The organism is Enterobacter sp. BNK-22, from assembly GCF_048684805.1.
GTDB classification, from domain to species: Bacteria; Pseudomonadota; Gammaproteobacteria; order Enterobacterales; family Enterobacteriaceae; genus Enterobacter; species Enterobacter quasiroggenkampii.
In genome coordinates this window covers 1,436,564-2,347,590 of record NZ_JBLQTT010000001.1, presented here as the reverse complement: position 1 = coordinate 2,347,590, position 911,027 = coordinate 1,436,564, and the positions used below count along the sequence as shown (strand labels likewise).

The 911,027-nt window shown below is 56.2% G+C and carries 876 protein-coding genes, 18 tRNA genes, 1 other RNA gene, 9 pseudogenes, 2 riboswitches and 1 other annotated feature (2 of these 907 running past the window's edge); of the genes and pseudogenes, 472 read left to right on the top strand and 432 right to left on the bottom strand.

Going from position 1 to position 911,027, the window contains the following annotated elements:
- The 7 genes from ACMGGE_RS11125 to ACMGGE_RS11095 all read right to left on the bottom strand — a co-directional run.
- Positions 1–1,800: the 5' portion of a prolyl oligopeptidase family serine peptidase gene (locus ACMGGE_RS11125; protein ID WP_420293752.1), read on the bottom strand. Its footprint begins 306 nt before the window's first position; 1,800 of the gene's 2,106 nt are visible here — the first part of the coding sequence; the start codon lies at positions 1,798–1,800; its stop codon lies off the left edge, out of view.
- The gene (locus tag ACMGGE_RS11120) at positions 1,797–3,929 is read right to left on the bottom strand and encodes a peptidase domain-containing ABC transporter (protein ID WP_420293751.1); all 2,133 of its coding nucleotides are present in this window, start codon (positions 3,927–3,929) and stop codon (positions 1,797–1,799) included. The genes ACMGGE_RS11125 and ACMGGE_RS11120 overlap by 4 nt, the downstream gene beginning before the upstream one ends.
- Positions 3,922–5,196, bottom strand: coding sequence for an HlyD family secretion protein (locus tag ACMGGE_RS11115; protein ID WP_167212087.1), 1,275 nt, complete (start codon positions 5,194–5,196; stop codon positions 3,922–3,924). Before ACMGGE_RS11115 ends, ACMGGE_RS11120 begins: the two co-directional genes overlap by 8 nt.
- A gap of 132 nt (positions 5,197–5,328) precedes the next feature.
- Complete coding sequence (locus tag ACMGGE_RS11110) at positions 5,329–5,571, bottom strand: hypothetical protein (protein WP_262780314.1); 243 nt, start codon at positions 5,569–5,571, stop codon at positions 5,329–5,331.
- Positions 5,572–5,711: 140 nt separating this feature from the next.
- Entirely contained in the window at positions 5,712–5,930 is a 219-nt protein-coding gene (locus ACMGGE_RS11105) for a hypothetical protein (RefSeq protein WP_045909632.1), read from the bottom strand.
- A 348-nt stretch (positions 5,931–6,278) separates the two neighbouring features.
- Positions 6,279–6,932, bottom strand: a complete 654-nt coding sequence (entD, locus tag ACMGGE_RS11100; protein ID WP_406915327.1) for an enterobactin synthase subunit EntD — start codon at positions 6,930–6,932, stop codon at positions 6,279–6,281.
- Positions 6,933–7,094: 162 nt separating this feature from the next.
- Positions 7,095–9,344 (bottom strand): TonB-dependent siderophore receptor, encoded by a 2,250-nt coding sequence (locus ACMGGE_RS11095; protein ID WP_045909630.1) that lies wholly within the window; start codon positions 9,342–9,344, stop codon positions 7,095–7,097.
- Positions 9,345–9,488: 144 nt separating this feature from the next.
- On the opposite strand from ACMGGE_RS11095, the gene fes reads away from it, so the two are divergent.
- The 3 genes from fes to entF are packed head-to-tail and all read left to right on the top strand — an operon-like array spanning position 9,489 to position 14,765.
- The gene (gene fes, locus ACMGGE_RS11090) at positions 9,489–10,688 is read left to right on the top strand and encodes an enterochelin esterase (RefSeq protein ID WP_420293750.1); all 1,200 of its coding nucleotides are present in this window, start codon (positions 9,489–9,491) and stop codon (positions 10,686–10,688) included.
- Positions 10,689–10,698: 10 nt separating this feature from the next.
- Positions 10,699–10,911: an MbtH family protein gene (locus ACMGGE_RS11085; protein ID WP_048026930.1), complete on the top strand. Its 213-nt coding sequence runs from the start codon at positions 10,699–10,701 to the stop codon at positions 10,909–10,911.
- Positions 10,908–14,765, top strand: coding sequence for an enterobactin non-ribosomal peptide synthetase EntF (gene entF / locus ACMGGE_RS11080; protein WP_420293749.1), 3,858 nt, complete (start codon positions 10,908–10,910; stop codon positions 14,763–14,765). The genes ACMGGE_RS11085 and entF overlap by 4 nt, the downstream gene beginning before the upstream one ends.
- Positions 14,766–14,805: 40 nt before the next feature.
- Here the strand turns inward: entF and fepC are convergent, their stop codons facing one another.
- The 3 genes from fepC to fepD are packed head-to-tail and all read right to left on the bottom strand — an operon-like array spanning position 14,806 to position 17,590.
- Entirely contained in the window at positions 14,806–15,600 is a 795-nt protein-coding gene (fepC, locus tag ACMGGE_RS11075; protein WP_262802228.1) for an iron-enterobactin ABC transporter ATP-binding protein, read from the bottom strand.
- Positions 15,597–16,586: an iron-enterobactin ABC transporter permease gene (gene fepG, locus ACMGGE_RS11070; RefSeq protein WP_420294188.1), complete on the bottom strand. Its 990-nt coding sequence runs from the start codon at positions 16,584–16,586 to the stop codon at positions 15,597–15,599. Before fepG ends, fepC begins: the two co-directional genes overlap by 4 nt.
- The gene (fepD, locus tag ACMGGE_RS11065; protein WP_262790285.1) at positions 16,586–17,590 is read right to left on the bottom strand and encodes a Fe(3+)-siderophore ABC transporter permease; all 1,005 of its coding nucleotides are present in this window, start codon (positions 17,588–17,590) and stop codon (positions 16,586–16,588) included. The genes fepG and fepD overlap by 1 nt, the downstream gene beginning before the upstream one ends.
- 108 nt (positions 17,591–17,698) lie before the next feature.
- Between fepD and entS the strand changes: the two genes are divergently transcribed.
- Positions 17,699–18,934, top strand: a complete 1,236-nt coding sequence (entS, locus tag ACMGGE_RS11060; protein ID WP_223540130.1) for an enterobactin transporter EntS — start codon at positions 17,699–17,701, stop codon at positions 18,932–18,934.
- Between the two features lie 83 nt (positions 18,935–19,017).
- Here the strand turns inward: entS and fepB are convergent, their stop codons facing one another.
- Positions 19,018–19,977 (bottom strand): Fe2+-enterobactin ABC transporter substrate-binding protein, encoded by a 960-nt coding sequence (gene fepB, locus ACMGGE_RS11055; protein WP_420293748.1) that lies wholly within the window; start codon positions 19,975–19,977, stop codon positions 19,018–19,020.
- A 188-nt stretch (positions 19,978–20,165) separates the two neighbouring features.
- Here fepB and entC point away from each other — a divergent pair, with 188 nt between their 5' ends.
- The 7 genes from entC to ACMGGE_RS11020 all read left to right on the top strand — a co-directional run bounded on the left by entC (position 20,166) and on the right by ACMGGE_RS11020 (position 27,505).
- Positions 20,166–21,341, top strand: coding sequence for an isochorismate synthase EntC (entC, locus tag ACMGGE_RS11050; protein ID WP_343665590.1), 1,176 nt, complete (start codon positions 20,166–20,168; stop codon positions 21,339–21,341).
- A gap of 9 nt (positions 21,342–21,350) precedes the next feature.
- Entirely contained in the window at positions 21,351–22,961 is a 1,611-nt protein-coding gene (entE, locus tag ACMGGE_RS11045; RefSeq protein WP_343665592.1) for a (2,3-dihydroxybenzoyl)adenylate synthase EntE, read from the top strand.
- 10 nt (positions 22,962–22,971) lie between these two features.
- Positions 22,972–23,826: an isochorismatase gene (locus ACMGGE_RS11040; protein ID WP_045909619.1), complete on the top strand. Its 855-nt coding sequence runs from the start codon at positions 22,972–22,974 to the stop codon at positions 23,824–23,826.
- Complete coding sequence (gene entA, locus ACMGGE_RS11035) at positions 23,826–24,578, top strand: 2,3-dihydro-2,3-dihydroxybenzoate dehydrogenase EntA (RefSeq protein ID WP_234081434.1); 753 nt, start codon at positions 23,826–23,828, stop codon at positions 24,576–24,578. Before ACMGGE_RS11040 ends, entA begins: the two co-directional genes overlap by 1 nt.
- The gene (gene entH, locus ACMGGE_RS11030) at positions 24,579–24,992 is read left to right on the top strand and encodes a proofreading thioesterase EntH (protein ID WP_021242608.1); all 414 of its coding nucleotides are present in this window, start codon (positions 24,579–24,581) and stop codon (positions 24,990–24,992) included. It begins immediately after the preceding gene.
- Positions 24,993–25,141: 149 nt separating this feature from the next.
- Positions 25,142–27,247, top strand: a complete 2,106-nt coding sequence (gene cstA, locus ACMGGE_RS11025) for a pyruvate/proton symporter CstA (RefSeq protein ID WP_223540135.1) — start codon at positions 25,142–25,144, stop codon at positions 27,245–27,247.
- A 60-nt stretch (positions 27,248–27,307) separates the two neighbouring features.
- Positions 27,308–27,505, top strand: a complete 198-nt coding sequence (locus tag ACMGGE_RS11020) for a YbdD/YjiX family protein (RefSeq protein ID WP_006809671.1) — start codon at positions 27,308–27,310, stop codon at positions 27,503–27,505.
- Here the strand turns inward: ACMGGE_RS11020 and ACMGGE_RS11015 are convergent.
- The 4 genes from ACMGGE_RS11015 to ACMGGE_RS11000 all read right to left on the bottom strand — a co-directional run bounded on the left by ACMGGE_RS11015 (position 27,502) and on the right by ACMGGE_RS11000 (position 30,256).
- Positions 27,502–27,906, bottom strand: a complete 405-nt coding sequence (locus tag ACMGGE_RS11015; RefSeq protein ID WP_262823000.1) for a helix-turn-helix domain-containing protein — start codon at positions 27,904–27,906, stop codon at positions 27,502–27,504. The two genes, ACMGGE_RS11020 and ACMGGE_RS11015, sit on opposite strands and share 4 nt — an antisense overlap.
- Complete coding sequence (locus ACMGGE_RS11010; protein WP_017899060.1) at positions 27,881–28,183, bottom strand: type II toxin-antitoxin system RelE family toxin; 303 nt, start codon at positions 28,181–28,183, stop codon at positions 27,881–27,883. Before ACMGGE_RS11010 ends, ACMGGE_RS11015 begins: the two co-directional genes overlap by 26 nt.
- A 183-nt stretch (positions 28,184–28,366) precedes the next feature.
- A complete protein-coding gene (locus tag ACMGGE_RS11005; protein ID WP_045909613.1) occupies positions 28,367–29,110 on the bottom strand; it encodes an SDR family NAD(P)-dependent oxidoreductase in 744 nt (247 codons plus the stop codon).
- Positions 29,111–29,167: 57 nt separating this feature from the next.
- Complete coding sequence (locus ACMGGE_RS11000) at positions 29,168–30,256, bottom strand: oxidoreductase (protein ID WP_420293747.1); 1,089 nt, start codon at positions 30,254–30,256, stop codon at positions 29,168–29,170.
- A 159-nt stretch (positions 30,257–30,415) separates the two neighbouring features.
- On the opposite strand from ACMGGE_RS11000, the gene ACMGGE_RS10995 reads away from it, so the two are divergent.
- The 4 genes from ACMGGE_RS10995 to ACMGGE_RS10980 all read left to right on the top strand — a co-directional run bounded on the left by ACMGGE_RS10995 (position 30,416) and on the right by ACMGGE_RS10980 (position 35,319).
- The gene (locus ACMGGE_RS10995; protein WP_420293746.1) at positions 30,416–31,918 is read left to right on the top strand and encodes a sugar ABC transporter ATP-binding protein; all 1,503 of its coding nucleotides are present in this window, start codon (positions 30,416–30,418) and stop codon (positions 31,916–31,918) included.
- Positions 31,915–32,910: an ABC transporter permease gene (locus ACMGGE_RS10990; RefSeq protein WP_045909610.1), complete on the top strand. Its 996-nt coding sequence runs from the start codon at positions 31,915–31,917 to the stop codon at positions 32,908–32,910. The genes ACMGGE_RS10995 and ACMGGE_RS10990 overlap by 4 nt, the downstream gene beginning before the upstream one ends.
- 19 nt (positions 32,911–32,929) lie before the next feature.
- Entirely contained in the window at positions 32,930–33,994 is a 1,065-nt protein-coding gene (locus ACMGGE_RS10985; protein ID WP_420293745.1) for a sugar ABC transporter substrate-binding protein, read from the top strand.
- A gap of 83 nt (positions 33,995–34,077) precedes the next feature.
- A complete protein-coding gene (locus tag ACMGGE_RS10980) occupies positions 34,078–35,319 on the top strand; it encodes an LVIVD repeat-containing protein (RefSeq protein WP_063621121.1) in 1,242 nt (413 codons plus the stop codon).
- A gap of 92 nt (positions 35,320–35,411) precedes the next feature.
- Here ACMGGE_RS10980 and mtnK read toward each other — a convergent pair whose 3' ends face one another.
- Entirely contained in the window at positions 35,412–36,611 is a 1,200-nt protein-coding gene (mtnK, locus tag ACMGGE_RS10975; protein WP_045909608.1) for an S-methyl-5-thioribose kinase, read from the bottom strand.
- A gap of 104 nt (positions 36,612–36,715) precedes the next feature.
- Between mtnK and mtnA the strand changes: the two genes are divergently transcribed.
- Complete coding sequence (gene mtnA, locus ACMGGE_RS10970; protein WP_420293744.1) at positions 36,716–37,732, top strand: S-methyl-5-thioribose-1-phosphate isomerase; 1,017 nt, start codon at positions 36,716–36,718, stop codon at positions 37,730–37,732.
- A 42-nt stretch (positions 37,733–37,774) separates the two neighbouring features.
- On the top strand, positions 37,775–38,245 hold the full coding sequence (locus ACMGGE_RS10965) for an SRPBCC family protein (protein WP_420293743.1): 471 nt from the start codon (positions 37,775–37,777) through the stop codon (positions 38,243–38,245).
- Positions 38,246–38,298: 53 nt separating this feature from the next.
- On the opposite strand, the gene ACMGGE_RS10960 is transcribed toward ACMGGE_RS10965, so the two are convergent.
- From ACMGGE_RS10960 to ACMGGE_RS10950, 3 genes are read right to left on the bottom strand one after another with little or no spacing between them, the layout of a single operon-like run.
- Positions 38,299–38,841: a 1,2-dihydroxy-3-keto-5-methylthiopentene dioxygenase gene (locus ACMGGE_RS10960; protein ID WP_420293742.1), complete on the bottom strand. Its 543-nt coding sequence runs from the start codon at positions 38,839–38,841 to the stop codon at positions 38,299–38,301.
- Positions 38,838–39,527 carry an acireductone synthase gene (gene mtnC / locus ACMGGE_RS10955; RefSeq protein WP_008501009.1) on the bottom strand — a complete coding sequence of 230 codons (690 nt, stop codon included), beginning with the start codon at positions 39,525–39,527 and terminating at the stop codon, positions 38,838–38,840. The genes ACMGGE_RS10960 and mtnC overlap by 4 nt, the downstream gene beginning before the upstream one ends.
- Positions 39,524–40,138 carry a methylthioribulose 1-phosphate dehydratase gene (locus ACMGGE_RS10950; RefSeq protein ID WP_023618408.1) on the bottom strand — a complete coding sequence of 205 codons (615 nt, stop codon included), beginning with the start codon at positions 40,136–40,138 and terminating at the stop codon, positions 39,524–39,526. Before ACMGGE_RS10950 ends, mtnC begins: the two co-directional genes overlap by 4 nt.
- Before the next feature lie 123 nt (positions 40,139–40,261).
- On the opposite strand from ACMGGE_RS10950, the gene ACMGGE_RS10945 reads away from it, so the two are divergent.
- On the top strand, positions 40,262–41,422 hold the full coding sequence (locus tag ACMGGE_RS10945) for a pyridoxal phosphate-dependent aminotransferase (protein WP_420293741.1): 1,161 nt from the start codon (positions 40,262–40,264) through the stop codon (positions 41,420–41,422).
- Here the strand turns inward: ACMGGE_RS10945 and ACMGGE_RS10940 are convergent, their stop codons facing one another.
- The 3 genes from ACMGGE_RS10940 to citR all read right to left on the bottom strand — a co-directional run bounded on the left by ACMGGE_RS10940 (position 41,423) and on the right by citR (position 44,314).
- Positions 41,423–42,049, bottom strand: coding sequence for an IbrB-like domain-containing protein (locus ACMGGE_RS10940; protein WP_045909603.1), 627 nt, complete (start codon positions 42,047–42,049; stop codon positions 41,423–41,425).
- Positions 42,034–43,257, bottom strand: a complete 1,224-nt coding sequence (locus tag ACMGGE_RS10935) for a phosphoadenosine phosphosulfate reductase (protein ID WP_262802243.1) — start codon at positions 43,255–43,257, stop codon at positions 42,034–42,036. The genes ACMGGE_RS10940 and ACMGGE_RS10935 overlap by 16 nt, the downstream gene beginning before the upstream one ends.
- 157 nt (positions 43,258–43,414) lie before the next feature.
- Positions 43,415–44,314: a DNA-binding transcriptional repressor CitR gene (citR, locus tag ACMGGE_RS10930; RefSeq protein ID WP_045909601.1), complete on the bottom strand. Its 900-nt coding sequence runs from the start codon at positions 44,312–44,314 to the stop codon at positions 43,415–43,417.
- 675 nt (positions 44,315–44,989) lie between these two features.
- On the opposite strand from citR, the gene ahpC reads away from it, so the two are divergent.
- The gene (gene ahpC, locus ACMGGE_RS10925) at positions 44,990–45,553 is read left to right on the top strand and encodes an alkyl hydroperoxide reductase subunit C (RefSeq protein WP_008501015.1); all 564 of its coding nucleotides are present in this window, start codon (positions 44,990–44,992) and stop codon (positions 45,551–45,553) included.
- A 187-nt stretch (positions 45,554–45,740) separates the two neighbouring features.
- A complete protein-coding gene (ahpF, locus tag ACMGGE_RS10920; RefSeq protein WP_045909600.1) occupies positions 45,741–47,306 on the top strand; it encodes an alkyl hydroperoxide reductase subunit F in 1,566 nt (521 codons plus the stop codon).
- A 59-nt stretch (positions 47,307–47,365) separates the two neighbouring features.
- On the opposite strand, the gene uspG is transcribed toward ahpF, so the two are convergent.
- Entirely contained in the window at positions 47,366–47,794 is a 429-nt protein-coding gene (gene uspG, locus ACMGGE_RS10915; RefSeq protein ID WP_023310731.1) for a universal stress protein UspG, read from the bottom strand.
- A 180-nt stretch (positions 47,795–47,974) separates the two neighbouring features.
- Here uspG and ACMGGE_RS10910 point away from each other — a divergent pair, with 180 nt between their 5' ends.
- Positions 47,975–49,213: a zinc-dependent alcohol dehydrogenase gene (locus ACMGGE_RS10910; protein ID WP_045909599.1), complete on the top strand. Its 1,239-nt coding sequence runs from the start codon at positions 47,975–47,977 to the stop codon at positions 49,211–49,213.
- 10 nt (positions 49,214–49,223) lie between these two features.
- On the opposite strand, the gene yldA is transcribed toward ACMGGE_RS10910, so the two are convergent.
- Together yldA and rnk are read right to left on the bottom strand one after the other, a co-directional pair.
- Positions 49,224–49,313, bottom strand: a complete 90-nt coding sequence (gene yldA / locus ACMGGE_RS10905) for a small membrane protein YldA (RefSeq protein ID WP_008501020.1) — start codon at positions 49,311–49,313, stop codon at positions 49,224–49,226.
- Between the two features lie 139 nt (positions 49,314–49,452).
- On the bottom strand, positions 49,453–49,863 hold the full coding sequence (gene rnk / locus ACMGGE_RS10900; RefSeq protein WP_045261020.1) for a nucleoside diphosphate kinase regulator: 411 nt from the start codon (positions 49,861–49,863) through the stop codon (positions 49,453–49,455).
- Between the two features lie 245 nt (positions 49,864–50,108).
- Between rnk and ACMGGE_RS10895 the strand changes: the two genes are divergently transcribed.
- Complete coding sequence (locus tag ACMGGE_RS10895; protein ID WP_048226075.1) at positions 50,109–50,726, top strand: flavin reductase family protein; 618 nt, start codon at positions 50,109–50,111, stop codon at positions 50,724–50,726.
- On the opposite strand, the gene rna is transcribed toward ACMGGE_RS10895, so the two are convergent.
- Both rna and dcuC read right to left on the bottom strand, forming a co-directional pair.
- Positions 50,720–51,529, bottom strand: coding sequence for a ribonuclease I (rna, locus tag ACMGGE_RS10890; protein ID WP_420293740.1), 810 nt, complete (start codon positions 51,527–51,529; stop codon positions 50,720–50,722). The two genes, ACMGGE_RS10895 and rna, sit on opposite strands and share 7 nt — an antisense overlap.
- Positions 51,530–51,623: 94 nt before the next feature.
- Positions 51,624–52,991, bottom strand: coding sequence for an anaerobic C4-dicarboxylate transporter DcuC (gene dcuC / locus ACMGGE_RS10885; RefSeq protein WP_048026951.1), 1,368 nt, complete (start codon positions 52,989–52,991; stop codon positions 51,624–51,626).
- Between the two features lie 394 nt (positions 52,992–53,385).
- On the opposite strand from dcuC, the gene pagP reads away from it, so the two are divergent.
- Both pagP and cspE read left to right on the top strand, forming a co-directional pair.
- On the top strand, positions 53,386–54,003 hold the full coding sequence (gene pagP, locus ACMGGE_RS10880; protein ID WP_080474221.1) for a lipid IV(A) palmitoyltransferase PagP: 618 nt from the start codon (positions 53,386–53,388) through the stop codon (positions 54,001–54,003).
- 190 nt (positions 54,004–54,193) lie between these two features.
- Positions 54,194–54,403, top strand: a complete 210-nt coding sequence (gene cspE / locus ACMGGE_RS10875) for a transcription antiterminator/RNA stability regulator CspE (protein ID WP_002439184.1) — start codon at positions 54,194–54,196, stop codon at positions 54,401–54,403.
- Positions 54,404–54,622: 219 nt separating this feature from the next.
- Here the strand turns inward: cspE and crcB are convergent, their stop codons facing one another.
- A complete protein-coding gene (gene crcB, locus ACMGGE_RS10870; RefSeq protein ID WP_024907010.1) occupies positions 54,623–55,006 on the bottom strand; it encodes a fluoride efflux transporter CrcB in 384 nt (127 codons plus the stop codon).
- 67 nt (positions 55,007–55,073) lie between these two features.
- On the opposite strand from crcB, the gene ACMGGE_RS10865 reads away from it, so the two are divergent.
- Positions 55,074–55,862 carry a deaminated glutathione amidase gene (locus ACMGGE_RS10865; protein WP_196345982.1) on the top strand — a complete coding sequence of 263 codons (789 nt, stop codon included), beginning with the start codon at positions 55,074–55,076 and terminating at the stop codon, positions 55,860–55,862.
- A 125-nt stretch (positions 55,863–55,987) separates the two neighbouring features.
- Positions 55,988–56,191, top strand: a complete 204-nt coding sequence (gene tatE, locus ACMGGE_RS10860) for a twin-arginine translocase subunit TatE (RefSeq protein ID WP_023310742.1) — start codon at positions 55,988–55,990, stop codon at positions 56,189–56,191.
- Between the two features lie 81 nt (positions 56,192–56,272).
- Here tatE and lipA read toward each other — a convergent pair whose 3' ends face one another.
- The 14 genes from lipA to leuS form a co-directional block, all read right to left on the bottom strand.
- Complete coding sequence (gene lipA / locus ACMGGE_RS10855) at positions 56,273–57,238, bottom strand: lipoyl synthase (RefSeq protein ID WP_013097595.1); 966 nt, start codon at positions 57,236–57,238, stop codon at positions 56,273–56,275.
- Positions 57,239–57,444: 206 nt separating this feature from the next.
- Positions 57,445–58,398: a YbeF family transcriptional regulator gene (locus ACMGGE_RS10850; RefSeq protein WP_045909593.1), complete on the bottom strand. Its 954-nt coding sequence runs from the start codon at positions 58,396–58,398 to the stop codon at positions 57,445–57,447.
- 291 nt (positions 58,399–58,689) lie between these two features.
- Positions 58,690–59,331 carry a lipoyl(octanoyl) transferase LipB gene (gene lipB, locus ACMGGE_RS10845; protein WP_420293739.1) on the bottom strand — a complete coding sequence of 214 codons (642 nt, stop codon included), beginning with the start codon at positions 59,329–59,331 and terminating at the stop codon, positions 58,690–58,692.
- A gap of 94 nt (positions 59,332–59,425) precedes the next feature.
- Positions 59,426–59,689 (bottom strand): DUF493 family protein YbeD, encoded by a 264-nt coding sequence (ybeD, locus tag ACMGGE_RS10840; protein WP_003858718.1) that lies wholly within the window; start codon positions 59,687–59,689, stop codon positions 59,426–59,428.
- A 106-nt stretch (positions 59,690–59,795) separates the two neighbouring features.
- Entirely contained in the window at positions 59,796–61,007 is a 1,212-nt protein-coding gene (gene dacA / locus ACMGGE_RS10835) for a D-alanyl-D-alanine carboxypeptidase DacA (protein ID WP_008501035.1), read from the bottom strand.
- A 139-nt stretch (positions 61,008–61,146) separates the two neighbouring features.
- Positions 61,147–62,253 carry an endolytic peptidoglycan transglycosylase RlpA gene (rlpA, locus tag ACMGGE_RS10830; RefSeq protein WP_420293738.1) on the bottom strand — a complete coding sequence of 369 codons (1,107 nt, stop codon included), beginning with the start codon at positions 62,251–62,253 and terminating at the stop codon, positions 61,147–61,149.
- 16 nt (positions 62,254–62,269) lie between these two features.
- Positions 62,270–63,382, bottom strand: coding sequence for a peptidoglycan glycosyltransferase MrdB (gene mrdB, locus ACMGGE_RS10825; RefSeq protein ID WP_008501037.1), 1,113 nt, complete (start codon positions 63,380–63,382; stop codon positions 62,270–62,272).
- A 2-nt stretch (positions 63,383–63,384) separates the two neighbouring features.
- A complete protein-coding gene (mrdA, locus tag ACMGGE_RS10820; RefSeq protein ID WP_008501038.1) occupies positions 63,385–65,286 on the bottom strand; it encodes a peptidoglycan DD-transpeptidase MrdA in 1,902 nt (633 codons plus the stop codon).
- A 28-nt stretch (positions 65,287–65,314) separates the two neighbouring features.
- Positions 65,315–65,782: a 23S rRNA (pseudouridine(1915)-N(3))-methyltransferase RlmH gene (gene rlmH / locus ACMGGE_RS10815; protein WP_003858701.1), complete on the bottom strand. Its 468-nt coding sequence runs from the start codon at positions 65,780–65,782 to the stop codon at positions 65,315–65,317.
- 3 nt (positions 65,783–65,785) lie between these two features.
- Complete coding sequence (gene rsfS / locus ACMGGE_RS10810; RefSeq protein WP_023334893.1) at positions 65,786–66,103, bottom strand: ribosome silencing factor; 318 nt, start codon at positions 66,101–66,103, stop codon at positions 65,786–65,788.
- A gap of 269 nt (positions 66,104–66,372) precedes the next feature.
- Entirely contained in the window at positions 66,373–67,038 is a 666-nt protein-coding gene (nadD, locus tag ACMGGE_RS10805) for a nicotinate-nucleotide adenylyltransferase (protein WP_025912714.1), read from the bottom strand.
- Complete coding sequence (gene holA / locus ACMGGE_RS10800; RefSeq protein WP_262802262.1) at positions 67,031–68,062, bottom strand: DNA polymerase III subunit delta; 1,032 nt, start codon at positions 68,060–68,062, stop codon at positions 67,031–67,033. Before holA ends, nadD begins: the two co-directional genes overlap by 8 nt.
- The gene (gene lptE, locus ACMGGE_RS10795; RefSeq protein WP_008501042.1) at positions 68,062–68,631 is read right to left on the bottom strand and encodes an LPS assembly lipoprotein LptE; all 570 of its coding nucleotides are present in this window, start codon (positions 68,629–68,631) and stop codon (positions 68,062–68,064) included. Before lptE ends, holA begins: the two co-directional genes overlap by 1 nt.
- A gap of 14 nt (positions 68,632–68,645) precedes the next feature.
- Positions 68,646–71,228, bottom strand: a complete 2,583-nt coding sequence (leuS, locus tag ACMGGE_RS10790; RefSeq protein ID WP_045909589.1) for a leucine--tRNA ligase — start codon at positions 71,226–71,228, stop codon at positions 68,646–68,648.
- Positions 71,229–71,442: 214 nt separating this feature from the next.
- Between leuS and ACMGGE_RS10785 the strand changes: the two genes are divergently transcribed.
- Complete coding sequence (locus ACMGGE_RS10785) at positions 71,443–71,925, top strand: zinc ribbon-containing protein (RefSeq protein WP_023617134.1); 483 nt, start codon at positions 71,443–71,445, stop codon at positions 71,923–71,925.
- 54 nt (positions 71,926–71,979) lie between these two features.
- Here ACMGGE_RS10785 and rihA read toward each other — a convergent pair whose 3' ends face one another.
- From rihA to miaB, 10 genes are all read right to left on the bottom strand, one after another.
- Positions 71,980–72,921, bottom strand: coding sequence for a pyrimidine-specific ribonucleoside hydrolase RihA (gene rihA, locus ACMGGE_RS10780; RefSeq protein ID WP_126534597.1), 942 nt, complete (start codon positions 72,919–72,921; stop codon positions 71,980–71,982).
- A gap of 120 nt (positions 72,922–73,041) precedes the next feature.
- Positions 73,042–73,767 carry an amino acid ABC transporter ATP-binding protein gene (locus ACMGGE_RS10775; RefSeq protein ID WP_343665604.1) on the bottom strand — a complete coding sequence of 242 codons (726 nt, stop codon included), beginning with the start codon at positions 73,765–73,767 and terminating at the stop codon, positions 73,042–73,044.
- A complete protein-coding gene (gene gltK, locus ACMGGE_RS10770) occupies positions 73,764–74,441 on the bottom strand; it encodes a glutamate/aspartate ABC transporter permease GltK (protein ID WP_008501047.1) in 678 nt (225 codons plus the stop codon). Before gltK ends, ACMGGE_RS10775 begins: the two co-directional genes overlap by 4 nt.
- Complete coding sequence (gltJ, locus tag ACMGGE_RS10765; RefSeq protein WP_008501048.1) at positions 74,441–75,181, bottom strand: glutamate/aspartate ABC transporter permease GltJ; 741 nt, start codon at positions 75,179–75,181, stop codon at positions 74,441–74,443. The genes gltK and gltJ overlap by 1 nt, the downstream gene beginning before the upstream one ends.
- 155 nt (positions 75,182–75,336) lie before the next feature.
- On the bottom strand, positions 75,337–76,242 hold the full coding sequence (locus ACMGGE_RS10760; RefSeq protein WP_008501049.1) for an amino acid ABC transporter substrate-binding protein: 906 nt from the start codon (positions 76,240–76,242) through the stop codon (positions 75,337–75,339).
- 409 nt (positions 76,243–76,651) lie between these two features.
- A complete protein-coding gene (gene lnt, locus ACMGGE_RS10755) occupies positions 76,652–78,190 on the bottom strand; it encodes an apolipoprotein N-acyltransferase (protein ID WP_343665607.1) in 1,539 nt (512 codons plus the stop codon).
- A gap of 5 nt (positions 78,191–78,195) precedes the next feature.
- On the bottom strand, positions 78,196–79,074 hold the full coding sequence (corC, locus tag ACMGGE_RS10750; protein WP_021242574.1) for a CNNM family magnesium/cobalt transport protein CorC: 879 nt from the start codon (positions 79,072–79,074) through the stop codon (positions 78,196–78,198).
- A gap of 89 nt (positions 79,075–79,163) precedes the next feature.
- Positions 79,164–79,631: an rRNA maturation RNase YbeY gene (ybeY, locus tag ACMGGE_RS10745; RefSeq protein WP_420293737.1), complete on the bottom strand. Its 468-nt coding sequence runs from the start codon at positions 79,629–79,631 to the stop codon at positions 79,164–79,166.
- Positions 79,628–80,674: a PhoH family protein gene (locus tag ACMGGE_RS10740; RefSeq protein ID WP_008501053.1), complete on the bottom strand. Its 1,047-nt coding sequence runs from the start codon at positions 80,672–80,674 to the stop codon at positions 79,628–79,630. The genes ybeY and ACMGGE_RS10740 overlap by 4 nt, the downstream gene beginning before the upstream one ends.
- A 163-nt stretch (positions 80,675–80,837) precedes the next feature.
- Positions 80,838–82,262 carry a tRNA (N6-isopentenyl adenosine(37)-C2)-methylthiotransferase MiaB gene (gene miaB / locus ACMGGE_RS10735; protein ID WP_045909585.1) on the bottom strand — a complete coding sequence of 475 codons (1,425 nt, stop codon included), beginning with the start codon at positions 82,260–82,262 and terminating at the stop codon, positions 80,838–80,840.
- A gap of 135 nt (positions 82,263–82,397) precedes the next feature.
- Here miaB and ubiF point away from each other — a divergent pair, with 135 nt between their 5' ends.
- The gene (ubiF, locus tag ACMGGE_RS10730) at positions 82,398–83,573 is read left to right on the top strand and encodes a 3-demethoxyubiquinol 3-hydroxylase (protein ID WP_048026959.1); all 1,176 of its coding nucleotides are present in this window, start codon (positions 82,398–82,400) and stop codon (positions 83,571–83,573) included.
- Positions 83,574–83,686: 113 nt separating this feature from the next.
- Here the strand turns inward: ubiF and ACMGGE_RS10725 are convergent.
- From ACMGGE_RS10725 to nagB, 12 genes are all read right to left on the bottom strand, one after another.
- Positions 83,687–83,761, bottom strand: a tRNA-Gln gene (locus tag ACMGGE_RS10725).
- 37 nt (positions 83,762–83,798) lie between these two features.
- Positions 83,799–83,873: transfer RNA gene (locus tag ACMGGE_RS10720), tRNA-Gln, on the bottom strand.
- 42 nt (positions 83,874–83,915) lie between these two features.
- A tRNA-Met gene (locus ACMGGE_RS10715) sits at positions 83,916–83,992 on the bottom strand.
- A 17-nt stretch (positions 83,993–84,009) separates the two neighbouring features.
- Positions 84,010–84,084: transfer RNA gene (locus ACMGGE_RS10710), tRNA-Gln, on the bottom strand.
- A 32-nt stretch (positions 84,085–84,116) separates the two neighbouring features.
- Positions 84,117–84,191: transfer RNA gene (locus ACMGGE_RS10705), tRNA-Gln, on the bottom strand.
- Between the two features lie 23 nt (positions 84,192–84,214).
- Positions 84,215–84,299: transfer RNA gene (locus ACMGGE_RS10700), tRNA-Leu, on the bottom strand.
- Positions 84,300–84,307: 8 nt separating this feature from the next.
- A tRNA-Met gene (locus tag ACMGGE_RS10695) sits at positions 84,308–84,384 on the bottom strand.
- A gap of 226 nt (positions 84,385–84,610) precedes the next feature.
- Complete coding sequence (gene asnB / locus ACMGGE_RS10690) at positions 84,611–86,275, bottom strand: asparagine synthase B (RefSeq protein WP_021242994.1); 1,665 nt, start codon at positions 86,273–86,275, stop codon at positions 84,611–84,613.
- Positions 86,276–86,524: 249 nt separating this feature from the next.
- On the bottom strand, positions 86,525–87,277 hold the full coding sequence (gene nagD / locus ACMGGE_RS10685; RefSeq protein WP_008501057.1) for a ribonucleotide monophosphatase NagD: 753 nt from the start codon (positions 87,275–87,277) through the stop codon (positions 86,525–86,527).
- Positions 87,278–87,323: 46 nt separating this feature from the next.
- A complete protein-coding gene (gene nagC, locus ACMGGE_RS10680; RefSeq protein WP_325818722.1) occupies positions 87,324–88,544 on the bottom strand; it encodes a DNA-binding transcriptional regulator NagC in 1,221 nt (406 codons plus the stop codon).
- A gap of 8 nt (positions 88,545–88,552) precedes the next feature.
- Positions 88,553–89,701, bottom strand: a complete 1,149-nt coding sequence (gene nagA / locus ACMGGE_RS10675; RefSeq protein WP_023343588.1) for an N-acetylglucosamine-6-phosphate deacetylase — start codon at positions 89,699–89,701, stop codon at positions 88,553–88,555.
- Between the two features lie 55 nt (positions 89,702–89,756).
- A complete protein-coding gene (gene nagB / locus ACMGGE_RS10670) occupies positions 89,757–90,557 on the bottom strand; it encodes a glucosamine-6-phosphate deaminase (protein ID WP_008501061.1) in 801 nt (266 codons plus the stop codon).
- Between the two features lie 327 nt (positions 90,558–90,884).
- Here nagB and nagE point away from each other — a divergent pair, with 327 nt between their 5' ends.
- The 4 genes from nagE (at position 90,885) to chiQ (ending at position 96,902) form a co-directional block, all read left to right on the top strand.
- Entirely contained in the window at positions 90,885–92,837 is a 1,953-nt protein-coding gene (gene nagE, locus ACMGGE_RS10665; protein ID WP_048226098.1) for a PTS N-acetyl glucosamine transporter subunit IIABC, read from the top strand.
- 179 nt (positions 92,838–93,016) lie between these two features.
- Entirely contained in the window at positions 93,017–94,684 is a 1,668-nt protein-coding gene (gene glnS / locus ACMGGE_RS10660; RefSeq protein WP_045909581.1) for a glutamine--tRNA ligase, read from the top strand.
- A gap of 446 nt (positions 94,685–95,130) precedes the next feature.
- Positions 95,131–96,528 carry a chitoporin ChiP gene (gene chiP / locus ACMGGE_RS10655; RefSeq protein ID WP_023293022.1) on the top strand — a complete coding sequence of 466 codons (1,398 nt, stop codon included), beginning with the start codon at positions 95,131–95,133 and terminating at the stop codon, positions 96,526–96,528.
- Positions 96,529–96,575: 47 nt separating this feature from the next.
- Entirely contained in the window at positions 96,576–96,902 is a 327-nt protein-coding gene (gene chiQ, locus ACMGGE_RS10650) for a ChiQ/YbfN family lipoprotein (RefSeq protein WP_045909866.1), read from the top strand.
- Positions 96,903–96,993: 91 nt separating this feature from the next.
- On the opposite strand, the gene fur is transcribed toward chiQ, so the two are convergent.
- The 4 genes from fur to ybfF all read right to left on the bottom strand — a co-directional run bounded on the left by fur (position 96,994) and on the right by ybfF (position 99,606).
- On the bottom strand, positions 96,994–97,440 hold the full coding sequence (gene fur / locus ACMGGE_RS10645; protein WP_014169146.1) for a ferric iron uptake transcriptional regulator: 447 nt from the start codon (positions 97,438–97,440) through the stop codon (positions 96,994–96,996).
- A gap of 290 nt (positions 97,441–97,730) precedes the next feature.
- Positions 97,731–98,261, bottom strand: a complete 531-nt coding sequence (fldA, locus tag ACMGGE_RS10640; protein ID WP_008501067.1) for a flavodoxin FldA — start codon at positions 98,259–98,261, stop codon at positions 97,731–97,733.
- A gap of 155 nt (positions 98,262–98,416) precedes the next feature.
- Entirely contained in the window at positions 98,417–98,704 is a 288-nt protein-coding gene (ybfE, locus tag ACMGGE_RS10635) for a LexA regulated protein (protein ID WP_023310772.1), read from the bottom strand.
- A gap of 128 nt (positions 98,705–98,832) precedes the next feature.
- The gene (gene ybfF, locus ACMGGE_RS10630) at positions 98,833–99,606 is read right to left on the bottom strand and encodes an esterase (protein ID WP_343665618.1); all 774 of its coding nucleotides are present in this window, start codon (positions 99,604–99,606) and stop codon (positions 98,833–98,835) included.
- Between the two features lie 183 nt (positions 99,607–99,789).
- Between ybfF and seqA the strand changes: the two genes are divergently transcribed.
- A complete protein-coding gene (seqA, locus tag ACMGGE_RS10625) occupies positions 99,790–100,338 on the top strand; it encodes a replication initiation negative regulator SeqA (RefSeq protein ID WP_008501070.1) in 549 nt (182 codons plus the stop codon).
- A gap of 24 nt (positions 100,339–100,362) precedes the next feature.
- A complete protein-coding gene (pgm, locus tag ACMGGE_RS10620) occupies positions 100,363–102,003 on the top strand; it encodes a phosphoglucomutase (alpha-D-glucose-1,6-bisphosphate-dependent) (RefSeq protein ID WP_343665620.1) in 1,641 nt (546 codons plus the stop codon).
- A 106-nt stretch (positions 102,004–102,109) separates the two neighbouring features.
- Here the strand turns inward: pgm and potE are convergent, their stop codons facing one another.
- The 9 genes from potE to kdpF all read right to left on the bottom strand — a co-directional run bounded on the left by potE (position 102,110) and on the right by kdpF (position 114,041).
- Positions 102,110–103,423, bottom strand: coding sequence for a putrescine-ornithine antiporter (gene potE, locus ACMGGE_RS10615; protein WP_008501072.1), 1,314 nt, complete (start codon positions 103,421–103,423; stop codon positions 102,110–102,112).
- Entirely contained in the window at positions 103,420–105,618 is a 2,199-nt protein-coding gene (gene speF, locus ACMGGE_RS10610; protein ID WP_334762989.1) for an ornithine decarboxylase SpeF, read from the bottom strand. The genes potE and speF overlap by 4 nt, the downstream gene beginning before the upstream one ends.
- 254 nt (positions 105,619–105,872) lie before the next feature.
- Positions 105,873–105,977, bottom strand: coding sequence for a leader peptide SpeFL (gene speFL / locus ACMGGE_RS10605; protein WP_003858645.1), 105 nt, complete (start codon positions 105,975–105,977; stop codon positions 105,873–105,875).
- A 278-nt stretch (positions 105,978–106,255) separates the two neighbouring features.
- Complete coding sequence (gene kdpE / locus ACMGGE_RS10600; RefSeq protein WP_008501074.1) at positions 106,256–106,933, bottom strand: two-component system response regulator KdpE; 678 nt, start codon at positions 106,931–106,933, stop codon at positions 106,256–106,258.
- Positions 106,930–109,617, bottom strand: coding sequence for a two-component system sensor histidine kinase KdpD (gene kdpD / locus ACMGGE_RS10595; RefSeq protein ID WP_262778735.1), 2,688 nt, complete (start codon positions 109,615–109,617; stop codon positions 106,930–106,932). The genes kdpE and kdpD overlap by 4 nt, the downstream gene beginning before the upstream one ends.
- Positions 109,618–110,193: a potassium-transporting ATPase subunit KdpC gene (kdpC, locus tag ACMGGE_RS10590; protein WP_021241023.1), complete on the bottom strand. Its 576-nt coding sequence runs from the start codon at positions 110,191–110,193 to the stop codon at positions 109,618–109,620.
- A gap of 12 nt (positions 110,194–110,205) precedes the next feature.
- Complete coding sequence (gene kdpB / locus ACMGGE_RS10585; RefSeq protein ID WP_420293736.1) at positions 110,206–112,254, bottom strand: potassium-transporting ATPase subunit KdpB; 2,049 nt, start codon at positions 112,252–112,254, stop codon at positions 110,206–110,208.
- A gap of 18 nt (positions 112,255–112,272) precedes the next feature.
- On the bottom strand, positions 112,273–113,952 hold the full coding sequence (gene kdpA / locus ACMGGE_RS10580) for a potassium-transporting ATPase subunit KdpA (protein ID WP_252077417.1): 1,680 nt from the start codon (positions 113,950–113,952) through the stop codon (positions 112,273–112,275).
- Positions 113,952–114,041 carry a K(+)-transporting ATPase subunit F gene (gene kdpF / locus ACMGGE_RS10575; RefSeq protein ID WP_014069365.1) on the bottom strand — a complete coding sequence of 30 codons (90 nt, stop codon included), beginning with the start codon at positions 114,039–114,041 and terminating at the stop codon, positions 113,952–113,954. Before kdpF ends, kdpA begins: the two co-directional genes overlap by 1 nt.
- 309 nt (positions 114,042–114,350) lie before the next feature.
- Here kdpF and ACMGGE_RS10570 point away from each other — a divergent pair, with 309 nt between their 5' ends.
- From ACMGGE_RS10570 to nei, 7 genes are all read left to right on the top strand, one after another.
- Entirely contained in the window at positions 114,351–114,557 is a 207-nt protein-coding gene (locus tag ACMGGE_RS10570; RefSeq protein WP_008501079.1) for a YbfA family protein, read from the top strand.
- Between the two features lie 593 nt (positions 114,558–115,150).
- Positions 115,151–116,563: a deoxyribodipyrimidine photo-lyase gene (phrB, locus tag ACMGGE_RS10565; RefSeq protein WP_420293735.1), complete on the top strand. Its 1,413-nt coding sequence runs from the start codon at positions 115,151–115,153 to the stop codon at positions 116,561–116,563.
- 10 nt (positions 116,564–116,573) lie between these two features.
- Positions 116,574–117,317 carry a type 2 GTP cyclohydrolase I gene (locus ACMGGE_RS10560; RefSeq protein WP_420294187.1) on the top strand — a complete coding sequence of 248 codons (744 nt, stop codon included), beginning with the start codon at positions 116,574–116,576 and terminating at the stop codon, positions 117,315–117,317.
- 14 nt (positions 117,318–117,331) lie between these two features.
- Entirely contained in the window at positions 117,332–117,988 is a 657-nt protein-coding gene (pxpB, locus tag ACMGGE_RS10555; protein WP_048226116.1) for a 5-oxoprolinase subunit PxpB, read from the top strand.
- Positions 117,982–118,914 carry a 5-oxoprolinase subunit PxpC gene (gene pxpC / locus ACMGGE_RS10550; protein ID WP_420293734.1) on the top strand — a complete coding sequence of 311 codons (933 nt, stop codon included), beginning with the start codon at positions 117,982–117,984 and terminating at the stop codon, positions 118,912–118,914. The genes pxpB and pxpC overlap by 7 nt, the downstream gene beginning before the upstream one ends.
- Positions 118,901–119,641 carry a 5-oxoprolinase subunit PxpA gene (gene pxpA / locus ACMGGE_RS10545; RefSeq protein ID WP_048226139.1) on the top strand — a complete coding sequence of 247 codons (741 nt, stop codon included), beginning with the start codon at positions 118,901–118,903 and terminating at the stop codon, positions 119,639–119,641. The genes pxpC and pxpA overlap by 14 nt, the downstream gene beginning before the upstream one ends.
- Positions 119,642–119,659: 18 nt before the next feature.
- Positions 119,660–120,451, top strand: coding sequence for an endonuclease VIII (gene nei, locus ACMGGE_RS10540; protein ID WP_420293733.1), 792 nt, complete (start codon positions 119,660–119,662; stop codon positions 120,449–120,451).
- Positions 120,452–120,536: 85 nt separating this feature from the next.
- Here the strand turns inward: nei and ACMGGE_RS10535 are convergent, their stop codons facing one another.
- Positions 120,537–121,820 (bottom strand): citrate synthase, encoded by a 1,284-nt coding sequence (locus ACMGGE_RS10535; RefSeq protein WP_045909567.1) that lies wholly within the window; start codon positions 121,818–121,820, stop codon positions 120,537–120,539.
- Positions 121,821–122,459: 639 nt separating this feature from the next.
- Between ACMGGE_RS10535 and sdhC the strand changes: the two genes are divergently transcribed.
- The 26 genes and pseudogenes from sdhC (at position 122,460) to pnuC (ending at position 144,486) form a co-directional block, all read left to right on the top strand.
- Positions 122,460–122,864 (top strand): succinate dehydrogenase cytochrome b556 subunit, encoded by a 405-nt coding sequence (gene sdhC, locus ACMGGE_RS10530; protein ID WP_020684965.1) that lies wholly within the window; start codon positions 122,460–122,462, stop codon positions 122,862–122,864.
- Positions 122,858–123,205 carry a succinate dehydrogenase membrane anchor subunit gene (gene sdhD, locus ACMGGE_RS10525; protein WP_008501088.1) on the top strand — a complete coding sequence of 116 codons (348 nt, stop codon included), beginning with the start codon at positions 122,858–122,860 and terminating at the stop codon, positions 123,203–123,205. The genes sdhC and sdhD overlap by 7 nt, the downstream gene beginning before the upstream one ends.
- Positions 123,205–124,971: a succinate dehydrogenase flavoprotein subunit gene (gene sdhA / locus ACMGGE_RS10520; protein WP_008501089.1), complete on the top strand. Its 1,767-nt coding sequence runs from the start codon at positions 123,205–123,207 to the stop codon at positions 124,969–124,971. The genes sdhD and sdhA overlap by 1 nt, the downstream gene beginning before the upstream one ends.
- 15 nt (positions 124,972–124,986) lie before the next feature.
- Positions 124,987–125,703 (top strand): succinate dehydrogenase iron-sulfur subunit SdhB, encoded by a 717-nt coding sequence (sdhB, locus tag ACMGGE_RS10515; protein ID WP_008501090.1) that lies wholly within the window; start codon positions 124,987–124,989, stop codon positions 125,701–125,703.
- Between the two features lie 234 nt (positions 125,704–125,937).
- Positions 125,938–128,745 carry a 2-oxoglutarate dehydrogenase E1 component gene (gene sucA / locus ACMGGE_RS10510; protein WP_008501092.1) on the top strand — a complete coding sequence of 936 codons (2,808 nt, stop codon included), beginning with the start codon at positions 125,938–125,940 and terminating at the stop codon, positions 128,743–128,745.
- A gap of 14 nt (positions 128,746–128,759) precedes the next feature.
- A complete protein-coding gene (gene odhB, locus ACMGGE_RS10505) occupies positions 128,760–129,980 on the top strand; it encodes a 2-oxoglutarate dehydrogenase complex dihydrolipoyllysine-residue succinyltransferase (RefSeq protein WP_008501093.1) in 1,221 nt (406 codons plus the stop codon).
- Between the two features lie 95 nt (positions 129,981–130,075).
- On the top strand, positions 130,076–131,242 hold the full coding sequence (gene sucC, locus ACMGGE_RS10500; RefSeq protein ID WP_006809579.1) for an ADP-forming succinate--CoA ligase subunit beta: 1,167 nt from the start codon (positions 130,076–130,078) through the stop codon (positions 131,240–131,242).
- Positions 131,242–132,111, top strand: coding sequence for a succinate--CoA ligase subunit alpha (gene sucD, locus ACMGGE_RS10495; RefSeq protein WP_008501094.1), 870 nt, complete (start codon positions 131,242–131,244; stop codon positions 132,109–132,111). Before sucC ends, sucD begins: the two co-directional genes overlap by 1 nt.
- A 730-nt stretch (positions 132,112–132,841) precedes the next feature.
- Positions 132,842–134,409: pseudogene (gene cydA, locus ACMGGE_RS10490) on the top strand (cytochrome ubiquinol oxidase subunit I).
- Between the two features lie 15 nt (positions 134,410–134,424).
- Positions 134,425–135,564, top strand: coding sequence for a cytochrome d ubiquinol oxidase subunit II (gene cydB, locus ACMGGE_RS10485; RefSeq protein ID WP_048226125.1), 1,140 nt, complete (start codon positions 134,425–134,427; stop codon positions 135,562–135,564).
- A gap of 14 nt (positions 135,565–135,578) precedes the next feature.
- Positions 135,579–135,692, top strand: a complete 114-nt coding sequence (cydX, locus tag ACMGGE_RS10480; RefSeq protein ID WP_003858598.1) for a cytochrome bd-I oxidase subunit CydX — start codon at positions 135,579–135,581, stop codon at positions 135,690–135,692.
- Positions 135,692–135,982, top strand: coding sequence for a cyd operon protein YbgE (gene ybgE, locus ACMGGE_RS10475; protein ID WP_008501100.1), 291 nt, complete (start codon positions 135,692–135,694; stop codon positions 135,980–135,982). Before cydX ends, ybgE begins: the two co-directional genes overlap by 1 nt.
- A 148-nt stretch (positions 135,983–136,130) precedes the next feature.
- Positions 136,131–136,535 (top strand): tol-pal system-associated acyl-CoA thioesterase, encoded by a 405-nt coding sequence (gene ybgC, locus ACMGGE_RS10470; RefSeq protein ID WP_003858593.1) that lies wholly within the window; start codon positions 136,131–136,133, stop codon positions 136,533–136,535.
- Positions 136,532–137,224 (top strand): Tol-Pal system protein TolQ, encoded by a 693-nt coding sequence (tolQ, locus tag ACMGGE_RS10465; protein ID WP_008501101.1) that lies wholly within the window; start codon positions 136,532–136,534, stop codon positions 137,222–137,224. Before ybgC ends, tolQ begins: the two co-directional genes overlap by 4 nt.
- Before the next feature lie 3 nt (positions 137,225–137,227).
- Positions 137,228–137,656 (top strand): colicin uptake protein TolR, encoded by a 429-nt coding sequence (gene tolR, locus ACMGGE_RS10460; protein WP_003858589.1) that lies wholly within the window; start codon positions 137,228–137,230, stop codon positions 137,654–137,656.
- A 28-nt stretch (positions 137,657–137,684) separates the two neighbouring features.
- Positions 137,685–138,977, top strand: coding sequence for a cell envelope integrity protein TolA (gene tolA, locus ACMGGE_RS10455; protein ID WP_128301600.1), 1,293 nt, complete (start codon positions 137,685–137,687; stop codon positions 138,975–138,977).
- Between the two features lie 134 nt (positions 138,978–139,111).
- Positions 139,112–140,404, top strand: a complete 1,293-nt coding sequence (gene tolB / locus ACMGGE_RS10450; RefSeq protein ID WP_008501103.1) for a Tol-Pal system beta propeller repeat protein TolB — start codon at positions 139,112–139,114, stop codon at positions 140,402–140,404.
- 35 nt (positions 140,405–140,439) lie between these two features.
- A complete protein-coding gene (gene pal, locus ACMGGE_RS10445; RefSeq protein WP_003858578.1) occupies positions 140,440–140,961 on the top strand; it encodes a peptidoglycan-associated lipoprotein Pal in 522 nt (173 codons plus the stop codon).
- Positions 140,962–140,970: 9 nt separating this feature from the next.
- The gene (cpoB, locus tag ACMGGE_RS10440; RefSeq protein ID WP_420293732.1) at positions 140,971–141,768 is read left to right on the top strand and encodes a cell division protein CpoB; all 798 of its coding nucleotides are present in this window, start codon (positions 140,971–140,973) and stop codon (positions 141,766–141,768) included.
- Positions 141,769–141,929: 161 nt separating this feature from the next.
- Positions 141,930–142,005, top strand: a tRNA-Lys gene (locus tag ACMGGE_RS10435).
- A 127-nt stretch (positions 142,006–142,132) separates the two neighbouring features.
- A tRNA-Val gene (locus tag ACMGGE_RS10430) sits at positions 142,133–142,208 on the top strand.
- A gap of 3 nt (positions 142,209–142,211) precedes the next feature.
- Positions 142,212–142,287, top strand: a tRNA-Lys gene (locus ACMGGE_RS10425).
- Between the two features lie 46 nt (positions 142,288–142,333).
- Positions 142,334–142,409, top strand: a tRNA-Lys gene (locus tag ACMGGE_RS10420).
- Between the two features lie 24 nt (positions 142,410–142,433).
- Positions 142,434–142,509 (top strand) — tRNA-Lys (locus tag ACMGGE_RS10415).
- Between the two features lie 191 nt (positions 142,510–142,700).
- The gene (gene nadA / locus ACMGGE_RS10410; protein ID WP_420293731.1) at positions 142,701–143,744 is read left to right on the top strand and encodes a quinolinate synthase NadA; all 1,044 of its coding nucleotides are present in this window, start codon (positions 142,701–142,703) and stop codon (positions 143,742–143,744) included.
- Between the two features lie 22 nt (positions 143,745–143,766).
- Complete coding sequence (pnuC, locus tag ACMGGE_RS10405) at positions 143,767–144,486, top strand: nicotinamide riboside transporter PnuC (RefSeq protein ID WP_420293730.1); 720 nt, start codon at positions 143,767–143,769, stop codon at positions 144,484–144,486.
- On the opposite strand, the gene zitB is transcribed toward pnuC, so the two are convergent.
- Positions 144,483–145,421 carry a CDF family zinc transporter ZitB gene (gene zitB, locus ACMGGE_RS10400; RefSeq protein ID WP_420293729.1) on the bottom strand — a complete coding sequence of 313 codons (939 nt, stop codon included), beginning with the start codon at positions 145,419–145,421 and terminating at the stop codon, positions 144,483–144,485. The two genes, pnuC and zitB, sit on opposite strands and share 4 nt — an antisense overlap.
- Positions 145,422–145,526: 105 nt before the next feature.
- Positions 145,527–145,907 carry a YbgS-like family protein gene (locus ACMGGE_RS10395; protein WP_420294186.1) on the bottom strand — a complete coding sequence of 127 codons (381 nt, stop codon included), beginning with the start codon at positions 145,905–145,907 and terminating at the stop codon, positions 145,527–145,529.
- 303 nt (positions 145,908–146,210) lie between these two features.
- On the opposite strand from ACMGGE_RS10395, the gene aroG reads away from it, so the two are divergent.
- On the top strand, positions 146,211–147,263 hold the full coding sequence (gene aroG / locus ACMGGE_RS10390) for a 3-deoxy-7-phosphoheptulonate synthase AroG (protein ID WP_008501110.1): 1,053 nt from the start codon (positions 146,211–146,213) through the stop codon (positions 147,261–147,263).
- Positions 147,264–147,324: 61 nt separating this feature from the next.
- Here the strand turns inward: aroG and gpmA are convergent, their stop codons facing one another.
- From gpmA to modE, 7 genes are all read right to left on the bottom strand, one after another.
- Positions 147,325–148,077, bottom strand: a complete 753-nt coding sequence (gene gpmA, locus ACMGGE_RS10385; RefSeq protein WP_008501111.1) for a 2,3-diphosphoglycerate-dependent phosphoglycerate mutase — start codon at positions 148,075–148,077, stop codon at positions 147,325–147,327.
- 206 nt (positions 148,078–148,283) lie between these two features.
- Positions 148,284–149,324 carry a galactose-1-epimerase gene (galM, locus tag ACMGGE_RS10380; protein WP_229225505.1) on the bottom strand — a complete coding sequence of 347 codons (1,041 nt, stop codon included), beginning with the start codon at positions 149,322–149,324 and terminating at the stop codon, positions 148,284–148,286.
- Positions 149,318–150,466 carry a galactokinase gene (galK, locus tag ACMGGE_RS10375; RefSeq protein ID WP_063417487.1) on the bottom strand — a complete coding sequence of 383 codons (1,149 nt, stop codon included), beginning with the start codon at positions 150,464–150,466 and terminating at the stop codon, positions 149,318–149,320. Before galK ends, galM begins: the two co-directional genes overlap by 7 nt.
- A gap of 2 nt (positions 150,467–150,468) precedes the next feature.
- Positions 150,469–151,515: a galactose-1-phosphate uridylyltransferase gene (galT, locus tag ACMGGE_RS10370; RefSeq protein WP_334763103.1), complete on the bottom strand. Its 1,047-nt coding sequence runs from the start codon at positions 151,513–151,515 to the stop codon at positions 150,469–150,471.
- 9 nt (positions 151,516–151,524) lie between these two features.
- Positions 151,525–152,541, bottom strand: a complete 1,017-nt coding sequence (gene galE, locus ACMGGE_RS10365; protein WP_048026980.1) for a UDP-glucose 4-epimerase GalE — start codon at positions 152,539–152,541, stop codon at positions 151,525–151,527.
- A 201-nt stretch (positions 152,542–152,742) separates the two neighbouring features.
- Entirely contained in the window at positions 152,743–154,215 is a 1,473-nt protein-coding gene (modF, locus tag ACMGGE_RS10360) for a molybdate ABC transporter ATP-binding protein ModF (RefSeq protein WP_414454874.1), read from the bottom strand.
- A gap of 67 nt (positions 154,216–154,282) precedes the next feature.
- Entirely contained in the window at positions 154,283–155,071 is a 789-nt protein-coding gene (gene modE, locus ACMGGE_RS10355) for a molybdenum-dependent transcriptional regulator (RefSeq protein ID WP_196364859.1), read from the bottom strand.
- Between the two features lie 127 nt (positions 155,072–155,198).
- Between modE and ACMGGE_RS10350 the strand changes: the two genes are divergently transcribed.
- From ACMGGE_RS10350 to modC, 4 genes are all read left to right on the top strand, one after another.
- Complete coding sequence (locus tag ACMGGE_RS10350) at positions 155,199–155,348, top strand: AcrZ family multidrug efflux pump-associated protein (protein WP_008501118.1); 150 nt, start codon at positions 155,199–155,201, stop codon at positions 155,346–155,348.
- A gap of 178 nt (positions 155,349–155,526) precedes the next feature.
- Positions 155,527–156,300: a molybdate ABC transporter substrate-binding protein gene (modA, locus tag ACMGGE_RS10345; protein ID WP_196364858.1), complete on the top strand. Its 774-nt coding sequence runs from the start codon at positions 155,527–155,529 to the stop codon at positions 156,298–156,300.
- The gene (gene modB / locus ACMGGE_RS10340; protein ID WP_045909470.1) at positions 156,300–156,989 is read left to right on the top strand and encodes a molybdate ABC transporter permease subunit; all 690 of its coding nucleotides are present in this window, start codon (positions 156,300–156,302) and stop codon (positions 156,987–156,989) included. Before modA ends, modB begins: the two co-directional genes overlap by 1 nt.
- A gap of 2 nt (positions 156,990–156,991) precedes the next feature.
- On the top strand, positions 156,992–158,050 hold the full coding sequence (modC, locus tag ACMGGE_RS10335) for a molybdenum ABC transporter ATP-binding protein ModC (protein ID WP_167212242.1): 1,059 nt from the start codon (positions 156,992–156,994) through the stop codon (positions 158,048–158,050).
- Here the strand turns inward: modC and ACMGGE_RS10330 are convergent, their stop codons facing one another.
- Positions 158,051–158,869 (bottom strand): pyridoxal phosphatase, encoded by an 819-nt coding sequence (locus tag ACMGGE_RS10330; protein ID WP_047073877.1) that lies wholly within the window; start codon positions 158,867–158,869, stop codon positions 158,051–158,053.
- A 140-nt stretch (positions 158,870–159,009) separates the two neighbouring features.
- Between ACMGGE_RS10330 and pgl the strand changes: the two genes are divergently transcribed.
- Positions 159,010–160,005, top strand: a complete 996-nt coding sequence (pgl, locus tag ACMGGE_RS10325; RefSeq protein ID WP_045909472.1) for a 6-phosphogluconolactonase — start codon at positions 159,010–159,012, stop codon at positions 160,003–160,005.
- Between the two features lie 123 nt (positions 160,006–160,128).
- Here pgl and ACMGGE_RS10320 read toward each other — a convergent pair.
- Positions 160,129–161,411: pseudogene (locus ACMGGE_RS10320) on the bottom strand (putative acyl-CoA thioester hydrolase).
- Between the two features lie 224 nt (positions 161,412–161,635).
- Here ACMGGE_RS10320 and hutI point away from each other — a divergent pair.
- From hutI to hutH, 5 genes are all read left to right on the top strand, one after another.
- A complete protein-coding gene (hutI, locus tag ACMGGE_RS10315) occupies positions 161,636–162,859 on the top strand; it encodes an imidazolonepropionase (RefSeq protein WP_063621195.1) in 1,224 nt (407 codons plus the stop codon).
- A complete protein-coding gene (hutG, locus tag ACMGGE_RS10310) occupies positions 162,856–163,794 on the top strand; it encodes a formimidoylglutamase (protein ID WP_063621197.1) in 939 nt (312 codons plus the stop codon). The genes hutI and hutG overlap by 4 nt, the downstream gene beginning before the upstream one ends.
- Before the next feature lie 19 nt (positions 163,795–163,813).
- Entirely contained in the window at positions 163,814–164,548 is a 735-nt protein-coding gene (locus tag ACMGGE_RS10305) for a histidine utilization repressor (RefSeq protein WP_325818711.1), read from the top strand.
- A gap of 126 nt (positions 164,549–164,674) precedes the next feature.
- Entirely contained in the window at positions 164,675–166,363 is a 1,689-nt protein-coding gene (hutU, locus tag ACMGGE_RS10300; protein ID WP_196364851.1) for a urocanate hydratase, read from the top strand.
- Positions 166,360–167,880, top strand: a complete 1,521-nt coding sequence (gene hutH / locus ACMGGE_RS10295) for a histidine ammonia-lyase (RefSeq protein WP_262764678.1) — start codon at positions 166,360–166,362, stop codon at positions 167,878–167,880. Before hutU ends, hutH begins: the two co-directional genes overlap by 4 nt.
- A gap of 85 nt (positions 167,881–167,965) precedes the next feature.
- On the opposite strand, the gene ACMGGE_RS10290 is transcribed toward hutH, so the two are convergent.
- The gene (locus ACMGGE_RS10290; RefSeq protein ID WP_008501131.1) at positions 167,966–168,442 is read right to left on the bottom strand and encodes a kinase inhibitor; all 477 of its coding nucleotides are present in this window, start codon (positions 168,440–168,442) and stop codon (positions 167,966–167,968) included.
- Between the two features lie 48 nt (positions 168,443–168,490).
- On the bottom strand, positions 168,491–169,780 hold the full coding sequence (gene bioA, locus ACMGGE_RS10285) for an adenosylmethionine--8-amino-7-oxononanoate transaminase (RefSeq protein ID WP_420293728.1): 1,290 nt from the start codon (positions 169,778–169,780) through the stop codon (positions 168,491–168,493).
- A gap of 86 nt (positions 169,781–169,866) precedes the next feature.
- Between bioA and bioB the strand changes: the two genes are divergently transcribed.
- Genes bioB through bioD (ACMGGE_RS10265) form a run of 4 tightly spaced genes read left to right on the top strand, consistent with a single transcriptional unit; the run spans position 169,867 to position 173,494 of the window.
- The gene (gene bioB, locus ACMGGE_RS10280; protein ID WP_008501133.1) at positions 169,867–170,907 is read left to right on the top strand and encodes a biotin synthase BioB; all 1,041 of its coding nucleotides are present in this window, start codon (positions 169,867–169,869) and stop codon (positions 170,905–170,907) included.
- Positions 170,904–172,061 carry an 8-amino-7-oxononanoate synthase gene (gene bioF, locus ACMGGE_RS10275; RefSeq protein ID WP_420293727.1) on the top strand — a complete coding sequence of 386 codons (1,158 nt, stop codon included), beginning with the start codon at positions 170,904–170,906 and terminating at the stop codon, positions 172,059–172,061. The genes bioB and bioF overlap by 4 nt, the downstream gene beginning before the upstream one ends.
- Positions 172,045–172,800 carry a malonyl-ACP O-methyltransferase BioC gene (bioC, locus tag ACMGGE_RS10270; RefSeq protein WP_262795991.1) on the top strand — a complete coding sequence of 252 codons (756 nt, stop codon included), beginning with the start codon at positions 172,045–172,047 and terminating at the stop codon, positions 172,798–172,800. The genes bioF and bioC overlap by 17 nt, the downstream gene beginning before the upstream one ends.
- Positions 172,793–173,494: a dethiobiotin synthase gene (bioD, locus tag ACMGGE_RS10265; RefSeq protein WP_074180315.1), complete on the top strand. Its 702-nt coding sequence runs from the start codon at positions 172,793–172,795 to the stop codon at positions 173,492–173,494. The genes bioC and bioD (ACMGGE_RS10265) overlap by 8 nt, the downstream gene beginning before the upstream one ends.
- Here bioD (ACMGGE_RS10265) and ACMGGE_RS10260 read toward each other — a convergent pair.
- Positions 173,457–174,179 (bottom strand): ABC transporter ATP-binding protein, encoded by a 723-nt coding sequence (locus ACMGGE_RS10260; protein ID WP_414454882.1) that lies wholly within the window; start codon positions 174,177–174,179, stop codon positions 173,457–173,459. The genes bioD (ACMGGE_RS10265) and ACMGGE_RS10260 overlap by 38 nt on opposite strands.
- A 752-nt stretch (positions 174,180–174,931) precedes the next feature.
- Here ACMGGE_RS10260 and uvrB point away from each other — a divergent pair.
- Positions 174,932–176,947 carry an excinuclease ABC subunit UvrB gene (gene uvrB, locus ACMGGE_RS10255; RefSeq protein WP_045909484.1) on the top strand — a complete coding sequence of 672 codons (2,016 nt, stop codon included), beginning with the start codon at positions 174,932–174,934 and terminating at the stop codon, positions 176,945–176,947.
- A 509-nt stretch (positions 176,948–177,456) separates the two neighbouring features.
- Here the strand turns inward: uvrB and yvcK are convergent.
- A complete protein-coding gene (yvcK, locus tag ACMGGE_RS10250) occupies positions 177,457–178,365 on the bottom strand; it encodes a uridine diphosphate-N-acetylglucosamine-binding protein YvcK (protein ID WP_045909485.1) in 909 nt (302 codons plus the stop codon).
- Between the two features lie 225 nt (positions 178,366–178,590).
- Positions 178,591–178,725, top strand: a riboswitch (molybdenum cofactor riboswitch).
- Here yvcK and moaA point away from each other — a divergent pair.
- The 6 genes from moaA (at position 178,713) to ACMGGE_RS10220 (ending at position 182,192) form a co-directional block, all read left to right on the top strand.
- The gene (gene moaA, locus ACMGGE_RS10245; protein ID WP_420293726.1) at positions 178,713–179,702 is read left to right on the top strand and encodes a GTP 3',8-cyclase MoaA; all 990 of its coding nucleotides are present in this window, start codon (positions 178,713–178,715) and stop codon (positions 179,700–179,702) included. (Overlaps the previous riboswitch by 13 nt.)
- 24 nt (positions 179,703–179,726) lie before the next feature.
- Positions 179,727–180,239, top strand: a complete 513-nt coding sequence (gene moaB / locus ACMGGE_RS10240) for a molybdenum cofactor biosynthesis protein B (protein ID WP_045403780.1) — start codon at positions 179,727–179,729, stop codon at positions 180,237–180,239.
- Positions 180,240–180,242: 3 nt separating this feature from the next.
- Complete coding sequence (moaC, locus tag ACMGGE_RS10235; RefSeq protein ID WP_008501142.1) at positions 180,243–180,728, top strand: cyclic pyranopterin monophosphate synthase MoaC; 486 nt, start codon at positions 180,243–180,245, stop codon at positions 180,726–180,728.
- Positions 180,721–180,966 (top strand): molybdopterin synthase sulfur carrier subunit, encoded by a 246-nt coding sequence (gene moaD / locus ACMGGE_RS10230; RefSeq protein ID WP_045909487.1) that lies wholly within the window; start codon positions 180,721–180,723, stop codon positions 180,964–180,966. Before moaC ends, moaD begins: the two co-directional genes overlap by 8 nt.
- Before the next feature lies 1 nt (position 180,967).
- Entirely contained in the window at positions 180,968–181,420 is a 453-nt protein-coding gene (moaE, locus tag ACMGGE_RS10225) for a molybdopterin synthase catalytic subunit MoaE (RefSeq protein ID WP_045909488.1), read from the top strand.
- A gap of 64 nt (positions 181,421–181,484) precedes the next feature.
- On the top strand, positions 181,485–182,192 hold the full coding sequence (locus ACMGGE_RS10220) for a Bax inhibitor-1 family protein (protein WP_045909489.1): 708 nt from the start codon (positions 181,485–181,487) through the stop codon (positions 182,190–182,192).
- Positions 182,193–182,281: 89 nt separating this feature from the next.
- Here ACMGGE_RS10220 and ACMGGE_RS10215 read toward each other — a convergent pair whose 3' ends face one another.
- Genes ACMGGE_RS10215 through ACMGGE_RS10205 form a run of 3 tightly spaced genes read right to left on the bottom strand, consistent with a single transcriptional unit; the run spans position 182,282 to position 185,240 of the window.
- Positions 182,282–183,244, bottom strand: coding sequence for a lysylphosphatidylglycerol synthase domain-containing protein (locus ACMGGE_RS10215; RefSeq protein WP_063621219.1), 963 nt, complete (start codon positions 183,242–183,244; stop codon positions 182,282–182,284).
- Positions 183,244–184,482 carry a cardiolipin synthase ClsB gene (clsB, locus tag ACMGGE_RS10210; protein ID WP_045909491.1) on the bottom strand — a complete coding sequence of 413 codons (1,239 nt, stop codon included), beginning with the start codon at positions 184,480–184,482 and terminating at the stop codon, positions 183,244–183,246. The genes ACMGGE_RS10215 and clsB overlap by 1 nt, the downstream gene beginning before the upstream one ends.
- Positions 184,479–185,240: an endonuclease/exonuclease/phosphatase family protein gene (locus ACMGGE_RS10205; protein WP_048222143.1), complete on the bottom strand. Its 762-nt coding sequence runs from the start codon at positions 185,238–185,240 to the stop codon at positions 184,479–184,481. Before ACMGGE_RS10205 ends, clsB begins: the two co-directional genes overlap by 4 nt.
- A gap of 133 nt (positions 185,241–185,373) precedes the next feature.
- Between ACMGGE_RS10205 and ACMGGE_RS10200 the strand changes: the two genes are divergently transcribed.
- Positions 185,374–185,784 (top strand): YbhQ family protein, encoded by a 411-nt coding sequence (locus ACMGGE_RS10200; RefSeq protein ID WP_045909493.1) that lies wholly within the window; start codon positions 185,374–185,376, stop codon positions 185,782–185,784.
- On the opposite strand, the gene ACMGGE_RS10195 is transcribed toward ACMGGE_RS10200, so the two are convergent.
- From ACMGGE_RS10195 to cecR, 5 genes are read right to left on the bottom strand one after another with little or no spacing between them, the layout of a single operon-like run.
- The gene (locus tag ACMGGE_RS10195) at positions 185,746–186,852 is read right to left on the bottom strand and encodes an ABC transporter permease (protein WP_045909494.1); all 1,107 of its coding nucleotides are present in this window, start codon (positions 186,850–186,852) and stop codon (positions 185,746–185,748) included. The genes ACMGGE_RS10200 and ACMGGE_RS10195 overlap by 39 nt on opposite strands.
- Positions 186,853–186,861: 9 nt before the next feature.
- On the bottom strand, positions 186,862–187,995 hold the full coding sequence (locus ACMGGE_RS10190) for an ABC transporter permease (protein ID WP_045909495.1): 1,134 nt from the start codon (positions 187,993–187,995) through the stop codon (positions 186,862–186,864).
- The gene (locus ACMGGE_RS10185) at positions 187,985–189,724 is read right to left on the bottom strand and encodes an ATP-binding cassette domain-containing protein (RefSeq protein WP_048222145.1); all 1,740 of its coding nucleotides are present in this window, start codon (positions 189,722–189,724) and stop codon (positions 187,985–187,987) included. The genes ACMGGE_RS10190 and ACMGGE_RS10185 overlap by 11 nt, the downstream gene beginning before the upstream one ends.
- Complete coding sequence (hlyD, locus tag ACMGGE_RS10180; protein ID WP_420293725.1) at positions 189,717–190,712, bottom strand: secretion protein HlyD; 996 nt, start codon at positions 190,710–190,712, stop codon at positions 189,717–189,719. The genes ACMGGE_RS10185 and hlyD overlap by 8 nt, the downstream gene beginning before the upstream one ends.
- On the bottom strand, positions 190,709–191,386 hold the full coding sequence (gene cecR / locus ACMGGE_RS10175; protein ID WP_045909498.1) for a transcriptional regulator CecR: 678 nt from the start codon (positions 191,384–191,386) through the stop codon (positions 190,709–190,711). Before cecR ends, hlyD begins: the two co-directional genes overlap by 4 nt.
- Positions 191,387–191,591: 205 nt before the next feature.
- Between cecR and rhlE the strand changes: the two genes are divergently transcribed.
- Complete coding sequence (gene rhlE, locus ACMGGE_RS10170) at positions 191,592–192,971, top strand: ATP-dependent RNA helicase RhlE (protein ID WP_045909499.1); 1,380 nt, start codon at positions 191,592–191,594, stop codon at positions 192,969–192,971.
- A gap of 97 nt (positions 192,972–193,068) precedes the next feature.
- On the top strand, positions 193,069–195,246 hold the full coding sequence (dinG, locus tag ACMGGE_RS10165) for an ATP-dependent DNA helicase DinG (RefSeq protein WP_420293724.1): 2,178 nt from the start codon (positions 193,069–193,071) through the stop codon (positions 195,244–195,246).
- Here dinG and ACMGGE_RS10160 read toward each other — a convergent pair.
- From ACMGGE_RS10160 to ACMGGE_RS10140, 5 genes are all read right to left on the bottom strand, one after another.
- Positions 195,233–195,736, bottom strand: coding sequence for a fimbrial protein (locus ACMGGE_RS10160; protein WP_229226243.1), 504 nt, complete (start codon positions 195,734–195,736; stop codon positions 195,233–195,235). The two genes, dinG and ACMGGE_RS10160, sit on opposite strands and share 14 nt — an antisense overlap.
- A gap of 5 nt (positions 195,737–195,741) precedes the next feature.
- Positions 195,742–196,731, bottom strand: coding sequence for a fimbrial protein (locus tag ACMGGE_RS10155; RefSeq protein WP_045909501.1), 990 nt, complete (start codon positions 196,729–196,731; stop codon positions 195,742–195,744).
- Between the two features lie 21 nt (positions 196,732–196,752).
- Positions 196,753–199,296: a fimbria/pilus outer membrane usher protein gene (locus ACMGGE_RS10150; protein ID WP_420293723.1), complete on the bottom strand. Its 2,544-nt coding sequence runs from the start codon at positions 199,294–199,296 to the stop codon at positions 196,753–196,755.
- 30 nt (positions 199,297–199,326) lie between these two features.
- The gene (locus tag ACMGGE_RS10145; RefSeq protein WP_420293722.1) at positions 199,327–200,001 is read right to left on the bottom strand and encodes a molecular chaperone; all 675 of its coding nucleotides are present in this window, start codon (positions 199,999–200,001) and stop codon (positions 199,327–199,329) included.
- 68 nt (positions 200,002–200,069) lie between these two features.
- A complete protein-coding gene (locus tag ACMGGE_RS10140) occupies positions 200,070–200,606 on the bottom strand; it encodes a fimbrial protein (RefSeq protein ID WP_045909503.1) in 537 nt (178 codons plus the stop codon).
- 255 nt (positions 200,607–200,861) lie between these two features.
- Here ACMGGE_RS10140 and ybiB point away from each other — a divergent pair, with 255 nt between their 5' ends.
- Positions 200,862–201,824, top strand: a complete 963-nt coding sequence (gene ybiB / locus ACMGGE_RS10135) for a DNA-binding protein YbiB (protein ID WP_420293721.1) — start codon at positions 200,862–200,864, stop codon at positions 201,822–201,824.
- Positions 201,825–201,942: 118 nt separating this feature from the next.
- On the opposite strand, the gene ybiJ is transcribed toward ybiB, so the two are convergent.
- The 3 genes from ybiJ to mcbA all read right to left on the bottom strand — a co-directional run bounded on the left by ybiJ (position 201,943) and on the right by mcbA (position 203,144).
- On the bottom strand, positions 201,943–202,203 hold the full coding sequence (ybiJ, locus tag ACMGGE_RS10130; RefSeq protein ID WP_023310874.1) for a DUF1471 family protein YbiJ: 261 nt from the start codon (positions 202,201–202,203) through the stop codon (positions 201,943–201,945).
- 285 nt (positions 202,204–202,488) lie between these two features.
- The gene (locus tag ACMGGE_RS10125; protein ID WP_420293720.1) at positions 202,489–202,755 is read right to left on the bottom strand and encodes a DksA/TraR family C4-type zinc finger protein; all 267 of its coding nucleotides are present in this window, start codon (positions 202,753–202,755) and stop codon (positions 202,489–202,491) included.
- Between the two features lie 122 nt (positions 202,756–202,877).
- Entirely contained in the window at positions 202,878–203,144 is a 267-nt protein-coding gene (gene mcbA / locus ACMGGE_RS10120; protein WP_045909506.1) for a DUF1471 family periplasmic protein McbA, read from the bottom strand.
- Between the two features lie 243 nt (positions 203,145–203,387).
- Here mcbA and rlmF point away from each other — a divergent pair, with 243 nt between their 5' ends.
- Positions 203,388–204,299 (top strand): 23S rRNA (adenine(1618)-N(6))-methyltransferase RlmF, encoded by a 912-nt coding sequence (rlmF, locus tag ACMGGE_RS10115; RefSeq protein WP_045909507.1) that lies wholly within the window; start codon positions 203,388–203,390, stop codon positions 204,297–204,299.
- A 48-nt stretch (positions 204,300–204,347) separates the two neighbouring features.
- Here the strand turns inward: rlmF and ybiO are convergent, their stop codons facing one another.
- The 6 genes from ybiO to rhtA all read right to left on the bottom strand — a co-directional run bounded on the left by ybiO (position 204,348) and on the right by rhtA (position 210,955).
- The gene (ybiO, locus tag ACMGGE_RS10110; RefSeq protein ID WP_048027019.1) at positions 204,348–206,561 is read right to left on the bottom strand and encodes a mechanosensitive channel protein; all 2,214 of its coding nucleotides are present in this window, start codon (positions 206,559–206,561) and stop codon (positions 204,348–204,350) included.
- A 125-nt stretch (positions 206,562–206,686) separates the two neighbouring features.
- Positions 206,687–207,409, bottom strand: coding sequence for a glutamine ABC transporter ATP-binding protein GlnQ (gene glnQ, locus ACMGGE_RS10105; RefSeq protein ID WP_023292945.1), 723 nt, complete (start codon positions 207,407–207,409; stop codon positions 206,687–206,689).
- Positions 207,406–208,065, bottom strand: a complete 660-nt coding sequence (gene glnP / locus ACMGGE_RS10100; protein WP_003858462.1) for a glutamine ABC transporter permease GlnP — start codon at positions 208,063–208,065, stop codon at positions 207,406–207,408. Before glnP ends, glnQ begins: the two co-directional genes overlap by 4 nt.
- Before the next feature lie 93 nt (positions 208,066–208,158).
- Complete coding sequence (gene glnH / locus ACMGGE_RS10095) at positions 208,159–208,902, bottom strand: glutamine ABC transporter substrate-binding protein GlnH (protein WP_023310880.1); 744 nt, start codon at positions 208,900–208,902, stop codon at positions 208,159–208,161.
- A 362-nt stretch (positions 208,903–209,264) separates the two neighbouring features.
- Positions 209,265–209,768, bottom strand: a complete 504-nt coding sequence (dps, locus tag ACMGGE_RS10090; protein WP_008501171.1) for a DNA starvation/stationary phase protection protein Dps — start codon at positions 209,766–209,768, stop codon at positions 209,265–209,267.
- A 299-nt stretch (positions 209,769–210,067) separates the two neighbouring features.
- A complete protein-coding gene (rhtA, locus tag ACMGGE_RS10085; protein WP_008501172.1) occupies positions 210,068–210,955 on the bottom strand; it encodes a threonine/homoserine exporter RhtA in 888 nt (295 codons plus the stop codon).
- Between the two features lie 354 nt (positions 210,956–211,309).
- Between rhtA and ompX the strand changes: the two genes are divergently transcribed.
- Entirely contained in the window at positions 211,310–211,828 is a 519-nt protein-coding gene (ompX, locus tag ACMGGE_RS10080) for an outer membrane protein OmpX (RefSeq protein WP_008501173.1), read from the top strand.
- Between the two features lie 471 nt (positions 211,829–212,299).
- Here the strand turns inward: ompX and ACMGGE_RS10075 are convergent, their stop codons facing one another.
- A complete protein-coding gene (locus tag ACMGGE_RS10075; protein WP_063621229.1) occupies positions 212,300–213,883 on the bottom strand; it encodes a phosphoethanolamine transferase in 1,584 nt (527 codons plus the stop codon).
- Between the two features lie 283 nt (positions 213,884–214,166).
- Positions 214,167–214,295: a manganase accumulation protein MntS gene (gene mntS, locus ACMGGE_RS10070; RefSeq protein WP_008501175.1), complete on the bottom strand. Its 129-nt coding sequence runs from the start codon at positions 214,293–214,295 to the stop codon at positions 214,167–214,169.
- A 183-nt stretch (positions 214,296–214,478) separates the two neighbouring features.
- Between mntS and mntR the strand changes: the two genes are divergently transcribed.
- The 6 genes from mntR to ACMGGE_RS10040 all read left to right on the top strand — a co-directional run bounded on the left by mntR (position 214,479) and on the right by ACMGGE_RS10040 (position 221,493).
- Positions 214,479–214,952: a manganese-binding transcriptional regulator MntR gene (gene mntR / locus ACMGGE_RS10065; protein ID WP_008501176.1), complete on the top strand. Its 474-nt coding sequence runs from the start codon at positions 214,479–214,481 to the stop codon at positions 214,950–214,952.
- Positions 214,949–216,058 (top strand): anion transporter, encoded by a 1,110-nt coding sequence (locus ACMGGE_RS10060; protein WP_248221026.1) that lies wholly within the window; start codon positions 214,949–214,951, stop codon positions 216,056–216,058. The genes mntR and ACMGGE_RS10060 overlap by 4 nt, the downstream gene beginning before the upstream one ends.
- Before the next feature lie 101 nt (positions 216,059–216,159).
- Positions 216,160–217,254 carry an HlyD family secretion protein gene (locus ACMGGE_RS10055; RefSeq protein ID WP_048222160.1) on the top strand — a complete coding sequence of 365 codons (1,095 nt, stop codon included), beginning with the start codon at positions 216,160–216,162 and terminating at the stop codon, positions 217,252–217,254.
- The gene (locus ACMGGE_RS10050) at positions 217,251–218,822 is read left to right on the top strand and encodes a DHA2 family efflux MFS transporter permease subunit (protein WP_048027030.1); all 1,572 of its coding nucleotides are present in this window, start codon (positions 217,251–217,253) and stop codon (positions 218,820–218,822) included. The genes ACMGGE_RS10055 and ACMGGE_RS10050 overlap by 4 nt, the downstream gene beginning before the upstream one ends.
- On the top strand, positions 218,822–220,345 hold the full coding sequence (locus tag ACMGGE_RS10045; protein WP_167212304.1) for an efflux transporter outer membrane subunit: 1,524 nt from the start codon (positions 218,822–218,824) through the stop codon (positions 220,343–220,345). The genes ACMGGE_RS10050 and ACMGGE_RS10045 overlap by 1 nt, the downstream gene beginning before the upstream one ends.
- A 107-nt stretch (positions 220,346–220,452) precedes the next feature.
- Positions 220,453–221,493 (top strand): aldo/keto reductase, encoded by a 1,041-nt coding sequence (locus ACMGGE_RS10040; protein WP_054830172.1) that lies wholly within the window; start codon positions 220,453–220,455, stop codon positions 221,491–221,493.
- A gap of 114 nt (positions 221,494–221,607) precedes the next feature.
- Here ACMGGE_RS10040 and ACMGGE_RS10035 read toward each other — a convergent pair whose 3' ends face one another.
- Positions 221,608–222,711, bottom strand: coding sequence for a succinylglutamate desuccinylase/aspartoacylase family protein (locus ACMGGE_RS10035; protein ID WP_052714372.1), 1,104 nt, complete (start codon positions 222,709–222,711; stop codon positions 221,608–221,610).
- 299 nt (positions 222,712–223,010) lie between these two features.
- Between ACMGGE_RS10035 and ACMGGE_RS10030 the strand changes: the two genes are divergently transcribed.
- The 3 genes from ACMGGE_RS10030 to ACMGGE_RS10020 are packed head-to-tail and all read left to right on the top strand — an operon-like array spanning position 223,011 to position 226,493.
- Positions 223,011–224,387: a glycoside hydrolase family 1 protein gene (locus ACMGGE_RS10030; protein ID WP_262752367.1), complete on the top strand. Its 1,377-nt coding sequence runs from the start codon at positions 223,011–223,013 to the stop codon at positions 224,385–224,387.
- 51 nt (positions 224,388–224,438) lie between these two features.
- Positions 224,439–225,761, top strand: coding sequence for a PTS sugar transporter subunit IIC (locus tag ACMGGE_RS10025; protein WP_420293719.1), 1,323 nt, complete (start codon positions 224,439–224,441; stop codon positions 225,759–225,761).
- A gap of 15 nt (positions 225,762–225,776) precedes the next feature.
- Positions 225,777–226,493 carry a GntR family transcriptional regulator gene (locus ACMGGE_RS10020; protein ID WP_045909415.1) on the top strand — a complete coding sequence of 239 codons (717 nt, stop codon included), beginning with the start codon at positions 225,777–225,779 and terminating at the stop codon, positions 226,491–226,493.
- A gap of 45 nt (positions 226,494–226,538) precedes the next feature.
- Here ACMGGE_RS10020 and ldtB read toward each other — a convergent pair whose 3' ends face one another.
- Positions 226,539–227,459, bottom strand: a complete 921-nt coding sequence (gene ldtB, locus ACMGGE_RS10015) for a L,D-transpeptidase (RefSeq protein WP_032649383.1) — start codon at positions 227,457–227,459, stop codon at positions 226,539–226,541.
- Between the two features lie 222 nt (positions 227,460–227,681).
- Between ldtB and ACMGGE_RS10010 the strand changes: the two genes are divergently transcribed.
- Positions 227,682–229,277, top strand: a complete 1,596-nt coding sequence (locus ACMGGE_RS10010) for an ABC-F family ATPase (protein ID WP_420293718.1) — start codon at positions 227,682–227,684, stop codon at positions 229,275–229,277.
- A gap of 83 nt (positions 229,278–229,360) precedes the next feature.
- On the opposite strand, the gene ACMGGE_RS10005 is transcribed toward ACMGGE_RS10010, so the two are convergent.
- Positions 229,361–231,724, bottom strand: a complete 2,364-nt coding sequence (locus tag ACMGGE_RS10005; RefSeq protein ID WP_420293717.1) for a TIM-barrel domain-containing protein — start codon at positions 231,722–231,724, stop codon at positions 229,361–229,363.
- A gap of 17 nt (positions 231,725–231,741) precedes the next feature.
- Positions 231,742–233,043 carry an MFS transporter gene (locus ACMGGE_RS10000; RefSeq protein WP_045909413.1) on the bottom strand — a complete coding sequence of 434 codons (1,302 nt, stop codon included), beginning with the start codon at positions 233,041–233,043 and terminating at the stop codon, positions 231,742–231,744.
- 288 nt (positions 233,044–233,331) lie between these two features.
- Between ACMGGE_RS10000 and ACMGGE_RS09995 the strand changes: the two genes are divergently transcribed.
- A complete protein-coding gene (locus ACMGGE_RS09995) occupies positions 233,332–234,405 on the top strand; it encodes a LacI family DNA-binding transcriptional regulator (protein WP_167212313.1) in 1,074 nt (357 codons plus the stop codon).
- Here the strand turns inward: ACMGGE_RS09995 and ACMGGE_RS09990 are convergent.
- From ACMGGE_RS09990 to ACMGGE_RS09975, 4 genes are all read right to left on the bottom strand, one after another.
- The gene (locus tag ACMGGE_RS09990; RefSeq protein ID WP_262801940.1) at positions 234,402–235,658 is read right to left on the bottom strand and encodes a DUF1479 domain-containing protein; all 1,257 of its coding nucleotides are present in this window, start codon (positions 235,656–235,658) and stop codon (positions 234,402–234,404) included. The two genes, ACMGGE_RS09995 and ACMGGE_RS09990, sit on opposite strands and share 4 nt — an antisense overlap.
- A 149-nt stretch (positions 235,659–235,807) precedes the next feature.
- Positions 235,808–236,623 carry a Cof-type HAD-IIB family hydrolase gene (locus ACMGGE_RS09985; protein ID WP_343665654.1) on the bottom strand — a complete coding sequence of 272 codons (816 nt, stop codon included), beginning with the start codon at positions 236,621–236,623 and terminating at the stop codon, positions 235,808–235,810.
- A gap of 166 nt (positions 236,624–236,789) precedes the next feature.
- On the bottom strand, positions 236,790–239,222 hold the full coding sequence (locus tag ACMGGE_RS09980; RefSeq protein WP_343665655.1) for a formate C-acetyltransferase/glycerol dehydratase family glycyl radical enzyme: 2,433 nt from the start codon (positions 239,220–239,222) through the stop codon (positions 236,790–236,792).
- 4 nt (positions 239,223–239,226) lie between these two features.
- Positions 239,227–240,126 (bottom strand): glycyl-radical enzyme activating protein, encoded by a 900-nt coding sequence (locus ACMGGE_RS09975; RefSeq protein ID WP_248221044.1) that lies wholly within the window; start codon positions 240,124–240,126, stop codon positions 239,227–239,229.
- Positions 240,127–240,254: 128 nt separating this feature from the next.
- Here ACMGGE_RS09975 and fsa point away from each other — a divergent pair, with 128 nt between their 5' ends.
- The gene (gene fsa, locus ACMGGE_RS09970) at positions 240,255–240,917 is read left to right on the top strand and encodes a fructose-6-phosphate aldolase (protein ID WP_420293716.1); all 663 of its coding nucleotides are present in this window, start codon (positions 240,255–240,257) and stop codon (positions 240,915–240,917) included.
- Positions 240,918–241,015: 98 nt separating this feature from the next.
- Here fsa and moeB read toward each other — a convergent pair whose 3' ends face one another.
- Positions 241,016–241,768 (bottom strand): molybdopterin-synthase adenylyltransferase MoeB, encoded by a 753-nt coding sequence (gene moeB, locus ACMGGE_RS09965; protein WP_420293715.1) that lies wholly within the window; start codon positions 241,766–241,768, stop codon positions 241,016–241,018.
- 1 nt (position 241,769) lies between these two features.
- Positions 241,770–243,002 (bottom strand): molybdopterin molybdotransferase MoeA, encoded by a 1,233-nt coding sequence (gene moeA, locus ACMGGE_RS09960; protein ID WP_420293714.1) that lies wholly within the window; start codon positions 243,000–243,002, stop codon positions 241,770–241,772.
- Positions 243,003–243,189: 187 nt separating this feature from the next.
- On the opposite strand from moeA, the gene iaaA reads away from it, so the two are divergent.
- The 5 genes from iaaA to gsiD are packed head-to-tail and all read left to right on the top strand — an operon-like array spanning position 243,190 to position 249,412.
- Entirely contained in the window at positions 243,190–244,128 is a 939-nt protein-coding gene (gene iaaA, locus ACMGGE_RS09955) for a beta-aspartyl-peptidase (RefSeq protein WP_048027619.1), read from the top strand.
- A gap of 11 nt (positions 244,129–244,139) precedes the next feature.
- Complete coding sequence (gene gsiA, locus ACMGGE_RS09950; RefSeq protein ID WP_048027063.1) at positions 244,140–246,011, top strand: glutathione ABC transporter ATP-binding protein GsiA; 1,872 nt, start codon at positions 244,140–244,142, stop codon at positions 246,009–246,011.
- Positions 246,012–246,034: 23 nt separating this feature from the next.
- Positions 246,035–247,573 (top strand): glutathione ABC transporter substrate-binding protein GsiB, encoded by a 1,539-nt coding sequence (gene gsiB, locus ACMGGE_RS09945; protein ID WP_420293713.1) that lies wholly within the window; start codon positions 246,035–246,037, stop codon positions 247,571–247,573.
- 5 nt (positions 247,574–247,578) lie between these two features.
- A complete protein-coding gene (gsiC, locus tag ACMGGE_RS09940; RefSeq protein ID WP_008501201.1) occupies positions 247,579–248,499 on the top strand; it encodes a glutathione ABC transporter permease GsiC in 921 nt (306 codons plus the stop codon).
- Position 248,500: 1 nt separating this feature from the next.
- Complete coding sequence (gene gsiD / locus ACMGGE_RS09935) at positions 248,501–249,412, top strand: glutathione ABC transporter permease GsiD (protein ID WP_021240948.1); 912 nt, start codon at positions 248,501–248,503, stop codon at positions 249,410–249,412.
- 63 nt (positions 249,413–249,475) lie between these two features.
- On the opposite strand, the gene rimO is transcribed toward gsiD, so the two are convergent.
- On the bottom strand, positions 249,476–250,801 hold the full coding sequence (gene rimO / locus ACMGGE_RS09930; protein ID WP_008501203.1) for a 30S ribosomal protein S12 methylthiotransferase RimO: 1,326 nt from the start codon (positions 250,799–250,801) through the stop codon (positions 249,476–249,478).
- Positions 250,802–251,017: 216 nt separating this feature from the next.
- Here rimO and bssR point away from each other — a divergent pair, with 216 nt between their 5' ends.
- Together bssR and ACMGGE_RS09920 are read left to right on the top strand one after the other, a co-directional pair.
- Complete coding sequence (gene bssR / locus ACMGGE_RS09925; RefSeq protein ID WP_420293712.1) at positions 251,018–251,401, top strand: biofilm formation regulator BssR; 384 nt, start codon at positions 251,018–251,020, stop codon at positions 251,399–251,401.
- Between the two features lie 106 nt (positions 251,402–251,507).
- Positions 251,508–252,626, top strand: a complete 1,119-nt coding sequence (locus ACMGGE_RS09920) for a PQQ-dependent sugar dehydrogenase (protein WP_048222190.1) — start codon at positions 251,508–251,510, stop codon at positions 252,624–252,626.
- Here the strand turns inward: ACMGGE_RS09920 and ACMGGE_RS09915 are convergent, their stop codons facing one another.
- The gene (locus tag ACMGGE_RS09915) at positions 252,627–253,253 is read right to left on the bottom strand and encodes a glutathione S-transferase family protein (RefSeq protein WP_420293711.1); all 627 of its coding nucleotides are present in this window, start codon (positions 253,251–253,253) and stop codon (positions 252,627–252,629) included.
- Between the two features lie 241 nt (positions 253,254–253,494).
- Here ACMGGE_RS09915 and dacC point away from each other — a divergent pair, with 241 nt between their 5' ends.
- A complete protein-coding gene (gene dacC, locus ACMGGE_RS09910) occupies positions 253,495–254,700 on the top strand; it encodes a serine-type D-Ala-D-Ala carboxypeptidase (protein WP_008501207.1) in 1,206 nt (401 codons plus the stop codon).
- Between the two features lie 90 nt (positions 254,701–254,790).
- Here dacC and deoR read toward each other — a convergent pair whose 3' ends face one another.
- The 3 genes from deoR to ACMGGE_RS09895 all read right to left on the bottom strand — a co-directional run bounded on the left by deoR (position 254,791) and on the right by ACMGGE_RS09895 (position 256,961).
- Positions 254,791–255,549, bottom strand: a complete 759-nt coding sequence (deoR, locus tag ACMGGE_RS09905; protein ID WP_008503427.1) for a DNA-binding transcriptional repressor DeoR — start codon at positions 255,547–255,549, stop codon at positions 254,791–254,793.
- Between the two features lie 67 nt (positions 255,550–255,616).
- Positions 255,617–256,225, bottom strand: a complete 609-nt coding sequence (gene ybjG, locus ACMGGE_RS09900; protein ID WP_045908451.1) for an undecaprenyl-diphosphate phosphatase — start codon at positions 256,223–256,225, stop codon at positions 255,617–255,619.
- Positions 256,226–256,232: 7 nt separating this feature from the next.
- A complete protein-coding gene (locus ACMGGE_RS09895) occupies positions 256,233–256,961 on the bottom strand; it encodes a phosphatase PAP2 family protein (protein WP_045908450.1) in 729 nt (242 codons plus the stop codon).
- A gap of 168 nt (positions 256,962–257,129) precedes the next feature.
- Between ACMGGE_RS09895 and ACMGGE_RS09890 the strand changes: the two genes are divergently transcribed.
- A complete protein-coding gene (locus ACMGGE_RS09890; protein WP_021240942.1) occupies positions 257,130–258,362 on the top strand; it encodes an MFS transporter in 1,233 nt (410 codons plus the stop codon).
- A 59-nt stretch (positions 258,363–258,421) separates the two neighbouring features.
- Here ACMGGE_RS09890 and ACMGGE_RS09885 read toward each other — a convergent pair whose 3' ends face one another.
- Complete coding sequence (locus ACMGGE_RS09885; protein WP_420293710.1) at positions 258,422–259,234, bottom strand: Cof-type HAD-IIB family hydrolase; 813 nt, start codon at positions 259,232–259,234, stop codon at positions 258,422–258,424.
- Positions 259,224–260,438 carry an MFS transporter gene (locus ACMGGE_RS09880; protein ID WP_048222198.1) on the bottom strand — a complete coding sequence of 405 codons (1,215 nt, stop codon included), beginning with the start codon at positions 260,436–260,438 and terminating at the stop codon, positions 259,224–259,226. The genes ACMGGE_RS09885 and ACMGGE_RS09880 overlap by 11 nt, the downstream gene beginning before the upstream one ends.
- 82 nt (positions 260,439–260,520) lie before the next feature.
- Here ACMGGE_RS09880 and ACMGGE_RS09875 point away from each other — a divergent pair, with 82 nt between their 5' ends.
- The gene (locus ACMGGE_RS09875) at positions 260,521–261,066 is read left to right on the top strand and encodes a TetR/AcrR family transcriptional regulator (RefSeq protein ID WP_229225587.1); all 546 of its coding nucleotides are present in this window, start codon (positions 260,521–260,523) and stop codon (positions 261,064–261,066) included.
- On the opposite strand, the gene ACMGGE_RS09870 is transcribed toward ACMGGE_RS09875, so the two are convergent.
- The 5 genes from ACMGGE_RS09870 to ACMGGE_RS09850 form a co-directional block, all read right to left on the bottom strand.
- On the bottom strand, positions 261,063–261,833 hold the full coding sequence (locus ACMGGE_RS09870; protein ID WP_229225588.1) for an SDR family NAD(P)-dependent oxidoreductase: 771 nt from the start codon (positions 261,831–261,833) through the stop codon (positions 261,063–261,065). The genes ACMGGE_RS09875 and ACMGGE_RS09870 overlap by 4 nt on opposite strands.
- A gap of 118 nt (positions 261,834–261,951) precedes the next feature.
- The gene (gene arsC, locus ACMGGE_RS09865; protein WP_229225589.1) at positions 261,952–262,383 is read right to left on the bottom strand and encodes a glutaredoxin-dependent arsenate reductase; all 432 of its coding nucleotides are present in this window, start codon (positions 262,381–262,383) and stop codon (positions 261,952–261,954) included.
- A gap of 12 nt (positions 262,384–262,395) precedes the next feature.
- The gene (locus ACMGGE_RS09860) at positions 262,396–263,685 is read right to left on the bottom strand and encodes an arsenic transporter (RefSeq protein ID WP_252077382.1); all 1,290 of its coding nucleotides are present in this window, start codon (positions 263,683–263,685) and stop codon (positions 262,396–262,398) included.
- 39 nt (positions 263,686–263,724) lie between these two features.
- A complete protein-coding gene (locus ACMGGE_RS09855; RefSeq protein ID WP_262801931.1) occupies positions 263,725–264,045 on the bottom strand; it encodes a metalloregulator ArsR/SmtB family transcription factor in 321 nt (106 codons plus the stop codon).
- A gap of 636 nt (positions 264,046–264,681) precedes the next feature.
- A complete protein-coding gene (locus tag ACMGGE_RS09850) occupies positions 264,682–265,485 on the bottom strand; it encodes a DUF3800 domain-containing protein (protein WP_111967012.1) in 804 nt (267 codons plus the stop codon).
- Between the two features lie 404 nt (positions 265,486–265,889).
- On the opposite strand from ACMGGE_RS09850, the gene ACMGGE_RS09845 reads away from it, so the two are divergent.
- Both ACMGGE_RS09845 and ACMGGE_RS09840 read left to right on the top strand, forming a co-directional pair.
- Complete coding sequence (locus ACMGGE_RS09845; RefSeq protein WP_111967011.1) at positions 265,890–266,816, top strand: ParA family protein; 927 nt, start codon at positions 265,890–265,892, stop codon at positions 266,814–266,816.
- Between the two features lie 2 nt (positions 266,817–266,818).
- Positions 266,819–267,214 (top strand): hypothetical protein, encoded by a 396-nt coding sequence (locus tag ACMGGE_RS09840; protein ID WP_111967010.1) that lies wholly within the window; start codon positions 266,819–266,821, stop codon positions 267,212–267,214.
- Between the two features lie 931 nt (positions 267,215–268,145).
- On the opposite strand, the gene ACMGGE_RS09835 is transcribed toward ACMGGE_RS09840, so the two are convergent.
- Both ACMGGE_RS09835 and ACMGGE_RS09830 read right to left on the bottom strand, forming a co-directional pair.
- Positions 268,146–268,745, bottom strand: coding sequence for a GIY-YIG nuclease family protein (locus ACMGGE_RS09835; RefSeq protein WP_420293709.1), 600 nt, complete (start codon positions 268,743–268,745; stop codon positions 268,146–268,148).
- A 335-nt stretch (positions 268,746–269,080) separates the two neighbouring features.
- Complete coding sequence (locus ACMGGE_RS09830) at positions 269,081–270,766, bottom strand: aspartate:alanine antiporter (protein ID WP_014169303.1); 1,686 nt, start codon at positions 270,764–270,766, stop codon at positions 269,081–269,083.
- 273 nt (positions 270,767–271,039) lie between these two features.
- Here ACMGGE_RS09830 and ACMGGE_RS09825 point away from each other — a divergent pair, with 273 nt between their 5' ends.
- Positions 271,040–271,414: an inner membrane protein YbjM gene (locus ACMGGE_RS09825; RefSeq protein ID WP_024907859.1), complete on the top strand. Its 375-nt coding sequence runs from the start codon at positions 271,040–271,042 to the stop codon at positions 271,412–271,414.
- 30 nt (positions 271,415–271,444) lie between these two features.
- Here ACMGGE_RS09825 and ACMGGE_RS09820 read toward each other — a convergent pair whose 3' ends face one another.
- Positions 271,445–271,714 (bottom strand): GrxA family glutaredoxin, encoded by a 270-nt coding sequence (locus tag ACMGGE_RS09820; protein WP_006809455.1) that lies wholly within the window; start codon positions 271,712–271,714, stop codon positions 271,445–271,447.
- Between the two features lie 184 nt (positions 271,715–271,898).
- On the opposite strand from ACMGGE_RS09820, the gene nfsA reads away from it, so the two are divergent.
- The 9 genes from nfsA (at position 271,899) to rlmC (ending at position 280,390) form a co-directional block, all read left to right on the top strand.
- Positions 271,899–272,621, top strand: coding sequence for a nitroreductase NfsA (gene nfsA, locus ACMGGE_RS09815; protein ID WP_045908437.1), 723 nt, complete (start codon positions 271,899–271,901; stop codon positions 272,619–272,621).
- Between the two features lie 69 nt (positions 272,622–272,690).
- Positions 272,691–273,593 carry a 30S ribosomal protein S6--L-glutamate ligase gene (rimK, locus tag ACMGGE_RS09810; protein WP_045908436.1) on the top strand — a complete coding sequence of 301 codons (903 nt, stop codon included), beginning with the start codon at positions 272,691–272,693 and terminating at the stop codon, positions 273,591–273,593.
- A 63-nt stretch (positions 273,594–273,656) separates the two neighbouring features.
- The gene (locus tag ACMGGE_RS09805) at positions 273,657–274,133 is read left to right on the top strand and encodes a YbjN domain-containing protein (RefSeq protein ID WP_003858385.1); all 477 of its coding nucleotides are present in this window, start codon (positions 273,657–273,659) and stop codon (positions 274,131–274,133) included.
- A gap of 351 nt (positions 274,134–274,484) precedes the next feature.
- Positions 274,485–275,597 carry a spermidine/putrescine ABC transporter substrate-binding protein PotF gene (gene potF / locus ACMGGE_RS09800; RefSeq protein WP_126534838.1) on the top strand — a complete coding sequence of 371 codons (1,113 nt, stop codon included), beginning with the start codon at positions 274,485–274,487 and terminating at the stop codon, positions 275,595–275,597.
- Positions 275,598–275,740: 143 nt separating this feature from the next.
- Positions 275,741–276,874 (top strand): putrescine ABC transporter ATP-binding subunit PotG, encoded by a 1,134-nt coding sequence (potG, locus tag ACMGGE_RS09795; RefSeq protein ID WP_021240929.1) that lies wholly within the window; start codon positions 275,741–275,743, stop codon positions 276,872–276,874.
- Between the two features lie 10 nt (positions 276,875–276,884).
- Positions 276,885–277,838 carry a putrescine ABC transporter permease PotH gene (gene potH / locus ACMGGE_RS09790; protein WP_048222227.1) on the top strand — a complete coding sequence of 318 codons (954 nt, stop codon included), beginning with the start codon at positions 276,885–276,887 and terminating at the stop codon, positions 277,836–277,838.
- Positions 277,835–278,680 (top strand): putrescine ABC transporter permease PotI, encoded by an 846-nt coding sequence (potI, locus tag ACMGGE_RS09785; RefSeq protein WP_008503447.1) that lies wholly within the window; start codon positions 277,835–277,837, stop codon positions 278,678–278,680. The genes potH and potI overlap by 4 nt, the downstream gene beginning before the upstream one ends.
- 65 nt (positions 278,681–278,745) lie before the next feature.
- Positions 278,746–279,219, top strand: a complete 474-nt coding sequence (locus ACMGGE_RS09780; protein ID WP_045908434.1) for a YbjO family protein — start codon at positions 278,746–278,748, stop codon at positions 279,217–279,219.
- Between the two features lie 40 nt (positions 279,220–279,259).
- Positions 279,260–280,390, top strand: coding sequence for a 23S rRNA (uracil(747)-C(5))-methyltransferase RlmC (gene rlmC / locus ACMGGE_RS09775; protein ID WP_420293708.1), 1,131 nt, complete (start codon positions 279,260–279,262; stop codon positions 280,388–280,390).
- 90 nt (positions 280,391–280,480) lie between these two features.
- Here the strand turns inward: rlmC and ACMGGE_RS09770 are convergent.
- A pseudogene (locus tag ACMGGE_RS09770) lies at positions 280,481–280,929 on the bottom strand (hypothetical protein).
- 116 nt (positions 280,930–281,045) lie between these two features.
- On the opposite strand from ACMGGE_RS09770, the gene ACMGGE_RS09765 reads away from it, so the two are divergent.
- The gene (locus ACMGGE_RS09765; protein ID WP_025912904.1) at positions 281,046–281,753 is read left to right on the top strand and encodes a response regulator transcription factor; all 708 of its coding nucleotides are present in this window, start codon (positions 281,046–281,048) and stop codon (positions 281,751–281,753) included.
- Entirely contained in the window at positions 281,737–283,206 is a 1,470-nt protein-coding gene (locus ACMGGE_RS09760) for a sensor histidine kinase (RefSeq protein WP_420293707.1), read from the top strand. The genes ACMGGE_RS09765 and ACMGGE_RS09760 overlap by 17 nt, the downstream gene beginning before the upstream one ends.
- 86 nt (positions 283,207–283,292) lie before the next feature.
- Here ACMGGE_RS09760 and artJ read toward each other — a convergent pair whose 3' ends face one another.
- From artJ to ACMGGE_RS09730, 6 genes are all read right to left on the bottom strand, one after another.
- Positions 283,293–284,024, bottom strand: a complete 732-nt coding sequence (gene artJ / locus ACMGGE_RS09755; RefSeq protein WP_021240923.1) for an arginine ABC transporter substrate-binding protein ArtJ — start codon at positions 284,022–284,024, stop codon at positions 283,293–283,295.
- A gap of 173 nt (positions 284,025–284,197) precedes the next feature.
- Positions 284,198–284,866 carry an arginine ABC transporter permease ArtM gene (gene artM / locus ACMGGE_RS09750; RefSeq protein WP_028012513.1) on the bottom strand — a complete coding sequence of 223 codons (669 nt, stop codon included), beginning with the start codon at positions 284,864–284,866 and terminating at the stop codon, positions 284,198–284,200.
- Positions 284,866–285,582 (bottom strand): arginine ABC transporter permease ArtQ, encoded by a 717-nt coding sequence (artQ, locus tag ACMGGE_RS09745; protein WP_008500033.1) that lies wholly within the window; start codon positions 285,580–285,582, stop codon positions 284,866–284,868. The genes artM and artQ overlap by 1 nt, the downstream gene beginning before the upstream one ends.
- A 6-nt stretch (positions 285,583–285,588) precedes the next feature.
- The gene (artI, locus tag ACMGGE_RS09740) at positions 285,589–286,320 is read right to left on the bottom strand and encodes an arginine ABC transporter substrate-binding protein ArtI (protein ID WP_008500032.1); all 732 of its coding nucleotides are present in this window, start codon (positions 286,318–286,320) and stop codon (positions 285,589–285,591) included.
- A gap of 19 nt (positions 286,321–286,339) precedes the next feature.
- Positions 286,340–287,068 carry an arginine ABC transporter ATP-binding protein ArtP gene (gene artP, locus ACMGGE_RS09735; RefSeq protein WP_008500030.1) on the bottom strand — a complete coding sequence of 243 codons (729 nt, stop codon included), beginning with the start codon at positions 287,066–287,068 and terminating at the stop codon, positions 286,340–286,342.
- A 226-nt stretch (positions 287,069–287,294) separates the two neighbouring features.
- Complete coding sequence (locus ACMGGE_RS09730; RefSeq protein ID WP_023335076.1) at positions 287,295–287,813, bottom strand: lipoprotein; 519 nt, start codon at positions 287,811–287,813, stop codon at positions 287,295–287,297.
- Between the two features lie 97 nt (positions 287,814–287,910).
- Here ACMGGE_RS09730 and ACMGGE_RS09725 point away from each other — a divergent pair, with 97 nt between their 5' ends.
- The 3 genes from ACMGGE_RS09725 (at position 287,911) to ACMGGE_RS09715 (ending at position 289,958) form a co-directional block, all read left to right on the top strand.
- The gene (locus ACMGGE_RS09725; protein ID WP_023310944.1) at positions 287,911–288,234 is read left to right on the top strand and encodes a heavy metal-binding domain-containing protein; all 324 of its coding nucleotides are present in this window, start codon (positions 287,911–287,913) and stop codon (positions 288,232–288,234) included.
- Positions 288,231–289,061: an N-acetylmuramoyl-L-alanine amidase gene (locus ACMGGE_RS09720; protein ID WP_262752332.1), complete on the top strand. Its 831-nt coding sequence runs from the start codon at positions 288,231–288,233 to the stop codon at positions 289,059–289,061. Before ACMGGE_RS09725 ends, ACMGGE_RS09720 begins: the two co-directional genes overlap by 4 nt.
- Positions 289,062–289,334: 273 nt before the next feature.
- Positions 289,335–289,958: a helix-turn-helix domain-containing protein gene (locus ACMGGE_RS09715; protein ID WP_045908427.1), complete on the top strand. Its 624-nt coding sequence runs from the start codon at positions 289,335–289,337 to the stop codon at positions 289,956–289,958.
- Here the strand turns inward: ACMGGE_RS09715 and ACMGGE_RS09710 are convergent, their stop codons facing one another.
- Together ACMGGE_RS09710 and ACMGGE_RS09705 are read right to left on the bottom strand one after the other, a co-directional pair.
- Positions 289,959–290,591, bottom strand: coding sequence for a hypothetical protein (locus tag ACMGGE_RS09710; RefSeq protein ID WP_420293706.1), 633 nt, complete (start codon positions 290,589–290,591; stop codon positions 289,959–289,961). It lies immediately after the preceding gene.
- Entirely contained in the window at positions 290,591–292,156 is a 1,566-nt protein-coding gene (locus tag ACMGGE_RS09705; protein ID WP_420293705.1) for a peptidoglycan-binding protein, read from the bottom strand. Before ACMGGE_RS09705 ends, ACMGGE_RS09710 begins: the two co-directional genes overlap by 1 nt.
- Before the next feature lie 21 nt (positions 292,157–292,177).
- On the opposite strand from ACMGGE_RS09705, the gene ACMGGE_RS09700 reads away from it, so the two are divergent.
- The 16 genes from ACMGGE_RS09700 (at position 292,178) to ACMGGE_RS09625 (ending at position 308,737) form a co-directional block, all read left to right on the top strand.
- A complete protein-coding gene (locus tag ACMGGE_RS09700) occupies positions 292,178–292,507 on the top strand; it encodes a hypothetical protein (protein ID WP_420293704.1) in 330 nt (109 codons plus the stop codon).
- Positions 292,458–293,189: a type II secretion system protein GspC gene (gene gspC / locus ACMGGE_RS09695; protein ID WP_048027121.1), complete on the top strand. Its 732-nt coding sequence runs from the start codon at positions 292,458–292,460 to the stop codon at positions 293,187–293,189. Before ACMGGE_RS09700 ends, gspC begins: the two co-directional genes overlap by 50 nt.
- 13 nt (positions 293,190–293,202) lie before the next feature.
- Positions 293,203–295,125 carry a type II secretion system secretin GspD gene (gene gspD, locus ACMGGE_RS09690; RefSeq protein WP_420293703.1) on the top strand — a complete coding sequence of 641 codons (1,923 nt, stop codon included), beginning with the start codon at positions 293,203–293,205 and terminating at the stop codon, positions 295,123–295,125.
- A gap of 15 nt (positions 295,126–295,140) precedes the next feature.
- Positions 295,141–296,619, top strand: coding sequence for a type II secretion system ATPase GspE (gspE, locus tag ACMGGE_RS09685; RefSeq protein ID WP_048027124.1), 1,479 nt, complete (start codon positions 295,141–295,143; stop codon positions 296,617–296,619).
- Positions 296,619–297,824, top strand: a complete 1,206-nt coding sequence (gspF, locus tag ACMGGE_RS09680; RefSeq protein ID WP_234081783.1) for a type II secretion system inner membrane protein GspF — start codon at positions 296,619–296,621, stop codon at positions 297,822–297,824. Before gspE ends, gspF begins: the two co-directional genes overlap by 1 nt.
- A 3-nt stretch (positions 297,825–297,827) precedes the next feature.
- Complete coding sequence (gene gspG / locus ACMGGE_RS09675; protein WP_348567607.1) at positions 297,828–298,277, top strand: type II secretion system major pseudopilin GspG; 450 nt, start codon at positions 297,828–297,830, stop codon at positions 298,275–298,277.
- The gene (gene gspH / locus ACMGGE_RS09670; RefSeq protein ID WP_048027127.1) at positions 298,277–298,762 is read left to right on the top strand and encodes a type II secretion system minor pseudopilin GspH; all 486 of its coding nucleotides are present in this window, start codon (positions 298,277–298,279) and stop codon (positions 298,760–298,762) included. Before gspG ends, gspH begins: the two co-directional genes overlap by 1 nt.
- Positions 298,755–299,138: a type II secretion system minor pseudopilin GspI gene (gene gspI / locus ACMGGE_RS09665; RefSeq protein WP_069719531.1), complete on the top strand. Its 384-nt coding sequence runs from the start codon at positions 298,755–298,757 to the stop codon at positions 299,136–299,138. Before gspH ends, gspI begins: the two co-directional genes overlap by 8 nt.
- Positions 299,135–299,791, top strand: coding sequence for a type II secretion system minor pseudopilin GspJ (gene gspJ / locus ACMGGE_RS09660; protein ID WP_420293702.1), 657 nt, complete (start codon positions 299,135–299,137; stop codon positions 299,789–299,791). Before gspI ends, gspJ begins: the two co-directional genes overlap by 4 nt.
- Positions 299,788–300,798: a type II secretion system minor pseudopilin GspK gene (gspK, locus tag ACMGGE_RS09655; RefSeq protein ID WP_111966997.1), complete on the top strand. Its 1,011-nt coding sequence runs from the start codon at positions 299,788–299,790 to the stop codon at positions 300,796–300,798. The genes gspJ and gspK overlap by 4 nt, the downstream gene beginning before the upstream one ends.
- 15 nt (positions 300,799–300,813) lie before the next feature.
- The gene (gene gspL / locus ACMGGE_RS09650; RefSeq protein ID WP_420293701.1) at positions 300,814–301,956 is read left to right on the top strand and encodes a type II secretion system protein GspL; all 1,143 of its coding nucleotides are present in this window, start codon (positions 300,814–300,816) and stop codon (positions 301,954–301,956) included.
- Positions 301,953–302,438 carry a type II secretion system protein GspM gene (gene gspM, locus ACMGGE_RS09645; protein ID WP_045908415.1) on the top strand — a complete coding sequence of 162 codons (486 nt, stop codon included), beginning with the start codon at positions 301,953–301,955 and terminating at the stop codon, positions 302,436–302,438. The genes gspL and gspM overlap by 4 nt, the downstream gene beginning before the upstream one ends.
- On the top strand, positions 302,435–303,232 hold the full coding sequence (locus ACMGGE_RS09640; protein WP_420293700.1) for a prepilin peptidase: 798 nt from the start codon (positions 302,435–302,437) through the stop codon (positions 303,230–303,232). The genes gspM and ACMGGE_RS09640 overlap by 4 nt, the downstream gene beginning before the upstream one ends.
- A gap of 258 nt (positions 303,233–303,490) precedes the next feature.
- Positions 303,491–306,205: a glycosyl hydrolase family 18 protein gene (locus tag ACMGGE_RS09635; RefSeq protein ID WP_069719526.1), complete on the top strand. Its 2,715-nt coding sequence runs from the start codon at positions 303,491–303,493 to the stop codon at positions 306,203–306,205.
- 135 nt (positions 306,206–306,340) lie between these two features.
- Positions 306,341–306,775: a type III secretion system invasion protein IagB gene (iagB, locus tag ACMGGE_RS09630; protein ID WP_048027141.1), complete on the top strand. Its 435-nt coding sequence runs from the start codon at positions 306,341–306,343 to the stop codon at positions 306,773–306,775.
- A 150-nt stretch (positions 306,776–306,925) separates the two neighbouring features.
- The gene (locus ACMGGE_RS09625; RefSeq protein ID WP_045908411.1) at positions 306,926–308,737 is read left to right on the top strand and encodes a chitinase; all 1,812 of its coding nucleotides are present in this window, start codon (positions 306,926–306,928) and stop codon (positions 308,735–308,737) included.
- Between the two features lie 113 nt (positions 308,738–308,850).
- Here ACMGGE_RS09625 and ACMGGE_RS09620 read toward each other — a convergent pair whose 3' ends face one another.
- The 4 genes from ACMGGE_RS09620 to poxB all read right to left on the bottom strand — a co-directional run bounded on the left by ACMGGE_RS09620 (position 308,851) and on the right by poxB (position 314,162).
- On the bottom strand, positions 308,851–309,864 hold the full coding sequence (locus ACMGGE_RS09620) for an NAD-dependent epimerase/dehydratase family protein (protein WP_032649241.1): 1,014 nt from the start codon (positions 309,862–309,864) through the stop codon (positions 308,851–308,853).
- Between the two features lie 92 nt (positions 309,865–309,956).
- The gene (locus ACMGGE_RS09615; protein ID WP_420293699.1) at positions 309,957–311,393 is read right to left on the bottom strand and encodes a DUF2867 domain-containing protein; all 1,437 of its coding nucleotides are present in this window, start codon (positions 311,391–311,393) and stop codon (positions 309,957–309,959) included.
- A 10-nt stretch (positions 311,394–311,403) separates the two neighbouring features.
- On the bottom strand, positions 311,404–312,405 hold the full coding sequence (gene ltaE / locus ACMGGE_RS09610) for a low-specificity L-threonine aldolase (protein ID WP_248221075.1): 1,002 nt from the start codon (positions 312,403–312,405) through the stop codon (positions 311,404–311,406).
- 38 nt (positions 312,406–312,443) lie between these two features.
- Positions 312,444–314,162: a ubiquinone-dependent pyruvate dehydrogenase gene (gene poxB, locus ACMGGE_RS09605; protein WP_023343670.1), complete on the bottom strand. Its 1,719-nt coding sequence runs from the start codon at positions 314,160–314,162 to the stop codon at positions 312,444–312,446.
- Between the two features lie 151 nt (positions 314,163–314,313).
- On the opposite strand from poxB, the gene ACMGGE_RS09600 reads away from it, so the two are divergent.
- A complete protein-coding gene (locus ACMGGE_RS09600; protein ID WP_045908406.1) occupies positions 314,314–314,748 on the top strand; it encodes a DoxX family protein in 435 nt (144 codons plus the stop codon).
- 90 nt (positions 314,749–314,838) lie between these two features.
- Here the strand turns inward: ACMGGE_RS09600 and hcr are convergent, their stop codons facing one another.
- The 4 genes from hcr to aqpZ all read right to left on the bottom strand — a co-directional run bounded on the left by hcr (position 314,839) and on the right by aqpZ (position 319,380).
- Positions 314,839–315,807, bottom strand: coding sequence for an NADH oxidoreductase (hcr, locus tag ACMGGE_RS09595; protein ID WP_420293698.1), 969 nt, complete (start codon positions 315,805–315,807; stop codon positions 314,839–314,841).
- 10 nt (positions 315,808–315,817) lie between these two features.
- A complete protein-coding gene (gene hcp / locus ACMGGE_RS09590; RefSeq protein WP_111966990.1) occupies positions 315,818–317,470 on the bottom strand; it encodes a hydroxylamine reductase in 1,653 nt (550 codons plus the stop codon).
- A 144-nt stretch (positions 317,471–317,614) separates the two neighbouring features.
- Positions 317,615–318,514: a lysine exporter LysO family protein gene (locus tag ACMGGE_RS09585; protein ID WP_420293697.1), complete on the bottom strand. Its 900-nt coding sequence runs from the start codon at positions 318,512–318,514 to the stop codon at positions 317,615–317,617.
- A gap of 170 nt (positions 318,515–318,684) precedes the next feature.
- On the bottom strand, positions 318,685–319,380 hold the full coding sequence (gene aqpZ, locus ACMGGE_RS09580; protein WP_008499998.1) for an aquaporin Z: 696 nt from the start codon (positions 319,378–319,380) through the stop codon (positions 318,685–318,687).
- A 290-nt stretch (positions 319,381–319,670) separates the two neighbouring features.
- Here aqpZ and ACMGGE_RS09575 point away from each other — a divergent pair, with 290 nt between their 5' ends.
- Positions 319,671–321,329, top strand: coding sequence for an ATP-dependent endonuclease (locus tag ACMGGE_RS09575; protein ID WP_048222285.1), 1,659 nt, complete (start codon positions 319,671–319,673; stop codon positions 321,327–321,329).
- On the opposite strand, the gene ACMGGE_RS09570 is transcribed toward ACMGGE_RS09575, so the two are convergent.
- Positions 321,326–322,282 (bottom strand): VirK/YbjX family protein, encoded by a 957-nt coding sequence (locus ACMGGE_RS09570; RefSeq protein WP_048027158.1) that lies wholly within the window; start codon positions 322,280–322,282, stop codon positions 321,326–321,328. The two genes, ACMGGE_RS09575 and ACMGGE_RS09570, sit on opposite strands and share 4 nt — an antisense overlap.
- 159 nt (positions 322,283–322,441) lie before the next feature.
- Here ACMGGE_RS09570 and macA point away from each other — a divergent pair, with 159 nt between their 5' ends.
- Positions 322,442–323,557, top strand: a complete 1,116-nt coding sequence (gene macA / locus ACMGGE_RS09565) for a macrolide transporter subunit MacA (protein ID WP_045908400.1) — start codon at positions 322,442–322,444, stop codon at positions 323,555–323,557.
- The gene (macB, locus tag ACMGGE_RS09560; RefSeq protein WP_420293696.1) at positions 323,554–325,494 is read left to right on the top strand and encodes a macrolide ABC transporter ATP-binding protein/permease MacB; all 1,941 of its coding nucleotides are present in this window, start codon (positions 323,554–323,556) and stop codon (positions 325,492–325,494) included. The genes macA and macB overlap by 4 nt, the downstream gene beginning before the upstream one ends.
- Before the next feature lie 70 nt (positions 325,495–325,564).
- On the opposite strand, the gene cspD is transcribed toward macB, so the two are convergent.
- Positions 325,565–325,786 carry a cold shock-like protein CspD gene (gene cspD, locus ACMGGE_RS09555; protein ID WP_008499993.1) on the bottom strand — a complete coding sequence of 74 codons (222 nt, stop codon included), beginning with the start codon at positions 325,784–325,786 and terminating at the stop codon, positions 325,565–325,567.
- Positions 325,787–326,053: 267 nt separating this feature from the next.
- Here cspD and clpS point away from each other — a divergent pair, with 267 nt between their 5' ends.
- Both clpS and clpA read left to right on the top strand, forming a co-directional pair.
- Positions 326,054–326,374, top strand: a complete 321-nt coding sequence (gene clpS, locus ACMGGE_RS09550) for an ATP-dependent Clp protease adapter ClpS (protein ID WP_006174393.1) — start codon at positions 326,054–326,056, stop codon at positions 326,372–326,374.
- Positions 326,375–326,401: 27 nt separating this feature from the next.
- Complete coding sequence (gene clpA, locus ACMGGE_RS09545) at positions 326,402–328,681, top strand: ATP-dependent Clp protease ATP-binding subunit ClpA (protein ID WP_014831269.1); 2,280 nt, start codon at positions 326,402–326,404, stop codon at positions 328,679–328,681.
- Between the two features lie 210 nt (positions 328,682–328,891).
- Here the strand turns inward: clpA and infA are convergent, their stop codons facing one another.
- From infA to trxB, 5 genes are all read right to left on the bottom strand, one after another.
- Positions 328,892–329,110, bottom strand: coding sequence for a translation initiation factor IF-1 (gene infA, locus ACMGGE_RS09540; protein WP_002211347.1), 219 nt, complete (start codon positions 329,108–329,110; stop codon positions 328,892–328,894).
- A 284-nt stretch (positions 329,111–329,394) separates the two neighbouring features.
- Positions 329,395–330,099 carry a leucyl/phenylalanyl-tRNA--protein transferase gene (aat, locus tag ACMGGE_RS09535; RefSeq protein WP_045908398.1) on the bottom strand — a complete coding sequence of 235 codons (705 nt, stop codon included), beginning with the start codon at positions 330,097–330,099 and terminating at the stop codon, positions 329,395–329,397.
- Positions 330,100–330,144: 45 nt separating this feature from the next.
- Positions 330,145–331,866, bottom strand: a complete 1,722-nt coding sequence (gene cydC, locus ACMGGE_RS09530; protein WP_420293695.1) for a heme ABC transporter ATP-binding protein/permease CydC — start codon at positions 331,864–331,866, stop codon at positions 330,145–330,147.
- Entirely contained in the window at positions 331,866–333,632 is a 1,767-nt protein-coding gene (cydD, locus tag ACMGGE_RS09525; RefSeq protein ID WP_048027181.1) for a heme ABC transporter permease/ATP-binding protein CydD, read from the bottom strand. The genes cydC and cydD overlap by 1 nt, the downstream gene beginning before the upstream one ends.
- A gap of 114 nt (positions 333,633–333,746) precedes the next feature.
- Positions 333,747–334,715 carry a thioredoxin-disulfide reductase gene (gene trxB / locus ACMGGE_RS09520; RefSeq protein WP_420293694.1) on the bottom strand — a complete coding sequence of 323 codons (969 nt, stop codon included), beginning with the start codon at positions 334,713–334,715 and terminating at the stop codon, positions 333,747–333,749.
- Positions 334,716–335,259: 544 nt separating this feature from the next.
- Between trxB and lrp the strand changes: the two genes are divergently transcribed.
- The 10 genes from lrp (at position 335,260) to ACMGGE_RS09470 (ending at position 349,284) form a co-directional block, all read left to right on the top strand.
- A complete protein-coding gene (gene lrp, locus ACMGGE_RS09515) occupies positions 335,260–335,754 on the top strand; it encodes a leucine-responsive transcriptional regulator Lrp (RefSeq protein ID WP_000228469.1) in 495 nt (164 codons plus the stop codon).
- Between the two features lie 135 nt (positions 335,755–335,889).
- Entirely contained in the window at positions 335,890–339,576 is a 3,687-nt protein-coding gene (locus ACMGGE_RS09510; protein ID WP_420293693.1) for a DNA translocase FtsK 4TM domain-containing protein, read from the top strand.
- Between the two features lie 128 nt (positions 339,577–339,704).
- Positions 339,705–340,319, top strand: coding sequence for an outer membrane lipoprotein chaperone LolA (gene lolA, locus ACMGGE_RS09505; RefSeq protein WP_024907806.1), 615 nt, complete (start codon positions 339,705–339,707; stop codon positions 340,317–340,319).
- A gap of 9 nt (positions 340,320–340,328) precedes the next feature.
- Positions 340,329–341,672, top strand: a complete 1,344-nt coding sequence (rarA, locus tag ACMGGE_RS09500; protein WP_008499984.1) for a replication-associated recombination protein RarA — start codon at positions 340,329–340,331, stop codon at positions 341,670–341,672.
- A gap of 92 nt (positions 341,673–341,764) precedes the next feature.
- On the top strand, positions 341,765–343,057 hold the full coding sequence (serS, locus tag ACMGGE_RS09495; RefSeq protein WP_008499983.1) for a serine--tRNA ligase: 1,293 nt from the start codon (positions 341,765–341,767) through the stop codon (positions 343,055–343,057).
- Positions 343,058–343,267: 210 nt separating this feature from the next.
- Entirely contained in the window at positions 343,268–345,712 is a 2,445-nt protein-coding gene (dmsA, locus tag ACMGGE_RS09490) for a dimethylsulfoxide reductase subunit A (protein ID WP_420293692.1), read from the top strand.
- A 10-nt stretch (positions 345,713–345,722) separates the two neighbouring features.
- On the top strand, positions 345,723–346,340 hold the full coding sequence (locus ACMGGE_RS09485; protein WP_021240882.1) for a DMSO/selenate family reductase complex B subunit: 618 nt from the start codon (positions 345,723–345,725) through the stop codon (positions 346,338–346,340).
- Position 346,341: 1 nt separating this feature from the next.
- Positions 346,342–347,205, top strand: coding sequence for a dimethyl sulfoxide reductase anchor subunit family protein (locus tag ACMGGE_RS09480; protein WP_048027192.1), 864 nt, complete (start codon positions 346,342–346,344; stop codon positions 347,203–347,205).
- Positions 347,206–347,481: 276 nt separating this feature from the next.
- On the top strand, positions 347,482–348,630 hold the full coding sequence (locus ACMGGE_RS09475; protein ID WP_008499979.1) for an MFS transporter: 1,149 nt from the start codon (positions 347,482–347,484) through the stop codon (positions 348,628–348,630).
- Positions 348,631–348,753: 123 nt separating this feature from the next.
- Positions 348,754–349,284: an anti-virulence regulator CigR family protein gene (locus ACMGGE_RS09470; RefSeq protein WP_048027194.1), complete on the top strand. Its 531-nt coding sequence runs from the start codon at positions 348,754–348,756 to the stop codon at positions 349,282–349,284.
- A gap of 36 nt (positions 349,285–349,320) precedes the next feature.
- Here ACMGGE_RS09470 and pflA read toward each other — a convergent pair whose 3' ends face one another.
- From pflA to ycaO, 4 genes are all read right to left on the bottom strand, one after another.
- Positions 349,321–350,061, bottom strand: a complete 741-nt coding sequence (gene pflA, locus ACMGGE_RS09465) for a pyruvate formate lyase 1-activating protein (protein ID WP_008499976.1) — start codon at positions 350,059–350,061, stop codon at positions 349,321–349,323.
- Between the two features lie 203 nt (positions 350,062–350,264).
- Entirely contained in the window at positions 350,265–352,547 is a 2,283-nt protein-coding gene (gene pflB, locus ACMGGE_RS09460) for a formate C-acetyltransferase (protein ID WP_023310992.1), read from the bottom strand.
- A 51-nt stretch (positions 352,548–352,598) separates the two neighbouring features.
- Positions 352,599–353,456, bottom strand: a complete 858-nt coding sequence (gene focA / locus ACMGGE_RS09455; protein WP_008499974.1) for a formate transporter FocA — start codon at positions 353,454–353,456, stop codon at positions 352,599–352,601.
- Positions 353,457–353,862: 406 nt separating this feature from the next.
- Complete coding sequence (ycaO, locus tag ACMGGE_RS09450) at positions 353,863–355,623, bottom strand: 30S ribosomal protein S12 methylthiotransferase accessory factor YcaO (RefSeq protein WP_045417297.1); 1,761 nt, start codon at positions 355,621–355,623, stop codon at positions 353,863–353,865.
- Between the two features lie 127 nt (positions 355,624–355,750).
- Here ycaO and ACMGGE_RS09445 point away from each other — a divergent pair, with 127 nt between their 5' ends.
- From ACMGGE_RS09445 to ACMGGE_RS09385, 13 genes are all read left to right on the top strand, one after another.
- Positions 355,751–356,443 (top strand): DUF421 domain-containing protein, encoded by a 693-nt coding sequence (locus ACMGGE_RS09445; RefSeq protein WP_045908389.1) that lies wholly within the window; start codon positions 355,751–355,753, stop codon positions 356,441–356,443.
- Positions 356,444–356,605: 162 nt separating this feature from the next.
- Positions 356,606–357,694, top strand: a complete 1,089-nt coding sequence (serC, locus tag ACMGGE_RS09440; protein WP_045908388.1) for a 3-phosphoserine/phosphohydroxythreonine transaminase — start codon at positions 356,606–356,608, stop codon at positions 357,692–357,694.
- Positions 357,695–357,763: 69 nt separating this feature from the next.
- Entirely contained in the window at positions 357,764–359,047 is a 1,284-nt protein-coding gene (gene aroA, locus ACMGGE_RS09435; RefSeq protein ID WP_045908387.1) for a 3-phosphoshikimate 1-carboxyvinyltransferase, read from the top strand.
- A gap of 184 nt (positions 359,048–359,231) precedes the next feature.
- Complete coding sequence (cmk, locus tag ACMGGE_RS09430) at positions 359,232–359,915, top strand: (d)CMP kinase (RefSeq protein ID WP_008499967.1); 684 nt, start codon at positions 359,232–359,234, stop codon at positions 359,913–359,915.
- Between the two features lie 111 nt (positions 359,916–360,026).
- Positions 360,027–361,700, top strand: a complete 1,674-nt coding sequence (rpsA, locus tag ACMGGE_RS09425; RefSeq protein WP_008499966.1) for a 30S ribosomal protein S1 — start codon at positions 360,027–360,029, stop codon at positions 361,698–361,700.
- A gap of 170 nt (positions 361,701–361,870) precedes the next feature.
- Entirely contained in the window at positions 361,871–362,158 is a 288-nt protein-coding gene (gene ihfB / locus ACMGGE_RS09420) for an integration host factor subunit beta (protein WP_008499965.1), read from the top strand.
- 214 nt (positions 362,159–362,372) lie between these two features.
- A complete protein-coding gene (locus ACMGGE_RS09415; RefSeq protein WP_420293691.1) occupies positions 362,373–364,637 on the top strand; it encodes a ComEC family protein in 2,265 nt (754 codons plus the stop codon).
- A 35-nt stretch (positions 364,638–364,672) separates the two neighbouring features.
- Positions 364,673–366,421, top strand: coding sequence for a lipid A ABC transporter ATP-binding protein/permease MsbA (msbA, locus tag ACMGGE_RS09410; RefSeq protein WP_420293690.1), 1,749 nt, complete (start codon positions 364,673–364,675; stop codon positions 366,419–366,421).
- Positions 366,418–367,395 (top strand): tetraacyldisaccharide 4'-kinase, encoded by a 978-nt coding sequence (lpxK, locus tag ACMGGE_RS09405; protein WP_420293689.1) that lies wholly within the window; start codon positions 366,418–366,420, stop codon positions 367,393–367,395. The genes msbA and lpxK overlap by 4 nt, the downstream gene beginning before the upstream one ends.
- Before the next feature lie 44 nt (positions 367,396–367,439).
- On the top strand, positions 367,440–368,669 hold the full coding sequence (locus tag ACMGGE_RS09400; RefSeq protein ID WP_234081849.1) for a winged helix-turn-helix domain-containing protein: 1,230 nt from the start codon (positions 367,440–367,442) through the stop codon (positions 368,667–368,669).
- A gap of 45 nt (positions 368,670–368,714) precedes the next feature.
- Positions 368,715–368,897: a protein YcaR gene (ycaR, locus tag ACMGGE_RS09395; RefSeq protein WP_006174474.1), complete on the top strand. Its 183-nt coding sequence runs from the start codon at positions 368,715–368,717 to the stop codon at positions 368,895–368,897.
- Entirely contained in the window at positions 368,894–369,640 is a 747-nt protein-coding gene (gene kdsB / locus ACMGGE_RS09390) for a 3-deoxy-manno-octulosonate cytidylyltransferase (RefSeq protein ID WP_008499959.1), read from the top strand. The genes ycaR and kdsB overlap by 4 nt, the downstream gene beginning before the upstream one ends.
- A 142-nt stretch (positions 369,641–369,782) precedes the next feature.
- Positions 369,783–370,676 (top strand): YcbJ family phosphotransferase, encoded by an 894-nt coding sequence (locus tag ACMGGE_RS09385; protein WP_420293688.1) that lies wholly within the window; start codon positions 369,783–369,785, stop codon positions 370,674–370,676.
- On the opposite strand, the gene elyC is transcribed toward ACMGGE_RS09385, so the two are convergent.
- Entirely contained in the window at positions 370,653–371,432 is a 780-nt protein-coding gene (elyC, locus tag ACMGGE_RS09380) for an envelope biogenesis factor ElyC (RefSeq protein WP_420293687.1), read from the bottom strand. The genes ACMGGE_RS09385 and elyC overlap by 24 nt on opposite strands.
- A gap of 124 nt (positions 371,433–371,556) precedes the next feature.
- On the opposite strand from elyC, the gene cmoM reads away from it, so the two are divergent.
- The 7 genes and pseudogenes from cmoM to ACMGGE_RS09345 all read left to right on the top strand — a co-directional run bounded on the left by cmoM (position 371,557) and on the right by ACMGGE_RS09345 (position 382,193).
- Positions 371,557–372,336 (top strand): tRNA uridine 5-oxyacetic acid(34) methyltransferase CmoM, encoded by a 780-nt coding sequence (gene cmoM, locus ACMGGE_RS09375; RefSeq protein ID WP_032649174.1) that lies wholly within the window; start codon positions 371,557–371,559, stop codon positions 372,334–372,336.
- Positions 372,337–372,339: 3 nt separating this feature from the next.
- A complete protein-coding gene (gene mukF / locus ACMGGE_RS09370; RefSeq protein WP_008499955.1) occupies positions 372,340–373,662 on the top strand; it encodes a chromosome partition protein MukF in 1,323 nt (440 codons plus the stop codon).
- Positions 373,643–374,347 carry a chromosome partition protein MukE gene (mukE, locus tag ACMGGE_RS09365; RefSeq protein ID WP_008499954.1) on the top strand — a complete coding sequence of 235 codons (705 nt, stop codon included), beginning with the start codon at positions 373,643–373,645 and terminating at the stop codon, positions 374,345–374,347. Before mukF ends, mukE begins: the two co-directional genes overlap by 20 nt.
- Positions 374,347–378,798 carry a chromosome partition protein MukB gene (mukB, locus tag ACMGGE_RS09360; RefSeq protein ID WP_420293686.1) on the top strand — a complete coding sequence of 1,484 codons (4,452 nt, stop codon included), beginning with the start codon at positions 374,347–374,349 and terminating at the stop codon, positions 378,796–378,798. The genes mukE and mukB overlap by 1 nt, the downstream gene beginning before the upstream one ends.
- A gap of 178 nt (positions 378,799–378,976) precedes the next feature.
- On the top strand, positions 378,977–380,800 hold the full coding sequence (gene ldtD / locus ACMGGE_RS09355; protein ID WP_420293685.1) for a L,D-transpeptidase: 1,824 nt from the start codon (positions 378,977–378,979) through the stop codon (positions 380,798–380,800).
- A gap of 174 nt (positions 380,801–380,974) precedes the next feature.
- Positions 380,975–381,525: pseudogene (locus tag ACMGGE_RS09350) on the top strand (DUF882 domain-containing protein).
- Between the two features lie 20 nt (positions 381,526–381,545).
- Complete coding sequence (locus ACMGGE_RS09345) at positions 381,546–382,193, top strand: MBL fold metallo-hydrolase (protein ID WP_008499950.1); 648 nt, start codon at positions 381,546–381,548, stop codon at positions 382,191–382,193.
- A gap of 48 nt (positions 382,194–382,241) precedes the next feature.
- Here ACMGGE_RS09345 and aspC read toward each other — a convergent pair whose 3' ends face one another.
- The 4 genes from aspC to pncB all read right to left on the bottom strand — a co-directional run bounded on the left by aspC (position 382,242) and on the right by pncB (position 388,050).
- Entirely contained in the window at positions 382,242–383,432 is a 1,191-nt protein-coding gene (gene aspC, locus ACMGGE_RS09340) for an aspartate transaminase (RefSeq protein WP_008499949.1), read from the bottom strand.
- Between the two features lie 184 nt (positions 383,433–383,616).
- Entirely contained in the window at positions 383,617–384,675 is a 1,059-nt protein-coding gene (ompF, locus tag ACMGGE_RS09335; RefSeq protein WP_045908376.1) for a porin OmpF, read from the bottom strand.
- A gap of 605 nt (positions 384,676–385,280) precedes the next feature.
- Positions 385,281–386,681 carry an asparagine--tRNA ligase gene (gene asnS, locus ACMGGE_RS09330; protein WP_023615887.1) on the bottom strand — a complete coding sequence of 467 codons (1,401 nt, stop codon included), beginning with the start codon at positions 386,679–386,681 and terminating at the stop codon, positions 385,281–385,283.
- 166 nt (positions 386,682–386,847) lie between these two features.
- Entirely contained in the window at positions 386,848–388,050 is a 1,203-nt protein-coding gene (pncB, locus tag ACMGGE_RS09325) for a nicotinate phosphoribosyltransferase (protein WP_048027215.1), read from the bottom strand.
- 255 nt (positions 388,051–388,305) lie between these two features.
- On the opposite strand from pncB, the gene pepN reads away from it, so the two are divergent.
- Positions 388,306–390,918, top strand: a complete 2,613-nt coding sequence (gene pepN / locus ACMGGE_RS09320) for an aminopeptidase N (protein ID WP_047651293.1) — start codon at positions 388,306–388,308, stop codon at positions 390,916–390,918.
- Between the two features lie 106 nt (positions 390,919–391,024).
- Here pepN and ssuB read toward each other — a convergent pair whose 3' ends face one another.
- From ssuB to ssuE, 5 genes are read right to left on the bottom strand one after another with little or no spacing between them, the layout of a single operon-like run.
- A complete protein-coding gene (gene ssuB / locus ACMGGE_RS09315; protein WP_048027219.1) occupies positions 391,025–391,795 on the bottom strand; it encodes an aliphatic sulfonates ABC transporter ATP-binding protein in 771 nt (256 codons plus the stop codon).
- Positions 391,792–392,583, bottom strand: a complete 792-nt coding sequence (gene ssuC / locus ACMGGE_RS09310) for an aliphatic sulfonate ABC transporter permease SsuC (RefSeq protein ID WP_320717194.1) — start codon at positions 392,581–392,583, stop codon at positions 391,792–391,794. Before ssuC ends, ssuB begins: the two co-directional genes overlap by 4 nt.
- Positions 392,584–392,592: 9 nt before the next feature.
- On the bottom strand, positions 392,593–393,738 hold the full coding sequence (ssuD, locus tag ACMGGE_RS09305) for an FMNH2-dependent alkanesulfonate monooxygenase (protein ID WP_045908372.1): 1,146 nt from the start codon (positions 393,736–393,738) through the stop codon (positions 392,593–392,595).
- On the bottom strand, positions 393,735–394,697 hold the full coding sequence (locus ACMGGE_RS09300; protein ID WP_126534797.1) for a sulfonate ABC transporter substrate-binding protein: 963 nt from the start codon (positions 394,695–394,697) through the stop codon (positions 393,735–393,737). Before ACMGGE_RS09300 ends, ssuD begins: the two co-directional genes overlap by 4 nt.
- Complete coding sequence (gene ssuE, locus ACMGGE_RS09295) at positions 394,690–395,265, bottom strand: NADPH-dependent FMN reductase (protein WP_008499940.1); 576 nt, start codon at positions 395,263–395,265, stop codon at positions 394,690–394,692. Before ssuE ends, ACMGGE_RS09300 begins: the two co-directional genes overlap by 8 nt.
- 248 nt (positions 395,266–395,513) lie before the next feature.
- On the opposite strand from ssuE, the gene pyrD reads away from it, so the two are divergent.
- Positions 395,514–396,524 (top strand): quinone-dependent dihydroorotate dehydrogenase, encoded by a 1,011-nt coding sequence (gene pyrD, locus ACMGGE_RS09290; RefSeq protein ID WP_023618346.1) that lies wholly within the window; start codon positions 395,514–395,516, stop codon positions 396,522–396,524.
- A 166-nt stretch (positions 396,525–396,690) separates the two neighbouring features.
- Positions 396,691–397,233: a cell division protein ZapC gene (zapC, locus tag ACMGGE_RS09285; protein ID WP_032651189.1), complete on the top strand. Its 543-nt coding sequence runs from the start codon at positions 396,691–396,693 to the stop codon at positions 397,231–397,233.
- Here zapC and ACMGGE_RS09280 read toward each other — a convergent pair.
- Positions 397,230–398,339, bottom strand: a complete 1,110-nt coding sequence (locus tag ACMGGE_RS09280) for a YcbX family protein (protein ID WP_045908369.1) — start codon at positions 398,337–398,339, stop codon at positions 397,230–397,232. The genes zapC and ACMGGE_RS09280 overlap by 4 nt on opposite strands.
- 98 nt (positions 398,340–398,437) lie before the next feature.
- On the opposite strand from ACMGGE_RS09280, the gene rlmKL reads away from it, so the two are divergent.
- The 6 genes from rlmKL (at position 398,438) to rmf (ending at position 406,364) form a co-directional block, all read left to right on the top strand.
- The gene (gene rlmKL / locus ACMGGE_RS09275; protein ID WP_021240859.1) at positions 398,438–400,546 is read left to right on the top strand and encodes a bifunctional 23S rRNA (guanine(2069)-N(7))-methyltransferase RlmK/23S rRNA (guanine(2445)-N(2))-methyltransferase RlmL; all 2,109 of its coding nucleotides are present in this window, start codon (positions 398,438–398,440) and stop codon (positions 400,544–400,546) included.
- A gap of 12 nt (positions 400,547–400,558) precedes the next feature.
- Positions 400,559–402,466: an ABC transporter ATP-binding protein gene (locus ACMGGE_RS09270; protein WP_032639317.1), complete on the top strand. Its 1,908-nt coding sequence runs from the start codon at positions 400,559–400,561 to the stop codon at positions 402,464–402,466.
- A gap of 13 nt (positions 402,467–402,479) precedes the next feature.
- Complete coding sequence (gene pqiA, locus ACMGGE_RS09265) at positions 402,480–403,733, top strand: membrane integrity-associated transporter subunit PqiA (RefSeq protein WP_008499934.1); 1,254 nt, start codon at positions 402,480–402,482, stop codon at positions 403,731–403,733.
- A gap of 4 nt (positions 403,734–403,737) precedes the next feature.
- Complete coding sequence (pqiB, locus tag ACMGGE_RS09260; protein WP_024907768.1) at positions 403,738–405,378, top strand: intermembrane transport protein PqiB; 1,641 nt, start codon at positions 403,738–403,740, stop codon at positions 405,376–405,378.
- Positions 405,375–405,941: a membrane integrity-associated transporter subunit PqiC gene (gene pqiC, locus ACMGGE_RS09255; protein WP_045908366.1), complete on the top strand. Its 567-nt coding sequence runs from the start codon at positions 405,375–405,377 to the stop codon at positions 405,939–405,941. Before pqiB ends, pqiC begins: the two co-directional genes overlap by 4 nt.
- A gap of 255 nt (positions 405,942–406,196) precedes the next feature.
- Positions 406,197–406,364, top strand: a complete 168-nt coding sequence (gene rmf / locus ACMGGE_RS09250) for a ribosome modulation factor (protein ID WP_013097261.1) — start codon at positions 406,197–406,199, stop codon at positions 406,362–406,364.
- Between the two features lie 71 nt (positions 406,365–406,435).
- On the opposite strand, the gene fabA is transcribed toward rmf, so the two are convergent.
- The gene (fabA, locus tag ACMGGE_RS09245; RefSeq protein WP_008499931.1) at positions 406,436–406,954 is read right to left on the bottom strand and encodes a 3-hydroxyacyl-[acyl-carrier-protein] dehydratase FabA; all 519 of its coding nucleotides are present in this window, start codon (positions 406,952–406,954) and stop codon (positions 406,436–406,438) included.
- 68 nt (positions 406,955–407,022) lie between these two features.
- Positions 407,023–408,783 (bottom strand): AAA family ATPase, encoded by a 1,761-nt coding sequence (locus ACMGGE_RS09240; RefSeq protein WP_420293684.1) that lies wholly within the window; start codon positions 408,781–408,783, stop codon positions 407,023–407,025.
- Positions 408,784–408,969: 186 nt separating this feature from the next.
- On the opposite strand from ACMGGE_RS09240, the gene matP reads away from it, so the two are divergent.
- On the top strand, positions 408,970–409,422 hold the full coding sequence (matP, locus tag ACMGGE_RS09235) for a macrodomain Ter protein MatP (protein WP_008499929.1): 453 nt from the start codon (positions 408,970–408,972) through the stop codon (positions 409,420–409,422).
- A 66-nt stretch (positions 409,423–409,488) separates the two neighbouring features.
- Here the strand turns inward: matP and ompA are convergent, their stop codons facing one another.
- Positions 409,489–410,544, bottom strand: coding sequence for a porin OmpA (gene ompA / locus ACMGGE_RS09230; protein WP_008499928.1), 1,056 nt, complete (start codon positions 410,542–410,544; stop codon positions 409,489–409,491).
- A gap of 354 nt (positions 410,545–410,898) precedes the next feature.
- Positions 410,899–411,408 carry an SOS-induced cell division inhibitor SulA gene (sulA, locus tag ACMGGE_RS09225; RefSeq protein ID WP_032637628.1) on the bottom strand — a complete coding sequence of 170 codons (510 nt, stop codon included), beginning with the start codon at positions 411,406–411,408 and terminating at the stop codon, positions 410,899–410,901.
- Between the two features lie 217 nt (positions 411,409–411,625).
- On the opposite strand from sulA, the gene ACMGGE_RS09220 reads away from it, so the two are divergent.
- Positions 411,626–412,252, top strand: a complete 627-nt coding sequence (locus ACMGGE_RS09220; RefSeq protein WP_420293683.1) for a TfoX/Sxy family DNA transformation protein — start codon at positions 411,626–411,628, stop codon at positions 412,250–412,252.
- On the opposite strand, the gene yccS is transcribed toward ACMGGE_RS09220, so the two are convergent.
- Together yccS and ACMGGE_RS09210 are read right to left on the bottom strand one after the other, a co-directional pair.
- The gene (yccS, locus tag ACMGGE_RS09215) at positions 412,209–414,371 is read right to left on the bottom strand and encodes a YccS family putative transporter (RefSeq protein ID WP_420293682.1); all 2,163 of its coding nucleotides are present in this window, start codon (positions 414,369–414,371) and stop codon (positions 412,209–412,211) included. The genes ACMGGE_RS09220 and yccS overlap by 44 nt on opposite strands.
- Before the next feature lie 19 nt (positions 414,372–414,390).
- On the bottom strand, positions 414,391–414,837 hold the full coding sequence (locus ACMGGE_RS09210) for a YccF domain-containing protein (RefSeq protein ID WP_023343701.1): 447 nt from the start codon (positions 414,835–414,837) through the stop codon (positions 414,391–414,393).
- A 123-nt stretch (positions 414,838–414,960) separates the two neighbouring features.
- Between ACMGGE_RS09210 and helD the strand changes: the two genes are divergently transcribed.
- Complete coding sequence (gene helD / locus ACMGGE_RS09205) at positions 414,961–417,015, top strand: DNA helicase IV (RefSeq protein ID WP_420293681.1); 2,055 nt, start codon at positions 414,961–414,963, stop codon at positions 417,013–417,015.
- Positions 417,016–417,074: 59 nt separating this feature from the next.
- Here the strand turns inward: helD and mgsA are convergent, their stop codons facing one another.
- Together mgsA and csgI are read right to left on the bottom strand one after the other, a co-directional pair.
- Positions 417,075–417,533 (bottom strand): methylglyoxal synthase, encoded by a 459-nt coding sequence (mgsA, locus tag ACMGGE_RS09200; RefSeq protein WP_008499922.1) that lies wholly within the window; start codon positions 417,531–417,533, stop codon positions 417,075–417,077.
- Between the two features lie 80 nt (positions 417,534–417,613).
- Positions 417,614–418,276: a curli synthesis inhibitor gene (gene csgI, locus ACMGGE_RS09195; protein WP_045908361.1), complete on the bottom strand. Its 663-nt coding sequence runs from the start codon at positions 418,274–418,276 to the stop codon at positions 417,614–417,616.
- Positions 418,277–418,449: 173 nt separating this feature from the next.
- On the opposite strand from csgI, the gene ACMGGE_RS09190 reads away from it, so the two are divergent.
- Positions 418,450–418,863: a CoA-binding protein gene (locus ACMGGE_RS09190; RefSeq protein WP_008499920.1), complete on the top strand. Its 414-nt coding sequence runs from the start codon at positions 418,450–418,452 to the stop codon at positions 418,861–418,863.
- Between the two features lie 37 nt (positions 418,864–418,900).
- Here ACMGGE_RS09190 and hspQ read toward each other — a convergent pair whose 3' ends face one another.
- Positions 418,901–419,218 carry a heat shock protein HspQ gene (hspQ, locus tag ACMGGE_RS09185; RefSeq protein ID WP_008499919.1) on the bottom strand — a complete coding sequence of 106 codons (318 nt, stop codon included), beginning with the start codon at positions 419,216–419,218 and terminating at the stop codon, positions 418,901–418,903.
- 60 nt (positions 419,219–419,278) lie between these two features.
- A complete protein-coding gene (gene rlmI / locus ACMGGE_RS09180) occupies positions 419,279–420,469 on the bottom strand; it encodes a 23S rRNA (cytosine(1962)-C(5))-methyltransferase RlmI (protein ID WP_069719494.1) in 1,191 nt (396 codons plus the stop codon).
- Between the two features lie 169 nt (positions 420,470–420,638).
- Here rlmI and ACMGGE_RS09175 point away from each other — a divergent pair, with 169 nt between their 5' ends.
- Positions 420,639–421,448 (top strand): DUF4225 domain-containing protein, encoded by an 810-nt coding sequence (locus ACMGGE_RS09175; protein ID WP_353143198.1) that lies wholly within the window; start codon positions 420,639–420,641, stop codon positions 421,446–421,448.
- Here ACMGGE_RS09175 and ACMGGE_RS09170 read toward each other — a convergent pair.
- Entirely contained in the window at positions 421,445–421,759 is a 315-nt protein-coding gene (locus ACMGGE_RS09170; protein ID WP_047071946.1) for a hypothetical protein, read from the bottom strand. The genes ACMGGE_RS09175 and ACMGGE_RS09170 overlap by 4 nt on opposite strands.
- A gap of 201 nt (positions 421,760–421,960) precedes the next feature.
- On the opposite strand from ACMGGE_RS09170, the gene ACMGGE_RS09165 reads away from it, so the two are divergent.
- From ACMGGE_RS09165 to yccX, 3 genes are read left to right on the top strand one after another with little or no spacing between them, the layout of a single operon-like run.
- Positions 421,961–422,518: a kinase inhibitor gene (locus ACMGGE_RS09165; protein WP_420293680.1), complete on the top strand. Its 558-nt coding sequence runs from the start codon at positions 421,961–421,963 to the stop codon at positions 422,516–422,518.
- Between the two features lie 10 nt (positions 422,519–422,528).
- The gene (locus tag ACMGGE_RS09160; RefSeq protein WP_252073583.1) at positions 422,529–423,317 is read left to right on the top strand and encodes an AraC family transcriptional regulator; all 789 of its coding nucleotides are present in this window, start codon (positions 422,529–422,531) and stop codon (positions 423,315–423,317) included.
- Positions 423,318–423,328: 11 nt separating this feature from the next.
- The gene (gene yccX, locus ACMGGE_RS09155) at positions 423,329–423,610 is read left to right on the top strand and encodes an acylphosphatase (RefSeq protein ID WP_023617863.1); all 282 of its coding nucleotides are present in this window, start codon (positions 423,329–423,331) and stop codon (positions 423,608–423,610) included.
- On the opposite strand, the gene tusE is transcribed toward yccX, so the two are convergent.
- The 6 genes from tusE to ACMGGE_RS09125 form a co-directional block, all read right to left on the bottom strand.
- Complete coding sequence (gene tusE / locus ACMGGE_RS09150; RefSeq protein WP_008499913.1) at positions 423,607–423,936, bottom strand: sulfurtransferase TusE; 330 nt, start codon at positions 423,934–423,936, stop codon at positions 423,607–423,609. The two genes, yccX and tusE, sit on opposite strands and share 4 nt — an antisense overlap.
- Before the next feature lie 68 nt (positions 423,937–424,004).
- Positions 424,005–424,556 carry a LuxR C-terminal-related transcriptional regulator gene (locus tag ACMGGE_RS09145; protein WP_420293679.1) on the bottom strand — a complete coding sequence of 184 codons (552 nt, stop codon included), beginning with the start codon at positions 424,554–424,556 and terminating at the stop codon, positions 424,005–424,007.
- Between the two features lie 10 nt (positions 424,557–424,566).
- The gene (locus tag ACMGGE_RS09140; protein WP_420293678.1) at positions 424,567–425,724 is read right to left on the bottom strand and encodes a CfaE/CblD family pilus tip adhesin; all 1,158 of its coding nucleotides are present in this window, start codon (positions 425,722–425,724) and stop codon (positions 424,567–424,569) included.
- Between the two features lies 1 nt (position 425,725).
- A complete protein-coding gene (locus ACMGGE_RS09135; protein ID WP_420293677.1) occupies positions 425,726–428,443 on the bottom strand; it encodes a TcfC E-set like domain-containing protein in 2,718 nt (905 codons plus the stop codon).
- A gap of 72 nt (positions 428,444–428,515) precedes the next feature.
- The gene (locus ACMGGE_RS09130; protein WP_045908356.1) at positions 428,516–429,022 is read right to left on the bottom strand and encodes a CS1 type fimbrial major subunit; all 507 of its coding nucleotides are present in this window, start codon (positions 429,020–429,022) and stop codon (positions 428,516–428,518) included.
- Between the two features lie 75 nt (positions 429,023–429,097).
- Entirely contained in the window at positions 429,098–429,823 is a 726-nt protein-coding gene (locus ACMGGE_RS09125; protein ID WP_223540234.1) for a fimbrial protein, read from the bottom strand.
- Between the two features lie 327 nt (positions 429,824–430,150).
- On the opposite strand from ACMGGE_RS09125, the gene ACMGGE_RS09120 reads away from it, so the two are divergent.
- Complete coding sequence (locus tag ACMGGE_RS09120; protein ID WP_325818652.1) at positions 430,151–430,906, top strand: winged helix-turn-helix domain-containing protein; 756 nt, start codon at positions 430,151–430,153, stop codon at positions 430,904–430,906.
- Positions 430,903–431,379: a hypothetical protein gene (locus tag ACMGGE_RS09115; protein ID WP_069719488.1), complete on the top strand. Its 477-nt coding sequence runs from the start codon at positions 430,903–430,905 to the stop codon at positions 431,377–431,379. Before ACMGGE_RS09120 ends, ACMGGE_RS09115 begins: the two co-directional genes overlap by 4 nt.
- 52 nt (positions 431,380–431,431) lie before the next feature.
- Here the strand turns inward: ACMGGE_RS09115 and yccA are convergent, their stop codons facing one another.
- Positions 431,432–432,091, bottom strand: coding sequence for an FtsH protease modulator YccA (gene yccA / locus ACMGGE_RS09110; RefSeq protein ID WP_023335168.1), 660 nt, complete (start codon positions 432,089–432,091; stop codon positions 431,432–431,434).
- Between the two features lie 270 nt (positions 432,092–432,361).
- On the opposite strand from yccA, the gene ACMGGE_RS09105 reads away from it, so the two are divergent.
- On the top strand, positions 432,362–433,990 hold the full coding sequence (locus ACMGGE_RS09105) for an ABC transporter substrate-binding protein (RefSeq protein ID WP_395299939.1): 1,629 nt from the start codon (positions 432,362–432,364) through the stop codon (positions 433,988–433,990).
- A 130-nt stretch (positions 433,991–434,120) separates the two neighbouring features.
- Positions 434,121–434,208: transfer RNA gene (locus ACMGGE_RS09100), tRNA-Ser, on the top strand.
- Positions 434,209–434,272: 64 nt separating this feature from the next.
- Here the strand turns inward: ACMGGE_RS09100 and ACMGGE_RS09095 are convergent.
- Positions 434,273–434,677 (bottom strand): GNAT family N-acetyltransferase, encoded by a 405-nt coding sequence (locus ACMGGE_RS09095; protein WP_048027271.1) that lies wholly within the window; start codon positions 434,675–434,677, stop codon positions 434,273–434,275.
- Positions 434,678–434,991: 314 nt separating this feature from the next.
- Here ACMGGE_RS09095 and ACMGGE_RS09090 point away from each other — a divergent pair, with 314 nt between their 5' ends.
- Entirely contained in the window at positions 434,992–435,249 is a 258-nt protein-coding gene (locus ACMGGE_RS09090; RefSeq protein ID WP_008499869.1) for a YjhX family toxin, read from the top strand.
- A 9-nt stretch (positions 435,250–435,258) separates the two neighbouring features.
- Entirely contained in the window at positions 435,259–435,966 is a 708-nt protein-coding gene (locus tag ACMGGE_RS09085; RefSeq protein WP_420293676.1) for an SAM-dependent methyltransferase, read from the top strand.
- 106 nt (positions 435,967–436,072) lie between these two features.
- Here ACMGGE_RS09085 and ACMGGE_RS09080 read toward each other — a convergent pair whose 3' ends face one another.
- The 5 genes from ACMGGE_RS09080 to ACMGGE_RS09060 form a co-directional block, all read right to left on the bottom strand.
- A complete protein-coding gene (locus ACMGGE_RS09080; RefSeq protein ID WP_045908349.1) occupies positions 436,073–436,909 on the bottom strand; it encodes an alpha/beta fold hydrolase in 837 nt (278 codons plus the stop codon).
- Between the two features lie 155 nt (positions 436,910–437,064).
- Entirely contained in the window at positions 437,065–437,283 is a 219-nt protein-coding gene (locus ACMGGE_RS09075; RefSeq protein ID WP_008499867.1) for an acyl carrier protein, read from the bottom strand.
- A gap of 17 nt (positions 437,284–437,300) precedes the next feature.
- Positions 437,301–438,734, bottom strand: a complete 1,434-nt coding sequence (locus tag ACMGGE_RS09070) for an AMP-binding protein (RefSeq protein WP_111966963.1) — start codon at positions 438,732–438,734, stop codon at positions 437,301–437,303.
- Entirely contained in the window at positions 438,731–439,849 is a 1,119-nt protein-coding gene (locus tag ACMGGE_RS09065) for an MBOAT family O-acyltransferase (protein WP_420294185.1), read from the bottom strand. Before ACMGGE_RS09065 ends, ACMGGE_RS09070 begins: the two co-directional genes overlap by 4 nt.
- A 128-nt stretch (positions 439,850–439,977) precedes the next feature.
- Positions 439,978–441,114 carry a D-alanyl-lipoteichoic acid biosynthesis protein DltD gene (locus ACMGGE_RS09060; protein WP_048027280.1) on the bottom strand — a complete coding sequence of 379 codons (1,137 nt, stop codon included), beginning with the start codon at positions 441,112–441,114 and terminating at the stop codon, positions 439,978–439,980.
- Between the two features lie 278 nt (positions 441,115–441,392).
- On the opposite strand from ACMGGE_RS09060, the gene ACMGGE_RS09055 reads away from it, so the two are divergent.
- Positions 441,393–441,480: transfer RNA gene (locus ACMGGE_RS09055), tRNA-Ser, on the top strand.
- A 69-nt stretch (positions 441,481–441,549) separates the two neighbouring features.
- Here ACMGGE_RS09055 and ACMGGE_RS09050 read toward each other — a convergent pair.
- Positions 441,550–442,431 carry a helix-turn-helix domain-containing protein gene (locus ACMGGE_RS09050; protein WP_420293675.1) on the bottom strand — a complete coding sequence of 294 codons (882 nt, stop codon included), beginning with the start codon at positions 442,429–442,431 and terminating at the stop codon, positions 441,550–441,552.
- Between the two features lie 228 nt (positions 442,432–442,659).
- Between ACMGGE_RS09050 and ACMGGE_RS09045 the strand changes: the two genes are divergently transcribed.
- The 4 genes from ACMGGE_RS09045 to ACMGGE_RS09030 are packed head-to-tail and all read left to right on the top strand — an operon-like array spanning position 442,660 to position 447,601.
- Positions 442,660–444,498 carry a DUF2264 domain-containing protein gene (locus ACMGGE_RS09045; RefSeq protein WP_420293674.1) on the top strand — a complete coding sequence of 613 codons (1,839 nt, stop codon included), beginning with the start codon at positions 442,660–442,662 and terminating at the stop codon, positions 444,496–444,498.
- Complete coding sequence (locus ACMGGE_RS09040; RefSeq protein WP_063621329.1) at positions 444,495–445,775, top strand: oligosaccharide MFS transporter; 1,281 nt, start codon at positions 444,495–444,497, stop codon at positions 445,773–445,775. Before ACMGGE_RS09045 ends, ACMGGE_RS09040 begins: the two co-directional genes overlap by 4 nt.
- A 13-nt stretch (positions 445,776–445,788) precedes the next feature.
- The gene (locus ACMGGE_RS09035) at positions 445,789–446,979 is read left to right on the top strand and encodes a glycoside hydrolase family 88 protein (protein ID WP_045908342.1); all 1,191 of its coding nucleotides are present in this window, start codon (positions 445,789–445,791) and stop codon (positions 446,977–446,979) included.
- A 22-nt stretch (positions 446,980–447,001) separates the two neighbouring features.
- Positions 447,002–447,601, top strand: a complete 600-nt coding sequence (locus ACMGGE_RS09030; RefSeq protein WP_196346097.1) for a DJ-1/PfpI family protein — start codon at positions 447,002–447,004, stop codon at positions 447,599–447,601.
- A gap of 123 nt (positions 447,602–447,724) precedes the next feature.
- On the opposite strand, the gene ACMGGE_RS09025 is transcribed toward ACMGGE_RS09030, so the two are convergent.
- The 3 genes from ACMGGE_RS09025 to hpxO are packed head-to-tail and all read right to left on the bottom strand — an operon-like array spanning position 447,725 to position 450,878.
- Positions 447,725–448,660 carry a PDR/VanB family oxidoreductase gene (locus tag ACMGGE_RS09025; protein ID WP_420293673.1) on the bottom strand — a complete coding sequence of 312 codons (936 nt, stop codon included), beginning with the start codon at positions 448,658–448,660 and terminating at the stop codon, positions 447,725–447,727.
- 11 nt (positions 448,661–448,671) lie between these two features.
- Positions 448,672–449,709, bottom strand: a complete 1,038-nt coding sequence (gene hpxD, locus ACMGGE_RS09020) for a molybdenum cofactor-independent xanthine hydroxylase subunit HpxD (RefSeq protein WP_420293672.1) — start codon at positions 449,707–449,709, stop codon at positions 448,672–448,674.
- A 14-nt stretch (positions 449,710–449,723) separates the two neighbouring features.
- Positions 449,724–450,878, bottom strand: a complete 1,155-nt coding sequence (gene hpxO / locus ACMGGE_RS09015) for an FAD-dependent urate hydroxylase HpxO (protein WP_048222407.1) — start codon at positions 450,876–450,878, stop codon at positions 449,724–449,726.
- 239 nt (positions 450,879–451,117) lie between these two features.
- Between hpxO and uraD the strand changes: the two genes are divergently transcribed.
- Positions 451,118–451,618, top strand: a complete 501-nt coding sequence (gene uraD / locus ACMGGE_RS09010; RefSeq protein WP_196346100.1) for a 2-oxo-4-hydroxy-4-carboxy-5-ureidoimidazoline decarboxylase — start codon at positions 451,118–451,120, stop codon at positions 451,616–451,618.
- On the top strand, positions 451,615–451,938 hold the full coding sequence (gene uraH / locus ACMGGE_RS09005; RefSeq protein WP_196364781.1) for a hydroxyisourate hydrolase: 324 nt from the start codon (positions 451,615–451,617) through the stop codon (positions 451,936–451,938). The genes uraD and uraH overlap by 4 nt, the downstream gene beginning before the upstream one ends.
- Here the strand turns inward: uraH and guaD are convergent.
- Positions 451,918–453,237 (bottom strand): guanine deaminase, encoded by a 1,320-nt coding sequence (gene guaD, locus ACMGGE_RS09000; RefSeq protein WP_048222411.1) that lies wholly within the window; start codon positions 453,235–453,237, stop codon positions 451,918–451,920. The two genes, uraH and guaD, sit on opposite strands and share 21 nt — an antisense overlap.
- Before the next feature lie 102 nt (positions 453,238–453,339).
- Positions 453,340–454,836, bottom strand: a complete 1,497-nt coding sequence (locus ACMGGE_RS08995) for an NCS1 family nucleobase:cation symporter-1 (RefSeq protein WP_008499855.1) — start codon at positions 454,834–454,836, stop codon at positions 453,340–453,342.
- Positions 454,837–454,980: 144 nt separating this feature from the next.
- On the opposite strand from ACMGGE_RS08995, the gene ACMGGE_RS08990 reads away from it, so the two are divergent.
- The 3 genes and pseudogenes from ACMGGE_RS08990 (at position 454,981) to puuE (ACMGGE_RS08980) (ending at position 457,386) form a co-directional block, all read left to right on the top strand.
- A complete protein-coding gene (locus ACMGGE_RS08990) occupies positions 454,981–455,697 on the top strand; it encodes a GntR family transcriptional regulator (RefSeq protein ID WP_048027304.1) in 717 nt (238 codons plus the stop codon).
- A pseudogene (locus ACMGGE_RS08985) lies at positions 455,697–456,566 on the top strand (aspartate/glutamate racemase family protein); the annotation flags it as partial. The gene ACMGGE_RS08990 and the pseudogene ACMGGE_RS08985, both read left to right, overlap by 1 nt.
- Positions 456,487–457,386 carry an allantoinase PuuE gene (puuE, locus tag ACMGGE_RS08980; RefSeq protein ID WP_223540544.1) on the top strand — a complete coding sequence of 300 codons (900 nt, stop codon included), beginning with the start codon at positions 456,487–456,489 and terminating at the stop codon, positions 457,384–457,386. The pseudogene ACMGGE_RS08985 and the gene puuE (ACMGGE_RS08980), both read left to right, overlap by 80 nt.
- 115 nt (positions 457,387–457,501) lie before the next feature.
- On the opposite strand, the gene hpxZ is transcribed toward puuE (ACMGGE_RS08980), so the two are convergent.
- The 4 genes from hpxZ to hpxW are packed head-to-tail and all read right to left on the bottom strand — an operon-like array spanning position 457,502 to position 461,061.
- Positions 457,502–457,888: an oxalurate catabolism protein HpxZ gene (hpxZ, locus tag ACMGGE_RS08975; RefSeq protein WP_008499851.1), complete on the bottom strand. Its 387-nt coding sequence runs from the start codon at positions 457,886–457,888 to the stop codon at positions 457,502–457,504.
- The gene (locus ACMGGE_RS08970) at positions 457,885–459,282 is read right to left on the bottom strand and encodes an AtzE family amidohydrolase (RefSeq protein WP_111966954.1); all 1,398 of its coding nucleotides are present in this window, start codon (positions 459,280–459,282) and stop codon (positions 457,885–457,887) included. The genes hpxZ and ACMGGE_RS08970 overlap by 4 nt, the downstream gene beginning before the upstream one ends.
- Positions 459,279–459,467 (bottom strand): oxalurate catabolism protein HpxX, encoded by a 189-nt coding sequence (gene hpxX, locus ACMGGE_RS08965; RefSeq protein WP_111966953.1) that lies wholly within the window; start codon positions 459,465–459,467, stop codon positions 459,279–459,281. The genes ACMGGE_RS08970 and hpxX overlap by 4 nt, the downstream gene beginning before the upstream one ends.
- A 10-nt stretch (positions 459,468–459,477) precedes the next feature.
- Positions 459,478–461,061, bottom strand: coding sequence for an oxamate amidohydrolase (gene hpxW, locus ACMGGE_RS08960; RefSeq protein WP_420293671.1), 1,584 nt, complete (start codon positions 461,059–461,061; stop codon positions 459,478–459,480).
- 144 nt (positions 461,062–461,205) lie between these two features.
- On the opposite strand from hpxW, the gene hpxU reads away from it, so the two are divergent.
- The 7 genes and pseudogenes from hpxU to hpxK all read left to right on the top strand — a co-directional run bounded on the left by hpxU (position 461,206) and on the right by hpxK (position 467,553).
- On the top strand, positions 461,206–462,045 hold the full coding sequence (hpxU, locus tag ACMGGE_RS08955; protein ID WP_048027314.1) for a MurR/RpiR family transcriptional regulator HpxU: 840 nt from the start codon (positions 461,206–461,208) through the stop codon (positions 462,043–462,045).
- Positions 462,046–462,237: 192 nt separating this feature from the next.
- Positions 462,238–463,020 carry a transporter substrate-binding domain-containing protein gene (locus ACMGGE_RS08950; protein ID WP_008499846.1) on the top strand — a complete coding sequence of 261 codons (783 nt, stop codon included), beginning with the start codon at positions 462,238–462,240 and terminating at the stop codon, positions 463,018–463,020.
- 4 nt (positions 463,021–463,024) lie between these two features.
- Complete coding sequence (locus ACMGGE_RS08945; RefSeq protein WP_048027626.1) at positions 463,025–463,690, top strand: amino acid ABC transporter permease; 666 nt, start codon at positions 463,025–463,027, stop codon at positions 463,688–463,690.
- On the top strand, positions 463,690–464,346 hold the full coding sequence (locus tag ACMGGE_RS08940) for an amino acid ABC transporter permease (RefSeq protein WP_420294184.1): 657 nt from the start codon (positions 463,690–463,692) through the stop codon (positions 464,344–464,346). Before ACMGGE_RS08945 ends, ACMGGE_RS08940 begins: the two co-directional genes overlap by 1 nt.
- Positions 464,327–465,063: pseudogene (locus ACMGGE_RS08935) on the top strand (amino acid ABC transporter ATP-binding protein). The gene ACMGGE_RS08940 and the pseudogene ACMGGE_RS08935 overlap by 20 nt, the downstream one beginning before the upstream one ends.
- Positions 465,064–465,076: 13 nt before the next feature.
- Entirely contained in the window at positions 465,077–466,318 is a 1,242-nt protein-coding gene (locus ACMGGE_RS08930) for a pyridoxal-phosphate-dependent aminotransferase family protein (RefSeq protein WP_048027317.1), read from the top strand.
- Positions 466,315–467,553 (top strand): allantoate amidohydrolase, encoded by a 1,239-nt coding sequence (gene hpxK / locus ACMGGE_RS08925; protein ID WP_262777148.1) that lies wholly within the window; start codon positions 466,315–466,317, stop codon positions 467,551–467,553. The genes ACMGGE_RS08930 and hpxK overlap by 4 nt, the downstream gene beginning before the upstream one ends.
- On the opposite strand, the gene ACMGGE_RS08920 is transcribed toward hpxK, so the two are convergent.
- The 5 genes from ACMGGE_RS08920 to ACMGGE_RS08900 form a co-directional block, all read right to left on the bottom strand.
- Positions 467,550–468,800, bottom strand: coding sequence for an MFS transporter (locus ACMGGE_RS08920; protein WP_414454982.1), 1,251 nt, complete (start codon positions 468,798–468,800; stop codon positions 467,550–467,552). The genes hpxK and ACMGGE_RS08920 overlap by 4 nt on opposite strands.
- A 48-nt stretch (positions 468,801–468,848) precedes the next feature.
- The gene (locus tag ACMGGE_RS08915; protein ID WP_420293670.1) at positions 468,849–470,405 is read right to left on the bottom strand and encodes an MFS transporter; all 1,557 of its coding nucleotides are present in this window, start codon (positions 470,403–470,405) and stop codon (positions 468,849–468,851) included.
- A 39-nt stretch (positions 470,406–470,444) separates the two neighbouring features.
- The gene (locus tag ACMGGE_RS08910; protein ID WP_420293669.1) at positions 470,445–471,809 is read right to left on the bottom strand and encodes a glycoside hydrolase family 28 protein; all 1,365 of its coding nucleotides are present in this window, start codon (positions 471,807–471,809) and stop codon (positions 470,445–470,447) included.
- Between the two features lie 219 nt (positions 471,810–472,028).
- The gene (locus ACMGGE_RS08905) at positions 472,029–473,708 is read right to left on the bottom strand and encodes a hypothetical protein (RefSeq protein ID WP_420293668.1); all 1,680 of its coding nucleotides are present in this window, start codon (positions 473,706–473,708) and stop codon (positions 472,029–472,031) included.
- Positions 473,709–473,871: 163 nt separating this feature from the next.
- Positions 473,872–474,873, bottom strand: coding sequence for a magnesium transporter (locus ACMGGE_RS08900; RefSeq protein WP_395299952.1), 1,002 nt, complete (start codon positions 474,871–474,873; stop codon positions 473,872–473,874).
- Between the two features lie 60 nt (positions 474,874–474,933).
- A riboswitch (M-box (ykoK) riboswitch) is annotated at positions 474,934–475,103 on the bottom strand.
- A 159-nt stretch (positions 475,104–475,262) separates the two neighbouring features.
- Between ACMGGE_RS08900 and ACMGGE_RS08895 the strand changes: the two genes are divergently transcribed.
- Positions 475,263–475,766, top strand: a complete 504-nt coding sequence (locus ACMGGE_RS08895; RefSeq protein ID WP_048222448.1) for a DedA family protein — start codon at positions 475,263–475,265, stop codon at positions 475,764–475,766.
- Position 475,767: 1 nt separating this feature from the next.
- Here the strand turns inward: ACMGGE_RS08895 and ACMGGE_RS08890 are convergent, their stop codons facing one another.
- Positions 475,768–476,517 (bottom strand): SDR family oxidoreductase, encoded by a 750-nt coding sequence (locus tag ACMGGE_RS08890; protein WP_048222450.1) that lies wholly within the window; start codon positions 476,515–476,517, stop codon positions 475,768–475,770.
- A gap of 100 nt (positions 476,518–476,617) precedes the next feature.
- On the opposite strand from ACMGGE_RS08890, the gene ACMGGE_RS08885 reads away from it, so the two are divergent.
- Positions 476,618–476,977 (top strand): winged helix-turn-helix transcriptional regulator, encoded by a 360-nt coding sequence (locus tag ACMGGE_RS08885; RefSeq protein ID WP_063621345.1) that lies wholly within the window; start codon positions 476,618–476,620, stop codon positions 476,975–476,977.
- Position 476,978: 1 nt separating this feature from the next.
- Here the strand turns inward: ACMGGE_RS08885 and ACMGGE_RS08880 are convergent, their stop codons facing one another.
- Positions 476,979–477,773, bottom strand: a complete 795-nt coding sequence (locus ACMGGE_RS08880) for an SDR family NAD(P)-dependent oxidoreductase (protein ID WP_420293667.1) — start codon at positions 477,771–477,773, stop codon at positions 476,979–476,981.
- 124 nt (positions 477,774–477,897) lie between these two features.
- Entirely contained in the window at positions 477,898–478,341 is a 444-nt protein-coding gene (locus ACMGGE_RS08875) for a winged helix-turn-helix transcriptional regulator (RefSeq protein WP_045908316.1), read from the bottom strand.
- A 152-nt stretch (positions 478,342–478,493) separates the two neighbouring features.
- Between ACMGGE_RS08875 and agp the strand changes: the two genes are divergently transcribed.
- Positions 478,494–479,735 (top strand): bifunctional glucose-1-phosphatase/inositol phosphatase, encoded by a 1,242-nt coding sequence (gene agp, locus ACMGGE_RS08870; protein ID WP_104948910.1) that lies wholly within the window; start codon positions 478,494–478,496, stop codon positions 479,733–479,735.
- A gap of 33 nt (positions 479,736–479,768) precedes the next feature.
- Here agp and ACMGGE_RS08865 read toward each other — a convergent pair whose 3' ends face one another.
- Positions 479,769–479,996: a YccJ family protein gene (locus ACMGGE_RS08865; RefSeq protein ID WP_008499832.1), complete on the bottom strand. Its 228-nt coding sequence runs from the start codon at positions 479,994–479,996 to the stop codon at positions 479,769–479,771.
- A gap of 20 nt (positions 479,997–480,016) precedes the next feature.
- Positions 480,017–480,613, bottom strand: coding sequence for an NAD(P)H:quinone oxidoreductase (wrbA, locus tag ACMGGE_RS08860; protein ID WP_008499831.1), 597 nt, complete (start codon positions 480,611–480,613; stop codon positions 480,017–480,019).
- A 391-nt stretch (positions 480,614–481,004) separates the two neighbouring features.
- On the opposite strand from wrbA, the gene ACMGGE_RS08855 reads away from it, so the two are divergent.
- The 4 genes from ACMGGE_RS08855 (at position 481,005) to ACMGGE_RS08840 (ending at position 483,068) form a co-directional block, all read left to right on the top strand.
- Positions 481,005–481,187, top strand: coding sequence for a general stress protein (locus tag ACMGGE_RS08855; RefSeq protein ID WP_420289722.1), 183 nt, complete (start codon positions 481,005–481,007; stop codon positions 481,185–481,187).
- A gap of 104 nt (positions 481,188–481,291) precedes the next feature.
- Complete coding sequence (locus tag ACMGGE_RS08850; RefSeq protein WP_334755986.1) at positions 481,292–482,209, top strand: DMT family transporter; 918 nt, start codon at positions 481,292–481,294, stop codon at positions 482,207–482,209.
- Between the two features lie 61 nt (positions 482,210–482,270).
- On the top strand, positions 482,271–482,540 hold the full coding sequence (locus ACMGGE_RS08845; protein WP_008499829.1) for a DUF1778 domain-containing protein: 270 nt from the start codon (positions 482,271–482,273) through the stop codon (positions 482,538–482,540).
- Between the two features lie 6 nt (positions 482,541–482,546).
- A complete protein-coding gene (locus ACMGGE_RS08840) occupies positions 482,547–483,068 on the top strand; it encodes a GNAT family N-acetyltransferase (RefSeq protein WP_420293666.1) in 522 nt (173 codons plus the stop codon).
- A 73-nt stretch (positions 483,069–483,141) separates the two neighbouring features.
- On the opposite strand, the gene rutG is transcribed toward ACMGGE_RS08840, so the two are convergent.
- The 7 genes from rutG to rutA are packed head-to-tail and all read right to left on the bottom strand — an operon-like array spanning position 483,142 to position 488,576.
- A complete protein-coding gene (rutG, locus tag ACMGGE_RS08835; protein ID WP_420289723.1) occupies positions 483,142–484,464 on the bottom strand; it encodes a pyrimidine utilization transport protein G in 1,323 nt (440 codons plus the stop codon).
- Positions 484,465–484,485: 21 nt separating this feature from the next.
- Entirely contained in the window at positions 484,486–484,980 is a 495-nt protein-coding gene (gene rutF, locus ACMGGE_RS08830) for an NADH-dependent FMN reductase RutF (protein WP_023327078.1), read from the bottom strand.
- Positions 484,981–484,989: 9 nt separating this feature from the next.
- Positions 484,990–485,580 carry a malonic semialdehyde reductase gene (locus ACMGGE_RS08825; protein WP_048222475.1) on the bottom strand — a complete coding sequence of 197 codons (591 nt, stop codon included), beginning with the start codon at positions 485,578–485,580 and terminating at the stop codon, positions 484,990–484,992.
- Between the two features lie 9 nt (positions 485,581–485,589).
- Complete coding sequence (gene rutD, locus ACMGGE_RS08820; protein ID WP_262801865.1) at positions 485,590–486,390, bottom strand: pyrimidine utilization protein D; 801 nt, start codon at positions 486,388–486,390, stop codon at positions 485,590–485,592.
- Between the two features lie 7 nt (positions 486,391–486,397).
- Entirely contained in the window at positions 486,398–486,784 is a 387-nt protein-coding gene (rutC, locus tag ACMGGE_RS08815) for a pyrimidine utilization protein C (RefSeq protein ID WP_008499822.1), read from the bottom strand.
- 11 nt (positions 486,785–486,795) lie between these two features.
- The gene (rutB, locus tag ACMGGE_RS08810; RefSeq protein ID WP_048027351.1) at positions 486,796–487,485 is read right to left on the bottom strand and encodes a pyrimidine utilization protein B; all 690 of its coding nucleotides are present in this window, start codon (positions 487,483–487,485) and stop codon (positions 486,796–486,798) included.
- Positions 487,485–488,576 carry a pyrimidine utilization protein A gene (gene rutA, locus ACMGGE_RS08805; protein ID WP_420293665.1) on the bottom strand — a complete coding sequence of 364 codons (1,092 nt, stop codon included), beginning with the start codon at positions 488,574–488,576 and terminating at the stop codon, positions 487,485–487,487. The genes rutB and rutA overlap by 1 nt, the downstream gene beginning before the upstream one ends.
- Before the next feature lie 245 nt (positions 488,577–488,821).
- Here rutA and rutR point away from each other — a divergent pair, with 245 nt between their 5' ends.
- Complete coding sequence (gene rutR / locus ACMGGE_RS08800) at positions 488,822–489,460, top strand: HTH-type transcriptional regulator RutR (RefSeq protein ID WP_008499819.1); 639 nt, start codon at positions 488,822–488,824, stop codon at positions 489,458–489,460.
- On the opposite strand, the gene ACMGGE_RS08795 is transcribed toward rutR, so the two are convergent.
- On the bottom strand, positions 489,457–489,852 hold the full coding sequence (locus ACMGGE_RS08795; RefSeq protein WP_063621350.1) for a lysozyme inhibitor LprI family protein: 396 nt from the start codon (positions 489,850–489,852) through the stop codon (positions 489,457–489,459). The two genes, rutR and ACMGGE_RS08795, sit on opposite strands and share 4 nt — an antisense overlap.
- A 101-nt stretch (positions 489,853–489,953) precedes the next feature.
- The gene (gene putA, locus ACMGGE_RS08790) at positions 489,954–493,916 is read right to left on the bottom strand and encodes a trifunctional transcriptional regulator/proline dehydrogenase/L-glutamate gamma-semialdehyde dehydrogenase (RefSeq protein WP_420293664.1); all 3,963 of its coding nucleotides are present in this window, start codon (positions 493,914–493,916) and stop codon (positions 489,954–489,956) included.
- A 422-nt stretch (positions 493,917–494,338) separates the two neighbouring features.
- Here putA and putP point away from each other — a divergent pair, with 422 nt between their 5' ends.
- Together putP and ACMGGE_RS08780 are read left to right on the top strand one after the other, a co-directional pair.
- The gene (gene putP, locus ACMGGE_RS08785) at positions 494,339–495,847 is read left to right on the top strand and encodes a sodium/proline symporter PutP (RefSeq protein ID WP_045908304.1); all 1,509 of its coding nucleotides are present in this window, start codon (positions 494,339–494,341) and stop codon (positions 495,845–495,847) included.
- A 115-nt stretch (positions 495,848–495,962) separates the two neighbouring features.
- On the top strand, positions 495,963–496,382 hold the full coding sequence (locus ACMGGE_RS08780) for a DUF3574 domain-containing protein (RefSeq protein WP_047072039.1): 420 nt from the start codon (positions 495,963–495,965) through the stop codon (positions 496,380–496,382).
- Between the two features lie 70 nt (positions 496,383–496,452).
- On the opposite strand, the gene ACMGGE_RS08775 is transcribed toward ACMGGE_RS08780, so the two are convergent.
- The gene (locus tag ACMGGE_RS08775) at positions 496,453–497,637 is read right to left on the bottom strand and encodes a NupC/NupG family nucleoside CNT transporter (protein WP_111966927.1); all 1,185 of its coding nucleotides are present in this window, start codon (positions 497,635–497,637) and stop codon (positions 496,453–496,455) included.
- A 251-nt stretch (positions 497,638–497,888) separates the two neighbouring features.
- Here ACMGGE_RS08775 and efeU point away from each other — a divergent pair, with 251 nt between their 5' ends.
- The 4 genes from efeU to phoH all read left to right on the top strand — a co-directional run bounded on the left by efeU (position 497,889) and on the right by phoH (position 502,468).
- The gene (efeU, locus tag ACMGGE_RS08770) at positions 497,889–498,722 is read left to right on the top strand and encodes an iron uptake transporter permease EfeU (protein WP_045908301.1); all 834 of its coding nucleotides are present in this window, start codon (positions 497,889–497,891) and stop codon (positions 498,720–498,722) included.
- A 40-nt stretch (positions 498,723–498,762) separates the two neighbouring features.
- A complete protein-coding gene (efeO, locus tag ACMGGE_RS08765) occupies positions 498,763–499,890 on the top strand; it encodes an iron uptake system protein EfeO (RefSeq protein ID WP_420293663.1) in 1,128 nt (375 codons plus the stop codon).
- A 5-nt stretch (positions 499,891–499,895) separates the two neighbouring features.
- Positions 499,896–501,179, top strand: a complete 1,284-nt coding sequence (efeB, locus tag ACMGGE_RS08760; protein ID WP_248221124.1) for an iron uptake transporter deferrochelatase/peroxidase subunit — start codon at positions 499,896–499,898, stop codon at positions 501,177–501,179.
- A 500-nt stretch (positions 501,180–501,679) separates the two neighbouring features.
- Positions 501,680–502,468 carry a phosphate starvation-inducible protein PhoH gene (gene phoH / locus ACMGGE_RS08755; protein WP_008503509.1) on the top strand — a complete coding sequence of 263 codons (789 nt, stop codon included), beginning with the start codon at positions 501,680–501,682 and terminating at the stop codon, positions 502,466–502,468.
- Between the two features lie 153 nt (positions 502,469–502,621).
- Here phoH and ACMGGE_RS08750 read toward each other — a convergent pair.
- The 3 genes from ACMGGE_RS08750 to ACMGGE_RS08740 all read right to left on the bottom strand — a co-directional run bounded on the left by ACMGGE_RS08750 (position 502,622) and on the right by ACMGGE_RS08740 (position 504,415).
- Positions 502,622–502,709, bottom strand: a tRNA-Ser gene (locus tag ACMGGE_RS08750).
- Positions 502,710–502,856: 147 nt separating this feature from the next.
- Positions 502,857–503,534, bottom strand: coding sequence for an isochorismatase family protein (locus tag ACMGGE_RS08745; protein WP_248221125.1), 678 nt, complete (start codon positions 503,532–503,534; stop codon positions 502,857–502,859).
- Between the two features lie 20 nt (positions 503,535–503,554).
- Complete coding sequence (locus ACMGGE_RS08740; protein ID WP_248221126.1) at positions 503,555–504,415, bottom strand: pirin family protein; 861 nt, start codon at positions 504,413–504,415, stop codon at positions 503,555–503,557.
- A 109-nt stretch (positions 504,416–504,524) separates the two neighbouring features.
- Between ACMGGE_RS08740 and ACMGGE_RS08735 the strand changes: the two genes are divergently transcribed.
- The gene (locus tag ACMGGE_RS08735) at positions 504,525–505,430 is read left to right on the top strand and encodes a LysR family transcriptional regulator (RefSeq protein WP_420293662.1); all 906 of its coding nucleotides are present in this window, start codon (positions 504,525–504,527) and stop codon (positions 505,428–505,430) included.
- Positions 505,431–505,564: 134 nt separating this feature from the next.
- Here the strand turns inward: ACMGGE_RS08735 and ACMGGE_RS08730 are convergent.
- Positions 505,565–505,652, bottom strand: a tRNA-Ser gene (locus ACMGGE_RS08730).
- A 232-nt stretch (positions 505,653–505,884) separates the two neighbouring features.
- Here ACMGGE_RS08730 and ghrA point away from each other — a divergent pair.
- The 4 genes from ghrA (at position 505,885) to ACMGGE_RS08710 (ending at position 508,800) form a co-directional block, all read left to right on the top strand.
- On the top strand, positions 505,885–506,823 hold the full coding sequence (ghrA, locus tag ACMGGE_RS08725; protein WP_420293661.1) for a glyoxylate/hydroxypyruvate reductase GhrA: 939 nt from the start codon (positions 505,885–505,887) through the stop codon (positions 506,821–506,823).
- Positions 506,824–506,907: 84 nt separating this feature from the next.
- A complete protein-coding gene (locus ACMGGE_RS08720) occupies positions 506,908–507,645 on the top strand; it encodes a phosphatase (RefSeq protein ID WP_008500850.1) in 738 nt (245 codons plus the stop codon).
- A gap of 21 nt (positions 507,646–507,666) precedes the next feature.
- Positions 507,667–508,221, top strand: coding sequence for a TorD/DmsD family molecular chaperone (locus ACMGGE_RS08715; RefSeq protein ID WP_045908295.1), 555 nt, complete (start codon positions 507,667–507,669; stop codon positions 508,219–508,221).
- 96 nt (positions 508,222–508,317) lie between these two features.
- Positions 508,318–508,800 (top strand): DUF1097 domain-containing protein, encoded by a 483-nt coding sequence (locus ACMGGE_RS08710; protein WP_420293660.1) that lies wholly within the window; start codon positions 508,318–508,320, stop codon positions 508,798–508,800.
- A gap of 43 nt (positions 508,801–508,843) precedes the next feature.
- On the opposite strand, the gene csgG is transcribed toward ACMGGE_RS08710, so the two are convergent.
- The 4 genes from csgG to csgD are packed head-to-tail and all read right to left on the bottom strand — an operon-like array spanning position 508,844 to position 511,185.
- Entirely contained in the window at positions 508,844–509,677 is an 834-nt protein-coding gene (gene csgG / locus ACMGGE_RS08705; RefSeq protein ID WP_045357119.1) for a curli production assembly/transport protein CsgG, read from the bottom strand.
- Positions 509,678–509,703: 26 nt separating this feature from the next.
- A complete protein-coding gene (gene csgF / locus ACMGGE_RS08700; protein ID WP_023311106.1) occupies positions 509,704–510,117 on the bottom strand; it encodes a curli production assembly/transport protein CsgF in 414 nt (137 codons plus the stop codon).
- 23 nt (positions 510,118–510,140) lie between these two features.
- Positions 510,141–510,530 carry a curli production assembly/transport protein CsgE gene (csgE, locus tag ACMGGE_RS08695; RefSeq protein WP_008500845.1) on the bottom strand — a complete coding sequence of 130 codons (390 nt, stop codon included), beginning with the start codon at positions 510,528–510,530 and terminating at the stop codon, positions 510,141–510,143.
- Between the two features lie 4 nt (positions 510,531–510,534).
- Positions 510,535–511,185: a biofilm master transcriptional regulator CsgD gene (gene csgD / locus ACMGGE_RS08690; protein ID WP_021240790.1), complete on the bottom strand. Its 651-nt coding sequence runs from the start codon at positions 511,183–511,185 to the stop codon at positions 510,535–510,537.
- Between the two features lie 764 nt (positions 511,186–511,949).
- On the opposite strand from csgD, the gene csgB reads away from it, so the two are divergent.
- The 5 genes from csgB to ymdB all read left to right on the top strand — a co-directional run bounded on the left by csgB (position 511,950) and on the right by ymdB (position 514,422).
- Complete coding sequence (gene csgB, locus ACMGGE_RS08685; protein ID WP_063621359.1) at positions 511,950–512,405, top strand: curli minor subunit CsgB; 456 nt, start codon at positions 511,950–511,952, stop codon at positions 512,403–512,405.
- Between the two features lie 41 nt (positions 512,406–512,446).
- Positions 512,447–512,899, top strand: a complete 453-nt coding sequence (gene csgA / locus ACMGGE_RS08680) for a curli major subunit CsgA (protein WP_063621360.1) — start codon at positions 512,447–512,449, stop codon at positions 512,897–512,899.
- Between the two features lie 61 nt (positions 512,900–512,960).
- Positions 512,961–513,293: a curli assembly chaperone CsgC gene (gene csgC, locus ACMGGE_RS08675; RefSeq protein WP_048222497.1), complete on the top strand. Its 333-nt coding sequence runs from the start codon at positions 512,961–512,963 to the stop codon at positions 513,291–513,293.
- A gap of 160 nt (positions 513,294–513,453) precedes the next feature.
- Positions 513,454–513,774: a type 1 fimbrial protein gene (locus ACMGGE_RS08670; protein ID WP_420293659.1), complete on the top strand. Its 321-nt coding sequence runs from the start codon at positions 513,454–513,456 to the stop codon at positions 513,772–513,774.
- Between the two features lie 105 nt (positions 513,775–513,879).
- The gene (ymdB, locus tag ACMGGE_RS08665) at positions 513,880–514,422 is read left to right on the top strand and encodes an O-acetyl-ADP-ribose deacetylase (protein ID WP_045908290.1); all 543 of its coding nucleotides are present in this window, start codon (positions 513,880–513,882) and stop codon (positions 514,420–514,422) included.
- 34 nt (positions 514,423–514,456) lie between these two features.
- Here ymdB and mdoC read toward each other — a convergent pair whose 3' ends face one another.
- Positions 514,457–515,596 (bottom strand): glucans biosynthesis protein MdoC, encoded by a 1,140-nt coding sequence (gene mdoC / locus ACMGGE_RS08660; protein WP_048027372.1) that lies wholly within the window; start codon positions 515,594–515,596, stop codon positions 514,457–514,459.
- A 254-nt stretch (positions 515,597–515,850) separates the two neighbouring features.
- Here mdoC and mdoG point away from each other — a divergent pair, with 254 nt between their 5' ends.
- From mdoG to ACMGGE_RS08645, 3 genes are all read left to right on the top strand, one after another.
- Entirely contained in the window at positions 515,851–517,404 is a 1,554-nt protein-coding gene (gene mdoG / locus ACMGGE_RS08655) for a glucans biosynthesis protein MdoG (protein ID WP_021240787.1), read from the top strand.
- Positions 517,397–519,925, top strand: coding sequence for a glucans biosynthesis glucosyltransferase MdoH (gene mdoH / locus ACMGGE_RS08650; RefSeq protein WP_045908288.1), 2,529 nt, complete (start codon positions 517,397–517,399; stop codon positions 519,923–519,925). Before mdoG ends, mdoH begins: the two co-directional genes overlap by 8 nt.
- A gap of 84 nt (positions 519,926–520,009) precedes the next feature.
- The gene (locus tag ACMGGE_RS08645) at positions 520,010–520,237 is read left to right on the top strand and encodes a YceK/YidQ family lipoprotein (protein ID WP_420293658.1); all 228 of its coding nucleotides are present in this window, start codon (positions 520,010–520,012) and stop codon (positions 520,235–520,237) included.
- A 6-nt stretch (positions 520,238–520,243) separates the two neighbouring features.
- On the opposite strand, the gene ACMGGE_RS08640 is transcribed toward ACMGGE_RS08645, so the two are convergent.
- From ACMGGE_RS08640 to ACMGGE_RS08630, 3 genes are all read right to left on the bottom strand, one after another.
- Positions 520,244–520,618 (bottom strand): MysB family protein, encoded by a 375-nt coding sequence (locus tag ACMGGE_RS08640; protein WP_008500834.1) that lies wholly within the window; start codon positions 520,616–520,618, stop codon positions 520,244–520,246.
- Between the two features lie 96 nt (positions 520,619–520,714).
- Positions 520,715–521,932, bottom strand: a complete 1,218-nt coding sequence (gene mdtG, locus ACMGGE_RS08635) for a multidrug efflux MFS transporter MdtG (protein ID WP_048222502.1) — start codon at positions 521,930–521,932, stop codon at positions 520,715–520,717.
- A gap of 143 nt (positions 521,933–522,075) precedes the next feature.
- The gene (locus ACMGGE_RS08630) at positions 522,076–523,002 is read right to left on the bottom strand and encodes a Kdo(2)-lipid IV(A) acyltransferase (protein ID WP_045910183.1); all 927 of its coding nucleotides are present in this window, start codon (positions 523,000–523,002) and stop codon (positions 522,076–522,078) included.
- 221 nt (positions 523,003–523,223) lie between these two features.
- On the opposite strand from ACMGGE_RS08630, the gene ACMGGE_RS08625 reads away from it, so the two are divergent.
- Positions 523,224–524,273: a rhodanese-related sulfurtransferase gene (locus ACMGGE_RS08625; protein ID WP_008500831.1), complete on the top strand. Its 1,050-nt coding sequence runs from the start codon at positions 523,224–523,226 to the stop codon at positions 524,271–524,273.
- Between the two features lie 41 nt (positions 524,274–524,314).
- Here ACMGGE_RS08625 and ACMGGE_RS08620 read toward each other — a convergent pair whose 3' ends face one another.
- From ACMGGE_RS08620 to mdtH, 9 genes are all read right to left on the bottom strand, one after another.
- A complete protein-coding gene (locus ACMGGE_RS08620; protein WP_045401851.1) occupies positions 524,315–524,893 on the bottom strand; it encodes a YceI family protein in 579 nt (192 codons plus the stop codon).
- 1 nt (position 524,894) lies between these two features.
- Positions 524,895–525,461, bottom strand: coding sequence for a cytochrome b (locus ACMGGE_RS08615; protein ID WP_048224381.1), 567 nt, complete (start codon positions 525,459–525,461; stop codon positions 524,895–524,897).
- Positions 525,462–525,668: 207 nt separating this feature from the next.
- Positions 525,669–525,782, bottom strand: coding sequence for a DUF2770 family protein (locus ACMGGE_RS08610; protein WP_032645429.1), 114 nt, complete (start codon positions 525,780–525,782; stop codon positions 525,669–525,671).
- Between the two features lie 60 nt (positions 525,783–525,842).
- Positions 525,843–526,961, bottom strand: coding sequence for an N-methyl-L-tryptophan oxidase (solA, locus tag ACMGGE_RS08605; protein ID WP_262805319.1), 1,119 nt, complete (start codon positions 526,959–526,961; stop codon positions 525,843–525,845).
- A 116-nt stretch (positions 526,962–527,077) separates the two neighbouring features.
- Positions 527,078–527,332, bottom strand: a complete 255-nt coding sequence (gene bssS, locus ACMGGE_RS08600) for a biofilm formation regulator BssS (protein ID WP_008500827.1) — start codon at positions 527,330–527,332, stop codon at positions 527,078–527,080.
- Between the two features lie 273 nt (positions 527,333–527,605).
- Positions 527,606–527,851, bottom strand: coding sequence for a DNA damage-inducible protein I (dinI, locus tag ACMGGE_RS08595; protein WP_008500826.1), 246 nt, complete (start codon positions 527,849–527,851; stop codon positions 527,606–527,608).
- A gap of 74 nt (positions 527,852–527,925) precedes the next feature.
- A complete protein-coding gene (pyrC, locus tag ACMGGE_RS08590) occupies positions 527,926–528,972 on the bottom strand; it encodes a dihydroorotase (protein ID WP_420293657.1) in 1,047 nt (348 codons plus the stop codon).
- A gap of 125 nt (positions 528,973–529,097) precedes the next feature.
- Positions 529,098–529,658 carry a lipoprotein gene (locus tag ACMGGE_RS08585; RefSeq protein ID WP_045910186.1) on the bottom strand — a complete coding sequence of 187 codons (561 nt, stop codon included), beginning with the start codon at positions 529,656–529,658 and terminating at the stop codon, positions 529,098–529,100.
- Between the two features lie 123 nt (positions 529,659–529,781).
- On the bottom strand, positions 529,782–530,990 hold the full coding sequence (gene mdtH / locus ACMGGE_RS08580) for a multidrug efflux MFS transporter MdtH (RefSeq protein ID WP_420293656.1): 1,209 nt from the start codon (positions 530,988–530,990) through the stop codon (positions 529,782–529,784).
- 236 nt (positions 530,991–531,226) lie between these two features.
- On the opposite strand from mdtH, the gene rimJ reads away from it, so the two are divergent.
- From rimJ to murJ, 4 genes are all read left to right on the top strand, one after another.
- Positions 531,227–531,811, top strand: a complete 585-nt coding sequence (gene rimJ, locus ACMGGE_RS08575) for a ribosomal protein S5-alanine N-acetyltransferase (RefSeq protein WP_008500822.1) — start codon at positions 531,227–531,229, stop codon at positions 531,809–531,811.
- A gap of 9 nt (positions 531,812–531,820) precedes the next feature.
- Positions 531,821–532,471, top strand: coding sequence for a YceH family protein (locus ACMGGE_RS08570; protein WP_420293655.1), 651 nt, complete (start codon positions 531,821–531,823; stop codon positions 532,469–532,471).
- A 2-nt stretch (positions 532,472–532,473) separates the two neighbouring features.
- The gene (locus ACMGGE_RS08565) at positions 532,474–533,397 is read left to right on the top strand and encodes a Gfo/Idh/MocA family protein (protein WP_104948877.1); all 924 of its coding nucleotides are present in this window, start codon (positions 532,474–532,476) and stop codon (positions 533,395–533,397) included.
- A gap of 129 nt (positions 533,398–533,526) precedes the next feature.
- Positions 533,527–535,062: a murein biosynthesis integral membrane protein MurJ gene (murJ, locus tag ACMGGE_RS08560; RefSeq protein ID WP_048027387.1), complete on the top strand. Its 1,536-nt coding sequence runs from the start codon at positions 533,527–533,529 to the stop codon at positions 535,060–535,062.
- Between the two features lie 59 nt (positions 535,063–535,121).
- On the opposite strand, the gene flgN is transcribed toward murJ, so the two are convergent.
- From flgN to flgA, 3 genes are all read right to left on the bottom strand, one after another.
- Complete coding sequence (gene flgN / locus ACMGGE_RS08555; protein WP_008500818.1) at positions 535,122–535,547, bottom strand: flagella biosynthesis chaperone FlgN; 426 nt, start codon at positions 535,545–535,547, stop codon at positions 535,122–535,124.
- A gap of 4 nt (positions 535,548–535,551) precedes the next feature.
- Entirely contained in the window at positions 535,552–535,845 is a 294-nt protein-coding gene (gene flgM / locus ACMGGE_RS08550; protein WP_008500817.1) for a flagellar biosynthesis anti-sigma factor FlgM, read from the bottom strand.
- A 93-nt stretch (positions 535,846–535,938) separates the two neighbouring features.
- Positions 535,939–536,598, bottom strand: a complete 660-nt coding sequence (gene flgA / locus ACMGGE_RS08545; protein WP_023327100.1) for a flagellar basal body P-ring formation chaperone FlgA — start codon at positions 536,596–536,598, stop codon at positions 535,939–535,941.
- Positions 536,599–536,755: 157 nt separating this feature from the next.
- On the opposite strand from flgA, the gene flgB reads away from it, so the two are divergent.
- The 11 genes from flgB (at position 536,756) to flgL (ending at position 546,652) form a co-directional block, all read left to right on the top strand.
- Positions 536,756–537,172, top strand: a complete 417-nt coding sequence (gene flgB, locus ACMGGE_RS08540) for a flagellar basal body rod protein FlgB (RefSeq protein ID WP_008500815.1) — start codon at positions 536,756–536,758, stop codon at positions 537,170–537,172.
- 3 nt (positions 537,173–537,175) lie between these two features.
- Positions 537,176–537,580, top strand: coding sequence for a flagellar basal body rod protein FlgC (flgC, locus tag ACMGGE_RS08535; RefSeq protein ID WP_008500814.1), 405 nt, complete (start codon positions 537,176–537,178; stop codon positions 537,578–537,580).
- Positions 537,581–537,591: 11 nt separating this feature from the next.
- Complete coding sequence (gene flgD, locus ACMGGE_RS08530) at positions 537,592–538,302, top strand: flagellar hook assembly protein FlgD (RefSeq protein WP_032650840.1); 711 nt, start codon at positions 537,592–537,594, stop codon at positions 538,300–538,302.
- A 26-nt stretch (positions 538,303–538,328) separates the two neighbouring features.
- Entirely contained in the window at positions 538,329–539,579 is a 1,251-nt protein-coding gene (gene flgE, locus ACMGGE_RS08525; RefSeq protein ID WP_032650841.1) for a flagellar hook protein FlgE, read from the top strand.
- A gap of 20 nt (positions 539,580–539,599) precedes the next feature.
- Positions 539,600–540,355 (top strand): flagellar basal body rod protein FlgF, encoded by a 756-nt coding sequence (locus ACMGGE_RS08520; protein WP_008500811.1) that lies wholly within the window; start codon positions 539,600–539,602, stop codon positions 540,353–540,355.
- Between the two features lie 11 nt (positions 540,356–540,366).
- A complete protein-coding gene (gene flgG, locus ACMGGE_RS08515) occupies positions 540,367–541,149 on the top strand; it encodes a flagellar basal-body rod protein FlgG (protein WP_008500810.1) in 783 nt (260 codons plus the stop codon).
- A 57-nt stretch (positions 541,150–541,206) separates the two neighbouring features.
- Positions 541,207–541,905: a flagellar basal body L-ring protein FlgH gene (flgH, locus tag ACMGGE_RS08510; RefSeq protein WP_032666985.1), complete on the top strand. Its 699-nt coding sequence runs from the start codon at positions 541,207–541,209 to the stop codon at positions 541,903–541,905.
- Between the two features lie 12 nt (positions 541,906–541,917).
- Complete coding sequence (locus tag ACMGGE_RS08505; protein WP_029740346.1) at positions 541,918–543,015, top strand: flagellar basal body P-ring protein FlgI; 1,098 nt, start codon at positions 541,918–541,920, stop codon at positions 543,013–543,015.
- The gene (gene flgJ, locus ACMGGE_RS08500; protein ID WP_021240767.1) at positions 543,015–543,968 is read left to right on the top strand and encodes a flagellar assembly peptidoglycan hydrolase FlgJ; all 954 of its coding nucleotides are present in this window, start codon (positions 543,015–543,017) and stop codon (positions 543,966–543,968) included. Before ACMGGE_RS08505 ends, flgJ begins: the two co-directional genes overlap by 1 nt.
- Before the next feature lie 75 nt (positions 543,969–544,043).
- Positions 544,044–545,684, top strand: a complete 1,641-nt coding sequence (flgK, locus tag ACMGGE_RS08495) for a flagellar hook-associated protein FlgK (RefSeq protein ID WP_063621370.1) — start codon at positions 544,044–544,046, stop codon at positions 545,682–545,684.
- Positions 545,685–545,698: 14 nt separating this feature from the next.
- On the top strand, positions 545,699–546,652 hold the full coding sequence (gene flgL, locus ACMGGE_RS08490) for a flagellar hook-associated protein FlgL (protein WP_045910193.1): 954 nt from the start codon (positions 545,699–545,701) through the stop codon (positions 546,650–546,652).
- Positions 546,653–546,727: 75 nt separating this feature from the next.
- Here flgL and ACMGGE_RS08485 read toward each other — a convergent pair whose 3' ends face one another.
- Positions 546,728–547,942 carry an MFS transporter gene (locus tag ACMGGE_RS08485; protein ID WP_048027422.1) on the bottom strand — a complete coding sequence of 405 codons (1,215 nt, stop codon included), beginning with the start codon at positions 547,940–547,942 and terminating at the stop codon, positions 546,728–546,730.
- A 145-nt stretch (positions 547,943–548,087) separates the two neighbouring features.
- On the opposite strand from ACMGGE_RS08485, the gene ACMGGE_RS08480 reads away from it, so the two are divergent.
- A complete protein-coding gene (locus ACMGGE_RS08480) occupies positions 548,088–548,990 on the top strand; it encodes a LysR family transcriptional regulator (RefSeq protein WP_409337796.1) in 903 nt (300 codons plus the stop codon).
- Positions 548,991–549,038: 48 nt separating this feature from the next.
- Here ACMGGE_RS08480 and rne read toward each other — a convergent pair whose 3' ends face one another.
- Positions 549,039–552,158 carry a ribonuclease E gene (gene rne, locus ACMGGE_RS08475; RefSeq protein ID WP_420293654.1) on the bottom strand — a complete coding sequence of 1,040 codons (3,120 nt, stop codon included), beginning with the start codon at positions 552,156–552,158 and terminating at the stop codon, positions 549,039–549,041.
- 572 nt (positions 552,159–552,730) lie between these two features.
- Here rne and rluC point away from each other — a divergent pair.
- Positions 552,731–553,678 (top strand): 23S rRNA pseudouridine(955/2504/2580) synthase RluC, encoded by a 948-nt coding sequence (gene rluC, locus ACMGGE_RS08470; RefSeq protein ID WP_048027428.1) that lies wholly within the window; start codon positions 552,731–552,733, stop codon positions 553,676–553,678.
- Positions 553,679–553,754: 76 nt separating this feature from the next.
- Here the strand turns inward: rluC and ACMGGE_RS08465 are convergent, their stop codons facing one another.
- Positions 553,755–554,339 (bottom strand): Maf family protein, encoded by a 585-nt coding sequence (locus ACMGGE_RS08465; protein ID WP_045910198.1) that lies wholly within the window; start codon positions 554,337–554,339, stop codon positions 553,755–553,757.
- 140 nt (positions 554,340–554,479) lie between these two features.
- Here ACMGGE_RS08465 and yceD point away from each other — a divergent pair, with 140 nt between their 5' ends.
- From yceD to ptsG, 14 genes are all read left to right on the top strand, one after another.
- Positions 554,480–555,001: a 23S rRNA accumulation protein YceD gene (yceD, locus tag ACMGGE_RS08460; RefSeq protein ID WP_014883375.1), complete on the top strand. Its 522-nt coding sequence runs from the start codon at positions 554,480–554,482 to the stop codon at positions 554,999–555,001.
- A gap of 16 nt (positions 555,002–555,017) precedes the next feature.
- Complete coding sequence (gene rpmF / locus ACMGGE_RS08455; protein ID WP_003857964.1) at positions 555,018–555,191, top strand: 50S ribosomal protein L32; 174 nt, start codon at positions 555,018–555,020, stop codon at positions 555,189–555,191.
- Positions 555,192–555,271: 80 nt separating this feature from the next.
- Positions 555,272–556,306, top strand: coding sequence for a phosphate acyltransferase PlsX (gene plsX, locus ACMGGE_RS08450; protein ID WP_063621375.1), 1,035 nt, complete (start codon positions 555,272–555,274; stop codon positions 556,304–556,306).
- A gap of 6 nt (positions 556,307–556,312) precedes the next feature.
- Complete coding sequence (locus ACMGGE_RS08445) at positions 556,313–557,266, top strand: beta-ketoacyl-ACP synthase III (RefSeq protein ID WP_008500797.1); 954 nt, start codon at positions 556,313–556,315, stop codon at positions 557,264–557,266.
- A gap of 15 nt (positions 557,267–557,281) precedes the next feature.
- Entirely contained in the window at positions 557,282–558,211 is a 930-nt protein-coding gene (gene fabD / locus ACMGGE_RS08440) for an ACP S-malonyltransferase (RefSeq protein WP_045910200.1), read from the top strand.
- A gap of 12 nt (positions 558,212–558,223) precedes the next feature.
- The gene (gene fabG / locus ACMGGE_RS08435) at positions 558,224–558,958 is read left to right on the top strand and encodes a 3-oxoacyl-ACP reductase FabG (RefSeq protein ID WP_008500795.1); all 735 of its coding nucleotides are present in this window, start codon (positions 558,224–558,226) and stop codon (positions 558,956–558,958) included.
- Positions 558,959–559,112: 154 nt separating this feature from the next.
- Complete coding sequence (acpP, locus tag ACMGGE_RS08430) at positions 559,113–559,349, top strand: acyl carrier protein (protein WP_003857954.1); 237 nt, start codon at positions 559,113–559,115, stop codon at positions 559,347–559,349.
- A gap of 91 nt (positions 559,350–559,440) precedes the next feature.
- The gene (fabF, locus tag ACMGGE_RS08425; protein WP_045910201.1) at positions 559,441–560,682 is read left to right on the top strand and encodes a beta-ketoacyl-ACP synthase II; all 1,242 of its coding nucleotides are present in this window, start codon (positions 559,441–559,443) and stop codon (positions 560,680–560,682) included.
- Between the two features lie 120 nt (positions 560,683–560,802).
- On the top strand, positions 560,803–561,612 hold the full coding sequence (gene pabC, locus ACMGGE_RS08420) for an aminodeoxychorismate lyase (RefSeq protein WP_045910202.1): 810 nt from the start codon (positions 560,803–560,805) through the stop codon (positions 561,610–561,612).
- Positions 561,613–561,614: 2 nt separating this feature from the next.
- Positions 561,615–562,637, top strand: a complete 1,023-nt coding sequence (yceG, locus tag ACMGGE_RS08415; protein ID WP_104948866.1) for a cell division protein YceG — start codon at positions 561,615–561,617, stop codon at positions 562,635–562,637.
- Positions 562,627–563,268, top strand: coding sequence for a dTMP kinase (gene tmk / locus ACMGGE_RS08410; protein ID WP_048027446.1), 642 nt, complete (start codon positions 562,627–562,629; stop codon positions 563,266–563,268). Before yceG ends, tmk begins: the two co-directional genes overlap by 11 nt.
- Entirely contained in the window at positions 563,265–564,269 is a 1,005-nt protein-coding gene (gene holB, locus ACMGGE_RS08405) for a DNA polymerase III subunit delta' (RefSeq protein ID WP_420293653.1), read from the top strand. The genes tmk and holB overlap by 4 nt, the downstream gene beginning before the upstream one ends.
- A 10-nt stretch (positions 564,270–564,279) precedes the next feature.
- Positions 564,280–565,074 (top strand): metal-dependent hydrolase, encoded by a 795-nt coding sequence (locus tag ACMGGE_RS08400; RefSeq protein WP_045910206.1) that lies wholly within the window; start codon positions 564,280–564,282, stop codon positions 565,072–565,074.
- A 297-nt stretch (positions 565,075–565,371) separates the two neighbouring features.
- Positions 565,372–566,805, top strand: coding sequence for a PTS glucose transporter subunit IIBC (ptsG, locus tag ACMGGE_RS08395; protein WP_008500788.1), 1,434 nt, complete (start codon positions 565,372–565,374; stop codon positions 566,803–566,805).
- Between the two features lie 144 nt (positions 566,806–566,949).
- On the opposite strand, the gene fhuE is transcribed toward ptsG, so the two are convergent.
- The gene (gene fhuE, locus ACMGGE_RS08390; protein ID WP_420293652.1) at positions 566,950–569,139 is read right to left on the bottom strand and encodes a ferric-rhodotorulic acid/ferric-coprogen receptor FhuE; all 2,190 of its coding nucleotides are present in this window, start codon (positions 569,137–569,139) and stop codon (positions 566,950–566,952) included.
- Between the two features lie 350 nt (positions 569,140–569,489).
- Here fhuE and hinT point away from each other — a divergent pair, with 350 nt between their 5' ends.
- The 8 genes from hinT (at position 569,490) to ACMGGE_RS08350 (ending at position 575,578) form a co-directional block, all read left to right on the top strand.
- Complete coding sequence (hinT, locus tag ACMGGE_RS08385) at positions 569,490–569,849, top strand: purine nucleoside phosphoramidase (protein ID WP_008500786.1); 360 nt, start codon at positions 569,490–569,492, stop codon at positions 569,847–569,849.
- A 1-nt stretch (position 569,850) separates the two neighbouring features.
- Entirely contained in the window at positions 569,851–570,225 is a 375-nt protein-coding gene (locus ACMGGE_RS08380) for a YcfL family protein (protein WP_045910208.1), read from the top strand.
- A 10-nt stretch (positions 570,226–570,235) separates the two neighbouring features.
- Positions 570,236–570,883: a penicillin-binding protein activator LpoB gene (gene lpoB, locus ACMGGE_RS08375; RefSeq protein ID WP_045326975.1), complete on the top strand. Its 648-nt coding sequence runs from the start codon at positions 570,236–570,238 to the stop codon at positions 570,881–570,883.
- A complete protein-coding gene (gene thiK / locus ACMGGE_RS08370; protein ID WP_196346137.1) occupies positions 570,864–571,688 on the top strand; it encodes a thiamine kinase in 825 nt (274 codons plus the stop codon). Before lpoB ends, thiK begins: the two co-directional genes overlap by 20 nt.
- An 11-nt stretch (positions 571,689–571,699) precedes the next feature.
- Positions 571,700–572,725: a beta-N-acetylhexosaminidase gene (gene nagZ, locus ACMGGE_RS08365; protein WP_032655375.1), complete on the top strand. Its 1,026-nt coding sequence runs from the start codon at positions 571,700–571,702 to the stop codon at positions 572,723–572,725.
- Between the two features lie 34 nt (positions 572,726–572,759).
- Complete coding sequence (gene ycfP / locus ACMGGE_RS08360; protein ID WP_008500781.1) at positions 572,760–573,302, top strand: alpha/beta hydrolase YcfP; 543 nt, start codon at positions 572,760–572,762, stop codon at positions 573,300–573,302.
- Between the two features lie 238 nt (positions 573,303–573,540).
- Positions 573,541–574,845, top strand: a complete 1,305-nt coding sequence (locus tag ACMGGE_RS08355) for an NAD(P)/FAD-dependent oxidoreductase (protein WP_008500780.1) — start codon at positions 573,541–573,543, stop codon at positions 574,843–574,845.
- Between the two features lie 193 nt (positions 574,846–575,038).
- A complete protein-coding gene (locus ACMGGE_RS08350) occupies positions 575,039–575,578 on the top strand; it encodes a glycine zipper 2TM domain-containing protein (protein ID WP_008500779.1) in 540 nt (179 codons plus the stop codon).
- 59 nt (positions 575,579–575,637) lie between these two features.
- Here the strand turns inward: ACMGGE_RS08350 and comR are convergent, their stop codons facing one another.
- Positions 575,638–576,273, bottom strand: coding sequence for a TetR family copper-responsive transcriptional repressor ComR (gene comR, locus ACMGGE_RS08345; protein ID WP_028015740.1), 636 nt, complete (start codon positions 576,271–576,273; stop codon positions 575,638–575,640).
- A gap of 244 nt (positions 576,274–576,517) precedes the next feature.
- Here comR and bhsA point away from each other — a divergent pair, with 244 nt between their 5' ends.
- Entirely contained in the window at positions 576,518–576,775 is a 258-nt protein-coding gene (gene bhsA / locus ACMGGE_RS08340) for a multiple stress resistance protein BhsA (protein WP_420293651.1), read from the top strand.
- Positions 576,776–576,850: 75 nt separating this feature from the next.
- On the opposite strand, the gene ldtC is transcribed toward bhsA, so the two are convergent.
- From ldtC to ACMGGE_RS08325, 3 genes are all read right to left on the bottom strand, one after another.
- Positions 576,851–577,816: a L,D-transpeptidase LdtC gene (ldtC, locus tag ACMGGE_RS08335; RefSeq protein ID WP_111966908.1), complete on the bottom strand. Its 966-nt coding sequence runs from the start codon at positions 577,814–577,816 to the stop codon at positions 576,851–576,853.
- Between the two features lie 483 nt (positions 577,817–578,299).
- Positions 578,300–581,746, bottom strand: a complete 3,447-nt coding sequence (mfd, locus tag ACMGGE_RS08330) for a transcription-repair coupling factor (protein WP_048027458.1) — start codon at positions 581,744–581,746, stop codon at positions 578,300–578,302.
- Between the two features lie 149 nt (positions 581,747–581,895).
- Positions 581,896–582,969 carry an acyltransferase family protein gene (locus tag ACMGGE_RS08325; RefSeq protein WP_420293650.1) on the bottom strand — a complete coding sequence of 358 codons (1,074 nt, stop codon included), beginning with the start codon at positions 582,967–582,969 and terminating at the stop codon, positions 581,896–581,898.
- Between the two features lie 256 nt (positions 582,970–583,225).
- Between ACMGGE_RS08325 and lolC the strand changes: the two genes are divergently transcribed.
- Genes lolC through cobB form a run of 5 tightly spaced genes read left to right on the top strand, consistent with a single transcriptional unit; the run spans position 583,226 to position 588,164 of the window.
- A complete protein-coding gene (lolC, locus tag ACMGGE_RS08320; RefSeq protein WP_420293649.1) occupies positions 583,226–584,425 on the top strand; it encodes a lipoprotein-releasing ABC transporter permease subunit LolC in 1,200 nt (399 codons plus the stop codon).
- Positions 584,418–585,119 carry a lipoprotein-releasing ABC transporter ATP-binding protein LolD gene (gene lolD / locus ACMGGE_RS08315; RefSeq protein WP_008500772.1) on the top strand — a complete coding sequence of 234 codons (702 nt, stop codon included), beginning with the start codon at positions 584,418–584,420 and terminating at the stop codon, positions 585,117–585,119. Before lolC ends, lolD begins: the two co-directional genes overlap by 8 nt.
- Complete coding sequence (gene lolE / locus ACMGGE_RS08310; RefSeq protein WP_045352893.1) at positions 585,119–586,363, top strand: lipoprotein-releasing ABC transporter permease subunit LolE; 1,245 nt, start codon at positions 585,119–585,121, stop codon at positions 586,361–586,363. The genes lolD and lolE overlap by 1 nt, the downstream gene beginning before the upstream one ends.
- Before the next feature lie 53 nt (positions 586,364–586,416).
- On the top strand, positions 586,417–587,328 hold the full coding sequence (gene nagK / locus ACMGGE_RS08305) for an N-acetylglucosamine kinase (protein ID WP_023292773.1): 912 nt from the start codon (positions 586,417–586,419) through the stop codon (positions 587,326–587,328).
- Between the two features lie 14 nt (positions 587,329–587,342).
- Positions 587,343–588,164, top strand: a complete 822-nt coding sequence (gene cobB, locus ACMGGE_RS08300) for a Sir2 family NAD+-dependent deacetylase (protein ID WP_021240739.1) — start codon at positions 587,343–587,345, stop codon at positions 588,162–588,164.
- 45 nt (positions 588,165–588,209) lie between these two features.
- Here the strand turns inward: cobB and ACMGGE_RS08295 are convergent, their stop codons facing one another.
- Positions 588,210–590,141, bottom strand: a complete 1,932-nt coding sequence (locus ACMGGE_RS08295) for a methyl-accepting chemotaxis protein (protein WP_420293648.1) — start codon at positions 590,139–590,141, stop codon at positions 588,210–588,212.
- Between the two features lie 237 nt (positions 590,142–590,378).
- On the opposite strand from ACMGGE_RS08295, the gene ACMGGE_RS08290 reads away from it, so the two are divergent.
- Positions 590,379–591,608 carry an EAL and HDOD domain-containing protein gene (locus tag ACMGGE_RS08290; RefSeq protein WP_420293647.1) on the top strand — a complete coding sequence of 410 codons (1,230 nt, stop codon included), beginning with the start codon at positions 590,379–590,381 and terminating at the stop codon, positions 591,606–591,608.
- 47 nt (positions 591,609–591,655) lie between these two features.
- Here the strand turns inward: ACMGGE_RS08290 and potD are convergent, their stop codons facing one another.
- The 4 genes from potD to potA are packed head-to-tail and all read right to left on the bottom strand — an operon-like array spanning position 591,656 to position 595,458.
- Positions 591,656–592,690: a spermidine/putrescine ABC transporter substrate-binding protein PotD gene (gene potD, locus ACMGGE_RS08285; RefSeq protein ID WP_420293646.1), complete on the bottom strand. Its 1,035-nt coding sequence runs from the start codon at positions 592,688–592,690 to the stop codon at positions 591,656–591,658.
- Complete coding sequence (gene potC / locus ACMGGE_RS08280; protein WP_008500765.1) at positions 592,687–593,478, bottom strand: spermidine/putrescine ABC transporter permease PotC; 792 nt, start codon at positions 593,476–593,478, stop codon at positions 592,687–592,689. The genes potD and potC overlap by 4 nt, the downstream gene beginning before the upstream one ends.
- On the bottom strand, positions 593,475–594,332 hold the full coding sequence (potB, locus tag ACMGGE_RS08275; RefSeq protein ID WP_045910217.1) for a spermidine/putrescine ABC transporter permease PotB: 858 nt from the start codon (positions 594,330–594,332) through the stop codon (positions 593,475–593,477). Before potB ends, potC begins: the two co-directional genes overlap by 4 nt.
- Positions 594,316–595,458: a spermidine/putrescine ABC transporter ATP-binding protein PotA gene (potA, locus tag ACMGGE_RS08270; RefSeq protein WP_420294183.1), complete on the bottom strand. Its 1,143-nt coding sequence runs from the start codon at positions 595,456–595,458 to the stop codon at positions 594,316–594,318. The genes potB and potA overlap by 17 nt, the downstream gene beginning before the upstream one ends.
- 237 nt (positions 595,459–595,695) lie before the next feature.
- On the opposite strand from potA, the gene pepT reads away from it, so the two are divergent.
- Positions 595,696–596,919: a peptidase T gene (gene pepT / locus ACMGGE_RS08265; protein ID WP_044596805.1), complete on the top strand. Its 1,224-nt coding sequence runs from the start codon at positions 595,696–595,698 to the stop codon at positions 596,917–596,919.
- A gap of 89 nt (positions 596,920–597,008) precedes the next feature.
- Here pepT and ACMGGE_RS08260 read toward each other — a convergent pair whose 3' ends face one another.
- The 8 genes from ACMGGE_RS08260 to rluE all read right to left on the bottom strand — a co-directional run bounded on the left by ACMGGE_RS08260 (position 597,009) and on the right by rluE (position 604,815).
- Positions 597,009–598,130, bottom strand: a complete 1,122-nt coding sequence (locus tag ACMGGE_RS08260; protein ID WP_021241031.1) for a cupin domain-containing protein — start codon at positions 598,128–598,130, stop codon at positions 597,009–597,011.
- Positions 598,131–598,221: 91 nt separating this feature from the next.
- The gene (gene phoQ, locus ACMGGE_RS08255; protein WP_045417076.1) at positions 598,222–599,685 is read right to left on the bottom strand and encodes a two-component system sensor histidine kinase PhoQ; all 1,464 of its coding nucleotides are present in this window, start codon (positions 599,683–599,685) and stop codon (positions 598,222–598,224) included.
- Entirely contained in the window at positions 599,686–600,357 is a 672-nt protein-coding gene (gene phoP, locus ACMGGE_RS08250; protein ID WP_024908594.1) for a two-component system response regulator PhoP, read from the bottom strand.
- 120 nt (positions 600,358–600,477) lie between these two features.
- Positions 600,478–601,848 carry an adenylosuccinate lyase gene (purB, locus tag ACMGGE_RS08245; protein ID WP_420293645.1) on the bottom strand — a complete coding sequence of 457 codons (1,371 nt, stop codon included), beginning with the start codon at positions 601,846–601,848 and terminating at the stop codon, positions 600,478–600,480.
- Between the two features lie 19 nt (positions 601,849–601,867).
- On the bottom strand, positions 601,868–602,497 hold the full coding sequence (gene hflD, locus ACMGGE_RS08240; RefSeq protein WP_008500756.1) for a high frequency lysogenization protein HflD: 630 nt from the start codon (positions 602,495–602,497) through the stop codon (positions 601,868–601,870).
- 28 nt (positions 602,498–602,525) lie between these two features.
- The gene (mnmA, locus tag ACMGGE_RS08235; RefSeq protein ID WP_063621394.1) at positions 602,526–603,638 is read right to left on the bottom strand and encodes a tRNA 2-thiouridine(34) synthase MnmA; all 1,113 of its coding nucleotides are present in this window, start codon (positions 603,636–603,638) and stop codon (positions 602,526–602,528) included.
- Positions 603,639–603,678: 40 nt separating this feature from the next.
- Entirely contained in the window at positions 603,679–604,152 is a 474-nt protein-coding gene (locus ACMGGE_RS08230; protein WP_032674552.1) for an NUDIX hydrolase, read from the bottom strand.
- Positions 604,153–604,161: 9 nt separating this feature from the next.
- Positions 604,162–604,815, bottom strand: coding sequence for a 23S rRNA pseudouridine(2457) synthase RluE (gene rluE, locus ACMGGE_RS08225; RefSeq protein ID WP_420293644.1), 654 nt, complete (start codon positions 604,813–604,815; stop codon positions 604,162–604,164).
- A gap of 117 nt (positions 604,816–604,932) precedes the next feature.
- Here rluE and icd point away from each other — a divergent pair, with 117 nt between their 5' ends.
- The gene (icd, locus tag ACMGGE_RS08220) at positions 604,933–606,183 is read left to right on the top strand and encodes an NADP-dependent isocitrate dehydrogenase (RefSeq protein WP_008500752.1); all 1,251 of its coding nucleotides are present in this window, start codon (positions 604,933–604,935) and stop codon (positions 606,181–606,183) included.
- A gap of 122 nt (positions 606,184–606,305) precedes the next feature.
- On the opposite strand, the gene ACMGGE_RS08215 is transcribed toward icd, so the two are convergent.
- From ACMGGE_RS08215 to ACMGGE_RS08195, 5 genes are all read right to left on the bottom strand, one after another.
- Positions 606,306–607,439: a phage integrase Arm DNA-binding domain-containing protein gene (locus ACMGGE_RS08215; protein ID WP_420293643.1), complete on the bottom strand. Its 1,134-nt coding sequence runs from the start codon at positions 607,437–607,439 to the stop codon at positions 606,306–606,308.
- Positions 607,429–607,665, bottom strand: a complete 237-nt coding sequence (locus ACMGGE_RS08210; RefSeq protein ID WP_325849105.1) for an excisionase — start codon at positions 607,663–607,665, stop codon at positions 607,429–607,431. Before ACMGGE_RS08210 ends, ACMGGE_RS08215 begins: the two co-directional genes overlap by 11 nt.
- Positions 607,666–607,707: 42 nt before the next feature.
- Entirely contained in the window at positions 607,708–608,250 is a 543-nt protein-coding gene (locus ACMGGE_RS08205; protein ID WP_420293642.1) for a hypothetical protein, read from the bottom strand.
- A gap of 317 nt (positions 608,251–608,567) precedes the next feature.
- Positions 608,568–609,578, bottom strand: coding sequence for a chromosome partitioning protein ParB (locus ACMGGE_RS08200; RefSeq protein WP_420293641.1), 1,011 nt, complete (start codon positions 609,576–609,578; stop codon positions 608,568–608,570).
- Positions 609,578–609,937 (bottom strand): hypothetical protein, encoded by a 360-nt coding sequence (locus tag ACMGGE_RS08195; protein WP_420293640.1) that lies wholly within the window; start codon positions 609,935–609,937, stop codon positions 609,578–609,580. Before ACMGGE_RS08195 ends, ACMGGE_RS08200 begins: the two co-directional genes overlap by 1 nt.
- Before the next feature lie 130 nt (positions 609,938–610,067).
- Here ACMGGE_RS08195 and ACMGGE_RS08190 point away from each other — a divergent pair, with 130 nt between their 5' ends.
- Both ACMGGE_RS08190 and ACMGGE_RS08185 read left to right on the top strand, forming a co-directional pair.
- Positions 610,068–610,559: a hypothetical protein gene (locus ACMGGE_RS08190; RefSeq protein ID WP_420293639.1), complete on the top strand. Its 492-nt coding sequence runs from the start codon at positions 610,068–610,070 to the stop codon at positions 610,557–610,559.
- 454 nt (positions 610,560–611,013) lie between these two features.
- Positions 611,014–611,457: a hypothetical protein gene (locus ACMGGE_RS08185; RefSeq protein ID WP_325849100.1), complete on the top strand. Its 444-nt coding sequence runs from the start codon at positions 611,014–611,016 to the stop codon at positions 611,455–611,457.
- Between the two features lie 503 nt (positions 611,458–611,960).
- On the opposite strand, the gene ACMGGE_RS08180 is transcribed toward ACMGGE_RS08185, so the two are convergent.
- Complete coding sequence (locus tag ACMGGE_RS08180) at positions 611,961–612,620, bottom strand: LexA family protein (protein WP_325849099.1); 660 nt, start codon at positions 612,618–612,620, stop codon at positions 611,961–611,963.
- 90 nt (positions 612,621–612,710) lie between these two features.
- On the opposite strand from ACMGGE_RS08180, the gene ACMGGE_RS08175 reads away from it, so the two are divergent.
- The 18 genes from ACMGGE_RS08175 (at position 612,711) to ACMGGE_RS08090 (ending at position 621,621) form a co-directional block, all read left to right on the top strand.
- The gene (locus ACMGGE_RS08175) at positions 612,711–612,908 is read left to right on the top strand and encodes a Cro/CI family transcriptional regulator (RefSeq protein WP_325849098.1); all 198 of its coding nucleotides are present in this window, start codon (positions 612,711–612,713) and stop codon (positions 612,906–612,908) included.
- A gap of 25 nt (positions 612,909–612,933) precedes the next feature.
- Positions 612,934–613,404 (top strand): YmfL family putative regulatory protein, encoded by a 471-nt coding sequence (locus ACMGGE_RS08170; RefSeq protein ID WP_325849097.1) that lies wholly within the window; start codon positions 612,934–612,936, stop codon positions 613,402–613,404.
- Positions 613,405–613,644: 240 nt separating this feature from the next.
- A complete protein-coding gene (locus tag ACMGGE_RS08165) occupies positions 613,645–613,857 on the top strand; it encodes a DUF4222 domain-containing protein (protein ID WP_071993458.1) in 213 nt (70 codons plus the stop codon).
- Positions 613,814–614,740 (top strand): conserved phage C-terminal domain-containing protein, encoded by a 927-nt coding sequence (locus ACMGGE_RS08160; RefSeq protein WP_214599851.1) that lies wholly within the window; start codon positions 613,814–613,816, stop codon positions 614,738–614,740. The genes ACMGGE_RS08165 and ACMGGE_RS08160 overlap by 44 nt, the downstream gene beginning before the upstream one ends.
- Entirely contained in the window at positions 614,737–615,231 is a 495-nt protein-coding gene (locus ACMGGE_RS08155; RefSeq protein ID WP_420293638.1) for a hypothetical protein, read from the top strand. The genes ACMGGE_RS08160 and ACMGGE_RS08155 overlap by 4 nt, the downstream gene beginning before the upstream one ends.
- Positions 615,231–615,890, top strand: a complete 660-nt coding sequence (locus ACMGGE_RS08150) for an MT-A70 family methyltransferase (RefSeq protein WP_420293637.1) — start codon at positions 615,231–615,233, stop codon at positions 615,888–615,890. Before ACMGGE_RS08155 ends, ACMGGE_RS08150 begins: the two co-directional genes overlap by 1 nt.
- Positions 615,887–616,114 (top strand): hypothetical protein, encoded by a 228-nt coding sequence (locus ACMGGE_RS08145; RefSeq protein WP_023293907.1) that lies wholly within the window; start codon positions 615,887–615,889, stop codon positions 616,112–616,114. The genes ACMGGE_RS08150 and ACMGGE_RS08145 overlap by 4 nt, the downstream gene beginning before the upstream one ends.
- The gene (locus ACMGGE_RS08140) at positions 616,111–616,431 is read left to right on the top strand and encodes a LexA family transcriptional regulator (RefSeq protein WP_248189578.1); all 321 of its coding nucleotides are present in this window, start codon (positions 616,111–616,113) and stop codon (positions 616,429–616,431) included. The genes ACMGGE_RS08145 and ACMGGE_RS08140 overlap by 4 nt, the downstream gene beginning before the upstream one ends.
- On the top strand, positions 616,428–616,817 hold the full coding sequence (locus tag ACMGGE_RS08135) for a RusA family crossover junction endodeoxyribonuclease (RefSeq protein ID WP_023338483.1): 390 nt from the start codon (positions 616,428–616,430) through the stop codon (positions 616,815–616,817). Before ACMGGE_RS08140 ends, ACMGGE_RS08135 begins: the two co-directional genes overlap by 4 nt.
- Positions 616,818–616,841: 24 nt before the next feature.
- A complete protein-coding gene (locus ACMGGE_RS08130; protein ID WP_420294182.1) occupies positions 616,842–617,558 on the top strand; it encodes a phage antirepressor KilAC domain-containing protein in 717 nt (238 codons plus the stop codon).
- On the top strand, positions 617,555–618,544 hold the full coding sequence (locus ACMGGE_RS08125; protein ID WP_420293636.1) for a DUF968 domain-containing protein: 990 nt from the start codon (positions 617,555–617,557) through the stop codon (positions 618,542–618,544). The genes ACMGGE_RS08130 and ACMGGE_RS08125 overlap by 4 nt, the downstream gene beginning before the upstream one ends.
- 13 nt (positions 618,545–618,557) lie before the next feature.
- Positions 618,558–619,136: a DUF1133 family protein gene (locus ACMGGE_RS08120; RefSeq protein ID WP_420293635.1), complete on the top strand. Its 579-nt coding sequence runs from the start codon at positions 618,558–618,560 to the stop codon at positions 619,134–619,136.
- A 101-nt stretch (positions 619,137–619,237) separates the two neighbouring features.
- Positions 619,238–619,927, top strand: coding sequence for a hypothetical protein (locus tag ACMGGE_RS08115; protein ID WP_181623128.1), 690 nt, complete (start codon positions 619,238–619,240; stop codon positions 619,925–619,927).
- Between the two features lie 87 nt (positions 619,928–620,014).
- The gene (locus ACMGGE_RS08110) at positions 620,015–620,410 is read left to right on the top strand and encodes a phage holin family protein (protein ID WP_016063604.1); all 396 of its coding nucleotides are present in this window, start codon (positions 620,015–620,017) and stop codon (positions 620,408–620,410) included.
- On the top strand, positions 620,397–620,702 hold the full coding sequence (locus ACMGGE_RS08105) for a phage holin family protein (RefSeq protein ID WP_127851212.1): 306 nt from the start codon (positions 620,397–620,399) through the stop codon (positions 620,700–620,702). Before ACMGGE_RS08110 ends, ACMGGE_RS08105 begins: the two co-directional genes overlap by 14 nt.
- Positions 620,680–621,222, top strand: coding sequence for a glycoside hydrolase family 108 protein (locus ACMGGE_RS08100; RefSeq protein WP_420293634.1), 543 nt, complete (start codon positions 620,680–620,682; stop codon positions 621,220–621,222). The genes ACMGGE_RS08105 and ACMGGE_RS08100 overlap by 23 nt, the downstream gene beginning before the upstream one ends.
- Positions 621,219–621,494: a hypothetical protein gene (locus tag ACMGGE_RS08095; protein WP_086538225.1), complete on the top strand. Its 276-nt coding sequence runs from the start codon at positions 621,219–621,221 to the stop codon at positions 621,492–621,494. Before ACMGGE_RS08100 ends, ACMGGE_RS08095 begins: the two co-directional genes overlap by 4 nt.
- On the top strand, positions 621,484–621,621 hold the full coding sequence (locus ACMGGE_RS08090; protein ID WP_420293633.1) for a hypothetical protein: 138 nt from the start codon (positions 621,484–621,486) through the stop codon (positions 621,619–621,621). Before ACMGGE_RS08095 ends, ACMGGE_RS08090 begins: the two co-directional genes overlap by 11 nt.
- Positions 621,622–621,678: 57 nt before the next feature.
- Here the strand turns inward: ACMGGE_RS08090 and ACMGGE_RS08085 are convergent, their stop codons facing one another.
- Positions 621,679–622,284: a hypothetical protein gene (locus tag ACMGGE_RS08085; protein WP_420293632.1), complete on the bottom strand. Its 606-nt coding sequence runs from the start codon at positions 622,282–622,284 to the stop codon at positions 621,679–621,681.
- Positions 622,285–622,341: 57 nt separating this feature from the next.
- Here ACMGGE_RS08085 and ACMGGE_RS08080 point away from each other — a divergent pair, with 57 nt between their 5' ends.
- Positions 622,342–623,799, top strand: coding sequence for a glycosyltransferase family 2 protein (locus tag ACMGGE_RS08080; protein ID WP_420293631.1), 1,458 nt, complete (start codon positions 622,342–622,344; stop codon positions 623,797–623,799).
- Positions 623,800–623,901: 102 nt separating this feature from the next.
- Here the strand turns inward: ACMGGE_RS08080 and ACMGGE_RS08075 are convergent, their stop codons facing one another.
- The gene (locus ACMGGE_RS08075) at positions 623,902–624,438 is read right to left on the bottom strand and encodes a hypothetical protein (protein ID WP_420293630.1); all 537 of its coding nucleotides are present in this window, start codon (positions 624,436–624,438) and stop codon (positions 623,902–623,904) included.
- Between the two features lie 174 nt (positions 624,439–624,612).
- On the opposite strand from ACMGGE_RS08075, the gene ACMGGE_RS08070 reads away from it, so the two are divergent.
- From ACMGGE_RS08070 to ACMGGE_RS07945, 26 genes are all read left to right on the top strand, one after another.
- Positions 624,613–625,203 (top strand): hypothetical protein, encoded by a 591-nt coding sequence (locus ACMGGE_RS08070; protein WP_420294181.1) that lies wholly within the window; start codon positions 624,613–624,615, stop codon positions 625,201–625,203.
- A complete protein-coding gene (locus ACMGGE_RS08065; protein WP_047716573.1) occupies positions 625,200–625,544 on the top strand; it encodes an HNH endonuclease signature motif containing protein in 345 nt (114 codons plus the stop codon). The genes ACMGGE_RS08070 and ACMGGE_RS08065 overlap by 4 nt, the downstream gene beginning before the upstream one ends.
- Before the next feature lie 132 nt (positions 625,545–625,676).
- Positions 625,677–626,141, top strand: a complete 465-nt coding sequence (locus ACMGGE_RS08060; RefSeq protein ID WP_047174718.1) for a phage terminase small subunit P27 family — start codon at positions 625,677–625,679, stop codon at positions 626,139–626,141.
- On the top strand, positions 626,095–627,831 hold the full coding sequence (locus ACMGGE_RS08055) for a terminase large subunit (RefSeq protein ID WP_128348795.1): 1,737 nt from the start codon (positions 626,095–626,097) through the stop codon (positions 627,829–627,831). Before ACMGGE_RS08060 ends, ACMGGE_RS08055 begins: the two co-directional genes overlap by 47 nt.
- A complete protein-coding gene (locus ACMGGE_RS08050; protein WP_039269165.1) occupies positions 627,831–629,108 on the top strand; it encodes a phage portal protein in 1,278 nt (425 codons plus the stop codon). Before ACMGGE_RS08055 ends, ACMGGE_RS08050 begins: the two co-directional genes overlap by 1 nt.
- 17 nt (positions 629,109–629,125) lie before the next feature.
- Entirely contained in the window at positions 629,126–629,806 is a 681-nt protein-coding gene (locus ACMGGE_RS08045) for an HK97 family phage prohead protease (protein ID WP_048959878.1), read from the top strand.
- Between the two features lie 3 nt (positions 629,807–629,809).
- Positions 629,810–630,970 (top strand): phage major capsid protein, encoded by a 1,161-nt coding sequence (locus ACMGGE_RS08040; RefSeq protein ID WP_420293629.1) that lies wholly within the window; start codon positions 629,810–629,812, stop codon positions 630,968–630,970.
- Positions 630,971–631,001: 31 nt separating this feature from the next.
- Positions 631,002–631,328, top strand: coding sequence for a head-tail connector protein (locus ACMGGE_RS08035; protein ID WP_279992475.1), 327 nt, complete (start codon positions 631,002–631,004; stop codon positions 631,326–631,328).
- A complete protein-coding gene (locus tag ACMGGE_RS08030; protein ID WP_023315892.1) occupies positions 631,328–631,669 on the top strand; it encodes a phage head closure protein in 342 nt (113 codons plus the stop codon). The genes ACMGGE_RS08035 and ACMGGE_RS08030 overlap by 1 nt, the downstream gene beginning before the upstream one ends.
- Positions 631,659–632,036: a hypothetical protein gene (locus tag ACMGGE_RS08025; protein ID WP_420293628.1), complete on the top strand. Its 378-nt coding sequence runs from the start codon at positions 631,659–631,661 to the stop codon at positions 632,034–632,036. Before ACMGGE_RS08030 ends, ACMGGE_RS08025 begins: the two co-directional genes overlap by 11 nt.
- Positions 632,033–632,443 (top strand): HK97-gp10 family putative phage morphogenesis protein, encoded by a 411-nt coding sequence (locus ACMGGE_RS08020; RefSeq protein ID WP_047174725.1) that lies wholly within the window; start codon positions 632,033–632,035, stop codon positions 632,441–632,443. The genes ACMGGE_RS08025 and ACMGGE_RS08020 overlap by 4 nt, the downstream gene beginning before the upstream one ends.
- Before the next feature lie 13 nt (positions 632,444–632,456).
- Positions 632,457–632,912: a phage tail protein gene (locus tag ACMGGE_RS08015; protein ID WP_063430283.1), complete on the top strand. Its 456-nt coding sequence runs from the start codon at positions 632,457–632,459 to the stop codon at positions 632,910–632,912.
- Between the two features lie 73 nt (positions 632,913–632,985).
- On the top strand, positions 632,986–633,333 hold the full coding sequence (locus ACMGGE_RS08010) for a phage tail protein (protein ID WP_420293627.1): 348 nt from the start codon (positions 632,986–632,988) through the stop codon (positions 633,331–633,333).
- Positions 633,334–633,568: 235 nt separating this feature from the next.
- A complete protein-coding gene (locus tag ACMGGE_RS08005; RefSeq protein WP_420293626.1) occupies positions 633,569–636,541 on the top strand; it encodes a phage tail tape measure protein in 2,973 nt (990 codons plus the stop codon).
- Positions 636,541–636,879, top strand: a complete 339-nt coding sequence (locus tag ACMGGE_RS08000; protein WP_420293625.1) for a phage tail protein — start codon at positions 636,541–636,543, stop codon at positions 636,877–636,879. Before ACMGGE_RS08005 ends, ACMGGE_RS08000 begins: the two co-directional genes overlap by 1 nt.
- Entirely contained in the window at positions 636,876–637,634 is a 759-nt protein-coding gene (locus ACMGGE_RS07995) for a phage minor tail protein L (protein ID WP_420293624.1), read from the top strand. Before ACMGGE_RS08000 ends, ACMGGE_RS07995 begins: the two co-directional genes overlap by 4 nt.
- A 1-nt stretch (position 637,635) precedes the next feature.
- Entirely contained in the window at positions 637,636–638,346 is a 711-nt protein-coding gene (locus ACMGGE_RS07990) for a C40 family peptidase (RefSeq protein ID WP_414746860.1), read from the top strand.
- Between the two features lie 29 nt (positions 638,347–638,375).
- Positions 638,376–638,786 (top strand): hypothetical protein, encoded by a 411-nt coding sequence (locus ACMGGE_RS07985; protein WP_205733764.1) that lies wholly within the window; start codon positions 638,376–638,378, stop codon positions 638,784–638,786.
- Between the two features lie 57 nt (positions 638,787–638,843).
- Entirely contained in the window at positions 638,844–639,434 is a 591-nt protein-coding gene (locus ACMGGE_RS07980) for a tail assembly protein (RefSeq protein WP_420293623.1), read from the top strand.
- A gap of 53 nt (positions 639,435–639,487) precedes the next feature.
- Entirely contained in the window at positions 639,488–642,676 is a 3,189-nt protein-coding gene (locus ACMGGE_RS07975; protein ID WP_420293622.1) for a host specificity protein J, read from the top strand.
- Positions 642,677–642,718: 42 nt separating this feature from the next.
- Positions 642,719–643,033 (top strand): hypothetical protein, encoded by a 315-nt coding sequence (locus tag ACMGGE_RS07970; RefSeq protein ID WP_420293621.1) that lies wholly within the window; start codon positions 642,719–642,721, stop codon positions 643,031–643,033.
- Complete coding sequence (locus ACMGGE_RS07965; protein ID WP_420293620.1) at positions 643,034–643,705, top strand: hypothetical protein; 672 nt, start codon at positions 643,034–643,036, stop codon at positions 643,703–643,705.
- A 108-nt stretch (positions 643,706–643,813) separates the two neighbouring features.
- Complete coding sequence (gene cor, locus ACMGGE_RS07960) at positions 643,814–644,047, top strand: phage exclusion lipoprotein Cor (protein ID WP_420293619.1); 234 nt, start codon at positions 643,814–643,816, stop codon at positions 644,045–644,047.
- Between the two features lie 62 nt (positions 644,048–644,109).
- The gene (locus ACMGGE_RS07955) at positions 644,110–645,216 is read left to right on the top strand and encodes a tail fiber domain-containing protein (protein WP_420293618.1); all 1,107 of its coding nucleotides are present in this window, start codon (positions 644,110–644,112) and stop codon (positions 645,214–645,216) included.
- Between the two features lie 84 nt (positions 645,217–645,300).
- Complete coding sequence (locus ACMGGE_RS07950; RefSeq protein WP_334762373.1) at positions 645,301–645,540, top strand: hypothetical protein; 240 nt, start codon at positions 645,301–645,303, stop codon at positions 645,538–645,540.
- Complete coding sequence (locus ACMGGE_RS07945) at positions 645,540–645,860, top strand: hypothetical protein (RefSeq protein WP_420293617.1); 321 nt, start codon at positions 645,540–645,542, stop codon at positions 645,858–645,860. The genes ACMGGE_RS07950 and ACMGGE_RS07945 overlap by 1 nt, the downstream gene beginning before the upstream one ends.
- Positions 645,861–646,084: 224 nt before the next feature.
- Here the strand turns inward: ACMGGE_RS07945 and ACMGGE_RS07940 are convergent, their stop codons facing one another.
- Positions 646,085–647,227, bottom strand: coding sequence for an HNH endonuclease (locus tag ACMGGE_RS07940; RefSeq protein WP_420293616.1), 1,143 nt, complete (start codon positions 647,225–647,227; stop codon positions 646,085–646,087).
- A 448-nt stretch (positions 647,228–647,675) separates the two neighbouring features.
- Between ACMGGE_RS07940 and ACMGGE_RS07935 the strand changes: the two are divergent.
- The 3 genes and pseudogenes from ACMGGE_RS07935 to ACMGGE_RS07925 all read left to right on the top strand — a co-directional run.
- Positions 647,676–647,843 (top strand): annotated as a pseudogene (locus ACMGGE_RS07935) (isocitrate/isopropylmalate family dehydrogenase); the annotation flags it as partial.
- Between the two features lie 77 nt (positions 647,844–647,920).
- Positions 647,921–648,268, top strand: coding sequence for a DUF1304 domain-containing protein (locus ACMGGE_RS07930; RefSeq protein WP_325818617.1), 348 nt, complete (start codon positions 647,921–647,923; stop codon positions 648,266–648,268).
- 74 nt (positions 648,269–648,342) lie between these two features.
- Positions 648,343–648,588 (top strand): DUF2543 family protein, encoded by a 246-nt coding sequence (locus ACMGGE_RS07925; RefSeq protein WP_025911748.1) that lies wholly within the window; start codon positions 648,343–648,345, stop codon positions 648,586–648,588.
- A 290-nt stretch (positions 648,589–648,878) separates the two neighbouring features.
- On the opposite strand, the gene ACMGGE_RS07920 is transcribed toward ACMGGE_RS07925, so the two are convergent.
- Positions 648,879–650,378 (bottom strand): EAL domain-containing protein, encoded by a 1,500-nt coding sequence (locus ACMGGE_RS07920; protein ID WP_420293615.1) that lies wholly within the window; start codon positions 650,376–650,378, stop codon positions 648,879–648,881.
- Positions 650,379–650,614: 236 nt separating this feature from the next.
- Here ACMGGE_RS07920 and ACMGGE_RS07915 point away from each other — a divergent pair, with 236 nt between their 5' ends.
- From ACMGGE_RS07915 to ACMGGE_RS07905, 3 genes are all read left to right on the top strand, one after another.
- Positions 650,615–652,135 (top strand): EAL domain-containing protein, encoded by a 1,521-nt coding sequence (locus ACMGGE_RS07915; protein ID WP_343665848.1) that lies wholly within the window; start codon positions 650,615–650,617, stop codon positions 652,133–652,135.
- Between the two features lie 166 nt (positions 652,136–652,301).
- Positions 652,302–653,786, top strand: a complete 1,485-nt coding sequence (locus ACMGGE_RS07910; protein ID WP_374758943.1) for a sensor domain-containing diguanylate cyclase — start codon at positions 652,302–652,304, stop codon at positions 653,784–653,786.
- A gap of 284 nt (positions 653,787–654,070) precedes the next feature.
- On the top strand, positions 654,071–654,319 hold the full coding sequence (locus ACMGGE_RS07905; protein WP_008500746.1) for a GlsB/YeaQ/YmgE family stress response membrane protein: 249 nt from the start codon (positions 654,071–654,073) through the stop codon (positions 654,317–654,319).
- Positions 654,320–654,448: 129 nt separating this feature from the next.
- Here the strand turns inward: ACMGGE_RS07905 and ACMGGE_RS07900 are convergent, their stop codons facing one another.
- On the bottom strand, positions 654,449–654,547 hold the full coding sequence (locus ACMGGE_RS07900) for a YoaK family small membrane protein (protein ID WP_014883431.1): 99 nt from the start codon (positions 654,545–654,547) through the stop codon (positions 654,449–654,451).
- A gap of 45 nt (positions 654,548–654,592) precedes the next feature.
- Positions 654,593–655,621: a sensor domain-containing diguanylate cyclase gene (locus ACMGGE_RS07895; protein WP_032664129.1), complete on the bottom strand. Its 1,029-nt coding sequence runs from the start codon at positions 655,619–655,621 to the stop codon at positions 654,593–654,595.
- Positions 655,622–655,930: 309 nt separating this feature from the next.
- Between ACMGGE_RS07895 and ACMGGE_RS07890 the strand changes: the two genes are divergently transcribed.
- Together ACMGGE_RS07890 and ACMGGE_RS07885 are read left to right on the top strand one after the other, a co-directional pair.
- The gene (locus ACMGGE_RS07890) at positions 655,931–656,191 is read left to right on the top strand and encodes a DUF333 domain-containing protein (RefSeq protein WP_420293614.1); all 261 of its coding nucleotides are present in this window, start codon (positions 655,931–655,933) and stop codon (positions 656,189–656,191) included.
- A gap of 80 nt (positions 656,192–656,271) precedes the next feature.
- Positions 656,272–656,577, top strand: a complete 306-nt coding sequence (locus ACMGGE_RS07885; protein WP_045910231.1) for a periplasmic protein — start codon at positions 656,272–656,274, stop codon at positions 656,575–656,577.
- Here the strand turns inward: ACMGGE_RS07885 and ACMGGE_RS07880 are convergent, their stop codons facing one another.
- On the bottom strand, positions 656,578–656,922 hold the full coding sequence (locus tag ACMGGE_RS07880; RefSeq protein ID WP_196346149.1) for a DUF488 domain-containing protein: 345 nt from the start codon (positions 656,920–656,922) through the stop codon (positions 656,578–656,580). It lies immediately after the preceding gene.
- Between the two features lie 101 nt (positions 656,923–657,023).
- On the opposite strand from ACMGGE_RS07880, the gene ACMGGE_RS07875 reads away from it, so the two are divergent.
- Positions 657,024–657,731, top strand: coding sequence for a CTP synthase (locus ACMGGE_RS07875; protein WP_048222585.1), 708 nt, complete (start codon positions 657,024–657,026; stop codon positions 657,729–657,731).
- Between the two features lie 31 nt (positions 657,732–657,762).
- Here ACMGGE_RS07875 and ACMGGE_RS07870 read toward each other — a convergent pair whose 3' ends face one another.
- The gene (locus ACMGGE_RS07870) at positions 657,763–658,950 is read right to left on the bottom strand and encodes a CynX/NimT family MFS transporter (protein ID WP_048027504.1); all 1,188 of its coding nucleotides are present in this window, start codon (positions 658,948–658,950) and stop codon (positions 657,763–657,765) included.
- Between the two features lie 99 nt (positions 658,951–659,049).
- Here ACMGGE_RS07870 and ACMGGE_RS07865 point away from each other — a divergent pair, with 99 nt between their 5' ends.
- A complete protein-coding gene (locus ACMGGE_RS07865) occupies positions 659,050–659,841 on the top strand; it encodes an AraC family transcriptional regulator (RefSeq protein WP_032674565.1) in 792 nt (263 codons plus the stop codon).
- Here the strand turns inward: ACMGGE_RS07865 and ACMGGE_RS07860 are convergent.
- Positions 659,825–660,271 (bottom strand): DUF441 domain-containing protein, encoded by a 447-nt coding sequence (locus tag ACMGGE_RS07860; protein ID WP_008500737.1) that lies wholly within the window; start codon positions 660,269–660,271, stop codon positions 659,825–659,827. The genes ACMGGE_RS07865 and ACMGGE_RS07860 overlap by 17 nt on opposite strands.
- A gap of 145 nt (positions 660,272–660,416) precedes the next feature.
- Here ACMGGE_RS07860 and yoaI point away from each other — a divergent pair, with 145 nt between their 5' ends.
- Positions 660,417–660,521: a small membrane protein YoaI gene (gene yoaI / locus ACMGGE_RS07855; protein ID WP_010430055.1), complete on the top strand. Its 105-nt coding sequence runs from the start codon at positions 660,417–660,419 to the stop codon at positions 660,519–660,521.
- Positions 660,522–660,541: 20 nt separating this feature from the next.
- On the opposite strand, the gene ACMGGE_RS07850 is transcribed toward yoaI, so the two are convergent.
- The 3 genes from ACMGGE_RS07850 to yeaG form a co-directional block, all read right to left on the bottom strand.
- Positions 660,542–661,042: a YbaK/prolyl-tRNA synthetase associated domain-containing protein gene (locus tag ACMGGE_RS07850; RefSeq protein ID WP_008500735.1), complete on the bottom strand. Its 501-nt coding sequence runs from the start codon at positions 661,040–661,042 to the stop codon at positions 660,542–660,544.
- A 99-nt stretch (positions 661,043–661,141) separates the two neighbouring features.
- Positions 661,142–662,425, bottom strand: coding sequence for a YeaH/YhbH family protein (locus ACMGGE_RS07845; protein WP_032651499.1), 1,284 nt, complete (start codon positions 662,423–662,425; stop codon positions 661,142–661,144).
- A gap of 74 nt (positions 662,426–662,499) precedes the next feature.
- Positions 662,500–664,434, bottom strand: coding sequence for a protein kinase YeaG (gene yeaG / locus ACMGGE_RS07840; protein WP_008500713.1), 1,935 nt, complete (start codon positions 664,432–664,434; stop codon positions 662,500–662,502).
- A gap of 430 nt (positions 664,435–664,864) precedes the next feature.
- Between yeaG and ACMGGE_RS07835 the strand changes: the two genes are divergently transcribed.
- Positions 664,865–665,611 (top strand): MipA/OmpV family protein, encoded by a 747-nt coding sequence (locus tag ACMGGE_RS07835; protein WP_045910236.1) that lies wholly within the window; start codon positions 664,865–664,867, stop codon positions 665,609–665,611.
- 78 nt (positions 665,612–665,689) lie between these two features.
- Here the strand turns inward: ACMGGE_RS07835 and ACMGGE_RS07830 are convergent, their stop codons facing one another.
- A complete protein-coding gene (locus ACMGGE_RS07830; protein WP_234082241.1) occupies positions 665,690–666,574 on the bottom strand; it encodes a D-hexose-6-phosphate mutarotase in 885 nt (294 codons plus the stop codon).
- 72 nt (positions 666,575–666,646) lie between these two features.
- Positions 666,647–667,642 (bottom strand): glyceraldehyde-3-phosphate dehydrogenase, encoded by a 996-nt coding sequence (gapA, locus tag ACMGGE_RS07825; protein ID WP_006809136.1) that lies wholly within the window; start codon positions 667,640–667,642, stop codon positions 666,647–666,649.
- Between the two features lie 341 nt (positions 667,643–667,983).
- Between gapA and msrB the strand changes: the two genes are divergently transcribed.
- The gene (gene msrB / locus ACMGGE_RS07820) at positions 667,984–668,397 is read left to right on the top strand and encodes a peptide-methionine (R)-S-oxide reductase MsrB (RefSeq protein WP_008500710.1); all 414 of its coding nucleotides are present in this window, start codon (positions 667,984–667,986) and stop codon (positions 668,395–668,397) included.
- A gap of 41 nt (positions 668,398–668,438) precedes the next feature.
- Positions 668,439–668,711: a YeaC family protein gene (locus ACMGGE_RS07815; RefSeq protein WP_023327144.1), complete on the top strand. Its 273-nt coding sequence runs from the start codon at positions 668,439–668,441 to the stop codon at positions 668,709–668,711.
- Between the two features lie 51 nt (positions 668,712–668,762).
- Here the strand turns inward: ACMGGE_RS07815 and ACMGGE_RS07810 are convergent, their stop codons facing one another.
- The 4 genes from ACMGGE_RS07810 to sppA form a co-directional block, all read right to left on the bottom strand.
- Entirely contained in the window at positions 668,763–670,016 is a 1,254-nt protein-coding gene (locus ACMGGE_RS07810; protein ID WP_048027506.1) for a glycoside hydrolase family 18 protein, read from the bottom strand.
- A gap of 220 nt (positions 670,017–670,236) precedes the next feature.
- Positions 670,237–670,878, bottom strand: coding sequence for a bifunctional nicotinamidase/pyrazinamidase (gene pncA, locus ACMGGE_RS07805; protein WP_126534342.1), 642 nt, complete (start codon positions 670,876–670,878; stop codon positions 670,237–670,239).
- Between the two features lie 9 nt (positions 670,879–670,887).
- A complete protein-coding gene (ansA, locus tag ACMGGE_RS07800; RefSeq protein ID WP_008500705.1) occupies positions 670,888–671,904 on the bottom strand; it encodes an asparaginase in 1,017 nt (338 codons plus the stop codon).
- A gap of 63 nt (positions 671,905–671,967) precedes the next feature.
- Positions 671,968–673,824 carry a signal peptide peptidase SppA gene (gene sppA / locus ACMGGE_RS07795; RefSeq protein WP_023327147.1) on the bottom strand — a complete coding sequence of 619 codons (1,857 nt, stop codon included), beginning with the start codon at positions 673,822–673,824 and terminating at the stop codon, positions 671,968–671,970.
- Positions 673,825–673,991: 167 nt separating this feature from the next.
- Here sppA and ACMGGE_RS07790 point away from each other — a divergent pair, with 167 nt between their 5' ends.
- The 3 genes from ACMGGE_RS07790 to ACMGGE_RS07780 all read left to right on the top strand — a co-directional run bounded on the left by ACMGGE_RS07790 (position 673,992) and on the right by ACMGGE_RS07780 (position 677,615).
- A complete protein-coding gene (locus ACMGGE_RS07790) occupies positions 673,992–674,543 on the top strand; it encodes an NAD(P)H nitroreductase (RefSeq protein WP_045910240.1) in 552 nt (183 codons plus the stop codon).
- 116 nt (positions 674,544–674,659) lie between these two features.
- Positions 674,660–675,703, top strand: a complete 1,044-nt coding sequence (gene selD, locus ACMGGE_RS07785; protein ID WP_021241055.1) for a selenide, water dikinase SelD — start codon at positions 674,660–674,662, stop codon at positions 675,701–675,703.
- Between the two features lie 4 nt (positions 675,704–675,707).
- Positions 675,708–677,615, top strand: a complete 1,908-nt coding sequence (locus tag ACMGGE_RS07780; RefSeq protein WP_420293613.1) for a DNA topoisomerase III — start codon at positions 675,708–675,710, stop codon at positions 677,613–677,615.
- A gap of 71 nt (positions 677,616–677,686) precedes the next feature.
- Here the strand turns inward: ACMGGE_RS07780 and gdhA are convergent, their stop codons facing one another.
- Complete coding sequence (gene gdhA, locus ACMGGE_RS07775; protein WP_420293612.1) at positions 677,687–679,030, bottom strand: NADP-specific glutamate dehydrogenase; 1,344 nt, start codon at positions 679,028–679,030, stop codon at positions 677,687–677,689.
- Positions 679,031–679,259: 229 nt separating this feature from the next.
- Here gdhA and ACMGGE_RS07770 point away from each other — a divergent pair, with 229 nt between their 5' ends.
- Positions 679,260–679,538, top strand: coding sequence for a DUF1496 domain-containing protein (locus ACMGGE_RS07770; RefSeq protein WP_045910243.1), 279 nt, complete (start codon positions 679,260–679,262; stop codon positions 679,536–679,538).
- Here ACMGGE_RS07770 and ACMGGE_RS07765 read toward each other — a convergent pair.
- The gene (locus ACMGGE_RS07765; RefSeq protein WP_420293611.1) at positions 679,495–679,914 is read right to left on the bottom strand and encodes a pyrimidine (deoxy)nucleoside triphosphate diphosphatase; all 420 of its coding nucleotides are present in this window, start codon (positions 679,912–679,914) and stop codon (positions 679,495–679,497) included. The two genes, ACMGGE_RS07770 and ACMGGE_RS07765, sit on opposite strands and share 44 nt — an antisense overlap.
- Before the next feature lie 75 nt (positions 679,915–679,989).
- Between ACMGGE_RS07765 and ACMGGE_RS07760 the strand changes: the two genes are divergently transcribed.
- Together ACMGGE_RS07760 and ACMGGE_RS07755 are read left to right on the top strand one after the other, a co-directional pair.
- Positions 679,990–680,559 (top strand): carboxymuconolactone decarboxylase family protein, encoded by a 570-nt coding sequence (locus ACMGGE_RS07760; RefSeq protein WP_229225698.1) that lies wholly within the window; start codon positions 679,990–679,992, stop codon positions 680,557–680,559.
- Positions 680,552–681,169 carry a CDP-alcohol phosphatidyltransferase family protein gene (locus tag ACMGGE_RS07755; protein ID WP_420293610.1) on the top strand — a complete coding sequence of 206 codons (618 nt, stop codon included), beginning with the start codon at positions 680,552–680,554 and terminating at the stop codon, positions 681,167–681,169. The genes ACMGGE_RS07760 and ACMGGE_RS07755 overlap by 8 nt, the downstream gene beginning before the upstream one ends.
- Here ACMGGE_RS07755 and ACMGGE_RS07750 read toward each other — a convergent pair.
- The 6 genes from ACMGGE_RS07750 to xthA form a co-directional block, all read right to left on the bottom strand.
- Positions 681,166–682,473 (bottom strand): rhodanese-like domain-containing protein, encoded by a 1,308-nt coding sequence (locus ACMGGE_RS07750; protein WP_420293609.1) that lies wholly within the window; start codon positions 682,471–682,473, stop codon positions 681,166–681,168. The genes ACMGGE_RS07755 and ACMGGE_RS07750 overlap by 4 nt on opposite strands.
- A 73-nt stretch (positions 682,474–682,546) precedes the next feature.
- Positions 682,547–683,167 (bottom strand): ATP-binding cassette domain-containing protein, encoded by a 621-nt coding sequence (locus ACMGGE_RS07745; protein WP_196364730.1) that lies wholly within the window; start codon positions 683,165–683,167, stop codon positions 682,547–682,549.
- Positions 683,167–684,696, bottom strand: a complete 1,530-nt coding sequence (locus ACMGGE_RS07740) for a thiamine ABC transporter permease (RefSeq protein WP_420293608.1) — start codon at positions 684,694–684,696, stop codon at positions 683,167–683,169. Before ACMGGE_RS07740 ends, ACMGGE_RS07745 begins: the two co-directional genes overlap by 1 nt.
- Complete coding sequence (locus tag ACMGGE_RS07735) at positions 684,669–685,829, bottom strand: ABC transporter substrate-binding protein (protein ID WP_420294180.1); 1,161 nt, start codon at positions 685,827–685,829, stop codon at positions 684,669–684,671. The genes ACMGGE_RS07740 and ACMGGE_RS07735 overlap by 28 nt, the downstream gene beginning before the upstream one ends.
- A gap of 15 nt (positions 685,830–685,844) precedes the next feature.
- A complete protein-coding gene (locus ACMGGE_RS07730) occupies positions 685,845–686,528 on the bottom strand; it encodes a TVP38/TMEM64 family protein (protein WP_048027519.1) in 684 nt (227 codons plus the stop codon).
- 6 nt (positions 686,529–686,534) lie between these two features.
- On the bottom strand, positions 686,535–687,341 hold the full coding sequence (xthA, locus tag ACMGGE_RS07725) for an exodeoxyribonuclease III (protein WP_032667291.1): 807 nt from the start codon (positions 687,339–687,341) through the stop codon (positions 686,535–686,537).
- A gap of 433 nt (positions 687,342–687,774) precedes the next feature.
- On the opposite strand from xthA, the gene astC reads away from it, so the two are divergent.
- The 7 genes from astC (at position 687,775) to ves (ending at position 695,486) form a co-directional block, all read left to right on the top strand.
- Positions 687,775–688,995, top strand: coding sequence for a succinylornithine/acetylornithine transaminase (astC, locus tag ACMGGE_RS07720; RefSeq protein WP_420293607.1), 1,221 nt, complete (start codon positions 687,775–687,777; stop codon positions 688,993–688,995).
- On the top strand, positions 688,992–690,026 hold the full coding sequence (astA, locus tag ACMGGE_RS07715; protein ID WP_008500686.1) for an arginine N-succinyltransferase: 1,035 nt from the start codon (positions 688,992–688,994) through the stop codon (positions 690,024–690,026). The genes astC and astA overlap by 4 nt, the downstream gene beginning before the upstream one ends.
- Positions 690,023–691,510: a succinylglutamate-semialdehyde dehydrogenase gene (gene astD / locus ACMGGE_RS07710; RefSeq protein WP_420293606.1), complete on the top strand. Its 1,488-nt coding sequence runs from the start codon at positions 690,023–690,025 to the stop codon at positions 691,508–691,510. The genes astA and astD overlap by 4 nt, the downstream gene beginning before the upstream one ends.
- Positions 691,497–692,822, top strand: coding sequence for an N-succinylarginine dihydrolase (astB, locus tag ACMGGE_RS07705; protein ID WP_063621411.1), 1,326 nt, complete (start codon positions 691,497–691,499; stop codon positions 692,820–692,822). Before astD ends, astB begins: the two co-directional genes overlap by 14 nt.
- A 10-nt stretch (positions 692,823–692,832) precedes the next feature.
- Complete coding sequence (gene astE / locus ACMGGE_RS07700; RefSeq protein WP_045910254.1) at positions 692,833–693,798, top strand: succinylglutamate desuccinylase; 966 nt, start codon at positions 692,833–692,835, stop codon at positions 693,796–693,798.
- Positions 693,799–694,136: 338 nt separating this feature from the next.
- Positions 694,137–694,631, top strand: a complete 495-nt coding sequence (spy, locus tag ACMGGE_RS07695) for an ATP-independent periplasmic protein-refolding chaperone Spy (RefSeq protein WP_008500682.1) — start codon at positions 694,137–694,139, stop codon at positions 694,629–694,631.
- Between the two features lie 297 nt (positions 694,632–694,928).
- Entirely contained in the window at positions 694,929–695,486 is a 558-nt protein-coding gene (ves, locus tag ACMGGE_RS07690; protein ID WP_021241069.1) for an environmental stress-induced protein Ves, read from the top strand.
- Here the strand turns inward: ves and cho are convergent.
- Both cho and nadE read right to left on the bottom strand, forming a co-directional pair.
- Entirely contained in the window at positions 695,464–696,354 is an 891-nt protein-coding gene (cho, locus tag ACMGGE_RS07685; protein WP_198925569.1) for an excinuclease Cho, read from the bottom strand. The two genes, ves and cho, sit on opposite strands and share 23 nt — an antisense overlap.
- Before the next feature lie 103 nt (positions 696,355–696,457).
- Positions 696,458–697,282 carry an ammonia-dependent NAD(+) synthetase gene (gene nadE, locus ACMGGE_RS07680; RefSeq protein ID WP_032651538.1) on the bottom strand — a complete coding sequence of 275 codons (825 nt, stop codon included), beginning with the start codon at positions 697,280–697,282 and terminating at the stop codon, positions 696,458–696,460.
- A 221-nt stretch (positions 697,283–697,503) separates the two neighbouring features.
- Between nadE and osmE the strand changes: the two genes are divergently transcribed.
- The 7 genes and pseudogenes from osmE to chbG all read left to right on the top strand — a co-directional run bounded on the left by osmE (position 697,504) and on the right by chbG (position 703,352).
- A complete protein-coding gene (gene osmE, locus ACMGGE_RS07675) occupies positions 697,504–697,845 on the top strand; it encodes an osmotically-inducible lipoprotein OsmE (RefSeq protein ID WP_008500677.1) in 342 nt (113 codons plus the stop codon).
- 284 nt (positions 697,846–698,129) lie between these two features.
- Positions 698,130–698,446, top strand: a pseudogene (chbB, locus tag ACMGGE_RS07670) (PTS N,N'-diacetylchitobiose transporter subunit IIB).
- Between the two features lie 79 nt (positions 698,447–698,525).
- Positions 698,526–699,884, top strand: coding sequence for a PTS N,N'-diacetylchitobiose transporter subunit IIC (chbC, locus tag ACMGGE_RS07665; protein ID WP_023311283.1), 1,359 nt, complete (start codon positions 698,526–698,528; stop codon positions 699,882–699,884).
- A gap of 46 nt (positions 699,885–699,930) precedes the next feature.
- Positions 699,931–700,278 carry a PTS N,N'-diacetylchitobiose transporter subunit IIA gene (gene chbA / locus ACMGGE_RS07660; RefSeq protein WP_032639846.1) on the top strand — a complete coding sequence of 116 codons (348 nt, stop codon included), beginning with the start codon at positions 699,931–699,933 and terminating at the stop codon, positions 700,276–700,278.
- A gap of 29 nt (positions 700,279–700,307) precedes the next feature.
- Positions 700,308–701,126 carry a transcriptional regulator ChbR gene (chbR, locus tag ACMGGE_RS07655; RefSeq protein WP_029740446.1) on the top strand — a complete coding sequence of 273 codons (819 nt, stop codon included), beginning with the start codon at positions 700,308–700,310 and terminating at the stop codon, positions 701,124–701,126.
- A 109-nt stretch (positions 701,127–701,235) separates the two neighbouring features.
- The gene (locus tag ACMGGE_RS07650) at positions 701,236–702,591 is read left to right on the top strand and encodes a 6-phospho-beta-glucosidase (RefSeq protein ID WP_045910256.1); all 1,356 of its coding nucleotides are present in this window, start codon (positions 701,236–701,238) and stop codon (positions 702,589–702,591) included.
- A gap of 11 nt (positions 702,592–702,602) precedes the next feature.
- Complete coding sequence (chbG, locus tag ACMGGE_RS07645; RefSeq protein ID WP_235404109.1) at positions 702,603–703,352, top strand: chitin disaccharide deacetylase; 750 nt, start codon at positions 702,603–702,605, stop codon at positions 703,350–703,352.
- Between the two features lie 88 nt (positions 703,353–703,440).
- Here the strand turns inward: chbG and katE are convergent, their stop codons facing one another.
- Positions 703,441–705,690: a catalase HPII gene (gene katE / locus ACMGGE_RS07640; RefSeq protein WP_420293605.1), complete on the bottom strand. Its 2,250-nt coding sequence runs from the start codon at positions 705,688–705,690 to the stop codon at positions 703,441–703,443.
- A 167-nt stretch (positions 705,691–705,857) separates the two neighbouring features.
- On the opposite strand from katE, the gene cedA reads away from it, so the two are divergent.
- Positions 705,858–706,133: a cell division activator CedA gene (gene cedA / locus ACMGGE_RS07635; protein WP_258526576.1), complete on the top strand. Its 276-nt coding sequence runs from the start codon at positions 705,858–705,860 to the stop codon at positions 706,131–706,133.
- 48 nt (positions 706,134–706,181) lie between these two features.
- On the opposite strand, the gene ACMGGE_RS07630 is transcribed toward cedA, so the two are convergent.
- From ACMGGE_RS07630 to hxpB, 3 genes are all read right to left on the bottom strand, one after another.
- Entirely contained in the window at positions 706,182–707,573 is a 1,392-nt protein-coding gene (locus ACMGGE_RS07630) for an L-cystine transporter (RefSeq protein ID WP_045336125.1), read from the bottom strand.
- Positions 707,574–707,699: 126 nt separating this feature from the next.
- Positions 707,700–708,290, bottom strand: a complete 591-nt coding sequence (locus tag ACMGGE_RS07625; protein ID WP_032644865.1) for a metal-dependent hydrolase — start codon at positions 708,288–708,290, stop codon at positions 707,700–707,702.
- 101 nt (positions 708,291–708,391) lie between these two features.
- Positions 708,392–709,063, bottom strand: a complete 672-nt coding sequence (hxpB, locus tag ACMGGE_RS07620; protein WP_420293604.1) for a hexitol phosphatase HxpB — start codon at positions 709,061–709,063, stop codon at positions 708,392–708,394.
- 148 nt (positions 709,064–709,211) lie between these two features.
- On the opposite strand from hxpB, the gene ACMGGE_RS07615 reads away from it, so the two are divergent.
- Positions 709,212–709,748: a YniB family protein gene (locus ACMGGE_RS07615; RefSeq protein ID WP_008500663.1), complete on the top strand. Its 537-nt coding sequence runs from the start codon at positions 709,212–709,214 to the stop codon at positions 709,746–709,748.
- Between the two features lie 36 nt (positions 709,749–709,784).
- Here ACMGGE_RS07615 and ACMGGE_RS07610 read toward each other — a convergent pair whose 3' ends face one another.
- The 3 genes from ACMGGE_RS07610 to pfkB form a co-directional block, all read right to left on the bottom strand.
- Positions 709,785–710,645 carry a fructosamine kinase family protein gene (locus ACMGGE_RS07610; protein WP_008500662.1) on the bottom strand — a complete coding sequence of 287 codons (861 nt, stop codon included), beginning with the start codon at positions 710,643–710,645 and terminating at the stop codon, positions 709,785–709,787.
- 105 nt (positions 710,646–710,750) lie between these two features.
- Entirely contained in the window at positions 710,751–711,041 is a 291-nt protein-coding gene (ghoS, locus tag ACMGGE_RS07605; protein WP_111966870.1) for a type V toxin-antitoxin system endoribonuclease antitoxin GhoS, read from the bottom strand.
- A gap of 106 nt (positions 711,042–711,147) precedes the next feature.
- Complete coding sequence (gene pfkB, locus ACMGGE_RS07600; protein ID WP_045336121.1) at positions 711,148–712,080, bottom strand: 6-phosphofructokinase II; 933 nt, start codon at positions 712,078–712,080, stop codon at positions 711,148–711,150.
- Positions 712,081–712,375: 295 nt separating this feature from the next.
- On the opposite strand from pfkB, the gene ACMGGE_RS07595 reads away from it, so the two are divergent.
- Complete coding sequence (locus ACMGGE_RS07595; protein WP_069719417.1) at positions 712,376–713,134, top strand: DUF481 domain-containing protein; 759 nt, start codon at positions 712,376–712,378, stop codon at positions 713,132–713,134.
- 80 nt (positions 713,135–713,214) lie between these two features.
- Here the strand turns inward: ACMGGE_RS07595 and yniD are convergent, their stop codons facing one another.
- Positions 713,215–713,322 carry a small membrane protein YniD gene (gene yniD, locus ACMGGE_RS07590; RefSeq protein WP_008500658.1) on the bottom strand — a complete coding sequence of 36 codons (108 nt, stop codon included), beginning with the start codon at positions 713,320–713,322 and terminating at the stop codon, positions 713,215–713,217.
- 98 nt (positions 713,323–713,420) lie between these two features.
- Entirely contained in the window at positions 713,421–713,513 is a 93-nt protein-coding gene (gene yncL / locus ACMGGE_RS07585) for a stress response membrane protein YncL (RefSeq protein WP_021241082.1), read from the bottom strand.
- Positions 713,514–713,837: 324 nt separating this feature from the next.
- Between yncL and thrS the strand changes: the two genes are divergently transcribed.
- From thrS to selO, 14 genes are all read left to right on the top strand, one after another.
- Positions 713,838–715,766 carry a threonine--tRNA ligase gene (gene thrS / locus ACMGGE_RS07580; RefSeq protein ID WP_025757343.1) on the top strand — a complete coding sequence of 643 codons (1,929 nt, stop codon included), beginning with the start codon at positions 713,838–713,840 and terminating at the stop codon, positions 715,764–715,766.
- 3 nt (positions 715,767–715,769) lie between these two features.
- The gene (gene infC, locus ACMGGE_RS07575) at positions 715,770–716,312 is read left to right on the top strand and encodes a translation initiation factor IF-3 (RefSeq protein ID WP_023616141.1); all 543 of its coding nucleotides are present in this window, start codon (positions 715,770–715,772) and stop codon (positions 716,310–716,312) included.
- Positions 716,313–716,409: 97 nt separating this feature from the next.
- The gene (gene rpmI, locus ACMGGE_RS07570; protein WP_001124225.1) at positions 716,410–716,607 is read left to right on the top strand and encodes a 50S ribosomal protein L35; all 198 of its coding nucleotides are present in this window, start codon (positions 716,410–716,412) and stop codon (positions 716,605–716,607) included.
- Between the two features lie 49 nt (positions 716,608–716,656).
- Positions 716,657–717,013 (top strand): 50S ribosomal protein L20, encoded by a 357-nt coding sequence (gene rplT, locus ACMGGE_RS07565; protein ID WP_000124850.1) that lies wholly within the window; start codon positions 716,657–716,659, stop codon positions 717,011–717,013.
- 117 nt (positions 717,014–717,130) lie between these two features.
- Positions 717,131–717,255, top strand: a sequence feature (Phe leader region).
- The gene (gene pheM, locus ACMGGE_RS07560; RefSeq protein WP_001386830.1) at positions 717,136–717,180 is read left to right on the top strand and encodes a pheST operon leader peptide PheM; all 45 of its coding nucleotides are present in this window, start codon (positions 717,136–717,138) and stop codon (positions 717,178–717,180) included. (Overlaps the previous feature by 45 nt.)
- A gap of 62 nt (positions 717,256–717,317) precedes the next feature.
- The gene (gene pheS / locus ACMGGE_RS07555) at positions 717,318–718,301 is read left to right on the top strand and encodes a phenylalanine--tRNA ligase subunit alpha (RefSeq protein ID WP_021241084.1); all 984 of its coding nucleotides are present in this window, start codon (positions 717,318–717,320) and stop codon (positions 718,299–718,301) included.
- 15 nt (positions 718,302–718,316) lie between these two features.
- Complete coding sequence (gene pheT / locus ACMGGE_RS07550; RefSeq protein WP_045910263.1) at positions 718,317–720,704, top strand: phenylalanine--tRNA ligase subunit beta; 2,388 nt, start codon at positions 718,317–718,319, stop codon at positions 720,702–720,704.
- 4 nt (positions 720,705–720,708) lie between these two features.
- On the top strand, positions 720,709–721,008 hold the full coding sequence (gene ihfA, locus ACMGGE_RS07545) for an integration host factor subunit alpha (protein WP_003857805.1): 300 nt from the start codon (positions 720,709–720,711) through the stop codon (positions 721,006–721,008).
- A gap of 103 nt (positions 721,009–721,111) precedes the next feature.
- A complete protein-coding gene (gene btuC / locus ACMGGE_RS07540; RefSeq protein WP_420293603.1) occupies positions 721,112–722,092 on the top strand; it encodes a vitamin B12 ABC transporter permease BtuC in 981 nt (326 codons plus the stop codon).
- A gap of 22 nt (positions 722,093–722,114) precedes the next feature.
- Entirely contained in the window at positions 722,115–722,666 is a 552-nt protein-coding gene (locus tag ACMGGE_RS07535) for a glutathione peroxidase (protein WP_048027541.1), read from the top strand.
- Positions 722,666–723,421, top strand: coding sequence for a vitamin B12 ABC transporter ATP-binding protein BtuD (btuD, locus tag ACMGGE_RS07530; protein WP_420293602.1), 756 nt, complete (start codon positions 722,666–722,668; stop codon positions 723,419–723,421). Before ACMGGE_RS07535 ends, btuD begins: the two co-directional genes overlap by 1 nt.
- A 74-nt stretch (positions 723,422–723,495) precedes the next feature.
- A complete protein-coding gene (locus tag ACMGGE_RS07525) occupies positions 723,496–723,960 on the top strand; it encodes an NlpC/P60 family protein (RefSeq protein WP_008500650.1) in 465 nt (154 codons plus the stop codon).
- A gap of 294 nt (positions 723,961–724,254) precedes the next feature.
- Entirely contained in the window at positions 724,255–724,971 is a 717-nt protein-coding gene (locus ACMGGE_RS07520) for an EAL domain-containing protein (protein ID WP_048027544.1), read from the top strand.
- Between the two features lie 61 nt (positions 724,972–725,032).
- The gene (selO, locus tag ACMGGE_RS07515; RefSeq protein WP_420293601.1) at positions 725,033–726,475 is read left to right on the top strand and encodes a protein adenylyltransferase SelO; all 1,443 of its coding nucleotides are present in this window, start codon (positions 725,033–725,035) and stop codon (positions 726,473–726,475) included.
- 42 nt (positions 726,476–726,517) lie between these two features.
- Here the strand turns inward: selO and ACMGGE_RS07510 are convergent, their stop codons facing one another.
- Genes ACMGGE_RS07510 through ACMGGE_RS07490 form a run of 5 tightly spaced genes read right to left on the bottom strand, consistent with a single transcriptional unit; the run spans position 726,518 to position 731,292 of the window.
- Positions 726,518–727,288 (bottom strand): 3-hydroxybutyrate dehydrogenase, encoded by a 771-nt coding sequence (locus ACMGGE_RS07510; RefSeq protein ID WP_045910269.1) that lies wholly within the window; start codon positions 727,286–727,288, stop codon positions 726,518–726,520.
- 10 nt (positions 727,289–727,298) lie between these two features.
- Positions 727,299–728,693, bottom strand: coding sequence for a GntP family permease (locus ACMGGE_RS07505; RefSeq protein WP_420293600.1), 1,395 nt, complete (start codon positions 728,691–728,693; stop codon positions 727,299–727,301).
- A gap of 41 nt (positions 728,694–728,734) precedes the next feature.
- Positions 728,735–729,916, bottom strand: a complete 1,182-nt coding sequence (locus ACMGGE_RS07500) for an acetyl-CoA C-acetyltransferase (protein ID WP_223540315.1) — start codon at positions 729,914–729,916, stop codon at positions 728,735–728,737.
- 9 nt (positions 729,917–729,925) lie between these two features.
- Positions 729,926–730,582, bottom strand: coding sequence for a CoA transferase subunit B (locus tag ACMGGE_RS07495; RefSeq protein ID WP_420293599.1), 657 nt, complete (start codon positions 730,580–730,582; stop codon positions 729,926–729,928).
- 2 nt (positions 730,583–730,584) lie between these two features.
- Positions 730,585–731,292 (bottom strand): CoA transferase subunit A, encoded by a 708-nt coding sequence (locus tag ACMGGE_RS07490; protein WP_045910273.1) that lies wholly within the window; start codon positions 731,290–731,292, stop codon positions 730,585–730,587.
- A gap of 140 nt (positions 731,293–731,432) precedes the next feature.
- Here ACMGGE_RS07490 and ACMGGE_RS07485 point away from each other — a divergent pair, with 140 nt between their 5' ends.
- Positions 731,433–732,326 (top strand): LysR family transcriptional regulator, encoded by an 894-nt coding sequence (locus ACMGGE_RS07485; RefSeq protein ID WP_420293598.1) that lies wholly within the window; start codon positions 731,433–731,435, stop codon positions 732,324–732,326.
- On the opposite strand, the gene ACMGGE_RS07480 is transcribed toward ACMGGE_RS07485, so the two are convergent.
- The 8 genes from ACMGGE_RS07480 to ppsR form a co-directional block, all read right to left on the bottom strand.
- Positions 732,323–733,102, bottom strand: coding sequence for a heme ABC transporter ATP-binding protein (locus ACMGGE_RS07480; protein WP_420293597.1), 780 nt, complete (start codon positions 733,100–733,102; stop codon positions 732,323–732,325). The two genes, ACMGGE_RS07485 and ACMGGE_RS07480, sit on opposite strands and share 4 nt — an antisense overlap.
- Positions 733,095–734,087 (bottom strand): FecCD family ABC transporter permease, encoded by a 993-nt coding sequence (locus tag ACMGGE_RS07475; protein ID WP_420293596.1) that lies wholly within the window; start codon positions 734,085–734,087, stop codon positions 733,095–733,097. The genes ACMGGE_RS07480 and ACMGGE_RS07475 overlap by 8 nt, the downstream gene beginning before the upstream one ends.
- On the bottom strand, positions 734,087–734,908 hold the full coding sequence (locus ACMGGE_RS07470) for a heme/hemin ABC transporter substrate-binding protein (RefSeq protein WP_045910276.1): 822 nt from the start codon (positions 734,906–734,908) through the stop codon (positions 734,087–734,089). Before ACMGGE_RS07470 ends, ACMGGE_RS07475 begins: the two co-directional genes overlap by 1 nt.
- A complete protein-coding gene (gene chuS, locus ACMGGE_RS07465) occupies positions 734,905–735,933 on the bottom strand; it encodes a hematinate-forming heme oxygenase ChuS (RefSeq protein ID WP_420293595.1) in 1,029 nt (342 codons plus the stop codon). The genes ACMGGE_RS07470 and chuS overlap by 4 nt, the downstream gene beginning before the upstream one ends.
- 47 nt (positions 735,934–735,980) lie before the next feature.
- Positions 735,981–737,963, bottom strand: a complete 1,983-nt coding sequence (locus tag ACMGGE_RS07460) for a TonB-dependent hemoglobin/transferrin/lactoferrin family receptor (protein WP_420293594.1) — start codon at positions 737,961–737,963, stop codon at positions 735,981–735,983.
- Positions 737,964–738,040: 77 nt separating this feature from the next.
- Positions 738,041–738,223 carry a hemin uptake protein HemP gene (gene hemP / locus ACMGGE_RS07455; RefSeq protein ID WP_024909414.1) on the bottom strand — a complete coding sequence of 61 codons (183 nt, stop codon included), beginning with the start codon at positions 738,221–738,223 and terminating at the stop codon, positions 738,041–738,043.
- A 196-nt stretch (positions 738,224–738,419) separates the two neighbouring features.
- Complete coding sequence (gene aroH, locus ACMGGE_RS07450; RefSeq protein WP_008500645.1) at positions 738,420–739,466, bottom strand: 3-deoxy-7-phosphoheptulonate synthase AroH; 1,047 nt, start codon at positions 739,464–739,466, stop codon at positions 738,420–738,422.
- Positions 739,467–739,618: 152 nt separating this feature from the next.
- The gene (gene ppsR, locus ACMGGE_RS07445; protein WP_008500644.1) at positions 739,619–740,452 is read right to left on the bottom strand and encodes a posphoenolpyruvate synthetase regulatory kinase/phosphorylase PpsR; all 834 of its coding nucleotides are present in this window, start codon (positions 740,450–740,452) and stop codon (positions 739,619–739,621) included.
- Between the two features lie 335 nt (positions 740,453–740,787).
- On the opposite strand from ppsR, the gene ppsA reads away from it, so the two are divergent.
- The 3 genes from ppsA to ACMGGE_RS07430 all read left to right on the top strand — a co-directional run bounded on the left by ppsA (position 740,788) and on the right by ACMGGE_RS07430 (position 747,179).
- A complete protein-coding gene (gene ppsA / locus ACMGGE_RS07440) occupies positions 740,788–743,166 on the top strand; it encodes a phosphoenolpyruvate synthase (RefSeq protein ID WP_048027555.1) in 2,379 nt (792 codons plus the stop codon).
- 233 nt (positions 743,167–743,399) lie between these two features.
- A complete protein-coding gene (locus ACMGGE_RS07435) occupies positions 743,400–744,800 on the top strand; it encodes an MFS transporter (protein WP_045910281.1) in 1,401 nt (466 codons plus the stop codon).
- Between the two features lie 3 nt (positions 744,801–744,803).
- Entirely contained in the window at positions 744,804–747,179 is a 2,376-nt protein-coding gene (locus tag ACMGGE_RS07430; protein ID WP_420293593.1) for a glycoside hydrolase family 3 N-terminal domain-containing protein, read from the top strand.
- Positions 747,180–747,184: 5 nt separating this feature from the next.
- On the opposite strand, the gene rprA is transcribed toward ACMGGE_RS07430, so the two are convergent.
- Positions 747,185–747,292: antisense sRNA RprA (rprA, locus tag ACMGGE_RS07425), an RNA gene on the bottom strand.
- Between the two features lie 209 nt (positions 747,293–747,501).
- Positions 747,502–748,617, bottom strand: a complete 1,116-nt coding sequence (gene ydiK / locus ACMGGE_RS07420) for an AI-2E family transporter YdiK (RefSeq protein WP_045910283.1) — start codon at positions 748,615–748,617, stop codon at positions 747,502–747,504.
- Between the two features lie 325 nt (positions 748,618–748,942).
- Between ydiK and ACMGGE_RS07415 the strand changes: the two genes are divergently transcribed.
- The 3 genes from ACMGGE_RS07415 (at position 748,943) to ACMGGE_RS07405 (ending at position 752,686) form a co-directional block, all read left to right on the top strand.
- On the top strand, positions 748,943–751,999 hold the full coding sequence (locus ACMGGE_RS07415; RefSeq protein ID WP_420293592.1) for an FAD-binding and (Fe-S)-binding domain-containing protein: 3,057 nt from the start codon (positions 748,943–748,945) through the stop codon (positions 751,997–751,999).
- Positions 751,996–752,406 carry a 1,4-dihydroxy-2-naphthoyl-CoA hydrolase gene (gene menI / locus ACMGGE_RS07410; protein WP_021241102.1) on the top strand — a complete coding sequence of 137 codons (411 nt, stop codon included), beginning with the start codon at positions 751,996–751,998 and terminating at the stop codon, positions 752,404–752,406. The genes ACMGGE_RS07415 and menI overlap by 4 nt, the downstream gene beginning before the upstream one ends.
- Before the next feature lie 85 nt (positions 752,407–752,491).
- Positions 752,492–752,686 (top strand): YdiH family protein, encoded by a 195-nt coding sequence (locus tag ACMGGE_RS07405; RefSeq protein ID WP_003857766.1) that lies wholly within the window; start codon positions 752,492–752,494, stop codon positions 752,684–752,686.
- Positions 752,687–752,731: 45 nt separating this feature from the next.
- Here the strand turns inward: ACMGGE_RS07405 and ACMGGE_RS07400 are convergent, their stop codons facing one another.
- On the bottom strand, positions 752,732–753,361 hold the full coding sequence (locus ACMGGE_RS07400; RefSeq protein WP_262823195.1) for a helix-turn-helix domain-containing protein: 630 nt from the start codon (positions 753,359–753,361) through the stop codon (positions 752,732–752,734).
- Positions 753,362–753,430: 69 nt separating this feature from the next.
- Positions 753,431–754,090, bottom strand: a complete 660-nt coding sequence (locus tag ACMGGE_RS07395; protein ID WP_420293591.1) for a helix-turn-helix domain-containing protein — start codon at positions 754,088–754,090, stop codon at positions 753,431–753,433.
- Positions 754,091–754,509: 419 nt separating this feature from the next.
- On the opposite strand from ACMGGE_RS07395, the gene ACMGGE_RS07390 reads away from it, so the two are divergent.
- From ACMGGE_RS07390 to ACMGGE_RS07365, 6 genes are all read left to right on the top strand, one after another.
- A complete protein-coding gene (locus ACMGGE_RS07390; protein WP_420293590.1) occupies positions 754,510–755,040 on the top strand; it encodes a fimbrial protein in 531 nt (176 codons plus the stop codon).
- A gap of 79 nt (positions 755,041–755,119) precedes the next feature.
- Positions 755,120–755,797, top strand: coding sequence for a molecular chaperone (locus ACMGGE_RS07385; RefSeq protein ID WP_262820566.1), 678 nt, complete (start codon positions 755,120–755,122; stop codon positions 755,795–755,797).
- 44 nt (positions 755,798–755,841) lie between these two features.
- A complete protein-coding gene (locus tag ACMGGE_RS07380) occupies positions 755,842–758,358 on the top strand; it encodes a fimbria/pilus outer membrane usher protein (RefSeq protein ID WP_420293589.1) in 2,517 nt (838 codons plus the stop codon).
- Between the two features lie 9 nt (positions 758,359–758,367).
- Positions 758,368–759,315 carry a fimbrial protein gene (locus ACMGGE_RS07375; RefSeq protein ID WP_420293588.1) on the top strand — a complete coding sequence of 316 codons (948 nt, stop codon included), beginning with the start codon at positions 758,368–758,370 and terminating at the stop codon, positions 759,313–759,315.
- Positions 759,316–759,320: 5 nt separating this feature from the next.
- A complete protein-coding gene (locus tag ACMGGE_RS07370) occupies positions 759,321–759,839 on the top strand; it encodes a fimbrial protein (protein WP_420293587.1) in 519 nt (172 codons plus the stop codon).
- 49 nt (positions 759,840–759,888) lie between these two features.
- The gene (locus tag ACMGGE_RS07365; RefSeq protein WP_262764218.1) at positions 759,889–760,530 is read left to right on the top strand and encodes a helix-turn-helix transcriptional regulator; all 642 of its coding nucleotides are present in this window, start codon (positions 759,889–759,891) and stop codon (positions 760,528–760,530) included.
- A 65-nt stretch (positions 760,531–760,595) separates the two neighbouring features.
- Here ACMGGE_RS07365 and fdhF read toward each other — a convergent pair whose 3' ends face one another.
- From fdhF to ycgZ, 4 genes are all read right to left on the bottom strand, one after another.
- Positions 760,596–762,746 carry a formate dehydrogenase subunit alpha gene (fdhF, locus tag ACMGGE_RS07360; RefSeq protein WP_262810469.1) on the bottom strand — a complete coding sequence of 717 codons (2,151 nt, stop codon included), beginning with the start codon at positions 762,744–762,746 and terminating at the stop codon, positions 760,596–760,598.
- Positions 762,747–762,936: 190 nt separating this feature from the next.
- The gene (locus ACMGGE_RS07355; protein ID WP_023327185.1) at positions 762,937–763,215 is read right to left on the bottom strand and encodes a biofilm development regulator YmgB/AriR family protein; all 279 of its coding nucleotides are present in this window, start codon (positions 763,213–763,215) and stop codon (positions 762,937–762,939) included.
- A 29-nt stretch (positions 763,216–763,244) separates the two neighbouring features.
- Positions 763,245–763,565, bottom strand: a complete 321-nt coding sequence (locus ACMGGE_RS07350) for a hypothetical protein (protein ID WP_045910303.1) — start codon at positions 763,563–763,565, stop codon at positions 763,245–763,247.
- Between the two features lie 4 nt (positions 763,566–763,569).
- Positions 763,570–763,809, bottom strand: a complete 240-nt coding sequence (gene ycgZ, locus ACMGGE_RS07345) for a regulatory protein YcgZ (RefSeq protein ID WP_008500634.1) — start codon at positions 763,807–763,809, stop codon at positions 763,570–763,572.
- A 339-nt stretch (positions 763,810–764,148) separates the two neighbouring features.
- Between ycgZ and ACMGGE_RS07340 the strand changes: the two genes are divergently transcribed.
- The 9 genes from ACMGGE_RS07340 (at position 764,149) to ldtE (ending at position 773,228) form a co-directional block, all read left to right on the top strand.
- Positions 764,149–765,369, top strand: a complete 1,221-nt coding sequence (locus ACMGGE_RS07340; protein ID WP_045910304.1) for a diguanylate phosphodiesterase — start codon at positions 764,149–764,151, stop codon at positions 765,367–765,369.
- Positions 765,370–765,557: 188 nt separating this feature from the next.
- Entirely contained in the window at positions 765,558–766,286 is a 729-nt protein-coding gene (locus ACMGGE_RS07335; protein WP_039266180.1) for a MerR family transcriptional regulator, read from the top strand.
- A gap of 313 nt (positions 766,287–766,599) precedes the next feature.
- Positions 766,600–766,968, top strand: coding sequence for a Fe-S cluster assembly scaffold SufA (gene sufA / locus ACMGGE_RS07330; protein ID WP_008500631.1), 369 nt, complete (start codon positions 766,600–766,602; stop codon positions 766,966–766,968).
- Between the two features lie 8 nt (positions 766,969–766,976).
- On the top strand, positions 766,977–768,467 hold the full coding sequence (gene sufB / locus ACMGGE_RS07325; RefSeq protein WP_021241107.1) for a Fe-S cluster assembly protein SufB: 1,491 nt from the start codon (positions 766,977–766,979) through the stop codon (positions 768,465–768,467).
- A gap of 9 nt (positions 768,468–768,476) precedes the next feature.
- The gene (gene sufC, locus ACMGGE_RS07320; protein WP_048027583.1) at positions 768,477–769,223 is read left to right on the top strand and encodes a Fe-S cluster assembly ATPase SufC; all 747 of its coding nucleotides are present in this window, start codon (positions 768,477–768,479) and stop codon (positions 769,221–769,223) included.
- Positions 769,198–770,469 carry a Fe-S cluster assembly protein SufD gene (gene sufD / locus ACMGGE_RS07315; RefSeq protein WP_420293586.1) on the top strand — a complete coding sequence of 424 codons (1,272 nt, stop codon included), beginning with the start codon at positions 769,198–769,200 and terminating at the stop codon, positions 770,467–770,469. Before sufC ends, sufD begins: the two co-directional genes overlap by 26 nt.
- A complete protein-coding gene (gene sufS, locus ACMGGE_RS07310) occupies positions 770,466–771,686 on the top strand; it encodes a cysteine desulfurase SufS (RefSeq protein ID WP_063621443.1) in 1,221 nt (406 codons plus the stop codon). Before sufD ends, sufS begins: the two co-directional genes overlap by 4 nt.
- A gap of 14 nt (positions 771,687–771,700) precedes the next feature.
- Positions 771,701–772,117 carry a cysteine desulfuration protein SufE gene (gene sufE / locus ACMGGE_RS07305; protein ID WP_420293585.1) on the top strand — a complete coding sequence of 139 codons (417 nt, stop codon included), beginning with the start codon at positions 771,701–771,703 and terminating at the stop codon, positions 772,115–772,117.
- A 97-nt stretch (positions 772,118–772,214) separates the two neighbouring features.
- Positions 772,215–773,228, top strand: coding sequence for a L,D-transpeptidase LdtE (ldtE, locus tag ACMGGE_RS07300; protein WP_048027587.1), 1,014 nt, complete (start codon positions 772,215–772,217; stop codon positions 773,226–773,228).
- A 60-nt stretch (positions 773,229–773,288) separates the two neighbouring features.
- On the opposite strand, the gene lpp is transcribed toward ldtE, so the two are convergent.
- The 5 genes from lpp to ACMGGE_RS07275 form a co-directional block, all read right to left on the bottom strand.
- Positions 773,289–773,525 carry a murein lipoprotein Lpp gene (gene lpp, locus ACMGGE_RS07295; protein ID WP_010430241.1) on the bottom strand — a complete coding sequence of 79 codons (237 nt, stop codon included), beginning with the start codon at positions 773,523–773,525 and terminating at the stop codon, positions 773,289–773,291.
- 309 nt (positions 773,526–773,834) lie between these two features.
- Complete coding sequence (gene pykF, locus ACMGGE_RS07290; protein ID WP_045284943.1) at positions 773,835–775,247, bottom strand: pyruvate kinase PykF; 1,413 nt, start codon at positions 775,245–775,247, stop codon at positions 773,835–773,837.
- Positions 775,248–775,254: 7 nt separating this feature from the next.
- Positions 775,255–775,449, bottom strand: coding sequence for a hypothetical protein (locus ACMGGE_RS07285; protein WP_418721936.1), 195 nt, complete (start codon positions 775,447–775,449; stop codon positions 775,255–775,257).
- 175 nt (positions 775,450–775,624) lie between these two features.
- The gene (locus ACMGGE_RS07280; RefSeq protein WP_048027590.1) at positions 775,625–776,770 is read right to left on the bottom strand and encodes a trans-sulfuration enzyme family protein; all 1,146 of its coding nucleotides are present in this window, start codon (positions 776,768–776,770) and stop codon (positions 775,625–775,627) included.
- Between the two features lie 11 nt (positions 776,771–776,781).
- Positions 776,782–778,152, bottom strand: coding sequence for a pyridoxal-phosphate dependent enzyme (locus tag ACMGGE_RS07275; RefSeq protein ID WP_048222734.1), 1,371 nt, complete (start codon positions 778,150–778,152; stop codon positions 776,782–776,784).
- Positions 778,153–778,552: 400 nt separating this feature from the next.
- On the opposite strand from ACMGGE_RS07275, the gene ACMGGE_RS07270 reads away from it, so the two are divergent.
- From ACMGGE_RS07270 to fumD, 4 genes are all read left to right on the top strand, one after another.
- Entirely contained in the window at positions 778,553–779,575 is a 1,023-nt protein-coding gene (locus ACMGGE_RS07270; RefSeq protein WP_045910313.1) for a methionine ABC transporter ATP-binding protein, read from the top strand.
- Entirely contained in the window at positions 779,568–780,236 is a 669-nt protein-coding gene (locus tag ACMGGE_RS07265) for a methionine ABC transporter permease (RefSeq protein ID WP_008500617.1), read from the top strand. The genes ACMGGE_RS07270 and ACMGGE_RS07265 overlap by 8 nt, the downstream gene beginning before the upstream one ends.
- 23 nt (positions 780,237–780,259) lie before the next feature.
- The gene (locus tag ACMGGE_RS07260; protein WP_008500616.1) at positions 780,260–781,072 is read left to right on the top strand and encodes a MetQ/NlpA family ABC transporter substrate-binding protein; all 813 of its coding nucleotides are present in this window, start codon (positions 780,260–780,262) and stop codon (positions 781,070–781,072) included.
- 110 nt (positions 781,073–781,182) lie between these two features.
- Complete coding sequence (gene fumD, locus ACMGGE_RS07255; RefSeq protein WP_023343959.1) at positions 781,183–781,392, top strand: fumarate hydratase FumD; 210 nt, start codon at positions 781,183–781,185, stop codon at positions 781,390–781,392.
- On the opposite strand, the gene ACMGGE_RS07250 is transcribed toward fumD, so the two are convergent.
- Genes ACMGGE_RS07250 through ACMGGE_RS07235 form a run of 4 tightly spaced genes read right to left on the bottom strand, consistent with a single transcriptional unit; the run spans position 781,373 to position 784,467 of the window.
- Complete coding sequence (locus ACMGGE_RS07250; RefSeq protein WP_048030750.1) at positions 781,373–782,059, bottom strand: amino acid ABC transporter permease; 687 nt, start codon at positions 782,057–782,059, stop codon at positions 781,373–781,375. The genes fumD and ACMGGE_RS07250 overlap by 20 nt on opposite strands.
- A complete protein-coding gene (locus ACMGGE_RS07245; RefSeq protein ID WP_048030749.1) occupies positions 782,043–782,819 on the bottom strand; it encodes an amino acid ABC transporter permease in 777 nt (258 codons plus the stop codon). Before ACMGGE_RS07245 ends, ACMGGE_RS07250 begins: the two co-directional genes overlap by 17 nt.
- Positions 782,819–783,634, bottom strand: coding sequence for an amino acid ABC transporter ATP-binding protein (locus ACMGGE_RS07240; protein ID WP_048222746.1), 816 nt, complete (start codon positions 783,632–783,634; stop codon positions 782,819–782,821). Before ACMGGE_RS07240 ends, ACMGGE_RS07245 begins: the two co-directional genes overlap by 1 nt.
- A 2-nt stretch (positions 783,635–783,636) precedes the next feature.
- Positions 783,637–784,467, bottom strand: a complete 831-nt coding sequence (locus ACMGGE_RS07235) for an ABC transporter substrate-binding protein (protein WP_080347292.1) — start codon at positions 784,465–784,467, stop codon at positions 783,637–783,639.
- A 246-nt stretch (positions 784,468–784,713) separates the two neighbouring features.
- On the opposite strand from ACMGGE_RS07235, the gene ACMGGE_RS07230 reads away from it, so the two are divergent.
- On the top strand, positions 784,714–784,881 hold the full coding sequence (locus tag ACMGGE_RS07230) for a hypothetical protein (protein WP_032666818.1): 168 nt from the start codon (positions 784,714–784,716) through the stop codon (positions 784,879–784,881).
- 92 nt (positions 784,882–784,973) lie between these two features.
- Here ACMGGE_RS07230 and ACMGGE_RS07225 read toward each other — a convergent pair whose 3' ends face one another.
- Positions 784,974–785,114 carry a hypothetical protein gene (locus ACMGGE_RS07225; protein WP_003857665.1) on the bottom strand — a complete coding sequence of 47 codons (141 nt, stop codon included), beginning with the start codon at positions 785,112–785,114 and terminating at the stop codon, positions 784,974–784,976.
- A gap of 125 nt (positions 785,115–785,239) precedes the next feature.
- Here ACMGGE_RS07225 and ACMGGE_RS07220 point away from each other — a divergent pair, with 125 nt between their 5' ends.
- The gene (locus tag ACMGGE_RS07220) at positions 785,240–786,022 is read left to right on the top strand and encodes an MBL fold metallo-hydrolase (RefSeq protein ID WP_420293584.1); all 783 of its coding nucleotides are present in this window, start codon (positions 785,240–785,242) and stop codon (positions 786,020–786,022) included.
- A 72-nt stretch (positions 786,023–786,094) separates the two neighbouring features.
- Entirely contained in the window at positions 786,095–786,730 is a 636-nt protein-coding gene (locus ACMGGE_RS07215; protein ID WP_109844381.1) for a carbonic anhydrase, read from the top strand.
- 28 nt (positions 786,731–786,758) lie between these two features.
- Here the strand turns inward: ACMGGE_RS07215 and ACMGGE_RS07210 are convergent, their stop codons facing one another.
- The 4 genes from ACMGGE_RS07210 to mdtK all read right to left on the bottom strand — a co-directional run bounded on the left by ACMGGE_RS07210 (position 786,759) and on the right by mdtK (position 790,158).
- Positions 786,759–788,354, bottom strand: coding sequence for an FAD-NAD(P)-binding protein (locus tag ACMGGE_RS07210; protein WP_420293583.1), 1,596 nt, complete (start codon positions 788,352–788,354; stop codon positions 786,759–786,761).
- A 119-nt stretch (positions 788,355–788,473) separates the two neighbouring features.
- A tRNA-Val gene (locus tag ACMGGE_RS07205) sits at positions 788,474–788,550 on the bottom strand.
- A 4-nt stretch (positions 788,551–788,554) separates the two neighbouring features.
- Positions 788,555–788,631 (bottom strand) — tRNA-Val (locus tag ACMGGE_RS07200).
- 153 nt (positions 788,632–788,784) lie between these two features.
- Positions 788,785–790,158, bottom strand: a complete 1,374-nt coding sequence (gene mdtK / locus ACMGGE_RS07195) for an MdtK family multidrug efflux MATE transporter (RefSeq protein ID WP_048222752.1) — start codon at positions 790,156–790,158, stop codon at positions 788,785–788,787.
- A gap of 225 nt (positions 790,159–790,383) precedes the next feature.
- Between mdtK and ACMGGE_RS07190 the strand changes: the two genes are divergently transcribed.
- A complete protein-coding gene (locus tag ACMGGE_RS07190) occupies positions 790,384–791,025 on the top strand; it encodes a riboflavin synthase subunit alpha (RefSeq protein ID WP_232945515.1) in 642 nt (213 codons plus the stop codon).
- A 31-nt stretch (positions 791,026–791,056) separates the two neighbouring features.
- On the opposite strand, the gene cfa is transcribed toward ACMGGE_RS07190, so the two are convergent.
- Together cfa and punC are read right to left on the bottom strand one after the other, a co-directional pair.
- Entirely contained in the window at positions 791,057–792,205 is a 1,149-nt protein-coding gene (cfa, locus tag ACMGGE_RS07185) for a cyclopropane fatty acyl phospholipid synthase (RefSeq protein WP_420293582.1), read from the bottom strand.
- 298 nt (positions 792,206–792,503) lie between these two features.
- The gene (gene punC / locus ACMGGE_RS07180) at positions 792,504–793,703 is read right to left on the bottom strand and encodes a purine nucleoside transporter PunC (protein ID WP_420293581.1); all 1,200 of its coding nucleotides are present in this window, start codon (positions 793,701–793,703) and stop codon (positions 792,504–792,506) included.
- A gap of 114 nt (positions 793,704–793,817) precedes the next feature.
- Between punC and punR the strand changes: the two genes are divergently transcribed.
- Positions 793,818–794,729, top strand: coding sequence for a DNA-binding transcriptional activator PunR (gene punR, locus ACMGGE_RS07175; protein WP_039266192.1), 912 nt, complete (start codon positions 793,818–793,820; stop codon positions 794,727–794,729).
- A gap of 17 nt (positions 794,730–794,746) precedes the next feature.
- Here the strand turns inward: punR and purR are convergent, their stop codons facing one another.
- A complete protein-coding gene (gene purR / locus ACMGGE_RS07170) occupies positions 794,747–795,772 on the bottom strand; it encodes an HTH-type transcriptional repressor PurR (protein ID WP_008500597.1) in 1,026 nt (341 codons plus the stop codon).
- A gap of 297 nt (positions 795,773–796,069) precedes the next feature.
- Between purR and ACMGGE_RS07165 the strand changes: the two genes are divergently transcribed.
- Together ACMGGE_RS07165 and ACMGGE_RS07160 are read left to right on the top strand one after the other, a co-directional pair.
- On the top strand, positions 796,070–796,159 hold the full coding sequence (locus tag ACMGGE_RS07165) for a YnhF family membrane protein (protein ID WP_008500596.1): 90 nt from the start codon (positions 796,070–796,072) through the stop codon (positions 796,157–796,159).
- 163 nt (positions 796,160–796,322) lie between these two features.
- Positions 796,323–797,489, top strand: a complete 1,167-nt coding sequence (locus tag ACMGGE_RS07160; RefSeq protein WP_069719379.1) for an MFS transporter — start codon at positions 796,323–796,325, stop codon at positions 797,487–797,489.
- Positions 797,490–797,527: 38 nt separating this feature from the next.
- Here ACMGGE_RS07160 and sodB read toward each other — a convergent pair whose 3' ends face one another.
- Both sodB and ACMGGE_RS07150 read right to left on the bottom strand, forming a co-directional pair.
- A complete protein-coding gene (gene sodB / locus ACMGGE_RS07155) occupies positions 797,528–798,109 on the bottom strand; it encodes a superoxide dismutase [Fe] (RefSeq protein WP_023311353.1) in 582 nt (193 codons plus the stop codon).
- 122 nt (positions 798,110–798,231) lie between these two features.
- The gene (locus tag ACMGGE_RS07150) at positions 798,232–799,005 is read right to left on the bottom strand and encodes a C40 family peptidase (RefSeq protein WP_048222760.1); all 774 of its coding nucleotides are present in this window, start codon (positions 799,003–799,005) and stop codon (positions 798,232–798,234) included.
- A 338-nt stretch (positions 799,006–799,343) separates the two neighbouring features.
- On the opposite strand from ACMGGE_RS07150, the gene grxD reads away from it, so the two are divergent.
- On the top strand, positions 799,344–799,691 hold the full coding sequence (grxD, locus tag ACMGGE_RS07145; RefSeq protein WP_003832760.1) for a monothiol glutaredoxin 4: 348 nt from the start codon (positions 799,344–799,346) through the stop codon (positions 799,689–799,691).
- 74 nt (positions 799,692–799,765) lie between these two features.
- Here grxD and rnt read toward each other — a convergent pair whose 3' ends face one another.
- The 5 genes from rnt to eptA form a co-directional block, all read right to left on the bottom strand.
- The gene (gene rnt / locus ACMGGE_RS07140; protein ID WP_023618191.1) at positions 799,766–800,425 is read right to left on the bottom strand and encodes a ribonuclease T; all 660 of its coding nucleotides are present in this window, start codon (positions 800,423–800,425) and stop codon (positions 799,766–799,768) included.
- A 95-nt stretch (positions 800,426–800,520) separates the two neighbouring features.
- Entirely contained in the window at positions 800,521–800,928 is a 408-nt protein-coding gene (gloA, locus tag ACMGGE_RS07135) for a lactoylglutathione lyase (protein WP_008500591.1), read from the bottom strand.
- 100 nt (positions 800,929–801,028) lie between these two features.
- Positions 801,029–802,126 carry an alkene reductase gene (locus tag ACMGGE_RS07130; protein ID WP_039023853.1) on the bottom strand — a complete coding sequence of 366 codons (1,098 nt, stop codon included), beginning with the start codon at positions 802,124–802,126 and terminating at the stop codon, positions 801,029–801,031.
- A gap of 54 nt (positions 802,127–802,180) precedes the next feature.
- Positions 802,181–802,780, bottom strand: a complete 600-nt coding sequence (locus ACMGGE_RS07125; protein WP_008500589.1) for a TetR/AcrR family transcriptional regulator — start codon at positions 802,778–802,780, stop codon at positions 802,181–802,183.
- Positions 802,781–802,821: 41 nt separating this feature from the next.
- Positions 802,822–804,447: a phosphoethanolamine transferase EptA gene (gene eptA / locus ACMGGE_RS07120; protein ID WP_167212915.1), complete on the bottom strand. Its 1,626-nt coding sequence runs from the start codon at positions 804,445–804,447 to the stop codon at positions 802,822–802,824.
- A gap of 149 nt (positions 804,448–804,596) precedes the next feature.
- Here eptA and ACMGGE_RS07115 point away from each other — a divergent pair, with 149 nt between their 5' ends.
- The 3 genes from ACMGGE_RS07115 to sodC all read left to right on the top strand — a co-directional run bounded on the left by ACMGGE_RS07115 (position 804,597) and on the right by sodC (position 806,380).
- Complete coding sequence (locus ACMGGE_RS07115) at positions 804,597–804,836, top strand: DUF1289 domain-containing protein (RefSeq protein ID WP_048222771.1); 240 nt, start codon at positions 804,597–804,599, stop codon at positions 804,834–804,836.
- Positions 804,837–804,884: 48 nt separating this feature from the next.
- The gene (locus tag ACMGGE_RS07110; RefSeq protein WP_021241132.1) at positions 804,885–805,781 is read left to right on the top strand and encodes an aldo/keto reductase; all 897 of its coding nucleotides are present in this window, start codon (positions 804,885–804,887) and stop codon (positions 805,779–805,781) included.
- Between the two features lie 80 nt (positions 805,782–805,861).
- Positions 805,862–806,380, top strand: coding sequence for a superoxide dismutase [Cu-Zn] SodC (sodC, locus tag ACMGGE_RS07105; protein WP_048030739.1), 519 nt, complete (start codon positions 805,862–805,864; stop codon positions 806,378–806,380).
- Here sodC and ACMGGE_RS07100 read toward each other — a convergent pair.
- Genes ACMGGE_RS07100 through ACMGGE_RS07090 form a run of 3 tightly spaced genes read right to left on the bottom strand, consistent with a single transcriptional unit; the run spans position 806,359 to position 809,491 of the window.
- Complete coding sequence (locus ACMGGE_RS07100; RefSeq protein ID WP_334754766.1) at positions 806,359–808,392, bottom strand: FUSC family protein; 2,034 nt, start codon at positions 808,390–808,392, stop codon at positions 806,359–806,361. The genes sodC and ACMGGE_RS07100 overlap by 22 nt on opposite strands.
- Entirely contained in the window at positions 808,392–809,252 is an 861-nt protein-coding gene (locus tag ACMGGE_RS07095; RefSeq protein WP_048030737.1) for an HlyD family secretion protein, read from the bottom strand. The genes ACMGGE_RS07100 and ACMGGE_RS07095 overlap by 1 nt, the downstream gene beginning before the upstream one ends.
- A gap of 2 nt (positions 809,253–809,254) precedes the next feature.
- The gene (locus tag ACMGGE_RS07090; RefSeq protein WP_024909360.1) at positions 809,255–809,491 is read right to left on the bottom strand and encodes a DUF1656 domain-containing protein; all 237 of its coding nucleotides are present in this window, start codon (positions 809,489–809,491) and stop codon (positions 809,255–809,257) included.
- 186 nt (positions 809,492–809,677) lie between these two features.
- Between ACMGGE_RS07090 and slyA the strand changes: the two genes are divergently transcribed.
- Entirely contained in the window at positions 809,678–810,118 is a 441-nt protein-coding gene (gene slyA / locus ACMGGE_RS07085) for a transcriptional regulator SlyA (RefSeq protein ID WP_021241135.1), read from the top strand.
- A 35-nt stretch (positions 810,119–810,153) separates the two neighbouring features.
- Here the strand turns inward: slyA and ACMGGE_RS07080 are convergent, their stop codons facing one another.
- Positions 810,154–811,515 (bottom strand): MASE4 domain-containing protein, encoded by a 1,362-nt coding sequence (locus ACMGGE_RS07080; protein WP_420293580.1) that lies wholly within the window; start codon positions 811,513–811,515, stop codon positions 810,154–810,156.
- 196 nt (positions 811,516–811,711) lie between these two features.
- Positions 811,712–812,179, bottom strand: coding sequence for an outer membrane lipoprotein SlyB (gene slyB, locus ACMGGE_RS07075; RefSeq protein ID WP_008500578.1), 468 nt, complete (start codon positions 812,177–812,179; stop codon positions 811,712–811,714).
- Between the two features lie 255 nt (positions 812,180–812,434).
- Here slyB and anmK point away from each other — a divergent pair, with 255 nt between their 5' ends.
- The 5 genes from anmK to pdxY all read left to right on the top strand — a co-directional run bounded on the left by anmK (position 812,435) and on the right by pdxY (position 817,017).
- Positions 812,435–813,559 (top strand): anhydro-N-acetylmuramic acid kinase, encoded by a 1,125-nt coding sequence (anmK, locus tag ACMGGE_RS07070; RefSeq protein WP_045910332.1) that lies wholly within the window; start codon positions 812,435–812,437, stop codon positions 813,557–813,559.
- Positions 813,560–813,652: 93 nt separating this feature from the next.
- Entirely contained in the window at positions 813,653–813,976 is a 324-nt protein-coding gene (gene mliC, locus ACMGGE_RS07065) for a C-type lysozyme inhibitor (protein WP_025758348.1), read from the top strand.
- Positions 813,977–814,033: 57 nt separating this feature from the next.
- A complete protein-coding gene (gene pdxH, locus ACMGGE_RS07060) occupies positions 814,034–814,690 on the top strand; it encodes a pyridoxamine 5'-phosphate oxidase (protein WP_008500575.1) in 657 nt (218 codons plus the stop codon).
- 125 nt (positions 814,691–814,815) lie between these two features.
- Positions 814,816–816,090, top strand: coding sequence for a tyrosine--tRNA ligase (tyrS, locus tag ACMGGE_RS07055; protein WP_023335449.1), 1,275 nt, complete (start codon positions 814,816–814,818; stop codon positions 816,088–816,090).
- Positions 816,091–816,156: 66 nt separating this feature from the next.
- The gene (gene pdxY, locus ACMGGE_RS07050; protein ID WP_420293579.1) at positions 816,157–817,017 is read left to right on the top strand and encodes a pyridoxal kinase PdxY; all 861 of its coding nucleotides are present in this window, start codon (positions 816,157–816,159) and stop codon (positions 817,015–817,017) included.
- A 90-nt stretch (positions 817,018–817,107) separates the two neighbouring features.
- On the opposite strand, the gene gstA is transcribed toward pdxY, so the two are convergent.
- From gstA to blr, 12 genes are all read right to left on the bottom strand, one after another.
- Complete coding sequence (gene gstA / locus ACMGGE_RS07045; RefSeq protein ID WP_248221195.1) at positions 817,108–817,713, bottom strand: glutathione transferase GstA; 606 nt, start codon at positions 817,711–817,713, stop codon at positions 817,108–817,110.
- Positions 817,714–817,818: 105 nt separating this feature from the next.
- The gene (gene dtpA, locus ACMGGE_RS07040) at positions 817,819–819,327 is read right to left on the bottom strand and encodes a dipeptide/tripeptide permease DtpA (protein ID WP_045910333.1); all 1,509 of its coding nucleotides are present in this window, start codon (positions 819,325–819,327) and stop codon (positions 817,819–817,821) included.
- A 591-nt stretch (positions 819,328–819,918) separates the two neighbouring features.
- A complete protein-coding gene (nth, locus tag ACMGGE_RS07035) occupies positions 819,919–820,554 on the bottom strand; it encodes an endonuclease III (RefSeq protein ID WP_008500570.1) in 636 nt (211 codons plus the stop codon).
- Positions 820,551–821,237: an electron transport complex subunit E gene (locus ACMGGE_RS07030; RefSeq protein WP_008500569.1), complete on the bottom strand. Its 687-nt coding sequence runs from the start codon at positions 821,235–821,237 to the stop codon at positions 820,551–820,553. Before ACMGGE_RS07030 ends, nth begins: the two co-directional genes overlap by 4 nt.
- Positions 821,238–821,239: 2 nt before the next feature.
- Complete coding sequence (rsxG, locus tag ACMGGE_RS07025; RefSeq protein ID WP_167212932.1) at positions 821,240–821,860, bottom strand: electron transport complex subunit RsxG; 621 nt, start codon at positions 821,858–821,860, stop codon at positions 821,240–821,242.
- A gap of 10 nt (positions 821,861–821,870) precedes the next feature.
- Positions 821,871–822,923: an electron transport complex subunit RsxD gene (gene rsxD / locus ACMGGE_RS07020; protein WP_024909350.1), complete on the bottom strand. Its 1,053-nt coding sequence runs from the start codon at positions 822,921–822,923 to the stop codon at positions 821,871–821,873.
- A complete protein-coding gene (gene rsxC, locus ACMGGE_RS07015; RefSeq protein ID WP_420293578.1) occupies positions 822,924–824,852 on the bottom strand; it encodes an electron transport complex subunit RsxC in 1,929 nt (642 codons plus the stop codon).
- Positions 824,845–825,423 (bottom strand): electron transport complex subunit RsxB, encoded by a 579-nt coding sequence (gene rsxB, locus ACMGGE_RS07010; RefSeq protein ID WP_048222798.1) that lies wholly within the window; start codon positions 825,421–825,423, stop codon positions 824,845–824,847. Before rsxB ends, rsxC begins: the two co-directional genes overlap by 8 nt.
- Positions 825,423–826,004 carry an electron transport complex subunit RsxA gene (gene rsxA, locus ACMGGE_RS07005; protein WP_008500564.1) on the bottom strand — a complete coding sequence of 194 codons (582 nt, stop codon included), beginning with the start codon at positions 826,002–826,004 and terminating at the stop codon, positions 825,423–825,425. The genes rsxB and rsxA overlap by 1 nt, the downstream gene beginning before the upstream one ends.
- Before the next feature lie 76 nt (positions 826,005–826,080).
- On the bottom strand, positions 826,081–826,521 hold the full coding sequence (locus ACMGGE_RS07000) for a DUF2569 domain-containing protein (protein WP_045910336.1): 441 nt from the start codon (positions 826,519–826,521) through the stop codon (positions 826,081–826,083).
- Positions 826,522–826,607: 86 nt separating this feature from the next.
- Positions 826,608–826,823, bottom strand: coding sequence for a transcription modulator YdgT (gene ydgT / locus ACMGGE_RS06995; RefSeq protein ID WP_013096896.1), 216 nt, complete (start codon positions 826,821–826,823; stop codon positions 826,608–826,610).
- A 231-nt stretch (positions 826,824–827,054) separates the two neighbouring features.
- Positions 827,055–827,180, bottom strand: a complete 126-nt coding sequence (blr, locus tag ACMGGE_RS06990) for a division septum protein Blr (RefSeq protein WP_196364997.1) — start codon at positions 827,178–827,180, stop codon at positions 827,055–827,057.
- A gap of 243 nt (positions 827,181–827,423) precedes the next feature.
- Between blr and ACMGGE_RS06985 the strand changes: the two genes are divergently transcribed.
- Positions 827,424–828,464: an oxidoreductase gene (locus ACMGGE_RS06985; protein WP_420293577.1), complete on the top strand. Its 1,041-nt coding sequence runs from the start codon at positions 827,424–827,426 to the stop codon at positions 828,462–828,464.
- 55 nt (positions 828,465–828,519) lie between these two features.
- Here the strand turns inward: ACMGGE_RS06985 and add are convergent, their stop codons facing one another.
- The 3 genes from add to malX form a co-directional block, all read right to left on the bottom strand.
- Positions 828,520–829,521, bottom strand: a complete 1,002-nt coding sequence (gene add, locus ACMGGE_RS06980) for an adenosine deaminase (RefSeq protein WP_023343982.1) — start codon at positions 829,519–829,521, stop codon at positions 828,520–828,522.
- A 96-nt stretch (positions 829,522–829,617) separates the two neighbouring features.
- The gene (locus ACMGGE_RS06975) at positions 829,618–830,790 is read right to left on the bottom strand and encodes a MalY/PatB family protein (RefSeq protein ID WP_420293576.1); all 1,173 of its coding nucleotides are present in this window, start codon (positions 830,788–830,790) and stop codon (positions 829,618–829,620) included.
- Positions 830,791–830,838: 48 nt separating this feature from the next.
- A complete protein-coding gene (gene malX / locus ACMGGE_RS06970) occupies positions 830,839–832,431 on the bottom strand; it encodes a maltose/glucose-specific PTS transporter subunit IIBC (protein ID WP_024909342.1) in 1,593 nt (530 codons plus the stop codon).
- 179 nt (positions 832,432–832,610) lie between these two features.
- Here malX and ACMGGE_RS06965 point away from each other — a divergent pair, with 179 nt between their 5' ends.
- Positions 832,611–833,639, top strand: coding sequence for a Mal regulon transcriptional regulator MalI (locus ACMGGE_RS06965; RefSeq protein WP_021241148.1), 1,029 nt, complete (start codon positions 832,611–832,613; stop codon positions 833,637–833,639).
- 97 nt (positions 833,640–833,736) lie between these two features.
- Here the strand turns inward: ACMGGE_RS06965 and ACMGGE_RS06960 are convergent, their stop codons facing one another.
- Together ACMGGE_RS06960 and manA are read right to left on the bottom strand one after the other, a co-directional pair.
- Positions 833,737–835,269: a YdgA family protein gene (locus ACMGGE_RS06960; RefSeq protein WP_045910341.1), complete on the bottom strand. Its 1,533-nt coding sequence runs from the start codon at positions 835,267–835,269 to the stop codon at positions 833,737–833,739.
- A gap of 214 nt (positions 835,270–835,483) precedes the next feature.
- The gene (gene manA / locus ACMGGE_RS06955) at positions 835,484–836,668 is read right to left on the bottom strand and encodes a mannose-6-phosphate isomerase (RefSeq protein ID WP_262796142.1); all 1,185 of its coding nucleotides are present in this window, start codon (positions 836,666–836,668) and stop codon (positions 835,484–835,486) included.
- Positions 836,669–836,867: 199 nt separating this feature from the next.
- Between manA and fumA the strand changes: the two genes are divergently transcribed.
- The gene (fumA, locus tag ACMGGE_RS06950; protein ID WP_028012930.1) at positions 836,868–838,514 is read left to right on the top strand and encodes a class I fumarate hydratase FumA; all 1,647 of its coding nucleotides are present in this window, start codon (positions 836,868–836,870) and stop codon (positions 838,512–838,514) included.
- A 182-nt stretch (positions 838,515–838,696) separates the two neighbouring features.
- Positions 838,697–840,091, top strand: a complete 1,395-nt coding sequence (gene fumC, locus ACMGGE_RS06945) for a class II fumarate hydratase (protein ID WP_111966816.1) — start codon at positions 838,697–838,699, stop codon at positions 840,089–840,091.
- Here the strand turns inward: fumC and tus are convergent, their stop codons facing one another.
- From tus to rstA, 4 genes are all read right to left on the bottom strand, one after another.
- A complete protein-coding gene (gene tus / locus ACMGGE_RS06940; protein WP_420293575.1) occupies positions 840,092–841,021 on the bottom strand; it encodes a DNA replication terminus site-binding protein in 930 nt (309 codons plus the stop codon).
- Between the two features lie 73 nt (positions 841,022–841,094).
- Complete coding sequence (rstB, locus tag ACMGGE_RS06935; RefSeq protein ID WP_045910344.1) at positions 841,095–842,393, bottom strand: two-component system sensor histidine kinase RstB; 1,299 nt, start codon at positions 842,391–842,393, stop codon at positions 841,095–841,097.
- A gap of 75 nt (positions 842,394–842,468) precedes the next feature.
- Complete coding sequence (locus ACMGGE_RS06930; protein ID WP_045910345.1) at positions 842,469–842,729, bottom strand: hypothetical protein; 261 nt, start codon at positions 842,727–842,729, stop codon at positions 842,469–842,471.
- A 244-nt stretch (positions 842,730–842,973) separates the two neighbouring features.
- Positions 842,974–843,690, bottom strand: coding sequence for a two-component system response regulator RstA (gene rstA / locus ACMGGE_RS06925; protein ID WP_021241154.1), 717 nt, complete (start codon positions 843,688–843,690; stop codon positions 842,974–842,976).
- Between the two features lie 128 nt (positions 843,691–843,818).
- On the opposite strand from rstA, the gene ACMGGE_RS06920 reads away from it, so the two are divergent.
- The gene (locus tag ACMGGE_RS06920) at positions 843,819–844,154 is read left to right on the top strand and encodes a GlpM family protein (RefSeq protein WP_045910346.1); all 336 of its coding nucleotides are present in this window, start codon (positions 843,819–843,821) and stop codon (positions 844,152–844,154) included.
- Here ACMGGE_RS06920 and folM read toward each other — a convergent pair.
- The 3 genes from folM to ydgH form a co-directional block, all read right to left on the bottom strand.
- Complete coding sequence (gene folM, locus ACMGGE_RS06915; protein WP_045910347.1) at positions 844,151–844,873, bottom strand: dihydromonapterin reductase; 723 nt, start codon at positions 844,871–844,873, stop codon at positions 844,151–844,153. The genes ACMGGE_RS06920 and folM overlap by 4 nt on opposite strands.
- Before the next feature lie 39 nt (positions 844,874–844,912).
- The gene (locus tag ACMGGE_RS06910; protein ID WP_045910348.1) at positions 844,913–846,295 is read right to left on the bottom strand and encodes an amino acid permease; all 1,383 of its coding nucleotides are present in this window, start codon (positions 846,293–846,295) and stop codon (positions 844,913–844,915) included.
- 184 nt (positions 846,296–846,479) lie between these two features.
- Positions 846,480–847,424, bottom strand: coding sequence for a DUF1471 family protein YdgH (ydgH, locus tag ACMGGE_RS06905; protein WP_048030717.1), 945 nt, complete (start codon positions 847,422–847,424; stop codon positions 846,480–846,482).
- 535 nt (positions 847,425–847,959) lie between these two features.
- Between ydgH and pntA the strand changes: the two genes are divergently transcribed.
- On the top strand, positions 847,960–849,489 hold the full coding sequence (gene pntA, locus ACMGGE_RS06900; protein ID WP_008500544.1) for a Re/Si-specific NAD(P)(+) transhydrogenase subunit alpha: 1,530 nt from the start codon (positions 847,960–847,962) through the stop codon (positions 849,487–849,489).
- Positions 849,490–849,499: 10 nt separating this feature from the next.
- Positions 849,500–850,888 (top strand): Re/Si-specific NAD(P)(+) transhydrogenase subunit beta, encoded by a 1,389-nt coding sequence (pntB, locus tag ACMGGE_RS06895; protein WP_021241158.1) that lies wholly within the window; start codon positions 849,500–849,502, stop codon positions 850,886–850,888.
- Positions 850,889–851,010: 122 nt separating this feature from the next.
- Here pntB and uspE read toward each other — a convergent pair whose 3' ends face one another.
- The 7 genes from uspE to ACMGGE_RS06860 form a co-directional block, all read right to left on the bottom strand.
- Positions 851,011–851,961, bottom strand: a complete 951-nt coding sequence (uspE, locus tag ACMGGE_RS06890) for a universal stress protein UspE (RefSeq protein WP_032640084.1) — start codon at positions 851,959–851,961, stop codon at positions 851,011–851,013.
- A 109-nt stretch (positions 851,962–852,070) separates the two neighbouring features.
- On the bottom strand, positions 852,071–852,265 hold the full coding sequence (locus ACMGGE_RS06885; protein ID WP_044596726.1) for a hypothetical protein: 195 nt from the start codon (positions 852,263–852,265) through the stop codon (positions 852,071–852,073).
- Between the two features lie 135 nt (positions 852,266–852,400).
- On the bottom strand, positions 852,401–853,153 hold the full coding sequence (gene fnr / locus ACMGGE_RS06880; protein ID WP_006174991.1) for a fumarate/nitrate reduction transcriptional regulator Fnr: 753 nt from the start codon (positions 853,151–853,153) through the stop codon (positions 852,401–852,403).
- 183 nt (positions 853,154–853,336) lie between these two features.
- Positions 853,337–853,852, bottom strand: a complete 516-nt coding sequence (gene ogt / locus ACMGGE_RS06875) for a methylated-DNA--[protein]-cysteine S-methyltransferase (protein ID WP_262789844.1) — start codon at positions 853,850–853,852, stop codon at positions 853,337–853,339.
- Positions 853,853–853,862: 10 nt separating this feature from the next.
- Complete coding sequence (gene abgT / locus ACMGGE_RS06870) at positions 853,863–855,389, bottom strand: p-aminobenzoyl-glutamate transporter (RefSeq protein ID WP_420293574.1); 1,527 nt, start codon at positions 855,387–855,389, stop codon at positions 853,863–853,865.
- 41 nt (positions 855,390–855,430) lie between these two features.
- Positions 855,431–856,876, bottom strand: a complete 1,446-nt coding sequence (locus ACMGGE_RS06865) for a M20 family metallopeptidase (protein ID WP_420293573.1) — start codon at positions 856,874–856,876, stop codon at positions 855,431–855,433.
- Positions 856,876–858,186: a M20 family metallo-hydrolase gene (locus tag ACMGGE_RS06860; protein ID WP_420293572.1), complete on the bottom strand. Its 1,311-nt coding sequence runs from the start codon at positions 858,184–858,186 to the stop codon at positions 856,876–856,878. Before ACMGGE_RS06860 ends, ACMGGE_RS06865 begins: the two co-directional genes overlap by 1 nt.
- Before the next feature lie 175 nt (positions 858,187–858,361).
- Between ACMGGE_RS06860 and ACMGGE_RS06855 the strand changes: the two genes are divergently transcribed.
- Positions 858,362–859,273: a LysR family transcriptional regulator gene (locus ACMGGE_RS06855; protein ID WP_023292606.1), complete on the top strand. Its 912-nt coding sequence runs from the start codon at positions 858,362–858,364 to the stop codon at positions 859,271–859,273.
- 356 nt (positions 859,274–859,629) lie between these two features.
- Positions 859,630–860,193 (top strand): DNA endonuclease SmrA, encoded by a 564-nt coding sequence (gene smrA / locus ACMGGE_RS06850; protein ID WP_045910355.1) that lies wholly within the window; start codon positions 859,630–859,632, stop codon positions 860,191–860,193.
- A 27-nt stretch (positions 860,194–860,220) separates the two neighbouring features.
- On the opposite strand, the gene tcp is transcribed toward smrA, so the two are convergent.
- A complete protein-coding gene (gene tcp, locus ACMGGE_RS06845) occupies positions 860,221–861,882 on the bottom strand; it encodes a methyl-accepting chemotaxis citrate transducer (RefSeq protein WP_048030711.1) in 1,662 nt (553 codons plus the stop codon).
- A 143-nt stretch (positions 861,883–862,025) separates the two neighbouring features.
- Here tcp and ACMGGE_RS06840 point away from each other — a divergent pair, with 143 nt between their 5' ends.
- The 3 genes from ACMGGE_RS06840 (at position 862,026) to umuC (ending at position 864,732) form a co-directional block, all read left to right on the top strand.
- Complete coding sequence (locus ACMGGE_RS06840; protein WP_039025407.1) at positions 862,026–862,892, top strand: aldo/keto reductase family oxidoreductase; 867 nt, start codon at positions 862,026–862,028, stop codon at positions 862,890–862,892.
- A gap of 159 nt (positions 862,893–863,051) precedes the next feature.
- Positions 863,052–863,486: a translesion error-prone DNA polymerase V autoproteolytic subunit gene (gene umuD, locus ACMGGE_RS06835; protein WP_063621480.1), complete on the top strand. Its 435-nt coding sequence runs from the start codon at positions 863,052–863,054 to the stop codon at positions 863,484–863,486.
- Positions 863,470–864,732 carry a translesion error-prone DNA polymerase V subunit UmuC gene (gene umuC, locus ACMGGE_RS06830; RefSeq protein ID WP_045910358.1) on the top strand — a complete coding sequence of 421 codons (1,263 nt, stop codon included), beginning with the start codon at positions 863,470–863,472 and terminating at the stop codon, positions 864,730–864,732. Before umuD ends, umuC begins: the two co-directional genes overlap by 17 nt.
- A gap of 7 nt (positions 864,733–864,739) precedes the next feature.
- Here umuC and ACMGGE_RS06825 read toward each other — a convergent pair whose 3' ends face one another.
- Positions 864,740–865,636, bottom strand: coding sequence for a LysR family transcriptional regulator (locus tag ACMGGE_RS06825; protein WP_126288088.1), 897 nt, complete (start codon positions 865,634–865,636; stop codon positions 864,740–864,742).
- A 97-nt stretch (positions 865,637–865,733) separates the two neighbouring features.
- Here ACMGGE_RS06825 and ACMGGE_RS06820 point away from each other — a divergent pair, with 97 nt between their 5' ends.
- Positions 865,734–866,789, top strand: a complete 1,056-nt coding sequence (locus ACMGGE_RS06820; RefSeq protein ID WP_420293571.1) for an SDR family oxidoreductase — start codon at positions 865,734–865,736, stop codon at positions 866,787–866,789.
- Between the two features lie 40 nt (positions 866,790–866,829).
- On the opposite strand, the gene ACMGGE_RS06815 is transcribed toward ACMGGE_RS06820, so the two are convergent.
- Positions 866,830–867,810 carry an NAD(P)H-dependent flavin oxidoreductase gene (locus tag ACMGGE_RS06815; protein WP_248221253.1) on the bottom strand — a complete coding sequence of 327 codons (981 nt, stop codon included), beginning with the start codon at positions 867,808–867,810 and terminating at the stop codon, positions 866,830–866,832.
- 134 nt (positions 867,811–867,944) lie between these two features.
- On the opposite strand from ACMGGE_RS06815, the gene ACMGGE_RS06810 reads away from it, so the two are divergent.
- Positions 867,945–868,829, top strand: a complete 885-nt coding sequence (locus ACMGGE_RS06810; RefSeq protein ID WP_045910362.1) for a LysR family transcriptional regulator — start codon at positions 867,945–867,947, stop codon at positions 868,827–868,829.
- Here the strand turns inward: ACMGGE_RS06810 and ACMGGE_RS06805 are convergent.
- Positions 868,801–870,254: pseudogene (locus ACMGGE_RS06805) on the bottom strand (PLP-dependent aminotransferase family protein). The gene ACMGGE_RS06810 and the pseudogene ACMGGE_RS06805 overlap by 29 nt on opposite strands.
- Positions 870,255–870,350: 96 nt before the next feature.
- Here ACMGGE_RS06805 and ACMGGE_RS06800 point away from each other — a divergent pair.
- Positions 870,351–871,118 carry an arylamine N-acetyltransferase family protein gene (locus ACMGGE_RS06800; protein ID WP_048222856.1) on the top strand — a complete coding sequence of 256 codons (768 nt, stop codon included), beginning with the start codon at positions 870,351–870,353 and terminating at the stop codon, positions 871,116–871,118.
- A gap of 18 nt (positions 871,119–871,136) precedes the next feature.
- Here the strand turns inward: ACMGGE_RS06800 and ACMGGE_RS06795 are convergent, their stop codons facing one another.
- From ACMGGE_RS06795 to ACMGGE_RS06780, 4 genes are all read right to left on the bottom strand, one after another.
- Positions 871,137–874,214, bottom strand: a complete 3,078-nt coding sequence (locus tag ACMGGE_RS06795; RefSeq protein ID WP_420293570.1) for an efflux RND transporter permease subunit — start codon at positions 874,212–874,214, stop codon at positions 871,137–871,139.
- Entirely contained in the window at positions 874,211–875,359 is a 1,149-nt protein-coding gene (locus ACMGGE_RS06790) for an efflux RND transporter periplasmic adaptor subunit (protein WP_420293569.1), read from the bottom strand. The genes ACMGGE_RS06795 and ACMGGE_RS06790 overlap by 4 nt, the downstream gene beginning before the upstream one ends.
- Positions 875,360–875,437: 78 nt before the next feature.
- The gene (locus ACMGGE_RS06785) at positions 875,438–876,634 is read right to left on the bottom strand and encodes a sensor histidine kinase (RefSeq protein ID WP_045910367.1); all 1,197 of its coding nucleotides are present in this window, start codon (positions 876,632–876,634) and stop codon (positions 875,438–875,440) included.
- Positions 876,631–877,326, bottom strand: a complete 696-nt coding sequence (locus ACMGGE_RS06780; protein ID WP_420293568.1) for a response regulator — start codon at positions 877,324–877,326, stop codon at positions 876,631–876,633. Before ACMGGE_RS06780 ends, ACMGGE_RS06785 begins: the two co-directional genes overlap by 4 nt.
- A 124-nt stretch (positions 877,327–877,450) precedes the next feature.
- Here ACMGGE_RS06780 and ACMGGE_RS06775 point away from each other — a divergent pair, with 124 nt between their 5' ends.
- Positions 877,451–878,236 carry a MipA/OmpV family protein gene (locus tag ACMGGE_RS06775; protein ID WP_420293567.1) on the top strand — a complete coding sequence of 262 codons (786 nt, stop codon included), beginning with the start codon at positions 877,451–877,453 and terminating at the stop codon, positions 878,234–878,236.
- A gap of 37 nt (positions 878,237–878,273) precedes the next feature.
- Here ACMGGE_RS06775 and yajD read toward each other — a convergent pair whose 3' ends face one another.
- Complete coding sequence (yajD, locus tag ACMGGE_RS06770; RefSeq protein WP_003857471.1) at positions 878,274–878,621, bottom strand: HNH nuclease YajD; 348 nt, start codon at positions 878,619–878,621, stop codon at positions 878,274–878,276.
- Positions 878,622–878,698: 77 nt separating this feature from the next.
- On the bottom strand, positions 878,699–879,592 hold the full coding sequence (locus ACMGGE_RS06765) for a PhzF family phenazine biosynthesis protein (RefSeq protein WP_420293566.1): 894 nt from the start codon (positions 879,590–879,592) through the stop codon (positions 878,699–878,701).
- Positions 879,593–879,788: 196 nt separating this feature from the next.
- Here ACMGGE_RS06765 and ACMGGE_RS06760 point away from each other — a divergent pair, with 196 nt between their 5' ends.
- Positions 879,789–880,814, top strand: coding sequence for an LLM class flavin-dependent oxidoreductase (locus tag ACMGGE_RS06760; protein WP_032651088.1), 1,026 nt, complete (start codon positions 879,789–879,791; stop codon positions 880,812–880,814).
- Between the two features lie 25 nt (positions 880,815–880,839).
- Positions 880,840–881,787: a zinc-dependent alcohol dehydrogenase family protein gene (locus tag ACMGGE_RS06755; protein WP_420293565.1), complete on the top strand. Its 948-nt coding sequence runs from the start codon at positions 880,840–880,842 to the stop codon at positions 881,785–881,787.
- 3 nt (positions 881,788–881,790) lie between these two features.
- Here the strand turns inward: ACMGGE_RS06755 and ACMGGE_RS06750 are convergent, their stop codons facing one another.
- Positions 881,791–882,825, bottom strand: a complete 1,035-nt coding sequence (locus tag ACMGGE_RS06750) for an AI-2E family transporter (RefSeq protein WP_032651092.1) — start codon at positions 882,823–882,825, stop codon at positions 881,791–881,793.
- A gap of 133 nt (positions 882,826–882,958) precedes the next feature.
- On the opposite strand from ACMGGE_RS06750, the gene ACMGGE_RS06745 reads away from it, so the two are divergent.
- From ACMGGE_RS06745 to ACMGGE_RS06730, 4 genes are all read left to right on the top strand, one after another.
- A complete protein-coding gene (locus ACMGGE_RS06745) occupies positions 882,959–883,129 on the top strand; it encodes a hypothetical protein (RefSeq protein WP_085930315.1) in 171 nt (56 codons plus the stop codon).
- Between the two features lie 117 nt (positions 883,130–883,246).
- Positions 883,247–883,609 carry a multidrug/spermidine efflux SMR transporter subunit MdtJ gene (mdtJ, locus tag ACMGGE_RS06740; protein ID WP_008502463.1) on the top strand — a complete coding sequence of 121 codons (363 nt, stop codon included), beginning with the start codon at positions 883,247–883,249 and terminating at the stop codon, positions 883,607–883,609.
- Positions 883,596–883,925, top strand: coding sequence for a multidrug/spermidine efflux SMR transporter subunit MdtI (mdtI, locus tag ACMGGE_RS06735; protein WP_008502462.1), 330 nt, complete (start codon positions 883,596–883,598; stop codon positions 883,923–883,925). Before mdtJ ends, mdtI begins: the two co-directional genes overlap by 14 nt.
- A gap of 84 nt (positions 883,926–884,009) precedes the next feature.
- On the top strand, positions 884,010–886,172 hold the full coding sequence (locus ACMGGE_RS06730; RefSeq protein WP_063621493.1) for a bifunctional diguanylate cyclase/phosphodiesterase: 2,163 nt from the start codon (positions 884,010–884,012) through the stop codon (positions 886,170–886,172).
- 1 nt (position 886,173) lies between these two features.
- Here ACMGGE_RS06730 and ACMGGE_RS06725 read toward each other — a convergent pair whose 3' ends face one another.
- The 8 genes from ACMGGE_RS06725 to puuD form a co-directional block, all read right to left on the bottom strand.
- Complete coding sequence (locus ACMGGE_RS06725) at positions 886,174–886,995, bottom strand: trypsin-like serine peptidase (RefSeq protein WP_045910375.1); 822 nt, start codon at positions 886,993–886,995, stop codon at positions 886,174–886,176.
- Between the two features lie 279 nt (positions 886,996–887,274).
- Positions 887,275–887,745 (bottom strand): acid resistance repetitive basic protein Asr, encoded by a 471-nt coding sequence (asr, locus tag ACMGGE_RS06720; RefSeq protein ID WP_045910376.1) that lies wholly within the window; start codon positions 887,743–887,745, stop codon positions 887,275–887,277.
- A 551-nt stretch (positions 887,746–888,296) separates the two neighbouring features.
- A complete protein-coding gene (locus ACMGGE_RS06715; RefSeq protein WP_252073393.1) occupies positions 888,297–889,784 on the bottom strand; it encodes a carboxypeptidase M32 in 1,488 nt (495 codons plus the stop codon).
- Positions 889,785–889,934: 150 nt separating this feature from the next.
- Entirely contained in the window at positions 889,935–891,206 is a 1,272-nt protein-coding gene (puuE, locus tag ACMGGE_RS06710) for a 4-aminobutyrate transaminase (protein WP_223540383.1), read from the bottom strand.
- A 26-nt stretch (positions 891,207–891,232) separates the two neighbouring features.
- Positions 891,233–892,513 (bottom strand): NAD(P)/FAD-dependent oxidoreductase, encoded by a 1,281-nt coding sequence (locus ACMGGE_RS06705; protein WP_063621496.1) that lies wholly within the window; start codon positions 892,511–892,513, stop codon positions 891,233–891,235.
- Positions 892,510–894,003: an aldehyde dehydrogenase PuuC gene (puuC, locus tag ACMGGE_RS06700; RefSeq protein WP_420293564.1), complete on the bottom strand. Its 1,494-nt coding sequence runs from the start codon at positions 894,001–894,003 to the stop codon at positions 892,510–892,512. The genes ACMGGE_RS06705 and puuC overlap by 4 nt, the downstream gene beginning before the upstream one ends.
- Positions 894,004–894,160: 157 nt before the next feature.
- Positions 894,161–894,718 (bottom strand): HTH-type transcriptional regulator PuuR, encoded by a 558-nt coding sequence (puuR, locus tag ACMGGE_RS06695; RefSeq protein WP_008502454.1) that lies wholly within the window; start codon positions 894,716–894,718, stop codon positions 894,161–894,163.
- 25 nt (positions 894,719–894,743) lie between these two features.
- Entirely contained in the window at positions 894,744–895,508 is a 765-nt protein-coding gene (gene puuD, locus ACMGGE_RS06690) for a gamma-glutamyl-gamma-aminobutyrate hydrolase (RefSeq protein WP_045910614.1), read from the bottom strand.
- 213 nt (positions 895,509–895,721) lie between these two features.
- Here puuD and ACMGGE_RS06685 point away from each other — a divergent pair, with 213 nt between their 5' ends.
- The 3 genes from ACMGGE_RS06685 (at position 895,722) to ACMGGE_RS06675 (ending at position 898,888) form a co-directional block, all read left to right on the top strand.
- Positions 895,722–897,140, top strand: coding sequence for a glutamine synthetase family protein (locus ACMGGE_RS06685; protein ID WP_008502452.1), 1,419 nt, complete (start codon positions 895,722–895,724; stop codon positions 897,138–897,140).
- Positions 897,141–897,312: 172 nt separating this feature from the next.
- Entirely contained in the window at positions 897,313–897,507 is a 195-nt protein-coding gene (locus tag ACMGGE_RS06680; protein ID WP_420293563.1) for a hypothetical protein, read from the top strand.
- On the top strand, positions 897,497–898,888 hold the full coding sequence (locus ACMGGE_RS06675) for an APC family permease (RefSeq protein WP_008502450.1): 1,392 nt from the start codon (positions 897,497–897,499) through the stop codon (positions 898,886–898,888). Before ACMGGE_RS06680 ends, ACMGGE_RS06675 begins: the two co-directional genes overlap by 11 nt.
- 63 nt (positions 898,889–898,951) lie before the next feature.
- Here ACMGGE_RS06675 and ACMGGE_RS06670 read toward each other — a convergent pair whose 3' ends face one another.
- Positions 898,952–900,205 carry an MFS transporter gene (locus tag ACMGGE_RS06670; RefSeq protein ID WP_420293562.1) on the bottom strand — a complete coding sequence of 418 codons (1,254 nt, stop codon included), beginning with the start codon at positions 900,203–900,205 and terminating at the stop codon, positions 898,952–898,954.
- Between the two features lie 121 nt (positions 900,206–900,326).
- Between ACMGGE_RS06670 and ACMGGE_RS06665 the strand changes: the two genes are divergently transcribed.
- From ACMGGE_RS06665 to bioD (ACMGGE_RS06655), 3 genes are all read left to right on the top strand, one after another.
- Positions 900,327–901,259, top strand: coding sequence for a LysR family transcriptional regulator (locus ACMGGE_RS06665; RefSeq protein ID WP_420293561.1), 933 nt, complete (start codon positions 900,327–900,329; stop codon positions 901,257–901,259).
- A gap of 94 nt (positions 901,260–901,353) precedes the next feature.
- Positions 901,354–902,574 carry a sugar metabolism global transcriptional regulator Mlc gene (gene mlc / locus ACMGGE_RS06660; protein ID WP_069719339.1) on the top strand — a complete coding sequence of 407 codons (1,221 nt, stop codon included), beginning with the start codon at positions 901,354–901,356 and terminating at the stop codon, positions 902,572–902,574.
- 130 nt (positions 902,575–902,704) lie between these two features.
- The gene (gene bioD, locus ACMGGE_RS06655) at positions 902,705–903,400 is read left to right on the top strand and encodes a dethiobiotin synthase (RefSeq protein WP_045910385.1); all 696 of its coding nucleotides are present in this window, start codon (positions 902,705–902,707) and stop codon (positions 903,398–903,400) included.
- Here the strand turns inward: bioD (ACMGGE_RS06655) and clcB are convergent.
- The 6 genes from clcB to ACMGGE_RS06625 all read right to left on the bottom strand — a co-directional run bounded on the left by clcB (position 903,335) and on the right by ACMGGE_RS06625 (position 909,403).
- Entirely contained in the window at positions 903,335–904,645 is a 1,311-nt protein-coding gene (gene clcB / locus ACMGGE_RS06650; protein ID WP_420293560.1) for a voltage-gated ClC-type chloride channel ClcB, read from the bottom strand. The genes bioD (ACMGGE_RS06655) and clcB overlap by 66 nt on opposite strands.
- Positions 904,646–904,746: 101 nt before the next feature.
- Positions 904,747–905,895: an osmoprotectant ABC transporter ATP-binding protein OsmV gene (gene osmV, locus ACMGGE_RS06645; protein WP_063621500.1), complete on the bottom strand. Its 1,149-nt coding sequence runs from the start codon at positions 905,893–905,895 to the stop codon at positions 904,747–904,749.
- A complete protein-coding gene (gene osmW / locus ACMGGE_RS06640; protein WP_014169860.1) occupies positions 905,895–906,542 on the bottom strand; it encodes an osmoprotectant ABC transporter permease OsmW in 648 nt (215 codons plus the stop codon). Before osmW ends, osmV begins: the two co-directional genes overlap by 1 nt.
- A gap of 8 nt (positions 906,543–906,550) precedes the next feature.
- The gene (gene osmX / locus ACMGGE_RS06635; RefSeq protein WP_063621501.1) at positions 906,551–907,450 is read right to left on the bottom strand and encodes an osmoprotectant ABC transporter substrate-binding protein OsmX; all 900 of its coding nucleotides are present in this window, start codon (positions 907,448–907,450) and stop codon (positions 906,551–906,553) included.
- A gap of 18 nt (positions 907,451–907,468) precedes the next feature.
- Positions 907,469–908,179, bottom strand: coding sequence for an osmoprotectant ABC transporter permease OsmY (gene osmY / locus ACMGGE_RS06630; protein WP_420293559.1), 711 nt, complete (start codon positions 908,177–908,179; stop codon positions 907,469–907,471).
- A 276-nt stretch (positions 908,180–908,455) separates the two neighbouring features.
- A complete protein-coding gene (locus ACMGGE_RS06625) occupies positions 908,456–909,403 on the bottom strand; it encodes an NAD-dependent epimerase/dehydratase family protein (RefSeq protein WP_045910389.1) in 948 nt (315 codons plus the stop codon).
- 91 nt (positions 909,404–909,494) lie between these two features.
- On the opposite strand from ACMGGE_RS06625, the gene ACMGGE_RS06620 reads away from it, so the two are divergent.
- Positions 909,495–909,944, top strand: a complete 450-nt coding sequence (locus ACMGGE_RS06620; protein ID WP_045910390.1) for a MerR family transcriptional regulator — start codon at positions 909,495–909,497, stop codon at positions 909,942–909,944.
- Here ACMGGE_RS06620 and ACMGGE_RS06615 read toward each other — a convergent pair.
- Both ACMGGE_RS06615 and ACMGGE_RS06610 read right to left on the bottom strand, forming a co-directional pair.
- On the bottom strand, positions 909,894–910,631 hold the full coding sequence (locus ACMGGE_RS06615; RefSeq protein WP_063621503.1) for a YoaK family protein: 738 nt from the start codon (positions 910,629–910,631) through the stop codon (positions 909,894–909,896). The two genes, ACMGGE_RS06620 and ACMGGE_RS06615, sit on opposite strands and share 51 nt — an antisense overlap.
- A gap of 159 nt (positions 910,632–910,790) precedes the next feature.
- Positions 910,791–911,027 carry the end of a glutathione S-transferase family protein gene (locus tag ACMGGE_RS06610; protein ID WP_420293558.1) on the bottom strand. It continues 387 nt past the right edge of the window, so only the last 237 of its 624 coding nucleotides appear in the window; its start codon lies beyond the right edge, outside the window; its stop codon occupies positions 910,791–910,793.

The following is a 911,027-nucleotide window of genomic DNA, read 5'->3' as shown; positions in this document are numbered from 1 at the left end:
TCCCAGTTCGTCATAGTTCATCACGCCTATCGGAATGTTATCCAGTCGGCTGGTATTCAGCATCCCGGCGTCTATGGCCACTGCGGAAAACAGTTCCGGGCGACGGGTCATCGCCATACCCACGATAATTCCCCCCGCGCTTTCACCCCCGATTGCCAGTTTTGACGGTGAGGTGTAGCGACTGTCGATAAGATATTCCGCGCAACGGATAAAATCGGTAATGGAATTTTCTTTCTTATCCGCTCTTCCTGCTTCGTGCCATTCAGGGCCCATTTCACCGCCTCCGCGTACATGCGCGATAGCGAGAATACCGCCTTGTTCCAGCCAGAGCAGACGGGTCAGATCGAATGAAGGAAACGTACTCACGCCGTACGCGCCATAAGCCGTCAACCAGGTAGGGACCGAACCATCGCGCGCAATGCCTTTACGGTATATGAGAGTCAGTGGGACGCGAACATTCTCTGCTGTAGTGACCCATTTTTCTTCCGTCACATAGTCTGTCAGGGGCTGGCTTAACGGCGGTATTAACTCTGTTTTCTGGATAATGTTATCCGCAGGTTGATAATGATAAATGACGGGGGGATTAAGCCAGCCCTGACGGGTGAAGAGAATGTCCTGACTATCGCTGCTGGCAAATATCGCACTCACGTCTTCATCTGCAGGGACCGGAATTGCCTGGTGGTGACTGATATCAGCAAACGGAATACGCATGAATTTACTGCTTCCGGCGTTATGATAAGCCACATAAAGTGAATCCCTACTCAGGCTTAATTGTGTTAACTCTCCGTTCGACCAGCTCATCACGGGTTCTTTGGTGGAGGCAGGAGCCGCCAGATTTATGCGTGAAATATCATAGCCTGAGGAGGCGTTATAGCTCGCCAGATAAATCCACTTCCCGGAATAAACAAAGGCAGAAACATTTTTATCGGTATCAACAATTTTGTTCCAGGTGAGTGTGCTGTTGTCATCCGCGCCTTTTTTAGCGGCAAAAAGGTAGCCTCCATAACCACTGATGGATTTTGAAACGTTAACAATCAGATATTCAGAATCAGGAGAGGTGTACAGATTAACGTTTTCGCAGGCTTTTTGTGCGAGTTCAGGGAGTGTGCGCCAGTCAAACGTCATAACGTCTCTGTCGTGCCCTATACGATGGAGGTAGACCTTGCCGCAGGTTTGTCGTCCTGAATCCTGAGTGATGGTGTTGAGACTATAATAAAAGGACTGATTATCCGCGGCCCAGAGAACGCTGGGATAGCGAACGTCGGGTATATGCGTATCTAATACGACATTATCCACAACCCGGATAACGGTAATTCTCGTGCTTTCAGTCCCGTTTCTTGAGAGCCCAAAAGCCACGTAGCGACCATCATGTGAAGGGCTAAAAAAATTAATCCCATAGCCAACAGGCGGATCGATGAGCACCCGTTCCGGTTTTCCCTTCTGTCTTACAAACAGCCGCAGGTATGGGTGTTCGACCGTTGAGCGTAGATAAAAACGATTTTGTCCCGCATCATAAATATCAGAAATAGTGGGGGCCGTATTCTCCAGCTCGCTTAACCTTTTCGCCAGCGCGTTTCTCCATGGAAGGGCCTGGAGTGTCTTACCCGTCTGGTTTGAGCGTTGATTTAACCAGCGAGCAGTCTGTTGGGGGTGAGTTTCCATCCATTGATAAGGATCCATGCCATCCTCATAGGGATTTTCGTTAGCATGAGCGAAAAAGAGACAGCCGAAAAATGCGAGGATCGTAATAATTATCTGCTTGCTGATAGGTTTTATTCTCGGTATCAGGCAATGTTTCATTTCTGGCTGGGCTCATGTTGTTCTGTTAGTGGCGTTAGTTGAATCACACGTTCAGCGGATGCGATAGTTGATTTTCTGTGCGCGATGATAATGCGTGTGATGTTTAACTTTTTAATGGCTGCATTGACATAGCTCTCACTCTCTTCATCCAGCGCGCTGGTCGCTTCATCCATAAATAATATTCCGGGTTTGCGATATAGCGCGCGCGCAATAAAGAGTCGCTGTTTTTGTCCACCTGATAATCCTTCACCGAGTTCACCAATTAGGGTCTCGTATCCCATAGGCATTTTTATAATCACGTCATGGATATAGCTGGCGCGGGCGCAGGCTTCCATCCACTCCTTATCGCCTTTGTCATCAAAGCCACAAATATTTTCCCTGATTGATCCAGAGAACAACTTATCATCCTGCATAACGCAGCCGATAATTTTACGATAGTTGTTTAAACCCAGCTGTTGAATGTCATAACCGTCGATTGTGACGGAGCCCGAAAGTGGTTCAAATAAGCCACAAAGTACTCTCATAAGCGTAGTTTTCCCCGCTCCTGACGGTCCTGTAATCGCCACGCTTTCACCTGCTGAAACCTTGAATGAGAGATTGCGAAAAACATCGGCGGAATGCTCGTCATAGCGATAGCTCAGCGCATGGGTTTCAAGAGTAACAGGTTGCATGGTATTTATGATTTCTCTGTCAGGCTTTTTCATTTCTCTTACGTTAAGCGCAATATCGGATACGCGTTCGTTATGAAGATGCATCATGCGCAACTTCATCAGAAAATTTGTCAGTGACCAGATTCTGTCGGCAAATTGTTCTCTGAACACGCCAAAAGCGATGAACATCCCAATTGTCATCGCGTTTTCTATGATGAGTTTTGAACCCAGCCATAACATTGTTATTTGTTCGCAGGCAATAATAAAAGCGTTTACCCCACCAAAAAGCAGATCCATTTTGGTGATTTTTATCTCTGTATTGATCGTGTCAATTTCCAGATTTAACCAGTGAGTACCGCGTCTATCACTCAAACCCTGCATTTTTACGGTCGCGATACCGTACAACGTTTCCATGAAATAGGACCGGGTGCGGGCATCTCTGATGAGGGTTTCTTCCGATAACTCGCGATAGGTACTGTAGGTCATTAGTCTGGTCAGAACATACAGCGCAGTAAAGCCTATGACTACGCCAGTCAGCCAGCCGCCATAAAGTATCATCATCACGATGACACCCATCATCATGGTTCCATCGATAAGTGCCCCAATGATGCTACTGGTAAAAGTTTCCCGAAGCGTGTTCAGTGATCCAAAGCGCGACTGAATATCGCCCAGCTTGCGCCGCTCAAAATAGCTTAGAGGCAGCCGCACGAGATGGGTAAAAAGCCCGGACTGCCACTGCACATTGATAAGCGTCGTCATTATCAGCGAGGACCATGAACGTAAAGCACTCAACGCCACGCGCAGTAAAGTAAAGAGAAACAGGCCGATACAAATCACCGTTAACAAGCCCATATCTGCGGCGGGAATAGCATGATCCAGGGCGAGTTGAGTGCCTATCGGTATAAGCAGGTTGATGGTTTCAATAATGAGCGAATAGAAAAATATTTTGCCTAACATTCCCTTAAGGCCGTGCACCTTCGCGGCCAGGGACCTCAGGCTGAACTGATGGCTTGTTGGCTGTGCGGCAAATGTACTTCCGGGCCATACTTCGAGCGCTATGCCGGTGAAGTATTTCGACATCTCCTCCATACCTACTTTTCTTCGCCCCCGAGCGGGGTCGTGAAGTATGGCTCGATTCTGCTTCACGCTGACGAGTACCACAAAATGGTTAAAATCCCAGTGCAGGATGCAAGGAGTCTTAAGCGCGCTGAGTTCATTGAGATCGAGGGATAAACAGCGTGTTGCGAGTCCAAGCTGTTCAGCAATTTGCGTCATGCCTGCCAGCGTGGTGCCCCGTGCCGACAGGTTAAATTGTTGACGCAGGGCGATGAGGTTGCTCTGTTTGCCATAGTGGCTACAGATCATCGCGAGGCAGGCCAGGCCGCACTCTGACGATTCCGTCTGGTGAACCAGCGGAACCCGGGAGCGCAACTGGAGATCCAGCTGTTCGATGAGGGTTTTAAGAGAGCGTTTACTCATTTACCGGACCCCCGGCGCTATTTTTCATATCGTAGAAGGGTGAAAGCATCCACTGGTAGATTTTTCTTTTTTCCAGAAATAAGGTGCTTTGAGCCTGCATACCATTGCCTAAACTCAGACGTTTGCCCGCATAGGCAATGTTTTGTCTGTCAGGCCTGATAATAATTTTGTAGTAAGGGGCGGCCCCGGGTGAGGTCGCTTTAAGTGCCCCCTGATAGGTTTGCATCTCCTGAGGGGAGGCAGGGGAACGCGAGATAACCGAAATGGAGCCCCCAAACATGCCAAATTTTTGTGCCGGAAACGCCTCATAGCGAATGTTCACCCGGTCGCCAGGAGAAAGGTAGGGGACGGCATCATTAGGCACCCATGTGACAAGAGAAAAATGATCGATAGTCAGAGGGATAATTTGCAGGAGGCTGTCGCCAGGTTTGATCATCTGCCCAACAGTAACGCTCAGGGAGTCTACCCGCCCGTCAGACATTGCCCGGATGATAATTGCGCCCCCGGCATCAATATTTAGACGCTCTTTTTGAAGCTCGTAGCGCTGAAGCTCCATCTGGTGGATCTGGTTATCAAATTCGGCAGCCTGAGTTTGAATCTGGCTTTCGAGAGTGGTCACCTGCAACGCGTTCTGATCGCTTTGAGCAGACAAATTAAGCATATTATTTTGTCGCTCGTAGTATAAGGCTATCTGGTTTATCAACTGATCCTGCGTGATAAGTCCGCGCGCTTGATAATGCCGATAGTTTTCCATGTTCGTTTTCATGACGCGAATGCCTTCCTGGGCTTGTGCGATAATGTCTGAGGATCGTTTGAGGGCCGCACTGTATTGCTCTTTTTGTTTTTTTAGCATTTCCAGAGTGTTTCTTTTATTCTCCTGAAGAAGATCCGTGATTTGAGCAATACGTGTAAGTTGGTTATCGACATCCATTCGCTGGTTATCACTCACAACACCGCTACGCGTGCTTTTACTAACATCTATCATGTAGATAGCATCGCCTGTTTTGAGCAGTTGACCTTCAGTGACAAACTGTTTAACTACAACGCCTTGGACACTGGCATACACATTTGATGAGCGGGGATACGTGGATATCTCACCCATCACTGTGATCCTTCTTGTATAGCTGAATGTCAAAATGAAAACGATAAAGGCAACAATAAAAAAAGCAGATAATCCGGCAACAAGCCAAATTGGAATACCAGGTAGTAATAAGGCCTTTCCCTGCCATCGCATTTTTTTATATTCAACCGCTTGTTGGCGATACACGCATGCTATTCCTTTTGTAAAGCAAGTCTTTAGATTTAGCCTGATTCCAGGCGATCATTTTTAGCTGAATGGCGCCTGGTTATTCCACCTGTTCCAAAACGTTCACTGACTGTCCTGGCCATTAGCTCTCAGTCAGTAATGTTGACCCGGTAAAGATTCAGCCATCTTTTCCATTGCGTCCGTCATGTCCTCCGGGACCTCCTTTTCCGCCTTTGCCCCCTTTCCCGCCTGGGCCACCGTTACCGCCATCTCCTCCGTTACCTCCACGTCCACCATTGCCGCCGTTGCCGCCATTGCCTGATCCACACGTGCCACCGTTTCCTCCACGACCTCCGTTCCCACCGGCGCCCCCATTGCCGCCATTACCGCCGTCACATTGTGATCCTCCGGAAATAAGCTGCATCTCAGAATTCAGTAATTTTCGCATTTTCATCTCCTGATGAAAAAAGTACATCCTTCACGATGGCCCACAATAAAAATCTATCGTGAGCCGTCGTATTCGCTGTTAAGGGTGATTAACGGCGTCCGCCATTATTACCACCACCACAGTTTCCGCCATTACCGCCGTTGCCGCCATTACCCCCACGGCCACCATTACCACCATTGCCGCCGTTACAGGTACCACCGTTACCACCACTGTTACCATTGCCGTTACCACTGTGATTACCGTTCCCGTTACCAGCACCAATTCCACCAGCGACACTGCTCATTTCATTTTGGTTTAATTCACGCATTATACTTTCCTTAGTGATATTGAGTTAATGTAAAACAGCGAAAGCATAATGTTCCTAAAATTATAAAATTGAAATGATTTATTTTGTGTTTATTGATTTTTTTATCTTGGCATTTTTGATCTGGCTCGAGGTTTTATGGCTGAGTTCTGTTATGAAAAAACCTGCTCGCATACTTTTAAATGCTCAAGGAAAATTTTGGTGGCTATTATAAATGGTAGGGAGGGGCTTAACATTTTTTCCCGGTGGGTGTACGTTTATTTGATTGGTGGCTATAGGGGAGGATGGTTTTGTTATTATTCATCTGGTATTAATTAAAACTAAATGGCTGGAGCAATAAACAGGGCAGCATTATTCCTGAACGACAATCATGGTATATACCTCTCCATTAACACGTTGCCAGGCGAGGCTAAAGCATTTTCCCTGCTGATAACGGCCCGCCGGATGGCTGAGCGTCAACGCGATAGTTTGCTGATTCAACGCCGTGACCTGTGCACAGTCGAATCCCATGTAGCGCCTTGCCGTAGGGAACAGTGCTTTAAACAAACTTTCTTTGGCGCTGAATGCAAGCGTCAATACCAGCGCAAAGGGGTAGCCCGAGCGCGTCAGGCACATCGCTTCCTGTGCATCAATGATGCCGTCCTGGATTTCGCGGGCTTCACGGTCAGGAAGAATGGCTTCGCAATCAATACCCACAAGCGCATCTGGATGACGGACGGCAACCGCCATCGCCTGCGTGCCGCTGTGGGTGATGCTCCCTGAAACGCCTTCCGGCCAGAGCGGCTCACCGCTGGGGCCGATGCCGGGCACAGTGTGGTCAGGTAAGGCATGCGCGGCGGCGATGCGGCCTGCCAGATGCTCGGCTTTGCGTTTGCGCCCGGCGTTTGCAAGCTCGGCGTGGTGGGGGAGCCAGAGGAGATCGGCGTCGGTGAAGGTGGTTGGGTCGAAGGTGACGTGGTGGACGGTGTGGCCGGCGAGAATGAACGTGGTGTGGGTTGTGTGCATGGTTTTTCCTTCAGAATTGTGCGGCCTGATGCCCTCACCCCGGCCCTCTCCCACGGGGAGAGGGAGCAAACACTAAAAACGGCAACGGGGTTGCCGTTTTGCTTTCACCTCGTCCTCACCCCAGCCCTCTCCCACAGGGAGAGGGAGGCGTTGTTGCCTTTATCAGAAACGCGTATTCACGCTCATATACCACGTGCGGCCTGGCTCATTATAGGTATAAGCCCCCGCGCCGTACATATACGCACCGGTGGTGGCGTTGCCCGTGGTCTGGGCATTACCCGCGCGCCACTGGCGCTTGTCGAAGACGTTATCCACGCCGCCGGTCAGGCTGACGTTTTTGGTCATGTCCCAGGTTGCGCTCAGACCAACGATGCTGTACGGGCTGACTTCGTCTTTCTCAGACCCGGTGACAGGCTGACCTTTGTAGTTGTACTTCTTCGGCTGCTGCTTGCCGTACCAGGTAAAGGTCGACTGGAGCGACACGTCCTGATGCACCTGCCAGCTCAGAGTGGAGTTCAGCGTGTACTCCGGAATGATCGACAGACGGTCGCCGGTCTCCTTGTTCTTGCTCTGCAGCATGTAGGTGATGTTGTTGGTCCAGTTAATCGTGTCGCTGACCGGCACGTTCAGGGAGCCTTCCAGACCTTCCACCACCGCCTTCGGCACGTTTTCCCACTGGTAGATATCCGTCTGCACTTTACCGGAAGAGGTGTGACCAATCGGCGCGTAGCCCGCTTCAATCTTGTCGCGGTAGTCGTTGCGGAACCAGGTGACGCCCGCCAGCCAGCCGTCGTGTTTCCACTCCAGGCCAATCTCTTTGTTGATACTGGTTTCGGCCTTCAGGTCGTCGTTACCCATCATGTAGCAGCCCACGCCGTCGGAGCTGGCGTAGCAGCCCTGGCCTTTGCTGTAGAGCAGGTAGTTCGGGTTGGTCTGGTACAGGCTCGGCGCCTTATAGGCGCGGGCGATCCCCATCTTCAGCGTGAAGTCATCCCCCAGACCCTGCGACAGGTTAAGTGACGGGCTCCAGTTGTTGCCGACGATGGTGTGATGGTCGAAGCGCAGGGCAGGGGTCAGCATGGTGCTGTCGGTCAGCTCCATGTTGTTTTCGGCGAACAGAGAGAAAATCTCTGCCGACGTGTACGGGCTGCGGTCGTTGCTCATGCCCGGAATGGTGCCGCCCTGCTGAGTTTGGGTGAAGGAGGTCGAGTCCTTCATGCGCTGCTGGTTCCACTCGGTGCCGAGCGTCAGGTTCTGGTTAACGAGGAAATCAATCGGCAGGTTGATTTCACTGTGCAGCATCACGTCGGCCAGATCGGTGTCGGTGAATTTATTACTGTTGAACAGGCCTTCCAGACCGCCTGCCAGCCCTTCGCCCAGACGGGAGTTGCGGGTGTGCTCGTACTGCGCCCAGTTGCTGGTGGTAATGCCGTTATCCCAGCCGCCGTTCCAGGTCACCGCGAAGTTCTGGCGATAGATACGGTTGGTCTCTTTGCCGTAGTTCTTTTTCACCAGACCGCTGGAGCTGTTGTCGTTGTTGGTGTTCTGGGTATCACCGGCGTAGAGGTTGTTCTGGCGGCTGTAGCCCGCCTCAAATTCCAGAGACTGCATCGGCGCAAAGTCCCAGCGCACCACGCCGTTGATGTCTTTATTTTCCACCCCTTCACGGCCCGCGGGCAGCGTGTCGGCGTAGGCACCGGTTCGGTCAGACTGGTGACCCTGGTTGATGTCCCACGCGTCGGCCTGGGTTTTGTCCAGATTGCCGAACATGCGGAAGCTGAAGTCGCCGCCCAGCGGGCCGCTCAGGCTGAAGTTGGTGCGCTTGGTGGAACCTTCATCCTTGTGCTCAGGCGCATTCAGGTAGGTGTTCCAGGAGCCGTGCCACTGGTCGTCGAATTTTTTGGTGATGATGTTCACCACACCGCCTGCCGCGCCGTTGCCATAGCGCGCGGCGGCCGGACCGCGGATCACTTCGATGCGCTCGATCATCTCTGGCGGTACCCAGCCGGTATCGCCGCGCGTATCACGCTCGCCGCGCCAGCCCAGACGGATGGAGTTACGGCTGGTCACCGGCTTGCCGTCGATCAGGATCAGGGTGTTTTCTGGCCCCATGCCGCGGATATCAATCTGACGGTTATTCCCGCGCTGGCCGCTGGTGGAGTTACCGGTCAGGTTAACGCCCGGCATGGTGCGGATGATTTCCGCCACGTCCCGCGCGGGCGGGTTTTTACGTATCTCATCGGCGGTGATGGTCGATACCCCCGGCGCCTGCAGATTCTGCTCGGCGGCGGTGATCACCATCGTGTCTTCGTGCTGCGCAGAGGCGGTGTTGTCGTCTGCCAGAGCGGGCAGCGCGACGCCGTAAATCCCTAAATTGACCAGCAAGGCCAGAGAGTGAATCTTCTTATTCATTGTACGTCCTGCTTTTGCGGTTGTTTTATGAGCGCTTCCCACAGCGCGGGCACTACGCTATTGCAAATGCAAATAGTTATCAATAATATTATCAATAAAATTTGCTCTGAAACAAAAAAGACTGTTAAACATGAGGTTATAAGGGTGACGGCGTTAATAACGGGAAGTGAAGCGTGGTGGCAGTCGAAAAACGGGCCTGAATGGACGCCGGAAAAGGGAAGCTATCGCGTCACGTTCTGGTGGCGTGACCCGGCAGGAACGCAAAGAACGTCACCGATCAAACGCGTCTGGCTCTACGTCACCGGCGTGACCGATCACCACCAAAATGCCCGCCCGCAGTCTCTCGAACGCATTCCCGATACCGACGTCTGGCAGTGGCAGGGCGAGTTCAGCCCCGAGTGGCGCGGAAGCTACTGTTTTATCCCTTCCGTGAATGAAAACGATTTTGCCAGTGTCGTGTTTGAAGGCGAGCAGCCGGAGCGCATGGCGCTGCGCGAAGGGTGGCGCAAGCTGCTGCCGCACGCGGTTTCCGACCCGCTGAATCCGCAAAGCTGGCGCGGCGGGCGCGGCCATGCCGTCTCCGCGCTGGAGATGCCGGGCGCGCCGGTTCAGCCGGGGTGGAATCATCCCGATACGCCGTATCAACCTCCGATTTGTATTGAGTGGGAAAGCGCGCGCCTGAAAAATCGCCGTCGCGTCTGGATTTTCACTACCGGGGGCGACGACCCGGAACGTCCCCTGGCGGTGCTGCTCGACGGGCAGTTCTGGGCCGAAAGTATGCCGGTCTGGCCTGCGCTGGCGTCTCTCACCGCCGAGCGCAAATTACCGCCTGCGGTCTACGTCTTAATCGATGTTATCGATATGGAGCATCGCAACCGCGAGCTGCCGTGCAATCCCGATTTCTGGCTGGCGGTGCAGGAAGAACTTCTCCCCCTTGTCCAACAATTCGCGCCGTTTAGCGACCGCGCCGATCGTACGGTGGTGGCTGGCCAGAGCTTTGGCGGTCTCGCGTCGCTTTATGCTGGCCTCCACTGGCCGCAGCGTTTTGGCTGCGTGCTTAGCCAGTCCGGCTCCTGGTGGTGGCCACACCGCGGCGGCCAGCAGGACGGGCTGTTAATCGAACAACTTAAAGCCGGTGAAATATCTCCTCGCGGGCTACGCATCATTCTTGAAGCCGGGCGCAACGAGCCGCTCATTTTCCGCGCGAATCAGGCGATTTACGCCGAACTGCACACACACCAACCGGTTATCTGGCGTCAGGTTGACGGCGGACACGATGCGCTTTGCTGGCGCGGTGGGCTGACGCAGGGGCTGATAACCCTCTGGCAGCCGCTTATTCACTAACGGAGTCTGTATGGAATTCAGCAATCCTTTCGATAATCCGCAGGGACAGTTCGCCATTTTGCAAAACGACCAGGGGCAGTACAGCCTGTGGCCGCAGCAGTGCGAACTGCCGGCAGGGTGGCGCGTGGTGTGCGAAGCACAGTCGCAGGAGGCGTGCCAGCAGTGGCTTGCCGGGCACTGGCAAACGCTTGAGCCGTCTTACTTTGTGGGGGAGAACGCATGAACCGTCTTCCTCTCGTCGCCGCCCAGCCGGGGATCTGGATGGCGGAACAGCTGTCCACGCTGCCAAACGCCTGGAGCGTGGCGCACTACACCGAGCTGAAAGGCGATATCGATGCACCACTGCTGGTTAAAGCCATTGCGGAAGGCATGCTGCAGGCCGATACCCTGCGCATGCGTTTTGCAGAAGAAAACGGTGAGGTGTGGCAGTGGGTGGATGAGACCTTCATTCTGCCGGAACCGTCCGTTGTTCGCGTTGATTCTCACGCCGCCGCCGTGGCGCTGATGGAATCCGATCTTAACCAGAACCTGCGCGTCGACAGCGGTCAGCCGCTGGCGTTTCACCAGCTGATTCAGGTCGGTGACAACCACTGGTACTGGTATCAGCGGTATCATCATCTGGTGGTGGATGGCTTCAGCTTCCCGGCCATTACCCGTCAGATCGCCGCGATTTATGCCGCGTGGAAAAAGGGCGACCCCACGCCGGAATCCCCGTTTACCCCATTTGCAGAGGTGGTGGACGAGTACCAGCGCTATCGCGACAGCGAGGCGTACCCGCGCGACGGCGCGTTCTGGGCCGAGCAGCGCAAACAGCTGCCTTCTCCGGTCTCGCTCTCCTCCGCGCCGCTGCCGGGTCGTGCCGCGACAACGGATATCCTGCGCCTGAAAATCGCCGCCGACGGTCGTGCTTTTAGCCAGCTTGCGCAGGCGGCAGAAAAGGTACAGCGCACCGACCTGGCGCTTGCGCTGGTGGCGCTGTGGCTGGGGCGCCTCACCGGACGGCTGGACTACGCCGCCGGGTTTATCTTTATGCGAAGGATGGGGTCCGCAGCCCTGACCGCGACCGGGCCGGTGCTTAACGTCCTGCCGCTGGCGATCAATATCGATCCGCAGGAGAGCCTGCCCTCGCTGGCGCTGCGCCTGGCGAACCAGCTGAAAAAAATGCGCCGCCACCAGCGCTACGACGCCGAGCAGATCGTGCGCGACAGTGGGAAAGCGGCGGGCGATGAAGCGCTTTTCGGCCCGGTGCTGAACGTGAAAGTGTTCGACTACCAGCTGGATATCGACGGCGTGGAGGCCATCACCCACACGCTGGCGACCGGCCCGGTGAACGATCTGGAACTGGCGCTGTTCCCGGACGAGCAGGGCGGGTTGAGCATTGAGATCCTCGCCAATAAACAGCGCTACGACGAGGCGACGCTGACGCGTCACGTGGCGCGGCTGAACGCGATGCTGAGGCAATTTGCAGCCAACCCGGACCTGCGCTGCGGCGAGGTGGAAACCGTTTCTGAACAGGAATATGCCCAACTGGCGCGCATCAACGATACCGGACTGGCGCTGCCGTCCACTACGCTCGCGGATCTGGTGGCGGAACAGGCGAGCAAAACGCCGGACGCCCCGGCGCTGGCGGATGCGCACGTTGAGCTGAACTATCGCCAGATGCGCGAGCAGGTCGTCGCGCTGGCAAACCTGCTGCGCGCGCGCGGCGTGAAGCCGGGCGACAGCGTGGCGGTGGCCCTGCCGCGCTCGGTATTCCTGACGTTAGCGCTGCACGGCATTGTGGAGGCGGGCGCCGCATGGCTGCCGCTCGACACCGGCTACCCGGACGATCGCCTGCGGATGATGCTGGAGGATGCGAAGCCGTCCCTGCTCATTACCACTGACGAACAGCTTCCGCGCTTTAGCGATCTCTCCGTCGAGACGTTTAGTTACAACACACTATTACCGACCGCGGGTGCTGAGCCGCTGCGGCTGGCTAAGCCGGAGCAGACGGCGTACATCATATTTACCTCCGGCTCGACCGGGCGTCCAAAAGGGGTCATGGTCGGCCATACCGCCATCGTTAACCGCCTGAAGTGGATGCAGGACCATTATCCGCTGGGCGCGGACGATGTGGTGGCGCAGAAAACGCCGTGCAGCTTTGATGTGTCGGTGTGGGAGTTCTGGTGGCCGTTTATCGCCGGGGCGAAGCTGGTGATGGCCGAGCCGGACGCGCACCGCGATCCGCAGGCGATGCAAAGCTTCTTCGCCCACTATGGCGTGACCACTACCCACTTCGTGCCGTCGATGCTGGCGGCGTTTGTTGCTTCGCTGACGCCGGAAAACGTCGACTGCTGCAAAACACTTAAGCAGGTGTTCTGCAGCGGCGAAGCGCTGCCGACGGCGCTGTGCCGCGAGTGGGAACAGCTGACCCGCGTGCCGCTGCACAATCTTTATGGCCCGACGGAAGCGGCGGTGGACGTCAGCTGGTATCCGGCGTTTGGGCCTGAGCTGGCGGCGGTGGAAGGTAACAGCGTGCCGATCGGCTTCCCGGTGTGGAACACGGGGCTGCGCATTCTGGATGCGATGATGCGCCCGGTGCCGTTCGGCGTGGCGGGCGATCTCTACCTCACCGGCATCCAGCTGGCGCAGGGGTATCTTGGCCGTCCGGATCTCACCGCCAGCCGCTTTATCGCCGACCCGTTTGCGCCGGGCGAGCGGATGTACCGCACCGGAGACGTTGCCCGCTGGCTGGATAACGGCGCGGTGGAATATCTGGGCCGCAGCGACGACCAGCTTAAAATTCGTGGCCAGCGCATCGAGCTGGGTGAAATCGACCGGGCGATGCTGTCGCTGTCGGACGTGGCCCAGGCCGTGGCGCACGCCTGCGTCTTCAACCAGGCGGCGGCAACGGGCGGCGATGCCCGCCAGCTGGTGGGGTACGTGGTTTCTGAATCCGGCTTACCGCTGGACCGCGACGCGCTGCTGGAATCGCTCAAAGCCCAGCTGCCGCCGCATATGGTGCCGGTGGTGCTGCTGCAAATCAGCGCGCTGCCGCTGAGCGCCAACGGCAAGCTGGATCGCAAGGCGCTGCCGCTGCCGGAACTGACCGGTAAAACGTCCGGACGGGCCCCGGAAAGCGAAACCGAAATCGCCGTCGCGCAGGCGTTTGCCGCGCTGCTGGGCTGCGAGATCAACGACATTGAGGCGGATTTCTTTGCCCTCGGCGGCCACTCGCTGCTGGCTATGCGTCTGGCGGCGCAGCTCAGCCGTGCGTTCAACCGCAAGGTCACGCCGGGGCAGATTATGGTCGCCTCGACGGTCAGCAAGCTTAGCGCCCTGCTGGACTCGCAGATGAGCGACGAGCAGGCGCAGCGTCTGGGGTATGAAACGCTTCTGCCGCTGCGTGAGGGCGACGGCCCGACGCTGTTCTGCTTCCATCCGGCATCCGGCTTCGCCTGGCAGTTTAGCGTACTGGCGCGCTACCTCAGCCCGCGCTGGTCAATCGTCGGCATTCAGTCGCCGCGCCCGGACGGGCCGATGCAGCAGTGTGCGGATCTGGATGGGGTGATTGAGCGCCACCTGTCTACGTTACGTAAGCAGCAGCCGCAGGGGCCGTATTACCTGTTCGGTTATTCCCTCGGCGGCACGATGGCGCAAGGGATTGCGGCCCGCCTGCGCGAGCAGGGTGAAGCGGTTTCGTTCCTCGGCCTGCTGGATACCTGGCCGCCGGAAACCCAGAACTGGGCGGAAAAAGAGGCTAACGGCCTCGACCCGGCGGTGCTGGCAGAGATCGAGCGGGAACGTCAGGCGTTTATCGCCGCCCAGCAGGGGCAGGGCTCCAGCGAGCTGTTTAACGCCATTGAAGGCAACTACGCCGACGCGGTGCGGTTGCTCACCACGGCGCACAGCGCGCGCTTTGACGGTAAAGCGACGCTGTTTGTCGCCGAGCGCACGCGAACCATGGATCCGCAGGCGGCCTGGGCGCCGTGGGTGGCGGAGCTTGAGGTGTACAGCCAGGATTGCGCCCACGTGGATATCATTTCACCGCAGGCGTTTGAGAAGATAGGGCCGGTGTTGAAGAATATTTTGGGGTAACGTCAAAAGCGCCGGGTAAGGCGTAGCCGCCACCCGGCAATTACCGTCGGCCTAACGGCACCACCAGCGGCGTTCCCGCCACCGGATCGTCGATTATCATGCAGCGCAGGCCGTAGATCCGCGCGATCAGCTCCGGCGTAACAATCTCCTTCGGCGCGCCCTGGGCCACAATCTCCCCGTCTCGCAAGGCAATCAGGTGCGTGGCGTAGCGGCACGCCTGGTTTAAATCGTGCAGTACCGCTGCCAGGGTGTACCCCTGCGCGCGGTTCAGCTCGCTCAGCAGTTCCAGCAGGTCGATCTGATGGCTGATATCCAGCCAGGTCGTCGGCTCGTCCAGCAGCATGATGGAGGTCTCCTGCGCCAGCACCATCGCGATCCACGCGCGCTGACGCTGTCCGCCGGAAAGGGTATCCACGCTTTGCTGAGCGAGATCGGTAATGCCCGTCGCCCGCATCGCGCGGTTCACCGCTTCGTCATCTTCCTTGCGCCAGCGGGTAAACAGCGGCTGGTGCGGATAGCGCCCGCGCGAGACCAGCTCCTGCACCGTGATGTCCCCCGGCGTGGTAGCGTTTTGCGCCAGCAGCCCGATGCGCCTGGCCACCTCTTTGCTGGCGAAGCGCTGGATCTGCTCGCCGTCGAGAAGCACGCTCCCCGCAACCGGCGTCATCAGGCGGCTCAGGGTGCGCAGCAGGGTCGATTTTCCGCAGCCGTTCGGGCCGATAATCGCCGTGAAGTGGCCGTCCGGAATGGCGACGGATAAATCACGGGCAATAATTTTTTTGCCGTAACCGAGGGTGAGATTTTCGCCGCGCAAGCGGGTGGTTGAATCTGTCATTTCTTGCGTGACTCCTGAACGAGCAAGACGATAAGGTAAATGCCGCCGAGGCTGACGGTCACCACGCCCACTGGAAGCTGGTAAGGCATAAACAGCCGCTGGGCGCAGAGATCGGCGGCCAGCAGCAGCAGCGCGCCGCACAGCGCCGCCTGAGTTAATCCCCAGCGCGCCGTCCCGCTTAGACGTCGTGCGATATGCGGCGCGACAAGGGCGATAAATGAGATCGGCCCGGCGATGGCGGTGGAGGCGGCGGTCAGCAGTACGGCGACCAGCATCAGCATCAGGCGCGAGCGCTCAACGCCCACGCCCAGCGCGCAGGCGCTGTCGTCGCCCATCTCCAGCAGCCGCATGCGCCGTACCAGCAGCAGCGCGCCGATAAACATCAGCACAATCAGCGGTGCCGCGGGCCAGGTTTTGCCCCACGTCAGGCCGTTGAGGGAGCCCGCGTACCACAGCCCGGCGGAAAGCGCCGTTTCCAGCGAGGCCTGCAGCAGCAGCCATGTGTTAAAGGCCATCAGCATCGCACGTACGCCGATACCGATAATGATCAGCCGGAAGGTGTCGATGCCGTTGCGCCAGGCCAACAGCCAGATAACCAGCGACGTCAGAATGCCGCCCGCCATCGCCGTAAAGGTGATGGCCGTCAGGTGCTGGCCGAACAGCACCATCGCCACCAGCACGCCGCTCCAGGCCCCGGTATTGAGGCCCATCACGTCCGGGCTGCCGAGTGGGTTGCGCATCAGCGACTGGAAAATCGCGCCGCTGACGCCGAGCGCCGCGCCCACCAGAATGGCCATCGCCACGCGCGGCAGTCGCCATTCGGTGACAACCAGGGTGATATTGCGCGGCGCGCTGCCGAGCAGGGCGTCAAACACCTGGGTGAAATCAAGCGTCACCGCGCCGCTGCGCAGGCTCCACGTTGCCAGCAGCAGAATGGCGATAACCAGCAGGGAGACGCAGGCGACTAAACGCCGGGACGGAGCCATCATGCGCCACCTCCGCGTCTGCGTCGTACCAGGAAGATCAGCACCGGCGCACCGATAAAGGCGCTGACCACCGAGACGCGCAGCTCGCCCGGCACCAGCAGGCGGCCCAGCACGTCGGCAAACAGCAGCAGGGCAGGGGTCGCCAGCAGCGTAACGGGCAGGGACCAGCGGTGATCCGCCCCCACCAGCCAGCGCGCCATATGGGGCATCATCAGGCCGATAAAGGCAATCGGGCCAACCACGGCGGTCGCGCTGCCGCACAGTACGGTGATGGCCAGCAGACCCGTCAGCTGCGTGCGCGCCACGCGGTTGCCGAGGGCAGTGGCGGTGTCGCTGCCGAGGCTCAGGCTGTTCAGCGCCCGGCTTAACGACAGCGCTACGGCGGCGGCAATCATCACCGGGATCGCCACCACTTTCAGGGTTTCAAGGGTGCGGATATCCAGCGAGCCGGCCTGCCAGAAGCGCAGCTGGTCGTAAACGTCCGGGTTGAGCAGGGCGATGCCGTTGGACAAGCCTTCCAGCACCGCGGCAAGCGCCACGCCCGCCAGCGTCAGGCGTACCGGGCTCAGCTGTCCGCCGCCCTGGCTGCCGGTAAACGCCACCACCAGCGAGGCGGCCAGCGCGCCGCAAAAGGCCATCACCAACTGTTCAGAGGGCGACGTTAACCCGAACAGCGCCGCGCCGAGCACGATGGCAAAGCTGGCACCGGAGTTCACGCCGAGAATGCCGGGGTCCGCCAGCGGGTTACGGGTAAGGGTTTGCATCAACGCACCGGCAAGGCCGAGCGCGCCGCCGGCCAGCAGTCCGGCAAGGGTGCGGGGCAGGCGGGCGTCGAGCACGATGACGCAGTCGGCGCTCTGACAGGTGCCGGAGAGCGCATCAACGATAACGGAGGCGGGCAGCGGCTTGGCGCCGACCAGCAGGCTGAGCGCAATCGCCAGGCTCAATAGCAGCAATAAAACGGGCACGGCAATGGCGCGCACCGAAGAAGAGGAAAACGACATAGCAACATCCATGATTTGATAATGATAGTGATTATCGTTATCTATCTTATTTGGCTATGTTAGCATGTGCGCCCATGGAATGGGTAGAATTACACTCAAGGCTTTGTCATGAATCAAAAATCCTGGCTGCTCAACCTCAGCCTGCTCAAAACGCACCCGGCGTATCGCGCCGTCTTTATCGCTCGTTTTATCTCCATTTTATCCCTCGGTCTGCTCGGCGTGGCCGTGCCGGTCCAGATCCAGACTATGACGCACTCCAGCTGGCTGGTGGGGTTATCGGTGACGTTAACCGGCGGGGCGATGTTCATCGGCCTGATGGTCGGCGGCGTGCTGGCGGACCGCTACGAGCGTAAAAAGCTGATCCTGCTGGCGCGCGGCACCTGCGGCGTGGGCTTTATCGGGTTGTGTCTGAACGCCATGCTGCCGGAGCCGTCGCTGATGGCCATATATGCCCTCGGGCTGTGGGACGGTTTCTTTGCCTCCTTAGGCGTGACGGCGCTGCTGGCGGCGACGCCCGCGCTGGTCGGGCGCGAGAACCTGATGCAGGCGGGGGCAATCACCATGCTCACCGTGCGCCTTGGCTCGGTGATTTCGCCGATGGTCGGCGGCCTGCTGCTGGCAACCGGCAACGTGGCGTGGAACTACGGCCTGGCAGCGGCGGGGACGTTTATCACCACGCTGACGCTGCTGCGCCTGCCGCTGCTGCCACCCCCGCCGCAGCCGCGCGAGCATCCGCTGACATCACTGATGGCTGCTATTCGTTTTCTGTTCAGTAACCCGCTGATTGGCGGCATTGCGCTGATTGGCGGCCTGCTGACCATGGCGAGCGCCGTGCGCGTGCTGTATCCGGCGTTAGCGGGAGAGTGGCGGATGAGCGCCTCGGAGATTGGCCTGCTGTACGCCGCGATTCCGCTCGGCGCGGCCTGCGGGGCGCTGACCAGCGGCAACCTGGCGCAGAGCGCGCGTCCGGGGCTGATTATGCTGCTTGCCACGCTGGCCTCGTTTATCGCCATTGGCTTCTTTAGCCTGATGCCGGTCTGGGCGCTCGGGGTGATGTGTCTGGTGATCTTTGGCTGGCTGAGCGCCATCAGCTCGCTGTTGCAGTACACCCTGATCCAGACCCAGACGCCGGAAGGGATGCTCGGGCGCATCAACGGCCTGTGGACCGCGCAGAACGTCACGGGCGATGCCATCGGCGCGGCGATCCTCGGCGGGCTGGGGGCGATAATGAGCCCGGTGGCATCGGCGAGCAGCAGCGGGTTTGTGTTAGCGATGGTTGGTGGGATTTTGTTAGTGGCGCTGGTGGAATTGCGGCGGTTCAGGCAGGAGAGTGCCCCTGTGTGATTTGCCGGGTGGCGGCTGCGCCTTACCCGGCCTACATTTTGCACCCGTAGGCCCGGTAAGCGAAGCGCCACCGGGCGCATGCATTACCCGAAAATTGCCTCTAAACGCTGCAACACCAACATCGCGCTGTAATAATCCAGGCGGAACGTCTCGGTTCCTAACGCCCACACGCGCTTGTTTTTCACCGACGGCAGGTGCGCCAGCAGCGGGTTAGCGTAAATCGCCGCCACGTCTTTCTCTTCACCGGCAAACACAAACAGCCCTTCGCCGTTTAGCCCCGTCGCCAGGTTTTCACCGCCCAGCTGGATAATGTCGTGGCGCTTGCCCTGGCTTGTTGAGGTCTGCAACCCGGCAGGCAGCTCCGCCAGCGTAAAGCCCAGCTGGTGCAGCAGCTTGCCTTGCGCCGATTCCGCGGTCCACAGGTTGGCAGAATGCGCGGCGGCGGTGTAGACGATGGCGTTCACCGGCTGCGGCGGCAGCGTCATTTGCTGTTTCACCTGCGCGAGCTGCGTATCAAACGCGGCTATGCGCCCGGCGGCCTGCTTTTCGTGTCCGGTGATCGTGCCCAACTGGGTCAGCAGCGCCTGCCAGCTTTTGTCGTCGTAGTTGATGATAAGCGTCGGCGCAATGGCGGAAAGCTGATCGTACAGCGCCAGTGCGGAATCCCCGCCGGTAGCGCTGATCAAAATCAGGTCCGGCATTTGCGCGGCCACCGCTTCGGCGCTCGGCTCGCCGATATACAGCCGTGCAACTTTGCGCTGCTTCGCGATATCGCCCCACTGGCGCAGGAAACCCTGTCCATCCGCCACGCGGTTGTTCGGCGTGGTCGCGCCGCTGGCGACGACCGGTGCGTCAATCGCCAGCAGGGAGCCGGTTAAGGTCACGCTGGTGGAGACAATGCGCGTCGGTTTGCTCTCAAGCGTGTGAACCCCGCGGCTGTCAGTCACCTGACGCGGCCAGTCGGCGGCAGCGGCTGAGGTAAGTCCTAAAACAAAAAGCACGAATAAAAGCAGGGGATTACGGAAAACGGCAGGGAATTTCACAGCGCGGGATCCTGTTTTTGTTGAAGATAATGCTTCTCATTTTCATAGTTACCGCACCGGGATGCAAGCTTTTGTCGCACAAGTTATTTGTCCGACGGTTGACAGCGAAGCGATGTGGGATTAGGTTAGCCGACGAAAATATAAATGATAATCATTATTGCTTCTTTTATCATTTTTAGGAGGATGATATGGATACGTCCCTGGCTGAGGAAGTTCAGCACGCCGCAACCACGCTGGAATCAGACCGTTTTTTCTTTATGTCGCCTTACCGCAGCTTTACCACGTCCGGCTGCTTTGCCCGCTTCAGTGAACCCGCCGTCGGCGGTGACGATCCGGCGGGTCGCTTCCAGCAAAAATTAGCCCAGGCCTTCCGCACGGCAAAAGCCAGCGGTATTGCTCACCCGGTGATGGTGGGGGCGATCCCGTTCGACACCCGCAAGCCCTCGTCGCTGTTTATTCCGCAACGCTGGGAAACCTTTTCCCGTCCCGCACGTCAGCAGTCCGCACGTTATTTTTCCGGCACGCAGGCGCTGAAGGTGGCACAACGCACCGAGATCCCGCCGCAGCCCGTCTTCGAAGAGATGGTCGCTCGCGCCGCGTCGCTGACCGCCACGCCGCAGGTGAACAAGGTGGTGTTGTCGCGCCTGATTGATATCGCGACCGACAAACGCATGGACAGCGGTGCCCTGATGGAGCGCCTGATCGCCCAGAACCCGGCGAGCTTCAACTTCCACGTGCCGCTGGAAGACGGCGGCGTGCTGCTGGGCGCCAGCCCGGAGCTGCTGCTGCGCAAAGAGGGGGCGCACTTTAGCTCGCTGCCGCTGGCAGGCTCCGCGCGCCGTCAGCCGGACGATGTGCTGGATCGCGAAGCGGGCAATAAGCTGCTGGCCTCGGAAAAGGACCGCCATGAGCACGACCTGGTCACCCAGGCGATGAGGGCCATTCTGGCACCGCGCAGCCATCATCTCAGCATGCCTGATTCTCCTCAGTTGATTACCACGCCGACGCTGTGGCATCTGGCGACGCCGGTGGAAGGCGAGGCGCGTGAAAACGAGAATGCCCTGACCCTGGCCTGCCTGCTGCACCCGACCCCGGCGCTGAGCGGCTTCCCGCATCAGGCGGCGAAAGAGCTGATTGCCGAGCTGGAGCCGTTCGACCGCGAGCTGTTTGGCGGCATCGTTGGCTGGTGCGACAGCGAAGGCAACGGCGAGTGGGTGGTGACCATCCGCTGCGCACGTCTTCGTGAAAATACCGTTCGCCTGTTTGCCGGTGCGGGCATTGTGCCTGCCTCCTCCCCGGTGGGCGAGTGGCGCGAGACGGGCGTGAAGCTCTCCACCATGCTCAACGTGTTTGGTTTGCACTAAGGAAGACTCATGACCATTCCCTTTACCCGCTGGCCTGAGGCATTTGCCCGCCGCTACCGTGAAAAAGGCTACTGGCAGGATCTGCCGTTGACCCACATCCTGACGGATCGGGCGGACAGCGATGCGGTGGCGATTATCGATGGCGATCGCCACATTACCTACCGCGCGCTGAATCAGGCCGTAAACAACCTGGCCTCAGCCCTTCAGGCGCGTGGGCTGCAGCGTGGCGAGACGGCGCTGGTGCAGCTTGGCAACGTGGCCGAGTTCTACATGACCTTCTTCGCGTTGCTGCAAATTGGCGTCGCGCCGGTCAACGCGCTCTTTAGCCACCAGCGTAGCGAGCTGAACGCCTACGCGGCGCAGATCAACCCCGCCGTGCTGATCGCCGATCGCGACCATGCGCTGTTTGCGGGCGATGATTTTCTTCATGCCTTTGTGGATGAACATCGCTCTGTGCGCGTCGTGCTCCTGCGCGGCGATAAGGGTGAATATGCCCTGGACGCGGCGATTGCGCGTCCGGCGGACAATTTTATCCCTAACCCGACGCCCGCCGACGAAGTGGCGTTCTTCCAGCTCTCCGGCGGCAGCACCGGCACGCCGAAGCTGATCCCGCGGACACACAACGACTACGACTACAGCATTCGCCGCAGCAACGAGATCTGCGGTATCACTGCGCATACCCGGTATCTGAACGCGCTGCCCGCGGCGCACAACTACGCCATGAGCTCGCCGGGATCGTTAGGCGTCTTTACCGCGGGTGGCTGCGTGGTGCTGGCGAACGATCCGAGCGCCACGCTCTGCTTCCCGCTGATCGAACAGCATCAGATTAACGTCACTTCGCTGGTGCCCCCGGCGGTAAGCCTCTGGTTACAGGCGATTGCCGACGGCGCGGGCAACGCCCAGCTTGCGTCGCTAAAGCTGCTCCAGGTGGGCGGCGCACGCCTCTCCGCCACGCTCGCGGCGCGCATTCCGCTGGAGATTGGCTGCCAGCTGCAGCAGGTGTTCGGCATGGCAGAAGGGCTGGTGAACTACACCGCGCTCGACGACGCGCCGGAACGCATCATCAACACCCAGGGCCGACCGATGTGCCCGGACGACGAAGTGTGGGTGGCGGACGAGCACGGCAACCCGCTGCCGCGCGGGGAAGTCGGGCGCCTGATGACGCGCGGTCCGTATACCTTCCGAGGCTATTTCAACAGCCCGGAACACAACGCCAGCGCCTTCGACGCCGACGGCTTTTACTGCTCCGGGGATCTGATCGCCATTGACGAGCAGGGCTACATCACCGTGCAGGGGCGCGAGAAAGATCAGATCAACCGCGGCGGCGAGAAGATTGCTGCCGAAGAGATCGAGAACCTGCTGCTGCGCCATGAGTCGGTGATCCACGTCGCGCTGGTGAGCATGGAGGATAGCCTGCTGGGTGAGAAGAGCTGCGCGTATCTGGTGGTGAAACAGCCCCTGCGCGCGGTGGAGGTGCGTCGCTTCCTGCGCGAGCAGGGCGTCGCCGAATTCAAGCTGCCGGACCGCGTGGAGAGCGTGGATGCGCTCCCGCTGACGCCGGTCGGCAAAGTCGATAAGAAACAGTTGCGCCTGTGGCTTGCTGAACGCGCCCGGGGCTGAGGAACAGAGTATGGCCATTCCAAAATTAACCGCTTACGCGCTGCCGACCGCCGCAGAGCTGCCGACCAGTAAGGTGAACTGGGCGTTTGAGCCCGAGCGCGCGGCGCTGCTGATCCACGATATGCAGGAGTATTTCCTGAACTTCTGGGGCGAAAACAGCGAGATGATGCAGCAGGTGGTGGCGAACATCGCCAGACTGCGCGCCTGGTGCAAAGAACACAATATCCCGGTGTACTACACCGCGCAGCCAAAAGAGCAGAGCGACGACGATCGCGCCCTGCTGAACGACATGTGGGGCCCGGGCCTGACCCGTTCGCCGGAGCAGCAGCGCATCGTCGCCGAGCTGGCGCCGGACGAAGCGGACACGGTGCTGGTGAAGTGGCGCTACAGCGCGTTCCACCGCTCGCCGCTGGAGCAGATGCTGAAAGAGACGGGCCGCAACCAGCTGCTGATTACCGGCGTGTACGCCCACATTGGCTGCATGACCACCGCCACCGACGCCTTTATGCGCGACATTAAGCCGTTCTTCATTGCCGACGCGCTGGCGGATTTCACCCGTGACGAGCACCTGATGTCGCTGAACTATGTGGCCGGACGCTCGGGCCGCGTGGTGATGACCGACGAACTGCTGCCGTCCGTTCCGGCCTCGAAGGCCGCACTGCGCGAGCTTATTCTGCCGCTGCTGGACGAGTCCGACGAGCCGATGGATGACGAAAACCTGATCGACTACGGCCTGGATTCAGTGCGCATGATGGCGCTGGCCGCCCGCTGGCGCAAAGTACACGGCGATATCGACTTCGTGATGCTGGCGAAAAATCCGACCCTCGACGCCTGGTGGGCGCTGCTTTCCCGCGAGGTGAAGTGATGGGATGGGATTTCACCGGTAAAACCGTCTGGGTGACGGGCGCGGGGAAGGGGATTGGCTACGCGACCGCACTGGCATTTGCCGAAGCCGGCGCGCAGGTGACCGGGTTCGATTTGGCCTTCCCGCAGGATCACTATCCGTTTACCACCGAAACGCTGGACGTGGCGGATGCCGCGCAGGTGCATGAGGTGTGCGGGCGCGTGCTGGCTTCGCTCGAACGGCTGGACGTGCTGGTCAACGCGGCGGGCATTCTGCGCATGGGGGCGACGGACCAGCTCTCGCAGAAGGACTGGCAGGACACCTTTGCGGTCAACGTTGGCGGTGCATTCAATCTGTTCCAGCAGACCATGGGGCAGTTCCGCCGTCAGCAGGGCGGGGCGATTGTTACCGTGGCGTCCGACGCGGCGCACGCGCCGCGCATCGGCATGAGCGCCTATGGCGCATCGAAAGCGGCGCTGAAAAGCCTGGCCCTGACCGTCGGGCTGGAGCTGGCAGGCAGCGGCGTGCGCTGCAATCTGGTGTCGCCGGGCTCAACGGACACCGATATGCAGCGCACCCTGTGGAAAAGCGACGATGCGGAGCAGCAGCGCATTCGCGGCTTCGGCGAGCAGTTTAAGCTCGGTATTCCGCTGGGCAAAATTGCCCGTCCTCAGGAGATAGCTGCGACCGTGCTATTCCTTGCCTCCGATGCCGCCAGCCATATCACCCTGCAGGATATCGTGGTGGACGGCGGCTCCACGCTGGGGGCATAAATGATCTGGAAACGTCATTTATCGCTTGAGGAACTGAACGCCACCAGCGTGAATACCCTGGTGGCGAACCTGGGGATCGTCTATACCCGCCTCGGGGATGACGCGCTGGAAGCAGAGATGCCGGTGGATGCGCGTACCCATCAGCCGTTTGGCCTGCTCCACGGCGGGGCCTCGGCGGCGCTGGCGGAAACGCTCGGCTCAATGGCCGGATTTCTGATGACCCGCGACGGGCAGAGCGTGGTGGGAACGGAGCTGAACGCCACGCATCATCGGGCGGTATCCCACGGCACGGTTCGTGGCGTGTGTCAGCCGCTGCATCTTGGGCGTTCGAGCCAGAGCTGGGAGATTGGGGTTTTCGACGAGCAGGGGCGGCGGTGCTGTACCTGCCGGTTGAGTACGATGGTGCTGGGCTAGCCCAGGCAGATCAAAGTGATCGGCTTAACACTGTGGTGTAAATCTCTGGTTTGACCACGCATTATTGCGTTTCAAAGTTGTTAAATTTTTCCGGTTGTTCTAGAAACAAAATGTAACATCTCACTGTTTCACAACAACGGACAACAACTATGAACAACTCAGGGAAATACCTTACATGGGCAGGGCTCTCCGTTGTGGGAGCCTTTGCCCTGGGCTACATCGCCCTCAACCGGGGGGAGCAGATCAACGCGCTCTGGATCGTCGTTGCCTCGGTCTGCGTTTACCTGATCGCCTATCGTTTTTATGGCCGCTATATCGCTAAAAATGTTCTGGCGGTCGATAGCACCCGCATGACGCCTGCCGTCCGCCATAACGACGGTCTGGACTACGTGCCGACCGACAAGAAAGTGCTGTTCGGTCACCATTTTGCGGCGATCGCCGGAGCAGGCCCGCTGGTGGGCCCGGTGCTGGCGGCGCAGATGGGCTACCTGCCGGGGATGATCTGGATCCTCGCCGGGGTGGTGCTGGCGGGGGCGGTGCAGGACTTTATGGTGCTGTTCGTCTCCACCCGCCGCGACGGACGTTCGCTGGGGGAACTGGTGAAAGAGGAGATGGGGGCCACTGCCGGGGTGATTGCGCTGGTGGCGACCTTTATGATCATGGTGATCATCCTCGCGGTGCTGGCGATGATCGTGGTGAAAGCGTTGACCCACAGCCCGTGGGGAACGTATACCGTAGCCTTTACCATTCCGCTGGCGCTGTTCATGGGGATCTACATCCGCTACCTGCGTCCGGGCCGCATTGGTGAAGTGTCGGTGATTGGTCTGGTGTTGCTCGTGTTCGCCATTATCTCCGGCGGCTGGGTGGCGGAAAGCCCGACCTGGGCGCCGTTCTTCGACTTTACCGGCGTACAGCTGACCTGGATGCTGGTGGGCTACGGCTTTGTGGCGGCGGTGCTGCCGGTGTGGCTGCTGCTGGCCCCGCGCGACTACCTTTCAACGTTCCTGAAAATCGGCACCATCGTCGGGCTGGCAATCGGTATTCTGATTATGCGCCCAACGCTGACCATGCCGGCGCTGACCAAATTTATCGACGGTACCGGCCCGGTCTGGACTGGGAATCTCTTCCCGTTCCTGTTTATCACCATCGCCTGCGGTGCGGTGTCGGGCTTCCACGCGCTGATCGCCTCCGGGACGACGCCGAAGATGCTGGCGAATGAAAATCAGGCCTGCCTGATTGGCTACGGCGGCATGCTGATGGAGTCCTTCGTGGCCATCATGGCACTGGTCTCCGCCTGCATTATCGACCCGGGCGTCTACTTCGCGATGAACAGCCCGATGGCGGTCCTGGCTCCGGCCGGTACCGTTGACGTGGTGGCATCTGCCGCGCAGGTGGTGAGCGGCTGGGGCTTCGCGATTACCCCTGATACGTTGACGAGCATCGCCAGCGAAGTGGGCGAGCAGTCCATTATCTCCCGCGCGGGCGGGGCGCCGACGCTGGCGGTGGGCATGGCGTATATTCTCCACGGCGCGCTGGGCGGGCTGATGGACGTGTCGTTCTGGTATCATTTCGCCATTCTGTTTGAAGCGCTGTTTATACTGACGGCGGTGGATGCGGGAACCCGTGCGGCGCGATTTATGCTGCAGGATCTGCTGGGCGTCATCTCCCCGAACCTGAAGCGGACCGACTCGCTCCCGGCTAACCTGCTGGCGACGGCGCTGTGCGTGCTGGCGTGGGGCTATTTCCTGCATCAGGGCGTGGTCGATCCGCTGGGCGGGATTAACACCCTGTGGCCGCTGTTCGGTATCGCCAACCAGATGCTGGCGGGCATGGCGCTGATGCTCTGCGCGGTGGTGCTGTTCAAGATGAAGCGCCAGCGCTATGCGTGGGTGGCGCTGGTGCCTACCGCGTGGCTGCTGATCTGTACCCTGACGGCGGGCTGGCAGAAGGCGTTCAGCCCGGATAACAAGGTGGGCTTCCTGGCAATTGCCAACAAGTTCCAGGCGATGCTCGACAGCGGCAAGATCCCGGCACAGTACACCGAATCACAGCTGTCGCAGCTGGTGTTTAATAACCGTCTGGACGCCGGGCTGACCATCTTCTTTATGGTGGTGGTCGTGGTGCTGGCGTTGTATTCTCTCAAGACCGCGCTGGCGGCATTGAAAGTCGACACGCCAACAGCGAAAGAGACGCCGTATGAGCCAATGCCTGAAAACCTGGAAGAGATTGTGACCCAGGCGAAAGGGGCGCACTAACCTTTGTGCCGGGTGGCGGCTTCGCCTTACCCGGCCTACATTCCCTGTGAGATCAGAATCATGTTCGACACCCTTTCCAAAGCCGGTAAGTACCTGGGCCAGGCCGCCAAAATGATGATTGGCGTGCCGGACTACGACAACTACGTCGAGCATATGCGCGTCAATCATCCGGACCAGACGCCAATGACCTACGAAGAATTTTTCCGTGACCGCCAGGACGCCCGTTACGGCGGCAAGGGCGGGGCGAAGTGCTGTTAACCCTCTTTCGGTAAATAGAGGCTGATCTGCTCCTGCTTGCAGCCGTAGATCGCCGCCAGCTTTTCACGGGTGCGCTTTTGCGGACGGGAGTCCAGCGCTTCCAGCTGTGACACGGCGGACTGGCTGATGCCAAGTTTCTCCGCCACCTCTTGCTGGGATAACCCACGCAGGATACGCCACGCGGCCTGCAGGCTGACGTTCTCGCTATGCATGATGTCGCACACTTCACCCGGTAAACCTACGTTATCGTAGATATCTGATTCGTAAGGGATGTCTTCCCAGTCGTTTTCATCATCGTCATCATACTCAAGCGTGGCTAAACGCATGCGAAAATATTCATCGTAGGGAATGACAACATACTGTTTTTTTCCTTCTTCATCCTTGATGAACTGAATAGTCATATTCCGTATGCTCCTCATGAAGGTAGGTGGTGGTTGTCCGGCGTTTTACCGCCACTACGTAACAGGTATCACCCGGCGGGTCTCCGAAGGTGTAAATGACCCTGTAATCACCTAATCGCAACCTGTAGTGGTTTTCGGGAGAAGATAATTTCTTGATATCCGCGACAGGTGATGTTTTATCATCCATCTTCTCCAGCCTGAATTTAATGCGGTTCTGATATCGCGTATCGATTTTAGAAAATTGCTTCTCTGCTGTTTTTGACCAGACAATCTTCATCCGTACCTCCACTGTACGCCCACACAAAATATAAGGAAATAATAAGACTATTAGATAAATTCCGAATTTCTTATGGGGTACTGTAGAGCGGAGAAAAAATACAGGTAAGAGGCAAAACGCAAACCGTCGAGGCGCCTCGAGAAGGCCTCTGCCGGGCGACAGAGGCTTGCAGGAAATATGCGATCAGGCGTTCAACCCGCCGTCGACATCCAGCCCTGTGCCGGAGATCTGCCCGGCGGCCGGGCTGGCGAGGAAGGTGACCGCCGCCGCGATGTCTTCCGGCTGGCCGTAGTGACCGACTGCGATCATCTGGCGCTGGGCTTCCGCTTGTTCGCCGTCTTCCGGGTTCATATCGCTGTTGGTGGGGCCGGGGTGGACAAGGTTAACGGTAATACCGCGCGGGCCCAGATCGCGCGCCAGGCCGCGGGTGAGGGAGTTAAGGGCAGACTTGGTCATCGAGTAAACGGCAATACCCGGCATCGCCACGCGGTTGGCCAGACAGCTGCCGATGTTGATAATGCGCCCGCCGTCGGACATGTGCACCAGCGCTTCCTGAATGGCGATCACCACGCCGCGAATGTTGACGTTGATGAGCGCGTCGATGTCCGCCAGGGTCATGGATTCCAGCGGGCCGCCACGCGCGATACCTGCGTTGTTGACCAGAATGTCCAGCCCGCCAAGGGAACGCGCCGCATGGGTAACGGCATCCTGAATCGCCTGCGCGCTGGCGCTGTCGGCCTGCACAGCTTCGCTGTGTCGTCCCAGCGCCTTAATCTCCTCAGCGACTGCCTGGGCTTTATCGGCAGATTTTTCATACGTAATAATCACATCCGCACCGGCGCGCGCCAGCGACAGTGCAATAGCCCGACCCAACCCGCGGCTGGCACCGGTAACCAGCGCCTTTTTACCTGTTAAATCGATCTGCATGATGACCTCGTTACGAGAGTGGTAAGAATCATCATTAGGTATAGACGGTCAGGGAGATTAACGGCTGAAGTATTCCACCTTCTCAAACGCCGCGCGCAGAACCTCAGGCGTTAACGTCACCGGCAGATAATGAATTGACTCCACCGGACGCAGAGTGTGGGCAATCACCCTATCCAGCTCGTCGCGGTTGTGAATATCGACCTCCAGCGCGCGAAGCGTGGTCGGCAGGTTAAAACGTCGATACGCTGAGACCAGCTGTGCCAGCACGTCGTCCTGGCCGAGCAGGGCGCTCTGCACCAGAATGCCGTAGGCCACCTTGGTACCATGCAGGTATTTTTCCGTCTGCGGCAGCACGGTTAAGCCGTTGTGCACCGCATGCGCCGCCGCCACGCGGGTATAGCGCTCGCCCAGACCGCCGACCATTCCGCCGCCGGCGATTATCGCATCCACCACGTCCCGAAAGACCTGCGTCTGTTCGCCGCGCTGCTGGTCGGCCAGCGCTTCCTCACTGCGCTCCAGCAGCACGTCGCGGATCGCCAGCGCGCCGTTGATGCCCAGCCGCACGGTCAGCGGCAGGTTTTCAGGCTGCGGAGCAAGCACTACCGCTTCGTACCACTTCGCCAGCGTATCGCCGATACCCGCCAGCAGATATTCCGCGGGTGCGTTAAGAATGATCTGTGGCTCTACCAGCACCAGGAAGTTGGCGTCATCGAAGATCTCAAAATGCAGCGCCTGCCCGGCATCGTTGTACCAGACGGAGAGCGGGGTCCATGCCGCGCAGGTAGCGGCAATGGTGGGGATACCCACGAACGGCACGCCCAGACGACGCGCCACGGCCTTGACGGTATCCAGCACCGCGCCGCCGCCGACGCCAATCACCACGCTGGCATCACTGCCGGATTTATTCGCAAGATGGGTGACGTCGCGCTCGCTGCAGTGGCCTTTAAACAGCAGGTGTTTCGCCCCCGGCGCGTGAAAGCTCTCCGGCAGGAACGGGCGCGCGCCGTCGATAGCGCGCTCGCCGTAAATCCACACCGCGCGGGAAAGCTGCTCCTGGGTAAAGAAGTCATTCAGATGCGCAAGGCTTCCGGGATGGGAGAAGTAGTTCGCCGGGCCAGGCACGACGCGGATATCGGTGTTGCTCATGGTGTTGTCCTTTTTTAGCAAGCGCTAACCCGATGTTATGTCTGGACATCCGGATGGCTAATAATATTTCGCTTTAACTTATGCCTTTTCCGTCGTTGTCAGTCAACCGGAGCTGTGAAAAATTCGATAAATCAGAAGAGTAATGAAGGATTTACGCGGATGGTTTCCAGTCGCCTTGAAATGTGCGGTATCAGCCTGGCCTTTTCCGGGTTTCAGGCGCTGTCGCGCGTGAACTTCACCTTAACCGGCGGATCGGTACATGCGCTGACCGGCGCCAACGGCGCGGGGAAATCGACGCTGATGGCGGTGCTGTGCGGGACGCACGACCACTATGAAGGCGAAATCTCCATTAATAACCAGCCGGTAAGCATCCGCGAACCGCTCGACGCCAAACGGCTGGGCATCCACCTTGTGCAGCAGGAGGTGGACGTGGCGCTGATCCCGGGGTTAAGCATCGCCGAGAACATCATGCTCGACCAGCTGGCGCAGCCGGGGCATCGCTTTAACTGGCGCGTGATCCGCCAGCAGGCGAGACAGGCGCTGGCGCAGCTGGACGTTGCTCTGGACGTACGGCGTTCCATCGACAGCTGCACGCTTGCCGAAAAGCAACAGATTTTGCTGGCGCGCGCCCTGTCACACCACTGCCGTTTTCTCATTCTTGATGAGCCCACCGCGCCGTTGGACGCGCACGAGAGTGAGCGCCTGTTTGCGGTGGTGAGACGGTTAAAGCAGCAGGGCATCGGCGTGGTGTTTATCTCCCACCGCATTCACGAGCTGAAGGCCATCTGCGACACCCTGACGGTGCTGCGCGACGGCAAGCTGATCGAGTCCGGCCCGATGGCCGATCTCAGCGGCGAAGCGATCGTCGAGAAGATGCTCGGCCACGTGCTGAGCGATATCTACCCGCCCGCGCGGCCGCCGCACGGCGACGAAACGTTGCTGCGGGTAGAAGGGCTGCACGACGACGCGCTGCTGAAAGATATCTCCTTGCACCTGCGTAAGGGCGAAATTCTCGGTATTGCTGGGCTGGCGGGCGCGGGCAAAACCGAACTCTGTAAGGCGCTGTTTGGCGCCAGCAAAAGCCGCGTGTCGCGCGGTGAGTTGAATCAACAACCCTGGCAGCCGCGCGACCCGGCGGACTCGGTGCTGCGCGGCCTGGCGCTGGTGCCGGAAGAGCGGCGCAAAGAGGGCATTTTTATCGACGAGCCGGTGAGCATGAACCTTGCCGTGTGCGCCGATAACAGCTTCTCGCGCTGGAGCCTGTTCGGCCATCGTCAGGCGTGGCGCTGGGCGGAGGAGGTGATCGCCCGCGTCGGCGTGCGCGCCCGCGGTCCCGGACAGGTTTTGCGACGTTTGTCCGGCGGCAACCAGCAGAAGGTCGCCATCGGCAAGTGGCTGCGCAATGACGCGAGCGTGCTGATCTTCGACGAGCCGACCAAAGGCGTGGACGTGAAGGCCAAAACCGATCTGTTCCAGCTAATTGACGGCCTGGCGCGCGAGGGCAAAGGGGTGATTTACGCCTCCGGCGAGTTTGCCGAGCTGGTCGGGCTGTGCGACCGCATCTGCGTGCTGTGGGACGGGCGCATCGTGGCGGAAATCGCCGGGGCCGAGGCCCGTGAAGAGACACTACTTTATTATTCAACCGGAGGAACGGCGTCGTGAGCAAGGCCCTTTCAGTAAACGCGACGGCGTCTGGCCGTCAGCAGATTTTCGATTTTCTCTACAAGTGGGGCATGCTGTTAACCGTCGTCGCGCTGGTGGCCGTCTTTGGCCTGGCGTCGGACAGCTTCCTCGATCCAAACAACATCATCAATATTCTGCGTTCGATTGCCATCGTGACGGTGATAGCTATCGGCGTGTCGATATCGCTGACCATCGGCGGGTTCGATCTCTCCGTAGGATCGACCGCGTCGCTGGCGAACGCGCTGGTGATTTCCCTTTTCGTCTGGCACGGCTTCGGCACCACCGAGTCGATTCTGATCACCCTCGCGCTCTGCACGCTGGTGGGGCTGTTTAACGCCTTTCTGATCGTCATCCTGCGCATTCCGGACATGCTCGCGACGCTGGCCAGCCTGTTTGTGATCCAGGGCGTGGCGATGACCTACAGCTACGGCGGGTCGATTACCGAGAACATGGTGCTGCCGAGCGGCGACATGGCGGAAGGCACCATTCCGGCGACGTTCAGCCTGCTGGGGCAGGTGCCGACGATTGTGATCATCATGCTGGTGGTGACGGTTCTGGCGCAGCTGGGGCTGTCGCTCACCACTCACGGTCGTCGGATGTACGCCATTGGCGGCAACCCGGAGGCGGCGCGTCTCTCGGGGATTCGCACCACCCGCTACAAGGTGGCGGCCTACGTGATTGCCTCCCTGCTGGCGGGCCTGGGCGGGATTTTGCTGGCCTCGCGCATTGGCTCATCGCAGGTAAACGCGGGCGGCGGTTACCTGATGGATGCGGTGGCGGCGGCGTGGATTGGTTTCTCGCTGGCCGGGTCCGGCAAGCCGAATGCGCTGGGGACCCTGGTCGGGGCGGTTATTCTCGGCGTGCTGTCGAACGGGCTGGTGATGCTCTCCGTGCCGTATTACGCCATGGACATTATAAAAGGGCTGGTGCTCGCGGTAGCGCTGGCGATTACCTATATACAAAAACGCTGACAACACAACGGGATAAAAAATGAAGAAGATTGCACTCTCTTTGGTGGCATTAGGGTTATTCACCGCTCTGCCTGGCTTCGCGGCCACGCCCGCACCGCTTCCGGCGGCCATTGCCAACCATGACGGCCCCATTCGCATCGCGGTGATCCGTAACCTCGGCTCAGACGACAACACCACGCAGTTTGTTGCCGGGGCCATTCAGGAAGGGAAAAAGCTTGGCTTTAAGGTCAGCACCTTTTTAAGCAACGGGGACGACGCCAAATTCCAGGACTTCGTGAACCAGGCCATCAGCCAGAAGTACGACGGGATTATCCTTTCTCAGGGCCGCGATCCGTACTCCACCGCGCTGGTGAAAAAGGCGGTGGATGCCGGGATTAAGGTCGCGGTATTTGATACGGCGGTCAACGGCGAGATCCCGGGCGTGACCGTCACCCAGCAGGACGATGCCTCCCTGACGAACCTCTCCTTCGGCCAGCTGGCGAAAGATTTCAACGGCAAGGCCAATATCGTCAAGCTGTGGGTGGCGGGCTTCCCGCCGATGGAGCGTCGTCAGGCGGCGTATAAAGAGTTGCAAAAACAGTACCCGGACATCAAAGAGCTGGAGTCTATCGGCGCGGTCTCTTCTGACGTGCAGGGCGACACCGCCAACAAGGTAGGTGCGATTCTGGCGAAATACCCGAAAGGTAAAATCGACGCCATCTGGGGAACCTGGGACGCCTTCAGTCAGGGCGCCTACAAAGCGCTGAAAGAGAACGGCCGTACCGAGATCAAACTCTACAGCATCGACATCTCCAACCAGGATCTGCAGCTGATGCGCGAGCCGGGCAGCCCATGGAAGGTGAGCGTGGCGGTGGATCCGAAGCTGATTGGGGCGACCAACGTGCGTCTGGTGGCGAACAAAATTGCCGGGGAAGCCACGCCTGCGACCTACGATTTTAAGGCGGCCGCTATTCCGCAGGCGCTGCTGACCGCCCAGCCGGGCGCGGTGAACGTGGCGTCGCTGGGGAAAATCATTCCGGGCTGGGGCCAGACGGAAGATTTTATCGCCCCGTGGTTTGCGACGCTGGAAGCCAGGTCAAAATAATGCCCGGTGGCGCTTCGCTTACCGGGCCTACGGTGTTGTAGGTCGGATAAGGCGAAGCCGCCATCCGGCGAAAGGACTCAACTATGTCTGCATTACCTCAACCCGAATACAGCCGCAACATGCGGCTGATTGGCCATAGCGATCAGGGCGGTCGCCCGGACGGCGTGCAACTGATGGTGCACCGCGGTTTCGCTTATATCGGCCATATGGTGTCGCAGGGCTTTTCGATTGTCGACGTGCGCGATCCGAAAAACCCGAAAGCGGCGGGCTACGTGCCCGCGCCGCCCGGCACCTGGAACGTACATCTGCAGGCGCATGATGACCTGCTGCTGGTCATCAACGCCCGGGATCTGTTTGCCGATGCCCGCTTTGCCGACGAGAAGGTCTACTACACCCGCCAGGTGGGCGAGACTGTCCGCGACGTGCAGGACAAAGGCTGGAGCGCCGGGCTGCGCGTGTTTGATATCTCCACTCCGGACAGGCCGCGCGAAATCGGCTTTCTGTCGCTAAGCGGGATTGGCATTCACCGCATCTGGTACGTCGGTGGCCGCTGGGCGTACGTGTCAGCGCTGATCGACGGTTTTACCGACTACATCTTTCTGACGATCGATCTGGCCGACCCGCGTAAGCCTGAGGTGGCAGGGCGCTGGTGGCTGCCGGGGATGAACCAGGCCGAAGGCGAACAGCCGAACTGGCCGGAAGGGAAACGCTACGCGCTCCACCATGCGATTATTGCCGGCGATACCGCGTACGGCAGCTGGCGCGACGGCGGCCTGACGCTGCTGGACGTGAAGGATCGTACCCGTCCTAAGCTCATTAGCCACCGTAACTGGAGCCCGCCGTTTGGCGGCGGCACGCACACCGCGCTGCCGCTGCCGGACCGCGATCTGCTGGTGGTGCTGGATGAAGCGGTGCTCGACAACCAGGAGGACGGGGAGAAGCTGATCTGGCTGTTTGATATCCGCGAGCCGTCGAACCCGGTAAGCATCTCTACCTTCCCACAGCCGGACGAAACTGACTACGTGGCGAAAGGGGCGCATTTCGGGCCGCACAACCTGCACGAGAACCGGCCGGGGAGCTTTGTCAGCTCCACGCTGATTTTTGCCACGTATCAGAATGCGGGCGTGCGCGCGTATGATATTTCCAATCCGTATCGTCCGGTTGAAACGGGGGCGCTGGTGCCTGCCGCGCCGGCGAAAATGATGGATACCCGCCCGAATCGCCCGCAGGTGATCCAGTCATGTGACGTGTTCGTGGATGCGCAGGGAATTATCTACAGCACGGACTATAACGGTGGGTTGTCGGTGATTGAGTATTTGGGGTGAGTTTTTGCCGGGTGGCGGCTTCGCCTTACCCGGCCTACATTTTGCAGCCGTAGGCCCGGTAAGCGCAGCACCACCGGGCACAAAGCCGGCACTCAGCTGTACTGCCGCACCCGCGCCACCAGATCTTCCGCGCTGTCGATACGGTCAGCAATAACAATCAGCGCCTTGCCGAGCGTTATCGCGTGGCGAAGGCATTCGTGGCGCATCGCCTCGTCCTGAATGGTGTCGATATCCGCGACGTGGGAAAGCCCGACGCTGCGGCGAATCAGCTCGGTGCCGCAGAATCCAATGGCGTCATGCCAGACCTTTTTCAGGAAGGCGGAGGCATAGCCCGGCGCGCTGAGCGCGGCGTCACGTGTTTTCTCATGTGCCAGCGCCTGGAAGCGCTCCGCGAAGGTGTTCCACAGTTCCTGAATATCGGTCAGGCGCTGTTCGCGGGCGGCGGCGGCATCGCGAATGCCCAGATGTCCCGGCAGGCCGCAGAAGTTCAGCAGCAGGTTGCCGATAGCGGTGCCGACGTCAAAGCCCATCGGCCCGAAATAGCCGAACTCGGCGTCGATGGCCTTCAGGCTGCCGTCGGCCACAAAAATCGAGCCGCTGTGGATATCCCCGTGCAGCAGGGCTTCAGCCTGAGAAAAGAAACGGTGCTTCAGGGAGGCCACGGCAATTTTCAGCTGGGCGTCGTCGCGCAGCGCGGCGACGTCATTTTCCAGCTCGGCCGGGTAGCTGTTGCGTTCGTGGATCTGGTACGGATCGTTGAAGAACAGATCTTCGGTGATCTCGCACATCTCCGGGTTGATAAATTTCGCCACCTGCGCTTTTTTCTCGTGCGGGTGCAGGTAGAAATCGCTGGTGTGGAACAGCGCGTGCGCGAGGTATTCACCCAGCTGACGCGCCGCCTGCGGGTAATAATTATTTTTGATCAGCTCGCCGCGCCAGATGCGATGGCTGGAGAGATCTTCCATCACCATCACCGCCAGTTCCGGGTCAAAGTGGTGGATTTTCACCGTGTGCTGCGGACTGTGCCGGTAGTGCTCGACCAGGGTTTGCGCCTCCAGACGGGCGCGGTCCAGCGTCAGCGGCCAGGACTCGCCGACGCAGCGCACGTAGGGCAGCGCCTGCTTAACGATGATGCGGCTCACGCCCGCGCTGTCGAAGATTTTGAACACCAGATTGAGGTTGCCGTCGCCTACCTCCTGCGCCTCCACCAGCGATGAAGGATCGTCAAGGCCGCCAAACTGCCTGGCATATTCCACGGCGTCCTGAGCGGTAAAGGTACGGTATTGCGACATGGCCTGCTCCTCACGGGTTTGCTAATAAAGACATGTAGACGTCTATACATCTGGATTTCATCCTGACACAATGTGCTACAACAACGCAACAGGGAATTAACGACATGCAGACATTACAGACGACCAGCCTGCGGGTAGCGGATAATCAGCTCTTTATTCTCGACCAGCAGGCCCTTCCGCAGGAGAAACGCTGGCTGGATGCCTCAACGGTAGAGGCGCTGGTGGGGCATATTCACGCCCTGCGGGTGCGCGGCGCGCCGCTGATCGGTCTCTCTGCAAGTCTGCTGCTGGCGCTGCTGGCGGAAAACGGCAAAAGCCGTGACGAGCTGGCGGTTGCGCTGGAAACCCTGCGCGCATCCCGCCCGACGGCGGTGAACCTGATGAACAACCTTGACCGCATGAAGCTGGCGCTGTGGCAGGAAGAGTATGTTCCGGCGCTGGTGGCGGAGGCGCTGCGCCTGATCGACGAAGACAAACGACTCTGTGACGCCATTGCGAGAGCGGGCAGCGCGCTGGTGAAGCCCGGCAGCCGCCTGCTGACCCACTGCAACACCGGCGGGCTGGCAACGGCGGGCGTAGGCACCGCGCTGGGCGTGATTGCTCGCGCGCATCAGGAAGGCAAGGTTAGCAACGTCTGGGTCGATGAAACCCGTCCGCTGCTGCAAGGGGGAAGATTAACCGCCTGGGAACTTGGCGAGCTGGGCGTGCCGTATCAGCTGATTACCGACTCCATGGCCGCCAGCCTGATGGCGAAAGGGCAGGTGGACGCCGTATGGGTGGGTGCAGACCGCATTGCCGCCAACGGCGACGTGGCGAACAAGATTGGCACCTATTCCCTGGCGGTGCTGGCGAAATTCCACGGCATTCCGTTCTACGTGGCCGCGCCGCAAACGACCCTCGACCCGGACTGCCCGAACGGCGACGCGATCCCGATTGAGCAGCGCGCCGCCAGCGAGGTGACGGGCGTCGCCGGAAGCTTTGGCGCGGTGCAGTGGGCGCCGGAAAACGCGCAAGTCTACAACCCGGCGTTTGACGTAACGCCCGCTTCGCTGATTAGCGGCTGGGTGCTGGATACGGGTGTGGTCACGCCGGAATCGGTGGCAAACGGCAAATTCGCCTGAGTCCGGCTATCCTTTAAGGGGTTCCCTTAAGAGGACAATATCGTGACGCTCGATCCTGAAACAGACTTAAAACTGGAGCGCGTGGTGGATGCCCCGCGCGACCTGCTGTGGCTCTGCTGGACTACGCCCGAGCATATCAAAAACTTCTTCATTCCTGCTCCCCATAAGGTGATCGAATGCGACCTTGACCTCCGCGTGGGCGGACGGTTCAACACCGTGTTTGAGGTGGACGGTCAGCGGATGGATAACCGGGGTGTGTTCCTTGAAATCGACCCGGGAAAAAAGCTGGTCTTTACCGACGGCTATACCGAAGGCTGGAAACCAACCGAGAAGCCGTTTATGACGGCGATCCTGCTGCTGGAAGAGATGGGCGAGGGCAAAACCCGCTATACGGCGATTGCGCGCCACCCCACGAAGGAAATCCGCGAGCAGCACGAGCAGATGGGCTTCCACGAAGGGTGGGGGATAGTGCTGGATCAGCTGGTGGAGTATGTGAAGGGGCTAAACGCGTAGTGCGCGCTGGTGCCCTCACCCCGGCCCTCTCCCACAGGGAGAGGGAGAAAAAATCAAGCGAGGCGCGGATACGCATCCGCAATGGCGTTACCGGTAAACTGGGCCACCCAGCCTTCCGGATTATCGAAAATACGAATCGCCGTAAAGTTCGGCTCTGAGCCCATATCAAACCAGTGCGGCGTGCCTGCGGGCACGGAGATCAGGTCGTTTTTCTCGCACAGCACCTGATACACCTCATCGCCAATGTGCAGGCAGAACAAGCCCGCGCCTTCCACGAAAAAGCGTACTTCGTCCTCGCCGTGGGTGTGTTCGTTCAGGAACTTCGCGCGCAGCGCGTCTTTTTGCGGATTGTCGGCGCGCAGGCTGATCACGTCCCAGCTCTGGTAACCCTTCTCTGCGACCAGTTTGTCGATCGCATGTTGATACGCCGCGATCACGGCTTCAGGCGCGGGATCGTGTCCTAAATCGCGATCCGCCGCCCAGCGTTCAAACTGCACGCCTTTCGCGTTGAGCTGTTGGGCAATCTCGGCGGCGTCAGTGCTGTGCCACTGGTGTTGACTGGCGTCTTTGTCGGAATAAATGGTCAATGCGCTCATGAAGGGATCTGCTCCGGGTTAATCTCGTCAAACTGGTGGACCTGATGGTGGTGGCTTGCGCCGTCATCATCACCGCGAATCAGCTGCAGGGTACGAAAACCTGCCTGTTCAGCCGCGTCCAGCTCCTGATGAATATCGGAGAGGAAGAGGATCTGCGACGGGGCTATGCCCGTTTGCGCCGCAATGTTCTGATAAGACTGCACCTCGCGCTTGGCGCCGATGTGGGTGTCGAAATAGCCGCTGAACAGATGAGTAATATCACCTTCGTCGCTGTAGCCAAATAACAGTTTCTGCGCAGCGACGGAGCCAGAGGAATAAACATAGAGATCAATCCCTTGCGCTTTCCATTTTTCCAGCGCGGGCAGCACGTCCGGGTAGAGATGGCCGGTAAAGTCGCCGTTGACGTAGCCGTCGTGCCAGATGATCCCCTGCAGCGCTTTGAGCGCGGTCGATTTGCGGTCTTCATCCATAAAGGCAAACAGAGCGTCGATAAGTTCGCTGACGCTGGCGTGTGGGTTAGCGATTTCATCACGCAGGTTGTCCAGAATGGATTTCACCGGCTCGGCGTACTGCTGAGCGGTCACGAAGGCCGCCAGCCGCTCACGCGCATAGGGGAACAAAACATCATGGACAAAACGAATATCGCTGGTGGTTCCTTCAATATCCGTCACAATCGCGCGAATCATACTCTCTCCAGTTGTCGTAAACGCATTTCACATTCAAACAGGAACTCCAGTCCTTCCAGATGACGGCGGGCTTCGGCCACATCGCGTCCCCAGCAGGTTAAGCCATGGCCACGCAGAAGAAAACCATAATTAAGCGGACGTTCCTGCGCGTAATGGGCGATTCGCGAGGCGAGGGCGTCAATATCCTGGTCGTTATCGAAAACCGGGATAGCCACCGTGTCCAGATGCGTGGTCTGTCCGGTGAGGGATTTTTGCATCTCAAAGCCGCTGATGTTGAGCTCGGCCTCTTTGACCAGACGGGACAGCACCGTGGCGTTAACCGTGTGAACGTGCAGGACGGCGTTGGCCTCAGGGAACAGACGATAAATCAGCGTGTGCAGCCCGGTCTCCGCCGACGGTTTACGACCGGACGGCGCGCGGTTGGTGGCGATCTCCACCTGCAGAAAGTCATCGGTTGTGAGGCTACCTTTGTCTTTGCCGGATTCGCTAAGCCAGCAGAGATGTTCGTCCTGACGCACCGACATGTTACCGCCGGTAGCGGGCGCCCAGCCTTTGGCACCGATCCAGCGGCAGGCGTCGACCAGATGCGTGAGTTGCAGGTTGTCTGTCATTTTCCTTTTACCCTCTCGGACAGGAATATTCATATTGTTTAGACGTCTAAGCGTCTTGATTGCCAAAGACTAACATCGTGTTATAGTGGCAGCAACATAAGTATTACAAGCAGGCACAACACAATGAGCATTAACGCCTTGATTCCGCAAAGTAAGCTTCCCAATCTCGGTACCACCATCTTTACGCAGATGAGCGCTCTGGCGCAGCAGCACAACGCCATTAACCTTTCGCAGGGGTTCCCGGATTTCGACGGCCCGGCTTATCTGCAGGCGCGTTTAGCGTATCACGTGGCGCAGGGGGCGAATCAGTATGCGCCAATGACGGGCGTACAGGCGCTGCGGGAAGCCATTGCCGACAAAACGGCTGAGCTGTATGGCCATAAGCCCGATGCGAACAGCGACATCACGGTGACGGCAGGGGCGACCGAAGCGCTGTACGCGGCCATCACCGCGCTGGTGCGCGCGGGCGATGAAGTGATCTGCTTTGACCCGAGCTACGACAGCTATGCGCCTGCGGTTGAACTTTCCGGCGGCGTGGTGAAACGCGTGGCGTTACAGCCACCGCATTTCCGCCCTGACTGGCAGGCATTTGCTGCGCTGCTGAGTGATAAAACCCGTCTGGTGATCCTGAATACCCCGCATAACCCGTCCGCGACGGTGTGGCAGAAAACGGACTTCGCCGCGCTGTGGCAGGCCATTGCTGAACGTGAAATTTACGTGCTGAGCGATGAAGTTTACGAGCACATCTGCTTTGCAGAAGAGGGACACGCCAGCGTGCTGGCCCATCCGCAGCTTCGCGAGCGCGCTATCGCCGTCTCGTCGTTCGGTAAGACCTACCATATGACCGGCTGGAAAGTGGGCTACTGCGTCGCACCGGCCGCCATTAGCGCTGAGCTGCGCAAGGTGCATCAGTACCTGACCTTTGCCGTGAACACGCCGGCTCAGCTGGCGCTGGCGGATATGCTGCGCGCGGAGCCCGAGCATTATCGCGCGCTGCCGCGTTTCTACCGTGAACGTCGGGATCTGTTCGTGACGGCGCTGAGTAAAAGCCGCCTGGAAATTTTGCCGTCTGAAGGAACCTATTTCCTGCTCGCGGACTACAGCGCGGTTTCCGATCTGGATGACGTCAGCTTTTGCCAGTGGTTGACAAAAGAGGTGGGGGTGGCCGCCATTCCGCTGTCGGTATTCTGCGCCGATCCCTTCCCACACAAGCTGATCCGCCTTTGCTTTGCCAAGCAGGAATCGACGCTGCTGGCGGCGGCAGAGCGTTTGAATACGCTCTGATTATTTCACCGTCCAGGCTTCGGAATAGCGACGGTCTGCAAACAGCGCCAGCAGACCGTTGATTTGCTTGAGGCGCAGCACCTCGTCGCTGTCCATTCCGAGCTCTTTGCCAATTCGCTCATCATTCCAGCCGAGCTGTGCCAGTTCGCGCACGATCTCTGACATGGCGTTAATCTGGTGCCGACCCCGCGCCCGGTTGTGACGGATCGTGGCGGCCATACGGTCATGCTTTTCCTGTCGGTCCTGGCGCAGGCAGGTGACGGGGAGATATCCCTTGAGCTGACGCTTTAACGCCGCCCGATTTTTGCCGATTTCATGGCGATGGAAACCATCCACAATTTCGTAATGTTGCGGTTCACTTTCCGTTACGACAAGAGGTTGGGTGAAGCCATCGAGTTCCAGCGACCTGGTGAGCAGCCGTTTTTCTGGAGGGGCAACGTTATTGGGGTTGTAGTCGTTAGCGATAATCGCGTCCTGTTTGATCCAGAGCACGCAGTCTATCGGTTGCTCACGAAAAGGACTGTGTCGATGGATCGCTTCACGAAAGGCATTGATGGCGTTAATCCGATCCTCTTCGGAAAGTGACTGCAGGTACGTTTCGATCTCGGTAATTATTCTTTGTCGCATAAAATGCCCCACTCCTTGCGTTTCGCCTTCACTCTGTCGCTGTAGCGCTGATAATGTTTGGGTTTATTTGGGCTGAACGACAGCGCCCTGCACCAGTAGTCATTATTAAGTAAAACCTTACAAATACGGCGCCATGAGGGGATGTCTTTGGCACCGATATCGCCCTCCTGCGTCTCGGGAATATCCGGCATGCCTCTCTTCTGATACCAGTGCAGATAGATCGCGATTTTATTGCGGTAATGCTCAGCCGTGTTTTGCGGCATGCTGTCCAGCAGGAGCATGGCGTAGTCGCGCCAGCCGAGGTGCCCGGGTTTGAGGATTTTGCGGTGGCCGTAAAAATGGTTGTCCTGCCCGGCGTAGATGCCGCCGCTGCGCACGCCGCTGACGCGCTCGCACATCACGGCCCAACGCTCGGGCTCGAGAACGTGATAGAGCCAGAGCCCCTGGCGCTGTTCCGGGCCGAAGGGTTCGCAGATGCGCATATAGCGCGGCGGGACGCCCGCCTGAAACATGAGGTTGTAGAGCGGGTTATAGCTGCACCCGGATTTTGCAAACCATGTCCAGATGTCTGCGGTTTTCCAGTCGTAGAGAGGGTAGACGTACCACGCGTGCCCCCCGGGGGCGGTGGTTGTCCAGGGCTTATCGTCCGCGAAGCGCTGCTTGCGGTTGTTGGCGATGGTCAAAAACCGATTGTAGGATTCATCGGCGCGGATGCCTACCAGCATGGCTGCCGGCCGGTGCAGGGCAAACCAGTCGGAAAACGAGCGGACAAACGCTTCAAAGGTCATTCCCGCCTGGTAAAAATCAAAATAATCGGCAGCGGTGATGGCATCTTCCGGCGGCTGGCGCACCCAGCGCACGTCCGGCGCCCAGCACTGCCATTCCGGCTGATACTGTGAGAGCGAATTCTGCGTGGTCAGCGGAAGCGCCACCCAGTAAAAGTGCTCGATGACGTCCCGGTAGCATTCGCGTAGCGCATTAACGTGCTCAATGGTGCAGGAGAACTGAGCCTCCCAGTCAATAAACAGCACGCTGATTTTTCGCTTTTGCGCCCGGGCCATTTGCGCGGTGAGATGCAGCATGACGGTGGAGTCTTTGCCGCCGGAAAAGGAGACGCAGATGCGGGAAAAAGTGGCGAACGTCCAGTCGATGCGCGCCTGTGCGGCCTCCAGCACGTTAAGCTGCAGGGGATGTTTATACAGTGACATGTGCAATCTCTTCCTGAGGATGACTGTCGGGGGCTTTTATTTACGCTAATTAATCATGAATAGTAAAGATATTAAAGCGAAACCGGAATAATGCGATTTATCCATGCCTGGATTGTTGCCCAAATGTAATTAAAAAGTATTCGGGCAATATCGGAAATTATTCCGCTTCGATTTTTTCAATGAATTGCGAAAACACGCTGCTGTTTAACGCTGAACGATTATATAGCATAAAAATATCTAATTTCGGAACCGTGAAAGGCAAGGCGACGCGCTTCAGGTTGAGAATGTCTTTATATCGCTCAAACATTGCGGTTGGAACAAAACCGACTAAATCACTCATGCCAATAATATTCATAATCGAAATCAGCGAGTCGCTGCGGAAGCAGAAATTCCGTTCCGGAAGGAGTACGTTCGACTGCTGCTGGAAGTCCTTTATGCCGTTCTCCTGGCTGCGCATCAGCGTGAATTTTTCCTGGCAGAGCTCCTCAAGCGTTGCGCTATCGCCAAGGCGGGGGTGCTCTTTGCAGCAGACCAGCTGTGCCGAAAACTGGATAAAGCGGGTACAGACGATAGAGCGGCTGTTAACCGGTGCAAAACTAAACACCAGATCGGCCTTGCGGTAGGCGAGCAGATCCTCGGCCGACTCAGGCGATAAGACCACATCATTATGTTCTATCTCGTAATTTCCGTCCGCAAGCAGAGACCTTAGCAGGTCGCCCAATCGCCCCTGGACCAGAATCTGCGGGCAGTAGATGACAAAGCTCTTTTTGATCTGCGCGTTATTCAGGATATTGATGGTCTGCTCAATATGGTTAAGGTTTTCTTCCAGATGATGATGCAGGTTGATCCCCACGGTCGTCGGGGTGATGCCTTTACCCGAACGAATAAAAAGCGGGTCATTCAGCTGCGTACGCAGGCGTTGCAGTGACTGGCTCACCGCAGAGGGCGTGATATAGAGTGTTTCCGCTGCCTTGCTAATGCTGAGGTGCTGATAAATGCACTCAAAAATGACTAACAGATTGAGATCGAATTTTTTAAGGTCATAAAGATTTGCCATGGATCATCCTGAGTGTGTTGTTGTCATCTCATAACTGATAACTATAGTTCGAAGTTAATCATTTACAATCCTTGTGATTAACCTGCTTATTATATTTTGAATTCAAGCTTAATATATCACGAGGCTGGATTATTGAAATAGAACTTCAGCCGTTATTAAGATATTTTTATCTTTAAAACGTGCGGCGTTGTTCTCAAATAAGCACTCCCGGTTATACATTTACTGTGACGCATTATTGCCACTTTAGCGCCGGCTACCAGTCTGACCACTTATTGCAATCCATTCTCATTATTAATTCTCTCGTTATGTCGGGCAGACGCGGGCGTTATTCGGTAAAACCTATCGCAGCCATAGGGCGGAATGCCGGCGTGACGGATTGCCCAAACTGAAAACCGGTGCTGTAATCAAACCGCTGTTACGGCCTGATATAAGGTATGTAGAGCGCAACGCAACGCCAGCCCCGGCTGGCACTGAAAGTTCCTGTGGAAAGTTCAGGTATCAGGGCCGCCCACCAGGGCGGCCTTTTTACGTTCAGGCTTTCCGTTAATTCAGTTCACAACGTTGTCTTGTTGGTGTTGTAAGGTTTGGCTGATTGATTTGATAAAGCATACGCATTAGCCCCGATGGATAAAGTTGGTTACCTTACATCTCAACGAAAACACGGAGGAAGTACAGATGTCTTTGATTAACACTAAAATTAAACCTTTCAAAAACCAGGCGTTCAAAAACGGTGAGTTCATCGAAGTAACCGAGAAAGATACCGAAGGTCGCTGGAGCGTCTTCTTCTTCTATCCGGCTGACTTCACCTTCGTTTGCCCGACCGAACTGGGCGACGTGGCTGACCATTACGACGAACTGCAGAAGCTGGGCGTAGACGTTTACTCTGTGTCTACCGATACCCACTTCACCCACAAAGCGTGGCACAGCAGCTCTGAAACCATCGCCAAAATCAAATACGCGATGATCGGTGACCCGACTGGCGCCCTGACCCGTAACTTCGACAACATGCGTGAAGATGAAGGCCTGGCAGACCGCGCGACCTTCGTCGTTGACCCGCAGGGCATTATCCAGGCTATCGAAGTTACCGCTGAAGGTATCGGCCGTGATGCGTCTGACCTGCTGCGTAAAGTGAAAGCAGCGCAGTATGTCGCTTCTCACCCAGGCGAAGTGTGCCCGGCTAAATGGAAAGAAGGCGAAGCAACGCTGGCTCCATCCCTGGACCTGGTCGGCAAGATCTAAGTCTGTAAAGCCTGGCGGCGCTACGCTTGCACAGGCCTACAGTATCGTAGGCCGGGTAAACGAAGTGCCACCCGGCAATCAATGGGCGCATCCGCGCCCATGTTATTCCAGCACCATGATGCAAGTTGCATTCAGGCCGCCCGCATAAGGCAGCTTGCATGATGACGTCTTAAGAGAGGGAAGAACAATGCTCGACACAAATATGAAAACCCAGCTCAAGGCCTACCTTGAGAAACTGACTAAACCCGTTGAGCTGATTGCCACGCTGGACGACAGCGCGAAATCGGCAGAGATCAAAGAACTGCTGGCTGAGATCGCCGAACTGTCGCCAAAAGTGACCTTCAAAGAAGATAACTCGCTTAACGTCCGTAAGCCTTCTTTCCTGATTACTAACCCAGGCTCTGAGCTGGGGCCGCGTTTTGCCGGCTCACCGCTGGGGCATGAATTTACCTCGCTGGTGCTGGCACTGCTGTGGACCGGCGGTCATCCGTCGAAAGAGGCGCAGGCGCTGCTGGAGCAGATCCGCGATATCGACGGTGATTTTGAGTTTGAAACCTATTACTCGCTCTCCTGTCACAACTGTCCGGACGTGGTGCAGGCGCTGAACCTGATGTCGGTCCTCAACCCGCGCATCAAGCACACGGCAATTGACGGCGGTACCTTCCAGAATGAAATCACCGATCGCAACGTGATGGGCGTTCCGGCGGTGTATCTGAACGGTCAGGAATTCGGTCAGGGTCGTATGACGCTGACGGAAATCGTCGCCAAAGTGGATACCGGTGCCGAAAAACGTGCCGCAGAAGCGCTGAACAAACGTGATGCCTATGACGTGCTGATTGTCGGTTCCGGTCCGGCGGGCGCGGCGGCGGCAGTGTACTCCGCGCGTAAAGGGATCCGCACGGGCCTGATGGGCGAGCGCTTCGGTGGCCAGGTACTGGATACCGTGGACATTGAAAACTATATCTCCGTGCCGAAAACCGAAGGCCAGAAGCTGGCCGGCGCGCTGAAGGCGCACGTCAGCGATTACGACGTAGACGTGATCGACAGCCAGAGCGCCAGCAAGCTGGTGCCTGCTGCGGTTGAGGGGGGGTTACACCAGATTGAAACCGCCTCCGGCGCGGTGCTGAAAGCACGCAGCATCATCATTGCCACTGGTGCGAAATGGCGCAACATGAACGTCCCGGGTGAAGATCAGTATCGCACCAAAGGCGTGACCTACTGCCCGCACTGCGACGGCCCGCTGTTCAAAGGCAAGCGCGTGGCGGTGATCGGCGGCGGAAACTCCGGCGTGGAAGCGGCTATCGACCTGGCGGGGATTGTTGAACACGTAACCCTGCTGGAGTTCGCGCCAGAAATGAAAGCCGACCAGGTGCTGCAGGACAAAGTTCGCAGCCTGAAAAACGTCGACATCATACTGAACGCGCAGACCACGGAAGTGAAGGGTGACGGCAGCAAGGTGACCGGTCTGGAATACCGCGACCGCGTGAGTGGCGACGTGCACAGCGTGCAGCTTTCAGGGATCTTCGTACAGATTGGTCTGCTGCCAAACACCACCTGGCTGGAAGGCGCGATTGAGCGCAACCGCATGGGCGAAATCATCATTGATGCGAAGTGTGAAACCAGCGTGAAGGGCGTGTTTGCGGCGGGCGACTGCACCACCGTGCCGTACAAACAGATCATTATCGCCACAGGTGAAGGGGCGAAGGCGTCTCTGAGCGCGTTTGACTACCTGATCCGCACCAAAACCGCATAAGAAAAGAAAGTAAGGCTACACCTGCAATAGCGAGAGGCCACCGAAAGGTGGCCTCTTTTTTATCTGACGACCATCACCGGTATATGCGTGTGGCGGATCACGCTGGAGGCGTTAGATCCCAGCAGATGCGTAGTAATGGAAGGGTTGCGCGAACCGATGACCACCACGTCTGCTTTCAGCTCGTTCGCCAGTTCATTTACCGCATCACGTACGCTGCCGAATCTGACGTGCGTTTTGATCCGTGAAGGGTCGATGCTGAAGTGGCTGACCATGGTTTGCAGGCGCGTTTCCGCCTCGTGCTGCAGATGCTCTTCAAAGCGGCGCACATCGGCAGCAAAGCGGTGCAGGCTCAGGCTGGCGGAGCCCGGGAGCACGTGCAACAGATGGATGACCCCGTCCTGCTGCGCCAGGAACTCCGCGTGGCGTACGGCCTTGTCGCTCAACTCCATTTCAAAAACATCAACCGGCATAATGATTCTCTGATACATACCCGTTTCTCCTTGTTTATAAACGCTGTACTCATTCAACCACAAAATAACCATGGTTTCTGTAAGCGCCCCGTCAGTTTTCTTATCTTGCCAGGATAAATCTCAAAAGAACCGTATTCACGGGCAGACCTTCAGGGGTAGCTACCCTTATACACTTACCTGGAACCTTTCGGAGGTCGCATGAAAGCACTTACGTATCACGGTCCACACCATGTTCGCGTCGAGAATGTCCCCGACCCCATCATCGAACAGCCCGACGATATCATTCTGCGCGTGACGGCCACGGCTATCTGCGGCTCCGATTTGCATCTCTACCGCGGAAAGATCCCGAAGGTGCAGCACGGCGATATTTTTGGCCATGAGTTCATGGGGGAAATCGTCGAGTGCGGTGCAGAGGTAAAGAATTTGCAAAAAGGCGATCGCGTGGTGATCCCCTTTGTCATCGCCTGCGGAGACTGTTTCTTCTGTCGTCTGCAGCAATACGCGGCCTGTGAGAATACCAACGCCGGGCAGGGTGCTGCACTGAACAAAAAGCAAATCCCCGCGCCGGCCGCGCTGTTTGGCTATAGCCACCTCTACGGCGGTGTGCCGGGGGGACAGGCGGAATACGTTCGCGTGCCAAAGGGGAACGTCGGGCCGTTTAAAGTCCCGCAGCTTCTTTCTGATGATAAAGCACTGTTCCTGTCCGACATTTTACCCACGGCCTGGCAGGCGGCAAAAAATGCACAGATTGAAAAAGGCTCAAGCGTAGCCGTTTTCGGTGCCGGGCCGGTGGGGCTACTGACCATTGCCTGCGCGCGACTGCTGGGGGCTGAGCAGATCTTTGTCATCGATCACCATCCTTACCGGTTGCGATTTGCCGAGGCACGATACGGCGCAATTCCCATCAACTTCGATGATGACAACGACGCCGCGGAAAAAATCATCGAGCAGACCGCGGGCCAGCGCGGCGTTGACGCTGTGATTGATGCGGTCGGGTTTGAAGCGAAAGGCAGCACCACGGAAACGATCCTCAGCAATCTTAAAATTGAAGGCAGCAGCGGCAAAGCGTTGCGTCAGTGCATTGCTGCCGTGCGGCGCGGCGGGGTGGTCAGCGTACCCGGCGTATACGCAGGGTTTATCCATGGCTTCCTGTTTGGCGATGCCTTTGATAAGGGGCTGACGTTTAAGATGGGCCAGACGCACGTCCATGCCTGGCTGGGGGAACTTTTACCGCTGATCGAAAAAGGGCTGCTTACACCGGAAGAGATCGTGACCCACTATCTCCCCCTTGCGGATGCGGAGCGCGCCTATAAGATTTTCGAAAAACGGGAGGAGGAGTGCCGGAAGGTGATTCTGGTCCCGGGGGCAGACACGCCCGAAGCCGCAGAGCAGACCGTTAAGGGCCTGGTGAACGCCTTCCCGGGTGGGGTGGCCTGAGAATGTTCGCTTACCAGTGGCGTTCAAGATAGAGCACGGCCGTGACGATAATCGCCACAAAAATCAGAAAGATAAGTGTGATAACGCCTATCTCACTCATGACCGTCCCCGCGGCACCAAAACAGATTAAGCGTGGATTAAGGCCATTTTGCGCGGTATAGGAAAATCGGGTGAATTTGCGGAAAGAGGATGCGGCTGCATCCTCTGTGCAAAGCGGGTAGGCGCTTATTCAGAAGAGATTAACGCAGGTAATCGCCCGCGGCTTCTGGCTGGTAGAGCAGCTCCAGCACTTCCAGATGGGTCGAGGCACCGCCCGGCAATTCCCAGTGGATCGTATCCCCCGTACGCAGCCCCAGCAGTGCGGCACCCACAGGGGCCAGAACAGAAAGCTGTGCGCTGCTGTCGGTCATCTGAGCGGGGTAAACCAGCGTACGGGTCAACTCTTCACCGGTGGTCAGGTTGCGGAATTTCACCTGGCTGTTCATGGTGACCACGTTATGCGGCATCGTCTCAGGCGTGCACATCTGTGCCCGGTCGAGCTCCTCATTCAGGGCGTCGGCCACGGGGAGCGAGGCGAACTCCGCTTTTTCCAGCAGCCTGTCGATACGTTCTGCGTCGAGCTCATTGATGATAATGGTAGGTCTGGACATTTTTTACTCCATGTCGTTAATGCTGCGTCTTACGCAGAAACTGATCCAAAAGAAAACCCTCGCCGTCTGGCAGCGAGGGTTTAACTCTCCCGATGATACTGGCTGAGCGCGAAAGTTTGAAGTGATGAAAGTCACATTCATGGGCCATATGAATTTTGCTGAAATTTATTCAGTCTTCATTCCTGGCGGAATACGTTACGCTGAGTGTCCTGAATCCGGGCGTTGCCCGCCAACGAGAGAGAATTATGTACTTCTATCAACCGTCTCAGGGACACGGCTTGCCGCATGACCCGCTGAACGCCATTATTGGTCCGCGTCCGATAGGCTGGATCTCCTCATGCGATAAGGCCGGTCAGCTGAATCTCGCACCGTACAGCTTCTTTAACTGCTTTAACTATCGCCCACCGATCATCGGCTTTTCCAGCAACGGCTGGAAGGACAGCGTGCGTAATATTACTGAGACAAAAGAGTTTGTCTGGAATCTGGCAACGCGCGATCTTGCCCAGGCGATGAATCAAACCTCCGCGATGCTTCCCCACGACCGGGATGAATTTAGCTTTGCCGGGCTCACGCCAGCGGCCAGCCAGCTGGTGAACGCGCCTCGCGTTGCAGAAAGCCCGGTGAATTTTGAGTGTCGCCTGTCACAGTGCATTCAGCTGACGGGGGCTGACGGTACGCCGGTAGACACGTGGCTGGTGCTGGGGGAAGTGGTCGGTATCCATATTGCCGAAACGCTGCTGGAAGAAGGGATATACCAGACGGCGAAAGCGCAGCCCATCCTGCGTGCGGGTGGGCCGACGGCGTACTATGGCATCAGCGATGAAAACCGGTTTGATATGGTGCGCCCAACGGTGGATCAGTAGCCGGCTTTATCAATCACAAATTGTTTACCGCAGTTACCCGGATGTGGCTGCGGGGCAAATGAGGTCGCAGAAAGCGGGTTGTTAATGGTGTCTGCCTTCAGCGAAATCTGCATCTCAGTCAGATAAGCCGGGTTGCCGCTGCAGGTCAGCTTGAACGCTTTGACGTTCTCGTTGCCCCAGCTCCTGGCCACGGCACTGTCAAAATCGCTGCGAGTGACGGTTTTTCCGTAGTGACCGGCAAAGAATTTACCGACCGCACTGTTTTTAATTTCCTGATTCATCCGCACCATCGTGCCGAAATAGGCATCGGGATCGAAACCAAAGCAGACGCCGTGTTTAGCGTATTCGTAACGCTCCAGGCAGGAGTTGCCGCCCGCGCCCGGCATCACGTCGTTGAGCTTTGCGGCAGCGGAAAGCGACAGCCCGGTTTCAGCGGCTTCGCATTTGCGGCTGGCCTTCACTTCCGGCATGTTCGGAATGGGGCGCGTGGCGCAACCAAAACGCATCCAGCGACGCTCATCTACCCCGCGTGCGGCAATGGATTTCGGCAGGCCGGGCCATAACCCGTGAACGGTCAGAAAATCGGCTTTATTTTCGCGCTCTTTTTGCAGGCGACATTCGTCAGGTTCATTGCGGTTGCGCTCGACCATGCTCTGGCAAAACCCGGTTTGCCAGGACAGAGCCAGCACATAGCGATCAAAATCGCCATACTGGGTTGCCTTGAGCGGTTCTGCCTGTGTGGAGAAGACACAGAGTGCAAGCGCGATTGCGCCGGACGGGATAACAATATCCTTCCTGAACATATGATTTCCTGATCGAATGAGCGTGATTAATTTCTGGGGGTTATTAAAGCACAAAAAGCGCCCGCAGGCGCTTTCTGGATATCCCTAATTTAGGTTAGGCTGCACCGGGAACCAGCACCTCCGTGGCGATAATTACGATAATCAGCCCAACCAGAACGGGTACAGAGGTGCGTTTTACCACTTCGAATGGGGAGATTTTTGCCATCCCGGCAACGGCAACCACCACGCCTGATACCGGGGAGATGGTACGGCCCAGGTTTGACGCCTGCAGCATGGGAATGGAGAGATAGGCCGGGTTAATACCGGAGGAGTGAGCCAGTTTCGGGATCATCTCAACGAAAGCGTAGAAAGGCGCATTACCGGAGCCGGTGGTCATCGCCGCCAGCATGGTGAGTACCACCAGGACCAGCATCAGGATAATACTGGCCGATCCGAACGAGGTGGCGATAGAGATCAGGCTCTGGATAAAGCCGATGGTGCTCAAACCCTGGGCAAAAACGCCCGCTGCCACCAGCAGCATCACCACGCCAGCGAAGGCATCCGCCATGCCGCGATAGGCAACTTCCAGACCCGAGAACACCTTTTGCGTGTTAAAACCACGCACAAATTCCAGCACGGCTGCCAGCAGCATGCAGATCACCAGAATGGTGATAATGTGCAGTTGCGGGCCCCATTTGCCGTCAAAAATCAGCACCCCAATAATCGGCGTGAAGGGCAGAATGGCATAAAACGCGGGAGCGGTGGTGGTGATTTCACTCACGTCCATCATTTCATGGCTGATGTTTTCTTTCTTATCGAGATAGCGCTGCCAGAAGAAATGCGCGATACCCATGCCGACAATGGCAACAATGGAGATCGGCAGCGTGGTTTTAAAGGCGAAGTCGATGAGCGACATCTCCGCTGCCTTTGCCGCCAGCACGACGTCGCCGGAGGTCGGGGAGAGAATAATCGCAGCCGGAGACGCGCAAATGGCTGCTGCCGCGCCGCGGCTGATACCAACGTTCACCATGACCGGGAACAGCGTGGCCATCAGCAGTACGCCAAGTCCGGTAGCCGACGAAACGGCCAGTGACATCAGGCAGGCGAGGAAATAGGCGGCGACCATCAGCAGATACGGCGAGTTGATGTATTGCAGGGGTTTGGAGGCAAGCTTAACGACCATGTCGTTGGCGCCGATGTGGGTCATGTAGGCCGCAAAACCGCACAGCATCATGATCATCATGCCCAGGTCACCGCCGCGGCTCATGAGCAATATTTTAATATATTCCACAATATCGGTGGCGGTGTAGCCGGTGCTGGTTGCGCTGGCAGGCAACACCTGATGCCCCATCAGTGCGCTGATAATCAGCAGCGTTAAACCGCCAACAAATAATACGCCCGTGGCCGAGTAGCCTTTAATGATGTAGCGTGCGACACCGACAATGACGACGACTCCAATAAGGAGCTCGAATAACGTAAGCATGATTTCCCCTGTATCTCTGCTGCTATGGAGCACAAAAAATCAATAAAAAAAGAAGGATGAAAATGTGCCGAATAAATGGCCTGTTCTTGCTGATTAAAATCAATAAACAGACGACTAGAGAGCAGAACAACCGTGTTTTTGCCATGGCTCATACATTTATGCCATGCGGGTCTTGACCGTCAGAAATAGCGCAATATGTCCTTACAATGATAACAGATTGTTAATATTTTGTATAATGCGGCATGTTACTGATAAAGAAGGTGAAACAGGCTAAAGGCCCACCCTGTATGTGCTTATTCGACCTTACTGTCCGGTTTTATTAAGAATATTCCCGGAAAAAGGCCGAATAATTAGGAATAACGCTGATGCCGTTAAGCTTTGATTCAACTATTTTATGGTAAACTTTGCCTCGAATACTAAGAATGGTAATTGCATTGTGATCGTACGTAATACATTTTTCTCAATTTTATTGTTTATTTTTGGGCAGTTAACGTTTTCTTCTGTTGCACAGGCAGAGGACAACGCGACGGATAAAGGATGGTTCTCAACCTTTACGGATAATGTCTCCCAGACCTGGACGTCGCCGGAACATTATGATCTCTATGTTCCGGCAATAACGTGGCATGCGCGTTTTGCATATGACAAAGAGAAGACCGATAAATACAACGAGCGTCCGTGGGGCGCGGGTTTTGGTCAGTCGCGCTGGGATGAAAAGGGAAACTGGCATGGCATCTATCTGATGGCCTTTAAAGACTCCTTTAATAAATGGGAGCCGATTGGAGGCTACGGCTGGGAGAAAACCTGGCGCCCGCTAGCCGACGAGAACTTCCATGTTGGGTTGGGCTATACCGCGGGGGTCACCGCGCGTGACAACTGGAACTACATTCCGATCCCGGTGCTGCTGCCTTTGGCTTCTATCGGCTACGGTCCCGCAACGTTCCAGATGACCTACATTCCGGGCACGTATAACAACGGTAACGTTTACTTCGCCTGGATGCGTTTTCAGTTTTAACTGAAAAAACGTCATAGTCTGGTGAAAAAACGTGCAGGCGTTGATTCATAAACGATAAAAATCGGCCAGTGAAAATTAACGCGACTTTAGTCACTTTTTATCAAAGATCCGCTGGACAAAAGGTCTCACAATTGATGTACTGGTAACCGACACAGCATTTGTGTCGTTTTTTAATGTAAAGGTAATTTTGATGTCTAAGATTAAAGGTAACGTTAAGTGGTTTAATGAGTCCAAAGGATTCGGTTTCATTACTCCTGAAGATGGCAGCAAAGACGTGTTCGTACACTTCTCTGCAATCCAGTCTAATGGTTTCAAAACTCTGGCTGAAGGTCAGCGTGTAGAGTTCGAAATCACTAACGGTGCCAAAGGCCCTTCTGCTGCTAACGTAATCGCTCTGTAATTCAGACGCGTCAGCAAGAATTTCAAAACCCGCTCACTGAGCGGGTTTTTTTCGTTTTGAATCAGCCAAGCAGATACATATTCAGGAAGCTTGCAACGATCAGCACGCTCAACAACACCATGCCTGCGCTCATCAGACTCTGTTTCATTCTGTCACCCTCGTTCAGTACTGCACTCAGAGTGACAGAGAAAAATTAAGCCAACATTAACGGTCCGTCTGTTAATGCGTGCTTGCGGAGGAAAAGAGCCAAAATGCGATCCCCGTCATCGCAAACGAGCCGAGCATGTTAATTGCGATATTCGCCAGCGCCCAGCCGATACGGCCTTCCTGAAAGAGAAACACAACTTCCGCAGAGAACGTCGAAAAGGTGGTTAATCCGCCGCAGAATCCGGTGGTAATCAGGACTTTCCACATTGGGTCAATGTGTGTCATTCGATTAAACCAGGCCAGCCCCATGCCAATGATAAAGGCACCAATCAAGTTTGCAGCCAGTGTCCCCATGGGAATCGCCTGATGCAGCGGGTTAAACCGCATACTCAGAAACCATCGCGCAACGCTACCCGTTCCCCCACCAATAAAAACGGCTAAAAGTAGTTGTAACACGCTAAATACCTGCTATTTGATGTGTAAGAGAAGCGAGTTTAACGCCGTTTATGATGAGGGGACAAATATGTATGTTGCGGTAGGGCAATTTGCGGTCACGCCAGACTGGCAGGCGAACGCGATAACATGCGTCAACCTGATGATGCAGGCCCGGCAGAAAGGCGCGTCGCTGCTGGTGCTCCCCGAGGCGCTGCTGGCCAGGGATGATAATGATCCGGATTTATCGGTGAAGTCCGCGCAGCCGCTGGACGGTGAATTTTTACAGCAACTGCTCGCCCAGAGCGTGGGCAATACGATGACGACGATCTTAACGATCCATGTTCCCTCCACGCCGGGCCGTGCAGTCAATACGCTGGTGGCGATTCGCGGCGGAGCCATTGTCGCACGTTACGCCAAGCTCCATCTCTATGATGCGTTCAGCATTCAGGAGTCGCGGCGCGTTGACCCCGGAGACAGTATCCCACCGCTTCTGGAGATTGACGGATTCAAGATCGGGCTGATGACGTGCTATGACCTGCGTTTTCCGGAGCTGGCGCTCCATCTGGCGCTGCAGGGCGCGGACGTACTGGTGCTGCCTGCCGCGTGGGTCAAAGGACCGTTAAAAGAGCACCACTGGGCAACGCTGCTGGCGGCACGCGCGCTGGATACCACCTGCTATGTTGTTGCTGCAGGAGAGTGCGGCACGAAAAACATCGGGCAAAGCAGGGTGGTCGATCCGCTGGGTGTGACGATTGCCGCCGCTGCGGAAGCGCCGGATTTGCTGGTGGCGGAGATAAACATAGACAGAATTGCGCTTGCACGTCAGCAATTACCTGTTCTTCGCAACCGTCGGTTTGCGCCACCGCAATTATTGTGATGTTTTTTTCAACAATGCTTGATTCACCTTGTTACAGATTGCTATTGTGTGCACGCGCTAAATGACCGTTAATACAATCAGGTTTTGGCGCTGAATGCAGCCTGTTTTAAGTAAAGAAGGTATCTATGGGTGAGATTAGTATTACCAAACTGCTGGTGGTTGCCGCACTGGTCGTCCTGCTGTTTGGTACCAAGAAGTTACGCACGCTGGGTGGTGACCTGGGGGCTGCCATCAAAGGCTTTAAGAAAGCGATGAACGACGATGATGCAGCCGCGAAGAAAAGCGCTGAGGATGACGTCCCGGCAGATAAGCTTTCTCACAAAGAGTGACAGCAACGCCTGAGGGCTTGCGAAAAAAAACCGGCTCATGAGGCCGGTTTTTTTGTATTACTGTAAATGAATATTACAGCTTTATTTAACTTCTTCGCCTTTAGCCTGCATATCGGCATGGTATGAGGAGCGAACGAATGGGCCGCAGGCTGCGTGGGTGAAGCCCATCGCCATCGCTTCGGCTTTCATTTCATCAAACTCGTCCGGGCTCACGTAGCGCTGTACCGGCAGGTGGTGACGGCTTGGCTGCAGATACTGGCCCAGGGTCAGCATGGTCACACCGTGGCGGCGAAGATCGCGCATCACCTCGATGATTTCATCGTTAGTTTCACCCAGACCCACCATCAGACCTGACTTAGTCGGAATATGCGGATGCGCTTCTTTGAAGCGTTCCAGCAGTTTCAGAGACCAGTTATAGTCAGCGCCCGGGCGGACCTGACGATAGAGGCGCGGTACGTTTTCCAGGTTGTGGTTAAACACATCCGGTGGCGTCGCGGTCAGGATATCCAGCGCGCGGTCCATACGGCCGCGGAAGTCAGGCACCAGCGTCTCGATTTTGATGTTTGGGCTTTTCTCGCGAATGGCCGTAATACAGTCAGCGAAGTGCTGGGCTCCGCCGTCGCGCAGATCGTCACGGTCAACGGACGTGATAACCACATAGCGCAGCGCCATGTCGGCGATAGTCTGCGCCAGCTTCTGAGGTTCGTTAGCATCAGGTGCGACCGGACGGCCATGAGCAACATCGCAGAACGGGCAGCGGCGGGTACAGATCGCACCCAGAATCATAAACGTCGCGGTACCGTGATTGAAACATTCAGCAAGGTTCGGACAAGAGGCTTCTTCACAAACGGAGTGAAGGCCATTCTTGCGCATCGCCGCTTTGATCCCCTGGATACGCGAAGAGTCGGCCGGAAGTTTGATTTTCATCCATTCCGGTTTTCTTAACAGCGCCTCGCGCTCTGTAGCCACGTTTTTAACCGGGATAAGGGCCATTTTATCGGCATCGCGGTATTTAACACCGCGTTCCATCACAATGGGTTTACTCATAGCGTGCGTGTTCCAGTTGCGAATATCGAAGGAAAGCGTTTCAATTCAAGGGAATGTTGTATTTATCAACTATTTTTGAACGAACGACAGGCAGTATATCATTGAAACGGTCGTTAAAGCAGCCTGCCAGATCGCCAATTTGTAAAATAGTTGTTGTTTTGTGCCTTTTGCCCTGCCTGTCACAGGGCTTATGCTGGCTCAACCTGTCAGAAGGCCTGACGGATAATGCGGATGACGTTTTCCAGGACCGGATCGCGCAAACTCAGCTTGTTGTAATGCAGTGAAATCTCAACTGATTCCGCATTAAGCTGACTGAGGGGAATGCTGTCCAGCGGCCAGCACTTCCGGAGCAGGTTATACAGGCGTGATGGCATCACGCACAGCATATCGCTGCTGCCAATCAGAGAGGCAGTGGTGAACATATTGTAACTGCTGAAGCTGATCTGACGTTCCGGGAAAATTTCATCAATACGCTGACGAAGGGCATGGTTAGACTGCCCTTCGGTCATAAAAGACGAGTGGTCGTAGTTGCGCAGGTTTTCGAGGGTCAGCGGTTCGCTGAGAACCGGATGCTGCTGCCGGCAAACCAGTACCAGGTTGTCCGTATAAAGCACATTTTGCCCCAGCGCTCTGGCGCTGAAGCTGCCGCTTTCAATAATCAGGTCCGTCTGGAACTGGGCAAGCTGAACGTCAGGTTCATGGAGAGGCACATTGCGAAGCAGGAGCTGCGGAGCATGCTCTTTCACGGCCTGGAAGATCGCAGGCATGACCAGCACACCCACAGAAGGGGAACAGCCGATGGTGATGGTTCTCTGCTTATCGTAGCTCCCGGTTAAATCCAGTGCGCCCAGAATCGACTCCAGCCCCTGGCTGATGTACTCATGGAGATGCGTGGCGTAGGCCGTCGGCGTTACCCCCTGGCCCTTACGGATAAATAACGGGTCAGGAAATATAGCGCGTAGCTTTTGGATGGACTGGCTAATTGCTGATGGCGTGAGATTAAGAATTTTCGCAGCGTTAACGATACCCTTATGGACATATACTGCCTCAAAAATAGTCAGTAAATTGAGATCAATATTACGTAAAGTCCGAAAAATTTGCGGCTTGTCTTCGCCACCAGGTTCATTCAGTCGTTTGGCTGGTAAATTATTATACTCCACGCTTTCACTCCGTATACATTCACAATATGAATGATAGTTGAATTTATTTATTATGCTTGTAGAGATTCGTAAAGTGTTGGTTTTGTTTCACTTGTTTATCAAAAGCAAACACTTGTGTGATAATTGCTCACGTTACTTATGCCGTGTTTGCTGTGCTTGCTGGAGGCTAAATAATATGTAGCGGTAATATTCGGGCGCTTCGAAAATATAGAATCTGTGGATTATTGTAAAGTGCAAAAACGGTAAATAAACGGTGGCCCGCCAAATTAGCGAGCCCTGTTGTAGGATATATTAAGCAGGGATATATTCGTGCGGGGGATTGTTAAGTAGTGCTAACACGTTTTTCAAAAGCACAGGGCGAATAGTGTCTGGCGTAGCGGTTTCAACCCACTGGCACACTTGCGTCATTTCCATACCGGCGTAGCCGCAGGGGTTTATGCGCTGGAAAGGGGCAAGATCCATATTAATATTCAATGCCAGGCCGTGGAATGAGCAGCCTTTACGAATACGCAGCCCCAGAGAGCAGATCTTCATTTCCCCAACGTAAACCCCAGGCGCATCGGCACGCGGATGCGCCTGAATACCATATTCCGCCAGCGTGTTGACGACGGTTTGTTCCAGTAGGGTAACCAGCTCACGGACGCCCAGTTTTCTGCGCTTCAGATTGAGCAGGACGTACATCACCTGCTGCCCGGGCCCATGGTACGTGACCTGACCGCCGCGATCGCTCTGGATAACCGGGATATCGCCCGTCATTAATAAATGTTCTGCTTTTCCCGCCTGACCCTGCGTAAAGACCGGCAGGTGTTCGACCAGCCAGATCTCATCGGGGGTTGTATCATCGCGTGAATCGGTGAAGTCATGCATAGCCTGGGAGACAGGCTCGTAAGGTTGCAGCCCGAGGTGACGGACCAGAATTTTATCCTGATACAAAACTGCGTCTCCGAAGACGAGGGACAAAAGGTATGCGGGAGTATATCACAGCGGGGAGAGGGGTTACCCGGCAAACCGGGTAACCGCAAAGGGACTACAGCACCATACGAACGATTTCGATATTGCCGAGCTCTTCGTACAGCGTCTCAACCTGCTCAATGTGTGTCGCAGTGATGGTAATAGAAACCGAGTGGTAGTTGCCCTTGCTGCTTGGTTTTACTGACGGAGAGTAGTCACCCGGCGCATGGCGCTGTACCACTTCAACCACCTGATCAACCAGCTCAGGTTTCGCCAGACCCATTACTTTGTAGGTAAATGGGGTAGGGAATTCAAGCAGTTCGTTAAGTTTGGTTTTCATGTCAGCTCCGGCGTAACGTCAAAAAATAATAACTCCCACGTCAGGTGGGAGTTATCAGGATACTTAGTATATGGGGATCAAAATCACACTTTCAAGTGTTCAATTTTTAACCAAACCAGTGGTGGAACATCAATTTAATGTAATCAATGATTTTGCCGAAGAAATTGCCTTCAGGAATTTCTTGCAGGACCACCAGCGGACGCTGATCGATCGTTTTGCCATCCAGCTGGAAGTTGATGGTACCCACAACCTGGTTTTTCTGCAGCGGGGCGTGCAGTTCGGTGCTGTTCAGTACGTAGCTGGCTTTCAGATCCTTCATACGACCGCGCGGAATGGTCAGGTAGAGGTCTTTATCAACGCCGAGAGAAGCACGGTCGTTGTCGCCGAACCAGACGGGTTCAGACGCAAACTCTTTGCCTGCTTTCAGTGGATTCACGGTTTCGAAGAAACGGAAGCCCCAGGTCAGCAGCTTCTTGCTTTCTGTTTCACGGCCTTTAAAGGTGCGCCCCCCCATCACGGCAGAGATCAGACGCATCTGGCCTTCAGTGGCGGAGGCGACCAGGTTGTAGCCCGCTTTGTCGGTGTGACCGGTTTTGATGCCGTCAACGTTCAGACTGTTATCCCACAGCAGGCCGTTACGGTTGGTCTGACGGATACCGTTGAAGGTGAACTCTTTCTCTTTATAGATAGAGTACTCATTAGGGACATCGCGGATAAGCGCCTGACCAATCAGCGCCATATCACGTGCGGAGCTGTACTGACCGTCTGCGTCCAGGCCGTGTACGGTCTGGAAATGGCTGTTTTTCAGACCCAGCGCGTTCACGTAGCTGTTCATCAGTCCCACGAAAGCATCCTGGCTACCGGCGGCAAAATCGGCCATCGCCACGCAGGCATCGTTACCCGACTGCAGGTTGATACCGCGAATCAGCTGGGAAACAGGAACCTGCATACCCGGTTTCAGGAACATCAGAGAGGAACCTTTAAAGACCGGGTTCCCGGTCGCCCACGCATCGTTACCGATGGTGACCAGATCCGTTTCTTTGAATTTACCTGCCTTCATCGCCTGGCCGATAACGTAGCTGGTCATCATTTTGGTCAGGCTGGCCGGGTCACGGCGGGCATCGGCATTCTGTTCTGCCAGCACTTTGCCAGAGTTGTAATCGATCAGGATGTAGGATTCCGCGTCGATTTGCGGAACGCCAGGGATCATGGTCTTGATATTCAGGTCATCGGCGTGAGCTGCAGAGAGCGCAGCCGCGCAAAGGGCCGTGGTCAGCGCCATGCGCTGCACAAAACGAGCAGAAAAAGTGGTCTTCATGGTCAGAACTACGACATCCGTGATGGAATTAAAAAAAGTGCCTTACTATAGCAAATGCTATTCAGGCAGGCATCCGACTTTAAGCATGAGTTTGTGAATGTGTTTTACACAAACTGACAATTCGGATACCGCCGGTTAATTATTTCGCAACAGCGATAAATGACTGAAGCTGAGCTTCATTCTGCAGACGCTGCTGCAGGGAGGCTGCCTGCGATTTGCTGGCAAACGGCCCCATCTGAATGCGCCAGACCGCACCGTTCTGCTCAACGCGCCCTGGTACGCCAAACTGCTGGCTCAGACGCTGCTGATACTGTTTGGCCCGAGCCTGATCGCTCACTGCGCCGACCTGAACCACATAGCTGCCGCTGGCCGCTGTTGGAGCCGTCACCACTGCACTTTGCGTGGCCGCGGGTGCCGTTACGGGAGCCGACTGGGTCGCTGGCGCAGCAACGGGGGCTGGGGTAGGCTCACTGCCTTCCAGCACGCCCGAGGCTAAGGTCGTCGGTGCGCCAAGAAAGCCGCTACTCTTTACCGGTGCGCCCGTTGAATCGTCGCTTTGCAGCGTGTCATTGCTGATTGGGCGTATTTCTCCCCCCGGCTGAGCAGGCTCGGCCGGAGAAGAGACGCTGCCCATTCCGCCGTCAAGATTTGGGCGGTCGGGCAGGGCATAGGTCTGTTTCGCCACCGTCGTACACGCGGTACCTGGCCCGGACAGCGAACCATCCTGTGCCACGATAATTGGGTCAATACGGACTTTGGTGTTGTTCGAGGTATTCAGACGATCGGCTGACGCGCGAGACAGGGAGATCACCCGGTCATTTCCGTACGGGCCGCGGTCGTTGATACGCACGACAATCATACGGCCGTTTGCCAGGTTGGTGATGCGGGCGTAGCTCGGGATCGGCAGCGTTGGGTGTGCTGCCGTCAGCTGCATCGGGTCGAACGTCTCCCCGGAGGCCGTCAGGTTACTGCCTGGCTCGGCATCGTAAATGGCGGCAAAGCCCGCCTGACTGAAACGGGAAGGATCCTGAACAATTTTATAGCTTTTGCCGTCGCGCTCGTAATCCTGATTGGCACTGGCATTCAGCGGTTCATAAACGGGATCGGCACCGCTGATTTCAACGATTGGGCCATTACACACCGCAGGCTGCGGCGGCGCGACGGTTGCCTGTTGCTGACCATCATCACTTGTGCAGGCCGCAAGTAAACTTGCCGCAATGCAGATCCCCAGCCACTGCTTACGCATTCCGATCCCCTTATTTTTATACGCTTTTTGACAACATTTTTCTGTGGGTATGGATCGACATCACGATACCAAACCCGGCCATCAACACGATCAGTGCCGAGCCCCCGTAACTCACCAGCGGCAGCGGTACGCCTACCACCGGCAGAATACCACTCACCATACCAATATTTACGAAGACATAAACGAATAAAATCAGCATCAACCCGCCAGCCATGACGCGACCAAAGGTCGTTTGCGCGCGTGCTGCAATCCACAATCCTCGCATGATCAGCAGAACGTATAGCGCCAGGAGTATTAAGATGCCCACCAGCCCCAACTCTTCCGCGAGTACCGCAAAGATAAAGTCGGTGTGGCGTTCCGGTAAAAATTCCAGCTGCGACTGCGTACCGTGCAGCCAGCCTTTCCCGCGCAGGCCGCCGGAGCCAATCGCAATCTTGGACTGAATAATATGATAGCCCGCGCCCAGCGGATCGGTTTCCGGATCGAGCAGCATCATGACGCGCTGGCGCTGGTAATCGTGCATCAGGAAGAACCAGAGAATAGGGATGAACGCCGCAATTAGCACCACCGCGATGCCAATCAGGCGCCAGCTCAGGCCCGACAGGAAGAGGACAAACAGGCCGGAGAGAGCGATAAGGATTGAGGTGCCAAGGTCAGGCTGTGCCGCAACCAGCAGCGTTGGCAGGAAAATCAGCACCAGCGCGATGGCGGTATTCTTCAGAGACGGCGGACAGACGTCGCGGTTGATAAAGCGTGCCACCATCAGTGGCACGGCGATTTTGGCAATCTCCGAGGGCTGGAAGCGGACAATACCCAGATCCAGCCAGCGCTGCGCCCCTTTTGAAATGGCGCCAAACGCATCGACCGCAACCAGCAAAATAATACAGAAGATGTAGAGGTAGGGCGCCCAGCCTTCGTAGACACGTGGCGGGATCTGCGCCATCACCACCATAATGATCAGGCCCATGGCGATCTGGCCGATTTTGCGCTCCATCATCCCGATGTCCTGGCCGCTGGCGCTCCAGATAACCAGCGCACTGTAAACCAGCAGAGCCAGCAGGATCAGCAGCATGGCTGGGTCGATGTGGATTTTGTCCCACAGCGATTTTTTATTTGGATTATCCGTCATGATTATTGGTCCTCCGCCGCAGCGGCGGCCGGGTTTTCAGCCGGCAGTTCGGTGTTGTTATCACCCAGCATGATGTGGTCAAGGATCTGGCGCATGATGGTCCCTACTGCAGGCCCGGCACCGCCGTTCTCCAGAATCATTGCCACCGCGACCTGCGGGTTGTCATAAGGGGCAAACGCCGTCATCAGCTTATGGTCACGCAGACGTTCGGCAATGCGGTGCGCGTTATAGGTTTCGTTGGCTTTCAGACCAAATACCTGCGCAGTACCGGACTTCGCCGCCACTTTGTACGGCGTCCCGGCGAAATACTTATGTGCGGTACCGTTCGGGCGGTTTGCCACGCCGTACATACCGTCTTTCGCGATTTCCCAGAAGCCGGAATGAATGTCACCCACTGGGGCTTCGTGCGGCTGGTTCCAAGGCACTTTTTTGCCGTCTTCAACCGTACTCTGCAGCAGATGCGGCACTTTCACCACGCCGTCATTGATGAGGATCATCATGGCTTTGTTCATCTGAAGCGGCGTTGCCGTCCAGTAGCCCTGACCGATACCCACCGGAATGGTATCGCCCTGATACCACGGCTTTTTAAAGCGCTTTAGCTTCCATTCGCGCGTCGGCATGTTGCCGGAGCGTTCTTCCGCAAGGTCAACGCCGGTGTAGTGTCCGTAGCCGAATTTGCTCATCCACTCTGACAGGCGGTCGATCCCCATGTCATACGCCACCTGATAGAAGAAGGTATCCGCAGACTCCTCCAGCGATTTGGTGACGTTCAGATGACCGTGGCCCCATTTTTTCCAGTCGCGATAGCGCTTATCTGAACCCGGCAGCTGCCACCAGCCCGGGTCAAACAGGCTGGTATTGCGGTTGATGACGCCAGCACTCAGTGCAGAGACCGCCACGTACGGTTTAACCGTTGATGCCGGTGGGTAAACCCCTTGCGTCGCGCGGTTCACCAGCGGCGTGTTGGGGTCATTCAGCAGACCGGAGTAGTCTTTACTGGAAATGCCGTCAACAAACAGGTTCGGGTCATAGCTTGGCATTGACACCATCGCCAGGATGCCGCCGGTTCGAGGATCGGTGACCACAACGGCTGCACGGCTGCCCGCCAGCAGGGTTTCAATATACTGCTGCAGCTTAAGGTCGAGAGTCAGATAGACGTCATGCCCCGCCTGCGGCGGTACCTCTTTAAGCTGGCGGATCACGCGGCCACGGTTATTAACCTCAACCTCTTCATAGCCGGTTTGCCCGTGCAGGACATCTTCGTAGTAGCGTTCAATGCCCAGCTTACCGATATCATGCGTTGCGGCGTAGTTCGCCAGCTTGCCGTCTTTATCGAGGCGGTCGACGTCTTTGTCGTTAATCTTGGAGACGTAGCCAATCACATGCGTCAGCGCGGAGCCGTAGGGGTAGTAGCGACGCTTGTAACCTTTTACTTCCACGCCGGGGAAACGGTACTGGTTCACCGCAAAGCGGGCCACCTGGACTTCCGTCAGGTTGGTTTTAACCGGAATGGAGGTGAATCGGTGTGAGCGGGCGCGTTCTTTTTTAAAGGCGGCGATATCGTCGTCGTTAAGGTCAACAACGCTTTTCAGCGCTTCCAGCGTATCCTGAACATTATCGACTTTTTCCGGCATCATCTCGATTTGATAGATGGTGCGGTTTAACGCCAGCGGGGTGCCGTTACGATCGTAAATAATGCCGCGGCTGGGTGCGATAGGTACCAGCTTGATACGGTTTTCGTTGGAACGCGTCTGGTAATCGGTAAAGCGGACAATTTGCAGATTATAAAGGTTGGCGATCAGCACGCCGGTAAGCAGCAAAATCCCGGTGAAGGCGACCAGCGCCCGGCGCACAAACAGCGCGGACTCAGCCGTATAGTCGCGAAAAGAATTCTGTAGTTTCATCCGCTGCTTAATCTACCCTGGTCAGTCATTACTCGCGGTGATAGGGGTGGTTGGTAGTAATGCTCCACGCGCGATACAGGCTTTCTGCCACCAGTACCCGAACGAGCGGGTGGGGAAGCGTCAGCGCGGAGAGGGACCAACTTTGTTCTGCTGCCGCTTTGCAGGCAGGGGATAACCCTTCAGGCCCGCCAATCAACAGACTGACGTCACGACCATCCTGCTTCCAGCGCTCCAGTTCGTGCGCCAGCTGCGGCGTATCCCAGGGTTTTCCTGGAATATCGAGGGTGACGATGCGGTTCTTGCCTGCGGCAGCCAGCATCAGTTCGCCCTCTTTATCGAGAATACGTTTGATATCGGCGTTCTTGCCGCGCTTACCGGCGGGAATTTCCACCAGTTCGAACGGCATGTCTTTTGGAAAACGGCGCAGATATTCAGTAAAACCGGTTTGTACCCAGTCCGGCATTTTGGTGCCGACGGCGACCAGCTGCAACTTCACGCATTAACCCCAGAGTTTTTCCAGTTCATACAGGCGACGGCTCTCGTCCTGCATGACGTGGACAATCACATCGCCGAGATCGACAACCACCCAGTCAGCCGTCGCTTCACCTTCAACACCCAGCGGTAACAGCCCTGCTGCACGCGATTCCTGAACCACGTGATCGGCAATCGAAACAACATGACGCGTGGACGTACCGGTGCAGATAATCATGCAGTCGGTAATACTGGATTTACCCTTCACGTCAATCGCGATGATGTCCTGACCTTTCAGGTCATCAATTTTGTCAATAACAAAATCCTGGAGTGCTTTACCCTGCAAGTTTTCCCCCTGGGGTGAATGAGATTGTAAAACTTTGAATTCGTAGCCAGGCAGTATACCTGAACTCATGCCTGTGTCGGGACAAATGTCTCCGGCCGGGCTTTTGAAGGCGGGTATCATCCCACCCTCCGCCTGAGATTGCATCGCCATTTTTGTAAAACAATTTCTGTAAAGCAATGACTGGCGGGAAAGTCTGGCAGCGGAGAATAACAGTATGGCTTACCCTGTCAAGGCAGGATAAACAATAAGCCGCTTTTTATGCCTTCCCGCTATTCATCTGCGCTTTTCTGATACAAACCGTGCGTATGGATATAGGCCAGCACCGGTGCGGGGAGCAGATCGTCACATGCTAAACCCTGCTGTAAACGCTCGCGAATGAGGGTCGCAGAGATATCGAACCACGGCGTTTCCGCCAGATAAATCTTCCCGGCAGGCTGATTGTGGAGATCTTCAACATTGGCGGTGAGATGATCTTCCAGCCACTGCTGGTACTGCGCTTCGCGCATGGTCAGCGGATAGCCAGGACGGCGGCAGACGAGCAGATGGCTGTTCTCCAGAATGGTTTCATATTTATGCCATGTGGGGAAGTTCAGCAGGGAATCCTGACCGATGATAAAAGCCAGCGGCTGGTCTGGCCCCTGTTCTGCGCGCCACTCCTGAAGCGTCTGCGAGGTCCATGAGGGTGTGTCGCGACGCAGTTCACGCTCGTCAAGCCGGAAGAGCGGCTTATCTGCGATGGCCAGGGCAAGCATCTCTTTTCGCTGCTCGCTGGTCGCCTCGGGCTGTGGACGGTGGGGCGGGACATTATTGGGCATGATGGTAACGCGCTGAAGGCCGATCAGATTCGCCAGAATTTCAACCGGCTTCAGATGCCCGTAGTGTACCGGGTCGAAGGTGCCGCCATACAGGGCCTGTAAAGAATGCATACTATCCATCAATAAAAACGTCTGCCAGCGCCTTGTGGCAGAGCAGCAGAGAAAGGCTTTCCAGCTCCGCCCAGACCGACTGGCCGTAATCTTGCTTTAGCGTAAGCTCGGCGCGCATCAGAAGCTGTACCGCCTGGCGAAGCTGTTCATGACTCAGGCGGTTGATGGCCTCGGTGGTCAAAGCCCGGCGATTTTGCCACACCCGGTGTTTATCAAACAGCGAACGCAAAGGCGTATGGGCAGACTGACGCTTGAGCGTAATCAGCAGCAGTAATTCGCGCTGCAGGGTTCGCAGCAGAATAACCGGTTCGCTGCCTTCGAGGCGCAGCTGCTGCAGAATATGCAGGGCGCGTTTACTTTTTGCCGACAGCAGCGCGTCCACCCAGTGGAACGGCGTGAAGTGCGCCGCGTCGTTAACGGCCTGCTCGACGCGCGGCAAGGTTAGCTTGCCGTCTGGCCAGAGCAGGGAGAGTCTGTCAAGCGCCTGCGCCAGGGCCAGCAGGTTACCTTCATAGCAGTAACAGAGCAGCTGATTCGCCGCGTCATCCAGCTGAAGGTTGTGCTGTTTCGCTCTCGCAGCGACCCATTTAGGCAGATGTGCCTGCTCAGGCGTCTGACAGGTGACCAGCACCGCGTGGGTCGCGATTTGGGTAAACCAGGCCGCGTTTTCCTGCGCTTTGGTCAGCTTGTTGCCACGCACAATAAGGAGCAGATCGCTGTGTAAGAGGCTGACCAGCGTTGCGAGTTGCTCGTTTATCGCCGCGTTAGGGCCGTTATCCGGCAGCAGAATCTGAATTGTCTGGCGCGATGCGAACAGGCTCATCGCCTGACAGAGCGAGAAGAGGGCGTTCCAGTCGGTGTTGTTATCCAACTGGACGGTGTGATGTTCATCAAAGCCCTGCGCGGCGGCGGCATGCCGCACGGCATCCAGGCTTTCCTGAAGCAATAACGGATCGTTTCCAAGAAGCAGATACGCCGCGCGCAGCCCTTCATTGAGCTGCGCGCGGAGTTGTTCAGGATACAGCCTGATCATCATTTACCCAGAGAGTTAGCAGCAGGAAGCGTGCCATCAACCGGTTTATCAACAATGTCAGATCCTTGTTTGGTTGACGCTGCAATACTAGGCAGTTTACGGATCAGCTGTTCCGCCGCCTTGTCGTACATTTCGTTGATGATAATCTGCTGTTCGGCATCTTTTGCCAGCGCCGTCTGCGGGTTATCGAAGAACGAACGGTACACTTTCGTGCTGATCGGATAGATGTCTTTACCCGGGATCAGAACTGCCGCGTTGACCGTCAACACCATTTGATACTCTGCGGTACGGCCATCCTGGAAGATAGACGCGGTATCTCTCGACAGACCACTTCCTGTCACACGCAGAGACGGTACATCCTGACGCAGCGTCTGTTTCTCAACAAGCTCAACGCCGTTAAGGCGCAGCTGATTGCGAATTGCCCGGCTGAGTGGACCATTCGGATCCCCGGAATCAAAGATCATGGTTTTCATCTGAGCAGGCACCGCCGTGGTATTGCGCAGGTGCCAGCCACAGCCAGCGGTGACAAGCACCGCCAGTGATAAGAGTATTGTTGCCAGTTGTCGCACGTTTCCTCCCGCGCTTAGCCAACGACCAGATTCAGCAGTTTACCCGGTACGTAGATCACTTTACGTACGGTAACGCCCTCAAGATATTTAGCGACCAGTGGTTCCTGGCCCGCGCGCTCGCGAACCTGTTCTTCGGTTGCATCGACCGCCACGGTAATTTTACCGCGGACTTTGCCGTTCACCTGGACTACGACCAGCGTGGTGTTTTCCACCATCGCTGCTTCGTCAGCCTGCGGCCACGGCGCGTTGTCGATATCGCCTTCGCCTTTCAGCTCCTGCCACAGGGTAAAGCTAACGTGCGGCGTGAACGGGTTCAGCATGCGAACGACGGCCAGCAGTGCTTCACGCATTAAGGCACGATCCTGCTCGCCGTCCTGCGGGGCTTTCGCCAGCTTGTTCATCAGTTCCATAATAGCCGCAATTGCGGTATTGAAGGTCTGACGACGACCAATATCATCGGTCACTTTCGCAATCGTTTTATGAACATCACGACGCAGCGCCTGCTGATCTTCAGTCAGTGCGGCGGCGTTCAGCGCCGGGGCATCGCCCAGTGAGGTGTGCTCGTAAACCAGTTTCCAGACGCGTTTCAGGAAGCGGTTTGCGCCTTCTACGCCAGACTCCTGCCACTCCAGCGTCATGTCCGCCGGAGATGCAAACATCATGAACAGACGCACGGTATCCGCACCGTAACGCTCAACCATCACCTGCGGGTCGATACCGTTGTTTTTCGACTTAGACATCTTGCTCATGCCGGTGTAGACCAGCTCATGACCTTCGGCGTCTTTGGCCTTCACAATACGGCCCTTCTCGTCGCGTTCAACGATCGCATCAACCGGAGACACCCAGTTACGCTCGCCGTTTGCACCGACGTAATAGAAGGCATCCGCCAGCACCATGCCCTGGCACAGCAGCTGTTTTGCAGGTTCGTCAGAGTTCACCATGCCCGCATCGCGCATCAGCTTGTGGAAGAAGCGGAAGTAGAGCAGGTGCATGATGGCGTGTTCGATACCACCGATGTAGATATCTACCGGCAGCCAGTAGTTCGCCGCGTTGGAATCCAGCATGCCATCCTGATACTGCGGGCAGGTGTAGCGAGCATAGTACCAGGATGACTCCATAAAGGTGTCAAAGGTGTCGGTTTCGCGCAGCGCAGGCTGGCCGTTGACGGTGGTTTTAGCCCACTCAGGATCGGCTTTGATCGGGCTGGTGATGCCGTCCATGACGACGTCTTCCGGCAGGATCACCGGCAGCTGATCTTCTGGCGTTGGCATCACGGTGCCATCTTCCAGCGTCACCATTGGAATTGGCGCACCCCAGTAACGCTGACGGGAAACACCCCAGTCGCGCAGACGGAAGTTAACTTTACGCTCGCCCACGCCAAGGGAGGCCAGCTTGTCGGCGATGGCGTTGAAGCCCTCTTCGAAGCTCAGACCGCTGAACTCGCCGGAGTTGAACAAGGTCCCTTTTTCGGTCAGCGCGTGTTCGGACAGGTCTGGTTCAGAACCGTCAGCCGCCAGGATAACTGGCTTGATGGTCAGGCCATATTTGGTGGCAAATTCGTAGTCGCGCTGGTCGTGACCCGGAACGGCCATCACGGCGCCCGTGCCGTATTCCATCAGTACAAAGTTGGCGGCCCAGACAGGGATCGCTTCGCCCGTCAGCGGGTGAATGGCTTTAAAGCCGGTATCAACGCCTTTTTTCTCCATCGTTGCCATATCGGCTTCGGCCACTTTGGTGTTGCGGCATTCGTCGATGAAGGTAGCCAGTTCCGGATTGTTTTCTGCCGCTTTCTGCGCCAGCGGGTGACCTGCGGCCACGGCCAGGTAGGTCGCGCCCATGAAGGTGTCCGGACGGGTGGTGTAGACGGTCAGAGTCTGGTCGTAGTTCTCAACGTTGAAGGTGATTTCCACGCCTTCGGAACGGCCGATCCAGTTGCGCTGCATGGTCTTAACGGTATCTGGCCAGTGGTCCAGATTATCCAGATCGTTCAGCAGCTCATCAGCATAAGCGGTGATTTTGATAAACCACTGCGGGATCTCTTTACGCTCTACTTTGGTGTCACAGCGCCAGCAGCAGCCATCGATAACCTGTTCGTTCGCGAGAACGGTCTGGTCATTCGGGCACCAGTTAACGGCAGAGGTCTTCTTGTACACCAGGCCTTTTTTGTACAGCTCGGTGAAGAACTTCTGTTCCCAGCGGTAGTATTCCGGGGTACAGGTTGCCAGCTCGCGGCTCCAGTCATAGCCAAAGCCCAGCATTTTGAGCTGGTTTTTCATGTACGCGATGTTGTCGTACGTCCACGGTGCCGGCGCCGTATTATTTTTTACCGCCGCGCCTTCCGCAGGCAGACCGAACGCATCCCAACCGATGGGTTGCAGAACGTTTTTACCCAGCATGCGCTGGTAACGCGCAATCACATCACCGATGGTGTAGTTACGCACGTGGCCCATGTGTAGTCGACCAGAAGGATAGGGAAGCATCGACAGGCAGTAATACTTCTCTTTGCTCTCGTCTTCGGTTACTTCAAAGGTGCGCTTCTCGTCCCAGTGTTGCTGGACTTTTGATTCTATCTCTTCCGGGCGGTATTGCTCTTGCATGGCAGCCAGTGGTCCTGTTTTCAATACAGCTACAAATGTAGCCAATGGATGTGGTAATTCAGATCCGCATAGCATAGCCCAAACGCCCGCGTCAAAACAGCCTTTCGCACAAATGCGCTTTGCAGGAATTTACCGGGTCTGTGCTTCACCTGACAAAGCGGCGATGAAATAAGGTCTATTATTAGAAATAGTTACTTACCCGGGAGGCAAAATGATGAACAAGGTTGCTCAATTTTACCGCGAACTGGTGGCGACACTGACGGAACGGCTGCGTAACGGCGAGCGCGATATCGATGCGCTGGTGGAGCAGGCGCGTGCCCGCGTGTCGCAAACGGGTGAGTTAACGCGAACCGAAGTGGAAGAGGTGACGCGTGCCGTGCGTCGCGATCTGGAAGAGTTCGCGCGCAGCTACCAGGAGAGCCAGGAGGAGGTCACGGACAGCGTTTTCATGCGGGTGATCAAAGAGAGCCTGTGGCAGGAGCTGGCCGATATCACGGATAAAACGCAGCTGGAGTGGCGTGAAGTCTTTCAGGATTTGAACCACCACGGTGTGTACCACAGCGGTGAGGTGGTCGGGCTGGGAAATCTGGTGTGCGAGAATTGCCACCACCATATTGCGGTGTATACGCCGGAGGTTCTGTCGCTGTGTCCGAAATGCGGCCACGATCAGTTCCAGCGTCGTCCGTTTGAGCCCTAGGTAAAAGCGCAGGTTTGCGCCCTCTCCCCGTGGGAGAGGGTAGGGGTGAGGGCATCAGGCTGCACTATAGTAAGCCAGCCTCTCCGCCAGCAAATCCACAAACGCCTCACGGTCAATATCCACCATCACCGTGGTATTCGGCTTATTTCCCGTCAGCGAGTAGTAGTCCACCACCGTCATCCCCTGGGTGTATTTCCCCTGAGTTTCGACGCCAACCCACCTGTGGACGGTGGTAAACATCTCCGGCTTTAATAGCCAGGCAATGGTGCATGGATCGTGCAGCGGCGCGCCGTGGAATCCCCATTTCTCGGCTTTGTGATACTCCATAAAGAAGTCGAGCAGCTCAGCCACGGTTGTCGCGACCGGATTACCCACGGAACGGAAGCGCTCAATGTCGTCAGCCATAATCTGCGCGCGATGGGTCACGTCCAGCCCCGCCATCACGACGGGCAAACCGGACTGGAAGACGATCTCCGCCGCTTCCGGGTCGACAAAAATGTTGAACTCTGCGGACGGCGTCCAGTTTCCCAGACCCATGGCCCCGCCCATGATGACGATACGGGCGATTTTGCTGTGCAGTTCAGGGTGGCTGTTCAGCAGCAGCGCGACGTTGGTTTGCGGCCCGGTAGCCACCAGCGTCACGGGTTCCGCGCTCTCGCGCAGCACCTTCGCCATCAGCTCCACGGCGGTGCAGTTTTGCGGCGTGAAGCCTGGCTCAGGCAGCGCCGGACCGTCCAGACCGCTTTCACCATGCACATTATCCGCGATAATTAACTCACGCATCAGGGGCTTGAGGGCGCCACCGGCGACGGGAATATCGGTGCGCCCGAGCAGCGTCAGCATGCGCAAAACGTTACGCAGGGTTTTATCCGGCGTCTGGTTTCCAGCGGAAGAGGTGACGGCTTTGACGTCGAGTTCAGGGGAGGCAAGTGCAAGAACGAGCGCGATCGCGTCATCATGACCCGGATCGCAATCGAAAATGATGGGTTGTGCCATAGCGTTCTCCATTCATAGCGTTATTTTGTGACAAGGTTAACGCTGCAATGTGACGCCGAATAGATAAAGAGAGCTAAAGCGTGAAGCAGTGCGCAATCCGCAGATTGCGCACCGAGAAGATTAGTGCAGGATTTTGGCGAGGAAATCTTTCGCACGTTCGGATTTCGGGTTGGCGAAGAACTCCTCTTTCGGGGAATCTTCGACAATTTTCCCTTCGTCCATAAAGATTACGCGGTTGGCCACCTTACGGGCGAAGCCCATTTCGTGGGTCACCACCATCATGGTCATCCCTTCGTGCGCCAGTTCGACCATCACGTCCAGCACTTCGTTGATCATCTCCGGATCGAGCGCCGATGTTGGCTCATCAAACAGCATGGCAACCGGATCCATGCACAGCGCGCGGGCGATCGCCACACGCTGCTGTTGGCCGCCGGAAAGCTGCGCCGGGAACTTATCGGCATGCGCAGAGAGGCCAACGCGTTCCAGGAGCTTCAGGCCTTTCTCACGCGACACTTTTTTATCACGCTTGAGCACTTTCACCTGGGCCAGCGTCAGGTTCTCAATAATGGAGAGGTGAGGGAACAGCTCAAAATGCTGGAACACCATGCCAACGTGAGAGCGAAGCTGGGCAAGATTGGTTTTCTTGTCGTTGACTTTGGTACCGTTGACGACGATCTCGCCCTGCTGGACCGGCTCCAGACCATTGACGGTTTTGATCAGCGTCGATTTACCGGAACCGGACGGTCCGCACACCACTACCACGTCGCCTTTTTTCACTTCGGTGGAGCAGTCGGTCAGCACCTGAAAGTGCCCATACCATTTAGAAACATTTTTCAGGGAAATCATTGTACCGTCCTTTTCTTCAGCCAGCTGACCAACAGCGACGCGCTTAAACTAATCACAAAATAGACCGCACCCGCAAAGAGCACCATCTCAACCTGCGTACCATCACGCTCACCGATGGTTGACGCGGTACGGAAGAAGTCTGCCAGGCTCAGCACGTAGACCAGAGAGGTATCCTGGAACAGCACGATACCCTGGGTCAGCAGGAGCGGAACCATGGCGCGAAACGCCTGCGGCAGAATAATGAGCTGCATGGACTGCCAGTGCGTCATCCCCAGCGCCAGCGCGGCGCTGGATTGCCCGCGGGAGATACTCTGAATGCCCGCACGGATAATCTCCGAGTAGTAAGCGGCCTCAAACATCGAGAACGCCACCATCGCCGAGATCAGACGGATATCGGTTTTCGGCGACAGCCCCAGTACGTTTTGCAGGAAGCCGGGCACGATCAGGTAAAACCACAGCAGCACCATTACCAGCGGGATGGAGCGGAACACGTTAACGTAGGCGGTCGCGAACCAGGCGAGCGGCTTAAAGCTCGACAGGCGCATGACGGCCAGCAGGGTGCCCCAGACGATACCGACAATAATGGCAATGACGGTGATTTTTAAGGTAATCATCAGTCCATCAAGCAGATAAGGCATGGATGGAACGATAGAACTCCAGTCAAATTCGTACATTATTTGCCCCCCATGTTGCCCGGCAGGCGAATTTTGCGTTCAACCAGGTTCATCACCAGCATGATGAAAGCGTTAATCAGAACGTAGGCGAGCGTGATCGCGGTGAAGGATTCCCACGCGTGAGCGGAGTAATCCAGCAGCTTGCCCGCCTGTGCAGCCATATCGACCAGGCCGATGGTTGAGGCGATGGCCGAGTTTTTCACCAGGTTCATCATCTCGGAGGTCATCGGTGGAACGATGACGCGGTAGGCGTTAGGCAGCAGCACGTAGCGGTAGGTCTGCGGCAGGGTCAGCCCCATCGCCAGACCGGCATTTTTTTGTCCACGGGGTAATGACTGAATGGCGGCACGCACCTGCTCGCAAACGCGCGCAGCGGTAAACAGCCCCAGACACATCATGGAGGAGACAAAGAACTGCACATTCGGATCCAGTTCCGACTTGAACCACATGCCAATATTTTCCGGCAGCAGTTCCGGGATAACCAGATACCAGGTAAAGAATTGCACGATCAGCGGAACGTTACGGAACAGTTCCACATAGAGGGTGCCAAGCGTTGAAAGAAAACGGTTAGGGACGGTGCGCAGAATACCGAACAGAGAACCGACAAGAAACGCGATGATCCACGCCGTTATCGATAATGCCACGGTGACCTGAAAGCCGCTCCACAGCCAGCCAAGATAGGTGGTGTTGCCGAACGGGGCTTGTTGCAGAAATATGCCCCAGTTCCAGTCGATTGACATAATAAACTCCAGAAAAAAAAGGGTAGCAGCGCTACCCTCGAAGATTGGTGAGAAGCTCATTTTTCGCGCTGAGTGGGGAACGACCACTCAACGTATAGTCTGTCCGTGCTTCCCGACAATCGAGAGGGCAGGAGATCCCGCCCCTGTTGTTCTAATTAGTTAAGAGCCTTGTCATTTGGAGATTTGAACAGCGCTTTCATGTCGTCAGACAGTTCAAAATTCATGTTCAGGTTTTTAGGTGGAATTGGGTTCTTGAACCATTTGTCGAACCATTTTTCCGCTTCGCCGGAGGTCTGCACCTGAGCGATGGTGTCATCGATCAGCTTTTTGAACTGCGGATCGTCTTTACGCAGCATACAGCCGTAGGCTTCTTTCGACTGCGCGGTGCCGACGATATCCCAGTTGTCTGGTTTCTTCGCTTTCGCACGCTCGCCCGCCAGCAGGGCATCATCCATCATAAACGCGACGGCACGACCGCTTTCCAGGGTACGGAAGGAGTCGCCATGGTCTTTCGCGCTGATGATGCGCATATCCATTTTCTTCTCGTCGTTCAGCTTGTGCAGCAGCACTTCAGACGTGGTACCGGAGGTGACAACGACCGCTTTGCCTTTCAGGTCAGCGAAGTCTTTAATCTCACCGCCTTTCTTCGTCAGCAGACGGGTGCCTACAACAAAGATGGTGTCAGAGAAGGCAGCCTGCTTCTGACGCTCGAGGTTGTTGGTGGTGGAGCCACACTCGAAATCAAAGGTGCCGTTTTGCAGCAGTGGAATACGGTTCTGTGAAGTGATTGGGATCAGCTTCACCTGCAGGTCAGGTTTGTTCAGCTTTTTCTTCACGGCTTCAACGATAGCGTTGGAGTAATCCTGTGAATAGCCCACGACTTTTTGCGTGTTGTCGTAGTAAGAGAACGGGACAGAAGATTCACGGTGGCCGACCACGATGACGCCGTTTTTGGCAATCTTGTCGAGAGTGCTGCCTGCTGCTGGCGCATCTTCAGCGTGAACCACGCCTGCAGACATTCCCATAACCAGCATTGCTGTGGCCAGTTTACGTAATTGCATACCCAACTCCTTTCTTATCAGCGCCAGAGACGCATTGATACCCATTGTGATGTTGTTATATCTCGCGCAATGCGAGTGCAGTGTTATGCAAGCTTGTTAACATTTAGTCTGGCTTAATGTAAAGATTTTGCTGCGTTATTGTTTATTTTTGCGAAGCGCGCCGCACCATTCAGAGGCAAATATCTCCCGTTGCACCGTTTCGGTGCTACCGATGATCTACGCTGGTGCGACAAAGTTGCACGTTAAGCCAAACTGCGTTTACCTGAATAAACAAAGCAATAGGCGTGCCAGAATTGAAGTCTGGAGGGAATTGTCGGGTAGCGGCTGCGCCTTACCTGACCTACGGGAACGGAAATGTTGAAGGTAGGCCGGGTAAGGCGTAGCCGCCACCCGGCAACAGAAGGGAAGGTTATTTACGACGCTGGCGCAGGCTCATCAGCACCGCGCCAAAGCCGAACAGCGCGGTCAGGATCCACAGCGGCCAGTTGCCGGTACGGGCGTATGGCGTCAGCCCCGTGGTCGGGGTGACGTGAGTGGTCAGTACCTCACGGGTGAACTGTGGGATCATGGCCTGGATTTCACCCTGCGGACCAATCACGGCGGTGATACCGTTGTTGGTGCTGCGCAGTAACGGACGCGCCAGCTCCAGGGAGCGCATGCGTGCCATCTGGAAGTGCTGCCACGGGCCGATTGACTTACCAAACCAGGCATCGTTAGAGATGGTCAGCAGATAGTCCGTATCCGGGCGGAAGTTATCGCGCACCTGCTCGCCGAGGATGATTTCGTAGCAGATGGCCGCCGTCAGGGCAACGCCGTGCGCGTGCAGCTGAGGTTGAACGTACGGGCCGCGGCTGAAGGAGGACATCGGCAGATCGAAGAACGGGGCCAGCGGGCGCAGAATCGACTCCAGCGGCACAAATTCACCAAACGGCACCAGGTGGTTCTTGTTGTACCGGTCAGTGGAGTGGTAGCTGTATTCGCTGTCTTTGCCGAGCGTAATGATGGTGTTGTAAGTGTCGTAGCGGTTCTGCTGATTCAGACGCGCATCGACAATCCCGGTGATCAGCGTGCTGCCACGCGAGAGCAGCAGGTCGTTCATCATGTTGAGGAACGGCTGCTGGTTGATCTCCAGATCGGGAATGGCAGACTCCGGCCAGATAATCAGCTGCGATTTACCCATCACCTCTTCGGTGGCGTTGGCGTAGATCTTCAGCGTATTCAGCAGCTCTTTCTCGTCCCACTTCATGGACTGCGGGATGTTCCCCTGAACCATGGAAACCTGCATAGCGCGCGCGGGCTCAGGTGTGAACCACTGGATATAGCGCAGCGGGAAGGGAAGAGCGAACAGCACCAGCGCCACAGCCAGCGGCTTCCAGCCACGTGAGACCAGCGCCAGGATCAACAGGCCGCTGACCACCATGAGCAGGAAGTTAATGGCCTCAACGCCCATGACCGGCGCCAGGCCTTTGAGCGGGCCGTCAATCTGACTGTAGCCGAACTGCAGCCACGGGAAGCCGGTCAGCACCCAGCCGCGCAGGAATTCCGTGATTTGCCAGACCACCGGTGCGGCAATGGCGACGCGCAGCCAGCTGGTTTTGGGCCACAGGCGAGAAAGGATGCCGGCGAACAGGCCGGTATAGAGCGAGAGATAGGCGGCGAGCAGTACCACCAGGAAGACGTTAACCGGGCCCGGCATACCGCCAAACTGGGCGATGCTGACGTAGACCCAGTTAATACCTGAGCCAAACAGCCCCAGTCCCCAGAAGTAGCCGATAGCGGCAGCCTGTACCGGACGACGGTTCAGGGTCAGACCCTGAAGCCCCATCAGGGAGAGTATGGCCGCAGGCCAGATATCGTAAGGAGAAAAAGCCAGCGTACCGCTGGCTCCGAGTAACAGCGCCAGCAGCAAACGGACGCGCTGGCGTTCAAGCAATGGGGCAAATGCCATTTACATTAATCTTCCAGTTTTGGCACCGGTGAGTCGTCCGGCGTTCTGACATGAACCTGTATAATACGTCGGCTGTCGGCCATGGCTACTTTGAACTGGTAACCGTCGATGTCAACGGTCTCACCGCGCGCCGGGAGATGGCCAAAGGCCTGCATCACCAGCCCGCCAATGGTATCGACCTCTTCATCGCTGAAGTGGGTCCCGAAGGCGTCGTTGAAGTCCTCGATGGAGGCCAGCGCGCGCACGGTCCAGGTGTGGCGGCTAAGCTGACGGAAGTCGATATCCTCTTCTTCGTCGTACTCGTCTTCGATTTCGCCCACGATCAGCTCAAGGATATCCTCGATCGTGACCAGACCGGAGACGCCACCAAATTCATCAATAACAATCGCCATGTGGTAACGCTGAGAGCGAAACTCTTTCAGCATCCGATCCACACGTTTACTTTCCGGCACAACCACGGCCTGGCGTAACACTTTTTCCATGCTGAAGGCTTCGGCATCGCTGCGCATAAACGGCAGCAGATCTTTCGCCATCAAAATCCCTTCGATGTGATCTTTATCTTCGCTGATGACCGGGAAACGCGAGTGAGCGGATTCGATGATCACATCGAGGCACTCGTCCAGGGTCTGGTTACGTTTCAGGGTGATCATCTGCGAGCGGGGGATCATGATATCGCGAACGCGCTGGTCGGCGATGTCCATAACCCCTTCGAGCATTTCGCGCGTATCTTCGTCGATAAGGTCGTTCTGCCCGGAATCACGAATCAGCTCCAGCAGTTCATCACGGTTTTTGGGTTCGCCGTGGAAAAGCTGGTTCAGAATGAGGGAGAAAAATCCCTTTTTACTGGTTGTCGTGTCGCTACTGTGTGAATTGTCGTCGCTCATGGCGTTTGTTAAGGGTTCTCTTGTTAGTTCAACGTTTACCGCCACGCGATGTCCTTTCGTGGCGGCAGGTGAGTCAGTCAGGTGACGGACTATTCTTTCTCGGCAATGTACGGATCCTCATAGCCCAGAGCAAGCATTATCTCTGTCTCGAGGGACTCCATCTCTTCCGCTTCGTCGTCTTCGATATGATCGTAGCCGAGCAGATGCAGGCTGCCGTGTACCACCATGTGCGCCCAGTGGGCTTCAAGGGGTTTCTGCTGCTCTTTGGCTTCCTGTTCAACCACCTGACGGCAGATGATCAGATCGCCCAACAGCGGCATCTCGATGCCCGGTGGGGCTTCGAACGGGAAAGAGAGCACGTTGGTCGGCTTATCTTTCCCGCGATAGGTCAGGTTAAGCTCATGGCTTTCTGCCTCATCCACCAGGCGAATCGTGACTTCTGATTCTTCCTGAAACTGCGGGATAACGACATCCAGCCATTTCTGAAACTGTGCCTCATCTGGCATGCCGGAATTGTCTTCACAGGCCAGCTGTAAATCGAGGATCACCTGACTCATTTCTGTTCTTGCTCCTGCGCTTCGCGCTTACGTTCTGCGGCCAGTTCGGCCTTACGCTTCTGATCCGCCTCTTCCCAGGCTTCATAAGCGTTAACGATACGCGCGACCACCGGGTGGCGTACCACGTCTTCACTGTGGAAGAAGTTAAAGCTGATTTCGTCGACCTCGGCCAGCACCTCGATGGCGTGGCGCAGGCCCGATTTGGTGCTGCGCGGCAGGTCAATCTGGGTGACGTCGCCGGTAATCACCGCTTTCGAGTTAAAGCCAATACGCGTCAGGAACATCTTCATCTGTTCGATGGTGGTGTTCTGGCTCTCATCGAGAATGATGAACGCATCGTTCAGCGTGCGGCCGCGCATGTAGGCGAGCGGGGCCACTTCGATAACGTTACGCTCAATGAGCTTCTCGACCTTCTCAAAGCCCAGCATTTCGAACAGCGCATCGTATAAAGGACGCAGATACGGATCGACCTTCTGGCTCAGATCGCCTGGCAGGAAGCCCAGTTTTTCACCGGCCTCAACGGCAGGGCGGGTCAGCAGGATACGTCGGATCTCCTGACGCTCCAGCGCATCGACCGCTGCGGCAACGGCAAGATAGGTTTTACCCGTACCCGCCGGCCCCACGCCGAAGGTGATGTCGTGGTCGAGAATATTGGCGATGTACTGCGCCTGGTTTGGCGTACGCGGCTTGATGACGCCACGCTTGGTCTTAATGTTGATCGCCTTGCCATAGTCCGGCACGCTCTCCGCGCTCTGCTCAAGCACGCGCGCCTCTTTAATGGCGAGGTGAATCTGCTCCGGTTCGATATCCTGAATTTCGCCGCGCATGGGGGAGGTGTCGACATACAGGCTACGCAGAATGTCCGCAGCGGCGTTGACGCAGATAGGGCGTCCGGTGAGTTTGAAATGATTATCGCGACGATTGATTTCGATACCCAGACGTCGCTCCAGTTGTTTGATGTTGTCATCAAACGGCCCGCACAGGCTCAGCAGGCGAGCGTTGTCTGCTGGCTCAAGGCTAATTTCACGCGTATCTATGTTCAAACTGTTCCTCTTTGATTGGTTAACTGATCCGTTGCGACAGGCGTAATAAAACGGTCATTACCGAAATTATTCACGCCACAGAATAAAGGCGCAAGCGTTGCGGAAGATATTGGGGGCGATGAGAGGAAATACAAGGCCTGCCAAAAGAGGCAGGCCTGAAGGATTAGGGCTGGTAAATCCCAACGCCAGAATCGTTTTCTTTGCGGGTACGCGAGATCACGGATTGCGGTGACTCTGCGATACGCAGGCCCATTTCGTCTTCGGTGCGGACGACCTTCGCGCGCAGCGAGTTGGTCAGCACTTCGACAATCTCGACGTCCACAAACTTACCGATCATATCCGGGGTGCCTTCAAAGTTCACCACGCGGTTATTTTCGGTACGACCAGAGAGTTCCATAATGCTCTTGCGGGAGGTGCCTTCCACCAGAATGCGCTGAACGGTGCCGAGCATGCGGCGGCTCCAGGCGTTGGCCTGCTGGTTGATACGCTCCTGCAGAATATACAGACGCTGCTTTTTCTCTTCTTCCGGCACATCGTCAACCATATCGGCCGCGGGTGTTCCTGGACGCGCGGAGAAGATGAAGCTGTAGCTGACGTCAAAATTGACTTCGCCGATGAGCTTCATGGTGCGCTCGAAGTCATCAGCGGTTTCGCCAGGGAAGCCGACGATAAAGTCAGAGCTAATCTGGATATCCGGACGCGCTTCACGCAGCTTGCGGATGGTGGATTTATACTCCAGCACCGTATGCGGGCGGCCCATCAGGTTCAGCACGCGGTCCGAGCCGCACTGGATCGGCAGGTGCAGGAAGCTCACCAGCTCTGGCGTATCGCGATAGACGTCAATAATGTCGTCGGTAAATTCCATCGGATGGCTGGTGGTAAAGCGAATGCGGTCGATGCCGTCAATCGCGGCCACCAGACGCAGCAGCTCGGCAAAGCTGCCGGTCGTGCCGTCGTAGTTCTCACCGCGCCAGGCGTTAACGTTCTGGCCCAGCAGGTTCACTTCGCGCACACCCTGCGCGGCAAGCTGCGCGATTTCAAACAGAATGTCATCTGCCGGGCGGCTGACCTCTTCACCACGGGTGTACGGCACCACGCAGTACGTGCAGTATTTGTTGCAGCCTTCCATGATGGAGACGAAGGCGGTCGGGCCATCGGCACGTGGCTCAGGCAGACGGTCAAATTTTTCGATTTCCGGGAAGCTGACGTCAACGACCGGGCTACGGTTACCGCGAACCTGATTGATCATCTCAGGCAGACGGTGCAGGGTCTGAGGGCCAAAGACGATGTCCACATACGGGGCTCTCTGGCGGATCAGCTTGCCTTCCTGCGACGCGACGCAGCCGCCCACGCCGATGATCAGGTCCGGATTTTTTCGTTTAAGAAGTTTCCAGCGGCCTAACACATGAAAGACTTTTTCCTGCGCTTTTTCACGAATTGAACAGGTGTTCAGCAGCAGCACATCGGCTTCTTTCGCATTTTCAGTCAGCTGGTATCCGTGGGTGGTATCCAGCAGATCGGCCATCTTGGATGAATCGTATTCGTTCATCTGACAGCCCCAGGTTTTTATATGGAGTTTTTTAGTCATCGACTTGCTCAGCTCAGGATTGCAAGCCGCGTATTGTAATGCTTTGGTGGGGTTGTGACCAGTATGAAGGTTGTGTGTCTCAGGACCGCAAAAATCCGGTAAACTTAAGGGATTCTCCAATAAGGAAAATTGACCATGACACTCCAACACACCGAAGTTGCCGTTGTCGGCGGCGGTATGGTCGGCGGCGCGCTGGCGCTGGGGCTGGCGCAGCAGGGATTTGAGGTAACGGTAATCGAACAGGCGGCTCCGCCAGCCTACGATCCCACCAGCAAACCGGACGTGCGCATTTCCGCTATCAGCGCGTCGTCCGTCGATCTGCTGCGCGGGCTGGGCGTCTGGGAGACGGTGCTGGCGATGCGCGCTCATCCTTACAGCCGTCTTGAAACCTGGGAATGGGAAAATGCCCACGTCGCGTTTGATGCCGCTGAGCTGAAGCTGCCGCGCCTGGGCTATATGGTGGAAAACAACGTGCTCCAGCTGGCGCTCTGGCAGGCGCTGGAGGCGCACCCGAAGGTGACGCTGCGCGTTCCTGCGTCGCTTAAGGCGCTGCATCCTCACGAGAGCGGCTATCTACTGACGCTCGACAGCGGCGATGAGCTGTCCGTGAAGCTGGTCATCGGGGCGGATGGCGCTAACTCGCAGGTCAGACAGATGGCGGGGATCGGGGTTCATGCCTGGCAGTATGAACAGTCCTGTATGCTGATTACCGCCAGGTGCGAGAATGCGCCGGGTGAAAGCACCTGGCAGCACTTTACGCCGAACGGCCCGCACGCCTTTTTACCGCTCTTCGATAACTGGGCGTCGCTGGTGTGGTACGACAAACCGGCGCGCATTCGCCAGCTGCAGGGAATGAACATGGAACAGCTGCAGCGCGAAATTCTGCTGCACTTCCCGAGCCGTCTGGGACACGTCACGCCGGTCGCCGCCGGGGCGTTCCCGCTCACGCGCCGTCATGCGTTGCAGTATGCCCGCGAAGGCTTAGCGCTGGTGGGGGATGCGGCACACACCATTCATCCGCTGGCCGGGCAGGGTGTGAACCTGGGGTATCGCGATGTCGATGCATTACTGGATGTGCTGGGCAGCGCCCGCGGACACGCGGAAAACTGGGCCAGCCATCAGGTGCTGAAGCGTTATCAGACGCGGCGTATGGCGGATAACTTCCTCATGCAGTCGGGAATGGATCTGTTCTATGCCGGGTTTAGCAATGACGTAGCCCCGGTGCGTATTCTGCGTAACATAGGTCTGATGGCAGCGGAACGCGCCGGTGGCCTGAAGCGTCAGGCCCTGAAGTACGCCCTCGGACTTTAATCTTTGCTCCGACTTTTCCCTCGCCCCTTTGGGGAGAGGGTGAGGGGGAATCAGGCCGCACAATTTTGTACAAAAACAAAAAAGCCCGCAGAGCGGGCTTTTTTGTTACTAAATGGCTGGGGTGCAGGGATTCGAACCCCGGAATGCTGGTATCAGAAACCAGAGCCTTACCGCTTGGCGACACCCCAATTGCGTTAAACAAGCTGCTTAACGACTTTTTTAAATTGGCTGGGGTACGAGGATTCGAACCTCGGAATGCCGGAATCAGAATCCGGTGCCTTACCGCTTGGCGATACCCCAACAATTTTTTTTCATTACCGAACAACATCGATAATCTAAATTTGGTGGCTACGACGGGATTCGAACCTGTGACCCCATCATTATGAGTGATGTGCTCTAACCAACTGAGCTACGTAGCCAGTACTGCAATCTTCGATGGCTGGGGTACCTGGATTCGAACCAGGGAATGCCGGTATCAAAAACCGGTGCCTTACCGCTTGGCGATACCCCAATACCGCGGAGAACCGCAAAATCGAAGAAATATGGCTGGGGTACCTGGATTCGAACCAGGGAATGCCGGTATCAAAAACCGGTGCCTTACCGCTTGGCGATACCCCATCCGTGCAACGCTTACCCGGGAATGGTGCGGGAGGCGAGACTTGAACTCGCACACCTTGCGGCGCCAGAACCTAAATCTGGTGCGTCTACCAATTTCGCCACTCCCGCAAAAAAGATGGTGGCTACGACGGGATTCGAACCTGTGACCCCATCATTATGAGTGATGTGCTCTAACCAACTGAGCTACGTAGCCATCTTTTTTCGCGTTACCTTATCGGCGTTGCGGGGCGCATTATGCGTATAGACCCTTGCAGCGTCAACACCTTTTTCAACGAAAATAGCCGGAATGTGACTGTTTGGTTAGGTTGCGAACAGCGTGACCGAATATTCGGCAATTATTGGTTATTAATCGGTTTTAGCTGTGCAAAAGCGGGGCAAAAAAAATCAGACCCCGCAGGGCCTGATGATGAAATACGCGATTATTTGTAGGCTGACTGGTGAACGCCTACCGCACGTCCTGACGGATCGTTCATGGATTTGAACGATTCATCCCATTCGATCGCTTTGGCAGACGAGCAGGCGACGGACGGGCCACCCGGTACGCACTCCGCAGCGCTCGGTACCGGGAACAATTCTTCAAAGATTTCACGGTAGAGATACGCTTCTTTCGATCCCGGCGTGTTGTACGGGAAGCGGAAGCTTGCGGTTTCCAGTTGTTGGTCAGAAACCTGTTTCGCCGCCACCTCTTTCAGGGTGTCGATCCAGCTGTAGCCTACGCCATCGGAGAACTGCTCTTTCTGACGCCATGCCACGCTCGCTGGCAGGTAGGATTCAAAACATTCACGCAGGATATGTTTTTCCATTTTGCCGTTGCCGCACATCTTGTCCTGCGGGTTGATGCGCATCGCCACGTCGAGGAATTTCTTATCCAGGAACGGCACGCGTGCTTCCACGCCCCAGGCGGACATCGCTTTGTTGGCACGTGCACAGTCAAACATATGCAGCGCCTGGAGTTTACGTACGGTCTCTTCGTGCAGCTCTTTGGCGTTTGGCGCTTTATGGAAGTACAGGTAGCCACCAAACACTTCGTCAGAACCTTCACCGGAGAGCACCATCTTGATGCCCATCGCCTTGATCTTACGCGACATCAGGTACATCGGCGTTGAAGCGCGGATGGTGGTCACGTCATAGGTTTCGATGTGATAGATCACATCGCGGATCGCATCCAGGCCTTCCTGCACGGTGAAGTGAATTTCATGGTGCACGGTGCCGAGGTGGTTTGCGACTTCCTGCGCGGCTTTCAGATCCGGCGCGCCTTCCAGGCCCACGGCAAAGGAGTGCAGCTGTGGCCACCAGGCTTCTGAGCGCTCCTGATCTTCCACGCGACGAGCCGCAAATTTCTTGGTGATTGCGGAGATCACGGAGGAGTCCAGACCGCCAGAGAGCAGCACGCCGTAAGGTACGTCTGACATCAGGTGGCTTTTCACGGAATCTTCCAGCGCCTGACGCAGCTCAGCTTTGTCCGTGACGTTGTCTTTTACCGCATCGTAGTCGAACCAGTCACGCTGGTAGTACGGACGGATCTCGCCGTCTTTGCTCCACAGGTAGCTGCCCGCCGGGAACTCTTTGATGGTGCGGCAGACCGGCACCAGGGCTTTCATTTCAGAGGCAACGTAGAAGTTGCCGTGTTCATCGTGGCCCATGTACAGCGGGATAATACCGATGTGGTCACGGCCAATCAGGTAAGCGTCTTTTTCGCTGTCGTACAGGGCAAAGGCAAACATACCCTGCAGGTCGTCCAGAAACTCGGGACCTTTCTCCTGATACAGCGCCAGGATCACTTCACAGTCGGACCCGGTCTGGAACGCGTAGCGGTCGCCGTACTCGGCGCGCAGCGCCTGATGGTTGTAGATCTCACCGTTGACAGCCAGCGCGTGCGTTTTTTTCTCGTTATACAGCGGCTGTGCACCGGCGTTGACGTCAACAATAGACAGACGTTCGTGAGCCAGAATCGCTTTGTCACTGGCGTAAACGCCTGACCAGTCCGGTCCGCGATGGCGCATCAGGCGGGACAGTTCGAGTGCCTTTTTACGCAGTTCGCCCGCGTCAGTTTTAATATCCAGTACGCCAAAAATTGAACACATAACCTTCTCCGTTAACCCTGTTGCTTTGTAATGTTGCTTGCTTATGAAAATGCCGCAAAGGGGCAGGGTGCGCAAGCGTTTTACGGGTGAAAACGGAAATAGTGCAATGGTGGTTGCGGATCGGTGAAAAATGCGTATGCCAGGAGCGCTTTTATTGATGATTATGCAATGAAAGCGCTTTTTCTTTAGATGTGGACGTGTTTTGCAGGCGAGAAAATAAAAAACCACGCCCTGAGGCGTGGTTTGGTATCAGATGATGTCAATCTCATCGACGGAGGGGTAAATCCAGCTTGGGCGGAACGGCATTGAGTCAATGTCATCAAGCTGAGAGACGCCTGACAGGACCAGAATCGTCTCCAGGCCTGCCTGGAAACCGGCAAGAATATCGGTGCGCAGGTTGTCGCCGACAATCACGGTCTCTTCTGAGTGGGCCTGCATCTTGTTGAGTGCGGCACGGATGATCCACGGGCTGGGCTTGCCGACGTAGAACGGCTTGCGCCCGGAGATCTTCTCGATACCGGCACACAGCGCACCGCAGGCCGGATAAAAACCACGACCGTGGGTATCCGGGTTGGTCGCAATAAAGCGCGCGCCGTTAGCCACAAAGAAGGATGCCTTATGCATCATCTCCCAGTTGTAGGAGCGCGTTTCACCCACAATCACAAAGTCCGGGTTGACGTCGGTGATGGTAAAGCCCGCTTTGTATAGTTCATGGATCAGCGCGCCTTCACCGACCACATAGGCTTTTTTTCCTTCCTGACGTTTCAGAAAATCCGCCGTGGCCATCGCCGAGGTATAAAACACGCTGTCCGGGACGTCGACCCCTGCCGTGGCAAAGCGGTTTGCCAGATCCTGACCGGTCTGAGAAGGGTAGTTCGTGAGAAGAACCAGAGGCATTCCTTTGTCGATGATGCGGTGAAGAAACTCCGCAGCACCCGGCACGGCAACATTGTCGTGCATCAGCACGCCGTCGATATCACAAATTACATTCTTAATGGTCATGGACAGTCCGACATTAAAAAAAAGAAGGCGTTACTATAAGGTCCGATCAACTTTCCAGCAAATGCTGGAGCAGAATTCCGTTGAGCATGGCGCGTTTGACCAGCGCGAACGCGCCAATCGCCGAGCGATGGTCAAGCTTTGAACGAACCACCGGAAGATTCTGGCGGAATGCTTTCAGCGCCTGGGTGTTAATACAGCCTTCAATCGCGGGGAGCAGCACCTTTTCCGCTTCCACAATTTCACCGGCGATCACCACTTTTTGTGGGTTAAACAGGTTAATGGCGATGGCGATGGTTTTCCCCAGATGGCGCCCCACCTGCTCGATCACTTCACAGGCCAGCGCGTCGCCTTTATTAGCGGCTTTGCAGATGGTGCCTATCTTGCAGTCGTCCAGCGTGACGCGGCTTTGATAACCCTGTTCAAGCAGATGGCGAACGCGCTGCTCGATGGCCGTGTTGGCGGCGATGGTTTCAAGGCAGCCAAAGTTGCCGCAGTGGCAGCGCTCCCCGAGGGGCTCAACCTGAATGTGGCCGATCTCACCGACGTTACCGTTGCGCCCAATAAAGATTCGGCCGTTAGAGATAATGCCTGCGCCCGTACCGCGGTGGACGCGCACCAGAATAGAGTCTTCGCAGTCCTGGCTCGCACCAAAGTAGTGCTCTGCCAGCGCCAGAGAGCGGATGTCATGGCCCACAAAGCAGGTCACCTTGAAGCGCTTTTCCAGCGCGTCGACCAGCCCCCAGTTTTCAACCTGAATGTGCGGCATATAGCGGATCACGCCGCTTTCCGGGTCGACCAGACCGGGGAGTATCACCGAGATGGCGATGAGTTCGCGGATCTTGCGCTGACAGTTTTCAATAAACTGCGCGATAGTATTCAGCAGCGCATGCTCCAGCGTCTCCTGGGTGCGTTCCGGAAGGGGATAATGCTCTTCCGCAATGGCTTTGCTGCTCAGATCGTACAGCGTGAGCGTGGTGTCATGACGGCCGAGCCGGACGCCAATCGCCTGGAAATTGCGGGTTTCGGTAATAATGGAGATGGCGCGGCGGCCCCCGGTGGAGGCCTGCTGATCGACTTCTTTGATCAGACCGCGCTCAATGAGCTGGCGGGTAATTTTTGTCACGCTGGCGGGAGCAAGCTGGCTTTGTTCGGCTATCTGAATCCGCGAGATGGGTCCGTGTTGGTCAATCAGGCGATACACCGCCGCACTGTTAAGTTGTTTAACGAGATCGACATTACCGATTTGAGCTTGTCCGCCAGGTGTCATACTTTTACTTACTCAGTGACGACCTCGTTACCATTAACGATGGTCTTAATAATTTTATAATCGTGTGTGAATGCCGTCAGGTTTGCAACCATACCTGGTGCAATTCCGCCGAGCTGTTTATCCACGCCGATTGCGCGGGCCGGATAAAGGGTTGCCATGCGCAGGACTTCCTCAAGCGCAATCCCGCAGTGCTCAACCAGGTTACGTACCCCTTCAATCATGGTCAAAGAGGAACCGCTCAGCGTACCGTTTTCATCCACACACAGTCCATTGCGGTAGTATATTGTTTTACCGGCAAAAATGAACTGCTCAATATTTGCACCTGCCGGCGCGGTAGCGTCCGTCACCAGGCAAAGCTTGTCACCTTTCAGCCTCTTGGCATTGCGAATGTTGGTGTAATCGACGTGTAAGCCGTCCGCGATAATACCGCAGTAGACGTCTGGCTCATCCAGAATCGCCCCGACCAGACCCGGTTCACGCCCCGTGATATACGGCATGGCGTTATACAGGTGCGTCGCGAAGGTAATGCCCGCGCGGAAACCGGCTTTCGCTTCTTTCAGCGTGGCGTTTGAATGGCCTGCTGAAACCACAATTCCGGCGGCGGCCAGCTTGCTGATGACGTCCGTGCCGGTCATTTCCGGTGCCAGCGTCACTTTGGTGATCACATCGGCATTGGCACACATGTAGTCAACCAGCTCCGCATCGGGCTTACGCACGTAATCCGGGTTATGCGTTCCTTTCTTGACCATGTTCAGCCATGGCCCTTCAAGGTGCAGACCGAGCGCCTGATTTGGGTGTTTGGCCAGATATTCGCGCATCACGCGGATACCCTGCTTCATCAGGTCATCACTGCTGGTGATGAGCGTCGGCAGATAGCTGGTGCAGCCCGATTTCTCGTTGGCTTTCTGCATGATCTCCAGCGTTTCTACCGTTACCGCATCGGCGGTATCATTGAATTGCACACCGCCGCAGCCGTTGAGCTGTACGTCGATGAAACCGGGGGAGATTACTGCTCCATTGAGTGAGCGCTGTTCAATCTCCGGCGGCAGTTCTGCCAGCGGGCAAACACGTTCAATCAGGCCATTCGCGATAACAATCGCGTGGTCATCCAGAATTTCATGGCCGGTATAAATCCGACCGTGGGTTAAAGCGTACATAACGACCCCCGGTTAAAAAAAGCGGCCGCCTCTTGAGAAAGAGGCGGTTATTCAATTACAGACCTTTGATATTCTCGGCTTCTAACTCGTTGAAGTATTTCAGCGTTTTAACCTTCAGCTCCATCGTCGACGGCTCGTCGCAGACGATGACTGATTTAGGATGCAGCTGCAGACAGCTGATGGTCCACATATGGTTAACGTTGCCTTCAACAGCAGCCTGGAGCGCCTGCGCTTTCACGCCGCCCAGCACCAGAATCATCACTTCTTCGGCATCCAGCAGGGTGCCTACGCCTACGGTCAGGGCGTATTTTGGAACCTGGTTAACGTCACCGTCAAAGAAGCGGGAGTTTGCCACGCGCGTGTCATGGGTCAGCGTTTTAATACGGGTACGGGAAGCCAGAGAGGACGCCGGTTCGTTAAACGCGATATGACCATCGTTGCCTACGCCACCCATGAACAGGTGGATTTTACCGTAGGAACGGATTTTTTCTTCATACTGACGGCATTCTGCGTCAATATCCGGCGCGTTTCCATTCAGCAGGTTAATATTTTCAGCAGGGATATCAACGTGATCAAAGAAATTGCGGTGCATAAAGCTATGGTAGCTTTCCGGGTGGTCTTTCGGTAAGCCAACGTATTCATCCATATTGAAGGTCACAACATGTTTGAAGCTAACCTGGCCTGCTTTATGCATCTCAACCAGCGCCTTGTAGGCGGTCAGCGGCGTGCCGCCGGTCGGAAGGCCAAGAACGAAAGGACGATCGGCGGTCGGCTTGAACGCGTTAATGCGGTTTACGATATGGCGAGCGGCCCATTTACCGACTTGTTCAGCAGTTGCCAGGGGAATCAGTCTCATTGTTCACCTCAAAGTTTAAGTAGAAGAGTGGGCGGATGGCTTCGGAACCTGATACTAAAGCGTAACCTGGAAACTTTCAGGCCGGATCAATCCGTCTTGATTTTTTGAATGATAAAATAAGTTTTCGCTGTTAGCCAGTGTAAGGGAGGGCTGAATACGATATTTGGTGACAAAAATCACAAAAAATAGGTGTTTAATTTGCGATACGAATTAATTTTTCACACACTCAGACTGCCAGTGAATTATCAACGGTATCTATCGTTCGTGACACAATAAAAACATAGTTTATGCGCGAGCCTGAAAAACGGGTCTCGTAGGGGGAATAGGATGAATATTTTAGGTTTTTTCCAGCGCCTCGGTAGGGCTTTGCAGCTCCCTATCGCCGTGCTACCGGTTGCAGCATTGCTGCTGCGATTCGGGCAACCCGATCTTCTTAACGTACCGTTTATTGCTCAGGCTGGCGGTGCTATTTTTGACAACCTGGCGCTGATTTTCGCCATCGGTGTTGCCTCAAGCTGGTCAAAAGACAGCGCGGGTGCTGCAGCGCTGGCTGGGGCAGTCGGTTATTTCATCCTGACGAAAGCGATGGTAACGATTAACCCGGAAATCAACATGGGCGTGCTGGCAGGTATCATTACCGGTCTGGTCGGTGGTGCTGTGTACAACCGCTGGGCAAACATTAAGCTGCCAGACTTCCTGAGTTTCTTTGGCGGCAAACGTTTCGTGCCGATCGCGACGGGCTTCTTCTGTCTGGTTCTGGCCGCTATCTTTGGCTACGTCTGGCCACCGGTACAGCATGCGATCCATGCGGGCGGTGAGTGGATTGTTTCAGCGGGTGCAGTGGGCTCAGGTATCTTTGGTTTTATCAACCGTCTGCTGATCCCAACCGGTCTGCATCAGGTGCTGAACACTATCGCATGGTTCCAGATTGGTGAGTTCACCAATGCTGCGGGCACCGTATTCCACGGCGACATCAACCGCTTCTACGCGGGTGACGGCACCGCAGGCATGTTCATGTCTGGCTTCTTCCCAATCATGATGTTTGGTCTGCCGGGCGCTGCGCTGGCAATGTACCTGGCTGCGCCAAAAGCGCGTCGCCCAATGGTTGGCGGCATGCTGCTGTCCGTTGCGATTACCGCGTTCCTGACCGGCGTAACCGAGCCGCTGGAATTCCTGTTCATGTTCCTGGCGCCGGTGCTGTACCTCATGCATGCGGTACTTACCGGTATCAGCCTGTTTGTGGCGACCCTGCTGGGTATCCATGCTGGCTTCTCCTTCTCTGCAGGCGCGATCGACTACGTGTTGATGTACAACCTGCCGGCGGCAAGCAAGAACGTCTGGATGCTGGTGGTAATGGGTCTGGTCTTCTTCGTCATCTACTTCGTGCTGTTCACTGCGGTTATTCGTATGTTTAACCTCAAAACGCCGGGCCGCGAGGACACCAAAGACGAAGTAGTCACCAACGAAGCCAACAGCAATACCGAAGAGGGTCTGACTCAACTGGCGACCAGCTATATCGCTGCCGTCGGGGGGACTGACAACCTGAAAGCCATTGACGCCTGCATCACCCGTCTGCGTCTGACGGTGGGTGACTCTGCGCGCGTCAGCGACGCAATGTGTAAACGCCTTGGTGCATCGGGCGTGGTTAAACTGAACAAACAAACTATCCAGGTTATCGTGGGCGCCAAAGCGGAATCCATCGGTGACGAAATGAAGAAAGTGGTTGCCCGTGGACCGGTCGCGGCGGCATCAACCGACAGCGCACCTGCGTCGACGGCTGCCCCGGTAGCGAAGCCGCAGGCCGTGCCTAACGCCGTGACGGTGGCCGCGCTGGTCTCTCCGGTAACGGGTGACGTGGTTGACCTTGAGCAGGTCCCTGATGAAGCGTTCGCCAGCAAAGCGGTCGGTGACGGTGTGGCGGTGAAACCAACGGATAAAACCGTGGTGTCTCCGGCGGCCGGTACCATCGTGAAAATCTTCAACACCAACCACGCGTTCTGCCTCGAAACCGAAAAGGGCGCGGAGATCGTTGTCCACATGGGTATCGATACCGTTGCGCTGAATGGTCAGGGCTTTACTCGCCTGGTGGAAGAGGGCGCTGAAGTGGTGGCCGGACAGCCGATTCTGGAAATGGATCTGGACTTCCTGAATGCCAACGCGCGTTCCATGATTAGCCCGGTGGTTTGCAGCAACATCGACGACTTCAGCGGTCTGGTCATCCAGGCGAAAGGTCAGGTTGTTGCGGGTCAAACCCCGCTGTACGAGATTAAAGGCAAGTAATCGCTCCTGAGTAGAGTCATGCCTTAAGCGGCGGGGGATATCCTCCGCCGCTTTTTTTTGCAGCAAATGCCCCCATTATTTTCATCTGATACGTATTTTCCGTAACTAAGGGTTGTCACTACGTCCGGCTTATAAGATCATATGCCGTTATACGTTGTTTACGCTTTGAGGAATCCACGATGAGTGAGGCTGAAGCCCGCCCGAGTAACTTTATTCGTCAGATCATCGATGAAGATCTGGCCAGTGGTAAGCACACCACAATTCATACCCGTTTTCCGCCGGAGCCGAATGGCTACCTGCATATCGGGCATGCGAAGTCCATCTGCCTGAACTTTGGCATTGCGCAAGACTACCAGGGGCAGTGCAACCTGCGTTTCGATGACACAAACCCAGTAAAAGAAGACATCGAATACGTTGAGTCCATCAAAAATGACGTGCAATGGTTGGGCTTCAACTGGTCTGGCGATATCTGCTACTCCTCTGACTACTTTGATCAGCTGTATGCCTACGCGGTAGAGCTTATCAACAAAGGTCTGGCGTATGTTGACGAACTGTCTGCAGATGAGATCCGTGAGTACCGCGGTACGCTGACCGCGCCGGGCAAAAACAGCCCGTTCCGCGATCGCAGCGTGGAAGAGAACCTGGCGCTGTTTGAAAAAATGCGCGCCGGTGGTTTCGAAGAAGGCAAAGCCTGCCTGCGTGCCAAAATTGATATGGCATCGCCGTTCATCGTAATGCGCGATCCGGTGCTGTATCGTATTAAGTTCGCTGAACACCATCAGACTGGCAACAAGTGGTGCATCTACCCGATGTACGACTTCACTCACTGCATCAGCGATGCGCTGGAAGGCATCACCCACTCGCTGTGTACGCTGGAGTTCCAGGACAACCGTCGTCTGTACGACTGGGTGCTGGATAACATCACCATTCCGGTGCATCCGCGCCAGTACGAGTTCTCTCGTCTGAATCTGGAATACACCGTGATGTCCAAGCGTAAGCTGAACCTGCTGGTGACCGACAAGCACGTTGAAGGCTGGGATGACCCGCGTATGCCGACCATCTCCGGTCTGCGCCGTCGTGGTTACACCGCGGCGTCAATCCGTGAATTCTGCAAGCGTATCGGCGTGACCAAGCAGGACAACACCATTGAGATGGCCTCACTGGAATCCTGCATTCGCGAGGATCTCAACGAAAACGCCCCGCGCGCGATGGCCGTTATCGATCCGGTGAAACTGGTCATCGAGAACTATCCGCAGGGCGAGAGCGAACTGGTCTCCATGCCTAACCATCCGAACAAACCGGAAATGGGAAGCCGTGACGTGCCGTTCAGCGGCGAGATCTGGATTGACCGCGCTGACTTCCGTGAAGAAGCCAACAAGCAGTACAAGCGTCTGGTGCTGGGTAAAGAAGTGCGTCTGCGTAATGCTTACGTCATCAAAGCCGAGCGTGTTGAAAAAGATGCGGAAGGGAATATCACCACCATCTTCTGTTCTTATGACGCTGAAACGCTAAGTAAAGATCCGGCGGATGGCCGCAAGGTGAAAGGCGTTATCCACTGGGTGAGCGCAACCCACGCGCTGCCGGTCGAGATCCGTCTTTACGATCGTCTGTTCAGCGTGCCTAACCCAGGTGCGGCGGAAGACTTCCTGGCGACCATCAACCCGGAATCGCTGGTGATTAAGCAGGGTTATGCGGAGCCGTCCCTGAAAGCGGCTGAAGCGGGCAAAGCGTTCCAGTTCGAACGTGAAGGTTACTTCTGCCTGGACAGCCGTTACAGCACGGCGGAAAAACCGGTATTTAACCGTACCGTAGGCCTGCGTGATACCTGGACGAAGATCGGCGAATAATATTCCTGCTCTGGTCAATGAGAGACAAACGCCGCATTATGCGGCGTTTTTTTATTTAACGATCAGAGTATTAAGCCAGGGTCTAAAGAGGTGTCCTGAAAATAACAGGTCAATGAGGTGCTACTTATTTTTTTAAAAAAAGTTTGTATCATTGCCAAAATCAAGAAGGTTATAAAAAAGGAACGCGATCCACCGCCTGGCCACTGAAAAACCTGAGAATTACCCGTCATTCCTCGCCTTCCTGTAAATGTTACAAAGCACTACCAATTATGTGCACTTCGTCATAATCCTGACTTTTGCCCGCTGAAAAGCATTGATAATTCGCGTCGCGAAAAATAACCTAAAGACGGTAGTTAATTCGAGGGTATTTAAAACTACCCCTGACCATTTGGTCTTTTTTATTTACGCCGTTTCAGGCGTTTTAATTCGTCAAAGAGGAATAATCTATGCGTACGTTCAGTGGCAAACGTAGTGCGCTGGCGCTGGCTATTGCCGGTGTGACAGCAATGTCGGGGCTGGTGATTGCGCCAGAGGCAAAAGCAGCGGGTTTCATCGAAGATTCTACCCTCACGGGCGGTATTTATTACTGGCAGCGTGAGCGTGACCGTAAAGACGTCACTGAAGATAAATACAAAACCAACCTCTCGCACTCCACCTGGAACGCCAACCTGGACTTCCAGTCAGGCTACGCCGCGGATATGTTCGGTCTGGATATTGCCGCGTTCACCGCGATCGAAATGGCGGAAAACGGCGACAGCGGCCACCCGAACGAAATCGCCTTCTCCTCCAGCAACAAAGCCTATGATGAAGACTGGTCCGGGGATAAGAGCGGAATCAGCCTTTACAAAGCCGCAGCGAAATTCAAATACGGCCCGGTCTGGGCGCGTGGGGGGTATATTCAGCCAACTGGCCAGACGCTGTTAGCCCCACACTGGAGCTTTATGCCGGGTACCTATCAGGGGGCGGAAGCAGGGGCTAACTTTGACTACGGCGATGCGGGTGCGCTGAGCTTCTCCTATATGTGGACCAACGAGTACAAAGCACCGTGGCACATTGAGATGGACAAGTTCTACCAGAACGACAAGAAAACCAAGGTCGATTACCTCCACTCTCTGGGGGCGAAATACGACTTCAAAAACGATCTGGTTCTCGAAGCGGCATTTGGCCAGGCGCAAGGGTATATCGATCAATACTTTGCCAAGGCCAGCTATAAGTTCGATATCGCGGGTAGCCCGTTGAGTACCAGCTACCAGTTCTACGGTACGCGCGACAAAGTCAGTAACGGTGGTGTCAACGACATCTACGACGGCACCGCGTGGCTGCAGGCGCTCACCTTTGGCTACAAGGTCGGTCAGGTTGATTTGCGTCTGGAAGGCACATGGGTGAAGGCGGAAGGGCAGCAGGGCTACTTCCTGCAGCGTATGACCCCGACCTACGCCTCCTCCAACGGTCGTCTTGATATCTGGTGGGATAACCGCTCCGACTTCAACGCCGACGGTGAGAAAGCGGTCTTCTTCGGCGCAATGTACGATCTGAAAAACTGGAACCTGCCTGGCTGGGCGGTGGGCGCGTCTTACGCTTACGCCTGGGATGCAAAACCTGCCGACATGGCAACACCGGATGCTTACTACGATCCAAACTATCGCCTGAAAGAGTCTTCCTACAGCCTGGATGCAATCTATACCCTGCAGGATGGCCGCGCGAAAGGCACGATGTTCAAACTGCACTTCACCCAGTACGACAACCACTCCGATATCCCGAGCTACGCGGGCGGTTACGGCAACATCTTCCAGGATGAACGTGACGTGAAATTCATGGTTATCGCACCGTTCACCATCTTCTGATGAATCGTACGGCGGGCCAGCTCCCGCCGGACCGGAGACTGCATATGATGAAAAAAATCGTAATCGTCGCGCTATTGGCATCGGGGCTGGTGGCGTGTGCCCAGACTCAGGCACCGAAAGAGGACTCCCGTCTCAGGGAGGCCTACAGCGCCTGTATTAATACTGCGGAAGGCTCGCCGGAGAAAATTGAAGCCTGTCAGAGCGTGCTGAATGTGCTGAAGAAAGAAAAAGCGCACGAGCAGTTTGCGACGCAGGAAAATGTCCGGGTGATGGATTACCAGGCCTGTATCCAGGCGCGTAAAACCGGTAACGATCAGGAAGTGGCGAAGCGTTGCGACAAGATCTGGAACGAGATACGCAATAACAATAAATAAGTTGCTTTACGCCCGGTGGCGCTGCGCCACCGGGCTTTTTTCTGGCAAAAAAAAGCCAACCTTGCGGCTGGCTCAGAGTATGAATACTCGCTTATTTTGCGTCGTGCGCGTGGTCATCTTCACGGCAGTCGCCTTCAGCGCAGTGACCGTAAAGGTACAGGCTGTGGTTGGTGAGGCGGATACCGTGACGCGCGGCGATTTCACGCTGGCGCGCTTCGATGGAATCATCGCTAAATTCAATGACCTTGCCACAGTCGAGGCAGATCAGGTGATCGTGGTGCTGCTGCTGGGTCAGTTCGAATACAGATTTACCGCCTTCGAAATTATGACGGGTGACAATGCCCGCGTCATCAAACTGGTTCAGCACACGATAGACGGTAGCCAGCCCAATCTCTTCACCCATGTCGATAAGACGTTTATAAAGGTCTTCCGCACTGACATGGTGATTGTCTGGACCCTGAAGCACTTCGAGGATTTTTAACCGAGGAAGCGTAACTTTCAGGCCAGCCTTCTTTAATGCGGTATTGTTGTCAGTCATGCGGAATCTGTCCTGTTGCTAAACGATTCACTTCTGTAGGAAGTGACAGAAAATGCACCTGGGATAATGCGTCTCATTATAGAACTGCCATGGCTAAATGAAAACTGCAAGTCTCAGGCAAAATATGCTTATAAAAATGGGGTATCACCAACAAACTTGCTCGATGGAAAACCACATTTATCAGGGAGACATTGTACAGGTCTGGGCGAAAAAGTTAAAAGATTGTAGCAATTAATTTAATCGGTTTGACCTGGTGCACGGGCGCAACCGCCGTTGCGCCGCGAGAAAAATCAGGCGTTAAGAATATCGTCCAGGTGCAGTTCTTCACGGATCTGCTTAACCCATTTCTCAACGCGCTCTGCGGTCAGTTCTGGCTGACGGTCTTCGTCGATGGCCAGGCCCACGAAGTGATCGTCATCGGCCAGGCCTTTAGATGCTTCGAAGTGGTAACCGGCGGTCGGCCAGTGGCCGACGATCACTGCGCCATTCGGCTCAATGATGTCGCGGATGGTACCCAGCGCGTCACAGAAGTACTCGGCGTAGTCTTCCTGATCGCCGCAGCCAAACAGGGCGACCAGCTTACCGTTGAAGTCCACTTCTTCCAGCGTCGGGAAGAAATCATCCCAGTCACACTGGGCTTCACCGTAGTACCAGGTCGGAATACCCAGCAGCAGAATGTCATAGCCTTCGAGATCTTCTTTGCTGCTCTTGGCGATGTCATGCACATCAGCAACGTCTTTACCGAGCTGTTTTTGAATGTTTTTCGCGATATTTTCGGTATTGCCGGTATCACTGCCAAAGAAAATGCCGATGATTGCCATGAGTAAAATAACCTCTTGAAACTTAATAGTATGGTGGCGCAATTCGGCCACGGATAAGGGCAATAATAGCAGAACTGGCAACCCTGCGGAAACAGCTATCGCGCAGGACTGCACTCTGTGCTACATGAAAAGGGTAATTAAGGGAATTTTCAGACTTATGCCTGGCCGCGCAATGTCTCAAGCTGGGCGATCAGCATCTCTTCAATGAGCTCGCTGCGGCTGATATTTCGCGCCTCGGCCAGCTCGTTAAGTGCATCGACCGCGTCAGCGTTGAGCTTCAGTTCGACACGCTTAAGCCCACGATTTTTATCGCGTTTAAGCTGATTGCGTTTATTGATACGCAGCTGTTCATCGCGCGAAAGCGGATTCGTCTTCGGTCGTCCCGGGCGACGCTCATTCGCGAACAGATCTAGTGTCGTACGGTCCGTTTGTTCTTTGGCCATGATTCTGAGACTTCGGGGGAAACACGCCGCCCTGCTAATGCCCGGGCGATAAGCGCGCCATCATACATCACCAAAAACGGCGCGCCAACGACTGGAAGCCCGCAGCCTTCCAGTCGCTCTCTTTTTAATCAATTTGCAGTATCAGCAAGATAGCGGCGAATGGCGCGCAGCACGGCGTCAGGTTTTTCCGCATGCACCCAGTGCCCGGCTCCGGCAATGACGTGGGCGCGAGCCTGCGGGAATTGCGCCAGTATGGCGTCGCGGTACGCGTCGGTAACGTAAGGGGAGTTACCGCCGCGAATAAAGAGGGTAGGGTGCGGCCAGGCGGGCACGGTTTGCCAGCCCACAATATTGTTGTACTGGTTCCAGAGCACCGGCACGTTAAAACGCCACTGGCCGTCAACAAACGACTTCAGCAGGAACTGCACGACGCCTTCTTCATCAAGCTGCTCACGCATGATGGTAGCTGCCTGCTGGCGGGTCGCGATACCCGCTTCGGTGACCGCATTGATGGCGGCAAAAATCTCGTCGTGACGGCGCACGTCGTAATCCACGGGCGCAACATCAATCACCACCAGGCCGTTAATACGCTCCGGGGCCAGCGCCGTCAGGGCCATCACCGCTTTGCCGCCCATTGAATGCCCGATGAGGGTGACCTTTTGCAGATCGTTGGCATCCAGCGTATCCAGCAGATCCTGCGCCATCGCGGCGTAGGTCATCTCGTCGGAACGGCCGGAAAGACCGTGATTGCGCATATCGACCTGTAAGATATCGTGATCGGTAACCAGATCGCGCGCCAGCACGCCCAGGTTATCCAGGCTGCCAAAAAGCCCGTGAACCAGTACGATGGGAGAATTATTGTTCGGCGATTGTGCAGTTTGCGCTCGGGTATTCAATTTCATGGCAAAGTTCTTTTTTTACGTATGTCAGGTTAGGGTATCATGTTGACCATTCTGCCGCCCGGCTGCAAGGTTCCAGTTTAATCTGACTTTTGCCGCCAACCTGGTTTGACGCTATCCGCTGTTGGGATTTGACCTTATAATCCCAATGACTTGTATTCAGATAAGATATCGCACTGGATTAAGATGAAAACAATCGAAGTTGATGACGAACTCTATCAGTATATTGCCAGCCAGACGCGGCATATCGGGGAGAGCGCGTCCGACATTTTACGGCGCATGCTTAAAATTTCCGCCGCTTCACAGCCTGCTACCCCAGTCACCAAAGATGTCGTGTCTCAGCCAAGCGTTGTTGCACAAGCAAAACCTGCCGTGACGCCGGCAAAAGATAAAGTGCGCGCGATGCGCGAGCTGCTGCTCTCCGATGAATACGCGGAGCAGAAAAAGGCGGTCAACCGCTTTATGCTGGTGCTGTCTACACTTTATTCACTGGATAACAAAGCGTTTGCTGAAGCGACCGAGTCACTGCATGGTCGTACTCGCGTCTACTTCGCGGGCGACGAGCAGACGCTGCTGCAAAATGGCAATCAAACCAAACCCAAACATGTTCCTGGCACCCCGTACTGGGTGATCACCAATACCAACACGGGCCGCAAGTGCAGCATGATTGAACACATCATGCAGTCCATGCAGTTCCCGGCGGAATTGATTGAAAAGGTTTGCGGTACAATTTAACCCTTGCATCAGAAGGACCCGGTAATGGCAAATCACAGCCGTGCAGGCCAACCTGCACAACAAAGCGATTTGATTAACGTCGCTCAGCTGACCGCGCAGTATTACGTGCTGAAGCCGGTCGTGGGCAACGCAGAACACGCAGTGAAGTTTGGTACATCTGGTCACCGCGGCAGCGCGGCGCGCCACAGCTTTAACGAACCGCACATTCTGGCCATTGCTCAGGCCATTGCGGAAGAGCGCGCTAAAAACGGCGTTACCGGTCCGTGCTACGTGGGGAAAGATACCCATGCCCTGTCTGAACCGGCCTTTATTTCCGTGCTGGAAGTTCTGACAGCGAACGGCGTTGATGTGATTGTTCAGGAGAACAACGGCTTCACCCCAACGCCTGCGGTGTCTAACGCCATCCTGGTACACAACAAAAAAGGTGGCGCGCTGGCTGACGGTATCGTTATCACGCCATCCCACAACCCACCGGAAGATGGCGGCATCAAATACAACCCGCCTAACGGTGGCCCGGCAGACACCAACGTCACCAAAGTGGTTGAAGATCGTGCGAACGCCTTGCTGGCCGACGGTCTGAAAGGCGTGAAGCGCATCTCTCTGGATGCGGCCATGGCGTCCGGCCACGTAAAAGAGCAGGATCTGGTTCAGCCGTTCGTGGAAGGTCTGGCGGATATCGTCGATATGGCGGCCATCCAGAAAGCCGGCCTGAAGCTGGGTGTGGATCCGCTGGGCGGCTCCGGTATTGAATACTGGAAACGTATTGCCGAGCACTACAAGCTGGATCTGACCATCGTGAACGATCACGTCGATCAGACCTTCCGTTTTATGCACCTGGACAAAGACGGCGCGATCCGCATGGACTGCTCCTCCGAGTGCGCAATGGCGGGCCTGCTGGCGCTGCGTGATAAATTCGATCTGGCGTTTGCTAACGACCCGGATTACGACCGCCACGGTATCGTCACCCCTGCCGGGCTGATGAACCCGAACCACTATCTGGCTGTGGCGATTAACTACCTGTTCCAGCACCGTCCGCAGTGGGGCAATGAGGTGGCTGTCGGTAAAACGCTGGTTTCCTCCGCGATGATCGACCGCGTGGTGGACGCGCTGGGCCGCAAGCTGGTGGAAGTGCCGGTAGGCTTCAAATGGTTTGTTGACGGTCTGCACGACGGCAGCTTTGGCTTCGGTGGTGAAGAGAGCGCGGGGGCCTCTTTCCTGCGCTTCGACGGCACGCCATGGTCAACCGATAAAGACGGCATCATCATGTGCCTGCTGGCGGCGGAAATTACCGCGGTCACCGGTAAAAACCCGCAGGAACATTACAACGACCTGGCGGCACGCTTTGGTGCACCAAGCTATAACCGTATTCAGGCCAGCGCAACGTCAGCCCAGAAAGCAGCCTTGTCCAAACTCTCTCCTGAGATGGTCAGCGCAAGCACCCTGGCCGGCGACCCGATTACCGCGCGTCTGACGGCGGCACCGGGTAACGGCGCCTCCATTGGTGGGCTGAAAGTGATGACCGAAAACGGCTGGTTCGCTGCGCGTCCATCCGGCACGGAAGATGCGTATAAAATCTATTGCGAAAGCTTCCTCGGCGCTGAGCATCGTCAGCAGATTGAGAAAGAAGCGGTAGAGATTGTCAGCGAAGTGCTGAAAAACGCGTAAGTGGTATTCGGGTGCGGGCTGATGCCCTCACCCCCGGCCCTCTCCCACAGGGAGAGGGAGAAAACACTAAAAAACGGCACCCCCTGGGTTGCCGTTTTGCTTTTACCTAACTGTGCTTATTCTTCAATTCAAACCGCGGTGACACCAGACCGTACAGCGTCCAGCCCATAAAGGTCACCATCGCGCCATACAGCATCGCTTCCTGGCCGGAGGAATAGAGTGCATAGAAGCTGTAGATTGCCCCAATCAGCGCCACGATATTTGCCGCACGCGCCTTGCGTGGATCAACCTTCGCGACTTTCTGAATAATCACCAGCGCCGCCATCGACAGGATATACGGAATGATATTCGTCACGACCGCCAGGTTGACCAGCACGTTAAACTGGCTGTTCAGCGACGGGCTAATGGTCATCAGCGACAATCCACTCTGGAAGATGACAATCGCCAGCATGCCCTGCACCGGCGCATCGGCTTTGGTGACGCGGGAGAAGATTTTTGGGAAGTAACCTTCATCAGCCGAGGATTTAAACACCTGCGCGATGGTGAACTGCCAGCCAAGGAGTGAACCGCAGCACGACATGACCATCAGACCCATAATCACTTTTCCGACTTCCGGCGTGAACATCTGCGCGAAGGCCAGCCCGAACGGCGCCGTGGAGTTGGCCAGATCCATGTTCGGAACGATGCCCGCAATGACGTTCGTCGAGACGATATAGATCACCGCCGCGCCCAGCGTACCGCCGAGGACCGCAATCGGGACGTTCTTTTCCGGATTATCAACGACTTCTGCGTTCGCGCAGGCGGATTCCAGACCGAGGAAGGCCCAGAGCGTCATGGCGATAGAAGAGCCGACTGCGCTGAAGAACGGCACATGGTGCGGGTTCCAGGAGTTGGCGTACAGGGTCGGGCTGAACCAGAACCAGCCGATGATGCACAGGCCGACAACCGGAATAATCACGCCCCAGACGGTGATGCTGCTGAGCTGTCCGGTGATACGCGCGCCGCCAAAGTTAGCCACGGTGCAGATCCACAGCACGCCGATGGTGGCTAAACCAATCTGTACCGGGCTGAGCGTCGCGCCAAACAGCTCTGTACCGTAGCCCACGGCGGAGATGGCAATCGCCACGTTGGCGATCAGCAGTGATACCCCATAGGTATAGTTGGCCATAAAGTTGCCCGACTTGCCAAAGGCATACTCGGCGTAGCCTCCCATGCCGCCTGACTTGCGGCTGAACATCCCGCACTTGGCAAATGCCCACGCCAGCGCCATCGAGCCGACGGCGGTCACCAGCCAGGAGATGATTGAAATGGTTCCTACTTCGGCAAGCTTGGTGGGCAGCATGATGATGCCGGAGCCCATCATGTTCACCATGGTGAGGATGGTCAGCTGCACCACGCCCATCTTATTGGACTTACTCATAATTTCTCTCCTTTCAGCAGCGCGGGCTGAGCGGCGGGTTGTTTGATGACGTTACAGCGAACCTGTTTACGGCCCTCGCACTCCTCGACGTACACACCCTGCAGCTCCGGCGCAAAGCCCGGCAGCAGGTTGATGCCTTCTTCCAGCGCGGTGAAGTAGCGCAGCACGGAGCCGCCCCAGACCTCCCCCGGGACAACGCACAGCACCCCCGGCGGATAAGGCAGGGCGCCTTCCGCGGCGATTCGGCCTTCCGCGTCGCGAAGGGAGACCAGTTCAACCTCACCGCGCAGATAGGCATAGTTCGCGTCCTGCGGGTTCATCATCACGCGTGGGAAATGGGACTTGCGGAACATCTCTTTCTGCAGCTGTTTCACGTTATGACGGGCGTACAGGTCATGCATCTCCTGGCAGATCTGGCGCAGGGTGTAATCCGCGTAACGTTCCGGATGTTGCTTGTAGAGAGAAGGCAGGACGTCTTTCAGCGGAGCATCGCTCTCGAGCAGTTTTTCGAAGCGCACCAGCTGCGCCACCAGCTGCTGCAGTTTGCCCATATCTTCCGCAGGCGTGAGCAGGAACAGGATCGAGTTGAGATCGCATTTCTCCGGCACGATGCCGTTTTCACGCAGGAAGTTGGCGAGGATGGTGGCGGGCACGCCGAAATCGTCATACTCGCCGGTGCGGGCGTTAATGCCCGGCGTGGTTAGCAGCAGCTTGCACGGGTCGATAAAATACTGATGCTCAGCGTAACCTTCAAAAGCGTGCCAGTTTTCACCCGGCACGAAGTGGAAGAAGCGCAGATTGGTCGCAATCTCCGCCGTGTCCCAGCTTTCCCACGGACGACCCTCCACCGTCTCCGGCACGAAGGGGCGTAGATACCGGCAGTTCTCCAGGATTAGCTTACGCGCTTCAATACCGTTCACCACGCAGTCCATCCACATGTTGCGGCCGCTCTGGCCTTCATGCATACGGGCGTTGATGTCCAGCGCGGCAAACAGCGGATAGAACGGGCTGGTGGAGGCGTGCATCATAAAGGCATTATTCAGCCGCTTATGCGGGACATAGCGCTGCTGGCCTTTGATGTGGCTGTCTTTCTTGTGAATTTGCGAGGTCTGGGAGAAGCCTGCCTGCTGTTTATGCACGGACTGGGTAACCAAAATCCCCGGATCGTTTTCGTTCAGCTCCAGCAGCAGCGGCGAGCAGTCGGCCATCATCGGAATAAACTGCTCGTAACCCACCCAGGCGGAGTCAAACAGGATGTAATCACACAGATGCCCAATCTTATCCACCACCTGACGGGCGTTGTAGATGGTGCCATCGTAGGTGCCCAGTTGGATCACCGCCAGACGGAACGGACGCGCATCGCGCGCACGGCCCGGTGCAACTTCGGCCACCAGCTCGCGCAGGTAATGTTCTTCAAAACAGTGGGCGTCAATGCCGCCGATAAAGCCGTACGGGTTGCGCGCCGTTTCCAGATAGATCGGCGTTGCGCCTGCCTGGAGGAGGGCACCGTGATGGTTGGATTTGTGGTTATTACGGTCGAACAGTACCAGGTCGCCCGGGGTGAGCAGGGCGTTAAGCACCACTTTGTTAGATGACGAGGTGCCGTTCAGCACGAAATAGGTCTTATCGGCATTAAAGACCTTCGCCGCATGTTGCTGCGCAATGCACGGCGCGCCCTCGTGAATCAGCAGATCGCCCATTGCGACGTCGGCGTTGCACAGATCGGCGCGGAAAAGCGTCTCGCCAAAGAAATCAACGAACTGATTACCGGCTGGATGGCGGCGGAAGAACTGGCCACCCTGATGCCCAGGGCAGTCAAACGCGCTGTTGCCCTGCTTCACATAGTCGACCAGGGCGCGGAAAAACGGCGGGCGCAGCTGGGTTTCATACCGCAGGGCAGCCGCTTCCAGCTGGCGTCCATAAAAGTCGTTGCTGGTGTCTGAATACTCAAATACGCCATGAATGCGCGATAAATAGTCTGCCGGAATGATCTCTTCTTTATGCGTCGCAACAAAAACAGGAATACCAAATCCGGTGGCTTCTATTTCTTCCAGTATGCCGTCGGTAATATCACTGACCGCCAGCACAATAGCGGCAACGTCGATATAATCAGAGGTTCTGACATCCACCAGTTCACGCTGGGTGGTAAAGCAATCCGGACATGCACGGCTGGCTGCGATTTTTAAACTTTTCATCTTTCTCTCTTTATTTTAGGTAATAAGCGTCCCTCGATTTCTTGCAAGAAAGAAATCGATAATTTTCCGGAAAAAAAGCAAAAGGTGGCCGCTGATTAAAATCAGTACATTGCTTTTTTGATGATTGAAATTCAGTCCGCCCGGTGCGGATGAGTCTGAATCAAAATGAATGAGCGCACGAGTTCACAGGCAATAGCCTGTAAAATAAGGTGTTTCAGGATGACCTGTAAGCGAGTGCGCCAGAAGTCGAAGGACTACCGGGCATTAAAGAGATGAAAGTCAAAGCAGTTTCGGTGGGCAAACATCATGATATGTGTTGTCCGCCTTATATGGGGCATTAAACGATTGTTGTTTTCCATGATTCATTTTCCTTTCAGTAATTGAAAGCACGGTCATTTTATCCAGGAAAAGGCGATTAACTGTGAAGAAGATCACCGTTAACCGATCATTTCAGAAATAAATAGTCGTTTTTGATGAATATCGCAGATCAAAACTCTGATTTGTTACCGATGAGTTAACAGGACGTTTTATCAATGTTTTAAATGGACATAAATAATCCAAAAAACACTGACTGGATTATTTTTGATATATTTTCTGAGAGGTTTTTATTTTAATTAAAAATAAAATGAATAGTTATTCAGAGCATAAACCGATAACCGATACCGGTTTCAGTTAATAAATGGCGAGGGCGAGCGGGGTCGACTTCGAGTTTCTGACGAAGGTGTCCCATATATATGCGTAAATAGTGACTATGTTCCACGGCGTTGGGTCCCCACACCTGACTTAACAGCTGGCGCTGGGTGAGAACCTTACCGTGATTGTTAAGCAGCACGGCGAGCAGGCGAAATTCAATGGGCGTGAGGTGAATTTCCTCTTCGCCGCGCACAATGCGCCGCGCGGCCAGGTCAACCCGGATATCCCCAAACGTGTAGGTTGGATCGGCAGGCGTGGTGGCGCTGTGGCGACGCAGCGCCACGCGAAGGCGAGCCTGTAGCTCGCCGATACCAAATGGTTTAATCAGATAGTCATCCGCCCCGGCATCCAGCGCGGCGATTTTATCCGTCTCTTCCGTACGGGCGGAGAGCACGAGGATCGGCATCTGGCTCCACTGCCGGACTTCACGAATAAAATCGATGCCGTCGCCGTCCGGGAGTCCAAGATCGAGGATCACCAGGTCCGGCTTGCGGGTGGCGGCTTCAATTAAACCCCGCTGAAGCGTACCCGCATCATGGACGCGCAGACCGTCTCCTTCCAGCGCAGCGCGCAGAAAACGGCTAATGGCGATCTCATCTTCAACAATCAGAACGTTGATCACAAATCCTCTGGTAATTCATTAAGTTCTGGCGGGGTTTCCAGAGGAAGTGTAACACAAAAACGTGCGCCGCCTTCGGGACGATTCTCTGCGGAAATGGACCCGCCGTGGACGTCAATGATTGCCTGGCATATTGCCAGCCCCAGCCCCACACCCGGAATGGCCGACTCCTTATTGCCGCGTGCAAATTTCTCGAAAATAGCCAACTCCTGCCCGGCTGGAATGCCGGGGCCGGTATCCCAGACGTTAAGGCGAAGCGTGCCATCTTCCACCGTCGCATCCACCCCAATCTGAGCACTGGCACCCGCATATTTGGCGGCATTTTCCAGCAGGTTGATCAGCACCCGCTCGAACAAGGGCCCATCAACGTGAATTAAGGTCAGGGGCTCGGGCATGTTCAGCGCAATATGCCGCCCGCCCAGGCCCGGCTCGAGCATTTTCAGCGCGCTGCCCACCACCTCTTCCAGCGTGAGCCACTCTTTTTTGAGGTTAAAACCGCCCGACTGGATACGCGCCATGTCGAGCAGGTTATTCACCAGGCGCGTGGTATTCAGCACATGCTGGCGGATCTCGCTGGCCTGAAGGGCATGCTTCGAGCCTTCCGCCGCCAGGTCCAGCGTCAGAATTTCTGACTGACCGAACAGGACGGTGAGCGGGGTACGCAGATCGTGAGACAGCGCCGCCAGCAGCGAGTTACGAATGCTTTCACGCTCGCTCGCCAGCCGGGCCTGTTCCTCGCTGGCGGTGAGGGCCAGTCGTTCCAGCGCGCTGGCAACCAGCAGCGTAAACGTCTCCAGTAAACGCTGCTGTTCGGGGATCATCAGCTGGCGCAGGTTGGAAGGCTCCACGATGACCAGCCCCTGATTTTTATCGGCACTGCGCAGCGGCAGAATTTGATAGGGCACGCCGGGGAGGGTGTCCGTCCCCGCGCCCGCCGGTAAGCCTTTGTCAAAGCTCCAGCGTGCGATGGCCTCGTCCCAGGGCGTCATGCCGGTGGCCGAGGTCAGCGGGCGCAGCTTACCGTGTTCGTCCGGGAGTAAAATCAGGTTGCTGGCATGAAACGTCGAGCGAATAAACTGCTCGCTGGTCTGCACGATATCCAGCGGCGTACGGCCCACCGCCAGCGATTTCGACATCTCGTAGAGATGGCGCGTACGCTGTTCGCGATAGCGGGCGATACGCGCCTGATAGCGCACGCCCGCCGTCAGATTCCCGATCACCAGCCCGACGGTGAGCATCACCGCGAAGGTGAGGATGTACTGTACGTCCGAGACGGCCAGCGTCCCGCGGGGGGCAATAAAGAACAGATCGAAGCTGATGACGTTAACAACCGTCGCCAGGACCGACGGCCAGCGCCCGTAAAAGAGGGCCACCACCACCACGCCCAGGAGGTAGATCATCACCAGGTTGGCGGCATCAAACGCAATCAGCCACTGGCTGGCAATCACGGTAATCAGGGCGCAGAGCACGACGGCGACAAGACAGCCGCGGAGCTGAATGCGCCATTTATCGCTGAAGGTGCGGCCGTCCGGCGCGCGATTGGGTAAAGGGGTAGGTTTGTCGTCCAGCGCCACGATCACCAGATCCAGATCCGGCGCACGACGGGCCAGCTTGTCGGCAAAGGATTCGCGGCTAAACCAGCGGCGATGCTGGCGACGGCCGATGACGATTTTCCCCAGGTTATGCTCGCGCGCGTAGCGCAGAATGGCTTTATCTTCCTGCGGATCGGAAAGGGTGGCGGTTTCCGCGCCCAGCTCCTGCGCCAGGCGCAGCGAACTCAGGATCGCGCGACGCTGGTTTTCGGGCAGCGCGTGCAACTGCGGCGTTTCGACATACACCGCATGCCAGACGCTGCCAAATTTGGCCGCCAGGCGCGCGGCGGTGCGGACAAGCTTTTCATTGCCGCTGCCGTGGCCCACGCACAGCAGGATGGCATCTCGCGTGTGCCAGACGCGTTCCTGGCCCTGCAGGTCCCGCCAGGCGCGCATCTGATCGTCCACCCGGTCGGCGGTTCGGCGCAGGGCCAGCTCGCGCAGGGCAATCAGGTTGCCTTTACGGAAGAAATGTTCGATGGCGCGCTCGGCCTGACCGGCGATATACACTTTGCCTTCGTGCAGGCGCTGGCGCAAATCATCGGGCGGAAGGTCGACCAGCACCACCTCGTCCGCGGAATCAAAGAAGGGATCGGGCACCGTCTCGCGCACCTGAATGCCGGTCACGCCGCTGACCACGTCGTTCAGGCTTTCGAGATGCTGAACGTTTACCGTGGTGAACACATCGATACCGGCTTCAAGTAATTCTTCAACATCCTGCCAGCGTTTTGGATGGCGTGAGCCAGGCGCATTGCTGTGCGCCAGCTCGTCCATCAGGATAAGCGCGGGACGGCGGGCGAGGGCGGCATCGAGATCGAATTCAGTGACTAACCGACCGCGATGGCTGATGCGGCGGGGCGGCTGGGTAGCCAGCCCCTTCAGCAGTGATGCTGTCTCTTTACGTCCGTGGGTTTCAACCACGCCGATCAGAATATCGAGCCCCTGCGCCCGAAGCCGCTGGGCTTCCGTCAGCATGGCGAAGGTTTTCCCGACGCCCGCGCAGGCGCCGAAGAAAATTTTCAGTTTGCCGCGATGGGCTTCAGCTGTTTGTTCGAGCAGCCTGTCCGGATCCGGGCGCATGGGCTCGTCGGTCATTTAGTTTTTCCTTAGCGCGTCCAGCGCCAGATTCAGCTCAACAATATTTACCACAGGCATGCCGATGAAGCTGACCAGCGGCTTTTGCGTGTGCTCTGCCACCAACTGGCTCACCTGTTCGACGGTCAGCTGACGGGCAGCGGCAACGCGCGGGATCTGCCATGCCACCGCTGCCGGCGTCAGGCTGTAGTCCAGCCCGCTGGCCGAGGCGGTCACCAGCTCCACGGGCACGTCACGGCTGGCCTGCGGATTCGCGGCGCGCAGGGCTGCTACGCGCTCCGCGACGGCTTTGTCCAGTTCAGGGTTACTGCCCGCCAGGTTGCTGCCGCCGGATGCCATCGGATTATACGGGCTTTCGGCAGTGGCGGAAGGGCGTCCCTGGAAGTAGCGGGCATCCGTAAAGTTCTGACCAATCAGGCGAGAGCCGCGGTTTTCACCATTTTGCAGTATCAGCGAGCCGTTAGCCTGATCCTTAAACCACCACTGGCCCAGCGCGGTGGTCACCAGCGGGTACAGCCCGCCGGTAATGAGAGACAGCAGAATAAACAGAAGTATAGCGGGGCGTAACATGGTCATTTGATTCACCTTTTAAACCAGGCCGAACAGCGTCAACAGCAGGTCGATAACCTTGATACCGACGAAGGGCACCACCAGCCCGCCCAGGCCATAAATCCACAGGTTACGGCGCAGCATGGCGGCCGCCGTGAGCGGCTTATAGCTCACGCCCTTCAGCGCCAGCGGGATCAGGAAGACAATAATCAGGGCGTTAAAGATGACTGCGCTCAGAATGGCCGAGGCCGGAGAGTGCAGGTGCATCACGTTCAACGCATTTAATTGCGGATAGGTCGCGGCAAACGCGGCCGGAATGATGGCGAAATACTTCGCCACGTCGTTGGCGATGCTGAACGTGGTCAGCGACCCGCGCGTCATCAGCATCTGCTTGCCGATGTGCACCACCTCAATCAGCTTGGTCGGGTTAGAGTCGAGGTCGACCATATTGCCCGCCTCTTTTGCCGCCTGGGTTCCGGAGTTCATCGCCACCGCCACGTCGGCCTGTGCCAGGGCAGGGGCATCGTTGGTCCCGTCGCCGGTCATCGCCACCAGACGGCCTTCCGCCTGATACTGACGAATCAGTGCCAGCTTGGCTTCCGGGGTGGCTTCAGAAAGGAAATCATCCACGCCCGCTTCGGCGGCAATCGCCGCGGCGGTAAGACGGTTATCCCCGGTGATCATTACCGTTTTGATCCCCATCTTACGCAGCTGGGCAAAGCGCTCCTTAATGCCGCCCTTGACGATATCCTTCAGCGCAATCACCCCGAGCACGCGCGCGCCTTCGGCCACCACCAGCGGCGTCGCCCCCTGACGGGCCACGCTTTCAACCAGGCTGTCCACTTCCGGCGGGAAGTGACCGTTGTTGGCCTCAATGTGGCGGCGAATCGCGTCAACCGAGCCTTTACGGATCATGCGATCCTGAATGTTGATGCCGCTCATGCGGGTTTGTGCCGTGAAGGGCACGAACGTGGCGTGCAGGCTCTGAACGTCGCGCTGGCGCAGGTTAAAGCGCTGCTTGGCGAGGATCACAATACTGCGGCCTTCCGGGGTTTCATCGGCAAGGGATGAGAGCTGGGCGGCATCCGCCAGCGTTTTTTCATCCACGCCCGGGGCGGGTAAGAAATCCGACGCCTGGCGGTTACCGAGGGTAATGGTGCCGGTTTTATCCAGCAGCAAGACATCCACGTCACCGGCGGCTTCTACGGCACGCCCGCTGGTGGCGATGACGTTGGCACCGAGCATACGGCTCATGCCGGCCACGCCGATGGCCGACAGCAGGCCGCCGATGGTGGTAGGGATGAGACAAACCAGCAGCGCCACCAGCACCGTGACGGTGACTGCGGTACCACCATAGGCGGAGAACGGCCACAGCGTGGCGGTTGCCAGCAGGAAGACGATGGTCAGGGCCACCAGCAGGATGGTCAGGGCAATCTCGTTTGGCGTTTTCCGGCGCTGTGCGCTTTCCACCATGGCGATCATCCGGTCGAGGAAGGTTTCACCCGGGTTAACGCTGCACTGGATCACCAGCCAGTCGGAGAGAATGCGCGTCCCGCCCGTCACGGAGGCGAAATCGCCGCCGGACTCACGGATCACCGGCGCGGATTCGCCAGTGATGGCGCTTTCATCCACCGATGCGCCCCCTTCAATGACTTCGCCGTCGCAAGGGATGATGTCACCGGCTTCCACCAGCACCACATCGCCTTTACGCAGTTCATCCGCCGGAACGTGGTCCATCTGGGCACCGTATTTCGGCTCACGTAACTTGCGCGCGAAGGCGGTTTTTTTCACCCCTTTCAGGCTGTTGGCCTGGGCTTTGCTCCGGCCTTCCGCCAGCGCTTCTGCAAAGTTGGCAAACAGCACGGTAAACCACAGCCACAGGCTGATGGCGCCGGTAAACATCGCATTTCCCGGCATATGGCCCGTTCCCATGGCAATCGCCAGGGCGGTGGTCAGGACGCTTCCCGCCCAGACGATAAACATCACCGGGTTGTGCCACTGCACACGCGGGCTCAGCTTTTTCACCGCATCCATGAGCGCCTGGCGAACTAATGACGGTTCGAACAGGGCCAGTTGTTTACGACTCATGACAATTTCTCCGCAAAATCAGCGTAAAGAGAGGTATTCCGCGACCGGGCCTAACGCGAGGGCGGGGATAAAGGTCAGGGCGCCGACCAGCAACACGGTGCCCGTCAGCAGGCCGATAAACAGCGCGCCGTGGGTCGGTAATGTCCCGGTAGTGGTCGGTTGGATTTTTTTGTTCACCAGCGATCCGGCTATCGCCATAACCGGCACAATGATCCCGAAGCGGCCCACGAACATGCAGAACGCCAGCAGACAGTTCCAGAACGGAGAGTTGGCGCTTAAGCCTGCAAAGGCGCTGCCGTTGTTGTTGGCGGCAGAGGAGACGGCATACAGCACTTCACTAAAACCGTGAATGCCGGGGTTAAAGATGCCGCTGCGTCCGGCCTCGGTCATCAGCGCCAGCGCGGTGCCGAGCAGCACGAGAGCCGGGGTGACCAGGATTGCCAGCGCGGTTAATTTCATCTCGCGGACGTCGATTTTTTTACCCAGATATTCCGGGGTGCGGCCAATCATCAGACCGGCAATAAACACCGCCAGCAGCACGAACAGCAGCATGCCGTAAAGACCGGAGCCCACGCCGCCAAACACCACCTCGCCAATCTGCATCAGCCACATCGGGATCATGCCGCCCAGCGCCGTAAAGGAATCATGCATGGCATTGACGGCCCCGCACGACGCAGCCGTGGTGACCACCGCATACAGGCTGCTGGCGAGAATGCCAAAGCGGCTCTCTTTACCTTCCATATTGATTGCTCTATCGGCCCCGAGTGAGAGGAAATGCGGATTACCCTGCCATTCGGCCCACATCACCAGCGCAACACAAACCACGAAGATAAGCGACATGGTCCAGAGCAGGGTGCGCCCCTGACGGCGATCGTTAACCACGTCGCCAAAGGCAAAGCAGAGCGCGGCGGGGATCAGGAAAATCGCCAGCATCTGCACAAAATTGGTCAGGGCGGTAGGGTTTTCAAACGGGTGCGACGAGTTGGCGTTGAAGAAGCCGCCACCGTTCGTTCCGAGCATTTTGATGGCTTCCTGCGACGCCACTGGCCCCATCGGCAGGAGCTGTTTTGCGCCTTCCAGCGAGGTATAAGGGGCGTAAGGCAGCAGGTTTTGCAGGCTGCCCTGCTGAATGAAGAACAGCGCGATCAGCAGCGCAATCGGCAGCAGGATCCACAGCGTAATGCGCGTCAGGTCTACCCATGCGTTACCTAACGTACTCACTTTCTGACGTGCAAACGCACGCGTCAGCGCGAAGATCACCGCAATACCGCTGGCGGCAGAGAGGAAGTTCTGCACGGTTAATCCGACCATCTGGCTGAAGTAGCTGAGCGTGGTTTCACCGGAATAGGACTGCCAGTTGGTGTTGGTGACAAAACTGACTGCCGTGTTCAGCGCGAGATGCCAGGACAGGCCCGGTAATTGTTGCGGATTCAGCGGCAGGATACCCTGCAACATCAGCATGGCAAAAAGCGCAATGAGCCCGACAATGTTCAGCAGCAGAATGGCGATCAGATAATCACGCCAGTTCATCTCCCGATCGTCTACACCCAGTACACGCCAGATCCCTTTTTCAACGCTTCCCGTGCCGGGCAGGGGAACGTTATTGATCAGCCGTGCCAGCCCCGAGCCCAGTGGCCTTGCCAGGACGAACAACACCACTAGGAAACTGGCAATAAGCAAAAACGCCTGAGCAGCCATCAGAATGCCTCCGCATTAATCAGGGCATAAACCAGATAACCCAATAACAGGAACACCAGCACGATGCCGGCAATAAGACCTGCACTCACAATCCACCTCCGGGTGACTTTTGTTGTTGTGCTAACGGTAGGATTTATGGCGCAAAGATTTCGCAAAAATGAGAAGGGCGGGTGTAAAAAAAGTATAAAAATGGCAAAGTCCACAATTTAACTATTGATAAGTAAATCGTTAACTTTTTTGTAACTTAATTACGGCGTGAATGTAAATTTTGGCTAAACGGACGAAAATAAGTGGTCGGATGAGTAGTAAAATTACAAACAAAGCGATATTATTTTAGCCAGGTCACAGATTTTGAATTTTCCGGATGACGTTTCCGGCCAACTATAGGTGAGAAAAATATGGATCTTTATAAAGAGTTTCCGGCTCATATCGTGTTCATGCGCCGCGCTTTCGCCGTAGTGGCTGGCGTGCTGGCTCTGCCGGTGATGCTGTTCTGGAAAGATCGTGCACGTTTTTATAGCTATCTGCACCGCGTCTGGGCGAAAACCAGCGAGAAGCCGGTATGGATGGATCAGGCCGAGAAAGCGACCTGCGACTTCTACTAAGACTACACACAGCAATAAAAAAACCGCCAACAGCAATGTGGCGGTTTTTTTGTCCCTCGGGATTCGCGGTCCGTTGGGTGGTTTTCAAGCCCTCGTCAGAGGCTTGAAAGAATATCTCGGGTCCTTAAGTAATCAAACTGCAACTCCCTAAATATATTCTTAAAAACCTTTTCGGTGGATTACGTTTTACGCCAGGGCCAACTACTATGCAGCGTCCCTTTCCGCCATCTCGCACATGGGCACCGGTCCCGGGAAAGGCGTGACCACAACCGTAAGTCAGGCTCTCGTCAGAGCTTGTGTCCACCGACTTATCACCGGTGGTGAACGGTGGAGCGGTTAGCAGCAGGGACCGCATAATGAAACGCTATTTTTGCATCGCGTTCATTGTTGCCAGCGTACTCGTTGTCAAAAGTGATGAACCGATCGGGTTTGTTGCATTTACCACGATAGCGCAGGACAAGTAGCGTTAAGGCCGCCTTGGGCGGCCTTTTTTATTTCATCCCGTCTACACTTCATGGCAAAGTAGTTCAATGCATGCTTTTTCCTTTTACGGCATGCCCTTACGGACATAATGGATATTTGCCTGGAGTTTTATGCCCACCCATCTGGTTTGGTTTCGCGCGGACCTGCGCGTACATGACAACATTGCCCTGGCGGCGGCCTGCCGCGCCAAAGACGCTAACGTACTGGCTCTGTTTGTGGCTACGCCCGAGCAGTGGCGGCAGCATGATATGGCGCCACGCCAGGCGGCCTTGCTGCGTGCGTATCTGACCGATCTGCAGCATTCGCTTGCCGGAAAAGGCATACCGCTGATTTATAAAGAGGTAAGTGATTTTGCCGCACAGCTGCAGACGGTGCAGGAGACCTGTAAGCAGCACAACGTCACGCATATTTTTTACAACTATCAGTACGAATTCAACGAGCAGCAGCGCGACCGTCAACTGGAGAAGGTGCTGGAGGATGTGGTCTGTGAAGGATTTGATGACAGCGTGATGCTGGCGCCGGGCAGCGTGATGACCGGCAACCGTGAGATGTATAAAGTTTTCACTCCGTTTAAAAATGCCTTTATCAAGCGTCTGAAAGAGTCGCTGCCGGAGTGCGTTGCCGCGCCTGCCGCGAGGGGCGAACCCCTGAAGGACCTGTCTGAACTGACGTTTGACTACCCTCAGGAGCCGTTTGATAAAACGCTGTTCCCCGCCGATGAAAAAGCGGCCATCGCGCAGCTCCGCCAGTTCTGCAAACAGGACGCGGCCAACTACGACGCGCGGCGGGATTTTCCGGCCATCGAGGGCACCAGCCGCCTGTCGGCCTGTCTGGCGCTGGGCGCGATCTCTCCTCGCCAGTGTTTACACCGTCTTCTGGCCGAGCAGCCGCAGGCGCTGGATGGAGGCACCGGTTCTGTCTGGCTGAACGAGCTTATCTGGCGTGAGTTCTACCGCCATCTGATGACGTATCATCCCGATCTCTGTAAGCATCGTCCGTTCATTCCCTGGACCGACAACGTAAAATGGCAGCATGATGAGGCACTTTTACAGGCCTGGAAAAAAGGGGAGACGGGCTATCCGATTGTTGATGCCGCGATGCGTCAGCTCAATGAGACGGGGTGGATGCACAACCGCCTGCGAATGATTACCGCGAGCTTTCTGGTGAAGGATCTGCTTATCGACTGGCGTATCGGAGAGCGCTATTTTATTTCTCAGCTGATCGACGGCGATCTCGCCGCGAATAACGGCGGCTGGCAGTGGGCGGCCTCTACGGGCACCGATGCGGCTCCCTATTTCCGGATTTTTAATCCAACCACTCAGGGACAAAAATTTGATGAGAACGGCGAGTTTATCCGCCGCTGGCTCCCTGAACTAAAAGAGATACCGGCTAAAGCGATCCACGAACCGTGGGCATGGGCGGATAAACAGCGTGTAAAACTGAATTATCCCCGTCCGATCGTTGACCATAAACAGGCGCGTGTCGCCACGCTGGCAGCGTACGAAGCGGCCCGCAAAGCATAAGAGAGTGATGATGAAAAACAGCGAACTGGAACGCCTGATTAACGAAAAACTCAATACCGCCTCCTTTAGCGACTACGGTCCAAATGGCCTGCAGGTAGAAGGGCGCGAAACGGTGCAGAGAATTATCACCGGCGTCACGGCAAGCCAGGCACTGCTGGACGAGGCTGTCCGTCAGGAAGCCGATGCGGTGATTGTCCATCACGGTTACTTCTGGAAAAACGAATCACCGATTATTCGCGGCATGAAGCGCAACCGCCTGAAAACGTTGCTGGCAAATGACATCAACCTGTACGGTTACCACCTGCCGCTGGACGCGCACCCGGAGCTTGGCAACAACGTTCAGCTTGCCCGACTGTTGGGGATCACCGTAATGGGCGAAATTGAGCCGCTGGTGCCGTGGGGCGAGCTGGCGATGCCGGTTCCCGGACTGGAGCTGGCCTCGTGGATTGAAGCGCGCCTGGGGCGTCGTCCACTGTGGAGCGGCGATACCGGTCCGGATACGGTGAAGCGTGTTGCCTGGTGCACCGGGGGCGGGCAGGGCTTTATCGACAGCGCCGCGCGCTTCGGTGTCGATGCCTTTATCACCGGCGAGGTTTCCGAGCAGACCATTCATTCGGCACGTGAACAGGGGCTGCATTTCTACGCGGCCGGGCATCATGCCACCGAGCGCGGCGGTATTCGTGCCCTCAGCGAGTGGCTGACGGAAAATACCGATCTGGATGTAACCTTTATTGATATCCCTAATCCGGCCTGATGAGAGGTGCCTGAGTGCAGCGAGCGCGTTGTTATCTTCTGGGAGAAACGGCAGTGGTTCTGGAGCTCGAGCCGCCGGTGACCCTTGCCACGCAAAAGCGTATCTGGCGGCTAACCCAGCGTCTGGTCGATCTGCCGGACGTGGTTGAAGCCATTCCGGGGATGAATAACATCACGGTGGTGCTGCGTAGTCCGCATACGCTGGCGCTGGATGCCATTGAACGTTTACAGCGCTGGTGGGAAGAGAGCGAGGCGCTGGAGCCGGAATCGCGTGCCATTGAGATCCCGGTCGTTTATGGCGGTACGGGGGGACCGGATCTTGGTGTGGTCGCAGACCATTGCGGACTCACCGAAAAGCAGGTTGTTGAGTTGCACAGTTCGGTGGATTACGTCGTCTGGTTCCTGGGATTCCAGCCCGGATTCCCGTATCTGGGGGGATTATCTCCCCGGCTGCATACGCCGCGCCGCGCTGAACCGCGCCTGAGCGTACCGGCGGGGACGGTCGCGATTGGTGGCGAGCAGACCGGCGTATATCCGCTGACTTCGCCCGGTGGTTGGCAGCTTATTGGGCATACCGCCACCCCGTTATTCGACCCCGGGCTGGCGTCGCCAATACTCCTGCGCCCGGGCGATACCCTTCGCTTTATCCCGCAGAAGGAGGGGGTATGTTAACGCTTGTTCGCGCCGGGCTTTATACCTCCGTACAGGATGCCGGCCGCTTTGGCATGCGCCAGTCGGGCGTGAGCTATTGTGGCGCGCTGGACCGTCCTGCGCTGGAAATCGCTAACGTGCTGGTGGGCAACCCCGGCAGCACGGCAGCGCTCGAAATTACGCTCGGCCAGTGTGTCATTGAGTTTGGTCAAGAGACCTGGTTCGCACTCACCGGTGCAGGCTGTGATGCCACGCTGGACGGCAAAGCGGTGTGGACCGGCTGGCGTCTGCGGGCGAAAGCCGGACAGCGTCTGACCTTAAAGCGTCCTTTGCACGGCGTGCGTAGCTATCTCGCGGTGGCTGGCGGCATTGATGTGCCTGAGGTGCTGGGCTCATCCAGTACCGATCAGAAAGCAGGAATTGGCGGTCACGAAGGACGTTTGTTGCGCGATGGCGATCGCCTGGCGATTAAGCCCTCCTCGCGTCACTTCTCGACGGCGCAGGGGGTGAAACAACTTCTCTGGGGAAACCAGATCCGCGCCTTACCGGGGCCGGAATATCATGAGTTCGACGAGGCCTCCAAAGAGTCCTTCTGGCGCTCGCCGTGGAAGCTCAGTCCGCAGAGTAACCGTATGGGCTACCGCCTGCAGGGGCAGCCGCTGATCCGGACGACCGACAGGGAACTGCTTTCCCACGGTTTACTGCCTGGGGTTATTCAGGTGCCGGGCAACGGGCAACCGATCGTGTTAATGAACGACGCGCAGACGACGGGTGGTTATCCGCGAATTGCCTGCATCATTGAAGCCGATCGCTACCATCTGGCGCAAATTCCCCTCGGACAGCCGATTCACTTCGTGCAGTGTTCGCTGGAGGAGGCGCTAAAGGCGCGGCAGGATCAGCAGCGCTATCTCGAACAGCTGGCGTGGAGGCTCGATGGTAAAGATTGATTTGAATGCCGATCTGGGCGAGGGCGGCAGCGCCGATGCGGCGCTGATGACGCTGGTCTCCTCGGTCAATATCGCCTGCGGCTTTCACGCAGGCGATGCGCAAACCATGCTAGAGAGCGTGCGTCATGCCATCAAAAATGGCGTGGCGATTGGCGCCCACCCGAGCTTCCCTGACCGGGAAAACTTTGGCCGCACCGCGATGGACCTGCCGCCTGAGACGGTCTACGCTCAGGTGCTCTACCAGATTGGCGCGCTTGAGGCGATGGTTCGCGCCGGGAAGGGCGTGCTGCGCCACGTGAAGCCGCACGGCATGCTCTATAACCAGGCGGCAAAAGATCCGGCGCTGGCGGAGGCGATTGCCCGCGCGGTACGCGATTGCAACCCGCAGCTGATCCTTGTGGGGCTGGCAGGCAGCGAGCTTATTCGCGCCGGCCAGCGTCTGGGGTTAACCACGCGGCAGGAGGTGTTTGCCGACCGGGGTTATCAACCCGATGGCAGTCTTGTACCGCGTACGCAAGCTGGTGCGTTGATAACGGACGAAGGTCAAGCGCTGGCGCAGACGCTGGAGATGGTGCGCGCCGGGCGAGTGACCGCCGTGGATGGCACATCGGCGCACGTTCAGGCTGATACGGTATGTTTACATGGTGATGGCGAGCATGCGCTCCAGTTCGCGCGCCGCTTGCGGGCAGCGTTCTCTGAAGAGGGCATTCTTGTCAGCGCAGACTAATCATGAAAGGACAGAAAAATGCCAGAAGGCCCGGAGATCCGCCGCGCGGCGGATAGCCTCGAGGCGGCGATAAAGGGCAAACCCCTGACGGAGGTCTGGTTTGCTTTTCCTCAACTGAAACCGTTTGAATCACAGCTGGTGGGGCAGTCGGTAACGCATATTGAAACGCGTGGCAAAGCGCTGCTGACGCATTTTTCCCATAACCTGACGTTATATAGCCATAACCAGCTTTACGGCGTCTGGCGAGTGGTGGAGGCGGGTGAACAGCCGCAGACTACCCGCGTGCTGCGCGTCAGGCTGCAAACGGCCGATAAGGCGATCCTGCTCTATAGCGCCTCTGATATTGAAATGTTAACGCCGGAGCAACTCCTCACACACCCGTTTCTACAGCGAGTGGGGCCGGACGTGCTGGATATGCGTCTGACGGCGAGCGATGTGAAGGCCCGACTGCTATCGCTCACATTCCGCAACCGGCAGTTTTCCGGCCTGTTTCTTGACCAGGCGTTTCTGGCCGGGCTTGGCAACTACCTGCGGGTGGAAATCCTCTGGGAAGTCGGGCTGGCGCCGCAGCATAAAGCCTCTCAGCTGAGCGATGAACAGCTGGAGGCGCTGTCCCACGCGCTGCTGGACATCCCGCGGCTATCGTACAACACGCGCGGCATCGTAGATGAAAACAAGCACCACGGGGCGCTGTTCCGGTTCAAGGTGTTTCATCGGGCGGGGAAAAAGTGCGAGCGGTGCGGCGGCGTGATTGAGAAGGCTACGATCTCTTCCAGACCGTTTTACTGGTGTCCAGGGTGCCAGATGTAAAAAAGCCGGGTGGCGGCTACGCCTTACCCGGCCTACGTTTCGCATTTGTAGGCCCGGTAAGCGGTAGCGCCACCGGGCTTAACTTTTAGCGCTTCAGGTCGGACTTAAAATCACGCTGCTCGTAGCCGGTATACAGCTGACGAGGACGGGCGATCTTCATGCCTTCGCTGTGCATTTCGTTCCAGTGCGCAATCCAGCCTACGGTACGCGCCATGGCGAAGATGACGGTGAACATGGAAGACGGAATGCCCATCGCTTTCAGAATAATGCCAGAGTAGAAATCGACGTTCGGGTAGAGTTTCTTCTCGATGAAGTACGGGTCGTTCAGCGCGATGTGTTCCAGCTCCATCGCCACTTCCAGCAGGTCATCTTTGGTACCCAGCTCTTTCAGCACTTCGTGGCAGGTCTCACGCATCACGGTGGCGCGTGGGTCGTAGTTTTTGTAAACACGGTGACCGAAGCCCATCAGGCGGAAGGAGTCATTCTTGTCTTTCGCGCGACGCACGAACTCAGGAATATGCTCAACGGTGCTGATCTCTTCCAGCATCTTCAGTGCCGCTTCGTTCGCGCCGCCGTGCGCCGGTCCCCACAGGGAGGCGATGCCCGCAGCGATACAGGCGAACGGGTTCGCGCCTGAAGAGCCTGCGGTACGGACGGTGGAGGTCGAGGCGTTCTGTTCGTGGTCAGCGTGCAGGATCAGAATACGGTCCATCGCGCGTTCCAGAACCGGGTTCACTTCGTACTCTTCGCACGGCGTGGAGAACATCATGCGCAGGAAGTTGCCCGCGTAGGAGAGGTCGTTGCGCGGATACACAAACGGCTGACCGATGGAGTATTTGTAACACATCGCCGCCATGGTCGGCATTTTGGACAGCAGACGGTAAGCGGCGATTTCACGGTGACGCGGATTATTCACGTCAAGGGAGTCGTGGTAGAACGCTGCCAGCGCACCGGTAATCCCGCACATCACCGCCATTGGGTGAGAGTCACGACGGAACGCATGGAACAGACGGGTAATCTGCTCATGGATCATGGTGTGACGGGTCACGGTGGTTTTAAATTCATCGAACTGGGCCTGCGTCGGTTTTTCGCCGTTCAGCAGGATGTAGCACACTTCCAGGTAGTTGGATTCGGTGGCTAACTGATCGATAGGGAAGCCGCGATGGAGCAGGATACCTTCGTCACCGTCGATAAAGGTGATTTTGGATTCGCAAGATGCGGTAGAGGTAAATCCAGGGTCAAAGGTAAACATCCCTTTGGAACCCAGCGTACGGATATCAATAACATCCTGACCGAGCGTGCCTTTTAGCACATCCAGTTCAATAGCAGTGTCACCATTTAGGGTGAGCGTTGCCTTTGTATCAGCCATTTACGGTCTCCTTAGCGCCTTATGCTTAAGACTGCGCTTTACCGGATTTGCTTTCAGCTGTTAATCACCGTTACCAGATTGTTATTTGGCTTACCGCTCAGCTCACGAGGACAAACCAGGGTACAGAGCTATGGCGCCTTGCAGGTAAACGAATGAAATATCAGTGAAACAACAGCAAATCAGCGTTTTTGCAGTCCGAATTATTCAAACCTGTATATCACTAATAACTGTCCTGATAACTTCGGTCAATACCATCACACTGTTACATAACTATTTGTCAGGTGAAAGAGAGACCTCATAACTTTTGCGCATTATATGCCTTTTCTGATGACGTTTGTAACAATATTGTTTAACATTTGTCAAATCAGATGATTAAAAATTAAAAAGATGTTGTTATCGTGACCCTGATCACTGTTCCAGAGAAAACCCGACAAACTGTATGTAGGTTAATTGTAATGATTTTGTGAACGGCCTATACTGCCGCCAGGTCTCCGGAACACCCTGCAATCCCGAGCCACCCAGCGTTGTAATGTGTCGTTTAAGCATCTGGAAGCACTGTTTTGCATGACGCGCAGTTATAGAAAAGGAACGCTGTCTGACCCGCATCGCAGTCCGGAGGAAGGAAACAATAAGAACAGCATGTGGGCGTTATTCATGATAAGAAATGTGAAAAAACAAAGACCTGTCAATCTGGATCTCAAAACGATCCGGTTCCCTGTAACAGCAATAGCGTCCATTCTGCACCGTGTTTCTGGTGTGATTACGTTTGTGGCGGTCGGTATTCTGCTGTGGTTACTGGGCACCAGCCTCTCTTCCCCTGAAGGATTCCTCCAGGCCTCAGCCATCATGAACAGCTTCTTCGTGAAATTCATCATGTGGGGCATTCTGACCGCACTGGCGTACCACGTTGTGGTGGGTGTTCGCCATATGCTGATGGACTTTGGCTACCTGGAAGAAACCTTCGAAGCCGGAAAACGCTCCGCTAACATTTCATTTGTGATTACAGTCGTGCTTTCACTTCTCGCAGGAGTTCTCGTATGGTAAGCAACGCCTCCGCATTAGGACGCAACGGCGTACATGACTTCATTCTGGTCCGTGCTACCGCCATCGTTCTCACCCTCTACATCATCTATATGATCGGTTTCTTCGCGACCAGCGGCACGCTGACGTGGGAAATCTGGAGTGGGTTCTTCGGATCCGCCTTCACCAAAGTGTTCACCCTGCTGGCCCTGTTCTCCATCCTTATTCATGCCTGGATTGGCATGTGGCAGGTGTTGACCGATTACGTTAAACCGCTGGCGATTCGCCTCCCACTGCAGCTGGCCATTGTCGTTGCACTGGTGGTTTACGTTATTTATGGATTCGTTGTGGTGTGGGGTGTGTAATGAAATTGCCAGTCAGAGAATTTGATGCTGTTGTGATTGGTGCCGGTGGCGCAGGTATGCGTGCCGCACTGCAAATTTCCCAGAGCGGCCAGAGCTGTGCGCTGCTCTCTAAAGTTTTCCCGACCCGTTCCCACACTGTGTCCGCGCAGGGCGGTATCACCGTTGCGCTGGGTAACTCCCATGAAGATAACTGGGAATGGCACATGTATGACACGGTAAAAGGTTCCGATTACATTGGCGACCAGGATGCCATCGAATATATGTGTAAAACTGGCCCGGAAGCGATTCTGGAGCTGGACCATATGGGTCTGCCGTTCTCCCGTCTGGAAAATGGCACCATCTATCAGCGTCCGTTTGGCGGCCAGTCGAAAAACTTCGGCGGCGAGCAGGCGGCACGCACCGCGGCGGCGGCTGACCGTACTGGTCACGCGCTGCTGCACACCCTGTATCAGCAGAACCTGAAAAACCACACCACCATCTTCTCCGAGTGGTATGCGCTGGATCTGGTGAAAAACGCCGATGGCGCCATTGTTGGTTGTACCGCGCTGTGTATCGAAACCGGTGAAGTGGTTTACTTCAAAGCCCGTGCTACCGTGCTGGCGACCGGCGGTGCAGGCCGTATTTACCAGTCCACCACCAACGCCCACATCAACACCGGTGACGGTGTCGGTATGGCTATCCGCGCGGGCGTGCCGGTGCAGGATATGGAGATGTGGCAATTCCACCCAACCGGTATCGCCGGTGCGGGCGTTCTGGTGACGGAAGGCTGCCGTGGTGAAGGTGGCTACCTGCTGAACAAACACGGCGAGCGCTTCATGGAGCGTTATGCTCCGAATGCGAAAGATCTAGCGGGTCGTGACGTGGTGGCGCGTTCCATCATGATCGAAATCCGTGAAGGTCGCGGCTGCGACGGCCCATGGGGTCCACACGCCAAGCTGAAACTCGACCATCTGGGTAAAGAAGTGCTGGAGTCCCGTCTGCCGGGCATCCTGGAACTCTCCCGCACCTTCGCGCACGTCGATCCGGTGAAAGAGCCGATTCCGGTTATCCCAACCTGCCACTACATGATGGGCGGTATTCCGACCAAAGTGACCGGTCAGGCGCTGACCGTGAACGAGCAGGGCGAAGACGTGGTCATTCCTGGCCTGTTCGCGGTGGGCGAAATTGCCTGCGTATCCGTACACGGGGCAAACCGTCTGGGTGGCAACTCCCTGCTGGATCTGGTGGTGTTTGGTCGTGCGGTGGGTCTGCATCTGCAGGAATCCATTGCCGAGCAGGGCGCGCTGCGTGACGCAACCGACGACGAAATTGATGCCTCTCTTGAGCGCCTCAACCGCTGGAACGGCAACCGTAACGGCGAAGATCCGGTGGAAATCCGCAAAGCGCTGCAGGAGTGCATGCAGCACAACTTCTCGGTATTCCGTGAAGGCGACGCGATGGCCAAAGGTCTTGAGCAGCTGAAAGCGATCCGCGAGCGTCTGAAAAATGCCCGTCTGGACGACACTTCCAGCGAGTTCAACACCCAGCGCGTTGAGTGCCTGGAGCTGGATAACCTGATGGAAACCGCGTTCGCGACCGCGATGTCGGCAAACTTCCGTACCGAAAGCCGTGGCGCGCATAGCCGCTTCGACTTCCCGGAGCGTGATGACGAAAACTGGCTGTGCCATTCCCTGTATCTGCCAGAGTCGGAAACCATGACGCGTCGTAGCGTCAACATGGAACCGAAACTGCGTCCGGCGTTCCCGCCGAAGATTCGTACTTACTAATGCGGAGACAGGATAATGAAACTCGAATTCTCAGTTTATCGTTATAACCCGGATGTAGATGACGCTCCGCGCATGCAGGATTACACGCTGGAAGCGGAAGAAGGTCGTGACATGATGCTGCTGGATGCCTTAATCCAGCTGAAAGAAAAAGATCCAACCCTGTCGTTCCGCCGCTCCTGCCGTGAAGGGGTGTGTGGCTCTGACGGTGTGAACATGAACGGCAAAAATGGCCTGGCCTGCATCACGCCAATTTCAGCGTTGCAGCGTCCTGGTCAGAAAATTGTTATCCGTCCTCTGCCAGGCCTGCCGGTCGTGCGTGATTTGGTGGTAGACATGGGGCAATTCTATGCACAATATGAGAAGATTAAGCCTTACTTATTGAATAATGGGCAAAATCCACCCGCTCGCGAGCACTTACAGTCTCCTGAGCAGCGTGAAAAACTCGATGGTCTGTACGAGTGTATTCTCTGCGCATGCTGTTCTACGTCCTGCCCGTCGTTCTGGTGGAACCCGGACAAGTTTATCGGCCCGGCCGGTCTGCTGGCTGCCTATCGCTTCCTGATCGATAGCCGCGACACTGAAACCGACAGCCGTCTGGAAGGACTGAGTGACGCTTTCAGCGTATTCCGCTGCCATAGCATCATGAACTGCGTCAGTGTGTGTCCGAAGGGGCTGAACCCGACGCGCGCCATCGGCCATATTAAGTCGATGCTGCTGCAGCGCAGTGCGTAAGTAAATTTGCCGGATGGCGCTGCGCTTATCCGGCCTACGAAACTGTAGGCCCGGTAAGCGTAGCGCCACCGGGCAAAATGCAGAAACCTTTAAAAACTGCCCTGAAGTCTAGACAGTTTCTAAAGGTTCCTTCGCGGGCCACAAAGAGCTCGCAGGTGAACCCCGGCACGTACACGTGGTGTGCGTGGTAGTTTCTACGGCGAAAGTAAGCATAAAAATGCTTAAGGGATCACGATGCAGAACGGCGCAATGAAAGCCTGGCTGGACTCTTCTTACCTCTCTGGTGCCAACCAGAGCTGGATAGAACAGCTCTATGAAGACTTCTTAACCGATCCTGACTCAGTGGACGCAAACTGGCGTTCCATGTTCCAGCAGTTGCCTGGTACAGGGGTCAAACCGGATCAATTCCATTCCAAAACACGTGATTATTTCCGTCGTCTGGCGAAGGATGCCTCACGTTACTCTTCTGCGATTTCCGACCCTGACACCAATGCGAAGCAGGTTAAAGTCCTGCAGCTTATCAACGCTTATCGCTTCCGTGGTCACCAGCATGCGAATCTCGATCCGCTGGGACTGTGGAAACAAGACCGTGTGGCCGATCTCGATCCGGCGTATCACGATCTGACCGAGGCCGATTTCCAGGAAAGCTTTAACGTAGGTTCCTTTGCCATCGGCAAAGACACGATGAAGCTGGGCGATCTGATTGACGCGCTCAAGCAAACCTACTGCGGCTCCATCGGCGCGGAATACATGCACATTACCTCTACCGAAGAGAAGCGCTGGATCCAGCAGCGCATCGAATCCGTAGCGGGCCACGCGACCTTCTCGGCTGACGAGAAAAAACGCTTCCTCAGCGAACTGACCGCAGCGGAAGGCCTTGAGCGCTATCTGGGCGCGAAGTTCCCGGGCGCAAAACGCTTCTCGCTGGAAGGCGGTGACGCCCTGGTGCCGATGCTGAAAGAGCTGATTCGTCACGCAGGCAAGAGCGGCACCCGTGAAGTGGTGCTGGGCATGGCACACCGTGGTCGTCTGAACGTACTGGTCAACGTGCTGGGTAAAAAACCGCAGGACCTGTTCGACGAATTCGCGGGCAAACATAAAGAACACCTCGGCACCGGCGACGTGAAGTACCACATGGGCTTCTCGTCTGATATCGAAACCGAAGGCGGTCTGGTTCACCTGGCGCTGGCGTTTAACCCGTCACACCTGGAAATCGTCAGCCCGGTGGTTATCGGTTCCGTGCGCGCGCGTCTGGATCGTCTGGACGAGCCGAGCAGCAACAAAGTTCTGCCAATCACCATCCACGGTGATGCGGCGGTGACAGGGCAGGGCGTGGTGCAGGAAACCCTGAACATGTCGAAAGCGCGTGGTTATGAAGTGGGCGGTACCGTTCGCATCGTAATCAACAACCAGGTGGGCTTCACCACCTCTAACCCGCTGGACGCGCGTTCTACCCCGTACTGCACCGACATCGGTAAGATGGTGCAGGCGCCGATCTTCCACGTTAACGCGGATGACCCGGAAGCCGTGGCTTTCGTTACCCGTCTGGCGCTGGACTTCCGTAACACCTTCAAACGCGATGTGTTCATTGACCTCTTCTGCTACCGCCGTCACGGCCACAACGAAGCGGATGAGCCAAGTGCAACCCAGCCGCTGATGTACCAGAAAATCAAAAAACACCCGACCCCGCGCAAAATCTATGCTGACAAGCTGGAGAGCGACAAAGTGGCGACGCTGGAAGATGCGACCGAAATGGTCAACCTTTACCGCGACGCACTGGATGCGGGTGAGTGCGTAGTGAAAGAGCTGCGCCCGATGAACATGCACTCCTTTACCTGGTCGCCGTACCTCAACCACGAGTGGGATGAGAGCTACCCGAACAAGGTGGAGATGAAGCGCCTGCAGGAGTTGGCTAAACGCATCAGCACCGTGCCGGACGCTATCGAGATGCAGTCTCGCGTAGCGAAAATTTATGCTGACCGTCAGGCCATGGCGGCAGGCGAGAAGCTGTTCGACTGGGGCGGCGCGGAAACGCTGGCTTACGCGACGCTGGTTGACGAAGGCATTCCTGTTCGTCTGTCCGGTGAAGATGCGGGCCGTGGCACCTTCTTCCACCGTCACGCGGTCGTTCACAACCAGTCTAACGGTTCAACCTACACCCCGCTGCAGCACGTGCACAACGGTCAGGGCCAGTTCAAGGTCTGGGACTCCGTGCTGTCTGAAGAAGCGGTACTGGCTTTCGAGTACGGTTACGCCACGGCAGAACCGCGCACCCTGACCATCTGGGAAGCGCAGTTCGGCGACTTCGCCAACGGTGCGCAGGTGGTTATCGACCAGTTCATCTCCTCAGGCGAGCAGAAGTGGGGCCGTATGTGTGGCCTGGTGATGCTGCTGCCGCACGGCTATGAAGGCCAGGGTCCGGAGCACTCCTCCGCGCGTCTGGAACGTTATCTGCAGCTCTGCGCTGAGCAGAACATGCAGGTTTGCGTACCGTCCACCCCGGCGCAGGTTTACCACATGCTGCGTCGTCAGGCGCTGCGCGGTATGCGTCGTCCGCTGGTGGTCATGTCACCAAAATCCCTGCTGCGTCACCCGCTGGCGGTGTCCAGCCTGGAAGAGCTGGCGAACGGTACCTTCCTGCCAGCCATCGGTGAAATTGACGAGCTGGATCCGCAGGCCGTGAAGCGTGTGGTGATGTGTTCTGGTAAGGTTTATTACGACCTGCTGGAACAGCGCCGTAAGAACGATCAGAAAGATGTCGCCATCGTGCGTATCGAACAGCTTTATCCGTTCCCGCACCAGGCGGTGCAGGAAGCGCTGAAACCGTACGCTCACGTTCATGATTTTGTCTGGTGCCAGGAAGAGCCGCTCAACCAGGGCGCATGGTACTGCAGCCAGCATCATTTCCGTGAAGTGATTCCATTTGGGTCAGCCCTGCGCTATGCAGGTCGCCCGGCCTCCGCCTCTCCGGCGGTAGGGTATATGTCCGTTCACCAGAAGCAGCAACAAGATCTGGTCAATGACGCGCTGAACGTCGATTAATTAAAGGATACATAATGAGTAGCGTAGATATTCTTGTTCCCGACCTGCCTGAATCTGTAGCAGATGCGACCGTCGCTACCTGGCACAAAAAACCAGGCGATGCCGTTAAGCGCGATGAAGTGCTGGTAGAAATCGAAACTGACAAAGTGGTACTGGAAGTACCGGCTTCGGCGGATGGCGTTCTGGACGCGGTGCTGGAAGATGAAGGTACCACCGTCACCTCTCGTCAGATCCTGGGTCGCCTGCGTGAAGGCAACAGCGCGGGCAAAGAGTCCAGCGCGAAGTCTGAAGAGAAAGCCTCTACGCCGGCTCAGCGCCAGCAGGCCTCTCTGGAAGAGCAGTCCAACGACGCCCTCAGCCCAGCGATCCGTCGCCTGCTGGCGGAACACAGCCTTGACCCGGCAGCCATTAAAGGCACCGGTGTGGGCGGTCGTCTGACCCGCGAAGACATCGACAAGCATCTGGCGAAAGCGCCTGCTCAGGCAGAAGCGAAAGCCCCTGCGGCAGCACCGGCAGCACAGCCTGCGCTGGGCGCACGCAGCGAAAAACGCGTGCCAATGACCCGCCTGCGTAAGCGCGTGGCCGAGCGTCTGCTGGAAGCGAAAAACTCTACCGCGATGCTGACCACCTTCAACGAAGTAAACATGAAGCCAATCATGGACCTGCGTAAGCAGTACGGTGACGCGTTTGAAAAACGTCACGGTATCCGTCTGGGCTTTATGTCCTTCTACGTGAAGGCGGTGGTTGAAGCGCTGAAACGCTACCCGGAAGTGAACGCGTCCATCGATGGCGATGACGTGGTTTACCACAACTACTTCGACGTCAGCATGGCGGTTTCGACCCCACGTGGCCTGGTGACCCCGGTTCTGCGTGATGTGGATACCCTGGGTATGGCTGACATCGAGAAAAACATTAAAGAGCTGGCTGTGAAAGGCCGCGACGGCAAGCTGACCGTAGACGATCTGACCGGCGGTAACTTCACCATTACCAACGGCGGCGTATTCGGCTCGCTGATGTCTACCCCGATCATTAACCCGCCGCAGAGCGCGATCCTGGGTATGCATGCCATTAAAGATCGCCCGATGGCGGTAGACGGTAAAGTTGAGATCCTGCCGATGATGTACCTGGCGCTCTCTTACGACCACCGCCTGATCGACGGCCGCGAGTCCGTGGGCTTCCTGGTTGCCATTAAAGAGCTGCTGGAAGATCCAACGCGTCTGCTGCTGGACGTCTAGTCACGATTTAGCATCACCTGCCCCGTGGACCGGCACACGCTGCGCCGGTCTACAGGTTTGAAGATAACGATTACCCTGAAGGATGGATAGAACACATGAACTTACATGAATATCAGGCCAAACAGCTGTTTGCCCGGTATGGCTTACCGGCTCCGGTGGGTTATGCCTGTACTACCCCGCGTGAAGCAGAAGAAGCCGCATCTAAAATCGGTTCCGGCCCGTGGGTAGTTAAGTGTCAGGTTCACGCTGGTGGCCGTGGTAAAGCGGGCGGTGTGAAGGTTGTTAAGAGCAAAGAAGAGATTCGTGCGTTTGCTGAACATTGGCTCGGTAAGCGTCTGGTAACGTACCAGACAGATGCGAACGGCCAGCCGGTTAACCAGATCCTGGTTGAAGCGGCGACCGACATCGCGAAAGAGCTGTATCTGGGCGCGGTGGTTGACCGTAGCTCCCGTCGCGTGGTGTTCATGGCGTCTACCGAAGGCGGCGTGGAAATCGAAAAAGTGGCGGAAGAAACCCCACACCTGATCCACAAAGTGGCTATCGATCCGCTGGCAGGCCCAATGCCTTACCAGGGTCGCGAGCTGGCGTTCAAGCTGGGTCTGGAAGGTAAACTGGTTCAGCAGTTCACCAAGATCTTCATGGGTCTGGCGACCATCTTCCTGGAGCGCGATCTGGCGCTGATCGAGATCAACCCGCTGGTGATCACGACCCAGGGCGATCTGATCTGCCTCGACGGCAAGCTGGGCGCTGACGGCAACGCGCTGTTCCGCCAGCCGGATCTGCGCGAAATGCGCGACCAGTCTCAGGAAGACCCGCGTGAAGCGCAGGCGGCACAGTGGGAACTGAACTACGTGGCGCTGGACGGTAACATCGGTTGCATGGTTAACGGTGCGGGCCTGGCAATGGGCACCATGGACATCGTTAAGCTGCACGGCGGTGAGCCAGCAAACTTCCTCGACGTGGGCGGTGGCGCAACCAAAGAGCGCGTAACCGAAGCGTTCAAAATCATTCTCTCCGACGACAACGTGAAGGCCGTTCTGGTTAACATCTTCGGCGGTATCGTCCGTTGTGACCTGATCGCCGACGGTATCATCGGCGCGGTAGAAGAAGTAGGTGTTAACGTTCCGGTGGTTGTGCGTCTGGAAGGTAACAACGCTGAACTCGGCGCGAAAAAACTGGCTGACAGCGGCCTGAATATTATTGCAGCGAAAAGTCTGACGGATGCAGCTCAGCAGGTTGTTGCCGCAGTGGAGGGGAAATAATGTCAGTTTTAATTAATAAAGATACCAAGGTTATCTGCCAGGGCTTCACCGGTAGCCAGGGGACTTTCCACTCCGAACAGGCGATTGCCTACGGCACGCAGATGGTTGGCGGCGTAACGCCAGGTAAAGGCGGCACCACCCACCTGGGCCTGCCGGTGTTCAACACCGTGCGTGAAGCCGTAGAAGCGACGGGCGCAACCGCGACCGTGATCTACGTTCCGGCGCCGTTCTGCAAAGACTCTATTCTGGAAGCGATCGACGCAGGCATCAAACTGATCATCACCATCACTGAAGGCATCCCGACGCTGGATATGCTGACCGTGAAGGTGAAGCTGGATGAAGCTGGCGTGCGTATGATCGGCCCGAACTGCCCAGGCGTTATCACCCCGGGCGAATGCAAAATCGGCATCATGCCGGGCCACATTCACAAGCCGGGTAAAGTGGGCATCGTGTCCCGTTCCGGTACCCTGACCTATGAAGCGGTTAAGCAGACCACCGACTACGGCTTCGGCCAGTCCACCTGCGTGGGCATCGGCGGTGACCCAATCCCGGGTTCTAACTTCATCGACATCCTGAAGCTGTTCCAGGAAGATCCACAGACCGAAGCTATCGTGATGATCGGTGAGATCGGTGGTAGCGCGGAAGAAGAAGCGGCTGCTTACATCAAAGAACACGTGACCAAGCCAGTTGTGGGCTACATCGCGGGTGTGACCGCGCCGAAAGGCAAGCGTATGGGTCACGCAGGCGCGATCATCGCCGGTGGTAAAGGTACGGCTGATGAGAAATTCGCAGCGCTGGAAGCCGCAGGCGTGAAAACCGTTCGCAGCCTGGCGGATATCGGCGAAGCACTGAAATCCATCATTAAGTAAGTCCTCTCTGCTCCCCGAAAGGGGGGCGTTGCAGTATAAAAATGTCCGTTTCGACATGGTTGGCCGCTGTAAAGCGGCCTTTTTTATTGCCTGCCGGGTGTCATGCAATAGTCACAAAGTGGTGTTAATTACAGAGGATGCAAAAGTAAAATAATTGTTATTTATTTGCCTTTAAGAGGGCAGATGGAAAAAAATGAAAAACGCACTAAAATTTATGTCCTGAATAAATCAGTCATTAAGCGCTACTGAGTTAATAAAAATCACTTCTGTTTATATTCATCATTCGATTCGATAACCTTAATTGTATTTCATATACATATCTTTAACATGGTTTTTACCATGTTTACCACATCAAAACACAATTAACATAACGGATTGTTTTTGATTTAAATCAATGTTTAATCCTTGGAAAAAGGTGCTGAAAAGCGCTAAATTGTCCCCGATCAAAATGGCCGAAAAGTGGTAATTTTGCTATAAATTGATCACCGTCGAAAAACGTAAATGTGACTCTATAAAAACCTGTTTATTGTAAGGGTTTTGCAGCGTATTATATTTGCGGGATCAATTTGAGTTTTTTATTAACGTATTTGTAACCTCACGTCATCGTTTTTATCCTCCCTCAGGGTAATAACGACGACAAGGATGCGAATAATTTGTATTGGGGCATGCGTGTGGATCGCTTTGATGGGGTTCACTCTCGGAGTCTTCATGCGATGAGCAAGGAGTCATAATGTTAGATATAGTCGAACTGTCGCGCTTACAGTTTGCCTTGACCGCGATGTACCACTTCCTGTTTGTGCCACTGACGCTCGGTATGGCGTTCCTGCTGGCCATCATGGAAACGGTATACGTTCTCTCCGGCAAACAGATTTATAAAGATATGACCAGTTCTGGGGCAAGTTGTTTGGTATCAACTTCGCACTGGGCGTGGCAACCGGTCTGACCATGGAGTTCCAGTTCGGGACTAACTGGTCTTACTATTCCCACTATGTCGGGGATATCTTCGGTGCGCCGCTGGCCATTGAAGGTCTGATGGCATTCTTCCTCGAATCCACCTTTGTAGGTCTGTTCTTCTTCGGTTGGGACCGTCTGGGTAAAGTCCAGCATATGGCGGTGACCTGGCTGGTGGCATTAGGTTCGAACCTGTCCGCGCTGTGGATCCTGGTCGCGAACGGCTGGATGCAGAACCCTATCGCGTCTGATTTTAACTTCGAAACCATGCGTATGGAGATGGTCAGCTTTGCCGAGCTGGTCCTGAACCCGGTTGCTCAGGTTAAATTCGTTCACACCGTCGCTTCTGGCTATGTGTGCGGCGCGATGTTTGTACTGGGCATCAGTTCTTACTATATGCTGCGCGGTCGTGACTTCGCGTTTGCTAAGCGCTCCTTTGCTATCGCTGCAAGCTTCGGTATGGCTGCTATCCTCTCCGTTATCGTTCTGGGTGATGAATCCGGTTACGAAATGGGTGACGTGCAGAAAACCAAACTGGCCGCCATTGAAGCCGAATGGGAAACCCAACCGGCGCCTGCTGCCTTTACGCTGTTCGGTATTCCCGATCAGGACGCGCAGGAAAACCGCTTCGCCATTCAAATACCTTACGCGCTGGGTATTATCGCCACCCGTTCTGTTGATAAGCAGGTGACGGGTCTGAAAGAGCTGATGGTGCAGCACGAAGAGCGTATCCGTAACGGTATGAAAGCCTACTCGCTGCTGGAACAGCTGCGTGCCGGTTCTACCGACCAGGCCGTTCGCGACCAGTTTAACGACGTGAAGAAAGATCTGGGTTACGGTCTGCTGCTGAAGCGTTATACCCCGAACGTGTCTGATGCGACGGAAGCCCAGATCCAGATGGCAACCAAGGACTCGATTCCACGCGTTGCGCCACTGTACTTCGCATTCCGTATCATGGTGGGCTGCGGCATCATCATGCTGCTGATCATTGCGGCGTCCTTCTGGTCCGTGATTCGCAACCGTATCGGCGAGAAAAAATGGCTGCTGCGCACTGCGCTGTACGGTATTCCACTGCCGTGGATCGCAATTGAATCAGGCTGGTTTGTGGCGGAGTATGGCCGTCAGCCATGGGCGATCGGTGAGGTGCTGCCAACGGCGGTAGCGAACTCGTCCCTGACCGCAGGTGACCTGATCTTCTCCATGCTGCTGATTTGTGGTCTGTACACCCTGTTCCTGGTGGCTGAACTGTTCCTGATGTTCAAGTTCGCGCGCCTTGGCCCAAGCAGCCTGAAAACCGGTCGCTATCACTACGAGCAGTCCACTGCGACTACTCAGCCGGCACGCTAAGACAGGAGTCATCAAATGATCGATTATGAAGTATTGCGTTTTATCTGGTGGCTGCTGGTTGGCGTTCTGCTGATCGGTTTCGCCGTCACGGATGGTTTCGACATGGGGGTGGGGATGCTCACCCGTTTCCTCGGTCGTAATGACACCGAGCGTCGAATCATGATCAACTCCATCGCCCCACACTGGGACGGTAACCAGGTGTGGCTGATCACCGCAGGCGGCGCGCTGTTCGCTGCCTGGCCGATGGTCTACGCGGCTGCGTTCTCCGGTTTCTATGTGGCGATGATTCTGGTGCTGGCCTCTTTATTCTTCCGTCCGGTCGGTTTCGACTACCGTTCCAAGATTGAAGATACCCGCTGGCGCAACATGTGGGACTGGGGCATCTTCATCGGTAGCTTCGTTCCGCCGCTGGTGATCGGCGTGGCGTTTGGTAACCTGCTGCAGGGCGTACCGTTCCATCTGGACGAATACATGCGTCTTTACTACACCGGTAACTTCTTCCAGCTGCTGAATCCGTTTGGTCTGCTGGCCGGTGTCGTGAGCGTGGCGATGATCATCACTCAGGGCGCAACCTATCTGCAGATGCGTACCGTGGGTGAGCTGCATCTGCGTTCGCGCGCGACGGCTCAGGTTGCTGCGCTGGTTACGCTGGTCTGCTTCGCGCTGGCCGGTGTGTGGGTGGTGTACGGTATTGATGGTTACGTGGTGACGTCTGCGATCAACCACACCGCACCGTCTAACCCGCTGACCAAAGAAGTGGCGCGTCAGGCGGGGGCATGGCTGGTGAACTTCAACAATACCCCTGTGCTGTGGGCGATCCCGGCGCTGGGCGTGCTGCTGCCGCTGCTGACCGTGCTGACGTCTCGTCTGGAAAAAGGCGCGCTGGCGTTCGTGTTCTCTTCACTGACCCTGGCATGCATTATCCTGACGGCGGGTATTGCGATGTTCCCATTCGTCATGCCATCCAGCACCATGCTGAATGCTAGCCTGACCATGTGGGATGCAACGTCCAGCCATATGACGCTGAACCTGATGACGTATGTTGCATGCGTGTTCGTTCCGATCGTTCTGGCCTACACCATCTGGTGTTACTGGAAAATGTTCGGTCGTATCACGAAAGAACATATCGAAAGCAACACCCACTCTATGTACTAAGTAAGGAGCTGAATATGTGGTATTTCGCATGGATTTTAGGGACGCTTCTTGCCTGTGCATTTGGTGTCATCACTGCCCTGGCGCTTGAGCATGTAGAAGCGACCAAAGCGGGTGAAGAAAAACACTGATGAATATTATCGCGAAACTTTACGCGGTAATGGACAAGCGCCCGTTACGGGCGCTTTCTTTAGTGATGGCATTACTGCTGGCAGGTTGTATCTTCTGGGACCCTTCGCGCTTTGCAGCGAAAACCAGCGAGCTTGAAATCTGGCACGGCTTCCTCATTATGTGGGCGGTGTGCGCAGGTGTGATCCACGGCGTGGGCTTTCGTCCGAAAGCCGTTCACTGGCAGGGAATTTTCTGCCCGCTGATTGCCGATCTGGTGCTTCTCGCCGGTTTGATTTTCTTCTTCTTCTGAATAAGAAATGTCCGTTAACGTTATGGGCTTACCCGAGCCCATAAAAATTTACTCTCCGTTTACTTTCCCCCATTCCAAACCATCTTTCCCGCGCGTATAGTAGCGAAGTTTAAAAGCTCTAACTTTTGTTGCATTACTGGGATGTAAAGTGAATACAACGCTGTTTCGATGGCCGGTTCGTGTCTATTACGAAGATACCGATGCCGGTGGTGTGGTTTACCACGCCAGCTACGTTGCTTTTTATGAACGGGCACGCACAGAGATGCTGCGCCATCATCACTTTAGTCAACAGGTGCTGTTGGCTGAGCGAGTTGCCTTCGTGGTACGCAAGATGACGCTTGAGTATTTTGCGCCTGCCAGACTCGACGATATGCTCGAAGTCCAAACTGAAATTACATCAATGCGCGGAACCTCACTGGTTTTCACGCAGCGGATAGTCAACGCAGAGAACACCGTACTGAACTCAGCTGAAGTACTGATTGTTTGTGTTGATCCAACCATAATGAAGCCTCGTGCGCTTCCTAAGTCTATTGTCGCGGAGTTTAAGCAGTGACTGACATGAATATCCTTGATTTGTTCCTGAAGGCAAGCCTTCTGGTTAAACTTATCATGTTGATTTTGATTGGTTTTTCAATCGCATCCTGGGCCATCATCATCCAGAGAACGCGTATCCTCAATGCCGCTGGCCGTGAAGCAGAAGCGTTCGAAGATAAGTTCTGGTCGGGCATTGAGCTTTCTCGTCTGTATCAGGAGAGCCAGGGACGCCGTGAAAACCTGACCGGCTCCGAGCAAATTTTCTATAGCGGTTTCAAAGAGTTCGCCCGTCTGCATCGGGCAAACAATCATGCGCCGGAAGCGGTGGTGGAAGGTGCCTCGCGTGCGATGCGCATCTCGATGAACCGCGAGCTGGAAAACCTTGAAACGCATATTCCTTTCCTCGGTACTGTCGGTTCCATCAGCCCGTATATCGGTCTGTTTGGGACAGTGTGGGGGATCATGCACGCCTTTATCGCGCTGGGCGCGGTGAAGCAGGCGACGTTGCAGATGGTTGCACCGGGTATCGCTGAAGCACTGATTGCGACCGCTATCGGTCTGTTTGCGGCAATTCCGGCAGTTATGGCCTATAACCGCCTGAACCAGCGCGTGAACAAACTGGAACTGAACTACGACAACTTTATGGAAGAGTTCACTGCGATTCTGCACCGTCAGGCGTTTACCAGCACCGAGAGCAACAAGGGGTAAACCATGGCCAGATCGCGTGGACGAGGTCGTCGCGAGCTCAAGTCCGAAATCAATATCGTTCCACTGCTGGACGTCCTGCTGGTACTGCTGCTGATCTTCATGGCAACAGCGCCAATCATTACCCAGAGCGTGGAAGTGGATCTGCCGGATGCGACAGAATCACAGGCGGTGAGCACCAATGACGATCCTCCGGTTATCATTGAGGTTTCCGGCGTAGGGCAATACAGCGTCGTGGTAGAGAAGGATCGTATGGATCAGCTGCCACCTGAGCAGGTTATTGCCGAAGCGCAGCGTCGCCTGGAGTCAAATCCGAAAACGGTCTTCTTAATCGGTGGCGCGAAAGACGTACCCTACGATGAAATTATTAAAGCGCTGAACTTGCTACATAGTGCGGGTGTTAAGTCAGTTGGCTTAATGACCCAACCTATTTGATCATCCGCGTAGTTTTTGGGAACCGATAGTGTCAAAGGCAACCGAACAGAACGACAAGCTTAAGCGAGCGATAATCGTCTCCGCAGTGCTGCACGTTATTCTTTTTGCAGCGCTGATCTGGAGTTCGTTCGACGAGCATATTGATGCATCAGCCGGCGGCGGTGGAGGGTCTTCCATTGACGCCGTGATGGTGGATCCCGGTGCGGTAGTACAGAACTATAATCGCCAACAACAGCAGAAGGCGAGTGCAAAACGGGCTGAAGAGCAGCGTGAAAAACAGGCGCAACAGCAAGCGGAAGAACTGCGTGAAAAGCAGGCCGCAGAGCAGGAGCGTCTGAAGCAGCTTGAGAAAGAACGTTTGCAGGCGCAGGAAGCCGCGAAAGCGCAGGCAGAACAGCAGAAACAAGCCGAAGAGGCCGCGAAAAAAGCACAGGAACAGCAAAAGCAGGCGGAAGAGGCGGCAGCAAAAGCCGCAGCGGACGCGAAAGCACAGGCTGATGCCCAGGCGAAATTAGCGGCAGAAGCGGCGAAGAAAGCGGCTGCTGATGCCCAGAAGAAAGCGGAAGCCGAAGCCGCGAAGAAAGCGGAAGCCGAAGCCGCGAAGAAAGCCGCCGCTGATGCTCAGAAGAAAGCGGAAGCCGAAGCCGCGAAGAAAGCCGCAGCTGATGCTCAGAAGAAAGCAGAAGCGGAAGCCGCGAAGAAGGCCGCTCAGGAAGCAGAGAAGAAAGCTGCTGCCGAGGCTGCGAAGAAAGCGGCTGCTGCCGAGAAAGCTGCAGCAGAAAAAGCCGCGGCAGAAAAAGCGGCAGCCGCCGAAAAAGCCGCTGCTGACAAAAAAGCTGCAGCTGAGAAGGCCGCAGCCGATAAGAAAGCAGCTGCTGAAAAAGCGGCTGCTAAAAAGGCTGCCGCCGCTGAAAAAGCCGCTGCTGCCGCAGGGGTTGACGATCTGCTGGGCGATTTGAGCTCCGGTAAGAATGCGCCGAAAACGGGCGGTGGGGCGAAAGGAAACAACGCAGCGCCGACCGGAAGTGGTAACACTAAGAGTAACGGTGCGACAGGGGCTGAAATCAACGGTTATGCCGCGCAGATTAAATCCGCTATTGAAAGCCGATTCTATGATGCGTCTTCCTATACCGGTAAAACGTGTACGTTACGTATAAAACTGGCTCCGGATGGCATGCTGCTGGATATTAAGTCTGAAGGTGGCGACCCGGCTTTATGTACTGCGGCCCTGGCTGCAGCGCGTCAGGCGAAGATGCCTAAACCGCCTTCGCAGGCAGTCTACGAAGTCTTCAAAAATGCGCCGCTGGACTTCAAACCTTAAGTTACATTTTCCCCGTGCAAACGGGGAAAAATAGACCAGGTTTAGTCACAGGGTTCGGGTAGTTTTGTCTATTTGAGTTTGTTAACATTCTGCTAAATTATCGTGGGTAAGGTTACCCGGATAAGGGAGATATGATGAAGCAGGCATTACGTGTAGCATTTAGTTTTTTAATGCTGTGGGCAGCAGTACTGCACGCAGAAGTACGTATCGAGATCACCCAGGGGGTGGACTCGGCACGCCCAATCGGTGTTGTTCCGTTCCAGTGGGCCGGTCCTGGCGCTGCACCTGAAGATGCCGGTGGCATCGTGGCGGCTGACCTGCGTAACAGCGGTAAATTCAACCCGTTAGATCGTTCTCGTCTGCCTCAGCAGCCGGGTAGCGCGCAGGAAGTTCAGCCTGCAGCATGGTCTGCACTGGGTATTGATGCCGTGGTTGTGGGTCAGGTTACCCCTAATCCAGACGGTTCATACAACGTGGCCTGGCAGTTGGTGGATACCGGCGGTGCACCGGGTACCGTTCTGGCCCAGAACTCTTACAAGGTCACTAAGCAGTACCTGCGCTACGCGGCACACGCTGCCAGCGATGCGGTATTTGAAAAACTGACCGGCATTAAAGGTGCGTTCCGTACCCGTATCGCGTACGTGGTGCAGACCAACGGTGGTCAATTCCCGTATGAGCTGCGCGTATCTGATTACGATGGCTACAACCAGTTCCTGGTGAAACGCTCTTCGCAGCCACTGATGTCTCCAGCCTGGTCTCCGGACGGTTCTAAGCTGGCGTATGTCACCTTCGAAAGCGGCCGTTCTGCGCTGGTTATCCAGACGCTGGCAAACGGTGCGGTTCGTCAGGTGGCGTCTTTCCCACGTCACAACGGTGCGCCTTCGTTCTCTCCAGATGGCTCTAAACTGGCGTTTGCGTTGTCTAAAACCGGTAGCCTGAACCTGTACGTGATGGACATTGGCTCTGGCCAGATCCGTCAGGTGACCGACGGTCGTAGCAACAACACCGAACCTTCATGGTTCCCGGACAGTCAAAACCTGGCGTTTACCTCTGACCAGGCCGGCCGTCCACAAATCTATAAAGTCAACATCAACGGCGGCGCTCCGCAGCGTATTACCTGGGAAGGTTCACAGAACCAGAACTCAGACGTGAGCAGCGACGGTAAATTTATGGTAATGGTCAGCTCTAACGGTGGGCAGCAGCACATTGCCAAACAAGATCTGGTAGCGGGTGGCGTTCAAGTTCTGTCGTCAACGTTCCTGGATGAAACGCCAAGTCTGGCACCTAACGGCACGATGGTAATCTACAGCTCTTCTCAGGGGATGGGATCTGTGCTGAATCTGGTTTCTACAGATGGGCGTTTCAAAGCGCGTATTCCGGCTACTGATGGACAGGTAAAATCACCTGCCTGGTCGCCGTATCTGTAAATAATAATTAATTGATTACTAAAGGAATCATAGAAATGCAACTGAACAAAGTGCTGAAGGGGCTGATGATCGCTCTGCCTGTAATGGCAATCGCAGCGTGTTCTTCTAACAAGAACGCCAGCAATGACCAGAGCGGCGAAGGCATGATGGGTGCCGGCACCGGTATGGACGCGAACGGCAATGGCAACATGTCTTCTGAAGAGCAGGCGCGTCTTCAGATGCAGCAGCTGCAGCAGAACAACATCGTTTACTTCGATCTGGATAAATACGACATCCGTTCTGACTTCGCTGCGATGCTGGATGCGCACGCTAACTTCCTGCGTAGCAACCCATCTTACAAAGTCACCGTAGAAGGTCACGCGGACGAACGTGGTACTCCTGAGTACAACATCTCCCTGGGTGAACGTCGTGCTAACGCTGTTAAAATGTACCTGCAGGGTAAAGGCGTTTCTGCTGACCAGATCTCCATCGTTTCTTACGGTAAAGAAAAACCTGCAGTACTGGGTCACGACGAAGCGGCTTACTCCAAAAACCGTCGTGCCGTACTGGTTTACTAAGAGAATTGCATGAGCAGTAACTTCAGACATCATCTGTTGAGTCTGTCGTTACTGGTTGGAATAGCGGCCCCTTGGGCCGCTTTTGCTCAGGCACCAATCAGTAGTGTCGGCTCAGGCTCGGTAGAAGACCGGGTCACTCAACTCGAGCGTATTTCTAACGCTCACAGCCAGCTTTTAACCCAACTCCAGCAACAACTTTCCGATAACCAGAATGATATTGACTCTCTCCGCGGTCAGATTCAGGAAAGCCAGTATCAGCTTAACCAGGTTGTGGAACGTCAGAAGCAAATCTTGTTGCAGATCGATAGCCTGAGCAGTGGTGGTGGTACAGCAGCACAGCCAGCCGCAGGCGATCAGAGCGGTGCGGCGACGTCTACGCCAGCGCCATCTGCTGATACGTCAGCTTCAACAGGCGCGCCTGTACAGAGCGGTGACGCGAATACGGACTACAATGCGGCCATTGCCCTGGTGCAGGATCAATCTCGTCAGGATGACGCGATTGCTGCGTTTCAGAGCTTTGTTAAGAAATACCCTGATTCAACTTATCAGCCAAATGCCAATTACTGGCTCGGTCAGTTGAATTACAACAAGGGTAAAAAGGACGATGCGGCGTTTTATTTTGCCTCAGTGGTGAAAAATTACCCAAAATCGCCGAAAGCGCCCGATGCGATGTATAAGGTTGGCGTGATCATGCAGGACAAAGGCGACACCGCGAAAGCCAAAGCGGTTTATCAGCAGGTGGTCGCAAAATTCCCGGGTACCGAAGGTGCTAAGCAGGCGCAAAAACGTCTGAATTCGATGGGATGATTATCGCATGACCAGAAATCGCGTTATTTCTGGTCGTGCAGCATGATTACTAAGCAGTTAAGTGATCTTCATCGAAATTTTTGTTGCGCAGAATTCTTAAATCAGTAATATATGCCGCCGTTGCCACGGGATATCAAACAACGTGAAAGCAGCATAAAAGTGGGTCGTTAGCTCAGTTGGTAGAGCAGTTGACTTTTAATCAATTGGTCGCAGGTTCGAATCCTGCACGACCCACCACTAAGTCAGGTGGAAGTAGTAGTAAAACGTGAAGGATAACGTTGCGTCAGCAACGGCCCGTAGGGCGAGGCGAAGCCGAGTCATCCTGCACGACCCACCACTTAACGCAGTTCCGGCAGTATAGAGTGGGTGATTAGCTCAGTTGGTAGAGCATCTCCTTTACACGGAGGGGGTCGGCGGTTCGAGCCCGTCATCACCCACCACTCGGGTCGTTAGCTCAGTTGGTAGAGCAGTTGACTTTTAATCAATTGGTCGCAGGTTCGAATCCTGCACGACCCACCACTTTAAAGTGGTACCGAGTAAGAATCTTCGAAGTCAGCACCCGAATGGGTCGTTAGCTCAGTTGGTAGAGCAGTTGACTTTTAATCAATTGGTCGCAGGTTCGAATCCTGCACGACCCACCACTTCGAAGAAAAAAATCCCGCAAGGGGTCGTTAGCTCAGTTGGTAGAGCAGTTGACTTTTAATCAATTGGTCGCAGGTTCGAATCCTGCACGACCCACCAGTGTAGAAAGGCGCCCTAAAGGCGCCTTTTTGCTATCTGCGGTACAACTAATGCTCCGCCCATCTATTCCCGGTGACTTTTCACGCCAGATTCGCTATCTTGTTTAGTATACAAAACACAATTGCCACGCGTTTTGCTATGTCAGGCAAATGAAAGGCAATATTGTTAAGCCCGTAAAACGAGAAGCCATAATGAGTGTGATGTTTGATCCTGAAGCTGCAATCTATCCGTTTCCGCCAAAGCCTGTCCCGCTGAGCCAGAATGAAAAGCAATTCTACCGCGAGAAGATCAAACGTCTTCTTAAAGAGCGCGATGCGGTAATGGTGGCCCATTACTACACCGACCCGGAAATCCAGCAGCTGGCGGAAGAGACCGGCGGCTGCATTTCTGACTCACTGGAGATGGCGCGCTTCGGTGCACGGCATCCCGCTTCCACGCTGCTGGTTGCCGGCGTGCGTTTTATGGGCGAGACGGCAAAGATTCTGAGCCCGGAAAAAACCATTCTGATGCCCACGCTTAACGCGGAGTGTTCCCTGGATCTCGGCTGTCCGATTGACGAATTCACGGCCTTCTGTGACGCTCACCCTGACCGGACCGTGGTGGTCTATGCTAACACCTCTGCGGCGGTAAAAGCGCGGGCTGACTGGGTGGTTACGTCGAGCATCGCCGTTGAGCTGATTGAACATCTGGACAGCCTGGGGGAGAAAATTATCTGGGCGCCTGATCGTCATCTCGGCAATTATGTTCAGAAGCAGACGGGGGCTGATGTCCTTTGCTGGCAGGGTGCCTGCATTGTGCACGATGAATTCAAAACTCAGGCGCTGGCGCGCATGAAGGCGCTTTATCCTGACGCCGCCATTCTTGTTCACCCCGAGTCACCGCAGTCAATTGTCGACATGGCGGATGCCGTGGGGTCAACCAGCCAGCTTATTAACGCGGCCAGAACGTTGCCTCACAAACAGCTGATCGTGGCGACCGATCGCGGTATCTTCTATAAGATGCAGCAGGCCGTGCCGGAGAAAGAGCTTCTTGAAGCACCAACGGCGGGCGAGGGTGCAACGTGCCGCAGCTGCGCGCATTGTCCCTGGATGGCGATGAACGGCCTGAAAGCAATTGCCGAAGGGTTAGAAACCGGTGGTGCGGCGCATGAAATCCATGTGGATGCCGCCCTGCGTGAAGGCGCGTTAATTCCGCTTAACCGCATGCTGGATTTTGCGGCTACACTACGTACTTAATTCAACTCGCCCCGGGGAAAAGATGGATTTTTTTAGCACACATAACATTCTGGTTCATATACCGATTGGTGCAGGTGGCTATGACCTGTCATGGATTGAGGCCGTTGGTACGCTGGCGGGCTTATTGTGTATCTGGTTGGCAAGCCTGGAGAAGATCAGTAACTACGCGTTCGGGCTGATTAACGTCACGCTGTTTGCGATTATCTTCTTCCAGATCCAGCTGTACGCCAGCCTGCTTTTGCAGCTGTTCTTCTTTGCCGCCAATATTTACGGCTGGTATGCCTGGTCGCGTCAGAACAGCCAGCAGGAGGCCGAGCTGCAGATCCGCTGGCTGCCCCTGCCGAAAGCCATCGCCTGGTTCGTCGTCTGCGTGGTGGCCATTGGCTTAATGACCGTTTACATCAACCCGGTGTTTGCCTTCCTGACCCGCGTTGCCGTTTCAGTCATGTCCGGCATCGGCCTGAACGTAACGATGCCAGAACTCCAGCCGGATGCTTTCCCGTTCTGGGATTCCTGCATGATGGTGCTGTCGATTGCGGCAATGATTCTGATGACCCGTAAATACGTTGAGAACTGGCTGCTGTGGGTCATCATCAACGTGATCAGCGTGGCGATCTTCGCCCTGCAGGGCGTCTATGCCATGTCGCTGGAATATCTGCTGCTGACCTTCATCGCACTGAACGGCAGCCGAATGTGGATTAACAGTGCGCGTGAGCGAGGCTCTCACGCGCTTTCCAGCTAGTGGTCATGATGATGTGAATGACAGGACTGCGCCTCGTTAAGGTGGCAGTCCGGTCCGCTACAGGGCTGATACTCCATCTGAACGGTAGCGTGGCTAATGTCGTAGTGGTGCTCCAGGAAGTGCTGAATGCGATCGAGCAGCGCATCGTGGTCGTGAGGTGGGATCACCTGGACGTGCAGCGTCATGACCGGTTTCTCTCCTACCAGCCAGACGTGCACGTGATGGACATTACGGACTTCCGGGACAGTACGGCGCAGGTTACGCTTCAGCTCATCAATGTCCATGGATGCTGGCGCCCCTTCAAGCAGTTCGTTCACGCTCTCCTTCAGCAGCCGCCAGGCGCTACGCAAGACCAGACACGACACCAGTACGGACAGAATCGGATCGACAGGCGTCCAGCCGGTATAGAGGATCACCAGCGCGGCGACAATCGCCCCGACTGAACCGAGCAAATCCCCCAGCACATGCAGTGCCGCCGCGCGCACGTTGAGGTTCTTTTCCCCGCTCCCGCGGTGCAGGATCCAGAAGGCCAGAATATTCGCCAGCAACCCTGCCACGGCAATGACCATCATTGTCGCCCCGGCGATCGGCTGTGGATGCCGAAAGCGCTGTATGGCTTCCCAGACGATAAGCACGGTAATGACCACCAGCGCAATGGCGTTAACAAACGCGGCCAGGGTGGTCAGCCTCAGCCAGCCGAAGGTGTGGCGCGCATTCGGTGGGCGGCGCGCAAACTGCACGGCCAGCAGGGCGAAGAGCAGGGCGGCGGCATCGGTCAGCATATGTCCGGCATCGGCCAGAAGCGCCAGAGAGCCGGAAACCAGGCCGCCAATGACCTCGATAATCATAAACGTTGCCGTGACGCCAAAGGCCAGCATCAGTCGTTTAGCGTTGTCGTTGCCGGGTGCATGCGAGTGGGAATGGGAGTGCGCCATGTCTGCTTTCCTGAAGTGTTATTGTTTTTAGTGTAGCGTTTTTAATAGGTTACTCCAAAAAGAAAGGAGAGCCTGGGCTCTCCTTTTTCTGACGGTGCATACAAATTACTGGGTGGTACCATCCGTTTTGGTATTGGCGTCGTTACCCACTTTGTCGTTAGGGTCCGGGCATTTGCCGTCCTTACACATGGAGTTCTTGTGGACCTCGTCTGAACTCATATTGTCATGGTTCATGGTGCCGGAACCGCTACCGTCTGGATGCAGCATGGTGCCGCCCGTGTTGGTATTGCCGGTATTGATCTGGCCGTTGTCGACGTTATTCGGGGCAATATTCTGTTTTGCATCAGGCGCAGGCTGACCTGCCGCCGCAGCCGCATTCGCGTCACCGTTGCTCTCTGAGGTGCCCGTTTCGGCGGCCAGGACGCTGCCGCTGGCAAGGGCAAGGGTGGCGGTCAGGAAGAGGGTTGCCAGTTTTGTCATTTTCATCATGGTGCTCCTGTTCTTGTCGTTACGCTGGATAACATTCTCCAACAGTGCATCTTTTTTGAGGCGAAAGATTCCGCCTTACGGACTTACGTCAGTAGGGAATCGCGTTTAAGCGTTTAAAATTGGTTGTTACAGTTAAAAAGCTTAGGTTAGATCTCATTTTTCGCTATTTTGTGGCGATTTTTAGGCGAATTCCAGGAATTATCTGCGTGAAGTGTAAAACCGTGTTTACACTTCCTGGTCGACAAGATAGATTGAAAGGATTGCTTTCATTACTAAAGATATGGCAGAGCTGGAACGAAGATGAATTATCAGAACGACGATTTACGCATTAAAGAGATCAATGAGTTATTACCTCCTGTAGCACTCCTTGAGAAATTCCCCGCCACTGAAAATGCCGCAAACACGGTTTCTCATGCTCGTAAAGCGATCCATAAGATCCTGAAAGGTAATGACGATCGTCTTCTGGTGGTGATTGGCCCGTGCTCGATTCACGATCCTGCTGCCGCGAAAGAATACGCTGCCCGTCTGCTCACCCTGCGTGAAGAGCTGAAGGACGAGCTGGAAATCGTCATGCGCGTCTACTTTGAAAAACCGCGCACCACCGTGGGCTGGAAAGGACTGATCAACGATCCGCACATGGATAACAGCTTCCAGATCAACGACGGTCTGCGCATTGCGCGCAAGCTGCTGCTGGAGATCAACGACAGCGGCCTGCCGGCGGCCGGTGAATTCCTGGACATGATTACGCCCCAGTATCTGGCAGACCTGATGAGCTGGGGGGCAATTGGTGCCCGCACTACTGAATCTCAGGTTCACCGCGAGCTGGCGTCCGGTCTCTCTTGTCCGGTGGGCTTCAAAAATGGCACTGACGGCACCATTAAGGTGGCTATCGACGCCATCAACGCAGCGGGCGCACCGCACTGCTTCCTGTCCGTGACCAAATGGGGTCACTCTGCCATCGTTAACACCAGCGGTAACGGTGACTGCCATATCATTCTGCGCGGCGGCAAAGAGCCTAACTACAGCGCAAAACATGTGGCCGAAGTCAAAGTCGGGCTGGAAAAAGCCGGGCTGCCACCGCAGGTGATGATCGATTTCAGCCACGCCAACTCCAGCAAGCAGTTTAAAAAGCAGATGGAAGTGGGCGCAGACGTCTGTCAGCAGATTGCCGGCGGTGAGAAGGCGGTGATTGGGGTGATGATCGAAAGCCATCTGGTTGAAGGTAACCAGAACCTGGAAGGCAGCGAGCCGCTGGTGTATGGCAAGAGCGTGACCGATGCCTGCATCGGCTGGGACGATACCGACGCCATCCTGCGCCAGCTGGCTAACGCAGTGAAAGCGCGTCGCGGTTAATTCTGACGGCTCAAATAAAAAAGCGCGGACGGTTCCGCGCTTTTTTTATGGTCAGCGAAAATTACTTCGCTTTACCCTGGTTCGCAACGGCCGCCGCTTTCGCTGCGATTTCGTCCGCGTTACCCAGGTAGTAGTGTTTGATTGGCTTGAAGTTTTCGTCGAACTCATACACCAGCGGTACGCCAGTTGGGATGTTCAGTTCGAGAATTTCGTCTTCACCCATGTTGTCCAGGTATTTCACCAGCGCACGCAGGGAGTTACCGTGAGCCGCGATAATCACGCGCTCGCCGCTTTTCAGGCGTGGCAGAATGGTTTCGTTCCAGTAAGGCACAACGCGGTCGATGGTCAGCGCCAGGCTCTCGGTGGTTGGCAGCTCAGCGTCGGTCAGTTTCGCGTAACGCGGGTCGTGGCCCGGGTAGCGCTCGTCATCTTTGGTCAGCTCTGGTGGGGTGACCGCGAAGCCGCGACGCCACTGTTTAACCTGCTCATCACCGTATTTCTCAGCGGTTTCCGCTTTGTTCAGGCCCTGCAGCGCACCGTAGTGACGCTCGTTCAGTTTCCAGGATTTCTCAACCGGCAGCCAGGCCTGGTCCAGTTCGTCCAGCACGTTCCACAGGGTGTGGATGGCACGTTTCAGCACAGAGGTGTAAGCAAAATCAAAGCTGAAGCCTTCTTCCTTCAGCAGTTTACCTGCTGCTTTTGCTTCGCTTACGCCTTTCTCGGACAGATCAACGTCGTACCAACCGGTAAAGCGGTTTTCGTTGTTCCACTGGCTTTCGCCGTGACGCACCAGAACCAGCTTAGTAATAGCCATCTCTTACTCCTCAAGCATTTTTAGAATGATAACAATTCTCATTATATTGCCGTGGCCGTGCCAGCAGCAACGCTTAACCCTAACCATAGCGAAAATAGTCTCTGAGTGTAAGATGCTTGTGAATCCAGGGTTATGATTTTGTCTGCGATCGGCGCTATTTTCAGCAAGGCGCGCAGAAAAAAGCCCTCCAGAGGGAGGGCTGAATATTAATGTGGAATAAAATGATATTCCGTCACGCTAACATACTCTTCACCCGGGCGCAGCACGCAGTCTGGCTGCGGCCATTCCGGATGATTCGGGCTGTCCGGCAGGAACTCGCTCTCCAGCGCCAGGCCTTGCCAGTCGCTGTACTCTTCGTGTTCGCGCGCCGTTGTGCCGCCGAGATAGTTACCTGAGTAAAACTGCAGGGCAGGGGCAGTGGTATAAACCGTCATCTGCAGCTTCTCATCCGCAGACCAGACCTGTGCGGCAGGTTGTTTCACATCACCTTTGGCCTGCAGCAGGAACGCGTGGTCGTAACCTTTCACCTTGCGCTGATCGTCATCGCTCAGGAAATCCTGGGCGATCGTTTTCGCGCGGCGGAAATCAAAGCTGGTCCCGCTCACGTCTTTGAGCCCCTGATACGGAATGCCCATTTCGTCAACCGGCAGATACGCATCCGCCAGGATCTGCAGCTTGTGCTCACGCACGTCGCACTGGTTGCCGTCCAGATTAAAGTACGCGTGATTGGTCAGGTTGACCGGACACGGCTTGTCGACCGTCGCACGGTATTCAATGGCGATACGGTTGTCGTCGGTCAATGTAAAGCGCGCGGAGGCGATAAGGTTACCCGGGAAGCCCTGATCGCCGTCCTGAGAATCCAGCGAGAACAGCACTTCGCCGTCGTTTTGACGAACAATCTTCCAGCGGCGTTTATCAAAGCCTTGCGGGCCGCCGTGAAGCTGGTTTTCACCCTGGCTTGGAAGCAGGGTGTACTGTACGCCGTCGAGCTCAAAGCGGCTCTTCGCGATGCGGTTAGCATAGCGTCCTACGGATGCGCCCAGATAGGCGGACTGATTAACATACTGCTCGGGCGATGCGCAGCCGAGCAGGGTTTCGCGCACGCTGCCGTCCGGCATCGGTACGCGGGCTGAAAGCAGGGTTGCACCCCAGTCCATAAGCGTAACCACCATCCCCGCGCGGTTGCGCAGGGTTAACAGGCGATACGGCAGACCATCCGGTGCGAGGGTAGGTGTTTCGTTTAGCACTGTCCGGCTCCTTGTGATGCTTTGCAAACATAGAAGGTTTCTTTGATACCTGTTTTCGCTTCGTACTGCTTCGCCACGGCGTCCTGTACGGCAGGGACCAGCTCTTCCGGGACCAGCGCAACGATGCAGCCGCCAAAACCGCCGCCTGTCATGCGTACACCGCCTTTGTCGCCAATGACCGCTTTGACGATCTCCACCAGGGTGTCGATTTGCGGAACGGTGATCTCGAAATCATCGCGCATAGAGGCGTGCGATTCTGCCATCAGCTCACCCATGCGTTTCAGGTCACCTTTCGCCAGCGCGGAGGCGGCTTCAACGGTACGGGCATTTTCCGTCAGCACGTGACGAACGCGTTTGGCGACAATCGGATCCAGCTCGTGCGCCACTTTGTTAAATTCATTGAGCGTCACGTCGCGCAGGGCGGGCTGCTGGAAGAAGCGGGCGCCAGTTTCGCACTGCTCGCGGCGGGTGTTGTACTCGCTGCCCACCAGCGTGCGCTTAAAGTTGCTGTTGATGATCACGACAGCCGCGCCTTTTGGCAGAGGAACGGCTTTGGTGCCAAGCGAGCGGCAGTCGATCAGCAGCGCGTGTTCTTTTTTGCCCAGCGCGGAGATCAGCTGGTCCATGATGCCGCAGTTGCAGCCCACGAACTGGTTTTCCGCTTCCTGACCATTCAGGGCGATTTGTGCGCCATCCAGCGGTAAATGATAGAGCTGCTGGAACACGGTGCCCACGGCGACCTCCAGAGACGCAGAGGAGCTTAAGCCCGCCCCCTGCGGCACGTTGCCGCTGATAACCAAATCGGCGCCGCCGAAGTTTTTATTACGCTTCTGCAGATGCTTCACCACACCGCGCACGTAGTTAGACCACTGCTGGCTGTCGTGCGTCACAATCGGGGCATCGAGGGAAAACGCGTCCGTCTCATTACCGTAATCCGCCGCAATCACGCGAACCTGGCGGTCGTCGCGCTTCGCGCAGCTGATGACCGTCTGGTAATCGATGGCGCACGGCAGCACAAAACCGTCGTTGTAGTCGGTGTGTTCACCGATCAGGTTAACGCGGCCAGGCGCCTGAATTACATGGGTGGCAGGGTAGCCAAATTTCTCAGCAAACAGGGATTGTGTTTTATCTTTCAGACTCATTTTTAAACTCCTGATTCGCGATAGTGGACGTCGCTAACGGCACGCAGACGTTCTGCCGCCTGTTCCGCCGTCAGATCACGCTGGGTTTCCGCCAGCATTTCGTAGCCCACCATAAATTTACGTACCGTCGCAGAGCGCAGCAGCGGCGGATAGAAATGGGCATGCAGCTGCCAGTGCGGATTCTCTTCCCCGTTAAACGGTGCGCCGTGCCAGCCCATGGAGTACGGGAAGGAGCACTGGAACAGGTTGTCATAACGGCTGGTCAGTTTTTTCAGCGCCAGGGCAAGGTCGTCGCGCTGCGCGTCGCTGAGTTCGGTGATGCGCAGCACGTGTGCTTTCGGCAGCAGCAGCGTCTCAAACGGCCAGGCGGCCCAGTAAGGGACGACGGCCAGCCAGTGTTCGGTTTCCACCACGGTACGGCTGCCGTCTGCCTGCTCACGCTGCGCGTAATCCACCAGCATCGGCGAGCCGTTTTCCGCGTAATACGCTTTTTGCAGACGGTCTTCACGCTCGGCTTCGTTAGGCAGGAAGCTGTTCGCCCAGACCTGGCCATGCGGATGCGGGTTGGAGCAGCCCATTGCCGCACCTTTATTTTCAAACACCTGCACCCATGGGTAAGTTTGACCCAGCTCGGCAGTTTGCGCCTGCCAGGTGCTGACCACCTCTTTCAGTGCCTCAACGCTCAGCTCCGGCAGCGTTTTGCTGTGATCGGGAGAGAAGCAGATCACGCGGCTGGTACCGCGCGCGCTTTCACAGCGCATCAGCGGATCGTGGCTTTCCGGCGCGTCCGGCGTGTCGGTCATCAGGGCGGCAAAATCGTTGGTAAACACGAAGGTGCCTTGGTAGTCCGGGTTTTTATCCCCGGTCACGCGCGTATTGCCCGGACAGAGGAAGCAGTCCGGGTCGTGCTGCGGCAAGGTCTGTTTTGCAGGCGTCTCCTGCGCCCCCTGCCAGGGGCGCTTGGCGCGATGCGGAGAAACTAAAATCCATTGCCCGCTTAACGGGTTAAAGCGACGATGCGGATGATCGACGGGATTAAATTGCGTCATGACGGATCCTTAGTCCGGATAGCCTTGCGGGTGGCGCGACTGCCAGTGCCAGGTATCCTGTGCCATTTCATCAAGCGTGCGCGTCACTCGCCAGTTAAGCTCTTTGTCGGCTTTGGTGGCGTCGGCCCAGTAAGCAGGCAGATCGCCCTCACGACGCGGTGCGAAGTGGTAGTTCACCGGCTTACCGCAGGCTTTGCTGAAGGCATTGACCACGTCCAGCACGCTGCTGCCGACCCCGGCGCCGAGGTTGTAAATATGCACGCCAGGTTTATCCGCCAGCTGCTGCATGGCGGCAACGTGGCCATCTGCCAGATCCATCACGTGGATATAGTCGCGCACGCCAGTGCCATCTTCGGTGGGGTAGTCATTGCCAAAAATCGCCAGCGAATCGCGACGACCGACGGCAACCTGCGCGATATACGGCATCAGGTTGTTCGGAATGCCCTGCGGATCTTCACCCATATCGCCAGACGGATGGGCACCGACCGGATTGAAGTAGCGCAGCAGCGCGATGCTCCACTCCGGCTGGGCTTTTTGCAGGTCGGTCAGGATCTGCTCCACCATCAGCTTGCTTTTGCCGTACGGGCTCTGCGGCGTCCCGGTCGGGAAGCTTTCAACGTAAGGAATTTTGGGCTGATCGCCATAGACGGTGGCGGAAGAACTAAAGATGAAGTTTTTGACGTTAGCCGCACGCATGGCGGAGATGAGACGCAGGGTACCGTTGACGTTGTTGTCGTAATACTCGAGCGGTTTTGCAACGGACTCCCCGACGGCTTTCAGACCCGCGAAGTGGATCACCGCTTCAATGGCGTGGTCGTGAAGGATCTCGGTCATCAACGCTTCGTTGCGGATGTCGCCTTCCACGAAAGTCGGTTGTTTACCGCCAAGACGTTCAATCACAGGCAGCACGCTGCGCTTACTGTTGCACAGGTTGTCGAGAATGATGACGTCATGGCCGTTTTGCAGCAGCTGCACGCAGGTATGACTACCGATGTAACCGCTACCACCTGTTACCAGAACTCGCATATTTCGCTCCATTGGGCTTATGGTATGTAATAACCATAGCATAACAGAGACGCAAAAAGTGTGACATGGGATAAAATAGTGGAATCGTTTACACTGTTTTTAAAATCCGATTTTCAGCTGCCATGAGGCATTGTAGATCAACGGGATAGCAATGTATTAGTGCAGGTTATCTGAAAAACGGAGGGCGGTGCCCTCCGGGGGTCAATCGATTTTGCTTTGCAGATAACGATAGTGCTCGCCATCCGGAACAAACTCCAGGCGATGCGTGATGCAGGAGGGGGCATCTTCGGCATGATGTGAAACAAACAGCAGCTGCGTTTCACCTTCGCTAATCAGCACGTCCACAAAGCGGCGGATAAGCTGTCGGTTCAACGGGTCGAGTCCCTGCAGCGGTTCGTCGAGGATCAGCAGAGTAGGGTGTTTCACCAGCGCGCGAACGATCAGTGCCAGACGCTGTTGCCCCCACGACAGGCTATGAAACGGCGCGTCAGCGACCCGGTTGTCCATGCCCAGGATATCCAGCCACTGCTGGGCCAGCTTGTGCTGTTTGTCCGACACCGCCTGATAAATACCGATGGAATCAAAATAGCCGGAGAGGATCACGTTGCGTACCGTGGTACTGACCCGGTAATCCAGATGCAGGCTGCTGCTGACATAGCCGATATGTTTTTTAATATCCCAGATGGTTTCGCCGCTGCCGCGACGCCGACCGAACAGCGTCAGATCGTTGCTATAGCCCTGCGGGTGATCGCCGGTGATCAGGCTCAGCAGCGTGGATTTCCCCGCGCCGTTGGGGCCGACAATCTGCCAGTGCTCGCCCGGATTGACCGTCCAGCTGAGGCGGTTAAGGATCGGGCGATCGTCATAAGCGACCATCCCGTCACGCAGCACGATGCGCGGCTGGTGGGGATCAAGCGCATGGCGGGCCGAAGGGGCGTCGGGTTCCGGAAGGGTAATACCGTCGAGCTGTTCGCTGTGGGCGAGCTGGGCAATCAGCGCCTGCTTAAGCAGCGCGGTTTTTTCGCCGGTCTCGGTCAGGTTACAGTCGGCCAGGACGCCCGCGTGCTGGATAAAGTCCGGAATTTCATCAAAACGGTTAAGCACCAGCACGAGGGTATATCCCTGCTGATTAAGCGACGCCAGCAGAGACGCCAGCTGCGCTCGGGACTGCACGTCAAGACCGTCGAACGGTTCGTCCAGAATAAGCAGTTCAGGTTCGCTCATCAGCGCCTGACAAAGCAGCGTTTTTCGCGTCTCGCCGGTAGAAAGGTATTTAAAGCGCCGGTCCAGCAGAGGGGTGATACCGAACTGTTCTGCCAGGCGCTCACAGCGGGCGGGGTCTTTCACCTCATCCTGTATAATTTCTGCGGTCGTGCGGCCGGTATCGTCTTCGCCAGGGCTGAGCAAATCGGTGTTGTTGCGCTGCCACTCGTCGCTGACCAGCTTTTGCAGTTGTTCAAACGACAGGCGCGTCAGACGCGTAAAGTCGCTCTGATATTCGCCCTTGAGGAGGTTGAGCTCTCCCGCCAGCGCACGGGCCAGCGCAGATTTACCGCTGCCGTTGGTGCCGACAAACGCCCAGCTTTCACCCGCGCGTAGTGTCAAATCAGCAATCGTCAGCGTTCGGGTATCGCTAAGACGAAACGTGCCTTGCGAAATATGCAATGATGACATGATTTATCCCTGTTTTTGCAGCAATAGATATCAGGGATACGCACTGTCGGTACGATTGTCAATGCGCTCAGCACAAAGTGGCGATAATCACCCGGTCCGCGTTGAAATACGCGGTGACGACAGCACCTTCTTCTAAACCATCCGACTCGCTGAGCGGTAGGGTCGCGCAAAGCGGCTGCCCATCTGCCAGGGTCATGAGCACTTCGCACTGCGCCTGGCCGCGTTCGATGTGGCTGATTGTGCCCTGCAGCTGGTTATCTGCTGCCTTTGCCGCATCGGGATCGCGCGTGATAGTGACCCACGGCGCCTTCAGCAGCACCAACACCTCTTTACCTTCATCCAGTTCAAGACGTTCCGCGCTTTGCGCCGTTATGGCGGCTTTCAGGCGGGTGGTGCCATCGGCAAGCAGGATCTCAATATGCTGCTGTATCTGCAGATTATCGCGCGCCGTCACCGTTCCAAACCACTGGTTGCGGGCGCTGGTTTGTAGCGAGAAGCGGGAAATGGCGGCCAGCAGACTGTCCAGTGGCACGTTATCGTCATCGCTTAACACATCGAACGCTTTTTGCTGAATCTGGGCCAGCAGATCGTAAAGCTGAATAAGGCGCTGTCCATAACGCGTCACGATCGCACCGCCGCCACCTTTGCCGCCCGTGGCTCTGTCCACCAGCGGCTGTTCGCTCAGGGTGTTCATTTCGTTGATGGCGTCCCAGGCGCTTTTATAGCTGATGCCCGCGTTTTTCGCCCCCTGGCTAATCGAGCCCGTTTGTTCTATTTGTTTAAGCAGGGCGATACGTCGCGGATCGGCGAAAAGCTTTTGCTGAAGTCGGAGTGTAAGGAGAATTTCGGCCTGCATAACAGTGTCCTGGCAAAAAGGGTATTGTGACCCAAATGGTGCAGGGCGCAAAGGGTACCGCACAAAAGGGGATGTTTTTCTCAGTTGAAAGGGTAGAATACGCTATTCACAATATCTGGAGAAAACCATGTTAGAGTTGTTGAAAAGTCTGGTATTCGCCGTGATCATGGTACCAGTAGTGATGGCCATCATCCTCGGTGCCATCTACGGCCTGGGTGAAGTGTTCAACGTCTTTTCGAACATTGGTCACAGAGACCAGGCTAAAAAGCAGCATTGATTCCCCCCAAAACGCCCGGCTTGCCCGGGCGTTTTGCTCTCAAGATTTTCCCGTTTTCGCCGATAATATTTAACGTATCACACCGGTTTACCTCTTCAGCGGTACGATTTAACGCTGGGATCTCCCTGACGTTACCGTTATATTGATGTGTATATAACGCTACTCACAGGAGTTAAAAATGGCACGTACCTGGGTACGCCTTTTCGCAGGGGCAACGCTGACGCTTTCACTTACCGGCCACGCGCTGGCGGACGAGGGTAAAATCACGGTCTTTGCGGCGGCGTCATTGACCAACGCGCTGCAGGATATCGCGGCGGCGTATAAAAAAGAGAAAAACGTCGAGGTGGTCTCCTCGTTTGCCTCTTCCTCGACGCTGGCGCGCCAGATAGAAGCGGGCGCACCGGCGGATCTGTTCATCTCGGCTGACCAGAAGTGGATGGATTACGCGGTGGAGAAGAAAGCGATTGATGCGGCAACCCGCGAAACGCTGCTGGGGAATAGCCTGGTTGTCGTGGCACCAAAAGCCAGCGCTCAGGCTGACTTCACCATCAACAAAGAGACCAACTGGATAAGTCTGCTGAACGGCGGGCGTCTGGCGGTGGGCGATCCGGAGCACGTTCCGGCCGGGATCTATGCCAAAGAAGCGCTGCAAAAGCTGGGCGCGTGGGAGACATTGTCGCCGAAGCTGGCTCCGGCGGAAGATGTCCGCGGCGCGCTGGCGCTGGTGGAACGCAACGAAGCCCCGCTGGGCATTGTGTATGGCTCTGATGCCGTCGCCAGTAAGGGTGTGAAAGTGGTGGCAACGTTCCCGGAAGACTCCCACAAGAAAGTGGAATATCCTGTTGCGATTGTTGATGGACATAAAAATGCGACCGTGACGGCTTTCCGCGATTATCTGAAGGGGCCGGAAGCGTCCGCAATCTTTAAACGTTACGGATTTACGACTCACTGATGATATTGACCGATCCTGAATGGCAGGCTGTTCTGCTGAGCCTTAAAGTCTCTTCCCTGGCGGTTGCGCTGAGTTTGCCCTTTGGGATTTTCTTTGCCTGGTTACTGGTTCGCTGTCAGTTTCCCGGCAAAGCGCTGCTCGACAGCGTGCTTCATCTTCCGCTCGTGTTGCCGCCCGTGGTGGTCGGTTATCTGCTGCTGGTTTCGATGGGGCGGCGCGGTTTTATCGGCGAGAAGCTCTACGACTGGTTTGGGCTGACGTTCGCTTTTAGCTGGCGCGGTGCGGTACTGGCGGCAGCGGTAATGTCATTCCCGCTGATGGTGAGGGCGATCCGCCTCGCGCTGGAAGGCGTGGACATGAAGCTCGAACAGGCGGCGCGTACGCTGGGTGCCGGGCGCTGGCGCGTCTTTTTCACCATCACGCTTCCCCTGACGTTACCCGGCATTATTGTCGGGACGGTACTGGCCTTCGCCCGCTCGCTGGGCGAGTTTGGCGCGACAATCACCTTTGTCTCGAACATTCCCGGCGAGACGCGAACCATTCCATCGGCCATGTATACCCTGATTCAAACGCCGGGCGGAGAGGGCGCGGCGGCGCGGCTGTGTATCATCTCAATCGTATTAGCCCTGGTATCGCTGCTGGTGTCGGAATGGCTGGCGCGGCTGAGCCGTGAGCGGATGGGGAAATAAGCATGCTGGAACTGAATTTCACTCAGACGCTGGGAAACCATACCCTGACGCTTAACGAGACGCTGCCTGCAAGCGGTATCACCGCCATTTTCGGCGTGTCGGGGGCGGGAAAAACGTCGCTGATAAATGCCATCAGCGGCCTGACGCGCCCGCAGTCAGGACGGATTGTATTGAATAACCGCGTTCTGAATGACGTGGAAAACAAGGTGTATCTGTCGCCGGATAAACGCCGCATTGGCTATGTTTTCCAGGACGCGCGCTTATTCCCGCATTACAGCGTGCGCGGCAACCTGCGTTACGGCATGGCGAAAAGCATGACCGGACAGTTTGATAAACTGGTGACGCTTTTAGGCATTGAGCCACTGCTCGACAGGCTGCCATCCTCGCTTTCCGGCGGAGAAAAACAGCGCGTGGCCATTGGCCGCGCGTTGCTGACCGCGCCCGAACTGCTGCTGCTCGACGAACCGCTGGCCTCGCTGGATATTCCGCGCAAACGTGAGCTCCTGCCCTACCTGCAGCGCCTGACGCGGGAAATTAATATTCCAATGCTCTACGTCAGCCATTCGCTGGATGAGATCCTGCATCTGGCCGACAAAGTGCTGGTGCTGGAAGAGGGCAGCGTCAAGGCCTTCGGCAACTTGGAAGAGGTGTGGGGCAGCAGCGTGATGCACCCCTGGTTGCCCCGGGAACAGCAGAGCAGCATCCTGAAAGTGAGCGTGCTGGAACACCACCCGCACTACGCGATGACGGCGCTGGCGCTGGGCGATCAGCACCTGTGGGTCAATAAGATCGACAAGCCATTACAGTCCGCGCTGCGTATTCGTATTCAGGCATCTGACGTTTCGCTGGTGCTGCAGCCGCCGCTGCAAACCAGTATTCGAAATATCCTGCGCGCCAAAGTGGCGGAGTGTTTTGATGATAACGGCCAGGTGGAAGTGAAGCTCGAGGTGGGAAGCAGAACGCTCTGGGCACGCATCAGCCCGTGGGCCAGGGATGAGTTAGGGATCAAACCTGGCCTGTGGCTCTACGCGCAAATCAAGAGCGTCTCGATCACCGCCTGATTACAGCAGGTGGGTATAAATGTACTGCGCGATGCTGTCGGTGGTGTTGTCGCCAATCACCACGTTAGCGCGCGCTTTTACCGCGTCGTCGGCATTGCCCATCGCCACGCCCGTACCGACGGCTTCCAGCATGCTGATGTCGTTGTAGTTGTCGCCGAAGGCGATCGCGTCCTGCATTGACCAGCCCTGCGATTCTACATACTGCGTCAGACGCTTGCCTTTGCTGTTGCCTTTGCGGGCAATATCCACCTGATCGTGCCAGGACCATTCGCACTCCAGACCCAGCGTCTGTTCCACGTGTTTCGCGAAGGCATTCAGTTTGGTCGTGTCTTCATCCGTCAGGGCAAATTTCCAGATAGCCTCAACGTCCTGGGCTGCCTGACGCAGGGAAGATACCTGAGTAAAGACCGGACGCTGCGCTTCAGGCAGGGACAACGCCCAGTTGCTGGTGCGCACCACATGGCCGGTTGGGCGCTCGTAGACCATCGCGTTATCCACGTACATCAGGCCGTGAATGGCATGCTCATCCAGCAGATCAATCAGTTGCAGCGCCTGGGGAACCGGCAGCGGGTCGGAGGCTAAAACCTTTTTTGCCTGATAATCATACAAATAAGTGCCATTACAACAAATTGCAGGTGTATCTAACGCCAGTGCCTGATAAAAAGGGTGAATGGCTACGTGATGTCGACCCGTTACGATAAGGAGTTGATATCCCGCTTCCTGTGCGCGTTTAAGCGCTTCCAGAGAAGAGGGGAGAAGGGTTTTTTGCGGCGTCAGTAAGGTACCGTCTAAATCCAGAGCAATCACACGCGAGGTCATTTGTTTTTCCGGGTTAATATTGAATTTACGTTTTGATGGGATGTTACACCGAGAGGCGAACGCTTTAAAACTCCTGTCGACAATTCAGCATTCACCGTCAAAAGTTAACTACTTTCATGCGCAGTGAGGAGTGAATATTCATGAAACAAACCGTTTATACCGCCAGTCCTGAAAGCCAGCAGATCCACGTCTGGCGTTTAAATACCGAGGGGACACTCACGCTGGTTCAGGTTGTTGATGTACCAGGTCAGGTGCAACCGATGGTTATCAGCCCGGATAAACGTTTCTTGTACGTGGGTGTGCGCCCGGAGTTTCGCGTGCTGGCCTATCGCATCTCTCCGGACGACGGCGCGCTGACTTACACTGCCGAAGCCCCGTTGCCGGGCAGCCCAACCCATATCTCAACCGATCGTAAAGGCAACTTTGTCTTCAGCGGCTCTTATAACGCGGGTTGCGTCAGCGTAACCCGTCTTGAAGATGGCATTCCGGTCGAAACCGTGGATGTGGTGGAAGGGCTTGAAGGCTGCCACTCGGCGAATATCTCTCCGGATAACCGCACGCTGTGGGTGCCTGCGCTGAAGCAGGATCGTATCTGCCTGTTCACCCTGAGCGACGATGGTCACCTGGTGGCGCAGAATCCAGCTGAAGTCACGACGGTAGAAGGCGCAGGTCCGCGTCATATGGTCTTCCATCCGAACCAGCAGTACGCCTACGTGGTCAACGAACTGAACAGTTCTGTGGACGTATGGGAACTGAAAGATCCAAACGGTCAGATTGAGTGCGTGCAGACGCTGGACATGATGCCGTCTGATTTCTCCGACACCCGCTGGGCGGCAGATATCCACATTACGCCAGATGGCCGTCATCTGTACGCCTGTGACCGTACCTCCAGCCTGATTACCGTGTTTAGCGTTTCCGAAGACGGCAGCGTGCTGGCGGTTGAAGGCTTCCAGCCGACGGAAACTCAGCCGCGCGGCTTTAATATCGATCACAGCGGCAAATACCTGATTGCAGCGGGGCAGAAATCCCACCATATCGCGCTGTATGAAATTAAAGGCGAGCAGGGTCTGCTGGAAGAGAAAGGGCGCTACGCCGTAGGCCAGGGGCCGATGTGGGTGGTGGTTAACGCTCACTAAGCGGCTTAAAACAAAAAACCTCGCGAATGCGAGGTTTTTTTATGGCCGGTGGCACTGCGTTTACCGGGCCTACATAACCTGTAGGCCGGGTAAGGCGAAGCCGCAACCCGGCAAAAGGACTGCTTACTGCTTCGGCTCAGCAACCACTTTGCTACCCAGACCGCGGTTGTTGTACTCCCACATGCGGTTGAAGTTAGCGTCGTTCAGGTTACGCTGCACGTTCCCTTTATCGTCCACCGCACCGGTATTGCCGGAGAACGGACGTTTGGAGATTGCCGCATCCGCCCACGGCTTCGCCATGTTGAAGCCTTCGTTGATCACGCTGTCGCGGATCACAACCTGACCGTTGGTCGCAGCGTCCACATCCAGGGAGCGTCCCAGCTGCGCCACGCCGTCACCGGCAGCGTTAAAGCGGCTGTTCACGGCCAGGAAGCCGAAGAAGAGGTTCGACTGGGTTGCCGGAGCAAACACGTAACCTTCCTGCTGAGTGCGTGAGTTCACCACGCGGAAATCGGTGTTATCAAATACCACCGCGCCGCGGCCGGACACCAGATCCACATCACCTTCAACGTAGCTGTTGGTCACCAGCGTACGGGTCAGACGGTTATTCTGCAGCGTGTTCTGTACACCGCTGTTGGTCACGAAGAAGGTGTTCTGACGACCCAGAATGTTGACGTTGTTAATCTGCACTTTATCGCCATCGCTGCGCAGCGCGACGGCCTGGTGGTTACCGGCGTCAACGCTGTCACCCAGGGTATTCTGGATGGTCAGGTTCTGCAGCTGCAGACCGTTATTCTGGGACCAGAACACCGCAGAGCACATCACGCCAATGGTGGCGGCACGCTTGCTCTGGCAGTTATCAAACATGTACCACGCCGGTTTACCCGGCATATATTTACCGGCCGGGTTCACCAGGTGACGCCAGGTGTTGCTGTCGATTTCGGAATCAATCGCCAGGCCAATTTTTACGTCGATCGCTTTTTCGCCCAGACCGTAAAGCGTAATGCTGCCCGGTGCCGCCGGAACATAGACGGTGCCTTCATATTCACCTGGCAGGATCGCGATGTACTGGCGAGACGCGCTGTGTTTCGTGATGGCAGCATCTACCGCAGCCTGAATCGAGGTATGCGTTACGCCCTGCGCACCCGCCGGGCCAACCACGAAGTCAGGCTGTTTCGGCAGGTTAATCGAGGACGGGGTCCACGGCGCAGCGTTAGGATCCATCGACGAGAAGTAGTGCGCACGGTCGAGCTTTTCGCTTCATCAGCGGACAAAATCGGGCGGGAGGCCGTACCTGGCGCGACCTGCTCAGAAGGCCGCTGATCCGGTGGGGTTGAACTGCATGCGGATAATGTCACGCCAAAGGCGAGTGCTAACGCCAGACGGGAAATCCTGGAAATGTTCAAGGTGAAGCTCCTGGGTATGCAAGTCTTTACGGGATAGACGAAATAGCCTGCTTTTTTATACTAAGTTGAGCGAAACGGGAAGATAAAAAGGGTAAAAGTTGCATTTTTAGCCCAGGGACGGCGGGTAAGTGATCACAAATAAATAACATTTTCCGCAAAGTCGGTTGACAGCAGACATTAGATGAAAATAAATGTCTATACAACCTATGACAAGTGGAATGCCCATGCAGCAGATTCATCCCGACGATGTGATATGGCGAAATGCGCGACTGGCTACGATGGCGCCGGACGTCTGTGCGCCCTATGGACTGAAAGAGCAACACGCCCTGGTCGTACGCGGCCACACCCTTCTGGCCGTGATCCCTGAATCTGACATTCCGGCCGGACACCGTCACTGTGTCGATCTTCAGGGACGTCTGGTCACGCCGGGCCTGATTGACTGCCATACCCACCTGGTGTTTGGCGGCGATCGCGCGGCGGAGTGGGAGCAGCGTCTTAACGGTGTCTCTTATCAAACCATCAGCGCCCAGGGGGGCGGGATTAACGCTACCGTGACGGCGACGCGCAGCAGCTCGCCCGAAACCCTGCTTAAGCTGGCGCAGCAGCGACTTCAGCGTCTGATGAATGAAGGTGTCACCACGGTTGAAATCAAATCCGGATACGGTCTCAACGCCGAGGCCGAAGAGAAGATGCTGCAGGTCGCACGCCAGCTGAGCCTCAATAATCCGGTTGATATCAGCCCAACGCTGCTGGCGGCTCATGCGGTTCCGCCGGAATACCGACAGGATCCGGATGCGTACCTCACGCTGGTCTGTGATCAGATATTGCCCACGCTGTGGCAAAAAGAGTTATACGAATCAGTAGACGTGTTCTGCGAAAACGTCGGCTTTACGCCGTCGCAAACCGAGCGCCTCTTTAAGGCGGCGACCGCGCTCGGTATTCCGGTGAAAGGGCACGTCGAGCAGCTGTCGAATCAGGGCGGTGCGGCGCTGGTCAGCCGGTATAAGGGGCTCTCCGCCGATCATATCGAATATCTTGACGACGCAGGCGTTCAGGCGATGGCGCAAAGCGGCACGGTTGCGGTCCTGTTGCCGGGCGCGTTCTATTTTCTGCAGGAGCGCCAGCGTCCGCCGGTGGAACAGCTAAGAAAACAGGGCGTGCCGATGGCGGTCGCGACCGACTATAACCCCGGAACCAGCCCGTTTGCGAGCCTGCACCTGGCGATGAACATGGCCTGCGTCCAGTTTGGCCTGACGCCTGAAGAGGCCTGGGCTGGCGTCACGCGGCATGCCGCGCAGGCGCTGGGCCGCGGTGAAACCCACGGACAGCTGCGGGCCGGGTTTGTCGCTGATTTCATCGTCTGGGATGCACACCATCCGGTAGAGATGGTCTACGAGCCGGGACGCAATCCGCTGTATCAACGTATTTTCCGTGGGGAGGCAGTATGAGGTTATGGCGGCCCGTAGCCGAAACGGTCTGGCAGGGGCGCGACGACAGCGCCGAGGCCAGCAACGCAACGCGCATTTTCCAGACGATACGGCAGCAGGGAGCGTTCACGCCGCTATCATCCGGCATTGCGCTGATAGGCTTTGAATGTGATGCAGGGGTAAAACGCAATCAGGGCAGGCCAGGCGCCGTGCAGGCGCCAGATATGCTGCGAAAGGCGCTGGCGAATATGGCCAGCCATCAGGGACACGATCGGCTGGCGGATATGGGCTCGGTCTACGTTGAAGGTGACGAGCTTGAGGCGGCACAGCAGACGTTAAGCGATGCCGTGACAGCCTGCCAGCGCTCCGGGATGCGCACGCTGGTCTTTGGCGGCGGACACGAAACCGCGTGGGCGCACGGTCGCGGCGTGCTGGACGCCTTCCCGAACGAGCGGGTTGTCATCATCAACCTTGATGCCCATCTCGATCTGCGCAAGGCCGACCGGGCGACGTCCGGCACGCCGTTTCGCCAGCTGGCGCACTACTGCGATGAGCGCGGGCGGGCATTTCAGTACGCCTGCTTTGGCGTGAGCCGTGCGGCTAACACGCAGGCGTTGTGGGATGAGGCTGAACGCCTGAACGTCACGCTGGTGGAAGATCTCCATTTCAGGCGCGATGCACTGTCTGCGCTGGAAAGTGTGCTGGCGCAAGCCGATCGCATTTACCTGACGATCGATCTGGACGTGCTGCCCGCCAGCGAGATGCCTGCCGTTTCCGCTCCGGCTGCGTTAGGCATACCGGCACTGGATCTCCTCCCCGTCATCGAACATATCTGCCGTAGCGGTAAGCTCCAGGCCGCCGATCTGGTAGAGTTTAACCCACAGTACGATCGGGACGGGCAGGGCGCTAAGCTCGCCGCCCGCCTGGCCTGGCAAATTGCTCACTGGTGGGCATAACACTATTCAAGGAGTCACGATGTTTTCACGCTCACCCCTGCCGCAGTCGAGCTCTCCCGCACCTTTCTACGAAAAGGTGAAGCAGGCGATCAGCGAAAAAATCGCCACCGGCGTCTGGCGGCCGCACGACCGTATTCCCTCGGAGGCCGAACTGGTGGCGCAGTTTGGTTTTAGCCGGATGACCATCAACCGGGCGCTGCGCGAGCTGACCGACGAAGGGCTTCTGGTGCGTCTGCAGGGCGTCGGGACGTTTGTGGCGGAACCGAAAGGGCAATCCGCCCTGTTTGAAATCCGCAGTATTGCGGACGAAATTGCCGCGCGTAATCATCAGCACCGCTGTGAGGTGCTGGTGCTCGAAGAGACCCAGGCCAGCGCCGAGCAGGCGGTAGAGCTGAACGTCAAAGAAGGCAGCCGCATCTTCCACTCCGTGATGGTGCATTTCGAAAACGACATTCCGGTGCAGATTGAAGATCGCTGCGTTAACGCCGAACGGATACCGGACTATCTGAACCAGGATTACACCCACACCACGCCGCATGCCTATCTTTCGCTTGTCGCACCGCTGACGGAAGGGGAGCACATTGTGGAAGCCGTGCGCGCCACGCCGCAGGAGTGCGAGCGGCTGCGCATTAAAGAGCACGACCCGTGCCTGCTGATCCGCCGTCGAACCTGGTCCTCATTGCACATTGTGTCGCATGCCCGGCTGCTTTTCCCGGGTAACCGTTACCGGCTGCAGGGCCACTTTATGTCATAAGTTTTATAAGCGTGATCTCTAACGCAATATAACAAAATTGTATCTTTTTTGTTAAATCCAACCTTGTGTGTGCTTGTCTATACAAGTATATCTAAATGCATCATCTGTCCCGTATAGGAGCACACAATGTCGTCAGGTAAATACCGCCAGCAGGACGTCCGCGCCGCGCGCGGCACCACCCTTACCGCCAAAAGCTGGCTCACCGAAGCCCCGCTGCGCATGTTGATGAACAACCTCGATCCTGAGGTGGCGGAAAACCCCCACGAGCTGGTGGTTTACGGCGGCATAGGTCGCGCCGCGCGCAACTGGGAATGCTATGACGCAATTGTAAAATCCCTGACCGAACTCGAACACGACGAAACCCTGCTGGTGCAGTCCGGCAAGCCGGTGGGCGTGTTTAAAACGCACAAAAACGCCCCGCGCGTGCTGATCGCCAACTCTAACCTCGTGCCGCACTGGGCAACGTGGGAACACTTCAACGAACTGGACGCGAAAGGGCTGGCGATGTATGGCCAGATGACCGCCGGGAGCTGGATCTACATCGGTAGCCAGGGGATCGTGCAGGGCACCTACGAAACCTTCGTGGAAGCCGGTCGCCAGCACTACAACGGCTCGCTGAAAGGCCGCTGGGTATTGACCGCTGGTCTGGGCGGCATGGGCGGCGCGCAGCCGCTGGCCGCCACGCTGGCCGGCGCGTGCTCTCTGAACATTGAGTGCCAGCAGAGCCGCATTGATTTCCGTCTGCGCACCCGTTACGTCGATGAACAGGCGACCAGCCTGGACGATGCGCTGGCGCGCATCAAAAAATACACGTCCGAAGGCAAAGCGGTGTCGATTGCCCTGTGCGGCAACGCGGCAGAAATTCTTCCTGAACTCGTTGCCCGCGGCGTGCGCCCGGATCTGGTCACCGACCAGACCAGCGCCCATGACCCGCTGCACGGCTACCTGCCAAAAGGCTGGTCGTGGGAAGAATATCAGCAAAAAGCGGAGACTGACCCGGAAGGTACGGTGCTTGCTGCGAAACGCTCCATGGCCGAGCACGTCTCCGCGATGCTGGCCTTCAGCCAGATGGGTATTCCGACCTTTGATTACGGCAACAACATTCGCCAGATGGCGAAAGAGATGGGCGTGAATAACGCCTTCGATTTCCCCGGCTTCGTTCCGGCCTATATCCGTCCGCTGTTCTGCCGCGGCATCGGGCCGTTCCGCTGGGTTGCCCTGTCCGGTGACCCGGAAGATATCTACAAAACCGACGCCAAAGTGAAGGAAATCGTCGCCGATGACGAACACCTGCACCACTGGCTGGACATGGCCCGCGAGCGCATTAACTTCCAGGGGCTGCCAGCGCGTATCTGCTGGGTAGGGCTGGAGTGGCGTCAAAAACTCGGCCTCGCCTTTAACGAAATGGTGCGCAGCGGTGAAGTTTCCGCACCGATCGTCATTGGCCGCGACCACCTGGACTCCGGCTCCGTTGCCAGCCCGAACCGCGAAACGGAAGCCATGCGCGACGGCTCGGATGCGGTGTCCGACTGGCCGTTGCTGAATGCCCTGCTGAATACCGCCAGCGGCGCGACCTGGGTGTCACTGCACCACGGCGGTGGTGTGGGGATGGGCTTCTCCCAGCATTCCGGGATGGTTATTGTCTGTGACGGAACGGATGAAGCCGCCGCGCGTATCGCTCGCGTGCTCCACAACGACCCGGCCACCGGCGTGATGCGTCACGCGGATGCAGGTTACGAGATTGCCATTGACTGTGCCAAAGAGCAGGGCCTTAACCTGCCGATGATCCCTGCCACACAAGGAAAGCATGAATGAACGCATTAACCCTCACTCCCGGCTCACTGACGCTCAAACAGCTGCGTAACGTCTGGCGTCAGCCGGTCACCCTTTCGCTGGATGAAAGCGCTCACGCCGCCATTAACGACAGCGTGGCCTGCGTTGAAGCCATCGTTGCCGAAGGGCGCACGGCTTACGGGATTAATACCGGCTTTGGGCTGCTGGCGCAGACCCGCATCGCGACGCACGATCTGGAAAACCTGCAGCGTTCGCTGGTGCTGTCGCACGCGGCGGGCGTCGGCCAGCCGCTTGACGATGAGATTGTCCGTCTGATGATGGTGCTCAAAATCAACAGCCTGGCGCGCGGTTTCTCCGGCATCCGCCTGAGCGTGATCCAGGCGCTGATGGCGTTGGTTAATGCGGAGGTCTATCCGTGGATCCCGGCGAAGGGTTCCGTCGGGGCCTCCGGCGATCTCGCACCGCTGGCGCACATGTCGCTGCTGCTGCTGGGTGAAGGCAAAGCGCGCTGGCAGGGGGAGTGGCTTCCGGCGAAAGAGGCGCTGAAAAAAGCCGGCTTAACGCCGATCACGCTGGCGGCGAAAGAGGGGCTGGCGCTGCTGAACGGCACCCAGGCGTCGACCGCCTTCGCGCTGCGCGGCCTGTTTGAAGCGGAAGATCTGTTTGCCTCGGCGGTGGTGTGCGGTGCGCTGACCACCGAAGCGGTGCTGGGCTCGCGTCGCCCGTTCGATGCCCGCATCCACGAGGTGCGCGGTCAGCGCGGGCAGATCGATGCTGCCGCGATGTACCGTCACGTGCTTACCGACACCAGCGAGATCGCGGATTCACACCACAACTGTGAAAAGGTGCAGGATCCGTATTCCCTGCGCTGCCAGCCGCAGGTGATGGGCGCGTGCCTGACGCAACTGCGCCAGGCGGCGGAGGTGCTGCTGGTGGAGGCCAACGCGGTGTCCGATAACCCGCTGGTGTTCGCTCAGGAAAACGAGGTGGTCTCCGGCGGTAACTTCCACGCCGAGCCTGTGGCAATGGCGGCGGATAATATCGCACTGGCGATTGCCGAAGTCGGCGCGTTGTCCGAGCGCCGCATCGCGCTGATGATGGATAAACACATGTCCCAGTTGCCACCGTTCCTGGTGCGTAACGGCGGGGTCAACTCGGGCTTTATGATTGCTCAGGTGACGGCCGCAGCGCTGGCAAGCGAGAACAAGGCGCTGTCGCATCCGCACAGCGTGGACAGCCTGCCAACCTCGGCGAATCAGGAAGATCACGTTTCGATGGCACCGGCTGCCGGGCGTCGTCTCTGGGAAATGGCCTCCAACACCCGCGGCGTGCTGGCGGTGGAATGGCTGGCGGCGAGTCAGGGTATCGATCTGCGTGAGGGGCTCAAATCCAGCCCGCTGCTGGAGCAGGCGCGTCACGTGCTGCGCGAGCACGTCACGCATTACGACGACGACCGCTTCTTTGCCCCTGATATTGATAAGGCGATGCAGCTTCTGGAAGAGGGGCGGCTGGTGGGGCTGTTACCTTCGGTGCTGTGATTTTTTTGCCCGGTGGCGCTGCGCTTACCGGGCCTACGAGTGCGAAATCCAGGCCGGGTAAGGCGTAGCCGCCACCCGGCTTTTTTTACGAATACATCGCCGTAATCGACGCGCTGCCAAGCGAATGGAAATGCACGTTAAACCCGACCATTGCGCCGCTCGCGCCTTCATCGACCTCAATCTTCTCCACATCCAGCGCGTGCACCGTGAAGATATAGCGGTGGGTTTCCCCTTTTGGCGGCGCCGCGCCGCCGTAGCCCGCTTTACCGAAGTCAGTACGCGTCTGAATGGCACCTTCAGGCAGGGCAACCAGGTCTGAACCGGAACCCTGCGGCAGCACGCGCGTGTCGGCAGGCAGGTTTGCCACGATCCAGTGCCACCAGCCGGAGCCAGTTGGCGCATCCGGGTCGTAGCAGGTCACGACAAAGCTTTTGGTGCCTGCCGGAACCTCGTCCCACGCCAGGTGCGGGGAGATATTGTCTCCCTGATACCCCATGCCGTTAAAAACGTGACGTTCCGGCAGTTTTTCACCGTCGCGCAGATCTTTACTGATGATTTTCATACGGTTTACCCTCGTTGATCGCTCGTTCAGCAAGTGTAATGCATAGGGTTAAATCGTGAAATGCGCGGGAATGTTAACGGCTGTTACGACCGCGTCGGTTAATTTACGCAGCTGCTCCGGCGTAATGCTGTACGGCGGCATCAGGTAGATAAGCTTACCGAAAGGCCGTACCCATACGCCCTGATCCACGAAGAAACGCTGCAGCGCCGCCATATTCACCGGATGGGTGGTTTCAATCACCCCGATGGCGCCCAGCACGCGCACGTCCGCCACGAAATTCGCCCCCGAGGCGGCGCTCAGTTCCGCTTTCAGCTGCGCTTCAATCGCCGCAACCTGCGTCTGCCACTCGCCGCTCGCCAGAATCGCAAGGCTTTCGCTTGCGACCGCGCAGGCCAGCGGGTTACCCATAAACGTCGGGCCGTGCATAAAGCAGCCTGCTTCGCCGTCGCTGATGGTGTCGGCGACCTGGCGGGTCGTGAGCGTGGCGGAGAGCGTCATGGTGCCGCCCGTCAGCGCTTTGCCGAGGCACAGAATATCCGGGGCGATACCCGCATGTTCGCAGGCAAACAGCTTGCCGGTGCGGCCAAAGCCGGTGGCGATCTCATCGGCAATCAGCAGAATGCCCTCGCGGTCGCACATTCTGCGAATACGCCTCAGCCATTCCGGATGGTACATCCGCATTCCGCCCGCGCCCTGCACGATCGGTTCAAGAATGACGGCAGCAATCTCGTGACGATGTGCCGCCATCAGCCGCGCGAAGCCGACCATGTCCATCTCGTTCCACTCGCCGTCGAAGCGGCTCTGCGGCGCAGGGGCGAACAGGTTTTCCGGCAGATACCCCTTCCACAGGCTGTGCATGGAGTTATCCGGATCGCACACCGACATCGCCCCGAAGGTATCCCCGTGATAGCCGTTGCGGAAGGTGAGGAAACGCTGGCGCGTTTCGCCCTTCGCGTGCCAGTACTGCAGCGCCATTTTCATCGCCACTTCCACCGCCACGGAGCCGGAATCCGCCAGGAATACGCACTCCAGCGAGTCAGGCGTCATCGCTACCAGACGGCGGCATAAATCCACCGCGGGCTGATGGGTGATCCCGCCAAACATCACGTGCGACATCTGGTCAATCTGGGCCTTCATCGCCGCATTCAGGCGCGGGTGGTTGTACCCGTGAATCGCCGCCCACCAGGAGGACATTCCGTCAACGAGCTGTTCGCCGCTGGCGAGATGCAGCTCGCAGCCGTGGGCGGAGGCCACCGGATAGACGGGAAGGGGGCGGGTCGTGGAGGTGTAAGGGTGCCAGATATGCTGTTTGTCGAAGGCGAGATCGTCCTGGGTCATAATCGACTTGTAAACCATTTTGAAAAGTTTTAGGTTTACGAGTATAAACCGAACCGAAAATTAACAAAACCCTTTGGAGAAGCCCGATGGCTCACCACGCACGCTGGACGATGTCGCAAGTTACTGAATTATTCAACAAACCTTTCCTTGAGCTGATGTTCGAAGCCCAACAGGTGCATCGTCAGCACTTCGATCCCCGCCATGTTCAGGTCAGCACGCTGCTGTCGATCAAGACCGGCGCCTGCCCCGAAGACTGCAAATATTGCCCGCAGAGTGCGCGCTACAAAACCGGTCTGGAGTCAGAGCGCCTGATGGAAGTGGAGCAGGTCCTTGACTCCGCGCGCAAGGCGAAAAACGCTGGATCAACCCGCTTCTGCATGGGCGCGGCGTGGAAGAACCCGCACGATCGCGACATGCCGTACCTGGAGCAGATGGTGAAGGGCGTGAAGGAGATGGGCCTCGAAGCCTGTATGACCCTCGGTACGCTCAACGAAGAGCAGGCGCAGCGCCTCTCGGCCGCGGGGCTGGATTACTACAACCACAACCTCGACACCTCGCCGGAATTTTACGGCAATATCATCACCACGCGTACCTACCAGGAGCGTCTGGATACGCTGGATAAAGTGCGTGACGCGGGGATCAAGGTCTGTTCCGGCGGCATCGTGGGCTTAGGCGAGACGGTGAAAGACCGCGCGGGCCTGCTGCTGCAACTGGCGAACCTGCCGACCCCGCCGGAAAGCGTGCCAATCAACATGCTGGTGAAGGTCAAGGGCACGCCGCTGGCGGATAACGAGGACGTGGATGCGTTTGATTTTATCCGCACCATCGCGGTGGCGCGCATCATGATGCCAACGTCTTACGTTCGCCTCTCGGCGGGCCGCGAGCAGATGAACGAGCAGACCCAGGCGATGTGCTTTATGGCCGGCGCCAACTCCATCTTCTACGGCTGCAAGCTGCTGACCACGCCGAACCCGGAAGAGGACAAAGACGTTCAGCTGTTCCGCAAGCTGGGGCTGAACCCGCATCAGACCGAAGTCCTGACGGGCGATAACGAGCAACAGCAGCAGCTGGAGCAGCAGATTTTCAACGCCGACACCGACCAGTTCTACAACGCGGCAGCCGTATGACCTGGCAGGCACGTATCAACTCTGCGCTCGACGACCGTCGGGCGGCAGAGGCATTTCGCGTTCGCAGGGTGGTGGAAAACGGCGCGGGTCGTTTTCTTACCCGTGAAGGCCAGCGGTTCTGCAACTTCTCCAGCAACGACTATCTCGGGCTGAGCCAGCATCCGGCCATTATCCGCGCCTGGCAGCAGGGCGCGGAGCGGTTTGGCGTGGGCAGCGGCGGATCGGGACACGTCAGCGGATACACCACGGCGCATCAGGCGCTGGAAGAGGCGCTTGCCGACTGGCTGGGCTACCCGCGCGCGCTGCTGTTTATCTCCGGCTTTGCCGCCAACCAGGCGGTCATCACGGCCCTCATGGGGAAGGACGATCGCATTGTCGCCGACCGCCTGAGCCACGCCTCCCTGCTGGAGGCGGCAAATTTAAGCCCGGCGCAGCTGCGGCGTTTTGCCCATAACGATGCGGGACAGCTTGCTGCGCTGCTGGATAAACCCTGCGAAGGACAACAGCTGGCGGTCACGGAAGGGGTGTTCAGCATGGACGGCGACAGCGCGCCGCTTGCCGCGCTGCACGAGGCCGCAAAGCGGCAGCATGCCTGGCTGCTGGTGGACGATGCCCACGGCACTGGCGTGATGGGCGACGAAGGGCGCGGGAGCGCGTATCAGCAAAACGTGAAGCCGGAACTGCTGATTGTCACCTTCGGCAAAGGTTTTGGCGTTAGCGGTGCCGCCGTGCTGTGCAGCGAATCCGTCGCCGACTATCTGCTGCAGTTTGCCCGACACCTGATTTACAGCACCAGCATGCCTCCGGCGCAGGCCGTGGCGCTGTCAGCGTCGCTGGCGGTGATACGCAGCGCGGAAGGGGATGAGCGTCGCCAGCGGCTGGCAGAGCATATCGCCCGCTTCCGTCAGGGACTCGCGGCGCTGCCCTTCCGCAGCACCGATTCGCAGAGCGCTATCCAGCCGGTGATTGTCGGTGAAAATGCCCGCGCGCTGGCCCTGGCACAGGCGCTGCGCCAGCGCGGCATGTGGGTGACCGCCATCCGCCCGCCCACCGTCCCACCAGGCACGGCGCGGCTGCGCTTAACCCTGACGGCGGCGCATGAACGACAGGATATTGAGACGTTGCTGGAGGCGCTCCATGATGCCGGTGAATAAGCAGGCCATCGCGGCCGCATTTGGCCGCGCCGCGCAGAGCTATTCGCAGCATGATGAGCTGCAGCGTCTGAGCGCGCAGGGGCTTCTGGCCGCCCTTGGCGAGAACGGTTTTCCACAGGTGCTGGACGCCGGGTGTGGTCCCGGCAGCAACAGCCGCTACTGGCGCGGGGCAGGAAGCCAGGTGACGGCTATCGATCTCTCAGCCCAGATGCTGGAAGAGGCACGCCAGCGGCAGGCGGCAGATCGTTATCTGCTGGCCGATATCGAGGCGATCCCGCTGGCGGACGCGCAGTTTGATCTGGTCTGGAGCCATCTGGCGGTTCAGTGGTGCAGCAGCCTGCCGCAGGCCTTGCGTGAGCTTTATCGCGTCGCGCGACCGGGCGGGAAGGTGGCGTTTACCACCTTGCTGGAAAGTTCGCTGCCGGAGCTGAATCAGGCCTGGCAGGCAGTCGATGAACAGCCGCACGCTAACCGGTTTTTATCGCATGAGCAGGTGATGCAGGCGCTGAAAGGCTGGCGCGCTCGCAGTGTGGTGCAGACCATCACGCTCAATTTTAGCGATGCGTTCAGCGCCATGCGTTCGCTGAAGGGCATAGGCGCCACGCACCTGCATACCGGACGCGAGAAAAAACCGCTCACCCGCGGTCAGCTGCAGCGCCTTGAGCTGGCCTGGCCGCAGCAGCGGGGTCAATTCCCGCTCTCCTATCAACTTTTTCATGGGATTATCGAACGTGACTGAACGTTATTTTGTCACCGGCACGGACACAGAAGTGGGCAAAACGGTGGCCAGCTCGGCGCTGCTGCAGGCGGCACGGCTGCTCGGGAAAAACACCGCCGGGTATAAGCCCGTGGCGTCCGGCAGCGAGATGACGGCGGAAGGGTTACGCAACACCGACGCGCTGGCGCTCCAGCGTAACAGCACGCGTGAACTCGCCTATTCCGCGGTGAATCCGTACACCTTTGCCGAGCCGACCTCGCCGCACATTATCAGCGCCGATGAAGGTCGTCCGATTGATTTCGCCGTGCTGTCTGCCGGACTGCGGACGCTGGAAAATCAGGCCGACTGGGTGCTGGTGGAAGGGGCTGGCGGCTGGTTTACGCCGCTTTCGGACACGCAGACGTTTGCTGACTGGGTGCAGGCCGAGCAGCTTCCGGTCATTCTTGTCGTCGGCGTCAAGCTGGGCTGCATCAATCACGCCATGTTGACGGCGCAGGCCATACAGCAGGCCGGGCTGCGTCTGGCGGGCTGGATAGCCAACGACGTGGTTGCGCCGGGTAAACGACACCTGGAGTATCTGGCGACGCTCAGGCGCGTCCTGCCCGCCCCGTGCCTCGGGGAGATCCCCTGGCTTGCTGACGGCGCGGAAAATGCCGAAACCGGACGTTATCTCGATCTCAGCGTTTTGCTTCCCGCGACATCCAGTGAGCGATAAGCTCGTCATCCAGTTCGTTAACGTGGCCCTGCGCCACGTTACGCCCGCGATAGAGCATACAGAAACGGTCCGCCACCCGACGGATAAACGACAGCTGCTGCTCCGCTAACAGCACCGTCATACCCAGCTCCCGGTTTAATCGCCCCAGCAGTTGCACCAGCTTCTGGGCAACGCTGTGCCCCGCGCCGTGCAGAGGTTCATCCAGGATCAGCAGGTGAGGGCGGTTTACCAGCGCATTAGCCAGCGCCAGCTGATACTGGTCGTCCGGAGAGAGCGTGTTGGCGCGGGTTTGCCGCACCCCATAGAGCGTCGGAAACAGGTCGTAAACGTCATTTTTCGCCTCCGGATTAGGTTTCCCCGTCGCCCGCATGGCGATATGCAGGTTCTCCTCAATCGTTAGCTGAGAGAAGATCCGCCTGTCCTGCGAGACATAGCCAATCCCCGGCCCGGAACGCTGTTCTGACGGCGGGTGGAGCAAATCACGCGGCGGCGCGCCCGCCTCATACCAGATGATGCTGCCGCTTTCGACGGGCACTTTCCCGGCGATGCAGTTCATGAGGGTGGTTTTCCCCATCCCCGGCAGGCCAACGACGCCTGTACACATCCCTTGCGGAAAATCTAAATCCACATTCCATAGCGTATGTTGACTTCCGTAAAACTGATTCACTGCACGCAGACTCAACATCTTTCTCTCCTTAAAAATGTGTGTAGGTGTGGCTCGTGGATGAATCTGCAAAACCCCTGCCATAAAGCGGAAAGTGGTTAAAAAAGCGACTTTTTTAGGAATAAGTCACAGAAGCGCGGCGGATAAAAACCGGGCTTGCACATCGACGGTGCTGGCGGTGGTGAGTTGTGGTGCAGAGCCCGAAAGGGTGAAAATGTGAGCAAGATCGCATCGGATGGTTATGAATGACGCAACTGTTAATCAGCAAAAAATAGCTATAAAAATTTTTTGCCACCGTCTCGTGGGAAAATCCGGGAATTTGCGGAGCGCCAGTCTGTATGGGCTGGAAGCAGTTATCCACTATTCCTGTGGATAACCATGTGCATTAGAGTTAGAAAACACGCGATAAGCGAGAGAAGACGCGGCTTACGCCCAAATTGACGCGAAACGCGGCTTTAGAAAATATCGTTTAGTTTTTAATTGCTTAGATAAAAGCAATTCCCGTCATGAAAGTGTCACCGGTTGCCACAAAACTATCATTACCTGGCTTGACAAATGTTAAAAAAGAAAAAGTTCTGGGGATAACCTGACCTGACTGGTGTTTTATGTTGTCACAGTCCAAATTTTGGTCGCTATCGCGCTAATCATTCAGGCGCTACTCTAAATATCCTGACATGCTACTGGTTTTTCATCCAGTGTTTTTTACTGGCATTCCTGGCAACAAGGAGTAAAATTACTCACCTGCCGCTTATAACGTCATCAGGTTGTCGCCCATGAGTAAACCGTTCAAATTGAATTCTGCTTTCCGTCCATCTGGCGATCAGCCTGAGGCGATCCGTCGTCTGGAAGAGGGACTGGAGGATGGGCTGGCGCACCAGACGCTGCTGGGGGTCACCGGCTCGGGTAAAACATTTACCATTGCCAACGTGATTGCGGATCTCCAGCGCCCAACGATGGTTCTGGCACCCAATAAAACCCTGGCGGCGCAGCTTTACGGCGAGATGAAAGAGTTCTTCCCGGAAAACGCGGTAGAGTATTTCGTCTCCTACTACGATTACTACCAGCCTGAAGCCTATGTGCCGAGCTCTGACACCTTCATTGAGAAAGATGCCTCGGTGAACGAACACATCGAGCAGATGCGACTGTCGGCCACAAAGGCGCTTCTGGAGCGTCGTGATGTGATCGTCGTGGCCTCGGTTTCCGCGATCTACGGTCTGGGCGATCCGGATCTCTATCTCAAGATGATGTTGCACCTGACGCAGGGGATGATCATCGACCAGCGCGCGATTTTGCGTCGCCTGGCGGAGCTGCAGTACACCCGCAACGACCAGGCCTTCCAGCGCGGCACCTTCCGCGTGCGCGGTGAAGTGATCGACATCTTTCCGGCAGAATCGGACGATATGGCGCTGCGCGTCGAGCTGTTTGACGAAGAGGTTGAACGCCTGTCGCTCTTCGACCCGCTGACCGGACACGTTGAGTCGGTGATCCAGCGCTTCACCATCTACCCGAAAACGCACTACGTGACGCCGCGCGAGCGTATCGTGCAGGCGATGGAAGAGATCAAAGTGGAGCTGGCCGAGCGCCGTAAGGTGCTGTTGGCGAACAATAAGCTACTGGAAGAGCAGCGCCTCAGCCAGCGTACCCAGTTCGACCTGGAGATGATGAACGAGCTGGGCTACTGCTCCGGCATCGAAAACTACTCCCGCTTCCTCTCCGGGCGTGGGCCGGGAGAGCCGCCGCCGACGCTGTTTGATTACCTTCCGGCCGACGGTTTGCTGGTGATCGACGAATCCCACGTCACGATCCCGCAGATCGGCGGGATGTACCGTGGCGACCGGGCGCGTAAGGAGACGCTGGTGGAGTACGGTTTCCGTCTGCCGTCAGCGCTGGATAACCGTCCGATGAAGTTTGAAGAGTTTGAGGCGCTGGCGCCGCAAACCATCTACGTCTCGGCCACGCCGGGCAACTATGAGCTGGAAAAATCGGGCGATGAGGTGGTTGACCAGGTGGTGCGTCCGACCGGGCTGCTGGATCCGGTTATCGAGGTGCGTCCGGTGGCCACGCAGGTGGACGACCTGCTCTCTGAGATTCGCGCCCGTTCCGCCATCAACGAGCGCGTGCTGGTGACCACGCTCACCAAGCGTATGGCGGAAGACCTGACCGAGTATCTCGAAGAGCACGGCGAGAAGGTGCGTTATCTGCACTCGGATATCGATACCGTGGAGCGCATGGAGATTATCCGCGACCTGCGTCTGGGCGAGTTTGACGTGCTGGTAGGGATTAACCTGCTGCGAGAAGGTCTCGATATGCCGGAGGTCTCGCTGGTGGCGATTCTGGATGCGGACAAAGAGGGCTTCCTGCGTTCCGAGCGTTCGCTGATTCAGACCATTGGCCGCGCCGCGCGTAACGTCAACGGTAAAGCGATTTTGTACGGTGACAAAATTACCCCGTCGATGGCGAAAGCGATTGGTGAGACGGAGCGCCGCCGCGAGAAACAGCAGCGCTACAATGAAGAACACGGCATTACCCCGCAGGGGCTGAACAAGAAGGTGGTGGATATTCTGGCGCTGGGTCAGAACATCGCCAAAACCAAAGCGAAAGGCCGCGGCAAGGCGCGTTCAGTGGTGGAAGAAGATACCGTCGTGCTGACGCCAAAAGCGCTTCAGCAGAAAATCCACGAGCTGGAAGGACAGATGATGCAGCACGCGCAGAACCTGGAGTTCGAAGAGGCGGCGCAGATCCGCGACCAGCTTCATCAGTTGCGGGATCTGTTTATCGCGGCATCGTGAGTAAAGCGTTGTTTTCTCCCTCTCCCCGTGGGTTGAGGAATCCCCACAAATTAATGCGAGCACTGAACAATCCCCTCGCCCCTTTGGGGAGAGGGTTAGGGTGAGGGGAACATACGGCAGCGGTGGTCATTCCGTTCACTTTATGTTCCTTGCTACTCTGTGATTCCTATACCGGTGAACGTGCCAGGGCGGCTCAGTCGCCGCCGCCCTGGCGACCCGGGCTCCCGGCGGTAAATCGCCGCTTCGCGGTGCCCTCGGCTTATTCCTTCCGGCTTGTCGGGTACGGGCGGAGGCAACGTCCATGTAAAGCCCGCCCTCTCGGCGCATCCCTGCGCCTCGCCCCGGCCTGCAGGAAACGCCTCAGCGATTTACAGCCGGACCAGGGCGTCGCTGCAAGCCGTTCATTTTTCTGAAGCAACATTCATCGCTTCGTGTAGAGAAATTACAGGGGGTTCGTCAGCTCCGTGGGAGAGGGCCGGGGTGAGGGCATCAGGCCTCACAAAACGAATCTAACCCAGCGCCTGAATCGCCTTCTCCAGCGCCTCGCGCAGCAGATGGCGGTCGTGGCGATACTTGATGTCTGAGGCCTCCAGCGGCTCCTGCACCACCAGGCGATCGCCGATACCGGATACATCCACCTTCGGCCCCACCACCACGCCGTCAATGATCTTCTTACCGACGTAATGCTCCATCAAATTGAGTTTATCCGACAGCGACAGGCTTGCGGCTGCCGGGCTCAGTTCACGCCCGAGGTTACCGATGTAAACCATTGGCGCCGGGGTGCGGCGCAGCGCCTGCGCCAGCTCTTTCACCAGCAGGATCGGCATCAGGCTGGTGTAAAAGCTGCCCGGGCCGATCAGAATTAAATCCGCATCGCCAATTGCTTCTACGGCTTCACGCGTCGCCGGCACGCTCGGGTAAGTCATCAGCTCTTTGGGCGGCAGCAGAAGCTGGTCAATATTCACCTCGCCGTAAACTTCATGCCCTTCGGCGTCGATGGCCATCAAGTCAACCGGTTGTTCAGACATGGGGATCAGAAATGCGTCCACTTTGAGCAGATTACGGATCAGATTGATGGCTTCGAGAGGCCTCACGCTCAGGTGATCCAGCGCCTTTAACATCAGATTTCCGAGGTTATGTCCGGAAAGTTCGCCATTACCGCCAAAACGGTACTCAAACATCGCCGACGCGACGCTCGGCTCGGTAATTAACTGGTTCAGGCAGTTGCGCATATCGCCCCAGGCAATGCCGCCTTCGGCACGTCTGATCCGCCCGGTTGAGCCGCCGTTGTCGGTGGTGGTCACTATCCCAGTCAGCCTTGAGCCGAGTGACGACAACGAGGACATGACGCGGCCCAGGCCGTGGCCTCCGCCAAGAGCGACCACTCGGTCAAGATCCGCAAAAGTGCGATTGCGCATACGTATTCCTTATCACGTTCGATCGCGTAACAGTAACCTAACTACCCCTAAAAGACGATGCCTCACCCGATGCAAAATGACGTATATCAATGTGAAAATGCGGTTTTTAGGTATTCTGTAGCGAAAATGGGCGAATGATTCGCTATATACGTAATTATATAGCGAAAAGCGACAATGGCGCTGTCCGAATTTCCGCGCTACTATCGCCCTAACCACGTTTTCAACATTGAAAACATACACTCTAGCCCTTGTGCCTGTGTCGAAAGATATGGCGCTCTGGCCGTGGCGAATTTGCCACCAGGGTACAGAAAGAAATGACTGTGCCTCCCGTATCTGGAAAGGTGTACATGGCTTCACAACTTACTGATGCTTTCGCGCGTAAGTTTTATTACTTACGTCTGTCGATTACCGATGTGTGCAATTTCCGTTGCACCTACTGCCTGCCTGACGGCTACAAACCGGGCAGCGTCACCAATAACGGCTTTCTCTCCGTGGATGAAGTGCGCCGCGTCACGCGCGCCTTCTCTGAGCTCGGCACCGAAAAAGTGCGCCTTACCGGCGGTGAACCCTCGCTGCGCCGCGATTTCCCCGACATCATTGCCTCCGTGCGTGAAAACGAACGTATCCGCCAGATTGCGGTGACCACCAACGGTTACCGTATGGCACGCGACGTAGCCACCTGGCGCGATGCGGGCTTAACCGCTATTAACGTCAGCGTGGACAGTCTGGACGCCCGCCAGTTTCACGCCATTACCGGCCAGGATAAATTCCAGCAGGTCATGGACGGTATCGATGCGGCATTTGCGGCCGGCTTCGAAAAAGTCAAAGTCAACACGGTGCTGATGCGTGATGTAAACCATCACCAGCTTGATACCTTCCTGGCGTGGATCAAAACCCGCCCCATTCAGCTGCGTTTTATTGAGCTGATGGAAACCGGCGAGGGCAGCGAGCTGTTTCGCCGCCATCACATCTCCGGCATGGTGCTGCGCGACGAACTGCTCAGGCGCGGCTGGATCCACCAGATCCGCCAACGCAGCGACGGTCCGGCACAGGTCTTCTGCCATCCTGATTATGAAGGCGAGATCGGGCTTATCATGCCTTACGAGAAAGACTTCTGTGCCAGCTGCAACCGCCTGCGCGTCTCTTCCGTGGGCAAACTCCATCTCTGCCTGTTCGGCGACGGCGGCGTGGACCTTCGCGATCTGCTGGAAGACGATGCGCAGCAGGACGCGCTTGAAGCGCGCATTTCTGAAGCACTGACGCATAAAAAACAGACCCACTTCCTGCATCAGGGCAATACCGGCATTACTCAGAACCTGTCTTACATCGGCGGGTAACCAGTCTTAAGAAGGAATCAGAAGATGAGTCAGGTCAGCGCAGAATTTATCCCGACACGCATTGCGATCCTTACCGTTTCCGACCGCCGTGGCGAAGAGGATGATACCTCCGGCCACTGGCTGCGCGAGGCGGCCCATGACGCGGGGCATAACATTGTTGATAAAGCGATCGTGAAAGAAAACCGCTACGCCATTCGCGCGCAGGTCTCGCAGTGGATCGCCAGTGATGAGGTGCAGGTGGTGCTGATCACCGGCGGCACCGGCTTTACCGCGGGCGATCAGGCGCCTGAAGCGCTGCTCCCGCTGTTCGACCGCGAGGTGGAAGGCTTCGGCGAGGTGTTCCGCATGCTCTCCTTTGAAGAGATTGGTACCTCCACGCTGCAGTCGCGCGCCGTTGCCGGGGTGGCGAACAAAACCCTGATTTTCGCCATGCCGGGCTCGACGAAAGCCTGCCGCACCGCGTGGGAAAACATCATCGCCCCGCAGCTGGATGCCCGTACCCGTCCGTGTAATTTCCATCCCCATTTAAAGAAATAAGCTATGTCACAACTGACCCACATTAACGCCGCTGGCGAAGCACATATGGTTGACGTCTCCGCCAAAGCGGAAACGGTGCGCGAGGCGCGCGCCGAAGCGTTCGTCACCATGCTGCCGGAAACGCTGGCGATGATTATCGACGGCAGCCATCACAAGGGTGATGTCTTTGCGACCGCGCGCATCGCGGGTATTCAGGCCGCCAAGCGCACCTGGGATCTCATCCCGCTGTGCCATCCGCTGATGCTGAGCAAGGTGGAGGTGAACCTGCAGGCCCAGCCGGAGCACAATCGCGTGCGGATTGAATCGCTGTGCCGCTTAACCGGCAAAACCGGCGTGGAGATGGAGGCATTGACGGCGGCCTCCGTTGCCGCGCTGACCATCTACGACATGTGCAAAGCGGTGCAGAAAGATATGGTGATTGGCCCGGTTCGCCTGCTGGCAAAAAGCGGTGGCAAATCCGGTGATTTTAAGGTGGACAGCCATGATTAAGGTGCTCTTTTTTGCGCAGGTGCGCGAGCTGGTAAATACCGACAGCCTGACGCTGGATGCCTCTTTTGAAAACGTTGCGGCTCTACGCGCGCATCTGGCGGCACAAAGCGACCGCTGGACGCTGGCGCTGGATGAAGGCAAGCTGCTGGCCGCCGTTAACCAGACGCTGGTGGAGCTTACCCATCCGCTGAAGGCCGGGGATGAAGTGGCCTTCTTCCCGCCGGTAACGGGGGGCTAAGATGGCTGAAACCCGCATTCTGGTGAGCCCCGGGCGTTTTAACGTGGGGACCGAATACAGCTGGCTGGCGGAACGCGATGAAGACGGCGCGGTCGTGACCTTTACCGGCAAGGTGCGCAACCACAACCTTGGTGACAGCGTGAAGGCGCTGACGCTGGAGCATTATCCCGGCATGACGGAAAAATCGCTGGCGGAGATTGTGGACGAGGCGCGGGGCCGCTGGCCGCTCGGGCGCGTCACGGTGATTCACCGCATCGGTGAGATGTGGCCCGGCGAGGAGATTGTCTTTGTCGGGGTGACCAGCGCCCATCGCGGCAGCGCGTTTGCGGCAGGGGAGTTCATTATGGATTACCTCAAAACCAAAGCCCCGTTCTGGAAGCGCGAAGCCACGCCGGAGGGCGATCGCTGGGTAGAATCTCGCGACAGCGATAAGCAGGCCGCCAGCCGTTGGTAGTCGGTTTACGTGGATGTGTTACTCTTAACGAGTGTGTCTACTTAATCTTAATCAGGAGTGAATCATGGACCGATTTCCGCGTTCCGATTCAATAGTACAGCAGACCCGTAGCGGCCTGCAGACGTATATGGCTCAGGTGTACGGCTGGATGACGGTTGGCCTGCTACTTACCGCGTTTATCGCGTGGTATGCGGCGAACACGCCGGAGCTGATGATGTTTATCTTCTCCAGCAAAATCACCTTCTTTGGGCTGATTATCGCGCAACTGGCGCTGGTGTTTGTGCTTTCGGGTCTGGTGCACAAGCTGAGTGCCGGCATGGCAACGACCCTGTTTATGCTCTATTCGGCGCTAACGGGGCTGACGCTTTCCAGCATCTTTATCGTTTACACCTACTCATCCATCGCCAGCACCTTCGTGGTCACCGGCGGGATGTTCGGTGCGATGAGCCTGTACGGTTACACCACGAAGCGCGATCTGAGCGGTTTCGGCAGCATGCTGTTTATGGGGCTGATTGGGATTGTGCTGGCGTCACTGGTGAACCTGTGGCTGAAGAGCGAAGCGCTGATGTGGGCCGTGACCTACATCGGGGTGGTGATCTTCGTTGGATTGACGGCGTATGACACGCAGAAGCTGAAAAACATCGGCGAGCAGATCGACGTGCGCGACAGTTCAAACCTGCGCAAATATTCGATTCTGGGCGCGCTGACGCTCTATCTGGACTTCATCAACCTGTTCCTGATGCTGCTGCGAATTCTTGGCAACCGTCGTTAAGATTGCTTTGCCGGGTGGCGGTTTCGCCTTACCCGGCCTACGAAGTGCGAACCGTAGGTCGGGTAAGGCGAAGCCGCCACCCGACTTATTCACTTCGCTAGCATCCTCTCATTCTTCGCCCGCAGCTTTTTCGCCCGACTTTCCAGCACCAGATAGCAGATTGTTGCCAGCGCCAGCGGCAGGAAGTAATACAGCATGCGGTACGCCAGCAGGGCGGCGATAATCGTTCCCTGAGAAACATGCTCCCCGGCCAGCAGGGCAATAAACACCGCCTCCAGCACGCCGATCCCCGCCGGAATATGCACAATCACCCCGGCAATACTGCTCACCAGCAGCACGCCCAGCACGAAGAAGTAGTTTACATCCTCGCCGATCAGCAGCCAGATGATGGCTCCCATCGCCATCCAGTTGGCGCTGGAAACCGCCATCTGCAGCACCGCAAACTTCCACGAGGGCAGGACCAGCTTTTGCCCTTTAATGGTCATATGACGGCGTCTGGCAAAGGCGCAGGCCCACAGATAAACGGCGATAATCAGCAGCAGTACGATGCCCAGAATGCGCAGCGTAGCCTCATCGATATACCAGTGCGCGGGCAACTGCACCACGCCGATGGTGAAGATCACCCCGCCGAGCAGAATATAGCCTAGCCAGTTCGTGGTAATGCTCAGGGAAAAAATGCGGGTGATGGTTCCGCCCGGCAGGCCGAGCCGCGAGTAGAGGCGATAGCGCATGCCAATGCCCCCGACCCAGGTGCTCAGCGTCAGGTTAAAGGCGTAGCAGATAAACGACACCAGCATCACCTGACGTTTGGCCAGCTTGTGGCCGCAGTAGGCCCGACCCAGCAGGTCATAGCAGCCGTACATCAGGTAGCTCACGATAACCAGCCCCGTCGCGCCCAGCAGCACCATCCGGTTATAGTTGCGGATAACCTTCCACACCTCTTCCCAGTCCACTTTCTGCGCGTAGACCACCAGCAGCACCGCGACGGCAATAAAGAATACCCAGGTGAGGATCTTTTTTGCCAGACGCCAGCGTGGATGCGATTTCGACATCAGGGTTTGCCTCCATCTTCCGCTTCTATGCGGTCCTGGGTTTCCATTTCGGGTTGTACCGGCGGGTCCACCTGCGCCAGCTTCGGCGTATGCGCCGGCAGCCAGCCGACCATCGCCGGGAAATGCCGCAGAAAGTGGAACACCACCACGCTGATGCCCAGGTTCCACCAGGTGCGTTTGGGAACCATGGACTCATCCACGCGCACGCAGTCGTTAACGATCAACGCCTGCAGGTTATCCCGCAGGGTCTGGTTAAACTGGCGGTCGTGAATGATCAGGTTGGCTTCAAGATTCAGCGACAGGCTCAGCGGATCGAGGTTGCTGGAGCCCACGGTGGCCCAGTGATCGTCCATCAGCGCGACTTTGCCGTGCAGCGGTCGACGGCGGTATTCGTAGATCTGGACGCCGCCCTTCACCAGGTAGTTATACAGCAGCCGCGCCCCGACTTTGACGATCGGCATATCCGGCTCACCCTGCACGATCAGCTTCACGCGCACACCGCGTCTTGCAGCATTGCGCATGGCATGCAGCAGGCGATAGCCCGGGAAGAAGTAGGCGTTGGCGATGATCACTTCGCGCTTGGCGTTGGCCAGCATTTTAAGATAGTGGCGTTCAATGTCATCCCGGTGCTCGCCGTTGTCGCGCCAGACGAAAAGCGCCTGCGCTTCACCGGGCTTCCGGTTCTCTTCCGGGCGATGGCGGCGTCGCCACCAGCGGCGAACGGCCTCTTTCCCCGGCAGGTTCTCCAGCTCAAACAGCAAGATGTCCTGCACCACCGGGCCTTCAATGCGAATGGCGTAATCCTGCTTCGCTTCCGGGCCGTAGTCGGACATATGCTCAGCGGAGTAGTTAATGCCGCCGACAAACGCCACCGTCTCATCCACCACCACAATTTTGCGGTGCATCCGGCGGAAAAGGTTGGTACGCATGCCGAACAGGCGAGGGCCGGGATCGTAGTAGCGGAACACCACCCCCGCGGCGGTAAGTTCATTGACGAACGCATCGCTGAGATCCGGCGAGCCGTAGCCATCCAGCAGCACTTCAATTTTGACGCCGCGCTGTGCGGCGCGCAGCAGCACGCTGTGCAGCTGCTTGCCGACGTTGTCTTCGAACCAGATAAAGGTTTCGAGGATCACCTTCTGCTGGGCGTGATCAATCGCCTTAAACACGGCCGGGTAATACTCGTCCCCGTTGACCAGCAGCGTGATCCGGTTGCCTTCCTGCCAGGAACATTTCATAGGTGGATCTCCGCGCTGAGCGGGGCATGGTCGGAAAGATGCCGCCAGTTAAGGAGCGCCAGGGCGGTCGGGCTGCTGGCATGGGCATTTTTTACGTAGATGCGGTCAAGCCGCAGCAGCGGGAAACGGACCGGAAACGTGCGCGCAGGCCTGCCGTTCGCCCGGGTGAAAATTTCCTCCAGTCCGGCCTCCACCTTCAGGGGGTGGTTTGCCCGCTGGCGCCAGTCGTTGAAATCGCCTGCCACGACAACAGGTTCACCGTCAGGCAGCGCGTTGGCCCATTCGGCCAGCATTTTCAGCTGCGCCTGACGATGGGCTTCGCGCAGGCCCAGGTGAACGCAGCCGACGTGGATGGGCAGCTCAAGGTCGGGCGGGGTAATGCGGCAGTAAAGCAGGCCGCGTTTTTCGCTCTCCCCGACGGAAACGTCGCGGTTCTCGTAATGTTCAATGGGGTAGCGGGACAGCACCGCGTTGCCGTGATGCCCTTCCGGATAGACCGCGTTGCGGCCGTAGGCATAATCACTCCACATGGTGTCGGCCAGAAATTCATAGTGCGGCGTGTCGGGCCAGTTCTCAAAGTGAAGCGGATGCACTTCGTGTGCGCCCATCACCTCCTGCAGGCAGACAATATCCGCGCTGACGGTGCGCACCGCGTCGCGCAGCTCCGGTAAAATGAAGCGGCGGTTAAATGCTGTGAAGCCTTTATGAATGTTTATCGTCAGCACTTTAAGCGAGAAATGCTGCATTTTTTTCGTCATAAGCTCCTTCCTGAGTGACTATCCCAATGAAAATAAAGTGTAGTCGGCGTCACAAAAAGATGCGGCGTTACGGAATTTTCCGTAAAGTGCGGTAGTCTGATTAAGCAGAGAAAAATCCTTCAGGAGAGAAGCCATGAAGTGGCAACAACGTGTTCGTGTCGCAACTGGCCTGAGTTGCTGGCAGATAATGTTGCATTTACTGGTCGTGGCCGTACTGGTGATGGGCTGGATGAGCGGCACGCTGGTGCGTGTTGGCCTGGGGCTATGCGTCCTTTACGGCGTCACCGTGCTGTCGATGCTGTTCTTACAGCGCCACCATGAAGCGCGCTGGCGTGAGGTGGGTGATGTGCTCGAAGAGCTCACCACCACCTGGTACTTTGGTGCCGCGATGATTGTCCTGTGGCTGTTGTCACGCGTCCTGCAGAACAACCTGCTGCTGGCCCTGGCGGGTCTGGCTATCCTCGCAGGGCCTGCGGTGGTCTCGTTGCTGACCAAAGAGAAAAAGCTACGCGATGTTGCGTCTAAACATCGCATAGGCCACTGAGCCCGTCGTGGCCGCGATGACCAGTAGCGGCCACAAACTTCCCCAGACAATATCCAGACTCGCATCCTTCAGATAGATCTGCTTGGTGATATCCGTAAAGTGTCGTATCGGATTTATCCACGTCAGATCCTGGAGCCACACCGGCATATTCTCGACGGGTGAGACGTACCCCGAGAGCAGGATCGCGGGCATCATAAAGACGAATACCCCGATAAACGCCTGCTGCTGCGTCGAGCAGAGTGCGGAAATCAGCAGCCCAAACCCCACCAGCGACAGCCCGTAAATCACCATCGTGAAATAAAACAGCGCCAGCGATCCGGCGAACGGGATCTGGTAGGCCCAAATTCCCACCCCCAGCACGATGGTGGCCTGGAAGGTCGCGACAATCAGCGCCGGCACCGCTTTGCCGACGAAAATTTGCCAGGTGGCGAGCGGGGAGACCAGTAGTTGATCCAGCGTGCCCTGTTCGCGCTCGCGGGCGACTGAGAGGGAGGTGACGATCATCACCCCGATGGTGGTGATCATGGCGATCAGCGACGGCACCACAAACCACTTGTAGTCCAGATTCGGGTTATACCAGTTGCGCACCACCAGTTCGCTGTTGTTGGGCTTCGGTTTGCCGTCCATCAGCTCCTGCTGGTAATCCTTCACGACCTGCTGCAGATAGTTGGCCGCGATCTGGGCGCTGTTGGAGTTGCGTCCGTCGAGGATCAACTGCAGCGGCGCGGTCTGGAAGGTATCCAGATTGCGGGAGAAATCCGCCGGGAACCGCACCAGCAGCAGCGCTTTTTGCGTGTCGATGGTAGGCTGGATCTCCTGCGGGCTTTTCAGCAGCAGAATGTGGGTAAAGGCTTTCGCGCGGGCAAAACGCTGCGTCAGTTCAACAGCGTGTTTGCCGTTGTCTTCGTTGTAAATGGCGATGGTGGCGTTGGTCACCTCCAGCGTGGCGGCAAACGGGAACAGTAAAACCTGGATCAGCACCGGCAACACCAGAATGGCGCGGGTTTGCGGCTCGCGCAGCAGGGATTGCAGCTCTTTGCGTATTAATGTCCATAAACGGTGAAACATGCGCGCTCCTTAATCTAACCGCCGTTTGGTTTTCATCCACGTTAACCCGATAAACATCGCCGCAGACGCCAGTAAAAACAGCGTGTTGACGATCAGCACCACCGGAATGTTCCCTGCCAGGAACAGGCTCTGCAGCGTGCTCACAAAGTAGCGCGCCGGAATCACGTAAGTCACGGCGCGGATCACGGCAGGCATGCTGTCTATCTGGAAGATAAAGCCGGACAGCATAATCGACGGCAAAAAGGCGGCGTTGAGGGCCACCTGGGCCGCGTTAAACTGGTTGCGGGTGATGGTGGAGATGAGCAGCCCCATCCCCAGCGTGCTGAGTAAAAACAGGCTGGTGATAAAGAACAGCACCACCAGCGAGCCGCGATACGGCACGCCGAGGATAAAGACGGACACCAGCATACAGAGCAGCATCGCCAGCATGCCGAGGAAGTAGTAGGGAATAAGCTTGCACAGCAGCAGCTCGACGCGCGTCACTTCGGTTGAAAGCAGCGCCTCCATGGTGCCGCGCTCCCACTCGCGGGCGATCACCAGCGAGGTCAGAATCGCGCCAATGACCGTCATGATAATCGTCACCGCGCCCGGAATAATAAAGTGCTGGCTGATGGCGGCGGGGTTAAACCAGTAACGCGTCTGCACGTCGATCAGCGGTTTAAATTCTTCACCCCGATCTTCCGCCCGCTGCATCTGCCAGAGCTGCCAGATCCCCTCCGCGTAGCCCTGCACGAAGTTCGCGGTGTTCGGCTCGCTGCCGTCGGTGATCACCTGGATCGGCGCATCGGTATTCGCCCGCGCCATATTGGCGGCAAAATCCACCGGAATGACGATCAGACCGCGAATCTTCCCGGCCTGCATCTTCTGGATCAGCTCCTGACGATTGTCGCTGATGGTGGCGTCAATGTAGGGCGAACCGGTCATGGCGTGGGTGAAGTCCAGCGCCTCCTCGCTCTGCTGCTCCAGCAAAATCCCGACCCGCAGCTTGCTGGAGTCCAGATTAATGCCGTAGCCAAAGATAAACAGCAGCAGCAGGGGGATCACCACCGCAATCAGCCAGCTGCTGGGGTCACGCACGATCTGCCGCGTCTCTTTTATGCACAACGCGCGCACCCGGCGCCAGGAAATGGCGTTACTGCGCATGGGCATTCTCCTTATCCCAGTCGTGGATGAGGGTGATAAACGCCTGCTCCATGGTCGGGTCCGGGACCTCATCGTCGGCGGCCTGGTTTTTCAGGTCGTCCGGTGTACCGTGGGCAATCAGCTTGCCGCGATACACCAGCCCGATGCGGTCGCAGTACTCCGCCTCGTCCATGAAGTGGGTGGTCACCATCACGGTCACCCCTTTTTCCACCATGCTGTTGATATGCAGCCAGAACTCGCGGCGGGTGAGGGGATCAACGCCGGAGGTCGGCTCATCCAGAAACAGAATATCCGGCTCGTGCATCAGCGAGCAGGCCAGCGCCAGCCGCTGCTTAAAGCCGAGCGGCAGTTCGTCGGTGGCGTGAGAAGCAATCGTCGTTAACCCGAAGGCGTCGCTCATGCGGCGGATCTTCTCGTTCTGCGCCCGTCCGCGCAGGCCATACACGCCAGAGAAAAAGCGCAGATTCTGCTCGACCGTCAGGTTGCCATACAGCGAGAACTTCTGCGCCATATAGCCCAGATGCTGGCGCGCCTTGCCGGAGCTGACCTTCAGATCCATATCCAGCACCAGCGCTTTGCCGGACGTCGGCACCAGCAGGCCACACATCATCTTAAAGGTGGTCGATTTTCCCGCGCCGTTCGGTCCTAGCAGGCCAAAAATCTCGCCGCGTTTTACCGCGAAATTGACGTTATCGGTGGCGGCGAAATCCCCGAACTTTTTGGTGAGGGATTTGGCTTCGATCACCGTTTCGCCCGGCGTGCCGTCCACCGTGTGCAGAATTGCGCCAAGCGGAGACTCGGACGTCCCCGCGCCGCCCAGCAGGTCGATAAACGCATCTTCGAAGCGCGGCGCCGTCTCTTCCATGTCGATCTCAGGCATGCCGGGCGCCTGGCGAATATCGTCGACGGTGGCCTCTTTTTTGAGGATCACCCGCACCGAGCGGCCCTGAATCATTCCGTCGCTGACCTGCGGCAGCTTGAGCACCCGCTGCAGCAGCGAGCGGTTGGACGCCTGCGGGCTGTGCAGCAGGAAGCTGCGCCCGGCCATGCTCTGCGTCAGTGTCGTCGGCTCGCCCTGATAAAGCAGTTCGCCTTCGTTCATCAGCAGCACGTCCCGGCACTGTTCCGCTTCATCGAGGTAGGAGGTGCTCCAGAGGATCAGCATCCCGTCGCCCGCCAGCTCGTGCACCATCTGCCACAGCTCGCGGCGCGATATCGGGTCGACGCCCACGCCGGGCTCGTCCAGCAGCAGCACTTTTGGCTCACCCACCAGTGTGCAGGCCAGCCCCAGCTTCTGCTTCATCCCACCAGAAAGCTTGCCCGCCAGCCGGTCGGTGAACGGGCCGAGGGAGGTAAATTCCAGCAGGCGGGCGAAGGTCTTCTGTCGGGCTTCGCCGGTGACGCTGCGCAGGTCGGCGTACAGGTTCAGGTTTTCCATCACCGTCAGGTCTTCATACAGGCCAAACTTCTGCGGCATATAGCCGAGCATGGCGTGGAGCGCGCCATCGTCTTTTATCGGATCAAGCCCAAGCACGCTGGCCGAGCCTTCATCCGGCTTCAGCAACCCCGCCAGCATGCGCATCAGCGTGGTCTTTCCCGCACCGTCCGGGCCGACCAGGCCGGTGACATAGCCTTTCTGGATGGTGCAGTTCAGCGGCGCGACTGCCGGTTTGTCCATCCCTGCGAAACGTTTGACCAGATTGTTGAGCTGAATAACCGCATCATTCATGTCGTTCCCCGCTGTTCAATTTTACGGTGACGGGCATGCCCTGGCGCAGGGCATCATCCGCATCAGTCACGATGATGCGCAGGCGATACACCAGGTCGGTACGCAGGTCCGGCGTTTCTACTGTTTTCGGCGTGAATTCGGCGGTAGGGGAGACAAAGCCCACCTTGCCGTGATACGGCTTGTCCGGGCGACCGTCGGTATAGAGCAACAGCTCGCGGCCCGGCTGCATCTGGCCGAGATTAGGCTCATCAATGTAGGCACGTACCCAGACCGGGCGGGTCAGGGAGAGGGTTAACACGGTACTGCCCGCGCTGAGCATGCTGCCCGGCTCCACGGCGCGGGTCATCAGCGTGCCGTCAGACGGTGCGATGAGCGTGGTGTCGTGCAGATCCAGCTCCGCCTGGGCCAGTTGCGCCTGCGCCTGTTCAAGGCTGGCTTTCGCCTGGGCGATATCCTGCGGGCGGTTACCGGTGTGGTACTGGCTTAATTTATCCTGCGCGGATTTCAGCGTTGCCTGCGCCTGGTCGCGGGAGGAGCGCGCATTTTCCAGGTCATTCGCGGAAATGGTTCGGCTTTTCCACAGCCCCTGCTGGCGAGCGTAGAAGTTCTGCGCGTAGTCATAGGCCGCCTGCGCCTGTTTGACGGCCGCTGCGGCCTGAGCGATCTCTTCGTCGCGATAGCCGGCCAGCATCAGGTCATACTGCGCCTGCGCAACGGAGACGCCCGCTTTGGCCTGCAGTAGCGCATTTTCATAGGGCGCTTTGTCCAGCATTCCCAGCGTCTGCCCGGTTTTAATGGCATCGCCTTCGTCAACGCTCAGCGAGGCGAGACGGCCGCCGACGCGGAAGCTCATGTTCACCGTGCGAATATCCACGTTACCGTACAGCGTCAGGCCTTTATCCTGATGGCTCTGGTACCACAGCCATCCACCGACGCCCGCGGCAAGCAAAACAACAACCACCAGAATGATGGCGACAGGTTTTTTCATGACTTCAGGCTCCTTTGCGTTAAGCCTTGCAGGATCAGATCGAGATGACAGGCGATCACCTCACCGATCTGCGCGGCTTTATCCTCATCAAATTGTGTCCAGCCGGTGCGTAACAGGATGGTTTCCCGGCCCAGACGGAAGGCAAGGATTTCACCCAGCAGGGCGTGGGTATGCAAAATTGTCGCGGTATCGTTGGCATCCCGCCCGGTATAGGCGGCGATCAGCCGGGTCAGGTGGGTATGCATCGGGGCAATGACCCGATCGTGTACCCGCTGATAGGCGGCAGTGGGGGAGAGCTGCTCGCGGGAGATAAACTTGCTCAGGTTGAGCGTATCGTCGTGGGTCAGCACGCGGATCATGTTGTGGCAGGCATTGAGGATCAGCTGGCGGATGGCCTCGCGATCGGGCGACGGCTGGCTGAGCAGCGCGGTGGCCTCCTCGACGTGCGGGTGAAACTGCGTGCCGATAAAATCGGCAATCCACTCGGCGCAGGCGAGATATAAATCCTCTTTTGAGCCAAAATAGTAGGTAATCGCCGCAATGTTTTGCCCGGCTAGCGCGGCGATATCGCGCGTGGTCGCATGCAGCCCATACTCACCAAACTGCGCCAGCGCGGCGGCAATAAGCTGGTTTTTGGCCTGTTCACCTTTGGTTGTTGTGGGTGTTGTATTCATGGCGGCATTAAAAATTAATCAATCGATTGATTAAGATTATGCCTGATTCACGCTTACGTCGAGGGAACGCGGAGGGATATTTTATGCGCCACGTCACAAAAGCTGCTACACTCCGCCCCTTCGCGACATTGTGGTTTTTGTCCTCCTAATTGTTATATCTCCCTGAAAACTACACCTGTGATGGTCGGGGCGGTTCGGAGTTTTTATGTCTTTTGATTCCCTTGGCCTGAACCCGGAAATTCTGCGCGCGATCGCAGAGCAGGGCTACGTTGAGCCAACCCCAATCCAGCAGCAGGCTATTCCTGCCGTTCTTCAGGGCCGTGACCTGATGGCCAGCGCCCAGACCGGCACCGGTAAAACCGCGGGCTTTACGCTGCCGCTGTTAGAGCTGCTGGTAAAAAACCAGCCGCACGCCAAAGGCCGTCGTCCGGTTCGTGCGCTGATCCTCACCCCAACCCGCGAACTGGCCGCGCAGATTGGCGAGAACGTGCGTGACTATAGCCGCTATCTCAACATTCGCTCGCTGGTGGTGTTCGGCGGTGTCAGCATCAACCCGCAGATGATGAAGCTGCGCGGCGGCGTGGACGTGCTGGTGGCAACGCCGGGCCGTCTGCTGGATCTGGAACACCAGAACGCGGTGAAGCTGGATAACATCGAAATTCTGGTGCTGGACGAAGCCGACCGCATGCTCGACATGGGCTTTATTCACGATATTCGCCGCGTGCTGGCCAAGCTGCCACCGCGTCGTCAGAATCTGCTCTTCTCCGCGACCTTCTCCGACGAGATCAAGGCGCTGGCGGAAAAGCTGCTGCATAACCCGCTGGAAGTGGAAGTGGCGCGCCGCAACACCGCTTCTGAGCAGGTGACGCAGCACGTTCACTTTGTGGATAAAAAGCGCAAGCGCGAACTGCTCTCCCAGATGATCGGCCAGGGTAACTGGCAGCAGGTGCTGGTCTTTACCCGCACCAAGCACGGCGCGAACCACCTGGCGGAACAGCTGAATAAAGACGGCATCCGCAGCGCGGCGATCCACGGCAACAAGAGCCAGGGCGCGCGTACCCGTGCGCTGGCGGACTTCAAATCTGGCGACATCCGCGTGCTGGTGGCAACCGACATTGCTGCCCGTGGCCTCGATATTGAAGAGCTGCCGCACGTGGTGAACTACGAGCTGCCAAACGTGCCGGAAGACTACGTGCACCGTATCGGCCGTACCGGTCGTGCGGCGGCAACCGGTGAAGCGCTCTCTCTGGTTTGCGTGGACGAGCACAAGCTGCTGCGCGATATCGAACGTCTGCTGAAGAAAGAGATCCCGCGTATCGAAACCCCGGGGTATGAAGTGGATCCGTCGATCAAAGCCGAGCCGATTCAGAACGGTCGCCAGGGCGGTCGCGGTCAGGGCGGCGGTGGTCGCGGTCAGCAGCCGCGCCGTGCCGAAGGCGGCGCGCCGAAGTCAGCGGGCAAACCGCCGCGTCGTAGCAACGACAGCAAACCGGCCGGTGACAATCCGTGGCGCAGCGGCGAAGGCAAGCCGGCAGGAGAAGGGCAGCGCCGACGCCGCCCGCGCAAGCCTGCTAACCCGCAGTAATCTGGAAGCCCGGTCGTAAAGCCGGGCTTTTCTTTTTGCGGCTGCGAAGAGAAAGTGCCACAATAGTGGCTGTTTATACAGTATTTCAGGTTTTCCGATGGCTTTAACCGCTGCGCTCAAGGCGCAAATTGGCGCATGGTATAAGGCGCTACAACAGCAGATCCCCGACTTTATCCCCCGAGCGCCGCAGCGGCAGATGATTGCTGACGTGGCCAAAACGCTCGCCGGGGACGACGGGCGACATCTGGCGATTGAAGCCCCAACCGGCGTCGGGAAAACCTTGTCGTATCTCATTCCCGGCATCGCGATTGCGCGGGAAGAGGACAAAACGCTGGTGGTCAGCACCGCCAACGTGGCGCTGCAGGATCAGATCTTCAGCAAAGATTTACCGCTGCTGCGCAAAATCATCCCCGACCTGCGGTTTACGGCCGCCTTTGGTCGCGGTCGCTACGTCTGTCCGCGTAACCTGGCAGGGCTTGCCAGCAGCGAGGCGTCGCAGCAGGATCTGCTGGCGTTCCTCGACGACGATCTCACGCCAAACAACAAAGCCGAGCAGGAGCTCTGCGCAACGCTGAAAGGCGATCTCGATGGCTATAAATGGGACGGCCTGCGCGATCACACCGATAAAGCCATCAGCGACGATTTGTGGCGCAGGCTCAGCACGGACAAAGCCAGCTGTCTGAACCGCAACTGTCACTACTATCGCGAATGCCCGTTTTTTGTCGCCCGGCGTGAAATTCAGGAAGCGGAGGTGGTTGTGGCTAACCACGCCCTGGTGATGGCGGCGCTGGAGAGCGAAGCGGTGCTGCCGGAGCCGAAAAACCTGCTGCTGGTGCTTGACGAAGGCCACCATCTGCCCGACGTGGCGCGCGACGCGCTGGAGATGAGCGCAGAAATTACCGCCCCCTGGTTCCGCCTGCAGCTGGATCTCTTCTGCAAGCTTGTCGCCACCTGCATGGAGCAGTTCCGGCCGAAAACCACGCCGCCGCTGGCGGTGCCGGAGCGTCTGAGCGACCACTGCGAAGAGGTTTACAGCCTTATCTCGTCGCTGAACATCATCCTGAATCTTTATCTTCCCGCAACCCAGGAGGCGGAACACCGCTTTGCGATGGGCGAACTGCCGGACGAGGTGATGGAGATTTGCCAGCAGCTGGCTAAGCATCTCGAAAAGCTGCGCGGGCTGGCGGAGATGTTCTTAAACGATCTCAGCGAGAAAACCGGCTCGCACGACGTGGTTCGCCTGCACCGTATTCTTTTGCAAATGAACCGTGCGCTCGGCATGTTTGAAGCGCAGAGCAAGCTCTGGCGGCTGGCCTCGATGGCGCAGGCGTCGGGCGCGCCGGTCACCAAATGGGCCACCCGGGAGGTGCGCGACGGGCAGGTCCATCTGTTTTTCCACTGCGTGGGCATCCGCGTGGCCGATCAGCTGGAAAAGCTCATCTGGCGCAGCGTGCCGCACGTGGTAGTCACCTCTGCCACGCTGCGCTCCCTGAACAGTTTTTCGCGTTTGCAGGAAATGAGCGGGCTTAAAGAGAAAGCGGGCGATCGTTTTGTCGCGCTGGACTCGCCGTTTAACCACTGCGAGCAGGGGAAGCTGGTGATCCCGCGGATGAAATTCGAGCCGCTTATCGACAACGAAGAGCAGCACATTGCGGAAATGGCGGCCTACTTCCGCGAACAGGTTGAGAGCAGAAAATACCCCGGCATGCTGGTGCTGTTTGCCAGCGGGCGCGCGATGCAGCGCTTCCTGGAGCACGTCACCGATCTGCGTTTATTACTGCTGGTCCAGGGCGATCAGCCGCGCTACCGGCTGGTGGAAACGCACCGCAAACGTATCGATAACGGCGAGCGCAGCGTGCTGGTGGGATTACAGTCCTTCGCGGAAGGTCTGGATTTGAAGGGCGATTACCTGACGCAGGTGCATATTCATAAAATTGCCTTCCCGCCCATCGACAGCCCGGTCGTCATCACCGAAGGCGAGTGGTTGAAAAGCCTCAATCGCTATCCCTTTGAGGTGCAAAGCTTACCTGCGGCGTCGTTTAACCTCATTCAGCAGGTCGGGCGTCTGATCCGTAGCCACGGCTGCTGGGGGGAGGTGGTGATTTATGACAAACGTCTGCTGACCAAAAATTACGGCCAACGTTTGTTAAACGCGCTGCCGATCTTTCCGATTGAACAGCCAGAAGTGCCCGAGGTAAAAAAACGCCCGGCAACACTGACCGCCGGGCGCAGGAAAAGCATCCGTGCTAAGGGGCGCGGTCCTACTGGTAAGTGAAGGTCACCTGCACCACGCTGCTGAACGTCCCCGCGCTCACCGGCATCGAGGTGGCGTAGTAGCGTGCGGCGAGAGGGAAGGTGGCCGTGTGATCGTTTTGATTAATCAGCGCGTTAAAGCTCGCCTGCGGGGCGATGAGGATATTGTCCTGCCGGTCCGCCAGCTCAAGCGCCAGCCCTTTTGCGCTGCCGATGTTGGCAAATTTTGTCGGGTGCAGGCTGTCTGCCTGGCCATAGAAAAAGGCCGTTGCCAGCGTCAGCGTTTTGGGACAATGCGAGACGTTCAGCGAAAATTCTTTCCATTCGCCCGTATCCCCCACGTCTTTAAAATTGCCGGACGCTGTCTGGCCGAGGTCGACGGTTAAGTTTTTGCTGGCGCTGTCGATCACGCAGGTATTGGCATAGATATTCCCGACCATCTGAACCTGGATATCATCCGCCCAGGCCTGCGTCATCAGGGCCATCCCAATGAAAAGCAGAATTTTTTTCATCATCGTCACTTATAGGCCAGAGTAATGGTGGCAACGGTGTTCGCCGGGCCGGGCGTGACCTCGTCGCTGATTTGCTGGTAGCGCACCTGGAAAGGGATATCCAGCGTCTGGTTGGCAACGGCCTCGCTGGAGGTCGTGACGTATTGATCGAAGGTGGCGATATCGTTGTCGAACAACATTCGCACCCCGACCCCGGTGGCCATTCCGGGCTGCTGAGTGAGTTTGATCACTCCAGCGTAGCCGGTCTCATAGCCGTTAGCGCTGGTGATTTTCACTTCAGGCTGCACCGTGGCGTTACAGTTGACCGTTACGTTAAACTCCTGCGCCGGCATGGAGAGCGTGCCGATGCCGATAAAATCGCTGACCGGAAAATCGCCTAGTACAACGGTGAGGTTTTTAGGGGAAACCGAACAGGTCACCTCCTGAATATTGACGTCGCCAGCGTAAGATACGGTGTTCGGAGAACCAATCCCGTCCATGCCATAAACGCCAATCCCAAACTTTGTCTGGTCAATTGAAAGCGTACCCGAGCTTACCGCATTGCTGGTTTTTATCAGTTCAAGGGTGACATCGAAGCTGAAGTTTCGCGCATCATCATTTGAGATGTAGCCAATGGGTGTACTGCGCGAATCGCAATAGACCCCACCCGCGCCCGTTATCCGCTGGCCTTTGTCGTTGACCAGCGCAATGCCAATCCCCTCCACGCCGGTACCGTACACGCCGGCGAGGCCCGGAATTTCGGTGCCGGTGCCGTAGTAGCAGGAGACAATTTCCTGACCGGCTTCATAGGCGTGGTCGCAGCTTCCCGCAACGTGAACGGTTTGTTCCGTTCCGGGAATACTTTCGCCCACGGGCAACGTGCTGGGTACCGATATGGTTGCCACGTTTAGCAACTTTGGCATATCGGGAGTCGTACATTCGGCCTTTGCATGGGGCATGAATAGCGCCGACAGGCCGAGCACGAATAAGAACACCAGTTGTTTTACAATCTGCATAAGGTCAACCTTTACGGTGAATCAATGACACTGCGCGGCAGCGTTAATGATGCTGTTTTTGTCTTTCTCATCCGTGAGGGCGTATTCAGCGACGCAATGTTCGCCGGCACCTTCACCCCACGAAACCGAGAGCGTGCCGCGCTGTGGCATGCCGGAGAGGTAGGTCTGGCCGCCGCTGCCCACGATAAATTCGCTGTCCTTATCGTCGGTGGTCACCGTTGCGCCAAAGGGCAGCGGTTTCCCGTTTTGCGTGAGCACCATCAATACCCGGTTCCCCACGCGGGTGTTAAAGCTGGCGCGCACCACCGCACCGCGGGTCGGGGTAACAACCTGCGCGGCGTGGGTAACGTCGGCGTCGTCCGGCAGCGTTTCGGTGTCCAGGGCAATCGTGTTATGGCGGTAGGCCGTGACGAACGGCACCACGGTATAGCCGCGGAAGTCGGTTTCAACGCCGGTCTGGTTGGCAATGTGCGTACCATGGGTGCCCGGCGCTTTGACCAGTGCAATTGTTTCGCCGAGCGGCTGGCTCAGCGTTATGCCGTTGGCGTGGGCGATAACGCCGCCCTGCACGCCGACGTTTACGCTCTGCTGATAGTTGTCCTGACTCACGCCGCCGCTGAGCTCGCCGTAGGTGCCTTTGTAGTCAGCGTTCATGCTGGTCGAGTTTCCGCTACCGGTGCGGCTTAGCCCCTCCTGGATGTTCCAGTTCAGGTTATCTTCGGCCAGCGCCGTGCCGTTAAGGCCAATGTTCTGCGTCGTGCCGTCTTTGGTATTGTTCAGGTTGTAGGTTGCCCAGGTGTTATGCATCCAGCGATCGAGCGGCACGGAGACGCTCAGTGAAAACTGGTTGTCGTTGGAGACGGAATTGCCGTTTTCATCGCTGGCGTCGGTATTCTTGTTCATGCTGTAGCTCAGGCTGTAGCTCACGCCGTGCCAGCTGTTGTTGTAGCTGACGCTCATTGAGGTCATGTCCTGGCTCTGGCTCCAGTAGGTCTCTTTGACCAGGCTCAGCGTCATTGAGCCCCAGCCTTCGGGCAGGGTTTGGTCGATGGTGGCTTCTTCACGCTCACGGCGCTGCTGCGGTGCCGACCAGTCATCCGAGCGGGTATAGGATTCCATGGTGTCTTCCAGCGTGTAGAACCCTTTGCTGTTGTAGCGATAGCCCGCCACGGAAAAATTCGTCCCCGATCCCGCAAAATCTTTGCTGTAGCGGAGGCGCGCAGACTGCCCTTTGCTGGACTGCTGTTTTTTCAGCAGCGCTTTTGCGCGGGTGACGTCGAGCGAGAAGGCGCCTAAATCTCCCATGTTTTTACCGACACCCACCGCCTGAGACTGATAATGGCTGCTCTGCTGCACGCCGCCGTAGGCGGTGAATCCGTAAGGTAAGCCGTAAATTGCGCTCCCCTGAGCAAACGGCGTTTTCTCGACGTCGCTGTCATACGAGCGGTAGCGGCCTGCGGTTACGCTGTAGCGCAGGTTTTTTTCACGCTGCAATACCGGCACCGACGCGTAGGGCACCACAAAGTGGCTTTCGCTTCCGTCGGTCTCTTTTACGGTCACCTGCAGATCGCCGCTGCTGCCGGTAGGGTAGAGATCGTTAATTTCAAACGCGCCGGGGGCAACGGTGTTCTGGTAAATGACATAGCCGTTCTGGCGAACCATCACCAGCGCGTTACTGTGCGCCGTTCCTCGAATAATCGGCGCATAGCCTTTTTCGCTGTCCGGCAGCATGTCGCTGTCGGAGTTAATCTGCACCCCGGTATAGGGCACGCTGTCGAACACATCGGCAGGCGAAGAGCTCTGGCCGACGGTTAGATCGCTTTTCATCGACACGATATCGCGCTGGGCATAGGTATAGACGGAGGAGAACTTCTGCTGTTCTTCCTTGCCCGTCGTGCTGCGATTCCAGGTGGAATAGTTGCGTACGCGCCAGGCCCCGACATTAAAGCCCGGGCGCAAATTGACGTACTGGCTGCTGTTATCCTCTTCGCCCTGCTGGCGAGCGTGGCTCTGGCTGGCGTTGGCGCTGTAGTTTAATAAGCCTGCGGTGATCCCTTCATCAAACTCTTTGGGATCGATATAGCCGCGTGGCACCTGGCCCAGCGCCGTTTGCGGTATGCTCAGGAGCAGCTGTTGATTCCGAACGTGGAACGAGGCCGATGCCGAAGGGATGGCGCTTAAGTCGGCACACGAGCCCTTTGCCATTAACTGCGGGTATTTTTGGGTTTTGATGCCCAGACTTTTTAACTCTTCGAGGCTAAAACAAGGCTGAAGCGAACTGTTGCCCCGGCTATCCTGCTGCAATGTAAACGTCACGTCACGGGTGTCGATTTTATTATTATCAATATAGATCGCGACCTGGTATTTCCCCGGCGCCTGTCCAGGCCCTTTTTCATATACGGAGAGATCCGTTTTGGTCTGCTGAGGGTTGTCAATATCCAGCAGTGCCGGGTTAAAATAATCATCAGCCCACGCGAACTGCGCAAAACACACGGCTGCCAGACCACATAGCAGGGTCAGCAGCGTGAATAATTGGCAGGTGAACGGCTTTTTATGGCTGTACATGATTATTTTAATGCGTTATCAGACATGAAATTAATGAACGGATTTTGTCCAGGTTTTGCTGATGCTGCCGTAATCCGTAATAATGGAATACGTCACAGTATCGCCACTCGTATTGGCTGGCAGGGTAATGTGCGTTCCGGTTTCAGGCACGGCCCAGGTGGCTTTCGTGATTTTATGACCATTCAACGCCACGCTCTGGAAATTCATATAGAAGGGGGTCGGATTATTAACGACCAGATCGTTACCTTCACGATGCCATTCCAGCTTATCCGCCATCTCTTCCGGCTTGCCCTTAACGGACGATGGACGGTAAAGCAATTTGATGCGCGTATTAATCGCAATTTGCAGCGTATTCACCCCCTCCACGTGCTTTGATGAGGGAATCGCTTTAATATTTAACCAGTACAGCGATTCGCGATCTTCCGGTAAATTTCCGCCGGTGCGAACGACGCGCAGTACGTTATCCTCTTTCGCATCAAGACGAAACAGGGGCGGTGTAATCAGGAATGGCGCAGCGGCATGATTTTTACTGTCGGTTTCAACCCAGGACTGCACCAGATAATCCGTTGTATCTGGATTTGAAATACCAAGAGATGACTCCTTTTTATCTCCCCGGTAGACCAGGCGGGTGCCATTAATAATGACTCCCGCATGAGCGGTCGCGGCTACCAGTAACAGAGTGCTCAGTAAATAACCATGGCGCATAAATATTTCTCAACATAAAGAAAAGATATTAGCTTTGACACAAAGCTAATATCTTCAGATTGAAAATATCAGTTATAAATAACGGTGAAGGTCGATACGGAGTTAGCAGGGCCAGCCGTAACGGCAGCCTGCGTCTGAATATATCGCGCTGCAAATTCCAGATCGTTAACCGTACTTCCTGCGTTGAGTGGATACGCGCGGGAAGGCGTATATAAGCTGACGGGTTGTTCAGATGAGTCAAGCAATTGAATGGCGACGCCGGTTGCGGCATTCGCATCCGCCGTTAATGCCAGCGTGGTGCTGTTATTCGCATCTGGCGTACCGCCAAAATTAATTGCTGCAGAGGTGACCGTCTCCGGACAATCTTTTAACTGAATATCAAATTTTGTTGGTGTGCTGGTGGAGCCTGCACCGGTGAATACCGTTTTAGAAACTTTGCCTAACTGGACGTTGAGTGGATCGCTTAATCCATTTACTACCTGACAGGCAGAATCAATAATTTCGCCGGTAAAGTTAATCTGCCCTTCACCGTTTGTTGCCGCAAAGGCGGATGCAGAACACCCTATCGTTGCAGCGATAAATAAACCTAAAGCAACCTTGTTCATAGTCAATCCTGGTGTGTTTCGGGTAAAAACGTTGCCTGGACGTTTTCACCGTGACCCTCAATAGTGTTCGGCGACTATTTAATCAAAAAAGATATGCTTTAGAATCTTCTATAGAAATCACAAATAATTGAAATAAAGCTTGTCTTTCGTTAACTGCTAAAAAATCAGCGGGTTGATTGTCTTCATAAAAAACTATCAGCCAGCGCTTCTTCAGGACTATAGTGTTCACAAGATGACGTAGTCAGGAGAAAAGACGTGGATTATCGCAAAATTATCAAAGAGGTAGGGCGGGGCAAAAATCATGCGCGCGACCTGGATTACGAAACGGCTAAGGTACTGTATACGCACATGCTGAATGGCGATGTGCCAGATCTGGAGATGGGCGGCATCCTGATCGCGCTGCGTATTAAAGGGGAAGGTGAAGCGGAGATGCGCGGTTTTTACGAGGCGATGCAGGCGCAAACGATGCGCTTAACGCCGCCAGTCGCAAAGCCGATGCCGATTGTCATCCCCAGCTATAACGGGGCGCGTAAACAGGCAAACCTGACGCCGCTGCTGGCGATTTTACTGCACAAGCTTGGATTCCCGGTTGTCGTTCACGGCGTAAGTGAAGATCCCACGCGCGTGTTGACGCAAACCATCTTTGAGCTGCTGGACATCAAGCCGACCCTTCATGCGGGTCAGGCGCAGGCGAAGCTTGACGGGCATCAGCCGGTCTATATTCCGGTTGGTGCGTTCTGCCCGCCGCTGGAAAAGCAGCTGGATATGCGCTGGCGTATGGGGGTGCGTAACAGCGCCCACACGCTGGCCAAACTGGCAACGCCGTTTGGCGAAGATGCCGCGCTGCGGCTTTCCAGCGTCTCTCATCCGGAGTACGTGACGCGAGTCGGCAAGTTCTTTGAAGAGGTTGGCGGGCGCGCTTTACTGATGCACGGCACCGAAGGGGAGGTGTATGCCAACCCGCAGCGCTGCCCGCAGATTGTGCACATTGATTCTGCCGGCGCGCGCGTCATTCTGGAGCGCGGGACGGATAATCGTGATGTGGCGTTGCCCGAAGCCAAAGATCCGCACACCACCGCCCACTGGATCACCCAGTGTCTGGCGGGCCAGGTCCCTGTTCCGCATGCCATTACGCAGCAGATGGCCTGCTGTCTGCTGGCGACGGGTGAGGTGGACTCGATAGAGGACGGTCTGGCGCGCGTGGCGCAGTCTTTTTAACTAAAAAAAAGCCCGTCCAGTGGCGGACGGGCAAGCAAGGGTAACAAACAACAGGGTCAATGAGGGTTGGAGCAGCTCACCAGAGGGTTTGGCGAGGGGACAGCATTCGTTCAGGCGATTATTTGTAGATAACCGCGGTACCGCTCAGCTTGTTATTGCCGTTAGCGGAGGTAATGGTGTATCCGCTTGCACCGGCAGCAGCCGCTTTCTCAGCCAGTTTGGCTTCCAGACCGTCCAGCGTGGTCGCGCCATCAGCACTTACCACACCGACTTTATTCATGTTCTGTGCCTGAGTTGAAGAGACTGGCTCTACGGCGAAAGCGCCGAAGGACAGGGCGGACAGGGCAACAGCAGCTACAGCATATTTGATGGTTTTCATAATTAATCTCTCGCAGGTGTTTCTGTTAAGGGGACGATGTTCCGTCGATGTGATAAGTATCACGGTTTTTTTCGAGGGATAAAATCGAAGAGAATTGACGTGGTTGCTCAAAAAAATTGAATGACAAATAACTTATTGAATATTAATAAATTCAAACTGGCGATTTACACTTCTTGTTGATGCGCTTTACAGAAGAAAGATGAAGGGCACATTTTGCTACGCGGTTCGCTAAAAATCGTGAGCGTAAAGGTAAGGGCCTGTGCGGTTAACTTAGGTAAAGGAAAGTCAACGTAACTGGCTGTCTTTCGAACCCCTGCGATTATATCCCGAATGTGATGAATTTTTCGAATCTTTATGCTGCTGGCAGGTAATGCAAAGCCTTACACCGGGGATGGCTTTTCGGCGCGCCTCGGGAATAGGGTCTCCACACTCTTCGCATTCAGTTAAGCTTTCGCCGCACGGAATTTCACCGCGAGCACGCGCTACCGCATCTTCAATTGTACTGTTGATCTGGTCGTTAACGGCATCATCATTTGCCCAGCCGGAAGCCATTATGCCCTCCTGATATTGGTTTCAGCCCTGCTTTTAATATGGGGTTAAAAAACGAACAGTCAAGGCGAGGGGGAAGAGAACTGCATCCGGTGGACAGATGCAGTCTGGGGAAAAAAAGCAGATTATTTATAAATGGTCGCTGTGCCGTACATATGGTTATCGCCGCCAGCGGAATTCACCACGAAGCCTTTTGCACCTTCCTGACGGGCTTTTTCGGCAAGTTTAGACTGGAGATCGTCAAGGTTGCTGGCACGGCTTACCGAGACGGTGCCCGCAGGCCGAAGCTGGCTGGTGTCGGTACTCGGGGTCAGCGACTGAACGGCCATCGCAGAGAATGACGCGGTCGCCAGGGCGGCAGCGATAACAGCAAGGGTCAGATACTTTTTCATAATCACATCCTCATGAGGAAACAACAGGTGATTCCCCTTAAGTTTAGAAGCCGGAGGAGTGTGACTTAGCGCAAATATTTGATGATGATCTGCTTATTTTTTGAACAACATCAGTTGACATTTCGCTGACAGATCATAGACATAAAGGTGTTTGATTTATGTCGAATTTTTAATCGATGCAGAGAAAGATTTACCGTTGGGCCAGCAAAGGGTATCTTACGCCGCTGTTTAAAGGAGAACGCCATGACTTCCCAAAAGCCGGGATTGCACCCACGAAATCGCCACCGCAGCCGCTACGACATGAATGCGTTATGCCTGAGCTGCCCGCCGCTGCAGGACTACATTGTCCAGACCCCCGCGGGTGAACCTTCGGTCAACTTTGCTGACCCCCAGGCGGTTAAAATGTTGAACAAAGCGCTGCTTGCACACTATTACGGTGTGGCGAACTGGGATATTCCCGAAGGCTTTCTCTGTCCACCTGTGCCGGGCCGCGCGGATTACGTGCATCACCTTGCCGACCTTCTTGCCGAAGGTAATGAGGGCGTTGTTCCAGAGCAGGCCACCATTCTGGATATTGGCACCGGGGCGAATCTGATTTACCCGCTGATCGGCGCGCATGAATACCACTGGCGCTTCACCGGAAGCGAAATCGGTGCCGAGGCCTTTGCCAGCGCCCAGGCGATTATCAGCGCGAACCCTGGGTTAAGCCGCGCCATTCGTCTGCGTCGTCAGAAAGAGGCGGCGTCGATCTTCAACGGTATCATTCACAAAAATGAAAGCTATGACGCCACGATGTGCAACCCGCCGTTCCATGATTCGGCGGCCGCGGCGCGTGCGGGCAGCGAGCGCAAGCGCCGCAACCTGGGTCAGGCGGAAGATGCCGCGCTGAACTTCGGCGGGCAGCAGCAGGAATTATGGTGTGAAGGCGGCGAAGTGGCGTTTATCCTGCGCATGATTGCGGAAAGCAAACAGTTTGGTCGTCAGGTGAAGTGGTTCACGACGCTGGTTTCCCGCGGAGATAACCTGCCGCCACTCTACCGCGCGCTCACCGAAGCGGGTGCCGTAAAAGTGGTGAAAAAAGAGATGGCGCAGGGCCAGAAGCAAAGCCGCTTTATCGCCTGGACGTTTATGGACAATAACAAACGTCGCAAATAGCACGCCGTCGTAGGCCGGGTAAGGCGAAGCCGCCACCCGGCAACGAGGCTACAGCGTTGGCTCCTGCGGTGGGAGCGGCGCTGCGGGCGGCGGTAGTACCTGATAGGTCTGGACCGGCATCCGCACGTTCGCCAGATCGAAGTGTTTTTTCACCATGCTGTCGAGCGCAAAACGCACCGTCCACTGCTTCAGGGGCTGGGTAGTGAACGACACGCGCAGGGTAAAGGCCGTGTTCGTCAGCCCGACAATGCCGGCAAATGACGGCTCGCCAATCACCAGTCCGCGAATATCCTCCATCTGCATCAGCTCTTCTACCGCATCGCGCAGGGCCTGCTTCGCTTTATCGGCATCCTCATGACGATCCACATCGTAGTTCGCCACCACGGAGCCAATGCCACGCACAAAGTTGGCGAAGGTAGTTATCGAGGACCAGGGAATGATGTGGTACGCCCCGGTGTCCTGGCGCACGCCCACCGAGCGAATCGACATCCTCTCAACGGTGCCGGTTAACGGCCCAATGGTCACCAGATCGCCCGTGTTCATCCCGTTCTCAAACTGGATAAAGATGCCGGTAATAATATCCTTCACCAGCGTTTGCGACCCGAAGGAGATCGCCAGCCCCAGAGCACCGGCACCGGCCAGAAGCGGGGCGATATTCACCCCGATTTCCGACAGCACAATCATAATGGTGATGGTACTGATAATGACCGCCAGCGCGTTGCGGAACAGGGTTAACAGCGTTCTTGCCCGCGCGCTGGGCAGGGGGCGGCCGTGGATATCCGACACCAGACGGTTCTCGATAAGGCTCGCCAGCAGCGTCCAGCCGACGGCAGAGAAGAACAAAATCAACGCGATGCGAATCAGGATGTCGACCGTTTTTTCACCCGCACCGTTGTGCAGCCAGTTCCAGAAATCAAACAGGCTCCACGCATTCAGGAGCAGCATAATCGCCACGCAGACGGTGAGGATGCGCGCCACCTTCAGCGATACCGACATCCAGCCGTTTACCCGTTTTTGCAGTTCCGGGTAATTACGCTGTACCTGCGGCGACAGGGTGATGGTTTTCGAAATCCAGCGCGACAGCAGCCCCGACACAAACGCCGCGATGCCGATAATGGCCAGGCTTTTGAACGTTGCCCCCATCATGAATTTCAGGCTATTGCCCGGGTCGAACAGCGAGAAGAAGCACAATACGATGAAGTAGGCGCTTGCCAGCCAGTGCCACACCAGGGCGAAAGCGCGGATAAACAGGCTAAAGAACGAAAGGGAGCGATCGGCCAGATTCAGCAGGCTTTGGGTAATGGTTTTTTTATTGTGGAAGATCAGATACAGCGACCAGACGGTAATGCAGATCATGATAATGACGTTTGCCAGCGCGCCAAACTGGACGTTCACCTGGTTGGAGATGATCGGCACGGCAACCAGCAGGCCGTAGCCAATCAGCCCGCTGAGCACGCTCAGGCGCAGCGCCCAGTACTTCGCCGTTTCATCCCGGATGGCGAAAGGACGCAGCGCCGGCACGTGGGGACAAAAGAGTAACCGCAGCAGCGCCTTGAAAAACTCAATCAGGGCAAAGGCATTCAGGAAAAGCGACTGCTGGAAGGCGATGGTTTTGTTGCCCGCGTTCAGCCTGTCGGCCAGCATCTGGCCTAAGAACAGCGTCAGCGCCAGCAGCAGTAAATCAATGATAAACGCTGAGGCTATCATCAACGGCAGGTGCAGCCAGCTGCTTTTCTGCTGATTCTTTCTGCGTCCCCATTGCCCCATTTTGCGGTACAGCGGCCACGCGCACAGGCGCACCAGCCAGTAAAAAAGGAAGACTGCACCGGCCAGCATCAGGAACTGCGTGGCGGCGGCGGTAAACGTTTGTGGGTTAAACGGCTTATGCGGTGAGCCAATCAGGTTGCGGTAGAGCTGAGCAAAGCGCGAGGAGAGCGCTTCCCCATAGTGTCGGCTCACGTCGGTGACATTTTCCAGCACCGTTTTTTGTTCCTCCACCTGGGGAGGGGTGATGACAGGCACCGGCTCCTGCGGCGGCGTGGCGGCCACTTTCCGCAGCTGGCTGATGAGTTCCTGCCGGGAGGTATCGTTCTCAAGGACGTCGGCGAGGGCGCTGTAGGCGGCTTTTTTCTGTTCGACATCGGGTTCAGGAGGGGGCGTACTTTGCTGACTGGCGGTTGTTCCGGTGGTCACGCCGGGGATCGCGACGGCGAACGATGGCGCACTAAACAGGCTAATCAACAACAACAGGATCCACGGCACGGCGTCCTCCGGTGAAAATGTCGAACAAAATGATAAGTATAGAAGTCGGGACGCGGAGGGGGATTTTTGGGAACAATCTGGCGTAAAAAAGCCGGGCAAGCCCGGCTTTAGCGTCAAGAGAGGGATCAGGAGACGTGCTGCAGGAACTCCTGCAGACGCGGGCTCGGCGGGTTCGCAATCAACTCCTGCGGGTTACCGTCTTCCGCAATACGGCCTTTATCAATAAAGATCAGGCGGGACGCCACTTTCTCAGCGAAGCCGATTTCGTGGGTCACGATAACCATCGTCATCCCTTCTTCCGCCAGATCCTGCATGACCTTCAGCACCTCGTGGCGCAGCTCCGGGTCGAGTGCGGACGTAGGCTCATCAAACAGCATCAGTTTCGGTTTGACCGCCAGCGCGCGGGCAATTGCCACGCGCTGCTGTTGACCACCGGACAGCTCAGAAGGGTAGTGGTGCGCGCGTTCAGCCAGGCCGACTTTCGCCAGCAGATCTTTGGCCAGCGCTTCTGCCGCCGCTTTGTTGGCGCCGCGCACGCGCAGGGGGCCAAACATCACGTTCTCCAGCGCCGTCAGGTGCGGGAACAGGTAGAACTGCTGGAACACCATGCCCGCTTCCTGACGAATCAGACGGTCATCTACTTTCGGGTCATTCACCTTCAGACCGTCGACGATCAGATCGCCGCTAGTGATCTCTTCCAGCTTGTTGATGCAGCGCAGCAGGGTCGACTTACCGGAACCGGATGGTCCGATAATGACCACCACTTCACCCTGCTGGATGTTCAGATCGATATTGTGCAGCACCTGGGTTGGGCCAAAGTGCTTGGAAACGTTTTTAAATTCAATCACAGGATTTTCATCCTTCTTTCAAGACGACGCAGAACGAAGCTCAGAACCAGAGTAATGATCAGGTAGACCACGGCCACCGCACTCCAGATTTCCAGCGCGCGGAAGTTGCCAGCAATGATCTCCTGCCCCTGACGGGTCAGTTCGGCCACGCCGATAACAATGAACAGCGACGTATCTTTAATGCTGATGATCCACTGGTTACCCAGCGGTGGCAGCATGCGACGCAGCGCCAGCGGCAGAATAACGTGGCGGATCGTTTCGCGACGCGAAAGGCCTAATGCAAGACCGGCTTCACTGAAACCTTTATGAATCGACAGCACCGCACCGCGGGTGATTTCCGCAATGTAGGCGCCTGAGTTGATCATAATGGTGACGACGGCTGCGCTGAACGGGTCAATGCGCAGGTCAGTGAACGCCATGGGCAGGGCGAAGTAAATGAACATGACCTGCACGACAATAGGGGTGCCGCGGATCACTTCGATGAAAACCAGTGCGATGTGGTTTGCAATCCAGCCACCGTAGGTACGGGCGAAACCGGCGACAAGACCGATAATCAACCCGCCAACCAGACCCAGGACCGAAATCCACAGGGTCATTTTAGCGCCTTCAAGCAAGAGTGGAATGGCAGGCCAGATGGCGCTCCAGTCAAACTGCATGATGTATTCCTGTATACCGTGGTGAAAAACGAAAAACGTAGGCCCGGTAAGCGGCAGCGCCACCGGGCGTTACAAACCTGAATTCAGGTGAAATTATTTAGGCTCGGTACCGAACCATTTTTTGTAGATTTCGTTATAGGTGCCGTTCTCTTTCAGCGTTTTCAGCGCGCCGTTAACTTTCGTGCGCAGGTCGTCGCTGCCTTTCGGGAACGCGATACCGTACTGCTGGGCTTCCAGAGACTCGCCAACGGCTTTGAACTTGCCGTTACCGGCTGTTTTGATGAAGTACAGGATGTTCGGCGTGTCGTGCAGAACAGCGTCAGCACGGTTGGTGCCGAGTTCCATGTACGCGTTGTCGATGTTCGGGAACTGACGCAGGTCTTTGGTTTTGATATTGGCTTTCGCGTAATCAACCGAACCGGTGCCGCTCTTCACTGCCACCACTTTGCCGTCGAGATCTTTCACGCTTTTTACGTCGTTATTATCGGCTTTGACCATCACCAGCAGGCCGCTTTTGTAGTAGCCATCAGAGAAGTCGATCGCTTTTTTACGTTCGTCGGTAATGGTGATACCCGCCAGCGCCAGATCAACGTTCTTGGTTTGCAGTGCCGGAATAATGCCGCTGAAGTCCATCGGCTTCAGGGTGTAATCCAGTTTGAGTTCTTTTGCGACGGCGGCCCACAGATCCACATCGAAACCAACGTATTTATCACCCTGTTTGAATTCAAACGGAACGAACGCCGTGTCGGTCGCCACAACCAGTTTGTCGGCAGCCTGAGAGGACACCGCAAAAGCCAGGGTAAGTGCAGCCAGTGAAACTTTTAATACAGACTTCATAGCATTTCCTTTTATATCCACGGGGCGATCCCCTGCGAGAACAGGTGGCACAATGAAAAAATCGTGCCAACTTTACAAGCTATTGTTTTGCAAAGGGGATGATGTCATGCATTGCACAATAAATGGGGCAATGAGGTCTTATTGCACCAAAGTGGAGCACTGTTTTGGTGCGCTTCGTTTGGCTCAACTGACGGGGAGATATTTAGCGTAAATTCTGACGAAAAAACAATCTTCCGTTAACGGTTGTGTGAGGTGATTATTACAATTTCTTCACTTTTGCACGTTCTCAGGCAAAAAACGTGCACCATAGATGTGCAAAACCCTCACCGAAGGGCGAGGGTTTGATAGTAAATTCGTATGAATTATTCGATGTTAGATTCGATGAACCACAGGAACTGATCCAGATCGCGGGAGGCAGCGGTGAAGATGTCTGCGGTATCTTCGTCTTTCGCTTCGCTAATCGCTTTGCGCACATCGTTCGCCACAATCGCATAGCGGTCCGCCAGCTCTTTCAGGTGATCCTGAACGGTATGGATATCCAGCGGATAGCTTTTCAGCGGGGTTTTGCTGTTGATCACCTGCGTGGTGCCCAGCGCCACGCCGCCTAACTGAACGGCACGTTCAGCCATCGTATCGAGGTGGGTAACCAGTGCTGTGCGGAAGCCATCCAGCATTTCATGAACGGCAATAAAGTTTGCACCGCGCATATTCCAGTGGGCCTGTTTGGTGATCAGCGAAAGATCGATGAACTGGATCACCTGGCGATTCAGCAACTCAATGGTCGCTTTTTTGTCGCTGTCCGATACATCGTTACGGGTATAAAGCAGATTAGACGCTTTCGTTTTCACCAGTTTAGCGGTACTCATAATCTCATATCCTCTTGATGTTTATGTCCCAGGTAATTACGGAACTAAGTATAGCACCGGATTTTTTCTCTGCGGTTTGGCTGTGCCTATCGGTTTAATAGCGAGAAGGAGGTTGAGAATTTAATTTATTGAAAGTATTAGATAATTTATAAATTGATACAGATCAATCTTAATTGCTGAATGGGGAAGTTAAGGCAGAGGAATATTTTGCTGGCAGGCGTGAGTGTGTAAGAAATTATAACGCCTGTGTTTCTGGCCTTTATTCTGCATGGCGTGGAAGCCATGCAGAATATATGGCCTTAGTTGATATCCACTTTCTCAACTTTTGGCTCCGGGCGCATGGTAAGCGTCGAGCCCATTGATGCCGCGATAATCGAGCAGAGCGCCAGCGTCTGGGTCAATGTCAGGGTTTCGCCGAGAAACACCATCCCGGAAATCGCGGCAAGCGCAGGCTCCATACTCATCAGGGTGCCAAATATGCGTGTCGGCAGACGCGTCAGCGCAATCATCTCCAGAGAATAGGGGAGTGCGGTAGAGAGAATCGCGACCGCCAGACCGATGGGCATGACGGACCATTGCCAGATAGACTCTGTCGCCTGCGCCATGCCGATGGGCACAAACACGATGGCCGCAATCAGGGAACCCAACGCGACGGTCGCCGGACCGTGCTCTTCCCCTGCGCGCTGGCCGGTGAGGATATAGACAGCCCAGCAGGCACCTGCGCCCAGTGCCAGCGCTGCGCCCGTCAGGTCAATCTCAGAAACGCTCTGGCCCAGCGGCAGCAGGAACCATAAGCCCAGTACGGCCAACACGACCCAGATAAAATCGACCGGACGTCGGGAGGAGAACAGCGCCACCGCCAGCGGGCCGGTAAACTCCAGCGCGACGGCAATACCCAGCGGTATCGTCTGGATGGAGAGGTAGAACAGGTAGTTCATCGCTCCCAGGGAGAGTCCATAAAACAGCAGCGGTAAACGCTGCTCCTTTTTGAAGCGCAGACGCCACGGTTTAAAAATGACCACCAGTATCGCCGTGCCTAGCACAATACGCAGGGCGGTCACCCCGGGCGCGCCAACCAGCGGAAAAAGCGATTTTGCCAGCGAGGCACCGCTTTGAATGGACAACATGGCAATGAGTATGACGGCTACCGGCAACCAGACCGACGACGTGCGGGATAACCCAGGCATCCTTTCTCCTGTCAGCTTATGTCAAATGAGGTAAAGGTTGCAGTGTAAAGGAAATATGCGGCTACGGTTGAGGTACTGTTGAAAAAAAAGCAGGTGAAATCCGTAAAATGGTTAAGCGCTGGTGGATTTATCGCCTGTCAGATTAGGAATAATCTGGATGAATGTAACTGCGCAGACGCGCACTATGCGCATTTAGTAGTGAAAATTGCATGTGATTTGAAAGAGATAGCTGATGCTGGAAACGTTCTGTTACAGGAAAGGTTTCATTAGACATCACGAATCACAAAGAGTTTCGCAAATTTTTTTGATATATTTAAAACTTACGGACTTACTTGGATCACATTTGAGGTGGTTATGAAAAAAATTGCATGTCTTTCAGCACTGGCCGCTGTACTGGCTGTTTCCGCAGGTACCGCTGTAGCTGCTACTTCTACTGTTACTGGTGGTTACGCTCAGAGCGACTATCAGGGCGTGATGAACAAAGCTAACGGTTTCAACCTGAAGTATCGTTACGAGCAGGATAACAACCCACTGGGCGTGATCGGTTCTTTCACCTACACCGAGAAAGATCGTTCTGAAAACGGCGCATACAACAAAGGCCAGTACTACGGTATCACCGCGGGCCCAGCTTACCGTCTGAACGACTGGGCAAGCATCTACGGTGTTGTAGGTGTTGGCTACGGTAAATTCCAGCAGACCGAAAACGAAGGTCTGAACCGCACTGCAAGCAACAGCGACTACGGCTTCTCCTATGGCGCAGGCCTGCAGTTCAACCCAATCCAGGACGTTGCTCTGGACTTCTCCTATGAGCAGAGCCGTATCCGCAACGTTGACGTTGGCACCTGGATCGCGGGCGTAGGTTACCGCTTCTAATCACTTCGGTGATTAAATAAAAAATCCGCCCACTGTGGCGGATTTTTTTTTGTCTTTTTCCCTCTCCCTGTGGGGGGAGGGGGGAACATACGGCTGTAGTGGTCATTCCGTTCACTTCATGTTCCTTGCTACTCTGTGACAGGATGACCTGTGAACGTGCCAGGGCGGCTCAATCGCCGCCGCCCTGGCGACCCGGGCTCCCGGCGGTAAATCGCCGCTTCGCGGTACCCTCAGCTTATTCCTTCAGGCTATCGGGTCGGGCATGAGCCTGCATCCCTGCAGGCCACGCCCTCTCGGCGCATCCCTGCGCCTCGCCCCGGCCTTGCGGAAACGCTTCGGCGATTTACAGCCGGACCAGGGCGTCGCTGTAAGTCATTAATTTTGCGAAGCAACGTTCATCGCTTCAAGTAAAAAATTACTGGGGGATCCCTCAGCCCTGTAGGAGAGGACCAGGGTGAGGGCATCAGACCGCTACTTACTCTTAATATCAAAAATATCCGTACCCAGATGGTTGTAGTCAACTTTCTGTAACTTGAAGTTGGTAACGTACACTTGGGGAGCTTTCTTGTTAGAGACAAACGGGTAAGCGTTTTTTATCTGCCCGGCGGTAATCCCCGTCCACTGCGAGAAAAACTGCAGGAAATCATTCGCTGAACGACGCGCTTTAATAACGCGATGCGTTTTATCGTCACTCGACAGCACCATAAACGGTACCTGGAAGTTCTGCTGGAACTTGTCATCGTGCGCCAGGTACTGCACCTCTTTCCCGCGCTCCTTAAACGCCAGTCCGTGATCCGAGAAATAGACCAGGGAGAAGCTGTCGCCCGTATTGCGCAGCTGATCGTAGAGCTTGCTCAGCAGGTCGTCGGTTTGCGTCATGGTGTAGAGATAGCAGGAGGTCTCTTTGGACTGCACGAACTCCGCGTACTTCCCGCCGGTCCGATCGCAGGCCTGCGGGTGCGACCCCATCAGATGCAGGACGATCAGCTGAGGCTGGGTGCGCGGGGTGGCGAAGACCTGCGCCGTCATTTTCAGCAGCGCTTCGTCCTTGGTATTTTTGTCGGCTTCAAAATCGCCGTTTTTCAGGAACTGCACTTCGTCAGCCCGTTTGGCGATGCTGGCAATCGCCGTATCGTATTCGCCAATTTGCCCCTGATTCGAGAACCACCACGTCTGAAAACCTGCGCGGTTTGCCAGGGTGACGAAATTATCCTGATACTGCGGTTTGCCATCCACCACCCGGTTAAGGGTCAGGCCGAGCGATTTCTGCGTTGAGCCGCTGGCCGCGACATAATCGGTAAACAGGGTGCCTTTGACCGAACTGGCAAACGGGGTGTTATCCCAGTGGCCGCCAAACGCCCCCATTGCATCGCGACGCGCGCTTTCGCCAATCACCACCACATAGGTGTGATATTTCGGCTTAACGGCCAGCACGTTCCAGGTGTCTTTCATATTGGAAAGCTCAGCCATGCGGGCCTGTTCGTCGAGAACCTCTTTATTATTTACAACGACGTCTTTCACGAAGCGGAAAACCGGATAGCCGATGTTAATAAGTCTTAGCTTACCGTCCCAGGGAATATTCTGGATGGGGGCGACAAACGCCACGGCAACGCTGAATACCAGACAGAGTATGTCGATCTTACCCCAGGATTTTTTCTCGCCCGGCTGACGACGGATGGCGATAACGCCCAACGCGAAGATAAAGAGCCCGACCACGTAGCTGTACCACGGGAAGATCGTCAGGATCTCCGTCGACTCTTCCATATTGGTCGAGTGCAGCGCCAGCAGGGTATTAAAGTTTGGCGAGCCGTACGCCTGACCAAACGGAAAATAGAGTGCCGCAACCAGCGAACAGATGCCGATTAATGCTTTTTGCGCGCGCGGCGCGGCTCGCCACAGCACATGCAGAATGCAGGTGAAGGCCACCGCGTAGAGCAGACTAAAGGGATAACCGAGCGCAAAGTTAATCAGTAATGACTGCAAAAAGTAAAACCCCGTCCACGGGCTTAAGGCCCGGCTGCGGGTCACAACGGTATCTATCAGGGTTAAATTCATAGGTCACTATCATGGATGAAAACGCCATGTGCTCACCCTGGCGTCAAGGGTCATAACCTGCCTGACAGTGCGTGGAGAGGGAATGAGGGTCCGCTTCAGCGAGCCGCAAATTGTGCAGGGCTGCAAGAAGATAGTGCGAGCGCTAAATAATATCAACAGTTGCTAAGCAGATGTTTTGCGAAGGGGATTGCAAATCCGTAAAAAAGATCGGGAATAGGGCGGCTGGAAGCCAGTTTACAGCGAAAATGTGACGGGAAAATGAAGCGGCGTACCGCGACGCCGCTTAGTGGGAAGGTTTGTCATCCTGATGCGGTTTGCCGTTAAACATATCGCACAGCATGTTCAGCAGCATTAAGCGCACTTTAAAGGGTGAGTGGGTAAACACGGTCATGCACCTCTTGAATTCGTTCATAAGACCTCCTGATTTTTGATCCCTTCGATCCGTGAAGGGTGACTGCATTACATACAGATATAGCACAGGCTATATTGTATAGCTATGGCTATTTCGTTAATTTTTTGTGCTTGTGGAGGGATGGTTTACAATGTGCGCTCTCGATACCGGGCGCTGGAAGCGTCACCCCACTGAGGAAGTACAATGAACCGTCGCGCAGGTAAGCCAACCATTAAAAAAACGACGCAACTGGTGAATGTTGAAGAGCATGTCGAAGGTTTTCGCCAGGTCCGTGAAGCGCACCGGCGTGAACTGATTGATGATTATGTTGAACTCATTTCCGATCTGATTCGTGAGGTCGGGGAAGCGCGTCAGGTCGATATGGCCGCCAGGCTGGGGGTATCGCAGCCAACTGTCGCAAAAATGTTAAAACGTCTCGCCTCCGTGGGCCTAATCGAAATGATCCCCTGGCGCGGGGTCTTTCTGACGCCAGAAGGGGAGAAACTCGCGCAGGAGAGCCGCGAGCGCCACCAGCTTGTCGAGAATTTTTTGCTGGTGCTGGGCGTTAGCCCGGAGATTGCCCGCCGGGATGCGGAAGGAATGGAACACCACGTCAGCGAAGAGACGCTGGTGAAGTTTCGTGAGTTTACGCTTAAATATGGTCCCTCCGCTGAATGAAAATCCCTGGACTGCAGGCCCTGGCACGCGATCGTTTCTTCCATCTCTTATTACTCATTGGCGCAGGATTAAGCCTCTTTGTGCCGTTTGCGCCGCAGGCCTGGCCCGCTGCCATTGACTGGCGCACCATCATTACCCTGAGCGGCCTGATGATGCTCACCAAAGGGGTCGAGCTGAGCGGCTATTTTGACGTGCTGGGCCGTAAAATGGTGCGCCGCTTTGCCACCGAGCGCAGGCTGTCCCTGTTTATGGTGTTTTCCGCCGCGGTGCTGTCGACGTTTCTGACCAACGACGTGGCGCTGTTTATCATCGTGCCCCTCACGCTCACGCTGCGTAAGCTTTGCGAGATCCCGGTCAGCCGGCTGATCATCTTTGAAGCGCTCGCCGTTAACGCCGGTTCTCTGTTAACGCCTATCGGCAACCCGCAAAATATCCTCCTCTGGGGACGTTCCGGGCTGTCGTTCGCCGCCTTTACCTGGCAGATGGCACCGCTGGCGCTGGTGATGATGCTGTCGCTGCTGGCGGTCTGCTGGTTTGCGTTTCCGGATAAAAAACTGCAATACCACAGCGGCACCACGGGCCCGCAGTGGCAGCCGCGTCTGGTCTGGAGCTGTCTCGGGTTATATATCGTCTTTCTGTTCGCGCTCGAGCTGAAGTATGAGCTGGCGGGTGTCCTGCTGGTCGCCGCAGGCTTTGTCGTCCTGGCGCGGCGCGTGCTGGTCAGCGTGGACTGGACGCTGCTGCTGGTCTTTATGGTGATGTTTATTGATGTGCATCTTCTCATCCAGCTTCCGGTGCTGCAGAACGTGCTGCACAGCGTCAGCACGCTGTCTCAGTCGGGACTGTGGCTGACGGCGATTGGCCTGTCGCAGTTTATCAGCAACGTGCCGTCCACCATTCTGCTGCTCAACTATGTTCCGCCGGACACGCTGCTGGCCTGGGCGGTGAATATCGGCGGGTTTGGGCTGTTGCCCGGCTCGCTGGCCAACCTGATTGCCCTGCGCATGGCCAACGACCGTCGTATCTGGTGGCGCTTCCATCTCTGGTCGATACCGATGCTGGTTTGGGCCGCGGCGATCGGTTTCGGAATATTCCTTCTCATATAGTGCGCAATTTGTCAGTTTTTCCTGGCAAACGTATAGCAACGTCCTAGCTTTAGTGAACGGCATAGTGTGATGCCGCTCACTGACAGGACCGTTGCTGAACTATGGCTGAAGATCAAAATAAGCCTGCTGACGAGCAGGACAAAAATAATAATGAGCGTAAGCGCCCGGGCAAAAAACCGTTAATTATCCTCGGCATTGTCGTGGTGGTGATGGTTGTCGTGGCGCTGGTCTGGTGGTTTTTAACCCGTAACGAAGAGACGACTGACGACGCCTTTACCGACGGCGACGTGGTGACGATTGCCCCGAAAACGGCAGGCTATGTCACCGAGCTGCGGGTGCGCGATAACCAGCGCGTGAAAAAGGGCGATCTGCTGGTGGTTATCGATCCGCGGGATACCACCGCGCAGCGCGATCAGGCTCAGGCCCAGCTTGGGCTGGCTATCGCGCAGCTGCATCAGGCCCAGGCGCAGCTCGCGCTCTCCAAAGTGCAGTATCCCGCCCAGCGTGACGAAGCCAAAGCGCAGGTGCTGAAAGCGCAGGCCGATCTGGCGAACGCGCAGGCGGAGTACCGTCGCCAGCGCGGTGTCGACCCGCGGGCAACCACCCAGCAAAGCATTGATTCCGCGAACGCTCAGCTGCGCAGCGCGCAGGCGGGGCTGGCCAGCGCCCAGGCGCAGCTGGAGGTGGCAGAGCAGGTCCAGTTGCAAATCCGCCAGCAGGAAACCAACGTTGAAGCGCGCGAGCGTCAGGTCGATCAGGCGAAAGCGCAGCTGGAAACGGCCAATCTGAACCTCTCTTACACCGAAGTCCGCGCCCCGTTCGACGGGTTTGTCACCAAACGCAACGTGCAGCCCGGCACGCTGGTGCAGGCGGGAACGGCGTTGTTCTCCCTGGTTTCGCCGAACGTGTGGGTGGTGGCGAACTTCAAAGAGTCCCAGCTTGAGCGCATGAAGCCCGGCGATAAAGTCACCGTGTCGGTCGACGCGTGGCCGGATATGGCGCTTGAGGGCCACGTTGACAGCATCCAGCAGGGCAGCGGCTCGCGCTTCTCCGCCTTCCCGGCAGAAAATGCCACCGGTAACTTCGTCAAAATTGTGCAGCGCGTGCCGGTCAAAATCGTGATTGATAAGGGGCTCGATCCGAACAAACCGCTGCCGCTGGGGCTGTCGGTTGCGCCGAAGGTGACGGTGGAATGACGGATCACAGCCACGACAGCTGGAAGCCCGCCAGCAACCCGTGGGCGGTGGCGATTGTCGTCACCCTGGCGGTGTTTATGGAGATCCTCGACACCACCATCGTCAACGTGGCGCTGCCCCACGTGGCGGGTTCGCTCTCGTCCAGCTATGACGAATCCACCTGGGTGTTAACCAGCTACCTGGTCGCGAACGGCATCGTGCTGCCCATCTCGGCGTTTCTGAGCCGCGTCTTCGGCCGCAAGCAGTTCTTCCTGATCTGCATCGTCATGTTCACCGTCTGCTCGTTCCTCTGCGGCATCGCCACCGAGCTGTGGCAGATCATCCTGTTCCGCGTGATGCAGGGCTTTTTTGGCGGCGGACTACAGCCCACGCAGCAGTCGGTACTGCTCGACTACTTCAAGCCGGAGGACAGGGGCAAAGCCTTTGGACTCTCGTCCATCGCGATTATCGTTGCACCGGTCCTCGGCCCGACGCTGGGGGGCTGGATCACCGACAATTACTCCTGGCGCTGGGTGTTCTTTATCAACATCCCGGTGGGAATTGTCACGGTGCTGGCGATCTACCAGCTGCTGGAAGATCCGCCGTGGGAGAGCAAGTCAAAAGAGAAGCTGACCATCGACTGGACGGGGATCGGCCTGATTGCCCTGGGGCTGGGCTGCCTGCAGGTGATGCTTGACCGGGGGGAAGATGAGGACTGGTTCTACTCGAACTTTATTCGTACCTTCGCGGTGTTAACGCTTATCGGCATTATCGGTGCCATTTACTGGCTGGTGTATGCCAGAAAACCGGTGGTGGATCTGCACTGCATGAAGGACCGCAACTTTGCCATCTCCAGCCTGCTGATGGCGGGGATGGCGATGATTTTGTACGGCAGTTCCGTGGTGATCCCGCAGCTGGCGCAGCAGGACCTGGGCTATACCGCCACCTGGTCCGGGCTGGTGCTGTCGCCCGGGGCGGTGCTGATTGTGCTGACCATTCCGCTGGTGCTGAAGCTGATGCCGGTGGTGCAGACGCGCTGGATTATCGCCTTTGGCTTTACCTGCCTGGCGGTGTCGTTCTTCTGGTCGCGCACGCTGACCCCGGATATCGACTTCGAGACGCTGGTGCTGTTCCGCAGCGCCCAGTCGCTGGGGCTGGGGTTCCTGTTTGTGCCCCTGACCACCATTGCCTTTATTTCGATTCCAAGACGGCTGAATGCCGATGCGGCAGCGCTGTTCACCATGTTCCGTAACGTCGCGGGCTCGGTCGGGATCTCGCTGTCGACGGCGGCCATCACTGAACGGTCCCAGGCGCACAGTGCGCATCTGGCGTACCACGCCTCGCCATTTAACGAGCAGTTCCAGCAGGCGATACGCGAAAGCGCCCAGGCGATCCAGAACTTCACGACCCAGGTGGGAGACCCCACCGGCATCGCCACCGGACGCCTGTACCAGACCATGATCGAGCAGTCGCGCTTTTTGGCCTACATTGACGTCTTCACCATCCTGAGCGCCGTGGCCTTGTTACTGATTCCGTTTTGTTTGTTGCTCTCGCCGGTTAAGAGCGAGGGGAGTGCAGGAGCACATTGATGATACACAGACGTTTACACCCCCTGATGATAATGATGCTGCTGGCAGGTTGCGCCGTCGGGCCGGACTATCAGCCGCCCGCGCCACCTGCCGTCACGCACTGGAACGATAAGGGCGACAGCGCGGTAAAATCGCAGACGACCTCCGCCGCGACCAACCCGCGCTGGTGGAAGACCTTCGGCTCGCCACAGCTCGACAGCCTGGTGGAACGCGCCATTGCCGGGAACCTGACGCTGCAGCAGACGGTGCTGCGCATCGCCGGCGCGCGCGAGCAGATTAACCAGGCGGGCGGTGCGTTTTACCCGTCGGTGAACGGCAATCTGCAGGCGACGCGCCAGCAGCTCGGGCTAGAAGGGGAGCTGAAATCCCACGGCGTGTATGACCAGGTGGATAGCATCGATCCCGCTCTCAAGGGCGCGCTGGGACCGCTGACGCAGCCGATCAACCTCTACCAGGGCAGCTTCGACGCCCAGTGGGAAATTGACCTGTGGGGTAAGGTGCGTCGTCAGGTGGAAGCCGCCGAAGCGCAGCAGAAAGCGGCTATCGAGCAGCGTAACGACGCGCTGGTGTCGCTGGAGGCGGAAGTGGCGCGCGCGTGGCTCCAGCTGCGCGGGGCGCAAAGCGTTATCGACACGCTGAACACCCAGATTAAAAGCGCGCAGCAGACGCTGGATCTGACCGAGAGCCGCCAGCGCGGCGGGCTGTCGCCGCAGATGGACGTGGAGAATGCGCGTGCACAGCTGGGTAACCTGGAGGCGCAGCTGCCGCAGTACCAGGCGCAGGCGCGTCAGGCGATGAATGGCCTGGCAATCCTCCTGGGCAAGCCGCCGGGGGCGCTGGATGCGGAATTACAAAGCGTGCAGCCGATGCCCGCGCTGCCGGATATCGTGCAGACCGGCATTCCGTCGACGCTGGCACGCCGCCGTCCGGACGTGCGTGAAGCGGAGGCGAACCTTCATGCCGCCACGGCGCAGATTGGCGTGTCGGTGGCGGAGCTGTTCCCGAGCTTTACCCTCTCCGGGCAGTTTGGCCTGCGCAACAGCGAAACCAACTGGCTGACCGACTGGAGCAGCCACTTCTACAGCTTTGGCCCGCAGGTCTCCATCCCCATCTTCCAGGGCGGTCGGCTGGTCTCCAGCGTGAAGGTGGCGCGCGCGCAGCAGGGGGCCGCGGTGCTGGACTATCGCCAGACGGTGCTCACCGCGCTTGGCGATGTCGAAAACGCCCTGGTGAGCTATCGCACCGACCAGCAGCGTGAAGCGGGTCTCGCAAAAACGATCGACGCTTTGCAAAACGCCTTTGATTTAGCCAGCGACAGCTACCGCCAGGGGATCGCCAGCTTCATTGACGTGCTGGACGCCCAGAGGCAGTTGGCCCAGGCCGAGCAGCAGCGCGCGCAGGCGCAGGTACAAAGCGCGCTCGATCTGGTGGCGCTCTACAAGGCGCTCGGTGGCGGCTGGGAGCCGTATCAGCAGGTGCAATTACCGGACTACAGCGTCTTTGGCGACGCCCCGCGCGGATAAATTTTCAGAGGATTGGGCAAGAAACGGACAGGAACGCCACATTCGCGATGGCTGAGGGGCGGGTATAACTATCGGGTACCCCTTAAACGACATGCGAGGATTATCTTATGCGTTATCAAAAACTGGGCAACACCGGTCTGTTCGTTTCTGAACTGTGCCTCGGCACCATGACCTTCGGCGGTGAAGGCGGCATGTGGGGCAAGATTGGTCAGCTCCAGCAAAGCGAAGCAGAACAGCTGGTGGGCCGCGCGCTGGATGCCGGGATCAACTTTATCGATACCGCGGACGTTTACTCGGAAGGGCGTTCGGAGGAGATCACCGGCCAGGCGCTGAAAAACCTGAAAATCCCCCGCGAGAACGTGGTCGTCGCGACCAAAGTGTTCGGCGAAACCGGAACGGCAGGGGTGAACTCGCGCGGCAGCTCGCGCTATCACATCATCAGCAGCGTGAAGGAGAGCCTGCGCCGCCTGCAGCTCGATCATATCGATCTCTATCAGCTGCACGGCTTCGACCCGGCCACGCCGATTGAAGAGACGCTGTATGCGCTGGATAACCTGGTGCAGCACGGCCACGTGCGCTATATCGGCGTCTCGAACTGGGCGGCGTGGCAGATTGCCAAAGCGCTGGGCATTTCCGAGCGTCTCGGGCTGGCGCGTTTCGCATCCCTCCAGGCGTATTACACCATCGCCGGACGCGATCTTGAGCGCGAGCTGGTGCCGATGATGCAGAGCGAAGGCGTCGGGCTGATGGTCTGGAGCCCGCTGGCAGGCGGCCTGCTGAGCGGAAAATATGGCCGCGACGGGCAGAGCGAAGCCGGTGGTCGTCGTCTGGAGTTTGACTTCCCGCCCGTGAACAAAGATCGCGCCTTCGACTGCGTGGACGTGATGCGCACGATCGCCGAAAGCAAGGGTGTCTCCGTCGCGCAAATCGCGCTGGCGTGGCTGCTGCATCAGAAAGCGGTGACCAGCGTCATCATTGGCGCGAAACGCGTTGAACAGCTGGACGACAACATTGCCGCCACCGGGATCCGTCTCAGCGAAGACGAGCTTAAACAGCTGGATGCGGTGAGCGCGCTGCCGCGGGAATATCCTGGCTGGATGCTGGAGCGGCAGGGGGAGTATCGCCGTAATCAGCTCGCGCAGCAGTAACACTCCGCATCAGGTAATTTTTTAATTTGTTTGCCCCTCGTTGCAGCAGTCGGCAAAAGCTGTTTATTTCATTAAGCATGCTTTTGCCGATTCAACGATGGGCTGTGGCGGCAATCAGCAACCGTCTTTGCAGGTTGCCGCTGGATTTTGCTCAAGGACTCTTACCAGCAGGGCTCGGGGCTCTCTGACTACATCTGTTCCAATTGACAGTACTTTGCCGTCCCGTTCTGCTGAATACTTCGCGACAACATCACCGAACGCATTTCGCTGCAGGGCGACCTCTTGTCCTGCTTTTACCGTGTCGCCGGGTTTAACGAAAACTTCCGCAAACCCACCTGTGGTTGCACGTATTGAACTGATAGCATTACCAATATACGTTTTATTGCTGCTGGCGGTTGCGCCGATTTTGCCTTCAATAACCTTGTAGTGGATCAGTACATTGAGGGCACCCTCTAAGCCCCGGGCAATCATATCCTGCTGGTAAATCCTCGGTTCTCCCGTCTCGGCCGTTATCGCCGGGATACCATTTTGAATAAAGGTTGTCTCCATTGAGCCGGCTTCGCCGGGATCTTTCTTAATTTGATCGGCCGGAAAAAGTTCTGCAATCGTCCGGGCATCCGCATTGCGGTAGTCGGCATAAATGAACAGCGGATAAGCCGTTCCGGTAGACTGGGTGTGATAGTCAATCGCCAGGTCTACATTTCCCTTGTAAACCTTATTCCACATCATCCATGCCTGACGCTCAGCAGAGTTACCCGTTTCTTTTCCTGGATGTACGCGGTTGTAGTCGATCGTCTCACCACCATCGGTTGAAACAGACCATGTCCGGGAAACCCTTTCAAGACCAGAACGGTTTGGGCCAATAATACCAATAACGCTGCCGTTCATTTTGGCGGGGTCCAGTTGTTCCATTACTTTTTGGACGATACGAACCCCATTTAGCTCATCCCCGTGGACGCCAGCCTGAAGCAGAACTTTCTTCCCGTCCGTTTTCCCTTTTGCCACCATGATGGGGACATACCATCGCTGTCCCGTTCCTGTCTCAACCCCCTCGAACATGAAGCGATGTTGTCCTGCTGTCAGGTCAGCTACATCCAGAGTCGAGATAACAGGTACTCCCTGCACCTTATCACCCGTATACACCGTTGCCGCGTGAGTCATTGAGCATGACAACGCTAAGCTAAGAGCGAATGCGATACGGCTAGTAGATATCTTCATGTGCGTCATTTTCCATTTGATAGGGTTGAGATTTTTATTTTCCGGCCAGGGCCTGGGTTCATGCTCATTAAGTTAATAATGATTTTATGAGGCCAGCCAGTGGCACGATCGGGAAATGTGATTTTGCATAGGCTAACGCTCCGGCCTCAGGAAAAGGATTTGCGCGATCCATTTTCATGCCCGGCTTCTTCTTTCCAACCTACCTCACAAAAAACGATCCTCCTCTTTGATCGTTTTTACATCTTCGCCTATATGACTAGTCATGAATTTTTAAATGACTAGTCATATAGGGAGAGAACATGAACAATCAGCTGCCAGCCAACTTTTTATGGGGCAACTCGGTCTCCAGCATGCAGACGGAAGGGGCCTGGAACGAGGGCGGGAAGGGGATGTCGGTATATGACATTCGTGAAGCCGGGGAGAACGTCTCCGACTGGAAAGTGGCGACCGACTCCTACCACCGCTACCGGGAAGATTTCGACCTGATGCAGGATCTGGGCATGAACTGCTACCGCTTCCAGATCTCCTGGAGCCGCGTCTGCCCGCAGGGCGACGGCCCGTTCAACGACGAAGGCATCGCATTTTACGACCGCTTTATTGACGATCTGATCGCCCGCGGCATCGAGCCGATGATCTGCCTGTACCATTTCGACATGCCGCTCGCGCTGGCGCAGGAGTACAACGGCTTTATCGACCGCCGCGTGATGGACGCCTTTATCCGCTACGGCAAAAAGATGATCGACTGCTTTGGCGACCGCGTGAAGTACTGGCTGACCTTCAACGAGCAGAATATTTTCCATATGCCGGAAGCCTTCCGCATTTCCGGCTATATGAAAGGCGAGAAAACCCTGCGCGAGCTGTATCTGCTCCAGCACCATACGATGGTGGCGCACATGGCGCTGACCGAATACCTGCACCAGACGAAACCGGGCCAGCTGATGGGCGGCATGCTGGCGCACCAGCTGATCTACCCGGCTACCTGCAAACCGCGCGATATCTTCTGCGCCCAGCAGTATGACGAATTCCTCAACCAGAACCTGCTGCGCGTCTTTGCCGGGCAGGGCTACAGCCCGGCGGTGATGGCGGTGGTGGAGCAGGAGGGCTTTGGCGATATCTACCGTGCAGACGATCTCGCGCTGCTGGCGCGCACCCAAAACGACTATATGGCCTTCAGCTACTACGCCAGCAAAACGCTGGACAGCGATGCGATCCCGGAAGGCACGCCGGTCAACTATTACCTGCTGCACGGCGAGAAAAATAACCCCTACCTGAAAGCCACCGAATGGAACTGGCAGATCGACCCGCTCGGTTTTCGCACCATCATTACCCGCTATTACAACGACTGGCGCCTTCCGGTGTTCCCGATTGAAAACGGCATCGGCGTGATTGAGTCCTGGGATGGGGTGAACCCGATTGAGGACACCTACCGCATCGACTACCACCGGGCGCACATCGAGGCGATGAAAGCGGCGATGTTCGAGGACGGGGCAGAGGTCATTGGCTACCTCGGCTGGGGGTTAATCGACATTCTCAGCTCCCAGGGCGACATGCGTAAGCGCTACGGCGTGGTGTACGTCAACCGGGAAAACCACGACCTGAAAGACCTCAGGCGCGTGCCGAAGAAGAGCTACGCGTGGTTAAAACAGGTTATCCATACCAACGGACGCGAGATGTAAGCCGTACGCTGCCGGGCCGTTTTTGTGACTGATTGATGGGAACACGCCGCTATGTCTGAAACAAAAATCACACCGCACATGCAGTCCTTTGTCGATAAATTTGTCGAGTTTTCGGCGCGCCTGGCAAACCAGGTGCACCTGCGCTCCCTGCGCGACGCCTTCGCCACGGTAATGCCCATTTTCATCCTCGCCGGTCTGGCGGTGCTGGTGAACAACGTGGTGTTTCCGTGGATGTTTAAGGGCGATACGCTGGCGCATTTTCAGGTGTGGGGCGAGGCGATTATCAACGGCACGCTGAACATCGCCGCGCTGCTGCTGGCCCCGATGATTGCCTGGTCGCTGGCGCGCAACAAAGATTTCGACAATCCGGTCTCGGCAGTGGTTATCGCCATCAGCAGTTTCATCATTATGATGCCGATGCGCTTACAGATTACGCCCGTCGGCAGCGACGCTGCGGTCAGCGTGACGCAGGTGCTGACCTTCGCCAATATCGGCTCCACCGGGATTTTCGCCGGGGTGCTGATTGGGCTGCTCTCAACGGAAGTGTTTATCGCTATTTCGCGGCTGAAGGCGCTGCATATTTCGCTCGGTGAAAACGTCCCCCCGGCGGTGAGCAAATCCTTTACCGCGCTGATCCCAACCATTCTCACGCTTTCGCTGTTTGCGGTGCTCGCGGCGATACTGGCAAACGTGCTGCATACGGACCTGATCCATCTCATTACGACCTTCATCCAGCAGCCGCTGCGGCTGATCAACACCAGCCTGCCGGGGACGATTTTCATCTATAGCTTCGGCAACTTCCTGTTCACGCTCGGCATTCATCAGTCAGTGGTCAACAGCGTGGTACTGGAGCCGTTCCTCCTGATCAATACCAACGAGAACATGCTGGCCTTCGCAAACGGCCAGCCCATTCCGCACATCATCAATAACATCTTCGTGCCGACGTTCGGCATGGTGGGCGGCACGGGCAGCACGATCTCGCTGCTGATCGCCATCTTTATCTTCTCCCGACAACAGTCGGCGAAGCAGGTGGCGCGCCTGTCGCTGGCGCCGGGGTTGTTTAACATCAACGAGCCGGTGATCTTTGGCCTGCCGATCGTGTTTAACCTGCCGCTGATGATCCCGTTTGTGCTGCTACCCGCCATCGGCATCTATTTCGCCTGGCTCTGTACTACGCTGGGGTTCATGTCGCGCTGCGTGGTGATGATCCCGTGGACCACGCCGCCGATTCTCAGCGCCTGGCTGGCCACGGCGGGGGACTGGCGGGCGGTGGTGGTGCAGTTGGCAATCATCGTATTTGGTGTATTCTTCTACCTGCCTTTCCTCAAAATTGCCGAGCGAGTGGCCTTGAAAAACAGCGGGATAGAAAACTAACAGAAAGGAAGGACGATGGCGGCGAAGTACATCACCATAGCGCGGGAAATCAAGAAACGCATTATCAGCCAGCAGTACGCCGCCCATGAACCGCTCCCGGACCAGTTTGCGCTGGCGGCGGAGTTCAGCACCAGCCGGATGACCATCCAGCAGGCGATGCGTCAGCTGATCGTCGAAGGGCTGGTCTACACCCGCCAGGGCCAGGGGACGTTCATCCGCAAAAATTTCCTCCAGCTTTCGCAGTGGGATCTCTCCGGCAGCGACTACTTTGGCGCGACCAAAACCTGGGCGCATCTGGGTACGGTTACGAGCCAGGTGGTGCATTTCGAACTGCGCTTCCCGAACGAAAAAGAGCAGGCGTCGCTGATGATTAACGCCGATGCGCCGATCTACGACTTCATTCGCCTGCGTTTGCTGAACGGCGAACCGATGTCGCTGGATTCCACGGTGATGCCGATGAATCTGGTGCCGGGCCTGACGAAAAACCATCTTGAAGGTTCAGTGTTTCAGTACGTTCAGGAGACCCTGGGGCTGAAAATTATGGGCTCGTATCGGGTGGTGCGGGCGCTTAAGCCCAGCGCGCTGGACAGAGAGCATCTGGTCTGCGAGGAAACCGATCCGGTGCTGGAGGTGGAGCAGGTCATTTACCTGGAAGATGGCACGCCGCTGGAGTATGCCCACTGTCACTATCGGTACGACCACGGCGGGATTGTGATCGTGAATAACGGGTAAAAAAAGCGGGCCTCGAAGCCCGCTTTTTTAATGCGCGTGACGTGATTAGTTCAAACGCACCGGCATACCGGAACGGTTCTGAACGGCCTGGTCAACAATCGCCGTTTCAACGTCTGGCTGAGACGTTACCGCCTGTACCGCGCTGTTCAGCGTAACAGGAACGACTTCGTTGTTGTTGATCTGGTCTTCGCTGGTGGACAGCGGGTTGTGCACTTCGATGTAGCGGCTGCCGTCTGGCTCAGACGTCGCTTTCACCGGTTCGTTGATGAACTGCACGCGCGTACCGACCGGCACGTTTTCGAACAGGAACTTGATGTCGTCGTTACGCAGGCGCACGCAGCCGTGGCTCACGCGCAGGCCGATACCGAAGTTGGCGTTGGTGCCGTGAATCGCATACAGACGACCAATGTACAGGGCATACAGACCCATCGGGTTATCCGGGCCTGCTGGCACAACGGCTGGCAGCGGTTCGCCCGCAGCGATGTATTCCGCGTGCATTTTAGCCGTTGGCGTCCAGGTTGGGCCCGCTTTCTTACGTTCAACTTTGGTGGTCCAGTTCAGCGGGGTGTCTTTACCCAGCTGGCCGATACCGATTGGCAGCACGATCACGGTGTTGGTGCCTTTCGGGTAGTAATACAGACGCATTTCGGCGCTGTTAATTACGATACCTTCATGAACGGTATCCGGCAGGATCAGCTGCTGAGGGATATTCAGCACGGTACCTGCTTTCGGCAGGTACGGGTCAACGCCCGGGTTCGCTTCCAGCATGTTAGACAGACCCAGCTGGTACTGCGCCGCGAAATACTCCAGCGGCTGAGAGTTACCTTCAGGAACCGTCACCACCTGGTTTTGCCCCACCAGACGGCTTCCGTCGGTCGGCAGGGGATACGTCACCGCAGACGCGGTCTTACAAAAACCTACTACGGCTAACGCCGCCGCAAAAAGCGCTGTTAATTTCATGTTCATGTTGTGCGAGGTATCTAAGCCATTCTGGCGATGAGTTGATAAGTCTGAATCTGTGATGGGAGCGCATTATATGTGCATTCCCGCTCACTGGGAATTCAGATGTGTACGAAATCACATTTTTTTCGATTTTGTTAAAGTTTAGTGGATGGTTGCAACGCGGGATCTCAATTCGGAATTGTGGCATAATGCCGTGTTTATCACACTTTTCGCAGGAATCTCCCCGTGTTAGTTACCAGCAACGTCACTATGCAGTTTGGCAGTAAGCCGCTGTTCGAAAACATTTCCGTCAAATTTGGCGGCGGCAACCGTTACGGCCTGATTGGTGCCAACGGTAGCGGTAAATCCACCTTTATGAAGATCCTCGGCGGCGATCTGGAGCCGACCCTCGGCAACGTGTCGCTCGATCCGAACGAACGCATCGGTAAGCTGCGTCAGGATCAGTTCGCCTTCGAAGAGTTCACCGTGCTCGACACCGTGATCATGGGGCACGCGGAGCTGTGGGAAGTGAAGCAGGAGCGCGATCGCATCTATGCGCTGGCCGAGATGAGCGAAGAAGACGGCTATAAAGTGGCCGAGCTGGAAACGCAGTACGGCGAGATGGACGGTTACTCTGCGGAAGCGCGCGCGGGCGAGCTGCTGCTGGGCGTGGGTATTCCGGTTGAACAGCATTACGGCCCGATGAGCGAAGTTGCGCCAGGCTGGAAGCTGCGTGTGCTGCTGGCTCAGGCGCTGTTCTCTAATCCGGACATCCTGCTGCTCGACGAACCGACGAACAACCTGGACATCGACACCATCCGCTGGCTGGAGCAGACGCTTAACGATCGCGACAGCACCATGATCATCATTTCGCACGACCGTCACTTCCTGAACATGGTCTGTACGCACATGGCGGATCTGGACTACGGCGAGCTGCGCGTCTATCCGGGCAACTATGACGAGTACATGACGGCGGCCACCCAGGCGCGCGAGCGTCTGCTGGCGGACAACGCCAAGAAAAAAGCGCAGATTGCCGACCTGCAGTCCTTCGTCAGCCGCTTCAGCGCTAACGCCTCTAAATCGCGTCAGGCAACCTCGCGTGCGCGTCAGATTGATAAAATCAAGCTGGAAGAGGTTAAAGCCTCCAGCCGTCAGAACCCGTTCATCCGCTTCGAGCAGGACAAGAAGCTGTTCCGTAACGCGCTGGAAGTGGAAGCCCTTACCAAAGGCTTCGATGAAGGCCCGCTGTTTAAAAACTTCAACCTGCTGCTGGAAGTGGGTGAGAAGATTGCCATTCTGGGCGCCAACGGCGTGGGTAAGTCTACCATGCTGAAAACCCTGGTCGGCGAACTGCAGCCGGACAACGGCACCGTGAAATGGTCCGAAAACGCGCAAATTGGTTACTACGCGCAGGACCATGAGTATGAGTTCGAAAATGACCTGACCGTCTTTGACTGGATGAGCCAGTGGAAGCAGGAAGGCGACGACGAGCAGGCGGTGCGCAGCATTCTGGGTCGTCTGTTGTTCAGCCAGGACGACATCAAAAAGCCAGCTAAAGTGCTCTCCGGTGGTGAGAAGGGACGCATGCTGTTCGGCAAGCTGATGATGGAAAAACCAAATATCCTGGTGATGGACGAACCGACTAACCACCTGGACATGGAATCGATCGAATCCCTGAACATGGCGCTGGAGATGTATCAGGGCACCCTGATCTTCGTCTCTCATGACCGTGAGTTCGTCAGCTCGCTGGCGACCCGCGTGATCGAAATTACGCCAGAGCGCGTGGTGGACTTCACCGGTAACTACGAAGATTACCTGTGCAGCAAAGGTATCGACGGCTAATAAAAAGCCCGGTGGCGCTTCGCTTACCGGGCCTACGGGTGTCTTTGTAGGCCGGGTAAGGCGAAGCCGCCACCCGGCAATGTTCAGAGCACCCACTCACTCCTTTCAACCCCGTTCACCCGCAGCGTACGTTTTTCCCCCGCCGGTAATGACACCTTCAGCGCCTTCCACGCCGGACGATAATCCCCACGCGCGTTCACCTTCAGGTTGATGGTTGCGCCGTCGCACACCATTTCCCATTCCACCCACAGCGCATTGCCGTTCTGATAGCCCCAGCTTTCACCGTCGTCTTCAAACAGCAGCCCCGAGGTCTTGCCGACGCCTTTCACCGGGAACAGCTTCAGCTCGCGGGTCGTATCTTTTTCGGCACTCACATGCGTGATGCGCTCGCTCAGCGGCAGACCGGCTCCGGCGCGCACCAGCAGCGGCAGTTTTTCCAGCGGCGCATCGAGGACGATGGATTGCCCGCCTGCATACCACGCGTGGGTGTAAAAATCATACCAGCCCGTTTCGTTATCCGGCAGCCAGACCCGGCGCTCGCGCTGCCCGGCTTCGACGACGCTGGCGACCAGCAGGTCGCGGCCCAGCAGGAAGTCGTCGCACTCTTCGAAGGTCTGCGCATCGTGCTCGTGGTCGAGGAAGGTCGGGCGCAGCATCGGCTCGTCGTCGGCGTGCGCCTGCCAGAGCAGGGTATAGAGATACGGCAGCAGGCGGTAGCGCAGCTCAATCGCGCCGCGAATGGCAGGCGTGACGCCCGGATACATCCACGGCTCGTTTACCGTGTGGTCATCGTTCCACGAGTGAATGGTAAAGCGCGGGTGCATCACGCCGTTCTGCACCCAGCGCACGAACAGCTCGGCATCCGGCTTGTCGCCGGAGAAACCGCCCACGTCATGGCCGACGTTGAACAGCCCGGACAGGCTCATGCCCAGCCCCATGCGGATGTTATAGCGCAGCGTGTCCCAGTTGGTGCGGTTGTCACCGCTCCAGGTCTGAACGTAGCGCTGCATCCCGGCGCAGCCGGAGCGGGAGATCAGATACGGGCGTTTTTCCGGCGCAAAGCGCTGCTGCGCTTCCAGCGAGGCGCGCATCATCAGCAGCGGCATGACCGGGCGAATATGCTTGATGGCGATCTCCTTGCCGAAGCCAAAGCAGCGGGCTTCCCCGTCCCACACTTCGTACTCGTTGTTGTCGTTCCAGGTGGAGTCGATGCCCATCTCCAGCAGCTGCGTGGTGACGCCGTTCTGCCACCACTGCACCGTCTGCGGGTTGGTAAAGTCGAGGTGCGAGCCTTCGTCATCCCAGAAGCTGGAGCGTTCGGGTGCATCGGTTTCTGAATCGCGAATGAACAGGCCGCTCTCCGCCACTTCGCTGTAGCGCGGATGATCTTGCAGCAGGCACGGCTTGATGTTTGCGGCCAACTTCAATCCCGCGTCGTGGAATGCCTGGCTCATCACCTTCGGCTGCGGCACCTTGTCATAGTTCCAGTTGAAGACGTAGCGCTTGCCGTTGATGGAGGTATAGCCAGACGAAAGCTGGAACGAGTCGCACGGAATGGCGTGCTCTTCGCACAGGCGGATGAAGTTCATCAGCTGATTCTGCGCGTCCGGCGCGTCGGTGTAGTGCATGGTCGAGCCGCTGTAGCCCAGGCTCCATTTCGGTCCGAACAGCGTTTTCCCGGTCAGGCGCACAAAGGCTTTGGTGACGTCCAGCACTCGCCTGCCGGTAAAGATGTAGTAGTCGATATCGCCCGCTTCCGCCTGCCAGCGGCGATAGGCGGTGTGGTAGTTGTCGATTTCGTTACCCAGATCCAGCCAGCAGCTGCTCAGGTTGTCGTAGAACAGGCCGTAGCTCACGTCGTCGCGGCGGGTAAGGGTGAACGGAATGTGCTTGTACAGCGGGTCGGTGCTGGCGGCGTTGTAGCCCATGGCGTCGAGGTTGCGCATCTCGTAGCGTTTACCGTTGCGCTGCAGATCGCCCGCTTTCTCACCCAGGCCGTAGAAACGCTCGTCTTTACGACGGCTGAGGTAGTGCGCCACGCCGTCGCCGTGGGCGTTCAGCAGGTAGGCGCTGGTGGGGCGGTCGTTGACCAGCGGCTGCCACTCGCCCGCCTCATTGCGGTAGTGCCACTCCAGCCACAGCGGCTGGTGCACGGTGACGCGCAGCTGTTCGGTTGCCACGGTTAACGTGTCGTCCTGCTGCGTCAGGATCCAGGCCGGGCAGGTGAAGCCGCTGACATCGTCACGACGGCGACCTTCCCACGGCACGTCTTGTTCCGGGGCGATGCTCCAGGTGCGGTCCAGCGCCAGCTCGCCTTTGCGTTTGATCAGCACGCGGAACAGGTTCTCTTCCAGTACATACAGGCACAGGCGGTGCTGGTTATCGACCAGCAGTTCAAGATGGTTTGCCGACTGCGTATCAACGGTCCAGTTTTTCAGGGTTTTCATATGCAATACATCCACTATCAGGCGCGCTTGGCGCGACGTTCAGCAATAAATGCTACCAGGAAGAGAGCGCCAATCAGGTCAAAGAAGCCCATGGCGATAAAGAGCGGGTTAAAGCCGATTTTGTCGGCGGTCACACCGATTAACAGCGAGAACAGGAAGCTGGCGATCCACGCCGCCGAGCCGCGCATGCCGTTGACTGTCGCCATCTGGCCTTTGTCGAACGACTCAACGACCAGGGCGCTCAGCATGCAGGAGATGATCTGGTGCCCGAAGCCGCCGATGGAGATCAGCACGATGGTGATATACGGGTCGCGGGTAATGGCCACGATGGCCAGCGAGATCATCAGGAACGCGCCCGTCACGGAGCTGGCGACGACAGAGTTCACGCGGGAGCAGCCGAACAGGCGGGTGTACAGACGCGTCAGGTAACCGCTCGCCACGCTGCCGAGGTCAGCGGCGAGGAACGGCAGCCAGGCAAACATCGCAATCTGCTTCAGATCCATGCCGTGCTCTTTGGCAAGGTACAGCGGCACCCAGAAGCTCAGCACCGCCCAGGCCGGTTCCGCCATAAAGGCCGGGATGGCGATACCGTAGAAGCGTTTGTTCTTCGAGACGGTTTTCAGCGCGGTCAGGAAGGGCAGTTTGACGGCAGGCGGTTCGTTATCCTGCTTGATAAACGCCAGCTCGTCCTTGCTCAGGTTCGGGTGCTGCTCCGGGTTATGGTAGAACGCCCACCACAGGATCACCCACAGCAGCGCCAGCACGCCGGTAAACATGAACGCCCCCTGCCAGCCGAACGAGGCGTGAGCGAAGTAAATAATAGGCGGAGCCAGCATCGCGCCGATAGAGAAGCCCACGCCCGCCCAGCCGGCAGCAACGGGACGCTCTGATTTCGGGAACCATTCACCGATGGTTTTGGCGTTCGCCGGGGTAGCGGCGGCTTCGGAAGCTCCCATAAAGAAGCGCAGAATCGCCAGGTGCAGCCAGCTTCCGGCGCCCGCGTGGAAAATACACATTAGCGCCCAGATCCCGGCGCAGACCATGAAGCCAATTTTCAGGCCGATCACGTCAATCAGCCAGCCGCACAGGGGCTGGAAAATGGTGTAGGCAATCTGGAACGCACCGACGATCCAGGAGTATTGCTCGGTGGTGATCCCAAGGCTCTCTTTCAGTTCCGGGGCGAGGATCCCGAGCGAGTTTCGGGTGATGTAGTTAACGGTGACGCCAAGTAAGAACAGCACCAGCACGTACCAGCGCAGGTTCTTGATGACGCGACGGGTTTTGCTTGTCGCAACGGTGTTATTGATGTCCTGACTCATTTTACTCTCCACAAGACGGACGGTAAGGGGACGGAGGTTCAGGTGTCACACAGATTTTTATGCCTTTGATTTCTATCCGTTTAAACTGCTTAAGTTGGTATACAACTAGTATGGAAGTTGTGTGACAGGTTCACCTTAAGGGAGAAAATGAGCGGGCAATAGTCTATTTTGTGCAAAATTTCTCATAACTGACGTAAACACTCTGGCAAGATGGTATTGATATCAGTTATTGCCTGACAAACACGCTATGAAAATTTTTTCATTTCGCAAATGGAGCCAGATCACAAAATGGACAAAAGGCTAAAAATCACCGAAATCGCTGCCCGCACGCAGCTCTCGATCAGCACCGTGTCACGCGTGCTGGCGGGGAAAGCGAATACCAGTGAAAAAGCGCGCGCAAAGGTGCTGGCGTGCGCGCGGGAGCTGGGCGTGATGGAGGGCATGGCGGCGGGACGGTTGCTGCTCAATAGCCTGGTGGTTTTTGCTCCTCAGCGCGCCTTCGACGAGCGGTCCGACATCTTTTACTACCGCGTGATCCAGAGCGTGAGTAAAGGCCTGGCATCCCACGATGTGCGCCTGCGCTACTGCGCGCTGGAAGAGAACGACAGCGACGCCCAGCTGTTTCTGGCGCGGATGAACGAGTCGGACACCCAGGCCGCCATTCTTCTCGGTATTGACGACCCGCATATCCACGATCTGGCGGTGGACGTGGGTAAGCCCTGCATGCTGATTAACTGCCGCGACCGGCACATGCGTCTGCCTGCCGTTGCGCCGGATCACCGCGCCATTGGCGAGCGGGCGGCGGAATACCTGTTCGAGATGGGACACCGTGAGGTGATGAACGTGCTGTGCCTGCGTCGCTACACCATGGAGCTGCGCCTGTCAGGGATCCGCGACGCGTGGCAGTCTCACAACCTGGCGTTCAACGACAGGCGCGATCTGCTGGTGGTGCCGAGCTTCAGCGCGCGCGAAACGGAACAGTTGGTCAGCAGTTGGCTCAGCGAAATGCAGGGCAAGGATTTGCCAACCGCGTTCCTGGTCGGCGGCGATTTTATGGCGGCGGGGACCATCAGCGCATTACAAAACCACGGATTGCGCGTGCCGCAGGACGTGTCGGTGATGAGCATTGACGGGTTTAACCTGGCGGCGATTCAGGACGTTCCATTAACGGCCGTGCATGTTCCCCGCGACGAGCTGGGAACGGAAGCGGTACACATGCTCCAGCAGCGGCTCATGCGCCCGGACGCGCCGGTGGGGACGTTACTGCTTAACGGCACGCTGACCGTGCGAGAATCGGTACGGCGGATACGTCAGGGAAAACGACGCACCGCCGTTGAGCGGGAAGGGCTGTATGACAGTTAGACCATGCCCAGCGCGCGCTTGCCATGGATGTTGAGATCGTTCACGGTAAATCGGTCCTGCCAGCTCTTTTCATAATCTTCGCGTGGGAAATCCCCCGGCGATGCGCCGGTCTCCAGCGCTTCCTTGACCTTCTTCGCGTAGGCGAGGTTTTTCTCGCACATCGGTGCGGCGGGGATATACATCACGTTGCCCCAGCCCTGCTGATTGTCCACCGGCGCGACGGAGTGGATCACATCGCAGTGCCACCACACCGAATCGCCCGCTTCGAGCGCCGGAATGCTGGTCAGCGCCTCGATGAGCAGCGGGTGCCACTTCTCGGATATCGGCAGCACGCGCCCCGGCGCCACGCCGCACAGCTCGTCTTCCGGCACGTCGTCCAGCAGCGGACGCAGCAGAATGTACGCCATCGCTTCCGGGATCGGCACCACGTGCAGTAGCCCCTGGCCAGGGATCATGTCCGACAGCGCGGTCCAGCCCTGGAATGTGCGGAACACCGAGCATTTGGTGGTGTTATCGACGGTATACTCTTCCACTTCGGTACGGTGCGCGGCGTTCCACGGATCGTACTTGTCGACATTGCCGTCAAACACGCGGGCAAAGACCTGCTGGTAAGCCGGCAGCAGCCAGCGCTCCAGCGCACCGGAGTCGGTATGCGCGCCGAGCCCTTTCGAGGTGGTTCCCGGCGGACGGCGGCGGATACGATCCGGATAAATCACGCTCACGTCCGGGTCAAACCACTGCTTGCCGTTGCTCTCGAACGTCCATAAACGGTTCAGGAACGACTGTACCTGCGCCATCTCTTCGCTCTGGCGCGCCTGCATTTGCGCCTGCGACCAGTAGATCGGGTAAATCTCCGGACGGGAAGCGGTCAGGGTGCCAAAGAAGTTATCGCCTGGCCCTTTGTACACCTCGTCAAACTTGTTCAGATCGAGGTAGTCGAGCATCGACTGATCCCACGCCAGCGCCTGCTCGCGCGGGAAGTGACCTTTAATCACCGCGCAGCCGCGGCGTTTAACGGCGTCGCGCTGCGCGTCGGTAATCGTGCCGTTTTTTACATCGGCAAACGGGATCACCGGCCAGACGGATTCACCTTTATTTTTAAGCGCGTTAATTTCCGCCACGCGGGTGGCAATGCTATCGCTGAGCTTGTTGAACACCGCCTGCACGTCGCCGATCTGCGCGCGTAACTCACGTTTCAACTGACGGATTGCCGCTTTGTGATCCGCCGGCAAGGTTTCACTGGTAAAGGTCATAACTGCCTCGCATCTTTCATTCGAAAGTAAAAGTGTCTACAAGTGATACTTTAAGTTAAAAATAAGTTAATGCAAGTTTAAAAACTTGACGTGCGCCACAGGACGGAAAAAGAGTGAGAGGCCGGAGCCAGGCTCCGGCGAAGAAAGGATCAGGCGTCGAACGGGGAATGGTTGTCGAGCACGGCCTGAATGACGTTCAGCGCGCCCTGATGGTTGTTGTCGTCAGTGCTGTAGCGGCTGATTTCTTTGATGCTTTCCGCCGCGTTGCCCATTGCAAAGGAATATTTCACCAGCTTCAGCATCTCGGCATCGTTGCCGCTGTCGCCAATGGCCGCGCACTCCTGCGGGGAGATTTTCCAGCGCTTCAGCAGACGGCTGATGCCGTTAGCTTTGTGCAGCCCGGGGATAATCAAATCCACAAAGCCAAAGCCGCTGGTGACCGGCTTCATGATGCCGTCCAGCGAGACGTGCAGCTTATCCACCAGATTGGGGATATCGCTGTCCGGCAGGTTCAGGGAGAACTTAAACAGCACGTCGTCAATGTCGCGGTAATCGCTGATGCGCTTTAAGCGGTGGTAATGCTTTGACATCAGCGCCACGAACGCGTCCGGGGCTTTATCGCTGACGTATGCGCTCTCCAGCCCGCAGGCCACGAAGTTCAGCCCTTTATCTTTCAGCAGTTCGCCAATCACGATCTGCGATTCATGGCGGGTCAGCTCGCCGTGAAAAATCTGCTCCCCGCGATCGAACACCAGCGCGCCGTTTTCCGCCACGAAGGAGATCTGCTCTTTCAGTTCCGGAAAGAAGGAGATGAGCTGGTAATACTGGTTGCCGCTGGCGACAACGAATTCAATGTCGCGGGCTTTAAGCTGTTCAAACTGTGCCTGGAAGCGGTCACGATCGTACTGCTTGGCATCATCAAGAAAAGTTCCGTCCATATCGGTGACGATAACTTTAACGGTCATACTGTGCTCCTGGGTCACTGCGTTTTGAAACATTCTAATAACAAGGTGACGGGGAGCACAAATTTAATTTCGAATGAAAGTCAGAAAACCGGGTGGCGGCTTCGCCTTACCCGGCCTACGTGGAGACTCTGTAGGCCCGGTAAGCGCAGCGCCACCGGGCGTTTTTTTACAGCGTATGCTCAGTACGGGCGATAATATCGTCCTGCGCATCCGGCGACAGGGCGGTGAAGAACGCCGAGTAACCTGCGACGCGCACCACCAGGTCACGATACTGGTCAGGGTGTTTCTTCGCCTCCAGCAGCGTGTCGCGCGAGACGATGTTGTACTGAATATGCCAGCCCTTATGCACCTCGAAGAAGGTGCGCAGCAGCACCATCAGCTTCTGGCGATCGCTGTCGTTTTCCAGCGTTGACGGGTTCAGCTTCTGGTTCAGCAGCACGCCGCCGAGAATCGCCTCGGTAGGGAGTTTACCCACGGAACCGATGACCGCCGTTGGACCCAGGTGGTCGGTACCGGAAGCCGGGCTTGCCCCTTCCGCCAGCGGCGTGTGCGCCTTACGTCCGTCCGGTGTCGCCATCGTCGCCGCGCCAAACGGCACGTTCGCGGAAATCGAGGAGGTGCCCGCGTAGTAGTTACCGCCAATCGGGCCGCGGCCGTAGCGCGGGTTGTGGTATTGCTTCAGCTCTTCAATATAGGTCTGATAGGCGCGGGTCAGCAGCATATCCACGCTGTCGTCGTCGTTACCGTACTTAGGCGCGCCATTGATCAGGCGCTGACGCAGCTGCTCGTGGGTCAGCCCGTCGAAGTCATCCGCCAGCGCCGCCGCCAGCTGCTGTTGGCCGATGACGCCCTGTTCGAACACCAGCTTCTTCACCGCCGCCAGGCTGTTGCCGAGGTTGGCGATCCCCACCTGCAGGCCGGAGACCCAGTCATACTTCGCGCCGCCCTGCTTGATGCTTTTCGCGCGCTCGATGCAGTCGTCCACCAGCGCCGAGCAGAGAATATCGTGGACGTTCTCCTCGAGCATGGTGTCCACCACGTACTCAATTTCGATGGATTTGCGGGTGTAGTAGCGGATCTGGCTATCCCAGGCCGCCATCACCTCGTCGAAATTGTCGAAGTTACCGGCAGAGAGCGCTTTCTCCTGTGGCAGGAATACCTTGCCGCTGGTGGCATCGCGGCCACCTTCCAGCGCGGCCAGCATCACGCGGGCAAAGTTGATAAAGCTCATGCCGGTGCAGCGATAGCCCCACTTGCCGCCCACCGCGGTTTCGATACAGCCAATCGCCGCGTAGTCGTAGGCGTCTTCTCGTTCAACGCCGAGCTTGATGAATTCCGGGATCACGATTTCGTCGTTGTTAAAGGCAGGCATCCCGAAGCCGCAGCGGATCACCTGCACGCAGGCGTCGAGGAAGTCGTTGCTCATACCCGCGTGATAACGCACGCTCAGGTTCGGCTGGGTGGAGCGCAGACGGCCGCAGGATTCCAGAATCGCGTAGGAGAGCGGGTTCACCGCGTCCATCGGCTCACCGTTGACCATCTTCTGGCCGCCGATGGTGACGTTCTGGTACAGCGGGCTGCCGGCGGAGGCTTTGGAGTGCGAACCGGAGCGGATCTTATTCACTTCAAGCAATTTCAGCCAGCAGCTGTGCAGCAGCTCGATGGCGTGTTCGCGATCCAGGCTCTGGTTCAGCTCCACGTCGCGGCGGTAGTACGGATAGAGATACTGGTCCATACGCGCGAAGGAGACGGAGTGGCCGTTGGACTCAATCTGCAGGATCAACTGAATGAAGTAGCACAGCTGCAGCGCCTGCCAGAAGGTTTTTGGCGGCTCGTGAGCAATCACGTCGCAGTTTTCTGCCATCGCCAGCAGCTCGTGTCGGCGGCTTTCGCGGGTTTCGGTGGAGGCCATCTCGCGCGCCAGATCGGCGAAGCGTTTGATGTGCAGGCTCACCGCTTCCAGCACGATATCAATTGCCTTCAGGAACTGATCGCCGTGCAGGTCTTCCAGCACCGTCAGGTTGATGCGCGAGCGGCGCTCGGCCACTTTGGCGCGCAGGCCGTCGAGACCTTTCTCCAGCACCAGGGGGAAGTTCACCGCCAGGTGCGCGTCGCCGGAGGTCATGTTACCTTCGGCTTTGATGATGCCGGTTTCCAGCAGGCCTTTCTGCTCGTCGGTGAACATGCCGTAGCAGCGGTCCTGCACCGTCTGGCCGCGCCACCACGGGCAGATCTCATGCAGCACGCGCTTGTTCTCTTCGCTCACCGCAAAGCCCGCGCCCGGGCGGTCCGCCAGGTCGTCAATCTCTTTCTCAATCCAGGAAACGGTGTATTCCGGGAAGATCGGCGCGGCGCGCACTTCGCTGGCCTGGTTACCGATAATCAGCTCGTCGTGTTTGATCCAGATGGTACGCTCGGCCAGGTGATGCGCCAGCGCCAGGGCGCGACGGACCGGGATCGGCTTGTCCATGTGCTGCTGATACATTTCGGTGTAATGCTGGGCGCGCTCGGTACAGACCGGCGGCTTAACGATATGCACCAGCGCCGTTTTGTGGGCCTTAATGCGCTCGCTGAGGGTATTGAGATTCAGGGTTGTCATAAGTTTATCCTCGTAAGGTCGCGGTTAACCCTTTCTGGCAGGCGTACTGCTGCGCGAAGTCCAGCAGGGCAGGGTTATCCAGCGGTTTGTCAGGGGCAGAGTAGGGTTGGCCGAGCAGGGTGTATTTATTCATGCCCAGCGTGTGATACGGCAGAAAATGAATATCGTCGACGCCGAGCTCATCGGCAGCGAAGTTGGTAATGGCGGTGATGGACGCTTCATCGGCGTTAAAGCCCTGGATCAGCGGCACGCGGATGGTGATCTTTTTCCCGGCGGCGGCCAGGCGTTTCAGGTTGTCCAGGATGCGCTTAGCCGAACCGTCCGTCCACTGCTTGAACAGGTCACCGTCGACGTGCTTCAGGTCGGCGAGGAACAGATCGACGTACGGTAATGACGGCTCGATATAGTGCCACGGCACGTGAAGGCAGGTTTCGACGGCGGTGTGGATCCCCTGGTCATGGCTGGCTTTAAACAGGGCCTGCGCCAGCTCGGGGTTCATAAACGGTTCGCCGCCGGAGAGGGTGATCCCGCCGCCGCTGCGGTCGTAGAAGGGTTTGTCGCGCAGTACGGTCGCCATGATCTCCTCGACCTGCCGTTCTTCACCGCAGACGGTCAGCGCCTGCGTCGGGCAGCAGTCGGTCAGGGCATTAAGCGTCTCTTCACTTAATTTCTCACGATGAATGACCATCCCGTTCAGCGCACGTTCGATACAGCCCGGTGCCGCCTGCTGACACAGGTCGCAGCCGTCCAGGCACAGACGCGCATCAAACAGCACGTCCCGACTGCGGGAGCGGCTTTCCGGGTTCTGGCACCAGCGACAGCCCAGCGAGCAGCCTTTCAGGAACACCACGGTACGGATACCGGGGCCATCGTGGGTAGAGTAACGCTGAATATTGAAGATCATGTTTTCGCCTCTCATCTTGCATACGAAGATTAAATTACTTTCGAATGAAAGTTATCTTGATGCAGGTCAACTCTTGAGCAGGTTTTGTCGTGATAGGGTAAGTGCAGGCTAATTTTGAGGGTGACATCATGGAACTTTATCTCGACACATCTGACGTTGCGGCAGTCAAAAAGCTGGCGCGTATCTTCCCGCTGGCGGGCGTGACTACCAACCCAAGCATCGTTGCGGCCGGTAAAACGCCGCTCGACGAACTGCTGCCCGCGCTGTACGACGCGCTGGGGGGTAAAGGCCGTCTGTTCGCGCAGGTGATGGCGACCACCGCCGAAGGGATGGTGGAGGACGCGCGTAAGCTGCGCGCCATCATTAACGATCTGGTGGTGAAAGTGCCGGTGACCGCAGAAGGGCTGGCGGCGCTCAAGATGCTGAAAGCGGAAGGGATCCCGACGCTGGGTACGGCGGTATACGGTGCCGCGCAGGGGATGCTGTCCGCGCTGGCGGGGGCGGAGTATGTGGCGCCTTACGTTAACCGCGTGGACGCGCAGGGCGGGGACGGGATCCAGACCGTGGTGGAATTACAGCAGCTGCTGACGCTGCATGCCCCGCAGTCAAAAGTGCTGGCCGCGAGCTTTAAAACCCCGCGTCAGGCGCTGGACTGCCTGCTGGCTGGGTGCGAGTCCATCACGCTGCCGCTGGACGTGGCGCAGCAGTTTATTACCTCTCCGGCTGTGGATGCGGCGATTGTGAAGTTTGAGCAGGACTGGCAGGGGGCGTTTGGACGGACGTCTATCTGACGCGGTTGCCGGGTGGCGCTAACGCTTACCCGGCCTACGATTTTCTCCCTCTCCCTGTGGGAGAGGGTCGGGGTGAGGGCATCAGGCCGCAGCAGGGTTTACCCTCCGCAAACCTCACACCCCGGGTTACGCATCAGTTTCATCTCGCGGAACTGGCAGGTCATCGCGTCGTACATCACGATTTTCCCCGCTGCAGGCGTGCCGTAATTCGCCAGCACCTTGATCGCTTCCATTGCCTGCAATGAACCAATCACGCCGACGAGTGGCGCCATCACGCCCGCCTCAACGCAGGTCAGCGCATTCTCGCCAAACAGACGGCTCAGGCAGCGGTAGCAGGGTTCACCCTCGGCGTACGTGAAGACGCTGATTTGCCCCTCCATGCGGATCGCCGCGCCGGAGACCAGCGGGGTTTTGTGAGCAAAACAGCCCGCGTTGAGCTGGTTGCGGATGGCGACGTTATCGGTGCAGTCCAGCACCAGGTCGTGCCGGGCAATCTGCGCGGAGAGCGCGTCGTCATCCTGCATTGCGTCAATCAGCGTGAACTGAACGTGGGGGTTGATGCGCGCCAGCGCAGCCCTGGCGGATTCCACTTTCGGCTGGCCCACCGTCGCATCGCTGTGCAGCGTCTGGCGCTGCAGGTTGGACACCGACACGGTATCGAAATCCAGCAGCGTCATGCTTCCCACGCCCGCCGCGGCAAGGTACTGCGCGGCGGCGCAGCCCAGCCCGCCCAGCCCGACGACCAGCACGCTGGCCGCCTTGAGCGCTTCCTGACCCTCGAAGTCAAACCCGCGCAGCACAATCTGGCGGTTGTAGCGCATCATCTCCTGGTCGCTCAGCTCCACCGTCATGTCAGCCTCCGAACAGGTGGTTAAAGCGCTCGACCTCAACCCATTCGCCAGCTTCCACGTTGCCGCGCTCGCGCTCCAGCACGATGAAGCAGTTGCCCAGACTGAAGGAACTGAAAATGTGCGAGCCCTGATGTCCGGTAGTGCGTACTTCAAGCTCGCCGTCCGCACCGCGGGTCAGAATGCCGCGCTGGAAATCGAGACGGCCCGGTGATTTTTTCAACCGCGTGGCGGCACGCACGCGCACGCGTTCCGGCAGCGGGCTGGCCTTGTTGCCGGAAAGCATCGCCAGCAGCGGGATCGCCAGCTGGTAGAAGGTGAGTGCCGCCGAGACCGGGTTACCCGGCAGGCCGCAGAACCAGCTGTGTGAAAGCTTGCCAAACGCGAACGGCTTGCCCGGCTTGATCGCCAGCTTCCAGAAGGCGATTTCACCCAGCTCTTCAAGAAGGGTTTTGGTGTAATCCGCTTCGCCAACGGAGACGCCGCCGGAGCTGATGACCACGTCGGCGGATTTATCCGCCTCGATAAACGCCGCGCGCAGTTTTTCCGGATCGTCTGGAATGATGCCGAGGTTAATCACCTCGCAGCCCAGCTGCTCCAGCATCAGGTGTACCGCCAGGCGGTTGGTGTCGTAAATCTGGCCGTCCTGCAGCGGCTGGCCCGGAAGCTGCAGCTCGTCGCCGGTGGAGAAAACGGCGACGCGCACTTTACGGATTACGTCGATTTCAGCAACGCCGAGCGACGCCAGCACCGGCAGCTCCGCCACCGTCAGCTTTTGCCCGGCGGCAAAGACCGTCGCGCCGAGGGTAATGTCTTCGCCCGTGCGACGGATGTTCTGGCCCGCTTTGACGCTCGCGGTAAAACGCACGCCGTCGTCGGTCTGTTCGGTCTCTTCCTGCATCACCACGGCGTCGCAGCCTGGCGGAACCGGTGCGCCAGTCATGATGCGCACGCAGGTGCCCGCAGGCCATTCGCCGCTAAACGGCTGACCCGCAAAGGCTTTACCCGCCACCGGCAGGGCGTTACCCGTCTGGAGATCCGCCAGGCGTACCGCGTAACCGTCCATCGCGGAGTTATCAAACCCCGGCACGTTAAGCGGAGAGACGATATCGCGCGCGGCAATACGGCCAAAACAGCGCACGAGGGGCAGCGTCTCAACGTCATGCAGCGGGGAAACTCGGTCAAGCATCTGCGTGAGTGCCGTCTCAAGCGGCATCAGTCCGGCGGTAAAATCCATGGTGGGCTCCTGCGGAGTAACAACGAAAGCGTCCATTATGGCAGAAAAGTGCGGCTAACTGTATGACCGAAGGGTGCACGCTTTACATCACTGTTACGTCTTTCTATATTCAAAAATCATCTGAAGTTTCGTCGACGATAATGATATTTATAGAAAAAGCCGCAAAACAGGCTAACGGGTGATGCGAATGGTTAAGGCGGTAATCGCAATTCATGGCGGGGCCGGGGCAATCACCCGTGCACAGCTCACTTCTGAGCAGGAAAAACGCTACATCGACGCGCTGTACGCCATTGTCGAAACGGGCCAGAAAATGCTGGAAGCGGGCGAGAGCGCGCTGGATGTGGTCACTGAGGCGGTGCGTCTGCTGGAAGAGTGCCCGTTATTTAATGCGGGGATCGGTTCGGTCTTTACCCGGGATGAAACGCACGAGCTGGATGCCTGCGTCATGGACGGTATCACCCTGAAAGCGGGGGCCGTGGCAGGCGTCAGCCACCTGCGTAACCCGGTGCTGGCCGCGCGTCTGGTGATGGAAGAGAGCCCGCACGTGCTGCTGACGGGCGCGGGGGCGGAGAGGTTTGCCTTCGAACACGGAATGGAGCCGGTCTCGCCTGACCTGTTTTCCACGGAAGCCCGCTATCAGCAGCTGCTGGACGCTCGTTCGGCGGGCATGACGCAGCTTGACCATACTGCGCCGCTGGATGAGCGCAGCAAAATGGGCACGGTGGGCGCGGTGGCGCTGGATAAAGCCGGCAACCTCGCGGCGGCAACCTCCACGGGCGGGATGACCAACAAGCTGCCCGGACGCGTGGGTGATAGTCCGCTGCCCGGCGCGGGTTGCTATGCCAATAACGCGACGGCGGCGGTGTCATGTACCGGCACCGGGGAAGTCTTTATCCGCGCTCTCGCGGCCTATGACATTACTGCGCTGATGGATTACGGCGGCTTAAGCCTGAGCGAGGCCTGCGAGCGCGTGGTGATGGAAAAATTACCTGCCCTGGGCGGCATCGGCGGCCTCATTGCGGTGGATCGTGAGGGCAACGTGGCCCTGCCGTTCAACAGTGAAGGCATGTACCGCGCCTGGGGCTATGCCGGCGATGAGCCGAGCACGGGGATTTATCGTGAATAAGGGGGCAGCGCGTGCCGCACAGTGAAGAGCTGGACAACCGCGAAGTGCTGGCTGTCCATCAGCTGAATATTGCGTTTCAGGAAGAGCGGCAGTTCATCCCCGCAGTACAGAATTTATCGTTCACGCTCAGGCGCGGCGAGACGCTGGCGATTGTTGGCGAGTCCGGTTCCGGGAAATCGGTCACCGCGCTGGCGCTGATGCGCCTGCTGGAACAGACGGGCGGTCAAATCAGCAGCGAGAAAATGCTGCTGCGCCGCCGTAACCGCCAGGTCATTGATTTAAACGAGCTGAGCGGCGCGCAGATGCAGGGCGTGCGCGGGGCGGATATTGCGATGATCTTCCAGGAGCCGATGACCTCCCTGAACCCGGTGTTCCCGGTGGGGGAACAAATTGCCGAGTCCATTCGCCTGCATCAGGGGCTGAGCGGCGATGAGGCGCTCAGGGAAGCGAGACGCATGCTGGAGCTGGTACGCATTCCGGAGGCGCAGGCCATTCTGGGCCGCTACCCGCATCAGCTTTCCGGCGGCATGCGCCAGCGGGTGATGATCGCCATGGCGCTCTCGTGCCGTCCCGCGGTGCTGATTGCCGATGAGCCGACGACGGCGCTGGACGTGACGATTCAGGCGCAGATCCTGCAGCTCATCAACGTGCTGCAGCAGGAGATGGAGATGGGGGTGATCTTTATCACCCACGATATGGGCGTGGTCGCCGATATCGCCGATCGCGTACTGGTGATGCACAAGGGCAGCGCGGTCGAAACCGGCACGGTTGAGCAGATTTTTCACGCGCCCGCGCATCCCTACACCAAAGCGCTGCTGGCGGCGGTCCCGCGTCTTGGGGCGATGAACGGCAGCGATCTGCCGCGTCGTTTTCCGCTGATTTCCCTGGCGGCGTCTGAGCCGCAGGAGGAGGAACGCGAGCAGGACACCGTGGTGCCGGGCAAGCCCATTCTGGAAGTGCGCAATCTGGTCACCCGGTTTCCGCTGCGCAGCGGCGTACTGAACCGGGTGAAGCGCGAAGTGCACGCGGTGGAAAACGTCAGCTTCGATCTGTGGCCGGGCGAAACGCTGGCGCTGGTGGGGGAGTCCGGCTGCGGTAAATCCACGACCGGGCGCGCGTTGCTCCGTCTGGTGGCATCCCAGGAGGGCAGCATTACCTTTAACGGCGAGCGCATTGATACCCTTCCGGACAGCAGGCTGCAGGCGGTGCGGCGGGATATTCAGTTTATTTTCCAGGATCCGTATGCCTCCCTCGATCCGCGCCATACGGTGGGGTATTCGATCATGGAGCCGCTGCGGGTGCATAACCTGCTCGACGGCGAGGCTGCGCAGCGTCGCGTCGCCTGGCTGCTGGAGCGCGTTGGCCTGAAGCCGGAACACGCCTGGCGTTATCCGCACGAGTTTTCCGGCGGGCAGCGGCAGCGTATCTGCATCGCCCGTGCGCTGGCGCTGAACCCGAAAGTGGTGATTGCGGATGAGTCCGTCTCGGCGCTGGATGTCTCTATCCGGGCGCAAATCATCAATCTGCTGCTGGATTTACAGCGGGATATGGGGATCGCCTTCCTGTTTATCTCGCACGACATGGCGGTGGTTGAGCGCATCAGCCATCGCGTGGCGGTGATGTTTATGGGGCAAATTGTGGAAATCGGTCCGCGAAGAGCGGTGTTCGAGAACCCACAGCACCCGTATACCCGCAAGCTCATCGCGGCGGTCCCGGTCGCCGACCCGGCGCATCGTCACGGCCAGCGCGTGCTGCTGCAGGATGAAATGCCGAGCAATATTCGTAAACGCGGCGAGGCCGTGGAGCGCGTGGCGTTGCGTGAGGTCGGGCCGGGTCATTTCGTGGCTCCCCCGCGTCAGGACAATGCTTTTTCGCGGTTATAACTTTCAACAGGCAGGAGAACATAATGGTTACATTTGTAGCGCGTAGATGGTTGTTAGCCGCGAGCGTGACGGCAGCCCTGGCCGCTGCCCCCGCGTTCGCTGCCAAAGATGTGGTGGTCGCTGTCGGCTCTAACTTCACGACGTTGGATCCGTATGACGCTAACGACACGCTCTCCCAGGCGGTGGCGAAATCGTTCTACCAGGGCCTGTTTGGCCTGGATAAAGAGATGAAGCTTAAAAACGTGCTGGCGGAGGGGTACACCGTTTCGGATGACGGGCTGGTGTACACCATTAAGCTCAAAACCGGGGTGAAGTTCCAGGACGGCACCGACTTTAATGCAGACGCGGTGAAGGTTAACCTCGATCGCGCCAGCAATCCTGAAAACAGCCTCAAGCGTTATAACCTCTATAAGAACATCGCCAAAACCGAGGTAGTTGACCCGACGACGGTAAAAATCACCCTGAAAGAGCCGTTCTCCGCGTTTATCAATATTCTGGCGCATCCGGCGACGGCGATGATATCCCCTGCCGCGCTGAAGAAATACGGCAAGGAGATCGGCTTCCACCCGGTCGGCACCGGCCCGTATGAGCTGGTCACCTGGAATCAGACTGATTTTGTAAAGGTGAAGAAATACGCGGGATACTGGCAGAAAGGGCTGCCGAAGCTGGACACCATCACCTGGCGTCCGGTAGTGGATAACAACACCCGTGCGGCGATGCTGCAAACCGGCGAGGCGCAGTTTGCCTTCCCTGTTCCGTATGAGCAGGCCGCCATTCTGGAGAAAAACAGCAAGCTGGAGCTGGTCGCCAGCCCGTCGATCATGCAGCGCTACATCAGCATGAACGTCACGCAAAAGCCGTTCGATAATCCGAAGGTGCGCGAAGCCATTAACTACGCCATTAACCGTCAGGCGCTGGTGAAAGTCGCTTTTGCGGGCTATGCCACCCCGGCCACCGGCGTGCTGCCGCCAGCTATCGCGTATGCGCAAAGCTATCAGCCGTGGCCGTACGATCCGGCTAAAGCACGCGAGCTGCTGAAAGAGGCGGGCTTCCCGAACGGGTTCAGCACCACGCTGTGGTCGTCGCATAATCACAGTACCGCCCAGAAGGTGCTGCAGTTCACCCAGCAGCAGCTGGCGCAGGTGGGTATCAAGGCGCAGGTGACCGCCATGGATGCCGGACAGCGTGCGGCCGAGGTTGAGGGGAAAGGGCAGAAAGAGAGCGGCGTGCGGATGTTCTACACCGGCTGGTCGGCCTCGACCGGTGAAGCCGACTGGGCGCTGTCGCCGCTGTTTGCCTCGCAGAACTGGCCACCAACCCTGTTCAATACCGCGTTCTACAGCAACCCGCAGGTGGACAAAGACCTTTCTGACGCGCTGAAAACCACCAAACCGGAGGAGAAAGCACGCCTCTACAAGGACGCGCAGGACATCATCTGGAAAGAGTCGCCGTGGGTGCCGCTGGTGGTGGAAAAACTCGTGTCAGCCCATAACAAAGCGTTGACCGGGTTCTACATCATGCCGGATACGGGCTTTAGCTTTGACGATGCGGATTTAAAATAACGCCCATGCTGAACTATGTTTGTAAACGCCTGCTGGGGCTTATCCCGACGCTGCTGATTGTGGCAGTGCTGGTGTTTTTGTTTGTCCATATGCTGCCGGGGGATCCGGCGCGTCTGGTTGCCGGGCCCGAAGCGGATGCCACGGTCATTGAGCTGGTGCGTAAACAGCTGGGTCTTGACCAGCCGCTTTATATGCAGTTTCTGCACTATATTGGCAACGTTCTGCAGGGTGACTTTGGCATCTCGATGGTCTCGCGTCGTCCGGTGTCGGAGGAGATCGCCACCCGCTTTATGCCCACGTTCTGGTTAACGATAGCCAGCATGAGCTGGGCCGTGGTGTTCGGACTTGGCGCCGGGATTGTGGCGTCCGTCTGGCGTAACCGCTGGCCGGACAAGCTCGGCATGGCGCTGGCGGTGACCGGCATCTCCTTCCCGGCGTTCGCGCTGGGGATGCTGCTGATGCAGATCTTCTCCGTTGAGCTGGGCTGGCTGCCCACCGTCGGGGCCGATACCTGGAAGCATTACATTCTGCCCTCGATGACGCTGGGGGCTGCCGTGTCGGCGGTGATGGCCCGCTTTACCCGCGCCTCGTTCGTTGACGTGCTGAGCGAAGATTATATTCGCACCGCGCGGGCGAAAGGGGTCAGCGAGAAGTGGGTCATCCTCAAGCACGGGTTCCGCAATGCGATGATCCCGGTCGTGACGATGATGGGGCTTCAGTTTGGCTTCCTGCTGGGCGGCTCTATCGTGGTGGAAAAGGTCTTCAACTGGCCGGGGCTGGGACGTCTGCTGGTCGATTCCGTCGAGATGCGCGACTACCCGGTGATCCAGGCGGAAGTGCTGCTTTTCTCGCTGGAGTTTATTCTTATCAACTTAGTGGTGGACGTGCTTTACGCCGCCATTAACCCGGCCATCAGGTATAAGTAAGATGCGATTGTTGAACTGGCGACGTCAGGCTGTTTTAAACGCCATGCCGGGGCTAAAACCGGACCACATCCGCACCCCGTGGTCTGAATTCTGGCGGCGTTTCCGCCGCCAGCCGGTCGCGATGACCGCGGGGCTGTTCGTGCTGCTGCTGATTGTGGTGGCGATCGTGGCGCCGTGGGTGGCGCCGTTTGATGCGGAAAATTATTTTGACTACGACCGCCTGAACGACGGGCCCTCGATGCTCCACTGGTTCGGCGTGGATTCCCTCGGGCGGGATATCTTTAGCCGGGTACTGGTAGGGGCGCAGATCTCGCTCGCCGCCGGGGTGTTCGCGGTGCTGATCGGCGCGGCCATCGGGATCGTGCTGGGGCTGGTTGCCGGGTATTATGAAGGCTGGTGGGACCGCATCATCATGCGCATCTGCGACGTGCTGTTTGCCTTCCCCGGCATTCTGCTGGCGATTGCCGTGGTGGCGATCATGGGCAGCGGCATGGCCAACGTCATCATCGCGGTCGCGGTGTTTTCGATTCCGGCCTTTGCCCGCCTGGTGCGCGGCAACACGCTGGTGTTAAAACAGCAGACCTTTATCGAGTCGGCCCGCAGTATGGGGGCCAGCGATGCGACCATCCTCTTCAGCCATATTCTGCCGGGGACGGTGTCGTCCATCGTGGTCTATTTCACCATGCGTATCGGCGTGTCGATTATCTCGGCGGCCAGCCTGTCGTTTCTGGGGCTAGGGGCACAGCCTCCGACGCCGGAGTGGGGCGCGATGCTGAACGAGGCGAGGGCCGATATGGTGATTGCGCCGCACGTGGCGATTTTCCCGAGCCTGGCGATTTTCCTGACCGTGCTGGCGTTTAACCTGTTAGGTGATGGGCTGCGCGACGCGCTGGATCCGAGGATAAAGGGGTAGTGCAGTGAAATGTGCCGGGTGGCGGCTACGCCTTACCCGGCCTACAAAAGCGGAGTGGGGCGATTAAACCCGGCTACCCCACAGGTCATACTCGTCGGCGTTTTCAACCTTCACGCGAATAATATCACCCGGCTTAACGTTGGTTTCGCCATTCAGGTACACCGCACCGTCGATTTCAGGGGCGTCCGCCATGCTGCGGCCAATCGCGCCTTCTTCGTCCACTTCGTCGATGATAACCATGATTTCGCGGCCCACTTTCTCCTGCAGACGCTCGGCAGAGATCTGCTGCTGCAGCTGCATGAAGCGGTTCCAGCGCTCCTCTTTCACCTCTTCCGGCACCTGGTCCGCCAGCTCGTTGGCGGTTGCGCCTTCCACCGGGCTGTACTTGAAGCAGCCTACGCGGTCCAGACGCGCTTCTTTCAGGAAGTCGAGCAGCATCTGGAAGTCTTCTTCGGTTTCACCCGGGAAGCCGACGATAAAGGTGGAGCGCAGGGTCAGGTCCGGGCAGATCTCACGCCACTGCTTGATGCGTGCCAGCTGGCGGTCAACGGAGCCAGGGCGCTTCATCAGCTTCAGGATACGCGGGCTCGCGTGCTGCAGCGGGATGTCCAGGTAAGGCAGAATCTTGCCTTCCGCCATCAGCGGGATGACGTCGTCAACGTGCGGGTATGGGTAAACGTAGTGCAGACGCGTCCAGATACCGAGTTTAGACAGCTGCTCGCACAGGCCGACCATGCTGGTTTTCACCGGCTCGCCGTTGTGGAAACCGGAGCGGTGCTTAACGTCCACGCCATAAGCTGAAGTGTCCTGGGAGATGACCAGCAGCTCCTTCACGCCCGCGTCAGCCAAGCGCTTAGCTTCTGCCAGCACTTCGCCGATTGGACGGCTCACCAGATCGCCACGCATGGACGGGATGATGCAGAAGGTACAGCGATGGTTACAGCCTTCGGAAATCTTCAGGTATGCGTAGTGGCGCGGCGTCAGCTTCACGCCCTGTTCCGGCACCAGGCTCAGGAACGGGTTGTGTTTGGGTTTTGGCACGTAGTGATGAACATGTTGCAGCACCTGCTCGTAGCTGTGCGGGCCGGTGATCTCCAGCACCTTCGGGTGCACTTCGCGGATCTGGTCTTCTTTCGCGCCCAGACAGCCGGTCACGATCACTTTGCCGTTTTCGGTCAGCGCTTCACCGATGGCTTCCAGTGACTCCTGGACCGCGCTGTCGATAAACCCGCAGGTGTTAACAATCACCATATCGGCGTTGTCGTAGCTTGGCACCACGTCATAGCCCTCGGTGCGCAGTTCGGTCAGGATGCGTTCTGAATCCACCAGGTTTTTCGGGCAGCCCAGGGAGACGAAGCCGATTTTCGGCTGGTGCGTAACATTGCTCATAGGTTAAAAATTCATCAATTATGGAGTTATCAGGGCGGGATTTTACAGCGTATCGCGGGGGATTTATACACTCTTTGCAAGGCGGATGCGTCGGGCCGAGGTTGTAACATTGTAAATAATGTTAATCAGTTAATAAAAATTGATCCCAGGCATTAAACTGTACAAAAAATGTACTTATCCTGACTATGCACCATGGCTGACAGAGGAGGAAAGAGCATGACCGTTGACAGACTAAAACGCGATCTGCTGAACAAGCTGATCAACGCCCGAATCGACCTGGCCGCGTACCTGCAGTTGAGGAAGGCAAAAGGGTATATGTCAGTCAGCGAAAGCGAACATCTGCGTGATAACCTGTTTGAACTGTGTAATTTCATGCGTGAAAAAGCACCGACCCTGAAGGCGAACGGCGGCGAAAGTGAAGAGATCGCGCTGCGCCGTGCCGCCGAAGTGCTCTCCATTGCAGGGGTGTGTCTGATGAACGGACGCCACGACTGCCCGAACTTTATCGCCGTAAACGCGGAGAAGCTTGAAAACTGCCTGACAACGCTCTCTCTATGCATCATGTCTCTGAACGAGCACAAACAGCTCGAACAGCACTGATCCCGGGGGAGGCAACTCCCCCTTCTGCTTAAGCTTTTGTAAAAGTGATAACGCGCCCGGACGCAGTGGCTAATCTTTATGCCATATGCCGATAAAGGAGCGCGTTATGCCTCGATCCTCGCTGATTTCCCTGCCTGCGTTATTTATTTCGTTTTCACTTCTTGCTGCGCCAGAGGCAGTGAAGGTCGAGGTGCTGCAAAACAGACTCGATCACCCCTGGTCCCTGGCGTTCCTGCCGGATAATGACGGGCTGTTGGTGACCCTGAAGGGCGGTCAGCTCAAACGCTGGCAGACCGGAAAAGGGCTCTCCGATCCGATTGTCGGCGTACCGAAGGTCTGGGCAAACGGTCAGGGAGGATTGCTGGATGTGGTATTGGCGCCGGATTTTGAGAAGTCGCGCCGCGTCTGGCTGAGCTACGCCGAGGCCGGGCATGACGGCAAAGCCGGAACGGCGGTGGGCTATGGCCGCCTGAGCGACGACTATTCCCGCATCGAGGGATTCCAGGTGGCGTTCCGCCAGATGCCGAAACTCTCAACCGGTAACCATTTTGGCGGGCGGCTGGTGTTCGACGGCAAAGGCTCTCTCTTTATTGGACTCGGCGAGAACAATCAGCGTCCGACGGCGCAGGATCTGGATAAATTGCAGGGCAAAGTGGTGCGCCTCACCGAAGACGGGAAAGTCCCGTCGGATAACCCCTTTGTGAACACCCCCGGTGCGCGACCCGAAATCTGGTCTTACGGCATTCGCAACCCGCAGGGGATGGCGATGAACCCTTGGAGCGACACGCTGTGGCTGAACGAGCATGGCCCGCGCGGCGGGGATGAGATCAACATTCCGGAGAAAGGTAAGAACTACGGCTGGCCGCTGGCCACGCACGGCATTAACTACAGCGGCCTGAAAATCCCGGAAGCCAAAGGCGAGCATGTTGAGGGCACCGAGAAGCCGCTGTTCGTCTGGAAAGTCTCACCCGCGGTGAGCGGCATGGCGTTTTACAACAGTGACGTCTTCCCGCAGTGGAAAAACAAGCTGTTTATCGGCGCGCTGAAGGAGAAGGACGTGATCGTGCTGAGCGTGGAGGGAAACAAGGTGACGGAGGACGGGCGCATTCTGGGCGACCGGGACCAGCGTATTCGCGACGTGCGGGTGGGGCCGGATGGGTATCTGTATGTCCTGACCGACGAGACGGACGGGCAACTGTTGAAAGTCAGCCCGTCCGGCGCGTAATCAGGTGACCTGGATCATCACGACGTTACGATACGCAGGGCGATCGCTCAGCTGTTTAAGCCAGCGCTCAAGGTGAGGGCGTGGCGTCCACTTCAGACCCATATTGGTCAGGTTCCAGACGAAGGGTGCCACGGCGATATCGCCTGTGCCGAACGCCTCGCCGGAGAACCAGGCGTGCTTCGCCAGCTCGTCATCCATCATCGCAAACAGATTTTCGCAGGCATCCTGCGCGGCGTGAATCGCGGGATAGTCGCGTTCAGCTTCCGGCGTGCGGATAAGCCCCATCAGGATCACGCGGTGGGTCGGGGACAGCGTCTGGTTTGCCCAGTCCATCCACTTTTCGCCCTGGGCGCGCCGGGCCGGGTTTTCAACCCACAGGCGGCCCTGACCGTACTGGGCGGCGAGGTAACGGACAATGGTGTTGGACTCCCAAAGCGTCGCGTCTGTTTCATCATCGCGCAGCAGCGGCACCAGGCCGTTCGGGTTCATGGCCAGATAGTCGGCCTCTTTGTTCACGCCGAACGCCATGCCAGCCATGATTTGTTTGAACGGTAAATCCAGCTCTTCCAGCGTCCAGAGCACTTTCTTAACGTTGGTCGAATTATTCCTGCCCCACAGCGTAATCATATTTACTCCCGATGAGATGTGAATCCGAGTCAGCCTTTCGCCATGGTGAGATAAACCTAACAATTACGCAACAGAAGACAAAAAAATCGTCTTAATCAAAGCGTATCTGAATGTTATTGCATAAACTTTAATAACTTTACCCTCGTTGGGTTTCTTTAACGGTTTTAGTGCGCTATTACTCATCGCTTCTTGCGACACGGTGATGTGACGTAATTTTTGAATGGACACTCGGGTGGCATTTATGACGCGTAAAATGACTTCTCTGCGCAGCCTGGCGGCAGGCTCTGCGCTTCTTTTCCTGTTTGCACCAACGCTCTACGCAGCTGAACAGGCTGCGCCCGAAGCGCCGCCAGTTGATGCGCGCGCCTGGATCCTGATGGACTACGCCAGCGGTAAAGTGCTGGCGGAAGGAAATGCGGATGAGAAACTCGATCCGGCAAGCCTGACCAAAATCATGACCAGCTATGTGGTGGGCCAGGCGCTGAAAGCGGGCAAGATCAAGCTGGACGATATGGTGACCATCGGGAAGGACGCGTGGGCGACCGGCAACCCGGCGCTGCGGGGTTCTTCCGTGATGTTCCTGAAGCCTGGCGATCAGGTTTCCGTTTCCGATCTGAATAAAGGGGTGATTATTCAGTCGGGAAATGATGCGTGTATCGCGCTGGCCGATTACGTTGCCGGCAGCCAGGATTCTTTCATTGGTTTGATGAATGGCTACGCGCAAAAGCTGGGCCTGACCAATACAACCTTTAAAACCGTTCACGGTCTGGATGCGCCGGGTCAGTTCAGCACCGCACGCGACATGGCGCTGCTGGGGAAAGCGCTGATCCACGACGTGCCGGATGAATACGCCATCCACAAAGAGAAAGAGTTTACCTTCAACAAAATTCGCCAGCCGAACCGCAACCGCCTGCTGTGGAGCAGCAACGTCAACGTGGACGGGATGAAAACCGGCACCACGGCGGGGGCAGGCTACAACCTGGTGGCTTCCGCGACCCAGGGCGACATGCGCCTGATTTCGGTGGTGCTAGGCACCAAAACCGACCGCATTCGCTTTAACGAATCCGAAAAACTGCTGACCTGGGGCTTCCGCTTCTATGAAACCGTGACGCCGATTAAGCCGGATGCCACGTTCGTCAGCCAGCGCGTCTGGTTTGGTGACAAGAGCGAAGTGAACCTGGGCGCGGGTGAGGCGGGCTCGGTGACCATTCCACGCGGCCAGCTGAAAAACCTGAAGGCCAGCTACACCCTGACTGACCCGCAGCTTACGGCTCCGCTGAAAAAGGGCCAGGTGGTCGGGACGATTGATTTCCAGCTTAACGGTAAGTCGATTGAACAGCGTCCGCTGATTGTGATGGAAGCGGTGGAAGAGGGCGGCTTCTTCAGCAGGATGTGGGATTTCGTGATGATGAAATTCCACGGGTGGTTTGGCAGCTGGTTTAGCTAGGTTTTTTTGCCGGGTGGCGGCTTCGCCTTACCCGGCCTACGTTCGAGCCGTTGTAGGCCGGGTAAGGCGAAGCCGCCACCCGGCATAACCTCAATACATCAACTTCACCTGCTGCGCCTTCGCGTGGGCCACAATCTCGTCGTCCGGGCGGCAATCGCTGACGATGGCATCGAACTGCGCCAGCTCGCCCATTCTTGCCGAACGTACCTTACCAAACTTGCTGTGATCGACCACCAGCACATGATACTGTGCGGCGCTTAACGCCCAGTGCTTTACCGGCAGCTCTTCCAGATTAAAGCAGGTCGCGCCCTGGCGCACATTAACGCCGGCGGCGGAATAAAACGCGATATCCGGGCAGAGATTACTGAGCGTGTCCTGCAGGTTGAGTGGCTTAAAGATCGCGTTGCTGGCGTGAAACTCACCGCCGCAGAGGATCACCCGGCACTCGGGTTTCTCCTGAAGCGCCAGAAAGGTGTTCAGGGAATAGCACACGGCAGTGAAAGGGATGCTGCTGTCGATGGCTTCGATAATCCACGGCGTGGTGGTACCGCAGTCAAAAAACAGCGTCTGGTGCGGCTGTACCAGTGAGGCCGCAAGCCGCGCGGCTTTGCGTTTCTCCTCCACCAGGCGTGTCTTCTGGTCGCTGATCAGATAATGGCTGGCGCTGCGTGGCTCAAGCACAATGTATCCGCCCAGCAGCACGACGGGCGCGCTCTCGCTGTTCAGATCCCGACGAATGGTCATCTCTGAGACGCCGAGGAGGTTGGCGGCTTCCTTAAGATGCAGCTTATCGCTGCGCTTCAGCGCCTGAAGCAGCTGAGCAATGCGGTCATCGCGACGTGTTTCCATAGTTCCTCGGGATAAAAAAGTGAACCCCCGCAGGGCGGGGGTTCAAGTGTAACCTGTCAGGTCGGGGTTAGTCACGTATCCAGCCTTTGCGGATCGGGATAGCGAAAATGGCGCGATAGAGGGTAGAGAGCCCGCTATAGAGCGCCTCACCGATAAGGCTCCACAGGATAGCCGCGCTCACGCAGCCAATCAGCCCCACCAGGAAGCCACCCACCATATCCAGCGGCCAGTGGACGCCCAGATAAACGCGAGACCAGGCGATGGCCACCGCGACCACCATCAGCACCGCACCTGACCACAGGCGATGCCAAAACAGGAAGGCCAGCGCAAAGGTGAAGATCACCGTCCCGTGATCGCTCGGGAAAGAGTCATCTGGCGCATGGTGCAGGAAGGTATAGCCCACGTGATCGACAAACGGACGATCGTGCGGGAATGCGTGGCCCAGAATGTAGCTCACCAGAACGCTCACGCCCAGCGCCATCGCCACTTTGATCACCAGCTGGCGCTGCGCTTTCACCTGGCTACGAGGTCCCCACAGCCAGAGGATGGCGGCCAGCGCGGGCACGATGCTGATCAGATCTTTTGCCAGAAAGGTGGCAAAGTCGATCATCCACTCGGGCGAGGCCGGGGTGGCATTGATCAGATAGAACAGCTGATAATTCAGATTCTCTAGCATAGCGTTATCACTCTTTAGCAAACCGGGTGGAAACAAGGCCGTAGACCACCACCTGAGAAAACCAGACCCACCACCCAGCCCACAGGTTGTGAGAGAAAAAATGTGCCCCGCGCATGATCTGGCCATAACCCATCACCAGACCTAACACCACGCCCAGCGCAACGAAGCTCCAGGCGAGACGCGGACGCTCGCGCCAGAAGGCAAAAAACAGCCCCATCACCATAAAGCCGCTGGAGGCATGACCGCCGGGGAAACAGCGCCCCGGACCGCTGTCAGCAGGAACGGCGCTGAACAGGGGATAAGAGACAGCCTTACCGCCATATTCCACCAGGTCCCACGGGCAGCTGTGATGGCTCATGCTTTTCAGCAGGCCCACCACCAGCGCGCCAACGCCCATCAGCAGCGCCGCCGTCACCAGCCTTGCGTTACGCTTGTAAGCGCCGTAAAACAGCGCCACGGCGCCTAAGGCGATGGCGATGTACTTCGCCAGACGATGGTTGAGCAGATCCAGCAGGTGGTCTTTCTGCAGCGGGAAGCTCTGCGTCGCCGCGTCATACCAGAAGCCGGTTACCCATCTGTCGAGCGCTTCATTGCGCGATAGCCATGTAAACACCACGGCAAGGGCTATCAGTATGAAAAGCTGATAACCATAAAAGCGGGCCGGTAAGCGGTAAAGGCGTTTTGTCTTATTTGTCTGTAACTTAGACAATTCTGAACGGCTGGAGGTGAGTGCCATAATTTGGGGTCGTTGACGAGTAATGGGGCTATCATAAATCTGTCAAATTAAGGAAACCTTAAACGAAGACGATATGTGCTTTATTTCTGTTTATCCTCGATAAATCACTATCTCGGGCTGCGGCATTTCATTACACTCGTCGCGATTTTGTCATTATAAAGAGATTGCATGTTAAACCGTTCTTCTTCAGGTTCACGTCTGGGTCGTCAGGCGTTGCTTTTCCCTCTGTGTCTGGTGCTCTACGAATTTTCTACCTATATCGGCAACGATATGATCCAGCCCGGGATGCTGGCCGTGGTGGCGCAGTACAACGCCGGAATCGAGTGGGTACCGACCTCCATGACCGCCTATCTGGCCGGCGGCATGTTTTTGCAGTGGCTGTTAGGCCCGCTGTCGGATCGTATTGGCCGTCGTCCGGTGATGCTGACGGGCGTGGTGTGGTTTATCGTCACCTGCCTTGCCACGCTGCTGGCGCAAAACATTGAACAATTTACCTTGCTGCGTTTCCTGCAGGGGGTGAGCCTGTGCTTTATCGGCGCCGTGGGGTATGCCGCTATTCAGGAGTCGTTTGAAGAGGCGGTGTGTATCAAAATTACCGCGCTGATGGCGAACGTGGCGCTGATCGCTCCCTTGCTCGGGCCGCTGGTAGGCGCCGCATGGGTGCATATGGCGCCGTGGGAAGGGATGTTTGTGCTCTTTGCGGTTCTCGCCGCCATCGCGTTCTTTGGTCTGCACCGGGCAATGCCGGAAACCGCCACCCGCATCGGCGAGAAACTCTCGCTGAAAGAGCTGGGGCGGGATTACAAAGAAGTGCTGAAGAATGGCCGCTTTGTGGCGGGCGCGCTGGCGACCGGGTTCGTTAGCCTGCCGCTGCTGGCGTGGATTGCCCAGTCACCGGTCATTATCATCAGCGGTGAAAAGCTCAGCAGCTACGAGTACGGCCTGTTGCAGGTACCGATCTTTGGCGCGCTGATTATCGGTAACCTGGTGCTGGCGCGTCTGACCTCACGCCGCACCGTGCGTTCACTGATTATCATGGGCGGCTGGCCGATTGCAGCCGGGCTGATTCTGGCGGCGGTGGCGACCGTTGCGTCATCACACGCTTATCTGTGGATGACGGCAGGACTCAGCATTTACGCCTTCGGGATTGGCGTGGCGAACGCCGGGCTGGTGCGCCTGACGCTGTTTGCCAGCGAGATGAGTAAAGGCACGGTCTCCGCGGCGATGGGAATGCTACAGATGCTTATTTTTACCGTCGGTATCGAGGTGAGCAAGCATGCCTACGCGATGGGAGGCAACGGGTTGTTCAGCCTGTTTAACCTCGCCAACGGTGTGTTGTGGGTTGGCCTGATGGTGGTGTTCCTGAAAGACAAGCGCGTCGGAAACGCCCTGCAACCTTAACTGTTTATTCCCTCTCCCGGTGGGAGAGGGTTAGGGTGAGGGCACCAGACCGCACGGTGTTAATTAAACGGTGCCTCCCCGTTCAACACCTTCTCAATCACATCCAGCACGCCTTCCTCGTTATTATGCGGCGCTTCAAAACGCGCCGCCGCTTTGATATGCGGTCTGGCATTCGCCATCGCAAAGCTGAACCCGGACTGGCGCAGCATCTCCACGTCGTTGCCGCTGTCGCCGAAGGCCACCACGTCGCTGTTCTCTATCCCCCAGCGCTGCTGCAGGATCCGCAGGCCGTTGGCTTTATGCACGCCGGGGATAATCAGGTCGATACTGCCGTGACCGGTGGTGACGGGCACCATGATGTCGCTGAGTTTTTCATGCAGCAGCGCCTGAATACGCGGAATTTCATCATCGGATACGTTAAGCCCGAACTTGAAGAAAATATCGTTCAGGTTGTCGAAATCGCTGACCACTTCCAGACGGTGATAGTACTTTGCCGCGATGGCCTTAAAGCCCTCGTCATAGCACTTGAGCGTGTAGGCGCTGCTCTTCCCGCAGGCGATAATCTCAATGCCCGGCACGTCGTTTAACACATTCGCGACGGTCTCGAAATGGGCTTTCGACAGTTCACCGTTGAAGACGTCTTCACCCTCACTCACGACCCAGCCGCCGTTTTCGGCGACGAATGAAATTTCATGCGCAATCTCCGGGAAAAAGGAGATCAGCTGGTAGTACTGGTTGCCGCTGGCGACCACGAAGCGAATGCCTTGCGCCTTCATGCGCGCGTACTGCGCCAGAAAGCGCGGGCGATTGTAGGTCTTGGCATCACTCAGGAATGTGCCATCCATGTCGACGGCGATCAGTTTAACGCTCATATCCCTTCTCCAGTGTCGTGTGTTTCGTTTCCGGCTTTGCCACCGCGCGCGCCACCAGCGCCGCGACGATCACCAACCCTAATACCACCAGCATGGCGCTGCGCAGCCCGTAGTGCTCCCCGAGGAAGCCGAGCAGCGGCGGCCCGACCAGGAAGGCGAGATAGCCGGTAGTCGCCACCACGCTGACGCGCGTCGGGGCATCCGGGCCGGTGTCGCTGGCGGCGGAGATGGTCAGCGGGAAGCCGAGGGACGCGCCCAGCCCCCAGAGGATCACTGAGACGCCGGCAATCCAGTCCACATCCACAAAGATAATCATCGCGATACCCAGCCCGCCGAGCAGGGCGCTGGCGCGCACCACCGCCACGCGGCTGTAGCGGTCGATAAACCAGCCGCCGGTGAAGCGCCCGACGGTCATCCCCAGCGTAAACCCGGCGTAGATCAGCGAGCCGGAGGTCGGGCTAAAGCCGTGACCGTCCACCATCAGCAGCGGCAGCCAGTCGTTGGCGGACCCTTCCGCGAACGCCATCGCCAGCACCACCACGCCAATCAGCATCAGCTGATAATCGCGGTAGAAGGGCAGCCCTTTTTCGGCCGAATGCTGTTCATCTGAGGCGTTCTTGCCGGTGCCGTCCGGGATCGCCCGGATGCCGGTCAGAATCGGAATAATGCACACCAGCGCCGCCAGCAGGATATGCAGATTCGCGGTCATGCCGAAGGCCGTCAGCGCCATCCCCACGCCCGCACCGGCCAGCGTGCCGAGGCTATAAAAGCCGTGCATCATCGGCAGCACGGTTTTGTTCATCTCGCGCTCGACCGCCGCCCCTTCAACGTTTATCGCCACTTCCGCCGAGCCGAAGCTGCCGCCAAACACCGTCAACCCCAGCGCAAACAGCACCGGTGAGGCAAACCACAGCGCCACGCTCAGCACCATCATCCCGAACACCGCGAAGCACATGGTGGTGCGGATCACCGCCCGCGTACCGAAGCGCTTCACCAGCCATGCGGAGCAGAGGATGCCGCTCATGGAGCCTATCGACAGGCCGAACAGCACGATGCCCATTTCCGCGGTAGAAACGGACAAAATGTCGCGAATGGCGGGGGTGCGCGTGGCCCAGGAGGCCATCAGCAGACCGGGAATAAAGAAGAACATAAACAGCGCCCACATGCGGAGCTGCAGGGCTTTACGGGGAGAGGTCAGCGTCATTGGGGTAGCACCAGAAGTACAACAATAGCGACAACACTAGCAAGTTTGTGTACATTTGTACACAAACACAGGTGAGGAATTGATGAGCAGACCACCCAACGATCCGCATCGCCGGGAGAAAATCCTGCAGGCGACGCTCGACACCATTGCTGAACACGGTATTCACGCCGTCACGCACCGTAAAATCGCCACCTGCGCGGGCGTGCCGCTGGGGTCGATGACCTACTATTTCGACGGTATGGAGCCGCTGCTGGAGGAGGCCTTCACGTGGTTTACCCGCCAGATGTCGCAGCAGTACCGGGATTTCTTTGCGGGCGTCACCGGGCCGGAAATGGCGTGCGAATCCATCACTACCCTGATCCACAGCTCACAGGTGACCACGCCGCACAACATGGCGCTGATGTATCAGCTTTACGCCTTTATGCACCGCAGCGCGGCGCTCAAAACGGTGATGCAGGACTGGATGAAGATGAGCCAGACCACGCTGGAGCAGTGGTTCGACCCGGTTACCACCCGCGCGCTGGATGCGTTTATCGAAGGGATGACGCTGCACTACGTCACTGACCGGACGCCCTTAACCCGCCAAGAGATCCGGGCCATGGTGGGCAGGATTGCGGGCGAGAGCTAGGTTGCACCGGCGGTCATATTGACTGTGGTTCCCGTGATGGCGCTGGCCGCATCTGAAGCCAGAAACGCAATCGTGTCTGCTACCTGCGCTAGCGTCGGCAGGCGATGCGTCAGGGTGCTTTGCGCGGCGCCGCCGAGAAACTGCCCGACCGTTATCCCCATCGCCTGCGCCTTGGCGGCGAAAATGGCCCCCACATACGAACCCGCCTGCACCGCGTCGGCTATTGCGTGCGAGCGCAGACACAGCACACGAATATTTTGAGTCCCCAGCTCAGCCGCAAGCGCCCGGGTAAAGGCTTCCGTTCCCGCGCAGCCGACGATATGTCCGAGGTGGCCCGCCATCGCCATGTTTGCGGCGGGGGCGACGACGGTAATTATGGTCCCGCCATGCTCGCCGCCCATGCGGGATGACACGGCTTTCGCAATGTTAAAGTACGCGGCCAGGAAAGGGTCGAAGCCCTGACGGAATTCGCCGAGCGTTAATGCCTCAAGACGTTTGCCCTGATCGTGCATAAAGCCCGTGGCGTTGACGACGATATCAATGCGGGCAAGGTCGGGGAGCGGCGAGGACTCCTCAAGCGCATCGAAAACAAACGTGCTGGCAGAACCGCCAGCGGCGCGAATGCTGCTGGCGGCCTGCTCCAGCCTGGCGTGGGTGCGTGCGGCGAGATACACCTCCGCGCCTTCACGCGCAAGAGCGTGTGCCGCAGCGCTGCCGATGGCGCCGCTGCCGCCGAAGATGACGGCGGTTTTGTTTTTAAGACCCATGCCTGCATACCCTCACCAGACTTAACCCTCAACAGTATGTGCCGGGTTTCGGCGGATGCAACTCAGCCGTTGGGCGGGGTATGCGGTTGGCAGATCTTACCGTGCCATTATCAATGGGTTACTTTTGTGAGATTTTTTTCCCGCTGGCGTCCACCACCGCTTCGCCATCTTCTTTCGTAAATGCCCCTTTCTGCGCATCCGGCAGAATGTCGAGGACGACTTCAGACGGGCGGCACAGGCGGGTGCCCAGCGGTGTGACCACGATCGGACGGTTAATCAGAATCGGGTATTGCAACATAAACTCGATTAGCTGGTCGTCGGTGAAGCTATCGTCGGCAAGGCCGAGCTGTTCATAGGGCTCCACGTTTTTACGCAGCAGATCCCGCACCGAAATGCCCATATCGGCAATCAGGGTGGTCAGCGCATCGCGCGACGGCGGGGTTTCCAGATAGAGGATAATCTCTGGCTCCGTGCCGCTGTTGCGGATCATCTCCAGCGTGTTGCGCGAGGTGCCGCAGGCGGGGTTGTGGTAAATGGTGATGTGGCTCATATCAGTGGCTCATTACAGTGTGAAGGAGAGACGTAGCGCCAGCGCGGCGAGCGTCACAAACAGGACCGGCAGCGTCATGATGATGCCCGTCCGGAAATAGTAACCCCAGGTGATCGTCATGTTTTTCTGCGCCAGCACGTGAAGCCAGAGCAGGGTGGCGAGACTGCCGATAGGCGTGATTTTTGGGCCCAGATCGCAGCCAATCACGTTGGCGTAAATCATCGCCTCCTTAATCAACCCGGTTGCCGTGCTGCCCTCAATGGAGAGCGCGCCAATCAGCACCGTGGGCATATTGTTCATTATGGATGACAGGAACGCGGTGATGAACCCGGTACCCAGCGTGGTTGCCCACAATCCGTGCCCTGCCAGGCTGTTCAGTACGCCTGTGAGAGAGTCCGTCAGCCCGGCATTGCGCAGGCCATACACCACCAGATACATCCCCAACGAGAAGATCACGATCTGCCACGGTGCGCCGCGCAGCACTTTTCCGGTATTTATCGCATGTCCGCGTTTTGCAACGGCAAACAAAACCAGCGCGCCCGCAGTCGCAATGGCGCTGACCGGAATACCCAGCGGCTCCAGCACAAAGAAACCGACGAGAAGAAGGAGCAGCACGATCCAGCCGGTTCTGAACGTCGGAAGATCGTTTATCGCGCGTGCAGGCTCACGCAGTTTCGCCAGGTCATATTCCGGCGGAATTTCCTTGCGGAAGAACAGATGGAGCATGACCAGCGTTGCGGCAATCGCAGCGATATCAACGGGAATCATCACCGAAGCATATTCGCTGAACCCCAGCGTGAAGAAGTCTGCCGAGACGATGTTGACCAGGTTCGACACAATCAGCGGCAGGCTGGCGGTATCGGCGATAAAACCTGCCGCCATCACAAACGCCAGCGTGGCCTGCTTGCTGAACCCCAGTGCCAGCAGCATGGCGATAACGATAGGCGTCAGGATCAGCGCTGCGCCGTCATTGGCAAACAGCGCCGCGACGGCTGCGCCCAGAAGGATAATCCAGGTAAACAGCAATCGCCCGCGACCGTTTCCCCAGCGGGCGACGTGCAGCGCCGCCCACTCGAAAAAGCCGGACTCATCCAGCAGCAGGCTGATGATGATGACGGCAATAAACGTTGCCGTAGCGTTCCAGACGATATTCCAGACTACCGGTATATCGTTAATGTGAATCACGCCGCTGGCCAGCGCCAGCACGGCGCCGATGGTCGCGCTCCAGCCAATACTCAATCCTTTGGGCTGCCAGATGACCAATACCAGCGTAAACAGAAAAATAGCCCCAGCCAGAAACATTGTTTACTCCGTTATATCTGTTTTTGCGAATGTGTTTGATTAGCACGAACCCGGAAGCCGGTTTTTCAGCTTCATGCGCGTCTCTTCCCGCAGGCAGTTCCAGCTGGTGTCGATAACGGCTGCCGCCCATGCAGGCATGTTGGGAGAGAGACGGTAATGGACCCATTTACCCTCGCGACGGTCGATCACCAGCCCGGACTCGCGGAGCAGGGCCATGTGGCGTGAGACCTTCGGCTGAGATTCGGTGGTCGCGGAGCAGAGATCGCAGACGCATAGTTCGCCCGCTTCGCGGAGCAGCATGACGATGGCGAGCCGCGTTTCGTCGGAGAGGGTTTTGAAGAGGTGGAGTGGGTGGAGCATGGGAGTTCCTGCAGGTGTGGTTTTTTTATATGTGTTTAATCATATATGTTTTGGTTGCTGCAGAGAAGCAGAAGTAGATCCGATGCTGCGAGATGGCAGTCTGCAGTTGGGTTGCGCATCTTTTACATGAATCAACGTCTGTAGGAGTATAACTAATGGTATAAGTTATACTAAAGCAGCATGGGTTTTAACTTCATTATTAATCAATGGGTTAGGTGAGTGAAAATTTTTAGCGTTAAAAGCATATTTTTGCTGTATGTATGACTGTGATATTGAGAGGAAATGTGAACGATATATTCATGATGTCACTTGCCCAGCGGACGGACAGAACTTTTACATAGGGATTGTCGCTAGCTCTTACTATAGTGTTGAGGGCAAGGACATTGCGATTACGCTGCAAGACAGCAAGGAAGTACACATTAGTGATTCCTCACTTGAGAGCGATAATTAGTGTAATAGGCCTTACAACATGATTGTTATGCATTTTGTTGAGTTCGAAACTTTAAAACGCTACTATCATTGAACTGAATTTATGGTTTTGGGGAATTAGAGGCGGCCCCCCGAAAGTTGATACCGCCTAGTTGGTAACTTCGTCGAACGACTGGGACTCCAACCGTGCCGGCTGTGAGGTCGGCTCTAATTTTTAGGTTTGGGCAATTCATACTTTAGATTCACATCTCGCGTAAGGATATCTCTTGGTCCTTTCGACCTGTCGAAAAAAAGCCAAATATTAAATTTGCGCTCTTTTGGCCAAGTGTCATACATAAGCGAATCCCACCCCAAATAAGACGCAACTTTGTTGGCAACTGCTAACTTTGCATCCGAAGTTGCTTTGCCTTGATAGGCGCACATCACTGCGCCTAGAAGAAAATCTGCAATTTGAATATGTTCAGAAGATTTTGAATCCTTTGTGACGACGCTCTTGATAATGTCTCTGCGGCCAAACCTTTTTGCTAACGTGTGGTTAGTAATGACTTCGAATGCCTCATCAGCTTTTTTATACCGCGATGGAAGTGGGTCCACTTCCACACGGAACTCGCACTCCCTATCTGGATGAGCCTTGATAACGTTGCCTATTTTAGTTTCAATCAGCTTGCCAAAATGCTTACGCATAGCCAGATCGTAGTCGCCGCCATGGAAGGATTTTTCTACTTTTGATTTTTCAACAATGATGCAGTGGAATGCCAACCATTGGTGCTTGAAGAACGTTTCAAGGATGTCATGATAAAAAGCAGCATTTCGCTTTGAATGAGCTTTTTGCCACTTTATTTCATCGTTACAGTTATGCTTTTCCCTAAGCTCACGAATGATGCGCACGAAGTCTCCACGCCTCTGATACTTCATCCACAGACTACCAAATCCATAAAATCGCTGACCATCTATGCCCGATTCATCACAGGCGACATGCCATATCAGCTTTCCAGGATCATTCGCTTCCATGTTTTTCCTTCATGAGTAAAATTTCAGGTGGTGATTATGATTTAACCACATCACTCAATGGTTGATAAGGATCAGTTTTAACCTGTGTTTGAGAAGAATTCCAACGCAAACTTGTGTGACTTTAGTTTTGCGGTGTGCATGGCGGACACTGTCTGGGCTTATGTGCACCATACGCGCCGAATTATGCATAGATGCATATGATCCAAAAAACGTCGCCACCAGGTTGCCCCACCAGTACTGGCGTGCTTTCCAGCCGGCATGCCCTACATTAAATCTCTATATTAAAGTGGTAAGCCTGGCGGGGATGTAAACGCGTTTAGTTAAAATCTCTTGAGTTGATGAAAATAAACGGTATTTTAATCTGGCACAGTAAAACCTAACAACTCATAAGGACAATGATAATAATGCAAATAGTTTCCGTTATAAATTATAAAGGTGGCGTTGGTAAAACAACAGTTACGTCTAATTTAGCCGCTGAATTAGCATTTCGAGGTAAGAATGTGTTGGTTCTTGATATGGATGCTCAAGCGAGCCTGACATTTTCGTTTCTAACTCCCGATTATTGGGACAACCATCTTAAAAATGAACGGACCATTAAAAACTGGTTTGATTGTATTAGTCAGGGAGAGCAAACAATGCCTCTTTCAACGTTAAGAGTACGACCAGAACCAGTTAATAGTAGGTTTGGTAGAAATGGGGGGTGTTTGGATTTAATATCTTCCCATCTAGGTTTGATAAATGTTGATCTTGAACTTGCAACGCTTCTCGGAGGAGCAAGTCCTAGTCAAACCCAAAAAAAATATCTCAAAGTTCATGGTAAACTTAGAGAGGAGCTTCAAATATTAGCGGATGAAATGAACTATGATATTGTTTTAATTGATTGTCCGCCTAACTTTAATATTGTAACAAAAAATGCTTTGATTGCATCAGATAAAATCCTTATACCAGCAAAGCCTGATTATTTGTCAACTTTAGGGATTGATTATTTAAAAAGAAGCGTTGATTCTCTAGTTACAGACTATAATTTCTATGCCGATAAGGATGAAGATTATGAAAGAGTAACCCCTGAGATTCTGGGAGTAGTTTTCACTATGATTCAAATTCACTCAGAACAACCTATTGCCGCCCAAAGACAGTATATTGCGCAGACGAAACGTCTGGGCGTTCCCGTATTTGATGCTATTTTTAGAGAGAATAAAACTATCTTTTCTGATGCCCCTAGGGATGGAATTCCTGTAGCATTAATTGGCTACTCGCATTCTACTCACTCTTCTATTGTTGGAGAGATTGAGAATTTTGTTGATGAGTTCCTTCAAAAGGTTGGAGAATAAAAGTGAGTAAAGTTAAAACATTAAGCATGCTATTACGTGAATTGCAAGATGCAGTTCTTGAACTAAATGAGGGAGAATTAGAGAAAATTATTTCAGGCGAGTATCAATTCATCCTTAAGGTAGGTAAAAAACGAGTTAGCACTAACACAAAGATAAGTCCAGTAGATGATTTTAGCTACAATGAGCTACTTAATTTACTTAACCAATGCGAGTCAAGAGAACAAGGTAACGATCTTTTGTCGCGTGAACTCAAGACCAAATCTGAATTTGAAAAGTTCGCGCGTCATGTCGAGGTCGCTGTAATGAAAAGTGATAAGCTCGAGAAAATAAGAGATAATATTATTGAGTCGACAGTAGGCGCTAAACTACGTTCTGATGCTATTCAGAATAAAAAGTAAGAAATGGCCGCCACTTTGGCGGCCGTCTCTAATATTTTTAAAATAGTGATATGTTCTTCAGGTCAACTATGTAACAATTTCCAATTGCTTCTAAGGAAGCAATATGTCATTACGTATAAATAATTATTGTCGCCTTCTCAATATTCTTAAACCCTGAACATTACCCATCATGTTTCTTATCTTCTATGGCGAAATGCGGTGTTCTGCCATTATGTCATTTTTGCTCATTTACTTGATGTTTAGAAACATCATCTTTTGCCTCGATCTCATATAACAAGATTATTGAATTCCGTCTTTTTTGTCGTTGGGCTAGAACATGAATAGATTTCACAAATTATCTGGTTCTTTACGCTTTTGATCGTTTAGTGAATGTTGTTAACATCCTCTTGGTCCAAGTCACGCTTTATCAAGGAAACAATATTGCCTCTGGTAAATTATATGGCGATGTGGTCATGCTTTACTGCACAAAGCAAAAGGAATCGAGATTAAAAAAACGCAGGACGTCTTTCTGCAGTGATTGCTACAGAGAAATAATACCTTGAGGGAAATTTGTCGCCTCACCAGATAGGCGTAGTTAAAAGTCAGATAATCCTGCATAAATTAGCTGAATGTCTTCTGGATTAATAATGGGGGGGGTGAATACTCTGGCTAAAATGTAGCGCTTCTCCGCAATAGGAGAACTTTGATGAAAGGCGGCACGTGAAAGGTATCACTATTAGTTGGGGTCTGGAAGTGAAAATAAATGCGCTCGGAATTGAATAATTATTTTCATAATGAGAATGATGATCGTTTGTTATTTTGAATTGATAAGAGCGAAAGCTGAAAGAATAATGAATTATCCGTTCTTTATGCGGTCCGAAAAGTCAGAGCACCTTATCCGAAAGGAATGCAGGAACAATGGCTGACGCATCTAGGCTCATTAGTGTATTTTTTAATAAGCTATGAATCGTCTCCTGAAACCCCGCTCATCAGCAATCTCCATCATTCTTGCCTCCGCAGCAGCTTGACTACGCATTTCCGAAAGTTTGGATTTAAAGGTGTGAAGATTACCCTGAATATTTAATGGTAGGGGAGTCGATGCGATCAGCGTGTCTTCAAGTTCCCAGGGCGCATCAACAGGATGCCAGTGAACTTTGGCATTCTTTTCCATCCAGGCGTCAAGCCACTGCTCGCCAGGGTGAGTAAATGTCATTCTGGATCCAGAACCCACACGGCGCAGGGGAAAGCCACTTAAATCACTCAATAACACACCCAGCGTGCGCCTGAGTGTCGAACCAGCTGCATTGCCGCTGTAATGCGTTTTGATTCGTTTCCTTAAGTTCGAACGGCTGTTAGGTTTCACTCTCTGGTCGGGTGAAATACCAACGTATAGTAGCGTGTAACCGTCTAAGGTAATGCAGCCCTCTGTCGGCACACCTGGAGGGATCTCCTTAAACCACCAGAAGTAGACGCCATTTACTGGCGGAACTGGCGATGGCTTGCTCATTACTTCCGTTCTGCTGTAGGTTTTCTCGGGATAAAAATCGAACATGCGGCTTTCCTTGCTGACGTTTTTCCTGATTTTATTCTTTTGCTGTCAGGGAGCGATAGTTTTATGAAGGCTGGAAGGAAAAAGTAAGGAGATAGGGGTTTTTTGTCTGGTGCTGGTACCCAACACCAGAAAGTGTGGCTGTAAGCGATTGATTTTGTGTGTGAGGGAATTTCAGACAACAAAAAACCCATCAACCTTGAACCAAAACGGCGGGGTTGATGGGCTCCACAAATTGGGGACATCAAAGAAAAGCAGTGGCACTAGTTATGACTGCCCCCTGATAAAAAAGTTCTGCGCGTAACAAAAATATTTTCCGCCACGCGCATTCTTAGGAGTTATCCGAGTCCGGGCCAGATGATGATAATCAGCGTACCCGCCAGTGTCAGCAGCACGTTAGCGATAGCATACGTGCCCGCATAGCCCAGCGCCGGGATGTTGCTGCGCGCGGTATCGCTGATGATTTCCATAGCAGGCGCACAGGTACGCGCCCCCATCATTGCCCCGAAGAGCAGGGCGCGGTTCATGCGCAGCACGTAGGCACCGAACAGGAAGCAGATCACCACCGGTACCAGGCTGACGATAAGTCCGGAAACCAACATCTGCCAGCCGACGGCGCCGAGGCTGTGACCAATCCCGCTGCCCGCGCTTAAGCCCACGCCCGCCATAAAGACCATCAGACCGAACTCTTTCACCATGTTCAGCGCGCCCTGCGGAATGTAGCCGAAGGTCGGGTGGTTCGCTCGCAGGAAGCCCAGCATGATCCCGGCGAACAGCAGACCGGCGGCATTACCGATGCCGAAGCTGAAGTTGCTGAACTGGAAGGTGATCATCCCGATCATCAAGCCAACGATAAAGAAGGCGCAGAAGGCCAGTAGGTCAGTGACCTGGCTGTGAATGGAGATAAAGCCGATGCGGTCGGCCACGGTTTTCACGCGGCGGGCGTCGCCGCTGACCTGCAGCACGTCGCCTTTGTTGAGCACCACATTGTCGTCGATAGGCATCTCAATCTGGCTGCGGATCACGCGGTTGAGGAAGCAGCCGTGGTCGGTCAGCTTCAGCTGCGCCAGGCGGCGGCCCACGGCGTTATGGTTTTTCACCACGATCTCTTCGGTGACGATGCGCATGTCGAGCAGATCGCGGTCGAACACCTCTTTGCCGTTACGGAAGCTCGGGTCGAGACGGGCGTGGGCGTCCGGGTAACCTACCAGCGCGATGTCATCGCCCATCTGCAGCACCGCGTCGCCGTCCGGGTTCGCCAGAATGCCGTTGCGGCGGATACGTTCGATGTAGCAGCCCGTCTGGCGGTAAATCCCCAGCTCACGCAGATTTTTGCCGTCAGCCCAGGCAACCAGCTCTGGCCCGACGCGATAGGCGCGGATCACCGGGAGATAGACTTTACGTTTGGAGTCGGTATCGAGACCGCGCTCGCGGGCGATTTGCTGGGCGCTGGTCTGCAGATCCTGGTGCTGAAGTTTTGGCAGGTAGCGTGCGCCGACAATCAGGCTCACCAGACCAATCAGATAGGTCAGGGCATAGCCGAGGCTCAGGTGGTCGAGTGCGGTAGAAAGCTGCGCGCCGGCCATGCCGGAATGGCGCAGGGTATCACCGGCACCCACCAGCACAGGGGTGGAGGTCATGGAGCCTGCCAGCATACCGGCCGTTAACCCGATATCCCAGCCAAACAGTTTACCCAGCCCTAAGGCGATCAGCAGCGCGCTGCCGACCATTACCAGCGCCAGCATCAGATAATTTTTGCCGTCGCGGAAGAAAATTGAAAAAAAGTTCGGTCCTGCTTCCACGCCAACGCAAAAAATAAACAGCATAAAACCTAAGTTGAGCGCGTCCGTGTTAATGCTGAAGTGCTGCTGGCCTAATAATAAGGAGACGACTAAAACGCCAATGGAATTACCAAGTTGAACTGAACCCAGGCGCAATTTACCCAGGCAAAGGCCCAGCGCCAGTACCACAAATAATAACAGGATGTAATTCCCATTTAACAAGTCTGCGACGTTTATATTCACGGAGGCTAACTTCTTGTTTACCAGTAAGTTGTTGAATGAAAGGACTTTTTGGGCTACTGTTTTCTGGGTCAGGGAAAGGCGTTAACGCTCCCTGTTTCCTGCTTTATTCCCTAAAACATTAGCTGGCGTGTAGTTTAATCGTATTAGCTACTGACAGCTACTGATTATCGCATCACCCTGTGCGTACTTTGGCAAGGATTGCCGCATTGCTTTATCTGACTGGGCGTCTACCCGACGAAAGTGTATTTGATAGAGATAAGTCAGGAGGATAGTTTGAACATTAAACGAAACTGGGCGGGGGTGATCAGCTGCTTTTTGCTGTTCACGGTCGTATGCATGTCGCTTGCTTTTAACGTGAAAGGGGCATTCAGGGCGTCGGGTCATCCGGAGCTGGGGCTGCTCTTTTTTACGTTGCCGGGGGCTGCTGCCAGTTTTCTCTCCCGTAAAGGGGAGGTGGTGAAGCCGCTGCTGGGCGCCATGCTGGCCGCGCCGCTCTGTTTGCTGCTGATGCGCTTGCTCTATATCTCAACGCGGAGTTTCTGGCAGGAGCTGGCATGGTTGATGAGCGCCGTATTCTGGTGCGCCCTTGGCGCGCTCTGCTACTTATTTGTGCGCAGTCTGCTTCGGCACCGACGGCACCACAAATAAAAACGCCCTCTCGGTGAGGGCGTCTTCACATTACTGGGCAGCAAACAGGCCCAGATGCTCTTTGGCGTAGGCTTCAAAGTCAGTACAGCCGCCGATGTGTTTCTGATCGAGGAAGATCTGCGGTACGGTTTCAACCGGCTTGCCGACGGTTTTTTCAAGATCCGCTTTCGTGATGCCTTCCGCGTGGATATCCACGTAGCGGAAGTTGAAGTCATCGCGCTCTTCGGTCAGTTTCTCAGCCAGCTCTTTTGCGCGTACACAGTATGGGCACCCTGGACGACCAAAAATTACTGCAAACATTTCTCTCTCCTCAAAAAACAAGCCTGACGGCGAATAAGACATATAGTGCCCGATAACCTGCCGCCATTAAAGAAGGTTTCGCCTGTCGCTTTGATACAGTCAGGCTATGTTTCGCCAATTACATCGCGCAAATCATTGCCTATACTGGCTGCAATACGTATTAAGCAAGACAAAGAGAGACAAGATGACACCCACGATTGACCTGCTCCGTTCCCACCGTTCCATTCGCCACTTCACCGATGAGCCGATTACCGAGGCGCAGCGTGCCGCGATTATTGACAGCGCCAGGGCGACCTCCAGCTCCAGCTTCCTGCAGTGCAGCTCCATTATCCGCATTACCGACCCGGCCATGCGCGAGCAACTGGTGACGCTGACCGGCGGGCAGAAGCATGTGGCCCAGGCGGCGGAGTTCTGGGTGTTCTGCGCCGACTTCAACCGTCATCTGCAGATCTGCCCTGAGGCCGAACTCGGGCTGGCCGAACAGCTGCTGCTGGGCGTGGTGGATACCGCGCTGATGGCGCAAAACGCCTTCACGGCGGCGGAGTCGCTGGGGTTAGGCGGTGTCTACATCGGCGGCCTGCGTAACAACATCGAAAGCGTGACCGAGCTGCTGAAGCTGCCAAAACACGTGCTGCCGCTGTTTGGCCTGTGCCTCGGCTGGCCTGCGGATAACCCAGATCTGAAGCCGCGCATTCCTGCGGCGATGCTGGTGCATGAAAACCACTATCAGCCGGTCGATCAGGATGTCCTGAATCAATACGATGAAGAGCTGGCAAACTACTACCTGACGCGCGGTAGCAATAACCGTCGCGATACCTGGACTGACCATATTCGTCGCACCATCATTAAAGAAAATCGCCCGTTTATTCTTGATTATCTGCACAAACAGGGCTGGGCGACGCGATAGTCCATTTATCCTGCGCCTGCCTGCGTATATGATACGCAGGCTTTTTCCATGTCTTCAGAGAGGTGCAGGGTGAAAATTGCCATATTGTCCCGGGATGGAACGCTCTATTCATGTAAGCGCCTGAGAGAAGCGGCGGCGAAACGCGGGCATCAGGTTGAGATCCTCGACCCGATGTCCTGCTATATGAACATCGACCCGGCCGCCTCGTCGATTCACTACAAAGGTCGCAAGCTGCCGCATTTTGATGCGGTCATCCCCCGCATCGGCTCCCAGATTACCTACTACGGCACCGCCGCGCTGCGCCAGTTCGAGATGCTGGGCAGCTATCCGCTCAACGAATCCGTCGCCATTTCCCGCGCCCGCGACAAGCTGCGCTCGCTGCAGCTCCTTGCCCGTCAGGGGATCGATCTCCCCGTCACGGGGATTGCCCATTCACCGGACGACACCAGCGATCTGATCGACATGGTGGGCGGCGCCCCTTTGGTGATCAAGCTGGTGGAAGGCACCCAGGGCATTGGCGTGGTGCTGGCGGAGACGCGTCAGGCAGCGGAGAGCGTGATTGACGCCTTCCGCGGGCTGAATGCCCACATTCTGGTGCAGGAGTATATCGAAGAGGCCAAAGGGCGCGACATCCGCTGCTTCGTCGTGGGAAACGAGGTGGTGGCAGCCATTGAGCGTCAGGCCAAAGAGGGGGATTTCCGTTCTAACCTTCACCGCGGCGGCGTCGCGCGTGTAGCCGATATCAGCGACCGGGAGCGGGAAATTGCGGTGAAAGCCGCGCAAACCCTGGGGCTGGACGTGGCGGGTGTAGACCTGCTGCGCGCAACGCGCGGGCCGCTGGTCATGGAGGTAAACGCCTCGCCGGGGCTGGAAGGCGTGGAAAAAACCACAGGGGTCGATATTGCGGGTAAAATGATCTTATGGATCGAGCGTCATGCGACGCCGGGCTACTGTCTGAAAACGGGTGGTTAAATGGATTACCGCGCGCTTTTTGAGTACCCTATGCGAAGTTTTTATTAAAGAGGCTGCATCGCGATGGATTTACAGGTCGTACCTACACTGGATACGTTACGTCAATGGCTTGATGATGCCGGAATTACGTTCTTCGAATGCGATTCCTGCCAGGCGCTGCATCTGCCTCATATGCAGAATTTCGACGGCATTTTCGATGCCAAAATCGATCTGATTAACGACGTGATCCTTTTCTCCGCGCTGGCCGAAGTGAAGCCGTCCGCGCTGCTGGCGCTGGCCTCCGACCTGTCGGCCATCAATGCCAGTTCTTTGACGGTGAAGGCATTTCTCGACATACAGGATGATAATCTGCCAAAACTGGTCGTTTGCCAGTCTTTATTCTCCGGGGCAGGGCTGTCGTTCAAGCAGTTCGCCTGGTTTATGCGCCTGAGCGAAGAGCAAATTTCGATGGTCATGATGGAAGCCAATGCACATCATCTGTTGTATAGCGCGGAAGATGATGCAGAGAATAATGATGCATCTCCCAATTTTCTTCACTAAGCCTGTCTGACTTTTGCGCAGTCGCTGCCATGGCGGCTGCAGAAGGCCATTTTTTCTGCTGCTTTTAACCATCCTTTAAAGAATTATTCACCTCCCTGAAGGCCGTTTCGGCTTATCACGTAGACTTAACCTGCATAAAAAATTGATAAAAGGCGTTTTTTCGTCTGGGCTATAGCCGGAGACACGGGCTACAGTTATTCTTGCGATGCTTCAAAAAGCGAGCGGAAGCTGCCGGGTAAAGAGGTTTCTTTTTATTTTGAGCAGAGCGACAAACTATGCATGATTTTTGCATATATCCAGATTGCACAGTTTTAGTTCGTTTGTTAACGAGCTTTCAGAAGGAATAACACTATGATCGCCTTGAATAAAAAATGGTTATCGGGTCTGGTTGCGGGTGCTCTGATGGCCGTCTCTGCCGGCACGCTCGCTGCGGAACAAAAAACGCTGCACGTTTATAACTGGTCTGACTATATTGCGCCGGACACGGTGGCAAATTTTGAAAAAGAGACCGGCATTAAAGTGGTCTACGACGTGTTCGATTCTAACGAAGTGCTGGAAGGAAAACTGATGGCGGGTAGCACCGGGTTTGACCTCGTGGTGCCTTCCGCAAGCTTCCTCGAGCGCCAGCTGACGGCAGGCGTCTTCCAACCGCTGGATAAGAGCAAATTACCGAACTGGAAAAATCTCGATCCGGAAGTGCTGAAGCTGGTGGCCAAGCATGACCCGGACAACAAATACGCGATGCCGTATCTCTGGGCGACCACCGGTATCGGCTTTAACGTCGATAAAGTGAAGGCGGCGCTGGGCCCTGACGTGAAGCTGGACAGCTGGGACGTGGTGCTGAAGCCGGAAAACCTTGAGAAGCTGAAAAGCTGCGGCGTCTCCTTCCTCGATGCGCCGGAAGAGATTTTCGCGACCGTGCTGAACTACCTGGGCAAAGACCCGAACAGCAATAAGGCGGATGATTACACCGGCCCGGCGACCGAACTGCTGCTGAAGCTGCGTCCAAACATTCGCTACTTCCACTCATCCCAGTACATTAACGACCTGGCGAACGGCGACATCTGCGTCGCGATCGGCTGGGCAGGGGACGTATGGCAGGCGGCTAACCGCGCGAAAGAGGCGAAAAACGGCGTGAACGTCTCTTACTTCATTCCGAAGGAGGGGGCGCTGGCCTTCTTTGACGTCTTCGCGATGCCGGCTGACGCGAAAAACAAAGACGAAGCGTATCAGTTCCTCAACTACCTGATGCGTCCTGAGGTTATCGCCCACATCAGCGACCACGTTTACTATGCGAACGGTAACAAGGCCTCCGTGCCGCTGGTGAGCGAAGAGATCCGTAATAACCCGGCTATCTATCCGCCAGCGGATGTGTTCGCCAAGCTCTTCACCCTGAAAGTTCAGGATCCAAAAATTGACCGCGTGCGTACCCGCGCGTGGACCAAGGTGAAAAGCGGTAAATAACGGCGTTTGGTATTGCTGCCCGGTGGCGCTATCGCTTACCGGGCCTCTACAACCCGTAGGCCGGGCAAGCATTAGCGCCGCCCGGCGATGCGCACCCTGACGGTGCGTTTGCACCAGTTTTGATCTCTACCGGAGAACACCCCGTGAATGACGCGATCCCCCGCCCGCAGGCGAAAGTCCGTAAAGCGCTGACCCCGCTGCTTGAAATTCGTAACCTCACCAAATCTTTTGATGGCCAGCATGCCGTGGACGACGTCAGCCTGACGATCTATAAAGGCGAAATTTTTGCCCTTCTGGGGGCCTCTGGCTGCGGTAAATCGACCCTGCTGCGCATGCTGGCCGGTTTTGAACAGCCCACCGCCGGGCAGATCGTGCTCGACGGCGTGGATCTCTCCAGCGTGCCGCCGTATCAGCGCCCGATCAACATGATGTTCCAGTCCTACGCACTGTTTCCGCACATGACGGTGGAGCAGAACATCGCCTTCGGCCTGAAGCAGGACAAGCTGCCGAAAGCCGAAATTACCGCGCGCGTGGCCGAGATGCTGAGCCTGGTGCACATGCAGGAGTTCGCCAAGCGTAAGCCGCACCAGCTCTCCGGCGGCCAGCGTCAGCGCGTGGCCCTGGCCCGCAGCCTGGCAAAACGCCCGAAACTGCTGCTGCTTGACGAACCGATGGGCGCGCTGGATAAAAAGCTGCGCGACCGTATGCAGCTCGAAGTGGTCGATATCCTTGAGCGCGTGGGGGTGACCTGCGTGATGGTGACCCACGACCAGGAAGAGGCCATGACCATGGCCGGACGTATCGCCATCATGAACCGCGGCAAGTTCGTGCAGATTGGTGAACCGGAAGAGATTTATGAGCATCCGACCACCCGCTACAGCGCGGAGTTCATCGGCTCGGTTAACGTTTTCGAAGGGCTGCTGAAAGATCGTCAGGAAGACGGTCTGGTCATCGAATCGCCGGGGTTGCAGCATCCGCTTAAGGTCGATCCGGATAACTCGGTAGTGGATAACGTGCCGGTCTACGTCGCGCTACGTCCGGAGAAGATCATGCTCTGTGAAGACCCGCCTGCTGATGGCTATAACTTTGCCGTCGGGGAAGTGGTGCACATTGCCTATCTGGGCGATCTCTCTATCTATCACGTGCGCCTGAAAAGCGGGCAGATGCTCAGCGCGCAGTTACAGAACGAACATCGCTATCGCAAGGGACAGCCGACCTGGGGCGACGAAGTGCGCCTGTGTTGGGATGCAGACAGTTGCGTTGTGCTGACGGTATAAGGAGCGGCCAATGAGTACACTTGAACCTCCAGCCCGCGTCGAAAAGCCGGGCGGCTTTGCCCACTGGCTGACGCGCATGCAGATGAAGCACGGCCGCAAGCTGGTGATCGCCATGCCGTACGTGTGGCTGATCCTGCTGTTCCTGCTGCCGTTCCTGATTGTTTTCAAGATAAGCCTGGCGGAAATGGCGCGGGCGATCCCGCCTTACACCAACCTGCTGGACTGGGCCGACGGGCAGCTGACGCTGACCTTAAACCTGGGTAACTTCCTGCAGCTCACCGACGACCCGCTCTATTTCGAAGCCTATCTGCAGTCGCTGCAGGTGGCGGCGATCTCGACGCTCTGCTGTCTGGTGATGGGCTACCCGCTGGCGTGGGCGGTGGCGCACAGCAAGCCGTCAACGCGTAACATCCTGCTGTTGCTGGTGATTTTACCGTCGTGGACCTCGTTCCTGATCCGCGTTTACGCGTGGATGGGGATCCTGAAAAACAACGGCGTGCTGAATAACTTCCTGATGTGGCTCGGGGTTATCGATCAGCCGCTGACGATCCTGCACACCAACCTCGCGGTCTATATCGGCATTGTGTACGCCTATCTGCCGTTTATGGTGCTGCCGATCTACACGGCGCTGACGCGTATCGACTACTCGCTGGTAGAAGCGTCGCTCGATCTCGGTGCCCGTCCGTTAAAAACTTTCTTCAGCGTCATTGTCCCGCTGACCAGGGGCGGCATTATCGCCGGGTCGATGCTGGTCTTTATCCCGGCGGTGGGGGAGTTTGTGATCCCGGAACTGCTCGGCGGGCCTGACAGCATCATGATTGGCCGCGTGCTGTGGCAGGAGTTCTTCAATAACCGCGACTGGCCGGTGGCCTCGGCGGTGGCGATCGTGATGCTACTGCTGCTGATCGTGCCGATCATGTGGTTCCACAAGCATCAGCAGAAACAGATGGGAGATCACGGATGAACAACTTACCGGTAGTGCGCTCCCCGTGGCGAATTGCGATCCTGGTCATCGGCTTTACCTTCCTGTATGCGCCGATGCTGATGCTGGTGATCTACTCGTTTAACAGTTCCAAGCTGGTGACGGTCTGGGCAGGCTGGTCGACGCGCTGGTACAGCGAGCTGTTCCACGATGATGCGATGATGAGCGCGGTGGGGCTGAGCCTGACCATTGCGGCGCTGGCGGCGACCATGGCGTCCGTGCTGGGCACGATCGCCGCGCTGGTGATGGTGCGCTTCGGACGTTTTCGCGGTTCAAACGGCTTCGCCTTTATGATCACCGCTCCGCTGGTTATGCCGGACGTGATCACCGGTCTCGCGCTGTTGCTGCTGTTCGTGGCCCTGGCGCACGCCATCGGCTGGCCGGCGGACCGCGGGATGCTCACCATCTGGCTGGCGCACGTCACCTTCTGTACCGCCTATGTCGCGGTGGTAATCGCCTCGCGCCTGCGCGAGCTGGATCGGTCCATTGAAGAGGCGGCGATGGATCTCGGCGCGACGCCGCTGAAGGTCTTTTTCATCATCACCCTGCCGATGATTATGCCGGCGGTGATCTCCGGCTGGCTGCTGGCGTTTACCCTGTCGCTCGACGATCTGGTTATCGCCAGCTTTGTCTCCGGCCCGGGGGCGACGACGCTGCCGATGCTGGTCTTCTCAAGCGTGCGCATGGGGGTCAACCCGGAGATCAACGCCCTGGCCTCTATCATCCTCGGTGTGGTCGGAATTGTCGGATTTATCGCCTGGTATTTGATGGCGCGCGCGGAAAAACAGCGCGTGCGCGATATCCAGCGTGCAAGACGCGGCTGAAGGATTTAAAATTTCCAGTGATGTGCCGCGCATGACGCGGCACTGTTTTTCAGGGAAGTAAAACATTGGGATTATTAAAAAAATCACGTATTACGCACGCACGTCCTAACGTACCTGCACTGGTTCAGGTGGCGGCGCTCGCCATTATTATGATCCGCTGCCTGGACGTGCTGATGATTCTGAATACCCTGGGTGTGCGCGGCATCGGTGAATTCATTCACCGCAGCGTGCAGACGTGGAATCTGACGCTGGTCTTTTTGAGCAGTCTGGTGCTGGTGTTTATCGAGATCTACTGCGCGTTTTCGCTGGTTAAAGGGCGCAACTGGGCGCGCTGGGTCTATATGCTGACGCAGATTACCGCGGCGAGCTATCTCTGGGCCGCTTCGCTGGGGTATGGCTACCCGGAGCTGTTCAGTATTGCCGGTGAGTCCAAACGCGAGATCCTGCGCGCGCTGTTTATGCAAAAACTGCCGGACATGCTGGTGCTCTTTCTTCTCTTCGTTCCGGCCTCCAGTCGGCGGTTCTTCCGCCTGCAATAATGTGTATAATCGCAGCCCTCGTGATTTTTAAGGTTTTCATATGCAGTGCGCACTCTATGCCGCCGGACGCTGCCGCTCCTGTCAGTGGATAGAACAACCGGTCTCTCAACAACTCACCGCCAAAATGGCCGACCTGCAACAGCTGCTGGCAGAACACGCGGTGGGCGAGTGGTGCGCACCCGTCAGCGGCCCTGAGCAGGGTTTTCGCAATAAAGCCAAAATGGTGGTCAGCGGCAGCGTGGAAAAACCGCTGCTGGGGATGCTGCACCGCGACGGCACGCCGGAAGACTTAACCGACTGCCCGCTCTATCCCGCTTCCTTTGCGCCGGTCTTTGCCGCACTCAAGCCGTTTATTGCCCGGGCAGGGTTAACGCCCTATAACGTGGCCCGCAAGCGCGGCGAGCTGAAATACCTTCTGCTGACCGAAAGCCAGATCGACGGCGGCATGATGCTGCGCTTCGTGCTGCGCTCTGAAACTAAGCTGGCGCAGCTGCGCGCGGCGCTGCCGTGGCTGCAGGAACAGCTTCCGCAGCTTAAGGTCATTACGGCGAACATTCAGCCGGTACATATGGCGATCATGGAAGGGGAGAAAGAGATTTTCTTCACCGACCAGCACGCGCTGGCGGAGAGCTTCAACGGCGTGCCGCTGTGGATCCGCCCGCAAAGCTTCTTCCAGACCAACCCGACCGTGGCAAGCAGCCTGTACGCCACTGCCCGCGACTGGGTGCGTGCGTTGAACGTTGACCACATGTGGGATCTGTTCTGCGGCGTGGGCGGGTTTGGCCTGCACTGCGCCACGCCGGAGATGCAGCTCACCGGCATTGAGATCTCTGCCGAAGCAATTGCCTGCGCGAAGCAGTCCGCCGCCGAACTGGGGTTAACGAATCTGCGCTTCCAGGCGCTGGACTCCACGCAGTTCGCGACCGGCCAGGGCAACGTGCCGGAGCTGGTGCTGGTCAACCCGCCGCGCCGCGGCATCGGCAATGCGCTGTGCGACTACCTGAGCCAGATGGCGCCGGAATACATCATCTATTCCAGCTGCAACGCGCAGACCATGGCGAAAGACATTGCGCAACTACCGGGCTATCGCGTTGAACGCGTTCAGCTTTTTGATATGTTCCCGCACACCGCGCACTATGAAGTGCTGACGTTGCTGGTGAAAACGCACTAATCCTCAACATCGCCCGGTGGCGCTGCGCTTACCGGGCCTACGATCCGGAGTAGGCCGGGTAAGGCGTAGCCGCCACCCGGCTTTGTTTGCTCAACCCAGGAATGCGACTCCCGCCTCTTTTTTAAGCCAGCGTGGCGCTTTCAACTGGTCGGCAAAATAGCCTGTCAGCTCAAAGAGCAGATCACCCATCACGCGGGCTGACTCCGGCGCAAGTACCCCCCTATTAAGAGTTGCGTAATCTCCTCACAATAACGGCACAGTTGATCAGGCTCCGCGTTGAATGCAGGTTCTCTTTCTGGGAAAACGTCCACCGTTAATCGTTCATACAAATGCTCCGGCACAGGTTCCAGCAGCATCGGGCGGAGCAAGGCAAGACAGGTGGCGAGGCGGCCACAGAGCGCGATTTTTCTGGCAGGATCGGTTTCTTCAACCAGCGCTTCGCAGTAGCGCTGGCAGTTGTCGGCCAGATCGGTGAAATCGGTATTGTGATTAACAGGAAGTGTGAGAAGTGTGTCTGAAAAAGACGAGACGATCGACATATAAACATCCTCAGTATGTTGGTTTGTTACCTTCCAAATCTTCAACAAAATGTGAACTCTTCATCCCGGCGAAATCAGGTAAGCTTACGGCATAAGAAATGAATGAAGGCTTACCCATGAAGCAGATCCTGCTGGTGGAAGACGACCACGATATCGCGGCGCTTCTGCGACTCAATTTAGAAGACGAAGGCTACGCCATCACCCACGAGCCCGACGGGGGCAACGCCCTGCAGCGTCTTGAAGCACAGACGTGGGATGCGGTGATCCTCGACCTGATGCTGCCCAACGTGGACGGTCTGGAGATTTGCCGCCGCATCCGTCAGATGACGCGCTACCTGCCGGTGATCATCATCAGCGCCCGCAGCAGCGAAACCGACCGCATCACCGGGCTGGAAACCGGCGCCGACGACTATCTGGCAAAACCGTTCTCCGTGCAGGAGCTGATTGCGCGTATCAAAGCACTGTTTCGTCGCCAGCAGGCGATGGGGCAGGCGCAAACCGACGGACACATTCAGGCGCACGGACTGACCATCGATCCGCTGGCGCGCAGCGTGCTGCTTCACGGCCAGGTGGTGGACCTCACCCCGCGCGAGTTCGAGCTGCTCTACTTCTTTGCCCGTCATCCCGGCGAGGTGTTCTCCCGTCTGGCGCTGCTGGAGCAGGTCTGGGGCTACCAGCACGAAGGCTACGAGCACACCGTCAACACCCATATCAACCGCCTGCGCATCAAGATAGAGAAGGACGCCGCCGAGCCGGAGATCATTCGCACCGTCTGGGGCAAGGGCTACAAATTTGCGGAGCCGCAGCATGATGCGTCGCTTTAGCCTGAGCCAGCGCCTGACGCTGCTCTTCATCCTGCTGATGATGCTCTGCGCCGCCGTCGCCTGCGCGGTACAGCTCTACAGCAGCATGCAGTACGGTAACGCAATGGTGCAGCGTTTGTCGGGTGGGCTGGCGCAGCAGATCGTCCAGCGCGAACCGATTCTGGACGCGCAGGGCCGGGTCGACCGCAGCGCACTGAAACCGCTGTTTGGCCGGCTGATGACCTTTAATCCGAGCGTTGAGCTGTACGTTATCTCTCCTGACGGCGATATCCTCGCCGATGCCGCACCGCCGGGCCATATTCAGCGGCAAAAAATCGACCTGGCGCCGGTGCAGAGCTTCCTGAGCGGCACCACCATGCCGGTACTGGGCGACGATCCGCGCAGTCAAAATCAAAAAGTCTTCAGTGCCACGCCGCTGCGGCAGGACGGGGAGCTAAAAGGCTATCTGTACATTATCTTGCAGGGCGAGGAGTCAAACGCTCTGGCGGAAATGGCCTGGCACAAGGCGCTGTGGAGTACCGTCCTGTGGTCACTGCTGTGGGTCGTGCTGTTTGGGCTGCTGGCAGGGCTGCTGGTCTGGTACTGGGTCACGCGTCCGGTCAAACAGCTTACGGTGGAGGTCGCCGGGCTGGAGCAGGACAGCATGAGCGCAATCAGGCTGCTGGCGGCACAGACGCCGGACACGGCGGCAAAAGATGAAGTGGCGATCCTGCGCAACAGCTTTATCGAGCTGGCGCGCAAAATCACCCAACAGTGGGATCGGCTGGCCGACAGCGATCGCCAGCGCCGGGAGTTTATCGCCAATATTTCGCACGATCTCCGCACGCCGCTGACCTCACTGCTGGGCTATCTCGAAACCCTGTCGCTCAAATCCGCCACCCTGACGCCGCAGGAGCACCAGCAGTATCTCGCCACCGCGCTGCGTCAGGGGCAAAAAGTCCGGCATCTTTCGCAGCAGCTGTTTGAGCTGGCACGCCTTGAACACGGTGGTATTAAACCCCAGCGCGAGCGGTTCGCAATGGCGGAGCTGATTTCCGACGTGGCGCAGAAGTTTGAGCTCACGGCCCGCACGCGAGAGGTCAATCTGCATATTGACGTGCCGGGGCCGCTGCCGATGGTAAACGCCGATGTGTCGATGATTGAACGCGTGGTGACCAACCTGCTGGATAACGCGATGCGCCATACGCCTGGCGGCGGAGAAATTCGTCTGGCGGTGTGGCAGGAAAATGAACAGCTGCAGGTCGAAGTGTCCGACAGCGGAACGGGCGTGGATGCCTCGCTGCGCGACGATCTGTTCCAGCGGCCGTCGGCGCTCAATACCCAGGCCTCGCGGGAGAATCGCGGCGGGTTGGGGCTATTAATCGTGAAACGGATGCTGGAGCTGCACGGGGGCGGGATCAGGCTAATGGAGTCGGTGAGCGGGGCACGGTTCAGGTTCTTTGTGCCGTTATGAGAGAGTGCCGGGCGGCGCTGCGCTTGCCCGGCCTACAAATCCCCCCGTAGGCCGGGTAAGGCGAAGCCGTCACCCGGCAAAAGACATTACTGCGGGAACCACTGCTCGCTGATTTTCTGGTACGTACCGTCCGCTTTAATCGCTTTCAGCGCGCCGTTCAGTTTTTCCAGAAGCGCTTTGTTATCCGGACGTACCGCGATGCCGAGGCCCGTGCCGAAGTACTGTGGATCGGTCACTTTCTCGGTAGCCGTGCCCAGTTGCGGGTTGGTTTTGAGCCACTCGTTCACCACGGCAGTATCGCCGAAGACGCCGTCGATACGGCCATTTTTCAGGTCGATAATCGCGTTCTGGTAGCTGTCATAGGCCACGGTCTTCACTTCAGGATGCTTGTCCTGCAGGTACTTCTGGTGCGTGGTGCCGTTTTCCATCCCGATGCGTTTGCCTTTCAGCTGATCGAAAGAGGTATACGCGCCTTTCTTCGCAATCACCACCGCCGAGTTGGCGTAGTACGGGTCGGTGAACGCCACCTGCTTGCTGCGCTCAGGCGTGATGTCCATCCCGGAGATCACCGCGTCGTATTTTTTGAACTTCAGCGACGGGATCAGGCTGTCAAAAGCATGGTTAGTAAAGGTGCAGTCGGCCTGCATCTGTTTGCACAGCGCTTTCGCCAGATCGATATCGAAACCGACGATCTGGTTGCTGGCATCCAGCGACTCAAACGGCGGATAGGTGGCGGACACGCCGAAATTGATTTTATCCGCAGCGGATGCGCCAGCGGCGAAGGTGGCGAGTAATGCGGCCAGAACTAACTTTTTCATTGTAATGCTCCCGTCTGTCTTATTGATGCGCCGTGTCTGCGGCCTGGATGTACAATGCCAGTTAATGAATTTATATGCAATAAAAATGATTAAGTATTATTTTAATCACAAAAAAAAGCGGATAACCCATCAGGTTACCCGCTCCATGAATACCGTTTTATGCATTTGCGTGGTTAATTTCTGCGCTCAAACGCCAGCGCTTTACGCTCAATCAGGCGCATCATCAGCGTCAGCAGACCGTTCACCACCAGATACACCACGCCCGCTGCGCCGAACACCATCACGTCATAGGTGCGTCCATACAGCAGCTGTCCGTGACCCATCACTTCCATCAGGGTGATGGTGTAGGCCAGCGAGGTACTTTTGAACACCAGCACCACTTCGTTGGAATAGGAGGAGAGCGCGCGCTTAAAGGCGTACGGCAGCAGGATTGCCAGCGTGTCTTTCTTGCTCATGCCCAGCGCCCCGCAGGACTGCCACTGGCCTTCCGGGATGGCGCGGATCGCCCCGTAGAACAGCTGGGTGGTATAGGCCGCGCTGTTCAGCGAAAGGGCAATCAGGGCACACAGCCACGGCTCAGAGAGCAGATGCCAGATAACCGGATACGCCTGCAGCGACGGGAACTGGCCCGGGCCGTAGTAAATCAGGAAGATCTGCACCAGCAGCGGCGTACCGGTAAACAGGGTGATGTACCCGCGCACAATCCACACCAGAACAGGCGTTTTCAGCGTCAGGATGATGGTGAAGATGAGCGCCAGGATCAGCGCCACGATAATGGACGCCACGGTCAGCGTCAGGCTGGTGTGCAGCCCTTTCATCAACTCGGGAAAGTATTCAAGCATCAGCCTGGTCTCCGTTCAAAGCGCGTCGCTCGCAGGTCAATACGCTTGAGGATGTACTGACTGAGCAACGTGATCACCAGGTAGATCGCCGCCGCCACAATGTACCAGGTAAACGGCTCCTGGGTACGTGTGGCGATGCTTTTGGTTTGCAGCATCAAATCGTTAACGCTAATCAGGCTCACCAGCGCGGTATCTTTCAGCAGCACCAGCCACTGGTTGCCGAGCCCCGGCAGGGCATGGCGCCACATCTGCGGCATCACCAGACGGAAAAAGATGGCGGATTTCGATAACCCTAACGCCTGACCCGATTCCCATTGTCCCTGCGGCACGGCTTTCAGCGCACCGCGCAGGGTTTGCGACGCGTACGCGGAGTAGAGCAGGGAGAGGGCAATCACGCCGCACAGGAATGGGCTGACGTCAAAGTTGTCGATCTGCATCTGCACCGGGATCTGCGCAAAGCCAAGATTGATCGTGAAGCCGTCCGACAGCGTCAGCAGCAGCTGTGAGGAGCCGAAATAGATAAACAGGACCACCAGAATTTCCGGTAGCCCACGCAGCACGGTGACCAGCGCGGAGCCTGTCCAGGCGACAGGGAACCATTTCGCGGATTCCCACACCGCAAAGAACATCGCCAGCACGAGGCCGATAATCAGTGCGCAAACGGCAAGGCCGACGGTCATCCCGGCGGCGCTTGCTAAAGGAAAAATTTCATTCATCAGGAATTACTTCTGGAACCATTTTTTGTAGATGGTTTCGTAGGTGCCGTCTTTCTTCACTTTTTCCAGCGCAGCGTTGAATTTCTGCTGCAGCTCAGTGTTGCCCTGACGAACGGCAATCCCCAGACCGGTACCGAAGTAATCCTTATCGGTCACTTTGTCGCCCACTGGCGCCAGCTTGTCGTTGGCTTTCAGCCACTCGGTCACCACCGCGGTATCACCAAATACGCCGTCGATACGGCCATTTTGCAGATCCAGCTTCGCGTTCTGGTAGCTGTCATACGGAACGGTGGTGATTTCCGGATGCTTATCCATGATGAATTTCTGGTGCGTGGTGCCGTTCTGCACGCCCACTTTCTTGCCTTTCAGCTGATCGACAGAGGTAAATTTACCTTTCTGACCAATGAAAAGGGCGGAGTTGTCGTAGTAAGGGGTGGTGAACAGCACCTGCTTTTCACGCTCGGGGGTGATGTCCATACCGGCCATCACGGCGTCGATACGGCGGAACTTCAGGCTTGGGATCAGGCTGTCGAACGCCTGGTTGCTGAAGGTACAGGTTGCATCGATCTCTTTACACAGGGCGTTAGCCAGGTCCACGTCGAAGCCCACAATTTTGTTGTTCGCATCAATGGACTCAAACGGAGGGTAAGAGGCTTCCGTCGCGAAACGAATGGTCTGGGCTGCGGTAGCAGAAAGGGTAACGCCAGCAAGCAGCACGGCAAGTAATACTTTTTTCATTATATTTCCCCTGACACAATCAATGAGATAAATAGTTTTTGAAGGCATCGGTTTGCGGGTTAGCGAAGCAGCTCGCATCACCTTGCTCAACGATATACCCATTTTCCATGTAGACCACACGGCTGGCGGTTTTGCGCGCCACTTCCACTTCGTGGGTGACGATAACCTGCGTAATGTTGGTTTCCGCCAGCTCGCGAATGATGCTCACGATCTGGGCGGTGATTTCCGGATCCAGCGCCGCCGTCGGTTCATCAAACAGCAGCACCGCAGGCTCCATCATCAGCGCACGGGCAATGGCCACGCGCTGCTGCTGACCACCGGACAGGTGCAGCGGGTAGCGGTCGCTGTAGGGCTTAAGGCGCAGACGCTCCAGCAGCTTTTCGGCACGCGCAATCGCCTGATCCTTGCTTAACCCCAGCACGCGGCACGGGGCTTCAATCAGGTTCTGCAGCACGGTCAGGTGCGGCCAGAGATTGTATTGCTGGAAGACCATGCCGACGTTTTGACGCAGTTCGCGAATCGCCTTATCAGACGGCGTCTTCGCGAAATCAAAATGGTTACCGGCAATCGCGAGCGTACCTGAACGGGGCATCTCAAGCAGATTAAGAACACGCAGAAGGGAGCTTTTACCTGCACCGCTTGGGCCAAGCAAAACCAGCGTTTCGCCTTCCGGGCAGTTTAGCGTGATGTCAAACAGCGCCTGGTGTGCGCCGTAGAAGCAGTTAATGCCGTTTAGTTTAATACTCATCGGGGCAGTCTTTACTCATCCAGGCAATCTATAGCAATTGAGGCCGCAGATAGTACCGTTGACAGAATAGTTATGCAATATTTCTGCGTTAAAAGTTAAATATAACCCGTATTTCCTCTTAAACATAGCACAAAATAGCGAACGGCAAGGTCGGCGAGTATAAATGTCGGCATTCCGCAAGAAATGCCGGACATTTTACGGGGGTAACATTTTTATCATTGATGAATCAGCGGTTCTCAATCGACTGGCGAAGCGTGCCTGCCGGGGCATGAACGCTGCCGCCCACGTAGCGTACGTCGTCCACCGCCCAGCACTGTCCTTCACGGATCATCAGCACTTCGTCCTGCCAGGTTTGGGTGCCCTGCGTCAGCTTCACGCGCAGCGGAATATTACGGGCATCCGTGTTCGGGATGGTTGACGCGCTGGCCACTTCGGCGCTGTCCGGTAGCGTGGTGCGACTGGAGAACGGATCGGATTTCAGCAGCGCGTTATGCTGCGGATCGCGGGTGGCATCGTTAAGCAGTTTTGCCAGGCCATCGCTCAGATACGGGCGCAGGCCGGTGAGATCGTTGCTGCGGTGCTGGATGCGATAATCATAGAACTGCTGCGCCACGGTGTCCGGGCCGCCCTCAATGCAGGGGCCGCTGCGGGTACCGATATCCTTAAAGGCAGGCGTGACCGTGGTGGTACAGGCGCTGAGCACCAGCGCGCAGGGCACCAAGAGTGTTAAAGCTGAATAGCGCATGTTGATTTCCTTATTTATTAACTATCCTTTCAATCATAGCGTAACGAACCGATAATGCTGTGCCTAAGGCATTGAACGCTAAAGAAGGAGAGAAACCATGCAGTTTTCAACAACGCCAACCCTGGAAGGGCAGACAATTACCGAGTACTGCGGCGTGGTCACCGGCGAAGCGATTCTCGGCGCCAATATCTTCCGTGACTTTTTTGCCGGTATCCGCGATATCGTGGGTGGCCGCTCGGGTGCATACGAAAAAGAGCTGCGCAAAGCCCGCGAAATCGCCTTCAAAGAGCTCGGCGAGCAGGCGGAAGCCCTCGGCGCGGATGCGGTCGTGGGGATTGACATCGACTACGAAACGGTCGGCAAAGATGCCAGCATGCTGATGGTGAGCGTAAGCGGTACGGCGGTGAAAACCCTGCGATGACGCGTTTGTTTGCCACATTCCTGCTGGCGCTGCTGCTGGCAGGATGCGTCACGGAAAAGGGGATTGTTGATAAAGGCGCCTACGAGCTGGATACGCGTCATCAGGCGCAGGCGGCTTACCCGCGCATCAAGGTGCTGGTGATCCACTACACCGCGGATGATTTTGACAGCTCGCTGGCCACGCTGACGGATAAAAACGTCAGCTCTCACTATTTGATCCCTGCCAGCCCCCCGGCGCCGGACGGCAAGCCGCGCATCTGGCAGCTGGTTCCCGAGAGCGAGCTGGCCTGGCATGCGGGCATCAGCTTCTGGCGTGGTACAAACCGCATCAACGATACCTCTGTCGGCATTGAGCTCGAGAACCGCGGCTGGCAAATGCGCGACGGCGTGAAAACGTTTACTCCGTTTGCGCCTGCGCAGATTGCGGCGCTGGTGCCGCTCGCCAAAGACATTATTACCCGCTACAACATCAGACCTGAAAATGTGGTGGCCCATTCGGATATCGCCCCGCAGCGTAAAGACGATCCCGGTCCGCTGTTTCCGTGGCAGCAGCTGGCTCAGCAGGGGATAGGTGCCTGGCCCGATCCTGCCCGCGTGGCGTTCTATATCAATGGACGGCCGCGCTATCAGGAGGTCGAACGAGAGGCGCTGCTCGATGTGCTGAAGCGCTATGGCTATGAGGTGCCGGACAACGCCACGGAACAGCAGCAGAAGAGGGTGATCTGCGCGTTTCAGATGCACTTCCGCCCCGCGCTGTGGAACGGCGTGGCTGACGTAGAAACCCTGGCCATCGCCGAGGCGCTTTTAGAGAAATACGGGCAGGGGTAGTCCTTCAGGACTGCCCCCTGACAAGGTCATATTACCTTATTTTCTATGAGATTAATCTTAAGTACATTCTCAATTCATTTTTAGTTAATTGACTTAAAAATACCCTCATTTAAGATAGACGTATAGCTTGCTAAGTAATAACAAAAAATAACACCTGCTTATTGCTCTTATTTCACTTCTTCCAGAAGTTTTTATCAGGATTATACGAATAGTTCGGTGGTTCCACCGTGGCCCCTTTTTATCTAAAATTAACATCTTAATTCGGGTATAACAATGTTAAGCATTTACGGCAGAAAATTGCGTCCGCATCATGAAATGGAAAACATTATTTCCGCAACAGAAGGATATGAAGAAAAAACGTTAAAGAAATGGCAAAAAATTACCACCGTCGACAATGAATTTATTCATGTTATCGTCAGCGGTGAAGTGGAATTTCGCCGCGAATCCGACGAGCTCTGCATGTTCACCCTGCAGGGGCAGTGCGTCTTTGGACTCTCTTCCATTTTTTATCATTCATCCCATATGTATGGCCTGGTCCGCTCGAATACCGTGGTGCGTTCGATTCCTAAAGACGCCTTTTCTCAGCTTATGACGGAGAAAGGCTTATGGCCTGAGCTTACCAAAGTGCTGGCCTGGTATATCTGCATGCTGAGCAAGCGTGATGACGTGCTGGTCGCCCGCAGCGCCTATTCTGTTGTGCGCGAGTTTTTGCTGGAGATTAATGAACTGATTGTCCATCATCAACGCGATATCAACGTTTATGATTATATTCAGGAATACACCAACCTGGCACGCAGCACCATTATCAAAATTCTCTCCGACCTGAAAAAAGGTCAATATATTGTGGTGGAAAAGGGCCGACTCCTTAACATCACCAACCTGCCTGAAAAATATTAACTATTCCAGCCGGTCTCCTTTTTCACTTAACGGAGACCGGGAATTTTCTTTATGTAATGTGCTGGCCTGAGCATTATCCTGCGTTTCGTCAACCGGCGGCGCGGGTATTTTGCCTTGCGAATAATCCTGCTCCTGTTCTTTTAACGCCTGCTTAAACAGCTCGGTTAATGAACCGTCGTCACCGTCCGTGCGAGCGGGGGCTGCATCGTCGTGCGCTTGCGTGCCGGGGAGGGTATCCCGCGAGGTATCGCGCGGCACCGTGCCGTCCGGTGCCTGCTGCCAGTCGGCGTCGTCGCTGTTAATCGGCAGATCCTGCATGGCAGGGACGTCGGCCTGCACCGGCGCGGGTTTCGGGTGCGGATGCGGGAACGGCTTACTCACATACACGTAGTGCATGTCGGAAAGCTGCGTTTCAGGCTTCGCCACGTGCACTTTTTTTACCGGCTCCGGCGCAGGGTGGCGCAGTTGCCAGTAAACGTGGGCGTACAGCCCCGCCATCAGCATGACGCAGAGGCTTACTATTCCTAACAAGGCGTTAGAAACGATCTTTTTCAGGCTGGGCATGCGGTACGAAAACCAGACCGCTTCCCCGGAAACGTAGCTGCGCTGAGCCGCAAGACAGATGGTAGACATTAGGAATGCTTCTCCTGCGTTTTCGCGTCCGGCGCGGCGTGGGTGGTCTGAAGCAGCACGCTCGGCGTGGTGTTGGTGTCACGCATTAACTGCATCAGCGTATCTTCCCCGGGAATGCCGTCGACGCGCAGATGCATTTTTTGCTGGAACTCGCGGGTGCGTTTCATCATCTCCGCCGTCCAGGTTTGCGCGTGGGTTACCGGTTCGGCAAGGGCCTGGCTCAACTGCTGGTCAAGCCAGGCCACCTCTTTGCTGTCGCTGGCGGCGCTGATGGCGTCTTTGCCTTCCGGCGTCAGGCGGTGGAGCTGGGTATAGTTGCCGGTGGCATGCTGGTTAAACCAGTGACGGCTTACCTGCCAGGTGCGGTTGTTCATCAGCAGGTCAAGCGAGTTATCCCCGACGCGGGCGACCACGGCATAGTTAAGGTGGTTGCCGGTTTTCAGTTCACTCACCCACGGATACCCTTCCTGTGCCAGCGCATCCGGGGAAGCATTCCCCTGCTTACACATCAGGTTCACCTTCGCGGCGTTCTGGCACAGGGCATCCTCCGCCGACGCGTCATACCCCCACATCAGATAGAGCTGGTGCATCGCATCCGGCTGGTTAACCACCTCGTTGTCGATAACCGGCACCACCGGCGCCTGGACTTTTGGCGTCTGCTGTTTCCAGCTGGCAGGCACCGGCAGTTGAATCGGAAGTCTTGCACCGATCGAAGAGGTCAAATACCAGCCGCAGGCGGCGAACAGCACGGAGGCGAATAAGCCCACGGTAGCCAGGCGCTTACCGTGTTTTTTCGCGGGCAGGATCTCACCTGCCGCCAGGCGCAAATGACGCGGGCTGACCTGGGCTGCACGTTCGGTCCAGGCAGCAAGCATCGACAGGTGCGCCAGCTCGTTCAGCTTGCTGATATTCCCTTTAGTCAGGGCATGCATTTTACGCACCCGCGCCGGGGTTAACGGCGCGTGCTCACACCCGTGCGCTTCACACTGCGCCTGAGCGTAGCTGAGAAACTCCCGGCAGGTAAGGGAACGCAGGGTGTGACAGGTATGCGCATATTCACGCAGTTCAGGCTGCTGCATCAGCGCGGCATCCCGATCCGCTGGCCCCATCAGCACGACGGACAGGCGAAACTCCAGCTCCTGCGCACGCGTCAGCAGCAGAGCCAGCACCTCCCGACAGGTCTCTTTCATGGCATCGGTATGGCTAATCACCAACACTTTCGTCCTGCTTTTCCCTCCCTGCCACTGATGCAGGATGGTATCCACCGCTTGAAGCCGGTTTTTGCTCTCTTTCGTTCCCGGGTTGAGTTTATACAGCAGGCTACTGGCACTCAGTTTTGGAAACGCATTGATAGCAATAACGCCAGGGGAAGTGGATTTCAGGGCGTCGCTGAACTGGCCCAGCAGCGGGGCATCGTCAGCAAAGAGCCCAATAATCCCCGCCTGTTGGGTTTTCTCTTTCAGCAGGTTGAAAATATCCTGATGATACGGCACGAAGAAATCGCCCGAGGCGCGGGTGATTTTTCGAAAAGGCGGGTGATTAAATTTAAAATGACTCTGATACATAGCGACTTACCGTCTCTGGACATGAATAGCAATGGTCCGGAAAAGTACGGCAAGGCTGCATCATGGTCAATTTACGGACAGGGTAAAAATAACCTGTTGGCTACCTCTAACACCGCTCTTTTTAACGGTCAATCTTTTTCTTTATCAAAGTTAACGGCGAAGCAGGTGGTCGATTATCAGGCCGCTAATTACTATTTATGCCACATATTGGCGCAGCATGATGCTGCTTATTTTCGCTTTGCTAAAGGCCAGATGAATAATGAGGTTCTCACTTCTTTCACGGTGGATAACGCCCTGTATTATGTTTGTATTGCTGATTTTTTGCGGTCAGCAAGGCTACGTCATTTTTAAAGATTATAAAAAAGTGACGAATAAGCTGGCGAACGCAGCGGCGAAACCGCAAAAAAGACGTCAGGAAGAAAAGGCTTTTTCACTTTTCACCGCCGCCGTGCGTCAGGATAGCCTGCCTGCGGCCGCGAAAGCCCCGCTCGCCGCCGAAATTGAGGGGATCGTCCGCAGCGACGATGCCTGGCTCTCCTTCGCCGTGATCAAAACGCCGGGGGGACAGAAGAGCTATCGCGAAGGCGAGGCGCTGACTGGTTTTAACGATGCCTTTATTCAGGAAATTAACAAAGACAATGTGGTGGTTAATTATGAAGGTGCTACGCAGGTACTGGCGTTAAATAAACCTGATTATTTTAAGGGCGGCGTTGACAGCGGTCCGGTAACCAAATCGACGAAAGATGCAGGTGCGGAAAGCGTGCATCTGGATGATTATCTGGTGTTAAAACCACTTATCGAAAAGGGCCAACTGGAAGGCTACAACATTAATCCAAGGAATGCCTCCGCCTTCTACAGCCATTCCGGGCTGGAAAAAGGCGATGTGGCGGTAAAAGTCAATTCTGTCGATATGACCGATGCAGCAAAGGCAAAAAATATTATTGCCAACTGGTCGAAAATGAAAGAAGCGGAGGTCGTCGTCAGACGTCACGCTCACCTTGAAAATATTCGGGTCAATGTTCTAAACAATTAACAAGTGTACAGACATGAAGAAATTTCCTTGGGCGTGCGTGGCGCTGACCGCATTGTCGTTATATTCCAGTTCGCTGCTCGCAGCTAACTTTAGCGCCAGCTTTAAAAATACCGATATCCGCGAGTTTATTGATACGGTAGGCCGCAATCTGAACAAAACCATTCTGGTCGATCCGTCCGTTCAGGACACAGTGTCGGTCAGAACCTATAACGTGCTGACGGAAGATGAGTATTACCAGTTCTTCCTGAGCGTGCTGGACCTGTACGGCCTGTCGGTGATCCCGATGGATAACGGCATGGTCAAGGTGGTGCGCTCAAGCATTGCCCGCACCGCCGGTGCGCCGCTGGCCGACGGTAAAAATCCGGGCAAAGGCGACGAGATCATCACCCGCGTCGTGCGCATGGAAAACGTGCCGGTGCGCGAGCTGGCCCCGCTGCTGCGCCAGCTCAACGATGCCACCGGCATCGGGAACGTGGTGCACTTCGAGCCGTCCAACGTGCTGCTGCTAACCGGTAAAGCCTCGGTGGTCAATCGCCTGGTGGATCTGGTTCAGCGCGTGGACAAAGACGGTATTCAGCGCCGCGAGATTGTGCCGCTGCGCTTTGCGTCCGCTAAAGAGCTCTCCGACATGTTGAACAACCTCAACAATGAAGAGCAGAAGGGGCAGAACGCGCCGCAGCTGGCCACCAAAGTGGTGGCAGATGACGAAACCAACAGCCTGGTGATCAGCGGCTCGGAAGACGCGCGCATGCGTACCCGCTCCCTGATCCATCAGCTGGATCGCGAGCAAAATAACGAAGGGAATACCCGCGTCTTCTATCTCAAGTATGCCAGCGCCACCAAGGTGGTTCCGGTCCTGACCGGCATTGGCGAGCAGCTGAAGGATAAGGCGGGCGCGCCGAAGTCGAAAGCCGCGCCTGCGTCCAGCGATCTGAACATTACCGCCGACGAGGCAACCAACTCGCTGGTGATTACCGCCCAGCCTAACGTGATGAACTCTCTGGAGAAGGTGATCGACAAGCTCGACATCCGTCGTCCACAGGTGCTGGTGGAAGCCATCATCGCGGAAGTGCAGGACGGTAACGGCCTGGATCTCGGCGTGCAGTGGACCAGCAAGCACGGCGGCGTACAGTTCGGCTCAACCGGCCTGCCTATCAGCCAGATTAAAAACGGCACCATGAAGGGGGCGAGCTTCACTGGCCTGGCGACCGGCTTCTTTAACGGCGATTTCGGTGCCCTGATGACCGCGCTCTCCACCGACGGCAAGAACGACATTCTCTCCACCCCAAGCGTGGTCACGCTGGATAACAAAGAAGCGTCGTTCAACGTCGGGCAGGATGTGCCGGTGCTCTCCGGCTCGCAGACCACCAGCGGCGACAACGTCTTTAACTCCGTTGAGCGTAAGACGGTCGGTACCAAGCTGAAAATTGTGCCGCAGATCAACGATGGCGACATGATCCACCTGAAGATTGAGCAGGAAGTCTCCAGCGTCGACAACAGCGCGACGGAGGACGCCAGCCTCGGCCCAACCTTCAACACCCGCACCATCAACAACGAAGTGATGGTACACAGCGGTCAGACGGTGGTGCTTGGCGGCCTGATGGAAAACGTCACCAAGCAGTCGGTTTCCAAAGTGCCCCTGCTCGGCGATATCCCGCTGGTTGGTCAGCTGTTCCGCTACACCTCGCAGGATACCTCGAAGCGCAATTTGATGGTGTTTATCCATACCACCGTCCTGCGCGACGACGATAACTTCAGCGCGGCGTCGAAAGAGAAATATGACCAGATCCGCGCCCGCCAGCAGCAGCGCGTGGAGGAGAAGAAGCTCGGTATTATTGAACCGTCCGACAGCGCGGTACTGCCAGCCTTCCCGTCGGCCAGCGCCGCGCCGGCCACAACCCGCGCCAGCACGTCGCGCAATCCGTTTAAAAACTAAGGCGGAGGGCGCAACGTGGATGAACTGAGTAAAACGCTCTGCAGCAGCAGTTACGCAAAGGATAACGGCGTCCTGTTTTACAACAACGACGTCTACATTCGCGAGGATGCTCCCGCGTTTGCCCTGCTGGAGATGCGCCGGGTACTGGGACGCCCCTTCGAGCCGACGATCCTCGCCCCTGAGGCCTTTGAGGAGATGCTGGCCAAAATCTGGCAGCAGAGCAGCGGCGTCTCCCAGCAGCTGGTGGATGATATGGACGCGGATATCGACCTGATGGCGTTAACCGAGGAGATCCCGGATAACGAAGATCTGCTCGATAACGACGAAAACTCGCCGGTGATCCGCCTGATCAACGCCATTCTCGGCGAGGCGGTGAAGGACGGCGCGTCGGATATCCACATTGAAACATTCGAACGGACGCTGAGCATTCGCTTCCGCGTTGACGGCGTCCTGCGCCCGGTTCTCCAGCCTGCGCGCAAGCTCGCGCCGCTGCTGGTGTCGCGCATCAAGGTCATGTCAAAACTCGACATCGCCGAAAAACGTCTGCCGCAGGATGGTCGTATCTCCCTGCGCATTGGCCGCAAGGCCATCGACGTGCGCGTCTCGACCATTCCGTCCCAGTACGGCGAGCGCGTGGTGATGCGCCTGCTCGATAAAAGTAACCTCAAGCCCGACATCAACAAGCTGGGCCTGATTGATGAAGAGCTGGAGAAGTTAAAAGGGCTGATTGACCGCCCGCACGGCATCATCCTGGTCACCGGGCCCACGGGCTCCGGGAAAAGTACCACCCTGTACGCCATTCTCTCGGCGCTGAACGGTCATGAGCGCAATATCCTGACCGTCGAAGATCCGATTGAATACGAGCTGGAAGGGGTGGGGCAGACCCAGGTGAACCCGCGCGTGGACATGACCTTTGCCCGCGGGCTGCGCGCCATCCTGCGCCAGGACCCGGACGTGGTGATGATCGGGGAGATTCGCGACGGCGAAACCGCGCAAATTGCGGTGCAGGCCTCGCTCACCGGTCACCTGGTCATGTCTACGCTGCACACCAACAGCGCCGCCGGTGCCATCACCCGTCTGCGGGATATGGGGCTGGAGTCGTTTTTAATCGGTTCATCGTTGCTCGGTGTCATTGCCCAGCGTCTGGTGCGTCGGCTGTGTACGCACTGCCGCACCACCAGTCCGCTGGATGCCAATGAAAAAGCGCTGTTCAGCTTCATGGAGACGCCGCCGAAAGCGATCTATCGCGCGGTGGGCTGCGAGCATTGCCGCCAGAGCGGCTATCAGGGGCGTGCGGGCATTCATGAATTCCTGGTGGTGGACACCGCCATGCGTCGCGCCATCCATGAAGATAAAGATGAGATGTCCATCGAAACGCAGCTCTTTAAGCAGGCCTACAGCCTGCGCGAAAACGGGCTGCTGAAGGTGATTAGCGGCGTCACCTCTCTGGAAGAGGTGATGCGCGTCACCGCCGAGCGTGGAGGGGATGAGTAATGGCCCTCTACGCATGGACGGCAACGGATGCGGCGGGCAAAACCCGACGCGGCACGCTGCAGGCCGAAGGGCAAAAGCAGGTTCGCCAGACGTTACGTGAGCAAAAGCTGATGCCCGTCAGCATCTCCGAAACGCGCGAGGCGGCGTCCGGGAAAGCGAAAACCGGGGCGAAGCTCTCCACGCCGGTGCTGTCGATGTTTACCCGTCAGCTCTCCACGCTGGTCAACGCCGCTCTGCCGCTGGAGAGCGCGCTGAAGGCGATCTCGAAGCAGACGGAGGACAAAAAGCTGGCGGCGATGGTGGTGGAGATCCGCGAGAAGGTGGTGGAAGGGCATACGCTGTTCGACGCCTTCAGCCAGTTCCCGCGCACCTTCGACAAGCTCTACTGCACGCTGGTGATGGCCGGTGAAAAAACCGGCCACCTCGGCGACGTGCTGGAGAAACTGGCGGAGTACAACGAGCAGCGCCAGAAGATGAAGAGCAAACTGACGCAGGCGATGGTCTACCCGATCACCCTGACGGTGGTGGCCATCGCGGTCATTAGCATTCTGCTGGTGGCGGTGGTGCCGCAGGTGATCGAGCAGTTCACCCACATGAAGCAGCAGCTGCCGATCACCACCCGCACGCTGATTGCGGTGAGCGATTTCCTGCAGGCGTACGGCATCTATATTGTCGGGATCCTGGCCGGTGGGGTTATCGGCTTTAAGACCTGGCTCAGAAACGCTAAAAACCGCTTTCGCTGGCACAGCTGGCTGGTGAACGGCTCGCCGATTAAAAAGCTGGTGTGCGCCATCAACAGTGCCCGCTATATCCGCACGCTCAGCATCCTGCAGGCGAGCAGCGTGCCGCTGCTCGAAGGGATGTATATCGCGATGGACGGTATCGAAAATCTCTACGCCCGGCAGGTGCTGGAGCAGGCGGCGGATACCGTGCGCCAGGGGGCATCGCTCTATGCCGCGCTGGAGCAGGCGAAATTATTCCCGCCCACCATGCTGTACATGATTGCCTCCGGTGAAGAGAGCGGCGAATTAGGCAACTTAATGGACCGCGCGGCGGAAAACCAGGAATCGGCGCTACAGCATCGTATTACGTTAACGCTGTCGGTATTTGAACCGGCGCTGGTGGTCTCCATGGCGACGATTGTTTTATTCATCGTGCTGTCAATATTACAGCCGCTTCTGCAACTTAATAATATGGTAGGTTAAATCATGGTTATAAAAACAAAACGTCTGGCTCGCCAGGCGGGGTTCACCTTGCTCGAATTAATGGTGGTGATCGTTATTCTCGGCGTTTTAGCGAGTATGGTGGTGCCAAATTTAATGGGTAATAAAGAAAAAGCGGACGCGCAAAAGGCGACCAGCGATATTGTTGCGCTCGAAGGCTCGCTGGATATGTATAAGCTCGATAACCACCGCTACCCGACCACCGAGCAGGGCCTGCAGGCGCTGGTGACCAAACCTGAGATCGCGCCTATTCCCAACGGCTACCGCGCCGACGGCTATATTCGCCGCCTGCCGCAGGACCCGTGGGGCAACGATTATCTGCTCGTCAGCCCGGGTGAACACGGCGCCGTAGACGTCTTCTCTGCCGGTCCTGATGGCGAAGCCAATACCGCAGACGATATTACGAACTGGTCTCTGGATAAGAAAGAGAAATAATGAAGCGTCAACGCGGCTTTACGTTGCTGGAAATTATTCTGGCGCTGGTGATATTTGCCAGCTGCGCCATGATGGTTGTATCAACAATACCCTCACGCAGCGGTGCGGATATATTTGGTCAGCAATTAAAAGCCCTCGTTGATTATGGTTCAGACCGCGCGGTAATGGACGGAAATATTGTCGGGCTGGTCATCACTACCGATAACTATCAGCTGGTCACGCTCGACGATAAAAACGGCGAACGTCGCTGGGTGCCATTATCCGCAGGCCGTATTACCACGAAGGGCGATTTTCCGGAAGAGATGCACGTATCGCTTTCGCCTCAGCGTCTGGCGGCGACCGTCGAGGCCGACCCCCAGATCCTCTTTCTGCCGGACGGCGAGATTGGCCGTTTTACGCTGACGCTGCAAAGTTACGACAAACAGCATCATTTCCGCGTGGTGTCGCAGGGCGCTGCCCCGGTATCGGTAGAAAACGATGACTAAAGGAAAGGTTAAGCAAAAGGGGATGACGCTCCTGGAGGTGATGGTGGCGCTGGTCATTTTCTCCACCGCCGCGCTGGCGCTGATGAATTCCGTCTCCCTGAACGTACGCTTCACCCACGGGCTGGCCGACACGCTGCAGGCCAGCTGGGTTGCGGAAAATCAGCTGGCAGAAGCCCAGCTTGGTAAAGCCGATTTTCCCGATGCCGAGGAGCAGGGGACGGAAATTATGGGGGGACGCAGCTGGTACTGGCACAAGCAGCGGGTGAAAACCGCCAATAGCGGCTGGGCCAATGCCATCCGCGTTTACGCCGAAGGCGATGAAAGCCAGCCGGTCATTTCGCTTCAGATTATCGGGCCGGGAGAAGAGAGCAAGTGAAGACGATCCGACGCCAGCGCGGTTTTACCCTGCTGGAGATCATGATTGCGCTGACCATCTTCGCGGTCATCAGCACCCTGGCCTGGCAAATTCTGGACGGCGCGATGCGCACCAGTTCAGCCACGGATGCCAGTGCGGCAAAGCTCAACCAGCTTCAGCGTGCCTGGAGCCTGATGGAGCGCGATTTTTTCCAGCTGCAGGCGCGGGCGCCGCGCAACGAGCCGGATCTGTTTTTGCAGGATGGCGATGCGGTTGAATTCACCACGCTGAACGGCGTGAGCGGCACGGTCCAGCTGGAGCGCGTGCGCTGGCGGCTGGAAGAGGGGCGCCTGTATCGCGACGTCTGGCCGGTCATTGACAGCCCGGCAGACGTCAAACCCGATGAAGTGCCGATTGTCAGCGAGGTGAAATCGATGCAGTGGCGGTTTTATCGCAAGGGCTGGCAAAAAAGCTGGGGTGAGTCCGCCCATCTGCCAGACGGCGTGGAGCTCACGCTGACTATGGAAAATGGCGAGACCTGGCGCTGGGTGTTTACCACGCCGGGAGATATGCCGGAAGCGGCGGCACCGCAGCCGGGTACCGAAACGGCGGCACCGGCGGCGGAAAATACGCCCGCCCCGCAACCTGCGCCTGTGCCGGACGTGAAGCCATGAGCCGGATACATCAACAACGCGGCGTTGCCCTGCTGGTTGTGTTGATCCTGTTGGTCATGATGTCGGCCCTGGCGGCCAAAATCAGCCAGCAGTTCTGCCGTAATTTGCAGAAAACCCACTATCAGGTGAGCCAGCAGCAGCTGCGCTGGGCAATGCAGGCGCAGGAAAAGGTGGTGAAAGATCGCTTGCAGAGCGACGCCAGCGGCGAGAGCAAACCGCTCGACCCGGAGGGCGACTGGCACCAGCCGCTGGAGACGCAGGGCGAAGACTATACGGTGGTCAGTCAGGTCGAGGACGCGCAGGACTGCTTCAACGTCAATAACCTGCTGGCCGCAGACAAAGTGGCTCAGGATCAAACGGCGTCAGCCGTGCCGGAAAAACCGCGAAAAGAGAAGATTGTCGAGCAGATCCTGACGGACGGCGGCGTCAGCCAGACGACGGCGGAAGAGGTTTATCAGCAGCTGGTGGATTATCTCGACGGCGACACCACAACGGTGAAAGAGGGCGCGGAGACGGACGCCTGGGCTGGCGTGGTGCCGGCGCGTCAGCCAGCGAATCAGATGATGCGCACCCTTGCCGAGATAAAGCTGCTGCCGGCGTTTCCTGCTGCGGCGTACCCGAAGGTGAGCAAGCTGTTATGCGCGCTGCCGGACTCCGCCAGCAAGGTGGATGTCAATACCCTGACGCCGGAGCAGGCTCCCTTACTGGCAGCCCTGTTCCCGGGAAAACTGACCGCGGACGATGCCGTTCGCCTGATTGCGTCGCGGCCGGAGACCGGCTGGGAAAGTATGGAAGTCTTCAGCAAAGCGCTGGAACAGGCCTTCCCGCAGCTGAAGGACGATCTCCCGCAGGTGGCTGAGGTTCTCTCCATCAACAGCCGGTATTTCCGCGTCAACTATACCGGCAATACCGATGAGTTAACGCTTCGCGTGGTGAGCCAGCTTCAGGTGAATAACGAAGCCGGTGAAATTGTGACGTGGCAACGTCGTTACCGAATGATTGAATAAGAAAAGTAGAACGCTATGAAACAGGTCCTTTTTGTTCGTCCCGACAGCCGTGAGGACGGGAAAATCATGTGGTGTGAGTCGGGAAGCGAACAGGTTACAACCCTGGACGCCCCGCAGGCGCTGCATACCCTTGCCGATCATCCGCTGGCCGCGCGCGTCTGTCTGCTGCTGCCCGCCAGCGAGATGATCTTCCGCCACTTTACGCTGCCGAAGAAAGTCGCGTCGCAGGCGACCGCCTTCTCGTGGATGGCGGAGGAGACCCTGATCGGCGAGGTGGACGATCTCCACTGGACGGTGCTGAACAAAAAAGGCGCCGAGGTGGACGCGGTGGCGATAGATACCGCCCGCCTGCAGCAGTGGCTGACCTGCTTTCACGAGGCGGGTTTGAAGGTGATTCAGGCCCTGCCGGACGCCTGGCTGCTGCCGGTGACGGCGGGCGGAAGCACGCTGGTCGCGCAGGAGGAGAACTACTGGCTGCGCTTATCCCCGCATACCGCCTGTAACGTTGAGGCGGGCCTCTTGCCGCTGCTGATGCAAAAAGCCGGAGACGGCGAGGTGCGTTGCTACGGGGAGATCCCGCCAGGCGTTGAGGTTGACGACCAGCTGGCGGGCGAACATCCGCTGGTGCTGATCCAGCCCCAGTGGCAGGCGTGCCGCGTCAACCTGCTGCACGGTGCGTTCAGCGCGAAGGCGACCAGCGCGAGGGCGGCGAAAGGGATGAAGGCCGCCGTCGCGGCGATGGGGCTTCTCTCTCTGGGCCTGCTGCTCGGCCCCCGCATCGCCCTGGCGTGGATGCTGGTCGATCAGGAAAATCAGGTCCAGCAGGAGATGGTCCAGCTCTATCAGCACCATTTTCCTAGCATGCGCCAGCAGACCAACATCAAGTACCACTTCGGGCAGAACATCAAGAAGCAGCCTAAGGGCATTTTTTTGCAGATGGACGAGCTGGAAAAAATCCGTCAGTCCGTTCCGTCAATGGAAATTACGCTGCTTGAATATGACGACACGCAGGGGGGCCTGACGTTAAGCGTGAGTGCGCAAAACGAGCAGGCGTTACAGGACTTCATTCATCAGGCCAGCGCGAATTTTGATTTTACGTTACAGCCTATTTCAAAGGACGCGCCGTATACGGCCATGATTACAGGGAAATATAAATGAAAGGGCGAATTGCACAGCTTAAATCTCGCTATCAACAATACAGCGTCAGAGAACAACGCATTTTAAAAATAGCGGCGGGAGCCTTATTCGGTGCCGTCATCTATTACGCGGGGGTAATACCCCTGGATAACATGATAAAAAATAGCCAGGCGACGCTGGCGCGACAAACGGAAACGGTAAACTGGATGAAAACAGAAATTGATAAAAACCATCTGCCGGTGTTACAGGTGAAAACCGATAATCCACGCAGCGTGGTGGAGAATAGCGCGCATGAAATTAACCTGACCTTGACCGATATTCGCCAGGACGGTCAGACCCTGGCCTTTGTGGTGAACCGGGTCAACGTCTATGAATTAAAAAACTGGCTGCGTGAGATGAACCTCGCTTCCGGCGTCAGGCTGGAGAAAATAAACCTTACGCCGGTGGATCACCTGAGCGACGTGAAGGCCGAAATCCAGCTGACCTGGAAAAAAGTGGCATGAACGGGCTGATGCTCGTCCGGGAGAGTTATCCCGTCGGGTTTGCCGCGATGAGCGGCGTGCTCGGCGCGCTCCTGGGGAGCTTTCTCGGCGTCGTGGTGGACCGCGTGCCGGGGATGGTGATGGAGGAGGCGTGCCGCAGCAACCTGCTTTTCCCGGCATCTCACTGTCCCGTCTGCCAGCATGCGCTGCGCGCCTGGGAGAATATCCCGCTGCTGAGCTGGCTGGCGCTGCGGGGACGCTGCCGCTGCTGTCAGTCGGCGATTCCGCTGCGGTTATTTTTACTCGAACTGGTGATGGCGTTGTTCTTTGGCGTCACCGCCTGGTGGATACCGGGCTTAGCATCCCTTTTCTCGCTGTGGGTGCTGGCGGCCTTTCTGCTGCCGCTGGCGATGATTGATAGACAGCACCAGCTGCTGCCCGACTGCCTGACGCAGCCGCTGCTGTGGGCCGGGCTGCTGTTCCACGCCTTCAGTCACGGACTGCTCCTGCGCGATGCGCTGCTGGGCGCGGTGGCGGGCTATCTTTCGCTCTGGCTGGTGTACTGGGCGTTTCGTCTGCTCACCCGTCGCGAAGGGATGGGCTACGGCGATTTTAAGCTGCTGGCGGCGCTGGGCGCCTGGTGCGGCTGGCAGGCGCTGCCTGAGATTGAATTAATTGCCGCATTAAGCGGCATCGTGGGTTATTTGCTTTTAAATAAATTAAATAAAAATAACCTCACCATCGCTTTCGGACCTTATCTGGCTTTTGCTGGAATAGTACTCTATGCCAGCCAGTTATTTGCGCTCACATATTAAATAACCGGGTCAAGTTTTTTTATCAATTTTTTCGACGGGGAAAGAGAAGGACGACCTTTTATCCTCAGTGTATCGTAAAAGGCATAAGCTACACGGAGTTTTAGCTTGTATCTTTTAATGGAGGAATACAACGCGTCTTTAAGGTTTGGGTAACGGCTGTCTGCGTATTTAAAAAACGCACTATGTGAATAATATTCCATGTTTTAAAGGAAGACATGGGCCAATTACGTTTACGAATAAATTTATCAGGAAATAAAAATGAAATTTATTAAGCCTAAATATCTGGCGCTCTTTATTGCAGCGGCAACCGGTTCTGCATTCGCAGCTGCGCCAGGTGCACCGACCATCGGCTACGGCAATGACAAATTTGCGCTGGTGGAAGTGGATCAGGCCGCGCAGGATTACAACAGCCTCGTCAAGGTGCATAACGACGGCGTGGATGTGAAAGTCGAGTGGAACGTGTGGAGCGGCGACGCGCCAACCTCTGCAAAAGTGCTGCTCGATGGTCAAACCGTGTGGACCGGTGCAGCCGGTGCAAGCGGCTCAGCCACCTTTAAGGTGAAAAAAGGCGGACGTTATCAGGAACAGGTGGAAGCCTGTAACGCCAGCGGCTGTACCAAAAGCGCCAGCAAGCTGATCATCGTGGCGGATACTGACGGCAGCCATCTGCTGCCGCTGAACGCACCGCTGCAGGAGAACAACAAAACGTTCGCCAAACATCCTGATAAAGTGGTTGCGGCGTACTTCCCTGAATGGGGCGTTTACGATCGTAACTTCCCGGTTGATAAAATCCCGGCTGCAAACCTTAACCACATCCTCTATGGCTTCATTCCAATCTGTGGCGGCGACGGCATTAACGACGGCCTGAAAACCGTTGAGGGCGGCAACAGCTTCTCCGTGCTGCAGCGCGACTGCGCCGGACGTCCGGACTTTACCGTGGCCATCCATGACCCGTGGGCTGCTCTGCAAAAACCGCAGGCGGGCGTCGCCGACTGGGACGACCCGTACAAAGGGAACTTTGGGCAGCTGATGGCGCTGAAAAAAGCGCATCCTGACCTGAAAGTGCTGCCATCCATCGGCGGCTGGACCCTGTCCGACCCGTTCTACCACATGGGCGACCCGGCAATCCGCTCTCGCTTCGTGGCCTCCGTGAAGGAGTTCCTGCAGACCTGGAAATTCTTTGACGGCGTGGACATCGACTGGGAATTCCCGGGCGGCGGCGGCGTGACTGAAACCAAAGGCAACCCGCAGCAGGATAAAGCCACCTACACGGCGCTGATTCACGATCTGCGTACCATGCTGAACGAGCTCTCCGCGCAGACGGGTCGTACCTATGAGCTGACCAGCGCCGTGGGTGCAGGCCGCGACAAGATCGAAGACGTGGATTACACCACCGCTCAGCGCGACCTCGACCATATCTTCCTGATGAGCTACGACTTCTACGGCGGCTGGAGCAACACCGAGCTGGGCCACCAGGCCGCGCTGCGCGCGCCGTCATGGCGTCCGGACACGAACTACACCACCGAGAACGGCGTGGACGCGCTGCTTGCTCAGGGCGTACAGCCAGGCAAGATCGTGGTGGGTGCGGGAATGTATGGCCGCGGCTGGACTGGCGTGCATGGCTACACCGGCGACAATCCGTTCACCGGTACCGCAACCGGCATGGTGAAAGGCACCTGGGAACCGGGCGTAGTGGACTATCGTCAGATTATGAACGAGTACAAAGGCAAGCCAGGCTGGGAATCCGGCTACGATGCGACTGCCGAAGCGCCGTACGTCTTCAATAAGGCAACGGGGGATCTGATCTCCTATGAAGATGCACGCTCTACCACGGCAAAAGGGAAGTACGTGCTGTCGAAAAACCTGGGCGGCCTCTTCGCCTGGTCTATCGACTCCGATACCGGCGACATCCTGAACGCGATGAACGAAAGCCTGATGGGCGGCTCTGCGCCAGTTGATCCGGTCGTGACCAACCATGCGCCGGTTGCCACCGCGGTTGACCAGACGGTAACCGGTCCGGCTACCGTGACCCTGGACGGTTCGGCTTCAACCGATCCAGACGGTGATGCCATCACCTACAAATGGACCCAGATCTCTGGCCCATCGGTGACCCTCACCAACAGCACCAAAGCGAAGGCTTCCTTCAACGTGGCGGCCGTCACCAGCAACCAGACGCTGGCGTTCCGACTGACCGTGACCGACGCGAAGGGGCTGAGCAACTCCGCTGATGTTCAGGTCGTTAACAAAGCGCCAAAAGCGAACCAGGCGCCGGTGATTAACCCAATGCAGAACGTCACCCTGCAGGCAGGCGAAACCTATGCCCTGCACGCGCAGGCGGCGGATCCAGACGGTGATGCGCTGACCTACGCCTGGAGCGTACCGGCTGATATGCACGCGACCGGTACCGATAGCGCGAACGTGAACATCACCGCGCCTGAGGTGAGCTCTGAGTCGTCCTATACCCTGAGCGTGGTGGTGAGCGATGGCAAGACCAGCGTTCAGTCCAACGTCCAGGTCGTGGTCACACCAAAACCGGCTGACGAAGTGACGCCTCCGGCAGAAGACGTCACCCCGCCTGCGGATGAAGTGACGCCACCGTCAGACGAGGTGACCCCGCCGTCTGATGAAGGTACGGCGACCGGCAGCTGCGATAAGCCTGTTGACGCCAACGCCAGCAAATATCCGGCGTGGGAATCCAGCAAAATTTACAACACGGGCGATACCGTCAGCTTCGACCATCTGGTGTGGAAAGCGAAATACTGGACGCAGGGCAACCAGCCTGACTTCGGCGTGGACGCATGGGAAATGGTAAGCAACGTGAAGATGAACTGGCGCTCTGACCTGGCATACAACGGCGGCGAAACCACGACCTACCAGGGTAACGTTTACCGCGCGAAATGGTGGACACAGGGTGATAACCCGGCCAACAGCGACGTATGGGTGAAAGAAGGCGCATCAACCGATTGCAAATAACCTTCTGAACCGTGAATTGCGGGAATGATATCAACCCGCAATGGTTGGTCACACCCCACTTCGGGTGTGACCAACACTTCAGAATGATCGCTAATTATGAGCAGGAAGAGGTTCAGTATTTAAGAGCAGGTGCTCATGAAACGCGTGATTTTATTTTTACTGCTGTTTAGTCAAAGCGTATTTGCGAACTGTTGGGATAACGCCGGACATTATTATCACGTCGATCCGTGGCTGTTATATGCGATTGCCAAAGTGGAATCCGGAATGAATCCCTACGCGGTAGGCTGGAACCACGACGGCACGCGTGACGTCGGGTTGATGCAGATTAATAGCTCGCACTTCAGCGAGTTAGAGCGTCAGGGGATTGATGAGAACCAGCTTATGACTGAGCCCTGTACCTCCATTATGGTCGGCGCGTCCATCCTGTCCGGGATGATAAAAGTGTATGGCTATAACTGGGAAGCGGTAGGCGCCTATAACGCCGGGTTGAAAAAAGAAAATTATCCGCAGCGCATGCGTTATGCCCATAAAGTGTGGGCGAAGTATCAGCAAATAAAGTCGGGTAAATAACGATAGCGTCATTTTTGTTTTTTGAAGAATTCCTTTTGGTGTTCTTCAGAAAATGAAAAAGAACCACACTCTCAGGCTTATTTATTAAGGGAGTAATACATAAGCCGGGAATGTACTCACCCTAGTTGCTTAAATACAGGATTATTTGAAATGACGAAAAGGACATTACTGAGCGTTCTCGTGGCGGGAGCATGCATTGCACCCTTTATGGCGCAGGCTGCATCACTGCAGGCGGCCAGCAGCGAGCCGTACACCATGAAAGCCAGCGATCTGGCGAAAAAGGAAAAAGAGCTGACCAATTTCCCGCTGATGGTTTCGGTGAAAGACACCATTGCGACTCTGGACAACAGCCTCGTTGAGCAGATTGAGCCAGGTCGTGCGTCGAACCCTGACAACGTCAAGCGCGTGGAAGGGATCGTGAAGGCCAGCGACTGGGAATATCTCTTCCCGCTGCGCGCTCAGTCTTACACCTACAGTAACTTCCTGAAGGCTGTTGGTAAATTCCCGGCACTGTGTAAGACCTATAACGATGGTCGCGACAGCGACGCCATTTGCCGCAAAGAGCTGGCGACCATGTTTGCCCACTTTGCGCAGGAAACCGGCGGTCATGAAAGCTGGCGTCCGGAAGCCGAATGGCGTCAGGCCCTGGTTCACGTTCGTGAAATGGGCTGGACTGAAGGCCAGAAAGGCGGCTATAACGGCGAATGTAACCCTGACATCTGGCAGGGGCAGACCTGGCCATGCGGTAAGGACAAAGACGGCGACTTCGTAAGCTACTTTGGCCGCGGCGCGAAGCAGCTGTCTTACAACTACAACTACGGTCCGTTCTCGGAAGCGATGTTTGGCACCGTCCGCACCCTGCTCGACAAACCTGAGCTGGTGGCGGATACCTGGCTGAACCTGGCGAGTGCGATCTTCTTCTTCGCCTATCCGCAGCCGCCAAAACCAAGCATGCTGCAGGTTATCGATGGCACCTGGCAGCCAAACGATCACGATAAAGCCAACGGCCTGGTTCCGGGCTTCGGCGTGACCACCCAGATCATCAACGGTGGCGTAGAGTGCGGCGGTCCGACCGAGATTGCCCAGTCTGAAAACCGCATCAAGTACTACAAAGAGTTCGCGAACTACCTGAAAGTGCCAGTTCCGGCGAATGAAGTGCTGGGCTGCGCCAACATGAAGCAGTTCGATGAAGGCGGCTCCGGTGCGCTGAAGATCTACTGGGAGCAGGACTGGGGATGGAGTCCGGATACGCCGGACGGTAAGACCTACTCCTGCCAGCTGGTGGGTTACCAGACGCCGTTCAGCGCGTTCAAAGAGGGTGACTACACCAACTGCGTTAAGAAGTTCTATAACGTGAACATCATTAACGATGACGGCTCGGCAGTGACCCCAGGCGAAGACAAAACTCCGGCAGACACCACACCGCCAGCGGATACCACGCCAGCGGAAGATACCACCCCTGTTGAACCGGCAACCGTGAATCACGCCCCTGTGGCGCAGATTGCGGGCCCAATCGGGGCAGTTGAAGCGGGTGCGCAGGTTTCCCTGAGCGCGGAAGGCTCCACAGACGCCGACGGTAACAAGCTGACCTACACCTGGCGTTCCCAGGATGGCCAGACCGTGACCGGTCAGGACAAAGCGGTGGTGACCTTCAAGGCACCAGAGTCTGCAACGGCTCAGCAGTACGAAATCGGCCTGACCGTCAGTGATGGCGAACTGACCAGCACCACGTCCTACCTGCTGAACGTGAAAGCGAAAGCCACGTCTAAGGACGAAGGCACTTCCGGCTCTTACGCCGCGTGGAGCGCGAACAGCAAGTACAACGCAGGTGATATCGTGAACAACCACGGTAAACTGTTCCAGTGCAAACCGTTCCCGTACAGCGGCTGGTGTAACAACTCTCCGGCATACTACGAACCCGGCGCTGGCCTGGCGTGGGCAGATGCCTGGACAGCTCTGTAAAAGCAAACGGCAACCCTCGGGTTGCCGTTTTCGTACATGAGGCTAATGGGGCGATGGGGCAGTACGGAGCAGTTGTAGGCCCGGTAAGGCGAAGCCGCCACCGGGCAAAAAGGCTAGCGATGAAGCTTCCCGTGATCCCGTAACCACGCCGCCGTGCGCATAATCCCTTCATCCAGCGTAACAACCGGTTTATACCCCAGCTCATTCTCCGCCCGCGAAATATCCAGCGTGAAGTCAAAGTTGAGTTTAGAGACGCCGTAATGCGTCAGCGCAGGCTCTTTGGCTGTTTTACTGCCAAAGCGCTCCATGCTGCGGGCAATCATATCCAGCATGGGATAGGGAACAGAACGGATACGGCAGTCGATCTGCAGCTCGTCGATCAGCCGCTGCACAATGCTGCGCAGCGTGCAGGGTTCGCCATTAGTGATGTTATAGGCGCGACCGGAGATCAGCTTATCGCAGTCCGGCTGGCTGGCCAGCCACATGGCGTGAACGGCATTTTCGTAATAGGTCATATCCACCAGCGCATCGCCGCCGCGCGGCAGCAGCACGCTGCCGTAGTGGTGCATCATCTGCGCCAGACGGGGAATAAATACCTTGTCGTGCGGCCCGAACAGGCTCTGCGGACGCAGGACCGTAAAGCGGGTATGCGGGTTTGACTGCGCCAGCAGGTCAATGACCTCTTCGCTGGCCGCCTTGCTGCGGGCAAATTCACAGGCAAAGCGGGCAGGGCGGAAATCTTCCTGCACGTCGCGATGGTGGTGATAGTCGAAATAGAGTGACGGTGAAGAGATATGAATAAAGTTACGCACGCCCCAGGCAACGGCCCATTCACCCAGACGGCGGGTGGCCCGCACGTTGGCGAGATCGAAGGCTTCCTGGGTCCCCCACGGGGAGGTAAAACTGGAACAGTGCCATAGCGTGTCGATACCGGCGAGCATCACCTTCGCCTGCGAGGAGACGAGCTCCGTCAGGTCGGCATGGACGAACTCTGCGCCCATTTTTTGCAGCAGTTTACCCATCGCTTCGTTGCGACCGGTAGCCCTGACGCTGATGCCTTTATTGCGCAGAAATTCGACCGCATTTCGGCCTAAGCCGCTGGTCGCCCCGGTAACCAGTACCTTCATAGCTATCCACTGTGTTGAAAAGAATTTCGTGCGCATTCTTTCGTGAATTACGGCGCTATGCAATGGGAAAGGTGAAAGAAAGAGAGTTTTATTTAGATCTTTTCCGTCTTTTGTTCTGCCCGTTGCGCAATGCGTTTCGCCATGCCCCGGAAGATAAACAGGTGGGCAGGTATCATCAACAGCCAGTAGAACAGACCCGGCATTCCGTGCGGATGCCACCATGCGCGGACGTCCAGTTCACGATGATCGCCTTTGTCTTTCAGGGTAAAGCAGAGTCGGCCCAGCCCCGGGGCTTTCATGCCGAACAGCAGCGCCAGCTGTTTTTCCGGCTCGACAATAATCACCTTCCAGCTGTCAACCGCGTCACCCACCTCAAGATACGGGCGTGCCGGGCGGCCTTTTGCCAGCCGGTGGCCCACCAGCAGGTCCATTGCCCCGCGCGTTTGCCAGAGGAGATTACCGAAGAAATACCGTTCTTTGCCGCCAATCTGGTTCACCACCTCCCACAGTGCGGCCAGGCTGGCGCCGGTTTTCACCGTACAGCCCGCCTGTTTCGGGTAATAACCATACTCCGGCCGCCAGCGGGCAAAGGCCTGGGCGTCGTAGCCCCAGTCGCTGGAGTTCACCAGCTTTTCTTCTTCCTTGAGCGTGTTGCGCACGGCATCGTCAAAGCGGATCAGGTCCTGAGGAATTAAGGCGCGCAGCGCGCGATCGTCGGCCAGTAAATCATGCTTCAGCCCCTGAATAAGCGCTTTGGCGGTCGTCGGCGGCACCGAGGTGATGACATTCAAAAACCACACCGAAATCCAGCGGGTCGGGAAGGGAATGGGGATCAGCCAGCGGCGGCGTCCGCTGACGCGCATGAAATGTTCGAACTGCTCCTGATAGCTCAGCACGTCCGGGCCTGCCGCCTCAAGCACGCGGTGTTGCTCCACCGGATGATCCAGCAGGGCCACCAGATAATGCAGCAGGTTCTCCAGCGCAATCGGCGTGGTGCGCGAACGGACCCAGCGCGGCGGCGTGAGCACCGGCAGGTTGTAGACCATATCGCGCATCACTTCGAAGGCGGCAGAGCCTGCGCCGACGATGATCCCGGCGCGCAGTTCGGTGACGGGGATATTGGCCCCCCGCAGGATGTCCGCCGTCAGCTGGCGGGCGCGCAGGTGATCGGACTGCTCGTGTTCAGGTGCCTGGAGTGAACTGAGAAAAATCACCTGCTTCACCGGGGTTTGCAGCAGGGCATCGCGGACATTCATCGCCACCTGACGCTCGTGGGCGATAAAATCCCCGCCTTCGCCCATGCTGTGCACCAGGTAGTAAAGGGTGTCGACCCCGTCCAGTAGCGTGGGAAGTGACTTCGGCCAGTTGAGGTCAACGTTGTGACAGGTAACGCCCGCTAAACTGAGTTTTTGCAGGCGTTCGGTGTTGCGTGCCGCAGCCAGCACCTGGTGCCCCTGCTGGCTTAACGCCGCGGTGAGATGCTGACCGATATACCCGCTGGCGCCGAGCACCAGAATGCGTTGCGGCACGTGATGCTCCTTATCGCTGTAAAAACGCCTGCCAGTGTTTCACCACGTCGGTCAGCTGCTCGCGGCTGACGTCGAGATGCGTGACCAGACGCACGACAGGCGAGGCGTTGATCAGCACGCCACGTGCTTTCATGAACTCGCCAAGCGCAGCGGCGTGGTCATTGCCCACGCGAACGAACAGCATGTTAGTGTCGTGGCGCATCACGTCGGCGCCAATTTCACGCAGCTGCGCCGCCATCCACGCGGCGTTGTCGTGATCGTCCTTCAGACGCGCCACGTTGTTTTTCAGGGCATACAGCCCCGCAGCTGCCAGAATACCCGCCTGACGCATGCCGCCGCCGGTCATTTTGCGCCAGCGGTTGGCACGCTTGATGTAGTCCGCATTGCCGACGAGCAGGGAACCCACTGGGGTACCTAGCCCTTTAGAGAGGCAGATGGTGAATGAGTCGCAGTATTGCGTAATCTCTTTCAGCTCGCAGCCGTACGCCACCACGGCGTTGAAGATGCGCGCGCCGTCCACGTGCAGGCCCAGCCTGCGTTCGCGGGTAAACTCCCATGCGGCTTTCAGGTATTCGCGCGGCAGCACTTTGCCGTTGTGGGTGTTTTCAAGGCTGAGCAGCCTGGTGCGGGCGAAGTGAATATCATCGGCTTTGATTTTCGCCGCGACCTTGTCGAGCGGCAGAGTGCCGTCCGGCGCGGCGTCAATCGGTTGCGGCTGAATGCTGCCGAGCACCGCGGCACCGCCGGCTTCGTAAAGGTAGTTATGCGCGCCCTGGCCGACAATGTACTCTTCACCGCGCTCGCAGTGGCTCAGCAGCGCCACGAGGTTAGCCTGCGTGCCGGTGGGCAGGAACAGGGCGGCCTCTTTTCCGCTCAGCTCTGCGGCATAGCGCTGCAGTTCGTTTACCGTCGGGTCGTCGCCGTAGACGTCGTCCCCGACCGGGGCGGCCATCATCTCTTCGAGCATGGCGCGACTCGGGCGGGTAACGGTATCACTGCGTAAATCAATCATGGCATGTCCTTATATTTAAAAAGGCGATGCCAGATGTTTTACCTGAGCCAGTTGGTTTTTGCCAGTTCGATCACCTCGTCACCGCGCCCGCTGATGATGGCGCGCAGCATGTACAGGCTAAAGCCTTTGGCCTGCTCAAGCTTGATCTGCGGCGGGATCGCCAGCTCCTCTTTGGCGACGACCACATCCACCAGTACCGGGCCGTCGATGGAGAAGGCGCGCTGCAGGGCTTCATCCACCTCGGAGGCTTTCTCCACGCGGATGCCGGTGATGCCGCAGGCCTCGGCGATGCGGGCAAAGTTGGTGTCGTGCAGCTCGGTGCCGTCCGTCAGATAGCCTCCAGCCTTCATCTCCATCGCCACGAAGCCCAGCACGCTGTTGTTAAAGACCACGATTTTCAGCGGAAGCTTCATCTGCACCACCGACAGGAAATCGCCCATCAGCATGCTGAACCCGCCGTCGCCGCACATCGCCACCACCTGGCGCTCCGGCGCTGTCGCTTTTGCGCCCAGCGCCTGCGGCATGGCGTTGGCCATCGAGCCGTGGTTGAACGAGCCGAGCAGACGGCGCTTGCCGTTCATTTTCAGGTAGCGTGCCGCCCAGACGGTTGGCGTGCCTACGTCGCAGGTGAAAATGGCATCGTCGTCCGCGAAATGGCTGATCTGCTGCGCCAGATACTGCGGGTGAATGGCTTTGTCGCTCGGTTTGGCGAGATCGTCCAGACCCTTGCGGGCATCGCGATAGTCGCTTAGCGCTTTATCGAGGAACTTGCGATCGGTTTTCTCTTCCAGCAGCGGCAGCAGGGCGGCAAGGGTGGATTTGATGTCGCCCACCAGCGCCATATCGACCTTGCTGTGCGCGCCGATGCTGGCCGGGTTGATATCAATCTGAATGATTTTGGCATCCGTCGGGTAGAACGCGCGATACGGGAACTGGGTGCCGAGCAGGATCAGCGTGTCGGCGTTCATCATGGTGTGGAAGCCGGAAGAAAAACCGATCAGTCCGGTCATGCCCACGTCGTACGGGTTATCGTATTCGACGTGCTCTTTGCCGCGCAGGGCGTGGACGATCGGCGCTTTCAGCTTACCGGCAAATTCCAGCAGCTCCTTGTGCGCGCCCGCGCAGCCGCTGCCGCACATCAGGGCGATATTGCTGGCGTAACGCAGCAGCTGCGCCAGTTTTTTCAGCTCCTCCTCGGCTGGCGTTACCACCGGCTGCGGCGCGTGATACCAGTGGGTGCTGGCCCCTTCTGGCGCAGCCTTGAGGGCTACATCGCCCGGAATAACGACCACCGAAACGCCGCGATTCAGCACGGCCTTGCGCATGGCTATCGCCAGAACCTGCGGGATCTGCTCCGGGGATGAAACCAGTTCGCAATAGTGGCTGCATTCACGGAACAGCTCCTGCGGATGCGTCTCCTGAAAATAGCCGCTGCCGATTTCGGACGAGGGGATGTGGGCGGCAATCGCCAGCACCGGCACGTGATTGCGGTGGCAGTCGAAGAGGCCGTTGATCAGGTGCAGGTTACCCGGCCCGCAGGATCCGGCGCAGACGGCCAGTTCCCCGGTAAGCTGCGCTTCAGCGCCTGCGGCGAACGCGGCAACCTCTTCATGGCGGGTCGGCATCCATTCGATGGTCTTCATCTTGTTAAGGCTGTCGCTGAGTCCGTTCAGGGAATCGCCGGTGACGCCCCAGATACGTTTTACACCAGCCTGTTCGAGCGTTTTCGCTATATATGCAGCCACGGTTTGTTTCATGGTTGTCCGTCTCCTTTTTGTGATAACGCTTACAAGCTTAGAAGAAAGTCTCCGTATTGCCCGTCAAATCCCCCCAATTAAAAGGTGCTTTTCACGCGCAATTATTCGGCATAATCTGGTGATACTTCAGTGAAAACAGGAATCATTTCAAATGGTTAAATCATTGTTAATTGCTGTTAATGAAAAGCTATCGTGCGACGATCTTGGCAAACTCTTGTTACGACTTGCCGTCGGCGGGCTGATGCTCTTTCACGGTTTGCATAAGCTGTTTGGTGGGGTGGGCTTTATCAGCGGCATGCTGGTGGAGAAAGGGCTGCCGGGGTTTATTGCCTACGGCGTGTTGATTGGCGAAGTGGTGGCGCCGATCCTGATTATTGTCGGGCTCTTTACGCGCCCGGCCGCGCTGGTGCTGGCGTTTACGATGATCGTGGCATGGCTGATGGTGGGAATGGGGGAAACGCTCGCCCTTGATAAGGTTGGCGCATGGGCGATTGAAAGCCTGGTGTACTTCTTTATCGGCTCGCTGGCGGTGGCGTTTTTAGGCGCAGGGCGGTTTGCGCTGGGGAAAGCACCTGCGTGGCGGTAGGCCGGTTGTAGGCCGGGTAAACGCAGTGCCACCCGGCAAAAAGCCCGGTGGCGCTGACGCTTACCGGGCCTACGATCGAAAGCATAACCTTTATGCGAGGACCAAATCCCCCTGCGGATGGCACGAGCAAGCCAGCACGTAACCCTCGGCAATTTCCGCGTCGGACAGCGTCATGGTGCTGGTGACGGTGTACTCCCCGGAAACCACCTTCGTTTTACAGCAGCCGCACACCCCGGCGCGGCAGGCCGCTACCACCGGCACGTGGTTGCTTTCCAGCGCCTCCAGCAGCGTGGTCCCCACGCGGCCAAAGAAGGTCTGCGCAGGCTGCAGTTTGGTAAACGTAATCCCGCTGGTTGCTGCTTCCGCCACCGGCGTGAAAAACTGCTCTTTGAAGAAGCGGGTCACGCCGAGCGCTTTCACGTCTTCTTCCACGATAGCCATGTACGGCGCCGGGCCGCAGGTCATCACCGTACGGTTCGCGATATCCGGCACGCTTTGTAGCAGATCGCGGCTCAGGCGACCGGGCACAAAACCGTGCGTCGCGTTGTGCTCAGCCACCAGCGTCACCGGGTAATCACGCCACTCCTCGGCAAAAATGACATCGTCCGGAGAGCGCACGCTGAAGATCACCTGCACGTCGGCCTGCGGGCGGTGTTTGGCCAGCCAGCGGCGCATTGACATAATCGGCGTTACGCCACAGCCTGCCGCCAGCAGCAGGAATTTCTCTTCCGCTTTGTCGTCACAGGTGAACTCACCCTGCGCATCGGACAGCCAGATATAATCCCCGCGCTTCACGTCCCGGGTCAGCCATTCTGAACCGGCTCCGCCTTCAATGCGACGGACGGTAAGCGTGATGTACTCGCTCACGCCCGGCGTGGAAGAAAGGGTGTAGGCGCGCAGGGTGTCTGCCGAATGGCGAACGCTAACCAGCGCATACTGACCCGCACGGTACGGATAGTAGTCGTGGCACAGCAGCGACAGCGTCCACACATCCGGCGTCTCCTGATGGATGTGATGAACCTGCATGCGCCACGGGCAGTGTGAGGTTGGCATGGTCATGAGTTACTCCTTACGCGCTCAGCAGCTGCTTCATATCGTCTTCAACGTTGGTCACGGAGCGCAGACCGAATTTTTCATTGAGCACTGCCAGCAGGTCCGGCGTCAGGAAGCCTGGCGCGGTCGGGCCAGTCACGATGTTAGTCACGCCCAGAGAGAGCAGGGTCAGCAGGATGACAATCGCTTTCTGCTCAAACCACGAGAGCACCAGCGACAGCGGCAGGTCGTTCACGCCGCAGCCCAGTTTCTCCGCCAGGGTAACGGCCAGAATGATGGCCGAATAAGCATCGTTACACTGGCCCGCATCGATCAGGCGCGGCAGACCTTCGATGTCGCCGAAGTCCAGCTTGTTGAAACGGTATTTGCCGCACGCCAGGGTCAGGATCAGGCAGTCTTCCGGCACGCGGGTGGCGAAATCGGTGAAGTAGTTACGCTCGCCGCGCGCGCCGTCGCAGCCGCCGACGAGGAAGATGTGGCGCAGCTTTTCACGGCTGACGAGGTCAATCAGCGAATCGGCGGCACCGAGCAGGGTTTCACGACCGAAGCCGACGGTGATCAGATGCGGGATCTCGCTGTACGGGAAGCCTGCCATCTGCTGCGCTTGCGCTATCACCGGACCGAAATCGTCACCTTCAAGATGACTCACGCCCGGCCAGCCGACGATGCTGCGGGTCCAGATGCGGTCGTCATACGCGCCCACGGTCGGGTCGATGATGCAGTTAGAGGTCATCACGATAGGGCCAGGGAAGCGGGCAAATTCCACCTGCTGGTTCTGCCAGCCGCTGCCGTAGTTACCGATCAGGTGCTTAAATTTACGCAGCTCCGGATAGCCGTGCGCCGGCAGCATTTCACCGTGGGTATAGACGTTAACGCCGGTGCCTTCGGTCTGCTTCAGCAGGTTGTAGAGATCTTTCAGGTCATGACCGGAGATCAGGATACATTTACCCTCGGTCGCTTTGACGTTGACCTGCGTTGGGGTCGGATGGCCGTAGGTGCTGGTTTCACCGGCGTCCAGAATGCTCATCACCCTGAAGTTCATCTGCCCGATTTCCATCGAGCATTCCAGCAGCGCGTTCATATCGGCAGGCCAGGTGCCCAGCCACGCCATGATTTTATGGTATTGCGCGTAAATGTCGTTGTCGTATTGACCGAGCACGTGCGCGTGCTCCATATAGGCTGCCGCGCCTTTCAGGCCGTACAGGCACAGCAGGCGAAGGCCGAGAATGTTCTCGCCAATCGCCGCTTTGTCTTTATTCGGCGTGAATTCTGCCGCCTGACGCTGCAGCTCGCCCAGATCGTCACTCACCAGCTGAAGGTCTGACATCGGGTTTTCCACGCGGGCGCTGGCGTCCGCCTTCAGACACTGCGCCTTCAGCGCTTCACGCAGGGCAATGGCTTCGCGGGCATAGCCAACAATGCGCGGAGAGTCGAAGTTAACGTTGGTTAGCGTGGAGAAGAAGGCGCGCGGGGCGAAGCTGTCGACGTAGTGGTCGATGATGCCATATTCGCGGGCTTTAAACGCCCATGCGGAAAGGCCTTGCAGGGCCGCAATCAGCAGGTCCTGAAGGTCAGATGTTTCTGCGGTTTTGCCGCACATACCCTGTGCGTAAGAGCAGCCATTGCCTGCCGGGGTACGGATGGTTTGTTCACATTGCACACAAAACATAATCACACCTGTTAAAGTTATATTTAATATACATGTTTAAGGTTATGCCTGTGCCAGAACGGTGAAAAGGGCTTTTTACTACAAAATAGAGGGAGATTGATTTAGCGCAATTTTGGCGGCAGGAACCCTACCGCCAAAGAAGTATCAGGCCGAGAAGACGGCCATCAGAACCGGAACCAGCAGGCTTAAAATAAAGCCGTGAACGATGGCGGCGGGCACCATCTCCAGCCCGCTAGAGCGTTGTAACACTGGCAGGGTAAAGTCCATCGACGTCGCGCCGCACAGGCCCAGCGCGGTAGAGCGGCTGCGGCGAACCAGTCCCGGGATCAGCATTATGGCGATCAGTTCACGCGCCAGATCGTTAAAGAAGGCGGCGCTGCCGATCACCGGACCGAATGATTCGGTCAGCAAAATACCGGAGAGGGAATACCAGCCAAAACCTGACGCCATCGCGAGGCCGGTTTTCAGCGGCAGGTCGAGAATAAAAGCGTTAATCACGCCCGCCACCATGGAGCTGGCGATAACAATGACCGCGACCATCATTCCCCGACGGTTCAGAACAATTTGCTTCAGCGTCATGCCATTATTTCGCAGCTGGATACCGATTAGGAACAGCAGGAAGATCAGCGTATATTCACTGGCCTCTGTTGCGTGCTGTAAAAACGCCCAGCTGGTCAGCCCAAGCAGAAAACCGAGCACCACGACGCCGCACAGTTTTAATGATTCCAGCGCCATCGCAATTCGGGAAGGCAGCTTTTCCTGATGATGATGGTTTTTCCACGGAACGGTGCGCTCAAGCCAGAATAATGCGGCGATATTACACAGCAAAATAACCACCACGGTGACCACCGAATAATGCAGGATGGAAAGCAAATTCGTCGCCAGATTATCCAGGAAGGCCAGGCTTATCCCCATAAAGAAAAGAATGACGTAAACAATCCAGCTGAGAAAACGGTTGATGAGCCGTAATGCGGATTCTCTGTGCAGCGGAATAAGGTAGCCCACAATCAGGGGCAGCAGAATAATGAGGAGTCCTGAAAACATGAACAGCCGGTCCTTTTGAGTATCTGTTGAGCGCCAGAGACACTACCCAATAAAGGCTGTCAGGTAAAGGAGCAATAAAAAAGCCGGGTGGCGGCTGCGCCTTACCCGGCCTACAAGTGCACTTTCACGTAGGTCGGGTAAGCGTTAGCGCCGCCCGACACCGCGCGCAATTAATCGCGTTTTTCCAGCAGGGTGCGGTACAGCACGCCACCCAGGATACCGCCGATAATCGGCATGACCCAGAACAGCCACAGCTGCTCAAGCGCCCAGCCCCCCTGGAAGATGGCGACGGCGGTACTGCGTGCCGGGTTAACGGAGGTGTTGGTGACCGGAATCGAAATCAGGTGAATAAGGGTCAGCGCCAGACCAATCGCAATAGGGGCGAAGCCTGCTGGCGCGTGTTTGTCGGTTGCGCCGTGGATCACCAGCAGGAAGCCTGCGGTCAGCACAATTTCAATCACGATGGCAGACAGCATGGAATAACCGCCCGGAGAATGCTCGCCGAAGCCGTTAGAGGCGAAGCCGCTGGCCGCCGCGTCGAACCCGGCTTTACCGCTGGCAATCACGTACAGAACGCCCGCTGCGATAATACCGCCAACCACCTGGGCGACAATATAACCAATCACCTCTTTCGCCGGAAAACGACCGCCGGCCCATAAACCTAACGTTACTGCCGGGTTAAAATGACCGCCGGAAATATGCCCCACGGCAAAGGCCATGGTTAATACGGTCAAACCAAATGCCAGCGCGACGCCGACAAAACCGATACCTAATTCCGGGAATGCTGCTGCCAGAACGGCGCTACCGCAGCCACCAAATACCAGCCAGAATGTACCAAAGCATTCTGCAGCCAATTTTCTAAACATAACCACCTCAAATAATTTTCCGCACGCTTTCCCGCGCACGGGATATATCGCCATAAAGGGATGACGACTCAAAGAGTCCGTATTTTAAAAACCAACAACACCCCTTCGCCACTTAAATAAATTCGATTAATTTGATTTAAGGCAATGTGATGTCAATCCTTGTTCAAATCAGCGGTAAATAGAGCATAGACCAATTCTCGCCACGGTGAATGTTGTGCTGTCGTGACAGGGCGCCTCCCGCTATACTGCTGATAACTTAAAGGAAAAAGTGATCATTGCGCGGGGGATTTATGCTTCTCGAACGTGTGGAAATTGTCGGGTTTCGCGGTATTAACCGCCTGTCGCTGCAGCTGGAACAGAACAACGTCCTGATCGGCGAGAACGCGTGGGGTAAGTCCAGCCTGCTGGATGCGCTGACGTTACTGCTTTCGCCCGAAGACGATCTGTATCACTTCGTTCGCGACGACTTCTGGTTCCCGCCCGGCGACGTGACGGGGCGCGAGAAGCACCTGCATATCATCCTGACGTTCCGCGAATCCGAGCCCGGACGGCATCGGGTGCGTCGCTTCCGCCCGCTGTCACCCTGCTGGGTGCCGTGCGATGACGGCTTCCACCGGATTTTCTATCGGCTGGAGGGTGAAATGGCGGAAAACGAGGGCGTGTTGACCCTGCGTGATTTTCTTGATGAGAAAGCCAGTCCGATCCCGCTGGACAATATTGACGATCTGGCCCGCCACCTGATCCGCCTGACGCCGGTGTTGCGCCTGCGCGACGCGCGTTTTATGCGGCGTATTCGTAACGGTACCGTCCCGAATATGCCAGAAGTGGAAGTTACCGCCCGCGAACTGGATTTTCTGGCAAGAGAGCTGGTGTCGCGTCCGCAAAATCTGACCGATGGTCAAATTCGTCAGGGGCTGTCCGCGATGGTACAGCTTCTGGAGCACTATTTTTCCGAGCAGGGGACGTCGGAGTCGCGCCATCGCCTGATGCGCCGCCGCTCTCATGACGAGCAGCGCAGCTGGCGCTACCTCGATATCATTAACCGGATGATCGACCGGCCCGGCGGTCGTACCCATCGGGTGATTTTGCTGGGGCTGTTTTCAACGCTTCTGCAGGCCAAAGGCACCGTTCGTCTTGACCGGGACGCCCGGCCGCTGCTGCTGGTGGAAGACCCGGAAACGCGCCTGCATCCCATCATGCTCTCCGTGGCATGGCACTTGCTGAACCTGCTGCCGCTCCAGCGCATTACGACCACCAATTCCGGTGAATTATTATCGCTAACGCCGGTAGAGCACGTCTGTCGTCTGGTGCGTGAATCTTCCCGCGTCTCCGCCTTCCGCTTAGGTCCGGGGGGATTGAACGCGGAAGACGGGCGGCGCATCGCGTTTCATATTCGCTTTAACCGCGCGTCGTCGCTCTTTGCCCGCTGCTGGCTGCTGGTGGAAGGCGAGACGGAAACCTGGGTCATCAACGAACTGGCGCGCCAGTGCGGCCACCATTTTGATGCGGAAGGCATTAAGGTGATTGAATTTGCCCAGTCGGGATTAAAGCCGCTGATAAAATTTGCCCGCCGGATGGGGATCGAGTGGCACGTTCTGGTCGACGGTGATGAGGCGGGCAAAAAATATGCCTCCACCGTACGCAGCCTGCTGAATAACGAGCGAGAAGAAGAGCGCGACCATTTAACCATGCTGCCCGCCATGGACATGGAGCACTTTATGTATCGTCAGGGGTTCGACGACGTATTCCACCGAATTGCCATGGTGCCGGTCGATGTCCCGATGAACATGCGGCGCGTGATCGCCAAAGCTATTCATCGTTCTTCAAAACCGGATTTAGCCATTGAAGTGGCAACGGAAGCGGGGAGACGGGGCGTGGAGGCGGTGCCGACCCTGCTGCGGAAGATGTTCTCCCGCGTGCTGTGGCTGGCACGCGGGAGAGCGGATTAACGTTGAGTCGCCTGGTTCACCTGCTGAATCAGGCTATCCAGCAGCGCGTAGCGGCGGCGATATTCGGAACGCTTTTTGCTCGCGATCTCTTCCATCGGTTTGCGCGGCATGACGAGGGGCAGCATAAAGTTGCCGCTATCCTGCTTTTCACCGCCGATGGAGATCCAGAAACTGTCGTAATCGGCCAACAGTTTCCCCTCTTTTTTCTTGCGGTAGCGCCAGCTGCGATAAATATGGGTGTCGTTACTGACGGCGACAATCTGTTCTACCGGGAAGGCGGTGCCGAGCGTCATGGCGGCTTCGACCAGCAGACGTTTCGGGAACAGACCATGGCAGGCCTTCGTCGCGCCCTGGATCAGCTCATGGGGAACGTGGGCTTTTGCGCCCTGCAGGCCGCCGATAAACAGCGTCGATTTTCCCTCAAACTGGCACAGGGTGAAGGTCATCTCGGCCAGCACCGTATTCTGATGGTCGCAGAAGGCGAGGGTGGCTTCCCCTTCTTTATCCAGAAACGCATCGGCGCACAGGCGGACGGTAAATTGCTCTTCATCTTTACCGGTTAAGGTGAGCAGCGTGAAGCCCTTTTTCGACAGATAGCCCGAGAGCAGCGATGCCGGCATATGGCGGCTCATCGTTTGATAGTGCCAGTTAAGGGACTCAAGGGCCTGCTGGCGATTCATATTCACCGTCAGCCAAGGGCGATGCAGACGGCACGGCAGTCCTGGCTGTACCTGCAGCATTTGCATCAGGCTCGGCTGTTTTGCAAGGCTCGTCAACAGGCGAGCGGTACTTACAGGCGTCGCCAGCGAACGTAGCATGAATTTACGTCGATAGGCGGGGTTTTGCCACGCCAGCCCTGGCGTGAGCTTACCGGAAGCCAGATGACTGAAGAGCTGCCAACCCGATGCAGGCTGTGGCAGGTTTGAAAAAGGTGTATCGACGATGGAAGACATGTTAGATCCTGCTTCTTGATGAAGATTTCCATTTCAGCAGGCGAACGTTCAACGTCTCGTAAACAAATTGTGACGATTTCGGAGAACAGGGGTTTCGTTGAGGAGTCGTTTAGATAGAATCAGCATTTATCATTGCCAGAACATTTATTTGGAATATTTATGAACCTCAAGGGAAAACGCAGAACGCTGTTTCTGCTGCTGGCGGTCGTGGTGTTAGCCGGTGGATACTGGCTATGGCAGGTGCTGAATGCGCCAGTGCCGCAGTATCAGACGCTGATTGTTCGCCCGGGCGAACTGCAGCAAAACGTCCTCGCGACGGGCAAGCTTGATGCCCTGCGCAAGGTTGACGTCGGCGCGCAGGTCAGCGGTCAGCTGAAAACGCTGTCGGTTGAGATTGGCGATAAGGTGAAAAAAGGCCAGTTGCTCGGCGTGATCGATCCTGAACAGGCTGAGAACCAGATCCGCGAGGTGGAAGCCACGCTGATGGAGCTGCGCGCGCAGCGTGCGCAGGCGCAGGCAGAGCGTAACCTGGCCCAGGTGACGCTGACCCGTCAGCAGGCGCTGGCCAAAACCCAGGCGATCTCGAAGCAGGATTTAGACACGGCCACCACGGAACTGGCGGTGAAGCAGGCGCAGATTGGCACGATTGACGCACAAATCAAACGCAACCAGGCCTCGCTGGATACGGCAAAAACCAACCTCGACTACACCCAGATCGTGGCGCCGATGGCCGGTGAGGTCACTCAGATCACCACGCTGCAGGGGCAGACGGTGATTGCCGCGCAGCAGGCGCCAAATATTCTGACGCTGGCGGACATGAGCACCATGCTGGTCAAAGCCCAGGTCTCCGAGGCGGATGTGATCCATCTGAAGCCGGGGCAGAACGCCTGGTTTACGGTGCTGGGCGACCCGCAGACGCGCTACGAAGGCGTGCTGAAGGACATTCTGCCGACGCCGGAAAAAGTGAACGACGCCATCTTTTACTATGCCCGTTTTGAAGTGCCGAATCCGAAGGGCGTGCTGCGTCTCGACATGACCGCGCAGGTGCATATCCAGCTGACCGGTCTGAAGAACGTGCTGACCATTCCGCTCTCTGCGCTGGGTGAATCCGCCGGGGAGAGCCGCTATAAAGTGAAAGTGCTGCGCAACGGCGAAACGCGCGAGCGCGAAGTGGTGATTGGTGCGCGCAACGACACCGACGTGGTGGTGGTGAAAGGGCTGGAAGAGGGCGAGGAGGTTGTTGTCAGTGAAAGCCTGCCCGGAGCCGCGAAATGACGGCATTGCTTGAGCTGAAGGACATTCGCCGCAGCTATCCGTCGGGCGATGGCCCGGTGGAGGTGCTGAAGGGCATCTCCCTTCGGGTAGAAGCGGGCGAGATGGTGGCGATTGTCGGGGCATCGGGTTCCGGTAAATCGACGCTGATGAACATTCTCGGCTGTCTGGATAAGCCGACCAGCGGGACCTATCGCGTGGCTGGAACGGATATCTCCACGCTGGATGGCGACGCGCTGGCGAAGCTGCGTCGGGAGCACTTCGGCTTTATCTTCCAGCGTTACCATCTGCTTTCTCACCTCAATGCCGCGCAGAACGTGGAAGTTCCGGCGGTCTATGCGGGCGTCGAGCGGAAAAAACGGCTCGAACGCGCGCAGATGCTGCTGACGCGTCTGGGGCTGGCGGAGCGGGTGGAGTACCAGCCCTCGCAGCTGTCCGGCGGCCAGCAGCAGCGCGTGAGTATTGCCCGCGCCCTGATGAACGGCGGGCAGGTGATCCTCGCGGATGAGCCAACCGGCGCACTCGACAGCCATTCCGGCGAAGAGGTGATGGCGATCCTGCACCAGCTACGCGATCAGGGGCATACGGTCATTATCGTGACCCACGATCCGCAGGTGGCGGCGCAGGCGGAGCGAATCATTGAGATCCATGACGGCGAGCTGGTCAGCAACCCGCCGCCGCGTGAGTCCAGGGCTGCGGCGCCGAAAGAAGTGCTTCCGGCATCAACCGGATGGGGGCAATTTTCCAGCGGCTTTCGTGAAGCGCTGACCATGGCCTGGCTGGCGATGGCGGCCAATAAAATGCGTACCCTGCTGACCATGCTCGGCATCATCATCGGTATTGCCTCGGTGGTGTCGATTGTGGTGGTGGGCGATGCGGCCAAGCAGCTGGTGCTGGCCGATATCCGCGCAATCGGCACCAATACCATTGACGTCTATCCCGGCAAAGACTTCGGGGACGACGAGCCGCAGTATCAGCAGGCGCTGAAATACGACGATCTGGCGGCCATTCAGAAGCAGCCGTGGGTCAACTCCGCCACGCCTGCGGTGTCGCAGAATCTGCGCCTGCGGGTGGGCAATGTTGACGTGGCGGCCAGCGCGAACGGCGTCAGCGGGGATTATTTCAACGTCTACGGCATGACCTTCAGCGAAGGCGCCACCTTCAACGCCGAGCAGCTGGCGGGCAGGGCGCAGGTGGTGGTGCTGGACGCGAATTCGCGCAGACAACTCTTCCCCAATAAAGCCAACGTGGTGGGCGAAGTGATCCTGGTCGGCAACATGCCTGCCACGGTCATCGGTGTGGCGGAAGAGAAACAGTCGATGTTTGGCAGCAGCAAGATCCTGCGCGTCTGGCTGCCCTATACCACTATCTCCGGGCGGATTATGGGGCAGTCCTGGCTTAACTTCATCACCGTACGCGTGAAGGAGGGCTACGACAGCGCGCTGGCCGAGCAGCAGCTGGAGCGGCTGTTAACCCTGCGCCACGGAAAGAAGGATTTCTTCACCTGGAATATGGACGGCCTCTTGAAAACGGCGGAAAAGACCACACGTACTCTTCAGCTGTTCCTCACGCTGGTGGCGGTGATTTCGCTGGTCGTCGGCGGTATCGGGGTGATGAACATCATGCTGGTGTCGGTAACCGAACGTACACGGGAGATTGGCATCCGCATGGCGGTCGGGGCCAGAGCCAGCGACGTGCTGCAACAGTTTTTGATTGAAGCCGTGCTGGTGTGTCTGGTCGGCGGTGCGATGGGGATTGCGCTCTCGATGATGATCGCCTTCGCGCTCCAGCTCTTTTTACCCGGCTGGGAGATTGGCTTCTCGCCGGTGGCCATTATTACCGCATTCTTGTGTTCGACCTTTACCGGCATTTTGTTTGGCTGGTTGCCCGCCCGCAACGCGGCGCGGCTGGATCCGGTGGATGCGCTGGCTCGGGAATAACCCGAAAATAAAAATGCCAGCCGATCGGGCTGGCATTTTGACTGCGGGATGTACACAATAAAACAGAGAGCTATGCAACCGTCTCTGCTTCAATGGGGACGATAAGGCTTGCATGATTGCCTTTTGGTCCCTGGTGTACATCGAACCGGACGGACTGCCCGGCTTTGAGCGTTCTGTAACCATCCATCTGAATGGTGGAATAGTGAGCGAAGATATCCTCGCCGCCGCCTTCGGGGCAGATGAAGCCAAACCCTTTGGCGTTGTTGAACCACTTAACAGTACCCATTTCCATGCTTCGACATCCTTCGTAAATCTTATAAGTTAAGATGGAATGAACCGGTGGTGGAGTGGGGGCTGTTCAAAACCTCGCCATCTCACGCTTGTACAATTTAGAGAAACGAAAGAAGTCGTCAAGCGTTTGGCGCTGGAGATGGGACAATAATCAACCAAAGTTTGAAGCAGTTAACGCTATTGCAACAGTTTGTGACAGACATCGCGGATGACAGTAATAGATGATTGTTATCTAACATCTGAGGTAGATTCAAAGTGGTTATGCAAAATGGGTAAGACCAACGACTGGCTGGATTTTGACCAGCTGGCGGAAGACAAAGTGCGTGACGCGCTAAAACCGCCATCTATGTATAAAGTTATGTTAATGAACGATGATTACACGCCGATGGAATTTGTTATTGACGTGCTACAAAAGTTCTTTTCTTATGATGTAGAACGTGCAACGCAACTGATGCTTACCGTTCATTATCGTGGCAAAGCTATCTGCGGCATCTTCACTGCCGAAGTGGCGGAAACCAAAGTGGCGATGGTGAACGACTATGCGAGGGAGAACGAGCATCCGTTGCTGTGTACGCTGGAAAAGGCCTGATAAGGCATAAAATTGGGGGAGGTGCCTATGCTCAATCAAGAACTGGAACTCAGTTTAAACATGGCTTTCGCCAGAGCGCGTGAGCACCGACATGAGTTTATGACCGTCGAGCATTTACTGCTCGCACTGCTTAGCAACCCATCTGCCCGCGAAGCGCTGGAAGCCTGCTCCGTGGATCTGGTGGCGCTACGTCAGGAACTCGAAGCCTTCATCGAACAAACCACACCGGTGCTGCCAGCCAGTGAAGAGGAGCGCGACACGCAGCCGACGCTCAGCTTCCAGCGTGTGCTGCAGCGCGCGGTATTCCACGTCCAGTCTTCCGGACGTAGCGAAGTGACTGGCGCAAACGTCTTAGTCGCCATCTTCAGCGAGCAGGAGTCACAGGCTGCCTATCTGCTGCGCAAACACGAAGTCAGCCGCCTCGATGTGGTTAACTTTATCTCTCACGGAACGCGCAAAGACGAGCCTAACCAGGCATCGGATTCCAGCAATCAGGTCAATAACAATGAAGAGCAAGCAGGCGGGGAGGATCGTATGGAAAACTTCACCACCAACCTTAATCAGCTTGCTCGCGTTGGCGGTATCGACCCGCTGATTGGTCGCGATAAAGAGCTGGAGCGCGCGATCCAGGTGCTGTGCCGTCGCCGCAAGAACAACCCGCTGCTGGTAGGGGAATCTGGCGTGGGTAAAACCGCAATTGCCGAAGGGCTTGCCTGGCGCATTGTGCAGGGCGACGTGCCGGAAGTGATTGCCGACTGCACCATCTACTCGCTGGATATCGGCTCGCTGCTGGCGGGCACGAAATACCGCGGTGATTTTGAAAAACGCTTCAAGGCGCTGTTAAAACAGCTGGAGCAGGACACCAACAGCATCCTGTTTATCGATGAGATCCACACCATCATCGGCGCAGGTGCGGCTTCCGGCGGCCAGGTGGATGCGGCTAACCTGATCAAACCGCTGCTCTCCAGCGGCAAGATCCGCGTGATTGGCTCCACTACCTACCAGGAGTTCAGCAACATCTTTGAGAAAGACCGTGCGCTGGCGCGCCGCTTCCAGAAAATCGACGTGACCGAACCGTCCGTCGAGGAAACGGTGCAGATCATCAACGGCCTGAAGCCGAAGTACGAAGCGCACCACGACGTGCGTTATACCGCGAAAGCGGTGCGTGCGGCGGTGGAGCTGGCGGTGAAATACATCAATGACCGTCATCTGCCGGATAAGGCGATTGACGTGATTGATGAGGCAGGGGCGCGTGCGCGCCTGATGCCGGCCAGCAAGCGTAAGAAAACCGTTAACGTGGCGGATATTGAGTCCGTGGTGGCCCGCATCGCGCGTATCCCTGAGAAAAGCGTCTCTCAGAGCGACCGCGACACGCTGCGCACTCTCGGCAATCGCCTGAAAATGCTGGTCTTTGGTCAGGATAAAGCCATTGAGGCCTTAACCGAAGCCATTAAGATGGCCCGTGCCGGGCTGGGGCATGAGCACAAGCCTGTCGGTTCCTTCCTGTTTGCCGGCCCGACCGGCGTGGGGAAAACCGAGGTGACGGTTCAGCTCTCCAAAGCGCTGGGCATTGAGCTGCTGCGCTTTGATATGTCCGAGTATATGGAGCGTCACACCGTCAGCCGTTTGATTGGTGCGCCTCCGGGCTATGTGGGCTTTGACCAGGGGGGCCTGCTCACCGACGCGGTGATCAAGCATCCGCACGCGGTACTGCTGCTCGATGAAATCGAGAAAGCGCACCCGGACGTGTTCAACATCCTGCTTCAGGTGATGGACAACGGGACGCTGACCGACAACAACGGGCGCAAGGCGGACTTCCGTAACGTGGTGCTGGTGATGACCACCAACGCCGGGGTACGTGAAACCGAGCGTAAATCTATCGGCCTGATCCACCAGGATAACAGCACCGATGCGATGGAGGAGATCAAGAAGATCTTCACGCCGGAGTTCCGTAACCGTCTGGACAACATCATCTGGTTCGATCACCTGTCTACCGAGGTGATCCACCAGGTCGTGGACAAGTTCATCGTCGAGTTGCAGGTTCAGCTGGATCAGAAAGGCGTGTCGCTGGAAGTGAGCCAGGAGGCCCGCAACTGGCTGGCCGAGAAAGGCTACGACCGTGCGATGGGCGCCCGTCCGATGGCGCGTGTGATTCAGGACAACCTGAAGAAACCGCTGGCGAACGAGCTGCTGTTTGGCTCGCTGGTGGACGGCGGCCAGGTGACCGTGGCGCTGGACCAGGCGAAGAACGAACTGACGTACGATTTCCAGAGTGCAGCGAAGCACAAGCCGGAAGCGGCTCACTGAGTGAGTTGAACGTTAATGTTAAAAACCGGGCGAATGCCCGGTTTTTTTATGCCTGCTTTTCTTCCTCTCCCTGTGGGAGAGGGTTGGGGTAAGGGCAACAGTCCGCCCTAAAATACATCTTTCCGCAGAGCCACATTAAAGCCAGAAATAAAAAAGGCCGGGATTAACCCGACCTTTTAAATATTCATCTGCCATTACAGGCGAAAACAATTAGCGACTACGGAAGACAATGCGGCCTTTGCTCAGGTCGTACGGGGTCAGTTCAACAGTCACTTTGTCGCCCGTCAAAATGCGGATGTAGTTTTTGCGCATTTTACCGGAGATGTGCGCAGTTACCACGTGACCGTTTTCCAGCTCTACGCGAAACATGGTATTAGGCAACGTATCAAGTACGGTACCCTGCATTTCAATATTGTCTTCTTTGGCCATCTAATCCTCTGGGGTATCACTACCAAGTTTTGAACCGGCAAGATAATGCCGAAATTCATCAATTAAGTAAAGAATTGCGCGATTAAAACGCAGCAAAACAGTTTCGGCGCATTGCCCAAGCGTCACGGTACAACCGAACAGGAAGCGCATTCGTAAAGGGGAGACAACAGGATAAACGTCAGGACGTTATCTGAAGCGAGGGTCCCAAACGGCGGCGGGGCAACAGGCAGAAGCTACTCTGCGGCATAATTATAACACCCTCACAAAAAATATGCGGAAAACATTTAGGCATTGGGCATAAAGAGCGTTCTCGGTATCCAGAAGTCGCGAGGGAGCTTCTCCTGACGACTGGCATCCAGATGCTCGATGTACTGGCGTCTCGGGATCTCAACGGCGCCGAGGGAAGCCGTATGCTCGTTAAGCACCTGACAATCGATCAGGCGTCCACCGCGCTGGGCAAATGCCTGGCTGAAGACCAGCAGCGCCGTTTTCGAGGCATTCACCGCGCGGGAGAACATCGACTCGCCGCAAAACAGCGTCCCCTGCGCCACGCCATACATGCCGCCGACGAGTGCTCCACCGTCCCATACCTCGATGGAGTGAGCGTAGCCAAGCTCATGAAGCTGGTGGTAGGCGGTAATAATATCGCGGGTTATCCATGTTCCCTCAAAGCGGTCTTCGGCACAGCCTTCAATGACCTGTCCAAAGGCGTGGTTCAGGGTGACGCGGTAGGGGGATTTCGCATGGAAACGCTTCATGCTGCGGCTCAGGTGAAACTGCTCTGGCCACAGCACGGCACGCGGATCGGGAGACCACCATAAAATGGGGTCGCCGGGAGAAAACCAGGGGAAGATTCCGCGCTGGTACGCCATCAATAGCCGCGCAGGGCTGAGGTCACCGCCAAGGGCCAGCAGCCCATTGGGCTCACGCAGCGCCCCTTCCGGAGAAGGGAACGCGATATTATGACGAGAAAGCTGGACCAGGCGCATGACAGCAAAACTCCAGTACGCGAGTGAGGACGCTACAAATATAGTCTACAGACGCTGTTTAAACTGGTAGTAGCGACCCTGTTTCGCCAACAGCTCTGCGTGACTACCTTGCTCAATAATGTGTCCGTTGTCCATCACAATTATCCGATCAAAACTCGACAGTCCACGCAGGCGGTGCGTGACCATCAGGACGGTTTTACCGGTCATGACATTGGCCAGCAAATCAAGGATTTGGCTCTCGGTCGTGGCATCCAGCCCTTCGGTGGGCTCGTCAAGCAGCATCAGCGGCGCATCGTGCAGCAGCGCGCGCGCAATCGCCAGGCGGCGCAGTTCACCGCCGGAGAGTTGACGACCGCCTTCGCCCAGCCAGCTGTTCAATCCCTCGTCCTCAAGCAGCTTATGCAGACCGACCTGTTCCAGCATGGCGCGAAGCGCATCATCCGTGGCCTCTGGGGCTGCCAGCAGCAGGTTATCGCGCAGGGTGGCGCTGAACAGATGCACGCGCTGCGGAACGACGCTGACCGTTTTGCGCAGAGCCTGCTCGCTGAAATCAGTCAGCGACGTGTTATTAAAACGAATCTGGCCGCGCTGCGGATCCCAGGCGCGGGTCAGCAGCTGCAGCAGCGTCGATTTACCGCAGCCGGTACGGCCGAGGATCGCAATCCGCTGACCGGCATTAACAGAAAGGGTAATACCGTCCAGCGCGTTCTGCGCCTGTTTGTCGTAGGCGAAAGTGACATCTTCCAGCGTCAGCGCAACCTGCTCAGGTACAGCTGTCTGCCCGGCACTGAACGTGACTTCAGGTTTCTGCTCGGCAATCTGCGTGATGCGCAGGGCAGAAGCGATGACCTGTCCCAGATGCTGGAAGGCGCCCGTCACCGGGGCCAGCGCTTCAAACGCGGCCAGCGCACAGAAGACGAAAAGGGCAATAAGCGGACCCGGCTGTGTATTTCCCCCGATATCGCCGGAGGCCAGCCACAGCATGGCTATCACCGCCACGCCGCCGATCAGCATCATCAGCGCCTGAGAGAAGGCCGTCAGTTCCGACTGGCGGCGCTGAGCCTCATGCCAGTTCAGCTCCGTGCTTTCCATCCGCGCGCGGTAGCGCTTGCTGGCACCAAAAATGGTCAGCTCCGCCTGCCCCTGAAGCCAGGCAGTCAGCTGCTGGCGGTAGTCCCCGCGCAGGCGCGTCAGGTTCTCCCCGGTGGATTTCCCGGCGCGGTAAAACAGCGGCGGCAGAATGATAAGCGTCAGCAGCATGATCCCACCCAGCGTCAGCGCAACGGGGACATCCAGAACAGACAGCCCCAGCGTGACCACCACAATCACCACAAACGCGCCCACGATCGGGGAAATCACCCGCAGGTAAAGGTGATCCAGCGTGTCGACATCCGCCACCACGCGGTTAAGCAATTCTCCCTGACGAAAACGCGCCAGCCCGGCAGGGGAGAGGGGCAGCAGTTTGCTAAAGGTATAGATACGCAGGTGCTGCAGTACGCGGAAAGTGGCGTCGTGGCTGACCAGCCGTTCGAAATAGCGTCCGGCAGTACGGGTGATGGCGGTACCTCGAACCCCGGCAGCCGGAAGCATGTAGTTGAAGCTGTATAATCCGGCGAACCCCGCGACAGCCGAGGCCGACAGGAACCAGCCGGAAAGCGTGAGCAGGCCGATGCTGGCGAGCAGCGTGACAATAGCCAGCACAATCCCCAGCGTCAGCATCCATTTGTGGCGCTTATAGAGCGCCAGGTAAGGCAGCAGAGCGCGCATCAGATATCCTCCTGACGGTTCGCCAGCAGGGTAGCAAATGGCCCCTGGGCGGCAACGAGAGAGGCGTAATCGCCTTGCTCAACAATACGGCCGTTTTCCATGACCCAGATCTGGTCCCAGTCGGCAATCCCTTCCAGCTGGTGGGTGACCATCAGGGTGGTTTGCTGCAGGGAGGCGGCGTTAAGCGCTTCCATGACGCGCTGCTCGCTGTGTGCGTCAAGGCTGGCTGCAGGCTCGTCCAGCAGCATCAGCTGGCATGGGTTGAGCAGCGCGCGGGCAACGGCCACACGCTGCGCCTGCCCGACCGACAGCCCGGCGGACTGGTCGCCGACAACGGTATCCACCCCTTGCGGCAGCAGCGGCAGAAACTCACTAACCCAGGCGCGGTCGAGAACCGATTGCAGTTCATCTTCACGCGCGTCCGGGCGCGCCAGAAGCACATTTTCGCGCAGCGTAGCGGCGGGAAGCTGTGGGTTTTGGCCTACCCAGCTGAGCTGTTTACGCCATGCGTCAGGGTCGAGATTGCGCAGTTCGGTTTTGTTGATCCGCAGTGAACCGGTGTAGGCCATAAAACCGGACAACGCGTTCAGCAGAGAACTTTTCCCGGAACCGCTGATGCCGACAAGGACCACGCGTTGTCCGGCAGGTAAGGTAAAGTTCAGCGGACCGGCGAGCACTTTGCCTTCGGGCGACAGAATGGAAAAGTCCTGCGCTTCAATGGTCACCGGATCTTTCGCATTCAGCGTCACGTCACCGCGCTCCGGGTGGGCCAGCGGCGTTTCCAGGAACGTTTTAAGGCTATCGGCGGCGCCAACCGCCTGAGCTTTGGCGTGATAGAAAGTTCCCAGATCGCGAAGCGGCTGGAAAAATTCCGGCGCCAGGATCAGCGCCAGGAAACCGGCGGAAAGGGTCACCGCCGTGCCGTAATGGCCGAAATCCAGCGCACCGAGGTAGGAGAAGCCGAAGTAGACCGCCACAAGGGCAATCGACAGCGAGGTGAAGAATTCCAGAACGCCTGAAGACAGGAAGGCGAGGCGTAGTACTTCCATGGTGCGCTGACGGAAGTCCTGTGACGCCAGGCGAATATTTTCGGTTTCCGCTTCACCGCGGCCAAAAATGCGCAATGTCTCCATACCACGCAGACGATCGAGGAAATGACCGCTTAAGCGACCCAGTGCGAGGAAGTTACGGCGGTTAGCATCCGCAGCCCCCATCCCGACCAGCGCCATAAACAGCGGGATCAGCGGGGCGGTGCCCATCAGAATCAGCGCCGCCATCCAGTTCACCGGGAAGATGGCGATCACGATCAGCAGCGGAACGAAGACGGCAAGGGCCATCTGCGGCAGATAGCGCGCGTAGTAGTCATGCATATCGTCAATCTGCTCAAGGATCAGCGTCGCCCAGCTACCGGCCGGTTTACCCTGGATCCACGCGGGCCCGGCTTCCTGAAGCCTGTCGAGCACCTGACGGCGGATCTCGTAGCGGATGTGCTGTCCGGCGTGAAAACCGACACGCTCACGCAGCCACACCACCCAGGCGCGCAGGATAAAAATCAGGATCAGGACAATAAAGGGCAGCAGGAGCGCTTCGCGTGGAATGTTCTCCATGATCATGTGATTAAGAATGCGGGCCAGCAGCCATGCCTGGGCAACAATCAACAGACCGCTGACGAAACCCAAAAGACGGGAAATCGTAAGCCAGCGGCGGGAAAGAACGCTTTGCTGTTTCAGCCAGCGTGTTAACTCTTGTTGACGGGTTTTTTCCATTGCGTACTTTGCAGGTGACGTTATTAGAAGTTGGGCAGCGCAATGTTACAACGGGGAGACAATAAAGGCGACTTATCGCCGCCTTTATTTACGTTTGTTACTGACTTGTAAAGATTATTTACCTTGTTCAGACAGTCCATCGAGGTAGCGTTCAGCGTCCAGCGCGGCCATACAGCCGGTGCCCGCAGAGGTGATCGCCTGACGATAAATATGGTCCATCACGTCGCCAGCCGCGAATACGCCCGGGATGCTGGTTTGAGTCGCATTACCGTGAATGCCGGACTGCACTTTGATGTAGCCGTTTTCCAGCTCAAGCTGACCGTCGAAGATTGCGGTGTTCGGGCTGTGACCGATGGCCACAAACAGACCCGCCACTTCCAGCGTTTCGACATTATCGGTGTTCTGAGTATCACGAATACGCAGACCGGCAACGCCCATCTGGTCGCCCGTCACCTCTTCCAGCGTACGGTTGGTGTGCAGCACGATGTTACCGCTTGCCACTTTGTCCATCAGACGTTTGATCAGGATCTTCTCCGCGCGGAAGGTCTCGCGGCGGTGGATCAGGTGCACTTCAGAGGCAATGTTCGCCAGATACAGCGCTTCTTCCACAGCGGTGTTGCCGCCGCCGATGACCGCGACCTTCTGATTGCGATAGAAGAAACCGTCGCAGGTGGCGCAGGCAGAAACCCCGCGGCCTTTAAACGCTTCTTCGGATGGCAGGCCGAGGTAACGGGCAGAGGCACCGGTTGCAATGATCAGCGCGTCACAGGTGTATTCACCGCTGTCACCCGTCAGGCGGAATGGACGGTTCTGCAGGTCGACCTTATTGATGTGATCGAACAGAATTTCGGTTTCGAATTTAGCGGCATGCTCGTGCATACGCTCCATCAGCAGCGGCCCGGTCAGGTCGTTCGGGTCGCCTGGCCAGTTTTCCACTTCGGTGGTGGTGGTCAGCTGACCGCCTTTTTCCATGCCGGTGATTAATACCGGGTGCAGGTTAGCGCGTGCAGCATAGACCGCCGCGGTATATCCCGCAGGTCCAGAACCAAGGATTAGCAGCTTACTGTGTTTGGCCGTGCCCATGAGATCCCCATTGTTGTTGGCAGACATTTGGCTGGATTGTAGGGAATTTGTTGCCGTAAAAAAAGAGCGCAGCAATTTTGATATCAATCTGTGTAATAGCCATGGACGATGAATCGCGCGCGATAACATCACGCTTTCTCCAGAAAAGCGGTCGTTTGTAAGGCAATAAAATGAGGATTAATACCCTGCCGCAATGAATATCCGGCATGTTGTACTAAAAAACGATGTTTTGCTTTGACAATCCCCTGCGCTTTTGCGAAAACATTCAAGGAAGAAAAAAAACCGCGTTAACCGTATGCCGCATAGGCATGCACGTAAATGCCATTTTTACCGGGTCAGTGAAATCTACGCATGGCGTGGACAGACGCCATACGTGATGTCGGTGACTGCCTTCGGGCAACGGTCTTCTTACCAACAGAACCCGAATCCGCATCGCGTCTATTACATAATCAGGCGATGTGATGACTAACGGGTACAGGCTCTGAACAGTGATGTGCACAGGGTCCAGGCAGGAGTAGGGAAGGAATACAGAGAGACAATAATAATGGTAGATAGCAAGAAGCGCCCTGGCAAAGATCTCGACCGTATCGATCGTAACATTCTTAATGAATTGCAAAAGGATGGGCGTATTTCCAACGTCGAGCTTTCAAAACGTGTGGGACTTTCCCCGACGCCGTGCCTTGAGCGTGTGCGCCGACTGGAAAGACAGGGTTTTATTCAGGGCTATACGGCTCTGCTGAACCCGCATTATCTGGATGCCTCACTTCTGGTATTTGTTGAGATTACTCTGAATCGTGGTGCGCCGGATGTGTTTGAGCAATTTAACGCCGCTGTACAAAAACTTGAAGAAATTCAAGAGTGTCATCTGGTGTCCGGTGATTTCGACTACCTGTTGAAAACCCGTGTGCCTGATATGTCCGCCTACCGTAAGCTGCTGGGGGAAACCCTGTTGCGTCTGCCGGGCGTGAACGACACCCGTACGTACGTGGTGATGGAAGAGGTCAAACAGAGCAATCGTCTGGTTATTAAGACGCGCTAACACGGAACAGGTGCAAAATCAGCGTAGTTTGATTACACTCCTGTTAATCCATACAGCAACAGTGCCGGGGAGTCCCGGCGCTGTTGTCCGTTTTAGCAAACAGGCAGGATATGCCTGATACCTGGAGAGCCTTTCTTGAGCCAGGAATACACTGAAGACAAAGAAGTCACACTATCGAAGCTAAGCAGCGGACGTCGTCTCCTCGAGGCTTTGCTGATTGTTATTGCCCTTTTTGCCGTCTGGCTGATGGCAGCCTTACTCAGTTTCAACCCCTCGGATCCCAGCTGGTCACAAACTGCATGGCATGAGCCTATCCATAATTTAGGCGGTGTCCCCGGTGCCTGGCTTGCGGACACGCTGTTCTTCATTTTCGGTGTGATGGCCTATACCCTTCCCGTCATTATCATTGGCGGATGCTGGTTTGCGTGGCGTCATCGTCAGAACGATGATTACATCGACTATTTCGCCGTCTCGCTGCGCCTGATTGGCGCGCTGGCGCTGATCCTCACCTCCTGCGGGCTGGCGGCGATTAACGCCGATGATATCTGGTACTTCGCCTCTGGCGGGGTGATCGGCAGCTTATTAAGTTCTGCGCTGCAGCCGATGCTGCACAGCAGCGGCGGCACGCTGGCGCTGCTGTGCATCTGGGCCGCCGGGCTGACGCTGTTTACCGGCTGGTCCTGGGTGAGCATTGCCGAGAAAATTGGCAGCTTTATCCTCACCATTCTGACTTTTGCCAGCAATCGTACCCGCCGTGACGATACGTGGGTGGATGAAGACGAATACGAAGATGAAGAGGAAGATGACGCGCCTGTGCAGCGTCGCGAGTCTCGTCGTGCCCGAATTTTGCGCGGCGCGCTGGCGCGTCGCCAGCGTGTGGCTGAGAAATTTGCCAACCCGCTGGGCCGTAAAACCGATGCGGCGCTCTTCTCCGGTAAACGCATGGATGAAGACGAGCAGGTGGCTTATCGCGCTGCGGGTGTCGCCGTCGATCCTGACGATGTGCTCTTCTCCGGCAGCCGGGCCACGCCCGGGGACTTTGACGAATACGACCCGCTGTTAAACGGCCACTCGGTCACCGAACCGGTAGCAGCCGCGGCCGCCGCGACGACTGCAGCCCAGGCGTATGCCGCGCCTGTCGACGCCGTGATGCCATCCGCGCCGGTCCCGCCACCGGAATCCGTTATTCAGCAGCCTCAGGTTGAGTGGCAGACTGCGCCGGGTGTTCACACGCCAGAGCCCGTCATTGCGCCTGAACCTGAAAGCTACATCCCCGTGCAGCAGGAACAGTGGCAGCAGCCTTATCAGCCGCCGCAGCCTGAGTATGAACCGCAGCAATATCAGCAGCCAGTGGCTCAACCGTATCAGGAGTACGTGCCTGAACAGGTTGAACCTGTGCAGCCTTACGTTGCACCGCAGCCTGAACCTGAGCCTGAAATCGTGGAAGAGGTGAAGCCTGCCCGTCCACCGCTGTACTATTTTGAAGAAGTCGAGGAGCGCCGCGCGCGTGAACGCGAACAGCTGGCCGCCTGGTATCAGCCTGTGCCTGAACCGGTGCAGGAGCCGGTTACGAAAGCGCCTTCTGTTTCTGTTCCACCTGTCGACCCGACGCCTGCTGTTGCACCCGTAGCGGAAAGCGTGAAGCAGGCTACCGCAGCGGCGGCCGTGGCTGCACCCGTCTTTAGCCTGGCAACCGGGGGTGCACCTCGTCCTCAGGTGAAAGAGGGGATTGGTCCGCAGCTGCCTCGTCCTAACCGCGTCCGCGTGCCAACCCGTCGTGAGCTTGCTTCTTATGGCATCAAGCTGCCTTCCCAGCGTATGGCTGAAGAAAAAGCGCGCGAGTCTGAGTACGACGATGATGCTGATGAAATGCAGCAGGACGAGCTGGCCCGCCAGTTCGCTGCGCAGCAGAATCAGCGCTACGGTGAAGAGTATCAGCACGATGAACCGGCGCTGGAAGACGACGATGACGCCGCGGAAGCGGAACTGGCGCGTCAGTTTGCCGCCACCCAGCAGCAGCGCTATTCCGGTGAACAACCGGCTGGTGCAAATCCGTTCTCGCTGTCGGACTTTGAATTCTCGCCGATGAAAGATCTGGTGGATGATGGCCCAAGCGAGCCTTTATTTACCCCGAGCGTGATGCCGGAAGCTGAGCCTGTGCGCCAGCCACCGGCACCACAGGCCTACGCGCAGCCGCAACAGCCAGTTCAGCAGCCGTATACACAACCGCAGCAGCCACCACAGCCGCCGCAGTTCCAGCAGCCTGCGCCTCAGCCTCAGGAGAGTCTGATTCACCCGCTGCTGATGCGTAACGGTGACAGCCGTCCGCTGCAGCGTCCAAGCACGCCGCTGCCGTCTCTGGATCTGTTAACGCCGCCGCCGTCAGAAGTCGAACCGGTTGATACCTTCGCGCTGGAGCAGATGGCGCGTCTGGTGGAGGCCCGTCTGGCTGACTTCCGTATCAAGGCGGATGTGGTGAACTACTCACCGGGTCCTGTGATCACCCGTTTTGAACTGAACCTGGCGCCGGGCGTAAAAGCCGCGCGTATTTCCAACCTCTCCCGCGACCTGGCGCGTTCGCTGTCGACCGTGGCGGTGCGCGTGGTGGAAGTGATACCGGGTAAACCTTACGTTGGTCTTGAGCTGCCGAACAAAAAACGTCAGACCGTCTACCTGCGTGAAGTGCTGGATAACACCAAGTTCCGCGATAACCCCTCCCCGCTGACCGTGGTGCTGGGTAAAGATATCGCTGGCGATCCGGTGGTGGCAGACCTCGCAAAAATGCCTCACCTGCTGGTCGCGGGTACTACTGGTTCCGGTAAGTCCGTCGGTGTGAACGCCATGATCCTCAGCATGCTCTATAAAGCGCAGCCGGAAGATGTGCGTTTCATCATGATTGACCCGAAAATGCTCGAACTGTCGGTCTATGAAGGTATTCCTCATCTGCTGACCGAAGTGGTCACCGACATGAAAGACGCCGCCAACGCTCTGCGCTGGAGCGTGAATGAGATGGAGCGTCGCTACAAGCTGATGTCTGCGTTGGGCGTACGTAACCTGGCCGGTTATAACGAGAAAATCGCCGAAGCGGCGCGCATGGGACGTCCGATTCCGGATCCATACTGGAAGCCGGGTGACAGCATGGATGCCCAGCATCCGGTGCTGGAAAAACTGCCTTATATCGTGGTGCTGGTCGATGAATTCGCTGACCTGATGATGACCGTCGGTAAGAAAGTGGAAGAGCTGATTGCCCGCCTGGCGCAGAAAGCGCGTGCGGCCGGTATTCACCTTGTGCTGGCGACCCAGCGTCCTTCCGTGGACGTTATCACCGGTCTGATTAAAGCGAACATTCCGACGCGTATCGCCTTTACCGTATCGAGCAAAATTGACTCGCGTACTATTCTTGACCAGGGCGGTGCAGAGTCGCTGCTGGGTATGGGTGACATGCTCTATTCCGGTCCGAACTCTACCTCTCCGGTGCGTGTTCACGGCGCGTTCGTGCGCGACCAGGAAGTGCACGCGGTTGTGCAGGACTGGAAAGCGCGCGGTCGTCCGCAATACGTCGATGGCATCACCAGCGACACGGAAAGTGAAGGTGGCGGCGGTGGCTTTGACGGCGGTGAAGAGCTGGATCCGTTATTCGATCAGGCGGTTAACTTCGTTACCGAAAAACGTAAAGCGTCTATCTCCGGCGTACAGCGTCAGTTCCGCATCGGCTATAACCGCGCTGCGCGCATCATCGAGCAGATGGAAGCGCAGGGCATTGTGAGCGAGCAGGGGCATAACGGTAACCGCGAGGTGCTGGCACCGCAACCGTTTGATTAACCTTCCGCAATTGCAAAGAAGGGTAAATCAGCCAAAATTAAGCATTTTCTTCTGTCGCCTGCCTTCGGGCAGGTCCAGAATAGAAGACGGAAACCCCCTATCGGGAAGACGTATTTTAAGGAATAACAATGAAAAAAATCGCCATCGCCTGTGCATTACTCACCAGTTTTGTCGCCAGCAGCGTCTGGGCTGATGCAGCCAGCGACCTTAAAAGCCGACTGGATAAAGTAAGCAGCTTCCACGCCAGCTTCACCCAAAAAGTGACGGACGGCAGCGGCAACGCGGTGCAGGAAGGTCAGGGAGATTTGTGGGTAAAACGCCCCAATCTGTTCAACTGGCACATGACCCAGCCGGATGAGAGCATTCTGGTCTCTGACGGTAAAACCTTATGGTTCTTCAACCCGTTCGTTGAGCAGGCCACGGCGACCTGGCTGAAGGATGCGACCAGCAATACGCCGTTTATGCTGATTGCCCGTAACCAGGCCAGCGACTGGCAGCAGTACAATATTAAACAGACAGGTGACGAATTTGTCCTGACGCCGAAAGGCAGCAACGGCAACCTGAAGCAGTTCACCATCAATGTCAGCACCAACGGTACCATTAATCAGTTCGGCGCGGTTGAGCAGGACGATCAGCGTAGCAGCTATCAGCTCAAGTCTCAGCAGAACGGCGCCGTTGATGCATCGAAATTCACCTTTACCCCGCCGAAGGGCGTAACGGTGGACGACCAACGCAATAAGTAAGAGGCGTGAGTGGGCAATCTGTCGCTCGATTTTTCAGATAACGCGTTTCAACCTCTGGCCGCACGTATGCGGCCAGAAAATTTAGCGCAGTACATCGGCCAGCAGCACCTGCTGGCTGCCGGTAAGCCCTTGCCGCGCGCCATTGAGGCGGGGCATTTGCACTCCATGATCCTCTGGGGGCCACCCGGCACCGGTAAAACGACCCTCGCCGAAGTGATTGCCCGCTATGCCAACGCAGACGTCGAACGTATCTCGGCGGTGACGTCCGGCGTGAAGGAGATCCGCGAAGCGATCGAGCGTGCGCGGCAGAACCGCAATGCCGGGCGGCGCACCATTCTCTTTGTGGACGAAGTCCACCGCTTCAACAAGAGCCAGCAGGATGCTTTCCTGCCGCACATTGAAGACGGCACGATCTTCTTCATTGGGGCGACCACCGAAAACCCGTCGTTTGAGCTGAACTCGGCGCTGCTTTCCCGCGCGCGCGTTTACCTGCTCAAATCGCTGACGACCGAGGATATCGAAAAGGTTCTTACTCAGGCGATGGACGACAAATCGCGCGGCTACGGGGGGCAGGATATCGTTCTGCCTGACGAGACGCGTCGTGCGATTGCGGAACTGGTTAACGGCGATGCGCGTCGGGCGCTGAACACGCTGGAGATGATGGCCGATATGGCCGAAGTCGACGATGCCGGCAAGCGGGTGCTGAAGCCGGAACTGCTCACCGAAATTGCCGGGGAACGCAGCGCGCGGTTCGATAATAAAGGTGACCGTTTTTACGATCTCATTTCGGCCCTGCATAAGTCCGTGCGCGGCAGCGCGCCGGATGCAGCGCTGTACTGGTACGCGCGTATTATCACTGCGGGCGGCGATCCGTTATACGTCGCGCGCCGCTGTCTGGCAATTGCCTCAGAAGACGTCGGCAATGCCGATCCTCGCGCCATGCAGGTCGCGCTGTCGGCCTGGGACTGTTTCACCCGGGTTGGACCTGCGGAGGGCGAGCGTGCCATTGCGCAGGCGATTGTCTATCTGGCCTGTGCGCCGAAAAGCAATGCGGTTTATACCGCCTTCAAGGCAGCGATGTCTGATGCGCGTGAGCGTCCGGACTACGATGTACCGGTTCATCTGCGTAATGCGCCGACCAAACTGATGAAAGAGATGGGGTATGGGCAGGAATACCGCTACGCTCATGATGAACCCAATGCCTACGCTGCCGGGGAGGAATATTTCCCGCAGGAGATGGCACAAACGCGCTATTATCACCCCACAAACAGAGGTCTTGAAGGCAAGATTGGTGAAAAGCTCACCTGGCTCGCCGGACAGGATCAAAATAGCCCTATAAAACGCTACCGTTAGTTCAGTCGTTGCGGTAATGTTGGCAATTGTATCCTTGTGACCGCAGGCTGTGGTCACATTTCCTATTTTAATTCGATAAGCACAGGATAAGCATGCTCGATCCCAATCTGCTGCGTAATGAGCCAGACGCAGTCGCTGAAAAACTGGCACGCCGGGGCTTTAAGCTGGATGTAGATAAGCTGCGCGCTCTTGAAGAGCGTCGTAAAGTTCTGCAGGTACAAACTGAAAATCTGCAGGCAGAGCGTAACTCTCGATCGAAATCCATCGGCCAGGCGAAAGCGCGCGGGGAAGATATTGAGCCATTACGCCTGGAAGTGAACAAGCTGGGTGAAGAACTGGATCAGGCGAAAGCGGAGCTGGATGTTCTTCAGGCCGAAATTCGTGATATTGCCCTGGCTATCCCGAATATTCCTGACGACAGCGTGCCTGTCGGCAAAGATGAAAACGACAACGTTGAAGTGAAACGCTGGGGTACGCCTCGTGAGTTTGACTTCGAGGTGCGCGATCACGTGACGCTGGGCGAAATGCACGCGGGCCTGGATTTTGCGGCAGCGGTTAAGCTGACCGGTTCTCGCTTCGTGGTGATGAAAGGCCAGATTGCCCATCTGCACCGTGCGCTGGCGCAGTTCATGCTGGATCTGCACACCGAGCAGCATGGCTACAGCGAAACCTATGTGCCGTATCTGGTCAACCACGATACGCTGTACGGTACGGGCCAGCTGCCGAAATTTGCCGGCGATCTGTTCCATACCCGTCCGCTGGACGAAGAAGCAGACAGCAGCAACTACGCGCTGATCCCAACCGCGGAAGTGCCGCTGACTAACCTCGTGCGTGATGAGATCATCGACGAAGACGATCTGCCGATCAAACTGACGGCGCACTCTCCGTGCTTCCGTTCTGAAGCCGGTTCTTACGGTCGCGACACGCGCGGTCTGATCCGTATGCACCAGTTCGACAAGGTTGAGATGGTGCAGATCGTTCGTCCTGAAGAGTCCATGGACGCGCTGGAAGAGATGACCGGCCACGCGGAGAAAGTGCTAGAGCTGCTGGGGCTGCCATACCGTCGTATGGCGCTGTGCACCGGTGATATGGGCTTTGGCGCCTGCAAAACCTTCGATCTGGAAGTATGGGTGCCTGCGCAGAACACCTACCGTGAAATCTCCTCCTGCTCTAACGTCTGGGATTTCCAGGCGCGCCGCATGCAGGCACGTTGCCGCAGCAAATCTGACAAGAAAACCCGTCTGGTGCATACCCTGAACGGTTCTGGTCTGGCTGTGGGCCGTACCCTGGTTGCCGTGCTGGAAAACTACCAGCAGGCAGACGGTCGTATCGAGATCCCTGAAGTGCTGCGTCCATACATGAAAGGCCAGCAGTACATCGGTTAATATTTGCCTTAAAACAAAAAAGCGCCTCGGGGCGCTTTTTTTATGCCTTTGATTTGATACGACGCAATAACCCCTCCCTCTAAAGTAGTAATACTCCTCCGAATGAAAGTCAGCATAAAACGCTGATAACGAAAAAATTCGTTATATATAAAACTACATAGCGGTTTGCGCCGCCTCTCTTTTCTTTGTGAGCAACCAAAGTGAGTCTCTATGAAAATCAACGCGCCTGAAGCATTAATGGCTGCCGAGGTCACTCGCCGTGGGTTGATGAAAACCACGGCCATAGGCGGCCTGGCCGTAGCCAGCAGTGCCTTCTCGCTCCCCTTTACCCGACTGGCGTCGGCGGCAGAGGCTCTGTCTCCGGCCACTTCGCCGGAAAAAGTGGTGTGGAGTGCCTGTACCGTCAACTGCGGTAGCCGTTGTCCGCTGCGTATGCATGTGGTGGACGGTGAAATTAAATATGTCGAAACCGACAATACTGGTGACGATAACTACGAAGGGTTACATCAGGTCCGTGCCTGCCTGCGTGGTCGTTCCATGCGTCGTCGCGTCTATAATCCGGACCGCCTGAAATACCCGATGAAGCGCGTCGGTAAGCGTGGGGAAGGGAAATTCGAGCGGATTAGCTGGGACGAAGCCTACGATATCATCGCCACCAACATGCAGCGTTTGATTAAAGAGTACGGTAACGAATCTATCTACCTGAACTACGGTACCGGGACGCTTGGCGGCACGCTGACCCGCTCCTGGCCACCGGGAAAAACGCTGGTGGCGCGCCTGATGAACTGCTGCGGCGGTTATCTCAATCACTATGGCGACTACTCCTCTGCGCAGATCGCGGCAGGACTGAACTACACCTACGGCGGCTGGGCTGACGGCAACAGCCCGTCCGATATCGAAAACAGTAAGCTGGTCGTGCTGTTCGGTAACAACCCGGGTGAAACCCGCATGAGCGGTGGCGGGGTGACCTACTACCTCGAACAGGCACGCGCCAAATCCAATGCCCGCATGATCATCATCGATCCGCGCTATACCGACACCGGTGCCGGACGTGAAGACGAGTGGATCCCAATCCGTCCGGGTACCGATGCCGCGCTGGTCTCCGCGCTCGCGTGGGTGATGATCACCGAAAACCTTGTTGATCAGCCTTTCCTGGATAAATACTGCGTCGGCTATGACGAGAAAACGCTGCCCGCCAGCGCGCCGGCAAACGGTCACTACAAGGCGTATATTCTCGGACAGGGCAGCGACGGCGTGGCGAAAACGCCGGAGTGGGCCTCCACCATCACCGGCATCCCGGCAGAGCGTATCGTTCAGCTGGCGCGTGAGATTGGCTCAGCCAAACCGGCCTATATCAGCCAGGGCTGGGGTCCGCAGCGTCATGCGAACGGCGAAATCGCGACCCGTGCCATCTCCATGCTCTCCATTCTGACCGGCAACGTCGGCATTCACGGCGGTAACACCGGCGCGCGTGAAGGTTCATATGAAGTGCCCTTCGAACGTATGCCGACGCTGGATAACCCGGTTCAGACCAGCATCTCCATGTTTATGTGGACCGATGCGATTGAGCGCGGCCCGGAAATGACCGCTCTGCGCGACGGCGTGCGCGGCAAGGACAAGCTGGACGTGCCGATCAAGATGATCTGGAACTATGCCGGTAACTGTCTCATCAACCAGCACTCTGAAATCAACCGCACCCATGAAATCCTGCAGGACGACAAGAAGTGCGAGATGATTGTGGTGATCGACTGCCACATGACCTCCTCGGCAAAATATGCCGATATCCTGCTGCCGGACTGCACCGCCTCTGAGCAGATGGATTTCGCGCTGGACGCCTCCTGCGGCAACATGTCCTACGTGATCTTTACCGACCAGGCGATTAAACCGCGCTTTGAGTGCAAAACCATTTATGAGATGACCTCTGAGCTGGCGAAACGTCTTGGCGTTGAGCAGCAGTTTACCGAGGGACGTACTCAGGAAGGGTGGATGCGCCATCTGCATGAACTCTCCCGTAAGGCGATTCCTGACCTGCCGGACTTTGATACCTTCCGCAAGCAGGGGATGTACAAACAGCGCGATCCGGAAGGGCACCACGTGGCGTACAAAGCGTTCCGTGAAGATCCGCAGGCGAACCCGCTGACCACGCCGTCGGGCAAAATCGAAATCTACTCCGAAGCGCTGGCAAACATTGCGTCAACCTGGGAACTGCCGGAAGGGGACGTTATCGATCCGCTGCCGATCTTCACGCCGGGCTTTGAAAACTATAACGATCCGCTGACGGCGAAATTCCCGCTACAGCTGACCGGCTTCCACTACAAAGCGCGTGTTCACTCTACTTACGGTAACGTCGACGTGCTGAAGGCCGCCTGCCGCCAGGAAATGTGGATTAACCCGATGGATGCGAAAGCGCGCGGCATCAGCAATGGCGATCGCGTGCGTATCTTCAACGGTCGCGGCGAGGTGCATATTGAAGCCAAAGTCACCCCACGCATGATGCCCGGCGTGGTGGCGTTAGGGGAAGGGGCCTGGTACAGCCCGGATGCCAACCGCATCGACCAGGCAGGCAGTATTAACGTACTGACCACACAGCGTCCGTCGCCGCTGGCGAAGGGTAACCCATCCCACACAAACCTTGTCCAGGTTGAAAAGGTTTAAGGAGTAACCGATGACAACTCAGTATGGATTTTTTATTGATTCCAGCCGTTGTACCGGGTGCAAAACCTGCGAGCTGGCCTGCAAAGATTACAAAGACCTGACGCCGGACGTGAGCTTCCGTCGCATCTATGAATACGCCGGGGGCGACTGGCAGGAAGATAACGGCGTCTGGCATCAGAACGTCTTTGCGTATTACCTGTCGATTGCCTGTAACCACTGTGAAGATCCTGCCTGCACGAAGGTTTGTCCGAGCGGGGCGATGCACAAGCGAGAAGACGGTTTTGTGGTGGTGGATGAAGATGTCTGCATTGGCTGTCGCTACTGCCATATGGCCTGTCCGTATGGCGCGCCACAGTACAACGCTGCCAAGGGCCATATGACCAAATGCGATGGTTGCCACACCCGCGTAGCGGATGGCAAAAAGCCGATTTGCGTCGAGTCCTGTCCGCTGCGCGCGCTGGACTTCGGCCCGATTGAAGAGCTGCGTCAGAAACACGGTCAGCTCGCCGCCGTAGCACCGCTGCCGTCTGCGCACTTCACGAAGCCGAGTATTGTGATTAAACCTAACGCCAACAGCCGTCCTACAGGTGACACCACCGGCTACCTGGCAAACCCGAAGGAGGTGTGAGATGGGAAGTGGATGGCATGAATGGCCGCTGATGATCTTCACGGTCTTTGGTCAGTGCGTGGCGGGCGGCTTCATTGTGCTCGCGCTGGCGTTGTTGAAAGGTCAGCTCAATGCTGAACAGCAGCAGCGTTTAGTGTTGAGCATGTTTGGCCTGTGGGTGCTGATGGGGATTGGCTTTATCGCCTCAACGCTGCACCTGGGCTCGCCGATGCGCGCGTTTAACTCCCTGAACCGCGTGGGGGCCTCATCACTGAGTAACGAGATTGCCAGTGGCGCAATTTTCTTTGCCGTCGGTGGGCTAGGCTGGCTGCTGGCCGCTATGAAGAAGTTGCCTGCGGGTCTGCGCAGCCTGTGGCTGATCCTGACCATGGTGCTGGGCGTGGTGTTCGTGTGGATGATGGTGCGTGTCTATAACACCATTGATACCGTCCCCACCTGGTACAGCGTCTGGACGCCAATGAGCTTCTTCCTGACGATGTTTATCGGCGGGCCGCTGCTGGGCTACCTGCTGCTGCGCGTGGCGGGTGTCGACGGATGGGCTATGCGTTTGCTGCCCGCTGTTTCGCTTCTGGCGCTGGTAGTGAGTGCGATGGTCGCTCTGATGCAGGGTTCTGAACTGGCAACCATTCACAGCTCTATCCAGCAGGCCTCTGCCCTGGTGCCGGACTACGGTGCGCTGATGGCCTGGCGTATCGTCCTGCTGGTCGCTGCGCTGGTATTCTGGATTGCTCCTCAGCTCAAAGGCTATCAGCCTGCGCTGCCGCTGTTGTCACTGGCTTTTGTGCTGGTACTGGCGGGTGAACTGATTGGTCGCGGCGTGTTCTACGGGTTGCATATGACTGTAGGTATGGCTATCGCCAGTTAATGTTGTATTTGGTTATATCAAGCCGGGCCTGAGTGCCCGGCTTTTTCTTTTTTCGATCATGAAATTTTTCGACTGTCGTGTTGTTTTAATTTTGCTCATTAATAAATGAAAACAGGGACATAATTAATATCTATAGCAGGCGTGGCATTAGCAGGATAAGTTTTTTAAATCGACAGGGAACATATTGTGCGAGGCGGCTAAATCAGTGGATTGACTTTGTTTTTGCCAGTGGCATGATGCGCACGAAATCTGAACTTCCTCACGGCTTTTTAATCCATGACCACCTATACCCGGCCAGTGCTGCTGTTGCTCTGTGGCCTGCTTCTGTTGACCCTGGCGATCGCAGTGTTAAATACGCTCGTCCCGCTGTGGCTCGCCCATGAAAACTTACCGACCTGGCAGGTGGGTATGGTCAGCTCATCCTTTTTTACCGGGAACCTGCTGGGTACGCTGGTGACCGGGAGCCTGATCAAGCGCTTTGGCTTTAACCGCAGCTATTATCTGGCTTCGCTGATTTTCGCTGCCGGGTGTGCGGGGTTGGGCCTGATGGTCGGCTTCTGGAGCTGGATGGCATGGCGCTTTATCGCCGGTGTCGGCTGCGCGATGATTTGGGTGGTCGTTGAAAGTGCGCTGATGTGCAGCGGCACCTCCCGCAACCGCGGTCGCCTGCTGGCTGCCTACATGATGGTTTACTATGTCGGCACCGTGCTGGGACAACTGATGGTGAGCAAGCTGCCAACTGACCTGATGAGCGTTCTGCCGTGGGTAACGGGCATGGTGCTGGCCGCGATCCTGCCGCTGCTCTTTACGCGCATTGTGAACCAGAACAGCGAACACCAGGAAGCAACCCACGTCTGGCCAATGCTGAGACTGCGTCAGGCGCGTCTGGGCGTTAACGGCTGCATTATCTCGGGGATTGTCCTCGGCTCGCTCTATGGCCTGATGCCACTCTATCTTAACCATCAGGGCGTCAGCGACTCCGGAATTGGCTTCTGGATGGCGGTGATGGTGAGTGCGGGTATTGTGGGACAATGGCCAATTGGCCGTCTGGCGGACCGCTTTGGACGTCTGCTGGTGCTGCGCGTTCAGGTCTTCGTGGTGATCATGGGCTGTCTTGCTATGCTCAGCAACGCCGCGATGGCGCCTGCGCTGTTCATTCTCGGGGCTGCTGGCTTTACGCTCTATCCCGTCGCGATGGCCTGGGCCTGTGAGAAAGTTGAGCATCACCAACTGGTGGCAATGAACCAGGCGCTGTTACTGAGCTATACCATCGGCAGCCTGTTAGGGCCGACGTTTACCGCGATGCTGATGCAGAATTACTCCGATAATTTACTGTTTATCATGATCGCCAGCGTGTCGTTTATTTATCTGTTAATGCTGCTGCGTAAAGCGGGCGAACATCCAACGCCTGTGGCACATGCCTGATGAATTAAAAGCCTGTCGATGACAGGCTTTTTTGTCCCCATCACAACTCAGAGTTTTACTTATTGTTTGTTTATTGCGCCGGACGATAATTCAGGTGAGTCCTACCACAATAAGGCAGCAATCATGTCTATTCGTCGTTTTTCCACTACCGCACTGGCCGTAGTGTTGTCTTTAACGTTTGCAACGGCTCCGGTCATGGCTAATCCTGGCAACGGGAATGGCAATGGTCACGGAAACGGAGGCGGACAGGGTAACAGCGGCAATCATGGTAACGGGAATTCTGGTAACGCCGGTAACCATGGTAATAAACAAAATAACGGTCAGGATAACCCTGGTAAATCGGATAAGAACTTCAAAAACAGCAAAGATGTCGGTAATGACGTTGATGCTCGCGTGAGCTTCGATCATGCCCGCCATCTGGCCGTGAATTACGGCTTAACGGGCTATAAGTCTCTGCCTCCGGGGATCGCAAAAAACCTGGCGCGCGGTAAACCACTGCCTCCGGGTATTGCGAAGAAGGCCGTGCCGGCCTCAATGCTGGACCAGCTTCCTTCCTATCCCGGTTATGAATGGCGCGTAGTGGGTGACGACCTGGTCTTAATTGCGCTGAGTACTGCCATTGTGACGTCTGTTATTAACGGCGTCTTTAAATAGAATATAAAAAGGCCCGGTTTTTACCGGGCCTTTTCTTTAATACATCACCTTGTGACCGTACTGTTCAAGAATACCTTTGACGCGTTCCATCGTCTCTTTTTTCGGCGGCTTCACGCCATCGAGCTTGTACTCTTCACCCATGGCCACCCATTTATGTTTACCCAGCTCGTGATAGGGTAGAAGCTCGATTTTCTCGACGTTGCCCATGTCGCGGGTGAATTCCCCCAGGCGGTGCGCGGAGTCATCGTCATCTGACCAGCCTGGTACCACCACGTAGCGGATCCAGGTTTTGATGCCTTTATCGGCAATGTATTTGGCAAACTCCAGCGTGCGGTGGTTGGAGACGCCCACCAGGTTCTGGTGGATCTCATCGTTCATCTGTTTGAGATCGAGCATCACCAGATCGGTCACTTCGAGCAGTTCATCAATTACCGGATCGTAGCGACGTACAAAGCCATTGGTATCCAGGCAGGTATGAATGCCTTCTTTGTGGCAGGCGCGGAACCAGTCGCGGACAAATTCAGCCTGAAGAATGGCTTCACCGCCGGATGCGGTCACACCGCCACCGGAGGCGTTCATAAAGTGGCGATAGGTCACTACCTCTTTCATTAGATCGTCGACGGTGACTTCTTTACCGCCGTGCGTGTCCCAGGTGTCGCGGTTATGGCAGTACAGGCAGCGCATCAGGCAGCCCTGGAAAAAGGTGATAAAGCGGATACCCGGGCCATCGACGGTGCCACAGGATTCAAAGGAGTGAATACGACCAATAGTTGACATTGCGGTGATATCTCCATCATCGGCCCGTCCCGGGCCTGTGTATGCACAGCTCAAAGCCGGCTGTGTTAAGTCTGTTTTGGCTGTTATCCATTCAGTATAGATAGCGGACAAAAGAGACTGAGGTGGAGAGGGTGCTAAAAAGGCCCCACTGACGTGGAGCCTTTATTGTACGCTTGTTAACGCGTGATTTCAGTCAATTCCACTTACATGGACTGAGTGAAAGTACGGGTGATAACGTCCTGCTGCTGTTCTTTAGTCAGGGAGTTAAAACGTACTGCGTAGCCAGATACGCGGATGGTCAGCTGAGGATATTTCTCAGGGTGTTCCATCGCGTCGAGCAGCATTTCACGGTTCATGACGTTCACGTTCAGGTGCTGACCGCCTTCGATGGACGCTTCGTGGTGGAAGTAACCATCCATCAGACCCGCGAGGTTAGTTTTACGCACTTCGTCGTCTTTACCCAGCGCGTTTGGCACGATAGAGAAGGTGTAAGAGATACCATCTTTCGCGTAAGCAAACGGCAGTTTAGCAACGGAAGTCAGAGAGGCAACCGCACCTTTCTGGTCACGACCGTGCATTGGGTTCGCACCTGGGCCGAATGGCGCGCCAGCACGACGACCGTCTGGGGTGTTACCGGTTTTCTTACCATACACAACGTTAGAGGTGATGGTCAGAACAGACTGAGTCGGGATAGCGTTACGGTAGGTAGTCAGTTTCTGAATTTTCTTCATGAAACGTTCTACCAGGTCAACCGCCATGTCATCAACGCGAGAATCGTTGTTACCAAACTGCGGATATTCGCCTTCGATTTCGAAGTCGATAGCCAGACCGTCTTCGTCACGAATTGGTTTAACTTTCGCATATTTGATTGCAGACAGGGAGTCAGCAGCAACGGACAGACCTGCGATACCACACGCCATGGTGCGGATAACGTCACGGTCGTGCAGCGCCATCAGAGAAGCTTCGTAGCTGTACTTGTCGTGCATGTAGTGGATAACGTTCAGCGCAGTGACGTACTGTTTCGCCAGCCAGTCCATGAAGTGATCCATGCGGTCCATCACTTCGTCGAAGTTCAGAACGTCGCCTTTGATCGGTTCAGACTTAGGACCAACCTGCATTTTCAGTTTTTCATCAACGCCGCCGTTGATTGCGTACAGCATGGTTTTCGCCAGGTTTGCACGCGCACCGAAGAACTGCATTTGTTTACCAACAACCATTGGGCTTACGCAGCAAGCGATAGCGTAATCGTCGTTGTTGAAGTCCGGACGCATCAGGTCATCGTTCTCGTACTGCAGAGAAGAGGTGTCGATGGACACTTTAGCGGCGAATTTCTTGAAGTTCAGAGGCAGTTTTTCAGACCACAGAACGGTGATGTTCGGCTCCGGAGAAGGACCCATGGTGTACAGGGTGTTCAGGAAGCGGAAGCTGTTTTTGGTCACCAGAGTACGGCCGTCAACGCCCATACCGCCGATGGATTCAGTTGCCCAGATTGGGTCACCGGAGAACAGCTCATCGTATTCAGGCGTACGCAGGAAGCGAACCATACGCAGTTTCATGACCAGGTGGTCAATCATTTCCTGAGCGTCTTGTTCGGTGATTTTGCCTGCTTTCAGGTCACGTTCGATGTAAGCATCCAGGAAGGTGGATACGCGACCGAAGGACATCGCTGCACCGTTCTGAGACTTAACTGCGGCCAGGTAGCCGAAGTAGGTCCACTGGATAGCTTCCTGAGCGTTGGTAGCAGGACCAGAGATATCGCAGCCGTATTTAGCCGCCATCTCTTTGATCTGACCCAGCGCGCGGTGCTGTTCAGCGATCTCTTCACGCAGACGGATAGTCGCTTCCAGGTTTACGCCGTTTTCCAGATCGGACTGCAGGGAAACAAACTGCGCGTACTTGTCTTTCATCAGGAAGTCGATACCGTACAGCGCAACGCGACGGTAGTCACCGATGATACGACCACGGCCATACGCATCTGGCAGACCAGTCAGAACGCCAGATTTACGGCAGTTCAGAATGTCTTTGGTGTAAACATCGAATACGCCCTGGTTGTGGGTTTTGCGGTATTCGGTGAAGATTTTTTTCAGCATTGGGTCCAGCTCGCGGTTATACGCTTTGCAGGAACCTTCAACCATTTTAATACCACCGAACGGGATGATTGCGCGTTTCAGTGGTGCTTCAGTCTGCAGACCAACAATTTTCTCAAGGGCTTTGTTGATATAGCCAGCATCGTGAGAAGTGATGGTGGAAGCAACGGAGGTGTCAAAATCAACTGGCGCGTGAGTGCGGTTTTCCAGTTTAACGCCTTCCATTACGCTGTCCCACAGCTTGGTGGTCGCGTCAGTTGCGCCAGCCAGGAAGGATTCGTCACCTTCATACGGGGTATAGTTTTTCTGAATGAAGTCACGTACGTTTACTTCATTCTGCCAGTCACCTTTCGCAAAACCTTCCCAGGCTGTGGCTAACTTTTCATTAAGCTCGGACATGTAACACCTACCTTCTTAAGTGGATTTTTTATTTACTGCCTGAGAAAACCATCAGTGATGATCGTCGCCACGCAGGTAAATGACCCAGTATGTCAACCCAACTAACAGACCCCCACCAATAATGTTCCCGATAGTGACAGGGATCAGGTTATCAGTAATGAAATTCATAATAGTCAGGTGAGAGAAACTTTCCGGGGATGAACCAACTGCGGTCCAGAACTCCGGGCTCGCAAAGTCGCGGATAACAATGCCCATTGGGATCATGAACATATTCGCGATACTGTGCTCAAAGCCGCTGGCAACAAACATCGCAACCGGCAGAACCATAATTAAGGCTTTGTCCATCAGGCTACGACCCGAGTAGCTCATCCATACAGCCAGGCAGACCATCAGGTTAGCGAGGATGCCGAGAGCAACGGCTTCGATAAATGTGTGGTGCATTTTGTGGTCGGCGGTTTGCAGGACGTTAAGGCCCCAGCCACCGTTGGCGGTCATGTACTCGCCAGAAAGCCACATCAACAAAACAAAGAGCAGACAGCCAACCAGGTTACCCACGTAAACATTAAGCCAGTTACGTGCCAGCTGACCCCAGGTAATTCTTCCGCTGGCCTTTGCCACGACAATCAGCACCGTTGAGGTGAAGAGGTCGGCGCCGCAAATGACGCAAAGAATCAGACCCAGTGAGAAACAAATGCCGCCAATCAGTTTGGCCATGCCGAAAGGCATTCCGGCAGTACCGGTGGTGGCGGTGATGTAGAAGACGAAAGCGATAGAGATGAACACACCAGCCGTGATCGCCAGATAGAACGTCTTCATCGGGTGTTTCGTTGCTTTATAGACACCTGCTTCTTCGGCAACTTTGGCCATCGCAGCAGGGAGTAAAAGATCAAAAGGGTTGTCAGCTTTCACACTAACTCTCTCTTTATTAAGTCGGCGACGAGATACTAACAAAGCATTATAGAAGAGAAATTGATATAGATCATATCTCGCCTGGCTTATAGGCCCGCAGTGTGTATGGATTTACAGCAAATGCGGAGTAAGTGTTTGATTATCCGTATAAAAATAAATTTTAAAAGTTATGAAAAGAGTTGAATTTTTTCGTTCAGCCACCTCTTTATCAGTTAATTAATATGGAGTATTAACCATAAAAAGTAACAGTAAAGCCCAGATCAATATTATTATATTTACCCGTGTTTAACTTTATTATTACAATCAACAATCATTGCCGAAGAAAATAAAAAACGGGGCAATGAAATTGCCCCGTAATATAGCCCAGACGATTGAATACGCCTACTGCTGGTAATGTTATATGCGCTTATTTTGACCAGTAAGCAGCTTTTGCTTTCTGCAGCTTTTCGTAGGCCTTCAGCAGTGACTGATGCGCCGGGAAGGCTTTAAGATCGCTATCAACAGCCTGCAGGCCATAGAACGGCGCTTCGCCGCTCAGGGCCGCGCTGGCTGCTTCAACGGCCTCAGCGCCGTACATACGCACGAAAGCATTCAGGTATTGCAGCGGTTCGCGATCCTCTTCCTGTGCAAGCAGCAGCAGGGTTTGCAGGCAACGGTAATAGTTGGTGCGCTCGGCAGAGAAGACCGACTGGTTGAACTCCATGGTCCACTCGGTCCAGGCCAGGGCCTGATCCAGATCGCCACCCGCCAGAGCCAGCATTGCTTTCAGTTCACCGATACGCAGGGTATACCAGCCGTTATCTTTACCGGTCGCCAGACCCAGGAGTTCGCGTACGCGGGTGAAGTCATCGTGGCCTTCTTCGTCCAGTTGGGCGATCAGGTTCAGGTAATCTTCTTTCTCCCATTCGCTGCCCGGCAGAGCCAGCAGCGTTTCGCGCAGATGGGCGCCCATGCTGTTGTTCGCCAGCCACAGGTCTTCAGCGGGGTAGATGTCAGACATGCCAGGCACGATGATGCGGCACGCGTAAACGCCCAGGTGCTCGTAATCGGCAATGTACACTTCCTGGTCTTCCGCGTTGAAGATCGCCATCAGCGTGGCGAACTCTTCTTCCGTGGTACCGGCGAAGCTCCAGTCCACGAACGGATAGTCCGCGTCCTGCTTGAACATATCCCAGGAAATTAAGCCGCTGGAATCGATGAAGTGGGTTTCGAGGTTGGTATGCTCGGCCACTTCTTCATCGTCAAACGTTGGCGGCGTAAACACGTCGAGATCTTTCAGGCTACGGCCCTGCAGCAGCTCAGTGACGGTACGCTCCAGCGCCACGCCGAAGTCCGGGTGCGCGCCGAAGGAGGCGAAGCAGGTACCGTTGGTCGGGTTAAACAGCACAACGCAGATCACCGGATACTTGCCGCCCAGCGAGCCGTCATACGCGAAGATAGGGAAACCTTCTGCTTCCAGTTTGGCGATGGATTCCACCACGCCCGGGTAGCGCGCCAGCACGTCTGCCGGAATTTCAGGCAGGCTGATGGATTCGGCAATAATGCGGTTTTTGATGTGACGCTCGAAGACTTCAGACAGACCCTGCACGCGCGCTTCATTGCGGGTGTTACCGGCGGACATGCCGTTAGACACATACAGGTTGCCGACGATGTTCATCGGGATATAGACGGTCTGCTCGTCAGACTGACGGGTAAAGGGCAGGGCGCAAATACCGCGATCGTCGTTTCCGGACTGCAGATCGATCAGCATGCTGGCGGTCAGTTCGTTTTCCGGATCGTAGAAAGCACGCAGACGCGCGTCGAGAATACCTTCCGGCAGTTCGTCGTCTTCCGTCAGTGGGAACCATTTTTCGTTCGGATAGTGAACGAACGGGCCGTTGGCGATGGTTTCGCCCAGCCAGAAGTCAGCGAAGAAATAGTTGGTGGACAGACGCTCAAAATACTCACCCAGCGCGGAGGCCAGTGCCGCTTTTTTCGTCGCGCCTTTACCATTGGTAAAGCACAGGGCACAGTCTTTATCGCGAATATGCACGGACCAGACATGAGGCACCGGATTGAGCCAGGAGGCTTCTTCGATGTTAAAACCCAGGTCGGTCAGTTTCTGCTGGAAGCGAGCGATGGAATCTTCCAGAGCGGCGTCTTTGCCGGGGATAAACGTTTGAGTCATGGCGTTCACTTTTATCGTACGTAAAGCGCGCAATGATACGGGTTTTGCGTGACGGGTGCTATCTTCGGCGAAAATAAATGCCTGAGCTATGCTTACACTCAGTAACCTACTGTTAAGGCATAGAAAAATGAAAGCGTTTGATCTCCAGCGGATGGCGTTTGATAAAGTCCCTCCAGAGTTTTTAGGCGAAGTCGCGCTTCGCAGCCTGTATACCTTCGTCCTCGTGTTCCTGTTTCTCAAAATCACGGGCCGCCGTGGCGTAAGGCAGATGTCGCTCTTTGAAGTATTGATTATCCTGACGCTGGGTTCCGCGGCGGGGGATGTCGCCTTCTATGATGATGTGCCGATGGTGCCGGTCTTCATCGTTTTTGTCTCCCTGGCGCTGCTTTACCGGCTTGTCATGTGGCTGATGTCGAAAAGTGAAAAGCTGGAAGATCTGCTTGAAGGGAAGCCGGTCGTTATCGTCGAGGACGGTCAGTTGGCCTGGGAAAACGTTCAGAGCGCCAATATGACCGAGTTTGAGTTCTTTATGGAGCTACGCCTCAACAGCGTGGAACAGCTCGGGCAGGTGCGTCTGGCGATCATGGAAACCAACGGGCAGATTAGCGTCTATTACTATTCTGACGATGAGGTGAGGCCGGGACTGTGCATCCTGCCGGATATGCTGATCGAGCGTTTCAGAACCGTACCTGAGTCAGGCGAGTACGCCTGCGTGAGATGTAGCCATGTCGTCGCGATGCAGCCGGGGGATCGTCAATTATGCCCCCGCTGTGCAAATCCGGAATGGACGAAGGTTAGCCGGGCTAAACGCATCACCTGACAGCCATTTTGTCGGTTTTGTCCTGGCGAGGCGGCAGATTGTTTTGTGTGACGTGGGGCACATTTCACGGGTCATAAGTTTTAGACATTGCGGCGCGTGTCACTGAATGATAAAACCGATATCCACAGTTATAACTTATGGCTTTTAGCGTGGTGAGGGGAAATGGCTCAAGTCTTTAATTTCAGTTCAGGTCCGGCAATGTTACCGGCAGACGTGCTTAAACAGGCTCAACAGGAACTTTGTGACTGGAACGGTCTGGGAACGTCGGTGATGGAAATCAGCCACCGGGGTAAAGAGTTTATTCAGGTGGCGGAAGAGGCAGAAAAAGATTTTCGCGATCTGCTGAATATTCCCTCGAACTACAAAGTATTGTTCTGTCACGGCGGCGGGCGCGGCCAGTTTGCGGGCGTACCGCTGAACATCCTGGGCGATAAAACGACGGCAGACTACGTTGACGCAGGCTACTGGGCGGCCAGTGCGGTGAAAGAAGCGCACAAATACTGCACGCCGAATGTGATCGACGCCAAAGTGACCGTTGACGGCCTGCGCGCCGTGAAGCCAATGAGCGAGTGGCAGCTTTCTGATAACGCCGCGTATCTGCACTACTGCCCGAACGAAACCATTGACGGCATTGCCATCGACGAGACGCCAAACTTCGGCAGCGATGTTGTGGTTGCCGCTGACTTCTCCTCCACCATTCTGTCTGCGCCAATTGACGTCAGCCGTTATGGCGTGATCTACGCGGGCGCACAGAAAAATATCGGCCCTGCAGGCCTGACGATTGTTATCGTGCGTGAAGATCTGCTGGGTAAAGCGCATACATCCTGCCCGTCGATTCTTGATTACACCGTGCTGAACGACAACGATTCTATGTTCAACACCCCACCGACGTTTGCCTGGTACCTCTCCGGCCTGGTCTTCAAATGGCTGAAGCAAAACGGCGGTGTGGCGCAGATGGACAAAGTGAATCAGCAGAAAGCTGAACTGCTGTATGGCGTGATCGACAAGAGCGATTTCTACCGCAACGATGTGGCGAAAGCTAACCGTTCCCGCATGAACGTGCCGTTCCAGCTGGCGGACAGCAACCTGGATAAAGTGTTCCTGGAAGAGTCCTTCGCGGCAGGCCTGCACGCGCTCAAAGGTCACCGTGTCGTGGGCGGCATGCGTGCCTCCATCTATAACGCGATGCCGCTGGAAGGCGTTAAAGCTCTGACCGATTTCATGATCGACTTCGAACGTCGCCACGGTTAATTGCGCTGTTTTCACCCCCGTAGCCCTGCTGCGGGGTTTTTATTATGTTGAGTTGAGAGTTAAGTTTTCATGGAATCCCTGACGTTACAACCTATCGCGCGGGTAGATGGCACCATTAATCTGCCTGGTTCAAAAAGTGTCTCGAACCGCGCTCTGCTGCTGGCAGCACTGGCAAACGGCACCACCGTCCTTACAAACCTGCTGGACAGCGATGACGTGCGCCATATGCTCAATGCGCTGAAAGCGTTGGGCGTTCATTACACTCTCTCCGACGATCGCACCCGCTGCGAAGTGACCGGCAACGGCGGCGCGCTGCAGACGGGTGAAGAGCTTGAGCTGTTTCTGGGCAACGCGGGTACCGCGATGCGTCCGCTGGCGGCGGCTCTGTGTCTTGGGCGCAACAACATTGTGCTGACCGGTGAGCCGCGCATGAAAGAGCGTCCGATTGGCCATCTGGTGGATGCCCTGCGTCAGGGCGGCGCGCAGATTGAGTATCTGGAGCAGGAAAATTATCCGCCACTGCGTCTGCGCGGGGGCTTTACCGGCGGTCACGTCGAGGTTGACGGCAGCGTTTCCAGTCAGTTCCTGACCGCGCTGCTGATGACCGCGCCGCTGGCACCGCAGGATACGGTAATTACGATTAAAGGCGAGCTGGTCTCCAAACCGTATATCGATATCACGCTGCACCTGATGAAAACCTTCGGCGTCGAGGTGGAAAACCAGTCTTATCAGCGCTTCGTGGTACGTGGGGCGCAGCAGTACCAGTCTCCGGGCAGCTATCTTGTTGAAGGCGACGCCTCGTCGGCTTCTTACTTCCTGGCGGCGGGCGCCATCAAAGGCGGTACCGTGAAGGTGACCGGTATTGGCCGCAACAGCGTGCAGGGCGATATCCGTTTTGCGGACGTGCTGGAGAAAATGGGCGCGGTTGTGACCTGGGGCGATGACTTCATCTCCTGTACCCGCGGCGAGCTGAAGGCCATCGATATGGACATGAACCATATTCCGGATGCGGCGATGACCATTGCCACAGCGGCGCTGTTTGCAAAAGGCACCACCACGCTGCGTAATATCTACAACTGGCGCGTAAAAGAAACCGACCGACTGTTCGCGATGGCGACTGAGCTGCGTAAGGTCGGCGCTGAGGTGGAAGAGGGCGAAGACTATATTCGCGTCACGCCTCCTGCAAAACTGCAGGTTGCCGAGATCGGAACCTACAACGATCACCGTATGGCGATGTGCTTCTCGCTGGTGGCGTTGTCAGACACGCCTGTCACCATTCTTGATCCAAAATGTACGGCGAAAACGTTCCCGGACTACTTCGAACAGCTGGCACGCATTAGCACGCTGGCCTGATAACGCCTGCCGCATCACCCGATGCGGCATTTCCTTACGCTTCCTGACGAACACATCCGTTCATTTCTTCTACACTCTGCTTCAATCAATCCGTAATTTGCACGCAAAGGTAACAGTTGCGCACGTTGACGCGTATAATGCGCGGCGTTCATGTAAACGGTATGCCTTATTTAAGGAGAAAAAGATGACGGCAATTGCCCCGGTAATCACCATTGATGGGCCGAGTGGCGCAGGGAAAGGGACTCTGTGCAAAGCGATGGCGGAAGCATTGCAATGGCATCTTTTAGATTCGGGAGCAATCTATCGCGTGCTGGCCCTGGCTGCGCTGCATCATCATGTGGACGTGGCGTCTGAAGAAGCGCTGGTTCCGCTGGCTGCGCATCTTGATGTGCGTTTCGTATCGACCAATGGCAACCTGGAAGTCATCCTTGAAGGGGAAGACGTGAGCGGGGAAATCCGTACTCAGGAAGTGGCGAATGCGGCCTCCCAGGTAGCAGCCTTCCCGCGCGTTCGTGAGGCGCTGTTACGTCGTCAGCGCGCGTTTCGTGAAGCACCGGGCTTGATCGCGGACGGACGCGATATGGGAACCGTGGTATTCCCTGATGCACCTGTGAAAATTTTCCTTGACGCCTCTTCGGAAGAACGTGCTCAACGCCGCATGCTTCAGTTGCAGGAAAAGGGGTTTAGTGTTAACTTTGATCGCCTTTTATCCGAGATAAAAGAGCGCGATGACCGCGATCGTAACCGCGCCGTCGCCCCACTTGTTCCAGCAGAAGATGCATTAGTTCTGGATTCAACCAGTTTAACTATTGAGCAAGTGATTGAAAAAGCGCTACAATATGCGCGCCAAAAACTGGCACTCGCGTAATCGCGACCGATTTAGCAGTACCCCCGCTGCAAAGGATTGACGGCGGGTATGTGAAACAACCCCATCCGGCACGGAGCCAGGTGGACGTTAATATTAACCTGAAGATTAAACATGACTGAATCTTTTGCTCAACTGTTTGAAGAATCCTTAAAAGAAATCGAAACCCGCCCGGGTTCCATCGTTCGCGGTGTTGTTGTTGCTATCGACAAAGACGTAGTACTGGTTGACGCCGGTCTGAAATCTGAGTCCGCCATTCCGGCAGAGCAGTTCAAAAACGCCCAGGGCGAGCTGGAAATCCAGGTTGGCGACGAAGTTGACGTTGCTCTGGACGCAGTAGAAGACGGCTTCGGTGAAACCCTGCTTTCTCGTGAGAAAGCGAAACGTCACGAAGCATGGATCACGCTGGAAAAAGCTTACGAAGAAGCTGAAACTGTGGTCGGTGTTATCAACGGCAAAGTTAAAGGTGGCTTCACTGTTGAGCTGAATGGTATTCGTGCGTTCCTGCCAGGTTCTCTGGTAGACGTTCGTCCAGTTCGTGACACTCTGCACCTGGAAGGCAAAGAGCTTGAGTTCAAAGTAATCAAGCTGGACCAGAAGCGTAACAACGTTGTTGTTTCCCGTCGTGCCGTTATCGAATCCGAAAACAGCGCAGAACGCGATCAGCTGCTGGAAAACCTGCAGGAAGGCATGGAAGTCAAAGGTATCGTTAAGAACCTCACTGACTACGGCGCATTCGTTGACCTGGGCGGCGTTGATGGCCTGCTGCACATCACCGACATGGCGTGGAAACGCGTTAAGCACCCAAGCGAAATCGTGAACGTGGGCGACGAAATCACTGTTAAAGTGCTGAAGTTCGACCGCGAGCGTACTCGTGTATCCCTCGGCCTGAAACAGCTGGGCGAAGATCCATGGGTAGCTATCGCTAAGCGTTACCCAGAAGGTACTAAACTGACTGGTCGCGTAACCAACCTGACTGACTACGGCTGCTTCGTTGAAATCGAAGAAGGCGTTGAAGGTCTGGTGCACGTTTCCGAAATGGACTGGACCAACAAAAACATCCACCCATCCAAAGTTGTTAACGTTGGTGATGTAGTGGAAGTGATGGTTCTGGATATCGACGAAGAACGTCGTCGTATCTCCCTGGGCCTGAAGCAGTGCAAAAACAACCCATGGCAGCAGTTCGCGGAAACCCACAACAAGGGTGACCGTGTTGAAGGTAAAATCAAGTCTATCACTGACTTCGGTATCTTCATCGGCCTGGACGGCGGCATCGATGGCCTGGTTCACCTGTCTGACATCTCCTGGAACGTTGCAGGCGAAGAAGCAGTTCGTGAATACAAAAAAGGCGACGAAATCGCTGCAGTTGTTCTGCAGGTTGACGCAGAGCGTGAGCGTATCTCCCTGGGCGTTAAACAGCTCGCAGAAGATCCGTTCAACAACTGGGTTGCACTGAACAAGAAAGGCGCAATCGTAAACGGTAAAGTGACTGCAGTTGACGCTAAAGGCGCAACCGTAGAACTGGCTGACGGCGTTGAAGGTTACCTGCGCGCTTCTGAAGCTTCCCGTGACCGCGTTGAAGATGCCACTCTGGTTCTGAACGTAGGCGACGACGTTGAAGCTAAGTTCACCGGTGTTGACCGTAAGAACCGTGCAATCAGCCTGTCTGTTCGTGCTAAAGACGAAGCTGATGAGAAAGATGCAATCGCAACTGTTAACAAACAGGAAGATGCAAACTTCTCTAACAACGCAATGGCTGAAGCTTTCAAAGCAGCTAAAGGCGAGTAATATCAGGTTCTCAGCATCATGTGCGCTGTAATGCATTTACAGCGTGAAGGATGAGGAGCAAACTTGACAGATTACAGGATTCGTCCTGTAATCAATAACAAAGGGCGGCTACGGCCGCCCTTGTTTAATGAGCTGTTCAGCTAATTGGTTTGAAAGGAACCGGAGGAATCATGACCAAGTCAGAATTGATTGAAAGACTTGCCAGTCAGCAACCGCATATCCCTGCCAAAGCAGTGGAAGATGCCGTAAAAGAGATGCTGGAGCATATGGCCTCCACTCTTGCCCAGGGCGAGCGCATTGAAATCCGCGGTTTCGGTAGTTTTTCTCTGCACTATCGTGCTCCACGTACCGGGCGTAACCCGAAAACTGGCGATAAAGTCGAGCTGGAAGGTAAGTACGTTCCACACTTTAAGCCGGGTAAAGAACTGCGCGATCGCGCCAATATTTACGGCAACTGAGTTTAGCCAGCCGGTTAAACTGGGTTCGAAAGAAAGCACCTGCGGGTGCTTTTTTTGTACCCGTCGCTTTCTTTCTGAAGGTGCCCCGCATTTTCCGTTTCGTTTTCTGCAACCCGTAAAATACCTTGCTGCGCTTGCTGTAAATCGCATCCTTCACACCTGACGACCCGCTCAACCTGCTTGCATACTGCCACCCTGAAACAGGGAGGTAGCAATGGGGATTCCCGCGCTTAGTGTCTGCGCCATGCTGGCGATAGTTCCGTTACTCTGGTTACCTGAATTGCCGTCACCTTACGCCGTGTGGGTCATGGTGGCTGGCGGGATAGTGCTTGCTGCATGGCAAAACCGTCGAGTGAAGTATGCTGGTATCACGCTGTTATTTTGTGCGTGGGGCATTCTGGCCGCGCAAGAGAGCGTCTGGCCGATGCAGCATTTAACAACGGGGGCCGTGCAGGCTGAGGTAGAGCTCACCGCGACCAACGGCACCACTCTGCATCAGGGAAACATTCGCAGCGTCGATGGCAAGCGCTGGTGGGCCTCCACCGGCGTAACGCTGTATGGCAATTATCTGCCGCAGAAAGCCTGTGCCGGTCAGCGCTGGACCATGACGCTCAGGCTCAGGCCTGCACACGGCGAACTGAACGATGGCGGTTATGATGCTCAGCGCAGCGCTTTTGCCCGACATCAAACATTGAGCGGGCGCTTCACCCGTGCGGAACTCGTCGACGGGCGCTGCAGCCTGCGAGCGCAATATCTGCTGTCGCTGCAAAACCGACTTTCTGCTTATCCATGGGGAGCGGTTATCCTGGGCCTTGGGATGGGGGAACGCCTGGATGTACCGCGGGAAATAAAAGATCTGATGCGGGAAACCGGCACGCTGCATTTGATGGCGATTTCGGGTCTGCATATCGCGCTGGCAGCCTCTCTCGTCTGGTTACTTGCACGTGGACTCCAGTTTTTATTACCCAGCAATCGGGTCCACTGGCAAATGCCTCTCCTTGCCGGGTTAATCTTTGCTGCTTTCTACGCCTGGCTTACCGGCCTGCAACCGCCTGCGCTGCGGACGGTCATCGCACTTGCTGTGCTTGCTATGTTGCGGATCGCTGGCCGTCAATGGTCGCCCTGGCAGGTATGGGGGTGCTGTATCGCGGCGATACTGTTAAACGATCCGTTAGCCGTACTTTCGCAGAGTCTGGCTTTGTCAGCCTTTGCCGTCGCCGCGCTGATTTTCTGGTTTCAGTGGCTGCCGCTTCCTGACTGGCAGCGGATAAGACGTATACGGCCGCTAGTGAACCTGATTTATCTGCAGGTTGGCATGTTGCTTCTGCTCATGCCGCTACAGGTTCTGATTTTCCATGGCTTCAGCCTCTCATCCCTGGTCGCGAATCTCTTTGCCGTGCCCCTGGTAACGTTTGTCTCTGTCCCGCTGATCCTGCTCGGTATGCTGCTCCATCTGCTACCGCTGGCAGCGGTTGAAAGTGCCATCTGGTTTGCTGCCGATAAGTCTCTTGCGGGACTCTTCTGGCTACTGATGCGCCTGCCTGATGGCTGGCAGGATGTCGATCAACGCTGGCAAACCATGGCATTACTGCCGTGGTTGATCATCATTGCCTGGCGTTTTCGTGCCTGGAAAACCGTTCCTGCCGTTTGTCTTGCAGGCAGTGTCTTACTGACATTTCCCCTCTGGCGAGCGGCAAAAAGCGAGAGCTGGACGCTGCATATGCTGGACGTGGGGCAGGGGTTGGCCATGGTCATTGAAAGGCAGGGAAAAGCCATTCTTTATGATACCGGGCTCGCCTGGCCGGACGGAGACAGCGCGCAGCGGTTAATTATTCCCTGGCTTCGCTGGCATCACCTGCGGCCAGACGGGGTGATTCTCAGTCATGAACACCTCGACCATGCAGGAGGCCTCATTTCGTTGCAAAAAGCATGGCCGGATATATGGATAAGAAGCCCGTTGCGCAGGACGGGACACCGTCCCTGTTTTCGTGGGCAGAAATGGGAATGGCAGGGGTTAACCTTCACCGTCCACTGGCCCCCTGAAAATTACCCGGCCCAGGGGAATAACCGTTCCTGCGTGGTAAAGGTGGACGACGGGGAGCAAAGTGTTCTGTTAACAGGAGATATTGAAGCGCAAGCGGAACAGGCTATGCTTAGCCATTACTGGCGCTATATGACGTCCACGTTGATACAGGTGCCCCATCATGGCAGCAATACCTCGTCCTCACTGCCGCTGGTACAGCGGGTGGGAGGACAGATCGCCCTGGATTCCGCGGCCCGCTATAACGCATGGCATTTCCCGTCAGCAAAAGTTGTCCGACGCTATCGAAAAGAGGGGTATATTTGGCACGATACCCCTCATTCAGGACAAATATCGGTGACATTCTCGCAACATCACTGGCAAATCCGGCGCTTGCGAGAGCAAATTTTACCACGTTGGTATCATCAGTGGTTTGGCGCGCCCGTCGATAACGGGTAGAATATGCGGCTATTTCAACAATGCTGGTTTTTTGAATGCATAACGACAAAGATCTCTCCACGTGGCAAACGTTCCGCCGACTCTGGCCGATGATTGCCCCTTTTAAAGCAGGCTTGATCGTGGCGGGTGTAGCGTTAATCCTCAACGCAGCCAGCGATACTTTTATGCTATCGCTTCTTAAACCGTTACTGGATGACGGTTTTGGTAAAACGGATCGCTCAGTGCTGCTATGGATGCCTCTGGTGGTTATCGGACTGATGATCTTACGCGGTATCACCAGCTATATCTCAAGCTACTGCATTTCCTGGGTATCCGGGAAAGTGGTGATGACCATGCGCCGTCGACTGTTCAGTCACATGATGGGCATGCCGGTTGCGTTCTTTGACAAGCAGTCAACCGGGACGCTGCTGTCGCGTATTACCTACGACTCCGAGCAGGTTGCTTCTTCCTCTTCCAGCGCGCTGATTACCGTTGTGCGCGAGGGCGCGTCGATCATCGGCCTGTTCGTGATGATGTTCTACTACAGCTGGCAGCTGTCGCTTATCCTTATCGTTCTGGCACCGGTGGTTTCCATTGCTATCCGCGTCGTGTCAAAGCGCTTCCGCAATATCAGTAAGAATATGCAGAACACGATGGGGCAGGTGACCACCAGCGCAGAGCAGATGCTGAAAGGGCATAAAGAAGTGCTGATTTTTGGTGGTCAGGACGTCGAAACCAAACGCTTTGATAAAGTCAGCAACAAAATGCGTCTGCAGGGGATGAAAATGGTCTCGGCCTCTTCCATCTCTGACCCGATTATTCAGCTGATTGCCTCGCTGGCACTGGCGTTCGTCCTGTATGCAGCAAGCTTCCCGAGCGTCATGGAGACGCTGACGGCGGGTACCATTACCGTGGTCTTCTCCTCAATGATTGCCCTGATGCGTCCGCTGAAGTCACTGACGAACGTGAATGCCCAGTTCCAGCGTGGGATGGCCGCCTGCCAGACCCTGTTTAGCATTCTGGATTCCGAGCAGGAAAAAGATGAAGGCAAACGCGTCATTGAGCGCGCGAACGGCGACGTTGAGTTCCGCAATGTGACCTTTACCTATCCTGGCCGCGAAACAGCGGCTCTGCGCAATATCAACCTGACCATTCCGGCGGGGAAAACCGTTGCGCTGGTAGGCCGTTCTGGTTCGGGTAAATCGACCATTGCCAGTCTGATCACCCGTTTCTACGACATTGACGAAGGTGAAATTCTGTTAGACGGCCACGACCTGCGGGAGTATACCCTGCAGTCGCTGCGTAATCAGGTAGCGCTGGTCTCTCAGAACGTGCACCTGTTCAACGATACCGTGGCAAACAATATTGCCTATGCGCGTACTGAAGAGTACAGCCGCGAGCAGATTGAGAACGCCGCGCGTATGGCTTACGCGATGGACTTTATCAACAAGATGGATAACGGTCTGGATACCATCATCGGTGAGAACGGCGTACTGCTCTCCGGTGGGCAGCGTCAGCGTATCGCTATTGCCCGTGCGCTGCTGCGCGACAGCCCGATCCTGATCCTGGACGAAGCGACCTCTGCGCTGGATACGGAATCTGAACGCGCGATTCAGTCCGCGCTGGATGAGCTGCAAAAGAACCGTACCTCGCTGGTGATTGCGCACCGTCTGTCGACTATTGAGCAGGCTGATGAAATCGTCGTGGTTGAGGACGGTATCATTGTTGAGCGTGGAAGCCATGCTGACCTGCTGGAACACCGCGGCGTTTACGCTCAGCTTCATAAGATGCAGTTCGGCGAATGATTGCACGCATCTGGTCCGGTGAATCCCCGCTGTGGCTGCTGCTTTTGCCGCTCTCCTGGCTCTACGGCCTGGTGAGCGGCATCATCCGCCTGCTTTATCGTCTGGGGGTGAAGCGGGCCTGGCGCGCGCCGGTGCCGGTTGTGGTTGTCGGAAATCTTACGGCGGGCGGCAACGGCAAAACGCCGGTGGTGATCTGGCTGGTGGAGCAGCTACAAAAACGCGGTATACGCCCGGGTGTGGTATCGCGCGGATATGGTGGTCAAGCGGCGCATTACCCGCTGTTGCTCACGGCGGAAACCACGACGGCTGAAGCGGGTGATGAACCGGTATTAATTTTCCAGCGTACCGGCGTACCGGTCGCGGTTTCCCCGGTGCGCAGCGATGCCGTACAGGCACTGCTTGTCGAACACGCGGTACAAATCATCATCACTGACGATGGTCTGCAGCATTACGCTCTGGCGCGTGATAAAGAGATTGTGGTCATCGACGGCGTTCGCCGTTTTGGTAACGGCTGGTGGTTACCTGCCGGACCCATGCGCGAACGCGCTTCACGTCTGAAATCCGTTGATGCGGTGATTGTGAACGGGGGTGAGGCGAAAACGGGTGAAATCCCGATGCACCTGCAGCCGGGTCTGGCGATCAACCTGGTGACGGGGGAACGCCGGTCGGTTTCAGAGTTGCCTTCACTGGTAGCGATGGCGGGCATTGGTCATCCGCCGCGCTTCTTCGCGACGCTGGAACAGTGTGGTGCCCGGCTGGAAAAACGCGTTCCGCTGGCCGACCATCAGGCGCTGGTGGAAGGGCAGGTAGACGCCCTGACCGCACCCGGGCAGTCGCTGATCATGACCGAAAAAGATGCGGTGAAATGCCGCGCCTTTGCGAAAGATAACTGGTGGTATCTGCCGGTTGACGCCGAACTCAGCGGTGAGCAGCCGGAACATTTGCTCAAGGAACTGATTGCGTTGGTGCACTAAAGGCTTACGCGGTTCTGGTGACGCTTTGACTGACAGGAAAACGCATGTCTCTACCGCAACTCTCGCTTTCAGCCGCACGTAATCTCCACCTGGCCGCGCAGGGGCTGCTCAAAAAGCCCCGCCGCCGCGCGCAGCCTGCCGATATTCTCTCTACCGTACAGCGCATGTCGCTACTCCAGATCGACACCATTAATATTGTGGCTCGTAGCCCTTACCTGGTGCTGTTCAGCCGCCTGGGGAGTTATCCTTCCCAGTGGCTGGATGAGGCGCTCAGCAAAGGGGAGTTGATGGAGTATTGGGCGCATGAAGCCTGCTTCCTGCCCCGCAGCGATTTTGCCCTGGTGCGTCACCGCATGCTTGCGCCGGAAAAGATGGGCTGGAAATACAGACAGGCCTGGATGCTGGAACATGCGGCTGAAATAGAGCAGCTCATCGCGCATATTCAGGAAAACGGTCCTGTACGCTCCGCCGATTTTGAACACCCGCGCAAGGGGACAAGCGGCTGGTGGGAGTGGAAGCCTCACAAACGTCATCTCGAAGGGTTATTTACCTCTGGGAAAGTCATGGTGATTGAGCGGCGTAACTTTCAGCGCGTCTACGATCTGACGCATCGCGTGATGCCGCACTGGGACGACGAGCGCGACATGCTTACCCAGGAGGCGGCCGAGGCCATTATGCTGGAGAACAGCGCCCGTAGTCTGGGGATTTTTCGCACGCAGTGGCTGGCAGATTATTATCGCCTGCGCCAGCCCGTGCTGAAACCGCTGCTGGACATGTGGCAACACGAGCAGCGCGTTATTCCCGTTACCGTGGAAACGCTGGGCGAAATGTGGCTGCATGCGGATCTCCTTCCGCTATTGCCGCAGGCCCTGGAGGGGAAACTTCAGGCGACCCACAGCGCGGTATTGTCGCCTTTCGACCCGGTCGTCTGGGACAGAAAACGCGCCGAGCAGCTCTTTGATTTCAGCTACCGGCTGGAATGTTATACCCCGGCCCCAAAGCGCCAGTATGGTTACTTTGTTTTACCGCTGCTGCATAAGGGACAGCTGGTCGGGCGCATGGATGCCAAAATGCACCGCAAGACCGGCACGCTTGAAATCATTGCGCTTTATCTGCAAGAGGGCGTCAGGGTGACGGCGAGCCTGGAAAAAGGATTAACGTCCGCCATTAGCGAATTCGCGCGCTGGCAGGGTGCCGACGACGTGACGCTGGGCCGGGTACCTGATGGATTGTTTACATCCTGTCGAAGTGGCTGGGAAACAGGCACGCCCTGAAAAAGGAATGTGTTAAGCTTTAGCGATTACCCATACGGAGGAACTATGGATCACCGTTTACTTGAAATTATTGCCTGCCCGGTATGCAACGGCAAACTTTACTACAGCCAGGACAAACAAGAGCTCATTTGCAAGCTGGACAGTCTGGCTTTCCCGCTGCGTGACGGTATTCCGGTATTGCTGGAAAATGAAGCCCGTTCCCTGGTGGCAGAAGAGAGCAAGCCATGAGTTTTGTCGTCATTATTCCTGCGCGTTATGCCTCAACGCGTCTGCCGGGTAAACCGCTGGTGGATATTAACGGCAAGCCGATGATTGTGCATGTCCTTGAGCGCGCTCGTGAATCGGGTGCTGACCGCGTGATTGTTGCCACCGACCATCCGGATGTCGCTCGTGCGGTTGAGGCCGCAGGCGGAGAGGTGTGCATGACTCGCGCCGATCACCAGTCCGGCACCGAACGTCTGGCGGAAGTGGTTGAGAAATGCGGTTTCAGTGATGATACGGTCATCGTAAACGTGCAGGGTGACGAGCCGATGATCCCCGCGGTCATTATCCGTCAGGTGGCCGAAAACCTGGCGCAGCGTCAGGTCGGAATGGCGACGCTGGCGGTACCCATTCATCATGCAGAAGAAGCTTTCAACCCGAATGCGGTGAAGGTCGTCATGGATGCGGAAGGCTATGCGCTCTATTTCTCCCGCGCCACGATCCCGTGGGATCGCGATCGCTTTGCGCTCTCTAAAGAGACCATCGGTGATACCTTCCTGCGTCATATTGGGATCTACGGCTATCGCGCCGGCTTTATTCGCCGCTATGTGGCCTGGGCGCCGAGCCCGCTGGAGCATATCGAAATGCTGGAGCAGCTTCGCGTGCTCTGGTACGGCGAGAAAATTCACGTTGCTGTTGCTGAGGAAGTACCCGGCACGGGCGTAGACACCCCTGAAGATCTTGAGCGCGTTCGCGCCGAATTGCGTTAATCTTACCGGCATCTCTCCGCAGGGAGGGATGCACTCTCCGCTTTATTTTTCACTTTCTTTTTCCTGATTGATCTCTTCCGGGTGACATCTTCATTAAGGACGCTCATTATAAAAGCAGTAGTCTTAATGGGGGTAATCTCATATGGAACAGCTGCGTGCCGAACTTAGCCATCTGCTGGGTGAAAAGTTAAGCCGGGTCGAATGCGTGAGTGAAAAAGCCGATACCGCGCTCTGGTCGCTTTACGACAGTCAGGGTAACCCGATGCCGCTAATGGCAAGAAGTTTCACGTCACCCGGCGTTGCCAGGCAGCTTGCATGGAAAATGTCGATGCTGGCGCGGGAGGGAACCGTGCGTATGCCGACGGTGTATGGCGTGATGACCCATGAGGAACACCCCGGCCCGGACGTACTGCTGATTGAACGTTTACGCGGTGTGCCCGTTGAAGCGCCCGCGCGAACGCCGGAACGCTGGGAGCAGCTGAAAGACCAGATTGTCGAGGCGCTGCTGGCCTGGCACCGTCAGGATAGCCGTGGACTTGTCGGACCGGTTGACAGCACCCAAGAAAACCTCTGGCCGCTGTGGTACCGCCAGCGGGTTGAGGTGCTGTGGGGTACGCTTAACCAATTCAACAATACCGGTTTAACCATGCAGGACAAACGTATCCTGTTTCGCACCCGGGAGTGCTTACCGGCCTTGTTCGAAGGTTTTAATGACAACTGCGTGCTGATCCACGGCAATTTTACCCTGCGCAGCATGCTTAAAGACGGCCGCAGCGATCAGCTTCTGGCAATGGTGGGGCCGGGCATCATGCTCTGGGCACCGCGCGAATATGAGCTGTTCAGGCTCAGCGACAGCGGGGCGGCGGAAGGCTTACTGTGGCATTACCTTCAACGCGCCCCCGTTGCGGAAGCGTTTCTCTGGCGACGCTGGCTCTACCTGCTCTGGGACGAAGTCGCGCAGCTGGTGAACACCGGACGATTCAATCGCGCAAACTTCGATCTGGCAACAAAATCACTCTTGCCCTGGCTCGCCTGAGGATCCTTTCAGCCACTGCCAGAGGCGTCCGAGCGTCTCGTAGCCGACGCGGTCGCTATGCATCAGCCATACCGGGGAGGGGATCGCCCGTTCCCACGGGTTGAGCGGTGCGTCGATGGCCATCTGGTTTGCGGGTGCGGGAAGCGGGTGCAGGCCTTGCTTCTCAAAGAAAATTATCGCGCGCGGCAGGTGCGAGGCGGAAGTCACAAGCAAGAACGGGGCATCGCCAATCGTCTGCTTCACTGCAGCAGCCTCTTCTTCGGTGTCTTTCGGGCTGTCCAGCGTGATGATTGAGGAACGCGGCACGCCGAGAGATTCCGCGACCCTGGCGCCCGCTTCAGCCGTACTCACCGGGTTCGTTTTGGCCGCCGCGCCGGTGAAAATCATTTTTGATCCCGGATTCGCCAGCCACAGGCGAATACCTTCGTTCAGCCGTGGCAGGCTGTTGTTGATCAGGTTTGAGCTCGGGGCCCAGTCAGGATCCCAGGTATATCCACCGCCCAGCACCACGATGTACGACACTTTCTGATTTCCCTGCCATGTTGGGTACCTGTTTTCGATGGGGCGTAACAGGCCATCCGCGACCGGTTGCAGGCTCAACAGCAGCAAGACCAGCCAGCCGAGCGTGATAAGCGTTTTGCCACTCTTCTGAAAGCGACTGAACCACACCAGCGCCAGCCCCAGCGCGATGATGATGAGCAGCAGCGGAAGGGGAAGCATCATCCCTCCAATGTATTTCTTAAGGGTAAAAAGCATCCTTTTTGGTTCCTTTTTTGACCATATAGCAGGTGATTGCCGGTGATATTACACCAGAGAGGTTCATTCTCCGCGCGGGTGTGACAAAATAGCGGTTTTGCAGTTAGCGAGTGGAACTCTCCCAATGCGGGATCGCAATTTTGATGACATCGCGGAAAAATTTTCGCGCAACATTTATGGCACCACGAAGGGGCAGCTTCGTCAGACGATCCTCTGGCAGGATCTGGACACCATTCTGGCTACGTTCGGTGGCCAAACGTTGCGCGTGCTGGACGCCGGTGGTGGTGAAGGGCAGACGGCCATAAAAATGGCTGAACGCGGTCATCACGTCACGCTTTGCGATCTTTCTGCTGAAATGGTCGCCCGCGCGACGCGTGCGGCAGAAGAGAAAGGTGTGAGCGACAACATGCATTTTATACAATGCGCCGCTCAGGACATCGCACAGCATTTGGAAACCCAGGTTGATCTGATATTGTTTCATGCGGTGCTGGAGTGGGTTGCCGATCCGCAAAGCGTGTTACAAACCCTGTGGTCGATGTTGCGCCCGGGCGGCACGCTGTCGCTGATGTTCTACAATGCTAACGGCTTCCTGATGCACAACATGGTTGCGGGAAACTTCGACTATGTTCAGGTCGGGATGCCCAAAAAGAAAAAGCGCACGCTTTCCCCGGACTATCCGCGCGATCCACAGCAGGTTTATGGCTGGCTGGAAGCGATTGGCTGGCAGATTGTCGGGAAGACGGGCGTCAGGGTGTTTCATGATTATCTGCGTGAAAAACACAAACAGCGTGACTGTTTTGACACCTTAACAGAATTGGAAACGCGGTATTGCCGTCAGGAGCCTTTTGTCAGCCTTGGCCGCTATATTCACGTCACCGCGCACAAGCCGCAGATGCAAGGATAACCTATGAGTGAATTTTCCCAGACAGTCCCCGAACTGGTTGCCTGGGCCAGGAAAAACGATTTCTCCATCTCGCTGCCGGTAGACAGACTCTCTTTCCTGCTGGCGGTCGCCACGCTGAACGGCGAGCGGCTGGATGGTGAAATGAGCGAGGGTGAACTGGTGGATGCGTTCCGCCACGTCAGTGATGCGTTTGAGCAAACCAGCGAAACCATTAGCGTCCGTGCCAACAACGCGATCAACGATATGGTGCGTCAACGTCTGCTGAACCGCTTTACCAGCGAGCAGGCGGAAGGAAACGCCATCTATCGCCTGACGCCACTGGGCATTGGCATCACCGATTATTATATCCGCCAGCGTGAATTTTCCACGCTGCGTCTTTCCATGCAGCTGTCGATCGTGGCGGGTGAGCTTAAGCGCGCCGCCGATGCGGCAGATGAAGACGGTGACGAATTCCACTGGCACCGAAACGTTTATGCACCGCTGAAATATTCGGTGGCGGAAATCTTCGACAGTATCGATCTGACCCAGCGCCTGATGGACGAACAGCAGCAGCAGGTGAAAGACGATATCGCACAGCTGCTGAATAAAGATTGGCGAGCGGCCATCTCCAGCTGTGAACTTCTGCTGTCAGAAACCTCCGGTACGCTGCGTGAGCTGCAGGATACGCTGGAAGCCGCAGGGGATAAGCTGCAGGCGAACCTGCTGCGCATCCAGGACGCGACGCTGGCGCACGACGATCTGCATTTTATCGATCGTTTAGTGTTCGACCTGCAGAGCAAGCTGGACCGTATCATCAGCTGGGGCCAGCAGTCGATCGACCTGTGGATTGGCTATGACCGACACGTGCATAAATTTATCCGTACCGCGATCGATATGGATAAGAACCGCGTCTTTGCCCAGCGTCTGCGCCAGTCGGTGCAGACCTATTTCGATGCGCCGTGGGCGCTGACCTACGCCAATGCCGATCGTCTGCTGGATATGCGCGACGAAGAGATGGCGCTGCGCGATGAAGAGGTGACCGGTGAACTGCCGCCGGATCTGGAATATGAAGAATTTAACGAAATTCGCGAGCAGCTTGCGGCGATGATCGAAGAACAGCTCGCGGTCTATAAAACCAGACAAGCTCCGCTGGATCTGGGACTCGTGGTGCGCGACTATCTGGCGCAATATCCGCGCGCGCGCCACTTCGACGTTGCCCGCATTGTGGTAGACCAGGCGGTTCGCCTGGGTATCGCGCAAGCAGACTTCACCGGACTGCCGCCGAAGTGGCAGCCAATTAACGATTACGGAGCCAAGGTACAGGCGCATGTCATTGACAAATATTGAACAAGTGATGCCGGTTAAGCTGGCACAGGCGCTGGCGAATCCGTTATTTCCGGCGCTGGACAGCCAGTTGCGTGCCGGTCGTCACATTGGCTTAGACGAGCTGGATAATCACGCCTTTTTGATGGACTTCCAGGAGTACCTGGAAGAGTTTTACGCACGCTACAACGTGGAGCTTATCCGCGCGCCGGAAGGGTTTTTCTACCTGCGCCCGCGCTCCACGACGCTGATTCCGCGTTCCGTGCTCTCCGAGCTGGATATGATGGTCGGCAAAATTCTTTGCTACCTCTACCTCAGCCCGGAACGTCTGGCGAATGAAGGGATCTTCACCCAGCAGGAGCTTTACGACGAGCTGTTGACGCTGGCAGATGAGAGCAAGCTGCTCAAGCTGGTGAACAACCGCTCCACGGGGTCGGATCTTGACCGTCAGAAATTACAGGAAAAGGTCCGCTCTTCCCTGAACCGTCTGCGTCGTCTGGGGATGGTCTGGTTTATGGGTCACGACAGCAGCAAATTCCGCATTACGGAATCTGTCTTCCGCTTCGGCGCCGACGTGCGTGCGGGCGATGACGCGCGTGAAGCGCAGCTTCGCATGATCCGCGACGGTGAAGCGATGCCGGTGGAAAACCATTTGCAGCTCAATGATGAGCATGAAGAGAATCTGCCGGATAGCGGGGAGGAAGAGTAATGATTGAACGCGGTAAATTTCGCTCACTGACGCTGATTAACTGGAACGGCTTCTTTGCCCGAACGTTCGATCTGGATGAGCTGGTCACGACGCTCTCCGGCGGTAACGGGGCGGGTAAATCCACCACCATGGCGGCCTTTGTCACGGCGCTGATCCCTGACCTGACGCTGCTTCACTTCCGTAACACCACCGAAGCGGGTGCCACAAGTGGCTCCCGTGATAAAGGTCTGCACGGGAAGCTGAAGGCCGGCGTCTGTTATTCGGTTCTGGACGTCATTAACTCGCGCCATCAGCGCGTGGTGGTGGGCGTACGCCTGCAGCAGGTTGCCGGTCGCGATCGTAAAGTCGACATTAAACCGTTCGCCATCCAGGGGCTGCCAACGTCTGTGCAGCCGACGGCGCTGCTGACGGAAACCCTGAACGAACGCCAGGCGCGCGTGCTGACGCTCCAGGAGCTGAAAGATAAGCTCGAAGCGATCGAAGGCGTGCAGTTCAAGCAGTTCAACTCGATTACCGACTACCACTCGTTAATGTTCGATCTGGGCGTGGTGGCGCGTCGTCTGCGCACGGCATCAGACCGCAGCAAATACTATCGCCTGATTGAAGCGTCTCTGTACGGCGGTATCTCCAGCGCGATTACCCGCTCCCTGCGCGACTACCTGCTGCCGGAAAACAGCGGCGTGCGTAAGGCCTTCCAGGATATGGAAGCGGCGCTGCGTGAAAACCGCATGACGCTGGAAGCGATTCGCGTTACCCAGTCTGACCGTGACCTGTTTAAACATCTGATCAGCGAAGCCACCAACTACGTGGCGGCGGACTACATGCGCCACGCTAACGAGCGCCGCGTCCACCTCGATCAGGCATTAGAATATCGCCGCGAGCTGTTTACCTCCCGTAAACAGCTGGTGGCCGAGCAGTACAAGCACGTCGAAATGGCGCGCGAGCTCGGTGAGCACAACGGTGCCGAGGGCGACCTGGAAGCCGATTACCAGGCCGCCAGCGATCACCTGAACCTGGTGCAAACTGCGCTCCGTCAGCAGGAAAAAATCGAGCGCTATGAAGCGGACCTCGACGAGCTGCAAATTCGTCTTGAAGAGCAAAATGAAGTGGTGGCCGAAGCCGCCGAGATGCAGGAAGAGAACGAAGCCCGCGCCGAAGCGGCCGAGCTGGAAGTGGATGAGCTGAAAAGCCAGCTTGCCGATTACCAGCAGGCGCTGGACGTGCAGCAGACGCGCGCGATCCAGTACACCCAGGCACTGCAGGCATTACAGCGCGCGAAAGAGCTGTGCCATCTGCCTGATCTGACGCCTGAAAGCGCCGACGAGTGGCTGGATACCTTCCAGGCCAAAGAGCAGGAAGCCACTGAGAAACTGCTGTCCCTCGAACAGAAAATGAGCGTTGCGCAAACGGCGCACAGCCAGTTTGAGCAGGCCTATCAGCTGGTCGTAGCGATTAACGGCCCGCTGGCGCGTAACGAAGCCTGGGACGTTGCCCGTGAACTGCTGCGCGACGGTGTTAACCAGCGCCATCTGGCCGAGCAGGTTCAGCCGCTGCGTATGCGTCTGAACGAGCTGGAACAGCGCCTGCGCGAGCAGCAGGAAGCCGAGCGTTTGTTGGCGGAATTCTGCAAACGTCAGGGCAAAAATTACGATTTTGACGAGCTTGAGGCCCTGCATCAGGAACTCGAGGCGCGTATCACTGCGCTTTCAGACACGGTCTCCAGCGCCAGCGAACAGCGTATGACCCTGCGTCAGGAGCTGGAACAGCTGCAGTCCCGTTCGCAAGCGCTTCTGCAGCGTGCACCGGTCTGGCTGGCGGCCCAGAGTAGCCTTAACCAGCTCAGCGAACAGTGCGGCGAGCAGTTTGAATCCAGTCAAGAAGTGACCGAATACCTGCAGCAGCTGCTGGAGCGCGAGCGCGAAGCCATTGTTGAGCGTGATGAAGTCGGCACGCGCAAGCGTGAAGTCGACGAAGAAATTGAACGCTTAAGCCAGCCGGGCGGTGCGGAAGACCCGCGTCTCAATGCCCTGGCGGAGCGTTTTGGCGGCGTGCTGCTGTCCGAGATTTACGACGATGTCGGTCTGGACGATGCGCCATACTTCTCCGCGCTGTACGGTCCATCCCGTAATGCGATTGTGGTGCCGGATCTGTCGCTGATTTCTGAGCAGCTTGCCGGCCTGGAAGATTGTCCGGAAGATCTCTACCTGATCGAAGGGGATCCGCAGTCGTTCGATGACAGCGTATTCAGCGTCGACGAGCTGGAAAAAGCGGTGGTGGTGAAAATCGCTGACCGTCAGTGGCGCTATTCCCGCTTCCCTGAGCTGCCGCTGTTTGGCCGCGCCGCGCGCGAAAGCCGCATCGAAAGCCTGCACGCCGAGCGTGAAACGCTATCTGAACGTTTTGCGACGCTGTCGTTTGACGTGCAGAAAACCCAGCGCCTGCATCAGGCGTTTAGCCGCTTTATCGGCAGCCATCTGGCCGTAGCCTTTGAAGCGGACCCGGAAGCGGAAATTCGCAAGCTCAATACCCGTCGCGGCGAGCTGGAGCGGGCGATTGCCAGTCATGAAAGCGACAACCAGCAGAGCCGCGTCCAGTTTGAGCAGGCGAAAGAGGGCGTCGCGGCCCTTAACCGTATTCTGCCGCGCCTGAATCTGCTGGCGGATGACACGCTGGCCGATCGCGTGGACGAGATCCAGGAGCGCCTGGATGAAGCGCAGGAAGCCGCGCGCTTCGTGCAGCAGCACGGCAATCAGCTGGCGAAGCTGGAGCCGGTCGTGTCTGTCCTGCAGAGCGACCCGGAACAGTTTGAGCAGTTGAAAGAAGACTATGCCTGGTCGCAGCAGGTGCAGCGCGAGGCGCGTCAGCAGGCGTTCGCCCTGACGGAGGTGGTGCAGCGTCGCGCCCACTTCGGCTACTCCGATTCGGCAGAAATGCTGAGCGGTAACAGCGATCTGAATGAAAAGCTGCGTCAGCGCCTTGAGCAGGCGGAAGCGGAACGTACCCGCGCCCGCGAAGCAATGCGCAGCCATTCCGCTCAACTGAACCAGTACAACCAGGTGCTGGCCTCGCTGAAAAGCTCCTTCGATACCAAGAAAGAGCTGTTAAACGACCTGCAGAAAGAGCTTCAGGACATCGGCGTTCGTGCCGACAGCGGGGCAGAAGAGCGCGCGCGCATTCGTCGTGACGAGCTGCATGCTCAGCTGAGCAACAACCGTGCGCGTCGCAATCAGCTGGAAAAAGCGCTGACCTTCTGCGAAGCAGAAATGGATAACCTGACCCGTCGCCTGCGCAAGCTGGAGCGCGACTACTTTGAGATGCGCGAGCAGGTCGTGACCGCGAAGGCGGGCTGGTGCGCGGTGATGCGCATGGTGAAAGACAATAACGTTGAGCGTCGCCTGCACCGTCGCGAGCTGGCATATCTTTCTGCCGATGAGCTGCGTTCCATGTCGGATAAGGCGTTGGGTGCCCTGCGTCTGGCGGTGGCGGATAACGAACACCTGCGCGATGTTCTGCGCATGTCCGAAGATCCGAAACGTCCTGAACGTAAAATCCAGTTCTTCGTGGCGGTTTACCAGCACCTGCGCGAACGTATTCGTCAGGACATCATTCGTACTGACGATCCGGTCGAGGCTATCGAACAGATGGAAATCGAGCTGGGTCGTCTGACGGAAGAGCTGACCTCCCGCGAGCAGAAGCTGGCGATCAGCTCCCGCAGCGTGGCGAACATCATCCGTAAAACCATTCAGCGCGAGCAGAACCGTATCCGCCAGCTCAACCAGGGGCTGCAGAGCGTGTCGTTTGGCCAGGTGAACAGCGTGCGCCTCAACGTTAACGTGCGCGAAGCGCATGCCACCCTGCTGGAAGTGCTGTCTGAGCAGCACGAACAGCATCAGGATCTGTTCAACAGTAACCGTCTGACCTTCTCTGAAGCGCTGGCGAAACTGTATCAACGCCTGAACCCGCAGATTGATATGGGCCAGCGTACGCCGCAAACCATCGGTGAAGAGCTGCTGGATTACCGTAACTACCTGGAAATGGAGGTAGAGGTAAACCGTGGTTCAGACGGCTGGCTGCGTGCGGAATCCGGAGCGCTCTCAACCGGTGAAGCGATCGGTACCGGTATGTCAATTCTGGTGATGGTGGTACAGAGCTGGGAAGACGAAGCGCGCCGCCTGCGCGGCAAAGATATCTCCCCATGCCGACTGCTGTTCCTGGATGAGGCGGCGCGTCTTGATGCGCGCTCCATTGCTACGCTGTTTGAGCTTTGCGAACGTCTCGATATGCAGCTCATCATTGCGGCACCGGAGAACATCAGTCCTGAAAAAGGGACAACCTACAAGCTGGTGCGTAAAGTGTTCCAGAACAGCGAACACGTTCACGTTGTGGGGCTACGTGGCTTTGCGCCGCAGCCGCCAGAGTCACTGCCAGAAACCACGGCGGACGCTTCCTGACGCGTTTTCCGATCCGAAGCGGCGCCCTGGCGCCGCTTTTTTTTTAAACTTAACTTGTGCTTAGGGCTGCGTTATCTTTAAACTTCTTTACATAAGGTAAGGCAACAGCTTAGCCGTCTACCTATAATGAAAGAAAGCCCCAACGTGATGGGCATGTCGTGAAAACAGGGGGCAAGGGATGTTGCTTAAGAAAGAATGTGGTCGTCAGCTGTCGGCGCTTAGTTTATGCCTGGCAGTGATGTTTGCTCCACTGTTAACCGCCCAGGCCGACGAGCCTGAAATTGTGCCGACTGACAGCTCGGCAACGACAGGCACGCAGCCTACGTCGTTGTCCCAGCCGCTGGAACAGTCTCCGGCGACGGCTATCATGGCTGGTATTAAGCCGCTGCCGGAAGGCATCGATGCCGAATCGCTCAGCCAGCAGCTGCAGTCAGGGCTGCCGTCAGGCTACACGCCGGTCTATATCAATCAGCTCACGCTCCTCTATGCTGCCCGCGATATGAAACCGATGTGGGAAAACCGCGATGCCGTGCGCGCCTTCCAGCAGCAGCTGGCGGAGGTCGCTATTGCAGGGTTTCAGCCACAGTTTACAAAGTGGGTTGAGCTGTTAACCGATCCTGCCGTGTCCGGTCAGGCACGGGACGTCGTGCTTTCCGATGCCATGATGGGCTATCTGCAGTTCGTGGCGGGTATTCCGGTCAATGGCAACCGCTGGCTGTACAGCGACAAGCCGTATAAGCTGGCGACGCCGGCGCTGTCGGTGATTAACCAGTGGCAGTTAGCCCTGGATAACGGCGAACTGCCGCGCTTTATTGCCAGCCTTGCACCAGCGCATCCACAATATGCCACTCTGCACGAGTCGCTTCTCGCGCTGGTGGGCGACTCGCGTCCATGGCCGCAGATGCGCGGCACCGCGACGCTGCGTCCGGGGCAGTGGAGCAGCGATGTGCCCGCTCTGCGTGAGATCCTGACGCGCTCCGGTCTTCTTGATGGCGGGCCACATATCGCTCTGCCTGGTGACGATCCACAAAACGCGGCGGTCAGCCCGTCAGCGCTCGTGAAAGAGAAAAAAGCGATTGCCGTCAGCAATAAACCCGCAGCATACGATCGCGAGCTGGTTGCGGCAGTGAAGCAATTCCAGGCCGCTCAGGGACTGGGAGCCGATGGCGTCATTGGCCAGACGACACGAGACTGGCTGAACGTATCGCCTGCGCAGCGGGCTGGGGTGCTGGCGCTCAATATCCAGCGTTTGCGCCTGCTGCCTGGAACCCTCTCTACCGGGATTATGGTTAACATTCCGGCGTATTCACTGGTCTATTACCAGGACGGTAGCGAAAAACTGGCGTCACGCGTGATTGTCGGGCGTCCGGATCGCAAAACGCCGATGATGAGCAGCGCGCTGAATAATGTGGTGGTTAACCCGCCGTGGAACGTGCCACCGACACTGGCGCGTAAAGACATTCTGCCGAAGGTCTGGAACGATCCGGGTTATCTGGAACGTCATGGTTATACGGTGATGCGTGGCTGGAACAGTAAAGAGGCCATCGATCCTTATATGGTCGACTGGTCGACAATCACGGCTTCTAACCTGCCGTTCCGTTTCCAGCAGGCACCGGGGGCGCATAACTCTTTAGGGCGTTACAAATTCAATATGCCGAGTTCTGACGCTATCTATCTGCACGATACGCCGAACCACAATCTGTTCCAGAAAGATACGCGCGCGCTGAGTTCTGGCTGCGTGCGCGTGAACAAAGCCTCGGAGCTGGCCAATATGCTGCTGCAGGACGCGGGCTGGAACGATACGCGCATTTCGGATGCCCTGAAGCAGGGGGATACGCGTTACGTTAATATTCGACACAATATTCCGGTCAATCTTTACTATCTGACGGCGTTTGTTGGCGAAGACGGGCGTACTCAGTACCGTACAGATATTTACAATTATGATCTCACCGCGCGATCCGGCGCACAAATTTTGCCAAAAGCGGAACAATTAATCAGGTAAATGAAGCAGTTCGGGAAAAATGATTGTCGTAAGTTAGGGTGAATAAGGGGCTATATCGCTGCAAGCCGCGTATTCACTGGGGTTGGGCGCCTTGACGTACCCGGTTTTGCCAGTTAAGGTGCCCTTCGTGCGCTAAGCATATTACGATTTCTTTTACCTGTAGACCTGATTATCATGGACAAATTTGACGCTAATCGCCGCAAACTGCTGGCGTTAGGTGGTGTTGCGCTTGGCGCAGCGGCCATCTTGCCGACGCCAGCATTTGCCACCCTCTCGACACCTCGTCCGCGAGTTTTAACTCTCAACAATCTTCATACCGGTGAGTCGTTAAAAGCGGAGTTCTTCGATGGCAGAGGCTATATTCAGGATGAATTAGCAAGACTTAACCATTTTTTCCGTGATTTCCGCGCGAATAAAATTAAAGCCATCGACCCAGGACTGTTTGATCAGCTTTTCCGCCTTCAGGGCCTGCTGGGTACCAGCAAGCCGGTGCAGCTTATTTCTGGTTATCGCTCGGTTGATACCAATAATGAACTGCGTGCCCACAGTCGCGGGGTAGCGAAAAAAGCTATCACACGAAGGGCCAGGCAATGGATTTCCATATTGAGGGCGTTTCGTTAGCCAATATTCGCAAAGCTGCGTTATCTATGCGCGCAGGTGGTGTAGGATATTACCCCAGCAGCAACTTTGTGCATATTGATACCGGTCCGGTTCGGCACTGGTAATAACGAAACACAGGAGCAGTATGAACTATCGTATTATTCCGGTTACCGCGTTCTCCCAGAATTGTTCACTCATCTGGTGCGAACAGACTAAACTGGCCGCGCTTGTTGATCCCGGCGGTGACGCTGAGAAGATCAAACAGGAAGTCGCCGACAGCGGCGTGACGCTCATGCAGATTTTACTGACGCATGGTCACCTCGACCATGTGGGCGCAGCGGCTGAACTGGCTGAACACTACGGCGTGCCGATTGTCGGTCCGGAAAAAGAAGATGAGTTCTGGCTGCAGGGGTTACCTGCCCAAAGCCGCATGTTTGGCCTTGATGAGTGTCAGCCTCTGACGCCCGATCGCTGGCTGAATGAAGGAGAGCGCGTTAGCATAGGGAATGTGACTTTACAGGTGTTGCATTGTCCTGGGCATACGCCAGGCCATATCGTCTTCTTTGATGACCAGTCCCGTCTGCTGATCTCCGGCGATGTGATTTTCAAAGGTGGCGTAGGACGCAGCGATTTTCCGCGCGGCGATCACGGACAGCTGATTCAGTCGATTAAACAGAAGTTATTGCCGCTGGGTGATGATGTGACGTTTATCCCTGGGCACGGTCCGATGTCGACGCTGGGCTATGAACGGCTCCATAATCCGTTCCTTCAGGATGAAATGCCTGTCTGGTAACCCGCATAAAAAAAGCCTGCATAATGCAGGCTTTTTTATAGGCGCAAATTACAGTACGGCGACAATCGCTTCGCACAGCGGCGCCATGTTGTCAGGCGTCATGCCTGCAACGTTCACGCGGCCAGACGCCACGGCGTACACGCCGAACTCTTCACGCAGACGCAGAACCTGCTCTTTGGTCAGGCCGCTGAAAGAGAACATGCCGTTCTGTTTGATGATAAAGCTGAAGTCGCGGTCCGCGCCTTTCTCCGCCAGGGTGTTCACAAACAGCAGGCGCATGCGCTGAATACGCTGACGCATATCGTTCAGCTCTTGTTCCCAGATGGCGCGCAGCGCATCGTTGCTCAGGATAGTCGCAACAACAGATGCACCGTGTGCCGGTGGGTTAGAGTAGTTAGCGCGGATAACGGATTTCATCTGACTGAACGCGCGATCGACGGTCTCATCGTTAGCCGCAACCAGCGTACAGGCACCTACACGCTCATTGTACAGACCAAAGTTCTTGGAATAGGAACTGGCAACGATCAGCTCCTGATGCACGGCGGCGAACGCGCGCAGGCCTTCAGCATCTTCTTCCAGACCACGGGCGAAGCCCTGGTAGGCAAAGTCAAACAGCGGCAGCCAGCCTTTCTCTACGGACAGCTTCGCCAGGTGTTCCCACTGCTCAAGCGTTGGATCGATACCGGTTGGGTTGTGGCAGCAGCCGTGGAACAGCACCACGTCACCCGCCTGCGCTTCGCTCAGGCTTGCCAGCAGGCCGTCAAAGTCCAGAGAGTGGTTTGCTGCGTCGTAGTAGGCGTATTCACGCACTTCCAGACCCGCAGAGTTAAATACGCTCTTGTGGTTTGGCCAGCTTGGATTGCTTACCCAGACACGCTTCACAGAGGTGTTTTTCGCAAGGAAATCCGCCGCCACGCGCAGCGCGCCGGTACCGCCCGGGGTCTGAGCTGTACGGGCACGTTTGTCACTTACAATTGCGCTGCCTTTACCGAACAGCAGCTCCTGGGTGCAGCGACCAAATTCAGGGATACCATCAATACCGAGGTAGTTTTTGGTGGTTTCGTTTTCCAGCAGATACTGCTCAGCTTTCTTAACGCTGGTCAGTACCGGAGTTTTGCCGGTTTCATCTTTATATACACCAATACCCAGGTTGATTTTGCCAGGGCGGTCGTCGGCACGAAACAGATCGGCCAGGCCCAGAATCGGGTCGGCAGGAGCGGCGGTAATGTTCTCAAACATGACGAAGTTCCATTGTGATTACAGAAGTGAAATCCGCTATCAGGTTAACGGTAGATTTACAAAATGCCAACCGTTTGCGACGAAAAGCGTGCGGCTTTTCAAAAGTCGCCATTATTTTCTGTCAGGCATAAAAAAACAGGGCCGAAGCCCTGTTCATTAAGCATATAACAAAGTGGTGTACTGATTAGAACTGGTAAACGAGACCCAGTGCTACGATGTCATCGTTGCTGAGACCCAGTTTGTTGTCATCTTTCAGCTGGTTGATCTGGTAGTCAACATAGGTGGACATGTTTTTGTTGAAGTAGTAAGTCGCGCCAATGTCGATGTAGTTGATGAAATCTTCATCACCAATGCCTTCAACGTCTTTCGCTTTAGATTTGTAGTAAGCGATGGATGGACGCAGACCGAAGTCGAACTGATACTGAGCGACAACAGAGAAGTCCTGAGATTTGTTAGCGAAACCGCTGCTGCCCAAACGTGCGGCGTTGTGCATTTCGCCGTACAGCGCTGCCAGGTAAATGTTGTTTGCGTCATACTTCAGGCCAGTTGCCCACTGCTCAGCTTTATCGCCTTTACCCCAGGCCAGAGTCTGCTGGTTGTTGGTACGGTCAGCTGCGCCGTAAGCACCTACAACGCCAAAGCCTTCGAAATCATAGCTGACTGAAGTTGCCCAGCCGTCCCCGTTAGAACGTACTGCATCAGCACGGTCATTTTTGCCCAGGTACTGAACGCCAAAGTTCAGACCGTCAACCAGGCCGAAGAAGCCGCTGTTACGGTAAGTCGCCAGACCACCATTACGGCTGGAGAAGAAGTTATCGCTCTTGCCAGTGTCGCCACCGAACTCTGGCAGCATATCGGTGATGCCGATTGCATCATACACCAGGCCATAGTTACGACCGTAGTCGAAGGAGCCTGCATCACCGAATTTCAGACCTGCGAACGCCAGACGGGTTTTGTTACCGGTCTGAGCATCGGCGCCTTCAGAGTTGTTACCCTGGAAGTTGTATTCCCACTGGCCATAACCGGTCAGCTGGTCGTTAATTTTTGTTTCGCCTTTGAAGCCCAGACGAGCATAGGTCTGGTCGCCATCGTTGCTGTCATCATCAGAGAAGTAATGCAGACCAACTGCTTTCCCGTAAAGATCCAGTTTATTAGCGTCTTTGTTATAAATTTCTGCAGCGTTCGCTGCACCGGCTACCAGCAGGGCAGGGATTACCACTGCCAGAATATTGCGCTTCATCATTATTTATTACCCTCATTGGTTTTTTTATGACACTCGCCACTGCCGTCAATAAATTCTGTCAATAAATATTTCCGGAACTATTGATGAGAGTTTGGTGTCTTTATGTATCTGACAGGCATCTTTCCATTCGCCGAAGCGTTTCGCTAGCCTGAAAGTGCTACAATTCTCAAGATTAGGTAACCAAAAGAAAATATGTGTAACTAAATATGTATTTTTGGGAACTTTGTGAACCACCTCAAACTTCAGAGCGTCCTGGCGAATTAAGCGACAGGACATATCCTATATATATGAATTCCTTATGATTAATTTGGATAAAGGCATTTCATATAAACAGACGCTAAACGACTCGTTTTTTCTTATGGCGCCGAAAAGCCTTCTGGATGGCTGTAAAACTGGTTGAAATTTGTGCTATCGCTTGAGAATGTAATAATCGCAATAAGAATGGGGTTTATTTTTTGTGGCTGGATATTTCGTGGAAATAAAACGTAACAACCAGGGATTGTGACGTGGTGATGGTTTAAAGAAGCTGACTTTGCGCTGACGAAAACTGACAATGCAGAATAAAATAATGGCCAGCATAAGCTGGCCATTTTAGTCTTTACTGATTAGAAGCTGGCGTTACGTGGTGTACGTGGGAACGGAATCACGTCACGAACGTTCTGCACACCGGTCACGTAGGCGATCAGACGCTCGAAGCCCAGACCAAAACCAGCGTGCGGTACGGTACCGTAACGACGCAGATCGCGGTACCAGCTGTAGTCCGCAGGGTTGAGACCCATCTCTTCCATACGCGCGTCCAGCACGTCAAGACGCTCTTCACGCTGTGAACCACCGATGATTTCACCGATGCCCGGCGCCAGGACGTCCATCGCCGCCACGGTTTTACCGTCTTCGTTAAGGCGCATATAGAAGGCCTTAATGTCTTTCGGATAGTTTTTAACGACAACCGGCGCTTTGAAATGCTTCTCGGCCAGATAGCGCTCGTGCTCAGACGCCAGGTCTACGCCCCAGTAAACCGGGTTCTCGAACTTCTCACCGCATTTCTCGAGGATCGCCACCGCATCGGTGTAGTCCACCTGCGCAAAATCGGCAGAGACGAAGCGCTCCAGACGAGCTACTGCGTCGCTGTCTACGCGCTCGGCGAAGAATTTCATGTCGTCCGGACGCTCTTCCAGCACCGCTTTGAAGACATACTTCAGCATCGCTTCCGCCAGACCCGCGACATCGTCCAGGTTGGCGAACGCCACTTCAGGCTCCAGCATCCAGAATTCCGCCAGGTGACGGCTGGTGTTGGAGTTTTCGGCACGGAAGGTAGGGCCAAAGGTGTAGATTTTAGACAGCGCGCAGGCGTACGTTTCGCCGTTGAGCTGACCGGATACGGTCAGGAAGGCCTCTTTACCAAAGAAGTCTTTGTCATAGTCCACTTTACCTTCCGGGGTGCGCGGCAGGTTTTCGAGATCCAGCGTTGAGACGCGGAACATCTCACCGGCGCCTTCCGTATCGGACGCGGTGATCAGCGGGGTAGACACCCAGAAATAACCCTGCTCATCGAAGAAACGATGCAGCGCCTGCGCCAGCGTATGACGTACGCGAGCAACCGCACCAATCAGGTTGGTACGTGGACGCAGGTGCGCCACTTCACGCAGATACTCAATGCTGTGACGTTTAGCCGCCATCGGATAGGTATCCGGATCTTCAACCCAGCCGGTGACTTCAATGGCAGAAGCCTGAATTTCGAAACTCTGACCCTGACCCGGGGATGCCACGACCACGCCGGTGACAATAACGGAACAGCCCGTCGTCAGGTGCAGAACGTCATCATTGTAATTGGGCAGAGAATTATTAATGACGGCCTGTACAGGATCAAAGCAGGAACCGTCATAGACGGCAAGGAAGGAGATGCCAGCTTTAGAATCTCGGCGGGTACGCACCCATCCGCGCACGGTGACTTCCTGGTCAACGGCGACACGGCCCTGGAGTACGTCGGCTACAGGCACAACGCTCATAATATTCTCTCTGTTAATAGTCGGAAAAAATAAACACTTGTCCACCCTTATGGGGGGATATCTATGTTACCTGCCATCCGCTATCAGACAAGTAAATTTCGCAGTCAAAAGAGAAGAATTGAGAAATAAATAAGAAGAGGGGAGCCATGAAGGCTCCCTTAAGCGCTTAACTGGCTTTTTTGATCTGGGGAAGATCGAAGGCTTTGCGCAATGCGCGGACAAACGCCTTGTCATGGCAGATGGTTTTGCCCGGGCTGTCGGAGAGTTTCGCCACCGGCTTGCCGTTACATTCCACCAGCTTTATCACGATATTCAGAGGTTTTACCTGAGGAATATCGCAGGTTAACCGGGTACCAATCCCGAAGCTCAGGTTCACTCTGGCGTTGAAATGGCGATAGAGTTCGACGGCTTTCGCCAGATCGAGGTTATCGGAGAAGACCAGCACCTTGCTCATCGGGTCAATGCCCAGTTTCTCGTAATGGGCAATGGCCTTCTCGCCCCACTCAATCGGATCCCCTGAATCGTGGCGTAGTCCCTGATAACGCTCCGCAAATTCAGGTCCAAAGTCGCGCAGGAAGGCATCCATCGTAATACAGTCGGTGAGGGCGATCCCGAGTTGATTCGGGTACTCCTCAAGCCATGCAGCCAGTGCCGCGCGCTGGCTGTTTGCCAGGTCAGGACTGATCTGCTGATGCGCCTGGAACCACTCGTGTGCCTGGGTACCCATTGGCGTCAGGTTGAGGCGACGGGCCAGATCGTAGTTACTGGTGCCCACGAACCATGGCTCCTGTTGCAGACGTTTAACGATGGCCTCCTGGACGTCGCGCGAAAAACGGCGACGGGTGCCAAAGTCCATCAGGCGGAAGCGGGACATGTCCAGCCCTGCGGTCAGCGTGGAGAAGTCAGCGAGCTTATTTTCCAGCGAGGCAACCGCCTGCGCTACGCCCGTTTCCGGTGAGCGATAGCGGTGAGCCAGTTCACTGATCACCGCCAGAAGCGGCACTTCCCACATGATCACTTCCCGCCACGGACCTTCAAGGCGAATATCCAGCTTGCCGTTATCGTTAACCACGGTGACCTGCTCCGGTCTATAGCGGAAATCGCGCAGCCAGTTCAGGTAGTCGGCTTTGAAGAAAGGCAGGCCAGAAAGCCACTGATATTCCTCGTCCTGCAGCGTCAGATGCTGCATAGCATTGACCTGTTCACGAATGGCGTCTGCGTAGATACCGAGCAAGTCGTCGCCACGGCAGCGGAATTCCGCCGCGACATGAACGTCATAGTAATGGTGGAAAACGGCTTGCTGCATGTGCAGTTTATACGCGTCGGTATCCAGCAACGTATGCAGAACTGGAGAAGCGAATTGAGTCATAGGTGCGCAGTAGCATCCTCTCACAGGAGCGTTTAGTACAATAAACAACTCCGGAGTATACCTTGTTTAGTGATTTATTGAACCCCGATCACAACATAAGCGCGTTTTATGGTCGAGGGCATTTTGTGCCCCTTGTTATACAAATGTAGCAAAAAAAAGGTGTTGACCCTGAAAAGATGAACATTCTGCATAGCGCGTTTTGCGCAACAGGAATATATTGAAACGTTACTCGACAAACGATGCATAAGGTTTTCTATGACACAACAGCCACAAGCCAAATACCGCCACGACTACCGTGCGCCGGATTATCTGATTAGCGAAATCGATCTGACTTTTGACCTGGATGCCACTAAAACCGTTGTCACGGCGGTGAGTCAGGTGACGCGCCACAGCGCAACTGCTGTGCCGCTGCGTCTGGACGGCGAAGACCTGACGCTGGTCTCCCTGCATATTAATGATGAAGCCTGGTCGGACTATAAAGAAGAAAACAACCAGCTGGTCATCGACAACCTGCCGGATCAGTTTACGCTACGCATCGTGAATGAAATCAGCCCGGCCGCCAATACCGCGCTGGAAGGGCTGTACCAGTCTGGCGTGGCGCTGTGCACCCAGTGTGAAGCGGAAGGGTTCCGCCACATTACCTGGTATCTCGATCGCCCGGATGTCCTGGCGCGCTTCACCACCAAGATCATCGCCGATAAAACCCTGTATCCCTTCCTGCTCTCCAACGGCAACCGCGTAGGTGAAGGCGAGCTGGAGAATGGCCGTCACTGGGTTCAGTGGCAGGATCCGTTCCCAAAACCGTGCTACCTGTTTGCGCTGGTGGCGGGCGATTTCGACGTGCTGCGCGACACCTTCAAAACGCGCTCAGGCCGCGAGGTGGCGCTGGAGCTGTTTGTTGACCGTGGTAACCTGGACCGCGCGCCGTGGGCGATGACCTCGCTCATCAACTCCATGAAGTGGGACGAAGAGCGCTTCGGCCTCGAATATGACCTCGACATCTATATGATCGTCGCCGTTGATTTCTTCAACATGGGCGCAATGGAAAACAAAGGCCTGAACGTCTTTAACTCCAAATACGTGCTGGCGCGCACCGATACTGCCACCGATAAAGATTATCTCGATATCGAACGCGTCATCGGCCACGAATATTTCCACAACTGGACCGGTAACCGCGTCACCTGCCGCGACTGGTTTCAGCTGAGCCTGAAAGAGGGCCTGACCGTCTTCCGTGACCAGGAGTTCAGCTCCGATCTGGGGTCACGCGCCGTGAACCGCATCAACAACGTGCGAACCATGCGCGGCCTGCAGTTTGCGGAAGATGCCAGCCCAATGGCGCATCCAATCCGCCCGGATAAAGTCATCGAAATGAACAACTTCTACACCCTGACGGTGTATGAGAAAGGCGCTGAAATTATCCGCATGATCCACACTCTGCTGGGTGAAGAGAACTTCCAGAAAGGGATGCAGCTCTACTTCGAGCGTCATGACGGCAGCGCGGCCACCTGCGACGATTTTGTGCAGGCAATGGAAGATGCTTCTAATGTCGATCTTTCCCACTTCCGCCGCTGGTACAGCCAGGCCGGTACGCCGATTGTTACCGTCAAAGACGATTACAATCCAGAAACCGAGCAGTACACCCTGACCATCAGCCAGCGCACGCCGCCGACGGCAGAGCAGGAAGAGAAATACCCGCTGCATATTCCGTTCAGCATTGAGCTGTACGATAACGAAGGCAAAGTCATTCCACTGCAGAAGGGCGGCCACCCGGTACACCACGTGCTGAACGTGACCCAGGCCGAGCAGACCTTTATCTTCGATAACGTCTATTTCCAGCCGGTGCCTGCGCTGCTGTGTGAATTTTCCGCGCCGGTGAAGCTGGAGTACAAGTGGAGCGATCAGCAACTGACGTTCCTGATGCGTCACGCGCGTAACGACTTCTCCCGCTGGGATGCCGCACAAAGCCTGCTGGCGACCTACATCAAGCTTAACGTAAACCGTCATCAGCAGGGCCAGCCGCTGTCGCTGCCTGTTCACGTGGCTGACGCGTTCCGCGCGATCCTGCTGGATGAGAAAATTGACCCGGCGCTCGCCGCTGAAATTCTGACCCTGCCGTCAGCAACGGAAATCGCGGAGTTGTTCGAGATTATCGATCCGATCGCGATCGTGGCGGTGCGTGAAGCGCTGACCCGTACGCTGGCTGCTGAGCTGGCGGACGAGTTCCTCGCCATTTATAACGCCAACAAGCTTGACGCTTATCGCGTTGAGCACGCGGACATCGGTAAACGTTCTCTGCGCAACACCTGCCTGCGCTATCTGGCGTTTGGTGAAACCGAGCTGGCGAACACCCTGGTGAGCAAGCAGTATCACGAAGCGGATAACATGACCGACGCGCTGGCCGCGCTGGGCGCAAGCGTTGCCGCCGAACTGCCGTGCCGCGATGCGCTGATGCAGGAGTACGACGACAAGTGGCATCAGGATGGCCTGGTGATGGACAAGTGGTTCATCCTGCAGGCGACCAGCCCGGCGGCCGATGCGCTCAGCAACGTGCGCAGCCTGCTGAAGCATCGTTCCTTTACCCTGAGCAACCCAAACCGCGTGCGTTCGCTGATTGGCGCGTTTGCCAGCAGCAACCCGGCCGCGTTCCACGCCGAAGACGGCAGCGGTTATCAGTTCATGGTGGAAATGCTGACCGAGCTGAACAGCCGTAACCCGCAGGTGGCGTCGCGTCTGATTGAGCCGCTGATCCGTCTGAAACGCTACGATGCGAAGCGTCAGGCGAAGATGCGTGCCGCGCTTGAGCAGCTGAAAGGGCTGGAAAACCTGTCTGGCGATCTGTACGAGAAGATTGCTAAAGCCTTAGCGTGATGTAGAAAAAAAAGCCCGGTGGGCAGGTAAACGCAAAACGGCAACCTCGGTTGCCGTTTTTAGTGTTTCCTTCCTCTCCCCGTGGGAGAGGGCCGGAGTGAGGGTGTCAGACATTAGCCTTAACTCGCCGCAACTCCGTTTCCCCCCGCTTCATCACCCGATCCAATACCTCAGCCTCCAGCTCCGCCAGTCTTGCCGAACCCACGCGACGGGGCCGCGGGAGATCCACCGTCAGATCCAGACCGATTTTCCCTTCCTCTATTAACAGCACCCGGTCGGCCATTGCGACGGCTTCACTCACGTCATGCGTCACCAGCAGTACCGTAAAGCCGTGCGCCTGCCAAAGGGATCCAATCAAATCCTGCATTTCGATTCGCGTCAGGGCGTCGAGCGCGCCCAGCGGTTCATCGAGCAACAGCAGGCCCGGACGGTGAATTAACGCCCGCGCCAGCGCCACGCGCTGCTTCTGTCCACCCGAAAGGGCAGCAGGCCACTCATCGGCGCGATTTTCCAGCCCAACGGCGGCCAGCGCCTGGCGGGCTTCATCCCGCCAGCTGCCCTTAAGGCCAAGCCCGACATTGTCGATAACCGTTTTCCACGGCAGCAGCCGCGCGTCCTGGAACATCATGCGGGTATCGTCCTGGATATTCGCAAGCGGCGTTGTCCCTGCCAGAATGTCGCCACCGTTGGGGGCTTCCAGTCCGGCCAGCAGCCGTAGCAGTGTACTCTTGCCGCCGCCGCTGCGCCCGACAACGGCCACAAACTGTCCGGCGGGAATATGCAGATCCAGCCCGTTAAGAATGGTGTTTTCGCCGTAGCGTTTGGTGACGCCGTTCAGCAGTAACGGGGTCCCCTGATTCAGTCGTGCCGTATTCATGCTTTCGCCTCCTGAAGGGTATAGGCCGGGTTCCAGCGCAGCCAGCTGCGCTCCAGCCACTGGGCGCTGACGTCAGCGAGTTTGCCGAGCAGGGCATAAAGAATAATGGCAACCACCACCACGTCCGTTTGCAGGAATTCACGTGCGTTCATCGCCAGGTAGCCAATCCCGGAGTTAGCTGAGATGGTTTCCGCCACAATCAGCGTCAGCCACATCAGGCCGAGCGCAAAACGCACGCCGACCATAATGGAGGGCAGGGCACCCGGCAGAATCACATGAATAAAGAGGGGAAAACCCGATAAGCCATAGCTGCGCGCCATCTCCACCAGACCGCGATCGATATTGCGGATGCCGTGCCAGGTATTGATGTAAATCGGGAACAGCGTGCCCAGCGCCACGAGGAAGATCTTGGCACTCTCATCAATTCCAAACCACAAAATGACCAGCGGGATCAGCGCCAGATGCGGCACATTACGCAGCATCTGGATAGAAGTATCCAGCAGCCGTTCACCCCAGCGTGAAAGGCCGCTGATCAGGCCCAGGACCAGCCCGATGCTGCCGCCGATGGAAAACCCGATCACGGCGCGCCAGGAGCTGATCGCCAGGTGCTGCCACAGCTCTCCGCTAACGCTCAGCGACCAGAACGCTTCTACAACGCCCTCCGGAGAGGGCAGAATGCGGCTCGACAGCCAGCCGGTAGACGATGCGAGCTGCCAGAGCGCCACAATGCCGACGGGTAAAAACCACGGCGCGGCGCGCAGCAGCCATTTTTGTGAGGTGGCAGACATGGTCACTCCTTAGCTCTGTGCGGCTTTGCGTGGAATGAATTCGTTCGCCACGGCTTCGCCCTGAAGCTGAAGCCGCTGCGGCTGCGGCACCTCCGGAATGGCGACATCCAGGTGCGGGAACAGCAGTTCGCCCACCTTGTACGCCTCTTCCAGATGCGGATAACCGGAGAGAATAAAGCTGTCGATGCCCAGTTCGGCGTATTCATTGATACGCGCGGCCACGGTCGGGCCATCGCCGACCAGCGCTGTGCCCGCTCCGCCGCGCACCAGACCGACGCCCGCCCACAGGTTCGGGCTGATCTCCAGGTTCTCGCGCTTGCCATTGTGCAGGGACGCCATCCGGTGCTGCCCGACGGAGTCGGTTTTGGCAAACGCGGCCTGGGCTCTGGCGATCGTTTCATCATCCAGATGGGAGATCAGGCGGTCCGCCGCCTGCCAGGCTTCTTCATTGGTCTCGCGCACAATCACATGCAGACGGATACCGAAGCGCACCTTGCGGCCATGGGCGGCCGCCTTTGCGCGAACCTGGGCAATTTTTTCTTTTACCAGTTCAGGCGGTTCGCCCCAGGTCAGATAGAGATCGACCTGCTCTGCGGCCAGATCCTGCGCCACATCCGACGACCCGCCAAAATAGAGCGGCGGGCGCGGTTGCTGAACTGGTGGGAAGTAGAGCTTCGCGTCGCGAACGTGAATATGCTTGCCTTCAAAGGTAACGGTTTCCCCTTCCAGCAGGCGTCGCCAGACGCGGGTGAACTCGGCGGAGGCTTCGTAGCGTTCGGTATGGTCGAGGAACACGCCGTCGCCCGCCAGCTCCTGCGGATCGCTACCCGTCACCAGGTTAAACAGGGCGCGGCCGTTGGACAGTCGGTCCAGCGTTGCCGCCTGACGTGCCGCCACGGTAGGGGAGACGACGCTCGGGCGTAACGCCACCAGGAACTTCAGACGCTGGGTGACCGGGATCATCGACGCGGCGACCAGCCACGCATCTTCACATGACCGTCCGGTTGGGATCAGCACCCCGGTGAAACCGATTCGGTCTGCTGCCTGAGCAATCTGCTGCAGGTAGCCATGGTCAACCGGGCGTGAACCCTCTTCTGTGCCAAGATAGTGTCCATCACCGTGGGTGGGTAAAAACCAGAAAAGATTCAGACTCATGATTTAGCTCCTTCTTTGCCTGCGGGTTGCCAGATGCGTTCGCGAATAGTGACCTGTTTTGGAACCAGGTGGTTTTGATAGAAGAGGTCGGCCGTTTGCTGCTGAAGCGCGGCGACGTGCGCGTCAACGGGCGTAATGGTGGTCGGCGGACGGTGGTTGAGATAGCTCGCGATCACCGGCTCAGGTAAGCCCATGGTTTTCGCCAGCAGGGCAATGCTCTCCTGACGTTGGCTCTGAGTCAGGGCATCGGCCTGGGTAAAGGTATCCAGCACGCCCTGAATAAATGCGCCGTTCTTTTCCGCGTAAGGGCGCGCGGCCAGATAAAACGAACCGGTCTGCTTAAGCGTGGTACCGTCTTTCAGCACGCGAACGCCGCCCTGCAGTAATGCGGCGGAGTAGTACGGATCCCAGATGGCCCAGGCATCAACGTTCTTCTGCTGGAACGCGGCGCGTGCGTCGGCAGGCGTCAGGTAAACAGGCTGAATGTCAGTGAACTTGAGCCCAGCCTCTTGCAGGGCACGCAGCAACAGGTTGTGTGAACTGGAACCTTTCTGGAATGCGACCTTATGGCCTTTGAGATCGGCGACGGTTTTAATATCGCTGTTTTCAGGCACCAGGATCACCTCGGCCTTCGGCTTGGGCGGCTCAACGCCTACATAGACGAGGTCCGCTCCCGCCGCCTGGGCAAATATTGGCGGAATATCGCCCGTGCTGCCGAGATCGATACTGCCCACGTTAAGGGCCTCCAGCATCTGCGGGCCGGCAGGGAACTCCACCCAGGAGAATTTGGTGTCCGGGAAGCGTTTTTCCAGAAGCTGGTGGCTTTTTGCCAGCACCATGCTGACGCTGCCTTTCTGATAGCCGATACGTAAGCTTTCCGGAGCCGTTTCTGCGGCATGGGCCAGCGAGGTAAATGCCATCAAACCTGCCAGTCCGATGCGGGTTAAGGTTTTAAACATGGGCGACTCCTTGAGGCTGACCAAACGCCGGGGCCTGGATATCCCGGCGATGCAGGGCATGCCAGAAGGTTTCCAGAGCGTTATCGAGGCGGGTTTGCAGGTTGGGCGTAAAGTGGGGTTTATGCTGATAGTCGATGACCTGTGAGTCATCGGCGAAAACGCCGTGGAGGATCTCCTGCGCTTTCAGCGCGTTCAGCACCGGCTTCAGGGCATAATCCACGGCCAGTAAATGGGCAACCGTACCGCCCGTTGCCAGCGGCAGCACCACCTTTCCGTCCAGCGCGCGTTCCGGAAGCAGATCGAGCAGGGTTTTCAGCGCCCCGGAAAAAGAGGCTTTATAAATCGGCGTTGCCACGATCAGGCCGTCCGCGCCGTTAAGTTGCTCAATAAGGGTTTTCAGGGCGGGGCTGTCGAAACGGGCGTAGAGCAAATCTTCAGGTTCGAAGTTATGCAGGTTCCAGTGGCACACTTCCACATCCAGAGCATTCAGTTTTTCACGGGCATATTCCAGCAGGGCGCTGGAGCGTGACGGGAATCGTGGACTTCCGGCCAGGGTAATGACGCGCATACTTCCTCCTTATAACTAATTGTTTGCTTTTATCTAACATTCATAACAATTTTAAGGAGTGTGACACCGCGCGTTTATTCCACTAAATGATTTATCTGCAATTAAAATGCGAAAAAGTGCATAAGAAATAGACGGGGAGGTAAACGATTGCGTTTTACGCTGATTTTTTGCCGCAGGTCAATTCCCTTTCGCGCCGGGATCGCCCATAATCCCCTCCCGGTTTGCACACCGGGAATCCAGGAGAGTTCATGTACTACCCCTTCGTTCGTAAAGCCCTTTTCCAGCTCGACCCTGAGCGCGCTCATGAATTGACATTCCAGCAATTACGTCGTATTACCGGAACGCCTCTGGCCGCGCTGGTGCGCCAGCATGTGCCGGTAAAACCTGTGCAATGCATGGGGCTGACCTTTAAAAATCCGCTGGGTCTGGCGGCCGGTCTGGACAAAAACGGCGAGTGCATTGATGCCCTGGGCGCGATGGGCTTTGGCTCCATTGAAATCGGCACCGTTACCCCGCGCCCGCAGCCGGGAAATGACAAGCCGCGCCTGTTCCGACTGGTGGAAGCCGAAGGGCTGATCAACCGCATGGGCTTCAATAACCACGGTGTTGATCACCTCGTCGAGAACGTTAAAAAAGCCCACTTTGACGGCATTCTGGGCATCAATATCGGCAAAAATAAAGACACGCCGGTCGAGCAGGGTAAAGATGACTATCTGATTTGTATGGAAAAAGTCTACGCCTATGCCGGTTATATTGCGGTGAATATTTCTTCTCCCAATACCCCGGGACTGCGATCCTTACAATATGGTGAGGCGCTGGACGATCTTCTGAGTGCCATTAAAAATAAACAAAATGAACTCCAGTCGATCCATCATAAATATGTTCCGGTCGCGGTTAAGATCGCGCCGGATCTTTCTGCCGAAGAATTGATCCAGGTTGCCGACAGTTTAGTTCGTCATAATATTGATGGTGTGATTGCGACCAATACCACCCTCGATCGCTCCCTCGTGCAGGGAATGAAAAACTGTGACGAAGCGGGTGGGTTAAGCGGGCGTCCGGTGCAATTAAAAAGCACCGAAATTATTCGTGCTCTGTCTGCGGAATTAAATGGCCGTCTGCCGATTATTGGCGTCGGTGGCATTGACTCGGTGATTGCTGCGCGCGAGAAGATGGCAGCGGGTGCGTCACTGGTGCAAATCTATTCCGGCTTTATTTTTAAAGGGCCGCCGCTGATTAAAGAAATCGTTACTCATATCTAATCTTTTCTCCTAATCAGACAACCAGGGCTTTATTTCCAGCCCTGGTTGTTTTATATTCCGTCACTGTTGCTTATTTAGACATTATAGTCTTTTATTAATGGTGTTATAAACGAAGCGGCGATCAGGACATTTTTAGTACAGGACGTTTCGGGGACGGGAGAGAAACATGCGAATTAAACCTGACGATAACTGGCGCTGGTATTTTTGCGACGAGCATGACCGAATGATGCTCGACTTAGCCAATGGCATGTTGTTTCGCTCTCGTTTTGCCCGCCGAATGTTAACCCCGGACGCCTTTTCCCCGTCAGGCTTTTGCGTTGATGACGCGGCGCTGTATTTCTCCTTTGAGGAAAAATGTCGCGATCTGGTGCTCTCGAAAGAGCAGCGTGCCGAGCTGGTATTAAATGCGCTGGTGGCTATCCGTTTCCTGAAACCGCAAATGCCAAAGAGCTGGCATTTCCTGCCGCACGGCATGAACTGGACCCCGGCAACGGGTGATGCGGCCAGCGTCAATCTGAGCGATACCGCAGAAGAGGTGAGCCTGCTGGTGGTGGAGCCCGGCGAAAATGCCGCGCTCTGTTTGCTGGCCCAGCCCGGCGTGACGATTGCCGGGCGGACAATGCAGCTTGGAGATGCCATTAAGGTTATGAACGACAGGCTGAAGCCCCAGCTTCGCGTGGATGCCTTCAGCCTCGAGCAGGCGGTTTAAGCTTCCAGCTGTACGGACGTTTTCGGGACGCAGCTACAGCACAGAATTGTGCCGTCATTTCCAATTGCCGATTTTTTCAACGCACTCACTTCGCCATCCACCAGCCTGATGCGGCAGCATCCGCAAATTCCTGCGCGACAGGAATAGGGGATGCGGATCCCTGCTTGTTCCAGCTGCTCAAGCAATACCTGCTGGTTATTACCCCGGATCACGTTGCCCTGCCAGTGAATCTCTACCGCAGCGGCGACGTTTGTCTCAACGTCGACAAACTCCTCTTCCTGACCCGAGCCGTACACCCTTGCTGGCCCACGGGCGAGCACTTCTACCTCATCACCGACGCGGATCGCGCCGCTGGAGCGCGGGATCAGGTTCTGGCCGAAATCGACATCACCGTTATCCTGCGCGGTGCGGAATGACTGCAGCGTCTTCAACGGTTCGCCGGAAGGGTGCTTCTGGCCTTTCTCAGGGCTGACCGTCGTGAAAATGCAGCGGCTGCACGGCTTCACCACGTCAAAAATGACGCTGCCAATGCGGATCACTTTCCAGGTATCTTCGTCCCAGGCCTCTGCACCCGTCACCACCAGATTCGGACGGAACTGTTCCATCTGAACGCTGGCTTTGCAGCGGCCTTGTAAATCACGCAGCGAGGCTTCGTTGGTCAGCAGGAACGGGAAGCCATCGGCGAAGGAGAGAGGAACGGCGTCGTGGCGCTTCACGCGACGCGTCAGTTCAGGCCCAACCCAGCGCAGCTGCACGTCACGGGAAAAGAAGCCGCTCAGCCAGCGGTTAATCTCATCCGGGGCGATGCGCGCGGTAAAATGGTTACCCCACACTTCCGTTGGCGCATCGACGGGCGCAAAATCAGCAAAGCGAATCACCGCGCTGGAACCGTCCGGCGCGGTAAGGTGCAAACCGTCGTGAAGCGGGGAAGGGGTAAAGCGAACCATCTGAGGGAACTGGCGTGCGGTAATGAACGTACCGTCAGGCTCGGTGACCATAAAAATACGATCGAAGGCAAATCCGCTCATGTCGGCCAGCGCGTGAGAGACGCCGATGCCGCGCATGGATTTCACCGGATGAATAAAAAGCCTGGATAACGTCGCCACTGCACACTCCCTCGAATGAAAATAAGCCTTCAACTTTATGACATACACGCCATATTAGCTATAATGCGCGACAATTTTCTAAGAGTAAAAGTGACGATATGAATTCTCTGTTTGCCAGTACGGCCCGTGGGCTGGAAGAGCTGTTAAAAACTGAACTGGAAAGCCTGGGCGCGCAAGAGTGCCAGGTGGTTCAGGGTGGTGTCCATTTTGAGGGCGACACGCGGCTTATTTACCAGAGCCTGATGTGGAGCCGCCTGGCGTCGCGCATCATGCTGCCGATGAAGGAGTGCAAGGTCTATAGCGACCTTGATCTCTATACCGGCGTACAGATGATCGACTGGACAGAGATCTTCACCCCGAATGCCACCTTTGCGGTGCATTTCAACGGCGTGAACGACGAGATCCGCAACAGCCAGTACGGTGCCCTGCGCGTAAAAGACGCCATTGTGGACTGTTTCACGCGTAAAAATAAGGAACGTCCCAACGTCGATCGTGAAAACCCCGATCTGCGTATTAACGTCTGGCTGAACGGCGACACGGCAAGCATCTCCCTCGATCTGAGCGGCGCGGGCCTGCACCTGCGCGGCTACCGCGATCGTACCGGCATGGCACCCATCAAAGAGACCCTGGCGGCCGCGATTGTGATGCGCTCCGGCTGGCAGCCGGGCACGCCGCTGCTCGACCCGATGTGCGGTTCCGGTACCCTGTTGATTGAAGCGGCCATGCTGGCCACCGACCGCGCGCCGGGACTGCACCGCGGCCAGTGGGGCTTCAAGGGCTGGGCGCAGCACGATGAAGCGCTCTGGAAAGAGGTCAAAGACGACGCGCAGACCCGCGCGCGGAAGGGGCTGGCGGAATATACCTCTCATTTCTACGGCTCCGATAGCGACCCTCGCGTCATTGAGCGTGCGCGCAGCAACGCCCGCCGTGCCGGTATCGGCGAGCTGGTCACCTTTGAAGTGAAAGACGTGGCGAACCTGACCAACCCGCTGCCAAAAGGCCCGTACGGTACCGTCATCAGCAACCCGCCATACGGCGAACGTCTCGATAGCGAACCGGCGCTGATTGCCCTGCACAGCCTGCTGGGCCGCAATATGAAGGACCACTTCGGCGGCTGGAACCTGTCTCTGTTCAGCGCCTCGCCGGAACTGCTGAGCTGCCTGCAGCTGCGCGCCGATCGCCAGTTTAAAGCGAAAAACGGCCCGCTGGACTGCGTGCAGAAAAACTACCATCTGGCGGAGAAGGCGGCCGACAGCAAGCCGTCCGGCGTGGCGGAAGATTACGCCAACCGCCTGCGCAAGAACCTGAAGAAATTTGAGAAGTGGGCGAAGCAGGAGGGCATTGAATGCTATCGACTGTACGATGCCGACCTGCCGGAGTACAACGTGGCGGTTGACCGCTACGCGGACTGGGTGGTGATTCAGGAATATGCGCCGCCGAAAACCATTGATGCACAAAAAGCGCGTCAGCGCATGCTGGACGTCATTGCCGCCACCATCGCCGTGCTGGGTATTGCGCCAAACAAGCTGGTGCTGAAAACGCGTGAACGTCAGAAAGGCAAAAATCAGTACCAGAAGATGGGCGAGAAGGGCGACTTTATCGAAGTGGGCGAATACAACGCGCGCCTGTGGGTCAACCTGACCGACTATCTGGATACCGGTCTGTTCCTCGACCACCGTATCGCTCGACGCATGCTGGGCCAGATGAGTAAAGGCAAGGACTTCCTGAATCTCTTCTCCTATACCGGCAGCGCCAGCGTGCATGCCGGTCTGGGCGGCGCGCGCAGCACCACCACGGTGGATATGTCCCGTACCTATCTGGAATGGGCGGAGCGCAACCTGCGTCTTAACGGCTTAACCGGACGTCAGCATCGCCTGATGCAGGCTGACGTGCTGGGCTGGCTGCGCGATACCGACGAGCAGTTTGATCTGATCTTTATCGATCCGCCGACCTTCTCCAACTCCAAGCGTATGGAAGATAGCTTTGATGTACAACGCGATCACCTGCGCCTGATGACCGACCTGAAGCGTCTGCTGCGCAAAGGCGGCACCATTATGTTCTCGAACAACAAACGCGGCTTCCGTATGGATCATGACGGCTTAGCAGCCCTGGGACTGAAAGCACAAGAAATCAGCCAAAAAACGCTGTCTCAGGACTTTGCCCGTAACCGTCAAATTCATAACTGCTGGTTGATTACCGCGGTCTGAAAGGAAAAATAAATGTCTTTAATTAGTATGCACGGCGCGTGGCTCTCCTTCAGCGACTCACCGCTTCTCGACAATGCAGAATTGCACATCGAAGATAACGAGCGCGTCTGTCTGGTGGGCCGTAACGGCGCGGGTAAATCCACGCTGATGAAAATCCTTAACCGTGAACAGGGGCTGGATGACGGGCGTATTGTTTACGAGCAGGATCTGATTGTCTCCCGCCTGCAGCAGGATCCACCGCGTCACGTGACCGGCAGCGTTTACGATTTCGTGGCGGAAGGGATCTCCGAGCAGGCTGAATACCTGAAGCGCTATCACGAGATTTCGCATCTGGTGATGACCGATCCGAGCGACAAAAACCTCAACGAACTGGCGAAAGTGCAGGAGATGCTCGATCACCACGGTCTGTGGCAGCTTGAAAACCGCATTAATGAAGTGCTGGCACAGCTCGGCCTGGAACCCGATATGGAGCTGTCGGCGCTCTCCGGCGGCTGGCTGCGTAAAGCGGCCCTGGGCCGCGCGCTGGTCAGCGGGCCGAAGGTGCTGCTGCTGGACGAACCGACCAACCACCTGGATATCGAAGCGATCGACTGGCTGGAAGGTTTCCTGAAAACCTTCAGCGGCACCATCATCTTTATCTCGCATGACCGTTCGTTTATTCGCAATATGGCGACGCGCATTGTCGACCTCGACCGCGGCAAGCTGGTGACCTATCCCGGCGATTACGATACGTATCTGCTGGAGAAAGAAGAAAACCTGCGCGTGGAAGAGCTGCAGAATGCCGAGTTCGACCGCAAGCTGGCGCAGGAAGAGGTCTGGATCCGCCAGGGCATCAAAGCCCGCCGTACCCGTAACGAAGGCCGCGTGCGTGCCCTGAAGGCGATGCGTCGCGAGCGCAGCGAACGCCGTGAAGTGATGGGCAGCGCCAAAATGCAGGTGGAAGAGGCGTCCCGTTCCGGCAAGATTGTCTTTGAAATGGAAAACGTCAACTATCAGGTTGACGGTAAAGTGCTGGTGAATGATTTCTCCGCGCAGGTCCAGCGCGGCGACAAAATCGCCCTGATTGGCCCGAACGGCTGCGGTAAAACCACGCTGCTGAAGCTGATGTTGGGCCAGCTGCAGGCCGACAGCGGACGTATTCACTGCGGAACCAAGCTGGAGGTCGCCTACTTCGACCAGCACCGCGCGGAGCTGGATCCGGACCGTACGGTGATGGACAACCTCGCCGAAGGTAAGCAGGAAGTGATGGTGAACGGCAAGCCTCGCCACGTGCTGGGCTACCTGCAGGACTTCCTGTTCCATCCGAAACGCGCCATGACGCCGGTGCGCGCGCTGTCCGGCGGTGAGCGAAACCGCCTTCTGCTGGCGCGCCTGTTCCTGAAGCCAAGCAATCTGCTGATCCTCGATGAACCGACGAACGACCTGGATGTCGAAACGCTGGAATTACTCGAAGAGCTGATTGACGGCTATCAGGGTACCGTGATGCTGGTCAGCCACGATCGTCAGTTCGTTGACAACACCGTGACCGAGTGCTGGATCTTCGAAGGTGAAGGGCGAATTGGTCAATATGTCGGCGGTTATCACGATGCAAAAGGGCAACAGGCACAGTCGCTGGCGACGAAGCAGTCAAAGTCCAAAATAAGTTCTGAACCTGCTGTAACAAAAGCAGAAACAGTCAAGAAAACCTCGGCTAAACTAAGCTATAACCTGCAGCGCGAACTGGAGGGCCTACCGCAGCGTCTTGAAGAGCTGGAGGCCGCGCTTGAGGATCTGCAAACACAGGTTGCTGATGCGTCATTCTTTACTCAATCGCATGACTATACTCAGAAAGTACTGTCAGAACTGTCCGCGGCTGAAAAAGCCCTGGAAGAAGCATTTGAGCGCTGGGAGTACCTTGAGTCTCTGAAAAACGGCGCATAAACAGGGATAACATATGTGTGACCAGCACCATGCCGACAGGCATATTTTATGCTCGCAATGCGATATGCTCGTGGCGTTGCCAGAGCTTGGTCACGGACATAAAGCCCTGTGTCCACGTTGCGGTGCGACGTTGACAACCGAGTGGGACGCGCCGCGACAGCGTCCCACTGCTTACGCTCTGGCAGCCTTGTTTATGCTGCTGCTCTCCAATCTCTTCCCCTTCATCTATATGAAGGTGGGGGGGATCACCAGCCAGGTGGATTTGCTTGAAATCCCGGGTGTGATGTTCTCGGAAGATTACGCCAGCCTGGGGACCTTTTTTCTCCTGTTTGTCCAGATAGTCCCGGCTTTTTGCCTGGTCGTCATCCTTTTGCTGGTGAACCGCGTCAGGATGCCGGCACCGCTGAAAATCCGACTGGCGCGTATTCTTTTTCAGCTCAAAAGCTGGGGGATGGCCGAGATCTTTCTGGCGGGGATTCTGGTCAGCTTCGTGAAGCTGATGGCGTACGGGGACGTGGGGATTGGCAGCAGCTTTATTCCCTGGTGCCTGTACTGCGTTCTGCAGCTGCGCGCCTTCCAGTGTGTGGACAGGCGCTGGGCGTGGGACGATATCGCGCCAGCGCCGACGCTTGCTCAGACGGTGAAGGTCGGGGTGCCCGGCATTCGCCAGGGGCTTCGCTCGTGCCCGTGCTGTACCGCCGTGCTGCCCGCCGATCTCGACGTCTGTCCGCGCTGCGAAACAAAGGGGCACGTACGCCGTAAAAATAGCCTGCAGTGGACGATGGCGCTGCTGGTCACGTCCGTCATGCTGTATCTGCCAGCCAATATTCTGCCAATCATGATCACCGATTTGCTCGGTGACAAAATGCCCTCGACGATCCTCGCCGGGGTGATACTGCTCTGGGGCGAAGGTTCCTATCCGGTCGCTGGCGTCATCTTTATCGCCAGTATTATGGTGCCCACCTTAAAAATGATCGCCATCGCCTGGCTCTGTTGGGATGCGAAAGGTCATGGGAAACGCGATAGCGAACGCATGCACCTGATTTATGAAGTGGTCGAGTTTGTCGGACGCTGGTCAATGATTGACGTGTTTGTCATCGCCGTTCTCTCTGCGCTGGTGCGGATGGGCGGTTTGATGAGTATTTATCCTGCGATGGGGGCTTTAATGTTTGCACTGGTCGTGATCATGACCATGTTTGCGGCCATGACCTTCGACCCTCGTTTATCGTGGGATCGTGAGCCTGAATCAAGCCATGAGGAAGAGTAAGAGCATGGAAAATAAGAGTGGAGAGGCGAAAGTGCAGAAGGTCAAAAACTGGTCTCCGGTGTGGATTTTTCCCATCGTGACTGCGCTGATCGGTGCCTGGATCCTGTTTTATCATTACAGTCATCAGGGACCGGAAGTGACGCTGATAACCACCAATGCCGAGGGGATTGAGGGCGGTAAAACGACCATCAAAAGCCGTAGCGTGGATGTGGGCGTGGTCGAAAGCGCAACCCTGACGGACGATTTAACCCATGTGGAGATTAAGGCGCGCCTTAATGCCGGCATGGAAAAACTACTGCACGGCGATTCCGTTTTCTGGGTCGTTAAGCCGCAGGTAGGGCGTGAAGGGATCAGCGGCTTAGGGACGCTGCTTTCGGGCGCCTACATTGAGCTGCAGCCCGGCGCTAAGGGTAACCAGCCAGCCAAATACCAGCTCCTGGACTCGCCGCCGCTTGCGCCGCCTGATGCCAAGGGTATCCGCGTGATCCTCGACAGTAAAAAAGCAGGTCAGCTCACGGCGGGCGACCCGGTTCTGTTCCGCGGCTACCGGGTCGGGTCGGTTGAGAAAAGCACATTTGATCCGCAGAAACGCGCGATCAGCTATCAGCTCTTCATCAATGCGCCAAACGATCGCCTGGTCACCAGCAATGTCCGTTTCTGGAAAGACAGCGGGATCGCGGTGGATCTGACTTCGGCAGGTATGCGCGTTGAAATGGGTTCGCTGACCACGCTGTTTGGCGGCGGCGTGAGTTTTGATGTGCCAGAAGGCCTGGATTTGGGCCAGCCGGTTGCAGAGAACACCGCTTTCCGTCTCTTTGACGATCAAAAAAGCATTCAGGATGCGCTCTATACCGATCACGTTGACTTCCTGATGTTCTTTAAAGACTCCGTTCGCGGCCTGCAGCCGGGGGCGCCTGTTGAGTTCCGCGGTATTCGCCTCGGTACGGTTGGGCAAGTGCCGTTCTTCGTCCCGGGTCTGAGCCAGATGCTGGATGATGACTATCGCATTCCGGTGCTGATCCGCATTGAGCCGGAGCGTCTGCTAAACCAGATTGGCGAAAATCAGGATATTGCAGCCCATATCTCTCAGCTGATGGAACGCGGTTTGCGTGGGTCGCTGAAAACCGGCAACCTGGTCACCGGTGCGCTGTATGTGGATATGGACTTCTACCCGAAAGCACCGCCGATTACCGGTATCCGTGAATTCGGTGGCTATAAGATCATCCCAACGGTGAGCAGCGGCCTGGCGCAGATCCAGCAGCGTCTGATGGAGACGCTGGATAAGATCAACAATCTGCCACTGAATCCGATGATTGAAGCGGCGACCGGGTCGTTACATCAGAGTCAGGAGACAATGCAGCGCCTGCAAACCACGCTGGATAACATCAACAAGATCACGGCGAGCCAGAGCATGCAGCAGCTGCCGCAGGACATGCAGAAAACGCTGCGTGAGCTGAACCGCAGTATGCAGGGCTTCCAGCCGGGCTCAGCAGCCTATAACAAGATGGTGGCAGATATGCAGCGTCTTGATCAGGTCCTGCGTGAACTGCAGCCTGTTCTGAAAACGCTCAACGAGAAGAGCAACGCGCTGGTGTTCGAAGCGAAAGATAAAAAGGATCCTGAGCCGAAGAGGGCAAAAGAATGAAAAAGTGGCTATTGATGGTTGGCGCTCTGCTGTTAACGGCGTGCAGTTCAGGGGTAGAGAATAAAAGCTACTATCAGCTGCCTGTGGCGACCCACAGCGGCGGGCAAAGCACGGCGAGTCAGGGAAACCGCCAGCTGTGGGTTGAGCAGGTTGCCGTGCCGGATTATCTGGCAGGAAACGGCGTGGTCTATCAGACCAGCGACGTTAAATATGTGATTGCGACCAACAACCTGTGGGCCAGCCCGCTGGATCAGCAACTGCGCAACACGCTGGTGGCCAATCTGGGTAGCCAGCTTCCGGGCTGGGTTGTCGCGTCGCAGCCGCTGGGTAACGATCAGGATACGCTGAACGTCACCGTAACGGGCTTCCACGGCCGCTATGACGGTGCAGTGGTAATCAGCGGGGAGTGGTTGCTGAATCATCAGGGGCAGCTGATTAAGCGTCCTTTCCATCTGGAGCTGAAGCAGCAGAAGGATGGCTATGACGAAATGGTGAAAGTCCTGGCTCAGGGTTGGGCGCAGGAGTCGGCCAGTATCGCGAGAGAGATTTCCCGGCTGCCATAAGTAAAATTCATCATCAAAAACCGCAATCGGTCTGTTGCTGATTGCGGTTTTTTTTCGTTTTCACTTCAGGCCGTTACTTGTGCCACGTCACAATTTTTGTACAAATGATCTTCCATGTAGCTCACAAATATGACACCCGTATGAATTTTGAACATTGACGATGCGACTAATTCGGGGTATTCGTTATCTGTGCCTGTGCAGATAGTGCAGACACTGTTTTCTTTCCACCAGACAAAAGAATGAGGGAAACGAGGCATGAAGAGACAGAAACGAGATCGCCTGGAACGGGCTCATCAACGTGGTTATCAGGCCGGCATCGCTGGACGTTCTAAAGAAATGTGTCCTTATCAGACGATAAATCAAAGGTCACAATGGCTTGGAGGCTGGCGAGAAGCCATCGGCGACAGGGCACTCATAGCCTGATAACGTCTCTTTTAAAAAAGAAACCTCCGCAATGCGGAGGTTTCGCCTTTCCGGGGGTGCAAAAAGCACGATCAGAACGCGGACGTGTCCTGGAACAGGCCAACCTTCAGGTCGCTTGCGCTATAGATCAGACGACCGTCGACCAGCACTTCGCCATCTGCCAGGCCCATAATCAGGCGGCGGTTTACGATGCGCTTGAAGTGAATACGATAGGTCACTTTCTTCGCTGTAGGCAGAACCTGGCCGGTGAATTTTACTTCGCCTACGCCCAGCGCGCGGCCTTTACCTTCACCACCCAGCCAGCCCAGATAGAAGCCAACCAGCTGCCACATCGCATCCAGACCCAGACAGCCAGGCATTACCGGATCGCCGATAAAGTGGCAACCGAAGAACCACAGGTCCGGGTTGATATCGAGTTCTGCTTCTACGTAACCCTTATCGAAGTTGCCGCCGGTTTCGGTCATTTTCACGACACGGTCCATCATCAGCATGTTCGGGGCCGGTAACTGTGGGCCTTTCGCGCCAAACAGTTCACCGCGACCAGAGGCAAGAAGATCTTCTTTTGTATAGGATTCGCGTTTATCTACCATGTTCTCAGTAAGCCTTATTTTAGTGAAGGACGCAGGATAGCTAACACGTGTACGCTGAACAAGTCCGATCAGTTCGAACTAAACCAGCCCAGCCAGCGTAACGGCCATGGATAACGGTGACGAGCATCCTGCTGTGTCGCCTGAGCAATGCGCTCCTGGATAGTCTGCATCAGGGTGGTTTGCCCTTCGCCATCCCATACCAGGTTTGTCAGTAAGGGTAGTGCATCCTCAATCCCTTCGATGGCCCAGATAGCGAACTGCTCTTGTTCAACCGCATCCAGGATCTCCTGACTGAGGCTTAAATGGCGTGCGTTGGGAGCCGGAATAATCACACCCTGCTTGCCGTTTAAACCGCGCTGCTGACAGATAGAGAAGAAGCCTTCAATTTTCTCGTTGAGGCCACCCACAGGCTGCGCACGACCAAATTGATCCACCGAACCGGTGATCGCAATATTCTGATTGATAGGCACTTCCGCCAGGGCGCTGATTAAGACGCACAGTTCAGCCATAGAGGCGCTATCGCCATCCACTTCGCTGTAGGACTGCTCAAACGTCAGCGAGGCGGAGAAGGGGATCTGTTGCTCAAGCTGCAGTTCAGACATCAAAAACGCCTGCATGATCATCATGCCTTTGGCGTGAATGTTTCCGCCCAGCTCGGCTTTGCGTTCGATATCGGTAAATTCGCCATCGCCAATATGCACAACGCAGCTGATACGGGATGGCTCCCCGAACGCGCGCGGATGGCCAGGAAATTCAATCACCGACAGGGCGTTAATCTGACCGACGCGTTCGCCTTCGGTTTCCACCAGAATTTGTTCCAGCAGAATTTCATCCTGCATACGGTCAGCAAGATAGCCTTCTCGCCACTGTCGCTGAGCCAGCATCTGGGTGAATTGTTCTCCGGTGAACGCACCGTTACCGCTAATCACACCCACTTCACGCAGCTGCTTGCCGATCCAGAGCGGGCAGAGTGGCAGCGTTTCCTGGTCACCGGTATAACGCACCGCTTCGCGTATCAGGCCTGACCACGCGTCAGCGGCAGGCGTTGGCAGCGCAAAACGTTCGGCAACGGCCATCACCCACTGACACCACTGCGCCATATCGTCGGCATCGGCAATCTGGATATTGTCTTCGTATTCGCTATATACCGCCTGCTCAGCCAGTTCCGGCTCCATTTCCTGGAAATCCGCCAGCGATTCACGATCGCCCGTCAGCACGACGGTTAACAACAGCGGCATAGACGGAACAGAGACGGGCAGAGGACGGGACTCATCGTAGCCGACCCAGTCGAAACGCTGCTGGTGCACGATGGTTTTCAGACGCATCCACAGCAGCGGCTGCGAGAGCAGGGTACGCAGCGAGATGATCAGGACACCGCCATTTGCGCGATGTACCAGTCCCGGCTGCAGCGAAAGCTCGCCGTTAAACTGGCGCAGACAACCAAAGAGTTGTTCTGCCTCGACCCAGTTCGCGGTAATCACCTCGCCCTTAGCGGCAAAACGGCCGTCGGCCTGTGCCGCCGGTTCGAAAGTGACATCATGTCCCGTAATACGATACTGGCCGCCAAAAACGGCATTCGCTTCCGGCTTTAACTGACGCACGGCATCCCCGAACAACGTCAGGTATTCCGCTTCTTCCGGGGCTTTGAGCAGCATGAAAGGCGCAGTTGCCCATGGGCTTAATGCCTGCTCCAGCGCGTAATGCAAACGGGGCTGCGTATCGCTAAGGATGAATTCGTGTTCTTTTGCGAGATCTGGCTGTGCAAACAGTTCCTGATAACTTTCGGTATCCGGAACAAGGTCACGCCATGCAAGTTTCGTAATGGTCAAAGTTGATGTTTTTTAGTCAGATGTAAAAGCGTGGAGTATACCGTAAGCGGGGGGCTGTACCCAAGCAGGATTGGGGATTTCGACAGGGTGATTGGCTGCATTCACTCACAGGATATGATTTCTTTTCAGCAGATTGCTAAAAAACTGATATTCTGAACAGAGTTACGTGGTAACACTGAGATCGCAATGAAATATCAACAACTGGAAAATCTCGAAAGCGGCTGGAAATGGAAGTACCTGGTCAAAAAGCACCGTGAAGGGGAGCTGATCACCTGCTACATCGAAGCCAGCGCTGCACAAGAAGCCGTGGATATTTTGCTGACCCTCGAAAATGAACCGGTACAGGTTAACGGCTGGATTGAGAAACACATCAATCCAGCCTTGTTAAACCGGATGAAGCAAACTATCCGTGCGCGACGCAAACGGCATTTTAATGCTGAGCATCAGCACACACGCAAAAAATCAATCGACCTGGAATTTGTTGTCTGGCAGCGCCTGGCCGGGCTGGCGCAACGACGGGGCAAAACGCTGTCGGAAACCATCGTGCAGCTGATTGAGGATGCAGAACATAAAGAGAAATACGCCAACCAGATGTCGACACTGAAGAACGACCTTCAGGCGCTGTTGGGTAAAAAGTAGATTTTTTTACTTTTCTTCAGACAATAAAAAACCCCGCATTGCGGGGTTTTTTTATAAGACGATAACTTATGCCGCTGGCTGAGTTACAACGTCTTTGATGCCTTTAACTTCGATCTCTACGCGACGATCTGGAGCCAGGCAGTCGATCAGTGCAGCGCGAGCTTTCACGTTGTCACAGGTGTTGCCAGTAACTGGGTTAGATTCGCCCATACCACGTGGGGAGATCTTGTTAGCTGGGATACCTTTAGAGATCAGGTAATCAACAACAGACTGAGCACGTTTCTCAGACAGTTTCTGGTTGTAAGCGTCAGAACCGATACGGTCGGTGAAGCCCAGAACCACTACAGAACCGTCTTTAGGATCCAGGTTGCTCAGCTGGGTGTACAGCTGATCCAGTGCCTGCTGGCCTTCTGGTTTCAGAGTCGCTTTGTTGAAGTTGAACAGAACGTCAGACTTCAGAGTGAAGTGCTTGGTCTGTACTTCTGGAGCTGGAGCCGGCGCTGGAGCAACAACTGGTGCTGCTTCTTCCTGCTGGCCGAAACGGTAGGAAACACCTACGCTCAGCATGCCGTTGTCTGGACGAACACCAACGGTGTTGCCGTCGCCGATGTTGTTAACCCACTGGTATTCCAGACGGGTAGCGATGTCACGGGTCATAGCCCACTCAACGCCACCAGCGAATACTGGGGAAACACCGGTGTCATGGTCGTCGCCAGCGATGCTGTTGCTGGAGTCAGCGCGCCATACCATGCCGCCCAGACGGGTGTACACGTCCAGATCGTCAGTTACTGGGTAACCCAGTTTAGCGGTCAGCTGAACGCCCTGTGCTTTGAAAGCGCCGTTTACGGTGTCGCCTTTGTATGGCATACGACCTAACCAGTCGTAACCCATTTCAAAACCAACATACGGGTTAACCTGATAGCCACCGAACGCACCTGCACCAAGCTGGCTCTCGTGAGTTGGGCCATCATTGTTCAGGCTGCTGTTGTACCAGCCAGTGTCGTGGAACTGAGACCAGCCCAGTTTACCACCTGCATACCAGGTATTATCTTTCGGAGCGGCCTGCGCTACGGTAGCGAAGCCAGCCAGTGCCACTGCAATCGCGATAGCTGTCTTTTTCATTTTTTGCGCCTCGTTATCATCCAAAATTCGCCATGAAAGTCTCAAGAGAGAATCACGGTTAAATCCTTCACCGGGGGGCGTGGTCAAATATAAATCTACCGATATCTTCGGCTTAGGCCGAGCACCCCTGGCGATGTAAAGTCTACAACGTAGCTGAAAACTTACAAGTGTGAAGTCCGTCAGGCATATGAAAAAAAAAGTTCCGTATACCGATTATTTAACATTTTTCGAACGAATTTTGTGCAATAAAATGAAGGAGAACCGCACCAGACAAGCCTTGCCGCAATTTTGAGGTCGGGAACTAAAACCTCATCTTGCGGTCAAAAAAAATTCCAGGAAAAATCTTAATTTCACTCAATGATACAAATTTGAGTGAATTTTTAGCCCAGAAAGTTGTCCTCTGCGGTAAGAATCCGATCGAACCGGACGCATAATGAACCCGATCGCATTCCCTTCTTCAGCAGCTTCAGTCAGGCGGAAATGTTCCTCTTCCGTCAACTCTTCCGGTAACCAGCCAATCACCACGCTGTAATTCCCTGTGCGTAACGCGCGGATCATCGACTCAACGGTATCGCAAGGCGAGAGCTGATTAATCTGCATGACCTTGGTCAGCGGAAGGCCAGCGGACTGAACCCACTCGCGGCTCAGCTTTTGCTGTGGCGTGAGCCAAAGCTGCCAGCGCGATTGCTGACCGAGCTGTTGTAATAACGGCAGTAACAGAAGTTGCGTTAACAAGGGCTGGTCTTCACGATAAACCACTTCACTGATAAGCCCTGTGGAAACACGCTCGACGGAATTCTGCGCGACATTGCCTGCGGCAGAAGAGAGAGAGATTGCGCGATTTGCATAGCCTGAAGTGTGCATATTCATTCCAGCCCTGTAGTTACTGTATGGATATACAGTAACCCCTGTATGCCCAAAGATCAACCTCATTTTCGGAAAGCGACTCGCAAAATTCATTCAATCTTGATGCCCCTCGAAAAATCATCTTGCTCAACGACGATAAGTTGCCTATTTTCCTGCTAACGGATCCGCTAGTAAGAAATTTTGTTGTTAGTCTATGATTCTGAAGGGAAATATCATGAAAAAGATATCTTATGAACGGATTTATAAATCCCAGGAATACCTGTCCCCGTTGGGCGAGATTCATCATCGCGCGCTGTTTGGCGGCTACACCCTGGCGGTGGATGATGCGGTCTTTGCAATGGTGTCCGATGGCGAACTTTATCTTCGTGCGTGTGAGGAGAGTGCAAAATACTGTGTAAAAAACGCCTCCTCCTTTTTGACGTTGATGAAGCGAGGCCGCCCGGTGCTGCTCAACTATTATCGTGTGGATGACGGATTATGGCAGGACAGGGAGCGGTTGCTTCAGCTCTCCTCGTTTGCGCTCAGTGCGGCAAGGAAAGAGCGCTACCGGCGTCATCAACGAAACCGTCTTAAGGATCTGCCGAACCTGACCTTTCAGCTTGAAGTCTTGCTCTTTGAAGCCGGTATCACCAATGAAGAAACGCTGCGGGCGCTGGGCGCCAGAGCGAGCTGGCTGAAGATGCGGGCAAAGAATAAAGCGCTCAGTATTAAAGTTCTCTTTGCGCTGGAAGGGGCTATCGAAGGGCTGCATGAGGCGGCACTCCCGGCAGGCATCCGCCGGGAGCTGACGGAGTGGTTTAACGCGCTGCCTGAGCCACAGGAGAGTCGTTCCTCCAGGTAGCGATGTGCTGTTGCAGCCGACAAATTTCAGGCAGCAGAGCGATAAGCAGGCCTATCTGCTGAAGAACCAGCGGCGCTTTGCTGTCGTTTCCCGGGTCAAGGTGCGCAATGCGTTGAGCCAGTTCATCCAGAGCCTGTTGCACACGCGGTTCATCGGCTGGGCGGTGATGCAGTGCATCATCGACATAGCAGACGGCGTCATCAAGGAGGTTGAGAATTCCCGGGTTGGTGAGCTTCTCACGGTGGGCCCCCAGCGTCGAAATATAGCTGGTGAACGTATGGTTAAGGCAAAGCAGGCGAAACGCGGTCTCACGAATCTCTGCCGTGGCGCGCGGCTCCGTTGACATGTTAGAGACAACGGAGGCCAGTTCAGCATCACTGTTATGCGCGTCTCGACGTGCTATCCGGTAAGCCAGACGGTTATCGCGGCCTTGGTGATACTGCTCCAGAATAGCGTCAAGGTAACGACAGTTGGCATTCATCGCCCTGTCTACCACGCGCGGCAAATTGCGAAAACGCCAGTCCGGCCAGATAAAGCTGACCGCGGCCCAGGCGATCGCGCAGCCAATCAGCGTATCAATCACGCGGGGCAGGGCGACTTCAAACCCTTCACCCAGCAGATTAAAGCAGAGCAGCACCAGCAGCGTGATGAACATGGTGGCATGGGCGTACTGCACGTTGCGAAACGCGAAAAACAGCACGCCGGTGATCACGATCAGAATCAGTTGCCCCTCGACGGAAGGCACGAAATAGAGCACCGGTAGGCCGATTGCGACGCCGACCAGCGTGCCGATAATGCGCAGCGCAAGACGGTGTCGGGTGGCGTTATAGTTCGGCTGACAGACGAACAGGCTGGTCAGCAGGATCCAGTAGCCATGATGCAGCCCGGTTATCTGGATAAAGGCATACCCCACGCACAGCACCAGCGACATTCTCACCGCGTGGCGGAAGAGAGCTGACTCCGGGGTAAAGTTGCGGCTCAGGCGAAGCCACATATCGCTAAAACCGTGCACGCTGTCATCAGCAAGCTGATTGTCCACTTCACTGCCCGGAAGCGCCATCGCCTGCTCGGACTCAATGGTCGCCAGCTGTGCGTCAATCGCCCGCAGGTTGTTCAGCAGAAAGCCCAGCGCTTTGATGTGTTCCGGTGACGTTCCGCTGGCCTGAACGCGGTCGAGCGCCGCGTCAAGATGGCTGAAAACGCGTTCAAAACGTGGGTCATGCTGATAGGGCGTGCGCAGCAGAATGGAGCGCGAGAGCTGCTGGCACGCCTGGGACTGCATGGACAGAAGACGCTGGAAGCGGAACATCACGTCGCTATAGCGGAACTTCTCGCGCAGGGCGGCATATTGGACGTGCGAGGAGCTGGCACGTTCATGAATGTCCTGAGCGGCAAAATAGTAGTGTAAGGTTCTTCGCGTTCCGCGCTGACCGCGATCGCCGCGCAGACGGGTCAGCAGAGAGGCTTTTGTCTGGTTGAGGGTGGCAACCAGCTGGCCATTAGCCAGCGCCAGATCGTAGAGCGGCGCCTGGCTTTCTTCCTCGATATCCGGGTCGAAAAGCCGGGATTTCAGTTCCAGATAGTGGGCTAGCTGCTCAAAGCTGCGGGCAAGGTTGTCCTGCAGAGGGCGAACCGGGAAGAGCAGATGACCGGTTAAGGTCAGCAGGTTATACCAGATGGCACCGAGCAACAGCAGAACCGGCTGCTGGTACCACTGGTCGTAGAGGGATGCGCCCAGCATGGTGTAGATGGCGATCAGCAATGCACCAAAAGCGATGGTGGCATAGCGCTGCCCAAGGCCGCCCAGCAAAATAAACCCGCTGGTTGAGAGCGTCAGACCCAGGGCAAACAGCCAGGGCCAGGGGAAAAGTAACTCAACGGACGCTGAGGCAATAAAAAAGCAGACGAGCGTGATGACCAGGTTACGTAAACGCCCGGCCAGACGATCGTCCAGGTCCGCCAGCGCCCCGGCCACGACGCCCAGCGTGAGTGGGATGGTGAGCTTGACATCATTCAGCCACCAGGGCAGGGCAACCGTGCCGCAAAGCGCGATAAATATCCTGACGTTATAAAGCCAGGTGCTGTTCCAGGTATAACGGCGAAGCAGTGGGCTTAGCATAAACGCGGCCAGTCCTTAGTTACTGAAAACGACGACGCGCATTGGCTTCACGCGCCGCCTGGGCCACTTCGACCGGAACAACCCTGCGCCCGACGGGCCAAAGGGCGATCGCGGCGATCTTAAAGTTCGCGATCCCCACCGGAATACCAATAATCGTGATGCACTGCGCAATACCGGCAAAAATATGCATGATGCAGAGCCACCAGCCGAAGAAAATCAGCCACAGAATGTTCAGCAGGGTTCCGCCCGTATTCATCAGGGCGTTTTTGTTCTCCGGATTCAGCTCGTCAACGTGGATGGCTTCATTCCCGTAGGGGACGAAGGAGAGTTTTGTGATTTCCCAGCAGGAGCGGGTCAGGGGGAGCGTAAAAATCAGGACGATGCTCACCAGCGTGGCAAAAAGCCAGGAAAGGGTGGTGGCAAAACCGCCCAGCACAAAATTCAACACATTCAGAACGGTACGCATAAACCCTCACTTCCTTTCGATAAAATTAACGCCCAATGATTGTAACGTTTTTTTAGGCTGGAGCACCTTAAAACTGGCAGTTACACTGTCAGGTAAATTATCTCTTCGTGGATTTGGCGGAACATGGAACTGAAAGCAACGTCGTTAGGCAAACGTCTGGCGCAACACCCATACGACCGGGTGGTTCTCCTTAATGCCGGGGTGAAAGTCTCCGGAGAACGCCACGAATACCTTATTCCGTTTAATCAGCTTCTGGCTATCCACTGCAAACGCGGGCTGGTGTGGGGCGAACTGGAGTTCGTACTCCCTGACGATAAAGTCGTGCGACTTCACGGCACCGAATGGGCAGAAACCCAACGTTTTCATCATCACCTGAACGCGCTCTGGCAGCGGTGGAGTCAGGATATGAGCGTGATTGCCGCCGGGGTGCTTCAGAAGGTGCTGGAAGATATCGCGCAAAGCAACGCGCAGCATTCGTGGCTCACCCGTCAGCAGACCGCCGGGCTACAGCAAAAAATCCGGCAGGCACTCTCGGCGCTGCCGATCTCCGTGACGCGTCTCGAGGAGTTTGACAACTGTCGCGACGCCTGGCGCCAGTGCCAGGCCTGGTTGAATGATAAGGATAAAAGTCGGCTCGCCCATAATCAGGCCTGGACGGACGCCATGCTCACCCAATACGCCGACTTTTTCAGTACGGTGGAGTCTTCGCCGCTCAACCCGGCCCAGGCGCGCGCGGTGGTTAACGGCGAGCAGTCGCTGCTGGTGCTGGCGGGGGCCGGTAGCGGTAAAACGTCGGTGCTGGTGGCCCGTGCCGGCTGGCTGCTGACGACCGGGGAAGCGGTCGCCGATCAAATTCTGCTTCTGGCCTTTGGTCGCAAGGCGGCCCAGGAGATGGACGAACGGATCCAGGAACGTCTGCATACCCGGGATATCACGGCCAGAACCTTCCATGCCCTTGCCCTGCATATTATTCAGCAGGGCAGTAAAAAAGTGCCTGCTATCAGTAAGCTGGAAAACGATGCGCAGGCGCGTCAGGCGCTGTTTATCAAAACGTGGCGCCAGCAGTGCAGTGAGAAAAAGGCGCAGGCGAAAGGATGGCGTCAGTGGCTCGAGGAGGAGCTCAACTGGGACGTGCCGGAAGGCAGCTTCTGGCAGGATGACAAACTGGCGCGTCGGCTGGGTTCACGGCTTGACCGCTGGGTCAGCCTGATGCGAATGCACGGTGGAACGCAGGCAGAGATGATTGAAAGCGCGCCGGAGGCGATCCGCGATCTGTTTTCGAAGCGGGTCAAGCTGATGGCGCCGCTGCTGAAGGCCTGGAAAACCGCGCTGAAAGCGGAAAATGCCGTCGATTTTTCCGGCCTGATCCATCAGGCCATCATCATTCTTGAGAAGGGGCGTTTTGTCAGTCCGTGGAAGCATATTCTGGTGGATGAGTTCCAGGACATCTCTCCGCAGCGTGCAGCATTGCTCTCAGCGCTGCGGGCGCAAAATAAGCATACCTCGCTGTTTGCGGTGGGGGATGACTGGCAGGCCATCTATCGCTTCAGCGGGGCACAGCTTTCGCTGACGACCGCATTCCACCACTATTTTGGCGAAGGCGATCGCAGCGATCTGGACACGACCTACCGCTTCAATTCACGGATTGGTGAAATCGCCAACCGCTTTATCCAGCAGAACCCGCATCAGCTGGCAAAGCCGCTCAATAGCCTGCGGGCAGGGGATAAAAAAGCCGTGACCCTGCTGGCGGACGATCAGCTGGAACCGCTGCTGGACAAGCTCAGCGGCTATGCGAAGCCTGATGAGCGTATCCTGGTGCTGGCGCGCTACCATCACCTCAAACCCGAGGCGCTGGAAAAGGCGGCCACCCGCTGGCCGAAGCTGCAGCTTGAATTTATGACGATTCACGCCAGCAAAGGGCAGCAGGCCGACTATGTGATTGTTATGGGGCTGAAAGAGGGCAGCGACGGTTTCCCGGCTCCGGCCCGCGAGTCGGTCATGGAGCAGGCCTTGCTGCCGGTGCCGGAAGACTTCCCGGATGCCGAAGAGCGGCGTTTGCTGTATGTGGCCATGACCCGCGCGCGCCATCGCGTGTGGCTGCTGTTCAGTAAAGAGGAGCCATCCGTGTTTGTCGATATTTTGAAGAATATTGATGTGCCGGTGGCGCGGAAGCCTTAACGAAGACGGGCAAGGATGGTTAGGCCGGGTAAGGCGTAGCCGCCACCCGGCAAAAAAAGCTACTTCAATCTCTCTGAAAGATAACGCTGATAGTCCGGAATAAGGATATCTACCGGTGAGTTAAACTGCGGCGATTCGATGATGAAATCCGCCGTCGAGAGGTTTGTCGCCACCGGAATATTCCATACCGTCGCCAGACGCAGCAGGGCTTTGACATCCGGGTCGTGCGGAACCGCGTTCAGCGGATCCCAGAAGAAGATCAGCACATCAATCTTCCCTTCGGAGATCTGTGCGCCGACCTGCTGATCGCCACCCATCGGGCCGCTCAGCATGGCGTTCACCTCCAGACCCGTTTCGCGCTGGATCAGGTTACCGGTGGTGCCGGTTGCCGACAGGGCGTGCTTTTCCAGCAAAGACTGATGGCGGCGAACCCAGTTAAGCAGCATTTGTTTACAGTGATCGTGCGCCACCAGAGCAATGTGTTTGCGTTCCGGGAGCGTGCGTGTTGTCAGTTCCATAATCATATCCATCAGGTTAACTGCCTACACGATGACGGGAACCGTTTGACGCTGCAAGAGAAAGGCGTAAAAAATGTGGCTTATGATGAAGGTTGTTGTTTTGCCCACTGTAAAAACCGGGCCCGCGTGTCGGCATCGGCCTGCTGGAACCAGAATTTAAGGCGTTGTTCCGTCAGGGTCTGGGACTGGGGAGGAATGACGTCCAGTTCTGAGACGCCGGAAAGCAGCGTACTGTCGTCAGCCATCATGGTGGCAAACTGGGGAAGCGACGCGCGTTTACCCGCTTTGTTATAGGTCTGCGTCGCGGCCTCGTAGTCCGGACCTTTCGGTGAGGTCGTCAGCGCCAGAATATCCAGCTTCACCGGAATCGGCATCGCATCCCCGTCCAACAGTTCAATGCGGGGAGACGCGTCGAAGGCCGCCGATTCCTTCTCGGTTTCAAGACGAGGCAGGGTAATATTGACCTGACTGATTTGCCGGGTATTAAAGCTGACAATCAGCGGCGGGGAGATATACATCCTTTGCTCGTGATTCGCCAGACCGATCGATTTTTCCACCCGGAATACCAGCTGATGCGGCCCGTTATCCAATTCGATGCTGTCCGCACCGCGCAATAAGGAACTGGAGACCTTTTTTCCGTCCAGTACCAGGAGATCAATATCGGTAGAGAGCCGGAGCGTGGTCGCAAAAACGCAGACCGGCATCACTAACGCAATCAGAGCAGTGGCAATACCGGTTTTCATAGAAGGCTCCCGTCAGAAATCCTGTCGCCGCATTAATGTATCTAAATTTTTCGAGAATCATGTTTACTAACATATAGACATATTTCGCCGTTTTGCCCTCATGCGTCGGTATGGGATGGATGGTTGAGATGTGCGGTTTGGCGTACACTTTTAAAAAAGCCAGGAGAAAAACCATGAAAGAGAACGATATTGCCGAGATTCTGACATCCACGCGTACCATTGCGCTGGTGGGCGCGAGCGATAAACCCGATCGTCCAAGCTATCGGGTGATGAAATACCTTCTCGATCAGGGCTACCACGTCATCCCGGTCTCGCCAAAAGTGGCGGGGAAAACCTTACTGGGCCAGCAGGGTTATGCCACGCTCGCTGACGTGCCGGAAAAAATTGATATGGTTGATGTCTTCCGAAACTCCGAGGCGGCGTGGGAAGTGGCGCAGGACGCTATTGCCGTCGGGGCGAAAACGCTGTGGATGCAGCTGGGCGTGATTAACGAGCAGGCTGCGGTGCTGGCGCGGGATGCGGGGTTAAACGTCGTCATGGATCGCTGTCCGGCGATCGACATCCCCCGTCTGGGGCTGGCGAAATAATAAAAAAAAGCCCGTTCATCGGGCTTTTTTTACACGCTTAGTTCCGCAGGCGCGGAGCCTGTAACTGTTTGCGGATAGTCTGAGCAAGTTCATCCATAGTGGGTTGCTCCGGATGCTCTTCCTGCAGCTCGCTGCTTAGCTGCGCTTCAGCAAGATAGGTGTGAACGGGTTGTCCATCATCCCCCTCCATCACCACATGGTACCAGGGCGCGGCGCGAAGCTCTGCGTTCACCGCCAGCTCGTCTGCTGACGGTTCATCAAGGGAATACTCCGGGTCGATATCCACGACCACACCCAAATACCCGAGCAAAGTGTGGCGGACCTGCTGGCCGATACCGAATTTGCTGGCAATCATAGTCACCTCCCGGGAAATACGACTTACACGTTATGTGCGGGCAATATTTCTCTTTTCAAGTTACATGACGCGACAGGCAAACCCTTTCAGATACAGTCCTTCCGGGTAGGTAGCAATCACGGGGTGATCGGCTGCCTGACGGAACTGCTCTATAAATTGTACATCACGGCCAGCATCTATTGCGGCATCGGCGATGATTTTCTGAAATAAATCTGTGGTCATCAGGCCGGAGCAGGAGAAGGTGAGCAGAACTCCGCCCGGGTTCAGCAGCTGGATGGCCAGCATGTTGATATCTTTATACCCACGGCAGGCACCCATCAGCTGGCTTTTATTTTCCACAAACTTTGGCGGATCCATCACGATGACGTCGAACTTCTCGCCCTGGTCGCGGTATTTACGCAGCAGCTTGAAGACGTCGTCGCGTATAAATTCGGCTTTGCTCAGATCCAGTTTGTTCAGCTCGACGTTTTGTTTTGCCACGTCCAGCGCTTCCTGCGAGGTATCCACGCTGACCACCTGGGCACAGCCGCCCATCAGCGCCGAAACGGCGAAACCACCGGTGTAGGAGAAGCAGTTCAGCACGCGCTTGTCGGCAACGTACTGACGCGTAGCCAGGCGGCTGTCGCGCTGGTCAAGGTAGTAACCCGTTTTATGCCCGCCCTGAATATCCACCAGCAGCTTCATGCCGTGCTCTTCAATCGGCAGCAGGGCAGGCGGCAGCTCACCCGTGACCGGCCCCTGCGTCAGCTCCATGCCCTCTTTTTTGCGCACCGCCACGTCGCTGCGGTCGTAAATAGCACATTCCGGGAACAGGGTTTGCAGGGCGCTAATCAGCGCAGCACGCTGGTATTCTGCACCGGCGCTCAGGAGCTGCAGCACCAGGAAGTGGCCGAAGCGATCGATGGTCACGCCCGGCAGACCGTCGGACTCACCGGCAATCAGGCGATAGCTGTCCAGCCCGTCGCGTTTTGCCAGCCACTCACGCCACTGCTGCGCCTGCTGCAGACGACGCACGAAGAAGTCGATGTCGATGGTTTCGTCTTTATCGAAGGTCCAGACGCGGGCACGGATCTGGGACGCTGGCGAGTAGGCGCCTCGCGCTAACCATTTCCCCTGATGGTCAACGATATCAATGGTTTCACCGAGGCTGGCTTTGCCTTCCATACGGGCAACCGCGCCGGAAAAGACCCAGGGATGACGGCGCAGTAATGATTTCTCGCGCCCTTTGGCTAACACTAAACGTACACTCATAATTTGCTGTTCTGTCGATTTCAGGGAAATGGCGCGTAGAGTAGCACATCAAAACGGATCAGAGCTTGTTGAAATCATTTTCTGTTGTTCCTGATCGCGTCGCACGTAAAATAATCAAAGCGATGGAGTAATTAAGCTCGTTACCGTTAAAAAGCCGGAGGGAATCAAAATGGATATTGCGTTACTAAATAAGGGAAGAAACAGGGCATGGTCTGAGACCATGGTTAATCTGGAGGCGCGTAAGCTCGTTGATACAGCCAACCAGTTATCAGCCTTCTACCTTCAGGACGGGCTTTGTCGTATCAAGTTTGTAGAAGAAATAAAACAGGTCGTTGAAAAGGAGTTTGCAACAGCGCGTCGTGCCAGAACAGATGAAGAATGTATGGTTTGCATCAAGAATCTTCGAGCTGAAACGGAAAATCTTCGTGAGCAAGAGCATCTGCTAAGAACTCGCGCCGCGCAGCTTTATGCAAAAGTCGAGTTTGTCAGGGAAAATAATAAAATTGTCGGATATGTCATTACGGCAGTGAATGTTGTGCTATCAGGCGTCGTTTTGTTTGGTGGATTTGTGATGTTATCCACTATGGGGCCGATAGGCATGTTTGCAGGAGCTGTCCTTATTGCTGATGGAATTAACGGGTTGACCCGGGAAGTACTCAACTTTGATCTACCAGCAGGACAAAAACCTTCACAGGGAATGATTGCTGATACCGTTATGGAAACAGCTCAGTTTATGGGGTTCAGTCCCAACTCAGGATTGGCTTTTTATAACGGTGTTACTCTTGGTGCCAGTGTCTATAGTATCGCTGGACTAGCCCGAAAAACGGGAGCGTGGAGATTGTTTCGATGGCTTCCACACGATTACTATCGCAAAGTCAGTACGATGGGCGCGCCTAAACTCACGATGAAGATTGTCGGATATGGCGTTAAAGCCAAGGTCATTTTTGATCTGATAACAACAGATAACGGAATCCGTTAATCTCTGGTGCTTTTTCGGTAACGCCAGGATTTATACGACAGTACAGGAGGCTGTGCGAGAGTCATGATGCTTACCCCTATGATAATCGCCAGCCCCCACGCCAATGCTTTGAGAGGTGAACTGAAAACGACAAGTATAATCAGGATCGTGAAGCATACACTGGCAACCCAAAGTAAGGTATTAAATCGACGGGCGAGATCGTAAATCGCCTCTTCAAGCGTTCCACCGTATCTCTCAACGTTATTTTTTATCTTCTGCAAGTCAGACAGTGTGAAACCAGAACGCAACAGAGCTTCATCAGTGACATTCATATCGTTTTCCTTTCACGCAAAAAATCCCATTTACTGTTTGTACACGTACATACTCACGGTGCGTAGAGTAGCACATTCAGCAAGGCGCAATCATCTGCGGATGCCGTTGAGCGTTTCGGCACAAAATCAAATCGCTTAAGCACATTGGGGCATTGTTGCGTGCTTTATCTTAGGGCTTCCGGTTCAGCAAAGGAAATACCCATGAAAAAGCGCAGTGTCATCACAATAGCCGCTCTGACGGCAATGAGTTTTCAGGTTTTCGCCGCAACGTCTTTCAGCATGACCAGCCGGGATATTTCCGGCGACCGGCGGTTAGCGTCACCGCAGGAGTTTGAGGGATTTGGCTGCCACGGTGGGAATACCTCACCGCAGCTGGTGTGGGAAAATCCGCCCGCGGGTACGAAAAGTTTTGCCATTACGGTCTATGACCCTGATGCGCCTACCGGCAGCGGCTGGTGGCACTGGACCGTAGCCAACATTCCCGCGAAGACAATGACGCTGCCCGCTGGTGCCGGTAACCCAAATGGCGAAAAATTACCTGCTGGCGCTGTGCAGGGGCGTAATGATTTCGGTTATTCTGGATTCGGCGGCGCATGTCCCCCTGCCGGGGACAAGTCTCACCGCTATCAGATTACCGTCTGGGCGCTGGACGTGGATAAACTGCCCGTCGACAAAAATGCCAGCGGCGCGCTGGTCGGTTTTATGCTCAATAGTCACGTTCTGGCAAAGGCTCAGTTAACAGCAACCTACAGCAGATAAGGATGGCGGGGTGCAGGAGTTCCATTTTCGACATAAACATCTCACGGCGGGTGAAGTGAGTGCCAGCAAAATGCATCGCCTGCACCAGGTTAAGCTCTTTTTTCCGGCGATTTGCCATATCACTCACGGCAGTAAGGTGATTGTGCAGGACGACAACCGCCTGGTGGCAACCCGGGATGAGCTCATCATTATTCCTGCCAATACGGCGATGGAGATCATTAATCAGCCTGCAAACGGTCTGTTTCACTCGGACTTGCTGATGTTATCGCCGGAAATTGTTGCCGAGTTTAAAGCGCATTACCTGAAATCCTGGCCGCGCATGACGTTACATTCGCTCTGCGCTCCGCTGAGCGAGGGGCTGGCGTTTATGTGGGATAACCTGCTGCACGCCGTGCGTCAGGAGTTACCGGAGGCGTTGCAAAAACATCAGACCTTCGGTCTGCTGCTGGCATTGCTGCATGACGGCGTGGCAGGTCCGCTGCTTATTGAGCGAAACAATAACCTGACCGAGCAGGTGCGACAGTTCATCATGCTGTCGCCCGCCAGAGCCTGGACCGCGCAGGATGTCGCCAGCCGTCTCGCATTAAGCGTGCCGACGCTGCGCAGGCGGTTACGCGAGGAGTCACAGAGTTTTCGCCAGATTGTGGAGGAGGTGAGGATGGGCGTTGCGCTGTCACAGTTACAGTCAACCCGATTACCGATCGGCGAAATCGCATTACAATGTGGGTATCTGTCCAGCTCTCGTTTCACCGCCCGTTTTCGGCAACACTACGGCTGTTTGCCGAAAACGCTACGTTAAGGAGAAGAAGAATGTCTAAAGTCTGTACTATTGCCTGGGTTCACGGCGTTGTTCAGGGCGTCGGGTTCCGCTACAGCACCCAGCGCGAGGCCGTTCAGCTTGGGCTAACGGGATACGCGCGCAACATGGATGACGGCAGCGTTGAAGTGGTCGCCTGCGGCGAAGCGGAGCAGGTCGACAAGCTGGTGGCGTGGCTAAAGGCGGGCGGGCCGCGCAGCGCGCGGGTTGATAAGGTACTAACGGAACCGCATCAACCCGGCCGGGAGTACGTTAACTTCGGTATTCGCTACTAAATGCACTTCACCGGTTTAGGCAGGCCGGCAATTTTGGTGGCCTGTTTTGCCGGGCCTTTCGGGAACAGACGATAGAGATAGCGGCTGTTGCCTTTCTCTTCACCGAACTTATTGGCCATCGCCTTGACCAGCATGCGGATGGCCGGTGATGTGTTGAATTCAAGGTAGAACTCGCGGACAAAACGCACCACTTCCCAGTGTTCGGGGGAGAGGGTAATGCCTTCGTTTTCCGCAATTTTCTCCGCCAGCGGTTCGCTCCAGAGCGTCGTATCTTTCAGATAGCCTTCGCTATCGGTCTCAATTTCCTGGCCTGCAAAAATGAACATAATCTTCTGTCGTAGGTGAAAAATCGGCGACAGTGTAGCAAAAAAGCGGGCTCAGGATAAACCGTGACCTACAGGAGCAGCTGAAGCAGGTTGTTGGCATTGAGCTTCTTCAGCGCGTTGCATTTATGGGTTGAAACCTGCTTCTCCGACATGTGCGTCACGATGGCAATGTGGCGGACCGGCAACCCGGTCAGCATCAGATCGAGCACGTTGAATTCAGGAACGGTCAGGCAACAGTCCAGGCTTCGAACGCGACGCGGCTCTTTTGCCAGCAAATACGCCGCATCAGCAACGGCGATCCTGTCGTCGATGATATAAAGCGTTAGCGTACCGAAACGCTTGCGTAAATGCGTCGCCAGCGCCCACCCCTTTTCGTTGCAGACCAGATAAAGGTTGCCTTTCCAGCGGGCGGCTTCCAGCCTGAGCAAAATGTTGATCAGCGCCTGATGCGTCGCCGCCACGGAAAAACGGCAGCGGACGACAATCACGCGGCGGGTAAGCAGCGTTGGCTGCCACTGTACGGTATCGCTTATGACCTCTGGCTGGACGCCCCGACGCAGCAGCGCATAGCGCAACCCTTCGGCGTAAAATCGATTATTGTCGAGAATGGCGTAACTCACGGTGACCTCGTTATAACGTGCTGGGCGTATAGATAACGCGCAGCGTGCCGGTATAGTCGCCTGCGTTTTTGCTGCTGGCGGCAAACGCGGGGGTTTTCAGGGTAATAGGGGCAGGGATGCACAGCACGCTTTCGCGTCCGCCCGGCAGAACGACCTGACGCAGATACTGCGGATCGTTAGTGCCCTGCCAGACCACGGTTTTACCGTTCGCGACCGTTTCGGTTGCGCCTGTGACGGGATGGGTGACGGAGACCTGATAGTCGAGACGATCCCGCGCATCGGTCTGGCTTCCACCGCGCCGCCGGATAGAAAACGCCCCTTCGGCACGCCCCTCTGAGGGAAGCCCGTCATCCTCAAAGCGCAGATAGGCGCGGGTGCTGGTGCTGTTTTTGCCGTCGTACAGGCACATATCCAGCGTGTTTTCCCCCTGGATCTCGCTACCCCCGGGGCGCCCCGGGAAGTTGGTCAGGTTGAGGTTAACGATGGGCGTGGAGTGCGGAAAGGCCGGCAGATAGATCTGCTGGTTTCCCGGGTCGACCACCTCAATGCGAATATTTGCCTGCCATTTGGCGATGGTGAGATAGCCAGGACAGCCGACATTCACGTCATTGAAGTTCCCGCCGCAGTCGGCGCTTCCCCACTGGCGCAGGTTCTGCTTCAGCGTGGCGGTCCAGATCCCCGGCAGGGCGAGCTTATCCAGTTCGCTTTTCACGATATAGAAATCGAAGTAGGGCTCTCTGTTCCACGCCGGGAGGTCGACCGTTCCTCCGGTCACGAAGCTGGCGAAAATAAACACTCTGTTGTTGATAAACATGTAGTGATCGCCATACACCTTGATATCCACCGTCTTGCTGGTGAGGGCATGCGTAAAACGCAAGTTGATGGCATAAGGCGCGGCCGGGTTCGCCGAGAACCAGACCGGGGCGTTCATGCAGGCGCCGTTCGTGGTGTCAGTCCGGGACTCACAGGTCAGGGTGTTACGCCCCCACTTTTGCGGATCGGCGGGGTCATAACCACCCGATTCATGAAACCAGATGTCAAAACGCGCAGGCGGTGCCATACGATCGAAGCTGATCCCAACGCTGGAGTTTCGTCCCGCGGGGGCGCCCGCCAGCGTCTGGCCAGCCCACAGGCTTAACAACAGTAAAATAAAGAGGCACTTAATCACATCATTTCCCTTTTGTGAGGCTATCGGTGTTCATGGCCGTCGGGCCAGCAGGGACTGACCGTCCGGCCAGCATCAGCTGTGCCTGCTGCTGGACGGCATCCGGCAGGGCGGAGAAGGTTAATTCCTTACAGGGAATCGAACCGACGTAACGCACGACGTCGCGCATGCTCTTCACGTTCAGCGCGCACTGATAAAATTGCTGCTGACGCACCAGGTAGAGGTTATGCAGCAGGGCGTCGCTTTGCGCGCTAAACCCGCCGTTGCCAAGGTCGCTCCAGCCGTTCACGTTCAGCGGCACGCCGCCGATAAACGGCGAATGGTGCTCGTCGGTTAACTGGCCAAGCCAGGTGTAGCTTGCGGTCGTTTGCACGTCCCGTCGCAGCAGTTTGCCTGGCACCATAAACAGCGTTCTGCTGCCTGACCCTTGCGTGATTTCACTGCTGGCTCCCCGGGAGACGTCCAGCGATTCGTTAATCGTCAACGTCGTCTGCTGATAGCCCGGTACCGCGAAGAGGGCGCGGCTATTGCCCGGAATGTCTGCGCTCCCGCTGTTATCCAGCGACACGGCGACGCGCGGATCCTGAGCATCTTCCGGCGTCGCCACGTTCACCGCGACGGCGGAAGCAGGGCGACCGTCGCTCCAGCGGCCCAGCCACAGGCCAGAACGGGACAGCGCGAGCGTTGAGCTGTAGTTGCCGCTGCTGCTCAGCGTATGGCGGCGGTCCTGACGATCCCAGGCGTCGCTGACCGTCAGGCTTCCGTTGCCATATCGTCCGCCCTGGCGCGTATAGGCTGAGGTATTCAGCGAGTCGCTGTTAATGCCCGACGCGCTGAGGCCATACTCATTTTCACCGCGGGCATCGGCATACCAGTTATGCGCCACGCTGTAGCTCAGCTGGTTTTTTTCACGCTGCTGGTGCTGCCATGTCGCGCCCAGAGAGGTGTAGCTTGAGGCATCACCCTGACGGTTATGCGCCATGGACAGGCTCACGCTCAGGTAGCCGCCTTTATCCCTGCCGTCGCGGGCGTCATCGTTACGCATGAAGAGGTTAATGCTGCTGTTAATGTTCAGGCCTCGGGTGCTAAAGGCATTGCTCAGGCCAGCCTGCCAGGCCCGCGTGCGCGAGCGGGTCATATAGACCGATTCCCACGGCAGACCCGCATCGTGACGATTGTCACTGTCCGGCAGCTCCCGGCGTGAAACGTACCGGCCTTCGTTGCGGTTATCCGAATAGCCCAGGCTCGCATACCAGGTGCCGACCGGGACGGAGAACATCACCGAGAGGGTGCGATAACAGCCATTCACGGCGTCAAATCCCGCGCTTTGGGTGTTGCAGTTTTCAGCGGATAACGCGTTGCGATAGACGCTCAAAGAAAAACCGTCGTTGTAGCTGATTTGCTGAATATTGCCGCGCTGGCCTTCGCTGCCGTAAAGGTAGCTAAACCGGGTACTCAGCACGCCATCGATCGGGCCCGCGTTGAAGCCCCGGCTCCAGTCGATCGCGTTTTCCAGAAAACGCTGGTTTTTCTTGAACGTTGCCCCGCTGGTCAGCGCCAGCGTCGGGGTGACGGGCAGACGAACGCCCGCCTGCGCAACCGCGCGGCGTTCTTCGTTTTGATCGCTGTTGTCGGTTTCGCCCGCCTGCAGGAACCACTCGACGCGGTCAAATGGCGTAATGCCGGTTCGGGTAAACGGCACCTGCTCGGTGCGCGTCAGCCGGTTATTTTCATAGATGGAGAGCGTCACGGTGTAGCTCCCGTCCGGGAACGAACGCGTGTCCAGGGTTTGCGCCCCGGCATTCAGATAGAAGCTCGCCAGCAGCTGATTTCCCCGGCGGGCATCGATACGCGCGTCATGGGAAAGCAGCACGGTAACAGGGGTTCCCTTCGACTGCTGAACCGGGTTCATCCATGCCCGTGTTGAACCCGTGCGCAGGCCGCGAATTTTGCCCAGCGGCAGCTGGCTGAGGTTGATATTTCCGCCAGCGTTACTGAACAGATCGCGGGTATCCATCTCACCTAACTGGACATAGTACTGACGCAGGATATCCTGGCGGAACCAGGCGTTGTTGACGGTGACCTCCTGCTGCTGCTGGTGCCGTGAACGCTGCCCCAGCCAGGTCCAGTCGAGATTCACATAGCCGTCATGGGTGAGCGCCAGCGCGCCGTTGCCCTGCACGGTTGCCGACTGATAATCCCTGTCGGCCACGAAGTTAATGTTCTGCTGATGGATCAGCGCATTTTCGGTGCCCTGAGTGGGCTGATACCATTGATTCTCTGCCGTCTGCTTAGGCAGATATTTCTTGTCCAGGAACAGGTTAATGCGGGCGTTATTCTCGTCATAAATAATGGCCGCGTGGTCGGTATTGATGTAATCACAGCCCGTTGCGGAGCCGTTGCTGCTGCAGGCCAGGTTGCCGTTACGGGCAAGCGGAACGGCCAGCGCGGCAGACACGGTGGCAACGAGGGATGGGTCGTCATTAAACCGGCGTTTGATGGCCGCTACCACGGTTTCAGGTGCGACAAAGCTGACCGTTTCAAGCGTGATATCCGTTTCAAAAAGGCCCAGCGCCTCGCCGTAGAGGTTCACCTCTGTCCACAGGCGCTGCGTCTTCGCCAGGTCTTCAAAACCTGGCGGGACGGCCATCCCTGCGCAGGCGAGTTGGATGGAAGCGGGTAACAAAGCAACAAAGAGGAGGGTATTTTTGTGAAACGCCATGAACGAGCCTCGACATCATCCTGACGTCAGAGGGTGAGCACCCTCTGACGTTATTCCTTAGGTGCTGTGGTGTTACGCACCGCCTTCCGTGGTCGTCGCCTGCGTCAGCATCAGGCTGACAACGCCGCTGTACTGACCGGTTTTCAGAATGCCTTTGGTGGTCTGGGAAATGGTCAGCGGCAGTACCGCTGAACCGTTTTCAATGCTGCCCGGGAACAGTTCGGCGCCTGTATATTCCACATCTGCGGTAGAGAGGGTTTTATCACCCAGAATCACCGTCATTGGGATGGTCTCAGCACCGTCGGCATTCGCCAGCTTCGCGGCGCTTACCAGACGGACTTTTACGTTGCTGGTCGCGGAGTTAGACCACACCTTGGTATTCAGGCGGTAGCTTTCCAGGCCACGGCCAGGCAGGTACTGCATATCGATGCTTGCCGGCAGCGGCGTGTTATCGGCCTGGGTCATATCCAGCTGTGAATCAACGCTGGCGTTGACGGTAATATCTTTTTGAATCGCCAGCGCGTTAACGGACGTGGTCATCGCGGCAACAATCATCAGAGGTTTAAAATACTTACGCATTGATATCTCCATATTTACAAATGAGCACCCTGGCTCTTTAAACAAACCCTTTGGGGTCTTTACGGTAACGTCGTGTTATTGCACGACGGGTAAATCAGCTTCTTCAGCGGTTTTATTCAGCCAGTTGAAGTAGCGGAATTTATATTTCTGGCCTTGCGCCTTCGCGAGCGTTTTTAATTTCCGTTCAGTATCCGGATAAATCGTCGCGTCTTCTTTAATCCATCTGCACGACGAATCCGCATCACAAATACCGATCTCTCTCAGCGGCACGCGCAACGTGCCGTTGTTTTTTAACGTTCCCCTCTGAGGGTCAATCGACAGCGAAACCACGCTTTTTTCCGGTGCGAGATGGATCAGAGCGCCCCAGATTACATTGACGCCCAGTCTTGCCGTCGCAGCAGGGCGTTCTGCCTTGCCCGGAATAATGCTGTCAGGCTGCTTGACCCCTTCAAAATAGACGCGCCAGGTCGTCTCTTTTTCCGGGGGCGTAAGCGATACCAGGCGAACCACGCGCATTGCGCCTGCCGCAAGGGCGAATTTTTCCGGCGTGACAACAACGCCACCCTCTTTCCACGACGCCACATCAATCTCTTTTTCCAGGGCCGTGCCGGGATTAAGAATTTTCTTTTGCCTCACCCGAATGAACTGAATATCATCCGTTTTTGACGCCACCTTAATTTGCGCCGCACCGGACTTATCCACGTTAAGTTCCATGGGATACACGCTCATATTGGCCAGTGCCATTTCCGGGAAAAATGGCAATGACAGCGCGGCGACATAAAAGGCGGTTGTGACGCTCACTCTTTTTTTCTGTTTCACGATCAAGTCTGCCTGCTCTGAGTTTAAAGGCGGCGCGTTAACACCAGGACACCGTCTGCTTTCGTATCGCTTCAGGGCAGGGAAACTTTAACCAGAACAGCGGTTTGTGAAAATTTGTATTAATTAACTCGTTATATACAGTTTTTTATCCTGATTTTCTGGCTTTAAGGTTGTATAGTTAAGCGAAAATACCGCGACCAGGGATGGAGAGAAAATTCCTTCTGATGAAAAAATAAGCAAGTCAGGAGGGGGTTTTCATGTCGATGTACCAGGGATTAAAAAGCATGCGGTAACAGCCGAGAATAAAAGATGTTTTTTATATGCAATAATTCGTTGTTATTTGATCCTGAAGCACATGCAATAAGTCTTGTTGGGCAACCGGAATCTGTATTAACGCTTTCGGCCCCCGCCGTTCGCCTTTTACAGGAATTTATTAAGCACAAAGGGCACGACCTGAGTCGGGAGGAATTGATTACCCGCGTGTGGGAGGAGTTTGGCTTTACGCCATCGGGAAATAATCTCAATAAAGCGGTGAGCGAATTACGTAAAAGCTTCCAGGCACTGGGAGAGGGGTACGAATTTATCGTAACCGTACCCCGTTATGGGTTTCGTTTTGAGGCCGATGTGATTTTTCAGCCCGGAGAGCGTGTTCAACCCGCCGAACCGCAGCCTCCGTCTGCAGCGAAAGTGGAAAAGCCACAACGCGCTTCCCTGAAAAGGTGGGGGATGACGGCCGTATTGATTATTGCTGCATTGGGGGCGAGCTTCTACTTTAGCCGGCAGCAGGGGATATTCGTTCCGGCGAAACTCATGCCGGTTAAGGAGAAAATCGCGCATTGTCGTCTCTGGATTATCAACGATCACGGAAGACCGCTGGTGTTATCGAAATTAGCGGCGCAGCTGGCGGCCAATAACGTGGCGTGCGAACGTGAGGAGTACGACATTTATTATTTCAGCGCCCGTTTTTCTATTGCCGCCGCAGATGAGGTGTTCATTGGCGCCTGCCCGGTCAGTCAATCCAGCCTGTGCAAAACCATCCGTTATAAAAGCGGGGCACAAAAATGAAAATAAAACTTCTTTTTGGGCTGGGTGGTGCATTGGTCGGCAGTGCCCTGGCGCTGTTTTACTATTCCGGCTGTGTGTTTAAAAAGGATGTGCTGGCCTGCAGCACCGAATTTAACTTTACGCGCAATGAGGGAAAATCCAGCGAAGTGAAGGTCAATACCGTTGCCCAGTTCTATTTTCATCGGGACGGTACCGGAGTGACCACCTATAAAGGCGCGGCAAGGGCTGACGGGCAAAATCTGATCGTTGACAGGGACGTGGACTTTACCTGGCAGCAGCGGGACGATGATAACGTCATTGTGTTGAGCTACACCGAAACCTGGCGTCGACACAACGACAATACGCCCGACGCCCAGTGGGGGAGCTTTGCCAGTCCGACCGCACGCTACTATCTCACCATCTCTGAACTCTCGCCTTCCGTGTGGCTGATTCAGGACCGGCGCTATCCCACCTACATTTGCCGGGGTGAGTAGGGCATAAAAAAGGAGAATGCCGGGGCATTCTCCTTTTTCATATCCGTTGTGCTTAATCGCGGCTGGCGAAGCCCAGGATGCTCAGCAGGCTGACGAAGATGTTGTACAGCGACACGTACAGGCTCACGGTGGCGCGAATATAGTTCGTCTCACCGCCGCGAATGATGTTGCTGGTTTCAAACAGGATCGCGCCGGAAGAAATCAGAATAAACACGGCGCTGATCGCCAGATGCAGGGCAGGCAGTTGCAGGAAGATGTTGGCCACCATACCCACCAGCACCACCACAACACCCGCCATCAGCATGCCGCCGAGGAAGGACATGTCCTTACGGGTGGTCAGCACGTAGGCCGAGCAGCAGAAGAACACCAGTGCGGTACCGCCCAGCGCCATGCCGATAAGGTCACCCATACCGGCAGACAGATACGCGTTCAGCATCGGTCCCAGGATGTAGCCCAGGAAGCCGGTGAAGGCAAACGCGGACAGAATACCGACCGGTTTGTCAGCGGTTTTGTAGGTCAGGAACATCAGGCCATACATGCCCACCAGGGTCAGGATCAGCCCCGGAGACGGCAGCATCAGCACGGTGCTGGCGGTGGCGGTGATCGCGGAAAACGCCAGCGTCAGGCTGAGCATGAAATAGGTATTGCGCAGCACCTTGTGGGTGCTGAGTAGCGATGTGCGGTCGCGTGAGGAAGTAATTATACGATCCATGAGTCACTCTCTTATGACAGATGTAATTAACGGAAAGAATAGGAAACGGCGCGTCACTCTCAAAGTGGTTTTACCCATCTTTACTCAGCAGGTTAGCGCGGGAGCTGGTTGTTTCTTCTGCATAAATAGGTTTCACCAGTATGAACAGCGGTTTGACGCGATTAATCAGATCAACCTCTTATAGGTTACTGAAAATTATTGCGTTATTACCATAAGGCCGCTAAGAGTTATTTCCGGATCGTCACAAAAACAGACAATAAGGCGAAGGAAATGAAACCACAAACACGCACGCGCTTTACGCTCTCTTTACTTACCGCCGGGATCCTGTGCGCCAGCACGGCAGCCTGGGCGGCTAACGTGCCGGCAGGAACGCAGCTGGCCGATAAGCAGGAACTGGTCAGGAACAACGGTAATGAGCCCGCTTCGCTCGACCCGCATAAAGTCGAAAGCGACGTCGAATTCAATATTATCAGTGATTTATTCGACGGGCTGGTCAGCGTTTCCCCGTCGGGTGAAGTTCAGCCACGGCTGGCGGAAAAATGGGAGAACAAGGACAACACCGTCTGGACGTTCCATTTGCGTCCAGGCATCACCTGGAGCGACGGCACTGCGATTACCGCGGAAGATGTGGTCTGGAGCTGGCAGCGTCTGGTTGATCCTAAAACCGCTTCACCGTACGCCAGCTATCCAGGCAACATGCACATCGTAAATGGTGCGGATATCGCCCAGGGGAAAAAAGCGCCCGATACGCTGGGCGTGAAAGCCATTAACGACACCACGCTGGAAGTGACATTGACGCAGCCTAACGCGGCGTTCCTCGCGATGCTGGCGCACCCGTCGCTGGTGCCGGTGGATAAAGTGCTGATTGGCCGCTTTGGCGACAAGTGGACCAAGCCTGAACATATCGTCACCAGTGGGGCCTATAAGCTATCCCAGTGGGTGGTCAACGAACGCATCGTGGCGGAGCGCAACCCGCGCTACTGGGATAATGACCATACCGTGATTAACAAGGTGACCTATCTGCCTATCACCTCCGAGGCCGCGGATGTGAACCGCTATAAAGCGGGTGAAATTGATATTGTCTACACGGTGCCGATCAACCAGTTCGCGCAGCTCAAGAAAACCCTGGGCAGCCAGCTCGATGTCTCCCCGCAGCTGGCGACCTATTACTACGAATTCAATACCACCCGGCCGCCGTTCAACGACGCCCGCGTGCGTAAGGCGCTGAACATGGCGCTCGATAAAGACATCATTGCCGGGAAAGTCTTAGGGCAGGGGCAGCGCCCGGCGTGGCTCATCAGCCAGCCGGATATCGGCGGCGTTAAGCTCCAGAACCCGGATTACGCCAGCTGGCCGCTGGACAAACGCATCGCTGAGGCGAAAAAACTGCTCAACGAGGCCGGGTACAACGAAAGCCACCCTCTGAGCTTTAACCTGCTCTATAACACTTCTGAATCGCACCAGCGTATCGCGATTGCGGCCAGCTCTATGTGGAAGAAAAACCTCGGCGTGGAGGCGAAGCTGCAAAATCAGGAGTGGAAAACCATGCTGGATACCATGCATACCCACAACTTTGACGCGGTGCGTTACGCGTGGATTGCCGATTACGACGATGCGGCGACCTTCCTGAACACCTTCCGCACCGGCGACAGCGAAAACACCAGCCAGTACAGCAATCCGGAATATGACCAGGCGCTGGTGAATGCCGCAAAAGCCAAAACAACGGAAGAGCGGGGTAAGTTCTACCAGCAGGCGGAAGATCTGCTGGGACGCGATGTGCCCGCCATTCCGGTTTATCACTACGTCCGAACGCACCTGGTTAAACCGTGGGTGGGCGGATTTACGCCGGATAAGCTGGGGTACTATTACACGAAAGACATGTACATCAAAAAACACTAGGCCTGTGCTGATAAAATCGTCGATGTGTTGTCAGTTCAACCGATTAAACACGTTTTGACTATTTTTACAGCGAACGATTGCCGGCACTCTTTACAGCAAGCGGTGAGGTGTTTATAGTTCGCCTCACTCAGGAAGTGTGGCCGAGCGGTTGAAGGCACCGGTCTTGAAAACCGGCGACCCGAAAGGGTTCCAGAGTTCGAATCTCTGCGCTTCCGCCAGATATAAACCCCAGGTTACTTGTTAACCTGGGGTTTTTCTTTTGCCTTAACGCAGGTTTGTTCTTCACCAGATTCTGGCCATTCCTTCGCTTGCCGGGCGAACGAGCGTAAAACCAAATTTAGTATAAAGCTCAGGCACATCGGCCATTAAGCAAACGTACGCTCCTTTACAGGCGTGGTTATCCAGCCAGGCAACAAGCGTTTCCATAATGACTCTGCCCAGTCCTTTCCCCTGATGAAGCGGATCAACCGCGACGTCGACGATATCAAAATTCAACGCACCATCCCCTACGATGCGCCCCATACCGACCGGTTTTCCCTGAAACACTATATGCATGCCATAGCAGCTGCCGGGCAGCGCTTTTCGGGCGGCCTCCAGCGGGCGAGGGCTAAGACCCGAGATTTCGCGCAGCCGGCAAAACGCTTCTGCAGTGGGGACGGTTTCAACCACGGTATAGTTATCAGGCATAAGAAGAGCTCCAGTCGGTGTTCAGTAAAGGGCTTCAGTCTGGCAGTAAAATTGACGAAAGACGATTTTACGGACCGATCCCGTTCACACTTTTAACCTCCCGCTATTCCCCTGTAAAAAACAGGCGTTATCATTCACCACGTAAATACCTTTTTACCGCTTACCGAGGCTTTGATGCTGGAGAATGTTTTCATCAGATAATCAGCTTCCCGCCCATCTCAGGACGGACTGGTTATCGCTGCGCTTAAACCTTACGCACGCACCTGCGGGTGTGGGCTCGTTTTTACGCATGATGATTACACAGGTTTTCCAGTATGAATTTATCCCGTCAGGAACAACGTACCTTACACGTTCTCGCCAAAGGTGGACGTATTGTGCACGTCCGCGACAGTTCTGGCCGCGTCACGTCCGTTGAGTGCTATACCCGTGAAGGGCTGGTGCTGAGCGACTGCACGCTGAACGTCTTCAAAAAACTCCGCGCCAAAAAGCTGATCCGATCCGTGAACGGGCAGCCTTACCGCATCAACACCACCGGGCTGAACAACGTTCGCGCCCAGCTGGATAATCGCTAAGGAGCAGTGATGAATACACCCTATACAGATAGCTATGACCGCGCTTTTTTGCTCGACACCATGATGGGCCCAAACGCCATGCGGCTTACCGAGGAGCTGGTTGCTCAACTGCATATCGCTCCAGGGATGCGCATTCTCGATCTCGGCTGCGGGAAAGGGATCTCTTCTATCCTGCTCGCCGAAAAATATGACGCCACGGTTTTTGCCGCCGATCTGTGGATTACGCCGGGAGAAAATGCAGCGCGTTTCAGCGAACGGGATCTGGCCGGAAAAATCTTTCCGCTGCGGGTTGATGCTACAAAAGCGATCCCGTTCGCGCATGATTACTTTGACCTGATCGTCAGCGTGGATGCATATCAATACTTTGGCAACAATGACGCCATGCTGGGCACGCTGCTACCCTTTATCAAACCCGGCGGGTACATTGCGGTTGCCGTTCCCGGGTTTATCGGGGAGTACAGCGAAACGCATCTCCCGGAGGTGGTTAAACCTTTCTGGACCCCTGAGTGGTATTTCTATCCGCTCTCCTGGTGGAAAGCGCTGTGGGAAAAAGAGCCCGGTGCGGCGCTGATCGCCGTACGGGAGATGGATACCTGTCAGCAGGCGTGGGATGAGTTTATGCAATGCGAGATCGCTCAGGAGATGATGGTGCCCATTATGGACGCGGGGGCCGGAGCGTATTTCAATATGATCCAACTGGTTGCGCAGAAGCGCTAAGCAGAATAAACAACGCCACCCTCGGGTGGCGTTCATGCATTGAATGGAATATCGTAGCGGAATGTAGGCCGGGTAAGCGCAGCGCCACCCGGCAAGAAACGCGGCGTTATGAGCGAATAAAAGCCAGAATGTCCGCGTTGATAGTATCCGCATGGGTGGTATGCATCCCGTGCGGGAAGCCCGGATAAATTTTCAGCACGCTGTTCGCCAGCAGCTTGTCCTGGAGAAGGGCGGCATTTTTATACGGTACAACCTGATCGTCATCGCCCTGCAACACCAGAACGGGAACCGTGATGGTTTTCAAATCTTCCGTCTGGTCGGTCTCTGAAAACGCCTTAATCCCCTCATAGTGGGCTTTGGCGCTTCCGATCATACCCTGTCGCCACCAGTTCTGGATCGTACCCTGCGAAACCTCGGCGCCATCGCGATTAAAACCGTAGAAAGGACCGCTGGCAACGTCGAGATAAAACTGGGCGCGGTTAGCCGCCAGCGCTTTGCGGAAACCGTCGAAGACCTCGATGGGCGTTCCGCCGGGATTCGTCTCCGTTTTGACCATCAGAGGCGGGACGGCGCTCACGAGCACCGCTTTGGCGACGCGCCCCTGTGGTTGTCCATACCGCGCAACATAGCGGGCGACCTGGCCGCCGCCGGTGGAGTGACCGACGTGCACGGCATTGTGCAGATCCAGGCTTTCAACCACGGCTGACGCATCGGCCGCATAATGATCCATATCGTGGCCTTCACTCACCTGGTCCGATCGTCCATGTCCGCGGCGATCGATAGCGATAACGCGATAGCCTTCTGCAAGGAAGAAGAGCATCTGGTTATCCCAGTCATCGGCACTCAACGGCCAGCCGTGGTGGAAGACAATGGGCTGGGCCTCTTTTGGGCCCCAGTCTTTGTAGTAAATATTGACGCCGTCTTTCGTGGTTACGAATGCCATACCGCAGACTCCTCTGTTAAGAACAACACGACCCCTAAAGTGTAGGAGAAATCACAAAAGCGGTTGGTTTAATTCCGGTGAAGGATATTCATTTTGCGTCTGGGCTCTGGCGAGATGCGCCAGAGCCTTCAGGACAGGATTAACAGCAGGGGCGTTTAGCGGTTTTCTTCAATATAGCGGGCCAGGTCCGCCGGGGTTTTCAGCACCGTCGCCACGTCTGTCGGCGGGATCATGCAGCCGTAAACGTCCTGTACTTCCAGGACCATATCGACCGCCAGGATGGAGTCGAGAATGTCGGATTCAATCAGTTCATCGTGAAAGCCCACCTTACGGGATAACACTTTTTCGAACAGGGCGAGAATTTCTTGTTCCATAATTTTTCCTGGGGTCATTAATTTGTGCGGGCGTAAGCGTCCAGCAGCTTGCGGTCAATTTTGCCGTTAGGATTCAGCGGCAAAGCGTCTTTTACGATAATTTGTGATGGCACCATATAGTGGGGAACCACCTTCGACAGTGAGGTTTTGATGGTATCCGGCGCCAGCTCCGTCACGCAGAACGCGGCAATGCGCAGCACGCTGCCGCAGGATTTCATCAGCGGCAGAACCACCGCTTCGTTGATGCCGGACATCGCCAGCAGGCGGTTTTCGATCTCGTTAATTTCAATACGGTAGCCATTCAGTTTGACCTGGCTGTCGTTGCGGCCCTGACAGTAGATGAGCCCCGCTTCATAACCCAGATCGCCGGTCCGGTAGCCGCGAAACGCCTCGTTTTCCCGATGAAGTAATTTCGCCGCGTTCTCCTGCGGCAGGCCGAGGTAGCCGCGCATGACGTTTTTCCCCCAGATGATCAGCTCGCCTTCAGCGGAAATTTCCATTCTGCTCTCAGGCATCATGACCCCCACCGGCAGCACGGCGCTGTCGCTGTTCAGGATCGCATCCGTGATCTCGACGACGGTTGTTGCGATGGTCGCTTCTGTTGGGCCATAGGAGTTAATAATTTTGGCCTGCGGGAAACGGCGGCGCAGCTGTTTGACCAGCGCTTTATTCAACACTTCACCAATGAAGATAAAGACGCTCAGCGCAGGCAAATACTCGCTGTTGAACTGCGGGGAAAGTAGCTGCTGATACGCAAAAGAGGGGGTGGAAACCCAGGCGGAGACGGCGTTGCTTTTCAGTCGCTCCAGCCAGTTCTCTTTCTGAATATCGTCTTTGGCGTTCAGCACGATGTGTCCACCCATCGCCAGATTCGCCAGCAAAGGGATCAGGGAGAGGTCAAAACTGAACACCGCGTGGTTCATCAGGACCGGTTTTTCCGGCAGCGAAAAGTCCTGGCTGACCCATTTCATGAAGTGCCACACGCTTTCACGCCCAATCTGCACCCCTTTAGGCTTGCCGGTGCTGCCTGAGGTAAACATGATATAGGCCAGATCCTGCTCCTCCAGCACTTTGCCCGGTTCACCCGTGGCGATGAACTGCCGGGTCGCGACGTCATAATAGTAAGGGGCGCTGGCCAGATGGCAGATCTCCCGCAGGCGCTCCTGCGGGTAAATGCAGTCCACCGGAATGTACGGAATGTTGTGCAGCAGGCAGCTATAAATCGCCACGGCGAACTCGGCCTGCTGGTGTCCGTACAAGACGACCGGCGTACCGGCAACAGGCTGGCAACCCTGATAGCGCTGAGCCCAGTCCGTCACGGCAGCGGAAAGCTGCAGCCAGCTTAAGGCTTCGTCGCTGCCGCTGATGGCCAGCTGCTGCGGGGAGGCGGGATCGTATAATGCCGCACGCAAGAAATCCTGCAGTTCCTGAAGATCGGAGTGATTTTTCATAGAGGTGACATTCCACTAAAGATGTAAAGGGAGCCCGCGGCGCTTCCCAGCGTCAAAATGCGTCCCAAAAACGCAACAGCCGGATACTGCAACCCGCGGTGTAACGCCGGGCTGCGTTTGGCTGACCACAGCAGCATGTTGTGAGCGACAGAAATGGCGCCAAACAGCGCGCCGCTGATGACGTAATGGCGTTCCAGGCCATTCCATGCCCCCATGCAAAACAGGGTGCAAAAAATACCGATATTTTGCGCCAGCGTTTTGTTCTGACGGAAAAAGTTGAACTTCATCAGGTTCATATAAACGGGCATAAAGACCACATCGCGCAGCCATTCAGACAGGCTAATGTGGAAGCGGCGCCAGAAGTCCTGCGGATTCTTTGCCAGAAGCGGCATATTGAAGTTTGCCGGAATATTCAACCCAAACAGGCGGCCCGCACCGATGGCCATATTGCTGTAGCCCGCAAAATCAAAGTAGAGGTAGGCGCTATAGGCAATCGACATCACCACGCCCACGGTCAGCGTAAACGGCTTATGGCTCCAGGGCTGCACGACAAGTGAATCAACCAGCATGGCAAACAGGAACTTCTGGACAATGCCGGTAATGATTTGCTCCAGCGCCACTAAAAACTGTTCGCGGTTAAGGGCAAAGACGGGCTTATTGACGTCGTTCATCCATGTCCGCCAGCGATACATTGGGCCCGCCAGAATAATAAAGGGCATAAACAGATAGCAGAAATAATGCAGGAAATTCTGCCCTTCTTTTTTACTGCGATAGAGCAGCACGTCCACCGCGCGGAACGTCATAAAAGAGAGGCCGATCATGCCGAGATGATGATTAAGATGCAATTTCACCAAAAATAAAGGCAGCAGCGTTAACACAATCGCCTGCCAGGTTTTTAACCATCCTTTTTCTTTTAACGTGGCGATAAGGTAAAAACTGAAAAAAACGACCGCGGGAACACGGTAATCACCCTGAAAAATATAGCCCCAGCCTAATGCGGCGAGAGCGGATAACGCCGATAAATACGTCAGGCGATGACGTAATACGCGATTGACCAGCGCAAACGCCAGGGCGGATGAAAATAAATAGACAAAAAACATGCCTGAGCTATACATCATTCGGCCTCAGAACTTTTGATATTCAAAATGCAGCTGCATACTCATGCTGTCATCGACAGAGGTCCACGCGACGATGGTGATCGCCAGCAGGAGATAAAGGAAAAAAAGACGGATCGCGATTTTCATTATTTAAAGCTCTGTGCAATAAAGCGAATCATAGGAACCCAGGCCAGCTCGGAAGGGTGCAAACGATCCCAGTTCCAGCCATTCTGATAAGGCATGGCGTACATATCTAAATAGGGGATCTGGTTCGCTTCCAGAATGGTTTGAATTTGCTTATCAACCGGGCGGAAGGTATCGGTATTGTAAAGCGCCCAGGGGTTAACCGGGTCAACGATAGCAATCACCTGCACGTGACGGTCTTTCAGCAGCTGGACGGTTTTTCTGAACGCGGCGATTTGCGCAGGTACGACCGGCGTGTCATCCCACTGCTGCCGCGTACCGTCCTCCTCGTAAATCGTTTTGTCCATCCACAAGGTGGCCGCGCTCTGCTGGCGTTTTTTATTTAACTCGCGGGCATTCGCCAGCTCTTTATCCCAGTCTGGGGCAATATGGGTGGTTGGCTGCGGCGGCCACGGCTGTACCGTCCGGGGCGTGACGTGAAGCAGTGCCAGCCAGTCGTTTTTTATCAGGGTGCAGACGTTGGCAAACTGGAAACTCACCTCGTCCCATATCAGATCGGGGTGCCAGCCAAAGACACGCATTTGACCAAAGGTTAAATGGCTTATTTCTTTACTATCAATATGTTTTAAATAATTGACTAATATTGGGCGCGCCTGCGGATCCTTCATCAAAGGATTAAAAACAGAGCCCGGGAAATTATCGGCATAGATAGCGGGTGGCAGACCTTTTGAGTAAAAGCTGTCAGGTGCCAGAAGCAAAACAACTTTACTGTTTGCGTTAAGGCTATTTTTAAAACGTGAGAACAGTAAAAACTGCGTTTCGTCATCAACAAACGCATCGCCATACGCCACGACGGGTTTGTGTAATTGCTTATTAAAATAATTATAGACAGCGTAATGTTCATCTTCTGAGGTCGCTACCTCAGACGCACCAATGAAGAATATCGCATTCCCTTCTAAGGCATGAGAAATAGTGGCAATTTTTTCCGCTTGTTCTTTAGGCGTCCCCGCCATTGATTTAATCAGCGGCTGGAAGGCGAGCGGTGGATCGAAGCTCGTCACCAGCGGGTGAATACAAAGGAACAAAATGGCCAGGGTTGCCATCAGGATATGTAAGCAAAGCGTATTCTTGATTTTCATCATCAACCCGTAACACTGCATGGCAGTAATGTCTAAAATCTGCGGGAATTCAGATTTATAACAATTACACTACAAATGACCGTCTATTTTTGTGGCATTCTATACCAGAGCGATTTAAAAGGATGAGCGTTGCTATGTTACGGTATGTACAAGGTCGTGGAGAGTGACGTGAGGTCAGCGTGCGGGTGACTTTTTGCGCAGTCAAACGCGTGTGGGGAAAAATAGAAAAATTCCTGCTTTACAAGGCGCTAATAGATGTTTATAGTGCGCCTCACTTTGGAAGCGTGGCCGAGCGGTTGAAGGCACCGGTCTTGAAAACCGGCGACCCGAAAGGGTTCTAGAGTTCGAATCTCTACGCTTCCGCCAAATTCGAAACCCAGGTCGTTATGCGACCTGGGTTTTTTTGTGCATAAAACCCCCGGCCAGGCTGGAGGTTCAGCAAGCCTGTCCAAAATCGCCCTGACAGGGAATCCTGGTGCAGCGGATACTGCGCCGATACTGCAGTGGCGTCTGACGCATCATCTTTTTAAAGCAGGTAATGAAATAGGTCACCTCGCTAAACCCGACTGCCAGGGCAATAGCGTCAACAGGCTCATCGCTGTACCGTAACAGCTCGCAGCTGCTTTTTATTCGCCGGGTCAGCAAATATTCGTGGATGGTACCGCCGGTCTGCTGGCGGAAAATGCGTGAGGTATAGCTGCGTGAAAGCCCCAGGTCGTGGGCTAACTGGTCGAGCGAAAACTTGCTGGCATAGTGGGCTTCGACCCAGCTCATAATCCGCGAGGCGACGGTCTGCTGGCGCGGCGGGTAGGGCTGCGGCTGCTCGGGCAGAAACGTCATGAGCTGCATCATCAGAAAGGCCACCTCGCAGGCCTCGGTCTGCTCGTTGCCCTCCAGGCGCTGAAACTGTTCAAGGATCCTCTCGATAAACGCCGCGTGATTGCTGAGATCGTAAATCTGTGCTGGCAGATTGCTGGCGGCCAGCGCGGCGAACCGGGCCTGATGGCGCGGGAAGGCGCCGAGCGCACTTTCGACGACCGATTGCTCAATGTGCATCGTCGTGCGGTGATAGGGGTTCTTATCGCTATGATCGACCTGCACTTTGTGCAAACGGAAGGGCGGGAAGATAAAGAGTCGCCCCGGACGGGCGGTGTAGTGCTGGTTATCCACCACCACGATGCCGTAGCCGCTGGAGATATAGAGCAATTCAACGCATTGATGCCAGTGGTAGTAAATCGCGCTGGTGGTGTACATGCGGTTAAAAGAAATGGCCTGCCGATCGAGCGTAATGCGTTCCAGTAGTTGCGTTTCACCCATATTACCTCCAGAACAACAGATTTAAATTTTTAGGCCATCATTTGTAATTTATCCCCCTTGCGTTCGACAAAATCCAGAAAAAATGAAATGGCGGTTTAATTTTGTGAGTCTGCTCACTCAGCGCCAGGAATAAAAGCAGTTACTCTTCATTCAGACGTCGCACCCGTGGCTTTAAAAAGCCTAATAACAATAACTTATCTCTACCCTCGTGTAATGCGGGAGGACCCTGTGCAACCTGAAAATATTCATCTGGATAATCCACTGACAAGCCGGGAAGAGGTGCTACGGCTGGTCAACGACATGCTGAACGCGGTGGCGCCCTGGTTTAAAAAAGACGCCAGCCGCATTGATTTAGCGAACTTTACCGCTCACTACGGTCAGCAGGTGGCGAGCATGGAAACGTTTTCCCGCCTGCTGTGGGGCGTGACGCCGCTGTTGGCTGGCGGCAGCGAGCCGCAGCACTTCTCATTCTATTTACAGGCGATAAAAAACGGCACCGATCCGCAGCATGCTGATTACTGGGGCGATGTCGGGCCTTACGATCAGCGAATCGTCGAGATGGCGGCCTACGGGCTGCTGCTGGCGTTGGCGGGTGAAACCGTACTGGCACACTTCACTGAGACGGAGAAAGGGCATTTATGGCGCTGGCTAAAGCAGTGCGAGACCCAGGAAATCCCCGATAACAACTGGCACTTCTTCCCGATTCTGGTGCAGGTCGGCTTCCATTATTGCGGCATGCCGACCAACCCGCAGGCGCTGGAAGATCATTTTGCTGCCATGGAGCACTACTACCTCGGCGATGGCTGGTATTCCGATGGTACGGGACGGCCGCGCGACTATTACATCTCGATGGGCTTCCATTTCTATGGCCTGATTTACGCGAAGCTCATGGCCGGGGTCGATCCGAAGCGCTGTGCAACGCTGCGCGATCGGGCCGCGCGTTTCTCCTCTGACTTCATCCATTTCTTTGCTGAAGACGGCGCGGCGATCCCGTTTGGCCGTAGCCTGACCTACCGCTTTGCCGAGGCGGCGTTCTGGAGTGCGGCGGCCTTCGCCGGGCTGGAAGTCTTTTCGCCCGGCGTGATGAAGGGCATCGTCCTGCGTCATCTGCGCTGGTGGCTGAAGCAGCCGATATTCGACCGCGACGGCGTACTGAGCGTCGGTTACAGCTATCCGAACCTGGCGATGGCGGAAGACTACAACGCGCCGGGGTCGCCGTACTGGGGCCTGAAGACCCTGCTGGTGCTGGCATTAGATGAGGACGACGCCTTCTGGCAGGCGGCTGAGCTGCCGCTGCCGCCGTTGCCCGCGCAGCACACGATAGCCCACGCGGATCAGGTGGTGGTACATCAGGCCGACCACCTGTGGATGCTGACGTCCGGCCAGCTGGAGCTGAACAACTTCGTGAACACCGAAGCGAAATACTGCAAATTTGCCTATTCCACCCGCTTTGGCTTCACCATCGAACGCGGCCGCTACGGCCTGAACCATGCCGCGCCCGATTCGATGCTGCTGCTGGCCGAAAAGGACAACTACTGGCGTGGCCGTCGCGAATGTCAGCACGTGGTCACCGCTGACGGCACTATTTATAGCCGCTGGCTGCCGTGGCACGACGTGGTGATTGAAAGCTGGCTGCTGGCGCTGGGCGACTGGCAACTGCGCGTTCATCGTATCAATACCCGGCGCGCGCTGGACTGCGCGGAAGGTGGCTTTAGCCTGGCAAACCGCCCGCAGCCGCAGGTACACGAGAGTGAAGGCGCGTGCTGGTTACGCGATGCCCGGGATGTCTCAGCCATTTTCTGTTTACATCCGCACGCTCGCCGCGGCGAGACGGTGTTGACGCCGCCAAACAGTAATCTGCTGTTCGCCGAGCGCGCAGCGGTGCCGGTGCTGCGCGGCGAGCTCGACCCCGGTACGCATGTGTTAATCAGCGCGGTGTGGGCGGGAAATGCCGCCGACTTCGATCCGCAACGCTGCCCGCAGGCCTTCATTAGCGATGACGCGGTACGCTTCGTGACGGCACGACAAGAAACGACGCTCGTTCTGGCTCCGGAGGCATCGCTATGAGCACATCATCGTCCGTACGCGCCGCTCAGTACAAAATGAGTACCTTTATTTTCCTTTACTTCTTCACGTGGTCATCCAGCTTTGGCCTGTACGCCCTGTGGCTGAGCCAGAAAGTGGGCCTCGATAGCGTCACCATCGGCAGCGTGTTCGCTATAAATGGCGTCTTCGCGGTGGTTCTGAAGCCGGTGTACGGCTACATCATGGACAAAATCGGCATGAGCAAGTGGCTGCTCTATTTTGTCTGCGCCATTTCTGCGCTGATGGCGCCGTTTTTTGCGCTGGTTTACCAGCCGCTGCTGCAAAGCCATGCGATGGCGGGGATTATCATCGGCGCGCTGTATCTGAGCCTGGGCTGGTACGCCGGTGTGGCGGCGTCTGAATCTTACGCCGACCGCTTTAGCCGCCTGTACGGGCTGGAGTTTGGCCGCATCAGAATGTGGGGCTCACTGGGCTGGGCGATGGCGGCGTCGGTCTCCGGGCTGTTGTTTAACGTCACCCCGCTGGCCAACTTTCTCCTCAGCAGCGGTACCTCGGTACTGATGCTGCTGGTGCTGATTAGCCTCAAAATCGGCGATGAGCAACTGCGCAATAACAGCGTCATTTCCGCTAATAAGATCGTCTTCGCCGATGTACTGATGCTCCTGAAAAACCGCAAATTCTGGATGTTCAGCCTCTATGTCGCCGGGGTGGCGTGGATGATGTTTATCGCCGAACAGCAGTTCCCGCGCTACTTCGTCTCGTTCTTCGCCACCAAAGAGCAGGGGAATGCCTGGTACGGCTACCTGAGTACCGTCCAGTCGGGGATGGAGTTCGTGATGATGATGTTTATCCCGTGGCTGGTGAACCACTACGGCGCTAAGCGCGGCCTGCTGTTCTGCGGTTGCGTGGTCGGGGCACGGCTGATCGCCTCCGGGCTGACCAGTGACCCGATTGTTATCTCCATCATCAAACCGTTTTATGGCGTCGAGATCGCGCTGCTGCTCATCTCCGTCTTCAAATACATCGCCGAACATTTCCATCGTCGGGTTAACGCCACGATGTACCTGCTGGGCTACCAGGCGATGATTTACGTGGGTTCGATTGTGGTCGCCCCACCTGCCGGCTATCTGTACGACAAGATTGGCTTTGAGCATACCTATCTGCTGATGGGCAGCTGCGCCCTGGTATTTACGCTGATTTCCGCCTTTACGCTGTCGCGCTGCCAGTCGACGCGCGATGACTCACGATCCTTTGCTCCGGCTTTAGATACCGCCCCGGTTGAACCGGCCAAACATTAATTCAGGAGTTGTTATGACCAAGTCTGTTATCACCGAAGCGCTGCGGCCGATCGAGCTGCATCAGGTCGATCGCCTGGCACTGAGCCAGAAGCTGGAAGCGGCGTTAGCCCGCGTCACGCGCAAGCTCGACAACAATATTGTCGCCTTCGGCGATAAGTTCCCCGGTGAGGCCTGTGAGAAGGGGGTCTGGCCGCGCACCGATAACGTGGAATGGACCACCAGCTTTTGGCCTGGCCAGCTGTGGCTGGCGTGGGAGATGACCGGCAAAGCGCATTATCGTGAAGCCGCCGAACGCTATTTACCGTCGTTCGCCCGGCGTATTGAGCAGCGCATCGACACCGCAACGCACGATCTCGGGTTCCTCTATTCGCTCTCCTGCATCAGCGCCTGGCGCCTCACCGGCAACGAAGCCGCTCGCCAGTCGGCGCTGCTGGCAGCCGAGCGCCTGATGGAGCGTTTTAACCCGACGGCCAACATTATTCAGGCGTGGGGTGATTTAAACGACCCGGAGCAGCAGGGGAGAATGATCATCGACTGCAACATGAACCTGCCGCTGCTGTACTGGGCCAGCGAACAGACCGGGGATCCGCGCTATGCGCAGGCGGCGACGGCTCATGCCGGACAGGCCGCGAACTATATCGTGCGTGAAGATGCCTCGACTTATCACACTTACTATATGGATGTGCAGACGGGTGAGCCGCGCTTTGGCAACACCCATCAGGGCTACAGCGATACCTCGTGCTGGTCGCGAGGCCAGGCATGGGGCATTTACGGCTTCCTGCTCAGCTATCAGCACACCGGCGATAAGCAGATGGTTGAGCTGTCCCGCAGCCTGGCGCATTACTTCCTCAACCGTCTGCCGGAAGATGATGTTTGCCACTGGGATCTGGCGCTGCTCGGTACCGACGCCGTGCGCGACAGTTCAGCGGCGGCGATTGCCGCCTGTGGCCTGCTGGAGCTGGTCAAGGCGCTGCCGACGCTCGACGCAAACCGTGCGTATTATGAAGAGATGGCGCTGCGTATTGCGCTGTCGCTGACCGATAACTACCTTGCTCACGACGACGATCCGACCGAAGGGCTGCTGCAGCACTCGGTTTATCATATGGGCAGCGGTAAGGGCGTCGATCAGTGCTGTAGCTGGGGAGACTATTTCTATCTTGAACTGCTGGCGCGGCTGCGACAGATTTGGCACCCGTACTGGTAACCCTTAAGCAATGGAGAGCAAAATGAAAAGCGTAGCCGTGCTATTAGCCCCTGGTTTTGAAGAGGGGGAAGCGATTGTCACTATCGATATCCTGCGCCGCCTGAATATTACGGTGCAGACGATTGCCTGCGGCGAGAGTCGCGAAGTGGTGAGCTATCACGCCATCCCTATGGTGGCGGACAGTACTCTGCAGGCCAGCCTCGACCGGACTTTTGACGCCGTGGTGTTACCGGGCGGCCCGCAAGGCAGCGTTAACCTGGCGAAAAGCGCGGAGGTCATTGCCTTCGTCCGCCGCCACGATGAAGCGGGCAAATATATCTGCCCGATTTGTTCCGCCGCCGCCCGCGTGCTGGGCGGCAATGGACTGCTGAAGGGGCGTCGCTATGTCTGTTCCGGCGATCTGTGGAAAACAGTCAGCGATGGCATCTACGTCGATGCCGACGTGGTAGAAGACGGCAATCTGCTGAGCGGCCGTGGGCTGGGTAAAGTGTTTGATTTCGCCTTTACCCTGGCGGCGCGATTGCAGGGCGATGACGCGTTGGCGCGCGAGCAGGCCAGCCATATTGATTATGCGTGGCAGGATAGCGAGCCCGTTTACGGGCTGGCAAAGCGCGATTTGTAAGTTTCGCCCGGCGGCGCTACGCTTGCACGGGCCTACAATGAATAGTGCAATATATTGATATTGTTACAGATTATAGGCCGGGTAAGCGCAGCGCCACCCGGCAAGAAAGCGTGTGCAGACGGTTTACAGCCCAATCACCAGCTCCCCGGAATGGCTCCGCGAGCAGCACAGCGCCACCTGCTGGTCCGTCGCGCTTTTTTCCGCCTCCGACTGCACGCTATCCCGGTGATCCACCACGCCGTCAATCACCGGCGTCAGGCAGGCTCCGCAGATCCCCATCTCGCATGACAGCGGCACGTCCACGCCATTTTCCTGCAGCACCTGGGCGATGGTTTTATCCGCAGGCACCGGCCAGCACTCCCCGGTGGAGGCCAGCTTGACCGTGAAGATCTCCCCAGCTTCACCGCCTGCGGCGGGCGCAACGGGCTGAAACGCCTCGCTATGAAGATGGGCGTCAGCCCATCCCTTTGCTGTGGCGACCTCACGTATTTTTTTCATAAACCCCGCAGGTCCGCAGACCCAGGCGTGAAGGCCCGATTCGGCCGCCGGGAGATGTTCCGCCAGCGCGGTGCGCGGGCTGGCGGTATGAATGATGCACTCATCGCACAGCGAGAGTTCGCGCGCAAACGCCGCGCTTTCCCGGTTCCTGACGTAGTAGTGCAGCGTGAACGGCGTTCCGGTCGCCTTCAGCTGCAGGGCCATCGCATACAGCGGCGTAATGCCAATTCCCGCCGCCAGGAGCAAAACCCGCTCTGCCTGCTGAAGCGGAAACAGGTTGCGCGGGGCCGATATCATCAGCTTCTGCCCGGGACGCAGCGTCTCGTGAACATAGCGCGACCCGCCGCGCGAGGCGGTTTCCCGCCCCACGCAGATCAGGTAGCTCTCGCCGCCACACGCTCCGGTCAGGGAATACTGGCGAACCACGCCGCAGGGCAGGTGAACATCAATGTGTGCGCCGGGCTGCCACGGTGGCAGCGCTTCGCCGTCTTCCGCCACCAGCCTGACGGCGAGGCTTTTGTCGCCCTCGCGCCACAACCCGTCAACAATCACGCTCAGCATATCGGCCTCCGTCATACCAGGAAAAACTCGCCAAAGCCCATCTTCTTCAGTCCCCGACGGTAGGCAATCGAGCTTTTATCTGCGGGGATATGCGCTTCCAGGGTCAGGTCCAGCGGCAGGCGTTCCGGACGCTGGGTTTCCACCATCAGACGGTCCTCTTCAAAAATCCGCAGATTGAAAGCATGCACATCCTCCACCGGAATATGCAGGTCAAAATTGCGGGCGATAGGGGCGAACATGCGGGTCACGCGCGATGACACCGGCGATGCGGCGTTCATAATGACCAGTCTCGACTCACCCGGAAAATGAATCGTCAGGGTGGCGGTGAACGGCAGGTGCATCTCAAAATGGCGTAACCACTGGAACCCTTCCGGAGCCTGCACGGGGGAGCTGGCGGGATAGTTGCTCACGGAGCTCCAGTAATCCGCCACGAAGCCAAACGGCGTCTCCTGAGGCTGATAGTGGGGCACCAGCGGGTTATTCGGGTCCGCAAAAGTATCAGTGTGGATCCAGGCAAAGTGCGCCACGTCCAGAAAACCCTCTACCTGACGTCCGGCAAAGCCGTTGACCTCAAACGCCGGGCAGTTAATCTGCTGAAATCCGTCGTCATCCCAGTGCGGCATGGTGGGCAGCGGCGCGGGGTTTTCCGGATCAAACGCCAGGCAGGTCCAGATGAGCCCGAACCGCTCCTCCACGGCGTAGTTAATCAGGTTCAGCTTCGCCGGAACGGGCTGGTCGGGGCTGGAGGGAATACGGTTGCAACGCCCGCCCTCCCCAAAGCGTAAGCCATGATAGGGGCAGATAATCCCGTGCTCGTCGTGAAAGCCGAGCGTCAGCGGCACGCCGCGGTGCGGGCAAACGTCACGGGCGACCACGACCTGGTCGTTAATGCGGTAAATCACCAGCTGCTCATCCAGTAGCGTCGCTTTGACCGGCGCCGGACCGACGTCGCAGGCGCGCGCGACCGGATGCCAGCATTTCGCCAGACGCAGCCAGTCCTCTGGCTCAAACGTACAGTGGGCGGGTGGAGTCGGTTCTCTTTTCATCATTATCCCTCTTACATTCAGCCTAACGGGCCGCCCTGAATGGTCTCGCACAGACCGTTGATGATGCGCTCTCCGGTCTCCTCTCGAAGCTCCTGATACCAGGCCTGCGTCAACGCCATGTCTTTGCCGTGGGTGACGTCGCAGCGCTTACGTGCCTTCAGCACCAGGTCGCGCACCCGGTCGCAGCGCAGCGCCTCGTACTGCCGAAGCGCCAGCGTGATGTTGTGGTTTTCACGCAGGCATTCCCCCAGCACCACGGCGTCTTCCATCGCTGCGCAGCCGCCCTGGCCGATATCCGGCGTGGTGCTGTGCCCGGCATCGCCCAGCAGCGCGACGTTGCCGCGTACCAGGCTGTCGAACGGCTCAATGTCGTGGATTTCAATCCGGTTGGTGGTTTCAGGATCCAGCGCCGCGATAAGCTTCTGCACCGGCGGCGCCCAGCCGCGGAAGTAGCCCGTGAGATCGGCGCGCAGGGTAGTGCGATCCTCCGCCAAACCCGCAGGGAGCGGCACGTCAAAGAAGAAGTAGAAGCGTCCACCGGAGACGGGCATCAGCGACACGCGTTTGCCTTCGCCAACGAAGGTGGTCCACTGGTGCGCCGGGGCGATCTCCTCGTCAATCTTCACCAGCCCGTTCCAGTTCACGTAGCCGGCGTAGCGGCGCTCCGGCGTGTACCCCAGCACGTACGGGCGAACCGCCGAGTGGCTGCCGTCGGCGGCAATCAGGAAATCCCCGGCAGCTGTGCTGCCATCGGTGAAGGTGACGCTCACACCAGCCTCGTCTTCATGAACGCGTTCGACGCGCTTGCCGAACTGCACCTTGTCGCGCCCCCAGAAGTCCAGCATTTCGCGCTGAAGCTCAGCGCGCGAGACGGGGCAGGGACGCCCGCCGGTACGCTCAACCAGCGGGGCAAGGCTAAAGCGGGTCAGGGTATCGCCGCGACGGTAATCCTTATAGGCCATAAAACGCATCGGCCCGCCGTAGGTCTCGATGATGTCGCCCATGCCGAGGTGCTGCATGCATTTCACGCCGTTCGGCCAGATGGAGATGGCCGCCCCGACGGGCCTGATCTCCTTTACGGCTTCAAACACGGTACAGTCGATGCCCGCTTTCTTGAGCGCGACGGCGGCGCTCAGGCCGCCAATACCCGCACCAATAACGATTGCTCTCATGCTTCTCTCCTTTTGCAGGGTGTAAAGACATTCAGCAATTTGCGTACCAGGCTGCAGAGTGGTGAAAACGGCGTTGTGAGGGAGACGTTTGCACTGCTAAGGTGCGCAAACGCGGTGAGCGTGCCTTTTTATGAATCAAAAATTTCCTGGTCAGCCATCCGGAATCGACTGTTTCACGTTTGTCTCAAGAGTGGCGTGGTTTGTGCACTAACCTGAAGGAGGATAATCAAGGAGAACCTATGATCGCACTGCACGACTTCAATCAGCTGCCTGAGAAAGACGCTTTTACGCTGCTTCAGCCCTGTGTGGCGATACCCGGCTGGGCCGACGCGTTGGTGAGTGGGCGGCCTTATTCGAGCCGGGACGCGTTGTTCATTGCGGCGCAGGCCCTGACGCAACGCTGGGATGAAGCGGCCTTAACGCAAGCCCTGAGCGCCCATCCGCGCATCGGGGAAAAGCCTGCGGGTTCAGCGGCGGAGGCGGCACTGTCGCGCCAGGAACAGGGCGCGGTGAACGATCGCGATACCGCCCTTGCCAAGGCGCTGCGTGAAGGTAATGCCCGCTATGAAGCCCGCTTTGGGCGCGTCTTTCTGATCCGCGCGAAGGGACGCAGCGGCGAGGAGATATTACAGGCCCTGCACGCGAGGCTGGAGAACAGCGACGCGCAGGAAATCCGTGCCGCGCTGGAACAGTTGCGGGAAATTACGCTGCTGCGACTGGAAGGAGTCATTCACGAATGAGCACACTCAGCACCCATATCCTCGATATTTCGACGGGCAAACCCGCAGAGGGCGTGACGGTTCATCTGCAACAGGACGGGAAGACGCTGGCCACGGGCGTGACCAACGTCCAGGGACGCATCGCCGCGTTCGTTCCCTCTCTGCCCGCGGGCCGCTATCGGCTGGTGGCGGAGATCGGCGCGTGGTTTAGCGATACCGGCCGGAAGACGATCTATCCCTGCGCGCACATTGAGTTTGTGACGGGTGAAACGGCAGACGAGCATTTTCATCTGCCGTTTGTGATTGCTCCCGGCGGGTGGTCAACCTACCGGGGCAGTTGACCACACCCGCTCGCCGTTGACCCAGGTCTCGCTGATGTTGCGTTCGTCGCCGAGGGTCATCAGCACAAAGAGCTGCTCGTAGATATCCTGGCAGCGACGATTGCGCAGGCGCTGCAGCGGCGTTACGTCGGGGTCGATAACCACGAAATCCGCCTCTTTGCCTGCCGCGAAGTTGCCAATCTTATCGTCCAGCCGGAGGGCGTGCGCACCGCCCAGCGTGGCGTGATAAAACGCCTCGCTGGCGCGCAGGCGGTAGCTCTGAAGCTGGCCCACCTTGTAGGCCTCCCCCAGCGTGCGCAGCATGCTGAAGGTGGTGCCCGCCCCGACGTCGGTGCCGATGCCCATCCGCACCCTGTGCTGCCAGCAGGCGGGCAGGCGAAACAGCCCGCTGCCGAGAAACAGGTTAGAGGTGGGGCAAAACGCCACCGCTGAGCCGGTGTCATGCAGGCACTGCCACTCGCTGTGGTGCAGATGGATCGCGTGGGCAAACACGCTGCGCTCGCCGGTCAGGCCGTAGTGGTGATACACGTCCAGATAGCGCTCATGCTCCGGCCAGAGATCGCTCACCCAGGCCACTTCGTTGGGGTTCTCGCTCAGGTGGGTCTGCAGCCAGGTGTCCGGGAACTCCTCTCTGAGCAGGCTGACCGCCGCAAGCAGCTCGGGTGATGACGTCGGCGCAAAGCGCGGCGTAATCGCATAGCCCAGCCGTCCACGGTGATGCCAGCGCTGGATCAGCGTCCGGGTCTGCCGGTAGCTCTGCTTCGCGTCTTCGCTCAGGTAGTCCGGCGCGTGCCTGTCCATCATGACCTTACCAGCGATAAGGCGCATGTTCAGGCGCAGGGCCTCGGTAAACAGCGCTTCGACCGATTCCGGATGCAGCGTGCAAAACACCAGCGCGGTGGTGGTGCCGTTGCTCACCAACTGGTTAATGAAAAATTCGGCGATCTCTTTTGCATAGGCCTCATCGGCGAACTGGCTCTCCACCGGGAAGGTGTAGGTGGTCAGCCACTCCAGCAGCTGTTCGCCAAAGGCGCCAATCATCTCCGTTTGCGGATAATGGACGTGGGTGTCGACAAAACCGGGTAGCAGCAGCCTGCCGCGCAGGTCGGTATAGCCTTTGTGCGGGTCAAGATACTGTTCGCCCTCCTGCCACGGCATCTGTGCCAGAATTTTTCCGTGCTGGATAAACAGCAGGCCGTCCTCAAGGTAGCGCGCGTGCTGGGCAATGGCGTCTGCGCTGTCGCAGACCCGGGCAATATCAAAAAAAGCACCGCGTATCGCAGTCTGGTATTCCATCATGGTTCCTGCCTTCGTGTGTGCGTAGCGGGGGGGTAAGAAGGCTCAGCAAGAACGGTGCCAGAATGAACGGGCCGCAAAGATGCTGCGGCCGGAGGGAGGGAATTACTCTTTTTGCGTCGCCACGCGGGAGCCAAACGACGTCGCACCTGCCGTCTCGCGCTCTTCCCGCGCCAGCCAGCGGTAGGTGACGCCACCGAGGAAGACGCCGATAAACCAGCTGAAGTTTGCCACCTCATGCAGGGCCGGGATAAAGCTAATGACCAGGCCCACGGCAACGGACGGGATCAGCGCCCCAATGGCTTTCGGGTTAAAGCCGTTGCGGTACCAGTATTTGCCCTTTGGCGTGTCGTCGAACAGATCGTCAACCGACACCTTGCCGCGTTTAATCAGGTAGAAATCGGCGATCAGGATGCCGAACAGTGGGCCGATAAACGCCCCGAGCACGTCCAGGGTGTAGTGGATAAGCTCCGGCGAGTTGAACAGGTTCCACGGGGTGAGCAGGATCGAGCCAACGGCGGCAATCATGCCTCCGGTGCGGAAGCTGATTTTCTGCGGCGAGCAGTTAGAGAAATCAAACGCCGGTGAGACGAAGTTCGCCACGATGTTGATCCCGATGGTGGCGGTGATCATCGTCAGCAGGCCAATCGCCACGGCCAGATCGTTGCCCACGCGGCTGACGGTCTCAATCGGGTCGGTGATCATGCGGCCAAACAGCGACTGGGTGCCGGAGACAATCACTACGGTGACGATGGAGAACAGCAGGAAGTTAAACGGCAGCCCCCAGCGGTTGCCGCGGCGGATCTCACCCATGCTTTTGCCGTAGCGGGAGAAATCGCCAAAGTTGAGCAGCGGACCGGAGAAGTAGGAGACCACTAGCGCCGTGGCGGTGATCATCTGCCAGGTCTGCTCGCCCGCGCTCAGGGATTTGCTGGCGAGGGTAAAGGAGATCCCGTCAAAACCGGTCTTGTATACAATCCAGCCGGCGAGGGCCAGCATCACCACATAGACCGCCGGACCGGCGATATCAATAAAGCGCTTGATGGCGCTCATGCCGTGCCAGAAGACCATCGCCTGCAGGACCCACATAATGGCAAAGCAGATCCAGCCCAGATGCGACAGGCCCAGGAATGCGCCGGTAGTGAGTGAAGAGAGCGACGGCCAGAACTTCAGCGCCACCAGCATCAGCGCGTTGGCGGCGAGATAGGTCTGAATACCGTACCACGCGAAGGCAATCAGCCCGCGGATCACCGCCGGAATATTGGCCCCGAACACGCCAAACGCCTGACGGCTGATCACCGCGTAGGGCACGCCCGCCATCTGGCTCGGTTTGGCCACCAGGTTGGCGCACAACTGCACGATGCAAATCCCCACCAGCAGGCAGAGCAGCACCTGCCAGCTTGCCAGCCCGAGTGTAAAGAAGCTCGCGGCGACAACATAACCCCCCATGCTGTGAACGTCCGACATCCAGAACGAAAAGATGTTGTACCAGCTCCAGTTCTGGTCACGCGTCGGTGCCAGATCCTCATTGCAAAGACGTGGGCTGTAAACCGCACCGGAATCAGCGGCCGTACCTTGCTGTGCGTTTTGACTGTTTGGCATGAAACCTGCTCCTGTGAATGAAAACCCGTTGAGTGGGAGTGCAAACGGTGTTGCAGGATCCAGGCCAAAATAATAAATCTTGTATGCAATATTTTATTTTTATGTATACGATTCGATAACGGAAAGTAAAATTAGGAGTGGTGAATGAACAACATAAACGCCCTGCAAACCGCGCCAGACCTGCATGATAAAGACGAATCCATCTTCCAGGCGCTGATGACCGCGATTGTCGAACACCAGCTGCTGCCGGGGAGCAAATTGCCGGAAGAGGCGCTGGCCGAGGTCTTTGGCGTGAGCCGCACGGGCATCCGCAAGGTGCTTCAACGACTCGCCGCTGTGCAAATGGTCACCCTGACGCCCAAGCGTGGTGCACACGTCGCCAGCCCGACGGTGGAAGAGGCGCGGCACATCTTCCGCACCCGCGCCCTGCTGGAGGTCGCTAACCTGCCGGACGTGCTGGCGCACTGCCAGCCGCCGCATCTTGCCGCGCTGGAGGCCATTATTCGTCAGGAGCAGCAGGCGCACGAGGCCTATGACGGCCCGGCGGCGATCCGCCACTCCGCCAATTTCCATATTCAGCTGCAGGCCATCTCCGGCAACCAGGTGCTCACTGAGATGGTGACCAGCCTGAGCCAGCGTTCTTCGCTGGTGATTGCCACCTGGGGCGCGCCGTGGCGTCAGGGCTGCCGTTGCAACGATCACGAGCAGCTGGTGGATCTGCTGCGCCAGAAGGCGCTCCAGCCGCTAAGCGATGCATTAATGCACCATTTTGAACATATCGTCGCCAGCCTCTGCTTCGAGCGGGCGGGCGAGTGCCTGCCTGATTTTGCCCGGCTGTTTGCCGGCCACAAGGAGTCGTAATGTCTGTCTGTATACAAGTGATCAACCCCAACACCAGCCTCGCCATGACGGAAACCATCGGCGCGGCAGCCCGCGCGGTGGCGGCACCGGGAACGGAGATCCTCGCGGTCTGCCCGAGCGCGGGTGTGCCGTCTATAGAAGGCCACTTTGATGAGGCCATCGCCGCCGTCGGTGTCCTGGAGCAGATCAAAAAAGGCAGGGAGCAGGGCGTGGACGGTCACGTGATCGCCTGCTTTGGCGATCCGGGCCTGCTGGCGGCGCGCGAGCTGGCGCAGGGGCCGGTAATCGGCATCGCCGAAGCCGCCATGCATATGGCGACGCTGGTCGCGACGCGCTTTTCGGTGGTCACCACGCTTCCGCGCACGCTGATCATTGCCCGTCATCTGCTGCACCAGTATGGCTTTCAGGACCATTGTGCGGCGCTGCACGCCATCGACCTTCCGGTGCTGGCGCTGGAAGACGGCAGCGGTCTGGCGCAGGAGAAAGTACGCGCGCGCTGTATACAGGCGCTGAAAGAGGATGGCTGTGGCGCCATCGTGCTGGGCTGCGGCGGCATGGCGACGCTGGCGCAAGAGTTGACCCGCGAGCTGCGCGTGCCGGTGATCGACGGCGTCAGCGCGGCGGTGAAGATGGTGGAATCGCTGGTGGCGCTGGGGCTGTCGACCAGCAAGCACGGCGATCTGGCGTTCCCGGAGAACAAAGCGTTAAGCGGGCATTTTCAGGCATTGAATCCATTTTAATTTTTTGGGGGTGGCAATGGGGCTTTTTGAACAGGATTATCCGCGTGATCTGCGCGGTTACGCGGGCAACCCGCCGCACGCGCGGTGGCCGAATCAGGCGCGCATCGCCGTGCAGTTTGTGCTCAATTACGAAGAAGGGGCAGAAAACCACGTTCTGCACGGCGATGCCGGATCCGAGCAGTTCCTGTCGGACATCATTGGCGCGGCCAGCTACCCGGACAAACACATGTCGATGGACTCTCTCTACGAATACGGCAGTCGCGCCGGGTTCTGGCGGATCCACAATGAATTTCAGAAACGCGGCCTGCCGTTGACGGTCTTCGGCGTGGCGATGGCGCTGGCGCGTCACCCGGAGATCGTTGAGGCGATCAAAGCCGCGGATTACGACGTGGTTAGCCACGGCTGGCGCTGGATCCACTATCAGAATATGGACATCAGCCAGGAGCGCGAACACCTGCACAAGGCGGTGCACGTTCTGACCGACCTGTTTGGTAAGCCGCCAACGGGCTGGTACACCGGGCGCGACAGCCCCAACACCCGCCAACTGGTGGTGGAGCACGGTGGTTTTGACTACGACAGCGACTACTACGGCGACGATTTGCCCTTCTGGACGGAAGTGGCCTGCAGCGACGGCTCCCGTAAACCGCACCTGATAGTGCCGTATACGCTGGATGCGAACGACATGCGCTTTGCGACCGCGCAGGGGTTTAACACCGCCGAGCAGTTTTATACGTATCTGAAGGACAGTTTTGACGTGCTGTACGAAGAGGGGGAAAGCGCGCCGAAGATGATGTCCATCGGCATGCACTGTCGCCTGCTGGGGCGACCGGGTCGTTTTCGCGCGCTGCAGCGGTTCCTGGATTATGTGCAGCAGCACGAGCGGGTGTGGGTCTGTACCCGCCAGCAGATTGCCGACCACTGGCGGGAGGTACATCCGTTTCAGAAGTAAGTGTGCGATGTTTTGCCGGGTGGCGGCTGCGCCTTACCCGGCCTACAGGGCCCACAGGGCATACGGGACATCGTAGGCCCGGTAAGCGCAGCGCCACCGGGCAGGTTTTTCAGCGTTACACCATCAAACTCACCTGCGCCGCCACGATGCGCCACCCGTAGGCAAACCGCACCCACGTCTGCTGCTGGCGGCCAATGCGTTCTGTGCTCTCCCGGGTAAACTCGGTGCTGCACACGGCATAATCCTCCCCGAAGGTGGTGATGACGGTGTGGCGCAGCGTCCGCTGCAGCCCGGCGGCGGGGCGCGCCGCGCGAAAGGCGCGGATTTCATCAATTCCGTACAGGTTTTCCCCCGCCCCCAGCCGCACCGTGTTTTTGTCGTGCCAGAACAGCTCGTCCAGCACCGCAACGTTGTTGCTCACCAGCGCGTCCTCATAGCGGTAAAACGCGGCCGTCACCTCGGCAACCACCCACGGGAGGTTAATGTCATCGTGATTCATCATGCTGCTATCTCCGCCGGACGGGCATCGGTGATGCCGCTCTCCTCCAGAACCCGCGCGACGCGCAGGCAGGCCTGCTCGTTAAACGGCGCGGCAATCAGCTGCAGGCCGATGGGCGCGCCCTGCGCGGTGCGCAGCGGAACGGTGGTCACGGGCAGGCCCAAAAACGAAATTGGCTGGGTCAGCATCCCCATGCTGGCGCGAATGGGCAGCGGCTGACCGTTAATTTCCATGGTTTGCTCGCCCGCCAGCGTCGCGCTGCGCGGGGTGGCCGGGGCGATCAGCACGTCGGCCTGCGCGAATAAGGTTTTGAATGCCTGCCGGGCGTGAGCGCGAAACCGCTGGGCCTGAATGTACCAGGCGGAGGGGATCATCGCCCCGGCCAGCAGGCGTTCGCGGGAGTGCGGTTCAAAACGCGCCGGCTCCTGGCGAAGCGCGGGCAGGTACTGATTTCCCCCTTCGGCGGCGCTGATGATAAACGCCGCCGAACGCGCCAGCTCGGCGTCCGGGAACTGTAGTTCATCCTGCACGTCGAGCGCCTTCGCCACCCGCGCCACGGCGTCTCTGGCGTCCGTGTCGCACCAGGTGGTGAAGTAGCCGCCGAGTACCGCGCAGCGCAGGCCGTCAAGCCCGCGATCGAGCAGGGGGCGCGTCTGCTCCCGCGAGCTCTCTGCCTGAAAACCGTCGCTGGTGTCCCGTCCCTGCAGGGCGTCATACACGGACGCCAGGTCACACACGCGGCGGGCGAAGGGGCCGATATGATCCAGACTCGGGACAAACGGATGGCTTCCGGCGCGCGACAGGCGGCCAAAGGTGGGCTTCAGGCCGTAGATGCCGCACAGGGAGGCCGGAACGCGAATCGACCCGTTGGTGTCGGTGCCGAGTGAAAAGTGCACCAGCCCGGCAGCCACCGCGGCCGCTGACCCGCCGGACGACCCGCCCGCAATGCGCGCCAGGTCGTGCGGGTTACGCGTCGTGCCGTAGTGGCTGTTCTCGGTGGTAAAGCCGTAGGCGTAGGCGTCCATATTGACCATCCCGGTCAGTAGCCCGCCCGCGCTGCGCAGCTGGCGTACCGCAAAGCCGTCAGCCGCGGCGGCAGGGCGCTGGCTGAACAGCTCGGCCCCGGCGAGGGTGGTGTGACCGGCAACGTCGAACAGGTTTTTCACCGCATAAGACACACCCGCCAGCGGCGGCAGGGGACGCTTTTCCCGTCGCAGGGTATCAATATTATCGGCTTCGGCGAGCATGCGTGCTTCCGTCACGGTGGTCCAGGCGTTGATCCGCGGGTTAACGCGCGCAATCGCCTCCAGCGTCTGTTGGGCGATCTCGTGGGCGCTCAGCTCTCCCGCGCTCAGCGCCTGCTGGATCGCGCTGATACTCATCTCGTGTAGCGTCATGCTTTATACACTCCTGCAATCTCCAGACGGTCGTCGAGCGGCAGCGCCATCAGCGGGGCGGCCATGCTGGCAATGCGGCTGAACTGCAGCTGCAGCTCGGCGCGGCGGGCGTCATCCAGCTCAACGCCGAGTACGGTTTCCATCTGCGCCAGGTACGCCTGCGAGTCGGGTTGGTGTGTCGTCATTGTTTTCTCCTCAGAATCCGGCGGCTGTGCCGTTGCTGCGCGGGTCAAATGCCCCTTCGAACAGCCCGTTGGGGTGGCGGACAATCGCGCCCGCGTGACCCATGGCTTCACTAAAGTCAGGGAAAAGCTCCACCTCGTGGCCGAGTGCCTGCAGGCGCGCGACCGTCTCGGGTGAAAAACGTCCTTCAAGCTTTAGGGTGTCCGAGGTTTGTCCCCAGGTACGTCCCAGCAGCCAGCGCGGGCGGGTAATGCTCTCCTGCAGGGGGACGCCCTGAACAACGTAGCGGGTAAAGAGCGCAGCCTGGGTTTGCGGCTGTCCGTCACCGCCCATCGATCCATACACCATCACGCGTCCGTCCTTCAGACGCGCCGCCGCCGGGTTCAGGGTGTGGAACGGCTGTTTGCCCGGCGCGAGGGCCAGAAGATGGGCGGGATCGAGGCTGAAGGATGCGCCGCGGTTCTGCCAGACGATGCCGGTATCGGGCAGCACCACGCCGCTGCCGAACTCGTGATAAAGGCTCTGGATAAACGACACGGCAAGCCCGCTGCTGTCCATCACCCCCATCCACACCGTATCGCCGGGACCTTTTCCGGTTCCCCACGGCGCCGCGCGTCCGTCGTCAACCCTGTCGGCAAGCGCCTGCAGGGCGGCGGGATCCAGCAGTTGCTGAACATCGGTTTTCAGTGCGCGCGGGTCGGTGATGTGGGCATCGCGCAGGCCAAAGGCCAGCTTGGTGGCTTCCACGATACGGTGAAGGGTGTCGGCATCGTCGGCCTCCGCCATGTTCAGGCGATCGGTAATGCCGAGTATCGCCAGCGAGACCAGTCCCTGCGTCGGCGGGGCATGGTTAAAGATCTCTCCCTGCTGATGCTTGAGCTTCAGCGGCACGGTGCGTCGGGCGGCGTGCGCGTTGAGATCGGCCCACGTCACGGGCAGGCCCAGCGTCTCCATGCCCTGAGCCAGGACTTCCGCCAGCGGACCGCGATAAAAGCTGTCCAGACCGTCCTGCACCAGGCGCGTCAGGGTCGTGGCCATGGCGGGCTGGTAAAAGCGGCTCCCGACCTGCGGCGGCTTGCCGTCCACCAGCCAGGTTTCCGCGAAGCCGGGAACGTCCTTCAGTTCGTCGAATTTACTGGCCGTGGCGTGGGCCTGAGAGGCCGTGACCGGCGTGCCGTTTTGCGCATAGTCAATAGCGTCGGCCAGCAGGCGGGCCAGCGGCAGCGCCTTGCCGGTCATCTCGCGCGAGACCTTCAGCGCCTCGTCCCATCCGCTGACGGTTCCGGCGACGGTCAGCGCCGCACGGGGGCCACGATGGGGGATCTGCGTGAGCCCGTCGTAGGCGGCCAGCGTCGCGCGCGATCCCGCCGCGCCGCTGGCATCGATGGCGATGGGATCGCCTTCCGGGGGCACAATAAGCCAGAAGCCATCGCCGCCCAGTCCGTTCATATGCGGATAGACCACGGCGATGGTGGCCGCCGCCGCGACCATCGCTTCGATGGCGCTGCCGCCTTCGCGCAGCACCGCCAGCGCGCTCTGGCTGGCGAGGTGGTGGGGCGCAACCGCCATACCGTGTGTGGAGACATTACTTTGCATGAAGAGTCCTCGTAACCCTGAAAGTCACAAGGTGCTGCAAAAGCTGTTCCAGTTCTGAATAAAAAGTTTCATGCCAGTTGCCGCAGAAGCTGGCATGCTTAATGAATAATGAGCATGAGATGAAACAAACGTTACAGAGGCGTTATGGAACAGCTTGATGAACGACTGAAAGCACAATACGCGTCATTGTCGCCGCAGGAGCAGCGGGTGGCGGATTTTATTTTCGATCATTTTGACGACCTCATTAGCTACAACAGCGCCGAGCTGGCGCAGCTGAGCGGGGTATCAAAAGCCACGGTGAGCCGTCTGTTTAAGCGTCTGGGCTATGAGAAATATAAGGACATGCGCGAAGAGCTGCGCACCCTGCGCCAGAGCGGGATGCCTCTCACCGACAATCGCGACGCGGTGCAGGGTAATACGCTGCTGGCGCGCCACTATAAGCAAGAGATGGCAAACCTGACCCAGTGGGTCAATGCCCTCGACGCGCAGCAGTTTGCCGACGCCATGGCCTGCATGGTCAGGGCGCGCCGGATCGTCATTATCGGCATGCGTAACGCCTATCCGGCGGCGCTGCACCTGCGCCAGCAGCTTCTGCAGGCGCGCGGTCAGGTGCTGGTGCTGCCGCAGCCGGGGCAGAGCCTGAGCGAGGAGCTGGTGGACTTAACGCCGGACGATTTGGTGGTGATGATGGCCTTTCGCCGTCGCCCGCGCATCATTCGCCCGCTGATGCAGCAGCTTCAGAGTAGCGGTATTCCGGTGCTGCTGATGTGCGAGCCGCAAGCCCACAGCCTGTTCCCGCTGGCGAGCTGGCAGCTCTGCACCCCGCTGGACAGCGTCTCCGCCTATGACAGCTATTCGTCGGTCAACAGTCTGATCAACCTGCTGGCGAACGCCTTCCTGCATGACATTCTCGATAAAGGCCGCCCGCGCATTCACGAGATTGCCTCCCTCTACCAGCAGCTGGACGAGCTGGAACAGCGATAATGGGGCATCAGGCTGGTGCTTTGCATTAAAACAGTGCAATCAGACGGGGCGTAAAAGAGCGCCTCCTTTTCGCCATTCCCCGATTTATCAGGCTTTATGACAATATCCCCCGTTTCGCCTGACCTGGCACATTAGTTGCAAAATCACATTCAAAGAATCTTTTGTTTCATGTTAACGTTACGGGGAAGCACCATGAAAAAATTGTTGATTGCACTGGCCGGGGCAGCATGCCTCTTCACACAGCTGCCGGCAAAGGCTGACCAGCTTCAGGATATTGAGAAACGCGGCACAATTCGCATCGCCGTTCCGCAGGATTTCCCGCCGTTTGGCTCGGTGGGAACCGATCTGCAGCCGCAGGGCTATGACATCGACATGGCGCGCTATCTGGCTAAACAGATGAAGCTCAAGCTGCAGCTGGTGCCGGTGACCAGCGCCAACCGCGTGCCGTACCTGCAAACCGACAAGGTGGATCTGGTCATTTCCAGCCTCGGTAAAAACCCGGAGCGCGAGAAGGTAATCGACTTCAGCCGCGCCTACGCGCCGTTCTTCCTCGGCGTGTTTGGCCCGAAAGGGGCTGAACTGAAGGATGCCGCCGCGCTCAGCGGAAAAACCATCGGCGTGACGCGCGGGGCGGTGGAGGACATGGTGCTGACCGGCCTGGCGCCGAAAGACGCGGATGTGAAGCGCTACGAAGACAACAACACCACGCTGTCGGCATATCTGTCCGGCCAGGTGCAGTACGTGGCGACCGGCAATCTCGTGGTGGCGGCCATTTCGCGCCAGAACGCGGCGAAAGCCCCGGTGCCGAGCTTTATGCTGAAAGACTCGCCGTGCTTCATTGGCCTGAAGAAAAACGAACCGGCCCTGAAGGCAAAAGTGGACGCGCTGATCGAGCAGGGCATTAAGGACGGCACGCTGAACGGTCTGTCTGAGCAATGGCTGAAGGCCCCGCTGCCGGCAAACCTTGGCGCCTGAGCCGATGACTGAGCAACTTGATTTTTCCGCCCTCTGGCCGCACTGGCCGGAGCTGCTGGCCGGGCTGTGGGTCACTATTCAGCTGACGGTGATGGCCACCGTCGGCGGGCTGGCAACAGGGATTGTCGGGGCAGCGATCCGCAGCGGACGCACCACCTGGTACAGCCGGATTTGGGGCGGGTATGTGGAGATCATCCGCAACACGCCGTTTGTGGTGCAGCTGTTTTTCATCGTCTTCGGCCTGCCGAACCTGGGGCTGAAGATGACGGCGGGGGAAGCGGCGCTGCTGGCCATGGTGGTCAACCTGGGCGCCTACAGCACCGAGATTATTCGCGCGGGCATTCAGGTCACGCCGAAAGGGCAGTGGGAGGCCGGTCGCGTGCTGGGGCTGACCCGCCTGCAGACCTTTATCCGCGTGGTGCTGCCGCCCGCGCTGCAGCGCATTTACCCGGCGCTGGTGAGCCAGTGCATCATCGTGATGCTCGGCTCGTCGGTGGTGTCGCAGGTCTCCTATGAAGAGCTGACCTTCGCCGCCAACCTGATCCAGTCCAGAACGTTTTTGAGCTTTGAGGTCTATCTGGTGACCACCGGGATTTACTTAGCGCTGTCGATTACCCTGCGCCAGCTGATGATGGCGGCAGGACGCAAATGGCTGGGTGTGCAGGCATGATGACCACCTTTACCGACTGGGACATTATTCGCAACCTGCTGCTGGCCGGACGCTGGACGGTGCTGCTGTCGCTGGTGGCGTTCGTCGGCGGGGCGGTGGTAACGCTGCCGCTCCTGCTGCTGCGCCTGACGGGCGGGCGCGCGGTGAAGCGCATTATCCGCGGCTATATTGAGCTGTTTCAGGGCACGCCGCTGCTGATGCAGCTGTTCCTGGCCTTCTTCGGCGTGGCGCTGTTCGGCATCGACGTTTCGCCGTGGACCGCCGCCTCGCTGGCGCTGACGTTCTACACCAGCGCATTTCTGCTCGATATCTGGTACGGCAGCATTCGTGCTTTACCGAAGGGGCAGTGGGAAGCCTCGCGCTGCCTGGGGCTGACCTTCGGCCAGACCCTGTTTCGCGTGGTCGCCCCGCAGGCGCTGCGCATCGGCATTGCGCCGACGGTCGGCTTTGCCGTGCAGGTGATCAAAGGCACCGCGCTGGCATCGATTATCGGTTTTGTCGAGTTGACCAAGGCCGGGACCATGCTGACCAACGTGACCTATCAGCCGTTTAAGGTCTTTGCGCTGGTGGCGCTCGGCTACTTTATTCTGTGTTATCCGCTGTCGCGCTACAGCCGCTATCTGGAGACGAAATTCAATGCCTCTCATCACCATTAATCAGGTGCAGAAGTACTACGGCGATAACCACGTGCTCAAGGGCGTCGATCTGGATATCGACATGGGCCAGGTGATCTCCATCATCGGGCGCAGCGGATCGGGCAAAAGCACGCTGCTGCGCTGCATTAACGGCCTGGAAGGCTATCAGGACGGCAGTATCAAGCTGGGGGGCATGACCATTACCGACCGGGATTCCCAGGCGCGTGAAATCAGCCGCTCTGTGGGGATGGTGTTCCAGAGCTTCAACCTGTTCCCGCACATGACGGCGCTGGAGAACGTGATGCTCGCCCCGCGTCGGGTGCTGAAAAAAGCGCCGCCGAATGCCGGGCGCTGGCGCAGCAGATGCTGGAGAAGGTTGGCCTTGGCGATCGTCTGGATTACTACCCGTCGAGTCTCTCCGGCGGCCAGCAGCAGCGCGTGGCGATAGCCCGCGCGCTGGCGATGTCGCCGAAAGTGTTACTCTGCGACGAGATCACCTCCGCGCTGGATCCGGAGCTGGTGGGTGAAGTGCTCAAAGTGCTGGAGCAACTGGCGGCCGAGGGGATGACGCTCATACTGGTTACCCATGAAATGAATTTTGCCCGCGAAGTGGGCGACCGCGTGGTGTTTATGCACCAGGGGAAAGTCTGGGAGCAGGGCGACAGCAAAACGCTGTTCGCCAACCCGCAGACCACGGAACTGAAGCAGTTCATCTCCTCCGTGCGCGGCCTCAACTGATAAGGACTGAACAATGGATATCGCACACTTTCCGCAAATCAACCCGCCGCAGCGCCTGCTGATGGGCCCGGGCCCGATCAACGCTGACCCGCGCGTGCTGCGCGCCATGTCGAGCCAGCTGATCGGCCAGTACGATCCGGCCATGACCCACTACATGAACGAGGTGATGGCGCTCTATCGCGGCGTATTCCGCACCGAAAACCGCTGGACGATGCTGGTGGACGGCACCTCCCGCGCGGGAATTGAAGCCATTCTGGTTTCCGCCATTCGACCGGGAGATAAGGTGCTGGTGCCGGTCTTTGGCCGCTTTGGCCACCTGCTGTGCGAAATTGCCCGCCGCTGCCGTGCAGAGGTGCATACCATCGAGGTGCCGTGGGGCGAGGTGTTTACCCCGGACCAGGTCGAGGATGCGATAAAACGTATTCGTCCGCGCCTGCTGCTGACCGTGCAGGGCGACACCTCCACCACCATGCTGCAGCCGCTCGCGGAGCTGGGCGCGATCTGCCGCCGCTACGACGTGCTGTTTTACACCGACGCCACCGCGTCGCTCGGCGGTAACGCGCTGGAGACCGACGCCTGGGGGCTGGATGCCGTCTCGGCCGGGATGCAGAAATGCCTCGGCGGCCCGTCGGGCACGTCGCCGATCACCCTGAGCGCGCGGATGGAAGAGGCGATCCGCCGCCGCAAGTGCGTGGAGGAGGGCATTCGCACCGACGCACACCGCGACGGCGACGAGGAGATGATCTACTCCAACTACTTCGATCTCGGCATGGTGATGGACTACTGGGGGCCGGAGCGGCTGAACCACCACACCGAAGCCACCACCGCGCTGTTTGGCGCCCGCGAATGCGCGCGGCTGATCCTGCAGGAAGGGCTGGATAACGGCATCGCGCGTCATAAGCTGCACGGCGATGCGCTGCTTAAGGGGATTCAGGCGATGGGGCTGGAGACCTTCGGCGACCTGAAGCACAAGATGAACAACGTGCTGGGCGTGGTGATACCGCAGGGCGTCAACGGCGACCAGGTGCGTAAGCTGATGCTGGAGGATTTCGGGATTGAAATCGGCACCTCGTTTGGCCCGCTGCACGGCAAAGTGTGGCGCATTGGCACCATGGGCTATAACGCGCGCAAGGACTGCGTGATGACCACCCTGAGCGCGCTGGAGTCGGTGCTGAACTACCTCAAATTTACCACCACGCAGGGGGCCGCCATGCAGGCCGCGTGGGACCACTATCGCCGCGAGACGCCGCAATGAGCCCGGCGGCAGAACGGGTGATGGCGCGCGCCGACGCGCTGGCCGCCATCAGCGAAACCCCGGATGCGCTGACAAGGGTGTATCTCTCCACGCAGCATCTGCAGGCCAACCAGCTGGTCGGGGAGTGGATGCGCCAGGCGGGCATGACCGTCTGGCAGGACAGCGTGGGCAATATCTGTGGACGCTACGAAGGCGCGCAGGAGGGGGCCCAGGCGGTGCTGCTTGGCTCGCATCTGGACACCGTACGCAACGCCGGGCGCTACGACGGCATGCTCGGGGTGCTTACCGCCATCGAAGTGGTGGATAGCCTGCACCAGCAGGGTGTGCATCTGGCGCAGGCCATAGAGATTGTCGGCTTTGGTGACGAAGAGGGAACCCGTTTTGGGATCACCCTGCTAGGCAGCCGGGGGCTGACGGGCACCTGGCCGCAGGGCTGGCTGGAGACGTGTGATGCTCAGGGCATCAGCGTGGCGCAGGCGATGGTGCAGGCGGGGCTCGATCCTGCCCGCGTGGCGCTCGCGGCACGTCATCAGGACGATTTTAGCGCCTGCCTGGAACTGCATATCGAACAGGGTCCGTGTCTGGAGCAGGAAGGGCTGGCGCTGGGCGTGGTGGAAGCCATTAACGGCGCGCGCCGCCTCAACTGCCGCTTCACCGGCGAGGCCGGGCACGCGGGTACTGTGCCGATGCATCACCGCAAGGATGCCCTGGCCGCCGCCGCCGAATGGATGGTGCTGATTGAAAACACCACCCGACAGCAGGGCGGCAACCGGGTGGCGACGGTCGGTGAACTGCGCTGCCTGCCCGGTGCGGTCAACGTCATCCCCGGCGAGGTTGCGCTCTCGCTGGATATTCGCGGCCCGCAGGATGCCCCGCTTGACGCGCTGCTCGCTGAGCTGCTGGCGCAGGCGCAGGCGATTGCCGCGCGTCGCGGGCTGAGCTTCAGCGCCGAGGAGTTTTACCGGATCGCCGCCACGCCGTGCGATGCGCGTTTGCAGCACCTGCTGGGCGACGCCGTTGAATCGGTGCAGGGGCGCTCGTTATCCCTGCCCAGCGGCGCCGGGCATGACACCATCGCCCTGGCGGAACGCTGGCCGGTGGGGATGCTGTTTGTGCGCTGCAGGGGCGGGGTCAGCCACCATCCGGCGGAATCGGTAATGGCTGAGGATGTCGCTCTGGCAATCGAGGCGTTTGGGCGAGCGGTAAAAAAACTGGCAGGCGATGAAACGGCTTAAGCGTTCGGCCGTGCCGCCGTTTCCGGTAGGCGCAGCGGTACCGTCATCAGGCTGGCGGCGAAATAAAGGACGGCTATCACCCACAATGTCCCTTCCACACCCAATGGCGCGACGCACACGGTGACGATGAAGGGGCCGGCGAAATTGCTTAGCCCGGAACCAAGGTTGAGACAGGAGATCGCCGCCCCTTTGTTTTCCGGCAGCAGCGAGGGGATCAGGGCGCTCAGCGGGCCAAACGCCCCCAGGCCGATAGCGTAAAGGGCGAGCGCCAGAAACAGGGCGAGGGTGCTGTGGCCAAACAGCACGGGGGCATAACACACCGCGATGGAGGCTACGCCGCATAGCGTACCGGAAAACCACATCACCGTTTTTCGCCAGCCCAGGCAATCGCCCAGCCAGCCAAACAGATAGCTGGCGAAAATATTCACAATATTGACCAGGCCCCAGACTGTTAGCCACTCGGCAATGCTAAAGCCAAATTGCGGTAAATAGACCGGCATCAGGATCACCAGCGAAAATTTACCGATGTCATTGATGGTTTTCACCACGACCGCCAGACGCATTTTCGGCTCTCGCACCAGGACGATAATCCCCTCCAGAAGCGCTGTTCTCAGCGGATAACCGTCCCTGAAAACGGGCCGGTCCTGGTTGAGGACCAGTGCGCAAAACCCGCCGCAAAGAACAAACGCGAAGCCGCTCAACAGCGTGCCCGTTTCGCCCATGCGGGCCAGCATCATGCTGGAGTACCACGGGCCAACAATTGTCATTCCGACACCGAAGGCTATCCAGAACCAGGAGACCGCACGGCCTAAAATACGGCTTTCGCAGCGCTGGTTTATCCATACCAGAAACGAGTAGGCAAACAGCGGGTAAGCCACCCCGCGTAGCGCGTAGGTTGCGACCATGAGCGGATAGTTATTCTGGGGGAGGGCAACAAAAATAAAGGGCACCGAGCCGATAAAATAGACCACCGTCGCGATCCACATCAGCCGGCGCACCCCCAGCACGCCTGCTCCGATACCGGAAAACCAGGAGACAGCGGCAACGCACAGGCCGAAGATGGATGAGAGCAGGCTAATTTCAACAGGATCAAAGCCCCGCTGCTGCAAAAGTGAAGCCAGCCAGCTTTGTTCGATGGTCGCTCCGGTTATAAATAAAAAAACACCGATGAATCCCCAGCTAAGCTCCCGGGGTAATCCTATCCGCGCCCATATCCCTTGTTGCATCACCAGGTTATGTTCAGTCATGTTGTTCTCTTCTTCCTGCCGGGCGGGCACGGTTACCCGCCCGGAACATCAGGCATTTTTCAGTTGTACGGTCGAACGGGATTTCATCTGGCTACGATTGACGTGGCCCACCGTGTTCTGCCCCCAGCACTGCTCGTAAGGTAAGCCGGTAAGACTTTCAATCACGGCTCTGTTTTCAGCGCTGACAGCGTCTTTCTTTTCGCCACGTTTGAGGCGTGCAACCTCGTCGTTAAGGATGGCATGAGTACGGCTGTTCACCTTGAACTGGAAGGCCGACCATATCCCCCAGAGCGTGAGCACAACGGGGAGCGCAATCATGATAATCACGATCATTGTGATGGCCGTTCCCGGCTGGTGGCTCTGCCCTGAAACGAAGCCGGAGAGTTGCAACGCAACGCCGACCAGGAAGATTGACAGCGCCTGGGAGGCTTTACGCAACAGGCTCATAAAGCCAGCAAAGATCCCTTCGCGGCGGCTGCAGGTAAGGATTTCATCCACGTCCGCCACAAAGGTGTAGTTGTTCCACGGGATCGCGTAGATCCCCCCGCGCGCCAGACCCGCAATCCCTGCCGTCAGATAGAGCAGGGCCATACTGGTAGAACCGTTTACCCATGCCGCGCCGAAAAGGAGAAAAGCGAGAAGAGCGAGTGTTGCCTGGGTGGCGAACGCGCGTGAGGGTGAGAAACGCAGCGTGAGCCAGGTTGCTACACCGACGCCAAAGAACTGCATGCCGTTGATGGTCGCCAGGAGGTTGGAGGCAACGACCGGGGAGGTTATCAGGGCGAAGACGACAAAGTAGGTGAATACCGAATTGAAGATATCCTGGGCAACGGAGCCGCCCAGATACATCCCCAGGTGCGAGCGGAAGGTTTTTATTTTCAGCGTGGACAGGAAGTCGTAGCAGATGGCGTGAACGCGGGCGAGGAGCGGCTGCTTTTCCCCCTCGTCAACGTGACGCTCGCATTGCTCTATCTCATCAAGCGAGCGTTCCCAGGTACCGAAGTAGACAAAGAACAGGACGACCATAAATGAGAGCGTGAAGATCGCGCCGGCATAAAAGAACGAATCTGCGGAGTCTGAACCAAAATAAGCCACCAGACGTCCCGGCAGAAAGGCGGCGGCAAATCCCGCCAGTTGGGCGATATACATACGGGCGCTGGTCAGCTTCGAACGCTTGCTAAAATCGGAGGTCATTTCTGCGGAGAGCGTATCGTAAGGGATAATAATCATCGAATAGACGATTTCGAACAGAATATAGACCAGCAGATAGATCCAGTAGTTAAACCCCTCTACCCACAGCAGGCTGTAGACCGACACCAGTGGAATACTGACCAACAAGAAGAAGCGGCGACGACCAAAACGACGGCCCAGCCGGGTTTTATGGAAGTTATCGGAGACATAGCCCATCAGCGGACACATGATGACGTCGACAATGCGCGCCACGGCAAACAGCGAGCCTGCTTCAATCGGCGTTAAGCCGCAGAAGGTGGTCAGGAAGAAGAGTAACCATGCGCTCACCAGCGTGAACGCGCCAGAGCCTATTACATCAGCAAGACCATAACAAACGTAGTTATGCAGCTTTATTTCACGTACTTTTTTTATCATTTTTATCCCCAGTGACGAAGTCGTCCAAAGGTTCCACCTTTATGCACAGGCGGAGTCGGTGATGAGGTTCTGAACGTTAAGCAGGACGGTTTTTTCCGCGTTCCAGCCTGCAGGCAAGGGCACCGGTCGGCAGAGGTGCGTGGCGCAGAGCCGCAGCCCGCTTACGCCGTTGGCGTAAAAAATGGGCATACCGCCAGGGTAGGGCTCTACCCCATGCGCACGGCCGGTAGACGGATTGATGTTGTAGGCGTTGTCCAGCCCCATTCCGGTGGGACGCGCGGGGTTGCACGGCGGACGAATATCGTAGAAGCCTTGTTCCTGCGAGTCGCTGAGGCATTGTTCAACGCAGAGACCATTAAACATGACGTCGCGAATGTTGCCCGGCGTGTCGCTGTGCAGGTTAATCGCGCCTTCAGCGTGGCCTGCAAGGTTACTGAAAATGACGTTTTCGATGGTGCCAGGCTGAACCTCTGGCGCACGGTGGCGTACCGAAATATAGATCGGATCGGCTTTTCCCCAGTGACAGGGATGGCCGTGACGGCAGTCAAACAGAATATTACTGAACACCAGCCGTTGAAAACGCCCCCCATCGCGTGAGACCAGCCCAATCCCCCGGTTGGACTCAAAAATCGTGCAGTTGCTGACGGTGATGTTCTCGATATCGGCAAAGGTTTCCGTACCGATTTTGATGGCGCAGCTTTTGGAACGCACAATACAGTTGTTCACCGTTACGTTACGAATGGGCTGCTGTAGCGGCGCGGGTTTCCGGGTGGTTTTCAGGCAAATCCCGTCGTCGGCGGCGCTGAAGTAGCTGTCGCTGATATGGACGTGCTGGCAACTGTCGATATCGAGCGCATCGGTGTTGGCGAGCGCCAGGTCATTATCAATGGTGATGTTCCGGACAAAAACGTGGTTGCAGCTCACCAGGTGAGCGGTCCACATCGGCGAGTTATGCAGGGTAATATCCTGCAGGCGTACCTGTTCGCAGCCTTCAAACACCACCAGTCGCGGGCGCTGTGATTTAGGCTGGCGATAGCCCTGGTCATCCGCCTCTGATGAAAACCAGCTTGCGGCGTCTCCATCAATTTTTCCTTCTCCACTCAGGGTGATGTGCTGCCCGCCACGGGCGTAAAGGAGCGCCATATTTGACATTTCTGCGAGCGTCACCGTCTCCGTATGCTGGTAATCGGCAGGGTTTGCGCTGGCGCGCAGGTAGGCACCGGCTTCCAGATGCAGGGTAAAATGAGAGGGTAAAACCAGCGTACCGGTGAGCCAGATGCCGGGCGTCACGACCAGCGTTCCGCCCCCGGCGGAGGCTATCTCATCGATAAGCTGTTGCAGTTGCGCCGTCAGTACCGTATTGCCACTGCGATCGAGTGGCGCATTGTCTAAAGAAATTTTCATCGTCATTCCTGTTCATCAACATGATGACCAGGATTTAACGCGTTTTTACCTTCGCCGGAGTACGCAGAAACGGTACTTCTTGACGTATCGGTGAAGCACTTCACGTTTGATTTCTGGAGGACAATTAATTATTGAAAATTGTCACATTTCGCGTTTTTTCAGACCGAAAGGGTGTTGCAAAAAAGAGAAATCGTGGTTGCCAGGTACGCGGGTGAGGGGTTATGAACGCCCTCTCAGCGACGTTAATTCATGGCTCAGACTGTCAGCCAGCGCACGTACCCGCGAGGCATCAAATAACACATGCAAACCGGGTGAGGCGTCAGCGTGTTTCTGGCAGTAATCCTCCATTTCACAGGCGCATCGATAAAGCTCCTGAATATTGATATGGCTAATCTCCTGCATACTCCAGCTGTTCTCGACCTCACGGGCATAGCGCAGCGTAAAGAACGCCTTTTGCGCATGTAAAAAGAGACGACAATAGAGGGTAAAGCCCTGCCACTCTTCATACCAGCGACGTTCAAGCGAGCGGGGAAACGCGGCGCGTTTTACGAAATGCAGTGCCGCTTCCTGAAGCGCGGCGGCAGCGTTGCCCGCCTCGTCTTTCTCCCTTGCGATACGTGACAGGCAAGCGGCGGACGTTTGTGGATCGTTGCGATCGAAGGTGATTGTCCGTTCTGAGCCGGGCAGCCAGTAATTGCGGTTTAGCTGGCCGTAAAGGCTCCACACCGCCTGGCCATAGCTTTCGGGTACCTGGCTGTGACGATGGAAAACGTGCTTGCGGACATAAATAGCGCTGTATAACACCTGTCCCGCTTGTTCAAGCAGGGAACAAAATGTCTCAAAGATCTGCTCGTCGGGTTGCCAGCCATAGCTTTCGTGTAGCCAGTCGGTCATCAGCTGCGCTTTCGTCAGCGTTGTCCCCTCGTTGCTTAGCATTCTGCTGCAGGCCACCAGATTGCATTCGCTGAGCGTACCCATGATCCAGTGGTTATCCAGACTTTCCCAGCTCACTTTGCATACCGCGCCAGTGATGGCCGGGTTACTGCGACACCAGAGCAACCGCCCCTGGAGTTCATCAATACGCGGGAATGGAAAGATGCCCCAGCCAACCTCTTCCCCGACCAGGTCGATCTCTGTCCAGACCTCGCGCTCCCGAACCTCCAGCAGTGCGGGGTTATTAGGAAAGGATGGCCAGAAACGTTCGGGGGTGAGCTTGATCGAGACGCTGACGCTCGCCGGTAAGGGACGGATGGCCTCCAGCACGTTGCCAAGATCGTGGTTATCCGCCGGAAATACACGCAGCACCAGATGTTTATTTTCCTGCTGCATCACGCGGGAGAGGGCAGTGAAGCAGCAGCTATAAATCATGAAGCTGCGATCTTCGCGTTGTAACGGGGCGGGTTTTTCCGTTGATGGCTGCTCCCAACTCGGGCGTGAAACTGGCAGCAATCCGTCGGTACTAGAAATCGCAATCATCAGGCCGCTGAGAGACGGAATGCGCTGGCAGATCTGCGAAATCTTATCCGCAAGGTAACTGCACCAGAAGTCCACGTCGAAGCGTACACCCTGGTTGGGATCAAACAGGTGCGGATGGGAAAGCAAGAGATCGGTTGGAAAGTTGAGCTCTTTGGCCTGAAGGTAAAATCGCAGCCCCTGACGTCGGCACAGCTGGCCCAGGCGGTTGAGATAAACGCAGCGCGCCCGCTGCTGGCTGGATAAGCGGTCATTATAGTGATGTGGCGTATACCCTTTCGGTGTGGCAAGCAGATTAAAGAGGTCAGCCTGCCCGACAATGAGGGTATTGAAGCCATGGGCTACAGCCCACTCCACCAGTTCACCGGTTTTATTCCAGTCCCAGTAAGCCTGGGTATTCAGTTCTACCGCTCGCGTCTGCCACATATCCCTGTCCATTCGTCCGACGAAAACAGGGTTACTATCTCGCTTTAGTTATGCTTTTCGCAAGCAGAGCAATACGTTCCGGAATTTATAAAGACGAACTGACCGCTCAGTTCGTCAGTAAGGTGTGTTCAACCTCCAGTGGGAGGTTGAGGCGCGCGATCGTTCACTCCAGCCCCAGCGTATATTGCGCGATCTTAAAGTAGATAATCAGCCCGGTACCGTCGATAAGCGTCGCGATAAACGGTGCGGAGACGACCGCTGGGTCAATGCCGCAGCGCTTGAGCACCATTGGAATGACGGACGAGACAATGGCGCTCCACAGCGTAATGCAGACCAGCGTCAGGCTGACGATGAGCGTTATTTCCAGTCCTATTCCCATCATCCAGGCGCGGATGCACCCGGCAAGACCCAGCGTGGCGGCAATCATCAGCGAGGTGGTCATCTCTTTACGCAGCACGCGGCCCACGTCGCGCAGACGCACTTCCCCCAGCGCCATGGCGCGCACCAGGGTGGAGGTGATCTGCGTCCCGCTGTTGCCGCCCGTGCCGATCAGCAGCGGAATGAAGAACGCCAGCGCGATGGCGGACTCTAGCGCCTCTTCAAAATGCTGAATAACCGAGCTGGTGTAGGCTTCGGCGACAAACAGCAGCAGCAGCCAGACGGAGCGTTTTTTCCACAGGCTATACGGGCTGGTCTCCAGATAAGGCTTCTCCAGGGGGAGCGTCGCCCCCTGAAGCTGAGCATCTTCGGTGACGTCATCTTCCAGCAGATGGGCGATTTCGCGCTCGGTCAGGCAGCCGACGAGCTTGCCGTGGGTGACCACGGGCACCACATCCGCGCCGCCGTGCGCCAGCAGTCCGGCAACATCGGCACGTTCATCCTCCGGTTTGACCTGCAAAAACTGCGAAATCATCAGCGACTTCACCGGCTGCACCGTATCGGTGGTCTGCAGCAATTTGCGCACGGCAACCATCCCCGCCAGGCGGCCATGGTCTTCGATAAAAATATGCGACGGAATATCATCGTCTTTTAATTTTTCGAAGAATTGCTCGCGCGCCAGCGCCACGCATAATGCCATATCGAGGACGATAAAATCGGTATTCATATATTGCGCGATCGCGCTGTCATTGAATGCCTGGTTTTGGTTGTGAATAGCGTAAGACATAGTGAATTCCCTTTGAATAATAAAATCTCTCAGGGGCGAGCAAGACAGGGCATGTCGAAGAGGAGATCCCCACGTCCTGGGTTCAGCACTGTACACCGTATCCCGCGAGGGAAGTTATACTGACAAAGCCTTGATTCGACAGTGCCTGTTTTACCCTGTGTCGATTCTCTCGAACCTACCAGAGCGATAACGTGTATTTGTACAGGAGCCTCGCCATAACGAGATCGTTGTAAAACGAGAGGAATAATACGCTTATTTAACATTGCCGCTCAGGAATTTAAAAAATGTTTAAGAACGGTTTAGGAGAATATTATTAATAGAATGTTGAGGGTTTATTTAAGGTTATTCATTTTAAATGGAGAATTAAATAATTAACGGGGGAGGGGAAAATGGCGTGGCTTGATAATCTGCTGAATCATTTTGCGCTGTATCCGGCACATCTGTTCGCGCTGTTATTTATGATGGCGCTGAGCAAGTCGACGGTGCTGATCTCCTCCGTGTTGCCGCCCGCCTCGGTCATGCTGCTGGCGGGCATTACCGTCAGCCAGGCAAGCATGCATCCTGCCCTGGCGTGGCTGGCCGTGGTGATGGGGGCAACGGCGGGCTCGGCGCTGAACTACCACTTAGGGCAGCGGATGGGGCACACGCGCTGGATGACCCGCTTCACGGCAAAACACGCCGGTAAATTTCTGCGGGTGCAGCATCAGCTACAAAAAAACGGGGTGCTGGTGCTGTTCACCGCGCGCTTCCTGGCGGTACTGCGCTACATCGTGCCGCTGGCGGCAGGCATGCTCAGGCTGAACGTGGTGAAAGTTTACGGCGTGAGCCTGGCCTCTGCCGCCGTATGGGCGGCGCTGTATGTCGGCATCGTCACCGGCATCAGCGCCTTTTGAGTTACAGGCTCCCCATACCGCCGTCCACCAGCAGTTCCGTTCCTACCGTGTAGCTCGACTCGTCGGAGGCGAGATAGAGCGCGGCTTTTGCCAGCTCCGTCGTCGAGCCCATTCTGCCCAGCGGCACCAGCTTGATGATCTCCGCCATCATTGCGTTAAGCGCCTCTTCGCTTAAGCCCGTTTTCGTAAAGGCCGGGGTTTCCACCGGACCGGGGCTCAGGCCGTTGACGCGGATCCCGCGCGGCAGCAGCTCTGCCGACAGCGTGCGCGCCAGCGACAGCAGGGCGGCCTTGCTCGCGGCATACACGCTGCTGGTGGGCAGGCCGATGCGCGCGCTCACGGAACCGCAGAGGATAACCGACGACGGGTTATTCAGCAGCGGCAGCAGCGCCTGGATTAAAAAGAACGGTCCCTTCAGGTTGATGTTCATCAGACGGTCCCAGGACTCTTCCTGCCAGGCTTCCAGCGGCGCGTGCGTCACGTCGCCGGCGTTGAGAAAGACCGCGTCCAGACGTGGCCAGCGGGCGGCGAGGGTTGCCGCCAGCGCTTTTTGCGACGCGATATCGCCCGCATCGGTTGGGATCACCCAGGCCTTATCGCCCAGAATGCGCTCTGCTTCGGCGAGGGTGTCCGGGTTGCGTCCGGTCACGGCGACGCGCGCCCCTTCGGCGATAAATGCCTGCGCGGTGGCGAGACCGATACCGCTGGTGCCGCCGGTAATCAACGTATACTTATCGGTTAAACGACCCATGTTCTTCTCCTGAAATGTCACTGGAGAAAGCACTATAGAAACGTTAGTATCGAAAGGAAACTAGGTACCAAATGGATACTAAAGAGGCAAGAGGTGTGCTATGGCAGAAATGCTGGAGGAGTGCTGTGAAAAAAAATCTGAGGCCTATACCTGCCCGATGACGCAGTTTGTAAACCTGATTTCCGGCAAATGGGCAATCCCGATCCTCTATCGTCTTATTGTGATTAACACGCCTGTCCGCTTTGGCGACCTGCTGCGGGCGGCTGCCCCCATCACCCAGAAAGAGCTGACGAAGCAGCTGCGTCTGTTTGAACAGCGCGGGCTGGTGACGCGGACGGTTTATCCGGAGATCCCGCCGCGCGTGGAGTATCAGATTACCGGGCTGGGGTTAACCCTGCAGGATGCGCTCTCGCCGCTGGCCGCCTGGATGAGCGAGTACGGCGACCAGCTTCAGCGTTAGGCTACTGTTTTACGTAGCGCGGTGCCGGGATGCCGGTGCGCGCGCTGCTAAACAGCTCAAGGCGCGCCGCTTCGTAGCGGTCCCACAGGCCTGCATCATGCATCGGCGGGATGGTGATCGGTTCGCCCTGATCCAGACCCACCAGCGACGCATCCACCATATCGTCGGTGGTCATTACCGATCCTTCCGGCAGATCGTCCACCGTGACGCCTGAATGGCTCCAGATCTCCGTTGCGGTAGCGGCGGGCAGTACGGCCTGAATGCGCACGCTGCTGTCGGCAAATTCTTCCTGTAGCCCACGGGTAAAGCTCAATACCCACGCCTTGGTGGCGCTGTAGAGTGCGCTGCCCGCCCGGACGTGCAGCGCCAGCACGGACGCGATATTGATCAGCGTGCCGCGATTGTTCTGTGCCAGGCGCGGCAGGATGGCGTAGGTCAGACGCATCAGCGCCGTGGTGTTCAGGGTGTTAATGGCCTGATGCTGCGCCACCTCGCCCGCGAGGAACGGTGCCATCTGCGCGGTGCCCGCGTTGTTAATCAGCGTATCAATGGCGGTATTGCTGCGCAGTTCATCTTCCACCGCCCGGATCCCGGCTTCATCGGTGAGATCGGCCACCAGAATATCGACGGCCACGCCATAGCGTGCGCGCAGGTCGGCGGCGAGGGCTTTCAGGCGATCCTCGCGGCGGGCGACCAGGACCAGGTTAGCACCGCGCGCGGCAAGGCGATCGGCATAGACGGCACCGATCCCGGAAGAGGCACCCGTAATCAGGGCGGTGGTGATTTGCGTAGTCATCGTGCATTACCTCAGGCAAAGTGGGTTATTTGGTTTCAATATGAAACTGAATTAACTCTCGGCTATTTGGTTTTATAATGCAACCATATTAGCGATCATTTTGTGCTTTTGCCGTCGGGAACGGTCAGGAGGGGAGTTTAGCCACGATCTCTTCAGGCGTCAGTTCGCGGCCATCGTCGGCGATAAGCGCCAGTTTACGCAGGGGTTTGCGCTGTTCGCTATCGACCAGCACGGTGCCGCATTCGTTTTCCGCGAACAAAAATTCATTGCCCCACTGGGACAGGGCAACCAGCACGGTTTGCAGGGCGCGTCCCTTGTCGGTCAGGACGTATTCCTGCCAGGCGCTGCCGTCGGAGGCGGGCTGAAGCCGGAGAATGCCTTCGTCCACCAGCAGCTTGAGCCGCGTGGTCAGCATGTTTTTCGCGATACCGAGGCTTTTCTGAAACTCGCCGAAGCGTTTAATCCCGCGGAGCGCGTCGCGGACGATCAGCAGCGACCACCAGTCGCCGATGATATCCAGCGAACGGGCGACGGGGCAGGTGCTCTCTTCAAGGCGGGTACGTTTCACAGCGAATTCTCCGGTGGGGTATGGTTTTATTATAAAACTAATCCGTACACGCCGTAAGCACGTTAATCATCAGTTTGAGAAATGCTTCCCGGAAAATTGTGACGAATCTGTCACACTGAGCGCGACATTTTAAAACGAGTGAGGAATTAGGGATGAGAAAAGCACTACTCGCGCTGGCAGTCGCCGGTTCCATTTCAGCAACGTTTGGCGTGCAGGCGCAAGAGACGCCGGAAGGGTATCAGCTGGAGCAAGTTTTAATCATGAGTCGCCATAACCTGCGTGCGCCGCTGGCTAACAACGGCAGCGTGCTGGAGCAGTCCACGCCGAAGCAGTGGCCGGAGTGGGAGGTGCCGGGCGGCCAGCTCACAACCAAAGGGGGCGTGCTGGAGGTCTATATGGGCCATTACATGCGCGAGTGGCTGGCGCAGCAGGGGATGGTGAAGACGGGAGAATGTCCACCGGCGGAGAGCGTTTACGCCTATGCTAACAGCCTGCAGCGCACCGTCGCCACTGCGCAATTCTTTATCACCGGCGCGTTCCCGGGCTGCGATGTGCCCGTGCACCATCAGGAAAAAATGGGCACCATGGATCCGACATTTAATCCGGTGATCACCGATAATTCGCCGGAATTCCGCGAAAAAGCGCTCAAGGCGATGGAGGCGGAACGGCAGAAAATGCAGCTTGGCGAAAGCTATAAGCTGCTGGAGCAGATGACGAACTACGCCGACTCGCCGTCCTGCAAAGAGAAAAAGGTCTGCTCGCTGGCGGATGCGAAAGATACCTTCAGCGCCGACTATGAAAAAGAGCCTGGCGTATCCGGGCCGCTGAAGGTGGGCAACTCGCTGGTGGATGCGTTCACGCTGCAGTATTACGAAGGCTTCCCGGCCGACCAGGTCGCCTGGGGAGAAATCAAAACCGACCAGCAGTGGCGCGTGCTGTCGAAGCTGAAGAACGGCTATCAGGACTCGCTGTTTACCTCCACCGAGGTGGCGCAAAACGTGGCGAAACCGCTGGTGAAATATATCGATAAAACGCTGGTTACCGACCAGGCGAAAGCGCCGAAAATCACCCTACTGGTGGGGCATGATTCGAACATTGCTTCCCTGCTCACCGCCCTCGATTTCAAACCGTATCAGCTGCACGATCAGCAGGAACGTACCCCGATCGGCGGCAAGATTGTCTTCCAGCGCTGGCATGACAAAAATGCCAACCAGGAGCTGATGAAAATTGAGTATGTCTACCAGAGCTCAGAGCAGTTGCGCAACGCCAGCGTGCTGTCGCTGCAGTCTCCGGCACAGCGCGTGACGCTGGAGCTGAAGGGCTGCCCGGTGGATGCGAACGGCTTCTGTCCTGTTGATAAATTCAATGCGGTGATGAATAACGCGGCGAAGTAAGAGAGAACCCCCCGCTGTGGCGGGGGGAAACGCTTAGACGTTTTTACGTTCGATGGTTTGCTCACCCCAGAAGAGCGAGTCTTTGTCCGTTTTTTCGAAGGCGCGCACCAGCACCTCATCGTTACCTTCCTCCCAAATCTGCTCGGCCAGCTTTTCATCGTATTTCGCGACTTCAAAGATAGCTTCGGCAATCTCCGGAGAGGTGTTGCGTAAACTTGCCCATTCGCCCACGTGGTGAGCTTTGGATTCTTGAGTTGGCATGCTTGTCCTCCTGTTGGGTGTTAGCCGTTCAGTTTTTTGGCCAGACCCGCGACGTATTCACCCTGATAGCGGGCGATAGACAGTTCTTCATTGCTTGGCTGACGTGAGCCATCCCCACCGGCAATGGTGGTTGCGCCGTACGGCGTACCGCCGCGCACCTGGGAAATATCAAACAGCTCCTGCGCGCCGTAGCCAATCGGCACAATCACCATCCCGTGATGAGCAAGGGTAGTCCAGGTTGAGGTAATCGTCTGCTCCTGACCGCCGCCGGTCCCGGTAGAGCTGAATACGCTGGCGAGTTTGCCGTAGAGCGCCCCGGATGCCCAAAGTCCGCCGGTTTGATCGAGGAAGGTGCGCATCTGGCCTGACATGTTGCCGAAGCGGGTCGGGGTGCCGAAGATAATGGCATCATAATCCGCCAGCTCCTGCGGGGTGGCGACCGGGGCGTTTTGCGTTTTTCCCCCGGCTTTCGCGAAGGCTTCCGCCTGCATGGTTTCCGGTACGCGTTTCACCACAACCTCTACGCCATCAACCCTGTTTGCACCTTCTGCTACCGCGTGAGCCATGGTTTCAATGTGTCCATACATGGAATAATAGAGCACCAGAACTTTTGCCATTTTGCTTCACTCCTCGTTGGTTTCTCTGACAGCGGATCGCTGCGCTCTTTTAAAGATATGTCATCACAGCCAGACTGCAAAAATGAACGCCATTTATTTGATTTATAACAACATGAGGAGAAAAATGACTTTGTAGCAAAATGATACAACTTTCCCGGTGCGGATTTTTAAAATGATAAGAAAGGCTTATGGATTGCCGCCGCGTCATCTCACCCGAAAGACTGAGATCATGTTGCAGGATATTACCTTCGGCTTGCCGGATGACCTCATTCCACTAAGCTTAGTTTCACGCGGCACAGATAAAGGCGTTGTCCTTGAGCCGCGAGGTGAAAGAATCCTCTTTTACTGAATGCAATATGATGTCTAATGTTTCACATTCTGGAGGTTAGAGATGGCAAACCATCGTGGTGGTTCAGGTAATTTCGCAGAAGACCGTGAAAGAGCATCAGAAGCAGGCCGTAAAGGTGGCCAGCATAGCGGGGGTAACTTCAAGAATGACCCGCAACGCGCATCTGAAGCTGGCAAGAAAGGGGGAAAAACAGCCACGGCAGCAGTAAGTAACACGCCGGGTTGAACCCCTGCCGCCGGGATATCCCGGCGGTTTTTTTATTTCTGCAACATTGAACTGTAACCAAAGGCAACGCACACTACAGAATTGTTCTCACTTGCTGGTGCCGCATGTCTGTCTCACGCTTTAAATTCTCCGTTAAACCGCAGGAAGCCATCCTCATTCTCATCACCATGTTCTGGGGCGGGACGTTTCTGGCCGTTCAGTACGCGGTGACCCTTAGCGATCCGTTCTTTTTTGTTGGTCTGCGCTTTGCAACGGCGGCGATAGCCGTGGGGCTAATATCCCTTAAAACGCTGCGGGGTCTGACGCTGAAAGAGCTTAAGGCGGGCGTGGCGATTGGGGTGGCGATAGCCATGGGCTACAGCCTGCAGACGTGGGGATTGCAGACCATCTCCAGCAGCAAATCCGCGTTTATCACCGCCATGTATGTTCCCCTGGTGCCGCTACTACAATGGCTGTGCCTGGGGCGGCTGCCGGGTCTGATGTCCTGTATTGGCATCGTGCTGGCGTTTATCGGTCTGATTTTGCTGGCCGGGCCCGAAAACAACCTCCTGGCGCTGGGGCCGGGCGAGATCATCACCCTGATTGGGGCGATTGCCATTGCGGCGGAAATTATTCTGATCAGCGCCTGGGCGGGCAAGGTGGACGTTAAGCGGGTGACGGTGGTGCAGCTCGCCACAGCCTCGCTGGTGGCCTTTGCGACGATGGTGCCGGCAGGGGAGTCCGTGCCGCCGATGTCCACCGGCCTGGTCGTGGTGGCGCTGGGGCTGGGGATTTTCAGCGCCATTATTCAGGTCACCATGAACTGGGCGCAGCGTAGCGTATCGCCAACCCGGGCAACGGTCATTTACACCGGTGAACCGGTCTGGGCGGGCATTTTCGGGCGACTGGCCGGGGAACGTCTGCCGCTGCTGGCCCTGGTGGGCGCGGCGTTTATTGTCGCCGGGGTGCTGGTGAGCGAGTTGAAGCTCAGAAAGCGTCGGAACGCGGTGAGCGACATGACTGCTGAAGAAGGTTTAGATTGAAAAAACAGACGGGTTTATCTACGATATGTACGGATAAATACCGTACACGGTGAAGTAAACCATGCCAGCACTGAAAAAACAGCGTATCGATCTTCGCTTAACGGACGAAGACAAAACAATGATTGAAGAAGCGGCAGCGATGACGAACCAAACGATCACCCAGTTTATGGTGAACAGTGCGTCAGAGCGCGCTGCAGAGGTCATTGAACAGCATCGGCGTCTCGTCTTAAACGAAGCATCATGGAATGCCGTGATGGATGCCATCGACAATCCGCCAGAGCCAAATGAACGCCTGAAGCGAGCGGCAAAACGTCTTCGAAACATGGAGTGAAGCGTCGTGGAAAATCTCACGATCGAAATGTTTTCAGAGGGAAAAGATTATGATTTCAGGGACTTCGATTGTGGTGAACCCTCGCTAAATGTCTTCCTCACAGAACATCTGGTGCGTCAGCACAATGGGCGTATTTTACGAGGCTATCTGCTTAAAGATCGCGATGGTCCGCGAGTCCTGGGCTATTACACGTTATCGGGAAGTTGCTTTGAAAAAGCGATGCTGCCTTCCAGGACTCAGCAGCGTCGGATCCCTTATAGCAACGTACCGAGCGTAACGCTGGGACGTCTGGCGATACATGAAGACCTGCAGGGACAGGAGTGGGGAACGACGCTCGTCACGCATGCCATGCGGGTTGTCTATCTGGCATCGCAGGCGGTGGGCGTACACGGAATATTTGTTGATGCACTCAATGACCGGGCAAAACGATTTTATCTGAAGCAGGGTTTTATTCCGCTGACGGGTGAAAACAGCCACTCTCTTTTCTTTCCTACAAAATCTATCGAACGACTGTTTGAGCAGGTGTGATTGCCTGACATAAAGGTGTTCTTAGCGAACATAAAGGTCGGGTAAGGCGTCGCCGTCACCCGACATTGAGATTTCACGACTCCTGACGCACCACCTCGCCCTGCGGCGCAGCGGCCATCCGGCGGCTCAGCAGGGCGTTAAGCAGGATCGCGCCAAAGGTCGCCGTGCCAATCCCGCCGATCGTAAACCCGCCCAGCGTCAGGGCAAAATCGCCCGCGCCCAGCACCAGCGTAACGGCCACCATAATCAGGTTGCCGTTCTGGCTGAGATCGACCCGATGCTGCACCCAGATCCGCGCGCCGGCCACGGCGATCAGCCCAAACACCACGATTGAGGCCCCGCCGATCACCGGTGACGGAATGGTGTGGATCAGCGCGCCGAATTTCGGCGAGAAGCCGAGCAGCATCGCCATCACCGCCGCCGCGACAAAGACCAGCGTCGAATAGACTTTGGTCACCGCCATCACGCCGATATTCTCGGCATAGGTGGTGACGCCGCTGCCGCCGACTGAGCCCGAAAGCATGGTCGCCAGCCCGTCGCCGACGAACGCGCGGCCCATGTAGGGGTCCATACTGCGTCCGGTCATCCCCGCGACCGCCTTCAGGTGACCCAGGTTTTCCGCCACCAGGATAACGGCGACGGGGGCGATGAGCATCATCGCCTGGGTGTTAAAGGTGGGCGAGGTCACCTTCGGCAGGCCGAACCAGGCGGCATGATGCAGCAGGGTAAAATCAACCGGCTTGCCGAGACCAAAAACGTTCGCCAGCAGGGCATACACCAGACAGGCAACAATCAGCCCGACCAGGATCAGCAGCCGCTGGATCATCCCTCGCGTAAACACCGCTACCAGGCCGATGCACAGCACGGTCACGACGGCCATCCAGCTTTCAAACGGCGAGGCGGAGACGCTCCTGACCGCGATCGGCGCAAGGTTAAGGCCAATCGCCATCACCACGGCGCCCGTCACGACCGGAGGCATCATTCGCTCTATCCAGCGCGTACCGATTTTCATCACCACCAGACCAATCAGGGTATACACCAGACCGCAGGCGATGATGCCGCCGAGGGCCACGCTCAGGTTGGGGTTGATTCCCTGGCCGTTAAATCCGGTGGTGGCGATCACCACGCCGACAAAGGCGGCGCTGGATCCCAGATAGCTGGGCACGCGCCCGCCGGTGACAAAAAAGAACAGCAGGGTGCCGATACCGGACATCAGAATCGAGAGGTTGGGATCCAGTCCCATCAGCATCGGCATCAGCACCGTGGCGCCAAACATGGCGACCGCGTGCTGGACGCCCATCACCATCGTCTGCCCGAGCGGGAGGCGTTCATCCGGCGCGACCACGCCAGCGTCTGTGGAGGTCGATTTCAACTGCCAGTGGGGAAATCCGAACATGGTCTGTCTCCTTAGAGCGCCTTAACAGGCGGGTCGCATCAGCGCGTGGTAGCCGCGGTCAAACCACACCAGGCCCTGCGGCGCGGGGTGGCGAATAATCGAAACGATGTCGCAGAACAGAATGTCATGGGTGCCGACGCTCACCACCTGGCTGATGCGGCAGTCAAACGAGGCCAGCGCATCCTCCAGACGCGGACATCCCGTGTCGCCCGTTTGCCAGCGGGCGGCGGCGAAGCGTTCTTCCATGGGCGTTTTGCCGCCAAACAGGTTTGAGAGCGGCTCCTGTCCGGCGCTGAGGGTATTGACGCACAGCGTGCGGTTCTCGCTGAACGTCGGCCAGACGGACGCGCCGCGGTTCAGGCACACCAGCAGGGTGGGCGGTGAATCCGTGACGCTGCACACCGCGCTGGCGGTGAAGCCTGCCATCCCCGCCGGACCGTCGGTGGTGATGATATTCACCGCCGCGCCGACGCAGGCCATGGCGTCGCGAAAGGTTTGCTTATCCGGTGTCGTCATGATCGCTCCTTACGCCAGCCCGCAGGCATCGTCGAATGTCAGGCGCGGCAGGCGGCCGTAAAGTTTGCCCGGGTCGCCGTAGCCGATGTTGATCAGCAGATTGCTTTTAAGCGTCGTGCCGGTGAAAAAGGCCTCGTCGACCTTTTGGCGGTCAAAGCCCGACATCGGGCCGGTGTCCAGCCCCAGCGCGCGACAGGCGAAAATCATGTAGGCGGCCTGCAGCGAGCTGTTGCGAAAGGCGGTCTCTTCCGCCAGCGCGGGGCTTGCGGTAAACCAGCTTCTGGCATCGCCGTGCGGGAACAGTTCAGGCAGGCGCTCGTAGAATTCACTGTCCCAGGCCACAATCGCCGTGACCGGGGCGGTGAGCGTTTTCTCCAGGTTGCCGCTGGAGAGCGCCGGGCGCAGCTTATCTTTTCCCTCCGCGCTTCGCACAAACACAATGCGTGCCGGGGAGCAGTTGGCGGAGGTTGGACCCCATTTCATCAGGTCGTAGATTTCGCGCAGCGTCTCGTCGCTGACGGCAATATCCTGCCAGCCGTTATGGGTGCGGGCGCCGGTGAACAGCGTTTCCAGCGCGGTGGGATTAATGGCTTCGCTCATTACAGCTCCTTATAAAGCGGGTTCATGACTGTGCAGCAGGCTGGCCAGCCCGTTAAGCAGCAGGGTGTTAAAGGTGTCCGGCTCGGTGACGTTGCAGGCATGGCCGCCCTGACGCATCACCGCGCTGTTGCTGTGCGGGATCGCTGCCTGCAGCTCAGACGAGCAGACAGAGGGCACCAGCATGTCGTCGGCGGAACAGATGATCTGTACCGGGCAGCGAATGCGCGCCGCATGGCGGCTGAAGTCAGCCTTTTTCAGGGCGCTGAGCCGGTGCAGCAGGTTGGCTTTGCCCTGGAAATGAGCCAGCGCCAGCGCTTCTTCGGCCTCCAGGCGGGGAGCGCGAGCGGCCATCCAGTCTGCCGGGTAGAGAAACAGCGGCTGCGCCTCAACCCACGCCTGCGGGCCACCGTAATGCAGCAGGCGCTCGCGGATCTGAAAGCAGCGGCGGGTGTGGGCATTGAGGGTCAACCAGCCGTTGACGCACACCAGCGCGGTGAGGGCGTCGGGGCGGTCGAGGGCCAGCTGCAGGCCGACCAGTGCCCCCAGCGCATGGCCGACAACGCTGTAGCGCGCGATCCCGGCCTCAGCCAGCGCCTGGGCCAGTTCGTCTGCCATCTGTGCCAGGCTGTAGCCTTCCGGCAGGGCGTCGGGGTTAGTGCCCGTTCCACGCTGGTCATAACACACCACCTGATATTCCGGTTCCAGCGCGGCCAGCTGGGGCAACCAGTAGCTGCCGCTGCCGCCGAGACCGGCAATAAGGACCACCACGGGCGCACCCTCATACGGGGGCGGTGAGACGGAGAGTTTCATGGCCGCCTCACTTCGCGATGTGCGCAACGGTGGCGATCTCAACCAGCGCGTCTGGCTTCACCAGCCCGCACTGAATGCAGAACCGGGCCGGTTTATCGCCGGGGAAGAACTCCGCGTAGATTTCATTAATCGCGGCGTAGTTTTTCCAGTCGGTGATAAAGATGCTGTTGAAGGTCACATCCTCCATCGTGCCACCCGCCGTTTCGATCACGGTTTTGATCGTCTCCAGCACGTGGCGGGTTTGCGCCTTTGGGTCGTTGATAAACACCACGTTGTTGTCTTTATCAAATGGCAGCGTGCCGGAGACATACACCACGCCGTCGGCGAGGGTGCCGGGGACAAACGGGGCGATTGGCGTGCTGGTGCCCGGCGGGATGATTACGGATTTCGGCATCGTGCGTCTCCTCAGGCGATACGGGCGAGCGGGGGATTCAGGGCGTCGCAGAAATCCGCAACGTTACTGACCCAGCCAAAAAAGGTTTCGATATTGAACAGGGCCGCCTTCTGGGCGAAATCCGGCCCGGCCTGATGGGTCGCGTCTTCCAGCACCACGCCGAAATACTCGAGGAAAAAGCCGTCGCGCAGGGTCGACTCCACGCAAACGTTGGTGGCAATGCCGGTGAAGACCAGGTGGCGAATGCCCCGGCTGCGCAGCAGGCTGTCGAGCGGCGTGTTGAAAAAGCCGCTGTAGCGCGGTTTCGGCAGGACGATATCGTCCGCCTGCGGGACCAGCTCATCCACCAGCTGATAATCCCAGCCGCCCTTCGCCAGCAGCTTGCCCTGCAGTTCGGGCCGCTTGCGCATGGTTTTCAGGGCGTTCGACTTGTGGAAGTTCGGTGAACCGGGGCCACCGGCCTCAACGTACTGGTCATCCCAGCCGTTCTGGAACCATATGATAAGCATGCCCGCAGCGCGCGCGGCGGCGACGGCGGTTTTGATATTCGCTATCACAGGCTGCGTAGCGGAGACGTCGAAGCCCGCCAGATCAAGATAACCACCGGGGCTGGCGTAGGCGTTTTGCATGTCCACCACGATCAGCGCGCTCTGCTGTGGCGTGAAGGTAATGGCTTCCGGGCGTGCGTTAAGGGTTGTCATTACGCCACCTCCTTCGTGACGGCAGGGATGTGGGCGCGGCACTGCATCAGCGGCTGGATGCGCTCGCCGAAGATCTCCACGCCGGTGAGGAAGTCATCGAAGGTCAGCAGGACGCCTTCCGCACCGGGAACGGCCGCCACTTCATCGAGCATTCTGGCAACGCTGGCGTACGAGCCGACCAGCGTGCCCATGTTGATATTGACGGCGGAGGTCGGGTCGGCCATCTGACGAACGTTGGTATCCGCCCCGGAGCGGGTGTCCTTCTGGCTCTGCTCGGTGAGCCAGCTCAGGGCTTCCTCGTCGGCGCCGTCCTTATAGCGCTCCCATTTTGCGCGCGCGGCGTCGTCGGTTTCGTCGGCAATCACCATAAACAGCACGTAGGAGCCCACGTCGCGCCCGGTTTTGTCGGCGGCTTCTTTCATGCGCGCGGCGGTCGGGGCGAAGGCGGCAGGCGTGTTAACGCCTTTACCGAAGCAGAAGTTAAAGTCGGCGTATTTCGCCGAGAACTCCATTCCCGCGTCGCTCTGCCCGGCGCAAATTACCTTCATCGGCACCGACGGCTGCGGGCTGACGCGGCAGTCGTTCATGGTGAAGAAGTCACCCTTGAAATCGCTTTTGCCGGTACCCCACAGATCGCGCAGGACCTGCACGTACTCGGTCAGGTAGTCGTAGCGACGCGAGAAGTAATCGTCACCCGGCCAGAGCCCCATCTGCTCGTACTCGGGTTTTTGCCAGCCGGTCACCAGGTTGACGCCAAAGCGTCCGCCGGAGATGGAGTCGATGGTGGAGGCCATGCGCGCCACGATCGCCGGGGGCAGGGTGAGGGTGGCCGCGGTGGCGTAGATCTGGATCCGCGAGGTGACCGCGGCCAGCCCGGCCATCAGGGTGAAGGACTCCAGGTTGTGGTCCCAGAATTCGGTTTTGCCGCCGAAGCCGCGCAGCTTGATCATCGAAAGCGCAAAGTCGAAATGGTAGTGCTCCGCTTTCTGCACGATGGCTTTATTCAGCTCAAAGGTCGGCATGTATTGCGGTGCAGTGGTCGAGATAAGCCAGCCGTTGTTGCCGATGGGTACAAATACGCCAATTTTCATCACGAACCTCTCTTCATTACGTCGCAGGTGTAACGGTGTTTTTGCAAAGGCAGTGCCAGTTTTAAAAATGGCAGTGTTATTAATGTGTTAATCAGAGGTTGGAGGTTTGATGCGATTAAATGTGGACTAACTGGTCAAAAACATTGCACAGAAAACAAGCATTCATGCGCGATCGGAGTGCAGGATGTCGTGGCGAGACAGGGGTTTTGCTATGCTGAGGGCAACGCAGAATAAGGAGAGCGGGAATGACACAAGGCGCAGTGAAAACACCAGGTAAACGTTCGCAGGCGGTGAGCGCCAAGAAGCAGGCGATCCTCAGCGCGGCGCTGGAGACCTTTTCGCAGTTTGGCATTCACGGCACGCGCCTGGAGCAGGTGGCGGAGCAGTCCGGGGTATCCAAAACCAATCTGCTCTACTATTACCCGTCGAAAGAGGCGCTGTATGTTGCGGTAATGCAGCAGATCCTCGATATCTGGCTGGCGCCGCTGAAAGCGTTCCGCGAAGAGCTGGCCCCGCTGGTGGCGATCAAAGAGTACATACGCCTGAAGCTGGAGGTGTCGCGCGATTACCCGCAGGCATCACGGCTGTTTTGTCTTGAGATGCTGCAGGGGGCGCCGCTGTTGCAGGCGGAGCTGACCGGAGATTTAAAACAGCTGGTGGACGATAAGTCGGCCATTATCGCCGGATGGGTGGCCAGCGGAAAACTGGCCCCGGTCGATCCGCATCATCTGATCTTTATGATTTGGGCCTCCACCCAGCATTACGCTGACTTTGCGGCCCAGGTCGAGGCGGTGACCGGAAAAACGCTCCAGGACGAAGCGTTTTTCCACAGCACCCTGGAAAACGTGCAGCGGATGATTATCGAAGGGATCCGCTTGCGCTAGTTCCCCGGTGGGAGAGGGCAACTTAAGTCGCCCTCTTCACACTGCATCAGCGAGGCCAGAAACGCTTCGCGCTCCACGGTTTTCTCCGCCAGGCACTGATTCACGATCATCGGCTGAACGCTGCCGCCTTCTGTCCCCGAACCGATAAACGCACAGTCCGCGTCGCGCAGGGCAATCCAGGCCTGCTGCGCCTTTTTCAGCAGCTCGCGCTGGGGAGTTTCCGCGCGCTTGACGGCGGCCTGATAGGTCTGGTTGAGTTTTTTATCGGCAGCCTGGTATTGCTGCGCGCTACAGGTATTCAGTTCAAGCTGAGTGGTCGCTTTGTCGCACTCGTCGGCCAGCGCGCTGGCGCTCAGCAGCAGTGCTGCGCCTGCGAGAAATACTCTTTTCATCTTTCCCTCAGTGTAAAAAAGCCGGATGCGCTGCGCTTATCCGGCCTACGGTTGTTTTGTCGCCCCGGTAAGCATAGCGCCACCGGGGAGAGTTTACACGATTAACCGATGGTCATCAGGCTGGCGTTACCCCCCGCCGCCGCGGTATTGACGCTGAGCGAGCGTTCCACGTACAGACGCTCCAGCAGCAGGTTGGTTTCCCCGCGCGCGAAGCCCTGCACCGAAACAATTGCTCCGCTGCGGGCCGCAACCTGCTCGCACAGCTCGCGCAGCTGATCGGAATCACCGTGGTAAATGACGGCATCGAACGCCTGCGTCAGCAGCGCATCGGCTTTCGCGAAGTGGATACGGGCCGAGACCGCTTTTGGCAGCTGTTTGGCCAGGTCGCGATGCAGCGCATCTTCCGGCCACAGCACTTCACACCCGGTGGCCATCGCGGCGGCCAGCTGTACCAGCGCGTCCTGCTCGTTATCCGCCACGCACAGTACGCGCTCGCGCGGCATCAGCGTCCAGGTATTGCGCTCGCCGGTCGGCCCCGGCAGCAGACGCTGCGTACCGGCCTGTGCCAGCTCGCCATACTGCTGCGCCACGGCACGCAGTTCAGGACGTTTTTCCGCCCAGGCGATCAGCGCTTCCAGCGGCTGGGTCAGCACGGTTTTCAGCTGCGCATCCACCGGATACTCCGCATCCTGACGTGCCAGGGTGACGCCCAGCGCGTTCTCAGGACGGTTCGCCAGCAGACGGTACAGGTAGAGCGGACCGCCCGCTTTCGGGCCGGTGCCGGAGAGGCCTTCACCGCCGAACGGCTGCACGCCCACGACCGCGCCAACCATGTTGCGGTTAACGTACAGGTTGCCCACTTTGGCGCTACCGGTTACCTGCGCGATGGTCTCGTCGATACGGGTATGTACGCCGAGCGTCAGGCCATAGCCGGAGGCGTTGATCTGCTCAACCAGCTCGTTGAGGTTGTTACGGTTGTAGCGCACCACGTGCAGCACCGGACCGAAGACCTCTTTTTTCAGCTCGTCGAAGCTTGCCAGCTCGATAAGCGTAGGCGGCACAAAGGTGCCGGAACGCCACTCGCGGGCATCTTCGCTGTTGTCTCGCACTGCCTGGAACACCGGACGGCCTTTCGCCCGCATGGCCTGAATGTGGTTTTCAATATTGGCTTTGGCTTCCGCGTCGATCACCGGCCCGATGTCGGTGGTGAGACGGCCCGGGTTGCCCATGCGACATTCGGCCATCGCGCCGCGCAGCATTTTCAGCGTGTGGTCTGCCACGTCATCCTGCAGGCACAGCACGCGCAGGGCGGAGCAGCGCTGACCGGCGCTGTCGAAGGCGGAGGCCAGCACGTCAACCACCACCTGCTCGGTGAGGGCAGAGGAGTCAACGATCATGGCGTTCATACCGCCGGTTTCCGCGATAAGCGGAGTAGGACGACCCTGCGCATCCAGACGGGTGGCAATATTGCGCTGCAGCAGCGAGGCCACTTCGGTCGAACCGGTAAACATCACGCCGCGCACGCGGTTATCGGAGGTCAGTTTGGCGCCCACGGTTTCACCGCGGCCCGGCAGCAGCTGGACCACGCCCGCCGGTACGCCTGCTTCCAGAAGAATGTTGATGCCCTGCGCGGCAATCAGCGGGGTCTGCTCTGCCGGTTTTGCCAGCACGCTGTTGCCAGCGGCCAGGGCGGCGGCAATCTGGCCGGTGAAGATCGCCAGCGGGAAGTTCCACGGGCTGATACAGACGACCGGGCCGAGCGGGCGGTGGGTTTCGTTGTCGAAATCATCGCGCACCTGACCGGCGTAGTAGTGCAGGAAGTCGACCGCCTCGCGCACTTCGGCGATGGCGTTGCTGAAGGTTTTACCCGCTTCGCGCACCAGAATGCCGATGAGCGACTGCATCTGGTCTTCCATCAGCACCGCCGCGCGCTCCAGGATGGCGGCACGTTCCTGCGGCGGGGTGGCGAACCAGATAGGGGCGTTATTCACCGCGCTGTCCAGCGCCTGATCCACTTCCGCATCGGTGGCTTCACGCACGTAGCCGACGATATCTTTTGGCTCAGCCGGGTTGATGACCGGCTGCATGTCGCCGTCAGCAACGGGCTGCTCCAGCATCGGTTTGGCTTGCCACTTCTGCAGCGCGCTGTTGAGCAGGGCAGAAGAGAGGGATGCCAGACGGTGTTCGTTGGCGAGATCCAGCCCCGCCGAGTTGACGCGGCCTTTGCCGTACAGCTCGCGCGGCAGGGCAATCTTCGGATGCGGCAGGCCAATCTGGCCTTCCTGGGCCGCCATCTTCTCAACGGCCTGCACCGGATCGGCGACCAGTTCGTCGAGCGGCAGCGTGGTGTCGGCGATGCGGTTAACGAAGGAGGTGTTCGCGCCGTTTTCCAGCAGGCGACGCACCAGGTAGGCCAGCAGGGTTTCGTGGGTGCCTACCGGGGCGTAAATGCGGCATGGGCGGTTCAGCTTGCCGTCCGCCACTTTACCGGTCACCTGCTCGTACAGCGGTTCACCCATGCCGTGCAGGCACTGGAATTCGTACTGGCCCGGGTAGTAGTTCTGCCCGGCCAGGCTGTAGATTGCCGCCAGGGTATGGGCGTTGTGGGTGGCGAACTGTGGATAGATTAGGTTCGGCACGCCAAGCAGCTTTTTCGCGCAGGCGAGGTAAGAGACGTCGGTGTAGACCTTGCGGGTATAAACCGGATAGCCTTCCAGCCCTTCCATCTGGGCGCGTTTGATTTCGCTGTCCCAGTAGGCCCCTTTCACCAGGCGGATCATCAGGCGACGGCGGCTACGGCTGGCCAGGTCAATCAGGTAATCAATGACGAACGGGCAGCGCTTCTGGTAGGCCTGGATAACGAAACCGATGCCGTTCCATCCCGCCAGCTCCGGCTCGAAGCACAGTTTTTCCAGCAGATCGAGGGAGATCTCCAGACGGTCGGCCTCTTCGGCGTCGATGTTGATGCCGATGTCATACTGGCGCGCCAGCAGGGTCAGGGACTTCAGGCGCGGGTAGAGCTCTTCCATCACCCGGTCGTACTGCGCGCGGCTGTAACGCGGGTGCAGGGCGGAGAGCTTAATCGAGATGCCCGGGCCTTCATAAATACCGCGACCGTTGGACGCTTTACCGATGGCGTGTATCGCCTGCTGGTAAGAAACCATGTAGGCCTGCGCGTCGGCGGCGGTCAGCGCCGCTTCGCCGAGCATGTCGTACGAATAGCGGAAACCTTTATCTTCCAGCTTGCGGGCGTTCGCCAGCGCTTCGGCAATGGTTTCTCCGGTCACAAACTGTTCGCCCATCAGACGCATCGCCATATCCACGCCTTTGCGGATCAGCGGCTCGCCGCTCTTGCCGATGATGCGGTTCAGTGAGCGTGACAGGTTGGCTTCGTTATGGGTGGAGACCAGTTTGCCGGTAAACAGCAGACCCCAGGTCGCGGCGTTAACGAACAGCGACGGGCTGCGGCCAATGTGCGAATGCCAGTTACCGTTGCTGATCTTGTCGCGGATCAGCGCGTCGCGGGTGGCTTTATCTGGAATACGCAGCAGCGCTTCCGCCAGGCACATCAGCGCCACGCCCTCCTGTGAGGAGAGGGAAAATTCCTGCAGCAGACCCTGAACCATCCCGGCGCGGCCGGTGGCGGTCTTCTGGTTACGCAGTTTGTCAGCCAGCTGGTACGCCAGGCTGTGCGCCTGCGCGGCAACGGCTTCCGGCAGGCGAGCCTGCTCCAGCAGCATCGGTACGGCGTCGGTTTCAGCGCGACGGTACGCGCCGGTAATGGCGGCGCGGCTGACGGACTGCGGCAGGATCTGCTCGGCGAATTCCAGGAACGGCTGATGGCTCTCGTCGCCAGCGGCCGGCGCTTCCTCGCTTTCATTGGCGGCGCCGGCGAGCAGGGCAGGCAGCTCCGGCAGGCCCTCGTCGCTCTCGAGTCTTTCGAGATAGTTAAAAATCGCCTGCTTAATTAACCAGTGCGGCGTGCGGTCAATGCGGGTTGCTGCGGTCTTAATCCGTTCGCGGGTTGCGTCATCCAGCTTAACCCCCATGGTGGTCATACCCATGCCAAAGCTCCTGTTGTGCTTTCATCGTGTTTGGTCGTTAGCGTGAAATATCCACCATGTTGCAACTTTGTGCAACCGTGTTAAATGTGACCTGGTTTGCAACCCGTGAAATGAATGAATTGTTAACGGATGGTTGGCTGGAAAAACGTGCTGCCTTTGTCCCGGGAAGCCTGTTTTTATGCGGGAGTTAACACTTTTAAAAGGTGCAACCCGTAAAAGCGTGAGCGAGTGCAACCTATAGGAAACTCGTATAAAACCGGGGATGAAATTGATGTAAATGCAGTGTTAAATCGTTTGTCAGCGGAGGGCGCATACGGCAGGATAGCGCGCCTCACCGAAACACAAGATACGTCACCTCGTTCCGGTGATCATATAACAAGACAACCCGGACGGTTGTCGCTCGACACTTTTGGAGAATTTGAATGGCAATTAGCACACCGATGCTGGTGACATTTCTCGTTTATATTTTTGGCATGATCCTGATAGGGTTTTTGGCGTGGCGTTCAACGAAAAACTTTGACGACTACATCCTGGGCGGACGCAGTTTAGGCCCGATGGTGACCGCACTCTCTGCAGGCGCATCGGACATGAGCGGCTGGCTGCTGATGGGTCTGCCCGGTGCGATTTTCATCTCTGGTATTTCGGAAAGCTGGATTGCCATCGGTCTGACCGTGGGCGCATGGATCAACTGGAAGCTGGTGGCAGGCCGTCTGCGCGTGCACACCGAGGCAAACAATAACGCCCTGACGCTGCCGGACTACTTCACCGGACGCTTTGAGGATAACAGCCGCGTGCTGCGTATTATCTCGGCGGTGGTGATCCTGGTGTTCTTCACCATCTACTGTGCCTCCGGCATCGTGGCCGGTGCGCGTCTGTTCGAAAGCACCTTCGGCATGAGCTACGAAACCGCCCTGTGGGCCGGTGCGGCGGCAACCATCCTCTATACCTTCGTGGGCGGCTTCCTGGCCGTCAGCTGGACCGACACCGTGCAGGCGAGCCTGATGATCTTCGCGCTGATCCTGACCCCGGTGATTGTGATTTTCACCGTTGGCGGCTTTGGCGATTCGCTGGAAGTGATCAAGCAGAAGAGCATCGAAAACGTCGACATGCTGAAAGGGCTCAACTTTGTCGCCATCGTCTCCCTGATGGGCTGGGGTCTGGGCTACTTCGGTCAGCCGCACATTCTGGCGCGCTTTATGGCGGCGGATTCTCACCACACCATCGTCCATGCGCGCCGCATCAGTATGACGTGGATGATTCTGTGTCTGGCGGGCGCGTGTGCGGTCGGCTTCTTCGGGATCGCCTACTTCAGCAATAACCCGGCGCAGGCGGGCGCGGTGAACCAGAACGCCGAACGCGTGTTTATCGAGCTGGCGCAGATTCTGTTTAATCCGTGGATTGCCGGTATTCTGCTCTCCGCGATCCTGGCCGCGGTAATGTCCACCCTGAGCTGTCAGCTGCTGGTCTGCTCCAGTGCCATCACCGAAGACCTCTATAAGGCCTTCCTGCGCAAGGGCGCGAGCCAGAAAGAGCTGGTATGGGTAGGGCGCTTTATGGTGCTGCTGGTGGCGCTGATTGCGATTGCGCTGGCGGCCAACCCGGAAAACCGCGTGCTGGGTCTCGTGAGCTACGCGTGGGCGGGCTTTGGTGCGGCGTTTGGTCCGGTCGTCCTGTTCTCCGTCATGTGGTCCCGTATGACCCGTAACGGCGCGCTGGCGGGGATGATTATCGGTGCGGTGACCGTTATCGTCTGGAAACAGTTCGCCTGGCTGGGCCTGTACGAAATCATTCCGGGCTTCATCTTCGGCAGCATCGGTATCGTGGTCTTCAGCCTGCTGGGTAAAGCGCCGTCTGCCTCCATGCAGAAACGCTTTGCGGAAGCCGACGCGCATTACCACTCCGCACCGCCGTCTAAGCTGCAGCCAGAATAATTTTCTCACGCAGTACCGTAAGCCGGGTAAGCGCAAGCGCACCCGGCTTTTTTCTTGCCAAAATCCGTCTTTTCCTGTGATATCCCTGTGCTTATAACAATGAGGATAGCGAAGCATGACAATCAAAACAGGGTTAATGGCGGCGGCATTATTGATGCTGGCGGGCTGCAACGCGCCATCGCAACACGCGGCGGTGGAAACCTGCAAAGCGGATAGCCAGATGCAGCAAACCACGCTCTATTTCGGCTTAAACCGTCCTGCCGGGGCGCAGATTACCCCCAATGAGTGGCAGCAGTTTGTTGACCAGGACGTGACGCCGCGCTTTCGCGATGGCTTAACGGTATTTGATGCCCGCGGGCAGTGGCTGGGGAACGACGGAAAAGTGGCGCGTGAACCGAGCAAGGCGCTGATGCTAATCCACGGTAAAGATGCGCAGAGTGAGAAGAACATCGAAGCGTTACGCGGGATTTATAAGTCACGCTTCGCGCAGGAGTCGGTGATGCGTGTCGATCAGCCGGTGTGCGTACAGTTTTAATGAAAACGGCGGGAATTCCCGCCGTTGTTGTTTTGCAGGCCGGGATCGCTGCGCGCCACCCGGCATTGCATCAGAGCACCAACCCCGCAAAGCTCGCTGACAGCAAACTCACCAGCGTCGCGCCGTAGACCAGACGCAGCCCGAAACGCGATACCACGTTACCCTGCTGCTCGTTCAGGCCCTTAATCGCTCCGGCCACGATGCCGATGGAGGCGAAGTTCGCGAACGAGACGAGGAAGACGGATAAAATCCCCAGCCCGCGCGGGGACATCTGGTGTGCTATTTTCTGCAGCTCAATCATCGCCACAAATTCATTCGCCACCAGCTTGGTCGCCATAATGCTGCCCGCGTTTAAGGCATCGCTCAGCGGAATACCTACCAGCCATGCCAGGGGATAAAATACATAGCCCAGGATCTGCTGGAAGCTCATGCCAAATACGCTGGAGAAGAGGGCGTTAACGGCGCTAATAAGGGCGATAAAGCCAATCAGCATCGCCAGAATAATCATCGCCACCTTAAAACCGGCCAGAATATACTCGCCGAGCATCTCGAAGAAGCTCTGCGATTCATGCAGTTTTTCAAGCTTGATATCCGGCTCCGCTTCCGGGCGCGCCGGATTGATGACGGAGAGAATAATAAAGGTGCTGAACATGTTCAGAATCAGCGCCGCGACGACAAATTTGGCATCGAGCATGGTCATATACGCCCCGACAATCGACAGGGAGACCGTCGACATGGCCGTGGCCGCCATGGTGAACAGACGACGCGAGGAGAGATCGCCCAGCACGCCTTTGTAGGCAATGAAGTTTTCCGACTGGCCGAGGATCAGCGAGCTCACCGCATTAAAGGATTCCAGCTTGCCCATGCCGTTCAGTTTGGACAGCAGCGTACCGATCACCCGAATAAAAATCGGCAGGATCCGCCAGTGCTGAAGAATACCAATCAGCGCGGAAATAAAAATAATCGGGCAAAGTACGCCGAGGAAAATGAACGCCAGCCCTTTTTCTCCCATACCGCCAAAGACGAAATTAGTCCCTTCGCCAGCAAATTTGAGCAGTGACTCAAAAAATCCCGAGACGTATTTAATCAGGAATAACCCGCTTTCGGCGTGCAGGAAAAAGAACGCCAGGGCAATTTCAATGACAATCAGCTGTAAAACAAAACGAATGCGAATTTTTCGGCGGTCGAAACTCGTAAGCCAGGCAAGCGCGAGAATAATGACCAGCGCCAGCAGGAAATGGACAATTTTAAACATAATTTATTTTCACCAGGTGTTTGAGGCGGATATTTAGCCACAGCCCTGAATCAGCGTAAATGGGCATTTTCGTTATAACTTATAAACTTGAACGTTACGTATGTAACTATTATCAGGCTCTGCGTTTACAACTCGTCATCAAAACACCACATATTTCGCTTGTGTTTCTTTCTGCCGTAATGATAATCACTATCACAAGAATTTACCTTTCTTTGCATCAGTTGACCGCGATAAACATTTAAGGTGTCGGCATGTTTGTTCCATTTCTCATTATGTTACGTGAAGGGCTCGAAGCCGCCCTTATCGTGAGCCTCATCGCCAGTTATCTGAAGCGAACCCAGCGCGGGCGCTGGATTGGCGTCATGTGGATCGGGGTCTTCCTTGCCGCGGCGCTCTGCCTGGGCTTAGGTGTCCTCATCAACGAAACCACCGGCGAGTTTCCGCAGAAAGAGCAGGAGCTGTTTGAAGGTATCGTCGCCGTGATTGCGGTGGTGATCCTCACCTGGATGGTGTTCTGGATGCGTAAAGTCTCCCGTAACGTGAAGGTGCAGCTGGAGCAGGCGGTGGATAACGCCCTACAGAAGGGGAACAACCACGGCTGGGCGCTCATTATGATGGTCTTTTTCGCCGTGGCGCGCGAAGGGCTGGAGTCTGTTTTCTTCCTGCTGGCGGCGTTTCAGCAGGATGTGGGGATTTGGCCGCCGCTGGGGGCCATGCTGGGCCTCGCCACGGCCGTGGTGCTCGGTTTCCTGCTCTACTGGGGCGGTATCCGCCTGAATCTGGGCGCCTTCTTCAAGTGGACCAGCCTGTTTATTCTGCTGGTAGCCGCGGGTCTGGCGGCAGGGGCGATTCGCGCCTTCCATGAAGCGGGCCTGTGGAACCATTTCCAGGACGTGGCGTTCGACCTCAGCAACGTTCTCTCCACGCACTCTCTGACCGGCACCCTGCTCGAAGGTATCTTCGGCTATCAGGAAACGCCGAGCGTCAGCGAAGTGGCGATGTACTTTATCTATCTGGTTCCGGCGCTGGTGCTGTTCGCAATGCCGCCGCGTACCGGCACGCAGGCGTCGCGCGTTGCGCCGTAATCTTTGATTGAGTAACAACATACTTTTAAAGGGAAGAGTCATGGCAATTCAGTTCCGTCGTAGTGCGTTATGCGCAGGCATTGCCGCGCTGTTCGCTTCTGCATTCTCCGCCTGGGGCGCGGATGTTCCACAGGTTAAGGTCACCGTCAACGACAAGCAGTGTGAGCCGATGACCCTCACGGTGAACAGCGGAAAAACCCAGTTTATTATTCAGAACCACAGCCAGAAGGCGCTGGAGTGGGAGATCCTGAAAGGCGTTCTGGTGGTGGAAGAGCGTGAAAATATCGCTCCTGGCTTCAGCCAGAAGATGACCGCCAACCTGCAGCCGGGCGAGTATGAGATGACCTGCGGTCTGCTGACCAACCCGAAAGGAAAGCTCATCGTCAAAGGTGAAGCGACAGCCGATGCGGCAAAAGGCGCTGCGGTGCTGAGCCTGGGCGATGCGATTACCGCGTATAAAGCGTACGTCACGAAAGAGACGGCGGATCTGGCAGCGGCAACCAAAGCCTTTACCGATGCGGTGAAGGCCGGTGAAATCGAAAAAGCGAAATCCCTCTACGCGCCAACCCGTCAGCATTACGAGCGCATTGAGCCGATCGCCGAGCTGTTCTCTGACCTTGATGGCAGCATTGACGCCCGTGAAGATGATTTCGAGCAGAAAGCGGCCGATCCGAAATTCACCGGTTTCCACCGTCTGGAGAAAGCCCTGTTTGGCGATAATTCTGCCAAAGGGATGGAGAAGTATGCCGACCAGCTGAACAGCGACGTGCTGGAGCTGCAAAAGCGCATCAGCGAGCTGGCCTTCCCGCCTTCAAAAGTGGTGGGCGGTGCGGCCGGGCTGATTGAAGAAGTGGCCGCGAGCAAAATCAGCGGCGAAGAAGATCGCTACAGCCATACCGACCTGTGGGACTTCCAGGCTAACGTCGACGGCGCACAGAAAATTGTTAACCTGCTGCGTCCTCAGCTGCAGAAAGAGAACGGCGAGCTGCTGGCCAAAGTGGATGCCAACTTCAAAAAAGTCGACACCATCCTGGCGAAGTACCGCACCAAAGACGGGTTTGAGACCTACGACAAGCTGACCGATGCCGACCGCAACGCGCTGAAAGGCCCGATTACCGCCCTGGCGGAAGATCTCTCCCTGCTGCGTGGCGTACTGGGTCTGGACTAAGCACGATGAATAAGCATAACGAGAGCGACGTGGCTGAACCTTCCCGTCGCCGGTTGTTAAAAGGGGTAGGGGCGCTGGGGGGCGCGCTTGCTCTGGCTGGCGGGTGTCCGGTGGCGCACGCGGCGAAACCGCAAAGCGCGCCCGGCACGCTGTCACCCAATGCCCGCATGGAGACGCAGCCGTTTTATGGCGAGCATCAGGCCGGTATCCTGACGCCGCAGCAGGCGTCGATGATGCTGGTGGCCTTTGATTCGCTGGCCAGTGATAAAGCCGATCTGGAACGTTTGTTCCGCCTGATGACGACGCGCATCGCGTTTCTTACCGCCGGTGGACCGGCGCCCGATACGCCGAACCCGCGTCTGCCGCCTATGGACTCCGGCATTCTGGGGCCATTCATTGCCCCGGATAACCTGACCATAACCGTTTCGCTGGGAGAATCGCTGTTTGACGCGCGTTACGGGCTGGCAAAACAGAAGCCGAAAGCGCTGCAAAAAATGACGCGCTTCCCGAATGATTCCCTGGATGCCGCCCTTTGTCACGGCGACCTGCTCCTGCAGATCTGCGCCAATACCCAGGACACGGTGATCCACGCCCTGCGCGACATCATCAAGCATACGCCGGATCTGCTGAGCGTGCGCTGGAAGCGGGAAGGGTTTATCTCTGACCACGCCGCCCGCAGCAAGGGTAAAGAGACCCCGGTGAACCTGCTGGGCTTCAAGGACGGCACGGCCAACCCGGACAGCCACGATAGCGCGCTCATGAAGGAGGTGGTGTGGGTCACTGCCGAGCAGAATGAACCGGCATGGGCGGTGGGCGGCAGCTATCAGGCGGTGCGGATTATTCAGTTCCACGTAGAGTTCTGGGACCGCACGCCGCTGAAAGAGCAGCAGACGATCTTCGGTCGCGATAAGCAAAGCGGGGCTCCGCTCGGCATGAAGAACGAGCATGATGTGCCCGACTACGCCAGCGATCCGAATGGCGATGTAATTGCGCTGGACAGCCATATTCGTCTGGCCAATCCGCGCACCAAAGAGACGCAGTCGAGCCTGATGATGCGTCGGGGATACAGCTACTCGCTCGGCGTCACCAATTCCGGTCAGCTCGATATGGGGCTGCTGTTCGTCTGCTATCAGCACGATCTGGAAAAAGGCTTCCTGACCGTGCAGAAGCGGCTCAACGGCGAAGCGCTGGAAGAGTACATTAAACCCATCGGCGGCGGTTATTTCTTTGCCCTGCCAGGCGTGCGCGACAGCAACGCGTATCTCGCTCAAGGTCTTATTGAAGCCTGATAATTGTCCCTGCGACGATTCGCAGGGACATTATTTTTTCATATGACTATCCTGCTGTTATATTTCTGTAATATTTCTATATGAGACTGATTTCAACTGTAGGGACAGTCTTAAAAGTTGCATTCAGGTAAAATAAATGTTGCATTTATGATAACTCCTGATGTACTTAAGATAAGACAGCGGTAGTTCCCGGCAGTGATGCTGAATCACTATGGAGATCGCGAATGGTTGCGTCCTGTACTGGACAAGGTAAATATAACAACCGCAGCACCCGGCGCGGAGGCTCAGACTCCGGCAGCGATTTCCTCACCACTAAATTTTCCCCCCTCCCTCAAGAATCTGATTCGACCGACGTGCAGAACGGTGCGCGTAGCTGTTCCGTATCGTCATCCGATAGTGCAAGCAATGGCTTACAAGGAAGCCAACCCTCTGATGTTCGTGCGCATAATCGTGCCGACGCTGGCGCGTGTGATGAATACCAACAACTCAAGGTGCTATCCATGGGAAGACAAAAAGCAGTGATCAAAGCTCGTCGCGAAGCAAAACGTGTGCTGAGACGGGATTCACGTAGCCATAAACAGCGTGAAGAAGAATCGGTCACCTCGCTTGTGCAGATGAGTGGCGTAGAAGCAATTGGCATGGCCCGTGACAGCCGTGATAATTCTCCAATTGTGGCGCGCAATGAGGCTCAGGCGCACTACCTGAATGCTATCGAGAGTAAACAGCTCATCTTTGCAACCGGTGAAGCCGGATGCGGGAAAACCTGGATCAGTGCAGCCAAAGCGGCGGAAGCGCTGATCCATAAGGACGTGGAGAGAATCATTGTTACCCGTCCGGTACTGCAGGCTGATGAAGATCTCGGCTTCTTGCCCGGTGATATTTCGGAGAAGTTTGCCCCGTACTTCAGGCCCGTCTATGACGTGCTGGTGAAGCGGCTGGGTGCATCCTTTATGCAGTACTGCCTGCGGCCAGAGATTGGCAAGGTGGAAATCGCGCCGTTCGCCTATATGCGCGGACGTACATTTGAAAATGCGGTCGTCATTCTTGACGAGGCTCAGAACGTGACCGCTGCGCAAATGAAGATGTTTTTAACGCGCCTCGGGGAGAACGTGACGGTTATCGTTAACGGCGATATTACCCAGTGTGACCTGCCGTCCGGCGTGAAATCCGGACTGAGCGACGCCATGTCACGTTTTGAGGAAGATGAGATGATTGGGGTGGTACGCTTCACCAAAGATGACTGCGTGCGCTCGGCGCTCTGCCAGCGCACGCTGCAAGCGTATTACTGAGTTTGCTGTTGCGTTCAAGGCCCGGGAAACCGGGCTTTGTTTTTTGTGCGGGCATGTCGTCGGGTGGCGCTGCGCTTACCCGACCTACAATACTGCATGCGTGCAATATGCGAAAAAAAAGCCCGCATTTTCATGCGAGCTCTTCTTTAAATATGGCGGTGAGGGGGGGATTCGAACCCCCGATACGTTGCCGTATACACACTTTCCAGGCGTGCTCCTTCAGCCACTCGGACACCTCACCATATTGTTTTGCTGCCTGACCGCTTGGGGGGCAACGGGGCGCTACTATAGGGAGTTGCGCTGACACGGTCAAGCAGATTTTCAGCTTTAGTGCCTGTTCGGTTAAGCAATAATCAGCTCCACGGTTTTTACGCCGTGGAGCAGGGGATTAACGCTGTGAATCGAGCACTTCGCTGTTTTTAACCACTTCCTGCGCTTTGCTGTAGCTTTCGATCAGTAGCTTATAAGCCGGGAAGATGTGGGTGTACACTTCCGCCCACTCCGCTGCATCTTCACGGTTCCAGGTACGCTGGATCTCAGAGGCCACCGCCGCCGTATCCATCGGGACCACACCGGCCTGCATCACGCGCGCCAGCGTGATCTCCTGCGCCATTTTGCTGTAGGTGCCGGAGGCATCAATCACCGCAAATACTTTATACCCATCCGCCACCGCGCTGATTGACGGGAAGGCCATGCAGACGCTGGTGATGGTGCCCGCAATGATCAACGTCTTACGCCCGGTGGCTTTTACCGCCGCCACGAACTCCGGATTATCCCAGGCGTTGATTTCGCCTTTACGGGCAACATATTGCGCATGCGGCGCGTTGGCGTGGATCTCCGGGATAAGCGGTCCGTTTGGTCCTTGTGGGACGGACGCGGTGGTGATCACCGGGATCTTCGCCAGGGTTGCGATTTTTGCCAGCGCTGCCGCACGGGCACGCAGTTCTGGCATTGGCATATCCCCAACGGTCTGGAACAGGCCGCTCTGGTGATCGATAAGCAACATCACCGCATCGTTTACATCGATGGCCGGACGGGTTCCGTTAAAATTCGCAGGTGTAGACATCTTCTTCTCCTTTATTACGTTCAGATCTGGCCGAAGCGGCCGGAATTGAAATCACGAATGGCTTCGTTGATTTCGGTTTTACTGTTCATCACAAACGGGCCATAGCCCACGATCGGTTCATTCAGCGGCTCACCGGCCATCAGCAGCACTTTTGCGTCGCTGTTCGCTTCCAGGTGCAGTTTGTCGCCTTCCTGACTTAACACGACCAACTGGGCTTCACCCGCCTGAGCGGTACCGTTTACCGTGATGCTGCCTTCAAGCACGACCAGCGCGGTGCTCCAGCCTTCCGGCTGATTGAGCGTCAGATGGCTTCCCTGGTTCAGCGCGATGTCCCAGACGTTGAGCGGCGAGAAGGTGTGCGCCGGGCCGGTCACCGTGTCGTAGCGACCGGCAATAACCCGCAGCGTTCCCCCATTGTCAGGCAGCGTCACCACCGGGATGTCGGCTTTCGTGATGCTCTGGTAGCCCGGTGCGGCCATCTTGTCTTTCGCCGGCAGGTTGACCCAAAGCTGCATCATTTTGAGTTCCCCGCCTTTCTGCGAGAACGCGCTGGAGTGGAACTCCTCGTGCAAAATGCCTGCGCCTGCGGTCATCCACTGCACGTCGCCGGGGCCAATGACGCCGCCTTTCCCCGTGGAGTCGCGATGCTCCACTTCACCGGAATAGACGATAGTGACCGTCTCAAAACCCCGGTGAGGGTGTTGGCCGACGCCGCGTTTCGCACCATCTGCCGGAAAGGTGTAGGGACCCGCGTAGTCCAGCAGCAGGAACGGGCTGAGCGGCTCGCCGTGCGTCTGATAAGAGAACATTGAACGGACCGGGAAACCGTCGCCCACCCAGTGCTGACGTGGCGCGGTATAAACGCCAGTGATGTTTTTCATGATTAACTCCTGATGTTCTGTTGATGTAATTAGCTTATATTCAGGGTTAATATCCCGGTAGATAGTGAAAATGGCATTCACTGTTCTGAAAATAGAACGATGAGGATGTATGCAGGATCTCAATGACTTCGTCTGGTTTGTGAGGGTTGTGGATTACGGTGGCTTTGCGGCGGCGGGAAGGGCGCTTGACCAACCCAAGTCCAAACTGAGCCGCAGGATCGCGCAGCTGGAGGAGCGGCTTGGCGTACGGTTGATACAGCGCACGACGCGGCAGTTTACGGTGACGGAAGTGGGGCACACTTTCTATCAGCACTGTAAGGCAATGCTGATAGAAGCAGAAGCGGCAGAGGAGGCCGTTGCTGCGCTGCAGGCTGAGCCGCGCGGCGTCGTCAGGATCACCTGTCCCGTCACGTTACTGCACGTCCACGTGGGACCGATGCTGGCGCGGTTTATGGCGCGCTACCCCGGGATTAATCTCCAGCTTGAGGCCACCAATCGTCGGGTCGATCTTGTTGGCGAAGGTATTGATGTGGCTATCCGCGTGCGTCCGCGTCCGTTTGATGACAGCGACCTGGTGTTAAGGGTGCTGGCTGACAGGGGGCATTGCCTGGTGGCAAGTCTGCAGTTGATTGAACGTATGGGTAAACCGCGAATGCCTTCCGAGCTCAGTGAATGGCCTGGATTAAGTATGGGGGCCGGTAAACAGGTGCATAAATGGGAGCTCAGTGGTCCAGAAGGGGCGAAAGCGGAGATCCACTACGTACCGCGCTTTATTACCACCGACATGCTGGCACTGCGGGAAGCAGCGATGGCGGGCGTGGGCGTTGTACAATTGCCGATATTGATGGTGAAGGATCAGCTTGCGTCAGGGGAACTGGTACGGGTGCTGGACGCGTGGGAACCCCGACGGGAAGTGATTCACGCGGTTTATCCTTCGCGGCGCGGCATGCTGCCGTCGGTCAGGACGCTGGTGGATTTTCTGACTGAAGAGTATGCGAAGATGGTGGAGGAGTAGCTTTTTGTAGGTCGGGTAAGCGCAGCGCCACCCGACATAAAGAGCGCAGGGAGTTTCAAGGTTCGAATCCCCCCTGCATGCGTGCAATATGCGAAAAAAAAGCCCGCATTTTCATGCGAGCTCTTCTTTAAATATGGCGGTGAGGGGGGGATTCGAACCCCCGATACGTTGCCGTATACACACTTTCCAGGCGTGCTCCTTCAGCCACTCGGACACCTCACCATATTGTCATCCCGTTGTTGACGGGACGGGCGCTAATGTAAGGAAAAGCCGAACTGCCGTCAACTCACTTTTTCAGTAATTTAGCGCGTTTAGACAAACTTCAGACAACATGATTCTTAAATGTGCTGAAAGCGTCTTTTTTATCAACAACACAGCCGTGCAATAAATTTGTTATGCTGACAACCTCGTTAAAAAACAAAATAAATCAGCGCAATAAAAGGCAGGAATGACTATGGATATACTTTTCTATCACCCTACGTTTGATACGGCCTACTGGATCGAGGCGCTCACGGCGGCACTACCCGGCGCACGCGTTCGCGAGTGGAAGCGTGGAGATAACGAACATGCTGACTATGCGCTGGTCTGGCATCCGCCGGTAGAAATGCTCCAGGGCCGTAAACTGAAGGCCGTTTTTGCCCTGGGAGCCGGTGTGGATTCCATTCTGAGCAAGCTGAAGGCGCACCCTGACATGCTGCCGGAAGCGATTCCCCTGTTCCGCCTGGAAGATACCGGAATGGGGCAGCAGATGCAGGAATATGCGGTCAGCCAGGTACTGCACTGGTTCCGCCGCTTCGATGACTATCAGGCATTTAAACAGCAGGCCCACTGGGAGCCGCTGCCGAATTACCGTCGTGAAGACTTTACCATCGGCATCCTCGGTGCGGGCGTGCTGGGCTCAAAGGTGGCTGAAGCCCTCGCACCGTGGGGCTTTCCGCTGCGCTGCTGGAGCCGCAGCCGCAAAGATTATCCGGGCGTCGAGAGCTTTGCCGGCACGGATGAACTCCCGGCCTTTCTCAACGGCACGCGCGTGCTGATCAACCTGCTGCCCAATACGGCGGAAACGGTCGGCATCATCAATGAAGACTTGCTCAACCAGTTAGCCGATGAGAGCTACCTGATGAACCTGGCGCGCGGGGTGCATCTGGTCGAGTCCGATTTGCTGAAGGCGCTGGACAGCGGAAAGCTAAAAGGCGCCATGCTGGATGTCTATAGCCGTGAGCCGCTGCCTGTGGAAAGCCCGCTGTGGACACATCCGCGCGTGGCGATGACCCCGCACGTGGCCGCCGTGACGCGTCCGGCAGAAGCGGTGGCGTACATATCCCATACCATCAGCGAAATGGAGAAGGGTAACGCGGTCACCGGCCAGGTCGACAGACAGCGCGGCTACTGAGAGAAACCCGGCGTTCGCCGGGTTTTTGCTAATATTCGCCGCTGATAACTGCTATCCTTTGGAAAAACCGCAGAGGAGAGAGAGATGTATCCCGTTGACCTGCATATGCACACCGTCGCCAGTACCCACGCGTATAGCAACCTCCATGATTATATAGCCCAGGCGAAGCTTAAGGGGATTAAGCTGTTCGCAATCACCGATCATGGCCCGGACATGGCGGATGCGCCGCACTACTGGCATTTTGTGAATATGCGGATCTGGCCACGTCTGGTGGACGGCATTGGGATACTGCGCGGCATCGAGGCGAACATCAAAAATACCGACGGTGAGATCGACTGCACCGGCCCGATGCTGACGTCTCTGGACCTTATCCTCGCCGGTTTCCACGAGCCGGTTTTTGCACCTCAGGATAAAGAGACCAACACCGCGGCGATGATTGCCACCATTGCCAGCGGCAATGTGCACATTATCAGCCACCCCGGCAACCCGAAGTACCCAATTGATATTCAGGCTGTCGCGCAGGCGGCAGCGAAGCACCGCGTGGCGCTGGAGATTAACAACTCCTCCTTTGTTCACTCGCGTAAGGGCAGTGAAGCCAACTGCCGCGAAGTGGCGGCCGCCGTCCGCGATGCGGGCGGCATGGTGGCGCTGGGTTCGGATTCCCATACCGCCTTCACGCTGGGCGATTTCAGCGAGTGCCTGAAGGTGCTGAATGACGTTAACTTCCCGGAAGCGCAAATCCTGAACGTCACCCCGCGCCGCATGCTCGATTTCCTCGAATCGCGCGGCATGGAGCCGATTGCCGAATTTGCCGATCTTTAATTGTGTAATGGAATAATAAAAATGAACGAGTTTTCCATCCTTTGCCGCGTGCTGGGTACGCTCTATTATCGCCAGCCGCAAGACCCGCTGTTGGTTCCGCTTTTTACGTTAATTCGTGAAGGTAAACTGGCGGAGAACTGGCCGCTGGAACAGGATGATTTACTGGCGCGTCTGCAAAAAAGCTGCGACATGCAGCAGATTGCGACCGATTACAATGCCCTGTTCGTCGGTGAAGAGTGCCGCGTTTCGCCATACCGTTCTGCCTGGCAGGAAGGGGCGACGGAAGCGGAAGTCCGTGCTTTCCTCTCCACCCGCGGTATGCCGCTAAGCGATACGCCAGCCGATCATATCGGTACGCTGCTGCTTGCTGCCTCCTGGATCGAAGACAACGCCGGGGATGATGAGAACGAAGCCATCGAAACCTTGTTCGAAACGTACCTGCTGCCGTGGGTCGGCACATTCCTGGGTAAAGTCGAAGCCCATGCCACCTCGCCATTCTGGAGAACGCTGGCACCGCTGACCCGCGACGCGATCGCGGCGATGTGGGATGAGCTGGAAGAAGAGAATGAAGAGTGATTTAGATCACATAAATCCTGCAACTCCGCATTTCAATTTGCACATAATGTGCTTCTGATCGCATTTCTATGGTGCGCTTCTGCTAAGATGCGCGCCATGAACATATTACTTTGTATCGCAATAACGACGGGCATTCTCTCCGGACTTTGGGGATGGGTGGCCGTGTCTCTCGGATTGCTCAGCTGGGCCGGATTCCTTGGCTGTACGGCCTATTTCGCCTGTCCGCAGGGGGGCGTCAAAGGGCTCTTTATCTCTGGCTGCACGCTGATGAGCGGGGTTATCTGGGCGCTGGTGATCATGAAAGGCAGCGGGCTGGCGCCGCATCTGGAGATACTGGGGTACGTCATGACGGGCGTGGTTGCCTTCCTGATGTGCGTTCAGGCTAAGCATCTGCTGCTTTCGTTTGTGCCGGGAACCTTCATGGGAGCGTGCGCGACCTTTGCAGGGCAGGGCGACTGGAAGCTGGTGGTGCCTTCCCTGGCGCTGGGGTTGCTGTTTGGCTATGCCATGAAAAACAGCGGTCTTTGGCTGGCGTCGCGGCGGGAAAAAGCGCAAAACATCACGGCGGTGAGCGAATAAAAAAAGGCGAGATAATCATCTCGCCTTTTTTATGCGCTTCCTGTCAGGATTCCGGAGGGACTGACATATCGCGGTATTTCACCAGTATCGGGTTCTGCACGTCTGCTTTGTTTTGCAGATCCCACAGCCCGCGGTCAATACCGTCGTTGATTAAGAAGATCACGCCGGTTTCAATGGCTGACATCAGACACATCATGACCGGCTCGTTAGAGGTGTAACCAATTTCACCCTCAAGCAAACGCTGGTAATCGATGAAGCGGAATACCCCTGCCTGAACTTCATAGGACAGTATGGTTTTGCTGGTGGTCACCGAAGAGAGCACTTCGCCTGTACTGACGTTAACCACACGCAGGTTAACGGCGATTTGGTCGAGCTGATATTGGGTATCCGCACCGATACCGAAGTACCGCGCGCCCGCACCACCCGATTTAACGTTACTTTCGTAACCAATAATCGATCCTTCAATCATCACGTTTGCTGCCGCCAGAGATTCCAGAGGCGTGCGGTTATTGGCCGCGACGGTACCATTCTCCTGTGCGGCACGAATGATTTTCCGTTCATTCAACAGGTTCTGAAGACCCTGACGTTCCAGCGGAATAAACCAGTGCGAATCCTTGAGTGCGGTAACCAGCATCGCGGTGGCGCTTTGCGGCACGGCCGTGGAGAAGTTACTTGCCGGGTAAGGTTTGAATTGCCCGGTTTCATCCTGAATGTTGTATACGGAGACAAATATTTTCCCCGTTGGAGCAGGTAAATGTGTTAAATCACGATAACTCTGGGCCCGAGGCATTAATGTTGGTTTTGCAGCTTCTTTAGGTGGAGCAGTTAAACAACCGCTCAATAAGCACACTGCAACAAATATCAGGAAGCGCTGCATGATCGTTGTCCTTATTTAGCTATTGTTTAAAAGTCAGTTGAATTACTTTGAAGACCGGAAACCTGAATGGTGGATATTCTTCCGGTTTTACGATCGGTCACGTTCAGCTGAAGCTGTCCATCAGTGTTGGCGATATCAACGATAAAATCGTTGGTCACCATCCGGCCGGGTTTACCGGTATTAATGTTGGTCAATAACCCGCCTAAAATCTGCGACTGGATAGCCTGAGTGAAGTTGTCCAGGGCGGATGGGGTATCAATGCTAAAATCCTTTAAGCTTGGATCCTTATAGGAGTTTTGCGCCTGAGCCTCATTCAGCAGAAACGCACCGTTGTTAGGGTTACCGCCAAAGTTAGGGTTACGGAACTGAAACGTCATGTTTCCGGCCCAGCTTATGGGGGTGATCAGCATTATCGAAACAACTGCATATGCAATACGCATGACAGCCTCCGCATATCGGTTCGCTAGAACTCGTCTTTTGCTAAATCGCTGGTGCTTAATAGGGCTTTATCTATTTGCAGGCGATTAATAGCGTCTTCTGATTGTGCCAGTGCTAAGGCTACGTTTTTATCGAAGTCCATTTTTGTGGGGAATAAAAACGTTTGATAAATAACGTACTGATTGGCCGTTATTGTTATCCAACTTCCCCATCGTGCACTGGGCCGCTCGTTGATTGTTATATTTCCGGTATAAGTACTGTCCCATTTGTCACTGAAGGCCCGGTAAAAACTGTGCCCGACCGATGAGACAGTGTGGTCTGTTAACAATCCGGGAACTTCGACCTCGACGGCCTTCAGATTCCCTGCAGCGAGCAGGAAACTCGCTGCGGCGATCCAACTCAACGTGCGTTTCATGTGATTAACGCCTGAGGTTATCGTTAGCCCACGAAACCGCCTGAGTTCGGTTTTTCACAGCTATCTTCTTGAAAAGATTATAAAGGTGCGTCTTTACCGTATTTTCGCTGATAAATAACGAACGGGCGATTTCAATATTTGAAGCACCAATGCGTAACTTATTCAGGATCTCTTTCTCACGGTGCGTGAGCAGTGCTGACTCTGAGCTGTTATAGCGATAATTTCCGGAGTGCGTAATGAGATAGCTTGCAAGCTTTTGCGAAAAATAACACTCGCCGCGCAATATACCTTGCAGGCCCTCAACCACCCGGTCTTCTTCTTCCGTGACGTAGAACACGCCATTGATATGCGGCCAGCTTTCAATATCTCTGAAGGGATATTCGTCAGGTGTATTCAACAATAGCACGCGGATATTATTGTTTTTCCTGCTTAAAATATCCTGCCAGTAATGGATAAGCTTTTTATCAGCTTCCATCATATCGAACAGAATGATGCTGCCAGGGGCAATATCATCAAAAGAACGTTGAATATTATGCAATTTCCCGTTCAGTGATAAAGATTGCTTTAAATGTTGTAATAACGCTGTCGCTTGCAAAGAAGGTTTTGTGATCAACAGTAATGTATGACCATGTAAACTATGGACTTCATTATACATGATGAAACCCCACTTTTTTTGGCACCTGGCAGCTGCCCTCCTGTTTATTAGAGGACACCAGAAGTACTGACAGATGTTGCACTGCTGTGTGTAGAATCAGACCATAACCTCCACAGGGAGGTAAATATAAAACCAATTTCGTACATCTAATTTCAATCTAGCTTTTACGAAGTTTAAAGCAAGTGTTAAACATGTAACTGAATGTAAAAATCAATATTAATTTGTGAAATTAGCTTGTAATGAATGGCGAGAAATGATGAGAAAGTTGTACATATTAATAGAGGTGCACAGATTTTAAAAGTCATACAAATATTTATAATTATTTGATTTATAGAGTTATTTGTTATTTTGATGAAACGATAATTAAGTATGAGTTACAGGTTGGTTCTAAGTCCAGGAATGAGCAGTGGTCTGGCTTAAGAAAACAGGTGTCGTGTCACGCACTGAGAAAAAATGTTATTCAGCCGTTACGTTTAAACACCCCGGGAAGACCCGTGGACAGCCTTCGCCTCGCTGTACAACCCTTTCGCAAAACACCTGTAATAAAAAATATAAGCTGGCCTGAATAAAGTGTTTTTTGATGTAAATTACGACTTTGTGGTGATCTGAAAAATAAAAATAAGCCGCGCGGGTGAGATATTTAAAATGTTTCAGCGGACATACTCTTCACCGTAACGACGCGTTAACACAATACGAATCGTTTTTACAATTAACTCGGTTATACGGTTATGGCGTGATTCAATAACCAGGTCCAGGGTGACAACATGAAATACACATCGTTATTTATGGTGTTTACATTACTGGGTGCGCCTGGATTTGTAACCGCAGCGAATTCAGATTTAGCCAATCCTGAATATAACTTTGCGGTTAACGAATTAAGTCTTTCATCACTCAATCAGGCAGCCATTATTGGTCAACAGGGTGTTTTCAATGACGCTCAGGTTCGCCAGGAGGGTTCAAAACTCTTGTCCATTGTTTCCCAGGACGGGGCAGGTAACAGAGCGAGAGTTGATCAATCAGGGGGTTACAATATTGCCTGGATCGATCAGAGCGGTAACGCGAATGATGCAGGTATTACGCAAGATGGATACGGTAATAGCGCGAAAATTATCCAGAAAGGGTCGGGTAATAGAGCAAATATTACGCAGTACGGTACGCAGAAAACCGCAGTTGTAGTGCAGAAACAGTCGCAAATGGCGGTTAACGTTATTCAACATTAGCGCCTTCGCGACGACTTTAATCAATCCGATGGGGGTTTACCATGAAATTTCTCAAAGTGGCAGCGCTTGCAGCAATCGTAGTTTCTGGTAGTGCTATGGCGGGTTCTATTAATCAGGGCGGCTGGGGTCATGGACATGGTCATGGCGGATACAGTGGCCCAAATTCAACCCTGAATATTTATCAGGACGGTGGCGGTAACTCCGCGGTTGCTCTGCAGACAGACGCCAGAAATTCTGTGCTGAATATTACCCAGAAAGGTGGCGGTAACGGCGCTGACGTTGGTCAGGGTTCTGATGACAGTAAAATCAACCTGAGCCAGAAAGGATTTGGCAACAGTGCAACACTTGATCAGTGGAACAGTAAAAAATCTGTTATGAACGTTAGCCAGTCCGGCGGCTTTAACGGTGCCCTCGTAGACCAGACTGCTTCTAACTCTACTGTCAACGTTACCCAGATCGGCTTCGGTAACCACGCGACAGCTCATCAGTACTGATACTGAAATCTGTGCTACAAAAAAACAGGGCTGATGCCCTGTTTTTTTTCGGGAGTTCATCATGAATACCTTAATTCTTCTCGCCGCGCTTTCCAGCCAGATAACCTTCAAAACGTCGCAGCAGGAAAATATGACCACCATTATTCCGCAGGTCACTCTGGCGCAGCCGTGTGATTGTCAGGTTCAGATTGTTTCCGTTCGGGAAGGGCAGGGGGGACAAAGTTCGTCCCGACAGCAAAATACCCTTTTTATCCCCGCTAATCAGACGATTGATTTAATGCGCCTGAGTTTAAATATTAACGCAGGAGACACGGTAAAAATCGTTGTCACCGTCTCAGATGGAAAATCGCTTCATTTATCACAACAGTGGTCGCCAGCGGGAAGTGCGATCTAAACATTCATGGAATCAATGGCTTGTGAATGTGGCGGGTCTGTACCGTTGAGCTATGCTGATATCAGGGACCAGGTCATTATGTTCCTTAACGTGAGACTTCGTTTGTCATAATGAAGTGCGTTTACCCCTCAAGGACGATTTTCATTGAGGAGTACCTATAATGAACCACTCTTTCGCTCGACTCGTGACGGGTCTGGGCCTGATCGTTTCTGTTTTTAGCCTCCCGGTTTATTCCGCTACCATTGTGAACGGTGGCGTCATTCATTTTCGCGGTGCCATTGTTGCCGACCCCTGTGAAGTTTCGCCGCATCAGAGACAGTTTGTCTTGTCCTGCCCGGATAATAATCGTATGCAAACGCGCATGGTCAGCTATGAAGAGGCGCTTAATGGCCACGTGTCCGATTCGAACCTGGCATCGCTGCGTATGAAATACCTCAACCCTGAAAAAACGCTCGCGGTTGTCGAAATACAGTATCGATAACGCTCTCTCTTCCGCTTTGTGCGGAAGAGGATTTTTTCTGATAGTTTTTTCTCCCGGGCAGCCCTGCGATACACTTAAGAAAAAGGCGGGTTGCAGAGGGGCTTTATGAAACCGCAAATTGAAGTTATTCATGGCGATATTACGACCATGCATGTCGACGTCATCGTCAATGCGGCCAATCCCTCCCTGATGGGGGGAGGCGGTGTGGACGGGGCTATCCACCGGGCTGCCGGACCGCAGCTGCTGGAAGCCTGCAAAACCGTGCGGCAACAGCAGGGTGAATGTCCTCCCGGCCATGCGGTGATTACGCTTGCGGGGGATCTGCCTGCCAGAGCGGTCATTCACGCCGTAGGGCCTGTCTGGCACGGTGGCGATCGGCATGAGGCGAGTATTCTGGAAGAGGCGTACCGGAACTGTCTGCGGCTGGCTGCCGACAACGGTTATAAAACGATGGCGTTCCCGGCCATCAGTACCGGTGTGTATGGCTATCCTAAGGCGGCTGCCGCGACGATAGCCGTCGAAACCGTTTACCGCTACCTGTCGCTAAAACCGATGCCTGAGAAGGTTATCTTTGTCTGTTTCGACGAAGAAACTACCCACCTTTATCAACGGTTGCTGACCCAGCGCGGGCAGGAACTGGACACCTGAAGAAAGCGCGGCGCACTCAGTGCGCCGCGATTGTTTATGAGGCTTTTACCTGTGGTTTTCCTGAAAAGAGGAAACGCAGGAGCGGGATCCGCAGATGGATTTCATAGAGCACGATCGCAATCCCCACGACAAACACCAGACCGGTAAAGAACCCCAGCGTGTTAGAGGCGATATGCGGGGTGATATAAGCCCCGAAGAAAAGCGTTAACGGGTGATGCACCAGATAAATAAACAGCGAAGCATTGACGAAGTAGGTCACGCGGCTGGACTTAAAGTTCAGCAGGCGGTGGCCGAGGGCGAATACCACGTTCACCATCCACAAACCCAGCAGCATGGTGATCACGCTTTCCGTTTCGTACATCCAGGCGTCGCCGCTGCCGTAGCGCTGATTCAGCAGATAGGCTGCGAACGCGAAGGCCGCACCTATCGCGCACCACGGTGACGGAGTGGTAAACAGTGCTTTCAGCTTCGGATAAATAAACGCCAGCGCGCCGATTAAAAAGAACGGGATGTAGAACAGCGACTGCATCACCACGAAATTAAAGAGCCCGTCGCTTAAAATCGGCGAATAGACGATAAGCAGGGTCCGTCGCACGGCAGCATAAGCGATCCCCAACAGCAAGAAGAGCACTGACAGTTTGCCCATCGTAACGTTGGCGAAAAAGGCGTCGGCTGTCGAACTTAGGTGGTGGCGCAGGCGGCTAAAAATGAACAGACTCACCGTGGTGAGCACCACCAGGACCAGCAGGAACCACAGGTGAGACACCAGCTCCCAGACCAGCGTATTGTACTTTTCATACAGCGACAGATTCGGCCAGTTCTCCGCTTTGCCTTTGACGTACTGCAGCATAATGAACTGAGGCAGCGTCAGCAGCGGAATCGCGGTCAACATGGGGATCCCCACGCGCTCGACGCGCACTTTCCACCAGCGTTTAAGCGGGTATCGCAGAAACAGCATGTAAGAGAAATAGCCGGAGATGACAAAAAACACCTGCATACGGAAGGCGTGAATAAAGTCATTAAACAGCGTCAGCCACCAGGACGGCATCTGGCTATTCACATGCCAGGTGTGGCTGGAGTAAATCAGTGATATGTGAAAAGGGATCCCCAATAGCATCAGCCATGCCCGGATCGAGTCGAGGAAATATTCACGTTCTGTTGGTGTTGTGCTCATATAACGTTGTGCATTCTCAGACTTTTCGTCTTATCCCTAAGACTCATAATGGTTACATTCGAAAGCAACCCTACACCAAGACCGACACCCTGTCTCCAGGATAAGCACGCAAAGTGAATAATGGGTTCTTTCATTTGCTTAATCCATGAGCCAGCAGCTGAACAAAGCAGTGATAATGTTGTCGGATTGCCTGAGTTTCCATTAAAATGGATCGGATCGATATAAGCACACAAAGGGGGAAGTGCTTACTTATTATGAAACATAAACCACAGATGATGAAAATGCGTTGGTTAGGTGCTGCAGTGGTGTTATCACTGTATACCTCATCGGCACTGGCCTTTAACATCGACGATGTCGCAAAACAGGCAAAATCGATGGCGGGCAAGAGCTACGAAGCGCCGAAAAGTAACTTGCCCTCCGTTTTCCGCGATATGAAATATGCGGACTATCAGCAGATCCAGTTCAATCACGACAAAGCCTACTGGAGCAACATCAAGACCCCGTTCAAGCTTGAGTTTTATCATCAGGGTATGTATTTCGACACGCCTGTTGCCATCAATGAAGTGACGGCCACAGCGGTACGTAAGATTAAATACAGCCCGGATTACTTCAATTTTGGCAATGTGCAACACGACAAAGATACGGTGAAAGACCTGGGCTTCGCTGGCTTTAAGGTGCTTTACCCGATCAACAGCAAAGATAAAAACGACGAAATCGTCAGCATGCTTGGTGCCAGCTATTTCCGCGTGATTGGCGCGGGGCAGGTATACGGGCTTTCTGCGCGCGGACTGGCTATTGATACCGCGCTGCCATCAGGTGAAGAATTCCCACGTTTCCGTGAGTTCTGGATTGAACGTCCAAAACCAACGGACAAACGTCTGACTATCTATGCGCTGCTGGATTCTCCGCGTGCGACCGGTGCCTATCGCTTTGTGATCATGCCGGGTCGTGACACGGTGGTTGACGTGCAGTCTAAGGTTTACCTGCGTGATAAAGTGGGCAAGCTGGGCGTTGCGCCGCTGACCAGTATGTTCCTGTTTGGGCCGAACCAGCCGTCACCGGCAACCAACTTCCGCCCGGAACTGCATGACTCCAACGGTCTGTCTATTCACGCCGGTAACGGCGAGTGGATCTGGCGTCCGCTGAACAACCCGAAACATCTGGCGGTGAGCAGCTTCGCAATGGAAAACCCACAAGGTTTTGGCCTGCTGCAGCGTGGCCGTCAGTTCTCCCGCTTTGAAGATCTGGACGACCGCTATGACCAGCGCCCAAGCGCCTGGGTCACGCCAAACGGTGACTGGGGTAAAGGTAAGGTTGAGCTGGTAGAAATTCCAACCAACGACGAAACCAACGATAACATCGTCGCTTACTGGACGCCGGATCAGCTGCCGGAAGCCGGTAAAGAGATGAACTTCAAGTACACCATCACCTTCAGCCGCGACGAAGATAAGCTGCATGCGCCGGATAACGCCTATGTCATGCAGACTCGCCGCTCAACGGGTGATGTGAAGCAGTCTAATCTTATCCGTCAGCCTGACGGTACCGTGGCCTTTGTCGTGGACTTCACAGGCCAGGATATGAAGAAACTGTCACCGGACACTGCCGTTGCCGCTCAGGCCAGCATCGGTGATAACGGTGAAATCGTTGAGAATACCGTGCGTTACAACCCGGTAACCAAAGGCTGGCGTCTGACCCTGCGCGTGAAAGTGAAAGATCCGAAACAGACCACTGAAATGCGTGCAGCGCTGGTCAGTAACGATCAGCCACTGAGTGAAACCTGGAGCTATCAGCTACCTGCCAATGAATAATACATCTGAATATATTGATGCCATGCCGCTGACGGATATCGAAAAAGCGGCACTGCCTAAGAGCGACATCCGCGCGGTTCACACCGCGCTGGATGGTGAACATCGTCAGTTTTCCCGTGATGATGATACGCCGCTGGGGTCAGTAAAGGCACGTCTGGAGCAGGCCTGGCCGGACTCGCTGGCAGAAGGGCAGTTGATTAAAGACGACGAAGGACGCGATCAGCTTCAGGCGATGCCGAAGGCCACGCGTTCCTCTATGTTCCCCGACCCATGGCGCACCAACCCGGTGGGCCGCTTCTGGGATCGCCTGCGCGGGCGTGATGTGACGCCCCGCTATCTGTCACGCCTGACGAAAGAAGAGCAGGCTTCCGAACAGAAATGGCGTACCGTGGGGACCATCCGTCGCTACATCCTGCTGCTGCTGACGCTGGCGCAGACGGTCGTCGCGACCTGGTATATGAAAACCATCCTGCCTTATCAGGGCTGGGCGTTTATCAACCCGACGGACATGATGGGCCAGGATCTCTGGGTCTCTTTCATGCAGCTGCTGCCGTACATCCTGCAGAGCGGCATCCTTCTGCTGTTCGCGGTTCTCTTCTGCTGGGTCTCGGCTGGTTTCTGGACCGCGCTGATGGGCTTCCTGCAGCTGCTGATGGGGCGTGACAAATACAGCATTTCGGCGTCAACGGTCGGGGATGAACCCCTCAATCCTGAGCACCGTACCGCGCTGATTATGCCTATCTGTAACGAAGACGTTGACCGCGTGTTTGCAGGCCTGCGTGCCACCTGGGAGTCCGTAAAGGCGACCGGCAACGCGGAGCATTTCGACGTCTACATCCTGAGCGACAGTTACAACCCGGATATCTGCGTGGCGGAACAAAAAGCGTGGATGGAACTGATTGCAGAAGTGCAGGGCGAAGGGCAGATCTTCTACCGTCGCCGCCGCCGTCGTGTGAAGCGTAAAAGCGGTAACATCGATGACTTCTGCCGTCGCTGGGGTAATCAGTACAGCTATATGGTCGTGCTGGATGCGGACTCCGTCATGAGCGGTGACTGCCTGAGCGGTCTGGTGCGTCTGATGGAAGCCAACCCGAACGCGGGTATCATTCAGTCTTCGCCAAAAGCCTCCGGTATGGACACGCTCTATGCGCGCTGCCAGCAGTTCGCCACCCGTGTTTACGGGCCGCTGTTTACGGCGGGTCTGCACTTCTGGCAACTGGGTGAATCGCACTACTGGGGTCACAACGCCATTATCCGCGTGAAGCCGTTCATTGAACACTGTGCGCTGGCGCCGCTGCCGGGCGAGGGTTCGTTTGCCGGTTCTATTCTGTCGCATGACTTCGTGGAAGCGGCGCTGATGCGTCGTGCTGGCTGGGGCGTCTGGATTGCCTACGACCTGCCGGGATCGTACGAAGAGCTGCCGCCGAACCTGCTGGACGAGCTCAAGCGTGACCGCCGCTGGTGTCACGGTAACCTGATGAACTTCCGCCTGTTCCTGGTGAAAGGGATGCACCCGGTTCACCGTGCAGTGTTCCTGACGGGCGTGATGTCTTATCTCTCCGCACCGCTGTGGTTTATGTTCCTTGCGCTCTCTACTGCGCTGCAGGTCGTGCATGCCCTGACGGAGCCGCAATACTTCCTGCAACCGCGGCAGCTGTTCCCGGTGTGGCCGCAGTGGCGCCCGGAACTGGCGATTGCGCTGTTTGCCTCCACCATGGTGCTGCTGTTCCTGCCTAAGCTGCTCAGCATCATCCTGATCTGGTGCAAAGGCTCGAAAGAGTACGGCGGTTTCTTCCGCGTGACCCTTTCACTGCTGCTGGAAGTGCTGTTCTCCGTGCTGCTGGCACCGGTGCGTATGCTGTTCCACACCGTGTTCGTGGTCAGTGCGTTCCTGGGCTGGGAAGTGGTCTGGAACTCACCGCAGCGTGATGACGACTCCACGCCGTGGAGCGAAGCCTTTATGCGCCACGGTTCTCAGCTGCTGCTGGGTCTGGTGTGGGCGGCCGGGATGGCGTGGCTGGATCTGCGCTTCCTGTTCTGGCTGGCGCCGATTGTCTTCTCGCTGATCCTGTCGCCGTTTGTCTCCGTGATCTCCAGCCGTTCGACGGTGGGGCTGCGGACCAAACGCTGGAAGCTGTTCCTGATCCCGGAAGAGTATTCCCCGCCTCAGGTGCTGGTGGACACCGATCGTTATCTCGAGCAGAACCGCAATCGCACGCTGGATGACGGCTTTATGCACGCCGTGTTTAACCCGTCATTCAACGCTCTGGCAACAGCGATGGCCACCGCGCGCCACCGTGCCAGCCAGGTGCTGGAGATTGCCCGCGATCGTCACGTTGAGCAGGCGCTGAACGAGACCCCGGAAAAACTCAACCGTGACCGTCGTCTGGTCCTGTTGAGCGACCCGGTCACGATGGCGCGTCTTCACTACCGCGTGTGGTCCGCTCCGGAGAGATACTCTTCGTGGGTAAACTACTATAAAGAACTGAAGCTGAACCCGCTGGCGTTGAAGGCGAAGTAAGTGGTTAAGTAGGGCGGGTAAGCGAAGCGCCACCCGCCAAATAAAATACCGGCTTAATCGCCGGTATTTTTATAGAGGTTACTCATGAGAATAATCATCGTCGTTCTGATGGCATGCCTGCTCAGCGGCTGCGGCAGCATCATCAGCCGCACCATTCCAGGGCAAGGCCACGGGAATCAGTATTACCCGGGCGTAAAATGGGATCTCCGTGACTCCGAATGGCGCTACCTCACCGTGCTGGATCTGCCATTCTCGCTAATTTTCGACACGCTGCTGCTGCCGATCGATGCCAGCCACGGCCCTTACGAGTAGCGTAAATTAACGCTCGTCCCACTCATCGGCTGCGGTTTGACCTTCTTCTGTATCGAGTGGTGGCTCGAGCTGAAATTCGCCCTCATCCCACTCGTGCAGGGTGTTTTCTTCCAGCCATTCCTGCCGCAGTTCGATTTCATCATAGTCACCGTCAAAGACGGCCTGCGCACCTTCACCGCTCAGGACCGGCAGGCATTCCCCTTCTTCACCTTCATCGGCAAAGAATTCGGCCTGCCACATAATATCCCCATCCTGCAGAACGTATTTTTGGATATTAAGTTGTTGCACGTCAGCATCTTCTTCTTCAACGCCGGGGTTGTCGGCGAGGAACTCTTCACGAGCGGCATCAATAGCTTCTTCCAGCGTGGCGTACATGGTCATTGGTGTCTCCCTGTTTTCCAGAAGGTTTCAGGGAAAGAATAGCTGAATATCTGATTCTGCAAGTATGAATACGAAAATAAGCTTCAGACGTTCGTCTTATTCCGCCACCGGCCGTAACGCGCGGGATAAACTGAACCACGAATAGATCGCATTAAACAGCACTACGCCTGCCGTCACGATAAAGACGGCGCGAAAACCAAAGCTGGCGGAAATGCCAGCCCCGAGGAGCGGCCCGGTGACGTTACCGATGTCGCGAAATGACTGGTTATAGCTGAAAATACGCCCGGCAATCTGGTTTGTGGAGTTGTAGACCAGCAGGGTCTGAACGGCGGGCAGTAACGCGCCGTCGGCGGCGCCCAGTAAAAAGCGCAGAACACCAAGCTGCCAGGGCGAGTGCACCATCGACATGGGGATCAGCAGCAGGACAGAGATCACCAGCGCACAGATCAGAATTTTTTCCGGGCCGACGCGGTCTCCCAGTTTCCCCAGCCTCGGAGCGCTGAGCAATGCCGCCACGCCGGGCACGGATGCGATCAGCCCGCTAATAAATGCAATATTGCTGACGTTGCCCGCCAGATCGCGAACGTACAGCGTGAGGATAGGAGCAATCGATCCGGTTGCAACCTGAATAATCAGGGTCGTCACGAACAGACTCAGCACCAGTCTGGGATTTTTGAGCGAAGTCAGCACCTCCCTGGCGTGGAGCATCTCTTTCTTCGCAACGGGCGTGAAGTTTTCCCGAATACAGAGCAGGGTGACGATAAAGCACAGGAACAGCACGCTGGCGGTGATGAAGAACACCGGGCGCAGGCCATAGCTGTCGGCCAGGAGTCCGCCGGCCAGTGGCCCCAGCAGGGCACCGCTCACGCCGCCGGTTGAGAGCGTGCCCAGCGCCCAGCCGCTCTTATGGCGAGGAATTTGTGTGGCAATCAGGGCGTTGGCATTGGGAATAAAGCCTCCCAGCAAGCCCAGCAACGCGCGCAAAATCAGGAACTGCCAGACGTTTTGCGCCACGCCCATCAGCGCCATGATAATGGCCATCCCCAGCGCCGAGCGGAGCAGCATGATTTTTCGCCCCTTGCGGTCGGCAAGGCCACCCCAGAAGGGCGAGGCCATCGCGGAAAACAGGAACGTGATGCTGAATACCAGGCCGGACCACATATTGAGCGCGCTGTGGCCCGTCACGCCCAGCTGTTCGACGTAAAGCGGCAGGAAAGGCATGACCAGGCTAAACGCTGCACCGGTGAGAAAACAGCCAAGCCACGCAACCGTGAGGTTACGCTTCCAGTTTATGGGGGCATCTGAGGGTGACATAACAATCCGCATAATGAGGTGCTGAGCACCTGAAGCATGAAGTAATAAGCCTGCTAATTATGCGCCTGGGTTATGATTGCCGCAATGATGGGGAGCTTTTAAAGCTAAAACAGCATGCGGCCCTGAGGGCCGCACGTTGAAAATCAATAGCGGGACGGCGTGCCTTTTGGCCGGGTTTTAAAGCGACGGTGCAGCCACATATACTGCTCCGGGGCGAGCATGATGCACTTCTCCACAACGCTGTTCATCCAGCGTGCGGTGGTTTCTGCATCGTCAAGCGGCGGTGCGAGTTCCGGCTCCAGCATCATCAGCTCGTAGCCTGAACCGTCCGGCTTACGGCGGGGAACAAAAGGCACGATGGCGGCTTTGGACATCCGCGCCAGCATCCAGGTGCCGGTGGTTGTCGCGGCCTCTTCAACGGCGAAGAAGGGGACAAAAACGCTGGCCTGTGGGCCATAGTCGTGGTCGGGGGCATACCAGACCACTTCACCGGACTTCAGCGCGCGGATCATTCCCTTCAGATCTTTACGGTCGATCATGCTTTTGTTAGAGCGCATGCGGCCGTTGGTCTGGATTAAATCGATGACCGGGTTATCGTTAGGGCGATAAACGCCAATGCCGGGCGCCTGCATGCCGAACATACGCGCCCCGATTTCCAGCGTCAGAAAATGGACGCCGATCAGCAGAACGCCCGTCTGGTTGGCCTGAAGCGTATGTACCGGATCCATGCCGGTTCCCGTCACCTCACTCCAGCGAGCCATGCGTTTGTCCGGCCAGAACCACGCCATGCCGGTTTCCATAAGCCCCATCCCGACGGATTCAAAATTCTTCGCGACCATGTCGTGACGCTCTGATTCGCTCATCTGCGGAAAACACAGCTCAAGGTTGCGGTACGCGATTCTGGCGCGACGCTTCATAAACAGCTGTGCGAAACGGCCCAGAAATTTACCCAACCGAAAAATAACAGGGTAGGGAAGCTGTACCAGAAGCCATAAAAAGCCGATGCCAAGCCAGGTCAACCAATAGCGGGGATGCAAAAGGGCGGCAGTAAATGTTGGTAACTGGGTCATGTCTTTCCTGTGTTCAAACGTCCTGTTTTGCTAGTGTCTCATTTTTTGAGGCGTAGCCAAAATATCTGCTTTCGAAGCGTGCACGAATACAGCAATTGTTAAGCCTGATTAATCAGGGTGTGTGAAATGTAGCGTAAATTGTGTGGATGTAAATTGGTTTTGTTTGCTATATGATGCCGACCGAATTTTCATTCTCTCTAACGATTCCAGGACTGTACACCATGCCAGTGTTACACAACCGCGTGTCGAATGAGATGTTAAAAGCGCGTATGTTGGCTGAAACCGAACCGCGCACCACCATCTCATTCTATAAATACTTCACGATCGACGATCCGCAGGCGACCCGCGATGCGCTTTATCAGGCGTTCACAGCGCTGAACGTTTTCGGCCGAGTCTACCTTGCCCGTGAAGGTATTAACGCGCAGATTAGCGTACCGGAAAGCAAAGTCAGCGCCTTCCGTGACGTACTTTATCAGTTTGACCCGGCCCTTAACGGCTTACGCCTGAACATTGCCCTGGATGATGACGGGAAATCCTTCTGGGTGCTGCGCATGAAGGTGCGTGAACGCATCGTGGCGGACGGTATCGACGATCCTGAGTTTAACCCGGCGGACGTCGGTGAATACCTGAAGGCGGCGGAAGTGAATGCGATGCTGGACGATCCGGATGCCGTGTTTATTGATATGCGTAACCACTATGAGTATGAGGTGGGGCATTTCGAGAACGCGATGGAAATCCCGGCCGATACCTTCCGCGAGCAGCTGCCGAAAGCGGTTGAGATGATGCAGGAGCATAAAGATAAAAAGATCGTTATGTACTGCACCGGCGGTATCCGCTGTGAGAAAGCCAGCGCGTGGATGAAGCACAACGGCTTTAATAAGGTCTGGCACATTGAAGGCGGCATTATCGAGTACGCACGCCGCGCCCGTGAGCAGGGGCTGCCGGTACGCTTTATCGGGAAAAACTTTGTCTTTGACGAGCGTATGGGCGAACGTATTTCGGACGACGTAATTGCCCAGTGCCACCAGTGCGGCGCGCCGTGCGATACCCACACCAACTGCAAAAATGACGGTTGCCATCTGCTGTTCATTCAGTGCCCGGCCTGTGCCGAGAAGTTTAACGGTTGCTGTAGCGAGCTGTGCAGCGAAGAGAGCATCCTGCCGGAAGAAGAGCAGCGTCGCCGTCGCGCAGGACGTGAAAACGGCAACAAGATTTTCAATAAATCACGCGGTCGTCTGAATACCAAACTGGGTATCCCTGACCCGGAATGATAATAACGCCCGGCACGGTGAAAGTCTGCCGGGCGACATTATTACGATTTCTGCTGTACACCTTCAACGGAAATAATCAGCTCCACGTCCTGAGACGCCGGGCCTAAATCCGTTGTGATATTAAAATCTTTCAGGTGAATTTTCCCTGCCGCTTCAAAACCTGCGCGTTTACCTCCCCACGGGTCATCACCCTGACCCAGTAATTTCGCATCAAGCGTGACCGGTTTGGTTACGCCGTTAAGCGTCAGGTTGCCGGTAATATTCAGCTTATCGCCGTCTTTCTTCACCTCAGTAGAAGTGAAGGTCGCCTGCGGGAATTTCGCGACGTTGAGGAACTCCCCACTGCGCAGGTGTTTATCGCGCTCTGCGTGGTTTGTGTCGACGCTGTTCGTATTAATCGTCACATTGACTTTATCGGCCGCAGGATTTTTTTCGTCAAAGGTGAACGTGCCGTCAAAATCCTTAAAGGTACCGTACAGCCAGCTATATCCCAGGTGCTGAATACGGAAATTGACGAAAGCGTGCTGGCCCTCTTTATCAATTTTATAATCCGCCGCCACGGCGGAACCGGCGGTGAATAACAGAGAACCCAGTGCGATACCCAGCAGGTGTTTTTTCATTTTATGCTCCAGAGTCAACTGACGAGCGGCCAAGCATGCGCTTTAGCGTATCGTCTTTATCAATAAAATGGTGTTTGAGGGCGGCAAACCCGTGAAGTACGGACAGGATCACCACGCTCCAGGCAAGCCAGAGGTGAATGACCCCCGCCGTGTCGGCCTGCGCCCCGGCATCGCTCAGTGTTGCCGGAACGTCGAACAGGCCGAAGACGTTAATCGGCTTACCGTCAGCCGTCGAAATGAGATAGCCGCTAATCAGGATGCCAAACAGCAATGCATAGAGGGCAATATGCGCGGCGACTGCACTGAGGCGGGTAAATTTACTGTGGGTCTTTGGCGCAGCGGGCGGCGGAGAAATATGTCGCCAGATCACGCGGAAAACCAGCCCCAGCATCAGCAGGACACCAATGCTTTTATGCAACTCCGGCGCCTGGTGATACCAGCCATCGTAATAGCTGAGCGTGACCATCCAGAGCCCAAGTCCAAACATACCGTAGACGGCAAGAGCAAATATCCAGTGCAAACCTATGGATATTATTCCGTAGCGCCGGGAGGAGTTACGCAATTGCATCAGAATGTCCATTTTCAAATTAACCGGAAAGTAAAAATGAACGGGAAGGCGGGATATTGCAACTGAAATAATTGTCTATTGATTTTTATTTTATTTATTTCAGCAATTTTGAAAAGGATCGCTAGCGCTAATTCAATCTCTTCGTGCAAGCGAAATGGTGAGTTTCAATAAAGATAAATTAACGTCAATTATTGTCAGTAAGGCTTTTCAGTAAAATACAATGTAAACAAAATCAATAATGGCCAACAGCGCCCACAATAAGAGATAGAGCATAAAATGCTCGCGAATATTATTCATCAGAAAGCTAACGATCCTGCGCATAACGCCCCGTAATGCAGTGTGAATGAAACGGGCCCCGGGATGTCCGGCGCCCGTGGCGAATTATCTGTTAAAACGCGAGAGGGAGAAGGGCGTCAGATCAAACTGCGGTGCAATACCCTGGGCAAACTGCGCGGCGATTTCACCCAGCACGGAAGCAAACTTAAAGCCGTGGCCGCTCAGTCCGGTGATGAGCAGCGTGTTGTCATGCCCCGGCAGCGTATCAATGATAAAGTCTTCATCCGGCGTGTTGTCGTAGGTACAGGCCGCGCCATACAGCAAGCCGCCGACGCCCGGAAGAATAGTGCGCAGGAACGAGAAGGCTTCCGAACCATCCTGAGGAAAGGCGCCGAAAGGCTTACGCTCTTCAGGGGAGGAGATAGCCTGGCCCCCGTTGTGTTTACCGATTTTCAGCGCGTCTTTTTCTGACGGGAAGCCGTAGAACTGGTCGCCGTTGGGTAATTCGCCGGTGAAGGCCGGGAATTTATTCTGGACGCTGTAACGACCATCCGACTGGAACCAGGAGAAGACCTTGCGCACCGGCTGGATCGGCAGATCGGGCAGCAGGCGGGTAACCCAAGTTCCCGCGCTGACCAGCAGGCGATCCGCGGAATATTCACCGTCAAGGGTCGTTACCGTGACGCCATTATCGTTATGGGTGATGGCGTCCACCGGACAGTTGAACAGCTGCGCGCAGCCTGCCTTCTCGGCAAGCTCGATCCAGGTCTTGATCGCCGTTTCACAATGCAGCACACCAGAGTGGGCTTCAAAGAGGCCGATATAATCGTCCGGGACGCTAATTTCGGGCCAGCGCGCGCTAATGCCCGTCGCGTCCAGTTTCTCAACGTCCAGATTAAACGCTTTCGCGCTGCGTTCGACGCCGGCGAGAAATGCAGAATGGGCCGGGCCCAGGTTGATAACGCCGGTACGTTCGAAAATGCGATCTTCAGTCTGTTTCGCCAGTTCGTCCCACAGCGTCTGGGCGCGAAGCACCAGCGGAACATAGCGCTCGCCTTCGCCATACGCATGGCGGATGAGGCGGGTATCGCCATGATGGCTGCCCTCCGCATGAGGCGGAAGATGGCTATCGATCATCAGGACCTTCAGGCCCGCCTGCGTCGCGTAATAACCGGCGGCAGAACCCACAGATCCGCTGCCAATAATGATTAAGTCGTATCTCATATGCATCTCGTAAACTGATGTTTTGTTAGCAGAGTAATTAACAACGCGGGGTTAGACAAGGGAGAAATAAATAAGGCACCGCGAGGGTGCCTGTTGAGTGAAAAGTGGGCATAAGCTTAGTGCCGTTTATACTCATTTTCCTGATAGTCGCCAGATTCTATTTTTGCAATACCTGCCTCTAAAATAGAAATAAACTGACGGGCGACGTCTGTTGTTAGCCACAGCGTCTGTCCAACTTCCGCTTCTTCACGGTTGAGTTGATTTGGGGTCTGGTAGTGCAAACGCAGCATCAGCGCATCGTAGCTATCTACGGTACTGATATCCCAGCCAACGAGTGGGTGGGTCTGGATGACTTCACTATTCTTTTCCATTATAACCCCCTTAATGCGTGTTAGAAGACAACGGCTTTGAGGTTCAATGCATGTTTTTCTGAAAGCAACTTCAGTATACCAAGTAATAAGGGTTCCGAAGGGAAAAATAAACAGGTGGCAACACATTTTTCTGCTTTTTAGGATTGTTCGAACAATAAAACACCATCTCGTTCACGATTTTTAAAGAAGATGCCGAATTAATTTGAACTTACGGGATTTTAGGCAAAAAAAAAGCCGGGGCGACCCGGCAAAAAACACAATGAGGGAGCAGTGTTAATCCGTGATGAACCAGTCGTCAGCGCTTTCCCACGTTTCCTGCAGGATTTCGCTGATGCGATCTTTATCTTCTTTTGCGGCACCAATAACGGAAAGGTTGTTTGCCGCGGCGTAACGCACCGTGACGGCACCTGCGTTGTCAGGAAAGGTATTGTTAATACGACGGGATAATTCGCCTGCCAGCGCATCAAGCGCGCCGGCAGGCAGAACGGTAGTTTTGGCTATGGTGACTTCAATACGCATAAATGCCCCCTGTGTAATATACTGTTTATTTATACAGGTATATTGTCAGTTTGACAACAAGGGGCATTGATTTTTTAACGTTTTACCGTCCAGCTTACGGTTTCACCCGCCAGGAATGGGATCAGCGTGTCATCCGTCAGGGCAATGGACTCCTCAACGTGGCTCGCTTTACGCTCCAGTTCGATGAAGGTGTCATTGACCGGCAGGTCGTAGAAGCGCGGGCCGTTAAGGGAGCAGAACGCTTCGAAATGTTCCAGCGCGTTCATCTCTTCAAATACGGTTGCGTAGCTGGCAAGCGCCGTTGGGGCGTTGAAGCAGCCTGCACAGCCGCAGCTTGCCTCTTTACGATGGCGGGCGTGAGGCGCGGAATCGGTACCGAGGAACGCGCGGGAGAACCCGCTGGCGACCAGCTCACGCAGCGCCTGCTGGTGGATGTTGCGCTTGAGGATAGGCAGACAGTAGAGGTGAGGGCGCACCCCGCCCACCAGCATGTGGTTACGGTTAAACATCAGGTGTTGTGGCGTAATGGTGGCGGCGATGAGATCGTTGCCGTCACGCACGTACTCTGCCGCGTCTTTGGTGGTGATATGCTCAAAGACCACCTTCAGCGCGGGCAGGCGCTGGCGCAGAGGCTCCATCACGGTCTCGATAAAACGGGCTTCACGGTCGAAGATGTCAATGTCAGCATGCGTCACTTCACCGTGAACCAGCAGCGGCATACCCAGTTTCTGCATGCGTTCCAGAACCGGCATAATGGCATCAATGCTGGTGACGCCGTGGCTGGAGTTGGTGGTGGCATTCGCCGGGTAGAGTTTAGCTGCCGTAAACACGCCTTCGTTAAAGCCGCGCTCCACTTCGTTCGGATCCAGTGAATCGGTCAGGTAGCAGGTCATCAACGGGGTAAAATCGTGTCCCGCAGGGACGGCGTCGAGGATGCGCTGGCGATAGGCTATCGCGGCATCGACGGTGGTGACTGGTGGCACCAGGTTAGGCATGACAATCGCGCGGCCATAAATTTCGCTGGTATAAGGCACGACGGTTTTCAGCATATCACCATCACGCAGATGAATATGCCAGTCGTCAGGGCGGCGGATTTTAAGAACCTGGGGTTGTGCAGTCATGGAAGCTCCGGCTTGTCAGGAATCAGTCATTAGGATGGCTGTTTTTGCCGGACACAAATCATAAGCGGAAACGTTTTCGTTTGCACACTTTTCCGTAAAAAAAGGGCGCCGCAGCGCCCTTCAGGTTAATCGGTGAAAGGAATGATAATTTCACCCGGCTTAACCTCTATCCCTTTTGCGTATTTTTTCGCCAGGGCTTCACCCTTGCTTTTGTCTTCACTTAAGACGTACGCGGGCTGCTGGTTAAAGTAATTCCGCAGCGACTGATTCAGATAGGGCATCAGGGTTTGCAGTACCGGCGCCATTTTGTCCGGAGACACCTGCGCATCGACGACTTCCATCTCCTGGAGGAAAATTGCCCCTTTCTCTTTGTTGAAAACAGGGAGTGCCTTCAGCTTGAGCTTGATGTTGGCTTTCTGGTTACCAAAGAGGGAGGACATATCGAGGTCCGCATCACCGGCCAGGGTGACTTTGTTTGGCTCTTCACGTCCGATCTGGCTGGTGAGATTTGTGAGGACGATATGCGCATCGGCAAGACCCGGTACGCCAATGTCTTTCGAGAAATTGTTATGTTTTTCCAGCGCCTGATTAATTTCCTGTTCACTGACGGTATATTGCGTGAGCTGGTTACAGCCAACCAGCAGACCGCTGACAACCAATGCCGCGGCTAAGACAATTTTCTTCATAGTGTTCCTCAACGAAAAATCGGCGCTTCTGTCCTGTTACGCCAGTATGTCAGCGTGAATGGGTAGAAACCAGCAGAAAAAACTGAGAAGTGGGGCGGGAGCGGTGCCCGCCCGAGGGAAAAGTTATGCGCCTGGCTCGAGCATGCCGCTCGCGCTGCGTTTCTGGCTGAACTGCCACCACAGGGCGAGTAGCGTCATAAAGCCCACCACGCCAAGCATCATCCACGGGAGTTCAGGTTGATTTAACGCTTTGCCGGCATCAAACAACCAGCCGCCCCCGGCGTAACCTAATGCCCCGCCGAGTGCCAGCCCCAGGCGGCTGAACCCCATATAGCTGCCGCGCGCACGCGCATCCGCAAGCGAGGCGCTCAGCGTTTCGCGGGCAGGCTCGGCGATGATCGAGCCAATATAGAATGTGCAAATCAGCGTAAACAGCTGCTGGAGCGTGTTCACCAGGCCGATCGGCATCATGCTCAGCGTCATCAGGAACAGTCCGGCCATCAGACGATGTTCCAGACGAAAACGTCGCTCGCTCCAGCGGGCAATCGGATAGAGCAGCGTTAACGACAGGCAGGCTTCGATGGCGTACATCCATTTCACCGCCGCAGGGGTACCTGCAATGTCGTTAACCATGATCGGCAGCATCAGCATGACCTGCACGGCCAGCATGTAATATCCCGTCAGGGTCAACACATAGGTGACAAAGCGCTTGTCATGCAGGACGCGACCAAGCCCTTCCCGGACCGGCGCTTTCACCGTCGACAGTTTCCACGCCGGCAGGAACAGGCCATTAAACAGCGCGCACAGAATAAAGAGCACCGCGCCAGCCGTACAGACCAGACGGAAGTCATACTGCAGCAGCCAGCTTCCCAGCAGGGCGCCGACAACCGCCCCGGCACTGTCCTGCATCATGAGAATCGAGAAGAAGCGGCCGCGGTGCTGCGGGCGAATCAGCTTTACCACCAGCGCGGTGCGGGGCGGATCGAACAGCGTGCCCCCGATACCGGAGAGGAAACAGGAGAACCAGAGCAGCCACGGCTCCTGAGCGACCGCCATCGTGGCAAAGCCTGCCGCGCGCAGCAGCATACCGGTTACGATCATCGGTTTAGCACCAAAGCGGTCGGCGATGGCCCCGCCAAAGACGCCCAGGCCCTGCTGGACAAACTGGCGTAGCCCCAGGGCAATGCCGACCATTAATGCCGCCCAGCCCATCTGATCGACAAAGCGGATCGAAATAAGCGGAAAAACGACAAAAAAGCCGAGCACGACCAGCATGTTATCGACGAGCAGGAAATATTTACCCAGGCTCCTGGCCTGTGATACGCGGGACATTTTCCCTCCAGGGAAAATAAGATGGTGAGCACGCTAACATTCTGCAGTGTCGCCGCGTTTTTTCCCACCCCTGAACGCGACAATATTTTTTTATCAAAAGGGTGCTTTGATAGAGAGTTCTCATCGAAAAGTGTGAAAAGAGGTGAAAATGGTATGTCACTGTTTTCACAGACGGCGCAGGCGCAGGTATAGTAAAGCTAATGGGTAAGCTGAAGTGACGGGAAGGAGTGGTATCGATGTTTGGCTATCGCAGTAATGTGCCAAAAGTGCGTCTGACAACGGACAGGCTGGTCGTTCGTCTGGTGCATGAGCGTGATGCCTGGCGTCTGGCGGATTATTACGCCGAGAATCGCCAGTTTTTAAAACCCTGGGAACCCGTTCGGGATGAGAGCCATTGTTACCCTTCCGGCTGGCAGGCGCGCCTCAGCATGATTACGGAATTTCACAAGCAGGGCAGCGCGTTTTACTTCGCGCTGCTGGATCCTGAAGAGAAAGAGATTATCGGGATCGCCAATTTTTCAAACGTGGTGCGGGGATCGTTTCACGCCTGCTACCTTGGCTACTCCATCGGTCAGAAATGGCAGGGGCAGGGGCTGATGTACGAGGCGCTGACGGTAGCGATCCGCTATATGCAACGCACGCAGCACATCCATCGCATTATGGCGAACTATATGCCGCATAACCAGCGCAGCGGAAATCTGCTGGCGCGTTTAGGGTTCGAGAAAGAGGGTTACGCCAAAGATTATCTGCTGATAGACGGAGAGTGGCGCGACCACGTTCTGACGGCATTAACCACCCGGGACTGGACTGCAGGTCGTTAAGGAGAAAAGATGAAGTATCAGCTAAACGGTACAGAAGCGCGCGTGATTGGGTGCTTACTCGAAAAACAGGTCACCACGCCGGAGCAGTATCCGCTCTCCGTCAACGCCGTGACCATGGCCTGCAACCAGAAAACCAACCGCGAGCCGGTGATGAACCTCAGCGAACATGACGTTCAGGAGGTGCTGGACGCCCTGGTAAAACGCCACTATCTGCGCACCGTCAGCGGATTCGGCAACCGCGTGACCAAATATGAACAGCGCTTTTGTAACTCCGAATTTGGCGACCTGAAGCTGAGCAGCGCGGAAGTGGCGGTCATCACCACGCTGTTGCTGCGCGGGGCACAGACGCCGGGGGAACTGCGCACCCGCGCTTCCCGCATGCATGAGTTCAGCGACATGCAGGAGGTCGAGCAGATCCTGGAAGGGCTGGCTTCTCGCGAAGACGGCCCATACGTGGTGCGTCTGGCGCGCGAGCCGGGCAAGCGTGAAAGCCGCTATATGCATCTGTTCAGCGGTGACGTTGATATTTCAGTTAAGTCCAGCGCAACCGATATGAATGCTGGAGATGACGATTTGGTTGCCCGCGTAGAGGCGCTGGAAGACGAGGTCGCCGGGTTGAAACAGCGCCTGGATGCCTTGCTGGCACATTTGGGAGACTGACGGTGAAAAAATTACGCGTAGGCGTGGTGGGGCTGGGCGGTATCGCACAAAAAGCCTGGCTGCCTGTTTTAGGTGCGGCGACGGACTGGACCCTGCAAGGGGCATGGTCACCCACCCGAGAAAAGGCAGAACGTATCTGCGAAACCTGGCGCATGCCGTATGCTGCCTCATTGCAGGATCTGGCCCGCGAGTGCGATGCGGTCTTTGTCCATACCTCAACGGCAACCCATTATCAGGTGGTGAGCGAACTGCTCAATTTGGGGGTTCACGTCTGCGTGGACAAACCGCTGGCGGAAAATGTTCAGGATGCCGAGCGGCTGATTGAACTGGCGGCGCGTAAAAAACTGACGCTGATGGTCGGTTTCAACCGCCGCTTCGCACCGCTTTACCAGAAGCTCAAGGCACAGTCGGGCACGCTTTCCTCGCTGCGGATGGATAAACACCGCACAGACAGCATCGGGCCGAACGATCTGCGCTTCACGCTGCTGGATGACTATTTGCACGTTGTGGATACCGCGCTGTGGCTCGCCAGCGGTAATGCGCAGCTGCAAAGTGGCACGCTACTGACGAACGAGCAGGGTGAAATGGTCTACGCCGAACATCATTTCTCGATTGACCATCTGCAGGTAACCACCAGCATGCATCGTCGTGCGGGCAGCCAGCGAGAATGCGTCCAGGCCGTCACCGACGGCGCGTTGTACGACATTACCGACATGCGTGAATGGCGTGAGGAGAAGGGCAGCGGCGTGGTGACGCTACCTGCCCCTGGCTGGCAGAGCACGCTTGAACAGCGCGGTTTTGCCGGTTGCGCCCGTCACTTCATCTCCTGCGTGCAAAATCAGACGGTTCCTGAAACGTCCGGCGAGCAGGCCATCATGGCGCAGCGCGTTGTGGAAAGGCTCTGGCGCGAGGCCATGAGTGAATAACTCGCTGTAACATCTGCGGATAGTAATTCGTTGAAATCCGGGTAGACTAAGCGCCGCTTGTAGGCTTTGCCGGGTGGCGCTTACGCTTGCCCGTCCTGGAAATCCGTATGGTTCTGGAAATTCACGTTAATGAACTTATTAAAATCGCTGGCGGCCGTCAGCTCGATGACCATGTTTTCCCGCGTGCTGGGTTTTGCGCGCGACGCCATTGTGGCAAGGGTATTTGGTGCAGGGATGGCCACGGACGCCTTTTTCGTCGCGTTCAAATTACCGAACCTGCTGCGCCGTATATTTGCGGAAGGGGCGTTTTCTCAGGCATTCGTCCCGATCCTGGCGGAATATAAAAGCAAGCAGGGCGAGGACGCAACGCGCGTCTTTGTGTCTTATGTCTCCGGCCTGCTGACGCTGGCGCTGGCGGTGGTGACCGTCCTCGGGATGCTGGCCGCGCCCTGGGTGATTATGGTGACCGCGCCCGGCTTTGCCGATACGGCCGACAAGTTTGCCCTGACCTCGCAGCTGTTGCGCATCACCTTCCCCTATATTCTGCTGATCTCGCTGGCCTCGCTGGTGGGGGCGATCCTCAACACCTGGAACCGCTTCTCAGTTCCCGCGTTTGCGCCGACGTTCCTTAACGTCAGCATGATCGGCTTTGCCCTGTTCGCCGCGCCGCACTTCAACCCGCCGGTACTGGCGCTGGCCTGGGCGGTTACCGTCGGTGGCGTGCTACAGCTGGCGTATCAGCTGCCGCATCTGAAAAAAATCGGCATGCTGGTGCTGCCGCGCATCAACCTCAAAGATGCCGGGGCGATGCGCGTCATCAAGCAGATGGGGCCCGCCATTCTCGGCGTCTCCGTCAGCCAGATCTCGCTGATTATCAACACCATCTTTGCCTCGTTCCTGGTGTCCGGCTCGGTTTCCTGGATGTACTATGCCGACCGCCTGATGGAGTTCCCATCCGGGGTGCTGGGCGTGGCACTGGGGACTATCCTGCTGCCGTCGCTGTCGAAAAGCTTTGCCAGCGGTAATCATGATGAGTATTGCCGCCTGATGGACTGGGGCCTGCGTCTCTGCTTCCTGCTGGCCCTGCCAAGCGCGGTGGCGCTGGGTATTCTGGCCAAACCGCTGACGGTGTCGCTCTTCCAGTATGGGAAATTCACCGCCTTCGATGCCGCCATGACCCAGCGCGCGCTGATTGCCTACTCGGTGGGACTGATGGGGCTGATCGTGGTGAAAGTGCTGGCGCCGGGCTTTTATTCGCGTCAGGACATCAAAACGCCGGTAAAAATTGCCATCGTGACGCTGATTATGACGCAGCTGATGAACCTGGCGTTTATTGGTCCGCTGAAGCATGCAGGTCTGTCATTATCGATTGGTCTGGCGGCCTGTCTGAATGCCGGGCTGCTGTACTGGCAGCTGCGCAAGCAGGATATTTTCACGCCGCAGCCGGGCTGGGTGAGTTTCCTGGCGCGTCTGATTGTTGCGGTACTGGTGATGTCTGCCGCGCTGCTTGGCATGATGTACGTCATGCCGGAATGGTCCCTGGGTACCATGCCTTATCGTCTGATGCGGCTGATGGCCGTAGTAGGCGTCGGGGTGGTGGCGTACTTTGCCACGCTCGCGGTGCTGGGTTTCAAAGTCAAAGAGTTTGCCCGCCGGACGGCATAAACGCCAAAAGGGGAGTACACCTTAGGGTGCTCCCCACTGCATAATTTGTCGCTTAAGCGTCAAATCGAAATCTTTTTCACACCCGCAATACGTGCAGTCGCTGTCTGACCATCCGCACCGTACAGTCCGGTTTCTTTATGCGGTTTCAACACCTCAAGCGCCTGCTGATTACGCTCAATCTGACCTTCCAGTAGCCAGCCGTTATGCTGGTTAAGATCGCGCAGGTGCTGGGTTTTTTCGGTAATGGTCTGCCAGCGCTCAATAATATCGTCATTGGCGCTGCGCTTAGGATCCTGCTCAGCGCGTCGCTGCTGCTCCAGATAATCCAGCGTTGCCAGAAGCGAACTTTTGTCTTCAGTAATACGCTGCAGCGCGCTGCCGTTGATGTGACCGGAAGAGAGATGCTGCTGTTCAGCGTCCATTACCGTTTTCAGGTCGTTCAGGACAACCGTCATTTGATCCAGTATTTCTGACAGTCGACTCATACGGTTAGTTACTCTGTAAGAAACTCTGTGCTTCCTGAATCAGGGCGTCAGCGATTTTGCTGGTGTCCATTTTCAGCTCACCGTTACGAATAGCTGTTTTCAGCGCTTCAACACGTTCCATATTGATATCGTTGCTGCCCGGCTGCATCAGTTTTGCCTGCGCGTCGCTCAGGGTCACGCTGGTGCTGTTGGACGTTGACGGTTTTTCCAGACGCGTTTTCTGCGCCGTAGCGTCATTCGTTTCGCGAGGTTGTACAGCGCTTACCGGCTTCAGGGCTGATGTACGATCAATGCTCATAGTGTTGTCCTCATCGAGGGTTCGCGGCGTTTGCGCCTGACATCATCATTAGTGGAATATTTATCGGCACGCGCCGCGAAATCTTTAAAAAGATTATAGGTTAATCAGAATATTCCCATCAGCATCGACGGTTCCGCTCACCACCTGGCCTGAGGACATTCTGACGCGGGCGTTTTGCGCCACCGCGGCATTGTTCAACGCTTTCCCTTCACTGTTGATGCTAAAGCCATCTCCGTTGGCGACCACCATCACCTGCTGGCCTGCTTTTACCCGCCATGCCTGACGCAGCATGGAGATCTGTATCGGCTGGCCTGGCGCGACGTCGCGCAGGCTGACGGCGTCCTGTGCCTGGTTAATATCCAGCATGGTGCGTGGCGGCAGTTGATCCAGACGGCCGCGCTTCAGCGTCACGCTGTTTGTCTGCAGCACGCTGCCGCGCGCAATGGGCACGGCAGCGACAACATAATTGCCCGTCGCCTGAACGGCAACCTGTAAATAGCGTTTTTCGTTGGCGCAGCGTGCCAGCACGTTCACATTCCCCCAAAGCTTTGTGAACCCTACCACGCTGAAGGACGGCTGGTCACACGTTGGGTAAAGATTCGGTGGCGTGCGCACGGTAACGGTCACGTCATCGCTAAAGCCTGCCAGTTTTTCAGCAAAAAAAGCCGTTAGCCGATCCTGTAACCCTTCAGCCTGCGCCAGAGGGCTTAGCAGCAAGAGAGCCGCCACCAGACCACGTTTTAACGTTTGCATCGCAAGTTCCACCGTTTCCTGAGTTGAACGAATTCTACCTGCAGTGGTTTTGCATCAACGGAATAAATAGCGACGCATTTTGCGCTTATTCCGTCGATAGGGGAGACCGGGTGAGATTTAAGCTGTGAACTGAAATTTTGCCATCAGCGGAGGAGACATGCTCGATAAACTCGACGCCGCGTTACGTTTTCAGCAGGAAGCGCTCAACTTACGCGCCCAGCGGCAGGAGATTTTAGCCGCCAATATCGCTAACGCCGATACCCCGGGGTATCAGGCGCGCGATATTGATTTTTCCAGTGAACTCAAAAAGGTGATGGAGCGTGGACGTGCCGAAGGAACGGGTGTTGCACTTGCCATGACATCCTCTCGCCATATTCCTGCTCAGGCGATGACTGCGCCAGCGACTGATTTACTTTATCGCATTCCCGATCAGCCCTCACTCGACGGTAACACCGTGGATATGGACCGGGAGCGAACCCAGTTTGCCGACAACAGCCTGAAATACCAGACGGGCCTGACCGTACTCGGCGGACAAATCAAAGGCATGATGAACGTCCTGCAGGGGGGGAACTGATAGATGGCCTTGCTGAATATTTTTGATATCGCCGGTTCGGCGTTAACCGCACAGTCCAAACGCCTGAACGTGGCCGCCAGTAACCTGGCGAACGCCGACAGCGTCACCGGACCCGACGGCCAGCCCTATCGTGCCAAACAGGTTGTCTTTCAGGTCGATGCTGCGCCAGGCGCGGCGACGGGCGGCGTGAAGGTCTCTGATGTGGTAGAGAGCCAGGCGCCGGACAGGCTGGTGTATGAGCCGGGTAACCCGCTTGCGGATGCCAGCGGATACGTGAAGATGCCAAACGTGGATGTGGTGGGTGAGATGGTGAACTCCATGTCGGCTTCCCGTAGCTACCAGGCCAACGTCGAAGTGCTTAATACCGTGAAGAGCATGATGCTCAAAACACTCACTCTCGGCCAGTAAAGGAGACATGCATGTCCATCGCCGTAAATGTGAATGATCCTACGAACTCGGGTGTTAACAACACAAAAAGTACGACAGGTTCTAACTCCCTGACGGGGAGTAACGCCGCCGATCTTCAGGGCAGCTTTCTGACGCTGCTGGTGGCGCAGCTTAAGAACCAGGATCCCACCAACCCAATGCAGAACAACGAACTGACCACGCAGCTTGCGCAGATCAGTACCGTGAGCGGCATTGAGAAACTGAACACCACCCTCGGTTCCGTCTCTGGGCAGATTAACAGCGCCCAGTCTCTGCAGGCGGCAAGCCTGATTGGCCACGGGGTGATGATCCCGGGAACCACGATTCTGGCAGGCACCAGCACCACCGACGGCAATACCACCACGACAACCACGCCGTTTGGCGTTGAGCTCCAGCAGCCGGCTGAGAAGGTGACGGCAACGATCACGGATGCCAATAACGTGGTGGTTCGCACCATTGATATCGGCGAACTGAAGGCGGGCGTTCACACCTTTACCTGGGATGGCAGCCTGACCGACGGCACCAAAGCACCAAACGGATCCTACAAAGTGGCAATCAGCGCCAGCAACGGGACGACCCAGCTGGTAGCGCAGCCGCTGCAGTTCGCGCTGGTCCAGGGCGTGATTAAAGGAAGCGACGGCAACAAACTGGATTTGGGAACCTCTGGTTCCACCACACTCGACGAAGTTCGGCAGATTATCTAAGCCTTAACACTTATCAGGAGTAAGTCATGGCCTTTTCTCAAGCGGTCAGCGGCCTGAATGCTGCGGCCACCAACCTGGACGTCATTGGCAATAACATCGCCAACTCCGCGACCTATGGTTTTAAATCCGGTTCTGCTTCCTTTGCAGACATGTTTGCCGGTTCCAAAGTCGGCCTGGGCGTGAAAGTTGCGGGCATCACTCAGGACTTTAGCGACGGCACCACCACCAACACCGGTCGTGGTCTGGACGTTGCCATCAGCCAGAACGGTTTCTTCCGTATGGTCGATTCCAACGGCTCTGTGTTCTATAGCCGTAACGGCCAGTTCAAGCTGGATGAAAACCGTACGCTGGTTAACATGCAGGGCATGCAGCTGACGGGCTATCCGGTAGCGGGAACGCCGCCTACCGTTCAGACCGGTGCGAACCCTCAGGCAATTACCATCCCGAATACCCTGATGGCGGCGAAATCGACCACCACCGCGACGCAGCAGATCAACCTGAACTCAACCGATCCTGTTCAAACCGCTCCCTTCGATGCGACTAACCCGGATACCTACAACAAAAAAGGGACCGTGACCGTATTCGACAGTCAGGGTAACGCCCATAACATGTACGTCTACTACGTTAAGACGGCTGACAACAAATGGGACCTTTACACTCAGGACGGCAGCGTAGCGGGTTCTGCTGCGACGAAAGCGGCGCAGATGAACTTTGATGCGAACGGTAACCTGGCGGGTGTGTATAACTACGACGCGGCGGGTGTGCTGAGCGCAGCGCCAAACGCCACGCCGGCCATTAACATCACCACGGGCTCCGTCAGCGGTGCAACGGCGGCGACTTTCTCCCTGAGCTTCCAGAACTCCATGCAGCAGAACACCGGCGCGAACAGCGTGGTGGCAACCAATCAGAACGGTTACAAGCCAGGCGATCTGGTGAGCTACCAGATCAACGATGATGGCACTGTGGTGGGAAGCTACTCTAACGAACAGTCTCAGGTTCTGGGTCAGATCGTGCTGGCAAACTTCGCCAACAACGAAGGTCTGAAATCGGAAGGCGACAACGTCTGGTCTGCCACCCAGTCCTCTGGCGTGGCGCTGCTGGGTACCGCAGGCACCGGTAACTTTGGCAAGCTGACCAACGGCGCGCTGGAAGCTTCCAACGTGGATATGAGTAAAGAACTGGTGAACATGATCGTCGCGCAGCGTAACTATCAGTCGAACGCGCAGACCATCAAAACCCAGGACCAGATCCTCAACACGCTGGTTAACCTGCGTTAAGCGGCTAACAGGAAAGCGCAATGGATCACGCAATATATACCGCGATGGGCGCGGCAAGTCAGACGCTCAATCAGCAGGCCGTTACCGCCAGCAACCTGGCAAACGCCTCAACGCCGGGCTTTCGTGCGCAGCTTAATGCGCTGCGCGCGGTGCCGGTAGAAGGGCTTTCCCTGCCGACCCGAACGCTGGTGACCGCATCGACCCCAGGCGCCGATATGACGCCAGGGCAGATGGATTACACCTCACGCCCGCTGGACGTTGCTCTGCAGCAGGACGGCTGGCTGGCGGTGCAAACGGCGGACGGCAGTGAAGGCTATACCCGTAACGGGAACATCCAGGTGAGCGCGACGGGCCAGCTGACGATTCAGGGGCATCCGGTGATGGGGGAAGCGGGTCCGCTGACCGTACCGGAAGGCTCTGAGCTGACTATCGCTGCGGACGGCACCATTTCGGCGCTCAACCCGGGCGACCCGGCCAATACCGTTGCGCCCGTCGGTCGTCTGAAGCTGGTCAAAGCGGAAGGCAAAGAGGTGCAGCGTGGCGACGACGGCATGTTCCGTCTGACCCAGGCGGCGCAGGCGACGCGGGGTGCCACCTTACAGGCCGACCCGAGCATCCGCGTGATGTCCGGCGTTCTGGAAGGCAGCAACGTCAAGCCGGTCGAAGCCATGACCGACATGATCGCCAGCGCCCGCCGCTTTGAAATGCAGATGAAGATCATCAGCAGCGTGGATGAAAACGCGGGCAAGGCTAACCAACTTCTGGCTATGAGCTAACAGGATTCCTTATGATCAGTTCTTTATGGATCGCGAAAACTGGCCTGGACGCCCAGCAAACCAATATGGACGTGATTGCCAACAACCTGGCAAACGTCAGCACCAATGGTTTCAAGCGTCAGCGCGCCGTTTTCGAAGATTTGCTTTATCAAACCATCCGCCAGCCGGGGGCGCAGTCTTCTGAACAGACGACGTTGCCATCGGGTCTGCAGATCGGTACCGGTGTTCGTCCGGTGGCTACCGAGCGTCTGCACAGTCAGGGCAACCTGTCTCAGACCAACAACAGCAAAGACGTGGCGATCAAAGGCCAGGGCTTCTTCCAGGTGCAGCTGCCTGACGGGACTTCTGCCTACACCCGCGACGGCTCGTTCCAGGTCGATCAGAATGGCCAGCTGGTGACGGCGGGCGGTTTCCAGGTCCAGCCTGCGATTACCATCCCGGCGAACGCACTGAGCATCACCATCGGACGTGACGGTGTGGTCAGCGTAACCCAGCAGGGGCAGGCCGCGCCGGTTCAGGTTGGGCAGCTCAACCTGACCACCTTCATGAACGATACCGGTCTGGAAAGCATTGGTGAGAACCTCTACACCGAGACGCAATCCTCCGGTACGCCAAATGAAAGTACGCCAGGCCTGAACGGCGCGGGCCTGCTGTATCAGGGCTATGTTGAAACCTCCAACGTGAACGTGGCGGAAGAGCTGGTGAATATGATCCAGGTCCAGCGCGCGTATGAAATTAACAGTAAAGCAGTGTCGACGACCGACCAGATGCTGCAGAAACTGACGCAACTCTAAGGTGTAGCCCGGTGCGGTAAACGCCGCGCCGGCTCCCTGTTTTCGAAGATGAAGGCAATGCAAAAAAACGCGGCGTTTCGTTATCCGATACTGACTGTTCTGGCCGTCACCCTCAGCGGGTGTGCCTGGATCCCGTCTAAACCTTTGGTCCAGGGTGCGACGACTGCCCAACCCGTTCCTGGCCCTGCGCCAGTGGTAAACGGCTCCATTTTCCAGACCGCGCAGCCGATTAATTACGGCTATCAGCCGCTGTTTGAAGATCGCCGCCCGCGTAACGTCGGCGATACATTGACCATTGTGCTGCAGGAAAACGTCAGCGCGAGCAAGAGCTCGTCGGCGAACGCCAGCCGCGATGGCAAAACGAATTTTGGCTTCGACACCGTGCCACGCTATCTCGAAGGGCTGTTCGGCAACGCGCGTGCTGATGTGAACGCGTCCGGCGGCAATACCTTTAACGGTAAAGGCGGCGCGAATGCCAGCAACACCTTCAGCGGTACGCTGACGGTGACGGTTGACCAGGTACTGGTTAACGGCAACCTACACGTTGTGGGTGAAAAACAGATCGCCATCAACCAGGGCACTGAATTCATTCGCTTCTCGGGCGTGGTTAACCCTCGCACCATCAGCGGCACCAACACCGTTCCGTCCACTCAGGTGGCGGATGCACGCATTGAGTACGTCGGGAACGGCTATATCAATGAAGCGCAAAATATGGGTTGGCTGCAGCGCTTCTTCCTTAATTTATCGCCGATGTAAGCGAGGTGACCCATGTTTAAATCGATCTTCGCCGTGGCGCTCGCGCTGGTGGCTACCTTTGCCCAGGCTGACCGTATTCGCGATCTCACCAGCGTCCAGGGCGTGCGTGAAAACTCGCTGATTGGCTACGGCCTGGTGGTGGGGCTGGACGGTACCGGTGACCAGACGACCCAGACCCCCTTTACCACCCAAAGCCTGAACAACATGCTTTCCCAGCTCGGCATTACCGTGCCAGCGGGAACTAATATGCAGCTGAAAAACGTGGCGGCAGTAATGGTCACCGCGTCCTACCCGGCGTTTGCGCGCCAGGGACAAACCATTGACGTGGTGGTCTCCTCAATGGGTAACGCCAAAAGCCTGCGCGGCGGTACGCTGCTGATGACCCCGCTGAAAGGCGTCGACAGCCAGGTTTATGCGCTGGCGCAGGGGAACATTCTGGTCGGCGGTGCGGGAGCATCCGCAGGCGGAAGCAGCGTGCAGGTGAACCAGCTCAACGGCGGACGGATTACCAACGGGGCGATCATTGAGCGTGAACTGCCGACCCAGTTTGGCGCGGGCAACACCATCAACCTGCAGCTTAATAATGAAGACTTCACGATGGCGCAGCAGATTGCCGATACCATCAACCGCAGCCGCGGCTATGGTAATGCAACGGCACTCGATGCGCGCACCGTGCAGATCCGTACCTCCACCGGCAGCAGCAACCAGGTGCGCATGCTGGCCGATATCCAGAATATGGAAGTGAACGTTCCGGTCCAGGATGCGAAGGTGATCATCAACTCCCGTACCGGCTCGGTGGTCATGAACCGGGAAGTGTCGCTCGACAGCTGCGCCGTGGCGCAGGGGAACCTCTCCGTGACGGTAAACCGCTCCGCGAACGTGAGCCAGCCGAATACGCCATTTGGTGGCGGTCAGACGGTGGTGACGCCGCAAACGCAGATTGATATGCGCCAGAGCGGCGGGTCACTGCAAAGCGTGCGCTCCAGCGCCAACCTGAACAGCGTGGTGCGTGCCCTGAATGCCCTGGGGGCAACGCCGATGGATCTGATGTCCATCCTGCAATCGATGCAAAGCGCGGGCTGCCTGCGCGCCAAACTGGAAATCATCTAATGCTGACCGATAGCAAACTGTTGACCAGTGCAGCCTGGGATGCCCAGTCGCTCAACGAACTGAAAACCAAAGCAGGAAAAGACCCGGCGGCGAATATCCGCCCGGTCGCCCGCCAGGTGGAAGGGATGTTTGTACAGATGATGCTGAAAAGCATGCGCGAAACCCTGCCGAAAGACGGGATGTTCAGCAGTGATTCAACGCGTCTCTACACCAGCATGTATGACCAGCAGATTGCGCAGCAGATGACCGCCGGGAAAGGCCTCGGTCTGGCTGACATGATTGTCAAGCAGACCGAAGCCGCGCAGGGCATTCAGCCTCAGGATCAGCCGCAGCAGGTACCGATGAAATTCGACCTGGAAACGGTGACCAGCTATCAGAACCAGGCTCTGACGCAAATGGTGCGTAAAGCCATGCCGAAAGCCACGGGCAGCGGCGATGAGCCGCTCTCCGGTGACAGCAAAGACTTCCTGGCGCAGCTTTCTCTGCCTGCGCGCCTTGCCAGCGAACAGAGCGGCGTACCGCATCACCTGATTCTGGCGCAGGCCGCGCTGGAGTCGGGCTGGGGTCAGCGCCAGATCCGCAAGGAAAACGGCGAGCCGAGCTTCAACATCTTCGGCGTGAAGGCTACCTCCAGCTGGAAGGGGCCAACCACGGAGATCACGACCACCGAATACGAGAACGGTGCGGCGGTGAAGGTGAAAGCCAAATTCCGCGTCTACAGCTCGTATCTGGAAGCCTTGTCCGATTATGTTGGCCTGCTGAGCCGAAATCCGCGCTATACCGCCGTGACGCAGGCGGCGACGGCGGAGCAGGGCGCTCAGGCGCTGCAAAACGCGGGCTACGCGACCGACCCGAACTATGCGCGTAAGCTCACCAGCATGATCCAGCAGCTGAAATCAATGGGCGAGAAGGTCAGCAAAGCCTATAGCACAGATATTGAAAATCTGTTCTGAAAGTTCTCAAGTCCCGGTGGAGGTTGCCGATAACCTTCATCAGGACTCGTGTCTGAACGTATAAAAGGAACCCCCATGTCCAGTTTGATTAACAGCGCCATGAGTGGCCTCAGTGCTGCGCAGTCGGCACTCAATACCGTCAGTAATAATATTTCAAGCTATAACGTGGCAGGCTATACCCGCCAGACCACGGTGCTGGGCGCATCTAACAGCACGCTGACCGGCGGTGGCTGGGTGGGTAACGGGGTGTATGTCTCCGGTGTCCAGCGTGAGTATGACGCCTTCATCACCAACCAGCTGCGCGCCGCGCAGACGCAGAGCAGCGGCCTGACGACGCGCTACCAGCAGATGTCAAAAATCGACGACGTGCTCTCCGATACCACCAACTCGCTCTCCACCACGCTGCAGGACTTCTTCAAGAGTCTGCAAACGCTGGTGAGCAACGCGGAAGACCCGGCGGCACGTCAGACGGTGCTGGGTAAAGCGGGCGGTCTGGTCAATCAGTTTAAAACCAACGATCAGTATCTTCGCGACCAGGATACGCAGGTGAATACCGCGATTAGCACCAGCGTTTCTCAGATCAACAACTATGCCAAACAGATTGCCAATCTGAACGATCAGATTTCCCGTCTGACCGGCGTCGGCGCGGGCGCATCGCCTAACGATCTGCTTGATCAGCGCGATCAGCTCGTCAATGAGCTGAACAAAATCGTCGGCGTGGAAGTCTCTGTCCAGGATAGCGGCACGTTTAACATCTCTTTCGGCAATGGTTACAGCCTGGTACAGGGCAGCAAAGCCAACCAGCTGGCTGCCGTGAAGTCGAGTGCCGATCCGACCCGTACTACCGTGGCCTATGTCGATGACGTGGCCGGGAACGTCGAGATCCCGGAAAAAATGATCACCACCGGTTCATTAGGCGGTTTACTGACTTTCCGTACGGAAGATCTGGATAAAGCCCGTAATACCCTGAACCAGATGGCGCTGGCCTTTGCCGATTCGATGAACACGCAGCATGAAGCCGGTTTTGACGCAAACGGTGATGCGGGCGGTAAGCTGTTCAACTTTGGTTCTCCGGCGGTGCTGTCCAACAGCAAGAACGGCGGATCGGCGGTTGTTACGGCCTCTGTGACGGACAGCAAACAGGTCCAGGCGACAGACTATAAGCTGCAGTTCAACGGTACTGACTGGACGATCACCCGTACATCAGACAAAACCAGCTTTACGATGAGCCCGGATGCCAGCGGCAATCTGTCGTTTGATGGTCTTAACGTCAACGTGAGCGGCACGGCAAATACCAAAGACAGCTTTACCGTGAAGCCGGTTTCCGACGTCATCATGAACATGGATCTGGCGATCAGCGACGAGTCCAAGCTGGCGATGGCGTCAGTGCAGAACGGCGGCGAAAGTGATAACCGTAACGGCCAGAAACTGCTCGATCTGCAAAACGCGAAAGTCGTGGGGGGCAACAAAACCTTCAACGATGCGTATGCCTCTCTCGTCAGTACCGTGGGTAGCTCAACGGCGTCACTGAAGGTGAGCAGCCAGACGAAAGCTAACGTAGAGACGCAGTTAATCAAGCAGCAGCAGACCATCTCTGGGGTAAACCTCGACGAAGAGTATGGCAATTTGCAGCGTTATCAGCAGTATTACCTGGCGAACGCCCAGGTTCTCCAGACTGCCAGTACGCTCTTCGATGCAATTATCAACATTCGTTAAGGTTGAGGTGAACAATGCGTATTAGCACCCAGATGATGTATGAGCAGAACATGCGTGGGATCACCGATTCCCAGAGCAGATGGCTGAGCTACGGTGAACAGATGTCCACCGGCAAGCGCGTCAACCGTCCGTCGGACGATCCTATCGCCGCGTCGCAGGCCATCGTTCTGTCACAATCGCAGTCGCAAAACAGCCAGTTCGCGCTTGCGCGTACCTTCGCCACGCAAAAAGTCTCGCTGGAAGATAACGTGTTAACTCAGGTGAACACCGCGATCTCAAGCGTGCGCGAGAAGCTCGTTTACGCCTCGAACGGTACATTAAGCGATGACGACCGTCTTTCTCTGGCGACCGATATTCAGGGGATCCGCGATCAGCTTATGAACCTGGCTAACACAACGGATGGTAATGGTCGCTTTATCTTTGCGGGATATAAAACCGAGAGCGCACCGTTTGATGCCGCGACCGGGGATTATAACGGCGGCGCTGAGGCCATCACGCAGCAGGTTGATACGGCGCGTAATATGGCCATTAGCCATACCGGGCAGCAAATTTTCGAAAGCATTACCAGTAATGCGGAACAGCTGCCGGGCGGTGGATATGGCGAGACGAACATGTTCAAAATCCTGGATTCTGCGATTGCGTCGCTGAAGACGCCGATTGAGAACGATCCGGCTGCCGCAACGGCGCAAAGCCAGGTGATTGCCAATGCGCAAATCGGCATCAAAAACTCCCAGAACAATATTCTGACGGTCGTTGCGGATGTGGGCACCAAGATGAACGAGCTGGAAAAACTCGATACGCTGGGCGATGACCGCGCGCTGGGTCAGACCAAGCAGATGAGCGACCTGGTTGATGTCGACTGGAACGAAGCGATTTCCTCTTACACCATGCAGCAGGCGGCCTTGCAGGCGTCTTATAAAGCGTTTAGCGATATGCAGGGCATGTCTCTGTTCCAGCTGAACAAATAACATCTTGACCTCTTGGAACATGTCTTGAAACTGGGCATGTTTTACTGCCCAATCCGTCTGGATTGGGCATTTTTTTTATGCGGCTTCCGCCGGTACGGAGGCGACACGCGCGCTTTCTATCAGACGGATGACCAGCGCAATGACGCCACAGACGGTGGCCAGCGCGACCACGCCCGTCCAGCCAGCCAGCGAGTAGATATTGCTGCCTAACGCGGATCCCAGCGCCATCCCGATAAAGACCACCGTAAAGAGCAGGGCGTTGAGACGACCACGCGCCTGCGGTTCTAGGCTGTACACCAGGTTCTGGTGGGCGACCAGGCTGGATTGCAGGCCCAGGTCGAACCCGACGGCAGAGATGGCGATCAGCATCAGCTGTCCATGAACGCCCAATGCGGGCATCAGGAACATCAGGGCGAAAGAGACGGTTACAAGAACGGCACCAAGCTGCGTGACTTTTCCGGCCCCCAGTTTGTCCGCCAGGCCCCCCGCCAGTGGGGCAGCTAACGCACCCGCGGCACCGGCAATACCAAAACCACCTGCGACGGCACTACCCAGGTGATAGCGTTCCAGCAGCATGACCGCAAGCGTTGACCAGAAGGCGCTAAAGGCAATCGACAGGAAACCCTGAGCCAGTGCGGCGCGGCGCAGTGCCGGATAACGACGCCACAGGTGCTCCATCGAACGCATCAGCGCGGGGTAGCTCAGCGTGGAGTGAATGGCAAAACGGGGAAGCACAAACCACATCATCACCCCGATGAACGCAATGCTCGCCGCCGCCAACTGGTACATGACGCGCCAGCCAAACGCTTCGCCCACCACGCCGCTTACGGTTCTGGATAATAAGATACCCATCAGCAGGCCGGTCATTACCGTGCCCACGGTTTTCCCCTGTTTACCTTCCGGTGCGAGAATGGCCGCGGCGGGGACGATATCCTGCGCCATGGTTGCGGCCATGCCGATGAGCAGGCTTGCCAGCAGAAGAGAATGGATCTGCCCGGTCAGGCTACAGCCGAGAAGAAACAGCGCCAGCGCCGCGCTTTTGATCAGAATTAAGGTCCTGCGGTCGTGGCGATCGCCCAGAGGAAGCAGGAACAGGATGCCGAGCGCGTAGCCTGCCTGCGTTAATGTTGGCACCAGGCCCATACCTTCAATGCTCAGATGCAGGTCAGCACCCATCAGCGGCAGCAGGGGCTGCGCGTAATAGATTGATGCCACGCTGAAGCCAGCCCCCAGAGCCAGCATAAAAATCACCCAGCGGCTTACAGCATGGGGAGTTGTTGTTGTGTTCATAAGTTGTTCCTCATTCGTCGTGTGCGGCTATTTTTTATCAGTACGCCTTGCGACGGTAGCGGGCCCGGTGGTAAAACGCTTATACGTTAAACGTATAACTGAAAATGCAATGAAAAGAGCTGAGCGTATAGATAGGGTAGAGCTAATGCGGACGTTTGTGCGCATTGTCGAGGCGGGTTCGCTCTCTGCGGCGGCACGGCAGCTGGCAACAACCCAGGCCACGGTAAGCCGACGGTTGCAGTCGCTTGAAACCATGCTGGGCGTGCGCCTGATGTTGCGCACCACCCACACGACGCGGCTAACGGATGACGGCGAGCGCTGCTATCAGCACGCCCGTCGGGTGATCGACAGCTGGCTGGCGCTGGAAGATGAGGTGGGGCAGACGGAAGATGAGCCGGTAGGCGTGCTGCGGGTGCGCGCCCCCCACGCGTTTGGTCAGGACCAGCTTCTGAAACCTGTAACCGAATTTTTGCAACGCTATCCCCAGCTTTCGATTGAGTGGATGCTCAACGATCGGTCGGCAGATTTTCTCGGTGACAATCTTGACTGCGCTATTCGGGTGGGTGTGGAGGTCGATCCGGCGACCGTATCCGTGCTGCTGGCTGAGGTACCGCGCTCGGTGGTGGCCGCGCCAGCGCTGCTGGCCCGCTTCCCGGCGGTGAATACGCCGGAAGATTTGCAGCAGTTTCCCTGGATAGCCATCAGCTCTTTCTACCAGCGCCACGTGGAGCTATTTCACGATGCTTCGCCTGCCACCGCGCGGATTGCTATTACGCCACGCCTCAGCACCGACAGCCTGTATGTTGCACGCAATACGGCACTGACCGGGCTCGGTGTGGCGGTCGTATCAAGCTGGACGGTACAGGATGATATTCGGGAAGGGCGGCTGGTGCATTTGTTGCCGGAGTGGCAGCCAGCGGCGCTACCGGTGCATCTGGTTTATCCCTGGTCCCGTTATTATCCGGCACGCTTGCGGCGTTTTCTTGAGCTGATGCGGCAGGTCATGCCGGAGGTGACCGGAATGAGGAAGCCCGTACAGCAGCCATAAAAAAAGCCGACCTTAAGGTCGGCTTTTTACTTTCAGCGTTGTTTGTCGTTATTCGACAGACTGTGGACGCGTCGCGGGTGCAGTCGCCTGGTGCGTTGCACTGTGACCACCGGCTGCGCCTTTACCGTCGAAGCTGAAGGCCGGGCGAACCCAGTCGCTGTGACGCGGTGCTTCAGGCACGTAATCCGGCGCCGGAGCGCGGGTCATCGGTGCTGTCGCCACGTGGGCAGCGGCTGGTGCAGAGACAACCGGCTCAGGTTTCACTTCAGGCGCTTTCGGTTCTTCAACAACCGGTTCAACCTCAATCTCAACGTCCTGAACGATTTCTTCAGTGGTCGTTTCGACGATGGCTTCAGCGGTGTCTTCCACGGCGGCTACAGGTTCAGCTTCTTCAGCGATTTCCTCAGCCACCACCACATCTTCTTCAGCAATAAGCTGCGGTGCGGCATCAACCGGCGCGGCAATCACTTCCGGATGCGTGGTTTCGACCTCAGCTGCCTGAGGTGCTTCCGCTTCAACAACCTCAGGTTCAACCACGGTTGCCGCTTCAGTCACAACGTCTTCTACCGCTGCCGCAGGTGCAATGATCTCTTCCGCAACTGGCTGTTCTTCAACAACCTGCTCCGGACGCGCTACCGGGTAGCGGATCCAGACTTTGCCGGAAGCCATTTCTGGCGAAGCACAGGCAATGGTCAGTGGCATTGGCGACTGAGTCGGGTAACGCTCGTCACGATAGCGGCGACGGCGCTGACCGCTGACGCGCAGATGACGTGGGGAACGACGTGAACGGCGCGGCATGCCGGCGTTATCACGGTTTTCACCGTTTTCATCCTGCTCAACGTTGTTATCAACGACCGCTGGCAGGTCAACTTTTGCCAGCTGCGTGCCGGTTGCGCTCTCGCGGCTTTCAACCGCGACGATTGCTGACTCTTCGGTTGCCTCGGAGGCGAAGCGGACTTTCTGAGCAAGCTGGCGCTGCTTACGACGCGGCATGACCTGAGTACGTTCTTCCTGCTCGCCGTCCTGCTGTTCAACAGGCTCTTCGCGGTTCAGGTTTTTGACTTCCTGCTGTGCCTGACGCTTCTCGTCGTTACGGCGACGGTTGCGTTCACGGCGCGGCTGCTGGTCGTCACGCTGTTTGCTCTTCTCAGACTCATCGCCCGCCTGCTGGCGAATTTCACGATCTTCAACATTCTGCTGCTGTTTCTCGCGACGGTTGCGACGATTGTCTTCGCGTTGCTCACGGCCTTCATTGTTCTCAGAGCGGTTGTCACGGTTGTCACGACGCTCGCTGCGGTCATTACGATCGCTACGGTCATTACGGTCGCGGCGGTTGTTCTGACGCTTACGGCGGTCCTGCTGACGTTCAGGCTTGGCCGCTTTTGGCTCTTCTTTCGGCTGCTCTGGCTGAACTTCCTCACCGGCAAACATTTTCTTCAGCGCGCCGAAGAAGCGGCTCAGCAGACCCGGCTGCGCCGGCTGGGCTTTCGCTGCCGTTGCTTCTGGTTTCTGCGCCGCAGGTTTGGCCGCTGGTTTTTCCAGGGCTGCTTCCGGTGGGGCTTCTGGCATGATGAAGGTTGCTAACGCAGGCTGCTCTGGCAGTTTACGCTCTGCTGGCTCTTCATCTGAAGGCAGGGCCATCTCTTCTTCGTGCAGCTTCGGCAGCAGGTAGCTGAGCGTTGACGTCTCTTCGCCTTTACGGACACGCAGCACGTGATAGTGCGGGGTTTCCATCTGATCGTTTGGCACGATGATGCAGCGAACGCCACCCTGACGCGCTTCAATGGCACTGACCGCTGCACGTTTTTCGTTCAGCAGGTAAGAGGCAATTGGCACAGGGACAATCGCGTGCACCTCTTTGGTATTCTCTTTCAGCGCTTCTTCTTCAATCAGACGCAGAATCGAGAGGGACAGCGATTCGTTATCACGCACGGTACCGGTGCCGGAGCAGCGCGGACAAACGTGATGGCTGGACTCACCCAGCGACGGGCTCAGACGCTGGCGGGACATTTCCAGCAGGCCAAAGCGTGAGATATGGCTGATCTGGATTCGCGCACGATCCTGACGCACCGCTTCGCGCAGACGGTTTTCTACTGCACGCTGGTGGCGAACAGGGGTCATGTCGATGAAGTCGATAACAATCAGACCGCCCAGGTCGCGCAGGCGGAGCTGGCGGGCGATTTCATCAGCGGCTTCAAGGTTGGTGTTGAAGGCGGTCTCTTCGATATCGCCACCGCGCGTTGCGCGAGCGGAGTTGATGTCGATAGCGGTCAGTGCTTCAGTGGTATCGATAACGATAGAACCGCCGGACGGCAGGCGCACTTCACGCTGGAAGGCGGATTCAATCTGGGATTCGATCTGATAGTGGCTGAACAGCGGGATTTCACCGGTGTACAGTTTAATTTTGCTGGTGAAATCCGGACGACCCAGCGCGGCGATGTGCTGGCGGGCCAGCTCAAGCACTTTCGGGTTATCGATCAGAATCTCACCGATGTCCTGACGCAGGTAGTCACGGAAGGCACGCACGATCACGTTGCTTTCCTGGTGGATCAGGAACGGAGCAGGGCGGCTTTCCGCTGCTTTCTGGATGGCTTCCCAGTGCTTCAGACGGAAGCTCAGGTCCCACTGCAGCGCTTCGGCGGATTTGCCGACGCCCGCGGTACGCACGATAAGCCCCATGCCATCAGGCAGTTCAAGGCTTGCCAGCGCTTCTTTCAGTTCGGTACGGTCATCACCTTCGATACGGCGAGAGATGCCACCCGCACGCGGGTTGTTAGGCATCAGCACCAGATAGCTCCCTGCCAGGCTGATAAAGGTAGTCAGTGCGGCGCCTTTGTTGCCACGCTCTTCTTTATCAATCTGAACGATAACTTCCTGACCTTCACGCAGAACATCTTTGATGTTTGGTCGGCCATGGGCGTTGTAGTTTGCAGGGAAATATTCGCGGGCGATTTCTTTCAGAGGGAGGAAACCATGACGCTCAGCACCGTAATCGACAAATGCAGCTTCAAGGCTTGGTTCAATGCGGGTGATTTTACCTTTGTAAATGTTCGCTTTTTTCTGTTCGTGTCCAGGACTTTCGATATCCAGATCGTACAGGCGCTGCCCATCCACAAGGGCGACACGCAACTCTTCTTGCTGAGTTGCGTTGATTAACATTCTTTTCATCGTAACTTACTCGTTATTCTTACATTGACGACAAAGCTGCGGGCAAGGTGACGCTTTCCGGGGTATGAACCGATGGCCTCGTGTCTGTTCACGTCGCCAACCTCACGGTTGTCGCTCGCTTAAGAGGCGCAGAGTGTCGGTTGCCTGTATTTCATACGGAAACACAGCGCAATTATCAGGGGAATTGCCTGGGTAGAACTCTCCAGAGAACAATCCTTATACCGGGAAGTACTGCAACCCGCAGCCCGCTAACTGCCTGAAAGATCAATACGTCTTACGCCATTGCTGCGTGGATGATCGGTCAGACAAAATTGGTCATTCCGTCAACATCCTTACTTAACCAGGATTTAACACGGAAAACAGCCTCATTATTCCACTGCTCGCCGGGTTATAGCAAGATGACTTTTACCAATTATCACCCGGTTACTCACAGTTTCTTCACTTCAGAATGGCGATTGGTTTAATAACCACCAAATCGGTTGCGCGAAACGGGGGACAGGCCGGATAAAAGTAAATATAAGCATAGAAAAATGAGTGGCGCTAATGGCTGTCGATATTTAGAATCGCCAACCATGAAAACAGAGACTCCAGCCGTAAAAATGGTTGCCATCGCCGACGATGAAGCGGGGCAACGTATCGATAACTTTTTGCGTACCCAACTGAAAGGGGTGCCAAAGAGCATGATTTATCGCATCCTGCGTAAGGGCGAGGTGCGGGTTAACAAAAAACGCGTGAAGCCTGAGTATAAGCTCGAAGCCGGTGACGAAGTGCGTATTCCGCCGGTGCGCGTGGCAGAGCGTGAAGAAGAGACCGTTTCACCGAAGCTGCAGAAAGTGGCGGCCCTGAGCGATGTCATCCTTTACGAAGACGACCATATTCTGGTGTTGAATAAACCGTCAGGAACGGCAGTCCATGGCGGTAGCGGTCTGAGCTTCGGCGTGATTGAAGGGCTGCGTGCCCTGCGTCCGGAAGCGCGCTTCCTTGAGCTGGTGCACCGTCTTGACCGCGACACTTCAGGCGTACTGCTGGTGGCGAAAAAGCGTTCCGCGCTGCGTTCGCTGCATGAACAGCTGCGTGAAAAAGGGATGCAGAAAGACTATCTGGCGCTGGTGCGCGGCCAGTGGCAGTCCCATGTAAAAGTGGTGCAGGCGCCGCTGCTGAAGAACATTCTGCAAAGCGGTGAGCGTATTGTCCGCGTGAGCCAGGAAGGGAAACCGTCTGAGACGCGCTTTAAGGTTGAAGAGCGCTATGAGTTTGCCACGCTGGTGCGCTGCAGTCCGGTGACCGGTCGTACCCACCAGATCCGCGTGCATACGCAGTTTGCAGGGCACCCCATCGCGTTTGATGACCGCTATGGCGACCGCGAGTTTGATAAGCAGCTGGCGGGGACGGGACTGTCGCGTCTGTTCCTGCATGCGGCAGCACTGAAGTTTACCCATCCGAATACTGGTGAAGTGATCCGTATTGAAGCGCCGCTGGATGAGCAGCTGAAACGCTGTCTTAAGGTTTTGCGCGGCTGATTTTGCCCGGCGGCGCTGCGCTTGCACGGGCCTACGGTTTTGTAGGCCGGGTAAGCGCAGCGCCACCCGGCGAAGGTCACATCGTCAGCGGATTACACTCTTCTCGCCGTAACATCTGACACAAGGCAATCAGCGGTAACCCCACCAGGGTGTTGGGATCGCGACCGTCCAGCTTGTCGAACAGCGCAATCCCCAATCCTTCACTTTTAAAGCTCCCCGCGCAGTTCAGCGGTCGCTCACGGCGCACATAATCCATAATCTCTTGCTCGCTGAGATGACGGAAGTGTACGTCGAACGGCTCGCACTCGGTTTGCAGATGGCCTGACGCGGAGTTATAGAGGGCCAGGCCCGTATAGAAGGTCACGATAGTACCGCGCGCACGCAGAAGCTGCTGGCAGGCATTTTCCTCAGTATGGGGCTTGCCGGTGATTTCGCCGTCCAGCACGCAAACCTGATCGGAGCCTATAATCAAATGCGAAGGATAGCGTGTGGCCAGCGATTGCGCCTTCTCCTTAGCAAGACGCGTCACCAGATGGCGCGGTGACTCGCCCGGCAGTGGCGTCTCATCCACCTCTGGCGCGGCGCATTCAAACGGGATCCCGAGCTTTTCCAGCAGCATTCGGCGGTAGGGAGACGTGGAAGCAAGGACGAGATTTGGCATATTTTTATCACCAGATATAGCGTATCGATGCCAGCCATTTTAAACTACAGGCCGCAATGTGTGCGAATAATTGGCAAAAGGCAGCTCTGGTTGCCTTTTTCTTTGACTCTATGACGTTACAAAGTTAATATGCGCGCCCTATGCAAAAGGTAAAATTACCCCTGACTCTTGATCCGGTTCGTACGGCTCAAAAACGCCTCGATTACGAAGGTATCTATACTTCCGATCAGGCTGAGCGTATTGCCGAATCCGTAGTCAGTGTGGACAGTGATGTAGAATGCTCCATGTCGTTCGCTATCGACAACCAGCGTCTCGCCGTTTTAACCGGTGATGCAAAGGTGACGGTAACGCTCGAGTGTCAGCGTTGCGGGAAACCGTTTGTACAGCATGTTCACACAACGTATTGTTTCAGTCCGGTTCGTTCTGACGAACAGGCTGAAGCACTCCCGGAAGCGTATGAGCCGATTGAGGTTAACGAATTCGGTGAAATCGATCTTCTGGCTCTGGTTGAAGATGAAATCATCCTCACCTTGCCAGTGGTTCCGGTGCATGATTCTGAACACTGTGAAGTGTCCGAGGCGGACATGGTCTTTGGGGAACTGCCTGATGAAGCGCAAAAACCAAACCCATTTGCCGTATTAGCCAGCTTAAAGCGTAAGTAATTGAGGAGTAAGGTCCATGGCCGTACAACAGAATAAACCAACCCGTTCCAAACGTGGCATGCGTCGTTCCCATGACGCGCTGACTGCAGTTACCAGCCTGTCTGTAGACAAGACTTCTGGTGAGAAACACCTGCGTCACCACATCACCGCTGACGGTTTCTACCGCGGCCGCAAGGTTATCACTAAGTAATCACGCGTCAGCGTGATTAGGCTTAGTGAGGAGCTCCCCGTGCAAACGGGGAACTTACCGAACCAGGCTGCGACGATACCTTGACACGTCTAACCCTGGCGTTAGATGTCATGGGGGGAGATTTTGGCCCTTCCGTGACAGTGCCTGCAGCATTGCAGGCACTGAATTCTAATTCGCAACTCACTCTTCTTTTAGTCGGCAATCCCGACACAATCACGCCATTACTTGCAAAAGCTGACTTTGAACAACGTTCACGTCTGCAGATTATTCCTGCGCAGTCAGTTATTGCCAGTGATGCCCGACCCTCGCAGGCGATTCGTAATAGCCGCGGCAGCTCGATGCGGATAGCGCTGGAGCTGGTGAAAGAAGGTCGAGCCCAGGCTTGCGTCAGCGCGGGAAATACCGGCGCGCTGATGGGGCTGTCGAAATTATTGCTCAAACCGATTGACGGTATTGAGCGTCCGGCGCTGGTGACGGTGTTGCCGCATCAGCAAAAGGGCAAGACGGTGGTGCTCGATTTGGGCGCAAACGTCGATTGTGATAGTACAATGCTGGCTCAGTTTGCCGTCATGGGATCGGTGCTGGCAGAAGAGGTGGTCGGGATCAACACTCCCCGTGTTGCGTTACTGAACATTGGTGAAGAAGAGACTAAAGGCCTGGACAGCATTCGCGAAGCAGCTGAATTGCTCAAACAGGTTCCCTCCATCAACTATATTGGTTATCTCGAAGCCAATGAGTTGTTGACGGGTAAAACGGATGTTCTGGTGTGCGATGGCTTCACCGGGAACGTGACGTTGAAAACCATGGAAGGGGTCGTGCGGATGTTTCTTTCTCTGCTGAAATCACAGGGAGAGGGCAAAAAAAGCGCCTGGTGGCTGATTTTATTGAAGCGTTGGTTACAAAAGAGCCTCACGCGGCGATTCAGTCACCTCAACCCCGACCAGTATAATGGCGCCTGTCTGTTAGGATTGCGCGGCATCGTGATTAAGAGTCATGGCGCCGCCAATCAGCGAGCATTTGCTGTCGCGATTGAACAGGCAGTGCAGGCGGTGCAGCGACAAGTCCCTCAGCGGATTGCCGCTCGCCTGGGATCTGTATTAGCTAAAAGTGACTGAGCGTACATGTATACGAAGATTTTAGGTACCGGCAGCTACCTGCCAAAACAGGTGCGTACCAACGCCGATCTGGAAAAAATGGTAGATACGTCTGACGAGTGGATTGTCACGCGCACAGGTATCCGTGAACGTCGTATTGCCGCGCCAGACGAAACCGTGTCGACCATGGGTTACGAAGCCGCACAGCGTGCTATCGAAATGGCGGGCATTGATAAAGAACAGATCGGTTTGATCGTGGTGGCCACGACGTCTGCCACGCATGCTTTCCCAAGCGCGGCGTGCCAGGTGCAAAACATGCTCGGCATTAAGGGCTGCCCGGCGTTTGACGTCGCTGCCGCATGCGCAGGTTTTACCTATGCGCTGAGCGTAGCCGATCAGTACGTGAAGTCCGGTGCCGTTAAATATGCGCTGGTGATCGGTGCTGACGTGCTGGCGCGTACCTGCGATCCGACCGATCGCGGAACGATCATTATTTTTGGTGATGGTGCGGGTGCGGTGCTGCTGGGGCAGTCCGAAGAGCCGGGTATCATCTCTACGCATCTGCATGCTGACGGCAGCTATGGCGAACTGTTGACCCTGCCTAACGCCGATCGCGTAAATCCGGACAACTCGATTTACCTGACGATGGCAGGGAACGAGGTGTTCAAGGTGGCGGTGACTGAGCTTGCGCACATCGTTGATGAAACGCTGGAAGCGAATAACCTTGAACGCTCCGCGCTCGACTGGCTGGTGCCGCATCAGGCGAACCTGCGTATCATCAGCGCAACCGCGAAAAAGCTGGGCATGTCGATGGATAACGTTGTGGTGACGCTGGATCGTCACGGCAACACCTCTGCGGCGTCAGTACCGTGCGCATTTGATGAAGCGGTACGCGACGGGCGAATCAAACGGGGCCAGTTGGTCTTGCTTGAAGCCTTCGGTGGCGGGTTCACCTGGGGTTCCGCGCTGGTTCGTTTCTAGGATAAGGAATAAAAAATGACGCAATTTGCTTTTGTGTTCCCGGGGCAGGGCTCTCAAACCGTTGGGATGTTGTCTGAAATGGCAGCAACCTATCCGGTCATTGAAGAGACTTTCCGTGAAGCTTCTGATGCACTGGGTTATGATTTATGGGCGCTGACCCAGCAGGGTCCTGCCGAAGAGCTGAACAAAACCTGGCAGACCCAGCCCGCGCTGCTGACCGCGTCCGTTGCGCTGTGGCGTGTCTGGCAGCAGCAGGGCGGTAAAGCGCCCGCGCTGCTCGCAGGACATAGCCTGGGTGAATACTCAGCCCTGGTTTGTGCCGGTGTGATCGCGTTTGCTGACGCGGTACGTCTGGTGGAACTGCGCGGTAAATTCATGCAGGAAGCAGTGCCAGAAGGCACGGGCGGCATGTCAGCTATCATCGGTCTGGATGATGCCGCGATTGCAAAAGCGTGTGAAGAGTCTGCTGAAGGTCAGGTTGTCTCTCCGGTTAACTTCAACTCGCCGGGCCAGGTGGTTATTGCCGGTCATAAAGAAGCGGTTGAGCGTGCCGGTGCAGCCTGTAAAGCGGCGGGGGCGAAACGTGCGCTGCCGCTGCCGGTCAGCGTGCCGTCTCACTGTGCGCTGATGAAGCCCGCTGCCGAGAAACTGGCGGTTGAGCTGGAAAAAATTACGTTTAACGCACCGACAATTTCCGTTGTGAACAACGTCGATGTGAAATGCGAAACCGCGCCGGAAGCTATCCGCGACGCGCTGGTTCGCCAGCTCTACAGCCCGGTACAGTGGACCAAAACCGTTGAGTTTATGGCCTCTCAGGGCGTTGAGCATCTGTATGAAGTCGGCCCAGGGAAAGTCCTCACCGGTCTGACAAAACGTATTGTTGACACCCTGACAGCCTCGGCGATTAACGAGCCGGAAGCGATGTCAGCGGCACTCTCGCAATAAAAGAGGAATACCATGAGTTTTGAAGGAAAAATTGCCCTGGTCACTGGCGCAAGCCGCGGTATCGGGCGTGCAATTGCTGAAACACTGGTTGCGCGCGGCGCGAAGGTGATTGGGACAGCAACCAGCGAGAATGGCGCTCAGGCTATCAGTGAATATCTGGGTGCAAACGGTAAAGGTCTGGTACTGAATGTGACCGAACCTGCATCTATCGAATCTGTTCTGGAAAATATTCGCGCAGAGTTTGGCGAAGTGGATATTCTGGTAAACAACGCTGGGATCACTCGCGATAACCTGTTAATGCGAATGAAAGACGACGAGTGGAACGATATTATCGAAACCAACCTGTCATCTGTATTCCGTCTGTCAAAAGCGGTAATGCGCGCTATGATGAAAAAGCGTCATGGTCGTATTATCACTGTCGGTTCTGTGGTTGGTACCATGGGAAATGCTGGTCAGGCTAACTACGCTGCGGCGAAAGCCGGTCTGATTGGTTTCAGTAAGTCGCTGGCGCGTGAAGTCGCGTCCCGCGGTATTACGGTAAACGTTGTTGCTCCGGGCTTTATTGAAACGGACATGACGCGTGCGCTGACTGATGAGCAGCGTGCGGGTACGCTGGCGGCAGTTCCGGCGGGTCGTCTTGGCGACCCTAAAGAAATCGCCAGTGCGGTTGCATTTTTAGCCTCTGACGAAGCGGGTTACATCACTGGTGAGACCCTCCACGTCAACGGCGGGATGTATATGGTTTAACCACGATGAAAAATATTTGCGTTATTAGGGCGAATGGCCTCAAAATAACGTAAAATCGTGGTAAGAACTGCCGGGATTTAGTTGCAAATTTTTCAACATTTTATACACTACGAAAACCATCGCGAAAGCGAGTTTTGATAGGAAATTTAAGAGTATGAGCACTATCGAAGAACGCGTTAAGAAAATTATCGGCGAACAGCTGGGCGTTAAGCAGGAAGAAGTTGTGAACTCCGCTTCCTTCGTTGAAGACCTGGGCGCAGATTCTCTTGACACCGTTGAGCTGGTAATGGCTCTGGAAGAAGAGTTTGATACTGAGATTCCGGACGAAGAAGCTGAGAAGATCACCACCGTTCAGGCTGCCATTGATTACATCAACGGTCACCAGGCGTAAGTGAACATCTCCAGGCGGTCATTCGACCGCCTGAGTTTTATCTTTTTTAGTCCCACGAATCTCTTTTTTTATCCCTCCCTGGAGGACAAACGTGTCTAAGCGTCGTGTAGTTGTGACCGGACTTGGCATGTTGTCTCCTGTCGGCAATACCGTAGAGTCCACCTGGAAAGCTCTCCTTGCCGGTCAGAGCGGCATCAGCCTAATCGACCATTTCGATACTAGCGCCTATGCAACGAAATTTGCTGGCTTAGTAAAGGATTTTAACTGTGAAGAGATCATCTCGCGCAAAGAGCAGCGCAAGATGGATGCCTTCATTCAATATGGAATTGTCGCTGGCGTTCAGGCCATGCAGGATTCTGGCCTTGTGATTACGGAAGAGAACGCAACCCGTATCGGCGCCGCTATCGGCTCCGGGATTGGCGGTCTTGGCCTGATCGAGGAAAACCATACATCCCTGATGAATGGCGGCCCGCGTAAGATCAGTCCGTTCTTCGTTCCGTCCACGATTGTTAATATGGTGGCAGGTCACCTGACCATCATGTTCGGCCTGCGTGGGCCAAGCATTTCTATCGCCACCGCCTGTACGTCTGGCGTACATAACATCGGCCAGGCCGCGCGCATTATTGCGTACGGCGATGCAGATGCTATGGTTGCCGGCGGTGCTGAAAAAGCCAGTACCCCACTGGGTGTCGGCGGTTTCGGCGCGGCCCGTGCGCTCTCTACCCGCAACGATAATCCACAGGCGGCAAGCCGTCCGTGGGATAAAGACCGTGATGGCTTCGTGCTGGGCGACGGTGCGGGCATGATCGTACTGGAAGAGTACGAACACGCGAAAAAACGCGGTGCGAAAATTTATGCTGAAGTCGTTGGCTTTGGTATGAGCAGCGATGCGTATCACATGACGTCTCCTCCGGAGAACGGTGCAGGTGCTGCGCTGGCGATGGAAAACGCGATCCGTGATGCGGGTATTACCCCGGCTCAGATTGGCTACGTCAACGCCCACGGCACATCTACACCTGCAGGCGATAAAGCGGAAGCTCAGGCGGTTAAGTCTATCTTCGGCGAATCTGCCAGCCGCGTACTGGTGAGCTCCACGAAATCCATGACCGGTCACCTGTTGGGTGCGGCGGGTGCAGTAGAGTCAATCTACTCCATCCTTGCGCTGCGCGATCAGGCTGTTCCACCAACCATCAACCTGGATAACCCGGATGAAGGTTGCGATCTGGACTTCGTTCCTCACGAAGCGCGCCAGGTTAGCGGAATGGAGTATACCCTGTGTAACTCCTTCGGCTTTGGCGGTACCAACGGTTCTCTGATCTTCAAAAAGATCTGATCCTGACGTTCCGATCGCACTAAAAAAGGTCCGCTTGCCGGACCTTTTTTATTAAGGCTAATCTTCTTGTCGACTGCATGACATCCTGCCAGACTAAACGTCCACGCATAAGGAGCCACCATGTTTTTAATCAATGGCCTTGAGCAGGACACGCTGCCTGCCAGCGACAGGGCGGTACAGTTCGGGGATGGTTGCTTTACGACGGCGCGCATTCTGGATGGCCATGTTTGCCTTCTGGAAGCGCACATACGACGCCTACAGCATGGCTGTGAAAAGCTCATGATCCCCTTTACGCACTGGGACACCTTACGTCAGGAAATGTGCCAGCTCGCATCGGGGAAGCACAGCGGCGTACTCAAGGTTATCATCAGCCGCGGCAGTGGTGGCCGGGGTTACAGCGCTGCATCTTGTCTCGCCCCAACGCGTATTCTTTCCGTGTCTGCTTATCCCGCGCATTACTCTCGCTGGCGAGAAGACGGCGTCACGCTGACGCTAAGCCCGGTACGACTGGGACGAAACCCGATGCTGGCCGGGATTAAGCATCTCAATCGCCTGGAACAGGTGCTCATTCGTACTCATCTTGAACAGACGGACGCCGATGAGGCCCTTGTCCTTGACAGCGAAGGGTTCATTACGGAATGCTGTGCGGCTAATTTGTTCTGGCGACAGGGCAGGAACGTGTTCACCCCCGCGCTGGATCAGGCTGGCGTGAACGGCATAATGCGCCAATTCTGTTTGCAGCAGCTGGCACACTCTGACTTTCACGTTGTCGAAGTTAACGCAAAGGAAGAGGTGCTACAGACTGCTGATGAAGTCATCATTTGCAATGCGCTGATGCCTGTTGTGCCCGTTCGCGCCTGTGGCCAGCTACGCTGGTCGTCGCGCGAGCTGTTTCAGTTTTTAGCCCCGATATGTGAGCAAACCAGATAGTCATGAAAAAAATGTTGCGCTTTGTCCTTCTCCTCATTGTTGCGCTGGGCGTTGCTGGCGGAGCAGGCGTATGGAAAGTTCGCCAGCTGGCGGACAGCAAGATCCTGGTTAAAGACGAAACGATCTTTACCCTGAAAGCGGGAACCGGCCGCCAGGCGCTTGGGGAACAGCTCTACGGTGATAAAATTATCAATCGTCCACGGGTATTCCAGTGGTTATTGCGCGTGGAGCCTGAACTGTCACATTTCAAAGCCGGTACCTATCGCTTTACGCCGGGAATGACCGTCAGAGAGATGCTGCAGCTGCTGGAAAGCGGCAAAGAAGCCCAGTTCCCTCTGCGATTTGTGGAAGGGATGCGCCTGAGTGATTACCTCAAACAGTTGCGCGATGCGCCGTATATCAAACATACCCTGAAGGATGACAGCTACCAGACGGTGGCCGACGTGCTCAAGTTTGAGCATCCTGAATGGGTGGAAGGCTGGTTCTGGCCAGATACCTGGATGTACACCGCCGGTACGACCGATGTGGCGATCCTGAAGCGGGCGCACAAAAAAATGGTCGCCGCCGTGGATGCGGCCTGGGAAGGGCGAATGGAGGGGTTACCCTATAAAGATCAAAACCAGTTTGTCACCATGGCCTCGATTATCGAGAAAGAGACCGCCGTTGCCGCCGAGCGCGATCGGGTGGCGTCAGTATTTATCAACCGTCTGCGCATTGGCATGCGCCTGCAAACCGACCCTACCGTCATCTACGGCATGGGCGAGAGCTACACGGGCAAGATCTCCAGAAAAGATCTGGAGACGCCAACGGCGTATAATACCTACGTGATTAGCGGTTTACCGCCTGGTCCGATTGCCACGCCGAGCGAAGCGTCGCTGAAAGCCGCCGCGCATCCGGCGAAAACACCGTATCTCTATTTTGTGGCTGATGGAAAAGGGGGACACACCTTTAACACCAACCTTGCCAGCCACAATCGCTCTGTTCAGGACTATCTGAAGGCACTTAAGGAAAAAAATGCGCAGTAAATACATTGTGATTGAGGGACTCGAAGGGGCGGGTAAAACCACCGCCCGCAACGTGGTGGTGGATACGCTGAAATCGCTTGGCGTCGCCGACATGGTCTTCACCCGCGAGCCGGGCGGTACGCAACTTGCGGAGAAACTGCGCGGCCTGGTGCTGGACATTAAATCCGTTGGCGACGAAGTTATCACTGACAAAGCCGAAGTGTTAATGTTCTACGCGGCGCGCGTACAGCTGGTTGAGACGGTGATCAAACCCGCCCTGGCCGATGGCAAGTGGGTAATCGGCGATCGTCACGATCTGTCGACTCAGGCTTATCAGGGCGGTGGACGCGGTATTGACCAGACCATGCTGGCAACGCTGCGCAATGCCGTACTGGGGGATTTTCGCCCCGACCTGACGCTCTATCTGGATGTGACCCCGGAAGTGGGTCTTAAACGCGCCCGCGCGCGCGGCGAGCTCGACCGCATTGAACAAGAGTCGTTTGATTTCTTTAACCGCACCCGTGCGCGCTATCTTGAGCTGGCCGCACAGGACAGCTCCATTCGTACCATCGATGCAACGCAATCCCTGGATGAGGTGACGCGTGACATTCAGCAAACCGTGACGCAGTGGGTGCAGGAGCAGCAGGCATGAAATGGTATCCATGGTTGCGCCCGCACTTTGAACAACTGATCGGCAGCTATCAGGCGGGGCGGGGGCATCATGCGTTACTGATTCAGGCATTGCCGGGAATGGGCGATGATGCATTGATTTATGCCATCACCCGTTTTCTGATGTGCCAGCAGCCGGAAGGGCATAAAAGCTGCGGCAAATGCCGTGGCTGTCAGCTGATGCAGGCGGGCACACATCCTGACTACTACACGCTTGAGCCGGAGAAGGGGAAAAGCGCGCTCGGTATCGATGTCGTGCGGGAAGTCAGTGAAAAATTGTACGAACACGCGCGGCTGGGCGGCGCTAAAGTGGTCTGGCTTAAAGACGCCACGCAGCTGACCGAGGCGGCAGCTAACGCCCTGCTGAAAACCCTGGAAGAGCCGCCGGTAAAAACGTGGTTTTTCCTCTCGTGCCGAGACCCGGGACGCTTGCTGGCGACGCTGCGCAGCCGCTGTCGTCTTCATCACCTTGCTGTGCCTCAGGAATCGTGGGCGCTGAGCTGGCTGGAGCGAGAGGTGACAACGTCACCTGAGAGTGCGCTGTCCGCCTTGCGCCTGAGCAGCGGCGCGCCCGCAGCGGCGCTGGCATTGCTGCAGCCTGACGTCTGGTCACAGCGAGAAACGCTTTGCCGGGCCGTCGAAACGGCACTGAATAACCACGACTGGCTAAGCGTATTGCCTGCGCTTAACAGCGATCAGGCCGTTGAGCGCCTGCACTGGCTGGCCTCGTTACTGCTGGATGCCCTCAAACTTCAGCAAGGGGCAACGCTGCTGACCAACCCGGACGCGTGGACACTGGTGAATACGCTGGCGAACCGCCTCTCAGGGACGATTCTTCATGCGATGCTTCATGAAATTTGCCAGAGCCGAGAACAGCTTTTAACCGTGACGGGTCTTAATCGCGAGCTTTTACTGACCGACCAGTTACTGCGTATTGAACACTACCTGCAACCCGGCACCACACCGCCGGTTTCCCATCTCTGAGAGAGACATTATGTTTTTAGTCGACTCACACTGCCATCTTGATGGCCTGGATTATCAATCCCTGCATAAAAACGTGGATGATGTGCTGGAAAAAGCCGCCGCCCGCGATGTGAAATTCTGCCTTGCGGTAGCGACGACGCTGCCGGGCTATCGCACGATGCGCGAGCTGGTGGGCGTTCGCGATAACGTGGTGTTTTCCTGCGGCGTACACCCCCTGAACCAGGATGAAGAATATGACGTTGACGATTTGCGTCGTCTGGCGGCGGAAGAGGGCGTGGTGGCAATGGGCGAGACCGGGCTGGACTATTTCTACACGCCGGAAACCAAACCGCGCCAGCAGGCGTCCTTCCGCAACCATATTCGCATTGGCCGCGAACTGAACAAGCCGGTTATCGTCCACACCCGTGATGCGCGTGCGGATACCCTGGCGATCCTCCGGGAAGAAAACGTGACGGATTGCGGTGGCGTACTACACTGTTTCACAGAAGACAGAGAAACGGCGGGTAAACTGCTTGATTTGGGGTTTTATATCTCGTTTTCCGGGATTGTGACGTTCCGTAACGCTGAGCAGCTGCGTGATGCTGCACGTTATGTTCCGCTCGATCGCATTCTGGTAGAGACAGATTCTCCCTATCTGGCACCGGTTCCGCATCGCGGTAAAGAGAACCAGCCCGCGATGACGCGAGATGTGGCTGAGTACATGGCCGTCCTGAAGGGCGTCAGCATCGAAGAGCTGGCCCGCGTGACGACAGAAAACTTCTCCACGCTCTTCCATATTGACCCTGCCCGCCTGCAATCTGTCTGATACACCTGTTTTTTTTAGGCTCGTAATTAATAAATAAACCGAGTAAAGTTCACCGCCTCATTTGGGGCGGTGATGCTGTTTTTAGACACATCCGGACATGCTTTTTGTAAATAACTGAAAGTTTTTCGACCGTCTTAAGCTGAAACGTGATAGCCGTCAAACAAACTCAGAGGGAATTATTTTACTCTGTGTAATAAATAAAGGGCGCTTAGATGTCCTGTCCACGGCACGGTACTCCCCCCGGGCCAATGCGTGAAAGCGTAAAAAAAGCACAAATACTCAGGAGCACTCTCAATTATGTTTAAGAATGCATTTGCTAACCTGCAAAAGGTCGGTAAATCGCTGATGCTGCCAGTATCCGTACTGCCTATCGCAGGTATCCTGCTGGGTGTCGGTTCTGCTAACTTCAGCTGGCTGCCAGCCGTAGTGTCCCATGTGATGGCCGAAGCAGGCGGTTCTGTCTTTGCTAACATGCCACTGATCTTCGCGATCGGTGTGGCTCTGGGCTTCACCAATAACGACGGCGTATCTGCGCTGGCTGCAGTGGTTGCTTACGGCATCATGGTGAAAACCATGGCTGTGGTTGCGCCGCTGGTTCTGCATTTACCGGCAGAAGAGATCGCTGCGAAACACCTGGCAGACACCGGTGTTCTCGGCGGTATCATCTCCGGTGCGATTGCAGCGTATATGTTCAACCGCTTCTATCGCATCAAGCTGCCTGAGTACCTGGGCTTCTTCGCGGGCAAGCGTTTCGTTCCGATCATCTCTGGTCTGGCAGCGATTTTCACTGGCGTGATCCTGTCCTTCATCTGGCCACCAATCGGTTCCGCTATCCAGACCTTCTCTCAGTGGGCTGCTTACCAGAACCCGGTTGTGGCGTTTGGTATCTACGGCTTCATCGAGCGTTGCCTGGTGCCATTTGGTCTGCACCACATCTGGAACGTTCCATTCCAGATGCAGATTGGTGAATTTACCAACGCAGCAGGTCAGGTATTCCACGGCGATATCCCACGTTACATGGCGGGCGACCCAACTGCAGGTAAACTGTCTGGTGGCTTCCTGTTCAAAATGTACGGTCTGCCAGCAGCGGCGATTGCTATCTGGCACTCTGCGAAGCCAGAGAACCGTGCAAAAGTGGGCGGTATCATGATCTCCGCAGCGCTGACCTCGTTCCTGACCGGTATCACCGAGCCGATCGAGTTCTCCTTCATGTTCGTTGCGCCGATCCTGTACGTTATCCATGCGATCCTGGCGGGCCTGGCGTTCCCAATCTGTATTCTGCTGGGTATGCGTGACGGTACGTCCTTCTCTCACGGCCTGATCGACTTCATCGTTCTGTCCGGTAACAGCAGCAAACTGTGGCTGTTCCCAATCGTCGGTGCGTGCTATGCCGTTGTTTACTACACCATCTTCCGCGTGCTGATTAAAGCACTGGACCTGAAAACCCCAGGCCGTGAAGATGCGACAGAAGACAGCAAAGCGGGCGCGACCAGCGAAATGGCTCCTGCACTGGTTGCTGCGTTCGGTGGTAAAGAGAACATCACTAACCTGGACGCGTGTATCACTCGTCTGCGTGTGAGCGTTGCTGACGTCGCGAAAGTAGACCAGCCGGGTCTGAAAAAACTGGGTGCAGCTGGCGTAGTTGTTGCAGGTTCGGGTGTACAGGCAATCTTCGGTACTAAATCCGATAACCTGAAAACCGAAATGGATGAGTACATCCGCAACAACTAAGTTGTGACCCTGGGGAGACTAAGGCAGCCGAATGGCTGCCTTTTTTATTTGTGCTGTTTGTCATGCCCGGCGGCGCTGCACTTACCGGGCCTACGAAATGCAAATGTAGGCCGGGTAAGGCGTAGCCGCCACCCGGCTTAACACTCAGAAGTCGTAGCTCGCGCTCACCGAGACGTTCAGCGGCGCGCCATAAACCACATAAGAGCCGACGTAATCGTAATACTCTTTGTCGAACAGGTTGTTGACGTTCGCCTGAACAGCAAAATCTTTGGTGATCTGATAACGGCTGAACAGGTTAACCAGCCCGTAGCTGCCTTGCTCCGCGCGGGTACGGCCAGCCGGCGCGCCATCCACATCCGTCCACACCTTGTTTTGCCAGTTCACGCCACCGCCCACGGTCAGTTCCGGCAGCATTGGCAGTTGATAACGGGTGAACAGCTTCATGGTTGTACGCGGCTGATCGGAGCTGACGGCGTTGCCATTCTTATCTTCCGCAATGTAGCGGGTCGCGCCGAAGGTCAGCTGCCAGTTATCGGTCAACGCACCGTTCAGCTCGAACTCAATCCCTTTGCTCACTACGCCGTCCAGCGATTGGTAAATCGACTCACCGCTCGGCATATAGGTATACGTATTGCTTGCTACGTTATCCTGCTCAATGCGGAATATTGCCAGCGAGGTGGTAAGACGGGTATTGAACCAGTCTGCTTTCACACCGGCTTCGTAGCTTTTGCCCGTAGTAGGGTCGAGATAGCGTCCGCTGGCGTCCCGCTTGTCCTGGGGCTGGAAGATAGAGGTATAGCTGACGTAGGTCGACCAGTCTTCATTGATGTCGTAGACCAGGCCCGCGTAGGGCGTTACGTCATCTTTGGTACTTTCCAGACGGGTGTCCGGGGAGCCCGCAGGGTTATAGCGAATGTTATAGTGGGTATAACGCGCGCCGAGGATCAGATGCAGCGGATCGGTCAGCGAGAAGCGGGCGGAGGTATACCCTGAGGACTGGCGAATGTCGTCCTGGCTGTAGAGTTTCCACGGCGTCCACTGCGGGTCGGCAATGTTACCGTTCCAGTTCTTAAAGTTACCCACATCAACCATGCCGTAAACCGCGTCAGGCATTGAGTTGTCGTAATGGTTACGCTGACGACTGAAGCTGCCGCCGAACATCATTTCGTGCTGACGGCCGAAGAGATCGAAATCGCCGCGCAGGAAAGCGTCCACGGCATCCTGTTTCCGTTCGCCACGGTTCCAGCCGCCGTAGCCAACCATGCCTGCACCGGTCTCTTTATCCGGATAGCCGGACATATACATCAGCTTAGAGTCGAAGTTGGTTTCAGCATGCATGCCGTTAATGTGTGCTTCCCAGCCATTATCGAAACGCTGCGTCAGATTAGCGAAGATGCGGGTGCTGTCTTTATCAGACCAGGCCCAGTCAGGCGCGACGGTCTGGCTGCGATCGTAATGGGTTTTACTCCCGTCACTGTACCAGGTCGGGAGTCCGCCCCAGGTTGGGTCGGCGGTATGGCTTTCCTGATATTCGTATCCCACCGAGAGGGTGGTGCTGTCGGTGACGTCCGCATCCATCACGCCATAGAGGAATTTCTTTCGGTAGTGATAGTTATCCACGAAGCTGTCGTTGTCCTGATAACCTGCGATCATCCGGCCCCGTAGCTTACCTGACTCCACCAGCGGCGCCTGCAGATCCAGCACGTAGCGCTGTTTATCCCAGCTGCCGTAGCTCGCCGAAACATTGCCTTTGAATTCATTGCTGTCCGCATGCTTACGCACCATGTTGACGTACGCTGCCGGGTTGCCCGTACCGGACATCAGGCCGGTTGCACCGCGGACCACTTCGATGCGGTCATAAATCGCCGTATCGGCGGCAGTATCGCCAAAGTTCCACACTTCGCTGATGGAGGTTGGCAGGTCGTCATAGGCGTAATTACTGACGAAAAATCCGCGCGAGTAAAACACGGTACGGTCGCTGTCCTGCACCTGCGCCGTTACGCCCGTGGTGTTGGTTAACACCTGGCCAATGGACTGCAGGTTCTGATCGGCCATGCGCTGCTGGCTAATCACGCTGACGGACTGCGGGATATCGCGGGGAACCAGCAACAGCTTCGTGCCGGTGGTGGTGGTTTTGACGCTGTAATCCCGCTCCTGACTTGCGGAAGAATCCTGCGTTTGGTCAAAACCGCCGTCAACAACAACGGTATCTTCGGCTGTTGATGCAGCGAAAGCGGTGGCTGGCGTCAGTGCCATAGCAATGCAGACTGCCAGCAACGAAGGCGTTGCGACAGGCTGACGTTGCCCATCCCTGGTGTGATGAATGAAAGACATGATTAAACCCTTATGAACGATGAAGAGGGTATGCGTCAGTCCCGCGGACGCGGGCTGGCGTCGTTTTCTATGTTAAAAATGCGCATGAAAATGCAAATGCGAAATATACGCATTGCTATTAATGCTGTAAACAGATGTGTCGACCGGAACTGAAATAATGTTTCAGCCCATTAAGGCCCGCGAGCGGTCACTCTTCACTCAGCTGATGAACATTCGGGAAAGAAATCGAGGGAGGAGGTTGAAAGGACAGGAGAAACTCGCTCATACTCTTGAATTGTGTCACACCCTCATCCAGAGCGTGTGTTAACAGCGGACGCATCGCGCCTGATTAATCAAAAAAGGAATAGGTCATGGCTGAAGAAACGATTTTCAGTAAAATTATCCGTCGCGAAATTCCGTCGGATATCGTCTATCAGGATGAACTGGTAACGGCTTTTCGGGACATTTCACCTCAGGCTCCGACGCACGTCCTTATCATTCCCAATATTCTGATTCCGACCGTAAACGACGTAAAAACCGAGCATGAAGTGGCATTAGGTCGTATGCTGACGGTGGCCGCGAAAATCGCCGAACAGGAAGGGATTGCAGAAGACGGTTACCGTCTGATCATGAACTGCAACCGTCATGGCGGCCAGGAAGTCTATCATATTCACATGCATCTGCTGGGTGGACGTCCTCTGGGGCCGATGCTGGCACATAAAGGTCTTTGACATGCGTAAAGGGCGTATTGCAGCGCTGGTAATGACGATGATGATTGTGGGGTGCAGCTCGCGCCCGGCGATCCCCGTGAATGATGAACAGACGCTGGTGATGGAATCCTCCGTGCTTGCCGCGGGCATTACGGCGCAACAACCCGCGCTGACCATCAGTGAAATTAATTCATCTGCCTCCTCTACGCTTTTTAATGAAAGACACGAACCCGTGACGGTCCACTACCGTTTTTTCTGGTATGACGTAAGAGGTCTCGAAATGCATCCGCTGGAGGCGCCGCGCAGCGTCACCATTCCGGCCAGATCGTCGGTAACGCTCTATGGCAGCGCCAACTATCTGGGTGCGCATAAGGTGAGACTTTATCTTTATCTCTAAGGGGTGAACCTTGATTAAAAACTTGAGCCGCTATGCGCTCGTGACAGCTTTCGCGCTGTTCCTGGCGGGGTGTGTGACCCGAACTGAACAGCCAGCGCCTGTGGAAGAGGCGAAACCGGGCACTGAACAGCCGACACAGCCAACGCAGCCGCAGCCAACCGTGCCGTCCGTACCGTCTATACCGGCACAGCCAGGCCCGATTGAGCATCCGGACCAGACGTCGCAGCCCACGCCGCGCGTGCGCCATTACGACTGGAACGGCGCAATGCAGCCCATGGTCGGCAAAATGCTGCAGGCACAGGGCGTGACGGCAGGTAGCGTGTTGCTGGTTGATAGCGTGAACAACCGTACCAACGGTTCGCTGAACGCGGGTGAAGCGACAGAAACGCTGCGCAATGCCCTGGCAAACAACGGTAAGTTTACGCTGGTCTCGGCTCAGCAGCTCGCGGTAGCCAAACAGCAGCTGGGCCTGTCGCCGCAGGATAGCCTCGGTACACGCAGCAAGGCGATCGGCATTGCCCGTAACGTTGGCGCACAGTATGTGCTGTACTCTAACGCCACCGGTAACGTGAATACACCGGCCCTGCAGATGCAGCTGATGCTGGTTCAGACAGGCGAAATTATCTGGTCAGGTAAAGGTGCGGTTACGCAACAATGACAGCACGCGTGAAGAGATTCTGACGCGCTATTTTCCTCAGTACCGCCTTATCGCGCCGCAGGCCCACTCCGGGCTTGGCGGCGCGAGTTGCATTATAGCGCAGGGCGAGCGACGTCTGGTCTTGCGGCAACATCACGACCCCTATGCGCCTGCCTCCCATTTCCGTCGTCAGTTTCGCGCCCTGAGGCGTCTTCCGTCAGATCTAGTGCCTGCCCCCCGTTTTTTCAGAGAGAGCTGGATGGCCGTCGACTATCTGGACGGTGACGTGAAAAGCGCGCTGCCGGACACGCCGGCGCTCGCGGCGATGCTGTATCATCTGCACCGGCAGCCACGTCTGGGATGGCGAATCACGTTATCCCCGCTGCTGGAACGCTACTGGCAGCAGGCCGCGCCTGACAGACGCACCCCTGTGTGGCTGGCGCATCTCAAGCGGTTGCGTAAAACGGGCGAGCCGCAGCCGATTCGGCTCTCGCCGCTGCACATGGATGTTCATGCCGGAAATATTGTGCATACGTCAGCGGGCATCAGGCTCATCGACTGGGAATATGCCGGAGATGGCGATGTAGCGCTGGAGCTGGCGGCAGTCTGGACGGAGAGTGACGCTGCGCGGCAGGCGCTGATCAGGGACTACGCCGAGGCGGCACATATCAACGCCGACGCGCTGAGCCGTCAGGTCAAACGCTGGCGGCCCTGGGTCGTCATGTTAATGGCTGGCTGGTTTGAAATGCGCTATCAGCAGTCCAGAGACAAACACTTTATTGCGCTGGCAGACGATGCCTGGCGTCAGTTACAAACGAAAGGATAAGAGAGGTGGATGTGGGTCCAGTCATGTTGGATGTAGAAGGGTTTGAGCTGGATGCGGAGGAGCGTGAAATTCTGGCGCATCCGCTGGTGGGTGGTCTGATCCTGTTTACCCGCAACTATCACGATCCGGCGCAGCTGCGTGAGCTGGTGCGTCAGATCCGCGCCGCGTCGCGCAATCATCTGGTGGTCGCCGTCGATCAGGAAGGCGGCCGCGTGCAGCGTTTTCGCGAAGGGTTTACCCGCCTGCCAGCGGCCCAGTCTTTTGCCGCGCTGCTCGGCACGGAAGAGGGCGGGAAACTGGCGCAGGAGGCCGGCTGGCTGATGGCCAGCGAAATGATTGCCATGGATATCGACATCAGTTTTGCCCCGGTTCTGGACGTGGGGCATATCAGCGCCGCCATTGGCGAGCGCTCGTACCATGACGATCCGCGCATTGCGCTGGCCATGGCGACCCGGTTCATTGACGGCATGCACGATGCCGGGATGAAAACCACCGGCAAACACTTCCCGGGCCACGGGGCGGTGACGGCGGACTCACACAAAGAGACCCCGCGCGATCCGCGCCCGGAAGCGGAAATTCGCGCCAAAGATATGTCGGTGTTCAGGTCGCTTATCACTGACAACAAGCTGGATGCCATCATGCCTGCGCACGTGATTTACAGCGACGTTGACCCGCGCCCTGCCAGCGGCTCTCCGCACTGGCTGAAAACCGTTCTGCGTCAGGAACTGGGCTTCAATGGCGTGATCTTCTCTGACGATCTGTCGATGGAAGGGGCGGCGATTATGGGCAGCTACGCTGAACGCGGTCAGGCGTCGCTGGATGCAGGTTGCGATATGATCCTGGTCTGCAATAATCGTAAAGGTGCCGTGAGCGTGCTGGATAACCTGTCGCCGATCAATGCAGAGCGTGTTACACAATTGTATCATAAAGGTTCATTTAGCCGTCAGGAGCTGATGGATTCGGCGCGCTGGAAGACGGTCAACGCCCGGCTTGAAGACCTGAATGAGCGCTGGCAGGCACATAAAGCCAGCCTGTAAACCCTCCCGGAAGGCGTAGCGTGGTGAGAAGACGATGATCATCTATTTACACGGTTTTGACTCAAACAGTCCTGGTAATCATGAGAAGGTGCTGCAGCTGCAGTTTATCGATCCGGATGTACGGTTGATCAGCTACAGCACGCGCCATCCGAAGCATGATATGCAGCATCTGCTCAAAGAGGTGGACAAGATGTTGCAGCTCAACGTCGACGATCGGCCGTTGATTTGCGGCGTGGGGCTGGGCGGCTACTGGGCAGAGCGGATTGGCTTCCTGTGTGACATCCGTCAGGTGGTATTCAATCCCAACCTTTTCCCGAACGAAAACATGGAAGGCAAAATCGACCGCCCGGAAGAGTATGTCGATATTGCGACCAAGTGCGTCAGCAATTTTCGTGAGAAAAACCGTGACCGCTGTCTGGTGATCCTGTCGCGTAACGATGAGGCGCTCAACAGCCACCGGGCTGCAGAACTTCTGCATCATTACTATGAGATCGTCTGGGACGAAGAACAGACCCATAAGTTCAAAAACATCTCCCCACACCTGCAGCGTATCAAAGCGTTTAAAACGCTGGGTTAATTCCTTGCCTGCAGGCGCCTAAGCCCGGCCGCGAAAGCGTGCCGGGCTTTCTTTTTGACCAGAATTGTCTACTTTTAAGCCATCAAAACTTGATGCATATCAATTTTGGTATGACCAATGCGCCTGACGTGGTATTCTCAATGCACCTGAATGGTTTCAGTGCTGTAACCTGTTGTTAATTAAGGGTTATTTTTATAACTTTTAATTAACAATTGGTTAATAATTTGAGGGGGTCACGTTGACTACGCCATTGAAAAAGATAGTGATTGTAGGCGGTGGTGCTGGCGGGCTGGAGCTGGCGACACAGTTGGGTAAGAAGCTGGGTCGCGGTAAAAAAGCCAAAATCACGCTGGTGGATCGTAACCACAGCCACCTGTGGAAACCGCTGCTGCATGAAGTGGCGACCGGCTCTCTGGACGAGGGCGTGGACGCGCTCAGCTATCTGGCGCACGCGCGCAACCACCATTTCCAGTTCCAGCTGGGCTCGGTGGTGGACATCAACCGTGAAAGCAAAACCATCACTCTGGCAGAACTGCGTGATGAAAAAGGGGAGCTGTTGGTTCCTGAGCGCAAGCTGCCGTATGACACGCTGGTCATGGCGCTCGGCAGTACCTCCAACGACTTCAACACGCCGGGCGTGAAAGAGCACTGTATCTTCCTCGATAACCCGCACCAGGCGCGTCGTTTCCATCAGGAAATGCTGAACCTGTTCCTGAAGTACACCAGCAATATGGGTGCGAACGGTAAGGTAAATATCGCCATTGTCGGCGGCGGTGCGACGGGCGTTGAGCTGTCTGCGGAGCTGCACAATGCGGTGAAACAGCTGCACAGCTACGGTTACAAAGGGTTAACGAATGAAGCGCTGAACGTCACGCTGGTCGAAGCCGGTGAACGCATTCTGCCTGCGCTGCCTCCGCGTATTTCCGGTGCGGCGCACAATGAACTCACCAAGCTGGGCGTGCGGGTGCTGACGCAGACCATGGTGACCAGCGCCGACGAAGGCGGCCTGCACACCAAAGACGGCGAGTATATCAAAGCGGATCTGATGGTCTGGGCGGCCGGTATCAAAGCGCCTGACTTTATGAAAGATATCGGCGGCCTGGAAACCAACCGCATTAACCAGCTGGTCACGGAGCCAACGCTGCAAACCACGCGTGACCCTGAAATCTTTGCTATCGGTGACTGCGCCTCCTGCGCCCGTCCTGAAGGTGGATTCGTGCCGCCGCGTGCGCAGGCCGCACACCAGATGGCAAGTCTGGTCCTGCACAACATTCTGGCGCAGTACAAAGGCAAGCCAATGAAGGCCTATGTCTACAAAGACCATGGTTCTCTGGTGTCTCTGTCAAACTTCTCTACTGTCGGCAGCCTGATGGGTAACCTGATGCGCGGCTCGATGATGGTAGAAGGGCGCATTGCCCGCTTCGTGTATATCTCCCTCTACCGTATGCACCAGATTGCGCTGCACGGCTACTTCAAAACCGGGCTGATGATGCTGGTGGGCAGAATCAACCGCGTGATCCGTCCGCGTCTGAAGCTGCACTAATCTTTCACTCCCTCCGGGCTCTCCGGAGGGAGTTTTTAGCATTTCATGCTGTAGATCACAGATTGAGTGCTTAAGAGTTCTCCTAAATACAATATATCTCCTCTGAACGTCCCTTTTTTGATCCTTTATCTGATTGGCGAAGCCGTGCCTCCATTGCAAAATTGTTACCAATAGCAACAAAGGAGGAAGTCCCGTGAATAAATCAATGTTGGCGGGTATAGGGATTGGCGTCGCGGCTGCGTTAGGTGTGGCTGCCGTTGCCAGTCTCAACGTATTAGATCGCGGCCCGCAGTATGCGCAGGTGGTTTCTGCTACACCGATTAAAGAAACGGTAAAAACGCCTCGTCAGGAGTGCCGTAACGTCTCCGTGACGCATCGTCGTCCGGTGCAGGATGAAAACCGTATCGCCGGTTCTGTTCTGGGCGCGGTAGCGGGTGGCGTGATTGGTCACCAGTTCGGCGGCGGCCGGGGTAAAGATGTGGCGACCGTGGTCGGCGCGCTGGGTGGCGGCTATGCCGGTAACCAGGTGCAGGGCGCGATGCAGGATAACGATACCTACACCACGACTCAGCAACGCTGCAAAACCGTCTATGACAAGTCGGAAAAAATGCTGGGCTATGACGTGACGTACAAAATTGGCGATCAGCAGGGCAAAATCCGCATGGACAAAGACCCTGGCACGCAAATTCCACTGGATGGAAATGGTCAGCTGGTTCTGAATAACAAAGTGTAAAAAAGATGTTCTCTGAATTTAGCTCCTCATGCGCTCAGGCTGAGGAGCTTTTTTTTGCTTTAGATTTTGAGGAGCTCAGGCCACAGTCGCAGCGTGGTTTCGCTAATATTCTGCAGTTTTTCCAGCGTTGCCCCTTCACGGGCGCTGATCGACATCCCCTGCAAAATACAGCTTAGGTATTGTGCCAGCAGTTGGGGGTTGCACTGCGCAGGGATTTCACCGCGCTGCTGGCGCTGTGCCAGAAAGGCGCTCAGCGTCTCCTCCTGCATCGCATGACGCGATTTCACCGTATTGGCAATCTCTTTCGAGGACGCCGCCAGGGTGGCAGAAGTGTTAATCATAAAGCAGCCCGCAGGCGTATCTTTACTGGTGAAGCAGGTCGCGACGGCGGTGAAGTAATCCCGAAGCGCCTGTTCGACGCTTTTCTCTTCACAAAATAGCTGGGCTTCATGTTTCGCTGCAAAACGCGAAATGTATCTGTCCAGCACCGCCCTGAACAGCCCCTCTTTATTGGTAAATTCGGCATACAGCGTCGGCGCTTTGGCTCCGGTAGCTTCTACCAGATCGGAAAGCGAGGTTGCTTCATACCCATGTTGCCAGAAGAGAGTCATGGCCTTATCAAGCGCTGCATCCCTGTCAAACACTTTTGGTCGGCCACGGCTTTTCTTCGCACAACTCGTGACGTCGGTTGTCATGTGCCGTTGGTCCTCTGTTGGTTTGGTGAATAACCATTATAAAAATAAACGCAACCCACCACCAGTGCTGAATGCTTAAAAATATATTAATCATATCTATATGAAAAATAACGACTTTAAAATTAAGTTAATGGTCGTTATAAAATTATGTTGACGCGTGACCTGGATCACATTTATGATTTACCTATCGATCGTTAACTAAATAGATAACGACCTCCAAATTCATCTGCTAAAGGTAAACATCATGAAAAACGTAAAAACCCTCATCGCTGCTGCTGTTCTGAGTTCACTTTCTTTCGCAAGCTTTGCGGCTGTACAAGTACAGTCCACCCCGGTCGATCAGCATAACGTCGGGACGATCTCTGCGTCTGCCGGTACTAACCTGGGTTCACTGGAAGATCAGCTGGCACAAAAAGCGGAAGAGATGGGTGCTAAATCTTACCGCATCACCTCTGTGACCGGTCCTAACACCCTGCACGGCACCGCCGTCATCTACAAATAAGCCGGGCATAAACCCTCATTTATGCCACTGCAATAAAAAACGCCCTGCTGAGCAGGGCGTTTTTTTATTTATGATTTACATCGATTGCTGGATTACATCATGATGCCGGGTGACATCGGTCGGCATGCCTGAGCGGGCCTCCATTGCACGCTCCATCACCACGCTGTTGGTATTCGCATTCGTTTTAAAGCTTACCATTGCGGCATTCAGGTTAATGGGCAGCGTCTGCGGGTCATCGCCAATGTTTTTCGATAGCGGCTGGTGAATTTCGACCAGCCGCACGCCGCCCGGCTCCTCAGAAACCTTAATCGGCGTATTGATGATATTCACTTTGGTACCCGGCGTAACAACGTTAAACAGCGTTTTGATATCGTCATCGCGCAGACGAATACAGCCGGAGCTGACGCGCATGCCGATGCCAAAGTCCGCGTTCGTTCCGTGCAGCAGGTAAACGCCACCGTAGGCCGCCAGGCGGATCGCGTGGTGACCCATCGGGTTATCCGGGCCTGCCGGCACCACGGCCGGAAGATCGATGCCCTGAGCTTTATAACGGGCACGAATATTGGCCGTCGGGGTCCAGGTTGGATTCGCACGTTTATCCGAGACGGTGGTGACCATCGTCGGCGTCAGGGTGTCGCCGCCCAGCTGACCAATACCAATCGGGTAGACGGTCACCTCATTTTTACCCGGCGGGTAATAGTACAGACGTAGCTCCGCCAGGTTTATCACAATCCCCTCGCGCGGGGCGTCCGGCAGGATCGTCTGTAACGGGATAGTCAACACGCTGCCCGCTCGCGGAACGTACGGGTCGACGCCGGGGTTCGCCTGCAGCAGAGCCAGAAAACCGACGTTATATTTTTTGGCAATGGCTTCCAGCGAACCGCCATTATTTTCAACCACATGAAAGCGGTTTTCCCCCACCACCTTGCTGCCGGGCGGAGGAAGGGGCCAGGTATTTGCGCGAGCGGGAAGCGCCACCGCAACGGTGGCTGCCAGCGCAAACAGGGTTAACCAGCGAGTAAAACGCGAAGAGGTCATCATCACCATAATCCATGCAAATGATAAGGTTATTGTTTTATAAGGCGTTAATGATAATTATGGCGAATGGGTGTGTCGGGAAGATCGGGTGAAGTGCAAAGAGTTTGTAAATTGTCCCCCCGTAGCGCTGGGCTAACAGGGGAAGGGATCCCCATAAAATAATGCCTGCACGGACGACCCCCTCTCCCTTGAGGGAGAGGGCTGGGGTGAGGGGGAACATACGACTCTGGTGGTCATTCCGTTCACTTTATGTCCCTTAGTACTCTGTAACGACATGACCTGTGAACGTGCCAGGGTGGCTCAGTCGCCACCACCCTGGCGACCCGGGCTCCCGGCGGTAAATCGCCGCTACGCGGTCAGGAAACGCCTCAGCGATTTACAGCCGGACCAGGGTGTCGCTGTAAGCTATTCATTTTCCGGAAGCAACTTTCATCGCTTCCGGTTAATAAACTACATGAAATTCCTTAGTTAAGAGGGGAATGGAGGTCAGGCGATCGCGTTCTCTTCCAGCTGGCGCATAAAGTTACGCACCCAGTCCATGCGGGTTTTGCGCTCCGTCAGTTCCTGGGTGAATTTCAGACGCGTTGGGCCATCCAGACGGAAATGCTGCGGCTGTTTTTGCAGCAGACCGATGAGCCACATCGGGTTGACGTGGTTCTTCTCCGCGAACTCAATCACGCCGCCTTTTTCGTTGCCTTCAAGCTTGCGAATGCCTAGTTTCTGCGCCTGCTGGCGCAGGCGAGCGATATCCAGCAGATTTCGCGCCGCATCGGGCAGCAGACCAAAGCGGTCGATCAGCTCAACCTTAATCTCTTCCAGCTCGTTTTCCGTCTTCGCACTGGCGATGCGCTTGTAGAACGACAGTCGGGTATTCACGTCCGGAATGAAATCGTCCGGCAGCAGGGAAGGCATGCGCAACTCGACCTCGGTCTGCTGGCTGGTGAGATCTTCCAGCGACGGCTCGCGCCCGGCCTTCAGGGCATCAACCGCGTTTTCCAGCAGTTCCATATAGAGCGAGAAGCCGATGGTCTCCATCGAGCCGCTCTGGTCCTCACCCAGCAGTTCACCGGCACCGCGGATCTCGAGATCGTGCGTGGCCAGTGCGAAGCCTGCACCGAGGTCTTCCAGAGAGGCGATGGCTTCCAGGCGCTTTTGCGCGTCGGTGGTCATCGCTTTTGGATGCGGCGTCAGCAGCCAGGCGTAGGCCTGATGGTGCGAACGCCCGACGCGGCCGCGCAACTGGTGAAGCTGCGCCAGGCCAAAGTGATCCGCACGTTCAATGATGATGGTGTTCGCCGTCGGAATGTCGATCCCGGTTTCGATGATGGTGGTGCACACCAGCACGTTAAAGCGCTGGTGGTGGAAGTCGTTCATCACCCGTTCCAGCTCGCGCTCGCGCATCTGCCCGTGACCGATAGCAATGCGCGCCTCCGGCACCAGCTCCGCCAGCCTGTCGGCCGCTTTCTGGATGTTTTCCACGTCGTTGTACAGGTAATAGACCTGACCCCCGCGCAGCACTTCACGCAGAATGGCCTCACGCACCACCAGATTATCGTACTCGCGGACGAAGGTTTTCACCGCCAGACGGCGCGCCGGTGGCGTGGCAATAATCGACAGATCGCGCATGCCGCTCATCGCCATGTTCAGGGTTCTCGGGATCGGCGTTGCGGTCAGGGTCAGGATGTCGACGTCGGCACGCATCGCTTTGATGCGCTCTTTATGGCGCACCCCGAAGCGGTGCTCTTCGTCGACGATCAGCAGCCCCAAATCTTTCCACTTCACGTCGCTTTGCAGCAGCTTATGGGTGCCGATCAGAATATCGATCTTGCCTTCGCTTGCCTGCTCCAGGATCTGCGTCTGCTCTTTGGTGCTCCGAAAACGCGACAGCATCTCGATGCGTACCGGCCAGTTGGCGAAGCGGTCGCGGAAGTTGTCGAAGTGCTGCTGAGCGAGCAGGGTGGTCGGCACCAGCACCGCCACCTGCTTGTTGTTTTCCACCGCAAGGAAAGCGGCTCGCATCGCCACTTCGGTTTTACCGAAGCCGACGTCGCCGCACACTAAACGGTCCATTGCCAGCGGCTGGCACATGTCGCTCAGCACGGCGTTGATGGCCTGAGCCTGATCCGGCGTGGTTTCAAACGGGAAGCTGTCGCAGAACAGCTGATACTGTTCCTTATCATGCTTAAAGGCGAAGCCCTCTTTGGCCGCGCGCTGGGCGTAGATATCCAGCAGCTCGGCGGCCACGTCGCGCACTTTTTCCGCGGCCTTCTGGCGCGCGCGCGCCCAGGCATCGCCGCCCAGCTTGTGCAGCGGCGCGTTCTCTTCGGCCCCGCCCGCGTAGCGGCTGATCAGATGCAGGGACGACACCGGAACATACAGTTTGGCGTCGTTAGCGTAGGTCAGCATCAGGTATTCACCTTTAATGCCGCCCGCCTCCAGCGTGGTCATCCCCTGATAGCGTCCAACGCCATGCTCCAGGTGAACAATCGGCTGGCCCGGATGCAGCTCGGCCAGGTTACGGATCAGCGTGTCCGGGTTGATGGTTCGACGGCTGTCCTGCCGACGGCGCGCGACGCGCTCACCCAGCAGGTCGCTTTCGCAAATCAGCGCCAGGTTGTTGAGCGTGTCGATGAACCCATGCTCGGCGGCGCCAATCATCAGGTAACGACCGTTTCCGGTCGCTTCGCTCAGGCGCAGGATGCGCTTCGGCGCCACCTTAATGCGTCCCAGCAGCTCACCTAACGCTTCACGGCGGCCTTCACTCTCAACGGAGAACACCACCGGGCCGGTAAACGACTCCAGGAACTTGCGCAGATTATCCAGCGGGGATTTCTGCTGCGCCTGGACGGCCAGGTCCGGCAGCGTCCGGAAGGCGAGGTTGGTGTTGGCGGCCTTATCGGCAAGCGAATCGGTTTTCAGCTGCATGCGCGGCCAGCGCTTCAGCTCGGCGTTGAGCTCGTCGGTACGCAGCCACAGCGCTTCCGGCGGCAGCAGCGGACGCATCGGGTCAACGCCCCGGTTTTCGAAGCGAGCGCGGGTTTCGCTTTCAAAGCGGCTGGCGCTGGCGTCGATATCCCCGGTGTTAACAATCAGGGTATTCGCCGGGAAGTAGCTGAACAGGGCAGGGAGCGGCTCGCTGAAGAACAGCGGCTGCCAGTATTCGATCCCGGCAGGCAGCGTGCCTTTGCTGACCTGCTGATAAATATGTTCCGCGTCGCGCTTCACCTCGAACCTATCGCGCCACTGGCTGCGGAACAGTTCGATAGCGGTTTTGTCCGTCGGGAACTCATGTGCGGGCAGTAAATTGATGGACTCCACTTCCTCCAGCGTGCGCTGCGTGTCGGCGTCGAAGACGCGCAGGCTGTCGATTTCATCATCGAAAAAGTCCAGACGATACGGCTGGTCGCTGCCCATCGGGTAAAGGTCGAGCAGCGCGCCGCGGGTCGCGTATTCCCCGTGCTCCATCACCTGGTCGACGTGGCGATAGCCGGCACCGTCAAGCTGCGCGCGCAGGGCATCACGGGACAGACGCTGGCCTTTTTTCATCACCAGCGCGTGGCCGTGCAGGTAGCTGTGCGGACAGACGCGCTGCATCAGGGTATTCACCGGCACAATCAGCACGCCGCGCTGCATGGTCGGGAGTTGATACAGCGTCGACAGGCGCGAGGAGATGATCTCCTGGTGCGGAGAGAAGCTGTCATAGGGCAGCGTTTCCCAGTCGGCCAGGCTGAACACCAGATTATCGGTGAACTGGCGAATTTCATCGTGCAGGCGCAGGGCGTTTTGCATATCCGGGGCAACCAGGATCACCGGGCCAGGATGACGCTCGGCGATTTCCGCTACCAGCGTGGCGCACGCTGCGCCCGTGAGTTCACCCAGCTGGCGCTGGTCGCCCGCTTTGACAGGCAAGGAATAACGATAGTGTTCAGGCATGGCTATGTCAGAGTCTCTTATGGATATACCAACAGTATTGGGGCATATCACTGATACGCAATGTCTTTATTATCCTCGATCGTTTTACATAAGCAAATCGTAACCGCACGGCGGGATTATACGCCCCCGGAAGGGGGGCGGTGAGGGCATTAACGGGTGGTGGGTGACAGCGTGAACGGTGAAGGCGGAGAGAAGAAAATGTCCCCAAACAGCGCGGTGGAAATCTTACGCACCCCGAGTCCGGCAAGGGTACAAATCAGCAGGCTGGCAAACGGATAGACAAGAATTAGGGATAGCTCGGCCCAGACCGGCCAGTAAGCGGCATTCATCTCGCCGATCAGGAACAGGCTGAAGGCCTCAATGAGGATGCGGTGAGTGGTATAAATCGCAATGGTATTGGAGCCAATCACGTTCAGCAGGTTGTCAGGGTGAACGGCATAGCGCTGCTCAAAGCTGTAGAACAGCTTCATGATCAGCACAATCGACAGCAATGAGAGCAGCAGCGGAACGTTAGCAAACCACAGCACCACGGAGACGGCGGCGAAAGCGCCGGTTGTCAGCCAGCTGCGGCGCAGGCTGAGGTTTTTCATCCACGTCATCAGCGCTGCGCCATACCACGCCCCGAGGCTGTAGTAGATCATGTTGCGTACCACGCTGTTCATTCCCCACCACGGCAGCGGCAGGAAGTTGATCGCGATGCTTGCCAGCGCCAGCAGCCCCAGCATCGGCAGCTTCCAGCGGCTCAGCAGTTTACACAGCGTGAAGTACACAACCAGGGCATACAGATACCACAGGCTGGTGCTGGCGGTGAGCATGCCTCGCACAAATCCCGGGAGGGAATCGGCATAGGCCGCGTTCGACGAGGTGGCAAGCTCACGATCGGGGGCCAGCCAGGCATTCAGGTGGGTCAGCGCCTGCCATTGCAGAATCCCCCACAGCGCCAGGACCCAGACAATGCTCCAGATTCGCTTGTCGAGACTGGTTCGCCAGTCCACCTCGTCAATATAACGACGGATCAGATAGCCGGAGATAAAGAAAAAGACCGGCATACGGAAGGGGGCGAGGTAGAGATTAAAATAGACCCAGCATTTGGCGAGAAGGCCGGAGAGCGGGTGTTGCAGCCCGATCAGGTGCGGATAAAACGTGATAACCGAATGATAGATAACCACCAGGCAGATACACAGCCCTTTTATCTGGTTAATCCATAATGCTTTTTGCTTCATTGTTCGCAACTACCTTATTGCCATAGACGAACGAACAATTGTTGTTAAACGAAACCGGGCTGTAATGGGTAACAGTCTGTATCAGGAGGTTTTTCGGAAAAGGTGGAGGTTGCGAGGGGCGGTTTCAGACATTAGTACCCTGATTTATCTGAATTTTTCGGAAAAATGATTACCAAAGCTTACGGTTTCAGTCATTTACGCTTAACGGATTCGCTTATATACTCGTGGGTCTGCTATCAGCAAACAGACGGACTTCATGTATCAACCTGTCGCACTCTTCATAGGCTTACGCTACATGCGTGGGCGCGCCGCGGACCGCTTCGGTCGCTTTGTCTCCTGGCTTTCGACTATTGGCATTACGCTTGGCGTGATGGCTCTGGTGACGGTGCTTTCCGTCATGAATGGCTTTGAGCGCGAGCTGCAAAACAATATCCTGGGGCTGATGCCGCAGGCCGTTCTCTCATCGACTAACGGTTCGGTTAACCCACAGCAGCTGCCGGAAAGCGCGGCGAAGTTACAGGGCGTCACGCGCGTTGCGCCGTTGACCACCGGTGACGTGGTGCTGCAAAGCGCCCGCAGCGTGGCGGTCGGCGTGATGCTGGGTATCGACCCGGCGCAAAAAGATCCGCTGACGCCGTATCTCGTTAACGTGAAGCAGACTGACCTGGAAGCCGGGAAATACAACGTGATTCTGGGTGAGCAGCTTGCCGGCCAGCTTGGCGTCAACCGTGGCGACCAGCTGCGCGTGATGGTGCCTTCCGCCAGCCAGTTTACGCCGATGGGGCGCCTGCCAAGCCAGCGCCTGTTCAACGTAATTGGTACCTTTGCCGCCAACAGCGAAGTCGATGGCTACCAGATGCTGGTTAACATCCAGGACGCGTCACGCCTGATGCGCTACCCGGCCGGAAATATCACCGGCTGGCGCCTGTGGCTTGCCGCGCCGCTGAAGGTGGATACCCTCAGCCAGCAAAAACTGCCGGACGGCACCAAATGGCAGGACTGGCGCGAGCGCAAAGGCGAGCTGTTCCAGGCCGTGCGGATGGAGAAAAACATGATGGGGCTGCTGCTGAGCCTGATCGTCGCCGTGGCGGCATTTAACATCATCACCTCGCTGGGGCTGATGGTGATGGAGAAGCAGGGCGAGGTCGCTATCCTGCAAACCCAGGGGCTGACGCCGCGCCAGATCATGGCCGTGTTTATGGTGCAGGGCGCCAGCGCTGGTATCATCGGTGCGTTGCTCGGTGCCGTGCTGGGGGCACTGCTTGCCAGCCAGCTCAACAACTTAATGCCGATTATCGGCGCGCTGCTCGATGGCGCGGCGCTGCCGGTGGCTATCGAGCCGCTGCAGGTGGTCGGTATTGCGCTGGCCGCGATGGCCATTGCGCTGCTTTCAACGCTTTATCCTTCCTGGCGCGCCGCCGCCACTCAACCCGCTGAGGCTTTACGTTATGAATAAGATCCTGTTGCAATGCGACAACCTGTCCAAACGCTATCAGGAAGGCACTGTGCAAACCGACGTGCTGCACAATGTGAGCTTTAGCGTGGGCGAAGGCGAGATGATGGCGATTGTCGGCAGCTCCGGCTCCGGTAAAAGTACCTTATTACATTTGCTGGGCGGGCTGGATACCCCAACCAACGGCGACGTGATTTTCTCTGGCCAGCCGATGAGCAAAATGTCCTCGGCGGCGAAGGCCGAGCTGCGCAACCGCGAGCTGGGCTTTATCTACCAGTTCCACCACCTGCTGCCGGATTTCACGGCGCTGGAAAACGTGGCGATGCCGCTGCTGATTGGCAAAAAGAAACCCGCAGAAATTAACGCCCGCGCCAGCGACATGCTGAAAGCGGTAGGGCTGGGCCATCGCGGTAACCACCGTCCGTCGGAGCTGTCCGGCGGCGAACGCCAGCGCGTGGCGATTGCCCGTGCGCTGGTCAACAACCCGCGTCTGGTGCTGGCGGATGAGCCCACCGGTAACCTGGACGCCCGCAATGCGGACAGTATTTTCCAGCTGCTGGGCGAGCTGAACGCCTCACAGGGTACCGCGTTTCTGGTGGTGACCCACGATCTGCAGCTGGCAAAACGCATGGGGCGCCAGCTTGAGATGCGCGACGGTCATCTGAACGCGGAACTGACCCTGATGGGAGCAGAGTAATGGCGTCACCGTTATCGTTACTCATCGGTTTACGTTTTAGCCGCGGCCGCCGCCGCGGCGGCATGGTGTCGCTGATCTCCGTCATCTCGACCATCGGTATTGCGCTGGGTGTGGCGGTGCTGATTGTCGGCCTGAGCGCCATGAACGGTTTCGAGCGCGAGCTGAATAACCGCATTCTGGCGGTGGTGCCGCACGGGGAGATCGAACCGGTTAACCAGCCGTGGACGAACTGGAGCGATGCGCTCACCAAAGTTGAAAAAGTGCCGGGCATCGCCGCGGCCGCGCCCTACATTAACTTTACCGGGCTGGTGGAGAGCGGGGTAAACCTGCGCGCCATTCAGGTGAAAGGGGTGAATCCGGCGCAGGAAGCGCGTCTCAGCGCGCTGCCGAACTATGTGCAAAACGGCGCGTGGGCCAACTTCAGGGCGGGCGAGCAGCAGATCATCATGGGTAAAGGCGTTGCTGATGCCCTGAAGGTGAAGCAGGGCGACTGGGTGTCAATCATGATCCCCAACGCCAGCGCCGATCACAAACTGCAGCAGCCAAAACGCGTGCGCCTGCACGTTACCGGTATTCTTCAACTGAGCGGCCAGCTTGACCACAGCTTTGCGATGGTGCCGATGGAGGATGCGCGCCAGTATCTCGACATGGGCGACAGCGTGACGGGCATTGCGATTAAGGTGAACGACGTCTTTAACGCCAACAAACTGGTGCGCGACGCGGGCAGCGTGACCAATAACTATGTCTACATCAAAAGCTGGATCGGCACTTACGGGTATATGTACCGTGATATCCAGATGATCCGCGCCATTATGTATCTGGCGATGGTGCTGGTGATTGGCGTCGCGTGCTTTAATATCGTCTCGACGCTGGTCATGGCGGTCAAGGACAAGAGCGGCGACATCGCCGTGCTGCGTACCCTCGGCGCAAAAGACGGTCTTATTCGCGCCATCTTCGTCTGGTACGGTTTGCTGGCGGGTCTGTTCGGCAGCCTGTGCGGCGTGGTGATTGGTGTGGTGGTTTCCCTGCAGCTGACGCCGATTATCAACGGGATTGAAAAGCTTATTGGTCACCAGTTCCTGTCGGGTGATATCTATTTTATTGACTTCCTGCCGTCTGAACTGCACTGGCTGGATGTTTTTTATGTGCTGCTTACAGCACTTTTACTGAGTCTGCTGGCAAGCTGGTATCCGGCGCGTCGCGCAAGCCGAATTGATCCGGCGAGGGTATTAAGTGGCCAGTAATTACGTCATGATCTAGCGGCTTTCGGGTCGCCAGATCGAAAGAGGAATGCGTTATGTATTATGGATTTGATATTGGCGGCACCAAGATTGCGCTCGGCGTGTTTGATAAAGACCTCAAACTGCAGTGGGAAACCCGCGTTCCCACGCCGCGCGACAGCTACGACGAATTTTTAACCGCCATTGCCGCGCTGGTGGCACAGGCCGATGAACGCTTTGGCGTGAAAGGCAGCGTCGGCATTGGTATTCCGGGCATGCCGGAAACAGACGACGGTACGCTTTACGCGGCCAACGTGCCTGCCGCCAGCGGTAAACCGCTGCGCGCCGATCTCTCTGCTCTCCTTGAACGCGACGTGCGTTTAGACAACGATGCCAACTGCTTCGCGCTCTCTGAAGCCTGGGATGATGAATTCCGTCGCTACCCGCTGGTGATGGGGCTGATCCTCGGTACCGGCGTCGGCGGCGGAATCGTCATCAACGGTAAGCCCATCACCGGCCGCAGCTACATCACCGGCGAGTTTGGTCATATTCGCTTGCCGGTGGATGCCCTCGAGGTGGTGGGACGTGATTTTCCGCTAACCCGCTGCGGCTGTGGCCAGCACGGCTGTATTGAGAACTACCTTTCCGGCCGCGGGTTTGCATGGCTTTACGAACACTTCTATCATCAGAAACTTGAGGCCCCTCAAATCATTACCCTGTGGGAGCAAGGGGATGCGCAGGCGCGTGAGCACGTCGAGCGCTATCTGGATCTGCTGGCGGTATGTCTGGGCAATATTCTCACTATCGTCGACCCGGATCTGCTGGTGATCGGGGGAGGGCTCTCAAACTTTACCGCGATTACGGAACGGTTGTCCGGGCGTTTGCCCCGACACTTATTGCCGGTTGCCCGCGTGCCGCGTATTGAACGCGCGCGACACGGGGACGCAGGAGGCATGCGCGGAGCCGCATTCCTTCATCTCACCGATTAGTTTACGAGGTTACTATGCTGTCGCGTCGCCAGGGTCGACTCAGCCGTTTTCGCAAAAACAAACGCCGCTTGCGTGAGCGTCTGCGCCAGCGGATCTTTTTCAGAGACAGAATGATGCCAGAAGCGATGGATAAACCCAGAGTGGTGGTGCTGACCGGGGCGGGGATCTCCGCCGAGTCAGGAATTCGAACCTTCCGCGCGGCGGACGGGTTGTGGGAAGAACACCGCGTGGAGGATGTCGCCACGCCGGAAGGCTTTGCCCGCGACCCGGATCTCGTGCAGGCGTTTTACAACGCCCGCCGTCGTCAGCTTCAGCAGCCTGACGTCGCGCCGAATGCAGCGCATCTGGCGCTGGCGAAGCTGGAAGAGGCGCTGGGCGATCGTTTTCTGCTGGTAACGCAGAATATCGACAACCTTCACGAGCGGGCCGGTAACAAGAACATCATCCATATGCACGGCGAGCTGCTCAAGGTTCGCTGCGCCTGGAGCGGTCAGGTGCTGGACTGGAAAGAGGACGTGCTGCCAGAGGATAAGTGCCACTGCTGCCAGTTCCCGTCGCGCCTGCGTCCGCACGTGGTCTGGTTCGGCGAAATGCCGCTGGGAATGGATGAGATCTACAGCGCGCTGGCGATGGCCGACGTGTTTATCGCCATCGGCACATCTGGCCATGTTTATCCGGCGGCGGGGTTTGTCCACGAAGCGCGACTGCACGGCGCGCATACGGTAGAACTCAATCTTGAGCCAAGCCAGGTGGGCAGCGAGTTTGAAGAGAAACACTACGGTCTGGCAAGTACGGTTGTTCCGGAATTTGTCGACAAGCTGCTGAAAGGGCTGTAACGCGAATCGCGTGAAAAGGCACCCGCTGAACGGGTGCCTTTTTATTTAAGAATGAAAGAACGCCAGCGTCTTCTCCAGCGATTTAGCCTGCTCGTCCAGCGAGAGCGCCGCCGCTGAGATCTGCTGAACCAGTGAAGCATTCTGCTGGGTGGTGCTGTCCATCTGGTTAACGGCGGTACTGACCTGGCTAATCCCCCGATTCTGTTCGTCCAGCGCCTGAACAATGTCGTTGATGACCAGATGCACGTGCGACACCGCCTCAATCACCTGTTTCATCATTACGCCGGTCTCATTGACCAGCTCAACGCCTTTGCTGACGCGGCCTGAGGACTCGGCAATCAGCTGGGAAATTTCTTTAGCCGCGTTAGCGCTTCGCTGGGCAAGGTTGCGCACTTCACCTGCGACAACTGCGAAACCGCGTCCCTGTTCGCCTGCGCGCGCCGCTTCAACGGCCGCATTCAGTGCCAGAATATTGGTCTGGAAGGCGATGCCGTCGACGATGCTGTTAATCTCACCGATCTTACGTGCGCTCTCGTCAATCTCCCCGATCACCATTACCACGTCGTTTACCAGCGTTTCGCCATGCCCGGCAAGGCTCGCGGCGCGATCGGTCAGCGTGGTGGCCTTGTGGGCGTTGTCGGCGTTATTCTTCACCGTGACCGAAATCTCTTCCATGCTGGCAGCCGTTTCAACAATCGCCGCCGCCTGTTCTTCGGTACGCGAGGCGAGGTCAAGGTTGCCCGCCGAAATTTCGCTGGTCCCGCCGTGCACCGAATGGCTGGCTTCGCTGATGTTGCCGACGATGCGCTTGAGCTGCGTCTGCATGGTGTGCAGGGCATAAAAAATGCTGTGGGTATCCCCGGAACGCACCGGGATGGTGTTGTTCAGATCTCCCCGGGCGACGGCCAGGGCGATCCCGGCGGCCTCGGAAGGTTCTCCCCCCACCGGACGGTCAACCTTGCGGGTAAAGATCTGGGCCATCACCAGGCTGACCGCAACGATGCTTAACACCATCAGGACGATGGCTTTCAGTAAAAATGCGCGCGCTTCGGCCATCACTTCGCTGACCGGGGTGATAATAGCCAGTTTCCACGGCGTCTGGCTGTTGCCGACGGCGATGTCCTGCCAGGTGATAAACACCTCTTCCTTCAGCAGCGGATCGTTTACCCGGGTGACATCATGACCGGCAATCTGACCCGCGTAAGGCTTGCCTGCAGCCCGTTTGTCCGGGCTGGACACCACGTTATTGCCCGCAGACAGGAGGAGGGCGTAGCCTGTGCCGTTCCACGGTTTAATTGCGCCGATCGTGGACTGCAGCGTGGCGAGCGAGAAGTCAGAGGTGACCGAGCCCAGAAACTGACCGTCACGCATGATGGGGGCGGCAATCGAGGTGAGCATCACGTCCACGCCGTTGTAGGGGTAAATATAGGGTTCGATGATCACATCTTTATGCCGCTGTTTCGGCAGCAGATAATAATCACCGCTGCCGGGCGTTTCGATGTCCGTCAGCAGGTGCAACGCCGGTTTGCCGGTGGCATCGCGGTCGACGTAGCGGGCGTAGCGCCCGGCAGGATCTTCACCGCTCTGACCGGCAAAGGCGGTATCTTTATCGTCAAACGCGTTGGGCTCAAAGGCCATCGACATGGAGAGAAACGACGGGTGAGCCGAGAGGTAGTGGATGAGCAACTGGTTAAGGCTCTGGCGATCGGATACGCCCGCCTCGCGCAGCGCCAGGGCACTGTTGCCCATATCCCGGGCGGCAGTCAGGGCGGAATCCAGCTGTTTGCTGACCTGTAAAGCCTGTACCTCGGCTATCTGGCGGATATGTTTTTTGGCCAGCACCTCTTGCTGCGCCATCCACTGCCACATCATAAACCCGATCGTTGCCGTAAAGCCCACCGTCACGGTGAGGAAAATGGACAATAGCATCAACGTCTTGACTCTTATTTTTTGTTTTTGGACCATGGCGTCTTTCATTCTCATCTCCCGTAATGTCGTGCATGTCGGGCAGGCACACAGTACTTATCGGATATTTCGTTCTCTTTCTGTAGAGCGCCGGATATATTTAATTTAAATTCCAGAATATTAAATCCCGTTAATTAGTGTGGATGCTTTTATTTTGTGCATTCAATCAAAATAGCGCTCGATAATGCTCGTTATCATCGTGTAGAAAGAGGATGCTAATAAATATTAAGTGGTAGAGGAGGATGGGATATGTACGGATTTATCGCGCGACAACCCATTTTTAACCCAGAGATGAATACCGTGGCCTATGAGCTGCTTTTCAGAGACGGGATGACAAATCGTTTTCCGGATGTGTCGGCGGAATATGCCACGTCCAGGATGATATCCGATCAGTTTTTATGTGTGCCGTCCCAGCGCATCGCCGGGGCACATACGTCGTTTATTAATTTCCCTTCAAGGATGGTCATTGACCGCAGTGGCGAAGCGCTTGATAAAGAGAGCGTGGTGATTGAGATCCTTGAAGATGCTGTGCCGGGGGCCGAACTGCTGCAGGCTGTCAGGGAGATGAATGCGCATGGCTACCAGTTTGCGCTTGATGATTTCACCCTTGCGCCAGAATGGGATGCTTTTTTACCCTATATTTCGATCCTGAAATTCGACGTTAGAAATTATACTTTAGCGCAAATTAAAGCGTATCTGAAAGCACGTCAACATCTGACCGGTCATATTAAATATCTCGCTGAAAAAGTTGAGACTAAAGAGGAATTCAACCAATACAGGGACGAGGGGTTCTCGCTGTTTCAGGGCTATTTTTTCTGCCGTCCGGAGGTCATTAAATATAAACGGCTGTCGCAAAATCAGCTGGCGATTTTCCGGCTGCAAATGGAGGTCGGACGCAATAAACCTGATTTTCGAATCATCGAGTCGTTGATAAAAACGGATCTGACGCTCTCTTATAAAATCATGCGCTATATGAAGCATACGGCGTTTAAACATGTCGGCGCCTGTAATTTCAGCAAGTTAACCCTGAGCGAGGTGCTCAGGTATCTTGGCGAAAATCAGCTCCGACGGTTTGTTGCCGTCGTGGTCCTCGCCAGTGCGGGTAATGACACCGTCAGCGAGCTTTACCCGCTAAGCATGATGCGCGGCAAGTTCTGCGAACTGATTGCAGAGACGATGAAAGACCCGATTCTGGCTGATAATGCATTCATGTGCGGCCTGTTTTCTTTGCTCGATACCCTCCTTGAGCTGCCGATGGCCGAGTTGATGAAGCAAATTGCGGTACCGCAGAGCGTGAGCAACGCGCTGTGCCATCAGGAGGGGCAGTTAGCCGACATGATTAACCTCTGTCGCTACTATGAACAGCAGCGCTGGGACGAGGCGACACAGGTTCGTCAGACGCTGGGTCTGTCTGATGAGGAGGTGGTGGAGGCGATGCGAAAGGCGACGATCTGGGCAGGAGAGAATGCGGTCAGTTAATTCCCCCTCACGCCGCGCAGGCGGCGTGAGGAAGAACGCGATACCGGTTAGCGGCCCGCTTTTAACTTCTGGTAATACTCTTCGTAGAGGCGGCTGGCATCGCCGACATCGTTCTGCCATTCACCTTTGCTGATGGTTTCGGCGTCCGGGTAGAGCGACTTATCGTTAGCGACGTCAGGCTTCAGCAGCTTGCGTGCGGCCATGTTGGGCGTCGGGTAGCCAATCGTCTCGGCAACCTGTTTCGCCACGTCAGGGCGCAGCAGGAAGTCAATCAGCTTATGCGCCCCGTCCACGTTTTTCGCGTTGGCCGGGATTGAAAGACTGTCCATCCAGAAAATCCCGCCCTCTTTTGGCCAGACAACCTCAAGCGGCGTACCGGCCTGGCGGGCGACATACGCGGAGCCGTTCCACACCATCCCCAGGTTCACTTCACCTTCCATATACGGGTTTGCCGGGTTATCGGAGTTGAATGCCGCCACGTTAGGCATCAGCTTTTTCAGCTCGGTATACGCCGCTTCAATCTCTTTTGGATCCGTCGTATTGCCCGAGTAGCCCAGCTTGCGCAGCGCGATCTGGAACACTTCACGTGCGTCGTCGGTCAACAACAGGCTGCCTTTGTACTCCGGTTTCCACAGGTCGGCCCAGCTTGTCACCGATTTCGGATCGACGGCCTCGCTGTTAACGCCAATCGCGGTTGCCCCCCAGATATACGGAATGGAGTAGTCATTATTCGGGTCAAAAGGCTTGTTGAGCATCTCCGGATCGAGGTTTGAAAAATGGGTTAGCTTCGTTTTATCGATCTTCTGGATCATGCCCTCTTTGCGCATTTTGTCGACAAAGTAGGTGGAAGGAACCACCAGATCGTACGCGCCGTCTTTGTAGGTTTTGAGCTTGGCATACATGGTTTCATTCGACTCGTAGGTCGAGTAGATCACCTTGATGCCCGTCTCTTTGGTGAACTGTTCCAGCAGTCCCGGCGGCACATACTCGGTCCAGTTGTAGAAGTAGAGCGTTTTGCTGTCATCAGCGTGCGCGGCACCCATGCCAAGCACCAGCGCCGCAGCGGCGAGCATTTTTTTCATTTCATTGTCCCCTGAGATTTTGTTTTATCACGAGCAATAACCTGGCTGGCGATCACCAGAACCAGCGAAAACACCAGCAGAATGGTCGCCAGCGCGTTCACCTCAGGTGAAACGCCGACTTTCACCATCGAATAGATTTTCAACGGCAGAATTTCATAGCTCGGCCCGGTCACGAAGGAGGAGACCACCACGTCATCCATCGACAGGGTAAAGCTCAGCAGCCATCCGGCCGCCACGGCGGGCATCGCCAGCGGCAGGATGATTTTGCGCAGGATGGTCATCTCGCTGGCGCCCAGATCTTTCGCCGCCTCCAGCATGCGCACGTCGAACCCTTTCAGGCGCGCAAAGACGGTCACCACCACAAACGGCAGGCAGAAGGTGATATGGGAAAACAGCAGCGACCAGAAGCCAAGCTGAACGCCCAGCAGCATAAACAGCACCAGCAGCGAAATCGCCATCACGATGTCCGGCGACATCATCACCACAAACAGCATGCCGCTGACGAACGGTTTACCGCGAAAGCGATAGCGGTAGAGCGCCACGGCGGTCAGGGAGCCAATCAGCGTGGCGAAGGTGGCGGAGAAGATCGCCATCGTCAGCGAGTGCTGAGCGGCCTGCAGCAGGCTGTCATTGTTCATCAGCAGGCTGTACCAGTCGGTGGTAAAGCCCTGCCAGTTAATCCCAAAGCGCGAGCTGTTAAACGAGTTCACGATCAAAATAATGATCGGGATATACAGGTAAGCGTAAATGGCGGTCATAAAACCGCCGCGAAGCAGTCGACCGATCATTCGAGTTCCACCTTCTTATTCAGCAGCCGTGAGGCGCGCCAGTAGACCAGCAGCATCAGACCCATCACCACCGTCAGCGTGATGCTGGTGGCGGACCCGAACGGCCAGTCGCGGATGTTGAGGAACTGGCTCTTGATCACATTCCCAATCAGCAGGTTTTTCGCCCCGCCCATCAGGTCAGAAACGTAGAACAAGCCCATCGCCGGGAGCATCACCAGCAGACAGCCCGCGATAATGCCGGGCATGGTCAGCGGGATGATAATGCGGATAAAGGTCTGGAACCTGTTGGCACCCAGATCTTTTGCCGCTTCCAGCAGCGGTTTATCCAGCTTCTCAATGCTGGAGTAGAGGGGCATCACCATAAACGGCAGCAGGATATAGACCAGACCGATAATCACCGCGCTCGGGGTGAACATGATGCGGATCGGCGTATCGATCACTCCCAGCCACAGCAGAAATTCATTGAGGTAGCCTTTGGTGCTGAGGAAGATTTTCAGCCCGTAAATGCGAATCAGCGAGTTGGTCCAGAACGGCACAATCAGCAGAAACAACAGCAGCGGACGCACCTTTTGCGGCAGACCCGCGAGGAACCATGCGAACGGATAACCCAGCACCAGGCAGGCAATCGTGGCAATCAGCGCCATATTCAGCGAGTGCAGCAGCACGTCAAAATAGAGCGGATCGATCAGGCGCGCGTAGTTGTCCAGCGTAAAGACCAGCGAAACGAAATGGGTATCGTCGCGGGTCAGGAAGCTGGTGGCGATAATCATCAGGTTGGGTAGAAAGACAAACAACACAAGCCAACCGACGATCGTGGCAATCACCACATTCTGGAACTTACTTGTGTTCTTCATCAGCCAGTACAACCTCCCAGCTTTCTACCCAGTTGATAACCATTTTCTGGTCGAGAGAGTGGTCGAAGTCAGGGTCGTCTTCGTTAAAGAACTCGCTGACCATCACCATTTTACCGTTCTCCAGCTCGACGACAGACTCCAGCGTCATCCCTTTGTAGTTGCGCTCGCGGATATAGCCGATTAACCCTTCGGCCTCGGCATTGCCGTGGATTTCATCGACGCGCAGATCTTCCGGGCGCAGCAGAACGTTGAGCTTTTGTCCCTTTTCGACGGGGAAATTCACTGTGATGGCGCACTCCCGTCCTTCGACGCGAGCCCGCACGCGCTGGTCGTCCAGACGTTCGATCACCGTGGCGTCGAAGATATTGATTTCACCAATGAAGCTGGCGACAAACAGGTTCTTCGGCTCTTCGTAGATTTCACGTGGCGTGCCGTCCTGCTCGATTTTACCGTCACGCATCACCACGATGCGGTCGGACATGGTCAGGGCCTCTTCCTGGTCATGGGTGACGAAGACAAAGGTAATGCCGAGCTTGCGCTGCAGAGCTTTGAGTTCGTTCTGCATCTGCTTGCGCAGTTTGTAATCCAGCGCGGAGAGGGATTCATCCAGCAGGAGCAGACGCGGCTTGTTGACCACGGCGCGGGCGATGGCCACACGCTGCTGCTGGCCGCCGGAAAGCTGATGCGGTTTTCGCTGGGCTAACGTCTCAAGCTGCACCATGCGCAGGGCTTCGGTGACGCGCGGTTCGATTTCATTCGCCGGGGTTTTTTGCATCCGCAGGCCAAACGCCACGTTTTCAAACACGGTCATGTGCGGGAAGAGGGCATAGCTCTGAAAGACAGTGTTGACGTGGCGGTCTTCGGCGGGAACCTGGGTGATGTCCTGGTTTTCAAGATGGATATGGCCGTTATCGACGCTTTCCAGCCCGGCGATAAGGCGCAGTACGGTTGTTTTGCCGCAGCCGGAGGGGCCAAGCAGCGTCAGAAACTCACCGTCATTGATGGTGAGAGTGAGGTCGGAAATGACGTCCTTGCCATCAAAACTTTTACGAATTCGTTCCAGTTTCACCAGCGGTGAACGGGTTTGTGTATTCAATTTTTGCGCTGTCCCATATAGACGCCTCAGGCAGCAGACTGAAGCGGGGTTTGTGTGTAACCACCTTGGTGACTCGTAATGAGGGCGGACATTCTACGGCAATCCCCTGCAATCGCCAATCCTTGTCACTGATTCATAAGCTACATTTATTAACGCATAACGATATAAACGGAAAATATTCTCGTTTGCGGGATAAAAGTGACCTGACGCAATATTTGCGTTTTGATGCTTATTGATAATGTTGTCACAAAAAGTGAGGGTGACTGCATGGATAAATTACTTGAGCGTTTTTTACAGTACGTTTCGCTGGATACCCAATCTAAACCGGGTGTTCGCCAGGTGCCGAGCACCGAAGGCCAGTGGAAGTTATTAAACCTGCTTAAAGAGCAGCTTGACGCCATGGGGCTGGTCAACGTCACGTTAAGCGAGAAAGGCACTGTGATGGGAACGCTGCCGGCGAATGTCCCGGGTGACATTCCGGCGATTGGCTTTATCTCCCATGTCGACACCTCTCCAGATTTTAGCGGTAAACATGTGAACCCGCAGATTGTTGAAAACTACCGCGGCGGCGACATTGCGCTGGGCATAGGCGATGAAGTGCTCTCGCCCGTCATGTTCCCGGTGCTGCACCAGCTCCTGGGCCAGACGCTGATCACCACCGACGGAAAAACGCTCTTGGGGGCGGATGATAAAGCGGGGATCGCAGAAATCATGACGGCGCTGGCGGTGCTGAAGGGCAAAGATATCCCGCACGGCGATATCCGCGTGGCCTTTACGCCGGATGAAGAGGTCGGCAAGGGCGCGAAGCACTTCGACGTGGACGCCTTTAACGCGCAGTGGGCCTATACCGTTGACGGTGGCGGCGTCGGTGAGCTGGAGTATGAAAACTTCAACGCTGCCTCAGTGACGATCAAAATTGTCGGTAACAACGTTCACCCCGGTTCGGCGAAAGGCGTCATGGTGAACGCGCTGTCGCTGGCGTCGCGAATTCATGCGGAAGTCCCGGCGGAAGAGAGCCCCGAACAGACCGAAGGGTATGAAGGGTTCTATCACCTGACCAGCATCAAAGGCACCGTGGACAGCGCGCAGATGCACTACATCATCCGCGATTTCGACCGTAAAGCCTTTGAGGCGCGCAAGCGTAAGATGATGGAGATCGCCAAGAAGGTGGGCAAGGGCCTGCATCCTGACTGCTATATCGAGCTCATCATCGAAGACAGCTATTACAATATGCGCGAGAAGGTGATGGCGCATCCGCATATTCTCGATATCGCCCAGCAGGCGATGCGCGACTGCGATATTGAACCGCAGCTGAAGCCGATTCGCGGCGGCACCGACGGTTCTCAGCTGTCGTTTATGGGGCTGCCGTGCCCGAACCTGTTTACCGGTGGCTATAACTATCACGGCAAGCATGAGTTTGTGACGCTCGAAGGGATGGAAAAGGCGGTGCAGGTGATTGTGCGGATTGCGGAGTTGACCGCTAAACGCTAAAAAAACGCCCGGTGGCGCTACGCTTACCGGGCCTACGATCCGAATGTAGGCCGGGTAAGGCGAAGCCGCCACCCGGCAAATATCACGACTCAGTCCTCAAAGAACCAGTACCCGCTGTTGACCAGTGCGGCCAGCATCGCGAGGAAGGACGGGTCTTCCAGCGCATCGCCAAAGGTATCGGCAGTCAGCACCAGATGGCTGGCAATCGCTTCCAGCGCCGGACGGTGTGGAGAGTCCAGCTTCTCGCCGTTGACGAACACGTCCTCACCAATACGCAGCACGCGTAGTCCGCCCAGACGCGTCAGCTTGTCGCCCTGCTGAAGCGCATCATAAATCTCGTCAGCTTGATAAGGCGGCTCCGGTGGTGCAACGTCCAGCTCGTGGCGGGACTGGCTGATAAACTCGCCAAACCACTGTTTGAAGTGCTCCGGCTCGTTAATCAGATCCAGCATCATGCCGCGCAGCTTATCCAGCTCTGCGGGCAGGATATCGGCCGGATGCTCGCGTGCAGGCACATCCGGGTCGCTGTAACGATAGCTGCCCAGCTCGCGCTGCAGAACATAGTCGGCAAATCCGCTGATCATCTCGCGGCCGCTTGGCGCGCGGAACCCGACGGAGTAGTTGAGGGAATTCTCCAGGGAGTAACCTTCGTGAGGGAATCCCGGTGGAATGTAGAGAATGTCACCCGGCTCCAGCTCTTCGTCGATAATCCCGTCAAACGGGTCAACCTGAAGCAGGTCCGGATGCGGGCAGTGCTGCTTCATGGGGACTTTTTCGCCCACGCGCCAGCGGCGGCGGCCCGTACCCTGAATAATAAACACGTCGTACTGGTCCAGATGCGGACCGACGCCACCGCCAGGAACGGAGAAGGAGATCATCAGATCGTCCATGCGCCAGTCGGGCAGGGCGCGGAACGGACGCATTAAGGCGGCCGTTGGCTCGTGCCAGTGGTTGACCGCCTGCACCAGCAGCGACCAGTTGTTTTCACCGAGGTGATCGTAGCTTTCGAAAGGACCGTGGCTAACCTGCCATTTCCCGTCCTGGTGGCTGACCAGACGGCTGTCGACTTCGTTTTCCATGGCCAGACCAGCCAGCTCGTCAGGCGAGATGGGGTCGACAAAATTGCTGAACCCGCGTTTCAGAACGACCGGGCGTTTTTGCCAGTAACGTTCAATAAACTCGGGCCAGTTAAGCGTTAAGTGATAATCCATATTTTTTTATTCCGCAGGCTCTTACTGACTCGGATTATAACGGAAGCTCAGCCCCCCGGCTGCGAGATCCTCGCATTTTTCACATAACGGGTTAACTATCGTTCGATGTGGGCTGCTGGCGACCAAAAATGACCTCCATTCGCGCGCCGCCCAGCAAACTTTCACTGGTTTCGATTTTCCCGTCGTACTGATCGACAATCTCACGCGCGACGGCTAATCCAACGCCCTGGCCAGGACGTAGCGTATCGGCGCGTTGACCCCGATCGAACACCACATCACGTTTATTGCGCGGGATCCCCGGGCCATCATCCTCAACGATGATATGCAGTTCGTTATCCGTCTGCCGCGCCGACACTTCCACGAACTCCAGACAGTATTTGCAGGCGTTATCCAGCAGGTTACCCATCACTTCCATGAAATCATTTTTTTCACCCACAAAGCTTATCTCTGGCGAGATATCAAGGCTGATGTTCACCCCTTTACGCTGATACACCTTGTTGAGGGCAGACGTGAGGTTATCCAGAAGCGGGGCGACCGGATGCAGCTCGCGGCTCAGCAGGGCGCTGCCGGAACGCATGCTGGCGCGGTGGAGGTAATAGCCAATTTGCTGGGAAATACGGCTGATCTGCTCCAGCATCACCGGCTCGGCATCGTCAACGCTCAGCTTCGAGCTGCGCATGGAACGCAGGGTGCTTTGCATGACCGCGAGTGGGGTTTTCAGGCTGTGGGTCAGGTCGGTAAGTGTCGTGCGGTATTTATCATAGCGTTCGCGCTCACTTTTCAGCAGGCGGTTGAGGTTTCGCACCAGGCTGGTGAGCTCGCGGGTGGTTTCCGGATTAAGCTTTTCGCGATGATGTTCTTCCAGCTCGCGAACCTCTTTCGCCAGTGATTCAATGGGGCGCAAGCTCCACCATGCCGCCACCCACAGCAGCGGGATCACCAGCAGCAGATTTGCCGCCAGAACATAGATGAACCAGCTCCAGACCATATAAGAACGCTTCAGCTCGACCGGAATGGTGTCGATCACCACGATGGTCAACTGCGGCATGTTTAGCGTCGCCGGATAGAGGTTAATTGCGACGGAGTGGGTCATCTCCGTTTCGGCATCGTCGGCGCGGATCTCGTTCAGCTTTTGCTGCAGGGAGCGATCTTCACGGATCAGCGAGCTGGTGGTGTTGAGATCGGCTTCGATTTCGTGAAACCCGTTGGTTTTAAGCCAGTCCGGACGAATGCTTTTGACCAGCCACGGGATGTCCCGCTGCGCCCACAGTAGCTTCCCCTTTTCGTCATAAATCAGGGCCAGCGTGGGGCTCTGCTGATTGAGGTTTTCCGGCATTTCGACGGTGATTTTATTGTCTTCCCACTTCGCCAGGGTATAAAACAGATTGCTTTCGCCACGCAGCAGGCGAAAGGTGGTTTTATCAAAGCTGACGCTGTAGCCCACCAGGGCGACCATGCCGTAGGAGAGCGACAGCACCAGCACGACGGCTGCCGTTGCCAGTAAAAAGCGCACCCGCAGCGAGAGGGGCAAAATATGGCGCAAGATCCGTCTCATTTAGCGTAATTCGAACAGGTAGCCCTGGCCACGGACGGTGGTAATCACATCCTGTGGATATTGCGCCTGAATTTTCTTACGTAAACGTCCCATCAGTACGTCAATGGTATGGCTCTCGCGCAGTTCAGCATCAGGATAGAGCTGGAGCATTAAGGAGTCTTTGCTCACGACCTTGCCGTTGTTGCGGATCAGCGTCTCCATGATGGTGTATTCGAAGGCGGTGAGCTTGATCACTTCATCATTGATGGATAATTCCCGGCGGGAGAGATCGACCTGGAAAGGCGGGATGGAGATAACCTGAGACGCCAGCCCGCTGTTGCGACGAAGCAGCGCCTGCATGCGGGCTGCTACCTCTTCAATATGGAACGGCTTGGTGACGTAATCATCTGCACCCGCGCTCAGCACTTCGACCTTATCCTGCCAGCCTTCACGGGCGGTCAGCACCAGAACCGGCAGAGAAACATCGTGGCTGCGCCAGCGACGAATCAACGACAGACCGTCTTCATCAGGCAACCCTAAATCGACAATGGCGATATCCGGCAGGTGTTCATTGAGATAATAATCGGCTTCTTTTGCATCTTCAGCATCGTCCACCTGATGTCCCATCTCCTGAAGCTGAACCTTCAGGTGATGACGTAGCAATGCGTTATCCTCAACAACCAGTACGCGCATCATCTTTTCTCCCAGAATAAATAGTATGAATAGTTTAACGCTGATTATGTTGGTGTGGGGATAAACATTGAGTAAACCGGGGAAAAGCAACCCCCTTTCCGGGCGGAAAGGGGGAGGAGATTACTTCAGCTCGTCAACCATGGTGATGGCACGGCCAATGTAGTTCGCCGGAGTCATCGCCTTCAGGCGGGTTTTCTCTTCTTCCGGCAGCGCCAGGCCGTCGATAAACTGCTTCATACCTTCAGCGTCAACGCGTTTGCCGCGGGTCAGCTCTTTCAGTTTTTCGTACGGTTTTTCGATGCCATAACGACGCATCACGGTCTGAATCGGCTCCGCCAGCACTTCCCAGTTGTGATCCAGTTCGTCCAGCAGACGATCGCGGTTCACTTCCAGCTTGCTCACGCCTTTCAGGGTGGACTGGTACGCAATCAGCGCGTAGCCGATGCCCACGCCCAGGTTACGCAGCACGGTGGAGTCGGTCAGGTCGCGCTGCCAGCGGGATACCGGCAGTTTGCTTGCCATATGCTGCAGCACGGCATTCGCCAGACCCAGGTTGCCTTCGGAGTTTTCGAAGTCGATCGGGTTCACTTTGTGCGGCATGGTGGAAGAGCCGATTTCACCCGCGATGGTTTTCTGTTTGAAGTGGTTCAGGGCGATGTAGCCCCACACGTCACGATCAAAGTCGATCAGGATGGTGTTGAAGCGCGCGATGCAGTCAAACAGCTCGGCGATATAGTCGTGCGGCTCAATCTGGGTAGTGTACGGGTTCCACTGAATGCCCAGAGAGGTCACGAACTCTTCGCTGAACTGGTGCCAGTCCACTTCCGGGTACGCGGCGATGTGGGCGTTATAGTTACCGACCGCACCGTTGATTTTGCCCAGAATTTCAACCTGTTCCAGCTGACGATACTGGCGCTCCATACGGTACGCGACGTTCGCCATCTCTTTACCCATCGTGGATGGGGTGGCTGGCTGGCCGTGGGTACGGGAGAGCAGCGGAATGTCGCGGTATTCCACGGACAGCGCTTTCACCGCATCGATGATTTTACGCCAGTAAGGCAGCACCACCTCTTTGCGCGCGGTAGAGAGCATCAGGGCGTGCGACAGGTTGTTGATGTCTTCAGACGTACAGGCGAAGTGGATGAACTCAGACACGGCGTGCAGCGCAGGAACGCTTTCCACTTTCTCCTTCAGGAAGTACTCGACCGCCTTCACGTCGTGGTTGGTGGTGCGCTCAATGGTTTTAATGCGCGCGGCATCTTCTTCATTGAAGTCGGCAACGATTTTATCAAGGTAATCGTTTGCCTTTTCATCAAAAGCAGGAACTTCCTTGATTGCTGCCTGGGCGGCCAGCTTTTGCAGCCAGCGTACTTCAACCTGAACACGGAACTTCAGCAAACCATATTCGCTGAAGATCCCGCGCAGCGCGCTGACTTTTTCGCCGTAGCGTCCATCGACAGGGGATACGGCGGTCAGTGAGGATAATTCCATAATTCGCAACTCCGGGAGGTTAACAATGAGCAAGAATTTGTTTTGCCTGAGTGGTCAGGCGATTACGAGAAAACATTAGCTGCAGGCGGCCACCGCCAACCTGGTGCCACAGCACGGCAGCGCGGATCCCAGCCAGCAGGGACGCGCGCACTTTTGCCTGTACCTGCGGACTTTGCAGCACGGCAGGGGAGCCGGTGACCTGTATACGCGGTCCCAGCGGGCTGATGACGTCAACATAAATGCCGGCCATGGCGCTCAGCAGCGTGTCGGACTGCAGGTCAAAATGATCGAGCTGACGCTGTAGCCCGGCAATGCGATCGCCCAGGGTATTAAGCGCGCCTTTTGCTGCGCTCAGCTTACGCTCCAGCACCATCAGGCTCAACGTGTAGCGGGTCAGCTCTGCGTTTAACCCCTGACGGCTGCTGGCGTTAAGCACGCCAAGCAGGGTTTCAAGACCGAGACGAAGATTGGTTTCACTGCCACCGAACACGCCCAGGGTTGAACCGGGGTTGAGGTCGATAACGCTGTTGAGTGAAACGTGCAGGGCGTCAGCGTCGCAATGACCCTGATGCGCCAGCTGTTGCACCAGACGGGCTGACTGGCAAATTCCCGCCAGCGCCAGGGTGATGTCATAGTAGTTCTTCGCCACACGGTCTCCTTTATGTGTGCAATCGCTGTTAAACAGCGGGCAGCGGCAGGCGCTGTTCAATGATCCCGCCGCCCAGGCAGATTTCGCCGCTGTAGAAGACAGCAGACTGGCCTGGGGTGACGGCGGCGACCGGCTCGTCGAAGCGCACGTCAATGCGATCGTCATCGAGCGCGGTAACGGTGCAAGGAATATCGGTCTGACGGTAGCGTGTTTTCACCGTGCAGCGCAGCGTGCCTTTTAGCGGCTCACGATCGACCCAGTGCAGCTGTTGCGCGATCAGGCCAACGGACATCAGACGCGGATGGTCGTGACCCTGAGCAACAACCAGAATATTGTTTTCGACATCTTTGTCGACCACGTACCACGGATCTTCGCTACCTTCTTTCGTCCCGCCGATACCCAGGCCTTTACGCTGGCCTAAGGTGTGGTACATCAGCCCCTGATGCTGGCCAATCTCTTCCCCGTCGACGGTGACAATTTTACCCGGCTGTGCGGGCAGGTAACGTCCGAGGAAATCGCGGAATTTGCGCTCGCCGATGAAACAGATGCCGGTAGAGTCTTTTTTCTTCGCGGTGATCAGGTCCAGCTCTTCGGCGATTTTACGCACCTGCGGCTTTTCCAGCTCGCCGACGGGGAACAGGCTCTGGGCGATTTGCTCGTGGCTCAGCGTATAGAGGAAGTAGCTTTGATCTTTGTTGCCGTCCAGACCGCGCAGCAGCTGGCTTTTGCCATTCACATCTGCGCGACGCACGTAGTGACCGGTCGCAATGTAGTCTGCGCCCAGATCTTCCGCGGCGAATTCCAGGAAGGCTTTAAATTTGATCTCTTTATTGCACAGAATATCCGGGTTCGGCGTGCGGCCCGCTTTGTACTCTTCGAGGAACAGTTCAAACACGTTGTCCCAGTATTCTGCGGCAAAGTTAACGGTGTGCAGTTCAATGCCGAGCTTATCGCACACGGCCTGCGCATCGGCGAGATCCGCTGCGGCAGTGCAGTATTCCTCGCCATCATCTTCCTCCCAGTTCTTCATGAACAGGCCCTCCACCTTATAGCCCTGTTGCTGTAACAGGTAGGCGGAAACGGAGGAATCGACACCGCCGGACATGCCGACGATCACTTTTTTCTGGCTTTTATCTGACATGGAATACTCACGACATTGAACTTCAAGGCGGCGTATTCTATCACGCCCCCCCACCATTGGCACCCTCTGTAAACGGCCAGTTAAAAGCGCCGATGACATCCAGCGGCAGGCGTGCGCCTGACTGCCAGCAGCGAATGCTTTCCGCAACCAGCGGCGAGCGCAGGTTTCGCGCGTTCAGGATCTCGTCGGCGGTGACCCACAGACAGCGGTCGATATCGTCATCCTGCGGCTCAGTGGCGCACGTTTCGCTAAGCTCAACGGCAAATAAAAAACGCAGAAAGGGGGTGCTATCGGGTGCAATCCACTGGTGCATACGGATGAAGTGCTGGGGTTCAGCGTGAATGCCTGTCTCTTCCCACAGCTCGCGTTTTGCGGCCTGAAGAAGGGTCTCATTGGCTTCAAGGTGTCCGGCTGGCTGGTTCCACAGCGCTTTGCCGTTAATGCTCTCTTCGACAACCAGGAATTTACCCCGGGCGTGGACCACGCAGGCAACCGTGACATGAGGTTTAAACATAGTGACTCCTTAAAAGGTAACGTCTCGCCATTCACCGTTTGCCAGCGTTTCCAGGGTGTAGTTACCCATAGCGTAGCGAATCAGACGCAGGGTAGGGAAGCCGACGTGCGCGGTCATCCGTCGAACCTGACGGTTGCGGCCTTCATAAAGGGTGATTTTGAGCCAGCTGGTCGGAATGGATTTGCGTTCGCGGATCGGCGGATTGCGCGGCCACAGCCACTCCGGTTCATTCACGCGTTCAATACCTGCCGGCAGGGTGGGACCGTCGTTCAGCGTGATGCCTTTGCGCAATTTATCCAGCGTTTCTTCGTCCGGCTCGCCTTCGACCTGGACGAAGTAAATTTTGCCGGTGCGTTTTCCCGGCTGCGTGAGCTTCGCCTGCAGCGCGCCGTCGTTGGTCAAGACCAGCAGGCCTTCGCTATCCCGGTCCAGACGCCCGGCAGCGTAGACTCCCTGAACAGGGATGTAGTCCTTTAGCGTGCTACGTCCGGCTTCGTCGGTGAACTGCGGCAAAACATCGTAGGGTTTATTGAACAGAATCACCCGCTTTGGTTGGGTTTTTTGCGGTCGTCTGGCGGCTTGTCGCGAGCTGAATCGCTCAACCCGGTGTTTTGTAAAAGAAGTTTTCTTCATGGTATTTTCAGGCGTTATCAATTGCCGCATTATAGCCTAATAACGAAGACCTTTCATGGCGTCGGACAATCAGGTACTATCGAAGGGCTCATTACAATTTATTAACATAAGATCAGTAACAACCAGAAGCGCTCGAAGGAGAGGTTAATGGAAAGCAAAGTAGTTGTTCCGGCGGAAGGTAAAAAGATCACCCTGCAAAACGGCAAGATTAACGTTCCTCACAATCCGATTATTCCGTTCATCGAAGGTGACGGTATCGGTGTAGACGTTACCCCGGCAATGCTGAAAGTGGTTGATGCCGCTGTTGAGAAAGCCTACAAAGGCGAGCGTAAAATTTCCTGGATGGAAATTTACACCGGTGAGAAATCGACGCAAGTTTATGGCCAGGACGTCTGGCTGCCAGCAGAAACGCTGGACCTGATCCGCGACTACCGCGTTGCTATTAAAGGCCCCCTGACCACCCCAGTCGGCGGCGGTATCCGTTCCCTGAACGTGGCTCTGCGTCAGGAGCTGGACCTGTACGTGTGTCTGCGTCCGGTTCGTTACTATCAGGGCACCCCAAGCCCGGTGAAGCACCCGGAACTGACCGACATGGTTATCTTCCGCGAAAACTCAGAAGACATCTACGCGGGTATCGAATGGAAAGCGGACTCTGCTGACGCAGAAAAAGTGATTAAATTCCTGCGCGAAGAGATGGGCGTGAAGAAAATTCGCTTCCCTGAGCATTGCGGTATTGGCATTAAGCCGTGCTCCGAAGAAGGGACCAAGCGTCTGGTGCGCGCGGCCATCGAATATGCGATCACCAACGACCGTGACTCTGTGACCCTGGTTCACAAAGGCAACATCATGAAGTTCACCGAAGGCGCGTTCAAAGACTGGGGCTACCAGTTGGCGAAAGAAGAGTTCGGCGGTGAGCTGATCGACGGCGGCCCATGGCAGAAGATCAAGAACCCGAACACCGGCAAAGAGATCATCATTAAAGATGTGATCGCCGATGCGTTCCTGCAGCAGATCCTGCTGCGTCCTGCGGAATACGACGTAATCGCCTGTATGAACCTGAACGGTGACTACATCTCTGACGCCCTGGCTGCACAGGTTGGCGGTATCGGTATCGCCCCTGGCGCGAACATCGGTGACGAGTGCGCCCTGTTCGAAGCGACCCACGGTACTGCACCAAAATACGCAGGTCAGGACAAAGTGAACCCAGGCTCTATCATCCTGTCCGCAGAGATGATGCTGCGTCATATGGAATGGTTCGAAGCCGCAGACCTGATCGTTAAAGGTATGGAAGGCGCGATCAACGCGAAAACCGTAACTTACGATTTCGAACGTCTGATGGAAGGCGCTAAGCTGCTGAAATGTTCAGAGTTTGGCGACGCGATTATCGCGAACATGTAATCCAGTTTCTGGGTTAAACAAGAACGGGAGCCTGATGGTTCCCGTTTTTTATTAGTTAACGAATTTCTTCCCCAAAACTTTCCCCAAAACCCCTCCCCAAAACTGGCTATAAAATATCCTTTTCAAACGGCTATGACAGTCCATTCTTTCCCCCTGTCATCATGGTATTTAGCCGTCTGCTGAGGTGATTTGTGGCCGAGTAATTTTTGCGTATCAACCCCCTGAGCCTCATACAATCTTTCTGAAAGCGAACGTTGTTCATGAAATGTAGGTGCAGTTCCCTTTTCCCATTCGATGCCGCATTTATTACGGGCTTTTTTAAAAGATGTCGTAAGGCTACTCGATGAAACGCTGTCTCCTCTGGTTGCCTGAGAAGTCGAGTGGCGAAAGTGAACAAGGTATTTGCTTATCACTGCATCCCGGCATTTTGAAACCACATCACGAAGCGTCAACCCTAATGCATCGCATTTAAGATCAAGAGGGATGGCTAACCTTGAACCAGTCTTTTCCTGTTCGATATGCAGCATGTCGTCCCAAATATCAGAAAACTTCATTCTACAGATATCACCGAGTCGTTGTCCGGTTACCAGCGCTAGTAACATCCCACACTGTAGATAGGGCTGCATAGTTTCAGCCGCTTCATAAATTGACTTCCATTCTTCTAATGACAGTCGCTGTCTTGTAACTTTATGTCGAGGTTGCTTTGTTGCCATCGCCGGATTATATCCAGGAGGGACATATCCGGCATGCTGAGCTTCTTTAAACACGTCAACCAATACAATTCGCACGACCTGCGCCATGCGACTAAAACCATCATTCTTAATTGCATCAGTGATTTCAGCTATATCAATGGTCTCGATATCTTTCAGATATCGCATGCCACAATGTTCTCTGAACAGTCGAAGCGGTTTATTTTTCTGACGAAAAGAGTTTGGTCGTAATTCGTTATTCCTTAGGCGTTCTTCTTGAATTACAATATATTTATCAATCCATTCTGTAACAGTTATATCTGTTCTTTTCCCTTTCATCCTGGACAGACGTTCATTAACGCTAAGAATCTGACGAGTTCTTTGTTCTGCAATAATGGTGTTAGCCTCGTTAGCTACCTGTTTTGCTTCTGCCTCATCTGTTCCAAGACTATGAAAGCGCCCAGTAGCCGGGTGTTTGTACTGCCAGTAAACTTTTCCTGTTCTCTTATCCAGCTTGCAATAGAGATTTGGAATGGAAATTTTGTGTGAGCGTGGTCTAGCAGCCATCAGCAATGATCCGTTTTAATCTGGGGTTAGAATTTGCAGGAACAACAGGTTCGGCAATAACCCCAACGTAACGTGCCTCACGGTCTACCATCCAGTTGCGCCCGACCTTAACGGCAGGTGGGACCATCATTCGGCCCTTAGCGTATTTTTTCAATACGCGTTCACTTGGCGCTTGTGCTCCAAACTCTTCTTGTGCCCAGTCGATTAATGAAATCATGCGGGACATAAGTTCCTCCACTTAACCGGCTGCACCCGGCTGTATATTTGATTAACTCTTTTTAGCGTTTATAAAAAGACCAACACATAAACCAACTATTCCTAACGCTAACGTTCCGCATATCCAGTAGAATAAATTTATGAACCTTTCAAGTTGCTTATCCGAATATTCACTTGAAGCTTTAATGGTTTTTTCTAAAGAGTCTATATCTTTTCGCATTAAAGGTAATGCCATTGCTTTTTCAGGTGAGTTGTTAAGTATGTTTTCAAGGCTATTTATTTTTTCTTGAAGTGTATTGAATTTAGCTTCTAATGTTTCGATTCTTATATTTTCGGATGAAAGGGTAGATGTGTTCTTTAACCCTTCAATCATATTTGTAAGCTGAATTGTTTCGTTTCTATAGTCATTTATTTGTTTAATTTGCTCTTTGTATTTACTCTCAAGAAGTTCTGTCGATGATCGAGAATTTCCAATGTTCAAAGAAAAAGACTTATCAATGTTATTTTTGAGAAGTACGACTTGTGAACCTGCAACCAGAGTGATAGTTAACACTGTTACTGATATTGTTTTAGATATGATTGATGCCTTATCCATTTTAACCTCTAGTCATACGTTTTGAGTTAATTTAAAAAATTGTTTTCTTGTAAATTGGGGGGCGTTGAGGCCTAAGTGTACAATCCCGATTCGAATAAATTATAAACACTTCAACTGCGTCTGGTCTACTACCTCATCATCAAGCTAAGATGACGCAGGAAGCCGTTTGTATTGTTGTAGTAGAATACCTCCCTTATCTAAAATTAGTCTTGAATCCTCGCTAAGCCTTAAACTACGTATTAGATGGGTAGCTTAGGTAATTTGGGATTCCTGCTTGTTTATAATGATATTGATAATTACCGAAAATGCGAAAATTTTCATTGTGCATCCTGTTGTGTTTTGTGTTTTTTTACAAAGTGAGCCACAGCCTTAGATTGACTGGTGACGATCCCGTTTAGGATGACGTTTTTGCCGCGATAGATTTTTGCGGTACCGACCTCAATACCTTCCAGTCTGACGTAAAGGGTTTTTCCTATTACCTCTGTTTCTGGGACTGGCTGTGAAAGACGGTATGTTTCACGTGCTTCTGCAATAGCTTTATGCTCATCCATAATTGACAGTGCTTCGGCCAGAGCAGCGCCTTCAAGAATGAATACACCCTCATCACTGATTTTTGCCTGGGCCATAAGCTCAACGAAACGGCGCGCGTTTTTTACGCTGAGTTCCGGCGCGATAGAACTGCGGGTAACTTTCGTTTTGCCCTGGGCAGCTGCTACAGCCTTATCATGCTGAAGAACTTTTCCGGCCAGTTCGCCATACTCCATAACGCGATCAACTGCTACATCGACCGACACTGCTCCGCATTTAACTTCCTGCTGAACGTCATGGTTAGCCATGCTAAGGAGAAGCAACTTCTCTACGGTGGCCACTGACTTGTTAACCAGTTTTGCGATCTCGCTGGTGGTCTGATTGAAGGCGTTGTGCAGCTCCTGAATGACTGCAGCCTGTTCCATATCGGAGAGCGGCAACTGGTTGTTACTGGTCATGATGCGAGCCAGGCGCTGCACATCGTTACCGTTGAACGGCATGATGTGGATGCGGTCTACTGGCTTACCAGCGTCAGCACAGCGCGCGTAGCAACGACGGCGACGGTGACCTTCAACCACCCACACACCGCCTTCATCACGGGCGATAACTTCAAGCGGTGGAACAGAACCGCCGCTCATCAGATAGTTGAACAGGTCATCATCAGCCTGGCGGGTGCGTTCATCGTCTTCACGCTTGTTGAAACCTTCACGAACGTGGATATCGGAAAGAGCGATGAACATCCCGGTATCGGTGCGCTTAATTACACCGGCCTTGGTCATTTGCTTGAATGAGTTAGCCATTAGAGAGCAACCTCTTTATTCAGGGAAATGACGATAGGAGCCAACTCATGCAGTTCTCGCTGAGCTTCCAGCAGGTGCATATTAGTAGGCGTTTTTGTGTGGCGCTCTTCAATGTGATCGCACTCTTTGGCCCAGTTGGCAACATCCCCACGCAGCGTAGCGTTCTGCTCAGCAAATTCCTTACGCTGTGCCAACGCTTCACAGAGCGCCACACTTGTAACATCAAGGCGCGTAGCCAGTTCGTTAACCATCCAACCGTAAGCGGGAGGAAGGAGAGGGGCGGCCTTGCGAGCTGCGTCAATAAGCTGCTCTCTGGTCATGTGTGGTTGTAACTTGGCGACGATCTGAGTGTTTTTCATGGTTAGTATCTCCGTGATATATGCGCTCTGCACAGCGCGAAAAATCAAAAATATAATTAAAGATTTTGCCTTCATTTCCGATTATATTTTTGTTCTCTCTAATTTTTAAGGTGAAGGAAGGGTCAATGCAATGTTTAAGAAAAGGCTAGAAGTTCCTTTTGAAGGAAATGAACAATACTATGAAGGCATACGTGGCCTTATGCTCAGTTCTATTTGTTCAGTGCTTGGCGTTATCCTATATGCTGGATTGTTAGGTAAATTGACATTAAGTAATTTTAGCCTTGATACAATGATTGCGTTATTCGGCTGGGCATTCGTCTGTTTAGTCATATTGATACTCTCCTTCAAACGAACCAATAGGGTATTGATTTCTTTTTCAGAACCTACACCACGTCCAAGAGTGGCTGCTGTTTTCTTAATTCTGTTATACATAGTTATCGGTACCTTTTGCGCTCTCCTATTTGATGCTCTGACAATGTTAGATGACCCATTGACAAAAGCTGACGACTTTTGGAAAACGTTTAAAGCATTCCTTATTACCGCGGGATGTATGTTCGTCTTCCTGTTTGCTTTCGGTAATTATGCTGTAAATAAGGTGTCCCCCTTAACTACCTCAGAGTAGTTTTAAGCACGTAGCGTCCTTTTGGACGCTTAAGCTATCCTCGTATTTTCCGTGTTATCACACCAGCCACGCGGGTGAAACGTCTCTGGCTGTCGTACTCGCTTGGCTTGCACATTCCGGCTACCCGCTGGATCGGGATACTGCCTAAGAATCCCCGGACCGCTGCGGCACATGCGCCATATACCGTACTGCAACTGCTGCCTGTCTTTTCACCACATCAGGCTCAGTGGATCCTGCTATTCCCCAACAACAAGGATTCGGTTAATCTGGATATCCCTAACAACACAAAGGATCTTGAAATGAGTAAGCCGGATGATTACGAGGAAAGGCACATGCCACCCCGGCAAGCGCCTAAACCACCCCCGAAGCCAGGGGATTAAGTTGATAAGTGAGGTGATAAATGAGTAGGGACGATTGTAATTTTGCTATTTATTATTCATATACTCTGGAAAGAATGAATTACACCCTGCTTACGAGAATAGATAAGCTCATCACTTTGGTGCTTATTGTCGTAGGCTTCTCGGTGTTTTCTTCATTTAACAACTATTTCGTTTTTGGGGTATTTGTATCGGTCCTTTCTGTTCTACAGCTTGTTTATCATTTCGGACAAGAAGCTGGGTCTTCTAAAGAGCAAATGAAACAATACAAAAGGCTACTGGCTGAGTCACCATCGTTATCAGACGCAGAGCTAACCGACCGCTTCATTAAAGCCCAGGACACAGACAGCAACCCGTGGCGATCATTGGAGAACGCGGCATATCTAAAAGCCTGCCTTTATTTCAGTCTTCCCGCCACTTACAACCTAACTATCTTTCAGAAGTGCATGTCATTGTTAGCCGGTGACTTGCCGCGAAAGAAAGACTTCGAGGAAAAAACAGATGAGCAAATTTGCAAATGACCACATGCCACCGAAAAAGCCACCTGCACAGCCAGTGAAACCTCAGCCTAAAAAATAATAAACTCAAGGATCGCACACATGAGCAAACCAATTGAGCCGTTTCATGTTCCACCAAAGCCAATGCCGCCCCGGCCTGGAAAATAATAAGGGCTAACATGAAAGCACACAGCACGATTCATGAGGGGCCAAGGCCTGATAGTCACGTCCCACCTCGGCCAATGCCCACGCCAAGGCCGAAAGCACGGCAGTAGTTTTGGTGTTAAGGGATATCCAGATTTTTAAAGAGCGAAGCGTCCAATTAATGGGCGCTTTTTTGTTTGTTTCGGCGCATGTGTCATATGCCGTAATGCTAACTACCACATCTGCTAATGTAACTTTGAGTACCCTTTGCGCGATCTAAATGTAACTTTGGTTACTTTGGTGGTCAAGCTAGAAATGTACTTTTTGTTACCTCTGGGAGTAAAAAAATGCCAGAAGATGATCTGGCATTGGAAATGAATAACTTAGATGTTCTGGGTTATCTGAACCACTTTTCCAACAATTCGGCAGTTACCGTCTATCTGGATAGGTTTGAATGCAGGGTTAAGTGGCATCAAGTATGAGAAGGGACTATCCCATACCAGCTTTTTAACGGTCGCTTCAGCTGAACCGTCAAGTATTGCTACTACAATTTTTCCGTAAAGGTCATCCAGTTGGCCATAATGAGGCTCAACAATAACGATCGACCCTTCAGGAATCGATGGCAGACCATGAGGGTTGGTCATTGACTCCCCACGAACTACCAATCCGAATACTTCATCAGAAACGTTTGCAGTGGTTTGCGTCCATGAAATCACATCAGTAAGCCTTGAGCATGCATAAGTATCAGTCCACATACCAGCCTGAACGGCGGAGATAATAGGGACTGCCGTTGGTGGCTTAAGGAACGGAATAACTTTGGTATCGTCCTGTGTTTCCTCACCCTGACCGTAAAGAATCCATTCTGGAGTTGTCTGCAACGCCATTGCCAGTTGGTGGAGGTTTTCACCATCAGGTTTGGTCGTACCGCTCTCCCATTTAGTTACGGAAACACGGCTGACTCCTAAGCGTTTAGCTAGGGTCTGCTGTGTTATGTCGAGTTGGACTCGACGGGATCTTATTCGGTCTTTCATCTCTGTTTTCATGTAACCAATGTTACATTGATTCCTTGTAACTGTTGTTTGCTATTTAATGTACCTTTTGTTACCTTTGGCGTGAGTTAATTAGGAGGAACCATGCGTAAATCAGAAGTCATTGAACACTTCGGCGGCGTATCAAAAACCGCGTGTGTTCTTGGGATTTCCCACCCGGCAGTTTGCCGATGGGGTGAGGTTATCCCTCAAAAGCAAGCGTTCGTCATCGAGCGAATTACGAACGGGAAGCTTAAGTACGATGCAAGCCTTTACCAAAAGGTTACAGATTCAGCTGCTTGAAAGTAACTACAAAAGGAAAACCAGCATGGTAGAGCCAAGCCTGAAAGAAGTAGTTAAAGCGATGTGCAAAGCGTACCCAGGAGGCCGTGAGGCTATGGCTGGTGCTCTTGGCATGTCCGTAACGCAGTTCAATAACAACCTGTACGAGAAAAACGGCTGCCGGTTTTTCGAAGCCAACGAGCTAGAGGCGATGGAGGACATTTCGAATACCTCACTTCTGGCGGATTACTTCGCTCGTCGCCGCGGAGCACTGCTGGTGGATGTTCCTCATCTGGAAGACCTGGACCGTGTCGACTTGTTTGATCGCGCACTGCGTACATCAGCAGCGCGCGGACGAGTCGATACCGTAATTCATAAAGCCCTGGAAGACGGAGTAATTGAACCGCATGAAGCTGAAGAAATTAACGAGTATCACCGCCGTCATTTGGCTGCGCGTGAAGAAGAAATCCGCGCGATTGTTGCGCTGTTTAGCCGTAAGAAAAGCCAAAAAAAGTGACGCCCGCGAGTGTGCAGCTCCGGGCGTCTTGGCGTGTCGTATTCAGTGGAGAAACTAACGCATGAACAGTTTAAACCGATTGAGACCAGCGAAGCAATTCAGATGCCTTCCGCTGGTGGGAAAAGATTCCCCGTTCGGCTATGTGGAGAGATTAAACGACCAGGCTGGTGCGAACAACTACCAGCCTGAGAACGCGATGGTAGAGGCTTTTGCTCAGATGAACGAGAAGGAGCGTGAGGAATGGCTGAAGTTAACCGGCGATTCAAAGACCACTACGGCGTCCCGGTCCGTGTCATCAGATGGGAGCCACAGACTCGACGCGTTATATACCTTCGCGAAGGGTACGATCATGAGTGCTTCAGCCCTCTTGAGCAATTCCAGCGTAAATTTACAGAGTTAAAGGACGACCATGAGCCTGTTGATGCCATCCCGGCCGATAGTGATAAACCCTGACCTTGCTTACAGCATTGGCCTGAACGAGGCGATTGCGTTGCAGCAGGTTAACTACTGGCTTAAAGAAACCACCTCCGGACTGGAGCGTGACGGCGTGCGCTGGATTTACAACACCAACGAGCAGTGGCTGGAGCAGTTCCCGTTCTGGTCTGAGTCTACGCTGAAGCGCACATTCACCCGTCTGAAGCAGCTCGGCGTGCTCAAAGTTGAGCAGCTGAACAAGTCTCAGCGCGACATGACGAACTACTACACGATCAACTACGAAAGCGAGCTTTTAGATGAGGTCAAAGTGACCAAATCGAAGAGTTCAAAATGCACTCTTCCATCAGGTCAAAATGAGCCGATGGAAGAGGTCAAAGTGGAACGCTCCATCGGTTCAAAACGAACCGCTCTCATCAGGTCAAATTGCACTGATGTTCTTACAGAGAATACAACAGAGAATACTACAGATATTAAAAACCCTATTTGTCCGGTTGCGCCGCAACCAGACGGTGATGTGTTGATCACCGATCAGGCTAAACAGGTTTTAACCCATCTGAACCAGGTGACCAGTTCGCGTTATCAGGTTTCAACAACCTCGCTGCAAAATATTCGTGCCCGAATCGGGGAGGGCTACACCGTTGAAGAATTGTCGCTGGTGGTGGACTACTGCAACGCCAAGTGGAGCGAAGACCTGACGATGGCGGCCTACCTTCGACCACAGACGCTTTTCCAGCCGTCCAAGTTCCCTGGCTACCTGAAGTCAGCGAATAGTTGGGCCAAAGCTGGGCGACCTCCTCGCGTAAACGGAGAGTGGGCCCGAGAGGATGGGGTATTCCGCTCCAGTTTCCAGAACACTGACTACAGCAAAGTCCCGGCAGGATTCAGAGGAGCTAACTCATGAGCCTCTTGAAAGACATTCAGATTTTCATCGCCGCTAACCCTGGCTTAACGAACAAAGAGATTGCGGCATCAATGCCACAGTACGACGTTCATGCTGTTCAGCGCGGGGTATGCCACCTGGTCAAACTGAATCGCGCTACCCGCCAGCACAACGGCAAGTGCTACCAGTATTTTGCTAAAGCGCCGGGTGGGGATGTGAGCGAAGGGCGTTCTGCACTGAAAATTAACCGAGCTGACGCACCATCAGCATCAGAACAGGATGCCGCACTGAACCCGGCAGTAACCGCGATGATGGAAAAAGCTCAAGGCCTGTTTGAGAAGGGGCTCTTCCAGCGTGCGGCTACGGTTCTGATGGAAGCATTCAACCGCTCAAAAGACGAAGAGCAGCGAATGAAGATCCTGATTGAGCGCCAGCGCTGCCTGAGCATGGTACCGAAAATAAAAACGCCTACTGACGCATGGTGTCTGGCAGGTCAGGGGAGGAATATCTGATGAAATACTCTCTAATTTACGCTGATCCAGCCTGGCTCTATGACAACAAAGCCAGCAACGGTGCAGCAGAAGACCACTACGACACGATGAAGCTGATCGACATGAAGCGTCTGCCTGTTTGGGACCTGGCTGCAGATGATGCAGTTCTGGCTATGTGGTTCACCGGCACACATACCCGCGAAGCGATTGAACTGGCTGAAGCATGGGGCTTTAAGGTCCGCACGATGAAGGGCTTTACCTGGGTGAAGTTCAACCCGCTGGCAGAGCAGCACATCAACAAAGCGCTTCAGGCTGGTGGAGTTGAGGACTTTTACGACTTCCTCGACCTGCTGAACGCGCAGACTCGAATGAACGGCGGGAACTACACCCGAGCCAACACCGAAGACATGCTGATCGCCACCAGGGGGAATGGACTGGAACGCCAGAGCGCCAGCATCAAACAGGTTATCTACAGCCCACTCGGCGAGCATAGCCAGAAACCAGCAGAGGCCCGTTTCCGCCTGGAAAAGCTTTACGGTGACGTTCCGCGAATCGAACTGTTCAGCCGCTGTGGTGCGCCTGGCTGGGACCATTGGGGTAATCAGGCTGAGTCAGCTGCAGTTGAATTGATTTCCGGCGTTGCTGTTCCGGTGGCAGATAACCGGGAGCATGCAGCATGAAGAAGCTATCAACCGAGCAGGAGAACGCGGTTCGTGACGTTGCTCGTCAATGCTCCGATGCCATTAAGAAAGCCCTGAAGAAAAAGCCGAAGCCAAGCTGGAACGTCGTTGTACCTCCGATCCTGAAGGAGTACCACGAGAAGGTGAAACCGATGGGCGTAAGTCTGGTGATGTTCAATAGCGTAATCGGACGCCTGAACGGGCGTTATGGAGTCGAGTCATGATCGAATTAACGCCGCGTCAAAGTGAAGTGTATGAAGCTATCAAGGTTCACATTGAAAAGCTTGGCTTCCCACCAACGTTGATAGAGCTTGCTGAAATGATTGGTTGCTCATCGCAGAACGCTGCTGCTGAGCACGTGAAGGCGCTTAAGAAAAAGGGTTACATCTCCATTGCTCCTGGCGCTGCCAGGGGCATTACCGTCGTCAAAACAGAATTGGATGCTGATCCGGTAGCGATCATTAAAGGCCTGTTATCCGGTGGAGACATGGCCAGAGATAATGCGGTGGAATGGCTGAAAAAACAGGGAGTGACTTTATGAAACTGGTGCTCCCGTTCCCGCCGAGCGTAAACACTTACTGGCGAGCCCCGAATAAGGGGCCGTTAAAAGGCCGCCATCTTATCAGCGCCAAAGGCAGGGCATATCAAAGCGCTGCCTGTGTGGCTATCGTCGAGCAGCTTCGCTTCCTTCCAAAACCTTCAACAGCACCGGCTGCAGTCGAGATTATGTTATACCCACCTGACGAACGGCGCCGCGACATCGACAACTACAACAAGGCTCTGTTTGACGCGCTTACTCACGCTGGCATCTGGGAGGATGACAGCCAGGTGCAGAGAATGCTGGTGGAGTGGGGGCCGAAAGTACCCGGTGGACGAGTAGAGATATCGATCAAGAAACATGAACCTCTGGCGGGTGCAGCCGCCTGATAAGTGGAGAAGAGCATGAATCAGATGAATATCACCGTAATGTGTCCGACTCACCACGCCGCCACGATGGGACAGCAAATAACGATGTCCAGCCGTGAAATTGCTAAGCTGGTCGACTCACGACACAGCAACGTCTGTGTAACCATCGAGCGCCTCATGAATTCTGGCGTAATTGGGGGGTATGCTGCATTGCAGTACACCCACCCTCAGAACCAGCAGGTTTACCACTACTACGAAGTTAACAAGCGAGACAGCTATGTGATCGTCGCGCAGCTGTGCCCGGAGTTTACCGCCCGTCTGGTTGACCGCTGGCAGGAACTGGAGAGCGGGGCCGGGATGGTGGTACCGCAAACACTACCTGAAGCACTTCGCCTCGCTGCCGACCTTGCAGAACAGAAGCAACGCCTGAGTGAAGAACTGGCCATAGCAGCGCCTAAGGCTGAATTTGTTGATCGTTATGTCAAAGCCACTGGCTCAATGACGTTCCGGCAGGTTGCCAAGCTCCTTAACGCCAAAGAACCAGAGTTCGCGATGTTCCTCATTGAGAACGGCATCATGTACCGGTTAAACCGTGTTCTTACACCAAAGAGCAAGCACATCGAAGCAGGGCGCTTCGAGGTTAAGACAGGGACCACCAACCAGACTAACTACGCATTCAATCAGTCCCGCTTTACTGCAAAGGGCGTGCGCTGGATTGGCGGCCTGTGGGCTGAACATATTGCTAAGGGGCAAATTGCGTGAGAGCCATACTTACACCTGAAGTCGCGCCATTGTCCGGGGTGGTGCTGTTTCGTCCAGGTAACGAACTGCTGTGGCTGTTTCGTCGTGGCCGGGTGGTGATTGAAACGCCTTCCGAAGCAATCAAGCACCTGCCATCTGGACTGATTCCTGAAGCGCACCAACCACTGACGGATGATGTCAGTGTGCAGGAGCTTTTCCTGAATGAGAGAGTTATTCAGCGTGCTGGTGGACTGAGTGGCCTTGATGCCTGGCTGGAACGTAAATTCGAATGTCAGTGGCCGCACAACGAATGGCACTCAAAGGACTTCACTCTGCTACGCCACGCCCCCGGCAGCATTCGCCTGTGCTGGGGATGCGATAACCAACTTCGTGAACAAACTACTGAAAGACTGGCAGGAATTGCCATGCAGAACCTGGTAAAATGGCTGCTGGAAAGGGTGAATATCATGCTGGGTTTCAGCGCTGACCACACCCTGACGCTGCCGGAGTTTTGCTGGTGGATGGTACGTAACGATCTGGCTGACCTGATTCCTGAATCAGTAGCTAATCAGGCTCTCCGGATTAAGCCTGAATCGCACACCTCATTGATGCGGGAAAGCGATATTGTTCCGTCATTACCGGCAACTGAAATACTCCAGGAGAAAGTTAAGAAGATAGTCTCGGTGAAGGTCGATCCTGAATCACCGGAATCTTTCATGCTGAGGCCAAAGCGCCGCCGCTGGGAGAATGAGAAGTACACCCGCTGGGTGAAATCGCAGCAGTGCAGTTGCTGTAATAACCCGGCAGACGACCCCCACCACCTGATTGGCTACGGGCAGGGTGGAATGGGTACAAAAGCGCATGACCTGTTTGTGATACCGCTGTGCAGAGCGCATCACGACGAGTTGCACGCTGATCCTGTGGCATTTGAAGCGAAGCACGGCGACCAGTTAACGCTGTTGTTTCGGTTTTTAGATCGTGCGCTTGAAATCGGCGTACTGGCGTAAGTGGAGACGCAACATGATCAATCCTTCTGAAGTTGGCAAATCCGGCGAGATGGTTCGCCTTCGCACTCTCGAAAGCATCTGGGTACAGGGCAAGCTCCGCATGTGGGGCCGCTGGTCATATATCGGTGGCGGCTCTGGCGGAAACATGTTTAACCAGCTGCTGGCATCCGGGAAAATCACCAAGACCGCAATCAACGATGCGCTGCGCCGCATGAAGAAATCCGGCATCACTAAACCTGAGCTGGAAGCATACCTGCGCGAAATCCTCGACAGCAAAAACAAAAGCGGCCTGGCGTTCTGTTCTGACGAAGAAGGGCTGAAGATTGATGGCGTGATCGCCGCTGTACTCATGAACGAAGAATACCGTGGGTTGTATGGCGTAATCGTTGACCGCCACCGTCTGCGTAAGAGCAAACTACAGATGGCCAAGGAGCTGAATGCCAAACACTCTGACTGGACCCTTATCACATGCCGCCGCCGAATCGACACATGGGTAAGTTTGGCAGAATCGATCCTGTACGCTCCACTTTGTGATGCGTTTGGCACAAATGGCGGCAGATTTAAGTTGCAGAGTGAGCAAGAAAGTGCTTAAATTGTGATAAGCTCGGGACGTTAAAACGAACTGAGCAACAAATAAATGAAACCCGCCAACAGTGCGGGTTTTTTGTTATGATGCCTCAAAAAGGAGGCGTTATGGCTTGGCAAGGTATTCCGTTCCCGCTCAATGGTTCTTTAGGGTTATTAATTGAAAAAATACCCCATCTAAATGTGACAACTAATTCTGGTTTTGGCTGGGATACTATTACAGCGAGTGTGGCAGGTGCTATCATCGCTTCAGCTATACCTGCGGCAATTGCTTGGTGGTCAATTAAAAACAATAATAGAACCATGCGCGAAGACAGGGATAAGCAGTTTAAAGATTTTGAAGAAAGTCGAAAGACACAAATCACAATTGCTGAGGAAGGGCGTAAAGCTCAAGTAATTTCAGCTAATAGATTAGTTTGGATAAAAGATCTGCGAGAGGCTTCTGCCGAATTCGTCTCTACAGTTTATGAAAATATTGTTCTGAGTCAGCGACTTGTTTACGAAGTGCACGCGAAAACTTCAGGGCAACAGTTAACTTCAACGAAAAATGCTTTAAATGATTCATTTATTAAACTAGTACTTCAGTCAACTCGGATAAGAATGATGTTGAACCCGAGTAGAAAGGACCACGACAAGATAGTTGAAATAATGTCAGAACTAAAGACTCATTCTGAACATATGATTAAAACGTCAACGGAAATGGATTCAGTAAAAGTAAATGAAAATCTAAATAAATTCGTTTTAGCAATGCAGTTACTCTTAAAAGAGGACTGGGAAAAAGCCAAACAAAATCTCTAATCAACAATACTTTATCGAGGCTGCCTATTGGCAGCCTTTTTTATTCCCCTCGTTCTGAGAGGAGTCACGGCAATAAGAGGGGGCTAAATGTCCGATCCTGTTTCTGGCACTACGGTAGCGGCTGGTGGTCTGATGGGGGCCAGCATGTTTGGCCTGGCAACCGGCATAGACTACGGTGTGGTGTTCGGCGCATTCGCTGGTGCGGTGTTCTACGTCGCTACGGCGGTAAACATCAGTCGACTTAAGCTGGTGGGCTACTTCATCACATCATTCATCTTCGGTGTTATCGGTGCGCCTCTGCTTGGTTCGTACTTCTCAAAGTGGACGGGCTACAGCGACAGGCCGCTTGATGCGCTGGGTGCGGTAATCGTTGCTGCAGTGGCGATCAAGCTGCTGACGTTCGTCAACAGTCAGGATTTGGGCAGCCTGTTTGGAATTCTCTCTCGCTTACGTGGAGGAGGGGCCAGCAATGGTAACAAGTGATCCGAGTGCGGTGGTGAATGCCTTCATCTGTGGGGTGATCGTCATTGCTCTGATGTTCTACCAGCGCGGCGGGGCGAGACATCGCCCTTTGGTATCGCTGATGGCTTATTTCACGGTGCTGGTATACGCCAGCGTCCCTTTCCGTTACCTGTTCGGCCTATACCATGAATCGCACTGGTTCGTGGTGCTGGTGAACGTCCTGATATGCGCCGCCGTTCTCTGGGCCCGTGGAAACGTAGCACGTATCATTGATGTCCTGAGGCATTCGCATGACCAAAGACGAAATTTTTAATTCCATCCTCGGTAAAGAGGGCGGCTACGTTAATCACCCTGACGACAAGGGCGGCCCGACTAACTGGGGGATTACACAAGCGGTAGCTCGCGCCCATGGATTCAACGGGGATATGCGGAACCTGACCCGCCAACAGGCGCTGGATATCCTGACGGCTGACTACTGGACAGGGCCACGCTTTGATCTTGTTTCTGAGGTATCACCAGCCATCGCCGCAGAACTGTGCGATACCGGCATTAACATGGGCCCATCGGTTCAGACCAAATGGTTCCAGCGATGGCTGAACGTATTCAACATTCAGGGCACGCTCTATCCCGATCTGATTGCAGATGGTTTTATCGGTCCGCGAACTATCAGCGCGCTAAAAAGCTATCTTTCCCGGCGAGGTAAAGAGGGTGAGCTGGTTATGCTCCGTGCCCTGAATTGCAGCCAGGGTCAGCGTTATCTCGAACTGGCAGAACAGCGCAGCGCGAACGAGACGTTTGTTTATGGCTGGGTAAAGGAGAGGGTGGTTATATGACGCTTGAGATGATCACCGGACTCGTTGTCGCTGTATTTGCTGCTATCGCCGCCGCGTTTGGCCTTGGTCATTCACGCGGCACCAGCAAAGCGGAAGCGAAAGCCGACCAGCAGCGCACCGAAGATAACGCAGCGGCCACAGTCGCAGCAGCAGAACGCCGGTTAGAGACAACGAAAGAGGCCAGCAATGTACAGCAGACTGTTAACCATATGCCTGATGACGATGTTGATCGCGAGTTGCGTGACACGTGGAAGCGTCCCGGTGGTGGTTGATACCGCCTGTGACTGGGTAAAGCCAATCTACCTGACTGATCACGACATCGACGTTATGGACCGCCAGACGAAGAAAGACATCCTGGCGCATAACAAAGCGTGGCAGGTGAACTGCTCAAAAGCATGAAGTAATAATTTCATCATGGATGCTTTAAAAGCATCCTGCCTTAATTGTGTATAACGATTATTGATTTGATGAGAAAAAATTCGTTACTTTGACGAAAAGCTGTTCATAAAACTCAATACCTAGTCTGGCGAGCTCTGTTGGATGGCGAGTGTTTAATGGTTGAGAAAGATGTGATTCAGGTGGCAAATAATGTACACCCCTGTTAATTACTTCTTTCACCTCAACCGTTTCTGGTGTGAAGGTTACGAGTAAGGGATGGCTACCACGATATTCCTGTATTTCTGTCCCTCTCATAACAAACTTTTCAATATGTACTAGTTCTCCAGGGTTATGTACATCAAACCCAAGATGAAGGCTTCCTGGGACTCGTTTAGTCACATCCTGGATTGAGTGCGTATCCGCGTTCCTAGCTTGTTTAAGATATCTCAAAAGAGGATCTGAGCTTCTCAAGGCATTTTCTTTCGAAAGGAGTGCATTGAATTTCTCTTTATGCGGATTACAGGCTCTTTGGAGTTTCTCGAAGATTTTTTCTAAACGGTTGAGGAAATCGCACCATGCCTCTTCGTATTCTTCATAGTTTTTTGCTGAGCCCATCCTTTCAAAGCAACGCTTAGAAGCATTCAGTTCTTTTTGGGCCGGAATGAAATCCATATGAAATTGCATAATAAATCTCTCAAGTAACGTCGCCAAGTATTCACTAGATAATAATCGGGTATCGGCATGAAAGTCATCATTGATGGCGTAAGTTATTACCCATGTGTAGGGGAAAGATATCCTATCGGTATAGCAATCACTACGCATGATCGATCAGACATTCTGAAGAACTCACTTGAGCAACACATGAAGCATTTACCTGCCGGAGCGCTGGTAGTTGTAGTGGACGACGGCTCTAAACCTGCCGCAGTAGTGCCTGACGGTGTGCAGCTGCTCCGTCACGAAACATCACTCGGCATTGTTGCTTCGAAGAACGCCAGCCTGTCAGCCCTGATGGATGCCGGGTGCGAGCATCTTTTTTTATGGGATGATGATGCCTGGCCCATTGCTGATAACTGGCACCTCCCTTACATAGAATCATCCGAGCCACATCTGGCTTACCAGTTTCTCGACTTGGCAGGCCCGCGAAAAATTAACGATATGACCGTTCTGTACCGGGATGATAAGCATATTGCTTACACCGGGCAGCGTGGCGTGATGTTGTACTACCACCGCAGCGCTATCGAGAAGGTGGGCGGCTTCGATCCGGTGTATGGTCGGGGCATGTATGAACATCCTGATTTGGCGCTTCGGATTCATAACGCTGGCCTAACGTCATGGGCGTTTGCTGATGTAGTTGGCTCTGAAAAGTTGATTCATTCAATGGACGAGTACGAAGAAGGCGCGCGCAGCATACCGAGGCCAGAACGTGAAGCGCTCGATAAAAAGAACGCTGTGATTTACGGGCAGCGCCGGGATTCAGGATATACAGGCTATGCCGAGTATCGATCTCAGCGCGACGTGGTTATCACTACGTTACTGACCAGCCAGCCAGACCCGCAGCGCGGTACGAAAATGGCTGCCTCGCCTGACATGCTGGCTAAATGGGCCTCATCACTTCGGAATTGTAGCCGTATTGCGCTGGTGGATGAGCTGCATACGGCACCGGCAGACGTTGAGTTGTATCGCGTCCCTGACGTGAAGATGAATGTCTACTTCCGACGCTGGCTGCATATCTGGCAGCACCTGCGCGATCACCCTGAATACCGGTTCGTCTGGTGTACTGATGGTACTGATGTCGAAATGCTTCGCGCGCCATGGGATGAAATGCAGCCCGGGAATGTTTACGTCGGTTCCGAACCGAAGACCTACGCCGACACCTGGGCAAAGCAGAATCATCCAGAGCGTATCTATCAGGAGTTCATTGAAGCGCACCGCAATAATGTGATGCTTAACGCTGGTCTGCTGGGTGGCAGCCGTGCTGATGTAATGGCGTTCGCTCACGGCATCATCCGTCTTTACTACCGGATCGAAAGTTATCGCTTCTGGAAGAAAGAGCAGGCTGGCGCTGCGGTGGGTGACATGTTGGCGTTCGGTATTGTCGCTCATTCATTCGCAGGAAAGGTGATTACCGGACCTCATGTGCACACCGTTTTCAAAACTGATGGGATCGGTAAGGAGGCCGCATGGTGGAAACACAAGTGAGATTATGTGTGAACCAAAACGACCAACCAATAATGAACGGCATGGCAACTATTGATGCAATTTAATTTAACAAGTGCCAGCCCGTTCTCGAAAACAAAAAAATTACAGCTTGGAGGGATAGTACTTTGTTAAAAAATAACACAAATTATCAAAAGCCCATGCCAATCCTTCCTGATTCCGTTCACGAAATGTCAGATTCACTTTTGAGTACTCTTCGCCGTAGATTTCAAGAGGAGATGAAAGCCAAAGGAAAATCTTTTGAAGATATTGAATGGCCTGCTGGTGGGCTGCCTCCTCTGGAAAGGCATCTGAAATAAAATTCATGAATTTAACGTCAAGATTAACTAAGTCTAATTTTAGTTCGTTAGGCGTGTTTGGCCTCAAGGAGAAATCGATGTAGCCATACAGGATGTCCTCTTCATAACCAATAGCACATCCCAAAGTCATAAATAAGCCATCTGCGCTGTTGACTTCAGAGATAAAATCTTTCAACCAAGGGAATTCTTTAACTTCATGAATTTCATTTATCTTTTCCGGGAATTGTATAAGGTCAAATCCTCCATTGTTGATATCACCGTTTTCTCTAATATCGCGACGGTAAGGGAATCGGGTGAAATTATGGCGATCAGTCATTTCCATGAGGTTTCCTTATTACATAGTGAAAAATGAAATCAGCCGCTTCTCCGCTTTTAAATTCGCCAGTGTCCAACCACTGACGGGCTGAACCACACACTTTACCCAGGGTTAAAGCTAAGCAACACCCTGATATTCAGACAGTAGCCGTCTTTGTGCGGCTTTTTTATTGGAGATTCGCTGGTGGCTGAAGACATAAAGTTTGTGGTGGTCGGCCATCACACTCGCTTAGGGCAAGCGCAACGGCTAGCTGAGCTGCTGGATGCTCATCTACTGGTAGATGAAGATAACCATGGCGCGAACTGGAATCACAGGCGCGCTATCGAGTGGGCTGCTGAGCAACCCTGCCGTGTAGTTGTGTTGGAAGACGACGCGCTGCCGGTACATGGATTCACCGAAAAGGTAACTGACTGGCTGGCGCGTTTCCCTGACGACATGTTGAGCTTTTATCTCGGTACCGGCCGACCACCGCAGTATCAGAAAGAGATAGCCGACGGGCTGATTGTTGCAGATAAGTCACGCGCAGACTTCATCAAGCTTCAGCGGCTGATACATGGGGTCTGCTACAGCATCCCGCCTCAGCACCTGAACCGTGTTCTGTCTCGATGGCACAGCAGCAAGCCTGCTGATTATGCCGTGGGTGATGCCTATGGTGGCGCTGTTGTCTATCCATGCTACTCGCTGGTGGATCATGTCGACGGCGAATCGGTTGAGCGTCACCCCGATGCGGCGCCACGCACAGAGCGGCGCAGAGCGTGGAGGCTGGCGTGAATAAAGAGCCTCGTATCTACGGCAGCAAATGGGATAGAGAGCGCCTTGTCTTCCTTCGCGCCCATCCACTCTGTGTGATGTGTCAGGAGCAGGGAAGGGTGGCAGCAGCAACGGTAGTTGACCATATCACCCCTCACAAACTGAAAGAGGCGCTCCGTTCTGGTGATGCGGCCGCCATAAGCAAAGCCCAGAAGCTGTTCTGGAGCCGCAGTAACTGGCAGGGACTGTGCAAGCAGCATCATGACTCAACGAAGCAGAGGATGGAGAAGAGAGGCTCCATCATTGGCTGTGACGAGAGCGGCATCCCCCTCGACCCGACGTCGCACTGGTTCAAACGATAACGTTTCTCATGTGTGCCGTTCCCCGAAGGGGAGGGGGAGGGGTAAAAGTTCAACCCCTCTACCGCAAATGACCGCCGCTCGTGCTTTTTGTGCATAACCGCGAAATGAAAAGTTTTTTTCCGGGAGGTTCCGATGGCAGGACGACGCCCGAAACCGACCCACCTGAAAGTGGTAACCGGTAACCCGGGCAAACGAAAACTCAACGACAAAGAGCCCACTCCGGCGCGAGAAATCCCTAGCCCTCCTGAGCACCTCACAGACTGGGGAAAGGTGGCCTGGGGAAAGTTAACCGTGCTGCTGGACGGTATGGGGATTTTGACCATTGCCGATACGCTGGCGCTCGAACGTCTCTGTGATATTTACGCCGACATTCTGCAGCTGCGCCTGACAATCGCCGATGAGGGGCGAACGTACACCGTGCAGACAGAAGGCGGATTTCTAATCAAAGCGAATCCGGCTGTCGCCATGCTGGCAGATGCCGATCGACGTTTTAAAAGCTACCTGGTTGAATTCGGTCTCACTCCGGCCGCCAGAACGAAGGTGAAAGTTGATGGTGGAGAAAAAGAAGAAGACCCGCTCAACCAGTTCTTCGGTTGATCCCGCAACGCGATACGCGATGGATGTGGATTCCGGTAAGGAAATTGCCGGACCAGATATCCGAAATTCCTGTAAACGTCACCTCAAAGATTTGGAATCCTGTCACGCACGCGGGCTGGTGTGGGATCCTGCAGCTGCGCAGCGCGCCATCGACTTTTTCGCCAAAGTGCTGAAGCTGAATGGCGGTGAGCATGAGGGAAAGCCCTTCAATCTGCTGCCGTGGCAATGCTTTATCGTGGGTTCAATATTTGGCTGGAAAAACTCGGATGACTATCGCCGATTTCGAATGGTTTACGTCGAATCCGGGAAAGGTTCCGGAAAGTCACCGCTGGCAGCGGGAATAGCGCTTTATTGCCTGGTAGCCGACAAAGAGCCTCGCGCTGAAGTGTATGCTGCGGCCACGAAAAAAGACCAGGCCATGATCCTGTTTCGTGATGCGGTGGCGATGGTGGACCAGTCACCGGCGCTGGCGCAGCGGATCAATAAATCTGGTGGTGCCGGTAAAGAGTGGAATCTGGCTTTTCTTCAGACGGGATCTTTCTTCAGGCCCATCAGCTCTGACGACGGGCAGTCAGGACCGCGCCCGCATTGTGCCCTTATTGACGAGATCCACGAACACAAAAACAACCAGGTCGTTGAAATGATGCGCGCTGGCACGAAAGGACGTCGGCAGGCGTTGATTTTCATGATCACCAACAGCGGCCACGACAAAACCAGCGTCTGTTATGACTATCACGAATACGGGCGAAAAGTTGCTGAAGGATCTATTGAGGATGACAGCTTCTTTTCATTCATCTGTTCGCTTGATGAAGGTGAGGACCCGTTCAAGGACGAGTCCTGCTGGAAAAAAGCCAACCCGTCGCTTGGTCACACCTTCACAGACCGTTATTTGAGGGAACAGGTAACCCAGGCGCGCGGTATGCCGTCGAAAGAGAGCATCGTTCGCCGCCTCAACTTCTGCCAGTGGGTTGATGCTGATAACCCATGGATGAGCAGTGATGTGTGGATGGGGTGCGAAGAGGATTTCGATCTCCATGAGCTGCAGGGTGAAGAATGCTTCGGTGGCCTTGACCTTTCCGGAAGCAGGGACCTTACCGCCCTTGCGCTGTTTTTCCCGAAAAAAAGAAAGCTGCTGGTGGAGTTCTGGACCCCAAAAGACACACTTTTGGATCGTGCAAAAACGGATAGGGTCCCTTATGACGCCTGGGAGCGCGACGGGTACATCCACACAACGCCAGGCAAAGCGGTGAAGTATGGATTTGTTGCCGAGCGTATAGCCGACCTTTCCCAGATGTTTTTTATCAAAGCGATCGCCTTTGACCAGTACCGCATTAAGTATCTTGAACCTGAGCTCGAAGAGGCCAGTGTATCGGTCCCTTTAATCCCACACGGTCAGGGATATTACAAAGCCCAGGAGTCAGGGTTGTGGATGCCGCACTCTATCGAGCTTTTCGAGCAGCGGCTTGACGACGGCGACATCATCATAAAAACAAACCCCTGTCTGCGCTGGAATGCAGCATCCGCCGTGACTGAAGCAGACCAGAAAGAAAACCGCATCTTTGCCAAGAAGAAAAGCACTGGCCGTATCGATGGCGTGGTGGCTTCAGCTATGGCGATAGGCGCATCTGAAGGTGATGTCACTGATGAAGGTGATATTGACGATTTCTTCTCACAACCGTTGAGCATGTGATGGACGATTCAAATTACAGCATTGATCTGCGCACAAATAACGGCTGGTGGGCCCGGGTAGCTTCGTGGTTCGTTGGTGGACGGCTGGTAACACCTGAACAGGGTTCCCAAACCGGACCTGTTTCAGCCAGCGGCACGCTGGGCGATTCACAAATTACAGATGAACGCATCCTGCAGATATCGACCGTCTGGCGATGTGTTTCTCTAATTTCCACGCTGACCGCCTGCCTCCCCCTGGATGTATTCGAAACAGATAAAGAGGATAACCGTAAAAAGGTTGGCCTGAGCAATCCGCTGGCCCGCCTGCTGCGCTACTCGCCAAATCAGTACATGACGGCGCAGGAGTTCCGTGAAGCCATGACGATGCAGCTGTGCTTCTACGGCAATGCATACGCACTGGTTGAGCGTAACAGTGTCGGGGATGTGGTCAGCCTCCTGCCGCTGATGTCTGCCAATATGGATGTCCGGCTTGAAGGAAAGCGCATCGTTTATCGTTACCAGCGTGACAATGAATACGCCAATTTCTCACAACGTGAAATTTTCCACCTCAAGGGGTTTGGTTTTAACGGCCTTACTGGGCTCTCTCCTATCGCACATGCCTGTAAATCAGCAGGCGTTGCGGTGGCAATGGAAGACCAGCAGCGGGAATTTTATGCCAATGGTGCCAAATCTCCCAAAATCCTCACCACAGGCGATCGTGTGTTGACGAAAGAGCAGCGCACGCAGCTGGAGGAAAATTTTAAGGAGATTGCAGGCGGTCCGGTGAAAAAACGCCTCTGGATCCTTGAAGCAAACTTTCAGTCCCATGATATCGGAGTTAGTCCACAGGATGCTGAAACGATGGCTTCCAGGAAATTTCAGGTCAGTGAACTGGCGCGGTTCTTCGGCGTTCCTCCGCATCTGGTAGGTGATGTTGAGAAGAGTACCAGCTGGGGATCAGGTATTGAGCAACAAAACCTGGGATTTCTGCAGTACACACTGCAGCCGTATATATCCCGCTGGGAGAATGGCATTCAGCGCTGGTTACTGAAGCCAGAGCAGGTTGGTGTCTATCACGCTGAGCATAATCTTGATGGGCTTCTTCGTGGCGACTCAGCGTCGCGTGCTGCTTTCATGAAGGCCATGGGGGAAGCTGGTCTGAGAACCATAAATGAAATGCGGAGACTTGATAATTATCCGCCTCTTCCTGGTGGTGATGTTGCGATGCGACAGGCGCAATACGTACCAATAACCGATCTCGGCAACAACAAAGAGCCCCGCAGAAATGACGGGGCTTAATTTTTATGGGGGCCATGATGGCTGACATCATTAAAACGCTGTCTTTCGACGAAACGGAGATCAAGTTTGCCGGTGACGGAAAGCAGGGCATTTTCGAAGGTTACGCCTCTGTCTTCGGTAACACCGATTCGGATGGAGACATCATCCTACCGGGGGCATTCAAGAAGACACTGGAGACACAGACCCGCAAAGTGGCGATGTTTTTCAATCACCGCGAGTGGGAGATCCCGGTGGGCAAGTGGGACAGCATACAGGAGGACAGCAAGGGCTTACTTGTTCGCGGTCAGTTAACACCAGGGCACAGCGGAGCCTCCGACCTGAAGGCCGCCATGATCCATGGCACAGTTGAAGGTATGTCCATCGGTTTTTCGGTCACCAAAGACGATTACAGCATTGGCGTTAACGGTGGCTACATCTTCAGCAACATCTCCTGGCTGAAAGAAATCAGCGTCTGCACTTTCCCGGCGAACGAGCTGGCGGGTGTGGATTCGATGAAGAGTATCGACGGGATCGACACCATCCGTGACGTGGAGTGCTGGCTGAGGGATTCAGTCGGACTGAGCAAGTCACAGGCAGTAGGGCTGATAGCCCGTTTCAAATCAGCCATTCGGAGAGAGTCTGAAGGCGACCCAAACAAACCCGATATCAGCGCTCTGCTAAAGAGCATCAACGACTTTAATCCGACTAAAGGAAAATAAAATATGTCAGAACTCGCACAAATTCAGAAAGCCCTCGAGGAATCACAGTCCAAGCTGCAGGGGCTCTTCGATGAGCAGCGAAAACAGATCGAACAGAATGGTACCGTGTCAAAACAGCTGCAGGACGACATGGCTAAGGTTAATGAAGAAATGACCAAAACCGGTCAGCGTCTGTTTGATCTGGAACAGCGTCTTTCATCTGGACCGGATAACCTCGGAGAGAAAAAATCGTTCTCTGAGCGTGCTGCCGAAGAGCTCACTAAATCCTGGAACGGCAGCAAGTCCAGTTTTGAAGCGAAAACCTTCAATAAATCTCTTGGTAGTGATGCTGGTTCGGCTGGTGCACTCATCCAGCCGATGCAGGTGCCAGGCATCATTATGCCAGGGCTTCGCCGACTGACCATCCGTGATCTTCTGGCTCAGGGGCGAATCTCCAGCAACTCTCTTGAATATGTTCGCGAAGAGGTGTTCACCAACAATGCGGCCAGCGTGGCGGAAAAAGCCCTTAAGCCTGAATCAGATATTAAATTCAGCAAACAGACGGCGAACGTTAAAACCATCGCTCACTGGATCCAGGCATCCCGCCAGGTGATGGATGATGCGCCGATGCTCCAGTCCTACGTCAATAATCGCCTGCTTTACGGTCTGGCACTGGAGGAAGAACGACAGCTGCTGAATGGTGATGGTAGTGGTGATGACCTGGAAGGTATCAACCATGTGGCAACTGCCTACGATACCGCCCTGAACGTTTCTGGTGATACGCGCGCCGATATTATCGCGCATGCGATTTTCCAAGTAACCGAGTCCGAGTTCAGCGCGTCAGGCATCATTCTCAACCCACGCGATTGGCATAACATCGCGCTGCTGAAAGACAACGAAGGCCGTTATCTTTTCGGTGGGCCGCAGGCTTTCACCAGCAACATCATGTGGGGCCTGCCAGTTGTGCCGACTCGCGCCCAGGCGCAGGGCACTTTCACCGTTGGTGGTTTCGATATGGCATCGCAGGTCTGGGATCGCATGGATGCAACCATCGAAGTAAGCCGCGAAGACCGCGACAACTTTGTCAAAAACATGCTCACCATCCTGTGCGAAGAGCGCCTGGCGCTGGCGCACTATCGCCCAGCGGCACTTATCAAGGGTTCCTTCGACGAATCCGGCAGCTGATGGAGGGGGCGGGGAAACCCGCCCTTAATTAATGACGATAAATGTGCTTGATGTCGTTCCGATTGAAGAGCTGCGCCAGCATGTGGAAATGGATACCGATGATCGGGATTCCATGATCAAGCGTTACGCACAGTCAGCGCTTGAATACTGCCTGCGCTGGTGCGATGAACCTCGCTGGAAAGTGGCCGAAGATATTCCAGCCCCGGTGGTCTCGGCAATGTTACTTATTTTTGGCGACCTGTTTGAGCACCGAACCAGTCAGACAGAAGTGCAGCTTTATTCAAATGTGGCGGCAGAAAATCTGATGTTTGCCTGTCGTAACTGGCGAGGTGAGGCTGAACAGGGGGAGGGCTCCTGATGGAACCTGGCCGACTCCGGCACCGTGTCCGGATAGAAGTAAAGACTGACGACCGTGACAATTTCGGTCAGTTGATTGGCTGGAAGAGTAAGGGCATTGTCGCGGCAGATATCCGCGCCGTTACCGGGCGGGATTTTATTAGTGGCAGCGCCGAACGCTCCAACGTTACCACGAAAATTTTCATGCGATACCGGGATGATATTCGGGCTACGGTTACTCGCTTTATCGAGGTAACAAATAAGGGAGAAGGACGCGTTTTTACTGTGACTGCACCGCTGCCCACGCGCGACAGACGCAATATTGAAGTCCTGTGTATGGAGGATTTCACTCGTGTTCCCTGAAATAAAAAGCGCGGTAGAAGCACTTCTTGGCGTGAATGTTTATCCACTGATCGGCCCGCAAACGGAAAGCGAATTTGTGACGCTACAGCTTATAAGCGATCCGCGGCTTGTCACTGGCACCATTCGCACAAAAATTGTGGCAGCTCGCTACCAGATAGCCTTTGTATCTTCCCTCTACAGCAGGACAGAGGAAATGGATAAGAGTCTGTGGGCTGTCTGGGAAACTATACAGCACGGTCATATTGGTGGTTATCCCGTCCAGTACGTAGAACGGCAGGGAGTTCGGGAGAGCTTTGAACCAGATGACGGCGGTAAGTACCGGCGGGTGCGGGACTACATTTTTTACTGTCCGGAGGTTGCGACATGATCCGAATGGAGGTTAAAGGTCTGCAGGAGCTGGAGCGCCAGCTCGAAGCTATGGGGGAAAAACTTGCCGTTAAAGTGCTCGGCCAGGCAGGCAAGGAGGCTATGGAAATCGTCAGCGAGGACATGCAGCAGCATGCGGGCTACGACGAAAGCAGCCCAGGCCCCCACATGCGCGACAGTATCAAGGCAACCTACAGGAACCGCATGAATGATGCACGCTGGAAGACAGTTGTGACTATCCGTGTCGGCCCGTCAAAAGAACACACCATGAAAGCACTGGCGCAGGAGTTTGGCACCGTTAAACAGGTTGCCAATCCCTTCATGCGCCCGGCGCTAGATTACAACCGCGCAAAAATATTGCGTGTTCTCTCGGTCCGTATCCGTGAGGGGATCGAAAATAACCGCTAAATGAGGATAGAAAATGGCTGATAAAAGCTCACCGGAATACGCGATGCTTCCCGCGGGAACCGTAGTTAAATGGGGAAAATCAGGAGAGGCAGTTGCTGATTTCTTGCCCCTGGTTAACTGTAAGGCACTTGGCGCTACTGGTGCGACCGGTTCCTTTGTCGACTGCACCACGCTGATCGACACTCAGAAGCAGTTCCTTTCAGATATGGCTGAAGGGCCGGAAAAATCCCTTGGGTTCGTCGATGACCCATCCAATACCAGCTTCACCGATTTCCTGAATGCTGCTGAACAGCGCGAAACAGTGCAGTTTTATATTGAGCTGCCGAACGGTCGTACCGCGACGATGATTATGGCGCTCTCCGGCTGGCAGTTGAATGAAATCACCGCCCCGGCCAGCGAAGTAATTCAGGTTACGGTTAACGGCAAGCAGAACAACATCACCTGGGGCTACAACACGCCGGGTAGCTAAGTACCAACAGACGACATTACGCAAACCACCTTTTACGGCCGCTGCACTGCGGCCTTTTTAATGGAGAATTTTGATGGACGATCTTAAATCCAGCCTGCTGGCCCCGGAGAAAAGCCAGCACAACGTAACTATCCTCGGTGCCGATGTCTTTATCCGACGTCTGACAGCCTTCGAGCTGGAGGAATATGACGAGAAACAGGCGCAACTGCGCGCGGAAAACAACTCTCTGGGTATGGCAATGTCCACCGCGTCATTCATCCTCAGCGCGATGGTTGATGAGAACGGCAACCCTATTCCGGAAGAAAACCTTCCGGCGCCCGATGAGCTGCTTAAAGCGCGCTCTAATGCATCCCTTATTGATGCCCTTCAGACCATCCAGCGCCATAGCTGGGGCTCGCTTGAGGAAGCGAAAAAAAACTGATGGACTCCCCCTGGCTGATGGCTATGTACACCCTTGCCGATCGCCTCGGGGAGCCGGACCCTCGAAAAATTGCCAGCCTTCCTGCAGATATCCTGCTCCACTGGCAGGCCTGGCTATCTCTCACCGGCCACGCCGTGGAATACACGCAGCCGGAGCTGCCAGCCCCGGTAACCACAATTCAACCCGCCACTGATCAGGCCAGTCAGTGCGCCGACGTTATGAGGATCCTTGGACAATGAGTGATGTTGCAAGCCTGTCGGTTGCCCTGCACCTGAATTCAGCGGCTTTCAAGTCGCAGATCACTGACGCATACGAAAAAGCAGGGCAGGCCAGCAAGAAATTCAATAACCAGGCGACGACGCAGGCTGGCGAGCTTGAAAAAGCCATCGCGCGAACGGTAGCCGCGGCGAAGGGTATCGGGTTTCCTGCCGCAAACTCCGATCAGTTTACCGGGGTTACGCGTGGCGCCGGGCAACTGAATTATGTCCTGCATGAGGTGGCCGCAGGGAGCAACGTTGCCAGCAGCAGCATAATTAACGCTTTGATCCCGGCTGTACACTCTCTCAAAGGCGAACTGGATAGCAGCGCTGGTGGCTGGAAGGCGCAGCAGGATGCGGCCCGCAAAGCGGCAGCAGAGCTGGCCGATGCTGCTCAAAACCAGATCGCAGCTGCTCAGGCAGAAAAGCAGGCGGCGCTCAGCAAGGTTGCCATTGCTGAGAAAACCATTGCTGCCGCGCAGGCGCAGCGCGAGCAGGCTATTGCGCTTGACGAGTATTACGCAAAACAGGCGGCGGTTAATAAACAGTATGGGCTGAACGTCAGCTACCAGGACCAACACCTTAAAAATGAGCGTGCCATCATTGAGGCTAACCGGCTGGAAGCCGGTGCGCTCGAAAAACTGAAAACCGCAAAGGCGGCGGTGACGGCGGCCGAGCTGGCGGAAAATGGCGGTAAAGCAGCACTTGTTGCGTCGACTGAGGCAGCAGCCGCTGCGAATACTCAGCTGTCAATCTCTCAACGAATTGCAGCGACGAGCAGCCGCGCACTTAGCTCAGCACTGAGCCTGTTGGGCGGGCCAGTCGGGATCGGCCTGACGGTGCTTGCTGCAGGTGGAACACTGCTTTACAGCGAGTTCAAAAAAGGTGAAGAGCAAACCAAAAAGCTAAACTCCGCCATTCTGGATCTGAAAACGTCAGCGCTGATCTCCGCTGGTGAGCTGAAGCGGCTAAATGCGGAGCTCGGCGGTACGGAGACCTCTGTTGATGCGGTGACGGCAACAGCCAAAGCGGGCTTTAGCGGTCAGCTGTTGACCGACGTTGCCACCCTGGCGAATGCCTATGCGCAGGCAGGCGGTAATGCACAGGACTTGTTGACCCATCTTGCATCCCTGCGGGGCGATCCGGTCGCTGCGATGCAAAAGCTCACATCATCAGGCGTTGCGCTGAGTGATTCAATAATTAGCCAGGTACTGGCGCTTAATCAGCGAGGTGAGGCAGCCCAGGCCAGCCAGTTGCTGATCGATACCGCGATTCAGGCTGAAAAGGGGAGACTATCAGAGTTAGGTATTGAGGTAGACAAAACCTCAGAAAGGGTGAAAAACCTCGGCAATACGTGGGGTACAGCAGGTGAGCAGGCTGTTATTGCCCTTGGTGGTGCGATCGATAAAACCCAGGAGGTAAATAAACGGCTGGGGAATATGGCGAGCCAGCTGGCCTCTGATATCGCTGCTGCAACCGCCGCAGCTCAGAATGAGCGGATTAAAAACAGCGCGGGTCTGAAAAGTTATCTTGATGCCGGTACCACAGCAGCAGAGAAGCGCGCCGAGGCCATTAAAAAACTCAATAACAGTATCTACAACACTGACTCTCAGGAATATCAACGAATTCTTAAAGGGATAAATGATGAATTCGACAGAGCCAGCAAAAAAGAGCATCCAAAGAAAACGGAATCTGGCCAGCAGACAGAAGGTCAGAGGCTGCTTGAGCAGGCTCAGCAAAGAAATGCTGTCCTGAGAGAAGAGGCGTCTACCACCGAAGGATTGACCCAGTCAGCCCAGCAGCTGGTGGCCTTCAATGAAAAAATCGCCGGATTGAAAGGTCAGCAACTGACAAAAGCACAACAAAGCCTTGTCAGCATGCAGGATCAGATTCGTTCTCAGCTGCAGTCAAACGTCGAACTTGAGAAAGAAGCTGCTCTTCGTAAAACCTCACTGAAATACCAGCAGGAGAGTAAAAAGTGGGAGGAAGAAGTGGCGGCAATGCGGCGTGAAGCCACGCAGAGCCTGCAAGCCTATTCACAATCCGACAGGGAGTCCGCAAACACTCAGGCACGTATCGCTATTGAGAACCGTTTTAACCAGCGCCGAATTGCGCTTGAGAAAGATTTCACTGACCAGTCATCTGCTGAATTTCAGGCGCGGCTGTCCGATCTGGAATCAGCAAAGCAGCAGGAATTAGAGATTGTTCAGCAGAGCAACGATGCCAAGCTGGCCGCAGAGCGCGACTATTCTGCAGGGTTCAGGCGCGGCACGCTCAACTGGGTTGATAGCGCTCGTGATGCAAACAGCCAGTTGGCGACCTTCGCGACAGGGCTGTTTGATGGCATGACCGATTCCCTGGCTACGTTCGCCACAACCGGAAAGCTAAGCTTCCGGGATTTTACAACATCCGTACTTTCTGACCTGGCGAAAATAGCCACTCGCATTGCTCTTTCCAGCGCGCTTGAGAGCATTTTTGGTGCAGCTGGCTCTGCTTTTACTGGCGGTGCTTCAGTCGGTAGCACTCCTTCCGGCGCATACAGCAATGCTGCAGCGAATGTGAAATTCAACGCAAAAGGCGGCGTATACGATTCTCCATCTCTGAGTACTTACAGTGGTGGCGTATACAACTCCCCACAGGTTTTTGCATTTGCCAAGGGGGCTGGAGTATTCGGTGAGGCGGGACCCGAAGCGATCATGCCGTTGACCAGATCTTCTGATGGTTCTCTTGGTGTGCGTGCTGTCGGGGGAGGTGGACAACAGGCGGCCGCTGCACCTGTTGTTTATATCACCATTGAGGGAAACGGGAACACCAGTTCTCAATCTTCGGCTGGTTTCGAGCAGTTCGGCAAAGAGATCGGCAATTTTGTAACTGAGCAATATCGAAAATTGATACAGGCAGACCTCCGCCCTGGCGGGGCAATCTGGAACAGTACAAACGGGAGGCGATAATGGCGCTGGAAACCTTTAACTGGAGCCCTCGTGTTAATCCGAGTCAGGACGTCACCATGCGCACGCGTGAGGCACAGTTTGGGGACGGCTACACGCAGACTTCTGGTGATGGCATTAATCCTCGCTCACAAAGCTGGGATCTTACTTTCATTGGCATTGAGTCTTATATCAAAGCGATTAAGGAGTTCCTTGATCGCCATGAGGGCACCCGGGCTTTTGCCTGGAAGCCACCACTGGAAGATTTAGGCCTATTCCGCTGCAAAGAGTACAAGCCATCTCCAATGGGGGGAGGCAACTGGTCGCTGACTGCTACATTCATCCAGGCATTTAAACCATGAGCTTAAACGCAGACTATCAAAAGCTTGAGTCCGGTAACGATGTTCGACTGATTGAAGTCGACGGCTCTTCCTTTGGGCTTTCCGACGTTCTCCGCTTTCACAATTACAACATTCCTCACACAGAAGCGGAAATTCTCGCCGCAGGCGGGGATGAAGCGCGGCTTCCGGCGAAAGCAATCTGGTGGCAGGGGAATGAATATGCCGCGTGGCCGTACAAACTTGAAGGGATCGAGAAATCCACAAGCGGTAGCAATGCTACCCCATCGCTGACCGTGGCGAATATCGACAGCTCAATTTCAGCTCTGTGCCTCGCCTATGACGATCTGCTGCAGGCTAAGGTCACAATTCATGACACTAAAGAGACATATCTCGATGCCAGAAATTTTGAGGGGGGGAATCCCTCTGCAGACCCTACACAGGAGAAACTTCAGGTCTGGTACCTAGACGGGAAAACTAGCGAGCTGGCAGGTGAGTCCATCGAATTTGTTCTTTCCAGCCCGATGGACCTGCAGGGGCAAATGATCCCGACACGACAGCTTCATTCCCTGTGTACATGGTGCATCCGGAATAAATACCGCACCGGTGACGGCTGCGACTATGCCGGGACCAACTATTTCGACAAAAACAACAACCCGGTGAGCGACCCGTCGCAGGATGAATGCCCCGGCACGCTTACGGCCTGTAAGCTCCGGCATGGAGATGGCAACGAACTGCCGTTCGGTGGCTTCCCTGGCACGTCTTTGATCAGGAGCTGATATGCGTCAGAAAACCATCGATGCGATTATGGCTCATGCTGCAGCTGAGTATCCTCGCGAGTGTTGCGGCGTGGTGGCGCAGAAAAGCCGCGTTGAGCGGTACTTCCCCTGCCGAAATCTTGCCGAGGCGCCGGAGGACAATTTTGTCCTCTGCCCGGAAGATTACGCAGTTGCTGAGGACTGGGGTACGGTGATCGCCATCGTTCACAGTCACCCTGACGCCACAACCCAACCGAGCGAACTGGATAAAGCGCAATGCGATGCAACGCTTTTACCCTGGCACATCGTGAGCTGGCCTGAGGGGGATTTACGCACCATCCAGCCGCGCGGAGAACTGCCGCTGCTGGAGCGTCCGTTTGTGCTTGGACACTTCGATTGCTGGGGGCTGGTCATGAGCTATTTCCGGCAAACGCACGGTATCGAGCTCCACGATTACCGGGTGGATTATCCCTGGTGGGAAAACGACTATCCGGACAACTTCTATCAGGATTGCTGGTATGAGTGCGGATTCCGTGAATTCGACGGGCCCCCGAAACCCGGCGATATGGTGATCATGCAGGTCCAGGCTGATAAGTGGAATCATGCGGGAATTCTACTGGAGGGAAATATGCTGCTGCACCACCTGTACGGACACCTAAGTAAGCGCGTGCCGTATGGTGGCTACTGGCAGGAAAGGACGATGAAGATTTTACGTTACAAATCTCTGTGCTAACCTTTTGCAAAACCAAAGGGGATAGGGATATGAAAAAAACATTATTGGCATTTTCGTTGTTAATTTTGGCTGGTTGTTCGACTGAGCCAGTTCTCCCGCAGTATGCAAAAGAAGTGTCAGCACCGAAAGAATTTCAGCAGTCAACAAACACAACTGCCGTAACTATCATTCGCGATAAAGGTTTCGTTGCTGGTGGATGCGCTATAACAACCTATATCAATGGTAAATATTTGGCTGAACTTGATACAGGGGAAAAAGTCACTGCTTACTTAAACCCTGGCGATGTATTGATTGGGGCTGGGTTTGCCGGGAAAGGCCTATGTAATGGTGCACCTAAAAAAGAACGGGAGTTTTCAATAAAAGAAAATACTCCTCGAGTTTTAAGGATATTTATCGATCAAAGTGGGAATGTAGATATACTTCCGATGTCGATAAATTAGAGTTGAAATTTAACAGGAAAAGGCCACCTTCGGGTGGCTTTTTTATTGGGGTGATTCATGTCAGATGTAATGACTCGCATTGAACTTGGTGGCGTTCTTGGAAAGACTTTTGGTAAAACACATCATCGCTCAATAAGCACAACCAAAGAAGCTTGCAAAGCCTTATCTGCTACGATTAATGGTTTCGAAAAATTCATGAATACAAGTAAGCAAAGAGGGCTTTCTTATGCGGTTTTTTGCGGGACGAAAAATATTGGTGTTGATGAATTAGGATTTCCTGTCAGGGGTGAGGTTATAAGAATCGTTCCAGTGCCGATTGGAAGTAAAAAAGCCGGTGTATTACAAACTATTTTAGGTGCTGTATTGGTGGCCGTTGGGGTGGTATTCAATTTCACGCCATTTGCTGGAGCTTCACCATTTTTCTATCAGGCTGGTGGCGCTCTGATCCTTGGTGGCGTCGTCCAAATGCTATCACCCCAACCAACCGGATTAGCCAGCAAACAAAGCGCAGATAACCGTGCATCCTACGCATTCGGTGGTGTAACAAACACCGCAGCGCAAGGCTACCCGGTACCGCTCCTTTATGGCCGTCGGCGGATAGGCGGAGCGATTATTTCTGCCGGAATTTATGTCGAAGATCAGCAGTAGATAACTAACTTTTTTTCTGGCCACCTTCGGGTGGCTTTTTTTATGGGCGCAATATGGCTACAGAAAAAGTGTTAAAGGGCCGCAAGGGCGGCAGCTCAAGTTCCCGAACCCCAACCGAACAGCCTGATGATCTGCAATCTGTAGCGAAGGCAAAAATTCTCGTTGCGCTTGGTGAAGGGGAGTTTGCAGGGCAGCTAACCGGCAAAGATATCTACCTGGACGGAACGGCGCTTGAGAACGCTGACGGCTCCCAAAACTTCAGCGGCGTAACATGGGAGTTTCGCGCAGGAACGCAGGCACAAAAATATATTCAGGGCATTCCCGGTACCGAAAACGAAATCAGCGTGGGAACTGAGGTATCAAGCGCTACAGCCTGGACGCGCACGTTTACCAATACGCAGCTTTCAGCAGTTCGTCTGCGTCTGAAATGGCCCTCGCTTTTCAAACAGGAGGACGACGGTGATCTGGTGGGTTACTCGGTCAATTATGCGATTGACCTTCAGACGGATGGCGGCACATGGCAGACGGTACTCAATACCAGCGTGACCGGCAAAACGACGTCTGGTTATGAGCGCAGCCACCGTATCGATTTACCGCAGGCTGGCAGCACCTGGACTATCCGCCTGCGTAAGATTACCTCTGACGCCAACAGCGCGAAGATCGGCGATACGATGACGCTGCAGAGCTTCACTGAGGTGATTGACGCCAAGTTACGCTATCCCAACACAGCGCTACTCTATATCGAATTCGATTCCAGCCAGTTTAACGGCTCTATCCCGCAGATCTCCTGCGAGCCTCGCGGGCGTGTTATTCGTGTGCCAGATAACTATGACCCCGAAACAAGAACGTACAGCGGGACATGGACCGGTGCGTTTAAGTGGGCATGGACGGATAATCCGGCGTGGATTTTTTACGATCTGGTTGTTTCTGACCGGTTCGGCCTCGGTCACCGGTTGACTGCTGCGAATATCGATAAATGGACACTGTATCAGGTTGCCCAGTATTGCGATCAGATGGTACCAGACGGCAAGGGAGGCAACGGTACCGAACCACGTTATACCTGTAACGTGTACATTCAGGACCGGAATGACGCCTACACAGTCCTGCGTGATTTTGCTGCTATCTTCCGTGGTATGACCTACTGGGGCGGGGATCAGATTGTTGCCCTGGCTGACATGCCGCGCGATGTTGATTACAGCTACACGCGCGCTAACGTTGTTGGCGGTCGCTTCACCTATTCGAGCAGCACCACGAAAAGCCGCTACACCACAGCGCTGGTATCATGGTCTGATCCCGGTAATGCTTACGCCGACGCGATGGAGCCGGTATTTGAGCAGGCGCTGGTGGCGCGGTACGGTTTCAATCAACTGGAAATGACAGCCATCGGCTGTACCAGACAGTCTGAAGCAAACCGTAAGGGGCGCTGGGGTATTCTCACCAACAACAAGGATCGCGTTGTTTCGTTTGATGTCGGGCTGGACGGCAACATTCCTCAGCCGGGCTACATCATCGCCGTGGCAGACGAGCTGCTTTCCGGAAAGGTTATGGGCGGACGCATCAGCGCCGTTAACGGTCGCGTTATCAAACTTGACCGCGTGGCAGATGCGGCAGCAGGTGATCGCCTTATTCTCAACCTACCTTCCGGTGCATCGCAGAGCAGGACCATTCAGGCCGTGAACGGTGAATCAGTCACAGTCACCACGGCATACAGTGAGACGCCACAGACCGAAGCTGTTTGGGTGGTTGAATCTGACGAGCTTTACGCGCAGCAGTACCGCGTTGTCAGCGTAAGCGATAATGATAATGGCACCTTCTCGATCACGGCCGCATGGCACGATCCGGATAAATATGCCCGTATCGATACTGGCGCAATTATCGACCAGCGGCCAATAAGTGTAATACCTCCTGGTAATCAGTCCCCGCCAGCTAACATCGTGATCAGCTCGTTTTCTGTTGTTCAGCAGAATATCAGCGTCGAGACCATGCGCGTCAGTTGGGACCAGGCGCAGAATGCTATCGCCTATGAGGGGCAGTGGCGCCGTAACGACGGAAACTGGGTGAACATGCCTCGCAGCTCCACCACGTCATTTGACGTCCCGGGGATTTATGCCGGGCGCTACCTGGTGCGCGTGCGCGCAATTAATGCCGCTGAAGTTTCCTCAGGATGGGGATATTCAGAAGAGAAGACGCTGACCGGCAAAGTAGGTAATCCGCCTAAGCCAGTAGGATTCACGGCCACGGGCATTAACTGGGGGATCCGTCTGAACTGGGGTTTTCCGGCAAACACCGGCGATACGCTAAAAACGGAAATTCAGTACACGGCCAACAGTGACTTTTCAGATCCCCTCTTGCTCTCAGATGTGCCTTATCCATCTGCGGAATACACCCAACTCGGCCTTAAAGCAGGGCAGGAATTCTGGTACCGCGCGCAGCTGGTCGACAGAACGGGTAACGAGTCCGGGTATACCGACTGGATCAGGGGGATGTCTAACGATAACGCCGATGATTATTTGGGCGATATCGCAGATGATTTCCTAACCTCTGCAGACGGAGAACGCCTAACTGGTGACATCGATACCAACATTGAGGGAATACTGCAGAACGCCCTGGCGAACCACGGAACTGTTGAGCACCAGTGGGCACAATACGGAGAAGTGCGTGCCGATATTCTGGTGGTTAAAACGACGATTGCTGAAGTAGATAAGGCAATGGCCGAACTTTCGACGCAGGTACAGGCGCAGATAGAGGACGTCACCGCTTCCCTGGAAGACAAGCTTACAGCCGTCGTAGATGCCTCCGGTGCTTCGGCAATCTACACCCTCAAAACAGGTGTGAGAATAAACGGGGTGATGTACAACGCCGGGATGTCTATTGCAGTGCTTGCAGAGGCGGGGAAGCCGGTAGTCACCCGAGTTGGTTTCAACGCTAACCAGTTTGTACTGATGAGCGGCAGCGGTGATACCCAGTATTCGCCGTTCGCTGTGGTTAATGGACAGGTCTTTATCAGCTCAGCGTTTATTCAGGATGGCACGATCACCAATGCCAAAATCGGCGACTTCATCCAGTCCAATAATTACGTTGCTGGGGCTGTCGGATGGAGGCTCGATAAATCAGGAACATTCGAGAACTACGGTTCGACAGCTGGAGAGGGATCCATGAAACAGACAAACCAGACAATCAGTGTGCGTGACGCCAACAATGTGTTGAGGGTGCAGATCGGGAGAATCACAGGGATATGGTAAACATTGGGCCTCAGGTGGGGCCTTTTTTTAGGATGCACAGCTATGGCTCAGTACGGTGTTGAAACCTGGGACGCATCAGGCGTTGTAAATAACTATGGAATTAAGCCCGTCAGTGTAAGCGGCTACCTACAGTTGGCCCAGAATGAAAAAACAGGCTCTTACTCTGTAGCTCTTCCACCGGGGTGTAAGCTTACTTACTTTCAGATAATGAACGGTGATCAGTGGGGAACGAGCCGGAGGAAGATCACTATTTCAGGTGGCACCGCAACAGTATCTGCAGTAGGCGATACCGACTATTCCGCAGGGACTGAGCCAGCAGCTGCGGCGTATCTCATTTTCCAGATAGAGAGGGCGTAAATGGCGCAGTATGGCGTTTTACTGACAACGACTGCAGGAGAAGTATGGGTGACCGCGAATAGTTCGCCTATTGCTCTACAGGCTCGAAAGACAGCGACCCTTCAGGGAACATCTGGTTTCAACACCAAAGTGACGCACACCTTTCCCTCTGGTCAACCCGTTGTCGCCTTTGTTCATTGCACGGTTGAGGTGGAAATTACCCAGACGATAAGCGGGAACACCATCACGGTTGATTTTCTCAGACCAAATGCAACCGGCACAGCGTACGTTTATTTTTTCTCTATTTTCCCACAGACAAAGCCAAATTACGGGCTGGCCGTCTGGGATGCGTCAGGGACACTCATTTTGACTAATGAAACGCGGACACTCAGTGATGTGGTAACCCTCGGTACTGCCGGTGTAGATGCAAGTTCAGGCTATAACATCAATACCACGCTGGCGGGAAAATGGGCCTGTATGCCTGCCATGCTGGGTTTGATTACAGGAGTTATATCGGCCGGCGGCCAGCCGCAGCCCTACTCGGCGATTTACAAGAGCATGGCAAAACTTGAGGGAGGCAATACGCGAATATTCGCCAGGCCACAAACAACGCCCAGCGGAAACCTTCAGAACGTCGCGTATTCAAATCTGAGAAACGTGATAATGGCCATCAACTGCGCCAACTACGATTGATCGTTTTCAGCGATCAATCTTATGAAAATTGATCTACAGAATCAATTATATCCCTTTGATTCATCTTGTTATTGTTTAATCTCTTGAATACCCTGGGATATAACCACTATGAAAAACGTGATTCTTTGCCTGGCGGTGGCTGTATTGCTCTCCGGTTGCGCTGGCGTGCTTCAGAAGCAGCAACCCATATGTACCGGAACGGCCCTAATCGGCGGACAGGAAAACATCGTCCAGATTTACGGAGTGCGTAAGCAAAGTAACCAGACCCAGTACCGCGCCGGTTATCCATTTAACTGGTCATGGGTTAGCGCAAACACTTTCAGTAGTACCACGTGCCAGTAACTCAAGCATTTTTGAATAAACCTCGCCCCGGCGGGGTTTTTTATTGCCCGAAAGGAGCGCATATGTCTGCAGGAACTATCACCCTGACAAACGGGTCCGCTATTGTTGGCGGCTCCGGAACCTCATTCGCAACAGAACTCGCCGCAGGTGACTTTATTGTCTCCACTGTGGGCGGCGTTGATTATACGCTGCCCGTTAAATCGGTTGAGAGTAATGCGCAACTTACGCTGGTCAGCAACTTTACCGGGCCAACGCAATCCGGGGCGGCCTGGTCAGCTGTTCCCCGCGTGGCACTCAACATGGTCACTGCCGCGCTGGTGGCGCAAAGTGCTGAAGCCCTGCGTGGACTGAATTACGACAAACAGAACTGGCAAAGCATTTTTTCTGGAACCGGAAATGTAACGGTAACCCTTCCGGATGGAACGACGTGGACGGGGCCAGCCTGGAATAGCATTACCACATCCCTTGCAGGCAAGGCAGCAAAAGGTGCAAACAATGACATAACTTCGCTCAGCGGACTCACTACAGCGTTGTCTGTAGCTCAGGGTGGTACCGGTTCGACAATCGCATCAGGTGCTCGCACAAACCTTGGTTTAGGAAACAGCGCAACTAGGGACGTTGGAACAACTTCAGGTACGGTTGCTGCCGGGGATGATGCAAGACTTTCAAAGCTAACGGTGGTTACATCACCTGCAGGTTTACAGGTTATTGGAGCTAGGCTTGATGCTCCGGCAGGAATAGCCTGTCATGGAGGGGCAAACTCTAATGCAACCGTAGATGTATTTTCCATTTACTGGACAGCAGCGGCTGGCCCGCACCTATATATCAATACCTCAGATTTAGGTCAGTTTCAGCTGAACACATCAGATGAGCGCCTCAAAGAAAAGGTTAGGGATATTACTGATGAAAGCTGTCTAGAGCGAGTCATTAAGCAAAACATTGTTGAATATCAATGGAAAGATAAAGAAATGCGCGGAGATCAAACTCATCGAGGATTTATCGCGCAACAAGTTGGTGAGATTGATCCGATGCTCATTACTGGTTCTGAAGATTCGCAATATGGGTTGGATCTAATTGCTCTTTTGGCTGATGCATATGGTGCAATCAAGGGAATGAAGAAGCAGATTGATGAGCTTTCGGAGGAGATTGCGAACATGAAAATAGGGTAGCCATCCCTCTCGCTTACTTGATCTGTACAAATAAAAATACTACTGTATATGCATACAGTAATTTGTGTGGTGAGAGCGACAATCATGCCTCGACAACCTGATATCAATGCAGCTTTTTTGGCCTCCATCCAAAGGAATCCAAAGGGTTATCTTTGCCTCAATACAGATAAATTTATCGCTGAACTACGCGAAAGAAACTGGCATTTCAGCCAGGCTGACGCCAATGCATGGATTGAGCGATACCAACCTGACTTCGCCGATAAGACGACAAACGATAGCGAGAATCGATACTGGATCCTGCGTAACATGGGGAGGGTGTTCTAATGGGATTTCCTTCACCGGCAATGGATTATCAGGAACAGCGGTTAACGATAGATCTGCTATGCGGAATAGACGGGAACTGCAGGGTAATAGAAACGTCATGCGGCTGGGCTGTCATTAACGTAGCCATGAGGCCAGAGCAGGGCGATACACTCTTGGTAAGAATGGATAACAGGAACGAGTTTGCAAAGCTATACGGGGCGGCATTGATAACTGAAGATGGTGAAGCGATAGAAGGCGACGCGCTGGATGACGTGGAGGTGTTTGGAGTGTTAACACATAGCCTTAACTGGGTTACGAACGATGATTGCCCGGCGATTTGAAGCACGGTTACACCATCATTTCACCATAATAATTTTACGGCAACAAAAAACCAGCCATAAAAGGCTGGTTTTCAATGTGTTTTTGGTCGGCACGAGAGGATTTGAACCTCCGACCCCCGACACCCCATGTTGGTACCCCATATCAAAATTCGCTTTACGACAAACGCTGTAATTTACAACCATTGGTCTGCAGAGGGGGGATACCCCGAACATTTAAACCAAATTTATATTTTGCTTCTCTCTGCTTGCACTAAAATATTCTTCAGTCCCGAGTGTGAGGTTTCCCCAAGCTTAAAGGCGAGGTAGGAAGGTAAGTCTAGGTGAATGCCAGTTTGAAGAGCGCGCACGAGCACCAGGATCTGCCCTTCTCCTATCTTTTCAAGATCATCTGATGTTAGACTTTCATTGGATGCACACAGAACGGTCCAATTTAACTCCGAGTTGATATTTAGAGTAACTGCAACACCTTCCTTCGTTGAAAGTAACATAAGAGTTACCGCATTAGGAAAGCTGATAATTTCATTTACGCCCTGAGCCGCATCCTGGGAGAAGAGTGTTGTACCACGAACTTTAGGCATTTCATTTCCTTCGCGATACCAAAGTCCTTTGTGTAACTCTTTGCCATATTCTGAATCAAGCACTTTATGTCCAAAAAGACAATAAGCAATGCCTATTGCAAGCTTACACATGAAACGCTGATCAAACTTTGTGTACATCAGGGTCTGAACGTTTCGAACATGTTCTCCTTCAGTGTTGGCGGTGAAAAATTGTTTGCGTGCATTATCCAACTCATCAGCTTGCACAAATCCAATGCTGGCTGGATCTGCGCCACCAACCTCACCGCAAAGAATTTTTTTGACTTTACGGCCTTGAAATGCTTGCTCAAATGACAGCCATGTTTTTATCGGATTCTGAGACGTATTTTCAGAAAACAAGAAATAAGCCCGCGTTTCAATTTTTTTCATAGTTCTGGGATTTCCGCCCATGTAAGAAGATAATCTCTCGTCATGTGGACGTATCAAAAAAACTTGTTCGCCCTGGGGTCCCAACCACATTTCACAAACGTGACCCTCTGGCATGTCCGGAGGACAAAGTTCAGTGTTACCCATGCATACGAGAGAAACACCACTTGGATTATCCTTATCATAAAATGCGGAGGACGCTTTTTGTAGCCAGTTAGTAACCAGCCAATTTTTCTCGAAAGATGCATCAACAAACAAACCAAGATTGCTGTTGCAGCTTTTACATACGTCACGTGTCTTTAGGAAGTCAGGCGCATATGCACCCCCCAGAAACTGTGGTACAACATGCTCGAGAGAAAATTCCTTATCATCTTTTTGTTCACGACAATATATGCAAAGTCTCATAACTTTTTTCCGCAAGTATAAGAAAAATGAGTGTAACATATTAACAATATTAATCTGAAAGTGGGGCGTAGACTATGTTAGTGAGATCATGTTTTGGAGTTGGCTTGCTCTTTTAATGGCCTAGGTGCTCAAATATAAGCCGGTTTTCGCACACGGAACGGCATACACGAAGGTAAGCAATGCGCAGTAAACTCAACGTGAAGATGCAAAGCTATCCTAAAACAACGGGAAAGTTGCCCTGATATTATAAAAATCAAATTAACTCATTGCTTATATGAGATAAAGCGAGTAATTTGCAATCTATTGTTTATCTAGCAAACTCTTTCCCCAAAATGATACGCATAGTCTTGATAATCAATAGGTTAAAGATTGCATTTTGACGCGTTAAATTTAGATTATTTTGTTTTTTTATCTAATATAATCAATCGATTAACATGGGGTTGGCCATGTAATGCTGCGTCATATGGAATGGTTCGAAGCCGCAGACCTGATCGTTAAAGGTATGGAAGGCGCGATCAACGCGAAAACCGTAACTTACGATTTCGAACGTCTGATGGAAGGCGCTAAGCTGCTGAAATGTTCAGAGTTTGGCGACGCGATTATCGCGAACATGTAATCCAGATTCTGGGTTAAACAAGAGCGGGGGCCTGAGGGTTCCCGTTTTTTTTGCCTCTGCCTGCGGGAGACAACTCGATGTTAGCCACTGTCCTTATCGCTGTCGTTGTACTCATCCATCTCTACATTCTTGTGCTGGAAATGTTCCTGTGGAATACCAAAACAGGGCACAAGGCTTTTAATCTGCGTCCTGATTTTGCGCGCGACACCCGCGTGCTGGCCGCGAATCAGGGGCTCTACAACGGTTTTCTGGCAGCCGGTCTGCTCTGGAGCCTCTGGCTCGGCGAAAAGGGGATTCAGGTAGCCATCTTCTTCCTGACCTGTGTACTGATCGCCGGACTTTTTGGCGCAGCCACCGCCAGCCGTAAAATTTTGTATGTGCAGGCCATGCCCGCGCTTGCAGCGCTGCTTGCGTTACTCCTCTGAAGCAATGCTTTGGTTGAGATAACGCCTCCGATATACTCGTGACGTTACCTTTATTGACCTGAGACGAGACTGTTATGCACAACGACATCCCACTGAAATATTATGACATTGCCGACGAGTACGCGACGGAAGCCGCAGAGCAAGTCGCTGAGTCAGAGCGCGACGCGCTGGCACACTATTTCCAGCTGCTGCTCACCCGCTTAGCGAATAATGAGGAGATCAGCGAGGAAGCCCAGCAGGAGATGGCCACTGAAGCCGGGATCCGTGCGGGTCGCATTGATGATGTTGCGAACTTCCTCAATCAGTGGGGAAATGAATAGCCTGCCTTAGAAACCGTTATGCTGATGCTTTGCGATACAGCTGAGCATCACGCTATCGGACCACATGCATTTTTTCCGCAGAATAGGCGAAGCGGGTTTATCAATAAACAGCGCGAAAATAACGATCAGAAAGAACAGTACCACTGGAAAAATTAAGGATAATTTCACGTTTTTAACCAAAATAAGAGTGTGCTTCAGGGTAATCTACCGTCTGAATATGACGACTATATGTTTTGGCGGAAAAAATGGAAACGCCTGAGCGTAAAAAAAGGTGCATGGCAGGCTTCTGATTACGGGGCGACGCCAGTGAGTCGCTTCGCCAGTTCGCTCCGGGTGAGTGCTTTTGAAAAATACCATCCCTGGATCAGGGCATCGGGATATCTGTCCGCAATGAAGCGATATTGAATTTCATTTTCCACGCCCTCGAAAACAAGGGTTTTATTCAACTTCGCAAGGGCATCGCTGAAGATAACAAAGATGTTTTGCTTATAATGCTCGCTGACGCCATCCACCAGCGACTTATCAATTTTAATTTCATCATATTCAAGCTGCGACAGCCGGGCCAGATTTGAATTTTGCACGCCAAAATCATCGATTGAAATTTTAACGCCAAGCGACTTCAGTTCCTGACAGAACTCCTCGAGGATACCCGCCGCGGAAACGGCTTTCTCAGAAAGCTCGACCTTCATCAGGGAAAGGGGGAGGCGATTGGCTAAGCACTCGCGACGCAAAATGTTAATAAACTGTCCGTCTTCAATTTCTTTTCGCCCAACGTTGATTGAAACGATCAGCTGATGCTTAATCGCCAGCGGGGCAATTTCTGAAAGGGACTTCCCGATAATATTGCTGTAATATTTTTTATACAGACCGATTTTCTTAATTAATGGGATGAACAGCTCCGGCGAGACGTCTCCGTGCTTTTGATCGCGCCATCGCGACAGAACTTCGACACCCACGATTTTTTGATCGCGAATACGAATAATGGGCTGATAATTAACGCTGAAGGTATTCGTTATCACGGCTTTGATCAGCGTGCGTTCCAGCGAAAAACGGTCTTCATAGAGACGGAAGATAAATAACGTTATCGCGACCCAGATAAAAAAGAGTATGACCACGAGAAACGTAAAGATAAACGGGGGGAGCGAGGCCAGTCCCGCATCGTGGTGTTTTACAATCACGCATAAATCCCACGAGGCGCTGCACTGTGTAATGGTCAGGGTGAACAATGTCGCATGCAGCCAGCTCCGCGGCTTCAGCTCAGGGGCGGCTGAAAAAAAGATCCTGCCAAAGTCCTTCGTGGTGGCGCTCAGAGAATAGCTTGCGGTAACCGGGGTAAATTTATCGTAAGCATAGCGGGAGGTGAAGATAATTATATTATTATAAATGGCCGCATTGCCGGTGAAAAAGTCTTTTCTGGAAAACTGCGCCAGGAGAAAACCTCTCGGCGTTTTATGCAGTTCCGCAGGAAGTGGAACGGGCGTCGCGAGTTTACCCCAAAAAGCGGTACAGACAATTTTTCCCTTTTCGATAAAACCGATATCGCTGAAATAGAGGTTATTAAGCTTTATTTGCCTGTAGCTATCAAGGCTGGCTCTATCACATCCCTGCGTCGTTATGCTTTTGAGGCCCAGCGCCACGCTTTGGGACAGATCTTCTGAATAATGTAAAAGGGTTTGGGATATTTCAAACTGTTTGGTTTTTTGCTGGCCGATGATAACCACGTTGACCGCATAAAGAGACAGGATGACCAGAAGCGTTGAAACGATCGCAACGGCAATGCGCTTTTTCATTTTCCAGTTATCCTGTCCGCTCCCTGATTTCACAAAGCTTAACACAGCCAGGGCAAGGCACAAGCCTGATAGTCACGTCGGGTGAGCAAATTTGAGCGGGTGAACTCATACGAAAGCATCAGTTTTTTAAGATAATTCTCAGCTAAGCTATTTTCATTGTGATTAGTAACGCCGGTTAAAACACGGGTTCTTCTTTCCGATCCTCCATGCTTGTTTATTCTATTAAGGAAAACATCGTGCGTAACGTGTTGATCCCTGTTCTCAGTGCCTTGTTTCTTTTTCTGATCGGCATACTGATTATTAACTGGCAGTTATGGCAGATGGCGAAAATGAATAACGTTCATACCGCCACGGTAAGCACCCAGAAAATAGAAAGCATTCTGTCGGAAGCCGTCAGTGCGGCCAGCACGGCGAAGCGCGTTGCGGAGCAGGGGTGTAGCAGCAGCGGACAGCTGGCGCTGGGGACAGAAGCCGCGCTAAAACCGCATCTGCGCGCCATCATGATCCAGCAGCAGGGGCAAATCATCTGTACATCCCTTCCCGGGAATGGCGTTTTGATTGTGCATCCGGAGACGTTACCTGAACAAAAATTAATGCTGCTACCCGGTAATCGACTGGTGAATGGCATCCCGGTGCTTGTCTTCCAGATGCCCATTGCGGGAGGGCGCGTCATCGTCAGCGTCAGTGATGCGCATTTGCAGGACGTCATCGCAAACGCATCAAACAGCGTTAACCTGGGGTTGGTTGTCGGCGACAGGATGTTTACGCGCAACGGTGAGGTGACCGGCTGGAAAGCGGCCTCGTGGGCGGGGTCACTGACGACCTCTTCGCACTTCCCCTTCAGTCTGGCCTGGCAACCGCCTGCCTTTTTTAGCCTGACGCGGCTACTGCAACAGGGATGGAGCCTGATTCTGCTGATTCTCGCGCTATCCGTGGCGGTGGGCATTTTGATCCGCCGCTACAAGGGGAAAAGTACCACCTTTGAAGACGATTTGCGTAAGGCCATTTTGCAGGGAGAGATCGTGCCTTATTACCAGCCGATCGTGAACGGCGATACCGGCGGGTTATACGGTGTTGAAGTCCTGGCTAGGTGGAAGCATCCCAAGTCAGGCTTTATCCCGCCGGACGTTTTTATCCCGATAGCTGAACGTAGCGGGTTGATTATTCCGCTGACCAAAGGCTTGATGGCGAAAGTGGTCACACAGCTTAAGCCGCTCCTGCCTAAGCTGCCGGACGGGTTCCATATCGGGGTGAACATCAGCGCCAGACACATCAATGCCCCTTCTTTCATCGGTGACTGCCGAATCTTCGGCAAGGGGTTTCAGGGTAAAGCCGTGAAGCTGGTTCTTGAGGTGACCGAACGTGAACCGTTGATCGATAATCCTCATCTGGTGGAAAACCTCAATGCGCTGCATAACGCCGGTTTTGTCATAGCACTGGATGATTTTGGTACAGGCTATTCCGGGCTGTCATGTCTCAATGCGCTTGCCATAGATTATATTAAAATTGATAAAAGCTTTGTTAACCGGGTATCAGAGGAGAAGGACTCAACGATCCTGCTGGACTGCGTTATTGACCTGGCGAAAAAACTTTCGTTGCGGATCGTGGCCGAAGGCGTAGAAACGAAAGAGCAGCTGGAGTATCTCAACCGTAATGAGATTACCCTGCTGCAGGGTTATTATTTTGGTAAACCCGTCTCCTATATCGATTTTATTAAAGTCATTTTATCTAAGCCCAGGGAGACCGTGATGGTGTAAAACGCGGGCGTTGCTGAGCGTCAGGAATAGCGCTGGTTACCAGGCGGTGAAAAACAAAATAAAGACAGATCTTCTGTTGTATGCTTAAGTGCAATTCATTTTCCTCTTATCCTGAGCTTTGTTACAGTGACAAGAGTTGTCAGCCAGGGATATCAGGCGTGATAAGGTGGAAAAGCTCGTGCATGTGAAAAATACTTTTTACACAACAACCATTACCGTCATCATTGTCTCATTGATCATCTCGCTGGCGCTTGCTGTCCAAATTGCCACGTCCAGACAGCAGTCAATCCAGCAAATTAATACCAGCGTCGCTAACCTGAGCCATACCCTTGATGTGTATACCGAAGGGATCATGCGCCAGAGTGAAATGTTAATTACTACCGTTTCCGACATAATCGAAATTTATGGCATGACCCCGCAGCAGGCGACTAATATTCAGCACATGATCAATAATCAGGATAACCTTCTTACCCAGATTAATAATGTGGTTGTTTACAATGCTCAGGGCGATATCTTTACCGCGCTGCATGAAAGTTTTACGGGGCCACGCAAAGGCTCGGACAGAGAGTTTTTTATCTATCACAAAGAAAATAAAAATCAGGCGATTTTTATTGGGGAGCCGGTGGTAAGCAGAACCAATGGCAAATGGGTTATCACCATCAGCCGTCGCCTTGAAACCCAGACCGGGGCATTTAACGGTGTGGTGGTGGTGACGCTGGGTATCGAAAATTTTCTGGCGCTCTACGGGCAGATTAATATCGGTCACTCGGGCGTCATCGGCTTAACGACGCAATCAGGCGTGTTGCTGGTCCGGTATCCCTTTAAAAATACCTATATCGGCACGATTGTTTCTGATTCACCGCTCTTCAGGAAATATCTCAAGGTACAAAATACGGGGATAGCCAGCTCCATCTCACGGTTTGATAAAATCGAGCGCATTTATGCCTATGAGAAAAACAGACGCTACGGACTGGTCACCACCGTGGCGGTTAGCATTGATGAAGCCCTTGCCCCCTGGCGCAAACAGGCGATTCAGCTGGCGGTACTCATTTTCGTGTTCACGGCGATACTCATCGTCGCGTCATACTTCCTCTATTCCGACCTGTCCCGTAAAACACGGGATAACAAAGCGCTGAAGATTATTGCCTCAGAAGATGCGTTGACCGGGCTGTACAATCGCCGCGTCTTTGATGAAAAAATCCTCTCGGACATCGCTCTGTGTGCCGCGCATGACGCCCCGATTTCGATACTGATCGTGGACGTGGACTACTTCAAAAAATACAACGATAACTACGGCCATCCGGAAGGGGATCGGTGTCTGGCTATGCTTGGAAACAGCCTCAGGGAGAGCCTTACCCGTGATAATCAGCTTGTGGCACGATACGGCGGAGAGGAGTTTGCGCTGATATTGCCGGATACGGATATTCAGGAGGCGCTTCGTCTGGCCCAGACGATTATTCGCAATGTGTTCTCGCTGCAAATCGCCCATGCCTTTAGCCCCTTCGGTCGGGTGACGGTAAGCGTCGGGATTTCTACCGCCCGTGCCGTCGACATCGCGGGCAGCCAGCAAAATATCATTATTGCCGCAGACCAGGCCCTCTATCAGGCGAAACGCGCGGGACGTAACCGGTACGCGTTTGTTGGGGTATGAGCTAAAAAAAAGCCCACTCAGGAGTGGGCAAGAAATACTGGAAGCAATGTGAGCAATGTCGTACTGAATACCTGAGTGTTTCTCTCAACTATTCAGTGTTGAGAAAGATAATCTTTCTCAACAAAAGTTGCAACCCCACAGTTTATGTGGCCCGTTCTTTTTGTTGATGAAAAATGACGCACTCTCTCACTGTGATGCTTATCACAAATTTCCTTTCTGGAATCCTGTGCTATTCTTTTTTGTGTCGTTGATTTAATGACAAAAACCATACAGAGAGGAAAGTTATGGGAATTTTATCCTGGATTATCTTTGGGCTTATTGCGGGTATTCTGGCGAAGTGGATCATGCCGGGCAAAGATGGCGGTGGGTTTATCGTCACCGTAATACTGGGTATTGTCGGCGCGGTAGTCGGCGGCTGGATCAGTACGCTGTTCGGTTTTGGCAAGGTCGATGGCTTTAACTTCGGCAGTTTCGCCGTCGCGGTGATCGGTGCGCTGGTTGTTCTGTTTATCTACAGAAAGATCAAAAGCTAAGTTCTGAAAGCGTTGAAAAAGGCTGCCAGATGGCGGCCTTTTTACGTATTGGGTTTACCACCAGCCAAGCTGCGTGCCGGCAAACGCTGCAATGGCAACGATCAGCATAATGACGGTTGTCTTCCGCATTTATGCCCCCGGCGCCGCGTAGCCGCCAACAAAAAACCACGCTAAAAAAACCACTGCCGTTATAAAAATAACGACCGGGAAGAGGATCCCTATTCTCATACCATCACCTGTTTCGGTTTCTGTAACGCCGTAGAGTGTACGGGGTTAATCCATAGTGAGAAAGCGTGTTTTGCTTTTTCCTTTTTTATCCTGATACATCGCCACATCCGCAGCGCGTAACGCGCTGTCAGGATCGGTTGCGGCAGGGTCCACTTCGATCACGCCGAAGCTGGCGCCCGGATAAATAATATGAACGCTGCCGAGCCAGTATTCGCCGGCGATGCAGGCGCTGAGGCGCGTTTTGAGCAGCGTAAGCTGCGCGTTATCCCCGTCCTGGTGGGGCTGGCTCAGCGACGCGACCAGAAATTCATCCCCGCCCAGACGACCGATAATATCGTCCTGCTGTTTCTCTTCGGTCAAACGCTTGCCCACTTCTATCAGGAACTGGTCGCCAGCCTCGTGGCCGTAACGATCGTTAATCAGCTTGAAATCATCCAGATCGATAAACGCGATGATGGCGTTACGCTTCAGGTGCCGGGCCAGAGAAAAGAGGGTAGTCAGATCTTCAAAAATGGCGCGACGGTTGGGTAAACCGGTAAGGGCATCCGTATAAGAGTGCGCGATGAGGGCCGCATTGGCTTCGCGAAGCTGGGTCACCAGCGACTCTTTCTGAATGGACTGGGCAATCAGCCCGGCGAAGAGCTTCAGCACCTGTTCAGCGCGCTCGCTCAGCGGCTTTCTGGCCGTGCTGGTGGCGCAGAGCGTTCCGTAAAGTGAACCATCGGCAAGATGGACAGGAATACTCATGTAGGTGGTAATGCCAAGTGCTTTTGCGGCTTCACACTCGGGCCAACGTTCAGGCACGTCATTGCTGAACATCGTGTCACTATCCAGCGCGCGTTTGCACAGCGTCTCATCCCATGGGACGCTCAGCCCCTCCGGGATCGTCATCTGTTTGCTGTTGCGGGCGTAGAGGATGTGCTGCAGCCGCGCCTCGATATCCACCTTCGTCAGGTAGGTCGACTCCATGTCGGTGACAATTTCCAGCATCTCCAGCAGCTGGCGAACGAGGCTTTCAAGGGATTGCTCGGTGGCAAGGGTTTCTGAAACGCGAGCGAGGATAAGGTCCGACATGACGTAGAATGACTCCCAGGCAGAAGACGTCTGCATCTGCATGTTATGCTGAGTTTTTAGGCTTCAGGCATAGTAAAACATGAATACAGAAAATTTAATATATGCAGGAAGCGGGGAGCAGGTGAGAAAAAAAGCCCCGTTGTTGAGACCGGGGCAAAGACATCTTGATTACGGAATGATGTTCTCTGGTCATATCGAGAACATGCCACACTATAGTGCTGAAAAGTGCAGTTAAAATGGAGAAATCATGGAGAACGCGACGATGACCCGTTACCCTTAGGGTGTAATGACGTCAAAAGGATCAATGAGATGAGATTTCTGCTTCTGACGCTGGCGCTGGCGCTTCCCCTGGCCGCCTGCACCGCAAAAACCACGCCACCCGATGCGCCGAAACCGCCGCACGTTATCGGTATGGCCAACCCGGCCTCCGTCTACTGCCTGGAGAAAGGTGGGGAACAGATCCCGGTTCAAAGCCCGCAGGGCGTTCGCACCGAGTGCAAATTACCGGGCGGGGAAGTGATCGATGAATGGACGCTCTATCGTCGCGATCATCCGCAACCCACCAGGTGACAGACGGATACCGCCTGCGATACACTTCTCTTTAGGATTAATCTTAGCCAGTATCTGGCGTTCGTTTCCGCGAGAGAAGTATGTTTCAGTTAAAACCGGGCAGCATGGCGATGATCGTGGGTGCCCGCACGGCGTCAGGCCGTCGCAATATTGGTAAATCTGTTGAGCTGTTTGGCCTTTGCCAGCCTGGCCTGCGCTTCGTTAACCCGGTCAACGGCGTGATGACGCAATTACCCACTACCGCAGATCGCGCACTTTGGCTGGTGACGGGTGATGTCTACGCCTTCGATAATCAGCACGGCTTTGCGTTTGTCCGCGCCGAACATCTGATGCCGCTCACCCCGGATGAAGCGCCGCAAATTCTGGATGAACTGACGATCGGCTGATCACAGATGGCGCAGCCAGTCGGCTAAGACCAGGGCGTGATTTTGCTCCGTGTTTTTGGCAGCAAAGAGCAGGGTGACGGTCTGCCTGCGCGCCAGCGTCGCCAGACGCGCGCCCTCGTCAGCCTGCTGCGCCAGCTCTTCCCGATAGGCCTGGCTGAAGGCAGTGAAATCAATCGTTTCGCTATGAAAGGCCTTGCGTAGTTCCGTTGAGGGCGCGAGCGCTTTACACCATTCGTCATACACGAGGTCCGTTTTCTTAACGCCGCGCGGCCACAGCCTGTCTACCAGTACCCGATAGCCGTCGTCAGAGCTTGCATGTTCGTAGACCCGTTTGCACTGAATCATGATTTCACCCTCCCAATTTAAGGTATTGTGATAATTGCAAAAGATCGGTAGTCTGAGGTTCCTTATGTTATCTGATAATACTCTGGCATAAGGAACCTTTCATGGAACACCTCCCGGTTAAAACGACGCTGCGCATTGCGCTGGTTGGCGATTACAATCCCAATGTTATTGCGCATCAGGCGATCCCGCTGGCCATTGACGACGCCGCCGCAGTGCTTGACCTCACCGCCGATTACGACTGGCTGGCCACGACGGAGCTGACAAGCTCTGAAGATCTGGTGGGCTACGATGCCATCTGGCTGGTTCCTGCCAGCCCCTACAAAAACACCGAGGCCGCTTTTATTGCCGCGCGCTACGCCCGTGAAAACAGCATCCCGTTCCTGGGCACCTGCGGCGGGTTCCAGCATGCGCTGATTGAGTATGCCCGTAACGTGCTGGGCTGGGCTGATGCGGCACACGCTGAGACGGATACCGAAGGCACCATGGTGATTGCGCCGCTGACCTGCTCGCTGGTGGAAAAAACCGATGCCATTGAACTGCGCAGGAATACGCTGATCGCCAAAGCGTACGGCAAGCCGGAAATTGAAGAGGGATATCACTGTAACTATGGCGTGTCTCCAGCGTTTGCACAGGCGCTCGAAAACGGAGATATGCATGTGACGGGCTGGGACGATCAGGGTGAAATCCGTGCCGCGGAACTGGTCACGCACCCGTTCTTCGTGATCACCTTATTCCAGCACGAGCGTGCTGCGCTGGAAGGACGTCCGGTCGTGCTGGTACAGGCGATGCTGCGCGCGGCGCGCGGATAAAAAAGGCAGACCCGAGGGTCTGCCACACTGTTTAACGGGGCGCGATCTCCCGGTCTCGCCCGGCTAAGATGCCGCAGAGGGCCATTATCACGGCGGCCAGCGCGCAGCCCAAGAGCGGGATCCGCCAGTCTCCCGCGCTATCGTGAATTTTCCCCATTAGCGGAGGGCCGCAGGCGGCGAGCAGATAGCCAATCGACTGCGCCATGCCGGACAACGCCGCCGCCTGGTGTGCAGTGCTGGCGCGCAGACCGATAAACGTCAGGCCGAGGATCATTGTTGCCCCTGTGCCAAAGCCAAACACCAGCGTCCACATCACCGCCATGCCCGGCATAAACCATAATCCCGCCGCGCTTATCGCGCACATCAGCGCCACCGCGCCTGCGATCGCCCGCTGGTCTTTCAGACGGTGGAGGATCAGCGGAACGGCGAGTCCCGGCACGGCTGTGGCCAGCTGCAACAGACCGTGCACCGAGCCAGCCTGCGCTTCGCTGTAGCCGTGGCTCAGCAGTATCGCCGGCAGCCAGCCGATGATGACGTAGTAAATCAGCGAGTTTATCCCCAAAAAGAGCGTGACCTGCCAGGCGAGGGCCGAGCGCCAGATCGCGCGGTTATGCAGCGCGCCTGCGCCCGTTACCGTTGCGACGTGTTTCTGACGCCACTGCGGCAGCCAGAGCAGCAATGCGACCAGCGGAAACGCCATCAGCATCAGCAGCGCGCCATGCCAGCCCGCACTCCCTTGTGCTAGGGGAACGATCATCGCTGAGCCAAACGCCGCCGAGACGCCCATCGTCAGGGAATAGGCGCCGGTGAGCTTCGCCACCTGGCCTGGAAAATCACGCTTAATTAATCCGGGTAACAGCACGTTCCCGAGCGCAATACCGCACCCGACGATCGCCGTTCCGGTGAAAAGCAAAGCGGCGGAGGGCAGCGAGCGAACGGCAATCCCGGCGCAAATCAGCAGCAGGGCAATAAACAGGCTGCGCTCCATGCCGATACGCCGGGCAACGCCTGCGGCGAGCGGCGAGACGAGGGCGAAAGCCAGCAGGGGCAGGGTGGTCAGCAGACCGGTTTGTGCCGTGCTTAAGCCATAATCAAGACGAATGGTATCAAGCAGCGGCGCTGCGCCGGTGAAGGTGACGCGAAGCGTAGTGGCAATCATCAGGATGCCTGCAATCAACAGCGCGCCGTGTTTTCCTGAGGTGCGAATAGCAGTAGTCATTATGTTCTCATACGTTCAAGCGAGCGGACACAATACCGATTTTCTCAGCGGTTGAAATCAGGCTAAAATGACAGTTTATCGCTAATATCGGACAAACTGATGATTGGTCTGGGACTGGAAGGCTACGATCCAGATAGCCAGCACGATGCGGCCGTCGCATTTCGCATTCAGGTGGTGGCGGAGGAACAATATATTCCCCGGCATCATCACCGTAAGGGGCAGCTGATTCTGGCTCTCGGCGGCGCAATCACCTGTGAAGTGGAAAATGCGATGCTGATGGTGCCGCCTCAGTATGCCGTCTGGATCCCCGGTCAGATGCCGCACAGCAACAGGGCCACGCCGGGCGCGCAGCTCTGCTTTTTGTTTATTGAGCCGGGGGCCGTCAGCCTGCCCGAGCGCTGCTGTACCCTGAAAATCTCCCCTCTGGTGCGGGAGCTGATTTTATCGCTGGCGGAAAAATCGCGTGAGCAGCTCTCTCTTGCGACCACGTCGCGCCTGGTGGACGTGCTGTTTGACGAGCTGCCGCTCCAGCGTCAGGAGCATCTGCAGCTGCCCGTGTCGCCCCATCCCAAAATCAGGCTGATGAGCGAGAAGATGGCGGAAGAGCCCGCCGCCTGGCAGACGCTAACGCAGTGGGCGAGCCACTTCGCCATGAGCGAGCGCAATCTGGCGCGGCTGGTGGTGAAAGAGACCGGCTTAAGCTTTCGTCGCTGGCGCCACCAGCTGCAGCTGATTGTGGCGTTACAGCATTTAATAAGCGGGAAATCGGTGCAGCAGGTGGCTCAGTCACTGGGCTATGACTCGACCACCGCGTTTATCACCATGTTCAGGAAGGGGCTGGGCCAGACGCCAGCGCGTTATATGGCCAGCCTGACTACGACTTCCCAATAAACAGCGAGACAAGGCCAGCCGCAATCAGCGGGCCGACCGGCACGCCGCGAAAGAGCGCCACGCCCAGCACGGTGCCCACCAGCAGACCCGCCACCAGCGAGGGCTGGCTGCTCATCAGCGTGACGCCGCGACCGCCCAGCCACGACACAAAAATCCCCACCGCGATCGCCACCAGCGATTTCCAGTTTACAAACGAGTGCAGCAGCGTTGAGGCGGGAAGGGTACCGCTGGCAATCGGCGCCATCACCCCAATGGTTAAGATGATAATCCCGATGGTGAGGCCTTGTTTTTCTATCCACGGGAAAAAGGTATTTAACGGGGTCACGCGCACAATAATCAGCACCAGAATCGAGATGGCGACGGTAGTGTTATGGCTGATAAAGCCGAGCGCGGCGAGAGCCAGAAGAATGAGCAGAGTAGGGTCAAACATAGGGAATCCTTGCCAGAAAAATTGTTCTGTTTACTGTACGCGCAAACGCGGCAGAGAACAGGGTTAAAAAGATTTTGTCGTTGTCATAACCTTGTCATTTACGCGGATTAAAACGAAAGCAGATATCGCAAAAGGGGTCGCCATCATGAACGATCACATGTTTGTGGAAACGCTGATTATCTCCTCATCGTTTTTCGCTATTGCCGTTATTCTCGTTGCCTCCGTTCTGTTTCTGGAACGAAAAGGCTGACAGGGCGTCAGCCATCGCAGTTACGCTTTATGGAAGGTGACCAGCTCAGGACGGGCGATGCGCAGGTAATCCTGGGTATCCATAATCACGGATTTCTCCAGCAGGCCGGCGTTAAACGCGATTTCGTCAAAGCGCTCGAACAGCAGCGGGTCGGCAACCAGTGCCAGATCAGGATGAAAGCTAAAGGGCGGGATAGCGCCGAAAACGCAAGCGGTCAGGGCATCGACTTCGGCCGGGCTGGCGAGGGAGGCCTTTAGCCCGCCAAAATGGCTGGCAAGCTGGCTCAGGTCAGCCTGCAGGTCGGCGGCCAGAATCGCCAGAACGTGTTTTTTCACGCCGTTTCCCTTCACCTTGCAGACCAGGGCTTTGGCGCCTTGCCGCAGATCGGTTCCGCGAATTTCACTTACCGCTTCACATTTCCCGACCGCCTCATGCTCCATGACACGAAAACGCGCGCCCTGCTCGGTAAGTAAGGTAATGAGCTGCTGGTGGGTTCCTGTTCCAATAACGTCGTCAGTCATAACGATTTTCCCGGTGATAATCCAGTATGCAGCCTTCTACATTAGCACGGGATGAACGGGGTCGAAAGAAAACAGCCAGCGGGTTCGCTGGCTGTGGGTTTATGCGTTGCTGGTAGCAGACTGCTTGTGGAACAGCTCCCTGAACACCGGATAAATGTCATCCTGGTCACGGATATGCTGCATGGCGAAATTATCGAACATCGCCTGCAGATGCTCATACTCCCGCCACAGGGTCTGGTGCGCGCGACGGGTGATTTCGATATAGCTGTAGTAACGCACGACCGGCAGAATTTTCTTCGCCAGGATCTCGTGACACAGCGGCGAGTCGTCGGCCCAGTTATCGCCATCCGACGCCTGCGCGGCATAAATATTCCACTGCGCCGGGTCGTAGCGCTCTTTGACCACTTCATCCATCAGCTTCAGCGCGCTCGAGACGATGGTGCCCCCGGTCTCCTGCGAGTAGAAGAACTCATGTTCATCCACCTCCTTCGCCTGGGTGTGGTGGCGGATATAGACTACCTCCACGTTCTTATAGGTTCTGCTCAGGAACAGATAGAGCAGGATATAAAAACGCTTCGCCATATCTTTGGTGGCCTGATCCATCGAGCCGGACACGTCCATCAGACAGAACATCACCGCCTGGCTGGAGGGCTCAGGGCGTTTTTCGTAGTTCTTGTAGCGCAGGTCGAAGGTGTCGATAAACGGTACCCGTTCGATCTTCGCCCTCAGCTCTGCAATCTCTTTACGCAGGCGCTCCTCTTCCAGCAGTTGCGCCGGTTCCGTGTTTTCCACCACCTTCAGGCTACTCTCCAGCTCGCGCAGTTCGCGACGTTTGCCTGCCGTCATGGCCGTGCGTCGCGCCAGCGAATTCTGCAACGAACGCACGACGCTGATGTTGGCGGGCACGCCGTTGGCGGTATAACCCGCGCGGTGGGTTTTATATTCATTAAGCTGACGATGCTGATTCTTTTTCAGATTCGGCAGCGCCAGGTCTTCGAACAGCAGGTCGAGATATTCATCTTTCGAAATCTGGAAGACAAATTCGTCCTGGCCTTCACCGTCCTGGCTGGCCTGTCCCTGACCGCTTCCTGAACCACCGCCGCCGCCCTGAGGGCGCTCAATTCTGTCGTTCTGAACGAAGTGGTCATTACCTGGGTGTACGCGATGGCGCAGGCCGCCTCGCCCCTGATGAAACATCGGTTCGCTGATGTCATCGGTGGGGATGGAGACAGACTCGCCGCTGTCGACGTCGGTCACCGAGCGTTTGTTGATGGCCTCGGAGATAGACTGTTTAATTTGCGCTTTATAACGACGCAAGAAGCGCTGGCGGTTCACCGTGCTCTTGTTTTTGCCGTTAAGACGCCGGTCAATAAACCAGGTCATATACCCCCCGTACTGCATTTGCCAACTTGCATTTTGTAGGCCCGGCAGGCGCTAACCGCCGCCGGGCACTTGTTTTAAGACGATTTACGCACGCGCAGGTACCATTCGCAGAGCAGGCGGACCTGTTTGCGGGTGTAGCCTTTTTCCATCATACGGTCGACAAAATCGTCGTGTTTTTTCTGTTCATCGGTTGAGGTTTTGGCGTTAAACGAGATCACCGGCAGCAGCTCTTCGGTATTGGAGAACATTTTCTTCTCAATGACCGTGCGCAGTTTCTCGTAGCTGGTCCAGTTTGGATTGCGCCCGTTGTTATGCGCTCTGGCGCGCAGGACGAAGTTCACAATCTCATTACGGAAGTCTTTCGGGTTGCTGATCCCGGCAGGCTTCTCGATTTTTTCCAGCTCCGCGTTCAGGGATTCACGGTCAAACAGCTGGCCGGTATCCGGGTCGCGGTACTCCTGATCCTGGATCCAGAAGTCAGCGTAAGTGACATAACGGTCGAAAATGTTCTGCCCGTACTCTGAATAGGATTCCAGGTAGGCCGTCTGGATCTCTTTGCCAATGAACTCGGCGTATTTCGGGATCAGGTAACCTTTCAGGAACTCAAGGTAGCGTTCAGCCTGCTCCTGCGGGAACTGTTCGCGTTCAATTTGCTGCTCCAGCACATAGAACAGATGAACCGGGTTGGCCGCCACTTCCGCATGGTCGAAGTTAAAGACGCGGGAGAGGATCTTAAACGCGAAGCGCGTGGACAGACCGTTCATCCCTTCATCGACCCCGGCGTAGTCGCGGTATTCCTGATACGATTTCGCTTTCGGATCGGTATCCTTCAGGCTCTCACCGTCATACACGCGCATTTTCGAGTAGATGCTGGAGTTTTCCGGCTCTTTCAGGCGTGAAAGGATGGAGAAGCGTGACAGCGTTTCCAGGGTGCCCGGTGCACACGGCGCATGCACCAGCTCACTGTGGTTAAGCAGTTTCTCGTAAATTTTGATCTCTTCGGAGATCCGCAGGCAGTAAGGCACCTTGACGATGTACACGCGGTCAAGGAAGGCCTCATTGTTTTTGTTATTACGGAAAGTCACCCATTCAGATTCGTTCGAGTGGGCAAGAATGATCCCGTTAAACGGCAGGGCAGAGATACCTTCCGTCCCGTTGTAGTTTCCTTCCTGAGTCGCCGTCAGCAGCGGATGCAGCACCTTGATGGGCGCTTTAAACATCTCGACGAATTCCATAATCCCCTGGTTAGCCCGGCACAGCGCGCCCGAGTAGCCGTAGGCATCCGGGTCGTTTTGCGCGAAGTTTTCCAGCTTACGGATGTCGACCTTACCGACCAGCGCCGAAATATCCTGGTTATTCTCATCACCGGGTTCCGTTTTGGCGATGGCGATCTGTTCCAGGATCGACGGCCAGACTTTCACCACGCGGAATTTGGTGATGTCGCCACCAAACTCGTGCAGGCGTTTGGCCGCCCACGGGGACATGATGGTGCCGAGGTAGCGACGCGGGATGCCGTACTCTTTATCCAGAATCTGCGCATCTTCCTGCGGATTGAACAAGCACAGCGGATGGTCATTCACCGGGCTGCGCTCGCCGTTGGCGCTCAGCACATAGATAGGCACGCGCTGCATCAGCGACTTCAGGCGTTCCGCCAGCGAGGATTTACCGCCGCCCACGGGGCCGAGTAAATAGAGGATCTGTTTCTTCTCTTCCAGACCCTGAGCGGCATGCTTCAGGTAGGAGACAATCTGTTCGATGGCATCTTCCATACCATAGAACTCTTCAAACGCCGGGTATCGGGCGACCACCCGATTCGAAAAGAGACGGGAAAGCCGGGGTTCCAGGGCAGTGTCAACCATGTTTGGCTCACCAATAGCCATTAATAGCCGTTCTGCCGCATTGGCATAGGCACTGCGATCTTGCCGACAGATGGTAAGAAACTCCTGCAGTGTGAACTCTTCGTCCTTGGCAGCTTCATAGCGCTGGCGATAGTGATCGAATATATTCATGGCATGCCGTCCTTTCGTTTTTTAGCACAGGATAAGAGCCGTTCGTATGAGTAGTGGAGGCTCCCGGAAGAGAATCTCTCGCACCTCACTGCCAGAGCAGCAACCTGTGTGCCAGGTCAGACGCTAAGAACCGCAGGTGTTCAGGAAAACTCTTCTTAAATTAAAGCGTAGATGGCATTTGCAAAACTTGCATGCCCATAAAATCTACTTTCAATGACATATCAATAACTCATCCAAAAATTTCCACTCTGGTAATAAGGCAAAAGCACGTTTTTCATTCAGTGGTCATGTAAATGAAAGCAGGTTGTCATCTGATAAGTTAAAAATAATGGGTTAATCGGACTGATTAGCAGGCAAAAAATTTTGGGATGTACGGGAATGGCGGTTACACTTCACCCGCTGATTTTTTGACTACAGGAAAGAATGGATTGTGACCAAACTCAAACTTCTGGCATTAGGCATCCTTGCCGCGACCGCAGTAAGCACCGCACAGGCGGAAAGTCAGTGGACGGTTGGCGCGGGTGTTGGCGTCATTAACAGCCCGTACAAACAGTATGACCGTGATGTTTACCCTGTTCCCGTTATCACCTATGAAGGGGATAACGTCTGGTTCCGTGGGCTCGGCGGCGGCTACTATCTGTGGAACGATACGGCCGATAAGCTCTCCATCATGGCCTACTACGATCCGACGCACTTCAAGCCGGGTGATAGCGACAGCCACGCGCTTCGCCAGCTCGACAAGCGTAAAAGCTCGATGATGGCTGGCCTATCTTATGTGCATAACACCCAGTATGGCTTCCTGCGTACGGCCCTGGCAGGCGATACGCTGGATAACAGCAACGGTTTTATCTGGGACCTGGCGTGGTTGTACCGCTATACCAACGGTGCTTTGACTCTGACCCCGGGGATTGGTGTGCAGTACAACAGCGAGAACTACAACGACTACTATTATGGCGTCTCTAAAAACGAGTCCCGTCGTAGCGGTCTGAAGAGTTACAGCGCAGATGACGGCTGGGATCCGTACCTGGAGCTGACCGCGAGCTATAACTTCCTCGGCGACTGGAGCGTGTACGGTACTGGCCGTTATGAGCGTCTGAGCGATGAAGTGAAGGATAGCCCGATGGTCGACAAGTCCTGGGCAGGCATCTTCTCTGTCGGTGTGACCTACAAGTTCTGATTGTGCACTCAAAGTGTGCAATTGATGCATTAAAACGGGGCGCATGCGCCCCGTTTGCTTTAGTGTGGTGCGGCGAGATTATCGCTTAACAATGCGGATCGTCTGCCCTAAACGCGATGGCTTTTCTTCACTCGCTTTCTGCGGGGTGGTTACGCAGGCGGTTTCCACGCAGACGAACGTTTTATAACCGTTGTCAGGCACGTCGGCCATGCTGACAGACAGCGCCGGACCCGGGTTCCAGCCCACCACGTTGCTATGGTGGTGATGTACCACCTCGATGCCGCGGTTCAGGGCACCGTCGTGGATCATGCTGCATGCTTCCGGATGCAGATAGACGCGGTCGGTACGGTCAGGAAACGCCTGAACGCCGTCACTCAGCTTCCCTTCTTTGGCGTTATCGACTTTGTCGATAAAGGTATCGCCAAGGCCGCTCACCTTCACTGCACTGATGTCACCCACGTTGAAATAGGTGTGCAGGGCGGAGGTGGTTTCGAATTCGCCGTGGGCTTCCAGTTCAATTTCACAGGTTTTACCCAGCTTAAAGCGGGCGTACAGGGTGAAATCGTGCGGCCAGAGGGCGCGGGTTTCGTCATTAGCCTGCAGCTCAAAGGTCAGCACGGCGCCGTTGTCGTCTTCGTTATGCGCTTTCAGGGTCCACTGCTGGTTACGGGCAAAACCGTGAGAAGGCAAACCCGGCTGTGCGGACGGGCCGAACCACGGCCAGCAGATCGGTACGCCGCCGCGAATCGCCGCCCCTTTTTTGAAAGAGGTCGCATCGCTCAGCCACAATCCCTCTGCTTCCCCTTCGGGTTTCCAGGAGAGCAGGTGGGCACCGTTCAGCGCCACGGAGGCCTTAACGCGTGGATGGTCAACGACGATAACGTCAGCACCGTCAATCTGGCGGCGGGAGAGCACAGGGGTAAGTTGTTCGACTACCGGAAGTGCAAAAATTTTATTAATCATTAAGCAATCCTCTGTCTTATAAATAAAAAAGGCGACCGAAGTCGCCTTTTTGGATCAAACACTCATCTCAACTTATTTGGAGATGTGAGCGATCAGGTCCAGTACTTTGTTAGAGTAGCCGGTTTCGTTGTCGTACCAGGATACCAGTTTAACGAAGTTGTCGTTCAGTGCGATACCTGCTTTAGCATCGAACACGGAAGTGCACACTTCGCCGTTGAAATCGGTAGAAACAACGTCGTCTTCGGTGTAACCCAGAACGCCTTTCATTGGGCCTTCGGAAGCAGCTTTGATTGCTTTCTTAATTTCTTCATAAGAAGCAGCTTTTTCCAGACGAACGGTCAGGTCAACAACGGATACGTTAGGAGTTGGAACGCGGAACGCCATACCAGTCAGTTTGCCATTCAGTTCTGGCAGTACTTTACCTACAGCTTTAGCCGCACCGGTAGAGGATGGGATGATGTTCTGAGCCGCGCCACGGCCGCCGCGCCAGTCTTTGTGAGACGGGCCATCAACGGTTTTCTGAGTAGCGGTGGTTGCGTGAACGGTAGTCATCAGACCTTCGATGATGCCGAAGTTGTCGTTGATAACTTTAGCCAGCGGTGCCAGGCAGTTGGTGGTGCAGGATGCGTTAGACACGATATCCTGGCCAGCGTAAGTTTCGAAGTTTGCACCACGAACGAACATTGGGGTGTTGTCTTTGGAAGGACCAGTCAGAACAACTTTCTTCGCACCAGCAGTGATGTGTTTACGTGCAGTTTCGTCGGTCAGGAAGATACCGGTTGCTTCAGCAACAACGTCAACACCAATTTCGTTCCATTTCAGGTTAGCTGGGTCTTTCTCAGCAGTAACGCGGATGGTTTTGCCATTTACAACCAGGTGGCCGTCTTTCACTTCAACGGTGCCGTCGAAACGACCGTGAGTTGAGTCGTACTTCAGCATGTACGCCATGTATTCAGCGTCCAGGAGATCGTTGATACCAACGATTTCGATGTCAGAACGTTTCTGAGCAGCACGGAAAACAATACGGCCGATACGGCCAAAACCGTTGATACCTACTTTGATAGTCATATATTCCACCAGCTATTTGTTAGTGAATAAAAGGTTGCCTGTAAAATTACAAAAACCTTACGCAGCGTCAAGCGGAATCGTGTCAATCATTGCGACAAATCAATCCTGTGACTAACGTTTGTGCGACTGACTCGCCTCACTTTCCCTTTGAGCTTGCAACCACATGGGGGCTGCGCCCGGAATTTTAAAGTCCTCGCAGGATAAAAATGTGAATGTGATCACAATTGCCTGACCGCCTTTTCGCGACACATAAGTTTAGATCAAAAGTGCACGCAAGGGTGTTAATGTTTTGTTAGAATGCGGGATAAAAGATGTCTGTTTCTACAGCGAGATGTAAGCATATGTCGAACCAACGTAACCCTGACGATTTGAAAAAAAACCTCACAGAAATGCAGTTTTACGTGACGCAGAACCACGGAACGGAACCCCCGTTCACCGGGCGTTTACTGCACAACAAGCGGGACGGTGTCTACCACTGCCTGGTCTGTGATGCCCCGCTGTTTAATTCACAAACGAAATTTGATTCGGGCTGCGGCTGGCCGAGCTTTTACGAGCCGGTGAGCGATGAGGCTATCCGCTATCTGACCGACTCGTCGCACGGTATGGTGCGCACCGAAATTCGCTGCGGCAACTGCGATGCGCACCTTGGCCACGTCTTCCCGGATGGCCCTCAGCCAACGGGCGAGCGTTTCTGCGTGAATTCAGCCTCAATGAGCTTCACTGACGACGAAAACGGCGACCAGATCAAGGGTTGAAAAAACGATTCAGCAAATTATTCCTTCGAAAGGGCGGGATTGTGAATATTGAAGACATGATTAGCGGGATGACGCCGGAAATTTATCAGCGTCTGGTCACCGCCGTAGAGCTGGGAAAATGGCCCGATGGCGTCGCGCTGACCCCGGAGCAGAAAGAGAACAGCCTGCAGCTGGTGATGCTGTGGCAGGCGCGCAACAACACCGACGCGCAGCACATGACGATCGACACCCGTGGCCAGATGGTGATGAAGAGCAAGCGTGAGCTGAAAGAGGACTTCGGTATCACGCCGAAGCCGATTGCGACTTTCAAATAAGGCTCTCCCTGTAGGCCGGGTAAGCGCTAGCGCCACCCGGCACACTACCCCTTAGTGTGGGATCCCGAGCGACGCCGCCAGCTGCTTCGCTAACTGGTTTTCGTCATCCGCGCCATACTCCCAGAACATCGCTCCGGCGAGCCCTTTCTCTTTGATGTAGTCCGCTTTGATCGCCACGGATCGCGGGTTCTCATACGAAATCGCAAACAGCGCGCTGCCATCGGCACCTTTCACCGAGAGCCACGGCACCTTTGCCTGGTCGTCCCAGTGTTCAGTAAAGCGTTTCTGCGGATCGTTCAGCAGCTTTTTGACGATATCGTTGTACTTCACGTAGGTATCTTTGGTCAGGTCATAGCCGAGTGACTTGAACAACCCAATCTCCTGCGGCCCGAAGTAGGGCTGAGTGGCCGGATTTTTTTGCGCATCGGGTTTCGTCCAGTCAATGCCCGGTTCCACGGCGCGTTTCGGTACGCGGCCATAGAAACCAATCCCGAGATTCATCTGCTGCGGCTTCAGCCCGGCGGCCAGATAGTTGTTCACCACAAAATCGACGCTGTATTTGTCTGCGGCGGCCACCGTCGGCCAGGTGCTGGAGTCATACAGGTTGGCATTGAAGTACTGCGTGCCGTACGCCATGTCGTAGGTCATCAGGTTGATGTAGTCGAGCAGGGGCGCAATGGCTTTCACATCCACCCAGCTTTTCGGACTTTCCGCATTCGCGCCTACCGCAATGGTCACCAGCTTTTTATGCCCGAACGCGTCGCGCATCTCCTTCAGCAGGGCGGTAAAGTTATCCCGGTCGGCGGGCTGGCTTGCCACCAGCCCCCAGGCACCGTTGACCGGATACTCCCAGTCGAGATCGATCCCGTCCAGACCATATTTTTCGACAATCTCCTGTGCGGAGCGGATGAACACCGCGCGGCTCTCTTGGGTTGCCGCTGCGCCAGAGAAGCCACGCGCGCCCCAGCCGCCGACGGAGAGCAGGACCTTAAGATTTGGGTTTTGCTTACGCAGAGTGGGGATTAAGGCCAGATCGGACGCCACTTTTGGCGATAGCCAGATTTGATGCAGCTTCGCCGGATCTTTCAGCGCGGCGTTGGTTTCGTCTTTTTCGTCGTTATAGACCAGACCAAACGAGTAGTTCAGGTGGGTGATCTGGCGAACGTCCAGTTTATTGATATCGCCACCCGGTCCGGCGGTGACATCGCCACCCCCGTTAAAGTAGCCCACGGACATCAGGGAACTGGCGGAGGCAACTGACGCGCAAAGCAAGGGTAATGCTGCCAGCAAGGGCAAACGTTTCATACAAGTTCCTCTTTGACTTAATAAAATTAACCACGCCACGGAAAAGGCGTGGCGAAAAAACAGCCTAAAGAGAATAGCATTGCCGCTTCGCTGAGGTTGCGAGGGAGTTCACTTTATGGGAGATCGGAGGGGGGTTGCCGGGTGGCGCTGACGCTTACCCGGCCTACAAAACCAAAGAAGTAGGCCGGGTAAGGCGCAGCCGCCACCCGGCTTAAAAGGCCTAAGCCTGCGTTTCCAGCCAGTCTTCGAGCGTATACAGCGTCGCGCCTTCCGCAGCCATATCCATAAACGCCTGGGCGCTGTCCTGCGGGTGAATGTTCACCCCGCGGCAGCCGTCGGTGATGACGCTGACGGTGTAGCCTAACTGAAGCGCATCCAGCACGGTGAACTTCACGCAGTAGTCCGTTGCCAGCCCCAGCACAATCAGCTCCGTGATTTCATGGTGACGTAACCACGCATCGAGAGCGGTTTTCTGACGATGCCCGTTATCAAAAAACGCGCTATAGCTGTCGATAGCCGGGTTTTCGCCTTTGTGGAACACCGCATCGATGGCCTTTTGATTCAGGAGCGGATGCAGCGCCGCGCCTTCCGTCTGCTGTACGCAGTGATCCGGCCAGAAGGTTTGCGCCAGCCCGTCGAGTTCACCCTGGGTGAAGGGCTCGACATTGTGCTGGCTGGCAAAGCTGCCGTGATTTGCCGGGTGCCAGTCCTGGCTTGCGACAACCGCTTCACCACGGGCTTTGCACCAGTCAATCAGCGCGTTGGCCACGTCAACGGTGCTGTCACCTTCGGCGACGGCCAGCGCACCGCCCGCGCAGAAATCATTTTGCAAATCGACCAGGAGCAGGGCGCGTTGCTTCATGAGACCTCCTTATTCGTCAGGCGTCAGTTCGCCGCGCAGGTTTTGCATCATCGCGCTGCGAATGGACTGAATGTCCAGATCCTGACTCAGTAAATAGTGAAGTTTAGTCAGCGTTGCCTCAACGGTCATATCGAAACCGCTGATCACCCCCGCATGCGCCAGCGCGTTGCCGGTGGCATAGCCGCCCATATTCACTTTACCGGACATACACTGGGTCAGGTTCACCACCACAATTCCACGCTCGCTGGCTTCCTGAAGCTCTTTCAGGAATTCACCGTTCTGCGGCGCATTGCCCACGCCATAGGAGCGCAGAATCAGCGCCTTCACCGGCTGGCGCAGGAAGTTACGCACCACGTCCGCAGAGATACCCGGATAGATGGTGACCACGCCAATCGGTTGCGGAGTAATCGGATGCACAATCAGCTCGCCCGCGGTGTTCGGTGCAGGAGGGGTTCCCAGACGACGGATATGAATACCGGCCTCCAGCAGCGGCTGCAGGTTAGGTGAGGCAAAGGCGTCAAAGCCGTCGGCGTGGGCTTTGGTGGTGCGGTTACCGCGATAAAGACGATTGTTAAAGAACAACGACACTTCGTTAATCGGGTAATTCGCCGCCACGTACAGGGAGTTCAGCAGGTTGATTTGCCCGTCGGAGCGCAGTTCCGCCAGCGGGATTTGCGACCCGGTGACGATAACCGGCTTGCTCAGGTTCTCCAGCATGAAGGAGAGCGCCGAGGCGGTAAACGCCATGGTGTCGGTACCGTGCAGGATCACGAAGCCGTCGTACTGGTCGTAATGGGCTTTAATGTCATCCGCGATGTGCTGCCAGTCTTCCGGCGTCATGTCGGAGGAGTCCATCAGCGGCTCGTATTCGTGGATAGTAAAGTCAGGCATTTCCGGGCGGTGGAATTCGGGCATCAGCGCAAGCTGACGCTGCAGGTGGCCAGAGACGGGGATATAGCCGTTTTCGGAGCGCTGCATACCGATGGTACCGCCAGTGTAGGCTACATAAATCGATTTCTTCTGCATGGTAGTGAGTTCTTGTTCTTCAAAAGAAAAAAATCCCCTCTTCGCGGGAAGAGGGGACGGTTTTTAACGGACGTTCGCGCAGGTCAGGCAAAACGCGTAACGACTCTGTGGATCGTTAAAGGCCGCAAGCTTATCGCTTTCCGCCTTCATCGCTTTTGCCGCCGTGGCGACCGGCGCAGGCAGGTAAGCCTGCAGCGCCTCCGGCAGCATGGCGCGTACCGAGCCGGACATGCTGTCCATGACCATATCGAAGAACGACGGTTCGTCCTGGTAATACTCGATATGCCACTGCTTCAGCTTCGCCAGTTCGGCGGCTTTCTTCACCGCGTCATCGAAGTCACCCAGGCTGTCCACCAGTCCGTTGCTCTTCGCATCCTGACCGGTCCAGACGTGGCCCTGTGCAATCTGGTCGATCTGCTCAGGCGTCTTTTTACGCGAGTCTGCGACCAGGGTGATAAAGCGTTTATAGCCGTTCTCAATGCTGAGCTGCATCATCTCAGAGACTTCCGGCGGCAGGGATTTGGTCACCGAGACATCCGCCAGCGGAGAAGTCGCTACGCCGTCAGTATGCACGCCCAGAGAATCCAGGCTGTTTTCTACGGTGTTGATCACCCCGAAGATACCAATCGAGCCGGTCAGCGTGCTTGGGTTAGCCACGATGTAGTTGGCTGGCGTGGAGATCCAGTAACCTCCGGAGGCGGCCATTCCGCCCATCGAGACGACGACCGGCTTGCCGGCGGCGCGCGCCGCGGCCAGTTCAGCGCGGATGACTTCGGAGGCGCTGACGCTACCGCCAGGGCTGTTGACCCGCAGGACAATCGCCTTCACTTTCGGATCCAGGCGCGCATCGCGGATTTGTGACGCGGTGGTATCGCCACCCACGTTCCCCGGGGTCTCCTGACCGTCCATGATCGCACCGTTAGCAAAGACCACCGCGACGCTGTCACCGTTCTCATCCGGTTTCTTCGTCGAGTAATCATACATGCTGATGGCGCTGTAATTTTTGTCCTCTTTGCTCCAGCCAAACTGTTTGCTCAGGGATTTTTCAATCTCTGCGCTGGTGCCCAGGGCATCAACCAGTTTGTTATCGAGCGCATATTTCGCGGTATCGCCGTCAACCTTACGCAGGCCTTCCAGCACGCCCTGCGCGCCAGGGAACACCTGCTCAGGCGTAATCTGACGGTTCGCGGCAACGGTGCCCAGATAGTTCTGCCACAGCTCACCAATCCAGCGGCTGTCCGCTTCGCGGGCGGCAGGGGACATATCGTCGCGGATAAACGGCTCCACGGCAGATTTGTACGTACCGACGCGGAAGACGTGGGTGGTGACCTTCAGCTTATCGAGCAGCGATTTGTAGTACAGGCCGTTGGTGGCAAAGCCGTGCAGATCGACCGTACCCTGTGGGGAGAGCCAGATCTTATTGGCGAAGCTCGCCAGATAATATTGTCCCTGGCTGTAGCTGTCGCCCACGGCAATGACCGGCTTGCCGCTGTCGCGGAATTCGCGCAGCGCTTTACCGATGTACTGCATAGACGGCTGATCGCCGCCGGCAAAATCTTTCAGATCCAGCACGATGCCGGTGATGTTGCGGTCATCTTTGGCCTGACGGATGGCATCGACGATATCGAACAGGGAATTTTCCTGCAGACGGTCTGAAGTGGCGCCAAACAGCTGACGGCTGATTACGCCCAGACGGTTGCTGGCTGACGGTTTATCAACGATTACGCCGGTGATATCAAGTAACAAGGCCCCGCGAGTCGAATGCTGCGCCTGATTCGCGTTGCTGATGTGCATCCAGATACCCGCGCAAACCAGAACCAGCAGGATGAAGAAGATGTTCATCACCAGGTTGCGGACGAAGTTGAGCAGTCGCCACGTCCATTTAAAGAAACCGGCAATAATTCGCCAAAGGGTTCGCATGTATTCTCCCTAACCAGAAAATGACTGTTTCCGTCGCCACTGGACGGTAATGTTGGGTTATCGTAATGACCCAACCGCCACTTGTCAGCAGGAATCGCCTGCCAGGCTGTAACAAAATCTGCCGTCGTGTTAATTTTATGAGTAAATTTCAAGAAAGGAGTTAACCAATGGACGCACTCGAACTGCTTGTTAACCGCCGTAGCGCTTCCCGTCTGGCCGAACCTGCCCCGGCAGGCGAGCAGCTGGAGAACATTCTGCGGGCCGGCATGCGTGCCCCCGATCATGGCACACTGCAGCCGTGGCACTTCTTTGTAATTGAAGGCGAAGGACGCGATCGTTTCAGCCAGCTGCTGGAGCAGGGGGCGCTGGCCGCAGGGCAGGATGAGAAGGGGATCGACAAGGCGCGTAATGCCCCGTTCCGCGCCCCGATGATCATCGCCGTCGTGGCAAAATGTCAGGCGGGCCATAAGGTGCCGGTCTGGGAGCAGGAAATGTCCGCGGGCTGTGCGGTGATGGCGATGCAAATGGCCGCCGTCGCGCAAGGCTTCAACGGTATCTGGCGCACCGGTGCGCTGACCGAAAGCCCGGCGGTCCGTGACGGTTTTGGCTGCGGTGAGCATGACAAAATTGTCGGTTTCCTCTACCTCGGCACCCCGCAGCTTAAAGCCTCCAGCACCATCAGCGTGCCGGACACCACGCCTTTCGTCAGCCGCTTCTGATAACGCACGCTAAACTGTCTGGATTCTGAGCATCTGCCGCAGAATTCAGACAGTCATACTTACCTCTTTATGGAATGAGCGCTACCATAGCGCGATTGAGATGACAGGAGACGTCCATGAGCGAGCAAACCATTCGTTTAACGCAGTACAGCCACGGAGCCGGTTGCGGTTGTAAAATTTCCCCGAAAGTGCTGGAGACCATCCTGCACAGTGAACAGGCGAAGTTTGTCGACCCGAACCTGCTTGTCGGCAATGAAACGCGCGACGATGCTGCAGTTTATGACTTAGGTAACGGCACCAGCATTATCAGCACCACCGACTTCTTTATGCCGATTGTCGACAATCCGTTCGATTTCGGGCGCATTGCGGCCACCAACGCCATCAGCGATATCTTTGCCATGGGCGGTAAGCCGATTATGGCGATCGCCATTCTGGGCTGGCCGATCAACACCATCCCGCCGGAAGTGGCCCGTGAAGTGATTGATGGCGGCCGTTTCGCCTGCCAGCAGGCAGGAATTGCGCTGGCCGGTGGTCACTCTATCGATGCGCCGGAGCCTATCTTCGGCCTGGCCGTCACCGGTGTGGTGCCGACCGAACGCGTGAAGCGCAACAGCACCGCACAGGCGGGCTGCAAGCTGTTCCTCACCAAGCCGCTGGGTATTGGCGTGCTGACCACCGCCGAGAAAAAGTCCCTGCTGAAACCGGAGCACAAAGGGCTGGCAACCGACGTCATGTGCCAGATGAACCTCGCCGGTGCGGCGTTCGCCAATATCGACGGCGTGAAGGCGATGACCGACGTGACCGGTTTTGGTCTGCTGGGGCACCTCTCCGAAGTGTGTCAGGGCGCGGGCGTGCAGGCGCAGGTCTGGTATCAGGACGTGCCGAAGCTGCCGGGCGTGGAAGAGTACATTGCTCAGGGCGCGGTCCCGGGCGGTACCCAGCGTAACTTCGCCAGCTACGGTCACCTGATGGGCGAAATGCCAGAAGAATGGCGCAACCTGCTGTGCGATCCACAAACCTCCGGCGGCCTGCTGCTGGCGGTGACGCCGGAGTCCGAAGCCGAGGTCCAGGCCACGGCCGCCGAGTTCGGCATTACCCTGACGGCGATTGGCGAGCTGGTAACCGCGCGCGGTGGCCGACCGATGATTGAGATCCGTTAATTCGATGCGGTTGTTTATTGCCGAAAAGCCGAGCCTGGCCCGTGCCATTGCCGATGTGCTGCCCAAGCCGCATCGCAAGGGCGACGGCTTTATCGAATGCGGTAACGGGCAGGTGGTCACCTGGTGTATCGGTCACCTGCTTGAGCAGGCGCAGCCGGATGTCTATGACAGCCGCTACGCCCGCTGGAATTTGAACGATCTGCCCATCGTGCCGGAAAAATGGCGCCTGCAGCCCCGGCCTTCAGTCACCAAACAGCTCAACGTGATCAAGCGCTTCCTGCATGAAGCCGAAGAAATCGTGCACGCGGGTGACCCGGACAGGGAAGGGCAGCTGCTGGTGGATGAGGTGCTGGACTATCTGGAGCTGGCGCCGGAAAAGCGCCAGCAGGTGCAGCGCTGTCTGATCAACGACCTCAACCCACAGGCGGTGGAGCGAGCCATTTCGCGCCTGCGCGCCAACAGCGAGTTTATTCCGCTGTGCGTCTCGGCGCTCGCGCGTGCCCGCGCCGACTGGTTGTACGGTATCAACATGACCCGCGCCTACACCATCCTCGGGCGCAACGCGGGCTATCAGGGCGTGCTCTCCGTGGGGCGCGTGCAGACGCCGGTGCTGGGGCTGGTCGTGCGTCGTGACGAAGAGATTGAGAACTTCGTCGCTAAAGATTTCTTTGAGGTGAAAGCGCATATCGTCACGCCTAAAGACGAGCGCTTTACCGCCGTCTGGCAGCCGAGCGATGCCTGCGAGTCGTATCAGGATGAAGAGGGGCGTTTGCTGCACCGTCCGCTGGCGGATCATGTGGTTAACCGCATTACCGCACAGCCGGCTATCGTTACCAGCTATAACGATAAACGGGAATCAGAACCCGCGCCGCTGCCGTTCTCGCTGTCGGCCCTGCAGATTGAGGCCGCGAAGCGCTTTGGCCTCAGCGCGCAGAACGTGCTGGATATCTGCCAGAAGCTCTATGAAACCCACAAGCTGATCACCTATCCGCGTTCGGATAGCCGCTATCTGCCGGAAGAGCATTTTGCCGGTCGTCATTCGGTGATGAACGCCATTAGCGTGCATGCGCCGGATCTGCTGCCGCAGCCGGTGGTGAACCCGGACACCCATAACCGCTGCTGGGACGACAAAAAGGTGGACGCCCACCACGCGATTATCCCGACGGCGCGCGCCAGCAACGTCAACCTGACCGACAACGAAGCAAAGGTCTATAACCTGATCGCCCGCCAGTACCTGATGCAGTTCTGCCCGGACGCGGTGTTTCGCAAATGCGTGATCGAACTGGAAATCGCGAAAGGGAAATTCATTGCGAAAGCCCGTTTCCTTGCTGAAGCAGGCTGGCGCACGCTGCTGGGGAACAAAGAGCGTGACGAGGAGAACGACGGCACGCCGCTGCCTGTGGTTGCTAAAGATGACGAACTGCTGTGCGAGAAGGGCGAAGTGGTTGAGCGTCAGACTCAGCCGCCGCGCCATTTCACCGATGCGACGCTGCTGTCCGCGATGACCGGCATCGCCCGGTTCGTGCAGGATAAAGATCTGAAGAAGATCCTGCGCGCCACCGACGGTCTGGGCACGGAGGCGACCCGCGCGGGGATCATCGAGCTGCTCTTTAAGCGCGGTTTTCTTGAGAAAAAGGGGCGCTATATCCATTCGACCGAGCCGGGCCGCGCGCTGATTCACTCCCTGCCTGAGCTGGCCGCCAGGCCGGACATGACCGCGCACTGGGAGTCGGTGCTGACGCAGATCAGCGAGAAGCAGTGCCGCTATCAGGACTTTATGCAGCCGCTGGTGGGGACGCTTTACCAGCTGATCGATCAGGCGCGCAGCACGCCGGTGAAGCGCTTCAGAGGGATGGTTGCACCAGGCGCGGGTGCGAAGAAACCGTTTAAAAAGAAGAAGAGCGCGGCCTGATACGGCCGGTTTTCTCCCTCTCCCTGTGGGAGAGGGCCGGGGTGAGGGCACCCGGCCGCACGATATAAACCTTAAATCACACCCTGCCCAATCATCGCATCCGCTACCTTCACGAACCCGGCGATATTCGCCCCGCGCACGTAATTGGTTTGCGATGCTTCACCGCCATATTCCACGCACGCATGGTGAATATCCAGCATGATATGGTGCAGGCGCGCGTCCACTTTTTCCGCCTTCCAGCCGAGACGCGCGGCGTTTTGCGCCATCTCGAGGCCGGAGGTTGCGACGCCGCCCGCGTTGGCGGCCTTGCCCGGTGCAAACAGCACGCCCGCTTCCAGGAACAGGTCCGTCGCATCGATCGTGGTCGGCATGTTCGCCCCTTCGGCCACCGCTTTTACGCCATTGCTAATCAACGTGCGGGCGGCTTCAGCATCCAGCTCGTTCTGCGTGGCGCACGGCAAGGCGATATCCACCGGCACGCCCCACGGCTGTTTACCTTCGAGGTAGGTCAGGCCAAACTCCCGGGCGTAATCCGCCACGCGTCCATCGCGGCTGGCTTTGATTTCACACAGGCGCGCCAGCTTCTCTGCCGTGAAGCCCGCTTCATCCACCACCGTTCCGCTGGAATCAGAGGCGGTCACTACGCGAGCGCCAAACTGCATCGCTTTCTCAATCGCGTACTGCGCCACGTTACCGGAGCCGGACACCGCGACGCGCATACCTTCGAAGCCTAAGCCGTGACGCTTGAGCATGGCTTCGGTGAAGTAAACCAGACCGTACCCGGTCGCTTCCGGGCGGATCAGGCTCCCGCCAAACGACAACCCTTTGCCGGTAAAGACGCAGGCGCTGTTGTTGGAGAGCTTTTTCATCATCCCGGCCATAAAGCCCACTTCACGTCCGCCCACGCCGATATCACCGGCAGGCACGTCGGTGTCAGGACCAAGATGGCGATAGAGTTCGGTCATCAGCGCCTGGCAGAAACGCATCACTTCGCCTTCGCTTTTGCCTTTCGGGTCGAAATCGCTGCCGCCTTTCCCGCCGCCCATGGGCAGCGTGGTCAGCGCGTTTTTAAAGGTCTGCTCGAAGCCAAGGAATTTCAGAATCGACAGATTCACGGACGGATGGAAACGCATGCCGCCCTTAAACGGGCCGATGGCGGAGTTAAACTGTACGCGCCACGCGCGGTTAACCTGCACCTGGTTGCGATCGTCCACCCACGTCACGCGGAACTGGATCACGCGCTCTGGCTCGACAAGGCGTTCAAGCAAAGACATCTGGCGATAGCGCGGGTTTTGTTCAAGGAAGGGCCACAGGGTGGTCATCACTTCACGCACGGCCTGGGCGAACTCGCTTTGGTGCGGGTCGCGCTGCTGAACGTAGGCAAGGAAACTTTCCAGAGAGCGTGTCTGATCCATAGATATAAGAACCTCTTATAATAATGTTTGTATATGACTTATGCGTTTTGTGTTGTTTTTTTGACTATACCACCCGTACTGCTTTGTCTGGCAAGCAGAAATTCAGGGCGAAAGGGAAATTAATGAAATGAGCTGCGTCATAACCAAAAGCGATGACGAGATATATTAAAGGTTCCGCGCTGGTTTACCGTTATAGTCATTATCAAGGGAACAACAGGAAGATGTGTCTATGAACCGTTATCTACTGACCGCATTATGTGTGATCTTTACCGCAGGTGCGCAGGCTGACCGCATTCGCCCGGACGTGGAAGTGAATGTGCCGCCGGAAGTGTTTAGCTCCAGCGGCCAGAATCAAACGGTGCAGCCCTGTAATCAGTGCTGCATCTATCAGAATCAGAACTACTCGGAAGGGGCCGTGGTGAAAGCGGAGGGCGTTCTGCTGCAGTGCCAGCGCGACGAGCGCGTTATTGGCACGAACCCGCTGGTCTGGCGTCGCGTAAAACAATAAACGCTTCCAGCAGGGGAATATCCGCGGGGGCTAAGGCGTAGCCGAACGCCTCTTCCGGCGTACACCACGCCAGCGCGCTGTGGTAGTGCGCCATGAGCTCGCCGCTAAACGCAGGAACGTGCCAGGCGTGCAGGTTGATTAACCGCTGCGAGACTACACGCAGGTGGCTGGCCACGTATTGCGCAGGGCGTGCTTCAATACCTAACTCTTCACGCAGCTCGCGGATAAGCGCCTCGGGCTGGGTTTCTCCCGCCTCGACTTTGCCGCCTGCAAATTCCCACATGCCCGGCTGGTCGGCGTGGGCAGGGCGCTGTGCCAGTAAAATTTTGTCGTCTTTTTCGATGATGGCGGCAACGACATCGAGTGTTTTCAGCATGGTCGTCAATAATTGATGGCAAAAAAAGACATATTATCGTGCCCTTTCTCAGAGTCCAGCTATCAGGAGAATCAGGTGAAAGAGACTACCGCCTGGGTTGCCCCTATCGAATCCCTTCCCGCCAGCCTTAAACCCATTGCCGTGATGCAGAAAAAGCATTTTGGCGCCGTGCTGAATCCCACGCGCTGGTGGGGGCGCATGCCGCGTCTGTTCTGGCTGGTGGCGCTGTTCGTCGGTTTTCTGGAGCGTCGTCGCGCGCGCCTGACGCCCGTGCTTCGTTCGCTGCTCATGACGCGGGTGTCCCAGCTCTGCCACTGCGCTTTCTGTATTGATGCCAACAGCCTGCGGCTTGCCGAGCGCTGCGGGGCGCTGGATAAGGTGCAGGCCGTGAGCGACTGGCAGGGTTCCGCCTTGTTCACGGATCAGGAGCGCGCGGCGCTGGCCTACGCCGAGGCGGTGACCGCCACGCCGCCCCGGGCGGATGAGGCCATCAGAGCGGCGCTGAAGCGTCACTTTACGGATGACGCTATCACCGAGATGACGGCGCTCATTGCCTTTCAGAATCTCTCTGCCCGCTTTAACGCCGCGCTGGATATTCCGGCGCAGGGGCTGTGCGCCACCTTTAACGAGACGCCTCATGCTTGATCGCCACCTTCATCCGCAGATAAAACCGGCTCTGAATCGTCTGGTCTCTGTGCTGGACCGACCGGGAATAACGCCCGACGGATTAACCCTGACCGGGTTTGCCATCGGCGTGCTGGCGCTGCCGTTTCTGGCCCTTGGCTGGTATCCGGCGGCGCTGGCCGTCATCGTGCTGAACCGCCTGCTGGACGGTCTGGATGGGGCGCTGGCGCGCCGCAGAGGGCTGACCGATGCGGGGGGATTTCTCGATATTGCGCTCGATTTTCTGTTCTACGCCCTGGTGCCGTTTGGCTTTGCGCTGGCAGCACCCGTTGAGAATGTGCTGGCCGCGGCCTGGCTGCTGTTTGCGTTTATCGGGACCGGCAGCAGTTTTCTGGCGTTTGCGGCGCTGGCCGCGAAGCACGACATCGACAACCCCGGCTATGCGCACAAGTCGTTTTATTACATCGGCGGGTTAACGGAAGGGACGGAGACCCTCGCGCTGTTTGTGCTGTGCTGCCTCTTTCCGGCGCACTTTACGCTTTTCGCGTGGGTATTTGGCGCGCTGTGCTGGTTGACCACCACAACGCGCATCTGGAGCGGCTACGTGACGCTGAAGTCACTCAACCCTTAGAGCGCGCTTTCAGGCCCGCGCTCACCGGTCGTCACCGGGTTCTGCGGGTGACTGCTCCATTCGTACCAGCCGCCGTCATAGACGGCGATATTCTTCCAGCCCATCGCCCGGGCGTACATAAAGGTTTCGGACGCCCGCCAGCCGGTGCCGCAGTAAAACGCTACGTGCTGTTCCGGCAGAATATTCCAGCGCTTCCACTGGGCGGCGATGTCGTCTGCGCTGCGCATGGTGCCATCCGGGTTATGGAAATCCTCCATGTGGGTAGCATCGCTGCCCGCGTGGCCCCAACGGGCACCGGCAATTTCACCTTTTGGCTTGATGTAGCTGTAGCCGCTGGTTTCGCCGATGAACTCCGGCCACGAGCGGATGCTGACCAGGGAGGCATCCTGACGGTGCAGCATGCCGCGCGCCTGTTCCATATCCACCATCAGCTGCGGCTGACCGGGGATCGGCGCGCCAAAATCGGGGGCTGGCGTTACTTTACCGGGCGTGCCGCGCTCAACCGGCAGGCCTGCATCTGACCACGCCTTCCAGCCGCCGTCGAGAATACGCACATCCTTCACACCCGCATACAGCATAATCTGCGCCACGCGCGCGGCGGCGTAGACGTCGCGGCCATACAAGATGACGGTGGTGTCGTGACGGATCCCGTGCTTCGCCAGCATCGCTTTCAGCTTGTCGTCGGAGACTTTATTCCACAACGGTTCGCTTTCCACCTCGTTGGTGTCGATATAGCCCGCGCCGGGAATGTGGTTCAGCAGGTAAAACTTCGGTGCACCCCAGGCGGCTTCGATCACTTTCCAGTCGCCCGCCGGTGCGGCAGTCACGGGTTTACCCTGCTGGAGCCGGTGGATCCACTGTGGGTAAACCAGCTGTTCAAAGTGGGGCAGACGCTGAAGGCGGTCTGGGGTCTGCAGTGCGTCACTGAGCAGCGAAACGTGGCGGTAACCGGCTTTCTCCAGGCGGGCTTTTACCGCCTGGTTATCGTTCTCGTCGCCGTACAGCGCGATGGTCGTCGCAGGGGTAAGCTGATGCTGTTTGGCCCACAGCGCAATCTGCTCGTCGCTCATGGCGCTGAGCCAGGCGGCAGCAAGGTTGAGTGCGGTGGGTTCATGCCCGGAGGGGCCGCTGAGCGTCTGCGGCCAGCCGTTATAGAAGGCGCTGGCGCGTGTGTCGACAGGCGTGCCGTGCTGTGTCTGAAGCTGAGACAGCGTGATGGCGTTGGGCATATCAGCCGCCAGCGAGGAAAAAGAAGCGAGGCCGCAGAGCAGGGCCAGCGCGGTCAGTTGAGAAACACGTTTCATCGAATAACCTGACGTCAATAAAAGAGGGGGGCATTGTCGTCTCTCCCGAATCGGAAAACATTGCGTTAGCACATTATTGCCAGCGAGAAATCTCAATCAGCTCGCCGCCGGGTGGAATATCGTCCTCATCGTGCGTGACCAGCACCACCGGAATATTGCGCGCGCGGACGGCGTCAAACACCCATGCCCGAAATGAGGCCCGCAACGCTTTATCGAGGCGGCTGAACGGTTCATCCAGCAGCAGCGCCTGCGGCTCCGCGAGCAGGGCCCGCAGCAGGCTGACCCGGGCGCGCTCCCCGCCGGAAAGGGTGGCCGGATCGCTGGCGTAATGGCCGCTCAGCCCGGCGGAATCCAGCGCCTGCGCGACCGCTTCCCGCCGCGCGCTGCCGGCGATCCGCTCAGGCAGCGCCAGCAGCAAATTTTGCCCGACGCTGAACTGATCGAACAGCAGCGCGTCCTGAAAGAGAATACCCAGCCCGCGGGACTCCACGGGAAGAGCGTCGCAGCGACGCGCGTCGAGCCACAGTTCGCCCCGCGCCTGGAAATCGTCTGACAGCGCGCCGACCATCCAGGCAAAAAGGGTCGATTTGCCGCTGCCGGACGGCCCCATCAGGGTGACGATCTCCCCCCGAGGCACGCAAAAACTGACCTCGCGGAAAAGCGGTTCGATGGTGAGATTTTTTACCTTCAGCATTAACGTAACCCTTGTCGGTAGCGGCCTAAGAGCCGGGATAGCAGGGCGGCAACACCAAACACCGTGCCCGTGATCAGCAATAATCCCAGCGCCCGGTTAGCAAGAATCGGGATGCTGCCCCCGCTGCTCAGCGCCACGGTTTCGGTGGTCAGCGTGGCGAAACGCCCCGCGCCCAGCCACAGCGTCGGCATGTATTGCGCCATGCTGACGGAAAAGCCGGTGGCAAAGGCCAGTAGCGCAGGGCGCACCAGCAGGGGGCATTTCACCAGGCAGAAGACTTTGGCCCGTCGCCAGCCGAGGGTTCTGGCGGTGAGGAGCAGACGGGGATCGATCCGGCGCCAGGCGGGTTGCAGCACCAGCAGCGTCCACGGCAATACCCACAGCAGGTGGCTCCAGAGCACGGCGGCGTAGTGCCCGTCGATGCCCAGGTGCAACGCAATCGCATACTGGCCGGTGACGAGCGGGAGGGCCGGAAGGGCGAGCGGTAACCATACCCACAGCGCGCCGCGCTGCGGACCCCATTCCAGCCAGAGTAAGCCGACGACCAGGGCGATCAGGGCTGAAAGCAGACCGAATGACAGGCTGGTTCCCACCGGGCCAACGTCTTCCCGTTGCGCCAGCATCAGCAGCACCGCGGCGCACAGCACGCCGCACGCGGGCAGGAACTCGCTCAGTGCCCGCTCAGGCAGGGCGAGCTGAGACCGGGGACGCGTTCCGGAGAAGTCCGCAAGCGTGCGAACCCATGCCTTCCAGAGTCCGTATCCCAGAGCGGCAAGCGCGGCCAGCAGCAGAAGGAGTAGCAGGCACAGCAGCGTCCCTTTTGCCTGCTGCTGCGCGTCGCCCTGGCTTAACCACTGCCAGGCCAGCACGGCCAGGGTAGGCGGGTTGCCCGGCCCGAGAACGATCGCCACATCGACGACCGACAGCGACCACGCCAGCACCGCCAGCATTACTGCCCCGAGGACAGGGGCGATAGCCGGCAGGATCAGCCAGCTGAGCGTCTGAAAACGCCCGTAGCCGAACGTCTGCAGGACGATTTTCTGCTGCGCGAGCCGTTTTTCCGGCAGTACGGCATAAATGGCCCACAGGACAAAGGCGCTCTCTTTGACCGCGAGCGTCAGCCCCAGCCCGGCGCCGTAGCGGTCAAACGGAGGGGAACAGACGGTGCAGACCTGATAAAACAGACCGCCCTCGGCAAACAGCAGTAGCGCGCCGGTGGCGAACGCCACATGGGGGATCGCCAGCAGCCACGGCAGGCGGGTTGTGAGACGTCGCCAGCGTTTCCCGGGCCAGACAAGGCTGACGAGGAGAAGGGCAATCAGCAACGCCCCCAGCGTGGCGATGAGCGTTGAGACCAGCGTGGCAATGGTTGCCTGAGGCAGCTGCGGATCGTTCAGCAGCCGCTGCCAGTTTGTCACCGAAAACGCCGGGGCAAGCAGCATGGTGCCGGCGGGCAGGAGCGGCAGATAAATCACCGCCATCGCCAGCCAGACAAGCCCGCTCAGCGGGTGCCGTAACGACGCAGCCATTCCTGCTCCAGCGCATTCACCCAGGCGGACTGGGGCTCTGCAAGCACCTTCGGCAGATCCTGCGGCGTGTGGGCCAGCAGCAGTCTGGCTTCATCTTCAGGCAGCGTTTTGGCATCCAGCACGCTCGGATCGCCCCAGATGGCCGGGTCAGCTTTGCGGATCTGCGCCTGCGGTGAAAGCAGGAAATTGGCGACCACTTTCGCCCCTGCGCTGGCGCTGGCATTGGCCGGAATCGCCACAAAATGAACGTTGCCGAGCATCCCGCCCTGGAAACCAAAACTGTAGCTGTCGGCGGGCAGTTCGCCGCTCGCCACTTTTTGCTGCGCATGTGCGGGGTTAAAGGTCAGGGACAGGTTCAGGCTGCCGCTGGCAAGCAGGGCATCCATCCGTGCAGGAGAAGGGAGGAAATCTTTCCCTTCGCGCCACAGCAGCGGGTGGAGTTTGTCCAGATAATCCCAGAGCGGCGCCGTCACCTCGGCAAAGGTGCTATCGGGGGCCTTTTGCAGTGCCTCCGGGTGAGCGGTTAGCGTCATCAGCAGCTGCTCAAGAAATGCCGTGCCGGTAAAATCGGGCGGGCGAGGATAGCTGATCTTGCCGGGGTGCTGCTGCGCGTAAGCCAGCAGCGCCTGAGGATCCACAGGCGGCGTCGGCATACTGGCCTTGCGAGCGATAAAGGTCAGCTGCGCGCCGCCCCACGGCGATTCCGCGCCGTCTGTGGGGATAGCAAAATCCTCCGTGACGGGCTTGCGGGTATCAACATAGCGCCAGTTGGGCAACGTCTGCGCCCATCCGGTCTGCAGCAGGTTTGCCTCTTTCAGCGTGCGGAAGTTCTCGCCGTTAACCCACAGCAGGTCGACGGAGCCGTTGGTCTTACGCCCCGCGGCGGCTTCGGTCTGAATGCGTTTTACCGCGTCGGCAGCATCCGCCAGCGGGACAATTTTAAGGGTAATGGCATAGTGCGTTTGCATCTCACCGCTGACCCACTCCAGATAGCGGTTGACCGCCGGATCGCCGCCCCAGGCGTTAAACCAGACGGTCTGGCCTTTAGCCTGTTGCTGAATGGCCTGCCAGCCGTCGGCGGCAAATAGGGGGGCTGCCAGCAGCAGACCGGTCAGAAACGTGCAAAAACGCACACGGCGCATAATGCCTCACTTTTTAGCAGACGGGAGAAAACGGGAAAACAGCCGGCGGGTGACCAGCGGTAATAACCCCAGTAGTGTAAAGGCGAAAACCATGCCCGGCGACAAAATATCGCGCAGCGAGGTCACTTTTCCCAGCGCGCGCCCGGCGTTCAGAAAGATAATCGTGGCGGGCAGCATGGCGACCTGGCTCACCCACCAGTAGCGAAATACCCCAATCCGGGTCAGCCCCATCAGCAAATTCACCAGAAAAAACGGGAACAGTGGCATCAGGCGCAGGGCAAAAAGAAAGTTCGCGCCGTCGCGTGCCATGCCGGTATTCACCGTACTCATCTGCCGGGCAAACCGCCGTTGCACCCAGTCGCGCAAAAAATAGCGGCTGGCGAGCATCGCCAGCGTGGCCCCGAGCGTGGAGGCAAAGGAGACCAGCACGGTGCCTTCCCACAGGCTAAACAATGCCCCGCCCAGCAGGGTCAGGACAGCCGCGCCGGGTATCGAGAGGGCGGAGACCGCCACATAGACCGCAAAAAAGATCAGCGCGCTGCGCAGCGGCGCGTGGTCGACATAGGCGAGTAACGCCAGATGGTGCGTTTTAATCCCTTCCAGGGAGAGGGTTCCCGGGGGAAGCATGATAAACGTCAACATAAATGCGCCCAGAAGGGCGCACAGGAAGAGTGTTTTTGGAATGTTCACGCGTCATTACAGCTTGAATTTAGCCCACACTGGCGCGTGGTCAGATGGTTTTTCCATGCTGCGGATGTCGTAGTCGATCCCGGTTTCGATGCAGCGCTCGGCCAGCGGTGTACTGGCGAGCAGAAGATCGATACGCAGGCCGCGGTTGTCGTCAAAGCCTTTAGAGCGATAGTCAAACCAGGAGAAGCGATCCTGCGTTTCCGGGTTGGCATTGCGGAAGGTATCCACCAGGCCCCAGCCCAGCAGGCGCTCCATCCACTCACGCTCTTCCGGCAGGAAGGAGCATTTGCCGGTGCGCAGCCAGCGTTTGCGGTTCTCTTCGCCAATACCGATATCGAGATCCGTCGGGCTGATATTCATGTCGCCCATGATCAGCACCGGATTCTCTTTTTTGAGTTCGGTGGTCAGGTAGTCCTGCAGATCCTGATAAAACTTCGCTTTCGCCGGGAATTTGGTTTCATGGTCACGGCTCTCACCCTGCGGGAAATAGCCGTTGATGACCGTAATATTCCCGATCGCAGAAGGGACTTCCGCCATGATAATACGACGCTGCGCTTCTTCACCGTCGCCCGGGAAGCCGCGACGCACGGAAACCGGCGGCGCTTTGGTGAGCAGCGCGACGCCATAGTGACCTTTCTGGCCGTGATAAAAGACGTTGTAGCCGAGTTTCGCCACCTCTTCGAGGGGGAACATGTCGTCGTGAACCTTTGTCTCCTGCAGGCCGATCACATCTGGCTGATGTTGCTCAACGATAGCTTCAAGCTGATGAGGGCGGGCACGCAGGCCGTTGATATTAAAAGAGACAAATTTCATAGTCGCTGCCAGTGCAAGGTGAATAGTGCAAGGATGGTAGCAGAATTTGCGTCAACTGTTACCGGCTTCGACCAATAACTGCAACAGATAATGCCGGTGGTGCAATATTTGCACCATTCTGACGCGCTTCGCCCTCAAACAGGGCGTAAATGGCCGATAAATTTCGCGAGCGATCACAATTCCAGAATTATATTTGGCCTGTGCATACTCTTTCTGATTTTCATGCGGCAAAGCGCCGCTTGTCGTAAAAATATTCACTTCTTATGCACTAAAAGTGAATAACTCCATATTGTAACCCATTGATATTCTGTTACCTCAACCCGTTTATGCATTTTTATCGCTGGCTGGCACGAAGGCTGCAATCTACATTCACAGTGCAAACACTCAATTATTTAACATTCAAATAACCTTTTATTTACCGGATGAGGTCGCTATGTCTCTGTCAATTACGCGTGAAAATTTCGATGAATGGATGATGCCGGTTTACGCTCCGGCGGCTTTTATTCCGGTTCGTGGGGAAGGCTCGCGCCTGTGGGATCAGCAGGGTAAAGAGTATATCGACTTTGCAGGTGGGATTGCGGTGAACGCGCTGGGTCATGCGCACCCGGCGCTGCGTCAGGCGCTGAACGATCAGGCGGCGAAGTTCTGGCATACCGGCAACGGCTTCACCAACGAGCCAGCGCTGCGCCTGGCCAAAAAACTGATCGACGCGACGTTTGCGGAGAAGGTCTTTTTCTGTAACTCGGGGGCGGAAGCCAACGAGGCGGCGCTGAAGCTGGCGCGCAAATATGCGCACGATAAATTTGGAACCCACAAGAGCGGTATCGTGGCGTTCAAAAATGCCTTCCACGGACGCACGCTCTTTACCGTCAGCGCAGGCGGGCAGCCCTCCTACTCGCAGGATTTCGCGCCGCTGCCGCCCGATATTCGTCACGGTATTTATAACGATCTGCAGTCCGCCAGCGAGCTGATTAACGATACCACCTGCGCGGTGATCGTCGAGCCGATGCAGGGCGAGGGTGGCGTGCTTCCGGCGCAAAAAGCGTTCCTGCAGGGGCTGCGCGAGCTGTGCGACCGTCACAACGCAGTGCTGATTTTCGACGAAGTGCAGACCGGCATGGGCCGCACCGGCGAGCTGTATGCCTATATGCACTACGGCGTGACGCCGGACGTGCTGTCGACCGCCAAAGCGCTGGGCGGCGGCTTCCCGATTGGCGCGACGCTGACCACTGATAAATTCGCCAGCGTGATGACCGTCGGCACCCACGGCACCACCTACGGCGGCAACCCGCTGGCCACCGCCGTCGCCGGACAGGTGCTCGACATCATTAACACCCCTGAGGTGCTGAAGGGCGTTAAGCAGCGCCACGACTGGTTTGTTGAGCGCCTGAATGCCATCAACAGCAAGGTTGGCCTGTTTAAAGAAATTCGCGGCCTGGGGCTGTTAATTGGCTGCGAGCTCACCGCTGAGTTTGCCGGAAAAGCTAAACTTATTTCACAGGAAGCGGCAAAAGTAGGCGTGATGGTGCTGATTGCCGGTGCTAATGTCGTGCGTTTTGCTCCTGCGCTGATTGTCAGCGAGGAAGAGGTGCAAACCGGTCTGGACCGCTTTGCGCTGGCGTGTGAAAAAGTGAAATCCGGGGTGTCATCATGATGGTCATCCGTCCCGTTGAGCGCGGCGATCTCGCCGGGCTCATGCAGCTTGCCGGTAAGACGGGAGGCGGGCTGACCTCGCTTCCTGCCGATGAAAAAACGCTGTCGGCGCGTATTGAGCGCGCCCTGCAAACCTGGCAGGGGACGTTGCCAAAAAGCGAACAGGGGTATGTGTTCGTGCTGGAAGACACCGACACGGGAACCGTGGCCGGGATCTGCGCCATTGAAGTGGCCGTCGGGCTGAACGACCCGTGGTACAACTACCGCGTGGGTACCATGGTTCACGCCTCGAAAGAGCTGAACGTCTATAACGCACTGCCCACGCTGTTTCTCTGCAATGACCACACGGGCGCCAGCGAGCTTTGCACGCTGTTCCTCGATCCGGCGTGGCGCAAAGAGGGCAACGGCTATCTGCTCTCCAAATCGCGCTTTATGTTTATGGCCGCCTTCCGCGATCGCTTTAACGAAAAAGTGGTCGCGGAGATGCGCGGCGTGATCGACGACACCGGCTACTCACCGTTCTGGGAGAGCCTGGGCGAGCGCTTTTTCTCGATGGAGTTCAGCCGGGCAGACTATCTCTGCGGCACCGGCCAGAAAGCCTTTATTGCCGAACTGATGCCGAAGCATCCTATCTATACCCATTTCCTCAGCCCGGAAGCGCAGGCGGTGATCGGCGAAGTGCATCCGCAAACCGCACCCGCCCGCGCGGTGCTGGAGAAAGAGGGGTTCCGCTACCGCAACTATGTCGACATCTTTGACGGTGGGCCTACGCTTGAGTGCGATATTGACCGCGTGCGCGCGATCCGTAAGAGCCGGCTGGTTGAGGTCTCTGAAGGCCAGCCCGCGCCGGGCGACTGGCCGGCGTGTCTGGTGGCGAACGAAAATTATGCCAACTTCCGCGCCATGCTGGTGCGGACCAACCCGAAATGTGAACGTCTGGTGCTGACGGCTGCAGAACTGGATGCCCTGAAATGTAACGCCGGCGATAAGGTTCGCCTGGTGCGTCTCTGCCCTGAGGAGAAAACAGCATGACATTATGGATTAACGGTGACTGGGTCACGGGCGAAGGCGAACAGCGCGTAAAGACCAATCCGGTAGGAAAAGAGGCGCTCTGGAAGGGGAATGACGCCAGCGCTGCACAGGTGGAACAAGCCTGCCATGCCGCTCGCCGCGCGTTTCCGGCGTGGGCAAAACAGCCTTTCGCGGTGCGCCAGGAAATTGTTGAAAAGTTTGCCGGGCTGCTGGAGGCAAACAAGGCCGAGCTGACGCGCATCATCGCGTCAGAAACCAGTAAACCGCGCTGGGAAGCGGCAACCGAAGTGACGGCGATGATCAACAAAATCGCCATTTCGGTGAAGGCATACCACACCCGTACCGGCGAACAGCACACCGAGATGCCGGACGGCGCGGCCACGCTGCGCCACCGTCCGCACGGCGTGCTGGCGGTGTTTGGGCCGTACAACTTCCCGGGGCATCTGCCGAATGGCCACATTGTGCCCGCGCTGCTGGCGGGTAATACCGTTATTTTCAAACCGAGCGAGCTCACGCCCTTCACCGGCGAGGCGGTGGTTAAGCTGTGGGAACAGGCTGGTCTGCCGCCGGGCGTGCTGAACCTGGTGCAGGGCGGACGTGAAACCGGCCAGGCGCTGAGCGCGCTGAGCGATATCGACGGCCTGCTGTTTACCGGCAGCGCCGGGACGGGCTATCAGCTGCACCGCCAGCTGGCGGGGCAGCCGGAAAAAATTCTGGCGCTGGAGATGGGGGGCAACAACCCGCTGATTGTGGAAGACCCGGATGATATTGACGCCGCGGTGCACCTGACGATTCAGTCCGCCTTTATTACCGCCGGACAGCGCTGCACCTGCGCCCGCCGCCTGCTGGTGAAAAGAGGCGCACAGGGTGATGCTTTCCTGAAGCGTCTGGTAGAGGTAAGCGCGCGCCTGGTGCCAGCCGCGTGGGATGCCGATCCGCAGCCGTTTATCGGCGGGCTGATTTCCGAACAGGCCGCGCTGAACGTGCTGAAGGCCTGGCAGGACCACGTCGCGCGCGGCGCGAAAACCTTGCTCGAACCGAAGCAGGTTCAGCCGGGTACCTCGTTGCTGACGCCGGGCATCGTTGAGATGAGCGGCGCGAGCAACGTGCCGGATGAAGAGGTCTTTGGCCCGCTGCTGTGCGTCTGGCGCTATGACGATTTCGATGCGGCCATTGCGATGGCGAATAACACCCGCTACGGCCTGTCGAGCGGGCTGATTTCGCCGCATCGCGAGAAGTTTGAACAACTGCTGCTGGAAGCGCGCGCCGGGATTGTGAACTGGAATAAACCGCTGACCGGGGCCGCGAGCACCGCGCCGTTCGGCGGCGTGGGCGCGTCGGGCAACCATCGCGCCAGCGCGTGGTATGCCGCCGATTACTGTGCCTGGCCGATGGCGAGCCTGGAAACCCCGGCGCTGACTCTGCCGGAGACGCTTAATCCGGGGCTGGACTTTACCGGAGGGGATCGTCATGAAAGCGCGTGAAGTTAACTTTGACGGGCTGGTGGGGCTGACCCACCACTATGCCGGTCTCTCTTTTGGTAATGAAGCCTCCACGAAGCACCGTTTTCAGGTCTCCAACCCGAAGCTGGCGGCGAAGCAGGGGCTGCTGAAGATGAAAGCGCTGGCGGATGCCGGTTTCCCGCAGGCGGTGATCCCGCCGCAGGAGCGTCCGAACGTGGCGGTGCTGCGTCAGCTCGGCTTTAGCGGCACCGATGAGCAGGTGGTCGAAAAAGCGGGTACGCAGACGCCGCATCTGCTCTCGGCGGCAAGCTCGGCCTCTTCGATGTGGGTCGCCAACGCGGCAACCGTCGCGCCGTCAGCCGATACGCTGGATGGCAAAGTCCATCTGACGGTGGCGAACCTGAATAACAAGTTCCACCGCGCCACCGAAGCGGAAACCACCGAGCGCGTGCTGCGCGCCATTTTCAGTCAGACCGCCCATTTCGAGGTGCATCAGGCCTTGCCGCAGGTGGCGATGTTTGGCGACGAAGGCGCGGCAAACCATAACCGCCTGGGGGGCGATTATGGCGAGCCGGGTCTGCAGCTGTTTATTTACGGGCGCGAAGAGGGGGGCCACGCCGCGCCAACTCGTTATCCTGCGCGTCAGACGCTTGCAGCCAGCCAGGCCGTTGCCCGTCTGAACCAGGTCAATCCTTCCCAGGTGATTTTCGCCCAGCAGAACCCGCATGTGATCGACCAGGGCGTGTTCCACAACGACGTGATTGCCGTTTCCAACCGCCAGGTGCTGTTCTGCCACGAGCAGGCGTTCGCCCATCAGGAAAAGCTGCTCGCCACGCTGCATGAGCGCGTACGCGGCTTTACGCCCATTCAGGTGCCAACGGCGGCGGTAAGCGTGCAGGACGCGGTTGAAACGTATCTGTTCAATAGCCAGCTGCTGAGCCGCGATGACGGCAGCATGATGCTGGTTCTGCCGCAGGAGTCCCGGGATCATCAGGGCGTGTGGCGCTACCTGACTGAACTGGTGAAGGCCGATAACCCGATTGACGAACTGCGCGTGTTTGACCTGCGTGAAAGTATGGCCAACGGCGGTGGTCCAGCCTGTTTACGTCTGCGCGTGGTCTTGACTCAGGACGAAATGCAGGCGGTTAATCCGGCGGTCATGATGAACGATACGCTCTTTACGCGCCTGAATGACTGGGTCGATCGCTACTATCGCGACCGTCTAACGCAGGCCGATCTGGTTGACCCGCAGCTTCTGCGTGAAGGACGCGAGGCGCTGGACGCGTTGTCGACAATCCTGCAACTGGGATCGGTTTATCCGTTCCAGCGCTAAAGGAGTGGATATGGAAAATTTACTGGCGCTGACCCTGGCCGATGAAACGCCGGAACAGAAAGAGGGGGACGGTCCCTCATTTCGCTGGCGGTGGCTGGGGCGCGGGGTGCTTGAGCTGACGCCGACAGCAAAAAGCGATCTGTCGCTGCTGCTTTCAACGGGCATTCACGGGAATGAAACGGCACCGGTTGAGATTGTCGATCTGCTGCTGCGCGCGCTGTATCGCAATGAGATTGCCCTGACGTGCCGCGTGCTGGTGGTGCTCGGCAATCCGCCTGCGCTGGCGGAAAACAAACGGTATCTGGTGAGCGACATTAACCGCATGTTCGGCGGGCGCTGGTCGCAGTTTCCGCAGAGTGACGAAACGGCGCGGGCAGCGTGGCTGGAGAACGTCGTGACCGCGTTTTTTGCCGCTGCGGGACCGGCGCGCTGGCATCTGGATCTCCATACGGCCATCCGCGCGTCCTACCATGTTCGCTTCGGCGTGTTGCCGCAGCGCAATCAGCCGTGGGAGGAAGATTTTCTGAGCTGGCTGGGAGACGCCGGGCTGGAGGCGCTGGTGTTTCACCAGTCGCCGGGCGGAACCTTTACGCACTTCACCTGTGAACACTTTGGTGCGTTGTCCTGTACGCTGGAGCTGGGGAAAGCGCTGCCGTTTGGGCAAAACGATCTCTCTCGCTTTGCGCCTACGCATCTCGCCCTGCGGGCGCTGCTGGGAGGAAAGGCTCCCGAGCCTACGCATCAGCCCGTCGAGCGGTACCGGGTCGTCCAGCAGATCACGCGCCGCAGCGATGCCTTCCTGCTCCATATGGCCGCGCATACCCTGAACTTCACGCCGTTCCGCAAAGGGGCGCTGCTGGCCGAGGATGGCGAGGAGCGTTATGAGGTGCAGAAAACCACCGAGTATGTTTTATTTCCTAATCCCACCGTGGCGTTTGGCCTGCGTGCCGGACTGATGCTGGAAAAAATATCCTGAACCTTTCCCCTCTCTTCATCCGGGAGGGGAAGTAAAATACCCTTTCTTAGCAATTAAAGCGCCTGTCCGTGTTTTGCGGAATATTCCTGGTGAATTGCTTTATTATTCACCTTCACTCCGTTATACTTATTCTAAATCGCTTTAAAATCATCGTATTGAATATTTTTTGTTGCAACTCTCCACGCTTTATCCTTATTTCCTCCACATTTGGTGAAAATTTGTTTTTTACACTTTCATTGTTTTACCGTTGCTCTGACTAATTGACGATAAACCCCGTAAAGTTAATCTCGTCAACACGGCATAGCGCCGAAGAATAACTGAAAGAAAGGAAATAAATTATGCGTAAGTTTACTGCACTGTTTGTTGCTTCTACCCTGGCTCTGGGCGCTACCAGCATGGCGTTCGCCGCAGATACTGCGACCACAACCGCTGCCGCGCCTGCTGAAGGCAAAATGATGATGCATCATAAAGGCCCGGGTATGCACAACGAGATGATGATGTTTAAGGATCTCAACCTGACGGATGCGCAGAAACAGCAGATCCGCGATATCCGGAAAAGCGAACGCGACCAGATGAAACGTCCGCCGCTGGAAGAGCGTCGTGCCATGCATGACATCATCGCCAGCGACAGCTTCGACAAGGCAAAAGCCGAAGCGCAGATCGACAAAATGGCCGAGCAGCACAAAGCCCGTATGCTGGCTCACCTGGAAACCCAGAACAAGATCTACAACATTCTGACCCCGGAACAGAAAAAACAATTTAATGCGAATTTTGAGAAGCGTCTGACAGAACGTCCGGCGATGGAAGGTAAAATGCCAGCACCAACCGAATAATCGGTTCACTCTCTTAAGACCGCCGGGATCCTGTCCACAAAAGCGAAAACGCTGTGGACAGGACCGGCGGTTTTTCTTTCCTGCCCTCTTGTCTGCCGCCGCCAGCGCGGTATGCTCCTGTAGTCGCATCAGAGAATGTTTGTAGAGTCATGGCGTTAGCATTTTTATTAACGTTCCGCTAAGGCCTGCCCGCTCTGCTGCCGATACTGTGTCTGTGAATACCTAACGATAACAAACAAGACAGCAACGATAGCAATATCCTTGCCCTGGCACGGGTTGTGCCATTCAGGAGTGGTGATGGAGTTCTTTGATATCCGTAAAATGCCGGTCAGCCTGTGGCGCAATGGTGCGGGTGAAACGCGTGAGATTTGTTGTTTCCCTCCCGCGACGCGTGATTTTCACTGGCGTGCCAGTATCGCGACTATCGCCAGCAACGGCGAATTCTCCTCTTTCCCCGGCGTCGATCGGGTGATTACCTTGCTGGAAGGTGGGGAGGTGACGCTGGATGCCGGTCAGGCGTTCTTCCATACCCTGAAGCACCATCAGCCCTATAGTTTTGCCGGCGACCTGCCGGTGAAAGCGCTGCTGTCCGATGGGCGGATGGCGATGGACTTCAACATCATGACCCGTCGCGACTGCTGCCGGGCGAAGGTGCGCGTGGCTGACCGTACCTTTACCACCTTTGGCACACGCGGGGGCGTGGTGTTTGTGTTAAGCGGGGCGTGGCAACTGGGTGATAAATTGCTGACGGCCGATCAGGGCGCCAGCTGGGAGGAAGGTACCCATACGCTGCGTCTGCTGGAGGCTCAGGGTACCTTATTGTTCAGCGAAATCACGTGGCTGCCAGGCCATTGAGTTCAATGATCTCAAACTTACCGGCCAGCACAGGTTTACAGAGAATTTTGTAGCCATCGTGGTCAAATCCGGCGGGCGTGCGCAGCAGGGTTGCCGCGTCGTTGATATCGTCGACAGCGCCCAGCCAGAGCCAGTTATTGACGATGTGGTACTGGGTCATCGCGTCACCCACTTCTTTGAGCGCAACGGCGCTTTCCCAGGGCCAGCACTTCACGCTGATGGCCCCCAGACCGGAGAGGAGCCGTTCGTGGTGCGCCTCAACGCTCTCTTTCCCACAGCAGGCACCGGCACAGCGCTTCAGCGCGGATCGAAAACAGGCGCGTCCGCGCGTGGTCGCCTCCAGGCCCAAAAGGCTGTAGCAAAGCTGGAGCTCGTCCGCCAGCGTCTGCAGCGCCTGAAGTGCGGCACGTTTATTGGCGAACAGTCCGTAGAGATTCGGGGCATGAGAAAAATCGACGTCGCGCGCGTAGACGACCTGTGGCTTGCCTTCGTTGATCTGCAGGGAGCAGAGCTGACGGTTGCGGCGCAGGCGCTTGTTGAAAAGCGGCTGTTGTTCTTTTATCAACCGCGCCTCCAGCAACAGCGCGCCCATTTCTCCCGCCGTCTGGAACCAGGTAATGCGTCGCGACTGGCGCAGCATGGCGGCCTCGTCCGGCGTACGCAGATGGGATAATACCCGACTGCGAATGTTAACGCTCTTGCCGATGTAGAGCGGCAGGGTGTCGCTTTCGCCGTGAAAGATGTACACGCCCGGCTGTTTAGGCAATGCTTCAAGCCAGGGGCGAAGGTGCTCGGGATATTCGTAGATAGCCGCCGCTTCAAACTCAAGACGCGGGGCGGATTGACGCCTGCTCACATACTGCTCCATATACTGTTCAGGTATACAGTGTAGCAGGAGTGTGGTGGTTAAAAAAGAGCCGGGTGGCGGCGACGCCTTACCCGGCCTACAAAACGGGGTTACCGTTTTGCCTTTATTTCCAGAAGTCGTCAAACACCGTAATCGGTGGGCGACGCTTGTGCTCGGTTTTCAGATACCAGCCTTCGATGATCTTCGCGGTGCCTTCATCCAGCTTTTTGCCTTCCAGATAATCATCAATGTTGTCGTAGGTGACGCCAAGGGCCGCTTCATCCGGCAGGGAAGGGCGATCGTCTTCAAGGTCAGCTGTCGGCGCTTTCTTATACAGATGCTCAGGACAGCCCAGCGCGGCAAGCAGCTGCTTGCCCTGACGTTTGTTCAGGCGGAAGATCGGGTTAATGTCGGTGCCGCCGTCGCCATATTTGGTGAAGAAGCCGGTGATCGCTTCGGCCGCATGGTCGGTGCCGACCACGACGCCTTTGGTCATCCCGGCGATGCTGTACTGCGCTTTCATGCGCTCGCGTGCCTTTTCATTGCCGCGAACGAAATCGCTCAGCTCAATGCCCGCTTCGCGTAACGCCTGCTCGCTTGCCAGCACCGAGCCTTTAATATTCACGGTCAGCACGCGGTCAGGCTGAATGAAGGCAATGGCGTCCTGGCAATCCTGCTCGTCTGCCTGTACGCCGTAAGGAAGGCGCACAGCGATAAACTGCAGCGTCTCATCGCCCGTCTCTTCGCGAAGCTCTGAAATGGCCATCTGGCAGAGCTTGCCGGTCAGCGTTGAATCCTGGCCGCCGCTGATGCCCAGCACCAGAGATTTCAGGAAAGAGTTCTTCTTTAAATACGCTTTTAAAAAATCCACGCTGCGGCGGATCTCTTCATGTGCATCTACCGCAGGCTTCGCGCCCAGCGCCTGGATAATCTCTTGTTGCAGAGTCATCACGCTCTCCATAAACAGAATGTGTTAACTGTTAAAACTAACCCTTTGGGCGAGAAACGACAAGGATCACAGTTTCGAGTGCGCTATTTTGCGCCGATTTAGCAGCTTATCGTTGTTTTATTAGAATTTTCCGAAATTCGTCTGGCGTAACGCACAAAGTTGAACAATAGTACTTTTTATCCCATGCTTAGATAACACGCTGATAAACAAGAGGACGGAATATGAACAAGAACGTAGCAGGAATTCTTAGCGCAGCGGCGGTACTGACTATGCTGGCAGGGTGTACGGCTTACGATCGCACCAAGGATCAGTTTACGCAGCCCGTAGTAAAAGACGTTAAAAAGGGGATGACCCGTTCGCAGGTGGCTGCGATTGCCGGTAAACCTTCTTCTGAAGTCACCATGATTCATGCGAAAGGGACCTGCCAGACCTATATCCTGGGTCAACGTGATGGTAAGGCAGAAACCTACTTTGTCGCCCTGGATGATACCGGTCATGTGATCAACTCCGGCTATCAGACCTGTGCTGAATACGACACCGATCCGCAGGCACCTAAGGCGTAGTCACCCTGCTTGCCTGAGGATGTTAACAAACCGGCCCCGGGGCCGGTTTTTTTATGAATCAGAAAATCTTATTTCTTTTCGCGAATTATTTGCCCGAAATGTGAGGGTAGTCAACAAGCCAGGTCAATGAGAGACAATTGTAGTCTATTCAGAATTATCCCCTGTCTGTACCATTGCGTATACTCACTCCAACGATAAACAACAGTACGCAAACTACCTGTCTGCCGGGACAGCGAGTCGAGTGATAGCGCGATGGCAGGTAGTCATACAAGAGGGAAATCACGATGGAAAAGAAACATATCTACCTGTTCTGCTCAGCGGGCATGTCAACCTCGCTTCTGGTCTCAAAGATGCGTGCGCAGGCTGAAAAGTATGAAGTCCCTGTGGTGATCGAAGCGTTCCCGAGACGCTGGCGGGCGAAAAAGGTCAGACAGCCGATGTTGTTTTACTGGGACCGCAAATTGCCTATATGTTGCCCGAAATTCAACGGCTGTTACCTAATAAACCGGTCGAAGTGATCGACTCGGGGCTGTACGGCAAGATTGATGGTTTAGGTGTTCTTAAAGCTGCTGTGGCAGCCATTAAAAAAGCTGCTAATTAATTTTTATTTTTCCCGTCAAAGAGTTATTTCACACACAATACGCCGTAACATGCGTTACGGCATTTAAGGGTATTTTCCTATGAGTAAAGTCATCGCTTCACTTGAAAAGGTACTCCTTCCTTTTGCTGTTAAAATAGGAAAGCAGCCTCACGTTAATGCCATCAAAAACGGCTTTATTAAATTAATGCCGTTGACGCTGGCCGGGGCCATGTTCGTTTTAATTAACAACGTTTTTCTGAGCTTTGGTGAAGGTTCCTTCTTTTATTCATTAGGAATTCGGTTAGACGCTTCCACTATTGAAACCCTTAATGGTTTTAAAGCCATCGGCGGCAACGTCTATAACGGTACGTTGGGAATTATGTCGCTGATGGCGCCTTTCTTTATTGGGATGGCGCTGGCAGAAGAGCGTAAGGTCGATCCGCTGGCCGCCGGGTTATTATCCGTCGCCGCCTTTATGACCGTCACGCCTTACAGCGTGGGTGAAGCCTATGCCGTTGGCGCCAACTGGCTGGGTGGGGCTAACATCATCTCCGGTATTGTTATCGGCCTGGTGGTGGCAGAGATGTTCACCTTTATCATCCGTCGAAACTGGGTGATTCGCCTGCCGGATAGCGTACCGGCTTCTGTATCCCGTTCATTTTCCGCGTTGATTCCAGGCTTCATTATTCTCTCCATCATGGGGATTATTGCCTGGGCGCTCTCTCACTGGGGCACAAACTTCCACCAGATCATCATGGACTCTATCTCTACGCCGCTGGCGTCGATGGGTGGCGTGGTCGGTTGGGCGTATGTGATTTTCACCTCTCTGCTGTGGTTCTTTGGCGTGCATGGTTCACTGGCACTGGCCGCGCTGGACAGCGGAATTATGACCCCATGGGCACTGGAAAACGTTGCACTTTATCAGCAGTACGGCTCCGTTGACGCGGCGCTGGCAGCGGGTAAAACCTTCCATGTGTGGGCGAAGCCGATGCTTGACTCCTATATCTTCCTGGGCGGTACCGGGGCGACCTTGGGTCTGATCATCGCGGTCTTTATTGTCTCTCGTCGTGCTGACTATCGTCAGGTCGCGAAGCTAGCGCTGCCATCAGGCATCTTCCAGATTAACGAACCGATCCTGTTCGGTCTGCCAATCATCATGAACCCGGTCATGTTCATTCCGTTCATCCTGATTCAGCCGCTGCTGGCCGCTATCACCCTGACGGCGTACTACATGGGCATCATTCCACCGGTCACCAACATTGCACCGTGGACCATGCCGGCGGGCCTGGGTGCCTTCTTCAACACCAACGGCAGCGTCGCGGCCTTCCTGCTGGCGATATTCAACCTCGGGATTGCCACCCTGCTGTACATGCCATTCGTGGCGATTGCGAACAAAGCCGCCACCATCATTGATGAAGAAGAGAGCGAAGAGGATATTGCCCTCTCACTGAAATTCTAAGATTGACGGCGCGGGGAAACCCGCGCCAGCCACAAGGAGCTTAAACATGTTAGATTTGGATAGTATTGTCGCAGACGACGCCGCCGAGAACGATCTGGAAGAAGTGGTGATGGGGCTTATCATCAACTCCGGGCAGGCCCGCAGCCTGGCCTATGCCGCACTGAAGCAGGCCAAGCAGGGGGATTTCGCCGCGGCGAAAACCATGATGGAACAGTCCCGCACGGCGCTGAACGAAGCGCACCTGGTGCAGACAAAGCTGATTGAAAGCGATCAGGGCGAAGGGAAGATGAAGGTCAGCCTGGTACTGGTTCACGCGCAGGATCACCTGATGACCTCGATGCTGGCACGTGAGCTGGTGGCGGAGCTCATTGAGCTTCACGAGAAGATGCAGTAAGTCAGACTGAGTAGCAGGAGGTTAGCACGATGGAAATTAAAACCGCACTTGAACAGCAGTTGTTTAATGGCAAAAATTTTCACGTGGTTATCTACAACAAGACGGAGAGCGCCAGTGGTCTGCATCAGCATGACTACTACGAGTTCACGATTGTTCTGACCGGTCGCTATTATCAGGAGATCAACGGTAAGCGCGTCCTGCTTGAACGAGGGGATTTCGTCTTCCTGCCGATGGGGTCTTATCACCAGAGCTTTTACGAATTTGGTGCCACCCGCATTCTTAATGTGGGCGTCAGCAGACGTTTCTTCGAGAAGCACTATCTGCCGCTGGTGCCGTTCTGCTTTGTGGCCTCTCAGGTCTATCGGGTCAAAAACGAGTTCATGACCTGGATTGAAACGGTGATCGCCTCGCTTAACTTCCGCGACAATGAATTTGATGAGTTTATTGAAACGGTGACCTTCTACGTGATGAACCGGCTGCGTCATCATCGCGAAGAGCAGCAGGTGACGGATGATATTCCGCAATGGCTACGCAGCACCGTTGAGCTGATGCACGACAAAGGCCAGTTCAGCGAAAATGCGCTGGAAAATATGGTCTCCCTGTCGGGGAAATCCCAGGAATATCTTACCCGTGCGACGCAGCGTTATTATCGTAAAACGCCCGTGCAAATTATTAATGAAATCCGCATTAATTTTGCTAAAAAACAGCTGGAAATTACCAACTATTCTGTCACCGATATTGCTTACGAGTCAGGATACAGCAGTCCCAGCCTGTTTATTAAAACCTTTAAGAAATTGACGTCATTCACACCGAACAGTTACCGGAAAAATTTGACGGTAATTAATTAACTTTCGGCGGATTACCCGCCACGAATATTGCTTTAATGGCTTGCCCAAATAGCGGGAAGAGCACGCTATACCTTGCAGGCGATTAACCTGATACGCTAAGGGAGATATTATGCAGAAGAAATTAAAAGTCGTAACCATTGGTGGCGGCAGCAGCTATACCCCGGAATTACTTGAAGGTTTCCTGAAACGTTATCATGAATTACCGGTCAGCGAATTATGGCTGGTGGACGTTGAGGAAGGTCAGGAGAAGCTGAATATTATTTTCGATCTGTGCAAGCGCATGGTGGAAAAAGCGGGCGTGCCTCTGACCGTGCATAAAACCCTCGATCGTCGTCTGGCGCTGAAAGATGCGGATTTCGTCACCACCCAGCTGCGCGTCGGCCAGCTGAAGGCGCGTGAGCTGGACGAGCGTATTCCGCTGAGCCACGGGTATCTGGGGCAGGAGACTAACGGCGCGGGCGGCCTGTTTAAAGGCCTGCGTACTATCCCGGTCATTTTCGACATCGTCAAAGACGTACAGGAGATCTGCCCGAACGCGTGGGTCATTAACTTCACCAACCCGGCCGGCATGGTCACTGAAGCGGTCTATCGTCATACCGGCTTCAAACGTTTTATCGGCGTCTGCAACATTCCGATTGGCATGAAGATGTTTATCCGCGACGTGCTGGCGCTGACCGACAGCGACGATCTCTCCATCGATCTGTTCGGCCTGAACCACATGGTGTTTATTAAAGATGTCATCGTGAACGGAAAATCGCGCTTTGCCGAGCTCCTCGACGGCGTGGCCTCCGGTCGTCTGACGGCGGCATCGGTGAAAAACATCTTTGACCTGCCGTTCAGCGAAGGGCTGATCCGCTCGTTGAATCTGCTGCCTTGCTCGTACCTGCTTTACTACTTCAAGCAGAAAGAGATGCTGGCCATCGAAATGGGCGAGTATTATAAGGGCGGCGCACGTGCGCAGATCGTTCAGAAGGTTGAGAAGCAGCTGTTCGATTTGTATAAAGACCCGAACCTGAACGTCAAACCGAAAGAGCTGGAGCAGCGCGGCGGGGCCTACTACTCCGATGCGGCGTGTGAAGTGATCAACGCCATCTACAACGACAAGCAGGCGGAGCACTATGTCAACGTGCCGCACCACGGCCATGTCGACAATATTCCAGCTGACTGGGCCGTCGAAATGACCTGCATCCTGGGACGCGAGGGGGCTAAACCGCATCCACGCATCACCCACTTCGATGACAAGGTCATGGGGCTGATCCACACCATCAAAGGCTTTGAAGTGGCGGCAAGCAACGCGGCGCTGAGCGGTGAGCTCAATGACGTGCTGCTGGCCCTGAATCTCAGCCCGCTGGTGCATTCTGACCGCGACGCGGAGCAGCTGGCCAGCGAGATGATCCTGGCGCATGAAAAATGGTTGCCGAACTTTGCCGCCACGATCGAGAAGCTGAAGTTCAAACAGCAATAAGAGGACGCACAATGGAAAACCTGCTGATCGTTAATGCTGATGATTTTGGCCTCTCTAAAGGCCAGAACTACGGCATTATTGAAGCCTGTCGCCGGGGGGTTGTGACCTCTACAACGGCGCTGGTCAATGGTGAGGCGGTTGAACACGCGGCGCAGCTGAGCCGCGAAGTGCCGGAGCTGGGCGTCGGCATGCATTTTGTGCTGACGCTCGGGATGCCGCTTTCGCCAATGCCGGGCCTGACGCGCGATGGCCAGTTGGGTAAATGGATTTGGGAACTGGCGGAGCAGGGGGCTCTGCCGCTCGAAGAGATTGCCCGCGAGCTGGACTGTCAGTTCAACCGCTTCGTTGATGTGTTTGGTCAGACGCCGACGCATATCGACAGCCATCACCACGTGCATATGATCCCGGCGATTTTCCCGCTTGTCGCCGGGTTTGCACAGCGCAAAGGCGTGGCGATGCGCGTGGATCGCGAGGTGCACGGATTGCCGGACTGTGCTGTCACCACCACTGAGGGGTTCAGCAGCGCGTTTTACGGCGACGAGATCGACGACGCGCTGTTCCTGAAGGTGCTGGATGATTCCGCCGCGCGGGGTGAACGGTCGCTGGAGGTCATGGCACATCCTGCCTTTGTCGATAACACCGTGCGTAAAAGCGCCTACTGCTGGCCGCGTCTGGCGGAGCTGGATGTGCTGACGTCGCCGTCGTTGAAATACGCCATTGCCGAGCGCGGGTATCGGTTGGGGACGTTTGGGGATCTTTGAGATAAAGCCCGGTGGCGGCTTCGCCTTACCGGGCCTACAAAACCAATCGAATGTAGGCCGGGTAAGCGCGAGCGCCACCCGGCTTTTTTTACGCCGGAATCTGATCGATCTTGCTGCTTCGCGACCAGACGCGGTGCGCGGCGAGCAAATCAAACAGCTTCGTCATAAAGGCATCGTCAACGTTATCTCCCTCGACAATCCCGTCCTCACCCTGATCGGCCACCTTCAGCTGCGCTTTGAACTGCCGCGCGTCGCCGGACAGCGCGATCGGCTTCAGGTGCTTATAGGCTTCCAGCAGATAATAGACGGCGTCGCCGTTGGTCAGCAGGCTGGCAATATCCCCGCACGGCACGATCACCGCATCGACGGTCAGTGATGGCGCACCGGCAAAGGTCGCCGCGACCGGCAGCACAGAACCATCGTTGGCCGTCACTTCACCCATGCGGGAATAGAGCAGTTTGGCATGCACGCCCTGGGTTTTCAGCGCCTGCATAATCCCCAGCACGTCGCTGGCGCGGGTTTTATCGTTCAGCAGAATGGCGACCACACGGCCTTTAATCGAGCCGCCCGGCACCGCATACAGGCTCAGCGACGGATCTTTCTTCACGCCGTTAACCTCTTTCGGCGGAGCAAGGTTACGCTGCTCGTCGGTCAGCGTAATGCCCAGGTTGTCCGCGACACTCTGGGCAAGCTGAACATCAATATGCGCCAGCTGATCAACCACGCGCTCGCGGATGTAGGTGCGCACCACTTTGCTCAGCTCGAAGCTGAAGCCGCCGATGATGTGCTGTTGCTCAATCGGCGTTTGGCTGTTCCAGAACAGGCGAGGGTGGGCGTAATACTCACCGAACGAGGGGCTGCGCTCGCGAATTTTATTGCCATCGATACGCTCCTGATACGATTCGAATCCACCGCGTTTCGGTCCGGGAGGCGTTTCACGCGGCCAGTTATCGTTGATGGAGTTCGGCTCATAGTTTGCCGGGTTGGTATCAATATCCTGACGGTGCATCCCGTCGCGCTGGAAGTTGTGATACGGGCAGGTTGGGCGGTTAATCGGAATTTCGTGGAAGTTCGGCCCGCCGAGTCGGCTAATCTGCGTATCGGTATAGGAGAACAGGCGTCCCTGCAGGAGCGGATCGTTGGTGAAGTCCAGCCCCGGCACGATATGCCCCGGGTGGAACGCGGCCTGCTCGTTTTCGGCAAAGAAGTTATCCGGGTTACGGTTAAGCACCATTTTACCCACCAGCTGCACCGGCACCAGCTCTTCCGGGATCAGCTTCGTCGGGTCCAGAAGGTCGAAATCGAACTTAAATTCGTCCTCTTCCGGTATGAGCTGCAGGCCAAGCTCGTATTCCGGGAAGTCGCCCGCTTCAATGGATTCCCACAGCTCGCGGCGATGGAAGTCCGGATCGCGCCCGGTCAGCTTCTGCGCCTCGTCCCACACCAGCGAGGCTTTACCCGCGACAGGCTTCCAGTGGAAGCGGACAAACGTGGCTTTCCCCTCGGCATTGATCAGACGGAAGGTATGGATACCAAACCCTTCCATGGTGCGGTAGCTGCGCGGAATGCCGCGGTCTGACATCGCCCACATCACGTTGTGTAAGGTTTCAGGCTGCAGGGAAACATAGTCCCAGAAGGTGTCGTGCGCACTTTGTCCCTGCGGTATGGCCCAGTGGGGCTCCGGTTTTACCGCATGGACAAAGTCAGGAAATTTATGCGCATCCTGAATGAAAAACACCGGCGTGTTATTGCCGACCAGATCGAAAATACCCTCTTCGGTATAAAACTTGGTGGCAAAGCCGCGGATATCCCGGACGGTATCTGCTGACCCCGCGCCGCCCTGCACGGTGGAGAAACGCACAAACACCGGGGTGATTTTATCCGGGTCGGAGAGGAAATCCGCTTTGGTGATCGCTTTCAGGCTCTTGTAGGGCTGAAAGTAGCCGTGCGCAGCGGAACCGCGCGCGTGGACGATGCGTTCTGGTATCCGTTCGTGGTCAAAATGGGTGATTTTTTCCCGCAGGATAAAGTCTTCCAGCAGGGTCGGCCCGCGCGTGCCTGCGCGAAGGGAGTTTTGATCGTCAGCAATGCGTACGCCCTGATTGGTCGTGAGCGCGAAACCTTCACCGCCTTTTCGGTGTGGTTCAAGAGATTTCAGCTTCTCGTTTCTCGTGTCCGGCGATTTCATGCTTCCTGGTGCGGTAGGCTGTTCGCCCGGTGCGGAGGGGCCAGGGGAGGGGCGGTGAGAGCCGTCAGCGGGGGCGAGAGAGTCCATACCCGGTTGAGATTCTTCAGTGCCATGAATGGGTGATTGATGTGTTTTATCTTTGTTCGACATTGCACGCTTCTCCTTTATCCATTGCTAAAAACCCTATTAAGGATAGAACAATGTCGCGACATGGTTCGCGAACTAAGAGTTTTCATATGCCGTGATTAGCGAAAGGAGCCATCTCACCCACTCGGAGCGCGACGGAAGGCAGCAGGATCGGCTATCATAGAATTTTCCTGCTTCAAGAATTTGCTTTAGTGAATCCGTTGCTTATGAAACCTCTTCGTCAACAAAACCGCCAGGTTATTAGCTATGTGCCCCGCGTTGAGCCCGCGCCGCCAGACCATGCCCTGAAAGTGGAGGGCTTTCGCGATGTGTGGCAGTTACGGGGGAAATACGTGGCCTTTGTGCTGGTCGGCGAGCATTTCCGTCGCTCTCCCACCTTTACGGTGCCGGAGTCCGCACAGCGGTGGGCGATGCAGATCCGCCAGGATGAAGAGGTTGAAGAATAACAGCCATAAAAAAACCGCCATCAGGCGGTTTTTTTATTTCTAACGTGTTTAGCGGTGCGCCAGCTCGGCGTCGTCTTCACTTTCCAGAATCGCTTTGTCGGTCTGCTTCAGCCACTGGCTGGTCAGCGTACCGGCGGTCATGGAGCCGCTCACGTTCAGCGCGGTACGACCCATATCGATCAGTGGCTCAACGGAGATCAGCAGGGCGACCAGCGTCACGGGCAGACCCAGCGCAGGCAGCACAATCAGCGCGGCGAAGGTTGCGCCGCCGCCAACACCCGCAACGCCTGCGGAGCTTACGGTGACAATCCCGACCAGCGTGGCGATCCAGACCGGATCCAGCGGGTTGATGCCGACTGTAGGAGCAACCATTACCGCCAGCATCGCCGGGTACAGACCCGCACAGCCGTTCTGACCGATGGTGGCACCAAAGGAGGCAGAGAAGCTGGCGATAGATTCAGGCACGCCCAGACGACGGGTTTGCGCTTCAACGTTCAGCGGGATAGACGCGGCGCTGGAACGACTGGTGAAGGCAAAGGTCAGTACCGGCCAGACCTTACGGAAGTACTTCAGCGGGCTGACGCCGTTCACGCCCAGCAGGATGCCGTGCACCACGAACATAATGCCCAGGCCCAGATAAGAGGCAACAACGAAGCTGCCCAGCTTAATGATGTCCTGCAGGTTAGAGCCGGCAACCACTTTGGTCATCAGTGCCAGCACGCCGTAAGGGGTGAGCTGCATGACCAGACGGACCAGCTTCATCACCCAGCTTTGCAGGGTGTCAATTGCGGTCAGCACGCGTTCGCCTTTTGGCGCATCGTCTTTCAGCAACTTCAGCGCCGCTACGCCCAGGAACGCGGCGAAAATAACCACGCTGATGATCGAGGTTGGGCTCGCACCGGTCAGGTCAGCAAACGGGTTCTTCGGAATGAAGGAGAGCACCATCTGCGGCACGGTCAGGTCAGCCACTTTCCCAACGTAGTTGGTCTGAATCGCGGTCAGACGCGCCGTTTCAGCGGTACCCTGAACCAGACCTTCTGCGGTCAGGCCAAACAGGTTAGTGACCAGCACACCCACCAGCGCGGCAATCAGCGTGGTGAACAGCAGCGTGCCGATGGTCAGGAAACTGATTTTTCCCAACTGGGTCGCGTTGTGCAGGCGGGCAACGGCGCTCAGAATAGAAGCAAACACCAGCGGCATAACGATCATCTGCAGCAGCTGGACATAGCCGTTACCGACAATGTTGAACCACTGAATGGAATCTTTCAGAACTGGATTATCGGAGCCATAAATTGCCTGTAATGCCAGACCAAATACGACACCCATGGCCAGACCAACCAGCACCTTTTTCGCCAGGCTCCACTGTTTGTGGCGCGCCTGCGCGAGAAGCAATAGCAATACAGCGAACACAACGACGTTCGCGATGAGTGGAAAATTCATCCCGTTCTCCTGATTTATTATCGGGTCGGTTTTTACCGATCCTGTTGGCGGAAGGTTAGCAGAAGTGTGATGTAGCGCTTATATCCAAATGGAATGGGTTATGACAAATGGGATAATTTTGTTGGTTTACTGTTCAATCTGGTGATGAATAAAGCGATTGAACTGAAATTGCAGCGAATTAATCATCTGGGAAGACCAGCGGACTGCACTGTTTTCGGGCAACGTTTGCGGCATCCAGACGGCGTAAGCAAACAGCGCCATGCACAAGACGCGCTCCAGCTGGTTCCCTTTCTGCGGTGCGAGGATGGGAAAACGGAAGCGCCAGCGGCAGGGCCACAGCAGCGGTACGCCCGCGGGCGTCAGCATATCGGCCAGAATATGGCTTAAATATCCCAGCACCATCCCCTGAATGGCATCACCGGGGACGATCCAGCTTTCGGGCACTTTTAAATAGAAAAGCGTCAGCAGGCCAAACACGGCCAGCAGGCTGTGCGTAAACCCCCGGTGGCCGAACGCGCGGGCGATGGGTTTCGATACCCACTTCAGGCGCTGTCCGAGGAACGACTTGGGGTGGTCGATGTCGGGCAGCAGACAGGTCAATACGGCGGAAGGGACGATATGCCACCAGTCCCCCTGTGCAAGCACGGGGGTGAGTTCAGCGTTTTTGGCAAATACTGCGCACGCGATAGAAAAAAGCAGGTGGCCTTCCGCCGTCATGATAAAACCCACAAAACTGTCAATTCATACAGTATAGGGTTTTTATACAGTAGGCGGAAGAGGTGACGGTGTAACTGTTTGTCACAAACCGGAGGAGGGCGTTAACTGCCCTGCAGATGGCGCGCCGTCAGTTCTGCCAGTGAATGTAGCTTCACATCGGCAAGCGCGAACCGGGGATCGTGGCGGCCTTCTTCCGCAGGCACCACAATGGAGCGCATCCGCGCGGCTTTAGAGGCCACCATGCCGTTAACGGAATCTTCCAGCGCAACGCAGTTGAGGGGATCCAGGCCGAGCTTAGCGGCACAGTCCAGATAGACCTGCGGGTGCGGCTTGCTGTAAGGCAATTTCTCAGCGGAGGCCAGCGCGTCGAAACTGTCGCGCAGTTCAAACATGATGAGCACTTTTTCCAGCATATGCAGCGGTGACGCCGAGGCCAGGCCGACCTTCAGCCCCTGGGCTTTACACAGCGCGACTGCCTCACGTACGCCGGGCAGCAGCGGCTTGCTCTCTTCTACCAGCGAAATGGCGCGGCTGATAATGCGCGCGGTCACTTCATCACGACCCGGTCCAGCCCACGGCTGTTGGGCATACCACAGGTCAACCACCATATCGATGCGCAGGCCCAGCGTATCGGGAAGTTCATTACGGCGGCTGATATCCACGCCCAGGCTGGCCATGACGTCCAGTTCAGCGCGATCCCACAACGGTTCGGAATCGATCAGTAATCCATCCATGTCAAAAATTGCGGCAAGAATTTGGCGCGGTGTCGACATCACAACGTCTCCTTATCCAGGGTGTTCGACAGACGATAAGTGCTAAGCACACTCTGCAATTTAGCATATTGCTTTTAAAGAGCGGGCGAAATTGATGACCAGCAGGTAGACTTAGGCACAAATAACGCGTCTTTATGAAGAGGAACTGATGACGTATCAACAAGCTGGACGCATTGCGGTCTTAAAACGTATTGCTGGCTGGGTGATTTTTATTCCTGCCGTCATTTCTACGCTGATTTCTGTACTCAAATTTATGTACGATCACAGCGAAAAACAGCCGGGTATCAATGCGGTTATGCTTGATTTTGCGCATGTGATGATTGAGATGATGCGTTTTAATACGCCATTCTTGAATGTCTTCTGGTTTAACTCACCGACCCCGGATTTTCAGCATCAGCTGAATATCGGCTTTTGGGTGATATACGCCCTGATCTTTGTTGCGTTGGCGCTGCAGGCCTCTGGCGCACGAATGAGCCGTCAGACGCGCTTCTTACGCGAGGGCGTTGAGGACCAGCTCATTCTGGAGCAGGCCAAAGGCCCGGAAGGCATGAGCCGGGAGCAGATTGAATCCCGCATTGTTGTGCCGCGCCACACTATTTTCCTGCAAATCTTCCCGCTCTATATCCTTCCCGTGATTATCATTGTGGCAGGATACTTCTTCTTCTCACTGCTCGGTTTTCTGTAACCGATACGGGTGGCGGCAAGGCCACCCGTTCGCGTCTCAGGCGGCAAGCATGCGCTCTAGCGCCCGCTGTGCGTTAACCAGGTGTTCCCCACCAAAAAGTATGGCGCGGTTCATCAGCGTATAAAGCTGGTACACCGGTTGACGGTCGAGGAAGCCGGGCGGCAGGGGCGAAACTGACTGATACCCGTCATATATCTGCGGCGGTTGTTCTGGGTGCAGCGGCAGCATGGCAAGGTCACACTCTCGGTCACCCCAGTAGCAGGCCGGGTCGAAGATATAGGGGCCGTTGGGCCCCAGCGCGCAGTTATCGGACCACAAATCACCGTGGAGCAGAGACGCCTGAGGCTGGTGGGAGGCCAGACGCTGCTGCACGTGCTCGACGATGGCGTCTATATTGCCAAATTCCAGCCCTTTCTCGGCGGCAAGCTCAAGCTGCCAGCCAATGCGCTGCTCGGCAAAAAAGGTCGACCAGCGGCGCTGCCAGGCGTTGGGCTGTGGCGTGGTGGAGAGGTCATTGTCAAAATCGAGACCAAACTGCGGCTGGTCGCTCCACTGATGGAGGCGCGCTAGCTGCTGGCCAAGAATGAAAGCGTTATGGGCATCCAGCGGACGGGCGGGGAGATATTCCATGACCAGAAAACTGTAATCGCGGTCGCTACCGACGGCCAGCACCTGCGGGACCGTCACCGTTTTACTGCGCGACAACAGTTCAAGCTGATCGGCTTCGGCGGTAAATATCGGAAGCAGTTCACGTTCATCGCATTTTACGAAGAGATCGCGCCCTGCGTAGCGTAAATGCCACGCGGCGTGGATCTCTCCGCCTGGCAGTTCGTTACGCAGTTCAATTTCACCTTCACCCAGCTGCTCACTTAAAAGATGACTGATAGCCTGCCACATGTTGACTCTCCCATGTTGTCTGCCAGATCATAAAGTTAGCGCATTATTGCGGTAAAAAAATACGAACTAACGCACACCTGAGCGGTTTAATTTCATACAGGGCACTTATTGTTCTTTTTTCTGCCAGTTTTCCCAGGTGTCGACGTCAATTTCGGCTGGCTTGTCGGTCACACTTTCCACCAGACTGGCGGCCAGCGCATGAACCTCTTCTTTATTCAGGGCACCGATCAGACCAAATGCCAGGGTGCCTAAATCATGAATATTGCCCTCGTCATCCGTGAGCGTGAGGAGAAAATTAGCCCGGGTGAAGGCGTTGTTGAGCTCATTCAGCTCGGTCAGCGATGCTTTATGAAGGTTGACGGTTACGACGTAGCGGGTGATGTCACCACTGCTCATAATTCACCTCATTGTTATCATGGAAGTTTTCTTAGCATAGTCGATAGTTTGCGTTTGGCGACTCGGTGATGACATTCCCCTCCATAAGGATGAAGGGGAACAGGGGTTAATTTCGGGACAGATAATCGACAATTTTTTGCGTATCGGCCAGCGAACAGAGACGCGTGCCCTGGTTGATGGTAGCGGCGCTACCCGCCGCCACGCCGTAGCGCGTCATCTCCAGCAGTGACGCGCCCTGCGCCAGCTTAAGCGTCATCGCGCCCACCATGCTGTCACCCGCGCCAACCGTGCTCTGGCTCTTCATCGGCGGTGGAACTACCTGAACGGACGACGTTTCATCGACGGCCAGTGCCCCCTGCGGACCAAGGGAAACCACCACGCGCCGCGCTTTGCCGCTGCGCACCAGCTCCTGCGCGGCGGTGCGCACATCGTCAGGCTGCGTCAAGTCGCGGTTGACCAGCGCGCTTAACTCTTTCTGGTTGGGTTTGACCAGTTCAAGATTGCCCGGCACTAAGGCCGCCTGCAGGGCCTCGCCGCTGCTGTCCACGATGCAGCGGATACCGCGTTGCTGCGCCGCCTGAATAAGCGCGGTTAATTTTTCCGTGCTGACGCCGGGTGGCAGGCTGCCGCTGACCACCAGCAGCGCGCCGCTTTCAATGGTCAGTACTTTCTCTTCAAGCTGACGAAACTCGTCATCGGTGAGTTTCGCGCCCGGCATGACAAACCGGTACTGCTCGCCGCTGGATTCAACGTGGACATGCAGGTTTTGCCGCGTCCAGTCTTTCGCCTCGACGGTCTCTACGGCAACCTGTTCATCTGCCAGCAGAGAGACCAGGTGTTCGCCGGTGGCACCGCCTGCGGGAAAAATGGCCGTGGCCTTGCCGCCGAGGTGGGTAATGGCGCGCGCCACGTTGATACCGCCACCGCCGGGCTCAAAGACCGGGGCGCTACAGCGCAATTTACCTTCCGGGTAAATCTGCGGCGTCAGGGTGGCGGAATCAAGGGAAGGGGAGAGCGTCAGAGTGTAGATAGAAACCATCATTACCTCCTTTTAGCATGGGTTCCTTTTAGTCTGGCACCATTTGTCAGGAAGGCAACGTAAATAACAGTATGATTTTAAATATGAATACTGAATAAAAGTAAGACCGGAGATATATAAAATAAAACGCTTTTTGGGATCGTTCTTATTCAAAAAATGAAATAAGAAAACATTGCTATGTTATTTGCGGCTTTTTATAATTTGTTACCTTTCTCTGGACGCCTTGTCATTGATCCTCAAGAAAGATTCCGGGACCGTGTGGTCTCTTTTTTTGTTGTACGGACTCCTTAATAAAATGAAGCTTTTAAAGACAGTTCCCGCTGCACTGATGCTGGCGGGTGGCGTGTTTGCGGCTATGAACGCGACCGCCGATGATTCCGTTTTTACTGTCATGGACGATCCCTCCACCGCGAAAAAACCGTTTGAAGGTAACCTGAACGCTGGGTACCTGGCACAATCCGGTAACACGAAAAGCTCTTCTCTGACGGCGGACAGTACGCTTACCTGGTACGGTAATACCACCGCCTGGTCTCTGTGGGGTAATGCCAGCAATACGTCCGCTAATGACGAACGTTCTTCCGAGAAATATGCGGTTGGCGGACGTAGCCGTTACAACATGACCGACTATGATTACCTGTTTGGTCAGGCAAGCTGGTTAACCGACCGTTACAATGGTTATCGCGAGCGTGACGTGTTCACCGCGGGTTATGGTCGTCAGTTCCTGAACGGTCCGGTACACAGCCTCCGTTTTGAATTCGGTCCGGGTGTGCGTTATGACGAGTACACCAATGGCGATACCAAAACCCAACCGCTCGGTTACGCTTCCGGCACCTATGCCTGGCAGATGACTGACAACACCAAATTTACCCAGGGTGTTTCTGTATTTGGTGCCGACGATACGACGCTGAACTCTGAGACGGCGCTGAACGTGGCCATTAACGAACACTTTGGTCTGAAAGTCGCCTACAACGTGACCTGGAACTCTTCACCACCCGAATCTGCACCGGATCATACCGACCGCAGAACCACGGTTTCACTGGGTTATAGAATGTAATGAAGACGGGCCGATGATCATGTCGGCCCGTTTATTCTGTCTGGTCTTGTGATGTCCCTTCTGATGAGCTGTATTCGCCCCTAACCCCAAATCATTGCCGCCCAACGGAGTAACAGCATTGCGCCGCAGATGGCGATCAGCACCAGCACCATTTTCCAGTGTTTTACGGCAAATCGTTTTGTTGGCATAACCTAATCCTTGTTCGTTGATACCCACAGTCTACCAAACAGGGCCGAAATATGCCCCTACTCAGGAACGATTGGGTTATGCCAGCGCAGGGTTCGGCTCAGAACCAGTGGAATCGTTCGGCGAGAATCAACAATAAACCTGTGGCGGAAAGGATGTTTAAAATCACAACCGTTCTACTGGATACGTTCATAGTATGCACCTTTGGGTTTAAAGACCTGTTCAAGATTAGCCCAGCATCTTTGAAATGCGAGCACCGGGATCATGCGACCTGCAAATTCATGCGAAAGTGCCAGCACATCAATCTGCCAGCAGAGGGTGCAATCTCCCTTTTGTTAGTGTTAACATTGCAAGGCTTGCCGTATATCCGGCGTTGTCTGATTTTCCGGCAGGTGAATGATGACGAACCAATTTGACGATTGTTGGTCAGATGGTGTCGTAATCTATTGTCAAATCACGATTATTTTCTTTGTATATGCTCTTATGTGTGGGGCATCACTGCAAATAAGGATATAAAATGCCTGTAATTACTCTTCCTGATGGCAGCCAACGCCATTTCGACCATGCTGTTAGCCCAATGGATGTTGCCCTGGACATCGGTCCTGGTCTCGCGAAAGCGACTATCGCCGGCCGCGTTAACGGTGAGCTGGTAGATGCCTCCGATCTGATCGAAAACGATGCGACGCTTGCGATCATCACCGCAAAAGATGAAGAAGGTCTGGAGATCATTCGTCACTCCTGCGCGCACCTGTTAGGCCATGCCATCAAACAGCTGTGGCCAAACACCAAAATGGCGATCGGTCCGGTTATCGATAATGGTTTCTACTACGACGTTGACCTTGACCACACCCTGACTCAGGAAGATATCGACGCGCTCGAAAAACGTATGCACGAGCTCGCCGAAACAAACTATGACGTCATCAAGAAGAAAGTCAGCTGGCACGAAGCGCGTGAAACCTTCGTGAAGCGTGGCGAGAGCTATAAGGTCTCGATTCTTGACGAAAACATTTCGCATGATGACAAGCCTGGCTTGTACCATCACGAAGAATACGTCGACATGTGCCGTGGACCGCACGTGCCGAACATGCGCTTCTGTCATCACTTTAAGCTGATGAAGATCGCCGGCGCCTACTGGCGTGGCGACAGCAACAACAAGATGTTGCAGCGTATCTATGGTACCGCGTGGGCCGATAAAAAAGCCCTGAACGCCTACCTGCTGCGCCTGGAAGAGGCGGCGAAGCGTGACCACCGTAAAATCGGTAAGCAGCTTGACCTGTACCACATGCAGGAAGAAGCGCCGGGTATGGTGTTCTGGCATAACGACGGCTGGACCATCTTCCGTGAACTGGAAACTTTCGTACGCTCCAAGCTGAAAGAGTACCAGTATCAGGAAGTGAAAGGCCCGTTCATGATGGACCGTGTGCTGTGGGAAAAAACCGGCCACTGGGACAACTACAAAGATGCGATGTTCACCACCTCGTCTGAGAACCGTGAATACTGCATCAAGCCAATGAACTGCCCGGGACACGTTCAGATCTTTAACCAGGGTCTGAAATCCTACCGTGACCTGCCGCTGCGTATGGCGGAGTTCGGTAGCTGCCACCGTAACGAGCCATCAGGTGCGCTGCACGGTCTGATGCGCGTGCGTGGCTTTACGCAGGATGATGCGCATATCTTCTGTACCGAAGATCAGGTCCGTGACGAAGTTAACGCCTGTATCCGTATGGTCTACGATATGTACAGCACCTTTGGCTTCGAGAAGATCGTGGTCAAACTCTCAACGCGTCCGGAAAAACGTATCGGTAGCGATGAGACCTGGGATCGCGCAGAAGCGGATCTCGCCGTGGCGCTGGAAGAGAACGGCATTCCGTTCGAATACCAGCTGGGCGAGGGCGCATTCTACGGTCCGAAAATTGAATTTACCCTGTATGACTGCCTCGATCGCGCATGGCAGTGCGGTACTGTACAGCTGGACTTCTCCCTGCCGCAGCGTTTAAGCGCCTCTTATGTTGGCGAAGACAACGAGCGTCAGGTGCCGGTAATGATTCACCGTGCCATTCTCGGTTCTCTGGAGCGCTTCATCGGCATCCTGACCGAAGAGTTCGCCGGCTTCTTCCCAACCTGGCTTGCGCCGGTGCAGGTGGTGGTGATGAACATTACCGATTCTCAGGCAGATTACGTTAAAGAATTGACGCAGAAACTACAAAATGCGGGCATTCGCGTAAAAGCAGACTTGAGAAATGAGAAGATTGGCTTTAAAATCCGCGAGCACACTTTACGTCGTGTCCCGTATATGTTGGTCTGTGGTGATAAAGAGGTGGAAGCAGGCAAAGTTGCCGTTCGCACCCGCCGTGGTAAAGACCTGGGCAGCCTGGACGTAAGTGAAGTGATTGAGAAGCTGCAACAAGAGATTCGCAGCCGCAGTCTTCAACAACTGGAGGAATAAGGTATTAAAGGCGGAAAACGAGTTCAAACGGCACGTCCGAATCGTATCAATGGCGAGATTCGCGCCCAGGAAGTTCGCTTAACAGGTCTGGAAGGCGAGCAGCTGGGGATTGTGAGTCTGAGAGAAGCAATCGAAAAGGCTGAAGAAGCTGGAGTAGATTTAGTTGAAATCAGCCCTAACGCCGAACCGCCAGTTTGTCGTATCATGGACTACGGCAAGTTCCTTTATGAAAAGAGTAAGTCTTCTAAGGAACAGAAGAAGAAGCAAAAAGTTATCCAGGTTAAGGAAATCAAATTCCGTCCTGGTACCGACGATGGCGATTATCAGGTAAAACTCCGCAGCCTGATTCGCTTTCTGGAAGATGGCGATAAGGCCAAGATCACACTGCGTTTCCGCGGTCGTGAGATGGCCCACCAACAGATTGGTATGGAAGTGCTTAACCGCGTCCGTGACGATCTGAGTGAACTGGCAGTAGTCGAATCCTTCCCTACGAAGATCGAAGGCCGCCAGATGATTATGGTGCTCGCTCCTAAGAAGAAACAGTAAGGCCTTCAAGCAGCAAAATCTGTGGAGCCTTCGGGTTTCATAGGTTTTGTTCGCCTATGTTTCGTTTATTTAACAATGCGAAGTGGAAGTTATTAAAATGCCAAAAATTAAGACCGTACGCGGTGCTGCTAAGCGCTTCAAAAAAACCGGTAAAGGTGGTTTTAAGCACAAGCACGCTAACCTGCGTCACATTCTGACTAAGAAAGCTACCAAGCGTAAACGTCACCTGCGTCCAAAAGCCATGGTTTCTAAAGGCGATCTGGGCCTGGTCATCGCGTGCCTGCCGTACGCATAAGTCGTTTCGTTTAACTTTTTTAACTTAGAATAGATACAGGAGAGCACACATGGCTCGCGTAAAACGTGGTGTAATTGCACGTGCACGTCACAAGAAAATTTTGAAACAAGCTAAAGGCTACTACGGTGCGCGTTCACGCGTATACCGCGTTGCCTTCCAGGCTGTTATCAAAGCAGGTCAGTACGCTTACCGTGACCGTCGTCAGCGTAAGCGTCAGTTCCGTCAACTGTGGATTGCGCGTATCAACGCAGCAGCACGTCAGAACGGTATTTCTTACAGCAAATTCATCAACGGCCTGAAAAAAGCCTCTGTTGAAATCGACCGTAAGATCCTGGCTGACATCGCAGTATTCGACAAAGTAGCGTTCACCGCTCTGGTCGAAAAAGCGAAAGCAGCACTGGCATAAGCCAGTTGAGAGAGGGGGCCTGGCTCCCTCTTTTCATATAACCCTGTAAGAAGATTGACATTTACCCGTGCAGGCTTTTCAATAAGGTCTCAACGGTTTTTACCCAACAAGGTAACGCAAGCATGAATGCTGCTATTTTCCGCTTCTTCTTTTACTTTAGCACCTGACTTCAGGAGGCTAGCGCGTGAAAGATGAAACGAAAAACAGCGCCAGATAAGCCTCCCGATGGAGGCTTTTTTTGTGCCTGAATTTGAGAGAATAACTCCACCAAATCGGTGTCTGCACCGACATAATGAGGAAAATCATGTCACATCTCGCAGAGCTGGTTGCCAGTGCAACAGCCGCCATTAATCAGGCCTCAGATGTTGCCGCGTTAGACAATGTCCGCGTCGAATATCTTGGGAAGAAAGGGCACTTGACCCTTCAAATGACAACCCTGCGTGAGCTGCCGCCAGAAGAGCGCCCGGCAGCGGGGGCGGTGATTAACGAAGCCAAAGAGCAGGTACAGCAGGCGCTGAACGCACGTAAAGCCGAGCTGGAAAGCGCGGTGCTGAATGCGCGTCTGGCCGCAGAGACGATCGACGTCTCTCTGCCGGGTCGCCGCATCGAGAACGGCGGTCTGCACCCGGTTACCCGTACCATCGATCGCATTGAAAGTTTCTTCGGTGAGCTCGGCTTTACCGTGGCGACTGGCCCGGAAATCGAAGATGATTACCACAACTTCGATGCTCTGAACATTCCTGGCCATCATCCGGCACGCGCTGACCACGACACTTTCTGGTTCGACGCGACGCGTCTGCTGCGTACCCAGACCTCCGGCGTTCAGATCCGCACCATGAAGGATCAGGCACCGCCAATCCGTATTATCGCGCCGGGCCGCGTCTATCGTAACGACTACGATCAGACCCACACCCCAATGTTCCACCAGATGGAAGGCCTGATTGTTGATAAAAACATCAGCTTCACCAACCTGAAGGGCACGCTGCACGATTTCCTGAACAACTTCTTTGAGGAAGATCTGCAGGTTCGTTTCCGTCCGTCCTACTTCCCGTTCACTGAACCGTCTGCGGAAGTTGACGTGATGGGCAAAAACGGCAAATGGCTGGAAGTGCTGGGCTGCGGCATGGTGCATCCAAACGTACTGCGTAACGTGGGTATCGATCCGGAAGTTTACTCCGGCTTTGCCTTTGGTATGGGCATGGAGCGTCTGACCATGCTGCGCTACGGCGTGACCGACTTACGTGCATTCTTCGAAAACGATCTGCGTTTCCTCAAACAGTTTAAATAAGGGCAGGACAGAACAATGAAATTCAGTGAACTGTGGTTACGCGAGTGGGTAAACACCACGCTGGACAGCGACGCGCTTTCTAACCAGATCACCATGGCAGGTCTGGAAGTGGACGGCGTTGAGCCGGTTTCCGGCGCATTCAACGGCGTGGTCGTCGGCGAAGTGGTAGAGTGCGGCCAGCATCCTAACGCGGACAAACTGCGCGTAACAAAAGTAAACGTAGGCGGTGACCGTCTGCTGGATATCGTCTGCGGTGCGCCAAACTGCCGTCAGGGGCTGAAAGTGGCCGTGGCGACCGTCGGTGCGGTACTGCCGGGCGATTTCAAAATCAAAGCGGCTAAGCTGCGCGGCGAGCCGTCTGAAGGCATGCTGTGTTCCTTCTCCGAGCTGGGTATTTCCGACGATCACAACGGCATCATTGAGCTGCCGCTGGATGCGCCAATCGGCACCGATATCCGTGAGTACCTGAAGCTTGATGACAACACCATCGAAATCAGCGTCACGCCAAACCGTGCCGACTGCTTAGGGATCATCGGCGTGGCGCGCGACGTTGCTGTGCTGAACCAGACCGAACTGAACGCGCCGGACATTGCGCCGGTTGAAGCGACCATCAGTGACGTGCTGCCTATTCAGGTTGACGCTGCGGATGCTTGCCCGCGCTACCTCGGTCGCGTGGTGAAAGGCATCAACGTTAAGGCGCCAACCCCGCTGTGGATGAAAGAGAAGCTGCGCCGCTGCGGTATCCGCTCTATCGACGCCGTGGTCGACGTGACCAACTACGTTCTGCTGGAGCTGGGCCAGCCAATGCACGCGTTCGATAAAGATCGTATCGAAGGCGGTATTGTGGTGCGCATGGCGAAAGAGGGTGAAACCCTGGTTCTGCTGGACGGCAGCGAAGCGAAACTGAACGCCGACACCCTGGTGATTGCTGACCACAGCAAAGCGCTGGCAATGGGCGGTATCTTCGGTGGCGAGCATTCGGGCGTCAACGACGAAACCCAAAACGTGCTGCTGGAGTGCGCGTTCTTCAGCCCGCTCTCTATCACCGGTCGCGCACGCCGTCATGGTCTGCACACCGATGCGTCTCATCGCTACGAGCGTGGCGTTGACCCGGCGCTGCAGTACAAAGCAATGGAGCGTGCCACCCGCCTGCTGATCGACATCTGCGGGGGCGAAGCGGGCCCGGTGATCGACGTCACCAACGAAGCCACGCTGCCGAAGCGTGCGACCATCACTCTGCGCCGCAGCAAACTGGATCGTCTCATTGGGCACCATGTTGCCGATGCGCAGGTGACCGATATCCTGAAGCGTCTGGGCTGTGAAGTGACCGAAGGCCAGGACGAGTGGAAAGCCGTTGCGCCATCATGGCGTTTCGACATGGAAATTGAAGAAGATCTGGTGGAAGAAGTGGCCCGTGTTTATGGCTACAACAACATCCCTGACGAGCCTGTACAGGCCGGTCTGGTGATGGGCACCCACCGTGAAGCCGACCTGTCCCTGAAGCGTGTGAAAACCATGCTGAACGACAAAGGCTACCAGGAAGTGATCACCTACAGCTTTGTTGATCCAAAACTGCAGCAGCTGATCCACCCGGGTCAGGAAGCGCTGATCCTGCCAAGCCCAATCTCCAGCGAAATGTCCGCGATGCGTCTGTCCCTGTGGACGGGCCTGCTGGGCACTATCGTTTATAACCAGAATCGCCAGCAAAACCGCGTGCGAATTTTCGAAAGCGGTTTGCGCTTTGTACCGGATAATCAGGCAAATTTAGGCATCCGTCAGGATCTCATGCTGGCTGGCGCCATCAGCGGTAACCGCTATGAAGAACACTGGGACCTGGCAAAAGGCACGGTTGATTTCTACGATATGAAGGGCGATCTGGAAGCGATTCTGGATCTGACCGGTAAATTATCTGAAATTGAATTCCGCGCAGAAGCCATCCCGGCCCTGCATCCAGGCCAGAGCGCTGCCCTCTATTTAGACGGCAAACGCATTGGTTTTATTGGGGTTGTTCACCCTGAGCTGGAGCGTAAACTGGACCTGAACGGCCGTACCATCGTGTTCGAGCTGGAATGGAACCTGGTGGCAGACCGCGTGATTCCTCAGGCTCAGGACGTCTCCCGCTTCCCGGCAAACCGCCGTGATATCGCGGTTGTGGTCGCGGAAAATGTGCCCGCAGCAGATATTTTGGCCGAATGTAAGAAAGTTGGCGTAAATCAGGTAGTTGGCGTAAACTTATTTGACGTGTACCGCGGCAAGGGCGTAGCAGAGGGCTTTAAGAGCCTGGCTATCAGCCTGATCCTTCAGGATACCAGCCGTACACTCGAAGAAGAGGAGATTGCCGCTACCGTCGCCAAATGTGTAGAGGCATTAAAAGAGCGATTCCAGGCATCATTGAGGGATTGAACCTATGGCGCTTACAAAAGCTGAAATGTCAGAATATCTGTTTGATAAGCTTGGGCTTAGCAAACGGGATGCCAAAGAGCTGGTAGAGCTGTTTTTCGAAGAGATCCGTCGTGCTCTGGAAAATGGTGAGCAGGTAAAACTCTCCGGTTTTGGCAATTTTGATTTGCGCGACAAAAACCAACGTCCGGGCCGCAACCCGAAGACGGGGGAAGATATTCCCATTACAGCCCGCCGCGTGGTGACCTTCAGACCCGGCCAGAAGTTAAAAAGCCGTGTCGAAAACGCAACGCCCAAAGCAGAGTAATATGAACTAACTAAAAAGGCCGCCCACGCGGCCTTTTTTCTTTGCGCTCTTTGGTAAACCCGCCGTAAAATCAATTACATCTCACGCTACTAAAACCGTACACATGCTTGATTATGCCCATCACCAGCACCGTTCCGATCGGCGTCGCCTGCTTTTGCTGGCGCTGCTGCTCATTATTGCCGCAGGCGTTAGCCTCTGCGCCGGTGACCGATGGATAGGGCCCGAAAGCTGGTGGGGGCCTGACGGACAGCTCTTCGTCTGGCAAATTCGTCTGCCGCGTACCGTCGCGGTGATGCTGGTGGGCGCCGCGCTGGCGCTGTGCGGCACTATAATGCAGGCATTGTTTGAGAATCCCCTGGCGGAGCCAGGGCTGCTCGGCGTGTCCAACGGTGCGGGCGTGGGGCTGATTGCGGCGGTAATGCTGGGCGGAGGCGAACTCTCCGCATGGCGTATTAGCCTGAGCGCGATCCTTGGCGCATTACTGATAACGCTCATCCTGCTTCGTTTTGCCAGACGGCATTTATCGACCAGCCGTCTGCTGCTTGCCGGCGTGGCGCTGGGGATCATCTGTAGCGCGCTGATGACCTGGGCGGTCTACTTCTCGACCTCCTTTGACCTGCGGCAGCTCATGTACTGGATGATGGGCGGCTTTGGCGGCGTCGACTGGCAGCAGGGCTGGCTGATGGCGCTGCTGGTGCCGGTCATCGTGTGGGCTGCCCTGCAGGCGCAGCCGCTGAATATGCTCGCGCTGGGTGAAACCTCAGCCCGCCAGCTGGGCATGCCGATTGGGTTCTGGCGTAATGCGCTGGTGATCGCCATTGGCTGGCTGGTCGGCGTCAGCGTGGCCCTGGCGGGCGCGATTGGATTTATTGGCCTGGTGATCCCGCACATGCTCCGTCTGTGCGGCCTCACGGACCATCGAACCTTGCTTCCGGCCTCGGCGGTTGCCGGGGCCGTCACGCTGCTGGTAGCTGACATCATCGCCCGGCTTGCCCTGACGGCTGCAGAGCTGCCCATCGGCGTGGTGACCGCCACGCTGGGCGCGCCGGTCTTTATCTGGCTACTATTAAAAGCTGGACGTTAAATCGACAATCTGAGGAAATGCTATGCAGTCAGATATCCTGAATACTGAAGTGACCACCATTGATGGCGATAAAACCACGCTGGAAGGCTACAAAGGCAACGTGTTGCTGATCGTCAACGTGGCATCCAAATGCGGCCTGACGCCGCAGTACGAGCAGCTGGAAAACATTCAGAAGGCCTGGGAAAAAGACGGTTTCACCGTACTGGGCTTCCCCTGCAACCAGTTCCTGGGCCAGGAGCCGGGCAGCGAAGAGGAGATTAAAACCTTCTGCAGCACCACTTACGGCGTGACGTTCCCGCTGTTCAGCAAAATCGATGTCAACGGGGAAGGCCGCCATCCGCTGTATGCGAAGCTGATCGCTGCCGCACCGAAAGCCGTTGCGCCGGAAGGCAGCGGTTTTTATGAACGCATGGCCAGCAAAGGCCGCGCGCCGCTTTACCCGGACGATATACTCTGGAACTTCGAAAAATTCCTGATTGGTCGCGACGGCCAGGTCGTTCAGCGTTTTTCACCGGATATGACCCCTGAAGATCCGATCGTCATGGAATCTATCAAGCTGGCGCTGGCGAAATAATGTCGCTGCTAATGCAGCTCACGGACGTTGCCGAGAAGGGACGTCTGGAGCCGATAACCGGCACCGTCAATGCGGGAGAAATCCTGCATCTTGTCGGGCCAAACGGCGCCGGAAAGAGCACGCTGCTGGCAAGGATGGCGGGCATGACTGCCGGAGAAGGGCAGATAACGTTGCTGGAGCATACGCTGGCCGACTGGTCGCCGGTCTCACTGGCGCATCGGCGCAGCTATCTCGTGCAGCAGCAGGTGCCGCCCTTTGCGATGCCGGTCTGGCAGTATCTGATGCTGCATTTGCACGACAAACACCGTACGGCGCTGCTGGCGGACGTGGCCGCGGCGCTGGGGCTGGAAGATAAACTCTCCCGGCATGTCAGCCAGCTATCCGGCGGCGAATGGCAGCGGGTGCGTCTGGCGGCTGTCATCGTCCAGATCCACCCGGCCGGTAACCCGCATGGTCGGATGCTGCTTCTCGATGAACCGATGAGCGGTCTGGATGTGGCGCAGCAGGCGGCCCTGGATACGCTGCTAAGCGCGCTGAGCCGAAAAGGCATCGGCGTGGTGATGAGCAGCCATGACCTCAACCACACCTTGCGACATGCCCATCGGGTGTGGCTGCTGGCGAAGGGGAAGATGATCGCCAGCGGCACGCGGGATCAGGTTCTGACGCCGCCCAATCTTGCCCGCGCGTACAACATGTCGTTCCGCAGGCTGGATATCGAGGGCCATAAGATGCTGATTTCGACCGGGCAGGAGTAAGCGTTTCTTGCCTGTGAGTACAGTTGCACGCTAAATTACGAAAAGAACAAAAAAAGCAGAGGATTCGTCTGAAAATGCGATTCTGGTTTCTCCTGATGGCCGCACTTTTTCTTGCGGGATGCAGTAGCCATCGTGCACCGCCGCCTAACCCACGGCTTTCAGATTCGATCACCGTCATCGCCAGCCTCAACGATCAGCTGAGCAACTGGCGCGGCACGCCTTATCGCTACGGCGGTATGAGCCGTGGCGGTGTGGATTGCTCCGGCTTCGTTCTGATGACCTTCCGCGACAAGTTTGATTTACAGCTGCCGCGCGAAACGCGCAAACAGGCAGAAATCGGCACGGAAATTGATAAAGACGATCTTCTGCCCGGGGACCTGGTTTTCTTCAAAACCGGATCGGGGGAAAGCGGTCTTCATGTGGGCATTTATGACACTGACAACCAGTTCATACACGCGTCAACCAGCCGCGGCGTGATGCGCTCTTCCCTGGATAATGTCTACTGGCGTAAAAATTTCTGGCAGGCACGACGTATATAGTCTTCGTCGTATACCTCTCTTATGACGGCATGGAAACGAATAAAACATGCCGTTTTTTCTCAAATAAGATGATTAAAGTTAAATTTATCTAAAATTAGCGAATCCCGCATGTGTCTGTTTTATCTAAAACTGGCTATTATTCTGCAACCAGGATAAGATTATTTTAGATTCAGGGATAAATCTGAAAATTAATACGGAACTAATGAAATTAATCTTATTAAAATCAAGACAGTGGAATTGTGTCGGCAATTGCTCCAGGATGTCCTCTCTCATCTTTAATGCGGGGCGAGTGCAATGATAATTACGCTAGATAATGCTTACCAGTCTGAACTGCTGCTTCTGCCTGCCCGTAATAGCGCAGGGGAGCTTAAAGGTTTAGAAATTCTGGTTAACTTTACTGGCGTCGGCAGCGATGTGCGGATCCCCACTGAGCTTGTTATCCCACGACTTTCAGCGGCTGAAGAGTTAACGCTGTTTAACGAAAAATTGCAATTGCTTGATACCTGTAAACTGTTTTTTATTCAGCATCAGTTAATTGCATGGATCAATATTACACCTGCAATAGTTGAATTTTTATTAAGTAATGGAAACGCTGTTTCAATTCTTGAGCGTTATCCGTTTCTTGAGTTTACTGTTAATGAGAATTATCCAGGTTTAAATAACGGAAAGGACGATCTTCAGCTGGCGAGAATGGCGATCCATTTTCCGTTGGTGCTGGCAAACTTTGGCGCAGGCGCGGCATCGCTCAAGGCGGTCTACGATGGATTATTTAAACGGGTCATTCTCGATAAAGGCTTCATTCAGCAGCGTGCGGCGGAACTCTCTTTTGAGCCCTTTATGCGCGCCATCCTCTGGCAAATCACGCCGCACTGCCAGTCTGTGATTGTCTCAGGCATTGATGACCACGGCCTCTTGCAGCGCGTGCTGTCCTTTAATTTTGGCGCCATGCAGGGAACACTCTGGCCTGCCGTCTCGGCGGAACACGTCACTACGCTGGTTCAGCAGCGATAACCCTTGCTTTCGCCCGTGTTTAAGTCCGGGTAAACCCTCTACACTAAAAGCAGGAGGACTTATGACCCTGTCTTTTACTGCTCGCTGGCATGACGAGTTGCCGGGATTTTATACCGCACTCAAACCCACACCATTACAAAATTCACGTCTTATCTGGCATAACGATCGGCTGGCAGAAGAGTTGGCCATTCCGCCTGAGCTATTTCAGCGTTCGGAGATCGCTGGCGTCTGGGGAGGCGAAACGCTTCTCGCCGGTATGCAACCCCTGGCCCAGGTCTATAGCGGACATCAGTTTGGCGTCTGGGCAGGACAGCTGGGAGACGGCAGGGGGATCCTGCTCGGTGAACAACAGCTTCCCAACGGGGAGACGGTTGACTGGCACCTGAAAGGCGCGGGCTTGACGCCGTATTCGCGGATGGGCGACGGGCGTGCGGTTCTGCGTTCAACGATCCGCGAGTGCCTGGGCTCCGAAGCGATGCATGCCCTGGGTATCCCCACCACCCGAGCGCTGTCGATCGTGACCAGCGACACACCGGTTGTGCGCGAAACCGTGGAAAAGGGCGCCATGCTGATGCGTATCGCGCAAAGCCATCTGCGCTTCGGCCATTTTGAGCACTTTTACTATCGTCGCGAGCCGGAAAAGGTGCGCCAGCTGGCAGACTTTGCCATTCGTCACCACTGGGCGCACTGGCAGGACGAGGCGGATAAATACGTTCTCTGGTTCCGGGACGTGGTGGCCCGTACCGCCACCCTGATTGCCCGCTGGCAAACGGTAGGCTTTGCCCATGGCGTCATGAATACCGACAACATGTCGCTTCTCGGGTTGACCTTTGACTACGGCCCGTTTGGTTTCCTGGATGATTATCAGCCAGGGTATATCTGCAACCACTCCGACTATCAGGGGCGCTACAGTTTTGACAATCAGCCCGCGGTGGGCCTGTGGAACCTGCAGCGGCTTGCGCAAACCCTGTCGCCGTTTATCGACGTTGATGCCCTGAATGATGCGCTCGACAGCTATCAGGAGATCTTACTGCGGGAATATGGCACGCTGATGCGCAATAAGCTGGGGCTGGTGACGCAGGAGAAGGGCGATAACGACATCCTCAATGGCCTGTTTGCCCTGATGGCGCGCGAGGGCAGCGATTACACGCGCACCTTCCGGATGCTGGGGCAGACGGAGCAGCACAGCGCCGCCTCGCCGCTGCGCGATGAGTTTATTGACCGGCAGGCGTTTGACGACTGGTTTGCATCCTACCGCGTGCGGCTGCAGCAGGAGCAGGCGGATGACGCGACCCGTCAGACGCAGATGAACGCCACGAACCCGGCGATGGTGTTGCGCAACTGGCTGGCGCAGCGGGCGATTGAGCAGGCAGAGCAGGGCGAGTACGACGAGTTACACCGTCTGCACGTGGCGTTGCGCACGCCGTTTGCCGACCGGGATGATGATTACGTCAGCCGCCCGCCTGACTGGGGCAAGCGGCTGGAGGTTAGCTGCTCAAGCTAGTGTTTTGGCCGGGGGGCGGATTCGCCTTACCCGGCCTGAACATCACTGCGCGACCCAGCCGCCGTCCATATTCCACGCGGCGCCGCGAACGTTAACGGCGCTGTCGCTGCACAAAAACAGCGCCAGTTCACCCAACTGCTCCGGGGTAACAAACTCGCCCGAAGGCTGTTTCTCTGCCAGAAGCTGTTCGCGAGCGTGCTCCGGCGGTACGCCGTCAGCGATACGTTTGTCAATTTGCTGCTGCACCAGCGGGGTCAGCACCCAGCCGGGACAGATCGTATTGGCGGTAATGCCGGTGCGCGCGGTTTCCAGCGCCAGCGATTTCGTAAAGCCCACCACGCCGTGCTTGGCTGCCACGTAGGCCGACTTCTCTTTTGACGCGACCAGCCCGTGAACGGAGGCGATATTAATGATGCGCCCCCAGTTTTTCTCGCGCATGGCAGGGAGTGCCAGCCGGCTGGTGTGAAACACCGACGAGAGGTTAATGGCGATAATGTCGTTCCATTTCTCCACCGGAAACGCGTCAACCGGCGCCACGTGCTGTATGCCAGCGTTGTTGACGAGAATGTCCACGCCGCCAAACTGCGATTCGGCGTAGCGCATCAGGGCTTCTATTTGCAGGACGTCACGCAGGTCTGCATCGTGATAGCCCGGCTTTTTGCCCAGTTGCGCAATCTCAACAATTGCTGATTCGCTGTCGCCGAAACCGTTGAGGATCAGCTGCGCCCCGGCCTTCGCCAGCACGCGGGCGATCCCCAGGCCAATGCCGCTGGTCGAGCCGGTGACCAGGGCGGTTTTACCGTTCAGATTCATCTTTCTCTCCTTACACAATGCCGGTCAGATAGAACACGGCAATGACAAAAAGCACTGCCAGACTTTTAATAATCGTGATAGCAAAAATGCCGCCGTAGGCCTGGCGATGGCTCAGGCCAGTGATAGCCAGCAGGGTAATCACCGCCCCGTTATGGGGTAGGGTATCCATTCCCCCGCTCGCCATTGACGCCACGCGGTGCAGCACCTCAAGGGGGATATTGGCGGCGTGCGCGGCGGCGACAAACGTGTCGGACATGGCGGCGAGCGCAATACTCATCCCGCCGGACGCCGAGCCGGTGATCCCCGCGAGAACGGTCACGCTGATGGCTTCATTCAGCAGCGGATTCGGAATGGCCGCCAGCGCGTGGGATAACACCAGAAAACCGGGAAGGGCGGCGATAACCGCGCCGAAACCGTACTCCGAGGCGGTATTCATCGCCGCCAGAATGGCACCGCTCACCGCCGTCCGGCTGCCTTCTGCCAGGCGTCCCCGGATGTTGCGGAAGCCAAAAATCAGCACCAGCACGATACCGGCGATCAACGCCGCCTCCACGGCCCAGATGGCGGTGATCTTGCTCACCTCGGTCACGATCGGTTTCGCCAGACCGGGCAGGGTCAGCTCGTGGCTCGTGCCGTACCAGCCGGGGATCCATCGGGTAAACAGCAGGTTCAGTATGCCCACCATCAGCAGCGGGGCGATGGCAATCAGCGGATGCGGAAGGTTAATGTTGTCCGGCGTCTCCGGTTCATTTTTCAGATCCGTGCCGTAACCTTCGTTGTTGCTGAGCGCCTTACGCCGCTGGCGTTCCAGCCAGAGCAGGCCAAAGACGATAATGAACAGAGAGCCGATAAGCCCCAGCCACGGCGCGGCCAAGGCGTTGGTACCAAAGAAGCTGGTGGGAATGATGTTCTGGATCTGCGGCGTGCCGGGCAGGGCATCCATGGTAAACGAGAATGCCCCCAGCGCCACCGTGGCCGGGATCAGCCGTTTAGGGATACCGCTCTGGCGGAACAGTTCCGCGGCGAACGGGTAAACCGCAAACGCCACCACGAACAGCGACACGCCGCCGTAGGTTAACAGCGCACACACCAGGACAATCACCGGGATGGCGTGGCGACGACCGAGGATCTGAATCGCGGCGGCGACGATGGAGCGCGAGAAGCCGGAAAGCTCAATCAGTTTGCCAAACACCGCCCCCAGCAGGAACACCGGGAAGTAGAGCTTGACGAAGCCCACCATTTTTTCCATGAAAAGACCGGTAAACGTCGGGCCAACGGCGCCCGGATCGGTCAGCAGTACCGCACCGAGCGCCGCAATCGGCGCAAACAAAATCACGCTATATCCGCGATAGGCCGCCAGCATCAGCAGCGCCAGCGCCGCCAGGGCAATTAATACACTCATCACGACTCCTCACTGTCATTATTATTCGGGTACCAACGTGATGTTTAACGCTCGACGGTGAGGGCAATGCCTTGCCCGCCGCCTACGCACAGGGTGACGAGCCCCTTTTTGACGTCACGGCGCTGCATTTCGTACAGCAGCGTCACAAGGATGCGGCAGCCTGAGGCACCAATCGGATGACCGAGGGCGATCGCGCCGCCGTTAACGTTCACCCTGCGTTCATCCCAGCCGAGCTGCTGGCCCACCGCCAGCGCCTGGGCGGCAAAGGCTTCATTGGCTTCGATGAGGTCCACGTCATCGAGCGTCCAGCCCGCCCGCGCCAGCGCCGTCTGGCAGGCGCTGACCGGCCCGATGCCCATCACCGACGGGTCAACGCCCGTTACGGCATAGCTCACGATGCGCCCCAGAATCGGCAAACCGCTCTCCCGCGCCTTTTCGCCGCTCATCAGCAGCACCGCCGCGGCGCCGTCGTTGAGCGTGGAGGCATTTCCCGCCGTGACCGTGCCTTCCTCCTGCAAAAAGGCGGGGCGCAACTGCGCAAGCTGCTCGGCGGTGGTGCCTGGCCGGGGCTGCTCGTCACGGCTGACAATAAGCGGCGGCTTTTTACCCTGCCTCACTGTCACCGGGGCTATCTCGGCATCAAACCGGCCCGCTTCGGCGGCCGAGGCCGCTTTTTGCTGCGACCGGGCAGCGAAGGCGTCCTGCTGCTCGCGGGAAATGCCGTACTGCCGGGCGACGTTTTCAGCGGTGATTCCCATGTGGTAATCGTTGAACGCGTCCCACAGACCGTCCGTGATCATGCTGTCCTGCAGGCCCGTATGGCCAAAACGCAGCCCTGAACGCGCGCCGTCCAGCAGATAGGGGGCGTTGCTCATGCTCTCTTGTCCGCCGGCAATCACTACCTCAGCGTCGCCGCAGCGGATCGCCTGCGCGGCGAGCTGCACTGCTTTTAATCCCGCGCCGCACACCAGGTTGACCGTTGTCGCTGGCGTGCTGACGGGTAACCCGGCGGCGATGGCCGTCTGACGCGCAGGGTTTTGTCCGCATCCCGCCGTCAGCACCTGGCCGAAAATCACCTCATCTATCGTCTCAGCAGGAAGACCGCTGTTTTCAAGCAGACGATGAACCGCGACGGCCCCCAGCTCAGCCGCAGAGAGGGGCGCGAGCGATCCGCGAAAACTGCCAATGGGGGTCCGCGTTGCCCCGACAATCATGACCTCTTTCATTCTGAATCCTCAGCTAAAGCGCATCTCGCGAACGTCGTCCGCCACAATCATTTTTCCGGCCGTCTTAGCCGCTATTTCGTCGATACTGACGCCGGGGGCGTATTCCCGCAGGATGAACGCGCCGTCCGCGATTTCGAGCAGCGCGAGGTCGGTTAAGACCCGGCGGATGCAGCCCGCGCCCGTAAGCGGCAGCGTGCAGCGCGACAGCAGCTTTGACTCACCGCTTTTTGATGCGTGGGTCATCACCACGATAATGTTCTGCGCCCCGGCGACGAGATCCATCGCGCCGCCCATCCCCTTGACCATCTTTCCGGGGATCATCCATGAGGCGATATTGCCTTCGACGTCCACCTCAAACGCGCCCAGCACCGTCAGGTCAACATGGCCGCCGCGGATCATGGCAAACGACTGGGCCGAGTCGAAAATGGCCGCGCCCGTCCGTGCGGTCACGGTCTGTTTACCGGCGTTGATCATGTCGGCGTCGAGGCTCTGCTCGTCAGGGAACGCGCTCATCCCCAGCAGCCCGTTTTCCGACTGAAGCATCACGTCCATTCCTTCCGGAATGTAGTTCGCCACCAGGGTAGGAATGCCGATCCCCAGGTTGACGTAATATCCGTCGCGCAGCTCGCGGGCGACGCGCATGGCCATCTGTTCACGGGTTAACATCGTCACACTCCTTCCGCGCGCAGCGTGCGCTGTTCAATGCGTTTTTCAAACTGGCCAACAATCAGCCTGTCGACGTAAATGCCCGGGGTATGAATGGCCGACGGGGGAAGCTCACCCGGCGCAACAATCTCTTCCACCTCGACGACCGTTATCCGGCCCGCCGTTGCCATCAGCGGATTAAAGTTTTGCGCGGTATGCCGGTAGACGACGTTGCCGTACCAGTCCGCTTTCCAGCCCTTGATCAGTGCGAAATCCCCCGTAATGGCCTCTTCGAGGATGTAATGCTTACCGGCAAACTGGCGCACGTCTTTGCCTGCAGCCACGGGGGTGCCGTAGCCGGTGGCCGTGTAAAATGCCGGAATACCCGCGCCGCCCGCGCGCACCTTTTCCGCCAGCGTGCCCTGAGGCGTGAGTTCAATCTCCAGTTCACCGCTCAGTACCTGCTGCTCGAACAGCGCGTTTTCGCCGACGTAAGAAGCCACTACCTTACGAACCTGCCGCGTCTCAAGCAGGAGCCCGAGACCGAAGCCGTCCACGCCGCAGTTGTTTGATACCACCGTCAGATCTTTCACCTGACGGCGTCTGACCTCTGCAATCAGGTTCTCCGGAATACCGCACAGGCCGAAGCCGCCCGCCAGCAAAGTCATCCCGTCCGTCAGCCCATCCAGCGCCTGCGCATAGCTGTCGACGCGCTTATCCAGTCCCGCCATCGTCATTCCTCCTCTTAACCGTGGCGGTATCATTAGGGGCGGCAACTCATTTGTTAATTTTGAATTTGTGACCCACTCATTTGGTTTTTCTATTAATTTCCTGTTAACTAAATTTTTTCAATTAGTTAACAGGATGAAAAATGAGAATGAGTGTCAAACAGTTACGCGCGTTTTTAGCGGTAGCTCACACTCTGAATTTCGCCCACGCCAGCGAACGGCTGAATCTCTCCCAGCCAGCTCTGAGCCTGACGATTAAAGCCCTGGAGGACGCGCTCGGCGGACCGCTGCTGCAGCGGAGCACGCGCAAGGTCGCGCTGACGCAGGAGGGCGAGACGTTTTTGCCGATGGCGCGGCAACTGCTTGCCGACTGGGATAATGTCGAAGAGGCGATGCACCAGTGCTTTACCCTGCAGCGCGGTAAAATCTCGGTCGCGGCCATGCCGTCGTTTGCCGCGAATGTCCTGCCCGAGGTGCTGAAAGCGTTTCGCGATCGCCATGCCGGGATCAACGTCACCGTGCATGACGTGATTAACGAGCAGGTGATTGAGATGGTGCGGGAAGGTCGGGTCGAGATGGGCATCGCCTTTGAGCCCGCGCCCACACACAACCTGCTGTTTACCCCGCTGGGTCTCGACCGCTTTGTTGCCATTGTGCCGAAATATTCCCCGCTGGCGGGCAAAAAGCGCCTGACATGGGAAGCGCTGCTGACGCTGGATTTCATCACCCTGCAGCGCCCGTCGGCGGTGCGTCTGATGATGGAAGAGGAGCTGGCGCGAAGCGGCAGAAAGCTGGACGTCGCGCTTGAAAGTCATCAGCTGGTGACGGTCGGGCGGATGGTCGCAAGCGGGCTGGGCGGCAGCGCCGTACCGGCGCTCTGCAAGACGCAGATGGCGTCGCTGGGCGCGGTCTGTATTCCGCTGGACAGCCCGCCCATTGAAAAGTGTATTGGGGTGATCCATCCCGGGCACACGCAGCTTTCAAAAGCGGCGCATGCCCTGCTGGAAACGCTGAAGGATTTTTACCAGCCCGATTAAGGGGCGAGAAACACCTGTGGCGCGGCGTGAGCCGGGTGCCTGCCGACATGAACCTGTGCGCCGTACCAGTGCGCCAGCGCATCGGCCTGCAAAACGGTTTCCGGCTCTCCCTGGGACACGATCCTGCCGCTGTGCAGGAGCAGGAGGCGATCCGCCCACAGCGCTGCCAGGTTGAGGTCGTGCAGCACCGCGCAAACGTGCAGATGTCCCCGGCTGGTCAGGGATTTCAACAGGCGCAGCAGATGCTGCTGGTGATAGAGATCGAGCGCAGACGTGGGTTCATCAAGAAACAGCCAGCCGCGCGGCGCACCGTCGCACCAGAGCTGAGCCAGCGCGCGGGCGAGCTGAACGCGCTGCTGCTCGCCGCCGGAGAGCGCGGCAAACTGCCTGCCCGCCAGCGGTAAACAGCCGGTGATGGCCATGACCGCCTCGATCACCGACGCTTCCGGTGTGCGGGTCCAGGGCGCACGCCCCATACCGACGACCGCCTCAACCGGCCAGTCAAATCCGAGCTGCGTGTTCTGGCGCATCACCGCCCGGTAGCGGGAGAGCTTGTCCGGCGACCAGGCCGCAAGCGGTGTGCCCGCCAGGCTGCACCGTCCGCCCGCAGGTTTAAGGTAGCCGGTAAGCAGCCGCAACAGCGTCGATTTCCCGGCGCCGTTGGGGCCAATCAGCGCCACCAGCTCGCCCTGAGATAAGGTCAGCGACACGTCGTTAATCAGCGTGCGTTGTCCGGCGCGAAAAACAAGGTTTTCTGCACAATAGCGTTCAGTCATGCGCACCTCCGCGACGAAAGATAAGCCACAGGAACCACGGCGCGCCGAGAAGGCTGGTCAACAAGCCGACCGGCATTTCCGCCGGGGCGACCAGGCTACGCGCCAGCGTATCGGCCACCAGCAGGAGCAGCGCACCGGCCAGCACCGAACCGGGGAGCGTGGCCCGGTGGTCGGCTCCCAGCCACATGCGCACCAGGTGCGGCACCACCAGGCCGACAAAACCGATCACGCCGCTGACCGCAACGGCGGCAGCTACCAGCAGGGCACTGCACAACAGCAGGATGCGCTGCACAGCGGCAACCTCCACGCCGAGATAGTGCGCCTCTTCATCGCCCAGCTGCAGCAGGTTGAGGGGCCCTGCCAGACGCCAGATCGCCAGCAGGGTGGGGATCATCAGCGACGCGACGGCCAGCAGCGTCGACCACTGCGCCTGGCCGAGGCTGCCCATTCCCCAGAGGGAAAGCTGGCGAAGCTGGGCATCATTGCTGAGCCATGACAGCACGCCGACGGCGGCGCCGCACAGGGCGTTGATGGCAATCCCTACCAGCAGCAGGCGCGACAGGGAAGCGTCACGCTGTCGGCTGAGCAGGAAAATCACGACGGTGGCGGCCAGCGCGCCGAGAAACGCCGCCAGCATCGGGGCATACAGCATCACCAGCGCTGGCAGCGAGAGCGGAAGCACCACCCACAGGGCGACGGCAAGCGCCGCGCCGCTGCTGATGCCGAGCAGGCCCGGGTCCGCCAGCGGGTTGCGAAACAGCCCCTGCATTACGCACCCAGCCAGCGCCAGCGAACCGCCGATCGTCAGCGCCAGCAGCACGCGAGGCAGGCGGATCGTTAGCCATATTTGGCGCAGGGCCTCGTCGGTGCCGTTCCACAGCAGGCTGACCGGCAGGCGCAGCGCGCCAATGCCGCTGGCCGTCAGCGTCGTGACGACCAGCAGCGCGGCCAGCATCCATAATGACAGGGCGGCTCGCCGGGACATCAGGGCAGTTGCTCCGCTTTGGCACGCAGCTCCCGGATGGCTTCCGGCGTTCGCACGCTGAAGCCCAGCAGCGCCATGTCATCAATCGCCAGCACCTGCCTGTTCCGTCCTGCCGGGGTTTGCGCCAGGCCGGGCAGCGCCCACAGATTCGCTTCCCCACCCAGGGCGTTGATGCCGTCCTGCGAAATCACCACCAGATCGGGTCGGCTGGCAATCGTGCCTTCCTGAGACAGCGGCTGATAGCGGGTGAACCCCTGCATCGCGTTCTGCAGCCCCGCCGCACGAATGGCCGCGTCCGCGCCGGTCTGTTGTCCGGCAGCCATAGCGGTCATCCCGCCGTGGTTGAGAATAAACAGCACCCGCTTATTGAGCGGTGACGCGGGAAGTGCCGACAGCGCCTGACGCAGCGTGTTGCGCAAGGCTTCCCCCTCGGCCTCGCGGTGCGTCGCTTCAGCGACGATCCGTACCTTTTCGTCAATGACGCTCAGATCGTTACCGGCAGGAATTGCGATGACCCTGACGTGGCTTTGCTCAACCTGCTTGAGCGCCAGAGACGGCTGCGCCTGGGCGCTGGCCAGCACCAGCGTAGGGCGCATGGATAAGATCCCTTCCGCGTTGAGCTGGCGCAGATAGCCCACGTCCGGCAGTGCGGTTGCCGCCTGCGGCCACTGGCTGGTGCTGTCGCGGGCCACGAGGGAAGAAGCCGCGCCGAGGGCGTAGACAATCTCGGTGACGTCGCCGCCGAGCGTGATGATTTTCTCCTGCGGCGCAGCAAACGCCAGCAGGGGCAGGGCGCTGAACAGGGCAAGCCACCGTTTCATGCGGCCAGCCCTTTCGCCGTTAAGGCGTCAATCTGGCTGCGCCACTGGCTCTGCTCCGGCTCGCCTTCCGTACGCTGGCCGTACAGCTGGGCGATTTGCGTCCCGTCGGCGGCAAACAGCTCCAGGCTGGTGACATGCCCGTCCGCGGTCGGTTTGCGCGTGACCCACGTCTCGGCAATCGCGTCTTCAAGCAGGTGCATGGTAAAGGTTGGGTTGAAGATGTTCAGCCAGCCTTTCATCGGCGCCAGCTTTTCCACCACGCCGGTGAAAATCTGCACGCAGCCGCGGTTGCCGACGAAGACCATGATTTCATTGCCGTCCCGACGCGCCGTCTCCAGCAGCTGCGCCAGCGCGCTGTTCTCTACCCGACAGGCCAGATCGTCCCCCACCAGGCGAAACGCCTGCTGGCGGCTGAGGTTATGACGTTTGAGCAGGCTAAAGAACTGATGCACGTCGGTCATGGCGCGCCACTCTTTGTCCACGAGGGCGGCTTGCGGACTTTCCGCGTGAGCAGGCGCGTCGGGCGCCTTTAACGCCAGCGGTGGATTATCGGCAAAGATAAAACGGGTCAGCACGTCGCCCCAGGCGGAAAGGTCGGTGTTGTCCGTGGCGTAGACCTTCAGCAGGGCATCGCCCTGATGGTCGAAGAACTGGATGCTTTGCCGCTCGCCGCGGGCGGTGGCTTCACTGATGTGAAACGCGCTTGCCCACTGATTGAGGAACAGGCGCAGATCCAGCGCGCGCGGGTTCAGTACCAGCCCGGCATGGCCGTTCAGGTGCTGGTTGGTGAAGTTCCCGACCTGCTCGTGAACGGCGTAGTCGTTGCGGCAGATACATTTGGTTTCGCCCACCGCCTCCAGCGCGCCCAGGATCTCGCGGACTTCACCGTGCAGTCGCCAGGCGTCGTGGCCCACGCGGGCAAAGGTCAGCTCCGCTTCGCTGATGTTCATTAGCCCTGCAAGGTCGCGCGCGTACTTACCCGGATTTTCTTCTTTTAGCTCAAGCCAGCGTGTGTAGTGATTCATTGTCTCTTCCTTTCAAAGCAATGCCCCGGTCAGCCGGGGCGAAGGGATTACCATTGATAACTGACGAAAATCTTCCCGTTACGGCCGTCCTGCGGAATGCCCTGAGGTGAGCAGTACGCTTTGTCGAAGGCGTTGCCGAGTACCAGCGTCGTGGTCACGCCTTTGAGCCGTTCCTGGCCCTTATAGCTGACATAGAAGTCATTGACCGCATAGCCCGGCTGCTCGCTGTAGCTGCTGCTGATATGCGTTGAGCGATCGACAAAGGTGCCAATCCAGCCGACGGAAAAACCGCTCTGTGCCACCGGAATGTCCAGCTTGCTGGTGACAGTATCCGGGTTGATGCTGGAGATGTACTCGCCCGTATCGGTATCTTTCCCGCGCGTGCGGTTGTAGGCCAGGTCGAGGTTGAAGAAGTCGGCAGAGTATTTTGCCATCATGTCCCAGCCCCAGATTTTGGCGTGCGGGACGTTATACGACATGGTGGTTGCCGCCGCGAAATTGACGGTGGTGGAGATATAATCTTTGGCTTTGGTATCGAAATAGCTGGCTTTAAACTCCAGTGCATCGTTGGCAAGCAGCAGATCGTCAAAGCGCAGGCCAAAACCAAACTCCTGCGTTTCGTTGGTTTCCGGGCGCAGGTTCGGGTTCGGCACCCAGTAGTTGGTATAGAAGCGGCCAATAGAGAAGTGTTTGGCGTCGTTGTACATTTCGCCCATGGTGGGCGCGCGGAACGCCTGCGCGTAAGAGCCAAACAGCATCAGCCAGTCGGTCGGGCTGACGGTTAACCCGGCGCGGGATGACCACTTGTCGGCATCGACATCGTCGTAGCCATTGCTGCTGCCGCGGTAGTTGTCATACCGTGTGCCGCCCAGCAGGGTGACCGGCAGATCGCGCAGGGTAATTTCGTCCTGCAGCCAGCCGGAGCTGAAGTCGATTTTCGCCTCCGGGAAGCCGGTGGTTGCCCCGCCCGGATGCTGCTCCTGACGATAATATTCCCCGCCGTAGGTCAGGAGGTGTGATGCTAAGGTGTCGCTGAACAGGCGGGTGCGGTTTTCCACCTTGCCGCCTTTGGTGGTCTGCTTGCGGAACTCACCGCTGTTGTCGATATTCTGGGCATTAATGCGCGCTTCGGACCAGTAGACCTTCGCGTCGGCGTTCAGCCAGTCGTTACCTTCCGGGGCGATGTGATAGCCCACCTGCGCGTCACGCTGAATGGTGGAGCGATCGGTCATCGGGTTGCTGCTGTCCGCCCCGGGGGTTTGCGGATTTTTCGGTTCCTGAGCGTCGTTATTGTAGTAGCGCAGGGAGCCGCTCAGGGTCTGGGCCGGGTCGATTTTCCAGCTGCCTTTCGCCAGCATGTTATTGATGGATTCGTCGTTAGGGGCGGTTGCTCCGTCGCTCTGGCGAATATCACCGCGATCCCGGCTGGACCAGGCCACCAGACCGTCCAGGGTGTCGGTGCGGCCGTAGGCGCTGGCCCCCATGCCGAGACTGTGATCGCCCGTCGCGCCTGTCCCAAACACGCGGTAGCCGCTGTTTTTACCCGGCTCCAGCAGATCTTTCGCATCGGCGGTATCATAGGAAATCACGCCGCCCAGCGCGCCGCTGCCGTACAGCAGGGCCGACGGGCCGCGAACCACTTCGATACGTTTAATCAGCGCCGGATCGAGGAACGTGCTGTTCAGGTGACCGGTGTCGGTGCCCTGACGCACGCCGTCAACCAGCACCAGCACGCCGCGACGGTCATAGCCGCGCAGGTTCACGTCCTGCCCGTTGGTGCGCCCGGTGCCGTCCAGCGTCAGTCCGGGGACGTTACGCAGCAGGTCGGCCGCCGAGCTGGCGGTTTGCTTCTCCGGCGCGCTGGCGTCAATCACGCTCACCATCATGGGGGCTTCAAAGGCGCTGCGGGCGTTGCCCGTGGCGGTGACGGTAATGTCATCTGTGGCAGCAAACGCCGCGGTCGGCAGGGCGCTGACAATCGCCAGCGTCAGAAGTGACGGGCGTAAAGACGCGGAAGGCAGGTGTGGCATAGCAACTCTCCATTAGAATTGAAAAGCGCTGGCTGCCTGGGGTTTACCTGGGTGGCTGGCGTAGTTTTTTGTGTTGTTTATTTTGTGAGGATCAGTTTTCCGGCATGGGTCTGGCGCAGCAGATAGCGCTGGCCGTCATGCTCGATAATGACCCGGCCCTCATCACCGAGCAGGGTTTTGCTGTCAATCCGACGCTCGGTTGGGGCTGGTGCTGTGTCTGTTTTTGCTGGCGTTGCCGCGCTGTTATCCGTACGTGACATAATGTTTATAAATAACAATCAATGTAACAATGATAATCATTATCAATAAACTGCAAATTCACGGCAAGCGTTTTTGTGAAAAAAGGGTGAGAGGGTCAATATTGTGCAATGAAAAGCCCGGTGGCGGCTTCGCCTTACCGGGCCTACAACGGCAAGAATCGTAGGCCGGGTAAGCGCAGCGCCACCCGGCAGGATGTTAAAAGCGTGTGTCCACGGCTGCTGCGAGTTTCTCCAGCAGCAGCTCGCTGTCTTCCCAGCTCAGGCACGGGTCGGTGATCGACTGGCCGTACACCATCTGCTGGCCAGCAACGATTTTCTGCGTACCTTCTTTGATAAAGCTCTCCGCCATAATCCCTGCAACAGCGGTTGAACCGCTGCGGATCTGCTGGCAGATCTCATCGCAAACGTCCAGCTGGCGGCGATGCTGCTTCTGGCAGTTGCCGTGGCTGAAGTCCACCACCAGATGTTCCGGCAGGTCGAACTCGGCCAGGGTTTCACAGGCCGCCGCAATATCTTGTGCATGGTAATTGGGTTTCTTGCCGCCGCGCATGATGATGTGCCCGTACGGGTTACCGCTGGTCTGGTAGATGGTCATATGACCGCTCTTGTCCGGTGACAGGAACATGTGGCTGGCACGGGCCGCGCGGATGGCATCAACCGCAATACGGGTATTGCCATCGGTCCCGTTTTTAAAGCCGACCGGACAGGAGAGGGCGGAGGCCATCTCGCGGTGGATTTGGCTTTCAGTGGTGCGTGCGCCAATCGCGCCCCAACTGATCAGATCGGCGATAAACTGCCCGGTCACCATATCAAGAAACTCGGTGGCGGTCGGCACGCCCAGCTCGTTGACCTGCAAAAGCAGCTTACGTGCCAGCTCGATGCCGTGGTTCACGCGATAGCTGCCGTTCAGGTCAGGGTCGGAAATCAGCCCTTTCCAGCCCACCACGGTACGCGGTTTTTCAAAGTAGGTTCGCATCACAATCTCAAGGCGGTGCTGATACTTATCCCGCAGGCCCTGAAGCCGTTTTGCATAATCCATCGCGGCATCCAGATCGTGGATGGAGCAGGGACCAATCACCACCAGAAGACGCTTGTCTTCACCATTAAGTATTTTTTCAATGCGGCGGCGGGAGGCCGTCACGTGTTCCGCAACGGCAGCGGAAACAGGATGCCGCTGAGCCAGTTCAGCCGGCGTAACCAGGCTGTCAATGCGCGCAGTGCGGAGTTCATCGGTTTTATTCATGGAATGTCTCAGAAAATTTTTGCTTCATCGGCAGACTACCGGGAAGTGATGGGCATCACCTTAAACCAATCCCTGCTGATTTCAAGTTCGGGGCGACACCGCCCCGTGGTTGCCGATGATGATACCTGAATCTGAGTCAGTGTACTAGCATATTAGTACATGCGGCGGTTAAGTCCCATGATGTCGAGAATTTTGGTGGCAATTTCTTCCACAGAGTAGTTGGTGCTGTTCAGCCACGGGATCTGATTTTTGCGGTACAGGGCTTCCACTTCGGAGACCTCCATCCGGCACTGGCGCATGGAGGCGTAACGGCTGTTCTCGCGGCGCTCTTCGCGGATGGCAGCAAGGCGTTCCGGATTAATGGTCAGGCCGAACAGTTTGTGCTGCAGCGGCTTAAGGGCGGCGGGCAGCACCAGGTTATCCATATCGTCAGCAATAAACGGGTAGTTGGCGGCGCGAATGCCGAACTGCATCGCCAGGTAGAGGCTGGTCGGCGTTTTGCCGCAGCGCGACACGCCAAGCAGGATCACCTGCGCCTGGTCGAGATTACGCAGAGAGATACCGTCGTCGTGCGCGAGGGTGTAATCGATGGCGGCGATACGTGCATCGTACTTGGTCAGGTTGCCGGGGTTCAGCCCGTGGGTACGGTGGGCGATAGGCGTCGGGTCGAGCTTCAGCTCGCTTTGCAGCGGAGCCACCAGCGCCTGCACGATATCCTGGCAAAAGCCTTCACTCTGCAGAATGATGGCGCGAATCTCGGGGATCACGATGGAGTAGAACACCAGCGGGCGGACGCCGGTCTGCTGGTAAATGGCGTCGATCTGGTCCTTCACCGCTTTGGCGCGGCTCTCATTTTCGACAAACGGCAGCGTAATGCTGTTGATCGATACGGGAAACTGCGACATCACCGCGTGGCCCAGCACCTCGGCGGTGATCGCCGTACCATCAGAAATATAAAAAACGTGACGATCGACAGCACTATCCATTTTACCCACCCTGAATATCAGACGTAATTGTCTGAAAGCATAAATTAAAAAAGTAATTTACACAGCAAAGAACTTATCCTAATTATGAATGAAACGCTGTTTTTGATTTTCCTGAAAAGTGGATTTCATTTTTCAAATAGCGACTTTATTTTTGGGGTTTCTGGCTGAATATAGAGGAATCATCGGGTTAATCGTTGATGGGAAAGTATCCGAAAAGTTGAAATTTTAAATTGCTTACACGATTCACCGTTTTTTTAGCGGAAATAAATATGCCAGTATAAATACGTAGTCAGGTGTTACTTACTCCGATCAAATATCACAAAAGGATTGTTTCGATGTCCAACAATGGCTCGTCACCGCTGGTGCTTTGGTATAACCAACTCGGCATGAATGATGTAGACAGAGTTGGGGGCAAAAATGCCTCCCTGGGTGAAATGATTACAAACCTGTCGGGTATGGGTGTCTCCGTACCGAACGGGTTTGCCACCACCGCCGATGCCTTTAACCTGTTTTTAGACCAGAGCGGTGTTAACCAGCGCATTTACGACCTGCTGGATAAAACGGATATTGATGACGTCACCGAGCTTGCCAAAGCCGGGGCGCAGATCCGCCAGTGGATCATCGACACACCTTTCCAGCCGGAACTGGAAAAAGCCATTCACGACGCATACAACCAGCTCTCTGCTGACGATGCGCAGGCCTCCTTTGCCGTGCGTTCCTCTGCGACCGCGGAAGACATGCCGGACGCTTCGTTTGCCGGGCAGCAGGAAACCTTCCTGAACGTCCAGGGTTACGATGCGGTGCTGGTGGCCGTGAAGCACGTGTTTGCTTCCCTGTTTAACGACCGTGCCATCTCCTATCGCGTGCACCAGGGCTACGACCATCGCGGCGTGGCACTTTCCGCTGGCGTGCAGCGCATGGTGCGCTCGGACGTGGGCTCATCCGGCGTGATGTTCTCCATTGATACCGAATCCGGCTTCGACCAGGTGGTGTTTATCACCTCCGCGTGGGGTCTGGGTGAGATGGTTGTGCAGGGTGCGGTTAACCCTGACGAATTCTACGTTCACAAGCCTACGCTGGCCGCTGGTCGTCCGGCGGTGGTGCGCCGCACCATGGGCTCGAAAAAAATCCGCATGATCTATGCCCCGACCCAGGAGCATGGCAAGCAGGTTAAAATTGAAGACGTACCGCAGGAGCAGCGCGACCGCTTCTCCCTGACCGACGCCGAAGTGCAGGAGCTGGCGAAGCAGGCGGTGCAGATTGAAAAACACTACGGCCGTCCGATGGATATTGAATGGGCGAAAGACGGGAACACCGGCAAGCTGTTTATCGTGCAGGCGCGTCCGGAAACCGTCCGCTCACGCGGCCAGGTGATGGAGCGTTATACGCTGCACGCCCAGGGCAAAATCGTGGCGGAAGGCCGTGCTATCGGTCACCGCATCGGTGCTGGTCCGGTGAAAGTGATCCACGACATCAGCGAGATGAACCGTATTGAGCCCGGCGACGTGCTGGTGACCGACATGACCGACCCGGACTGGGAACCGATCATGAAGAAAGCGGCGGCTATCGTCACCAACCGCGGCGGCCGTACCTGTCACGCGGCGATCATTGCCCGCGAACTGGGTATTCCTGCGGTTGTCGGCTGCGGTGATGCTACCGAGCGCATGAAGGACGGACAGAACGTGACCGTCTCCTGTGCCGAAGGCGATACCGGCTACGTGTATGCCGATATCCTCGACTTCAGCGTGAAGAGCTCCAGCGTGGATACCATGCCGGACCTGCCGCTGAAGATCATGATGAACGTCGGTAACCCGGACCGCGCGTTCGACTTCGCCTGCCTGCCAAACGAAGGCGTAGGCCTGGCGCGCCTGGAATTTATCATCAACCGTATGATCGGCGTTCACCCGCGTGCGCTGCTGGAGTTTGACGACCAGGATCCGAAGCTGCAGAACGAAATCCGCGAGATGATGAAAGGCTACGACTCGCCGAAAGAGTTCTACGTCGGCCGTCTGACCGAAGGGATCGCGACGCTGGGTGCCGCTTTCTATCCGAAACGCGTGATTGTGCGTCTGTCTGACTTTAAGTCTAACGAATACGCCAACCTGGTCGGCGGCGAACGCTACGAGCCGGAAGAAGAGAACCCGATGCTGGGCTTCCGCGGGGCCGGACGCTACGTGTCCGACAGCTTCCGCGACTGCTTCGCGCTGGAGTGTGAGGCGGTGAAGCGCGTGCGCAACGACATGGGACTGACCAACGTGGAGATCATGATCCCGTTCGTACGTACCGTGGATCAGGCGAAAGCGGTTGTGGACGAGCTGGCGCGTCAGGGTCTGAAGCGCGGCGAGAACGGGCTGAAGATCATCATGATGTGTGAAATTCCGTCCAACGCCCTGCTGGCCGAGCAGTTCCTGGAGCACTTCGACGGCTTCTCTATCGGTTCGAACGACATGACGCAGCTGACGCTGGGTCTGGACCGCGACTCCGGCGTGGTCTCCGAGCTGTTCGATGAGCGTAACGAGGCGGTGAAGGCGCTGCTCTCCCTGTCCATCCGCGCGGCGAAGAAGCAGGGCAAATACGTCGGGATTTGTGGTCAGGGTCCATCCGACCATGAAGACTTCGCTGCCTGGCTGATGCAGGAGGGGATTGATAGCCTGTCCCTGAACCCGGATACGGTGGTGCAAACCTGGCTGAGCCTGGCGGAACTGAACAAGTAACCGCTTAAAAACGGATAAAGGCGAGGAGATATCTCCTCGCCTTTTTTATTTTCCCTCTTATTTGCTCCCCATCACAAATAAAGTAAAAAACCAAATATCATAATTTGTCTGTCAATTTAGACAATTGTTAGTGCGCAACACGTTGCTAATACTTGAGCCTTACTGCGCATTTCCCTTTCAGTGATGCGCAACTGGTTGAAATACGTTTTAACCTGATAAAAAGGCAAATAACAATGACACTCTCCTCTGTATTGCGTACCAAAGATAAAATAGGTTATGGCTTAGGTGATATGGCCAGCGCGCTGGTGTGGCAAACGGCAACCTTATTTCTCGCTTATTTCTATACGGACGTTTTTGGACTGCCCGCCGCAATCATGGGCACCATGTTTTTAGTGGTGCGTGTGGTTGATGCGTTTGTCGACCCGTGCATTGGCGCCCTGGTGGATCGCACCCAGACGCGTCACGGTCGTTTCCGTCCCTGGCTGCTGTGGTTCGCCATTCCGTTTGGCGTAAGCTGCCTCATCACTTTCTATGTACCGGACGTGGGACCGACGGCGAAAATCGTTTATGCCTGTGTGACCTACGCGATCTTAAGCCTGATTTACTCCGCCATTAACGTACCTTACTGCGCCATGCCCGGCGCGCTGACGCTGGATCCGCGCGAGCGTCACTCCCTGCAGTCGTGGCGCTTTGGCCTGTCGTTTATCGGCGGGTTGATTGTGACGGTGATTGCCCTGCCGCTGGTCTCGCTGTTAGGCCAGGGCAACGTGCAGAAAGGCTATTTCTATGCCATGAGCCTGATGGGGCTGCTGGGCATTGTGCTCTTTTTCTGCTGTTTCCTCATGACCCGAGAGCGCTATTCGCCGCGCAATGATACCTCCGGCTCCATGCTGACCGATTTAAAACTGCTGGCCGGTAACAGCCAGTGGCGCATTGTTTTCCTGTTTAATATTTTGCTGTTAACGGCGGTGGTAACGCGTGGTTCCGCCACGATGTATTACGTGAACTATGTGCTGTTGCGCCCGGAGCTGGTTTTTGCCTTTATTGTTTCCGGAATGGTCGCCTCCTTAAGCGGCGCATTATTATCTGAACGGCTGCTGGGGAAATTTGACCGCGTGCGCGCCTACCAGTGGACCATTATTTCCTTCGTTATTTTCGGCGCGCTGATTTTCTTCCTGCCGCCTTCGCAGGTGTGGCTGATTTTTGGCCTCAACATCGTCTTTAGCTTTGTGCAAAACCTGACCACGCCGCTGCAGTGGACCATGTTCTCCGATGTGGTCGACTACGAAGAGCATCGCAGCGGCCGCCGCCTGGATGGCTTGGTCTTCTCCACCGCACTGTTTGCCATCAAATTCGGCCTGGCGCTGGGTGGCGCGGTGGTCGGCTGGGTGCTGGGCATGGTGGATTACGCCCCGGGACAGGCAACTCAGGCACCCCACGTACTCTCTACGATTAACGCGCTGTTCACCCTTATCCCTTGCGCGCTGTTCCTTTGCATGGTCGCGCTGCTTGCTATCTACAAGCTCAACAGTCGGCTGGTGGATTCCATCGCCCGGGAGTTGGCCAGCAAGCGTGAGGTGAGACCCGACGCGGGGCAGCTCAGCCCAACAATCCCTTCCGCACTACAGGAGTAAAACATGACAGCTATCTATAAGGACGCGGGACGTCCCGTGCACGAGCGCGTCGCCGATTTACTGGCGCGTATGACCCCGGAAGAGAAATTCGCCCAGATGCATGCCTACTGGCTGATCCTCGATGAAAACGGCAACCATCGCGAACGCAGCGATCTCAGCGATGAATTCGCTGGCGTGAGCGAGCAGGCAGCGCTGAGTGAACGGCTAAAGCTGGGCGTCGGGCAGATCACCCGTCCGCTGGGTACCCATATCGTTGACGCGAAAACCGGGGTGCGCGCCGCTAACCGCCTGCAGCGCATGATGATGGAAGAGACGCGCCTCGGCATTCCGGCATTGTTCCATGAAGAGTGCCTGGTGGGGTTGCTGTGCAAAGACGCCACCCTGTTCCCGTCGTCGCTGAACTACGGCTCTACCTGGGACCCTGAACTGGTACAGCGCGCGGCAGAGCAGATCGGTGTAGAGGCGCGGTCCGTCGGCTGTCAGCAGGGGCTGGCGCCGGTGCTGGACGTTTCCCGCGACGTGCGCTGGGGGCGAACCGAAGAGACCTTCGGGGAAGATCCCTGGCTGGTGGGGGTGATGGCAACCGCCTACGTGAAAGGGTTGCAGGGCGATAAGCGCGATCTGCTGGCGACGCTCAAGCACTACGTGGGCCACTCGTTCAGCGAAGGGGCGCGCAACCATGCGCCGGTACATCTGGGCTTTAGCGAACTGAACGACACCTTCCTGCTGCCGTTTGAAATGGCGGTGAAGCTGGCCAATGCCGGGTCGGTGATGCCGGCCTACCACGATATCGACAATCAGCCGGGGCACAGCGACAGCTTCCTGCTGACCACCGTCCTGCGCGAACAGTGGGGCTTCGACGGGATTATTGTCGCGGATTACGGCGGCGTCAGCCTGCTGCACCAGCATCATGGTGTGTCCCACGATGCGGCCGAATCCGCCGCGCTGGCCTTTAACGCCGGGCTGGACGTCGAGTTGCCGAAAGATGACTGCGCGCGCCATCTGGCGGACGCCGTTGAGCGCGGGCTGATTTCTATGACCAGGGTGGATGAGATCGTGGCGCGCGTGCTGACCGAAAAATTCCGCCTGGGCCTGTTTGAAAACCCGTACGCGGATGAAAATGGTATCGATCTGCAAAATGACACCACCCGGCAGATTGCGCGGGAGGTGGCGACGAAATCGGTCACGCTGCTGGAAAACAACGGTATTTTACCGCTCGGCGGTAAGCCCCGCGTGGCGGTGGTGGGGCCGACGGCAGACGATCCGCTGGCGTTGCTCAGCGGCTACAGCTTCCCGGTACATCTGATCATCAGCGATATGGTTGAAGAGACCTCGCAGGTAACGACCCCGCGCGCGGCGCTGGAACACTACCTCGGTGCGTCGCAGGTCCGTTACGCCAAAGGGTGTCACATCATCGAGAAACGGATGGCGGGTGCGCCGGTCTTCCCGGGCGACAGCGGCGGTAAGCCGATGCAGCAGTCGCCGGTCTCACAAAGCACCGCGCTGATCCCCGAGGCCGTGAACGCGGCGCAGGAGAGTGACGTGGTGGTGGCCTGCGTGGGCGATCTCGCCGGGCTGTTCCAGAGCGGAACCGTGGGGGAAGGTTCCGACACCGACTCCCTGAATCTGCCGGGCGTGCAGCAACAGCTGCTGGAGGCGCTGGTAGCGACGGGCAAACCGGTGATTGTCGTGATGACCGGCGGGCGCCCGTACAACCTGCAGGGGCTGGAGGATAAGATCGCAGCGCTGCTGGTGGCGTGGGCGCCAGGGCAAGAAGGGGGCTGGGCGATCGCGGACGTGCTAACGGGACGCGCTGAGCCGCAGGGGCGTCTGGTGGTGAGCGTGCCGAAAAGCGCCGGGGCAATGCCGTATTACTACAATCACAAGCTCAAAAGCGGCGGTACGCCGTTTGCGTTCCACTTCGGTTCACGTTATCCGTTTGGCTTCGGCCTTGGCTGGACGACGTTTAGCTGGGGGGCTGCCCGCGTAGCTGAAAGCAGCGTGCCGGTCGACGGCGAGGTGACGCTGAGCGTGGATATCACCAATGCCGGGGAACGCAGCGGCAGCGAGGTGGTGCAGGTTTACGTGAGGGATAAGGTCGCCACTCAGGTACGTCCGCTTCAGGAGCTGAAGGCGTTCCAGCGCGTCACGCTCTCGCCGGGCGAAACCGCCACGCTCAGCTTTACGCTACCGGTTGAGATGTTCAACTTTACCCGCCGGGACGGGAAACGCATCGTTGAGCCGGGCGAGTTTGAACTGCAGGTTGGCGCATCGTCGGCGGATATCCGCGCGGCGGTGACGGTTAATGTGACAGGGGAAACGCGGGTGCTGCCTGTTGAGTGGCGGATGCTCAGTACCTGTGAGGTTAAGCGCGCGTAGTCAGGATAAAAAAAAGCCCATCGTGGGAGATGGGCAAAGACTACACACAGCAATTCGTTGTTTCACTCAGGGGATTTCCATGCTTATAAATCAAGGTGTTGATCTATAACCGTGTCCTAATAGTAGGCATGTCATCTTTTAGCGTCGATCGGATTCGTCTCAATAGTTAAAGAGACGTAAAGATTTTTTAAGGTGAATAGCGGACTTAGAGCAAAAAAGGCGGGTCTGACCAGTGAGCAACGAATAAATACTTTAGCAGCGTTAAAGTATTGTGAGGGGGAATGTAGGCCGGGTAAGCGTTAGCGCCACCCGGCAAAAAAACTTAATGCGTGTTCTTCTCTTCCAGCTCTTCCAGTTCGCTCAAAATCACGTCCGGGTCTGTTCCCGGAGGCGGAATTTCATGTACCCAGGCGGAGAACAGACGCCAGGTGACGGCGAGCAGCACCGGGCCAATAAACAGGCCTATCATGCCAAAGGCAATCAGTCCGCCAATGACTCCGGAGAGGATCAGGATCAGCGGCAGGTCAGCACCCATGCGGATGAGTATCGGACGAATGACGTTATCCATGGTGCCGACCACGCAGCTCCAGACCAGCAGCACCGTTCCCCACGTGGTATCACCCGTCCAGTACAGCCAGATAATACTAGGGACCAGCACCAGCAGCGGTCCCAGTTGCGCAAGACAGGTCATCAGCATGACCACGGTGAACACGGTGGCGTACGGTACGCCGGAAATCGCCAGACCGATACCGCCCAGCACCGCCTGCACCAGCGCGGTCACCACCACGCCCAGCGCCACCGCGCGCACAGCCTGCGCAGCCAGTAAAACCGCCGCGTCACCCCGTTTGCCCGCCAGGCGGGTGGCAAAGTGACGAACGCCTAAAGCCACCTGCTCGCCGCGCCAGTAGAGCAGGGCGCTGAAGAGCAGCATCAGGGTACAGTGCATCATAAACCGGCCGATATGCGCCGCCTGACCCACAAACCAGGTCGTGGTCGTGCCAATGTACGGGCGGACTTTTGCCATCAGCGCGCTGCCGCCCATCTCCAGCAGGCTATGCCAGCCGCTGTAGAGCTTGGCGCCCACCACCGGAATGCTGTTCAGCCAGGCGAGATCCGGCAGCGTCAGGTCACCGCTGCTAATAGCGCGAATAACGGGGCCACTGGAATCCACCAGGCTATTCACCAGCAGGGCAATCGGAATAATAAACAGCAGGAACAGCAGGAGCGTCATGACCAGCACCGCTAACCCGCGGCGGCCGAACAGCAGTTTCTGCAAACGCAGCAGCAGAGGCCACGTGGCAACGACAACGGTCGCGGCCCAGGCGAAGCCGAGGATAAAGGGTTGAACAATCCACAGACACGCAATAATCATGAGGGCCAGGAACAGCACCGACAGCAAAATTTGCGCAACATCCCTGGGCTGGCGAAGATTGACCATAAATGAAACTTTCCTTAAAAGAACGCCAGCGTGGCTGGCGGGAACGGAAAACCGCGTCTCTCTAATCATTGATGATCTCAGCGGTTTTTGACAGGCGGATTTTGCCTGTAATTCGGCAGAGATTATAAGAAAAAAATGTGATAAAACTTTCCAGACACAACGCAAACGATTTTATACACAAAATCATTCGAGTTGCATCAAGGCGGCAAGTCTGAGAATCCCCAGGAGCTTACTCAAGTAAGTGACTGGGGTGAGCAGACGCAGCCAACGCAGAGGCAGCTCGAAGGATGACGTGTATATACAACTCTAATTAGGGTCGACAGTTATGATCCCACAGATTTCTCAGGCACCTGGCGTCGTTCAGCTGGTGCTTAATTTTTTGCAAGCACTGGAGCAACAGGGTTTTACAGGTGATACCGCCACGAACTATGCCGACAGGCTGACGATGGCGACCGATAACAGTATTTACCAGCTTCTTCCCGATGCCGTGGTTTTCCCTCGTTCAACGGCCGACGTCGCGCTTATCGCCCGGCTGGCCACGCAGGAGCGCTTCGCCTCGCTGGTCTTTACGCCGCGCGGCGGCGGCACCGGCACCAATGGTCAGGCGCTGAACCAGGGCATCATTGTTGATATGTCGCGCTATATGAACCGCATCATTGAGATCAACCCTGAAGAGGGGTGGGTGCGGGTCGAAGCGGGCGTTATCAAAGATCAGCTTAACCAGTACCTCAAGCCTTACGGTTACTTTTTTGCCCCGGAGCTTTCCACCAGTAACCGCGCGACCCTCGGCGGGATGATCAACACGGATGCCTCCGGTCAGGGCTCGCTGGTCTACGGCAAAACCTCCGATCACGTGCTGGGCGTGCGTGCCGTTCTGCTGGGCGGCGATATTCTCGATACGCAGCCGATGCCGGTCGAACTGGCGGAAACGCTGGGCAAAGATAACACGGCCAGCGGACGCATCTATCGTACCGTGCTGGAGCGCTGCCGCGACAACCGCCAGCTTATTCTCGATAAGTTCCCCAAACTGAACCGCTTCCTGACCGGGTACGACCTGCGTCACGTCTTTAACGACGACCTGACCCAGTTTGATTTAACCCGCGTGCTCACCGGCTCTGAAGGGACGCTGGCGTTTATCACCGAGGCGCGGCTGGATATCACCCGCCTGCCGAAGGTGCGTCGTCTGGTGAACGTCAAATATGACTCCTTCGATTCCGCGCTGCGCAATGCGCCGTTTATGGTGGAAGCGAAAGCGCTGTCGGTGGAAACGGTTGACTCCAAAGTGCTTAACCTGGCCCGGGAAGATATTGTCTGGCACTCCGTCAGCGATCTCATTACCGACGTGCCGGATAAAGAGATGCTCGGTCTTAACATCGTGGAATTTGCCGGCGACGATGCGGCGCTGATTGAGAGCCAGGTCACCACGCTCTGCCAGCGGCTGGATGAGCTGATTGCGCAGGGCGAAGGCGGCGTGATCGGCTGGCAGCTCTGTAACGATCTGGCCGGGATTGAGCGTATCTATGCGATGCGTAAAAAAGCCGTGGGCCTGCTCGGCAATGCGAAAGGGGCGGCGAAGCCGATTCCCTTTGCCGAAGATACCTGCGTGCCGCCTGAGCATCTGGCGGATTATATCGTCGAGTTTCGCGCCCTGCTGGATAGCCACGGCCTGAGCTACGGCATGTTCGGCCACGTCGATGCCGGGGTACTGCACGTGCGTCCGGCGCTGGATATGTGCGACCCGCAGCAGGAGATCCTGATGAAGCAGATCTCCGATGATGTGGTGGCCTTAACCGCCAAATATGGCGGTCTGCTCTGGGGAGAGCACGGGAAAGGATTCCGCGCGGAATACAGCCCCGCATTCTTCGGCGAACAGCTCTATGCGGAGCTGCGCAAGGTGAAGGCGGCTTTCGACCCGCATAACCGCCTCAACCCGGGCAAAATCTGCCCGCCTGAAGGCGTGGACGCGCCAATGATGCAGGTGGATGCCGTCAAGCGCGGCACATACGACAGACAGATCCCGATTGCGGTGCGCTCCTCCTGGCGCGGCGCGATGGAGTGTAACGGCAACGGCCTGTGCTTTAACTTTGATGTGAAAAGCCCGATGTGTCCGTCGATGAAAATCACCAGCAACCGTATCCACTCGCCAAAGGGGCGGGCGACGCTGGTGCGTGAATGGCTGCGTTTGCTGGCCGATCGCGGGGTTGACCCGCTCAGGCTTGAGCAGCAGCTTCCGGAAAAACGGGCCAGCCTGCGCTCGCTGATTGAACGCACCCGCAACAGCTGGCATGCCAACAAGGGCGAGTATGATTTCTCCCATGAGGTGAAAGAGGCGATGTCCGGCTGTCTGGCCTGTAAAGCCTGCTCAACCCAATGCCCGATTAAAATCGACGTACCGGAATTCCGCTCGCGCTTCCTGCAGCTGTATCACACCCGCTACCTCCGCCCGGTGCGCGACCATCTGGTGGCGACGGTGGAAAGCTACGCGCCGCTGATGGCGCGCGCGCCGAAGACCTTCAACTTCTTTATCAACCAGCCGCTGGTGCGCAAGCTCTCTGAAAAACATATCGGCATGGTCGATCTGCCGCTGCTGTCGGTGCCGTCTCTGCAGCGCCAGCTCGTCGGGCATCGCTCGGCGAACATGACCCTGGAGCAGCTGGAGGCACTCACGCCTGAGCAAAAAGCGAAGGTGGTGCTGGTGGTGCAGGATCCGTTTACCAGCTACTACGATGCCCAGGTCGTGGCGGATTTCATCCGCCTGACCGAAAAGCTGGGGTATCAGCCGGTGGTCCTGCCGTTCTCACCCAACGGTAAGGCGCAGCACATTAAAGGCTTCCTGACGCGCTTTGCGAAGACCGCGCAGAAAACCGCTGACTTCTTAAACCGCGTGGCGCAACTCGCGATACCGATGGTCGGCGTCGACCCGGCGCTGGTGCTGTGCTATCGCGATGAATACAAGCAGACGCTGGGCGACAAGCGCGGTGATTTCCACGTCATGCTGGTGCACGAGTGGCTGCCGACGGCCCTGGAAGACAAAGCGGTTCAGGACGTCAGCGGCGAACCGTGGTATCTGTTCGGACACTGCACAGAAGTCACCGCGCTGCCGGGTGCTCCCGCGCAGTGGGCCTCCGTTTTTGCCCGCTTCGGCGCGAAGCTGGAGAGCGTCAGCGTGGGCTGCTGCGGCATGGCCGGCACCTACGGGCACGAAGTGAAAAACCACGCCAACTCGCTCGGTATCTATGAGCTGTCATGGCATCAGGCGATGCAGCGTTTGCCGCGAAACCGCTGTCTGGCAACGGGCTACTCCTGTCGAAGCCAGGTGAAACGGGTAGAAGGTAACGGTGTACGTCACCCATTGCAGGCTTTACTGGAGATAATTGGATGATCTGGAAACGTGCCGTGACGCTGCAGGCGCTGAACGCCATGGGCGAGGGGAATATGGTGGGGCTGCTGGATATCCAGTTCACCCGCATTGGCGACGATGATATCGAGGCCACCATGCCCGTCGATCGTCGCACACATCAGCCGTTTGGTTTATTGCACGGCGGGGCGTCCGTCGTGCTGGCCGAAACTCTGGGCTCGGTGGCGGGATATCTCTGTACCGAAGGGGAGCAGAAGGTGGTCGGACTCGAGGTGAATGCTAACCATATCCGCTCGGTACGCAGCGGGCGCGTGCGCGGAGTTTGCCGCGCGCTGCACGCCGGTAGCCGCCACCAGGTATGGCAGATTGACATTCTCGACGAGCAGGATCGCCTGTGCTGCTCATCGCGGCTGACGACGGCGGTCGTGTAAAGTTTTCAGATGTTTTGCCTTTGGTCAAAAACTAGTCAGTGGGTTGTGATATACTGGTCAGGTTTTGTACATAAGCGAGGACATCATGGATACTGAAATAACCCCAACACAGCTGGCAATTGAATATTTACGTCGCGATAAGAGCAATCTGTCCCCGGCGCAGTACCTGAAAAAGCTGAAACAGCTTGAGCTGGAATTTACAGATTTGCTGGCGCTCTCTTCGAATGAGTTGAAAGAAGAGATCTACTTTGCCTGGCGGTTGGGCGTTCACGTCCATTGAGAGAGTAAAAAAGGCCGCAAGAGCGGCCTTTTTTGTGTCTGACGTTCAGTATTTAGCGGGGAGCTTGTTGATTTTAATAAGCCTGCCTTCTTCCATTTCGATAAATCCGCCGGTTTTTAAATCCGCCAGAATGCGCATCACGCCGCTGCGGGAGAGCTGGGTTTTCTCCCTGATATACCTTTCCGCTGTCACGCTGCCGCGATAACTCTCATCTTCATCCATCAGTTTTATGAGCTGCTGGCGAATCATCTCATACGCCGTGGGCGCGCCCTGCGGCATCACGTTGTTATAAAGACGGCTATAGACAAACATCAGCTGTTGAGAGAGCAGTCCCCAAAGCGCCTTCTCTTTAATAATGGCATTCACCCGTTCGGTGGTGAGCGTGCCGATCAGACACGGGCTGACGGTCTTAAGATAATCATTAAAATAGATATCGGTGAGGTTAGCGATGCCGAAGACGGCAGGGCTGCGGGCCGTAGACAGCATCCTGTCATCGCTTTTTCTGTAGATGGCGACGGTTCCCTCAAGAATTAAATAGCACATGCCCTGACCGTTGATCTGCAGGTCCAGCCGCTCGCCGCGGGCGATATGTCGCGTTGTGCAATCAGATAACAGGTGTGAAATAAGTTCTTGCGCGTAGGGGGAACCCCGTTGAGACTTTTCTGGAAGGGACATGGTTGCCGACAGCCTTAAAAATAACCTGGCTAATTATAGCGCTTCTCCTGGTTTCAGGCACGCTGGCTGTCAATATTTGCGGGGCAGATGGTGAATGTCAAGCAGCACCCCACGCTCCATGGTGATGTACTTCCCGGTCCGCAGTTCTGCAAGAATGCGCATAATTCCGCTACGCGAAAGATAGGTCCTGCTTTTGATATACGCCGCCGCCGTTGTATTTTGCCGTATGGCATCGGGTTCCTGCATCAGTTCAACAAGCTGGAAACGAATGATGTCGTAAGCAGACATTTGCGATATTTGCGCGCAGTGCTCATACACCCGCGAGGCCGTATAAATCAGCAGCTTTGAAAAATGCTCCCATAAATCCTGCTGCGCAACGATCTGATTAAACGTCTCCAGCGGCATGCGGGCTATTTCTGCCGTCTCAAGGGCCCTGACATACAGATGTTCCGAAGAAAACTGGCTGCTGACGCCAAGAATAAAAGGCGCAGATTCAGAGTTTAAAACAATACCATCGCCGCGACGATGAAGCGCCACACTCCCCTGGAGAAGTAAAAAACACTGACGAATCTCATCTTTATAATAATGTACGGTTTCCCCTCGGCTGATAATCATTCTGTCCGCTGCAGGTACCACTGATTTAATCAGGGCGTCTAAATGGCTAAGCGGTTTTAAACCCAGAACGGTTGATTCCTGGTGATTCAGTGGAGGGGTTAAACGCGTATTCATAAGATACCTCACGGTGACTACAGGTCCGATCGTTTTTTTGAACTGTGGAAAGAATTATCTTAAAAATGAAGGAGTCAGGGAATGTTTCGAGAAGGTCTAAAAATAGACCGTTGAGTTGTTGTAACCTAACATACTGAATATAAATAAAAAAATTTTCTGGTCTATTAATAGACCAGAAAAGCATGGCTTAAGTATTTCCTGAAGGGAATGTTGTTTTTTCGTTAAATCAAAGTCTACAGCTAGACCATCTAAACGTTGTATTCACCCGGATGATTATATAAATTTTAACCAGCCAGTCAGAAAGAACTTATGGCTTTAATAAAAAACAAATGAATTCACATTGATGTATTCATCAGCTTTCTGATGCATGAGTGTTAATAATAAATAAAGTTATCCCCTAAATCAGGAAAATAAAGATTATGAAAAAGAACGTTATTTTAGCGATGGCTGCGACGGGGGCCGCCTTAATGATGGGCAACGCTTTCGCTGCTGCAGGAACCGTCAATTTTAATGGTAACATCCTGGACTCTGCCTGCGATGTTGCGGTTTCCTCTCAAAATCAGGTGGTGGTATTGGGCGATTACAATAAATCAGAATTTACGGCGACGGGTTCCCGAACGGCGGCAGCGAAATTCGATATTGTCCTGAAGAACTGCCCGGTCACGGTCACCAGTGCCAAAGTGCGTTTTGACGGTACCCCCGATCTGACCAACGCCGATCTGCTGGCTATTGATACCTCCGTCGCCGGTGCGGCAACGGGTGTTGCCATCAATTTGATGACCGCAGATAAAGCGGATCTGCCTTTGCACGGCAGTAACAGCTATAGCTATGCGCTCAGCAGTACCGCAGATAATACGCTGAATTTCTATGCGCAGTATATTTCAACGGCGTCATCGGTGACGGCCGGCCCTGCCAACTCCGTAGCTAATTTCTCCGTTGTTTATAACTAGTCATTAAGCAGAACCTGAGCCGGTTCCACGCGGTTCTGCGTGGGGGCATTCACTGCCCCCGTGTTTCACGAGGTGTAACATGCATTTTATTAGCAAGACCCTGCTCATCGCGGTCATCCTCTCTGCATCGTTTTCGCATGCTTATGCCGGGGTCATTATTGGCGGGACCCGCGTCATTTTTGATGGCGGGAAAAAAGAGGCATCAATCAGCATCAACAATGCAGACAGCGTGCCTTATTTAATCCAGTCCTGGGTTGAGATGCCCGAGGGTAATGCTAATAAAGCACCTTTTATTGTTACGCCTCCGTTATATCGACTGGATGGGGGTCAGCAAAACATTGAGCGCATTTTGTTCTCGGGTTCGTTACCTCAGGATAAAGAGAGTCTTTTCTGGCTGAATATTAAAGCGATACCGTCCGCCTCGAAGCAGACAAACTCACTGCAAATTGCCGTCAAAACGCGCATTAAGCTTATTTATCGCCCGACAGGTCTGAAGGCATCCACCCCGGAAGAGCAAGCGAATAAATTAACCTGGTCGCGTAGCGGGGATAAACTTCTGGTCACCAATCCAACGCCCTATGTCATCAATTTTAATGAAATAAGCATCGGCGATAAAAAGCTGGATGAGGTCTCCTGGGTGGCACCCGGCGCAATGGCGGCATTTACCTTACCCGCAGGAGCCAGTGGCAGTCATGTTTCATTCAAAGTTATTAATGATTACGGCAGCCCCGGAATAATACATCAGGCCAGCTTTTAATTTATTAAAAGCGGTGCTCCTCATTTCGAGTCAGGTTCATGATGATGGCAACGAAAACTAAAAAAATGCAGCCTGCGCGTCTGGCGATCTGTATCGCCTTCGCGCTGGTCAATGCAATGCAGACTGTTGATGCCCGTGAGTCGTTCAACGCTGAACTGGTTGAGCTGGACAATCCGGGCGCAGATAAAGCTGATTTAACTGCTTTTGAATCAGGTTCGCAGGCACCAGGGAAATACCATGTTGACATCATTCTTGACGACCAGCTCATCGAGACCAGCGATATTGACTTCATCTCCGTAAACGGCGGACAGGAGGGCGATAGCCTTAAGCCTTGTCTGAGTCTTGAACAGCTAAATAAATGGGGCGTCAAAACCGCGCTTTTTCCCGACTTAGCGAGCCAGGGCACGTCCTGCGTCAACCTGCAGGCTATCCCTCGTGCCAGCACGGATTTTCAGTTCGCCGCGCAGCGACTGATTATCAGCATTCCTCAGGCCGCCATTGACCTGCCTGCACGTGGGTATGTTTCGCCAGCGCTCTGGGATGAAGGGATCGCCGCCGTCATGTTGAACTACAGCCTGAGCGGTGCAAGCAGCCGGGCGAAACAAAACGAGAGTAAAAACAGCGACAGTCAATATGCCAATCTGCGCCCGGGTCTCAACGTTGGGCCGTGGCGAGTGCGGAATTACACCACCTGGTCACGGGATGAGACCGGGCAGGACAAATGGGATACCGTCTACACCTACGCGCAGCGGGCCATTATTGCGCTCAACGCGCAGCTCACCCTGGGGGATAGCTCGGCACCAGCAGACGTGTTCGACAGTATGCCGTTTCGCGGCGGACAGCTGGCTTCGGATGATGACATGCTCCCGGATTCGCTGAAAGGCTATGCACCCGTGGTGCGGGGTATCGCGCGCACCAATGCCCAGGTGGAGGTGCGGCAAAATGGCTATCAGATTTATCAGACCTACGTGGCGCCTGGGGCATTTGAAATTACCGATATGTACCCGACGGGAGGCGCCGGGGATCTGGACGTCACCGTTAAAGAGGCCGATGGCAGCGAGCAACATTTTACCCTGCCGTACGCGTCATTACCGGTTTTGCAGCGTGAAGGGCGCCTGAAATATGCGGTGACCGGCGGGCAGTATCGTTCTTATAACGGCAGCGTTGAGAAGACACCCTTCGGGCAAATCACCGGGATCTATGGTCTGCCGTATGGACTCACGCTCTATGGCGGGCTGCAGGCGTCGAACAAATACCAGTCTTTCGCACTGGGCGTCGGGAAGAATATGGGGGATTTCGGTGCCATTTCTGCGGACATGACCCAGGCCTGGTCCACCCCGCAGGGCAGTGATAAATCCAACGGTCAATCCTGGCGCGCGCGGTACAGCAAAAGCGTGATCGGAACGGGGACGCAATTTTCGATTGCGGGCTACCGCTATTCCACGTCCGGCTACTACGGCATGCAGGAGGTACTGGATTCGTACGGTGACAGCAGTGCGCTTCAGGACCGGCGTCGCAACCGGGCCGAGCTGACGATGAGCCAGACGCTGGGCGGTAATCTTGGTTCGCTGACGCTGAGCGCGGCCCGTGAAAACTACTGGAATTCGGGTCAGACGATGGCGTCCTACACCCTGGGTTACAACAACGCCTGGCATAACATCAATTACGGACTCACCTGGACCTACAGTAAAAACGGCAGTGCGGGTGATAAGCGATACGACAGCGATCGGCTGCTGGCTTTTAACGTCAGTATTCCTCTCGACAAATTTTTACTGCAGACCTGGGCGAACTATGGTGTGAGCGCCAGCAAGAATAACGGCACCACGCACAACCTCGGGTTGAACGGCATGGCGCTGGAAAACCACGCGCTGAACTGGAATGTGCAGCAAGGCTACGGGTCGGATGGCGTCGGCTATACGGGTAATGTGAACGGTGATTATAAGGGAACCTACGGCGAAGTTACCGCGGGCTATAGCTACGACAGGAACAGCGAGCGGCTTAATTATGGCCTGCAGGGCGGCATTATTGCCCACAGAGAAGGGATCACGCTTTCGCAGCCCCTGGGCGAGACCAATGCTCTGATTCGCGCACCGGGCGCGCACGGCGTGGATATTCGCAATCAGCCGGGAGTCCGAACGGATTACCGGGGATATACGGTGGTCAGTAACCTCGCCGTTTATCGAAAAAATGACATCACCCTTGCCCCGGAAAGCCTGCCGGATGAGGTTGAGCTGGATATCAATACCCGGACGGTGACGCCGACGCGAGGGGCAATCGTGATGGTCGACTATAAGGCAAAAGTGGGGCGACGCGCGTTGTTTAATGTTATGCACAACGGCCATGGCGTTCCCTTTGGCGCGATTGCGAGCCTGAAAGGCGTCGAGAGCAACAGCTTCATTGTGGGTGATAAAGGCCAGGTTTATCTCACCGGGCTGGATACACAGGGCACCGTCTTTGTTACGTGGGGAGCGGAACGCGATCGGCAATGCCGCGCCCCGTACGTGCTTACCCCGCCGTCGCCTTCCGGCGGAATAACAGAAATCAACGTCAATTGCCTTTAGGATTTTAAAATGCGCTTAATGAACATGCTATTCCTTCTGAGCATTGCCGCAGGCTGGAATAGTGCCCATGCAGGAACCTGCACGACGATCACGCCACAGGACTCAACCTTGTCTGTCGGGACAATTACGGTGCAACGCGACGTCGCCGTTGGGACCGTCCTGTTTTCGCGTAATGCAACGCTAACCGGTTCCTATTTAACGGGATGTACCAATCCGTTAATGCTGGGTTTTAGCATGCGCTACCTTAATGCCACGCCGAGTACCTACGGTAATCATGTCTACGACACTAACGTCAGCGGTATTGGAATACGTTTTTCATCGGGTAATTATTTTGAAAACCCGGCTAATACCTTTTCCTATACTGCGCAGGCAAGTTATGTCGAGTGGTGGGGCGGTAAAGTAGAACTTATCGTCACCGGACCGGTTGCATCCGGTTCGCTGACGCCGGGGGTACTGGGTGTGGTGACGCTGCAGGGGAGCGATGGTGTATATCGTGATGGTTTGACGACGACCCTGTTGGGCGGAACGATTAACGTGCTTGCCTGCACGATTACGACGCCGCAACTGACGTTTCCGATAGGGGATATTTCTGCCGCGGCGTTTGGCGCAACGGTGGGCACCACGCCGGTGGGCGCCCAGAATACCCAGAATCTCGGGCTTAACTGTGATGCGGGGGCTAACGTCAACGTGTCAATCAGCGGTATTCAGAATCCCGACATTGCGGCGACGAGCGTGCTGGCGCTTACGGGGCAAGGGAATACCGGCACGGCGAAAGGCGTCGGCGTTCAGCTGCTCTATAACGGTACGCCTCTCACGCTCAATACGCGTCTGCCGTTAAAGCCCGCGGCAGGTGGCCTGGAAGCGTTCCCCTTAACGGCGCGTTATTATCAGACCCAACCGACGGTAGAACCCGGTACCGCAAATGCGTCAGCAACCTTAAATTTGACATACCAGTAAAGGGAATGACGATGAATATTTTGCGCACGGCAGCGTTCACCGCGGCATTAATCAGCGGCAATCTCATTGCAGCGGATACCGTTAACGTCAGCGTCACCGGTAATATTGTTGCCTCTCCCTGTGTATTTAATGGGGGAAATAACAATCTGGATGTTAATCTCGGCGATATTCAGTCATCCAATATGGCAACTCCGGGATCGTCTTCCGAACCTGTGCCTTTTAACCTGATGTTTACCCAGTGCCCAGCAGGTACGCGCAGCGTGACGGTCTTATTTACCGGAAACCCCGATCCCGTCGCAGGGGCGGGTTACTATATGAACAGTGGCTCGGCCACCCACGTCGCAATAGCGATGAACGATGTCGCTACCGGTGCTTTAAAGGGAACGGGGACACAGATTACGCAGGCCATCTCAGCAGACAGAACCGCGACGATAGCCCTGCAGGCATCGGTCAACTCTGTTACCGGGAGCGCGACGCCGGGGAGCATCAGTGCCGTCGTGGTCATGACGATGCAATACAACTGATCGGCCCGTGCGTGAGTTATCCTTTTATTTGCAGATGTCGGTAACCGCTATGTTGAATATTCTGATTAAAGAACCGGATTCTTTTTTAAAAAATGGCCTGCAATATTTTCTTGTCGATTTCTTCCTGCATAATTTTAGATATCAGGTTAATTTTGGCATTGAGTTTACTTTTGACAGCGTCAATAGCGCCGATATTGTTATCCTCTCTTTATGCCCGGGTGAAGCGCTGACCTGTATTCCTGAATTAAAAGCGAGAAAAAAAGGGATCTTAATTGGGATGGTCGATGACGAACGGCGCTTCACTGAATTTTCATCCTGTTTTCAGGATATGATTTTCATCTCCCGCCGGGCCCCGCTGGATCGGGTAAGCGAGAGACTCTTTCTTGCATGGTACCGTACGCAACTGCCGGATTATCGCTGGAAACATAAAGACTGCTTCCACTGCCCGCATAAAATATTATCGACGCAGCAGATTCGTCTTTCGGTGAATTTATACAAAGGGTTATCGATAGCACAGATTGCGAACAGGCTCAGGACGAGTAACAAAACGATATTCACGCATAAGTATTTACTGATGCAAAAATTCGATCTGCGTAATGATTTCGAACTTATGGCGCTGATTCACCGGATGGTTGAAAAGAACGCCCACCCGAATAAATTGCATGACCATTTAGTGGGGCAGGACGGCTAACAGGAAGAAAAGGGCGCAGGCGCTGTTTTGTCGCCGGGTGACGGTTACGGCACCCGGCATTTTCCTCAGACGTTCGCCGCACTCATCAGCCGCGACTTCATGGACTGATACGCCGACGCGGCATAGTCCTCCGCCCAGCGCTGGTCCTCAATCGCCTCCAGCTGCACCGCGCAGTACTTCGTTTCCGGGGTTTTGGAGATGGGATCGAGGTTGTCCTGGGTCAGCTCGTTGCAGGCGCCAATCCACCACTGATAGGTCATATAGACGGCCCCGGCGTTGATACGCTCGCTGATGCTGGCGCGGGTAATCACTTTCCCGCGACGTGAACGTACCCAGACCAGCTGCCCGTCAGTAATGCCCAGCTTTTCTGCATCGGCAGGGTTCATTTGCACCCGACCCGGCTCGTCGGCCAGGCTTTGAAGCGCGGCGCAGTTCCCGGTCATGGAGCGGCAGGAGTAGTGTCCCACCTCGCGTACCGTACACAGCACCAGCGGGAAATCCGCATCCGGGGTTTCCGCCGGCGCGCGCCACGGTGCGGCAAAGAGTTGCCCTTTACCGCTCGGCGTGTCGAACTGATTGTCTTTGTACAGGTACGGCGTTCCGGGGTGATCCAGCGTCGGGCAGGGCCACTGTACGTGGCCCATCTCGCCCATTTTTTCATACGTCACGCCGTAGAAGAGCGGGCACAGCGCGCGCATCTCATCCCAGATCTGCTGGTTGGAGTCATAATGCATCGGGTAGCCCATCTCGGTGGCGAGCAGGCTGATGATCTCCCAGTCGCGCTTCACGTTGCCGCTGGCGTCGATGGCTTTGCCAAAACGCTGGAAGCCGCGATCGGCACAGGTAAAGACGCCGCCGTGTTCACCCCAGGAGGTGGCCGGGAGCAGAACGTCCGCCACCTCTGCCGTTTTGGTCATAAAGATGTCCTGAACCACGACAAAATCGAGCGCCTCAAAACCGCTGCGCACCAGGCCGAGATCGGCTTCGGTCTGAAGCGGATCTTCCCCCATGATGTAATAGGCCTTCACCTTGCCTTCCAGCGCAAGGTGCGGCACTTCGGTAATGCGCGTCCCGACGCGATCGTCCATCGCATTGACGTCAATTCCCCAGGCGTTGGCGAACTTCTGCCTGACCGCCGGATCGGTCACATCCTGATAGCCGGGGAACATATTCGGCAGAACGCCCATATCGCAGGCACCCTGGACGTTGTTCTGACCGCGCACCGGCCCGACGCCGACGGCAGGGCGACCGAGATTCCCGGTCAGCAGCGCCAGGCTGGACAGCCCTTTGACCACATCCACAGCCTGTCCAAACTGGGTCACGCCCATCCCCCACATCACGGTGGCGGAAGGGGCCGCCGCGAAGGTGCGCATTGCCTGGCGGACGTCACGGGCGGGGATGCCGGTAAGATGTTCGACCTTTTCCGGCGCATAGTCTTTTACCGTTTGCCGGTAGGCCTCAAGCCCCTCCGTAAAACGCGCCACGTAGTTTTTATCGTACAGCTCTTCTTCCAGCAGCACATAGCCAAAGGCGTTCACCAGCGCCATGTTGCTGCCATTTTTCAGCTGCAGATGTTGGTCGGCAATACGCGCCGTTTCAATACGCCGCGGATCGCAGACGATAATTTTTGCGCCGTTTTCACGCGCTTTCAGCACGCGGCGGGCGACGATAGGGTGGGAGTCCGCGCAGTTATAGCCAAAGACCAGCAGGCATTTTGAGTTTTCAATATCGTTAATGGAGTTGCTCATCGCGCCGTTACCGAGCGTTTCCTGTAAACCGGCGACGGACGGGCCATGACAGACGCGCGCACAGCAGTCCACGTTGTTGGTGTTCAGCACCGCGCGGGCAAACTTTTGCATCACATAGTTGGTTTCATTGCCGGTTCCGCGCGAGGAGCCGGTGGTCATGATCGACCGCGGCCCGTGCTGCGCTTTAATACTGCTGAGCCTGTGGGCGGTGTAGCGGATCGCCTCTTCCCAGGTAACGGGGGTGAAGGCTTCGCCTTTGCGGTAGCGGATCATGGGCTGGGTGAGGCGAGGGGTGAGCAGACGGGTATCGTTAAGGAAGTCCCAGCCGTAAAATCCTTTCAGACATAAAGTGCCCTGGTTTGTGACTCCCGCTGCTGCTTCGGCACGGATGATACGGTTATTTTCAACGACAAGGTTCAATTTACAGCCTGCACCGCAGTACGGGCAGACGCTGGCGATCTTTTTCATCAATAACAGACCTGTTAAGAAATGAAGCAAAGTTGACTGGAAACCCAGTCCCGTATGAGTAAATAAGCAGGAACCGTGCCAGGTTGATTTTGCGTGGATTACAGGGCGTTATGCGGGGAGGGCGCGTGTCATCGTCAGGCCGATCGTCAGTTTTGACGATGACACGTTAGGGGGCGTGGCGAGCAGGAACTCAGAGATCGTCCATCGTGTAACCCACCACGATTTCCAGCGTCTTGCGAATCACATCCGCCTGAACCACGTCGTTGGTGGCTTCCAGCGTCTGGATGAGCCAGAGGATGATCGCCTTATTGGACAGATGCCCTTCGGAGGCCAGAACACAGCGTACTGCAGTAGAAAAAATAGCGGACTCTTCAGCAAAACGATCGCCTGCATGGCGGAAATACTCCGCCAGCGCACTGTCTAAAAAAGCAGAGTGGTATTCGGGTTGAAGCTGAATATTTTGTCTCATTTGTTCTCACCGTAGCTGTTAAATTGCAGTCAATGTATTTTTTTGGGATCGGACGGTTTTCCACTTCCAAATAACGGCACAACATTGTCTCGGGTATCGTTGAGAGATCCCTCTCTTTTCGTTCGTCCTTGCGCGGTTCTGCGACGTGTAAAGGCGGTGCTGTTTGAGCCGATCTCGGCAATCACCACCGCAAGTGTCTCCCGCCGCTGGGGATCCTTTTCATGTTCTTTCATGACCCGCAGACGCTGTAGCAAGCCTTCAGTTGTCACCGGTCCCCGCTCTTTCAGAAGAGAGAGAACGGCTTCACCGATAAGCTGGTCTATCAGTCGGTCTGCGTTACTGCTATTCATATCCTTACCGTTCGAAGAGCAGACCAAGCAGCATGTGGTAATGCTCTTCCTCTTCCGGGCCGTCGGCCTTTTCGAGGCGACTCAGCAATTTTGTACAAAGCGATTTGCGATTAAGGTTTCGCCCGTCGCTGAGAATTTCAACAACCACCTGGCCCAGCGTTTCCTGCTGGGTAGGAAGCGCGGCCTTTTCGAAGTACTGTGCGATTGCTGCTGCGGAATCTGCGACGTAACCTTTCTGCTGCATGTTTCGCTCCTGTAAAATTTTGTAATCAGTAACGTTACATTTAAGGTATACATAATTTTCAAATCTGTACATCTAAAATGTACAATTTTTTAGATTTTTTACGATATATCTTATAAATCATTTATTTTTCATTGTGTTGGGTTGGCGTTGTGATGGGGTGGGAGTGCAGGATATATTGTACAAAAAGCGCAGGTGCTGGTAAGTTGTACAGCCGAGTCAAAAGGTCTCATTAACTGCCGTAAATGGTTGAGATGTAAATTATTTGTCAGGCAATTAATGTGCTATAAATGAACATTACCCACGTCTTTCGTGGCCAAAACCCTAACCCCCAGGAATAGCATGCTCACAACCATCATTTACCGCAGTCATATCTGCGAGGACGTTCCAGTGAAAGCGCTGGAAGCAATGGTCGCTGCTGCAAATCGTAAAAATCGGCAATCCAATGTCACGGGGATCTTGCTGTTTAACGGCACACATTTTTTTCAACTGCTGGAAGGGCCGGTTGAGCACGTTTCGGCTATCTATGAGCAGATCTGCAACGACCCGCGCCACCATAACGTGGTCGAGTTAATGCGCGATCACGGGCCTGTCCGGCGTTTTGGCAACGTGGGTATGGAGCTTTTTGATTTGCGCCACTTCGACCGGGACGAGGTACTGCAGCAGGTGCTCAATAAGGGGACGACACGCTACCAGCTGACGTATAACGACCGCCCTCTGCAGTTTTTCCGCACCTTTGTCGAGGCCACGGAAAAAGCGAACTATTTTGAACTGCCGCCTGCGGACTCATGGGAATTCGTTCGCGAAGAAACGCGCTTGTCCGCGCAGCCTGAGGTGGTCGCGAAGGGGGCGGATTGCAGCTTCGCGTTCCAGCCGATAGTCGATCCGTTTATGCAGCAGGTTGTCTCCTGGGAGGCGCTTCTCCGCACCCCGTCCGGCGACTCGCCGGGGGCCTATTTCGCCAGCCTTCCGCATGAGGAAGTGTACGCGTCTGATTTGCAAAGCAAGCAGGTGGCGCTCTCCATGGCCAGCGCGCTGGGGTTACAGGACCAGACGTTATCCCTTAACCTGCTGCCTATGACGCTGGTTAACATTCCCAATGCCGTGGATTTTCTGCTCACCGCGATTGAAGCAAACGGTTTTGTACCTGAACAAATCGTGGTGGAGTTCACCGAGAGCGAAGCCATTTCCCGTTTTGATGAGTTCACGGATTCGGTCAGGCAGTTAAAAAGCGCGGGTATCAGCGTGACGATCGATCACTTTGGTGCCGGTTTTGCCGGGCTGCAGCTACTGGCCCACTTCCAGCCTGACAGAATTAAGATTAATCGTGATTTGGTCGCGAACGTGCATAAAAGTGGCCCCCGACAGGCCATTATTCAGGCCATCATCAAATGCTGTTCCTCGCTTGAAATCCAGTTCTGCGCGGTGGGAGTAGAGAAGGCGGAAGAGTGGATGTGGCTGGAATCTGCGGGGATTTCCCAGTTCCAGGGGCATCTTTTTGCCAGCCCCCGGCACGGCGGGATTCCAGCCATTGCGTGGCCGGAGAAAAAGTTCGAATTGTGATAAAGCTGTACACAATCGGACAGACGTAACTGTACGAACGGTAAATTTTATACAACAATGTATTAACAGGTGAATGGCGTCGTAAGCCATTCACCCGTTCAAAATGCGGTCTTAGTTATACAAATGGTGTGTACAATCTGATAAGGTTGGTGCAGTTAGGTATGGAAGTTCTGAGCGTGAGGGAGTTAATGGCCTATTACAGTATCGGCGAAGTGGCCGAACGATGCGGTATCAACCCCGTTACGCTGCGTGCCTGGCAGCGCCGTTATGGATTGTTGAAGCCGCAGCGCAGCGAAGGGGGTCATCGTCAGTTTGACGATGAAGATATCCTGCGTATCGAAGAGATCAAACGCCTGATGAAGAGCGGCGTTTCGGTCGGGAAAGTAAAAGCCTTGCTGGAAAACAAGGAAGTTCTGACTCAGGGTAACTGGGTCTCGTTCCAGGAAGAGATGATGACCGTTCTGCGCTATGCCAGCCCGGCAAAGCTGCGCGCCAAAGTCGGTGAGTTCCGCCGCGATCACCCGATAGATGCCCTGATTGACAATATTATTTCTCCCGTCCGTCAGCGGATGAACCAGGACCAAAATACCGTGCGTCACATGGCGAGCCTGTTTGACGGGGTCCTGATCGAATTCGCGATCGCAAGCCTGGCGGAGTCTCGCAAAAAAGCCGGTAAAGATGCGCTCCTGATTGGGTGGGAGTGTGATGACCGCACCCATCTGTGGCTTGAAGCCGCGCGCTTATCGCAGAAGGGCTGGCACATTGATGTCCTGGCAGAACCGATTGATTCGCCGCGTCCCGAGCTTTTCCCGGGGCAGAAAATCTTCGTCTGGACGGGGAAATCGCCAACGCCTCGACAGCAGGAACAGCTCGACCACTGGCGTGAGCAGGGTTTTGCTGTCTCATTCCATCATTGAGTGTAAGAGGCCTTGAGGGCCTTTTTTTGTTTTTGTCACTTTCCTTGCAAAGGCTATCTCAAAAATAGGCATTTCCGATGCATATTTTACTTTTCACCTCTCCGCCACAAACCCCACGACGAAATGCATTATTAATCAATGCATTGAACAATTAAATCCATCCTGCCTGCATCCTGCCACAGGGTCTATGCTTAATAAAAGTAGGCAAAAAGGGCGGTTTAGCCGAATGCCCCTGCTGACAGAGGGTTGAAGTGATAATCGTTATCACTAACATGGTGTTATGCCCTGATGGCTTATCAGATGAGGTGGACCTATGGAACTGCATTCAGAAACCTTTAATCCTGCCGATTTCGCCTGGCGCGGGTTAACGCTCACGCCAGCGGCGGCGGCACATATTCACGAGCTGGTGGCGAAAAAGCCCGAGATCCTTGGTGTGCGTTTAGGTGTCAAACAGACCGGCTGCGCAGGTTTCGGTTACGTGCTTGATACCGTCACCGAACCCGAGAAAGATGACCTGGTGTTCGAGACCGACGGCGCAAAATTGTACGTCGCGCTGCAGGCCATGCCCTTTATCGATGGCACCGAAGTGGACTATGTCCGCGAAGGCTTAAATCAGTTATTCAAATTTCATAACCCGAAAGCCCAGAACGAATGCGGCTGCGGCGAAAGCTTTGGGGTATAGGCGGAACTATGTCTCGTAATACTGAAGCAACGAGTGAAGTAAATACCTGGAGCGGCGGGCACCTCAACTATAAAGAGGGGTTCTTCACCCAGCTGCAGACCGATGAGCTGGCAAAAGGCATCAACGAGGATGTCGTGCGGGCGATTTCGGCGAAACGTAACGAGCCCGAGTGGATGCTGGAGTTTCGCCTGAGTGCCTACCGCGCCTGGCTGGAGATGGAAGAGCCGCACTGGCTGAAAGCGCATTATGACAAGCTGAACTACCAGGATTACAGCTACTACTCCGCGCCGTCCTGCGGCAGCTGTGATGATACCTGCGCCTCGCAGCCCGGCGCGGTGCAGCAAACCGGCGCGGAGAACAGTTTCCTCAGCAAAGAGGTGGAAGAAGCCTTTAACCAGCTGGGCGTACCGGTGCGCGAAGGGAAAGAGGTGGCGGTGGACGCTATCTTTGACTCGGTCTCGGTGGCCACCACCTATCGCGAGAAGCTGGCAGAGCAGGGGATCATTTTCTGCTCCTTCGGCGAAGCGATTCACGATCATCCGGAACTGGTGAAAAAGTACATCGGGACCGTAGTGCCTTCAAACGATAACTTCTTTGCGGCGCTTAACGCGGCGGTGGCCTCGGACGGTACCTTTATTTACGTGCCGAAAGGCGTGCGCTGTCCGATGGAGCTTTCCACCTATTTCCGTATTAATGCCGAAAAAACCGGCCAGTTCGAACGTACCATTCTGGTGGCCGATGAGGGAAGCTACGTCAGCTACATCGAAGGGTGCTCCGCCCCGGTCCGCGACAGCTATCAGCTGCACGCGGCGGTGGTGGAGGTCATCATCCATAAAGACGCCGAGGTGAAATACTCGACGGTGCAAAACTGGTTCCCGGGCGACGGCAATACTGGCGGTATCCTGAACTTCGTAACCAAGCGTGCGCTGTGCGAAGGGGAAAACAGCAAGATGTCGTGGACCCAGTCCGAAACCGGTTCGGCCATCACCTGGAAATACCCGAGCTGCATCCTGCGCGGGGATAACTCCATCGGCGAGTTCTACTCGGTGGCGCTCACCAGCGGCCATCAGCAGGCCGATACCGGCACCAAGATGATCCACATTGGTAAAAACACCAAATCGACCATTATCTCGAAAGGTATCTCCGCCGGACACAGCCAGAACAGCTATCGCGGGCTGGTGAAAATCATGCCGACGGCCACCAATGCGCGAAACTTTACCCAGTGTGACTCGATGCTGATTGGCGCGGACTGCGGCGCACATACCTTCCCATACGTCGAATGCCGTAATAACACGGCCCAGCTGGAGCACGAGGCAACCACGTCACGGATTGGGGAAGACCAGCTCTTCTACTGCCTGCAGCGCGGGATCAGCGAAGAAGACGCCATCTCGATGATTGTCAACGGCTTCTGTAAGGACGTGTTCTCTGAACTGCCGCTGGAATTTGCCGTTGAAGCCCAGAAACTCCTCGCCATTAGTCTTGAACACAGCGTCGGTTAAGGAAAGCACATGTTAAGCATTAAAGATTTACAGGTCAGCGTAGAAGATAAAGCCATCCTGCGTGGCCTCAATTTTGACGTTAAGCCGGGGGAAGTCCACGCCATCATGGGGCCGAACGGTTCCGGGAAAAGTACGCTTTCTGCAACGCTGGCGGGGCGCGAAGATTATGAGGTGACCCACGGCTCGGTCGAGTTTAACGGCAAAGATCTGCTGGAGATGTCGCCGGAAGATCGTGCGGGAGAGGGCATTTTTATGGCCTTCCAGTACCCGGTCGAAATTCCTGGCGTCAGCAACCAGTTCTTCCTGCAAACGGCACTGAATGCGGTGCGCAAATACCGTGGGCTGGAGGCGCTGGACCGCTTCGACTTCCAGGATCTGATGGAAGAGAAGATCAGGCTGCTGAAAATGCCGGAAGATCTGCTGACCCGCTCGGTGAACGTCGGTTTTTCCGGCGGCGAGAAAAAGCGTAACGACATTCTGCAGATGGCGGTACTCGAGCCCGAACTGTGCATTCTGGATGAGACCGATTCCGGTCTGGATATCGACGCCCTGAAGATTGTCGCTGACGGCGTCAACGCCCTGCGCGACGGCAATCGCTCGTTTATTATCGTCACCCACTACCAGCGCATTCTGGACTACATCAAGCCGGATTACGTCCACGTGCTTTACCAGGGGCGCATTGTGAAATCCGGTGATTTTACGCTGGTTAAACAACTGGAGGAGCAGGGTTATGGCTGGCTTACCGAACAGCAGTAATGCGCTCCAGCAGTGGCACCGGCTGTTTGAAGCCCAGGGCGGCACGCGCTCGGCGCAGGCGCAGCAGCATCTGCAGCAGATGCTGCGTCTTGGCCTGCCGACGCGTAAGCATGAGAACTGGAAATATACCCCGCTCGATGGCCTGCTGAACGCCGAGTTTGTTACCCGTCTGGCGGATCTCACCCCAGCGCAGCGCGACGCGCTGGCCTTGCGTGTCGATGCCGTGCGCCTGGTGTTTGTCGATGGCCAGTTCCGTCCGGAACTGAGCGACACGGTCCAGGAGAGCGGCTTTGAGATTGAGATAAACGACGATCGCCAGCGCCTGAGCGCCCCGGTTCAGCCCGAGGTTTTCCTGCACCTGACCGAGAGCCTGGCCCGCAGCGTGACGCATATCGCCGTGAAGCGTAACCAGCGTCCGACAAAGCCGCTGCTGCTGATGCATATCACTCAGGGTCTGGACGGCGATGAAATCAATACCGCGCACTATCGTCACCATCTTGAGCTGGCGGAGGGCGCGGAGGCCACGGTCATCGAACATTACGTCAGCCTCAATGAGACGCGTCACTTTACCGGGTCGCGTCTGACGATGAACGTGGCGGCCAATGCCCAGCTACACCACATCAAACTGGCGTTTGAGAATGCGCAGAGCCACCACTTTGCCCATAACGACATTGTCCTGGGACAGGATGCCGCCGCGTACAGCCACAGCTTCCTGCTCGGCGGGGCGGTGCTGCGCCACAACACCAGCACGCAGCTTAACGGGGAAAACACCACGCTGCGCATCAACAGCCTGGCGATGCCGGTTAAATCGGAAGTGTGTGACACGCGCACGTGGCTGGAGCACAACAAAGGCTACTGCAACAGTCGCCAGCTGCACAAAACCATCGTCAGTGATAAAGGGCGCGCGGTGTTTAACGGCCTGATTAACGTGGCGCAGCACGCCATTAAAACCGACGGGCAGATGACCAACAACAATCTGCTGTTAGGGCGACTGGCGGAGGTGGACACCAAACCGCAGCTGGAAATCTACGCGGATGACGTCAAATGCAGCCACGGTGCGACGGTCGGGCGAATCGACGACGAGCAGATGTTCTACCTGCGCTCCCGCGGCATCGACCAGCAGGCGGCGCAGAAAATGATTATCTACGCGTTTGCCGCCGAACTGACGGAAGCGCTGCACGATGGTCAGTTAAAACTGCAGGTGCTGGATCGGATCGGTCAGCGCCTGCCTGGAGGCGAAGCATGAGTTTTCCCGTCGAGAAAGTACGGGCAGATTTCCCGGTTCTGACCCGTGAAGTAAACGGTCTGCCGCTGGCCTACCTGGACAGCGCGGCCAGCGCGCAGAAGCCGAATCAGGTGGTGGATGCCGAAGCCGAGTTTTATCGCCACGGCTATGCTGCCGTGCATCGCGGTATTCATACCCTGAGCGCCGAGGCGACCCAGCGGATGGAAAACGTGCGCACGCAGCTTGCCGCCTTCCTTAATGCCCGCTCGCCGGAAGAACTGGTCTTTGTTCGCGGGACCACCGAAGGGATCAACCTTGTCGCTAACAGCTGGGGCAACGCGCAGGTCCACGCGGGGGATAACATCATCATCACCCAGATGGAGCACCACGCCAATATCGTGCCGTGGCAGATGCTCTGCGAGCGCGTGGGCGCCCAGCTGCGGGTGATCCCGCTAAACGCTGACGGGACGCTTCAGCTTGAGCAGCTTGACCTCTTGCTGGATGACCGTACGCGGCTGGTGGCGGTAACCCAGGTCTCCAACGTGCTGGGGACAGAAAACCCGGTGGCAGAGATCGTCGAAAAGGCCCATCAGGCGGGGGCAAAGGTCCTGATTGACGGCGCGCAGGCGGTGATGCACCACGCGGTTGACGTCCAGGCGCTGGACTGTGATTTCTACGTCTTTTCAGGCCACAAGCTCTATGGGCCGACCGGGATTGGCGTGCTGTATGTGAAAGAAGACATCCTGCAGGCGATGCCGCCGTGGGAAGGGGGCGGGTCGATGATCGCCACTGTCAGCCTGACGGAAGGCACGACCTACGCGCGCGCGCCGTGGCGTTTTGAGGCGGGCACGCCCAACACCGGGGGTATTATCGGGCTGGGGGCGGCGGTCTCCTACGTCTCTGCCATCGGCCTGGACGCCATTCAGGAGTACGAACAGCTGCTGATGCACTACGCGCTGGCGGAACTTGCCAGCGTGCCGGATTTGACCCTCTACGGGCCTGCCGATCGGCAAGGGGTGATTGCGTTTAATCTCGGGAAACACCATGCCTATGACGTGGGCAGTTTTCTCGATAACTACGGCGTGGCGGTCCGTACCGGGCACCACTGCGCCATGCCGCTGATGGCGTTTTACCAGGTACCGGCAATGTGCCGCGCATCGCTGGTGATGTACAACACGACGGAAGAGGTCGACAGGCTGGTGGCGGGGCTTAAGCGCATTCACCAGCTGCTGGGCTAACGGAGAGGCGAAAGATGGCAGAGCTGCCGGACAAAGATAAATTACTGCGCAACTTCTCGCGTTGCGCAAATTGGGAAGAGAAGTATCTCTATATCATTGAGCTGGGACAACGCTTACCGCCGCTCGGTGAAGAGGCGCACCGCGCAGAGAACAGTATTCAGGGCTGTCAGAGCCAGGTGTGGATCGTGATGGCGCAGTCTGAGGATGGCACGATCGAATTGCGCGGCGACAGCGATGCCGCCATTGTAAAAGGGCTTATTGCCGTCGTCTTTAGCCTTTACCAGCAGATGTCGGCGCAGGATATCGTCGCGTTTGATGTCCGTCCATGGTTTGAAAAAATGGCCTTAACCCAACACCTCACCCCGTCCCGTTCTCAGGGACTGGAAGCGATGATTCGCGCCATCCGCGCCAAAGCTGCAATCCTTAGCTAGACTTACAGAACTGCATTCATTCTGTTTCGCGAGGTGGTTCCCGCCTCGCTGGTTTTTCAGCTTTCTGGCGTTCTGTCAGTGAATAAGGAATCTCAGCATGAAGCGCGCGTCTCTCATTACTCTATTACTCCTCAGTTCGCTCGGTGCCCTTAATTCGGCCCGTGCGATGGACTATCCATTGCCGCCCGCAGGCAGTCGTCTGATTGGGCAAAATCAAACCTACACGATACAGGAAGGTGATAATAAGCTGCAGACCATTGCCCGTCGGTTTAATACGGCGGCCCAGGTGATCCTGGAAACCAACAATACCATTGCGCCGGTAAACCCTGCGCCGGGAACCGTGATAACCATTCCGTCGCAAATGCTGTTGCCGGATACGCCCCGCGAGGGAATTGTGGTCAATCTCGCTGAGCTTCGGCTCTACTACTTCCCGCCGGGGCAAAACATTGTTCAGGTTTTCCCCCTGGGCATTGGTCAGCTGGGGCTGGAAACACCGGTGACGACCACGCGGGTGAGCCAGAAAATCCCTAATCCGACCTGGACACCCACGCCGGGCATCAGAGCACGCTCTCTGGAGCAGGGCATTAAACTGCCTCCGGTGGTTCCTGCCGGGCCAAATAACCCCCTGGGACGCTTCGCGCTGCGTTTAGGCGTGGGGAATGGGGAATATCTTATCCACGGTACCAGCGCGCCGGACAGCGTCGGCCTGCGGGTCAGCTCTGGCTGTATGCGGATGAACGCCCCGGACATTAAGGCCCTGTTCGAACAGGTGCGGGTGGGCACGCGGGTGCAGATTATTAATGAACCCGTGAAGTTTTCCGTTGAGCCGGATGGTAAACGCTATATTGAGGTCCACCGTCCGCTGGCGCAGGTTGAAGGGGAAAATCCACAGGTCTCGCCCATTACCCATTCCGCCGAGTTTGCGACCTTTGTTTCCCAGGCGGGAAGTGATAAGGCGCTAATTGATAAAGCGCTGTCACGTCGCGCCGGGATCCCGGTTATCGTGTCGGCCGGTAGCGGCCCGTCAGCCAGCAATAGCGTGTTGTCGGTGCAGAACAGCCGGGTATCTGCTGCGGTAGCGGAAGATGAAGGGGAGAAGGTGACGCAGTAGCCGTTTAATGCAGGCAAAAAAAATGGCGCACAATGTGCGCCATTTTATTAACAGGTACTATTACTTACGGTATTTAGTAGCCTGGTTGTCCAGACGCTGGTTAGCGCGAGCTGCGTCGTCTTTAGCAGCCTGAACGTCGGAACGGATTGCGTTCACGTCGTTGCTCAGCTGGTCAACTTTAGCGTTCAGAGTCTGAACGTCAGAAGACAGCTGATCGATTTTAGCGTTGCTGGAGCAACCAGCCAGCAGAGTAGAACCCAGGATTACCGCGCCCAGTACCAGTTTAGTACGATTCATTATTAATACCCTCTAGATTGAGTTAATCTCCATGTAGCGTTACAAGTATTACACAAAGTTTTTTGGGTTGAGAATATTTTTTTGATGGGAATACACCTATTTTTGATCGTTCGCTCAAAGAAGCATCGAATCAGCCGGTTTCGGGTAAAAATCTAAGGAAAAAAAGGCATTTATCATCGGATTCATCTTAGATAATTCGCAATTAAATAGAAAAACCCGATTTGCATTTTGAATGACTTTGGCTAATGCCGGGAATAAAAAAAGCGCCCGACGGGCGCTTTTTATCCAAATTAATTCGTTCGGGAATTATTACAGCACGTGAACAGATGCGGTATTGGTGGTGCCGCTTGGTACCAGCGCGCCAGAAACCATGACCACAACGTCACCTTTCTGTGCCAGACCGCTTTCCAGAGCCAGTGCTTTACCCTGAATGTAGAAATCGTCAGTAGAGGCGATCTCTTTAACCAGATGCGCAACGACGCCTTTGCTCAGCACCAACTGACGAGCGGTGGTTTCGTTGGTGGTCAGGGCCAGGATGGTCGCATCCGGGAAGTATTTACGCACGGCGCGCGCAGATTTACCGCCCTGAGTGGCAACCACGATCAGTGGGGCTTCCAGTTTCTCAGCGGTTTCTACTGCACCGCGGCATACTGCTTCGGTGATACGCAGCTTGCGGCTGTCGTTATTGAAGTCCAGACGGCTGGTCATCACGCGGTCAGTACGTTCACAGATGGTCGCCATGATGCCGACCGCTTCCAGCGGGTATTTACCTTTCGCGGATTCGCCGGACAGCATAACCGCATCAGTACCGTCGAGGATGGCGTTTGCCACGTCGCCAGCTTCAGCGCGGGTTGGGCGTGGGTTTTTGATCATGGAGTCCAGCATCTGCGTTGCGGTGATAACCACTTTACGCGCGCGCACACACTTCTCGATCATCATCTTCTGCGCGAAGATCACTTCTTCAACCGGGATTTCAACGCCCAGGTCGCCACGTGCAACCATGATGCCGTCAGACGCTTCGAGGATTTCGTCGAAGTTGTTCAGGCCTTCCTGGTTTTCGATTTTGGAGATGATCTGGATCTTTTCGCCGCCGTGCGCTTTCAGGTGCTCACGGATTTCAACCACGTCGGAACGCTTACGGATGAAGGAGGCCGCGACGAAGTCAACGCCTTGCTCGCAGCCGAAGATCAGGTCCTGTTTGTCTTTTTCAGCCAGGGCTGGCAGCGCAATGGAGACGCCCGGCAGGTTAACGCCTTTGTTTTCGCCCAGGTCGCCGTTGTTCAGCACTTTACAGATAACTTTGTTGCCTTCGATAGCGGTGACTTCCATACCGATCAGGCCATCGTCGACCAGCACGGTGTTACCGACAGACAGATCGCTGGTGAAGCCTTCGTAGGTCACTGCAACGATTTCGCTGTTGCCGACGACGGATTTATCGGTGGTGAAGGTGAAGGTCTGGCCCGCTTTCAGAGAGACGTCGTTACCGCCTTCCAGTTTGATGGTACGGATTTCTGGACCTTTGGTATCCAGCAGGATGGCCGCTTTTTTACCGGTCTTGCTCATCACGTTGCGCAAGTTCTGGATGCGCTGGCCGTGCTCTGCGTAGTCACCGTGGGAGAAGTTCAGACGCATCACGTTCATGCCGGCGTCCAGCATTTTGCTCAGCATCTCTTCAGATTCGGTTTTCGGGCCGATAGTACAAACAATTTTCGTCTTTTTCATGACAGTCTTAGTCTTTAAGTTGGGAAGGATATGGAAATCTCGCTCCGGGGGCGCACCGCCGCGGAGTCAAACCTGTGTTGCAAAAGAGTATATGACACGCACTAAGGATAGGAGACATCAAATGAGCGTGCAGAAGAAAGTGTGCCTGAGTGACAGCCCAACGAAGGAGAGGAGAAGTTGTACGTTGTTTTTTGTATTCCAAGCGCTGAAACCATTCACCAGGGATTTGGCGCGCATTATACGCTGATTTGAAGATAAAAGGAAAATGGAAACGGTGTTTCAGAAATAATCAATGCTGTTTCACATAATATTGTTATCAAGGCGTTAAGCCATGATGACAACTTGTGGCGGCAGGTGAGTAACCTGCCGCCGATTGCTTATTTTTGCAGCGCCTGGCTGAGGTCCGCAATCAGGTCTTTAGGATCTTCAATTCCCACCGACAGGCGGATCAGTTGCGGCACAATGCCGTTCGCCAGCCGTTGTTCCAGCGGAATCGAGGCGTGCGTCATGCTGTAAGGCTGACTCACCAGACTCTCCACGCCGCCCAGGCTCTCCGCAAGAGTGAACAGCTTCAGGTTGCGAATCACCTCGGTGGCGCGTTGCGCATCGCCTTTTACCACGACGGAAATCATGCCACCGGGCAGCGTCATCTGCGTGCGGGCAAGCTGGTATTGCGGATGTGATTCCAGGCCAGGATAGAATACCTTTTCGACCAGAGGATGCTGATCGAGCCATTGCGCAATCGCCAGCGCGTTGGTGCTGTGCTTTTCGACCCTCAGCGCAAGCGTGCGAATACCGCGCAGCGTCAGGAAGCTGCTGAACGGATCCAGGACGCCGCCCACCGCGTTTTGCAGATAGCCCAGCTTGTCCGCCAGTTCCTTGTTGTCCCCGACAATCGCCAACCCGGCCACCACGTCAGAGTGGCCGTTAAGGTATTTGGTGGCAGAGTGCACCACGATATCGAAACCGGACTCCAGCGGACGGTGGATCACCGGCGACGCGAAGGTGTTATCCGCCACGCTGATGACGTTATGACGACGGGCAATGGCCGCGATGGCCGCCAGATCGGCCAGCTTCAGCAGCGGGTTGGTCGGCGTCTCGACCCACACCATACGCGTCTGTGGGCGAATGGCGGCCTCGAGCCCGGCCAGGTCGTCCGGTTTAACCCAACTGACCTGCAGCCCGGTGCTGCGCTTGCGCACATTTTCGATCAGGCGGTACGTCCCACCGTAAACGTCATCAATGGCGACAATATGGCTGTCTTTATCCAGCAGTTCGAGCACCGTGGAGATAGCCGCCAGACCGGAGGCAAAAGCGTAGCCGCGCGTGCCGCCTTCCAGTTCGGCAATCGCCGTTTCCAGCGCATGGCGGGTAGGGTTGCCGCTGCGGGAGTACTCATAGCCGGTATGCTCCCCGGGCGCGGGTTGCGCAAACGTCGAGGTGGCGTAAATCGGCGGCATGACGGCGCCGTGCTGGTCGTTAAATTCGCCGCTGTGTACGCTGAGAGTGGCCAGGTTTTTCATCATTGATTCCTTTATTGCTGTAGACGGTTGCGCCAGGCGGTCAAAACGTCGCTGCGCGTAATCAGACCGAGAAAACGGTCGTTGTCATTAATGACGGCCACCAGGCCGCGGTCGAAGATGGCGTTCAGGGCGCTTTCCGGCGCGTGTTTATCAAGGAATTCGACCTGACGCGTCATGGCTGCCGTCACCGGCAGCGCGAAGCGATCGCCGTCGCCGCCGATATGCCGCAGGAGATCCCACTCGTCGATAATGCCCACCACCTTGCCGTTCTCCAGCACCGGCAGCTGGGAGATGTCATACAGACGCATGCGCGCCAGGACGGTGGAGAGCGTGTCGTCCGGGGCGGCGGTGACGGTCGCACCTTCGTCGTGGCGCAAGGCGATGTAGTCGGAGAGATCGCCGGCCTGAGGACGCGTGATGAGCCCCTGCTGTCGCATCCAGTCGTCGTTGAACATCTTCGAGAGATATTTATTGCCGCTGTCGCAGGCGAAGGTCACCACCCGCTTCGGCGTGGCTTGTGCCTGGCAATACTTCAGCGCGGCCGCCAGCAGCGTACCGCTGGAGGAGCCCGCCAGAATGCCCTCCGTTTTCAGCAGCTCGCGCGCGGTGGTGAAGGCCTCGCGGTCGGTGATGCGCCAGGCGCGATTGACGCCTTCAATGTGGGCCAGCGGAGGAATAAAGTCTTCGCCAATTCCCTCAACCAGCCAGGAGCCCGCGTCGTGGTAGCGTCCGGTTTCCACCTGATCGGCGAGAACGGATCCAGCCGGGTCAGCCAGGACAAACTCCGTGTGCGGAGAGTGCTCGGCGAACCACGCCTGCAGGCCGCCCAGCGTGCCGCCTGAGCCGACGCCCACCACGATGGCGTCGATTTTGCCGTCAAGCTGCTCATACAGTTCCGGCGCCGTGGTGGTGCGGTGCGCCAGCGGGTTGGCTTCGTTGTTGAACTGGTCGATGTAAAACGCGCCAGGCAGTTCGTTCGCCAGACGCTGGGCGTAATCCTGGTAATAGGCAGGATGGCCCTTGTTGACGTCGGAGCGGGTCAGCACCACCTGGGCACCCAGCGCGCGCAGGTGGAAAATCTTCTCGCGGCTCATTTTGTCCGGCACCACCAGGATCAGCGAGTAGCCTTTCTGGGCGGCGATCAGTGCCAGGCCGAGACCGGTATTGCCCGCCGTGGCCTCAATAATCGTGCCGCCTGGCTGCAGCTGGCCGGTACGTTCCGCTTCGTTAATCATCGACAGCGCAACGCGATCCTTAATCGACCCGCCCGGATTTTGGTTTTCCAGCTTCAGGAACAGCGAGCAGGGACCGGTATCAAGCTTATGCAGCTGTATCAGCGGGGTACGACCAATCAGTTCGGTGACGGAGTGATAAATCGTCATGATGTTTTCCTTTCTGGATGTCATGACGGGATGATAGGGCGGTGAAATTTTCTCAATAAAGAACCATTCACTGCCGTTTAGAACAGAAAGGAATATAAATGCCATTTCTGGATGGAAGGACAGCAAGACGTAAAGTTGTCTGGATGTGAGGATGGCTATATCGGGATAAAATGCTGCAAAAATGAGCGTTTTTTGCGCCCGTCCGCCAGCAGATATGCATCCGGCAGATAATCATTGCTGAAATTGGTCTAAATGCTTCCCACCCGGTAAATCCGCTGTTTATTGCCGAAAGTTATAACACATTCTTTTTTGTTCATTTAAAAGCTGATAACGCCTGTTTACTATCGTTTGGACATCCATACTGCTAAACCGCCACGGGCGGCACGGATAACGAATAAGAATGATTGTACTGAGTAATATTTCGAAGGTTTTTGACAACGGAAAGGTGGCACTCACAGCCGTTGATAATGTCAATTTGACGATAGCACAGGGACAGATATACGGGATCATTGGTTACAGCGGCGCAGGTAAAAGTACGCTTATCCGCCTGCTGAATGGTCTGGAAAAACCGAGCAGCGGCAGCGTAACCATCAACGGGCAGAACATTTCTGCCGCAAAAGGTGAAGCACTGCGCCAGGCGCGTCTGAAGATCAGCATGGTGTTTCAGCACTTCAACCTGCTGTGGTCGCGCACGGTCAGCGAGAATATTGCGTTCTCGATGCAAATTGCTGGCGTACCGAAAGCCGAAATTAAGGCCCGCGTGGCCGAGCTTATTGAACTCGTTGGCCTGAAAGGTCGCGAGCATGCTTATCCGTCACAGCTGAGCGGTGGGCAAAAGCAGCGCGTGGGCATTGCGCGTGCGCTGGCTAATCGCCCGGATGTGCTGCTCTGCGATGAAGCCACCTCCGCGCTTGACCCGCAGACCACCGATCAGATCCTCGATCTGCTGCTGGATATTAACCGTCGGTTCAAGCTGACCATCGTGCTGATCACGCACGAGATGCACGTGGTGCGCAAAATCTGCGACCGCGTGGCGGTGATGGAGAACGGTAAAGTGGTGGAAGAGGGCGACGTGTTGAGCGTCTTTACCCATCCGCAGCAGCCGATTACGCAGCAGTTTGTCCGTCAGGTGAGCCAGTACGCTGAAGAAGAAACCTTCAATACCGAACTGGCAAACGATCTGGAAGGTACGGTCATCAGGCTGACCTTTACCGGGCACAGCACGCACAAACCGATTGTGGGCGAACTGACGCTGCGCTACGGCCTGCCGTTTAACATCCTGCACGGAAAAATGACCCAAACCGCTCACGGCGTGTTTGGTCAACTCTGGGTGCACGTCGTGGCATCTGATGAACAACTGAACAATATCCTCGCCGACCTGCAGCACAGCGATATTGAAGGCGAGGTGATTAAACATGGCTGAGAATCTCTTTCCGCATCTCAAGTGGGATCAGCTCTGGGCGGCAACGCTGGAGACGCTGTACATGACCGCGCTTTCCGGCGTGGCGACCTTTGTATTAGGCATCGTGCTGGGTCTGGCGCTGTTTTTAACCGCGCGCGGCGGATTGTTCCACAACCGCACGGTGTATAGCGTCATTTCGATTGTGGTGAACGTGTTCCGCTCGATTCCGTTCATCATTTTGATTGTGCTGCTGATCCCGTTCACCAAGACCGTTGTCGGCACCATTCTTGGCGCCAACGCGGCGCTGCCGGCCCTGATTGTGGGGGCTGCACCGTTCTACGCACGCCTGGTGGAGATCGCCCTGCGTGAAGTGGATAAAGGCGTGATTGAAGCGACGCGCTCGATGGGCGCACGACTGAGCACGCTCGTGTTTCGGGTTTTACTGCCGGAATCATCACCTGCACTGGTATCGGGTATTACGGTAACGCTGATTGCGCTGGTGAGCTACAGCGCAATGGCGGGGGTGATTGGCGCCGGTGGTTTGGGAAATCTGGCTTATCTGGAAGGATTCCAGCGCAACCATGGTGACGTCACGCTGGTGGCAACGGTGACCATTCTGATCATCGTTTTCATTATCCAGTTCTGCGGCGATGTCATTACTTCACTGTTAGATAAACGCTAATAAATACACACAGGAACCACATCATGAAAAAGACACTGACACTGATCGCCGCTGCAACCCTGAGCGCCCTGAGCTTCGCCTCCTGGGCCGACACCCTGACCGTAGGGGCATCCAACACGCCGCATGCGGAAATTCTGGAGCAGGCAAAGCCGATTCTGGCGAAGCAGGGTATCGACCTGGAGATTAAACCGTTCCAGGACTACATTCTGCCGAACACCGCGCTGGCGGGTCATGACATCGATGCGAACTATTTCCAGCACATTCCTTACCTGAACAGCGTGCTGAAAGATCATGCGGGCGATAAGGACTACGATTTTGTCAGTGCGGGCGCGATCCACATTGAACCAATCGGCATCTACTCCAAAAAATACAAGTCGCTGAAAGACCTGCCGGAAGGTGGCAAGATCATCATGCGTGACGCGGTTTCTGAAGAGGGCCGTATTCTTTCCATCTTCGAGAAAGAGGGCGTGATCAAGCTGAAACCGGGCATCGATAAAGTGACCGCGCGCATCAGCGACATCGTCGAGAACCCGAAGAAGCTGAAGTTCACGCCTAACGTGGAAGCGTCTCTGCTGCCGCAGATGTACAACAACAACGAAGGCGACGCGGTGGTGATTAACGCCAACTACGCGATTGACGCCGGTCTGGATCCGGTTCACGACCCGATTGCGGTTGAGAGCGGTGAAAACAACCCGTATGCCAACATCATCACCGTGCATCGCGGTGACGAGAAGAAGAAAGACATCGTCGCGCTGGTGAACGTGCTGCACTCGAAAGAGATTCAGGACTGGATCCGCACCAAGTACAAAGGCGCGGTCATTCCAGTAAACAACTAATTAGCTGATTTTACAGATGAAGCCCGGCGAGTTCCTCGCCGGGCTTCTTTTTTGTATCCGGCAGGAGAATCATTTAAGCTCAACGTTTAACAGGCAATGGAGTGATGACGATGGGTAACGTGACCAAAGATGAAGCGCTGTATCAGGAGATGTGCCGGGTGGTCGGGAAGGTCGTGCTTGAGATGCGTGATTTAGGGCAGGAGCCAAAGCATATTGTCATTGCCGGGGTACTGCGTACCGCGCTGGCGAACCAGCGCGTGAAACGCAGTGCATTGACTACTGAGGCAATGGAAACGGTGGTTAAAGCGCTGGCCGGGTAAGGCGCCAGCGTTTCGCAAGCTGCTCGAGCGAGCAGCAGAGCAGGTAATAGACCACGCCCGTAAAGATAAATATGGCCGCCGGGTAGATTTGCACCCGGTTGTTGACCTGTCCCGCCACCGTGGTCAGCTCCGGGACGTTCACGATAAACGCCAGCGACGTATCCTTCAGCAGGCTGATAAAAATCCCCACCAGCGACGGCAGAATATTCCTCAGCGCCTGCGGCAGCAGCACGCGCCACAGGGTTTGCTGCGTGCTGAATCCCTGTGACAGCGCGGCTTCGAACTGCCCGGTCGGCAGCGCGCTCAGCCCGGCCAGCACCGAGTGCATCACGGTGGCCGCCGTAAACCAGGCCAGCGCCAGCGTGACGGTCAGCGCCCCGGGCAGATCGCCCCCGGTCATGAGCGGCAGGAGATACCACATCCAGAAAATCACGAAGATGAGCGGGATCCCGCGAATCAGCTCTGCCCATAAAAAGAGGACTTTTCGCACGAGCCCGGTAAAGCGCCAGGCCAGGCACGCGAGCAGTATCCCTCCGGGCAGAGCGATAACCGCAGCGCCTGCTGCCATCATTAACGAAAGCAGTACGCCTCCCGGTTCACCGGCTGCCGCGCGTCCCCACAGCAGATAATCGAGGTTATCGGTGATGACATTAAGTCCGGCAATCATGTTTTTCACTCCCTGTGGTGGCGACGATCGGGCGTTTACGTTTCGCCTGCGGCCCAAGGCGGACCAGCACCATTCCCATGACCAGACCGGTCAGCAGATAGAGTGCAGTACCGAGGGTAAATGCCTCCAGCGCGTGTGCGTTAAAGCTTTCGATCTGCCTGACCTGGTAGGTGAGCTCGGCGAAGCCAATCCCGCTGGCGAGCGAGGAGAGCTTCATCAGGTTGAGATACTGGCCCACAACGGGCTGCCAAGCGTTAGCCAGCCCCTGCGGCAGCAGGATGTAGCGAAATACGCGCCATGCCGAGAATCCCTGGGCGAGCGCCGCCTCCCGTTGCCCGACTGGCACAGAACGCAACCCGGCTTCCACTTCTTCGATTAAAAACGCCGAGGTAAAAACGCCCAGCCCCCAGGCAGAGCATAAAAATTCGGGCGTAAACCACCAGACGTCGCCGGGCAGAATGGACCAGCTGTGATCGGCGTTGACCACGTCGCGAAACGCCTGCGGCAGCCCGTTCCAGGCGGCAAAATACCAGAACAGCAGCTGCACCAGCAGCGGCGTATTGCGAAACAGCGATACCCAGCCGCTGACGATCGCTTTCCCGACGCGTCCACCGGACAGGCGCAGGAGCATAAAGAGCAGTGCGAGCAGGCTGGCCAGCGCGATCCCCGCCAGCGTTACCCACAAGGTGGTGAGAAATCCGGAAAGTATCCACTGCAGAGGCTGTCCGGTCAGTACCCCCTGCCAGTCGAGCGCGGGCATTACAGATGCTCCTGATGCAGCGGATCCAGCACCTTTTGCAGGAAACGCTGCGCGCGCGGATGCGCTGGCTGGCTGAAAAACTGCGCTGGCGGCGCGGTTTCCAGAATTTGCCCGCCGTCGATAAAGACAATCCGGTCGGCGATTTCCCGGGCAAACTGCATCTCATGGGTCACTACGATCATCGTGATCCCGCTGTGGGCGAGGGCTTTCATCACGAACAGCACTTCACCAATCATCTCCGGATCCAGCGCGGAGGTGGGTTCATCGAACAGAATGATTTGCGGTGAAGAGGCGAGGGCGCGGGCTATCGCCACGCGCTGCTGCTGTCCGCCGGATAGCTCTGCCGGGAAATGGTGGGCCTTTTCCAGCATCCCGACTTTCTCCAGCAGGGCCAGCGCGCGCGCCTGGGCTGGCTGTGGCTTCCAGCCGTGAACGTGCTCCAGTGCCAGGGTAATGTTCTGGCTGGCGGTGAGATGGGCATAAAGGTTGAACTGCTGGAATACAAACCCCACGCGGCTTCGCAGCTGGCGCAGCCCGCTACCGGAGAGCTTTCCGGTAGGCTTGTTGTCGACCAGGATCTCTCCGCCGCTCAGGGGTTCAAGCTGGTTGATAAGACGAATCAGGGTGGATTTACCGGAACCCGACGGGCCGAGGATAGCAACCACTTCACCGGGCGTGATGGTGAGGTTAATGTCGTTCAAAACCTGATGGTCACCGTAGCGTTTGTCCACATGACGAAACTCGACGCTGGCCTGTTCCAGATGTGAAAAATCCGCGGCACCGGCCGCGGAGTGTGAAAATAAACCTGAGAGCATAATTACCTGGCTTCTATTTTAAAGCCGCGAGGCTGTGGAGCAGGGGTGCCAGGACCAAACCAGACATCATAGATTTTTGCCGCCTGACCGGTCTTCTCGAGATTAACCAGCTCGTCGTTGACGGCTTTCAGCAGTGCCGTTTCACCTTTCTTCACCCCCACGCCAATCTCTTCTTTACTGAGCAGATCGGGCAGGATTTTGAAGTTGGCTTTGTCCGGCGCCTGCGCCAGCAGACCGGCCAGAATGGTGCTGTCCTGAGTGATGGCCTGTACGTTGCCGTTGCGCAGTGCGGTCAGCGCCAGGGGAATGTCGTCATAAGAGAGGACGCGGGACTGCGGGAAACGCTGGTGCAGCGCCTGCTCGCCTGTTGTGCCTTTGACTGCGCCAATGCGCGCCCGGCTATAGTCATCGAGCTTGTCCGGTGATTTCGCCGGAACCAGGAACTGCTGGCCAGTGACGAAGTAAGGCGTCGAGAAATCAATGACCTGTGCGCGTTCCGGGGTAATAGTAATATCCGCCACGATCAGGTCGGCTTTGCCGGACTGCAGTAGCGGAATGCGGTTGGCCGGATTGGTGGCAACCAGTTCAAGCTTGACGCCGAGCGATTTTGCCAGCGCTTTGGCGAAGTCCACGTCGTAACCCACGATCTCATGCGTTTTGGCATCAATCGAGCCAAACGGCGGGTTGGCATCAAACGTGGCCACTTTCACCACCCCTGCTGCCTTGATATCCGCCAGCTGATCGGCCTGCGCCTGCGCTGAAAACAGGCCCCAGGCTGCCACTACGCCCAGAGCCAGCGTCCGTTTTTTAAACCCTTTCATTTTTGCTGCCATAGTCATTCGCCATCCCGTTGTTTTTGTTTTACCCCGTTACGCTCCCATAAGGGAAAGCTATCGCCAAATAAGAAATCGTTCTTTGCTATGAGCAAAAAAGCATTAGTGAACAAGGTGTTAATGAAGAGTGAAAAGGACGAGGGTGCTATTTGCAGATCCTGCACATCGACAGTGGATTTTGGTATTTCCCCTGCACGGGATAGGGGTGCTTAACTGAAGGCAGATACGGCGAGAGAGGGTAAGACGATGAAAAAATGGATCAGCACGTTACGGCGGTTTTTTGCGGCCCGGCCAGCGAATGCGGAGAACAGCGCGCAACGTGTTCTTGAGTCGATACTGCCTGTCGCCAGCCTGTATGGCGTAGACGTTGCCAACATTGACCCGGAGTGGTTCCATGATAAAACGCCACGCTGAACTGCGCCGCACGCGCGAAACGTACTGGAACGAAGTGTGCGTGACGTTTAACGAGTGAAATAAAAAAGCACCGGTTTCCCGGTGCTTTTTTATTAGATCTTGCAGGCGTCGCCGCAGTCGTCGTCGGCGACAATCGCCTGCGCTTTTTTATCCGCGTCGTCCAGACGTTCTGCATTACGCTCTTCTGCTTCATCCAGACCGTTAAACACTAAGTTATCGAGATCAATTTCCATGTTGCACCTGCTCTGTTCAGTTTTCGATACTGGCACAGTATAGGGCAAAAAAAGCCAGCAATGTACCTCGCAGCACATAAGGATAATCCCTGCCATACTCAGTGCTTTATCGCTGAGGAGAGCACATGATTACACTCTGTAAAACCTGTGGAACCGCCTACGATATGCAGCCGGACAGATGCCCAATTTGTGAGGATGAACGCCAGTATGTGCCCATCACGGGGCAGGCGTGGACCGATCTCGATACCGTCAACGCGACGCACAGCAACAAATGGCAGCAGCTGGAGCCGCGATTGTTCGGTATCAAAACCGTTCCGGCGTTTGCTATCAACCAGCGGGCGCTGCTTCTGCAAACGCCGCACGGCAACATTCTCTGGGACTGTATCGCCAACCTCGATGCCGCAACCCAAACCCTCATCGCCGCGCTCGGCGGCATCAGCGCAATTGCGATTTCACATCCGCACTATTACACCACGATGCAGGAGTGGGCTGCGGCGTTTGACGCGCCGGTGTACCTGCACGCCAGCGACAGAGAGTGGGTGATGCGCGACAGCCCGGCCATTCATTTCTGGGAAGGCGATGCGCTGGAGATTTTCCCATCGGTTACCCTGCTGCGTCTGGGCGGGCATTTTGCCGGAGGAACGGTGCTGCACTGGCAGGAGGGGGACGGGGTGCTGCTGGTGGGCGATATTCTGCAGGTCACGCCGGGTAAAGACGCCGTCTCGTTTATGTGGAGCTACCCGAACTATCTTCCGCTGCCTGCCCGCACGGTGGCGTCCGTCGTGAGTCATCTGGAAGGCAGAGCGTTTGAACGTCTGTACGGCGCGTTCGAAGGGCAGAACATCCTCGCTAACGCGGACGAAATTGTGCAGCGGTCGGGCCAGAAATATATTGCTTGTCTGAAGTAAACCACGATGGGTAAACTTTACGAGTGTGATCTCGATCATACCTAAACTAAAACAGATAAAAGAGACATTGCTATGCAACATATCATTGAAGGTTTTCTCAGCTTTCAAAAAGAGATTTTCCCGCAACGTAAAGAACTCTTCCGCAGTTTAGCGTCCAGCCAGAATCCCAAAGCGCTGTTCATCTCATGCTCCGACAGCCGTCTGGTCCCGGAACTGGTCACCCAGCAAGAGCCAGGACAACTCTTTGTCATTCGTAATGCTGGCAACATTGTGCCGCCGTTCGGACCGGAGCCAGGCGGTGTGTCCGCTACCATCGAATACGCCGTCGTGGCGCTGGGCGTCACGGATATCGTGATTTGCGGTCACTCCAACTGCGGTGCGATGAAGGCGATTGCCGATAACGCGAACCTGGAGCCGATGCCTGCCGTGTCACACTGGCTGCGCTATTCCGACGCGGCAAAAGCCGTGGTAGAGAAGAAAACCTGGGATAAGCCGATCGATAAAGTGAATGCGATGGTGCAGGAAAACGTCTTTGCGCAACTGAGCAACATCAAGACCCATCCGTCCGTCGCGGTGGGCCTGCGTAATAACTCCATCCGACTGCACGGCTGGGTGTACGACATTGAAAGCGGCGAAATCCTCGCGCTGGATAAAGCGACGAAAAGCTTCGTCTCGCTGTCGGAAAACCCGGAAGTCTTCTTCGAGTAACCCGCAACAGCAGGGCACGGATGCCCTGTCAGTATTCAAAATAGGGTAATCTCCGCCGCACGCGTGACGCGGGTTTTTCCGCCGCTTTCGCCATCGCCTCTGCAATCTCTGCACACTCCACCAGCCCCTGAACGAAGGGACGATCGTGCATCAGCCACGGTATCGCACCGAAGGCGATGCGCCCGCGAACGGTGTCAGGCGCTTTTAAGGTGTAATCCTCGCCGATATCGGGTATCTCATCGCCGGTCGCTTCCAGCTGTTTTCGCAGCGTCGGGAAGGGCAGATCTTTCGTTTTGAGCGGCTTTTGTCCGCGCGCGTCAATAAATACGTCGAAACGATAGACGGTCTCTTGTGTGGTTATTACCGTTCGATCGCTGCCAACGTCGAGCGTGTAGTCGTCACCGAGCGCGGCCACGCTGATGATGCCGGCTTCGCGAAGCGCGAGCAGCCTGCGGATAGACTGCGGAGGAATGGCGGCATAGTTGTCGATAAATACCCGAGCCAGGCCCTGCTTAAAGCGTTTTCTGTCCTGCTCGCTGAGATGGGGAACGATCTCCTGAACGACCTCATGCAGCCGCAGCACGGTGTAGCGCCACGCCACGGTACGGCGTTCGCGTTTATTGCGTTCAACCTCGTTGAGATTCTCTTCCGCCCAGGTAAAGGGGCCGTGGCGTTGACGATCCTCAAACCAAGCCTCACGAACAGTGTCCGCATTCAGCGTATGCAAAGACATCTTCTCGCACCACGTCGGATCGGCAAGCTGAAGCTCTTTGACCATCAGGGCAAAAATGCGGTCAAGCAGGCCATCCGGTCCTTTGGCTATCTCGCTTTCCACCACGAATTCGGTCAATACCGACAGCGGCTCGTAAGGAATAGGGCAGTAAAAATCGGCTTCCGGCAGAATGCCCGTCCGGGACATCAGCGTAATGTGTAACCCTTCGCTGCTTTTGTCGAGGATGAATTTACCGTCACGAAACGCACCGTGCTGCATCACCACCGCCATAGCCGCGTCCAGGCCGCTCAACGAGGTGCCCATAATGCCCACGCGGCAAGGGGGAATGCGGGCGTCCATCAGACCGGACCACGGGCTTGGGAAGAACGTGCGCGTGGCTTCATCCTCCTCTGGCCAGACGTGGCCGGTGGCAATAACCGCCAGGTCGAATTGATCCGGTAAGGTGCGGTCGTTGACCGAAATCGTCACGCCGGTTGTCGAAGGGATGATGTCGGTGACCTTCGCGGATTCATGGACTTTAACCTCGAACCCCAGCTTTTTCGCCTCTTTTACGATTGAACGAAAGCTGTCGCGAAAGTACTCTCCCAACAGGAGCCTGGGCAGGAACTGTCGGTCATGCAGGCTGGCTTTATCCACCTTAAAGCTTGCCAGATGGGCGTCGCTCTGTTCCTTAAGCCAGTCGAGGTAGGTCATAAAAATGGGCGGGATTTCAATGCTCGCAATGTTCGCCAGCATCAGCCGGGAATTATCGTCGTCGTTATAGGGCATGCCCACGCCGGCTTCATCAGCCTGTTCGAAAACGGAAACGGAGAGCGGCGTGCCGTTTTGAAGCAGGTGATAAAAGGTGTAAATCCCTGTGGGGCCGGAGCCGATAATCGCGATCTTCTTCATCGACACGTTTCCTGTGTTTTTTTCCATAGGAAAAGCGTAGCAGGAGAATAATGATGAAAATAAAGGATTAAGAAAATTCAGGCTATCAGAGGAGAATTTGCACCATTTCAGGACTGAAATGGTGCGTCCGAGTGGACTCGAACCACCGACCCCCACCATGTCAAGGTGGTGCTCTAACCAACTGAGCTACGGACGCAGAATGGTGCGTTCAATTGGACTCGAACCAACGACCCCCACCATGTCAAGGTGGTGCTCTAACCAACTGAGCTATGAACGCAACGTGTTGTCGGTGACAACGGGGACGAATATTAGCGGCACAGCACCGAGGTGGCAAGAGGGAAAATGCAATTTTCTCTCTGATTTCACGCGATTGCTGTATTACCGCGCAAAGTGAAGAGAAAGTAGCCGCCGGGTGGCGGCTACTGCGTATTTAACGTGCAGCGCGTTGCAAAATGATCGTGGATGGCTGGCGCTGCAGGAAGCGCATGCGCATCATCATCATAATCGCCGCCGACGTCAGGCCGATGATAAAGCCCATCCAGAACCCCGCCGGTCCCATGCGGTCCACCACCAGGTCGGTCAGGGCCAGAATATACCCACACGGCAGACCCAGCACCCAGTAGGCGATGAAGGTGATAAAGAAAATGGAGCGCGTGTCTTTATATCCGCGCAGCACGCCGCTGCCAATCACCTGAATGGAGTCCGAAATCTGGTAAATCGCAGCCAGCAGCATCAGGTGCGATGCCAGCGCGACGACCTCCGGATTATCGTTATAGAGCAGGGCAATCTGCTCGCGCAGTGCCACGGTAAAAAGCGCCGTGCAAATGGCCATGCAGACGCCGACGCCCAGTCCGGTCCGCGCGGCGGTTTGCGCGTCGAGCGTCGAGCCTTGCCCCAGGCGGAAGCCCACGCGGATCGTCACTGCCGCGGCCAGCGACATCGGCAGGACAAACATCAGGGAGCTGAAGTTCAGCGCAATCTGGTGCCCGGCGACGTCCACAATGCCCAAGGGGGAGACCAGCAGGGCGACCACGGCAAACAGGGTCACCTCAAAGAACAGCGCAAGGGCAATCGGCAAGCCTAGCTGCACCAGACGCGTCATGATGCTCCAGTCCGGCGTGCTGAATCTGTTCTCGTTACGAATATCGCGCATGGAGCGGGCGCGCTTCACGAAGGTAAGCATCGAGAAGAACATGACCCAGTAAACGGCTGCCGTTGCCACGCCGCAGCCGACGCCACCCAGCTCCGGCATCCCGAAATGACCGTAAATAAAGACATAGTTAACCGGGATGTTGACCAGCAGCCCGATAAAACCCATCACCATGCCGGGCTTGGTTTTCGCCAGGCCTTCACACTGGTTACGCGCCACCTGGAAAAAGAGGTAGCCCGGCGCGCCCCAGAGCAGCGCGCGCAGATAGCCCACGGCTTTGTCCGCCAGCGCCGGGTCAATATTATGCATAGCGCGAATGATATGGCCCGCGTTCCAGAGCACCACCATGATCAGCACGGAGACAAACCCTGCCAGCCAGAAACCCTGGCGAACCTGATGGGCGATGCGCTCGCGACGGCCTGAGCCATTGAGCTGAGCGATAACAGGCGTGAGCGCGAGCAGCAGACCGTGACCGAACAGGATGGCCGGAAGCCAGATTGACGTGCCGATAGCCACGGCCGCCATGTCGGTGGCGCTGTAGCCACCTGCCATTACCGTATCCACAAATCCCATTGCGGTCTGGGCCACTTGCGCGACGATCACTGGTATAGCCAGTGCCAATAACTGGCGCGCTTCATTCATGTACTTCTGCACGTGAACACCTTTATTTTGTAGTTATTTGAGAGACTAAAAAAGCCGCCGAAACGGGCAGCAAGAAGAAAATGCAGGGGGGTGCCAGCTATTGTAGCGGGCTTTAGCTATTTATCTAGTGAAAAAATCGCCAGAAAATGCGCTCCGCTGGCAACCTGTTTTTCCAACTGTTATTGTGGAGGGATTAAACGGTGTCATCACCGTTCGGAAAAAACAGGAGTTGTAAGCATGTTTACTGGTATTGTGCAGGGCACTGCCAAAGTGGTGTCCATTGATGAAAAACCTAATTTCCGTACTCATGTTGTTGAGCTGCCGGAATATATGCTTGAGGGCATCGAAACCGGCGCTTCGATTGCCCATAACGGCTGCTGCCTGACCGTGACCGAAATTAACGGCAACCAGATCAGCTTTGATTTAATGAAAGAGACGCTGCGGATTACTAACCTGGGCGGGCTGGTGGTAGGCGATACCGTCAACGTTGAGCGCGCGGCGAAGTTCAGCGATGAGATTGGCGGTCACCTGATGTCGGGGCATATCATGACCACTGCCGAAGTGGCGAAAATCGTGACCTCGGAAAATAACCGTCAAATCTGGTTTAAAATGCAGGACCCGTCATTAATGAAATACATCCTCTATAAAGGATTTATTGGCATTGACGGGATTAGCCTGACGGTAGGAGAAGTGACGCCAACGCGTTTTTGCGTGCATTTAATTCCTGAAACGCTGCAGCGCACCACGCTGGGCGCCAAAAAACTGGGGCATCGCGTGAATATTGAAATCGATCCGCAAACCCAGGCGGTGGTGGATACGGTTGAACGCGTGCTGGCAGCTAAAGAAGCCGCAATAATAAAGACCGCAGAAGAAGAATAAAAAATAACCCCGGCTATCCGGGGTTATTTTTTTAGCGTGCGACACGCAGTCCGTGTTCAATCCCCCGGCTGAATACCACCTGCCAGAGCTGAATATCCCGTGCGCGAAACGCCCCCGCGCAGGCATTCAGATAATAGCTAAACATCCGTTTGAATCGTTCTGAATAGTTGTCCGCAATCTCGGGCCAGGCTTTCTGGAAACGTTCATGCCACGCCATTAAGGTGGTGTCGTAGTCCGCGCCAAAGTTATGCCAGTCTTCCATCACGAAATGGGATTCACTGGCGTTGGCGATCTGGCGAACGGACGGTAAACAGCCATTCGGAAAGATGTATTTATTGATCCACGGGTCAACGTTATTGTCGGTCCGCTTAGAGCCGATGGTGTGCAGCAGGAAGAGCCCGTCCGGTTTCAGATTACGATCCACCACCTCAAAGTAGGTATCGTAGTTTTTTGGCCCCACGTGCTCGAACATGCCGACGGAAACGATCCGGTCGAACTGCTCGTTCAGGTCACGGTAGTCCTGCAGCCGGATATCCACATCGAGACCCTGGCAGCGCTCTCGCGCCATTTTTTGCTGTTCCGCTGAGATCGTCACGCCGACCACGCTGACGCCATAGTGCTTCGCCATAAAATACGCCAGCCCGCCCCAGCCGCAGCCGATATCCAGCACGCGCATGCCGGGCTGTAGCTGCAGCTTTTCACTGATCAGACGCAGCTTGGCCTGCTGTGCTTCCTCAAGCGTCGACGCGTCTTTCCAGTAGGCGCAGGAGTATTGCATGAAAGGGTCCAGCATGCGGCTGAACAGGTCATTGCCGAGATCGTAATGCTCTTTGCCGACGATCCATGCGCGTTTTTTACTTTGCAAGTTAAACAGTCGGGCAGAGGCGACACGCAGGGTGTCTTTCAGATTGCGGGGGAGTTGATTTTCCAGACCGGCACGTAACACGCTGGCAAAAAAGATATCCAGCCGTTCACATTCCCACCAGCCATCCATATAACTTTCTCCCAGGCCTAGCGACCCTTCCCGCAACACGCGTTTAAAAAAGTCGGGATGTTTAACCTGGGGATCGGATGGCGAAGATCCGTTGATAGTGATGCCTGCTCGACCTAACAGTTCACTGACGATCCGGGACCAGTTGTCGTCCGAAACGCTGACTTCTTCTATACACGATGAACTCATAGCTTCTCCATCACCCTGATGTGATCAGAACCTTCAAACAGCGTAGACGCTTTTTTTGGTTTGTGAGAAATCTCACGGTAAATACCGCGAGGCTAGTATCCGACGTAGAACAGAGGAAGGGAGATAACCCTTGCCGAAATGCCTTCCATGGTAAAACGGGAGCACTCCGGCTCCCGTTAACACTTAATATTTATCGTATTTAATCGAACCAAATTTAGTATAGGCCTCAAAATTTGGTGATTCAATAGAAAATTGTTAGCAACCTAATCACTGAAATGTAACATGATTTCTGGCGCAATCAGGCATGCGAGGTTTCCACCTGCGCACCGCTATCCTGCTCACGCTTCGCGGACGCCTGCATGCGGTAACCCAATACCGCCAGCGCAACGGTGACCAGCATCACGCTGGTGGTGGTCAACAGCGGCGTCGCAATCAGCGCCGAGACCACCAGGCTTGCCAGGAAGCACAGACCCAGTTGAAGGGTATTTTGCAGCGCGGCGGCGCGGCCTGTCGCCTGCGGGAACGGACGTAACGCCTGTGCCACCACGATCGGGTAAATCGCCCCGTTCGCCACGGCCATCACGCAGAAGGGAATCAAAATTTCAGCCAGGCCCGCGCCCGGAATAAACCCGACGGCCCAGGTACCGATGACGCTCAGCGCATAGAGCACCAGCAGCCATGGCAGCATTTGCTGGCCTTCCCATTTTTGCAGCGCCGCGCGGCAGCCGTACCCGCCCACCAGGAACGCGATGGTCTGCGGAACATAGCTCAGACCGATGGCCGCCGGGCTGTAGCCCATATCGTGCAGAATAAACGGCGAGCCGGTGAGCCACGCGAAGAAGCTGGCCGAACAGGCGGCATAAATCAGGACATTCCCGCGATACGCCTTGGCGCTCAGCAGGGTGGTGAAGGTAATCGGCTTCGCGTCGGCATGCGCCTCTTTTTTATGCGCGGGCTTAAGGGCAAACGCCGGCAGCATCAGCACCAGCGTGATGGCAAACAGCGTGGCAAAAATGGCCTGCCAGTCAAAGTGCGCGAGGATCCAGCTGCCCAGCAGCGGGGCCAGGGCAGGGGAAAGACCCACCAGCGGCATAATAGTGGCGAAAATACGGTTTGTGCGGTTAGCCGGATAGTAGTCGGTCACCAGCGCCTGCCAGGTCACCGCCGCAGCACAGACGCCCACGGCCTGAATAAAGCGCAGCACCAGTAGCCAGGTAGCATCGCGCACCCACAACATCCCCAGACAGCCCACGGCAAAAATGGCCAGACCCAGCAGCAGTACCGGTTTACGGCCAAAGCGATCCGAGAGCGGTCCCCACAGGAGCTGCGCGAAAGCAAAACCGGCAAGGAACAGACTCAGGCTGGCGCTGATGGCCGCCGCAGGGGTTTGCAGGTCTTCCTGCATCGCGGCAAACGCGGGCAGGTACATGTCGGTGGCCAAAAAGCCCAGCACGCTTAAGCCGCCGAGCCAGACTAAAAATCCTTTCCTGGGTTGCATTCTCTTATTCTCCTGAGGAGGCAGGTGTACGTTGGCGCAGAGTGTAGGGAGTGCAAAGCGGCTTGTGAAACGCTAATATTTGGCGGGTGCATTCAAATTTTTTGCAGGCAGAAAATGTGGTCAGATTATTCTCTTGAAGTGGTCGATGCTGTTGCGCGTAACGGCAGCTTTAGCGGTGCAGCGCAGGAGTTGCACCGCGTCCCTTCGGCCATTAGCTACACGGTGCGTCAGCTTGAGGAATGGCTGGCGGTTCCGCTGTTTGAACGGCGGCATCGCGACGTGGAATTAACGCCCGCAGGCGCGTGGTTTTTGAAGGAAGGGCGTTCTGTTATCAAAAAAATGCAGATCACCCGCGAACAGTGCCAGCAGATCGCCAACGGCTGGCGGGGACATCTCGCCATCGCGGTGGATAACATCGTGAAGCCGGAACGCACCCGGCAGATGATCGTGGATTTCTATCGTCATTTCTCTGACGTTGAGCTGCGGGTCTCGCAGGAGGTGTTCAACGGGGTGTGGGATGCGCTGGCGGACGGCAGGGCGGAGATGGCGATTGGCGCCACGCAGGCGATCCCGGTTGGGGGACGTTACGCCTTTCGCGACATGGGGATGCTGAGCTGGAAATGCGTGGTGGCACGCGATCATCCCCTGGCGGCGATGGACGGGCCGCTGAGCGACGATACGCTGCGTAACTGGCCCTCGCTGGTGCTGGAGGATACGTCCCGTTCACTGCCCAAGCGTATCACCTGGCTTCTGGACAACCAGCGGCGAGTGGTGGCTCCTGACTGGGAATCGTCGGCGACGTGCCTCAGCGCCGGGCTGTGCGTCGCGATGGTGCCCGTTCATTTTGCGCGTCCGCGCATCGATACCGGAGAATGGGTTGAACTGACGCTGGAGAATCCGTTCCCGGACGCGGCCTGCTGCCTGACCTGGCAACAAAATGATGTCTCGCCCGCCATGGCCTGGCTGCTGGATTATCTGGGAGACAGCGAAACGCTAAACCGGGAATGGTTACGGGAGCCAGCGTAGCTGGCCCCGTCAAGGGATTAACGACGGTAGTCGCGGAACGGACCATCCGCAACGGAACGGCGTTCAATCAGGCGTGGGTGAACTTCAATGGACTGCGACTCTTCGCGTTTGTTGACGATTCTGTCCAACAGCATATTGAAGGCCGTTTCGCCCAGCGAATCTTTTGGCTGGTGAATGGTTGTCAGCGCCGGGGTGAAGAAGCGCGCGTTACGCACGTTGTCATACCCGATCACGGAAATATCCTGCGGTACGCGCAGACCCAGCTCATCGGCGGCGCAGAGCGCACCCATGGCCATGATGTCACCCCCGCAGAAAACGGCGGTCGGGCGGTGCGGCTGGGAAACGATCTGCTGCATTGCGCGGTAGCCTGATTCCGGCTCAAAGTCGCCCTGCACGATCCAGTTTTCCGGCACGGTGATCAGCGCTTCTTCCATCGCTTTCATAAAACCGGCCAGACGGCCCGCGCCGGTGTTACGCTCCAGCGGACCCGGGATCACGCCAATCTCGCGGTGACCGCGTTCGATCAGGTAACGACCCGCCATGTAACCGCCTTCAAAGGCGTTGTCGATAACGGAGTCGGTGAAGTCCGCGCGCGCTTCACCCCAGTCCATGACCACCATGGGGATATGGCGATACTCTTCGAGCATCGACAGCACGGATTCCGGGTACTCGGAACACATCACCAGCAGGCCATCCACGCGCTTCTGCGCCATCATCGACAGGTAGGCACGCTGTTTTTCTATGCTGTTCCATGCGTTGCCCAGAATCAGGGTATAGCCTTTCTGGAAGCAGTTCTTCTCTACCGCTTCAATGATCTCGGCAAAATAGGCCGCTTCACTGCTGGTGGCTAGCAATCCAATGGATTTGGTGTGATTAACCTTGAGGCTGCGCGCAACCGCACTTGGCGAATAGTGCAGCTCTTTGATCGCTGCCCAGACGGCGTTGCGCGTCTCTTCCGCCACGAAGCGGGTTTTGTTAATTACATGTGATACGGTTGTAGTGGAAACGTTTGCGCGTTTTGCTACATCTTTAATTGTTGCCATTAAATGTCACTCCAGACCATATCCTAAGCTCCTGAAAAACTTGAAGGTAAACGTTTGCCTTCTCTCACCCTTATCACGCAATCTTGAATTGCGGCACGCCGGGAAAACGACACGGGACGTCAGGAGGGGGTCAATGGCCGGTACGCTAATAAATTTAGCGTGGAATTTTGTCCTATCTTGATGAAAAGGGGAAGAGGTAAAGTGTTTATCAGCCTAAATCCAGGAAGATTTTTGACGTAAATTATGCAAAAATGAGCAGGCTCACTTTTCGTGGGGGGATTAAAAGGAGAAAAATTGATGAGTTCCGATCTGAAGTTTTCGCTGTTCACCACCGTTGTTGTGCTGGCTCTGATTGTCGCGGCGGGTCTGACGGCCGCGCTGCACTGATTTACGCGGAGGGAGAGCCTTCTCCCTCCCGCTCACCCCGATTGTTACTCCTAAGGCAAAAATCTTTTGCCATTTTGTTAACTTCTCATTTTTTGTGATTGATGTCATGCTTTCCGCTTCTTTGTTCTGTGTCACCACATGACACGGCATTCGGAGTTGACGCATGAAAATCAATTTTCCCCTGCTGGCCCTGGCGATTGGCGCTTTTGGGATTGGCACCACTGAATTCTCCCCGATGGGGTTACTGCCCGTCATCGCCCGCGGTGTGGACGTCTCGATCCCTGCGGCAGGCATGTTAATCAGCGCCTACGCTATTGGCGTGATGGTGGGGGCGCCGCTGATGACGCTTCTCCTTTCGCACCGTGCGCGCCGCAATGCGCTCATTTTCCTGATGGCGATTTTCACCCTCGGTAACGTGCTTTCGGCCATTTCGCCGGACTACACCACGCTGATGCTGTCGCGTATTCTGACCAGCCTCAACCACGGCGCGTTCTTTGGGCTGGGGTCGGTTGTGGCGGCAAGCGTGGTGCCAAAACATAAGCAGGCCAGCGCCGTGGCCACCATGTTTATGGGCCTGACCATTGCTAACATCGGCGGCGTTCCTGCGGCAACCTGGCTGGGCGAGGTCATTGGCTGGCGGATGTCCTTCCTGGCGACGGCCGGACTGGGCGTAGTCGCGATGGTGGCGTTGTTCTTCTCCCTGCCAAAAGGCAGCGCGGGTGAACGCCCTGACGTACGCAGAGAGCTGTCGGTGCTGATGCGCCCGCAGGTGCTCTCTGCGCTGCTGACCACCGTGCTGGGGGCAGGGGCGATGTTTACCCTCTATACCTATATTTCACCTGTGCTGCATGACATCACCCACGCAACGCCTCTCTTTGTGACCGCGATGCTGGTGCTAATTGGCGTGGGCTTCTCGATTGGCAACTATCTCGGCGGGAAATTTGCCGACCGTTCGGTGAGCGGAACGCTGAAGGGCTTCTTAACGCTGCTGATTGTTATCATGATCGCCATTCCGTGGCTGGCGCGTAACGAGTTTGGCGCCGCGGTGGCGATGGTCGTCTGGGGGGCTGCAACGTTCGCTGTGGTGCCACCGCTGCAGATGCGCGTGATGCGCGTCGCGCATGAAGCGCCGGGCCTCTCATCCTCGGTCAATATTGGTGCCTTCAACCTGGGCAATGCGCTCGGTGCGGCGGCCGGTGGGGCCGTGATTTCAGGGGGGCTGGGGTACAGTTTTGTGCCGGTGATGGGGGCGATTATTGCCGCGCTCGGCCTGCTGCTGGTGATGATGTCGGGTCGTAAACAGCCAGAAGCAGCCTGCGCTGCGGAATAAACCAAAAACGCAGAAGGGCGAACCCTTCTGCGTGTCTCTTACGCGGCGAAGTTCTTCGCCACAAAGTCCCAGTTAACCAGTGCCCAGAAGTGCTCCAGGTAGTTAGGGCGCGCGTTACGGTAATCGATGTAGTAAGCGTGTTCCCATACGTCCACGGTCATCAGCGGCTTAGCGCTGGTGGTCAGCGGGGTGCCCGCGTTAGAGGTGGACACGATAGCCAGTTTGCCATCCGCCTCTTTGACCAGCCACGTCCAGCCCGAACCGAAGTTCTTGATGGCGGCATCGGTGAACTTCGCTTTGAAATCCGCGAAGCTGCCAAAGGCGGCATTGATGGCGGTAGCCAGTTCACCGGCAGGTTCGCCACCGGCGTTTGGCGCCAGGCAGTGCCAGTAGAAGGTGTGGTTCCACACCTGAGCGGCGTTGTTGAATACGCCACCCTCAGAACTGCGCACGATCTCTTCCAGCGTTTTGCCTTCAAAATCGGTGCCCTTGATCAGGTTGTTCAGGTTGGTGACGTACGTCTGGTGATGCTTGCCGTAGTGATATTCCAGGGTTTCCGCAGAAATGTGCGGGGCCAGGGCGTCTTTTGCATACGGTAGTGCAGGTAATTCGAACGACATTGCTTCTCTCCTTATTGTATTTTGTGTTGTCAATAACCACACAGACAACAAGGACAGGATAGCAAATTGAAAGAGTATGCAAAAGAGGAACTTACCCTGCCACGGGTGTGGCAGGGCAGGGGTTAGCGAATGGTTTTCGGCGTCATCACGCGGCGTGCGCCGACGTAATGGCGTACCCAGTAGTCTTCACTGAGAGAGGTGATCTGAATATCCTGGCCGCTACGCGGTGACTGGATGAATTTTCCGTTGCCGACATAGACGCCAACGTGGTCAGCTGTCCCGCGGCCCTGCGTGCGGAAGAAGACCAGATCGCCGTTCTCCAGCTCTCCACGGTTGACCGGGGACGCGTCGCGCAGGTGGTACATTTCGTTGGCGGTGCGCGGAATGCGGAACTTGACCAGATCTTTATAGGCGTAATAGACGAGGCCGCTGCAGTCAAAACCGGTACGCGGCGAAGTCCCGCCCCAGTGATAAGGTTTGCCAATCTGCCCCATCAGCTTGTTCATTGCGGTTTTTTGCGCTTTCTGGACACGCACTTTATGCACTTCCGCTATTTTGGTGACCTTCGTGCATTTCGCCTTATGGCCTTTACGCGCGATGCATTTTTCAGTCACGAGGTTAGCGGCGGTTTGCGAAGCTTTACTTTTGGCGGTGTGGGCAGTGCGGGAAGAAGTGGTTTTCGTCTTGCTGGAAACGGTTTTTTTAGTCTGTGTGTTTGTCTTTTTCTTGTCGTTCTTAGCGGTGGTTTTTTTCTTACGTTCTGTGGCTTTCACCAGATGGTTTTTTTGTACAGCAGAATGCCGCGCCTGCTGAGAGGCGTTTGCCACTGGCGTGAAGGTGAGTGAAGTAAACAGTAAAGCACAGAGCGTGATCGAGATTTTATTTATCCGCGCCACTGGGCAGTCCCCTGATAAATGCAGGTCATCAATAATACCCGCGTGTGATTTACAAAGCCCGTCGATTCTAATCCATAAAAAGCCAGAAAGTTAATACCATTTTTCAATCTCTAATCCTGTTTCGTTAGCAAGTGCAAAAAAATTCATCGTTCTGTCGTACATTTGCCCATTCCCTAAGCAAAACCCTGGCCGCCGCAGGGGTAAACACCATTTGCAATGCAACTTTTCGTGACTCGGAGTAGAATGTCTATACGTGACAAAAATGTTATTTTCCGATGCCAGTCTGAACCGCTACAATGTCAGACGAATGCCGTAACAGAAGTTAAAGGAAGCAAGACATGAGCACCACTATTGAAAAAATCCAGCGCCAGATCGCTGAAAACCCGATTCTGCTGTATATGAAAGGTTCTCCAAAGCTGCCAAGCTGCGGCTTCTCCGCGCAAGCGGTTCAGGCGCTGTCTGCCTGTGGTGAGCGTTTTGCTTACGTTGATATCCTGCAGAACCCGGACATCCGCGCTGAGCTGCCGAAGTACGCGAACTGGCCGACGTTCCCACAGCTGTGGGTAGACGGTGAACTGGTTGGCGGTTGCGATATTCTGATTGAAATGTATCAGCGCGGTGAACTGCAGCAGCTGATCAAAGAAACCGCGGCGAAGTACAAAACGGAAGAGCCGGACGCAGAGTAATTTTCTGCGGAAATAAAAAAGCGACCTGCTATGGGGTCGCTTTTTTTTGTCGGATGGCGCTGCGCTTACCCGACCTACGATTGGCGCTCGGCCTCATCGCCCATCGGCAGCGGCCAGCCGCCCAGACGCTTCCAGCGGTTGACGATCTCACAGAACAGCTCTGCGGTACGCTCCGTGTCATACAGCGCGGAGTGCGCCTGCGTGCCGTCGAACGGAATGCCAGCCGTAATACAGGCCTTTGACAACACCGTTTGTCCCAGCGCCAGGCCGCTCAGCGCGGCGGTGTCGAAGGTGACAAAAGGGTGGAAGGGGTTGCGTTTGAGCGACGCGCGCTCCGCGGCAGCCATGGTAAAGCTGTGATCGAAGGTGGCGTTATGGGCCACCATAATAGCGCGGCTGCAGTTGCTCTCTTTCATGCCTTTACGCACCATTTTAAAAATGGCGTGCAGCGCGTCATATTCACTGACGGCACCGCGCAGCGGGTTATGCGGATCGATACCGTTAAACGCCAGCGCTTCCGGCTGTAAGTTTGCCCCTTCGAAAGGTTCAACGTGGAAATGCAGCGTGGTGTCCGGTGTAAGCCAGCCCTGTTCATCCATCTTCAGCGTGATGGCGGCAATTTCGAGCAGCGCATCGGTTTTAGCGTTAAATCCGGCTGTTTCTACATCAATGACAACGGGATAAAAACCACGAAAACGGTCGCACAGACCGCTAAATTGAGCGTTATCGGACATCAGGGTCTCTTACATGGGGAAAAAGCAGAGCGCATTATGGCAAATTTTGCGGGGTGATGCAGTAAAACTACGGGCGCACGTTGCGCCCTGAGGGATCAGTTGCCCAGACCGCGACCGGCGTCTTTGGCTTCAATCAGCTCGATTTTGTAACCGTCCGGATCTTCCACAAACGCAATCACGGTGGTGCCGCCTTTTACCGGGCCCGCTTCGCGCGTGACGTTACCGCCATTTTTGCGAATGCGTTCGCACGCGTCGGCCGCGTTATCCACTTCCAGCGCGATATGGCCGTAGGCCGTGCCCAGCTCATAGCTGTCAACGCCCCAGTTGTAGGTCAGCTCGATCACCGCTTCATCCGTTTCCGGGCCGTAACCCACGAATGCCAGTGAGTATTTGTATTCCGGGTTTTCGCTGGTGCGCAGCAGCTTCATGCCCAGGACGTTAGTGTAGAAATCGATAGAACGTTGCAGGTCGCCAACGCGCAGCATGGTGTGAAGTAGGCGCATAATTTCCTCATTAACCAATGGAATAAAAAAGCTTTTTGAACAGAAACGATGTTTTAGTATAGCGGCGAACTGTCGCCGCTATCAATGAACAATGGCGAGATTACAGTGAAGGGTAGTCGGTGTAGCCTTCCGCGCCGCCGCCGTAGAAGCTTTCCGGACGCTGCGGGTTGAGCGCCGCTTTTTTCTGCAGGCGAGCAACCAGATCCGGGTTGGCGATGTAGTCGCGGCCAAACGCGACGGCATCGATCAGCCCTTTATTAATCAGATCTTCGGCTTTCTCAGGCGTATAGGCACCTGCACCGATGATCACCCCGTGGAAGCGCTCGCGCACTTTCTGGCGGAAGGCTTCAGTGTAAGGCTTACCGCCAGCCCAGTCAGGCTCAGACATGTGCAGATAGGCAATACCGCGTTTGGCCAGCTCTTCAATCAGATAGAGCGCATCCGCTTCCTCGTTCGGGCCGTTGTCGACGTTCTGGAAAGACCCGATTGGGGAGACGCGGATCCCGATACGGTCCGGGCTCCACTCCTTGCATACCGCATCCACCACTTCCAGCACCAGACGGGCGCGGTTTTCGACGCTGCCGCCGTACTGATCGGTGCGGTGGTTAGACGACGGTGACAGGAACTGGTGCAGCAGATAGCCATGCGCGGAGTGCAGCTCAATCAGGTCAAAGCCGGCTTCACGGGCGTTGGCCACGGCCTGACGGAAGTCGTTAACAATCCCCGGGATTTCGTCCAGCTCCAGCGCGCGCGGCATAGAGGTATCCACGCGGATCGCGTTGCCGTTTTCATCGCGCAGGGAAGTACGGGTATTGGCGCTCAGGGCTGACGCGGAGACCGGTGCCTGACCGCCAGGCTGGATGCTGCTGTGTGAGATACGACCGGTATGCCACAGCTGGACCGCAATACGGCCCTCTTCAGCGTGAACGCCCGCGGTGATTTTCTGCCATGCCGCGATCTGTTCCGGGCTGTGAAGGCCCGGCGCACCGGCGTAACCTTTCGCCTGCGCAGAGATCTGCGTGGCTTCGGTGATGATCAGACCAGAGCTTGCGCGTTGACGATAGTATTCGCCCATCAGCGGGGTGGGGATGTCACCCGGCTCAATGCTGCGCAGACGGGTCAGCGGAGCCATGAACACGCGGTTTGGCGCCGTGACGGCACCCACTTTCAATGGGGTAAACAGTTTTTCAGCTGACATAAAGACTCCTGAGTAGACCAGTCGACTAGTAATAAGGTAAATAAAAAGCGCCCGTTATACGCCAGGCGCAGTAATGCTGTTTTTCACATGTGCCAGCGCGCTTTCCAGCGGCACGGCACTGCGCGAAATTTTTGCCTGCAGATTGGCCCCTAACCACAGGGAATAGAGCACCTGAGACTGCATTAAGGGGTCGCCGGTAAAGGCCAGCGTTTTTTCGTCGCGGCCTTTTTCCAGCGCCTGGGCCAGCAGGGCGATCACGCCGCGGGCACCCTTATCCATCGCCGATCGCATGTCTTCGGAAAGATCGCACACCTCGGCAGACAGCTTGACCGTCAGGCATCCGCTGATAATGCCCTGCTGACAGAACTGGTTCAGCGTTTCCTGATAGTAGTTAAGAACACGATCCCGATAGTTTCCTTCACCCGACGCAAAGTGGGTCGCCAGACGCTGGTGGTAGCCCGCGTAATGACGCTCCAGCATTGCCACGCCAAAGGCCTCTTTGGACCGGAAGTAGTGATAAAACGACCCCTTCGGTACCTCAGCGGTTTTTAATAACTCGCTCAACCCCATACCGGTAAACCCGCGATGCATGCAAAGACGCTCGCCGGTTGCCAGTAGATGTTCGCGGGTATCGTGTTCAGTATTTCTGCTCATGGCCGCACTCTAATAGACCGTTCGGTCTAATGCAAGCGAGTTTATTGACGACATGCGTTCAGAATATCCAGCTGCTGTTGATAAACCGTTGATTTAACGTCCATCATACCCAATACGGTTGAGAATAAATTGTCCTGGGAGACCGCATTTTTTGCTGCATGGTCGCGTAAACACTGTTCATTGATGCCAAAGTTTTTCGCGTAGTCCGGTGACAGCCAGAACATAAACGGAATGTGCGTTTGCTGCTCCGGCGCCAGCATGTACGGCGTCCCGTGCAGATAAATGCCGCTTTCACCCAGTGACTCACCGTGATCCGAGAGATAAATCAGCGCGGTATTCATGCTTGCCTGGCGAGCTTTCAGCGCATCAATGGTTTTGCTGACCATGCTGTCGGTATACAGAATGGTGTTGTCATAGGTATTCATCAGCGCCTGATGATCGCAATCCTGAATCTCGTTGGTGTCGCAGGTTGGGGTGAATTTCCGGAAAGTGTCCGGGTAACGGCGATAGTACGCCGGACCGTGGCTCCCCATCAGGTGGATAACCAGCACCGTGTCCTGCTTCAGACCATCCAGCACATTGTCCAGACGGTAGAAATTCACATCATCAATACAGGATTTGTCTTTGCAGAACTGATCCAGATTCCACTGCGTCATATCGGTATGCGGCACGCGATCGCAGGCGCCTTTACAGCCGCCGTCGTTGTCGCGCCAGAGCAGGTTGATCCCCGCATGCTTGAGCACATCGAGCAGACCTTCCTGATGGTGCGCCAGGTCGGCATCGTATTTGCTACGCGTCATGCCGGAGAACATGCACGGAACGGAAACGGCGGTTTCAGTGCCGCATGAGGAGGCCTGCGGGAAGTTAATCACATCCTGCTTTTTCAGCTCCGGGTTCGTTTCACGATCGTAACCATTCAGGGAGTAGTTCGCCGCGCGAGAGGCTTCCCCAACGACCAGTACCAGAACGGTTTTCTTTTGTTGACCTGAAATCAACGGTCCTTTATGGGCATCTTCGCCAATCCGTACCAGCGTTTGATCGCCGGCAAACCAGCGCATTTTGCTGTACTTCACCACGGCGCTGACATAGTTGGCCGGGGTCACCATTTTGACGATGCTTTTGTTGTTGCGAAACAGCGAGGCGTAATCTTTATAAAACACGGCGGCAATCAGGATAATTACCAGCAGGGCGCCAAGCATCGCGGCAACGCGCGTCAGCAGGGCATACCACCATTTCCCGGTACGAATGCGGGTCAGCGCCAGCACCACGGAAGGCACGAGGCCAGCAATAACAATCCACAGAATCATCTGCGGCGTCACCAGGGCTGTCGCTTCCTGAGAGTTGGTTTCGAACACGTTCACAATCATGTTCTGATCGATCACCGCGCCGTAGGTGTACATGAAGTAGGTTGCCGCGGCACATCCGACCGTTAAGACGATCAGCAGCGGCTTGCGGATATAGGGGATATTCAGCAGGCTAAACACAATCACCCAGCCGCAAAACAGCACCAGCGGTACGGACGCGGCAAAGAGGATGTCGTGCAGGTGCGCAGGGGCAATAATGGCCCAGCTGCGCTGGATAAACAGCCCGTTGATTAGCGTAAAGAAGAGTGCACAGCCCAGAGTAAATTTAATGTCGTTACATTGTAACTTTTTGATTAACCACATCGATCGGTAAACCTGTCATTGTCATGATGGGCCGAGTATAAAGAGGGAAGATTAGTGAAACCTTAATGCCACAAATCTGTGGTATGGGCCTTGCACGTGGCGCGTTTAGCGTCTTCACTGTAGGTGAGAGTGGTTATCCGGAGGTGAGTGTGGCAGAGCAGCTGGAGTTTTTCCCCATCCAGAGCCCGTGCCGGGGGATTTGTCAGGTGGATGAACGTGGATATTGCCGCGGGTGCATGCGTACCCGCGACGAGCGTTTCAACTGGCAAAACTTTAGCGACACGCAAAAGCAGGAGGTGCTACGCCTCTGCCGACAGCGTCTTCTGCGCAAAATACGCGCAAACAAAGCCAGTGAGACCGAAGAACCCCAGCAACCTTCACTTTTTTAACACGGTAATTGCGTATACTCATGACATCACGTCCTTGAGGAAAATGTTATGGTTCAGCGAATTACCCTTGCCCCCCAGGGGCCAGAATTCTCCCGTTTTGTGATGGGCTACTGGCGCCTGATGGACTGGAATATGTCCCCCCTCCAGCTGGCGAGCTTTATTGAAGAGCATATCGATCTGGGCGTTACCACGGTCGACCATGCGGACATTTACGGTGGTTATCAGTGTGAAGCCGCATTCGGCGAGGCGCTCAAGCTGGTTCCGGCACTCCGCGACCGCATGGAGATCGTCACGAAGTGCGGGATTGCCACCACGGCAAAACCGGAACACGCCCTAGGGCATTACATCACCGACAGCGCGCATATCATCAAGAGCGCTGAGCAGTCGCTGGTCAATCTGGCGACCGACCGTATCGACCTGCTGTTAATCCACCGTCCGGATCCGCTCATGGATGCCGATGAGGTGGCAGAAGCCTTCCTGAACCTGCATCAGAGCGGCAAAGTGCGTCACTTTGGCGTTTCCAACTTTACCCCGGCGCAGTTTGCACTGCTTCAGTCTCGCCTGCCGTTTACCCTGGCCACCAACCAGGTGGAGATCTCCCCGGTACACCAGCCGCTTCTGCTGGACGGTACCCTCGACCAGCTGCAACAGCTGCGTATTCGCCCGATGGCCTGGTCGTGCCTGGGAGGTGGACGCCTGTTTAATGATGATGAATTCCAGCCGCTGCGCAACGAACTGGACACTATCGCCCGCGAGCTGAACGCGGAGAGCATCGAACAGGTGGTTTACGCCTGGATCCTGCGTCTGCCGTCAAAACCGCTGCCCATTATTGGTTCCGGCAAAATAGAACGCGTGCGTTCTGCACTGGCCGCTGAAGAGCTGCAGATGACCCGCCAGCAGTGGTTCCGCATCCGCAAAGCCGCGCTGGGTTACGACGTGCCATAAACCGCCAGAAGGTGACTTTCCGGTGAAATCTTTGCCCCTGGTATACACTTAAGGGGCAAAAAATAACCAGCGGAGGTCATATGAAGCGTTTTGCTCTGGCAATGGTCGCGCTGGTTGTTTGCGCAGGGGCGCAGGCAGCCAGCGACGAAGTGGAAATGAATCTCGTCACCTCTCAGGGTGTGGGTCAGTCCATCGGTACAGTGAAAATCACGGAAACCGACAAAGGGCTGGAGTTCGCTCCTAACCTCAAAGCACTCCCTCCCGGTGAGCATGGTTTCCATGTTCACGCCAAAGGCAGTTGTCAGCCCGCATTAAAAGAGGGTAAAGCGTCGGCGGCGGAAGCGGCAGGGGGGCATCTGGATCCCCAGCATACCGGCAAGCATGAGGGCCCGGATGGAATGGGACATCTGGGCGATCTGCCCGTGCTGGTGGTCAATAACGACGGTAAAGCCACCGATCCCGTTGTCGCGCCGCGTCTGAAAAAGCTGGATGAGGTAAAAGGTAAAGCGCTAATGATTCATGTCGGCGGCGACAATATGTCCGATCAGCCTAAACCGCTTGGCGGCGGCGGGGCGCGTTATGCCTGCGGCGTGATCTGATCCCCAATGGTACCCGGCGGTGGTGCTTGCTCCAGCTGTGACAGCGAGCAGTGCAGCCGCCAGATTATCGAGGCCAAATCACGGGCGGCGGGGAGATGATGTCGTGCAAGCGTATCGCAGATCCGCTGCAGTTCATTCAGCGTGGTTGCCAGCGGTCGCTGCTGGACACCGCGTTCGCTCATCACATCGCGAAGCAGAGATATGCACACATCGCGAACCTGCGACAGCGGGTCGGAACGTGTTTCCCACCCGCGAAGCTGCCAGACCACATGCGAACAGTTCAACAGCACCACGCCCCAGCGCAGCAGCCAGCGTCGGGAAAGCGCGTCCTGGCTGTTATTGAGCTGGCTCACGTGATGATAAACCAGCGATTCATACTCGTTTTCACGAAGATGCGGTTTACGGCTGAGCTGGTCCACAAACCCCCGGCGTAACTCCCGGATATGCCTGCGGCTTTTGCGGGCATCGGAGCCGGGGCGCAACACCGCGAAAGCCAGCCACGCCAGCCCCACGCCAAGGATTTTCGCCAGGTTGTCATTAAGAAAATCGGCGTAATCATAAACCGGCGGATTGGTCACGGAGATAAACGAGCCCATAAAGACAATCAACTGTCCCCAGAGGCCCGCCTGTTTTGGCATTTGCAGCTTGAGTAGCTGCATGGTGGTCAACAGCGGAAACAGAAACAGCAGGAACTGCCACAGATCGCTTATCTGCACCATCAGGCCAAACTTCACCACAAAACTGAACAACGACAGCAGCACCAGGGTGCGTAGCAGGAGCGTCAGCGAGTTGAACGGCGAGGCCGCGACGGAGTAAAGCACGCAGCTGATGGCAGCAAGCGTCAGGGCCGCCGTACCGGACTCCCACTGCGTGGTGATGCTCCACGCCCCCACCAGCATCAGCGCGCAAAAGGTGCGAAAACCGCTCCATAGCGCTTCCAGGTAGTCGGTATGGCGGGCGAGAGCCGGGCTCCCGGGCACGTTGAACTCCGTGACCGGCGTGGCATTCTCAACCGCGATAATCCAGCGGCTGCTGCGCAGGTAGAGTCGGCAAAAGTAATTCAGACGTTGCCAGAAGGCGCGATGGCGATAGTCGTACTCATCAACCGGGGCGAGCGGGGCGATGATCTTCGCAACGGTGTAGATGTCCGCATCCGGGCGCGCGAGAGCCGCGAGCAGCGTTTCGATGACGGCACGGGTGTTTTCCGGCGGCGTCGGCCAGTTGAGCAGCATCCGGCGCAGGCTGGAGATGGCGCTGGTCATACGCAGCTGCTGGTGTAGTAAATAATTTAGCAGGGTGTTCTGACGACGAAAGCGGTAGTGGCTCCAGAACGCCTGAATACGCAACAGATTCATCGTCAGGATCTGTCCGATCACCTTTTCATGCGCGAGGCGGATCTCATCGCTGGTATCCGGTTGCCACAGCAGGCTCGCGTGCTCAAGCAGCCGGGTGTGCATGGTCTTGAGGGCGGTGATAAGCGCGGTGCCGTCGGAGGTGCTGGGGAGGATCATCATCATGAAGCCGCCGCTGAGGATCCCGACAATGACTTCACAGACGCGCGCCTGCGCGATATCCCACAGTTCGGTGGTGTCGAGCACGTTGACGACCGGGAAGGCGATAATGGCGGCGGTATAGCCCGCCAGCTGGAAAGCGTAGGCGACGTTATTTGTAAAATGGGCGCAGGCCCAGGTACAGCACCCCAGCCACGCCGCCATGCTCAGCAGGAACATCCACGGATCGTTCAGCGTATGGCCGGCGATAATTAACGCCGCCGTGGCACCCAGCAGGCTGCCGGCGATGCGCCCAAGGCTCTTACTGATCACCCCGCCGACCGTAGGAAAACTCACCACCGCGGCAGAGGTCATTGCCCAGTAGGGTTCATCCAGGTTCAGGTAATAGGCGACGGTCAGCGCCAGACACATGGCAATGCCGTTACGCAGCGCGTAGCGCCACTGAGGGCGCGTCGCTTTGATCCACGGCGTGTTTTGCCAGGAGAGTGCCGGCAGCTTCATCACCGGTTTCCGATGGAGACAGTACAGGTGGTGCCGGAGACCAGCGTGATGTCCTGCGGTAAATGGTCAAACTCCACGCGAACCGGCACGCGCTGAGCGAGACGCACCCAGGGCACGTTCGGCTTGATGTCCGGCACCAGGCCGGAATCCGTTTCGACGCTTTGATCGTAAATGGCGCGGCCAATGCTGGATACGTGACCCTGTAACTTCTGCGAGCCGCTGTAAAGCGTAATGGCGGCGGGCGATCCCTCGCGAATATGGCGAAGCTTGGTCTCTTCAAAATAGCCCACCACGTAGAAGGAGTGGCTGTCGACGAGGGCAAAAACGGGTTGGCCCGTGGTGGCATAATTCCCCACGCGAGCGGAAAGGTTGGTTACCCACCCGTCAACCGGCGCGGTAATCACCGTTTGGGTCAGCTCCCACTGGGCCTGCTTCAGCGTGGCTTCGGCCACGTTGACGTTCGCCTGCATGGCCTTCACGTTGATGTTGGCGGTGTCTAAATCTTCCGCTGAGATGTAATTTTGCGATAAATGCCGGCGGCGGTTGGCCTCGTTATTCGCCTTCGCTAAGTCTGACTGGGCTTTTGCCAGCTGCGCCTCGGCGTTCAGAATCGCGATGTGGTACGGGGTATCGTCGATCCGGAAGAGTACCTCACCCTTTTTGACGTACTGGTTATCCTTAACGAGCAGCGTCGTGATGCTTCCCGACACCTGAGGGGTGATGCTGACCTGTTCAGCGCGAATTTTGCCGTCACGGGTCCAGGGGGACTGCATATAAAAATTCCACATCCACCAGCCTGCAACCAGCGCGAGGGCGAGAACAAAGAGGGTGGAAAAGTACTTCAGCGTTTTCAGAGGCATAGTCACCACACCATCAAGACAGCAAGGCCCAGACATACGGAGAGGGCAAACAGGGAAAGATCCATCAGCATGGGATGCCAGATTTCGCCGGAGTACATCCAGTCGCGAAGCAGACGATGCGCGATGAGCCAGAGAATAAAGCCCACCAGCACGGCCTTAAACAGGGGAGGAAAGTAGACTGACGCACCGAAGATCAGATCCTGAAGGGGTAACCCCTCTGAGCGATGAAAAAACGTCACGGGCAGAAATCCTTTGCAGTGAACAGAATGCCGCGTTGGCTTGTCTTAGTATGATGAAGCATCACAATTCAGTGTAAGTCATACTTTTAAGTTCGATGAATGCAGTATTGCATTTGTTTTGGCAATACAAATGCTGCACACTATTCTAAAATCAGTATAATAACTTAGCAAGCTAATTATAAGGAGATGAAATTGGAATCGCCATTAGGTTCTGATCTGGCAAGGTTGGTACGCGTCTGGCGTGCTCTGATTGACCATCGCCTGAAACCTCTGGAATTAACACAGACGCATTGGGTCACGCTGCACAACATTCATCAGCTTCCGCCCGATCAGTCACAAATTCAGCTGGCAAAAGCGATAGGCATTGAGCAACCGTCGCTGGTGCGCACGCTTGATCAGCTGGAAGAGAAGGGGTTGATCTCCCGACAAACCTGCGCCAGCGATCGTCGTGCTAAGCGGATTAAACTCACTGAGAAAGCGGCGCCTATCATCACCGAAATGGAAGCCGTCATCACCAAAACGCGCGGTGAAATCCTCTCAGGCGTTTCACCGGCGGAGCTGGAAATGCTCATCAGCCTCATTGCTCGCCTTGAGCAAAATATTCATGAGCTGCAGTCTCGCGACTGATAAACACGAAGGCCTTGCACCAGCAAGGCCTTTTTTTACTTAAAGACGACCACACGATTACGACCTGTCTCCTTCGCTTCATACATCGCCTTGTCGGCACTTTCCACGCACGCTTCTGCGGTTATCGTTGATGACGTTGCCGTAAACACCCCCATACTGATGGTGATGGGCTCCGGCAACTGACCGCCGCTGCTGGTTTTATCAAAGCTGCTTAGCTTCAGACATATGCGCTCGGCCACCTGGTACGCGGAGTCTGACGACGTGTTGGCCAGCATCAGCACAAACTCCTCGCCGCCGATACGGGCCGCGATGTCCTGCGGGCGCACGGAATCCATCAGCAGGTTGGCGACAAACTGCAGGACTTTATCGCCCTGAAGATGCCCGTAGGTGTCGTTAATGCGCTTGAAGCGATCGAGATCGCTGACAATGACGGAAACGGGGCGGTTGGGTCTGGCGATATCCAGCGCCTGGTTTAACGATTCATAAAAATAGCTGCGGTTATAAAGGCGCGTGAGCGGGTCGCGGATCGAGTTCTGATAGGACTGCTGATATTTTACGTGCGAGTCGCGATACAGTCTGAAGACATCGTAAAGCAGAACAAAAATAATCAGCAGCGTGGCGACAGTTTCAAATAACCTGGCGCGGTACCAGGAGATATCTTCGGCATGTCCAGCCGCTAACAGCATTGAAAGCGTGACGATATAGCAAACGCACAGAAAATTTCCGCCTACCCAGAATAAATTGCGCACGCGCGTGACAAACATCAGCGCTACTAATGTTATCACCCAGAAAACAATTAAAGAGATATTAATGCAATGGCTCCAGAGGACCATAAACTGCCGGGTTTCATTATCAACCAGGTCAATCGATAACAAGGGCGAGTGGCTGGAATATATCCAGGCCAGTCCCACGGCACAGGCGGTAAAAAGAGACGCCCCGCTCACAATTGAGATATGCGCCAGCCGTGAAAGAGGGTAATTGCGCATGGGATAGAGTATTGCCGCCACGATGAACAGCACCGCCATTAAAAAGTGGCGGAACATATAGTAGATCATCGCATCGTTGTAGTTCACGACGTTGAACTGATAGAGATCCAGCCAGGCGGGGAAGCTGGTCAGCGTTCCGACCATCAGCAATGCGGATCCGGCAAAGGCAAAGGCGATTGCGACCAGATACAACCGTCTTTTGTCACACCCGTATTTCATCGCCATAAAACAGGCAATAAACAGGTGAAACACCAGAAGAAAAATGGTGAGCGTAGGGAATAAAAGCGGTGAAAAGGACGGAACCCATTCAACGAGTTTTAAAAACAGCGCGTGTAATATCCCGATAACAACAAGGCAACCGAGACAGAACGCGATATAACGGCTCGTTAGAGCACGACGATTCGCAAGCATAGAATTTTTACAAATTATAATGAATAAAGAGAAGGTGATTGCGAAGAGTCTAATCAATTAGTGCAATAAATACTTTGCGCAGAAACAATATAAGGGGTGATTAATAATGGATGGTGTGAATGTATTTTGTAATTATATTTGTGAGAGTGATATATATTGTAAATGGATGTGGCCCGAGGACCACATCCACTTTTAATTAACGTGGAGAAACGGTCACCTGGCTTCCGTTGCTCGCCAGTACAACGCGCTGGCCTGCAGAGAAGCGGGTGCTGCCCTGTTTCTGAACAACCATGATTGTGCTGCCGTCGTCTTTACGAATTTCCAGCTCTACGCCCTGAGTTTTGTTCATCGCACCCTGAACGCCCTGGCCGGCTACGCCACCCGCAACGGCACCTGCGGCTGTCGCCAGAGAGCGACCCGTACCACCGCCGACGGTATTACCCAGGAAACCACCCAGAACGGCACCGCCGATTGCGCCCATCACGTTGTTTTCATCACCACCCTGAATCTGTACAGGGCGTGCGTTAACAACGGTACCGTAAGTCACGTTCTGAACCTGTTTCGCTTCAGAAGCGCTGTAAACGTCGCCAGAAAGTGAACTGTCATTCACACAGCCAGCCAGAGTTAAACCAATCAGCGAAACGCCCAGTACACGTAAAATCATTTGAATCTCCTGTTCACCAAAAACGCCCGATTGGGGGCATCCGTTATGGCTAAATTATATGGCATAAGGAGCCATAGTTCATATCTTTGCACTAACAATAGGAAAATTGTACTTGAATTTGACTTAACGAGACATAAACAGGATCCGCCCGCGCTACCCGTCTGACATTTTTAAAAAATATTATTGCCGGATGGCAAAGCGACGCCGTTTATGGTTGAGTGGATATCCTTAGCCCACGCAACGTAAGGAAAGCGCATGAAATCGGGTCGCTACATTGGTGTGATGTCAGGCACCAGTCTGGATGGGGTAGATGTCGTTCTGGCCGCCATTGATGAAAACATGGTGGCACAGCAGGCGAGCCTGACCTGGCCAATCCCCATTTCACTGAAAGAGGATATTCTCAGTATCTGTCAGGGGCAGCAGCTGACCCTCTCCCAGCTTGGACAGCTGGATGTCCGCCTCGGGGCGCTGTTTGCGGATGCGGTGCAGGCTTTGATGCAAAAAGAACATCTTCGCCCGCAGGATGTGGTCGCCATCGGGTGTCACGGACAAACGGTCTGGCATGAGCCCATCGGAGAGGCCCCGCATACTCTGCAAATCGGCGATAACAACCAGATTGTGGCGAAGACGGGCGTCACGGTGGTCGGCGATTTCCGTCGTCGCGATATTGCCCTTGGCGGACAGGGCGCACCGCTGGTGCCCGCGTTTCATCAGGCGCTGCTGGCGCACCCTTCAGAACGGCGTATGGTGCTCAACATTGGTGGGATCGCCAATCTGTCGATGCTTATCCCCGGGCAGCCGGTCCGCGGCTACGATACCGGCCCGGGCAATATGTTAATGGATGCCTGGATCTGGCGTCAGTGCGGTCAACCGTACGATAAAAACGCGGAGTGGGCGAGCGAGGGTAAGGTGATTATCCCGCTGTTGCAGTCCATGCTGAGCGATCCTTATTTTGCCTTACCGGCACCGAAAAGCACGGGGCGTGAATACTTCAACTTTGGCTGGCTTGAGCGCCAGCTGGCGTCATTCCCGGCGCTCGCGCCGCAGGATGTTCAGGCCACGCTTGCCGAGCTTACGGCCGTGTCGATTTCCGAACAGGTGCTCCTCAGTGGCGGATGTGAACGCCTGCTGGTGTGCGGCGGGGGAAGCCGTAACCCGCTGGTGATGGCGCGTCTTGCCGGGCTGCTGCCGGGCACCGAAGTGTCGACGACCGATGAGGCCGGCATCAGCGGTGATGATATGGAGGCGCTGGCCTTCGCCTGGCTTGCCTGGCGCACCATTGCCGGGCTGCCGGGCAATTTACCGTCGGTAACCGGCGCGCGCGAGGCGAGTGTCCTTGGGGCGATTTTCCCGGCAAATCCGCGTCATAATCAGAGTTAACTGAAATTCAGCGCGGCGCGTCGTCGTTAAAATGGAACGAAACAGGGGGGCAGCCATGCCCTCCAGGACCAGGAAAGTCTTCGGAATACGCCCATGAAAAAACTTCTTCTTATTGCCGCCCCTTTGTTGCTGTCAGGATGCAGCGTCTACAACCAGCTCCTTGAGCGCATGCAGACCGATACGCTTGAGTATCGCTGCGACGAAAAACCGCTGACCGTGAAGCTGAACAATCCACGCCAGGAAGCCAGTTTTGTTTATGACAATAAACTGCTGACGCTGAAGCAGGGCATTTCAGCCTCGGGCGCGCGTTACACCGACGGTATCTATGTCTTCTGGTCGAAAGGCGACAGCGCCACGGTCTACAAACGTGACCGTATTGTGCTGAACAATTGCCAGCTCGAAAATCCGAAGCGTTGAGATTTTTACAGGGGCGGCGCACAATAGCGCCACCCACTCTCAATGTCAGCTAACGCCATGTCAGATAACGACGAACTGCAGCAAATTGCGCATCTGCGCCGTGAATACACCAAAGGCGGCCTGCGTCGCCAGGATCTTCCCGCTGAACCCCTCGTGCTTTTTGAACGCTGGCTGAAACAGGCCTGCGAAGCGAAACTGGCCGACCCCACGGCCATGGTCGTCGCGACGGTGGATGAAAATGGTCAACCCTATCAGCGCATCGTATTGCTCAAGCATTATGACGAGAAAGGACTGGTGTTCTACACCAACCTTGGCAGCCGCAAAGCACACCATCTGGAAAACAATCCGCGTATCAGCCTGCTGTTCCCGTGGCACATGCTGGAACGTCAGGTCATGGTGACCGGCAAAGCGGAACGTCTCTCGACGCTGGAAGTGGTGAAGTATTTCCACAGCCGCCCGCGTGACAGCCAGATTGGCGCCTGGGTATCAAAACAGTCCAGCCGCATTTCCGCCCGCGGGGTGCTGGAAAGTAAATTCCTCGAGCTGAAGCAGAAGTTCCAGCAGGGTGAAATCCCGCTGCCGAGCTTCTGGGGTGGTTTCCGCATCCCGATTGAGCAAATCGAGTTCTGGCAGGGGGGCGAACATCGCCTGCACGACCGCTTTTTATACCAGCGCGAGAATGGCGGCTGGAAAATCGACAGACTGGCGCCGTAATCCCCGAAATTTGTTGATTTAAGCGCTAGCGCACACCGCGCTTGCGCTTTATTCTATGGTCCTTTCGCATCAGGCGAAAAGTCGTGTACCGGCAAAGGTGCAGTCGTTTATACATGGAGAATTTGATGGCAAGCAGTAACTTGATTAAACAATTGCAAGAGCGGGGTCTCGTGGCCCAGGTGACGGACGAGGAAGCGTTAGCAGAGCGACTGGCGCAAGGCCCGATCGCGCTCTATTGCGGCTTCGATCCCACCGCTGACAGCTTGCATTTGGGGCATCTTGTTCCATTGTTATGCCTGAAACGCTTCCAGATGGCGGGCCATAAGCCTGTTGCCCTGGTGGGCGGCGCGACCGGTCTGATTGGTGACCCAAGCTTCAAAGCCGCTGAGCGTAAACTGAACACCGAAGATACCGTGCAGGAGTGGGTCGATAAGATCCGCAAACAGGTTGCACCGTTCCTCGACTTCAACTGTGGCGATAACGCCGCGATTGCCGCGAACAACTACGACTGGTTTGGCAGCATGAACGTGCTGACCTTCCTGCGTGACATCGGCAAGCACTTCTCTGTTAACCAGATGATTAACAAAGAGGCCGTGAAGCAGCGTCTGAACCGTGACGACCAGGGTATCTCCTTTACCGAGTTCTCCTACAACCTGCTGCAGGGGTATGACTTTGCCTGCCTGAACAAACTGCACGGTGTTTCCCTGCAGATTGGTGGTTCTGACCAGTGGGGTAACATCACCTCCGGTATCGACCTGACCCGTCGCCTGCACCAGAATCAGGTCTTTGGTCTGACCGTTCCGCTGATCACTAAAGCAGACGGCACCAAATTCGGTAAGACGGAAGGCGGTGCGGTATGGCTCGATCCGAAGAAAACCAGCCCGTACAAATTCTACCAGTTCTGGATCAACACGGCGGACGCCGATGTTTACCGCTTCCTGAAGTTCTTCACCTTTATGGATATTGAAGAGATCAACGCGCTGGAAGAAGAAGACAAGAACAGCGGTAAAGCGCCGCGCGCGCAGTACGTGCTGGCGGATGAAGTGACCAAACTGGTTCACGGTGAAGAAGGTCTGGCCGCGGCAAAACGCATTACCGCTAGCCTGTTTAACGGCACCCTGAGCGATCTGAGCGAAGCGGACTTCGAACAGCTGGCGCAGGACGGCGTGCCAATGGTTGAGATGGAGAAAGGGGCTGACCTGATGCAGGCGCTGGTGGATTCTGAACTCCAGCCTTCCCGCGGTCAGGCGCGTAAAACCATCGCGTCCAACGCCATCACCATCAACGGTGAAAAGCAGGCCGACCCGGAATACACCTTTGTTGACGGCGACCGTCTGTATGGCCGCTACACCCTGCTGCGTCGCGGTAAGAAAAACTACTGCCTTGTCTGCTGGAAATAAGTCACAGTCTTCAGGGGCGTGGGAAACCACGCCCCTTTTGTTTTTTAAGGGTTGGGTAAGCATAAAATGAAGAACATCCTCGCCATTCAGTCCCACGTTGTTTTTGGACATGCTGGCAACAGCGCAGCGGAATTCCCGATGCGCCGCCTCGGCGCCAACGTCTGGCCCCTCAATACCGTTCAGTTTTCCAACCACACGCAGTACGGCAAATGGACCGGCTGCGTAATGCCGCCTTCACACCTCACTGAGGTGGTGCAGGGCATTGCCGATATCGGCCAGCTCAAGCGCTGTGACGCCGTACTGAGCGGTTATCTTGGTTCCGCGGAGCAGGGGGAGCATATTCTCGGCATCGTACGCCAGGTGAAGGCCGCTAACCCGTCGGCAAAATATTTCTGCGACCCCGTCATGGGCCATCCGGAGAAAGGCTGCATCGTGGCGCCGGGTGTCGCGGAGTTCCACGTCCGCCACGCGCTGCCCGCCAGCGATATCATTGCGCCAAACCTGGTTGAACTGGAAATTCTCTGCGAGCATCCGGTTAACAGCGTAGAAGAGGCCGTAAGCGCGTCTCGCGAGCTGATCGCGCAGGGGCCTGAGGTTGTGCTGGTAAAACACCTCGCGCGCGCAGGGCTAAGTCAGGATCGCTTTGAGATGCTGCTGGTGACGAAAGATGATGCCTGGCACATCAGCCGTCCGCTGGTGGATTTTGGCCTGCGCCAGCCGGTGGGTGTGGGGGATGTGACCAGCGGCCTGCTGCTGGTGAAATTGCTGCAAGGGGCAACGCTGCGCGATGCGCTGGAGCATGTTACTGCGGCAGTGTACGAAATTATGACGGCGACGAAAGAGATGCACGAATATGAGCTGCAGGTGGTCGCAGCACAGGATCGAATCGCGAAGCCGGAGCACTATTTCAGCGCAACCCAGCTTTAAACACCGCCCGGCGGCGCTGCGCTTGCACGGGCCTACGGAATTCGTAGGCCGGGTAAGCGTCAGCGCCACCCGGCAACACAGTCTGCTCGGTTAATTCAACCCTTCCGCTTTCAGCGCCGCAGCCACCGCAGGACGCTCTGCTACACGCTTCATATACGATGCAATGTGGTCTAACCCTTCCAGATTCAGCTTAAGCGCACGCGCCCAGCGCAGCACGGTGAACAGGTACGCATCGGCAATCGTAAAGCGCGACCCGCCAATCCACTGCTCGTCTTTCAGCGATTCGTTAACGTACTGCAGCTTTTTCTCCAGCAGGGCGCGCAGGGTAGGCTTAAACTCTTCCGGCGTATCCGGGCGGAACAGGGGGGTAAAGCCTTTGTGCAGCTCGGTGGCGATGTAGTTCAGCCACTCCAGCGTTTTATAGCGAGAAATGGTACTGACCGGGGCCAGCAGCTGGCGATCGGGTACGCTATCGGCCAGGAACTGCATAATCGCCACGCCTTCGGTCAGCAGAGTACCGTCATCCAGCAGGAGCGCCGGAACTTGTCCTTTCGGGTTAATGGCAAGAAAATCATCGCCGTTTTCCAGACGTTTTTTCATCAGATCAACGCCATCCAGCGTGAAATCTTTGCCGCTCTCGCGCAGGGTGATATGGGAAGCAAGAGAGCACGCGCCCGGTTTGTAGAACAGTTTCATCGGTAACTCCTTTTCGCTGAGGTTTCAGCTATGTTAGTGCGCAAACGGATAAAAAAAAAGCCGCTAATAGATTAGCGGCTTCTGGTCAGTCGTTTCTCACGGATATCACGCGGTAGCGGTTTTGGTCGCCTTAGCGGTCTTGTCGTCGTCCTGAGTCATTCGATTCAGTTTCGGTGCAGTCAGCAGCATCAGAGCGGCAATAACGGCAGTCGCGATACCAATCTGCATGAACACGGTACCGTAGACGTTCAGAGAAACCAGTGGATCAGTGACGTTTTCCGGTACGGCCATCAGGTTCGCAATCTTGCCTGCGATAATGGCTGCACCCGCAGTCGTCAGGAACCAGCTACCCATAATGAAGCCCATCAGACGCTGTGGCACCAGCTGTGCAACCATCGCCAGACCCAGACCGGAGATCATCAGTTCGCCGATAGACTGCAGCGCGTAGCTCAGGATCAGCCAGTTAACGGATACGATACCGGCGTCGGTAGCAAATTTGGTACCCAGCGGCAGCACCAGGAACGCGCCGGAGCACAGCACCATACCGATAGCGAACTTGTGCGGCATTGGCAGACGGTCGCCCATCTTGTTATAGATAGCGGCCAGAATTGGGCTACCAATCATGATCCAGAACGGGTTCAGCGCCTGATACTGCTCCGGTTCGAACGCAATACCCAGGATGGAGTGCTCAACGTTACGAATGGCGAAGAAGTTCAGAGAGGTTGGCATCTGGCTGTACAGTACGAAGAAGATAATCGCTTCCAGCATCAGAATGAACGCCACGATCATCTTACGGCGGGCAGCACCCTGCATGGCGAATGCTTCTTTCGCAAAGATGACCACGATACCCAGCGCAACCACGCCCAGAACGGCACGTGCGATGCCCTGGTTGTGCAGCAGCCAGGTAGCGATGGCCGCCAGAGCAACAACGCCCACAATGGTCGCCAGCAGTTTGCCCATATGCACAGGCTCGAAGTCCGGTTTTGAACCGTAGTTTTTAACCCAGCTGCGGCAGAACAGGAAGTTCACCACGGTGATCAGCATACCGACGAAGCTCAGCGCAAACGCCACGCTCCAGCCGAATTTTGCTGCAAGCCATGGGGTGGCCAGCATTGAGAAGAACGAACCGATGTTGATGGACATATAGTACATGGTAAATGCACCGTCCAGACGCGGATCGTCTTTGCTGTAGCAGGTAGAGAGCAGGGAGGACGGGTTCGCTTTGAACAGACCGTTACCGACGGCAATCGTCGCCATACCCATATACACGACAGCGGCATCGTGCCCTGACCATGCAACCAGACCATAGCCAATTGCCAGGACAATGGCGCCCAGCATGATGACACGTTTAGTGCCGAGGACTTTATCGCCCAGCCAGCCGCCAATCGCGACCAGACCGTACACCAGAGCACTGAAGGAGGAGAACAGCGTGATGGAATCGGCTTCGGACATACCCAGCTGTTTCACCAGGTAAACTGCCATGATCCCTTGCAGGCCGTAGTAACCAAAACGCTCCCATAACTCGATAGAGAAGATGAGATAGAACGCTTTTGGTTGTTTAAAAGCGTTAAGACTCACGCTTTCATCTGTTGGTTTATTGTTTGCAGTAGACACATATACCTCTTTTTTTACATCCCATATTAACGGGGGTGTTCATAGCGTGATGGCCGTAGTCCATACGCCTTATAGTTATATTGGGAGGAGAAACGGCGGGTAATGTTCACTATCCTGCCCCATCTGGCAATACGTTTGTAATAATCTGTTACATATATCTGGGGTGGTATAATCGTCGGTTCATACAAATGTTATTCAGCGTTAAATTTTATACGATGTGTAAAGGTAGTTTTTTCGACTGGCAGAGACCCGTCAGGACCGGTGTTTGGCGATATGTTCTGCTATTTGCCGTCTCTGGTAGTGATATAGCCCAAATTCTGAAAAATAGCTGGTCTTATCGTCGGTAAAAAAAGAAGAGTGTCTTGTCAGACAAAGGCTTTAGCTCGATTTTGACAACAAAAAAACAACATGAAGTTATCAGGGTGATCGCGATCACAGATGTATAGAAATTTTCGGCTATGAAAAAAGTATTAACCTGTTTGAGCGTTAAAGCACCGAACAAGTGACAGCCTGGGGGAGACGAAAGGCGAACAAATAACGGCCAAAAGAAGCGTGCACCATCACCCTTCTTTTGGTGTGGGGTTTTGTGGTTCAGGGATATACTTTTTCTTTGTATTCGCAGAGATCTTCAATAATGCAGGAGCCGCAGCGAGGCTTACGGGCAATACACGTGTAACGACCGTGCAGAATCAGCCAGTGATGGCAATCAACCTTAAATTCAGCCGGAACCACTTTGAGCAGCTTCTCTTCGACCTGCTCGACATTTTTCCCCGGCGCAAAGTTGGTCCGGTTAGACACGCGAAATATATGCGTATCGACGGCGATAGTGGGCCAGCCAAACGCGGTATTGAGCACCACGTTCGCGGTTTTACGACCTACGCCCGGTAAGGCTTCCAGCGCAGCGCGGTCTTCCGGCACTTCGCCGCCGTGCTGTTCCAGCAGGATCCGGCAGGTCTTAATGACGTTCTCGGCTTTGCTGTTAAAGAGGCCGATGGTTTTGATATACGACTTCACGCCTTCCACGCCCAGCTCCAGCATGGCCTTCGGCGTATTGGCGACCGGATAGAGCAGGGCGGTGGCTTTATTGACGCTCACGTCGGTCGCTTGTGCAGAGAGCAACACCGCGATCAGCAGCTCAAACGGGGAGGTAAAATTCAGCTCCGTCGTCGGGTGCGGGTTCTCGTCCCGCAGACGGGTCAGGATCGCAATGCGCTTTTCTTTATTCATGAGGCCTTCTCGGGTGTCCCTTCCAGAACGCTGCGCTCAGCCGCGCGGCGCTTACGTTTCTCATCAATCAGGTATTTTATCGCCAGCATCATGCCAAGGCCAATAAACGCACCGGGCGGCAGCATCGCCAGCAGGAATGGCGTATCGGTGTGGAACACTTCAATGCGCAGCGCTTTGGCCCAGCCGCCCAGCAGCGCATCTGCGCCGTCAAACAGCGTACCGTTGCCGAGGATTTCACGCAGGGATCCCAGCACGAACATGGCGCACGTGGCGCCCATGCCAATGGAAAAACCATCCAGCGCCGACATGGCTGGACTGTTTTTCACCGCGAAGGCTTCCGCACGCCCGACCACGATACAGTTGGTGACGATAAGGGGGATGAAGATCCCGAGCGACTGGTACAGACCGAACGCGTAGGCGTTAATCAGCATCTGAACAATACTGACCACCGACGCAATGATCATGACGTAAATCGGAATACGAATTTCCGACGGCGTCCAGCGGCGCAGGGCAGAGATGGAGAGGTTGGTCAGGGTCAATACCAGCGTGGTTGCCAGACCCAGACCGAGCGCGTTGGTGGCGGTGGATGTCACCGCCAGCAGTGGGCACATGCCCAGAAGCTGAACCAGCGCGGAGTTGTTTTTCCACAACCCCTGGACAATAACCTCTTTAACCTGGCTCATGATTACTCCTCACAGGCCGGAAGATTGTTGATTTGCGCGGGCAGCGTTTCAGCATACAGCCCGGCTCGTTTTACGGCATTCACCACCGCACGTGGGGTGATGGTCGCACCGGTGAACTGGTCAAACTCGCCGCCATCTTTCTTCACCGCAAACGCGGTGTCATCTTCACCATGGATCACTTTACCGGCAAAGTGCAAAATCCAGTCGCTCAGACGGGTTTCAATTTTATCGCCAAGACCCGGCGTTTCATGGTGTTCCGTCACGCGGGTGCCCAGTATGGTGCCGGAGAAATCGCTGCCCACAAGCAGCTGAATGGCACCGGAATAGCCGTCAGGCGCCGTCGCTTCCATCACTGCGCCGACCGGTTTATCCCCTTTGCGGGCAATAAAGAGGCGGTGCGGGCCTTTCCCAAGCTGCGGCGCGTCTACCACAAAGCAGCTTTTTTGCAGGTCATTATCGTAGAAGTCGGACGGGATCACCTGATCGAACAGCGCCTTTTGCTGCTTCGAGGCCTGCTCTTCGATGGTCGTTTTGGTCAGCGCATTAACCAGCGCCGTCAGCCCTGTCAGCACCGCGGCGAAGATAGCCAGCGTGACGCCGTGTTTTTGCATCGTTTTTAACATGGCGAAACCCTTAGCGATGACCGTACACGCGTGGACGCGTGTAATAGTCGATGAGCGGAACGGTAATGTTGGCGAGCAGGACGGCAAAAGCCACGCCGTCCGGGTAGCCACCAAAGCTGCGAATGAGCCAGACCAGCAGGCCTGCCAGCGCGCCGAAGATCAGGCGTCCGCGGTTAGTCGTTGAGGCCGTCACCGGATCCGTCAGGATAAAGAAGGCACCCAACATGGTCGCGCCGGAGAGCAGGTGCATCTGCGGGCTGGCCAGTGATTCAGGAGAGAATACCCAGCCCAGCGTGGCGCAGACCGCCAGCGTCACGAGGAAGCTGACCGGAATATGCCAGCGGATGGCTTTCTGCTGCAGCAGGAACAGGCCGCCCAGCAGATACGCCAGGTTGACCCACTGCCAGCCGGCACCCGCCAGCACGCCGCTGTAGATCGCCGATTTCATGATCTGCTCGACGCTGTGCCCGGCATGCAGGGACGTTTTAAAGGTATCAAGCGGCGTCGCCTGGCTGATACCGTCCACGCCCATACGCAGCGCGTTCATATCGGCACCGAGTGCCGTATGGCCGGTAAAGATCACATGCAGAGCATCCATGAAGCCCGGAACCGTGGCCGCAATCTCGTGCGGTGGCAGCCAGCTGGTCATCTGTACCGGGAAGGAGATCAGCAGCACCACGTAGCCAATCATTGCCGGGTTAAACGGGTTATGGCCCAGTCCACCATACAGCTGTTTGGCAATGATCACGGCAAACACGGTGCCGAGGATCACCATCCACCATGGGGCAAACGGTGGGATGCTGATGGCCAGCAGCAGGCCGGTCAGCAGCGCGGAGTTATCGGCAAGAATGCGGGAGACCGCTGCCTTGCGCAGCTTAAGCACAAGCGCTTCCGCCGCCAGGGCGCTGGCGCAGCCCAGGATTATCTGAAACAGGGTTCCCCAGCCGAAAAACCAGCACTGAACGGCAATGCCCGGCAGCGCCGCCAGGCAGACCAGCATCATAATGCGCGATGTCTGGCGCTGATTGTGGGTGTAAGGGGAGCTTGCGATTCTGAAAACCATTTAATCCTCGTTAACTGCTTGCTGTGCGGCTTTCTTTGCCTGAACGCGCGCAATGGCGGCGGCGACGGCGGCTTTGCGCGGGTCATCGTTGGCGGCCTGCGGTTGTTCATCCTGCTGCGCCGCTTTGCGCGCTTTAGCGCGGGCAATCGCCGCTTCGACGGCGGCTTTACGCGGGTCGACCGGCGCTTCGGGTTCTGCGGTTTGCGTCTGCTGTGCCGCCTTGCGCGCTTTGGCACGGGCAATCGCCGCCTCAACGGCCGCTTTGCGAGGGTCAACCTCAGCATCCGTCTGGGTCGTTTGCGCTTTTTCTGCCTGACGGGCGCGGGCCTGAGCTTTACGCGCTTCACGCGCAGCAATCGCTTCGCTGTTGTCCGGCTTCTCGCCGGCCGGGATCACCACGGGCTGCGCCGCAGTGGCTTTTTTCTCGCGAACGCGCGCCAGTGCGGCGTTAATCGCATCCTGATCTTTCTCGCCAGGCTGAACGGCGGCCTGCTTATGGCGCTCCTGACGGGCAATTTTTTCGCGTTCCAGTCGCGCCTGACGTGCTTCAAAGCGCGCTTTGGCTTCTGCCGCGCGTTTTTCTTCCATGGAGATGGCATAAATTTCCGCCTTCTCCTGGCGGAAATACTGCACCAGAGGAATGTTGCTAGGGCAGACCCAGGCGCAGGCGCCGCATTCGATACAGTCGGCCAGGTTATGGGCTTTCGCCTTGTCGTGCAGTTGGCCTTTGCTGTACCAGTACAGCTGCTGCGGAAGCAAATCCGCCGGGCAGGCGTCGGCACAGGCGCTGCAGCGAATACAGCCTTTTTCTTCCTGCTCTTCACCCATCTCGGTCGGGGAAGGGGCGAGCAGGCAGTTGGTGATTTTGACCACCGGCACATCGAGCCACGGCAGGGTAAAGCCCATCAAGGGGCCGCCCATGATCACCATCTGGTCGCTTGACGGGCAAAACTCAGCCTGCTCCAGCAGGTGACGCACCGGCGTACCCAGACGCGCCCAGACGTTGCCCGGACGAGAGACCGCTTCCCCGGTCAGCGTTACCACGCGCTCGGTCAGCGGCTCGCCGTCGATTACCGCGCGCTTCACGGCGTACGCGGTCCCGACGTTCTGCATCAGCACGCCAATATCCGAAGAGCGTCCGCCGTGCGGAACCTGCTTACCGGTGAGAATTTGCGTCAGCTGTTTAGCACCACCAGAGGGGTACTTGGTCGGGATAACGCGCAGGCTAATATCGTGACTGCCCGCCAGCACGGCGCGCAGCATAGAGATAGCCTGCGGTTTATTGTCTTCGATACCGATCAGCACTTCCCGCGGCTGCAGAATGTGCGCGAGGATGCGGATGCCTTCCACCACCTGGGCGGCGCAGTCCTGCATCAGACGATCGTCGGCGGTGATGTACGGTTCGCATTCGGCGGCGTTGATAATCAGCGTCTGAATATTATCGCCACCGCCGCGCAGTTTGACGCCGGTCGGGAAGCCTGCGCCGCCGAGGCCGGCAACGCCGAACTGATGAATGCGCTCGATGAGCGCTTCGCGGCTATGGGAGCGGTAGTCGCTCCAGCCGTCACGGTCGATCCAGCGGTCTTCGCCGTCGGCTTCAATCATCACGCTCAGCTCTGAGAGCGCTGACGGATGGGCCACCGTATGGGGTGCGATGGCGACCACCTTACCGGAAGTGGGGGCGTGCACCGGCAGCATACGTCCGCGACCAAAGGTCAGCGGCTGACCGCGAAGTACGGTATCGCCTTCTTTCACGCACAGCTCACCCTCCGCGCCGATGTGCTGCTTGAGCGGTATAACGAAACGGGTCGCCAGCGGAATTTGACGCAGCGGCGTGCCGTTAGACTGGGTTTTCATCTCTGGTGGGTGAATACCCCCGTCAAAGTCCCAAATCTTCTCTTTTCTGAAAGCAGAAAATAACTTAAGCATGTTGTTCCACAGGAATATTGCGAACCGGAATGGTTTGAAGATCCCACTTCCAGCTTTCGGTAGTCGTTTCAACCGGGCGCAGCTCGATACATTGCGTCGGGCAGGGTGCTACGCAGAGGTTACAGCCGGTGCACAGGTCCGCCACCACGGTGTGCATGGCGCGCGTTGCGCCAACAATGGCGTCGACCGGGCAGGCCTGAATACATTTGGTGCAGCCGATGCAGTTCGCTTCGTCGATCACGGCCAGCGCGCGGACTGGCTCCTGCACATCCGCATCGCCGTCAACTGGCTGCGGATCAACGTTTAGCAGGGCCGCAATTTTCAACATCACCGCTTCGCCACCGGGCGCACAGCGGTTAATTTTCTCACCCTGAACCCCTACCGCTTCGGCATAGGGGCGGCAGCCCGGGTAGCCACACTGCCCGCACTGGCTTTGTGGCAGAAGCTCATCAATTTTCTCTACAACGGGATCGTCCTCTACCGCGAAACGGCGGGAGGCGTAACCCAGGATAAGGCCAAACACCAACCCCAGGACGCTGATAGAGGCGATGGCAATCCAGATAGCACTCATTACAACTTCACCAGACCACTAAAGCCCATAAAGGCCAGAGACATTAAACCGGCGGTCACCAGCGCAATCGCGTTACCGCGGAAGGGCGCAGGAATATCCGCTGCTGCCAGGCGCTCGCGAATAGAGGCAAACAGCACCATGACCAGCGAGAAACCGACGGCCGCAGAAAAACCATACAGCGCCGACTGCATAAAGTTATGGCCAAGGTTGATGTTCAGCAGCGCCACGCCGAGAACGGCGCAGTTGGTGGTGATCAGCGGCAGGAAGATACCCAGCAGGCGATAGAGCGCCGGGCTGGTTTTGCGCACCACCATTTCGGTAAATTGCACCACCACCGCGATAACCAGGATAAAGGCCAGCGTACGGAGATAGGTTAACCCCAGCGGAATGAGGATCCAGGTATCAATCCACCACGCGCAGATGGACGCCAGCGTCATGACGAAGGTCGTCGCCAGCCCCATGCCCATTGCCGTTTCCAGTTTTTTGGAAACGCCCATAAACGGACACAGGCCAAGGAACTTCACCAGAACGAAGTTGTTAACCAGCACGGTGCCGACAAAGAGCAGTAAGTAATCGGTCATTATTTAGCCTGAAATAAAAAAGCCGCCTATTATCGAACAAACACACGCAGGCGACAACAGGTTATCTGTAGGGTTATTACGGGTTCACGAAGGTGTTTTTCACCCGTGTCGAACGCTTGAAGTAGGGCACCAGCAGCGCCGCGGCCAGCAACGGGAAAAGCAGCTGACGAACGGCCAGCGCGTCTGAAACGGGCGAAAAAGCAAATGCCTTCACCGCCAGCAGGACCGAAACCAGCAGCCAGATAATGTAGTGCTTAGGCACATTCTTACGGCGCTTAAAGAAGGCGATGGTCAGCCACAGCGTGTAGTACCACATCCCGATCGCGAAAACGAACGACACAAACCACAACGCAATATTAAGCACGCTTTGCGACATCAGGGTCTGGATGGCGTGGGGGGTAATCAGTGCGGTGGTATAAAGCAGCAGCGCAAGTGATGCGCTTAATAAGGCAACCAGCAGCCATGCCAGTGGGGCGATTAACCAGCCTCCAATGCGTTCTCCAGGCGTTGCGGTCATGAACTCTCCCATAATCTGCGCGAAATGTTGTACAGCCAGTTGGCAGGGCGGAGAGTATATAACATTTCGCGCGGATGGCTACTTTCTTATAAAACGTAACGCCATACGGACTTAGGCACTTCGCCGACGTTGAACAAACGACCACCGGAGACCAGCTCCGCACGGCGATGGTCAGCGGCGCGATACATATTAATGATGTCCTGATTATCCGACAGGGTGTAGTTCAGATGGTCAAACAGTTTTTCCAGGCTCTCAAGCGAATTGATCTTGCGAAATTTTAATAAATAGTCCTGAACTGTCATATTAATAAGTTTCCATATAAAAGTGAGTAATACCAGTTAAGGTAATTCGTTCGAATAATAAACGGATTAATAAAGACGTAAACAGCCCACTCAGGTAACGCGACGAAATTAGGAGTTTTCTTTGCTGAAATTCAGGCATCAGACGATGCCTGGAAGAGAAGGTTAACCGTGTTCACCAGGGCTGGCAATAAGTAACTGACATATTATGTCACTCTTTATTGCAGTAACCGGTTACTTAGGTTGAGCGGCGGTGACTGGCTCCGGCGGCTGGTAGTTATCGATATGGCTGGCAACGCCCAGCAAAATGACCGAAACCCCAAGGACAATCCATCCCGCTAATTCAATGATTCGATTAATAATTGACGTCATGATACGTAATTGTACTTTATCCATAAAGACAGGGCGCAAATGTTACAGCGACGTTTCCCTGACGGCAAGGGCTTTGGGAACGGTTCCCTTAAACAAAATCAGTAGGTTAATACTATGTAACAAAAACAATCCGTATAACCTGCTATTTTACGTCATAGGGCACATTATTAATCCGTGGTAATGCCAGGCTAGCCAGTGTGAAATAAGAACGTCATAACAGAGGATGGCACTATGAGTGATAATATCCGCGTTGGGCTTATCGGTTACGGGTACGCGAGCAAAACGTTTCATGCGCCACTGATAGCCGGGACGCCGGGCATGGCGCTGGCGGCGGTATCCAGCAGCGACGCTGCAAAAGTCCATGCCGACTGGCCTTCCGTGCCGGTTGTCTCCGAGCCGAAACATCTTTTCAACGATCCCAATATTGATTTAATCGTTATCCCCACGCCGAACGATACCCACTTTCCGCTGGCAAAGGCCGCGCTGGAAGCCGGGAAACATGTGGTTGTCGATAAACCCTTCACCGTGACACTGTCACAGGCGCGCGAGCTGGATGCGCTGGCAAAGAGTCTGGGCAGGCTGCTGTCGGTGTTTCATAACCGCCGCTGGGACAGCGATTTTCTGACGGTAAAACGGCTTCTCAGTGAAGGCACGTTAGGGGAGATCCTCTTTTTTGAATCCCATTTTGACCGTTTTCGCCCGCAGGTACGAAACCGCTGGCGCGAGCAGGCCGGCCCTGGCAGCGGCATCTGGTATGATTTAGCCCCGCATCTGCTGGATCAGGCCGTCAATCTCTTTGGCCTGCCGGTGAGCATGACGGTCGATCTGGCCCAGCTCAGACCCGGGGCGCAGACAACCGATTACTTCCACGCGGTGCTCAGTTATCCGCAGCGGCGGATTGTGCTGCACGGTACGATGGTCGCGGCTGCAGAATCTGCCCGCTATATTATTCACGGCACGCGCGGCAGCTACGTGAAGTTTGGTCTCGATCCGCAGGAAGACAGGCTGAAAAACGGTGAGCGTCTGCCGCAGGAAGACTGGGGCTATGATATGCGCGACGGCGTCATCACGCGGGTGGAAGGCGAGGAGCTGGTCGAAGAGACCTTGCTGACGATACCGGGTAACTATCCGGCGTATTATGCCGCTATTCGCGATGCGCTAAACGGCACGGGGGAGAACCCGGTTCCGGCCAGCCAGGCGATACAAATTATGGAGCTGATTGAGCTGGGCATCGAATCTGCCAAACATCGCGCCACGCTCTGTCTGGCATAAGTTTTTGACGTTGTTGTAGGCCGGGTAAGGCGTAGCCGCCACCCGGCAAAAGGGTTTACGCGGTTGCCACCTTATCCCGCAGCGCCTGCTTCTCCGCAGGCGTCAGGAAGGCGATCTCCAGCCCGTTAATCTGCGCCTGACGGATCTGCTCGCGGCTCAACCCCGCCTGCGGAGCTGCGATGTTGTACTCGTGGATGATATCCACGCCCTGAACCGCCGGATCGTCCGTATTCAGAGAGGCCAGCACGCCGTGTTCAAGGAACGTTTTCAGCGGGTGCTGCGACAGCGATGCTACGGTGCTGGTCTGAATGTTAGACGTCAGGCACGACTCAATACCGATACGCTGCTCCGCAAGGAAATCCATCAGCGCGCGATCTTCGACCGCCTTCACGCCGTGACCAATACGCTCTGCGCCCAGCTCGCGGATGGCCTGCCAGATGCTTTCCGGGCCAGCCGCTTCACCCGCATGTACGGTAATGTGCCAGCCGGCATCGCGCGCGCGGTTGAAGTGGGAGAGGAACAGGCTACCCGGGAAGCCCAGCTCGTCACCGGCGAGGTCGACGGCGGTGATGGCATCACGATGGGCCAGCAGCGCCTCCAGCTCCTGCAGGCAGGCGGCTTCACCGAACGTACGGCTCATAATGCCGATCAGGCGGGCCTGAACGTCGAAGGTTTTACACCCTTCGCGGACGCCTTCAATGACGGCTTCCACCACGCCTGCAACGGGCAGGTTGTGGGTCATCGCCATATAGCCCGGCGAGAAGCGCAACTCGACGTAGTGCAGGCCGTTGCGGGCGGCATCTTCGATGTTCTCAAACGCCACGCGGCGGCAGGCATCCAGCGACGCCAGCATCTTCACGCCCCAGTCAAGTTTGCTCAGGAAGCTGACCAGGTCTGGTTCATTAGAGGTCACCTGTACGTGAGGGATCAAGGACTCAAGGGTCTGAGCAGGAAGCGTTAAATTGAACTGGCGGCCAAGATCGAGGATGGTTTGGGCACGAATGTTACCGTCAAGGTGACGATGAATATCAGTTAAAGGCAGGCGTGTATCAATCATGGTCGCACTCTTTTCTGGTTAAAGTGCGCCATATTATAAAAACAAAACGGGGTAAAAAGCTATTTGCGCAAGGGAATATTCCGTTGCGCAAGTTAATTACAGGAGCGTGTTAATCCCAGCGATGAGGCGTTGAACCCCTTGCTCCAGCTTGCTGCGCGGGCAGCCCGCATTTAAGCGCACGAAGCCATTTCCCTCTTTCCCGTAGGTATATCCCGGCATGATGGCGACTTTTTGCTGCTCGATCAGCACGTTTTGCAGCGCCCGATCGTCAATGTTCAGTGGGCGCAGATCGATCCAGGCCAGATAGGTCGCGTCCGGTGCCTGCCAGTTCAGTTTCGGAAAAGCGCGGTTTACTTCCTGCGCAATATACGACAAATTCCCTTCGAGATAACCCCGCAGGGCATCCAGCCACGGCTCCCCCTGCTGGTAGGCGGCGATATGCGCCGTCAGCGCCAGCACGGAAGGGGAAGAGAGCCCGTCCCGTCCTTTTAGCGCGCTGAGATAGCCGTTACGACTCTCTACATCGCCGATCAGGCCGTAAGCCCCGGTCAGCGCCGGAATGTTAAAGCTTTTCGAGCCGGAGGTCAGAAGCGCCCATTTGCCCCGCGCTACGGCGTTCCACGGCGTGTGACGATGTTCTCCCCAAACCATGTCCATATGGATTTCATCGCTGATAACCGCCACGTCATAGCGTGCGCACAGTTCCGCCATGTGCGTCAGCTCATCCCGCGTCCAGACCTTGCCGGTCGGGTTCTGCGGGCTGCACAGCAGTAAAATTTTGTTTTCCGGTTTCGCCAGCGCCGCTTCGAGGGCTGCCATATTGCCCTGCCAGCCTGTAGCCTGCTTTTCCATCTCAACCGCCACAACACGACGCGCGTTACCCTCAATGGCTTTATAAAACGCATCGTATGCCGGGGTGTGCACCACCACGCCGTCGCCGGGGGTTGACCAGAGGCGTATCAGTTCAGAGACCATATAGATGACGGATGGACCATAAACCACGTTTTCAGTATCAATCCGGCTGTTAAAACGCTGCTGGAACCAGTGCGCAACGGCGGCGAGAAACTCGTCGTTTTTCCAGCGGCTATAGCCAAATACGCCGTGATGAATGCGCTGCTGCAGCGCGTCGATTATGCAGGGGGCGGTGGCGAAATCCATATCCGAGATGGTGAAGGGCAGCAGATCGTCCGCGCCAAAACGGTCGGCGACGTAGTCCCACTGCGTACACCAGGTGCCGTGTCGATCCACGACGGTGGAGAAATCAAACATGCTTAAATCCTTAACGTAAAACCCCCTCATGGTGAGGGGGCGGAGGCATCAGGCTTCTACTGTTCGCATCAGGGTTGCCAGTTCATCTTTCACTGACTGTACCTGCGGGCCGATAACCACCTGCAAATTGTGCTGATTTAACTGTACCACGCCGATAGCCCGGTTGGCTTTCAGGGCGTTGGTATCTACTTTTGACATATCCGCCACCGACAAACGCAGGCGGGTAATGCAGTTATCCAGCGAGGTGATGTTCTCCGCACCGCCCAGCGCCGCCAGAATGGCAGGGGTGTTGTAGCCGGATTTACCCACGGTACCGGCAACCGCCTGTTCCACGCTGGTGGCCGTATCGGTATCGCGGCCTGGCGTTTTCAGGTTAAAGCGGGTGATGGCGAAGCGGAAGATCCCGTAGTACACCACGAACCAGATTGCCGCCACGACCGGGACCAGATACCACTTGGTGGAGAGGCCGTGCAGGATCCCGAAGACCACGAAGTCAATCACGTTGCCGTCGGTGTTGCCGATGGTGACGCCCAGCACCGCCATCACGGTAAAGCCCAGACCGGTCAGCACAGCGTGAATCAGATACAGTACCGGCGCAACGAACAGGAACAGGAACTCGATAGGCTCGGTGGTCCCGCCCACGACGCAGGCGATCACGCCGGAAATCAGCAGGCCTTTAATTTTATGACGGTTTTCCGGACGTGCGCAGTGGTACATCGCCAGCGCGGCACCCGGCAGGCCGCCGAGGAAGGCAGGCATTTTACCCTGAGACAGGAAGCGGGTGGCGCTTTCAGAGAAACCGTGGGTAGTCGGGCAGCTCAGCTGCGCCTGGAAGATGGTCAGCGCACCGCTCACGTCGTGACCGCACACCTCCATCGTCCCGCCCGCTTCGGTGAAGCGAATCAGGGCCACCAGGATGTGCTGCAGGCCAAACGGCAGGAGCAGACGCTCGCCGGTACCGAAGATCATCGGACCGAAATCTCCCGCGCCGTTGATGATGCGGCCAATGCCGTTGATGCCCATCGCGAAGACCGGCCAGATCAGCGGAATGATCAGACCAAAGAGGCCCATCACCACCAGGGTGATAATCGGTACAAAGCGGGTACCGCCGAAGAAGGCCAGGGCATCCGGCAGACGGATATTGTGGAAGCGCTCGTGCAGCATCCAGATAATCACCCCGGCGATCACCGCCCCGAGGATCCCTGTATCAATAGACTGGATACCAATCACGCTCTGAATGTTGTTAGCTTTCAGCACGGCAGCGTCAGTGGTCGGCAGAATGCCTTTCGCCGTCAGCCAGAAGTTAACCGCGAGGTTCATCACCGCGTAACCCACAAAACCGGCAAACGCCGCGACGCCTTTGTTCTCGCGGGCCAGGCCCAGCGGGATAGCAATACAGAACATCACGGGCAGGAAACTAAACGCGAAGGAGCCGACTTTACTCATCCAGATAAAGATCGCCTGCAGCACGGGGGTGCCGAGGAACGGGATCAGCGTGATGACGTCTTTACTGCTGAGGGAGCTGCCGATACCCAGCATGATCCCGCAGAACGAGAGGAGTGCCACGGGCAGCATAAAGGTTTTACCCAGTTGCTGGAAAAATTCCCACAGCGATATTTTTTGTGCTGCTTTCGCCGTCATAAAACGACTCCTTTATTGTTAAAATCAGTTTGTCTGCTTCAATGCTGCGAGAAGATAAAACGTTTTATCAAAGTTTAGTGCGCGCTAAATCACATTCTCAGGCTTTGACTGGTAGTATAAAGATAACGTATTGATAAAACGTTTTACCGATCTCATTTTTCAGGGAGTCACTCCAGGACATGGCTGTAGCGAAGAAAGTCACCATCAACGATGTCGCGCTGGCGGCGGGGGTTTCCGTCAGCACCGTTTCTCTGGTACTGAGCGGAAAAGGGCGCATCTCTCCCGCGACCGGTCAGCGGGTGAACGAGGCGGTTGAACAGTTGGGCTTTGTGCGTAACCGCCAGGCGTCGGCGTTGCGCGGTGGGCAAAGCGGGGTGATTGGCCTGATTGTTCGTGACCTGACGTCACCGTTCTATGCGGAGTTAACCGCCGGCTTAACCGAAGCGCTTGAAGCGCAGGGGCGGATGGTCTTTCTGCTGCATGGCGGTCGCGAGGCCGATCAGCTGCTTTCCCGGCTCGATATGCTGCTGAACCAGGGGGTGGACGGGGTGATCGTCGCCGGAGCATCGGGCGTGGGCAGTGAACTGTGCGAGCGCGCCGCCGAAAAAGGCGTGCCGCTGGTGTTTGCCTCGCGCGCCAGCTACCTCGACGAAGCCGATACGTTGCGCCCGGATAACATGCAGGCCGCGCAAATGCTGACCGAGCATCTTATTCGTCGTGGGCATCAGCGCATTGCCTGGCTGGGCGGTAAAAGCTCGTCCCTCACCCGCGCCGAGCGGGTCGGCGGCTATTGTGCGACGCTGATTAAATACGGACTGCCGTTCCACAGCGAGTGGGTCGTGGAGTGTGAATCCAGCCAGAAGATGGCGGCGGAAGCGATAGGCGCGCTGCTGCGAAGCAGCCCGACCATCAGCGCTGTCATTTGTTATAACGATGTGATCGCCATGGGCGCCTGGTTTGGCCTGATCCGCGCCGGGCGCCAGAGCGGCGAGGGCGGGGTGGAAACCTTCTTCGGCCACCAGGTGGCGCTGGGGGCGTTCGCCGACGTCGGGGAAAACGCCCTCGACGACCTGCCGATCGTCTGGGCCACCACCCCTGCGCGGGAGATGGGTTACACCCTGGCGGACAGAATCATGCAGCGTATCGACAATACGGATGTACAGGCCGGGCACCAGATTGTGGCGGCGCGGTTAGTGACGGTGAAATAATATCGCCCGTCGGCGCTGCGCTGGCCCGGAATCGTAGGCCGGGTAAGCGTCAGCGCCACCCGACAATAAAAAACCCCTCATGCGAGGGGTTTGACGTTTACTGTTGCGGTGCCGCCGGTTCGGCTGGCGCAGCCGGTTCAGCTGGTTCCGGCATCCCCAGAGCAGGCATACCAAACATGCCTACGAAGTCTTCCAGCGGCATTTTGTCGCCGTTGAGCGTGACCTGGCCGTTGGCGTACTGCAGGCTGGTGGAAATCGTGTTGTTGTCCACCTTCGTGATGCGGAACATCTGGCCCATTGCCGCCAGACCTTTCACCTGCTGGTTCGCCAGCTTGCCGGCATCTTCATCGCCGTAGCCTTCCAGTTTCGCAATCTGGGTCATAAACTCGGTCGCCATATCCATCGGGATGGTCAGCTTGCTGTCGAGCGACTTCACGCTGCGATCCACTTCCTGCGCCAGCGTCTGCGGTTCACCCGTTGCAGTGGCCGGATCTTTCAGGAACAGAGACAGGTTGAAGCTGGTTTCGCCTTTGCTGTTTTTCCAGCTCAGCGGCGCAACGGTGATCACCGGCTCGCCTTTCAGCAGGATCGGCAGGTTGTTGAACAGTACCGCCATCGCCTGCTGCTGGTACACTTCCGGATTCTGCTGCAGTGCGGTATCGGTCAGCAGCGCCTGGCTCTCTTTGCTGTATTTCTGGCTGAATTCGTGCCACGCCTGGCCGTCGATATTGCCGATCTTCAGCGACAGTTTGCCGGTGCCCAGATCCTGATTCTGTACTTTCAGGCTCTTCAGCGTGTAATCCAGCTGGGTATTGATGCTCTTACCGTCTTTGGACACGTCGGATTTTCCGTTCACGTCCATGCCTTCCAGCACGGCCATCTCTTTCCCTTCAACCGCAATGGCAACTTTATCGAGAGACAGTTTCTGATCGCCGATACGCTCTTTGAAATCGGTCATGCGGCTGTTGCCGTCGGCTTTCAGGTTGTTGAAGGTGAGCTGAACTTTTTGATTGTATTCGTTTACGGCGTTGACCAGGCCGCTTTCCGCTTCACCCGTCAGAGAGAACACGTTTCCGTCGCGGTCCGCGTCAAGTTTGAAGTGACCGCCGCTAAAAGCAACTTTCTCATTCTCTTTCTCGTAGTTCAGCGCTTTCAGGGCAATATCAGAACTCGTGTCACCGGCATAGCTGATGCGGGTGTCGATCTCGAAAGGTGAGGTATTTTTGGCCAGGTCGAACAGCGGTTTGGTGACGTCGTTATTCACCAGGACCGTGTGAACGGACGCCATCGACGGGATCAGATTAAAGGACTTCAGCTGCGCCAGCGGGAATGGACCGTGGCTTACCACTTCATCCAGCACCACGCTCTGGCCCGGTTTCAGCCAGCCGTTTTCCGTACCGGCAACCGGCTTCACCACAACCTGCATACGGCTGGTAAACACACCGCGCTCATAGTTCTGGTAGCTCAGCTCAAGGCCCGCTTCCGGCGCGCTGCGCTTAATCTCTCCGTTAGCCTGCGCCACCATCTCAGCCAGACGGCCTTCCAGCTGTTTCCCGGTAAACCAGGAGGCACCCGTCCAGACCACGCCTAACGCTACAATCACTCCTACCGCTACGACCGATTTTTTCATTGCGACTATCCCTAAAATGAAACCAGGCGGTAAAAACCGCCTGGAGATATTAAGCCTGCAACTAGCTTAGCAAGAGTTGTTAAAAAAATCAGTAAGTCCCTAATACCCGTCATACTTCAAGTTGCCTGTGCGTTGGCTTTCCTCGCTCACCCCAGTCACGTACTTATGTACGCTCCTGGGGATTCGCTGCGTCGCCGCCTTCATGCAACTCGAATTATTTAGGGTATAGCTTATTGAAAACGCGCGCCAGACGACCGGTGCCGCTTACGCTGACCGGAGACTCATTGGCTGCAACGAATGCTGACTCACCGGGCTTAAGCACCAGACGCTGTTCGCCTTTGTGCAGCGTCGCTTCGCCTTCCACGCAGAACAGGATCGCCGCGCTCTCCTGAGCGACCGACGTTTCGGCGCTGCTCAGGTCGTGCAGGGAGAAGGCAAAATCGTCCACCGGAATCGGGAAGTCCAGCTCTGCGCCGTTTTTCACCGGCTGAGTCAGCAGCTCTGCGGCAGGTTTCGCCACAAACTTCACGTTGGCAACCAGCTCGGGGATGTCTATGTATTTTGGCGTCAGGCCCGCGCGCAGCACGTTATCGGAGTTGGCCATCACCTCCAGCGCCACGCCCTGAAGGTAGGCGTGCGGGGTTTCCGCGAACAGGAACATTGCTTCACCCGGATTCAGCTTCACCACGTTCAGCAGCAGTGGGGAGAACAGGCCGCTGTCGTCCGGATAGAATTCGGAAATCAGACGGATGGTCTCCCACGGTTCACCTTGCTGGCTGTCCAGAGCGGCTTTCAGCACCGCCAGGGCGTGGGACTTTTCTTCACCCTGCATATTCAGCAGGCTGGCAAACAGCTGGCTCAGCGCGTCGGCATTCGGGTTTTCAAGGAAATGCGCGATAGCGTTATGGGCACCTGCGACAGGTTGCAGCAGGGAGATAATTTCTGAAAACTCGCGGAACGCATTCATCGCCAGGAACGGCGTCAGCGCGAACACCAGTTCCGGCTTGTGGTTAGGATCTTTGTAGTTACGCTCGGCGGCGTCTAACGGAATACCTGCCGCGTTCTCTTTCGCAAAGCCGATTTCAGACGCTTGCTTGTTCGGGTGAACCTGGATGGAGAGCGGCTGGTCGGCGCACAGCACTTTAAACAGGAACGGCAGTTCGCCAAAGCGCTGAGCCACCTTGTCGCCCAGCAGCGCGGCTTTGTTGGCCTCTATTACGTCACGCAGGCTGCGCACCTGGCCGCTGGCGTCTTCAATTTTTGAGCTGCTCTTCGGGTGCGCCCCCATCCACAGTTCTGCCATCGGCAGGTTGTTCGGGTTCGCGATACCGTAGAGATCCGTTAACGCAGTTTTACTTCCCCAGGCGTAGTTCTGCACTGAGTTAATGAGTTTTTGCATTATCAAGCCCTGATTCAATGATGGAATTAACTCCGGGTATTAAAGCAATAAACCACATGGAAGTAACCTGTGGATGTAAAAAGTCGTACTAGTCTCAGTTTTTGTTAAAAAATTGTGTAGGATAAGCTGACTCGCTTTTAAGCCGGGCAGCGGAACATCTGCCCTGAATAAACAGACCGAAGCAGTAAGTGAGAGAACAATGTCGAATAAACCCTTCCATTATCAGGATCCTTTTCCCCTCAGTAAGGATCAGACCGAGTATTACCTGTTAACCCGCGATCACGTCTCCGTCTCTGAGTTTGAAGGACAAGAGATCCTCAAGGTGGATCCGCAGGCGCTGACGCTGCTGGCGCAGCACGCTTTCCACGACGCCTCGTTTATGCTCCGTCCTGCCCATCAGCAGCAGGTTGCCGATATTCTGAGTGACCCGGAAGCCAGCGAAAACGATAAGTACGTTGCCCTGCAGTTCCTGCGTAACTCCGATATCGCGGCGAAAGGCATTCTGCCAACCTGTCAGGATACCGGTACGGCGATCATCGTCGGTAAAAAAGGCCAGCGCGTCTGGACCGGCGGCGGTGATGAAGCCGCGCTGGCGCACGGTGTTTATAACACCTACACCGAAGACAACCTGCGCTATTCGCAAAACGCCGCGCTGGACATGTACAAAGAGGTCAACACCGGCACCAACCTGCCAGCACAGATTGACCTCTACAGCGTCGACGGTGATGAGTACAAATTCCTCTGTATCGCCAAAGGCGGCGGTTCGGCCAACAAAACCTATCTCTATCAGGAAACCAAAGCGTTGCTTACCCCGGGCAAGCTGAAGAACTACCTGGTTGAGAAGATGCGCACCCTCGGCACCGCGGCGTGCCCGCCGTACCATATCGCGTTTGTGATTGGCGGTACCTCGGCGGAAAGCACGCTGAAAACCGTGAAGCTGGCCTCAACCAAATACTACGACGGCCTGCCTACCGAAGGTAACGAGCACGGGCAGGCGTTCCGCGACGTGCAGCTTGAGCAGGAGCTGCTGGAAGAAGCGCGTAACCTGGGCCTCGGCGCGCAGTTTGGCGGCAAATACTTCGCTCACGACGTGCGCGTGATCCGTCTTCCGCGTCACGGCGCTTCCTGCCCGGTCGGGATGGGCGTCTCCTGCTCTGCGGATCGCAACATCAAAGCGAAGATCAACCGCGAAGGCGTGTGGATCGAAAAACTGGAAAACAACCCGGGTAAATACATTCCGGAAGCGCTGCGTAAAGCGGGCGAGGGGGAAGCGGTTCGCGTTGACCTGAACCGTCCGATGAAAGAGATTCTGGCGCAGCTGTCTCAGTATCCGGTTTCGACCCGTCTCTCCCTCAACGGCACGATTATCGTGGGCCGCGATATCGCGCACGCGAAGCTGAAAGAGCGCCTGGACAACGGCGAAGGGCTGCCGCAGTACATTAAAGATCACCCGATCTACTACGCGGGCCCGGCGAAAACGCCTGAAGGCTACGCTTCTGGCTCGTTAGGCCCGACCACGGCAGGCCGTATGGACTCGTACGTCGACCAGCTGCAGGCTAACGGCGGCAGCATGATCATGCTCGCGAAAGGCAACCGTAGCCAGCAGGTGACGGACGCCTGCCACAAGCACGGCGGCTTCTACCTCGGCAGCATCGGCGGCCCGGCTGCGGTTCTGGCGCAGGGCAGCATCAAGAGCCTGGAGTGCGTGGAATACCCGGAACTGGGTATGGAAGCGATCTGGAAAATTGAAGTGGAAGATTTCCCGGCGTTTATCCTCGTGGATGACAAAGGCAACGACTTCTTCAAGCAGATCCAGTCGTCCCAGTGTTCGGCGTGTGTGAAGTAATTCTGTAAATTGCCGGGTGGCGCTGACGCTTACCCGGCCTGGATTCTCGTAGGTCGGGTAAGGCGCAGCCGCCACCCGACACCAAAAAGAGCGCACAAAGCGCCATAACGTTTCTCAGAAGTCATCAATACTTATCCCTTAAGCATGTGAGCAATCCCGACAGTGTTATCAAGGAGAAAGTAATGACAACGGTACGCCATGAGAAAGACTCGATGGGCGCCATCGACGTCCCGGCCGACAAGCTATGGGGCGCGCAAACCCAGCGTTCGCTGGAGCATTTCCGTATCTCGACTGAAAAAATGCCCGTCTCGCTGATTCAGGCGCTGGCCCTCACCAAACGCGCGGCCGCAAAAGTGAACCAGGATTTAGGCCTGCTGGCGGCAGACAAGGCCACCGCCATCATAAATGCCGCCGACGAAGTGCTGGCGGGCAAGCATCCTGACGAATTCCCTCTCGCCATCTGGCAGACCGGTTCCGGCACCCAAAGCAACATGAACATGAACGAAGTGCTGGCGAACCGGGCAAGCGAACTGCTGGGCGGCGTGCGCGGCATGGAGCGTAAGGTTCATCCGAACGATGACGTCAACAAGAGCCAGAGTTCTAACGACGTCTTCCCCACGGCCATGCACGTGGCGGCGGTGATTGCTATTCGCGAACAGCTTATCCCACAGCTTAACGTCCTGAAATCTACGCTCAACGAGAAGGCGCAGGCCTTCCGCGACATCGTCAAAATTGGCCGTACGCACCTGCAGGACGCCACGCCGCTGACGCTCGGCCAGGAGATTTCCGGCTGGGTGGCGATGCTGGAACACAACCTGAAGCACATTGAGAACAGCCTGCCGCACCTGGCGGAGCTGGCGCTCGGCGGCACGGCGGTGGGCACCGGGTTAAACACCCATCCGGAGTATGCGGTGCGTGTGGCGGAGGAGCTTGCGGCCATTACCGGACAGCCGTTCGTCACGGCGCCCAACAAGTTCGAAGCGCTGGCGACCTGCGATGCGCTGGTCCACACTCACGGCGCGCTGAAAGGGCTGGCGGCCTCGCTGATGAAAATCGCCAACGACGTGCGCTGGCTGGCCTCGGGCCCGCGCTGCGGCATCGGTGAAATCAGCATTCCGGAAAACGAGCCGGGCAGCTCCATCATGCCGGGTAAAGTCAACCCGACCCAGTGCGAAGCCATGACCATGCTCTGCTGTCAGGTACTGGGCAACGACGTGGCCGTTAACCTGGGCGGTGCATCCGGCAACTTCGAGCTGAACGTCTATCGTCCGATGATGATCCACAACGTTCTGCAATCGATTCGTCTACTGGCAGACGGCATGGAGAGCTTTAACGAACACTGCGCGGTGGGGATCGAGCCAAACCGCGAGCGCATCAGCCAGCTGTTAAATGAGTCGCTGATGCTGGTGACCGCGCTCAATACCCACATTGGCTACGACAAAGCCGCCGAGATCGCCAAAAAAGCGCATAAGGAGGGGCTGACGCTGAAAGCCTCCGCCCTGGCGCTGGGCTATCTGACGGAGGCGGAGTTCGATGCCTGGGTGCGCCCTGAAGCGATGGTCGGCAGTCTGAAATAATCAACTCGCCACGTACAGGTGCAGCCGCGGAATAATCAGCTGTAGCGGCTGCGCCTGGGGTCGGTAACGGTGCTGGACATTTTCAGCATCGTAATTCAGCAACTCACCAATATCCGGCACGATAGCCCCCTGATCGGCATCATAGAGCGCAATCAGCGGCGTTGGACAGGCATACTGCACCTGTTTTTGCTGGCCGGAATACCAGACGCGGGCGATAGGCTGAACCTTCACCGGGCGCTTAATTTTGAGGCGCGTATCCGCCGGTAGCGAGGCGATGCTGTGGTACTCCTGCTCCAGGCGCTCAATCCACTGCTCACGCGACCACGGCGCGACGGTGCGTGGCGCCTTGAGGCTTTTTTCCAGCTGCGCCAGGATCTCATCCCGGGTGAAGTTTTTAATGATGTGCTTATTCGCCCAGCCGAAGCGCAGCGTGGCGGGGTGGCGCAGTACCGTCAGCGTACGATAGGCATTCAGCGTAATTAACCCCGGAAGCTGACGGTGGACCCATTCAAACCGGGCGGCAGGGGCCAGGCCCGACTCCTCGGTAACGATCTTCTCAAATGCCGCTTTCAGGCTGTTGATATGGGCAATCTGGCTTTCCAGCGCCTCGCGCGATACTGCATCGGTTTGCAGACAGATCACGCCCGGCATCCGCACGGCTGCCTTGCTGCTGCGCTGTTCAGACTGCTGCTGGATAAAAAGATGTCGATAGTGTTTCATCGCCAGCTCCAGTGCGGCCTTGCCGATGTGCTGCTTCACGTCGATGGTGTCCAGCGGATCGTGCTCGGCCCCTTTGACCACCTCGGGCAGGGTAAAGACGCGCGCGGCCAGCAGGCGGCAGGTCTGCAAACGTTCTGTCAGGGTCAGCAGCTCGTGTTCTATTTTCCGAAACGTGCTGTTCAGCCGTTCGATAAGATCGTAGGTCGCCATAAGTACCCTCATTAGTTACAACATACTTATCATATAGCACAGCACGCCGGGTCAGGCCAGCGTGCGGTTGAGGTCAGGCAGGAACGGGAAGGGCGATGTTATGGTACACCGGCCAGCTAAAGCAGAAGCGCGCGCCGCCGAGCTCGCTCTCCTCGCAATGTACCGTGCCGCCCATGGCCTGCGCGATAGAGTAGACAATGGCCAGCCCCAGACCACAGCCTCCGGTGGCGCGATCGCGGCTGGGATCGAGGCGGACAAACGGTTCAAACACGGTTTCGCGCGCCTCCGGCGCAATCCCCGGCCCGTCATCCTCTACCGTCAGGCTGGCCTGATTACCCTGCAAATCCAGCCCAATCTGTAGCGTACTTTCGCTGTAGCGCATGGCGTTGTTCATCAGATTGTCCAGCACGCGTTCCATCAGGCGCATATCGAGTGCGCCGTAGTCACCCGGCGTAACGCGCGTCAACAGCGTACGCTGTGGGTTCACGCTCTGAACGTCGTCAATGTGGGTTTGCAGCCACGCGGGCAGATCCGGCGTGCTGAGGTTCAGTTCGTTTTGCGGGCGATCGAGGCGCGCGTAGGTCAGCAGCTCCTCAATCAGCGCCTCAAGCTGGCCAATGTCGCGGTTAAGCGCCTGAGACTCTGCTTCCGTCAGATTCTCACTCATCTCCAGACGATAGCGCAGGCGCACCAGCGGCGTGCGCAGCTCGTGCGCAATCCCGTCGATGAGCTGTTTCTTACTGGCGATAAGGGCATTGATGTTATCGGCCATCTGGTTAAAGGCCACGCCCAGACGTTCAAAGCTGGAACCGCTGTCGAAGTGGATGCGCTCGGTAAAGTGTCCCTCACCAAAACGCTGCGCGGCGGATTCCAGCTTCAGCATGTCCTGCCAGTGCGGGCGCATCCAGATAAAAACCGGAAACGCCAGCGAAATGGCGATAAAGGCCATTAGCGCCATGTCCAGCAGGCGCATCTGATGCAGATAATAGAGATAGGGCACTGGCCCGACGGCCAGCACGTAATGGCTGCGCGGAATACGCTGAATAAAGGTGTATTTCTCATCCAGCGCGACGATGTCCCCGTCGCGCAGACGCTGCATGGCGGGTGGGTCCAGATCGAAATCTTTCAACGGCTCAATGCGTAAATCGAATGACAGATTGAGATCCAGCTCTTTCAGGGTTTTCGCCCAGTCGTGTGGCGGGATCTCTCTCAGCTCGCTGCGCATCAGATACAGCGAGCTTTTCATCAGGTCGTCCAGAGACTGCCTGCCCGCACGTTCGGCGGTAAATTTATAGACCAGCCCGACCAGCATGGTCATTACCAGGAAGCAGACAAACAGTAAAAGATAAAACTGCACAAACAGCTTTTTCATTGGATCTCACCGAAAAAACGCTATATGCAGAATATACATGAAAACCCTTCGAGTTTTTCACGTCTGTCGAGCGTGTTACATGGCTTTCGCGCTGTTTTTTACCTTGGCGATGAATTTTTCCGTCACGGCCAGGCCTTCCGCAATGTGCGTATCAATCACATCCGTTCCGTATTCGCTGATGAGGTCCAGCAGTATTTCGTAAGACTGGATGAGTTCCAGCAGGTCAAAGAGCGCTTTTTGATCGGTGCGTGAGGGGGAGGCGTGGTTCAGGGTTGCCTGATTAACAATCCACTCAAGATTGGTTTTTATCGCTTCTACCTGACCGTAGCTATACATAATTCATGAGCTTAAATCCTCATTTCAAGATTTATTGGAGAGATGTCGTGAAAGCTTCACGGCGAAAATGAGTAAAACAATCGCAAGAGCGGGGCGAGCTGAAGAAAGGAGAGTCGAGAAGGTAATTATGGAATAGTTCGCGTGCTTAGCAAGTTAATTGTTGCGCAAACGTAAAAATAAACGCCCGAAGAGAAGGCATCGTCGCGCAATGCCTTCATTTCGCACAGGTTATCTTATCCGGCGATCAGGTTTCCCACGCATGTGGGGCAAACAGATAGCCCTTGTTACGCACGGTTTTAATGCGGTAGGGCTCGGTGGCGTTATCCTGCAGTTTTTTGCGCAGACGCGAAATCGCCACGTCAACGCTGCGGTCCATTCCGTCGTAGCTTACGCCACGCAGGTTTTTCAGCAGCGCGTCACGGTCCATGATCTGCCCGGCATGCGTTGCCAGCTCCCACAGCAGGTCAAAATCTGCGGTGGAAAGGGCGATAAGCTCGCCAGAGAGCAGCACCTGACGGTTAATCGGATCAATAGACAGCGTACCGAAGCGCATCGCTTTGTGCGGCGTCAGAGACGGCGCCGGTGCTTCGCGTTCGATGCTGGCGTGCTGGCGTAAATGGAGGCGCAGGCGAGCGAGCAGGACGGCAGGCGGCGTGGTTTTCAGAATGTAATCATTGGCACCCATCTCCAGCGACAAAATATGGTTCATATCGCTGTCCAGTGAGGTGAGCAGGACGATAGGGCCCTCCCAACGGGCGCGCAGGTCCCGGCAGAGCGTCATGCCGTCTTTGCCTGGCAACATAATATCCAGCAATACCAGATCCGGGTTTTCACGGACGACCACCTCTTCGGCACGATCGCCGCGAGGTTCAACAATGACGTCCATATCATGTTTACCCAGATAGGCGGCGATCAGCTGCCCGACTTCGGGTTCGTCTTCAACATAAACAATCTTATTCATACAGCGTCTGTTTTCGTGAAAAAAGCCAACATACACCGTGAAACCTTAACCTTCCATTAATCTTTCAAAATTAACGCCGGTTCCGTTATTCTGGCTGATATTGTGAGTTGATTATTATAGGGAAAACGATGGGGCTGGTGATCAAAGCCGGGCTGGGCGCGCTGGTGGTGTTGCTGATTGGCATGCTGGCGAAAACGAAAAACTACTATATTGCCGGGCTGATCCCTCTCTTCCCGACCTTTGCGCTCATTGCCCACTATATCGTGGCGTCTGAACGCGGTACGGAAGCGTTACGCACGACCATCGTGTTTGGCATGTGGTCAATCATTCCGTATTTTCTCTACCTGCTTTCGCTGTGGTATTTCACCGGTTTTCTGCGTCTCCCACTGGCGCTGAGCGGGGCGGTGGTCTGCTGGGGGCTCAGCGCCTGGCTGTTAATTTTCTTCTGGAGCCGCTTTCACTAACGCAGCGGTCGGCCGCCGTCCACGGCAAAGGTTCTGCCGGTGACGTAGCAACTGGTGAGCAGGTAATCCACGAGGTCGATGACCTCTTTCTCGCCCGGGGCAATTTTCATGAGCGACTTATTCAGCGCCTGCTGGCGATACTCCGCATCATCGTTTTCGTTGAATAAAATCATCGCCGGGGCAATGGCGTTCACCTTCACCTCGGGGGCGAGCTTGCGGGCAAACGAGCGGGTCATGTTATCCAGCGCGGCTTTACTGGCCGCATAGGCGATGTGCTTGTCGCTGCCGCGCTCCACCACATAATCAGTGAAGTGAATGATGTCGCCCGCAGCATGCCCGTGGCCGCGGAGCAGATCCTGCAGAGCATGGTTCAGCAGATAAGGGGTATTAACATGGATCTGTAACATGGCGGCAAGCGTTTCGCTGAGCGAGGTACCGGATTTCTCGGCCTGCCATGCGCTGGCGTTATGGATCACGGCGCGCAGCCCGGCAGTGGTGGATTTCACCTTTTCCGCAAAGGCCAGAATGCCTTCATCGGTTGAAAAATCAGCCTGAATGCAGACCGCCCCGGCTTTGCGTAACCCTTCAATCGACGGGTATTCCGTACGGTAGCTCACAATGACCGGATGGCGAAGGTTGAGAAAGTGATGGGCGAGAGCGAGGCCGATACGGCGGCCTCCACCGGTGATCAGTATGGGGCGAAGCGGTGCATTTCCCATCGTATTCTCCTTTACAGTTCAACAATGGGAAAGGCGATGCTATCCCACTAACATCCAGGTTGCCGGCACGGCAGCAACCAGTAAGAGTCCAATTAATGCCATTTCGCGGCGTTTCAGCGCGTTCTCCAGCTGATGCGTGCGGCGGGCGTAGATAAACACCAGCAGACCCGGTGCGTACAGCACCACCGACAGCAGCAGATGCATAGGTCCGGAAGCATACAACAACCACAGGCCGTAAATACAGGCTCCGACACCCACGACATAATGCGCGGGACGAGTGGCAATTTTTAACAAATACGCCCCCACTAAGAAATAGGGTACCAGAATCATCTCCGAGGCGATGGTCAGCAGCGTGTTATAGTCTGAACCTGTGAGCCAGATCAGCACCAGGCAGATCTGAACGCTGATGTTGGTCAGCCAGAGTGAGGCAGACGGCGCGCTGTTTTTGTTTTGACGCGCAAACAGCCGTGGGAACGCTTTGTGCGTAGAGGCCAGGAAGGGCACTTCAGCCGCCATGATGGTCCAGCTCAGGTAGGCTCCGCAGACGGAGATAATAAGACCCGCCGCAATCACCACGTCGCCCCAGGGGCCGAGCATTTTCACCATCAGGCCCGCCATTGACGGGTTACGCATTTCAGCCAGTTCAGGACGCGCCACCACGCCCAGCGACAGCAGCGTGACCAGCAGATAGACCCCGAGCGCAGCCAGTACGGCCAGCAGCGTGGCGCGGCCTACATCGCGTTTATTTCGGGCGCGGGCAGAAACCACAACCGCGCCTTCAACGCCGATGAATACCCACAGGGTAATCAGCATCGTGTTTTTCACCTGCTCCCAGACGGGGACGCCCAGCGCAACGCCGCTGAAATCGAGCTTAAACACGTCGAGACGGAACGCAATGAAGGCCAGAACGATAAACAGGCCGAGCGGAACCAGCTTCGCGAGCGTCGCCACCAGGTTAATGCTGGCGGCCGTTTGTACGCCACGCAGCACCAGCCAGTGGACGAACCACAGTAATACCGAAGCGCCCACAATAGACTGCCAGGTATTCCCGTCGCCAAAGAGGCGCAATTCAGGCGTATCGGTAAAGAAACTGAGCGCCGAGAAGACAATCACCAGATAGGAGACGTTGGCGATAACCGCACACAGCCAGTATCCCCATGCGGAACAGAAGCCAATCAGCTCGCCGAAGCCTTCACGGGCATAGGTGAAAATGCCGCCGTCCAGGTCCGGGCGAATGCGGGTCAGCAGCAGCATGGCGAAGGCCAGCAGCAATATTCCGACTCCCGTAATGCCCCAGCCAATGATGAGCGCAGACGGGCTGGCGACGGCCGCCATATTTTGCGGCAAACTGAATACGCCCGCACCCAGCATTGAGCTTAAAACGAGTGCAGTCAGAGCACTCAGGCCAAGTTTCTTTTCCATTGGCTTCCTGTTATGAAAGGTCAAAATCCAGAATAATTATTTCGCTCAGGCGCATAAAAATGGTGGATCACACTAAGGCGCGGGATTTTACGGAGTGTAACGAAAGCATGCAATGACGTGTGGCAGAAATTCAAAAAAAGTAACAAAAAAGGCGGCATTGCGCCGCCTTTCTTAAACGATTTTGTTACTTGTACAGATCGGCGCTGATGGTCACGTTGTTACCACGTTCCTGCCACTGGCGGGTAATGTGGTAGAACTTCGCCCCTTTCTTCGCCGCACGCTTCGCGACCTGGTAAGAGACTTCCGTCATGTTGCCGTAGTTGCCGGTAAATTTGATGCTGTCGAATGGCACCATCTGCGCGGCAGTGGCATTGTTCAGCTCTTCAACTTTGGTACCGTCTGGCAGCGTAACCGAATAACGGCCACCTTTCGTGGACTGCGTTTCAAAGAAACGGCCCACTTCAGCGCTTGGCGCAGCCGTCGTTGCGACGCCTGGGATTTCCACTTTCTTCGCTTCTTCGCCACCTTTCGCTATCGCCGCGCGACCGGCTTCTGAGTTCGCCGGAATCGCATCCGGGCTCTGCAGAACACGTTTTTTCGCATCTTCTTTATAGATGAACGCGGTAATACGCTGGTTGCCGCCCTGGTTAGCATCGACCTGACGCACGATGTAGAACGAGTAGGCCCCTTTCTCTTTCGCGGCTTTGGTGATGGCATCGTTCACTTCAGGCTGGCTGCGGTAGAAGCCCTGAACGGTGACGGTGTCGTACGGTTCCAGCGCAATTGCCTGATCTTTCGGCAGTTCAACAACACCGTTGATCACGCGATTTTTCGGTGCGTCAGCTTTTGGCGCGTTGTCTTTATACAGCGCAATAGTCACGCGCTGGTTACCGCTGTTGCCGTTATCAGACTGGTCAACAACATAAAACGAGGCTGCCCCGTTTTTATCAGCGGCCTTTGATGCAGCGGCGACGGCGTCGCCAATAGAATTATAACGACCCACAATGACCTTATGGTCAAAAGGTTTTAACGCTGCCGCTTGCTCCGGCGTTAACTCTGTTGCGGCATTCGCAGACAGGGCGGTCGCGGAGAGAAGTGCGGACGCCAGGAGTGTGTTCTTAAGCTTCATAAAAATGATCCTTCGCCTTGCGCAAACCATGTACTGGTATTGTTGTTAATTTGAGACGGTCCCGATTATGGCATTTAAAACCCGTCGCTGTCTGCGCCATTTTTCACTGCCTGTGCTCACTGAATCACCTTATTCGATAACATTTAGTGATATGTTGAAAAAACACGCGTTTGACAAGTAAAACTGATAAAGCTTATGACTTTTACAAGTTAATTTAATGTTAATAAGTTGTTCTCTTATGGCGCTATATCATGTTTTTACCGCTTCGCTTGCGCGAATTATCGGTTCTGGCGATGAATTTAAGGTAAATATCACTGTCAGTGACGCCGATCGCTTATTTTTCACAGATAAAGTAAGAAATAGTGTTTTCTGGCGGTAGATCACGGCCGGTATTTTCAGTAGGTTATAGACAGTTTGTTACTGTTTTATTTTCCGGGGTGAATTGTGTCTCATTGCTTGTGTGATGGCGAAAAATGATACAAACCGCGGGCATTTATCGATAAACCATCATCAAAAACCGATGGAAGGGAAAACTATGCGTATTGGGGTACCAAAAGAACGGTTAGCCAATGAAACCCGCGTAGCGGCAACACCGAAAACGGTGGAGCAACTGCTTAAGCTGGGTTTTACCGTCGCGGTTGAAAGCGGCGCAGGCAAACTGGCGAGTTTCGATGACGAGGCCTTTATCCAGGCTGGCGCGGAAGTGGTGGACGGTGCCGACGTATGGCAGTCGCCGGTAATTCTGAAGGTCAATGCACCGGAAGAGAGTGAGATAGCGCTGCTGAATCCGGGCACCACGCTGGTGAGCTTTATCTGGCCTGCGCAAAATCCTGAGCTGATGGAAAAACTGGCCGCGCGCGGCGTTACCGTCATGGCGATGGACTCCGTGCCGCGTATTTCGCGCGCCCAGTCGCTGGACGCCTTAAGTTCAATGGCAAACATTGCGGGCTACCGCGCCATCGTTGAAGCGGCCCACGAATTTGGACGCTTCTTTACCGGTCAGATCACCGCGGCGGGTAAAGTCCCTCCGGCGAAGGTGATGGTGATTGGCGCGGGCGTGGCGGGACTTGCCGCCATCGGTGCGGCAAACAGCCTGGGCGCTATCGTGCGCGCGTTCGATACCCGTCCTGAAGTGAAGGAGCAGGTCCAGAGTATGGGCGCCGAATTCCTTGAGCTGGACTTCAAGGAAGAAGCGGGCAGCGGTGATGGTTACGCGAAGGTGATGTCGGAAGCCTTTATCAAAGCCGAAATGGAACTTTTCGCTGCGCAGGCGAAAGATGTCGACATCATTGTCACCACCGCGCTTATCCCGGGTAAACCGGCGCCGAAGCTGATTACCCGTGAGATGGTTGACTCCATGAAGCCGGGCAGCGTGATTGTCGACCTGGCTGCGCAAAACGGCGGCAACTGTGAATATACCGTAGCGAATCAGGTGACCACGACCGCGAACGGCGTGAAGGTGATCGGCTATACCGATCTGCCGGGTCGCCTGCCGACGCAATCGTCTCAGCTGTACGGCACCAACCTCGTCAACCTGCTGAAGCTGCTTTGCAAAGAGAAAGACGGCAACATCACCGTCGATTTTGACGATGTGGTGGTGCGCGGTGTGACCGTGGTGCGTGAAGGTGAAATTACCTGGCCTGCGCCGCCGATTCAGGTTTCGGCCCAGCCTCAGGCAGCGCCTAAAGCGGCGCCTGAACCAAAAGAACCTGCCAAACCGGCTTCCCCTTGGCGCAAATACGCGATCATGGCGCTGGTGATTATTCTCTTCGGCTGGCTGGCTGACGTCGCGCCGAAAGAGTTCCTCGGCCACTTTACCGTCTTCGCGCTCTCCTGCGTCGTGGGCTACTACGTGGTGTGGAACGTCTCCCATGCGCTGCATACACCGCTGATGTCGGTAACCAACGCCATCTCCGGGATCATCGTGGTGGGGGCGTTACTGCAGATTGGCCACGGCGGCTGGATCAGCTTCCTGAGCTTTATCGCGGTGCTGATCGCCAGTATCAATATTTTCGGTGGTTTCACCGTGACTCAGCGCATGCTGAAAATGTTTCGTAAAGGCTAAGGGGTAGCATATGTCTGGAGGATTAGTGACAGCCGCATACATTGTTGCTGCAATCCTGTTTATTTTCAGTCTGGCGGGGCTTTCCAAACACGAAACGTCTCAGCAGGGGAATAACTTTGGTATCGCCGGGATGGCGATTGCGCTGATTGCCACCATCTTCGGGCCGGATACTGGCAACGTAGCGTGGATCCTGGTGGCGATGATCATCGGCGGTGCGATTGGTATTCGCCTGGCGAAACGCGTTGAAATGACCGAGATGCCGGAGCTGGTGGCGATTCTGCACAGCTTTGTGGGTCTGGCCGCGGTGCTGGTGGGCTTCAACAGCTACCTGTACCACACGCCGGGTCTGGAACCGATTCTGGTGAATATTCACCTGACGGAAGTGTTCCTCGGTATCTTCATCGGTGCGGTCACCTTCACCGGCTCCATTGTCGCGTTCGGTAAGCTGCGCGGGAAGATTTCCTCTAAGCCGCTGATGCTGCCAAATCGCCATAAGCTGAACCTGGCGGCGCTGGTGGTGTCGTTTGTGCTGCTGGTGGTCTTCGTGCGTACCGAAAGCGTCGGTCTGCAGGTGCTGGCGTTGCTGGTGATGACCATCATCGCGCTGGCCTTCGGCTGGCATCTGGTGGCGTCCATCGGTGGTGCGGATATGCCAGTGGTGGTCTCCATGCTGAACTCCTACTCCGGTTGGGCGGCGGCGGCGGCGGGCTTTATGCTGAGCAACGACCTGCTGATCGTTACCGGTGCGCTGGTGGGTTCTTCGGGTGCGATCCTGTCTTACATCATGTGTAAGGCGATGAACCGCTCGTTCATCAGCGTCATCGCCGGTGGCTTTGGTTCTGACGGCTCGTCTACCGGCTCCGATGAGGAAGTGGGTGAGCACCGTGAGATCAGCGCGGAAGATACCGCCGAGATGCTCAAAAACTCGCACTCGGTCATTATCACCCCGGGCTACGGCATGGCGGTGGCACAGGCGCAGTATCCGGTGGCGGAAATCACCGAGAAGCTGCGCGCGCGCGGTATCAAGGTGCGCTTTGGTATTCACCCGGTGGCGGGGCGTCTGCCAGGCCACATGAACGTGCTGCTGGCGGAGGCGAAAGTGCCTTACGACATCGTGCTGGAGATGGATGAGATCAACGATGATTTCGCCGACACCGACACCGTGCTGGTCATTGGGGCTAACGACACCGTTAACCCGGCGGCGCAGGACGATCCGCGTAGCCCAATCGCCGGGATGCCGGTTCTGGAAGTGTGGAAAGCGCAGAACGTGATCGTGTTTAAACGTTCAATGAATACCGGCTATGCCGGGGTGCAAAACCCGCTGTTCTTCAAAGAGAACACTCACATGCTGTTTGGCGATGCCAAAGCCAGCGTGGATGCGATTCTCAAAGCGCTCTGACAGGGTAAAGCCCGGTGGCGCAAGCTTACCGGGCCTACCAAACCCGTAGGCCGGGTAAGGCGTAGCCGTCACCCGGCAAAAAAAAGCGCCGGTTCGCCGACGGTTTTTTTTCATCTTGCGGGTCAATCGTCTTCCGGATCGTCGAGCTCAACCGGCGTCTGGTACTCATCCGGCTTGATAACCAGCAGGTCGCAGCGCAGATGGTCGATCACCTGCTCGGCGGTATTGCCGAGGAAGGCGGCAGAAATACCGGTACGACCAATGGTACCCAGCACCACAATCCCCGCCTGCAGGTGTTCAGCCAGGTCCGGGATCACCTCTTCAGGCAGCCCTTTTTCCACGTGGGTCATTTTCTCATCGATGCTGAATTTCTGGCGCAGCGCTTTCATGGCCAGCAGATGCTGACCGCGGATCGCGTCGTTGTACACGCTCGGGTCAAATTCCGGCAGTTCAATGGCGATGTTAATCGGGGTGACCGGATAGGCGCCAACCAGATGCACTTCGGTATGATTGACCTGATCGGCAAGCTGGATAGTCTCCTTCACCAGCTTCTCGTTCAGCGAATTGTGGTAATCCTCTTCGCTGGCGAGGTTTACCGCCACAACGGCTTTCCCGCCTTCAGGCCACGGCTGGTCTTTCACCATCCAGACCGGGCAAGGGCATTTACGCAGCAAATGCCAGTCGGTCGGGGTGAAGATCACGGATTCCAGCTTGTCGTGCTGGTGCGCCATCTTCAGCAGCAGATCGTGCCCACCGGCAACGACTTCCTGAATGATGGCTTCAAAAGGTCGGTTGTGCCAGACCACTTTAATATCAATGGGCACACCCGCTTCCAGGTAATACTTCGCCTGTTCGCGGATCCACGCGGTACGCTGGCTGATGACGCCCTGACGCATAGCGGTGCGCTCGTCAGGCGACAGAAGGGTGGTCATCTCATACGAGAAGTCATAGATCGGCAAAAACGCTTTGATTTTGCCACCAATCCGTTGATGTAAATACACAGCACGTCGTAATGCCGGCTGATCGTCCTGATTCGGATCGATTGCTACCAGCATGTTTTGATACTTGGCCATACAGGTCTCCTTACTACTGTCACCACAGTCTGTAATTAAAAGAGTAACCTATATATCCTGAATGAAACAGAGGGGAGGTTTTGCCAGATCAATAATTCATGAAAATTTATCAGAGGAAAAGCACCGTGGTCGTTACCGCAACAAACGCAATAAACAGCAGCACCATCACCGCTATCGCAAAGGTCGTGGAATCCTGAACGTAGGTTTTTTCCTCCCCCTTCATTGGGCCGACAAGCATGATCCAGATGAAGATAAAGGTCACGGAGGCAATCACGACTGAAACGAAAAACAAACTTTCTCTCAATTCATAACCTCAACGAGAACCTTTTGGGTGCTGTGTGGGGACGTGCTACGGTGAAAAGGTCAGATAAAGGACGGGGTGACAGGCCAGACCGCTAAATCAGGAAAATTTATCGGTCTGGCTGTATACGTATGGCGTTTACGCCACGTTGCGGGCGTGCCCGGCAAGAACGGCCAGCGCTTCACCGTTTTCGATAGTGATATATTTACCCTTAACGGCCAGCATCCCGCTTTTCTGGAAACGACCCAGCAGACGGCTGATGGTTTCCACGGTCAGACCCAGGTAGTTACCGATATCGCCACGCGTCATGGTCAGACGGAATTCACGCGGCGAGAAGCCACGCTCGGCGAAGCGGCGGGAGAGGTTGTAGATAAACGCGGCCAGACGCTCTTCTGCGTTCTTTTTAGAAAGCAGCAGAATCATGTCCTGATCGCCTTTGATCTCACCGCTCATCAGACGCATCATCTGCTGACGCAGGTTAGGCATCTTGCCGGACAGATCGTCCAGGGTTTCAAACGGAATTTCGCAAACCATCGAGGTTTCGAGTGCCTGAGCAAAGCTCGGGTGATGGCCCGTACCGATGGCATCAAAGCCTACCAGGTCACCTGCCAGATGGAAGCCGGTGATCTGCTCATCGCCCTGTTCGGTGATGGTGTAGCTCTTGATGGTGCCAGAACGGATAGCATAGAGCGATTTCAGTTCGTCTCCCGCTTTAAACAGCGTCTGCCCTTTCTGAATAGGCTTTTTACGCTCGATGATATTATCAAGCTGATCGAGTTCATGCTCATTCAGGGTAAACGGGATACAGAGCTGGCTGATGCTGCAATCCTGGCAATGGATAGCACAACCGCCAGACTGAATGCGTCGTATAATTCGCTTTTCCGGGATCATAGGTTTGCTCAAGCCTTAATTGATATTGGTCAATTTTAACATCTTTTTGGTAAGTACGTAAGCCTGACAAACCCTCAATAAGGACAAGAGACGACAATGCGTCGCCATCTTCTTGAAATTCCACAGCTTGATTATGGATTTTTAGCCTAACCGGTAGAAAATTAAGCACAAAAAGCCTGGGAACTAGAGCAAAAGATACCCTTCGTGACGCAGTAACCACTCTTTTCGCTGCACGCCACCGGCATAGCCGGTCAGGGTACCGTTGCGGCCAATAACGCGATGGCAGGGCACCACGATGCTGACCGGATTAGAGCCGTTCGCGGCGCCTACGGCGCGTGCGGCCCCTGCGCGACCTAACTGCTCCGCGAGCTGGCCGTAATGCATCACCTGTCCGCAGGGAATGGCCCGCAGCGCCTGCCACACTTCGCGCTGAAAAGGGGTGCCTGCCGTGGCGGTGGGCAGCGTGTCGATGATGCTGAGATCGCCTTCGAAGTACGCCGCTAGCTTGTCGCTCAGTCCACCCGGATTGATGGCGCGGATACGTTCATACCCCTGTGAGCGGTAGTGAATCGCAAGCAGTTCTTCCATGCGGTCGCTGTGCTCTTCCCACTCAACGGCGCGCAGACAAAACTGCTCGTCCGCGATCACCCACAGCGGGCCAAGCGGCGTCGCAATCTTGTCTTCGAGTAATCTCAGCATCCTCATTCCTTTAGTTCAGCCTCGGGTAAATCCCCGGTCCAATCGGCAGGCCGACAAGATACCATGTCACCAGCATCACCAGCCATACCCCTAAAAAGATAAGCGGGTAGGGTAAAACCAGCGAATAGTAAGTACCCAGTTTGGCCTCGGGTTTATAGCGCTGGAGGAAGCCTAAAAACAGCGGAACAAACGGCGAAACCGGCGCCAGCGGGATGACCGAAGAGTCCGCGATGCGGAACAGGATCTGCGCGAAAGCCGGGTGGAACCCCAGCATCATAAACATCGGCACGAAGATCGGGGCCAGAATCGACCAGATGGCGGAGCCGCTGGCGATAAACATGCACAGCAGCGACGAAAGCAGCGCCAGGCCGACAAACGCCGGTACGCCGCTTAACCCGGCCGCCTCCAGCGCGTCGGTCAGGCCCACGGCCATAAACTTGCCCATGTTGCTCCAGTTAAACATCGCCACAAACTGGGCCAGCGGGAACACCATCACGATAAAGCCCGCCATCTCTTTCATCGGCTCGATCATCAGCTGCGGCAGATCGCCCTGGCGGCGAATTTTACCGGTGGCGATACCGTAGGCGAGCGAGACGACAAAGAAAAACAGAATAATCAGCGGCACGATGCCCTGGATAAACGGAGAAGGTAGGACGGTATGTTTAACCGGATCGCGCAATATGCCGTTTTCCGGCACCACCATCAGCGCCACCGCGGCAATAAACGCCAGCGAGACAATCCCCGCCACGCGCAGGCCGAAGCGCTGCTCTTTGCTCAGGGTTTCCAGCTTTTCATCACTGCGGCCTTCCCATTTACCCAGCCGCGGCTCGACGATCTTATCGGTAATCAGCCCGCCGACAATCGTCAGGACAATGACCGAGCTTGCCATAAAGTACCAGTTGTCGATCACGCTGACGTGCATGGCCGCATCAATGGTTTTCGCCGCCTCCGTACTGATGCCCGAGAGCAACACGTCGGTGGTGACGATCAGCAGGTTAGCGGTAAAACCGCAGCCCACCCCCGCAATCGCGGACAGCAGACCCGCCACGGGATGGCGCCCGACGGCGAGGAAGATCAGCGCCCCCATCGGCGGCATGATCACCAGCGCGGCGTCGGAGGAGATATGGCTGAAGAAGGCGATAAACAGCACCATGTAGCTCGCGTAGCGCGCGCTGACGTGAGAAGCCATCTTCACCATCAATGCGGGCAACAGGCCGACGCGTTCAGCCAGCCCGGCGCCCAGCACCAGCGCCAGAATGGCGCCGAGCGGGGCAAATCCGCTGAAGTTTTTAATCACGTTGGGTAAAAACCAGTGTAGCCCTTCAATGCTCAGCAGGTTTTTCACCGCTACCAGGCTGCCGTCGGCCGGGCTGCGCACGCTGACGTCAAAGGCGGAGAGCACGGCGGTGGCGACCATCAAAATCACAATAAGATAGATAAAAAGCAGGAAAGGGTGCGGCACTTTATTGCCGATCCTTTCAACCCAGCCATAGAGCTTACCGGATGGGGAATGCGAAGGTATGGATGACATACTCATGGGCGTTCCTCGGGACTGTTGTGTTGTTGTGTTGTGTTTTTTTATTTTAAAGGTGACGGTGTCACGCCTCGTGGGATCGGACACACGTACGGTTTTTCTTCTATTCGTTGTTCGAACTCTTCACGGCATTTTTTCAGCAGCGCGGCGTCCTGCAGCAGATTGAGCGCGGTCGCGCCCATCACTTTCCCGGCCAGCAGCATGCCTTTGTGGGCAATAGAGGTTCGCCCCTGAGATACCAGTTGCCAGGTGTGCAGCGGCGTGCCGACGGTAAAGCAGGGGCTGAAGCATTGGGCGACCGGCATTTTCCAGCTGACGTCACCCACGTCGGTTGAACCTGCCAGCACGTTGTCGGTGACGGCATAAGGCGCGACTTCATCCACCAGGAGCGTCGCCTGATGACGACGGGCAAAGGCTTTACCCGCTTCGCCACCCGTGGCTGCAATATTTTTCAGGCTGTTTTGCAAATCGTTGGGCGTCAGCGTGGCGCGGATCTCGCGGGCAAACTCTCGCTCTTCGTCGGTCCACTCCGGCGTACCGTAGTGCTGCAGGGCGCGATACATCGCCGCCTCAAGCGTGCGGTTCGGCAGGTAGCTGGAGCAGGCTTTATCAAAGCGGCATTCGACGGTGGTTTCGGTCATCATCGCCGCGCCCTGGGCAATTTTCTCGATGCGCTCGTAGATCTGCTGCGCATCCGCCATCTCCGGGGCGCGGATCAGGTACAGCACCTCGGCCTGCGCCTGCACCACGTTGGGCGAAATCCCGCCGGTATCGGTAATGGCGTAATGGACGCGCGCTTTCTCGATGATGTGTTCGTTAAGGAAGTTGGTGCCGGTGGTCATCAGCGTTACGGCGTCCAGCGCGCTGCGTCCCAGGTGAGGGGAGTTGGCCGCGTGCGCCGCCACGCCGTGAAAACGCCAGGCGGCCTGAATATTCGCCAGCGTGCTGACGTTAAACATCCCGGCAAAGGCTTCCGGGTGCCAGGTGACGGCGGCATCGACATCATCAAACAGCCCTTCGCGCACCATAAAGGTTTTCCCGGAGCCGCCTTCTTCACCGGGACAGCCGTAAAAACGCACCGTTCCGCTGCCACCGTGCTGCTCCAGCCAGCTTTTCACCGCCACCGCGCCCGCAAGTGCTGCGGTGCCTAAGAGGTTATGCCCGCAGCCGTGGCCGTTAGCCCCCGGCGTGGCGGTTTGCGCGGTCGCGCAGTGTGCCTGCTGGCTTAACCCGGCCAGCGCGTCGTACTCGCCCAGCAGGGCGATAACCGGTTTTCCGCTGCCGAAGCTGGCGATAAAGGCATTTGGGATACCGCCTGCCTCGCGGGTCAGCGTGAAACCTTCGGCTTCCAGCTCGCTGGCCAGCCGTTCGGCGGACCAGACCTCTTCAAAACGGGTTTCGGGGCGATCCCAGATCGCGTCGGCAATATCGGTTAACGTCCGACATCGCGTATCGATCGCATCGGCAATAAAAGCGTAGTTCTCCTGCATTACACACCTCGCGTCCACGGGAAATTAAGCGCAGTTCGCGCCAGCGTTTCGATGGCGACAGGCATCACCCGTTCATCGAAGTCGAATTTTTCGTTGTGATGTCCGGCGCTCAAATCCGTGCCAAACACCATATAGGACGCCATGCCCCCGTTCTGCTGCACGCGGGCCATCATCAGCGTGGCGTCTTCGGATCCGGCCGGGGCTTTCACCTTATCGATGGCGTGAACAACCCCTGAAACCTGGCTCGCCTGTTCGCGCAGATAATCAACCCAGGCCGGCGTCGGCGCGCTGGAGGTGGCGGCCCCCATCAGGCGCATCTCCGCGCTCACGCCGTAGAGCGCCGCCGCGCCGGTAACCACCGCCTGCGCGCGTTCAAAGACATACTGATTAATCGCTTCGCTTTCACCGCGGGTTTCAACCTTCATCAGCGCATTCGCGGGGACCACGTTGCGTCCGCTGCCCGCCTGCATCACGCCGACGTTCACCCGGGATGCGCCGTCGCTGTGTGGGGCGATGCTGTGCAGGGCGAGGGCGGCCTGCGCGGCGGCGAGCAGAGCGTTACGACCGTCCTCCGGTTTACCGCCCGCGTGTGCGGCCACGCCGGTGAAGCTCACGTCGAACTTGGTGGTGGCCATAAAGTTATCGCTGCCGCAGATTACCGTCCCGGCAGGTACGCCGGTGCCAATATGAATGGCCGTGAAATAGTCCACGTCATCCAGCGCTCCGGCGGCAACCATGGCGCGCGCGCCGCGCGTTCCTTCTTCGGCAGGCTGGAAGATCAGCTTGATGGTGCCGTTCAGCCGGGCTTCATTCTGCTTAAGCACCTGTGCCAGCCCCAGACCAATGGTGGTGTGGCCGTCGTGTGCGCAGGCGTGCATCATTCCCGGATTGCAGGAGGCAAACCCGTCGCGGAACGGGCGATGGCTGTCGTCGAGCGCTTCGCTTAAATCAAGGGCGTCCATGTCAACGCGAAACGCCAGGGTTGGGCCAGGGCGGCCGGTATTCAGGGTGGCAACAATGCCGGTAAAGCCGCCTTCAAACGGCGCCAGCCATTTCTCAGGCGCGCCTTGCGCGCGCGCGCGGGCAAATTCTCGCGCCAGGGTCGCGTCATCGGGCAGCCCCATCCGGCTTTCGGCATCGACGACGTCGCGCCCCATCGCCAGCGCGTAACCCAGCGAATCCAGGGTCTCCGCGACTTTCGCGGCGGTACGAAACTCTACCCAGCCGGATTCCGCATAATGGTGAAAATCGCGACGCCACGCGCTCAGCTGCGGGGTTAACGTCTGGATGTAGTGCGCCAGTGTGTCCATATCTGTTCCTGTCATCATTAAAATATGTGAACTGCTTCACGCTGTGATAGTTTTTACTTATCACTAACCGATTTTTCACAGTTTTAACCGTTCAGGAATTACCCTCGCACATCCCTTTCCAGTAAAGTAGATGACAGTTTCTTTACTCTGATAAACAACGGTTATCGGTCGGGCTATGTCATTTCAGGTTAAATTCCATCATCTCCGGGCGTTTGTTGAAGTTGCTCGTCAGGGCAGCATTCGCGGTGCCAGCAGGACGCTGAATCTTTCCCAGCCGGCATTGACCAAATCCATCAAAGAGCTGGAGGAGGGCATGGCGGCGCAGCTTTTCGTGCGCAGGAGTAAGGGCGTCGCGTTGACCGAATGCGGCGAGGGCTTTTACCAGCGTGCCCGGCTAATTCTGGAAGAGCTGCGCGCGGCGCAGGATGACATTCGTCAGCGGCAGGGGGAACAGGCCGGGCAGATCAACATCGGGATGGGGGCCAGCGTTTCGCGCAGCCTGATGCCCGCCGTCATCACCCGCTTTCATGCCCAACATCCGCAGGTCAAAGTGCGGATAATGGAAGGACAGCTGGTGTCGATGATTAACGAATTACGGCAGGGCGAACTGGACTTCACCATCAACACCTATTATCAGGGACCTTACGACCAGGAATTTACGTTTGAAAAACTCTTCGAGAAGCCGTTTGCGGTATTTTGTCGCGAAGGGCATCCGGCAACAGGGGCAACGTCAATTAATGAACTTCTGCATTATAACTGGACAATGCCGACGCCGCGGGGAAGTTATTATAAGCAGTTAGAAGAGGTATTTAGCCATCGCTCGCAAATACCGCGAATTGGTGTGGTCTGCGAAACCTTTTCCTCCTGTATTAGCCTGGTTGCGCAAAGTGATTTTCTAAGCATATTGCCGCAGGAGCTAGGGTGTGACCCGCTGCTGGCGCACCGCCTGGTCATGCTGCCGGTTGTCGAATCGCTTCCAAAAGCAGCATATTATTTAATTCAGCGCCGCGATTCACGTCAGACGCCCCTGGCTGAATCGTTAATTACACAGTTCAGACGGGAAGCGAGGAAAATAATCGTGGCGTGAAAGTGAGATAATAAAAAAACAGGATCTGCCCGACATCAGACAGATCCTCCAGTACACACAGCAGTGCGTCCTTTCGCCAATCCTGAGTATTATATCCATGAAGCAGGTATATTTAGGTATAACACCTTTCCCGCAAAATGAAAGGATATTGAGTGTTTGATTTTACGAAAATTTAACACAAATCACTTATTTCATTTTTGCTGAAATTTTAGTTAAGTCATATTTAAGTTTATTTTATAAATACTATATATATTCATCAGGTTAATATTTGTTGCGCACGACGGCCTGTAACGGTGATTGAGGCCTGTCTCGGGCGCAGGTATAGTACCGTCCTCAGTTGTAGCCGGAGGATATCCATGAACCCTGACGACAAATCCTTTTTTCTTGACGCCATGGAAGATGTCCAGCCGCTGAAGCGTGGCCCGGATATTCACTGGCAGCCCAGCCGCAATACGCGGACGCGACAGGAGGTGGATAGTGAACAGCTGGATAACTTCCTGACGCTCGATTTTCTTGACCTTCTTCCCCTGGAAGAACCGCTGGCGTTCCAGCGCGAAGGGGTGCAGCAGGGCGTTATCGATAAGCTGCGCTCGGGTAAATATGCCCGCCAGGCCAGCTTAAACCTCCTGCGCCAGCCCGCCGAACGCTGCCGTCAGATGCTCTATTCTTTTATCTGCCAGGCCAGACGTGACGGGTTACGTAACCTGATTATCATTCACGGGAAAGGGCGGGAGCAGAACTCACATCCTAATGTGGTGCGCAGCTACCTGGCGCGCTGGTTAACCGAGTTCGAGGATGTACAGGCCTTCTGCGTGGCGCTGCCGCATCACGGCGGCAGCGGGGCATGCTACGTTTCACTGCGTAAATCCGATGAAGCAAAGCAGGAGAACTGGGAGCGGCACGCCAAGCGCAGCCGCTAGCGGGCGATATTCTCGCCCGCCTGAAACTCAGAAGGTTTCCCAGTTGCTGTCGGTGGCGGCGTTTGCGGTTGCCGGGCGCAACAGCTGAGGCGTCTTCACGCTGGCCGGGCGCGGGGTGACCGCTTTTTCTTTGCCGTTCAGACGAAACGCGGCCACCGCCTGGCGCAGCTGTTCGGACTGATCTTCCAGCGCCGCTGCCGCCGTGGCGGACTCCTGCACCAACGCGGCGTTTTGCTGCGTCACGCTGTCCATCTGCGAAACGGCCAGGCTCACCTGCTCAATGCCGCGGCTTTGCTCGTCAGAGGCAGAGGAAATCTCGCCCATGATATCGGTCACGCGGGTCACGGCGGCGACGATTTCCTTCATGGTGGTGCCGGCCTCGCTAACCTGCTCAGAACCGGTATTCACCCGGCTGACGGAGTTTTCGATAAGCCCTTTGATCTCTTTCGCTGCCTGCGCGCTGCGGCTCGCCAGGGTACGGACCTCGCCCGCGACAACCGCAAAGCCACGCCCCTGTTCCCCGGCGCGTGCCGCTTCCACCGCAGCGTTAAGCGCCAGAATGTTCGTCTGGAACGCAATGCTGTCGATCACGCTGGTAATATGCGCAATTTGCTGCGAACTGTCGGCGATTTCGTTCATGGTGCGAACCACGTTATCCACGACGTGGCCGCCGCGCGCGGCCGTTTCAGAGGCGTTTTTCGCCAGCAGCGTGGCCTGACGGGCGTTATCGGAGTTCTGTTTAACCGTCGCGGTCAGCTCTTCCATGCTGGCGGCGGTCTCTTCGAGCGAGGCGGCCTGCTGCTCGGTGCGGGCGGAAAGATCGTTACTTCCTGCGGCAATTTCGCCTGCGCCGGTGTAGATGGAATCGGTGCTTCCGCGCACGGCGCTGACGGTGGTTACCAGCGACTGCTGCATCTCATGCAGGCCCGCGGCCAGTTGACCCATCTCATTGCGGCCCGAGATAGCGATATCCTGCGTCAGGTCGCCCCCTGCAATGGCGCGAATATGGTTCATAATGGAGTGGAGTGGTTTTAACAGCAGGTGCTGTAAACCCTGCCAGATGACCACCAGTACCGCGATAACGGCCAGCAGAATTGCCGCCAGCGTCCACTGCATCTGCGTAAAGCTGCTCTGGTTCTCTTCGGTTGCGGCCTTCAGCAGGGTGTTGTTTTCGGCGCGCCAGCGGTTATAGACCGCTTCCATATCGTCCTGCGCCTGCTGCGCGTCCAGATCGCCATAGGCCTGATAATTATCGGCGCGCAGATACTCAATCGATAAACGCATGACTTCGTGCATCTGGTTCCAGGATTTCTGCATCTCGTCGGTCAATGCCGCCTCCTGGCCCTTAACCTGCGGCAGTTTCTGCCACTCTTTGTTATAGGCTTCGGCTTTTGCCAGCGAGTCGCTTGCGGTGCCCAGCAGTTTATTGATCGCCGCAAGGGAAGCCGGGTCACGCTGGTTTTTCAGATAGCGGATCGCCACGCGGGTGACGGTGACGCGCGTTTTCACCAGCGTGTTCACGCTGTCGCTCAGGCTTTCCTGCTGGGCGTTGAGCACGCCGGAGTTCTGGAAGTTATGGCGATCGTTGCTGACGGCAGAGTAGAACAACCCTCCCGTGACAACTTGCAGCAGACAGAATATGGTGAGGGCAAAGATAATACCGGTAATCACGTGCAGATTTTTCAGCATAGCGGTCGTCCGTTAGAGAAGATGCAGGGTTACTTCATTACTATCGTCGTAGAGAATGTAAACTTTAATTAACTCGCGCTTAACTAAAGGCTCCCAGAGGGAACCTGTTGTAAATCCGGATCATTTTTATGAGGAAGGTTAACATGAGCAGCATTGATAAAAGCGGGACATACGCGCTCGGGACGCGGACGGTGAAACGGCTGGGCTACGGCGCGATGCAGCTGGCCGGGCCGGGCGTCTTTGGGCCGCCGAAGGATAAGCAGGCCGCGCTGGACGTGTTACGCGAGGCCGTGGCGGCGGGGGTAAATCACATTGATACCAGTGATTTTTATGGCCCTCATGTCACCAACCAGCTGATCCGCGAGGCGCTTCATCCGTACCGGGACGATCTGACGATCGTCACCAAGATTGGTGCCCGTCGCAACGACAAAGGCGCCTGGCTGCCGGCCTTTTCCGCGCAGGAGCTGACGCAGGCGGTGCATGACAACCTGCGTAATCTGCAGCTGGACGTGCTGGACGTGGTGAACCTGCGGATCATGTTTAGCGCGCACGGGCCAGCGGAAGGGTCGATTGCTGAACCGCTCTCCACCCTGGCAGAATTACAGCAGCAGGGGCTGGTGCGGCATATTGGCCTGAGCAACGTCACGGCCACCCAGGTCGCGGAAGCGCAGAAGATGGTGCCGGTGGTGTGCGTGCAGAACATGTACAACATTGTGAACCGGGGTGATGATGCGCTGGTGGATCTGCTCGCGCAGCAGGGGATTGCGTATGTGCCGTTCTTCCCACTGGGCGGCTTTACGCCGCTGCAATCGTCCGGGCTGAAGGCTGTCGCGGATTCACTGGGCGTCACGGCAATGCAGGTTGCGCTGGCATGGCTGCTGCAGCGTTCTCCGAATATCCTGCTGATCCCGGGCACCTCTTCCGTGGCGCATCTGCGGCAAAACCTCGCGGCGGGGGAACTGCAGCTGCCGCCTGACGCGCTGGAAACATTGAATACGCTGATGGACTGATCGTCACAGGCGCAAAGCCCGACATGCACTTCCGGGCTTTGCGCGTTTTAAATCTTCTGACACTTCAACGCGTTTGGGTTCGCTTCCGGAAATGACCTTGATCCCCGGCCATAATCCGTAATACTGTATTTATATACAGTATCTGGCGAGAAAGACATTATGGACACTCTCTTTTCTTATCAACCAAAACAAATCATTGAACTACCTTTGTTTTTAGAACGTGTTGCCTGTGGGTTTCCCAGCCCGGCGCAGGATTATGTGGAGGATCGTCTCGATCTTAACCGGCTGGCAGTAAGACATCCCAGTGCGACCTATTTTATCAAGGTGAGTGGAGACTCCATGATTGGCGCGGGGATCGGCGACGGCGATCTGCTGGTGGTCGATCGTTCGTTAAATGCCGAACATGGGGATATCGTTGTGGCGTCGGTCGCCGGTGAGTTTACGGTGAAAGAGCTACAGACGCGCCCGGCTCTGAGACTTCTGCCGCATAATGCCCGCTATCAGCCGATTACCTTTCATTCCGAAGAGGAACTGCAGATCTTCGGCGTCGTCACCCACACGCTTAAAACGCATAAACATGTTCGCGCTGGTTGATGTGAACAGCTTCTATGCCTCCTGCGAGAAGGTATTCCGCCCCGATCTGGAGGGGAAGCCCATCGTGGTGGTGTCCAACAACGACGGCTGCATTATTTCACTGTCGCGGGAGGCAAAGCAGTTCGGCATAAAAATGGGTGAGCCCTATTTTAAATTCAAAGAAAAACGGTTTCCGGAACGGGTTTACGTCTTCAGTTCAAACTATGCGTTGTATGCCGACCTCAGCAGTCGGGTGATGCAGACGCTGACCGATCTCGCTCCGGCCATAGAAATTTACTCGATCGACGAGGCGTTCGTGAACGTTTCAGGGATCGGTAACTGCCTTGCACTGGAAGCGTTCGGACACCAGATGCGCACGCAGGTCTTTAAAAATACGGGCTTAACCGTTGGCGTCGGCATTGCCCCGACAAAAACGCTGGCGAAGCTGGCCAACTATGCGGCGAAACGGTGGGCCAGTACCGGCGGCGTGGTCGATCTGTCGGGCCGCGAGCGGCAGCGTAAACTGCTGGCAAAGGTTCCGGTAGAGGAGGTATGGGGCGTAGGGCGGCGCATCACGAAAAAACTGAATGCGATGGGGATTACCACGGCGCTGGAGCTGGCGGAGGCCTCCTCGTGGGTCATTCGCAAACATTTTAACGTGGTGCTGGAGCGTACGGCGCGCGAGCTTCGCGGCGAGCCCTGTCTTGACCTGGAAGAGTACACCCCCACGAAGCAGCAAATCATCTGTAGCCGTTCGTTTGGTCATCGCATTACGCAATATGAAGAGATGCACCAGGCGATTTGCGCCTACGCGGAACGCGCCGCAGAGAAACTGCGCGGCGAGCATCAATACTGTCGTTTTATCAGCGTGTTTGTGCGCACCAGCCCGCATGCGGACAACGAAATTTATTACGGTAATCAGGCTTCGGTCACTCTGATGACGCCCACCAATGACTCGCGGGATATCATCCGTGCCGCCACTGAAGCGCTGGGGCGGATATGGCTCGACGGGTATCGCTATATGAAGGCCGGGGTCATGCTGGCGGACTTTTTCAGCAGCGGTGTCGCTCAGCTTAATCTGTTTGACGACAATCGCCTGCGCGCCAACAGCGCGGCGCTGATGGAGATGATCGACAGCGTCAATCACTCCGGCAAAGGGAAGATATGGTTTGCCGGGCAGGGGATTGAGAAACCGTGGGCGATGAAGCGGGAAATGTTGTCACCGGCCTATACGACGCGATACGCGGATTTACCGGTGGCGAGGTAAAAGGCGGTTATTTTGTGGCGTTGTGGGTCGCGATCTCAGGCAGTAATTGCTCAATCACGCTGACGACCTTTCTGACGCGCTGCGGAATAAAGCGGGCATCAGGATAAACGGCATAGAGGAAGCGATCGGGTAACCGCCAGTCGGGCAGCACCGGTACCAGCGTGCCCGACTGCAGAGCCCTGGCCACGAGCGGTCGCTGCATGCCGCCGATACCGATGCCGGATTCCAGCGCCTGCAGCAGCGCCTCACTGGTGTTGGCACGGAAAACGGTATTCACGTTGACCTCGACCATTTCCTCGTCAGACATCAGGCGCAGGGGAGCATCCGGCGGAATGCCGCTGAACCGTACGTGTGGCAGCGTCGCCAGTTCGCTGACCGCGTGTACCGCCTGAAAACCGGGAGCGGCAAACAGTGCAGCTTCAATCCGTCCCAGCACGCGAGCCGCGTGCGCCTGCGGAGGCTCGCTGCTCAGCCGTATCGCGACATCCACGCCCTCCGCCACCAGATCGGCAAGGCGGTCATCCAGGGAAAGCATCAGCTGCAGCTCGGGATGCAGGCGCTGTAACGCCAGCAGATGCGGCAAAATGATCTGCCCCAGGCCGCTCGGCAACTGGACATGGACGCGTCCCTGAACGCTATGATCGACAGGATGTAAACGCCTCTCCGCTTCCCCCATGGCGTCCAGCACGAGCTGCATATCACGCCGGTAGCGTTCCCCTTGTTCGGTCAGCTTCATCGTACGCGTCGTACGGTGCAGCAGTACCACACCCAGCGATTCCTCAAGCGCCGCGATCTGTTGACTGACGGCGGACTGCTTAATACCGGTCTGACGGGCAGCCGCTGAAAACGAGCCCGCTTCAGCGACGCGCAGAAAAGTAGAAATGGCATTGAGCTTATTATTCATTTAATGATTTTGCTTATAAGTGCCATCGGTTTCATGGGATATCTCCAGAAAAAATAATATATCACACTGCGTCTGTCACCCTTTCCGGAGAAATACCATGAATAATAGGCAGCAACACAACGTCGCCCTGGTCGCGGGCGCCAGCGGCATTGTCGGCAGACAGATGGTCAACACGCTCCTGCACCATCAGTGGCAGGTGATCGGCCTTAGCCGCCATGCCGGGTCGCATCCTGACGGCATTCCGATGGTCAAGATCGATTTACTGGATGAAAAGGACAGCGCCCGGGCGCTGCGCTTCCTGGACGGTGCCACCCATCTCTTTTACAGCGCCTGGGCGAACGCGGCGAACTGGGAAGACATGGTTGAGCCGAACGTCACCATGCTGCGTAATCTGGTCAGCATCCTCGAAAAAACGGCACCTTTGCAGACGGTAAGCCTGATGCAGGGATACAAGGTCTACGGCGCGCATCTGGGGCCGTTTAAAACCCCGGCGCGCGAAAGCGATCCCGGCGTACCGGGTGCCGAATTTAACGCCGCGCAGCTTGCGTGGCTCAGCCAGTTTCAGCGGGGAAAGCGCTGGCACTGGAATGCCATCAGGCCGGGCGTGGTAGGGAGTGCGGTACCGGGCAATGCCATGAACCTTGCGCTGAGCATTGCCCTGTACGCCTCCCTGTGCAAGGCGCTGGGTTTACCGTTGCGTTTTCCCGGTTCGAAACAGACCTGGCACAGTATCGTTGACCATACCGACGCCGGGCTGCTGGCCGACGCCACTCTGTGGGCCGCCGCGTCACCTGCGGCACAGAATCAGGCGTTCAACGTGAATAATGGCGATATCTGGCGCTGGAGCGAGCTCTGGCCGCGCATCGCACGCTGGTTTGACCTGGACTCTGCACCGCCGGTGAGGCTGTCATTTCATCAGTTGTTTACGGACTATCGCGGCGTATGGCGCGAGCTTGCCGGAGAGCGGCTGGTGGAAGCGGATATTCTGCAGCTGAGCGACGGGCGGTTTGCCGATTTTGTCTTTAGCTGGAACTACGACATGTTTGGTGACGGGAGCAAGCTGCGCAGGGCGGGCTTTACGCAAATGCAGGCGACGGATGAGATGTTTTTCCACCTGTTCGCGCAGTTGAGAGCCGCGCGGATTATTCCCTGAGAACACAGGGCGTCCTGATTACCGTCAGGACGCTGAGGGCTTACTCAACCGTTAACGCATCGACAACCTCGGCCACGCTTTTCACGCTGTGGATATTCCCGATCCCCGTGCCGAGCGCGATATACCCTTCATCGGTATTATTTTCCAGCATGCCCAGGCGCAGGCCCCGTAATCCGCCCATCGCCTTGCCCAGCGCTTCGTTGCTTGCGCCCGCTTTATCCATCGCCGCCAGTTTTTCCGCCAGCTTGCCGGGAAGAGAACGATAGTAGTGGGGGACGGTGCGGAAAAGCAGCAGGTCCAGGCCGTTGGCGGCAACAATTTTCTCTTTGACCCCCTGCGGCACGCGGCTTTCTTCGGTACTGATAAATACGGAACCGGCAAACACGCCTTCCGCTCCCAATGCATGCGCCGCTCTGGCGGTGCGATTATCGGTAATACCGCCCGCGGCCATCACCGGGACGTGCTTCACGGCGTCGGCAATCAGCGGCACGATGGAAAAGGTCCCCAGCGCCGTCGCGGGTAGCGTCCCACCCTCGTCAAAACCGGTGGCGACGATGATGTCTGCCCCCATCTCTTCAGCCAGAAGGGTGTTTTCCGGCGTGGGATTGATGTCGCGGTAGATAATGGCAATACCCGCCTCTTTTAACTCACTAAACAGCGCGGGAATAATGCTGCCTTCCCCGTAGCCCGTATACACCACGGCCCTGACGCCTTCCTCTTTTACCACCTTAAGAATTGGCCCGGTCCAGACGTCATTAACGGCGGTGGGGATCAGGTTGACGCCGAAGGGTTTTTCGGTCAGCCGTTTGGTTTTCCGAATTTCTTCCCGCATTTTTTCGGCGGTTGCTTCCGGCGTGGAGACCGCGGTATCGGCGGTTAAACCGGCGTTGGGGCCCAGCACGCCGAGTCCTCCGGCATTGCTGACCGCGGCCACTAAACGGGCATCAGTAAGCCAGGATAACGGTCCCTGAATAACGGGCTTTTCGATACCCAGGATCTGACAGATACGGTTATTTTTCATAGCAGACTCTCCCTTACGTTTGAATGAGGGAGAGTGTAGAGAGTAAGATTGTTAGGAAAAATAGCCAGAAAGATTCATCACTGTTATAAAATCAATAACAATCATTTTCTCCCGCTCGCGGCAAGACATCCCTTATGCAAATAAACCTCTTTGAATCTATTCGGATTTTTATTGAAATTGTCGACTCGGGGAGCCTTACCCAGGCGGCAGAGAATCTGCAGGTCCATCGACCGGCAGTGACCAAAGCGCTGCAGCTTCTGGAACAACACAGCGGCACGCGGCTCCTGCAGCGCACAACGCGTCGGATTAGCCTGACGCCGGATGGGGAAGCGTTTTATCGCCGCAGTAAACCCCTGCTGGCGCAGGCGGATGAATTACTGGAGTCGTTTGGTTCGGACCGTGCAATACACGGCCAGTTGCGAGTCGATATGCCTGTCTCTTTTGCAACGCTGCGGGTGATACCCAATCTGCCTGATTTTTATCGTCAGCATCCCGAGATCGAGATCATTCTGAGCAGCTCTGACCGCCGTCGGGATATGCTGCGGGACGGCCTGGACTGCGTGCTGCGGGTGGGCGAGCTGGACGACGGCGATTATATCGCGCGTAAAGTCGGGAACATTAAAATCACGACCTGTGCCAGCCCGGCCTGGCTGGCAAAACACGGTACGCCAGAAACGCTGGAGGATTTACGCAAGCATCAGGCCATCAACTGGATTAACAACAGCAGCAGGCACATTCAGCCGTGGACGTTTACCACGCCAGAGGGCGTCGCGGAGATCGCGCTACCCGGTAAGCTGGTGGTGGATAACTCCGAGGCCTACATCGCGGCAGGCCTGGCCGGGCTTGGGGTAATGCAGGGGATGAATCTCTTTCTCCAGCCTTACATTGACCGCGGCCTGCTGGTTGAGGTCTTGCCAGCCTGTCGCTCGCCGGACCGCAAACTGTCACTGCTCTACCCACACCGCCATCTCTCCCGCAAGGTGCGGGTATTTACCGAGTGGCTGGAGAGTCTGGTGTGAAAGCGGCCAGCTCATGGCATAGCGCACCAATCTGCTCCACGGCATTAAGCAGGCGGGGTGTCGGTTCGTTTGCACAGTTTAGCCGCAGAAAGTGCGTGAGTTCTGCGCCAGGAGAAAACAGGGGACCGGGGCTGACGCCAATACCCCGCGCCAGCGCGCGACGATGCACCTCCAGCGCGTTGACCTGCGGAGGAAGTTCGACCCACAACAGAAAGCCAGCTGCGGGGACGTTTACGCGGGTACCGGGGGAAAACTGGCCCCGACCTGCGCCACGACGGCGTCTATTCCCTCAGCGATCCGCCGCTTTAGCCGCCGCAGGTGACGGTCGTAGTCGCCGCTTGCCAGCATCTCGCTCGTCGCGGCTTCCAGTAGCGGCGCACCTGCCCACTCTCCGGCCATGCGGGCCTGCAAGACTTGCGTGTAATAGCGTCCGGCGGCAATCCAGCCGATTCGCCACCCCGGCGCAAGCGTTTTAGACAGGGAGCTGCAGTAAATCACATTCCCGCTCTGGTCGAAGGCTTTGCAGGCCGGAGGACGTTGCCCGTCACCGACCAGGTCACCGTAAACGTCGTCCTCAATCAGAGGAATACCGGCTTCTTCAAGCAGAGCAACCAGTTCCTGCTTGCGCGCGACGGGCATGCTGGCACCCAATGGGTTTTGCACGGTGGGCGAGGCCAGAACGGCCGCAGGACGGTGGCAGCGGATGGCGTCAGCCAGCGGTTCCAGTAACAGGCCTTCAGCAGGATCGGTGGGGATTTCTAAGGCCTTCAGGCCTAAATCCTCCAGCAGCAGGAGCGTGCCGAAGTAGGCGGGCTGCTCAATCGCCACCACATCACCTGGCTGACACACGGCCCGCAGGGCCAGGCGCAGCGCCTGCGTCGCACCCGCGGTGATAATAAGATCGTCCGCGCCGAAGCGGGCTCCCCACTGCGCAGCGCGCGCGGCAATCTTACTCCGCAAGTCTGCTCTTCCCGGAGGCAGGCTGTAGCTCTGCCCATGCGCGTCCAGACGACGGCCCGCGGAGTGCAACGCCCGCTGCAGCGCCTCCCCGGGCAGCCACGCGGGATCGGGCAGGGCGGCGCCCAGCGGGACCAGACGGGTTTCTGCACTGCTGAACAGCGACCGGGCCACGGCGGACAGGGTGACGGGGACCGGGCCTGCCGGGGTACGCGCGGACTCCGCACGCTGAGGCTGGCTGATCTGGCGAATGTAGTAACCCGAACGCGGACGCGCAACGATCAGCCCCTCGGCCTCAAGGCAGCGAAGAGCCTCCAGCGCCGTCGGAAGGCTAACGTGCTCGCGCTCGGCCAGTTTTCGCGCGGAGATCATCCGGTCACCGACTCGCAATGCGCCTGAAGAGAGCGTGAGGCGTAGACTCTCAGCAATCCGGCGATAGTGTGGTGAGGAGGTGGACGGGGCAGACATGGGTATCTGTTCAGGCTAATTTTCGATAAAACTGACTATACAGCCAATGATGCGCGCCATCTATAGTGTCCGGCATGTTCAGGACAAGGAGGCATTATGCACAGCGATAATTTCGACATTTCCTCGTATTTCAAACGCATAAACTACACCGGACCGGCGGCGGCCGATACGACCACCCTGCATGCGCTGATGCGTCATCAGCTCTTTTCCGTTCCCTTTGAAAATCTGGACGTGCAGGCGGGTAAAATTGTCTCGCTGGCGCCAGACGACATTGCCGATAAGGTGTTAAAGAAAGGGCGCGGCGGCTACTGCTATGAGGTGAACGGGCTTTTTGCCATGGCGCTGGAGGCACTTGGTATTCCTTACCGTTTCGTGGCGGCGCGTCCGATGTTCTACCCTGCACGGCGGCCAAAAACCCATATGGCGTTAATCGCTGAAGTGGAGAGCAGGCAGTGGCTTTGCGATCTCGGGTTCGGCAGCTACGGCATCCGCGCCCCGATGGCGCTGGACACGCTTGACGTGGATATCCCCCAGGATTTCGACACGTTTCGCCTGAGCCGCAGCGCAGAAGGTGAGTATCTGCTCGAGGCGAAGGTGGAAGGCGAATGGGCCCGACAATACGGCTTCGATCTCACGCCTCAGGAGTGGATTGATTTTGTCCCGGCCAACTACCTGAACTCTACGCACCCGGATGCGATCTTTGTGCAGAAGCGGGTGGTGGTGCAGCACAGCCCGGAAGGACGCCAGATTTTACTGGGCGATATGCTGAAAACCATCACGGCGAACGGCACTGAAACGCGGCAGCTGGCGGAGGATGAAATCCGCCATGTCCTGACAGACCGTTTTGCGCTCACCGCCGCGTAATCGGAGAAAGATGGGGACTCAGCCCGGCCCGTCGGCTGCGGCTTTACGCTGAGCCCCCCACTGTAACAGCAGGCTAAACGACGCGGGTAACACGGTCAGCGTCACCAGCGTCGCAGCCAGCAGCCCGCCGATGATGGCATAGGCCATTGGGCCCCAGAAGACCTGGTGAGAGATGGGGATCATCCCCAGAATGGCGGCACAGGCGGTCAGACAGATGGGTCTGGCCCTGTGCTCCGCGGCCGCCATAATCGCGGCATCATTTGCCATCCCCTGAGCAAGATTGCTGTCAACCTCGCTAATCAATATTACCGCGTTACGCACGATCATCCCCGCCAGGGCGATAACGCCCAGCAGCGCGACAAACCCCATCGGCGTTCCGCCAGGCAGCATAGCCAGCACGATCCCCGGTAAACCAAACGGGGCCATCAGGAGCGCCAGTAGCATCCGGGAATATCGCCGCAGCTGAAGCATCAGCAGCAACAGCATGATGACCAGCGTCACCGGAAGAACGGTAAAGACGGAGCTGTTCCCCTTATCCGATTCGGCAACCGCGCCGCCTTCTTCAATGCTGTAACCTGCGGGCAGGCTCGCGCGCAGTTTATCCACCGTCGGACGCAACGCGGCGGATACCGCTTCAGCCCTCAGCCCCGGGGCGAGGTCGGTTTGCACCGTGATAAAGGGCACACGCTGCCGACGCCAGATGACCGGATCGTCCACGCCCCAAACCGGCGTTGCGACGGCGCTGAGCGGAATTTTTTTACCGTCATTCCCCTGAATCGTGAGTGAGGAGAGGGTGGCGGTGCTCTGGCGCGCGCTGTCCTCGGCCCTGAGCACCACGTCGACAAGGCGGTCATTATCTCTGATGGACGTGACAACGCTGCCGGACCAGACGGTATTCAGCGTGCGGGCGAGGCTTTCTGACGATATTCCTGCCGCTCTGGCCGCCGTCTGATTTACCTCAAGGGTAATGACTCTCTCCGGCTCTCCGGCGGTCTGGTTAACGTCGCGTGAGAACGGGGAGCGGCCAATCGCGTCCGTGAGACGGTTCGCAAGCGCCCGGACCTGCAGATAATCCGGCCCGCTCACCCGGTATTTGATGGGCCAGCCGACGGGAGGCCCCAGCTCAAGGGGCGACACGCGCGTGATGATGTCGCTAAATTGCGTCGCCAGGATCGTGTTGAGCTGTGCGTGCAGACGATCCCGCGCCGCAAGATCCTTCGCGACCACAACCAACTGGGCGATATTTTCATTTTCCAGCAGCACGTCCATCGGCAGGTAAAAACGGATGGCGCCTGAGCCAACGTACGTCGAAAAGCGATCGATATTGCTGTTGTCGGCCAGCGCTTTTTCCAGTTTTTCCACCTCTCTGAGCGTTTCCGGCTGCGACGCGTTGGCCGGAAGCGTCAGGCTGACCAGCAACTCGGGCCGGTCCGAGGCGGGGAAAAACTCGCCCTGCATAAACGTCGTGCCATACGCTGACAGCCCCAGCGCGGCAAGCGCAATCAGTACGGTAGCGAGCCGGTGGCGGAGCGCCAGGCGTAAAAGCCGTCCATACCCGCGCGCGATCCTTCCCGGTCCTGCCGCGTGATGTCTGACTTTTTCCGGCAGCAGCCACGTGCCCGTTAGCGGCGAAAACAGGATCGCGACGGCCCAGGAGCAGAGCAGGGCAATGAGCACCACCGCAAACAGGGAGAAGCAGTATTCACCGGCGCTGGAAGCCGCAAAACCAACGGGAATAAAACCGGCAATCATGACCAGAGTACCGGTGAGCATCGGGAAGGCCGTCGTTTTGAATGCATAGGTGGCCGCGTGTCGACGGGAATCCCCGGCTTCCAGCCGGGAGACCATCGTTTCGACGGCGATCATGGCGTCATCCACCAGCAGGCCCAGGGCAATGATCAGCGCCCCGAGCGAGATACGCTGAAGGCCAATACCGGCGAGCATCATGCCGACAAACGTCATGGCAAGCACCAGCGGAATGGCCGTCGCCACCACCAGTCCGGCCCGCAAACCCAGCGAGACAAATGAAACCGCCAGCACGATAACAACGGCTTCGATAAGTACCCGGATAAACCCGCTTACCGCGTCACTGACCACCGCTGACTGATCGGCGACTTTCACCATCTCGATACCGTGCGGCAGCCCGGCGCTGAGGGTCGCCATTTTTGCGTTCAGCGCAGCACCGAAACGCAGCATGTTGCCTGTCGGCGCCATCGACACCGCCAGACCGATAGCCGGTTTGCCGTTCACCCGGTAGGCCGGGGCCGGTGGCTCAGCGATTTCCCGGGTGACGGTGGCAATGTCGGTCAGCGGAATATAGCGATTGTTAATGTGCAGCGTGACGGCCCGTAAACTCGCTTCGGTCGTGAGCGCCCCGCTGACCTTTATCGCCATATTCTCCTGCCCGGTACGCATCGTTCCTGCCGGGACAACGGCGTTTTGCGCCCGGAGGGCGTCGGCGACCGCCTGAATATCCAGCCCCATACCGGCCAGGCGCGCCGGAGAAAAGGCGAGAACCCACTGCTCCTGCTGTTCGCCCAGCAGGGTGGTTCTACCCATATCCGGCAGAGACATGAGCTCGCGCCGTATTGTCTCTGCACGATCCCGCACCTCCCGCAGCGTGAAACCTTCGGGAATAAAGGCGTAAATTGTGCCGAACGTGTCGTCAAACTCGTCATCCACGGCAGGACCCTGCACCCCTTCGGGCAGGGACGGCGCGATGTCCTGCATTTTTTTGCGAACCTGATACCAGATATCGGGCACGCTTTGCGGGGGCGTATCATCACGGAGGTTGACGTGAATAACGGTGCGTCCGGCACGGGTTTCACTTTCGAGATAGTCCAGCCAGGGCGTTTCCTGCAGCTTTTTTTCAAGCGTATCGGTCAGCAGGCGGGTGGTATCCCTCACGGAGGCTCCTGGCCACTGCGCGGAGACGACGGCCGTTTTAATGGTGAATGCCGGATCTTCATTACGCGGCAGCTTTTCATAGCAGAACACGCCCATCGCAATCACCAGCAGCATGAAAAAGCTGACCATCTGCTGGTTCTTCAGCGCCCAGGCGGAGAGGTTAAATTGGGCTTCCGATCCTGTGTTCATGGCTGAACCTCTCCGGCCATCACCGCCTCGCCGGATCGTAATGTGCTCACGCCCGCCGTAATCACCCGATCGCCTGGCTCAAGGCCGGAGGCAATCATGACGGAGGAGGCCGTATAGCCGACGGGCACCACCACGCGCAGCTGAGCCTGCGAGCGCGGGGTAATGACGAAAACGGCCGGTTTGTCGCCGACGCGGGTCAGCGCCGACGCGGGAAGCGCGTACCCGTGCGGGGCGTCGGAGGGCAACGTCACGGTGACGCTGGCGCCCAGCGCCATGGCCTCCGGCGGGTTTTGCAGGGTAGCTCTGACGCGCCACGTGCGGGTCTGAGGATCGGCCTGCGGGGTGATATCCCGCAGTACGGCAGACGCCTGCACCGACGGGGCGCTGAGGAGGGAAACCTGCAAAACCGCTTTATCCAGAGACGGGATCGCATCGGGCGCGGTAATGTCAAACGCCACGTCGCGGGCTTCCCCGGTCGCCAGCGTCAGCACGGACTGACCGTCGCTGACAACCTGTCCCGCAGAGGCGCTCACGGCCGTGATGACGCCCGCTTGCGGCGCGATCAGGCGCGTCCAGCCGAGACTTTCGCGGGCATTTCGCCATGCGGCCTCGCTGCTTTTTAAGCGCGCGCGAGCGACAAGCCAGTCAGCCCGGGCGCTGTCGAGCTGCGTGCGGGCTATCGCGCCTGTTGGCATAAGCTTTTGCATGCGACTGACGTTAAGCGCGGCGACCTGGGCAGAGGCTTTCGCGCCTTCATAGTCGGCCGCGGCGCTGTCGAGCTGGTTTTGCCCGGTCGTATTATCAAGCGTGGCCAGCAGCTGTCCGGCAGTGACCCGGTCGCCAATATCAACGCTACGCGTCAGTATCCGGCCTCCGGTGCGAAAGCTCAGGGTCGTTTCATCGTGGGCATGGATCTCACCGGTTCTTTCCAGCGCGGGAAGGGAGTGGGCGGTGCCAACGACGACGTAGCGTACCTTACGCATTGGGTCAGGTTTGTTTTCGTGTTTATCACCGCAGCCGGTCAGCGGAAAAATCGCCAGCGCAAGCAGGGCCAGGGGAAGAAAATGCAGCCAGGAAAGGGTGCGCGCCACGCCGTACAAATGATGCAGGCAGTGGCGGAGGGAGAGAAAAAATTCGTCTGACATAACGCCGCTCCATAAAGGGAATGGCGTTATTAAATGCGCGCTACGTCGAGAAAGATTCGATGTTCTGTCAAGGCTTTATCAAGAGTGGAGATTTTCATTATCGGACGGATGCCAGGGCAACAAAATGCACACCGCAAGGCCGCCGGTTTCCGGTAATGACGCGCTAATCTCACCCCCATGCGCCTGGCAAATCGCCCGGGCAATGGACAAACCAAGGCCGCTGCCGCCGGAATGCCGCGCGCGGGACTGCTCCTCGCGGCTAAAGCGTTTAAACATTTCCGGTAAGAACTGGGGCGACACGCCCGGCCCGTCATCGGTGAATTCGAGGATGTAATGCCCGCTGGCGTAATGCAGTGCCACCTCAAGGTGGCCGCCTTCGCGTCCGTAACGTAGCGCATTTTCCATGAGGATGGTAACGACCTGTCCCATACGGAACGCATCGCCCCGGAAGGGGCTGGTGTGCGGGTTACGCAGCGTTATCCTGAAATGATGCGCGTCCGCCTGGGGCATGATCCAGGCAGCCCGCTCCTGAATCAGCTCATCCAGACAGAACGGCTGGTCCTCCAGCACAAGGTTACCCGCGTCTGCCAAAGAGAGAAGGTGGAGTTCATCGGTGAGGCGGTTGAGGTGCTGGAGCTGTTTCATCACCATGCCCAGCTGCGCCGGGCTGGCATCAAACACGCCGTCTAGCATGCCCTGCAGACGCCCGATGGCGGCCGTCAGGGGCGAGCGCAGCTCATGCGCCATCGCGACGTGCGAGGCGCGGAGCTCTTTCTCATAGCGGGCAAGTTGTCCCGTCATAGAGTTAAAGTCGGTCGCAAAGCTGACCATTTCTGCCGGTGCATCTTTGATCAGCTCTGCCTGACGGCCAAACTGACCTTCGGCGACATCCTTTGCCGCATCGCGAAGTCGGCTGAACTGCAGTGCCAGCGGGCGGGCGTGTTTGAGCCCCATCACCACAATAAACGGGATCATCACCAGCACCAGCAGGGCCACCGTGACCCAGTCCGCTGAGGCGATGGACGGCGTGGAATAGCTCAGGCCCCACCAGGTGTCCACAATCGAGTGGAAGCGGGCCGGGTTGGCCTGCGGGTTCTGGCTGAGCGTCAGAAACTCCTGCCGGACCGCTGGCGGCATCCTGCCCATGATCCAGTAGTTCTGGACCGCATAGCGCAGCCACATGCAGGTGGCAATGACGATCACGCTGCCGATGGCCAGCGCTAAAATGCGTGCGCAAATCCAGCGCCACAGAGAGGCGTGCCGATTTTTTATCATGGCTGTCTGAACCTGTAACCCACGCCGCGCACGTTGATCAGCACGCCGGAAATTCCCACCGCTTCGAGTTTTTTACGCAGGTTATAAATATGGGTGTCCACCACGCGCTCCAGCGCCTCGCTTTCCGGCAAGCAGTGTTCCAGTAAATACTGGCGGGAGAACGGGTGCGCAGGCGAGCGCAGCAGCGTTGCCAGAAGCGAGAATTCCGTTGGCGTAAGATCGAGCATCACAGGCGCGTCGTCGCCGTTGTCCACGCACGCCACAATGGCGGCGACATCCACCGCCAGCGTTTGCCAGCGAAGGATCTTTTCCTCTGTCTCTTTTTTACTGCTGCGCCGCAGCACCGCCTGCACCCGCGCCACCACTTCGCCCGGATGATAAGGCTTCACAACGTAATCATCGGCACCGTAACGCAGGGCGCCAATGCGATCGGGAGTATCCCCCATGGCCGTGACCATGATCACCGGCACATCGCTTTTACGACGCAGGCCCGCCAGCACCTCGGTGCCGTTAATTCCCGGCAGCATTACATCCAGCAGGATGAGGTCGGGCTTCCACCGCTGCGCCATATCCAGGCCGGAAAGACCGTCCCCGGTAATGGTCACGTCGTAATTTTCACGCCGTAAATAGGCTTCGAGCACGCCAGCCGCGTCGGCGTCATCTTCAATAATCAGCACTCTTCTGGATAACATCCGTTCACCTTGACCATTTCTTAACACTATCCCGACGATTCATTGATTCAGCCAAATCATACTGCGCCAACATTGCATGGCTGTCCCTGACTCAGGAGACGCCAGCGTCTGTAAGGAGAGCAGTATGATAGCGATAAAAAAAGTCCTGTATATGTCCGTCCCGCTTCTGATGGTCGTGGCATCCGCCGCGCAGGCGGATGATGGCACCGCGTCCGATTCCTTAACCGTCGGGCTGGGAGGGCAATATGCCCCGCGTTACTCAGGCTCAGACAAGCAGGTGTGGCAGGTGGTTCCAGTGCTGCAGGGACGCAAAGGTGCTTTCTTTGTTGATGCACAAAAAGGGGTGGGATATGACCTGCAAAACGACAGCGGTTGGTATTTCGAACACACGCTGGGCTACGACCCCGGAAGGGCTGATAAAAATTCTGGCTGGCGCGAGGGTGCAAACAACCTGAAAGGGATGGGGGATATTGATGCCACCCTGAATACCGGCCTTGCCGTGGGCTGGCAGGCTGCGCCATGGCTGAGCATGGAAGGCAAAGCGACGCTGCCGTTAACCGACAGTCAGGGGGCAAGCTATCAGGCCTCCGTTACGCTGATCCCGGTACAAAATAACCAGGACACGATAGCCTTTCAGTCTGCGGCCCTGTTTGGCGACAGCCGTTATATGAATACCTGGTATGGCGTCAGTGAGCAGCAGAGCCGCCGCACCGGCTATCGCCGCTATTCAGCGCCGGGTGGATTTTATGGCGTCGACACCAGCCTGACCTGGAGCCATCAGTTCGATGCTCACTGGGGGACGGTCCTCAGCGCGGACTATACCTGGCTTGGCGACCATGCCAATGAAAGCCCGATCGTGATGCGGCGCAATGAGGGGGCTGCAACCGCCGCTATCACCTGGACATTTTAAATTCGCGCCGCACGATGTAAGCGAGGGGGCGAGAGGATTACTTCTTCTTATCCATCATCGCCTTTAAATCGGCAAACGGGTTAAACGTGGCGACGCCCACGTCTTTTTGCGCGTCTTCCCCGGCCACCACGGTGGTGCCGTACTGATCTGCTTCGGTGTATTTCGAATGCTCGTGATCGTGGCAAAACAGGCACAACAGCTCCCAGTTGCTGCCATCTTCCGGGTTGTTGGTATGGTCGTGATCGATATGGTGAACCGTGAGTTCACGCAGATTGGAATAGACAAACTCGCGCGAGCAGCGTCCACACACCCATGGATAGATTTTTAATGCTTTTTCGCGATAGCCGCTTTCCAGCCGCGCGTAGTTTTTGGGGATCAAAGCCATTGCCGGTTTTACCTGTCATAAAAATAGTGAGCCAATATATCTCATCAGGCACTGTAAATGTATATACGCTTCCTCCGTTAGAGTGAGAATGTGCCTTCAAGCGTAATTATGCATTTTCCGCCGACGCGAACCACCGCCTTTCCTGAGGTGGCATCGTATCCCGTGAACAGTACGCTTGCTCGTCCCATATCGACTCCCTGACTGACTGTCAGGTCAAGCGTCGTTTTATCACGGTGTAATGCCAGTAGCGCCGTAACAGCGGCGGTCGCGCTGCCTGTTGCAGGATCTTCCGTCATTCGGGGCGTAAACATGCGTGCATGCACATCGCAGGGCGCATCGGAATCTGAATCCAGGGTATAGGCATAGAGTGAAACTGCACCGTCCAGCGGTAACGTTGCACGAAAACCCTGTAAATTGGGCACGCATCGACGGAGCGCCTCGCGAGAGGCCAGCTCGGCTATCAGGAAGGGCAGACCCACCGACGCGACGACGGGCATATGTACCTCGGTACGGATATCTTCTGCGTTCAGGGACAAGCAGGCAGCTACCTTTTCCGGGCTAACTTCAGAGCGGCAGGAGAGTGCCTCTGGCACCAGGAGTTCTGCACCCGTCACCGTATCGTTGTCACGCAACAGGCGCACGGGTACCAGGCCAGCGATTTCCTCGAAGTGCAGTGTATCAGGCAGGTGCTGATGATTCATCGCAGTGTGATGAGCGAGCACGTAGGCGGTACCCACATTCGGGTGCCCGGCGAAGGGGATCTCGCGCGAGGGCGTAAAAATTCGGACGCGTGCTGTATTGGATGGGTTGTCTGGCGGCAGCACAAACGTCGTTTCGCTGTAACCAAACTCAACGGCGACCTGCTGCATTTGTGCTTTACTCATGCCCTCCGCATCGAGTACGACGGCAACAGGATTACCCAGAAACGGCGTGTCAGTAAAAACATCCGCCACAACATAGCGTCTTTTCATTTTTTATCCAGTGTGAAAGGTCCCGACCTATAGTAGTAACGTTAATTCAAACGGATAACCAACGGGTTTTTACCTGAGGGACATGAAACTATTTCAATCAATTTATTTGAATCATTCCGTTAAATAAACGGCATTTATTCTTACCGGGTAATGCGTAAAGTGGACAGAACGCAATGCATTATCAGGACACAGGGTTATGAAAAAGATCGGGTTTTTATCGTTTGGTCACTGGACGCCTTCGCCGCAGTCCGGTACGCGCTCGGCGGCTGACACGCTGCTGCAGTCCATCGATTTAGCCGTGGCGGCTGAAGAGCTGGGGGCAGACGGCGCTTATTTCCGCGTGCATCACTTCGCGCGACAGCTTAGCTCGCCGTTCCCTCTGCTGGCCGCCATTGGCGCAAAAACGAAGACCATCGAAATCGGCACTGGCGTGATTGATATGCGCTATGAAAATCCGATGTACATGGCTGAAGATGCGGGTGCGGCGGACCTGATTTCCGGTGGTCGCCTGCAGTTGGGCATCAGCCGTGGATCCCCGGAGCAGGTTATTGATGGCTGGCGTCATTTCGGCTATGTCCCGCAGGAAGGGGAAAACGAGTCGGATATGGCGCGCCGTCATACCGAGGTGCTGCTTGAGGTGCTGCGTGGGGAAGGGTTTGCCAAACCGAACCCGCAGCCCATGTTCCCGAATCCGCCGGGGCTGCTGCGCCTGGAGCCTTATTCAGAAGGGCTGCGCGAGCGTATCTGGTGGGGGGCGGGTTCCAATGCGACGGCCGTGTGGGCCGCAAAACTGGGCATGAACCTGCAAAGCTCAACGCTGAAGGACGATGAAACCGGTGAGCCGTTCCATATTCAGCAGGCAAAACAGATCCGCGCGTACCGTCAGGCCTGGAAAGAGGCGGGGCATACGCGTGAGCCGCGGGTGTCGGTCAGCCGCAGTATTTTTGCGCTGATGGACGACCGTGACCGGATGTATTTTGGGGCCAGCCGCAACGACAGCGATAGCGTAGGTTATCTTGATGAGAAAACGCGCGCCATCTTCGGGCGCAGCTATGCCGCGGAGCCGGACAAGCTGGTTGAACAGCTGAAAAAGGACGAGGCGATTGCCGAGGCGGACACGCTCTTACTGACCGTGCCGAACCAGCTGGGTGTGGATTATAATGCGCACGTGATTGAGTCTATTCTCAAACATGTCGCACCGGCAATGGGCTGGCGCGAGTAGTTCCGCTATCAGCCTTGAGATCGTAATGGAAAATCTGGCCCTCTGGTATCGCCGGTTTGGCGAGCCAGAATCTGTTCTGCAACCTGAAACCGCGCCGCCGGGCGCGCTTGCGCCGGGACAGCTCCGCGTGCGGATGCTGTTTTCTCCGGTCAACGCGTCCGATCTTATCCCCATCACCGGTGCCTATCGCCACAGAACCCCGTTACCGGCGGTCGCGGGGTATGAAGGTGTCGGTGTTGTCGCCGAGGCGCCCGCCTCGTTTAAACATCTGGTGGGGCAGCGCGTCCTGCCGCTGCGCGGTCAGGGCACCTGGCAGCGCTATGTGGATTGCCCGGCAGAGTATGCGATACCCGTTCCGGACACCGTCGACGCACATCTGGCCGCGCGGGCCTATATTAACCCGCTGGCGGCGCAGATGATGCTGACCCGCTACTCGCCGCGCGGAAAGCGGGTCTTGCTCACGGCTGCCGGATCGGATTGCGCCATTCTGCTGGGGCAGTGGGCGCGTCAGGCGGGGGCGGAAGCGGTGTATGGCATTCACCGCTCTGCCGTGCATGCTGAACGGCTGGAGGCGAAGGGCATCACGCCTGTCGCACAGCATGACGCAAACAGAATCGGCACCGTCGCTGCCCGTAGCGATATCGTCTACGATGCCACCGGCGGGCCGCTTGCGGAAACGATCCTCAGCGTGATGCCCGAGCAGGGCATATTTGTCTGCTACGGGCTGCTCTCCGGGCAAACCTTCACACAGCGGAGGTCTTCGCCGCGCGTGGCGTGGTTCCATATCCGAAACGGTCTGGATGCGCTCAGCGTTGAGGCGTGGCGCGCGGAGTTTGATCGCATCTGGCTGAGGTTGCCCGACAGTGAGTACAGCGACGTTACGGTGTACCCGCTGGCGGAGTGGCGAAGGGCGCTCAGCGCTTATCGTGAAGGTGGAAGGACCCGCAAGCCCCTCCTGTCGATGGCGGAATGACGGCTAGTGATGGCTCATATCGCTCAGCAGCACGGCGATACTTTGCCCGCCCGCCGTCTGCTCCAGACCAATCTTGACGATGATGGTGAGCGGAACGGAGAGCAGCATCCCAACGGGCCCGAGCAGCCAGCCCCAGAATATAAGGGACAAAAAGACCACCAGCGTGGACAGCCCCAGGCCCCGGCCCATCATGCGGGGTTCCAGTATGTTACCGAACACCAGATTGATGACCAGGTATCCGGCCAGCAGGATCAGCGCGTCATAAAGCCCGCTGAAAACCAGCACCTGAAGAATAGGGGGGATCGCCGCCAGCACGGAGCCGATGTTGGGAATGTAGTTAAGCGCAAACGCCAGTAACCCCCAGACGAACGCAAAGCGGACGTCCAGCGCCAGAAGCATCACCCAGACGACAACGCCTGTCACCAGGCTAATGGCCGTTTTCAGCACCAGATAGCGGGAGACGCTGTCCAGCGCGCGTTGAATCGCCCCCATTCCTTCGACCGGACGGACCATTATCTGCTGCAGCTTTGCAGGAAGCTGCGGCACCTCCAGCAGCATAAACACCACCGTTAAAAACAGCAGGAAAATGGAGGTCATGGCATTGGAAAGCTGAGCCAGCAGGCTGGTGACGATCGTCATCGCCGCATTGGGGTCGATATATTTCAGCAGTTCTTCAACCGAGACTTCGATACCCGCGCGTTGCAGCCAGGGCTCCAGCTGCAGCAGCGGTATTGCCAGCGAAGAGCGGTATTTCGGCAGCGTTCGCGCCAGTTCATTGAGCGAGGTCCCCAGATAAGCCACCAGCAGTACCATCGCCACAATAATGATGCTGATAAGCAGCGTGATGGCCAGCACGCGTGGGATGCGTAGCCGCGTCATGCGCTGCACCAGCGGGTTGAGGATCACCGCAATAAACAGGGCCAGAATAAAGGGCACAATAATGTCGGCGGCAAAGCGCACACCTGTCAATATGATCACCAGCATGCCCAGCATGATGACAATTTTTAACCCGTTCAGGGTAATGATGGGTTTAGCCATGGTGACTCCGAAATTTTCTTTATATTTATAATAAAGGTGAAAGGCATTGCAATAAACTAACCAAAATCAAACGGAGTGGGTAAAGAATTGCAAAGACTTTGAGTAAAATCCTGGCTTATGGTACAAATTCGGTGTGTTTAACTACCGAGGACAATTTTCATCCGCAAAGACGAGAAGCAACAACGCGGATAATTGTAATTTTATGGACAATATGTTCAGGACGTACTCTTCAAACAATACTGCTGTATACTCCACCTCTTTCTGCCTGCTTTCTGGTGAGCAACACTGGCGCACCGCACTATAGTCATTTCTTCTGCCTGAGCTGGCGCTAAGCGCTTAGCTGACTGATTTCAATTCGTATTTTTGGGTTTGCTGCACGCAGCGGGCCACGATGGATTATATTCTCAAGCAGGAGAAAAACATGTTTTACTGGATTTTATTAGCCCTGGCTATTATCGCTGAAATTACCGGCACGCTGTCGATGAAGTGGGCTAGCGTCAGCGATGGCAACACCGGTTTTATTTTGATGCTGGTGATGATTTCGCTTTCGTATATTTTCCTCTCGTTCGCGGTGAAAAAAATTGCGCTGGGCGTCGCGTATGCCCTGTGGGAAGGGATCGGTATTTTGTTGATTACGCTGTTCAGCGTGCTGATATTTGACGAAACATTAACAACAATGAAGGTCGCCGGGTTAACGACGCTGGTCGCGGGTATTGTGCTGATTAAATCAGGTACCCGTAAGCCGTCTAAAGTGCAGAAGGAGCAGAACCATGCAACAGTTTGAGTGGGTTCATGCGGCCTGGCTGGGGTTCGCCATCGTGCTGGAAATTCTGGCGAACGTTCTGCTGAAATTCTCCGATGGTTTTCGCCGTAAACTCTACGGCCTGATGTCGATTGCCGCGGTTCTGGGGGCGTTCAGCGCGCTGTCCCAGGCGGTAAAAGGAATCGATCTTTCGGTTGCCTATGCGTTGTGGGGCGGTTTTGGTATCGCCGCGACGCTGGCTGCAGGCTGGGTGCTTTTCGGTCAGCGTTTAAATAACAAGGGCTGGATGGGACTCATCTTGCTGCTTGCAGGTATGATTATGATAAAACTTGCCTGACGTTCATAAAGCCATCCTTTACAGGCAGCGAAATTCGCTGCCTGTATTACGCTTAGAAAAGCAAAACCTTAAAGAGGATGGCTGATGTATCGCACATTAAGCTGGCGCAATATTCCCACCGCGAGAACGTTGTTTGCCATGGTCTTTATGGCGGGCATCGGCTTAATCATCTCCGTCGTCGCACTCCTCTATCTTTCCCTGCATCTTATCAGCACCAAAACCAATGAAATTGATGAACACCGCACGGCGCTTTCCGTGCAGGGGGCCATTCAGACATCGGTTAACCGCGTCTCCTCGCTGGTGCTGGATAACGCCGTCTGGGACGATGCGGTGCGGGAGGCCTACCGTCCCACGCTCGATACCGACTGGCTGTATAACACCTGGGGCGCGGGCTTTAAAATCAACAACCTCTATGATGGCACCTTCGTGCTTGATGAGCATTTCAATGTCATCTGGGGATCGTTTCAAAGTCAGCCTTTTCAGGAGACGAATCTCGATTTTTTCGGTAAGGGGCTGAAAGCCCTGATTGCTCAGCACGCGCGCGCCTTATCAAGCGATAAAAATATCTATGCCGGGATCAGCAAAACGCGAAGCGGCGTCGCCTTTGTGGGCATTGGGCTGATTCGCCCGATGGTCGGAAGATTACAGGTGACTGACGAAACGCGCCGCTATCTGGTGATCACCCGTCATCTGAACGCCAGAATCTTAGCCGACCTGGGGGCGACCTTTCAGATCGATAACCTGCACTTTACGCCGGAAAAAATTAACGAAATGAGTATGCCGCTGCGCAGTTCGGCAGGGGAGTTGCTGGGCTATCTTAACTGGCAGGCACGGCTTCCGGGGGCGCAGGCCGCCCGGGCGGCATCCTCTGATATCACGCAGATTGTTGTGCTGGCATCGGCCCTGATCCTGCTCTTTATTCTGGTGAGCAGCGTGGGGCTGTACAAGCTTGCGCGAGGAGAAAGCCAGGCGCGTCTGGTGGCGAGAACGGACTGGCTAAGCCATCTGCCGAACCGACGAGCGCTCATCGAAGCGCTGGATCGGGTGAGTCTACGCGGCGATATCGACGTCAAAAGCGTGGTGTTTATCGATCTGGATGGTTTTAAAGACGTGAATGACATCTACGGACACAGCGTGGGAGACGATCTCATTGTGGCGATTGCGAAAACGCTGAGTGAACGCGTGCCGCCGGGGGGAATGCTGGCGCGTATGGGCGGGGATGAGTTTGCCATGACCATCGGCGGTGATGAGGCAGAAACACAGGCCACCGCCTTTGCCGTTTCGGTGCTGGATTTTCTCACCACCCCGATTCAGCTGGGGGAACGCACGATCCATATCGGGGCCAGTATCGGTATCGCCAGCGGAACCCTGATTGAATGCACCAGCTCCGAGCTGTTTCGCCGCGCCGATATTGCCATGTACCATGCCAAAATGAGCGGGAAAGGGCGTATCACCCACTACGACGCCGAGCTGAACAGCGCCCGGGAGCGCAAGCTGGCGATTGAAAATCAGATCCGTAACGGTCTGGAGCGCGATGAGTTTGAGGTCTGGTATCAGCCGATTATTGACGCCCGCAGCCAGAAAATGAGCAGTGTCGAAGCGCTGGTCCGCTGGCCACGTCGCCCGGACGGGCCGCTGGGCCCGGATACCTTCATCGCCATTGCGGAGACCAGCGGTCTGATTTACAAGCTGGGCCAGTTTGTGCTGCAGCGCGCCTGTCAGGATCTCCAGCCGTACGGTGACTTAACGCTTTCCGTTAACATTTCTCCCGCGCAATTCCGCGATCCCGCCTTCGAAGACAAAGTGGCCAGCGTGCTGGAGACCACTCATTTCCCTGCTAACCGACTGCAGCTGGAGGTCACGGAGTCCTATGTGCTGGAAAACCCGGAGCGTGCCCGCATGGCGATAGCCAATCTTAAAGCGCTGGGCACCGCGGTGGCGCTGGATGACTTTGGCACTGGCTATTCCAGCATTGGCTATTTGCGGCGTTTTAACTTCGACACGATCAAGATTGATAAATCGCTGGCCGGGCTGGTGGACAACGATGAACAGGCGGCCGCGCTGGTAAGCGGCACGGTGCGGATCGCCAACGCGCTGGGGATGGCGGTGGTCGCCGAAGGGGTCGAGACCGAAAGACAAATGAAACTGCTGCGGCTGGCTGGCTGCGATCAACTGCAGGGTTTTTGGTTCAGCCAGCCGATGCCGATTGAGTCAATCAGGGCATTACATCAGGTCAGACGATGCTGATTTACTGCTGCGCCAGCGCTTCCAGCTTGTCGCGAAAACCGGTCACGGACAAGGCCCGGTTATCTGCGCGCCAGCGATCTTTCGCCGCCGGTGCAGAGCTCTGCACACCGATCAACTGCCAGCCGTTATCTGTTTTCAGCATCAGCGGTGAGCCACTGTCACCCGGCAACGTATCGCACTGGTGCGAGAGTACGCTGGTTTGCGCCCAGCCCGTCACAATACAGTCGGAGTGCGTGTAAAGCGTATCCAGATGGTCGACAGGATAGCCGGACTGCGTCACCTTCCGGTCGGCGGCTTTCAGCGCGGCGGTGAGGGCGTCTTTGTCGCCGTCAAATAACGGCAGCGGCGTAATGCCGGAAGGGGGGTAGCGTAAAACGATGAGGCCAAAGTCCCATGAGGCGGCCGCCGGTGGCACGATCCAGCCGTCACCATCCGGTTTCAGGCGTTTGCCGAGAGACGGATCGACCCGGCCTTCAATGCCGTGAATTTCATAGCGCCAGGTGCCTTTTTGCGACACAAACCGCAAGGCCACCGCTTTATCCGGCTTGCCGTTTGGCGGCGTTAACAGACAATGGCCTGCCGTCAGGGCAAGCTGTGGGGTAATCAGCGTCGCAGTACATAAGTTACCGCTGGCGGTTTCCAGTTGACCTATAGCATCCCAGGGCGCCTGGGTGGGATCGGCGACGCGCGTGCGATCGTCATGACCGAAAAAAAGCGTCTTTAGCTCTTTCGCGCTAATGGTGTCATCACCGCCATCATCCGCATGTGAGAATCCAGAAAAAAGACCAAACGTTCCCAGTAACAACACAACAGATTTACGCATATCACACTCTGGTGGGGGTAATTATGATTATTAAAAGTGAACCCTATGAAAATACTATAGACGGGACAGCGCTAAAGTGGGAGTAAAATCAGCGTGCTACAATCAGGAAAGATAAAAGTGGCTGGCGATGAGCGCGCATAAAATAAGCAGGATCAGAATCAGCTCAAACCGATAGCGTCGCAGCATACGCCCTCCGGATAAAAAAAACGGCGCGGAACCTGTTCCGGTTCGGCGCCGGTTTACCAACGTGCCCCGAAGGGCACGGTTTAGCTTGTACTCTTACGCAGCTGGCTGTGCAGCTGGTTTAGCAGCTTCGTGTTTTACTGCTTTTTTGTGATGCTTTTTAGCAGCCTGAGCTTTCTGTTCTACAGCCGGTTTAGCGGCTTTTTTGTGGTGGTGCTTTTTAGCAGCCTGCGCTTTCTGTTCTACAGCCGGTTTAGCGGCTTTTTTGTGGTGGTGCTTTTTAGCGGCCTGCGCTTTCTGCTCTACAGCCGGTTTAGCAGCTTTTTTGTGGTGCTTTTTGGCAGCCTGCGCTTTCTGCTCGGTTGGTGCTGCGGTTGCAGGTGCAGCGGCTTCTTTTTTCGCTGCAGCTTTGTGGTGTTTCTTATGATGAACCGCTTTTGCTGGGGCAGCGGTGGTGGTTGCAGCAGGTGCGGCAGCCGGTGCAGCAGTTGCGGTAGTGTCAGCAGCAAATGCAGCAGAAGACAGACCCATAGCAGCGGCAACAACCAGAGCTAATACTTTATTCATTCTCATACCCTCGAATTTGGTTTTTCATTTAACCCCACTGCGGGGCCGTTGAAATAACTATATCCCTGTAAACTCGGGGTTTCCGTGAGTGATTGGTATCGGCGTGTAACCATATGTACATTGCCGGGGGGCTAGCACAGACGGCCCACTATCCATTAAGGGAGAGGGCTGGGGTGAGGGGGGAACATACGGCTGTAGTGGTCATTCCGTTCACTTCATGTTCCTTGCTACTCTGTAGGGGCATAACCTGTGAACGTGCCAGGGCGGCTCAATCGCCGCCGCCCTGGCAACCCGGGCTCCCGGCGGTAAATCGCCGCTGCGCGGTACCTTCGGCTAATTCCTTCCGGCTTATCGGGGACGGGCGGAGGTAACGTCCCTGTAAAGCCCGCCCTCTCGGCGCATCCATGCGCCTCGCCCCGGCCTGCAGGAAACGCCTCAGCGATTTACAGCCGGACCAGGGCATCGCTGCGGGGCAATCATTACGCTTCGAAAATCTGTATCGCTTCTGCTTAAAAAATTTACCTGAGGTCCCTCACCCCCGGCCAAACAGATTACAAATAGCGGGAGGTCAGATGTTCGCGGAAGTAACGAATGTTCAGATCCTCGCCCGTCGCCTGGGTGATTAACTGCGACGTGCTGAAACGACTGCCGTGCTGCCAGATGTTCTGACGCAGCCAGTCAAAGAGTGCGGAAAAATCGCCCTCAGCGATGGAGGCCTGCAGACCCGGAAGCGCCGTTTTCGCGGCGTGGAACAACTGTGCGGCATACATGGCCCCCAGCGTATAGGATGGGAAGTAGCCAAAACCGCCGTCGGTCCAGTGAATATCCTGCATACAGCCGTTGCGGTAGTTGTCTTTGGTGGATAACCCGAGCCAGGCCTGCATTTTCTCGTCCCACAGGGCAGGGATATCGTCCACTTCGATCTCGCCGTTGATCAGCGACCGCTCAATCTCATAGCGCAGCACCACGTGCGCCGGGTAGCTCACTTCGTCTGCATCGACGCGGATATAGCCCGGCTTCACGCGCTGGTTCCAGGCGATAAAGTTCTCTTCGCTGAACGCCGCCTGGCTGCCAAAGCGGGCATGCACCGCAGGGAGAAGATGCTTGAGGAAGGCTTCACTGCGTCCCAGCTGCATCTCAAAGAACAGGCTCTGGGATTCGTGGATCGCGGTTGAGCGGGCCAGCGCAATCGGCTGTCCTGCCCATGCGCGCGGCAGGTTTTGTTCGTAGCGCGCGTGTCCGGTTTCGTGGATCACGCCAAACAGCGCGCTGAGCAGCTCATCCTCGTCATAGCGCGTGGTGATGCGCACGTCCTCCGGTACGCCGCCGCAGAACGGGTGCGCGCTTACGTCGAGGCGACCGCTGTTAAAATCGAAGCCGAGCATCTTCATGGCTTCCAGGCCCAGTTCACGCTGTGTTGCCGTCGGGAAAGGCCCCTGAGGAGGAACGAACGATCGCTGAGCCTGCTTTTCCACGACGTTTGCCAGCAGGTCCGGCAGCCAGGACTTCATGTCGCCGAACAGCACGTCCAGACGGGCGCTGGTCATGTCGGGTTCAAAAATATCCAGCAGCGCATCGTACGGCGTACAGCCTTTGGCTTCCGCCCGCAGGCGCGCCTCTTCACGGCTGAGTTTGACCACCTCTTTCAGGTTGGCGGAAAAACCCTGCCAGTCGTTGGCGGGACGTTGTGTGCGCCAGGCGTGTTCACACCTGCTGCCCGCCAGGGATTTGGCTTCCACCAGCGTTTCCGGCAGCAGCGAGGCCTGCTGATAGTGGCGCGTCATTTCCCGCAGGTTGGCCTGTTCGACGTCATTCAGATCTTCCCCTGCCGCCGCGGCTAACAGGTCGCCGACTTTTTTATCGGTCAGGAGCTGGTGCTGCAGGACGCTCATTTCCGCCAGCGCCTCGCCGCGCGCGGCGCTGCCGCCGGGCGGCATCATGGTGAACATGTCCCAGCTGGCGATGGAGGAGAGGTGCGAGAAGCGGGAGAGGCGCTGGAAGGTTTTCACAAGTGACTGATAGGCTGATGTTTTTTCCAATTCTTATTTCCTCATGCCGGGGATGTGTTTCAGGGAGCATACAATGAAACAGACCAAATTCCCCAACATTTCCCACGCGGAGGAAATCTGTGCAGATCTCCTCCGTTGAAACCGTCCCCGGCATTCCGGGAGACGGTTTTCGGTGGGCACTCAGGACTTATCGCGCATAACCTGTTGCAGGATCGCCAGCGCCTGGTTGAACTGGGCATCCGGAATGGTCAGCGGATAAAGGAAGCGGATCACGTTGCCGTACTGGCCGCAGATCAATAACAGCAGGCCCTGAGCGAGCGCCTTTTGCTGGATCGCCTGCGCGATGGCGGCTGAAGGTTCACGGCTCTCGGGATCAAAAAACTCCGCCGCAATCATCGATCCTCTTCCCCTTATCGCCACGAGCGCAGGGAAGGTGCCCTGAATCTCCTCCAGCGTGGCTTTCAGCCGATCGCCCAGCTGACGGGCGCGCGCGCACAGCGACTCGTTGTCGATAATCTTCAGCACCGCGTGCGCGGCGGCCACCGCAAGCGGGTTGCCGGCATAGGTTCCCCCCAGGCCGCCGGGAGCCGGCGCGTCCATGATGTCGGCGCGGCCCACCACGCCGGACAGCGGCATTCCGCCTGCCAGGCTTTTAGCCATCGTCATCAGGTCGGGTTTGTCCGCGTAGTGTTCCATGGCAAACAGTTTACCCGTACGGGCGAAGCCGCTCTGCACTTCGTCGGCAATCATCACGATCCCGTGCTCATCACAGATGCGGCGGATGGCGGCCACCAGTTCTGGCGGGGCGACGTTGAATCCGCCTTCACCCTGAATGGGTTCAAAAATAATCGCCGCCACCTGTTTCGCCTCAATATCTGCTTTGAACAGGCGTTCTATCGCCGTGATGGCATCCTGCGTCGTGATGCCGTGCAGCTCGGAGGGATACGGCACGTGATAAACCGACCCCGGGAAGGGACCAAATCCGAGCTTGTAAGGCGCGACCTTGCCGGTTAACGCCATGGTCATATAGGTTCGGCCGTGAAAACCTCCCCCGAAGGCAATCACACCCGGTCTGCCGGTGTGGGCCCGGGCGATTTTAATGGCATTTTCCACCGCCTCCGCGCCCGTTGTGAAGAACGCCGTTTTGGCCGGGCTCTGCACCGGGGCCAGCTCGTTAAGTTTTTCGGCTAATGAAACGTAGCTTTCATACGGCACAATCTGGTAGGCCGTGTGGGTGAACTGGTGAAGCTGTTTTTCCACCGCGGCCACCAGTTCAGGATGTCGATGGCCGGTATTCAGTACCGCGATCCCGGCGGCGAAATCAATATAGTCGTTGCCTTCCACGTCGGTAAGCGTGGCATTCTCCGCCGAGCGGGCAAAGAAATCACACATTACGCCAACGCCGCGCGGAGTGGCAGAAAGTCTGCGCTGATGAAATTCCTGGTTACTCATATCAGATACCCTTTTGTCGAAAACGATCATACGCCAAGACGATCGCGCAGGCTGTAGTACGCCGCGCCCATCGCCGTGAATGGAATCCGCAGGCTGCGACCGCCCGGGAAGGGGTAGTGCGGAAGATTAGCAAACGCATCAAAGCGCTCAGCGTCACCGCGCAACAGTTCCGAGATCAGCCGTCCGGCCAGGTGGGTGCAGGTCACGCCGTGGCCGCTGTAGCCCTGCATGTAATAGATGTTTTTATCCAGACGACCAAACTGCGGCATACGCGACAGGGTCAGCAGGAAGTTGCCCGTCCAGCGATAGTCGATTTTGACGCCTGCCAGCTGAGGGAAGGTTTTGAGCAGCTTTGGCATCACCAGGCGCTCGACATCGTCCGGATCGCGCGCGCCATAGACAACGCCACCACCGTACAGCAGGCGGTTGTCGGCGGTGAGACGGTAGTAATCCAGCAGGTAGTTACAATCTTCCACGCAGTAGTTATTGGGGATCAGCGTGCGGGCGACCTCTTCCGGCAGCGGGGCGGTGGTCACCACCTGGGTGCCGCAGGGCATGCTGCGTTTTGCCAGTTCCGGTTCGATCTTATCGCCCAGATAAGCATTCCCGGCGACGATCACGTAGCGGGCCGTCACCTGGCCATGCTGCGTGCTCACCACGGCCGGGCTGGTGTGCTGAATGGCGGTCACCGGGGACTGTTCATATACCCGCCCGCCGTTCAGGCGAATGGCGTCTGCTTCGCCGATCGCCAGGTTCAGCGGGTGAATATGTCCCCCGCTGCGGTCCAGCAGCGCGCCGGTATAGCGTTCGCTGTCGACCTCCCGGCGGATGGCGCTGGCGTCCAGCAACTCGAGTTGCGTGTTGCCGTAGCGTTCCCAGTTGGCTTTTTGCTCCTCCAGCGTCTCCAGTTGCTTGTGATTTAGCGCCACAAACAGCCCGCCAGGACGATAGTCGCACTGGATCTGATAGCGCTGGATTCGCTCCCGAATGATTTCCCCGCCTTCAAACATCATGCTCCCGAGCATTCTGGCGGCATCGGGGCCGTAGTTTTTCTCGATCACGTCGATATCGCGGCTGTAGGAGTTAACCAGCTGGCCGCCGTTGCGTCCGCTGGCGCCGAAGCCGATGCGCGCCCCTTCAAGGAGCACCACGTCATAGCCCATTTCGGCGAGATGCAGCGCGGAGGAGAGGCCGGTATAGCCGCCGCCCACCACGCACACGTCACAGCTGATCGACTCGTTAAGCGTCGGGAAAGGTTCGTAAGCGTTCGCGCTGGCCGCGTAGTAGCTGGTGGTATGTTCGGTCATGATTGAGGCTCCAGGGCAATCCAGATGGTTTTCAGTTCGGTAAATTTTTCCAGCGCGTGCAGGGACTTATCGCGACCGTTGCCGCTCTGCTTATAGCCGCCAAAGGGAACGGTCATATCACCGTCGTTATAGTTATTGACGAAGACTGAGCCTGCCTTCAGGCGGCGGCTCATGCGGTGTGCCCGGGAGAGATCGCGGGTCCATACCGCCGCGCCAAGCCCGTATTCGCTGTCGTTGGCCTGCGTTAAGGCGTCCTCTTCGGTTTTAAATCGGGTGACGACCAGCACCGGTCCGAAAATCTCTTCCCGGCACAGCGGGGAGTCGGGCTCGAGGTCGACAAAAATGGTTGGACCGACTGCGGAAGGCCATGATTGTTCCCGCCCGTCCAGCAGCAGCGAGCCTTTCCGGGTTCCCTCGCGAATAAATGTGTGGACGGTATCGGCGTGCGCAGCGTCGATGAGCATGCCCATCGTGCTGTCGGGGTCGAGCGGATCGCCCGGCTGCCAGTGACGGGCCTGCGCTTTCAGCTTTGTCAGGAATTCATCAGCGATGCTCTCTTCGAGCAGCAGGCGGGTACCGGCGATACAGACTTGCCCCTGGTTGTAAAAAATCCCGGCGGCGGTCGCGCTCACGGCCTTGTCCAGGTCCGGACAGTCGGCAAAGATAATGTTGGCGCTCTTGCCGCCTGCCTCCAGCCAGACGCGCTTCATGTTGCTTTCTCCCGCGTCCTTCAGCAGTTGCTTGCCGGTACGGGTAGAGCCGGTAAACGTCAGCACCTCGACCTCCGGATGACGTGCCAGCGCCTGGCCCGCTTCGTGGCCGTAACCGCTTATCACATTCAGCACGCCGTCCGGCAGGCCCGCCTCTTTCGCCAGTCCGGCCAGCCGCAGGGCGGTGAGCGGTGATTTCTCCGACGGTTTCAATACCACGCTATTGCCCGCGATCAGCGCCGGGCCCAGCTTCCAGCAGGCCAGCAGCAGCGGGAAGTTCCAGGGAACGATGGCCGCAACAACCCCGATGGGCTCGCGCACGATCATCGCCAGCTCGCCCGGCCCCGTAGGCGCCACTTCGCCGTAGACTTTATCCGCCGCTTCGGCGTACCAGCGAATGGCGCGCGCCGCGCCGGGAATATCATCGCGCAGGCTGTGGCGGATGGGTTTACCGGTGTCCAGCGTTTCCAGTAAGGCCAGCTCTTCGCTATGGCGTTCCATTAAATCGGCGAGCGTATTTAGCACGGCCTTGCGCTGCGCCGGAGACGCCTGCGACCAGTCACCGCGCTCAAATACCTCACGCGCGGCCTGAACCGCGCGGTCCACGTCCGCCTGCTTGCCCCGGGCGACGTTTGCCAGCGTCTTTTGGGTAGCGGGATTGACGGTATCAAACGTGGTGTTGTCGGCGGCGTCACAATAGGCGCCGTTAATAAATAACCGGGTCTCAATGGCGCTGTTTTTTGCTTTATCCTGCCAGTAAGTCAGGTGCTGAAAATGCATATTCACTCCTTTCTTTCGCAATCAGATAAATAAAGGCATGGCCGTTTCAGGCAATACGAAGCCGTGGGGCATCCCGGGGATTAACCCGTTAAATGCCGACATTGATCGTTTTTATGTGTCCCGGCGTAAGCGCGCTTACGCCGGGACTGAGTGGTAATTAGAACGTGGTAGGGGTGTGGGCACTGATAATGCGGCAGATGCCTGCCGAGGTGTTGCTGAAGCTGTGCGGTATGCCGGTATTGATGGCATAGCTCTGCCCCGCAACCAGGTGATATTGCTGGCCATTAATGGTCAACAATATTTCACCTTCCAGTATCGTACCGATCTCCTCGCCCTGATGTTTGATCCTCTCTCCGGTCGTGGTTCCAGGCTGGTAAGTTTCAAAAATCATCGCCAGCGTACGGTTCGGATTTCCGTTATGAACCAGCTTCATCGAAACCCCCTGACTGCCTATTTCGATAAGGTCTTCCTGATTAATAACCACCTGCGGTTCATCAGGTTTTTCCGGTTCCGAAAAGAATTCCGAGAGCGACAGCCCATAAACTTTCAGCAGCTTCTGTAGCGTACTGATGGCAGGACTGACTTTATCCTGCTCAATGGTGCTGATGGCACTGTGTGTTAACCCAGACAGTTCGGCGGCACGCCGCTGCGAGAGACCCAGCTGTTGGCGGATCTCAGACAGACGTTTCCCTGGCGCCAGTCCGTCATCGCTCATAGTTGCATTTCCTTTACGGTAGTGGTCAAAGCCGCTGCTTCTCAGCAATGTGGCTTTGACAGGCGGTGATAAAACCTTCAAACAACATACGTGACAGGGCGTACTCGCTGCTGTTCCATTCGGGGTGCCATTGCACACCGAGGGCAAAAGGGTGGTCATGAACGCTGACCGCTTCGACCAGCCCGTCCGTCGAGCGGGCCTCCACGCGAAGCCGTGGTCCTAACGTCCGTGCACCTTGCCCGTGTAACGAGTTTACCCAAAATGTGTTACAGCCTGGTATTAATTGAGACAGCAGTCCTCCCTCCTGAACCTGAACTTCATGAGACGGGGCGTATTGTAGCTCAACCGGCAGTTCAGGATCTTCCCGGTGCTCAAGCAGGTCGTTCTGCTCGAACAGGCGGCGATACAGCGTCCCTCCCGTTGCAACAACCAGTTCCTGCAGCCCCCGGCAGATGGCGAAAATGGGGATGCGCCTTTCGAGCGCGGCGGCAATCAGCGCCATACTCAGAAGATCTCGCCCGGGATCGGCGTTAGGCTCATCGCCGTTTTCACCATAAAGGTGCGGCTGCACATTACTTGGGCTGCCCGGCAGGTAAATCCCGTCCAGGGTTGGGAGCAGAGCGGTAAGGAGCTCTGGCTCTGCCAGCGCATGCGGTAAGGCAATCGGTAAGCCTCCCGCGTTAATAATGGCATTCAGGTACTTTTCTTGCAGGGTCTGGGTCTCATGACCCTTAAGCCTGTTTCTACACATCACCACGCCAATAACTGGCTTGTTCATTATATTTTCCATGATCGCCCTCACAAAGTGGACTAAATTTAGGCCATTTTCGCCTGCAAAACGGCCTTTTCGTTCAATATTTTCTCAATCTAGCAACGGGATCTGCCTTTTGCAAACTTAATTTAACATTTGACAAACAATTTATTTGCATACAGATTCCATAGGGTGGACATTATATTTGACAGTCCAGAGCAGCGAACGCAAATCCAAAAACGGTGGTAAATCATGGAAACCAATATCGTAGAAGTTGAGAACTTTGTGCAGCACACGGATGAGAGGCGGGGCAGCGCCTTTACGCAGGAAGTGAAGCGCTATTTAGAAAAGTATCCTGACACCCAGTTTATTGATGTCCTCCTGACCGACCTGAACGGCTGTTTTCGCGGCAAACGCATCCCGGTTGCCGGACTGAGCAAGCTTGAAAAAGGCTGCTATTTCCCGGCATCGGTTTTCGCCATGGACATTTTGGGTAACGTCGTGGAAGAGGCGGGCCTGGGGCAGGAGCTCGGCGAGCCGGACTGCATCTGCGTGCCGGTACCTGGCACCCTGACACCGTCCGCCGCCGACCCGGAATACATTGGTCAGGTGCAGCTCACCATGGTCGATGAAGATGGCGCTCCCTTTGACGTTGAGCCGCGGAACGTACTCAACCGACTCTGGCAGCAGCTGCGCCAGCGCGGTCTGTTCCCCGTGGTAGCGGTAGAGCTGGAGTTCTATTTACTTGACCGTAAACGCGATGCCGACGGCTATCTGCAGCCACCCTGCGCGCCGGGCACCGACGTGCGTAACACGCAGAGCCAGGTCTACTCGGTTGATAATCTTAACCATTTTGCTGACGTGCTGAACGATATTGACGAACTGGCGCAGCTGCAGCTGATCCCCGCCGACGGGGCAGTGGCTGAGGCCTCCCCGGGCCAGTTTGAGATAAACCTGCACCATACGGAAAACGTGCTCGATGCCTGCGACGATGCGCTGGCGCTAAAACGTCTTGTCAGGCAGATGGCGGAAAAACATAAGATGCACGCCACGTTTATGGCAAAGCCGTATGAAGAGCATGCGGGCAGCGGGATGCATATCCACATCAGCATGCAAAACAACCGAGGCGAAAACGTGCTCGCAGACGCCAACGGCGAGGATTCCGCACTGCTGAAACGCGCGCTGGCCGGGATGATCGATCTGATGCCTGCGTCCATGGCGCTGCTGGCACCGAACGTCAACTCCTACCGCCGTTTCCAGCCGGGAATGTACGTGCCGACGCAGGCCTCATGGGGACACAATAATCGCACCGTTGCTCTGCGTATCCCCTGCGGCGATCGCCATAACCATCGGGTCGAGTACCGGGTGGCGGGAGCAGACGCGAATCCGTATCTGGTGATGGCGGCGATTTTTGCCGGTATTTTACATGGGCTGGATAACGATTTGCCCCTGCAGGAAGAAGTGGAAGGCAATGGTCTGGAGCAGGACGGACTGCCATTCCCGATTCGTCAGAGCGATGCGCTGTGGGAATTTATGCAAAACGATAGCCTTCGCGAGCGGCTGGGCGAACGTTTCTGCCACGTCTATCACGCCTGCAAAAACGATGAATTACTGCAGTTTGAACGCCTGATTACCGAAACTGAAATTGAGTGGATGCTCAAAAACGCCTGATGACGTGCCCCGGTAAGGGGCCGCTTTGTTTCATCTCATACGTATCACTAAACGGCCTGCGCGGAGCCTGGCCTAACTGTTTGCTGGCACGCCAGCTATCTCCCGGGAGTCGCGTTATGGAGCGCAGGCGGCACAGGGATTTTCTTAACGACACTGTGTGACGAGGTAGGAAATGATGCAGATGTTCAATTATCCGCAGGGCGAAGGGGGCCAGTCAGGCGCCTGCTGTGAGTGCGAGCCAGAGACGGTGAGCTGGTACGATCGCGTGTGTTCTTTACAACTTCCCCCTTTGCTAAGCAGGTTTGCGTTAAGGACAGCGCGATTGCAAACCACGGTAAGCATGGGGGGGACGGTTTATGGCGACTAACACCTCTCTTGACTCGCCGCGCATGGCAGGAAGAACCCGGCTGCGCAGTTCCCTCAAGCTCTGGCAGGTGGTCATGATGGGGCTGGCTTACCTCACTCCTATGACCGTGTTTGATACCTTCGGCATTGTGTCCGGTATCAGCAACGGCCACGTGCCCGCCTCGTATCTCCTGGCGCTGGCTGGCGTCATGTTTACCGCCATCAGCTACGGCAAACTGGTACGGCAGTTCCCGGAAGCGGGCTCTGCGTATACCTACACGCAGAAATCGATCGGCCCCCACTTAGGCTTTATGGTCGGCTGGTCATCGCTGCTGGACTATCTCTTCCTGCCGATGATTAACGTGCTGCTGGCGAAGATCTACCTTTCCGCGTTGTTCCCTGAAGTTCCGCCGTGGGTCTGGGTAGTGGGGTTTGTGACGATCCTGACGCTGGCGAACCTGAAGAGCGTGAATCTGGTCGCCAACTTCAACACCCTGTTTGTGCTGGTGCAGATCGCCATCATGGTGGTGTTTGTCATCCTCGTGGTGCACGGACTGCATAAGGGGGAGGGCGTCGGCACCGTCTGGTCGCTCCAGCCGTTTATCAGCGAGAACGCTCACCTGATCCCGATTATTACCGGCGCGACTATCGTCTGCTTCTCTTTCCTCGGCTTTGACGCGGTCACCACGCTGTCGGAAGAGACGCCAAACGCGGCGCGGGTGATCCCCAAAGCCATTTTCCTCACCGCTTTGTATGGCGGGCTGATATTCATTGTTGCCTCGTTTTTCATGCAACTCTTTTTCCCGACGATCGCCCGCTTCAAGAACCCGGACGCCGCGCTGCCGGAAATCGCGCTGTACGTGGGCGGCAAGCTCTTCCAGTCGGTGTTTCTGTGTACCACGTTTGTGAATACGCTCGCTTCAGGCCTGGCCTCGCACGCCAGCGTCTCGCGCTTACTGTATGTGATGGGGCGTGACAACGTCTTTCCGGAGCGGGTGTTTGGCTACGTGCATCCGAAATGGCGTACGCCGGCCCTGAACGTCATTATGGTTGGGATAGTGGCGCTGTCGGCCCTGTACTTTGATCTCGTGACCGCGACGGCGCTGATCAACTTTGGCGCGCTGGTGGCGTTTACGTTTGTTAATCTCTCGGTGTACAACCATTTCTGGCGGCGTAAGGGGCTGAACAAAACGTGGAAAGATCGGTTCCACTATCTCCTGCTGCCGCTCATCGGTGCCGTCACGGTCGGCGTGCTGTGGATAAACCTCGAAGCGACATCCCTGACGCTTGGCCTCATCTGGGCGGCACTGGGGATCCTTTACCTGACCTGGCTCACGCGCCGTTTCCGCAAACCGCCTCCGCAGTTTGAAGCCGGTAAGATAGAACAGGCCTGGGATTCCTGAACGAAAAACGGCACCAGTACGCTGGTGCCGTTTTTAGGGAAACGGACATCCCCCGCGAGCATATTATTTCAGACGTTTATGAAGACTTGCGCCCACCAGCAGTGCGGCACAGAGCATCAGCGCGATAAACCCGCCCACGCCGTTCCAGCCGTAGTTATGCCAGAAGACGCCGCCGAGCGTCCCGGCGATGCTGGACCCCAGGTAATAGCTAAACAGATAAAGAGACGATGCCTGACCTTTGGCGCGACGCGCGCGCGGGCCAATCCAGCTGCTGGCGACCGAGTGGGCCGCGAAGAACCCCGCAGAAAAGAGCAGCATGCCGGCAAAAATCAGCCACAGGGAAGAGAAGAGCGTCAGCAGCAGGCCGGCCAGCATCACCGCCGTGAAGAACAGCATGACCGGGCCGCGGCCATAGCGCGCGGTCATCGCCCCGGCCTTCGGTGAACTCCACGTACCGGTCAAATAAGCCACCGAGAGTAAACCGACAATAGCCTGGTTTAGATGCCACGGTGAGAGCATCAGGCGATAGCCAATATAGTTAAACAGCGTGACGAAGGCGCCCATCAGCAGGAAGCCGGTCAGGAACAGGCGCGGCAGCCCCTTGTCGCGCCAGTGCAGACGGAAGTTGATAAACAGCGTTTTCGGGCGCAGCGATGTCGGGCGGAAATGACGCGATTCCGGCAGAATTTTCCAGAACATCAGGGCGGATGCCAGCGCGAAACAGCCGATGACCGCCAGCGCAATCCGCCAGCTAAAGAAGTCAGTGAATACCCCGCTCAGCAGACGTCCGCTCATCCCGCCAATCGAGTTCCCGCTGATGTATAGCCCCATAGAGAAGGCAACAAAGCTCGGGTGGATCTCCTCGCTGAGGTAGGTCATCCCGACCGCCGCCACGCCGCTGAGCGAGAGCCCGATCAGCGCGCGCATCACCAGAATGCCGTGCCAGCTGGTCATCATGGTTGAGAGTAACGTACAGACCGAGGCCAGCATCAGCGCGGTTACCATCACCGGTTTACGCCCAATGGCGTCGGAAAGAGGGCCGGTAAAGAGCAGGCCAATCGCCAGCATGCCGGTAGAAATGGAGAGTGAAACGCTGCTGCTGGCAGGCGATACGCCAAACTCATGGGAGAGCACGGGCAGGATCGGCTGAACGCAATAGAGCAGGGCGAAGGTGGCCAGACCGGCGGAAAAGAGCGCCAGCGTGACGCGCATAAATTGGGGGGTACCACGTTTAATGAACTGAACCGGCTGCGATGTTGCTGGTAAATCATTGATATCGCTCGCCGGATCGATATCAATGGCAGTTGTACGACTCACACAGTTTCCTTGCTTAAACATCCCCGTGATTTCTGGTGACGGGTATGACCACCTCTTCAGGGTAGGAAAATGTAAATATTCTGTCTAATATATTAATAATCTCAAATGATACTTTAGAAATATGAATATCGAGCTGCGTCATCTTCGCTATTTTGTCGCCGTCGCCGAAGAGCTGCATTTTGGCCGCGCGGCGGCACGGCTGAATATCTCTCAACCCCCGTTAAGCCAGCAGATTCAGATCCTGGAGCAGCAGGTCGGGGCGCGCCTGCTGGCCCGCACCAACCGCAGTGTGAGCCTGACGGCGGCGGGCAAGCAATTTCTCATCGACAGCCGACAAATTCTGAGCATGGTTGAGGACGCCGCCGCTCGGGCAGAACGGCTGTATCTCGGGGAGGCCGGAGAGCTGCGCATCGGGTTTACCTCGTCCGCGCCGTTTATCAGCGCCGTCTCGGAAACGCTGTCGTCATTTCGCCGCCATTTCCCGGATGTTCATATTCAGACGCGCGAGATCAATACCCGCGAGCAGATTGCGCCGCTAAATGAAGGCTCGCTGGATTTGGGGCTGATGCGTAATACCCAGCTGCCGGACTCGCTGGCGTGGGAGGTGATCCTGCGCGAGCCGCTGATGGCCATGATCCCACACGATCACCCGCTGGCGTCGCGTCCGACGGTGTCGCTGGCAGAGTTGGCAAAAGAGCCGTTTGTCTTTTTTGATCCGCAGGTCGGAACGGGTCTGTATGACGATATCCTGGGGCTGATGCGCCGCTACGATCTTGCCCCGGTCATTACCCAGGAAGTCGGGGAGGCGATGACCATTATCGGGCTGGTCGCCGCCGGGCTGGGCGTCTCTATTCTTCCTGCCTCCTTTAAACGGGTACAATTGCGCGAAATGCGCTGGGTGACCATCGCCGAAGGGGATGCCGTTTCAGAGATGTGGCTGGTCTGGGCAAAACATCGCGAACAGAGCCATGCCGCACAGCGCTTCAAACAGCAGTTGATGAACGCCTCCGCCGGGGGCTATTTTCAGGGAAAAGTGGGCAAAAATGTGCAGTAAATCACATGGCTAAGTAAATATTTGACGGCAGCCATGCAAGTGCTTCACCATAGCCAACAGTTTATTTCGAAGCTCGAAAATAAGGGAGTACGAGGTGGTCGCTGATAGTCAGCCAGGGCACATTGATCAGATTAAGCAGACCAACGCTGGCGCGGTATATCGCCTGATCGATCAGCTTGGTCCGGTTTCGCGTATCGATCTTTCGCGCCTGGCACAGCTGGCACCCGCCAGTATCACCAAGATTGTTCGCGAGATGCTGGAAGCGCACCTGGTTCAGGAGACGGAAATTCAGGAGCCGGGCAGCCGTGGCCGTCCGGCAGTCGGGCTGGTGGTGGAAACGGAAGCCTGGCACTACCTGTCGCTGCGCATCAGCCGCGGCGAAATCTTCCTTGCGCTGCGCGATCTGAGCAGCAAGCTGGTGGTGGAGGACCGTCTTGAACTGCCGCTCAACGCCGAGGAATCGCTCCTCGAGGCGATTGTCTCGCACATCGATCGCTTCTTTATCCGCCATCAGCAGAAGCTTGAACGCTTAACGGCGATTGCCATCACCATGCCGGGCATTATTGATACCGAAAATGGTATTGTCCACCGCATGCCGTTTTATGACGATGTCAAAGAGATGCCGCTGGGAGAGGTGCTGAAAAACCATACCGGCGTGCCGGTCTACATTCAGCATGACATCAGCGCCTGGACGATGGCGGAGGCGCTCTTCGGCGCATCCCGCGGCGCGCGGGATGTGATTCAGGTGGTTATCGATCATAACGTCGGCGCGGGGGTGATCACCGACGGACGTCTTCTCCACGCCGGAAGCAGCAGCCTGGTGGAAATTGGCCATACCCAGGTCGACCCGTACGGCAAGCGCTGCTACTGCGGCAACCACGGCTGTCTGGAGACCATTGCCAGCGTGGAAAGCGTGCTGGAGCTGGCGCAGGTCAGGCTCAGCCAGTCCATGAGCTCCTCGCTGCACGGACAGCCCTTAACGGTGGATTCTCTCTGCGCCGCCGCGCGTCAGGGCGATCTGCTGGCGAAGGACATTATTACCGGGGTGGGGAATAACGTTGGCCGCATTCTGGCGATTATGGTGAACCTCTTCAACCCGCAAAAAATCCTCATTGGCTCACCGCTCAGCCAGGCGGCAGAGATCCTCTTCCCGGCGATTACGGCCTGTATTCAGCAGCAGTCGCTTCCCGCCTACAGTCGGAACATTGCGGTAGAAAGCACCCAGTTTTCCAATCAGGGCACGATGGCCGGCGCGGCGCTGGTCAAAGATGCCATGTATAACGGCTCGCTGTTGATCCGCCTGTTACAGGGCTAACTCTTTTCCGCAGATGTAAGAAAAATTGCGCTATCTCAAGCCGGGTAGCGCACGCATCCCGTAGACTTCCTCCACTGAATTATTTACCTGGTTTATATTTTCGAAGCATACCCAAGAGGTGGAGTGAGTCATGCTTAAGCGTTTCTTTGTTACTGGTACTGATACCTCTGTCGGCAAGACCGTCGTATCCCGCGCATTGCTGCAGGCGCTGGCAGCAAGCGGTAAACGCGTGGCAGGGTACAAACCGGTCGCAAAAGGGAGTAAAGAGACGCCAGAGGGATTGCGTAATAAAGACGCCCTGGTGCTGCAAAGCGTCTCGTCACTGGAGTTGCCTTATCATGCGGTCAATCCCATCGCGTTAAGCGAAGAGGAGAGCAGCGTGGCGCACAGCGGCCTGATTAACTATCCCCTGTTGTCCGACGGCCTGGCGAATCTGAGCGAGAAGGTGGATCACGTAGTGGTCGAAGGGACGGGCGGCTGGCGCAGCCTGATGAACGACCTGCGCCCGCTGTCGGAATGGGTGGTGCAGGAACAGCTTCCGGTGGTGATGGTGGTGGGGATCCAGGAAGGGTGCATCAACCACGCGCTGCTGACGGCGCAGGCGATTGCCAATGACGGCCTGCCGCTGATGGGCTGGGTGGCCAACCGCATCAACCCGGGCCTCGCGCACTATGCAGAGATCATCGACGTGCTGAGCGCTAAACTGCCCGGACCGCTGGTGGGTGAGCTGCCTTATCTGCCTCGCGCCGAGCAGCGCGAGCTAGCGCAGTACATCGATCTCTCTGCCCTCGGTGGCGTGTTGACCGTAGACAGAGTCGTGGCGTAACGTCCGCGACAGCACGGACGCCAGCACGCAGGCGACCAGCAAACCGGGCAGTAAAAAATACTGTCCGGTCATTTCACAGACCATCAGCGCCGACATAATGGGCGCATGCGTGGTCGCGGCGAGTAGTGTCGCCATCCCTGCCAGCCCCAGCAAAATTACCGTCTCAGAACCCGGCAGCCACAGCGCGAAAAGTTGAGCAAACAGCATGCCTGTCGCCATGCCAACAAACAGCGTCGGCGTGAACACGCCGCCCGGCGCGCCCGACCCGCTGCTCGCCAGTACTGCCAGCAATTTACAGATGAACACCCCGGCAATCACCGACAGCAGCGGCGGCGCGAGCAGAAAAGCCTGCACCACGCTGTAGCCGTTCCCCCATACCTTCGGCGTCAGAAGAGACAGCAGCCCGACGATCGCACCGCCGAGCGCCAGCTGCCACGGCGGCGAAAGTTTGAGGCGCAGGAAAAGACCGTGGCTGAACGCCATCAGCCACATCAGCAGCGGCCCGCAGAGACCCGCCACCAGCCCCATCGCGGCCAGCAGGGCATAATCGGCCGCGGTGAGGATGCCGCTCAGATGGACCGCGTAGAGCGTGCCGGCACCCGGTGCCAGGAGCTGCGTGGTGAGAAGCGCCACCACCGCCGCGATAACCACGGGCCCGAGCGAGGCCAGCATCAGGGTGCCAAACAGAATCTCCGCAATGAAAAGGCTTCCGGCTAACGGAGCATGGTAGGCGCTGGCCATCCCGGCCGCGGCGCCGCAGGCGATCCATAACTTCCATTCAGATTTGGGCGTAAAGCGCCGGGCAAAAAAGGAGGCGGCGAGGGCAGCAAGCAGGATCATCGCCCCTTCACGCCCGATGGCGCTTCCACTGGCGACGACCAGCAACGAGGCAAGGGATTTCACCAGGCTGGCGCCGTAATCAAACTGACCGTCGCCGGTCTCCAGCGCTTCCATATAATCGGTGGGTGCATGAGGCCGCTGGGCGGTCAGCCGTTGCCATCCCCAGAGCAACAGTCCAGCAGCCAGCCCGCCCAGCGCGGGCGTCAGCGCGCGCCGCCAGGGTGAGAGCGAGGCGGCGGCATTCACCAGGCTGCCGCTGTCGTTGCTGAGAAGCAGCCACTCCAGCAGGTACATGCTGTGGCGGAATACTGCAACGGCCAGCGCGGCCAGCACGCCGGTGACGGTGGCAATCAGCAGTCGGCGAAACATCGCGCGGATGTCGGGGTACGTATGAAGACGTTGCATGGGTCGCGAGTAAACGGGGACGATACAATATTGTGGCGGGAAATCGCGGGGTTAGCAAAAGGTATGCGTGCGAAAAGCCGGGCAATGCCCGGCCTGAAAGATTAACTGTCGCTATGAATATTCAGCGCCCGGCGCGTACGCCCTGAACTGAGATACTCGGCAATATAGTCCTGAGAAATCTCGCCGTTGTAGCGACCGTCCTCATCCACGATCGGCATCCAGCTGGTGTTGCTCTCATACAGGCGTGACAGGACCACGCGCAGGTTGTCTTCCGCTTTACCAGTCATGCGGAACGGATGCAGGATGTCGGCGCAGGTCCCGCTGGCATTACGCGCTTCGCGACGCTTCACAAAGCCCAGCGGTTTGCCGTGCTCGTCAACCACGGTAATCGCGCGAATATCGTTATCATCCATGGTCGCAAAGGCTTCAGGGAGCGGAGTAGAGCCCCGCACCGTAATGGTCGGCTGCTGGTCGGTGACGTCGCCCGCCGAGACCAGCAGCAGGCGCTTCAGCGTGCGGTCCTGACCGACAAACGAGCCGACAAACTCGTTCGCCGGTTTCGCCAGCAGTTCATCCGGGCTGGCACATTGCACGATTTTCCCCTGACGGAACACCGCAATACGGTCACCCAGCTTCAGGGCCTCATCGATATCGTGGCTCACCAGCATGACGGTTTTTTTCAGCTTGCGCTGCATCTCCAGGAACTGGTTCTGGATCACCTCGCGGTTGATCGGGTCCACCGCGCCGAAGGGTTCATCCATCAGCAGTACCGGAGGATCCGCCGCCAGGGCGCGGATCACGCCGATGCGCTGCTGCTGGCCGCCGGACATCTCACGCGGATAGCGATTCAGGAACTTATGCGGATCCAGCGCCACCATATCCATCAGCTCTTCGGCGCGGGTTTTGCAGCGCGCTTTATCCCAGCCCAGCATGCGCGGCACGACGGTAATGTTCTCTTCGATGGTCATGTTCGGGAACAGGCCAATCTGCTGGATCACATAGCCGATGTTGCGGCGCAGGGTGACGGTGTCCATCCCGCTGGTGTCTTCGCCGTTAATCAGGATCGTCCCGCTGCTTGGGGTAATGAGGCGGTTGATCATCTTCAGGGTGGTGGTCTTCCCGCAGCCGGACGGGCCGAGCAGGACGCACATTTCCCCTTCGGGTACGTTCAGGTTGACGTTGTCGACGGCCTTAAAGGTCTGGCCGTGCTTCTGTGAAAAGTGTTTGGTGAGATTTTGCAGTTTTATCATTATCGAATCCCCTTTGGAGTCAGAACCACCTGCAGACGGTGCAGCAGCCAGTCGAGCACAATCGCTAAAAGACAAATCATCAGCGCGCCCGCGATCAACATGCGGATATCACTTCCGCCGATGCCGTTGAGCAGCAGCAGGCCCAGACCGCCCGCGCCGATCACCGCGGCAATCGCCATCACGCCGATGTTCATCACCACGGCGGTGCGGATCCCGCCGAAAATCACCGGCAGCGCCATCGGGATTTCGACCCAGCGCAGGCGCTGCCAGAAGGTCATGCCGATGCCGCGTCCGGCTTCACGCAGGCCAGGCGGCAGGCTGTCGAGCGCCGTATGGGTGTTACGCACAATCGGCAGCAGCGAGTAGAGAAACACCGCCGTGATCGCGGGCAGGGCGCCAATCCCCTGACCGATCAGCGAAAAGAGCGGGATCATCAGGCCAAACAGCGCAATTGACGGAATGGTCAGCACGATGGTGGCAATCCCCAGCACCGGCGTTGCCAGCCACTTGTGGCGAACAATCAGAATGCCCAGCGGTACGCCGATGAGAATGGCTAAGCCCACGGCCAGCGCCACCAGCCACAGATGCTGCAGCGTCAGGGTTAACAGGTAGTCCCAGTTGTCCAGAATGTAGTGAATCGTCTCCATAGCGCCTCCTACAGCAGCTGTTTGCTACGCAGGAAATCACGGGCGACCTGCTGCGGTGACTGATGGTCGATATCCACCTTCTTGTTCAGTTCGGTGATAACGTCGTTGTTGAGCTGGGCAGAGAGGGTGTTCAGCGCCTCTTCAAGGCCCGGATTGGCCTCCAGCGTGTCCTTACGGACCACCGGGGTGACCGCATAGCTCGGGAAGAAGCCTTTATCGTCTTCCAGCACCTTGAGGTCGAAGCCTTTCACGCGCCCGTCGGTGGTATAAATCAGCCCTGCGTCGACGAAGCCGTCACGCACCGCGTTATAGACCAGTCCGGGGTCCATCTGACGGATCTGCGGGCGGTCCAGGTCCATCTTATAGGCGGCCTGAAGCGGCTTCATGCCGTCGCTGCGCCCGGCAAATTCAAGGTCTAAGCCCAGCAGCCAGTTTTTGTCCGGGTTGGTTTTACGGATCTGCTCAATCTTCGCCACCATGTCCGACATGGTGTTGATATGTTCCGCCTCGGCGCGCTTGCGCTGCATGGCGAACGCATAGGTGTTGTTCATGTCGGCGGGCTTGAGCCAGACCAGACCGTGCTTCGCGTCCAGGCGTTTCACCGTCTCGTAAGATTCCTCTGGCGACATGCGCTTGTTGATGTGGTTAAAGATGATTAATGACGTGCCGGTGTACTCCCAGGTCATATCAATCTGTTTGTTGATCATCGCGTTACGGGAAATCACCGTGGCGATATTGGTTTGCGGCTGAACCTGGAATCCTTTCTTTTGCAGGTACTGCACGGTCATCGCCGAGAGAATATGCTGCTCGGTAAAGCTCTTGGTTGCCAGAATCAGCGGGGCCGCCATCGTCTGGCTGGTGAACAGCACCGCTGCACACAGCGCCGTCAGGCCGGAAAACAGTCTCATAAAAGCTCCTTGTTATTGTTATCGAGCGAGATGGGGACTCATCATGCGACCCAGCGCCGCCAGCAGGGTATCGAGGATCAGTGCGAACAGGGCGGTAGCCGCCGCGCCGAGGATCAGGGTCGGGAAATCGTTCAGATAAATGCCGGGGAAAATCAGCTCGCCGTAGCTGCTGGCACCAATCAGGAACGCCAGCGGTGCGGTACCGACGTTAATGGCGGTGGCGATGCGGATCCCTGAGAGCATAACCGGCCAGGCGGCAGGCAGCTCAACCTGGCGCAGACGCTGCCATTTGGTCATCCCGATGCCGTTTGCCGCTTCCAGCAGCGACGGCGGGACCGAGCACAGCCCGGCATAGGTATTACGCACGATCGGCAACAGCGAGGCGAGGAACAGGGCGATGATGGCGGGCGTATCGCCGATGCCGATCACCACCATCGCCAGGGCTAGCACGGCCAGCGGTGGCAGCGTATTGCCGACGTTGAAGATTTGCATCACATATTCAGCGATACCCCGCGCGGCCGGGCGGCTCAGCAGAATGCCAGCCGGAATACCCACCAGCAGGGCAAAGAACATTGATGAGAAAACCAGAATCATATGCTGTTGCCCGAGATAGATCAGGTCAACCTGTCGCGCTCTGAGGGTCTCCAGCCCGATCCCCCAGACGAGGAGGGCGAGAACCACGATAATGGCGCCGACAAACAGCAGCGAACGTTTGAGTAATGGGTGCATTGCGGTGTGTCTCCCTGTGCGCATGCGTTATAGCAACCACCGGTTGCCTGTTGTTATGCCATGTTTCGGCAGGGGTAGATGACCTATAGCAAGCGTTTGGGAAGGGTTCCAGCGAAGGGGGAAAATCAGTAACCCTATGAAACTAGTGGCAACCTGAGGTCAGGCCTTATGGCGTAAGGCCTGATTGTGGGGCGGGCAGAATAGTCCTAAAGAAGAGATTTGAATGTGACGTTGTCACGAATAATACACCGCATTCCCGGTGACGCGGCGCCGTAATTACGCTGCACCGGGCTCTTTTGATTTCCACTCTTGCCAGATGTTCTCGAGTCCCTTCCGGTATGACGTAACGGTGAACGCAGGGAAATGCTCTTTAAACTTCGTCGAATCAAACAGGTTGTCAGCCTCGTACCGGGGCAACAGCTCGCGCATTTCGCGCGCGCCTTGCGAAAACAGCGCCGTCGCGGCGAAGGCCAACTTGCCGAGGACGGAGTAGTCCGCTGGCTGTCCAAAGACCTCACAGGCGAGAGTGACGAACTGCTGGTACGTCAGCCTTTCATCGCAGCAGGGCAAGTGCCACGTCTGCCCGTAGGCCTCAGGGGTATTGCCCAGCAGAGCGAGCGCGCGACTGGCATCCGGCGTCCAGATGAGGGTGCGAAGCGTGTCGTCACGCACCGGAACGCGCGGACGCTTATGCTGCTTCAGCCTGTCGATAATGAGCGTATTGGTGAAGCTCTGCGTTTTCTCAGGCCCGTAAAACTCCGGCGCCCGACCGATGAGGACGGGAATGTCGCCCCGTTGCATTTCGTCAAGCACCCGGTTTGCCATCAGGGCGCGCACGTGGCCTTTCCGCCCCCGGGGCGCAAAGCGCGTCTCTTCGGTTTGCGGCACGTTACTCTGGGGGTACATATAGGTGTTGTCGAAATAGACGAATTTTGCCCCCGCCTTACGCGTGGCCTCCAGGGCATTGTCCAGCATGGTCGGAAAATGACGCTCCCACAGCGCGGAATCAGGCGGCAGACCGGCGGTAAAATAGACCGTATCGCTACCGTTAATCGCCACCTGCGTCTGCTGCGCATCCAGGAGATCGGCTGCAACCGTGCTATCGCTGGCGTTGACTTTCTGCGGATGGCGGCTGACCAGCCTGATCTCGTCGGTATATTCGCGTTTAAGCTCGCGGGCAAGTTCACGGGCAATTTGCCCGCTGGCGCCCAGAATAGTGTGCATTTTAGCTCCTGATGAGATGACGATCCGGTTGACCGCATAAAAAGTTTAAGCTTAAAGTTAACTTTAAGGTCAATATGCCAGAGCGGACGAAATGAAAATTGGCGAGCTGTCGAAAATGACGGGAATTACCCCGTCGCGCATTCGGTTTTATGAGGCGGAAGGCTTACTGCCGCGACCCGTCAGGCAGGGGAACGGGTACCGTACCTATTCCGCTGATGCGGTTGCGCTGCTGAACATTATCGACAATGCACAACGGACCGGGTTCACCCTTGAGCAAATACGGCGCTTCTTGCCGCAGCCGCAACAGCGCTGGGATCATGAGGGACTGATCCAGTCCCTGAAGACACGCATTGCTGAAATAGAGGCGATGCAGAAGCAGCTGGAGGAAAACCGAAGGGAGCTGCTGGACCTGGTCACGAGTATCACCCACAGGCCGGAGGGCATCACCTGTGATGACAACATGCAGCGCCTGCTGGGGCAGTTGCAACCCTCAGACGCCAGCGCGAACCCGTCGAACCCGCGACGAGACGGTGATAATTGAGACGGTGGCGACAAACGCGAGCATCACACCCAGCGCCAGCATGGCGTTGAAGCCAATCCATCTGAACAGCAGCAGCCCCGCAATACCGCCCGTAATGAACGAAAACAGGGTGGTTAAGTGGGTTTTTAGCTGACTTTTTTGCGCCGCCGTATCTTTGGAGTAATCCCGGCGAAGCATCGCCACCATGACGGAGGCCAGGGAAATCCCCGCGTCCGTTAACGTACCGGTAATGTGCGTCGATCTTACCCGTCCGCCGGAAAGCTGCGTGGAGGTGGAATTATGAATGCCCATCAGAAAGCAGAGAAAAAGAATAATCTCGCGATTGCTGGTGAGCGCATGGAAATACATTTCGTAGAAGGAAACGCCGGTCAGTAATATCCCCTCGACAAAAAGAATCTGGCAAAAAACCAGCCTGACGTTATGGATAATACCCCATATGACGATCGTGCGCGCAATAATGGCGCCAGCCACAAAAGAGAGAATTATCGAGCCGAAGAAAATAATATCGCTCAGATCGGTAGAAGAAACTTCGCTGGATAACTGTGAGGTGTTGCCGGTCATGTGTGAGGGGAAAAAACCAAATGCCCCGAGGGCGATGGCGTTCAGCAAACCTGCTGAAGTCGCCAGCCAGAGAGCAAGCCGGCGATCCTCCTGATGCGTTCGTTCTTTCTTGAGTTTAATCAGCAAGAATACCTCCGGGTTGAGCTTTGCCTGACTATTCAGGCTAGCAAAGCGGTGCAACGGGCTGTCCAGGATATGGCTTAATTATTATTCCGTCTGACGACAATCAGGGTTTCGTAATTAAAAAAAACAGCCTCGTTGCGGTATTCATTCAGTCATTAAGATTTACACCATGCCGTTATTGCCGTGACGCAAAAATGCCGGACGCTGGTTAAGGCGCTCGAACCAGGCCTCAATGGCGGGCACGTCTGGCTTATCAAACGGCGTCATTTTCCAGCGATTCACCGACAGCCCAAGCACCACGTCCGCGAGGGTAAACGTCTTGCCCGCCGCAAAGGCCCCGGTGCGCTGTAACTGGTTTTCCAAGATGGTGATGCAATGGTTCCACTCTTTGATTCCTGC

Excerpts from the sequence above, each read along its gene's own strand:
- ACMGGE_RS08095 (WP_086538225.1), top strand. The coding sequence starts at position 621,219 with ATGACGCTTGAGATGATCACCGGACTCGTTGTCGCTGTATTTGCTGCT.
- astC (WP_420293607.1), top strand. The coding sequence starts at position 687,775 with ATGTCTCTGTCAATTACGCGTGAAAATTTCGATGAATGGATGATGCCG.
- ACMGGE_RS07475 (WP_420293596.1), bottom strand. The coding sequence starts at position 734,087 with ATGTCCCGGCGAGCCGCCCTGTCATTATGGATGCTGGCCGCGCTGCTG.
- pepT (WP_044596805.1), top strand. The coding sequence starts at position 595,696 with ATGGATAAATTACTTGAGCGTTTTTTACAGTACGTTTCGCTGGATACC.
- hpxK (WP_262777148.1), top strand. The coding sequence starts at position 466,315 with ATGAGCCCGGCGGCAGAACGGGTGATGGCGCGCGCCGACGCGCTGGCC.
- ACMGGE_RS07385 (WP_262820566.1), top strand. The coding sequence starts at position 755,120 with ATGCATTTTATTAGCAAGACCCTGCTCATCGCGGTCATCCTCTCTGCA.
- fepC (WP_262802228.1), bottom strand. The coding sequence starts at position 15,600 with ATGACAGATTCAACCACCCGCTTGCGCGGCGAAAATCTCACCCTCGGT.
- ACMGGE_RS07460 (WP_420293594.1), bottom strand. The coding sequence starts at position 737,963 with ATGCCACACCTGCCTTCCGCGTCTTTACGCCCGTCACTTCTGACGCTG.
- ACMGGE_RS07230 (WP_032666818.1), top strand. The coding sequence starts at position 784,714 with ATGAAAAAATGGATCAGCACGTTACGGCGGTTTTTTGCGGCCCGGCCA.
- ACMGGE_RS07375 (WP_420293588.1), top strand. The coding sequence starts at position 758,368 with ATGCGCTTAATGAACATGCTATTCCTTCTGAGCATTGCCGCAGGCTGG.
- hcp (WP_111966990.1), bottom strand. The coding sequence starts at position 317,470 with ATGTTTTGTGTGCAATGTGAACAAACCATCCGTACCCCGGCAGGCAAT.
- ACMGGE_RS07895 (WP_032664129.1), bottom strand. The coding sequence starts at position 655,621 with ATGTCGGACCTTATCCTCGCTCGCGTTTCAGAAACCCTTGCCACCGAG.
- ACMGGE_RS09575 (WP_048222285.1), top strand. The coding sequence starts at position 319,671 with ATGCTTCTCGAACGTGTGGAAATTGTCGGGTTTCGCGGTATTAACCGC.
- ACMGGE_RS07430 (WP_420293593.1), top strand. The coding sequence starts at position 744,804 with ATGACAGCTATCTATAAGGACGCGGGACGTCCCGTGCACGAGCGCGTC.
- ACMGGE_RS09920 (WP_048222190.1), top strand. The coding sequence starts at position 251,508 with ATGCCTCGATCCTCGCTGATTTCCCTGCCTGCGTTATTTATTTCGTTT.
- ACMGGE_RS09120 (WP_325818652.1), top strand. The coding sequence starts at position 430,151 with ATGTTTTTTATATGCAATAATTCGTTGTTATTTGATCCTGAAGCACAT.
- ACMGGE_RS07740 (WP_420293608.1), bottom strand. The coding sequence starts at position 684,696 with ATGGCTGCGTCGTTACGGCACCCGCTGAGCGGGCTTGTCTGGCTGGCG.
- ACMGGE_RS06960 (WP_045910341.1), bottom strand. The coding sequence starts at position 835,269 with ATGAAAAAATCGGTCGTAGCGGTAGGAGTGATTGTAGCGTTAGGCGTG.
- entA (WP_234081434.1), top strand. The coding sequence starts at position 23,826 with ATGGGATGGGATTTCACCGGTAAAACCGTCTGGGTGACGGGCGCGGGG.
- rsxB (WP_048222798.1), bottom strand. The coding sequence starts at position 825,423 with ATGAGTGCTATCTGGATTGCCATCGCCTCTATCAGCGTCCTGGGGTTG.
- ACMGGE_RS08110 (WP_016063604.1), top strand. The coding sequence starts at position 620,015 with ATGTCCGATCCTGTTTCTGGCACTACGGTAGCGGCTGGTGGTCTGATG.
- ACMGGE_RS07630 (WP_045336125.1), bottom strand. The coding sequence starts at position 707,573 with ATGAATTTTCCACTCATCGCGAACGTCGTTGTGTTCGCTGTATTGCTA.
- nagA (WP_023343588.1), bottom strand. The coding sequence starts at position 89,701 with ATGTACGCTTTAACCCACGGTCGGATTTATACCGGCCATGAAATTCTG.
- clcB (WP_420293560.1), bottom strand. The coding sequence starts at position 904,645 with ATGCAACGTCTTCATACGTACCCCGACATCCGCGCGATGTTTCGCCGA.
- ACMGGE_RS08865 (WP_008499832.1), bottom strand. The coding sequence starts at position 479,996 with ATGCCAACTCAAGAATCCAAAGCTCACCACGTGGGCGAATGGGCAAGT.
- gspL (WP_420293701.1), top strand. The coding sequence starts at position 300,814 with ATGAAACAGGTCCTTTTTGTTCGTCCCGACAGCCGTGAGGACGGGAAA.
- ACMGGE_RS11015 (WP_262823000.1), bottom strand. The coding sequence starts at position 27,906 with ATGACTATTCAGTTCATCAAGGATGAAGAAGGAAAAAAACAGTATGTT.
- ACMGGE_RS10985 (WP_420293745.1), top strand. The coding sequence starts at position 32,930 with ATGAAGAAGATTGCACTCTCTTTGGTGGCATTAGGGTTATTCACCGCT.
- csgG (WP_045357119.1), bottom strand. The coding sequence starts at position 509,677 with ATGCAGCGCTTCCTGATATTTGTTGCAGTGTGCTTATTGAGCGGTTGT.
- solA (WP_262805319.1), bottom strand. The coding sequence starts at position 526,961 with ATGAGATACGACTTAATCATTATTGGCAGCGGATCTGTGGGTTCTGCC.
- ACMGGE_RS08610 (WP_032645429.1), bottom strand. The coding sequence starts at position 525,782 with ATGCGCAGGATCGTTAGCTTTCTGATGAATAATATTCGCGAGCATTTT.
- ldtB (WP_032649383.1), bottom strand. The coding sequence starts at position 227,459 with ATGAACATGAAATTAACAGCGCTTTTTGCGGCGGCGTTAGCCGTAGTA.
- ACMGGE_RS10945 (WP_420293741.1), top strand. The coding sequence starts at position 40,262 with ATGAGCATTAACGCCTTGATTCCGCAAAGTAAGCTTCCCAATCTCGGT.
- ACMGGE_RS08135 (WP_023338483.1), top strand. The coding sequence starts at position 616,428 with ATGAAACTGGTGCTCCCGTTCCCGCCGAGCGTAAACACTTACTGGCGA.
- umuC (WP_045910358.1), top strand. The coding sequence starts at position 863,470 with ATGTTCGCGCTGGTTGATGTGAACAGCTTCTATGCCTCCTGCGAGAAG.
- rutD (WP_262801865.1), bottom strand. The coding sequence starts at position 486,390 with ATGAAACTCTCCGTCTCACCGCCCCCGTATGAGGGTGCGCCCGTGGTG.
- ACMGGE_RS08170 (WP_325849097.1), top strand. The coding sequence starts at position 612,934 with ATGGTAGAGCCAAGCCTGAAAGAAGTAGTTAAAGCGATGTGCAAAGCG.
- csgI (WP_045908361.1), bottom strand. The coding sequence starts at position 418,276 with ATGAAAACCGGTATTGCCACTGCTCTGATTGCGTTAGTGATGCCGGTC.
- ACMGGE_RS07095 (WP_048030737.1), bottom strand. The coding sequence starts at position 809,252 with ATGCCTCTGAAAACGCTGAAGTACTTTTCCACCCTCTTTGTTCTCGCC.
- hinT (WP_008500786.1), top strand. The coding sequence starts at position 569,490 with ATGGCTGAAGAAACGATTTTCAGTAAAATTATCCGTCGCGAAATTCCG.
- ACMGGE_RS07810 (WP_048027506.1), bottom strand. The coding sequence starts at position 670,016 with ATGAAACGTTTGCCCTTGCTGGCAGCATTACCCTTGCTTTGCGCGTCA.
- fepD (WP_262790285.1), bottom strand. The coding sequence starts at position 17,590 with ATGTCGTTTTCCTCTTCTTCGGTGCGCGCCATTGCCGTGCCCGTTTTA.
- ACMGGE_RS10075 (WP_063621229.1), bottom strand. The coding sequence starts at position 213,883 with ATGAATTTAACCCTGATAGATACCGTTGTGACCCGCAGCCGGGCCTTA.
- sufD (WP_420293586.1), top strand. The coding sequence starts at position 769,198 with ATGGCTGGCTTACCGAACAGCAGTAATGCGCTCCAGCAGTGGCACCGG.
- glnP (WP_003858462.1), bottom strand. The coding sequence starts at position 208,065 with ATGCAGTTTGACTGGAGCGCCATCTGGCCTGCCATTCCACTCTTGCTT.
- ACMGGE_RS09130 (WP_045908356.1), bottom strand. The coding sequence starts at position 429,022 with ATGCGTAAGTATTTTAAACCTCTGATGATTGTTGCCGCGATGACCACG.
- flgA (WP_023327100.1), bottom strand. The coding sequence starts at position 536,598 with ATGCAAACGTTAAAACGTGGTCTGGTGGCGGCTCTCTTGCTGCTAAGC.
- ACMGGE_RS09080 (WP_045908349.1), bottom strand. The coding sequence starts at position 436,909 with ATGGCATTCGTAACCACGAAAGACGGCGTCAATATTTACTACAAAGAC.
- ACMGGE_RS08380 (WP_045910208.1), top strand. The coding sequence starts at position 569,851 with ATGCGTAAAGGGCGTATTGCAGCGCTGGTAATGACGATGATGATTGTG.
- rutA (WP_420293665.1), bottom strand. The coding sequence starts at position 488,576 with ATGAAAATTGGCGTATTTGTACCCATCGGCAACAACGGCTGGCTTATC.
- clsB (WP_045909491.1), bottom strand. The coding sequence starts at position 184,482 with ATGAAATGTTCCTGGCAGGAAGGCAACCGGATCACGCTGCTGGTCAAC.
- macB (WP_420293696.1), top strand. The coding sequence starts at position 323,554 with ATGACGGCATTGCTTGAGCTGAAGGACATTCGCCGCAGCTATCCGTCG.
- ACMGGE_RS09855 (WP_262801931.1), bottom strand. The coding sequence starts at position 264,045 with ATGCTCCACCCACTCCACCTCTTCAAAACCCTCTCCGACGAAACGCGG.
- cydX (WP_003858598.1), top strand. The coding sequence starts at position 135,579 with ATGTGGTATTTCGCATGGATTTTAGGGACGCTTCTTGCCTGTGCATTT.
- ACMGGE_RS08115 (WP_181623128.1), top strand. The coding sequence starts at position 619,238 with ATGGCTTGGCAAGGTATTCCGTTCCCGCTCAATGGTTCTTTAGGGTTA.
- rne (WP_420293654.1), bottom strand. The coding sequence starts at position 552,158 with ATGAAAAGAATGTTAATCAACGCAACTCAGCAAGAAGAGTTGCGTGTC.
- gdhA (WP_420293612.1), bottom strand. The coding sequence starts at position 679,030 with ATGGATCAGACACGCTCTCTGGAAAGTTTCCTTGCCTACGTTCAGCAG.
- ACMGGE_RS09710 (WP_420293706.1), bottom strand. The coding sequence starts at position 290,591 with ATGTCTACCATCTGTCTTGCGGCTCAGCGCAGCTACGTTTCCGGGGAA.
- tusE (WP_008499913.1), bottom strand. The coding sequence starts at position 423,936 with ATGTTCATTTTTGCAGGCCAGGAAATTGAGACCGATAGCGAAGGCTAT.
- ACMGGE_RS09890 (WP_021240942.1), top strand. The coding sequence starts at position 257,130 with ATGTTAAACCGTTCTTCTTCAGGTTCACGTCTGGGTCGTCAGGCGTTG.
- galK (WP_063417487.1), bottom strand. The coding sequence starts at position 150,466 with ATGAGTCTGAAAGATAAAACACAATCCCTGTTTGCTGAGAAATTTGGC.
- gapA (WP_006809136.1), bottom strand. The coding sequence starts at position 667,642 with ATGACTATCAAAGTAGGTATCAACGGTTTTGGCCGTATCGGCCGTATT.
- ACMGGE_RS08050 (WP_039269165.1), top strand. The coding sequence starts at position 627,831 with ATGGACGATTCAAATTACAGCATTGATCTGCGCACAAATAACGGCTGG.
- ACMGGE_RS10205 (WP_048222143.1), bottom strand. The coding sequence starts at position 185,240 with ATGACGAAAAAAATGCAGCATTTCTCGCTTAAAGTGCTGACGATAAAC.
- infA (WP_002211347.1), bottom strand. The coding sequence starts at position 329,110 with ATGGCCAAAGAAGACAATATTGAAATGCAGGGTACCGTACTTGATACG.
- ihfA (WP_003857805.1), top strand. The coding sequence starts at position 720,709 with ATGGCGCTTACAAAAGCTGAAATGTCAGAATATCTGTTTGATAAGCTT.
- iagB (WP_048027141.1), top strand. The coding sequence starts at position 306,341 with ATGAAACGCGTGATTTTATTTTTACTGCTGTTTAGTCAAAGCGTATTT.
- nfsA (WP_045908437.1), top strand. The coding sequence starts at position 271,899 with ATGACACCCACGATTGACCTGCTCCGTTCCCACCGTTCCATTCGCCAC.
- nth (WP_008500570.1), bottom strand. The coding sequence starts at position 820,554 with ATGAATAAAGAAAAGCGCATTGCGATCCTGACCCGTCTGCGGGACGAG.
- ACMGGE_RS09640 (WP_420293700.1), top strand. The coding sequence starts at position 302,435 with ATGAACGGGCTGATGCTCGTCCGGGAGAGTTATCCCGTCGGGTTTGCC.
- speF (WP_334762989.1), bottom strand. The coding sequence starts at position 105,618 with ATGAAAAGTTTAAAAATCGCAGCCAGCCGTGCATGTCCGGATTGCTTT.
- flgB (WP_008500815.1), top strand. The coding sequence starts at position 536,756 with ATGCTCGATAAACTCGACGCCGCGTTACGTTTTCAGCAGGAAGCGCTC.
- ptsG (WP_008500788.1), top strand. The coding sequence starts at position 565,372 with ATGTTTAAGAATGCATTTGCTAACCTGCAAAAGGTCGGTAAATCGCTG.
- ACMGGE_RS06675 (WP_008502450.1), top strand. The coding sequence starts at position 897,497 with ATGGCGACTAACACCTCTCTTGACTCGCCGCGCATGGCAGGAAGAACC.
- xthA (WP_032667291.1), bottom strand. The coding sequence starts at position 687,341 with ATGAAATTTGTCTCTTTTAATATCAACGGCCTGCGTGCCCGCCCTCAT.
- ACMGGE_RS06725 (WP_045910375.1), bottom strand. The coding sequence starts at position 886,995 with ATGCGTAAATCTGTTGTGTTGTTACTGGGAACGTTTGGTCTTTTTTCT.
- tmk (WP_048027446.1), top strand. The coding sequence starts at position 562,627 with ATGCGCAGTAAATACATTGTGATTGAGGGACTCGAAGGGGCGGGTAAA.
- ACMGGE_RS08035 (WP_279992475.1), top strand. The coding sequence starts at position 631,002 with ATGACGATAAATGTGCTTGATGTCGTTCCGATTGAAGAGCTGCGCCAG.
- ACMGGE_RS08045 (WP_048959878.1), top strand. The coding sequence starts at position 629,126 with ATGGCTGACATCATTAAAACGCTGTCTTTCGACGAAACGGAGATCAAG.
- hpxU (WP_048027314.1), top strand. The coding sequence starts at position 461,206 with ATGGAACAGCTTGATGAACGACTGAAAGCACAATACGCGTCATTGTCG.
- hpxW (WP_420293671.1), bottom strand. The coding sequence starts at position 461,061 with ATGCAAAGTAATGTCTCCACACACGGTATGGCGGTTGCGCCCCACCAC.
- ACMGGE_RS07995 (WP_420293624.1), top strand. The coding sequence starts at position 636,876 with ATGAGCTTAAACGCAGACTATCAAAAGCTTGAGTCCGGTAACGATGTT.
- ACMGGE_RS10155 (WP_045909501.1), bottom strand. The coding sequence starts at position 196,731 with ATGCAGATTGTAAAACAACTGGTGTTCTTATTCGTGCTCGGCCTGTCG.
- ACMGGE_RS08905 (WP_420293668.1), bottom strand. The coding sequence starts at position 473,708 with ATGTGGCAGACGCGAGCGGTAGAACTGAATACCCAGGCTTACTGGGAC.
- yoaI (WP_010430055.1), top strand. The coding sequence starts at position 660,417 with ATGAACGATCACATGTTTGTGGAAACGCTGATTATCTCCTCATCGTTT.
- tcp (WP_048030711.1), bottom strand. The coding sequence starts at position 861,882 with ATGCTGAAAAATCTGCACGTGATTACCGGTATTATCTTTGCCCTCACC.
- ACMGGE_RS06975 (WP_420293576.1), bottom strand. The coding sequence starts at position 830,790 with ATGTTTGATTTCTCCACCGTCGTGGATCGACACGGCACCTGGTGTACG.
- ACMGGE_RS08775 (WP_111966927.1), bottom strand. The coding sequence starts at position 497,637 with ATGTTTAAAATTGTCCATTTCCTGCTGGCGCTGGTCATTATTCTCGCG.
- ACMGGE_RS08485 (WP_048027422.1), bottom strand. The coding sequence starts at position 547,942 with ATGAACACAACAACAACTCCCCATGCTGTAAGCCGCTGGGTGATTTTT.
- ACMGGE_RS06910 (WP_045910348.1), bottom strand. The coding sequence starts at position 846,295 with ATGGAAAAGAAACTTGGCCTGAGTGCTCTGACTGCACTCGTTTTAAGC.
- ACMGGE_RS07955 (WP_420293618.1), top strand. The coding sequence starts at position 644,110 with ATGTCTGCAGGAACTATCACCCTGACAAACGGGTCCGCTATTGTTGGC.
- yldA (WP_008501020.1), bottom strand. The coding sequence starts at position 49,313 with ATGAGTGAGATAGGCGTTATCACACTTATCTTTCTGATTTTTGTGGCG.
- ssuC (WP_320717194.1), bottom strand. The coding sequence starts at position 392,583 with ATGTCTGCCACCTCACAAAAATGGCTGCTGCGCGCCGCGCCGTGGTTT.
- ACMGGE_RS08920 (WP_414454982.1), bottom strand. The coding sequence starts at position 468,800 with ATGACTGAACATAACCTGGTGATGCAACAAGGGATATGGGCGCGGATA.
- bioF (WP_420293727.1), top strand. The coding sequence starts at position 170,904 with ATGACCTGGCAGGCACGTATCAACTCTGCGCTCGACGACCGTCGGGCG.
- rlmI (WP_069719494.1), bottom strand. The coding sequence starts at position 420,469 with ATGAGTGTACGTTTAGTGTTAGCCAAAGGGCGCGAGAAATCATTACTG.
- ACMGGE_RS07190 (WP_232945515.1), top strand. The coding sequence starts at position 790,384 with ATGTTTACTGGTATTGTGCAGGGCACTGCCAAAGTGGTGTCCATTGAT.
- ldtE (WP_048027587.1), top strand. The coding sequence starts at position 772,215 with ATGAAGCGCGCGTCTCTCATTACTCTATTACTCCTCAGTTCGCTCGGT.
- fhuE (WP_420293652.1), bottom strand. The coding sequence starts at position 569,139 with ATGTCTTTCATTCATCACACCAGGGATGGGCAACGTCAGCCTGTCGCA.
- gltJ (WP_008501048.1), bottom strand. The coding sequence starts at position 75,181 with ATGTCAATCGACTGGAACTGGGGCATATTTCTGCAACAAGCCCCGTTC.
- ACMGGE_RS10000 (WP_045909413.1), bottom strand. The coding sequence starts at position 233,043 with ATGAGTCAGGACATCAATAACACCGTTGCGACAAGCAAAACCCGTCGC.
- pgm (WP_343665620.1), top strand. The coding sequence starts at position 100,363 with ATGGCAAATCACAGCCGTGCAGGCCAACCTGCACAACAAAGCGATTTG.
- bioC (WP_262795991.1), top strand. The coding sequence starts at position 172,045 with ATGATGCCGGTGAATAAGCAGGCCATCGCGGCCGCATTTGGCCGCGCC.
- mdoH (WP_045908288.1), top strand. The coding sequence starts at position 517,397 with ATGAATAATACATCTGAATATATTGATGCCATGCCGCTGACGGATATC.
- ACMGGE_RS07265 (WP_008500617.1), top strand. The coding sequence starts at position 779,568 with ATGGCTGAGAATCTCTTTCCGCATCTCAAGTGGGATCAGCTCTGGGCG.
- sufB (WP_021241107.1), top strand. The coding sequence starts at position 766,977 with ATGTCTCGTAATACTGAAGCAACGAGTGAAGTAAATACCTGGAGCGGC.
- ACMGGE_RS10160 (WP_229226243.1), bottom strand. The coding sequence starts at position 195,736 with ATGAAAAAAATTCTGCTTTTCATTGGGATGGCCCTGATGACGCAGGCC.
- rutC (WP_008499822.1), bottom strand. The coding sequence starts at position 486,784 with ATGCCGAAATCCGTAATCATCCCGCCGGGCACCAGCACGCCAATCGCC.
- ACMGGE_RS06820 (WP_420293571.1), top strand. The coding sequence starts at position 865,734 with ATGAATAATAGGCAGCAACACAACGTCGCCCTGGTCGCGGGCGCCAGC.
- ACMGGE_RS08970 (WP_111966954.1), bottom strand. The coding sequence starts at position 459,282 with ATGACGCTACACGAGATGAGTATCAGCGCGATCCAGCAGGCGCTGAGC.
- gspD (WP_420293703.1), top strand. The coding sequence starts at position 293,203 with ATGAAGAAATTTCCTTGGGCGTGCGTGGCGCTGACCGCATTGTCGTTA.
- ACMGGE_RS07610 (WP_008500662.1), bottom strand. The coding sequence starts at position 710,645 with ATGTGGCAGGCTATCAGTCATCTTTTAAGTGAGCAGCTGGGTGAAGGT.
- ACMGGE_RS08295 (WP_420293648.1), bottom strand. The coding sequence starts at position 590,141 with ATGAAAGACGCCATGGTCCAAAAACAAAAAATAAGAGTCAAGACGTTG.
- ACMGGE_RS08465 (WP_045910198.1), bottom strand. The coding sequence starts at position 554,339 with ATGCCAAATCTCGTCCTTGCTTCCACGTCTCCCTACCGCCGAATGCTG.
- ACMGGE_RS07885 (WP_045910231.1), top strand. The coding sequence starts at position 656,272 with ATGTTTCAGTTAAAACCGGGCAGCATGGCGATGATCGTGGGTGCCCGC.
- flgC (WP_008500814.1), top strand. The coding sequence starts at position 537,176 with ATGGCCTTGCTGAATATTTTTGATATCGCCGGTTCGGCGTTAACCGCA.
- dacA (WP_008501035.1), bottom strand. The coding sequence starts at position 61,007 with ATGAAGACCACTTTTTCTGCTCGTTTTGTGCAGCGCATGGCGCTGACC.
- ACMGGE_RS08740 (WP_248221126.1), bottom strand. The coding sequence starts at position 504,415 with ATGAAAAACATCACTGGCGTTTATACCGCGCCACGTCAGCACTGGGTG.
- bhsA (WP_420293651.1), top strand. The coding sequence starts at position 576,518 with ATGAAAAACGTAAAAACCCTCATCGCTGCTGCTGTTCTGAGTTCACTT.
- ACMGGE_RS07370 (WP_420293587.1), top strand. The coding sequence starts at position 759,321 with ATGACGATGAATATTTTGCGCACGGCAGCGTTCACCGCGGCATTAATC.
- ACMGGE_RS09475 (WP_008499979.1), top strand. The coding sequence starts at position 347,482 with ATGACCACCTATACCCGGCCAGTGCTGCTGTTGCTCTGTGGCCTGCTT.
- puuD (WP_045910614.1), bottom strand. The coding sequence starts at position 895,508 with ATGGAAAATATAATGAACAAGCCAGTTATTGGCGTGGTGATGTGTAGA.
- rplT (WP_000124850.1), top strand. The coding sequence starts at position 716,657 with ATGGCTCGCGTAAAACGTGGTGTAATTGCACGTGCACGTCACAAGAAA.
- ubiF (WP_048026959.1), top strand. The coding sequence starts at position 82,398 with ATGACACTCCAACACACCGAAGTTGCCGTTGTCGGCGGCGGTATGGTC.
- ACMGGE_RS08710 (WP_420293660.1), top strand. The coding sequence starts at position 508,318 with ATGAACATATTACTTTGTATCGCAATAACGACGGGCATTCTCTCCGGA.
- umuD (WP_063621480.1), top strand. The coding sequence starts at position 863,052 with ATGGACACTCTCTTTTCTTATCAACCAAAACAAATCATTGAACTACCT.
- ACMGGE_RS07615 (WP_008500663.1), top strand. The coding sequence starts at position 709,212 with ATGACGTATCAACAAGCTGGACGCATTGCGGTCTTAAAACGTATTGCT.
- potE (WP_008501072.1), bottom strand. The coding sequence starts at position 103,423 with ATGAGTAAGTCCAATAAGATGGGCGTGGTGCAGCTGACCATCCTCACC.
- ydiK (WP_045910283.1), bottom strand. The coding sequence starts at position 748,617 with ATGGTCAATCTTCGCCAGCCCAGGGATGTTGCGCAAATTTTGCTGTCG.
- gpmA (WP_008501111.1), bottom strand. The coding sequence starts at position 148,077 with ATGGCTATTACTAAGCTGGTTCTGGTGCGTCACGGCGAAAGCCAGTGG.
- ACMGGE_RS06985 (WP_420293577.1), top strand. The coding sequence starts at position 827,424 with ATGAGTGATAATATCCGCGTTGGGCTTATCGGTTACGGGTACGCGAGC.
- flgG (WP_008500810.1), top strand. The coding sequence starts at position 540,367 with ATGATCAGTTCTTTATGGATCGCGAAAACTGGCCTGGACGCCCAGCAA.
- ACMGGE_RS06815 (WP_248221253.1), bottom strand. The coding sequence starts at position 867,810 with ATGAAAAATAACCGTATCTGTCAGATCCTGGGTATCGAAAAGCCCGTT.
- chiQ (WP_045909866.1), top strand. The coding sequence starts at position 96,576 with ATGAAAAAAATCGTAATCGTCGCGCTATTGGCATCGGGGCTGGTGGCG.
- mfd (WP_048027458.1), bottom strand. The coding sequence starts at position 581,746 with ATGCCTGAACACTATCGTTATTCCTTGCCTGTCAAAGCGGGCGACCAG.
- ACMGGE_RS09980 (WP_343665655.1), bottom strand. The coding sequence starts at position 239,222 with ATGACAACCCTGAATCTCAATACCCTCAGCGAGCGCATTAAGGCCCAC.
- hutI (WP_063621195.1), top strand. The coding sequence starts at position 161,636 with ATGCAGCAGATTCATCCCGACGATGTGATATGGCGAAATGCGCGACTG.
- moaE (WP_045909488.1), top strand. The coding sequence starts at position 180,968 with ATGGCTGAAACCCGCATTCTGGTGAGCCCCGGGCGTTTTAACGTGGGG.
- rsxG (WP_167212932.1), bottom strand. The coding sequence starts at position 821,860 with ATGTTAAAAACGATGCAAAAACACGGCGTCACGCTGGCTATCTTCGCC.
- ACMGGE_RS07520 (WP_048027544.1), top strand. The coding sequence starts at position 724,255 with ATGATAATTACGCTAGATAATGCTTACCAGTCTGAACTGCTGCTTCTG.
- ACMGGE_RS08825 (WP_048222475.1), bottom strand. The coding sequence starts at position 485,580 with ATGAGCGAAGCCATTAATCCCACCGCGCTGGAAACGCTGTTCACCGGC.
- ACMGGE_RS08130 (WP_420294182.1), top strand. The coding sequence starts at position 616,842 with ATGAATATCACCGTAATGTGTCCGACTCACCACGCCGCCACGATGGGA.
- ACMGGE_RS09700 (WP_420293704.1), top strand. The coding sequence starts at position 292,178 with ATGAATAGCAATGGTCCGGAAAAGTACGGCAAGGCTGCATCATGGTCA.
- ACMGGE_RS07160 (WP_069719379.1), top strand. The coding sequence starts at position 796,323 with ATGAAAATCAATTTTCCCCTGCTGGCCCTGGCGATTGGCGCTTTTGGG.
- ACMGGE_RS10570 (WP_008501079.1), top strand. The coding sequence starts at position 114,351 with ATGGATCTTTATAAAGAGTTTCCGGCTCATATCGTGTTCATGCGCCGC.
- hemP (WP_024909414.1), bottom strand. The coding sequence starts at position 738,223 with ATGTCACGTACGGATAACAGCGCGGCAACGCCAGCAAAAACAGACACA.
- ACMGGE_RS09115 (WP_069719488.1), top strand. The coding sequence starts at position 430,903 with ATGAAAATAAAACTTCTTTTTGGGCTGGGTGGTGCATTGGTCGGCAGT.
- ACMGGE_RS07650 (WP_045910256.1), top strand. The coding sequence starts at position 701,236 with ATGCAGAAGAAATTAAAAGTCGTAACCATTGGTGGCGGCAGCAGCTAT.
- ACMGGE_RS08990 (WP_048027304.1), top strand. The coding sequence starts at position 454,981 with ATGAACAACATAAACGCCCTGCAAACCGCGCCAGACCTGCATGATAAA.
- cobB (WP_021240739.1), top strand. The coding sequence starts at position 587,343 with ATGCTGTCGCGTCGCCAGGGTCGACTCAGCCGTTTTCGCAAAAACAAA.
- gspM (WP_045908415.1), top strand. The coding sequence starts at position 301,953 with ATGAAAGGGCGAATTGCACAGCTTAAATCTCGCTATCAACAATACAGC.
- leuS (WP_045909589.1), bottom strand. The coding sequence starts at position 71,228 with ATGCAAGAGCAATACCGCCCGGAAGAGATAGAATCAAAAGTCCAGCAA.
- cfa (WP_420293582.1), bottom strand. The coding sequence starts at position 792,205 with ATGAGTTCATCGTGTATAGAAGAAGTCAGCGTTTCGGACGACAACTGG.
- rlmKL (WP_021240859.1), top strand. The coding sequence starts at position 398,438 with ATGAATTCTCTGTTTGCCAGTACGGCCCGTGGGCTGGAAGAGCTGTTA.
- mukE (WP_008499954.1), top strand. The coding sequence starts at position 373,643 with ATGTCATTGACAAATATTGAACAAGTGATGCCGGTTAAGCTGGCACAG.
- sucC (WP_006809579.1), top strand. The coding sequence starts at position 130,076 with ATGAACTTACATGAATATCAGGCCAAACAGCTGTTTGCCCGGTATGGC.
- mdoG (WP_021240787.1), top strand. The coding sequence starts at position 515,851 with ATGAAACATAAACCACAGATGATGAAAATGCGTTGGTTAGGTGCTGCA.
- ACMGGE_RS10350 (WP_008501118.1), top strand. The coding sequence starts at position 155,199 with ATGTTAGAGTTGTTGAAAAGTCTGGTATTCGCCGTGATCATGGTACCA.
- pflB (WP_023310992.1), bottom strand. The coding sequence starts at position 352,547 with ATGTCCGAGCTTAATGAAAAGTTAGCCACAGCCTGGGAAGGTTTTGCG.
- ACMGGE_RS08205 (WP_420293642.1), bottom strand. The coding sequence starts at position 608,250 with ATGGATAAGGCATCAATCATATCTAAAACAATATCAGTAACAGTGTTA.
- ACMGGE_RS09415 (WP_420293691.1), top strand. The coding sequence starts at position 362,373 with ATGGGGATTCCCGCGCTTAGTGTCTGCGCCATGCTGGCGATAGTTCCG.
- zitB (WP_420293729.1), bottom strand. The coding sequence starts at position 145,421 with ATGGCGCACTCCCATTCCCACTCGCATGCACCCGGCAACGACAACGCT.
- ACMGGE_RS08210 (WP_325849105.1), bottom strand. The coding sequence starts at position 607,665 with ATGTCCCGCATGATTTCATTAATCGACTGGGCACAAGAAGAGTTTGGA.
- ACMGGE_RS08175 (WP_325849098.1), top strand. The coding sequence starts at position 612,711 with ATGCGTAAATCAGAAGTCATTGAACACTTCGGCGGCGTATCAAAAACC.
- sdhB (WP_008501090.1), top strand. The coding sequence starts at position 124,987 with ATGAAACTCGAATTCTCAGTTTATCGTTATAACCCGGATGTAGATGAC.
- ACMGGE_RS09975 (WP_248221044.1), bottom strand. The coding sequence starts at position 240,126 with ATGATCTTCAATATTCAGCGTTACTCTACCCACGATGGCCCCGGTATC.
- ACMGGE_RS07925 (WP_025911748.1), top strand. The coding sequence starts at position 648,343 with ATGCACAACGACATCCCACTGAAATATTATGACATTGCCGACGAGTAC.
- ansA (WP_008500705.1), bottom strand. The coding sequence starts at position 671,904 with ATGCAGAAGAAATCGATTTATGTAGCCTACACTGGCGGTACCATCGGT.
- cmoM (WP_032649174.1), top strand. The coding sequence starts at position 371,557 with ATGCGGGATCGCAATTTTGATGACATCGCGGAAAAATTTTCGCGCAAC.
- hpxO (WP_048222407.1), bottom strand. The coding sequence starts at position 450,878 with ATGAGAGCAATCGTTATTGGTGCGGGTATTGGCGGCCTGAGCGCCGCC.
- flgD (WP_032650840.1), top strand. The coding sequence starts at position 537,592 with ATGTCCATCGCCGTAAATGTGAATGATCCTACGAACTCGGGTGTTAAC.
- rutF (WP_023327078.1), bottom strand. The coding sequence starts at position 484,980 with ATGACGACACCGGATAAGCAAACCTTTCGCGACGCCATGGCCTGCGTC.
- ACMGGE_RS08735 (WP_420293662.1), top strand. The coding sequence starts at position 504,525 with ATGCAGGATCTCAATGACTTCGTCTGGTTTGTGAGGGTTGTGGATTAC.
- ACMGGE_RS07125 (WP_008500589.1), bottom strand. The coding sequence starts at position 802,780 with ATGAGCAGAAATACTGAACACGATACCCGCGAACATCTACTGGCAACC.
- acpP (WP_003857954.1), top strand. The coding sequence starts at position 559,113 with ATGAGCACTATCGAAGAACGCGTTAAGAAAATTATCGGCGAACAGCTG.
- dacC (WP_008501207.1), top strand. The coding sequence starts at position 253,495 with ATGACGCGTAAAATGACTTCTCTGCGCAGCCTGGCGGCAGGCTCTGCG.
- modB (WP_045909470.1), top strand. The coding sequence starts at position 156,300 with ATGATATTGACCGATCCTGAATGGCAGGCTGTTCTGCTGAGCCTTAAA.
- hlyD (WP_420293725.1), bottom strand. The coding sequence starts at position 190,712 with ATGAAAAAACCTGTCGCCATCATTCTGGTGGTTGTTGTTTTGCTTGCC.
- asr (WP_045910376.1), bottom strand. The coding sequence starts at position 887,745 with ATGAATAAAGTATTAGCTCTGGTTGTTGCCGCTGCTATGGGTCTGTCT.
- pdxY (WP_420293579.1), top strand. The coding sequence starts at position 816,157 with ATGAAGAACATCCTCGCCATTCAGTCCCACGTTGTTTTTGGACATGCT.
- astB (WP_063621411.1), top strand. The coding sequence starts at position 691,497 with ATGAAAGCGCGTGAAGTTAACTTTGACGGGCTGGTGGGGCTGACCCAC.
- ACMGGE_RS09065 (WP_420294185.1), bottom strand. The coding sequence starts at position 439,849 with ATGTATAGCTCAGGCATGTTTTTTGTCTATTTATTTTCATCCGCCCTG.
- ACMGGE_RS09875 (WP_229225587.1), top strand. The coding sequence starts at position 260,521 with ATGAGCAGACCACCCAACGATCCGCATCGCCGGGAGAAAATCCTGCAG.
- ves (WP_021241069.1), top strand. The coding sequence starts at position 694,929 with ATGGAGTTCTTTGATATCCGTAAAATGCCGGTCAGCCTGTGGCGCAAT.
- ACMGGE_RS10895 (WP_048226075.1), top strand. The coding sequence starts at position 50,109 with ATGTACTTCTATCAACCGTCTCAGGGACACGGCTTGCCGCATGACCCG.
- rhtA (WP_008501172.1), bottom strand. The coding sequence starts at position 210,955 with ATGCCTGGGTTATCCCGCACGTCGTCGGTCTGGTTGCCGGTAGCCGTC.
- clpS (WP_006174393.1), top strand. The coding sequence starts at position 326,054 with ATGGGTAAGACCAACGACTGGCTGGATTTTGACCAGCTGGCGGAAGAC.
- spy (WP_008500682.1), top strand. The coding sequence starts at position 694,137 with ATGCGTAAGTTTACTGCACTGTTTGTTGCTTCTACCCTGGCTCTGGGC.
- ACMGGE_RS07990 (WP_414746860.1), top strand. The coding sequence starts at position 637,636 with ATGCGTCAGAAAACCATCGATGCGATTATGGCTCATGCTGCAGCTGAG.
- ACMGGE_RS09025 (WP_420293673.1), bottom strand. The coding sequence starts at position 448,660 with ATGCTGAGCGTGATTGTTGACGGGTTGTGGCGCGAGGGCGACAAAAGC.
- ACMGGE_RS07480 (WP_420293597.1), bottom strand. The coding sequence starts at position 733,102 with ATGACTGAACGCTATTGTGCAGAAAACCTTGTTTTTCGCGCCGGACAA.
- yvcK (WP_045909485.1), bottom strand. The coding sequence starts at position 178,365 with ATGCGCAATCGCACTTTTGCGGATCTTGACCGAGTGGTCGCTCTTGGC.
- entD (WP_406915327.1), bottom strand. The coding sequence starts at position 6,932 with ATGCACACAACCCACACCACGTTCATTCTCGCCGGCCACACCGTCCAC.
- ybfE (WP_023310772.1), bottom strand. The coding sequence starts at position 98,704 with ATGGCCAAAGAACAAACGGACCGTACGACACTAGATCTGTTCGCGAAT.
- ACMGGE_RS07525 (WP_008500650.1), top strand. The coding sequence starts at position 723,496 with ATGCGATTCTGGTTTCTCCTGATGGCCGCACTTTTTCTTGCGGGATGC.
- csgF (WP_023311106.1), bottom strand. The coding sequence starts at position 510,117 with ATGCGTATTGCATATGCAGTTGTTTCGATAATGCTGATCACCCCCATA.
- ACMGGE_RS08155 (WP_420293638.1), top strand. The coding sequence starts at position 614,737 with ATGAGCCTCTTGAAAGACATTCAGATTTTCATCGCCGCTAACCCTGGC.
- sulA (WP_032637628.1), bottom strand. The coding sequence starts at position 411,408 with ATGCACACTTCAGGCTATGCAAATCGCGCAATCTCTCTCTCTTCTGCC.
- rsxD (WP_024909350.1), bottom strand. The coding sequence starts at position 822,923 with ATGGTTTTCAGAATCGCAAGCTCCCCTTACACCCACAATCAGCGCCAG.
- ydgT (WP_013096896.1), bottom strand. The coding sequence starts at position 826,823 with ATGACAGTTCAGGACTATTTATTAAAATTTCGCAAGATCAATTCGCTT.
- ACMGGE_RS09070 (WP_111966963.1), bottom strand. The coding sequence starts at position 438,734 with ATGAAAAATCACTCCGATCTTCAGGAACTGCAGGATTTCTTGCGTGCG.
- ACMGGE_RS07215 (WP_109844381.1), top strand. The coding sequence starts at position 786,095 with ATGCAACATATCATTGAAGGTTTTCTCAGCTTTCAAAAAGAGATTTTC.
- ACMGGE_RS10785 (WP_023617134.1), top strand. The coding sequence starts at position 71,443 with ATGAACAAGGTTGCTCAATTTTACCGCGAACTGGTGGCGACACTGACG.
- ACMGGE_RS07390 (WP_420293590.1), top strand. The coding sequence starts at position 754,510 with ATGAAAAAGAACGTTATTTTAGCGATGGCTGCGACGGGGGCCGCCTTA.
- hutU (WP_196364851.1), top strand. The coding sequence starts at position 164,675 with ATGTCGTCAGGTAAATACCGCCAGCAGGACGTCCGCGCCGCGCGCGGC.
- pabC (WP_045910202.1), top strand. The coding sequence starts at position 560,803 with ATGTTTTTAATCAATGGCCTTGAGCAGGACACGCTGCCTGCCAGCGAC.
- phrB (WP_420293735.1), top strand. The coding sequence starts at position 115,151 with ATGCCCACCCATCTGGTTTGGTTTCGCGCGGACCTGCGCGTACATGAC.
- anmK (WP_045910332.1), top strand. The coding sequence starts at position 812,435 with ATGAAATCGGGTCGCTACATTGGTGTGATGTCAGGCACCAGTCTGGAT.
- yccA (WP_023335168.1), bottom strand. The coding sequence starts at position 432,091 with ATGGATCGTATAATTACTTCCTCACGCGACCGCACATCGCTACTCAGC.
- lpp (WP_010430241.1), bottom strand. The coding sequence starts at position 773,525 with ATGAATCGTACTAAACTGGTACTGGGCGCGGTAATCCTGGGTTCTACT.
- uraH (WP_196364781.1), top strand. The coding sequence starts at position 451,615 with ATGAGCACACTCAGCACCCATATCCTCGATATTTCGACGGGCAAACCC.
- ACMGGE_RS06705 (WP_063621496.1), bottom strand. The coding sequence starts at position 892,513 with ATGACCGAACATACCACCAGCTACTACGCGGCCAGCGCGAACGCTTAC.
- modF (WP_414454874.1), bottom strand. The coding sequence starts at position 154,215 with ATGTCATCATTGCATATTTCGCAAGGCACGTTTCGTCTTAGCGATACC.
- ACMGGE_RS11120 (WP_420293751.1), bottom strand. The coding sequence starts at position 3,929 with ATGAGTAAACGCTCTCTTAAAACCCTCATCGAACAGCTGGATCTCCAG.
- kdpB (WP_420293736.1), bottom strand. The coding sequence starts at position 112,254 with ATGAGTCGTAAACAACTGGCCCTGTTCGAACCGTCATTAGTTCGCCAG.
- ACMGGE_RS10995 (WP_420293746.1), top strand. The coding sequence starts at position 30,416 with ATGGTTTCCAGTCGCCTTGAAATGTGCGGTATCAGCCTGGCCTTTTCC.
- modA (WP_196364858.1), top strand. The coding sequence starts at position 155,527 with ATGGCACGTACCTGGGTACGCCTTTTCGCAGGGGCAACGCTGACGCTT.
- ybjG (WP_045908451.1), bottom strand. The coding sequence starts at position 256,225 with ATGCTAGAGAATCTGAATTATCAGCTGTTCTATCTGATCAATGCCACC.
- ACMGGE_RS08615 (WP_048224381.1), bottom strand. The coding sequence starts at position 525,461 with ATGCAATTGCGTAACTCCTCCCGGCGCTACGGAATAATATCCATAGGT.
- rnk (WP_045261020.1), bottom strand. The coding sequence starts at position 49,863 with ATGTCCAGACCTACCATTATCATCAATGAGCTCGACGCAGAACGTATC.
- ACMGGE_RS07400 (WP_262823195.1), bottom strand. The coding sequence starts at position 753,361 with ATGTCCCTTCCAGAAAAGTCTCAACGGGGTTCCCCCTACGCGCAAGAA.
- aroG (WP_008501110.1), top strand. The coding sequence starts at position 146,211 with ATGAATTATCAGAACGACGATTTACGCATTAAAGAGATCAATGAGTTA.
- ACMGGE_RS10190 (WP_045909495.1), bottom strand. The coding sequence starts at position 187,995 with ATGCGCAGTAACGCCATTTCCTGGCGCCGGGTGCGCGCGTTGTGCATA.
- ACMGGE_RS07750 (WP_420293609.1), bottom strand. The coding sequence starts at position 682,473 with ATGAAACGTGTTTCTCAACTGACCGCGCTGGCCCTGCTCTGCGGCCTC.
- ACMGGE_RS10935 (WP_262802243.1), bottom strand. The coding sequence starts at position 43,257 with ATGTCACTGTATAAACATCCCCTGCAGCTTAACGTGCTGGAGGCCGCA.
- ACMGGE_RS09620 (WP_032649241.1), bottom strand. The coding sequence starts at position 309,864 with ATGAAGGTACTGGTTACCGGGGCGACCAGCGGCTTAGGCCGAAATGCG.
- hutG (WP_063621197.1), top strand. The coding sequence starts at position 162,856 with ATGAGGTTATGGCGGCCCGTAGCCGAAACGGTCTGGCAGGGGCGCGAC.
- aroH (WP_008500645.1), bottom strand. The coding sequence starts at position 739,466 with ATGAATAAAACCGATGAACTCCGCACTGCGCGCATTGACAGCCTGGTT.
- fabA (WP_008499931.1), bottom strand. The coding sequence starts at position 406,954 with ATGGTAGATAAACGCGAATCCTATACAAAAGAAGATCTTCTTGCCTCT.
- grxD (WP_003832760.1), top strand. The coding sequence starts at position 799,344 with ATGAGCACCACTATTGAAAAAATCCAGCGCCAGATCGCTGAAAACCCG.
- ACMGGE_RS08715 (WP_045908295.1), top strand. The coding sequence starts at position 507,667 with ATGAACGAGTTTTCCATCCTTTGCCGCGTGCTGGGTACGCTCTATTAT.
- rnt (WP_023618191.1), bottom strand. The coding sequence starts at position 800,425 with ATGTCCGATAACGCTCAATTTAGCGGTCTGTGCGACCGTTTTCGTGGT.
- phoQ (WP_045417076.1), bottom strand. The coding sequence starts at position 599,685 with ATGAGACGGATCTTGCGCCATATTTTGCCCCTCTCGCTGCGGGTGCGC.
- ACMGGE_RS09175 (WP_353143198.1), top strand. The coding sequence starts at position 420,639 with ATGGATATTGCGTTACTAAATAAGGGAAGAAACAGGGCATGGTCTGAG.
- ACMGGE_RS08080 (WP_420293631.1), top strand. The coding sequence starts at position 622,342 with ATGAAAGTCATCATTGATGGCGTAAGTTATTACCCATGTGTAGGGGAA.
- potB (WP_045910217.1), bottom strand. The coding sequence starts at position 594,332 with ATGAAGAACACAAGTAAGTTCCAGAATGTGGTGATTGCCACGATCGTC.
- kdpA (WP_252077417.1), bottom strand. The coding sequence starts at position 113,952 with ATGGCTGCTCAGGCGTTTTTGCTTATTGCCAGTTTCCTAGTGGTGTTG.
- ACMGGE_RS10560 (WP_420294187.1), top strand. The coding sequence starts at position 116,574 with ATGAAAAACAGCGAACTGGAACGCCTGATTAACGAAAAACTCAATACC.
- nagB (WP_008501061.1), bottom strand. The coding sequence starts at position 90,557 with ATGAGACTGATTCCCCTGGCAACTGCTGAACAAGTCGGTAAATGGGCC.
- ACMGGE_RS09470 (WP_048027194.1), top strand. The coding sequence starts at position 348,754 with ATGTCTATTCGTCGTTTTTCCACTACCGCACTGGCCGTAGTGTTGTCT.
- ACMGGE_RS07030 (WP_008500569.1), bottom strand. The coding sequence starts at position 821,237 with ATGAGCCAGGTTAAAGAGGTTATTGTCCAGGGGTTGTGGAAAAACAAC.
- ACMGGE_RS08325 (WP_420293650.1), bottom strand. The coding sequence starts at position 582,969 with ATGAAGCAAAAAGCATTATGGATTAACCAGATAAAAGGGCTGTGTATC.
- ACMGGE_RS09165 (WP_420293680.1), top strand. The coding sequence starts at position 421,961 with ATGAAAAAGCGCAGTGTCATCACAATAGCCGCTCTGACGGCAATGAGT.
- odhB (WP_008501093.1), top strand. The coding sequence starts at position 128,760 with ATGAGTAGCGTAGATATTCTTGTTCCCGACCTGCCTGAATCTGTAGCA.
- ACMGGE_RS08895 (WP_048222448.1), top strand. The coding sequence starts at position 475,263 with ATGGCGTGGCTTGATAATCTGCTGAATCATTTTGCGCTGTATCCGGCA.
- artI (WP_008500032.1), bottom strand. The coding sequence starts at position 286,320 with ATGAAAAAAGTATTACTTGCCGTGCTGCTTGCTGGCGTTACCCTTTCT.
- ACMGGE_RS07980 (WP_420293623.1), top strand. The coding sequence starts at position 638,844 with ATGTCAGATGTAATGACTCGCATTGAACTTGGTGGCGTTCTTGGAAAG.
- ACMGGE_RS09270 (WP_032639317.1), top strand. The coding sequence starts at position 400,559 with ATGTCTTTAATTAGTATGCACGGCGCGTGGCTCTCCTTCAGCGACTCA.
- rpmI (WP_001124225.1), top strand. The coding sequence starts at position 716,410 with ATGCCAAAAATTAAGACCGTACGCGGTGCTGCTAAGCGCTTCAAAAAA.
- ACMGGE_RS10030 (WP_262752367.1), top strand. The coding sequence starts at position 223,011 with ATGAACAATCAGCTGCCAGCCAACTTTTTATGGGGCAACTCGGTCTCC.
- ahpF (WP_045909600.1), top strand. The coding sequence starts at position 45,741 with ATGCTCGACACAAATATGAAAACCCAGCTCAAGGCCTACCTTGAGAAA.
- serS (WP_008499983.1), top strand. The coding sequence starts at position 341,765 with ATGCTCGATCCCAATCTGCTGCGTAATGAGCCAGACGCAGTCGCTGAA.
- ACMGGE_RS08015 (WP_063430283.1), top strand. The coding sequence starts at position 632,457 with ATGGCTGATAAAAGCTCACCGGAATACGCGATGCTTCCCGCGGGAACC.
- ahpC (WP_008501015.1), top strand. The coding sequence starts at position 44,990 with ATGTCTTTGATTAACACTAAAATTAAACCTTTCAAAAACCAGGCGTTC.
- sufC (WP_048027583.1), top strand. The coding sequence starts at position 768,477 with ATGTTAAGCATTAAAGATTTACAGGTCAGCGTAGAAGATAAAGCCATC.
- ACMGGE_RS08900 (WP_395299952.1), bottom strand. The coding sequence starts at position 474,873 with ATGTCTTACGCTATTCACAACCAAAACCAGGCATTCAATGACAGCGCG.
- fumD (WP_023343959.1), top strand. The coding sequence starts at position 781,183 with ATGGGTAACGTGACCAAAGATGAAGCGCTGTATCAGGAGATGTGCCGG.
- ACMGGE_RS06625 (WP_045910389.1), bottom strand. The coding sequence starts at position 909,403 with ATGCACACTATTCTGGGCGCCAGCGGGCAAATTGCCCGTGAACTTGCC.
- ACMGGE_RS08505 (WP_029740346.1), top strand. The coding sequence starts at position 541,918 with ATGTTTAAATCGATCTTCGCCGTGGCGCTCGCGCTGGTGGCTACCTTT.
- pdxH (WP_008500575.1), top strand. The coding sequence starts at position 814,034 with ATGTCAGATAACGACGAACTGCAGCAAATTGCGCATCTGCGCCGTGAA.
- dmsA (WP_420293692.1), top strand. The coding sequence starts at position 343,268 with ATGAAAATCAACGCGCCTGAAGCATTAATGGCTGCCGAGGTCACTCGC.
- zapC (WP_032651189.1), top strand. The coding sequence starts at position 396,691 with ATGCGAATTAAACCTGACGATAACTGGCGCTGGTATTTTTGCGACGAG.
- ACMGGE_RS07830 (WP_234082241.1), bottom strand. The coding sequence starts at position 666,574 with ATGATTAATAAAATTTTTGCACTTCCGGTAGTCGAACAACTTACCCCT.
- ACMGGE_RS07755 (WP_420293610.1), top strand. The coding sequence starts at position 680,552 with ATGCTTGATCGCCACCTTCATCCGCAGATAAAACCGGCTCTGAATCGT.
- pqiC (WP_045908366.1), top strand. The coding sequence starts at position 405,375 with ATGAAAAAGTGGCTATTGATGGTTGGCGCTCTGCTGTTAACGGCGTGC.
- ACMGGE_RS07225 (WP_003857665.1), bottom strand. The coding sequence starts at position 785,114 with ATGGAAATTGATCTCGATAACTTAGTGTTTAACGGTCTGGATGAAGCA.
- ycgZ (WP_008500634.1), bottom strand. The coding sequence starts at position 763,809 with ATGCAGCAGAAAGGTTACGTCGCAGATTCCGCAGCAGCAATCGCACAG.
- ACMGGE_RS10395 (WP_420294186.1), bottom strand. The coding sequence starts at position 145,907 with ATGAAAATGACAAAACTGGCAACCCTCTTCCTGACCGCCACCCTTGCC.
- nadD (WP_025912714.1), bottom strand. The coding sequence starts at position 67,038 with ATGGATAGTATGCATTCTTTACAGGCCCTGTATGGCGGCACCTTCGAC.
- mtnC (WP_008501009.1), bottom strand. The coding sequence starts at position 39,527 with ATGATTCGCGCGATTGTGACGGATATTGAAGGAACCACCAGCGATATT.
- folM (WP_045910347.1), bottom strand. The coding sequence starts at position 844,873 with ATGGGAAATGCACCGCTTCGCCCCATACTGATCACCGGTGGAGGCCGC.
- holA (WP_262802262.1), bottom strand. The coding sequence starts at position 68,062 with ATGATCAGGCTGTATCCTGAACAACTCCGCGCGCAGCTCAATGAAGGG.
- osmV (WP_063621500.1), bottom strand. The coding sequence starts at position 905,895 with ATGATAAAACTGCAAAATCTCACCAAACACTTTTCACAGAAGCACGGC.
- efeO (WP_420293663.1), top strand. The coding sequence starts at position 498,763 with ATGGCAATTCAGTTCCGTCGTAGTGCGTTATGCGCAGGCATTGCCGCG.
- ACMGGE_RS09345 (WP_008499950.1), top strand. The coding sequence starts at position 381,546 with ATGAACTATCGTATTATTCCGGTTACCGCGTTCTCCCAGAATTGTTCA.
- ACMGGE_RS09480 (WP_048027192.1), top strand. The coding sequence starts at position 346,342 with ATGGGAAGTGGATGGCATGAATGGCCGCTGATGATCTTCACGGTCTTT.
- speFL (WP_003858645.1), bottom strand. The coding sequence starts at position 105,977 with ATGGAAAACAACAATCGTTTAATGCCCCATATAAGGCGGACAACACAT.
- tatE (WP_023310742.1), top strand. The coding sequence starts at position 55,988 with ATGGGTGAGATTAGTATTACCAAACTGCTGGTGGTTGCCGCACTGGTC.
- gsiC (WP_008501201.1), top strand. The coding sequence starts at position 247,579 with ATGCTGAACTATGTTTGTAAACGCCTGCTGGGGCTTATCCCGACGCTG.
- ACMGGE_RS08150 (WP_420293637.1), top strand. The coding sequence starts at position 615,231 with ATGAAATACTCTCTAATTTACGCTGATCCAGCCTGGCTCTATGACAAC.
- gspI (WP_069719531.1), top strand. The coding sequence starts at position 298,755 with ATGACTAAAGGAAAGGTTAAGCAAAAGGGGATGACGCTCCTGGAGGTG.
- ACMGGE_RS07130 (WP_039023853.1), bottom strand. The coding sequence starts at position 802,126 with ATGTCAGCTGAAAAACTGTTTACCCCATTGAAAGTGGGTGCCGTCACG.
- ACMGGE_RS10020 (WP_045909415.1), top strand. The coding sequence starts at position 225,777 with ATGGCGGCGAAGTACATCACCATAGCGCGGGAAATCAAGAAACGCATT.
- pal (WP_003858578.1), top strand. The coding sequence starts at position 140,440 with ATGCAACTGAACAAAGTGCTGAAGGGGCTGATGATCGCTCTGCCTGTA.
- ACMGGE_RS08145 (WP_023293907.1), top strand. The coding sequence starts at position 615,887 with ATGAAGAAGCTATCAACCGAGCAGGAGAACGCGGTTCGTGACGTTGCT.
- ACMGGE_RS08720 (WP_008500850.1), top strand. The coding sequence starts at position 506,908 with ATGTATCCCGTTGACCTGCATATGCACACCGTCGCCAGTACCCACGCG.
- ACMGGE_RS09720 (WP_262752332.1), top strand. The coding sequence starts at position 288,231 with ATGACGCGTTTGTTTGCCACATTCCTGCTGGCGCTGCTGCTGGCAGGA.
- gstA (WP_248221195.1), bottom strand. The coding sequence starts at position 817,713 with ATGAAACTGTTCTACAAACCGGGCGCGTGCTCTCTTGCTTCCCATATC.
- fnr (WP_006174991.1), bottom strand. The coding sequence starts at position 853,153 with ATGATCCCGGAAAAGCGAATTATACGACGCATTCAGTCTGGCGGTTGT.
- ACMGGE_RS09635 (WP_069719526.1), top strand. The coding sequence starts at position 303,491 with ATGAAATTTATTAAGCCTAAATATCTGGCGCTCTTTATTGCAGCGGCA.
- sufE (WP_420293585.1), top strand. The coding sequence starts at position 771,701 with ATGGCAGAGCTGCCGGACAAAGATAAATTACTGCGCAACTTCTCGCGT.
- ACMGGE_RS07870 (WP_048027504.1), bottom strand. The coding sequence starts at position 658,950 with ATGACTACTGCTATTCGCACCTCAGGAAAACACGGCGCGCTGTTGATT.
- ACMGGE_RS08180 (WP_325849099.1), bottom strand. The coding sequence starts at position 612,620 with ATGAAAACAGAGATGAAAGACCGAATAAGATCCCGTCGAGTCCAACTC.
- entE (WP_343665592.1), top strand. The coding sequence starts at position 21,351 with ATGACCATTCCCTTTACCCGCTGGCCTGAGGCATTTGCCCGCCGCTAC.
- artM (WP_028012513.1), bottom strand. The coding sequence starts at position 284,866 with ATGCTTGAATACTTTCCCGAGTTGATGAAAGGGCTGCACACCAGCCTG.
- ssuE (WP_008499940.1), bottom strand. The coding sequence starts at position 395,265 with ATGCGCGTCATTACCCTGGCCGGAAGTCCACGATTCCCGTCACGCTCC.
- ACMGGE_RS09135 (WP_420293677.1), bottom strand. The coding sequence starts at position 428,443 with ATGGCGTTTCACAAAAATACCCTCCTCTTTGTTGCTTTGTTACCCGCT.
- ACMGGE_RS07275 (WP_048222734.1), bottom strand. The coding sequence starts at position 778,152 with ATGACGATTTATCACTCCGTCACCGAACTGATTGGTCGTACCCCGCTG.
- ACMGGE_RS11040 (WP_045909619.1), top strand. The coding sequence starts at position 22,972 with ATGGCCATTCCAAAATTAACCGCTTACGCGCTGCCGACCGCCGCAGAG.
- ACMGGE_RS10140 (WP_045909503.1), bottom strand. The coding sequence starts at position 200,606 with ATGAACAAGGTTGCTTTAGGTTTATTTATCGCTGCAACGATAGGGTGT.
- entC (WP_343665590.1), top strand. The coding sequence starts at position 20,166 with ATGGATACGTCCCTGGCTGAGGAAGTTCAGCACGCCGCAACCACGCTG.
- ACMGGE_RS09220 (WP_420293683.1), top strand. The coding sequence starts at position 411,626 with ATGAAAAAGATATCTTATGAACGGATTTATAAATCCCAGGAATACCTG.
- artQ (WP_008500033.1), bottom strand. The coding sequence starts at position 285,582 with ATGAATGAAATTTTTCCTTTAGCAAGCGCCGCCGGGATGACCGTCGGC.
- ACMGGE_RS09805 (WP_003858385.1), top strand. The coding sequence starts at position 273,657 with ATGGATTTACAGGTCGTACCTACACTGGATACGTTACGTCAATGGCTT.
- potC (WP_008500765.1), bottom strand. The coding sequence starts at position 593,478 with ATGATCGGTCGACTGCTTCGCGGCGGTTTTATGACCGCCATTTACGCT.
- ACMGGE_RS07970 (WP_420293621.1), top strand. The coding sequence starts at position 642,719 with ATGGCTCAGTACGGTGTTGAAACCTGGGACGCATCAGGCGTTGTAAAT.
- ACMGGE_RS06730 (WP_063621493.1), top strand. The coding sequence starts at position 884,010 with ATGTATCGCACATTAAGCTGGCGCAATATTCCCACCGCGAGAACGTTG.
- fdhF (WP_262810469.1), bottom strand. The coding sequence starts at position 762,746 with ATGAAAAAGATCGCCAGCGTCTGCCCGTACTGCGGTGCAGGCTGTAAA.
- ihfB (WP_008499965.1), top strand. The coding sequence starts at position 361,871 with ATGACCAAGTCAGAATTGATTGAAAGACTTGCCAGTCAGCAACCGCAT.
- pxpC (WP_420293734.1), top strand. The coding sequence starts at position 117,982 with ATGTTAACGCTTGTTCGCGCCGGGCTTTATACCTCCGTACAGGATGCC.
- ACMGGE_RS09445 (WP_045908389.1), top strand. The coding sequence starts at position 355,751 with ATGAAAGCGTTTGATCTCCAGCGGATGGCGTTTGATAAAGTCCCTCCA.
- mcbA (WP_045909506.1), bottom strand. The coding sequence starts at position 203,144 with ATGAAAAAGTATCTGACCCTTGCTGTTATCGCTGCCGCCCTGGCGACC.
- ACMGGE_RS08850 (WP_334755986.1), top strand. The coding sequence starts at position 481,292 with ATGTCTGTCTCACGCTTTAAATTCTCCGTTAAACCGCAGGAAGCCATC.
- ACMGGE_RS07865 (WP_032674565.1), top strand. The coding sequence starts at position 659,050 with ATGATTGGTCTGGGACTGGAAGGCTACGATCCAGATAGCCAGCACGAT.
- ACMGGE_RS09090 (WP_008499869.1), top strand. The coding sequence starts at position 434,992 with ATGAATTTATCCCGTCAGGAACAACGTACCTTACACGTTCTCGCCAAA.
- ACMGGE_RS08570 (WP_420293655.1), top strand. The coding sequence starts at position 531,821 with ATGAAGTATCAGCTAAACGGTACAGAAGCGCGCGTGATTGGGTGCTTA.
- ACMGGE_RS09860 (WP_252077382.1), bottom strand. The coding sequence starts at position 263,685 with ATGTTTCTGGCTGGGGCTATTTTTCTGTTTACGCTGGTATTGGTCATC.
- ACMGGE_RS08880 (WP_420293667.1), bottom strand. The coding sequence starts at position 477,773 with ATGACTACGCAAATCACCACCGCCCTGATTACGGGTGCCTCTTCCGGG.
- ACMGGE_RS06840 (WP_039025407.1), top strand. The coding sequence starts at position 862,026 with ATGAGCAGCATTGATAAAAGCGGGACATACGCGCTCGGGACGCGGACG.
- ACMGGE_RS06920 (WP_045910346.1), top strand. The coding sequence starts at position 843,819 with ATGGGGCTGGTGATCAAAGCCGGGCTGGGCGCGCTGGTGGTGTTGCTG.
- bioA (WP_420293728.1), bottom strand. The coding sequence starts at position 169,780 with ATGACCCAGGACGATCTCGCCTTCGACAAACAGCATATCTGGCACCCT.
- ACMGGE_RS11000 (WP_420293747.1), bottom strand. The coding sequence starts at position 30,256 with ATGAGCAACACCGATATCCGCGTCGTGCCTGGCCCGGCGAACTACTTC.
- rluC (WP_048027428.1), top strand. The coding sequence starts at position 552,731 with ATGAAAACAGAGACTCCAGCCGTAAAAATGGTTGCCATCGCCGACGAT.
- ACMGGE_RS08100 (WP_420293634.1), top strand. The coding sequence starts at position 620,680 with ATGACCAAAGACGAAATTTTTAATTCCATCCTCGGTAAAGAGGGCGGC.
- pqiA (WP_008499934.1), top strand. The coding sequence starts at position 402,480 with ATGTGTGACCAGCACCATGCCGACAGGCATATTTTATGCTCGCAATGC.
- hpxZ (WP_008499851.1), bottom strand. The coding sequence starts at position 457,888 with ATGATGAATCACGATGACATTAACCTCCCGTGGGTGGTTGCCGAGGTG.
- cydB (WP_048226125.1), top strand. The coding sequence starts at position 134,425 with ATGATCGATTATGAAGTATTGCGTTTTATCTGGTGGCTGCTGGTTGGC.
- ACMGGE_RS08915 (WP_420293670.1), bottom strand. The coding sequence starts at position 470,405 with ATGATAAAAAAAGTACGTGAAATAAAGCTGCATAACTACGTTTGTTAT.
- ACMGGE_RS10200 (WP_045909493.1), top strand. The coding sequence starts at position 185,374 with ATGAAGTGGCAACAACGTGTTCGTGTCGCAACTGGCCTGAGTTGCTGG.
- pagP (WP_080474221.1), top strand. The coding sequence starts at position 53,386 with ATGGTAAACTTTGCCTCGAATACTAAGAATGGTAATTGCATTGTGATC.
- ssuB (WP_048027219.1), bottom strand. The coding sequence starts at position 391,795 with ATGAATACGGCACGACTGAATCAGGGGACCCCGTTACTGCTGAACGGC.
- ACMGGE_RS07535 (WP_048027541.1), top strand. The coding sequence starts at position 722,115 with ATGCAGTCAGATATCCTGAATACTGAAGTGACCACCATTGATGGCGAT.
- ACMGGE_RS10185 (WP_048222145.1), bottom strand. The coding sequence starts at position 189,724 with ATGAATGATGCGGTTATTCAGCTCAACAATCTGGTCAAACGTTTCGCA.
- ACMGGE_RS09210 (WP_023343701.1), bottom strand. The coding sequence starts at position 414,837 with ATGCGTACCGTTCTGAATGTGTTGAATTTTGTGCTGGGCGGTTTTGCC.
- rsxA (WP_008500564.1), bottom strand. The coding sequence starts at position 826,004 with ATGACCGATTACTTACTGCTCTTTGTCGGCACCGTGCTGGTTAACAAC.
- ACMGGE_RS10025 (WP_420293719.1), top strand. The coding sequence starts at position 224,439 with ATGTCTGAAACAAAAATCACACCGCACATGCAGTCCTTTGTCGATAAA.
- ACMGGE_RS06790 (WP_420293569.1), bottom strand. The coding sequence starts at position 875,359 with ATGTCAGACGAATTTTTTCTCTCCCTCCGCCACTGCCTGCATCATTTG.
- puuE (WP_223540383.1), bottom strand. The coding sequence starts at position 891,206 with ATGAGTAACCAGGAATTTCATCAGCGCAGACTTTCTGCCACTCCGCGC.
- ACMGGE_RS09895 (WP_045908450.1), bottom strand. The coding sequence starts at position 256,961 with ATGGCACTCACCTCCAGCCGTTCAGAATTGTCTAAGTTACAGACAAAT.
- rsxC (WP_420293578.1), bottom strand. The coding sequence starts at position 824,852 with ATGCTTAAGTTATTTTCTGCTTTCAGAAAAGAGAAGATTTGGGACTTT.
- ACMGGE_RS07485 (WP_420293598.1), top strand. The coding sequence starts at position 731,433 with ATGAGAATGAGTGTCAAACAGTTACGCGCGTTTTTAGCGGTAGCTCAC.
- cho (WP_198925569.1), bottom strand. The coding sequence starts at position 696,354 with ATGGAGCAGTATGTGAGCAGGCGTCAATCCGCCCCGCGTCTTGAGTTT.
- moeA (WP_420293714.1), bottom strand. The coding sequence starts at position 243,002 with ATGGATTTTACCGCCGGACTGATGCCGCTTGAGACGGCACTCACGCAG.
- ACMGGE_RS07415 (WP_420293592.1), top strand. The coding sequence starts at position 748,943 with ATGATCCCACAGATTTCTCAGGCACCTGGCGTCGTTCAGCTGGTGCTT.
- ACMGGE_RS08930 (WP_048027317.1), top strand. The coding sequence starts at position 465,077 with ATGGATATCGCACACTTTCCGCAAATCAACCCGCCGCAGCGCCTGCTG.
- astE (WP_045910254.1), top strand. The coding sequence starts at position 692,833 with ATGGAAAATTTACTGGCGCTGACCCTGGCCGATGAAACGCCGGAACAG.
- efeB (WP_248221124.1), top strand. The coding sequence starts at position 499,896 with ATGAATAAGCATAACGAGAGCGACGTGGCTGAACCTTCCCGTCGCCGG.
- ACMGGE_RS08910 (WP_420293669.1), bottom strand. The coding sequence starts at position 471,809 with ATGAAAATTTCTTTAGACAATGCGCCACTCGATCGCAGTGGCAATACG.
- ACMGGE_RS11105 (WP_045909632.1), bottom strand. The coding sequence starts at position 5,930 with ATGCGTGAATTAAACCAAAATGAAATGAGCAGTGTCGCTGGTGGAATT.
- dps (WP_008501171.1), bottom strand. The coding sequence starts at position 209,768 with ATGAGTACCGCTAAACTGGTGAAAACGAAAGCGTCTAATCTGCTTTAT.
- ACMGGE_RS07975 (WP_420293622.1), top strand. The coding sequence starts at position 639,488 with ATGGCTACAGAAAAAGTGTTAAAGGGCCGCAAGGGCGGCAGCTCAAGT.
- modE (WP_196364859.1), bottom strand. The coding sequence starts at position 155,071 with ATGCAGGCCGAAATTCTCCTTACACTCCGACTTCAGCAAAAGCTTTTC.
- osmY (WP_420293559.1), bottom strand. The coding sequence starts at position 908,179 with ATGCACCCATTACTCAAACGTTCGCTGCTGTTTGTCGGCGCCATTATC.
- fumC (WP_111966816.1), top strand. The coding sequence starts at position 838,697 with ATGACAACGGTACGCCATGAGAAAGACTCGATGGGCGCCATCGACGTC.
- ACMGGE_RS09300 (WP_126534797.1), bottom strand. The coding sequence starts at position 394,697 with ATGTTTAAAACCTTAACCCGCATCGGACTGGCAGGTTTGATGGCATTT.
- ACMGGE_RS06775 (WP_420293567.1), top strand. The coding sequence starts at position 877,451 with ATGATAGCGATAAAAAAAGTCCTGTATATGTCCGTCCCGCTTCTGATG.
- asnS (WP_023615887.1), bottom strand. The coding sequence starts at position 386,681 with ATGAGCGTTGTGCCTGTAGCCGACGTACTCCAGGGCCGTGTCGCCGTT.
- ACMGGE_RS10980 (WP_063621121.1), top strand. The coding sequence starts at position 34,078 with ATGTCTGCATTACCTCAACCCGAATACAGCCGCAACATGCGGCTGATT.
- rlmF (WP_045909507.1), top strand. The coding sequence starts at position 203,388 with ATGACTTCCCAAAAGCCGGGATTGCACCCACGAAATCGCCACCGCAGC.
- uvrB (WP_045909484.1), top strand. The coding sequence starts at position 174,932 with ATGAGTAAACCGTTCAAATTGAATTCTGCTTTCCGTCCATCTGGCGAT.
- ACMGGE_RS06860 (WP_420293572.1), bottom strand. The coding sequence starts at position 858,186 with ATGGACACACTGGCGCACTACATCCAGACGTTAACCCCGCAGCTGAGC.
- ACMGGE_RS08020 (WP_047174725.1), top strand. The coding sequence starts at position 632,033 with ATGATCCGAATGGAGGTTAAAGGTCTGCAGGAGCTGGAGCGCCAGCTC.
- mgsA (WP_008499922.1), bottom strand. The coding sequence starts at position 417,533 with ATGGAACTGACAACACGCACGCTCCCGGAACGCAAACACATTGCTCTG.
- ymdB (WP_045908290.1), top strand. The coding sequence starts at position 513,880 with ATGAAACCGCAAATTGAAGTTATTCATGGCGATATTACGACCATGCAT.
- asnB (WP_021242994.1), bottom strand. The coding sequence starts at position 86,275 with ATGTGTTCAATTTTTGGCGTACTGGATATTAAAACTGACGCGGGCGAA.
- ACMGGE_RS07210 (WP_420293583.1), bottom strand. The coding sequence starts at position 788,354 with ATGAAGAAGATCGCGATTATCGGCTCCGGCCCCACAGGGATTTACACC.
- pheS (WP_021241084.1), top strand. The coding sequence starts at position 717,318 with ATGTCACATCTCGCAGAGCTGGTTGCCAGTGCAACAGCCGCCATTAAT.
- bioD (WP_045910385.1), top strand. The coding sequence starts at position 902,705 with ATGCTTAAGCGTTTCTTTGTTACTGGTACTGATACCTCTGTCGGCAAG.
- ACMGGE_RS10950 (WP_023618408.1), bottom strand. The coding sequence starts at position 40,138 with ATGACAGACAACCTGCAACTCACGCATCTGGTCGACGCCTGCCGCTGG.
- rutR (WP_008499819.1), top strand. The coding sequence starts at position 488,822 with ATGACACAAGGCGCAGTGAAAACACCAGGTAAACGTTCGCAGGCGGTG.
- btuD (WP_420293602.1), top strand. The coding sequence starts at position 722,666 with ATGTCGCTGCTAATGCAGCTCACGGACGTTGCCGAGAAGGGACGTCTG.
- ACMGGE_RS07350 (WP_045910303.1), bottom strand. The coding sequence starts at position 763,565 with ATGAATAGCAGTAACGCAGACCGACTGATAGACCAGCTTATCGGTGAA.
- ACMGGE_RS10910 (WP_045909599.1), top strand. The coding sequence starts at position 47,975 with ATGAAAGCACTTACGTATCACGGTCCACACCATGTTCGCGTCGAGAAT.
- ACMGGE_RS07745 (WP_196364730.1), bottom strand. The coding sequence starts at position 683,167 with ATGCTGAAGGTAAAAAATCTCACCATCGAACCGCTTTTCCGCGAGGTC.
- ACMGGE_RS10760 (WP_008501049.1), bottom strand. The coding sequence starts at position 76,242 with ATGCAATTACGTAAACTGGCCACAGCAATGCTGGTTATGGGAATGTCT.
- mdtJ (WP_008502463.1), top strand. The coding sequence starts at position 883,247 with ATGTTTTACTGGATTTTATTAGCCCTGGCTATTATCGCTGAAATTACC.
- tus (WP_420293575.1), bottom strand. The coding sequence starts at position 841,021 with ATGGCGACCTACGATCTTATCGAACGGCTGAACAGCACGTTTCGGAAA.
- ACMGGE_RS08845 (WP_008499829.1), top strand. The coding sequence starts at position 482,271 with ATGCCAGCACTGAAAAAACAGCGTATCGATCTTCGCTTAACGGACGAA.
- slyA (WP_021241135.1), top strand. The coding sequence starts at position 809,678 with ATGAAATTGGAATCGCCATTAGGTTCTGATCTGGCAAGGTTGGTACGC.
- yajD (WP_003857471.1), bottom strand. The coding sequence starts at position 878,621 with ATGGCTTTGATCCCCAAAAACTACGCGCGGCTGGAAAGCGGCTATCGC.
- mntS (WP_008501175.1), bottom strand. The coding sequence starts at position 214,295 with ATGAACGAATTCAAGAGGTGCATGACCGTGTTTACCCACTCACCCTTT.
- yceG (WP_104948866.1), top strand. The coding sequence starts at position 561,615 with ATGAAAAAAATGTTGCGCTTTGTCCTTCTCCTCATTGTTGCGCTGGGC.
- ACMGGE_RS09060 (WP_048027280.1), bottom strand. The coding sequence starts at position 441,114 with ATGAAAATCAAGAATACGCTTTGCTTACATATCCTGATGGCAACCCTG.
- ydgH (WP_048030717.1), bottom strand. The coding sequence starts at position 847,424 with ATGAAGCTTAAGAACACACTCCTGGCGTCCGCACTTCTCTCCGCGACC.
- elyC (WP_420293687.1), bottom strand. The coding sequence starts at position 371,432 with ATGCTTTTTACCCTTAAGAAATACATTGGAGGGATGATGCTTCCCCTT.
- flgE (WP_032650841.1), top strand. The coding sequence starts at position 538,329 with ATGGCCTTTTCTCAAGCGGTCAGCGGCCTGAATGCTGCGGCCACCAAC.
- osmX (WP_063621501.1), bottom strand. The coding sequence starts at position 907,450 with ATGAGACTGTTTTCCGGCCTGACGGCGCTGTGTGCAGCGGTGCTGTTC.
- menI (WP_021241102.1), top strand. The coding sequence starts at position 751,996 with ATGATCTGGAAACGTGCCGTGACGCTGCAGGCGCTGAACGCCATGGGC.
- ACMGGE_RS07080 (WP_420293580.1), bottom strand. The coding sequence starts at position 811,515 with ATGCTTGCGAATCGTCGTGCTCTAACGAGCCGTTATATCGCGTTCTGT.
- csgE (WP_008500845.1), bottom strand. The coding sequence starts at position 510,530 with ATGAAACGCACGTTGAGTTGGATCGCCGCAGCGAGTTTCCTGCTCGCT.
- ACMGGE_RS09915 (WP_420293711.1), bottom strand. The coding sequence starts at position 253,253 with ATGATTACGCTGTGGGGCAGGAATAATTCGACCAACGTTAAGAAAGTG.
- ACMGGE_RS07245 (WP_048030749.1), bottom strand. The coding sequence starts at position 782,819 with ATGCCCGCGCTCGACTGGCAGGGGGTACTGACCGGACAGCCTCTGCAG.
- hpxD (WP_420293672.1), bottom strand. The coding sequence starts at position 449,709 with ATGATGAAAAGAGAACCGACTCCACCCGCCCACTGTACGTTTGAGCCA.
- ACMGGE_RS10305 (WP_325818711.1), top strand. The coding sequence starts at position 163,814 with ATGTTTTCACGCTCACCCCTGCCGCAGTCGAGCTCTCCCGCACCTTTC.
- deoR (WP_008503427.1), bottom strand. The coding sequence starts at position 255,549 with ATGGAAACACGTCGCGATGACCGCATTGCTCAGCTGCTTCAGGCGCTG.
- rhlE (WP_045909499.1), top strand. The coding sequence starts at position 191,592 with ATGTCTTTTGATTCCCTTGGCCTGAACCCGGAAATTCTGCGCGCGATC.
- chbG (WP_235404109.1), top strand. The coding sequence starts at position 702,603 with ATGGAAAACCTGCTGATCGTTAATGCTGATGATTTTGGCCTCTCTAAA.
- ACMGGE_RS08005 (WP_420293626.1), top strand. The coding sequence starts at position 633,569 with ATGAGTGATGTTGCAAGCCTGTCGGTTGCCCTGCACCTGAATTCAGCG.
- serC (WP_045908388.1), top strand. The coding sequence starts at position 356,606 with ATGGCTCAAGTCTTTAATTTCAGTTCAGGTCCGGCAATGTTACCGGCA.
- katE (WP_420293605.1), bottom strand. The coding sequence starts at position 705,690 with ATGTCGAACAAAGATAAAACACATCAATCACCCATTCATGGCACTGAA.
- ssuD (WP_045908372.1), bottom strand. The coding sequence starts at position 393,738 with ATGAGTCTGAATCTTTTCTGGTTTTTACCCACCCACGGTGATGGACAC.
- ldtC (WP_111966908.1), bottom strand. The coding sequence starts at position 577,816 with ATGATGACCTCTTCGCGTTTTACTCGCTGGTTAACCCTGTTTGCGCTG.
- sodB (WP_023311353.1), bottom strand. The coding sequence starts at position 798,109 with ATGTCGTTCGAATTACCTGCACTACCGTATGCAAAAGACGCCCTGGCC.
- ACMGGE_RS07900 (WP_014883431.1), bottom strand. The coding sequence starts at position 654,547 with ATGAGAATAGGGATCCTCTTCCCGGTCGTTATTTTTATAACGGCAGTG.
- ACMGGE_RS08185 (WP_325849100.1), top strand. The coding sequence starts at position 611,014 with ATGAATTACACCCTGCTTACGAGAATAGATAAGCTCATCACTTTGGTG.
- sodC (WP_048030739.1), top strand. The coding sequence starts at position 805,862 with ATGAAGCGTTTTGCTCTGGCAATGGTCGCGCTGGTTGTTTGCGCAGGG.
- ACMGGE_RS10060 (WP_248221026.1), top strand. The coding sequence starts at position 214,949 with ATGAAAATCCCTGGACTGCAGGCCCTGGCACGCGATCGTTTCTTCCAT.
- ACMGGE_RS10005 (WP_420293717.1), bottom strand. The coding sequence starts at position 231,724 with ATGAAAACCCTGAAAAACTGGACCGTTGATACGCAGTCGGCAAACCAT.
- ACMGGE_RS08855 (WP_420289722.1), top strand. The coding sequence starts at position 481,005 with ATGGCAAACCATCGTGGTGGTTCAGGTAATTTCGCAGAAGACCGTGAA.
- lrp (WP_000228469.1), top strand. The coding sequence starts at position 335,260 with ATGGTAGATAGCAAGAAGCGCCCTGGCAAAGATCTCGACCGTATCGAT.
- nagE (WP_048226098.1), top strand. The coding sequence starts at position 90,885 with ATGAATATTTTAGGTTTTTTCCAGCGCCTCGGTAGGGCTTTGCAGCTC.
- ycaO (WP_045417297.1), bottom strand. The coding sequence starts at position 355,623 with ATGACTCAAACGTTTATCCCCGGCAAAGACGCCGCTCTGGAAGATTCC.
- cor (WP_420293619.1), top strand. The coding sequence starts at position 643,814 with ATGAAAAACGTGATTCTTTGCCTGGCGGTGGCTGTATTGCTCTCCGGT.
- ACMGGE_RS07595 (WP_069719417.1), top strand. The coding sequence starts at position 712,376 with ATGAAGCTTTTAAAGACAGTTCCCGCTGCACTGATGCTGGCGGGTGGC.
- entH (WP_021242608.1), top strand. The coding sequence starts at position 24,579 with ATGATCTGGAAACGTCATTTATCGCTTGAGGAACTGAACGCCACCAGC.
- lipA (WP_013097595.1), bottom strand. The coding sequence starts at position 57,238 with ATGAGTAAACCCATTGTGATGGAACGCGGTGTTAAATACCGCGATGCC.
- chbR (WP_029740446.1), top strand. The coding sequence starts at position 700,308 with ATGGAAATTAAAACCGCACTTGAACAGCAGTTGTTTAATGGCAAAAAT.
- ACMGGE_RS07220 (WP_420293584.1), top strand. The coding sequence starts at position 785,240 with ATGATTACACTCTGTAAAACCTGTGGAACCGCCTACGATATGCAGCCG.
- pntA (WP_008500544.1), top strand. The coding sequence starts at position 847,960 with ATGCGTATTGGGGTACCAAAAGAACGGTTAGCCAATGAAACCCGCGTA.
- ACMGGE_RS08195 (WP_420293640.1), bottom strand. The coding sequence starts at position 609,937 with ATGAAAAACACTCAGATCGTCGCCAAGTTACAACCACACATGACCAGA.
- rutB (WP_048027351.1), bottom strand. The coding sequence starts at position 487,485 with ATGACAACCCTTAACGCACGCCCGGAAGCCATTACCTTCACGCCACAG.
- matP (WP_008499929.1), top strand. The coding sequence starts at position 408,970 with ATGAAATATCAACAACTGGAAAATCTCGAAAGCGGCTGGAAATGGAAG.
- ACMGGE_RS10145 (WP_420293722.1), bottom strand. The coding sequence starts at position 200,001 with ATGCGCCATGGTTATTTACTGAGCACTCTGTTACTGGTAGCCGCGACC.
- kdpD (WP_262778735.1), bottom strand. The coding sequence starts at position 109,617 with ATGACCGACGAGCCCATGCGCCCGGATCCGGACAGGCTGCTCGAACAA.
- ACMGGE_RS07495 (WP_420293599.1), bottom strand. The coding sequence starts at position 730,582 with ATGTTAACCCGTGAACAGATGGCCATGCGCGTCGCCCGCGAGCTGCGC.
- ACMGGE_RS09030 (WP_196346097.1), top strand. The coding sequence starts at position 447,002 with ATGAAAAGCGTAGCCGTGCTATTAGCCCCTGGTTTTGAAGAGGGGGAA.
- ACMGGE_RS09995 (WP_167212313.1), top strand. The coding sequence starts at position 233,332 with ATGGACAAAAGGCTAAAAATCACCGAAATCGCTGCCCGCACGCAGCTC.
- ACMGGE_RS10940 (WP_045909603.1), bottom strand. The coding sequence starts at position 42,049 with ATGCGACAAAGAATAATTACCGAGATCGAAACGTACCTGCAGTCACTT.
- comR (WP_028015740.1), bottom strand. The coding sequence starts at position 576,273 with ATGACAACCGACGTCACGAGTTGTGCGAAGAAAAGCCGTGGCCGACCA.
- dcuC (WP_048026951.1), bottom strand. The coding sequence starts at position 52,991 with ATGCTTACGTTATTCGAGCTCCTTATTGGAGTCGTCGTCATTGTCGGT.
- mliC (WP_025758348.1), top strand. The coding sequence starts at position 813,653 with ATGAAAAAACTTCTTCTTATTGCCGCCCCTTTGTTGCTGTCAGGATGC.
- agp (WP_104948910.1), top strand. The coding sequence starts at position 478,494 with ATGAGAAAAGCACTACTCGCGCTGGCAGTCGCCGGTTCCATTTCAGCA.
- ACMGGE_RS10050 (WP_048027030.1), top strand. The coding sequence starts at position 217,251 with ATGACGGATCACAGCCACGACAGCTGGAAGCCCGCCAGCAACCCGTGG.
- msrB (WP_008500710.1), top strand. The coding sequence starts at position 667,984 with ATGTCGAACCAACGTAACCCTGACGATTTGAAAAAAAACCTCACAGAA.
- ACMGGE_RS10195 (WP_045909494.1), bottom strand. The coding sequence starts at position 186,852 with ATGTTTCACCGTTTATGGACATTAATACGCAAAGAGCTGCAATCCCTG.
- bioB (WP_008501133.1), top strand. The coding sequence starts at position 169,867 with ATGGCTCACCACGCACGCTGGACGATGTCGCAAGTTACTGAATTATTC.
- ACMGGE_RS09625 (WP_045908411.1), top strand. The coding sequence starts at position 306,926 with ATGACGAAAAGGACATTACTGAGCGTTCTCGTGGCGGGAGCATGCATT.
- puuR (WP_008502454.1), bottom strand. The coding sequence starts at position 894,718 with ATGAGCGATGACGGACTGGCGCCAGGGAAACGTCTGTCTGAGATCCGC.
- phoH (WP_008503509.1), top strand. The coding sequence starts at position 501,680 with ATGGGAAGACAAAAAGCAGTGATCAAAGCTCGTCGCGAAGCAAAACGT.
- efeU (WP_045908301.1), top strand. The coding sequence starts at position 497,889 with ATGTTTGTTCCATTTCTCATTATGTTACGTGAAGGGCTCGAAGCCGCC.
- ACMGGE_RS07875 (WP_048222585.1), top strand. The coding sequence starts at position 657,024 with ATGGAACACCTCCCGGTTAAAACGACGCTGCGCATTGCGCTGGTTGGC.
- moaC (WP_008501142.1), top strand. The coding sequence starts at position 180,243 with ATGTCACAACTGACCCACATTAACGCCGCTGGCGAAGCACATATGGTT.
- ACMGGE_RS10045 (WP_167212304.1), top strand. The coding sequence starts at position 218,822 with ATGATACACAGACGTTTACACCCCCTGATGATAATGATGCTGCTGGCA.
- mntR (WP_008501176.1), top strand. The coding sequence starts at position 214,479 with ATGAACCGTCGCGCAGGTAAGCCAACCATTAAAAAAACGACGCAACTG.
- puuC (WP_420293564.1), bottom strand. The coding sequence starts at position 894,003 with ATGCATTTTCAGCACCTGACTTACTGGCAGGATAAAGCAAAAAACAGC.
- cstA (WP_223540135.1), top strand. The coding sequence starts at position 25,142 with ATGAACAACTCAGGGAAATACCTTACATGGGCAGGGCTCTCCGTTGTG.
- ACMGGE_RS06855 (WP_023292606.1), top strand. The coding sequence starts at position 858,362 with ATGTCATTTCAGGTTAAATTCCATCATCTCCGGGCGTTTGTTGAAGTT.
- ompX (WP_008501173.1), top strand. The coding sequence starts at position 211,310 with ATGAAAAAAATTGCATGTCTTTCAGCACTGGCCGCTGTACTGGCTGTT.
- ACMGGE_RS07950 (WP_334762373.1), top strand. The coding sequence starts at position 645,301 with ATGCCTCGACAACCTGATATCAATGCAGCTTTTTTGGCCTCCATCCAA.
- ACMGGE_RS07790 (WP_045910240.1), top strand. The coding sequence starts at position 673,992 with ATGGACGCACTCGAACTGCTTGTTAACCGCCGTAGCGCTTCCCGTCTG.
- ACMGGE_RS06865 (WP_420293573.1), bottom strand. The coding sequence starts at position 856,876 with ATGCAGGAGAACTACGCTTTTATTGCCGATGCGATCGATACGCGATGT.
- csgA (WP_063621360.1), top strand. The coding sequence starts at position 512,447 with ATGAAATTTCTCAAAGTGGCAGCGCTTGCAGCAATCGTAGTTTCTGGT.
- ACMGGE_RS08055 (WP_128348795.1), top strand. The coding sequence starts at position 626,095 with ATGGTGGAGAAAAAGAAGAAGACCCGCTCAACCAGTTCTTCGGTTGAT.
- pepN (WP_047651293.1), top strand. The coding sequence starts at position 388,306 with ATGACACAACAGCCACAAGCCAAATACCGCCACGACTACCGTGCGCCG.
- galT (WP_334763103.1), bottom strand. The coding sequence starts at position 151,515 with ATGACGCAATTTAATCCCGTCGATCATCCGCATCGTCGCTTTAACCCG.
- ACMGGE_RS07890 (WP_420293614.1), top strand. The coding sequence starts at position 655,931 with ATGAGATTTCTGCTTCTGACGCTGGCGCTGGCGCTTCCCCTGGCCGCC.
- rlpA (WP_420293738.1), bottom strand. The coding sequence starts at position 62,253 with ATGCGTAAGCAGTGGCTGGGGATCTGCATTGCGGCAAGTTTACTTGCG.
- ompA (WP_008499928.1), bottom strand. The coding sequence starts at position 410,544 with ATGAAAAAGACAGCTATCGCGATTGCAGTGGCACTGGCTGGCTTCGCT.
- lpxK (WP_420293689.1), top strand. The coding sequence starts at position 366,418 with ATGATTGCACGCATCTGGTCCGGTGAATCCCCGCTGTGGCTGCTGCTT.
- ACMGGE_RS11085 (WP_048026930.1), top strand. The coding sequence starts at position 10,699 with ATGGAATTCAGCAATCCTTTCGATAATCCGCAGGGACAGTTCGCCATT.
- pncB (WP_048027215.1), bottom strand. The coding sequence starts at position 388,050 with ATGACTCAATTCGCTTCTCCAGTTCTGCATACGTTGCTGGATACCGAC.
- ompF (WP_045908376.1), bottom strand. The coding sequence starts at position 384,675 with ATGATGAAGCGCAATATTCTGGCAGTGGTAATCCCTGCCCTGCTGGTA.
- yniD (WP_008500658.1), bottom strand. The coding sequence starts at position 713,322 with ATGCCAACAAAACGATTTGCCGTAAAACACTGGAAAATGGTGCTGGTG.
- dinG (WP_420293724.1), top strand. The coding sequence starts at position 193,069 with ATGGCTTTAACCGCTGCGCTCAAGGCGCAAATTGGCGCATGGTATAAG.
- ACMGGE_RS09585 (WP_420293697.1), bottom strand. The coding sequence starts at position 318,514 with ATGTTTTCAGGACTCCTCATTATTCTGCTGCCCCTGATTGTGGGCTAC.
- ACMGGE_RS08400 (WP_045910206.1), top strand. The coding sequence starts at position 564,280 with ATGTTTTTAGTCGACTCACACTGCCATCTTGATGGCCTGGATTATCAA.
- ACMGGE_RS09075 (WP_008499867.1), bottom strand. The coding sequence starts at position 437,283 with ATGGAACAAGAAATTCTCGCCCTGTTCGAAAAAGTGTTATCCCGTAAG.
- ACMGGE_RS10040 (WP_054830172.1), top strand. The coding sequence starts at position 220,453 with ATGCGTTATCAAAAACTGGGCAACACCGGTCTGTTCGTTTCTGAACTG.
- ACMGGE_RS07395 (WP_420293591.1), bottom strand. The coding sequence starts at position 754,090 with ATGAATACGCGTTTAACCCCTCCACTGAATCACCAGGAATCAACCGTT.
- ACMGGE_RS07470 (WP_045910276.1), bottom strand. The coding sequence starts at position 734,908 with ATGAAACGGTGGCTTGCCCTGTTCAGCGCCCTGCCCCTGCTGGCGTTT.
- ACMGGE_RS07985 (WP_205733764.1), top strand. The coding sequence starts at position 638,376 with ATGAAAAAAACATTATTGGCATTTTCGTTGTTAATTTTGGCTGGTTGT.
- ACMGGE_RS08885 (WP_063621345.1), top strand. The coding sequence starts at position 476,618 with ATGGCAGAAATGCTGGAGGAGTGCTGTGAAAAAAAATCTGAGGCCTAT.
- ACMGGE_RS07940 (WP_420293616.1), bottom strand. The coding sequence starts at position 647,227 with ATGAGACTTTGCATATATTGTCGTGAACAAAAAGATGATAAGGAATTT.
- sufA (WP_008500631.1), top strand. The coding sequence starts at position 766,600 with ATGGAACTGCATTCAGAAACCTTTAATCCTGCCGATTTCGCCTGGCGC.
- ACMGGE_RS06930 (WP_045910345.1), bottom strand. The coding sequence starts at position 842,729 with ATGTATAGCTACGGTCAGGTAGAAGCGATAAAAACCAATCTTGAGTGG.
- malX (WP_024909342.1), bottom strand. The coding sequence starts at position 832,431 with ATGACGGCGAAAGCAGCACAAAAAATATCGCTGTGGGAATTTTTCCAG.
- gltK (WP_008501047.1), bottom strand. The coding sequence starts at position 74,441 with ATGTACGAATTTGACTGGAGTTCTATCGTTCCATCCATGCCTTATCTG.
- ACMGGE_RS09085 (WP_420293676.1), top strand. The coding sequence starts at position 435,259 with ATGAATACACCCTATACAGATAGCTATGACCGCGCTTTTTTGCTCGAC.
- ACMGGE_RS10055 (WP_048222160.1), top strand. The coding sequence starts at position 216,160 with ATGGCTGAAGATCAAAATAAGCCTGCTGACGAGCAGGACAAAAATAAT.
- ACMGGE_RS07405 (WP_003857766.1), top strand. The coding sequence starts at position 752,492 with ATGGATACTGAAATAACCCCAACACAGCTGGCAATTGAATATTTACGT.
- bssS (WP_008500827.1), bottom strand. The coding sequence starts at position 527,332 with ATGGAAAAGAATAGTGAAGTCATCCAGACCCACCCACTCGTTGGCTGG.
- mukB (WP_420293686.1), top strand. The coding sequence starts at position 374,347 with ATGATTGAACGCGGTAAATTTCGCTCACTGACGCTGATTAACTGGAAC.
- flgJ (WP_021240767.1), top strand. The coding sequence starts at position 543,015 with ATGCTGACCGATAGCAAACTGTTGACCAGTGCAGCCTGGGATGCCCAG.
- rimO (WP_008501203.1), bottom strand. The coding sequence starts at position 250,801 with ATGAGCAATGTTACGCACCAGCCGAAAATCGGCTTCGTCTCCCTGGGC.
- ACMGGE_RS09880 (WP_048222198.1), bottom strand. The coding sequence starts at position 260,438 with ATGACGCTGACCTCTCCCCGTAAAGCCCTGCAGCTCCGCATGTGGGCG.
- ACMGGE_RS07165 (WP_008500596.1), top strand. The coding sequence starts at position 796,070 with ATGAGTTCCGATCTGAAGTTTTCGCTGTTCACCACCGTTGTTGTGCTG.
- ACMGGE_RS07765 (WP_420293611.1), bottom strand. The coding sequence starts at position 679,914 with ATGCTGAAAACACTCGATGTCGTTGCCGCCATCATCGAAAAAGACGAC.
- ACMGGE_RS06760 (WP_032651088.1), top strand. The coding sequence starts at position 879,789 with ATGAAAAAGATCGGGTTTTTATCGTTTGGTCACTGGACGCCTTCGCCG.
- rluE (WP_420293644.1), bottom strand. The coding sequence starts at position 604,815 with ATGCGGCAATTGATAACGCCTGAAAATACCATGAAGAAAACTTCTTTT.
- rpsA (WP_008499966.1), top strand. The coding sequence starts at position 360,027 with ATGACTGAATCTTTTGCTCAACTGTTTGAAGAATCCTTAAAAGAAATC.
- mdtG (WP_048222502.1), bottom strand. The coding sequence starts at position 521,932 with ATGTCACCCTCAGATGCCCCCATAAACTGGAAGCGTAACCTCACGGTT.
- punR (WP_039266192.1), top strand. The coding sequence starts at position 793,818 with ATGTGGTCAGATTATTCTCTTGAAGTGGTCGATGCTGTTGCGCGTAAC.
- ACMGGE_RS07335 (WP_039266180.1), top strand. The coding sequence starts at position 765,558 with ATGGCCTATTACAGTATCGGCGAAGTGGCCGAACGATGCGGTATCAAC.
- sppA (WP_023327147.1), bottom strand. The coding sequence starts at position 673,824 with ATGCGAACCCTTTGGCGAATTATTGCCGGTTTCTTTAAATGGACGTGG.
- ACMGGE_RS08000 (WP_420293625.1), top strand. The coding sequence starts at position 636,541 with ATGGCGCTGGAAACCTTTAACTGGAGCCCTCGTGTTAATCCGAGTCAG.
- rpmF (WP_003857964.1), top strand. The coding sequence starts at position 555,018 with ATGGCCGTACAACAGAATAAACCAACCCGTTCCAAACGTGGCATGCGT.
- mdtH (WP_420293656.1), bottom strand. The coding sequence starts at position 530,990 with ATGTCCCGCGTATCACAGGCCAGGAGCCTGGGTAAATATTTCCTGCTC.
- ACMGGE_RS08190 (WP_420293639.1), top strand. The coding sequence starts at position 610,068 with ATGTTTAAGAAAAGGCTAGAAGTTCCTTTTGAAGGAAATGAACAATAC.
- ACMGGE_RS09105 (WP_395299939.1), top strand. The coding sequence starts at position 432,362 with ATGAAACCACAAACACGCACGCGCTTTACGCTCTCTTTACTTACCGCC.
- kdsB (WP_008499959.1), top strand. The coding sequence starts at position 368,894 with ATGAGTTTTGTCGTCATTATTCCTGCGCGTTATGCCTCAACGCGTCTG.
- ACMGGE_RS08140 (WP_248189578.1), top strand. The coding sequence starts at position 616,111 with ATGATCGAATTAACGCCGCGTCAAAGTGAAGTGTATGAAGCTATCAAG.
- flgL (WP_045910193.1), top strand. The coding sequence starts at position 545,699 with ATGCGTATTAGCACCCAGATGATGTATGAGCAGAACATGCGTGGGATC.
- ltaE (WP_248221075.1), bottom strand. The coding sequence starts at position 312,405 with ATGATTGATTTACGCAGTGATACCGTTACCCGCCCGAGTCGCGCCATG.
- selD (WP_021241055.1), top strand. The coding sequence starts at position 674,660 with ATGAGCGAGCAAACCATTCGTTTAACGCAGTACAGCCACGGAGCCGGT.
- ppsR (WP_008500644.1), bottom strand. The coding sequence starts at position 740,452 with ATGGATAGTGCTGTCGATCGTCACGTTTTTTATATTTCTGATGGTACG.
- potF (WP_126534838.1), top strand. The coding sequence starts at position 274,485 with ATGATCGCCTTGAATAAAAAATGGTTATCGGGTCTGGTTGCGGGTGCT.
- pntB (WP_021241158.1), top strand. The coding sequence starts at position 849,500 with ATGTCTGGAGGATTAGTGACAGCCGCATACATTGTTGCTGCAATCCTG.
- pgl (WP_045909472.1), top strand. The coding sequence starts at position 159,010 with ATGAAACAAACCGTTTATACCGCCAGTCCTGAAAGCCAGCAGATCCAC.
- ACMGGE_RS08625 (WP_008500831.1), top strand. The coding sequence starts at position 523,224 with ATGCCAGTGTTACACAACCGCGTGTCGAATGAGATGTTAAAAGCGCGT.
- ACMGGE_RS08085 (WP_420293632.1), bottom strand. The coding sequence starts at position 622,284 with ATGCAATTTCATATGGATTTCATTCCGGCCCAAAAAGAACTGAATGCT.
- astA (WP_008500686.1), top strand. The coding sequence starts at position 688,992 with ATGATGGTCATCCGTCCCGTTGAGCGCGGCGATCTCGCCGGGCTCATG.
- yccX (WP_023617863.1), top strand. The coding sequence starts at position 423,329 with ATGTCTAAAGTCTGTACTATTGCCTGGGTTCACGGCGTTGTTCAGGGC.
- ACMGGE_RS07000 (WP_045910336.1), bottom strand. The coding sequence starts at position 826,521 with ATGACCGCAACGCCTGGAGAACGCATTGGAGGCTGGTTAATCGCCCCA.
- flgN (WP_008500818.1), bottom strand. The coding sequence starts at position 535,547 with ATGAGTCGACTGTCAGAAATACTGGATCAAATGACGGTTGTCCTGAAC.
- pyrD (WP_023618346.1), top strand. The coding sequence starts at position 395,514 with ATGTACTACCCCTTCGTTCGTAAAGCCCTTTTCCAGCTCGACCCTGAG.
- rihA (WP_126534597.1), bottom strand. The coding sequence starts at position 72,921 with ATGGCACAACCCATCATTTTCGATTGCGATCCGGGTCATGATGACGCG.
- ppsA (WP_048027555.1), top strand. The coding sequence starts at position 740,788 with ATGTCCAACAATGGCTCGTCACCGCTGGTGCTTTGGTATAACCAACTC.
- fumA (WP_028012930.1), top strand. The coding sequence starts at position 836,868 with ATGTCGAATAAACCCTTCCATTATCAGGATCCTTTTCCCCTCAGTAAG.
- pyrC (WP_420293657.1), bottom strand. The coding sequence starts at position 528,972 with ATGACTGCACAACCCCAGGTTCTTAAAATCCGCCGCCCTGACGACTGG.
- osmE (WP_008500677.1), top strand. The coding sequence starts at position 697,504 with ATGAACAAGAACGTAGCAGGAATTCTTAGCGCAGCGGCGGTACTGACT.
- ACMGGE_RS09870 (WP_229225588.1), bottom strand. The coding sequence starts at position 261,833 with ATGGGTCTTAAAAACAAAACCGCCGTCATCTTCGGCGGCAGCGGCGCC.
- ACMGGE_RS09985 (WP_343665654.1), bottom strand. The coding sequence starts at position 236,623 with ATGACCGTTAAAGTTATCGTCACCGATATGGACGGAACTTTTCTTGAT.
- mnmA (WP_063621394.1), bottom strand. The coding sequence starts at position 603,638 with ATGTCAGATAAAAGCCAGAAAAAAGTGATCGTCGGCATGTCCGGCGGT.
- pnuC (WP_420293730.1), top strand. The coding sequence starts at position 143,767 with ATGGATTTTTTTAGCACACATAACATTCTGGTTCATATACCGATTGGT.
- ACMGGE_RS09725 (WP_023310944.1), top strand. The coding sequence starts at position 287,911 with ATGCAGTTTTCAACAACGCCAACCCTGGAAGGGCAGACAATTACCGAG.
- ACMGGE_RS10865 (WP_196345982.1), top strand. The coding sequence starts at position 55,074 with ATGTATGTTGCGGTAGGGCAATTTGCGGTCACGCCAGACTGGCAGGCG.
- sdhA (WP_008501089.1), top strand. The coding sequence starts at position 123,205 with ATGAAATTGCCAGTCAGAGAATTTGATGCTGTTGTGATTGGTGCCGGT.
- kdpC (WP_021241023.1), bottom strand. The coding sequence starts at position 110,193 with ATGACCATGTTACGCCCCGCTATACTTCTGTTTATTCTGCTGTCTCTC.
- miaB (WP_045909585.1), bottom strand. The coding sequence starts at position 82,262 with ATGACTAAAAAACTCCATATAAAAACCTGGGGCTGTCAGATGAACGAA.
- ACMGGE_RS09845 (WP_111967011.1), top strand. The coding sequence starts at position 265,890 with ATGCAAATAGTTTCCGTTATAAATTATAAAGGTGGCGTTGGTAAAACA.
- ACMGGE_RS06750 (WP_032651092.1), bottom strand. The coding sequence starts at position 882,825 with ATGGCTAAACCCATCATTACCCTGAACGGGTTAAAAATTGTCATCATG.
- sdhC (WP_020684965.1), top strand. The coding sequence starts at position 122,460 with ATGTGGGCGTTATTCATGATAAGAAATGTGAAAAAACAAAGACCTGTC.
- ACMGGE_RS10535 (WP_045909567.1), bottom strand. The coding sequence starts at position 121,820 with ATGGCTGATACAAAGGCAACGCTCACCCTAAATGGTGACACTGCTATT.
- sufS (WP_063621443.1), top strand. The coding sequence starts at position 770,466 with ATGAGTTTTCCCGTCGAGAAAGTACGGGCAGATTTCCCGGTTCTGACC.
- ybeD (WP_003858718.1), bottom strand. The coding sequence starts at position 59,689 with ATGAAAACCAAACTTAACGAACTGCTTGAATTCCCTACCCCATTTACC.
- flgM (WP_008500817.1), bottom strand. The coding sequence starts at position 535,845 with ATGAGCATTGATCGTACATCAGCCCTGAAGCCGGTAAGCGCTGTACAA.
- cspD (WP_008499993.1), bottom strand. The coding sequence starts at position 325,786 with ATGGAAATGGGTACTGTTAAGTGGTTCAACAACGCCAAAGGGTTTGGC.
- ACMGGE_RS09765 (WP_025912904.1), top strand. The coding sequence starts at position 281,046 with ATGAAGCAGATCCTGCTGGTGGAAGACGACCACGATATCGCGGCGCTT.
- clpA (WP_014831269.1), top strand. The coding sequence starts at position 326,402 with ATGCTCAATCAAGAACTGGAACTCAGTTTAAACATGGCTTTCGCCAGA.
- ACMGGE_RS07770 (WP_045910243.1), top strand. The coding sequence starts at position 679,260 with ATGAACCGTTATCTACTGACCGCATTATGTGTGATCTTTACCGCAGGT.
- ACMGGE_RS07905 (WP_008500746.1), top strand. The coding sequence starts at position 654,071 with ATGGGAATTTTATCCTGGATTATCTTTGGGCTTATTGCGGGTATTCTG.
- ACMGGE_RS08480 (WP_409337796.1), top strand. The coding sequence starts at position 548,088 with ATGCGGACGTTTGTGCGCATTGTCGAGGCGGGTTCGCTCTCTGCGGCG.
- uraD (WP_196346100.1), top strand. The coding sequence starts at position 451,118 with ATGATCGCACTGCACGACTTCAATCAGCTGCCTGAGAAAGACGCTTTT.
- ACMGGE_RS07780 (WP_420293613.1), top strand. The coding sequence starts at position 675,708 with ATGCGGTTGTTTATTGCCGAAAAGCCGAGCCTGGCCCGTGCCATTGCC.
- ACMGGE_RS09190 (WP_008499920.1), top strand. The coding sequence starts at position 418,450 with ATGAAAGAGAACGATATTGCCGAGATTCTGACATCCACGCGTACCATT.
- ACMGGE_RS07340 (WP_045910304.1), top strand. The coding sequence starts at position 764,149 with ATGCTCACAACCATCATTTACCGCAGTCATATCTGCGAGGACGTTCCA.
- ACMGGE_RS09400 (WP_234081849.1), top strand. The coding sequence starts at position 367,440 with ATGTCTCTACCGCAACTCTCGCTTTCAGCCGCACGTAATCTCCACCTG.
- ACMGGE_RS08075 (WP_420293630.1), bottom strand. The coding sequence starts at position 624,438 with ATGGAAATGACTGATCGCCATAATTTCACCCGATTCCCTTACCGTCGC.
- gsiD (WP_021240948.1), top strand. The coding sequence starts at position 248,501 with ATGCGATTGTTGAACTGGCGACGTCAGGCTGTTTTAAACGCCATGCCG.
- moaA (WP_420293726.1), top strand. The coding sequence starts at position 178,713 with ATGGCTTCACAACTTACTGATGCTTTCGCGCGTAAGTTTTATTACTTA.
- pflA (WP_008499976.1), bottom strand. The coding sequence starts at position 350,061 with ATGTCAACTATTGGTCGTATTCACTCCTTTGAATCCTGTGGCACCGTC.
- ACMGGE_RS09730 (WP_023335076.1), bottom strand. The coding sequence starts at position 287,813 with ATGCGCTATTCAGCTTTAACACTCTTGGTGCCCTGCGCGCTGGTGCTC.
- ybeY (WP_420293737.1), bottom strand. The coding sequence starts at position 79,631 with ATGAGTCAGGTGATCCTCGATTTACAGCTGGCCTGTGAAGACAATTCC.
- murJ (WP_048027387.1), top strand. The coding sequence starts at position 533,527 with ATGAACTTATTAAAATCGCTGGCGGCCGTCAGCTCGATGACCATGTTT.
- ACMGGE_RS06810 (WP_045910362.1), top strand. The coding sequence starts at position 867,945 with ATGCAAATAAACCTCTTTGAATCTATTCGGATTTTTATTGAAATTGTC.
- poxB (WP_023343670.1), bottom strand. The coding sequence starts at position 314,162 with ATGAAACAAACCGTGGCTGCATATATAGCGAAAACGCTCGAACAGGCT.
- ACMGGE_RS09040 (WP_063621329.1), top strand. The coding sequence starts at position 444,495 with ATGAGCACATCATCGTCCGTACGCGCCGCTCAGTACAAAATGAGTACC.
- ACMGGE_RS08945 (WP_048027626.1), top strand. The coding sequence starts at position 463,025 with ATGACTGAGCAACTTGATTTTTCCGCCCTCTGGCCGCACTGGCCGGAG.
- ACMGGE_RS07930 (WP_325818617.1), top strand. The coding sequence starts at position 647,921 with ATGTTAGCCACTGTCCTTATCGCTGTCGTTGTACTCATCCATCTCTAC.
- ACMGGE_RS10330 (WP_047073877.1), bottom strand. The coding sequence starts at position 158,869 with ATGACCTCGCGTGTGATTGCTCTGGATTTAGACGGTACCTTACTGACG.
- tolR (WP_003858589.1), top strand. The coding sequence starts at position 137,228 with ATGGCCAGATCGCGTGGACGAGGTCGTCGCGAGCTCAAGTCCGAAATC.
- hpxX (WP_111966953.1), bottom strand. The coding sequence starts at position 459,467 with ATGACGACACACCAACCCGACTCGCAGGCGTACCTGGCGCAGATGGAA.
- ACMGGE_RS07260 (WP_008500616.1), top strand. The coding sequence starts at position 780,260 with ATGAAAAAGACACTGACACTGATCGCCGCTGCAACCCTGAGCGCCCTG.
- fepG (WP_420294188.1), bottom strand. The coding sequence starts at position 16,586 with ATGGCTCCGTCCCGGCGTTTAGTCGCCTGCGTCTCCCTGCTGGTTATC.
- hxpB (WP_420293604.1), bottom strand. The coding sequence starts at position 709,063 with ATGTCGACACCGCGCCAAATTCTTGCCGCAATTTTTGACATGGATGGA.
- nagD (WP_008501057.1), bottom strand. The coding sequence starts at position 87,277 with ATGACCATTAAGAATGTAATTTGTGATATCGACGGCGTGCTGATGCAC.
- corC (WP_021242574.1), bottom strand. The coding sequence starts at position 79,074 with ATGAGCGACGACAATTCACACAGTAGCGACACGACAACCAGTAAAAAG.
- ACMGGE_RS11005 (WP_045909613.1), bottom strand. The coding sequence starts at position 29,110 with ATGCAGATCGATTTAACAGGTAAAAAGGCGCTGGTTACCGGTGCCAGC.
- ACMGGE_RS11020 (WP_006809671.1), top strand. The coding sequence starts at position 27,308 with ATGTTCGACACCCTTTCCAAAGCCGGTAAGTACCTGGGCCAGGCCGCC.
- ACMGGE_RS06785 (WP_045910367.1), bottom strand. The coding sequence starts at position 876,634 with ATGATAAAAAATCGGCACGCCTCTCTGTGGCGCTGGATTTGCGCACGC.
- guaD (WP_048222411.1), bottom strand. The coding sequence starts at position 453,237 with ATGATGGAATACCAGACTGCGATACGCGGTGCTTTTTTTGATATTGCC.
- gspK (WP_111966997.1), top strand. The coding sequence starts at position 299,788 with ATGAGCCGGATACATCAACAACGCGGCGTTGCCCTGCTGGTTGTGTTG.
- ACMGGE_RS06755 (WP_420293565.1), top strand. The coding sequence starts at position 880,840 with ATGGAAAATCTGGCCCTCTGGTATCGCCGGTTTGGCGAGCCAGAATCT.
- moaD (WP_045909487.1), top strand. The coding sequence starts at position 180,721 with ATGATTAAGGTGCTCTTTTTTGCGCAGGTGCGCGAGCTGGTAAATACC.
- eptA (WP_167212915.1), bottom strand. The coding sequence starts at position 804,447 with ATGTGGTTAATCAAAAAGTTACAATGTAACGACATTAAATTTACTCTG.
- entS (WP_223540130.1), top strand. The coding sequence starts at position 17,699 with ATGAATCAAAAATCCTGGCTGCTCAACCTCAGCCTGCTCAAAACGCAC.
- ACMGGE_RS07240 (WP_048222746.1), bottom strand. The coding sequence starts at position 783,634 with ATGCTCTCAGGTTTATTTTCACACTCCGCGGCCGGTGCCGCGGATTTT.
- ACMGGE_RS08290 (WP_420293647.1), top strand. The coding sequence starts at position 590,379 with ATGTACGGATTTATCGCGCGACAACCCATTTTTAACCCAGAGATGAAT.
- ACMGGE_RS08640 (WP_008500834.1), bottom strand. The coding sequence starts at position 520,618 with ATGACCATGTACGCCACGCTGGAAGAAGCTATTGATGCCGCTCGTGAA.
- ACMGGE_RS08890 (WP_048222450.1), bottom strand. The coding sequence starts at position 476,517 with ATGGGTCGTTTAACCGATAAGTATACGTTGATTACCGGCGGCACCAGC.
- rstA (WP_021241154.1), bottom strand. The coding sequence starts at position 843,690 with ATGAATAAGATTGTTTATGTTGAAGACGAACCCGAAGTCGGGCAGCTG.
- ACMGGE_RS08630 (WP_045910183.1), bottom strand. The coding sequence starts at position 523,002 with ATGACCCAGTTACCAACATTTACTGCCGCCCTTTTGCATCCCCGCTAT.
- tyrS (WP_023335449.1), top strand. The coding sequence starts at position 814,816 with ATGGCAAGCAGTAACTTGATTAAACAATTGCAAGAGCGGGGTCTCGTG.
- ACMGGE_RS08745 (WP_248221125.1), bottom strand. The coding sequence starts at position 503,534 with ATGTCTACACCTGCGAATTTTAACGGAACCCGTCCGGCCATCGATGTA.
- artJ (WP_021240923.1), bottom strand. The coding sequence starts at position 284,024 with ATGAAAAAGTTAGTTCTGGCCGCATTACTCGCCACCTTCGCCGCTGGC.
- ACMGGE_RS09385 (WP_420293688.1), top strand. The coding sequence starts at position 369,783 with ATGGAACAGCTGCGTGCCGAACTTAGCCATCTGCTGGGTGAAAAGTTA.
- mtnA (WP_420293744.1), top strand. The coding sequence starts at position 36,716 with ATGCAGACATTACAGACGACCAGCCTGCGGGTAGCGGATAATCAGCTC.
- ACMGGE_RS07490 (WP_045910273.1), bottom strand. The coding sequence starts at position 731,292 with ATGGCGGGACTGGATAAGCGCGTCGACAGCTATGCGCAGGCGCTGGAT.
- lolC (WP_420293649.1), top strand. The coding sequence starts at position 583,226 with ATGTATCAACCTGTCGCACTCTTCATAGGCTTACGCTACATGCGTGGG.
- ACMGGE_RS07965 (WP_420293620.1), top strand. The coding sequence starts at position 643,034 with ATGGCGCAGTATGGCGTTTTACTGACAACGACTGCAGGAGAAGTATGG.
- yccS (WP_420293682.1), bottom strand. The coding sequence starts at position 414,371 with ATGCTAAGCCCACTGCTTCGCCGTTATACCTGGAACAGCACCTGGCTT.
- ACMGGE_RS07920 (WP_420293615.1), bottom strand. The coding sequence starts at position 650,378 with ATGAAAAAGCGCATTGCCGTTGCGATCGTTTCAACGCTTCTGGTCATC.
- ACMGGE_RS09600 (WP_045908406.1), top strand. The coding sequence starts at position 314,314 with ATGGTTAAATCATTGTTAATTGCTGTTAATGAAAAGCTATCGTGCGAC.
- ldtD (WP_420293685.1), top strand. The coding sequence starts at position 378,977 with ATGTTGCTTAAGAAAGAATGTGGTCGTCAGCTGTCGGCGCTTAGTTTA.
- ACMGGE_RS11095 (WP_045909630.1), bottom strand. The coding sequence starts at position 9,344 with ATGAATAAGAAGATTCACTCTCTGGCCTTGCTGGTCAATTTAGGGATT.
- ACMGGE_RS09485 (WP_021240882.1), top strand. The coding sequence starts at position 345,723 with ATGACAACTCAGTATGGATTTTTTATTGATTCCAGCCGTTGTACCGGG.
- ACMGGE_RS08165 (WP_071993458.1), top strand. The coding sequence starts at position 613,645 with ATGGCTGAAGTTAACCGGCGATTCAAAGACCACTACGGCGTCCCGGTC.
- ACMGGE_RS08445 (WP_008500797.1), top strand. The coding sequence starts at position 556,313 with ATGTATACGAAGATTTTAGGTACCGGCAGCTACCTGCCAAAACAGGTG.
- ACMGGE_RS09990 (WP_262801940.1), bottom strand. The coding sequence starts at position 235,658 with ATGACCTTTACCAGTGAAACCTTGCCGGCGGATCACAAAGCGGCAATC.
- ACMGGE_RS08995 (WP_008499855.1), bottom strand. The coding sequence starts at position 454,836 with ATGCCAAACAGTCAAAACGCACAGCAAGGTACGGCCGCTGATTCCGGT.
- ACMGGE_RS07100 (WP_334754766.1), bottom strand. The coding sequence starts at position 808,392 with ATGAAGCTGCCGGCACTCTCCTGGCAAAACACGCCGTGGATCAAAGCG.
- cydD (WP_048027181.1), bottom strand. The coding sequence starts at position 333,632 with ATGGAAAAAACCCGTCAACAAGAGTTAACACGCTGGCTGAAACAGCAA.
- fldA (WP_008501067.1), bottom strand. The coding sequence starts at position 98,261 with ATGGCAATCATCGGCATTTTCTTTGGCAGTGATACCGGCAATACCGAA.
- iaaA (WP_048027619.1), top strand. The coding sequence starts at position 243,190 with ATGGTTAAGGCGGTAATCGCAATTCATGGCGGGGCCGGGGCAATCACC.
- ACMGGE_RS06685 (WP_008502452.1), top strand. The coding sequence starts at position 895,722 with ATGGAAACCAATATCGTAGAAGTTGAGAACTTTGTGCAGCACACGGAT.
- yncL (WP_021241082.1), bottom strand. The coding sequence starts at position 713,513 with ATGAACGTATCCAGTAGAACGGTTGTGATTTTAAACATCCTTTCCGCC.
- ACMGGE_RS07860 (WP_008500737.1), bottom strand. The coding sequence starts at position 660,271 with ATGTTTGACCCTACTCTGCTCATTCTTCTGGCTCTCGCCGCGCTCGGC.
- tolB (WP_008501103.1), top strand. The coding sequence starts at position 139,112 with ATGAAGCAGGCATTACGTGTAGCATTTAGTTTTTTAATGCTGTGGGCA.
- ACMGGE_RS10035 (WP_052714372.1), bottom strand. The coding sequence starts at position 222,711 with ATGAAGATATCTACTAGCCGTATCGCATTCGCTCTTAGCTTAGCGTTG.
- ACMGGE_RS07850 (WP_008500735.1), bottom strand. The coding sequence starts at position 661,042 with ATGACTGACGACGTTATTGGAACAGGAACCCACCAGCAGCTCATTACC.
- uspE (WP_032640084.1), bottom strand. The coding sequence starts at position 851,961 with ATGGCCAAGTATCAAAACATGCTGGTAGCAATCGATCCGAATCAGGAC.
- lolE (WP_045352893.1), top strand. The coding sequence starts at position 585,119 with ATGGCGTCACCGTTATCGTTACTCATCGGTTTACGTTTTAGCCGCGGC.
- hcr (WP_420293698.1), bottom strand. The coding sequence starts at position 315,807 with ATGACCATGCCAACCTCACACTGCCCGTGGCGCATGCAGGTTCATCAC.
- nadE (WP_032651538.1), bottom strand. The coding sequence starts at position 697,282 with ATGACTCTGCAACAAGAGATTATCCAGGCGCTGGGCGCGAAGCCTGCG.
- ACMGGE_RS08160 (WP_214599851.1), top strand. The coding sequence starts at position 613,814 with ATGAGCCTGTTGATGCCATCCCGGCCGATAGTGATAAACCCTGACCTT.
- ACMGGE_RS07110 (WP_021241132.1), top strand. The coding sequence starts at position 804,885 with ATGGTTCAGCGAATTACCCTTGCCCCCCAGGGGCCAGAATTCTCCCGT.
- citR (WP_045909601.1), bottom strand. The coding sequence starts at position 44,314 with ATGGCAAATCTTTATGACCTTAAAAAATTCGATCTCAATCTGTTAGTC.
- mrdA (WP_008501038.1), bottom strand. The coding sequence starts at position 65,286 with ATGAAACTACAGAATTCTTTTCGCGACTATACGGCTGAGTCCGCGCTG.
- selO (WP_420293601.1), top strand. The coding sequence starts at position 725,033 with ATGACCCTGTCTTTTACTGCTCGCTGGCATGACGAGTTGCCGGGATTT.
- ACMGGE_RS07510 (WP_045910269.1), bottom strand. The coding sequence starts at position 727,288 with ATGAATCTGAACGGTAAAACCGCCCTGGTCACCGGCTCGACCAGCGGC.
- gspG (WP_348567607.1), top strand. The coding sequence starts at position 297,828 with ATGGTTATAAAAACAAAACGTCTGGCTCGCCAGGCGGGGTTCACCTTG.
- ACMGGE_RS09170 (WP_047071946.1), bottom strand. The coding sequence starts at position 421,759 with ATGAATGTCACTGATGAAGCTCTGTTGCGTTCTGGTTTCACACTGTCT.
- aroA (WP_045908387.1), top strand. The coding sequence starts at position 357,764 with ATGGAATCCCTGACGTTACAACCTATCGCGCGGGTAGATGGCACCATT.
- ACMGGE_RS07355 (WP_023327185.1), bottom strand. The coding sequence starts at position 763,215 with ATGAGACAAAATATTCAGCTTCAACCCGAATACCACTCTGCTTTTTTA.
- punC (WP_420293581.1), bottom strand. The coding sequence starts at position 793,703 with ATGCAACCCAGGAAAGGATTTTTAGTCTGGCTCGGCGGCTTAAGCGTG.
- macA (WP_045908400.1), top strand. The coding sequence starts at position 322,442 with ATGAACCTCAAGGGAAAACGCAGAACGCTGTTTCTGCTGCTGGCGGTC.
- rlmC (WP_420293708.1), top strand. The coding sequence starts at position 279,260 with ATGCAGTGCGCACTCTATGCCGCCGGACGCTGCCGCTCCTGTCAGTGG.
- ACMGGE_RS09715 (WP_045908427.1), top strand. The coding sequence starts at position 289,335 with ATGTTAAGCATTTACGGCAGAAAATTGCGTCCGCATCATGAAATGGAA.
- pncA (WP_126534342.1), bottom strand. The coding sequence starts at position 670,878 with ATGAAGCAACGCGCCCTGCTCCTGGTCGATTTGCAAAATGATTTCTGC.
- ACMGGE_RS06765 (WP_420293566.1), bottom strand. The coding sequence starts at position 879,592 with ATGAAAAGACGCTATGTTGTGGCGGATGTTTTTACTGACACGCCGTTT.
- ACMGGE_RS08040 (WP_420293629.1), top strand. The coding sequence starts at position 629,810 with ATGTCAGAACTCGCACAAATTCAGAAAGCCCTCGAGGAATCACAGTCC.
- ACMGGE_RS06825 (WP_126288088.1), bottom strand. The coding sequence starts at position 865,636 with ATGAATAATAAGCTCAATGCCATTTCTACTTTTCTGCGCGTCGCTGAA.
- ACMGGE_RS10220 (WP_045909489.1), top strand. The coding sequence starts at position 181,485 with ATGGACCGATTTCCGCGTTCCGATTCAATAGTACAGCAGACCCGTAGC.
- mdtI (WP_008502462.1), top strand. The coding sequence starts at position 883,596 with ATGCAACAGTTTGAGTGGGTTCATGCGGCCTGGCTGGGGTTCGCCATC.
- nagC (WP_325818722.1), bottom strand. The coding sequence starts at position 88,544 with ATGACACCTGGCGGACAAGCTCAAATCGGTAATGTCGATCTCGTTAAA.
- aspC (WP_008499949.1), bottom strand. The coding sequence starts at position 383,432 with ATGTTTGAGAACATTACCGCCGCTCCTGCCGACCCGATTCTGGGCCTG.
- ACMGGE_RS08795 (WP_063621350.1), bottom strand. The coding sequence starts at position 489,852 with ATGAAAAGAGTATTTCTCGCAGGCGCAGCACTGCTGCTGAGCGCCAGC.
- yceD (WP_014883375.1), top strand. The coding sequence starts at position 554,480 with ATGCAAAAGGTAAAATTACCCCTGACTCTTGATCCGGTTCGTACGGCT.
- ACMGGE_RS07380 (WP_420293589.1), top strand. The coding sequence starts at position 755,842 with ATGGCAACGAAAACTAAAAAAATGCAGCCTGCGCGTCTGGCGATCTGT.
- ACMGGE_RS08645 (WP_420293658.1), top strand. The coding sequence starts at position 520,010 with ATGAGAATAATCATCGTCGTTCTGATGGCATGCCTGCTCAGCGGCTGC.
- ACMGGE_RS07500 (WP_223540315.1), bottom strand. The coding sequence starts at position 729,916 with ATGAAAGAGGTCATGATTGTCGGGGCAACGCGGACCCCCATTGGCAGT.
- galE (WP_048026980.1), bottom strand. The coding sequence starts at position 152,541 with ATGCGAGTTCTGGTAACAGGTGGTAGCGGTTACATCGGTAGTCATACC.
- ACMGGE_RS09835 (WP_420293709.1), bottom strand. The coding sequence starts at position 268,745 with ATGTTCGATTTTTATCCCGAGAAAACCTACAGCAGAACGGAAGTAATG.
- putP (WP_045908304.1), top strand. The coding sequence starts at position 494,339 with ATGGCAATTAGCACACCGATGCTGGTGACATTTCTCGTTTATATTTTT.
- chbC (WP_023311283.1), top strand. The coding sequence starts at position 698,526 with ATGAGTAAAGTCATCGCTTCACTTGAAAAGGTACTCCTTCCTTTTGCT.
- ACMGGE_RS08940 (WP_420294184.1), top strand. The coding sequence starts at position 463,690 with ATGACCACCTTTACCGACTGGGACATTATTCGCAACCTGCTGCTGGCC.
- cmk (WP_008499967.1), top strand. The coding sequence starts at position 359,232 with ATGACGGCAATTGCCCCGGTAATCACCATTGATGGGCCGAGTGGCGCA.
- hutH (WP_262764678.1), top strand. The coding sequence starts at position 166,360 with ATGAACGCATTAACCCTCACTCCCGGCTCACTGACGCTCAAACAGCTG.
- ycfP (WP_008500781.1), top strand. The coding sequence starts at position 572,760 with ATGATCATCTATTTACACGGTTTTGACTCAAACAGTCCTGGTAATCAT.
- ACMGGE_RS07270 (WP_045910313.1), top strand. The coding sequence starts at position 778,553 with ATGATTGTACTGAGTAATATTTCGAAGGTTTTTGACAACGGAAAGGTG.
- rmf (WP_013097261.1), top strand. The coding sequence starts at position 406,197 with ATGAAGAGACAGAAACGAGATCGCCTGGAACGGGCTCATCAACGTGGT.
- gsiB (WP_420293713.1), top strand. The coding sequence starts at position 246,035 with ATGGTTACATTTGTAGCGCGTAGATGGTTGTTAGCCGCGAGCGTGACG.
- ACMGGE_RS09820 (WP_006809455.1), bottom strand. The coding sequence starts at position 271,714 with ATGTTTGCAGTAATTTTTGGTCGTCCAGGGTGCCCATACTGTGTACGC.
- gspF (WP_234081783.1), top strand. The coding sequence starts at position 296,619 with ATGGCCCTCTACGCATGGACGGCAACGGATGCGGCGGGCAAAACCCGA.
- ACMGGE_RS09760 (WP_420293707.1), top strand. The coding sequence starts at position 281,737 with ATGATGCGTCGCTTTAGCCTGAGCCAGCGCCTGACGCTGCTCTTCATC.
- ACMGGE_RS10260 (WP_414454882.1), bottom strand. The coding sequence starts at position 174,179 with ATGTTGAGTCTGCGTGCAGTGAATCAGTTTTACGGAAGTCAACATACG.
- abgT (WP_420293574.1), bottom strand. The coding sequence starts at position 855,389 with ATGAGTATGTCATCCATACCTTCGCATTCCCCATCCGGTAAGCTCTAT.
- potD (WP_420293646.1), bottom strand. The coding sequence starts at position 592,690 with ATGAAAAAAATGCTCGCCGCTGCGGCGCTGGTGCTTGGCATGGGTGCC.
- ACMGGE_RS08260 (WP_021241031.1), bottom strand. The coding sequence starts at position 598,130 with ATGGATTATCACTTAACGCTTAACTGGCCCGAGTTTATTGAACGTTAC.
- yeaG (WP_008500713.1), bottom strand. The coding sequence starts at position 664,434 with ATGAATATATTCGATCACTATCGCCAGCGCTATGAAGCTGCCAAGGAC.
- helD (WP_420293681.1), top strand. The coding sequence starts at position 414,961 with ATGGAACTGAAAGCAACGTCGTTAGGCAAACGTCTGGCGCAACACCCA.
- ACMGGE_RS07845 (WP_032651499.1), bottom strand. The coding sequence starts at position 662,425 with ATGACCTGGTTTATTGACCGGCGTCTTAACGGCAAAAACAAGAGCACG.
- ACMGGE_RS09885 (WP_420293710.1), bottom strand. The coding sequence starts at position 259,234 with ATGAGCGTTAAACTGATCGCCGTCGACATGGATGGCACATTCCTGAGT.
- ACMGGE_RS07280 (WP_048027590.1), bottom strand. The coding sequence starts at position 776,770 with ATGAAAAACCTGGCCACTCTCAGCGTACACAGCGGCGAATTTAACGAC.
- ACMGGE_RS08120 (WP_420293635.1), top strand. The coding sequence starts at position 618,558 with ATGATCAATCCTTCTGAAGTTGGCAAATCCGGCGAGATGGTTCGCCTT.
- ghoS (WP_111966870.1), bottom strand. The coding sequence starts at position 711,041 with ATGAGCAGTGGTGACATCACCCGCTACGTCGTAACCGTCAACCTTCAT.
- ACMGGE_RS07435 (WP_045910281.1), top strand. The coding sequence starts at position 743,400 with ATGACACTCTCCTCTGTATTGCGTACCAAAGATAAAATAGGTTATGGC.
- sucA (WP_008501092.1), top strand. The coding sequence starts at position 125,938 with ATGCAGAACGGCGCAATGAAAGCCTGGCTGGACTCTTCTTACCTCTCT.
- msbA (WP_420293690.1), top strand. The coding sequence starts at position 364,673 with ATGCATAACGACAAAGATCTCTCCACGTGGCAAACGTTCCGCCGACTC.
- sucD (WP_008501094.1), top strand. The coding sequence starts at position 131,242 with ATGTCAGTTTTAATTAATAAAGATACCAAGGTTATCTGCCAGGGCTTC.
- potI (WP_008503447.1), top strand. The coding sequence starts at position 277,835 with ATGAACAACTTACCGGTAGTGCGCTCCCCGTGGCGAATTGCGATCCTG.
- modC (WP_167212242.1), top strand. The coding sequence starts at position 156,992 with ATGCTGGAACTGAATTTCACTCAGACGCTGGGAAACCATACCCTGACG.
- arsC (WP_229225589.1), bottom strand. The coding sequence starts at position 262,383 with ATGAGCCACATCACCATTTACCACAACCCCGCCTGCGGCACCTCGCGC.
- ACMGGE_RS09850 (WP_111967012.1), bottom strand. The coding sequence starts at position 265,485 with ATGGAAGCGAATGATCCTGGAAAGCTGATATGGCATGTCGCCTGTGAT.
- ACMGGE_RS08520 (WP_008500811.1), top strand. The coding sequence starts at position 539,600 with ATGGATCACGCAATATATACCGCGATGGGCGCGGCAAGTCAGACGCTC.
- mukF (WP_008499955.1), top strand. The coding sequence starts at position 372,340 with ATGAGTGAATTTTCCCAGACAGTCCCCGAACTGGTTGCCTGGGCCAGG.
- pfkB (WP_045336121.1), bottom strand. The coding sequence starts at position 712,080 with ATGGTTTCTATCTACACTCTGACGCTCTCCCCTTCCCTTGATTCCGCC.
- chiP (WP_023293022.1), top strand. The coding sequence starts at position 95,131 with ATGCGTACGTTCAGTGGCAAACGTAGTGCGCTGGCGCTGGCTATTGCC.
- fur (WP_014169146.1), bottom strand. The coding sequence starts at position 97,440 with ATGACTGACAACAATACCGCATTAAAGAAGGCTGGCCTGAAAGTTACG.
- lolA (WP_024907806.1), top strand. The coding sequence starts at position 339,705 with ATGAAAAAAATCGCCATCGCCTGTGCATTACTCACCAGTTTTGTCGCC.
- ACMGGE_RS10150 (WP_420293723.1), bottom strand. The coding sequence starts at position 199,296 with ATGTACAGCCATAAAAAGCCGTTCACCTGCCAATTATTCACGCTGCTG.
- flgK (WP_063621370.1), top strand. The coding sequence starts at position 544,044 with ATGTCCAGTTTGATTAACAGCGCCATGAGTGGCCTCAGTGCTGCGCAG.
- cydC (WP_420293695.1), bottom strand. The coding sequence starts at position 331,866 with ATGCGCGCTCTGCTGCCTTACCTGGCGCTCTATAAGCGCCACAAATGG.
- flgH (WP_032666985.1), top strand. The coding sequence starts at position 541,207 with ATGCAAAAAAACGCGGCGTTTCGTTATCCGATACTGACTGTTCTGGCC.
- ACMGGE_RS10960 (WP_420293742.1), bottom strand. The coding sequence starts at position 38,841 with ATGAGCGCATTGACCATTTATTCCGACAAAGACGCCAGTCAACACCAG.
- add (WP_023343982.1), bottom strand. The coding sequence starts at position 829,521 with ATGATTGATACACGCCTGCCTTTAACTGATATTCATCGTCACCTTGAC.
- ACMGGE_RS10290 (WP_008501131.1), bottom strand. The coding sequence starts at position 168,442 with ATGAAAATCATCAGTAAAGATCTGCGCGACGGTGAAAAACTGCCGGAA.
- ycaR (WP_006174474.1), top strand. The coding sequence starts at position 368,715 with ATGGATCACCGTTTACTTGAAATTATTGCCTGCCCGGTATGCAACGGC.
- csgC (WP_048222497.1), top strand. The coding sequence starts at position 512,961 with ATGAATACCTTAATTCTTCTCGCCGCGCTTTCCAGCCAGATAACCTTC.
- phoP (WP_024908594.1), bottom strand. The coding sequence starts at position 600,357 with ATGCGCGTACTGGTTGTTGAGGATAACGCATTGCTACGTCATCACCTG.
- potH (WP_048222227.1), top strand. The coding sequence starts at position 276,885 with ATGAGTACACTTGAACCTCCAGCCCGCGTCGAAAAGCCGGGCGGCTTT.
- pxpA (WP_048226139.1), top strand. The coding sequence starts at position 118,901 with ATGGTAAAGATTGATTTGAATGCCGATCTGGGCGAGGGCGGCAGCGCC.
- ACMGGE_RS09035 (WP_045908342.1), top strand. The coding sequence starts at position 445,789 with ATGACCAAGTCTGTTATCACCGAAGCGCTGCGGCCGATCGAGCTGCAT.
- ACMGGE_RS11010 (WP_017899060.1), bottom strand. The coding sequence starts at position 28,183 with ATGAAGATTGTCTGGTCAAAAACAGCAGAGAAGCAATTTTCTAAAATC.
- aqpZ (WP_008499998.1), bottom strand. The coding sequence starts at position 319,380 with ATGTTTAGAAAATTGGCTGCAGAATGCTTTGGTACATTCTGGCTGGTA.
- moeB (WP_420293715.1), bottom strand. The coding sequence starts at position 241,768 with ATGACGGTGGAGCTGAGCGACCAGGAGATGATGCGCTACAACCGCCAG.
- chuS (WP_420293595.1), bottom strand. The coding sequence starts at position 735,933 with ATGAATCACTACACACGCTGGCTTGAGCTAAAAGAAGAAAATCCGGGT.
- glnH (WP_023310880.1), bottom strand. The coding sequence starts at position 208,902 with ATGAAGTCTGTATTAAAAGTTTCACTGGCTGCACTTACCCTGGCTTTT.
- seqA (WP_008501070.1), top strand. The coding sequence starts at position 99,790 with ATGAAAACAATCGAAGTTGATGACGAACTCTATCAGTATATTGCCAGC.
- ACMGGE_RS08200 (WP_420293641.1), bottom strand. The coding sequence starts at position 609,578 with ATGGCTAACTCATTCAAGCAAATGACCAAGGCCGGTGTAATTAAGCGC.
- slyB (WP_008500578.1), bottom strand. The coding sequence starts at position 812,179 with ATGATTTTACGTGTACTGGGCGTTTCGCTGATTGGTTTAACTCTGGCT.
- ACMGGE_RS06800 (WP_048222856.1), top strand. The coding sequence starts at position 870,351 with ATGCACAGCGATAATTTCGACATTTCCTCGTATTTCAAACGCATAAAC.
- ACMGGE_RS06965 (WP_021241148.1), top strand. The coding sequence starts at position 832,611 with ATGGCTGTAGCGAAGAAAGTCACCATCAACGATGTCGCGCTGGCGGCG.
- ACMGGE_RS09705 (WP_420293705.1), bottom strand. The coding sequence starts at position 292,156 with ATGTATCAGAGTCATTTTAAATTTAATCACCCGCCTTTTCGAAAAATC.
- entF (WP_420293749.1), top strand. The coding sequence starts at position 10,908 with ATGAACCGTCTTCCTCTCGTCGCCGCCCAGCCGGGGATCTGGATGGCG.
- ACMGGE_RS07250 (WP_048030750.1), bottom strand. The coding sequence starts at position 782,059 with ATGATTGCCGGACTTAATGTCATCACCGATAACCTCGATTATCTGCTG.
- cecR (WP_045909498.1), bottom strand. The coding sequence starts at position 191,386 with ATGAATACAACACCCACAACAACCAAAGGTGAACAGGCCAAAAACCAG.
- aat (WP_045908398.1), bottom strand. The coding sequence starts at position 330,099 with ATGCGCCTGGTCCAGCTTTCTCGTCATAATATCGCGTTCCCTTCTCCG.
- rna (WP_420293740.1), bottom strand. The coding sequence starts at position 51,529 with ATGTTCAGGAAGGATATTGTTATCCCGTCCGGCGCAATCGCGCTTGCA.
- ACMGGE_RS10775 (WP_343665604.1), bottom strand. The coding sequence starts at position 73,767 with ATGATTTCCCTGAAAAATGTTTCTAAATGGTATGGGCACTTTCAGGTG.
- astD (WP_420293606.1), top strand. The coding sequence starts at position 690,023 with ATGACATTATGGATTAACGGTGACTGGGTCACGGGCGAAGGCGAACAG.
- ACMGGE_RS06795 (WP_420293570.1), bottom strand. The coding sequence starts at position 874,214 with ATGAACACAGGATCGGAAGCCCAATTTAACCTCTCCGCCTGGGCGCTG.
- ybfF (WP_343665618.1), bottom strand. The coding sequence starts at position 99,606 with ATGAAATTGAATACCCGAGCGCAAACTGCACAATCGCCGAACAATAAT.
- ACMGGE_RS08620 (WP_045401851.1), bottom strand. The coding sequence starts at position 524,893 with ATGAAAAAACACCTGCTGGGTATCGCACTGGGTTCTCTGTTATTCACC.
- lnt (WP_343665607.1), bottom strand. The coding sequence starts at position 78,190 with ATGGCATTTGCCCCATTGCTTGAACGCCAGCGCGTCCGTTTGCTGCTG.
- pykF (WP_045284943.1), bottom strand. The coding sequence starts at position 775,247 with ATGAAAAAGACGAAAATTGTTTGTACTATCGGCCCGAAAACCGAATCT.
- ACMGGE_RS08950 (WP_008499846.1), top strand. The coding sequence starts at position 462,238 with ATGAAAAAATTGTTGATTGCACTGGCCGGGGCAGCATGCCTCTTCACA.
- artP (WP_008500030.1), bottom strand. The coding sequence starts at position 287,068 with ATGAGTATTAAACTAAACGGCATTAACTGCTTCTACGGCGCACACCAG.
- wrbA (WP_008499831.1), bottom strand. The coding sequence starts at position 480,613 with ATGGCAAAAGTTCTGGTGCTCTATTATTCCATGTATGGACACATTGAA.
- gloA (WP_008500591.1), bottom strand. The coding sequence starts at position 800,928 with ATGCGCCTACTTCACACCATGCTGCGCGTTGGCGACCTGCAACGTTCT.
- purB (WP_420293645.1), bottom strand. The coding sequence starts at position 601,848 with ATGGAATTATCCTCACTGACCGCCGTATCCCCTGTCGATGGACGCTAC.
- gspH (WP_048027127.1), top strand. The coding sequence starts at position 298,277 with ATGAAGCGTCAACGCGGCTTTACGTTGCTGGAAATTATTCTGGCGCTG.
- ACMGGE_RS07235 (WP_080347292.1), bottom strand. The coding sequence starts at position 784,467 with ATGGCAGCAAAAATGAAAGGGTTTAAAAAACGGACGCTGGCTCTGGGC.
- ybiJ (WP_023310874.1), bottom strand. The coding sequence starts at position 202,203 with ATGAAAACCATCAAATATGCTGTAGCTGCTGTTGCCCTGTCCGCCCTG.
- mdoC (WP_048027372.1), bottom strand. The coding sequence starts at position 515,596 with ATGAGCACAACACCAACAGAACGTGAATATTTCCTCGACTCGATCCGG.
- icd (WP_008500752.1), top strand. The coding sequence starts at position 604,933 with ATGGAAAGCAAAGTAGTTGTTCCGGCGGAAGGTAAAAAGATCACCCTG.
- fabD (WP_045910200.1), top strand. The coding sequence starts at position 557,282 with ATGACGCAATTTGCTTTTGTGTTCCCGGGGCAGGGCTCTCAAACCGTT.
- rutG (WP_420289723.1), bottom strand. The coding sequence starts at position 484,464 with ATGTTCGGATTTCCCCACTGGCAGTTGAAATCGACCTCCACAGACGCT.
- fabG (WP_008500795.1), top strand. The coding sequence starts at position 558,224 with ATGAGTTTTGAAGGAAAAATTGCCCTGGTCACTGGCGCAAGCCGCGGT.
- chbA (WP_032639846.1), top strand. The coding sequence starts at position 699,931 with ATGTTAGATTTGGATAGTATTGTCGCAGACGACGCCGCCGAGAACGAT.
- glnS (WP_045909581.1), top strand. The coding sequence starts at position 93,017 with ATGAGTGAGGCTGAAGCCCGCCCGAGTAACTTTATTCGTCAGATCATC.
- ACMGGE_RS08030 (WP_023315892.1), top strand. The coding sequence starts at position 631,328 with ATGGAACCTGGCCGACTCCGGCACCGTGTCCGGATAGAAGTAAAGACT.
- nei (WP_420293733.1), top strand. The coding sequence starts at position 119,660 with ATGCCAGAAGGCCCGGAGATCCGCCGCGCGGCGGATAGCCTCGAGGCG.
- ACMGGE_RS06780 (WP_420293568.1), bottom strand. The coding sequence starts at position 877,326 with ATGTTATCCAGAAGAGTGCTGATTATTGAAGATGACGCCGACGCGGCT.
- gspC (WP_048027121.1), top strand. The coding sequence starts at position 292,458 with ATGTTTGTATTGCTGATTTTTTGCGGTCAGCAAGGCTACGTCATTTTT.
- pqiB (WP_024907768.1), top strand. The coding sequence starts at position 403,738 with ATGGAAAATAAGAGTGGAGAGGCGAAAGTGCAGAAGGTCAAAAACTGG.
- hspQ (WP_008499919.1), bottom strand. The coding sequence starts at position 419,218 with ATGATTGCCAGCAAATTCGGTATCGGCCAGCAGGTCCGCCACACTTTG.
- ACMGGE_RS09570 (WP_048027158.1), bottom strand. The coding sequence starts at position 322,282 with ATGTCTTCCATCGTCGATACACCTTTTTCAAACCTGCCACAGCCTGCA.
- rimJ (WP_008500822.1), top strand. The coding sequence starts at position 531,227 with ATGTTTGGCTATCGCAGTAATGTGCCAAAAGTGCGTCTGACAACGGAC.
- ACMGGE_RS08105 (WP_127851212.1), top strand. The coding sequence starts at position 620,397 with ATGGTAACAAGTGATCCGAGTGCGGTGGTGAATGCCTTCATCTGTGGG.
- ACMGGE_RS08670 (WP_420293659.1), top strand. The coding sequence starts at position 513,454 with ATGAACCACTCTTTCGCTCGACTCGTGACGGGTCTGGGCCTGATCGTT.
- rstB (WP_045910344.1), bottom strand. The coding sequence starts at position 842,393 with ATGAAAAAGCTGTTTGTGCAGTTTTATCTTTTACTGTTTGTCTGCTTC.
- purR (WP_008500597.1), bottom strand. The coding sequence starts at position 795,772 with ATGGCAACAATTAAAGATGTAGCAAAACGCGCAAACGTTTCCACTACA.
- pheT (WP_045910263.1), top strand. The coding sequence starts at position 718,317 with ATGAAATTCAGTGAACTGTGGTTACGCGAGTGGGTAAACACCACGCTG.
- sdhD (WP_008501088.1), top strand. The coding sequence starts at position 122,858 with ATGGTAAGCAACGCCTCCGCATTAGGACGCAACGGCGTACATGACTTC.
- btuC (WP_420293603.1), top strand. The coding sequence starts at position 721,112 with ATGCTTGATTATGCCCATCACCAGCACCGTTCCGATCGGCGTCGCCTG.
- mtnK (WP_045909608.1), bottom strand. The coding sequence starts at position 36,611 with ATGTCGCAATACCGTACCTTTACCGCTCAGGACGCCGTGGAATATGCC.
- manA (WP_262796142.1), bottom strand. The coding sequence starts at position 836,668 with ATGCAAAAACTCATTAACTCAGTGCAGAACTACGCCTGGGGAAGTAAA.
- moaB (WP_045403780.1), top strand. The coding sequence starts at position 179,727 with ATGAGTCAGGTCAGCGCAGAATTTATCCCGACACGCATTGCGATCCTT.
- ogt (WP_262789844.1), bottom strand. The coding sequence starts at position 853,852 with ATGCTGAGATTACTCGAAGACAAGATTGCGACGCCGCTTGGCCCGCTG.
- ACMGGE_RS07945 (WP_420293617.1), top strand. The coding sequence starts at position 645,540 with ATGGGATTTCCTTCACCGGCAATGGATTATCAGGAACAGCGGTTAACG.
- ACMGGE_RS06680 (WP_420293563.1), top strand. The coding sequence starts at position 897,313 with ATGATGCAGATGTTCAATTATCCGCAGGGCGAAGGGGGCCAGTCAGGC.
- cpoB (WP_420293732.1), top strand. The coding sequence starts at position 140,971 with ATGAGCAGTAACTTCAGACATCATCTGTTGAGTCTGTCGTTACTGGTT.
- bssR (WP_420293712.1), top strand. The coding sequence starts at position 251,018 with ATGACCGTTGACAGACTAAAACGCGATCTGCTGAACAAGCTGATCAAC.
- ACMGGE_RS10125 (WP_420293720.1), bottom strand. The coding sequence starts at position 202,755 with ATGGCTTCCGGCTGGGCAAATGATGATGCCGTTAACGACCAGATCAAC.
- nadA (WP_420293731.1), top strand. The coding sequence starts at position 142,701 with ATGAGTGTGATGTTTGATCCTGAAGCTGCAATCTATCCGTTTCCGCCA.
- ACMGGE_RS08060 (WP_047174718.1), top strand. The coding sequence starts at position 625,677 with ATGGCAGGACGACGCCCGAAACCGACCCACCTGAAAGTGGTAACCGGT.
- mrdB (WP_008501037.1), bottom strand. The coding sequence starts at position 63,382 with ATGACGGATAATCCAAATAAAAAATCGCTGTGGGACAAAATCCACATC.
- csgD (WP_021240790.1), bottom strand. The coding sequence starts at position 511,185 with ATGTATAATGAAGTCCATAGTTTACATGGTCATACATTACTGTTGATC.
- ACMGGE_RS07365 (WP_262764218.1), top strand. The coding sequence starts at position 759,889 with ATGTTGAATATTCTGATTAAAGAACCGGATTCTTTTTTAAAAAATGGC.
- ACMGGE_RS06620 (WP_045910390.1), top strand. The coding sequence starts at position 909,495 with ATGAAAATTGGCGAGCTGTCGAAAATGACGGGAATTACCCCGTCGCGC.
- ACMGGE_RS09050 (WP_420293675.1), bottom strand. The coding sequence starts at position 442,431 with ATGGGTGAAACGCAACTACTGGAACGCATTACGCTCGATCGGCAGGCC.
- ACMGGE_RS10215 (WP_063621219.1), bottom strand. The coding sequence starts at position 183,244 with ATGTCGAAATCGCATCCACGCTGGCGTCTGGCAAAAAAGATCCTCACC.
- ACMGGE_RS07625 (WP_032644865.1), bottom strand. The coding sequence starts at position 708,290 with ATGACGGCGGAAGGCCACCTGCTTTTTTCTATCGCGTGCGCAGTATTT.
- csgB (WP_063621359.1), top strand. The coding sequence starts at position 511,950 with ATGAAATACACATCGTTATTTATGGTGTTTACATTACTGGGTGCGCCT.
- ghrA (WP_420293661.1), top strand. The coding sequence starts at position 505,885 with ATGGATATACTTTTCTATCACCCTACGTTTGATACGGCCTACTGGATC.
- cspE (WP_002439184.1), top strand. The coding sequence starts at position 54,194 with ATGTCTAAGATTAAAGGTAACGTTAAGTGGTTTAATGAGTCCAAAGGA.
- thrS (WP_025757343.1), top strand. The coding sequence starts at position 713,838 with ATGCCTGTAATTACTCTTCCTGATGGCAGCCAACGCCATTTCGACCAT.
- nagK (WP_023292773.1), top strand. The coding sequence starts at position 586,417 with ATGTATTATGGATTTGATATTGGCGGCACCAAGATTGCGCTCGGCGTG.
- dinI (WP_008500826.1), bottom strand. The coding sequence starts at position 527,851 with ATGCGTATTGAAGTCACCATAGCCAAAACTACCGTTCTGCCTGCCGGC.
- ACMGGE_RS06665 (WP_420293561.1), top strand. The coding sequence starts at position 900,327 with ATGAATATCGAGCTGCGTCATCTTCGCTATTTTGTCGCCGTCGCCGAA.
- lolD (WP_008500772.1), top strand. The coding sequence starts at position 584,418 with ATGAATAAGATCCTGTTGCAATGCGACAACCTGTCCAAACGCTATCAG.
- ACMGGE_RS08585 (WP_045910186.1), bottom strand. The coding sequence starts at position 529,658 with ATGAAGAAAATTGTCTTAGCCGCGGCATTGGTTGTCAGCGGTCTGCTG.
- ACMGGE_RS09095 (WP_048027271.1), bottom strand. The coding sequence starts at position 434,677 with ATGCCTGATAACTATACCGTGGTTGAAACCGTCCCCACTGCAGAAGCG.
- ACMGGE_RS08230 (WP_032674552.1), bottom strand. The coding sequence starts at position 604,152 with ATGTTTAAACCTCATGTCACGGTTGCCTGCGTGGTCCACGCCCGGGGT.
- holB (WP_420293653.1), top strand. The coding sequence starts at position 563,265 with ATGAAATGGTATCCATGGTTGCGCCCGCACTTTGAACAACTGATCGGC.
- osmW (WP_014169860.1), bottom strand. The coding sequence starts at position 906,542 with ATGGAGACGATTCACTACATTCTGGACAACTGGGACTACCTGTTAACC.
- ybgE (WP_008501100.1), top strand. The coding sequence starts at position 135,692 with ATGAATATTATCGCGAAACTTTACGCGGTAATGGACAAGCGCCCGTTA.
- putA (WP_420293664.1), bottom strand. The coding sequence starts at position 493,916 with ATGGGTATGACCACCATGGGGGTTAAGCTGGATGACGCAACCCGCGAA.
- ACMGGE_RS08215 (WP_420293643.1), bottom strand. The coding sequence starts at position 607,439 with ATGGCTGCTAGACCACGCTCACACAAAATTTCCATTCCAAATCTCTAT.
- smrA (WP_045910355.1), top strand. The coding sequence starts at position 859,630 with ATGAACCCTGACGACAAATCCTTTTTTCTTGACGCCATGGAAGATGTC.
- fsa (WP_420293716.1), top strand. The coding sequence starts at position 240,255 with ATGGAACTTTATCTCGACACATCTGACGTTGCGGCAGTCAAAAAGCTG.
- ACMGGE_RS07880 (WP_196346149.1), bottom strand. The coding sequence starts at position 656,922 with ATGATTCAGTGCAAACGGGTCTACGAACATGCAAGCTCTGACGACGGC.
- uspG (WP_023310731.1), bottom strand. The coding sequence starts at position 47,794 with ATGTATCAGAGAATCATTATGCCGGTTGATGTTTTTGAAATGGAGTTG.
- ACMGGE_RS08780 (WP_047072039.1), top strand. The coding sequence starts at position 495,963 with ATGACAATCAAAACAGGGTTAATGGCGGCGGCATTATTGATGCTGGCG.
- ACMGGE_RS08010 (WP_420293627.1), top strand. The coding sequence starts at position 632,986 with ATGGACGATCTTAAATCCAGCCTGCTGGCCCCGGAGAAAAGCCAGCAC.
- trxB (WP_420293694.1), bottom strand. The coding sequence starts at position 334,715 with ATGGGCACGGCCAAACACAGTAAGCTGCTAATCCTTGGTTCTGGACCT.